The 922,746-nt window shown below is 49.6% G+C and carries 669 protein-coding genes, 8 tRNA genes, 4 pseudogenes, 3 CRISPR repeat arrays and 3 riboswitches (1 of these 687 running past the window's edge); of the genes and pseudogenes, 330 read left to right on the top strand and 351 right to left on the bottom strand.

The features are described from left to right. The 7 genes from LCH85_04000 to LCH85_03970 all read right to left on the bottom strand — a co-directional run. On the bottom strand, positions 1 to 1,155 hold the 5' portion of the coding sequence (locus tag LCH85_04000; GenBank protein MCA0351136.1) for a TROVE domain-containing protein. It extends 432 nt beyond the left edge of the window; only the first 1,155 of its 1,587 coding nucleotides appear in the window; it begins with the start codon at positions 1,153 to 1,155; its stop codon lies off the left edge, out of view. Between the two features lie 150 nt (positions 1,156 to 1,305). Beyond that, a tRNA-OTHER gene (locus LCH85_03995) sits at positions 1,306 to 1,413 on the bottom strand. A gap of 168 nt (positions 1,414 to 1,581) precedes the next feature. After that, positions 1,582 to 1,716: transfer RNA gene (locus tag LCH85_03990), tRNA-OTHER, on the bottom strand. A gap of 158 nt (positions 1,717 to 1,874) precedes the next feature. Next, a tRNA-OTHER gene (locus LCH85_03985) sits at positions 1,875 to 2,006 on the bottom strand. Between the two features lie 532 nt (positions 2,007 to 2,538). Continuing rightward, a complete protein-coding gene (locus tag LCH85_03980; GenBank protein MCA0351135.1) occupies positions 2,539 to 3,009 on the bottom strand; it encodes a hypothetical protein in 471 nt (156 codons plus the stop codon). Between the two features lie 590 nt (positions 3,010 to 3,599). Next, complete coding sequence (locus LCH85_03975) at positions 3,600 to 5,204, bottom strand: CTP synthase (GenBank protein MCA0351134.1); 1,605 nt, start codon at positions 5,202 to 5,204, stop codon at positions 3,600 to 3,602. Positions 5,205 to 5,485: 281 nt separating this feature from the next. After that, positions 5,486 to 5,935, bottom strand: coding sequence for a MarR family transcriptional regulator (locus LCH85_03970; GenBank protein ID MCA0351133.1), 450 nt, complete (start codon positions 5,933 to 5,935; stop codon positions 5,486 to 5,488). A gap of 121 nt (positions 5,936 to 6,056) precedes the next feature. Here LCH85_03970 and LCH85_03965 point away from each other — a divergent pair, with 121 nt between their 5' ends. Together LCH85_03965 and LCH85_03960 are read left to right on the top strand one after the other, a co-directional pair. Continuing rightward, positions 6,057 to 6,476 (top strand): organic hydroperoxide resistance protein, encoded by a 420-nt coding sequence (locus LCH85_03965; protein ID MCA0351132.1) that lies wholly within the window; start codon positions 6,057 to 6,059, stop codon positions 6,474 to 6,476. Between the two features lie 384 nt (positions 6,477 to 6,860). After that, positions 6,861 to 8,576 (top strand): peptidoglycan DD-metalloendopeptidase family protein, encoded by a 1,716-nt coding sequence (locus LCH85_03960; protein MCA0351131.1) that lies wholly within the window; start codon positions 6,861 to 6,863, stop codon positions 8,574 to 8,576. Here LCH85_03960 and LCH85_03955 read toward each other — a convergent pair. After that, positions 8,573 to 9,658 (bottom strand): E3 binding domain-containing protein, encoded by a 1,086-nt coding sequence (locus tag LCH85_03955; GenBank protein ID MCA0351130.1) that lies wholly within the window; start codon positions 9,656 to 9,658, stop codon positions 8,573 to 8,575. The genes LCH85_03960 and LCH85_03955 overlap by 4 nt on opposite strands. Positions 9,659 to 9,850: 192 nt before the next feature. Between LCH85_03955 and LCH85_03950 the strand changes: the two genes are divergently transcribed. The 5 genes from LCH85_03950 to LCH85_03930 all read left to right on the top strand — a co-directional run bounded on the left by LCH85_03950 (position 9,851) and on the right by LCH85_03930 (position 14,270). Continuing rightward, entirely contained in the window at positions 9,851 to 10,399 is a 549-nt protein-coding gene (locus LCH85_03950; GenBank protein ID MCA0351129.1) for a sigma-70 family RNA polymerase sigma factor, read from the top strand. Next, a complete protein-coding gene (locus tag LCH85_03945; protein MCA0351128.1) occupies positions 10,399 to 11,685 on the top strand; it encodes a DUF5667 domain-containing protein in 1,287 nt (428 codons plus the stop codon). Before LCH85_03950 ends, LCH85_03945 begins: the two co-directional genes overlap by 1 nt. A gap of 157 nt (positions 11,686 to 11,842) precedes the next feature. Next, positions 11,843 to 12,697: a 3-hydroxybutyryl-CoA dehydrogenase gene (locus LCH85_03940; GenBank protein ID MCA0351127.1), complete on the top strand. Its 855-nt coding sequence runs from the start codon at positions 11,843 to 11,845 to the stop codon at positions 12,695 to 12,697. A 201-nt stretch (positions 12,698 to 12,898) separates the two neighbouring features. Continuing rightward, the gene (locus tag LCH85_03935) at positions 12,899 to 13,684 is read left to right on the top strand and encodes an enoyl-CoA hydratase/isomerase family protein (protein ID MCA0351126.1); all 786 of its coding nucleotides are present in this window, start codon (positions 12,899 to 12,901) and stop codon (positions 13,682 to 13,684) included. Between the two features lie 79 nt (positions 13,685 to 13,763). Continuing rightward, the gene (locus tag LCH85_03930) at positions 13,764 to 14,270 is read left to right on the top strand and encodes a DinB family protein (protein MCA0351125.1); all 507 of its coding nucleotides are present in this window, start codon (positions 13,764 to 13,766) and stop codon (positions 14,268 to 14,270) included. A gap of 48 nt (positions 14,271 to 14,318) precedes the next feature. Here the strand turns inward: LCH85_03930 and guaB are convergent, their stop codons facing one another. The 4 genes from guaB to LCH85_03910 all read right to left on the bottom strand — a co-directional run bounded on the left by guaB (position 14,319) and on the right by LCH85_03910 (position 19,579). Beyond that, positions 14,319 to 15,797 (bottom strand): IMP dehydrogenase, encoded by a 1,479-nt coding sequence (gene guaB / locus LCH85_03925; protein ID MCA0351124.1) that lies wholly within the window; start codon positions 15,795 to 15,797, stop codon positions 14,319 to 14,321. Between the two features lie 381 nt (positions 15,798 to 16,178). After that, positions 16,179 to 16,958, bottom strand: coding sequence for a succinate dehydrogenase/fumarate reductase iron-sulfur subunit (locus tag LCH85_03920; protein MCA0351123.1), 780 nt, complete (start codon positions 16,956 to 16,958; stop codon positions 16,179 to 16,181). A 16-nt stretch (positions 16,959 to 16,974) separates the two neighbouring features. Further along, the gene (locus LCH85_03915) at positions 16,975 to 18,888 is read right to left on the bottom strand and encodes a fumarate reductase/succinate dehydrogenase flavoprotein subunit (protein MCA0351122.1); all 1,914 of its coding nucleotides are present in this window, start codon (positions 18,886 to 18,888) and stop codon (positions 16,975 to 16,977) included. 19 nt (positions 18,889 to 18,907) lie between these two features. Continuing rightward, complete coding sequence (locus LCH85_03910) at positions 18,908 to 19,579, bottom strand: succinate dehydrogenase cytochrome b subunit (protein ID MCA0351121.1); 672 nt, start codon at positions 19,577 to 19,579, stop codon at positions 18,908 to 18,910. Between the two features lie 588 nt (positions 19,580 to 20,167). Between LCH85_03910 and LCH85_03905 the strand changes: the two genes are divergently transcribed. From LCH85_03905 to LCH85_03875, 7 genes are all read left to right on the top strand, one after another. Then, positions 20,168 to 21,211, top strand: coding sequence for an iron ABC transporter permease (locus LCH85_03905; protein ID MCA0351120.1), 1,044 nt, complete (start codon positions 20,168 to 20,170; stop codon positions 21,209 to 21,211). Further along, complete coding sequence (locus tag LCH85_03900) at positions 21,208 to 22,263, top strand: iron ABC transporter permease (GenBank protein MCA0351119.1); 1,056 nt, start codon at positions 21,208 to 21,210, stop codon at positions 22,261 to 22,263. The genes LCH85_03905 and LCH85_03900 overlap by 4 nt, the downstream gene beginning before the upstream one ends. Positions 22,264 to 22,270: 7 nt before the next feature. Beyond that, positions 22,271 to 23,101, top strand: a complete 831-nt coding sequence (locus tag LCH85_03895; protein ID MCA0351118.1) for an ABC transporter ATP-binding protein — start codon at positions 22,271 to 22,273, stop codon at positions 23,099 to 23,101. Between the two features lie 18 nt (positions 23,102 to 23,119). Then, the gene (locus LCH85_03890) at positions 23,120 to 24,211 is read left to right on the top strand and encodes an iron-siderophore ABC transporter substrate-binding protein (GenBank protein ID MCA0351117.1); all 1,092 of its coding nucleotides are present in this window, start codon (positions 23,120 to 23,122) and stop codon (positions 24,209 to 24,211) included. Positions 24,212 to 24,267: 56 nt separating this feature from the next. Then, positions 24,268 to 25,326, top strand: a complete 1,059-nt coding sequence (locus tag LCH85_03885; protein MCA0351116.1) for an iron-siderophore ABC transporter substrate-binding protein — start codon at positions 24,268 to 24,270, stop codon at positions 25,324 to 25,326. A gap of 32 nt (positions 25,327 to 25,358) precedes the next feature. After that, a complete protein-coding gene (locus LCH85_03880; protein ID MCA0351115.1) occupies positions 25,359 to 26,171 on the top strand; it encodes a ferric iron reductase in 813 nt (270 codons plus the stop codon). 153 nt (positions 26,172 to 26,324) lie between these two features. Beyond that, positions 26,325 to 27,401, top strand: a complete 1,077-nt coding sequence (locus LCH85_03875) for a beta-galactosidase (protein ID MCA0351114.1) — start codon at positions 26,325 to 26,327, stop codon at positions 27,399 to 27,401. 107 nt (positions 27,402 to 27,508) lie between these two features. On the opposite strand, the gene LCH85_03870 is transcribed toward LCH85_03875, so the two are convergent. The 10 genes from LCH85_03870 to LCH85_03825 form a co-directional block, all read right to left on the bottom strand. Beyond that, complete coding sequence (locus tag LCH85_03870) at positions 27,509 to 28,627, bottom strand: CapA family protein (GenBank protein ID MCA0351113.1); 1,119 nt, start codon at positions 28,625 to 28,627, stop codon at positions 27,509 to 27,511. Between the two features lie 296 nt (positions 28,628 to 28,923). Further along, on the bottom strand, positions 28,924 to 29,529 hold the full coding sequence (locus tag LCH85_03865; GenBank protein ID MCA0351112.1) for a glycerol-3-phosphate acyltransferase: 606 nt from the start codon (positions 29,527 to 29,529) through the stop codon (positions 28,924 to 28,926). Between the two features lie 10 nt (positions 29,530 to 29,539). Next, positions 29,540 to 30,427, bottom strand: coding sequence for a diacylglycerol kinase family lipid kinase (locus LCH85_03860; GenBank protein ID MCA0351111.1), 888 nt, complete (start codon positions 30,425 to 30,427; stop codon positions 29,540 to 29,542). Between the two features lie 55 nt (positions 30,428 to 30,482). Then, positions 30,483 to 31,247, bottom strand: a complete 765-nt coding sequence (locus LCH85_03855) for an SDR family oxidoreductase (protein ID MCA0351110.1) — start codon at positions 31,245 to 31,247, stop codon at positions 30,483 to 30,485. Positions 31,248 to 31,447: 200 nt separating this feature from the next. Next, a complete protein-coding gene (gene cobA, locus LCH85_03850; protein ID MCA0351109.1) occupies positions 31,448 to 32,239 on the bottom strand; it encodes a uroporphyrinogen-III C-methyltransferase in 792 nt (263 codons plus the stop codon). Continuing rightward, complete coding sequence (locus LCH85_03845; GenBank protein MCA0351108.1) at positions 32,236 to 32,832, bottom strand: bifunctional precorrin-2 dehydrogenase/sirohydrochlorin ferrochelatase; 597 nt, start codon at positions 32,830 to 32,832, stop codon at positions 32,236 to 32,238. Before LCH85_03845 ends, cobA begins: the two co-directional genes overlap by 4 nt. Before the next feature lie 379 nt (positions 32,833 to 33,211). Then, a complete protein-coding gene (locus LCH85_03840) occupies positions 33,212 to 34,873 on the bottom strand; it encodes a nitrite/sulfite reductase (protein MCA0351107.1) in 1,662 nt (553 codons plus the stop codon). Beyond that, the gene (cysC, locus tag LCH85_03835) at positions 34,870 to 35,424 is read right to left on the bottom strand and encodes an adenylyl-sulfate kinase (GenBank protein MCA0351106.1); all 555 of its coding nucleotides are present in this window, start codon (positions 35,422 to 35,424) and stop codon (positions 34,870 to 34,872) included. Before cysC ends, LCH85_03840 begins: the two co-directional genes overlap by 4 nt. A gap of 70 nt (positions 35,425 to 35,494) precedes the next feature. After that, positions 35,495 to 36,646 (bottom strand): sulfate adenylyltransferase, encoded by a 1,152-nt coding sequence (sat, locus tag LCH85_03830; protein ID MCA0351105.1) that lies wholly within the window; start codon positions 36,644 to 36,646, stop codon positions 35,495 to 35,497. Between the two features lie 98 nt (positions 36,647 to 36,744). Beyond that, complete coding sequence (locus LCH85_03825; GenBank protein ID MCA0351104.1) at positions 36,745 to 37,449, bottom strand: phosphoadenylyl-sulfate reductase; 705 nt, start codon at positions 37,447 to 37,449, stop codon at positions 36,745 to 36,747. Positions 37,450 to 37,517: 68 nt separating this feature from the next. Next, positions 37,518 to 37,630: riboswitch (SAM riboswitch) on the bottom strand. Positions 37,631 to 37,834: 204 nt separating this feature from the next. On the opposite strand from LCH85_03825, the gene msrA reads away from it, so the two are divergent. Together msrA and LCH85_03815 are read left to right on the top strand one after the other, a co-directional pair. Continuing rightward, complete coding sequence (msrA, locus tag LCH85_03820) at positions 37,835 to 38,377, top strand: peptide-methionine (S)-S-oxide reductase MsrA (GenBank protein ID MCA0351103.1); 543 nt, start codon at positions 37,835 to 37,837, stop codon at positions 38,375 to 38,377. Between the two features lie 366 nt (positions 38,378 to 38,743). Beyond that, positions 38,744 to 39,601 carry a hypothetical protein gene (locus LCH85_03815; protein MCA0351102.1) on the top strand — a complete coding sequence of 286 codons (858 nt, stop codon included), beginning with the start codon at positions 38,744 to 38,746 and terminating at the stop codon, positions 39,599 to 39,601. Between the two features lie 56 nt (positions 39,602 to 39,657). Here the strand turns inward: LCH85_03815 and LCH85_03810 are convergent, their stop codons facing one another. Next, positions 39,658 to 41,292: a PHB depolymerase family esterase gene (locus LCH85_03810; GenBank protein MCA0351101.1), complete on the bottom strand. Its 1,635-nt coding sequence runs from the start codon at positions 41,290 to 41,292 to the stop codon at positions 39,658 to 39,660. A gap of 491 nt (positions 41,293 to 41,783) precedes the next feature. Here LCH85_03810 and aceB point away from each other — a divergent pair, with 491 nt between their 5' ends. The 3 genes from aceB (at position 41,784) to LCH85_03795 (ending at position 45,781) form a co-directional block, all read left to right on the top strand. After that, positions 41,784 to 43,376, top strand: coding sequence for a malate synthase A (gene aceB / locus LCH85_03805; GenBank protein ID MCA0351100.1), 1,593 nt, complete (start codon positions 41,784 to 41,786; stop codon positions 43,374 to 43,376). 169 nt (positions 43,377 to 43,545) lie between these two features. Continuing rightward, positions 43,546 to 44,838, top strand: a complete 1,293-nt coding sequence (gene aceA, locus LCH85_03800) for an isocitrate lyase (GenBank protein MCA0351099.1) — start codon at positions 43,546 to 43,548, stop codon at positions 44,836 to 44,838. 430 nt (positions 44,839 to 45,268) lie between these two features. Continuing rightward, positions 45,269 to 45,781 carry a shikimate kinase gene (locus LCH85_03795; GenBank protein ID MCA0351098.1) on the top strand — a complete coding sequence of 171 codons (513 nt, stop codon included), beginning with the start codon at positions 45,269 to 45,271 and terminating at the stop codon, positions 45,779 to 45,781. Here LCH85_03795 and LCH85_03790 read toward each other — a convergent pair. Next, positions 45,753 to 46,244, bottom strand: coding sequence for a hypothetical protein (locus tag LCH85_03790; protein ID MCA0351097.1), 492 nt, complete (start codon positions 46,242 to 46,244; stop codon positions 45,753 to 45,755). The two genes, LCH85_03795 and LCH85_03790, sit on opposite strands and share 29 nt — an antisense overlap. A gap of 81 nt (positions 46,245 to 46,325) precedes the next feature. On the opposite strand from LCH85_03790, the gene LCH85_03785 reads away from it, so the two are divergent. From LCH85_03785 to LCH85_03775, 3 genes are read left to right on the top strand one after another with little or no spacing between them, the layout of a single operon-like run. Continuing rightward, positions 46,326 to 46,637 (top strand): hypothetical protein, encoded by a 312-nt coding sequence (locus LCH85_03785; protein MCA0351096.1) that lies wholly within the window; start codon positions 46,326 to 46,328, stop codon positions 46,635 to 46,637. Positions 46,638 to 46,687: 50 nt separating this feature from the next. Then, positions 46,688 to 46,984, top strand: a complete 297-nt coding sequence (locus LCH85_03780; GenBank protein ID MCA0351095.1) for a hypothetical protein — start codon at positions 46,688 to 46,690, stop codon at positions 46,982 to 46,984. Further along, positions 46,984 to 47,289 (top strand): hypothetical protein, encoded by a 306-nt coding sequence (locus tag LCH85_03775; GenBank protein MCA0351094.1) that lies wholly within the window; start codon positions 46,984 to 46,986, stop codon positions 47,287 to 47,289. Before LCH85_03780 ends, LCH85_03775 begins: the two co-directional genes overlap by 1 nt. Positions 47,290 to 47,299: 10 nt before the next feature. On the opposite strand, the gene LCH85_03770 is transcribed toward LCH85_03775, so the two are convergent. From LCH85_03770 to LCH85_03750, 5 genes are read right to left on the bottom strand one after another with little or no spacing between them, the layout of a single operon-like run. Continuing rightward, positions 47,300 to 48,247: a hypothetical protein gene (locus tag LCH85_03770; protein ID MCA0351093.1), complete on the bottom strand. Its 948-nt coding sequence runs from the start codon at positions 48,245 to 48,247 to the stop codon at positions 47,300 to 47,302. A 3-nt stretch (positions 48,248 to 48,250) separates the two neighbouring features. Further along, positions 48,251 to 49,432 (bottom strand): DUF3696 domain-containing protein, encoded by a 1,182-nt coding sequence (locus LCH85_03765; protein MCA0351092.1) that lies wholly within the window; start codon positions 49,430 to 49,432, stop codon positions 48,251 to 48,253. Then, positions 49,429 to 50,682 (bottom strand): DUF262 domain-containing protein, encoded by a 1,254-nt coding sequence (locus LCH85_03760; protein MCA0351091.1) that lies wholly within the window; start codon positions 50,680 to 50,682, stop codon positions 49,429 to 49,431. Before LCH85_03760 ends, LCH85_03765 begins: the two co-directional genes overlap by 4 nt. 53 nt (positions 50,683 to 50,735) lie before the next feature. Then, positions 50,736 to 52,169: a hypothetical protein gene (locus tag LCH85_03755; protein MCA0351090.1), complete on the bottom strand. Its 1,434-nt coding sequence runs from the start codon at positions 52,167 to 52,169 to the stop codon at positions 50,736 to 50,738. Beyond that, a complete protein-coding gene (locus LCH85_03750) occupies positions 52,166 to 53,089 on the bottom strand; it encodes an aminoglycoside phosphotransferase family protein (GenBank protein MCA0351089.1) in 924 nt (307 codons plus the stop codon). The genes LCH85_03755 and LCH85_03750 overlap by 4 nt, the downstream gene beginning before the upstream one ends. A gap of 313 nt (positions 53,090 to 53,402) precedes the next feature. Here LCH85_03750 and LCH85_03745 point away from each other — a divergent pair, with 313 nt between their 5' ends. Beyond that, positions 53,403 to 54,554, top strand: a complete 1,152-nt coding sequence (locus tag LCH85_03745; GenBank protein MCA0351088.1) for a metallophosphoesterase — start codon at positions 53,403 to 53,405, stop codon at positions 54,552 to 54,554. 217 nt (positions 54,555 to 54,771) lie between these two features. Here the strand turns inward: LCH85_03745 and selD are convergent, their stop codons facing one another. Beyond that, complete coding sequence (selD, locus tag LCH85_03740; protein ID MCA0351087.1) at positions 54,772 to 55,818, bottom strand: selenide, water dikinase SelD; 1,047 nt, start codon at positions 55,816 to 55,818, stop codon at positions 54,772 to 54,774. Between the two features lie 147 nt (positions 55,819 to 55,965). Between selD and LCH85_03735 the strand changes: the two genes are divergently transcribed. Beyond that, positions 55,966 to 57,993 carry a choice-of-anchor B family protein gene (locus tag LCH85_03735; GenBank protein MCA0351086.1) on the top strand — a complete coding sequence of 676 codons (2,028 nt, stop codon included), beginning with the start codon at positions 55,966 to 55,968 and terminating at the stop codon, positions 57,991 to 57,993. Between the two features lie 58 nt (positions 57,994 to 58,051). Here LCH85_03735 and rocF read toward each other — a convergent pair whose 3' ends face one another. Further along, a complete protein-coding gene (gene rocF / locus LCH85_03730) occupies positions 58,052 to 58,978 on the bottom strand; it encodes an arginase (protein ID MCA0351085.1) in 927 nt (308 codons plus the stop codon). 585 nt (positions 58,979 to 59,563) lie between these two features. Here rocF and LCH85_03725 point away from each other — a divergent pair. Beyond that, positions 59,564 to 62,713 (top strand): PQQ-dependent sugar dehydrogenase, encoded by a 3,150-nt coding sequence (locus LCH85_03725; protein ID MCA0351084.1) that lies wholly within the window; start codon positions 59,564 to 59,566, stop codon positions 62,711 to 62,713. A gap of 371 nt (positions 62,714 to 63,084) precedes the next feature. Continuing rightward, on the top strand, positions 63,085 to 71,199 hold the full coding sequence (locus tag LCH85_03720) for a PKD domain-containing protein (GenBank protein MCA0351083.1): 8,115 nt from the start codon (positions 63,085 to 63,087) through the stop codon (positions 71,197 to 71,199). A 52-nt stretch (positions 71,200 to 71,251) separates the two neighbouring features. Here LCH85_03720 and LCH85_03715 read toward each other — a convergent pair whose 3' ends face one another. The 10 genes from LCH85_03715 to LCH85_03670 form a co-directional block, all read right to left on the bottom strand. Continuing rightward, positions 71,252 to 72,274: an ABC transporter ATP-binding protein gene (locus LCH85_03715; GenBank protein ID MCA0351082.1), complete on the bottom strand. Its 1,023-nt coding sequence runs from the start codon at positions 72,272 to 72,274 to the stop codon at positions 71,252 to 71,254. Continuing rightward, on the bottom strand, positions 72,271 to 73,056 hold the full coding sequence (locus LCH85_03710; GenBank protein MCA0351081.1) for an ABC transporter permease: 786 nt from the start codon (positions 73,054 to 73,056) through the stop codon (positions 72,271 to 72,273). The genes LCH85_03715 and LCH85_03710 overlap by 4 nt, the downstream gene beginning before the upstream one ends. Beyond that, the gene (locus LCH85_03705) at positions 73,056 to 73,913 is read right to left on the bottom strand and encodes an ABC transporter permease subunit (GenBank protein ID MCA0351080.1); all 858 of its coding nucleotides are present in this window, start codon (positions 73,911 to 73,913) and stop codon (positions 73,056 to 73,058) included. Before LCH85_03705 ends, LCH85_03710 begins: the two co-directional genes overlap by 1 nt. Positions 73,914 to 73,918: 5 nt before the next feature. After that, the gene (locus tag LCH85_03700; protein ID MCA0351079.1) at positions 73,919 to 75,208 is read right to left on the bottom strand and encodes an ABC transporter substrate-binding protein; all 1,290 of its coding nucleotides are present in this window, start codon (positions 75,206 to 75,208) and stop codon (positions 73,919 to 73,921) included. A gap of 20 nt (positions 75,209 to 75,228) precedes the next feature. Then, entirely contained in the window at positions 75,229 to 75,939 is a 711-nt protein-coding gene (locus LCH85_03695; GenBank protein MCA0351078.1) for a TVP38/TMEM64 family protein, read from the bottom strand. After that, a complete protein-coding gene (locus LCH85_03690; GenBank protein MCA0351077.1) occupies positions 75,929 to 76,558 on the bottom strand; it encodes a CDP-alcohol phosphatidyltransferase family protein in 630 nt (209 codons plus the stop codon). The genes LCH85_03695 and LCH85_03690 overlap by 11 nt, the downstream gene beginning before the upstream one ends. 186 nt (positions 76,559 to 76,744) lie before the next feature. Beyond that, the gene (gene rfbB / locus LCH85_03685) at positions 76,745 to 77,836 is read right to left on the bottom strand and encodes a dTDP-glucose 4,6-dehydratase (GenBank protein ID MCA0351076.1); all 1,092 of its coding nucleotides are present in this window, start codon (positions 77,834 to 77,836) and stop codon (positions 76,745 to 76,747) included. 223 nt (positions 77,837 to 78,059) lie between these two features. Next, entirely contained in the window at positions 78,060 to 78,476 is a 417-nt protein-coding gene (locus tag LCH85_03680) for a VOC family protein (GenBank protein MCA0351075.1), read from the bottom strand. Between the two features lie 90 nt (positions 78,477 to 78,566). Further along, positions 78,567 to 78,986, bottom strand: coding sequence for an AraC family transcriptional regulator (locus LCH85_03675; GenBank protein MCA0351074.1), 420 nt, complete (start codon positions 78,984 to 78,986; stop codon positions 78,567 to 78,569). A gap of 68 nt (positions 78,987 to 79,054) precedes the next feature. Continuing rightward, complete coding sequence (locus LCH85_03670) at positions 79,055 to 80,737, bottom strand: alpha amylase C-terminal domain-containing protein (GenBank protein MCA0351073.1); 1,683 nt, start codon at positions 80,735 to 80,737, stop codon at positions 79,055 to 79,057. A 221-nt stretch (positions 80,738 to 80,958) separates the two neighbouring features. Between LCH85_03670 and LCH85_03665 the strand changes: the two genes are divergently transcribed. The 4 genes and pseudogenes from LCH85_03665 (at position 80,959) to LCH85_03650 (ending at position 83,440) form a co-directional block, all read left to right on the top strand. Next, the gene (locus LCH85_03665; protein MCA0351072.1) at positions 80,959 to 81,870 is read left to right on the top strand and encodes a sigma-70 family RNA polymerase sigma factor; all 912 of its coding nucleotides are present in this window, start codon (positions 80,959 to 80,961) and stop codon (positions 81,868 to 81,870) included. A gap of 13 nt (positions 81,871 to 81,883) precedes the next feature. Then, positions 81,884 to 82,264 (top strand): hypothetical protein, encoded by a 381-nt coding sequence (locus tag LCH85_03660; GenBank protein ID MCA0351071.1) that lies wholly within the window; start codon positions 81,884 to 81,886, stop codon positions 82,262 to 82,264. Positions 82,265 to 82,313: 49 nt separating this feature from the next. After that, the gene (locus LCH85_03655) at positions 82,314 to 82,979 is read left to right on the top strand and encodes a DNA-3-methyladenine glycosylase (protein MCA0351070.1); all 666 of its coding nucleotides are present in this window, start codon (positions 82,314 to 82,316) and stop codon (positions 82,977 to 82,979) included. Between the two features lie 176 nt (positions 82,980 to 83,155). Beyond that, positions 83,156 to 83,440 (top strand): annotated as a pseudogene (locus tag LCH85_03650) (WXG100 family type VII secretion target). A gap of 1,109 nt (positions 83,441 to 84,549) precedes the next feature. Here the strand turns inward: LCH85_03650 and LCH85_03645 are convergent. Together LCH85_03645 and LCH85_03640 are read right to left on the bottom strand one after the other, a co-directional pair. Further along, a complete protein-coding gene (locus LCH85_03645) occupies positions 84,550 to 85,035 on the bottom strand; it encodes a hypothetical protein (protein ID MCA0351069.1) in 486 nt (161 codons plus the stop codon). 66 nt (positions 85,036 to 85,101) lie between these two features. After that, positions 85,102 to 85,860, bottom strand: a complete 759-nt coding sequence (locus LCH85_03640; protein ID MCA0351068.1) for a hypothetical protein — start codon at positions 85,858 to 85,860, stop codon at positions 85,102 to 85,104. A 240-nt stretch (positions 85,861 to 86,100) separates the two neighbouring features. Here LCH85_03640 and LCH85_03635 point away from each other — a divergent pair, with 240 nt between their 5' ends. Then, positions 86,101 to 86,517: a response regulator gene (locus LCH85_03635; protein MCA0351067.1), complete on the top strand. Its 417-nt coding sequence runs from the start codon at positions 86,101 to 86,103 to the stop codon at positions 86,515 to 86,517. Between the two features lie 64 nt (positions 86,518 to 86,581). Here the strand turns inward: LCH85_03635 and LCH85_03630 are convergent, their stop codons facing one another. The 9 genes from LCH85_03630 to LCH85_03590 all read right to left on the bottom strand — a co-directional run bounded on the left by LCH85_03630 (position 86,582) and on the right by LCH85_03590 (position 96,409). After that, the gene (locus tag LCH85_03630) at positions 86,582 to 87,559 is read right to left on the bottom strand and encodes an STAS domain-containing protein (GenBank protein ID MCA0351066.1); all 978 of its coding nucleotides are present in this window, start codon (positions 87,557 to 87,559) and stop codon (positions 86,582 to 86,584) included. A gap of 22 nt (positions 87,560 to 87,581) precedes the next feature. Further along, positions 87,582 to 88,745 (bottom strand): FIST C-terminal domain-containing protein, encoded by a 1,164-nt coding sequence (locus LCH85_03625; GenBank protein MCA0351065.1) that lies wholly within the window; start codon positions 88,743 to 88,745, stop codon positions 87,582 to 87,584. 199 nt (positions 88,746 to 88,944) lie between these two features. Further along, the gene (locus tag LCH85_03620) at positions 88,945 to 90,177 is read right to left on the bottom strand and encodes a response regulator (protein ID MCA0351064.1); all 1,233 of its coding nucleotides are present in this window, start codon (positions 90,175 to 90,177) and stop codon (positions 88,945 to 88,947) included. A 20-nt stretch (positions 90,178 to 90,197) separates the two neighbouring features. Next, entirely contained in the window at positions 90,198 to 91,826 is a 1,629-nt protein-coding gene (locus tag LCH85_03615; protein ID MCA0351063.1) for a response regulator, read from the bottom strand. Positions 91,827 to 91,864: 38 nt separating this feature from the next. Next, on the bottom strand, positions 91,865 to 93,016 hold the full coding sequence (locus LCH85_03610) for a hypothetical protein (GenBank protein MCA0351062.1): 1,152 nt from the start codon (positions 93,014 to 93,016) through the stop codon (positions 91,865 to 91,867). Between the two features lie 128 nt (positions 93,017 to 93,144). After that, positions 93,145 to 95,118, bottom strand: coding sequence for an amylo-alpha-1,6-glucosidase (locus LCH85_03605; protein ID MCA0351061.1), 1,974 nt, complete (start codon positions 95,116 to 95,118; stop codon positions 93,145 to 93,147). Between the two features lie 39 nt (positions 95,119 to 95,157). Further along, a complete protein-coding gene (locus tag LCH85_03600; GenBank protein ID MCA0351060.1) occupies positions 95,158 to 95,622 on the bottom strand; it encodes a hypothetical protein in 465 nt (154 codons plus the stop codon). Positions 95,623 to 95,730: 108 nt separating this feature from the next. Beyond that, the gene (locus LCH85_03595; GenBank protein ID MCA0351059.1) at positions 95,731 to 96,144 is read right to left on the bottom strand and encodes a glyoxalase; all 414 of its coding nucleotides are present in this window, start codon (positions 96,142 to 96,144) and stop codon (positions 95,731 to 95,733) included. Positions 96,145 to 96,181: 37 nt separating this feature from the next. Then, on the bottom strand, positions 96,182 to 96,409 hold the full coding sequence (locus LCH85_03590) for a DNA-binding protein (GenBank protein ID MCA0351058.1): 228 nt from the start codon (positions 96,407 to 96,409) through the stop codon (positions 96,182 to 96,184). Positions 96,410 to 96,785: 376 nt separating this feature from the next. Here LCH85_03590 and LCH85_03585 point away from each other — a divergent pair, with 376 nt between their 5' ends. The 3 genes from LCH85_03585 (at position 96,786) to LCH85_03575 (ending at position 100,336) form a co-directional block, all read left to right on the top strand. Continuing rightward, complete coding sequence (locus LCH85_03585) at positions 96,786 to 98,117, top strand: hypothetical protein (protein ID MCA0351057.1); 1,332 nt, start codon at positions 96,786 to 96,788, stop codon at positions 98,115 to 98,117. A gap of 91 nt (positions 98,118 to 98,208) precedes the next feature. Further along, complete coding sequence (locus LCH85_03580; GenBank protein ID MCA0351056.1) at positions 98,209 to 98,676, top strand: hypothetical protein; 468 nt, start codon at positions 98,209 to 98,211, stop codon at positions 98,674 to 98,676. 4 nt (positions 98,677 to 98,680) lie between these two features. Continuing rightward, positions 98,681 to 100,336 (top strand): hypothetical protein, encoded by a 1,656-nt coding sequence (locus LCH85_03575; protein ID MCA0351055.1) that lies wholly within the window; start codon positions 98,681 to 98,683, stop codon positions 100,334 to 100,336. 79 nt (positions 100,337 to 100,415) lie between these two features. On the opposite strand, the gene LCH85_03570 is transcribed toward LCH85_03575, so the two are convergent. The 9 genes from LCH85_03570 to LCH85_03530 form a co-directional block, all read right to left on the bottom strand. After that, the gene (locus LCH85_03570; protein ID MCA0351054.1) at positions 100,416 to 100,862 is read right to left on the bottom strand and encodes a hypothetical protein; all 447 of its coding nucleotides are present in this window, start codon (positions 100,860 to 100,862) and stop codon (positions 100,416 to 100,418) included. Between the two features lie 15 nt (positions 100,863 to 100,877). After that, positions 100,878 to 101,732 carry an alpha/beta hydrolase gene (locus LCH85_03565; protein MCA0351053.1) on the bottom strand — a complete coding sequence of 285 codons (855 nt, stop codon included), beginning with the start codon at positions 101,730 to 101,732 and terminating at the stop codon, positions 100,878 to 100,880. A gap of 21 nt (positions 101,733 to 101,753) precedes the next feature. Beyond that, positions 101,754 to 102,824 carry a cell wall metabolism sensor histidine kinase WalK gene (locus LCH85_03560; protein ID MCA0351052.1) on the bottom strand — a complete coding sequence of 357 codons (1,071 nt, stop codon included), beginning with the start codon at positions 102,822 to 102,824 and terminating at the stop codon, positions 101,754 to 101,756. 12 nt (positions 102,825 to 102,836) lie between these two features. Next, complete coding sequence (locus LCH85_03555; GenBank protein ID MCA0351051.1) at positions 102,837 to 103,649, bottom strand: GNAT family N-acetyltransferase; 813 nt, start codon at positions 103,647 to 103,649, stop codon at positions 102,837 to 102,839. After that, positions 103,633 to 104,985: an MFS transporter gene (locus LCH85_03550; protein ID MCA0351050.1), complete on the bottom strand. Its 1,353-nt coding sequence runs from the start codon at positions 104,983 to 104,985 to the stop codon at positions 103,633 to 103,635. Before LCH85_03550 ends, LCH85_03555 begins: the two co-directional genes overlap by 17 nt. Positions 104,986 to 105,029: 44 nt before the next feature. Next, positions 105,030 to 105,794 (bottom strand): MinD/ParA family protein, encoded by a 765-nt coding sequence (locus LCH85_03545; GenBank protein ID MCA0351049.1) that lies wholly within the window; start codon positions 105,792 to 105,794, stop codon positions 105,030 to 105,032. Positions 105,795 to 105,819: 25 nt separating this feature from the next. Further along, positions 105,820 to 106,572: a MinD/ParA family protein gene (locus LCH85_03540; GenBank protein ID MCA0351048.1), complete on the bottom strand. Its 753-nt coding sequence runs from the start codon at positions 106,570 to 106,572 to the stop codon at positions 105,820 to 105,822. 302 nt (positions 106,573 to 106,874) lie between these two features. Further along, positions 106,875 to 108,314 (bottom strand): PLP-dependent aminotransferase family protein, encoded by a 1,440-nt coding sequence (locus LCH85_03535; protein ID MCA0351047.1) that lies wholly within the window; start codon positions 108,312 to 108,314, stop codon positions 106,875 to 106,877. A 227-nt stretch (positions 108,315 to 108,541) separates the two neighbouring features. After that, on the bottom strand, positions 108,542 to 109,942 hold the full coding sequence (locus LCH85_03530) for an aspartate aminotransferase family protein (protein ID MCA0351046.1): 1,401 nt from the start codon (positions 109,940 to 109,942) through the stop codon (positions 108,542 to 108,544). A gap of 412 nt (positions 109,943 to 110,354) precedes the next feature. On the opposite strand from LCH85_03530, the gene LCH85_03525 reads away from it, so the two are divergent. From LCH85_03525 to LCH85_03485, 9 genes are all read left to right on the top strand, one after another. Then, positions 110,355 to 111,368, top strand: coding sequence for a LacI family transcriptional regulator (locus LCH85_03525; GenBank protein MCA0351045.1), 1,014 nt, complete (start codon positions 110,355 to 110,357; stop codon positions 111,366 to 111,368). Between the two features lie 67 nt (positions 111,369 to 111,435). Further along, positions 111,436 to 112,770 (top strand): extracellular solute-binding protein, encoded by a 1,335-nt coding sequence (locus tag LCH85_03520; protein ID MCA0351044.1) that lies wholly within the window; start codon positions 111,436 to 111,438, stop codon positions 112,768 to 112,770. Positions 112,771 to 112,962: 192 nt separating this feature from the next. Further along, complete coding sequence (locus LCH85_03515; protein MCA0351043.1) at positions 112,963 to 113,856, top strand: sugar ABC transporter permease; 894 nt, start codon at positions 112,963 to 112,965, stop codon at positions 113,854 to 113,856. A gap of 1 nt (position 113,857) precedes the next feature. Beyond that, entirely contained in the window at positions 113,858 to 114,721 is an 864-nt protein-coding gene (locus LCH85_03510) for a carbohydrate ABC transporter permease (GenBank protein ID MCA0351042.1), read from the top strand. A 193-nt stretch (positions 114,722 to 114,914) separates the two neighbouring features. Beyond that, positions 114,915 to 117,239 (top strand): alpha-xylosidase, encoded by a 2,325-nt coding sequence (gene yicI, locus LCH85_03505; GenBank protein ID MCA0351041.1) that lies wholly within the window; start codon positions 114,915 to 114,917, stop codon positions 117,237 to 117,239. 193 nt (positions 117,240 to 117,432) lie between these two features. Next, positions 117,433 to 118,581 carry a xylose isomerase gene (xylA, locus tag LCH85_03500; protein MCA0351040.1) on the top strand — a complete coding sequence of 383 codons (1,149 nt, stop codon included), beginning with the start codon at positions 117,433 to 117,435 and terminating at the stop codon, positions 118,579 to 118,581. Positions 118,582 to 118,937: 356 nt separating this feature from the next. After that, complete coding sequence (locus LCH85_03495; GenBank protein ID MCA0351039.1) at positions 118,938 to 120,185, top strand: acyl-CoA dehydrogenase family protein; 1,248 nt, start codon at positions 118,938 to 118,940, stop codon at positions 120,183 to 120,185. An 84-nt stretch (positions 120,186 to 120,269) separates the two neighbouring features. After that, positions 120,270 to 122,417 carry a PQQ-dependent sugar dehydrogenase gene (locus LCH85_03490; GenBank protein ID MCA0351038.1) on the top strand — a complete coding sequence of 716 codons (2,148 nt, stop codon included), beginning with the start codon at positions 120,270 to 120,272 and terminating at the stop codon, positions 122,415 to 122,417. A gap of 211 nt (positions 122,418 to 122,628) precedes the next feature. Further along, positions 122,629 to 123,897, top strand: a complete 1,269-nt coding sequence (locus LCH85_03485) for an MFS transporter (GenBank protein ID MCA0351037.1) — start codon at positions 122,629 to 122,631, stop codon at positions 123,895 to 123,897. Positions 123,898 to 123,983: 86 nt separating this feature from the next. Here LCH85_03485 and LCH85_03480 read toward each other — a convergent pair whose 3' ends face one another. The 5 genes from LCH85_03480 to LCH85_03460 form a co-directional block, all read right to left on the bottom strand. After that, a complete protein-coding gene (locus tag LCH85_03480; protein ID MCA0351036.1) occupies positions 123,984 to 124,466 on the bottom strand; it encodes a GDYXXLXY domain-containing protein in 483 nt (160 codons plus the stop codon). Further along, positions 124,463 to 125,524 carry a DUF4401 domain-containing protein gene (locus LCH85_03475; protein MCA0351035.1) on the bottom strand — a complete coding sequence of 354 codons (1,062 nt, stop codon included), beginning with the start codon at positions 125,522 to 125,524 and terminating at the stop codon, positions 124,463 to 124,465. Before LCH85_03475 ends, LCH85_03480 begins: the two co-directional genes overlap by 4 nt. After that, on the bottom strand, positions 125,521 to 126,531 hold the full coding sequence (locus tag LCH85_03470; protein MCA0351034.1) for a DUF2157 domain-containing protein: 1,011 nt from the start codon (positions 126,529 to 126,531) through the stop codon (positions 125,521 to 125,523). The genes LCH85_03475 and LCH85_03470 overlap by 4 nt, the downstream gene beginning before the upstream one ends. A 173-nt stretch (positions 126,532 to 126,704) precedes the next feature. Further along, positions 126,705 to 127,262: a dual specificity protein phosphatase family protein gene (locus LCH85_03465; protein MCA0351033.1), complete on the bottom strand. Its 558-nt coding sequence runs from the start codon at positions 127,260 to 127,262 to the stop codon at positions 126,705 to 126,707. An 11-nt stretch (positions 127,263 to 127,273) separates the two neighbouring features. Beyond that, positions 127,274 to 128,080 (bottom strand): helix-turn-helix transcriptional regulator, encoded by an 807-nt coding sequence (locus LCH85_03460; protein ID MCA0351032.1) that lies wholly within the window; start codon positions 128,078 to 128,080, stop codon positions 127,274 to 127,276. A gap of 145 nt (positions 128,081 to 128,225) precedes the next feature. Here LCH85_03460 and LCH85_03455 point away from each other — a divergent pair, with 145 nt between their 5' ends. Further along, positions 128,226 to 128,624, top strand: coding sequence for a hypothetical protein (locus LCH85_03455; protein MCA0351031.1), 399 nt, complete (start codon positions 128,226 to 128,228; stop codon positions 128,622 to 128,624). A gap of 53 nt (positions 128,625 to 128,677) precedes the next feature. On the opposite strand, the gene nadA is transcribed toward LCH85_03455, so the two are convergent. The 6 genes from nadA to LCH85_03425 all read right to left on the bottom strand — a co-directional run bounded on the left by nadA (position 128,678) and on the right by LCH85_03425 (position 132,646). After that, a complete protein-coding gene (gene nadA, locus LCH85_03450) occupies positions 128,678 to 129,805 on the bottom strand; it encodes a quinolinate synthase NadA (GenBank protein ID MCA0351030.1) in 1,128 nt (375 codons plus the stop codon). 281 nt (positions 129,806 to 130,086) lie between these two features. After that, positions 130,087 to 131,004 carry a Crp/Fnr family transcriptional regulator gene (locus LCH85_03445; protein MCA0351029.1) on the bottom strand — a complete coding sequence of 306 codons (918 nt, stop codon included), beginning with the start codon at positions 131,002 to 131,004 and terminating at the stop codon, positions 130,087 to 130,089. An 82-nt stretch (positions 131,005 to 131,086) separates the two neighbouring features. After that, the gene (locus LCH85_03440) at positions 131,087 to 131,494 is read right to left on the bottom strand and encodes a hypothetical protein (protein ID MCA0351028.1); all 408 of its coding nucleotides are present in this window, start codon (positions 131,492 to 131,494) and stop codon (positions 131,087 to 131,089) included. 37 nt (positions 131,495 to 131,531) lie between these two features. Continuing rightward, positions 131,532 to 131,963, bottom strand: a complete 432-nt coding sequence (locus tag LCH85_03435) for a hypothetical protein (GenBank protein MCA0351027.1) — start codon at positions 131,961 to 131,963, stop codon at positions 131,532 to 131,534. A gap of 11 nt (positions 131,964 to 131,974) precedes the next feature. Continuing rightward, the gene (locus LCH85_03430) at positions 131,975 to 132,412 is read right to left on the bottom strand and encodes a hypothetical protein (protein MCA0351026.1); all 438 of its coding nucleotides are present in this window, start codon (positions 132,410 to 132,412) and stop codon (positions 131,975 to 131,977) included. 18 nt (positions 132,413 to 132,430) lie between these two features. After that, positions 132,431 to 132,646 (bottom strand): DUF542 domain-containing protein, encoded by a 216-nt coding sequence (locus LCH85_03425; protein ID MCA0351025.1) that lies wholly within the window; start codon positions 132,644 to 132,646, stop codon positions 132,431 to 132,433. A gap of 245 nt (positions 132,647 to 132,891) precedes the next feature. Here LCH85_03425 and LCH85_03420 point away from each other — a divergent pair, with 245 nt between their 5' ends. Further along, positions 132,892 to 134,283, top strand: coding sequence for a multicopper oxidase domain-containing protein (locus tag LCH85_03420; protein ID MCA0351024.1), 1,392 nt, complete (start codon positions 132,892 to 132,894; stop codon positions 134,281 to 134,283). A 66-nt stretch (positions 134,284 to 134,349) separates the two neighbouring features. Beyond that, a complete protein-coding gene (locus tag LCH85_03415) occupies positions 134,350 to 134,604 on the top strand; it encodes a 4Fe-4S binding protein (protein MCA0351023.1) in 255 nt (84 codons plus the stop codon). On the opposite strand, the gene LCH85_03410 is transcribed toward LCH85_03415, so the two are convergent. Further along, positions 134,564 to 135,232 (bottom strand): Crp/Fnr family transcriptional regulator, encoded by a 669-nt coding sequence (locus LCH85_03410; GenBank protein ID MCA0351022.1) that lies wholly within the window; start codon positions 135,230 to 135,232, stop codon positions 134,564 to 134,566. The genes LCH85_03415 and LCH85_03410 overlap by 41 nt on opposite strands. A gap of 58 nt (positions 135,233 to 135,290) precedes the next feature. On the opposite strand from LCH85_03410, the gene LCH85_03405 reads away from it, so the two are divergent. The 9 genes from LCH85_03405 (at position 135,291) to LCH85_03365 (ending at position 146,027) form a co-directional block, all read left to right on the top strand. Further along, positions 135,291 to 135,674 carry a cupin domain-containing protein gene (locus LCH85_03405; GenBank protein ID MCA0351021.1) on the top strand — a complete coding sequence of 128 codons (384 nt, stop codon included), beginning with the start codon at positions 135,291 to 135,293 and terminating at the stop codon, positions 135,672 to 135,674. A 69-nt stretch (positions 135,675 to 135,743) separates the two neighbouring features. After that, positions 135,744 to 137,006, top strand: a complete 1,263-nt coding sequence (locus tag LCH85_03400) for a hypothetical protein (GenBank protein MCA0351020.1) — start codon at positions 135,744 to 135,746, stop codon at positions 137,004 to 137,006. A gap of 105 nt (positions 137,007 to 137,111) precedes the next feature. Continuing rightward, complete coding sequence (locus tag LCH85_03395; GenBank protein MCA0351019.1) at positions 137,112 to 138,266, top strand: WXG100 family type VII secretion target; 1,155 nt, start codon at positions 137,112 to 137,114, stop codon at positions 138,264 to 138,266. A 14-nt stretch (positions 138,267 to 138,280) separates the two neighbouring features. Further along, positions 138,281 to 138,934, top strand: a complete 654-nt coding sequence (locus LCH85_03390; protein MCA0351018.1) for a hypothetical protein — start codon at positions 138,281 to 138,283, stop codon at positions 138,932 to 138,934. Between the two features lie 88 nt (positions 138,935 to 139,022). Further along, positions 139,023 to 141,203 carry a hypothetical protein gene (locus LCH85_03385; GenBank protein MCA0351017.1) on the top strand — a complete coding sequence of 727 codons (2,181 nt, stop codon included), beginning with the start codon at positions 139,023 to 139,025 and terminating at the stop codon, positions 141,201 to 141,203. Positions 141,204 to 141,220: 17 nt separating this feature from the next. Then, entirely contained in the window at positions 141,221 to 143,230 is a 2,010-nt protein-coding gene (locus LCH85_03380) for a DEAD/DEAH box helicase (GenBank protein ID MCA0351016.1), read from the top strand. Positions 143,231 to 143,377: 147 nt separating this feature from the next. Further along, complete coding sequence (locus tag LCH85_03375; protein MCA0351015.1) at positions 143,378 to 143,989, top strand: riboflavin synthase; 612 nt, start codon at positions 143,378 to 143,380, stop codon at positions 143,987 to 143,989. A 30-nt stretch (positions 143,990 to 144,019) separates the two neighbouring features. Further along, positions 144,020 to 144,766 (top strand): class I SAM-dependent methyltransferase, encoded by a 747-nt coding sequence (locus LCH85_03370; GenBank protein MCA0351014.1) that lies wholly within the window; start codon positions 144,020 to 144,022, stop codon positions 144,764 to 144,766. Between the two features lie 31 nt (positions 144,767 to 144,797). Beyond that, positions 144,798 to 146,027, top strand: a complete 1,230-nt coding sequence (locus LCH85_03365) for a bifunctional 3,4-dihydroxy-2-butanone-4-phosphate synthase/GTP cyclohydrolase II (protein ID MCA0351013.1) — start codon at positions 144,798 to 144,800, stop codon at positions 146,025 to 146,027. A gap of 2 nt (positions 146,028 to 146,029) precedes the next feature. Here the strand turns inward: LCH85_03365 and radC are convergent, their stop codons facing one another. Further along, a complete protein-coding gene (gene radC / locus LCH85_03360) occupies positions 146,030 to 146,725 on the bottom strand; it encodes a DNA repair protein RadC (GenBank protein MCA0351012.1) in 696 nt (231 codons plus the stop codon). 105 nt (positions 146,726 to 146,830) lie between these two features. On the opposite strand from radC, the gene LCH85_03355 reads away from it, so the two are divergent. Genes LCH85_03355 through LCH85_03345 form a run of 3 tightly spaced genes read left to right on the top strand, consistent with a single transcriptional unit; the run spans position 146,831 to position 149,223 of the window. Further along, entirely contained in the window at positions 146,831 to 147,976 is a 1,146-nt protein-coding gene (locus tag LCH85_03355; GenBank protein MCA0351011.1) for a GAF domain-containing sensor histidine kinase, read from the top strand. Then, a complete protein-coding gene (locus tag LCH85_03350) occupies positions 147,973 to 148,593 on the top strand; it encodes a response regulator transcription factor (protein ID MCA0351010.1) in 621 nt (206 codons plus the stop codon). Before LCH85_03355 ends, LCH85_03350 begins: the two co-directional genes overlap by 4 nt. Positions 148,594 to 148,605: 12 nt before the next feature. Continuing rightward, positions 148,606 to 149,223, top strand: a complete 618-nt coding sequence (locus LCH85_03345; GenBank protein ID MCA0351009.1) for a YigZ family protein — start codon at positions 148,606 to 148,608, stop codon at positions 149,221 to 149,223. Here LCH85_03345 and LCH85_03340 read toward each other — a convergent pair. After that, positions 149,220 to 149,777: a GNAT family N-acetyltransferase gene (locus tag LCH85_03340; protein MCA0351008.1), complete on the bottom strand. Its 558-nt coding sequence runs from the start codon at positions 149,775 to 149,777 to the stop codon at positions 149,220 to 149,222. The genes LCH85_03345 and LCH85_03340 overlap by 4 nt on opposite strands. Positions 149,778 to 149,879: 102 nt before the next feature. On the opposite strand from LCH85_03340, the gene LCH85_03335 reads away from it, so the two are divergent. Together LCH85_03335 and LCH85_03330 are read left to right on the top strand one after the other, a co-directional pair. After that, positions 149,880 to 149,965, top strand: a tRNA-Leu gene (locus LCH85_03335). Positions 149,966 to 150,073: 108 nt separating this feature from the next. Beyond that, positions 150,074 to 151,117, top strand: a complete 1,044-nt coding sequence (locus tag LCH85_03330; GenBank protein MCA0351007.1) for a lamin tail domain-containing protein — start codon at positions 150,074 to 150,076, stop codon at positions 151,115 to 151,117. 81 nt (positions 151,118 to 151,198) lie between these two features. Here the strand turns inward: LCH85_03330 and LCH85_03325 are convergent, their stop codons facing one another. From LCH85_03325 to LCH85_03285, 9 genes are all read right to left on the bottom strand, one after another. Then, positions 151,199 to 151,477: a hypothetical protein gene (locus LCH85_03325; protein MCA0351006.1), complete on the bottom strand. Its 279-nt coding sequence runs from the start codon at positions 151,475 to 151,477 to the stop codon at positions 151,199 to 151,201. Between the two features lie 51 nt (positions 151,478 to 151,528). After that, positions 151,529 to 152,362, bottom strand: a complete 834-nt coding sequence (locus LCH85_03320) for a TylF/MycF family methyltransferase (GenBank protein MCA0351005.1) — start codon at positions 152,360 to 152,362, stop codon at positions 151,529 to 151,531. A 52-nt stretch (positions 152,363 to 152,414) separates the two neighbouring features. Next, positions 152,415 to 153,605, bottom strand: a complete 1,191-nt coding sequence (locus LCH85_03315; GenBank protein ID MCA0351004.1) for a glycosyltransferase — start codon at positions 153,603 to 153,605, stop codon at positions 152,415 to 152,417. 77 nt (positions 153,606 to 153,682) lie between these two features. Continuing rightward, positions 153,683 to 154,453 (bottom strand): alpha/beta fold hydrolase, encoded by a 771-nt coding sequence (locus tag LCH85_03310; GenBank protein ID MCA0351003.1) that lies wholly within the window; start codon positions 154,451 to 154,453, stop codon positions 153,683 to 153,685. Further along, positions 154,431 to 158,339 carry an acyltransferase domain-containing protein gene (locus tag LCH85_03305; GenBank protein MCA0351002.1) on the bottom strand — a complete coding sequence of 1,303 codons (3,909 nt, stop codon included), beginning with the start codon at positions 158,337 to 158,339 and terminating at the stop codon, positions 154,431 to 154,433. The genes LCH85_03310 and LCH85_03305 overlap by 23 nt, the downstream gene beginning before the upstream one ends. 17 nt (positions 158,340 to 158,356) lie before the next feature. After that, the gene (locus LCH85_03300; GenBank protein MCA0351001.1) at positions 158,357 to 161,740 is read right to left on the bottom strand and encodes an amino acid adenylation domain-containing protein; all 3,384 of its coding nucleotides are present in this window, start codon (positions 161,738 to 161,740) and stop codon (positions 158,357 to 158,359) included. A gap of 33 nt (positions 161,741 to 161,773) precedes the next feature. Next, positions 161,774 to 167,233, bottom strand: a complete 5,460-nt coding sequence (locus LCH85_03295; GenBank protein ID MCA0351000.1) for an SDR family NAD(P)-dependent oxidoreductase — start codon at positions 167,231 to 167,233, stop codon at positions 161,774 to 161,776. 65 nt (positions 167,234 to 167,298) lie between these two features. Then, positions 167,299 to 172,008 (bottom strand): amino acid adenylation domain-containing protein, encoded by a 4,710-nt coding sequence (locus LCH85_03290; GenBank protein ID MCA0350999.1) that lies wholly within the window; start codon positions 172,006 to 172,008, stop codon positions 167,299 to 167,301. A 16-nt stretch (positions 172,009 to 172,024) separates the two neighbouring features. Then, the gene (locus tag LCH85_03285) at positions 172,025 to 177,844 is read right to left on the bottom strand and encodes an SDR family NAD(P)-dependent oxidoreductase (GenBank protein ID MCA0350998.1); all 5,820 of its coding nucleotides are present in this window, start codon (positions 177,842 to 177,844) and stop codon (positions 172,025 to 172,027) included. A gap of 1,213 nt (positions 177,845 to 179,057) precedes the next feature. Between LCH85_03285 and LCH85_03280 the strand changes: the two genes are divergently transcribed. From LCH85_03280 to LCH85_03250, 7 genes are all read left to right on the top strand, one after another. Next, entirely contained in the window at positions 179,058 to 179,807 is a 750-nt protein-coding gene (locus tag LCH85_03280; GenBank protein MCA0350997.1) for a rhomboid family intramembrane serine protease, read from the top strand. Positions 179,808 to 180,074: 267 nt separating this feature from the next. Then, positions 180,075 to 181,037 (top strand): ATP-binding cassette domain-containing protein, encoded by a 963-nt coding sequence (locus LCH85_03275; GenBank protein ID MCA0350996.1) that lies wholly within the window; start codon positions 180,075 to 180,077, stop codon positions 181,035 to 181,037. A 14-nt stretch (positions 181,038 to 181,051) separates the two neighbouring features. Further along, positions 181,052 to 181,813 (top strand): ABC transporter permease, encoded by a 762-nt coding sequence (locus LCH85_03270; protein MCA0350995.1) that lies wholly within the window; start codon positions 181,052 to 181,054, stop codon positions 181,811 to 181,813. A gap of 72 nt (positions 181,814 to 181,885) precedes the next feature. Beyond that, positions 181,886 to 183,229, top strand: coding sequence for a hypothetical protein (locus LCH85_03265; GenBank protein MCA0350994.1), 1,344 nt, complete (start codon positions 181,886 to 181,888; stop codon positions 183,227 to 183,229). Between the two features lie 206 nt (positions 183,230 to 183,435). Continuing rightward, a complete protein-coding gene (locus tag LCH85_03260) occupies positions 183,436 to 184,932 on the top strand; it encodes a long-chain-fatty-acid--CoA ligase (GenBank protein ID MCA0350993.1) in 1,497 nt (498 codons plus the stop codon). Positions 184,933 to 184,992: 60 nt separating this feature from the next. Then, positions 184,993 to 186,651 (top strand): aromatic amino acid ammonia-lyase, encoded by a 1,659-nt coding sequence (locus LCH85_03255; protein MCA0350992.1) that lies wholly within the window; start codon positions 184,993 to 184,995, stop codon positions 186,649 to 186,651. A gap of 198 nt (positions 186,652 to 186,849) precedes the next feature. After that, entirely contained in the window at positions 186,850 to 188,640 is a 1,791-nt protein-coding gene (locus LCH85_03250) for a CSLREA domain-containing protein (GenBank protein MCA0350991.1), read from the top strand. Between the two features lie 71 nt (positions 188,641 to 188,711). On the opposite strand, the gene LCH85_03245 is transcribed toward LCH85_03250, so the two are convergent. Beyond that, entirely contained in the window at positions 188,712 to 189,314 is a 603-nt protein-coding gene (locus tag LCH85_03245) for a TIGR00730 family Rossman fold protein (GenBank protein ID MCA0350990.1), read from the bottom strand. A 200-nt stretch (positions 189,315 to 189,514) separates the two neighbouring features. Here LCH85_03245 and LCH85_03240 point away from each other — a divergent pair, with 200 nt between their 5' ends. The 7 genes from LCH85_03240 (at position 189,515) to LCH85_03210 (ending at position 204,114) form a co-directional block, all read left to right on the top strand. Then, on the top strand, positions 189,515 to 191,494 hold the full coding sequence (locus LCH85_03240) for an FG-GAP repeat protein (GenBank protein MCA0350989.1): 1,980 nt from the start codon (positions 189,515 to 189,517) through the stop codon (positions 191,492 to 191,494). Between the two features lie 145 nt (positions 191,495 to 191,639). Then, on the top strand, positions 191,640 to 195,002 hold the full coding sequence (locus LCH85_03235; protein MCA0350988.1) for a phospholipase D-like domain-containing protein: 3,363 nt from the start codon (positions 191,640 to 191,642) through the stop codon (positions 195,000 to 195,002). Positions 195,003 to 195,095: 93 nt separating this feature from the next. Continuing rightward, positions 195,096 to 198,320 carry an Eco57I restriction-modification methylase domain-containing protein gene (locus tag LCH85_03230; GenBank protein MCA0350987.1) on the top strand — a complete coding sequence of 1,075 codons (3,225 nt, stop codon included), beginning with the start codon at positions 195,096 to 195,098 and terminating at the stop codon, positions 198,318 to 198,320. 75 nt (positions 198,321 to 198,395) lie between these two features. Beyond that, entirely contained in the window at positions 198,396 to 200,489 is a 2,094-nt protein-coding gene (locus tag LCH85_03225; GenBank protein MCA0350986.1) for a DUF262 and DUF1524 domain-containing protein, read from the top strand. Positions 200,490 to 200,529: 40 nt separating this feature from the next. Beyond that, complete coding sequence (locus LCH85_03220; GenBank protein MCA0350985.1) at positions 200,530 to 201,525, top strand: hypothetical protein; 996 nt, start codon at positions 200,530 to 200,532, stop codon at positions 201,523 to 201,525. A gap of 177 nt (positions 201,526 to 201,702) precedes the next feature. Continuing rightward, positions 201,703 to 202,362 carry an endonuclease III gene (locus LCH85_03215; GenBank protein ID MCA0350984.1) on the top strand — a complete coding sequence of 220 codons (660 nt, stop codon included), beginning with the start codon at positions 201,703 to 201,705 and terminating at the stop codon, positions 202,360 to 202,362. Between the two features lie 393 nt (positions 202,363 to 202,755). Further along, on the top strand, positions 202,756 to 204,114 hold the full coding sequence (locus tag LCH85_03210) for a beta-glucosidase (protein ID MCA0350983.1): 1,359 nt from the start codon (positions 202,756 to 202,758) through the stop codon (positions 204,112 to 204,114). Here LCH85_03210 and LCH85_03205 read toward each other — a convergent pair. Both LCH85_03205 and LCH85_03200 read right to left on the bottom strand, forming a co-directional pair. Beyond that, complete coding sequence (locus LCH85_03205; GenBank protein ID MCA0350982.1) at positions 204,106 to 205,443, bottom strand: DJ-1/PfpI family protein; 1,338 nt, start codon at positions 205,441 to 205,443, stop codon at positions 204,106 to 204,108. The genes LCH85_03210 and LCH85_03205 overlap by 9 nt on opposite strands. Further along, the gene (locus LCH85_03200) at positions 205,437 to 206,411 is read right to left on the bottom strand and encodes a helix-turn-helix domain-containing protein (GenBank protein MCA0350981.1); all 975 of its coding nucleotides are present in this window, start codon (positions 206,409 to 206,411) and stop codon (positions 205,437 to 205,439) included. Before LCH85_03200 ends, LCH85_03205 begins: the two co-directional genes overlap by 7 nt. A gap of 438 nt (positions 206,412 to 206,849) precedes the next feature. On the opposite strand from LCH85_03200, the gene LCH85_03195 reads away from it, so the two are divergent. The 9 genes from LCH85_03195 (at position 206,850) to LCH85_03155 (ending at position 218,611) form a co-directional block, all read left to right on the top strand. Continuing rightward, complete coding sequence (locus LCH85_03195; protein ID MCA0350980.1) at positions 206,850 to 207,935, top strand: LacI family transcriptional regulator; 1,086 nt, start codon at positions 206,850 to 206,852, stop codon at positions 207,933 to 207,935. Between the two features lie 96 nt (positions 207,936 to 208,031). Next, a complete protein-coding gene (locus tag LCH85_03190; protein MCA0350979.1) occupies positions 208,032 to 209,825 on the top strand; it encodes an ABC transporter substrate-binding protein in 1,794 nt (597 codons plus the stop codon). Positions 209,826 to 209,910: 85 nt separating this feature from the next. Continuing rightward, positions 209,911 to 210,888, top strand: coding sequence for an ABC transporter permease (locus LCH85_03185; GenBank protein MCA0350978.1), 978 nt, complete (start codon positions 209,911 to 209,913; stop codon positions 210,886 to 210,888). Positions 210,889 to 210,898: 10 nt separating this feature from the next. Then, entirely contained in the window at positions 210,899 to 211,903 is a 1,005-nt protein-coding gene (locus LCH85_03180) for an ABC transporter permease (protein ID MCA0350977.1), read from the top strand. Then, positions 211,851 to 212,864, top strand: coding sequence for an ABC transporter ATP-binding protein (locus LCH85_03175; GenBank protein MCA0350976.1), 1,014 nt, complete (start codon positions 211,851 to 211,853; stop codon positions 212,862 to 212,864). The genes LCH85_03180 and LCH85_03175 overlap by 53 nt, the downstream gene beginning before the upstream one ends. Positions 212,865 to 212,872: 8 nt before the next feature. Then, complete coding sequence (locus tag LCH85_03170) at positions 212,873 to 213,916, top strand: ABC transporter ATP-binding protein (protein ID MCA0350975.1); 1,044 nt, start codon at positions 212,873 to 212,875, stop codon at positions 213,914 to 213,916. After that, a complete protein-coding gene (locus tag LCH85_03165; protein MCA0350974.1) occupies positions 213,913 to 215,931 on the top strand; it encodes a beta-galactosidase in 2,019 nt (672 codons plus the stop codon). Before LCH85_03170 ends, LCH85_03165 begins: the two co-directional genes overlap by 4 nt. Further along, on the top strand, positions 215,924 to 216,706 hold the full coding sequence (locus tag LCH85_03160) for a hypothetical protein (protein ID MCA0350973.1): 783 nt from the start codon (positions 215,924 to 215,926) through the stop codon (positions 216,704 to 216,706). Before LCH85_03165 ends, LCH85_03160 begins: the two co-directional genes overlap by 8 nt. A gap of 102 nt (positions 216,707 to 216,808) precedes the next feature. Next, complete coding sequence (locus LCH85_03155; protein MCA0350972.1) at positions 216,809 to 218,611, top strand: diguanylate cyclase; 1,803 nt, start codon at positions 216,809 to 216,811, stop codon at positions 218,609 to 218,611. Here LCH85_03155 and LCH85_03150 read toward each other — a convergent pair. Then, positions 218,592 to 219,926 (bottom strand): DUF2254 domain-containing protein, encoded by a 1,335-nt coding sequence (locus LCH85_03150; GenBank protein MCA0350971.1) that lies wholly within the window; start codon positions 219,924 to 219,926, stop codon positions 218,592 to 218,594. The genes LCH85_03155 and LCH85_03150 overlap by 20 nt on opposite strands. Before the next feature lie 108 nt (positions 219,927 to 220,034). Then, positions 220,035 to 223,991: a CRISPR direct-repeat array (repeat unit 24 nt; unit sequence CTTCCTCGGGGCGTTGATTGAAAT). Between the two features lie 521 nt (positions 223,992 to 224,512). Beyond that, entirely contained in the window at positions 224,513 to 224,917 is a 405-nt protein-coding gene (locus LCH85_03145; GenBank protein ID MCA0350970.1) for a hypothetical protein, read from the bottom strand. 119 nt (positions 224,918 to 225,036) lie between these two features. Here LCH85_03145 and LCH85_03140 point away from each other — a divergent pair, with 119 nt between their 5' ends. From LCH85_03140 to LCH85_03125, 4 genes are all read left to right on the top strand, one after another. Beyond that, positions 225,037 to 225,426 (top strand): hypothetical protein, encoded by a 390-nt coding sequence (locus LCH85_03140; GenBank protein ID MCA0350969.1) that lies wholly within the window; start codon positions 225,037 to 225,039, stop codon positions 225,424 to 225,426. Positions 225,427 to 225,598: 172 nt separating this feature from the next. Then, positions 225,599 to 227,683 (top strand): O-antigen ligase family protein, encoded by a 2,085-nt coding sequence (locus LCH85_03135; GenBank protein ID MCA0350968.1) that lies wholly within the window; start codon positions 225,599 to 225,601, stop codon positions 227,681 to 227,683. Beyond that, positions 227,680 to 228,024: a hypothetical protein gene (locus LCH85_03130; GenBank protein ID MCA0350967.1), complete on the top strand. Its 345-nt coding sequence runs from the start codon at positions 227,680 to 227,682 to the stop codon at positions 228,022 to 228,024. The genes LCH85_03135 and LCH85_03130 overlap by 4 nt, the downstream gene beginning before the upstream one ends. A 139-nt stretch (positions 228,025 to 228,163) precedes the next feature. Continuing rightward, positions 228,164 to 228,544 (top strand): hypothetical protein, encoded by a 381-nt coding sequence (locus LCH85_03125; protein ID MCA0350966.1) that lies wholly within the window; start codon positions 228,164 to 228,166, stop codon positions 228,542 to 228,544. Between the two features lie 495 nt (positions 228,545 to 229,039). Here LCH85_03125 and LCH85_03120 read toward each other — a convergent pair whose 3' ends face one another. The 3 genes from LCH85_03120 to LCH85_03110 all read right to left on the bottom strand — a co-directional run bounded on the left by LCH85_03120 (position 229,040) and on the right by LCH85_03110 (position 232,130). Continuing rightward, positions 229,040 to 230,248, bottom strand: a complete 1,209-nt coding sequence (locus tag LCH85_03120; GenBank protein MCA0350965.1) for a glycoside hydrolase family 5 protein — start codon at positions 230,246 to 230,248, stop codon at positions 229,040 to 229,042. 127 nt (positions 230,249 to 230,375) lie between these two features. Then, complete coding sequence (locus LCH85_03115) at positions 230,376 to 231,437, bottom strand: CIA30 family protein (GenBank protein MCA0350964.1); 1,062 nt, start codon at positions 231,435 to 231,437, stop codon at positions 230,376 to 230,378. A 171-nt stretch (positions 231,438 to 231,608) separates the two neighbouring features. After that, positions 231,609 to 232,130: a hypothetical protein gene (locus LCH85_03110; GenBank protein ID MCA0350963.1), complete on the bottom strand. Its 522-nt coding sequence runs from the start codon at positions 232,128 to 232,130 to the stop codon at positions 231,609 to 231,611. A 100-nt stretch (positions 232,131 to 232,230) separates the two neighbouring features. On the opposite strand from LCH85_03110, the gene LCH85_03105 reads away from it, so the two are divergent. Both LCH85_03105 and LCH85_03100 read left to right on the top strand, forming a co-directional pair. Beyond that, positions 232,231 to 232,659 carry a hypothetical protein gene (locus LCH85_03105; protein MCA0350962.1) on the top strand — a complete coding sequence of 143 codons (429 nt, stop codon included), beginning with the start codon at positions 232,231 to 232,233 and terminating at the stop codon, positions 232,657 to 232,659. Between the two features lie 5 nt (positions 232,660 to 232,664). Beyond that, positions 232,665 to 233,057, top strand: a complete 393-nt coding sequence (locus LCH85_03100; GenBank protein MCA0350961.1) for a hypothetical protein — start codon at positions 232,665 to 232,667, stop codon at positions 233,055 to 233,057. Positions 233,058 to 233,379: 322 nt separating this feature from the next. Here LCH85_03100 and LCH85_03095 read toward each other — a convergent pair whose 3' ends face one another. The 8 genes from LCH85_03095 to LCH85_03060 form a co-directional block, all read right to left on the bottom strand. Beyond that, positions 233,380 to 233,550: a herpeto-tandem family RiPP gene (locus tag LCH85_03095; protein ID MCA0350960.1), complete on the bottom strand. Its 171-nt coding sequence runs from the start codon at positions 233,548 to 233,550 to the stop codon at positions 233,380 to 233,382. A 46-nt stretch (positions 233,551 to 233,596) separates the two neighbouring features. Beyond that, positions 233,597 to 233,761 (bottom strand): herpeto-tandem family RiPP, encoded by a 165-nt coding sequence (locus LCH85_03090; protein ID MCA0350959.1) that lies wholly within the window; start codon positions 233,759 to 233,761, stop codon positions 233,597 to 233,599. A gap of 55 nt (positions 233,762 to 233,816) precedes the next feature. Further along, on the bottom strand, positions 233,817 to 233,984 hold the full coding sequence (locus LCH85_03085) for a herpeto-tandem family RiPP (protein ID MCA0350958.1): 168 nt from the start codon (positions 233,982 to 233,984) through the stop codon (positions 233,817 to 233,819). A gap of 51 nt (positions 233,985 to 234,035) precedes the next feature. Next, entirely contained in the window at positions 234,036 to 234,206 is a 171-nt protein-coding gene (locus LCH85_03080) for a herpeto-tandem family RiPP (GenBank protein ID MCA0350957.1), read from the bottom strand. A gap of 54 nt (positions 234,207 to 234,260) precedes the next feature. Continuing rightward, positions 234,261 to 234,419, bottom strand: a complete 159-nt coding sequence (locus LCH85_03075; GenBank protein ID MCA0350956.1) for a herpeto-tandem family RiPP — start codon at positions 234,417 to 234,419, stop codon at positions 234,261 to 234,263. Between the two features lie 50 nt (positions 234,420 to 234,469). Then, positions 234,470 to 234,658, bottom strand: coding sequence for a herpeto-tandem family RiPP (locus LCH85_03070; protein MCA0350955.1), 189 nt, complete (start codon positions 234,656 to 234,658; stop codon positions 234,470 to 234,472). Between the two features lie 407 nt (positions 234,659 to 235,065). Then, positions 235,066 to 237,282, bottom strand: a complete 2,217-nt coding sequence (locus LCH85_03065) for a peptidase domain-containing ABC transporter (GenBank protein MCA0350954.1) — start codon at positions 237,280 to 237,282, stop codon at positions 235,066 to 235,068. Beyond that, positions 237,272 to 238,330 (bottom strand): hypothetical protein, encoded by a 1,059-nt coding sequence (locus LCH85_03060; protein ID MCA0350953.1) that lies wholly within the window; start codon positions 238,328 to 238,330, stop codon positions 237,272 to 237,274. The genes LCH85_03065 and LCH85_03060 overlap by 11 nt, the downstream gene beginning before the upstream one ends. 913 nt (positions 238,331 to 239,243) lie before the next feature. Between LCH85_03060 and LCH85_03055 the strand changes: the two genes are divergently transcribed. Both LCH85_03055 and LCH85_03050 read left to right on the top strand, forming a co-directional pair. Next, on the top strand, positions 239,244 to 241,034 hold the full coding sequence (locus tag LCH85_03055; GenBank protein ID MCA0350952.1) for an ABC transporter ATP-binding protein/permease: 1,791 nt from the start codon (positions 239,244 to 239,246) through the stop codon (positions 241,032 to 241,034). A gap of 65 nt (positions 241,035 to 241,099) precedes the next feature. After that, positions 241,100 to 242,626 carry a hypothetical protein gene (locus LCH85_03050; GenBank protein ID MCA0350951.1) on the top strand — a complete coding sequence of 509 codons (1,527 nt, stop codon included), beginning with the start codon at positions 241,100 to 241,102 and terminating at the stop codon, positions 242,624 to 242,626. 162 nt (positions 242,627 to 242,788) lie between these two features. Here the strand turns inward: LCH85_03050 and LCH85_03045 are convergent, their stop codons facing one another. The 3 genes from LCH85_03045 to LCH85_03035 are packed head-to-tail and all read right to left on the bottom strand — an operon-like array spanning position 242,789 to position 245,324. Beyond that, positions 242,789 to 243,643 (bottom strand): response regulator, encoded by an 855-nt coding sequence (locus LCH85_03045; GenBank protein MCA0350950.1) that lies wholly within the window; start codon positions 243,641 to 243,643, stop codon positions 242,789 to 242,791. Positions 243,644 to 243,648: 5 nt separating this feature from the next. Further along, positions 243,649 to 244,059: a response regulator gene (locus tag LCH85_03040; protein MCA0350949.1), complete on the bottom strand. Its 411-nt coding sequence runs from the start codon at positions 244,057 to 244,059 to the stop codon at positions 243,649 to 243,651. Positions 244,060 to 244,091: 32 nt separating this feature from the next. Then, positions 244,092 to 245,324 carry a hybrid sensor histidine kinase/response regulator gene (locus LCH85_03035; GenBank protein MCA0350948.1) on the bottom strand — a complete coding sequence of 411 codons (1,233 nt, stop codon included), beginning with the start codon at positions 245,322 to 245,324 and terminating at the stop codon, positions 244,092 to 244,094. A gap of 723 nt (positions 245,325 to 246,047) precedes the next feature. Between LCH85_03035 and LCH85_03030 the strand changes: the two genes are divergently transcribed. From LCH85_03030 to LCH85_03010, 5 genes are all read left to right on the top strand, one after another. Further along, complete coding sequence (locus tag LCH85_03030) at positions 246,048 to 246,821, top strand: electron transfer flavoprotein subunit beta/FixA family protein (GenBank protein MCA0350947.1); 774 nt, start codon at positions 246,048 to 246,050, stop codon at positions 246,819 to 246,821. Between the two features lie 155 nt (positions 246,822 to 246,976). Beyond that, positions 246,977 to 247,954, top strand: coding sequence for an electron transfer flavoprotein subunit alpha/FixB family protein (locus tag LCH85_03025; GenBank protein ID MCA0350946.1), 978 nt, complete (start codon positions 246,977 to 246,979; stop codon positions 247,952 to 247,954). Positions 247,955 to 248,212: 258 nt separating this feature from the next. Beyond that, positions 248,213 to 249,199 (top strand): WXG100 family type VII secretion target, encoded by a 987-nt coding sequence (locus LCH85_03020; protein MCA0350945.1) that lies wholly within the window; start codon positions 248,213 to 248,215, stop codon positions 249,197 to 249,199. A 12-nt stretch (positions 249,200 to 249,211) separates the two neighbouring features. Further along, complete coding sequence (locus LCH85_03015; GenBank protein ID MCA0350944.1) at positions 249,212 to 250,168, top strand: hypothetical protein; 957 nt, start codon at positions 249,212 to 249,214, stop codon at positions 250,166 to 250,168. A 60-nt stretch (positions 250,169 to 250,228) separates the two neighbouring features. Continuing rightward, positions 250,229 to 250,804: a hypothetical protein gene (locus LCH85_03010; GenBank protein ID MCA0350943.1), complete on the top strand. Its 576-nt coding sequence runs from the start codon at positions 250,229 to 250,231 to the stop codon at positions 250,802 to 250,804. Between the two features lie 66 nt (positions 250,805 to 250,870). Here LCH85_03010 and LCH85_03005 read toward each other — a convergent pair whose 3' ends face one another. Together LCH85_03005 and LCH85_03000 are read right to left on the bottom strand one after the other, a co-directional pair. Next, positions 250,871 to 252,073 carry a DUF1501 domain-containing protein gene (locus tag LCH85_03005; GenBank protein ID MCA0350942.1) on the bottom strand — a complete coding sequence of 401 codons (1,203 nt, stop codon included), beginning with the start codon at positions 252,071 to 252,073 and terminating at the stop codon, positions 250,871 to 250,873. A 183-nt stretch (positions 252,074 to 252,256) separates the two neighbouring features. Continuing rightward, complete coding sequence (locus LCH85_03000; protein ID MCA0350941.1) at positions 252,257 to 253,834, bottom strand: DUF1800 family protein; 1,578 nt, start codon at positions 253,832 to 253,834, stop codon at positions 252,257 to 252,259. A 193-nt stretch (positions 253,835 to 254,027) separates the two neighbouring features. On the opposite strand from LCH85_03000, the gene LCH85_02995 reads away from it, so the two are divergent. After that, positions 254,028 to 255,128, top strand: coding sequence for a winged helix DNA-binding domain-containing protein (locus tag LCH85_02995; protein ID MCA0350940.1), 1,101 nt, complete (start codon positions 254,028 to 254,030; stop codon positions 255,126 to 255,128). A gap of 211 nt (positions 255,129 to 255,339) precedes the next feature. Here the strand turns inward: LCH85_02995 and tpiA are convergent, their stop codons facing one another. The 7 genes from tpiA to LCH85_02960 form a co-directional block, all read right to left on the bottom strand. Then, entirely contained in the window at positions 255,340 to 256,092 is a 753-nt protein-coding gene (tpiA, locus tag LCH85_02990; protein ID MCA0350939.1) for a triose-phosphate isomerase, read from the bottom strand. An 18-nt stretch (positions 256,093 to 256,110) separates the two neighbouring features. After that, positions 256,111 to 256,752 carry a peptidase M50 gene (locus LCH85_02985; GenBank protein ID MCA0350938.1) on the bottom strand — a complete coding sequence of 214 codons (642 nt, stop codon included), beginning with the start codon at positions 256,750 to 256,752 and terminating at the stop codon, positions 256,111 to 256,113. Positions 256,753 to 256,757: 5 nt separating this feature from the next. Continuing rightward, on the bottom strand, positions 256,758 to 257,432 hold the full coding sequence (locus tag LCH85_02980; GenBank protein MCA0350937.1) for a protein-L-isoaspartate(D-aspartate) O-methyltransferase: 675 nt from the start codon (positions 257,430 to 257,432) through the stop codon (positions 256,758 to 256,760). Next, positions 257,429 to 258,232 (bottom strand): TlyA family RNA methyltransferase, encoded by an 804-nt coding sequence (locus LCH85_02975; protein MCA0350936.1) that lies wholly within the window; start codon positions 258,230 to 258,232, stop codon positions 257,429 to 257,431. Before LCH85_02975 ends, LCH85_02980 begins: the two co-directional genes overlap by 4 nt. 199 nt (positions 258,233 to 258,431) lie before the next feature. After that, positions 258,432 to 259,787: an alpha-amylase gene (locus LCH85_02970; GenBank protein MCA0350935.1), complete on the bottom strand. Its 1,356-nt coding sequence runs from the start codon at positions 259,785 to 259,787 to the stop codon at positions 258,432 to 258,434. Positions 259,788 to 259,833: 46 nt separating this feature from the next. Beyond that, positions 259,834 to 260,400: a TetR/AcrR family transcriptional regulator gene (locus tag LCH85_02965; GenBank protein MCA0350934.1), complete on the bottom strand. Its 567-nt coding sequence runs from the start codon at positions 260,398 to 260,400 to the stop codon at positions 259,834 to 259,836. 55 nt (positions 260,401 to 260,455) lie between these two features. After that, a complete protein-coding gene (locus LCH85_02960; protein ID MCA0350933.1) occupies positions 260,456 to 261,025 on the bottom strand; it encodes a hypothetical protein in 570 nt (189 codons plus the stop codon). A 179-nt stretch (positions 261,026 to 261,204) separates the two neighbouring features. Between LCH85_02960 and mgrA the strand changes: the two genes are divergently transcribed. Then, positions 261,205 to 262,197, top strand: a complete 993-nt coding sequence (mgrA, locus tag LCH85_02955; GenBank protein MCA0350932.1) for an L-glyceraldehyde 3-phosphate reductase — start codon at positions 261,205 to 261,207, stop codon at positions 262,195 to 262,197. 123 nt (positions 262,198 to 262,320) lie between these two features. On the opposite strand, the gene LCH85_02950 is transcribed toward mgrA, so the two are convergent. Then, a complete protein-coding gene (locus tag LCH85_02950) occupies positions 262,321 to 263,973 on the bottom strand; it encodes a beta-glucanase (GenBank protein MCA0350931.1) in 1,653 nt (550 codons plus the stop codon). A gap of 218 nt (positions 263,974 to 264,191) precedes the next feature. Between LCH85_02950 and LCH85_02945 the strand changes: the two genes are divergently transcribed. After that, complete coding sequence (locus LCH85_02945; protein ID MCA0350930.1) at positions 264,192 to 264,734, top strand: GNAT family N-acetyltransferase; 543 nt, start codon at positions 264,192 to 264,194, stop codon at positions 264,732 to 264,734. A 315-nt stretch (positions 264,735 to 265,049) separates the two neighbouring features. Here the strand turns inward: LCH85_02945 and LCH85_02940 are convergent, their stop codons facing one another. Both LCH85_02940 and LCH85_02935 read right to left on the bottom strand, forming a co-directional pair. Then, entirely contained in the window at positions 265,050 to 266,621 is a 1,572-nt protein-coding gene (locus LCH85_02940) for an STAS domain-containing protein (protein MCA0350929.1), read from the bottom strand. 327 nt (positions 266,622 to 266,948) lie between these two features. Beyond that, positions 266,949 to 268,373, bottom strand: coding sequence for a beta-glucosidase (locus LCH85_02935; GenBank protein ID MCA0350928.1), 1,425 nt, complete (start codon positions 268,371 to 268,373; stop codon positions 266,949 to 266,951). 57 nt (positions 268,374 to 268,430) lie between these two features. Between LCH85_02935 and ribD the strand changes: the two genes are divergently transcribed. Both ribD and LCH85_02925 read left to right on the top strand, forming a co-directional pair. After that, the gene (ribD, locus tag LCH85_02930) at positions 268,431 to 269,597 is read left to right on the top strand and encodes a bifunctional diaminohydroxyphosphoribosylaminopyrimidine deaminase/5-amino-6-(5-phosphoribosylamino)uracil reductase RibD (GenBank protein MCA0350927.1); all 1,167 of its coding nucleotides are present in this window, start codon (positions 268,431 to 268,433) and stop codon (positions 269,595 to 269,597) included. A 102-nt stretch (positions 269,598 to 269,699) separates the two neighbouring features. Further along, positions 269,700 to 270,653: an STAS domain-containing protein gene (locus tag LCH85_02925; GenBank protein MCA0350926.1), complete on the top strand. Its 954-nt coding sequence runs from the start codon at positions 269,700 to 269,702 to the stop codon at positions 270,651 to 270,653. On the opposite strand, the gene LCH85_02920 is transcribed toward LCH85_02925, so the two are convergent. The 3 genes from LCH85_02920 to LCH85_02910 are packed head-to-tail and all read right to left on the bottom strand — an operon-like array spanning position 270,650 to position 274,140. Beyond that, positions 270,650 to 271,852: an ABC transporter permease gene (locus LCH85_02920; GenBank protein MCA0350925.1), complete on the bottom strand. Its 1,203-nt coding sequence runs from the start codon at positions 271,850 to 271,852 to the stop codon at positions 270,650 to 270,652. The genes LCH85_02925 and LCH85_02920 overlap by 4 nt on opposite strands. Before the next feature lie 9 nt (positions 271,853 to 271,861). Continuing rightward, on the bottom strand, positions 271,862 to 272,521 hold the full coding sequence (locus LCH85_02915; GenBank protein MCA0350924.1) for a hypothetical protein: 660 nt from the start codon (positions 272,519 to 272,521) through the stop codon (positions 271,862 to 271,864). Further along, positions 272,509 to 274,140: an amidohydrolase gene (locus LCH85_02910; GenBank protein MCA0350923.1), complete on the bottom strand. Its 1,632-nt coding sequence runs from the start codon at positions 274,138 to 274,140 to the stop codon at positions 272,509 to 272,511. The genes LCH85_02915 and LCH85_02910 overlap by 13 nt, the downstream gene beginning before the upstream one ends. A gap of 357 nt (positions 274,141 to 274,497) precedes the next feature. On the opposite strand from LCH85_02910, the gene LCH85_02905 reads away from it, so the two are divergent. After that, positions 274,498 to 274,941: an NUDIX hydrolase gene (locus LCH85_02905; GenBank protein MCA0350922.1), complete on the top strand. Its 444-nt coding sequence runs from the start codon at positions 274,498 to 274,500 to the stop codon at positions 274,939 to 274,941. Here the strand turns inward: LCH85_02905 and LCH85_02900 are convergent. The 3 genes from LCH85_02900 to LCH85_02890 form a co-directional block, all read right to left on the bottom strand. After that, positions 274,933 to 275,553, bottom strand: a complete 621-nt coding sequence (locus tag LCH85_02900) for a hypothetical protein (GenBank protein ID MCA0350921.1) — start codon at positions 275,551 to 275,553, stop codon at positions 274,933 to 274,935. The two genes, LCH85_02905 and LCH85_02900, sit on opposite strands and share 9 nt — an antisense overlap. Before the next feature lie 402 nt (positions 275,554 to 275,955). Further along, positions 275,956 to 276,771, bottom strand: a complete 816-nt coding sequence (locus LCH85_02895) for a DUF4367 domain-containing protein (protein ID MCA0350920.1) — start codon at positions 276,769 to 276,771, stop codon at positions 275,956 to 275,958. Further along, positions 276,768 to 277,316, bottom strand: coding sequence for a sigma-70 family RNA polymerase sigma factor (locus LCH85_02890; protein MCA0350919.1), 549 nt, complete (start codon positions 277,314 to 277,316; stop codon positions 276,768 to 276,770). Before LCH85_02890 ends, LCH85_02895 begins: the two co-directional genes overlap by 4 nt. Before the next feature lie 328 nt (positions 277,317 to 277,644). On the opposite strand from LCH85_02890, the gene LCH85_02885 reads away from it, so the two are divergent. The 5 genes and pseudogenes from LCH85_02885 to LCH85_02865 all read left to right on the top strand — a co-directional run bounded on the left by LCH85_02885 (position 277,645) and on the right by LCH85_02865 (position 285,271). Next, the gene (locus tag LCH85_02885) at positions 277,645 to 279,186 is read left to right on the top strand and encodes a hypothetical protein (protein MCA0350918.1); all 1,542 of its coding nucleotides are present in this window, start codon (positions 277,645 to 277,647) and stop codon (positions 279,184 to 279,186) included. 354 nt (positions 279,187 to 279,540) lie between these two features. Further along, positions 279,541 to 280,965, top strand: a pseudogene (locus LCH85_02880) (PTS mannitol transporter subunit IICB). A 1-nt stretch (position 280,966) separates the two neighbouring features. Beyond that, complete coding sequence (locus LCH85_02875) at positions 280,967 to 281,440, top strand: PTS sugar transporter subunit IIA (GenBank protein ID MCA0350917.1); 474 nt, start codon at positions 280,967 to 280,969, stop codon at positions 281,438 to 281,440. Next, complete coding sequence (gene ptsP, locus LCH85_02870) at positions 281,427 to 283,541, top strand: phosphoenolpyruvate--protein phosphotransferase (protein ID MCA0350916.1); 2,115 nt, start codon at positions 281,427 to 281,429, stop codon at positions 283,539 to 283,541. The genes LCH85_02875 and ptsP overlap by 14 nt, the downstream gene beginning before the upstream one ends. Continuing rightward, positions 283,538 to 285,271, top strand: a complete 1,734-nt coding sequence (locus LCH85_02865) for a zinc-binding dehydrogenase (GenBank protein ID MCA0350915.1) — start codon at positions 283,538 to 283,540, stop codon at positions 285,269 to 285,271. Before ptsP ends, LCH85_02865 begins: the two co-directional genes overlap by 4 nt. Before the next feature lie 95 nt (positions 285,272 to 285,366). Here the strand turns inward: LCH85_02865 and LCH85_02860 are convergent, their stop codons facing one another. From LCH85_02860 to LCH85_02845, 4 genes are all read right to left on the bottom strand, one after another. After that, the gene (locus LCH85_02860) at positions 285,367 to 286,608 is read right to left on the bottom strand and encodes an amino acid ABC transporter substrate-binding protein (protein MCA0350914.1); all 1,242 of its coding nucleotides are present in this window, start codon (positions 286,606 to 286,608) and stop codon (positions 285,367 to 285,369) included. A gap of 15 nt (positions 286,609 to 286,623) precedes the next feature. After that, positions 286,624 to 287,715 carry an ABC transporter ATP-binding protein gene (locus tag LCH85_02855; protein ID MCA0350913.1) on the bottom strand — a complete coding sequence of 364 codons (1,092 nt, stop codon included), beginning with the start codon at positions 287,713 to 287,715 and terminating at the stop codon, positions 286,624 to 286,626. 17 nt (positions 287,716 to 287,732) lie between these two features. Then, the gene (locus LCH85_02850; GenBank protein ID MCA0350912.1) at positions 287,733 to 289,460 is read right to left on the bottom strand and encodes an iron ABC transporter permease; all 1,728 of its coding nucleotides are present in this window, start codon (positions 289,458 to 289,460) and stop codon (positions 287,733 to 287,735) included. 93 nt (positions 289,461 to 289,553) lie between these two features. After that, positions 289,554 to 290,696: an ABC transporter substrate-binding protein gene (locus LCH85_02845; GenBank protein MCA0350911.1), complete on the bottom strand. Its 1,143-nt coding sequence runs from the start codon at positions 290,694 to 290,696 to the stop codon at positions 289,554 to 289,556. A gap of 196 nt (positions 290,697 to 290,892) precedes the next feature. Here LCH85_02845 and LCH85_02840 point away from each other — a divergent pair, with 196 nt between their 5' ends. After that, entirely contained in the window at positions 290,893 to 292,068 is a 1,176-nt protein-coding gene (locus LCH85_02840; GenBank protein ID MCA0350910.1) for a CoA transferase, read from the top strand. Here LCH85_02840 and LCH85_02835 read toward each other — a convergent pair. Both LCH85_02835 and LCH85_02830 read right to left on the bottom strand, forming a co-directional pair. Next, positions 292,065 to 292,760 (bottom strand): response regulator transcription factor, encoded by a 696-nt coding sequence (locus LCH85_02835; protein ID MCA0350909.1) that lies wholly within the window; start codon positions 292,758 to 292,760, stop codon positions 292,065 to 292,067. The genes LCH85_02840 and LCH85_02835 overlap by 4 nt on opposite strands. Before the next feature lie 38 nt (positions 292,761 to 292,798). After that, positions 292,799 to 295,465 carry a GAF domain-containing protein gene (locus tag LCH85_02830; protein ID MCA0350908.1) on the bottom strand — a complete coding sequence of 889 codons (2,667 nt, stop codon included), beginning with the start codon at positions 295,463 to 295,465 and terminating at the stop codon, positions 292,799 to 292,801. A 189-nt stretch (positions 295,466 to 295,654) separates the two neighbouring features. On the opposite strand from LCH85_02830, the gene LCH85_02825 reads away from it, so the two are divergent. The 6 genes from LCH85_02825 (at position 295,655) to LCH85_02800 (ending at position 308,958) form a co-directional block, all read left to right on the top strand. Further along, the gene (locus LCH85_02825) at positions 295,655 to 296,230 is read left to right on the top strand and encodes a hypothetical protein (GenBank protein MCA0350907.1); all 576 of its coding nucleotides are present in this window, start codon (positions 295,655 to 295,657) and stop codon (positions 296,228 to 296,230) included. A 251-nt stretch (positions 296,231 to 296,481) separates the two neighbouring features. Further along, entirely contained in the window at positions 296,482 to 304,284 is a 7,803-nt protein-coding gene (locus LCH85_02820; GenBank protein ID MCA0350906.1) for a DUF2298 domain-containing protein, read from the top strand. Positions 304,285 to 304,293: 9 nt separating this feature from the next. Beyond that, positions 304,294 to 306,708, top strand: coding sequence for a DUF2298 domain-containing protein (locus tag LCH85_02815; GenBank protein MCA0350905.1), 2,415 nt, complete (start codon positions 304,294 to 304,296; stop codon positions 306,706 to 306,708). An 8-nt stretch (positions 306,709 to 306,716) separates the two neighbouring features. Beyond that, positions 306,717 to 307,229, top strand: coding sequence for a hypothetical protein (locus LCH85_02810; GenBank protein MCA0350904.1), 513 nt, complete (start codon positions 306,717 to 306,719; stop codon positions 307,227 to 307,229). A gap of 44 nt (positions 307,230 to 307,273) precedes the next feature. After that, on the top strand, positions 307,274 to 308,329 hold the full coding sequence (locus LCH85_02805; protein ID MCA0350903.1) for a universal stress protein: 1,056 nt from the start codon (positions 307,274 to 307,276) through the stop codon (positions 308,327 to 308,329). Between the two features lie 194 nt (positions 308,330 to 308,523). Further along, on the top strand, positions 308,524 to 308,958 hold the full coding sequence (locus LCH85_02800; protein ID MCA0350902.1) for a hypothetical protein: 435 nt from the start codon (positions 308,524 to 308,526) through the stop codon (positions 308,956 to 308,958). Between the two features lie 140 nt (positions 308,959 to 309,098). On the opposite strand, the gene LCH85_02795 is transcribed toward LCH85_02800, so the two are convergent. From LCH85_02795 to LCH85_02780, 4 genes are all read right to left on the bottom strand, one after another. Next, positions 309,099 to 309,428, bottom strand: coding sequence for a metalloregulator ArsR/SmtB family transcription factor (locus LCH85_02795; GenBank protein ID MCA0350901.1), 330 nt, complete (start codon positions 309,426 to 309,428; stop codon positions 309,099 to 309,101). 62 nt (positions 309,429 to 309,490) lie between these two features. Then, positions 309,491 to 310,393 carry an SRPBCC domain-containing protein gene (locus tag LCH85_02790; GenBank protein ID MCA0350900.1) on the bottom strand — a complete coding sequence of 301 codons (903 nt, stop codon included), beginning with the start codon at positions 310,391 to 310,393 and terminating at the stop codon, positions 309,491 to 309,493. Between the two features lie 307 nt (positions 310,394 to 310,700). Further along, positions 310,701 to 312,628: a CRISPR direct-repeat array (repeat unit 37 nt; unit sequence GTTTTAATCCCCCAAAGAGGATTGAGGTCTTTCGAAT). Between the two features lie 442 nt (positions 312,629 to 313,070). Next, positions 313,071 to 313,145: transfer RNA gene (locus LCH85_02785), tRNA-His, on the bottom strand. A 163-nt stretch (positions 313,146 to 313,308) separates the two neighbouring features. After that, positions 313,309 to 315,954, bottom strand: a complete 2,646-nt coding sequence (locus LCH85_02780) for a hypothetical protein (GenBank protein MCA0350899.1) — start codon at positions 315,952 to 315,954, stop codon at positions 313,309 to 313,311. Between the two features lie 147 nt (positions 315,955 to 316,101). Between LCH85_02780 and LCH85_02775 the strand changes: the two genes are divergently transcribed. After that, the gene (locus LCH85_02775; protein ID MCA0350898.1) at positions 316,102 to 316,953 is read left to right on the top strand and encodes a hypothetical protein; all 852 of its coding nucleotides are present in this window, start codon (positions 316,102 to 316,104) and stop codon (positions 316,951 to 316,953) included. Positions 316,954 to 317,032: 79 nt separating this feature from the next. Here the strand turns inward: LCH85_02775 and LCH85_02770 are convergent, their stop codons facing one another. After that, positions 317,033 to 317,533: a glyoxalase gene (locus LCH85_02770; protein ID MCA0350897.1), complete on the bottom strand. Its 501-nt coding sequence runs from the start codon at positions 317,531 to 317,533 to the stop codon at positions 317,033 to 317,035. A gap of 83 nt (positions 317,534 to 317,616) precedes the next feature. Here LCH85_02770 and LCH85_02765 point away from each other — a divergent pair, with 83 nt between their 5' ends. Beyond that, positions 317,617 to 318,585: a YafY family transcriptional regulator gene (locus tag LCH85_02765; protein ID MCA0350896.1), complete on the top strand. Its 969-nt coding sequence runs from the start codon at positions 317,617 to 317,619 to the stop codon at positions 318,583 to 318,585. Here LCH85_02765 and LCH85_02760 read toward each other — a convergent pair. Next, the gene (locus LCH85_02760) at positions 318,582 to 318,812 is read right to left on the bottom strand and encodes a hypothetical protein (protein ID MCA0350895.1); all 231 of its coding nucleotides are present in this window, start codon (positions 318,810 to 318,812) and stop codon (positions 318,582 to 318,584) included. The two genes, LCH85_02765 and LCH85_02760, sit on opposite strands and share 4 nt — an antisense overlap. A 264-nt stretch (positions 318,813 to 319,076) precedes the next feature. On the opposite strand from LCH85_02760, the gene LCH85_02755 reads away from it, so the two are divergent. Together LCH85_02755 and LCH85_02750 are read left to right on the top strand one after the other, a co-directional pair. Further along, a complete protein-coding gene (locus tag LCH85_02755; GenBank protein MCA0350894.1) occupies positions 319,077 to 319,637 on the top strand; it encodes a hypothetical protein in 561 nt (186 codons plus the stop codon). 168 nt (positions 319,638 to 319,805) lie between these two features. Further along, complete coding sequence (locus LCH85_02750; GenBank protein ID MCA0350893.1) at positions 319,806 to 320,306, top strand: SRPBCC family protein; 501 nt, start codon at positions 319,806 to 319,808, stop codon at positions 320,304 to 320,306. Between the two features lie 53 nt (positions 320,307 to 320,359). Here LCH85_02750 and LCH85_02745 read toward each other — a convergent pair whose 3' ends face one another. The 4 genes from LCH85_02745 to LCH85_02730 form a co-directional block, all read right to left on the bottom strand. After that, positions 320,360 to 320,842, bottom strand: coding sequence for a GNAT family N-acetyltransferase (locus LCH85_02745; protein MCA0350892.1), 483 nt, complete (start codon positions 320,840 to 320,842; stop codon positions 320,360 to 320,362). 146 nt (positions 320,843 to 320,988) lie between these two features. Then, a complete protein-coding gene (ppsA, locus tag LCH85_02740; GenBank protein ID MCA0350891.1) occupies positions 320,989 to 323,604 on the bottom strand; it encodes a phosphoenolpyruvate synthase in 2,616 nt (871 codons plus the stop codon). Positions 323,605 to 323,820: 216 nt separating this feature from the next. Next, a complete protein-coding gene (locus LCH85_02735) occupies positions 323,821 to 324,087 on the bottom strand; it encodes a hypothetical protein (GenBank protein MCA0350890.1) in 267 nt (88 codons plus the stop codon). A 44-nt stretch (positions 324,088 to 324,131) separates the two neighbouring features. Further along, on the bottom strand, positions 324,132 to 325,151 hold the full coding sequence (locus LCH85_02730; protein MCA0350889.1) for a LacI family transcriptional regulator: 1,020 nt from the start codon (positions 325,149 to 325,151) through the stop codon (positions 324,132 to 324,134). Between the two features lie 379 nt (positions 325,152 to 325,530). Here LCH85_02730 and LCH85_02725 point away from each other — a divergent pair, with 379 nt between their 5' ends. Beyond that, positions 325,531 to 325,890 (top strand): hypothetical protein, encoded by a 360-nt coding sequence (locus tag LCH85_02725; protein MCA0350888.1) that lies wholly within the window; start codon positions 325,531 to 325,533, stop codon positions 325,888 to 325,890. Positions 325,891 to 326,033: 143 nt separating this feature from the next. Here LCH85_02725 and LCH85_02720 read toward each other — a convergent pair whose 3' ends face one another. The 5 genes from LCH85_02720 to LCH85_02700 form a co-directional block, all read right to left on the bottom strand. After that, on the bottom strand, positions 326,034 to 326,555 hold the full coding sequence (locus LCH85_02720; protein MCA0350887.1) for a GNAT family N-acetyltransferase: 522 nt from the start codon (positions 326,553 to 326,555) through the stop codon (positions 326,034 to 326,036). After that, complete coding sequence (locus LCH85_02715) at positions 326,512 to 327,384, bottom strand: alpha/beta hydrolase (GenBank protein ID MCA0350886.1); 873 nt, start codon at positions 327,382 to 327,384, stop codon at positions 326,512 to 326,514. The genes LCH85_02720 and LCH85_02715 overlap by 44 nt, the downstream gene beginning before the upstream one ends. A gap of 26 nt (positions 327,385 to 327,410) precedes the next feature. After that, on the bottom strand, positions 327,411 to 328,154 hold the full coding sequence (locus tag LCH85_02710; protein MCA0350885.1) for an SDR family oxidoreductase: 744 nt from the start codon (positions 328,152 to 328,154) through the stop codon (positions 327,411 to 327,413). Between the two features lie 540 nt (positions 328,155 to 328,694). Further along, positions 328,695 to 329,378 carry a ribulose-phosphate 3-epimerase gene (gene rpe / locus LCH85_02705; GenBank protein MCA0350884.1) on the bottom strand — a complete coding sequence of 228 codons (684 nt, stop codon included), beginning with the start codon at positions 329,376 to 329,378 and terminating at the stop codon, positions 328,695 to 328,697. An 87-nt stretch (positions 329,379 to 329,465) separates the two neighbouring features. After that, positions 329,466 to 330,467: a hypothetical protein gene (locus tag LCH85_02700; protein MCA0350883.1), complete on the bottom strand. Its 1,002-nt coding sequence runs from the start codon at positions 330,465 to 330,467 to the stop codon at positions 329,466 to 329,468. A 277-nt stretch (positions 330,468 to 330,744) separates the two neighbouring features. Here LCH85_02700 and LCH85_02695 point away from each other — a divergent pair, with 277 nt between their 5' ends. Continuing rightward, a complete protein-coding gene (locus LCH85_02695) occupies positions 330,745 to 332,325 on the top strand; it encodes a hypothetical protein (protein ID MCA0350882.1) in 1,581 nt (526 codons plus the stop codon). A gap of 69 nt (positions 332,326 to 332,394) precedes the next feature. Here LCH85_02695 and LCH85_02690 read toward each other — a convergent pair whose 3' ends face one another. From LCH85_02690 to LCH85_02675, 4 genes are all read right to left on the bottom strand, one after another. Then, positions 332,395 to 332,796 carry a VOC family protein gene (locus tag LCH85_02690; GenBank protein ID MCA0350881.1) on the bottom strand — a complete coding sequence of 134 codons (402 nt, stop codon included), beginning with the start codon at positions 332,794 to 332,796 and terminating at the stop codon, positions 332,395 to 332,397. Between the two features lie 162 nt (positions 332,797 to 332,958). Then, entirely contained in the window at positions 332,959 to 334,944 is a 1,986-nt protein-coding gene (locus LCH85_02685; protein ID MCA0350880.1) for a M12 family metallo-peptidase, read from the bottom strand. 91 nt (positions 334,945 to 335,035) lie between these two features. Beyond that, a complete protein-coding gene (locus tag LCH85_02680) occupies positions 335,036 to 335,458 on the bottom strand; it encodes a hypothetical protein (GenBank protein MCA0350879.1) in 423 nt (140 codons plus the stop codon). 2 nt (positions 335,459 to 335,460) lie between these two features. Next, positions 335,461 to 337,908, bottom strand: coding sequence for an ankyrin repeat domain-containing protein (locus tag LCH85_02675; GenBank protein ID MCA0350878.1), 2,448 nt, complete (start codon positions 337,906 to 337,908; stop codon positions 335,461 to 335,463). A gap of 212 nt (positions 337,909 to 338,120) precedes the next feature. Between LCH85_02675 and LCH85_02670 the strand changes: the two genes are divergently transcribed. The 5 genes from LCH85_02670 (at position 338,121) to LCH85_02650 (ending at position 341,913) form a co-directional block, all read left to right on the top strand. Further along, positions 338,121 to 338,615, top strand: a complete 495-nt coding sequence (locus LCH85_02670; GenBank protein MCA0350877.1) for a DinB family protein — start codon at positions 338,121 to 338,123, stop codon at positions 338,613 to 338,615. A gap of 146 nt (positions 338,616 to 338,761) precedes the next feature. After that, positions 338,762 to 339,406 (top strand): hypothetical protein, encoded by a 645-nt coding sequence (locus tag LCH85_02665; GenBank protein MCA0350876.1) that lies wholly within the window; start codon positions 338,762 to 338,764, stop codon positions 339,404 to 339,406. A gap of 252 nt (positions 339,407 to 339,658) precedes the next feature. Further along, complete coding sequence (locus tag LCH85_02660) at positions 339,659 to 340,099, top strand: VOC family protein (protein ID MCA0350875.1); 441 nt, start codon at positions 339,659 to 339,661, stop codon at positions 340,097 to 340,099. Between the two features lie 31 nt (positions 340,100 to 340,130). Beyond that, positions 340,131 to 340,853: a hypothetical protein gene (locus LCH85_02655; GenBank protein MCA0350874.1), complete on the top strand. Its 723-nt coding sequence runs from the start codon at positions 340,131 to 340,133 to the stop codon at positions 340,851 to 340,853. 55 nt (positions 340,854 to 340,908) lie between these two features. Continuing rightward, positions 340,909 to 341,913 (top strand): peptidase, encoded by a 1,005-nt coding sequence (locus tag LCH85_02650; GenBank protein ID MCA0350873.1) that lies wholly within the window; start codon positions 340,909 to 340,911, stop codon positions 341,911 to 341,913. Positions 341,914 to 342,079: 166 nt separating this feature from the next. Here LCH85_02650 and LCH85_02645 read toward each other — a convergent pair whose 3' ends face one another. Further along, entirely contained in the window at positions 342,080 to 345,313 is a 3,234-nt protein-coding gene (locus tag LCH85_02645; GenBank protein MCA0350872.1) for a hypothetical protein, read from the bottom strand. Positions 345,314 to 345,623: 310 nt separating this feature from the next. Continuing rightward, positions 345,624 to 346,178: a hypothetical protein gene (locus LCH85_02640; protein MCA0350871.1), complete on the bottom strand. Its 555-nt coding sequence runs from the start codon at positions 346,176 to 346,178 to the stop codon at positions 345,624 to 345,626. A gap of 515 nt (positions 346,179 to 346,693) precedes the next feature. Here LCH85_02640 and LCH85_02635 point away from each other — a divergent pair. Beyond that, positions 346,694 to 347,299 carry a TetR/AcrR family transcriptional regulator gene (locus tag LCH85_02635; protein MCA0350870.1) on the top strand — a complete coding sequence of 202 codons (606 nt, stop codon included), beginning with the start codon at positions 346,694 to 346,696 and terminating at the stop codon, positions 347,297 to 347,299. 59 nt (positions 347,300 to 347,358) lie between these two features. Here the strand turns inward: LCH85_02635 and LCH85_02630 are convergent, their stop codons facing one another. The 5 genes from LCH85_02630 to LCH85_02610 all read right to left on the bottom strand — a co-directional run bounded on the left by LCH85_02630 (position 347,359) and on the right by LCH85_02610 (position 352,051). Continuing rightward, positions 347,359 to 347,817 carry a YjfA family protein gene (locus LCH85_02630; protein MCA0350869.1) on the bottom strand — a complete coding sequence of 153 codons (459 nt, stop codon included), beginning with the start codon at positions 347,815 to 347,817 and terminating at the stop codon, positions 347,359 to 347,361. A gap of 282 nt (positions 347,818 to 348,099) precedes the next feature. Then, positions 348,100 to 348,315, bottom strand: coding sequence for a helix-turn-helix transcriptional regulator (locus tag LCH85_02625; protein MCA0350868.1), 216 nt, complete (start codon positions 348,313 to 348,315; stop codon positions 348,100 to 348,102). Continuing rightward, on the bottom strand, positions 348,312 to 348,692 hold the full coding sequence (locus LCH85_02620) for a hypothetical protein (GenBank protein MCA0350867.1): 381 nt from the start codon (positions 348,690 to 348,692) through the stop codon (positions 348,312 to 348,314). The genes LCH85_02625 and LCH85_02620 overlap by 4 nt, the downstream gene beginning before the upstream one ends. 123 nt (positions 348,693 to 348,815) lie before the next feature. After that, complete coding sequence (locus LCH85_02615) at positions 348,816 to 350,528, bottom strand: formate--tetrahydrofolate ligase (protein ID MCA0350866.1); 1,713 nt, start codon at positions 350,526 to 350,528, stop codon at positions 348,816 to 348,818. A gap of 197 nt (positions 350,529 to 350,725) precedes the next feature. Then, entirely contained in the window at positions 350,726 to 352,051 is a 1,326-nt protein-coding gene (locus tag LCH85_02610; GenBank protein MCA0350865.1) for an FAD-dependent monooxygenase, read from the bottom strand. 296 nt (positions 352,052 to 352,347) lie between these two features. On the opposite strand from LCH85_02610, the gene LCH85_02605 reads away from it, so the two are divergent. Together LCH85_02605 and LCH85_02600 are read left to right on the top strand one after the other, a co-directional pair. Continuing rightward, positions 352,348 to 353,634, top strand: coding sequence for a hypothetical protein (locus LCH85_02605; GenBank protein ID MCA0350864.1), 1,287 nt, complete (start codon positions 352,348 to 352,350; stop codon positions 353,632 to 353,634). 258 nt (positions 353,635 to 353,892) lie between these two features. Next, positions 353,893 to 354,891, top strand: coding sequence for a class I SAM-dependent methyltransferase (locus tag LCH85_02600; protein MCA0350863.1), 999 nt, complete (start codon positions 353,893 to 353,895; stop codon positions 354,889 to 354,891). Between the two features lie 56 nt (positions 354,892 to 354,947). Here the strand turns inward: LCH85_02600 and LCH85_02595 are convergent, their stop codons facing one another. Beyond that, a complete protein-coding gene (locus LCH85_02595) occupies positions 354,948 to 355,418 on the bottom strand; it encodes an NUDIX domain-containing protein (GenBank protein ID MCA0350862.1) in 471 nt (156 codons plus the stop codon). Between the two features lie 163 nt (positions 355,419 to 355,581). On the opposite strand from LCH85_02595, the gene LCH85_02590 reads away from it, so the two are divergent. Further along, the gene (locus LCH85_02590) at positions 355,582 to 357,267 is read left to right on the top strand and encodes an adenylate/guanylate cyclase domain-containing protein (protein MCA0350861.1); all 1,686 of its coding nucleotides are present in this window, start codon (positions 355,582 to 355,584) and stop codon (positions 357,265 to 357,267) included. On the opposite strand, the gene LCH85_02585 is transcribed toward LCH85_02590, so the two are convergent. From LCH85_02585 to LCH85_02560, 6 genes are all read right to left on the bottom strand, one after another. Beyond that, the gene (locus LCH85_02585; GenBank protein MCA0350860.1) at positions 357,264 to 358,241 is read right to left on the bottom strand and encodes an NAD(P)-dependent alcohol dehydrogenase; all 978 of its coding nucleotides are present in this window, start codon (positions 358,239 to 358,241) and stop codon (positions 357,264 to 357,266) included. The two genes, LCH85_02590 and LCH85_02585, sit on opposite strands and share 4 nt — an antisense overlap. Next, positions 358,238 to 359,200, bottom strand: coding sequence for an NAD(P)-dependent alcohol dehydrogenase (locus LCH85_02580; protein MCA0350859.1), 963 nt, complete (start codon positions 359,198 to 359,200; stop codon positions 358,238 to 358,240). The genes LCH85_02585 and LCH85_02580 overlap by 4 nt, the downstream gene beginning before the upstream one ends. Next, the gene (locus tag LCH85_02575; protein MCA0350858.1) at positions 359,197 to 360,198 is read right to left on the bottom strand and encodes an NAD(P)-dependent alcohol dehydrogenase; all 1,002 of its coding nucleotides are present in this window, start codon (positions 360,196 to 360,198) and stop codon (positions 359,197 to 359,199) included. Before LCH85_02575 ends, LCH85_02580 begins: the two co-directional genes overlap by 4 nt. A 26-nt stretch (positions 360,199 to 360,224) precedes the next feature. Next, positions 360,225 to 360,488, bottom strand: coding sequence for a hypothetical protein (locus tag LCH85_02570; GenBank protein ID MCA0350857.1), 264 nt, complete (start codon positions 360,486 to 360,488; stop codon positions 360,225 to 360,227). Positions 360,489 to 360,609: 121 nt separating this feature from the next. After that, positions 360,610 to 363,180 (bottom strand): LuxR C-terminal-related transcriptional regulator, encoded by a 2,571-nt coding sequence (locus LCH85_02565; protein MCA0350856.1) that lies wholly within the window; start codon positions 363,178 to 363,180, stop codon positions 360,610 to 360,612. 135 nt (positions 363,181 to 363,315) lie between these two features. Continuing rightward, positions 363,316 to 364,239 (bottom strand): GNAT family N-acetyltransferase, encoded by a 924-nt coding sequence (locus tag LCH85_02560; GenBank protein MCA0350855.1) that lies wholly within the window; start codon positions 364,237 to 364,239, stop codon positions 363,316 to 363,318. A gap of 125 nt (positions 364,240 to 364,364) precedes the next feature. Between LCH85_02560 and LCH85_02555 the strand changes: the two genes are divergently transcribed. Further along, positions 364,365 to 365,030, top strand: coding sequence for an HNH endonuclease (locus tag LCH85_02555; GenBank protein MCA0350854.1), 666 nt, complete (start codon positions 364,365 to 364,367; stop codon positions 365,028 to 365,030). Positions 365,031 to 365,075: 45 nt separating this feature from the next. Here the strand turns inward: LCH85_02555 and LCH85_02550 are convergent, their stop codons facing one another. Together LCH85_02550 and LCH85_02545 are read right to left on the bottom strand one after the other, a co-directional pair. Beyond that, positions 365,076 to 365,861 carry an alpha/beta hydrolase gene (locus tag LCH85_02550; protein MCA0350853.1) on the bottom strand — a complete coding sequence of 262 codons (786 nt, stop codon included), beginning with the start codon at positions 365,859 to 365,861 and terminating at the stop codon, positions 365,076 to 365,078. Positions 365,862 to 365,907: 46 nt separating this feature from the next. Beyond that, positions 365,908 to 366,711, bottom strand: a complete 804-nt coding sequence (locus LCH85_02545) for a DUF899 domain-containing protein (protein ID MCA0350852.1) — start codon at positions 366,709 to 366,711, stop codon at positions 365,908 to 365,910. A 258-nt stretch (positions 366,712 to 366,969) separates the two neighbouring features. On the opposite strand from LCH85_02545, the gene LCH85_02540 reads away from it, so the two are divergent. The 9 genes from LCH85_02540 (at position 366,970) to LCH85_02500 (ending at position 376,699) form a co-directional block, all read left to right on the top strand. Then, the gene (locus tag LCH85_02540) at positions 366,970 to 368,145 is read left to right on the top strand and encodes an alpha/beta hydrolase (protein MCA0350851.1); all 1,176 of its coding nucleotides are present in this window, start codon (positions 366,970 to 366,972) and stop codon (positions 368,143 to 368,145) included. A 14-nt stretch (positions 368,146 to 368,159) separates the two neighbouring features. After that, on the top strand, positions 368,160 to 368,789 hold the full coding sequence (locus LCH85_02535) for a pyridoxamine 5'-phosphate oxidase family protein (protein MCA0350850.1): 630 nt from the start codon (positions 368,160 to 368,162) through the stop codon (positions 368,787 to 368,789). A gap of 81 nt (positions 368,790 to 368,870) precedes the next feature. Further along, positions 368,871 to 370,016 (top strand): DNA polymerase III subunit beta, encoded by a 1,146-nt coding sequence (dnaN, locus tag LCH85_02530; protein ID MCA0350849.1) that lies wholly within the window; start codon positions 368,871 to 368,873, stop codon positions 370,014 to 370,016. A 414-nt stretch (positions 370,017 to 370,430) separates the two neighbouring features. Further along, positions 370,431 to 371,075: a M15 family metallopeptidase gene (locus LCH85_02525; protein MCA0350848.1), complete on the top strand. Its 645-nt coding sequence runs from the start codon at positions 370,431 to 370,433 to the stop codon at positions 371,073 to 371,075. A 298-nt stretch (positions 371,076 to 371,373) separates the two neighbouring features. Then, positions 371,374 to 372,645 carry a glycosyltransferase gene (locus tag LCH85_02520; GenBank protein MCA0350847.1) on the top strand — a complete coding sequence of 424 codons (1,272 nt, stop codon included), beginning with the start codon at positions 371,374 to 371,376 and terminating at the stop codon, positions 372,643 to 372,645. A gap of 26 nt (positions 372,646 to 372,671) precedes the next feature. Beyond that, a complete protein-coding gene (locus tag LCH85_02515; protein ID MCA0350846.1) occupies positions 372,672 to 372,962 on the top strand; it encodes a 4a-hydroxytetrahydrobiopterin dehydratase in 291 nt (96 codons plus the stop codon). A 108-nt stretch (positions 372,963 to 373,070) separates the two neighbouring features. Then, positions 373,071 to 374,678, top strand: coding sequence for a peptide ABC transporter substrate-binding protein (locus LCH85_02510; GenBank protein MCA0350845.1), 1,608 nt, complete (start codon positions 373,071 to 373,073; stop codon positions 374,676 to 374,678). A 39-nt stretch (positions 374,679 to 374,717) separates the two neighbouring features. Continuing rightward, a complete protein-coding gene (gene hisS / locus LCH85_02505; protein MCA0350844.1) occupies positions 374,718 to 376,022 on the top strand; it encodes a histidine--tRNA ligase in 1,305 nt (434 codons plus the stop codon). Positions 376,023 to 376,072: 50 nt separating this feature from the next. Next, positions 376,073 to 376,699 carry a lysophospholipid acyltransferase family protein gene (locus LCH85_02500; protein ID MCA0350843.1) on the top strand — a complete coding sequence of 209 codons (627 nt, stop codon included), beginning with the start codon at positions 376,073 to 376,075 and terminating at the stop codon, positions 376,697 to 376,699. 117 nt (positions 376,700 to 376,816) lie between these two features. On the opposite strand, the gene LCH85_02495 is transcribed toward LCH85_02500, so the two are convergent. Both LCH85_02495 and LCH85_02490 read right to left on the bottom strand, forming a co-directional pair. Then, a complete protein-coding gene (locus LCH85_02495) occupies positions 376,817 to 378,094 on the bottom strand; it encodes an MFS transporter (GenBank protein ID MCA0350842.1) in 1,278 nt (425 codons plus the stop codon). Continuing rightward, positions 378,084 to 378,635, bottom strand: coding sequence for a TetR/AcrR family transcriptional regulator (locus LCH85_02490; GenBank protein MCA0350841.1), 552 nt, complete (start codon positions 378,633 to 378,635; stop codon positions 378,084 to 378,086). Before LCH85_02490 ends, LCH85_02495 begins: the two co-directional genes overlap by 11 nt. A 172-nt stretch (positions 378,636 to 378,807) precedes the next feature. Here LCH85_02490 and mce point away from each other — a divergent pair, with 172 nt between their 5' ends. The 3 genes from mce (at position 378,808) to LCH85_02475 (ending at position 381,220) form a co-directional block, all read left to right on the top strand. Beyond that, on the top strand, positions 378,808 to 379,230 hold the full coding sequence (mce, locus tag LCH85_02485; GenBank protein MCA0350840.1) for a methylmalonyl-CoA epimerase: 423 nt from the start codon (positions 378,808 to 378,810) through the stop codon (positions 379,228 to 379,230). A gap of 140 nt (positions 379,231 to 379,370) precedes the next feature. Next, the gene (locus LCH85_02480) at positions 379,371 to 380,654 is read left to right on the top strand and encodes a citrate synthase (protein MCA0350839.1); all 1,284 of its coding nucleotides are present in this window, start codon (positions 379,371 to 379,373) and stop codon (positions 380,652 to 380,654) included. 167 nt (positions 380,655 to 380,821) lie between these two features. Then, positions 380,822 to 381,220: a hypothetical protein gene (locus tag LCH85_02475; GenBank protein ID MCA0350838.1), complete on the top strand. Its 399-nt coding sequence runs from the start codon at positions 380,822 to 380,824 to the stop codon at positions 381,218 to 381,220. 42 nt (positions 381,221 to 381,262) lie between these two features. Here LCH85_02475 and LCH85_02470 read toward each other — a convergent pair whose 3' ends face one another. Then, positions 381,263 to 381,658 (bottom strand): SET domain-containing protein, encoded by a 396-nt coding sequence (locus tag LCH85_02470; GenBank protein MCA0350837.1) that lies wholly within the window; start codon positions 381,656 to 381,658, stop codon positions 381,263 to 381,265. 292 nt (positions 381,659 to 381,950) lie between these two features. On the opposite strand from LCH85_02470, the gene LCH85_02465 reads away from it, so the two are divergent. Beyond that, positions 381,951 to 385,499, top strand: coding sequence for a S8 family serine peptidase (locus tag LCH85_02465; GenBank protein MCA0350836.1), 3,549 nt, complete (start codon positions 381,951 to 381,953; stop codon positions 385,497 to 385,499). Positions 385,500 to 385,572: 73 nt separating this feature from the next. Next, a complete protein-coding gene (locus LCH85_02460) occupies positions 385,573 to 389,094 on the top strand; it encodes a S8 family serine peptidase (GenBank protein MCA0350835.1) in 3,522 nt (1,173 codons plus the stop codon). Positions 389,095 to 389,117: 23 nt separating this feature from the next. On the opposite strand, the gene LCH85_02455 is transcribed toward LCH85_02460, so the two are convergent. The 5 genes from LCH85_02455 to LCH85_02435 form a co-directional block, all read right to left on the bottom strand. Then, positions 389,118 to 390,149 (bottom strand): STAS domain-containing protein, encoded by a 1,032-nt coding sequence (locus LCH85_02455; protein ID MCA0350834.1) that lies wholly within the window; start codon positions 390,147 to 390,149, stop codon positions 389,118 to 389,120. Positions 390,150 to 390,225: 76 nt separating this feature from the next. Next, a complete protein-coding gene (locus LCH85_02450) occupies positions 390,226 to 390,615 on the bottom strand; it encodes a DUF2493 domain-containing protein (GenBank protein ID MCA0350833.1) in 390 nt (129 codons plus the stop codon). A 42-nt stretch (positions 390,616 to 390,657) separates the two neighbouring features. Then, positions 390,658 to 391,548 (bottom strand): hypothetical protein, encoded by an 891-nt coding sequence (locus LCH85_02445; GenBank protein ID MCA0350832.1) that lies wholly within the window; start codon positions 391,546 to 391,548, stop codon positions 390,658 to 390,660. Between the two features lie 142 nt (positions 391,549 to 391,690). Continuing rightward, a complete protein-coding gene (locus tag LCH85_02440) occupies positions 391,691 to 392,656 on the bottom strand; it encodes a DUF4386 domain-containing protein (protein MCA0350831.1) in 966 nt (321 codons plus the stop codon). A 122-nt stretch (positions 392,657 to 392,778) separates the two neighbouring features. Then, a complete protein-coding gene (locus tag LCH85_02435; GenBank protein MCA0350830.1) occupies positions 392,779 to 395,382 on the bottom strand; it encodes a LuxR C-terminal-related transcriptional regulator in 2,604 nt (867 codons plus the stop codon). Positions 395,383 to 395,682: 300 nt separating this feature from the next. Here LCH85_02435 and hisD point away from each other — a divergent pair, with 300 nt between their 5' ends. From hisD to LCH85_02420, 3 genes are all read left to right on the top strand, one after another. After that, positions 395,683 to 397,020, top strand: a complete 1,338-nt coding sequence (gene hisD, locus LCH85_02430) for a histidinol dehydrogenase (protein ID MCA0350829.1) — start codon at positions 395,683 to 395,685, stop codon at positions 397,018 to 397,020. Between the two features lie 333 nt (positions 397,021 to 397,353). Beyond that, positions 397,354 to 398,364 carry a hypothetical protein gene (locus LCH85_02425; GenBank protein ID MCA0350828.1) on the top strand — a complete coding sequence of 337 codons (1,011 nt, stop codon included), beginning with the start codon at positions 397,354 to 397,356 and terminating at the stop codon, positions 398,362 to 398,364. 83 nt (positions 398,365 to 398,447) lie between these two features. After that, complete coding sequence (locus tag LCH85_02420) at positions 398,448 to 398,783, top strand: hypothetical protein (protein MCA0350827.1); 336 nt, start codon at positions 398,448 to 398,450, stop codon at positions 398,781 to 398,783. Positions 398,784 to 398,940: 157 nt separating this feature from the next. On the opposite strand, the gene LCH85_02415 is transcribed toward LCH85_02420, so the two are convergent. Both LCH85_02415 and LCH85_02410 read right to left on the bottom strand, forming a co-directional pair. Continuing rightward, positions 398,941 to 399,330 carry a hypothetical protein gene (locus LCH85_02415; protein ID MCA0350826.1) on the bottom strand — a complete coding sequence of 130 codons (390 nt, stop codon included), beginning with the start codon at positions 399,328 to 399,330 and terminating at the stop codon, positions 398,941 to 398,943. Between the two features lie 99 nt (positions 399,331 to 399,429). Then, complete coding sequence (locus LCH85_02410) at positions 399,430 to 400,011, bottom strand: DUF6438 domain-containing protein (protein ID MCA0350825.1); 582 nt, start codon at positions 400,009 to 400,011, stop codon at positions 399,430 to 399,432. 247 nt (positions 400,012 to 400,258) lie between these two features. Between LCH85_02410 and LCH85_02405 the strand changes: the two genes are divergently transcribed. After that, on the top strand, positions 400,259 to 400,729 hold the full coding sequence (locus LCH85_02405) for a hypothetical protein (protein MCA0350824.1): 471 nt from the start codon (positions 400,259 to 400,261) through the stop codon (positions 400,727 to 400,729). A 53-nt stretch (positions 400,730 to 400,782) separates the two neighbouring features. Here the strand turns inward: LCH85_02405 and LCH85_02400 are convergent, their stop codons facing one another. Next, positions 400,783 to 401,739 carry a chitinase gene (locus tag LCH85_02400; GenBank protein ID MCA0350823.1) on the bottom strand — a complete coding sequence of 319 codons (957 nt, stop codon included), beginning with the start codon at positions 401,737 to 401,739 and terminating at the stop codon, positions 400,783 to 400,785. An 836-nt stretch (positions 401,740 to 402,575) separates the two neighbouring features. Between LCH85_02400 and LCH85_02395 the strand changes: the two genes are divergently transcribed. The 3 genes from LCH85_02395 to LCH85_02385 all read left to right on the top strand — a co-directional run bounded on the left by LCH85_02395 (position 402,576) and on the right by LCH85_02385 (position 404,648). Next, a tRNA-Ser gene (locus LCH85_02395) sits at positions 402,576 to 402,665 on the top strand. Between the two features lie 10 nt (positions 402,666 to 402,675). Beyond that, a tRNA-Ser gene (locus LCH85_02390) sits at positions 402,676 to 402,765 on the top strand. Positions 402,766 to 402,872: 107 nt separating this feature from the next. Further along, on the top strand, positions 402,873 to 404,648 hold the full coding sequence (locus tag LCH85_02385) for a right-handed parallel beta-helix repeat-containing protein (protein MCA0350822.1): 1,776 nt from the start codon (positions 402,873 to 402,875) through the stop codon (positions 404,646 to 404,648). Positions 404,649 to 404,702: 54 nt separating this feature from the next. Here LCH85_02385 and LCH85_02380 read toward each other — a convergent pair whose 3' ends face one another. Then, positions 404,703 to 405,485, bottom strand: a complete 783-nt coding sequence (locus LCH85_02380; protein MCA0350821.1) for a tryptophan 2,3-dioxygenase — start codon at positions 405,483 to 405,485, stop codon at positions 404,703 to 404,705. Positions 405,486 to 405,752: 267 nt separating this feature from the next. On the opposite strand from LCH85_02380, the gene LCH85_02375 reads away from it, so the two are divergent. Further along, on the top strand, positions 405,753 to 406,904 hold the full coding sequence (locus LCH85_02375; protein MCA0350820.1) for an ABC transporter substrate-binding protein: 1,152 nt from the start codon (positions 405,753 to 405,755) through the stop codon (positions 406,902 to 406,904). Between the two features lie 66 nt (positions 406,905 to 406,970). Then, complete coding sequence (locus LCH85_02370) at positions 406,971 to 408,536, top strand: STAS domain-containing protein (protein MCA0350819.1); 1,566 nt, start codon at positions 406,971 to 406,973, stop codon at positions 408,534 to 408,536. An 8-nt stretch (positions 408,537 to 408,544) separates the two neighbouring features. On the opposite strand, the gene LCH85_02365 is transcribed toward LCH85_02370, so the two are convergent. Next, the gene (locus LCH85_02365) at positions 408,545 to 409,525 is read right to left on the bottom strand and encodes a DUF4268 domain-containing protein (protein ID MCA0350818.1); all 981 of its coding nucleotides are present in this window, start codon (positions 409,523 to 409,525) and stop codon (positions 408,545 to 408,547) included. 152 nt (positions 409,526 to 409,677) lie between these two features. Here LCH85_02365 and LCH85_02360 point away from each other — a divergent pair, with 152 nt between their 5' ends. After that, positions 409,678 to 410,199 (top strand): GNAT family N-acetyltransferase, encoded by a 522-nt coding sequence (locus tag LCH85_02360; protein MCA0350817.1) that lies wholly within the window; start codon positions 409,678 to 409,680, stop codon positions 410,197 to 410,199. 1 nt (position 410,200) lies between these two features. Here the strand turns inward: LCH85_02360 and LCH85_02355 are convergent, their stop codons facing one another. Both LCH85_02355 and LCH85_02350 read right to left on the bottom strand, forming a co-directional pair. Then, positions 410,201 to 410,602, bottom strand: a complete 402-nt coding sequence (locus LCH85_02355; protein MCA0350816.1) for a DUF1398 domain-containing protein — start codon at positions 410,600 to 410,602, stop codon at positions 410,201 to 410,203. Positions 410,603 to 410,637: 35 nt separating this feature from the next. Further along, positions 410,638 to 411,474, bottom strand: coding sequence for a helix-turn-helix domain-containing protein (locus tag LCH85_02350; GenBank protein MCA0350815.1), 837 nt, complete (start codon positions 411,472 to 411,474; stop codon positions 410,638 to 410,640). Between the two features lie 268 nt (positions 411,475 to 411,742). Here LCH85_02350 and LCH85_02345 point away from each other — a divergent pair, with 268 nt between their 5' ends. From LCH85_02345 to LCH85_02325, 5 genes are all read left to right on the top strand, one after another. Continuing rightward, positions 411,743 to 412,309 carry a sigma-70 family RNA polymerase sigma factor gene (locus tag LCH85_02345; GenBank protein ID MCA0350814.1) on the top strand — a complete coding sequence of 189 codons (567 nt, stop codon included), beginning with the start codon at positions 411,743 to 411,745 and terminating at the stop codon, positions 412,307 to 412,309. A 14-nt stretch (positions 412,310 to 412,323) separates the two neighbouring features. Beyond that, a complete protein-coding gene (locus LCH85_02340; protein MCA0350813.1) occupies positions 412,324 to 413,202 on the top strand; it encodes a hypothetical protein in 879 nt (292 codons plus the stop codon). Between the two features lie 156 nt (positions 413,203 to 413,358). Continuing rightward, positions 413,359 to 413,763, top strand: coding sequence for a nuclear transport factor 2 family protein (locus LCH85_02335; GenBank protein MCA0350812.1), 405 nt, complete (start codon positions 413,359 to 413,361; stop codon positions 413,761 to 413,763). Positions 413,764 to 413,842: 79 nt separating this feature from the next. After that, a complete protein-coding gene (locus LCH85_02330; protein MCA0350811.1) occupies positions 413,843 to 415,153 on the top strand; it encodes a cytochrome P450 in 1,311 nt (436 codons plus the stop codon). 73 nt (positions 415,154 to 415,226) lie between these two features. Next, complete coding sequence (locus LCH85_02325) at positions 415,227 to 416,711, top strand: hypothetical protein (protein MCA0350810.1); 1,485 nt, start codon at positions 415,227 to 415,229, stop codon at positions 416,709 to 416,711. 12 nt (positions 416,712 to 416,723) lie between these two features. On the opposite strand, the gene LCH85_02320 is transcribed toward LCH85_02325, so the two are convergent. Then, positions 416,724 to 417,320 (bottom strand): hypothetical protein, encoded by a 597-nt coding sequence (locus LCH85_02320; protein MCA0350809.1) that lies wholly within the window; start codon positions 417,318 to 417,320, stop codon positions 416,724 to 416,726. A 217-nt stretch (positions 417,321 to 417,537) separates the two neighbouring features. Here LCH85_02320 and LCH85_02315 point away from each other — a divergent pair, with 217 nt between their 5' ends. Continuing rightward, positions 417,538 to 418,044, top strand: coding sequence for a YbjN domain-containing protein (locus LCH85_02315; protein ID MCA0350808.1), 507 nt, complete (start codon positions 417,538 to 417,540; stop codon positions 418,042 to 418,044). Between the two features lie 50 nt (positions 418,045 to 418,094). On the opposite strand, the gene LCH85_02310 is transcribed toward LCH85_02315, so the two are convergent. From LCH85_02310 to LCH85_02300, 3 genes are read right to left on the bottom strand one after another with little or no spacing between them, the layout of a single operon-like run. Further along, positions 418,095 to 419,558 (bottom strand): potassium/proton antiporter, encoded by a 1,464-nt coding sequence (locus LCH85_02310; protein MCA0350807.1) that lies wholly within the window; start codon positions 419,556 to 419,558, stop codon positions 418,095 to 418,097. 33 nt (positions 419,559 to 419,591) lie between these two features. Next, the gene (locus LCH85_02305; GenBank protein ID MCA0350806.1) at positions 419,592 to 422,141 is read right to left on the bottom strand and encodes an FtsX-like permease family protein; all 2,550 of its coding nucleotides are present in this window, start codon (positions 422,139 to 422,141) and stop codon (positions 419,592 to 419,594) included. Next, positions 422,138 to 422,839, bottom strand: a complete 702-nt coding sequence (locus tag LCH85_02300; GenBank protein ID MCA0350805.1) for an ABC transporter ATP-binding protein — start codon at positions 422,837 to 422,839, stop codon at positions 422,138 to 422,140. Before LCH85_02300 ends, LCH85_02305 begins: the two co-directional genes overlap by 4 nt. Positions 422,840 to 423,006: 167 nt before the next feature. On the opposite strand from LCH85_02300, the gene LCH85_02295 reads away from it, so the two are divergent. The 3 genes from LCH85_02295 (at position 423,007) to LCH85_02285 (ending at position 425,569) form a co-directional block, all read left to right on the top strand. Next, a complete protein-coding gene (locus LCH85_02295) occupies positions 423,007 to 424,344 on the top strand; it encodes a DnaJ domain-containing protein (protein ID MCA0350804.1) in 1,338 nt (445 codons plus the stop codon). Between the two features lie 19 nt (positions 424,345 to 424,363). Then, positions 424,364 to 424,999 (top strand): 1-acyl-sn-glycerol-3-phosphate acyltransferase, encoded by a 636-nt coding sequence (locus LCH85_02290; GenBank protein ID MCA0350803.1) that lies wholly within the window; start codon positions 424,364 to 424,366, stop codon positions 424,997 to 424,999. 111 nt (positions 425,000 to 425,110) lie between these two features. Next, positions 425,111 to 425,569: a hypothetical protein gene (locus tag LCH85_02285; protein MCA0350802.1), complete on the top strand. Its 459-nt coding sequence runs from the start codon at positions 425,111 to 425,113 to the stop codon at positions 425,567 to 425,569. On the opposite strand, the gene LCH85_02280 is transcribed toward LCH85_02285, so the two are convergent. Then, positions 425,570 to 427,741, bottom strand: coding sequence for a hypothetical protein (locus LCH85_02280; protein MCA0350801.1), 2,172 nt, complete (start codon positions 427,739 to 427,741; stop codon positions 425,570 to 425,572). A gap of 167 nt (positions 427,742 to 427,908) precedes the next feature. Here LCH85_02280 and LCH85_02275 point away from each other — a divergent pair, with 167 nt between their 5' ends. Together LCH85_02275 and LCH85_02270 are read left to right on the top strand one after the other, a co-directional pair. Next, the gene (locus LCH85_02275; protein ID MCA0350800.1) at positions 427,909 to 432,051 is read left to right on the top strand and encodes a PAS domain S-box protein; all 4,143 of its coding nucleotides are present in this window, start codon (positions 427,909 to 427,911) and stop codon (positions 432,049 to 432,051) included. Next, positions 432,044 to 433,081, top strand: a complete 1,038-nt coding sequence (locus LCH85_02270) for a response regulator (GenBank protein ID MCA0350799.1) — start codon at positions 432,044 to 432,046, stop codon at positions 433,079 to 433,081. Before LCH85_02275 ends, LCH85_02270 begins: the two co-directional genes overlap by 8 nt. On the opposite strand, the gene LCH85_02265 is transcribed toward LCH85_02270, so the two are convergent. Both LCH85_02265 and LCH85_02260 read right to left on the bottom strand, forming a co-directional pair. Then, positions 433,068 to 433,301: a hypothetical protein gene (locus tag LCH85_02265; GenBank protein MCA0350798.1), complete on the bottom strand. Its 234-nt coding sequence runs from the start codon at positions 433,299 to 433,301 to the stop codon at positions 433,068 to 433,070. The genes LCH85_02270 and LCH85_02265 overlap by 14 nt on opposite strands. A 25-nt stretch (positions 433,302 to 433,326) precedes the next feature. Next, positions 433,327 to 434,817, bottom strand: coding sequence for a class A beta-lactamase-related serine hydrolase (locus tag LCH85_02260; protein MCA0350797.1), 1,491 nt, complete (start codon positions 434,815 to 434,817; stop codon positions 433,327 to 433,329). 263 nt (positions 434,818 to 435,080) lie between these two features. On the opposite strand from LCH85_02260, the gene LCH85_02255 reads away from it, so the two are divergent. Continuing rightward, complete coding sequence (locus tag LCH85_02255; protein MCA0350796.1) at positions 435,081 to 436,391, top strand: nodulation protein NfeD; 1,311 nt, start codon at positions 435,081 to 435,083, stop codon at positions 436,389 to 436,391. Positions 436,392 to 436,409: 18 nt separating this feature from the next. Next, on the top strand, positions 436,410 to 437,282 hold the full coding sequence (locus LCH85_02250) for a slipin family protein (protein ID MCA0350795.1): 873 nt from the start codon (positions 436,410 to 436,412) through the stop codon (positions 437,280 to 437,282). A gap of 59 nt (positions 437,283 to 437,341) precedes the next feature. On the opposite strand, the gene LCH85_02245 is transcribed toward LCH85_02250, so the two are convergent. Further along, positions 437,342 to 438,430: a LacI family DNA-binding transcriptional regulator gene (locus LCH85_02245; GenBank protein MCA0350794.1), complete on the bottom strand. Its 1,089-nt coding sequence runs from the start codon at positions 438,428 to 438,430 to the stop codon at positions 437,342 to 437,344. Positions 438,431 to 438,528: 98 nt separating this feature from the next. Between LCH85_02245 and LCH85_02240 the strand changes: the two genes are divergently transcribed. Both LCH85_02240 and LCH85_02235 read left to right on the top strand, forming a co-directional pair. After that, on the top strand, positions 438,529 to 439,716 hold the full coding sequence (locus LCH85_02240; GenBank protein MCA0350793.1) for an MFS transporter: 1,188 nt from the start codon (positions 438,529 to 438,531) through the stop codon (positions 439,714 to 439,716). Positions 439,717 to 439,875: 159 nt separating this feature from the next. Next, entirely contained in the window at positions 439,876 to 440,655 is a 780-nt protein-coding gene (locus LCH85_02235) for a hypothetical protein (protein MCA0350792.1), read from the top strand. Positions 440,656 to 440,701: 46 nt separating this feature from the next. Here the strand turns inward: LCH85_02235 and LCH85_02230 are convergent, their stop codons facing one another. The 4 genes from LCH85_02230 to LCH85_02215 all read right to left on the bottom strand — a co-directional run bounded on the left by LCH85_02230 (position 440,702) and on the right by LCH85_02215 (position 443,518). Beyond that, on the bottom strand, positions 440,702 to 441,451 hold the full coding sequence (locus tag LCH85_02230) for a DsbA family protein (GenBank protein MCA0350791.1): 750 nt from the start codon (positions 441,449 to 441,451) through the stop codon (positions 440,702 to 440,704). A 65-nt stretch (positions 441,452 to 441,516) separates the two neighbouring features. Further along, on the bottom strand, positions 441,517 to 441,906 hold the full coding sequence (locus LCH85_02225) for a hypothetical protein (protein MCA0350790.1): 390 nt from the start codon (positions 441,904 to 441,906) through the stop codon (positions 441,517 to 441,519). Positions 441,907 to 442,015: 109 nt separating this feature from the next. After that, on the bottom strand, positions 442,016 to 442,402 hold the full coding sequence (locus tag LCH85_02220) for a MerR family transcriptional regulator (GenBank protein ID MCA0350789.1): 387 nt from the start codon (positions 442,400 to 442,402) through the stop codon (positions 442,016 to 442,018). 87 nt (positions 442,403 to 442,489) lie between these two features. After that, the gene (locus LCH85_02215; protein ID MCA0350788.1) at positions 442,490 to 443,518 is read right to left on the bottom strand and encodes a helix-turn-helix domain-containing protein; all 1,029 of its coding nucleotides are present in this window, start codon (positions 443,516 to 443,518) and stop codon (positions 442,490 to 442,492) included. A 109-nt stretch (positions 443,519 to 443,627) separates the two neighbouring features. On the opposite strand from LCH85_02215, the gene LCH85_02210 reads away from it, so the two are divergent. Together LCH85_02210 and LCH85_02205 are read left to right on the top strand one after the other, a co-directional pair. Continuing rightward, positions 443,628 to 443,843, top strand: a complete 216-nt coding sequence (locus LCH85_02210) for a helix-turn-helix transcriptional regulator (protein MCA0350787.1) — start codon at positions 443,628 to 443,630, stop codon at positions 443,841 to 443,843. A gap of 240 nt (positions 443,844 to 444,083) precedes the next feature. Next, a complete protein-coding gene (locus LCH85_02205; GenBank protein ID MCA0350786.1) occupies positions 444,084 to 446,132 on the top strand; it encodes a hypothetical protein in 2,049 nt (682 codons plus the stop codon). A gap of 66 nt (positions 446,133 to 446,198) precedes the next feature. Here LCH85_02205 and LCH85_02200 read toward each other — a convergent pair whose 3' ends face one another. Beyond that, positions 446,199 to 446,939, bottom strand: coding sequence for an SDR family oxidoreductase (locus LCH85_02200; GenBank protein ID MCA0350785.1), 741 nt, complete (start codon positions 446,937 to 446,939; stop codon positions 446,199 to 446,201). Positions 446,940 to 447,274: 335 nt separating this feature from the next. Between LCH85_02200 and LCH85_02195 the strand changes: the two genes are divergently transcribed. The 11 genes from LCH85_02195 (at position 447,275) to LCH85_02145 (ending at position 461,816) form a co-directional block, all read left to right on the top strand. After that, complete coding sequence (locus LCH85_02195) at positions 447,275 to 448,522, top strand: response regulator (GenBank protein ID MCA0350784.1); 1,248 nt, start codon at positions 447,275 to 447,277, stop codon at positions 448,520 to 448,522. A 39-nt stretch (positions 448,523 to 448,561) separates the two neighbouring features. Continuing rightward, complete coding sequence (locus LCH85_02190) at positions 448,562 to 450,112, top strand: sensor histidine kinase (protein ID MCA0350783.1); 1,551 nt, start codon at positions 448,562 to 448,564, stop codon at positions 450,110 to 450,112. Between the two features lie 189 nt (positions 450,113 to 450,301). Further along, positions 450,302 to 450,736, top strand: coding sequence for a MarR family winged helix-turn-helix transcriptional regulator (locus tag LCH85_02185; protein ID MCA0350782.1), 435 nt, complete (start codon positions 450,302 to 450,304; stop codon positions 450,734 to 450,736). Positions 450,737 to 450,782: 46 nt separating this feature from the next. Then, a complete protein-coding gene (locus LCH85_02180) occupies positions 450,783 to 452,135 on the top strand; it encodes a 4Fe-4S binding protein (GenBank protein ID MCA0350781.1) in 1,353 nt (450 codons plus the stop codon). 205 nt (positions 452,136 to 452,340) lie between these two features. Further along, the gene (locus LCH85_02175; protein ID MCA0350780.1) at positions 452,341 to 453,138 is read left to right on the top strand and encodes an SDR family NAD(P)-dependent oxidoreductase; all 798 of its coding nucleotides are present in this window, start codon (positions 452,341 to 452,343) and stop codon (positions 453,136 to 453,138) included. A 375-nt stretch (positions 453,139 to 453,513) separates the two neighbouring features. Continuing rightward, positions 453,514 to 454,515: an ABC transporter substrate-binding protein gene (locus LCH85_02170; protein MCA0350779.1), complete on the top strand. Its 1,002-nt coding sequence runs from the start codon at positions 453,514 to 453,516 to the stop codon at positions 454,513 to 454,515. A gap of 182 nt (positions 454,516 to 454,697) precedes the next feature. Next, positions 454,698 to 455,699: an ABC transporter substrate-binding protein gene (locus LCH85_02165; GenBank protein ID MCA0350778.1), complete on the top strand. Its 1,002-nt coding sequence runs from the start codon at positions 454,698 to 454,700 to the stop codon at positions 455,697 to 455,699. A 78-nt stretch (positions 455,700 to 455,777) separates the two neighbouring features. Beyond that, entirely contained in the window at positions 455,778 to 457,292 is a 1,515-nt protein-coding gene (locus LCH85_02160) for a sugar ABC transporter ATP-binding protein (GenBank protein ID MCA0350777.1), read from the top strand. After that, entirely contained in the window at positions 457,289 to 458,395 is a 1,107-nt protein-coding gene (locus LCH85_02155; GenBank protein MCA0350776.1) for an ABC transporter permease, read from the top strand. Before LCH85_02160 ends, LCH85_02155 begins: the two co-directional genes overlap by 4 nt. Before the next feature lie 41 nt (positions 458,396 to 458,436). Then, positions 458,437 to 459,417, top strand: coding sequence for a sugar ABC transporter permease YjfF (locus LCH85_02150; protein MCA0350775.1), 981 nt, complete (start codon positions 458,437 to 458,439; stop codon positions 459,415 to 459,417). A gap of 308 nt (positions 459,418 to 459,725) precedes the next feature. After that, positions 459,726 to 461,816: a hypothetical protein gene (locus tag LCH85_02145; GenBank protein ID MCA0350774.1), complete on the top strand. Its 2,091-nt coding sequence runs from the start codon at positions 459,726 to 459,728 to the stop codon at positions 461,814 to 461,816. 93 nt (positions 461,817 to 461,909) lie between these two features. Here the strand turns inward: LCH85_02145 and LCH85_02140 are convergent, their stop codons facing one another. Beyond that, positions 461,910 to 464,153: an RCC1 repeat-containing protein gene (locus LCH85_02140; protein MCA0350773.1), complete on the bottom strand. Its 2,244-nt coding sequence runs from the start codon at positions 464,151 to 464,153 to the stop codon at positions 461,910 to 461,912. 279 nt (positions 464,154 to 464,432) lie between these two features. Between LCH85_02140 and LCH85_02135 the strand changes: the two genes are divergently transcribed. Further along, positions 464,433 to 465,155 carry an NAD(P)-binding domain-containing protein gene (locus LCH85_02135; GenBank protein ID MCA0350772.1) on the top strand — a complete coding sequence of 241 codons (723 nt, stop codon included), beginning with the start codon at positions 464,433 to 464,435 and terminating at the stop codon, positions 465,153 to 465,155. 85 nt (positions 465,156 to 465,240) lie between these two features. Here the strand turns inward: LCH85_02135 and LCH85_02130 are convergent, their stop codons facing one another. Further along, positions 465,241 to 465,999, bottom strand: a complete 759-nt coding sequence (locus tag LCH85_02130) for a hypothetical protein (GenBank protein ID MCA0350771.1) — start codon at positions 465,997 to 465,999, stop codon at positions 465,241 to 465,243. 580 nt (positions 466,000 to 466,579) lie between these two features. Between LCH85_02130 and LCH85_02125 the strand changes: the two genes are divergently transcribed. The 17 genes and pseudogenes from LCH85_02125 (at position 466,580) to cas4 (ending at position 484,271) form a co-directional block, all read left to right on the top strand. After that, the gene (locus LCH85_02125) at positions 466,580 to 468,652 is read left to right on the top strand and encodes a peptide ABC transporter substrate-binding protein (protein MCA0350770.1); all 2,073 of its coding nucleotides are present in this window, start codon (positions 466,580 to 466,582) and stop codon (positions 468,650 to 468,652) included. 148 nt (positions 468,653 to 468,800) lie between these two features. After that, entirely contained in the window at positions 468,801 to 469,787 is a 987-nt protein-coding gene (locus LCH85_02120; GenBank protein MCA0350769.1) for an ABC transporter permease, read from the top strand. Between the two features lie 42 nt (positions 469,788 to 469,829). After that, the gene (locus tag LCH85_02115) at positions 469,830 to 470,723 is read left to right on the top strand and encodes an ABC transporter permease (protein MCA0350768.1); all 894 of its coding nucleotides are present in this window, start codon (positions 469,830 to 469,832) and stop codon (positions 470,721 to 470,723) included. Continuing rightward, on the top strand, positions 470,723 to 471,766 hold the full coding sequence (locus LCH85_02110) for an ABC transporter ATP-binding protein (GenBank protein ID MCA0350767.1): 1,044 nt from the start codon (positions 470,723 to 470,725) through the stop codon (positions 471,764 to 471,766). Before LCH85_02115 ends, LCH85_02110 begins: the two co-directional genes overlap by 1 nt. Continuing rightward, positions 471,741 to 472,595 carry an ATP-binding cassette domain-containing protein gene (locus tag LCH85_02105; protein ID MCA0350766.1) on the top strand — a complete coding sequence of 285 codons (855 nt, stop codon included), beginning with the start codon at positions 471,741 to 471,743 and terminating at the stop codon, positions 472,593 to 472,595. The genes LCH85_02110 and LCH85_02105 overlap by 26 nt, the downstream gene beginning before the upstream one ends. A 60-nt stretch (positions 472,596 to 472,655) precedes the next feature. Next, positions 472,656 to 473,735 carry a glycoside hydrolase family 5 protein gene (locus LCH85_02100; GenBank protein ID MCA0350765.1) on the top strand — a complete coding sequence of 360 codons (1,080 nt, stop codon included), beginning with the start codon at positions 472,656 to 472,658 and terminating at the stop codon, positions 473,733 to 473,735. A 172-nt stretch (positions 473,736 to 473,907) separates the two neighbouring features. After that, the gene (locus LCH85_02095) at positions 473,908 to 474,126 is read left to right on the top strand and encodes a hypothetical protein (GenBank protein MCA0350764.1); all 219 of its coding nucleotides are present in this window, start codon (positions 473,908 to 473,910) and stop codon (positions 474,124 to 474,126) included. 61 nt (positions 474,127 to 474,187) lie between these two features. Then, positions 474,188 to 474,361, top strand: a pseudogene (locus tag LCH85_02090) (helix-turn-helix domain-containing protein). A gap of 87 nt (positions 474,362 to 474,448) precedes the next feature. Next, the gene (locus LCH85_02085) at positions 474,449 to 475,249 is read left to right on the top strand and encodes a WYL domain-containing protein (protein ID MCA0350763.1); all 801 of its coding nucleotides are present in this window, start codon (positions 474,449 to 474,451) and stop codon (positions 475,247 to 475,249) included. Further along, a complete protein-coding gene (gene cas3 / locus LCH85_02080; protein ID MCA0350762.1) occupies positions 475,250 to 477,850 on the top strand; it encodes a CRISPR-associated helicase Cas3' in 2,601 nt (866 codons plus the stop codon). Positions 477,851 to 477,860: 10 nt separating this feature from the next. Continuing rightward, positions 477,861 to 479,606, top strand: coding sequence for a hypothetical protein (locus LCH85_02075; protein MCA0350761.1), 1,746 nt, complete (start codon positions 477,861 to 477,863; stop codon positions 479,604 to 479,606). Between the two features lie 29 nt (positions 479,607 to 479,635). Continuing rightward, positions 479,636 to 480,628, top strand: coding sequence for a DevR family CRISPR-associated autoregulator (locus LCH85_02070; protein MCA0350760.1), 993 nt, complete (start codon positions 479,636 to 479,638; stop codon positions 480,626 to 480,628). Between the two features lie 16 nt (positions 480,629 to 480,644). Next, positions 480,645 to 481,385 (top strand): hypothetical protein, encoded by a 741-nt coding sequence (locus LCH85_02065; protein ID MCA0350759.1) that lies wholly within the window; start codon positions 480,645 to 480,647, stop codon positions 481,383 to 481,385. Then, positions 481,382 to 482,341 carry a CRISPR system precrRNA processing endoribonuclease RAMP protein Cas6 gene (cas6, locus tag LCH85_02060; protein ID MCA0350758.1) on the top strand — a complete coding sequence of 320 codons (960 nt, stop codon included), beginning with the start codon at positions 481,382 to 481,384 and terminating at the stop codon, positions 482,339 to 482,341. The genes LCH85_02065 and cas6 overlap by 4 nt, the downstream gene beginning before the upstream one ends. Before the next feature lie 18 nt (positions 482,342 to 482,359). Next, on the top strand, positions 482,360 to 483,373 hold the full coding sequence (gene cas1 / locus LCH85_02055; GenBank protein ID MCA0350757.1) for a CRISPR-associated endonuclease Cas1: 1,014 nt from the start codon (positions 482,360 to 482,362) through the stop codon (positions 483,371 to 483,373). Between the two features lie 3 nt (positions 483,374 to 483,376). Beyond that, entirely contained in the window at positions 483,377 to 483,691 is a 315-nt protein-coding gene (cas2, locus tag LCH85_02050; protein MCA0350756.1) for a CRISPR-associated endonuclease Cas2, read from the top strand. Then, positions 483,678 to 484,271, top strand: a complete 594-nt coding sequence (gene cas4, locus LCH85_02045; protein MCA0350755.1) for a CRISPR-associated protein Cas4 — start codon at positions 483,678 to 483,680, stop codon at positions 484,269 to 484,271. The genes cas2 and cas4 overlap by 14 nt, the downstream gene beginning before the upstream one ends. A gap of 294 nt (positions 484,272 to 484,565) precedes the next feature. Beyond that, a CRISPR array of direct repeats spans positions 484,566 to 490,916; the repeat unit is 37 nt; unit sequence ATTTCAATAATTCGATCCGCCCAGAGGATACTGAAAC. A gap of 256 nt (positions 490,917 to 491,172) precedes the next feature. Here the strand turns inward: cas4 and LCH85_02040 are convergent. The 7 genes from LCH85_02040 to LCH85_02010 form a co-directional block, all read right to left on the bottom strand. Next, positions 491,173 to 492,207: a phosphotransferase family protein gene (locus LCH85_02040; protein MCA0350754.1), complete on the bottom strand. Its 1,035-nt coding sequence runs from the start codon at positions 492,205 to 492,207 to the stop codon at positions 491,173 to 491,175. Between the two features lie 29 nt (positions 492,208 to 492,236). Next, a complete protein-coding gene (locus LCH85_02035) occupies positions 492,237 to 493,454 on the bottom strand; it encodes an acyl-CoA dehydrogenase family protein (protein MCA0350753.1) in 1,218 nt (405 codons plus the stop codon). 30 nt (positions 493,455 to 493,484) lie between these two features. Next, complete coding sequence (locus LCH85_02030; protein ID MCA0350752.1) at positions 493,485 to 494,612, bottom strand: DPP IV N-terminal domain-containing protein; 1,128 nt, start codon at positions 494,610 to 494,612, stop codon at positions 493,485 to 493,487. A 25-nt stretch (positions 494,613 to 494,637) separates the two neighbouring features. Further along, positions 494,638 to 495,531 (bottom strand): diacylglycerol kinase family lipid kinase, encoded by an 894-nt coding sequence (locus LCH85_02025; GenBank protein MCA0350751.1) that lies wholly within the window; start codon positions 495,529 to 495,531, stop codon positions 494,638 to 494,640. Continuing rightward, on the bottom strand, positions 495,528 to 496,301 hold the full coding sequence (locus LCH85_02020) for a response regulator transcription factor (protein MCA0350750.1): 774 nt from the start codon (positions 496,299 to 496,301) through the stop codon (positions 495,528 to 495,530). The genes LCH85_02025 and LCH85_02020 overlap by 4 nt, the downstream gene beginning before the upstream one ends. Then, on the bottom strand, positions 496,277 to 496,966 hold the full coding sequence (locus LCH85_02015) for a Maf family protein (protein MCA0350749.1): 690 nt from the start codon (positions 496,964 to 496,966) through the stop codon (positions 496,277 to 496,279). The genes LCH85_02020 and LCH85_02015 overlap by 25 nt, the downstream gene beginning before the upstream one ends. Before the next feature lie 74 nt (positions 496,967 to 497,040). Further along, positions 497,041 to 498,171: a tyrosine-type recombinase/integrase gene (locus tag LCH85_02010; GenBank protein MCA0350748.1), complete on the bottom strand. Its 1,131-nt coding sequence runs from the start codon at positions 498,169 to 498,171 to the stop codon at positions 497,041 to 497,043. A 283-nt stretch (positions 498,172 to 498,454) separates the two neighbouring features. On the opposite strand from LCH85_02010, the gene LCH85_02005 reads away from it, so the two are divergent. After that, entirely contained in the window at positions 498,455 to 500,071 is a 1,617-nt protein-coding gene (locus tag LCH85_02005; protein MCA0350747.1) for an RICIN domain-containing protein, read from the top strand. Between the two features lie 50 nt (positions 500,072 to 500,121). Here LCH85_02005 and LCH85_02000 read toward each other — a convergent pair whose 3' ends face one another. Beyond that, complete coding sequence (locus LCH85_02000; protein ID MCA0350746.1) at positions 500,122 to 500,811, bottom strand: hypothetical protein; 690 nt, start codon at positions 500,809 to 500,811, stop codon at positions 500,122 to 500,124. A gap of 71 nt (positions 500,812 to 500,882) precedes the next feature. Continuing rightward, a complete protein-coding gene (locus tag LCH85_01995; protein MCA0350745.1) occupies positions 500,883 to 501,827 on the bottom strand; it encodes a DUF4274 domain-containing protein in 945 nt (314 codons plus the stop codon). A 173-nt stretch (positions 501,828 to 502,000) separates the two neighbouring features. Between LCH85_01995 and LCH85_01990 the strand changes: the two genes are divergently transcribed. The 24 genes from LCH85_01990 (at position 502,001) to LCH85_01875 (ending at position 536,854) form a co-directional block, all read left to right on the top strand. Continuing rightward, positions 502,001 to 502,639, top strand: coding sequence for a hypothetical protein (locus LCH85_01990; GenBank protein MCA0350744.1), 639 nt, complete (start codon positions 502,001 to 502,003; stop codon positions 502,637 to 502,639). 124 nt (positions 502,640 to 502,763) lie between these two features. Continuing rightward, positions 502,764 to 503,129 carry a hypothetical protein gene (locus LCH85_01985; protein MCA0350743.1) on the top strand — a complete coding sequence of 122 codons (366 nt, stop codon included), beginning with the start codon at positions 502,764 to 502,766 and terminating at the stop codon, positions 503,127 to 503,129. 193 nt (positions 503,130 to 503,322) lie between these two features. Next, a riboswitch (FMN riboswitch) is annotated at positions 503,323 to 503,457 on the top strand. A 151-nt stretch (positions 503,458 to 503,608) separates the two neighbouring features. After that, on the top strand, positions 503,609 to 504,433 hold the full coding sequence (locus tag LCH85_01980) for an ABC transporter permease (GenBank protein ID MCA0350742.1): 825 nt from the start codon (positions 503,609 to 503,611) through the stop codon (positions 504,431 to 504,433). Positions 504,434 to 504,454: 21 nt separating this feature from the next. Beyond that, positions 504,455 to 505,483 carry an ABC transporter substrate-binding protein gene (locus tag LCH85_01975; protein MCA0350741.1) on the top strand — a complete coding sequence of 343 codons (1,029 nt, stop codon included), beginning with the start codon at positions 504,455 to 504,457 and terminating at the stop codon, positions 505,481 to 505,483. Between the two features lie 78 nt (positions 505,484 to 505,561). Next, complete coding sequence (locus LCH85_01970; protein ID MCA0350740.1) at positions 505,562 to 506,143, top strand: YdeI/OmpD-associated family protein; 582 nt, start codon at positions 505,562 to 505,564, stop codon at positions 506,141 to 506,143. A 65-nt stretch (positions 506,144 to 506,208) separates the two neighbouring features. After that, complete coding sequence (locus LCH85_01965; protein ID MCA0350739.1) at positions 506,209 to 506,616, top strand: hypothetical protein; 408 nt, start codon at positions 506,209 to 506,211, stop codon at positions 506,614 to 506,616. Further along, on the top strand, positions 506,613 to 507,797 hold the full coding sequence (locus tag LCH85_01960; protein ID MCA0350738.1) for a glycosyltransferase family 4 protein: 1,185 nt from the start codon (positions 506,613 to 506,615) through the stop codon (positions 507,795 to 507,797). The genes LCH85_01965 and LCH85_01960 overlap by 4 nt, the downstream gene beginning before the upstream one ends. Before the next feature lie 17 nt (positions 507,798 to 507,814). Next, complete coding sequence (locus LCH85_01955; protein ID MCA0350737.1) at positions 507,815 to 508,195, top strand: nuclear transport factor 2 family protein; 381 nt, start codon at positions 507,815 to 507,817, stop codon at positions 508,193 to 508,195. A gap of 66 nt (positions 508,196 to 508,261) precedes the next feature. Then, on the top strand, positions 508,262 to 508,714 hold the full coding sequence (nrdR, locus tag LCH85_01950) for a transcriptional regulator NrdR (GenBank protein MCA0350736.1): 453 nt from the start codon (positions 508,262 to 508,264) through the stop codon (positions 508,712 to 508,714). A gap of 9 nt (positions 508,715 to 508,723) precedes the next feature. Further along, a complete protein-coding gene (locus LCH85_01945) occupies positions 508,724 to 509,590 on the top strand; it encodes a restriction endonuclease (protein ID MCA0350735.1) in 867 nt (288 codons plus the stop codon). 21 nt (positions 509,591 to 509,611) lie between these two features. Beyond that, positions 509,612 to 510,073, top strand: coding sequence for a 6,7-dimethyl-8-ribityllumazine synthase (gene ribE, locus LCH85_01940; protein ID MCA0350734.1), 462 nt, complete (start codon positions 509,612 to 509,614; stop codon positions 510,071 to 510,073). 125 nt (positions 510,074 to 510,198) lie between these two features. Continuing rightward, the gene (fabF, locus tag LCH85_01935) at positions 510,199 to 511,440 is read left to right on the top strand and encodes a beta-ketoacyl-ACP synthase II (GenBank protein MCA0350733.1); all 1,242 of its coding nucleotides are present in this window, start codon (positions 510,199 to 510,201) and stop codon (positions 511,438 to 511,440) included. A 64-nt stretch (positions 511,441 to 511,504) separates the two neighbouring features. After that, positions 511,505 to 512,209 carry a ribonuclease III gene (rnc, locus tag LCH85_01930; GenBank protein MCA0350732.1) on the top strand — a complete coding sequence of 235 codons (705 nt, stop codon included), beginning with the start codon at positions 511,505 to 511,507 and terminating at the stop codon, positions 512,207 to 512,209. A 179-nt stretch (positions 512,210 to 512,388) separates the two neighbouring features. Next, a complete protein-coding gene (gene pyrF, locus LCH85_01925; protein ID MCA0350731.1) occupies positions 512,389 to 513,192 on the top strand; it encodes an orotidine-5'-phosphate decarboxylase in 804 nt (267 codons plus the stop codon). Positions 513,193 to 513,278: 86 nt separating this feature from the next. Beyond that, positions 513,279 to 513,437: a DUF5679 domain-containing protein gene (locus LCH85_01920; GenBank protein MCA0350730.1), complete on the top strand. Its 159-nt coding sequence runs from the start codon at positions 513,279 to 513,281 to the stop codon at positions 513,435 to 513,437. Between the two features lie 72 nt (positions 513,438 to 513,509). Continuing rightward, positions 513,510 to 513,986 carry an SsrA-binding protein SmpB gene (gene smpB / locus LCH85_01915; protein ID MCA0350729.1) on the top strand — a complete coding sequence of 159 codons (477 nt, stop codon included), beginning with the start codon at positions 513,510 to 513,512 and terminating at the stop codon, positions 513,984 to 513,986. A 521-nt stretch (positions 513,987 to 514,507) separates the two neighbouring features. Further along, entirely contained in the window at positions 514,508 to 519,493 is a 4,986-nt protein-coding gene (locus LCH85_01910; protein MCA0350728.1) for an amino acid adenylation domain-containing protein, read from the top strand. Positions 519,494 to 519,495: 2 nt separating this feature from the next. Then, on the top strand, positions 519,496 to 522,933 hold the full coding sequence (locus LCH85_01905; GenBank protein MCA0350727.1) for an amino acid adenylation domain-containing protein: 3,438 nt from the start codon (positions 519,496 to 519,498) through the stop codon (positions 522,931 to 522,933). Further along, positions 522,930 to 526,370: an amino acid adenylation domain-containing protein gene (locus LCH85_01900; GenBank protein MCA0350726.1), complete on the top strand. Its 3,441-nt coding sequence runs from the start codon at positions 522,930 to 522,932 to the stop codon at positions 526,368 to 526,370. The genes LCH85_01905 and LCH85_01900 overlap by 4 nt, the downstream gene beginning before the upstream one ends. Then, the gene (locus LCH85_01895; protein ID MCA0350725.1) at positions 526,367 to 530,443 is read left to right on the top strand and encodes an amino acid adenylation domain-containing protein; all 4,077 of its coding nucleotides are present in this window, start codon (positions 526,367 to 526,369) and stop codon (positions 530,441 to 530,443) included. Before LCH85_01900 ends, LCH85_01895 begins: the two co-directional genes overlap by 4 nt. 303 nt (positions 530,444 to 530,746) lie before the next feature. Continuing rightward, complete coding sequence (gene ectB, locus LCH85_01890; protein MCA0350724.1) at positions 530,747 to 532,036, top strand: diaminobutyrate--2-oxoglutarate transaminase; 1,290 nt, start codon at positions 530,747 to 530,749, stop codon at positions 532,034 to 532,036. A gap of 2 nt (positions 532,037 to 532,038) precedes the next feature. Next, positions 532,039 to 533,778 (top strand): ABC transporter ATP-binding protein/permease, encoded by a 1,740-nt coding sequence (locus LCH85_01885; GenBank protein ID MCA0350723.1) that lies wholly within the window; start codon positions 532,039 to 532,041, stop codon positions 533,776 to 533,778. Next, positions 533,775 to 535,571, top strand: coding sequence for an ABC transporter ATP-binding protein/permease (locus tag LCH85_01880; GenBank protein MCA0350722.1), 1,797 nt, complete (start codon positions 533,775 to 533,777; stop codon positions 535,569 to 535,571). Before LCH85_01885 ends, LCH85_01880 begins: the two co-directional genes overlap by 4 nt. Positions 535,572 to 535,801: 230 nt before the next feature. Continuing rightward, complete coding sequence (locus tag LCH85_01875) at positions 535,802 to 536,854, top strand: hypothetical protein (protein MCA0350721.1); 1,053 nt, start codon at positions 535,802 to 535,804, stop codon at positions 536,852 to 536,854. 277 nt (positions 536,855 to 537,131) lie between these two features. Here the strand turns inward: LCH85_01875 and LCH85_01870 are convergent, their stop codons facing one another. Next, positions 537,132 to 539,018, bottom strand: a complete 1,887-nt coding sequence (locus LCH85_01870) for a hypothetical protein (GenBank protein MCA0350720.1) — start codon at positions 539,016 to 539,018, stop codon at positions 537,132 to 537,134. A gap of 104 nt (positions 539,019 to 539,122) precedes the next feature. Between LCH85_01870 and LCH85_01865 the strand changes: the two genes are divergently transcribed. Continuing rightward, entirely contained in the window at positions 539,123 to 541,663 is a 2,541-nt protein-coding gene (locus LCH85_01865) for a CHAT domain-containing protein (GenBank protein ID MCA0350719.1), read from the top strand. On the opposite strand, the gene LCH85_01860 is transcribed toward LCH85_01865, so the two are convergent. Next, positions 541,603 to 542,301 carry a hypothetical protein gene (locus tag LCH85_01860; GenBank protein ID MCA0350718.1) on the bottom strand — a complete coding sequence of 233 codons (699 nt, stop codon included), beginning with the start codon at positions 542,299 to 542,301 and terminating at the stop codon, positions 541,603 to 541,605. The genes LCH85_01865 and LCH85_01860 overlap by 61 nt on opposite strands. 62 nt (positions 542,302 to 542,363) lie before the next feature. Then, on the bottom strand, positions 542,364 to 542,969 hold the full coding sequence (locus tag LCH85_01855) for a sigma-70 family RNA polymerase sigma factor (GenBank protein ID MCA0350717.1): 606 nt from the start codon (positions 542,967 to 542,969) through the stop codon (positions 542,364 to 542,366). Between the two features lie 325 nt (positions 542,970 to 543,294). Between LCH85_01855 and LCH85_01850 the strand changes: the two genes are divergently transcribed. After that, positions 543,295 to 543,762 (top strand): response regulator, encoded by a 468-nt coding sequence (locus tag LCH85_01850; GenBank protein MCA0350716.1) that lies wholly within the window; start codon positions 543,295 to 543,297, stop codon positions 543,760 to 543,762. Between the two features lie 58 nt (positions 543,763 to 543,820). Further along, positions 543,821 to 545,329, top strand: a complete 1,509-nt coding sequence (locus LCH85_01845; GenBank protein MCA0350715.1) for an NAD(P)/FAD-dependent oxidoreductase — start codon at positions 543,821 to 543,823, stop codon at positions 545,327 to 545,329. Positions 545,330 to 545,443: 114 nt separating this feature from the next. Here LCH85_01845 and LCH85_01840 read toward each other — a convergent pair whose 3' ends face one another. From LCH85_01840 to LCH85_01830, 3 genes are read right to left on the bottom strand one after another with little or no spacing between them, the layout of a single operon-like run. Further along, positions 545,444 to 546,358, bottom strand: coding sequence for an ABC transporter permease (locus tag LCH85_01840; protein ID MCA0350714.1), 915 nt, complete (start codon positions 546,356 to 546,358; stop codon positions 545,444 to 545,446). Beyond that, positions 546,282 to 547,232, bottom strand: coding sequence for an ABC transporter permease (locus tag LCH85_01835; GenBank protein ID MCA0350713.1), 951 nt, complete (start codon positions 547,230 to 547,232; stop codon positions 546,282 to 546,284). Before LCH85_01835 ends, LCH85_01840 begins: the two co-directional genes overlap by 77 nt. Then, positions 547,229 to 548,758, bottom strand: coding sequence for an ABC transporter substrate-binding protein (locus LCH85_01830; protein MCA0350712.1), 1,530 nt, complete (start codon positions 548,756 to 548,758; stop codon positions 547,229 to 547,231). The genes LCH85_01835 and LCH85_01830 overlap by 4 nt, the downstream gene beginning before the upstream one ends. A 234-nt stretch (positions 548,759 to 548,992) precedes the next feature. Here LCH85_01830 and LCH85_01825 point away from each other — a divergent pair, with 234 nt between their 5' ends. Next, complete coding sequence (locus LCH85_01825; GenBank protein ID MCA0350711.1) at positions 548,993 to 549,658, top strand: Type 1 glutamine amidotransferase-like domain-containing protein; 666 nt, start codon at positions 548,993 to 548,995, stop codon at positions 549,656 to 549,658. A gap of 249 nt (positions 549,659 to 549,907) precedes the next feature. On the opposite strand, the gene LCH85_01820 is transcribed toward LCH85_01825, so the two are convergent. Together LCH85_01820 and LCH85_01815 are read right to left on the bottom strand one after the other, a co-directional pair. Then, a complete protein-coding gene (locus tag LCH85_01820; protein ID MCA0350710.1) occupies positions 549,908 to 551,353 on the bottom strand; it encodes an RsmB/NOP family class I SAM-dependent RNA methyltransferase in 1,446 nt (481 codons plus the stop codon). Between the two features lie 96 nt (positions 551,354 to 551,449). Beyond that, the gene (locus LCH85_01815) at positions 551,450 to 554,380 is read right to left on the bottom strand and encodes a winged helix-turn-helix domain-containing protein (protein ID MCA0350709.1); all 2,931 of its coding nucleotides are present in this window, start codon (positions 554,378 to 554,380) and stop codon (positions 551,450 to 551,452) included. 184 nt (positions 554,381 to 554,564) lie between these two features. On the opposite strand from LCH85_01815, the gene LCH85_01810 reads away from it, so the two are divergent. From LCH85_01810 to LCH85_01795, 4 genes are all read left to right on the top strand, one after another. Then, positions 554,565 to 555,524, top strand: coding sequence for a peptidoglycan-binding protein (locus LCH85_01810; GenBank protein MCA0350708.1), 960 nt, complete (start codon positions 554,565 to 554,567; stop codon positions 555,522 to 555,524). A 68-nt stretch (positions 555,525 to 555,592) separates the two neighbouring features. After that, positions 555,593 to 556,663, top strand: a complete 1,071-nt coding sequence (locus tag LCH85_01805; protein ID MCA0350707.1) for an N-acetylmuramoyl-L-alanine amidase — start codon at positions 555,593 to 555,595, stop codon at positions 556,661 to 556,663. Positions 556,664 to 556,675: 12 nt separating this feature from the next. Further along, complete coding sequence (locus tag LCH85_01800; protein ID MCA0350706.1) at positions 556,676 to 557,596, top strand: penicillin-insensitive murein endopeptidase; 921 nt, start codon at positions 556,676 to 556,678, stop codon at positions 557,594 to 557,596. A 90-nt stretch (positions 557,597 to 557,686) separates the two neighbouring features. After that, entirely contained in the window at positions 557,687 to 558,721 is a 1,035-nt protein-coding gene (locus tag LCH85_01795; GenBank protein ID MCA0350705.1) for a hypothetical protein, read from the top strand. A 55-nt stretch (positions 558,722 to 558,776) separates the two neighbouring features. On the opposite strand, the gene LCH85_01790 is transcribed toward LCH85_01795, so the two are convergent. The 7 genes from LCH85_01790 to LCH85_01760 form a co-directional block, all read right to left on the bottom strand. Continuing rightward, positions 558,777 to 560,945, bottom strand: a complete 2,169-nt coding sequence (locus LCH85_01790; GenBank protein ID MCA0350704.1) for a bifunctional metallophosphatase/5'-nucleotidase — start codon at positions 560,943 to 560,945, stop codon at positions 558,777 to 558,779. A 199-nt stretch (positions 560,946 to 561,144) separates the two neighbouring features. Next, positions 561,145 to 561,570: a response regulator gene (locus tag LCH85_01785; protein MCA0350703.1), complete on the bottom strand. Its 426-nt coding sequence runs from the start codon at positions 561,568 to 561,570 to the stop codon at positions 561,145 to 561,147. A 118-nt stretch (positions 561,571 to 561,688) separates the two neighbouring features. After that, complete coding sequence (locus tag LCH85_01780; GenBank protein ID MCA0350702.1) at positions 561,689 to 562,540, bottom strand: class I SAM-dependent methyltransferase; 852 nt, start codon at positions 562,538 to 562,540, stop codon at positions 561,689 to 561,691. 22 nt (positions 562,541 to 562,562) lie between these two features. Then, positions 562,563 to 563,432, bottom strand: coding sequence for a (+)-kolavelool synthase (locus LCH85_01775; protein MCA0350701.1), 870 nt, complete (start codon positions 563,430 to 563,432; stop codon positions 562,563 to 562,565). After that, on the bottom strand, positions 563,429 to 564,994 hold the full coding sequence (locus LCH85_01770) for a hypothetical protein (protein ID MCA0350700.1): 1,566 nt from the start codon (positions 564,992 to 564,994) through the stop codon (positions 563,429 to 563,431). The genes LCH85_01775 and LCH85_01770 overlap by 4 nt, the downstream gene beginning before the upstream one ends. A 107-nt stretch (positions 564,995 to 565,101) precedes the next feature. Beyond that, positions 565,102 to 565,548, bottom strand: coding sequence for a response regulator (locus tag LCH85_01765; protein ID MCA0350699.1), 447 nt, complete (start codon positions 565,546 to 565,548; stop codon positions 565,102 to 565,104). Further along, a complete protein-coding gene (locus LCH85_01760; GenBank protein MCA0350698.1) occupies positions 565,532 to 567,799 on the bottom strand; it encodes a response regulator in 2,268 nt (755 codons plus the stop codon). The genes LCH85_01765 and LCH85_01760 overlap by 17 nt, the downstream gene beginning before the upstream one ends. A 1,150-nt stretch (positions 567,800 to 568,949) precedes the next feature. Between LCH85_01760 and LCH85_01755 the strand changes: the two genes are divergently transcribed. Continuing rightward, a complete protein-coding gene (locus LCH85_01755; GenBank protein MCA0350697.1) occupies positions 568,950 to 569,558 on the top strand; it encodes a pentapeptide repeat-containing protein in 609 nt (202 codons plus the stop codon). A gap of 76 nt (positions 569,559 to 569,634) precedes the next feature. Here the strand turns inward: LCH85_01755 and LCH85_01750 are convergent, their stop codons facing one another. Beyond that, positions 569,635 to 571,335, bottom strand: a complete 1,701-nt coding sequence (locus tag LCH85_01750) for a von Willebrand factor type A domain-containing protein (GenBank protein ID MCA0350696.1) — start codon at positions 571,333 to 571,335, stop codon at positions 569,635 to 569,637. A 303-nt stretch (positions 571,336 to 571,638) separates the two neighbouring features. On the opposite strand from LCH85_01750, the gene LCH85_01745 reads away from it, so the two are divergent. From LCH85_01745 to LCH85_01735, 3 genes are all read left to right on the top strand, one after another. Next, complete coding sequence (locus tag LCH85_01745) at positions 571,639 to 572,559, top strand: alpha/beta hydrolase (GenBank protein ID MCA0350695.1); 921 nt, start codon at positions 571,639 to 571,641, stop codon at positions 572,557 to 572,559. Positions 572,560 to 572,597: 38 nt separating this feature from the next. Continuing rightward, complete coding sequence (locus LCH85_01740) at positions 572,598 to 572,951, top strand: hypothetical protein (GenBank protein ID MCA0350694.1); 354 nt, start codon at positions 572,598 to 572,600, stop codon at positions 572,949 to 572,951. A gap of 336 nt (positions 572,952 to 573,287) precedes the next feature. After that, a complete protein-coding gene (locus LCH85_01735; GenBank protein ID MCA0350693.1) occupies positions 573,288 to 576,137 on the top strand; it encodes a cellulose binding domain-containing protein in 2,850 nt (949 codons plus the stop codon). An 89-nt stretch (positions 576,138 to 576,226) separates the two neighbouring features. On the opposite strand, the gene LCH85_01730 is transcribed toward LCH85_01735, so the two are convergent. After that, positions 576,227 to 579,058, bottom strand: coding sequence for a PAS domain S-box protein (locus LCH85_01730; protein ID MCA0350692.1), 2,832 nt, complete (start codon positions 579,056 to 579,058; stop codon positions 576,227 to 576,229). A gap of 365 nt (positions 579,059 to 579,423) precedes the next feature. On the opposite strand from LCH85_01730, the gene LCH85_01725 reads away from it, so the two are divergent. Next, entirely contained in the window at positions 579,424 to 582,813 is a 3,390-nt protein-coding gene (locus tag LCH85_01725) for a glycoside hydrolase family 6 protein (protein MCA0350691.1), read from the top strand. An 87-nt stretch (positions 582,814 to 582,900) separates the two neighbouring features. On the opposite strand, the gene LCH85_01720 is transcribed toward LCH85_01725, so the two are convergent. The 3 genes from LCH85_01720 to LCH85_01710 form a co-directional block, all read right to left on the bottom strand. Next, the gene (locus tag LCH85_01720; GenBank protein ID MCA0350690.1) at positions 582,901 to 583,545 is read right to left on the bottom strand and encodes a sulfoxide reductase heme-binding subunit YedZ; all 645 of its coding nucleotides are present in this window, start codon (positions 583,543 to 583,545) and stop codon (positions 582,901 to 582,903) included. Positions 583,546 to 583,656: 111 nt separating this feature from the next. After that, positions 583,657 to 584,565 carry a protein-methionine-sulfoxide reductase catalytic subunit MsrP gene (msrP, locus tag LCH85_01715; protein MCA0350689.1) on the bottom strand — a complete coding sequence of 303 codons (909 nt, stop codon included), beginning with the start codon at positions 584,563 to 584,565 and terminating at the stop codon, positions 583,657 to 583,659. 195 nt (positions 584,566 to 584,760) lie between these two features. Further along, positions 584,761 to 585,549: a class I SAM-dependent methyltransferase gene (locus LCH85_01710; protein MCA0350688.1), complete on the bottom strand. Its 789-nt coding sequence runs from the start codon at positions 585,547 to 585,549 to the stop codon at positions 584,761 to 584,763. Between the two features lie 254 nt (positions 585,550 to 585,803). Between LCH85_01710 and LCH85_01705 the strand changes: the two genes are divergently transcribed. Together LCH85_01705 and LCH85_01700 are read left to right on the top strand one after the other, a co-directional pair. Beyond that, positions 585,804 to 590,099: an AAA family ATPase gene (locus LCH85_01705; protein MCA0350687.1), complete on the top strand. Its 4,296-nt coding sequence runs from the start codon at positions 585,804 to 585,806 to the stop codon at positions 590,097 to 590,099. A 12-nt stretch (positions 590,100 to 590,111) separates the two neighbouring features. Next, entirely contained in the window at positions 590,112 to 590,789 is a 678-nt protein-coding gene (locus LCH85_01700; protein ID MCA0350686.1) for a hypothetical protein, read from the top strand. Between the two features lie 28 nt (positions 590,790 to 590,817). Here the strand turns inward: LCH85_01700 and LCH85_01695 are convergent, their stop codons facing one another. Continuing rightward, positions 590,818 to 592,047 carry a hypothetical protein gene (locus LCH85_01695; protein ID MCA0350685.1) on the bottom strand — a complete coding sequence of 410 codons (1,230 nt, stop codon included), beginning with the start codon at positions 592,045 to 592,047 and terminating at the stop codon, positions 590,818 to 590,820. Between the two features lie 145 nt (positions 592,048 to 592,192). Between LCH85_01695 and LCH85_01690 the strand changes: the two genes are divergently transcribed. Then, positions 592,193 to 593,878 carry a sulfatase-like hydrolase/transferase gene (locus LCH85_01690; GenBank protein MCA0350684.1) on the top strand — a complete coding sequence of 562 codons (1,686 nt, stop codon included), beginning with the start codon at positions 592,193 to 592,195 and terminating at the stop codon, positions 593,876 to 593,878. Between the two features lie 58 nt (positions 593,879 to 593,936). Here LCH85_01690 and LCH85_01685 read toward each other — a convergent pair whose 3' ends face one another. Then, positions 593,937 to 595,142 carry a S8 family serine peptidase gene (locus LCH85_01685; protein MCA0350683.1) on the bottom strand — a complete coding sequence of 402 codons (1,206 nt, stop codon included), beginning with the start codon at positions 595,140 to 595,142 and terminating at the stop codon, positions 593,937 to 593,939. Positions 595,143 to 595,482: 340 nt separating this feature from the next. Between LCH85_01685 and LCH85_01680 the strand changes: the two genes are divergently transcribed. Continuing rightward, positions 595,483 to 596,544 carry a hypothetical protein gene (locus LCH85_01680; protein ID MCA0350682.1) on the top strand — a complete coding sequence of 354 codons (1,062 nt, stop codon included), beginning with the start codon at positions 595,483 to 595,485 and terminating at the stop codon, positions 596,542 to 596,544. Positions 596,545 to 596,614: 70 nt separating this feature from the next. Here the strand turns inward: LCH85_01680 and LCH85_01675 are convergent, their stop codons facing one another. After that, positions 596,615 to 597,574 (bottom strand): alpha/beta hydrolase, encoded by a 960-nt coding sequence (locus LCH85_01675; protein ID MCA0350681.1) that lies wholly within the window; start codon positions 597,572 to 597,574, stop codon positions 596,615 to 596,617. Positions 597,575 to 597,751: 177 nt separating this feature from the next. Between LCH85_01675 and LCH85_01670 the strand changes: the two genes are divergently transcribed. After that, on the top strand, positions 597,752 to 598,666 hold the full coding sequence (locus tag LCH85_01670) for a YafY family transcriptional regulator (protein ID MCA0350680.1): 915 nt from the start codon (positions 597,752 to 597,754) through the stop codon (positions 598,664 to 598,666). A gap of 226 nt (positions 598,667 to 598,892) precedes the next feature. Here LCH85_01670 and LCH85_01665 read toward each other — a convergent pair whose 3' ends face one another. Then, positions 598,893 to 604,556 (bottom strand): fibronectin type III domain-containing protein, encoded by a 5,664-nt coding sequence (locus tag LCH85_01665; protein ID MCA0350679.1) that lies wholly within the window; start codon positions 604,554 to 604,556, stop codon positions 598,893 to 598,895. A 453-nt stretch (positions 604,557 to 605,009) separates the two neighbouring features. Here LCH85_01665 and LCH85_01660 point away from each other — a divergent pair, with 453 nt between their 5' ends. Further along, entirely contained in the window at positions 605,010 to 606,020 is a 1,011-nt protein-coding gene (locus tag LCH85_01660; protein ID MCA0350678.1) for a substrate-binding domain-containing protein, read from the top strand. Between the two features lie 101 nt (positions 606,021 to 606,121). After that, complete coding sequence (locus LCH85_01655) at positions 606,122 to 606,490, top strand: hypothetical protein (protein MCA0350677.1); 369 nt, start codon at positions 606,122 to 606,124, stop codon at positions 606,488 to 606,490. Between the two features lie 38 nt (positions 606,491 to 606,528). Here LCH85_01655 and LCH85_01650 read toward each other — a convergent pair whose 3' ends face one another. Together LCH85_01650 and LCH85_01645 are read right to left on the bottom strand one after the other, a co-directional pair. After that, complete coding sequence (locus tag LCH85_01650) at positions 606,529 to 606,924, bottom strand: hypothetical protein (GenBank protein MCA0350676.1); 396 nt, start codon at positions 606,922 to 606,924, stop codon at positions 606,529 to 606,531. Positions 606,925 to 606,960: 36 nt separating this feature from the next. Continuing rightward, positions 606,961 to 607,941 carry a pre-peptidase C-terminal domain-containing protein gene (locus LCH85_01645; protein ID MCA0350675.1) on the bottom strand — a complete coding sequence of 327 codons (981 nt, stop codon included), beginning with the start codon at positions 607,939 to 607,941 and terminating at the stop codon, positions 606,961 to 606,963. A 492-nt stretch (positions 607,942 to 608,433) separates the two neighbouring features. Between LCH85_01645 and xylA (LCH85_01640) the strand changes: the two genes are divergently transcribed. Both xylA (LCH85_01640) and xylB read left to right on the top strand, forming a co-directional pair. Further along, positions 608,434 to 609,594 (top strand): xylose isomerase, encoded by a 1,161-nt coding sequence (gene xylA, locus LCH85_01640; protein MCA0350674.1) that lies wholly within the window; start codon positions 608,434 to 608,436, stop codon positions 609,592 to 609,594. Between the two features lie 80 nt (positions 609,595 to 609,674). Next, positions 609,675 to 611,174: a xylulokinase gene (gene xylB / locus LCH85_01635; protein ID MCA0350673.1), complete on the top strand. Its 1,500-nt coding sequence runs from the start codon at positions 609,675 to 609,677 to the stop codon at positions 611,172 to 611,174. A 91-nt stretch (positions 611,175 to 611,265) separates the two neighbouring features. On the opposite strand, the gene LCH85_01630 is transcribed toward xylB, so the two are convergent. From LCH85_01630 to LCH85_01620, 3 genes are read right to left on the bottom strand one after another with little or no spacing between them, the layout of a single operon-like run. Further along, positions 611,266 to 611,754: a hypothetical protein gene (locus LCH85_01630; GenBank protein ID MCA0350672.1), complete on the bottom strand. Its 489-nt coding sequence runs from the start codon at positions 611,752 to 611,754 to the stop codon at positions 611,266 to 611,268. 2 nt (positions 611,755 to 611,756) lie between these two features. Beyond that, positions 611,757 to 612,440 (bottom strand): hypothetical protein, encoded by a 684-nt coding sequence (locus LCH85_01625; protein MCA0350671.1) that lies wholly within the window; start codon positions 612,438 to 612,440, stop codon positions 611,757 to 611,759. Continuing rightward, complete coding sequence (locus tag LCH85_01620) at positions 612,437 to 612,982, bottom strand: sigma-70 family RNA polymerase sigma factor (protein MCA0350670.1); 546 nt, start codon at positions 612,980 to 612,982, stop codon at positions 612,437 to 612,439. Before LCH85_01620 ends, LCH85_01625 begins: the two co-directional genes overlap by 4 nt. A 160-nt stretch (positions 612,983 to 613,142) precedes the next feature. On the opposite strand from LCH85_01620, the gene LCH85_01615 reads away from it, so the two are divergent. From LCH85_01615 to LCH85_01600, 4 genes are all read left to right on the top strand, one after another. Further along, positions 613,143 to 613,943 carry an HAD-IIA family hydrolase gene (locus LCH85_01615; GenBank protein ID MCA0350669.1) on the top strand — a complete coding sequence of 267 codons (801 nt, stop codon included), beginning with the start codon at positions 613,143 to 613,145 and terminating at the stop codon, positions 613,941 to 613,943. Positions 613,944 to 613,946: 3 nt separating this feature from the next. Then, positions 613,947 to 614,900 carry a glycosyltransferase family 2 protein gene (locus LCH85_01610; GenBank protein ID MCA0350668.1) on the top strand — a complete coding sequence of 318 codons (954 nt, stop codon included), beginning with the start codon at positions 613,947 to 613,949 and terminating at the stop codon, positions 614,898 to 614,900. A gap of 4 nt (positions 614,901 to 614,904) precedes the next feature. Further along, positions 614,905 to 616,134, top strand: a complete 1,230-nt coding sequence (locus tag LCH85_01605; protein MCA0350667.1) for a hypothetical protein — start codon at positions 614,905 to 614,907, stop codon at positions 616,132 to 616,134. Positions 616,135 to 616,270: 136 nt separating this feature from the next. Next, a complete protein-coding gene (locus LCH85_01600; GenBank protein ID MCA0350666.1) occupies positions 616,271 to 617,683 on the top strand; it encodes a polysaccharide deacetylase family protein in 1,413 nt (470 codons plus the stop codon). Here the strand turns inward: LCH85_01600 and LCH85_01595 are convergent. Next, the gene (locus LCH85_01595) at positions 617,680 to 618,096 is read right to left on the bottom strand and encodes a hypothetical protein (GenBank protein MCA0350665.1); all 417 of its coding nucleotides are present in this window, start codon (positions 618,094 to 618,096) and stop codon (positions 617,680 to 617,682) included. The two genes, LCH85_01600 and LCH85_01595, sit on opposite strands and share 4 nt — an antisense overlap. Before the next feature lie 197 nt (positions 618,097 to 618,293). Here LCH85_01595 and LCH85_01590 point away from each other — a divergent pair, with 197 nt between their 5' ends. Then, positions 618,294 to 620,687, top strand: a complete 2,394-nt coding sequence (locus tag LCH85_01590) for a tetratricopeptide repeat protein (GenBank protein MCA0350664.1) — start codon at positions 618,294 to 618,296, stop codon at positions 620,685 to 620,687. A gap of 324 nt (positions 620,688 to 621,011) precedes the next feature. Continuing rightward, complete coding sequence (locus tag LCH85_01585) at positions 621,012 to 622,991, top strand: choice-of-anchor A family protein (protein ID MCA0350663.1); 1,980 nt, start codon at positions 621,012 to 621,014, stop codon at positions 622,989 to 622,991. Positions 622,992 to 623,043: 52 nt separating this feature from the next. On the opposite strand, the gene LCH85_01580 is transcribed toward LCH85_01585, so the two are convergent. From LCH85_01580 to LCH85_01550, 7 genes are all read right to left on the bottom strand, one after another. After that, positions 623,044 to 623,355 carry a transcriptional regulator gene (locus LCH85_01580; GenBank protein ID MCA0350662.1) on the bottom strand — a complete coding sequence of 104 codons (312 nt, stop codon included), beginning with the start codon at positions 623,353 to 623,355 and terminating at the stop codon, positions 623,044 to 623,046. Between the two features lie 226 nt (positions 623,356 to 623,581). After that, the gene (locus LCH85_01575) at positions 623,582 to 624,508 is read right to left on the bottom strand and encodes a formylglycine-generating enzyme family protein (protein ID MCA0350661.1); all 927 of its coding nucleotides are present in this window, start codon (positions 624,506 to 624,508) and stop codon (positions 623,582 to 623,584) included. Positions 624,509 to 624,607: 99 nt separating this feature from the next. Beyond that, entirely contained in the window at positions 624,608 to 627,673 is a 3,066-nt protein-coding gene (locus tag LCH85_01570) for a LuxR C-terminal-related transcriptional regulator (protein MCA0350660.1), read from the bottom strand. Between the two features lie 115 nt (positions 627,674 to 627,788). Further along, positions 627,789 to 629,279: a type I restriction-modification system subunit M gene (locus LCH85_01565; protein MCA0350659.1), complete on the bottom strand. Its 1,491-nt coding sequence runs from the start codon at positions 629,277 to 629,279 to the stop codon at positions 627,789 to 627,791. A gap of 13 nt (positions 629,280 to 629,292) precedes the next feature. Next, on the bottom strand, positions 629,293 to 631,704 hold the full coding sequence (locus LCH85_01560; GenBank protein MCA0350658.1) for a hypothetical protein: 2,412 nt from the start codon (positions 631,702 to 631,704) through the stop codon (positions 629,293 to 629,295). A 23-nt stretch (positions 631,705 to 631,727) separates the two neighbouring features. Further along, the gene (locus LCH85_01555) at positions 631,728 to 633,209 is read right to left on the bottom strand and encodes a restriction endonuclease subunit S (protein ID MCA0350657.1); all 1,482 of its coding nucleotides are present in this window, start codon (positions 633,207 to 633,209) and stop codon (positions 631,728 to 631,730) included. Positions 633,210 to 633,411: 202 nt separating this feature from the next. After that, on the bottom strand, positions 633,412 to 636,165 hold the full coding sequence (locus LCH85_01550; protein ID MCA0350656.1) for a DEAD/DEAH box helicase family protein: 2,754 nt from the start codon (positions 636,163 to 636,165) through the stop codon (positions 633,412 to 633,414). Between the two features lie 284 nt (positions 636,166 to 636,449). Between LCH85_01550 and LCH85_01545 the strand changes: the two genes are divergently transcribed. Further along, a complete protein-coding gene (locus tag LCH85_01545) occupies positions 636,450 to 637,016 on the top strand; it encodes a hypothetical protein (GenBank protein MCA0350655.1) in 567 nt (188 codons plus the stop codon). A 107-nt stretch (positions 637,017 to 637,123) separates the two neighbouring features. Continuing rightward, positions 637,124 to 638,131 (top strand): hypothetical protein, encoded by a 1,008-nt coding sequence (locus LCH85_01540; GenBank protein ID MCA0350654.1) that lies wholly within the window; start codon positions 637,124 to 637,126, stop codon positions 638,129 to 638,131. Positions 638,132 to 638,181: 50 nt separating this feature from the next. Here LCH85_01540 and LCH85_01535 read toward each other — a convergent pair whose 3' ends face one another. After that, positions 638,182 to 639,342 carry a metallophosphoesterase gene (locus LCH85_01535; GenBank protein MCA0350653.1) on the bottom strand — a complete coding sequence of 387 codons (1,161 nt, stop codon included), beginning with the start codon at positions 639,340 to 639,342 and terminating at the stop codon, positions 638,182 to 638,184. Between the two features lie 393 nt (positions 639,343 to 639,735). Between LCH85_01535 and LCH85_01530 the strand changes: the two genes are divergently transcribed. The 6 genes from LCH85_01530 (at position 639,736) to LCH85_01505 (ending at position 648,891) form a co-directional block, all read left to right on the top strand. Next, positions 639,736 to 641,370 (top strand): hypothetical protein, encoded by a 1,635-nt coding sequence (locus LCH85_01530; GenBank protein ID MCA0350652.1) that lies wholly within the window; start codon positions 639,736 to 639,738, stop codon positions 641,368 to 641,370. Positions 641,371 to 641,394: 24 nt separating this feature from the next. After that, positions 641,395 to 644,925, top strand: a complete 3,531-nt coding sequence (locus LCH85_01525) for a hypothetical protein (protein ID MCA0350651.1) — start codon at positions 641,395 to 641,397, stop codon at positions 644,923 to 644,925. A 232-nt stretch (positions 644,926 to 645,157) separates the two neighbouring features. Beyond that, positions 645,158 to 645,508 carry a GntR family transcriptional regulator gene (locus tag LCH85_01520; GenBank protein MCA0350650.1) on the top strand — a complete coding sequence of 117 codons (351 nt, stop codon included), beginning with the start codon at positions 645,158 to 645,160 and terminating at the stop codon, positions 645,506 to 645,508. Next, positions 645,505 to 646,401, top strand: coding sequence for an ABC transporter ATP-binding protein (locus LCH85_01515; protein MCA0350649.1), 897 nt, complete (start codon positions 645,505 to 645,507; stop codon positions 646,399 to 646,401). Before LCH85_01520 ends, LCH85_01515 begins: the two co-directional genes overlap by 4 nt. Continuing rightward, on the top strand, positions 646,398 to 647,075 hold the full coding sequence (locus tag LCH85_01510) for an ABC-2 transporter permease (GenBank protein ID MCA0350648.1): 678 nt from the start codon (positions 646,398 to 646,400) through the stop codon (positions 647,073 to 647,075). Before LCH85_01515 ends, LCH85_01510 begins: the two co-directional genes overlap by 4 nt. Positions 647,076 to 647,220: 145 nt before the next feature. Further along, a complete protein-coding gene (locus LCH85_01505) occupies positions 647,221 to 648,891 on the top strand; it encodes a VCBS repeat-containing protein (GenBank protein ID MCA0350647.1) in 1,671 nt (556 codons plus the stop codon). 66 nt (positions 648,892 to 648,957) lie between these two features. Here the strand turns inward: LCH85_01505 and LCH85_01500 are convergent, their stop codons facing one another. From LCH85_01500 to LCH85_01485, 4 genes are all read right to left on the bottom strand, one after another. Beyond that, a complete protein-coding gene (locus LCH85_01500; protein ID MCA0350646.1) occupies positions 648,958 to 651,204 on the bottom strand; it encodes a clostripain-related cysteine peptidase in 2,247 nt (748 codons plus the stop codon). A 56-nt stretch (positions 651,205 to 651,260) separates the two neighbouring features. Beyond that, positions 651,261 to 651,452: a hypothetical protein gene (locus LCH85_01495; protein ID MCA0350645.1), complete on the bottom strand. Its 192-nt coding sequence runs from the start codon at positions 651,450 to 651,452 to the stop codon at positions 651,261 to 651,263. Between the two features lie 205 nt (positions 651,453 to 651,657). Further along, on the bottom strand, positions 651,658 to 653,118 hold the full coding sequence (locus tag LCH85_01490) for a beta-lactamase family protein (GenBank protein ID MCA0350644.1): 1,461 nt from the start codon (positions 653,116 to 653,118) through the stop codon (positions 651,658 to 651,660). Positions 653,119 to 653,174: 56 nt separating this feature from the next. Then, positions 653,175 to 653,396 carry a DUF4287 domain-containing protein gene (locus LCH85_01485; protein MCA0350643.1) on the bottom strand — a complete coding sequence of 74 codons (222 nt, stop codon included), beginning with the start codon at positions 653,394 to 653,396 and terminating at the stop codon, positions 653,175 to 653,177. Between the two features lie 104 nt (positions 653,397 to 653,500). Between LCH85_01485 and LCH85_01480 the strand changes: the two genes are divergently transcribed. Together LCH85_01480 and LCH85_01475 are read left to right on the top strand one after the other, a co-directional pair. Continuing rightward, the gene (locus LCH85_01480; protein MCA0350642.1) at positions 653,501 to 654,463 is read left to right on the top strand and encodes a YafY family transcriptional regulator; all 963 of its coding nucleotides are present in this window, start codon (positions 653,501 to 653,503) and stop codon (positions 654,461 to 654,463) included. Positions 654,464 to 654,521: 58 nt separating this feature from the next. Beyond that, entirely contained in the window at positions 654,522 to 654,902 is a 381-nt protein-coding gene (locus tag LCH85_01475; GenBank protein MCA0350641.1) for a VOC family protein, read from the top strand. Between the two features lie 176 nt (positions 654,903 to 655,078). On the opposite strand, the gene LCH85_01470 is transcribed toward LCH85_01475, so the two are convergent. The 7 genes from LCH85_01470 to LCH85_01440 form a co-directional block, all read right to left on the bottom strand. Next, on the bottom strand, positions 655,079 to 655,993 hold the full coding sequence (locus LCH85_01470) for an alpha/beta hydrolase (protein ID MCA0350640.1): 915 nt from the start codon (positions 655,991 to 655,993) through the stop codon (positions 655,079 to 655,081). Between the two features lie 45 nt (positions 655,994 to 656,038). Then, positions 656,039 to 656,875 (bottom strand): helix-turn-helix domain-containing protein, encoded by an 837-nt coding sequence (locus tag LCH85_01465; protein ID MCA0350639.1) that lies wholly within the window; start codon positions 656,873 to 656,875, stop codon positions 656,039 to 656,041. 178 nt (positions 656,876 to 657,053) lie between these two features. Beyond that, positions 657,054 to 657,995: a Crp/Fnr family transcriptional regulator gene (locus LCH85_01460; protein ID MCA0350638.1), complete on the bottom strand. Its 942-nt coding sequence runs from the start codon at positions 657,993 to 657,995 to the stop codon at positions 657,054 to 657,056. Between the two features lie 81 nt (positions 657,996 to 658,076). After that, positions 658,077 to 659,075 carry an ABC transporter ATP-binding protein gene (locus LCH85_01455; GenBank protein ID MCA0350637.1) on the bottom strand — a complete coding sequence of 333 codons (999 nt, stop codon included), beginning with the start codon at positions 659,073 to 659,075 and terminating at the stop codon, positions 658,077 to 658,079. Further along, a complete protein-coding gene (locus LCH85_01450; protein MCA0350636.1) occupies positions 659,066 to 660,238 on the bottom strand; it encodes an iron ABC transporter permease in 1,173 nt (390 codons plus the stop codon). Before LCH85_01450 ends, LCH85_01455 begins: the two co-directional genes overlap by 10 nt. 148 nt (positions 660,239 to 660,386) lie before the next feature. Next, the gene (locus LCH85_01445; protein MCA0350635.1) at positions 660,387 to 661,694 is read right to left on the bottom strand and encodes an ABC transporter substrate-binding protein; all 1,308 of its coding nucleotides are present in this window, start codon (positions 661,692 to 661,694) and stop codon (positions 660,387 to 660,389) included. Positions 661,695 to 661,790: 96 nt separating this feature from the next. Next, positions 661,791 to 662,006: an MbtH family NRPS accessory protein gene (locus tag LCH85_01440; protein MCA0350634.1), complete on the bottom strand. Its 216-nt coding sequence runs from the start codon at positions 662,004 to 662,006 to the stop codon at positions 661,791 to 661,793. 232 nt (positions 662,007 to 662,238) lie between these two features. Between LCH85_01440 and LCH85_01435 the strand changes: the two genes are divergently transcribed. The 7 genes from LCH85_01435 to LCH85_01405 all read left to right on the top strand — a co-directional run bounded on the left by LCH85_01435 (position 662,239) and on the right by LCH85_01405 (position 683,991). Further along, positions 662,239 to 670,650: an amino acid adenylation domain-containing protein gene (locus LCH85_01435; protein ID MCA0350633.1), complete on the top strand. Its 8,412-nt coding sequence runs from the start codon at positions 662,239 to 662,241 to the stop codon at positions 670,648 to 670,650. A gap of 12 nt (positions 670,651 to 670,662) precedes the next feature. Next, on the top strand, positions 670,663 to 672,177 hold the full coding sequence (locus tag LCH85_01430) for a condensation domain-containing protein (GenBank protein MCA0350632.1): 1,515 nt from the start codon (positions 670,663 to 670,665) through the stop codon (positions 672,175 to 672,177). 12 nt (positions 672,178 to 672,189) lie between these two features. Next, entirely contained in the window at positions 672,190 to 677,973 is a 5,784-nt protein-coding gene (locus LCH85_01425) for an amino acid adenylation domain-containing protein (protein MCA0350631.1), read from the top strand. 18 nt (positions 677,974 to 677,991) lie between these two features. Then, positions 677,992 to 679,050: a TauD/TfdA family dioxygenase gene (locus tag LCH85_01420; protein ID MCA0350630.1), complete on the top strand. Its 1,059-nt coding sequence runs from the start codon at positions 677,992 to 677,994 to the stop codon at positions 679,048 to 679,050. Positions 679,051 to 679,062: 12 nt separating this feature from the next. Continuing rightward, a complete protein-coding gene (locus LCH85_01415) occupies positions 679,063 to 680,634 on the top strand; it encodes a thioester reductase domain-containing protein (protein MCA0350629.1) in 1,572 nt (523 codons plus the stop codon). Between the two features lie 106 nt (positions 680,635 to 680,740). Then, positions 680,741 to 683,173 carry a penicillin acylase family protein gene (locus LCH85_01410; GenBank protein ID MCA0350628.1) on the top strand — a complete coding sequence of 811 codons (2,433 nt, stop codon included), beginning with the start codon at positions 680,741 to 680,743 and terminating at the stop codon, positions 683,171 to 683,173. 8 nt (positions 683,174 to 683,181) lie between these two features. Continuing rightward, the gene (locus LCH85_01405) at positions 683,182 to 683,991 is read left to right on the top strand and encodes a class I SAM-dependent methyltransferase (GenBank protein ID MCA0350627.1); all 810 of its coding nucleotides are present in this window, start codon (positions 683,182 to 683,184) and stop codon (positions 683,989 to 683,991) included. Between the two features lie 38 nt (positions 683,992 to 684,029). Here the strand turns inward: LCH85_01405 and LCH85_01400 are convergent, their stop codons facing one another. Next, positions 684,030 to 686,525: an AAA family ATPase gene (locus tag LCH85_01400; protein ID MCA0350626.1), complete on the bottom strand. Its 2,496-nt coding sequence runs from the start codon at positions 686,523 to 686,525 to the stop codon at positions 684,030 to 684,032. 331 nt (positions 686,526 to 686,856) lie between these two features. On the opposite strand from LCH85_01400, the gene LCH85_01395 reads away from it, so the two are divergent. From LCH85_01395 to sbnB, 9 genes are read left to right on the top strand one after another with little or no spacing between them, the layout of a single operon-like run. Next, on the top strand, positions 686,857 to 688,596 hold the full coding sequence (locus LCH85_01395) for a fatty acyl-AMP ligase (protein ID MCA0350625.1): 1,740 nt from the start codon (positions 686,857 to 686,859) through the stop codon (positions 688,594 to 688,596). Further along, the gene (locus LCH85_01390; GenBank protein MCA0350624.1) at positions 688,593 to 697,967 is read left to right on the top strand and encodes an amino acid adenylation domain-containing protein; all 9,375 of its coding nucleotides are present in this window, start codon (positions 688,593 to 688,595) and stop codon (positions 697,965 to 697,967) included. The genes LCH85_01395 and LCH85_01390 overlap by 4 nt, the downstream gene beginning before the upstream one ends. Beyond that, the gene (locus LCH85_01385) at positions 697,964 to 702,550 is read left to right on the top strand and encodes an amino acid adenylation domain-containing protein (GenBank protein MCA0350623.1); all 4,587 of its coding nucleotides are present in this window, start codon (positions 697,964 to 697,966) and stop codon (positions 702,548 to 702,550) included. The genes LCH85_01390 and LCH85_01385 overlap by 4 nt, the downstream gene beginning before the upstream one ends. A 2-nt stretch (positions 702,551 to 702,552) precedes the next feature. Then, positions 702,553 to 710,343, top strand: coding sequence for an amino acid adenylation domain-containing protein (locus tag LCH85_01380; protein MCA0350622.1), 7,791 nt, complete (start codon positions 702,553 to 702,555; stop codon positions 710,341 to 710,343). Between the two features lie 3 nt (positions 710,344 to 710,346). Further along, the gene (locus LCH85_01375; GenBank protein MCA0350621.1) at positions 710,347 to 714,606 is read left to right on the top strand and encodes an SDR family NAD(P)-dependent oxidoreductase; all 4,260 of its coding nucleotides are present in this window, start codon (positions 710,347 to 710,349) and stop codon (positions 714,604 to 714,606) included. Further along, positions 714,603 to 723,254, top strand: coding sequence for an amino acid adenylation domain-containing protein (locus tag LCH85_01370; GenBank protein MCA0350620.1), 8,652 nt, complete (start codon positions 714,603 to 714,605; stop codon positions 723,252 to 723,254). The genes LCH85_01375 and LCH85_01370 overlap by 4 nt, the downstream gene beginning before the upstream one ends. Further along, complete coding sequence (locus tag LCH85_01365) at positions 723,251 to 724,549, top strand: MFS transporter (protein MCA0350619.1); 1,299 nt, start codon at positions 723,251 to 723,253, stop codon at positions 724,547 to 724,549. The genes LCH85_01370 and LCH85_01365 overlap by 4 nt, the downstream gene beginning before the upstream one ends. An 11-nt stretch (positions 724,550 to 724,560) precedes the next feature. Beyond that, positions 724,561 to 725,583, top strand: a complete 1,023-nt coding sequence (sbnA, locus tag LCH85_01360; protein ID MCA0350618.1) for a 2,3-diaminopropionate biosynthesis protein SbnA — start codon at positions 724,561 to 724,563, stop codon at positions 725,581 to 725,583. Positions 725,584 to 725,613: 30 nt separating this feature from the next. Beyond that, positions 725,614 to 726,612 (top strand): 2,3-diaminopropionate biosynthesis protein SbnB, encoded by a 999-nt coding sequence (gene sbnB, locus LCH85_01355; GenBank protein MCA0350617.1) that lies wholly within the window; start codon positions 725,614 to 725,616, stop codon positions 726,610 to 726,612. 48 nt (positions 726,613 to 726,660) lie between these two features. Here the strand turns inward: sbnB and LCH85_01350 are convergent, their stop codons facing one another. The 4 genes from LCH85_01350 to LCH85_01335 all read right to left on the bottom strand — a co-directional run bounded on the left by LCH85_01350 (position 726,661) and on the right by LCH85_01335 (position 729,422). Beyond that, positions 726,661 to 726,861, bottom strand: coding sequence for a transposase (locus LCH85_01350; protein MCA0350616.1), 201 nt, complete (start codon positions 726,859 to 726,861; stop codon positions 726,661 to 726,663). Positions 726,862 to 727,003: 142 nt separating this feature from the next. Then, positions 727,004 to 727,831: a hypothetical protein gene (locus LCH85_01345; GenBank protein MCA0350615.1), complete on the bottom strand. Its 828-nt coding sequence runs from the start codon at positions 727,829 to 727,831 to the stop codon at positions 727,004 to 727,006. 26 nt (positions 727,832 to 727,857) lie between these two features. Further along, positions 727,858 to 728,913, bottom strand: a complete 1,056-nt coding sequence (locus LCH85_01340) for a hypothetical protein (protein ID MCA0350614.1) — start codon at positions 728,911 to 728,913, stop codon at positions 727,858 to 727,860. After that, positions 728,910 to 729,422, bottom strand: coding sequence for an RNA polymerase sigma factor (locus LCH85_01335; GenBank protein MCA0350613.1), 513 nt, complete (start codon positions 729,420 to 729,422; stop codon positions 728,910 to 728,912). Before LCH85_01335 ends, LCH85_01340 begins: the two co-directional genes overlap by 4 nt. A 1,696-nt stretch (positions 729,423 to 731,118) precedes the next feature. Here LCH85_01335 and LCH85_01330 point away from each other — a divergent pair. Further along, positions 731,119 to 731,664 carry a hypothetical protein gene (locus LCH85_01330; GenBank protein MCA0350612.1) on the top strand — a complete coding sequence of 182 codons (546 nt, stop codon included), beginning with the start codon at positions 731,119 to 731,121 and terminating at the stop codon, positions 731,662 to 731,664. 76 nt (positions 731,665 to 731,740) lie between these two features. Here LCH85_01330 and LCH85_01325 read toward each other — a convergent pair whose 3' ends face one another. The 9 genes from LCH85_01325 to LCH85_01285 all read right to left on the bottom strand — a co-directional run bounded on the left by LCH85_01325 (position 731,741) and on the right by LCH85_01285 (position 748,724). Beyond that, entirely contained in the window at positions 731,741 to 732,565 is an 825-nt protein-coding gene (locus LCH85_01325; protein MCA0350611.1) for an HINT domain-containing protein, read from the bottom strand. A 78-nt stretch (positions 732,566 to 732,643) separates the two neighbouring features. Beyond that, the gene (locus tag LCH85_01320) at positions 732,644 to 732,970 is read right to left on the bottom strand and encodes a hypothetical protein (protein MCA0350610.1); all 327 of its coding nucleotides are present in this window, start codon (positions 732,968 to 732,970) and stop codon (positions 732,644 to 732,646) included. Between the two features lie 2 nt (positions 732,971 to 732,972). Continuing rightward, positions 732,973 to 733,590, bottom strand: coding sequence for a hypothetical protein (locus LCH85_01315; protein MCA0350609.1), 618 nt, complete (start codon positions 733,588 to 733,590; stop codon positions 732,973 to 732,975). 38 nt (positions 733,591 to 733,628) lie between these two features. Then, on the bottom strand, positions 733,629 to 734,009 hold the full coding sequence (locus tag LCH85_01310; GenBank protein ID MCA0350608.1) for an RHS repeat-associated core domain-containing protein: 381 nt from the start codon (positions 734,007 to 734,009) through the stop codon (positions 733,629 to 733,631). A gap of 336 nt (positions 734,010 to 734,345) precedes the next feature. Further along, a complete protein-coding gene (locus LCH85_01305) occupies positions 734,346 to 735,524 on the bottom strand; it encodes a hypothetical protein (GenBank protein ID MCA0350607.1) in 1,179 nt (392 codons plus the stop codon). Positions 735,525 to 735,629: 105 nt separating this feature from the next. Further along, positions 735,630 to 746,678 (bottom strand): CAP domain-containing protein, encoded by an 11,049-nt coding sequence (locus LCH85_01300; GenBank protein MCA0350606.1) that lies wholly within the window; start codon positions 746,676 to 746,678, stop codon positions 735,630 to 735,632. 257 nt (positions 746,679 to 746,935) lie between these two features. Continuing rightward, entirely contained in the window at positions 746,936 to 747,427 is a 492-nt protein-coding gene (locus tag LCH85_01295) for a PIN domain-containing protein (GenBank protein MCA0350605.1), read from the bottom strand. A gap of 160 nt (positions 747,428 to 747,587) precedes the next feature. After that, positions 747,588 to 747,773, bottom strand: coding sequence for a Hin recombinase (locus LCH85_01290; protein MCA0350604.1), 186 nt, complete (start codon positions 747,771 to 747,773; stop codon positions 747,588 to 747,590). Between the two features lie 48 nt (positions 747,774 to 747,821). Beyond that, positions 747,822 to 748,724 carry a PhzF family isomerase gene (locus tag LCH85_01285; protein ID MCA0350603.1) on the bottom strand — a complete coding sequence of 301 codons (903 nt, stop codon included), beginning with the start codon at positions 748,722 to 748,724 and terminating at the stop codon, positions 747,822 to 747,824. A 374-nt stretch (positions 748,725 to 749,098) separates the two neighbouring features. Here LCH85_01285 and LCH85_01280 point away from each other — a divergent pair, with 374 nt between their 5' ends. The 12 genes from LCH85_01280 (at position 749,099) to LCH85_01225 (ending at position 766,974) form a co-directional block, all read left to right on the top strand. Then, positions 749,099 to 750,520: a phosphopantetheine-binding protein gene (locus tag LCH85_01280; protein MCA0350602.1), complete on the top strand. Its 1,422-nt coding sequence runs from the start codon at positions 749,099 to 749,101 to the stop codon at positions 750,518 to 750,520. Between the two features lie 38 nt (positions 750,521 to 750,558). Next, positions 750,559 to 752,205: an amino acid adenylation domain-containing protein gene (locus tag LCH85_01275; protein ID MCA0350601.1), complete on the top strand. Its 1,647-nt coding sequence runs from the start codon at positions 750,559 to 750,561 to the stop codon at positions 752,203 to 752,205. Further along, positions 752,205 to 754,892, top strand: a complete 2,688-nt coding sequence (acnA, locus tag LCH85_01270) for an aconitate hydratase AcnA (GenBank protein ID MCA0350600.1) — start codon at positions 752,205 to 752,207, stop codon at positions 754,890 to 754,892. Before LCH85_01275 ends, acnA begins: the two co-directional genes overlap by 1 nt. Beyond that, positions 754,889 to 756,352, top strand: a complete 1,464-nt coding sequence (locus LCH85_01265; GenBank protein MCA0350599.1) for a DUF6025 family protein — start codon at positions 754,889 to 754,891, stop codon at positions 756,350 to 756,352. Before acnA ends, LCH85_01265 begins: the two co-directional genes overlap by 4 nt. Before the next feature lie 39 nt (positions 756,353 to 756,391). Further along, positions 756,392 to 757,684, top strand: a complete 1,293-nt coding sequence (locus LCH85_01260; GenBank protein ID MCA0350598.1) for an MFS transporter — start codon at positions 756,392 to 756,394, stop codon at positions 757,682 to 757,684. Further along, the gene (locus tag LCH85_01255; GenBank protein MCA0350597.1) at positions 757,681 to 758,706 is read left to right on the top strand and encodes a dipeptide epimerase; all 1,026 of its coding nucleotides are present in this window, start codon (positions 757,681 to 757,683) and stop codon (positions 758,704 to 758,706) included. Before LCH85_01260 ends, LCH85_01255 begins: the two co-directional genes overlap by 4 nt. Continuing rightward, positions 758,703 to 759,665, top strand: a complete 963-nt coding sequence (locus LCH85_01250; protein ID MCA0350596.1) for a D-2-hydroxyacid dehydrogenase family protein — start codon at positions 758,703 to 758,705, stop codon at positions 759,663 to 759,665. The genes LCH85_01255 and LCH85_01250 overlap by 4 nt, the downstream gene beginning before the upstream one ends. A 48-nt stretch (positions 759,666 to 759,713) precedes the next feature. Then, positions 759,714 to 761,096 (top strand): LLM class flavin-dependent oxidoreductase, encoded by a 1,383-nt coding sequence (locus LCH85_01245; protein ID MCA0350595.1) that lies wholly within the window; start codon positions 759,714 to 759,716, stop codon positions 761,094 to 761,096. Then, entirely contained in the window at positions 761,093 to 762,319 is a 1,227-nt protein-coding gene (locus tag LCH85_01240; GenBank protein MCA0350594.1) for a carboxylate--amine ligase, read from the top strand. Before LCH85_01245 ends, LCH85_01240 begins: the two co-directional genes overlap by 4 nt. Continuing rightward, complete coding sequence (locus tag LCH85_01235; GenBank protein ID MCA0350593.1) at positions 762,316 to 765,006, top strand: hypothetical protein; 2,691 nt, start codon at positions 762,316 to 762,318, stop codon at positions 765,004 to 765,006. The genes LCH85_01240 and LCH85_01235 overlap by 4 nt, the downstream gene beginning before the upstream one ends. A gap of 82 nt (positions 765,007 to 765,088) precedes the next feature. Next, entirely contained in the window at positions 765,089 to 765,712 is a 624-nt protein-coding gene (locus tag LCH85_01230; protein ID MCA0350592.1) for an RraA family protein, read from the top strand. A gap of 38 nt (positions 765,713 to 765,750) precedes the next feature. Continuing rightward, a complete protein-coding gene (locus tag LCH85_01225) occupies positions 765,751 to 766,974 on the top strand; it encodes an ATP-grasp domain-containing protein (GenBank protein MCA0350591.1) in 1,224 nt (407 codons plus the stop codon). 265 nt (positions 766,975 to 767,239) lie between these two features. Here LCH85_01225 and LCH85_01220 read toward each other — a convergent pair whose 3' ends face one another. The 5 genes from LCH85_01220 to LCH85_01200 form a co-directional block, all read right to left on the bottom strand. Continuing rightward, entirely contained in the window at positions 767,240 to 768,079 is an 840-nt protein-coding gene (locus LCH85_01220) for a DUF2785 domain-containing protein (GenBank protein MCA0350590.1), read from the bottom strand. Between the two features lie 152 nt (positions 768,080 to 768,231). Further along, entirely contained in the window at positions 768,232 to 769,521 is a 1,290-nt protein-coding gene (locus tag LCH85_01215; protein MCA0350589.1) for a hypothetical protein, read from the bottom strand. A 17-nt stretch (positions 769,522 to 769,538) separates the two neighbouring features. Further along, positions 769,539 to 770,648 (bottom strand): ThiF family adenylyltransferase, encoded by a 1,110-nt coding sequence (locus LCH85_01210; protein MCA0350588.1) that lies wholly within the window; start codon positions 770,646 to 770,648, stop codon positions 769,539 to 769,541. A 1,219-nt stretch (positions 770,649 to 771,867) separates the two neighbouring features. Continuing rightward, positions 771,868 to 772,830 (bottom strand): TerC family protein, encoded by a 963-nt coding sequence (locus LCH85_01205; protein MCA0350587.1) that lies wholly within the window; start codon positions 772,828 to 772,830, stop codon positions 771,868 to 771,870. 251 nt (positions 772,831 to 773,081) lie between these two features. Next, on the bottom strand, positions 773,082 to 773,648 hold the full coding sequence (locus tag LCH85_01200; GenBank protein MCA0350586.1) for a hypothetical protein: 567 nt from the start codon (positions 773,646 to 773,648) through the stop codon (positions 773,082 to 773,084). A gap of 311 nt (positions 773,649 to 773,959) precedes the next feature. On the opposite strand from LCH85_01200, the gene LCH85_01195 reads away from it, so the two are divergent. Beyond that, positions 773,960 to 774,562, top strand: a complete 603-nt coding sequence (locus LCH85_01195; protein MCA0350585.1) for a hypothetical protein — start codon at positions 773,960 to 773,962, stop codon at positions 774,560 to 774,562. Between the two features lie 83 nt (positions 774,563 to 774,645). On the opposite strand, the gene LCH85_01190 is transcribed toward LCH85_01195, so the two are convergent. The 5 genes from LCH85_01190 to LCH85_01170 all read right to left on the bottom strand — a co-directional run bounded on the left by LCH85_01190 (position 774,646) and on the right by LCH85_01170 (position 779,298). Further along, entirely contained in the window at positions 774,646 to 774,912 is a 267-nt protein-coding gene (locus tag LCH85_01190; GenBank protein MCA0350584.1) for a hypothetical protein, read from the bottom strand. 65 nt (positions 774,913 to 774,977) lie between these two features. Further along, positions 774,978 to 776,003: a hypothetical protein gene (locus LCH85_01185; GenBank protein MCA0350583.1), complete on the bottom strand. Its 1,026-nt coding sequence runs from the start codon at positions 776,001 to 776,003 to the stop codon at positions 774,978 to 774,980. Positions 776,004 to 776,142: 139 nt separating this feature from the next. Next, positions 776,143 to 777,594 carry a discoidin domain-containing protein gene (locus LCH85_01180; protein ID MCA0350582.1) on the bottom strand — a complete coding sequence of 484 codons (1,452 nt, stop codon included), beginning with the start codon at positions 777,592 to 777,594 and terminating at the stop codon, positions 776,143 to 776,145. A 222-nt stretch (positions 777,595 to 777,816) separates the two neighbouring features. Next, a complete protein-coding gene (locus LCH85_01175) occupies positions 777,817 to 778,503 on the bottom strand; it encodes a hypothetical protein (GenBank protein ID MCA0350581.1) in 687 nt (228 codons plus the stop codon). Positions 778,504 to 778,539: 36 nt separating this feature from the next. Continuing rightward, positions 778,540 to 779,298 carry a sigma-70 family RNA polymerase sigma factor gene (locus LCH85_01170; GenBank protein MCA0350580.1) on the bottom strand — a complete coding sequence of 253 codons (759 nt, stop codon included), beginning with the start codon at positions 779,296 to 779,298 and terminating at the stop codon, positions 778,540 to 778,542. Positions 779,299 to 779,422: 124 nt separating this feature from the next. Between LCH85_01170 and LCH85_01165 the strand changes: the two genes are divergently transcribed. Beyond that, the gene (locus LCH85_01165) at positions 779,423 to 779,602 is read left to right on the top strand and encodes a hypothetical protein (GenBank protein MCA0350579.1); all 180 of its coding nucleotides are present in this window, start codon (positions 779,423 to 779,425) and stop codon (positions 779,600 to 779,602) included. A gap of 43 nt (positions 779,603 to 779,645) precedes the next feature. Here LCH85_01165 and LCH85_01160 read toward each other — a convergent pair whose 3' ends face one another. Continuing rightward, on the bottom strand, positions 779,646 to 782,483 hold the full coding sequence (locus LCH85_01160) for a CHAT domain-containing protein (protein MCA0350578.1): 2,838 nt from the start codon (positions 782,481 to 782,483) through the stop codon (positions 779,646 to 779,648). A gap of 216 nt (positions 782,484 to 782,699) precedes the next feature. Between LCH85_01160 and LCH85_01155 the strand changes: the two genes are divergently transcribed. From LCH85_01155 to LCH85_01145, 3 genes are all read left to right on the top strand, one after another. Further along, complete coding sequence (locus LCH85_01155) at positions 782,700 to 783,440, top strand: sigma-70 family RNA polymerase sigma factor (protein MCA0350577.1); 741 nt, start codon at positions 782,700 to 782,702, stop codon at positions 783,438 to 783,440. A gap of 288 nt (positions 783,441 to 783,728) precedes the next feature. Next, positions 783,729 to 784,304 (top strand): hypothetical protein, encoded by a 576-nt coding sequence (locus LCH85_01150; protein MCA0350576.1) that lies wholly within the window; start codon positions 783,729 to 783,731, stop codon positions 784,302 to 784,304. Between the two features lie 210 nt (positions 784,305 to 784,514). Continuing rightward, on the top strand, positions 784,515 to 796,901 hold the full coding sequence (locus LCH85_01145; GenBank protein ID MCA0350575.1) for an amino acid adenylation domain-containing protein: 12,387 nt from the start codon (positions 784,515 to 784,517) through the stop codon (positions 796,899 to 796,901). A gap of 131 nt (positions 796,902 to 797,032) precedes the next feature. On the opposite strand, the gene LCH85_01140 is transcribed toward LCH85_01145, so the two are convergent. Further along, positions 797,033 to 797,641 carry a hypothetical protein gene (locus LCH85_01140; GenBank protein MCA0350574.1) on the bottom strand — a complete coding sequence of 203 codons (609 nt, stop codon included), beginning with the start codon at positions 797,639 to 797,641 and terminating at the stop codon, positions 797,033 to 797,035. Between the two features lie 420 nt (positions 797,642 to 798,061). Here LCH85_01140 and LCH85_01135 point away from each other — a divergent pair, with 420 nt between their 5' ends. Continuing rightward, the gene (locus tag LCH85_01135; GenBank protein ID MCA0350573.1) at positions 798,062 to 799,438 is read left to right on the top strand and encodes a caspase family protein; all 1,377 of its coding nucleotides are present in this window, start codon (positions 798,062 to 798,064) and stop codon (positions 799,436 to 799,438) included. Between the two features lie 36 nt (positions 799,439 to 799,474). Here the strand turns inward: LCH85_01135 and LCH85_01130 are convergent, their stop codons facing one another. The 11 genes and pseudogenes from LCH85_01130 to LCH85_01080 all read right to left on the bottom strand — a co-directional run bounded on the left by LCH85_01130 (position 799,475) and on the right by LCH85_01080 (position 810,556). Continuing rightward, positions 799,475 to 801,091, bottom strand: a complete 1,617-nt coding sequence (locus tag LCH85_01130; protein ID MCA0350572.1) for a PAS domain S-box protein — start codon at positions 801,089 to 801,091, stop codon at positions 799,475 to 799,477. Between the two features lie 320 nt (positions 801,092 to 801,411). Further along, positions 801,412 to 801,488 (bottom strand) — tRNA-Arg (locus LCH85_01125). Positions 801,489 to 801,558: 70 nt separating this feature from the next. After that, positions 801,559 to 801,978: a DUF11 domain-containing protein gene (locus LCH85_01120; protein ID MCA0350571.1), complete on the bottom strand. Its 420-nt coding sequence runs from the start codon at positions 801,976 to 801,978 to the stop codon at positions 801,559 to 801,561. Next, positions 801,958 to 802,818 (bottom strand): annotated as a pseudogene (locus LCH85_01115) (hypothetical protein). Before LCH85_01115 ends, LCH85_01120 begins: the two are co-directional and overlap by 21 nt. A 235-nt stretch (positions 802,819 to 803,053) precedes the next feature. Next, positions 803,054 to 803,611 (bottom strand): TetR/AcrR family transcriptional regulator, encoded by a 558-nt coding sequence (locus LCH85_01110; GenBank protein ID MCA0350570.1) that lies wholly within the window; start codon positions 803,609 to 803,611, stop codon positions 803,054 to 803,056. 131 nt (positions 803,612 to 803,742) lie between these two features. Beyond that, entirely contained in the window at positions 803,743 to 804,939 is a 1,197-nt protein-coding gene (locus LCH85_01105; GenBank protein MCA0350569.1) for a hypothetical protein, read from the bottom strand. Continuing rightward, positions 804,936 to 806,159, bottom strand: a complete 1,224-nt coding sequence (locus tag LCH85_01100) for an insulinase family protein (protein ID MCA0350568.1) — start codon at positions 806,157 to 806,159, stop codon at positions 804,936 to 804,938. The genes LCH85_01105 and LCH85_01100 overlap by 4 nt, the downstream gene beginning before the upstream one ends. Further along, positions 806,156 to 807,421, bottom strand: coding sequence for an MFS transporter (locus tag LCH85_01095; GenBank protein ID MCA0350567.1), 1,266 nt, complete (start codon positions 807,419 to 807,421; stop codon positions 806,156 to 806,158). Before LCH85_01095 ends, LCH85_01100 begins: the two co-directional genes overlap by 4 nt. Beyond that, on the bottom strand, positions 807,418 to 810,117 hold the full coding sequence (lanL, locus tag LCH85_01090) for a class IV lanthionine synthetase LanL (protein MCA0350566.1): 2,700 nt from the start codon (positions 810,115 to 810,117) through the stop codon (positions 807,418 to 807,420). Before lanL ends, LCH85_01095 begins: the two co-directional genes overlap by 4 nt. Before the next feature lie 68 nt (positions 810,118 to 810,185). Continuing rightward, a complete protein-coding gene (locus tag LCH85_01085; GenBank protein MCA0350565.1) occupies positions 810,186 to 810,338 on the bottom strand; it encodes a hypothetical protein in 153 nt (50 codons plus the stop codon). Positions 810,339 to 810,403: 65 nt separating this feature from the next. Then, positions 810,404 to 810,556 carry a hypothetical protein gene (locus LCH85_01080; GenBank protein ID MCA0350564.1) on the bottom strand — a complete coding sequence of 51 codons (153 nt, stop codon included), beginning with the start codon at positions 810,554 to 810,556 and terminating at the stop codon, positions 810,404 to 810,406. A gap of 603 nt (positions 810,557 to 811,159) precedes the next feature. On the opposite strand from LCH85_01080, the gene LCH85_01075 reads away from it, so the two are divergent. The 6 genes from LCH85_01075 (at position 811,160) to LCH85_01050 (ending at position 815,377) form a co-directional block, all read left to right on the top strand. Then, positions 811,160 to 811,846, top strand: a complete 687-nt coding sequence (locus tag LCH85_01075; protein ID MCA0350563.1) for a DUF2589 domain-containing protein — start codon at positions 811,160 to 811,162, stop codon at positions 811,844 to 811,846. 94 nt (positions 811,847 to 811,940) lie between these two features. Then, on the top strand, positions 811,941 to 812,717 hold the full coding sequence (locus tag LCH85_01070) for a hypothetical protein (protein ID MCA0350562.1): 777 nt from the start codon (positions 811,941 to 811,943) through the stop codon (positions 812,715 to 812,717). Positions 812,718 to 812,768: 51 nt separating this feature from the next. Beyond that, complete coding sequence (locus tag LCH85_01065) at positions 812,769 to 813,551, top strand: sel1 repeat family protein (protein ID MCA0350561.1); 783 nt, start codon at positions 812,769 to 812,771, stop codon at positions 813,549 to 813,551. Next, positions 813,542 to 813,910, top strand: coding sequence for a sel1 repeat family protein (locus LCH85_01060; protein MCA0350560.1), 369 nt, complete (start codon positions 813,542 to 813,544; stop codon positions 813,908 to 813,910). Before LCH85_01065 ends, LCH85_01060 begins: the two co-directional genes overlap by 10 nt. 86 nt (positions 813,911 to 813,996) lie before the next feature. Next, positions 813,997 to 814,788, top strand: coding sequence for a hypothetical protein (locus LCH85_01055; protein ID MCA0350559.1), 792 nt, complete (start codon positions 813,997 to 813,999; stop codon positions 814,786 to 814,788). A gap of 280 nt (positions 814,789 to 815,068) precedes the next feature. Beyond that, complete coding sequence (locus LCH85_01050; GenBank protein ID MCA0350558.1) at positions 815,069 to 815,377, top strand: hypothetical protein; 309 nt, start codon at positions 815,069 to 815,071, stop codon at positions 815,375 to 815,377. 6 nt (positions 815,378 to 815,383) lie between these two features. Here LCH85_01050 and thiD read toward each other — a convergent pair whose 3' ends face one another. From thiD to LCH85_01005, 9 genes are all read right to left on the bottom strand, one after another. Next, entirely contained in the window at positions 815,384 to 816,178 is a 795-nt protein-coding gene (gene thiD, locus LCH85_01045; GenBank protein MCA0350557.1) for a bifunctional hydroxymethylpyrimidine kinase/phosphomethylpyrimidine kinase, read from the bottom strand. Beyond that, a complete protein-coding gene (locus LCH85_01040) occupies positions 816,179 to 816,799 on the bottom strand; it encodes a TenA family protein (protein ID MCA0350556.1) in 621 nt (206 codons plus the stop codon). Positions 816,800 to 816,811: 12 nt separating this feature from the next. Continuing rightward, positions 816,812 to 817,480 carry an energy-coupling factor transporter transmembrane protein EcfT gene (locus tag LCH85_01035; GenBank protein ID MCA0350555.1) on the bottom strand — a complete coding sequence of 223 codons (669 nt, stop codon included), beginning with the start codon at positions 817,478 to 817,480 and terminating at the stop codon, positions 816,812 to 816,814. Beyond that, complete coding sequence (locus LCH85_01030; GenBank protein ID MCA0350554.1) at positions 817,477 to 818,826, bottom strand: energy-coupling factor ABC transporter ATP-binding protein; 1,350 nt, start codon at positions 818,824 to 818,826, stop codon at positions 817,477 to 817,479. Before LCH85_01030 ends, LCH85_01035 begins: the two co-directional genes overlap by 4 nt. Beyond that, positions 818,819 to 819,334 (bottom strand): energy coupling factor transporter S component ThiW, encoded by a 516-nt coding sequence (gene thiW / locus LCH85_01025; protein ID MCA0350553.1) that lies wholly within the window; start codon positions 819,332 to 819,334, stop codon positions 818,819 to 818,821. The genes LCH85_01030 and thiW overlap by 8 nt, the downstream gene beginning before the upstream one ends. Before the next feature lie 11 nt (positions 819,335 to 819,345). After that, positions 819,346 to 819,954: a thiamine phosphate synthase gene (gene thiE / locus LCH85_01020; GenBank protein ID MCA0350552.1), complete on the bottom strand. Its 609-nt coding sequence runs from the start codon at positions 819,952 to 819,954 to the stop codon at positions 819,346 to 819,348. Then, complete coding sequence (gene thiM / locus LCH85_01015) at positions 819,944 to 820,756, bottom strand: hydroxyethylthiazole kinase (GenBank protein ID MCA0350551.1); 813 nt, start codon at positions 820,754 to 820,756, stop codon at positions 819,944 to 819,946. The genes thiE and thiM overlap by 11 nt, the downstream gene beginning before the upstream one ends. Before the next feature lies 1 nt (position 820,757). After that, the gene (cytX, locus tag LCH85_01010; protein ID MCA0350550.1) at positions 820,758 to 822,068 is read right to left on the bottom strand and encodes a putative hydroxymethylpyrimidine transporter CytX; all 1,311 of its coding nucleotides are present in this window, start codon (positions 822,066 to 822,068) and stop codon (positions 820,758 to 820,760) included. Between the two features lie 79 nt (positions 822,069 to 822,147). Continuing rightward, positions 822,148 to 822,262, bottom strand: a riboswitch (TPP riboswitch). A gap of 15 nt (positions 822,263 to 822,277) precedes the next feature. Beyond that, on the bottom strand, positions 822,278 to 823,567 hold the full coding sequence (locus LCH85_01005; GenBank protein ID MCA0350549.1) for an NAD(P)/FAD-dependent oxidoreductase: 1,290 nt from the start codon (positions 823,565 to 823,567) through the stop codon (positions 822,278 to 822,280). Positions 823,568 to 823,759: 192 nt separating this feature from the next. Between LCH85_01005 and LCH85_01000 the strand changes: the two genes are divergently transcribed. The 5 genes from LCH85_01000 (at position 823,760) to LCH85_00980 (ending at position 827,232) form a co-directional block, all read left to right on the top strand. Beyond that, the gene (locus LCH85_01000) at positions 823,760 to 824,335 is read left to right on the top strand and encodes a cysteine hydrolase (GenBank protein MCA0350548.1); all 576 of its coding nucleotides are present in this window, start codon (positions 823,760 to 823,762) and stop codon (positions 824,333 to 824,335) included. 339 nt (positions 824,336 to 824,674) lie between these two features. Continuing rightward, positions 824,675 to 825,316 (top strand): DUF1990 domain-containing protein, encoded by a 642-nt coding sequence (locus LCH85_00995; GenBank protein MCA0350547.1) that lies wholly within the window; start codon positions 824,675 to 824,677, stop codon positions 825,314 to 825,316. After that, a complete protein-coding gene (locus LCH85_00990; GenBank protein ID MCA0350546.1) occupies positions 825,309 to 826,031 on the top strand; it encodes a DUF1990 domain-containing protein in 723 nt (240 codons plus the stop codon). Before LCH85_00995 ends, LCH85_00990 begins: the two co-directional genes overlap by 8 nt. Further along, on the top strand, positions 826,028 to 826,657 hold the full coding sequence (locus tag LCH85_00985; protein MCA0350545.1) for a hypothetical protein: 630 nt from the start codon (positions 826,028 to 826,030) through the stop codon (positions 826,655 to 826,657). Before LCH85_00990 ends, LCH85_00985 begins: the two co-directional genes overlap by 4 nt. Positions 826,658 to 826,785: 128 nt before the next feature. Further along, positions 826,786 to 827,232 (top strand): Rrf2 family transcriptional regulator, encoded by a 447-nt coding sequence (locus LCH85_00980; GenBank protein MCA0350544.1) that lies wholly within the window; start codon positions 826,786 to 826,788, stop codon positions 827,230 to 827,232. Between the two features lie 85 nt (positions 827,233 to 827,317). Here LCH85_00980 and LCH85_00975 read toward each other — a convergent pair whose 3' ends face one another. The 3 genes from LCH85_00975 to LCH85_00965 form a co-directional block, all read right to left on the bottom strand. After that, complete coding sequence (locus tag LCH85_00975) at positions 827,318 to 831,436, bottom strand: Ig-like domain-containing protein (GenBank protein ID MCA0350543.1); 4,119 nt, start codon at positions 831,434 to 831,436, stop codon at positions 827,318 to 827,320. 209 nt (positions 831,437 to 831,645) lie between these two features. After that, positions 831,646 to 832,287, bottom strand: coding sequence for a response regulator transcription factor (locus tag LCH85_00970; protein MCA0350542.1), 642 nt, complete (start codon positions 832,285 to 832,287; stop codon positions 831,646 to 831,648). 2 nt (positions 832,288 to 832,289) lie between these two features. Beyond that, positions 832,290 to 834,050 carry a GAF domain-containing sensor histidine kinase gene (locus LCH85_00965; GenBank protein MCA0350541.1) on the bottom strand — a complete coding sequence of 587 codons (1,761 nt, stop codon included), beginning with the start codon at positions 834,048 to 834,050 and terminating at the stop codon, positions 832,290 to 832,292. A 475-nt stretch (positions 834,051 to 834,525) separates the two neighbouring features. On the opposite strand from LCH85_00965, the gene LCH85_00960 reads away from it, so the two are divergent. Further along, the gene (locus tag LCH85_00960) at positions 834,526 to 836,049 is read left to right on the top strand and encodes an MFS transporter (protein ID MCA0350540.1); all 1,524 of its coding nucleotides are present in this window, start codon (positions 834,526 to 834,528) and stop codon (positions 836,047 to 836,049) included. A gap of 42 nt (positions 836,050 to 836,091) precedes the next feature. On the opposite strand, the gene LCH85_00955 is transcribed toward LCH85_00960, so the two are convergent. Continuing rightward, positions 836,092 to 837,528 carry an undecaprenyl-phosphate glucose phosphotransferase gene (locus LCH85_00955; GenBank protein ID MCA0350539.1) on the bottom strand — a complete coding sequence of 479 codons (1,437 nt, stop codon included), beginning with the start codon at positions 837,526 to 837,528 and terminating at the stop codon, positions 836,092 to 836,094. After that, entirely contained in the window at positions 837,506 to 838,426 is a 921-nt protein-coding gene (locus LCH85_00950; GenBank protein ID MCA0350538.1) for a glycosyltransferase family 2 protein, read from the bottom strand. The genes LCH85_00955 and LCH85_00950 overlap by 23 nt, the downstream gene beginning before the upstream one ends. A gap of 141 nt (positions 838,427 to 838,567) precedes the next feature. On the opposite strand from LCH85_00950, the gene LCH85_00945 reads away from it, so the two are divergent. After that, the gene (locus LCH85_00945) at positions 838,568 to 839,557 is read left to right on the top strand and encodes a class I SAM-dependent methyltransferase (protein ID MCA0350537.1); all 990 of its coding nucleotides are present in this window, start codon (positions 838,568 to 838,570) and stop codon (positions 839,555 to 839,557) included. 71 nt (positions 839,558 to 839,628) lie between these two features. Beyond that, positions 839,629 to 839,796, top strand: coding sequence for a hypothetical protein (locus LCH85_00940; protein ID MCA0350536.1), 168 nt, complete (start codon positions 839,629 to 839,631; stop codon positions 839,794 to 839,796). 29 nt (positions 839,797 to 839,825) lie between these two features. Here the strand turns inward: LCH85_00940 and LCH85_00935 are convergent, their stop codons facing one another. From LCH85_00935 to galE, 25 genes are all read right to left on the bottom strand, one after another. After that, positions 839,826 to 840,755: a hypothetical protein gene (locus LCH85_00935; GenBank protein MCA0350535.1), complete on the bottom strand. Its 930-nt coding sequence runs from the start codon at positions 840,753 to 840,755 to the stop codon at positions 839,826 to 839,828. A gap of 45 nt (positions 840,756 to 840,800) precedes the next feature. Further along, positions 840,801 to 841,712: a hypothetical protein gene (locus tag LCH85_00930; protein ID MCA0350534.1), complete on the bottom strand. Its 912-nt coding sequence runs from the start codon at positions 841,710 to 841,712 to the stop codon at positions 840,801 to 840,803. Between the two features lie 218 nt (positions 841,713 to 841,930). Continuing rightward, positions 841,931 to 842,893 (bottom strand): hypothetical protein, encoded by a 963-nt coding sequence (locus tag LCH85_00925; protein MCA0350533.1) that lies wholly within the window; start codon positions 842,891 to 842,893, stop codon positions 841,931 to 841,933. A gap of 94 nt (positions 842,894 to 842,987) precedes the next feature. After that, positions 842,988 to 843,146 (bottom strand): hypothetical protein, encoded by a 159-nt coding sequence (locus tag LCH85_00920; protein MCA0350532.1) that lies wholly within the window; start codon positions 843,144 to 843,146, stop codon positions 842,988 to 842,990. Beyond that, complete coding sequence (locus LCH85_00915) at positions 843,136 to 844,026, bottom strand: hypothetical protein (GenBank protein MCA0350531.1); 891 nt, start codon at positions 844,024 to 844,026, stop codon at positions 843,136 to 843,138. Before LCH85_00915 ends, LCH85_00920 begins: the two co-directional genes overlap by 11 nt. 80 nt (positions 844,027 to 844,106) lie before the next feature. Beyond that, positions 844,107 to 845,048: a hypothetical protein gene (locus tag LCH85_00910; protein ID MCA0350530.1), complete on the bottom strand. Its 942-nt coding sequence runs from the start codon at positions 845,046 to 845,048 to the stop codon at positions 844,107 to 844,109. A gap of 109 nt (positions 845,049 to 845,157) precedes the next feature. Next, the gene (locus LCH85_00905; protein MCA0350529.1) at positions 845,158 to 845,703 is read right to left on the bottom strand and encodes a hypothetical protein; all 546 of its coding nucleotides are present in this window, start codon (positions 845,701 to 845,703) and stop codon (positions 845,158 to 845,160) included. After that, positions 845,700 to 845,891 (bottom strand): hypothetical protein, encoded by a 192-nt coding sequence (locus tag LCH85_00900; GenBank protein ID MCA0350528.1) that lies wholly within the window; start codon positions 845,889 to 845,891, stop codon positions 845,700 to 845,702. Before LCH85_00900 ends, LCH85_00905 begins: the two co-directional genes overlap by 4 nt. A gap of 9 nt (positions 845,892 to 845,900) precedes the next feature. After that, a complete protein-coding gene (locus LCH85_00895; protein MCA0350527.1) occupies positions 845,901 to 847,094 on the bottom strand; it encodes an H-type lectin domain-containing protein in 1,194 nt (397 codons plus the stop codon). Between the two features lie 15 nt (positions 847,095 to 847,109). Further along, positions 847,110 to 847,583, bottom strand: coding sequence for a hypothetical protein (locus LCH85_00890; GenBank protein ID MCA0350526.1), 474 nt, complete (start codon positions 847,581 to 847,583; stop codon positions 847,110 to 847,112). Between the two features lie 12 nt (positions 847,584 to 847,595). Beyond that, positions 847,596 to 849,677: a hypothetical protein gene (locus LCH85_00885; GenBank protein ID MCA0350525.1), complete on the bottom strand. Its 2,082-nt coding sequence runs from the start codon at positions 849,675 to 849,677 to the stop codon at positions 847,596 to 847,598. A gap of 2 nt (positions 849,678 to 849,679) precedes the next feature. Continuing rightward, positions 849,680 to 851,749 carry a baseplate J/gp47 family protein gene (locus LCH85_00880; GenBank protein MCA0350524.1) on the bottom strand — a complete coding sequence of 690 codons (2,070 nt, stop codon included), beginning with the start codon at positions 851,747 to 851,749 and terminating at the stop codon, positions 849,680 to 849,682. A gap of 1 nt (position 851,750) precedes the next feature. Further along, complete coding sequence (locus tag LCH85_00875) at positions 851,751 to 852,194, bottom strand: GPW/gp25 family protein (GenBank protein MCA0350523.1); 444 nt, start codon at positions 852,192 to 852,194, stop codon at positions 851,751 to 851,753. A gap of 12 nt (positions 852,195 to 852,206) precedes the next feature. After that, on the bottom strand, positions 852,207 to 852,602 hold the full coding sequence (locus LCH85_00870; GenBank protein ID MCA0350522.1) for a PAAR domain-containing protein: 396 nt from the start codon (positions 852,600 to 852,602) through the stop codon (positions 852,207 to 852,209). Between the two features lie 9 nt (positions 852,603 to 852,611). Beyond that, a complete protein-coding gene (locus LCH85_00865) occupies positions 852,612 to 853,280 on the bottom strand; it encodes a phage baseplate assembly protein V (protein MCA0350521.1) in 669 nt (222 codons plus the stop codon). After that, complete coding sequence (locus tag LCH85_00860; GenBank protein ID MCA0350520.1) at positions 853,280 to 854,248, bottom strand: hypothetical protein; 969 nt, start codon at positions 854,246 to 854,248, stop codon at positions 853,280 to 853,282. The genes LCH85_00865 and LCH85_00860 overlap by 1 nt, the downstream gene beginning before the upstream one ends. A gap of 4 nt (positions 854,249 to 854,252) precedes the next feature. After that, positions 854,253 to 857,903 (bottom strand): hypothetical protein, encoded by a 3,651-nt coding sequence (locus LCH85_00855; protein MCA0350519.1) that lies wholly within the window; start codon positions 857,901 to 857,903, stop codon positions 854,253 to 854,255. An 18-nt stretch (positions 857,904 to 857,921) separates the two neighbouring features. Next, entirely contained in the window at positions 857,922 to 858,497 is a 576-nt protein-coding gene (locus LCH85_00850) for a hypothetical protein (GenBank protein ID MCA0350518.1), read from the bottom strand. A 14-nt stretch (positions 858,498 to 858,511) separates the two neighbouring features. Continuing rightward, positions 858,512 to 859,807, bottom strand: a complete 1,296-nt coding sequence (locus LCH85_00845; protein ID MCA0350517.1) for a hypothetical protein — start codon at positions 859,805 to 859,807, stop codon at positions 858,512 to 858,514. Continuing rightward, on the bottom strand, positions 859,800 to 859,937 hold the full coding sequence (locus tag LCH85_00840) for a hypothetical protein (GenBank protein MCA0350516.1): 138 nt from the start codon (positions 859,935 to 859,937) through the stop codon (positions 859,800 to 859,802). Before LCH85_00840 ends, LCH85_00845 begins: the two co-directional genes overlap by 8 nt. A gap of 5 nt (positions 859,938 to 859,942) precedes the next feature. Then, on the bottom strand, positions 859,943 to 860,281 hold the full coding sequence (locus LCH85_00835) for a hypothetical protein (protein ID MCA0350515.1): 339 nt from the start codon (positions 860,279 to 860,281) through the stop codon (positions 859,943 to 859,945). 14 nt (positions 860,282 to 860,295) lie between these two features. Further along, complete coding sequence (locus LCH85_00830; protein ID MCA0350514.1) at positions 860,296 to 860,805, bottom strand: hypothetical protein; 510 nt, start codon at positions 860,803 to 860,805, stop codon at positions 860,296 to 860,298. 10 nt (positions 860,806 to 860,815) lie between these two features. Then, positions 860,816 to 861,898: a phage tail sheath subtilisin-like domain-containing protein gene (locus LCH85_00825; protein MCA0350513.1), complete on the bottom strand. Its 1,083-nt coding sequence runs from the start codon at positions 861,896 to 861,898 to the stop codon at positions 860,816 to 860,818. 539 nt (positions 861,899 to 862,437) lie between these two features. Continuing rightward, positions 862,438 to 862,914, bottom strand: a complete 477-nt coding sequence (locus LCH85_00820) for a PaaI family thioesterase (protein ID MCA0350512.1) — start codon at positions 862,912 to 862,914, stop codon at positions 862,438 to 862,440. A gap of 24 nt (positions 862,915 to 862,938) precedes the next feature. After that, positions 862,939 to 863,925 (bottom strand): UDP-glucose 4-epimerase GalE, encoded by a 987-nt coding sequence (gene galE, locus LCH85_00815; GenBank protein MCA0350511.1) that lies wholly within the window; start codon positions 863,923 to 863,925, stop codon positions 862,939 to 862,941. A 249-nt stretch (positions 863,926 to 864,174) separates the two neighbouring features. On the opposite strand from galE, the gene LCH85_00810 reads away from it, so the two are divergent. From LCH85_00810 to LCH85_00775, 8 genes are all read left to right on the top strand, one after another. Further along, positions 864,175 to 865,116 (top strand): STM4015 family protein, encoded by a 942-nt coding sequence (locus tag LCH85_00810; GenBank protein MCA0350510.1) that lies wholly within the window; start codon positions 864,175 to 864,177, stop codon positions 865,114 to 865,116. Between the two features lie 11 nt (positions 865,117 to 865,127). Then, entirely contained in the window at positions 865,128 to 866,060 is a 933-nt protein-coding gene (locus LCH85_00805) for an STM4015 family protein (GenBank protein MCA0350509.1), read from the top strand. Continuing rightward, positions 866,057 to 867,190, top strand: coding sequence for an STM4014 family protein (locus LCH85_00800; protein ID MCA0350508.1), 1,134 nt, complete (start codon positions 866,057 to 866,059; stop codon positions 867,188 to 867,190). The genes LCH85_00805 and LCH85_00800 overlap by 4 nt, the downstream gene beginning before the upstream one ends. Before the next feature lie 60 nt (positions 867,191 to 867,250). Continuing rightward, positions 867,251 to 868,054 (top strand): STM4013/SEN3800 family hydrolase, encoded by an 804-nt coding sequence (locus LCH85_00795; protein ID MCA0350507.1) that lies wholly within the window; start codon positions 867,251 to 867,253, stop codon positions 868,052 to 868,054. Further along, positions 868,041 to 869,360 carry an STM4012 family radical SAM protein gene (locus tag LCH85_00790; protein ID MCA0350506.1) on the top strand — a complete coding sequence of 440 codons (1,320 nt, stop codon included), beginning with the start codon at positions 868,041 to 868,043 and terminating at the stop codon, positions 869,358 to 869,360. Before LCH85_00795 ends, LCH85_00790 begins: the two co-directional genes overlap by 14 nt. After that, the gene (locus LCH85_00785; protein MCA0350505.1) at positions 869,357 to 870,223 is read left to right on the top strand and encodes an STM4011 family radical SAM protein; all 867 of its coding nucleotides are present in this window, start codon (positions 869,357 to 869,359) and stop codon (positions 870,221 to 870,223) included. The genes LCH85_00790 and LCH85_00785 overlap by 4 nt, the downstream gene beginning before the upstream one ends. A 255-nt stretch (positions 870,224 to 870,478) precedes the next feature. Next, positions 870,479 to 871,990 (top strand): glycogen synthase, encoded by a 1,512-nt coding sequence (locus tag LCH85_00780; GenBank protein ID MCA0350504.1) that lies wholly within the window; start codon positions 870,479 to 870,481, stop codon positions 871,988 to 871,990. Then, entirely contained in the window at positions 871,977 to 873,137 is a 1,161-nt protein-coding gene (locus tag LCH85_00775) for a hypothetical protein (GenBank protein MCA0350503.1), read from the top strand. Before LCH85_00780 ends, LCH85_00775 begins: the two co-directional genes overlap by 14 nt. Before the next feature lie 75 nt (positions 873,138 to 873,212). Here LCH85_00775 and LCH85_00770 read toward each other — a convergent pair whose 3' ends face one another. From LCH85_00770 to LCH85_00755, 4 genes are all read right to left on the bottom strand, one after another. Then, a complete protein-coding gene (locus LCH85_00770; GenBank protein MCA0350502.1) occupies positions 873,213 to 874,178 on the bottom strand; it encodes an asparaginase in 966 nt (321 codons plus the stop codon). 243 nt (positions 874,179 to 874,421) lie between these two features. Beyond that, positions 874,422 to 876,014, bottom strand: coding sequence for a hypothetical protein (locus tag LCH85_00765; protein MCA0350501.1), 1,593 nt, complete (start codon positions 876,012 to 876,014; stop codon positions 874,422 to 874,424). Between the two features lie 83 nt (positions 876,015 to 876,097). Beyond that, positions 876,098 to 876,871 carry an ethanolamine ammonia-lyase subunit EutC gene (gene eutC, locus LCH85_00760; GenBank protein MCA0350500.1) on the bottom strand — a complete coding sequence of 258 codons (774 nt, stop codon included), beginning with the start codon at positions 876,869 to 876,871 and terminating at the stop codon, positions 876,098 to 876,100. Then, positions 876,871 to 878,262, bottom strand: a complete 1,392-nt coding sequence (locus LCH85_00755; GenBank protein ID MCA0350499.1) for an ethanolamine ammonia-lyase subunit EutB — start codon at positions 878,260 to 878,262, stop codon at positions 876,871 to 876,873. The genes eutC and LCH85_00755 overlap by 1 nt, the downstream gene beginning before the upstream one ends. A 368-nt stretch (positions 878,263 to 878,630) precedes the next feature. Between LCH85_00755 and LCH85_00750 the strand changes: the two genes are divergently transcribed. After that, entirely contained in the window at positions 878,631 to 880,943 is a 2,313-nt protein-coding gene (locus tag LCH85_00750; GenBank protein MCA0350498.1) for a hypothetical protein, read from the top strand. Positions 880,944 to 881,079: 136 nt separating this feature from the next. Here LCH85_00750 and LCH85_00745 read toward each other — a convergent pair whose 3' ends face one another. The 3 genes from LCH85_00745 to LCH85_00735 form a co-directional block, all read right to left on the bottom strand. Next, complete coding sequence (locus tag LCH85_00745; protein MCA0350497.1) at positions 881,080 to 883,329, bottom strand: glycoside hydrolase family 3 C-terminal domain-containing protein; 2,250 nt, start codon at positions 883,327 to 883,329, stop codon at positions 881,080 to 881,082. 198 nt (positions 883,330 to 883,527) lie between these two features. Next, positions 883,528 to 887,010, bottom strand: a complete 3,483-nt coding sequence (locus LCH85_00740) for an AAA family ATPase (GenBank protein MCA0350496.1) — start codon at positions 887,008 to 887,010, stop codon at positions 883,528 to 883,530. A 162-nt stretch (positions 887,011 to 887,172) separates the two neighbouring features. Continuing rightward, the gene (locus tag LCH85_00735) at positions 887,173 to 890,592 is read right to left on the bottom strand and encodes an RICIN domain-containing protein (protein MCA0350495.1); all 3,420 of its coding nucleotides are present in this window, start codon (positions 890,590 to 890,592) and stop codon (positions 887,173 to 887,175) included. A 241-nt stretch (positions 890,593 to 890,833) separates the two neighbouring features. On the opposite strand from LCH85_00735, the gene LCH85_00730 reads away from it, so the two are divergent. After that, entirely contained in the window at positions 890,834 to 892,882 is a 2,049-nt protein-coding gene (locus LCH85_00730; GenBank protein MCA0350494.1) for a S9 family peptidase, read from the top strand. A 36-nt stretch (positions 892,883 to 892,918) separates the two neighbouring features. Here LCH85_00730 and LCH85_00725 read toward each other — a convergent pair whose 3' ends face one another. The 4 genes from LCH85_00725 to LCH85_00710 all read right to left on the bottom strand — a co-directional run bounded on the left by LCH85_00725 (position 892,919) and on the right by LCH85_00710 (position 897,382). Then, complete coding sequence (locus LCH85_00725; protein ID MCA0350493.1) at positions 892,919 to 893,869, bottom strand: NAD-dependent epimerase/dehydratase family protein; 951 nt, start codon at positions 893,867 to 893,869, stop codon at positions 892,919 to 892,921. Positions 893,870 to 893,979: 110 nt separating this feature from the next. After that, positions 893,980 to 894,588 carry a TetR/AcrR family transcriptional regulator gene (locus LCH85_00720; GenBank protein ID MCA0350492.1) on the bottom strand — a complete coding sequence of 203 codons (609 nt, stop codon included), beginning with the start codon at positions 894,586 to 894,588 and terminating at the stop codon, positions 893,980 to 893,982. Positions 894,589 to 894,860: 272 nt separating this feature from the next. Next, positions 894,861 to 895,676 carry a tryptophan synthase subunit alpha gene (gene trpA, locus LCH85_00715; GenBank protein MCA0350491.1) on the bottom strand — a complete coding sequence of 272 codons (816 nt, stop codon included), beginning with the start codon at positions 895,674 to 895,676 and terminating at the stop codon, positions 894,861 to 894,863. Between the two features lie 23 nt (positions 895,677 to 895,699). Continuing rightward, positions 895,700 to 897,382 (bottom strand): acyl--CoA ligase, encoded by a 1,683-nt coding sequence (locus LCH85_00710; protein ID MCA0350490.1) that lies wholly within the window; start codon positions 897,380 to 897,382, stop codon positions 895,700 to 895,702. 122 nt (positions 897,383 to 897,504) lie between these two features. Between LCH85_00710 and LCH85_00705 the strand changes: the two genes are divergently transcribed. After that, a complete protein-coding gene (locus LCH85_00705; protein ID MCA0350489.1) occupies positions 897,505 to 898,044 on the top strand; it encodes a hypothetical protein in 540 nt (179 codons plus the stop codon). 82 nt (positions 898,045 to 898,126) lie between these two features. Further along, on the top strand, positions 898,127 to 899,242 hold the full coding sequence (locus tag LCH85_00700; GenBank protein ID MCA0350488.1) for a hypothetical protein: 1,116 nt from the start codon (positions 898,127 to 898,129) through the stop codon (positions 899,240 to 899,242). A 22-nt stretch (positions 899,243 to 899,264) separates the two neighbouring features. Here the strand turns inward: LCH85_00700 and LCH85_00695 are convergent, their stop codons facing one another. Both LCH85_00695 and LCH85_00690 read right to left on the bottom strand, forming a co-directional pair. Further along, positions 899,265 to 899,813 (bottom strand): hypothetical protein, encoded by a 549-nt coding sequence (locus LCH85_00695; GenBank protein MCA0350487.1) that lies wholly within the window; start codon positions 899,811 to 899,813, stop codon positions 899,265 to 899,267. 147 nt (positions 899,814 to 899,960) lie between these two features. Continuing rightward, entirely contained in the window at positions 899,961 to 900,458 is a 498-nt protein-coding gene (locus tag LCH85_00690; protein ID MCA0350486.1) for a pyridoxamine 5'-phosphate oxidase family protein, read from the bottom strand. A gap of 122 nt (positions 900,459 to 900,580) precedes the next feature. Here LCH85_00690 and LCH85_00685 point away from each other — a divergent pair, with 122 nt between their 5' ends. After that, positions 900,581 to 901,513, top strand: coding sequence for an aldo/keto reductase family protein (locus tag LCH85_00685; protein MCA0350485.1), 933 nt, complete (start codon positions 900,581 to 900,583; stop codon positions 901,511 to 901,513). A 53-nt stretch (positions 901,514 to 901,566) separates the two neighbouring features. Here the strand turns inward: LCH85_00685 and LCH85_00680 are convergent, their stop codons facing one another. Both LCH85_00680 and LCH85_00675 read right to left on the bottom strand, forming a co-directional pair. Beyond that, the gene (locus LCH85_00680) at positions 901,567 to 902,034 is read right to left on the bottom strand and encodes a hypothetical protein (protein ID MCA0350484.1); all 468 of its coding nucleotides are present in this window, start codon (positions 902,032 to 902,034) and stop codon (positions 901,567 to 901,569) included. Positions 902,035 to 902,260: 226 nt separating this feature from the next. Then, the gene (locus tag LCH85_00675) at positions 902,261 to 902,662 is read right to left on the bottom strand and encodes a lectin OAA (protein ID MCA0350483.1); all 402 of its coding nucleotides are present in this window, start codon (positions 902,660 to 902,662) and stop codon (positions 902,261 to 902,263) included. Between the two features lie 399 nt (positions 902,663 to 903,061). Here LCH85_00675 and LCH85_00670 point away from each other — a divergent pair, with 399 nt between their 5' ends. Then, on the top strand, positions 903,062 to 906,646 hold the full coding sequence (locus tag LCH85_00670; GenBank protein MCA0350482.1) for a PAS domain S-box protein: 3,585 nt from the start codon (positions 903,062 to 903,064) through the stop codon (positions 906,644 to 906,646). Between the two features lie 270 nt (positions 906,647 to 906,916). On the opposite strand, the gene LCH85_00665 is transcribed toward LCH85_00670, so the two are convergent. After that, positions 906,917 to 908,335 carry an aldehyde dehydrogenase family protein gene (locus tag LCH85_00665; GenBank protein MCA0350481.1) on the bottom strand — a complete coding sequence of 473 codons (1,419 nt, stop codon included), beginning with the start codon at positions 908,333 to 908,335 and terminating at the stop codon, positions 906,917 to 906,919. 149 nt (positions 908,336 to 908,484) lie between these two features. On the opposite strand from LCH85_00665, the gene LCH85_00660 reads away from it, so the two are divergent. Both LCH85_00660 and LCH85_00655 read left to right on the top strand, forming a co-directional pair. Then, positions 908,485 to 908,940 (top strand): DIP1984 family protein, encoded by a 456-nt coding sequence (locus tag LCH85_00660; GenBank protein ID MCA0350480.1) that lies wholly within the window; start codon positions 908,485 to 908,487, stop codon positions 908,938 to 908,940. Positions 908,941 to 909,683: 743 nt separating this feature from the next. Continuing rightward, a complete protein-coding gene (locus LCH85_00655) occupies positions 909,684 to 911,930 on the top strand; it encodes an N-acetylmuramoyl-L-alanine amidase (GenBank protein ID MCA0350479.1) in 2,247 nt (748 codons plus the stop codon). Positions 911,931 to 911,974: 44 nt separating this feature from the next. Here LCH85_00655 and LCH85_00650 read toward each other — a convergent pair whose 3' ends face one another. Further along, complete coding sequence (locus LCH85_00650) at positions 911,975 to 913,192, bottom strand: cytochrome P450 (GenBank protein ID MCA0350478.1); 1,218 nt, start codon at positions 913,190 to 913,192, stop codon at positions 911,975 to 911,977. Between the two features lie 265 nt (positions 913,193 to 913,457). On the opposite strand from LCH85_00650, the gene LCH85_00645 reads away from it, so the two are divergent. Next, positions 913,458 to 915,527, top strand: coding sequence for a substrate-binding domain-containing protein (locus LCH85_00645; protein ID MCA0350477.1), 2,070 nt, complete (start codon positions 913,458 to 913,460; stop codon positions 915,525 to 915,527). A gap of 3 nt (positions 915,528 to 915,530) precedes the next feature. Here the strand turns inward: LCH85_00645 and LCH85_00640 are convergent, their stop codons facing one another. The 3 genes from LCH85_00640 to LCH85_00630 all read right to left on the bottom strand — a co-directional run bounded on the left by LCH85_00640 (position 915,531) and on the right by LCH85_00630 (position 918,502). After that, complete coding sequence (locus tag LCH85_00640; protein ID MCA0350476.1) at positions 915,531 to 916,352, bottom strand: nucleotidyltransferase domain-containing protein; 822 nt, start codon at positions 916,350 to 916,352, stop codon at positions 915,531 to 915,533. Positions 916,353 to 916,423: 71 nt separating this feature from the next. Next, positions 916,424 to 917,884 (bottom strand): discoidin domain-containing protein, encoded by a 1,461-nt coding sequence (locus LCH85_00635; GenBank protein MCA0350475.1) that lies wholly within the window; start codon positions 917,882 to 917,884, stop codon positions 916,424 to 916,426. 156 nt (positions 917,885 to 918,040) lie between these two features. Continuing rightward, entirely contained in the window at positions 918,041 to 918,502 is a 462-nt protein-coding gene (locus LCH85_00630; GenBank protein MCA0350474.1) for a macro domain-containing protein, read from the bottom strand. Between the two features lie 27 nt (positions 918,503 to 918,529). Here LCH85_00630 and LCH85_00625 point away from each other — a divergent pair, with 27 nt between their 5' ends. After that, on the top strand, positions 918,530 to 919,198 hold the full coding sequence (locus LCH85_00625) for a hypothetical protein (GenBank protein MCA0350473.1): 669 nt from the start codon (positions 918,530 to 918,532) through the stop codon (positions 919,196 to 919,198). A gap of 35 nt (positions 919,199 to 919,233) precedes the next feature. Here the strand turns inward: LCH85_00625 and LCH85_00620 are convergent, their stop codons facing one another. From LCH85_00620 to LCH85_00600, 5 genes are all read right to left on the bottom strand, one after another. Continuing rightward, the gene (locus tag LCH85_00620) at positions 919,234 to 919,617 is read right to left on the bottom strand and encodes a VOC family protein (GenBank protein MCA0350472.1); all 384 of its coding nucleotides are present in this window, start codon (positions 919,615 to 919,617) and stop codon (positions 919,234 to 919,236) included. Between the two features lie 49 nt (positions 919,618 to 919,666). Next, on the bottom strand, positions 919,667 to 921,043 hold the full coding sequence (locus tag LCH85_00615) for a HAMP domain-containing protein (GenBank protein ID MCA0350471.1): 1,377 nt from the start codon (positions 921,041 to 921,043) through the stop codon (positions 919,667 to 919,669). Then, positions 921,040 to 921,735 (bottom strand): response regulator transcription factor, encoded by a 696-nt coding sequence (locus LCH85_00610; GenBank protein MCA0350470.1) that lies wholly within the window; start codon positions 921,733 to 921,735, stop codon positions 921,040 to 921,042. The genes LCH85_00615 and LCH85_00610 overlap by 4 nt, the downstream gene beginning before the upstream one ends. A 74-nt stretch (positions 921,736 to 921,809) precedes the next feature. Then, on the bottom strand, positions 921,810 to 922,145 hold the full coding sequence (locus tag LCH85_00605) for a hypothetical protein (GenBank protein MCA0350469.1): 336 nt from the start codon (positions 922,143 to 922,145) through the stop codon (positions 921,810 to 921,812). A gap of 2 nt (positions 922,146 to 922,147) precedes the next feature. After that, positions 922,148 to 922,717 (bottom strand): DUF4405 domain-containing protein, encoded by a 570-nt coding sequence (locus tag LCH85_00600; GenBank protein MCA0350468.1) that lies wholly within the window; start codon positions 922,715 to 922,717, stop codon positions 922,148 to 922,150. Positions 922,718 to 922,746 lie beyond the last annotated feature (29 nt).

Raw genomic sequence — 922,746 nt, 5'->3', positions numbered from 1 at the left:
GGCGGTTGGGTTGCTGCGATAGAGTGATCCAGCGAAAATGCCTGCAACATCGACATAACGTACTTGCGACTTAGGATTGATGGAGCCGCGCATCGAACCAGAAACATCCGGGGCAACCACGACCCGCCCAGGAATTTCGGGCATGTTGACGAAGGCCATTTCAAGCATCTGCTCAAGCGTTTGCTGAATCAGCTTTTCCTGCTCGCTCAGTGGCGTGAAAGCTAACCAAGCTGCATGCAAACGAAATGGCAGAATCTTGGCACGGCGCAAGGCTTCAAGGTCGCTCAAACGCCCAACCACATATTCAACCATCGCCGCGTCGTGGAACACGCCCGACCGTTGCAAACTGGCCAAATTGCGTAGCAAGGCCAAATAGGGCATTTGCTCGATCAACGTTCGCCACATTGCCAAATCTGGCTTGCCCGTACCTGTGACAATTTCGTAGGGCAGACGACCAGTCTCAACCAACGCTCGCTGCTCAGTCGGATCGCTCGTGCGCTTAAGTTGCTCGACCGCTGCGATTTGCGGCAACAGCGTGGGCGCTTGCTCAGCCCAGGTTGTGCGCCAGCGCTCACGATCAATCAAATAGCTAAACAAGGCATTAGTGCGATCATCGACAGGTTGCGGGCGGGTTAGGCGCAGCACATCACGCAAGGTCATGCTGCCTGAATTCGTGCCACCATATTTAATTACGTGATATTCGCTCAAGTTAAGCAACCATTCGTTGATTGTTTGCTTGATTGCCCGACCCATGCCATGCCGAATCTGACGCGAACGCACAATTTGCACAAAATCTTGCAAATCGCCTGGTGTGAGAATAATGCGCTTGAAAATTTGACGAAACAAGCCCAAATCGACAGTTGATAGCACAACCAAGCCGATAATTGGCTGAAGGCGCATGGTTCCTTGTTCGCGAGCATACACCAAGGCTTTCGCAGCAAACACTGGATCATGGGCCAATATCGTTTGGTGCAACTCCAAGGCCAAGGCATAATTGCTACCTTGTGAGGCGTAAAAGGTTGAGCCAATGGTATTGGTCAACAAGCTTTGCACATAACGTTCAGCCAAACTGCGTTGATAGGTAGGAAAGCCCTCGTGGTTAAGCCCATGTGCTGCATCAGGCGTGCGAGCAAACAGGCGGCGAACAATGTTCATAGCCACCTCCAAGTCATAAGGTAGGAAACAACTCTTCTCAACAAAGCAACCATGGCCTAGCCCGAATCACGCTTGCGGATCAAACGCTGTGAATTGGTTTGGGCAACTACATCACAGCTGATTCGACTAGACCATGGTGTCACAATAGGTCGGGCCTAGCAGGACTCGAACCTGCGACCTAAGTAGCCCCTACTATCACCTCGCGAACGAGGAAGTTGACGCAGAAGCAGTTTGCTCTACCAACTGAGCTATAGGCCCGAAATTTATATAGAGGGGTCGGGGGTCAGGGGCTGGGGATCAGTTCGTTTTCCATCCCAACCACGCTTGCCAAACCTGCAAATTTTCCGATAGCCACTAGCCATCAGCCTAAAACCCTTCTTCGTGCCCTTCGCGTTCTTCGCGGTTACAGCCTTCGTCGATCACATTTGGAGAGCACAACAGGAATCGAACCTATACCACCAGGCTTACGAAGTAACTCCAACAAACACCTCAAATTGAGGAAAAGCTGTCGAAGCACCGTGCCGAAGCACTCCTGGTATTCTGCCGTTGAACTATATGCTCACGTTTAGAGATCGGCGGTCGAGGGCTGGGGATCGGTAACGTTTTCCATCCCAAGCACGCTTGCTAAACCTGCAAATCTCCCGATAACCACTGGCCATCAGCCTATATCCCTCGCCCTCGTGCCCTTCGCGGTTATAGCATTCGTGGATCAATGTAGGTGAGCACAATAGGAATCGAACCTATACGTCAGGCTAACGAAGTAACTCCCACGATCACCTCAGATTGAGGAAGAGTTGTCGAAGTACTGTGCCGAAGCACATCCTGTTGTTCTGCCGTTAAACTATGTGCTCATGTTTATAGTTCGGCGGTCAGGGACTGGGGATCGGTAACGTTTTCCATCCCAAGCACACGTACCAAACCTGCAAATTTTCCGATAGCCACTAGCCATCTGCCTAAAACCCTTCTTCGTGCCCTTCGCGTTCTTCGCGGTTACAGCCTTCGTCGATCGAGATCTATTACTAGACTACCATCGTGTTACAAGGGTTCCAAGAAGCGGCTGATTAAAGCCCGCATTCGCCACATTAACATTGTTTGGTTCCTTTGGTAGCGGCATACGACTCCTTCAATCGGTATGCTGAACGTTCAGGGCTGCTGAGGAAAAGGCGTGGAACTTCGGAATGAGCGAAGTATGTCCCACAAGCACCTCAGCAAACTCTCACTTGTCTCCCACAAGCTGGCGAGGAAGCTGGCTAAATCGTAAATACTTCACCTCGCCAACTTGTTGATTCTCTCCCACAAGCGCTAACCCCTTGATGTTGAAATCGATCATTGGCTAGCGATACCTCAACCTATACGTTGATCCTGCTCGGCTCGTTCTCTCCCTCAAGCGGTTTTTTTAGCTTTTCCGCGCCATGGTAAACGCCAGGAAGTTGGTTCGGGCGCTGTCTCAATTTGCGCCAATTCCAATACCTTACGCACATAGCGGCGCACTTCGCCTTGGCAAGCATCCAAGCGCTTGGCAACTTTGGCAGCATCTTCTACCACCACCGGCACACGCAAGGTTTGATCAAACCAAGAAACAATCCCTGTTACGTCGCGCATCGTTTTGGTTGGAGCAGTTAAGCAAACTACCCGAATCAAAACATCGGAACGTTTAATCTTAGGATGTTGAACAGTAAACATGGGGCTGGCAATATAATTGGCATAGATCAAGACTTTCGCAATCAGCAAACGATAGCGGAGGCTGTCATCAGCGACTGAGCCGTTGTCTACGACCCATAAATCCAACCCAGGGCGGGCGGGGTCGAGTGAACCCGCAACAATATCAATGCGGGTAGGATCTTCGAGCGTCATGAGCAAACCTCTAGCTAAAACAAAATAGTCGTCACTGCTGTGACGACCTTAGCATTAGCGTGTGTCAGTACGCGTCACACTATTGGTCGCCATCCATCCTTCGTCCAACTCATCTCGCCAGCAAAACCATAGCCTAAATCTACATTACGCAATGAGCCACAAATGTGGGCTATTGGCGAGTAATGTGTGCTTGACTGGCGTTTTGGTTGTGGATTGGTGAGTAGCCGTCGCATGGTGCTCGTTCCTTTCCTATGCTGCAATCGAATCTAATTTGGTGATGGGCTAACTATAAGCGCTGTTAATCAGGCTTGCATCAGTCGTCGGGCGGAAATTTCTAAGCCATTAGGCTGAGTAAAGAACATAGAGCATAGAGCATAGCGATCAGGCATCTGCCTTGATCTATAAATGATGCGAAGGGCTGAAACCGCAAAGGAAGCGAAGATCACAAAGGATTATTTTAGGCTCTATGTCCTATTTGATTTGGCCTTCATCCCTCATAATTCATCCTTTATCCTTAAATAATGAAGATCAGGCTATTGCTAGCCCGATCCCCCACAACCGTTCTCCAATTTCTATGTTCTTTTTGCCTTTTATTCGGCGGTTTGTTCCAAGGCTGCCTGCACAAAATCGCGGAACAATGGATGCGGATTGTTCGGGCGCGATTTGAACTCAGGGTGGAATTGCGAAGCCACAAACCAAGGATGGTCGCGCAACTCAACAATCTCGACTAAACGACCATCAGGTGAGTGACCGCTGATGACAAAGCCGGCTGCTTCCATGGCTTTGCGATATTTGTTGTTAAACTCAAAGCGATGGCGATGGCGTTCCAAGGCCAATTCACGGCCATATGCTTTAGCAGCTTTGGTGTCGGGCGCTAAAATACATGGATAAACGCCCAAGCGCATTGTCCCGCCCTTATCACTGATATCCAACTGATCAGGCATAAAGTCGATCACAGGCAGTTTGGTGTTGGGGTTAAATTCGGTTGAGTTGGCATCGGGCGCATTCAAGGCAAAGCGGGCAAATTCAATTGTGGCACATTGCATGCCCAAACAAAGCCCCAAGAAGGGGATTTTGTTTTCGCGAGCATAGCGCACAGCCCGAATTTTGCCCTCGACCCCGCGATAGCCAAAGCCGCCAGGCACAATGATTCCTTGGACATCGCCAAGCATGGTTACTGGATCAGCCACTTCAAGTTCTTCCGATGAGACCCATTTGATATCAACTTGAATATCCTGTGCCCAACCAGCGTGGCGCACCGATTCGGCGACGCTCATATAGGCATCGCGCAACTCCACATATTTGCCTACAATCGCCACGGTGGTATGGCGTTTGGGTTGTTTGATGCGCTCAACTAACGAGCGCCATTCATCGAGCTGAACGGGCTGAGCAGCCAAAGCCAAGCGTTCGATAATTAAATCGCCTAAGCCTGCTTCCTCAAGCACCAATGGCACTTCATAAATCGAATCGACGGTTGGGAGAGCTACCACAGCCTCGTTGGGTAAATCAGCAAACAGCGCGATTTTCTCACGAATATCATCATCAACAGGCAAATCGGAGCGACATAACACCACTGCTGGCGAGATGCCTACGCGGCGCAATTCGGCGATTGAGTGTTGGGTTGGCTTGGTTTTGAGTTCGCCGCTGGCTTGGAGATAGGGCAACAATGTGACATGAATATAGATCACATTATCGCGACCCACATCTTTTTTCATTTGGCGAATGGCTTCGAGGAAGGGCAGGCTTTCAATATCGCCGACTGTGCCACCAATTTCGACAATTACCACATCAGCACTGGTATTTTTGGCTACCAAAGCCACGCGGCTTTTAATTTCGTTGGTGATATGCGGAATAACTTGAATCGTGCCACCGAGGAAATCGCCACGGCGTTCTTTTTGAATCACTGAAGAATAAATTTGGCCGGTTGTAATGTTATTAACGCGGGACAAATTTTCATCAATAAAGCGTTCGTAGTGGCCCAAATCGAGGTCGGTTTCAGCGCCATCTTCGGTCACAAAGACCTCGCCATGTTGGTAGGGCGACATCGTACCAGGGTCAACATTGATATATGGATCAAGTTTTTGAATTGAAACGCTAATGCCACGACTTTTCAGCAAACGGCCCAGCGAGGCCACGGTGATTCCCTTGCCCACCGATGAAGCTACGCCACCCGTCACGAAAATATACTTCGTCATTTACTGTGCTCCGCGTTAAATAAAAAATCCGCACTGAATATCATCAGTACGGGCCTTGATTATACCATAGATGGTTTGATCGTAGGGGCAAGGTTATTTAGGTCAAAAGTGCTTCTTCAAACATGCCCTTGAAGATTTAAATATTGTGCGATAGCTATCCACTAATTGTGCTTTAGCGGGTGCAGGGGGGATGAAAACCACCTACGTTCCCCGCCTTGAGGCGGGGGGGAGGGGTGGTGACCATGATCGATTGAATGAAGTTTATCAGAAACTAACCAGCTCTAATCAGGGTGATTTGCTTCAACTGAAGCCATCACTTGACGTAACAAATGCTTAAGCTGGAGATATTCAGCAGCGCTTAAGCCAATTGCTTGAAAAATCGAGGCTGGTACATTGCTGGCCTGTTGACGCAAGGCGCGGCCTGCCTCAGTTAATTGAATTTCGACTTCACGCTCGTCGCTGGCACGGCGTTGGCGCTGCAAAAAGCCCGCACTTTCCAGCCGTTTGAGCAATGGTGAGAGCGTGCCCGAATCGAGTTGTAATTGTTCGCCAAGCTGCTTGACAGTCTGAGCTTCGTGCTCCCACAGCACCAACATCACCAAATATTGTGGGTAGGTTAAGCCCAAGGTTTCTAAAAGTGGTCGATAGGCCTTGTTGATCGCTCGTGAGGCCGCATAGACATCGAAGCACAATTGCTGCTCCAATAACAAGCCCTGTTGTTCCAAATTCATTGCTGGCCTCCTGTTTGTGTGACCTAAGCACCGTAGCATGAAAATTAGCTATTGACAAATTATATTGCACACAATACAATTGGTATCAATATAAATCTAGTGTGTTTTGGAGATTGATGATATGGCGCTTAAAACCTTATATACGACCACAATGACGGCAACTGGTGGACGCACGGGCCAAGTAACTGCACCCGATGGTAGCTTGACGCTCGATCTTGCCTCGCCCAAAGAGTTAGGTGGGCCTGGTGGCGCGACCAACCCTGAGCAATTGTTTGCCGCTGGCTATGCTGCTTGCTTTCATAGTGCCTTGAGTTTGGTCGCCAAACATGCCAAAGCCGATCCAACTGATTCAAGCGTGACAGGCACGGTCAGCCTTGGAGCTAATGCCCAAGGTGGCTATGGTTTGGCCGTCACTTTGACCGTCGATTTGCCTAAGGTCGAGCGCGAAACAGCCTTAGCCTTGGTTGAAAAAGCCCATACGGTTTGCCCTTATAGCAACGCGACCCGTGGCAATATCGAAGTTGAGTTGATTGTAAAGTAGTTAGGGATCAGGGATCGGGGTTTGGGGATCAGGAGTTAACGCTTGCCAATAATTAAATAACGTTAACGCAGAGGCGCAGAGAATTAAATATTTCTCTGTGCCTCTGCGTTAATCGACGAATTGCCCGAATATTGTTCTGATAGCCCATAGCCCCATAGCCATACGTCCTCTGCGCCTCTGCGTTAAACGTTAATCCACAAATTGCCCAAAGATTGTTCCATAGCCCCACATACTCTATTGTGCCTCGGCATTAAACCTTCATCCCTCATAATTCATAATTCATCCTTTCATAACGCCTGACATCAGTTGTTAATCTCGGTGGGTAGTATTTTGCAGCTTGGCAGGCTAGGCTAACAGCAGTTTTTGTATGCAGGAGTTTGGTCTATGGCCCGCCATTCACTCAGCCCTAATCGATCATTGCAACGTGCCTGGCGTTTTGATCGTGGCTTACCTAAGCCATTGTTATTGCTGTTGTTGCTTGATTTATGTCTGCTTTTGCCAGTGCCCTTGCTCTTGCCAAGCGTGTTTGATCCACAGCCAAATAGCCAACCTAGCACAAACCCAGCAATCGAAGAGCCAAGTTCAACTGCAATACCCCAAGGTGCAGGCATTGGCAGCGCCGCTGAACAACGCCAATTGCCCTTGCTGATCGATCCGGTACGGTTGCAAGATGCTCGCTATGGCGATGCCCAAACTATTGCTAGGTTGCTGGCTAAATATTGGCCCACCTTGGCTAAGCAAACTTTTGATGTGGGTAATGGCATCCAACAAGATGCTGCTAATATCATCACAGGCCAAGCCTTGCGCTGGAATATTAATCCACTGGTTTTAGTGAGTTTGTTGGCAATTAATCACGATGCTGCCAATTCGCCAGGGTTTGAACAGGCGTTTGGCGGCCCCGAAACAGGCTTTCCGCAACAAGTGCTTTGGGCAACGCTAGAATTACGCGAAGGTTTAAGCCAACCATTAACCAATACCTTTCAGCTTCAGCATGGTGGCTGGTGGTCAGCTGAACAACCACTCGATCTCGCGAATGCCAGTTTGTTACGGGTATTGGCGCAAACCCATAATCAAACTGAGCTTGAACAATTGTTGGGTGTTGGCAACCAGTCATGGGTTGCGCAAGTAACGCCGATTATGGGCGATCCGCGTCAGCCAATCTACAATCCAGTCATTGATCAGCCGTTTATGGTCACGCCATTTAATGCCGCCAATCATCCAATTGCCCAATTCGACCATCAATATCCTTTGATTAACGCCGATGGCACGATGCTTGGCAATGGTTTAAGTTTCGAGTTGGGCTACGACGGGCATAATGGCTGGGATTATGATCTGCCCGCCGATAGCCCGATTTTGGCTGTGGCAGCGGGCACAGTGCTGTTTGCGGGCTGGATTGATAGTGGCTGTGCTACACCAGCAGGCGTGGTAGTGGTTCAGCATCCTAATGGTTATCGCAGCGCATATTGGCATTTGGGGCGGGTTGATGTGCAAGCAGGCCAGCAGGTGGCTCAATCGGAATTACTGGGGCTGATTGGCCAAACTGGTTGTAGCGTTAATGATCATCTCCATTTGAGCATTCAGCGCTTGGGTCGCGATACTGACCCTGCTGGCTGGTGTAACACCTTGCCCGATCCATGGGCTGCGCATCCAGGTGGAACCAGCAGTCGTTGGTTATGGCTGGATCAGGTCGATAGTTGTAATCAACCAGCCATGAGCAGTTTGGCTGATGATAGTGATCCAGCCACAACCACACGGTATGGTAGTAGCTGGCAAGCGGATTCTGCAGGCAATTTCAATGGTTCACATTGGACACGCACTGGTGGTCAAACGCTTTGGCGGCCATGGATCGCCCAAGCGGGTCGTTATCGCGTATTGGTCTTTATTCCCAACGCTGCGACCAAGGCTGGCACGGCCCATTATCGGATTGCCCATAGCGATGGCATGAGCGAAATTGTGATCGAACAGGCCAAGCATGCTGGTAGTTGGCTCAGTTTGGGCGATTTTTGGTTTGAGCCAGGCCAAATTGGCCGGATTGGGCTTAGCGCCATGCCTGGCACGTTAACTTGGGCCGATGCGATTGCCGTTCAATCGTTAAATTAAGCCAGTGCTTTAGCGAGATCCGCTAAAAAGGCTTCGGCAGCAGTATCACTGATCAAACGAGTATCATAACTGAGCGTGGCGATTGCTTGTTGGCTAATTTGCAATGCCTCGCCAACCAACACCTTGCGAGTAGCCCCAATATGCAATGTCGCCGATTGACCGTAGGTGATCGGCGCAGCACTCCACAAATTCACCGCACTCTGGATAAAGCTAAACGCCCCAGCTTGCTCAGTAGTTGGGCTGGTTAATGCCCGTTGCAAACCACGCAAATTCAGATCAGCGGCGAATGGAATGCTACAGCGACCCAAAGGATGTTCAACATGAATATGCAAACTAGCGCGTTCCAAACGATCACCAGCGGCCCAAACGCTGCGTAATAATGGATGACGTTGCAAGACCTGAATTGTTGCTAACAATAAATGTGCAGTTAATTCAGTTGCAGCAAACCGATCGAGGCTGATGGCGTGTGAGCAATAGGCTTGGGGAATGCTGGCGGCGGCAAATTGGCGCAACTGAATTTGCTGGTGTTGGGCCTCAGTCCACGGCTGAAGCGTGCTTGCTTGCGGCGTTGTTTGGCTGGTTGGCGGGCTTTTGGGAGCAGCAACAACAATTACTTGCTCAGATTGGGCAAAAGCATTGCCCATCTGTTCGGCGACACAAAACCCATCGGCTGGTGCAGCGAGTTGCTCGGTTGGCTCAGCTAGGGTTGGGGCAGCATCGGGCAAATGGGCCAGAATATCGCGTTTGCCCACCCGCCCATCGGCGAGCGTCCCGCTAATTGTGCTTAAATCGAGTTGATGGCGCTCGGCAATGCAACGAGCCAGTGGGGTGACAGTAAGTTGGCGTTTTGACACCATTTCAACAAATTGTAATAATGGAGTAGTCGCATCGAGGGTGGCTCCCTCATTAACTAATAATGCCGCAACCGTTCCAGTTTGCTGTGCTGGAAGCGCCCATTCAGCGTGTGCATCAACAACCAACGCTACAATCTGGCCTGCTGCTACTTCAGCACCAGGTTGAATCAACCAACGGTATAATCGGGCGGTTGATTGAAACGTTGGCAGGGCCACTGACGATGCCATGAACACTCCTTTGTGATCTACATGAATGACAGCTGAGCAGCACATTAGCAGGAGCAAGCACCATCGACAAGGGGTGACTCCACGCTGAGACGCAAGCTATTGTACCATGGGGATGAATGGTCAAAAACGGTGCCAATTCAACCGTAACAAATTGACCCTTCAGACGGTATACATTGAAAGGGGACGCTCGTTTTGTTCGAGTCTCTCAGCGATCAAGAAATTATCGAACGCGCCAAAGCATATGATCATGCAGTGCTGCAATTTCTTTACGAATCATATTCGCCCGCGTTGTTTCGTTATATTTACTATCGCATCGGCGACCGCGAGACAGCCGAAGATATTCGCGCCGATGTGTTTATCAAGATGCTCGAAGGCTTAGCTTCATTCAATTATCAAGGGTGGAGCATCGCCTCATGGCTGTATCGGATTGCCCATGATCGGGTGGTTGATCATTTACGTCGTCAAGGGCGGCGCAAACAAGAAACCCTTGTGGAAAGTGTCGTTGATCCTGCCGACGGGCCAGATCAACAATCGTTAGAATCGTTGGATCATGCTGAACTCTATGCGGCATTGCAGCAACTCACCGATGAGCAAGCTGAAGTGATCATACTGCGATTTCTGCAAGATCGGAGTATACGTGATGTTGCGCAAATCACTGGTCGTAGCGAAGGTGCTATCAAAGCATTACAGCATCGGGCACTTAACGCGCTGGGTCGATTACTTCGACCAGTGGGGGACTAATGAACGATAATTTGAGCCACATGATTATTGATGCATGGCAAAACGGGGCCAGCCTCGAAACACTCTGCCAGCAGTATCCTCACCACGCTGAGGCTATCCAACAATTAATTAATCCATTAATTCAATTACAACGGGTCAATTCACCAACTATGCCGGCGCGAGCAAGCCATGCGCAAGCTGATTTTCTGCGTTTAGCGCAACACTATCGCGCTCAAACTGCCCCAAAGCCTAAACCACGGCGGCGCTTATTAACTCAACGCTGGGTTTGGGCGACCGCAACAATCCTATTCTTGATGAGTTTAAGTGGTAATTTGGTGTTATCGGCCTCGGCTAGCGCCTTGCCAGGCGATAGTTTGTATGGTATCAAACGCTGGAGTGAATCGATCAGCCTGGTGTTTACGCCCAGTGCTGAGCAATTAACTGCACGGATCGATCTGGTCAACGAACGCCAGCAAGAGATTGCCAGCTTGGTAGCATTAAATAAACCAGTGCCATCTGAATTGCTTGATGAAGTGGTCAACGAAACCCAATCTATTGAACTGGCACTTGCGCCGACTCATACGAATGACCCACGGCGTAGCAAATTGAGCCAAGTCAATCAGCAACTGCAAACAACCATTGCAATTATTCCCGCAGAAAATCCAATCGACGATATCAAACATCATGATCTGATTGAGACGCTTGATCAAAGTCGCCAACGGGTTGATGTAGCAAATACAACCGTTAGCCCAACCGCCCAAGCTAAAGCTACATTTGGCCCAACTACAGTTCATCAGCCAGCTTTGGCTCCTAATACAACCGATGTGCCACACGTTAACAACCCCAAAATACCACCCAAGCCGCATACTCCTACGCAGGAACCAACTGAGGTTGTTTTACCAACCTCAACCAGCACTCCATGGCCAACTGCCAAACCGACACGGGTTCCCCCACCGGTGATCAAACCAACTGCCACCGCCACGTCAGTCCCAACTGATGTGCCGACCGATGTGCCGCCGGTGCCTACATCAGCACCAACTGATGTACCGCCACCAACCATGCAGCCAACCGATCTGCCAGCGCCAACCGAAATCCCGGTTATTGGGCTACCAACCGCCACGCCAAGCGTCGTGCGCGAACCAACCGCACCTGTGCCAACGAAAGATCCAGGGGATGTCAAACCAACTGACGTGCCCCCAACCCAGCCACCGCCAACCTCGGCACCAACGAAGGAGCCACCAGCACCATCGCCAACCAAGGAACCAGAAGATACAAAAGGGCAACCAAACCCAATTCATCAACACTAGCCAAGCTGCCAGTTCTCAAGGATCAGATGTCACTGCTGACTCTGATCCCTCCTTTTGCCTTTTGCCCTTTGATTTTTGCCTTGCTCTGACGCACTGCATTCTAAGTCGGCTATAATAGCCTGCATACATTGCTTGTTGTAGCACAAGGAGATGATCGATGGCGATCACGAAAGTCGGGGTACTTGGCTGTGGCTTGATGGGCGCGGGCATTGCCCAAGTTGCCGCCCAAGCAGGGTTCATGACGGTTGTGCGAGAAGTTAATCAAGCCGTGCTGGATAAAGGCTTGGATCGCATCAACGCCATTTGGGAAAAGGATGTTAGTAAAGGCAAACTCAGTGCCGCCGACCGCGATGCAAGCTTGGCCCGCTTGTATGGCACCACCAGCTTCGAGGATTTGGCAGATTGCGATTTGATTATTGAGGCGATTGTTGAGCAATTGCCAGCCAAACGCGAAGTTTTTACCGCGCTCGATGAATTGTGTCCCCCCAGCACAATTTTTGTTTCCAACACCTCATCGCTAACGATTATGGAAATGGCCGCAGTGACCAAACGCCCCGATCGTTTTGCTGGATTGCACTTCTTCAATCCGGTTCCGGTCATGAAGTTGGTCGAAATTGTTCGTGCTCTGACAACTTCTGATGAAACGATTGCCAGCTTGCACGAATTTACCCGTGCTCTAGGCAAAACCCCAATTAACACCAGTGATACCACCGGATTTATTGTCAATCGCCTGCTTGTGCCATTTTTGCTTGATGCAGTGCGCTTGCTTGAAAGCGGCGTTGCCACGCGAGAAGACATCGACGAAGGCATGAAGCTTGGCTGTGGGCATCCGATGGGGCCATTAACCTTGCTCGATTTTGTGGGCATTGATACGGTCTACTCGATCGCCAATATTATGTTTGATGAATTCCGTGAGCCACGCTTCGCCCCGCCGCCATTGCTCCGCCGCATGGTGCTCGCCGGCCATTTCGGGCGCAAATCGGGCCAAGGCTTTTATAAGTATGAGGGATGAGGGATGAGGGATGAAGGATGAAATACTTGATAGCTCATTCATCTATTTGGAAGAATTCCAACCATCATTTCTCATCCTTCATCCTTGCATATAGTCAGCTTCGATCAAATAAATTATGCTGGTTATATAAAACTGGGGATAATGTTTGATCCAAACTTCATCCTTTATCCCTCAAACTTCATCCTTTATATAGGGGGTTCCATGTCATTTGAAAATATTCTGTTTGAAATTAACGAGCAAATTGCGGTTATTACGGTTAATCGACCTAAGGCCTTGAATGCCTTGAATAGCGCAACCATTCGCGAATTAGGCCAAGCTGTCGAGCAATTAGCCCACAATACCCAAGTGCGAGCATTGATCATCACTGGGGCTGGCGAAAAAGCTTTTGTTGCTGGCGCAGATATTAGCGAGGTCAATAGCATTGAAAGCTCGCTGCAAGGTAGCCAAATGTCGGAAGCCTTGCACGATGTGCTCTGGAAACTGGGCGAATTGCCACAAGTCACGATCGCAGCAATCAATGGTTTTGCGCTTGGTGGCGGCTTTGAGCTAGCCTTGGGCTGCGATATTCGCATCGCTAGCGAGCAAGCCCAGGTTGGCTTGCCTGAAGTTGGTTTAGGGCTTGTGCCTGGTTGGGGTGGAGCCTTGCGCGTCCAACGTTTAGCTGGCACTGGCGTGGCAAAATATTTAGTCCTCACTGGCGAGCGGATTCCAGCCAGCGAAGCTCAACGGCTTGGCTTAATTGAAAAAATCGTGCCTGCTGCCGAATTGCTTGATCAAGCGCATAAATTGGCGGCCAAAGTTGCCAAAAATGCCCCATTAGCGACGGCTCTCGCCAAACGTTTAATCAATCGTGGCGCTGAAATGAGCTTGCGCGATGCTATCGCCTACGAAAATGGCCTCTTTGGCCAACTTTGCGTTACCGAAGATGTCAAGGAAGGGACGAGCGCCTTTTTAGAAAAACGCGCTGCAAAGTGGCAAGGCAAATAACTCAACCTTTAGACTGAGTTGATCAAGCTGCTAGTTAGGTATAATCGTACATACGTTCTGTTATAGGAGTGTGTATCAGATGCAAAACGCTACTGTTGCCGAAATGATCGCCGCTTTGGATGCTGATCGGGTTGCCAACCAAACCAAATTTGGAGCACTCGACCCCAATGCCGTGGTTTATGCTGATGGCCCTTGGACGGTCACCAACATTATTTGCCATCTTACAATTTGGGAAGAAGAGTTTTTGAAGGGTTTGCAGGCACATCAAGCCGGCCAAGGCTACCTGACCGAAATGCCCGATTTGGAAGGCGAAGCGGCGCTCAATGCTTTCAATGGTCGCACCGTCGCAGAACGCAACCAGCTTAACTATGAACAAGCACTCGATCAATGGACGAACGTGCGCCAGCAAATCAAAGATACCCTTGCCAGTTTTACCCCTGAACAAGTAGCAGCCCCAATGGTTGCGCCTTGGGGTGGCGAGGCAGCTTCACCAGTTGCCCAAACTGGCGGCTGTATCTGGCACGAAGGCCATCATTTAAAAGAAACTTTAGCCGCTGTTGGCAACGATAGCGCTCAAGTTGGTTAAAATTTCAGCCCTGCTTCCTTGAAATTGGAAGCAGGGCTGTTTCGAATTCTAGCCGCGCCGCTCGTAGTTGGGCGCTTCGTTGGTGATTGTTACATCGTGGGGATGGCTTTCGGCCAAACCAGCTGGCGAAATCCGCGAGAAGCGGGCATTCTTGCGCAATTCATCGACATTATGCGCCCCAACATAGCCCATACCTGAGCGCAAACCACCGACCAATTGATAAATGGTATCGGCAAGTGCGCCCTTGTAGGGAACCATCCCTTCAATGCCTTCGGCCACCAACTTGCGAGCAGGCTGATTGCTTTGGAAATAGCGGTCGCTGCTGCCTTGCTGCATCGCACCAATCGAACCCATGCCACGATACGATTTGAACGAGCGGCCTTGGTAGAGAATCATCTCGCCTGGCGATTCATCAGTACCAGCCAATAAACCACCCAGCATAACCGTGTGTGCGCCGGCAGCAAGCGCTTTGGCCACATCACCACTATACTTGATCCCACCGTCAGCAATGATTGGCACGCCGGCTTCTTCAGCGGCTTTAACACACTCCATCACCGCCGTAACTTGAGCCATCCCCGCACCTGATACCACCCGAGTGGTACAAATCGATCCCGGTCCTTGTCCGACCTTAACTGCATCAGCGCCGTGTTCGATCAGGGCACGAGCACCTTCGCCAGTGCTTACATTCCCGCCAATGATTTGCAGCTCAGGGTATTGTTGTTTGATGCGAGCAATTGCGTCAAGCACGGCTTTGGAGTGACCATGAGCAGTATCGACCGCAATTACATCAACCCCAGCCTCAACCAACAAGCGCACCCGCTCTAGTTCGCTGGTCGAAGCGCCGACGGCAGCACCAACTCGCAAGCGGCCATAAGCATCTTTGGATGCGTTAGGATGTTCGATCTGCTTTTGAATATCCTTGACCGTGATCAGCCCATTGAGCTTGCCATGTTCATCAACCACCAAAACTTTTTCGATCCGGTGTTGATGCAAGGCTTGTTTGGCTTGTTCGAGGGTTGTGCCAACTGGCACGGTTACCAATTCTTCACTGGTCATCAATTCGCTGATTTTGCGGCTGGGGTCGGTCTCAAAGCGCAAATCGCGGTTGGTAAGTATCCCGACGAGTTCGCCAGCAGCGCTGGTAATCGGCACCCCTGAAATATGGTAATCGCTCATTAGTTCCCAAGCCTCGCCGATGGTTTGTTCGGGGCGCAAGGTAATGGGATCGGTGATCATGCCACTTTCTGAGCGTTTGACCCGCCGCACCAATTCTGCTTGTTGGGCAGGAGCCATATTTTTGTGAATAATGCCAAGGCCACCTTCGCGAGCCAGCGCAATTGCCATGCGATCTTCAGTCACCGTATCCATCGCAGATGAGACAACTGGAATGTTCAAACGAATCTCGCGGGTTAGCCACGTGCTAACGTCGATTTGCGAAGGCAAGACATCCGAGTAGGCTGGAATCAACAGCACATCATCATAGGTCAGCCCTTCAAACGCGAACTTAGCACTCCAATCGATTGGCATGGGGTTATCCTCCTTGGGATATATGAAAAGCTCACCGCAGGATGCAGTGAGCCATCCGACGCATAACCTTGCGTCATCCTTCAGTTGTCCGATTGCCGATACAATGACCCTATTATAGCACCATCAAAAAAAGTGCGGGCAAAGTGCTAAGGGTCTAGGTGTCAGTGGTTAGGGGTCAGATTTTTAACCCAGAGGCGCAGAGTATGCAAGGATGAGGGATGAGGGATGAAGGCCAATAACACCGAGAATTCATCATCTTTCAGGCACTTTGCTTCTTTAGCGGTTGCAATTCTTCGTGTCCTTCGTGCCCTTCGTGGATCAAAACGGGGATCGAGCTAATAACAGCCCGATCCCCGATTACCAGCAACCGATCCCTAGAGCTTACGCCCCGCCAGTTTTGCCAGAGCCAGCGTTGTTGCCTTCGCGCAGCTTGGCCCGAATGAGGTCGCGGTTCATCTTAGCGATAAACTGAATGCTAATTTCCTTGGGACAAGCGGCTTGGCACTCGGCATAATTGGTACAATTGCCAAATCCTTCAGCATCCATTTGGGCAACCATATTGATTACCCGTTGGTCTTTTTCTGGCTCGCCTTGGGGTAGCAAGTTCAGGTGCGAGACCTTGGCAGCGGTGAACAACATCGCCGAGCCGTTGGGACATGCAGCGACACACGCGCCACAGCCAATACAGGCCGCCGCATCCATCGCCAAATCAGAAATTTCTTTGGAAATTGGAATCGCGTTGCCATCTGGCGGCGAGCCAGTGCCAACCGAAATAAAGCCACCAGCGGCGATAATTCGGTCGAGGGCTGCGCGATCAACGGCCAAGTCTTTGATCACAGGGAATGGCTCGGCACGCCATGGCTCAATATACACTTCGTCGCCATCTTTGAATGAGCGCATGTGCAATTGGCAGGTGGTGGTTGCCCGCTGTGGCCCGTGGGGAATCCCGTTGATCACCATCGAACATGCACCGCAAATGCCTTCGCGGCAGTCGTGGTCGAAGGCTACAGGATCGTCGCCCTTGGTGATCAACTCTTGGTTGAGCACATCGAGCATTTCGAGAAATGACATATCAGGGCTAACGTGGTTGGCATCGTAGCTGACCATTTTGCCCGCTGTTTTGGCGTTATCTTGTCGCCAAATGTGCAATTTTAATTTCATTGAAGCACCTCAGCGATTACTTGTACGAACGAGTTGAAAGGTGAACGTTTTCAAATTCGAGAACTTCTTTGTGCATGGTTGGTTTGGTGCCAACGCCCTTGTATTCCCAAGCGGCCACAAAGGTAAAGTTCTCGTCGTCGCGTTTGGCCTCGCCATCCTCGGTTTGGCTTTCGGTGCGGAAGTGACCGCCACATGATTCGGTACGCATTAGCGCATCGTGGCACATCAATTCAGCAAATTCGAGGAAGTCGGCCACACGTCCGGCTTTTTCCAACTCTTGGTTGAAGTATTCGCCGCTGCCTGGTACGCGCAAATCGCGCCAGAATTCTTCGCGGATTTGGGGAATGCGTTCTAAAGCGGTGCGTAAACCAGCATCATTCCGCGCCATGCCACAGTAATCCCACATCACTTTGCCCAGCTCGCGATGGAAATCATCGACGCTGCGTTTGCCATTGATTTGGAGCAATTGCTTGAGCCGCGTGGTTACTTCGCGCTCAGTTTCGGCAAAAGCTGGGTGATCGGTGCTAACTGGAGCTAATTTGGCGCTAGCAATGTAATCGCCAATCGTGTAGGGCAAAATGAAGTAGCCATCGGCCAAACCTTGCATCAAGGCACTGGCCCCAAGTCGGTTGGCTCCGTGGTCGGAGAAGTTGGCTTCGCCCAAAACGTGCAAACCTTCGACATTGCTCATCAAGTTGTAATCAACCCACAAGCCGCCCATGGTGTAGTGCACGGCGGGATAAATTCGCATTGGCACTTCGTAAGGGTTTTCGCCAGTAATCCGTTCGTACATCTCGAACAAGTTGCCATAACGTTCGGCAATCATATTTTTGCCTAAGCGCTTGATCGAATCGCTGAAGTCGAGATAGACACCCAAGCCGCCTGGGCCTACGCCACGGCCTTCATCACACACTTCTTTGGCAGCGCGTGAAGAAATATCGCGCGGCGAGAGGTTGCCGAATGAAGGATATTTGCGTTCGAGATAATAATCACGTTCGCTTTCAGGAATATCCTTGGCAGCGCGATTATCGCCAGCCTTCTTGGGAACCCAAATCCGTCCGTCGTTACGCAACGATTCACTCATCAAGGTCAATTTTGATTGGTGATCGCCAGCAACCGGAATACAGGTTGGGTGAATTTGGGTAAAGCAGGGGTTGGCGAAGGCTGCACCACGTTTGTAGGCGCGATAGCTAGCGGTAACGTTACAACCTTTAGCATTAGTTGAAAGGTAGAAGACGTTGCCATAACCACCAGTTGCCAAAACCACTGCATCGCCTGCGTGACGTTCGATCTTGCCGTTGATCAAATCGCGGGTGATAATCCCACGGGCTTTGCCATCGACCAAGACAATATCCAACATTTCGCAACGTGAATACATGGCGACTTTTTTCAAGCCAATTTGGCGTTCGAGCGCTGAATATGCACCGATCAACAATTGTTGGCCAGTTTGACCGCGGGCATAGAAGGTGCGCGAAACTTGTGCGCCACCGAACGAACGGTTGGCCATCACGCCGCCATATTCGCGGGCGAATGGCACACCTTGGGCCACGCATTGGTCAATAATGTTAACGCTGACTTGCGCCAAGCGATAGACATTACCTTCACGCGCCCGATAATCGCCACCTTTAATAGTATCGTAGAACAAACGGCGAACGCTATCACCGTCGTTTTGATAATTCTTGGCAGCGTTGATGCCACCTTGCGCCGCGATACTGTGAGCGCGGCGCGGGCTATCTTGGAAGCAGAAACACTTAACGTTATAGCCAAGCTCGGCCAATGAAGCAGCAGCAGAAGCGCCTGCCAAGCCTGAGCCAACCACCAAAACGGTGTATTTGCGCTTATTGGCGGGGTTAACCAACTTCACATTGAAGCGGTGCTGATCCCATTTATCTTCCAGCGGCCCTGCTGGAATTTTAGCGTTCAATTGCATAATGCGTCACCTATTTGTACTAGATTGGCTTTAGGAAACCAACTAAGACCGCAATTGGAATCGAAATATTTCCCAAAAACAACAAGGTGCCAATGCCGAGCGCAGCATTACGCAGCAACCGATTGAACCGGCGGTTGTTTAAGCCCAAGGTTTGGAACAAGCTCCAAACCCCGTGAGCCATGTGCAAGCCAAGTGAGAGCATCGCCACAATATAAAACAGCGAAACCCAAATGTTTTGGAAGCCATAGACCACGTTATTGTAAACATTGTGGACATCAAACGGCTGTGGCCCACCAGGCGCTTTACCAATTGTAAAGTGCAAAATGTGGTAGACGATAAACAACAGCAGAATGATCCCGCCATAGCGCATGGTACGGCTGGCGAAGGTCGATTCGACATGCTGTTTTTTGACGTAGCGTTGAGGTCGTGATTTGCGGTTTTCAATCGTCAATTGCACGGCAGCGATGATGTGCAAAATGACTGCGGTAAGCAGTACAACCCGCACAACCACCAGCAACTCGCCAGTGCTCTTCAGAAATGCCGCATACTTGTTTAATGCTTCGGCTCCCAAATAAATTTGAAGATTGCCAAGCATATGCCCAATGACGAAGCCCACGCCAATCAGGCCCGTCACGGCCATCACGACCTTCTTTCCGATGGATGTTCGGTAGAAAGAAAGTACCCCAGTCATTACTGACTCCTTTATCTGTTCCGACGTGGCATGTTTACCTTCTATATTATCGCTTAAAACTCGCTTTAGGTGAAACACCTGCTGCGCTTGGGTGAAGCTTTATCCACATGGCTTCCACACAGGGTGTAAAGCCTTCTTAGCTGCTTTTAATCTTACGCTACTGTTGTGAGTAAGAATAACGATTTATCCCTTGGGAATGAGCTAAATCGTTGTTTTATGTTCTAGGGCTTGCTCCGAATCGTCATCGACCATCCGCACCGCGCAAGTAGTCGGATTGTAACCAAATGAGCAGGTTTTTGGCGCTAAATGCTGTAATAAAGACGGTTAATATAGAGTAAACTGTTTTTACTCGTAACTTATTCCAATCATTGATTTGACAAATGCCATGAAGCGACTATACTTACCCGCAATAAAGACAATAAACACTGATTAAATTGTCTTTATTGGTTCAGTTTTGTCATAACCAAACTGAACATTGCGGCGAAGTTTACTCAAACCGTTTAAGCAATAGGCAATTTTCCGAGCCAAGCAGCACGGCGTTGGTCGTTTTATTGCGCTTAAAAACGGTTGATCGACGGAGTTACTAACGTGGCGGTTACCATTGCCCAACCAGCATCACAGCCCAAACCAAAACGTCGCGCCGCTGCGGCTTTAGCAATTGGCCTGCTTGTAGCATTTGGCCTCTTGCTGGTGATTATGACCCTCAGTATTAATTTTGGAGCAGCCGATGTTGCTCCTAGCACCGTTTGGGCCTCGTTATTTGATTATGACCCCAGCTCAACCCAACACCTGATTATTCGCACCTTGCGTATGCCCCGCGTTTTGGTGGCGGCGATTGTCGGGGCAATTTTGGCCTTGGCCGGAGCGATTATGCAGGGCTTGACCCGCAACCCACTGGCCGATGCAGGCTTGTTGGGCATCGAAAGCGGCGCAGCCTTGGGTGTAGTTTTGGCGATCACCTTCTTCGATATCAAAACTCTCAATTTGTATTCGATTTTTGCCTTTGCTGGCGCAGCCGTGACGGCGGTGCTGGTCTATAGCCTTGGCTCTTTGGGGCGCGGCGGGCCAACTCCACTCAAATTGACTTTAGCTGGCGCGATGATCACGGCCTTCTGTTCCTCGTTTACCAGTGCCATCCTGATTCTCGACCAACAAACGCTTGATGAAGTGCGGCTTTGGTTGGCTGGCACGGTGGCGGGGCGCGATTTGGGCTTAATCGGCCAAAGCTTGCCTTATGTTGTAGTTGGCATGGTACTGGCGATCAGCCTTGGCCGTTCACTAACGGCGATGTCTTTGGGTGAGGATGTGGCACGCGGCTTAGGCCAACGCACTGGCTGGGTCAAAACTATCGCAGCAATTGCCGTGATTTTGTTGGCTGGCAGTGCGGTGGCGTTGGCTGGGCCGATTGGCTTTTTGGGCTTGTTGGTTCCACACATTATGCGCTTTATCGTCGGCCTCGATTATCGCTGGCTCTTGCCCTATTGTGCGATTGGCGGCGCCTTGCTGCTCGTGGTGGCCGACATCATTGGGCGGGTGATTGTGCGCCCGATGGAAGTTCCGGTTGGCGTGGTAACAGCGTTGCTCGGCGGCCCAATGTTTATTTACCTTGTACGCTGGCGGGTGCAACGATGAAAACTTTTCCATGGATTACGATTCGCCCTAAGTTTGGCACGTTTTCGCTGCGAATCGACCGCCGTTTGCCCAAGGTTGCGCTGATTATCGCGCTGCTGGTCATGGCAATTATGGTGGTCAACATGGGCGTTGGCCAATATGAAATTAGCCCGCTCGATGTAGTTAAAACCTTACTCGGCATGAAAACTGGCGATCCGCAACATGTGCTAATTGTGCGCACCCTGCGCTTGCCACGCATGCTGCTTTCGGCCTTGGTTGGTTTGGCGCTTGGCACATCCGGCGCGTTGTTACAGGGCTTGACCCGCAATCCCTTGGCCGATCCCAGCATTATGGGCATCAACACTGGCGCTGGCCTAGTGGCCGTTATCTTGACGATTCTGGTGCGCGATTTTCCAGCGCGTTGGATTCCAGTCGCAGCGTTTGCTGGGGCGCTAGTCGCGGCAGGCTTGATGTATGTCTTGGCATGGCGCAAGGGTGGCGATTCGCCGATGCGCTTGGTCTTGATTGGGGTTGGCTTGAGTGCGGTTGGTTCCGCTGTCACAACTCTCGTGATCACGATTGGCAATATTTACGATGTGCAACGCGCGATGATTTGGCTAACGGGCAGCGTGTATGGCCGCTCGTGGGTTGATTTTTGGGCCTTTGCGCCGTGGGTGGCGATTGCTGTGCCGTTAGCTTGGTTTCAGGCTCGTCAACTGAATAGCCTGCATCTTGGCGAAGATGTGGCCTTGGGCTTGGGCTTGAACGTTGGTCGCCAACGCGCTTGGATTTTGTTTGTCGCTGTGGCCTTGGCTGGCGCAAGCGTCGCCGTGGCTGGTGTGATCAGCTTTGTGGGCTTGATTGCGCCACACGTTGCTCGCCGCTTGGTTGGTACCGATCACACGGGGCTTGTGCCAACCGCAGGCATGCTTGGCGCGTTGCTGCTGGTCGCTTCCGACTGGATTGGCCGCACGATTGCCGCGCCCAACGAAATTCCTTGTGGCTTGGTCACCGCCGTGATTGGTGTACCGTTCTTTTTGTCAATGCTCTACCAACATGCCCGAACAAAGTGAGGATGTGATGTTAGCAACCGATACATTAACCCTGGGCTACGACGGCCCCAACATTCTCGATCAGTTGTCGATCACGCTGCCTGCTGGGCAGATCACCGCTTTGATTGGCCCCAATGGTTGTGGCAAATCGACCTTATTGCGTGGCTTGGCACGTTTGATCAAGCCCAAGCATGGCTCAGTTGTGCTTGATGGCCACGATATTCAGCGCATCCCGACCCGCCAATTAGCAACCCAACTCGGCATTTTGCCGCAAAATCCGGTTGCGCCTGAAGGCTTGACCGTGCGTGAGTTGGTGGCGCAAGGTCGTTATCCCCATCAACGTTGGTTTCAGCAATGGTCGGCGGCTGACGAAACAGCTGTTCGCTCGGCGCTCGAAATCACCAATATGGTTGAACTCGCCGATCGGGCGGTCGATGCCCTGTCGGGCGGACAACGCCAACGGGCTTGGATCGCCATGACCCTCGCCCAAGAAACCGATATTATCCTGCTTGACGAGCCAACCACCTTTTTGGATTTGGCGCATCAAGTTGAAGTCTTACAGCTTTTAGAACAGCTTAATCGTCAATCAGGCCGCACGATTGTGATGGTGGTGCATGATTTGAACCATGCCACGCGCCATGCTGATCATGTGATTGCGCTGCGAGCTGGCGTTGTGCAAGCCGCCGGAGCGCCGCGCGATGTAATTACACCGTCGTTATTACGCACCGTGTTTGGCATCGAAGCTGAAGTTATCCCCGATCCGCGCAGCGGAGTGCCATTGTGCATTCCCTATGGCTTATGTGCTGCGGAAGCATCAGATTCTCTCTTGCATGCGGATGCTGTTGGCAACCGCGCTTAACTCTAGGAGTAACCTTTCATGGTTCGTTTTACCCGTTTACTCTCGTGTGGCTTGCTACTGACGGTGTTAGCAGCCTGTGGCGGTGCCGCCAGCACCCCAACTAGCGCCCCAGCAGCGACCGCGACTACGGCTCCAACCGAGGTTGCCGCCGCTACTGCCACAACCGCGCCAACCGAAGCCGCCGTGGTCGAAGCAACTGCCACCGCCGCTAGCGATACAACCACTACTTCTGGCAAGCGCACTTTCACCCATGCCTTGGGAGAAATCAGCATTCCCAACGTGCCACAACGGGTGATCGCTCTTGATTGGATGTATTTGGAAGATGTGTTGGCTTTGGGCGTGCAACCAGTTGGCGCAATCGATTTGGAAAATTATCCCAAGTGGATCGATTTGCCTTTGACGATTGATCCCAGTGTGGTTTCAATCGGCGCAAATCCAGCGCCTGATTTTGAATCGATTGCTGCGTTGAAGCCTGACCTGATTTTGGTTGGCTCGTTGCGGGGCGAAACAATTTACGATCAATTAAATGCTATCGCCCCAACCATGATGTTCAATCCCTACTTGAAAGAGGGCGAAGGCCAGCCATACGACGAAATGACCACAACATTTAGCACAATCGCAGCGGTGTTGGGCAAAGAAACCGAAGGCGCAGCCGTGTTGAGCAAAATGGAACAAACTTTTGCTGATTCCAAAGCACAACTAGCAGCGGCTGGTTTGGCTGATGCTAACGTGTTGGTGGCGCAAACCTATGCCAGCAACAACGCCGCCGAAGTGCGTTTGTTCACCGATAACGCCGCCGTGATGGAAATTATCAAGCGTTTGGGCTTAAAAAACGCTTGGTCAGACCCAACTTATCAAGTTTGGGGCTTCTCGTCGGTTGGCACCGAAGCCTTGGCTCAGTTTGGTGATGTGCATATGCTTTACATAACCGAAGAAAATAACGATCCCTTCCAGAGCGCCGCGATCAAGCCCTACTGGGATAGTCTAGAGTTTGTCAAAAAAGGCCAAGCGCATACCTTGGATAGCCAAACTTGGACTTTTGGTGGCCCAATTGCCGCCGAAGTGTTTGCCCAACGGGTCACCGAAGCACTCTTATCGGAAAGCAACTAAGCATTTTTTAGCGTTGGCCGTTTGAGAGTTCCAAGCGGTCAGCAGGAATATAGATAATGCAACGATTTTTGGCATTAATTGGCTTGGTCAGTATTTTGACTGCCTGTGGTTCATCGGCAGCAACCCAAGCACCTACAGCCGCCCCAACCACCGCCGCTGCCGCAACCGCGACAACTGCTAGTGAACCAACCGCTGCTGCAACCGAAGCCGCCGCTGAAGCAACCACTGCCCCAGCTGATAGCGCTGCTGGCACGCGCACGATCAAGCACGTTTTAGGCGAAACCACAATCACTGGCACGCCGCAACGGGTGGTTGTGCTCGAATGGGTTTACGTCGAAAACTTGTTGGCCTTGGGCGTGCAACCAGTTGGCGTTGCTGATATCGAAGGCTACAACACATGGGTCGATGTTCCAGTTGAATTAGGCCCAGATGCAACCGATGTTGGAACCCGCGGCGAAGCCAATCTCGAAACGATTGCTTCACTCAAGCCTGATTTGATCATCACGCTCAAATATGATGCTGATAAAAACTATCCTCAATACAGTGCAATTGCTCCAACCTTGGTGTTCAATCCCTATCCTGAATCAGGCGATCAATATGCTGAAATGATCGACACCTTCAACACGATTGCTGATGTGTTGGGCAAAACTGAAGAAGCCAAAGCTGTGTTGAGCAAGATGGAGCAAACCTACGCTGATGCCAAGCAAACTTTGGCAACCGCTGGCTTTGAAAATGCGCCATATGTCTTGGCCCAAGCCTATACCTCAAACAACGCCGCTGAAATTCGCTTGTTCACCGACAACTCGATGATTGCCAAATTGATCGCTAAAACTGGCCTCAAAAATGGCTGGACTGATAGCGCATTCCAAGTTTATGGCTTCTCGACCGTGAGTAGCGAAGTGCTGGCCCAACTTGGCGATGTGCACTTTATGTATGTTGTAGCCGATGATGACAACCCATTTGCTAGCGGCACAATCAAGCCCTTCTGGGATAGCCTTGAGTTTGTCAAAAAAGGCCAAGCTTACCCCTTGGGTGGCGACGTTTGGTTCTTTGGCGGCCCTTTGTCAGCCGAAGTCTTGGCCCAACGAGTGGTCAAAAGCTTAACCAAACAATAATTAATCAAGGTTGATTGATAGAGGATGTGTGTATGAGCGTAGGAAGTAGCCCACTTGCCCAAAGCCTGGAACGCGCCGCGACCTTGGATCAATACTTGGTTGCGCGGATTGCCGAACCAAACGAGCCAGATTGGTTGCCTGCGACATCATTGACCGATCCAGCGACGCTAAGCACTATTTTGGAAGGCTTTGCGGCCTCGCGCAAGCTAGCCAAGCGCCGCTTGACAGGCTCGTTCTTTATTAGTTCATATGTTTGGTATTTGGCTGGAGCCGCGATTGCCAGCTTACTGATCGATCAACGGATTCCCGACCTTGATCGAGCCAATGTGCTGGCACGTTTTCCTAGCAACGGCAATGCTGATCAGGCTGCAATCGCCTTTGCTTCGCAACGTTTTTTCGGCTTAGCTGTTGATCAAAGCCAAACTGGCGCAACCGTTGTTGCAGATAAAGCCAGCTTGCGCGAACAATTACGCCAGCAATTCGAGCAGCATCTTGATCCAGTGGTGCAATTGGTCGCTGATCAATCAGGCTTAGGCCAACGTGCCCAGTGGAACATCATCGCCGATCGCTGTGCTGGCATTTTCTTGCGGGTTGGCCAGCGGCTTGATCAAGTTGCTGCTGCTTGTGAAGAGGGCATGGCCTTTGTTGGAGCTAAAGGTTCGGCCATGAAGGCCAGTAAAACTGGTTATATTCAACTGGATACTGCAAGTGATGCCTGTGCAACCTTCCTGCAGCGTGGTGGTTGCTGCTTGTACTACCAAGTTGAAGGTGGTCGCAACTGCAACGATTGCCCGCTATTACCCACCGCCGAGCGCTTGCAACGCATGGCGGGCATAACTAACTAAAACTTAAGGATCAACGATCAAGGGGATCGAGTTAATCAAAGCTCGATCCCTTTTGTTTAACCCCTTTCAACCTCGCAAGCTTCATCAGCTATTCACAAGTTCATGCGATAGTTGCCAAATCTCAACGATGCACCCAAAAAACAGGAGGTATCAATGACGAGCCGTTTGTGGATGGGCTGGTTGATTGGCAGTTTAATTGCTTGGCTACTAGGAATACCGACGTTGGCAGCCTCGACTCCTCAATTGCCGCAAGCAGATCTGATTATTGCCAAACCATTAGGCGTATTTGCTGCTTCAGGTTCACAGAATGCGGCTGTCATCGGGCATGAGCAAGTCCATGGTGGTTTGGTGCGCATCCCTTGGAATCTGTTGGAGACGAGTCCTGGCGTTTATAATTGGCAGCAGGTTGATCTGGTGGTGGCGAAAATTCGGGCTGCGGGGAAATATTGGTCGCTGGCAGTGCTGGCTGGCCCTGCTACACCGAATTGGTTATATGAAACACCCTACAATGCTCCGCGCATCCGCTATTTGTTCCAAGGCAACGAAACGACCGTGGCTCCCGCGTGGCATCCAGCAGTTCGTGAGCGATTGCGGCTTTTGGCACTTGCAATGGCTGAAAAGTATGCCAATGATCCATCGCTGATGCTTGTGTATGTTAGCCAGATGACCGCAAATGGGATCGAGGGCCAACTGCCGTTTGAGCGTGATCTTTTACCAAGTGGTACAACTTGGGCGGCGCTCGGGTGGAGTGCTGATGGTTGGGTAACAACTGTTACAGGTATTACTAGCGATTTTGCGGCGGCGTTTCCCCAAAAAGCCTTGGCGGTCGAACTGCATTATGTGCTCAATGACCCACAAATTCCTCGTCGAATCGGCGACTCAATTTGCGGTAATTCTGCTTTTGCTGGGCGGGTTGGCATTGCAATTTGGTGGCTTTCTGGGCGCGAGACCTATCAACCCGATTTATTAGACTATTTTCGTCAAGCCGATTGCGACAAATACGGTCAGGTCATTGGCTCCTCAGATCAGTCGGATCGCTTTCCTGCAGAGGGCTACGCCATGATGTTTGCCCAAGCGAGGGAGTTAGGTCTACGGTATATTGAGCCATGGGAGCAAGAATTTACAACCTTGTGCTGCACGTGGGAAGCGGAATTTGCTGCGTTCAATGCTTGGTCAGTGGCTAACTTTGGGGCAACAGTCTTTTTGCCATGGGTAACCGAAAACCCTTAATCGCTGGGGGTTTACTCGGCATCGCAGAAAAGTAGCGATGGCTCTCATATAAACCCAGCGGTACAGAGCAACATCAATTCTCTGCGCCGCTGCGTTTAAATATCTTGTTACTGACTCAATTGCTCGATTGTCTCGATGATATAGGCACCATCGCTGGCCGGATCAAGCGCTTGCGGATAGCCCTCAACTAAGCGCACGGGTGTCCAGCGTGAGGCAATCACCCCGGTTTTATCGAGGGTCAGGTGTAAAATGGCGCTATCAAGGCTCGGCGTACCATCAAAACCATCAAACACAAAATTGCCTAAGCTCCAGGCTATAAATTGGCCGTTTGAACGTAATTCGTAGCCTTGCAAAACGTGGGGATGCGCCCCCAAAACCAAAGTTGCCCCAGCATCTAAAGCCGCATAGGCATTGCTGCGCTGAATCTCATTTGGCTGATCGATTCCCTCATAGCCACTATGCAATAAGATAATCACATGATCGACACTTGGTCGAATCGCCGCAACATCGGCAGCAATCACGGCTGGCTCGGCCCACGCTAAGCCAGGCTGATCGGCAGTTGCCGTCCACGATTCAGTCACAAAGCCACCGCGTTCGACTGGCACGTTCACATAGGCTAAAAATGCTAGGCGTAAGCCATTTTTCTCAATAATAACCGGGCGATAGGCTTGCTCAGCGTTCATTCCTGCGCCAACATTGGCAATCTCAGCTTCATTCAACAAACCGATTGTTTCGCTCAATGCCGATTCGCCCCAATCTAGGCTATGGTTATTGGCCAACGAAACCAGATCAAAGCCAGCATCGCTGAGGCTATCTACGCTTTCGGGTGGAGCTAAAAAGCGATAGGCTTTGGGCGCTGGCTCACCAGCATCGGCAATAGCAGTTTCAAGGTTGCCAATCGTCAAATCGGCATTGACCAAGTGTTCACGTACTCCAGCAAATGGTTGCTCAGGGCCATCGCTCAGAATGCGCTCGCCAATTGAGCGGGCTAGCATAATATCACCAACGATCGCCAACTCGATTTTCGGCTCAGGGGTTGGGCTTGGCTCGATCGTTGCGGTCGGCAAAGTCGTGCTGGTTGGTTCGGGGGTCTTGGTTGGTTCGAGGGTTGCGGTTTTCGCAGTAGTTGCGGTTGGGGCAAGCGCCAATTGACTTGGCTCAGTGGTCGTCGTGCTGCTACAAGCTACGAAAATTCCTAGTAAAACTAACAAACTCAAACGCCGCATTCAAACATCCTTCCTGCTTAACGAGTTGCTGTGGCGATAGAGTAGCATACAAAAAAACAAGCATAGCGAACATAGAACACTGCAACCACGAAATGCACGAAGGCTGTTTTCGCCACAGATTGACACAGATGGATGTGATTATGGGGATCAGTTTGATCTATCAAGGACACGAAGCGCACGAATGTTGGTTAAATAATGTAAAGGTAGTAGTTAATCGGCCTAACCTTAGCGCTCTTTGTGTCCTTCGCGGTTTTGCCTTTGTGTCCTTCGTGTTCTTCGTGGATCGTTAACCTGGTTTACTCTTTAAATGGATAATCTTGCCAAAGCTTGCTCAAAATAATGATTGCACATGCTCCAATGCTGAGCCAAACAACGTTCATATAGCCGAAGAAATAGGCAGCGAGCGGCGCAGCCCCGATCATCACGAGCGCCGCCCAACTACTACGTTTTAATCCCAGTGCAAAAAAAGCGCCTAAAGCTAGCAGTGGCAAGGCCAAAATTGGCGCAAGCACACTAATTACGCCTAAGCCAGTTGCTAAACCCTGACCACCAACGATTAAAAGCCAGTGCCGCCAGTGTTGCCAAGGCGTTTTCAAACTGCGTACTAGCAAATAGGGCGAGTAGCAATGACCCAAAACCGCCGTAACCCCCACCAGCGCTACTGGCCATTGGTCAGCCAAAATCGCGTCGGTAACGAGCATGGGGATGATCGCTTTGAGAGCATCGAGTACCAACACTAGCACCCCAGCCCAAGCACCTGCCACCCGCAACGAATTCCGTGCCCCCACATTGCCTGAGCCAGTTGAACGCACATCTTGGCCACTTAACAGCAGCACAACTGGCACAGCGAAGGGAATTCCACCAACTAAATATCCCAATAACCCAAATAATCCGATCAGCATGACAAACCCTCTACACCCGAATGGTTAATGCGGCTGGCTGAATAGTGATATTAATCTCGTGTAAGCTCGCGCTAAATACCTCACCATCAACATGCACTGGCACGCCGCGCTCACTATACAGCTTAAAGGTACGGGTTTTGATCATTGTCACACTTGGTAGGTTGGTATGGGTTCCTTGGCGCACACGGCTCGAATCGCGCACCATCGACCAACGCGATTGCTCGCCAGTCAGGCAAACATCAAGCATTCCATCGTCAATTTGCGACTCAGGCGTGATCCAAAAGCCGCCGCCGTGGTAACCGCCATTGCCAACCGTCGCCATATTGATCCGTTTTTGCAAGGTCAGATCATCAGTTTCAATCAGCAAATCACGAGCTTCGTAGCTTAAAATCGATTTAAGCACTGCGATCATATAGACCAAGCCACCTTTGATCCGTTTAAGTTTTTGGGCCTCGATCGCTACATTGGCATCGAGGCCAATCCCCACGCCATTGATAAACCAATGCTGATTGATCATGCCAAGGTCGATGCGGCGCAAGCGATTGGCAGCAATTGATCGAACGGCTTCGACAATGCTATTAGCTGGCAATTTGAGCATTTTGATAAAATCGTTACCAGTGCCCAGCGGAATAAAACTCAATGGCAATTGCGATCCAGCCATGCCATTGACAATTTCATTAATCGTGCCATCGCCACCCGCCGCGATAATTCCATCCCAATTGTTTTCAGCGACACACTGCTGGGCCAAGTGTGTGGCATGGCCGATGTGGGTAGTTTGGAATAAGGTAGCTTCAAGCCCAAAATGGCTGAGCATGGCCATAATGTGAGGGGCTTGGTGGGCGGCTCGTTGGCGATTGGAATGGGGATTCAAAATGACTGCTAGCCGCAGTTTTGACATAATGATGCTCCTCGTCATGTGGGTGCTAGCAGCATTATAGCAGGGGCAAGCCGTGCTAGGCCATAATTGATCCGCAGGTGAGATTGGCAATCGTGCCAGTCATGGCGCTAGCATAATCTGAGGCTACTAAAATTGCGCTATTTGCCACTTCATTCAAGCTTGGTAAACGCCCAAGTGCTGTGCCAGCCTGCATATATTGCTGAATTTGCTCGGCAGGTGTGCCCCAGGTTTCGGGTAAGGCATCGGAGCGTAAGCACACAACGCGTACTCCATGCACCCCAACCTCACCAGCCAAACTATAGGTAAAACCTTCGATTGCACTGCAAGCTGTGCTAAATCCGCCAGTCAAGTGATAGCGTCGTTCACGGCCCGATAGAACGGAGGAAGAAGCTGAGAGCGTCAAAATTACTCCCGATTGCTGTTTGATCATTGCGCGTGCAGCCGCAGTCGCAGTCAAAAAGTGGGTGGTAACTCCAGTCATAATTGGCAAGCTAAAATGCTCAGCTGGCATTTGCACTAATGGCGTGCCTTGTAAATCGCCGCGAATCCAGATCGCGTTGAATGAAATATCGATGCGGCCTGTTTGGGCAATCACATCGGCTAAATGGGCTTCAATTGCTGGTTGATCAAGTGCATCAACCAACGCTACTTCTGCCAAGCCACCTGCTTCACGAATCTCATGGGCCAGCGTTTCAAGGCTGGTTTGCTTGCGACCAGTTAAAAAGACCCTTGCCCCTTCGCGAGCGAAGCCGCGTGCCACGGCGCTACCAATCGAGCCTGCTGCCCCATAAATCACTGCAATTTTACCGCTCAATAGCATTGATTGACCCTCACTAAGCTTAAAAAGAAACATATGTTCGTTATTGTAGGCAATCAAATAGAGCTATGTCAAGCAGCAAATCGAGCATAGAGGAGTTAGCTTTAACCACGAAGAACGCGAAGAACGCGAAACCCAAGCTTCGTGACCTTCGCGTTCTTCGCGGTTGAAAATATATTCTAGGTTCTTTGCTCTAGGCTCTGTTAGGCGAATGCTCGTACAACTTCGGGCATTTCGAGCACTGTTGATTCAAACCAATTGAGTTGTTCGCGCAACGCCACAACTTCACCCACAATTAAAATCGCTGGTGCGCCGCTGCCCGCCGCTTTAACCGCAGCCTCAATTTGATCAAGTGGTGCGACCACCGTTTTTTGTTCGGCAGTCGTGCCCCAGCGAATCACCGCAGTTGGAGTGTCGGCTGGGCGACCATTGGCAATCAAACTGGCAACCGTGTGGTTGATTCGCGTAATTCCCATCAAAAAGACCAAGGTATCAACGCCTTGCGCCAAAGCATGCCAATTGATTCGGCTGGTTGGCTTGGTTGGATCTTCATGGCCTGTCACAAAAACGACCGATGAAGCTACATCGCGATGAGTCACTGGAATGCCCGCATAGGCAGGGGCCGCAATTGCCGAAGAAATGCCTGGCACAACTTCCCATGCAACTCCAGCAGCGCTCAAAGCAGCAGCTTCCTCGCCACCGCGCCCAAACACAAATGGATCGCCGCCTTTGAGCCGAACTACCAATTTACCTTGCTGAGCGTGCTCAATCAAGGTTGCGTTGATCCAATCTTGGCTGGCGGAATGTTGGCCGCCGCGCTTGCCAGCTGGAATCAACTCGGCATCGCTCCGCGCTTCGGCCAACAATTCGGGCAACACCAAGGCATCAAATACCACGACATCGGCACTTTGCAAACGGCGCAACCCCTTGACGGTAATTAAATCGGCGGAGCCTGGACCAGCCCCGACTAATGCAACAAATCCTTCGCGTGTCATAGATCCTCCGTTGGCAAGTGATTGAGCGTCGTCGGCTGTTGGGCTAATTCAATCAGCAATTGATCAAAATATTGCTCACGTTCTGCCGTGGTTAGCGCTGCAAGTTCAGTGCGTTGAGTTGCGACAAGCTGAGCCAGCGTGGCATACCGTTGATCAAAATAAGTGCTGAGTTGTTGGCGTAGATAGCGACTTAAGGCTGGGCTAGCCCCGCTGCTACTAATCGTAAACAACAACGAGCCTTGACGATGGTTGGCGGTTGTGATGAAATTCCCCTCTTCAGCAGCATCGGCGATATTGAGGAGGATTGGGCGGTTGTGGCATTCGTGGGCAATTTGCTGATTGACCAAGCGTTGATTGGTTGCGGCAACAACCAAAAACGCGGCTTCACAATCACCAAATTGATATTCACGGGCAAGATGCTGAATTTGGTTGCTAGCTTGCCAGTGTTGCAGTTGTGGCGTTAGTTGAGGGCTGATCACAATTGGATTTGCGCCACCAGCGATTAATCCAGCAACTTTGCGCTCGGCAACCGCACCGCCACCAACGACCACACAACGCTGTTGGGCTAAATTGGTCAAGACTATTGGGTACATAACGATCAGCCTTTAGTCGCCAACTAAACGGTTAGCGCCAAACAGCAGTGGTTGGGCAAAAGCAACATTGCAAATCATGTGGGCAGGCCCAGTATAATCAACAATTCTGTTTTTGCGTAGCGATACATCAGCCGATTTCTATCGAATTTGCGCCATCATGCAAACCCTCACCCCTGGTATAGAGCTTTCAAAGGTAGATCTTTTAACCAAGAATTGGTTAATCACCACCCTTCCGTCCCGCCTCAAGGCGGGAGACGCAGGGGGCTTTAATCCCCCTGCACCCCCTAAAGTTCAATCAGGGGCAGGTAAGCATCCACCGATGAACCAGCGTATCCATGGTTCGCAGCGAAAACCTACCCTTGAAAGGTGAGGGAATCTGCTAGCGGCCTTTATTCCACGAGCCTTCTTCTGTCCACACGCCTTCTTCGGTTTCTGGCTCGCCAAAGCCAAGATAAACCCGCAGTTGGTCGTCGGTTTGGCGCTTGGCCCAATGGCGGAACTGATCCTCAGGGCTGGTGCGTTGGGCTTGGTAGGTGGTGACCAAGTTGCCTAAACGATCGGCTAATTCAGACCATGGCACTTTGGTTGCTACCCGTCGGCCAATTGCTGCATCGTCGCCCAAAGCTCCGCCCAACAAAATATCGGTGGCTGGCAATTTGTTTTTGCTGCCATCAGGGTTGCGAATCACGCCGCCCTGCAAGCCAATATCGGCGATGCTATGCTGGCTGCACGAGTGGGGGCAAGCTGAAAGATGGATGCGCAACGGCACATCAAGCTCAACTTTTTGATCCAATGCTCCAGCCAATTGCCAAGCAGCTTCTTTGGTTTCGATTGTGGCGAAGTTGCAGTAGGGCAACCCAGTGCAAGCAACGACCGTGCGTTGGATGCGTGGGCCATTTGGCTGCAATTCTTGCAACAACGGTTCGGCCAACAAGCCATCCAAACGCGCTTCAGGAATGTAGGGCAACAGCAAGTTTTGGCTGTGGGTTAGGCGAATTTCGCTTTGACCATATTCACGCGATAAGCGAGCTGCTTCGCGAATTTGGGCTGGCGTGATGCGCCCAGTTGGTACAAGCAAGCCAACCCAGTAGAGATTTGGCTGCTTTTGGCGAAAGACCCCAACGACATCGCCACTATAAACTGCTGGTGGCACATCGGTTGCCGCTCGTTCCAAGGGATGCCCAAGGTAGTTCACAACTTCTTCGCGGAAGCGCTCTGCACCCCAATCGGCGATCAGATATTTTAGTCGTGCATGGTTGCGCTTTTCGCGGTAGCCAAAATCGCGATAGACCAAGGTGATGGCGCGAGCAATTTCAACCACTGCATCGAGATCGGCTGGCACAAACACATCAATGTTTTGAGCTAGATGTGGCTCGTGCGAAAGCCCGCCCCCAACCCAAACGTTGTAGCCTAGCACAACCTCACCATCAATTTCCTTGCGCCCAGGCGTGAACGAAAGGTCGTTGATTGGTGCTTGAGTCGCATCAAGCCCGCCGCCAGCGACCGAAACTTTATACTTGCGTGGCAAGTTCGAGTAATCGGCGTTATAAGCAAAGTGCTCATCGAGCGCCTTGAAGAATGGCCGTGGATCGATCCATTCGTCGGCGGCAATCCCCGCAACTGGGCTACTTACGACGTTGCGCGGCACATCACCACAAGCCTCAATCGACGAAAGCCCAACGCGTTCCAAGGTTTCAAATACGGTTGGAATATCGCGCAAAGCAATTGTATGCAATTGGAAGGTTTGGCGAGTGGTAATTTCAACCCGACCAGGGGCGACGGTTTCAGCCAAGTGCACAATCGCATCAGCTTGATCAGCAGTCATGATCCCGCCAGGCAAGCGCACCCGCAACATGAAAAAGCCATCTTTGGGCTTATCGTGATATAAACCATACCATTTGAAACGGTTCATATCACTTTCGGTAACTTCGTTGATATCGCCACTTTGGGCGTAGCGATAAATATCTTCAAGCACTGCCAAGCCATCTTTTTCAAGCTTTTGCAGTTCAACGGGGTTTAGTTTTGGGGTTGTAGCAGTCATGCGCCCTCCTCGACGGCGGCAACCGTCGGTAGATAGCCGAGTTCTTCCAATGTGTTGACAATGCGGGCAACGCTAGCATCGAGCGATTCGGCGTGGCTTGGAATCACCACCTCAGGATTGGTCGGTGGTTCATATGGGTCAGAAACCCCAGTGAAATGAGGGATCTCGCCAGCTAAGGCCTTGGCGTATAAGCCCTTGACATCGCGGTCGATACAAACTTCCAACGGGCAATCGATATAGACTTCGACAAAACGAGCGGTGCTGGCGCGAATTTCCTCGCGGGTTTGGCGATAAGGCGAGATAGCGGCGGCAATTGCCACTCCGCCATGGCGCGAAACCAAATCACAAACCCAGCCGATGCGCCGCACGTTGGTATCGCGATCTTCCTTCGAGAAGCCCAAACCTTTGCTCAAATGGGTGCGTACCACATCGCCATCAAGCACCTCAACCCGTTGCTCGCGTTCGCGCAGCACTTCAGCCAAAGCCGCCGCTATTGTTGATTTGCCTGCGCCTGATAAACCAGTAAACCAGATAATATATCCCTGACTCATAGAAAATCCTTGTTGTAAGAGCACAGGACCAGATGTTCTATGTTCTATGCTCTCTGTTCTTTAACTCAATTCACGCAGCGATCAACTCTTCGATAACTTCACGGCGGCTGAATTCAGGTGGTGGTAATTCGCCGCGTGACAAGAGCGCCCGCACGGCAGTGCCACTCAAAATAACGTGGTGTTCGTGGGAGTGTGGGCAGGTTTTGGCCGAGGCCATCGCGCCACAACGTTGGCAGTAGAAGGTATGTTCAAAGAACAACGGCGTAATACCCAAAGCTGCTGGATCAAATTCGTTGAAAATATATTGGGCATCATAGGTGCCGTAGTAACTGCCAACCCCAGCGTGGTCGCGGCCAACAATGAAGTGGGTGCAGCCATAGTTTTTGCGATTCAAGGCGTGAAAGATCGCTTCGCGTGGGCCAGCATAGCGCATTGGCGCAGGGAAAACGCCCAGCAATACCCGATTGGCGGGGTAGTATTCACGCAGCAAGCGCTCGTAGGAACGCACGCGAGCTGGCGCTGGCACATCATCGCTTTTGGTTGTGCCAACTAAGGGGTGTAATAACAACCCATCGACCACTTCTAAGGCACATTTTTGAATATATTCGTGAGCGCGGTGGACTGGGTTGCGAGTTTGGAAGCCCACAACCGTGCGCCAGCCGGCATCGCTGATCGATTGACGTACTTCTTGAGGGGTGCGTGGCAAGTGTGGGAATGCCCCTTGCTCAACTTGCAATAACCAAATCGCCCCGCCAACTCGCCAGCGTGGCGCGGCATACAAACGGGCAACACCTGGGTGAGCGCCATCGGTTGTGCGATACACGTGTTGTGCTTCGTGTTCAACATCAACTGGGAAAATATCTTCGACTTCGAGCACCGCCAAAATCGTGCCTTGTTCATCAGTTAATGCAACAGGCTGATCAAGCACCAAATCGTAGGCTTGATCTTCGGTAATTGGCAAGGTAATCGGAATCGACCATGGCAAGCCATTTTTGAGGTGCATGGTTTCGACGACCGCCTTATAATCGTGGCGATTCAAGAAACCAGTTAAGGGGCTATACGAACCAATGCCAATCATCAAGAGATCGGCGCGATGCGGCTCATCGAGCACAATTCGTGGCAAATCTTGGGCCGATTGCAACAAATTTTCGCGTAAAAGACCGCTAGGAATCCGATTGACCAACGTACCGCCGTGAGGCAAGATTAATGATGAAACAGCCATTGAAGCACACCCTCGAACATAGAATAGCAGCTAGCATAAAGTGGCACCTTTATGCTAATCAACATTGATTACACATAACATAACGAACAAATGGAATTTTAGATATGGAGTCCACACTCGGTTTTGTTAAAGCCAGCCCAGCGTCCGCTGCGTGGGTCACCGTTCACAGGGTGGCTTGTACAAGTGTGACATCCGAGGCTGGTGTAGCCTTGATCGAGTAATGGGTTATAGGGCACACCATTGGCATGGATGTAGCGCCAAATATCGCGCTCCGTCCACAAGGCTAAGGGGCAAATTTTAACCAGTTGATGTTTTTCATTCCAAGAAACCACTGGAGTATTTGCCCGTGTGCTGCTTTGGTCGCGACGCAGCGCGGTTAACCAAGCATCGTAGGGAGCCAGCACATCTTTGAGCGGCTCGACCTTGCGTAGTTTGCAGCATAAATCGGGGTTCGTGCCCCAAAGTTCGGGGCCGTGGGTAGCGGCTTGTTCGGCCACGGTTTGGCGTGGGCGCGAATATTGCACCGTAATGCCATAATGCTTTTCGATTTGCTCAACCAAGGCGTAGGTTTCGCTGAACAGCAGGCCTGTGTCGAGCACCAGCACTGGCAAATTTGGCTCAATTTTGAGCGCAATATCGAGCAACACCATGCCAGATGAACCGCCAAACGAACACGTCAGGGCTAGATTGGGAAAATAGTGATCGATAGCCCAACGCACAATTGCTTGAGGAGTTTGGCTCGTTAATTGAGTATCGAGTGCTGTCAGAGCCTCGCGGCTTGGCAGGGTTGCGTGCATGACCATAAAAAAAACCTCATCTGTATATTGGGCAGACGAGGAGTAGAGATCGTGGCATGACTGTCACGGGCTACTGCTCATCTGTCAGACATCACTGTCGGAATTAGCACCTTAAACTTAACTGATCAGGTTAAGGATGGTTGCTGGGGCTTCGTCGGGCCGATCCCTCCGCCCCTCTGGATGAGTGCAACGGGTTTAGTTTTTTAAGCTGTGAGGAATATAACATACTTGATAAACAAAGTCAAGAATTATTCTATCGTAATTTAGTCAAGATTTGGAGTATACTTAATAACGGATGAGTTCAACGGGCGATTTAGCCCATTCTAATGGTCAATTTTAATTTGCTTAGCTCTCTAGCTAGCAACGATAGCAATCAAGGATAGTTAACTGAATGACTCAACAATATGCGTTGGCGACCCTCGGCGGTGGCTGTTTTTGGTGCTTAGAAGCGGTCTTTGATGATCTACAAGGAATCATCAGGGTTGAATCGGGCTATGCTGGTGGCCATGTTGCCAACCCAAGTTATGAAGAAATTTGCGGCAAAAAAACTGGTCATGCTGAAGTTGTGCGTTTAACCTATGATCCTAGCGTGATCAATTTCAGCCAAATTTTGGATGTCTTTTTCACCATCCATGATCCAACCACGCTGAATCGGCAAGGCTACGATGTTGGGCCACAATATCGCTCGGCGATCTTTTATCACGATGCTGAGCAAAAAGCTGTGGCTGAGCAAACGATTGCCGCATTAAATGCTAGCGGTCAATGGCCCGACCCGATTGTGACCGAAGTGACACCAATTAACAACTACTACGAAGCCGAAGATTATCATCAAGAATATTTTGCCCATAATCCCTTCCAACCCTATTGTATGGCGGTCGTCTCGCCCAAGGTGCAGAAATTTCGCAAAGAATTTAGCAAACAGCGGAAATCGTAGAATAAGGATGAAGGATGAGACCGTTCGTGGGATTTGTGGAATTCGTGGCTAAAAACGGCTCTTCGTGATCTTCGTGATCTTCGTGGTTTCGTTTCTCCTTCGTGTCCTTTGAGGATCATAAAAACCATTCTTAAATACAAACAGGGTTGGTATACCCCATATACCAGCCCTGTTTATATGTTCCCGACTCTCCCACAAACTAATGCATATGGCTACCTTCTGAGCAGTAGAATACAAGCATTGGCGCTATCCGGCTAGATACTTGTCTAGGGTTGTATTGCCTTGATTCATAGCAAGCTTGACATTGATTCAAGGTCTTGCTACCATCAAAAAAGTTATTTTATCCTTGAAAAAGGATCTTGTTCTATGGCAAATACCAAAGATCGGGCCAGCCAAATTAATGCAAGTTTTATTGAGGCTGCCGAAAGTATCCGCATTCAACGCAAACGCCGCTTCGAAGATCAACTTTGGCATACCAAGCAAAAAAAACAGGTCAATCCATTTAGTCAACAGGCGATTTGGGCCGAATACCCAACCTATAAACGTCTATTGGAGCAACGGGCCAAAAATCAAGTAGCCGAGCATGTCGTGCGGGGGATTGCAAGTATCTTGGAGTGTCCAATTCATGAGCGTAATCATCTGTTGCGTAGTGCAGGTTATGCTGAAGATCCTGATATTCTAAGTGGCGCTGCCCTAACTTCCCAACTAGCGCAATATCAAAGCTTGCTGGATATTTTGCTGTATCCAGCCTTTTTAGTTAATCAAGTTTGGGATGTTTTAGCAATTAACCAATTAATGGAGCCTGTATTTCAGCAATTTTTGGGCATTAGTTTTGATTCAATTCCGCATGCCCATCGCAATATCTTGCATTTAATGTTCGATCCAGTCAATTACTCAGCTCGCAGGCTTCTAAATAAAGGTGGTTTACAATGGGAACGGGTCGCTCGCAGCTATATCTATAGCTTTCAGCAAGCCAATCGCGCATGTCTGTTTGAACCATGGTATCAAGCCAAAGTTGCTAGTTTGAGGCAACTCCCCGATTTTGTCACAATTTGGCAGAGCATCGACCCAACTACCAAAGCCCACGATATGCTGAGCCAAAGCCAAACCGATAACTTGGTGTATGGCTTGCGCACGATTTATATTAGCGAATCAGATACCTACACCTATCCACGAATTCATGCCTATGTTGATGCGCTTGGCACAAAACCCAACTCAGACTAGATTTAGCAAGCCCCTCGTGTTTGCTGTTGCGAGGGGCTTTGTGTTTTCAATATTGATTACGGTTGATAGGTGATGGTTAGCACTGGACGATTACTGGTCTGTATTGCTTCGCCGCCAGCAATTCGTAAATAATCGGCTTGAGCATTGCCATTGGTCAGATTTTCAAAGCGTAGCCGAATCTGGGTCCGACCTTGTTTGTTGATTGCGCTTAATCCTGCTGTGCTAGCAGTACCATTGAGGCCGTTGGGGGTTTGCTGAAAGCTCATAGCGTTGCTGGCGGTGGTGATTGCAGCAAAGTCGCTCAATTCAAGATAACAGGTCAAACTCAAACAACCGCGATTTAGGTCACCAACCAAGGCTCCTAGCCCTGTCCAAGGCGTACCAATCGCGCTTTGGTCATAAGCTAAGGTCAAATTTACGCTGGTAATCGTCGCTCCATCAGGAATCGCCGAGGTATCAAATGAGAGCATCCCGCGTAGGCTGGTGCTGCCACTATCGCCAACATACATACTCGGAATTAATACATAACCACCTAAGCTGGTTTGAGCAACTAGTCCATCTTCCAAACCCCAGGATGGAAACTGCAAACTTTGGCCTGTGCCAGGTGTAGGGCTGGGTCCAACCGGCGTTGCTGTTGGATTAATTGGCGTTGCCGTTGGTGGAACGCTGGTCACGCTTGGCGCTGGCGTACCTGTTGGAGTTGGGCTGATTGTGGTTTGGCTAAAGAAACGCCAAAATTCATTGGTTGCTTTTGGCCCTTGTGGGTCGGTGTACGAGCCAGCACTGCTGCCACCCGACCAAGCATGGCCCATTCCGTTGACTGCCCAATGCTCAATAATTGGTTGATGGACGGCATTATTGTAGATTGTGCGCGTGTAGCTCCGACCACTAGGCACAGTGCCAGCAATGGTTTGATCAACTGTGGCATCGACCGAATTATTGCGTTGAGTATCATCAAGATAATCATTGGTTGTGAGCCATTGCTGCACAACTTGTTGACCGTTGATCGGCGTAACGACGCTATCTGCCGTGCCATGAACTACCATCACCCGTACCAAATTCGCGCGTGTGCCAATTGCTTGATAGGCTGCTAAACCTTGTGATTCGGGGTTGGGGCCGCCCGATTGCATGGCCGTCGAAACGTTTAGCACACTCGTGGCGGCTTTATATTCCAAGCCACCAACCACGCCAATTGCCGAAAAAATATCGGGATAGGTCGCGCCCATGATCACGCTCATCGCCGCGCCAGCCGAAATCCCTGCAACATAGCGCCGACTCGGATCAACATTGTAATTGGCTTGAACCGTAGTAACCATCGCAGCGATGATGCTTGGTTCGCCAGCCCCCCGCGCCTGATGTTGGGCATCCCACCATTGCCAGCAACGATTGGCATTGCTACTGGTTGGTTGTTCAGGGTAGAGCACAAGAAACGTCTGACTATCAGCCAAGGCATTCATTTCAGTGCCACGGGCAAAATCATCGGGCGTTTGAGTACAACCATGCAACATCACCACTAATGCCGTGGGAGTGGTAGCAGAATAATTGGTAGGAACCCATAACTTGTAGTTGCGCGAACCAGCACTTGTATTGACCGAACCTGTAACCCATTGGCCAGCACTAGCCGCCTGCGGACTCGCAAAACTTGCCAAAAGACCAAGTAAGAGCAGAACGATCAGCCATCCTCGTTTCATGAGCAATCTCCTTTGATTGAAACTAGTTGGGCATTGTGGGCAATGGGGCAGGAAGGAGCTTAATCATACCAGCAAGCAGTTACAACTGAGTTACATGGAAAAGAACATAGAGCAAAGAGCATAGAACATAAGAGTTGGGGATTGGTTGTTGGGGGTCGGGGATCGGGAGCAGGGATCAGCAGTTAGGGTCTTGCATTTAGTCCCATGGCCCAACAGAGTAATCATTCGTGCAATTCGGGCAATTCGTGGCTAAAAAACATCCTTCGCGTTCTTCGTGCTCTTCGCGGTTTCGGTCTTTAAACTCTTTGTGGATTATCTAAATACACTAAATTTTCTGCTAGCGAATATTCGCTTGACAGATAAAAAACATTGTGATATTCTTCGCTCAGTGAAAATTCGCTGGCGATAAAAATTATCTACCAAGCCTGTTTTTACCAGAATCCATGCACCAATCCTACGTCGATGGTGACGCACCGGAAAGGAACGCCCGCATGACCGATCGGCAACATGGCGTGAAAATCAACGCCCCTATCACCCCCGCTGCGGCGGAATTGTTGACGGAACCAGCCCTACACTTCTTAGCTGCCTTGCATCGCACTTTTGACCAAACTCGCCGCGACTTATTGCTCGGACGAGTGGAACGCCAAAGCCGCCTTGATGCAGGCGAAAACCCTGATTTTCTCGCTGAAACTGCCCATATTCGTGCTAGCGACTGGCAAATTGCGCCCATCCCCGACGAAATTCGTAATCGTCGCGTGGAAATTACTGGGCCAATCGATCGCAAAATGATCATCAATGCCCTCAACTCTGGAGCGAATGTCTTCATGGCCGACTGTGAAGATGCGACCACTCCAAGCTGGGATAACTTGGTCAGCGGCCAACTTAACTTGCGCGATGCGGTCAATCGGACGATTAGCTTTACCAATGAAGCTGGCAAAGCCTATCAATTAAACGATCAGGTTGCGGTGCTGTTTGTGCGGCCTCGTGGCTGGCACTTGCTCGAAAAGCATGTCACCGTCGATGGCGAACCCTTGGCTGGTGGGCTGTTCGACTTTGGTTTGTATTTGTTCCACAATGCCAAAACCTTGCTCGAACGTGGCTCGGCTCCGTACTTCTATCTGCCAAAACTCGAAAGCCATCGCGAAGCCCGTTTGTGGAATGATGTGTTCGTGTTTGCTCAAAAGCAACTCGGCTTGCCTCATGGCTCAATCAAGGCAACAGTTTTGATTGAAACAATTTTGGCCGCCTTCGAGATGGACGAAATTCTGTATGAATTGCGCGACCACTCGGCGGGCCTGAACTGTGGCCGCTGGGATTACATCTTCAGCTGCATCAAGAAATTTGCCAAATTACAACATTTTGTGCTGGCTGATCGTGCTTTAGTGACGATGACCTCACGCTTTATGCGCTCATATTCGTTGCTGGCGATCAAAACCTGCCATCGCCGTGGCGCTCATGCGATGGGTGGGATGGCTGCTCAGATTCCGATCAAGCACGATGCCCAAGCCAATGCCGAAGCCCTCGCCAAGGTGCAAGCTGATAAAGAGCGCGAAGCTCGCGACGGCCACGACGGCACATGGGTCGCTCATCCAGGTTTGGTTCCGTTGGCCAAGGCCGCTTTTGATGCCTTGATGCCTGAAGCGAACCAAATTGGCAAGCAACTTGAGGTTGAAATTACTGCCGATGATTTGCTGCGCTTCGAGCCATCAGCACCGATTACCGAGCAAGGCCTGCGCAAAAATATCAGCGTTGGTATCCAATATATCGAAGCATGGTTGGGTGGCTTAGGCTGCGTGCCGCTGTATAACTTGATGGAAGATGCCGCAACTGCCGAAATCTCCCGTGCTCAAGTTTGGCAATGGGTGCACCAGCCCAATGGCATCACCGAAGATTTTCGCAAAATCACCCTCGATTGGGTGCGCGAGTTGATCGGCGAAGAACTGGCCAACATCGAACAAGAAGTTGGCGCAGAACGCTATCGCAACGGTCATTATGATCGGGCTAGCCAATTGTTTGATCAGTTGGTTGCCAACCCAACCTTTACCGAATTTCTCACGCTTCCCGCTTACGAACAAATCGATTAATGTGAATTAATTGGCAGCTTGCAGGCGCTGGCATCAAACAACAATGACCAAAACCTGCAATCTTACGCTGGGATAGATTCTTGATTTTCATTACCTTGGCGACGTTGCCCAAGCGCTTTGAGCGATTGTAATGAATAGCCACCATTGTAATTTGACAAAGGAGTCAGCCATGAACACCACGAACGGTATCTCAACAACAGAACTGGAACGGGGTTGGGCAACGGACGCACGTTGGCAAGGGATTCAGCGCGATTACACAGCCGAAGATGTTGTGCGCTTGCGCGGTTCAGTGATTATTGAGCAAACTTTAGCTCGTATGGGTGCTGAACGCTTGTGGGATCTCCTTCACACCGAAGATTACGTGCATGCGTTGGGTGCGCTGACTGGTAATCAAGCTATGCAGATGGTCAAAGCAGGCTTGAAGGCGATTTACTTGAGTGGCTGGCAGGTTGCCGCCGATGCCAATATGGCTGGGCAAATGTATCCCGATCAAAGCTTGTATCCCGCGAACAGCGTGCCACAAGTCGTCAAACGGATCAACCAAACCTTGCAACGCTGCGACCAAATTTATCACTCAGAAGCTAAAGATGGGACCTACTGGTTTGCGCCAATCATCGCCGATGCTGAAGCTGGCTTTGGTGGCCCACTGAATGCCTTTGAAATGATGAAGGCTATGATCGAAGCTGGCGCAGCTGGGGTGCACTTCGAAGATCAATTATCATCAGAAAAGAAATGTGGCCACTTGGGCGGCAAGGTCTTGATCCCAACGAGCCACTTTATTCGCACGCTACAAGCTGCCCGTTTGGCTGCCGACGTGATGGACGTACCAACTTTGGTCGTCGCCCGTACCGATGCTAACGGTGCATACCTTTTGACCAGCGACGTTGATCCTCGTGACCGCGAGTTTTGTACAGGCGAACGCACCCCCGAAGGCTTCTTCTGTATTCGCGGTGGGATCGATTCAGCAATTGCCCGTGGCTTGGCCTATGCTCCATATGCCGACCTGATCTGGTGTGAAACCTCTACCCCAGATTTGGAAGAAGCACGGAAATTTGCTGAAGCGATCCATGCTCAATATCCAGGCAAATTGTTGGCCTACAACTGCTCGCCATCGTTCAACTGGAAGCGCAACTTGGATGATGCCACAATTGCCAAGTTCCAAAGCGAACTCGGCGCAATGGGCTACAAATTCCAATTTATCACCTTGGCTGGCTTCCATGCCTTGAACTACAGCATGTTCGATTTGGCAACTGGCTATCGCGACCAAGGCATGAGCGCCTATGTCCAATTGCAACAAGCTGAATTCAACCGCGAAAGCGAAGGTTATACCGCCGTCAAGCACCAACGCGAAGTTGGCACTGGCTACTTCGATTTGGTTGCGCAAGCAGTTTCAGGTGGTATGTCATCGACCACTGCGTTGAGCGGCTCGACCGAGCATGAACAATTTGTTGGAGCACATTAGTAAAGTCAAAAGGCTGAAATCAAAAGGCAAAAGTAGGATTTAGGGGTGGGAATAGACCAAGAGCATAGAACATAGAGCATAGAACATATGCGAGGGGGCAGATAACTTTTAACGCAGAGGCGCAGAGTACATCATGTTTTTGGCAGTGTACTCTGTGCTTGAAGCACATAATCAAATATCTGTGGCTAAAATTCTGAATCCTAGTCCTTACTATCTTCGTGCTCTTCGTGTTCTTTGTGGTTTCAACATCCTAGCACCTGAATCCTACAGATCTGCGACTATTGCAAGGCCAGTGAGCCGGCTTTGCGATGGTAAACACCCTGCATTGCTCGCACCGCGCCGATCCCTCCCTGATCGCGGTGCGAGCTTTTTTGTGTTTGTGCCGCTTGGCGTATAATACAGCCCTCGCTTGTGTTTTGGAGATTTGGCAATGGCGCAGCATCGCAATGTGATTTTAATTGGTATGCCTGGATCGGGCAAAAGTACGCTCGGTATTTTATTGGCCAAAGCCTTAGTCTTTGATTTTATCGATACCGATGTGGTGATTCAAACTCGCCAGCATGGCCGCTTGATTGAGATTCTCGAACGGCTGGGCGCTGAGCAATTTTGTGCCGTCGAAAATCAATATTGTGCCGAGCTAGAGCTTGATCAATATGTGGTGGCGACTGGTGGCAGCGTGATTTATAGCCCCGATGCTATGGCTAATTTCCAGCGGCTTGGCACAATCGTCTATCTTTCAATCGCATTTGATGAACTATTGCCACGCATTACCGATATGGATTCGCGGGGAATTGTGATGCAGCCAGGCCAAAGTTTTGCCGATTTATATGCCGAGCGCGTGCCACTCTATCGCCAATTTGCCAATATCACCGTCGATTGCACTGGCGAAGATCATGAACACACCGTTAGCCAAATTATGGCTGCATTAAACGCCGATAATTAATCTGGCTATGCTCAACCGTAATTGTGCCATCAGCGCCAAAGAAACGCTCGCCACTATCGGCAGGGATCGAAAGTAGATCAATCGGAGCTGAGCGTTTGATGCTGCTGGTCAATTCGCCAACCACCTGAGCTAAGGCTTCTAAATTACTATCCCATTTGGCAAACACAAAATGAGTGTGGCGATAGCGCTTGAGCAAGGTTTCCAGCTTATCCATGCCTACATGGCCAGCCTCGCCCCAAAAACTCGGTAACCCTTGGCAATCGAGTGCAATCACATCAGGCTTATAGCGCAAGCCGATTGGCGTTTCAACCCGTGCCTCAGGATAGTTGGGCAAATACAAAGCCCAAATTAATGCCTTCATGATCACATGTTCGCTCGATTCAACTGGGCGTTTAATCATCACCACCTGCGAACCATGGGCCTTGAATGTCCATTTGCGGCGTAGAAATAGCTCATTGCTCATGTTTGCAACTCCACATGCATCAGCACGTACAGCCTATAGTATAACGATTCTACGTTCTGAGAGTATGAAAGGATTGATGCAATGGATTCGTTTTTAGCATTTCTGATGTTTGTTGGCTTCTTGGGCTTGATTATCGCTTGGCATGTGTTTGAACATAAACGTTCGGTACAATTAATTCAGCAATGGACTGCTACCAATGGCTATCGAATTATCGCCTTGGAGCAACGTTGGTTGCGGCGTGGCCCGTTCTTTTGGCGTTCTGGTAAGTATCATACCGTATTCTATGTCGATGTGATTGATCCGCAAGGCATGGCTCAGGCGATCTGGGTGCGCTGTGGTGGTTGGATTAGCGGCTTATTCTCCGATCAACTTGATGTTCGCTTTGATTCGTAACGAACGGGTTGGATGAACGTACTGAGAGCAAGTGTCAAGGAAGGATTGTTATGACTGTATATGTTTTAGTAACGTTGGCTGTGGTGAGTGGGGCATTTTTGCTTGGGCGCTATCAAATTCTCAAGCGCAACGAACATATTGAAGCTTGGGCTATCGGCCAGCGCTATCGAATTGTCGAAATTAAGCGGCCTTGGCTCAGTTTAGGGCCATTTCTCTGGCGTACTGGCGAAAACGACCAAGTGTACAAAATAGAGTTACGTGATCAAACAGGCCAACAAATTGCAGGTTGGTTGCGCTACCGAGGCTATTTCTTTGGCAAGTATGAAATCGATTTGGAAGTTGAATAATGCTGTATGTTGTGCCATTTGCTCTTGGCTTGCTGAGCAGCTTCGGCTTATATTTGAGTATCAAGCAATCGCAGGCAATTAAGCAATCGATCAAGATTTGGGCCGCAGAACATCGGTATCAAATTATCCGCCAAAAGCGCTGTTATTTAGATTTTGGCCCGTTTGATGGTCGTGATCGCCGCCAAAATCAGGTTTTCTTGCTAGATATATTGAATGAACAAGGGGCAACGCGCCAAGCATGGGTTTGTTGCTTTGCCCCCTACTTTGAAATTGAACATATCGAATTTGAAGCAATTATTTATTAATTGTGCTATTTTAGGTAGCAGTTGGTAAATGTTTACCGATATAGCCAATAATAATTTTATGCCGTGACCCATCAGGAAAAAAGTGAATTCTAATAGCATCATAGAGCTTGCTATGCCATGTAAATAAGCGATATTGATCATCAGCGCACTTATAGGTGCGCTCTTTTGCATATAGATTAATAGTTGCTTCGCTTTCAGGGCTACAAACTAAATTTAATGCATTTTTGTTAAATGCCCCTGTTCGCCAACTTGCAGCATAGGCTTGAAATTGGAATAAATGACGTTTAATATGTGTCCAATGTTGGTCATTTGCTTCCAATTGCTTTAGTGCATCTAATGCCGTTTCTGTCCACTCTAAATCAGGGAATAATTCGCTTCGCCGTTCATACGCATCTCGACCATCACGGACTGAACGTTTGTGAATTGCCTCAATTAATGGCTTATTTTGCTGAATATGTTGCGGATTGCTGTGATGTACTACACTATGTTGTTTTTCCGCCAATTCGCCTGTTTCATCAAGAAACATTTCTTCAATCGTCAACTGCGATGCATCCCAATCGATGTGGCTCGCTAAACTAACCGAGATTCCATCGAGCAGTACGGCCATGCCTAAACCAAGCGCACTTTGCTGCTTGAACATAAATTCTGAGCTATGCTGTTTATCATTTAAGCTCGATTCCTGAGGATGATCTTGTAAATAAGGGGTTTTTGTCGCCATACTCATAATATAGGTGCGTTGATTTTTATAACGACCCTTCATATCTGGTTCGTTAATCCATTGATGAAAATAATAATTTGGTGCTAGCTCCATCGCATATAGTGGTTCATGTAAACGTAAGGTATTTTTCCCCCCGACTATTTGCATGGTTTGAATAAATTGTAATAATCGGGTATGAGCCTGATGCTGATCGGCGGCTATAGTAATTGAGCGATCATTTAATACGATATCAATTCCCATAGATTAACTCCTTGGCATCATTAATCGTTCTAAACTCTTATCGAATTCATCAAAAAATCCATCAGGCCATTGATCGATCAAGCCATCCTGATCGATGGTTGGAGTTGAAACAGTATGCCGAGTTTGGCCTTCAATTATCCGACGTTCAAAATAATTTAATTGCACATCGTCGGGGGCAATTTTACCATCGTGAACCGCCAAACGTATGCCATTTAACACATGATCACTGTGGCTCTCGACCACAATTTGCACTCCCGCTGCTGCGGCATAAGCTAAAAATTGCCCCATTAATGCTTGACCACGTGGATGCAGATGGGCTTCAGGGTTTTCGATTAACAGCAATGAACTAGGTTTGGCTGCCAACACTGCTACCAAAATTGGCAAGGTATAGGTTAATCCAAAACCAACGTTGGTTGCCCGAAATGCATTCCCTTCAAGTCCATCATTGACAAACGAGAAACGCAAACTTACGAGATCAATATCAGGATTACCGATTAAATTAATTCGTGTACCTGGAGAAATCTCGCTCAGCCATGCTTCAACCTCATTGCGTAAGGTTAGTGTACTTGACTGTTCATGATGTAATTTTTCGTTGGGAATTAATTCGTTAGCAAATAATGATAAATAGTGAATTGCATACTCACCACTTGGCCCAAGTTGGCGATGCTGACGAACGAGATAATCTGACATACCAAATGAAGTCCGCGGCCCAATTCGTTCAGCTTGGAGATATTGAAATTCATCACTGAATAAATTACTAAAGATAATTTCGTTATTAAAATACGTATCTGAAGCACCAATTAATATATTATTTAGACCCTCGGGTGTGTTATCAATGTCTAATACATCGGTTGAGGAATTGTATTTATAGCGCCATTCGTCAATATTTGTTTTACTATGGAGCTTCAAACCAATACTGATTGTATCAGTATCAGCAAATTCAAAAAATACATCGCGGGCAGTACCAAGTCGAATTAAATCACCATTTACTGCTAAGCCTTGGGTTATTAACCCTTGTTGAAACGATTGACGTAATAACAGTAATGATTGAATGACTGACGATTTGCCCATACCATTTAATCCTGATAGCAACGTTAGCTTACCAAGATTAATTTTTTGATGACCAAAGCACTTAAAATTATGTAGAACGATCGATTCAATTGTTTGTAATGGTTGTTCACTCATTTTAATACCTCTTGAATAAGGTGAGCAATTCGGCGGAAACGGATATTAACCTTGTTTGTATCGCCAGTGCCTTGTGAGATTGCTTTATCAAATTCACGATCATTATTCAACAATGAAATGAATTTTTGCATTAATAGATTTTTCCTTCGTACAAGGACTTTTATTTGATCATCGCTACAAGTGCTTAAATTCACCGACCATGATTCAAACAGCGATTTGTTGATCATACCGCGTGAAGCATTGGCTTTGTAGCGTTTTCGAAAGGCATCTTTATCGAAGATTGCTTTGGCGGCACGCATTGCCCGTCGAAACTGGGTTTCGAAATTAGCTAAGGCCTCAGAATCAAGTTTATTGAGTGTGGCCATCGCATTACTTAAAAAGCTATCAAAATCGGCAAATTCATTGCGATTATATTTTTCAGGTGGCACGAGATGAAAGGCAATAAAGCGTAAAACAAATTCACGGTCGCTCATGCGTGAGGTTGGCACGGAATTAGTGGTAGCTTGCTTAAACTCAGGAAATTCAGCCATACGTTTAAGCAACTCGGTTGCCCGACCTTGATGCAAGGCATGGCGAATTTCTTGCGGCGAAAGTGGCAAACCACCAGTATTAATCCGCTTGAAGATATTGAATTTAACTTCCTCTGGTGTGCCTGGAGCAATTTGATAAATTAGTACTTGGGTTTCCATAATCCGACGCTGGAAATTTCGAGGTAAATCATCAAATCCTTTATCATTAATTGTATTGAGAAATTCTAAACCTTTAAGTTTTAATTGGTGTTCTGGATGATGATTTTTGGCCAGAATAAAATTATAAAGCGTTGTTAATCGTTGTAGACCATCGACGATAATCCAACGGTCTTCATTGGTGGCATCCATATAAAATGCAGGCAACGGAATCCGAATTAAAATTGATTCGATCAATCGACTTTGGGCTTCGCGCGTCCATAAGCCCGCTTGGCGCTGAAAAGCTGGTTGCATATCGATCTCATTATTTTTCATACGTGAAATTAAGAGATCAACGGTCATTGGTTTAAAGTCAATTCGAATTTGGCTGGGATTGAAGGGAGTGATAATCAGATCATCATCGTCTTCTTCTTCTTCCTCAATATCGTTGCTTAAGCCATATATAGCTGCTTGCGACGATAAATTATAGCCTTGAAAGCCCCCTTGAGGCAAACCATTTTCCTCATCGGTATCGTCGGTTAAATCACTATGATCTAGATCTAGATCTTCAGTATTATCAAGCATTGGTTCTTCCTCATCCTAGAATGCAGACGTATTGTACTATAGCTGATTCGATTTTAGTGCCCCTGATTGGCTCCAACCATGCGGCGGAATAAACTGCCAACAAGGCTAAATGGCTGAGGTTCAGCTACGCCCAATTGGCTGGTGCTAGTCTGATCGATCAGTTCGATCACGCGGGCAAAGGTTTCGATTTGTTGCTGCATCAAATCAAAATCAAGTTTATCGATTGCAGCGTTGTTGGGTGTGGCACATAAATAATTAGGCGCGGGAATTAGCGAAATTGTGGGAATGTTGGCTTTGTAGAATGGCTCGCCCTCGCCAAAATAAATCTCGTTGATTGGCATAATCGTGAGTACCCGCTGTTTGGTGCGCTGCAACAACGCGGTGTAATACAGTTGCTCCAACATTGGGCTGGTGGTGTAGGTCAGCTCAAGTTCAGGTTGTTGGCTTGGTTGATAATCACTCAATGCTCGATTATCGAGCCATTCAGTACAGCCCAAATGCTCTAAGGTCACACCTGCAATTGCCCGCATTTGCTGGCCATTCCACAATTCGGGGTGCTCAGTCAGCCATGTACTGGTGGCTTGACCATGCTTGCCAAGTTGCGGCAATTGAAAATGGCCTGTGGCAAAAATAAAAATCAAATTCCGTTGATGCTGCTGCTGTTTGAACCAACGCACTAATGCCAGCAAGCCCAGTGCGCCATTTTCCTCAGGTGCGTTCGGCCCATCGGTATGAGTATTAATCAACATGCTTTCGTTGGATTGCTGACCTGGCAAAACCACATACAAGCTATCAGTTGGGCATTGCTCAGTGAGCGTTGCTTCGAGGGTAAAGCGAATTTGTTGGCCGACTGCCTGTTTGAGTTGTTGGCCAACCGCAGCGTTGACCCAAAGCGCTGGGCAAGCTTGATAGCTGGTGGTGAAGGGCAAATATTGGGCATCGGCATTGGCCGCTGAGATTTTCGACCAAATGCAAATTACCCCTTTTACTCCAGCTTGTTTGGCGGCGGCTAAATTTGGGCCAGTGAGAAACGAGCCAAGGGTTGGGTTGCGCAGCAGTTTTGGTAATTTTTGGGCTTGGGCAAATTTGGTTGGGTGCAGAAACAGCATGGTTGGTAGCGCCGGAACTGCCACTTCAACTATAGCAATTTTGCCAGCAGCTTGCTGAAAATTGCCAGGGCTTTTGCCACAATCAACCAACTCACCGACGATGCCCTCGGGCGGCGTACAACCAGAATACGGGTAATAAAAGCTACAGGGAATATTCGTTTCGTTGCCAGTGCTATCAAGGAGCGCTAAACTCCAGTTTTGGGCTTGCCAACGGGTAAAATAATAGCGATCACGCTGAACCTCACAGCCCAAATTGGTTAATTCTGTCGCCAAAAATTCGATAAAGGCCTGATGGGCCTCGCTGCCAGTCAGCCGTGGCCCCAATTGCTCAAGATAGCGATGCCAGCCGATCAGCTCTTGACTTGTGGTGATCTTCATTGATTCAACCTCACTACCACAGGATTTTCAATCAACCAGCGTAATTCTGCCACAATTTCGCGCTGCCAATGCCAATCGTTGCGCAACTGCGAGACAATCAAATCGGTCAAATTCATGCGCAGCCAATAGCAGTGCAAACGTTTTTCAAAATTATCAGGAATTAAATCGTGTTGTTGGGCGAATTTGAGCCATGGCTGTAAATAGATTTCAGCTTGACCATAACAACTTTGCTGGGCAAGATCATAGACCCAATCGCCATAGCCAAACTCGGCCCAATCAAGCACCGCCACAATCGTTGGTGGCTGACATAGCACATTATCAAAGCCAAAATCACGATGAATTAAATAACACTCAGTGCTGATTGTGCTCAACAATTGCTCCATTACCCGATAGCCTTGCCGTAGCAATGCCCCTGTTTGATCGTTACGCTTGATCCAAGCGTGCCAATCAAAATCAAATTTGTAGTTGCCAATATCTAAAATTTCTTCTGCCCAAGTAGTGTAGCGACCTTGACCGTGATGATTAGCCAAGCCCCAACCAGTGCTCGCCCTCAGATCCTGTTGATGCAGTTGATATAAGCTTTGAAATAATGCTGGCTGGATATGATTCAGTTCTGCGACGTTGAGTGAGGCGATCGTTTGGCCTACAATATGCGGGCTAATCGCGTAGGCCCAGCCATCGGCAAATTGACCATGCGCTAGAATTGCTGGAATTGGCAGCTGTTGGCCCCAATGGTGATAGGCATAAACATCCTTTAAAAAATCGTGGTAATGCTTGCTAATCCGCACCACATATTGCTTGGCTTGGCTGCAAAATCGATAGGCTTGGGCAAACCAACCTGCCCCGATAAACTCCACTTGGCCCAATTCAAAGCCTGAATCAGCCTCAATCGCCTGCGCTAATAGTGGATCAATCTGCATCAAACGTTCTCCAATAATTGAATAGTACTCCACTGTTGATTGTACCCCGAAGCGAAAACGAAACCGCGAAGGATTTTTAGCCACGAATTGCACGAATTACACGAATGATGGGTTTATTCCCAAAACATCGTTTGATCCCTGAATCGTGATCTCTCAATGCATATGTTCTATGTTCTATGTTCTTTGCTCTATGTTCTTCAGTGCGACTCCTACCAATGAGAGTGGACTAGCGATTGATTGTATTGATTGGGGTGAGCCAGCATACTTGAGTGCTAGAATGATGAAGCCGATTAGATACGTGGAGAGCAGGCTTGTGGTGCGTAAGCTTGGATTTTGGGGTCTGAGAATCAGCGTTTGGCTGGCTGGGATGGGCTTGCTAGGTGGCCTGTTTGGCTGGAATTTGGCGTGGGTCAAAGAGTGGCAGTGGCTGGCTGAGCAAACTGGCTGGCGTTTTTGGCTGGCCCAGTGGCTATTTCGGGCATTGCTCTGTCTGCCCTTAGTGTTTGGCTTGCTGTTGTTGCTGCATCCCTTGTGGCTTGGCCGCCGCGTACTTGCTGCAACTAAAGCTGATTTAGTTGTTGCAGCCTCTCCCAATGCAGAAACATTAAGTCGGCGGCGTTTTATGTTTGAAGCTGGCTTATTGGGCGGTTTGGTTGGGTATAGCAGTGTGATCGAGCCATTTAACCCAGAAATTGTTGAGCTTGAGTTGCCGATTGTCAATTTACCAAGCCGTTTCGAGGGCTTTAAAATTGTCCAATTAAGCGATTTGCATGTTTGTGCTTATACTCCCGCCGCTGAGGTAGCCCGCGCTGTAGCATTAATTAACCAGCTTGATGCCGATATTGTAGCAATCACTGGTGATTTTGTTGATCGGCATGTGAAATTTGCTGATGATGCAACTGTGCCCCTGCGCCAATTGCAAGCGCGTGAGGGCATTTTTTCGGTGCTCGGCAACCACGATTACTATACGGGCGATATTGATCGCATGATTTGGGCAATTAAACGGGCAGATCTTGGGCTGTTGATCAATCAGCAAACCGTTATTCGTCGTGGCGCTGATCGGTTGAATTTGGTGGGCTTAGATGACCCCAAACATGATGATGGTGATGGCTGGAGCTATAGCAGCATTAATCCGGCCCGCGCATTTGCCAATCTACGATCTGACGATCCCTGTATTACGCTATTGCATAACCCAATTTTTGCGCCAAGCGTGGTAAAGTCGTATGGGCCGCAGGTGATTTTGGCTGGGCATACCCATGGTGGCCAGATTTGGGTGCCAATCTTAACTGAAAGCGCTGTGCGTTCGCGTGATCATTTTGTGGCTGGACGCTATCAACTTGCCAACAGCCAAATCTATGTCAATCGTGGTTGGGGGTTTACTGGGCCGCCGTTGCGTTTTGGCAAACGCCCTGAAATTAGTGTGGTGCGTTTAACAAGCGGGCAGGGGCTAGGAACTAAAGTTTAAAGCAAGACATTTACAACAAGAGCATAGAGCATAGAACATAAAGCATTTAAACCAGATGATTTATGGCTTTTGGCTATAGACTTTTGGCTATAGAATGCATAATTACAAGTAGATGTAGAATTGTTCCGATAGCCTCTAGCCCATAGCCTCTTCTTCGCGCTCTTCGTGTTCTTCGCGGTTCCCTTCGTAGTAAAAAATCTAGCCTCTAATTTCCAATCTAAACAATTTCAATCACTTGCTGCGCGATTACCTCGCCAATTAACCAAAGTGGGTCGCCAGCTTGGGCAAAACGTTGTTCGAGGGCATTGGCATGCTCTGCCGTTACCGCAATCAACAAGCCGCCTGATGTTTGGGGATCGTACAACAACGCTTGATGGGCTGGATCAACTGCTTCAGCGTAATTAACTTGAATTTTTTGCTCGACATAAGCACGATTGGTATGCAAGCCACCAGGCATAATTCCGGCTTGGGCGTAACGATAGGCTCCTGGTAACAACGGTAAGGCTTGGCTATTAATCTGTAGCCCAACCCCACTATTGCGAGCTAGCTCCAAGCCATGGCCCAACAAACCAAACCCAGTGATATCGGTGGCACTACGAATTGTGCCCAGCGCCGCGATATGCTCAGCTGCGCGTTGATTGAGTTTGAGCATGCTCTCGATTGCGGCTGCTAAATCAGCAGGATCAGCAACTTGGCGCTTGCTGGCGGTGCTAATGATACCTGTGCCCAGCGCTTTAGTAAGGTATAGTTGATCGCCTGGTTGGGCTTGAGCTTTACGGGTGATTAGGGCTGGATCGATTAAACCAGTTACGCATAAACCATATTTTGGCTCATTATCGATGATCGTATGGCCGCCAGCTAGCACGGCTCCGGCTTCGGCCACTTTATCTGCACCGCCCTGCATAATCGCCTGAATGATCGCTGGGTCTAAATCGCGGGGGAATCCAGCAATTGCCAAAGCCAAAATCGGCTTACCGCCCATGGCATAAACATCACTCAGGGCATTGGCGGCGGCAATCGCCCCAAAACTATAGGGATCATCAACAATCGGCGGAAAGAAATCCACCGTTTGCACAAGCGCTTGCTGTTGGTTGAGTTGATAGACCGCCGCATCATCGCTGACATCGAGGCCAACTAAAAGCTGCGGACTACTGGGTAAACGCAAACTGCTAATTAAACTGCTGAGAGCACCTGCTCCCATTTTGGCGGCTCAGCCAGCACAAGAAGCTAGCTCAGTCAGGCGAATTTGTTCACGATCGGCCATAAATCTGCTCACTAAATCACATAGAAATTAAAGAATTTTAGCAATATCAGTCGTTTAACATTATACACATATTAAGAATCGCGTATAATAGGGCATCTCCAAAGGCGGCCCCTGTTTTTTCCGATGGTCCTACAGTGAGGTTCTGGCATGCACACACACAATGGACGTTGGTCGCGTTCGTTAGCGGTCGGTTTTGCAGTGTTGGCGGCGTTTGTGTTAGCGCCAATTGCTTCGATTTCGGCCCATAGCAATCATGATCATAAGATTTATGTTGCACCATTTGGCAAAGATGAGGGTGATTGTTCGAAGATTTGGCAGCCCTGTGCGACGATCGATTATGCGATTAGCCGCGGGACTGGCAAGGGTGATGAAATTCGGGTTGCTGCCGGCGATTATAGCTACGATGCCAAGGCGGTTGGCTTATTGCTGAGCCGCCAGATTCCGGTGCGCGGTGGTTTTAGTGCTCGTGATAATTTCATGCAGCAAAATACCAAAGCCAATCCAACCTATATCGCTGGCATTCCTAGCCGCTACCGTGAACGCTTGGCGGCAATTGGTTTTGCACGGGTTGAAGATCGCGATGGTCGTAATACTCCAGAACTTGAGCGAATGCAAATTCCAACCGAATTGGAAACGCCAAGTGCTGCTCAGCCTTGTACCAATGGCATGGCTGGCATTTTTGAGTGTAATGGCATCGACTTCTTGGGGAGCGTGCCGCTCTCAAGTTTTGTGGTTAATGGTAACGGCGCAACCGATGGCAGCAACTTGTGGGGCCACGTCGATCTCAATACCGATCGCGAATATGCGATTATTGGGGTTAACAATGGCACTGGCGTAGTTGATGTGACTGATCCTACCAATCCGGTGGTGATTGGTACTGTGCCAGGTAATAACTCACAATGGCGCGAAGTTAAGGTTTATCAATATTTCAACCAAGCCCAAAATCGTTGGAACGCCTATGCCTACCTTTCAACTGAAAGTCGCACCCAAGGCTTGCAGATTGTCGATCTGAACCACTTGAGTGATCCAACGCCTTCGGTCAGTTTAGCAGCAACCTATACTGCCGATTTTGGCTCATCGCACACTGTCTATATTAAGAATGTTGATTTCAGCACCAACGTGGCGTTGCCTGGCAAAACTGCGGCGTTGTATATGAACGGGGTCGGTAAAAACGGCAGTCGCTTGAATTCAGGGGTGTTTCGCGCCTTTAATATCAGCAATCCGTTGACTCCGCAGATTATTGATAGTGGCGTGCCGGATACCAATATTAGCTACACCCACGACGATACCAGTATGATCATTACTGATTCGCGGACTTCGGCATGTGCGCCTGGCCACCAAGCCTCGTGCGAAATAATGTTTGATTTCAGCGAATCGTCGGTAGAAATTTGGGATATTACCGATTCGGCTGCCCCATTCCACATTAGCTCACGGCCTTATTCGGGCAGTGGTTATACCCACTCTGGCTGGTATAGCGACGATAAAATGTATGTGTTCATCCAAGATGAATTGGATGAACAAAATTTTGGCCACAACACTCGTGTGCGCACGATGGATATTCATGATCTGGATAATCCAACCATCAGCGCGACGTGGGATGGCCCAACCCGTGCGATCGACCATAATGGCTACACGATTGGCAACAAATATTATATGTCGAACTATTTGCGTGGTTTGACGATTCTTGACATAACCAATCCAAATAGCATCCAAGAAGCCGCCTTCTTTGATACCTACCCAGGCAGCAATTCAGCTAGTTTCGATGGGGCTTGGGGGGTTTATCCCTACTTGCCAAGCGGCACCTTGATGATCAGCGATATTTCACGCGGCTTGATTTTGGTACGCGAACCAACCAGCACCCCTGATCAAGCGATTGCTGGCTTGGAAGCAACCAACGATGGCCCAACCGTTGTTGGTGCAGCTACCAATTTTGAGGCTACGATTCAGGCTGGTACGAATGTAACCTATGCGTGGGATTTTGGTGATGGTACTGCTGTGATGACCTCAACCAATACCACGATTAGTCATACCTATCCAAACGCTGGGAATTATACGGTTGAGTTAACCGCCAGCAATGGCACCAATTCGCAAACGGATACAACAACCGTGGTGGTGCAAGCGCCGCCACAAACCGAATGGAAAATTTGGCTGCCCTACGCGATTCGGGCGGAATAACGCTTAAATCCTTTGGAGATCAACAGGCGGGGCATTTGCCCCGCTTGTTGCGTTAATTTTAGAGGGCAGTGCGTGGATGCTGTTTGTGCCAAACCCGTTTGCCAAGCGCTGAGAGTGCAATTTCAACCGCAACCGTCGCAGTGCAATTGCGATCGTCAAGAATTGGGTTGACTTCGACAATATCCAAGCCAATCATGCGCCCCGATTCGGCGATCAATTCGGCGGCCAGATGGGCTTCGCGATAGGTTAATCCGCCAGGTACAGGTGTGCCAACTCCAGGCGCAACCGCAGGATCAAGCACATCGAGATCGAAGCTAACATAAAAACCATCGCGAGCTTGGTTGGCAACGCTGATCGCCCGTACCATGGTTTCATACATGCCATAACGATCGATATATTCAGTGGCAAAGACTTGCACGCCAGCTTCGGTGAGCAACTGGCGCTCCTCGGGGTCAAGGTCGCGCACCGCAACCAACGCCACGCGATGCGGGTTGATCATTGAGTTTGCTAAGCGCTGACCGCTCAAATGGATCAAGCGTTCGTCGCCATAGCCACACAGCGCTGCCAAGGGCATGCCATGAATATTGCCCGAAGGCGAGGTGCTGGGAATATTAAAATCGCCATGGGCATCGATCCAGAGCACGCCAATATCACGATTGTGGGCGGCTCCACTAACCGAACCTAAGCCTAAACTATGGTCGCCACCGAGTACCACTGGCACATGGCCTTGGCTACACGACTGATCAACCTCGTTGGCTAATTGAATCAAGGTATCGCGAATTGGCTCGAAATAGCGCAACGTTAAGTCGCCGACAGGCAGCGTTTCGGCGATGCTCGCCGTGAGATTGCCCCGATCAATCACGGTATGACCAAGCTCCTCTAATTGTGAACGTAAGCCTGCATAACGAATTGCACTTGGCCCCATGTCCACGCCACGCCGCCCTGCACCCAAATCGAGCGGGACACCGATAAGATCGATTAGCACAAGAACCTCCTAGTGAATGTCGCTTTCATGCACCATTGAATGAAAGCCTAGGCCTATTTTAACCGATAGCTGGCAGCTTGAGGGCAATTGCTGAGCATGTGGCTCCAGCACAGGCTTAATTCTTAAAAAACCGTGCGCACAAAAAACCAACCATATGTTGTAATAGACGCATTTGATGTTCGCTATTTTTATCACGATAGGCTTGAGCAGCCCTTGGAGTGTGTGGTTCTGCTGATATGTGCGCTAGGTTGAGTTAAAGGTTAAAGCCATTTAACTTTTATCACCCATAGGTCACCCATGCGGTGTAGGAGCGATCATCACAGAAATAGCGCCTGAGTTTAGGCCATAATTCCCACGACAAGCATGCTGCTATGCGCTATAGTTCACCATTAGAGGACGAGTTATGAGCATTATGCCATTTGCGGCATGGCCAACATTGTTAAGATGTCACCACATTCCCATTCGACTTAGCCTGTCGCTTGACATGCCGCACTAATCTAGGCACGATCATAGGCGTAGCACCAGCAAGAATTTGGCAATAGCAGGTTGATCTGCGCTTAGCTCATGTTCTCGAAAGGATTTGTGATGATCAAACGACAGTTTCATGCGCGTGTGGTTGTGATGTTAGTAATCTTCAGTCTGTTGGCTGGTGGATTGCTATTTCAACCAACAATCCATGATGCAGCCGCCCAAACGCGCTCAACAGTTCAATATAGTTATAATCCTGAGCGGCAACATGTGCATTCTGGGAGCATTAGTTTTTTTCGCCAAACGATTTTTAATTCAAGTTCGGCATTAACTGGTGCTTCGTTGTTCGATAGCCCAACTGGGATGATCTTCGGCCCTGATGGGCGTTTGTATGTCGGCCAGTTTAATGGGCGAATTTTTGCGATTACGCTCAACCCAACCAACCATCAAGCTACCGCCGTTCAGGTGATCGAAACAATCTACAATTATCCTAATACCAACGACGACGGTTCGCCTGCAACTGGGGTGAATGGTCGTCAGTTGGTGGGGATTTTGTTTGATCCGGCTTCAACGCCATCAAATATGATTTTGTATGTTTCGCATAGCGACCCACGCTATGGCTACAATAGCGACACAACCTCGCAAAAAATCAACACTCGCTCAGGCACAATTAGCAAATTAGTCAGCACCAATAATTTTGCAACCTCGACCGATATTATTAAGGGTTTGCCGCGCTCACGCGAAAACCACAGCACCAATAGCATTGTTTGGGGTCCAGATGGTTGGATGTATATCTCGTCGTCGAGCAATACCAACAATGGTGCGCCAAGTGCTCACTTTAGCAATTTGGCCGAATATTATCTCTCGGCAGCAATTTTGCGGGCCAATGTGCGCGATGCTGGCTTTCCATCAGCAGGCATCGATGTCAAAAATGTCAATAATGCGGCTGCTTTAGCTCCATTTGCTGGCCAATTTGAGATGTATGCGACTGGCTATCGCAATGTTTATGATTTTATTTGGCTGAATAATAAGTTCTATGCCAATGTTAATGGTGGCAATGATGGCTATGGCGATACGCCGAGCGCCGCTCAATGCCCTGGTGGGGTGGAAATTAACCCACGCTATTTGCCCGATACCCTGAAAATTGTGACCCAAGGTTCGTATGGTGGCCATCCAAACCCAGCCCGTGGCGAATGTGTGTTGAACAACGGTAATGCCCAAGGTTTGCCAACGCCACCAAACTACAATCCACCAGCCTTGACCTATGATTTCCGACCATCCACCAATGGGATTACGGCGTATATCAGTAATGCCTTTGGTGGTGCGTTGCAAGGCAATTTGATTGTCGCAACCTATGGTCAAAATCAAGATGTCAGTCGCGTTCAGCTTGATGCCAATGGCAACCCAACTGGCATCCAAACCTTGGCGAAGTTTAACCAACCGCTTGATGTGGTGACCGATGCCAAGGGTGTGATTTATGTGGCCGAATTTGGCAGCGATGCAATTACCATCCTTGAGCCAGAAGATTTGCCCAACTGTCCGCCGCCGCCGCCCTATTCGAGCATGGTTGATAGCGATAATGATGGCTACTCCGATTTTGATGAAGATCAGAACGCAACCAATTTGTGTAGCCGCGCCAGCGTACCCAACGATTTCGATGGCGACATGATTTCCGATTTGACTGATCCTGACGATGATAACGATGGCATTCTTGATGTCAACGATCAGCTGTATTTTGATGCAGCGAATGGCAACAACACCAAATTGCCCGTTGAATTCAATTGGAATCCTGGTGATGCACCCTTAGGCAAAGTTGCCAATACGGGCTTTACTGGGGTGCAAATTACCAACGGAGTTACGCGAACTGATGAGGCCAAGATTGCCGTTGGCGCTGCTGGTGGCTTTACCAATATCATCACCACCGAAGGCACGAATGCTGGCTCGATCAATACCCAAGCCAACGCTTTGCACATTGGCTTTGATCCCCATCGTAATTTTCGGGTTGAAACGCGAATTACCGAAATGTTTCTTGGGCGCACGCCTGAGGGCGATCAAGCGGCGGGCTTGTTCTTCGGCCCCAACCAAGATAACTACGTGAAATTGGTAGCGACGGCCAATTTGAATGGCGATGGCACAAGTGGCGACACAGGGTTGCAATTTGCCATGGAAGTGGCCGGAAATCTGCAAATCAATCCAACCAATAATAATCCAAGCATGGTATTGCCAGGTGTGAGCAATATCGACCTGCGCTTAGACGGTAATCCTGCTGCGCAGACCATGACCGCCTATTATAAAACTGATGGCGGCAACTGGACTGCAATTGGCACGATCAATGTGCCTTTGTGGTTCTTCAATACCGGAACACCAGCAGGAATTTTGGCAACCAATCATGGAACACCAAATACCATCTCATTTATTTTCGATTTCTTCCGTTTGAGCTATCGCGATATTGTGGCGCGAATCAACGGCGGTGATCGTGATTGGACGACCAACGATGGAGCTGCTTGGAGTCCTGATACAAGTGCCAACCGTCCATATTCAACTGGCGGCGGCACCTATGTCTTGATTCCAGGCGTTTCGTGTCCCCAAATCTACAACGTGACTCGTGACTTTGATCGATTGTACTGCTCTGAACGCAACACCAGCGGCTCAGCGGTGCAATACACGATTCCGGTCAGCAGCACTGGGACGTATGCTGTGCGTTTACACTTTGCCGAACTCTATTGGGGCACGAATGGCCGACCTGGGCCGAACCAGCGTAAATTCAATGTTCAGCTTGAAGGCACGACTGTGTTGACCAATTTCGATATTTTCAGCGAAACTGGCGCAACCTTCCGGCCAATCACCAAGACCTTTACTACCAATATTACTGATGGTGCGGTCAATATTAGTTTGCCCACGGGCCAGCCCGGCAATGTGGATCAAGGCAAGATTTCGGCGATTGAGGTTTGGGGGCCAATTCTCAATATTGCCAACGTCACGCCAACCGTTACGCCATCGCCGACGGCTACGAATACACCATCGCCGACGGCAACCAACACACCAACTAATACCAATACGCCAACAATCACGAATACACCAACTAATACCAATACGCCATCGCCAACATCGACTGGCACGGTGACGGCGACCTTTACACCGACCAACACGGCTACGCCAAGTAATACACCGACCAACACGCCAACCGAAACTGTAACGCCGAGCGCTACGGCAACCCAAGGCACAGCGACCTATCGCATTTGGCTACCGTACACCGTCAAAAACTAAGCTCGATTCCAACGGAGCCATCACTCGCGGATGGCTCCGTATTTGCTCAAAACTCAGCGCTTAGTCATGACGTGAATTCCTTAAAAATGTTTTTTAAAACATTAAAATATAACAAAAAAGTATTAAAATTCATGCAAATGCTGGCCAAGAAAACCAAAATTTGCGATGCAAGGATTGACAAAATTAGTACCATTGTATATAACAGTACCGTACTTTTAGTCAATCTCAACTGATATACTGATCGATAACGATGTCCCGTAGCAAATGCTCTTTTTTTGATCGATCGCGATTGATGCGGTTTTTTGCGCGTTAAGCGTTGAAAGACCACCACTCGCTACGGGTCACAAGCTGTTCCAGGAGGGGTCATGACCATGAAGCGGTCTATTGTTCGTTGGTTGCATGGGGTGCTCGCAGCATTCTTGTTTAGCAACCTTTGGCTTGTGGGCGCACCACCAACCACGGTGGCGGCGGCGGTTCCGGCGGTAGCCCAACCACTCACGCCAACTCAAGCTAAAGCCCTACTAGAGGCACCACGGGTAACCGATACCTTGCCGCTCAACGGCTCGACCTCGGTCAACCGTGATATTTTCATTGCAGCAAACGTGTATATTCCTAATGGCGGGCTTGACCCCCAGACCTTGACAGCAGCTTCTGTCAAATTGATTCGGGTGATTGATAGTTATGAAATCGCCGCCCGTTTAACCACCTCGGCAGCGGGCGATGTAATTATTCTCAATCCCAATGATTACCTCGACCCATTTACCCAATATCGGTTTCGGGTGAATGTGGGGGTAGCTCCAAACGATTTGCTGCTTGATATTGCAGGTGAGCCGTTTGAGGCCTATGAATCGACCTTTACGACTGGGAGTGCTGGTGGCCCTGCGGCAACTGGCAATATTCGCTTTAACAAAGTTGCAACGGGCATTACTATGCCCAATGATTCTGGCTATACTTCGTTGGCAATTGGCCCTGATGGCAAGCTCTACGCTGCCACGGTCAAAGGCCAAATTGTGCGCTATACGATTAATGGCGATGGCACGTTGGATAGCGCTGGTAGCTTAACCATCCAAACGGTGCGGACCTATACTGGTACAACCCAAGATCGCATGATCATTGGTTTGGTCTTTGATCCAGCCTCAACCCCATCCAGCCCAATTTTGTGGATTACCCACAGCCCCTATGCTCTGAGCAACGGCCCCGATTGGAGTGGTAAACTTACCCGCCTGACCGGAGCCAATCTAACCAGCGCCCAAGATTATTTGATTGGCATGCCACGTTCATCACGCGATCACCTCTCAAATAGTCTGGTGTTTGGGCCGGATGGTGCATTGTATATGACCGTTGGTAGCAATAGCGCCATGGGTCATATTGATAATGGCTGGAACTTGCGACCAGAGCATAAACTAGGCGCTGCGGTTCTACGGATCAATCAAACGGCCTTGGCCAGCGGCTCGTTACCATTGAATGTGCAAACTGAAGATGGTGGCACCTATGATCCATTTGCTGCAAATGTGCCTGTGACGATTTATGCTTCGGGTGTGCGTAATGCCTACGACTTGATTTGGCACACGAATGGCGAATTGTATACGGCAACCAATGGCTCGGCTGCTGGTGGCAATACCCCGCCAACGCCTAGCAATTTGTCAAACTATGCTCCATGTCAAAACCGGATTGACGTAGCGACCAATGGAGCCTATGTTGGCCCAGATGTGCCAAAATTATCGTCAAGCTCGAATACCCGCATTCCTGATCAATCCGATTTTCTCTATCGGGTTGCTCAAGGCGGCTATTATGGGCATCCCAACCCGCAACGTTGTGAGTGGGTGTTGAATGGCGGTAACCCAAGCTCAGCCGTCGATCCTGCTGAAGTTGCGCCAGGTGGTAGCAATGTGGGCTATCCAGTTGGCACCCAATCCGACCGCAACTATCGCGGCTTCTCATGGGATTTCGGCTTACACAAATCGCCCAACGGCACAATTGAATATAAATCAAATACCTTCAACGGCGCACTCAAAGGTAAGTTGATTGTTACGCGCTACAGCGGTAGCAAAGACTTGGTTGTGCTGACGATCGGTGCTAACAAAGAAATTATCAGCGAACAAGGTGGCCTGCCTGGAATGAAAGATTTCTCAGGGCCGCTTGATGTGATTGAAAATACCGCCAACGGTAACTTATATGTTTCCGACTATTTGGCCGAAAAAATTTATCTGCTCACACCTGATATTCAGCCTGAACCACGGATTGATATTCGCCCAGCTCGCCGCGTGTTCAATTTAGCACGGCCAACCGCTGGCTCACTCGATTCAACCACGCAAACCTTTGTTATCAGCAATACTGGTCAAGCCAATTTGAGCGTGACTGGGGTGCAATTAATTGGGCCTGAAGCTGGTTCGTTTGTGATTACCAACTTGCCAAGTTTCCCCCAAACGTTAATTCCAAGCGCAACCTTGAGCTTGAATGTGGTGATGCGAGCTAATGCAGCCACAAGTTTGGGCACAAAAGGCGCAATTATCCAAATTCAAAGCAACGACCCAATTAATCCCAAGATTGACGGAGCGCTGCGTGGTCTGGTCTATGCCAATGGCACAGAGCCATCATTGCAATGGATTCTCGATACCTATGAGTTTCCAATGAATGTTGGCGATGATGATCCATCTACTACTCCCATCCACAGCGCTAATGGTACATCGTTGGTGCTTGGCCAAGAAATTGTGGCCGATTTCTTCACCCGCGCCACAACCTCGCCAATTACCTTGGAACCATTGGCAGTCTTTGCGCCAAGTGGCCCAGCTAGTACAGCCCTAACTTTGGGTTGGTATCCAGTCAAGAGCGCTGGGGCAAATCGCACCAGTATCTTTACTGTGCCAAATGCCAGTGCTCAGCGCTTGAATCCAAGCATCAATGGCAGCTTGACCCTCGATCCAGGCTATGAATTCTTCGATTTCTATACTCAATGGCCAGCCCATGCTAATCGTTTGGTCTATGGTCAAGATAGCCTGAACAGCTTTGATGCGGCTAACCCTCACCATATGCGGGTTTATCCACTCAAAACCACTAACGATTCAACGGTTACTAATGCCTATGTGGTGGTCTTTGAAGAGGCAACCGCTGGCTTAGAATATCAAGATTTGGTTTTTATTGTGCGTAATGTGCGGCCAGTCCGCTTGCCCAGCATGAGCACGCCAATTCAAGTTAATTTCCAAAGTGCCTCGACCGCTGTGCCAGTTGGCTACATGCGCGATTGGGGTCAAGCCTTTGGCAATCGTAACGAAAAAGATCAAGGCGATGGCTCGCTGTATTATGGCTGGGTCAATCCCAACACGATCACTCCAATTCTGCTTGATACCAATGGCCGTTATCGCTTTGTTGCCAACATCGACAAGCGCTACGATTCGTTGATGCACATGCGAGCCAACGATCTTTCTGGTGGCTTTGGTGGGGTCAAAGAACCTGGCTCATGGGAAATTGCCGTTCCAAACGGGATCTACTCGGTCACAGTTGCGGTCGGTGATCCCCAAACCCAGCAAGTGCCAGAGTTTGATCGGCATACGATCAATGTTGAAGGCGTAAATGCGATTAATAACTTTGCCTCGTCGGGGGCAACTGGTGCACCAACCCGCCACTCAACCCAAACAGTTGTGGCTACGGTTACTGATAATCGCTTGACCATCGACGCTAACGGTGGGATCAACACCAAGATTAACTTTGTGACGATCACTGCCTATGTGGAGCCACCAACGCCAACCCCAACCCATACGCCAACCAACACACCAACGGCAACCAATACGCCGACGGTGACGAATACACCAACATCAACCAGCACGGCGACGGCAACCAACACCGCCACGCCATCGAACACGCCAACAATTACGACCACGCCGGTGCCAACCACGCCTGGTACGACCCAACCAACCAATACCTTTACGCCAAGCCCAACTGTTGGCCCAAGCGTAACACCTGGTACGCCAACGGCCACGGTTACCCCAACGATTACGGTCACGCCTGGTACGCCAACCGTGACAGTGACTCCAACGGTGACTGTCCCGCCAGCAACCAATCGGGTTTATATCCCAATGGTGATTTTGGGTGGGCCACAAGGCGGCTCTGGTGGCGTAACTTTTGGTCTCAAAGGCATGTATCGGCCAGCAATTGATGGTGCTATGAGCACGCGCCAATTCAATGACCAAAACTTTAGCTCAGCTATTGAAAGCGCTGTACGTCAGCTCCAAACCATGATGACCTTGCAGGTGCTGGCTGGAGCATGTTTCGGCGCTGGTCAGTTGGAAATCGAAAATGTTGAATCGCATAACGTGCCTTACAACGATTGGTTGATGTTCAGCAAGATTCAAAATCCAGCTGCTCGGAGTGGCACACGCAACTACTTCCGCAATACTGGGGTTGTGCGGGTGCGCAATACTGGTACTGGCCCGTTGATTTTGAGTAGCATGACGATCACTGGGGTTTGGACGTTGAGCGGCACCTTGAGCTTGCCAACGATTTTGCAACCAAATACCTTCCGTGATATTCGCTTGGATTTCACCCCGCCGATTGATCCAGCCAGCAACCCGCCTGGCGTTGCCCACTCGGGCCAGATGTTGTTGCGTACCAACGATGCGACTGAACCAAATAAAGTCATTCAGTTGCGCGGTTGGTGGCAAGCCCAAAACGAGGGTGACGACGAACCAAATATCCAACAAATTATGGATTTCTTTGGCTACAACGTGAAGATTGTCTATCCAGGCCAAACATGGAATGGCGACTCAGGCGCATTGACCCAAATTGGCGAAGAAGTGATTTCGCCTTACTGGACGCGCTTCGATTCGAGCAAACCTGTGCGGGTGGTGCAATTAGCTGGCCTACACCAGTGCTGTACCACCAGTACCGCCAGCGATATTGCTTGGGCGGCCCAAGGTAGCACAACCCTGCAAGAATCCAGTACCCACCATCCATCCGATGGCCAAACCTACTTGCCTCGCTTGTATGATGGCAGTGATTTGTTTGATATTAACTTGAACCCAACGGGGACGTTCCAATTTATTATCTCGCAAACCGCTTGGGGCGATCCCCAATACAACAATCCGGTTGGTAAGCACTATCTGCGGGCTTGGCCATTGCGTGATCGCAATGGAGCTTTGATTCCCAATAGTTATGTGCTCTCGATGGACTTCAACGGGATCAACTACGACTACAACGACAATGTTTATATTGTCAATAACATTCGGCCTGAGTTTGTCGCAGTTGATGATTCAACTGTGGCGGCAATGCCAGGTACACCAAGCCTGAACTTGGAGTTCAATCAAAATTATCCCAATACCTTGATTGATAACACCAGCGTTGGCACGGGCTTTCCAATCAACCAACGCAATAAAAACGATAACAAGCAGATTAGCGTTGGATCATCATATGACCCAACCCTCTTGACGATGAATACGACAGGAGCGGGCACGCTGACCTTGGTCTCGCCCGCAGGCACGCAGGATGGCACAACCAACACCCAAGTTAACGCCTTGCAACTGCCATTCAACGCGCAAGCCTCGCGCTTTGCAATTACCACGCGGATCGAAGGCAGCGTGGCGGGCTTTACCAGTGCCAATCGTCAAGCAGGCATCTTCTGGGGCATGGAACAAGATAATTATCTGAAATTGATGATTAGCTCGGCCAGCACCCAACCAGTGATTGTCTTTACCAATGAAACGAATGGCACGATCGCAACCGTGGCAACCAGCCCAGCGATTGCTAGCCCCGCCAATGTTGTGGCAACCGAATTGCGCTTGAGTGGCGATCCTAAAACTGGGATTGCAACCGCTGCCTATCGGATTATTACCGCAGCCAATCCAAACCCAAGCTTTACGACGCTTGGCCAAGTGACCCTGACCGGTGGCCGCTATCAACGCTTCTTTGATCGCAAGGTTAATGCGGGGATTGTGACCACTCACAAAACTAATACAACCTTCAATGCGGTCTTCGATAAATTTGTGATTGGCCTTGACGAAACCACCGCCACGCGGCCAGTTTTGGCACGGGTTGATGTTGGTAGCGCCAACAGCTTTACTGATAGCGCCAGCAACGTTTGGCAAGGCGATACTGGTTTATTCGAGCCAAGCAACGCAGTTGCTGAAGGCACGGGCACGCCAGCAATCGAAAATACTCTCGACGACACGTTGTATCAGACCTATCGTGGCAATGTCGGCAATGCAACTCGCACAATTACCTATAATCTGAGCGTTCCCGCCACGGTGCAAAAAGTCGATGTGCGCTTGCACTTCGCTGAACTCTTCTGGGGTGCGCCTGGTGGTGGGGCTGCTGGCCCAGGCAGACGGGTGTTTGATGTTCGTGCCGAAGGCCAAACCATCCTCGATAACTTCGATATTACTGGCTCGGTTGGGGCTGCTCGCGCTGCCGTGATTGTGCCAATCGATGGGATTATGGTGGTCGATGGTCAATTGCAACTGGCCTTTGATGCTGAAATGGACTTTGCTTCAATCTCAGCAATTGAGGTCTTTGCCAGCACAGTCAATGGCAATGTGCCACCAACCGCCAATGCTGGAGCTGATCAGCAAGTTGCGCTCAATGCTAGCGTGAATTTGACTGGCACAAGCAGCGATTATGAAAACACGACCGTAACGGGCGCTTGGACTCAGCTTGAAGGCACTGCCGTAAGCTTGTCGGGCAGCGGCAACAACCGTAGCTTTACTGCTCCGGCTAGCGCTAGTACCTTGGTTTTCCGTTTTACTGCAACCGATGCTGGAGGCGCAAGCACCAGTGACACCGTGACGATCTTAGTTGGCGATAAGCCAATCGAACAAGTTGTGGCAGTCTCGAATGGCCCATCATCGCCCAACGATGCAATTACCTTCCAAGCGGTGGTGGCTTGTGGCAGTAACGTCAACTTTGCTTGGAACTTTGGCGATGGCACGCCAGTGGTCAACGAAAGCACTGGCAAGGTGCGTCATGCCTTTGCAACCAAAGGAACCTACAACGTAACCGTGACCGCCAGCAATGGCTCAAGCAGTGTTGCAACCTCGTTGCAAGTGCAAGTCTTGCCATTGTTGACCCGCTTCAATGCTGGTGGGTTTAGCAGTGTAACCACGCCTGATGGCGTGCGCTGGGCTGCCGATAGCTACTCGCAAAACGGTAGCACCTCGAACCCAGGTAGTTTAGGGGATGTCGCCAACACTGATAACGATGTGTTGTATTACGATGATCGCTTTGCCACGGGCGCGACCACTGCAACCTTGGATTATGCGATTCCAGTGCCAACCAGCGGCCAATATACCGTGCGCTTGCACTTTGCCGAAATCTTCTTTGGCGTGACGAGCGGCGTTGCTGGCGGCACTGGCAAGCGGGTCTTCGATGTTAATCTCGAAGGAACCCGTGTACTCAACGACTACGACCCAACCCTCGCGGTTGGTGCTAAAGCCGCTGATACCCGTTTGTTCACCGTCAACGTGACTGATGGGGTGCTGAATATCAAGTTCGCACCTGAGGCTAGCCGCCCAACTGTGAGCGCAATCGAGGTTTTTGGGGCGCAAAACATGACCTTTGCTACCCCAACCGCCTTGCCATCGCCAACCAATACGCCAATTGGCACCTTCACGCCAACGCCCGAAGGCACGTTCTTCTTGAAGGTCAACTTCCAGCCCAACGATGCTGGCGCTGTGCCTAATGGCTATGTCAAGGATTATGGTCAAGGCTATGGCTTGCGCGTCGATCCAGGCCAAGGCTCTGGTTTAACCTATGGCTGGGTTGATAGTGCTGGCCAGCCCAAGAGCTTGATCGCTGATCCACGTCGCCGCAACTTCAATAGCGATATCCGCTTGGATACCTTGATGCACATGCAGTTGACGACTGGCGGCGGCAAATGGGAAGCCTCGATTCCAAACGGGGTTTACGATGTAACCGTGGCGGTCGGCGATGCTCAAGCTGGTGGTTCGGCAATGTCGCACAATGTCACAATTGAAGGCGTGGTGGCGATCAATCAATTCGTGCCGCCAGCTAACGCCTCGAATGGCGCAGCCAGCTTGCATCAAACCAACACCGTGCGGGTCACGGTCAGCGATGGTAAGTTGACGGTTGATCCGGTTGGTGGCACCAATACCAAGATTAACTACTTGCATATTAATTGGTTTGGTTCGTTGGCAACCGCTACGCCAACCAACACAGCTACGGCCACAGCCACCAACACACCAACCAACACGGCAACGGCCACGGCAACTGATACGCCAACCAATACGGCGACGGCGACAGCAACCGAAACGCCAACCAATACACCAACCAACACCAATACGCCAACTCCAAGCAACACGCCAACCAATACGGCGACCTTGGAGCCAGGTATTACGCCAACAATCACCAATACGCCAACGATTACGCCAACGCCAACTGAAACAGCCACGCCAACCACGACTGCTTCAGTTACGCCAACCGCAACGACTGGCACAGCAACCTATGTGGTCTTCTTGCCCTACACGGCAAAAGGCAACTAATCACTGAGGTTCTGCATCCGGTGGAGTGTTATGCTCCGCCGGATGTTTTTGTTTAATCGTTGAGCGCAAATATCGATTGCTGAGGGAAATGGAGATACACCGTTTGGCCAATTTCGCGGATTGTCTGAGCTGTTTCTCGTGCCACAACAGTTTGCTCGTTGGTTTGCAAGCGATATTCCCAGCGTTCGCCAAGGTAGCGCCGCTCGATAATCTGGGCTGCAATGGTTTGAGGTTGCGGCTGATGATTAATCTGAATATGCTCAGGCCGAATTGCGACATGCTGTGTATTCGGGGCGAAGTTACCGTTAAATTGACCAAGGCTACTGCAAAACGTTGGGCCTTGCATCTGCCCCGCAATAATCGCTCCAACTCCCACAAATTGGGCGGCGGCGCGGTTGGGTGGGCGCTCGAATAGTTCGATCGAGTTCAAATCGGCAATAATTTCACCGTTGATCAACAAGGCTGTGCGTTGCGCCAAGGCCAAGGCCTCGCTCAAATCGTGAGTCACAATGATGGTGGTCATGTGTAATTCGCGATGCAGCCGCGCAATCACGCCTTGCAAATTAACTCGAATTTCAGGATCAAGGCTGCTCAATGGTTCGTCGAGCAATAGCACCTTGGGCTGGACTGCCAAAGCTCGCGCAAGCGCCACGCGCTGTTGCTGCCCGCCTGAAAGTTGCTGCGGTTTGCGTTGCTGCATGCCGCCCAACTCAACTAATTCTAAAAGTTCAGCCACTTTTTGCTGAATTAACGACTTGGGTGCTTTGCGGGCCTTCAAGCCAAAGCCAATGTTTTCAGCCACCGAGAGAAACGGAAATAAATAGGGCTGTTGAAACAGCAAAACAATTTCACGTTGATGGGCTGGCACAGGATTCAGCAAATGCTCCGCCAGCCGAATCTCACCAGCATCGGCTGCTTCAATGCCTGCCAATAGTTTTAGAATCGTCGATTTGCCTGAGCCAGAAGGCCCAAGCAAGGCCAAAAATTCACCTTGGTTTAAATTTAAATTGATATTTTGAAGAATGGTCTGCTGAGCATACGATTTAGTTAATCGATCAAGTTGCAAATAACTCATGGCCGTGGCGTTGCTCCTGTTGCTGGCGAACCCAAGTAGCGAGCGACCAAGCCGAGCAACAGCAAGAGCGGCGCAATAAAAATCAGGCTTAAACTGGCAATTAGGCTATAGTTGCCGCCGCTGGCTGCTGAAAATAACAACATTGGCAGGGTAATAATTTTGCCACCGCCGATTAGCAAACTGAGCACATATTGGCTCCACGAAATTAAAAATGCCAATACACCAGCCACTACCAAACTTGGCAAGAGCAAAGGCATGCTGACACGCCAAAATACGTGCCACGGGCTAGCGCCCAAAACCGCTGCCTGATGTTCATAATTGCGATCATAGTGAGCCAAACTGCTGCCCAAGGTTAGCACCACATACGGCAAAACAGGAATCAAGTGCACCAATATCACCCCAAACAGCGTGCCAGCCAAGCCCAGCCGCAAAAATACAATGTTCAAGCCAATGCCTGTGGCAACGCTAGGCACGACCGTCGGCAGAAAAAACAAGCCGTAGATCAAGCTACGCCCGCGAAATTTCTGCAATTCCAACACGCGTGCCGCTGGATAACCGAGCAGCAGCGCTAAACCACTCACGCCTGTCGCGATGATCAAGCTTTGTTCAAACCCACGCCGCAGCTGTGGATCGCGCAATTGCCGCAGAAATAGCCCACTATCCCAGCGTTCAGGCCACAGCGCCGGAAAAAACCAGCCTTGAGCAAAGGCATACACCAAAAAAATTGCAATTGGCACAATTAAAAGGAACGCTAAAAGGAACACCAGTTTGCGATAACTCATCAGCGCTGCTCCCGCCAACGCCAAGCCAAGCCCACCACTGCCAGAATAATTAAACTCATCAGCATGCTTACGGCCATACCCTCAGCTCGCGCTTGCAAATCGGGATTCAGAAATAGCTCCAAAGCCATAGTTGCCAGCATTTCCGGGTAGCGCACCCCAACCAAGGCTGGCACTTCGTAAGCTCCAAAAATAAAACTAAACACCAACAAGCTCCCGCTGATCAGGCTCGGAGCCAAGAGCGGCCAAAGCACTAAGCGCAAACGCTGCCAACGATTGGCTCCCAAACTTTGGGCCACCAACAGATAGGCTCGCCCTTGTTGCCGTAAGGTTGCCAAGCCAATCAGCAGCAAAAATGGCACTTCTTTAGTGATATAGGCCAGAATAATTCCGATGCCCCAGCGATCGCGCACTAGCACCGGAAAATCCTTGGGCTGGTCGAGCCAACCGATGGCAAAGCCGATGCGGGCCAAGATGCCACTTTGGCTAAGTACCAACAGCAACGCCATAGCCCAAACGCTATGTGGAATCGCCAAGTGCAAATTGCTAACAATGCTTAGCCCGCGATAGTGCTGTTGGCGCTCGGCGATGCTGCTGAGCAAGCCCAAGCAAATGCAGGCTGAGCCAAGCGTGGCGGCAAGACTGACCCACAACGAAAAAAGCAGGGCTGACCACCATTGGCCGCCAAGCTGTTGGCTGAGTAAAACATTACGATAGGCCGCCAAACTCAGCTCGCGCTGATCTAAAAATGGTAGCCAGCCAAGGCTTTGGGCGATGCCATAGCCAAGGCTGCTACCAAATAAACCAAGCATAATGATGCTTGCTGGCGCTAATCCAAGCCAACTGCGCCATTTAGCCATTGCGATTACTTGCGCAACACATTGGCATCCCAGCCTTGCTCGATCAAGCTTTGATATTCGGCGGCGATATCGCTGCGCAACGATTTTGCCAAATCGCTAGCAGGCGTGGCTGGTTCGCCCAGTTGTTGGGCGGCACTCGCCAATTTGGCTGCCAAAGCCGGATCACTGACCTTGGTTGGGTCGATGCCATAGCCCAATCCAAAGCCATTTTCTGGCAAAATTTGAGCTGCTTGTAGTTCAGGGTCGAGAATCAAATTGGCTAATACCAAGGCCGCTGCTGGATTTGGCGCGGTGCTGGGAATGGCGACATAGTTGAAATCGCCGATCATATTATCATCAAAGACAAATGCTCGGGCACTTGCTGGCACTAAATTTTCCTTGATCAACGAGCCAGCTCCAGCAATCGCCTGGGTGATTGAAAAATCAACCTCGCCATTGGCAAACAAGCTATGTAATTCGTTCTCGGTTTTGGGGTAGGTGCTGCCTTCGCGCCACAAGCAGCCTTCTAAATCATTGAAATATTCCCACAACTTGGGCGACCATTGATCCCATAATTGCTGATTGAACGGGCCGAGCCATTGTTCAGCGCCGCCGCTGACCTCAAATAAGGCTTGTTTGACAAAGCGCGTGCCTTGAAATGCGCCTGGGCCAGGTGCGATATAGCTGACTTTGCCCGGATTGGCGCAGGCATACTCCTTGAGCGCAGCATACGAACGGGGCAAATCGCTGGCTTGAAGCTTCGCCGAATCGTAAATCAACTGAAATTGGGCCGATGACCATGGGCTTTCGAGGCTTTCAACTGGCTCGCCAAAATCGAGATTGACTGCGGGATTGTTCCAGTTGACATATTGACTGTTGGGTAAGCTTTGGCCCCAATCGCCGCGCAATAATTTGGCCTGTTTCAACGAAGCAAAATTCTCGCCGTTGATCCAAATTAAATCGACAGCGCCGGTGGTTTTGCCTGCCTCTTTTTCGCTGAGCAACTGATTGACCACATCGACGGTATCGGCGACTGGCACGCGATTGAGCGTAATGTTGTAGCGTTCTTTGAGCGCCTTGCCATAAAATTCATCAACAAAACGATTGATGCTATCCGAGCCACCCCACATATACCAATTGACCGTTTGGCCGTTGGCGGCTTGCTCAATGCTGGCCCAATTGCTTAGATCAAGGCTGGTGCTGCTGGGAGCGCTGGTTGGCGTAGCGGCGTTGCTGCCACAACTGGCGATAATCAGGCTCAAAAGGCCAATTAACCAACCCAAATTCCAAACCCGTTTGCGTGCTGTTACTTGCATAAGTGTGTGTTTAACCTCGGCTAGGCCGCTGGTTTAGCGGCTTCACGGCGCTTAAGCCAGCGCGAAATCGCGATACTGATAATAAAAATAACGATCGAGCCAGCAAAGGCCCATGGATTGAACGAAAATTCAGCTTTGGTAAAATCGCCTTCAAACGATGAGCCAAATAGCACAAAGGTTAGCGTGCCAGGAAACGAGCCGAGCATAGTTGCCAGCAAAAATTGCTTCCAGTTGATCCGCAAAATGCCCGCCAGATAATTAACTAAATCGTAGGGCAAAAAGATCAAGCGCATCAACATAATCGTTTCAAAGCTGTTGCGGCGTAAACGCTCGATATAGCCATTTACGATGCCGGTTTGATTTTGGTTTTGTTCTGGCTGGCCGAAAAACCGCCCAATCGTATAGGCCACTAGTGCCGAGCCATTGGCCCCAATCACGGTGTAAATCAAGCCCCAAACGCTGCCAAAGACACTGCCGCCAGCAAGGGTCAAAAATGTCGCTGGGAAGAAAATCAACGGGCGCAGCAGATATACGCCAATATAAATCAACACACCCACATCGCTTTTGAGCAGCTCGATTAATTGACCAACCGCTGCCGCAGGCGAAAGCTGATTGCGCCATGAATACCAGAGATAGCCGCCAACCAGCAACACCCAAAACCCCGCAGCGAGCAATTTTTGCCAATGGCGTTGCCAAAACGATTTGGTCGATGTCGATGTGCTAGTGGTCATGGCGTGGTTCCTCGCGAAGATAGCGTTTGGCCCAAAGCAAGCGCTGGCCAATTGTAACGACAACCAAGGCCGTCATTAGCTGAAATAAGCGGCTCAAGTGGTTGGGGAGCGCAATAAATAGACTGAAGAACAATACTGTTTCAGTGCCTTCGATCAAGCCACTGGGCATGGCAATGCTGGTCATGGCTGCTTGAGCTTTGGCTCCTTGTTGGCGTTTTTCTAAAATTGCCGCCAAATAGGCCCACGAAATCGCATTGACATAAAAGCTGCTGATCAGGCCAATAGCAGCTAAGGCATTGCCAAACGTCGGCTGCCCCGCCACCAAGCCAATTGGCAGCAAAGCATAAATAATCACATCAAGCAGAATATCGATGTAGCCACCTAAATCGCTTTGCTGGTTGCTCAGCCGCGCAACTGTGCCATCAAGCCCATCGAGCAGCCGATTGAGCAGCCAACAGCCAAAGCTGGCCCAATAAATCTGCTGCCAAGCGCAGATTGCTGCTGCCAAGCCGCAACCAAAGGCTGCTAAGGTGATGATAGTTGGGTGCACTCGCTGGAGCCGTTGGGCGATTGGGGCTAATAATTGCTCTTTGGGTTGGCGTAAAAACTGATCGACCATCGCCTATAGCTCCTTGTAACGATCGAAGCTATCGTAGCTTAAAGATTGAGGCTAAATTCTTAACAGTTGATGATCTATCGGTTGCATACCCTCGCCCCGACCCCTCGCCCACTGCGGTAGGTGAGGGGCTTTTGTCTTGGTTGTTGGGGCTAAAAGCAACCCATTAGCGAGGATTAAAGATTAGGCTTATTGATGTTCTGCTTGCCAGTTTTCGCGCACGGCAACGACTTGCTCTTGGTTGGCGCGGACATCGCCAGTACGATCGTTCAAGCTCGCCAGCCATGCTTGGCCTTCGGGCGACGTGTACCATTGCACGGTTTCTAAAAAGCCTTGTTGGAACGAATAACGTGGCTGCCAGCCCAACTCACGCTTGATTTTGCTCAAATCCATGGCATAACGGCGGTCGTGGCCTGGGCGATCGGCGACAAATTCCACGCTATTTTCAATGGTCAACGAGCGATCTAAATATTCGCTCATAATATCGAGCATGGTTTCGACCAGGTGATAGTTGGAAAGCTCAGCCTCGCCGCCAATCCCATAGGTTTCGCCAATCCGGCCTTTTTGAATCACCAACGCGATCGCTTCACAGTGATCTTGCACATGCAACCAATCGCGGATGTTACGGCCTGGAATGCCCTCGGCATCGGTATAAAGTTTAACCTTCTGGCCTGCCAACAACAGCGCAATCGAGCGTGGAATTAACTTTTCAGGAGTTTGGAATGGGCCATAATTGTTGGTGCAGTTGGTGATGGTGATTGGGTATTTGTGGGTGTGGGCAAAGGCTCGCACCACATGATCCGAGGCTGCTTTGCTGACCGCATAAGGGCTGCTGGGATTATACGGATAGGTTTCGTGGAATTTTTGGGGGTCATCAAAGGCTAAATCGCCAAACACTTCATCGGTCGAAACATGGTGAAAATGACCAACTCCAGCCTCGCGTGAAGCTCGTAGCAAGCTGGCAGTACCCTCGATATTCGAGCGATAAAATTGGCGCTCCATTTCAAACTCACCCAACGAGCGATCAACGTGAGTTTCGGCGGCAAAGTGTACCACCAAATTAACTCCCGCCAATACCTTGAGCATGGTTGGATAATCGCAAATATCAGCCTGCACAAATTGGCAATTGGCGCGTTCGTGGTAGCCTGCCAAATTGCTCAGATGGCCGGCATAGGTCAGGGCATCAATTACCACAACCTCATCAGCTGGGTTTGTATCCATCCAATACCGCACAAAGTTGGAGCCAATAAAGCCTGCCCCGCCGGTAACTGCAATGCGCATAAAAATCTTGGAACCTTTCTATCGTTGGAATGCCTGAATTGTCGTCAATAGTCGCTGCATTGTGGATGATAGCGGGGTAGTTGTCAACTTGGTGAGGTCTAGAAACTTGCTAAATTCACCATGCGGCGCTGGGGAGGCGGTTGACGCTTGCCTCGTAGGGTATGCCCTAAAATTGAGCCAGCACCCTCAGCGTAAAATGAGGGTGCTGGCCAGCCAAAGCTGCTTACATTTTGGGCTGGGTTAGACTGAATGTATTGCCAAAGGGATCTTTGAAGGTTGCTTCGATGCCGTAAAATTGCTCTTGTGGTGGAGCCACGAATTCAACTCCACGCTCCTTAAGCTCAGCGTAAGCGCCATGACAATCGGCGGTTTGGAAAACACCTGGACCAATCACGCCACTTTGTAAAACTGAACGCATTTGACCAACGACCTCAGCGCTCATCATCGTGCCACCTTCTGCAACCTCGAACAGCACCAAATCAAGTTCAGGCTGGGTTTTGGGGCCGACCGTCAACCAACGAAAACCATTATCTAGTTTCATGTCCATGCGTACTTCAAAACCTAGTTTGTTGACATAAAAATCATAAGCCAAATCGTGGTCAAGCACATAAATCGTGGCATGCGAAAGTTTGGTGATCATTGAGTTGCTCCTACTACATCATTACGAACATTTGTTCATATAGCAAGTATAGGCTGATCGGCGGTCAAAAACTTCTTGAAAATTGCGCATTTAGTGCTTGTAGCTCAAACCAATGCCAAAAATAGTGAGATAGCATGAGGGTACAAAGCGTCGAGATAGGCTGAAACCTTGGAAGTTGCGGCGACGATAGTGGCTGGGCGCATGGCCAGTGCTGCGTTGAAACAGACTACTAAACGAGCCGAGGCTCTGAAAACCAACCGCAAAACAGACCTCGGTTACTGATAAATCGCTGGCGACCAGCAACTCACGCGCTCGCTCGAGCCGCCGATGAATCAAATATTGGTGAGGGGTAATGGCAAAATTGCGTTGAAAAAGCCGCAAAAAGTGATATTGCGAAAAGCCAATTTGCTCGGCTAGCTGTGGTAACTCTACGTGCTCGGCATAGGTGCCATCGATATATTGGCGGGCTTGCCATAATAACTGCTTGGTTGCTGCTGATGCGAGTTTCATGCCACCCCCAAATACAGCTATTATAGCAAACCCATGACTAAAATCAATACATTTGTTCGTATTTTTGATTAGCGCAACACAAATACCTTGCCACCAGAGCCAGGCACTTCGATTGTGGCCATACCTTCGGGAGTTTCACGATCGTAGTTATAAACCCATTCGTGCCATAAGCCACCAACCGGGAAATGCACCTCAAGGTATTGCAGGGTGATGCCAAAATTGACCACGACAATCACATGTTCGCTGCCATCGTCGGACCAGCGATAGTAGGCCAACAACTTACGCTCAGCATCCATGGCGACTGGCCGAATATTATTGCCAACCAAGGCCTTCGATGAGGTGCGCAATTGGATCATGCCACGATAGAAGGCGTGTAAATCAGTGCCCTCAGCTGTTTGCAATAACTCCCATTTCAGCACATTCTTGTCGATTGTGCGTTCGGTATCCATACCAAATTCTTGGCCATGGTAGAGCATGGGCACACCAGCAGCAGTAAATAGTACAATTGCGCCCAACCTCGATTTCAAATAAGCAGTTTCGCGGCTGATATTTTCGTTGGTTTGTGCTTCGTAGATAATCCGCTGCTCATCATGTGATTCAAGATAATTGATCGCTTGGGCATTATCGTTATAGCCAGCATTGCGAAAATCGATAATCCCCAGCGTGGCCTCAACATTGCCATACTGATTGCCCTCGAAATCGCCTTCGCGCAAGTTGGCAAACATTTGCGAATGAAACGAACGATGCCACGATGAATCCATATCAGTTTGATCGACCATGGTGGTGTAATCTTGGAGATTTTCGGCAATCAAATAGACATGGGGCTTGATTTGGCGAGCTTGCCAGCCCAAGAATGAAACCCCATTCTCGCCATCAAAGCCAATTCCCTCGGCGTGATCGTAGCGAAAACCATCGATGTGCATATCACTGAGCCAATAGGTTTGCACATCGCTGAGCAATTGCTTGACTGCTTCGTTCCAATGGTTCAAATCGGGGAAGCCCCATGGATTGCCGTCGCTGCTAAAGAAAGGGCTTTGATCGTAGGGATACAAATAGTTAATCGGGCTAGAGTGATCGACATGATTAAACACCACATCCAAAATCACCCCAATGCCGTGTTGGTGGGCCGTATCGATTAACTCGCGCAAATCGGCAGGCGTGCCATAGGTCGATTCGGGGGCAAAGAAATAGGCCGGATTATAGCCCCACGAACGATCGCCAGGGAATTCAAACAAGGGCATTAATTCAAGCGCATTCACCCCTAAATCTTGAAGATAAGGAATTCGTTCAGTGACGGCTTTGAAGCTGCCAGCTTCGCTAAAATCGCCAACATGCAATTCATAAATCACCAATTCATTCAGCGGACGAATGCCAAAACCAGCGTCATGCCACTCGTAGGCTGGCTCGCCAACATGAATAATCGCCTGCGGCTGATCGCCACCAGCCCAGCGCAATTCACGAGCATAGGGGTCACCGATGATCGTTTCGCCGTCAATCACAAATTGATAAGCATATTCGCCTGCGGCTAAACCTTCTTTGATAATCCACCAAATCCCGCGATCTGAAATATTTAATGGATCAGCGGTTTGGTTCCAATCATTAAACGAGCCAATTAAATGGACACTCTGCTTCCACGGTGCATAAAGGCCAAAGGCCACCGAGCCATTGCCTAAATCGCGTGCACCCATCCAAACCCCATCGGGCAAACTAGCCACAGTTGGCGAAGCATCAGGATTGGCTTCGTTTTGCATATATGTGAACCTCATCAACTAGCTAAATCACTAGCTACCACTCTAGATTAATAATTTTCAAACTCCACATAGCAGAGTCTATGCCACAAATGCAGGCTTTGGCAAACCAATTAATCCCAATTTGGGCACCAAAGATCAGGTCGTGACCCGATGTCAAGCCCTTTTGCGGTGATTAAACTAGCTATACGCCCGCCACAGCATCGATTTATAGGAGTGAGCCAATGATGTTGCACGCCAGCAACGAACCAGCCCTTGATGATGGGCTGCAACGTTATCTTAATGAAATTGCTGAAACTCCACTCCTGGCGGCAGAAGAGGAGCAAAAGCTAACTCAAATTGTCCATGTAGCGCGTCAAGCTCAGCCAACCCCAGCCTGTCGAATTGAACGTTGCCCAAGTTGTGCCCTATTTGAGCAATGTGTTACCAAACTCAAAGAGCCAGCCCACGAGCAACTGGTACGGGCTAATTTACGCTTGGTCGTCAGCATCGCCAAGCGCTATCGTGGCTTTGGCCTGCCCTTCCAAGATTTAATTCAAGAGGGCAATATTGGCCTAATGAATGCGATCGAGCGCTTTGATGCTACCAAAGGCGTGCGCTTCTCGACCTATGCTACATGGTGGATTCGCCAAGCGATCACACGTTCGCTGGCCAACCAAGGGCGGCTGATTCGCCTGCCAGTGCATCGCTGGGAGCTGTTGATTAAAGTGCGGCGGATCGAAACCAAATTACTGCAAGCGCTAGGCCGCGAACCAAGTGCCCATGAAATTAGCACCGCCTTGGGTGTCCCCGAAGAAAAAATTTGCGATTTACTCAGCATCGCCCAAGTGCCAATCTCGCTGGCAACCCCTAAAAATGAAGAAACCGATATGTTGCTTGGCGATAGTTTGCCCGACGAAGATTGGGAAGACGAACTCGAATGTCTGCTGACCAGTATTGATGCCCAATATACTCGAGCTATGCTCAACCAACTTTCCGATCAAGAGCAAGAAGTGTTGACGCTGCGCTATGGCTTAAAAGATGGTAAAAGCCGTTCACTCTCGGAAGTCGGCGCAGTGGTGGGCCGCACTCGCCAGCGGATTCAACAAATTGAGGCTGGTGCATTGCAAGTTTTGCGCACGCAGTTATCACAATAGCTGAGTTTGAACGATGAATAGCTATTTAATGGTCGCAGGATTACTCACGGTGCTGATGGCGTTAGCCCATAGCATTTTTGGTGAACAATTGATCTTGCGGCCATTAGCACGTCAAATCCAAACTACGCCCAATCGCTTACTCCAATCGCGGCTGCCAACCTTACGGTTTACTTGGCATATCACCAGTGTACTCGGCTTGGGCATGGCCTGGCTTTTTTTCGATTGTGCTCAACAATCCCAACTCAATCCTAGCCAAATTTTACTGCTGCGCACCAGTTCAATTACCTTCATTGTTTGCTTTGGCATTGCCCTGATTGGCTCACGGGCTAAACATCCCTCATGGATCATCTTCTTAATTATTGCTGGGCTGACATGGTTCAGTAGCACCACCTAAAATCAGCTATACTACTCGCACAAATGAGCTGTTTATTAAGTGGGTGTTTATGTCAAAAATTCTGAGCGCTGAATTTCATCAACGGCATTCGTTGGTGGTTGCCCGCGAGCTTTTAGGGTGTAGTCTCGTGCGCCGCTTGGCAACTGGTGAAGAATTACGCGGGCGGATCGTTGAAACCGAAGCCTATACCCCTGATGATCCTTCGTGCCATGCCCATCGTCGCAATACCCCGCGTGCTCGTTCAATGTTTGAGCTTGGTGGCATCAGTTACGTCTACATTATCTATGGCATCTATCATTGTTTAAATGTAGTAACTCAAGGCCTTGGCGAAGGCGCAGCCGTGCTAATCCGAGCGATCGAGCCGTTGAGCGGTAGTACAACGATGGCCCAACTCGCCCAAAAAGATTCTGCTACGCCCATGCGAATTGCTAGCGGGCCAGGCATGATTTGTCGCGCCTTAGCAGTTGATAAAAGCCTTGATGGCGTTGATCTCAGTTCGCAACAAGCTGGCTTATGGTTCGAACAAGGCCCAAGTTTGCCAGATTCGGCAATTTTGCAAACTCCGCGGATTGGGATTAATAGCGATCCGCATACCGTGGCTGCACCATGGCGCTTAATCGTGGCTGATTCAAAAGCATTGAGTGGCACACGTCGCCAAAATCAAGGGCAAGCGTATCAAGCACAGCCCGATTGGTTCCAAAAAGAAGCTATCTAGCTATTTTAAAAGCCATTTGACACAAATCCACCTTTTATGTCATTATTAAGCTGTTCGTGGTATAACAACCAACACACTACCATGACTCCCCAGAGCAGGATACGGTTAAGATTTTGGCAATAGCCTACCGTCGAGGGCTATTACCACCCTTTTAGCACGCTAGTGTTGGAGGATTCATGGCCGCACAAATCGTCCAGGCTGATTTTGAAGTAATGGATCAAATTGCTCAACGCCTCAGCAAAAATGCTGAGAGTGTTACGGCAATGCAAAATACGCTCAAACAAACCATTGAAAGTTTACGGTCAACTTGGGTCGGTGATGCATCGGTTGCCTTTCAAAACGAAATGCAAGCTGATCTTTTGCCCGCCGTTCAACGCCTGATCAATGCCTTCCAAACTGCTCAAAGCACAACCTTAGAAATCAAGAAGGTTTTGCAAGAAGCCGAACAAGAGGCTGCCAATTTGTTTAAAGGCGACCCAACTGGTGGCTCAGCTAGCACCCAAAGTGCTGGTGCTTCTGGTGGTGGCGGTGGCGGTGGCGGCGATACAGCCGCAGCCAGCGCTAGCCCAAGTAATGTAGGCTTTATGGCTGCTGGCACCAGCAGTGCTTCCGCAAGTGGCAGTGGTGGCGGCGGTGGCGGTGGTGGCGGTGGCGGTGGCGGTGGCGGTGCAGCCTCGGCCCAAGCAAGTGGTGGCGGCGGCGGTGGTGGTGGCGGTGCAGCCTCAGCTCAACCAACCGGACAACAACCCAAGGCTACCAGTGGTGGTGGCGGCGGTGGCGGTGGTGGCGGCGGAACAGCCTCAGCTCAACCAACTGGTGGTAATGCAGCCGCTGCGGGCAATGCAAGCCTTGGTAAACTCTCTGAAAAATACGAAACTGGTGGCCGTGGCCCAGGTACCGTTTCATCGGGCAAAGGCGATCTTGGCGGCGCTTCGTATGGCTCGTACCAAATGACCAGCCAAACTGCCATCAAGAAAGATGGCAAAATTGTCTTTGTTAACGGCGGACGGGTCGCTGAATTTTTGCGCAACCCTGCTGGCGCACAATATGCTGAAGAATTTAAGGGCTTGAAGCCTGGTAGCGCTGAATTTACCGCTAAGTGGAAGCAAATTGCTGCTCGTGATCCACAAGGCTTTGCTGCTGCCCAACATCAGTATATTGAAAACACCCACTATCAGCCTCAAGTCAACAAGCTCAAGGCAGCTGGCTTTGATGTAAACAACTATTCGCCAGCAGTGCGCGACGTTGTTTGGTCAACGTCAGTCCAACATGGCCCAGGCGCAAGCGTGATCACCAATGCGCTCCGTGGCAAAGATCTGAGCCAAATGAGCGAATCGCAAATTATCAATGCGATTTACACCGAACGTAGCAAAACCCTCGATAATGGGCGCTTGGCCTATTTCAAAAATACCAGCGATGCTGGGGTTATTCAAGGCTTGAAAAACCGCTTCGTCAACGAACGTAAAGATGCCTTGAACATGTCGGCAAATCACTAAATCCCGGTCTTTTTTTACAAACGCCCCGCACGATCAAACGATCGGCGGGGCGTTTGCTTGGTTAAGCGCGTTGCTTATGGAATAATATACCAAACATTATCAACTTTTTTCATTTTTGAGGTGCTGCTACCCGATGAGCCGAAGCCATCGGTCGCCATATCGGTTTTTTGTTCTTGACCCATCACCGACATGCTCATCGTGCCGCTGGCGATTTTGATTTCAGCATCGTCGCCACTTTCTGAAACTTTCTCAACTTTGAGGTTTTCGACCTTGACGTTTAATTCAGCGCCAAGCGAACCCAATTGTTGCAATGAAGTTAAGATTTCGGCTTTTTGGGCGGCTTGTTGCTCAGGCACGAAATATTTTGAAAGGGTATCGGCCCATTTTTCTTGGGTTGCAGCTTCGCTCAGCTTGGTATCGTTGAATGCAGCCACAAAATCGTTAAAGAATTTTTCGGCCCGAACTTCGGGAGCTTCGGCGGCTGAACCACCACAAGCAGCCAAAACACCCATCACCATCAACAACATCAAGCCTGATGCCAAACGACGAACCAGTTTCATAATGCGTTTCCTCACAGACCCTATTGATAGGGTAAAATTTCCACAGTCGCAAGCATAGCAGCACTGTCAAGGGGTTAACAAGCTGATTGGATTTGGTGGTGCATCAATCGTTGCCACTACCAACCCCGCATATGCTGACAGCCCAAGGCTAGGGTAGCCAACCGTTGCAGCAATTTGATCGCCATAAAACACTGCAAATTGGGTTGGCTGATGCGTCGATTGATGATGTTCTGCGATAAGTTCGCGGATATAGTTGAGTTCTTCTGGTTCATACAGCGGCAAAACTTGGCCTGCAAAGCGCGTAACCGCCCCTTCTTGACGCAACATTTCGGCCAAGTTTCGGGCCTCGCCGTGGATCAAACAATAGGCAGCACGATAAAGCACAGCACGGATTGATTGTGCAATCAAGGCTGGAGTGGGGACGCTGCTTGTCCAGCTATAGACGGGCAACCATGTATTTTTTGGATTGGGCATAAGATTAAAGCGATAATCCCAATCGGTAAAATGCTGCTGCGTCCAACCGCCCATAAGATCATCAACGACCACCAAGGTCATGCGCAGAGCTACATCCAGCGGCGGAAAATCGGCCTGAATCTCGGCAAGGGTTTGCTGGGCAATTGCCTCAGCATCAAACGCCAACAGTGCCTCGTAATGGGCTGGTACATGCTGCTTGCCCATTGGGTTAAGCGCTGCAAATGGCCAGTCGATGCCATCACGTTGGGCATTGAGCATGCTCGCGGTGTAGGCCTCGAAACGGGCTAGCCCCCGTGGAATATCGTACAATGCCCGTTGGCGTAACAAACTTGGTACATATTCAACCTGCATTCAATCTCCTTAATTTGGTTATGCTTCAAGCCGCATGTTCAAGAAGTCGTTCAAGTTGGGTTGAAATTACTTAATAATTGCTTAATAATTTTCATGCTGTGTTTAATTCAACAAGAACGTTGGATGGATTTGTAAGGCTGTCGTAACCAAGCTAGTTGTACTTTTTTCAAGTGTGGCATACAATAGAGTGAGATCGCTACGCCATTATCGCGCTCCATGTACCACAGAAAGGATGCAGCGATGCCCCCAATTCAAAAAGCGTTTGTTATGGTTGTCGAAGATAACGCCGATAACATGTGGATTATTACCGAAATGCTGAATGATGACCCGCGCGTGCGTTATTGCAACGTTCGGCCATCAGGTAAGCAACTTTTCGCATTTATGGCCAAAAATGACGTTCCACCAATTAATTTAGTCTTGCTTGATTTAAATTTGCCTGGTGATGACGGATATAGCATTCTCGAAAAGATTCGGGTTCATCCAAAATTAAGCAATGCCATCGTGGTTGCAGTCAGTGCCGATAATACCGCTGAAGATGTTGCTAAAGTTCGCGCTTCGGGGTTCGATGGGTTTATTGGTAAACCCTTACGTCATGATCGGTTTCCAGAACAATTACAACGGGTAATGGATGGCGAGGCAGTCTGGGAGCCAGATTAGGCAACGGTAGGCCGAGGGACGCAAAATGGGTGCGCTCAGTGGGTTGAGTTCACCCATTAATTGTTTAAGCAACCATGTGATGATCACGCGATCCGGCTAGTTGGAAGGCTAAACGTAGGGCATGTTGTAAATCGTTGGTGGTGCGGGTGCAGGCCAAATTCATGCCCAACGAGACCAAAATTTGGGCGACATCAGGTGAAATGCCACACAAGATAATTTGGGTTCCCAGCAAACGCGCCGATTGTGCTAACTGCAACAAACTATTGGCGGCCACATAATCGAGCGCGGCGATCCCTGTAATGTCAATAATACAGACCGTCGCATGGTTTTGGCTGATCGTCATCAGCACATTGGCGGTAATTTGGCTGGCTCGTTCTTCGTCAACTGTACCAATCAAGGGCAGCAACATCACGGCATCGGCAATTTGCAATAACGGAGCCGAAAGCTCGCGAATGGTTTGCAGGAGTTGCTCTTGTTGTTGATAAACATCAGTCAAGCGGGTGAGGGTTTGCTCAAGTTGGGCATTGGCTTGAGCTAAATCGTGCTGCTGTTGCTGATCGCGCAAGCGCCCAAGCGTAATTGCCAAGGCGCTGCCAATTCGGTTGGCAAAAATGTTGAATAGCGAAACTTCGACGGTGCTGAATGTTTGGCCCTTCAAACGCCCAGCATAGATCCAGCCCAGCAACGCGCCTTCGTTCCAAATTGGCAAGCCGATCGCCGCTTGCATTGGGTACTGGCCTTGCAAGGGGTCGGTGGGCCATGGCAAGCTTTCGCCAGCCTGCCAGGCATGGCTATAATCGCCGAGTTGCTGTGGTTGTTCAAGCTCAATGCTTGGCAAAACGCGCTTGAGCCGCACGCCACGGCAGGCCTTCGCCACCAAGGTTAATGGTGATTCGAGCACATAGCAGACCGCAACTTCGCAGGCAAACAACCTGGTTACTTTATCCAGCGCAACATCCAAGGTTGCCTCAATCGTTGTGAGCGTTAAAGGCAGCGATGAAATTTCATAGAGGATGGCAAGTTCGATTTCACGATTGAGCATACAAGGTTCATCCGTTCAATGGTCAGGCCTGACCAATAGCGTACACAACAACGGTTTTGTTATGAAACAGCGCTCCGCCTGTTTCAGCAGCAGCAATTTCGCCAAAGCTAAACATACCGACAACTGGCACATCCAAGCCAGCAACCTCGCGAATGCGTTGCACTTCGGTGGCAGCTGCTTCGCCCAACATGGCCAAACGCGAAACACAATCGAAAATAATTAATGCTGCTGGTGGCCCATTCAGCGCAGCCAAAGCCCGTTTGGTGGCGAGTTGAGCAGCGTTGAACAAGGTTTCATGCGAGCCATGCATAATATGTGCGACCACATTTTTTGGCACGCTGGCAATGCATTCGATCGAGCCATCAGGATGGGTGCGCAGTGGGTCACGAATCAAAAATTCGCCATTAATTTGGGGCAAGCCAATCGGATGATCGATCACAAAGCGCCCAAAATTCTCTACCGTCAAATCGGGGAATAGCTCTTGATAGACCGCAAAGGCAGGTCGTCCATCAAGCTCGTAAATAATCGTGCCTTCGCTCCGTGTGACCACCAAGCCTCTTGCAGCAGGCTCCCAGCCATGTTGTACCCCAATTCCCATCGGGGTTGACGATTGCAGTAGACCGACCGCCGCACCATCGCTAATGACCTGATCGTTGACAAATTGATAGGTTTGTTTGAATTGGAAGCTATCGCCAGCGCCGCCGCCAACCAGCGGGCATAATGGGCCGAAAGCAGCGGTCGCATGTTGCACAAAGTCGGTCAAGGTTCCAGCCAAACCATCGACCAACATCAAGGCAGCTTGTTGATTAGTGGGGTTATCTAAAACAGCCTCTAATTGATCAGCCAACTGATCGGCAACCTTGCTTGGATCGGCTTTGACCCCTGCGACAAGGCTCAAATCGAACGTGAGATCATCGGAAGCTAGCGCGAGTAGCACCACCCCATGGGTAAAAGTGCCAGCATTGCTAATAATGCCACCAGCACAACAGCCAATTAATGGCGCTTGTTGGCTGGCTGCGCGAATCCCTTGAACAACGGCGGCCTGATCATAAGCATCGGTGGTAAAGGCGATCAGACAGGTGGGTGAATGGGGGGCAAGCTGCGTGCAGGCTTGCTGGGCGGCGGCGAAACCAGCATCATAGCTGTGCTCAATCTGCGATGCACCGGTAGCTGCGTGTGTCGTCATTGTGGAATACCTCACAACACAAAAGATGCAGTGACTGCTTTGTCGCAAGTGCGGATTAGCTAGGCCTAGGATACGATGGCGAATGGAATGTAGGCAATAAACCGAAGGATTAATATGGGCTGCCTTAGCGGGTGAAAGTGGTTGAAAACGAGGCTCGGTAGTTGCTGAGATTGACTACCGAGCCTCGTTAAAATGGCAATTAACCCTCAAGCTCGTCGGCTAATTCGCGCACGGCTCGTTTGGCATAGAGCCAGACCGTACCAAGTTTGGGGGCAGCGATGGTTTTATCGAAGACCATGACCAGCAAAAATTGCTTGCCAACGTCAAAAATATAGAAATCGTAAATATCGCCTTCGTGCATATACAGGCCGCTGCCTGGGTCGTTATGCAATTGACGGGTATAATCGACCATTGTTGAGAAACTGGTCGCCAACAAGGGCAAAAATGGCGGCAAGGGTAGCGAGGTATGACCTTCTTCGACCAAGGGCACGCCCCAACGGTCGGTCAAAATCGTTGATTGCGCCCCAAGCTGTACGCCGAGATCCTTGAGTTTTGCTACCAAGGGAGCCAAAGTTTCGGCTGTGAGCACCAACGAACCACCGCTACGCAACTTCGAGCCAAACGAATCATCAAAATTCGTGGTTGGCGCAGGTGGTGGCGTTTGTTGCGCAGGTGGCGGGGTTTGTTGGGCGGGCGCGGTTGGCCGCGCTGGCGCAGGTGCTTGGCGGTTTGGTTGTTGGGTCGCAGGCCGTGGACTGACCGGCGGTGGCGCGGAACGTGAAACCGGAGTTGGGCGGGCGCTAACTGGCGGTGGCGCGGTGCGCGTTCGCTGAGGTGGCGCAGTTGGCCGCGGGCTAACTGGCGGCGGCGCTTTGCTCACGCTGGCGGGCGCAGTTGAACGTGCTACAGGAGTCGGAGCTTTAGAAACTGGCGGTGGGCCACCCATCCGCGCTGGCGCAGGTGCTTTGGAAACGCTTGGCGGCGGGGCAAAGCGAGCAGGAGCTTCAGGCTGTGGTTCTGGCTCAGGTTCTGGTTCATAAACAGGCTCTGGTTCGACCGGACGCGGTGGCGGGGCGGCTTGCAAAGCTTCATCTAAAGCATCAAGCACTAACACCGCAGTTAAATTACGGTCGATGAAGCGAAATACTCCCCGTTGCGCCGCTTGTTCAGCAACCTCAGGATTGGCCGAACGTGCCACCAGAATCACCCGCGTGTCGGGCGCAAAATTTGGCACAAGATCAGCCAAATCCAAGCCGCTAAACCCGGGCAAATCATAATCGGCAATCAAGACATCGGGCGCAATTTGCTGCAACTCCCACAACGCCTCGTTGGAAGATTGCAACATAGAAAGTTCGATTTCGCCTGTGACAGCCGTACTCAGCGATTGAAGCACCGGATTATCACCAGCTACCACAAAGACCCTATAGCCCATACAAACTCCTACCTGTGAGGCTAAAGCCCCCGCTGTGGCAGTGCAACCGTAAACGTACTGCCGCGACCTTCTTCACTTTGAACCCAAACATGACCATTATGCAATGCAACGAGCCCTTGCACAAGGGCTAAACCTACCCCAGTACCCCCATACTCTCGGGTGAGTGATTGGGCTACTTGGTAAAAACGCTCGAATATCCGTTGCAGATGGGACTCAGGAATGCCAATGCCTGAATCGCTGACGCTGACAAAGACCCATGGGCCAGGTTGTAGCGTGCCTTTGAAATAAGCATGTTCATAGGGCACTGCTTGAACAGTCTCACACCATGCCCGTACCGTAATCATCCCCTCAGCAGGGGTGAATTTCATGGCATTTGAAAGCAAACTCATCAACACCAAGGCAATTTTGGCCCGATCAGCATACAAGGTGCACAAGGCATCGGGTGGGGTGGCTAATGAAAGTGTTTGCGATTTCTTTTGGGCCAGCCCATGCATTTGATCGATTACTTCATACAATAATTCATCGAGCACAATTGGTTCCACCTGTAGCTCGGTTTGGCGGGTATCCAAACGCCGCAGATGAGTCATATCGTCGATGATTTCTTTCATGCGCTGAGCGCTCTCAACCAAGCGATCAAGATAGGTACGAATTGGTGGCTCGCTGCGCTCTTGAATCACGATGCCATAGCCTAAAACCACCGCTAGCGGCGTGCGCAACTCATGCGACGTGATCGAAATAAATTCACTCTTTAGCCGATCAAGCTCTTGCAAGCGGCTATTGGCTTCTTGCACACGGGTGAAGAGTTGGGCATTATTCAGGGCTGCTGCCGCTTGATTGAGCAACAGCATCATGCCTTCGATCTGAGCACTAGGCAAGGCCTCAGTATAATCAAACAAGGCACTGCCGATCATCGCCCCGCCGACTCGCAGCGGAAAGGTGATCACGTTGTGGTCAGCCTCGGCTAGCTTGAGCGTGGTTTGAATTGGCTGTTGCTGTTGATAGGTTTCTTGCAAAAGCTGCCAACCAGCCTCATTTAATTGGGGATGGCTCGCCTGCCCCATCAACAAACGCGGCGATTCATCGGGTTGCTGCAACAGAAAATAGCCAAATTGACAGCCAATTTCGCTATTGGTGACCCGTACAATCTCGCCACACAATTCGCTGAGCGACAGTGTGCGATTAAAGGCGCTGCTTAATTCAAGTTGATGCACAATCGCTTCAAGCTTGACCTTTTGCAACACCATTGCCCGTTGATGCAGCACTTGAGCTACTGTCAAGCGCATTTCTTCAATTTCGAAAGGCTTGCTAAGATAACTGGTTACGCCCTGTTGAACGGCTTCGCGCAAGGTTTCCAAGGTGGTTTGGCCAGTCATGATGATGACCGCCAAGCCTGGATTCAACGCCCGCGCCTGCCGAGCCAACTCAAGCCCACTCATCTCAGGCATTTTAATATCAGTCAACAACAAATCAAACGCTTGATGGCGCAAATGATCAAGCGCGACTAAACCCGATGTGGTGTCAACAACCTGATAGCCAACATTGCGAAGTGCTTTCGAGCAATAGCGGCAAATCGACGTATCATCATCAACAACAAGGATAGCCGGAGCGCGGCTATACTCAGAGGCTTCGTTAGGTTGGCGTTCGGTCATGGCCAACTACACTCCTCGATCAACCTAGATTGGTAGGATCAGGGTGATAGGGGTTCAAGAGCTGCTGCCGGTAGCAGCGTTTGCTTCCCATCACTAAGGGTTATTTCAACGACATGCGAACGAACACCAGAGGGCAAGAGTTGTGGCAATGCCGGAAAACTGCGCACAGTGCCAACTGTGCCACGATGTGGACCAGCCACAATCCGCGCTGGGCTACCAACTGCCAAGCTGGCTTTCACCACGGCGGCTTGCTCGATGTTGCGTACCCGTGAGAGTGGAATCACCACCCGAGGGCGGCGTTGAGGGCTACGAAGTTGGGTAACGCCTTCGATCAAGGCTTCTTGTTGATCATACGAAGCTAAAACTTTGAACAGCGCTTCGTTCATGGGCTGCACCCCAAAGCCTTCGGTGATCATCAGGGTCAAGCCAGGATCACGGTTGTAGGGCGGGGCTGGTAAGCGCCATGTATTATAGCCTGTGCGCCAAGCATCAAAACCATCATCGCCAAGGAAATCGCGCAGTTCATGTTCTTCGATTCCGCCGACGATCACACCGCGTACCTGTTCATCAATTGCTCGGCGGAGCGCCGCTGCAGTGATGCTGGCTCCACCAATCAAAATCGCGTAGGCTGAACGAGCATCGATCGAGCTAATATCAACTTGTTCCTTGGGATCTGTCACCAGCAAGCGCAGCACGCCAAAACGCTCGCCACCAAGGCCAAAAATGCCCTGAACATATGATGCAGGCGTTTCGATAATGACTGTGCGCGAATCTGGCACTTCCATCACGATCCCACGAACTTGGGCTTTGAGCTCGATTGGCAAAGCATTGGGTGTTAATGTCACATAACCAGTGCTACGATCGATTGTTGTTATTGTACCAGCAACTGGAGCCACCACCGTAGAGCCAGCAATTAACCCCGCCCGCGCCAAAACTTCGCCCTTGGCAACTTTATTACCCTCTTCTTTTTTCATTTTCGAATAAACTTGGGTAGGCAAAACTCCCAGATCACGGGCAATATTAATAATTTGAGGATCAAGTGGATATTGCGCCCGCAACACGATATCATCTGGCTCCACCCGACTACCAACCCGCACCAGCACTTCTCCTTCAACTGGTAGTTGGCGTTCGATGCGTGCAACCGTATGCATGACGACCGGGGCAGCACCATCAGGGTAGTAGTGCGTCATTGGTTGGGTCTCCTACAGGCAGTGGCAACAGGCTGCATTATAGCATAGCCCGGCCCTCTCTACATAGTGGCTTTTTGGCGCTTGGCAAGCCCTTAGATCATTGATCGCAAAGGCTTGCCAAACGCATATTAGCGATTATTCAGTTCGACGCTGCAGCGTAGCAATTCAGCCACGCTCCAAGCTTGCCATGGGCAGCCGCGTGGAGTTATCGGCGCATCACCATCAAAAATTTCGCTCACCGAGCCAATTCCAGCATCGCGCAGGTGATCGGCGAATGGTTGCAGATAACTGCGCGCCTGCTCAACCCCATAGACTTTGCTGATCGCACTGATAAATGGCCCAATCAGCCAGCCCCACGTGATGCCTTGATGATACGAAGCATCGCGGGTTTTTAAATCGCCACCATAGCGGCCAAGGTATTGTGAGTCGTGGGGAGCCAACGAGCGCAAACCATATGAGGTTAAAAGATGGCGGGCGCAGCTATCAACCACTGCTTTGGCGGTGGCATCATCAAGCGGCGAGTGCGCCACCGAAACCGCAAAAAGTTGGTTGGGTCGCAACGCCGAATCATCGCCGTGCGGGCCGTCGATGACATCGTAGAGGTAGCCATGCTCAGCCGACCAAAAACGGCTATAAGCAGTCGCCACCCGTTCAGCAGCACAGCGAAAGCGCTCCACATCCTGATCATTGCCTAACAAGGTGGCAAATTCGCCCAAGGTTCGTAGGGCGCTATACCACAAGGCATTAATTTCAACCGCTTTGCCCTCGCGGGGCGTGACCACCCAATCCTCAAACTTGGCATCCATCCAGGTTAATTGAACATGGGGTTCGCCCGCAGTCAAGAGATAATCATCGGCCACTTTGATTGAGTAGCGGGTACCACGTTCATGCCAATCAATAATTTCGACCAATTTGGGGTATAAATCGGCGACCAATTGAATATCGCCAGTGGCTTGATAAACCGTGCGCAGCGCTTGAAAAAACCAAAGTGTCGCATCGACGGTGTTGTATTCTGGCTCAGCGCCAACATCAGGGAAGCGATTGGGCAACATGCCTTGGCTCAAAAAATGGCTCCACGTGCGCAACACATCAGCCGCCAACGTAGCCCGCCCAGTTGCCATCAACAAACCAGGCAAGGCAATCATGGTGTCGCGGCCCCAATCGCTAAACCATGGATAGCCAGCGATGACGCTCCAGCCTTGCCATGTGCTGCCATCGGGCAATTGTACCGCCCGCCGCACCATAAATTGATCAGCAGCATATACCAGTTGCTTGATAAAATCAGGAGCTTTGTGCAAAAGCCGAGCCTGCTCGAGCAATTGGGCTTGGCGTGCTTGCTCACGCGCCAGCGCCGCTACGCCATCAGTGCTTGGTTCAGCTTCAGTTGAAAATACCAAGGTCAGGCTTTGACCAGGCTGCAAGCTTGCACTAAATCGGCCTGCTTGCAACAATCGGGTGGTATCAGGGTAGCCACGCTCTAATTCTTCACGATAATAAATATCTTCAACCCATGTTGCTGGCTCGGTTTGCCATGTCGCGTGGTCGCTGAGCATACGCAACTGCGTACCAGCAGGCGTGGTCATCAGAACGCCATTGGCCAAAGCGGCAAAATTGGGCTGCCAAGCGGTTTCAACGGTTGTATCGTGATGATCGCGCTCGCTCAATAAGGGGCGTAATTCAAGTTTGATCGGGTCGTTGCCACGCTCATGAGTCAGCAGCAGATAGGTGGTATTAGCTCCATCTTCCATCCAAATGCGTTGGCTGAGCACTGCCTCGGCTAACGCAAACCGTGCAGTTGGAATCGCGCCATCCAACTGCCATGTTTCAAGGTTGCAATGGCCTGCGCTTAAACGGCCATCGCTATATTCAAAGCTGCTCAGCTCATAGGTTTCTGAGCCATATTCAGCGCTGGCTTGCAAGCCACCAACCAACAAGGTACGACCAAGCGGCGGCTCTAAGGCAGCAATCAACAAGCCATGATATTTGCGAATTGGGGCATTGGCCAAGAGCGAACCCATTGCATAAGCCCCTGCCCCATTGGTTACAATCCATTCGCGGCGTAGCGCAGCAGCGGGATGCCCAAGAATTTCACGTCCAAACATAGTGTTATGTCCTGCTAAAATGGTCGGCTATGCCTGCGATTATAGCAGAGCCGCCGCTTGAATTTGAATTTGCTCAGGTCGATAGCTCAAACGAGCTTGTGCGCCATAGCTGATCGTCGGAATCCATGGTAGCAATAATTCCAGCATGCTGGGCGATTGAAAATGCTGAATTTTGGTCGCAGGATGGGGATAGTAAATATAGCCAGTATAGGTTTGATGTTGCCAGAACAATTGACAACTGATAAACGAAAAATCCTCAGGCGGGTGCAATTCAGTCCAATGCACTGCCCGAAAGTGATAATCGGCTTGGAGCAAACGCCACTGCGCAGGCTGAATATCGAAATTAATCGTTGCCAAATGCAAGCCGGTTAAATCCAAGCCTAATGCTGCAAAATAGGGCTGCTGCATGGCGATTGTGCCAGCAGGATAGGGCGATGCGTTCGATTGCCCTGAAGCCACGCCATGCCCTCGCATAACGGTTCCATCGACCCAGATTTGACTCATAAACCCACCGATCGCTGAATGTTGGGCTAAGTTTAAACCAAAACCTAAAAAATCCAAACAGCACCATGAATTCATGGTGCTGTGAAAAATCGAACGGCTTAATTGCACTTATTGGGGTGGGGCAGCATTCATATCCATATAAAAGAATTCCCAAATATGGCCATCGAGGTCTTGAATGGCGCGACTATACATAGCACCCATTTCAATTGGCTCAGCAAAGCTGGTAGCACCAAGCGACAGTGCTTTATCAAACATTTGGTCAACAGCCTCGCGGCTTTCCATCGTTAATGACACTAGCACTTCAGTCGCGCTGCGGGCATCGCTAATCGCCGCAGCTTTAGGAATAAATTCTTTGAATTTGGGATGAGTCAGCAACATAACATAAATTGTATCGCTAATCACAATGCTGGCAGCAGTTTCATCGCTAAATTGCAGATTTTGTTGATAGCCTAAGGCTTTGAAAAATTCAATTGATTTGGGGAGATCTTGCACTGCCAGATTAATAAAAACTTGAGTATTCACGGCGTAACTCCTTACCTACAAACACAATTCACTATACTCAATCCGTTGATGCTGTTTCATCGGCAAAAGCTAAACCCTTGGCTGCTAACGCTTCGCGCAACTGACGAATGCCCTTTGGCCCCATGCCATGCAATTCGCCCAGCTCACGAGCGCTGACTTGGCTCAATTGCGCCAAACTACGATAGCCAGCGTTGTGTAAGGCTCGCAGGGCTGGTTGGCTTAGTTTGGAAGGAAAATCCTCGGTTGATTGTTCAGATGCATTCATCAGCCAAGTACCTTTGCTAATAAAACAAATGTTCTGATATTAGACAGTATAACGATTAAACTTCAAAAAGTCAAGTCATAATTTCATAAAAACAAGCTTTTTTGGGTTAGCAATTTTGGCTAGCGGAATCCATTTTTACTATTCAAACTTTGAGCCAGAGCAATTCATAACTCAATCTCAGATGATGTGCCAAATGAGAGTATACCGATATAGTGATAATTTCAAACGATTCCCTAAATTCGGTTATCATAGTCCATAGATAGAAGCCCTTGCAATGCTTAGCGTTGATATTATGTCTATCAAGATTTAATTCATAGCATTTAAGGTCTACAACGTTCATTTTTACCATTATTAGGATTAACCAAAGGTATTTGTGATGAAATCATATTCGCATACGATTAAACTTTCCCTCGTATTTTTTATAAGCATTATCATCGTATTTGTTCGTGGCAGAACTGCATTCTTATATCCAAATTTATTCGTAGAAGATGGATATTTCTTTAGCTATATGCTCAATAATCATACTATTGATCAAATTGGATTTATGTATGCAGGATATTGTTCAATAATTCCTAATATTATCATTTATCTGTCATTATTTTCACCATTCTTGCCATTATCACCATATCTAATGGCTTTATTTTGTTTATTTAATAGTGCTGCGGCATTTACAATATTTGGTTTTCGTCGATTTCGTTATTTTATTGAAAATGATGATGTTCGATTGATTATTTGTTTAATTATGGTATTACTACCCACTGGTGACTATGTACTTCAAAGTAACACTGTCTATTCTATTTGGAATAGTTTTTTTGTATTACTTCTATTAATTATGATTCCTGTAAGTTCATCAAAGCTAGCGACAATTTTTCAAACGATTATATCATTATTAATAATTTTCTCACATGCGATGGTATTGATTATTGTGCCGTTCTGCATTTATTTCTTATTCAAACGCCCAGCCCTGCGTGATAAAATCTATCATGCAACTCTGATCGCTGGGGTGGCGTTGTATATGCTGACCAGCGTTGAACCAATTAAATCCGAGACATCGTTCGCGCCAATGAATCTTGGGTTTGGGATTCAGCTGATATTTGAACGGGTCTTTTTTGAAGGTATCTTTGGCAATATTTTACGGATTGAATTAAATCAGCACACGCTTTATCTAGCTATGGCGATTGGAATTGTGATTGGGCTAAGTCTCGTAGGCTTAATCTATCGCTGGCGAAGTTATGTGCCAAAGAGTGTGCTGGAACAATTTATTATCATTGGAATTTTAATTGTTGGCATGACGATTATGCCAACGATTAGCCGTAATTTACTGTTACAACGTGAATCGCTTTTGTTTGAGCAATGGTCAGCAAATCGCTATTTCTATGTTCAACAACTCTTGTTCATCGTAGTTGTGCTACAACTTGGTTATTATCGATTTATAAAATCACAAATGTTGCTTGGATCAAGCACTATTAAGCGAATATCCGTCACAACTACCGCAGTGATTGGCTTACTTTGGATTGGTTACTTAAACTATAAACATCGACCAACATTTTTTAATCCACCCGAACAAAGTGGTCGTGAGGTGATCTATTTTCTTAGTTCACTTGATGAACATTTGCATGACCCTGCTAAATCTGCCCAACCAATTAAGCTTGATCGCGGTGTTTGGTCGATTACCTATACTGGTTATGATAGCAGTCAGAAGAAATAAACGAGGAGGTTTTATGCTATAAATGGGCTAATATCAAGCCTAATCACATTCTCGCATAACAATTTGACTATTAATATTTTGAGAGGATCTAATGACTACCAAACGTATAGGCTACTTAATACTTATTGTCTTTATTTTTGGGATCACAGCCAATATAGGTTTTGCTGCCGATAGTGCAATTCGCTACCCAATTGCCGATTTTGAAACCGGCGTTGATCCACGTTGGAGCCAAGCTTCTCCTGCCGCTTTATCAATTAGTACCCCTAGCTTTGCTTGGGCATCCAGCCAACCTGATAATATTAATTACTGGGATATTACTAGTGATCGTGATGATCAAAATGAATATGCCGATCAAATTCTTAATACTACCTCTTTAAATCTTAGCAGTTATGATCGTCTAACGCTCACATTTTACACAAATATTTATGATGGAGGTCAAATTACCTCTGGAAAAGGAAAAATTCAAGTTATTATCCATGATACAAGCTATGGAGATGTTGTTATAGGTACATTGATCAATGGGGCCGCACAACATGATATACATCGGAATGAGTCTTAGTGGGTTGCCAGCCGCTGCCAAAGATCAAATTGATCAGATTCGTTTTCGGATCTATGAAGACTATTTTGGTGCAGTGGCTGCAACTGGCCAAACCCAGCCGAGCGCCCGTATGCAACGAACGCATCTCTATACTATTGGTGCGGAAATAGGCTCAAATATTCCGCATATGACCCTTGCTGATTTTGAGAAGGGCGTAGATCCAAGGGGCGTTCTCTATGCTAATGGCTTAACGACCCAAGGTCCACATTATGCATGGGCACCAGCACAAACCGATAATATCAATTTTTGGGATGTCATCAGTGATAATGATGGACAAAATGACTTTGCTGATTATCATTTGGTACTTGTTCCTCAGAGTTGGCAACCCTATACCCAGTTACGAATTAAATTCTATACAACTTGTACAACTAGTTGTGATGGGAAAATAACACCAATTATTCATGATACTGATGGTGGATACACAAGCCTTGGAACATTTAGTGCTAGCCAACGTGATGCCCAGAATTGGATTACGATTCCGCTAACTGGTGTGCTGAACCGTGATCAAATCGATGATCTAACTCTTCGAGTGCATGAAAGTTATTTTGGTGGTACAACCATTAATGGAGCATCGCAGCGAACTCACGTATATGATATTGAATTACAGAATAATTCATTTTATCAACATCCGCTCGTTCAGAATGATGGAATAGAATATACAGCATTTAGTCGTCCTAATAATTATGATTATGCTCCTTCCATTATGAAAGATGGTAATATTTATAAAATGTGGTGGTGCACTAGCGAGGTTACAGTAATCCCTAATAATACTGATACAGTTTGGGATGTTATTCGTTATGCAGAATCAACCGATGGAATAAATTGGACAATTAATTCAAATATTGTTTTACAAGTTATGAATGATTCTCCAGAAACGAATGGTGCTAAGAGAGGGCATGCATGTGATCCTTCCGTTGTTAAGGTCAACGGGATTTATTATATGTACTATGATGCCGCCGGCCCAACCCAAGAACAATGTGATAAAACAGCGATTCAAAATCTTTGTCCTCTAGGATATATTCAATACAATCAGATTTATTTGGCAACATCAACTAATGGAGTCAATTGGACAAAACGCCTGAATCCTACCACCGGAAAACCACAACCAATTATTGCAAATACCTATCTGCCACCAACACTTTATGGTATTGGCCAGCCAACTGCACTGTATGTAAATGGCCGCTTTTACTTATATTATACCGACAGTGCCAATTGGCAATCGACTCGGCTCAAAATTTCACATAACGGAATATTTGATGATAGCGATGTAGGCTATCAAGTATATTCTGATATGGATCTTGTGCCAACCTATCATAAAGACTATGGTACGTTTATTGCAATGAGTGCTCATGATCTAAGTGTAGCTGCGGGATATCCATTGATAAATCCATTGTTCTTCCATTTTTCTTATAATGGAGTCCGTTGGACAAATGATTATCAAAGTTTTGCTACTGTTGTTGTTGTAAACCCCAGCCAAGGAGCGAATGTGATTCATAATCCAGGAATATTAACTGATCCACATGGACTAACGTCTGGAAATACATTAAAGGTATATTATGGAGGTGGTCCAGATTTACTTACAGATTGGGAAATTAAATATACGAACCTGACACTTCAATAATAAGTAGCACTTAGATGATTTTTAATCCTCACCGTTTATTCGGTGGGGATTATTTTTTTAGTCAATACTATTTAACAATTTATTGCTCATCATTGCCTTGATCGCTGAAGTTAGGCAGATCACGACGCGGTTTATGCTCATCAAGCGCTTCCCACACATTGGGAATGCGGCGGCGACGTTCGCTGCGGGCTTGTTGCTGCTCATCGCCGGGAGTGCTTTGCAAGGCATCCCAAATTGGGCGGCGCAGGCTGCTGGTATGTTTGGGGCGTAAATTGACTTTATAGCGGCGCGGCTCACCCTCAAGCATCAAAACATGCTGTTGTTCAAGCAAGTGCGTGATCGCATGTTCCATTTCGGCAACGCTCAATTGCTCAGCATCGGGCAAATCGGCTAGTGCCTCAACGAGTTTGGCTTCATCAACCTCGCGCTGGCGCAAAATCGCCCGAATCACGGTGCGCTCGGCCAACGATAAATGCTCAAAATCTAAGGAACTAAGGCCGCCACTTGGTTCGGCTGAACTATCCATAAACCAACTCCACAGCTAGAATTGTGCCTTGAGCAACTTAATCGGGGTGCTAAGAAATGCCCGAACATAGCGTTGAGTGGTGACGAGGGCTTCAAAATGGGGCCAATGGCCAGCGTTGGGAATAATTCGCAAATCGGCATCGGGTAATTCGGCGACCACGCTGCTGGCATCGCGCAAGGGCACTGTGTTATCTTCCATGCCCCATAAATAGAGCGAAGGATGGCTAATCTTGTGCAATTGGCCACGCAAATCGTTTTCGCGCATGGCACGGTAGCATTCAGCGCGAATTTGGCCTTGACCTGGCCGCCGCACATCGGCCTTGATGCGTTCATGGGCTTCGCTGCTAATGGCGCTGCGCTCGGCATACGAAGCTGGTTTCATCACGCGGTCGGTAATTCGCCAAATGCGCGTTTCAATCAGCGAAGTTACGCGATCGGCAAAAGGCACGCGCTCCAACACTACCAACGGCCCAAGAAACATATTGATAAACATTGATAAACGCCCGCTGATCGTTGGGCAAATTAGCACCATGCGCTCGATTAGCTCAGGGTGGCGCAAACTCATGGTCAAACTAATCATGCCGCCCATCGAATGGCCAATCAACACCGCTGGTTGATCGGTGACTTGGCGCAAGAGGTCGGCTAATAGATCCGTGTAGGCCACAATGCTGACCGGATCATCACCCTTGGGCGATTGGCCGTAGCCTGGCAAATCGACCGCCAAACAGCGATAGCGCGACAAAATTGGAAACAACGGCGACATGGCAAACCATGAGCTTGACCAGCCATGAATTAACAAGGCCACTGGTTTATCGCTTGCTCCCTCTTCCCACACATGAATCGGTTGATCGTTGACGGTATAGATTGGCATAGCTTGAGCCTCCGCTGGTGGTTAGCTGGTTGGGTCAGGCGGGCGGCGATCACGGCGTTGGCGGGCTTCACGGGCTTTTTCTTGCAAATTACGAAAGAATTCGCTATCAACAATTTCATCGACTTGTTGTTTGCGTTTGCCTTCGTCAACGATAATTTGCAATTCGGCCACTTGCTGGCGCAATTTATGTTCGCGTTCGCGCACTTTGTCGACCATCATAGCAAAAACGCTGGCGAGGGTGGCAACCTCATCACGCAAACGGCTGGTGCTTTCGGGCACTTCTGAGCTATAGTCGCCGTTACTAATTTGCTTGGCAACAGCGGTCAAGCCAATAATTGGCTTGGTTAGACGATGGGCAATTAGATAAATTGCAATTGCCAAGAGCACCGTCACAATCAAAAAGCCTGGAATCAAAGTTTGGCTAATCCGATTGCGTACAGCGGTAACCTCGGCCACACACATATCGACCCCAACTGCGCCAACCGTTTCGCCTTTGGCATTGAAAATTGGCGCGGCCCCAGCAATCCACTGGCCCCATTGATCTGTTGATGGATTGGGATCGATGCTTGGCTCACGTAAACCACGCGCCATATCCGGGGTAAAACCACCAGCCGCCGTAAAATTGGCGTTGATCATTGGGCGAGTATCAGGCCGAATCGTACAGCCATAAGCCGATTCAGTCAGTAATTCTTGTTCGCGTGGAGTAGCCGATTGGCCTGGCGGAATCGCTGCACTCACCACAAATCGCGCTTGATCAGGCTCATTGGGTAGTTGAACGAAGGTATAAATGCCCGAAGCCTTGGGATTGGTCGTTTTGACCTCGCGCAAGTAGGAATTGATTTTGAGATAGGTTGGATCATCAATTTGACCTTGGGTGTACAAGGCGCTATGTTCATCGCCATCGATCCCAGCGGCAGCTGTTTTGGCAATCGCCATTAGATCGGCTTCGAGGTCGGCTTGGGCATTATCAGTGGCATAATTCAAAAACCAGACAAACACCCCAGTTAAAACAATTAAAAACAGCAGGGTAAAAATGGCCAACAAACGCCAACGCAGGCTCAAAAAACGGCTTTTGGGTGCTACGGCTGTCATAGGTGCTGTTCCTTACCGCAACGACGCGAGGGCGTGCTGCACAAAAGGATTGTCGGATTCCAAATAGTAGACATCATGGTAAATCGCTTCAACAATGGTTTGAATGGTCGCCAGATTTAACGCGCTAGGCTGGCTTGGATAAAACACCAAATGCATTGGTTGCGGCGCAATCGTTAGTTGCCGCGCCGCCTGATCATCGCTATTTTTGATCACTGGCGGTTCAATATACTCAACTGGTAGCAGCACTGCTCCATTATTCAGATGAAAGCGCAGACGAGCCTCACGTTCTTGGCGTTCAAGTTCATGCTGAGCATCCTCAACCCGTGTCACTTCGGCGCTATAGCCCAAAACTGCCTCATTGCCACTATACAAGGCATCAAGCGCCAATTGTTGATGGGTGGCCTGCACTAGCCAACGCCCAATGCCCGTGCCGCGTGCCCGTTGATCGATGCCAATAAATGCACCATGGCCAAAATTACGCCGATACAGATAGCTGAACATGCGCACCCCAATTGGCTTACCGTGCTGCTCGATCAACCACAAATGGTCGAGAGTGGCAGGGTGGCTGCGCGAAAATGGCTCAGCATACATCGCTAAAAATGGCTCATAATGGGCCAAATGTGGAAAAATTGTGGCAAATAGCTCTTGCACCAGCCCAATTTCGCTAGCTTCGGCTCCCAAAATTGCCCGCAATTGCATGCCCTTGGGAGCATCGCGATTGGCAAGAGGCGGAATCATCGGCCAACGCACACTATCTTGCAACTTATTCCACAACGGTTCTAATTCACCAAACTGAGCTAATCGCGCCTCAGAACTCGATGCCATCGAGAACGCTCCTTCGTCGAGAGCGCGACAGTCGCCAGTTCAGCAGACTTTTATCGTAAACATGGCGGATACGCCAAGCGGCCCAAAGGCCGACAGCAGTTGCCACCGCTGCAAAGCCAAGATAAATCAGCGTACTAACTGAAGCCGCTAGCTCTCCCAGCCAGCTTGGCAACAATAGCACACTAATCACCCCACACCCAACGATTGTCGCGAATGAATAACAATAGCTATCAAGAAAAACGCTTACGCGCCCGCGCCGCTCGTCGGGAATAATACTCTGAACTGATTTGCGTAATGGTTCATCCCAGCCGCTTTGGGCTAAACGCGCCCCAAATCGACCAATTAACCCGCCGATCAGTGGCTGAACCAGTGCCCCCAGAATACAAAGTAGTAAGACGATAGGTAGGGCGATAAAACCTTGCTTGGGGCTGGTTTTGCTGAGCAAGCGCCCAGCTAACAGCCATTGAAATGCCAAAAGCATCACTACAAAGGCTAACTTATACGAACCATAGACTTGTTGAAAGCGCAACGGATCGGCTGCCGCAATTTGATCAATGCTGCGCAAAAAGTGAAATTCGACCACCGTCAAAGCCAAGCCGGTGGTAAACAACACCAGCGCCAACAAACTAAATAGCGGCACATGGCGAATTACATCGGCTCCCACTTTAAAGGTCTCGCGGATTGATTCCCGTTCAGTTTTGCTTTGACGGGCACGAACTGGGTGTTTATGAAACATCAACCAAACTTGGCCAATGCCTAAAAAGCATAAAACCGCACACAAACCCAGCACCAAACTAGTATTGTGTTGATCGTTGCCAACCAGCCAGGTTGCGATCAGCGCTGCCAATCCATTGCCGAGCAAGCTGCCGATGGTTGCGCCAGCTCCCAGCAAGGGAAACAAACGCTTAGCTTCGGAAGTAGCATAAATATCATTAGCTAAGGCCCAAAACGCCAAAGGGAAAATTGCATATTGCTGTTCGTTCAAAATCGACAAGGCTGGGTAGATCAGCCACGCGGGTGCTTTGAACCAAAATAAGCCTAAAATTGCCAGATAACATGCCCCAAAGCCAGCCAACAGCCGTTGAATTAATTTGACCCGCTCGGTGCGATCGACAATTAAGGCATAGCTCCCAGCAGCAACAATGGTTAGCAGCATACCAACTGGCCAGAGCCACAGCAATTGTTCGGTGCCAAGGCTGCTAATAAAGCCCGCCATGGCTACTACATCGGCAAGCTCAAGCACCAAAGTATTGAGCGCCAATAAGCCCATGAGTGTGAGCACCAAACGCCATTCATTTGGACGTAACTTTAAACCTTGTTCCAGCCGTTTCAACATGCAGCCAGCATCCTTTACGCAAATACAACAATGTCCGAGTTCGATTAAGCGGTCAAGGTTGCAGCCACATTGGTCAAAAGTAGGGAGATTGGATGGTCGGGATGTTCTACCACAAAAATATTCGATGAAGTTCGTTCAAGCAACAAGCTTGCTTGATTGTAATCGGCGAGCAATTCATCGTAGGGCAAGGCCGCCAACACTGGGCGTTGATAAATTTGCTCGATTTTTTGCTGGACTTCGCGCAAATTATAATGCTCAGGAATTTGATTGACAATCAGCACCATTTCGTTGATGCCAAGTTGTTCGGAAATATCGATCACCACGCCTGTACCTTGCAGATCTTGTTCGCGCAGCTGCAACACCAACACCTGAATATCCGAGAAGGCGATTGATGGTAGCGCCGCGAATTGCACTCCAGGCTGCGTGTCGATCAGCAACACATCAAGCCGCAAGGTATTGATCAACAACTCAAAACTATCGCTGAGCAAGCTAATATCATAATCAATTGTGCTGTTGCGGGTAGCAAATGGCACTAAATAGACTTGGCCCTTGAGTGGATGGCGAACCGTGGGATTGAGATTAACGGCGGTCGATTCGATGCCACATTTGCCCCACAGAAAATCATTCAAACTATGGGTAATTGCGCCCTCAGGCAAACCAAACAGCCACTGGATTGAGGGCGAGTGGACATCGCTATCAATAATTGCCACCCGTTGGCCGGCGGCTGCCAAAATTGTCGCAATATTGGCAGTTAATTGCGATTTACCGGTACCTGGGCGAAACGAATGGATGGAAACAATCTTCGGCATAGTTGCCTCGCCCTCATTCCACAAATTACACTAACCGATTGGCGACTCCACGCAGCGATTGGCTTAATGGATGGTCGGGATATTGCAAGACGAAAATGCCAGCACTGGCCAGCGTCATCATCTCGTCGGAATGAGGCAGAACCGCCGCAACTTCGCTATTGTAGGTTTTTTCGACGCGGGCCTTGACTTCGGCAAAGTTGAATGAGGTTGGCACTTTATTGACCAACAAAAACAGCTGCGGCACATCCAACTTATGCGCAACATCGACCGTGACCCCAGTTCCTTGGTAATCTTGCGAATCGGGGCGCAAAATGATAATCAACGAATCGGAGATCGCAATCGAGAGCAAGGTTTCTTCATTCAAGCCAGGGTGGGTATCGATCAACAACACATCAAGGTTAAGTTCTTCGACCAAACGATGAAACCCATCATTCAGCAAGCCCACATCGTAGCCTTCACGTAGCACGCGGGCAATTTCGCCAGCTTTGATGCTCGAAGGAATCAGGAAAATTCGACCTGAGGTCAAGCCTTTGACGGTTGAACTTACGTCATAAGCCGCCTGCTTGATTTCGCATTTGCCCCACAGATAGTCGTTGAGCGAATATTTCATGTCATCTTCATTCATGCCAAACAGCACGTGAATACCAGGCGACATAATATCGGTATCAATTACGCCAACGCGGCGACCAGTTGCGGCGATTAAGCTGGCAAGGTTAGCGGTGGTATTCGATTTACCCGTGCCACCCCGAAATGAGTGGATTGAAATTATCTTCGACATGCAGGTGCTCCTGTAAAAATGGCAAGTGCTGGTGTACACGGAGGGTAACGTGGTTCATCATAGCGCATCATAGCCCAATAATCAACGCGCTTAATACCTACCCATATAGTATGCAATCCCATTAAATAGTATCAAGATATTAAGTTTTGTAAGATTCTCAACAAGGGTGCTGATTCAGTTCAATTCTTTCAATCTCATATTAAAGACGTTGAGCATGGGGTTAGCATGATGAAGTGTTACGAGGCTAGGATATTAAATGAGGATCAGGATGTCTATGGTCTGATCAAACTGGAGTGTTTTGATTACTCGAAGCAACTGCCAAGTAAACGCACGGCATGGGTCAATACGTCCTCAGGGTAGCGGGCAAAACACAGCCGAATATACTTATGCGTTTGATTGGCCTGATTAAGATAAAAGGCTTGGCCAGGGAACATTACAACGCCACGTTGCAAGGCGCGTTGAAACAAGCGCATAACAGGCTGATCGGTTGGCAAACGCAGCCAGCTATAAAAACCACCATCGGCGATTGTCGCATGAACTTCGGCTGGTAAATAGCGTTGAATTGCCTCAAGCAGGGCATCGCGGCGTTGTTGGTAGATGCCCGTAACCCATGCCAATTGTTCGTGATATTCGCCAGCATGCAGATATTCGGCCAGAATTTGTTGGCTAAACGATTCGTTGCTGCCGCTGGTAATGGTTTTCAAGCTGACAAGTTGCTGCTGAAGCAGACCATTGGCGACGATAAAACCAATTCGTAGGCCAGGCATCAACGATTTGGAATATGAGCCAATGTAAATCACATTCGGATCAAAGGCCCGTAAAGCTGGCTGATTTGGGCCAGTTAAGCCTAAATCGCTATAGGTAGCATCTTCGATAATTGGGATGGCTTGCTGATTGGCCCAATTTAACAATTGATAGCGTTGGTCGCTCGCCCAACGCATCCCAGTTGGATTATGGTAATCGGGCACAACTAAAATGAAGCGTGGATGGCTTGAGCCTGTTCGCAAAGCTGCGTTTAAACTTGCCCAATCTGGCCCATTATGGGTAACTGCAAAGCCATTGAGCCGAATACCCGCTTGTTGCAAATTAAGCAATGTTGTATGAAACGATGGTTCTTCGATCAAGCCGTTATCGCCTGCCACTGCCAGCGCTTGCGTTACCAAATTAATCGCTTCATTTGCGCCGTTGGTAATAATTAATTGTTCAGCACTGGTTTGAATGCCATGGCGGGCGAGATCATTGGCAATCGCTTGACGTAATGGGTAAAAGCCTTGGGGATGGGTATAATTCCAAGCAGTTTGCGGGTTGCGGCGGGCGATGCGTTGTTGTAATTGACCAAAGCGTTGGCTTGGAAACATATCTGGAGCGGGCACACCCAAGGCCAGCGAAATCATCCCTTCGGCGTGATTTAAACGCCACAACTCAGCAATCAGCTGATCGTTGGCCAGCACAGGCGTGGTTAATGCTTGTGGTTGGGGTGCTTGTAATGCTTGATCAAACAGGCCTGAGCAAATATAACTGCCGCTACCGTGCAGCGTTTGAATAATGCCGCGTGCTCGGAGTTCATCGAATGCAGTCACCACCGTTGAGCGATGCAGATTTAGTTGCTCGGCCAATTGGCGCGATGATGGTAGGCGTTGCTCAGCTTGCAACTGACCAGCCCGCGCCAATGCCGTAATATGGTCGGCAATTTGCAAATACAACGGGCGGGTTAAGTTGGGGTTGAGCGGAATTGCCAGCATGGAATATTCCTTTTTGATCCACGAAGGAAACGAAGTTCACGAAGGAAGGAACCACGAAGAAGTCGCGGCTATCGACTATTGGCTATTGGCTATTGGACTGTATCTTTTTCTGGCGCTGTCTATTAATACCGATAGATTCTCCGATAGCCCATAGCCGATAGCCCTTATTGCTCTGCGCCTCTGTGTCAAAATCTGATCCCCAGTCCCCAACTCCTATGTTCTATGTTCTATGCTCTATGTTCTCTTGCTACCCGTTCCATTGCCTGCCAAGCCAGCTCAACATCGGCGGTGGTAGTGCGCCAATTTGAGAAGGCTGCGCGAATCGCTGGTTGTCCAGCATAGACGGTTGCGGTCATAAAAACTGCTCCGCTAGCCCGTACTGCATCAAGATAAGCCTGAATTGTAGCGCTATCAGGATTGCACGCCAAACTGAAACAAACGACGTTCATGCGCACAGGCGCGACCAAGCGAAACAACGGTGAATCGCTGATATGGCTAGCCAGCAATTGGGCTAAATCGCAATCGCGCTCAACCATTTCTTGATAGCCAGCCGAGCCATAGGCCATCAGCGTGAACCATGCTGGCAGCGCTCGCCAACGGCGTGAATTTTCGGGCGTGCGATGAAAAAAGCCTGGATTTTCACCAATTGGGCTAAGATAAGCGGCGCTATTATGAAACACCTCAACTTGCAAGGCACGATGGCGGGTGAATTGCATGGCTGAATCATACGGCACGTTGAGCCATTTGTGGGCATCAATCGTCAGTGAATCGGCCTGCTCAAGCCCACGCACTAAATGGGCAAAGCGCGGCGAACAGGCGGCAAAACCACCAAAAGCCGCATCAACATGCAACCAGAAATTGAATTCCTGCTTGAGTTCCGCGATTGCCATAAGATCGTCAAAATCGACACTATTGACCGTGCCTGCATTGGCAACAACGATCGCAGGTTGGTTCGCTGGCAAGGCTTGAAGTGCTTGACGTAATGCTGCGATATCAACCGCCTCGCGTTCGGGCTGCAAGGCGATTGTTTGTAGCTGTTGGCGACCCATGCCCAACATCGACATAGCCTTGTAAATGCTTGAGTGCGGTGCGCCGCTCAAAACTGGAATTGGCGCAAGCCCATACAAACCCATACGGGCAACATCGTGGTTGAGTTGTTGGGCCGCCCATTGCCGCCCAATTGCCAAGCCGACAAAATTGGCCATGGTTGCCCCAGAAACGAATGCGCCACTAAAGCTCGTGGGCAAGCCAAAGAGTTCGTGCAACATGCTGATGGCTTCGTTTTCAACGCGAATTGCGGCAGTTTCGGTTGTGCCACTTGGATTCTGATCGAAGGTGCTGACCAGCCAATCGCCTGCCAGTGCTGCCGGAGTTGCGCCGCCAGTGACGAAGCCCCAGTAACGTGGGCCAGTGCTACCAGTTAATGTATCGCTGTAGCGTGCCAAAAAATGCTCAAGCGTTTGTTCGGCTCCTAATCCAGCGCTTGGCAATTGGCTTGGTTGGTGGCTTTGCGGCGCAACTCCAACCGGACGCTGTGGTAAATCGTGGAGAAATTGTTTGGCAGTGGCAAGGGTCTGGGCTAAAATTTGGTCGATTTGAGCAGCATCGTGAGCTAAAACTGGATGCATTGGGCTACCTCAATTAATTCAGAACTAGCTTGAGCATAGCAAATGCAAGTGGCTTGGTTAAGCACCACTTTAGAGCATTTAAGCCGACCAATTATGATCCACGAAGGACACGAAGTGCACGAAGGAGAAGTGGCTATAGGCTATGAGGCTATGGGCTAGCAGAACATTTTCTTGGATTTCAAATGATCCAAAACAATAGCCTTTAGCCCTACTTCGCTCTGCGCCTCTGTGTTAAATCAGATCCCCAACCCCTAGCCCCTAGCCCCTGAAACCTGACCCCTACTTCTGCTTGACAATCGCGCTGAGGTTTTGTATAGTATTCATCGAAGCGTTTCGACTATGCGTTTCGACTACACGCTTCGATAAACTAAGCTAACCGCCACAAGCGAGAACGGGGGGCATTGTGCCAACGATGGTCGATGTCGCGAAACGGGCCGGGGTTGCGCTCAGCACCGTCTCATATGCACTCAATGGAACGAGGCCGATCTCTGAAGAAACCCGCCAGCGGATTTATGCCGCGATGGAGGAGCTGGGTTACAAGCCGCATGCCTTAGCTCGCGGTTTGGCCAGCAAGCGTAGCAAAATTATCGCCCTGCTTTTCCCCACGCCTGAACGTGGCTTAGGCTTAACTGAGCTTGAGTTTGTTACCAGTGCGGCGGAAGCGGCTCGCAATAAAGGCTACCACTTGGTTTTATGGTCGTTGCCCACCGATTCCAGCGAGCTACGCCAACTCTTGCAACAAGGCCTTGTCGATGGCGTGTTGGTGATGGAAGTCCACCTCAATGATCCACGGATTGAATTACTGCGCGAGCTTGAATTTCCCTTCAGCATGATTGGGCGCTGTGCCGAAAGCATAGGCATGAGCTATGTTGATATTGATTTTGATCGGACGACCCAACTCGCAGTCAATTGCCTCGCTGAGCTTGGCCACCGCCAAATTGGCTTTATCAATCATTCACAAGAGGCATTTGAAGCTGGCTACGGACCGACCGTGCGGGTGGCGCAACGCTTCAATGAGGCGATTGCTGCCGCTCAATTACACGGCGTGAGCAGCTTTTGCCACGATTCAGTTGCCGCAGGCTACGAAACCTTCAACCAACTTTTAACCGATCATCCAGCTTTGAGTGGCTTGATTGTGATGAATGAACGGGCAATTCCAGGCATCATTCAAGCTGTCAGCGAACGTGGCTGGAGCATTCCCGACGATATTTCGCTGATTTCGCTGGTTTCTTCGGCGCGGGTTGCCGAAATGACCTTGCCAACCCTGACGACTTTAGAACCACCAATCGCCGAGCTTGGGGCGTTGGGGGTCGATTTACTCATCCAACAACTCGAAGCCCAAGATCGCGAGTTGCCCCAAGCACTTTTGCCATGTCAATTAGTTGTGCGCGGCAGTACCGGTCAAGCACGGCGCACAGAACGATAGTTCACCACCGCTCACTCGTCGGCTGAAATTAACAATGACTATGGTAACGCTCCCAAGGAGGACACAGATGTCCACATCGAAGTCAACGTTCCGACTCTCTTTTATGCTACTCTTGGTTTTGATCACCAGCATCTTGGCGGCTTGCGGCTCTGAGACCGCTACCACTGCGCCAAGCGGCAGCACCACCACCAGCAACGAGCCACGCACCATCAAACTTTGGCACTACGAAGGTGCTAATAGTGCCATGGGTATCGCTTGGGCCGAGTCAATCAAACAATTTCAAGCATCACACCCTGGCGTAACGATTCAGTTTGAAGAAAAAGGCTTCGAGCAAATTCGCCAAACCGCTGGCATGGTGCTCAACTCCGATGAAACTCCCGATATTTTGGAATACAACAAAGGTAATGCAACCGCTGGCTTGCTTTCAACCCAAGGCTTGCTGACCGATCTTTCCGAGGTGGCGACCCAACGCGGTTGGGATAAATTGCTTAGCTCCAGCTTGCAAACCACCGCCCGCTACGATGAAAAAGGCGTGATGGGCGCTGGCAAATGGTTTGGCGTGCCCAACTATGCCGAATATGTCATGGTCTATTACAACAAAGACATGTTCGCCAAAGCCAATTTGCAAGTGCCAACCACCTTGGCCGAATTCGAAGCCGTGATGGATGCCTTTGTGCAACAAGGGGTCACGCCACTCTCAGTCGGTGCTGCTGAATATCCCGCCCAACAGATTTTCTATGAATTGGTGCTTAGCCAAGCTGATCGCGAATTCGTCAATGCCTTCCAACTCTATCAAGGCGATGTCGATTTCCGTGGCCCTGAGTTTACCTATGGCGCAGAAAAAATGGCTGAATGGGTCAGCAAAGGCTATATCAGCAAAGATGCCACTGGGATCAAAGCCGAAGATATGGGCGTGGCCTTCACCAATGGCACATTCCCAATCATGATTTCGGGTAGCTGGTGGTACGGTCGCTTCACCGACGAAATCAAGGGCTTTGAATGGGGCACATTCTTGTTTCCAGGCAACAAATTGCACCCAGGCTCAAGCGGTAACATCTGGGCGGTGCCAACCAATGCCAAAAACAAAGATCTGGTCTACGATTTCATCGATATCACGATGAGCCAAGACATTCAGACCTTGTTAGGTAATTCTGGTGGTGTGCCAGTCAACGCCGACGTGAGCAAAATTACCAACGAAAAGAACAAAGAATTGATCCAAAACTTCGATGCAATTTCCAAGGCCGATGGCTTAGCCTTCTACCCCGACTGGCCAGCCCCAGGTTTCTACGATGTCTTGGTTGCCAACGTTCAAGAATTGATCGATGGGACTAAAACACCCAGCGAAATGCTCGATGCAATCGCTATTCCATATCAAGAAAATCGGGCAACGTTAGGGAAGTAAGGAGTAGGGGTCAGAGGTCAGGGGCTAGGGATTAGGACATTAATCGTCAGTCTCATCCCTTAACCCTCGCCTCTGACAATAAATAGGGTCTTGTGGCTAGGATTTAGGGGAAAAGCATAGCGATTCTGACCCCCGACCCCTAGCCCCTGACCCCTGATCAACGTTCTAGCTTCCAATCGAAAGGTTACGGCAATGATGCTTAAACGTTCAACAAACAGCGGCTACTGGTGGTTTTTGCTACCTGGCTTGATTCTGTTTGTGATGGTTATCGCCATTCCCTTCTTGATGAATATTGGCACAAGTTTTACCAACTGGCAGGGTGTCGGCACGCCAAAATGGGCTGGGCTTGATAACTATGCCCGCTTGTTCCGTGATAGCACCTTTTGGGCATCATTCCGTAACAACTTGGCGATGCTGATTGCTATGACGATTGTGCCAACCTTGCTAGGTTTATTGCTGGCAGCGGTGCTCTACGATTACATTGGCAATAAATTTGGCTCTGGCACGGCGAGCTTTTTTCGGGCAGCCTTTTATCTGCCGCAAATTTTGCCCGTGGCGATTGCTGGCGTGGTGTGGGCTTGGATTCTGCACCCCAACTATGGAGCGCTGAATGGCTTGCTCGAAACGCTTGGCCTCGAAAATTTGACCCGCAACTGGCTGGGTAATCGCCAAACTGCCTTGCCTAGCGTCATGATGATTATGGTTTGGTTCCAACTAGGCTATCCGCTGGTAATTTTCATGGCTGGTTTGCAACGCATCGATCCTGAGATTTACGAGGCAGCGGTGCTCGATGGCGCAAGCTGGTTTGATCGCTTTCGCTTTATCACGATTCACCTGATTCGGCCTGAAATTTTTGTGGTGCTGCTAACGACCACAATTGCCTCACTCAAAGTTTTTGGCCAAATTTATGTGCTGACCCGTGGCGGCCCAGGTAATGCCACCTTGGTTCCTTCCTACTTTGCCTATCAAAACTTCTTCGAGAAGGCCAATGTTGGCTATGGCGCAGCGATTGCCACCGTCATGACCTTGATCATCATTGTGCTGACGATCATCTTTATTCGTCGCCAATCAGCCGAGGAGCTTTAAGATGACCAGCCTACCAATCAAATCGACCCTTAAAAAACCACATCAGGCTGGCTTTGGCCGCTACTTGGTCTTGGCTGCGCTGATTATTGCAGTGCTGGTGGTGCTGCTGCCTTTTGCAATTGTGGTGATCAATGCCTTCAAAACTCCGACTGATTATGCCAGTAACGGCCCGCTCAGTTGGCCAAGCGCATGGTCGATCGATGGGATCGTCGAGTTTTGGCAGCGGGTCGATTATAGCCAGAAGTTGCTCAATAGCTTGCTGATTAGTGCGAGCGTGGCGGTGATCGGTGTGCTGTTATCGTTGCTGAATGCCTTTGCGCTTGGGATTGGCCGCATCAAAGGCCGCGTTTGGCTGTTGATTCTATTTATGGTTGCCAACACCCTGCCCCAAGAATCACTGGTTTATCCGTTGTACTACCTCTCCAAAGAATTCGATCTCTACAACACACGCTTTGTCGTGATCTTGATTTTCTCGGTGATTCAGAGCGCCTTTGGCACCTATTTGCTCTCATCGGTGTTCAGCACGTTTCCCAAAGAGATGCTCGAAGCAGCAATGTTGGATGGCTGTAACAAACTGCAACTCTTGTTTAAGATTATTGTTCCGGTCAGCCGCCCAACCCTCTCGGTGCTCTTTACCTTCTTTTTCATCTGGACATGGAACGAATTTTTCTTGCCGTTGATTTTGTTGATTAGCAACGATCGCCAAACGGTGCCGATTGCGGTGGGCGTGCTGCAAGGCCAACGCAACATGGAAGCCACCTTATCTAGCGCTTCAGCCTTGTTGGGAATTCTGCCCTGCTTCATCTTCTTCTTGATCTTCCAACGCACTCTGACCAAAGGCATCGCCGCAGGTAGTGTGAAGTGATCAGAGCATAGAGCATAGAACATAGAGCATAGGAGTTGGGGATCGGTTGGCGGGGGTTGGGGATCAGGCTGTTGGCCATTGATCACAGGAATATAATCCTACAAATCTGTGCCAATCTGTGGCCAAAACAACCTTCGCGTTCTTCGCGGTTCCGTCCTTCGTGTCCTTTGTGGATCAACATAAGGATTAAACAATGAAATTTACTGATGGATATTGGATGATGCGTGAGGGCGTTAATGCGCTCTTTGCATCACAGGCCTATGATGGCCAGATTAACGATACAACCCTGACGGTCTATGCGCCAGGCAAGCGCATCAATCATCGGGGCGATACACTGAACCTAGGCACAATTACCGCCCGTTTTTCCTCGCCCATGCCCGATGTGGTGCGGGTCAAACTTACCCATTTTGAAGGCCAACGTTCACTCGGCCCCAATTTCGCAATTGCCGAATCGGCTAATGAGAGCGTGAGCACTAGCGAAGATGAGCAAGAATTTCGCTTGACCAGCGGCAAATTGAGCGTGCAAATCCCCAAAACTGGCGATTGGAGCATCAATTTTTGGGCTGAGAATCGCCGCATTACCAGCAGTGGCCGCAAAGGCGTTGGCTACATAAGCATGGCCGATGCTGGCGAATTTATGCATGAGCAATTATCGCTTGGAGTTGGTGAGCAAGTCTATGGCTTGGGTGAACGCTTCACCGCCTTCGTCAAAAACGGCCAATCAGTCGATGTTTGGAACCAAGATGGTGGCACGGGCAGCGAGCAAGCCTACAAAAATGTGCCATTCTACCTAACCAATCGTGGTTATGGTGTGTTCGTCAATCAGCCCGAAAACGTGGCCTTTGAAATTGCCTCGGAAAAAGTTTCGCGAGTGCAATTTAGCGTGCCAGGCCAAAGCCTCGAATATTTCGTGATCTATGGCCCAACGCCCAAGGAAATTCTGGAAAAACTGACTGCTTTGACAGGCCGCCCCGCTTTGCCACCAGCATGGTCGTTTGGTTTATGGCTCACCACTTCGTTTACCACCTCGTATGATGAGCAAACCGTCACCAGCTTTATCCAAGGTATGGCCGACCGCGATTTGCCCTTGCACGTTTTCCATTTCGATTGCTTTTGGATGCGCGAATTCCACTGGTGTGATCTTGAATGGGATTCACGCACCTTCCCTGATCCTGAGGGCATGCTCAAGCGGCTCAAAGATCGTGGCTTGAAGATTTGTGTTTGGATCAATCCGTATATTGCCCAGCGCTCGGCGATGTTCCGCGAAGGTATGGAGCATGGCTACTTGGTCAAGAAGCCCAACGGCGATGTCTGGCAATCGGATATGTGGCAATCAGGCATGGGCTTGGTCGATTTCACCAACCCCGCTGCTTGTGCTTGGTATGCAGCCAAACTCAAAAGCCTGCTCGATATGGGCGTAGATTGCTTCAAAACCGACTTTGGCGAACGAATTCCAATCGATGTAGCCTATTTCGACGGCTCCGATCCCCAGCGGATGCACAACTACTACACTCATCTTTACAACAAAACCGTGTTTGATTTGTTGAAAACTGAGCGCGGCGAAAACGATGCGGTGGTGTTTGCGCGATCGGCGACGGCTGGTGGCCAACAATTCCCGGTGCACTGGGGCGGTGATTGCGAATCGACCTTCGAATCGATGGCTGAAAGTTTGCGCGGCGGTTTATCGTTAGGGCTTTCAGGTTTTGGCTTCTGGAGCCACGATATTGGCGGCTTCGAGGGCATGCCACCAGTTGAAATTTACAAACGCTGGATTGCCTTTGGCATGCTTTCATCACACAGCCGTTTGCATGGTAACCACACCTATCGCGTGCCGTGGATTTACGATGAAGAAGCCGTCGATGTGCTGCGCTACTTCACCAAACTCAAATCACGTTTGATGCCCTATCTTTATGGTGCTGCTGTGACCGCTTCCACCAGTGGCATTCCAGTGATGCGAGCCATGTTGCTGGAATTTCCCAACGATCCGACCTGCGATTTCCTTGATCGCCAATATATGTTGGGAGATTCGTTGTTGGTTGCGCCAGTATTCGCCTATGACAACACGGTGACCTACTATGTGCCTGCTGGCCGCTGGACGCACATTACGACTGGTGCGGTGGTTGAAGGCCCGCGCTGGGTCACCGAAACTCACGACATGTTGAGCCTGCCATTATTGGCTCGCCCCAACAGCTTGATTGCGATTGGCAACAACAGCGAGCGCCCCGATTACGACTATAGCAGCGGCGTGACCCTGAATTTGTACCAATTGGGCGATGGTCAAGCCGCCTACACTATGGTTCCTGCAACCAATGGCGATATTGCGGCCTCGTGGAGTGCCCGCCGCGATGGTGACACGATCAGCATCGTGCAAGAAGGCCAAGCCAGCGATTGGCAAGTGGTGTTGGTTGGTGTGCAACAAGTCGCCAGCGCCGACGGCGCTTTAGTCGAGCAACATCCGCTCGGCGTGCAGCTCACCGCACTTGATCACGCCACCAAGTTGGTGGTCAAGTTGAAGTAGGGCGTAAGAACATAGAACACAGAACATAGAACAGAGAAGTTGAGGATTGGAAAAGGTTTAGGGGCCAGAACTGAAGGATGAAAAGACACTGTGGGTAATTGTAAAACGTTAGAAAAACACTTCTTAGCGTTCTTCGTGTCCTTCGTGGTTTCATCCTTCGCATGCTTCGTGGAGCAACATAAGGAATTAAATCATGACACAACATAAATTTAGCTTTGGATTATGGACAGTTGGCAATGTTGGGCGCGACCCATTTGGCGAGCCAGTGCGCAAAACCCTCTCGCCAGTTGAAATTGTCCATTTGTTGGCTGAAGTTGGGGCATGGGGCGTAAATTTTCACGATAATGATTTAGTGCCGATTGATGCCAGCGCCAGCCAAAAAGCCCAAATTGTGGCCGATTTCAAGCAAGCGCTCAAGGATACTGGCTTGGTTGTGCCGATGGCAACCACCAATTTATTTGGCCATCCGGCCTTCAAAGATGGCGCGTTTACCAGTAATGATCCGGCTGTGCGGGCCTATGCCTTGCAAAAAACCATGGCGGCCATGGATTTGGGCGCTGAATTTGGCGCGAAAACCTATGTGTTTTGGGGTGGCCGCGAAGGCAGCGAAACCGATGCCTCAAAAAATCTGCTGGAAGGCTTGAAGTGGTTCCGCGAAGCGCTCAACTTCTTGTGTGACTATAGCAATGCCCAAGGCTATGGCTATCGTTTCGCCTTGGAAGCCAAGCCCAATGAACCACGCGGCGATATCTTCTTGCCCACCACCGGAGCCATGTTGGGCTTTATTCAGACCCTCGATCAGCCAGAGATGGTGGGTGTCAATCCAGAAGTTGCCCACGAAACCATGGCTGGCTTGAATTTTACCCATGCGGTGGCCCAAGCGCTTGATGCTGGCAAACTATTCCATATCGACCTCAACGATCAAAATAGTGGCCGCTACGACCAAGATTATCGCTTTGGAGCGCAAAACTATAAACAAAGCTTTTTCTTGGTGAAATTACTGCAAGATGCTGGCTACGATGGCCCATTGCACTTCGATGCTCATGCTTACCGCAGCGAAGATCTTGAGGGAGTTAAAGATTTTGCCCGTGGTTGTATGCGCACCTACCAAATTTTGGTCGAAAAAGTTCAGCGCTTCAATGCTGATCCAGAGATTCAAGCGCTATTAGCCCAAATCAACGCCCCAAATGCTGATGTTGAGCGATTCCGTGGTGGCTATACGCCAGAACGTGCCGCTGCGCTCAAAGCCTATCAATTTGATCGCCAAGCGCTTGGCGAACGCGGCCTCGGCTACGAAAAGCTCGATCAACTGACCTTCGAGTTGTTGATGGGAGCGAGATAGAAAGGCAAAAGGCAGAAGTCAAAAGGCAAAAATATCTGTCAATAGTCAGCTTTGTGCTCTTCATGGGTTCAAATTATTGATCCACGAAGAGCACGACGGTTATTTTAGCCACAGATTTCACAGATTTTCCTAGGCTAATATCCCAATAGCCAATAGTCAATAGCTGTATCGCCCCTGCGTCCAGCCCGATCCCCAGCCCCCAACAACCGATCCCCAATCCCTATGTTCTATGCTCTATGCTCTCTGTTCTTTCGCCTTACCCGCAAATTGCCAAGATATGCTATGCTAGGAGCTACAATGTTGCTTGCAATGGGGCAAACAACGAGCTATACAGCACACACGAGGTAGAACAAGCCATGATTGATTGGACCGAAAATTACGGGTTTTTGCTGAATGAACAGCACGATATGCTGCGTAAAACTGTGCGCGATTTTGCTGAAAAAGAAGTCGCTCCCTACATCCAAGAATGGGATCGTAAGGGCGCTGGTGAGCATGCCGGAACTGCCGAGCATATGTTGCCAATTATCAAACGCATGGGTGAACTCGGTTTTCTCGGGGTGTGTCTACCACAAAAATATGGCGGTGCAGGCTTCGATTATTTGGGGCTAGCAGTCGTTTGTGAAGAATTAGAGCGGGTTGATACATCGCTGCGGGTGATTCTCAGCGTGCATACTGGCCTCAACTCGTTGGCCGTGTTTCAATGGGGCACTGAAGAACAAAAGCAAAAATATCTTGTACCCCAAGCGACTGGCGCAAAAATTGCCGCCTATTGTCTGACCGAGCCAAATGCTGGCACCGACGTTGCTGGTATGCAGTCAACCGCTGTGCTCGAAGGCGATCACTATATTCTCAACGGCGAAAAAACTTGGATTAGCCTCTCAGATTTGGCCGACCATTTCTTGGTGGTAGCCTACACCGACAAGGGCAAAAAGCAACGTGGCATGACGGCGTTTATCGTCGAACGCAGCTTTGAAGGTGTTTCAACGATGCCAATTCATGGTAAGTTGGGCGTGCGGGCTGGCAACACAGGTAGCGTCGTATTCGAAAATGTGCGCGTACCAGTTGCCAATCGCTTGGGCGAAGAAGGCGAAGGCTTCAAAATTGCCATGACGGCGCTCGATAATGGCCGCTATACTGTGGCAACTGGAGCAACTGGCTTGATCCAAGCTGCTTTAGAAGCTTCAGTCAAGTATTCCAAAGAGCGCGAAACCTTTGGTGTGCCGATTGGTCAACATCAATTGGTTAAGCGCATGATCAGCCATATGGTGCTGAAGTTGGAAACTGCCCGCTTGTTGTGCTATCGCGCTGGCTGGCTCAAAAACCAAGGTATTCGCAACACCCGCGAAACCACCTTGGCCAAATGGCATGCTACTGTCGAAAGTTTCAACTGCGCCAACGATGCAATTCAAATTCATGGAGCCTATGGTTTTAGTGACGAGTATCCAGTCGAACGTTATTTGCGCAATAGCCGTGGCGCGGTAATTTACGAAGGAACCCGCGAGTTGCAAGAACTGTTACAAGCGGATTTTGCGCTCTCAGAGCGTGAAAACAAGCCTTTGCGCTGTGAGCTACCAGCCTACGATGAAGAGGCTTGGAACGCCTAAACAGCCTTGGCTGTCGGAGCGAACACCACCGCGAGCAAGGGTTTTTGAGCTTGTTCGCGGTGGTCGTGTTTTTAAGGAGGAAGTATGTCGCGTTGGATTATTATCGTTGTTCTGATCTTTTCAGGTTTTTCTGCCCAATTTGTTCAGCAATCAAATCCTGAGCTTTCCCCCGCTGCCGTTCCAGCTGGCTTCACCCAAACCGTAGTTGTCCCTACCAGTAGCCTCGATGCCCCAACTGCCTTTACTTGGTTGCCCTCTGGTGAAATGTTAATTACCCAGCAAAATGGTGAATTGCTTAGCTGGAATGGCACTAACACTCGCACCGTAATGAGCCTTGGCAATCGAGTTTGTTACGACTTTGAGCGTGGTTTGCTTGGCATCGCGGTTGATCCGCAATTTACCAGTGGTCGTCCGTATGTCTATGTCTACTATACCTTCAATAAATTTAACCAAACTTCGAACAATTGTCCTCGTCAGAGCACAACCGTTAATCCAGTTAATCGAGTTTCACGCTTTACCTGGAGCAATAATGTACTCGATATCAACTCAGAATCGGTCTTGATTGATAATATTGGGTCGTACAACGGCAACCACAATGCTGGCGATCTTGGCTTTGGCAAAGATGGCAAGTTGTATATTAGCGTTGGCGATGGCGGTTGCGATTATCTCGATAGTGGCTGTGGTGGCGCAAATGATGCCTCACGCGAACAACATACCTTGCTTGGCAAAATTTTACGGATCAATGCTGATGGCACGATTCCTAGCGATAATCCGTTTACTGGCAGCGGCACGGCGCGTTGTAACACTGGCTCAGTTGCTAGCGGCACAATTTGCCAAGAAACCTGGGCTTGGGGGTTTCGTAATCCCTACCGTATGACCTTCGATCCTAATGCCAGCGGCGTGCGCTTGTTTGTCAACGATGTTGGCCAAAATGTGCGCGAAGAAATCGATGAAGTTGTGGCAGGCAAGGATTATGGCTGGAATTGTCGCGAAGGTACGCGGGTCAATAATTCAACGGGGCCATGTTCGCCAACGCCCGCCAATATGGTTGACCCAATTTATGAATATAGCCATGGCAATGCTGGTGCACCATTTATTAATTGTAATTCGATCACTGGTGGCGCGTTTGTGCCCGCCAATACTTTTCCCAGCAATTACAGCGGCTATATGTTTGGCGATTATGTTTGTGGCAAAATCTTTATGATTTCAGCCCAAGCACCCTACAATTCGGTTCTAACTTTCTCAGATGATCCTGGATCAGTCACGCATATGGCGTTTGGTCCCAACGGCGGTCGCCAAGCGTTATTCTACGCAACCTATGCCAATGGTGGCGAAATTCGCCGCATTAGCTATGATGGTAGCAGTAGCTTGAATTCAGCGTTTACGGCCAACCCCAGTTTTGGCGCGGCTCCCTTGGCCGTGACCTTTACTGCTAGCAATCCGAGCAGCGGCGCAAGCTATTTGTGGAATTTTGGCAATGGCACGAGCCGCGAAACTAACACGGCCAGCACATCCTACACTTACGCCAACAATGGCACCTACACTGCAACCCTGTATTTGCGTGGCAGCAACGGCGATTTATCGAACGTGAGCCAGGCAATTGTGCGGGTTGGGGCGACTGCACCGAATGCCAGCATCACCCAACCAAGCTCAAGTGCCCAATTTGCGGTTGGCCAAACAATCCAAGTGCGAGGACAGGCCAGCGATGCCGAACAAGGCCAATTGCCAGCCAGCGGTTTATCGTGGAAAGTGATTTTGCATCACGATACCCATACCCACCCCTATTTGACCCAACCAACCACCAATAGTTTTAGCTTTACTGCACCAGCCCCCGAAGATTTATTGGCGGCCAGCAACAGCTATTTGGAGCTTGAGCTGACTGCGACTGACGATAGCGGTTTGAGCCATGTCGTCACCCAAACTATCCAACCGCATAAAGTCAATGTGACCTTGGCCTCAACCCCGAACGCTAACGCCAATTTTGTGGTCAATAACGACCCGATCGAAGCCGATGATCCATTTATTTCGTGGGAAAACTACAGCCTACGTGTAACTGCGCCAGTCTATGTTGATAGCAATCGTTGGTGGCGTTTTGTGCGCTGGAGCGATAACAATACCAGCAATCCACGCACCTTTACGACACCTGCCAGCGCCACGACTTACACCGCAGTCTACGAAGAATTTACCCCCTATCAGCTCTATTTGCCAATTTTGCGCAAAAATCATCAATAATCAAGCATAATCCAAAACCATAGGCATCAACGCCCTTTGATCGATACCATCAAAGGGCGTTGGTGGATGCCGCGCCAAAAGGTGTAGAGCCGATTGGTTCAGCCTAAATTCAGCTCCCAACAGCTACACATCCAAGATACATCTTTTGCAGGCTGCCGATTGTAGGCTGAGCCAGCTATAGTTTGGCTAGTTTCAACCAGAGGAGCTAGCAATGCAAAATCCATCTTCAACGGCTTGGTTGGGTCGGTTTCTGAGTATTTGGCTGGGCCAAGTTTTTTCATTAGTTGGAAGCCAATTAGTTCAATTTGCGATTATTTGGAATTTAACTCTACGCACTGGTTCGGCCACAACCTTGGCTTTTGCCACATTAATGGCGATGTTGCCAGCGGTGCTGCTTTCGCCGTTTATTGGCACTTGGGTTGATCGCATGAATCGCCAAGTGATTATGTTGGTTGCTGATGCCTGTTCGATGTTGGTGACGATTGGCTTGGCTTTGCTCTTTTGGCGCGGAGCTGATGCAGTGTGGCATATTTACGCAGCATTATTATTACGTTCGATTTGTGAGCGATTCCATGCCACAGCTATGGGTGCTTCAACCGTATTACTTGTGCCCAAAACCCATTTGGCCCGGGTTCAAGGCCTCAATCAAGCCTTGAATGGCGGTATGAATATTGTTGCGGCACCATTGGGCGCATGGCTGATTGCCAAATTTCCCTTGCAAGTCGTTTTATCAATTGATGTAGTTACAGCCTTGTTGGCAATTTTACCTTTGCTCTTTGTGCGTATTCCCCAGCCGCAACGTGATGCCGACCGCAAAGTTACCTTTTGGCAAGATATGCGCGAAGGCTTTATCTATGTGATTGGCTGGCGTGGCTTATTGATTAGCTTAATTATGGTGAGCATGATCAATTTGGTGATGACTCCGATTGGCTCGTTGTTGCCTTTGCTCGTGACCAAAATTTTTGGTGGCGGAGCCAGCGAATTGGGCTGGATGGAAGCAGCGCTCTCAATTGGGATTATTCTCGGCGGGATTTTATTGAGCATTTGGGGTGGCTTCAAGCGGCGGATTGTTACAGCCTTGTTTGGCTTGGTGTTGCTTGGTAGTTTTACCTTGTTGATGGGAATCATGCCTAGTTCATTGATTTGGGCGGCGATTGCTATGAACGGTTTGGTTGGCTTGAGTTTGCCAATCGTCAATGGCTCGTTTGGCGCGATGATTCAAGGTGTAATTGCGCCCGAATTGCAAGGCCGCGTGTTCTCGTTGGTTGCCAGCTTTGCCACGGCCATGGCTCCACTGGGCCTGTTATTGGCTGGCCCAATTGCCGATAGTTTTGGCCTGCGAGTTTGGTACATTCTTGGTGGTGTGGTGACGATTGCAATGGGCGTGTTGGGTTTTGGTCTGCGCTCGGTTATGACAATGGAAAGCCAAAATCAAGCGACTGAGCCAACGATGGTTGAGGCCACACTAAGCCAAGCCTAAATATAACGTTGAAATAGGTTGGATGCTTTGTTGGCGCAACCCCCTCTCTTGCATTGTGTGGGAGAGGGGGTTGTTTAATTATTTGGCTACTTAATCAAATTCAAATCTTTATCGCGCAAGCCGACCAAGGCCATCTCGCCTGCCTCGTTGATATGCAGTTCAGCATAACGAGCCTCAGCAAAACGCTCGCCAGTGCCCTCTTGGAAGAAGAATGTATCTGCTGCCAGCTGCACGTCATAACCTCGCGAACGATATTTGAGCCGTTGTTGGTTGGCAGCCAAAGCTTGCTCACCATATTCAAAATGCGAAAATGTGCCAATATTCTGCTGATCAACCGTGAGCACCAACACACCTTTGCTTGAAAATGCTTGATCATAGGAAAATGGGAACGTATCGTAATTCAACTGCATATAATCGCCTTGCAGCAACGAGCGTGGATCAACTGGGGCTAATTCGAGGTAGACCACCCGCCCCGTATTGATTACTTCTTCGCGTTGCACCACACTGAAATTAACCAAGCCCAAACAAGCCACCAAACTGAGGATAATTAAGCCATAACGAATACTCATAAAGCTTCCTTTTGATTCAATTTCAGCACCAATGCCCGAATTGTCAGCAATGTCATTCCAGTGGCAAACAAGATGATTGATTTGTAGAGCAATGAAATATTAAGATTGTAGTAATACAAACTCAATGCGCCGATTAATGCCAAACAGCCAAACCCAAACATTACCGGATAGCCGCGCCAATAGCTGAGCAAAATAATCAACAGGGCAATAATGATCGCTGGCGTATTGATCCCAACGAAGGTGATAAATAATAAGCCAAGCCCGATACAGCCCAGTTGAATTAGCCCCAATTTATACTCAAATTCATTAATAATCATCCAAATAGTTGTGCCCAAGCAGATAATCGCGACCAGTGCTGGCAAAATAAAGAAACTGCCGTGTGAGAAAAATTCAGCCCAATTGAAGTTGATTAGCAGACTGGAGATGCCCATAAACAGCAGCATGCCATAGGCTATTGGCGAAGCACTTGACCAACGCTGATCTTCATGAATTTTTGCTTCAAACCACATCAGGAGTGAAAAGCTAATGATCATAATGCTCAACAGGAGATATATATAATTGAAACTTTCGACCCAATTGCTCAGATCCCCTGCAATGACATGGATGGATGTAATTACTGCCAAGGTTGAGATTAAGCGTTGAGTGAAATCACGATGGCCAACAAATAGGCCTATTTCTAAGACAATCACCCCAAGCGCTGCAACTATCAATGAGTCAACAATTTCTGCCCAGCCGCTGATTGCTAGCAGTTGACCAGTGATGCTGATTGCTAGGGCGAGTTGACGTAAAAAGGTTGATGTTTGACTGCGGCGATTAATCCCAAATGCAGCGGCACACAATCCCAATCCAACAACCAATGCCCCAAATTCATTGGTAATAATGCTGGTAATGCCCAAAAAAGTAAGAAACATGAATGCCGCGAACCATGCTCCAATCCCAGCAAAAATTCGCATATACCATGGGTCTTCGCTGGGTGGTTGGGCTGAAAGCACAAATGTTGGTGGCTCAAGCTCAAGATCAGCGAACAATTGGCGTAGGCTATAGCGTGTAGTGTTCATGCATGGCCTCCTAGCAGTTGTTGACGTTGGCGCACCCAGAGAATTGAGCCAACCGTTTGACCCAAAATGATCATGCCAGCGAGCAGGAATGTTGCGCCAGAATCATACGAAAGCCATTCGAAGAGCCAACGATCGACGAAAAACCAGATTGCGCCAAGGCTGGCTAAGGCTAGTAGCCCATCAAACCTGACAAAATGATGGTAGATTGTCATACCAGCTAACACCACAATTGCTAGGAGATAGAGGATAACCCGTGCAGGATTAAGCTCGTTCGACCCATAGCTGAAAAATCGATCACCAAAATTAAAGCTGATCAGCACCAGTACCCATAACAAAGCTAACCCAAGCACCCGATGTAGCCAATTAGTTTGGAGCCAAGCTAGTTTACGTTGGCGCAAACCCTCAACCAGCGCAAAACTGAGCCCATTGAAAATCAACAAGGCGAATAAATCGTTAGCTTGACGCGAATTGCCAATTTGATCGTAATAAAGCACAATCGTAAGGTTCCAAAGCCCCCACCACAGCAGCCACAACGGCGCAAAATTGCCAGCAATTGCCAAGCCGGTGATCACCAAGGCCCAATTCAAAAAGAGGGTATAGGCATCAGCACCAGTTTGGTAAATTTGGCCAAATAGCGCCATCAGTGCGCCAACTAAACAAGCGCCGACGGTTAATAAAATTTTGCCTTGAATTCGTTCCAAGCCATACCACAAGGCTGCCACGATTGAGCTGAGCAATGCGCCTTCAACTAAGCCCAGTTTGGCGAAGCGATGCATGCTGGCCCAATTGAAAGCAAAGAAGAAATAGACCCCACAAACCGCCAAGCCAGCACCCAGCACCAGCAAGATCAGGTTGAAAAAGCGTACCCAAGCTTGGGCCGTTGGCGTAAACCCGCTTAGTTGTAAGGCGCGTTTCATCATTGCCCGATTAAAAATTCCCTCATCGACGTAATGATGCAGCAGGTCGCGGGTTGGGGCTTGATCAAGTGGATCTGGAAGTTCGATCATACAAGCCTTTCTTTCTATCACTCAGTTGATCTACTGCTATTGTAAATCTAAGCTGCTCCCATGGAATGTAACCAAAGGTACACCTACTGGGTGATTCTGGCGCTAATTTAATTGGGTGTTTTGGAACAGAGAGAGGGACAAGCAATTAAAGAGGCTTCACAACGCAGCGGATGCTATTTCTGCCAATCTGCCACAAACTGGCGTTGTAGATCGTTGCTTGGTGAGGGGTAGCGGTAGTCGCGGGTGTTTTGGCGTAATCGCGTCATTTGTTCTATTGCTTGGGTATATTCCCAGCCTTGTTCGACGAGCAAGCAGCCGATGACTGTGCCTGTTCGGCCTAGCCCGCCCCAACAATGGACATACACATTTTGTTGCTGATCAAGCGCATTAATTATTTGCGCCAGAATCGCTTGCATCTGGGAAACTGATGGAATGTTCATATCGGGGATTGGAAAATGATAGCGAACGAGCGCTGGGCTTGCTTGAATTTGGTGCAGCGCCGCGCTGTAATCGCCCAATTCTTGGGTTTCGGCTTGCTCAGTCAGATCAATAAAAACAGTGATTTTGGCCTGGCTAAAGTGCTGTAAACGCTCATGTAACGGCTCTTTTTCCAACAGCATGGGATGTTCGCCCGCCAGCAAACGCCCTGGAAGCACCCAATACGAAGCCGAAATCGGTGTAGCAAGCATTGTTGGCTGATTCATTTGTTGCCATAAACTATTGTTGGTCATACGTAACTCGCTTATCGACTAGTTTTGGCTGCATGTAACTGGCGTAAATGTTCGGCGGTGGCGGCATTGGCTGGAAAAAATGCCTCAATCGCCAATTCTGAAACTGTCACGTCAATTGGTGTGCCAAACACCATGGTTGTGCTAAAAAAGCTGAGCATGCCATGGGCGGTGCGCAACGTGAAGGGCAAGGCAATATCCATGCTTTCATGATAGGGCGGAATCGGCGTAGTATGAGTTTGATTCGTGGGATAGGCCGCCAATTCATGATACAGCTCATCCAAATACGTATCGGCGGTTAGCTCGATTTGGTGGCGCAAACGGGCCAATAAATGCGCTTTCCAAGCCGCTAAATTGACAATCTGTGGTGCTAAGCCCTCAGGATGCAGGCTCAAGCGCAAGACATTAACTGGTGGAGTTAATAAATCTGTGGCTACGCCTGCCAGAAAATAATCAATACAATTATTGGCCATTATCATCTGCCAATGGCGATTAATCGCAATCGCTGGATATGGCTCGTGGCCGTGCAACACATGCTGAATTGCCTCGCGAGCAGGATCTAAATCGCCATCATCAAGCGAACGCTCGCTGAACAACGGTGCAAACCCGGCCGCCACCAACAACACATTTTGCTCACGCAGCGGTACTTCTAAATGCTCAGCCAAATGCAACAGCATATCGCGGCTAGGCAATGAACGTCCAGTCTCCAAGAAACTCAAGTGTTTGGTTGAAATATTGGCATCGCTGGCCAGATCAAGCTGGCTCAAGTGGCGACGCTGCCGCCAAGTACGAATCAGTGAACCAATTGCTGCTTGTTTCATAGCTGCATCTTAGCATAATTTGGGTAGTTGCCACGATTACCTCAGAGGTAATTGTGCTGCCAACCATCAGCGCCTATGCTGCATCTAGGTTCTTCAACCTGACGCTGTTGGGGTTTGACGATAATTACAACAAAGGAGCAATCGTATGCGTTGGTTACAACACCCTCAATTATTACGCTATGCAATTCGTTTTGATGGAATGAGCGCTGGAGTTTTGATGGCTGGCTTGCTGGGCTTGAATCAACCGCTGGCGGCATTTTTTGGTTTGCCAAGTAGCTTTTTGTGGTATGTCGGCTTGGGCTTGATTCCATGGGTGAGCTGGTTGGTGTGGCTCTCGTTTCGGCCAACGATCAAGCGCGGGGCGGCTTGGTTTGTGGTGGCAGTCAATGCCTTGTGGCTGGCCCAAAGTGTTTGGCTAATTGTTGGGCCTAGCTTTGATCCAACAGTTTGGGGCTATGGTTTTCTCATCTCGCAAGCGATTTTGGTGCTGCTGATTACCGAAACTGAAATTATTGCTTTGCGGCGCAAATTGGTAAATGCCTAAACCTAATCAAGAGGCAGGATGGCACTGCTGTCGAGGCCATCCTGCCTATGCGCTTAATTACCAGCAATCTCTAGCATGCGTTCGAGCGCCAAACGGGCTTTTTGCTTGATGGCAGTTGGCACAGCAATTTGATTGACGACATTGCCCTCAACCAAATTCTCCAAGACCCAACATAATTCCTCAGGATCGATCCGATACATCGTTGAACAAAGACAGGCAAATGGCGAGACAGAGACAATCGTTTTATCAGGATTATTGGTTTGTAAACGATTGACCAAGTTGATTTCGGTGCCAACTGCCCACATGCTGCCTGCTGGAGCCTCGTTGATCGTTTTGATGATGTAGGCAGTTGAGCCAACATAATCAGCCTCGTTGGTCACGCCCAAGGTGCATTCAGGGTGCACAATCACATTAATTTCGGGGTGTTTTTCGCGCCAAGCTTTGATGTAGGCTGGGCGGAATTGAGCGTGTACCGAGCAGTGACCAGCCCATAGCAACACTTCAGCTTCACGAATGGCCTCTGGTGTATGCCCGCCATAGCGCAAATTAGGATTCCAAACCAACATTTTATCGAGCGGAATGCCAAGTTTCGCAAACGCGGTATAGCGGCCAAGGTGCTGATCAGGCAGGAACAGCATTTTGGGGCGGAGATTTTTGGCCCAGCGCACAATTGGCTCAGCATTGGATGAGGTACAGCAAGCTCCTCCATGTTCGCCGACAAAAGCCTTGACGGCTGCCGATGAGTTGACGTAAGTAATTGGCATGACCTGGGCCTCGGCATCGCCCAAAATCTCGTTAAGCTCATCCCAAACTTCTTCAAGCTGTTCGATATCGGCCATATCGGCCATCGAGCAACCAGCGGTATGGTCGGGCAGAATCACGGTTTGGTCGTCGCGACCGAGAATATCGGCGCTTTCGGCCATGAAGTGAACGCCACAAAAGACGATATATTCGGCGGCAGTTTTGCGCGCATCAACCGAAAGCCCATAGGAATCGCCACTTAAATCGGCATGCTTGACCACATCATCACGTTGATAGTGGTGGCCCAGAATCACCAAACGCTCGCCCAATTTGGCCTTAGCCGTAGCAATCCGTTGATCCAATTCCTCGATTGAAAGCCCTGCATAGTCCTCGGCACGTTCATGTGCCACGCCAATTGCTTCGGCTGCGATGACGGTCATGATGACTCTCCATTGGGTAAACATTTAGTAAGTGTCATTTTGACACTATAAATCGTGAGAAAAAGAGCGGAACGTATCAAACGCCCCTAATAATGTCATTCTAACACAATGATCAGTAGTGTCAAGATGACAATTTTGATTAAGTGGGGATCGGGGATCGGTTGTTGGGGATCAGGATTTAGAATCAGGCTAGTTTAACTTTTATCCTTAGCCCTTCGTGCTCTTTGTGTCCTTCGTGGTTAAAAGCAAACTCCCCGACCCCCAACAACCGATCCCCCATTTTAACCTGGCAAACAAAAACGCTCTTGAGCACCATGGCCAGCGGTGTAGACCAAGCCGCGATTGCGCAGATCGCGCAGTAGGCGGGTGGTGGTGGTGCGATTGACTCCAATTGCCGAGGCAAGTTGTTCATGGGTTAAGCGAATATCAATTAATGTGCCTTGTTCGGTTGGCTTGCCAAATTGCTCGGCTAATAATCCCAACAACCCTAAAATGCGCTGATCGCTATAGCCATTGGCTTGCATCGAAGCCCAACGCTCCATTTGGCTTAATCGGCTGCGCAGGCGTTGTAATAATGATGGATGCTCGGCAACCTGCGCCCAAGCATAGACTTGACCAACGACATCGCTATGGGCATATAGCTGGACACTCGATTGTTGCTCGGTGCTATACACCAACTGTTGTGGGCCGCATAAGCTGACCAGCACCTGCGAACCATCGCTATGCAACGTGGCTAACCCCACCACGCCTTCATTAATTAATAAGATATGCTCGGCTGGCAGGCTGATTAATGTGCCCCGTTGATAATGGCGTTGGCGCTGTTTGACAATGGGGTCGCTCTGGCCTGCGATATAGTTGCTGCGCTGGCTCAGCACATTCAGCAACAATTGCTCGGTGCAACTATCAGTCAACACAATATCGGCGCTAGCTTTGTAGGCCGCAATCGAAAGCTCGATCTGGCCGCTCAAATTCCAGCCGATCCACGGCATATTCCAGGTTGGTAGGGTGGTGGTCAGTTGTTCAAGCTCAGCTTGGTTGTTGAAACAAGCGACAACGATGGTTTGGTGCGGTAGGGCTGGCAATTGAGCCAATTGATTCAACGGCAAGAGCATTGGGATATAGCCCTGTTCCATCAACAGGTTGGTTTGAATGCTGGCGGTGCTGGTGTGATTAATTAACAAAATAAATGAGGCTGACATACTGCTGCTTCCTTTCAAAATCATGCCACAACGACTCAACCACGGTTGAGCTTCTCGAAGTTTGACATCATGAATTGAATGATTAGGCAGAACGTGGCGGGGGTAGCTTGGGTAGCAAATCAAACGAGGCTAAATGCAGCCGTTGCTGATAGATGCGCTGGGTTTGTGGTTTGACTTGGAGCAATAAATTCAGGCTAATCAGCACCATTGCAAACAAGGCCACCAGTTGATGGCGATGCAGCGCAGTGCTCAGCATGTGATCTGAAGTGGGGCTGCTGTCCGAGGGCGTTTCGAGTCGACAGACAAACATGGCTGCGCTAGGGTTGGCTTGAACATGGGCGGCATTGCTGAAACTTAATTCATGGATGATACAGGCGATTGGACAAATCAGCGCTAGTTGCAGAATAAAGTAGCAACAGCAAAACCAGCCCCAACGGCTGAGTTTGCTGCGACGGATGGTTTGTCCCAATTGTTGGCCTGCATGTGCCATGAGCTTGTTCCACCAAAACTAGTGGCATCATAGCATATTATTTAAGCTTTTGGTGCAGAATTGGCTCAATTATTAATGGTTGTAAACGGGGCCAGCAATGCCAAGCCATGGCAATTGCCGCTGCACATTCAAGGCCGCTCGCAATAAAAATTGCTGCTGACCATGGCCAAATGCTGGCCCAAACCAGCACTGCTAGCGCGATATGCAGCAAACCGCTGGCCGACCAAACCAGCCACGGCGAACCACGCCAGCCATTGGCATCAAGCCGTGGCAAAATCCAAAAGGCTACGCCAAAAATTAAATTCAGTAGCCAGCCCACTAGCATGGCATGAATGTGGGCGGTGCGCCAATACCAAATCCATGGCCAAACCCCAAATGCCTTGCTTACCAATAAGATGCCACCAACGCTGCCGCCAATCACCAAATAGAGCAGGGCAGCTCGAATGCTGATTTGACTAAATTTCGGCATACTTCCCTCGCCTATTTGGCTTTGACCGCTTTGCCCTTGACCCGTGGCCAAAGCATCAGCAAAATTAGCCATAATGCGCCGACTTGCAAGATTGCCGCAACGACCACCGCCCAGCTGACGATTGGGCTTGGTTGCCATTGCAGCATTGGCTCAACCACGCTACGCAGCCCAAGCCCAAGATTAAAGGTGATATACGCAGCCCAAGCAATTCGTTCGTTGCCACGTGGCTGCTCACGGGTATGCACTGGAAACAGCCAAATCGCCACGCCCACAATCAACTGAGTAACCCAACCAACCATCAATGCGTGATAAAACACAATTTGCAAAGCTGCTAACGGATTGGTTTTGAAGCCCCACAGTTGGCTAGTGAGCATGGCGCTGCCTAAACCAAACGCCAGCACCAGCCAAACAAATGCCGTGCGAATATAGTAACGAGCAAGTGTTGGCATGATCCTGGCTCCTCGAAATTAGGCTGTTTTGCCCAAAATGGCGGTTAAATCGGCGACGATCGGCGCTAGCTCAACTTGATGGGCTTGGGCGGCTTGGCTCAGGCTTAATCCGCCACCGCAACACAAATCAAAGCCATGTTGACGTAAAACAGCCATAACGTCGGGGTGGGCTTCGGCTAATGCGGCGAGAGTGCTTTCGGCGATAACCTGTGGGGTTACAGTTGTAGTTGACATAAATTTAATGCTCCTTGCAACAATTAAGCTAGGTCTAGCATACCCGTGACAGAACTGTTGAGCAGCGACTTTTCTCACAAGCAGCTATCTAGGCAGCATGCGAGAAAAGTCGCAGCCAAACCAATTGTAAGGTTCTAAGCTAGCGCTATGTAATTACAACGGCTGGCCAACATCCAAATTGCATATCGATCACTGGCGATCCCCAGCATCGATTGATGGTTCGCTTTCAAGCAAGGAGCATCGCAATGAACCGCCGATCATTCACTATGGTAGTGATTTTTAGTCTATTGTTAGCAAGTATTGCCGCATGTAGCGATCAAGCTACACGAACGAGTAGCCTTGCCCCAACCGCTTCGGCTAAGCCCGAAAGCCAAGTTGTGAGTCAACAAGCTAGCCAACCAACCAGCCAAGAAGTGTTGGAAATTCATTCGTTTGATATGGGCTTCAAACCACAGAATCTCACAGTGCCAAGTGCTGGCGTATATACAATTAAATTAGTCAATGATGGGGTGATTCCTCACGATATTACCTTTCCTGATGGCACCGTTATTAGTGCTAAAGCCAACGAAACAGTGACTGGCGAGGTCACAATTCCGGCTGAGGGCATGAAATTTATTTGTGCTGTACCTGGCCACGAAGCTGCGGGCATGAAAGGCTCAATTCAAGTTGCCTCGGCTGATGCAGCCGCAGTTACCCCAACCATGATGGATGACCATAGCGGGCCTGCGCCAGAGAGCGATATTGCCGCCGATGAGTCGGCTCCTGAATATATGTTGCACGATGCTAAAGCGCCAACTGCCTTGGAAGGTACGGTGCATGATGTTGAATTAGTGGTTGAAGAAAAACCAATGACTGTGGCTCCAGGCTATGTCCAGCATGTTTGGACATTTGGCGGCACAGTGCCAGGTCCGGTCATTCGGGTGAAGGTCGGCGATACTGTGCGGATTCACCTTAGCAACCCTAGCTCCAACAAAGTGCCACACTCAATCGATTTTCACTCCAGCGAGGTTGCTTGGAACGACGAAATGACCTCGATCAATGTTGGTGAAGATAAGATGTACGAATGGAAAGCCAATTATGCTGGGGTTTGGATGTATCACTGTGGTACAACTCCCGCGCTGCATCACATTGCCAATGGGATGTATGGGATGGTGATTGTTGAACCTAAGGAAGGCTTGCCAGCAGTTGATCATGAATTTGCCTTGGTGCAAAGCGAATGGTATCTCGGCCCTCAAGGCGATTTAGTCAGCCTCGAAAAAGCTGCTTCAGCCGCTCCAGCCCCAGAATATGTGGTCTTCAACGGCGTTGCCAACCAATATAAAGATCATCCATTGGAAGTCAAAACTGGCGCAAGTGTGCGGGTATTTGTGCTGAATGCTGGGCCAAGCATCGATAGCTCGTTCCACGTGGTTGGTACCATTTTCAACACTGTGATCAAAGAAGGCGTACAATTACGGCCTGAAACTGCCAATGGCTATGGTTCACAAGCTGTCGATTTGGCTCCAGCCCAAGGCGCAATTGTCGAATTTGCGACTGCTGAAGATGGCTTATATCCCATTGTGACCCACGCTTTCAACTTTGTCGGGCGCGGAGCTTTGGGGTTATTCCAAGCAGGCGATGGCGACCCCAAAAACTAGTTGAGCTTGAATATGCAGGCAGCTAGAGTTTATGCTCTGACTGCCTGCTACCGATCGGAGTTGGTGATGGTATTACCTGTGATTAATTTGCAACGTTGTATTGCCTGTGGTGCCTGTGAACATGTTTGCCCAACAGCCGCAGTGGCAATTGAGCAACAGCATGCGGTCTTAGTCAAGCCCGAAGCCTGTACCTTTTGCGATCGCTGCGAAATAGCCTGCCCAACCGAAGCGATTAGCCGCTCGTTCGCGATTCGCTTTGCCCCAAGCAGCCAGCCATTAACTAAAGCTCAGCTTGGGCAGCTAAACCTTGGGGATCGATAATTTCGATCATGCCGCGCTCAAGCCGAATTAAGCCTTGCGCATCAAAGGCCTTCAAGGCACGCCCGACCATCTCACGCACTGAGCCAATATGCGCAGCCATTTCAGCTTGGGTCAAGGGCGCGAGATTAGGGTTTTGTTCGGCTAATGCAGCTTGTTGCAACAATAAACGCGCCAAACGCCCGTTGACCGTATGTAAGGCCAAATTTTCAACTAAGCCAACCAAATTATGCAAACGGTTGGCGAATTCGCCCAACATTGCCAAGGCTAATTCAGGGTGTTGCTGGGCGACTTGGCGGATATGTTCACGCGGAATTGCCAATAATTGGCTGGTAACTAAGGCTTCGCTGGTGGCTGGGCAGCGGGCTTCACGAAACATCGGGACTGTATTAAAATGATCGTAGGCCTCAACTACGTGTAAAATATGCTCGCGGCCCTCGATTGAATGACGTACAACCTTAATCCGCCCGCTATACACCAGATACATTGCTACGGCGGGGTCGCCCTCCAGCGTGATAATCTGGCCACGCTCGACGGTTTGTTCATTAGCATGGCTGCTCAGCGCAGCAATAATCGTTGGCGATAGATCGCGAGTGAAACTGACATGGGCAAATAAAACATTTCGATCCATCAGCGTATCCTCGTTGCACTAGAACTGGACTGCCACCATAGTACAAGGAATTTGCCCAATGCATGCATTACTTTCCCAATTGATTGTTGGTACCTTTCCGCCCTTGGATTTGGCTCAACTGCGCGACCAAAGCGAGCTTGATGGCCCGTTGTGGAGCTACACCACCGATCAACTTAACCTCAATTTGCTGCGTTTTCGTTTTGGCGATGGCATTCCCAATCACCAAAATCACGAAGTTGATGTGCTGTTGATTGTGCTCGAAGGCACGGCTATTTTGGAGATCGATTTGGTGCAACAGCCAATTGGCGTTGGCTCGATCGTCTGTGTGCCGCGTGGTGCAGCCCGTTCAATCCAAGCTACCAGCGACGAATTGATCTATTTTAGTTGCCATCAACGGCGGGCTGGCCTGTTTCCCACAATCACCAAGCATAATGCCATGTGAGAAATATCGCTGTGCAGATCGATCAATCTCCGTACACTAGCCTAAGAATTGCTAGTTGATGGAGTGATAATGATGGCGCGGCATAGTAAATTATTTTGGCTGAGTGGCTTGGTAGCCTTGTTGCTGGCGACGATTGTGCATATGGCTTTGACGGCGGCTGGCCCACAGCGCTGGGATGCTTGGGTGCATCTGCTGCTGTATGGCTGGATCAGTTGTAGTATTTTTGCGGTGAATTACCACACAACTCCGGTATTTAGTGGCCGCAATTTCCCCAAACCGACGTGGTTGGAGTTGCATTGGTTGGTTTGGAGTTTGGGTGTCGTGCTGGCCAGCAGTGGCTTGGTTTGGTATAGCCAACTCAGTTATCGCTTAGGCTTGGGTTTGGAGTGGCTAGGCAGTTGTTTATTTATGTGGAATATTATGCAACTGTTGCGCAGCCCAAAATTGCGCCCAAGCATGCCATCATCACCCTTGCAACAACAGGTTGATAAACTCTCGACCCTCGCCACGAAAACCTCTGGAGCTAGCTTGCCCCTAGCGCTGAGCTTAATTCTAGCCCGCGAATTTGGCTTGATCCATGCCCGTTGGCTGTTGAGCGCTGAGCATTTATTGACCCTTAGTTGGATGATGTTGATGATTATTGGTGTGGCCTGCCATGTCTTGCCGCGTTGGTCGGGCCAAGCAACCCGTGATCCGCGTTGGCTAAAAGTGGGCTTGAGCTTGCATCATCTTGGTTTGCTGAGCATTGTGTTTGGCTTGGGCTTTGATCTGCCTGGCCTCTTTGCGCTTGGGGCCAGTTTCATTTTAGCGGCCTTAGCGTGTTGTGTTTGGCTGTTAATTCCGGCCTTAGCTACTCCGCCTGCCAAGCAACCAAGCCAATTGAGTATTGTGCAACCACGCCGCATCGGCCCCTTGACCATGTGGTCGATTCGTGCAGCAGTATTTTATTTGGCAGTAGGGATTGGTTTGGGTATTAGTTTTGCCTTTGATCGGGCTTTGGGTGCACAGTTACGCCCAATCCATGTTGAATCGAATCTAGCGGGCTTTGCGACGATTCTCATTTATGGAATGGCCTATTTTATGATTCCACGCTTTATGGGGCGACCGTTGGGCTTGGCCAATATTGCTAATTGGCAGGTGTTTTTGGCGATTAGCGCGGTAGCAATGATTGATCTCGGTTGGGCCGGATTAGTCGCTGGTTTGGCTTGGGCACGCTGGTTGCTGGTGTTTGGGGCTAGTATCCATGGCTTGGCGGCATTGCTGTTTAGTTTGAGCATGCTAGCGACGATCTATCAGCCTGTGCCCTTGCGGCGTTTGGCGCATAAATCTTAACTCAGCTTTAATTCTTGGGCTGGCGTTGTAGCGTATAGTGGGGCTGTGTTGAATTGAGGGTCGTGCAAGAGTTCTGTGCATTGCCCCAACTAGAAGGATGTTGCGATGCCAGCCCCGATTGTCCAAATTGATTATGACCTGATCAAGCAGGTTGCCCAGCGATTTCAGCGCCAAACCGAGCAAGTCCAAACGATTCGCCTGCAAATTCAACAGGTTGCTGAGCCGTTAATTGCTGGGGCCTGGCAAGGCGCTGCGGCAACGGCTTTTGCTAACGAATATCAAACCGAACTACTGCCCGCGTTGCAACGCTTAACGCTTGTTTTGAGCACCGCCAAGCAAATCAGCCTTGAATTGAGCGGCGTGTTGCACGAAGCTGAACGCGAAGCCGCTAGCTTGTTTCGAGCCGAAGTGGTGCTCAATCAAACAACTGATCAGGTAGGCAAATATAAAGAAGCCTATCTCGAAATTAGCGAAATGCGCCCAGTTGAGGGTGAATTATATTTAGCTGGCGGGGCTGATATGCGCCAAGGTATCCACCCCAGCGATGCTGATCAAGGCCAGATTGGTAATTGTTTTGTGGTGGCTTCGCTGGCGGCGGTGGCCCAAAATAACCCCGATGTGATTCGCAATGCGATTGAAGATAATGGCGATGGCACCTATACCGTCACGTTTTATCAGCGTGAAGCTGATACGCGCTTTAATCGTTTAAATAATTGGTTTGATAATGGCTTTGATCCGGTGAAAATCACCGTGACTGCTGAATTTCCAGTGCTGGCTGATGGCACGCAGCCCTACATCCACGAAAATCAAGAAGTATTGGATGGCAAACGCGAATTATGGCCAGCGATTATGGAAAAAGCCTACGCCCAATTTTTGAGTCAAAGCAGCAATCCAATTGATATGTATAGCACGCTCAACAAAGGTGGCAACCCTGCCGATGTGCTAGAGGCGATTACTGGTCAACGTAGCGTGATTAACGAGCCTCAAACCTACAGCATTCATCAACTAGCCACGATGCATAATAATCAGCAGGCGATTATCTTTGGCACGCCTAATCCAAGCGATCCAAGTGTTAATCAACCAGCGTTTATCAATAAACAACTGCAACCGAAGCATGCCTACTATGTGAGCCATATCGATCAACAGCGCAATCGGGTGACCTTGCGCAATCCATGGTCGTGGGATGAACCACCAGTCACCGTCGATTATGCTGATCTTGAGCAGGTGTTTAATGTTGTTATAACCAATCCAATTGATTAATTGGCGGGGGTTGCATGCGTTTTTGCTGCTTATTGGGCTGGATTATCGTGTTATTGATGGGTTGTCAGGCCAAGCAAGATCCGTTGGCCGACCCAGAACAGGAAACTTCAATGTTAGCGATTGATCAAGCAACCGTGGTGACCTTGCGCGAAGGCACAGATTTGCATATCGAAGGCTTGAATCTTGGTGTTTTGCAAATTTTATATGCTGCTGATCAGCCGCAGCAACCAATTGGTGTGCGCATTCGCTTTTTAACCAAGCCAGCGATTTTTAATTATCACACCAAATTAATGCTTGATCAGACGATTACGGTCGCAAATTATCAAGTGCAATTGTTGTCAATCGAGCAAAATTCAATTCAAGTGGCCATTCGTTTAACCGCTGAACAAGCGCCTATTTTGCCAATTGAAGCCCTTGGTCAAGAACAATTATTGATTGCGCCTGCCAATAGTAGCGTTGGCGATGGTTATCTGACAATTACAATTGGTGATTATGACCCTGCCAATGCCCAAGTTGAATTGAGTTTTTGGGTTAGCAGCAGCGTGCCAGAATTAAAACAAACTGCAACACTTGGTCAAGTGATTGAATATCAAGGCTATCGCGTGCGGGTTTTGTGGCTACCCAACGCCGCCTATCCTATGGTTGCGCTTGGCTTGCAAGCCGAATAAGCTCAACCCAATCTGTTAAGCCTGACGAGTGGGCAGAAATATGCTACAATATGCGCTGATGTTTAACTTTGAGGTGACATAATCCACGATGGCACGCACTACTCGCGCGATTCCACAACGTACACTTTCTGCTGAAGATCGGGCTACATTTGAGCGGATGGCTGAGAGTATCCGTTCGTTGGTTGGAGTGCACATTAATCAACAGCCTGGGCGTTTTATGTTGGATACGCGGATTATGCTCGATTTGGTGCGTTTTCCGGTGATGCGTCCGACTGGTGGACGGGTGACGTGGGGCGGCTATTTTACCTATTCGCCAACCTATGCCTCATTAACCCCCGAACAACGTTGGAATTATATTGCTTGGTTGGCTGGCGATGAGAGCGGAGCGATTCAGCTCTTTCGAATTATGCGGCTCTATGCCTTGTGTGCTGAATTAACCACCACCCGCCGCGATGAAGCAATTAGCGCTATGCGTCAGTTGTACGATTCGAGCACCAATGATGCGGTGGCCCAAAGCTCAATTGGCAATGTGCTAACCTTGGCCTATGCCGCTTCGCAACCTGAATTATTGGGCGAATGGCTCACGCTCTACACTCCCTCAAATGCAATTCCTGCTGATGTGTTGATTCGTTGTTTTGCCTTAGCCTCGATTGAAGCTAGTGGCCCATTGTTGTTTGATATTGCCTCACGCTGTAATTTCAAGCTTGGCCGTGGCTTAGGTGGCAAACGCGCCGCGATCGAGCAAGCCATGCGCGATATTGCTGAACGCTGGGGCGAACGCCATCAAACTACCGTCATTCGCACCATGGTCGAGCAAACCCCAACCATGCCCGTAGCCTTGAACTACAGCGATACCTTGGTGATGTGGGTTGCTCGCGCGTTAGAGCTTTCCCAAGGCGTATTTTTATTCGATCGCTCTGATGCAGCGAGTTTTATTCGTGGTTTAGCCGCTGCCGCTCAGGAGCAAGTGCGCTCGAACAAAAAAGGTAGCACCCCGCTCGATGGCCTTGAATTGCTCGATGGCATTCTCAAGGGCGATGGCGGTGTGGTGCAATTCGACCTCTCTGGCTCGGCTGAATATGTGATGACCGAGGAAGAAGAGGCCATCCTAGAGCAAAAATTGACGCGAATTCAAAAAGTGCCTGGGGTCAAAATCGTCAAAAACGAGTGGGATGTTTTTTCCTACTGGAGTGGCCGCCAAAACACCTCGCCCGATGCTGTGCTGATTCGCACGCTGTCGATTAAGCAACCAAGCTCACCAGAACCCTGGAATGCTCCAACCCCACCAACCTATGCCGTTGCTTCCTACAAAACCCTTACGCCTGAACAACGCTGGTGGTATTTGGATTGGCTGGCAGGTGAGGATGTTAAGCCCTTGGATGTTTTTTGGGCGGTGCGTTTCAAAGGCCTAGAGGCATCATTTGCCCGCTTATCACCTCAAAAAGCCCAAGAACAAACCGATTCTTGGTTTGACGAACGCGATCCACGCTTGCTTAAACATAACATCGTGGGCATGCTCGAAACGATTTTCGACCAAACAACCGATGAATCGTTGATGCGGGCTGGGTTGGATTTGCTCATGCCACTGTATAGCGATTTTGGCGATGTCGAACGGGCAACCGCTGCCTTCAATCGCACGCCAATGAACCCTGACCAAGCGACGCGCCTGTTAGAATTGCTTTGGAATACGGGGGGGGTGGTTGATGGTCGTGGTTTGTTGTATGTAGCACGGGTTGGCGGTTTCAACCATACCCCATTAACCCGCGAATGCTTCGACCAAATTGCTGAACGCGCCGAGCAATTGATCAACGAATGGGAAATGGATAACGGCCCATTGAGTGATTTGCCAATTGTCAATTTTAGCTATACCCGCTCTAAGCGGCGAGTGGTCAGTGCGGTTAGTGTTGCCGCCGATGTGGCGCGTCAAGCCCAAGAAGAAATTAAGGCCCAACGCCGTTCGGCTCCACGAACTGCCCGGATGAGCGCCGAGGAAATCGAGGCCGAACAAGCTGAATTAGCTGAATTGCCAACCAATGCCGGCGATGGGCCAGCTGAGGCGATTTATGTCCAACTGGCCAGCGATCCGCAGTTGGTTGAACTTTATTTGAGTTATGGAGCCAACGCCTTGGATCAAGGTCGGCCAACTGAGGCAGTGGCCTTTTTGCGCCGCGCCGCCGAACTCGACCCACGCAGCCATGCCAGCTTATTGTTGCCATTGGCGCGTTTACGCCTAAGCGAAGCTGCTCACGACCCGAAGCCGAATCAGTAGAAAATAGGTTTTTACCAATGGATGAATTACGTCGCCAGCGTTATCTTGAGATTCTGGCCAGCCTGCCTGAGCCAACCTTTGAGCTTGAGCAGCTTGTCCAAGCATTGCCTGAGATTGACCAGCCTGAAGTTGAAGCTGATCTCTTGCATTTAGGCTTTGAGTTAGATGAGCATTTGATTCGAGCTGATTTTGAATCGGCATTAACGCCCAATACGCGAACTACCCGCCCGCAAATTCCGGTAGCTGCGCCGCCACGCTTGCAGGCCTTGCCGCCAATTTTGGGCGAATTGCGTTTTCGCCCACCAACCGATGGCGAACGTGCTCGCTTGCTCAGTGGCCACGTTACTCCAGCTGATCGTTGGTCGGTGCGCGAACAGGCCGAGCACTATACCCTCAAAGGTGGCTTTGACCATCTACTTTCGCTCGAATATGCAGCGATTGATGCAAAAGAATATCAATTGCGGGCTGTACGGCGGGTTTTGGGCGAAATGCATGGCAATGCGATTTTGGCCGATGAAGTTGGCTTGGGTAAGACGATCGAAGCAGGCTTGATCATCAAAGAATATCACTTGCGCGAAATGATTCGCACTTGTTTGATTTTAACCCCTGCCCCACTCTCTGAGCAATGGCTCGAAGAAATGCACGATAAATTTGGCATGAATTTTCATCGTTTAGGCGATGATAGTGATATTGCCCAATATCCTTTGGTGGTTGGATCGATCGATCGGGCGAAAGGAGCCTATCGTAAAGCCCTAACCGATCGTACTTGGGATATGTTGGTGATCGATGAATGTCATATGCTCAAAAATCACCGCACTGGGCGTTATAAATTTGTTTTCAATTTAAACCGTAAGCATTGTTTGTTGCTCTCAGCAACGCCTGTTCAAAACGAGCTGCGCGAATTATATAATTTGATTACGGTTGCGCGGCCTGGCCATCTCAAAGGGCCACGCCAATTTCAAAAATTGTTTATGGAAGATCGTCGCCATGCTCGTAATGTTGAACATTTACGCGCTTTGCTCAATGAAGTGATGATTCGCAACCGCCGTTCAAATACTTTGACTGAGTTGCCACCACGCTTAATCCACCATCATGAAATTGAATTGACCGATGATGAGCACGATTTTCACGATGCAATGGTGCGTTTCTGCAAACATATCTATCAACGTTATGTTGAAGGTGATATTGTTTTGCAAAGCATCGATGGCAAAGTTGTAGTCTCAAAATTGGTGTTGGTGCTGATGACCTTGCTCAAGGAAATGACTTCGAGTCCTCGTGCGGTTGGTCATACCTTGCGTGGCGCGATGTCGGCGCGTTTGGGCAAGATGGATGCTGCTGATAATGGCGAATTAGAACGTTTGCTCAACATCGTCGATGAGATGCAGATTCCATCCAAAGCTCGTTCATTACTCAAAATTATCAAAAACGATGATAGCAAAATCATCGTCTATACCGAGTTTGTGGCAACACTTGAATTCCTGCGCGATTTCTTGGTTGATCACGGAGTTGAATCGGTGCTGTTCCACGGCGGCCTGAGCGGGATGCAAAAACGTAATGCAGTTGAGCGTTTCCGTGATGGCAAGGCTCAAGTTTTTCTTTCAACCGAAAGCGGTGGTCAAGGGCTTAACTTACAATTTTGCCATCGCTTGGTAAATTACGACTTGCCATGGAATCCAATGCGGATCGAGCAACGGATCGGTCGGGTGCATCGTTATGGTCAGGAACGGCCCGTTGAAATTTATACCTTGATTTTACGCGGTACAATCGAAGAATATATTTTACATGTGCTGACTGGTAAAATCGATATGTTCCAAACCGTGATTGGCGAAATTGATGCAATGCTTTCGTTTATGCACGAACAACAAAGCCTTGAAGTACGCATAACTGATATTATTTTGCATTCCAAGAGTTTTGATGAAATTCGTGCTCAAATGGAGCAGCTTGGCGAAGAGTTACGCAAAGCCAACGATACGCTCAATGAAGCCGAAAAAACCAATGCCGCCTTATTGGATAGTGTGTTGGGTTAGGGATTGGGGATCGGTTGTTGGGGATCGGGAATCGGAACCTAAGGTTTAACGCAGAGGCGCAGAGCATCTACCTTATCGGAGATATAAGTAGCTCCATTATTCCTAGCCGCCGATCCCTAACAACCGATCCCCAGTAAAGGAATGATAATGTTTACTGGAATTGTTGAAGAAATTGGCACAATTTTGGTCGCGAATACGGGCCTAGAGCGCGATAATACGCTGCGGATTGGCTGTAAGTTGGCGACTAGTGATGCTCAATTGGGCGATAGCATTGCGGTCAATGGGGTTTGTTTGACCGTAACCGCCTTTGAAGCCGATTGGTTTGAGGTTGGTTTGGCTCCTGAAACTTTGCGCCGCACCAATTTGGGGCAACTCAAGCTTGGCAGTTCGGTCAATTTGGAGCGAGCGTTGGCGGCGGGGCGGCGTATGGGCGGCCATTATGTGCAAGGCCACGTCGATGGTACTGGCGAAATTATCGCGATCGAACCCGATGGCGAATCTAAGGCGATCACGATTCGGGTTGCTCCAAGTTTGATGCGCTATATCGTCGAAAAAGGCTTTATCGCAGTTGATGGCACGAGTTTGACGATCACGCGCACCACCGATGATAGCTTTGGCTTGGCAATTATTGCCCATACTCAGGCTTGGGCGATTATCGGCCAGCAGCAGGTTGGCGATACGGTCAATATCGAAGTTGATATTTTGGCCAAATATGTTGAAAATATTGTGCGCTTTGACCGAAAAATGCTCGCCGAGTAAACCGCGCTCGAAATTAGTTGGAATAACTCGATGATGTACAACGATTATGCCCGTTACTATGATGACGGGCAACTCCATTTTAGCGTCTTGATGTTTGATTATTTGCAGCGGGTGCTGGAGCGTCATCCCGTTCCTGGCCGTTCGATGATCGATTTAGCCTGCGGTACAGGAACGTTGGCGTTATTACACGCCGATTTGGGCTGGGATGTGTTGGGGATCGATGCCTCGCGTGAGATGCTGAAGGTAGCTCAACGCAAAGCCCGTGGTGATCTGACCCAACAACGCTCAATTCGTTTTCGGCGTGCCGATATGCGTGATTGGCAGGTGAGCCAGCCAGTTCAACTGGTTACTTGTTTTTACGATAGCCTCAATTATTTGCTTGAAGAAGCTGATTTGGCTGCGACTTTTGCATGTGTTGCGGCAGCGCTTGAAGCTGGCGGACGCTGGATTTTCGATATTAACACGCCCTATTTTTTAGAGCATGTTTGGCAGCCAGTCGAAGTTGATGAACGAGATGGCTATGTTCACATTATGCATTCAGAATTTGAGCCAGAACGTTGTATTTCGTGGTTGCAATTAACAGGTTTTGCCCAACGAACTGATAGCCTGTTTGAACGATTTAGCGAGCAACATGCTGAACGCGGTTATAGCCAAGCCACATTAGAGCAACTTTTACAGGCAAACGGGTTTACAATAGAGGCCGTGTACGATTGTTTCGTGCTGACTGAACCGACCCCGATCAGTCATCGGTGGTTGTGGGTGTGTACCAAACAATGAGCGTTCTCATTGTCACAAAGGAGTGGAAGCTATGCCGTTGGCAAGCATCGAAGAAGCACTGCAAGATTATGCAGCCGGAAAAATGGTGATCATCGTAGACGATGAAGATCGCGAAAACGAGGGTGATCTCGCGTGTGCTGCCCAGTTTGTTACGCCACAGGCAATTAATTTTATGGCTAAAGAAGGCCGTGGGCTGATCTGTTTGGCCATTACTGGTCAGCGTCTCGACGAGTTGGAAATTCCAATGATGGTGACCTCGAATAACTCCAAGTTTGGCACCAATTTCACGGTGTCGATCGAGGCCGCTCAAGGCGTAACCACCGGAATTTCAGCCTATGATCGAGCGCATACCATCCAAACCGTGATCAATCCAAACTCCAAACCCAGCGATATTTCGCGGCCTGGCCATGTGTTTCCTTTACGTGCTGCCGAGGGTGGCGTATTGCGGCGGGTTGGTCAAACCGAGGCCTCGGTCGATATGTCACGGTTGGCGGGTTTGTATCCAGCTGGCGTGATTTGCGAAATTATGAACGACGATGGCACGATGGCTCGCATGCCTGACCTTGAGATTTTCGCCGAAAAGCATGATCTCAAAATTATCAGCGTTGAGCAATTGATTCGCTTTCGTCGTGAGCGTGAATTTCTAGTTACGCGCACTGCCGAAGCGCGTTTGCCAACCGCCTATGGCGAATTTCAAATCGTCTCATATGAGAGCAAAATCAATACGCCTGATCTGCAAGCCAAGGAAGCAGTGGCCTTGATTATGGGCGATATTTCAACTGACGAGCCAGTGTTGGTGCGGGTGCACTCCGAATGTTTAACTGGCGATGCCTTTGGCTCATTGCGTTGCGATTGCGGCCCACAGCTTGAAAAAGCCATGCAACGAATTGCCCAGGAAGGCCGTGGCGTGTTGCTGTATTTGCGCCAAGAAGGCCGTGGAATTGGCTTGACCAACAAAATTCGCGCCTATATGCTGCAAGATCAAGGCTTGGATACGGTTGAAGCCAACGAGCGCTTAGGTTTTCCTGCTGATTTACGCGATTACGGCTTGGGAGCACAAATGCTGGCCGATTTGGGTCTGCGCGATTTACGCCTACTCACCAATAATCCCAAAAAGATCATTGGCTTTGAAGGCTATGGTTTGCATGTGGTTGAACAATTGCCCTTGGAAACTGACCCCAACACTGAAAACCAAGCCTATCTGCGCACCAAGCGCGAACGCATGGGCCATACGTTGTCGAATTTGAACCAGGCCGAATAGACTTATAACCATGCCAGCCGCCGTTCGCGCATGCTGACCCAACGTGCTTGACCGATCACCAGATGGTCAAGCACGTCGATATCGAGCAATTGCCCAGCCTGAATCAGTTGCTTGGTGACCAAAATATCATCGGGTGAGGGCGTTGGATCGCCGCTAGGGTGATTATGTACCACAATAATTGCCGCCGCATTCAGGCGAATTGGCTCACGAAAGACCTCGGCAATCCGCACGCTAGCGCTATTTAACGAGCCAATTGTCACGTTTTCAATTTTCAGCACATGGTTTTTGGTATTGAGAATCACCACCCGCAGATGCTCCTTGTCCAGATGGCTCATTTCAACTTGCAATAATCCCACCACATCGGCTGGCGAGGTGATTTGCAAGGGCTGATTGGGCGCTGCGAGCAACAAGCGCCGCCCAATTTCGAGGGCTGCTTTGATATGCGCAGCTTTAGCTTCGCCCATGCCACGTACTCGACATAAATCACTGAATTCGATTTTTTGTAGACCATGCCAGCCGCCATGCTCGCGCAGCAATAATTGGGCTAGCTGAATCACGTTCATTCCCTGCACGCCAACCCGCAGCAAAATCGCCAAAATCTCAGCATCAGACAGCGCTTGTGGCCCAAAGTCGCGCAGGCGTTCCCGTGGCTGTTCGCTGGAAGGTAATTCTTTAACTGAGATAAAATAGTTGCTCATATGCTTAAACTCGCACTAAAATGGTTGCTAGAGTAGAGCCACAACTGTGGCAAATTTGGCATGGATGTTCAAGCATTTGGCAAAATTGCCCAAAAGGTGTTGATAATGAGCAATGATCCAGCGGTTTTGGCTCGCCGAAACCATGAATTGATGATTTTGAACCAAATTGCCGAGGCGTTGAATCGGAGTACGCAGCTTGATCAGGCTTTGCAAACCGTTTTAGAATTAGTGGCTGAGTTGTTGGGCTTGCATACAGGTTGGGTTTGGCTGTTGCGCGAGGATCAAACGACCCATTATTTGGCCGCCGCCTATCATCTGCCGCCTGTGTTGTGCCACCCCCAAGCCTTAGAAGACGATTGTTATTGCTTGGAGCGTTTTCGCGATGATGATTTGGAACGGGCTGCCAACATTAGCGTGATTCGTTGCACGCGCTTGCGCCATGTTCCGCAAGGCACCGAGGTGCGTTTTCACTCGTCAATTCCGTTGATGGCCCATGGGCGCAAGCTTGGGGTGTTTAATGTGGCTAGCCCTGATTGGTGTGAATTGAGCGCTGATGATTTGCGTTTGTTGCACACCGTCGGTGATTTGCTGAGCATGGCGATTGAACGCACCCGCCTATTTGAACGCTCGCTCAGCTTGGGTGCGGTTGAAGAGCGTAACCGGATTGCCCGCGAAATTCACGATACTTTGGCCCAAGGCTTAACTGCGGTGTTATTGCAACTTGAAACTGCCGATGCCCTATTTGAAACTGGAGCAACCGAGCGTGGCCGGGCCAAAATTCAGCAAGCGCTACAATGGACGCGCTATAATCTTGATGAGGCGCGGCGTTCGGTGCTGGATCTGCGGGCGGCTCCGCTCGAAGGCCGTAGTTTGGTTGAAGCCTTGGCCACCTTGAAGCATGAGCATGACCCATTTAGCTTTGACGTGCAAACGATTGGCGCGTTGCAGCCGTTGCCCTTGCGGATCGAAGTCGGGTTGTTGCGAATTGTGCAAGAAGCCTTGAATAATGTGCGTCAGCATGCCCAAGCTAGCGCTGTGGTGATTGAATATCACGCTACGCCAACCCAGATTGAAATTTGCGTGCATGATGATGGCTGTGGCTTTGACCCAACTTTGCCCAAGCCCCAACATTTTGGCCTGATTGGCATGAATGAGCGTACTCGTTTGCTGAGCGGCAGCCTTGAAATCAAAAGTACCCTTGGCGCAGGGACTGAGGTTTGTATTGTTGTGCCACTGGGGAGTACCAAATGATCCGCATTTTGGTGGTTGATGATCATCCGGTGGTGCGTGAAGGCTTGGTGGCAATTCTCAGCACCCAAGCCGATTTTGCCGTGGTTGGCGAGGCTAGCGCTGGGCTGCAAGCTGTCGAATTGTGTCAGCAATTGCAACCTGATTTGGTATTACTCGACCTTGAGTTGCCTGATCTCGATGGAGTTGCGGTGCTTGAGCGGCTTGATTTGGCGGCAACCAACTTACGAGTGTTGGTATTTACCGCGTTTGATACCGATGAACGGATTATTGGCGCGGTGCGGGCTGGCGCTCAGGGCTATTTGCTCAAAGGCGCTCCGCGTGATGAATTATTTGCAGCAATTCGTTTGATTCATGCTGGTGGCTCGACGCTGCACCCATTAATTGCCTCGAAATTGTTGCGCCAAGTGCAGCGCGATACAACCTTGGTTGAATTAACGCCGCGTGAGCATGAAGTATTGCAGCATTTAGCCCAAGGCTTTGCTAATAAGCAAATTGCCTACCAACTGAATATTACCGAACGCACAGTTAAATTTCATCTGAATAGTATTTTTCAAAAGCTTGGGGCACATAATCGCACCGAGGCTGTGGCAATTGCCTATGAACGCCAATTAATTTAGTAGGTTAATTCGATGACTCCAACTCGTTATCAAATTCCGGCAGCTGAGCATGAATTTGAACAAGATATCAAACATTCACGCTTTATTGCGACGGTTGTGCATGCACCAAGTTTAGCTGAAGCCAAACAAGCGATTGCCACGATTGCCGCGCGTTATCCGGACGCAACCCATAATTGTTGGGCGTTTCAAATTGGGCTTGGCCCGCAAGCCGATATTGGCTCATCCGATGATGGTGAGCCTGCTGGCACGGCTGGTCGTCCGATGTTGCAAGTGTTGCAAGGCAGTGGTATTGGCGATATTGCAGCAGTCGTAACTCGCTATTTTGGCGGAATCAAATTAGGCAGTGGCGGCTTGGTTCGAGCATATAGCGGAACCTTACAAAAAGCCCTCAATGATTTACCAACCAAAGAGCAAGTCATTCGGCGCACTGGTATGGTGACGATTAATTACAATCAATACGAATTATTGCGGCGTTTGCTGAATACATTTGATCCTGTGATTGAAAGTGAAGATTTTGCCAGCGATATTACCTTGATGCTGGCATTGCCTCAAGATCGCTGGCAAGAATGTGCGGCGGCTATTCGTGAATTAACCTATGCTGAAAGCGAATTAATCGCGCTTGATGATTAAATGATTGGCGTTGTATGATCCATTTCAAAGTGGATATTTTGAAATTCGCCCTGATCAGGCCGATCATCGTAGATTTCGCTGGTTGGGAGCGAACGCCAAAATTGCTCGGCTCCAGCAATTGCGGGGTTGGTATGCAAATAAATCGTGCGATATGTGCCTTCGTGCAAAATCCAATCGCGGGTTAGGCTGACCAAACGGCGAGCCAAGCCAGCCCGCCGATGAGCTTGATCAACATAAACCCGCACAAGTTGGGCGGTTGCGGCATTGCTATAGCGTTCGACCAACCATTCTGGTTTGTAGGGTGGCTTAGGGCCGCCAGTTCGCACGGCGCATGTGCCGACAACCTCGTTGCTCGCGCCGACGACCGCCACAAACAACACTTGGCGGGGATTATCCAAATAGGCTTCGGCTAAATTATCAACATCAGCATGCCATTTGGTGATATAGCCATAGCCAAAATCGTGCTCAAATGTGCGCAACATCAACTGGCGTGCGCCAGCTAAATCGGCGGTGGTGGCTTCACGCAGCGTATAGATCCTATGCTCAAGGCTCATGCCAATACCTCATCCTAAATTAATTTTACTGATATATTATATCAATAAATGACCAACTAATTTGCCAAAAAATCTAATATGCGCTATAATACCGCTCGTTGCGCCGAGGTGGCGGAATGGCAGACGCTGAGGTCTTAAACATCTCTCCTCGCAAGGGGGTGCGGGTTCGACTCCCGCCCTCGGCACCAACCACAAGCCTGTTGATCACATCGATCAGCAGGCTTGTTGCATTTAATCGCTCAAAAAGCTTGAGGTTTGGTATACTAGCAACGGAGTTTTTTAGCCGAGGATCTGCTATGCGCCGTTGGATTTGGCTGTTGCTGCTTGTTGGTTTCTTGCCGCGAACTGCTGCTGCTCATAATTTGTGCTTTGTCGAAGTGAGCAACCCCTACTGTTTGGAAGAACCGTTCAGCGATTATTGGGAAGATAATGGCGGCCTGCCAGTATTTGGTTACCCAATTGCTGCTGCTAAAGCTGAAGCAAACCCTGATACTGGCATGAGCTACCATACCCAATGGCTCGAACGTAATCGTTTCGAGGTACACCCTGAGAATGCTGGCACGGCTTACGAGGTGCTGCTTGGTTTATTGGGCAAAGAACGCTTGCAACAACTTGCCCGCGAGGCTGACCCACGCGAGGCTGGGCCACAAGCAGGTTGTTTATGGTTTGAAGAAACTGGCCATAACGTTTGTGATCAGGCCAATGGGCTTGGTTTCAAAAGTTACTGGCAATCGCATGGTCTCAAAATTCCTGGCTTGGATACCTATGCCCGTTCGTTGCAATTGTTTGGTTTGCCTTTGACGGGCGTTAATATGGAAACCAACGCTAATGGCGATACGGTACAAACCCAATGGTTCGAGCGTGCGCGGCTCGAGTGGCATCCTAACAATCCTGATCAATTTAAGGTGTTGTTGGGATTGTTGGGCAAAGAAGTCTATGATAATCGCTGGAATATACCGCAACCAATGCCAACCCCAACGCCAATTGTCACGCCTACTCCCGCACCGCCACCACCATCATTTAATAATTGTCAGGCTGATCCAACCGTCGCTAGCAATTTCCCAGTGAGAATTGTCAGCGTGGATAAAGGTGCCGAAACTGTTGTGATTCAAAATGTGAGCAATGCGCCAGTGGCGATTGATGGCTGGAAAATCTGTAGCATTCGTGGCAATCAGTTGCATACAACCTTGGGTGGTAGCTTGGCTGCTGGCGAAACCCGCACGATTACTTCAACTGCAACAGGGCCAATTTGGAACAACAACGATGATGATGATGCTTCGTTGTATGATGCTGAAGGCCGTTTAATTTCATTTTTGGAAGATGAAAAAAGTTTGCCATAGTTGCTCTATCGCTTGATACTTGATCAAAACGACCCAACCAGCAACTTGGTTGGGTCGTTTTTTATGTGAGCGTGTGATCGATTAGTTCATCACGAGGGTTGCGATAAAGGCGAGATAGGTGATGCCGGCTAAGGCTGCGAGCAAACTGGCTAAGGTTGAGGCTCCGACGCTACGTAAAAAGATAAAGCCTGCAATCAAGATCCAAACCAGCGTATGGCCCCAGCGCAAAATCAAATAGCGAATGCTGGTGGTATCGCCTGGCACTTTATCGCTTGGCCAGACATACACAAAGATTGCCGCAATTACTAAAGCCAACATCGACCAAACCACCGAGGGAATGCCTAAAAATCGGGTGTTCACTTGGACTCCTTCACACTAAGGCTGCTCAGGTTGATTAACAAACGAGCCATACTACAGCTTTTGCCAAAAAACTGAGTCTTCATCAATTGGCTGCATGGTTACTTCTGCGCCAATTGATTCAAGATAATCATGCACGGCGTTGTAGCACTCTTCGAAGGTTGCATAATCATCAACAATCACATATCCACCTTGAGAAACTTTAGGATACAAGGCTTCTAAGGCATCATAGGTTGAATCATATAAGTCGCCATCAAGCCGTAAAAGCGCCAAATTGTCGATTGGGGCTTGATGTAGGGTATGGCAAAACCAGCCCTTGAGAAACTTAACCTGATCATCAAGTAGGCCGTATTGCTCGAAATGTTGGCGCACATCATCGTAAGCTGTGCCTTTCCAAAGCAGATCGAGAATGTCTTGGATGGGCTTGGGCGGTGGGCCATGCTGATCTTGGGGCAAGCCAGGCGATTCGGTTTCGCCGAGCAGGCCTTCCTCTTCGTTTTTGGGGAAGCCTTGAAACGAATCGGCGACCCAAACTGTGCGATCGTTGCAATTGTAGGCTTTGAGAATGCCACGCATAAAGATCGTCGCCCCGCCGCGCCAAACTCCCGTTTCGATCAAATCGCCTGGAATTTGTTTTTCGAGAATATCGGTGACCAAGCTTTGAATATTGTTAAGCCGATGCATGCTGAGCATGGTATGGGCTTGGCTGGGCCATTCATGGCCATTGAGCCGTTTTTCGCGGTCAAAGGTGCTATACGGGCCAGTGTAGGGCGCGTTAATACTGAATGGCTCATACACAATATTGCGTAAGGGCTGATCTTCATACACCAAGCCCATAATACAGCGCTTCAGTAGATCAAGATAAAGCTGGGCTGCTTCGTTCGCCATTGGTTGATAATCTCCCTTGCAAAAAATGCTGCTTATTTTGAACGACTTGGCGTTACGGTTTGTGCGCCAAATTGGTTAATAGCTCAATCACTCGTTCAGGGCCAGGTAGGGCTTGAATTTCGGCCTGAAAACGTTGGGCATTCTTGCGATAACGCGTGGTTTGTAGTAACTCACGCACGCTGGCCCGAATCGACTCAACCGAAAATTCAGGAACCCATTGGTCGAAAAATTCTTTGGGTTGCTTGGGCAAGCGTAAAACTTTGCCTAAACCAAGTTCGGCGGCTCGCATGGCTCCAGCAGGCTCCTCACCTGCAACAGGAATCATCAGCAATGGCATGCCATGGCTGATTGCCGCCATGATTGTGGCAAATGGACAGTGCGTTATAAATAAATCGCAATAGGGAAATAGCAATGCTTGAGGAATGTATTGCTCGATATAAACATTCGCAGGTTGGGGGCCAAACTGCGCCGGATCTTGCTTGGTTCCGACGGTCAAAATCAGGTTAATCGGCTCGTCGCGCAATGCCTCAAGAATCATTGGGAAGATCGTTGGTGTATCGAAAACTGAACTCATTGAGGCATAGACGGTTGGCCGATCAGGTAATTGGCTGACCCACGCTGGTAAATCGCCATCGCTAAACCGCGTAAAGCGCAATGGCCGCAACGATTCCATAGTTGGAATTTCCTTGGGCTGGAATGATGGCGGGGCAAAGGCTAAATATAACGACGGATAGAGCATATCCATGGTTGGGTAAGGGGCAAGGCCATAGGTACTGCGCAAATAGGCTAATTCTTCGCCAATCAACGATTCGAGCGCATGCGCCGAAAGAAAATAGCTAATGCTGATCGTCGCTTGGGGAATGCCCAAGATCTCAGCAGCCACACAACTGCCAAACTCAAAATCGTTGCGCACAATCAGATCTGGTTGCCATGTTTGGCAGATATTCAGCAAATCGGCAACCATGGGGTGGGCGGCGGCATCGGCAAAAATGCTGCCCAAAATTGCTTGGCCTTGCTCGGCAAACGGTAGCTCGAAAATTTCAGGAAACGTTTGATCCATTTCGGAGGAAAGCCAGTTTAAGCCAGCAGCGAAGGTGTTAAACCCTTTGGCATTGATGCTTGGTAACATCTTCGGTGATGTAGCAAAGGCAAGATCATGGCCAGCCTCTTGCAAAATTTGCGCGACTGGCAACATGGGGTTTAAATGACCTATTCCAGGATTGAGAACAAATAATGCACGCATGAGCGTTCCTTTCAGGCTTGGTGGCGGAATTTCCGCTGTGAACAATGCTGGTCGCTACCTTCCGCTGGGCTAAAAGCTTATCCTACCGAATTGGCTGAACTAAGCATAAGTTGGAGTTGTTGGTTGACATGCTGTTGTAGCTCGTGCTGCGATGGATTGTGTAAATAAAAATGATCGCCAGCCATAATCTGCACTAAACAATCATTGCTGGTATGGTTGCGCCATAATTCAAGTTGCTCGGCGGCAACACTTGGATCATCTTGCCCGCCATACACGACCATTGGGCAATCGAGTACAAGCGAGTCGTCGTACCCATAGGTTTCGCAGACGGCAAAATCGGCGCGTAAAATCGGAGTCAACAAGTCGAGCAATTCTGGGTGTTGCAACACCTCTTTGGGCGTGCCATTGAGCTGAATCAAGCGATCCCAAAATTGCTGATGCGGCAATTGATGAATCACGCTTTGGCGTGGAATATGCGGCGCAGCATGGCCCGAAACCAAGAGCACTTGCGGCTGGAGTTGATGATCCCGCTGCAAGCGCCGACTAAGTTCGTAGCTGACCAAAGCACCCATGCTATGGCCAAAAAAGGCGAATGGTTTTTCTTCCAGCAACGGTTTGATTGCTGGAATCAAATCATCAAGCACGTGCTCAATGCGTGTATAAGCTGGCTCCATGAAGCGTTTGCCACGGCCAGGCAGTTCGACAGCACAAATTTCTACATCCGCTGCGAGCTGTTGAGTCCACTGGTGGGCACGTTGTGCCGTGCCCCCAGCATAGTGAAAACAAAAGAGCCGCAGAGCGGCGTTAGGTTGCTTGCGCAACCACTCAATCCATAATGGCGATTTCATTTGATCCTTCATGGTGTGATGGTGTCAACGATGGATTTGCCGCAACGTTGTGTAACGCTACTGCGAGATGACTAGCCAAGATTGGCAACGATGGTTCGTTCAACAGGGTGTTGTGGGTGCCTGGAATGGTTTGGACTTGAATTTGGCCTGAGACAAACTGGCTCCAGCCTAAATCGGCCATGCGATAGGCCTCGTTCAGTTGGTCGTCGTGCTCGCCTGCCAAATCGGCGGCCCGTAAAACCAGCACATCATTGGGATAGTTAGCTGGCTGATAATTCCAAACTGCTTGCGAGTGGGTGCGGAAAGTGCTGACAAGGTGACGCAAACGCTGTAAGGTGTAGCTTTCGGGCAAGCCAAGATGTTGCTTGATAATGCTCAGCAATTCGTTCCAAACTGCTTCGCTGGCCTCAGCCTTGGGATCATCGATCCCTAAAATGTTGGCATCGACCCCAAGCATGGCGATCAACAGCTCCAAATCGGTTAATGTTGCTGGTGATGTGCCAGTTAGTTTGGCGGGCGTGTCGATCAAGGCTAGCAAGCTAACCGTTTCGCCTTGAGTCACTAATTGGCTGGCAATTTCAAAGGCAATCGAGCCACCCATCGACCAACCGCCAAGCAGATATGGCCCTTGCGGCTGAACCTGACGGATATCGCTGAGATAGCGTTGCGCCATAACCTTAATATTGTCAAGTGGCATTTCGGGATATTCCAAACCAAAGGCCTGCACCCCGTAGAATGGGCGTTGGGTGCCAAGCAATTGCGCCAAAGCGGCATAGACATTGGCCATTCCGCTCATTGGGTGAATACAAAAGAACGGCGCTGCTTGGCCTTGTGGTTGCAAACGTACCAACGACGATAATTCGCCTGCTTGTTCGGCGGTTTGGGCTTGCACCAGCTGGGCTAGCTCGGCAATCGTTGGGGCTTCGAATAAACTGCGCACGCCAATTGTGGTATGCACTTTTTCGGTGAGATGGGTGGCAACTTGTAATGCTAGTAGCGAATCGCCGCCCAACTCAAAGAAATTGTCGTGAATACCAATCAGCGGCACGCCTAATACTGCACCCCAAAGCGCGGTGATCATATGCTCAAGGTTGTTGCTGGGAGCCACATATTCGGTGGTCAGATTAGGGCGCTCGTAGCCTGGACTAGCCTCGGTTTGCTCGCTGCTTTCGGGCAAACTATAACCACCTTGGGCCGCTTCGAGCAAGGTCGGGCCTTGGGTTTCAGTGCTGGTAAATTGCTCAACCCAGTAGCGTTTGCGTTCGAAGGGATAGGTTGGCAGGGCCACGCGGCGACGCTTGATCTCGCTTAGTTTGGTCCAATCAATTGCTACGCCAGCCAGCCATAACCGCCCAACCGCAGTTAACAAACATTGGGTATCAGTTTGTTGATCTTGGGGATGGCGCATCGATTGCGCTACCACCCGTTCGGCTCCAAAGTTGGCTTGAGCGCGAGTTAAGGTTGTGAGGGTTTGGCCAGGCCCAACTTCGAGAAATAGATGAGCTGGATTTTGCAAAAGTTGGCTCATTCCAGCGCTAAATCGCACGGTCGATTGTAAATGCTCAGTCCAATAGTTTGGGTTTGACCATTGTTCATGGCTCATCCAAGCGCCAGTTACATTGGAAATATAGGGAATTATGGCTGGTTGCATGCTGATTGTCTGGGCAAAGGCGGCAAATTCGGCCACCATTGGCTTGAGCAAGCTAGAATGGGCTGCAACGCGAATCGGCAAGCGCCGATATTTGATTGCCCGCTGTTCTAGCTCAAGCTCAAGGGCTTGAATTGCTGCAATCGAGCCAGCCACAACCGAATGTTCAGGCCCATTGACTGCCGCTAGCGAAAGTTGTTCGCTGAGCAACGGCAAAACCTCAGCTTCAGCGAGGGCAATGTTGATCATCGCACCATCTTCAAGCTGATCCATCAAGCGGCCACGTAGCTCAACTAATTGCAAAGCCGCCTCAAGCGAGATCGAGCCAGCCAAATGGGCCGCCGTATATTCACCCAAGCTATGGCCAATCAAGGCGACAGGCTGGATGCCCCATGCCAGCCATAATTGAGCGAGGGCATACTCGCTGATAAAAATTGCCAACAAACTGTAGAGCATTGTCGCCAATTGTTGCTCATCAACTTTGGCGTTTTCGCTATAGACCAACTGGCGTAGATTGGCGCTGGTTTCAGGTTTAAGCATGGCCAAACAGCGTTCAACCGCTGCGCGGAAGATCGGCTGGGTTTGATAGAGTTCTTGGCCCATGCTGGGGTATTGCACGCCACCGCCAGGGAACATAAATACCACCGCAGGAGTCGCCGCGCTGACTTGGCTGCTGATCATGCGCTTATCACGTTGGCGCAAAATTTGGCTGGCCTCATCCAGCGAACGGCATAGCAGCACCCGCCGATGATTAAAGGCTTGGCGGCCAATTTGCAAGGTGTAGGCAACATCGGCTAAGGCTAGCTGTGGGTTAGCTTCAAGGTGCTCGGCCAGATTTTTGGTGGCCGCATTCAAGGTGGCCCGATTACGCCCCGAAATCACCAACATTTGCCAAGCGTCAGTTTCCTCGGTTGGTTCGAGCATGGGCGCTTCTTCAAGCACAACATGCGCATTCGTGCCGCCAATTCCAAATGAACTAACCCCCGCCCGCCGAATTGGCTGATCGCTTGGCCAATCACTTAATTGAGTGTTGACATAAAACGGCGAAGTTTCAAGCTCAAGTTGCGGATTGGGGGTTTGAAAATGTAAGCTGGCGGGAATTTTGTTGTGATGCAAGGCCAGCACGGTTTTTATCAAGCTGGTTACGCCCGCCGCAGTATCAAGATGCCCAAAATTGGATTTGACCGAGCCAAGCATACAAAACTGCGTTTTATCAGTTTGTTGACGGAAGGCCTTGGTTAAAGCGGCAACCTCGATTGGATCGCCGAGGGCGGTGGCCGTGCCGTGGGCTTCGATATAGGAAATTGTTGCTGGATCGACATCGGCCACCGCTTGGGCGGCCTGAATCACGGCGGCTTGCCCATCGATGCTCGGTGCGGTGTAGCCAATTTTGAGTGCACCATCGTTGTTGACGGCTGAGCCTTTGATTACCGCATAGATCGAATCGCCATCAGCCAAGGCATCGTCGAGCCGTTTTAAAACCACGATGCCTGCGCCGTTGCCGTTGAGTGTGCCTTGGGCTTGGGCATCGAACGTGCGGCAATGGCCGTCGGGGGTGAGAATGCCGCCTTCTTGGGCCAAATAGCCTTGATGTTGTGGCACGGTAATCGAAATTCCGCCAGCCAGCGCGATATCGCATTGGTAGCCCAATAGGCTTTGGCAGGCCAAATGGGTTGCAACCAATGAGGTTGAGCAGGCACTTTGCACGCTAAAACTTGGCCCACGCAAATTCAACTTATAGCTAACACGAGTGGGCAAAAAGTCTTTGTCATTGCCCATAATCAGCTGAAATAGATCGGGAATTGTGCCTCGGCCTTGTTGGCTGGCTAGGTTGCGCAGCAAGTAGGTATTGAGGCTTGAGCCAGCAAATACGCCGATCAAGCCGGGGTAGGTTGAGGCGTTGTAGCCTGCATGCTCCAAGGCTTGCCACGCACATTCCAGAAAAATTCGCTGCTGTGGATCGAGCAATTCGGCCTCGCGTGGCGAGTAGCCAAAAAAGGCTGCATCGAATAGCTCGACCCCTTCGAGCACCGAGCCAGCTTTGACATAGCGTGGATGAGCTAGTTGCTCAGGCGTAACGCCTGCGGCCAGCAATTGCTCGTCATCAAAAAAGCTAATGCCCTCGGCTCCAGCGCAAAGCTGCTGCCAAAAGCGATCTGTATCGGGAGCGCCAGCCCAGCGCCCCGCCAAACCTACCACAGCAATATCAAAATTGCCATCGGTTTCATCATAACTCATCGGTATATTCCTCTCTGCTAGCGGCGGCGACGTTGACGTTGCATAGCTTGGCGCTGTTGCTGCGCTCGATTGTCGCGATCAACAAAGGTTGAAGCTTGAGCCGATTGTTCGCTGCTCAAGTAAACCGCTAAACTTTGAATGGTTGGGTATTTGAATAAATCCAAGAGCACCAACTCGCGCCCCAAAAGCTCTTGCAAGCGGCTGTGTACTTGAACCATCGCCAGCGAATTGCCGCCAAGATCGAAGAAATTGGCTTGGGTGCTTAGGGCGGGCACATTTAATACTTCTTGCCAAAGTGTGGTCAAGGTTTGTTCAAGGTTGGTTTGCGGTGCAATATCGCCGCTATTGGTTGGATTTGGGCTGGGCGTATGCTCAGCTAGTTTGCGTTGATCGATCTTGCCGTTGGGCGTTAGCGGCATGCTTGGCAACACCACGAAGACACTAGGCACGGCAAATGCTGGCAGTTTTTGCTTGGCATAGGCTTGTAAATCTGCCGCTAAATCGTAGCTTGCTGGGGCTTGGCTGGTTCCTGCGGCGATTTGCAATTCGCTGAGGGCATTGCTGCTGGTGCTATTTGCCACAACATAGGCAATCAGCCGCGCCGTGCTGCTAGCGTGATCGTGCACCAACACCACGCTTTGCTCAACCGCTGAATGGGCATTCAGCAGGCTACTAATTTCGCCTAGCTCGATCCGATGGCCGCGTAATTTGATCTGCTGATCGATTCGTCCAACAAATTCAATTTGGCCATCAACCCGATAGCGGCCTAGATCGCCAGTGCGATACAGGCGTTGGCCTGGAGTTGCGCTAAATTGGTTGGGGATAAAGCGCTCGGCGGTCAGATCGGGCCGTTTCAGATAGCCGCGAGCCACGCCAACTCCGCCAACATAGATTTCGCCAATTACGCCAACTGGCACGATTTGCTGCTGTTGATCGAGCAAATAGACTTGTAAATTGGCTAGTGGTCGGCCAATCGGTGGCGTACCTACCAGATTTGGCTCAAGCTGAGTCAAGCTCGCGCAAACCGTAGTTTCGCTTGGCCCATAGGCATTGATCAAATTGCGCTCAACTGCCCAGCGTTGCACAACCTCGTTGCTCGAAGCCTCGCCAGCAGCAATTACTGTGGTCAAACTGGGAGCTTGATCAGCTGAAAGCACTGCCAATAACGATGGTGGCAAGGTTGCTACCGTAATGTTGTGTTGACGAATCAATGCCAGCACATCGGTTCCGGCGGCTAGACCACCTGCAGGCATGAGTACCAAACTTGCGCCTGAAGCCAACGCCATGCCAATCTCGGAGATCGCTGCATCGAAGCTGAACGAAGCAAATTGCAACACCCGACTTGCTGAGGTTACCCCAAAGCCGGCAATTTGGGCTGTTACCAAATTGGTTAAGCCTTGCTGGCTTGCCATCACGCCTTTGGGCTGGCCAGTTGAGCCAGAGGTATAGACGATATAGGCCAAATTGGCGGGCTGAACAACACTGACAAGATTTTGGCTTGGCTCACTGCCATCACAAATCGTCGCCAGATCAAGCACGGTTAAATCGGCCTGCTTGAGTTGTTGCACTTTTTCGAGCAAATGGCTTTGGGTCAAAACCAGTGCTGCTTGCGAATCGTTGAGCATCCAAGCCAAGCGCTCGTTGGGATAAGCTGGATCAAGTGGGATATATGCGCCGCCAGCTTTGAGCGTGGCCAACAACGCCACCACCATCGCAATTGAGCGATCGCAACAAATGCCAACCAAACGTTCGGGGCCAACACCTTGGGCTTGCAACCGATAAGCCAATTGATTGGCACGCTGATTAAGTTCGTGGTAGCTGAGCACCTGATCTTCGCCAATTAGGGCAATTGCCTCAGGTGTTTTGGCAACTTGGGCCTCAAAAAGTTGGGCAAACGTAAGCTGCTCAGGGTAGGCTTGGCTGGTGGTGTTCCAAGTAGTGATAATTTGGGTTTGCTCAGCCGCCGTGAGCATTGCCAATTGTGAAAGTTTGGTTTGCGGTTGTTGATTGATGCTGCTAAGCAATGTGACATAATGTTGACTCATACGCTCGATCGTGCTGGCATCGAATAGATCAATGTTGTATTCAATTGTTGCGCGTAAACCCTGCTCAAACTCAAACATCGACAGTGTGAGATCGAATTTTGAAGGGCTAGCCACATCTTCCAAAATATCGAAGGCTGAATGCTGGCCCCCCATCGAAACGTTTTGTAGCACAAACAACACCTGAAATAGCGCTGAACGGCTAAGATCGCGGGTTGGTTGCAGGGCATCGACCAGCATTTCAAACGGCAAATCTTGGTGGGCGTAGGCTCCCAGCGCGACTTCACGCACATGCTCCAGCAAATCGAGGAAGTTTGGATCATCGGCGCATTTAACGCGCAGCACCAAGGTATTGACGAAAAATCCAATTAGATCTTCCAACTCGCGCCGATTGCGGTTGGCGATCGGCGAACCAACAATGATGTCGTTTTGGCCGCTGTAGCGATGCAATAAGCTGACCCATGCACTGAGCAACAGCATAAATAAGGTTGCTTGATGTTGCTGGCTGAGGTGATTGAGTTGGTTGGTAAGCTCGGTGCTGATCCAAAAGGTGTGGCGACCGCCTTTGAAGGTTTGAATGGCTGGACGCGGGCGATCGGTTGGCAAGGCCAGCACAGGCAATTCACCAGCAAGCTGGTTTTTCCAATAGCTGAGTTGTTGATCGAGGGTTGCGCCTTGTAACCATTCGCGTTGCCAAGCAGCAAAATCGGCATATTGCAAGGCCAATGGTGCAAATTGCGGCAACGGCTGCTGGTTTTCCAAGGCCGTAAAAATCGCCTCAAATTCTTGGATAAAGATCTTGACTGACCATGCATCAAAAGCAATGTGATGAATGATTAGCAATAAAAGATGCTCGTTGGGACTGATGCGTAGCAAATTGGCCCGAAACAGTTGATCATGACGCAAATCAAACGGGCGCTCTGTTTCAGCTTGCATAAACTGATGCACGGCGGCTTCACGCTCGCTTGAGGTTAATTCGCTTAGATCAACAAGCGGCATTTCGACGCTTTCCAAGGCCATAATTGATTGCTGAGGAAGGCCATCGACCATGCTAAAACTGGCGCGTAATGGCTCATGGCGTTGGGAAATCGCGGTCAAACACTGGGTCAAAATGCTCGGCAATTCAGGGTAAACGCCGCGAATCAGAATTGGAATCGAAATATTGTATAAAGCCGCGTTGGGCTGAAGTTGCTCGATGAGCCAGAGCCGTTGTTGGGCAAACGACAACGGATAGCTGCTTTGATCAAGCCTTGGCTGAATCTGTTGGGCGGCTTTATTGGCTTTGTCTTGAATTTTTTGCAAAAGTAAGGCCCGTTTGGCTGGCGAAAGTGCCGCTAAACGCTCAGAATAATCGCTCACAATCAAACCTCAACTACACACAAATTCCCGAAATTAACCTAATCCTGCTTCAAGTTCGGCTTCTGATAATCCCTCAAGCTCGGCTAAGAGTGCATCCATCTCAGCTGAATCGATTTGTTCAAGTTGCAGTTCGGCAATACAGTTGGCGAGTTCAGCGATGGTTGGCGCGGCGAAGAGTTGATACAACCGCACTTCAAGGTTAAAGCCATCGCGCAACCGTGAAACGAGCTGGGTTGCCAGGAGCGAATGGCCGCCCAAGGCAAAAAAGTTGTCGTGAATGCCGATCTTGGGCTTGCCGAGAATCTCTTGCCAAATGCTGACCAACTGTTCTTCGATGATATTAGTTGGTTGATCGAGTGCGGTTTGTTGGTTGGTAGCATCGAGTTGGCCTAATGCAGCCTGATCAATCGCCCCGCTGTTGGTGCGCGGCAATTCAGTAACGCGATACCATTCCAGCGTGGCCGAGCCAAAATAACTATTGGCTAGTTGGCGGTAACGATCGTGGCTGAGCGGGCCATGCTGATGGGTTGTATAAAGATTGATGCGTTGTTGCAAGGGCTGGCTGACTGCCAGATGTTGGCGCAGCGCTGGGCTATCAGCATTTAAGCCAATCATCACCAGTGGATATTGGTTTTGGCTGATGCCCGCTAAGAGCGATTGCAAACCCTGTTGTAAACCAATTACGTTGTAGCCGCGCTCCGCAGAAAGGCTGCGAATTTGCTGCGGATTATTGAGACTCATCCCAATATTGTCCCATTGAGTCCAGTTCAAACAGAGCGCTTTGGGATGCGAGGTTTGGCGTTGATGCAGCATAAAGCTATCGAGAAAACTATTGGCTGCCGAGTAGGCACTAAATGTCGCTCCGCCGAAAAAGCTGTTAATCGATGACATCGCCACAATTGGTAGTTCTGGGCGCTGGCTCAAGGCTCGTTGCAAGGCCCAGGTGCCATAGACTTTGGGCGCGAACATCATTTCAAAGGTTGCTAGGCTTTCGTTGGTGATCCAGTGGCGATCCATTACTGTCCAGTGATAGGCCAAATTGCCAGCCCCAGCAAAGTGGAAAACCCCTGCCAATGGCTGATTCCAGCGCTGTTCTGCATCATTAATTAAGCGAACTAATTGGGCAGAATCGGTGATATCAACCGCTTGGTAATGCACGTCGTTGCTGATATCGATCAGATCTTTGTAGGCGCGTAAACGTTTGCTCAAGCTGCTATCAGTGCCCAGATGCTTGGCCCAATCGCTGCCCAATGGCAATTCGGTTGAGCCTGTGATCAGCAAACGGGCGTTGTAGTTTTGTAGCAACCAGCGGGCAAATTGGCTGCCAATCCCGCCTAAGCCGCCAGTCACCAAATAGAGGCCACCTTTGACCAGCGGCGATTCGACTGGGCTTGATTGCGCCAGTTCAGCCTCGACTAACTGTGGCACGAAGCGTTGACCTGCCCGATAGGCCACCTCAGCGCTAGGCTTTGCTTGCGCCAATTCTTGGTAAATTTGTTGACTGTTGGTGGTTGCACTTGCTGCATCAAGGTCAACATGCTGGCAGCTGAGCCAATCAATTTCTAAGGGCATGGTTTTGAGTAAGCCATGAATTGGAGCCGCCGCATAGACCACTTGATCGCTGGAATCAATCGCATGACTGCGTTGTGAAACCACGGTTAAGCTGGCCTGACTGAGCTTTTGCTGGGCCAAGGCTTGGGTTAGGAACAAAAGACTATAGGCTCCACGATATTGGGCCGCAGCCAAATCGCCAACATGCTCAATTTCGCTTGGTAAATCATAGCTATACAAGTGAACATAATCGTGAATATTGGCGGCGGCCAGGGCAGCGGCGAGCTGGTGATAATGCTCAGGCTCGTGCAAATTAATCGTGTAGTGATTTCCCTGCTGGCTGAATGTTTCGCCAGCGCTGATCAATACCCAAGCGCGATTGTGCTGTTCGAGCAAATCAATCAACTCACGGGCTAGCGTGGTATCGCCGCTGAAAATTGCATAGCTTGGCTTGAGCAAAGCCGGATTATGGCGCTTGCTGACAGGTTGCCATTGCTTGCTAAAGAACCAGCGTGGCAACGTTTGCTCGTTGGCTAGCGCTAAATCGATTGGCTTGGTGATGCTGCTAAATTCGCCATTGATAAAACGCTGGCTCAATTGCGAACGCTGAATCTTGCCAATCGCTGTTTTGGGAATATCGCTCTTGGCAACTGGCAGCACATAGCTGGGGTTGATGCCAATTTTTTGCACCACCACTTCGCGAATCAGCTGAATTTGGGCTAGTTGTTGGTCAAATTCTGTTGATTTTGAAACGTAAAAAATTACCAGCGACTCCGTGCCGCCCGTATGTTTGCTTGGCACGCTACAAGCCGCCGTGTAGGAAACTTCCACGCCTTCGATTGTTTCAACCAAGGCTTCGATTTCGTGGTTGTGATAATTGATGCCGTTAATGATGATTACATCTTTTTCCCGACCAGCAATTGTCAAACGACCTTGGTGCAAAAAGGCCAAATCGCCAGTCGTGAACCAACCATCGTCAGTAAAGACTTCGCGGTTAAGCTCAGGGTTGCGGTAGTAGCCAGCGGTGATCGTCGGGCCTTGGATTTGCAAACGGCCAATCAGATCTTCGCTGAGCAATTGATTGTTGCTGTTGACAATTCGTAGTGAAACCCCAGGCAATGGTGCGCCAACTTCGATAAATGAAACTCCAATGCTATCGGCGCTGGCTGGCTGAATCACCCCAGTTAATGAGGCCTGATCAAGTTCGTGAAAGCCTGTGGTTGCCCCAAGCACCAGTTGATCGGATGAGCTGATGCCCGATGAGGTTTCGGACATGCCATAGGCGGGGTGCATGGCCGTTGCGGGCAGGCCATGGGCTTGCAACAAACCAAGAAAATTCAAGGCAGTTTGTTTATTGATGCCCTCGCCACCATTCAAAATAAAGCGTAGCGAGCTGAGATTACGGCGGCGACTATTAACCCGTTCATGCTGATCGTTGATCAAGGCATAGGCAAAGTTGGGAGACCAAGTAATCGTGGCGCGATACTGCTCAAGCAAATCCAGCCAACGCACGGGATCTTCCAGAATATAGTCGGTTTTGGCCTGAATTTGGCGACAGCCCAAGCACACATCGTGAACGTGGAACATCACAATCCCACCAACATGATCAAGCGGCATCCAATTTAATGAAACATCATTATGATCAAAATGATTGTGTTGAGCGCTCGCCTTGGAGCGGCTAATAATATTGTGATGGCTTAATTCGACCCCTTTGGGAAGGCCAGTGCTGCCCGAGGTAAACAACAACAAGGCCGCATCCTGTGGCGCGAGTTGTTGATGCTGCTGATCAGGCTGATGTTGGCGCAACTGTTCGGTGATCTGAATCGTTGGTTTGGCCACCCCCAAGCCATTGAAAATTCGCTGAAGCTGGCTTAAACTGGCTTGTTCACTGACGATCAGTGGTTGTTCCAAGGTTTGCCAGGTGTTGTAGAGCTTGCTCACGGCAGGGTTATTGGGATCGCTGCTGTTGGGCAAGGCCAAGGGAACCGCCGTAAAACCACCAAGCATACAAGCCCAAAATGCCACCACAAATGGCTCGTTATGGGCAAATTGCAGCACAACATGTTGGCCATGCTTCAAACCTGCCGCCCGCAAACCAGCCAAAACCGCCTCAGCATCGGCCAATAGCGCGGCATACGATTGAAACAACGCTTTGCCATCTGCTTCGATATAACTAATGCCATGTTCAGGGTAGTGTTTGGCGGCGAGCACTAAGGCCTCAGCCAAGGTCAACGGCGCTTGTTCCGCCTTGATCAACGGTGGCCCAACTGCCAACGCTGGCTTGGCTTGGGTTGACACCGTTTCAACTGGTTGCTCGCTGATTGTGCGTTGCGATGTGCCAAAATTACCAGTTTCGACCATTGGCACAAGATCATCGATGTGCAGCGGGCTTGAAACTGGCAAGATCGGCTGAGCCACCACCGCTAGCTCTGCGCCACTGGCCGCTTGTTGAAGCTGGACTTGTAAATCGGCGATTTGCTGGCTATCAAGCAGGCTGGTTTGGGCTAATTGTTGGCGATCAAGCTGGCCATCGGCGGTACGCGGCAGACGATCAACCTGAATCAAGCCGAGATTTGCGAGTTGGCAATCAAGCTGATCTTCAAGATAATGCAGGATCTCGCTTGGCTCAACTTGCTGTTTGGCGACCACAAAGCCGGTTAATTGCTCGGTGTTGCTCAGGGTTATGCGCCGCACGATACAACATTCAACAATTGCCGGATGCTGTTCGAGCAGGCGTTCTACTTCTTGCAATAAGCTTGGCATGGCTGCCAGTTCGATCGTTGAATCAAGGCTACCGCTGATGCTCAGACGCCCATCATCTTGCCAACGGGCCAGATAGCGCGTTTGGTAGAGTTGGGTATCGGCAGCAAATGGGCTGGCGATAAAACGCTCGGCATTCAATTGAGCCTGCTCGAAGCCTGCAAAAACCCCTGCGCCAGCCACATATAACTCACCAATTAAGCCAATTGGCGCGAGTTGTTTGTGTTGGTCGAGAATCAAAGCTTGGGTATGCGGTACCGGCTTGCCGCTATGAATTTGGCTTGCCGTTTGAGTCTGAGTGTTTGCCCCAACCACCGTCAGCAATTGAAAGGCTGGGAAACCGTAGTAATTGTGCCAAGCGGTTTGTTGCTGTTTGAGTTGTTGTTTGAGCGCTTCGCCATCGAGCAAGCCTTCGCCGCTGCTCAGAATATGGCGCACCTTGGGCAATGCTGGTTGTTGCGTGAACAGTTGACCCAAGGTTGAAAGCGTCAAAATCAAGGTTTGCGGTTGTTCATCAATATCGTGATCGAGCGTTTCAAGGGTGCTAAATCGCAGCGTGCCGCCACTAGCGAGGGTTGCCAAACTCGCAAAGGCAGTAAAATCGTTGAATTCCGTGCCGAGCCACAAGCTTTGTTGAAAACTAACCTTGGCTTTGCTCAGATTAAAATCAATAAAACTCAGCAGGTTGGTTTGGCTGAGTTGGCCTGCTTCAAGCAAGCCACTTGGATTCGAGGCCAAACTCAGGCTGATTAGGCTTTCGGCGCTTGCCGCATGGGGCGTGATTACCGCTAGTTCGCTCGTGGCAAGTTGCTCAAATTCAAGCCATGGATATTGTTGATCAACCAAAGTACGACTAGCCGCTGAGCCAACCAGCGTAAATTGCTGACGGGACAAGACCTGTTGCAGCCGAACGTTGGCTAAATTCGGGCTGAGCAAGGCATAGCGTGCGCCCAACAGCAACGTCGCTAACAGCGTGCTACAAATATCAATCGGGTTGGTTAGTACAATGGCAACATTTGTGCCAACTCCAACTTGCTTGGCTGCTAGGCCGCTGGCAATGCGTTGGGCACGCTCAGCCAGTTCGTGATACGAAACTACTTGGTCGTGATAACGCAGCGCCGCCTGGCTCGATCGTTGTTCAACAGCAGTTGCAAAACGTCGCTGGATACTCTGAAAATCCATTTCCATTTCACCCTTTGCACACGTAACCAAGGGCCGGCCTGAACCAGCCCTTGATCGACGCAGATCTAGAACAAATCGTAGTCGTCGTCGCTTCCTTGCGACCAGCCGCCGAGCAGCCGTTCTTTTTCTGCCGAACTGACCAACGAAACATGGCTGATGCGTTGTTGGGAATCGTTGGTCATGCTGGTGAGCAATTGTTGCAGTTGCTCGACCATGCGGCCAATTGTGGTGGGTTTGAACAGGTCGGTGTTGTATTCAATCCAAGCGTCGATGCTTGAGCCATTGTCGTAGAGCACCAAACTTAGCTCGAACTTAGCCGAGTTGGTTTCAACGCTACGCGGCGCGATTTGCACCTCCGCCAGATCGAGGTTGCTGCTCTGCGAGGCGTTTTGTAGCACCAACATGGCTTGGAAAATTGGTGAGCGATTGGCTTGGCGTTCGGGCAAAATCTCGCTAACCAATAGATCGAATGGCAAATCTTGGTGGCTATAGCCATTCAGGGCGGTTTCGCGAATCCGCTGCACTACTTGCTGAATGGTTGGATCGCCAGTTAAATCGGCGCGAATTGCCAAGGTATTAGCAAAGAACCCGATGATGCCCTCTAGCTCTTGGCGGTTGCGGTTGGCGATCGGTGTGCCAATGACAATATCTGTTTGATTGCTATAACGATTGAGCAAAATCGCCCATGCTGCCATCAGCAACATAAACATGGTTGCTTCGTTATCTCGCGCCAATTGATTGAGCTTGCGATACAGTTCTGGCTCGATGCTGAGCATTTCGTGTGCGCCATTGAAGCTTTGCACGCTAGGCCGTGGGTAATCTAGCGGCATTTCGAGCAAGGGCAATTTGCCACTCAATTGCTGTTTCCAGTAATTCAATTGGTTTTGTAAAACCTCGCCTTGCAGCCATTGGCGTTGCCAAGCAGCAAAATCGGGGTATTGCAAGGCCAATTCAGGCAATGGCGAGGCTTGATTGTTGGCAAAGGCCTGGTAGAGCTTAGTCATTTCATCAAACAAAATGCCCTGCGACCAATCATCAAAGGCAATATGATGAATGCTTAAGCCGAGCACATGCTTGGTTGGGGCTAGTTTGAGCAAGCGCCCACGCAACAGTTGATCGCGATCAAGCTGGAAGGGTTGATTAATTTCCTGCTCCAATAACTGGTTGATTGCGGTTTCTTGGTCTGCGCCAGCCAAATGGCTGAGATTGTGAATTGGCAATTGAATTGGCTGAGCTGCTTGCACTTGCTGAAGGGTTTGGCCTTCGTGGCTCACAAATAGCGTGCGCAAGCCATGATGGCGCTGCACAATCTCGCTCAGGGTGCGCTCCAAAGCGTCAACTTGCAATCGGCCAGTAATTTCTAAGGCCACAGGTACGGTATAAAAACTGCTGGTTGGATCGATTTGAGCCAAAAACCAGATGCGCTGTTGGGCATAGGAAAGCGGCAAACGTGCCTGTGGATCGGCTTTGTGAATCGCGATGATCGGCGTTTGCTCAGGTTTTTGGTTGGCTTGCTCGATAACGCTGGCTAAGCCCTTGATAGTCGGGTTGAGGAAGAAATCGCGTAAGTTGAGGCTAACATTAAAGACCTCGCGAACCCGTGAAATAACCTGGGTTGCCAACAATGAGTGCCCACCCAAATCAAAGAAATTATCCTGAATGCCAACGTGGGCTACTCCTAGCAACGTGCTCCAAATGGCGATCAGCGATTGCTCGGTGACGCTGGTTGGAGCCGCGATTGGCTGGCTGCGCTCAAGTTGTTTGGTTTGTTGTTGGCTGGGCAAAGCGCGATAATCGATTTTGCCGTTGGCAGTCAGCGGAATGCTCTCAAGCATAATGAACGAGGTTGGCACCATATATTCTGGCAGGCGTTGCTTGAGAAAGGTGCGCAATTGGCTAAAGCGTGGCACTTGATTGGGCTGGGTTACTAAATAAGCCACCAAGCGCTGGTCATCGGCTGAGATTGTATTGACCGCTACAATCGCATCGGTGATCGCGGGGTGGCTCATCAGAGTGGCTTGAATTTCGCCTAGCTCAATCCGGAAGCCGCGAATTTTAACTTGGTTGTCACGCCGCCCCAGATATTCGATCTCATTATTGGCCAAGCGCCGCACTAAATCGCCAGTTTTATAGAGGCGGCCTGTTTCAGCAAATGGATGCTTGATAAAGCGCTCGTTGGTTAGTTCGGGTCGATTCCAATAGCCGCGAGCCAAGCCCGCGCCGCCCACATATAGTTCGCCAGTAATTCCCAATGGCACTGGCAAACAATGATCATCAAGCACATACAGATCCAAATCGGGAATTGCCGTGCCAATCGGGCTGCTTTGGGGATTTTCAACATCGTGCATGCTCAGCGGTCGGTAGGTCACATGGACGGTGGTTTCCGTAATGCCATACATATTGACCAATTGTGGGTGCAGATCGCCATGGCGCTCGAACCATGGTTGCAATGCCCCAACATTCAACGCCTCGCCACCGAAGATGACATAACGTAAGGTTAGACGTGAGGGCAAGTCCTGTTCGGCATCGCTGCTGATCAATTGGCGGAAGGCCGAGGGCGTTTGGTTGAGCACCGTTACGCCTTCATCGACCAGCAATTGATAGAAGCCTGCGGGGTTGCGAGTGGTCATAAATGGCACGACGACCACGCGACCACCATACAACAAGGCTCCCCAAATTTCCCAAACTGAGAAATCGAAGGCGAACGAATGGAACAAACTCCAGACATCGTGGTTGTTGAAGTTGAACCATGCCTCGGTTGAACTAAACAATCGCGCCACGTTGCGATGGGTGATCAATGCACCTTTGGGCGTGCCAGTCGAACCAGAGGTGTAGATCATATAGGCCAAGTTATCGAGCTGGGCGCTAGCTGGCAAATTGCTGGTTGGCTGATTGCTCAGTGCTGAATCGACGGCATCAAGCACAATCAATTGCAACCCAGCTTGAGGTAATTTGTTGACACAACGCGCTTGGGTAACCACCAATCCAACCTTGGCATCAGCCAACAACCAAACAATTCGCTCTTGAGGATGCGAAGGATCGATCGGCAGATATGCGCCACCAGCCTTGAGAATTGCCAAAATCCCAATGATTGTATCGAGCGATGGCTCAACACATAGCCCAACCAAGGTATCTGGGCCAACATCGAGCGTTTTGAGTTGATGGGCGAGTTGATTGGCGCGGCTGTTTAGCTCGGCATAGCTTAGTTGGTTTTGCTCAAAGCGTACCGCAATCGCCTGCGGATTGGCCTGCACCTGCTGCTCAAAGCGTTGGTGCAAGGGCAACAAATTTGCTTCGAGCGCTGTTGGCGTTGGCAGCAACTGGGCAAGTTCAGCCTTGCCCAACATGGGTAAGCGCGAAAGCTCCAAATCGGGCGAAGCAAGCGCTGCTTCGAGTAAATTTTGGTAATGTTGGGCTAAGCGTTCGATCGTCGCTGAGTCAAAGAGATCAGTTTTATACTCAAAATTGAGGTTGATTTGCTGATCAAGCGAGACAGCTTCAAGGCTGAGGGCAAACTTGGCCGTGCCAGTTTCAATTGGCAATGGCTCAACCGAAAGTTCAGGCATTTGAAAACTATTGACTGTATCGCGCTGAAACACAAACAAGCTTTGAAAAATTGGCGTGTGCGCTAGATTACGATCAGGCTGCAAGGCCTCGACCAATTGCTCAAATGGCAAATCTTGATGTTCTTGCGCTGCCAAATTCGCCGCTCGCACTTGATCCAAAAAGCTGCGGAAACTGAGATCGCCAGCGGCTTTGGTGCGAATCACCAAGGTATTAACGAAATAGCCGATCAAGGCCTGCAAATCGTTGTAATGGCGATTGGCGATTGGCATGCCAACCAATAAATCGTTTTGATTGGTATAACGGAAGAGCAAGGTTTTCCAGATGGTGAGCAAAATAATGTTGAGCGTATAGCCTTCGTTGCGGCTCCATGTCACCAAGCGTTGCACCAAATCGTCGTCTAATTGCAGCCGATAATGCGCACCGCGTGACGATTCAACTGGTGGATAAGGCCGATCGGTGGGTAATTGTAGAATTGGCAATTCGCCAGCGAGTTGTTCCTTCCAATATTGGAGTTGTTGCTCCAACACCTTGCCTTGCAGCCAATTGCGTTGCCAAATTGCATAATCGGCGTATTGAATTGGCAAGGCTGGCAAGCTGCTTGGCTCGCCAGCATAAGCCGCATTCAGCAAATGATTCAATTCGGAGATGATCACTCCAGCCGACCAACCATCAAAAACACTATGATGCACGCTGACTAATTTGATATATTCGTGATCGCGAATCTGCAGCAACAGCACGCGCAATAATGGCCCATTTTGCAAATCAAACGCTAACTGGGTTTCGGCTTGAATCTGCGCTTGGATGGCGACATCGCGCTCAGTTTCGGCCAGATCGCGTAAATCGACCACGCTAAACCCTGGCTTAAGCTCAGCATGGATCTGCTGATGGGGCACTGTATCAACCAACAAAAAGGTCGTGCGCAATACTTCATGGCGCTGGGCAATGGTGTTAAAGCCTGCTTGCAAGGCGGCAATATCGAGCTTGCCACGATAGCGCACCCCATAAACGATGTTATACAGCGGGCTAGTTGGGTCCCACTGATACAACACCCATTGGCGCTCTTGGGCAAACGATAATGGCAGCGTATTGGTTGTCCGTGGTTGGGCAACCAAGGCTGGTGGCTCGTTAGCTGCTTGTTGCAGTCGGCGAATCAACAGCGCTTGTTTTTCTGGTGGTAATGCAGCAATTTTTGCAGCAAAATCAGTCATGTGAAATCTCCATACCTCACCCAACCAGACGAGATTTAGCCTCATCAGTGGAGAGTTGTTCTAATTCAGCAAGTATTTGAGCGATCTGGTCGTGATCGCTTTGCTGTACTTGTTCAAGTAGCACCTGAAGCGCATCATCGCGGGTTTCAGGCGATGCAAACATCTCCGATGATAGTTCTAGGGATAGTTGTTGATTGACATTGGCAACAATTTCATCAATGCTGGGACCCTGAATCAGATAGGCAACCGACAAGGTTACGCCAAGATTTTGGCTAATGCTGGTTTTGAGTTCAATTGCCATAATCGAGTCGAGGCCGAGGGTATGGAGTGCTAGTTGGCTGTCCAGTTTTGATGGCTCAAGCTGCATAACCTTGGCAATCAATTGTTTGAGTTGTTGAGTTATCAACGCTTGACGTTCGCTGGGCTGGGTCTGTAAAACCCGTTGGCGAAATTCATGCTCTTGGGTTGCATTGCTGGCTGTTTGAGCAATGGTGGCTGACGGCGCAAGTGCCGCAAAGAAGGGTAGGGTTGCGACAACCTGATTACTTTTGAGCCACGTTGCCCAATCGATCTCAGCAATCGTCGTCTGAATTGCTTGATCGTTGATCAGTTGCTCCATTGCAACTAAAGCTTGTTGAGGTTGCAGTAATTGCACGCCATGGGCTTCAAATAATTGTGGATTGAGCTTGGCGGCCATTCCCACCTCGGCCCATGGCCCCCAATTAATGCTTAGCCCAGCCAAGCCTTGGCTGTGACGATAGGCTGCCAGGCTATCCATAAAGCTGTTGGCGGCGGCATAATGCGCTTGACCAACCGAGCCAATGCTGGCCGCCAGCGATGAACAGAAGATCATAAAATCAAGTGGTTCTTGGCTGAAAACTTCGTGCAAGGCCCATGCGCCAGCAACTTTGGGCGCAAAAACGCTGGTCAGGGCACTTGGCTCCATGCGATAGAGCATTTGATCATCAAGCACACCCGCAGCATGCACAATCCCGCGAATGGCAAGGCCAGTTTCGGCGCGATACTGCTGCAAAAATTCGGCCAAGGCCGCCTGATCGGCCACGTTGATTGCGGCGTAGCGCAGGTTTGCCCCAGCTTGTTCGAGTTGGCTAAGCGCATTTACAAGCTGTGATTGCTGCTCGGATACGGCGTTATGGCTTGGCTGTAAGGGTCGGCGACCAAGGATAATCAAATTGCTCGCGCCCTTGGCCAGCATCCAATGGGCAATCTCCAGGCCCAAACCACCGCTACCACCAGTAATCAAATAAGCCGCTTGATTGCTCAACTTGAGCGGGCTTGACTTGCTGACTGAGCGTTGTTGCAAGCGAGCTACCAACTGCTGTTGATTGCGCAAGGCCTGTTGATGTTCATTGGCACGTTGCAATAACGTCTTGGCGAGTTGGGTTGCTTCATTGCTTTCAGTCATTGGTGCAAGGTCGATCAAGCTTGGCGCTAGTTCGGGGTGTTCTAAGGCGGCGCTGCGCAGCATGCCCCACAGCGGTGCTTGTGCCAGATTAATAACTTCGTGATCGAGCACGGCCTGTGCGCCGCGTGTGACACACCACAAGCGCGGCGTAGCACTGCTTGAATCGCTGAGCGTTTGCAGCAGGGTTAACATTGCCAAGCTTTGCTGGGTTGCGCTAGCGACTGGCGCTTGATCATTACTGGCGGCCAGTGGCCATAAACAAACGATCTGCTGATAATTGGCTTGCAACTGGGTTTTGAGCCAATCGCCTAAGCTGGCGGCTTCAATTGATTGTTCGAGGCAATCGACCTGCTGACCATGGGCTGCCAAGCCGTTGCTCAACTGTTTGGCAAATTGATCGTGGGTATTGGCCAAAATCAGCCAACGTTCAGCGGGATGCTCAGTAGTTTGGCTTTCGAACGGTTGCCAACGATAGTCATACAACGCTTGTTGGGGCTGGTTGGCACTCCGCGCGGCAGCCACTTGGAATAACTTCAAGCCAGCAATTTCTACCACAACTCGCCCTTGGGCATCAGCAATCACCAAATCCGCTTCATACATCAGGGTTTCATCAGCAGGAGCCGAGCGCAACACCGCATGACACCAAGCTTCGGCAGGAATTCGATCAAGCACATTCAAGCGCTCAATCGCAATTGGCAAGTAGGTTTGATCGTTGGTATGTTGGGCGAGCATCACCGCGACGAGCTGGAAGGTAGCATCGAGTAACGCTGGATGCAGCTGATCGTGCTGGGCAAGTTGGCCGATTGCTGGCGCTAGTTGCAATTGGGCCAAAGCCTCAGCCTCGCCGCGCCAAATTTGGCTGAGCGATTGAAAGGCTGGGCCATACACCAATTGCACTGCTTGCATGCGAGCATAATGCTCACTCACTGCGACGCTTTCGGCACAACGGGCTTGCAATTCGTCGAGGGCAAGATAGGCTGAATGATTTACAGGTGTGGCATTATCAATCGCATTGGCGGTTGCATGCAATTCCCAAGGGCTATCTGGCTCGGCGGCTTGGCTCAAAATTTGGAGATTAACGCCATTATCATCAGCGTTGCACACCAGTTGGACGGTGCATTGGCCTTGGTTTGGCAAGATCAATGGCTGTTTGAACACCAAGTTATTGATTGTGACATGGTGTTGGCCACGACTCCGCAGGGCGGCAATGATCATCTCAACATAGGCCGCGCCAGGCAACAACACCTGTTCTTGCACCACATGGTCGGCCAAATAAGCCGGATAATTGGCGGCTAAATTGGTTTGCCAGAACTGGCTTTGATTGACCGCCGAGCTGATCGAAATACCGAGCAACGGGTGTTGAGCACTGGGTATGGCCTTAAGGTTGCCGGCTAAGAGCGCTGGCACAAACCCACCACGGGCCGACGTTTGATTGCTCGTTGCTGGCAAAAGCTGATCGAACCAGTAGCGTTCACGTTGCCAGGGATAGTTTGGCAAAGCGCTGCGCTGACGTGGCTCGGGATAAACCTGCTGCCAATCAGGGCTATAGCCAGCCACGAATAGCCGCCCAAGTGTCTCAAACAGCAAATCCAATTCAGCTTGATCGCGGCGTAACGAGCTAAACACTTGGGCTGACTGCTTGAAGTGTTGGATGCTGCGCAACATCGATTCACCCAAAACCGGGTGTGGGCTGACTTCCAAAAATGTATCGAAGCCCTTGTCGAGCAAACTTTTGATCGCAGTGGCAAACAAGAATGGTTCACGCAGATTGCGGCCCCAATAACCCTCGCTGTAGAGCGCTTGCTCGGCAAACGTGCCAGTCACGGTTGAAACCAAGGGAATCATGGGCGCTTGTGGTTTGAGCTGGGCCAAAGCGGCGTTTAATTCAGGAACTAGTGGCTCCATCTGTGGGCTATGAAAGGCAATATCAACCCCGCGCACCAAGCGAGCAAACACATCGTTATGCTGCAACGAGGCAACTAATTGCTCCAACGTGCTCGGATCGCCCGCCAGAATACACGAGGTTGGGCTATTGATGCCAGCAATTGCTACCTGTTGTTCGCGGCCAACCAACAGCAAGCGGGCTTGCTCGAAGGTCAATTCGACGGCGGCAGTTTTGCCTTTGCCAGCAACTTGCTTCATCAAACGGCTGCGATGGTAAACCACTTGTACCGCTTCATCGAGCGTTAGCACACCACTGACATAGGCCGCAGCGACCTCGCCTAAACTATGCCCAACAATCGCCGCCGGAGTAATGCCCCATGATCGCCAAAGCGCGGCGAGACTGACTTGCAAGGCAAAAATCAGCGGTTGAGCACGATCCGTTTGGTTGATCTGCTCAGCAGCTTGATCATCGAGCAAGGCTGCGATCAACGACCAACCAGCATAATTAGCGAAGGCTTGATCGCAAGCTTCGAGGGTTTGGCGGAAGATTGGTTGTTGGCCAAGCAGACCGCGCCCCATGCCAACCCAATGCGAGCCTTGGCCTGAAAAGACCCAAACCAATTTGTGGGCTTGCGAACGATCTTGGGTGATCAAACCAGTGACGGAGCGACCCTCAGCAAAATCGTTGAGCTGTTCGGCAAGCAAGGCTGGGCTGGCTGCATATGCGGCAAGGCGATGATCAAGCTGGCTGCGCCCAACGCTAGCGCTATAGCAAATATTGGCAACTTCGCTCGGGCTAGCGGCGGCAATTTGGCTGGCATAGCGGGCTGCAAGTTGCCATAAGGCTGGCTCGCTTTGGGCTGATAATGGCAATAACAATGGCCAAGCATCGTTGATATTTGGGCTTTGGGTTTCGCGAATTGGAGCCGATTCGAGCACCACGTGAGCGTTTGTACCGCCAAAACCAAAGCCACTAACCCCTGCTAAGAGCGGGCCGCTAGCATTGGGCCATGGCCCACGTTGGGCTTGAACCTGCAAGCGGAGTTCCTCAAACGGAATCATGGGGTTGGGAGTTTCAAAGTGTAAACTTGCCGGCAAGAGCTGATGTTTCATTGCCAGTGCCACCTTGATCACCCCTGCAATGCCTGCTGCTGATTCGCTGTGGCCAATATTGGTTTTGACCGAGCCAAGCGCACAGGGTTGTTGGGCTGAGCGTCCAACTGCCAAAACTGCGCCAAGTGCTTGGGCCTCGATCACATCGCCAAGGCTTGTGCCCGTGCCATGGGCTTCGATATACTGCACTGTCGCGGGATTAACTCCAGCGCGGCGATAGGCTTCTTGCAGTACAACCTCTTGCGATTGACGGTTGGGAGCCATAATCCCGTTGGTACGGCCATCGCTATTGACGGCGCTGCCACGAATGACTGCATAAATTGGGTTGCCATCGGCCAAGGCTTTTTGCAAAGGCTTGAGAATTACAATGCCTGCGCCGTCGCTACGCACAATTCCATTGGCGCGAGCATCGAAGGTTTTGCAGCGGCCATCGGGCGATAAGGCTCCAGCTTTAGAGAAAAATAGATTGCCATCAGGCAACAAGCTGGCATTGACCCCGCCAGCAACCACCAGATCGGCTTCGCCCGTTTGCAATGCTTGGCAGGCCATATGAATTGCGACGAGTGATCCCGAGCAAGCTGTGTTGATGTTGATGCTTGGGCCTTGCAAATTCAGCACATATGAGAGCCGATTGGCCAAAATGCTGTGGGCCGTGCCTGGGCCAGTGTAGGCATCGATAATTTCGGGGTGGCTGAATAAAATTCGGCCATAATCTTCGCTGACTGAAGCAATAAACACCCCAGTTTTGCTGCCAGCCAAGGCTTGTGGCGATTGACCAGCATCTTCGAAGGCTTCCCATGTGCACTCCAACAACATGCGCTGTTGTGGGTCAAGGTGAATGGCCTCTCGCGGCGAGATGCCAAAAAAGCCTGCATCGAAATAATCAGGCTGATCAACAAAGCCACCCCAACGGGTGTACATCGTGCCGGGCACACTGCGATCGGGGTTATACACGGCCTCTAAATTCCAACGCTCGGCAGGAATTTCGGTAATTGCATCGCGACCGTTAATCAATAAATCCCAGTATTCGGCCAAATTGCGAGCACCAGGAAAGCGACAACTCATGCCGATAATGGCAATTGCATCAGCATTTTGGTCGGAATCAGCCACGATTGCGACTTCAGGCTGTTCAGTGCCGATCAGCGCTGGAACCAACGTTGCAATGCTCGGATAATCCCAAAGCAATGTTGGTGAGAGCGAACGCCCTAGAAATTGCTCAAGCTTACTGATTAAACTAAGCGCTTGGATTGAATCGATTTGATAGTGCGCAAAAGGCAAGCGCACATCAATTTCATTCGAGGAAACGTTTAAATAGGTACAAAAGTGATTTACTAACCACTCAGTTAATATTTCTGCGGTTGTTTCGATTGTTTCAGGCTTGATGCTATCCGTTCCAGATGGTAGGTTGTTCATAGTCATCCTCTGTAATGTAGCATTGTGCGATAAGGTTTAATCGAAGTTGTGAGCATCTATATACTGGAAGTTACATCAGATTGAAATCGGTCTTTATATGTATTGAACTGTTAAGCTTCTGATACTTGCCAGAAGTATCAGAATTAATATACCTAAGACGATCTGAATCTTATCTAATAAATAAGTAATTTCTATTAGATTAAGATTCGGGTTTTATGGTAATAAATAACTTAATGATGTTATAATTAAGTAAAATTGAATAAATTTACTCAATGTAAATTCTGAATAATTAATTTATAACAATATAGGTTTATGAAACTGTATTGATCGGTATGATATTGAAGTTTCATTCTGATTAATAATCTAATGCTGTAAAGCTATTCGAGTAAACCCATATTGTACAAACTATCCAAAAAAGTTTCCACGAGTTATTGTGCAAACTATCTAAATTTAGCTGTAGCTATATACATTTACATCGTTAAATAAAAAGCCTGGGTATCTGTTATCTTGGTAAAGGAGTAGGATGAAATAAGAGGATTTACCTTGATTAAACAGGAGAGTTTGCTATTTATAATGAGCTGATTGTGAAGCCCTAAACTGTACTATTTTATTTGTTAAGTCGAGTTAACTTGAGGTTAAGAGATTAACACAAGCCTAGTTCGATCAACGATTTTTAGCACAGCTGACTTACAACGCGCCTATTATAGTTAGAGTTCATTAACATTGTCAAGGCAGATTAAAATATATCTAGGCATGCTTGTGATTTGATTGAGCATGTATATGCAGTAGATTTGGGGTTCTTGCATAATTTATTTTCTTAGGTTATTATCCACGCTGTGTGCGAAGATTCGTTAAATTTAAGCTTAATTTGTTGATGTATCGTCAGCAACATAAATCAGCCCTAAGACTCATTAATTTTGCGACTATTTGCCAGAAGTCATCCTAAAAATCGATCGTAAAACATCTTCCAAGTAGTTGCTGATCAATTAAGCTTTACATTGTACGATTTAATCAGTTATCGATCGATTTATCGGTCTATAGACTGATGTGCAATCGCCACGATTCGCCAAAGCTGCATCACAAAACAACATTTTTGCCCCAGCTTGGGTTGTGATCCCAAATCCTGTCCTTTGGTTTTGCCACTGGCAGATCAGCAATTTGATGACGTTAGTTGATTTAGCTAGCCAATCGATTGAGGAGTAGCAACAACAGCATGAACATATTTGATCGATTAAGCATGATCGGGTTGGGTTTGCAGGCCACCAAACAACTTTTTGCCCTGAGCGAACATACAACCGTTGACGATAGCGCCCTAGAATCAACCGACGCTGCCGATTTGCTGCCAGTTGGTGCATTGTTGGTGCCTGTCACCGACAGTTTAGCCAAGGTGGCAGTGCTGTATGGGTTGAGTGGTCTGAGTGCGTTGATGAATGCCAACTCAAGCGAGGCCGAAACCAAAGCCGGCTGGGGTGCGTTTCAAAAATCGCAGCTTAACACAGGCCAAGTTTGGCGAATTCTTAGCTATAGCTTGGTTCACCCTAGCCTCGCTGCGGCCCTCCGTGAAGGTGCTGCCGTCAGCATTTTAGGCACAGCAACTACCCGCTTCCAATCGTTTAGTCTCGCTTTTTCAGCGGTACGGCTGGGTATTTTTGTGCCATTGCTCGTGACTGCGCCCCAAGCTGACGATGATGCTGTGCTGACAAATATGTCTGGTTCTTCCTACTGTTTGTTGGGGGTCTTTTTGGCTTCGCTGGCAACCGATCGCCAGCGCTTGACCTTCCGCTCGCAACAAGATGTCTTGGCTGCAACTGCTTTGGGTGTGCTTTGCTCGCAGATGTTATCAGGGCTGGCGCAATCAAAAGGTCCTGCCCGCAAAGCTGGTTTGGCCTCGCTGGGTGCAGGAGTCATCAGCACCTTGATTATGCAGATCGTGCGACGAGTTAACGCCAATAAACCTGAATAGGCATAAATAATCCCAAGGCCTAATTTGGGAAACAACTAGGGTGCTAGCTAGGCAACGAAGCTGACGCTAGCGCCATGAATATGCTTGCGCCATCTGCTGCCTCATCTCACCCCTGGCGTACTATCAACCTGCAACACCAGGTTGCTCGGTGAACAATTGTTCTAATCTGAACATCACGTTTGCCGCCAATTCCTCGTTCCATCATGCGGTCGAGGCTTCCAATGCTGAAAACGGTCTATCACACATGAACCTCAACGGAGCAGCTTGATGATTATTCTTGAAACCAAGGAATTGGCCAAAAGTTTTCGGGTGCGTGGACGCTTAGTCGAGGCCGTCAAAGGCGTGACGATGAATGTTCAAGCAGGCGAAATTTTTGGATTTCTCGGGCCGAACGGGGCCGGTAAAACGACCACAATGCGCATGCTGACGACCTTGCTCAAGCCAAGTAGTGGTCAGGCAACGATTGCTGGTATCGATCTCTTACAACATTCGCGCCAGGTTCGCGAAAAAATTGGCTATGTGAGCCAAGCTGGCGGAGCCGAGGGCGCTTGTACTGCGCGTGAAAATTTGATTCTACAAGCCCGCTTTTATGGCATAACCCCTCACGATGCCGATGTGCGAGCCAAAGAATTATTGGCAGCGCTTGATCTTGAGCAGATTGCCGATCGCCCAAGTAGCAGCTACTCCGGTGGTCAACGCCGTCGCCTCGATTTGGCCTTGGGTATGGTGCATAAACCTAAATTGCTCTTGCTCGATGAGCCGACTGCCGCGCTTGATCCGCAAAGTCGGGCTTGGTTGTGGGCTGAGGTGCGCCGTCTGAATACCGAGGGCACAACGATTTTTATGACGACCCACTACCTTGATGAGGCTGATGCACTCTGTCAACGCTTGGCGATTATTGATGATGGTCGGATTGTGGTTGAAGGTACGCCCGATGCCCTCAAACGCCAGATCGTTGGCGATACGATCACCTTGGGCTTGCAATTTCAACCTGAAATCGATCACACCGTTCAAGCTTTGTTGCAACAGCAGAGCTATATCCATTCGCTGGAATATGCTGAGCAAACAATTCGCTTGGTGGTTGACCGTGGCTCCGAGGCTTTGCCATTAATTTTGCGGCTGATCGATGAAGCCAATGTGCAAGTTCAAACCGTTGAACTTTCGCGCCCTTCGCTGGATGATGTTTTTCTTAAGCAAACTGGTCGTTCATTACGCGAGTCTGCCAACTAGCTCGAGGATATTCAATGCAATCGCTACGTGATACATGGCTGCTGTTTAAACATTATCTCACCATGACCATGCGCAACCCAGTGATGGTGATTGTCGGCCTTTTTCAACCAGTGGTGCAATTGTTATTATTTGCGCCCTTGTTAGAGCCAATTGCTGGAACTGAGGGCTTTCCCGAAGGCGGCGCAATCGGGGTTTTTACGCCTGGCTTGCTGGTGATGTTGGGTATTACTGGCTCGTTGTTTGTGGTATTTGGCTTTATTGCCGAGTTGCGGGCGGGCGTGCTTGAGCGCATGCGGGTTACGCCACTGAGTCGGTTGGCGCTCGTGCTTGGGCGTTTGCTGCGCGATGTCACGATGTTGCTGCTGCAAGCCTTGGTGCTGGTTGGCGTGGCATGGCTTATGGGCTTGCGGGCTGATCCTGCTGGCGTAGCGCTTTCGTTGTTGATTGTGGTGCTGCTGGGCTTGTTGGTTTCTTCATGCTCGTATGCGGTTGCGCTGATTTTGCAGGATGAAAACACAGTTGCCTCGTTGCTCAACTTTTTGATCTTGCCAATTTTACTGCTTTCAGGCATTACGCTACCGCTCACTTTAGCTCCTGATTGGATTCGCAATGTCGCGGGAGTTAATCCATTTGCCTATGCTGTTGATGCCTCGCGGGCCTTGTTTATTGGTCAGCTTGAACATCCAGCGGTTTGGCAAGGGTTTGCAGTGATGGGCGTATTGTCGTTTTTGGGTGTTTTTTGGGCGGTGCGCTCGTTTCGTCAAGGCGTGGCCTAGTTGCGCTCCCTCACCCCTAGCCCCCTCTCCCGCCGAGCGAGCGAGGGGGAACCACGATAGGAGTATGATCAAATGGCGACGATTGTTATCAGTATGTTTCCCGAAGAAGGCCATCTTATTCCTAGTTTCAAGCTTGGCAAAAGCTTAAAAGCCCAAGGCCATCAGGTGTACTATTTAGCCTTGGCCGATTTTGAGGAGTATATTCGCAAGCAAGGCTTTGAATATTTGCCCTTGTTTGCTGAGGATTTTCCCAAGGGCTTTCGTGCTCAGCAAACCGAGCGAATTGCAAACACCCGTGGCCGAGCCTTTTTGAAAGAGGTTTCGCAAACGGCGTTTTATCTCAAGTTGTTTCAAACTGTGCGTGAAGATCAAAATCCAATCAAGCGTAGTTTGTTGGATATTGGGACAGATTTATGTCTTTTTGATGGATTTTTGGCCCCGCTGAGCCTTATGGCGCGGCATGCTGGCCTGGAAGTGATTAGTCTGAGTATTAATATTAATCTTCCGCAGGCCGCCAATTATCCGCCAGTTGTCACCAATATTGTGCCCGATAACACCCCTGCCTCGCTCTCTAAAGCTGGCATGGCTTGGAAATTCAGCGGGTTAGCGATCAAAATAACCAACCTTTTGATTGGCTACAATTTTCAGAAAAAACTAACCGAACTGGCAACCCACTTTGGCTTTCCTGCCGATTTAGTTGTGCCAGCGGCGCTATTTCCGCGCTTGCGACCGCAACTTGAGATACCCGAACTCGTGCTTTGCCCGCAAGCCTTTGATTTTCCACGGCCAAGCGTTGAGCAAGGGATTTTCTACTGTGAGCCATCGATCGATCTTGATCGTCAAGAAGCGGCCTTTGATTGGTCGCAGATTGACCCCGACAAACCGCTGATTTTTTGTACCTTGGGCAGCCAAAGCCATATCTACAAGCATAGTCGGCGCTTTTTTCAAACCGTGATCGACACAATGCGCAGTCGCCCCGATTGGCAATTGATTATGGCGCTCGGCAAAGAATTTAAAGCCCATGAATTTGCCAATGTGCCAGCCAATGTGCATTTGCTGCAATGGGCTTCGGTCGAGCAAATTTTGCCGCGCACCAGCGTGATGATTACCCATGGTGGGGTTGGCACGATTAAGGAATGTGTCTATTTCAACGTGCCAATGGTGGTATTCCCTGGGATGCGTGATCAACCTGGCTATGCGGCGCGGGTTGTTTACCATGAGCTAGGGTTGATGGGTGCGATGGGTAAAGTTTCGGCCCAAGCGCTGGAAACCATGCTCAACCAAGTGATTCAAAATCCTAACTTTAAACAACGAGTTACGGCAATGGGCGAGGAATTTCGCGCCTTGGAGGCTGCTAGCCCAGCGCTGGAATTAATTCAAAGCAAATTACCGCATACCCGAACCGTTGCCTCGTAAGCTTGCCCCTAGGCAGTGCCGCCTCTGGTGCTCAATTAAGGCTGATTCCTAGGTTATTTGTTTGCGATCAATCGAGGTGTTTGCTGATTGAGATTGGCTGCGATGCCACTTCCAGCGAGCACCCCGTAGGCCTTGCTTTGTGCCAATGTGCTGATATTGAAGGTTGGTCGGCCCAACCACGAATTGATAAGGGAAAGATGCAGCAGATGAATATTGCCCAGCATATTGAAAAAGCGCGACTTCACAGCCCCAACAAGCTAGCGCTGATTTTTGAAAATACCCACTATAGCTATCAAGAACTTGATCAACAAGCTAATCAAGTGGCTAATGGCCTAGCCCAACTTGGCATTCGGGTTGGCGATCGCGTCGCGCTTTTCTTGCCCAATATTCCTGAATTTATGTTTAGCTATCTTGGCATTATTAAACTCGGCGCGATTGCCGTTTCGTTGAATGTGCAACTCCAGTACAACGAGATTCAATTTATTGTCAACGATAGCCAAGCTACAGCAATGATCACCACGCCAGAATTAGCCCAACGTGTGCCAATCACTGAATGCCCAAGCCTCAAGCATGTGCTCGTCACTGGTTCGGCTGATGCATCGACAAGTTTAGCCAGCTTAATCGAATCAGCGCCCAAGGAATATCAAGCTCGTGCTATGCAACCCCATGATCCGGCTGCGATTGTGTATTCATCGGGTACGACTGGCTTTCCCAAAGGTGTAACTCTCTCGCACCATAATATTATCTCGAATATGCAGGCTAAAAATCGCTATTGTGATATGCGCTCAAGCGATCGCTTATTGCTGTGCGTGCCACTTTTTCATTGTTTTGGCCAAAATGCGATTTTTAATAGTGCCCTGAATGCTGGAGCCACAATTGTATTACACCGCAGCTTTAATCTTGATTTAGTGCTGCGTTCAATTCAATCCGATCAAGTAACGATGTTTTTTGGTGTACCAACAATTTATCTGTTGCTATTGAATAAAACTGAGCCTGAGCAATTTCATGCAGTACGTTATTTCTTCTCAGGAGCAGCAATTTTGCCGCTTGAAATTGCTCAGCGTTGGTATGCCAAATATAAATTACCAATTCATGAAGGCTATGGTTTAACTGAAACCTCACCGTTTGCTGCTTATAATCATATCTCCGACTATAAACTTGGCTCGGTTGGTGTGCCAATTGAGCAAGTTGAAATAAAAATCGTCGATATTGAAACCGATGTCGAAGTATTGCCTGATGAGGTGGGAGAAATTATTATTCGTGGCCCAAATGTCATGTTGGGCTATTGGAATAATCCAACCGCAACCGCGCAAGCAATTCGCGATGGCTGGTTTTATACAGGCGACCTTGGCAAAAAAGACCAAGCTGGTTATTTATTTATCGTTGATCGGTTGAAAGATATGATCAACGTTGCTGGGATTAAAGTGTACCCCGCTGAAGTCGAAAACGTCATCTATCAATTACCCGAGGTTGCTGAAGTGGCGGTCTATGGGGTTGCCGATGCGATTACTGGAGAACGCGTTGAAGCCCAAATCGTCTTCAAAGCCAATCAACAGCTGCCAATTCAAGCAATTATCGCGTTTTGTCGCCAACATATGGCGAGCTTTAAAGTGCCAACCGCAATCAAAGTCGTTGATTCAATTCCCAAAAACCCGACCGGCAAAGTGTTAAAGCGGCTCTTACGCAACGAGGCTGGAGCCTAAATTCGAAAGGTTTAGGACATGTTAGAGCGACTATCAACAAATTCAACGTTGGAAAACCACATGCGCCACCAAGTAACCCTAACAGGTACAGGCCTAACCATTGAGGACGTTGTTCGCGTGGCTCGCCATAATCAACCAGTTGGGCTAACTGATAATCCTGAGATCTTGCAACAGATCGAGGCCTCGTGTACCTACATTAACGATGCAGTTAAAGCTAGTAAGCCTGTGTATGGGGTAACAACTGGCTTTGGTGGCATGGCCGATGTGGTTATTTCGTCCGAGGAAGCTGCCGATTTGCAGAATAATGCCATTTGGTATCACAAAACTGGCGCTGGCAAATTGTTGCCCTTGGCCGATGTCCGGGCGGCGATGTTGCTACGCGCCAATTCGCATATGCGCGGGGTTTCGGGCATTCGCCTGGAAATTATTCAACGCATGATGACGTTTTTGAATGCCAATGTCACGCCGCATGTGCGCGAGTTTGGTTCAATTGGGGCTAGCGGCGATCTTGTGCCATTAATCAGCATTACTGGAGCCTTGCTTGGCACAGATCCCGCCTTCCGCGTCGATTTTGATGGCGAAAATATTGATTGTCTTGAGGCTTTGGAACGGCTCAACTTGCCACGCTTGCAGTTGTTGCCCAAAGAAGGCTTGGCCATGATGAATGGCACATCGGTGATGACGGGGATTGCTTCGAATGTGCTGCATGATGCAAGGATTTTGCTGGGCTTGGCGCTGAATATCCATGGGTTGATGATTCAAGGCTTGCAAGGCACCAATCAATCATTCCACCCGTTTATTCATCAGCATAAAGCGCATACTGGCCAAGTTTGGGCCGCCGACCATATGCTACAAATTTTAGAAGGCTCGGCGTTATCGCGCGATGAACTTGATGGACGACATGAATATCGCGAGGGTGATTTGATTCAAGATCGCTATTCGCTGCGCTGTTTGCCCCAGTTTCTTGGGCCAATCATTGATGGTATGGCCTATATCACCCATCATTTGCGAGTCGAAATCAACTCGGCCAACGATAATCCTTTAATTAATACCGAAGCTGGGGCCAGCTATCATGGCGGCAATTTCCTCGGCCAATACATTGGCGTAGGCATGGATCAATTGCGCTATTACATGGGCTTGATGGCCAAACACCTTGATGTCCAAATTGCTTTGTTGGTTTCGCCACAATTCAACAATGGCTTATCGGCCTCTTTGGTCGGCAACACCGACCGCAAGGTCAATATGGGCCTCAAAGGCTTGCAAATTTCGGGCAACTCGATTATGCCAATTTTGGGCTTTTTGGGTAACTCGTTGGCTGATCGTTTTCCAACGCATGCTGAACAATTTAACCAAAATATCAACAGCCAAGGCTTTGGTTCGGCTAATTTGGCCCGCCAAACGATCGAAACTTTGCAACAATATATTGCGATTGCCTTGATTTTTGGGGTGCAAGCGGTCGATTTACGCACCTTCAAGCGAACTGGGCACTATAACGCAGTTGAAACACTTTCGCCGATGACCGCCAAGCTCTACAGTGCGATGCGTGAAGTGGTAGGCAAGCCGATTTCGCACGAACGCCCCTACATTTGGAATGACAACGAACAAGCTTTAGAACAACATATCAGCGCAATCGTTAGCGACATCACCAACGATGGAATTATTCCCCAGGCAATTCAAGAAACCTTAGATAGTTTGCGCTCAATAATTTTATTTGCCTAATCTTCGCTTAAACAGCTGAATCAAGCAGTTGCGCCAATTTCCGGCCTGTTTATGGCAGAAATTGGCGCGATTCGTTAATCGAGTCATTCAGTCAAAAAAACTCCACAAATGTGCCCTAAAAAGCCGAGCTTTTTAGATTGTGTTTATATCCACCATCGCCGATACTAGCCTTGCTGTTACTTTGGCTGTGGAGGGTTTATGGGTTCTTTTGTCCGTGGATTGCTGGTTATAATTGGTTTTGTGAGCCTGCTGGGGTTCATGTTGCCTGCCCAAGCGGCGAGCCTGCAAACGACCTTTGTGGTAACAACGGCGGATGATGATTTTATTGCCGATAATGGCACATGTTCGTTGCGTGAGGCGCTTTATGCGGCCAATACCAACCAGGCCTATGATGCTTGTCCCGCTGGTGGAGCGAACGATACGATTCAGCTCGCTGCGGCAAGCTATCGTTTAACCCGCAATGGCATGAATGATGAGACGGGTGCGCTTGGCGATCTGGATATTTTGAGCGATTTAACGATTACTGGGGTGAGTTCGGCCACCACAATTATTGATGGCATGGAAAGCGATCGCGTACTCGATATCTACACGGCCACGGTGACCCTGAACAATCTGCAAATTCGCAATGGCTTTGTGGATAATGATGATGAAACGGGACGCTACTATGGCCATGGTATTTTGCATCGCTATGGCAATCTGCATATTCAATCGAGTTTGATTGAACGGAATGGCTTGCTGCGCTCCACGCTGCTGGGCAATAACTATGGTGGTGGCATTGCTAGCCTGAACGGAACCCTCAAGATCGACGACAGTACGATTCGCAGTAATACGTTACGTTCATATGTTGATGGTTTTGATGCAGGCAGTGGTTTTGGGGCTGGCTTATACATAAGTAGCCAAGCGGTGACTATTACCAATTCGCTTTTTGATAACAATCAACGTGGTTTTGGGCCAGCAATTTATATGATCAAGGGTAATTTAAGTCTGCTGAATAGCGTGATTCAGCGTTCATCCGATAGTCACCAAACCTCGGCTGCGATCAATGTCCTTGGTGGGCGAGTGATGATAACAGGTGGTGGGCTGTTAAATAATACGCCACAGGGCTTGTCACTGCGTGGAGCAAGCAGCGCCACAATTGCTGATACTACCTTTATTGCGAATGGTTTTAGTAATTCTAATGCCCGTCAATGTTCGCGTGGTGGGGCAATTTATAATGCGGCAACGCTCTCGGTTAGCCGAAGTCGCTTTATTGGCAACTATGCTGATCTCGGCGGAGCGCTCTATCAGCATGCTGGCAAGGCAACGCTGCTTGATAGTGAATGGGTTGAAAACCGTAGTAGTGGTGGGGTTCGGAATGATGAAGAGTGTTTTGGTTATGGTGGCGCAATTTACCAAAATCTCGGTGTGGTGACGCTTGACACCAGCACCATTGCCGATAATTACTCGTTTCATACGGGCAGCGGGATTGCTCAACTCCAAGCGACTGCAATAATGACAATTACCAATTCAACGATTGTTTCCAACACCAATGGCTATTATGAGAATGATGATGGTAATGAAAATATGTTGACTGCAGGCCTCTACGCGATTGGCCGTATGTCCATTGGCAATACAATTGTGGCCAAGAATTATAATACTAGCGTAGTTGATGTCTATGATTGTAGGGGCACGGTTCTAAGTCTTGACCATAATTTGCTAGAACATCCCAGCCACTGTACTTTTCAAGCACAAGCGAGTGATCAACTTAATCTTGACCCGATCCTCGATCAATTTGATTTTCATTCTGGCACAACTCGGAGTTATAGCCTTAATCCGCTGAGTCCAGCGATTGATGCTGGTGCTGATTGTGGCCCGTTTGATCAGCGGGGAATTGCCCGCCCACAAGATGGCGATGGCGATCTGCAAGCGGTTTGTGATATTGGCGCATTTGAATATAGCTTGCCTGCGCCAACCCGTTTTGTGCTGTTTGCGCCCTATATCAGCCAATAGTTAAACAATCAGGCGGGGATGGATCAAGCATCCCCGCCGAATGTATTACTTAAAATTGTTAGATTGAGCACTTAGAGTTCATCGCGTTCGAGCCATTTGGCAATGCTAGTGGGCGCTTTAAAATTTAACACATCGTGCAATACTTCATCAAGCGTGCTGCGAATTGAAATAAACCGCCGATGTTCAGGAGCCACAAAGCCTTCAGTGACCGCTCCTTCGATAAAGGCCAGCAGCGGGTCATAGTAGCCTTTGACATTCCAGACCACAATTGGTTTGGCGTGGATGCCAAGCTGGGCCCAGGTTAAAATCTCAAATAATTCCTCGAACGTACCTAAACCACCTGGTAGCGCGATAAATGCGTTTGAACGTTCGGCCATCATGGCTTTGCGTTCGTGCATGCTGCGCACGACAAAGCGCTGCGATAAGCGCGGATGGGCCACTTCCTTTAAAAAAAGGCCATCGGGAATAATGCCTTCGACATAGCCTCCGGCTGCCAGCGCACTGTTGGCCAAAATTCCCATCAAGCCGTTCGAAGAGCCACCATAGACTAAGCCTAAACCCCGTTGGGCTGCGGCGATACCGAGTTCCCTAGCTGCATCGCTATAGTCTGGTTGCGCTCCATTGCGCGAACCACAGAACACACACACACTCAATTCTGGGCGTTTAATCGTCATACCAATACAGCTCCTTGTGTTGTTCCCTGCGGCACACTCCATCATAGCATGGAACCGCCTGAGCGTATCGCAATAGGCTGAAATTCATTTTTTGCTACCCCACAACGTTAGATTAATAGCCCACAAATTAACCCTTGAGCAAGCTAGGGTGGTCTGCTATGCTGCCCAAGCCGTTGCGAAATTAAAAAAAGGAGCAGTGCATGGCTTTTCATTCTGATCAAATGCTGCCGACTATGCGAGTTGCTCGCCGAATTATTGCTGGATTATTGTTGTTGGCTGTGGTTATTGGGTTGGCGCGAGTTGGGCGGTTTGCCCATGCCCAATCAGCCCAATCAGCGAGCATCCGCGCCAGCGATTGGCAAGCCATTAGCCAGCTATTACCCCCAAGCCAACAAGCCTATCTCAAGGCTTCAAATACCAATCTTGGCGATCAGTTTAGCTCAAGCGTGGCGATCGATGGCAATACAATTGCGATTGGTGCGCCCAACGAATCAAGCGCGGCCACTGGAATTAATGGCAATCAACAGGATAATAGTGTCATTAGTTCAGGTGCAGTTTATATTTTTGTGCGTACTGGGACCACCTGGAGCCAGCAAGCCTATATTAAAGCCTCAAATCCCGATTTCAATGATCTATTCGGTCATAGCGTGGCATTGTCTGGTAATACCTTGGTGGTTGGGGCGGTCAATGAATCAAGTGAGGCCACCGGAATTAATGGCAACCAAACCGATAACAGCGCGATGAATGCTGGGGCCGTTTATGTTTTTGTGCGCAGTGGCACGACTTGGAGCCAGCAATCCTATCTCAAAGCTTCAAATGCTGAAGCCTTTGATCAATTTGGCTGGATTGTCGCGCTTGATGGCAATACCTTAGCGGTTGGGGCTAATCTTGAATCGAGCAATGCGACTGGAGTTAATGGCAACCAATCCGATAATAATGCTGTCCGTTCAGGAGCAGCCTATATATTTGTGCGCACTGGCACGACCTGGAGCCAACAAGCCTATCTCAAAGCCTCAAATACCGAGGCCAACGATAATTTTGCGATGGCACTTGACCTAAGCGGCGATCGCTTGGTGGTTGGGGCGGTCAATGAAGATAGTGCTGCCACTGGCATTAATGGTGATCAATCCAATAATGATGCAGCTAGTGCTGGCGCAGCCTATGTTTTTGTACGCAGTGGCACGACCTGGAGTCAGCAAGCTTACCTCAAAGCCTCAAATACCGAGGCCAACGATTTCTTCGGCGAGAGCGTGACGATCGATGACTCAACCGTAGCAGTTGGCGCATGGTGGGAAGATAGTTCGGCTACGGGCGTTAATGGTGACCAAAATAATAATAATACGACCTTTTCAGGAGCTGCCTATGTCTATAGCTTTGATGGTGTGAGTTGGAGCCAGCAAGCCTATATTAAAGCCTCAAATACTGATACTGAAAATTATTTTGGTCATGCATTGGTGTTGCGTGGCGATCGGCTGATTGTTAGCGCCTATGCTGACGATAGTGCGGCCATTGGCATCAATGGTGATCAACAGAATGCTGATGCTGGCGGTTCTGGAGCGGCTTTTGTCTTTGCACGAGTTGGTACGGTGTGGAGCCAGCAACACTATTTGAAAGCCTCGAATACTGGAGTTGAAGATACTTTTGGCTATACCATGGCAACCGATGGTTTAAGTTTGGTGGTTGGGGCATGGTGGGAAGATAGCAATGCAACCGGAATTGATGGCAACCAAACCGATAACAGCGCGATGAATGCTGGTGCGGCCTATGTGTTTAGCCTAGCACAATCGGTTGCCTATTTGCCATTGGTCTTTAAACGGATGACGACCCTGATTGCTACGATTAATCCTAATACGATTCCGATTCGCCCGATCACTGTTCAAGGCGAAACCTTTTTGAACTCAAGCTTTATATTGCCCAGTGATTTGCCTGCAACTGGTACGTATTATCTTTCGGCCAGCCCAACGAGCGTTATGCCGAGCCTAGTTGATGATGCAGTGGTGTTATATGCTAATAGCACCCAAATTTTTCGCCATGAATATTCAACCCCTAATTCGGCGATTGTAACTGTGCCCTATGCGACCCTCGCGCCGTATGCTGGCCAATCAATCACTGTTCAATTTAATGATGTTTATGGCAGCGTGGTGGAGGCCTCTCCAATGTATTTGATTTGGGTTCCATAAGATTGATTGCTATGGTAGGCTGGAAAGTATAATCCTATAAAAAATATAATTGATATCAGATCTATAGGTTAAAGGTCTTGTAAGTAAATTTGTTATAGAGTATGGTATGCTTGCGTAAGCCGTTCCTTCGTCGTGGGAATACCATATGCCTGATATCTTTGATAATATGCATCGACAGTTTCTTGACCAACTGCTGCTTACACTTGATTCAGCGCTTCGGGCTGATTTTTGTATTGGCTATTTTAATTTGCGAGGATGGCGAATGATTGCTGATCGCATAGATCAATGGTCTGGTGGTCAGCATTCATGTTGCCGAGTTCTCATTGGGATGCAGTCTGCACCCCGTGATGAACTTCGCGCTGCCCTAAGTCTTGTTCCCAATCTTGGGATGGATCAGTCGCGAATTGTGCGCTTGAAACAACAAATGGCTGAGGAGTTTCGTCAACAGTTAATGGTGGGTGCTCCCAATAATGCCGATGAAGCGGGCTTGCGTCAGCTGAGCCGCCAACTTAAAGAAGGCAAAGTTGTGATTAAATTGTTTTTGCGTCATAACCTACATGCGAAGCTTTATTTATTTCAAGTTTCTGATCCACTTAATCCATTTATTGGGTACGTTGGTAGCAGTAATTTGACGTTTGCTGGCTTGGTAACCCAAACAGAATTGAATCTTGATGTTCTTGAAACAAATACTTGCGAGAAATTACAAGGATGGTTTGATGAACTTTGGGATGATCGCTGGTGTCTTGATATTTCAGCAGAATTGGCGGCGATTATTGATGAAAGTTGGGCACGAGGATCAACAGTTGCTCCCTATCATGTCTATTTGAAGATGATTTATCATTTATCGCAGGAAGCTCGCGCAGGTTTAGCCGAATTTTCTATCCCATTTGATATGAACCAGGAACTTTTCGATTTTCAGGCAGCAGCCGTGAAAATTGCAGCTCGTCATCTCAAACAACGAGGTGGAGTGCTCATCGGCGATGTGGTGGGTTTGGGTAAGACGATGATGGCCACCGCCTTAGCTCGCATGATGGAGGATAGTTATGGCTATAGCACGTTAATTATCTGCCCTAAACATCTCGAAGATATGTGGGTCGCTTATAGTCAACGCTATGGCTTGCGAGCGCGGGTGCTGCCCTTAAGTCGGGTAACTGAAGCCGAAATGCAGACGATTCCAGCACGCTATCGCTTGGTGTTGATCGATGAAAGTCATAATTTGCGTAATCCTGAAGGGCAACGTTATAAGGCGCTCAAAACCTATATTCAACAGAGCGATAGCAAGTGTATTCTGTTATCAGCGACACCCTATAACAAACAATATCGGGATCTGTCAGCCCAATTGGGATTATTTCTTGATGAAGATGAAGATCTTGGAATTCGGCCTGAAATGTTGCTGCGTGAGATTGGTGAGCTAGATTTTGCGCGACTGCATCAACGATCGCCTTCAACCCTTGCAGCCTTTGAAAAAAGCACCTATGCTGATGACTGGCGTGAATTGATGCGCCGATACTTGGTTCGGCGAACACGATCCTTCATCAAACAAAACTATGCTGTTCTTGATGTCGAAACAGGCTTACGGTTTTTACAGTTTTCAAATGGTAACAAAACGATTTTCCCCCAACGCATCCCACGGACACTACGCTTCAATATTGATCCTGATGATCCTAATAATGGCTATTCACGCTTGCTTGATCCGTTGGTTGTCGATGCCATCGATGAATTAACGCTTCCTCGGTATGCGCTTGGAATGTATCTTCGCTCATCGTTTTCTGAGCATCCATCGGCGAGTGAGCTTGCAATTATCGAGGATTTGCGTCGTGCTCGCAATCGGCTACGCGGGTTTAGTCGCACGAATATTTTTAAGCGCTTGGAAAGTGGCGGGCCAGCATTTTTACAATCAATTGAGCGTCATATTCTGCGCAATTATATTGTGTTACATGCGCTCGATCAGAATCGTGCGATTCCGCTTGGCTCACAAAGCGCGGCCTTGCTCGATTCAAGCCAACATGATCAAGATCATGATATTACGACACCGAATGATGATCCAGTCTTACTCCTAGAAGAGCCTGATCACCTGTGGAGTCCTCTGCGATTTCGCCAGCGTGCTAGCGTATTGTATCAAGCGTATGCAACCCGCTATCATAATCAATTTAAGTGGGTTCGTCCGAGCTTTTTTAGCCGTGATTTGAAACGCCAGCTAATGGCTGATATCCAACGTCTCCATTATGTGGCGACTCATTGTGGGCAATGGATTCCAGCGCATGATCGAAAACTCCAGCAGTTGGTTGATTTAATCGAACGTCAACACCCCCACGAGAAAATTCTTGTTTTTACCCAGTTTGCCGATACACTTGACTATCTCAAAGCACAATTACACTTAGCGGGTATCCAACAAGTAGCGACGATCAAAGGTGGATCAGTTGATGCAACGATGTTGATCCGACGGTTTAGCCCTAAGAGCAACGGTATTAGTCTGTTGCAACCTAGCGATGAAATTCGGATTCTGATTGCTACTGATGTATTGAGTGAAGGCCAAAATCTTCAAGATGCCCATATTATTGTTAATTATGACTTACCTTGGGCAATTATTCGACTCATTCAACGAGCAGGACGGATTGATCGTATCGGTCAAACTGCTCAAGAAATTCTCTGCTATTCGTTCTTACCAGCGGATGGAATTGAGCGAATTCTCAAGTTACGGGCACGAGTGCGTGATCGCTTACGTCAAAATGCCGAAGTTATGGGCAGCGATGAGGCTTTTTTTGAAGATGAGCAAAATGATACATCTTTGCTCGATCTCTATAGCGAAAATGCTGCGGTGCTTGATGGCGATGATGATCCAGGTGAGATTGATTTAGTGTCGTATGCCTATCAAATTTGGAAAAATGCTATAGATAATGATCCTGGCCTCAACCACTTAATTCCGAATCTTCCAGACGTGATTTATAGTAGCCGTTCATTTAATTCACTTCCTGCTTATCCGTCGGGAGTCTTAGTTTATCTACGGACGGCTAATGGAAATGATGCCCTTGCGTGGGTTGATGAAGCGAAACGCTATATAACCCAGTCACAGTTGACGATTTTGCAAGCAGCTGCCTGCTCGCCTAATACCCCTGCTATTAGTCGTCATATCCAGCATCATAGCTTAGTCCAGGCTGGTGTAGAACATATTACCTATGAAGAACAAACCGTTGGTGGTGGCTTAGGCCGAACCACTGGTGCTCGTTTTCGCACGTATGAGCGCTTGAAACATTATACAGATAGTATTCGTGGGCAGATATTTGAATCGACAGAGTTATCCCGCGCTGTTGATGACATCTATCGTTATCCTCTGCGTCAAACAGCCTTGGATAGTATTAATCGTCAACTTCGAGCAGGAATTAGTGATCAAGCTCTCGCTGAATTGATCATGGCGCTGCGAAATGAGAACCGTCTCTGTATTATTCATGATGATGATGATGTGCGAGAACCACGATTAATTTGCTCACTAGGGATATGGGATCGTTAAGTAGGAATCTTCTGTTTGAGCTGTAGTGTCGATGTAATGCCAGTGGCTGATCCAATACTCATAATGTAATGATCTAGCTTGGAGAGACATCTTATGCCTGCTAATCAATCTAAGATACGCAATGCACTAAATACGTTTAACTTTGTAGCTCTTCGCGATGAGTTGGGTTGGAGTATTTTAAATGAGTCAGCTGTGTTGCTGGCAGTTGATGATCGAACGTTTATACTTAAACCAATCGCCCATAAACAAGGCTTACGCTTATTGTTGTGTGAGAATACTGATGCGAATCTATCAATCCCCGATCTTAAGATCCGATTGAAACTTGATAGCGAAGTAGCTAAATTCTCGCAAGAACGGATTTTGGTCTTTATCGATCCTGCTCAAACCTGCCAAACTTGGATGTGGGTAAAATCCGATAATGGTATTCGTCGTCCGCGAGCATTCACTTGGACTAGAGGCAGAACGAACGATGATCTCATTCAGCGATTAGCCGAACTATACGTTGATATCAGCGAAGAAGGCAGATTATCGATTACTGATATGGCACAGCGAACAAGATCTGCATTTGATGTCGAAAAAGTTACGAAACAATTTTATAAATTATTTGAAGAACGCCACGATAATTTTATGAAAGATATTGAGGGTATTCTTGATGAAGAAAGTCGAAAATGGTACACATCATTAATGCTCAATCGCCTTATGTTCCTGTATTTTATTCAACGAAAGGGGTTTTTAGCAGGTGATCCTAATTATTTGCGGACTAAATTGAACCAAATTAAAAAAAATTACACTCCAGGTGTACAGGGATTTTATGACTTTTATAATAAATTTTTATTAGTTTTATTCCATGATGGCTTAAGCAAACCAAGCTATCCATCTCCAATAAAGTCGTTAATCGGGGATGTACCCTACTTAAATGGCGGCTTATTTGATATTCATCAATTGGAGCTTGAAAATCGTATTATTCGGATTCCTGATGTGGCTTTTGAAAAAATATTTATTTTTTTTGATAGCTATCAATGGCATCTTGATGATCGGCTTACAAATGACGATAATGAGATTAATCCAGATGTTCTAGGCTATATTTTTGAAAAATATATCAACCGAAAACAGATGGGCGCCTATTATACCAAAGAGGATATTACTGAATATATCAGTAAAAATACAATTATCCCTGCAATCTTTGATCGGGCTGCCTTGGTTAATGCTGCTATGCCATCTTTTGCTGTGGATGGTTGGATATGGGATATTTTGAAACGTAATCCCGATGCATATATTTATGAGGCCGTCCGTTATGGTGTTAAGCATGATTTACCAACAGAGATTGCTTGTGGGCTTAAGAATGTTCAGCAACGAACCCTATGGAATAAACCTGCTACCAAAGAGTTTGCTCTCCCAACCGAGACGTGGCGCGAGCATATTGCTCGTCGTCAACAGTATCAACATATAGAATTACAAATTAAGTTGGGTAGAGTTACTTCGATTAACGATTTGATTACCCATAATCTCGATATCATTAGCTTTGCCCGTGATGTGATTGCTTTGTGCGACCATTCTCCAACCCTTCGTGCGATATATACGGCGCTTGAATCGTTATCGGTACTTGATCCAACATGTGGCTCTGGTGCATTTTTATTTGCAGCACTGAATATTTTACAACCACTCTATGAACAATGTTTAGATCGGATGCAAGAAATGCTGCAAAAATCACTTGATGCAGAGTCATCAATATTTTTTACTGCTGTCTTGGCTCGTATGAATAATCGCCAAAAACATCCTAATAAACAGTATTTTATTCTAAAAACGATTATTTTACAGAATTTATATGGTGTTGACATTATGGAAGAAGCGGTTGAAATTTGTAAATTACGTTTGTTCCTCAAATTAATGGCTCAAGCAGAATCGGTCAGACAGATAGAACCATTACCTGATATTGATTTTAATATTCGAGCTGGAAATACGCTAGTGGGCTTTGCTCGTTATGCTGAAGTTGAAGAATTGCTTGATAGCAAAATGGATGTGTCCAATACTAAAGAGCGTATTTTAGCCCAAGCAAAAATGACCAATACTGCTTATCATGCCTTTCGAACTGCGCAAGCGGGTGATGATTTAAGCATCCTGAATATTGCTCAATCCAAGGCAAGGCTGCGTATAGCATTAGATCAACTCAACGGCAGTTTAAATGACTACTTGGCCCAAGAGTATCGTGTAAACCCATTAAAAGCTGATGATTTTTCGACTTGGCTTTCAACCCATAAGCCATTCCATTGGTTTGTAGAATTCTACAGTATTATTGAAGATAAGGGCGGATTTGATGTTATTATTGGTAATCCTCCGTATGTTGCATATCCTAAAGTACGAAAAGGATATACGATTTTAAAATATCGTACAGAAAAAGCTAATAATCTATATGCTTTTGCTATTGAAAGATCGATTTGCTTAGTTAATAAAGATATTCGGCTTGGTATGATTGTTCCAATTGCCTCGATATCAACTGAATCAATGAAAAGCCTTCAAGATATTTATAAAAATTTTACATCTTGGAATAGTAACTATGCTGTTCGCCCTGGTAAGTTATTTAACGGCGTTGATATGAATCTTTCGATTACTATCTTAGCAAAAAAATATACTCAAAGCATATATAGTACTAATTATATAAGATGGAATGATGGCATTAATGGTAGTAGAGATTATATATTTGATAAATTGAATTATGTAAAAGTTGATAATATTGATGGATTGAGTAATAATTTTCCTAAAATAGGGAATAATTTGGAAGTTAGTATAATTAATAAAATGATTTCGTTTTCTAAGAAGCTTGGCTTTTTTGAGAATAAATCTGGCCAAAAAGTTTTTTATCATTCTGGAGGAAGATATTGGCGTAAGGCTATTTTGAACTCATTATCATCACACTATAAACCTATCTCAGTAGATAGAGAAAATATCGATGTCGTTTTATGTATCTTGAATAGTCAGTTGTTTTATTGGTTTTGGATACAAAATTCAAACTGTATGGATGTTGTTTCTAGAGAGGTTTTTGAGTTTCCGGTATTTGATATTTTTGGTAAAAATCAATTATTTTGTGATATTTCTAGAGATTTATTGAATATATACTATTCCAATAAAAAAATGCGAGAGAGAAGAGGTGATATTATTCGTGCTGACGAGATTAATTTTGATGTTTCCAAGGCGAAACACATCATCGATAGTATTGATTACTTATTGTCCCAATGCTATGGATTTACTGCTGAAGAACTTGATTATATTATTAACTATGATATTAAGTATCGAATGGGCGGTGATAGCGAAGAAGAATAATTGCTTGATTTTCAATCGGTGTACATAGATTGATGCTGCCAGGTATGAACATCCTCTTAGCTTAAGGAATTTTCCATGAAAGCCAAAGAAACCGCATTGTTTGAATTCCTCAATGGCACAAAACAATTTGTGATTCCGATCTATCAACGGACGTATAGCTGGACACGTGAACAATGTGAACAACTCTGGCGGGATATTGAGCGCTTAGCCCAAGATGTCAGCATCAAGGGTCACTTTATTGGCTCAGTGGTCTATGTTGAGGACGATCAATATAGCAAAAGTGTTGTTCCTCAATTGTTAGTTATTGATGGACAACAACGATTAACGACACTCTCGTTGTTATTAGCTGCGTTAGCTAATGTGATTGACGAGCGGGTTAATGAGCCAGTTGAAATAACTAGTAAGAAGCTCTATAACTATTATTTGCGGAATAATGATGAAGATGAAGATCGTCATTATAAATTACTCTTAACTCAAAGCGATAAATCAGCATTGATTAATGTGGTTAATCGCGAAGAGTTTCATTCTAATGCCTCGCTCCGAATTCAAGAAAACTACCGCTATTTTCTTGAACGTGTGCGCAATGCCCCCAATCTTCAACGAATTTTTGAGGCAATCAAACGGATTATTGTGGTTGAAATCTCGCTTGAACGGGATAAAGATAATCCTCAACTTATTTTTGAAAGTTTAAATTCGACTGGTTTGAAACTAACTCAAGCTGATTTGATTCGCAATTATATTTTGATGGGCCAAAACCATAACGATCAATCATCGATGTATAAGGCCTATTGGTATCCAATGGAACAACGCTTTGAGAGCGATTATTCGGCCCGCTTTAATCGGTTTATGCGCGACTACTTGACGATCAAACTTGGGCGCATTCCAAACATCGAAGATGTCTACGATGAATTTAAGCGCTATATGACCGAGAATAATCTCAATGTTAAAGAGGTTGTGGCCGACATTGGCGCATATTCTGGGTACTTTGCTGATCTTAATTTTGCTACAACCAATGATCGTGAACTTGATGCCGCGATTCGGGATATGCATATTTTACGAGTTGATGTTGCTTATCCATTTTTGATGCAATGTATGCGGGTGTATAAAACTCATCGTTTATCACAGCGTGAGATGGTGTATATCGTGCGGTTGAGTCAAAGCTATGTATTTCGACGCGCTATTTGTGGTATTCCAACCAATTCACTTAATAAAACCTTTGCCAACCTATTACGCGATATGGATAATCCTCATTTGCTCAGCCGCTTCTCGTTGAACCTCGATAGCTCATTTATTGCACGGCTTGAAGCAGCCTTACTGGATAAAGATAGTTATCGACGCTTCCCCAACGATGAAGAATTTCGGCGTGAATTGCTTGCCAAAGACATCAATAACTTTCGTAACCGTAATTACTTGCTCTATAGCATTCATATGGGATCGCCTGAATCCAGCCATGATCTTTCGAATTTGAGCGTAACCCAAATTGTTCCAACGGCTAACCCCTTAACTATGGAATGGCAAAGTGAATTGGGGATTGAGTGGCAAGCAATTCAAGGCAGTGTGGTTAATCGATTAATTAATCTTTCTTTGGTTCAGCAACCAATTGATGAGCAGGCCAGTTTTACTGATAAACAACGTGCACCAGGGGGGTTTCTGAATACAGGCGGTATGCTCAATCGTGATTTGATGAGCTTGACGCATTGGGATGAACGAGCGATTCAAGATCGTGCAATACGGCTGGCACAGGCTGCATGTAGTGTATGGTCATATCCAACAGCTGTCGAGCGTGTTCCGGTTGCGATACGTGAGCAAGCAGGAAGCACTATCGGGTCGGAATTTTTACAAGAGATCTGGCGCGAATGCTATAATGAGCTGCGCCAGCGAATTTTTAATTTGAGTGCGGCCATTCAAGAAGAGCAAACCCGTTTATATATTGCCTTCAAGCTCGATGTTAATTTCTGTGTTGTTGAGCCACAAAAAAGTCGCCTACGGATTGGATTACGGGTTCCGTTTGACCAATTGCATGATCCACAACAACGTGCCCGAAATACAACTGGAATTGGAAATTGGGGTAATGCGACCGTAGAATACAGTGTTACAGGTCTAATAGATCTTGATTATGCGATGGAATTAATTCAACAAGCTTTTAATTATCATAATAATGAACTTTGATACAGTGTTGAATAATATTTTTTTGGGATAAGGATATATTATGGATTTACTAGATTTAAAACCCGTCTTGATCGATCCAATTACCTTAAAACGAAAATCCTATACGTTTGCGATTGATCATATTGAGCCATACAGCATGTATACCACACTCAAGGCCCAATTTGGAATGCCAAATGCAGCGTTGAGCAAAAATAGTCAATGGAGCTACGAACTTGAGGCTCCAAATGCATTTCTGCGGATCAGCGATTGGAAACTCTATGGTTGCACATTGATTATTTATCCTGATGACCAACTTGTTGCAACAGCCCAAGCGATCTATGAAAGTTTGAAAACAATCTTTAATAAAGCACGGAATAATCAGGATTCTGCGATTAAAAGAGATTCAAAGTCAAGTAATCTTGTAATGCTGCAGAATCCATATCGTGTGTATATGGATACCGGGGCGGAACTTTTGGCATTGGCAAAGGATCTACGGTCGAGTCAGCAAGGTAATACACTTTGTCGCTCGGCCTTTTTTCAATTCCTCTCAGCGTTTGAGGGTTTACTCAATATTTTATATGATCTGTATCTCAAACCTGCGATTCGGGATAGTAAAGATACTCGTGAACCGGCGATTAAATCGCCGATTGATACAAAAATCGCGATGGCTCCAATCTATTGTATCTGTTTTAGCGGTGACCGTATCCCGATTGATACTGCAGTTTATGCTCAATATAAAGCAGTTCGTGCGCTGCGGAACAATTTTGTGCATGCAAATTTGGTTGAAGCGATGCGCACGAGCATTATCAAGCACGATGGAATGACCTTTTTATTAGAGCCAACCATGACAAACGATTATGATCTCCCGTTGGTCGTATCGAATCTTTCGGTTATGCATCTTGACTTTACCAAGCAAACAATTGAGGCAATGAAGGATGAAATTGTCAACGCTATGCATCCCACCTACCGCCAGGATTTTGCCAAAGCGCTAGAACGTGATGCTATTATTGTTGAGCGGATTGATAACGGGAGTTATGTAATTCGCCGCGAAATATAGCGTTCCATGTTGGTGATTTTGATGCATACTAGTTTTTCAGTCCTTAGTTATAATGGTTTATGAGGTTAGAAGCGCATCATGTTCCCTCACACCTAACTGGCTCGCCCACTGCGGCGGGCTACGGCATACAAAGGTTGGTTCTCTACTCACTCAAAACGATAGCTAGAAGGAATAGTGATGCTCAACCCTGAGAAAGTGCTTGAAACGTTGCACATATTGCGTGAACGTTTTGGTCCACGCGTCTTGCATACTCAACGTGATCCGCTTGATGAATTGGTTTTGACGATTCTTTCGCAAAATACTTCCGACCGCAACAGTGGGCGGGCTTTTCGCGAACTCAAAGGGCGCTACCCAACGTGGGCGGCAGTGCTCAACGCCGAATCAAGCGAGTTAGAGGAAACAATTCGAGTTGGTGGGTTGGCTAAAATCAAGGCGGCGCGGATTCAAAACACCTTGGCGGTAATTTTGGAGCAGCGCGGCGAATTTAGCCTCGATTTTCTGCGCGAGCTAGGTTTGCACGAGGCGCGAGCTTGGCTGACTGCACTGCCGGGCATTGGCCCCAAAACGGCGGGCTGTGTGCTCTGTTTTGCCTGCAATCAGCCTGCGATGATCGTCGATACCCACATTCATCGGGTGGCCAAACGGGTTGGCATGATCGGGCCTAAAGTTTCTGCCGATGCTGCCCACGATTTGCTTGAGTCGGCTGTGCCAGTTGATCAAATGTATCAATTTCATGTCAGCGTGTTGTTGCATGGCCGCCAAATTTGCCATGCCCAACGCCCAGCCTGCGAACGCTGCCCATTAACCGAGATTTGCGAGTTTTATCAAGGATCATAAGTGGGGATCGGTTGTCGGGGGTTGGGGATTGGTTGCTTGTGCTAATAGCCTGATCCGTGGCCCTGATTCCTCGAATAGTTGAAGAATTTACCCGAATGTGATCAACAAAAACGATTGCGTTCAGCAGAAATGCGTCGCTCCAAGCAGTTTGTTCGTCAATAAAACATATTCTTACCAGCGCTAGCATGTTTTAATCATTTTGCTAGCGCGATTGTTGTGAAAATACGCGAAACCTGCTAAAATCTGCTTTGAAACCGATTCCAAATATGGGTTTTAAGCGATATCAAACCAAAAGCTGCATTGCCAAGCGTCGCAACCTACCGTACAATGGTTGGCGTGGGGCAATGTAGCTAGAGTATGCAGACAAAGCATGTTTGCAAGGAGTACTCCGGCATGACTCAGCGTGCCTTTCCTTCCGATTTCCTCTGGGGTTCCGCCACATCGTCGTATCAAATTGAAGGCGCTGCGTTTGCCGATGGCCGTAGCGAATCGATTTGGGATCGTTTTTGTAAACAACCAGGTGCTATTTTAGATCAATCCAATGGTGATATTGCTTGCGATCATTACAATCGCTATCGTGATGATGTTGCTTTGATGGCGCGTTTGGGCCTGCAAGCCTATCGTTTTTCGGTGGCTTGGCCGCGCGTGTTGCCCAATGGGCGTGGTGCGGTCAATCAGGCTGGCCTCGATTTTTATCGACGCTTGGTCGATGAATTGCTACAACACAACATTCGGCCATTTGTAACGCTTTACCACTGGGATTTGCCGCAAATTCTCGAAGATGCTGGCGGTTGGCCTGAGCGGGCTACGGCTGAAGCCTTCGTTGAATATGCCGATGCGGTCAGTCGGGCCTTGGGCGATACCGTCAAAGATTGGATTACCCACAACGAGCCATGGTGTGCCGGTTTGCTCGGCTACCAAATTGGCGAACATGCTCCAGGCCGCAAAAATTGGAATGACGGCTTGAAGGCCAGTCATCATCTTTTGCTCTCGCACGGCTGGGCAGTTGATGTGATTCGACGCAACGTGCCACAGGCCAGCGTTGGGATCACGCTGAACTTTACGCCAGCCATGCCTGCTTCACGCAGCACCGAAGATTTGAATGCAACCCGCCACTTTGATGGCTTTTTCAATCGTTGGTTCCTCGACCCAGTATATGGCCGCGAATATCCTGCTGATATGGTGCGCGATTACACTGAACTTGGCTACTTGCCTAATGGCCTCGATTTTGTCCACGATGGCGACTTCAAGGCCATGGCCGCAACCACCGATTTCTTGGGCGTAAACTACTACAGTCGGGCGGTGATTCACGATCCTAAAACTGGCACCGCGCCCAAACTAGATTCCGAATATACCGATATTGGCTGGGAAGTCTATCCCCAAGGCTTAGGTGATTTGCTCAAGCGCTTAGCCTTTGCTTACAACCCAGGCAAAATTTATGTAACTGAAAATGGTGCCAGCTACAACGACGGCCCTGACGCGCATGGCGAAGTCAACGACACCCGTCGCACCCAATATTTGCACGATCACCTGAGCGTTTGCTCCGATGCAATTGCTGCTGGGGTGCCATTGGCGGGCTACTTCGTCTGGTCGTTGATGGATAACTTTGAGTGGGCCAAAGGCTATAGCCAACGCTTCGGCGTGATTTGGGTCGATTACGAAACCCAACAACGCATCCCCAAGGCTAGCGCCCATTGGTATAGCCGCGTAGTCAAAGCCAATGCCGTGCAGCCATTGGAAGTTTTAGCCTAAGTTTTGGCTCTTAGCGGCGGATTTGCGTTTGTTGCTGATCCGCCGCAACCCATAGCATGCCCCAATTCCGACCCCTACCCAAATTCCAATTCCTATCAATGTGCGCCATGGCCAGCTTGCCCCACGCAACGTTAATGGTTGGCGATATTCCATGCGTTTGGCTGCAAATTGAGCACTAGCTTGGTCTTGATCTATCGCAAATCGGACAAGCGCCTGCTCAAAAACATTGCTCTGTGGCGCTAAATCAAGCTGCTGATAGGCGACTTGCTGCTGGTTTGCCCAAGTTTGGGCTTGTTGATCTGGGCTAAATCCAATCAAACTATCGACACCCGTATCTGCTGCTTGATAACGTGGGATGAATTGCAAACCATGAGCTGAGCGAATATTTGGCTCTGCGCCAATTGTCCGAAAATCGTAAACCCACGAACCTGTATAAACATCGAAAAAAGCCGCTAACGTTAGTTCATCGACCCCTTGGCTGAGCCAAATGCCCAGCGTTTGCTTGGGCCAATAGAACGCCGCATTCAGCAGATAAACACTATCGCTTGGGGTTATGCTGAAAGGCTGCATCGTAGCACGTTCAAGGTAGCTTTGGTCTGAATAATTGATTGCTTGAGCCAGCCGTTGGCTTACATCTGCACCATGCATTTTTTGCAAGAAATACAGAGTTGCATCGATTCCTGAAGTTAATCCAGCTGTGGTGATAATTTGTTGATCTGTATCGACATAACGTTGATTATTTTGCCATTTAACTTGAGGATAACGCTTGGCCAAACTACTAAGATCGGCCCAGTGGGCGGTTGCTGGCAATCCATCGAGCAAGCCGCTTTCAGCTAAAACCTCAGCCCCAGTACACCATGACATTACCGTGCTGGCTGCTTGCGATTGTTGGCGCAGCCATGCCAAAACTGGTTGATTTTGGCTGGCCTGAATTTCAGTAATTGCAGGCACAATTACCAGCGCTGGTGGTTGCTTGAGCAACGTTGCAAGGTCTGCAAAAGAATAATCAGGCAGCAGATCAAGCCCACCGCTGAGGCTGCGCACGCTGCTTGTTTCAGCCACGGTATAGACATTATACAAGCCTGTTTTGGCTAATAATGCATAGGGTGCGAGCACATCGGTAATTTCGCTAACCGTATTGCCAAGCACAATCACGGCGGTTGGTTTTTGGGCATCGTAACTTGTTGGCTGTGATTGAATGCTGGGTTGATCGGCGCGAATACTCATCGCTACTTGCATTGAATAATAGCTACCGATGCTGGCGGCTAAAAGCAAGGGTAGACAAGCTAGCAGCAAATAACCGAGGCGCGTAAGCTGACGTTTTAGCATAGATTTGGCTCCTGAGTATGGCGAGATTGGGTGGGATTTGTGCCAAAGTAGCGCTGCCAAAGCCGCCGAAAATGGCGAGCATCGCTAAACCCAACTTGCTGCGCAATGTGTTCAATGCTCCATGCTGGGTTGTGCAGTAAATTGGCGGCTAGCTCTAAACGTAATTGTTGTTGATAACTAATGGGTGTTAGGCCGAGTGTGGTGCGAAATGCCCGATTGAGTGAGCGAACACTTAATTTAGCGATTGCGGCCAGTTGTTCAAGGCTGATCGTTTCGGCTAAATGCTCGGCAAGATAGTCTTGAACCCGATGCACGCCGATATGCAGATGGTTACGATATTGCAGATAGATGCTGTGCTGGGTTTGTTGGCCGCTGCGTCGCAGATATAGCACCAATTGGCGGGCGATTTTCGCTACCAACAACGGATCATAATCTTGTTCAACCAGCGCCAAGGCCAGATCAATGCCGGTGCTAATTCCAGCGCTGGTGATAATCCGCTCACTTTGAATATATAACACATTTTGGCGTACTTGGGCTTTAGGATAGCGTTGTTGTAATAATTCTAGCGCTGACCAGTGGGTTGTACATGGGCGGTTATCGAGCAGGCCTGCCTCACCAAGTACAAATGCGCCACTACAAATTGCGGCAATTCGACAGCCAGCAGCGGTGCTAGCCCGCAGCCAATTTGTAATCTTTGGATCGATTGGAGTACTGAGATCGGCATAATAATCGAGTTGCACCCCAGGAATCAAAATCGTGGCTTCTGGTTGGATTTCAGGCAAGCCTGATTGCGTTTGCAGCACCAAGCCTTGAGCACTGGTGACGACTGAATCTATACCACAAAATATTAATTGATAGTTTGCGCCTTGCAACGTTGCCTCAAAAAACACTTGGCTTGGGCCAGCGCAATCGAGCAATTGCACATGCGGCAAGAGCAATACATAGATTGGCCTGATCGATTCCTGCATGGCAACTCCTTCGAGCTAGTTGAGTAGAATCTGGCCATAAGCATAACCAGCGATAAACCTTACTACAAGGCTTAATCGTGCCAATCAGCGGACGGATTTGGCCATTTGATCCACGAAGGACACGAAGCGCACGAAGGTTAAGTTTTTAGCCACAGATTGCCACAGATTTGTATGATTATTTTGCTGTGCCACATGCTTGAACCTTGACTACTGGCCCCTGATCCCTAAATCCTAGCCCATTTTTGCCTTTTGCCTTTTGCCTTTTGACTTATCTCAGCCTACTTGACGAAAGTATATTGCATCGTTTACAATCATTTCTGTAAGCGTTTGCAAGAATAAAAAACCGAACAAGCCTCTCTAGGTGCAAAACCCCACAATCGTTCTGTAAATGCTTACAATTCACAATCCAGTTCGCAGATGCAAAGGCGCAACAACGCAATGAGCAAAAAACTCGAACAACCAACCCAAACCCTAAAAACGCCCCGAGGCCGCCGCCCGAATGGCAATGGCCTCAGCAGCACCACGATTATGGATGTGGCGCGTGAAGCTGGTGTCTCGTATGCAACTGTCTCGCGAGTGGTCAATAACAAAGAATATGTTAAATCGGATACGCGAGAACGGGTGCTGAAAGCGATTACAAGCTTGGGATATGTCGTCAACCAGCAGGCCAGAAGTTTGGCTGGTGGGCGTTCATATGCAGTTGGGTTGTTGGTGCGCGATCTTGGCTCAAGCTATATGGGTGAAATTGTGCGAGGGATTGACGAGTCGCTTAGTGCAGCTCAATACAATCTGATGCTCTATACCACCCATCGCCGCAAAATCAAAGAACGGATTTACGTCAACAATTTGATTCAGGGCATGACTGATGGGCTGCTCTTGGTTTTGCCAGAAAACCTTGAGGCCTATCTAGAAACCCTTGATCAGACCAACTTTCCCTATGTCCTGATCGATCATCAAGGGCTTGACGAGCGCACTCCAGTGGTGATTACTACCAACTGGCAGGGTGGCTACGATGCCACGCGCTATCTGATTGAGCTTGGTCATCGACGGATTGGGTTTCTAACCGGCATGATGGATATGCGTAGTTCGCAAGATCGCCTGAGTGGCTATCAAGCTGCGCTGCGTGACCATGGTTTGCCAGCCGATCCACAACTCGTGTATGAAGGAACCTATTATCAACCGGAAGGCTATGCGGGGGCACAAACCCTGTTGCGGCTGCCAGAGCCACCAACAGCAATATTTGCCTCGAACGATGTCATGGCCTTTGGGGTGATGGAAGCGGTTCGCGATGCCGGATTGCGGATTCCAAGTGACATCTCGGTGATTGGCTTTGACGATATTGCGCAAGCCTCGCAGGTAGCACCGCCATTGACGACGGTCGCCCAGCCATTAGAACAACTGGGACGCGAAGCTGTTCGAATGTTGCTCGCTCGGATCAATAATCCTGAGCAACCGATTGCGCGTACCATTTTGCCAACTACCTTGATTATTCGCCAATCGTGCGACGTTCCTCGGAACGTGTAACGCGACAAAGTTGTCGCCCGCCTGTGACGTAGGGCCCACTGAGCAGCGCGGGTGTGTGGATAGAACGATCTATCGCATACAGAAAGGGTATCCACCATGAAGCTACGGTTTCCTGCGTTGATGTTGCTGGTTATTATCTTTACCAGCATGTTGGCCGCATGTGGTGATGCGTCAACCCTCACACCACAAGCAACTCAAGCACCAAGTACAACCGCCCCAGCCGCTACTGCAACAGAAGCTCCTGCCACGGGCAGCACCGATCCAACCGCCGAACCAACTGCTGCGGCAACCACAGATACCGGTTCCACGAGCAGTGATGGCAAAGTATTTTTGACGGTTTCAGACCAACAACAATCAACTTGGGTGCGCAACTTCAACCCATTTGCAAGTGATAACCGCTGGCCAACCGCCGCCGGGATCTACGAGCCAATGTTTATTTACAACATTGCAACCGGTAAAATCGAGCCATGGCTCGCCACCGAATGGGCTTGGAATAGCGATAACACCGAGTTGACCTTCACCATCCGCGATGGCGTGAAGTGGTCAGACGGCGAAGCATTTAGCTCAAAAGACGTTGCCTATACCCTCAATTTGATGAAAGAAAACGAAAAGCTGCAAGGCAATGGCCGCGCTGCAATGCGTTTCATCGATAGCGTCGCCGCCGATGGCAACAAAGTTGTCGTGAAGTTCAGCGAAGTTTCAACGATTGCACTGTATGATATTGGCCATCAAATGATCGTGCCAGAACATATCTGGAGCAAGATCGCTGATCCAGTGACTTTCACCAACGAAACTCCAGTTGCAACCGGTCCATTCACCGAAATCATCCGCTTCCAAGACCAAATCTGGGAACTTGGCAAGAATCCAAACTACTGGCAAGCTGGCAAACCATACATCGATGGTATTCGCCAACCAGCCTACCCCAGCAACGATGCCGCCAACTTGGCAACGATCAACGGCGAAAACGACTTGGCTAGCAACTTCATTCCTGATGTTGAAAATACCTATGTCGCCAAAGATCCTGAAAACAACCACTACTGGTTCCCACCAGTCAATGCGCCAGTGATGTTGCTCTTGAACACCACCAAGGCTCCATTCAACGATCCTAACGTGCGCAAAGCGATCAGCATGGGCTTTGATCGCCAACAAATTACCGAAATCGCTACCTACAGCTACAACTCACCTTCAGATGCAACTGGTTTGCCTGAATCATTTGCTGATTGGAAGAACCCTGAAGCCGTTGCCGCTGGCGATTGGGTCAACTTTGATGTTGAAAAAGCCAATGCAATGTTGGATGCTGCTGGTCTGACCCGTGGCGCTGATGGGATTCGCGTATTGCCCGATGGCACGCCAATGGTTTACGATATCAACGTGGTTTCTGGCTGGACCGACTGGGTGACCACCGACCAAATCATTGCTGAAAGCTTGAAAGAAATCGGGATCAACGCCACCACCCGTACCTACGACTTTAGCGCTTGGTTCGATAAAGTTCAAAAGGGCGAGTTTGATATGTCGATTGGCTGGAGCAACAATGCCCCAACCCCACTCCAATTCTATCGTGGCTTGATGTCAGGTGAAACCGCCGATACCCCAATTGGCGAAGCCAACGGCGACAACTGGCACCGCTATGGCAATCCAAAGGTCGATGAATTGTACTCACAATTTGTCAAAACCTCAGACCCAGCCGAACAAAAGAAAATCATGAACGAAATTCAGATGATCTTTGTTCAAGAAGCCCCAGCTATCCCAATTATGCCAAACATCTATTGGGGTGAATACAACACCAAACGCTTTACCAACTTCCCGAACGAAGAAAACCCATATGTCTTGCTTTCATCGTTCGCTCAACCCGACCGCTTGATCCTCTTGACCAACATCAAACCAAAATAAGCAGTGTCTGGTTTGGTCGTGTGCTGGAGCCAATACGGCTCCAGCACCAACCCGACCCAGGCGCGAAACCCTGAAAGGAAGAACCATGCGTTTCTTGTTGCGACGGCTGGGCTTTTACGCGGTCGCGGCTTGGGTCTCGCTTACCGTCAATTTCTACCTACCCCGGCTTATGCCTGGTGACCCAGCCTCGGCTATCTTCGCCCGTTTTCAAGGCAAACTTCGCCCTGAAGAAATCGATTCGTTGCGCAAAGCTTATGGCCTAAGCGATGCTCCCTTGCTCGAACAGTATTTTACCTACCTGAGAAGCTTGAGTCGCGGAGAGTTTGGTATCTCAATCAACTTTTTCCCTGCCCAAGTTACCACGGTTATTTCAACTGGATTTATGTGGACTATCTTGCTGGCTGGTTTAGCCACCGTGATTAGTTTTTTCTTGGGCAATGTTTTGGGGATTATCGGCGCTTGGCGGCGTAATGGTATCCTCGATTCGGTTGCTCCACCCTTACTAACCTTTATCGGCGCATTTCCCTACTTCTTCTTAGCGATGATTGCGCTGTATTTCCTTGCATTTCAAGCAGGCTGGTTCCCGTTACGACATGCTTATAACGATGCACTATCGGTTGATTGGGGCAGCCTCACCTTTATAAAGAGTGTTATCTCGCACATGATTTTGCCAGCAAGCTGTATTGTGCTGGCTTCGATTGGCGGTTGGATGCTTGGCATGCGCAATACCATGGTTGGGATTCTCTCCGAGGATTACATCACCATGGCGCAGGCTAAGGGTTTATCGCAACAACGAATTATGTTTAGTTATGCTGCTCGCAACGCCTTATTGCCCAATGTTACCTCGTTTGGGATGGCACTTGGCTTTGTGCTCAGCGGCTCCTTGCTCACCGAAATTATCTTTGCGTATCCAGGCTTAGGCTATTTGCTGTTGCAAGCAGTTCGCAACTTGGATTACCCATTGATGCAGGGCTTGTTTTTGATGATTACGTTTGCGGTGCTTGGGGCCAATCTGTTGGTTGACATATTGTATGTGTGGCTTGATCCACGCACTCGACGCTAGGAGTTGTGCCATGCAAGCATCACCGGAGAAAACCTTGGCTTCAAAGGCAGCCGAAACTACCAAAACAGGCCGTCCATGGTTGGCGCATTGGCCGTTGCTACGAGCATTCTTGCGTAATCGCAAGGCGATGCTCGGCGTAAGCATTATGTTCTTCTTTGTGATGGTGGCCCTACTAGCCCCATGGATTGCCCCAGGCAACCCCAAAAAGATGGAAAGCCGTGCCCACTTGGCCCCAGCTTGGATCGCTGATAAGCCTGCTCCAGGCGGCAAAACCTTCTTACTTGGCACAACTGGTCAAGGCCAAGATGTGTTTCGCCAGCTGGTTTGGGGGTCGCGTTTATCGCTCACGGTTGGCCTGAGTGTCGGCATTGCCTCAACAATTTTGGGCACAATTATCGGTTTGACCGCTGGCTATCTGGGCGGTTGGGTTGATGATTTGCTCTCATTGTTGACCAATGTGATGCTGATTATTCCGGGCATGCCATTGTTGGTTATTCTTGCGGCCTTTCTCAAACCAGGGCCGGTGACCGTTGTGATGGTGCTGACCATTACCGGATGGGCTTGGCCAGCCCGCGTTATGCGTTCGCAGGTGCTTTCGCTCAGGGCCAAAGATTTTATCGCGGCCTCGGTGGTGAGCGGCGAACGAACTCCACGGATTTTGTTTAGCGAAGTCTTGCCAAATATGTCCTCGGTGTTTGTTGGGAGCATGGTTGGTTCGACGGTGTATGCAATTGGCGCTGATGTTGGTTTGGCCTTCCTTGGCTTGACCGATGTTGGCACAACCAGCTGGGGCACGATGCTCTACTGGGCGCAAAATAATGCTGGCATCTTGACCGGAGCTTGGTGGACATTCGTGCCAACTGGGATCTGTATTGCCTTGTGTGCCTTTGCCTTAACCATGCTGAACTATGCCCTTGACGAAATTACCAACCCTCGCTTACGTGCCGAAAAGGAGACCACTCATGGCAAGCGCTCCCGTGCCAACGTCCTTGTCACCCCAGTCATCCGCAAGTAGTGCGGCTGAGCCATTGCTCGATGTTCAGAACCTATCGGTCGAATACCAGACGTTGCGCGGCCCAGTCCAAGCTGTTTCCAACGTTTCGTTTAGCATCGGCCAAGGCGAGGTTTTTGGCCTCGCTGGCGAGTCGGGCAGCGGTAAATCGACCATTGCTCACGCCATTATGCGGATTTTGCATTCGCCCGCAGTGATTACTGGTGGCAATGTGCTATTCGATGGCGATGATGTGCTTGAAATGGATATGGAAGGCCTCGAAGCGTTCCGTTGGCGCGATATTTCGATGGTGTTTCAAAGCGCCATGAATGCGCTCAATCCAGTTTTGACCGTTGGCGAGCAGATTATCGATGTGATCCAACGCCATCAACCTAAAACGACCAAGCAACAGGCCAAAGATCGTGCCGCCGAATTGCTCGATATTGTGGGGATCGATGGGAAGCGAGTTGATGATTATCCGCATCAACTTTCCGGCGGCATGCGCCAACGGGTGGTGATTGCGGTTGCACTCGCACTCAAACCACAGTTGATGATTATGGACGAGCCAACCACCGCGCTTGATGTGGTGGTGCAAAAAGATATTATGCAGCAAATCGAGTATCTCAAAAAAGAGCTTGATTTCTCGATTTTGTTTATTACCCACGACTTATCGCTGATGGTCGAGTTTTCCGACCGCATCGGTGTGATGTATGCTGGCGAGATTGTCGAAATGACTGCTGCCCACGAGCTATTCAACAAGCCCATGCATCCCTACACCCAAGGCTTGATGGCTTCGTTCCCTGCCTTGGTTGGCCCCAAGGAAACCCTAACTGGGATTCCTGGTTCGCCGCCAAATATGCTCGAACCACCAAGCGGTTGTCGCTTTCACCCACGCTGCCCCAAGGCGATTGCTCAGTGTTCACTGCAACAACCAACCCTACGCGAAGTTGAACCAGGCCATTTTGTGGCTTGTCACTTGTACTGAGGTGCATCATGACCAAAACTGTGTTAACTGCTGAGCAGTGGAAATTAGCTGAATCTCCCGACCCGGTGGTCTTGGAAGTGCGCAATTTGACCAAGCGCTTTCCAGTGGGCGGCCTGTTTCGCAGCAAACATGTCCATGCCTTAACCGATGTGTCATTTGCAATTCGGCGTGGCGAGGTGTTGGCGGTCGTGGGCGAATCAGGTAGCGGCAAAAGCACCGCCGCCCGTTTGATCGCCCGCTTGATGGAGCCAACCAGTGGCGAGATTATCTTCCGTGGCCAAAATGTGCTGCAAACTGAGAAACGCGGTGCTTCGCTGAGCTATCGCAGCGGCGTACAGATGATTTTTCAAGATCCATTTGGCTCGATGAATCCAACCCACTCGGTGGCGCATCACATTATGCGACCGTTGCAAATTCATCATAAAGTTGAGCGGCGCAGCGATTTGTTGCCACGAGTGCATGAGTTGCTGGCGACGGTCGGCCTGAATCCGCCAGCCGATATTGCCAATAAATATCCCCACGAGTTATCTGGTGGGCAACGCCAACGGGTAGCAATTGCCCGCGCTTTGGCCGTCGATCCCGAAATTGTGCTGGCCGACGAACCAATTTCGATGCTCGATGTTTCGATTCGGATTGGCGTTTTGAATTTGATGGCCAAACTCAAAAAAGAGATCGGGATTGGCTATCTCTACATTACCCACGATATTGCTAGCGCCCGCTATTTTGCCGACCGGATTATGGTGTTGTATGCAGGCCAAATGATGGAAGGTGCTGATAGTGACGAGTTGATCGGCAACCCCGCCCATCCCTATACGAAATTGTTGCTTTCCGCCGTGCCAAACCCCGAAGTTGCGCTTGGCCAGCGTGAAGTTGTCGCCCGTGGTGAGCCGCCTTCCTTGATCGATCCGCCGCCTGGCTGCCCGTTTGCGGCACGTTGCCCTCAAGTCAAGGATGTTTGTCGCAAAGTAATGCCCGATGTACAAACGATTGCCCCAAATCACTGGGTTCGTTGCCATTTGTATGGTGAGGGCAGTGGAGGAACTGCGGCATGAGCGTGACGCTGACTGCCAACGGTCTTGCAGTCAATGGTCAGGAAGTGCCGGTTTATTCCGGCACTATCCACTATTGGCGTTTAGAGCGCGACCGCTGGGATTATATTCTCGACCAAGCCAAGGCGCTTGGCTTTTCGATGATCGAAACCTACATTCCTTGGGGTGTGCATGAAACCGCTCCCGGTCAATACGATTGGGGCCAAATCGATCCACGCAAGGATCTCACGGCCTTTATGCGCTTGTGCCATGAACGGGGAATCTGGCTGATTGCGCGGCCTGGGCCATTGATCAATGCTGAATTGACCGACTTTGGCTTTCCCCAATGGATTTTGGATGATCCTGCGATGCAAGCTCGCACGGCGCTGGATACCATGCATATGAGCTTGGCAGCGGGTTTGCATCCACCGCATCAATTTCCTGTGCCATCGTATACCAGCCCTGAATATTTGGCCGCCGTGGGCGTGTGGTTCGACCACATGTGCCAAGTGATTGTGCCGCAACTTGCGCCGCATGGGCCAATTGTCGCGGTGCAAAGCGATAATGAAACCTGCTATATGTTTCATGAGCAGGCCTATGCGACCGATTACAGCCCTTCGTCGTTGGCCTTGTATCAAGCAATGTTGGCTGAGCAATATGGCGCAATCGAGGAATTGAATCAAGCCTATGCGACCAACTATGCTACTTTTAGCGAAGTAGTTGCGCCGCGCGATGCCGATATCGCCAGTCGCCCCGATTTAGTGGCTCACCTCGATTGGGTGCGCTACAAAGAAGTGCATGTTAATTGGATTGTTGCGACCATGGCCGATATGCTGCGTGAGCGTGGCGTGGTTGATGTGCCATTATTCCACGATGTAGCTTTTCAATATCGCACGCCGCTCGATATCAATGCCATGGAAGCCAACGGCCATGTCGATTGGGTTGGGATCAACTATTATCGCCAACCACAAGGCTTTGATGGCGCGATTACCTTGGTGCGCTATATGGCTGGCACCACACGTCTGCCGTTTATCCCTGAATTTGGCAGCGGCCTGTGGATTCACCATGCGCTCACGCCACGGCCTGAAGAAGCAGAATTTGTCACTTTAGCGGCCTTGATGTATGGGATTAAAGCCTTCAATTTCTATATGTTGGTCGAGCGCGATCGTTGGTTGGCCTGCCCAATCACGCGTCATGGCGATTATCGGCCTGAATATGCGCAATTTTTTGAGCGTTTGATGGGCTTTTTGCAACAGCAACAATGGTGGAACTTCCAGCGTAAACCTGAGGTTTTAGTGCTGCTCAGCTATGATCTTGGGCGCTATTGGGCCGCCACTTCAACCTTGCACTATGGCCATGTCGATTTACTCGGCCTGCCGCCAGGATTAAATCGAGTCGAATTAGATTTGGGTTTTAGCAGCGATCTCGAAGTTGAAAGCGATGATTTTCATCCGCAAAGTTGGTATGGCTCGTTGCGGAGCACGCTCGATGCCAACCATATCGACTACGATTTGAGCGATAGCCATTTGCGCAGTTCACGAATTGCTGACTATAAATTGGTGTTTGCTCAAAGTGTCGATTGGATGAGCCGCGCCGATCAACAGCGTTTGTTGCAGGCTGCCGAAGCTGGTGCAACCGTTTGGCTTGGCCCGACCTTGCCAACCCTTGACGAATATTTCCAGCCCTGCACGATTTTAGCTGATCAATTGGCGGGCAAACGCCAAGTTGCCTTGGGCAGTGGCCATTTGGGCTTGCTGAGCCAAGCCGAACTAGGCGCTTTTTGTGCCGAAGTTGCAGCAGGCTTGCCAGTGCGGCCTCAAAACCCTCAATTGGCGGTTACCAGCCATCGCCACCAAGGCCGCGAAATTCTGTTTGTAGCCAACCCAACCGCTGAAACGATTAACTCAAGCTTGGATTTTGCCCATCCTGTGCGGTTAACCAGCTTGTGGGGAGCATTCGCTGGCGCTGATCTCCAACAACAGCAGCCGATTAGCCTAGCAGCCTACACGATTGCAATTGTCGAGGTGCAGCATGATTGATCGTTTTTGGCAGGTGTTGGATCTTGACCCAATTACTTGGCGCAATATTGGGCGCTTTATCGAGGTTGGCAAATACATCCAAGCTGCGCGACCTGGCGAACATGGCTTATATGTGCTCCACGATGGTCAGAACATTTTACGAGCGGTTGATAGTAACAATCATGTGCAACGTGAAATTACTGGCAATTTGACCACCACACCCCAAGTATTGGCCGAAGAGTTGGCGAGCGAAGGGCGTTGGGATCGGGTGCATGTGATTAGCAAGCAGCATTTGGCCGAGGTTGCCAAGCAAGCTCAACAACCAGAGCAACGCAGCCTAAGCATGCCAGCTTACTATCATTTGGTCTATTCGTTGCTCTGGGGCGATGGCCAAGGCTATGTCACGGTTCCGCCGCCAGCCGGCCATTGGAACCACTGGACCTATCGTGGCATCGAGCAATTTGTGGCCCAACTTGGCTCAGAGGCAGGCATTGCACTGTGCGTATTTGATGGCGAACAACTGGCGATTGGCCTGATTGCTGAATTGCGCAATGGACAAGTCGCCTATGTGACAACCTTCGATGCCTATGCGACTGAGACTGTACCACAATTGAGCGCAACTGGTTTGGAGCAGCTATGGCAATTGCTCGAACAACGCGGTGTACCAGCGGCAGCAGCATTAATCTGTAGCCGAGCCGCCTTTGAAGCTTGGTTGGTTGCGCCCGATAAAATTGCTAGCTTACGCCAAGCGGCTACAGCTGGTGAGGCTTGGTGGCGCTTGCGCGAGGCATTGTAGCAAAGTCCTAAGGTCAAAAACACCACTGAAGAGTTGCATCAATTGCCATGAAATACTATGATGCATGCAACGAATTTTTAATCATTACACTGCGTGGCAAGCATGAATCATGCAACAACTTTAGCGGCCTTACATGCTGCATTGGCCGAAATTCATAACCCAATGCAGCATGTCGATGTACTTAACCGATTAGTTGCCGAACTCCGTTTAGTTGACCATGAACAGGCTTGGGCACTCAACCATCAGGCCGAAGGTTTGGCGCGGATGGCGGGCGACGAAAGCAAGCCTTATACTCAAGGGTTGATCGATTGTTTCTATTGGCGTTCCAAACTGCTGTTTAGTGAACAATCGTATCATCAGGCGTTAACCTACCTCTTTCGCGCCAGCAAACTGTGCCAATTAACCCCACCCCGCCAGCCCAACCCGCATTGGCTTGATATCTTAGATACCAGTTTTCAATCAGCCTCACTTGGCTCGGAAGATAGTGATGCATTTTTGGCCAGCGGCATTCATAGCGCGGCGGTGCATAATGCCTTGGGCGTGTTATTAATTGTGCTGGGCAACTATACCGAAGCTTTGCAATATTTGCAGCGAGCCAAACGCGATGCGATCCAATTAAATGATCAATGGTTTGAGGCTTTGGTTTGCAATAATTTGGGCTTTTTGCATTGCGAATTGCAAAGCCCCGAAATTGCCCTGAATGATCTGGCGCATGGTTTGCGCTTACTTGAAGCCATGACCCAATTTCCGGCGCATCTGCGCATGCGAGCCGAAATTCTCGATAACAGCGGTCGGGCGGCCTGTGCCTTGAAGCAATTTGAGCAGGCTGTGAGCTATGGTGAGCAAGCACTGGCGCTCTATCACGAAATCGATTGGCAGCATGGCCAGGCTGAGTGTCATAATAATTTAGGTTTAGCCTATGCTGGGCTTGATCAACAAAACCGAGCAATTGAGCATTTTATGCAAGCCTATGAATTAGCTTGTGGCTCGAACAATATTCACGAAGCAATTGAAGCCTTGATTCGCCATGGTGTTTTGCTCAATCGGATTAAGCATTATCAAGCCGCCCGCGTGATTCTTGAGCAAGCCTTGATTTCAGTCAATCCTACAATCAATCAGCAAAAAGTCTATCGGGCACATCAAGCTTTGGCTGATACCTATGAGGCCTTAGGCGATTTTAAAGCCTCGTTGAAGCACTATAAAGCCTATTATGAATTAAAAGATACGGTTTTTAATGAGCAATCAGTGCGACGAATGCAAGTTCTACAAACAATGTATCGTTTAGATGAAGCTCGTAATCAAGCAGCGCTGTATCATTTGCAAAATGATGATTTGCATCAACAATTAGCTGATATTCAACAAATTAATTTGCAATTGGCTGAATGGGCTAAAACTGACTCACTGACCGAAATTCTCAATCGGCGCGGTTTATACGAACAAATCGACCTTGCTTTGCAACATCAACAAACTGATGCGCAAGGCTGGGCTTGGATTATGTTTGATATTGATTTTTTCAAGGCGATTAACGATAGCTATGGCCATGATAGCGGCGACGAGGTGCTACGTGGGATTGCCCAACGAGCGCGGTTGGTGCTGCGTCATAGCGATGTGTTTGGGCGCTACGGCGGCGAGGAATTTTTGGTCTTTCTGCCGCATACCTCGATGCAAGAGGCAATTGTGATTGCTGAACGCTTGCGCACGGCGATTGCCAACACGCCGTATGTGGTTAAGCAAACCGCCGTCAACGTAACAATTAGCCTTGGCATTGCCTGGACTGAGCAGGTTGATGACCCTGAACGCCTGACCCAATTAGCTGATCAAGCGTTGTATCGTTCCAAGGCGGCGGGGCGCAATTGTTATACGGTTGAGCGTTTGGATGCGTCAGTTAGCCAACTTTCAGCATAATGCGTTGCTCAGCTGCGATGGCTAATGTATTGGCAAGCGTCACCAAATGCTCGTTGATATAGGCGCGATCGAATGGCTCAGTGATACCTTGATCGGCTCCCCGTGTGATGATGCAGGCTTGTTCCCAGAGCATGGCCCGGCGTTCTTGGTTGTCGCAGGCTAGCGCAACTTCATTCAGCAACACCAATAATCGGGCAGTTACCGCGATTTCGCCTTTAGCATATTGGCGAATTTGGTTAAGTGCAGTGCCTAACATCTGGCGAAATGTAATTGTATTCGCAACCACCCGTAGCTGATCAAATTCATCGTAGCGACATGGCGATTGCTCAGGGCGACGAATGGCCTGCGCCAGTACATCACTCAGCAAATCGATCGCATTAATCGCGGTGCTCGGGTCATTGACCGCAGGCGAAATTGCCTTGAGCGCAATATCCACCAGTTGGCGAATGCCAAACAACACATCATCAAACAACGTTCGTTCTAAACCAATCTCGAATACATCTTGAAATTCAGCGATGCTATCGGGATCAAGTTCGCGTTGCGGAACCATATGTAAGAGTGGATTACCAGTTGGCACAAAATCGCCGACCGCGCGATCCATGTAAATCACTACATCGAAGCGCTGAGCCAACTCCAACAAAGGCACAGGATCGATTGCTTGAATATAGCCGCCCTTGGCATTGTAAATTGTGGTTGGGGTTTCGTTGGGGATGGGCGGCGGTGGAATTTGCTCCATCGCATGGCCCAGCGTTTCGGGGAAGCGCCGATCCAACACATCGATCGTGCGTTCGGCGGCGCGGGCAATCAAGACACTGGCTTGAATTGTCTCGGCGATGTGGTGCACAAAATAAATAAAGGCCACAATACTCAAGAGAGTTAACATAATGCTAGTGGCAAGTGAGAGAATCGGCACAAAGACAAACGATGCTTGATCGTTAATCTGCCCCAGCACCAGCAAACTATAAATAAATGTGCCAATAAATGTGCCTAGTACATATTGCGAAGGCGTATCGCGCATCACATTACGAATAATTCGTGGCGAAAATTGCTGCGACGCGAGCACCAAGGCCACCATAATGATCGAAAAGGTAACGGTGGTGACGGTGAGCATCGAGCTGGTGACAGAAGAGAGAATCGCCCGCGCATCGTCGATCCCAGCCCGCAAAAAAGCCACATGATCAAAATCGAAAACCCGATCCAGCTCAACCGTGATAAAGGCCAAAATAGCCGAGCCAATTGCCATGAGCGTGGGCCGAAACCATAACGATGAATCCAGCTTATGATACTGATTTTCGAGTTCGCGAGTGATACGCATAGAGCCTCTAATGGGTGGAATGAACGGTGTGGAGCATGGGCGCTGGGCCGTGTTGATCTTGCATCAAATTGTGGGTTTTGGCAAGTTTTGGTTGTGGCAATAACTCAGCTTCCTCGGGGCGTTGATTGAAATACGCAACTAGTCCCGAGAGAAGATCTTAAAGGACTAGGTGTTTTAATCCCCTCTTCCTCGGGGCGTTGATTGAAATGTTGCCCGAACACTTTGCCTACATTAATCGCGTTATCGCGTTTTAATCCCCTCTTCCTCGGGGCGTTGATTGAAATTTGCACTTGATCGCTCTGAGATACTGCCGCTATTGGTTTTAATCCCCTCTTCCTCGGGGCGTTGATTGAAATACACTATATAATGCTGATTTATATAAGCTGATGAATGGAGTTTTAATCCCCTCTTCCTCGGGGCGTTGATTGAAATCCGAAGGGCTGAGTCGCCACCCATTCTTGGTGACAGTGAACATGTTTTAATCCCCTCTTCCTCGGGGCGTTGATTGAAATTCGACCTTTCCACGAACACCGTGACGACCCTCAACATAGTTTTAATCCCCTCTTCCTCGGGGCGTTGATTGAAATGATTTTAGATGCGTTAGTTTTCTTTATTAGTAGTTTAGTTTTAATCCCCTCTTCCTCGGGGCGTTGATTGAAATGGAATGGCATTTCCCTCTCCCATTGCACAACAGTAGTGTTTTAATCCCCTCTTCCTCGGGGCGTTGATTGAAATGCATTACCTATCACTATTAGGAATCGGCCATTCTATTGGTTTTAATCCCCTCTTCCTCGGGGCGTTGATTGAAATCCGATTATGGCGCCAACATCAGCCAGCGATCTTATGGTTTTAATCCCCGCTTCCTCGGGGCGTTGATTGAAATATACGATTGCGTACATTGACTTTCCGGTTGAGCCAAAGTTTTAATCCCCTCTTCCTCGGGGCGTTGATTGAGATATGCCCCGCTACAGCGTTGATATGGCCCCGTTTGGCCAGTTTTAATCCCCTCTTCCTCGGGGCGTTGATTGAGATTATGGCTATTATAGCCGCTGGACCAATCTTCCGCGCGTTTTAATCCCCTCTTCCTCGGGGCGTTGATTGAGATCATCGTAGCTTCAAGCGGCACGATGATCCAGTGGGTTTTAATCCCCTCTTCCTCGGGGCGTTGATTGAGATTTCAATTAATGATCGCAATAAAATCAATGCTGAATGTTTTAATCCCCTCTTCCTCGGGGCGTTGATTGAGATGGACAGGTTCTTCCACCGGTCGATTTTAACGGTTTTGTTTTAATCCCCTCTTCCTCGGGGCGTTGATTGAGATGCCAAAAAATTGATTGCTGGGATATCGTTTATTTGTTTTAATCCCCTCTTCCTCGGGGCGTTGATTGAAATCCCATTGCGGTAGCGCCAGCTAAATAATGTTTCAACCGTTTTAATCCCCTCTTCCTCGGGGCGTTGATTGAAATGGATTTACTAATACTCCAACTAATGGGGTAATGATTTTCGTTTTAATCCCCTCTTCCTCGGGGCGTTGATTGAAATAAAAAACCTTTCAATTTTTTTGCCTTTATGGCCCTTATTGTTTTAATCCCCTCTTCCTCGGGGCGTTGATTGAAATCCACAGTTTACGGGCTACCGATGCCTTACGCATCTATAGTCTGTTTTAATCCCCTCTTCCTCGGGGCGTTGATTGAAATAACTAAACTAACAGGCAAAATCTTCTGGGTCCCAGTAAGTTTTAATCCCCTCTTCCTCGGGGCGTTGATTGAAATGGTTGATGGCGCTCGACCCATTGCGATACGAAACTTGTCTGTTTTAATCCCCTCTTCCTCGGGGCGTTGATTGAAATGACCCTACTATCATGGAGGAAACCTCGTGATCGGATTGGTTTTAATCCCCTCTTCCTCGGGGCGTTGATTGAAATAGCTTCCCCATCGGCAACGACAATGCGGTCACCCTGGTTTTAATCCCCGCTTCCTCGGGGCGTTGATTGAGATCCAATCAGTACAACTAATGTTTGATGGTCAATTCTGTTTTAATCCCCGCTTCCTCGGGGCGTTGATTGAGATGTGCCAGGCAGAGCTATACTCTTAGCAATCATATGGTTTTAATCCCCTCTTCCTCGGGGCGTTGATTGAGATGCCGATTCCAGACAGATTACCTCTTCTGAGTCAACTTCCGTTTTAATCCCCTCTTCCTCGGGGCGTTGATTGAAATAATTCTTTCGCCGCGTGATTGAGGAAGGCAATTGGTTTTAATCCCCGCTTCCTCGGGGCGTTGATTGAAATTCTACTTGGTGCATTACCTAAAAAATAAAAGATTAATGTTTTAATCCCCGCTTCCTCGGGGCGTTGATTGAAATTGAAGCCACCAATGGCGCCCAAATTGAGACTCCTGAGGGTTTTAATCCCCGCTTCCTCGGGGCGTTGATTGAAATGTCGTGTGATCAAAGCCAACGTCTCTGGTGACAGTTTTGTTTTAATCCCCGCTTCCTCGGGGCGTTGATTGAAATTCGAAAAATATGGTCCTGGGACTGTGGCTTCCTTAGCGTTTTAATCCCCTCTTCCTCGGGGCGTTGATTGAAATGAGCTTGGACAAATCGAGCGGGGAGATGTGTTCCATGGTTTTAATCCCCTCTTCCTCGGGGCATTGATTGAGATTGCGCAGCCAGCCAATCAAACTTTGCTGGCTGCGCGTTTTAATCCCCTCTTCCTCGGGGCATTGATTGAGATTTTATGGGAAATGCAATTCGTGGAGATCAATCATTTGCGTTTTAATCCCCTCTTCCTCGGGGCATTGATTGAGATTCATCATGAACAAATACGCACATCGGACAGGCCTATCGCGTTTTAATCCCCTCTTCCTCGGGGCGTTGATTGAAATAATCCAGAATCCCCCGGTTACCAACCAGTGATTCTGGAGTTTTAATCCCCGCTTCCTCGGGGCGTTGATTGAAATAAGCTCTTTCAGTAAAGGAGAAAAAGATGGCCTTTGTGTTTTAATCCCCGCTTCCTCGGGGCGTTGATTGAAATAGCACACGTCGTCGGATTCGGCTTCAGCGGGAACGAGGTTTTAATCCCCGCTTCCTCGGGGCGTTGATTGAAATAGCACACGTCGTCGGATTCGGCTTCAGCGGGAACGAGGTTTTAATCCCCTCTTCCTCGGGGCGTTGATTGAAATGAAAGATAACGACAGCAATGGCGTTCTCTGGAACGAGGTTTTAATCCCCTCTTCCTCGGGGCGTTGATTGAAATAACAGGCAAAACCTTTTGGGTTCCTGTAATCATTCTCGCGTTTTAATCCCCGCTTCCTCGGGGCGTTGATTGAAATCTCTACTTCCGCAAGACTATTGGCAACCTTCCATTGGTTTTAATCCCCGCTTCCTCGGGGCGTTGATTGAAATGGCAAATTAATAATCGAAATCGATACTGCCCTTGAGTTTTAATCCCCTCTTCCTCGGGGCGTTGATTGAAATTCAATTGATTTCCCATTTACTGTTAACCAACATCTTCGTTTTAATCCCCTCTTCCTCGGGGCATTGATTGAGATTCATTAGTAATGACGCAAATTCTTCGAGTAAACCACAAAGTTTTAATCCCCTCTTCCTCGGGGCATTGATTGAGATTGACTGGATGGCGCAGAATTGGCTGCGCTATTCTGGTTTTAATCCCCTCTTCCTCGGGGCATTGATTGAGATTAGCTTCAAGGCGATTTGCGAAAAAAAGCCCACTCTGGGTTTTAATCCCCTCTTCCTCGGGGCGTTGATTGAAATGGCCAGTTCGTGCCAGACATATTTTGTCTGCTATAGGTTTTAATCCCCTCTTCCTCGGGGTGTTGATTGAAATGTTCCTGGACACCCAGGGATCTTTCGAGGTCCTGATGGTTTTAAACCCCTCTTCCTCGGGGCGTTGATTGAAATGTGTCAATATCCATTAGGAGAAGAGCTTTTTCATTTTGTTTTAATCCCCTCTTCCTCGGGGCGTTGATTGAAATGCCTGCTGTTCGCCAAGATCGACGAGGTTGCGCGTGTTTTAATCCCCGCTTCCTCGGGGCGTTGATTGAAATACCTAGGTGTCCACTTTTCGAAAGCAGGCTACACCAGCAGCAGGATGCAAGCGATAACCCATGCCACGGAGTTGTTTCAATTTGTAAGCAAGAAAATTATGGTAAACTAGATATGCCAGATTGATTGACATGTGACCATCCTAAGGATTGACTATGGCCTATTCTAGCAGCGCTGTCAAGCTTCATGCCACGAATGCCCTGCACGTAGTGGCCGTTCGGACGTTGCGCACCCTCGCTCATTATACCGATCAACGCTTGGCGATCGAAACCAATATCAGTTAATCAGGCCACGAGAAGATCTGAGCTTGGGTTATCACCCCATGCCCAAGAACTAAAATCATTTGTCACCCTTAAATCCTCTATACTTCTGGATTGATGAATTAGTATTCTTTGTGTTTCTTTAGGTTCCTCGCGGATGATTACCCCTTGCCGAATCCTAGTTTGAGGCCAGAAATAGTGGCGCTTTAACCACTAAAGGGGATGCTAGGCTAGCTAGTATCCCCTCGCCTAACACTTTTTAATTAGTTAAGTTGATTAACCGCCCAAATTTCAGCATCGGCAGGAGTTTGAAACATACGGGTTGGGCGGCCACTCCCACGGCTAATCGTCATATAGAGATTGCCAGTGATGCGGCTGGTTGCCGATTCGACCACGATCGCTAAGGCTCGCGCGGGGAACTTACCATCGCCGCTAGTGTAAATATGGCGAGCTTCGCGATCGATCGCTTCTAAGGCTCGCATATCGAGAATAACCGCACTATTTGGCCGATTCGCCAAGAACCGTTGCATGACTGCTACATTTTCAGTCGCGTCAGCAGGCGATTCTTGGGCTGCAGGGAGCGAGATGATCCATAAGATCCCACGTGGATCATAGGAGAATTGCGCAGTACGGGTCTGCGCATCAATCTGGCGTGAGTACATTGTCATGCGAAAAGGCTCCGAACTAGGGTTTGTGATGCGAATATGACGGCGAAAACAGGGCCATCAGTTGCAGCATTCGCTGATCACGGGTAGGATAAGCGCGGTTCATTGGTTTGAGGTTGACGATGCCAGATCATAGCGCTGCGGTGCGAGCATTTCACGAGGCGATTGGAATGGAGTTGCCAGAGACCCCCCAACTTCCATCTCTCGCTGTGCAAGCTTTGCGCCAAACATTACTTCAGGAAGAATATACCGAACTCCAAGCGGCGGTTAACGCTGGAGATCTGGTTGCTATTGCTCAAGAAGCCGCTGATTTACTGTATGTTACCTATGGCCTATGCCTCACGTATGGCATTGATTTGAATCCGGTGTTTGCTGAAGTGCATCGGGCAAATTTAGCCAAAACCACTGGCCCGCGCCGAGCCGATGGTAAACAGCTTAAACCCGCCGATTGGCAACCGCCCGATGTTGCAAGCGTGTTGGCTCAACAAGCGCCACCGTCTCGTGATGCCTAAGCTTCAGCAACGATGAACCGTGGTTGATCCTAGCCTGCTTCGTAGCTGGTGATAACCCCTCTGGGCAGGATTCGGGCGCAGGATGTTTGCTCCCACCTTTATCAATCCTTAACTTGCTTGAAGTGGGATATCAACCCCATGATCTGGTATAGCAATGTGGAAAGATCGTTGTATGGCTCAATCACGCCAATTTGATCGGGTATTGGCTTTGCTGCTGCTTGGCCTCAGCTGCTGGACATTATTCTTACCAATGCCAGCCTTATCGAATGCCAACGCTCCGGCGGCGTTGGTTCAGGCGAGCCTTGCCACGCTTGATCAACAGGCTGAGCAACGCCAAATTGCTGTCATTGCTGCTAGTGTGCTTGATGGCGAACGTGGTGATTTCGAGCGCCGTGGCGTGCAATTGGCCCAACTCAGCCCCGAACAACAAGCCCAAGTGCGGCGCGAATTGGCGGCTGATGTTGAATTATTGGCCCAAGCCTCACTGGCGGCTGAGCATGAGCGCCAAGCCTTGCAAGCCTACGATACGGCCTTGATGGGCCAAACCCGCGATTTAGGTGCATTGGCCGAGCAACTGCGCTCAGCCACGTGGCCAATTGTCGAACACCTCAAACTGTATCCACCACCACTCGGAACCCGCAGCGATTGGTTGGCCCCAAGCAGCGACTATTTTCAAACCCGCGCAATTACGATTAGCAACGGCACACTTGAACAAGCAACCCAAGCAGCGATTGAGGTTGGGCGGGCCAGTTATAGCCAACGCCAACTGCGCGAACTTGATCAAACCTATCGCCAAGTGCTTGATCAATATGCCCAAACCTTGCAACAAACAATCACCAGCCAAACTAATGCGCGGCCATGGTGGCGTTGGGTTTTGGCAAGTGGTTTAGCCTTGGGTTTAGCAGGTTTGTTGTGGTGGGTTTTACGCGCTGTATTAGCCAAAGATTGGCTGTTGGTGGTGGCAGGTGTGGCCTTGGCGGCATGGTTTGGCCTGCCATGGTCTGTGGCGGCGGTTGGGTTGCTCGCACTAGTTGGCTTAATTGGCTTGCGCCCAAGTTTAGCTGCTTGTCTGCCGTTGCTCGCGATTCCGCTGTATTATCGCGCTCGCTTGGTTGGTAACTTGAGTTTTCCGCTCAACGAAACCTTGTTTGGCATCAGTGCTGCTGGTTTGCTATTGCATGTGATTTGGCGTTGGTGGCGCGGCCAACGCCCACACTTGGCCTGGCTCAAAACTAGTTGGTATTGGCCAATTGGGGCAATAGCGCTGGGTTTGGTGCTGGCGGCTGGGTTGAGCCTTGGCTCTAGTGGCTTGGTTGAGCCTGCGACAGCCCTACGCGAATTGCGGCGCACGATCATCGAGCCAGCAATTTGGGCTTGTGTGGCCTTGCTATTACTGGCAACTCAGCGAGTTAAAGCGCAAAGTATGCTCTGGAGCTATATTGTCATGGCGGCTTGGATCGCTGGTGATGGCTTGGTGCGTTTTGCCTTGGGCGAAGGCGTTTGGGCCACGACTGGGGTGCCACGCTTGATCGGCCTGTTGCCAAGCTCAACCGCCTTGGGTGTTTACTTGGGTGCTGGTTTGGCTGGTAGTTTAGCCTTGGCTTTGAGTGCCGAATCGGCCCAACAGCGCCAATTGGCGTGGTTACTCAGCCTCCCACTGAGTTTGGGTGTCTTGCTGACCTTTACGCGCGGCGCATGGTTGGGCGTGGCTGGCGCTGTTGCTCTGGTTTTGCTGCTGCAACGACGTTGGCGTTTGTTGCTTGGCGCTGTTGGCTTGGCTGGTGTTGGGCTAGCAGGCTTTGGCTTGATTCAGCCCAGTTTGCTGGCCCGCGTGCTGCGGCTTGGCGAGGGCACTGGCTCGGCTCGCCAAGAGATTTGGGCCTCGGCATGGCGAGCGGTGCAGGATCAACCAGTGCTTGGGTTTGGGCTTGATCAATTTGCCCAGCTTGAGCCAAGTCGTTATGGAATTCCGCAAATTCGTTTTTTGACCTTGGCGCATCCGCATAATTTGCTGCTTGATGTTTGGTTGCAATTGGGTTTGCTTGGTTTGCTGGTAGTTTTGGCTATGCTTGGCTGGCAGATTTGGCGTTGGTGGCGCAGCAAACAGGCTCTAGGCTTGGTTGTGCTGGCAATCTTGGCAGATTTAGTGATTCATGGCATGCTTGACCAAACCATGCTTGGCGGTGATATGATATATCTCTGGTGGAGCTTGCTCCTTATCAGTGTTTGGCGGCCATCCGCAACGGAGGAATCATGAGCGACGGTTTCTTTACTTTGCCTTGTCGAGTTGTCTTACCTGCTGAACAACGCGATCGTTTAGAGCGGCTTTGTCGTGCCCGTTCGATGGAAGTCAGCGATTTGGTCAGCGAGTTGGTGGTGCAATATTTGGATGAAGTTCCCGATTCAGCGCTGGCCGAGCCAATTCCTGAGCCATATGCTCCCTCGCTGAGCGAACAATTGCGCCAAAATGAGCGCGAATTACGTCGTTTGCGCATGCGCCAAAATCAATTGGGCGCTTCGGCTCCTGGTTGGCTCGATAATTATGTGGCCGATGTTGAACGTGAAATTGCGGCATTGCGGCGCAAGTTGGAAGGGTAGGGGTTGGGGATCGGTTGTTGGGGGTTGGGGATTGGTTTTCAATTATGAAGGACACGTAGGCTAATTTCCCAATCTATAAAGCTTGGTGTCCGATCCCCCTGCCCCCGATCCCCAACCCCCATCTAGCAAAGGACTTTCAATGAACATCTTATATCTGTTGCATGATCGGCTACAAATTGCCTTTATGCTCTTTATGATCATTATTGGCGTTTGGGGCTGTTTTCTATTTTTTACTGGGCGTTCGATCACTGGCGATTTTTGGGGCGCTTTGGTGATTGGCGAAGGCCTGGTGATTGTTGAGGCAATTGTCGGAATTTTGCTGTATATCGGCGGTGCTCGCCCACAACGTGATATCTTCCATATTTTGTATGCAGCGGTCGCGCTTATTTCGATTCCGGCAACATTTGCTTTCACGCGAGGCCGTGATAATCGCTTTGAAGCATTAATTTATGGCTTACTGGGTTTCTTCTTGATGGGGATTGCGATTCGTACCCGCACCACAGCCTTATTTGCAATGTGAAAATTGGCAACGAAGCCGTTGAATTGGCTTCGTTGCTGCTCCTCGTTTCGCCCCATTTACCTCATTATGCCGAAGCGCTGTGAATATCTGGGATAACCCAACCATAACTCCGATGCAAACTGGAATCTGGTTGCATCATTATCACCCTAGAGCTTAATCCAGCGGATGATTTGTATCGCCTTTGAGGTTTACACCAGCCCTGACACGCTACTAACACGCAGCTACACTAGTGACTAGGCAAGCGATTTGGTAGGCTAGAACTATCGAAAAAACGTTTACCGAAAGGATGTTCCGATGCGTTCAATCAAACGTCGCCTACTGACCGCCGCCCTATTGTTTGGCATGATTGCTGCTTTTGGCGTGCAGCCAGAGCCACAGCAAAACCCACAAACTATTGAACAACCAAATCCATGGTCGTATTTATAATTCTAGTTTGACATAAAAATCGCCTTGGTGAATCCAAGGCGGTTTTGGTTTAAGTTGGTTGTAAAAGCCTTAGCAATTATCGGGCAAGGTTGGCGGCACATTGAATGGTGGGACTGGCTGTTCAATGCCAATGGTTGTTGGGAAGAAGTCTGTACGTTTTTGATAGAGCCAAGTACGAATAAATTTACCTTGATGGGCATTGCCGCCAAGTACATTCCAATCATAATCAAAGGTAACTGGGCCTAGGCAATAATCAGCAACCCAGGCTGTCCAGCCAGCGACCGCCGATTGATCGACGAATGCTCGGAACGGTGTGCCAAAGGACGAGGTAGTGCCAACAATTGGCTCATTGCTACAACCACTTTGGGTATTCGGGTCAGGGTCGCAGACATCCCAGCCAAATTCGGTGATCATTACCGGGTAAACTTCGGCGGTATCGCCAAACCATGCTTGCCATTTTGCTTCTTGCTCGCCTACTGCAACAGGTGTGCTTGGTCGCAAACGTGTATGTTGCGGATAAATGTGCGCGGTATAAACAATATTCTCTCCCACAAACGGCAGATTTAAGGCTCCACTAGTATCGCGGCTCCAATGAGGAGCGCCAACTAAAATCAAGCTTTCAGGTGAGTATTGATCGATGATCTTAATCCACGGCTGGGCAGTTTTTTTCCAAGTCGCCCAATCGAACGGCTCAATTGGCTCATTGAACAACTCAAATAAAAGATTGGGATGGTTGGGGTAGGCTTGGGCAATGCGCTCCCAAAAAGCGATCGTGGCAGTATTAATATAGGCAGTTCGCGCTGAATCATCCGTCTCAACATAATTTGTAATCCAATGCCAATCGATAATACAGTAGACGTTACGGCTAATACAGTGCTGAATTGCAGGTTGCAAATAAGTACTGAAATAATGGTCGGGGTCGGCCAACCAACCATCGATTGGCAAGCCTTGAGGTTCTGGATAGACCGGCAAACGAACGACCCGTGAATGAAAGGCACTCGAACTGGCTGTGTTAGTGGTAATTCGATCAATCGCTGCGGGAATACCACCATCGCGATATTTGGCCAGATATTCCAAATCGGGGATGGCAAAACCCCGTAGTCTAACCTCACGATTATCGGGGTCGAGAATCTGATTGCCGCTGACATGCAATGATGGCAAGGTAGCGATTGGGCTACTTGCGTTATGTTGGTTGGCATTAGTTGCCAATGGCATGCCAACTAAGAGGAAGAGTAATGTTAAATTCCACCAGCGCCAGCGACGATTTGATTGTTGCATTGCTGCCTCCACATTATTGTATATGGAGGCAGCTTGCCAAAATCGTCATCCTTCGGCTAGTGTAAATAGCGGTCAAATAGAGGTTAGATCAAGGTCAAATCGCCAAAATAAGCCAATTAATCACAATTTAGCGTTCAAATCGAATCTGATCGACGATTATTTCAACATTATTTTGGTCGCCTTGGGTAATCGACCATGAGATAGCTCGAATAGTGGTCAGGTCAAGCTGACTACCAGGCACAAGTGGCAGCATGCTACTAAATGGAATTCGTACATATTGCCAATTGGGCGTTAATGTAAAACTCGCAACATGCTCTTGGATTGACTGATTCGGATCAGTTTGAACTTCTAAGCCAACATGCACATGCTGGCCTGAGCCACGAACCAGAAAACCAATTGCTTGATATTGACTCAAGTCAACCGTTTGATTTGGAGTGGCGCTGAGCGTGCGATAGATTCCGGCATAGCCATCGGGGCCACTAATTGTCCCATGCATTCCTAAACAGCCAACGACCAACTGCTCATTGGGTGATAAATCAGGTATTATGCAGTTTGATATGATTGGAGTTATTACTGAGTTTCCGCCAGCATCGTTATCAGTGTACGATCCCCATTCGCCCTCACTCCAAGGCTCTAAAACGCTTGGGCGTAAAATCCACCATACCCCAAATCCGATACCCAAAAGAAGCATTAAATTGAGGCCAATCAAGCCAAACCGCCATGATCTGGTGCTAACAGGCTTGGCTGGAAGTGGTTGAGCATGGTGATTGGTTTCAGTCGGCAATTCGGTAATTTGCTCGGCGGCTTCAATGCGGGCTGATTCATCAGTTGGTAACGTGCTGGTTAAAGGTTGAAGACTGGACGCACGGAGTTGTTGAATAATCTCGTGACGTGCTGCCCACGCTTCGACCAACGGTTGCAGTTCGCGATAGGCTGCTGATAATTCGACACTGGCTAGCCGTTCGAGTGTAGTTGACGAAACTTTCGCAGCATTAAAAAACTCTAACGTGCTAGAATAGCTTAAATCAAGCACAGCTACAACCACAATGGCCCGTTCCCACTCGCGAATTGAGCGACCTCGCCCAAGCAACCATCCTTTAATTGTATCTTCGGGAATGCTGGTTAATTCGGCTAAACGACGTGGTGAAAGTTGGCGTTGGCGTAAGAGGGTTGTGAGTAGTTCGGCCAATGCTCCTATGGATTTTTGATCAACAGCCATGGCGATAATTAACTCTGCTAAATTATTGGTCTTGGGCTATACGTAGCTTGCAGTGTAATGTTGCCCTATCAAATGCCATCATACCATAGCCCTCTCGCCAGCTAGCGTATCAATTGAGTTTAATCAATTGATACGCGTCGTCTATGGTTTTTCGGGGAAAACGATTGGAGCCGTCAATGGCTCGGCTTTAAGCCAAGCGTCAAGCGCTTTTGCGCTAAAGTCGATCTCACCAAGTTCTCGTTGCTGCTGCTGTACTTGGATGTTTCCGTTTTGAGCATGAATGATGACTAGATTACCTGTTTCGGGAAGAGGATAATTGGTCTCATTGATAATTAACTCGGTTGGCTGATTATCAAGAGCTGTAATTTGCCACGTAACTAGCGTTCCATCGTCGAAGACGATTCGACACTGATTTATGGCCTTGGTGCTCTTGAGCTCAGTGCTTGATGCGCAGTTTTCCTTCTCGTAAGCTCCGTTATAAACCATCAGCACCCGCGTCCCAGCCTCCCACGCCAGAAAATTATAGCCACTAGTGTTGGTGATTGCGGCGAGCGATTCGCCAGCTGCATAGCTTGTTTTTTGTGGGCTACCACAACCAATTAATAGCAAAACTCCAGCCAACCCTGCGCCAACCCACTTCCAAAGCACTTGTTTGTGTTGCATGCCAAACCTCCAAACATTACCATTCAGCATTGCTTTAGACGTTGTAGGTTGGAGATGGGTTACAATAGCTTGCAGGGTCGTTGATACGTGAGGAAGCAATATGGCACACCCGATTCTAGTGCTTGGTAATGTTCGATCAGGTCGCCATAGCCTGATTCAGGCCTTAATTCAAGCAAACCAACCTGCTGAGCAACCCGTTGTGCTTAGCTATGAGCCAAATAATCGAACCCGTGCCCAGTTTGGTTTTGAGGGGCATACGATCACGTTTGAATGGATAACCAACTATGCCCTTGAGCTTGAGGATGAACTTGAAGCCTTGGTGCAACGCCCGTGCGTTGGAGTTATTTATTGCATCGAGCCAGGCCATGATCGTGATCATTGGTTGATGGTTCCCCCAATGAGCCAAGCTCGCCAGTTAGTCGAATTTGTTAAATCTTTTTGGCGAGCTAATAAAGCTTGGGATACGTTGCCATGGTTGTGGGTACTCACAAAATCTGATCTTGCTAGCGCCATTGATGGCCAAAATTGATCCATATGGACGACCACAGCAGCCTATTTGCTGTTCGGCCTTCGATGCGCACAGTTAAAAATCGCCTAGAAAATAATAATCTGACAATCGATATTTTAGGGTTTTATGCCAAACGTGCTAAACTATTGGCAGCATTTTCAGTGTTTCGAGAACAAAAAGCTCGATTAAACTATTTGAAAGATGCTGAATTAATCAACCAAGCGCAAATGTTTGCCCGAATCAATATTCACTACGATTTCTGGCAGAGCTGCCGCCTATGGAAACCAATTATGCAGCTTTATCATAAACTCGTACATTTGGCAGAGTATGGCTTTGTCGATCCAAAAATGCATAAAAAGCTCAAAAACATCAACATTATAACGAACCGATTTGGGAATCAAAATGGGCCGAAAAACTAGTTAAACTAGTTGATTCAATAACCTATAGTGATATTATTTTTTGCTGACTGGATATGGAGAAACTAGCAGCAAGTTATGAAATGCATTGCCGTCATTGGTTCTTGCCAACATTTTCAGGATAGATAATATTTAAAAGCTACTTTAATTTGCATATGCTAATTTATTGATTTTTATTACTGATTGAATATATTCGACCGAACATTTAACGCTTGCTCTTTCTATGATTATAGCTAAGTTGCATCGATACTAAAACAAAACGAACCATGGTTTCCCATGGCTCGCTTGATTGCTGGAATTTACCAATTAATAGTCAAATGAGGAGTTAGGGAATCTGAGTGCCTGGAGGAACGTCGCTATCATCGCAGCTTGTGCCCGAATAGCCGTTGATCACAATACAACCAACAACATCTTCAATTTCAGCAGCTTCTTCTTCAAGGTAGGTCAGGCCGAAGATTACCGGCAGTTCTTCAGTTTTGATGTTCTTTAATTCCATGAACGTACTCCTTTACACACATTAGTTAACGCTTCAGCTCAATTAATTAGGGAATCAGATATCCATCGTCGCTATCGTCGCAGCTTGTGCCCGAGAAGCCATTAATGACGATACAACCAACAATATCTTCAATTTCGGCAGCTTCTTCTTCAAGGTAGGTCAGGCCGAAAATTGTTGGCAGTTCTTCGATTTTGGTGTTCTCGAATTCCATGAATTGGACTCCTTTACACAATAGCTAAAAATAAACCGACAGCAAACGCAACGTATTAAGGAATCTGATAGCCTTGATCGCTGTCATCACAGCTGGTGCCGGAATAGCCATCGATTGGCATAATACAGCCAACGACATCATCAATTTCGGCAGCTTCTTCTTCAAGGTAAGTCAGGCCGAAGATTACTGGCAGTTCTTCGATTTTGGTGTTCTCGAATTCCATTAAGCTCACTCCTTTACACACAACCAACTTGAATGCTGATAACCCACAAGATTAAGGAATTTGGGTGCCTGGAGGCATATCGCTGTCATCGCAGCCCGTGCCCGAGTAGCCATCAACGACAAAACAACCAACGACATCATCAATTTCGGCAGCTTCTTCTTCAAGATAGGTCAGGCCGAAAATCATTGGGGCTTCATTGATTTGGGTGGTTTCAAATTCCATGAAGGTCACTCCTTATGCACACAATTATTGCTAGCGGAAAGAATTGCGATTGAACTAGGGAATTGCGTCAACGTCGTCGCAGCTGGTGCCCGAATAGCCATCGATTGGCAGCAAACAGCCAACGATATCTTCGATTTCAGCAGCTTCTTCTTCAAGATAGGTCAGGCCGAAAATAACTGGCAGTTCTTCGATTTTGGTGTTCTCGAATTCCATGAATGGTGCTCCTTTAGAAAAATTAGCCACAAGCATCTATGCAAGCGTAACTAGGGAATCATTTCGCCTGGATTTCCGCCATCGGAATCATCGCAACCGGTAACGGTATAGCCTTCACTGCCGATTGGCATCAAACAGCCAACGACATCTTGAATTTCAGCAGCTTCTTCTTCGAGGTAGGTCAGACCAAAAATAATGACATCTTCGGTTTTTTCTACCAGCATTGTGTGATCACGCATTGTTGATCCTCCTCTAAGGTTATTCGATTAATCGTTGAACAATAGATTCTTGTTCAATTCCAGCAATGAGCATGATTATAGAAATATTTTTGCATATGTCAAGATTAATTTATATATTTTTGTGATTTTATAACGATATTTACTTTTATTAAATTACTTCTATTATTAAATGATTATATCCAAAAATAGCTTAATTGATTGATCATTGCTACTTATTGGTAGTGATAGAATTTAATTGTTCATTTAAGTAAAGTACTCTTAAGTTTACACACTATCAGGCTTTATTAGTGATAGCATGTTAAAATCTACACACTCCTTACTTGATGATATTCGACCGATAGCAATCCTAGCCATGTTCAACCTGCCTGCTACCTTCGACTCAAGGTAGCAGGCTTCGCAGTCTCTTTTTAGGCCGCGAGTTGGTTCAAATGGGTTTCGGGCATGGCAATTGGCTCAGGTGTTGGCTTAGTGATCTGGCCTTTGATCAAGTTGTAATAATGGCCAGCTTGGGCTACAAGTTGGTCATGGCTGCCCGATTCGATGATCTCGCCATTTTCCATCACCAAAATGCGGTCGGCCCGTAAAATGGTGCTCAGACGGTGGGCAATCACCACGGTGGTGCGACCGGCCCGATTATCTTCGAGGGCTTGTAAAAACCCTTGTTCGGTGGCGCTATCCAAGTTGCTGGTGGCTTCATCGAGAATTAAAATTGGTGCATTTTTGAGCAATGCGCGGGCAAGCGTTATGCGTTGGCCTTGACCAGATGAGAAATTATCGCCACCACGCGCTACTTGCGACTCATAGCCATACATTTGGCCTGAAATAAATTCGTCGGCTTGAGCAATTTTGGCCGCATTGCGAATTAATTCTAGATCGGTATCGCGCATCAGGGTGATGTTATCGCGAATTGATTGTTGCAGCAGCCGCGTATTTTGAAAGACGGCACTAATCGAGCGTCGTAATTCATCAGGGTCGATATTGCGCGTGCTAATACCATCAATTAATACATCGCCGTGGGTTGGGAGATAAAAACCTGCGATCAAGTTAGCTAATGAGGTCTTACCTGAGCCAGTTTCACCAACGATTGCTACAGTTTCGCCAGGCTTGATTTCAAAATTGAGCTTTTTCAGCACCATTTTGTTGCGCATATAGGCAAAATGCACATCATTGAACTTAATTTCGCCTTTGACTTCAGCCAATGCGATTGGTTCGCTGGTTCGTGAAGCTTCATCTGGTAAGGTTGTAATTTCATCCATCCGTTCAATGCCTAATAACGCTGTGCGTAGATTAAGAATTGTGGCGGGTAAACGCTGGATTGGTTGGAGATAAAATGCGACCATCCCAAACAAAACAACTAACTCGCCTGGAGTCATACGCCCAGCAAATACTTGGCTGCTGCCATACCATAAAATTGAGGCAGTAATTAATGAGGTTGCTAAGACGCTCCATGCACTGGGTAACGCGATATTAACGCGGCTATCCATACGAGATTTTGTGAAATTAGCTAATTTTTCGTTGAGTAAGGCTTTATATTCGGCCTCAGCTCCGAAAACCTTAATTGTTCGTACACAATCAAATACATCGACCATCTGCGAAGTGAATTCTTCCATTCGAATAATCGAGGCTAATTGAGCGTTATACACCCGATCATTCAACGCAAATAAAACAAACCAAACAAGTGGTAAAGCAGCAGCGGCAATTAATGCAGCAATTGGATTGTAGAATGCAATAATCCCTAATGCAGTCAGAAACATTGCTACATCGGCCAAAATTGTGATTAATCCTTCGGAAAGTGCTAATTGCACGCCATCGGCTTGGGTAACCCGCAACACCAGGCCAGGGATACAACGAACATCAAATACTTTCATTGGTAGGCGTAACAGACGATCAATATACTGAGCTGAATAGGCTTGATGGACATGCTGCCCAACCTTGGCACTAAGCCATAAGCGCCCAAATTGGAGCGCTGATTGAAAGACACTGACTAAAATTAACCCTAGGCCTAAAGCGAAAAGCAGCGCTTGATCCTGATTTGGGATAATCGAGTCGATCAAGATTTGCATAAAAAACGAGGTTACCCAGCCTAACGAGGTTGCTAGTAAGGCGAAGAAGAGCACAATTCCTAAAATGAGTTTGTGCTGGCGGGCGAGCTGCAACAGCGTTTTGAACGGTTTAACATCCATATCGCGAGGTTTGAGTGCTGCGGTGGGCTTAAATTCAACTAAATAGCCGCTCCACATGGCCTCAAATTCATCTTTGCTGAGGGTGCGCAAGCCACGACTGGGATCAAGCACAATCACTGAGGTTGGCGACCATTTGTGAATCACAACATAATGGCCTTCGCCACCCTTGAGGTGAGCAATCGCTGGCAATTGCACATGTTGCAAGGCGCTATAAATCGCTTGAGCAGGCCGTGATTCAAGCCCGATTGCTCGACCACCATCACGCAAGCCTGCCAAACTTGTACCATTGCGATCGGCTCCAACCAAAGCTCGTGCTTGCTCCAAGGTAATTCGATGCTTGTAGAAATGCGCTACTGAGGCAAAGACTGAAGGGCCGCAATCGCGTCCTTCTGAAGCACGAATCCATGGTAAGCGGCGGTAAATTAACGTCTTACTGAGCATTAACAGCCTCCTGAGCCAACGGAATTGGATAATCAATGCTGGCAGCTTGTAACATTGCTGCAAAATGTTCATAAATTGGCATGCCCGTCAGGCGATCAATCCAATCGAATTGGCCATTGGGATTGATTTCGAGGAAAATATGCTCGCCTTCGGGGGTGACAATCATATCGATGCTGCCAAACACCAGCTGGAGCCGATCCATATAGGTGCGAACTTTGGCGGCCAAATCGTCGGGTAATGCATAGATTTGATGTGGAGTGTTGGGAATATCGTAGCGTCGCCAGTCTTCGCGAGCACGTTCGCTGCTTTGTGAATGAATTGCACAACTAAAAATTTCGCGGCCAACGACGACAATTCGTAATTCAAAGGCTTTTTCAACGTAGGGTTGGAAAATACCAGGGGTCGGAATCGCATTTTGAGCATTAGTAAAGTGTTGCTTAGAAACCCGATTAGTCAATAATTTGGCAATTTTGCTTGGTTCTTCATCTTTTGGTGGAATCATCTTGAAGAATGGACGGAATGGCTTATAAATAATTGATTCAGCATGTTGCTCATAAAAATCTTGGGCATATGGCAGATGCGCTGTAAATAATGTATCTGGAATTTTAAAGCCAACATCAGCGGCTGTCCATAATTGGCCGCATTTTTCTTCGAATGCTTCATGAAACGGTGGTGGATTGACGCAGAAAATATTATGACATTTGAGGGCTAAAACAATACCTTTATATAATGCGCCCCATTCATTGGAAAAGAAATTCCATTCATCGGCTTGTTTAACTAGTTGCTGATAGCGCTCAAGCAGTGGCTCTGGCCGCCAGCTGCGCCAAATCCATGCGGCACTAACATCGGTAGCAAAGTTTATTTCGCGCTCAGCTAAGCGTAAAATTGCTTGAGCTTGACCATCGGCGCTCTGATTGATCCGTAATGAGGCATTTTGTTCCATAACCTCTTGGCTTAAGACCACAACCTCTTGACCTTGGGCTTCTAAAAGCTCACGGACACTAACCACAGTCGTATCGGTTAAAAGTTTGGTGATGATTAAGATCACTGATGACTCCTTCCTAAATTGTAGCGCCACATGAATTTTTTGAGAGAATGCAGTATTTTGGGTATAGCAAAGCTTCGTTAAGCTGGCTGCTGGAACTTAATTTAGCTTATGGCTAAATTTTGGCCAAACTTAACTACTCTGCATACCCATTGAGCATGCAGTTCAAGCTATTGCAATGAATAGCTACAAATAACGTTAATCAAGCTTTGATTAACGCCTTAAACGATCAGTAATGACTTGATTAAATGCATCTGAACGAATGCCAATTCAGATAATTTAACGAGACACCTAGCCGAACATCCATCCGATTTATTGATTAAGGGTTGTGTGATTTGGCAAGATTTGCCAAGGGTTTACTGCTCGATTTAGGAATGTGGATGAGGGAGCGCTGACTGATTCCTAAATATATCGATCAGGTGATTTTTCGCTTGTGACAACCAAATATCGCTTTTGGCAAAGCAAATGCAACTTATGGAAGTGCCCACAAGGTTACGATGGTTTATTTGCCACAATTGAGTTGGGATTACCGTGTAGGGGACTAGGAAGTAGGTAGGACTACGGTATGGGGGGCATCATAACAAGAACTTGTAATAATGTCAACTTTTTATCAAAAAAACGACATATCCTAATAGTAGAGCAGGTTTTTAATCTTTTTTTAGCTACTTTAAGGAACTTTGGTAAATAAAGCATTAAAAAATGGTTACTTAAACCGATCAATCATGAATATTAAGCTATTTATCATGAGGCTAGCTGGTTAAGCTACCAACGTTAATCTATTTTGGTCGCGCTGATGGTGGCTAAAAACCTGATCATGGCCGCCAAAGTTCGGTGCTATGCGAATTTTTACATATGCGGTAGACTAGGGTTACGCAATGTCGCGCCGATCATTGTTTTGCAAACGTAGGGTATCGCTATGCCGATGACCAATCAATCTCTTGCCGCCCGCCGTTCATCTGCCGCTGCCAAATCAACTGCTCAAAACCCCATGCGCCTTCTATTAACCTTATATCGTGAGGATTGGGGCAAATTAGCGCTGGCTAGCCTGATTTATATTGTCAAACATAGTCCAGTTTGGATTATGCCGCTGATTACTGCCGACATTATTAATATTATTGCCAGTCAAGGCCAGATCGGGCTTGGACGTTTATGGTTTGATGGATTTTTATTGTTAATTGTGTTATTGCAAAATGTTCCAACTCAGTATGTGTATATTCGCTTGCTGAGTCGCGCAATTCGGCGTATGGAAAGCAAATTGCGTTCGATGTTGGCTCAGCAGTTGCAATTAATTTCAATTGGTTTTTACAATCAACGTAGCAGCGGAGTGTTGCAGGCCAAGGTGCTGCGCGATGTGGAAATTATCGAGCAATTAACCCGCAATGTGTTTCAGAGTTTCCCTGCGGCAATTTTAAATTTGCTAGCAGCAATTATTGTGGTGGCTTTTCGTTCGCCATGGTTTTTAGTCTTTTTTGTAGCAACCGTGCCGCTCGCAGCAATTGTGTTGCGCACCACCCGTAATCCAATTCAATCGAGCAATAGCGCTTTTCGCCATCAAGTTGAGCGTTTGGCGGCACGCTTGAGCGAAATGATTCAGCTCATTCCAATCACTCGTGCTCATGCTGCCGAAGAAGAAGAAATGCGCAAACTTGATCGGCGCTTGGTGCAATTTCAACATGCTGGGTTACGTCTCGATGCGGTCAATTCGCTGTTTGGGGCGGCTTCATGGGTCAGCTTCAACTTGTTCAATGGCTTGTGTTTAGTTGTTGCTGCTTGGGCTTGCTACACCCAATTTTTGCCCTTGGCTGTGGGCGATGTGGTTTTGATGACCAGCTATTTCTCAATTTTGACTGGCGCAGTGATGGAATTAGCCAACCTTGCACCCCAAATTAGCAAAGGCTTGGAATCGGTCCAATCGGTCAGCGAAATTCTGGATAACGATGATATTGAGGATAACGAAGGCAAACAACGCCTCAATCAAGTCGCTGGGCATTTTCAATTTAACAATGTGCATTTCAGCTACCCTGATACCCAACGTTCATCGCTCTACGATCTGACGTTGGAAGTGCAGCCAGGCGAAACAATTGCCTTCGTTGGGCCGTCGGGTTCGGGTAAATCGACCTTGCTTAATTTGGTAATTGGCTTTTTGCAACCCAGCGCTGGCAGCATTTTGCTTGATGGCCATGATCTACAAACAATTGATTTGCGCAGCTATCGCCGCCATATCTCGGTCGTTTCGCAAGAAACCTTGCTCTTCGATGGTTCGGTGCGCGACAATATTTGTTATGGTTTGAATGATGTGAGTGAAGCGACGATTGAGCAAGCCTTGCGCGATGCCAATGCCTTGGAGTTTGTGCTCGACATGCCCGATGGCCTCGATACAATCATTGGCGAGCGTGGCACGCGGCTTTCGGGTGGGCAACGTCAGCGCTTGGCAATTGCACGGGCCTTGATTCGTAACCCACGGGTTTTGATTTTGGATGAAGCAACGTCGGCGCTCGATAGCATCTCGGAAGGCTTAATTCAAGAGGCCTTAGAACGCTTGATGCAAGGCCGCACTACCTTCGTGGTGGCTCACCGCCTTTCGACCGTGCGTAACGCTGATCGGATTGTCGTGATTGAGCATGGCCAAATTGTTGAGGTTGGCAGCCATCAAGCCTTAATTGCGCAACACGGAGCCTACGCCCAGTTGCAAGCCTTGCAAGCCTAAAAAATCGCCCTGCGCCCCGTAATTAAACCAATTGCGGGGCGCACATATTAAATGAGGGAAGGATTATGAGTGAACATTTTCCCCAGATTGAAGATTGGCCATTAGTTTTGGCAACGGCTCGCGATCAACAATGGACAGGTTTATCGCTAAATTTTTGTCCGTTAGGCTCAAGCCCTGAGCTTCAAGCAATGTTGGGCCAATGTCATAGCTTACGCATACTTAGCTTGATTGAGTGTGAGTTAACCGAAGTTCCTAGCGCATTGCGCCAGCTACCGCTCAATATTCTGACTCTCATGTACAATGATTTGCGCCAATTGCCCGATTGGTTGATTGAATTGCCGCTTGTTCAATTATCACTTGCTGGTTGCCCAAACGTCCAACTACCAGCCAATTTTGACCAAAGCTCAATTGAATTCCTTGATCTAAGTTCCAATGAACTGACTGAGTTGCCAGCGGTCGTTAGCCGCATGCCGAAACTCAAACAACTTTCGCTAGGCAGTAATCATTTTCAGAGTATTCCCCGCCTGATTGCCGATACTACCATCGAATACCTTGATCTGTCTGAAAGCCCAATTCGCGATTTTAGCCTGTTGCCTGCTACCCGCTTACGTGGTTTGAATCTTTGTGAGAGTGAACTTACAACATTCCCGATTGAGTTGTTGAATCATCCATTGGAATCGCTGGATTTCTCGCAACATAAGCAGTTGCATATCCCACCATGGTTCGCAGAACTAAGCAGTCTTCGTGATTTGAATTTGTTTTACAGCGATTGTGCTGGGCGTGAGTTATATTTGCCTCCCAATCTTGCGGCAGTTTCGCTGCGTCATTGCAACATAAGTTCTATTCCCCAGTCCATTCAAGCTAACCCACAAGTACGCTGGCTCGATCTTAGTGGAAACAACTTTGCCAATGCTGAATTGGTGGTCAATGGCCCATGCGAATTTATCAACTTATCAGAATCTCGCTTAGATGCGCTAACGTTAACTGATCAAGCGCTCTCAAGCCTCAAAAGCCTTGATCTGCAAATGGCAAACGTTAAGCAGGTTGGGAATTTAGAGAAGTGTCGAAATTTAGACTGGTTGCGTTGCAAGGATTTCCATTTACTGGCAATGCCCACTACGCCTGAATGGCTCAAGAGTTTACGCTATCTCTGGCTCGATGGTGACTTTTCTAACCAATATATTCCGACATGGTTTTGGCAGCTTGAGCAATTGCAAGGACTTGATTTGCAATCGCCGGATTGGACGTTGCTTGACGAGCGGATTGGTCAATTGCGCGAACTCCAAGATTTGTCAATTTACAATACACGGCTTGAGCATGTTCCGCGCAGTCTATTGCAATTAACCAAGTTGCATTCGCTGCATCTGCATCTTGAAGATCCAAGCCATCTTAGTTGGCTAGCAAGCTTACCAGCATTACGGGAGCTGAAATCGTATCCTTATGGTCAAAAACCACCATTGGCGATTCAAGCACGAGCTGCCGAAGCCAAATTTCGCTCTTGTCACCATATTATAGAGCGTGAAGATGATGAATTATATCCGCATGGCAATTTAGATTGGCTTGATCGCCATTTTCCACAAACTGATCGTTAAAAACCAACAGCGTAGCGACCCTAAACCCTTTAGGATGGCTACGCTATATGTTTCCACATCGGTGGAGTGTGTTCTTTCTGATTTCGTTGAAAGAACCCCTATTCATCGCTCAATTGTTAGTATAAAGCCCCCAAATGGATGTATATTGTACATTTGGGGGGATTAATTGCTGAGAAAAAGCCCGAACGCCACTAAAATATGCTCAATTGTTGCCTCAAGTTTGCGCCGACCAATCGCCTCTTGAGCCGCAATGCGCTCTTGCGAAACGCCTTGCAAAATCCGATTGAGAATTTTTAGCTCGAAAGTCGAGAGTTGTTGATTGGTGAGAAAATCACGGATTGAACGTTGAAGCTGCATCAAGCCACCCGCTCGCTCTAGAATCTGCTCACGTTGTTGTTGCAAATGGCGTGGGCAATAGATCGAATTGGTGAGGTGGCTCAACAGCACTCGTAGTTCATCCAATGACCAATCGGTGCTTGCGCTTGGTGCTGCTTGATTTTGATACGCCGCAATCACCGTGTGCATAATATCCAAATGTTGTTTTCGAATAATCTCACAGGCAATTTGATCAACGCCGTCGATTGCTGGCGGCGTTGGATTATTTAAACTTTGCTGTAAACGCTGAAAATGTTCAGGCCGCAAAGGCTTTTCAAACAATTGATAACAGCCAGCAATTTTTGCTTCCCACTCGCGATGCAAGGTTTTATCGGTCGTCATCCCAAAAATTGGCGCTTGCTGTAGGCGCTGTTCGTGCATGGCATGGCTTAGCCAGGTTGCTAAAACTGAGCCTTCTAAATTGCGATACGCTGGATCAGGCATTTTCATATCGAGCATAATTACGCAATTGAGCGGCGGTTGCTCACGATCGAGCATGCTGACACAATATTGCCACATTGCAAAGAGACTTTTGAGCCAAACAACCTGCCAGCCACAGCGTTGGGCAATTACCTGCACAATCGTGGCATCAGTCTGGGCATCCTCAGCCAGCAGCAGAATTGGCTCGGCATTATCCAACATAACGGTTAAATCTCCCAGACAGCTTCACCAGCCAAAATCCGCTGGATTTGTAATGGAAAACGTTTGGTATTAATTGGTTTACCGATCATACCATCAAAGCCAACTTGTTGGTATAAGACAACCCGCTGCGGCACAACATCGGCTGTCCAAGCAATAATTTTGGTTTTTGGCAATAATTCACGCAGCTCTTGATAGAGTTTGATGCCACTCTCCTTGGGCATGTGAATATCCAACAATAAAAGGTCGAAGCCAATTCTGGGTTGTTCGCTGTGCCATGTAAAGAAACTCTGGCCTGAACGCCAGCCACCTTGATAATGGGCATGCAGTTGATGAATTAGACAAACCCGTGCAATTTCTAGATTTTGCGGGTTATCTTCAATCACCCCTGCTGAGATTTGGGTTGTTGTGGTAAGCATGCTTTCTCCTAAAACGTGAGTTCTCCTATCGGCTAGGGCTGTGATGCGAGCTGTTGCTGCTGTTGGGCTTGCGTAAGGGTTTGGTCTAGCAACGAATCCAATGGTTGGGGCCATGGACGGCTGATATGCGGCCAACTTTCCAAGCCAAGGCTATAATCATTGGTGGGAGCCACGATCAAAATCGCCTGATCGGGATTGATCGCTAAGATTGCGTCGATCAAGCTATGAGCGCTGACAAAGGCCAACGTTGCATCCAACACCACGATCACTGGGTGTTCCTGTTGATAGATCGCTAGCGCCTCGCGACTATCCAAACAACTGACGATGCTCCACGTGGTCGCCTGGAGTTGCTGGCCAAATTCAGCAACCGTGTTGGGATTATCATCAACCACCAAGATGGCGTGATCGCTTGTTGATTTGACATACTTTTTATGACGTTGCTCCCACGCCGCTTTGGTGGGCAGACACACCTGAAATTGGGTTCCTTGGCCCAGCTCGCTTTCGACGGTAATGTCGCCGCCATGCAAATCGACGAGTTGTTTGGTGATACTCATGCCTAAGCCAGTTCCCTCGTATTCGCGGTCGTCGGCGCTTTGAATTTGGCGAAACGATTCCCAGATAAATTGCTGTTGTTCCAGCGCAATCCCAATCCCTGTATCGTGTACACTAATATTGACCGTTGTTGCTGAAAATTCCAGTGCCACGCGAATCTGACCAGTTTCGGTAAATTTGATTGCATTCGACAGCAAATTTAGGACGATTTGTTTAATCGCTTTACTATCAGCCCATGCCAAACCAGCGCCATCGGCATGATGATAGGCAACCTGTAAGCCCTTTGATTCGGCTAACGGTCGCACAGTTTCCAAAACTTCTTGGGCGATATCACCACAATCGACTTGGCCGAATTGCAATTCGACGCGGCCAGCCTCGATCTTCGAGAGATCTAAAATGTCGTTAATCAGGTGGAGGAGATGTTCGCCAGCACCACGCACTTGATCTTGGTAGCTTTTTTGTTGGCTGTTGAGTGGCCCGAACCAATCGATAAACTCGGTCATATTGATGATTGCATTGAGTGGCGTGCGCAATTCGTGGCTCATGGTGGCCAAAAATTGCGATTTACGTAGGTTGGCTTGCTCGGCGATGCGCTGAGCCGATTTGGCTTCTTGCACGCTGGTGGCTAATTGAGCGGTGCGCTCATCGACCAAATTTTGTAAATTGGCTTGGAGATGAAGCGATTGGCGCAGGGCATTTTCGAGCGCCCGCACGAGCAACCAGAGTAGGAAAATAGCAATTGCTAAAAATAAAATATTATAAACATTTTCATAAGATATTGAGGTTTGATAAATAAAGAATAATATAAATATAGATAGTATTTCGATAAATCCATTGATAATCATTGCAGATGATCCACTAATTAATCCAGTAGTAATTAATGGAAGTAAAAATATTATATTAAAATTTGAAATAACCTTATTTAATTCATATCCATTATCAGGAGCTATTATAATAAACAGGAATCCTGAGAATCCTAAAATAACTCCCTTGATAAAATATTTATCTGTATGCATATAAAACATATAGAAATAAATAAATGCGAGAACTATTGTTCTGTATTCCAAAACATAGTCAAAAATTAAAACATAAATTACAAGATGAAACATCAAAAGAAAAGCAATCCCGCAGCAATATTTAAACGCAGTTTTGCGCAGTTTACGTACTGATTCAAACTCATTTAAATCCATCAAAAAACTCCTTGTTCAGCAGCCACGATCAACCAAGTGCTGATTTGGAGCACTGGCAGCGGCAGGCAGATCATGGCTTAGTATGAGTATACGCCAGCCAAATGCACAGCAATTGTACAAAATAAGCCAGCTTTGGGGTTAAACGCAGTGCGTCATGGTCGGCGAGTCTATGGTATACTATGGCCAAAGCCACAGCGCCTGCTTGTGGCGAAAGAGCCACTCAGCAAACCAACGGAGGTTTCTTGAATGCACGCAGTAGTTTGTGTTAAGCAAGTTCCTGAACAAAATAGTGTGAAAATCACTGCCGATAAGCAGATTAACACCGACGGAATCAATCCAATTATCAATTTGTTTGATGAATATGCGATTGAAGAAGCCTTGCAGTGGGCCGAAAAGAACGATGGCCAAGTGACCGTGATCAGCCTTGGCAGCGATGATGCCACTGATTCACTCAAAAAAGCCTTGGCTATGGGTGCTAACGAAGCTGTGTTGATCAATGACCCAGCTTTGGAACATGTTGATTCACAAAGCGCTGCCAAAGTTGTTGCCGCCGCGATCAAGAAGCTCGATAACGTTAATATCGTGTTTTGTGGCAAGCAAAGCACCGATGACGAAACCGGCCAATTTGGCCCAGCCTTGGCTCGCTTTCTTGGTTGGTCACAACTTACCTATGTTTTCAAAGTGCACGAATTAACCGAAAGCAGCATTGTGGTTGATCGCGCTTTGGAAGATACCCTCGAAACGGTCGAAGCCTCGTTGCCGGTCGTCGTGACCGCCGTCAAGGATTTGAACGAGCCACGTTACCCATCATTGTTGAAGATTCGCAAAGTCAGCAAGCAACCAATTCCAACCTGGGGTTTAGGCGATCTTGGCCTTGGCAGCGGCGATGTTGCTGGCAATGTCCAAGTTGCTGATCGTGTGCCACCACCAGCCCGCCCATCTGGCGAGATGATGAGTGGCAACGTGCAAACCCAAGTTAGCAGCTTAGTGCAAAAATTGGTTGAAAATCAAATCCTGTAAGCTGACAAGGATGAATTATGAGGGATGAAGGATGAATAACCATCTTTCTCCTCAGGGTTCATCCAAAACATAGTCATTATCTATTGATGTCGAGATTGAAGGAGCCTATTCATCCCTTATCCTTCATCCTTCATCCTTCACAATGAGGTGTTTTCATGGCTAGTGGCGTTTGGGTCTTAATCGAACATAAAAATGGCGAAGTTGGGGCAATTTCCAAAGAATTATTGGGCAAAGGCAAAGAAATTGCCGATGCACTTGGTCAAGCAGTGGCTGCCTTGGTACTTGGCAGCAATACCGCGAGCTTGGTTGAGCAAGCATTTGCTGCTGGTGCAAGCAAAGCCTATGTGGTTGATGATGCCAATTTGGCACAATATACCACCGATGGCTACGTTGCTGCGGCCAAAGCTGCAATCGAAGCCCATCAACCAGAAGTCTTTTTGACTGGTTCATCGTTGCAAATGCGCGACTTTACGGGAGCCTTGGCTGCTGAATTGGGCGTTGGTCTTGCTCCTGATGTGACTAACGTTGGGGTTGAAGCTGGTCAATTGACCGCTGTGCGCCCATCACACGGCGCAAATGTGATCAACAGCCTGAGCTTTGGGGCTGCTCGCCCAGCGATTGCCTCGGTTCGTCGCCAAGTTGGCAAGCCAATTGCTGGCGCTGGCGCTGGTGAAGTGGTCAATGTGGCGATGCCTGCGGTTAACATTCGCACCAAAGTGCGCAACGTTGAGCAACGCACCGGCGCGGTTAACCTTGCCGATGCAACCGTGATCGTTTCGGGCGGTCGTGGGCTTGGCTCACCTGAAAACTACGAAAAACTCATCCCTGAGTTGGCTCGGGTGATGGGCGGAACCCACGGTGCTTCCCGTGCGGTGGTCGATGCTGGCTGGATCGCTTACGAGCGCCAGGTCGGCCAAACTGGCAAAACTGTTGCGCCAAAATTGTATGTTGCCTGTGGTATTTCCGGCGCAATTCAGCACCTCGCTGGCATGCGCTCTTCAAATACCATCGTGGCTATCAACAAAGATCCTGAGGCACCGATTTTCAAGGTAGCAACCTATGGGATTGTTGGCGATATCAATGAAGTGCTGCCCGCTTTGACGGCTGAAGTCAAAGCCAAAACAGGCCGCTAAATTAAGCTCAAAATTCAAAAACGCGGATCAAGCTTTGATCCGCGTTTTGTTGTGTTTAAATGGATCTACTATACAGGCCTGCAAAACCTAATTATTCGCATAGCTAGATTAAGCTCTGATTAATCTAGCTCACGCGCATGTATGCTATGCTAGCCAAGCATTTTTGAATGTGGCTGTTAACGATTACAATCACAATAATCCAACCCTCCCGGTAACTCGTTTAACAGGATGATCTTTTTACTGTTATTGGGAGGCAGAATGACTGCACCGATCGTTCAAGCTGAGTATGAGCAGCTTAAACAAATTGCTACAAAATTTGGCCAGTTAGCTGACCGAGTTGCCGCATTGCAACAACAATTAACCCAGCAGCATCAGCGCTTAGCCGATGGTGGTTGGGAAGGCGCTGCGTTTGCAGCCTTTGATCGTGAGTATACTGGCGAAGTTGTACCCACCCTGAAACGGCTTGAACATACTTTTAATGTGGCGCAAAGCCTGACAGGCGAAATTAGCAAGGTGTTTCGCCAGGCTGAGGAAGAAGCTGCCGCGTTATTCAAAGGCAATTTGCTGGCAGCAGCAGCTAAGAAAGATGAAGGCAGTTGGTGGAGTAAGGCGTGGAACAAAGCCAGCGAGTGGGTCCATGGTGGGCTAGATGTTCTAGGCTTTATCCCTGGGTTTGGCGAAATTGCCGATGGGGTTAATGCCTTGATTTATCTAGCAGAGGGCCGTTATATTGAGGCTGGCATCTCAGCGGCGGCGATGATTCCAATCGTTGGTGATTTAGGCAAACTTGGTAAGTGGGGTGTTAAGGCTGGCAAAGAAATTGTCGAAGAGGTTGTTGAAGAAGGGGCTGAACGGGTTGTCAAGGAAGTTGCTGAAGAAGTTGTCGAAGAGGGTGCTGAACGGGTCGTTAAAAATGTCGCCGAAGAAACCCTTGAGGAAACTGCTCAGCGAATTCCGAATATTGCTTCGAATTTGCCTAAAAACCCCGACGATTTACTTAATCAAGGATGGAAAGAAATTTCTAATCCAAATGCAGCGGCAAATGGCCATCGAACATTTCAGGACGAATCAGGGCTTATTTTAAGGTTTGATAAAGGTAAACCAGGTTCAAATGGCTTTAAAGCAGTTGATCATTATCATATTGAAAATCCTCATGCTTCAGGGAAGAAAGCCGGGATTTACTTTGATAAAAATGGTAATCTAGTCAATGATGGTTCGGCTGCATCACATATTGTTGTTAAATAATCAGGAGCACCTATGAATCTTGATCCAACTTTATATTCCTTGCATAATGGTTTGATTGAAGTCATCGATTTTAATCAAGAAAATCAGAAATTAATTCTTCATATTGAATTAAACCTGGCTTTAGAGGTTAATTTTGACGCTAATGCTATGGTTGATGATTTTCGGCAAACTCGGTTGATTTTTTATGGAGTTCAATCGATTACCCCATCATTGCCACAATTTGATAATCCTGTTAATAATCAGGATAGTCGCTATGGCGATATCCTTGAATTCAACTGGCGTAAACAACAAGGGATTTCTGAAGTCCAGTTGCTTATGAATCTATTTGACCCAATAACTGATACTGAAGATTTTATTGAAACGACGATTCAGTATCAAACAGTTGAATGGCAGATTGATGATCCGGCTCCGCTTGAGTTGGCTAAGCCTTTTCAGCCAACCGAGATCAATCAACAGGCTTGGCAGCAATTTGAGCAAACCCTCGATGCTAAGCGCCAAGCAGGCCATGAGGTCTCACTGAGCCTCCAGGTTATTAACTTGCCCAATGCTGATCAGCGACCGATCATTCTTGCTGCGCGTTATCAGGTTGATGGTTTGCCCTTCTATCATGCCTTTCATTATCACAATGGGGCTGTCTATGATCTCAGTGATGCCAGCACAGAGCAATTGTTGGCGGTTGTACGCAGCACGATTGAGCAACAATTAACCCAGCCTTGGGTTAGTGCGCGAGTAGTTGCCGAGATCGCCGAAGTTGATCATGGCTTGTTATATGGACGATTTAGCTCAGCTAACCAACTGCGCCATGAACAGGGCTTTGAGGTTGATTATCAACTCTTCTTTATCTTGCGTGAGCTACGCCAGCGCTATCCTTCAACTTGGAATATGCTTGAGGTGGTTGTAATGCCACAACAACCATTGCACTTAACCCTAACCTTCGCTGATGGTCGTGTTGAGCAAGCCACCTTCTAGGCTGGAATGCCAGGGTTAAGCAGCAATGCTTAACCCTAGCATTTTTTATGGATTGGCAATATGCTGCAGAAATTCATTCCATTACTGTATTATGATCGATTAAGTTCTGCTACAAACTACCTCTATCTACGCCATTATTGGTTTAATCAATTTCCTGATGAATTGCCACATGCTGAAGAGAAAACAGCTGTAGTATTTTTTGCCGAGTATCCGAATCAATGTTATCGACGTTTTGCTTGTGTGGATTATTGGCCATTGGCTAATTGGCAACAGTCAATCAACCATTCTGTTATTTTTGATGAAGCGCTAGATCAAGAAACATTTGCCCAAATTTGCCAAATACTGCGTCAACAGGCTATTTTTAAACTTGAAATGAGCACGCGAGCATTAACCACTGCCAGTGTTCATGATTTGGTTTTAGTGCGACTTGATGAGCAAGAACATCACTATAGTTGGTTTGCTGGCCGCCATCCTGATCCTCATAATCAAGCAATTGAGCAGATTTTTCATGGGCCATTAGGGTTAGAAGCCTATTATATACAGCAAGAACGGCGATTGCATGGTCGGCGTTTACCGCGAGCCATCCATCCGTTACGTCGAATTAGGCATATTGCACGAGCGATGCGCTTGCGCTAGGCTTACAGTCCTTAAATGGCCCAGGCTTAATCCATTGATAAAGTCGGGCGGTTAGAATTTGCGCTATTAGCGCACCAAATTATGGTTTTGGCTCGGCGTATACTCAGGAAATAGCTCATTGAGCTGTTGGCTGTGCAGGCGTTTTTGCAAAATTTCAGCCAATACATCGCGAAAATCGCTGGTAATTTGTAAATCGCCTGGCCCGTAGAGCTGTTCAGGTTGCAAGCCCGGCCACGCCCCATAGATGCCGCCAGTTATGTTGCCACCTATAACGAACATCACATTGCCATGGCCATGATCAGTGCCCCCGCCGCCATTTTCAGCCGCCCTGCGCCCAAATTCGCTCATGGTTACAATCGTCACTCGGCCTAAATTAGCGCTTAAATCGGTATACAATGCCCGTAGGCCAGCTGCAAATTCAGCCAAATTGGCTGCCATCTCGCCATCAGCACCACCTTGATTGACATGAGTATCCCAATCGCCGATGTCGGCACAGGCGACCTCTAGGCCCAAGTCAGCCTTGATCAATTGGGCAATTTGCTTCAAAGCCTTGCCATATGGACTATCAGGGTATACCGCGCCATCGCTCGGTTGATATTGGCTTGGATTGAGTTTTTGCATAATTTCAAGTGCAGCAAAGGTTTGCTGGGCGGCTCCAACCAACATGCCCGATCCACGATAGAGTTGGCCATGGGCGGCGCGAAGTTTGGGTAATTCTAAACGATTAGCTTGAAGATTAAAGGCCTCAAGGCTGGTGAGTGCTGTGGCCGAACCGCCGCGCAACGAGGCTTGGAGCAACGAGCCAAACCCCACCGCGCGAAAGGGTGAATCGTTGCTTTGTTGGGTTGCTGCCAAGTGTCGCCCAAGCCAGCCGCGCGGGTCACTTTTTTGGCCAGGTGTGCCACGCTCCATATAATCCATGGCATCAAAATGTGAATGGGTTGGGTCGGGTGAGCCGCACGCATGCACAATTGCCAGCTGTTTGGCATCCCAAATTTCTTTGAATGGCTCAAGGCTGGGGTGCAGTCCAAAAAATCCATCGAGATCGATTGCGCCAAATTGTTGGTTGGGCTGGGCGATCGCCAAATTTGGCCGAGCTTGGTAGTAGGCAGCTTCACCATGCGGCACAACCATGTTTAATCCATCGGCTCCGCCACGCTGAAATACACAAATCAAAACATCACGCTGGCTTGGGCTAACTGCGATAGGTTGGCGTTGAATAACCTGAATGTTTGGGGCTAGCCCTAGCAATTGGCGACGATTAAGCATGATAAAACTCCTTTGACTAGTCTTCAAAAGTACAAAAGGTCGAAACCGCGAAGGCTAGGCCGATTAACTGTCTGAATTGCTAGCCAATAATTTAGTACCTTTCAATCAGCATTCGTGTTCTTCGTGGCCTTCGTGTTTAAAAATCGTTCCCCTATGTTCTATGCTCTTTGTTCTATGTTCTTATTAGCACAATTGAAATTCAGGGCTGGCCAGCAATAGGCCAAGTAGGCCAGCGATTTTGGCTTGATCGACGGTTGGATTTGGTGCTTGGCTAGCATTTAAATAATCAATTAAACTGGCTCGTGACTCGGCGGCAAGACTTAAATTGAGATAATTGGCTAGTGTATCGACCAATTGGCTGGCTTGGTTTTGCTGTTTGGTAAACTTAGGGATATCGGTTTTTAGGCCGTCGATCCGACCTTCAGCTAGGGCAAATGCTAGATTCCAACGACTGAGCATCGCGCCAGTGTTGACCCAGGCGCTGCTGATTTGGGGATAGCCATCGGGTGGCGGCCAGTTGAAGAACATTTGGCCTAAGCTGGTCAATTGTTCAAGTAGGCTATTTTGGCCTTTGAAGGCTTGGTTGGTGATGCTGCTATTGGTAGCGCGAATGACTGAAATCAATAGATGCATGGGCTGCTTGATTTTTTGCTGAGCAGCAGCCAAAAATTCATCTGAGTTGAATAACACATTGAGCATGGCGCGAATATCAGTATCGTGCTGAAGATAGGTTTGGGCAACCCGTTCAACTAAATCAGCTGGTGGATCGTCGCTGACAAAGCGCAAACAGAGTTTATAGGCCAAGCGTTGAGCAGTTTTGGGATGTTCGGCTAGCAGCTTTAATAATAACTCGCCCTCTTCAATGCCACCATCAGCAGCCAAATCAAGTTGCAGAAAATCGATGCGCTTGGCCTCAAGATCGTGAAATTTGGCCAGAAATTGAAACAAGCCAGGCTGATCACTGTTAGGTCGGGTGATTGTCCAGCCCGTCAAGACACGGGCAACTGCTTGGACATCGGCTTGACTATAGCCTGCGTCGGCCCCAACCGTATGCAGTTCGAGCACTTCGCGGGCATAATTTTCGTTTAAGCCAAGCTTTTTCTTGCCAACTTTAACTCCAGGTCGCACATTTTCGGCGTTATCGAGATAGACCAACATAGCTGGGCTTTTGGCCGAAGCCAGCAATAAATCGCGGAATTTGCCGAGCGCATGCTGGCGAATAACTTCGCGGTCATCGGCGGTTTTGAGCCATTTAACCTGATTTTTGCCAATGTAGATATTGAAATGGTTGCTCCAAAAATCGACCATCAGCTCAAATAGTTGGCGTTTGCTGCTCGCTGCTCGCAACAAGCTAGCGGCTTGAAGCTCGCGGATAATCAGGCGTGAGCCGTTCGCACCTTTGGGATAGTGCTCGATCAAATGGGAGCTAGTGTGGTTGAGGGTTTCAAATTGAGCCAATTGTTGCTCAAGCGCTGAATCATCAAGCTGGCTTGGGTTGAGTTGCTGCTCAAGGTAGGCATCCCACCCCAAGGCTTGCACTTGCTCGATTTCACCAGGGAGCGGGCCGTAGCTGAGCCGATTGAGCAAATGGCGAATTGCTGCACGGCTACTGTGATCGCCGTTTGCCACAGGTTCGATCTCCCAAGTTGGCTGGGCGATTGTGCTAGGAGCCGCCCGAGCACAGGCGCTTAGCCAGAGTGGCAGCAAACTGTAGGCGGTCGCTAGCCCACTGATTTTCAAAAAATTACGTCGATTTAGCATCAGCAAACCTCCTGCTAGATAGGTCAGTTTAGCCAGTGCTGCTAGATTATGTGCAAACAATGAAGAAATAATGAAGAAATTTCGGCGATAATTGAACCCGATCAAGCTGAGCTTGCTGGCAACCTGCAATGATCTGGTTTTGTAGCGATGCTGGTAAACGGCTAAAATAGTGTGTTTTGATAAAGGAATGGCTATGGCTAAGCGTTTAAACCATCCAGTTTTGAGTCAACGCGCCTTGAATCGGGCTTTACTAGCCCGCCAATACTTGTTGCAGCGCGTCAATATTCCAGTTTTGGGCTTGATTGAGGCGCTAGTTGGTTTACAAGCCCAAGCGCCGAACCCACCTTATTTTGGGCTATGGTCGCGTTTAGAGCGTTTCGAACAGCAACAATTATCAGGTTTATTTGAAACTCGCCAAGTGGTACGGATCGCGCTGCTGCGCTCGACAATTCATCTGGTGAGTGCTGGCGATTGTTTAGGTTTACGACCATTGCTGCAACCTGTTTTGGAACGCGGCTTTCAATCAAATTTTGGCAAGCAACTACCCGAAATTGATCAAGCAGCCTTGATCGACTATGGACGTAGGCTGGTTGAAGCGCAACCACAAACCTTCCAAGCGCTTGGTTTGTTGCTGCAAGAACGCTGGCCAAGCTATCCAGCGGCAGCTTTAGCCCAAGCCTTACGCACGTGGTTAGCTTTAGTTCAAGTGCCGCCGCGTGGGTTATGGGCAACGAGTGGCGCGGCTGCTCACACCACCGCTGAACATTGGCTGGGCATGCCATTAGCAACCGAGCCAGATTTAGCCCAATTGGTGCGACGCTATTTGGCAGCCTTTGGCCCAGCAAGTGTCAATGATATGCAGGCGTGGTCGGGTTTAACGCGTTTATCAAGTGTTTTCAATCAATTACGCTCAGAATTAGTTTGCTTCTGCGATGAGCAAGGCCGTGAATTATTTGATTTGCCTGATGCCCCGCGACCGTCGGCTGAAACGCCTGCGCCACCACGGCTGCTGGCCGAATTTGATAATATTTTGCTTGGGCATGCTGATCGCAGTCGAATTTTGAGCGAAAGCTATCGCCAGCGGTTGTTTACGAGCAATGGCTTAATTCCTGGGTCAATCTTGGTTGATGGCTTTGTGGTTGGCATGTGGAAATTGCAGCAGCCCGAATCAAGCCTAAAATTACACTTGTTTGAGCCAGTTTCCGAGGCTGATCGCCAAGGTTTGGCGCAAGAAGCAGTGAACTTGCTCCACTTTGCGACCAATACCACTGATCCGATTATTCGGTTTGAATAACGTATGGGGGTTAGTTGTTGGGGGCTGGGGATCGGGGAATATTTAGCCCAGAGAAACTATGGCTCTAGGCTGAAGGCTATAGGCTATAGGAACATTGTTCGTGGAATTTGGGCAATTCGTGGCTAAAATCAAGCCTTCGTGCGCTTCGTGTTCTTCGTAGATCAAAAAAGGGATCAGGAACTGAACCCTGATCCCTAGCCCCTGACCACTCCTATTTAAACCGCACAATCCGAATAAAATCGGCGGCTTTGAGCGCGGCTCCGCCAACCAACGCGCCATCAATATCGGGTTGCGACATCAATTCATCGACGTTATCAGGCTTGACCGAGCCACCATACTGGATAATCACCGCGTCGGCGGTTGCTTGATCGCTGAGGGCGGCCAGTTCGGCGCGAATTCGCGCGTGCATGGCTTGAGCATCAGCTGGAGTAGCAGTATCGCCAGTGCCAATCGCCCAAACTGGTTCGTAGGCAATCACGACACCGCGTAATTGCTCGGCACTTAATCCAGCCAAACTGCCGCGTAATTGGCCAACAACGACGCTCTCTGCTTGGCCACTATCGCGTTCGGCTTTGACTTCGCCAACGCATACAATTGGCTTGAGGCCGTTGGCTAAGGCGGCATGGGCTTTGCGATTGATCAACTCGTCAGTTTCGCCAAAATACTGGCGGCGTTCGCTATGGCCTAAAATCACATAGCTACAACCCAATTCCTTGAGCATTTGGGGTGCAATTTCGCCAGTGTAGGCTCCCTTGGCTTCGTAGTGCATATTTTGTGCACCCAAGGCCACGGCAGTACCATCGAGTAGTGGCGCTAAACTGCCCAACAAGGTGAATGGTGGGCAAACCAACACATCACGATCGCTGAGATCGGTCAAATCGGCGCTGAGTGCTTCGACTAAGGCCACGCCCTCACTGACCCCGTAGTGCATCTTCCAATTACCAGCCAACAATGGTCGGCGCATACATCCTCCAAAAAAGCTTTAGAAGCCAAAGACAAATAAGTTTTTGGCAATCGGCAGGTATTGTACAACAAACAATAGCCCACCAACTGAGGCCATGGCAATAAATGCCCGCATGTCCCAGTCCATAATTTTAGCGCCATCCAACGGGCCATAAGGGATCATATTAAAAATCCCTAGTAGCGAATTGACCACATAGCTATAGACGGCAATCATAAACAGAAATTGAATATTGAGCGTATTGGCGATTGGAATGAGCAGCAACGAAATCAGCGCAATAACCATATTGCTGGCTGGCCCAGCCGCCGCCACCAACCCAAGCTGTTTCTTGGTCAGATAGCCACGATGATGGACTGCCCCAGGGGCTGCAAAGATAAATCCAGTTAATGCCAGCACCACCGAAAGCACCAACATTGCATCGTTGGCAAAAAAATGCGCCTCGCTGCCAAAGCGCCGAGCAACCACGCGATGGGCCAATTCGTGGATGACAATGCCAAGGCCAGCGGCAATTCCCATAATAATCACGGCCTCAAGTAGTCCCAAACCGCGATACACCAAGGCAAAAGCTAGGGTTGTGCCCAGCCAAGCCTTGGCAAATTCGAAGAGTTCATTGCGAGGTTTGTTATCTGAGTTAAATGGATAGCCTGCCTGTGGATTAAACATTGAGCCTACTCTCCTTCCGCCGTGGTTTCTGGTGTGTGCTCCCAGCCACCAGCGCCAATCAGCGGCACAAAGCGAACATTGCTAATCGTGGTTTTTTGCCAATTTTGGCCCTGCCGTTGCAGCCGAATCAATTGTTGATCCTGCGCGTCGCCAATCGGGGCAACCAAGCGTCCGCCATCGTGCAACTGGCTGAGCAGCGTTTGGTCCAGTTGAGGCGTGGCCGCCGGAATGCTGATGGCATCATAAGGCGCTGCTGCTGGATAGCCCAATGATCCATCGCCCCAGACTACTTCAATATTGACATAACCAAGGTTTTTGAGCCGAACTTGGGTTTGTTGGGCTAGTGCTTGATGACGCTCAATCGTCACGACCTTGCGCACCAATTCGGCGAATACTGCGGCAGCATAGCCTGAACCAGCACCAATTTCAAGTAGTTGTTCATGAGGATTTAGCAACAATTCCTGGGCCATCAAGGCCACAATATATGGCTGCGAGATAGTTTGACCCAAGATCAATGGCAGCGCTTGATCGTTATAAGCTTGATCTTGTAAGGCTTCTGGAACGAACAAATGGCGTGGCACGTTGGCCATTGCTGCCAAAACTCGCTGATCATGAATGCCTCGTGGGCGGAGTTGTTCGTCAACCATGCGCTGACGTTGCTGTTGCCAAACGTCGCTCATAAACCTAGCCCAATTAACGCTTGCGGTAGATCAATTGTTGCAAGCGCGTTACGTTGAAAATAGCCCAAAAATTCAATATTGCCCTCGGCTCCGGTAATTGGTGAGCGGGTCAATCCAGCCAAGCCTAAGCCCAAATCACTGGCCTGCTGCACGACCCGTTCGATCACCTGGCGATGCACCGCTGAGTCGCGCACGATTCCGCCTTTGCCAACATGCTCTGGGCCAGCCTCGAATTGCGGCTTGATCAAGCAGACAATCCAAACATCGGCGGCCAACAGTCGCAACATGGCTGGTAACACCAATCCCAGCGAGATAAACGAAACATCGACGACTCCACAAGTAGCGAGTGGCGCTGCTTGTTCCTCGGCATGCGGCAGGTGCTCTAAATAGCGAATATTGGTGCGTTCAAGCACGGTCACTCGTGGATCTTGGCGAATTTTCCAATCGAGCTGGCCGTAGCCAACATCAATTGCATAGACATGAGCGGCATCACGTTGCAACAGCACATCGCTAAACCCACCAGTACAAGCGCCAACATCAAGTGCCACGCAGCCTTGAGGAGCAATATTAAAACTATCGAGGGCATGGGCAAGTTTGAGACCACCCCGCCCAACATAGGGCAAGCTCGATTTCAGCGTGATTTGGGCAGCAGGATCAATCATTGTGCCAGCTTTGGTTTCGGCTTGACTATTGACGATCACCTCACCAGCCATAATTAATGCTTGGGCCTTAGCACGCGTTGGCGCAAGTTGTAATTCAACTAATAACACATCCAAACGTTGTTTTTTTACCTTGGTCATTCCTCAGTCCTTTGTGTAAACTGGCTTTCATTTTAACTGAAACACGCCAATTCAAAAAGGCCATCGAATAGAACATAGAGCAAAGAATATAGAACATAGAAACGACGATAAGGATGAGGGATGAATCTATAATTCGTGCAATTCGTGCAATTCGTGGCTAAAAATCTTCGTGATCCTTCGTGCCCTTCGTGGATCAAATTCAGTTGATTAGCAGCCAGATTTGGCCCCAGGTTGCGGGAATTGTCAGCTTCAATTGGCCATGCTGTACCTTAGTTTGCCCGCCATTCAAGCGATCTTCGAGCAACGAGCCTTCGCCAAATGGCACAACACATTGAATGGTTTGGGCGTTTGAAGCTGCATTCAACGCTACCACAATTGTTTGCTGCTTGGTCCAGCGCACAAACACAAGCTGTTCGGCCTGCACATACAATTGAGCATATTCGCCATAACGCAATGCTGCATATTCGTGGCGCAGCTGGCTCAATTGGCGAATCGCTGGCAATAAATCAGGTTGCTGAGCCTGAATTTGGTTGGGTTGGGGCAAGGCTGGTCGCAAGGCTTGGTCACTGGTGGCGGTTTTCTGACCGAGCAAGCCCCATTCACTGCCATAGTACAGCGCAGGCATTCCAGGCATAGTGTAAAGCAATAGATGTAAAGGGTAGAGATGGGCTGGATTGTGCAAGCTGCTAGCGATTCGATCGACATCATGATTATCAACAAAGTTATACAACGGTGTAGCCCGATAGATACCACCAGCACCGAATTGGCGATTCAGACTGTAAGCAATTTCAAAATAATTGCGATCATTCAGGCTAGAATACAGGCCTTTGTAGGCTTCATAGTTGGTTACGCTATCGAGCATTGTTGGGTTGGCCCATTGGCGATAATCGCCATGGACCACTTCGCCAATCAACAGAAAATCGTTGCGTAGGCTTTTGCAATGGCTCGCCAGCGCCGCCAAAAATCCATGATCGATCTGATCAGCGGCGTCAAGCCGTAAGCCATCGATGCCAAATTGCTCTATCCATTGGCTGACTGCTTGAAAAAGATGTTCGCGGACTGCCGAATTGTGTAAATTCAACTTGACTAAATCGTAGTGACCATGCCAACCTTGATAGCTAAACTGATCGCCGTATGGGCTGCGCTGATTGAAATTCAAGTCGGCAAACCAATCGATATAGGCCGATGCTTGTCCATGCATTTGTAGATCGCGGAAGGCCCAAAAATCGCGGCCAACATGATTAAACACGCCATCAAGCACCACACGAATGCCCGCCGCGTGCAAAGCTACGATCAATTGCTGTAAATCATTATTGTTGCCCAGCCGCCGATCAACCGTGAAATAATCGATCGTGTCGTAGCCATGAGCAGTCGATTCAAACACTGGCCCAAGGTAGAGCAAATTGATGCCTAAATCTTGTAAGTGCTCAATCCAAGCATACAATTGATTGAGCCGCGCAATCGATTCACTGGTTTGATCATTGCGGATTGGTGCGCCACAAAGCCCCAAGGGATAGATTTGGTAACATTGTGCGTCGTTAGCCCATGGATGCATAGTTTCTCCTTTATACCGATCGGTATAATGCGATGGCTAAAAAAATTTAGGAATAAATGCCATATGAAAATTGCTGAACTGCTTGGTGAATAATGTGCGGCGTGGCCTGAATTGCGCCACTTAGCCATAACCCAATGTAGGTGTTGATTGTGCCCAGTAAGGTAGCGGCATAGACCCGTTGACGACCGCGCATATTGCCATGAAAGCTGCTGGCTCGCACAAAAAAGCTTTCAAGCAAGGCTTGTTGTTGGGCGGCAGCGACCGCTACAATCTGAAAAGCCTCATTATCGGGCAGGCTAAACCACATTGCCAATTGCATCCGATAAAGTAACGGTTCTGCTTGCGCAAAATCAAAATACACTTGAAAAATCGCTGCTAGACTGGCTGGAACATCGTTGGCATGGATGGTGGCATTGGCAAGTTGATCGATTAATGGCTGAAGCCGCTCGTTGATTAATGCCTCTAATACACCACGTTTGCTGCCAAAGTAGTGGTAAAGCGTCGGCTTGGTAACGCCAACTTGCTCAACAATTTCTTGTACACCAATTGCGTCGTAGCCGCGTTGGGCAAATAATTGTAAGGCCTGTTCTAACAGCTTAGCCCGATTATCCATGACAACCTTTCTCTATACCGATTAGTATAGAGAAAGGTTGTGAATTTGTCAAACCTTACCATTCACTGGTGTAGTACACCTTGTTAATCAACCATTGCTGATTGGCATCCAAGGTTACTTCGCATGACCACAGCAATTCGAAGGTTCTGGATGTGGGGTTCGCAAAGCTAGCGGTAGCCGTTGACACGATCTCCCATGTATTTGAATTGATTGGCGTTACGCGCATCAAGTTGGGCGAAAATTCTACAATGTTGTATTGGGTTGCCTCAGCTCGTACTGCTTGCTGACACGCTTCGAGCGGTAGCTGATCTACCGATGGCACTGCTGCTGTGGCAGTTGCTAAATCAATGGTTGGTGGCACAACCGTTGGTGGTTCTAGGGTCGGCGGCTCAATTTGGGTTGCGGTGGCCAATGGGACTGCCGTTAGCACAATCGGCGAAGCAGTTTCCAAGGGTAACGGTTTGACCGATGGCTCAGGTGTAGCGGTTGGGAAGGGAATAACGCTTGGTTCGGACGTAGCAGTTGGCAACGGAATAACGCTTGGAGTAATGTTGCTAGCCTGAACATTACTACATCCTACAAGCACAATTGTAAACATACCGATTAACCATCGACACTGGCGCATAACATTCTCTCCAATTAAATAGTGGAACATTGATAGCCTAATCGTCGCAGAAATTAGGTTTTGAAGAATGATGCTTAGCTGATGTTTCAATCAAATTTTGATAAAACCAGCGTGCTATAATCGAAGCGATTATCCTGCCGGTTGATGCTTGCACCAGCTGGCTAATGGGGTTGATGTATATGAGTTATCAAGCCAAAGATAGCCGCTACACCAGCATGCGCTACAATCGCAGTGGCAAAAGTGGCCTGAAATTATCAGCGGTTTCATTGGGGCTATGGCACAATTTTGGTGGTGTTGATGTCTATGAAAATGGGCGGTCGATGGTGCTGCACGCCTTTGATCATGGCATTACCCACTTTGACCTCGCCAATAACTATGGCCCACCACCAGGTTCTGCCGAAGAAAATTTTGGCCGTATGCTCCAGCATGATCTTAAACCCTACCGTGATGAATTGGTGATTTCGACCAAGGCTGGCTACTATATGTGGGCTGGCCCGTATGGCGATTGGGGTTCGCGCAAGTATCTGGTTTCGAGCCTCGATCAAAGTCTGAAACGCATGGGCTTGGAGTATGTTGATATTTTTTATCATCATCGCCCCGACCTCGAAACGCCGCTCGAAGAAACCATGCAAGCGCTTGATCAGATTGTACGCAGTGGTAAGGCGCTCTATGTGGGGCTTTCCAATTATTCGGCTGAGCAAACCGCTGCTGCGAGTGCGATCTTGCGCCAACTTGGTACACCATGTTTAATCCATCAGCCATCCTACAATATGTTCAATCGCTGGGTTGAGGGTGGTTTGTTGGCAACCTTGGACGAGCAAGGCATTGGCTGTATTGCTTTTTCGCCACTGGCCCAAGGCCTATTGACCGATCGCTATTTGCAAGGCATCCCAGGCGATTCCCGCGCCGCCAAATCGCATGGTTTTCTCAAGCCCGCTCACATTACCGATAGCGCCTTGGCTAAAGTTGCTCAATTGAACGATTTGGCGCAAGCTCGCGACCAAACTTTAGCCCAAATGGCCTTGGCTTGGGTACTGCGCCACCCAACGATGACCTCAGTGCTAATCGGGGCTAGCCGTATTTCGCAGATCGACGATGCCATTACTGCCCTCAACAATTTGACATTTAGCGATGCTGAACTCAACTCAATTGAAACGATTCTAAGCGAGTAATTTACAGAAAGCCCCTGCTGACACAATCAGCAGGGGCTTTTTGAATTATTCAGCTTGCCACAAGGCTGGGACTTTGTGCCCTTCGTGTCCTTCGTGGATCAAAAACAACTATTCCTTTTTGAATTATTCAGCTTGCCATAAGGCAGGAACAGCCTCAGGAGTCCAAGTGGATAACGAGGTATGCGCTTGTAAACAGCGATAGACGCGCCCGTTGTAGCTGACCCGATCACCCACTTTATAAGCCCGCATATTGCCATCCCACGCTGCAACGCCGTTTGGAGTCGCAGTTGCTGGTTGTGGAGTCGCAGTTGCTGGTCGTGGCGTTGCCGTGGCCGGTTGCGGCGTTGTGGTCGCTGGACGTGGTGTTGCAGTCGCTGGACGCGGGGTAGCGGTGGCCGGTCGTGGAGTCGCAGTTGCTGGGCGTGGCGTTGTGGTCGCTGGACGCGGGGTTGCCGTGGCGGGACGCGGGGTTGCCGTTGGGCTGGTGTTGCTGCGGCTTGGTGACCAATAATTGCCTGACATCAATAGCAAACATTGCAAGGTTACGGTATCTTCGAAATAATCTTGGTGATTGCTCCGAACCGCATCATAGACCCGATTGAGCCATTGCTGGCTGGTTGGCACAGTCATGGCGGCAACCCCAAATGGTGCTGCAAAGAAGGTGCTGAAATAGCCACTATCGGGCAAAGCTGTGCCATTCAAAGTATAGCCAGCGCGAATATTGGTAGCCGTACCACCTGTGGCTTGCTCGATCCAGCGTGAAATTTTTTGAGCTTGACGTAATGAAGCAGCATCGCCAAAAATCACGGCATCGGCTCCCAAGCGCCATGGCACACGACCTGAATTGTAATAATAATTGCCATCGTTTTCGCTTTCCAAGAAGTTGGCAGGCGATGGTTTAGGCGTTGTGTTGGCTTGCACCACAAAATCGGGCATCAAGCCAGTATTGGGGCTATATTGCGCTTGAATGCTATCAACTACGCCTTGGGTTTTGCTCAGCACCGTATCCCAGGTTGTATTGCCAGTGAATGCTCGGTAATCGCGGAAGTGGCTGGACATAAAATCTGAGGGCCGTGGCGTATATTGGCTATGCGGGCTACCATTCGGCGAAACCCAATCGCCCAACATTGGCAGTCGGCTATTTGGGCCAATTGTTGATGCTAAAACCCCATCCAAAACCGTGTTTGCCGCGCTGGCATAATTGATTCGACCAGTGCTACCCCACTGGGCATCAGCCAAAATCAGGCCATAGGCGATATCAGCATCGCCATCAAAGGCACTATCATTGCCCGAGCCATCGCTGGGAATGCGCCATCCCATCAAGCGCGAATCGATATTGCTGGGATTGGTGCGCGAAAACTCCCATAAACCATCAAAAATTGCTTGGGCTTCGGGATCATAGCCCGCCATCAAGGCCATAATGACCATGCCATAGCCTTGGCCTTCGGAAACCGTTACGTTGGGCGCACTGCTGCCAAAACTAATCCGATAGTAAGGATTACCAGCGCTGCTCGTACCTGCTCGAACGACATAGCGGCTTTTCCAAACATCATAAAATGTCGTAACGTCGCTATCAAGTTGGGCTTGGGTACGATGATTGGGCTTGATCGTGCCGCTAGCATATTGGGTATGTTGGGGAAACGGGCGACGTGGCGTGGCGGCAGCATATGATGATTTGCTGGCGAATAGCGGAATAATCACTGCGCAGATCGCCAAAATCAAAATAACTCGTTGAATTAAACGCGAGCCAAAAAAAGAACGTGGTTGTTCAGTCATCTAAAAGTCCTCCAAGTTGCTGGAAAGTTATTCCAATGAACTTAGTAACGAATCTAGCATAGAGCAAGTGCTAAAGTCAAGAGATTTATTAAAATTTCTTTATGATTCTCATTTATGTATTAGTAAGGCTGATCGTTTAATCAACCTTCTGATGGATGAGTTGCTCAATAATCGGGCCTATACTAGCGCTAGATTCAGTTTGATAAGGAGCGATTAGCGTGTTAAAAGGCAAATTAGTTACTCTGCGATCGATCGAGCGTGAAGATAGCAAAACCTTGCATGAACTTGAAAAAAATGTTGAATTAGTGCTGCTTGGTGATGGTACTTGGTCGCCAACGTCGTTGGCCAGCATCGAAAAGCGCTTCGAGAAACACCTTGAGAATCCTGAAAAGTCGTGGTTTATCATCGAAGTTGAGGGCGTGGTGATTGGTACAATTGGTTTGCATCATCAAGATCGAGTGGCCCAATGTAGCGAATTTGGGATTGGCATTTATCATCCCGATTATGTGGGCAAGGGTTATGGCAGCGATGCAATTCAAGTGCTTTTAGGTTGGGCCTTCAGAATTCAAAATTATCGTCGAATTTGGCTCACTACAGGCAGCAATAATCCCCGCGCGGTTGCAGCCTATGAAAAATGTGGTTTTATCCATGAAGGGCGGTTGCGTCAACATTTTTATAATAATGGCGAATATGTCGATGTGATTCAGATGGGTATGCTGCGCTCAGAGTGGGAAGCAAAGCATGGAGGGGTCAGGGACTAGTTGGTCAGGGGCCAGAATTTAGCGCAGAGGCGCAGAGCCGAAATGAGGGATGAAGGATGCGGTGCGGTTTTGGGATTAATAAGGATAGTTGGTGTAATTTAGGGCAAAAAAGAATTTTCGTGTTCTTCGTGCTCTTCGTGGTTTCAATCGCTGCTTGCTCCTAGTGATTCTCGGCCTAACCAAACAATAGGACTAACTAGGCCCATGATCGTTAGGATGCTCGTAAGTTACTAATCGGATACTACAAACAAATCCTTCCTCCTCACACACACTCTTTCTCTTCTACAAGCGGCTCAATTGAGCCGCTTGTGGTTTTTAGGAGAGTCGATTTACGCGTAGGTATTCCATGCCTCGTTTGAAGGCTTGCTCTAAAGTAGCGGCACTTTCGATCATGCCTAAATTGATATGCAAGTTGACCAAGGTTTCGGCCATATCTGGGCGAATGCCTGCCAAAATGACTTGTGCCCCCAACAAACGTGCAGCCTGAGCCGCATCAAGAATCGCCCGCGCCACGATATTATCAACCACTGGAACCCCAGTAATATCCAAAATCACAATTTTGGCACGTTCTTGCTCAATTGTCAGTAGCAAGGTAGTGCTAATATCGTTGGCGCGATCAGCGCTAAATTCGCCGACCAACGGCATCACAACCATATGTTTGGTGATCGGAATGCTGGGCATGCTCAGGCGACGCACCGTATCAAGCAAGCGTTCTTGGGCTAAATTTTGAGCTTGAACTTCGGCCAAGGCGTTGTGTAATTCGCTGGTACGACCAACAACTTGGGCCTCAAGCTCTTCGTTGAGGTTGGCCAACCGCTTTTGTGAGGCATTCAGGCCGCTAGCCATGGTATTGAAAGCCCCGGCGAGGCTGGCCAGTTCATCGCGGGTATCAAGCAACACTGGCTCGAAATTGTTGGGGTTTTCGCTAAATCGGGTTACGCCTGCATACAAGGTTTGAATTGGGCCAGCGATCCGCCGCCCAACATACCAACCAACGCCAATCACAATTGGGGTTGCAATAAAAATAATCATCAGCAAACTGACGGCCAAGCGCCCAACATTGCCATAAATCACTTCTAGCGGTCGTTCAACCACTAAAATCCAATCGACAGGCTCGATTGAGGTACGCACGCCCAACACTTCTTCACCAAAGACGCTCTCGTAAGTTGCGACAGTTGCCTCAGAACCAAGCAACGGTATCCCGCGCATCTCAGGGTGTTCTAGCAACGATTCAATTTTGGCAGCGCTAATTAGATCGCCTTGCTCGGTCAGAATTAACACGCGCATTTCAGCGGCAGTTTCAATTCGGGTCGTGCTGGTCCAAATGCGTTGCATGCTGACATCAGCTACCAAAAAGAGTGCCTGGTTGTTTGAGCTAAGCAGTTGGGTGGCAACCCGAAAGCGCGGAATTTCCTGTGGTGCTAATTTGCGTGAAATGGTGCCAGTAAATGAGGGTGGGTCGGCGAATGAAACGCGGCGCGTGCTAAGATCTGCCAATAACTGGGCGCCAGTTAAGGACATTGGCAAGGTCGGATCACCAAAGCGCGAGCTAGCAACCTGACGCTGACCATCGGCGCTATAAATCGCTACCTCGGCGAAACTTGAACGAAATAGCCCTAAGGTTGATAGTTGTTGAGCCGTAATTGTTTGCGGATCGGTTTCGCGGGCAATATTCTCGGCAACATCTTGCAGTTCAATCGTGGTATTGAATAAAAATCGGCGAAAATCTTCGGCAGCCAAATCGGTTAAGGCTACCTGCTGGCGCTCAGCCGATTGCTCCTCGGCGCGATAACTGATATATAAAACTAATACCCAAACACTAAGCAATGGCAGCAATGCAGAGAGTGTGATGATCCACGTAACTCGACGACGAACACGTGCTCGCATAGTGTTTCCTATCCATCAGACCATGGACGACGTAGAATTCATGGCTGATTTACCAAACACCATGCGCTGCATTAGCCCAAGCAACCCAGTTTGCTCCGTGCAACGAGTGATGTTTTTTGAAGAATCCCCGAAGTGTAAACCTGCTAAAAGATTGTTCTAATATAGCAGCAAATAGGCTAGCTAGCAATATAGATATTTTAGCAATTTTAGGCTTGCTACCAACCAATATCGTTACAGTGTTTGCTCAAGTATGGCTGATTTTGGTTATTACTATGTGCATATATGTGCTGGTGGTCGCTAGCAAGCAACCAGCGACCACCAGTAAACTTAATCTTGTGGGCCAATTGGGCAATTACGGTAGCGTTCGGCTAGCGCTTGCACGTCAGCGGGCAAGCTTGGCAAGCCGTTATTTGCTACAATTTGCTGATACCAGCGGGCTGTCCGCTTGGGCGTGCGCTTTTGGGTGGCAAAATCGACTTCGATAATCCCAAAGCGTTCGTCGTAGCCTTCAGCCCATTCGTAGTTATCGAGCATCGACCAAGCATAGTAGCCTTTGACTGGCACACCAGCCGCAATCGCATCGGCCACTGCTTCCAAATGGGTGTGCAAATAGCTCATGCGATCGCCGTCGTTGACCGAGCCGTCTGCGGCGCGTTTGAGGTCAGCGAAAGCACTGCCATTTTCAGTAATGTAAATTGGCGTATTGCCATAATCGCGCTGAACCCGTTTCAATAAATCAGCAAACGCTGCTGGTACAACTTCCCAGCCACGAAAACTAGTTTCGCCAATTGCCGAACTATTAACCAGCGCCAAAAATTTGCTTTCATCAGCCGCCGAAATCCGATTCGGGAAATAATAATTAATACCCAAGAAATCAATTGGCTGTTGAATGACGGCCAAATCGCCAGTCTGCACATAATCCATTTCAATCTGATGGTGTTGATTGAACCACTCAACTGTATCAGCCGGATAGCTGCCACGAAAAATTGGGTCGAGAAACCAGCGATTGCCATAGCCGTCGTTACGCCAGGCCGCCGCATGATCGTCGGGCGTATCGTGGGTTGGGTAGGCTGGGGTTAAATTCAGCGTGATGCCAATTTGGCCCGCCAATTTGCTTTCGCGGAAGAGTTGGGTTGCCAATCCATGCGAATAGAGCAGATGGTGCGAGGCTTTGACTGCGCTTGGCAAATCTTTGATGCCTGGGGCATGGCGGCCTTGGAAATGACCAACAAAGGCTGCAACCCAAGGCTCGTTATGGGTGATCCAAAATGGCACGCTTGTACCTAATTGGCGATACATGGCCTCGGCATATTCAGCAAAACGCAAAGCCGTATCGCGATTCATCCAACCGCCCTTGTCTTGTAAGGCTTGGGGCAAATCCCAGTGATAAAGGGTGGCCATCGGCGTAAGATGACGCTGGTGCAAGCCTTCGATAATCCGTTTGTAAAAATCTAGCCCAGCTTGGTTGATTTTGCCCTTGCCTTCGGGGAAAAGCCGTGGCCATGCAATCGAAAAACGATAGCTGGCCAAGCCAAGCTCACGCATTAAATCTAAATCTTCAGGGTAACGATGATAGTGATCGCAGGCAATATCGCCAGTTTGGCCAAATTTGGTCTTGCCTGGCGTATGGCTAAATCTATCCCAAATTGATTCACCTCGGCCATCTTCATGCACCGCGCCTTCAATTTGGTACGATGAGGTGGCTGTGCCCCAAATAAAATCAGCAGGAAAATGCTGTTCTACAGTCGTCATGTGGTCTCCTTTGACATGAATTACTGCAATGTTTGAAATCGGTCTCATGGAAGCTGTTTGGCGCAATCACCAGACCGCCTGTATTATACGGCTGAATTGCTGATTGAAATGAGCAGGCTGATGAATCTGAATGTTATGCAGGTAGCGCTTGAGCAAGCTGCGCTCGCGCTTGGCCGTACTAGTCCGAATCCGGCGGTGGGCGCGGTGGTGGTTCAGGCTGGCCAAATTGTTGGGCGCGGCCATACTCAGCCAGCAGGCCAAGCTCATGCCGAGGTGATGGCTTTGCGTGAGGCTGGCGAACAAGCTCGTGGCGCAAGTTTATATGTCACGTTGGAGCCTTGTACAATTTGGGGACGCACCCCGCCTTGTACCGATGCGATTATCGCCGCTGAAATTGCCGAGGTGATCATTGCTTCGCGTGATCCCAACCCACGTTTCGAGCACGATGCGGCGACAGTTTTGCAAGCGGCAGGTATTCGGGTGGGCTTTGCGCCTGAATATGAAGCGGCAGCAATTGACCAAACTGAGGCTTTTCGCCATTGGATTACCACCAAACAGCCGTTTGTAACGGTCAAATATGCTATGAGCCTTGATGGCAAAATTGCTACGCGCACCGGCGATGCGCGTTGGATTAGCGGGCCAGCTTCGCGCCACAAAGTGCATGAATTGCGCGATCGAACTGATGCAATTTTGGTGGGCATCAACACCGTGCTGGCCGATGATCCACTATTGACTACACGGCTTGAGCAGCATTGGCGACCAGTGCAACACCCCGTGCGTGTGGTGCTTGATGCGCGTGGGCGCATGCCTTCCAGCGCGGCGATGTTGGCGCAAGCTGTGCCTAGCTCAACGATTATTGCGACAACTGCCGCTGCTAGTGCTGCATGGCGAGCAAGCCTCAACAATGCTGAAATTCTTGAGTTACCGAGCAATCTTGAGGGTCGGGTTTCAATTCCAGCGTTGTTGAGCGAGCTTGGTCAACGGGGAATAAGCTCGTTAATGGTTGAGGGTGGTGGCGAAACGATTGCAGCATTTTTGGCGGCGCAGGCAGTTCAAAAAGTCCAAGTAGTGATCGCACCCAAGATTATTGGTGGAGTTGCGCCAAGTCCGGTTGCTGGAGTTGGTATCGCCCGTATGAGCGAAGCCCAGCTTTGGCAAGTACGCAGTAGTGAGCAAATCGGGGCTGATATTTGGCTTACTGCCTATCCCAACCCACAGGTATAGTAATGTTCACCTTGCGGGGGCTGAAAAATCACCCTGAGAACGCTTACATTCCTGTTAGAATGGACAAGGCATCGCCCTGCACACGATAAAGGAACCGCCATCATGCGTCTGAGTCAACGTTTCGCCTTGTTAAGCCTGTTGCTATTTGAATCGGTTATGAGTATTTTGGGCTTACTCTTCTTAGCATTCAATGATGGTGCACCTGAAGTGTTAATCGGCCTTGGCATTTTGCCAATTTTAACGCTTGGTTTGGCCTTTGGGGCTTGGCGAAATTGGCCTTGGGTGCCTATTGCCAGCGTGGTGGTGGCCACTGCAATCACCGTGTTATTACTGATCGATCCCGCCAAAGATATTTACTTCTCGCCAGTCTTGTTGGCTCCGATGGCGGTGGCCTTTGTGGTCACCGATTCGCGCACGACGATCATCACCGCGCTGGTGGCAATTGTCGTGACATGGTTGCGAGCCGATAGCGATACGCCTTATCTTAAAGTGGATTATGCGATTTGCTATGCCTTTATTGCTGGTTGCTTGTGGTTAGGGCGTTTGATTTTGGAGCAAACCCAACAGGCCAATACCGAAGCGCTGGATTTGGCTCAAACTGAGCGTGGCATGGCTCAACGTTACGCCCAAGAGGCCGAAGATCGCGCCAGCAGCTTGCAGACGCAATCTGAGGAGCAACAACGCTTGTTGGCAACCGTTGCCGCCTTGGAAACGCCGATCGTTGAAGTTGCCGAGCAAGTTTTGCTAGCGCCAATCATTGGCTATGTCGATGATCAACGGGCGGCTCAATTGACTGATCGGATTTTAGCGGCAGTTAATCAGCGCCGCGCCAATGCGATTATTTTGGATATTACCAGCCTCAGTAATGTCAATGCCCAAACTGCCCAACAATTGCTGCGCCTCGCCAGCGCGATTCGTTTATTGGGCAGTTCGGTGATTTTGAGTGGCATCAGCCCTGATTTGGCCACAACCTTAGTGCGGCAACGGATCGATTTGGGCATGGTTCGCACCGCCCCAACGCCGTATGCGGCCTTACAACTTGCCGCTACCCTTTAAAGTTTGCCTAGCTGTAATAAATCGCGTAAACGTAAGCTTTGGCGATAGCGCAACAAGCCAATCCGCACAATTCGCCCGGCAAAACGGGTGATCAAGCCAGCGGCAAGCCACAACCAAACCACCGTGGCGATTTGCTGCCAGATTGGCACACTGCCGCTCATCACCCGTTGTAGCAACGTTACGGGAGCGGTATAAGGAAATAGATTAAAGCCAATCGCCAACGCGCCGTTGGGATTATTGCTCAACACGGCAATAAACCACAGTGGCATCGTACATAACAGGGTTACAATCCCCGTCAGTTGCTGGCCTTGTTGGGCGCTGGTTACGGCTGCACCGATGGCGCTGAGCGTAGCAGCAATAATAAAGTAACTGGGGAAAAACAACATAAACCCCAGCACAATCACCCCAATGCTGATGCCTTGCTCTCCGATTAAATCAAATTGAGCTGCGGCAAAGCCCAATAATACCAAGCCACCGCTGGCCCAGATGCTCAATTGGGTCAAGGCCAATGCGCCCAAGCCCAGAATTTTGCCAGTCATAATTTGGTAGGTCGAGAGCGAGCTAGCCAAAATCTCCATAATCCGCTGCTCTTTTTCTTCGATCAAGGCCATCATTAAGTACGAACCACTGCCGAAGGTCGAGCCAAGCAGCAAAATGCCAAAGAAAATTGGCACAGCGATCGATAAACCCGAACGGCGAGCCTCTTCGGGCGGCGCATCAAGCACAATGCTATCAAGCTTGCGAATTGGCTGAAACACCACATCTGGTTCATCGAGCAACTGCGCCGCCAAAACTGCCCGTAAAAAACCACCAAATTGGCTTTCGGCAAGCTGGGGCAAGGCTTCAAGGGCATAGCCTTCAATCGTCGCACTGCTAAGAAAATCGGCGGGCACAACAAACGCCGCATCAATTGTTTCAGCTTGTAAGGCAGCTTTCGCCGCATCTAAGCTGGCATATTGACGGATTTGAACCGTACCCAAATTACTATTCCAAGCAATGTCGGGCTGCAAGCCGCTGGTTAAGCCACTTTGGTCAACATAGCCAATCGCCTTGACTTGCGATGAAAGCAGCAACACGATTACCACAATCACAAAGAGTCCAACCAAGATCAGTGGCATGCCAAAGGTTGAAATCAAAAAGCCCCGACGGCGTAGATGGGTGAAATATTCATGGCGGGCAATAGTCCAGATTTTGCTCATGCCGATCCCTTACTCCTGAGCCAAGGCCGCTGCCGCTTCATCATCGATGCTGAGGCTGCGCTGCATTGGGGTGTAAAACGTCGTTTCGACATCGGGCCACAAATCCTGAGGCACAAGCCACGATTGCAGCATGATGCTGCCGCCTGTGGTTTGGCTCAGTTCAAAGCGCACATACATCGGCTGGGCATTCAAACTGGCCGTGCCTTCGAGGCGATAGGTTGCGCCTTCGCTAGCGCTATTCAATTGCACATCACGGGTCAGATAGGTAGCGAAGGTTTGCGATTTAACCATTTCGACGATTTCCGCCGCTTTGGTTGAATCAAGTTGTTCGGCCTGCCAACTAAACGAAATTGTCACTACGACGCTGGCATTATAGGCAAAACTGCTGATTCCAATGCCATTTTTGAGCGATTCGGTGCGCCAATTGCTCGGCACATCGATCGCAAATACTCCACGTGGATCGCGATAGGTGGTGAAGGTCAAGGAAACTGGCTCAGTTGCGCTGGGCGTACTGGTTGGCTCCAATGGTGCCACCGCAGCTTGAGGGCTTGGGCTAGCTTGGATCATAGTTGGTGCTGTCGTTACTTGGTTGCTCGCTGGCGCGACTGGTTGTTCCGTGCAGCCCACCAAGAGCACGATTAAACTGAAAATGCAGATTAACCTTCCCATACCGTTTGTCCCTCAATGATCGTTTGGGCAACTTGAACCTTGGCAACTTGATCGTTGGCTACTTGGGCTAAATCTTGATCAAGAATTACCAAATCGGCGAGCTTACCCACGCTCAAACTACCTTTAAACGCTTGCTCACCTGAGGTAATTGCTGGGCCGACCGTGTAGGCCCACAGTGCCTCGTTTAAACTCAAGCATTGTTCGGGATACCACCCGCCTGCTGGAGTGGCATCGGGGCGTTGACGGGTGACCGCTGCCTGCAAGCCAGCCCATGGATTCCACGATTCAACGGGCGCATCGGAGCCAAAGGCCAAAATTGCGCCGCTAGCCTGCAAACTACGCCAAGCATAGGCATATTGCGAACGCTGGCCCCACAAGCGATCAGCCAAGGTAATATCGCTGGTAGCATGAATCGGCTGCATTGAGGCAATCACTCCAAGTTGGCCGAAGCGCCGAATATCATCAGGGTGTAAAACTTGGGCATGCTCGATGCGATTGGGAATTCGCGCCGCTACGGGGCCAGTGCCAAGGCTTGGTTGCAAGGTTTCAGGATTGGCCTTGATTGCCGCCTCAATTGCATCGAGCACCGTGCGATTGGCAGCATCGCCGATAGCATGCACAATCACGCTAATATCATTGGCAAGCGCCCGATCAATCGTCGCAAACAGATCTTCGCGATCTAACATCGGAATGCCGTAGGGATGGGGGGCATTCGCTGGTAGATTATCAAATGGGGTGAGCATATGTGCAGTAGCCGAGCCAAGTGAGCCATCGCTAAATATTTTCAAATTGCCAAAACGTAGCCAAGCATCACCCAACCCCGATTTGAGGCCGATCGCCAGCGCATGATCAAGCAAATCCATGCGTAAATGGTGCAAAATGCGCATTTCGAGTGCGCCCCGCCCATAAAGTGCCTGCACCGCCGCAAAGCAATCTGGGCCTTCGGGCACATGCAAACTGGTGATGCCCCGTCGATGCATGCGTTTGATGAAGGTTTGAATGCTGGCCTCTTTTTGCGCATTGCTCGGCTCTGGAATGCAGGCTTTGACTGCTAATTGACCATTTTCAAACAGCATGCCGTTGGGTTCGCCTGCGCTATCACGGCCAATGCTGCCACCATCAGGATCGCTGCTAAATTTGCTGATATTGGCGCGTTGGAGGGCCGCATTATTGACCCAAGCTGAGTGCAAATCTTTGCGAGTGATGAAAGCTGGGCGGCCACCAGTTACTTGATCAAGCTCGCTGGCGGTGGGCCAATCGCGCTGCCACAAGCTATGATCCCAGCCTGAGCCAAGCACCCAAGCATCGGCGGGCAAGCGTTCAGCATGGCGGCGAATAATTTCTAATGCCTGCTCAAACGAAGCCACCTCTTGCAGATCAATCTGATCGGCCAGTAATGCGCTCCAAAGCAAGTGAATATGCGCATCGCAAATGCCAGGAATAACGCTACGCCCCGCTAAATCAATATAATCATAATCGGCGCTGATGGCTGCTCGAACCTCGGCATTGCTGCCAACTGCCAATACCTTGCCATCGCGCAAAGCGATTGCTTCAGCCACACCCACAGTTGGGTCGAGCGTCCAAATCGCGCCACCAGCTAACAAACGATCACGGGCCATGGTTGTTCTCCAGTAACAAAGACTGCTTACCATTGTAACAAAAACATGGCATATATCCTGCTTAGTTGCTGCTTAGGAATTACTAATTATAAGGAGAATTGCCATGGTTCGACATAAAAAGAGTGCATTGGCGGCGTTGGCATTGGCAGGCTTGGCCTATTTCTTCAAACGGCGTTCAGCCCGCTAAATCACGTAGGTATCAAACAGAATTTGAGCTTGCTTGCCGAAGATCGCTCAGTCTCATGATATGATGAAGCAAGCAAAATCGAATACTTGTTCAGTAGCGTTAAGCTTGCTGAACGCCAGATGCGGGCGGCCCTAGGTCAGCTCGCATCTTGATACCTGATGGAGGCATGAATGAGCCAGATTCGCAAAAGTCGTATTGCTTATTCAGCCGGTGGTGTTTGCTATCGCTGGATGGATGAAGTGCCTGAGGTAGTGCTGATTGCGACCCATAACAGTACACGCTGGGGTTTGCCAAAAGGCCATCGTGAAGGTCGCGAAACCTTTGCCCAAGCAGCCCGCCGTGAAATAAACGAAGAAACTGGCTTACGCGGCGAAATCGTTTGCTCGCTTTCGGCAATTCAATATTGGTTTCGGGTTGAGAGTCACTTTGTGCATAAATGGGTCGAGTTTTTTCTGTTTCGCTGTACTGGCGGATGTCTCAAGCCACAGCTTTCGGAAATCGACGATGCCCAATGGTTTTTGTTGCCCGATGCACTTGAGCAAATTAGCTTTCCGCGTGAGCGAAGCGTGCTAGAGGTGGTTAACACGATCTGGCGCTCGAATCGTTTAATCTAGTTTGGGCAGTGGCTTGAGCCACATCACGCTCGGCAACAAGCGGCCCATTTTTTGCGCTAAAGGCAAGCCAACAACGCTAACCGTGGCTAGCCAGATAACCTGCATCCAAAGCATGCTCAGATACCAGCCAACACAAATGCCATAGAGCAAACAGAGACCGCGTGGTAGCTCTTTGCGCAGGCTGGTCACGAGGCCATCGGTGTGGGGTAAGCTCAAAAATGTAATCGTTGGCAAATAATTGAGCATTGGTTGGGTGATATTCAAGCCGAGCAATGCGCAAACCCAGGTTGCAACCAACCACATTTGGCTGCTCCAAAAACCAATCACCAGAAAATAAATGACTTGCATCAAAAAGTTAGGATCTTTGATATTGGCGCGTAATTGCTCAATCACGGGCAATTGATAATTCATTTCGGGCTGACTGATGGGCTGCACCCGCGCTGCCGCGACGGTTAATGGCTGCGGTGCTGCTTGCATAAATAATGGCAAGGGTGGCAATTTATCGGCAGGCATGGTTGGTGGCGCTGCATACATAGCCTCAAGCGAGACCCCGCAATGTAAACAATAGCGTAAATTGGGATTAATTGTTTCACCACACTCAAAACATTCCATAGCCCGATCCTTTCGGCAATGCACATTCCGATTGATGTTGTAATAATGATAGCGGAGCCTTGATTGCTGACGTTGCTATGACGTATGGTACGGTAGCGATTGTTGCATTGCAAGATCATAATTAGCAGCGTTGTGTTAACTTTTGTGGCCCGAGCTAAACTTGGCTATAGGCGATTAGGAAGGGATTAGCTGTCAGGAGCTAGGAGCCAGTTTTATCACAAAGTGTCGATTTTAGCCACAGATTGGCACAGATTTGGATGATTATTCTTATATGCCTTGGGCAGCTAACAATACTTCACCCGCATTTTTTACAACCTCTGGGTTAACTACTGGCCCCTAGCCCCTGATTTCTGATCTGCGCCTCTGCGCTAAAAACTAGCCCCTGATGCCTGACCGCTAGGGTTATTCGTTGACTTCTAAGCCTTCGGCAATTTGGATGAGGGTTGTTTGATCGAGCACATAGCTTTCAACGATGATAATTTGGCCATTTTCTTCCCATAAGACCAAATTAACCGCGACTGTTTCAAGATCTTCTTGATACATCTTGCCTTCTTTCGCTTTGATGTATAACGGTGCTTGCTCGATATACAAGCCTTGGGTGTTGCGCACTGTGATCGGTGTGGTGCTGGCTGCCCCAACTCCGAGGGTACTGCCTTCTTCAATGCTCCGTACCGAGATATAGATCGAATCGGGTGTGCTATCGTTGGCATAGTAGCGACCGCTGTAGCTTGGGTTGGCAACGTAACCAGCTGGTAGATAGGTTGGATTGAACAGGCTAGCATCGCTGAGCACTGGTGGGGTTGCGGTTGGTTGGTCTGGGATTGGTGGTACCTCGGTTGCAGTGAGCAATTGTTCAGCTTTGGTTGGCTCGTTGGTCACACTCAACCAGCCAATTTGGCGCAAAATTTGGCTAGCATAGCTGCGCAATGGTGGTACAGCAACGGTTGCGACAACTAAGGCCATAACAACGGCTAAGGCCATGCGCATTTTTGATTTCAACATAAAACCTCCAGAATGATGTTTGCCAGTGCCAAATTGTTGAATCCGTTGGGCAGTAGCTGCCTGTTGGATGCTGCTCGGCTGCAAACGCAATTGTTCCAACTGTTGGGCCAGATGCAGTAAGGCTTGATGATTCGGATCGGCGGACGATGGTAGTTGACCAGTTTCAAGCAAGTGGTCAACATCAGCATTAAATTGCTGGATTTGTTGCTCGATCATTGTTCGTATCCTCTATTTGGTAGCCATTGACGAAGCCGTTGCAGGCTGCGGTAGAGCAGTACCCCAACATTGCTTTCGCTATGGCCAGTAATTTCGGCAATTTGGCGATTGTTCAAGCCTGCTCCAAATTTCAGGGCAATCACATCGCGCTCATGAGCTTTAAGTTTATGCAGTGCCTGATACAGCTGTTGATTGGTCTCGCTGCGTAGAGTGTCAGCAATTGGGTCGGCATTATCAGCAGCATGTTCACGCATAAAATCTAATGAGAGCCAGCGTTGCCGTCGTTGGCGTTGAAAATGGCTATCAACACAATGGCGGGCAATCCCAAAAATCCATGCTCCAAGGCTGCCACGGTCGGCGCGATAGGTTTCGCTGCGGCTCATGGCCCGCTCAAAGGTATGGGCCACCAAATCGTCGGCACAAGCAGGATCGCGCACGCGGTAGGCAATATAGCGATAGATTGATGCATACTGTTGGGCATAGAGTTCAGCAAAATCAATGTGCTGATTGCTTGTTTCACGGGTTGGTTGTTGAATTTGAATCATCGTTGGCCTCACTTATCTGACGCACTTAAACTACACCCAACCTGCTAAAGTATTACAAGCAATATTGAGCAACTAGGGTTCAGTGATCAGGGGCTAGGTTTAACCACGCAGAACGCGAAGGTTGTTTTGGGATTACAAATGGCACGAACGAGGATTTTAATCTCAAACTGGTTAAGTCAAATCATCCACTTTTGTATTAATTAAAGTAATAAAAAATGTATTAATAAAACATGATTTAGCCCTTGACAATGGGCTAAAACGCAGCTAGCATACATTAACTCTCTGATTGTAGGGAACCTATTTCGCTCCACAACTATGGGGTAAACGTATGCTGTCGCTGACGACTGCTCAACGTGATCTGTTGTATCTGTTGCTTACCACTGAGACTCCGATTGGGGCTGCGGCGCTCGGTCAGTCTCTCCATCTCACACCACGCCAAGTTTCCTATAGTTTACGGAGTATTAAGCTGTGGTTGGCTCGTCGCCATGCCAGTTTGCGCCAAGTGCCTGGGGTTGGCATTCAGCTAATCTGCTCGGCCCAGCAACGTGAACGCCTCTACGCTGAATTAGAATCCCATGCTAAATTTCAATTGATTCTCACGCCCGAACAACGTGGTCAGCTTTTGGCCTTCGTGTTGTTGATTACCCCCGAACCCTTGACCCTCAACCAACTCCAACAAGATTTAGCAGTTGCTCGCACGACCGTGCTTAAAGATCTCGATGTCATGGAGATTTGGTTGGCCAGTTTTGGTTTGCAAGTGGTGCGGCGGCAGCATCGCGGCTGCTGGATCGAAGGCGCTGAGTTGGCCAAACGCCAAGCTTTAGCCGCGTTGTTATGGGGCGATGTACCATTTAGTTTGCCAATTATCAGCGTGCAAGCGGGCCTTGGTTTTGATTTTGTGTTACAACAAGATGCAGCCCTCTTGCCGATTATTCAACGGGTCAATAGCTTTTTGCAGGAGCTTGATCTGCCTAAAGCCCAACAGCAGGTGATTTGGGCTGAAGCTGCGTTAAATGCGCGGTTTAGCGATCAGGCAATTAGTTTATTAGCTTTGGCCTTGGCTTTGCAACAGCAACGCATCAACACCCAACAGTATCTGCATTGGCATCCCGAAACGTTATACTGGCTTGAGCAACAGCAGGTTTGGCCAGTTGCTAAACAATTTGAGCAACATTATGGTTTGCAAGCCAGTGCCACGAGCAATCTTGCTGAAATTGCTGGTGTTGCTTTGCAATTGGTATGTGCTGCCCGCGAACGGCCTTGGCCTAATCAACATGAGACCGATCACGTAACCGTTCGTTTGATCAATGGGCTAATTGATTTGATTGCCACCAGCTACGATCTAGCCGAGCTAGCCAACGATCAGCTTTTGCATGATGGTTTGGCCGCCTTAATTCCGCCAGCCTGCAATCGCCAGCGCTTTGGTCTATGGATTCCGACTCATCAATCCAGCGAAACGCAGAGCGAACGTTATGCAACTGAGCGGCGTGTGGCCGATTTAATTGATCGTAAGTTGCTGGCAACGATTGGGGTGGCTTTGCCGATTGATGCCCGTGATGAATTGATTTTGTTGTTGCGGGCGGCGGTGGTGCGGGCGCGGCCTGTGCAAACCCGCAATATTTTGGTGGTTTGTCCGAGCGGCATGGCCACGACCCAACTTTTGGTGGCGCGGCTCAAAGCACGGTTTCCCAAACTAGGTATTTTTGAAGTGCTCTCGATGCGTGAGCTTTCGGCAGAACGTTTAGCCAATGCCGACTTGGTGATTACGACCGCGCCGTTAGCATTGGCTAGTGTGCCAATTGATGTCATCCAAGTGCATCCAATGTTGCACCCAGAAGATATTGCAGCGCTGACCCAGTGGATGGTTTAGTTTGCTAAATCATCGCATTTTGTCGTAATAGCGCAACCAAAAGACAGATTAATAAAATGGGTTTTATGGCTTGACAATGGCCTAAAACGCCTGTACCGTTAATAGTACACAAACACATCGAAACCTCTGTCCATCCGGAGCTATCTCCCTCGATTGACAACCTACGACAGGATCGTCGGGCTGGTGTAGGGCACTGCCAGAACACCACGGCGAACCTCTTCTTAGCGGTGTGTGCGATACCGTGGGTGACTGTTGCGCAGATAACAACCCGGGCGTTAGCTGACGAACCACCATTCTGAATCCACGGGGCAATCAACGACGATTAACAATGACTTCAAAGGAGAAACGCCCATCATGCGACAGCATATTCAGCGCTTCGGCAGCTTCTTGGCTGCAATGGTTGTTCCCAATATCGGTGCGTTCATCGCTTGGGGCTTAATCACCGCTCTGTTCATCCCAACTGGTTGGATTCCAAACGAAACCTTTGCCAAGCTCGTTGGCCCAATGATTACCTACCTGTTGCCAACCTTGATTGGTTATACTGGCGGTAAGATGATTCACGATACCCGTGGCGGGGTGGTTGGGGCCGCCGCAACCATGGGTGTAATCGTCGGGGCCGATATTCCAATGTTTATCGGGGCCATGGTCATGGGGCCACTTGGCGGCTACCTGATGAAGAAAATCGACGAGTTTCTCGAAGATCGCGTGCCAACTGGCTTTGAAATGTTGGTCAATAACTTCTCAGCGGGCTTCTTGGTAATGGGTTTGGTGTTGTTGGCGAATATGACAATCGGCCCAATTGTCGAAGGCTTGAGCAAAGGTCTAGGTTCTGGGGTTCAATTTCTGATTGACTGGCGTTTGTTGCCTTTGGCCGATATTATTATTGAACCAGCCAAAGTGCTCTTCCTCAATAACGCCATCAACCACGGGATTCTTGGCCCCTTAGGCGTGGCTGAAGTTGGCGAAAGTGGCAAAGCGATTCACTTTTTGCTCGAAAGTAACCCCGGCCCAGGCTTAGGCTTGCTCTTGGCCTTCTGGTTTGCTGGCAAAGGCAACCTCAAAGAATCAGCACCTGGTGCTGCTGTGATTCACTTCCTCGGTGGGATTCACGAAATCTATTTCCCCTACATTTTGGCTCGCCCCGTGATGATTGTGGCAATGTGGGCTGGCGGGATCTTAGCCGACCTGTGGTTTGTGATTTTTGATGCAGGTTTGGTTGCTACGCCATCACCTGGCTCGATCTTTGCCTACTTGGCAGTTATTCCACGTGGTGGCCACTTTGCGGTCTTGGGTGGGGTTTTCGTCGGGATTGTTGGCTCGTTTGTGGCTGGCTCGATGTTGCTCAAACTCTTCCCTGGCGAAGAAACCGTAGCAGATGCGCAAACCAGTTCAGAAATGACTGGCACCGCTGCAACCGCCCACTAATTGCGCTTGAATCTCAACTGAAGGAGGTATGTCATGGCTCAATCAATTGCCGCTGCCGATGTTACAACGATTGTTTTTGCCTGTGAAGCAGGGATTGGCTCAAGTTTTATGGGTGTTACCGCACTCAAAAAGAAACTCAAACAAGCCAATTTGAGCATCACGGTGGTCCATAAATCGGTGCGCTCGTTGCCAACCGATGCCAAGCTGGTGTTGGTGCACAAAGGTTTGGCCGATTTTGCGCGGAAGCAAGCGCCTAATGCCGTTGTGATTGCCTTTACCCAATTCCTCAATGACCCTGTGTTTGATCAAGTTGTTCAAAGCTTGCAGGATGGCACTGATCTTGTGGAGGCCTAAAATGGCAATCTTATCGAGCGAAACGATTCGGCTAGGAGCCAGCGCTGCTAGCAAACAAGAGGCGATTCAGCAGGCCGGAGCGTTGTTAGTTGCCAGTGGTTGTGTCGCTGCCAACTATGTCGATGGTATGTTGAAGCGCGAACAAGTTATCTCAACCTATCTGGGCAATGGGGTTGCGATTCCCCATGGTCAGCACGAAAATATGGCCGATGTGATTCGCACTGGCATTGCCGTGGTGCAGTTTCCCGCCGGCGTTGAGTGGGAGCCAGGCGAATTGGCCTATTTGGTGATTGGGATTGCTGCCAACGCCGATGAGCATGTGGGTGTGTTAGCAAACTTAGCCGAAGTGATCGAGGATGAAACGATTGTGCAGCAATTGGCTCAAACCAGCGATCCATCGCAGATTCTTGAGCAATTAGGGCGAGCGCGTGAGGAAGAAGCCTACGACGAGGAAAGGCATCATGCAGGAGCTTGATCTGGTGATTCATAACTCGGCAGGCCTGCATGCGCGGCCTGCTCGAGTCTTAGTTGACCTTGCAAAACAATTCAAATCGACGATTTCGATTCGTGCTGGCAGCAAGCGGGTCAACGCCAAAAGTATGATCGCGCTGTTGACCCTCGGCGTAGTCTGTGGTCAGGCGATCCAAATCGAGATTAACGGCGAAGATGAAGCTGCCGCTGCTGAAGCCATCGCAACTGCCGTGCACGAAGGTTTGGGCGAAGGGCATGGCACACCAGCCGCCAATAGCGTTAATGATGCTTTGGCTGCGGCTCGTAATGGCCATGCCAAGCTCAATGGCCATGCCAAACTTGAAACCACCGTTGCTGTGGCCGAACCGCCGCCTGCGCCAGCCCCAACCCGGGCTGAGCCACTCAAAGCTGGCGCGACCGTCCAAGGGATTGCTGGCGCACCTGGCATTGCAGTTGGCCCAATTTTGCGCTACGAACGTGCACAAATCGAAATTAACCACCGATTTAGCGGAGTGGATAACGAACTCCAGCGGTTGCAAGCGGCCTTAACCACCGCCCAACAGCAATTGGTGGCGCTGCGCGAACAAGTATTGCTACGGGCTGATGCCAGTGAAGCCGCCATTTTCGATGTTCACCGCGATATTTTGGCCGATCCAGCCTTGCTTGAGGCCGTGCATGGCTCAATTGGCGCTGGGCAAGGAGCCGAAGTCGCTTGGCAGAATGTAATCAATCAACAGGCCAACGCGATTGCCCAACTTGACGATGCCCTACTTGCCGAGCGTTCTAGCGATATTCGTGATGTGGGCGATCGGGTGCTGCGGCTTTTGGTAGGAGCTGAAGCCTCGACGCTTGACGCCCACTGGGCCAAGGCCAATCAGCCGATGATTGTGGTGGCCTATGATCTGACACCTTCAGAAACCGCTGCTTTTGATCCCGCCAAAGTGTTAGGTTTTTGCACAGCCGTGGGTGGCCCGAATGCCCACACCGCAATTTTGGCTCGTGCCTTGGGCTTGCCAGCGGTGATTAGTGCTGGCCCAAGCGTCCTCGAACTTGCCACCGGAACCGAAGTAATTCTCGATGGCACGGCTGGCACGTTGTTGATCAGTCCAGCGCCTGAAGCCATTGCCGCAGCCAAAACTGCCCAGCAGCGTGAGCGTGAGCATCAAGCATTGGCCATGCGCAGCGCTAACGAGCCAGCTACAACCGTTGATGGTCAGCATATCGAAGTGGTTGCTAACATTGGGGGCCTGAGCGAAGCCCAACAAGCAACAACCTTGGGCGCTGATGGCGTGGGTTTGTTGCGTACCGAATTTCTATTTTTGGAGCGCACCCAAGCCCCAACCGAAGATGAGCAGTTCGCAACCTACCGCGAGATTGCCCAGGCCATGGGCGATGCCCCAGTGATTGTGCGCACTTTGGATATTGGCGGCGACAAGCCACTGCCCTATCTGGCCTTGCCGGCGGAAGAAAACCCATTTTTGGGTGAGCGTGGCATTCGCTTGTGCCTAGCACACCCTGAATTGCTACAAACCCAATTACGAGCAATTTTACGCGCTGCCAGCTTTGGTTGCTTGCGCATTATGTTCCCGATGATTGCTGATGCTGGTGAGTTACGCGCAGCCAAAGCCGAAATTGAGCGGATTCGCAACGAATTGCAAGTAGCGCCAATCGAAATCGGGATTATGATCGAAGTACCTTCAGCGGCCTTGATGACCGATATTTTGGCGGCTGAAGTTGATTTCTTCTCAATTGGCACCAACGACCTGACCCAATATACCTTAGCCATGGATCGGACGCACCCAACGCTGGCGGCTCAAGCCGATGGTTTGCATCCAGCGGTATTGCGCCTGATTGCGCGAACGGTTGAGGCGGCCCATGCGGCTGGCAAATGGGTCGGAGTTTGCGGTGAGTTGGGCGCTGATCCGCAAGCTGTGCCAATTTTGGTGGGCCTTGGGGTTGATGAACTCAGCGTCAGCGTGCCCGCCATTCCAACTGTCAAAGCCCAAATCCGGGCATTGAACTTTGCTCAGTGCCAAACATCTGCTCGGCGGGCGTTGGCCTGTGCCACTGCCGCCGAAGTACGCCAAGGAGCGTTCGACCAATGACCACGTTTGATGACTATCAATCCCCCAATGCCCCAATTGCGGCAACTACGGTTGCTTGGAATATGTATGGGGCTGGGGTCGAACATATCGGGCGCAATGCCCAACCAGAAACCTTTGCCGTTACTGAACCTGCCGCCGATCAACTATTGGTGCGGGTCGATGCAGTCGGCATGTGTTTCTCCGATGTAAAGCTAATTCAGCAGGGTGGTCGCCATCCCAAGCTGTATAACCGTGATTTGGCGACTGAACCAACACGGTTGGGCCATGAGGCGGCTTTGACTGTGCTCAAAGTTGGCAAGGACTTACAAAACCAGTATCAACCGGGCCAGCGTTTGGCGATTCAGCCCGATATCTATCAAGATGGCATGAGCACCGCCTATGGCTATACTATTCCTGGTGGTTTGACTCAGTTTCACTTGATTGGCGCTGAAGTGCTGAATGCCGATGATGGAGCCTATGTTTTGCCAGTTGGCGAGGGCATGGGCTATGCTGAAACCGCTTTGACCGAGCCATGGGCCTGTGTCGAAGGTGCGTATACTCAGCGTCGGCGGCTTAACCCCAAAGAGGGTGGTACATTGTGGATTATCGGGCAAGCTGGCGATCAACGCAGCTACAGTTTCAGCAGCGGCTTCGATGCTCCAGCCCGCATTATTTTGACCGACGTACCGCAACAATTGCAGCAACAATTACAGCAAACCAGCAAAGCCCAAATTATTGTGCGCGATGGTTTGAACGTTGACGATTATCTTGAGTTACGCAATGATCTGACCAGCAACCAAGGTTTTGATGACGTGGTTATGCTTGATCCACGCTCGGCGAGCCAAGTTAGTGCTGCGGCGCGTTTGGTGGCTCGCCGTGGCACGTTTAATCTGGTTGGCCAAACTGCGCTCGATGGGTTGCCTGAGATTGATGTTGGCCGAATTCACTACGATTATATTGCCTATGTTGGCACAAACAGCACAGATATTAGTGCAGCCTATGGTGAAGCTCGCAATCGCTGCGATTTACTGCCAAATGGTGTCGCTGTGTTTGTGGGTGCTGGTGGCCCGATGGGTCAAATGCACGTTCAACGGGCAATTGAATTGCCGAATGGCCCACGCACGATTATCGCTACCGACGTGAACGATGATCGTTTACGCGCCTTAGATCGTTTATTCCGTGGTTTGGCCGAATCACGCGGCAAACGCTTGCTGTTGATCAACCCAACCGTTGAAAACTCATTGCATGCCACGGTCATGCTCGAAACCGACGATCTTGGTGCTGATGATGTAATTGTGAGCGTGCCTAGCGGCCCCTTGATGGGCGATGCCGCAACTTTGATGGCTCCCAACGGGATGTTGGTGTTGTTTGCAGGCGTGCCCAATGGCACTTTTGCGCCATTGAATTTGAGCAATGTCTACTTGGCCAATGCCCAATTTACGGGCACATCTGGCTCACGAATTATCGACCAAGCGACTGTGATTCAAAAAACTGTGGCAGGTGAACTCTCGCCTAATCGCTCGGTCGCGGCGGTTGGTGGTATCGAAGCCGCGCTTGATGGGGTCAAAGCTATGATGGCCGGAACCTATGCTGGCAAAGTCGTGATCTTCCCACAACTCAGCGGCTTGCCACTGACCGGGATTGATGAATTGCACAAAAACTTCCCCGAAGTTGCCGCCAAACTTGGCGAGGGCAATGTTTGGAATCCTGAGGCCGAACAAGCGTTGATCGAAACCTTCTGGCAACGCTAATTGCTACGTTTCCCAAAGATTGTGCCGCTCACTTCATGACAAGTGGGCGGTTTTTTTGATCTTTTAGTATTTAGTCTGATGGTCACGATCGCTTGCTAGCGTTGACTCCATGCGGGCATCGGGTACAACAGTGGTTTTTCGGCCACGGCTTGGGGAAACACCGTATATTTTTGACCATCAGGATACAACTGCTCAACCGCCATGGGTTTGTCGCTGTTCACGCCCTGCGCGTCAAACTGAATTGGACCAAAGAAAGTATTAAGTTTTAAGCCTTTAATCGTATCGCGCACCGCTAAACGATCAATCGTTCCTGCCCGCTCAAAGGCCCGTTGAAACACAATCAATGAGGCCGCCGACTCGGCCACTTGATAGGGTACCGATTTATATTGCGGATATTGTTGACGAAAGGCTTGGGCGAAGGCCGCTGGGGTTTGCCAGCTATCATCACCATGATAGTCGAGGGCCGGAGTCCATTGGGTTGGGCCAAGAATATAATCGGCATCATGTTGTAAATTGGCGCGAAATTGCGGCAATAATGGCCCAACGCTCAATCCAATTGCCTTGGGGCTAAGATCGAGGCTTTTGGCCTGCTTGACGATTAATAAAGCCTCTTGCAGATGACCTGCACCGAGCAACATATCGGGCTGAAGTTGCTTAATGATATTTAAGTGATGACTCACATCACGCGCATCGCTGGGATAATCGCCATGATAAACCACATTTAATCCGCGCTGTTGGGCATAATCGCGCACGCCTTGGGCAACATCCTGCGAAAACGAATCGGTTTCGCTCAACAGAGCTAGCGTTTTGAGGCTTGGATCAGCCGCCAATACTGCATCAATCACTCCGTTTAAGTAGTGACGGGCGGGCGTTTGCACACTGAAAATATAGTGATAGTTATTGGCATAAATGCTGCTGGCCGAGCCATGACCCGAAACCAATGGAATATGATATTTTTCGGCGATCGCTACCGCAACGCTGGTGGCATCCGAGCCATATGGCCCCAATAAAAAATCAACTTGATCGTGATTGATTAATTTTTCATACAGCTCAGCTGTGCGTTCGAGGTTCGATTCATCATCGTAATAGCGTAAACGCAATTGATAGCGTTGGCCGCCGACCAGAATTCCACCTTGAGCATTCAGGGTATCAACAAAAAATTGATACCCATCACGCACATATTCGCCTTCTTTAGCGGTTTTGCCGGTAATCGAGATCGATGCGCCAAAGGTGATCACCAGCGGTTGTTGGTTGGCACTGGTGCTGATACAACCGCCTAACAAACCGATGATCATCAAATAAGCTAAGCTTCGAAGCCAACAGCGTTGTTGCCACATAACCGACCTCGTATTTTAAGCCGCTTTCAAGACCATCAACGCTTCAGGCGGCAAATAAATTCGCACATTGCCACTGGTGTAATCCAAGGTCTCGACCATCAAGGCTCCAATTGTGGTTTCCACTTGATGATGCCATTTTGCGCCCAAATAATCGGAGCTGCGAATTGCCCCAGCAATCACGTTGGTCTGATGATCACTCGTCGCTACTTGAACCCGTTCGGAGCGGATGCCCAAGTCAATAGTTTGGTGTTGTTGGAGCTTGAGTGCGGTGCGCACTTCAAGGCATGTGCCATCGCTCAGGCTGACTTGGCTCATCGCTGGTGCATGCTGTACCACGGTTGCTGGTAAAAAGGTGGTTGCCCCAATAAACTCGGCCACAAAACGGGTTGCTGGTTGTTCATAAATTGTTTGCGGCGTATCAAATTGCTCGAGTTTACCTGCCGACATGACGGCAATTTTATCAGACATCGCTAAGGCTTCAGCTTGATCATGGGTTACATAGACGGTAGTAATGCCAAGGCGTTTTTGAATATCACGCAGCCATGTGCGAGCTTGCTCCCTCACTTTGGCATCAAGGTTGGATAATGGCTCGTCGAGTAAGAGCAAGCGTGGCTCAGTTACCACCGCACGCGCTAACGCTACCCGTTGCTGCTGCCCGCCTGATAGTTGGAAGGGATAGCGCTCAGCAACATGGCCTAATCCAACCAACTCTAAAATTGTTGCTACTCGCTGTTTGATCTCGCTGCTGGCGATTTTAGCGACCCGTAAACCAAACCCAACATTATCGGCAACCGTCATATGCGGCCAAAGTGCATACGATTGAAACACCATGCCTAGTTGGCGATCTTCAGGTTGCAAAAAGAGCTTTTTGGCGCTATCGGTCAGTACAAAATCGCCAACCCGAATCGTGCCAGTGTCAGGATGTTCTAGCCCTGCAATACAGTTGAGCGTGGTAGTTTTGCCACAGCCAGATGGCCCCAAAAAACTGACCAATTCGCCAGCTTGAATCGACAAACTAAGATCATCAAGCGCCTTGGCACTGCGATTATACATTTTACTGAGATGTTCGATGGTTAATCCGGCTGAATCGTGGTGAATGTTGCTCATCGGTTGCTCCTTACCAATTATTCGCGAACTTTGACCGTCGGAATAAAGCTACTTAGCCAGCGCACAACCCCAATAATTAATAATTGAATTACGGCCAAGGCGGCGGCTGGGCCAGGCCCACCTTGCGCCCAAACTTCGAGCATGGTTGTACCAATCACTTGCGAGCCACGGGTGAACAAAAACAGCGCTACCGAGTATTCTTTTAAAAAGGTGATAAATAAAAGGGTGAAGGTTGTGAGCAAGGCTGGCCGTAACAATGGCAGCATAATATGGCGCATTACACCTAACCACGTTGTGCCACTGACTCGCGCCGCTCGATCAAGCTCATCGGAGATTTGTAAAATCGAGGGACTCATCGCACTAAATCCTAATGGTAAATAGCGCATGGTGTAGGCAATGATCAAAATCCAAATTGTATTGCGCAGGCCACCCAAGGCCGGAAACGAGAGCAAGGCCCATAAAAACCCTAAGCCGATAATTGTGCCCGGAAAAGCCCGTGGATATTGGGCGATATATTTGACTGCGCCGCGCATGGGGAATTTCGAGCGATAGGTCAATAAGGCGACTGCTGCCATAAATAGGGTTGCTACGACTCCACCAACGCCTGCAATCAACAAACTATTGATAATCGCAACCCGATAGGTTTCAAATTCAAAGGCTTGTTTGAAATTATCCATAGTCAAAATTGAAAATGGATTGATCAGGGCGCTGAGAAATGGCGTGAAGGCTTGCAGAATAATCCCGCCAAGCGGCACCAAAATCGTCAAGCCGGCAAACAGATAGACGACGAAGCCCAAGGGCCAACGCAACCAGCCCAAATGCAAGACCCGCGCTCGCGAGATTTTGCCACTGACCGACACAAAGCGGCGTTCTTGCTTCATCAGGTGGTTTTGCAGCATAACCAAGACTGAAATAAACAGTACCACCATAATTGCCACCACTGCCAAGGTGCCATAATCGGTCGTCCCGCTCACCAGCGCTGTGCGATAGAGAAAGGTTGAAAGCACATCAATTTGGGCGCTTTCGCCGAGCACCAAGGGAATTGACAGCAATTCGATACTGGAAACCATGGTCAATACAAGCGCATACAGCATTGCAGGCCGAATCAAGGGGATGGTAATTCGTAGCAAAATGCGCAATGGTTTTGCGCCAGCAATCCGCGCGGCTGATTCTAGTTGGGGGTCGGCCATGCTCAGCGATGAACTACAATACATAAAGGTCAACGGCATAAAATAGAGCGCACTGACCACAATCAAGCCTGGCATCGTATACAAGTTCCAGGTTGGTAAGCCCCATTCGCGCACCATCACCGTCATAAAACCTTGGGGGCCATACATCACCGCCCAGCCAAAGGCCAAAATTAGCGCTGAAACATAGTAGGGAATTGTGATCAATTTTTGCAGCCATTGCGCCCCAGGCAGATCGGTGCGAATCAGGAGCACCGCAAAGCCAATTCCAATCAAGGTTCCAACGATCGTACTGCCAAGCATAAAAACTGCTGTATTGCCGATCACCTGCCAAATTTTGGGATTGCCCAAAACCCGTGGGAAATTTTGCAAACTCAGGGTGTTACTGGCTTCGTACAAGGGTTTTTCTAAGAGGCTTTGATAGAGAATTGGCCAAGTTGGAAATAAGACTAAACCAACGACTGCCAGCGCAATCAACCATTGAATAACCCGATCGAGCCGCCATTTGGGTGCTTTTGCAATCGCCTTAATTGGGCGAGTCTGAGCTGTTGCTGCCATCTGCAAACTCCTTGGATGGTGCTGGGTAGAGCGTTGTAAGCCGGCTCACTGGCCTACAGCGCTCTACCCAGCACCATTTAAGTTAAGTGGGGCTTATTGGTTGCGACCGAGGGCTTGTTTCCATTGATTGAGGAACTGGCTGCGTTGTTGAGGGTCAGCAAGGGCTTTATCGGGCCGCGAGAAGATGATATTTTGCTCGCCCCCAACGGCTTGGCTCACTTGCGAAAGATGCAGTGGCGCAGAGGCGGCAATGTCGGGGCGATAGGCGGTTAAGCCACCTTGTGAGAAGGCCATTTGCCCTTCGGCTGAGAGAATATAATCGAGTAGCAATTTGGCCGAATTAGGGCTAGCGGCATGTTTGGTGACTGCCATGCCCCGCACCGCAACAACTTGAGCATCGGGCACAAAACTATAGCCAAGCAATTGTTGAGCAGCTTCCAAACGTGGCTGAACCGTGATATTCGAGACAAAGTAGCCGATGCTGGATTCGCCCGAAAGCACTGAATCGATCATTTTGCCGCCAGAGGTCAAAATTTTGGGCTGGCTTGAACCAATTGCTTCTAAAGTTTTCCAGCCATCAGCACCTTTGGCTTTGGTATAAAACCAGTTGAGGCCATAGCCAAAGCCTTCGCCATCGGCATCGTAGCTCACCAATTTGCCTTGCATGGCGCTGGGGTCTTTTTCGATCATGCCAACGAGTTCAGCCATAGTTTGCGGCGGATCGGCGACCAATTGCTTGTTCCAAATAAAGACCATTGGATCGGTCGAGGCGGCATAGACCCCTTGAGCAATTTTGCCAAGCTCAGGAATTTGAGCATCTTCGCTGGAAACATATGGCTGAACTTCGCCTTTATCGATAAAGTTGATCCAGCCATCAGGGGCGGTGGTGGAGATAAAATCGGCAGTGCGAGCATTTCCAGCGGCCTCAGTGTAGTAGCGCTCGAATACCTCGTAAGCTCCTAAATCAGCAGTTGTTACTTTGATCCAAGGATATTTGGCGTTAAAGCCTTGAATCACTGGCTGCCAATTTTTTTCACTCATAATCGAATAAATCAAAATACCATCGGCTTCTTTTTTTGAGGCTTCAACTAAAGCGGGATCGGTATTTGAGGCTGGAACTGATTGGGCACTTTGGCTGGCGGTCGGCGTTACTTGCGTGCTCCCACAACTGATCAACGAGGCCATGAGTCCGACAGTGAACACGTGCGCCACAATGCGCGTGAAATGGCTTTTCATTGGGTTTACTCCGTCGCTTGTTTGAGAGGAGGGTTGTTCAGTGCGTCGCTGGATTGAGTAGTAGCTTAGTTGATCAATGTAAAAACGACGTAAAAATTAATTGGCTCGGCGTAAACAAAATATAAATATTTGCAAAATTGAGCCAAATTTCAGGTATATCTAGGATTGAAATTGGGTTAGCACCTATGAGGTATCTATGTTGCCATTAACTGGAATTACGGTTGTTGCCCTTGAACAAGCCGTTGCTGCGCCGTTCGCTACCCGTCAATTGGCCGATTTGGGGGCGCGGGTGATTAAAATCGAACGGCCTGAAGCTGGCGATTTTGCGCGTCACTACGATCAGGCTGTCAATGGTTTATCGTCGCATTTTGTCTGGCTTAATCGCGGTAAAGAAAGCCTTACGCTGGATTTGAAGCAGCCGCAAGCGCAAACCATCATGCACCAATTACTGGCAACGGCTGATGTTTTCATTCAAAATTTAGCGCCGCAAGCGAGCCAACGCTTAGGTTTTGGCGCAGAAACGCTGCGTCGCGCAAATCCCAAATTGATTGTCTGCGATATTTCGGGCTATGGGAGTAGCGGCCCGTATCAACATAAAAAAGCCTACGATCTGTTGATTCAATGCGAGGCTGGTGCGGTTGCGATTACTGGCAATGCCGATCAACCAGCCAAAGTTGGTATTCCAATTGCCGATATTGCTGGCGGAATGTATGCCTACACTGGCATTTTGACCGCTTTGTATCAGCGTCAAGCAACTGGCGAAGGCTGCCAGATCGAGGTTGCCCTATTTGAGGCCTTAGCCGAATGGATGGGCTTTCCTGCTTATTACAGTGGCTATAGCGGCCAGAATTTACCACGCACTGGCGTGCAACATGCGGCGATTGCCCCTTATGGTGCATTCGATTGTGCTGATGGGCAGGTCTTTTTGGCGGTGCAGAACCAGCGTGAGTGGCAGCAATTTTGTAGTGGTTTTTTGCGCCAACCAACGCTGATCGAGCAACCAGAATTTGCGACGGTCAGTCAGCGGGTGGCGAATCGTCAAGCCTTAGAGAACCTAATCAATCAACATACCCGCGAGTTGAAGCTTGATCAAACGCTGGCTCAGCTTGATGCTTTGGGGATTGCCAACGCCCGCTTGAATAGCGTTTTGGATTTTTGGCAGCATCCGCAATTGGCGGCGCGAGGGCGTTGGCGCAGCGTGATGAGCGAGGTTGGGCCAATTCAGGCGCTGTTGCCACCAGTCAATTGGTCAAACGTTACCCCAGCAATGCAGGGTATTCCAGCTTTGGGTGCTGCCACTCAGGCCATTTTGCATGAGCTTGGCTACACCCAAGCCGAGATTGATGGCTTCAAAGCCCAAGCCGTGATCTAACCAACGAAGCGATAGCCAATGCCCGCCTCGGTCAGCAAATGGCGTGGATTACTAGGATCAGCTTCAAGTTTGCGGCGTAAGCGCCCAATATAGACCCGTAAATATTCAGCTTCATCGCGATATTGATCGCCCCACACCTGCTGCAAGAGCATGCGATGGGTCAGCACTTTATTGGGATGGGTGATCAGATAGGCCAAAAGAGCAAATTCGGTTGGAGTTAATCGTACATCGAGGCCTGCCCGCCGAACGCTATGTGCTTCAAGATCAATCTCCAACTCGCCATAGCGTTTGGTGCCTGAAGCTTGGGGCTGAACACTCCATTGGCTACGGCGCAAGACTGCCCTAATTCGCGCCAGCAACTCATCGACTCCAAAAGGTTTACATAAATAATCGTCAGCACCTAAATCAAACGCCATAACTTTATCGCGCTCGGCATCTAAGGCGGTTAGCACAATAATTGGCACAATTGATTGTTCGCGAATGCGCTGACAGACCTCAAAGCCAGTTAAACGCGGCATCATTAGATCCAAAATAATTAATTGTGGTTGTTCTGTATGCCAAAGTGCCAAGGCCTCAAGCCCATTGGTTGCTTCCAACACCTCAAACCCACGCACCTGGAGATTCCGCCGAATAAAATCCCGCAAAACATCTTCGTCCTCGGCAAGTAATACCCGAACTGGCTGCGTTGCCATGCAGAGTGCTCCTTCATCAAGCGATCATCGAATTAGCATTATTTGGCGTTGCCCGCGATTGGAATTTGAAAGACTATCGTTGTTCCGGTCTGATCGTTTTCACCCCAGATTTTACCGCCATGAGCCTCAATAAATGCCTTGCAGATCGCGAGGCCTAGGCCAGTGCCACCAGAACGACGTTGAATGCCATGGTGTGCGCGATAAAAGCGCTGGAAAACATAGGGCAGATCATGGTTGGCGATGCCTGGGCCATCATCACGCACCTGAACAATTAAGTGTTGTTGCTCACAACGAGCTTGAATCTGAATAAAACCTTCGCCATAGGCTAAACCATTGGCGACCAAATTGCGAATCACGACCTCAAAGCGAGCGGCATCGACATAAATCGCTGAAGCTGGGGTAGGTAAATCAAGCTCCAGGCGTGGAATTGGGCGGGCCACGCGCTGAATTCCCGCAGCGATCAGCTGATCGAGTGCATACCATTCGCGTTGCAGCGGCAATAATCCAGCTTCAAAGCGTGAGATATCCAGCAAATTGGTCACCATGCTGGCCAAGCGATCGGCTTCGCTGCTAATGGTGCTTAAAAAGTGGCGCTGCTCAGCTAGCGGCCAAACAATATCATCTTGCAACAAGGTCGAGGCATTGCCTTTAATTGCGGCTAACGGGGTGCGTAACTCATGGCCAACGGCTGCTAGCAGGGTTGTTTTAAATTGCTCAACTTCATGTTCATGGGTAATATCGCGCAAGACCAAGCCATAGCCAATCAACTGTTGCTGATCGCCAACATGAAAATAGTGAATTTCAAAGACAGTGGTATTGGTATCGTTGACCGTTTCGAGCAGCCAAACCTGTGGCTGGCGGCTTTGGGCTTGGGCAAAACCGCGATCATACTGCGTTTGATCGACCGCCTGCTGCCGTAGGCGTTGATAGATTTCAGTTAAACTTAGTTGGTCAATTGCGCCATCGCCAAGTGCTAGCAGTGTTCGTGCGCGAGGATTGGCCACCAGCAAACGATCATCAACACCTGCCAAAATCAGCCCATCGCGCATACTATCAATAATTGCCGCCAAAGTTTGTTTTTCATGGGTGGCCGCTAAATAAAGTTGCTCATTTTCGTGGGCAACCGCCTGTAAGCGCACATCACTGCGTTCATACAATACTGCATGTTCCCAGGCAAGGGTCGCATAATTGGCAAACATCAAGAGCAATTTTAGATCATTGGCATCGAAGGCTTGGGCGTTGGTGCGATAGACCATCACCACTACATTGCCAACATGATGGCTAATAATCGGAATCGCTAGTAAGGCCCGAAAGCCTTGTTTGGCAATCGAAGCTGGGAAATACTCGCCGCTATCGGCCAACATTTGGACTGGTTGGCCTTGGCGCAAGGCGGTAGCCGAAGGCGATAAGGGGTCATTTGGTTGAACTGAAACAGTGTGATCATAGGCTTTACTGCGGCCTGTGCTGGCTAAAACGCGCAAGGCTCCATGATCATCGGGAACTAAAACGACAACCGCTTGACTATCGACTAAACGTTGCACTTCATGGGTAATCGTATCAATCACGGTTTGCGGATCAAGCGTGCCGACCACTGCATTCGAGGTTTCCAATAAAATTTGAAGTTCACTCAGGCGTTTGCTAATATCCTGATCAAGCCGTTGCAATGAGCGGGCAAGCGTCCCAACTTCATCGTGGCGAATGCTGAGCTGGCTAGTTTTCGGGCGATTGACCGTAGGCTCGACCAGCTGATAACTCGTAGCCAAATGATGCAAAGGATGAATCATATGGCGCACCAAAAAAAGCCAGAATAACCAACCACCACCAGCAAACAGCAAAGCCACCACCAACAGCCAAGTACTAAAGCGATTGACAACTTGAAAAACCGCACTTGCAGGGCGTTGCACAATCACTACCCAACCAACGCTGGGAACTGGAACCGAGCTATATAACCACTGCTGTTGTTGCAGATCAAGCCCAAGTTGACTGGTTGGCTGGCCTAGCAGTGCCGCCTCAACGCCTGGTATTTCGCTGCCAATTGGCTGGAGTAAGCGCTCACGCTCTTGGCTGGCGATTAACATCCCACGATCATCAAGCATACTCAGGCGTAGGCCTTGGGCTTGCTGGCTTGGTTGATTCACAATTAGATTCAAGGGTTGGCTAAAATCGGCCAAAAGCACATTGGTTGCCAAAATTCCGACAAACTGATTTTGCTGATCGCGAATGGGAATCGCAATAATCGCCACGGCATTAAAGGTGGTTAGATCAACCGAGCCACCATTGATAAAAGGTGTATCGGCTTGGCTCGCCCGCAGAAAAATTCGTTCCTCACTAAAATCAGTGCCAAGCGTGCGAATATCGTAGGGAACTGAAACTTGCATATGGCCACGTCGATCGATCCAATACACCCGATCGATATCGGGGCGGGCTGCCTTGAAGGCCTTAAATGCATTCTCCATAGCGGGAAAGGCGCTTGCAGTAAAGATTGCGGGATCTAAGGCGGCCAGCGCGACTAATGAATCGCGGGCATTTTGCAGCCGACTATCGGTTTGCACGGCAATGGCTTGGCCTAAGGCTTGATCGCTGGCCTGAAACTCGCGCATCAGTTGCTGGCGCACAATGCCATTCATCACTAAACCAACTCCAATAATCACACTCCCAAATAATAAATAGCCACTGAATACTTGACGGAGAAGTGATTGTCGCAACCATTGGATCATTGTAATCCCTCGATATGGTGCAGTCGATTATCGGCTAAATCCCTATTCGCTGCATCATACACCCATTCCTTGATCAAACATACGCAGACCATTTATTTAGCTAGCGTCGTTAAAGAGCAACCTTCTGGCTGGCCTAGCGTATTTGTGATGATTTTGCTCTAGAACGAGAGAACGATAATGCAAACTGCCCACTTCCGCGTTCGCGAATATTGGCTAAAATGGATTACCTTGATCGCGGCAATTGTTGCTGCGGCATGGTCAGTGTTGCGTATGAATGATCCAGAATTGGGTATGCTGCGTTGGTGGGGGATGCTGATGTGGTTGCTGCTCGCCAGCCGCATGGCGATTGATCTGATTTCGTCGCTTGATTTTACCCCAAGCGGCTTGGTGATGCGGCGTGGTTGGCAGTATTTTGAAATTCCATGGGATCAAATTGAATCGGTTGGCATCAGCAGGTATACGCGGCGCTATCTGCCGTATATTGTGTTGCGTGCGCCCATCCGTGGCCTGCCGCACGTGAATATTCCTGAATTGATCCCTGAAGAACAACAGCGCACGCTGACCTTGGAAGGTTGGGATGATCCTGAATCGGTGGCAGCTGCGTTATGTGCTGGACTAAAAACTACCGCTCAGGATTGGCAGGTGATCCCTGATTTTGCCCTGAGTCATCGCTATTTTGCCTATTATCAACGCCTTTACCTGTGGGTATTGACTGCTGGGGTTGCGCTGTTTGCTTATTTAATTATGAGCTAATAAAGTATCGAACAAAACCACGAAGGACACGAAGGATACGAAGGGAGTAGACTAAAGGCGCTAGGCTATTGGAACAATCATTGGTATTTCCAGCCAATCCCCGATAGCCCAAAGCCATCCTCTGCTCTGCGCCTCTGCGTTAAACGCTTACTCTTTTGATTTTTGCCTTTTGCCTTTTGCCTTTACCCGTTTCCCCATGCAAGCCGATTTTGCGCTATAATTCGCCCGTTGTTGAGTTCAGGGTGATAACTATGCCACGTTTCGCTGCGCTGCGTGCCTTGGGGCGACGCTTCCCCGATTTGATCAGTTTGCTCTGCTTGTTGGGTATTCTCTGGATGGCTTGGGGCGTTCGCTCGATTCATCGAGCCGATTGGGATGGCTATGCCCCGTTGATCCACCCCGATGAGTATTATTTAAAGGATGCGATCACGCCCAACTTGCGCGTGCCCGATTCGTTTTGGAGTTATCTCAATACTGAATGTGAAATTGTGCTCAACGATCAGGGTGTCGCTCAACTCAAAAATGCTCGCAACCCCGAAGAACCTGATGTTAGCAAACAACGCCCTAGCGCAACCAGCGGCTGTAACTCACTCAACCCGCGTACTGTTGATCGTGGCTATGTCTATGGCTCATTGCCTGTGGCAACGGTGCGCTACTTAACCGAAAAATTCTACCCTGAAATTGAACCCGACCAACTGACCAGTCGCACAATTGCGGTAGTTGGCCGTAGCGTTTCCTCAATTGCCGATTTGATTTCAATTGTCATCTTGTTTTTGCTGGGCCGCACGCTCAATAGCCGCCGCATTGGCTTGTTGGCAGGTTTTTGTTTTGCTTGGTCACCAGCGCTAATTCAACATGCTCACTTTTTTGTGGTCGATGGTCAAGCGGCCATGTATGGCCTGTTGACCTTATATGCTAGCACCCGCTTAGCTCAATCGCGGCGTGTATTAAGTGCGGTGCTCAACACGATTTTTGCTGGCGCAGCGTTGGCCTTGGCGGTCTCCTGCAAAATCACGCTCGCTCCACTTGGCGGGATTATTGCAATTGCTGCGATGGTAGCCTATTGGCACAATCCAGCCTATTTACGTGGTGACCATTCGCCATTTGCCCTATTCCAACGGTTGTTGTGGAGTGGGATTTATGCCTTGCCGTTTGCTGTCCTCGCCTTTTTAGTAATGTGGTTTACCCTGCGATTTAGCATGCCCGATGCCTTCAATGGTTTTTGGTTTGAAGAACGCTTTGTTGATGCAATTGCCAATGCCAGCGCAACTTCGTCGGGCGAGGTTGATGCCCCATCATCACATCAATGGGCGGGTCGCAGCAACTACACCTACGAATTAACCAACATGATTCGTTGGGGCATGGGTGTACCCTTGGGTATTGCGGCGTGGCTTGGCTGGCTAGCCTTTGGAATTGGCTTGGCGCGTTCAAGTTCGCGACAACGCTTGCTAGGGCTTTTGCCAATTTGGCTCTGGACAGGGATTTACTTCTTCTGGCAGGGCGGCTTGATGATCAAGCCAATGCGCTATTTGCTGCCGATTTATGGCCCATTAATTTTGTTTGCGGCATGGGGCTTGATTAGCTTGGTCGATTGGGCGCGGCGCGAAGGCACACCCTTGCTCTTCCGTAAAGTGCCGTTGCATGGCTTAGCAGTTGGCCTAACCAGCATGGTGGCGATTGTAACCCTGCTTTGGGGCTGGGGTTTTAGCCGCATTTATGATCGCCCACATACTCGCACCCAAGCTTCGGCTTGGGCCCACGCCAACATTCCCCCAGGCAGCACTCACACCTCAGATTCGTGGGATATTGGCATTCCAGGTATGGAAAATTGGATCTGGACTGATCTTCAGTTGCCAATTGTCAATGAAAATGATGCTGGCTCGATTGAGCAAATATTGCAAGTTGCCAACCAAGCCAACTATTTAGCTTTTACCTCAAATCGCGCCTACGATTCGCTTGATCAATTGCCAATGCGTTTTCCGGCCACGCTCAATTTCTTCAAAGGCATTTTTGATGGCACGCTGGGCTATGAAAAAGTTGCCGATTTTACTTCTTATCCCTCATTTTTGGGCATTCGGATCGCCGATGATCACGCCACCGAAGATTGGAGCGTCTACGATCATCCACGGGTGACAATTTGGAAGCGCACTGAACGCTGGAATATTGACGCAGCACGGCAGCAAATTTTGGCCGATGTGAATGTTGATGAAATTTATAAACTGCGGCCCAAAGTTGCCACGCCCATGCCAACCATGCTTCAGCAAACTGTGGCCGAATGGCGCGAACAGTTGACTTCTGGTTCGTGGGCTTGGGTTTTTGAAGGGGTTGCTAATAGTGCCCCGTTGATCTTTTGGGTGCTGGCGCTTGAACTATTGGGCTTGGCAGCGTTTGGTTTGCTGTGGCGTTTGAAATTGCCGTTGCCTGATCGCGGTTTGGGCATGGCACGACTGGTCGGCTTATTTGCCCTCGCTTTGATTGCATGGCTACCAGCGGCTTGGCATTGGTGGTCGTTCAATCGCTTCTGGATTGCCGGAGTATATCTGGTTTTGGTGGCGTTGGGCAGCCTCAGTTTGCTGCGTTCGCGCCATGAATTACGCTTGTGGTGGCAAACGCGCCGCGCGGCAATTCTCACCTCGCAAGCGATTTATGTGGCTGGTTTTGCAATTCTGCTAACAATTCGCTATCTCAACCCCGATTTGTGGCATCCAGGCATGGGTGGCGAAAAGCCCATGAATTTGGCCTATCTGACGGCCACGCTCAAATCGGTGCAATTCCCGCCGTATGACCCATGGTTTGCGGGCGGCTATATGAATTACTATTATTGGGGCTATGTGCTGATGGGCACGCCAATGAAATTGTTGGCGATTCGGCCTGAGATTGGCTTCAATCTGGCATTAATTAGCTTATTTGCGATCACCGCCCAATTAAGTGGTAGTTTTGGCTATAACCTGCTCTCAACTCTTGGGCGGGCGGCCAAGAAAATCGAACGTCGCGCTTGTTTCACGGCGGTTGGCGCTGCGGTAGCCTTGATGCTTTTGGGCAATTTGGTTCAGCCAGTTTTCTATTTCAACAGTGCGCGGGTTTTGGGCAACAGCGAATTGAGTTGGTCGAATCCTGAACAATCGAGCCAAGGCATTTGGCTTGAGGGTGGTTCGCCCGTGGCTGATGCCGCCGCAGGCTTTGCCAAACGGCTCGATGGCGAATCGTTCAATTTGCGCCCAGAATGGCCGTATTGGAACGCCACACGCGTGATTCCGCCCAGCACAATCAGCGAATTTCCCTTCTTCTCGTTTTTATATGGCGATCTGCATGCCCACATTATTGGGCTTTCGCTGCTCGTTTTGCTATTGCTCGGCTTAGTTGGCTTGTACAAAGCACCAACGATTTCAGGTCGAGCCTTGGCTGGTTGGAGCGTGGCGCTAGGCATTTTGGTTGGCGCACTCAAAGCGACCAATGTTTGGGATTACCCGCTGAGCCTCGCACTATCTGCCGTTGCCTTGCTGGTGGTCGGCTGGCAGCAAAGCCGCACTGTGGCTTGGCCCAAGCGTTGGCTGTGGATTGTGCTCCCGCCAATCGCCCTGTTTGTGGTGATGACCCTGGTTTGGTCGCCATTCAACCGCTATTTGGCAACCGGCGATTATGGCAAACCCCAATTGCTGACTAACGATCAACGCATGAGCATTCGCGAATTTACGGTGCTCTATGGTCTGTGGTTCTGGATTTTGATTCCATGGATGTTGCTGCTGTCGCGACGAGTTTGGTCGTATCGGCAAATTCTTGTGCGTTTAATCGTTGCTGCCACATGGCTTGTTGGCGCTACAGTTTGGTTTATTTCTCGGCGCGGATTTCGTCGCGTCATGGCTGATGGAATTGAACTTGGGAATCCGCCAACGTTATTTAATAATTTGATTATGGAGCCAATTAATCAACATGCGGCTTCGATTTTCATTTTGTTACCGTTAGCGATCTTTAGTATTGCGCTGTTGTGGAGCGCCTTGGCTGGCCGCACCCGACGGCGCGAAGTTGTACCATTGGCCTTGACCAGTGCTGGCATTTTGCTCTTGCTCTTGACCGAAACGATTGTGCTGCCTGGTGCTGGCCGCATGAATGTGGTCTTTAAATTTGGCTACGAGGCGTGGGCACTGTTGGCTTTGGCGGCTGCCAGCGTTGTGCCATTGACCTTGAGCGGCTTTCGTAGCGTTGTGCGTTCGACCTTGGCAGCTCCGTTGCGCATTTCGTGGGCAACTGTTACTAGTTTGTTGGTGCTGGGTGCTTTGGTCTATCCAATCACCGCCACCCAAGCCAAAGTGGCCGATCGCTATGTGGCCGACGCGCCGCGTGGGCTTGATGGCATGGCTTGGATGGAAGGCGCGACGTGGGTCGAAAATCGCGAAATTGCGATTAAAGATGATGCGGCGGCAATTCGTTGGATGCGAGCGAACATTGAGGGCACTCCAACCGTGCTCGAAGCTAGCACCTCAGCCTATCGCTGGAACAGCCGAATTGCGACCTGGACTGGCCTGCCAACCTTGATTGGTTGGGATGGGCATCAGAACCAGCAACGTGCGCCCGCCGAAGCAGCAGGCATTATCGCCAACCGCAAAAATATCATTCAGCAAATTTATACCGCGTTTGATGCTAATACTGCCCAAAATTACCTTGATCGCTATGGCGTGAGCGTGATTTACCTTGGCGGTTTGGAACGCGCAGTGTATGGCGATTTGTTGCCAGTTTTCGAGCAACTTAAAGCTTCGGGGCGCTGGCGCGTTGGTTATGATAGCGGCACAACCCAAATCTACCTGCGCACTGATGCGAAAGTTGCTGCGCCAACTGCCTTGCCACCAGTCGAATTGCCTGGTATTCCGCCCGATAATCCAGTTGCCGCGATTAGCATGGCCGAAAAGCCCTTGCCCCAAGCAACCGTTGACAATAAAGTCGAAACTCCACGAGTCGATGGCTTCGCCGATTGGGCTTGGATCAATCAAAATCAAGCGGCGGCAGTGATTTTGTGGTTGCTGTTTTTTGAAGTTGTTGGCTTGTTGGCCTTCCCGATTGTGGCGCAAGCCTTGCGTTCATCGTTAGCGGCGGCTTGGAGTGCCAGCAAAATTGCAGGTATTTTGCTACTTGGTTGGCTGATTTGGTTGCCAACCAGCTTGGGCTTTTGGCAATGGACGCGGCTCAGCGTGATTGTTGGTTTGGCAATGTTGGCGGCCTTGGCGCTGGCGGCTTGGTATTTTGGCGCAGCCCAACGGATTCGCACCACATGGCGACAACAACGGCGAGCAATTATCATCAGCGAAGTGCTATTTATCAGCTTGTTTGCGGTTTGGACCTTGGTTCGGGCTGCCAACCCTGATTTGTGGCATCCCTACTGGGGCGGCGAAAAGCCCTTTGAATTTGGCTTCTTGAATGCGGTGCTGCGTTCGCCCAACATGCCACCGCTTGATCCCTTCTATTCGCAAGGCACGATCAACTACTACTACTATGGCCTGTATCTGATGGCCTTGCCCATGAAACTCTTTGGCCTCAACTCGGCGATTGGCTTCAACTTGGCGGTTGCCACGGTTGGCGCATTGATCGGGCTTGGCGCTTGGGTAGTGGGCTTGGTGGTTACGCGGCGGCTCAAAGTCGCGGCGATGGCCTTGGTTGCGGTGGCCTTGCTCGGCAATTTAGCCGGCGTATTGCCAATTGGCACCTCAACCGGAATTGGCGGGGTAGTGCGAGCTTGGCAGGCCTGCGAGTTGGGCGGCGAAGGTCGCGAAATCGCCTGTGCTCCGCTCGATGGTGACAGCAACTTAGCTATGATGATCAGCGATGCGTTGTCCAATGGCACAAGCGAAAACTTCACGCGACGCTTAGCTGGCGGCGTGCCATGGTTCTGGGGGCCAAGTCGGGTCACGGTTAGCGATGGCCTGAATACGATTAATGAATTTCCGCTGTGGAGCGTCATTTTTGCCGATTTGCACCCGCACCTGATTGCTTTGCCAATTACCTTGCTGGTGGTGGCCTTGGCGTGGGAAGTGAGCCGACGACGACGTTTGCGCCGACAATTGCCAGCCTTTGGTTTGGCGGCCTTGGCAGTTGGTTCGCTGGCGGCAGCCAATGCCTGGGATGTGCCAACCTATGGCTTGGTGCTGATTGTTGGCTTGATGGCGCGTGGTTGGCAAGCACCGCAACGCCGTTGGTGGGCGACGCTGGGCTATAGTTTGCTGGGCGTGGCGACGGTTGCGCTTGGGTTGCTGCTGTATGCGCCATTCTTGGGCAGCTACAAAGCTCCGGTTGGTGGGGTTTGGCCAATTCGAGTGGGCACGGCGTTAGTGCCATGGTTGGCGATTTATGGGCTGTTTTTGCTGGTCATCACAACCTGGTTGTTGTTACCACTCAAACGGGCTGAGCCAACTCCATTCTGGAATTGGGTTAAGGCGACACGCGGGCGTTGGCTGATTGGCTATGGTTTGGCCGCCGCCGCCGTGATCGTCTATTTCTTGACCCGCAGCGATGCCGCCAAGAGCGCGATTACTGAACCTTCAGCATTGCCTGATCTGGCGACGATTTACAAGCCAATTTTCAGTGCTGGTATTCCGGTGCGTTTGGTGATTGGCCTAGTGTTGGCGGGCTTAATTCGGCGCTTTATCAATCGCGTGGCCTCGCCCTCAGCGCGTTGGGCGATTGTATTGGGCTTGGTTGGCGGCTTAGTAGCCTTGGGTGTTGAGCTGATTTTCATCCGCGATCACCTTGCGCCAGGCTCGTGGGAAGGTGGCCCGGGCGATTCCGAGCGCATGAACACAGTCTTCAAGTTTGGCTATCAAGTTTGGGTCTTGTGGGCGTTGAGTGCGGCCTTACTCTTGCCGCATATTGCCTCAGCTTTACGTACCTCGCGGGTTGCCAAATATAGCTGGCAAACGGCGGTTAGTGCAGGGGTAGTGCTGGCGCTGTTCTTCCCAATTTTTGGCACACTCAGCCGCGTTGGCATGCGCTTCGACAAGCCCTTGCAAGGCTTGACGCTCGATGGTTTGGCCTATATGCAAACTGCCGAATATAGCGTTAACAATGGTGTAGTCAATTTGGCCGATGATTTAACTGCGATTCGCTGGATCACCGAAAATATCACTGGCACCGAAATTTTGCTGCAATCGGAGCAAGAATTTTATCGCGCCTTTGGGGTACGAATCACCGCCAATACTGGCTTGCCAACCGTGATCAGCGCTCTGCACGCTGGTGAGCAACGGCCTGGCCCATTGGTTGATCAACGCATCCGCGATGTGATGGAGATTTACAGTAGCCTTGATGTGTTGCGCACTCAATGGTTGCTCAATAAATATGGCGTAGATTATGTGTATGTTGGCCAAATTGAGCGCCTGCGCGACCCGATGGGCGTTGATAAATTTGTAACGATGGCTGGGGTGCAGCAAGTTTATCAAAATAATAGTGTTACGATTTATAAAACTACACCGCAACTACGCGAATTGGCGATGCAATGGCGTGATGGAGTTGTGCCAGCGCCAGTTGTGCCAAATACGCCGATTGATCAGGCGGGCAACCAAGTTGAAGCAGCGGTAGCCTTGTATGAGAGCGACCCCAATAATGCTGGCTATGCTTTCGAGGCGGGCAAGCAATTGTGGCAAGCGGGGCAGGCTGATCGCGCGGCGGCGATTTTGGGTCGCGCTGCCGATGTGCACCCCAACGACATTGGCTTGCACCATCTTTTGGGCGATGTATTGCTCTCGTTGAAACGCTACGATCAAGTGGTATTGGCCTATGAACAAGCCTATAATGCTGGGCCAACCCCGCAAAACCAAACCAAACTTGGTCAAGGCTATTTTGCTTGGGCCGAGCTTGACCGTACCAAACTTGATGCAGCGGCGGCACAATTTAGTGCAGCGATTATTGCCGATAGCCAATTTGCCGACCCGCACTACCATCTGGCCGAAGTCTATCGTTTGCAAGGCAATAACGCCGAAGCTCGCCGCGAATACGAAACCTATTTGAGTATTGCCCCGCCCGAGGGCTTGTGGGTAGGTTCGGCGCAGGAGCGCTTGAAGAATCTGCCATAGTGAGTTGTTATGATTGCTTGGTGGATAAGCATCGTTTTAATTGGAACTCTGGCGCTACCGTTGAGTATGCGCCTATTTGGGCATTTGCCAGGGCGGGGCTTGGCATGGAGCAAAGCGCTGGGCTTGTTGGTTGTTGCATGGATCGCTTGGATGGGCGCTATGCTCAATCTTTCGGGCTTCGATGGGGTGACGGTTGGCTTGGGCTTAATTGGCCTGGGCACGCTCGGTTGGTTTGTGCAACAACCGTTCGATAAAGCCCGTTTGCTGGCAGCAATTCGCCAATATTGGCCGCAATGGCTGGCCTATGAGTTGCTGTTTGCTTTGGTTTTTTGGCTGGGCATTCAGTTGCGTTTGCATGGAATGTATGGCTCAGGGATTCATGGCACCGAAAAACCGATGGAAGCGATGCTGTTTAGCGCTGTGCTGAATAGCCCTAGCTATCCGCCAAGCGATTTATGGCTAGCCGGATTTAGCGTTAATTATTATTATTTTGGCTATGTGCTGATCAGTGTGTTGAGCGTGCTCAGCGGGGCAACCATTGGCGAAACGTTTAATCTTGGTTTGGCCACCATTATTGGCTTAGCCAGCCTTGGGATTGCTGGTTTGGTTGCGACCATGGCGGGTTTGTGGTGGCGTGAGTATCTACTATCACGGTTGCGCTTAGTGGCGATTGGTGCATTAGGCTTGTTTGCCTGTGTGTTGGTGCTGTTTGCGGGCAACCAAATTGGCGCTTTACAGAAGATCGTCAATTCTCCAGAAGTCAATAAGCTAACCGATAGCCAACGAGTTTCAGTCTTGTGGCAGGCACTACAAGGCATTCAGCCTGCAACCGTCGATTCGAATACGCTAAAATCTGAAAATACTGGCATCTCCAAAAGCTCGACCCTGCCATCAATGGGCGAGAAATTTGAGGCTTGGCCGCCATCACGCGCAATCTTCGATGATAATCAAGAAACCATGATCATTATCGATAATCAGCAACGGCTTGGCATGCATCAGCGCGAGATTATTACCGAATTTCCCTTCTTCAGCTTTTACCTTGCCGATATGCACCCGCACGTTTTGTCGATTCCGCTGACCCTGCTAGCGATTGCTTTGGCCTTGGCGATTTTTGTCCGGCCAGCGATGGTGCGTTTCCCCAAGCAGGATTGGCTGGAATTGGCCATGGCTGGCTTGGTGATTGGCGGTTTATATGCAGCTAATTCGTGGGATGCTCCGACCTTTGGTGTGTTGTATGCCTTGGGTTTGCTTGGCTTGTGGCGGAGTCATACGCCGCAACCAACCCGCCGCGATTGGCTACAGCTTGCAGGCCAAGTTGGTTTAGTGGTCTTGGCGGCAGCCTTGTTGTATATGCCATTCCTGTTGACATTTAGCTCGTTTGCGGGCCGTGATAACGTGCCCGAACCATTTGCCAGTATTCCAATTATTGGGAGCTTGGGCAAAATTATGGCTCCCGCCCGTGATCATTCTGGCTGGACTGATTTAGTGGCGATTTTTGGCTTGTTCTTAGTGCCAATTATTGCTTGGCTCAGCCGCACAATCAAAGTTTGGCAATTATGGGCCGTGACTGGTGCAGTGCTACTGCTGGGTTTGATTGTTGGAATTCCCGCAATTGTCTTTTTGCCGATTGCCGTGATCTGTTGGCAAACGGCGTGGCAACGCAATCAGCGCGATGCCGAAAGCTTTAGCTTGGTATTGGTTGGTTTGGCGGCATTAATTATTGTCGTCGTCGATTTTATCTATCTGCGCGACATTTTTGATAATCGCATGAACACGATTTTCAAGGTCTATTATCAAGCTTGGGTGCTGTTGGGAATCGCGGCTGCTAGCAGTATTTGGGGTTTGTTGAGCAATGCCCAATGGCGACGCTGGACGAATGCGCTGTGGTTGCCGCTGTTTGGTTTGCTGTTTGCTGGGGCGTTGGTCTACCCAATTTCAGTGCTTAACCCTACAACCTCGCCCTCGTGGGATGCGAGTGGTGCGAAACTTGATGCAGTGGAAAGTTCAGCGTATTTCTCCGAGGCGATTCGCAAGGCAGCGCTTTGGCTCCAAACCAATACTTCGATCGATAGCGTTTTGGCAACTGCTCCAGGCAACAGTTATCAAGATGGTGGTGAGTTAGCAACCTTGAGTGGTCGGCCAACCTTATTAGCTTGGCCAGGCTCGCATGAAGGTTTATGGCGCAGCAAACAGCCCGATGCAAACCAGCAAGTTAGTCAGCGTCAAGGCGATATTAGTGCCATTTACAATGCCACCGATATCAATCAACTGCGCGAAGTTTTGGCTCGCCAGCGGGTCGATTATGTGGTGTGGGGGCCAAACGAGCAAAAAGCCTATCCACAGGCCAATATTGGCTTGCTTGAACAGGTTGCCAGCAAAGTTTATGAAGCCGATGGCTGGATCATCTACCAAGTACAACCATAGGAGACACGATGCGCTTGACTGAACAATTACGCCAAGTTGGGCGTTGGCTGAGTATTGCTGGTGGTGTTTTGATCGCACTTGGCTTGCTGTTTCTTGGCTCAGAAATTAGCCAATTTGGCTTTAAGCTGAATGATTTGCTGGGTATGCTGGCAATTAGCGTGGTCATTCCCGTTGGGATTTATTTTTACCAAACCAAAATTAATTGGCGTAAACTGCGCGAACGTTTGCTGAAGGCTGAAACCGCCCGCGATTTTCAGCCCTTGCCTGATATGAAGCCCTTGCCAATTTGGGTCTGGGTGATTTGGGCAGTGCTGGCTTTTGCCAGTGGCTATAGCTTTGGTGGCGCATTTACGATCTTTTTTGGGGCATTTTTGCTGGGCTTTGGCTTAGCTAACCCGACCTTGGCCAAGCAGGTTGAACAGTTAGAGGCTGGTCGGGCCTTATTCTATGGCCAACGCGATTTGCGAGGCCGCCCGATAGTGGTACGAGTTTTGCCTGAAATGCTCTTGGCACGCGATTGACGCAGCGAGTATAATAAAGCTCAATTCATGCCAATGAGGTCTCCATGCGATCTGATTCCGCTTCATACCGTTATGGCGAACATCGCATTTATTTGAGCTTAGCGCCAGGCATTGGCTGCACCCGACGCTTGATGGCCGATGCCCAGTTGTTAGCGGCACAAGGCTATGATGTTGGGATTGCCTTTAATGCTTCGAGCGACTATTTATGCGATTTTGCCCGTGGTTTGCGGCCTTTACCGTTAATTTATGAGCGCCAGAACAATCAACGAATTGAGGCGCTTGATCTAGCAACAATCCTCAACGACCCGCCCCAAATTATTGTGCTAGGTAATTTAGCCCATCAACATGGCCTGCCCAATCAGCCGATTGAGCCATTGCAGTTGGTTGAGCAATTGCGTATGGCTGGAATTGCGGTGTGGTCAACGATTTATGCCTATAACCTGACCACAATTGCGCCAATTTTTACCCGCCTAACCAACGTCACGCCTAGTCCGGTTATCCCTGAAAGTGCCTTGGAGCAGGCCAGCGAGCTAGTGTTGATTGACCCTGAGCCAACCGACATTATTCGTCAGTTGGATGAGGGCATTTTGCTTGCGCCACCCGATGCTGAGCAGGCCCGTCAGACTGCGCTGCGGCTTGATGTGCTCAATCAACTCCGTGCTGCAACTCATGCCTTGCTGGAAATTCGCCGCCCTTTGAGCGATAGCGCCGAACGCCCGCGTTGGCTGGTGGGCATTGGCTTTAATCCCAGTGCGATGTATTTACTGCAACGCGCCGCCGACCTGGCCTATGGGATGGGTGCATTGCTGATTGGGGTACATATTCGCCCGCCTGGTGGTGGCTCAAGTGGCTATCGTTTGGCAGCGCGTGAACATCTCGATTATGCCGAAGAGTTGTGCCATGAAGTGGTGATTATCGAGGAAAAAGATGTAGCGGCAGCGATGTTGCAAGTGGCCCATGAGCAGCATGCAACTGGTATCTTTATTGGACGGCCTGTGCGCTCACGTTGGGACGAGCTGCGGGGCGGCTCGTTGCTAACCAAATTGATCAATAGCGATCGCGATTTAGATATTTTTGTGCTCGCCGATGCACCACAGTAATATTTGATCCACGAAGGGCACGAAGCGCACGAAGGGCGAAACCGCGAAGGCCACGAAGAACACGAAATAAGGCTATAGGCTATGGGCTATCGGAATTCTTGAGATCCTAAAAATGTTTCGAGAGCTAGCGCCATCAGCCTATAGCTATTCCACTGCTGCATTAATTGATATTTTATCGAGTTTGGGAGTTGTCGATGAGTTTGCACATTGGCTTGTATGGCGCTTATGACCCTCAATTAATCGAAGCTGTGCAAAGCGTGTGCCCGATCTTAGGTGGCGAGTTAGTGCTGCTCGATGCGATTCCTGCTGATTCTGAGCCTAAATCTGTGCAAGTGCTTATTTGGTATATGGGCGATACTCCACTAAAACTTCCAGCTGACCAACATCAAGGTTTGAATATCTATATGCTGCTAGAGCGGGGCTGGAAAAAAGAAGCAGTGTTTGATTCTTACATTGATCCTTCAGTATTTTATATCCACTATTTGGTTATCCCGTTCGATCCTGAAGAATTTGCAATGCGAATTATTAATGGCTCAATTCGGCGTGGTTATCGGCTTGACTATCGGCTTGATGCACGCTTGCAGGCGTTTGCTGATGCGTGTGAGGCGAGGGCGAGGCACTCAAACTAAGCACCCCATGCTTCATCTGGGTGAATGTTTGATTTGCGAAGAACGCGAAGGGATTTCATTTCACGTTATTTGGTGAGGCAGCACTTTCGATCAGCAGCGGGCGGGAGTGATAATCCTACCCGCTGTTGCTGGGTTTTAACCTACTCTTCGAGCATCTGTTTGAGGCGACTGAGCCGTTCATCCCACACGATGCTCAACGTCGCAACCCACTGTTCAATTGAGCCAAATGCTGCCGGAACGAGACGATAGCGCTTTTCCTTGCCAGCCTGTTCAACGACCACCAGCCCGGCGTTGCTCAAGATAATTAAGTGCTTGAGCACGCCTTGGCGGCTGATGGGAAACTGGGTTGCCAGCTGGGTGGCGGTTTGTGGCCCATGTGCTGCGATATATTCAATCACCATGCGCCGAATGGGATCACCTAATGCGGCAAAAATGGCGTGGACTTCACGGGTGGTTGAATTGCTCAGCATGCCTGCCTCCAGTTTCGGTTGTTATGGATGCAGGCTCGTTGCGGCGATTCCTGCGGTGCGGTCTAGAAACCCCATGGGTAGGGAAGTGGCTGTTCTTCGAGATAGGCTTGGATATTCTCAAGCATCATACCAAAGCCAATCGAATTTTGTTCCATGCTCGTAGCGCGTTCGGTCTCACCAAGTACGGTATAGCCGGTATTGATAATCGTCAAGCGCGTGCCATTTTCTTCGGTGTGTAAGCGATAATCGGTGCGTTCTGCTGCGCCCAGGGTGGCGGCATCGGTGCGTAAAACGAAGCGCTGGATGGGATCAAGCACCTCGATAATTTGTGTATAGAGTTCCCCGCCCGTTTCCGGATCACGGACAAAAAGCTTGCCCCCTTCTTCGAGGCTCGTCAACTCCCAAGTAGAATTTGGCGAAAACCAGATTGCATAGGCTTGTGGGTCGGTAACGGCATTCCAGACCTTCTGCTGTGTAGCGGCAATCCAAATGCTCCGCTCAAGGGTAAAGGTCACGGCTTCATGGCGAAAGCCCAGTAATTTGGCGATAAAGCCATCAGGGAAAGGGAGTGATTCGCCTGCAATTGCCGCTTGCAGATTGCTTAACCCCTGCTCCCACGCATCAGCCTGCGGATGATTGATTTGGGCGGTGGAAGGTTGCATGGTCACAACGACTTCGGTTCCATCGGCATGGTCAGCTAGGCTAAAATGGATTGGGTAGAGGCGATCAGGGAGACCCAGCCATATAAGCTGCCGATTGGGTTCAATCACGTCGAGCTGAAGAAACGGGATCGTCATTCCCCCAAGCGCACTGCCAATCCGCTGATCGTCAAGCAAGATCAGTTGTGCACCAAGAGCTGGTGGTAACAGCCATGAGCCGATCGTGGCAGGCTCGGTGAGGGCATTCCAAACGACCGCGCGAGGGGCGTTGAGCCAGCGGGTGCGGCTATTGATTGGATGATTCATTCACTACTCCTATCATGTGCAACCATTTAGTTGCACATGATAGCAACTGGCACGAGGATGTCAAGCTGAGATTGCAGGCCTGCAAACGCCCTAATCTGCGCGGGATTTGGATTATTTGGGCGAGGAGCGTTTTTGGACGAACATGGTTACTGCATCAGATCGAGTGAGGAGCAGGATACAATAAAAATCACCCCAACTGCGCTCTAAATGACGCTTGTCGGGGTGATCGATGTTAATTTTAGGATGGTTACACTACGGTTATATTCTATTTTGGGCTATGGCAAGCTAATTTTACCCATAGCACTTAGTGTTAATCCCCCAAAGAGGATTGAGGTCTTTCGAATCTTACGCGCCAATTACCATGGTGACGTTCCTGACAGCTATTGGGGTGTTAATCCCCCAAAGAGGATTGAGGTCTTTCGAATCGTCGCTAGTTCCAGCGTGGGTCGAATTTTGGTTTTTCAGTTTTAATCCCCCAAAGAGGATTGAGGTCTTTCGAATTCAGATGCAGGCCACGGTAGAATGGCGGCAATGAGCGTTTTAATCCCCCAAAGAGGATTGAGGTCTTTCGAATGCGCTGTTTCGGCAGTCGGTCGGTGCGCCGCACTGGATTGTTTTAATCCCCCAAAGAGGATTGAGGTCTTTCGAATGGCTTAATACATCATTGAAAACCGATCGCTATGTCGTAATGGTTTTAATCCCCCAAAGAGGATTGAGGTCTTTCGAATGGCCAAGACCATGAGATCGTGCGAGTGGAGCGCATCGACGTTTTAATCCCCCAAAGAGGATTGAGGTCTTTCGAATCCGAGTTGTGCTAATTGAGACCGTAGGTTTTACAAAGCCGTTTTAATCCCCCAAAGAGGATTGAGGTCTTTCGAATATAGAATCTAATTTATTTCGCAAATCTAACGATAATGATCGTTTTAATCCCCCAAAGAGGATTGAGGTCTTTCGAATAAACTATACCATCGGCGGGTGTTATGGTTTTGATGAGTTTTAATCCCCCAAAGAGGATTGAGGTCTTTCGAATGGTTTGGAAGCTCGCACAATGGGAACGGGTTAGTGAAGTGTTTTAATCCCCCAAAGAGGATTGAGGTCTTTCGAATCCTCAGAGGCAATGAAGATGTTTGGGCGGTCTTTGTGGCGTTTTAATCCCCCAAAGAGGATTGAGGTCTTTCGAATTATCCAACAGCCACAGTTTCAAGATGCTATCTTCTTGGCCGTTTTAATCCCCCAAAGAGGATTGAGGTCTTTCGAATCTATAAAGAAAGCTGAAGCATTCATGGGTAATACATTGTTTTAATCCCCCAAAGAGGATTGAGGTCTTTCGAATAGCCACTGGCCATTGCCGATGCGAAGCCTATCCAGGGTTTTAATCCCCCAAAGAGGATTGAGGTCTTTCGAATGCAACAACGTAGTCAATATTGATTGAGCTCCGGTAAGAGAGTTTTAATCCCCCAAAGAGGATTGAGGTCTTTCGAATTTGGAAAAACACTGCCTGCCTGCAAGGCGATTTCGTTTTGTTTTAATCCCCCAAAGAGGATTGAGGTCTTTCGAATGCAACAAAGTTAGCTTCGTGGCGATTTGATGGAGTTGCCGTTTTAATCCCCCAAAGAGGATTGAGGTCTTTCGAATTTGCCGCGCAGGGGACAGCCAATTCGGGTTGTCCGGCATAGTTTTAATCCCCCAAAGAGGATTGAGGTCTTTCGAATCGTTGTTGCAGATGGGTTTGACCCAAACCCGCTGAAACAGGTTTTAATCCCCCAAAGAGGATTGAGGTCTTTCGAATTCCGCCTATCCTGATGATTATGAGGTTTTCGGCGGTTTTAATCCCCCAAAGAGGATTGAGGTCTTTCGAATCTCAAGCGCTATGGTCAGTATTTTCTTAGATGGGAATGGGTTTTAATCCCCCAAAGAGGATTGAGGTCTTTCGAATGGGTCAGGTGGACTTGGCGGGATGGCGGGCATGCTTCCGGTTTTAATCCCCCAAAGAGGATTGAGGTCTTTCGAATGAAGTGCGAGTACTTGAATCCCTCAGAGGCATAGAACGCGTTTTAATCCCCCAAAGAGGATTGAGGTCTTTCGAATCCCGCGCCGAGTTTGAAGCCCTCGAAGGCAAACGAGTTTTAATCCCCCAAAGAGGATTGAGGTCTTTCGAATTTTGGGGTTTGCCTGTTGTGGCAACGACCGCGCAGGCTGTTTTAATCCCCCAAAGAGGATTGAGGTCTTTCGAATATACCTTATTTTTTAGGGCTTTGCAAGGCGCTAAAATGAACGGTTTGCGCGGTCCCCTTGAATCTGCCCCATTAACGGCCATTCTGCCTTACAAACATCGGTGAAAAAACGTAGTTTATCCCTTTGGAAAGGGATCGCGCGGCATGTGCCATTTTTTGACTAGCTATCACCGAAATATGGCTAGCGTTGCAAGTTTGATTCTGTGCTATTAGGCTGAGATTGAATTCTTCTGCTGATCGAAAGACTAAGCATGTCTGTTGTCCCATTTACCGCCTCTGGTTTCCCAAGTATTGATTGAAATGGATTGCGGTGACGGTTACTACAATCATAATACATATTGAGTAATGTTTCGCTACGATTATTTTCAATAAAATTCGCATATAACACAATACCCTGATTGTTTTGACCACTTAAGATCGTAACAATCAGGGTATTGTGTGAATGGGGTGGCTGAAGGGGCTCGAACCCTCAACATCCTCAGCCACAGTGAGGCGCTCTGCCATTGAGCTACAGCCACCACATTTATTTTTGCCTTGTTTACTAAGGCGCTAGGATTATAGCACGATCTAGTAGGCATGTCAAATTGGAACCGCCTGTGGTAGTAGTTAGATTGCTTTGAATTAATTTGACAGAAGCAGGTGGATAATACAAACCCACCTGCTTTCGATAGTTAATCAAGCCTAGCCTGCAATTAATTGCAAATTGTAGCCTTGGGCCAATTGTAGCGTTCGATCCAGCTCTTTGCTCAAGCCCAATTGTTGGTATACATCGCAGGCTTGTTTGATGGCCAGTTTCGCTTCGCCATGACGTTGAGTTTGATGCAAGAGCTTGGTAAGATCGCGCCAAACCCGCGCTTCGATAAACCGATCTTGGATGGCTTGGCTTAGTTGGATCGCTTGTTGTAGATAGCGTTCGGCTAGCTCAAATTCGTGTTTGAGGGTTGCAACTCGACCTAAGATATACACGCCAAAAGGAACATGGCCGGTTTCTTCGTAGTGAAGCACTTCTTGGGCATATTGCTCGGCAGTTGGGTATTGATCAAGGCTTAAGTGAGCATCGGCTAGAGTCATGGCGTTTAACGAAACCCAAAAACGTGAATTAATCTGTTTGAAAAAACTATAGGCTTGCTCGGCGAGCGTAATCGCCTCATTCGGTTGGTTGATTGCCACCAAAAAGTAGGCCAAGTTGCTTTGATTGCGGGCAACTCGCACATCGTTGCCAATCGAACGGTAGTAGCGAATCGCAACATTGAAATGTTCAATTGCCTCAGAATGTTCATGACGAGCATGGACAATTGCTAAACTCGCATGCGCCCGTGCTTGTAAGGCCTGATCGTTGAGGGTGCAAGCATGATCGAGCGCCGTTTGGTAGCCTTGCAATGCTAAGTCATAATTGCCCTCTTCATCGGCAATTTCAGCACTGAGTAACGCCGCAATAAAGTGGGTTTTGGTAGCGGCTAAGTGCGCAGCTGCAAAATCACGCTCATGGTTCAGGTGCATCAAGCCGCGTTTAACATGTAAAATTGCTTCTTGATGTTGCTGGTTAGTATCTAAAATCGTGATCGCCCGCTCGTAACTGCTCATTGCTTGCTCGATGTAGCCTTGAGCCTCCCATAAATCGCCTTCTAATTGGCGAATATAGGCACGAATTGAATCGCTGCCCGTGTAGGATACCGCCGTTAAACCAGCCCGCGCCTGATCGTAGTTTCCAGTAAATCGGGCTAACTCGGCTTGGCCAATCGCTAAAGTTTGGGCCTCGCGGGCTGGTACTTGATCAAGTGGAATTAATTGCAGCATATGCAGCATACGGCCAAAGTAGCCAGCGCGAATTTCATTATGCCGTTGGGGAAACCACCAAATAATGGCTTGGCTATATGCCCCAGCGGCAATCGCATGTTCGGCGGCCAGCGTCCATTGGCCGAGCATTGCATGCACTTGGGCGGCGTGTTCATGCAATGGCTGGCGTTGCTCATTGCTCAATTGTTGCCAAAAGTGTTTGCGCAGCAATGGCCAAAGCTCAAGTGTATCGTGATAGCCAGTTTGTAGCAATTCAAAATGCTCAAGCTGTTGTAGATCTTTGGTTGGCCATAAACTGCGTGGCACTGGTTGCTGAAAGCTGGCCAACACCGTTAATAGTTGCTGGGCGTTGGGGCTGAGCATGGTGATAATTCGCTCAATTAAATAGCCAACGCTTGGATGGGCCGCCAGCATCGCGCAAATCGCTGCCAAGCTCGGTTCTTGCTGAATTAAGACCATCACGATCCGCATGAGATGAGCATTGCCTGCAATTAGCGCAAGAAATTGCTCCCATGGGTAATCGGGCTGAATGGCGGTGCTCGCATTGAACCATGCCTGCAAGCCTGCGCTATCCAATGGCTCCAACGTAAGCGTTGGCAGATCATTGCTGAAAACCTGGTTACCAATAATTAGCAGATGCAAATTGGGAATTGCCGCTAAGGCCCGCCAAAATGAGTGTAAGGCGCTATGCTGAGGTTGACTTAACATAACCTCGCCTTGGTCAAGGCAAAATAAGGGGGCTGCTGGTAAACTGGCACAATCGCGCCGAATCAGGCCTAACGCCACGTTGCTATTTAACTTACCACCTTCGATTGCCAAATGTTGGGCCAAGTTGTAGGCTCCATGATGTTGGAGAAATGCCCCAATCAAGGGCAAACAACTTTCGATCTGATCATTCAAATCGGGGAGTAAGGTGAGCCAAAAGACTGGGCCTTGCCAAGCAGCAGCGAGGGTTGCGGCGCTAGCACTTTTGCCCGCGCCAGGTGCCCCAATAATACAAAGATGGCGTTGATGGTTGAGCAACGCTTGCGCTTCGGCCAACCATTGGCTGCGACCATACAAGTGGTTTGGTACTGGTGGGCGTTCTAGTTGCAGCGCAGGTTGTAAAATGCTTAATAAACAATCAGCAGCTTGATCCAAAATTAATGGCAAACGATCTTTCATATCGCGATGAAAGGTAGCCTTGGCTAAACCCAGTTGGTCAATTAGCACATGGACTGGGAGTTTATGTTCATGCAAAAAGCGCCAGTAAATCAAGCGTTGATCGCGATTGCCCGCGCGAAGTTGTTGTAATAGTTCAGCTAAATCGTGCGGGTCTTCGGGGCGAATGTGGGTATCACCCAACAAGGCATAAACCACCACCAGCTGAATAATCTGGCCGCGTTGACGTTCGCTTGGATGTGCCCCAAATAAATCGTACCATTGCCCAAGTAAGGCTGGTGTTGCCAAGGGTTGAATGCTGCCAAGTTGGGCTGGCTGATCAAATTGATTGAGTACTGTGCGTAAGATTGGGTTAAGTACATGCGCCATTCTACACTCCTCGATAACCTAAAGCAGCCGCTGGTTGGCTCGTTTTACCCTACGTGAGACTTTTTGGGTGCAATCTGAGACTTTTTTGAGCCACAAGCCCGCTATACTGAAACCCTAGTGATTCAAATGCGATTAGGGAGGCTATAGATGCGGCTTGTATTGATAGTAACAGTGCTGGTTTGTGGGTTAGGTTCATTCTGGTTCAATCAACCTAACCAAGCTAAGGCTGATACGCCAGCCCCACCGCCAGGTTGCGGTTTGGCCGGAGTTGACCTTTCAACCCCAAATACCTGGATGGCAGTCTGGGATTTTGAGACGGCTGATGGTTGTTTGGTTCGGCTTGGTACACCCGATATTCCGAGCCAAGATCCACCAATTTTGTTGATGAGCACGATTGAATGTAGCGTGATTGGCAATGTGGATTTCAGCCCAGCCGATTACGCCCGTTTTCAAGGCGCTGGCTACCTTTCGTGCGAACTTGATCTGCCAAACGATTTGTTGCAGAGCTACCCTGATTTTTGGAGTTACGCCCAGGTGCAATTTAGCACGAACGGGAATCATCCGCTCTTATACCATCCTGATGCGCGGATGAATGTTAGCGTCAATGGCTTATATGGCAATTTGCAATGGCAATATCGCCATACTACCGATTTGTTTGAAACCAACACAATTCGCCGCTTTCGCTTGACCAGCGATACTCGCTTGGCGGTTGGTCAATGTTCTGGCTCGGTTCAAAATTGTCCAGTTACTCAATCAGCACCTTATGCTGGCTATGCGACGATTCACGGCGATACAACCTATGCCAATTCAAGCCAAACGATGATCAAATTCCGAACTACTGCTACTACCTTGTTGATTGGCTACAACCCAGATACGAGTGAATATTTGAATGGCAAATTGGGCATGTTGATTATCGATCCCTATGGCAAAGATCCTGAGCCAACGATTATCAATCCTGATCCAACCCCAACCCCAACCCCTGAGCCAATTCCTCAATAGGCGATTAAATAGCCTAACTGGCAGCTAGTAATGCAACTAGCTGCCAGTCTTTTTTATTTAACCAAGTTTAGCGCAATACTTACTTTGGTTGGCCTAGCCCTGCCATGGTTTGCATAAGGGTACGATGGATATAATTCAACTCTAGCGATTGGGTATCCCATGTTTCACCCTCATCAGTAGTTGCTTCCCACGAATCCATTCCAATATATTGATACACCCACCAAAGATTGTGCCATGGATCGACGAAACGCGAGAAAAGTTCGCCATACATCGGGGTTGGCTCGGTCACAATCGTTGCACCATGAGCTATAGCAGTTTGCAAGGTTTGGGCCAGATCGACAACATAGACTTGTAAAAAACTGGGTGTCCAAGGCCAATCGGGCTTGCGATCAACCACCATCAACGTCGAATCGCCAAGTTTAAGCTCTGAATGCAACACCAAACCATCAGTATCGATGGTGTGCGCTGCCTCAACTGGCTGTGCTCCAAACACTGCTTGTAAAAATGCACTAAGCTGGGTGGCTTGGTTGCTGATAATAAATGGGTTAACCGTGCAATAACCGACTGGTACATATCCCATGAGCTTGCTCCTTGAATCAGTTGCTGATAGATTGAGCATAATTTAAAATTAGGACATTATTGGCCCTAATTTGGAGCAATCGTATGTATTCGCCAACCAGCCGACTGTTAGGTGTGCTTGAACTCTTGCAATCGCGCCAGCAAATGAGTGGAAGTGAGCTAGCTCAGCGGCTCGAAATTCACCCGCGCACGGTTCGCCGTTATATTCAACAACTGCAAGATATGGGGATTCCGGTCGAGGCTGAACGAGGTATCTACGGCGCTTATCGTTTAAAGCCAGGCCAGCGAGTTCCACCACTATTATTCACCGAACAAGAAACCCTTGCCTTGAGTTTAGGTTTATTAACAATTCGCGAATTGCAGTTTCCGGTTGAGCGAGCAATCGCTGAAACCACCTTGGCCAAGATCGAACGGGTATTGCCTGCTGGTTTGGTGCAGCATGCCCGTGCCCTGCAAGCAGCCATCAGTATTCAACTTGATATCCGTTCGCAGCGAATTGAGCCAGCTTGGTTGATGCAATTGAGTTTGGCGGTGCAACGCTGTCAATCAATCCAACTTGAATATTTGTCTGCCCAACAGAATATGACTGAACGCATGATCGCGCCATATGGAATTGTTTTTAACGAAGGCGCTTGGTATCTGGTGGGCTATTGCGATTTACGCAGGGCTATGCGGGTGTTTCGCTTGGATCGCATTCAGGCGATGCGATTGTTGGATTCAAGCTTCGAGCGGCCAGCCTCAATTGATATTGTCGCGATTGTAGAGTCAGCCCTGAACGCCGCCAATCAGCCTGACGAGGTTGAGGTGCTGCTCAAAACAACTATCGAACATGCCCGCCAAATTATTCCGCCAGCCATGGGTCGGCTTGAAGCAACGCCGCAGGGAGTTCTGTTGCGCCGCGCCGCTGTGCATTTGGAATGGGTCGCCTTTACATTGCTGGAGCTTGATATTCCAGTGGTGGTGCTACAACCTGCTGCATTACGTGAGCTGCTTCAAGCGATCGCAACCAAAGCTTTGGGCATGATTAATGATCCTGCTGCACTAACCGATTAATCAGCAATTTGCTTAGCCATCTGTACCAAAAGCCACTGATGGATTGCCTCGGCCAATACTATATTTTGCTCTAAATAGCGTTGCAGCAAATCGCCATAGGCTTGTTGCGCAGGCTCAATCTGCGGAGCAATGAGTTGCCAGAGCTTGAGTGCGGCGTGGGCACGATGGTGTAACTCGTGATCAATCTCAGCGATCAATTCACGTTCTGAACATGCTTGCCAATCCATTCGAAACTCCTGTTTGGGCTAAAATTGGCGATTTTATGGCCTGATTATAAGAGATCAAGCTAGCTATGTATGATTAAGCACCAATCGGTTAAAGGATTGTGACGTGTTCTCCTGTGGTAGTCGTCTCTTAACTTAATTGTGGTGCTGCTGGGCATATACTGCATACATCGATAACAAACAACGTTCGAACAGCGAATCGATACAGATACACACCATTCACGCAGCGGATCGATATTCAACAACATTCAAAAACAGGGGGATGTTATGAAAGCCTTACGTGTATTTCCTAAACTGGTCGTTGCCGTCGGTATCATCTTTGCGTTAGGCGGTGCTGGCACAATCGGCGCTGGGATCTATATTAATGATTTTGTTGGCGACAAACTTGCTGCTCAACAAATTACCACACCCGAAGATGCATCGATTCCGAATACGCCAGTGACCGATATTGCAACTGCTTTGAGTATGGCCGACATCATTCAACACCATGCTGCTGAAAGTGGCCAAGGCCTATCGTATGCTCAAATGGGTCGCTTTGCTCTTCCCGATGGCGCACCAGTCGGCACGAACAATGCTGATGAAGCCTTGAAAGATGCCAATGGCAAACCAGTTGCCAACTCGGCTCGCAACACCCAATTGACGGCTGCTGGGCTTGTCACTTCATTGAGCCTTTCAGCAATGGCCTTTGGTGCTTCATACGGCGCAATGGCCCTTGGACTTGGCTTCTTGGTTCTAGGGATCATCATTACTGGGCTTGGTTATGCCTTGCTAGGCTTGATCACTCCCGAAGTTGCCAAACGCTTTGGCCTCCAACCAGTAACCGAATAACCCTGCATTATCGGGTACTTGGAGCGGCAGTCTTTGTAAAGACTGCCGCTTTTGTGTATTTAACGCGAATAATTACGCTTAACGCTACTTTAGCTTCGTCGTATTTTACGAACAAATGATCTATAATTTAACTAAGATTGCGACTGTTGAATAGATTAGGAGTGTGTCATGCTTGAGTTGAATGTCCAACAAAACCCGCATTCTAAAACAGGGATGCTGATTCGCCGACCAATTGAGCAGGTATTTGAGGCACTGATTGATCCGAACATCACCAGCAAATTTTGGTTTACCACGGGTAGTGGTCGGCTGGAGCAAGGCAAGTCGGTGATATGGCACTGGGCAATGTATGATGTTGAGGCTGAGGTAACGCCAATTGTGGTGCAGCCACCAACCAAGTTAGTGATTAAATGGCCTAGTTACAATGGTCAAACCGAGGTTGCATGGTCGCTGCAAGTGCAGCCTGCTGAGGCAACTTATCTTGAGGTAAGCGAAAGCGGGTTTACTGGGACGCTGGAGTCGATCAGTAAACACATAGTTGATTCAACTGAAGGTTTTTGTTTGGTTCTGGCTGGGCTTAAAGCATGGCTTGAGCATGGGATTGCTCTCAATCTGGTGGCTGATCGCTTTCCTACAGGCTATCACGATCAGGTATCAGCCGAAGATGCTTAGCGCCAGCGTTGTAATGCGCCATGAAAACAAAAATGCATTAGGTACTCCTTTAATTACAAGGCTTGAAAGTAGCGGGCGATTGGCATCAAACGAAAGCCTTGTTTGGCATAGGTTTGACGAGCTGGCTCATGACCTGGATCGCCGCCAGTTTCGACCATGGCTACCTGCATACCAACATTGCGAAAATGCTCGATCGCAAACTGGGTTAGCGTCGCGCCAATCCCTTGTTGCTGAGTATCGGGATCAACTGCCAGCATGACGATTTCGCCCATGCTACTGGTTTGATGCAAGGTTGTCGCCACAAAGCCGACAATTTGTGCCTCAACCAAGGCAACCCACGTTTGGTTGGTTTCAGCGGCACAAACCGTTTCGACGGCTTGCTGCTGGTTGGTCGGCCAATCGGGGTAGAAATGCTTGAACACCGCAGCATCCATGGCAGCTTCCATCGAGGCAAATACTGGTGTCCAAGCGCGAATCGAAAGATCGACGACTGCGGCACGGTCTTGGTCGGCATATTGCCGAATAACGAGATTCATTGCACCTCCTAGAATTCTGTGGCACAGGCCAATCCTGCACTGAGTTGATGCTAGCATGGCTGTGTCATTTGCCATTCGGTCGCTGGGCTGAATTTGGTTGAAATATGACGATGTTGCGCGAGATTCGCAACATCGTCATGATCTTCCTAAAGCATTTCGATAGAGCCAGCCGTGCCATCGACCCGAATCCGTTGCCCATCTTGGATGAGCTTGGTTGCATGCTCTACCCCAACCACGGCTGCTAGCCCATATTCACGGGCAATGACCGACCCATGGGTCATTAATCCACCAACTTCCGTGACTAGGCCTTTGATCGCGACGAATAATGGTGTCCAACTTGGGTCGGTAAACGTAGTGACCAGAATATCTCCGGCTTCAAGCTCGGCTGCTTCAATGGTTAAGATAACGCGGGCACGACCTTCAATGACTCCTGCTGAGACTGGCAAGCCCACCAGTGCCCCCGTTGGAAGCTGATCACGTTGATAGCTGCCAGTTATAATCTCACCATCAGAGGTCATTACTCGTGGTGGTGTTAGTTGTTGATAGTGGCGATACTCAGACTTTCGTTGATTGATAAGGTCATAATCAAGGCGCTTGCTGTTGATGGCGGTGCAAAGTTCGTCAAAGGTTAGATAATCCAAATCTGTTGGCTCATGCAGCACGTTGGTCTGAACTAGCTGATCAGCTACTTTTTGTAAGGCTTGTTTGTAGACAAAATAGCGACTGATAATATGGTATTTGGGGTATTCACGATAGCCAATCAAATTGCGCAGCAGATCGATTACCCGTTTGGTTGCCGCAGCTTTTTGAGCGCCATCGGGTAATTGCTGCAAACGTTCTAATAACTCCTGCTCTTTATCCAAGGCTGTCTGTCGTCCGTGCTCAAATTTTTGTTGGCTCGCGCCATACTCAAAGCTTTTGAGGTTATTGAGCAACATCGGAATCAAGGTTGCTGGCTTCTCGCTCCAACGTGGTCGGGTAATATCAATTTCTCCGGTGCAGCGCATGCCATAGGTTTTGAGATAGTTCATAATTGCTTTGCGAACTGCTTCGCCGCCTTCAAATTGAGGCAACTCATCCAAAAAGGCCTGATTATTGGTAGCTGTTAGGTAGGTAATTATGGCTGGATAGGGTCGAATTACATCAGCAACGTCCAGTAGCGCCAGCCCCATTGCTGAAGTGATATTGTTGGGAACTGATTGCGAGAGTGTATCAGCAACATTAACTTCGTCCAGCCATTGCTGCATTCGCTGGTTAATCCATGTTGCCGCATTCATTGCGGTCATAATCACCCCAAAGCTTTGGGGATTGATAAGATACTGCTTAAGCTGTTGGATGTCTTGCAACATGAATTCACAGAGCGTTGCTGCCGATTGCGTTACGATGTTCTGTTTTAACATAGCGAGCGCTAGCTCACTCTGTTTGATCAAATTGGCAACAATTGTCGGATCGTTTTCAATTTGGGACTGAAACTCCAGCGAAGCCTCACCAGAGTTTGGGTTGCTGGGGGTTGGGCTATGCGAATCATCAGGCAAGACAGGGATAAAATCGCCGCGATCAATGAGCTTGATCAGCGCATCTTTAAGCAGCGGATCTGCCGTACCCAAGGCATTGATCATGTTGATTCTTCGGGCTGGCGAGGCTAAATCTGCAAAGATATCCACAAATAAGCGTCCGCCAGCATGAACCATCGGTCGAACCGCTGTTAACTGCCATAGCGATAATCCTAAAGGTTTCATCGTATCGGTCATCATCTGTTGATGCCCAACCGAGATATACACATGCTTGTTTTGATCGTGAGCCTCAGGAATCGGATAGAGGGTGGTGATTGGACGGCTCTGAACAATATAAAATGCATTATCAACGAGACACCATTCGATATCTTGCGGTTGGCCAAAATGTCGCTCGATGGTTCTGCCAATTTGCTCAAGCTGTGCGATTTGAGCATCGTTCAGCGCTGGTTGATGTTGTTGTTCGGTCTCAATAGGCTGTTCTCGTGTGCCGCCAGTCGCTACTGGATAGCTTGCCAGTTGCTTGGTGGCAATGGTTGTTGCAAGCTGTTTGCCATTTTGGATGCGATAGCTATCAGCATTTACCCGCCCGCTAACCAAAGCCTCGCCCAACCCAAAACTCGCTTCGATTGATACAATCGTCCGATTGGCTGTGATTGGATCAGCGGTAAACATAATTCCCGCAACCTGAGCCAAGATCATGGTTTGAATAATGACGGCCAAGGATGGGTTGCGCTGATCAAGCCCCTGCTGGATTCGGTAAATCATCGCGCGTTCAGTAAAGAGCGATGCCCAACAGAGCTTGATATGCTTGATGATCGCTGCCTCGCCAATAATATTGAGGTAGGTATCGTGCTGGCCCGCAAACGATGCGGTTGGGGAATCCTCGGCGGTTGCGCTTGAGCGGATTGCAAAAGCCGTGGTTGGGCCAAATTTACTTAGCATGTGGCTGATCGCTGTATGCAGCTCTGGTGGAATCGTGATTGATGCGATGAACTGGCGAATGGTTGTGCTTAGCTCTCGAATTTGATGGTGATCGTTGAGCGTGAGCAAGTTTGCTTGATCAAGCAATTCACTCAAGGTTGGGGTTGTTCGAATTAAGTTGTTGAAGGCTTCAGTCGAAATACAAAAACCATCAGGAACATCAATGCCTGCGATGCGAGTAAGCGCAGCTAAGTTTGCGGCCTTTGCGCCAACCAACATGGGTGTGCTTGAATCGATCGCCTGAAACGTAATTACGTGGGAATCCATCGCTTGCCCCCTTTGATGCCAATAAAATAGCTGTTTTGTGATGGCATGAATGGGGAGATTGTAGCGAATTGGCGGAGCAGAAAAAATCGCCGTTTGGCCGTTTTATCACCTAGACAGCCGTGGTATACTCAAGCTAGATAAGCAGATGGGCGACCAATACGGTCGCCCATCTGCTTTAAATGGTTGCCAAAGTTAACCCTGCCAACCATTGCACCGCTACGAGGGTGATTGATCAAGCTCAGAATTAGCAGAGGTTTGCGCTCTTCGCCACTGATCCACAAAAGCGGCATAGGCTGCTAATTTCCGGTCATACGAGTTGAGTAAGCTGAATAACATCTCTTGATCTGGTGATAATAGATCGTTGGGCAATGAACTATAGAGGGCATAATGAATGCCCTGTGATGCAGTGGCAACATCACGGAGCACATGAAAAAGTTCATCAATTAAATCAGCGGCACTTGATTGGACTGAAACTTCTTCCATGCGACACTCCAATATTGTTGAGCAAGCGAGGCCACAGCTTGTGATTATTGTTTGAGCATCCAGCAGGAATCGCGAATAACGAGGCGGGTTGGCACGGTGTGCAATAATTGAGTCGATTCACGATTTTGCAACATATCAATTAATAGTTGAACGCCCAACGACCCCATTTCACGAATCGATTGATCGATTGTAGTTAGGCGGGGCGTGGTTTGCATCGTTTCGGGAATATTATCGAAGCCAATCACCGAGAGATCTTGGGGCACATTGAGGCTGAGTTCTTTGGCTGCCTCAAGCACGCCAATGGCTGTGCGATCGTTGGCGGCAAAAATTGCGGTTGGTGGATTGGGCTGGTTCATCAGGCGATAGGTGGCGTTTTTGCCACAAGCTGAGGTGAAATCACCCTCACACACCAAGGCGGCTTCAAATTCAATCCCGGCTTTTGTCAATCCATCCTTATAGCCTTCGAAGCGTTGGAGTGCGCTCCATGCTGAAGGATGGCCTTGCACGAAGCCAATTCGGCGATGGCCAAGACTTACCAAATAATCGACAGCCTGAATTGCCCCTTCATGATTGGTTGCCACGACGGAAGGCACTTCGGCTCCTGCTCCATGCGGGTCGATCACCACGATTTTGGCGTTTTCTTGGAAGGTTGGGGCTGAGGGCGAGACGATAATACAGCCATCGGTTAAGCCGCTGCTCAATAACGCCACATGTTCGCGCTCCCACGAGGCTCGTTTGTTGCGGGTCGGGCTGCCACTGGTATAAATCAATAAATCGTAGCCCGAATTTTCAATTGCTGCGCCCACGCCTTTGATCACTTCATGATAATATACTTCGATCAACTCTGGAACCAACAAGCCAATCACGTTGGTGGTACGGCTGCGCATACTTTTGGCGGCCAGACTGGCAGTGTAATTCAAGTCGTCGATCACCTGGCGAACTTTTTTATAGGTTTCAGGTGATACATCATCTTTATTATTAAGCACTCGCGAGGCTGTGCTTACCGAAACGCCCGCTGCCTTGGCTACATCGTGGATGGTGACTGTCGATTGTTTTGAACGCACAGCAATACCTCAATATTTAGATGAAAATCTCTGGAAACGATACCGGAAACGATATCATGATAACAGGTTGGTCTTAAATGTCAATTAATTGGCCATGTATGCCCGACGGGTCTAGGGTTTTGTGCTCTGGTTGGGCTACCAACATGTGCTTAGATCGGGTAGTTTTGGATTGGCCAACACAGGCGTAGCCAATCGACTATGCGATAGTTGATCGCAAAACTCTCAATATTTTGGAGTTTTTGGTCAGATCCGAAGATGATTTAAGCGCAAGTATATCATTCATCATAGCTTACCTAGCTGTATCCAACAAGCTGGGTTATGCGTAGATTAAGCTTGTATACTAGATAATGATAGTTACTGATCTGATTGGAGCTAGACGATGAGCATGGTTAATCATAGTACACACAAGCGCTGGAGTTTGCTGATTGCACGGGTGTTGAATGCGCTAAGCTTTGGGTTGAGCCTGATGCTGTTTTACCCCAGCCTGCGCATTAATCAGCTATATGGGGTGTTGGGCTTGGTGGTGGCAATTGGCATGCTTTGGCTGACCAACCGCTTGACCAATAATCCAAGCGAGTATCAAACTCGTGGAATCTATCTGCATGGGGCGATTGTGCTGAGTTTGCTGGTCATTGGCTTTGGCTTAGGTTTTTCGAGTTTGCAATTGCTTGGTAGTGCGTTGATTTGGGCTGTAGTTGGTTTGGTTGATGGCGCGATTCGCTTGCGCAAACCAGCCTAAATCCAAATAGCTCAAGCGTATTTATTTGTAATCACCACCCTTATGACGGCTGGAATGCCCCTCGCCCGCCATCATGAGCGAGGGGTTGGGTCGAGGCAACGGATTGTACTCTGTGGTAAACAGCCCTCTGGCTAGACTTAACCTTAATGTTCCAACTCGCGATAGAAAAAGATTGTGGCATGCGTTGAGCCATCGGCGCTTTGGGAAAAATTGGGAATTGCCCCCGCTGCTTGATAGCCCAATTTGCGATAGAGCGGTTCTGCTTTATCGCCTTGACGTGTATCGAGTACTAACAGCCAACGGCCTTGGGCTTGGGCTTGCTGCTCAAGCTGGTGCATTAATTGTTGGGCAATGCCACGGCGTTGAAATTGTGAATGCACCAATAATTTTTGCACTTCGGCGCGATGGCTGGCGTTGGCTTTGCTGGGCAAATCAAGTTGGACACTACCGACGATCTGATCATCGTGCAAGGCTACCAATAATATTCGTTGTTCAGTTTTCAGATCGCCGATAATCGCTTGCCAATAGGCGCTGGCTTCGGCTTGGCTCAGCGGTGGCAGAAAGCCGATCGACGCGCCTTGGGCAACGCTATCAATTAATAATTGGCCTAATTGGTCGATTTTAGCTTGCGCTTGATTGAAATTGTAGAGTTGAATGCTGATCATGCTGGGTTCCTGTGACGACAGATTGTAACCAATTATGAATCAATTCGGCGGTTTCGCGATACGATGCCTCGAACATCAAATCATGGTTGGCCTTGGGAATGACCCAATATTCGGCATTGTAATGAGCAGCTGAAGGCCGCGAGTATTGTTCGGGAATGCAACGATCCTGCTCGGCGGCGAGCCATAACAACGGTGTTTTGATTTGTTTGGCTGGTCGCCACAAGGGCCAGCGATATTGCAACAACACCAATGCTGATTCGGGCGCAAGCTGGCTATGCAATTGCTTGGGCTTGATGATGGAATCGTCGCTGAGAAACCAAAAGGCTGCGCGTTTGGGTGTGCGAACCGTGGGCGTTGCTGAGAGCGAAAGCCAGCACAAAAGCGTGCCCCAAGGGTCGAGTTTCTGCGCGTGGGCAAAAACTGGGCGCATGCTATGGCTCAGCCAAGGGGCTACCAACACCATTGCGGGTAAATCATCGCCGCCTTTGGCAAGATGCCACTGGCCCAAAGCGCCACCCATACTATGGCCCATGTAGATTGGCTTGGTGGGCAAACGCTCGATTTCGGCTTTGAGCGTGCGATAATAATAACCCAATGTATTCCAGCGATTGGCGTGCTGAGCCGGTGACTGACCATGACCTGGTTGGCTGAAGGCGATGCTTTGCCAACCCCATTCGGCCAGCAATGCTTGCCATGGTTGCCAACACCATGCCCCATGCCACATACCATGGCCCATTAAAATTGGAGTTTGGAAACGCTGTTCTTGCGGAGTATAGATAATCCGTTCGATGCCATTATCCAGCTGATGTTCAATCGTATATTCAATCACACAAGCCTCTTTCTCCACAAATTGAGCTACATGCTGGTAATCCCACCATCAATAATATACTCAGCTCCAGTGATAAAGCTAGCCGCTGGTGAGGCCAGAAAGACGATTAATTCGGCGATTTCGTGGGGCGTGCCCATTCGCTTGAGTGGAATCGAGCGAATCAGCCGTTCTTGAATACTTGGCTCGAAGCCATCCAAAATGGCAGTTTCCGTCCAGCCTGGGCAAACTGCATTGATCCGAATACCAGCAGGAGCCAATTCAATGGCACCAGTTTTGCTCATTTGGATTACGCCTGCTTTGGCCACGCCATATGGCCCAAGGTTGGGCGAGCCAGCCACCCCAGCGATCGAGGCAACATTGACAATCGCGCCGCCTTTGCCACCTGCCAGCATGGCTTGGCTAGCATATTTTTGACCCCAAAATACACCCGTTAAGTCGATTTCTAACACACGTTGCCAATTGTGATTCTCGGTTAAGTGCAAAGGCGCAGGCTGTCCGCCAATGCCAGCATTGTTGATCATAATATCTAAGCCGCCATGGTCGAGGGCAAATTGCACCAAGGCTTGGATATCAGTTTCATGGCTAACATCACAATGGCGAAAATAAGCTTGGCCTGCATTGCTGTGAATCTGTTCAACCGTTGCTAATCCAGCTTGCTCATTAATATCGCCGATGATCACCGTTGCGCCTTGTTTGGCTAACAAATGAGCCGTCGCCGCCCCAATTCCAATCGCCCCGCCGGTAACAATCGCAACTTTCCCGTGCAGCATCCTGTCCTCCTTGACATGCTAGGTGTAGTGCTATTATCAAAAATCAGCAGGCAAAAGTCAAAGGGATGAAGTAAGAACATAGAACATAGAACATAAGAACAGGGGATCGGTTATTGGGGTTGGGGATCAGAACATAGAGCATAGAGCATAGAACATAAGATGACATTAAATCATTCGGGCAATTCGTGCAATTCGTGGCTAAAAACCTAATCTTCGTGCTCTTTGTTGATCAATAGTTAACTTGGAACCAGAATGCTACCTGCTTGGAACGACTCTTGGAACTGCTGCTTGCTATATTAAGCCTACACACTCTCATTGCGGCGCTCCTGTGGTTTGGAAGCATCAGGGCAGTTGGCAGGTTGGTAAACGTGGGACTTTACCAACCTGCCAGCACCGCATTTAAACAACCCAATTAACGCCAAAACCCCGCAGTTGCGGGGCTCTAGCGAGAGAAGAGAGGAGAAGGAGATGCCAACGAGTATAGGCCATTACTCCTAGATTGACATTCCCTATCATGGGTGATTTCGTGGGTGACTTAAGTCATGCCAAAGCGGCGACAAAGGCATCCCACGCTTGGTGGGGGGTGATAGTTGGTGAGTAAAAAGCCGAGCCTGCAATTAGGTTAGTCGCGCCTGCCTGTACGATGCTGGCGATATTGCTAGGTTTAACCCCCCCATCAACCTGAATTACCGCTTCATGGTGACGCTGATCAAGCAAACTTCGCACGGCGGCGATTTTGGCCAAGCTGCGTTCGATAAAGCTCTGACCGCCAAACCCAGGGTTGACCGACATAATCAGCACTAAATCCAGATCGTGAATGATATCTTCGAGACTGCTGACAGGTGTTGCTGGATTAAGCGCCACGCCAGCAGTACAACCAAGCTCATGGATACGCTGAATTGTGCGATGCAGATGTACACTCGCCTCTTGATGCACCGTGATATGGTTAGCTCCAGCTTTGGCATATGCTTCAAGCAGGGTATCGGGATTGCTGACCATCAAGTGAACATCCAATGTGCCTTTGAAATAAGGCCGAATTGCCTGAATCACGGGTGGACCAAACGTTAGGTTGGGCACAAAATGACCATCCATCACATCGACCTGAATCCAGCTACAACCTACTTGATCGGCAGCTTGAACATCGGCTCCAAGCTTGGCAAAATTAGCCGATAAAATTGATGGAGTCAGCTCGATAGCGCGTCCAGCATGGTATCCGATTGGCATAAAACTCCTCGTTGTGTTTAATTATGCACCTCCTATTAAAGCATAGATTGTCCTTTTAGATTTTAGCTACCGAAGCAAATTGAGCGGTTATTTCTTGTAAAATGTTAATTCCTCGAAGCCTGTTTGGCCTTCGATTGCGAGCCGCAGAGTTCCCTCTGGCCTGAGGCTAAAGACCCAAGTTTCATCAGCTTTGATCAGCCTTATTTCATTCTCAGCAGAAATAACTGCATCTTGCTCATCAGTAATTGCACTATCGGCGCAATTGGTTTTGAACCCAATTTTAATGCCACTACTACTCTCGCGAATATTGATATTTGTGATATCGCGTGGTTTTTTGTCGTTGTTCCAACAGCCGATTAATAATGATGCTGTAGCTCCTTCTACTGTTGGTGGTTCTGTGGGCGCTGCTGCCGCCGCTGTGGTCGCGGTAGCCTGAGGGAGATTTGATTGATTTGAGGTAAGCTTGATTTGCTTTGGCAAGCGATCCGCTTGAATATCGACATTAAACATTGCTGAATCATAGCCAGCCTTTTCAATACTCAGCCGCCCTGCTTGCTGGTTATACTCATCGCTGATTGAGATACGTGCAAAACCATTATTATCGCTAAAAGCTTCGAGTGGCGCGAGGTTTGGCAAGGTTATGCTAACTTTGGCTTGGCTCATTGGCTTATTGGTTGTATTGTCGAGCACTTCTACTTGATAATTAAATGTATCATTTGGCATAAACTTCAAGATGCCAATGATTGCAGCAATAATCACTGCCGCCGCTCCGATCCATGCTCCTTTGATAATTGCTTTTGGTTCGGATAACTCAGTTTTAGGCTGTATCATGGTTGCACGTTCACTCATATTTGACGAAGATCCTGTTTGTTGTTGGCTTGGCTGCTGAGTCGCTTGATTTTTGTGTTGATTAATTGCTACCTGAATTGCCGCTATTACATCATTGGTTGTATTGCGTTGGTTGACTAAATAGACTGGCTTGGATATACCATGTTCCGCCAACTGGACTTCTATAATTTGTAACATGTTCTGGTTTTGTACCAATAGCTGTTCAAGCGTGTTAATATCAAGATACTCGTAATTAGTCATAAACCAATCCCCTAACCGTAACTACTAGTTTGATTGACGTAATAAAAAGTGACCTAAAGCTTTCGCTGCTATGCTGTGCGATGAATTTGCCCTATCATACACTATTGGGTAGCTTGGCGAAAGGGGGATTTTGTACATATGTGGTCGTAATTGTAAGAAAATCTTGCTGCTTGTTCCTTTTCCTAACGTTTATTAGCAGTTCATGCTGGGCTTTTCCCTATGACGGTGCAGGTTACGTTGGTAGGTTAAGCCTGGATTGAGAAAGGAATCAGCAGCTATGCTCAAGCGCTATCTCAGATGGCTGGGAGTTGTCGTCGGCTTTTGTATGCTTATGATGCTCATGGCGGCTTGTGAGGGACAGAAACCTAATTATCAAGTTGAGGTGACTGATAGTCTAACGAACAAACCAATCATCCAAGCCAAAGTGACGATTATTCTACCTAATCATTCTCCTCTTGAAGAATATACGGGCAATAATGGGTTTGCCATAATTACCATTAAAGACGAATATATCAATCAGCTTGGGCGACTCAGTATCGAAAAAACAGGTTATGCTTCATATGCCAATCAAATTAACATTAATGTTGAAAGTTTGCCAAAACAAATCAAACTTGAGCCAATTCAAGCTCCGCAGCCAACCCCCACCCCTGAAAACACGCCAATCGCTGCTACTCCTACCATTGATGTATCGACTAGTTGCAACGGTAAGGCTATAAATGACGATTATGCTGGGGCTATCCAAGCCTGCACCGAGTATATCAAGATTAACCAAGCTAAATACGAGGGCTATTATAATCGGGGTATGCTTTATGCGAATCCAAAGGTGCTCAAATGTGCTGATTCAATTGCCGATTTTGATCGAGCTGCTGATCTAAAGCAAGAATTGGCAGATATTTATTATCAACGCGGCTTGGCCTATCGTGATTGCGTTAAGGATCTTGATGCGGCCTACGCTGATTTGACCAAGGCGATTGAGTTAAATCCTCCATATCAGCCAAATGTCTACTTTAATCGTGGGGTGGTTGAAGTTAGCCGCCTACAGCTTGAGGCTGCTAGGGTCGATTTTGCTGCATGCATTCGGCATCCTAAAGTCACGCCTGAGCAGAAACAGGAATGTAATAATTGGCTGATGCAAATTAATCTGGAGAGTTGTACAACTCCTTCGACAATGACGATTATTGGTGGTGCTCAAGCAGCTTCAGCAAATGCTCAGACATTGTTTAATCAAGGTGTTACAGCGATGGGTACAAAAGATTGGGAAGTTGCGATTAACCTTTTTACTCAAGCAATTGACGATACCAACGGTTTTGATGATGCTTTTGCGATGCGTGGGCGTTCGTATCTTAAACTCTATCACGGGACCAAAACTGAAGAATATTTAAATTTATCAATTGTTGATTTACAACATTCTGTAGCGCTTAATCCAAACAATTTTGCAGGCCACTATAACCTTTCAGCAGCCTATACCTACCTCTATGATCTTAAGGATCAACCTGATCATATTATTAACTGTGCAGTTGAACACTCAATTAAATCAAATGAGCTAAAACCTGAGGATGCGTCTGCTTGGAAGAATACCGGGATGCATTTGCTTGATCAAGCAATTGATCTATGCTCAGCGATTAATGCCTTGAACCAGTCGCTGAAGGTGAATCCTAAATACGAGGCAAATTACTTTTACTTAAGCCGTGCTTATGCAATGCTCAACGATAAACCTCAAGCGTTAAAATATTTTGAATTATTAGCCAACAGCAAAAATAGTGATCCAGAGGTTATCGAGCTGCAAAAGAAATTACCAGATGAATTAGCAATTGTAAATGCAATTGATCCAAATACAGTTGTAAAAATATGCCCATAACATAATTTAATTCAAATGCGGCTAATAATAAAGCAACCAGCTAATACTGTAACTGGTTGCTTTTGGCGTTTACAACGGTTGGGCAATTTCCCAGAGGTGGCCAGCCGGGTCGGCAAAGCTGGCAGTGCGCACTCCCCAAGATCGATCAATTGGCCCATTCAGAAATTCTACGCCACGGCTACGTAGCTCAGCATAAATTTGATCGGTATTGGCAACCGTGAGTGTATATAAGGCCCGTGAATCGACGTTGGGCACAGCCATAGGTGCTAGTAATTCAACGGCGGCGCTCTCGGTGAGCAGATTGATTAATGTTGTGCCAAATTGAAAGACCATCGATTGTTCATCGCTAAACACGCTTGGCAAGCCAAATACTTGTTGGTAAAACTGGCATGTTGATTGCATCAGGTTATCGGGCACAAATAGCGTGATCGCGCTGATTGCGCCGTCTGTCCAATCCGTAGGTTGTTGCATTCGCTCCTCCGTAAAACTAATGCTGAAATTATAGAACATATTTGCTGTTTTACAACATGTAGATTCAAAGATTTTAGATTAAAAAGTTCCCTCACGCCTTGGCCTACCGAAGCAGGAACCGGGTGAGGGAAGATGTTTAGCTCTTGAAACGAAACGATGGCGCTAATTCACCGTAAAGTTTACATTTGAAAGATCAAAAAATACATTGTTGGCACAACGCACTTTGATCCGTGCTTGGGTGGTTGCAGTGTTGGGCATGGTAACGGCTTGGCTGCCATCGTTGGGAGTTGAGCTAACCAAGCTGCTGAAGCTGCTGCCACCATTGCTTGAGAATAAAATTTCAACATTGGCGCAGCTAACTGGGGCAGCGGTGGTGCTGGCAACGTTCCAAGTGATGGTACGGCTGCTGTTGCGAGTCCAAGTGACGGCGGTATTCGGCGAGGTTACGGCGAATGGCCCAGCCGCGCTGCTAACTGTCACATTGGCGCTATCAATGGCATAGCTGCCGCCGCCTGCCCGATTATCGCGCACAATCAGCCGGAAAACCATGGTGCGGCTGGTGGTTGGCAACGATTCACCAATTGTCGCGGTATTATTCAAAATATCGCTCAATTTGGGGAACGAGCGCTTAGGATTGGTGCTTGGGTTGAAGCTACGGAAGATTGGGCGTGAGCCGTTGTCGGTGTTGGGTGGTGAGGCCGTGCCCAAGTTATATTGCTCCCAGTTGTAGGTCAGGCTATCACCGTTGGCATCGCTGCCAGTGCCGGTTAATTCGAATGGCGTGCTGCGTGGAATCGTGTAATCGGCTCCAGCATTAGCCACCGGAGCGGTGTTGCCAGTGTTGGTTGCTGTGCCACAGCTTGAGCCGCCGCCAGTCGTGATGAAGGTCGTAATTTCGTTCAAGCTCTTGGAATGGAAATACGGATCGCTATTGGATTGTAAGTTTTCAGCGCCACAAATCCCAGCGTAGGCCATAATTGTCGAGCCGCTGCCAGGCTCGTAGGCGGCGCTGCTAGCGCGATTGCCACCACCACAACTGCCAGTTGTACCATTGAAGGTATGGTTGCCGCCAAATTGATGACCAATTTCGTGGGCCACATAATCAATATCGAATGGATCGCCAACTGGTGCCGATGAACCTGTGACACCTTGGGCTTTGTAGTTGGTTGAACAGACTGAGCCTAACGAGGCTACGCCGCCGCCGCCAGTGCTGAACACGTGACCAATATCATAATTGGCATTGCCAATCACATTGCGAACATTGGTCTGATTTTGGCTGAGCATCGTAACCCCATTGTTGTTGGTGTAGGGGTCGGTGCTGGCGTTGGTATAAATGATATTGCTGTTGTTGGCAACCAATACCATGCGTACCGCAACTTCGCGTTCGTAAACTGCGTTAACCCGATTGACGCTGGTGGTGATCGCCGCCAAGCCTTTGGCAACGGTTCCACCATGATAAGCGGTGTATTCGCCAGTGGCGGCCATGGCCAAACGGTAGGTGCGCAATTTATCGCCAACCGCTTTTGGTGCTGCCAAACCATCGTCGGTCAATGGTAGGTCGATTACATAATCTTCGACTTGGCGATCGGCCAATTTTTGGCTGCTGGGCACAAAATTTTTGCTATCGTAAACGATGTAATGTTGAGTATCGCCAGCGCTGTAGGGATCGATGAAAATCCGGCCTTGATCGCCTAAAATTAAGCCATGAAAGCCTGCGGGTGTCAGATCCAAGCGCCCGCTCAGATTGGGAGTATCCACCCCAAGGATTAAGTAGGTGCGAATTTCGGGGAATTTTGCTGCTAGCTCTGGCTCCATAATCGGCGATTCGACAACCCGAAATTGCTCGAATTTGCCATTAGGCATGGGCAATTGCAGGGTATACAACGAGTTTGCCACCGACTGATCTTGCTCTAGCGGCGCTTTGGCCAAATATTGGCCCAATCCAGCGACATCAAGCGCAACAGTGCGATAGATCGTTGGCACAATTTGGCGAGCGCCTTTTTGGGCAATCCGACTTTCCTTCACATCTTGCCAAAAACCATCGGACGAAGCGGCGGTAGGAGTGACGAGCGTGGCTGCGGCAAAGCTACTCAACAATGCGACCACCAAGGCTGCAACGATCACCAGCGATGAACGTTTTCCGGGCATGCCAAACCTCCTAGGGGTAGAAGTGGATACCCAGCTATTATACATTAAATTATTTAATTAATTTTGAGGTTTGTTAATTTTTAGCAAGACTTTAAGCTCCACGTCGATAGTGGGCAAGCGATTGATCGAGCCATGTTTGAATCGTGGTCAGGCTAGTTGATCCAATAAGTTCTAAACAAACTCGCTGTGGTGGACGGAAGAGATAGAGTGGGTAGCGTAAATCAATATACTTTCTATGCCAAGCAATAAATGGCGCAGTCAGGCTACCTGCAACCTGAAGTTCAAGGCTATGACCTGCGTGCCATAAGCGACCGAGCATGCCGGCTGGCTCAAGCATCCATTCTAAGGCCCAATCAGGCTGAGGATTAAAGCTGATCGTTGGCCAAGCGTTGATCAGCGCCTTGCGATAATCAACCCAATTAATCTGGAGCTGATCAGCAAGGCTGCTTGAATCAATTGAGTCATCAATGCTGGCCTGTGGGTTGTAGGCGCTAATCACAAAATAGGTTGACATATTTAATCCTGCACAAAACTTGACCATGGCTGCAAATGTGAGCGCCACGCAGTCATACTATTCTCCCAAAATACGGCCTGACAATTTCCACAGCGATAGATCTCAATCCGATCGGCTAGTTGGCCGGAGCCATCGAAGCTGTGGGCCGTGTTGTAGAGCATGTGCTCGGCGCAAGCGGGGCAACGTTGGGTTTGTTGGCTAATTGGGCGTGGTTTGTGCCAGCCGTTATGCGCCATGGTTACATCGTAGGTTCCTTGAATATGCTGCGAACCTGGCTCTGGCGGCGTGATTGCGGGAGTTCGTGGGTGGAGCAATTCAATTAATGATTGATTATCGACTGCATAGGCGCAGTGTAATGCCGTCCAGCCTTGTAAGCGCCCCTCTGTGAGTTGGGCAGTCGGATCAGCCTTGGCTTGCAACAACAATTCAACCAGATCAAGCCGATTGGCTAAGGCGGCATAGTGTAATGCCGTGTAGCCATAGGGCGTTGCAATTTGCACATCCGCGCCCCAAGCTAGCAATTGTTGTATGCTTGCCAGCTGTTGCTGCTCAACTGCCCAGTGCAAGGCGGTGCGGCCAAAATGGTCAGTTTGATTGATGTTTGCGCCGTTGGCATAGAGTGTTTGAGCACCAGCTAAATCGCCGTGAGCCAAAAGCTGGCTGAACCCCAACAATCCAGCATGATTTAGTGCATGGATATTGGCTCCGCGTGCCAGCCAAATCTGCCATGTTGTTTCGTTTGCTGTACAAACACGCTCAGCAAACTCTTGATCGAGCAAGGCTTGGTAGGCTGGGGTTGTAGACTCAAGCTGGGCTAGCATCGTTTCAGCAACCAAATCGAGCAGCATTAAATTGCTGACTATTGGCCGATTTGAGCGTTGTTGACGGATCAGCATTGGGTAGTTGAGGCTTGGGTTATCACCAACTAAGCGGGTTAAATCGGCTCCAGCCTCAATTAATCGCAGCGCAAATTGGGGATAAGAACTCAGTGCTAGCTGTAACACGGTTGTGTAATTGCGATATGAGCTATCAACATTTACGCCTCGCACCAAAAAATCGTGAACATAGTGCTCATGTTGAGCGGCAATCGCTGCGCCTAAAACATCGGGAGCATGCAGATCGGCTCCAGCCTCGATTAATTGTTGGGCAAAGCCGAATTTTTGCGTTATAAGCATGCTTGGCAGCAGCTTTGGGGGAATTTGTGGTTTGAGGCTGAGGAGCCAGCTAAACAATTCGCCAGCCTCTTGATCAATAATCTCGGCGCTAGCCACAACTTCAAGTGGTGTTTGCTCCATCGACCATTTGCCATAGCCTGGCAGATTAAGCTCAGCGCCATAAGCCAATAAACACTCGGCCAAATCGCGGCGTTTGTGGGCTAGTACATAGGCTAATGGTCGCCAATGTTCGCGCACCTGTGTTTCGTTGCCAATCTGCTTGATTGTATAACTTGGCTGGTTGGGATCGGCTCCCATCCGCAGAAAAACCTCGATCAACGTGAGATCAGCACTTTTAGCCGCGCAAATAGTGCTGATCGCTGTGTGAAATGGCATTAAGCCTTGTGGATTGAGTGTATTAATCTTCGCTCCATTCGCCAAGAGTTGTTGGGCCATCGCAGGGTTGTTGAGCTGGGCCGCAGCATGTAAGGCGGTTGCATGCGGTTTCGCCATCGCACAATTAATGGGTGAGCCAAGCCGTAATAAACGATCAACTAAAACATCTGCATTGTGCCAAGCAGCCAAACACACGCAGCTATTGCCCTCGCTGGTTATGGCGCTGGCCAATGCCCCGTGATCAAGCAAAAGATTGGCGATCGCCATATGACCTTTAATTAATGCAGCATGTAACGGGGTGCGAATTCTGGTTGGCGGGCCTTCAATTGCTGCGCTATTGGCTAATAACCATTCGACAGCGGCTTGATGCCCGTTCCACGCTGCCAACGTGAGGGCCGAAATACCATTATCCGTCGTTTGATCAATATCAACCGCTTGGCCTAACAACCATGTAAGTAGTTGGAGATTGCCACTGCTGGCAGCATACAACCATGGCGTGAAATTTGAATCAGCTTGAGCATGTAGATCAGCGTCGTTATGCCAAAGCAATTGGGCCAACTCGAAATGGCCGTTGAGACAAGCCAAATGTAGTGGCGTTTGTTGTTTATAGCTTTGAGCATGGCAATTGGCTCCATGGCTCAGCAAAAGCTCAGCTATCGCATAACGATTGTAGATCGCTGCCCGATGTAAGCTGATATAGCGGTTGTCTTGCAGTGATTGGTTGGGGTTTGCACCAGCGCTGAGTAATGCGGCGATCAGGGTTTCAGCTGGTTGACTGGCAAGCTGATAAAGGGCATGATCAAGTGCTTTTTGCTTCCAAACTGGGCCAGTTTGCAAATGCTCAAGTATTTGTTCGTAGGCTTGGTGTTTGAGCAGTTTTTTTAATGAATTGAGGTTCATGCTGCACCCCTAGATACCAATTAACCCCAGTATAGGGCTAGCATGGAGCACTGACAAGCCATCATTATCATGTGATCAATGTTGAGCAGCGAGACCAAATCGAAATTAAGCTCATCGATTTACGTGCTATGCTGGCCCGCTAAGCAAGCTAGACAGCCACAATCCTGCTTGCTACACTGAGCTATAACTCTTTCTTTGCAGGAGGTGTATTGATGGAGAGTATCTGGAAAACCAGTGTTTGGCAGCAGTTCGGGGCGGCAATTGCCATGCTAGAAGATCCGATTGTCCGTTGCCCCGACCAGCTCTGGACGAGCGTTTTGTGGGAAGATCCTGACGATCCGCGCTATGGGCAATTCTGGTTTGTAGCCTATCACACCTTGTTCTGGCTAGATCTCTTTTTGACTGGTTCGAGTGAGGGGTTTAAGCCGCCAGCGCCATTTGTTCGTGGTAGTTTGCCAGCACAGCCGTATACCAAAGCGCAAGTGCTTAGCTATCTACAGGATTGTCGCCAGCGCTGCAAGGCAACGATTATGGGCTTGACCGCTGAAAAGGCCCAAGAGCGCTGTGTTTTTGAATGGATGCAGCCAAGTTTTCTAGAACTTCAGCTCTACAGTATGCGCCATGTGCAAGAGCATGCCGCCCAATTGAGTTTAGTGCTGGGCCAGCAGGGCATTGCAGGCGCTGATTGGATTGCTCAGGCCGAGTAAGCCTAAATTGTTGTACTTATCAGTTAAGAGAACAATCCAAACCTAATTGGTTGGGGTTGTTCTTTATTAATTAAATGATGGTAGATCTCGTAACTTCGAATGACGGGGCTGCGTATCGCCAGCAATAGTGATAGAAAGGTGGAGTTATGCAATTTCGAAAACTATTTGTTGGCTTGCTGGTCGGGAGCTTGCTGGCGGCCTGTGGCAACCAAGCCAGCCCGTTGTCAACCAATGCATCCGCGCCCACTGATCGACCAGCGCCGACCGAAACAATGGTTGAGGTAACGGTTATTTACCTTGATGCTGATGATGAGTATGAATCCTCGTTTGAATTTGCCTCAGCCAAAGAACCAATCGTCAAAGGCGAAAGGCTGATTATGGCTAGCACCGATGTTTCTTTCTCGTTCAAAGTCATTGATTTTGTGCGCGGTGAGCAGGCTTTGGCAACAATTGCCACGATTGATCCAGCGTATACTGGCCCACCAGATGGGTACGAGGTTGGTTTGGTTCGAGCAGAGATAAGCCATGGAAATGTTCGCCCAGAACCAGTTGTTTTTGATGGTTCGATGATTGCGTTATTGGTTTTGACTAACAATCAATATCAGCCAGTGAAAACTATGCAAGGCCTACCATGCTGCTTCGAACCTCGGTTTGATATCCCGGTTGCCAAAGACGATCAGATTGAAGTCTATTTTCCGATCTTGGTTGGGGTTGATGATCCTGCTCCCTTGCTAGTGATCAATCGTGACCAGTCGGATAATGAAGATGCCCGCCATTTTGCGTTGCAATAAGCTGGCGAGGGTTGGTTAAGCGATTTCTTCCAAGTTACCGACAAGATTAATAGCATTCTAATGTCGATACCCTGAATGCTCTGGTATGATTAAGTCAAACCTTCTCCTCTCTCTTCTCTCCCACAAGCGACCCCCAGCGGGTCGTTTGTGGTTTTAGGCATAACAACATTGACACCATAGCTATGATGAGCCTTAGGTTCGCATATTATTCGGGTAGGTCGTGAGCAGGCAATAGCCGAGGAAGGAACAACGATGGCGCTTCAACGGATGGACAATGTGTTGATCGTGGTTAACGATCTTGCGGCTGCAAAGGCGTTCTTTATTGAACTTGGCATGGAACTTGAGGGCGAGATGCCATTGGCTGGGCCGTGGGTTGATCAGGTCGTTGGGCTTGAGAATGTACAATGTGAAATTGCAACCTTGCGCACTCCAGATGGTCACGGGCGGGTCGAGCTAACCCAATTTCATACTCCAGCGGCAGTGAATGTTACCCCAAACAATGCCCCTTCGAATGCCTTGGGTATCCGACGGATTATGTTTGCCGTTGATGATCTTGATGCCGTTCTGGCTCGCTTGCGCCCACATGGTACTGAAATTGTTGGTGAAATTGCCCAGTATGAGAACTTCTATCGGCTCTGTTTTATTCGCGGCCCCGAAGGCATTATTCTTGGGCTTGCTCAGCAACTTACGTGAGATGTATGGTTAGTTGTGTGGAAATGAATGTATGCTGCACTCAGCGACAATGACGAGCATTATTGAGCAATTATATCAATGTTTTAGTGGCTACCCGATCCCTGATCATCCGACTGGCTGCCCATGTTGTGTGTCTGCCGATGACTACCAGCGTCTACGTTCGAAACCGCTTCGCCAATTAACCAAGCATGATCTTTGGCCTTATACGCTTAGGGCGCTGAATACTTGGGGCGATGAAGACCAATTTCGGGCGATCGTACCGCGATTTTTAGAACTGTGCGCTGATAGCTCAAGCTTCTTCGACCGCGATATGCTCTTTGGTAAACTGCGGTTCGCTGATTGGCACACTTGGCCAGTGCCAGAACAACAGCTTATTCAAGCCTATCTTTGGACACTTTGGCAAGAATCGTTTAATACCTTGGATTATTCAGTGGGTGAGCTGTTGTGTGCCATTGCCCAAACTGGGCTTGATCTCCAACCATTGCTCATGTACTGGGATGCGCAGTTGCAGACGCTGACTGGATTACAACACTATGCCGACTTTCTTGATTTGCATATGGCCATGATTATTGGCCAAAACCGCTTACATGGCCATGGATGGGCGAATCGTGAGCAGGCAACAGCTGGGGTGATTGACTGGGTGATTGACCCTACTCGCCGTGAGCGAATGACTACAGCGTTTGCGAACAGCCAGCGTGATGAGGAAAGTCGGTTGCTGGCTCGCATCTTGGAATGGTTTGATTTGTATCCGTGACCTGAGGTTGGCTCCTCGTATTCAATGCGCTAATGAAGAGCGCCTAGGAGGATAGATGTACAATGTTGGCTGGCGGGCATTGTCATATCGCGATGCTACCCGCGTGGATTGGCTTTTGGGTAGTGATCGTCCGCTGTTGACCCATGTCTGGTATCCGTGTGATCCTGCTGTACCGCAGATGCCCATGGTGATCGGCCCACCGGATAATCCGCTCTTTAATGCTGGTGATGCCGCACCCGATGCTCCTATGCTAGAAGGTCAATTTCCGCTTATCTTGCTCTCCCACGGAACGGGCGGGGTTGCCATGCAACTTGGTTGGCTTGCTCGCGTGCTAGCAGCTCATGGATACATCGTTGCTGGTGTCAATCACCACGGGAATACAGGCCTTGAACCGTATGTGGTTGAAGGCTTTACACGAGTTTGGGAACGTCCGCGTGACCTGAGTGCAGTCCTTGATCGGCTGCTCGATGACCCACACTTTGGTTCGGCTATTGACCAATCACGAATTGGCGCAGCAGGGTTTTCCCTTGGTGGCTACACCATATTAGCGCTTGGTGGTGCTCGGCTCGACTTAGCCACGCTTGTGGCTGCCTATGCCGATGCGGGTCGGCCTTTGACTTCAATTGCTCCCCCCGAATTTCCTGATGCAGATGCGGTGGCTCGGCAGCTTGAAGCGTTTGCGGCACACGCTGAACATCGTCAATCGTATCGCGATGAGCGTGTTCGCGCTGGTTTTGTTTTGGCACCAGCGCTTGGCGAAGCATTTACGCCCGATGGACTGGCGGCGGTGGATATTCCTGTAATGATTATCGCCGGAGCAGCGGATACGAATACCCCACCCACTGTTAATGCCCAGCGATATGCTATGCACATCAAGGATGCGGCATTAACGTTGCTCGAAGGGTCGGTTGGGCATTATGTATTCTTGGCTGAATGCACTGAGGCAGGGTGTCAACTCATGCCAGAACTGTGTCTTGATGCGTCAGGGGTTGATCGGAAAGCGATTCAGCAGCAGGCGAGTGCATTGGCGCTGAGCTTCTTTGATCGTCATCTCATCTAACCATGGTTGATTCAGATAGCCCCGATTTCCAAGTAGGGAAGGATGCGGAATGGAACCATGTAGGTATTTGAAGCACATCATATCAATCTGTGTCAATCTGTGGCTAAAATGGCAGCCTTCGTGCGCTTCGTGTTCTTCGTGGTTCCATTCCCCGATCCCTACGCGATTATTTGATTGGCTTTGCAGCGTCAGGTTGCGGTGCAAAGATGAATTGGGCCGCAGCTGCTACCAGTTCATCAGGGTCGGCCTGATATTCGGCTAGCCGTTGATAATCGTCAGGATGCCAACCACGCCGTTTGATTTTGAAGCAAAAAGCCGCTAAACCGATGCGCCGCAGATAGGGATCGCTGGCTTGGTAGAAGTAGCTTTCAAGTTGCTCAGGCCGACCAATCCAAATGGTATTTGTGACGTTTTCAATCACTTCCAACACCACCCGAAATGTATCAACATTCAACAAATCTTGTTGGCGCAGCTGTTGTACGAAGTTAAACCACGCTTGCTCATCGTAATAAAGCCCCGCTAACTGAATTTGCAGGTGGGTAGTTAATCGATCATGGGCCAGTTCGGCAATAACTGCGTTTGCTGCTGCATGGGACGTTTGCCCATAGCGTACTTGGCTATTTAGTCTGCTCATCAGTGCGTTGATAACAGCCCGATTTGCCAAATTGGCGTGCACAATTTTAGTAATAACCGCTATGTCCTTAATTGCATAGATATTAATAAGCGCTGTAACCGCAAAATCTCGGAGCTTCTCAACCCCTGAAGTCAGAGCCTTGGTCAATGGTTCAACCAAAACTCGCTGGGTATCGATACCATAAAAATAGTAACAGCGACCGATTGCTGCTTTGCGCACCTCAAGGTTGGGATGCTCAATTAATGCTTTGAATAGTCGCAGTAGTTGGGGAAGCCTGCTTGGTGGTTGGCCTGCCAGCGAAATCGTCGTGAGACTTTCGACGACGGTTGGTTCGTCATGCCTGAGTAAGCGATCGAAAATCACCCAAGTTTCGTTTTGGCTAAGATAATTATTGAGCGCATGGACTAAGGCAATCCAGACATCGTGATGTAACTCCAGGGTGCTCCAGCGTAATAACTCTTGATAGGCTGCTTGGTTTTTGAGATCGCCGATCAGCCGTAGAGTTTCTTTGGCAACCGTGATTTTGGTGTTTGGTACATTGCGCAAAATTGCGAGCGCTTGATCGGTTGGCATGCGCAGCAAAACCCGCCGCAAGGCATAAATTGCCACGCGTGCCCGCGCATCGTCCAAGGCTTCGATTAGGGTTGCCACGCCATCACTGGTTTCGCGGCGGCTCAAGGCCTCGATCGCTTTATCGCGCAAGACCACAATTGGCGCATCAAGTTGGGCCAATTCAATCAAGCGGGTTGGCGCGACTTCGCTGAGGTAGGCCAAGCGTTGGGCGTACTCGACCAAATGTTGGTGCTGATGATCGGTTTGCTCGGTTTGTTTGATCAGCGCTTGAGCATAGATCTGTTGTTGTTTGGTCGTCCATCGTTCAAAACCGCGTTGAATTGGCAAAAGATAGGAAGATTTGCCAGTGCTAAATTTGCCTTTGTAGCGTTGAACTGGCAAAAATGGCGTGAGTAAATCTTGGCGTTGAGTAAGGACAACGCTGTGTACTAGTGGTTGGGTGATCCAGCTGGGGTCGTTGGCCAGCAGCCGTGGCACAATTTGATTAAAGGTTTTACGGGCATGATGGTGAAGAGCATACAAAGCCCGACTAGCCGCCCAATCGAGTTGTTCATTGGCAATTTGTTCGAGCAACGTCAATAATTCGGGCACAGCTTTAATCGCTTTGCCGATAAAATTGACAATGCTCAGAATATCTTCGATTTGTTGGCGGCGCTCCCAGGTCTGCATAATTGGCAAGAGCACGGCGCACAAGGCTTGGGCTTCGTTGGCGTTGAGTTCGCGGCCATAGCTCTGCACGAAAATTCGGCCTCGTTCACGGCTAATTTGGCCGATTAATCTGATACTGGCCTGTGGATGTACCGCCAGCAATTTGCTCAGCCAGCGTTGCAATAAGTGAATGCTGGCATCCGAGCAATCGCGGGCATCAAGGCTTGCGCGAATAATCTGCTCGATGCTAGGTAGATGTTCGGTTTGCCAACGCCGTGCTGGCAGTTCACTCAAGGCGGTGAACATCTGCTTTCGTACTGGGTCTTGTTCGTTGCGCCGAGCTTGCACGAGATCTAAGACGGCTTGGGCTTGTTCGGGCTGATAGCGCACAATATTGATTAATGCGGCAAGTGCTTCGCCGCGATAGTCGGCATCGTTATGTTTGAGCGCTGGTTGCAAGGCTTCCCAGGCTTCGTCCCAAGGCAAATAGGCAGCATGGCGAATATTCAACCGCAGATCAAAATCTAAAGCTGGCATCTGCTGCACTCGTCGAGCCTCGTATTGGCGCTCTTGGCGTGGTAAGGCCTGCCAGAGTGCATCTTCGCGCAATCGCACTTGTTGTTCATCATCTTGATACCATTGGCGATGCTGAGCGGCATAGATAGCTGAGCGATATTCAAGCGGGGTTTTGCCAAGCCATAAGGCTGGCCGTGGCAAAAGATTCAGCTCAGCCAGCCGCAACACTTGCTCCAAGCTTAATTTTTTCAGTAAATTGCCCCATGTCATCGCGCCTGCTTGCTGGTGTTGGATGCTTAGATCGGCAATTGCTTGTGGTCGGCGATAGGCTAGCTCTTGCAACGGCATGAATTTTAAGGATATTTGTTGATTCAATGCTATTTGTACCAGTGCAAGTGCTTGATCGGGATAATCCTTGGCGATTTCGGGCAGCGCTTGATTGAAAATCGTCAGCTTATGCCAAATGCTGTGGTTCTCGTTTTGTAAGACGATTGCTAGGGCTTCGGTAGCGGCATGCGGTTTGAGGCGGGCAAAATGGCTCCATGCTTGCGGTTGTAAGTTCGTGATAATTGCAGTTTGGTGCTGGTTGTAATAGGCTTGTGAGCCAAAAATCTGGTAGCGTGGCAGTTGCTCTGGCTCAAGTGTCGCTAAAAATGCGTCGATCAATCCGAAGCGTTGCTGTTGGCTCAATAATTTGAGTATGCTGCGCCATAAGGCTGGGGCGAGCTGTTGCAAACTGGCTTCAACATCGGCATCGCTGCCATACACCACAATTAATTTGATCGCTAGCTGCACCAACGATTGCGCTGGATCGCCGATAAATTGGCGAATCAGGCTGCTATTATGGCTGCCATAACAACTAAATAAGGCTAATCGGCGTTGGTAAATGCTGGGGCTTTGGGCTAATTGGGTAATTAATTGGCTAATTTGCGGATTGTTGCTGGCTTGTTGGCCAAGTTGTACAATGCGTTTGATTCGTTGGGCATAGCTTAATTGCTCGAACTCAGCCAATAGGTGATCAAGATTCATTGATGTACTCCCTTCTACATGCTGTGGGTTTGAGGGTTATTAATATCGATCCAGAAAGGCCGAAACCACGAAGAACGCGAAGAACGCGAAGGAAGCTGCATTGCCAAGCAATCCCTGCGTACCATGCAACCAACATTCGTGCCCCTTCGTGTCCTTTGTGGATCATTCACTTGGGGATTATTATACCGATCCACGAAAGCCGAAACCGCGCAGAACGCGAAGATCACGAAAGTTGTGTTTTTTGGCTAGGCATTGGCCGAATGAGTATACTGGCACATCAAGGGTTAGGGAAACCAATGCAGGTAGGATTTTAGCGAACAACTTGGCGCAGTGACTGACGGTGTTGTACCAGACAAATAATTGCAAAGATTATTTCGGTTGCGGCTCCGGCACTCGCTGCGATAGCAGGAGCTGCTGATAGAAATGCCAACGTGATTGCTACTGCTGCAAGGGCAAGCCCTAAAACCCAGTAGAGCCGCATGCCATAAAGGGTCGCAAATACAAGATAGCGCCCCCCGATGACCAACAGCATTGCCATAAAGAACCAGCTTGGTTTTTGCAGGCCTAAACCATAGGCAAGCGGCATAGAAAAGACTAGCCAAAAGGTGCTAGCACCCGCAAGTTGTCCAAGTGGGTTGCCTTTAGTGTGAGTTCCTCGCGCACCAAGCACTTTGCTAATCAGAATCGATACTGGGAAGATCAACATACCACCTAGCAGCAGCGCCCAGATTGATCGTTCGGCTGAGCCAATGATTGTCACACCAGCCGCAATAGACCAGGCCAGTGCTGAAGCCAAAATTCCAGCAGCCCCACTATAATAGCCCTCACGCATGTCTGCTTGGGCTTCGGAAATTGATTGGTTCATGCTTCCAGATCCCCTTGTGCATCATGTGCACTATAACGACCAAGCTTCGGTCGCAGTCTTCATTAAATCCTGAGCAGCTTAGTCAGTCTGCATAGAATAGCAAACATTAGGCGCTCGCGTTACAACCCTAAAGATGGTATGAGTCGTTGATTGCGCTACACCTCTGCGTTTAAAAACCGATCCCCGTACCCCAACGACCAATCCCCATATGCAACCACGAAGAACGCGAAGGGCACGAAGGTTACGAAGAGCGGGCTAAAGGCTTTAGGCTAGCGGAACGTTGTGTGGAATTACCACGATACCAAAAGCCCATAGCCAATAGCCATACTTCCCCCTCTGCGGCTCTCCGTTAAAAACCGATCCCTGTACTCCAACGACCAAACCCCAAACCCATGCTTTGCTGCTCTATGTTCTATGTTCTATGTTCTATGCTCTGCATCGCTTGTGTTAAGCACCTGTTTGACGTATGATCATTATGGTCAATACAGATAGATTGGTTAGCGATGATGAAAGCAGTGAATGAACCAAAAGTTGGGCGGCCCCGCGCCTTTGATCGTGATGAGGCCTTATTTCAAGCATTGGTGGTATTTTGGCGTTTGGGCTATGAAGGCGCTTCGCTGAGCGATTTAACTGAGGCGATGGGGATTAATCGGCCTAGTTTATATGCTGCATTTGGCAATAAAGAGAGCCTATTTCGTGAGGTCTTAGAGCGCTATCATGAGTTGAGCATGCCATCGATTAAAGCTGCGCTCGATCATCCAGATATTTATACGGCATTTGAGCAACTGCTCCATATCAATGTTAAACAGATTACTAACCCAACCGTACCTGCTGGCTGTTTATTGATTCGTGGTGTGCCAGTTTGTAATGAGGCGACTGGATCGATTTATCAAGATGTGGTTAATCAACGCGTTGCTCAAGAAGTATTGATTCGTGAGCGATTGGAGCAGGCTCGTCAAGCAGGGCAGTTAGCCGATACAATTGATCCTTTCGATATGGCTCGCTGTGTTATGGCCTTTTCCAATGGTTTATCGATTCAAAGCGTAAATGGGGCAACCTATGCTGAGCTAGAACGAGCCGCTAAGCTGTTTTTGCGAGGGCTACGGGGATTGTTGGTATAGAGAAATGGTGGATATTCTGAATATCCACCATTTAATAAGCGAATAGTAGAGATCAGATCCTAATAATAGTTGCTACAAGCACCAGTACCAACTGTACTATTAAATTGTTTGGAGACAAATCCGCATGCTCGGAGCACCTGCATTATGCCCGGAGCAACTGGGTAGAAATACATGGTTGATCGGAGATTTCCGCGAAGTTCCATTGGGGCAGTCAGGCTAAATGTGCCAAACCCTGCATGTTCGATATAGGCTTTGAGAAAGAATTTTTCACCTTGGGGTTGGGCAACTACTTTTGCCCAATAGGTTTGGCATGTGGGTGAATAGTGCAACCTGACAATCCCATTTAAAAATAAAGTTTGAGGTAATGCGATTGATCCTTCATTACAACCTGTGGCATGAGCATCTAGCCCCGTGCATCCAGACCCAGAACATGTTACAGCATAGGTTGGAGTTGGAGCCTTAACCAATATCGTACCAATAAGCAACACGATCATGACCAAACGTGAAAACAGCTTCATTGATGATCCTCAAACTACACAAACATTGATTGTACTTAGGATTTTGAATAGATGGGTGAATTTAGGTTGTTAACGGTTGATGAGACCAAATGCACCAATAATTATCCTTGGGTAAGATGCTGATTAGTCTAAGGCTAGCTGGAGTTTGGGCCGGAGTCAATAGGGAAATAACAGGAAAACCGAAGGGGAAATTGTTTAAGAGAGGTATTAATCCAACTAAAACAAGCACCCAATCTAGCGAATGCCAATTCAATCGTCCAGCCATGGATGCTTGTTTATTATTTATTCCTCAGTTGCTTCATCAGCGCTTGGTCGCTCGAAAATTTGCTCAATTGCTAACTCAAAGAGATCGGCAATTTTGAAGGCTAGAGGCAAACTTGGATCGTATTTGCCAGTTTCTAGCGCATTAATCGTTTGGCGCGATACTCCCAACGCTTGAGCTAACTCGGCTTGTGACCATTCGCGCTCGGCTCGTAATACCCGCAAACGATTTTTCATTGGTAGCTCCGGTTGGCGAAGGCTAAGCCAAAACTCCAGCAGGTTGTCAATAATGGCAAAACCCACAGCCACGAAAGTTGTGGCAAATCGACCAACACTTGGAGCAAGCCATAGCCACAGGTTAGAAAGCTAGTCGCGCCTACGGCAAACGCTAGGGCTAACAACTGAATGTGGCGTTGAAATTCATCTAGGCCGCTGATTGCCCGATACATTGCTTGAATTCCTAAACCTACTGGAACCAAGGGCACGATCGCCAACAGCGCTCGCCATGGCGATTCGGGCAAGTTTGGCAACGCCAACATTACGCTCATTAGCAAGATTGGGAACAATACGAAGGCGATAATGAGTTGACGTAATGCAGATGATTTGGTGTTCATCGAAAGCTCCTTGACTTAATTATTTGACTGACCTGAGTATACGTCAGTTTCATGATTAAGTCAAGTATGCTTTACAAAAAGAAATGTCTGCTTTACAAAAAGACATTAAACATTGACATGCAGCTAGAATAAGCCCACTGTATTGCCATGTTCATCAATATCAATTTGTTGGGCAGCCGGGTTAGCGCTAAGCCCTGGCATGGTCATCATATCGCCAGCAATTGGGTAGATAAAGCCCGCGCCGATGCTAGCCCGCACCTCGCGAATTGGGAAGCTATAGCCCGTTGGCGCACCTTTGAGCGCCGGATCATGGCTGATGCTCAAGTGAGTTTTAGCCATACAGATCGGCAATTTACCAAAGCCATTGGCCTCAAGTTTGGCTAATTGTTCGCTAGCTGCGTCGCTATAACTAACTTCAGCCGCACCATAGATTTTGGTGGCGATTGTGGCAATTTTAGCGCTCAACGGCTGATCAAGTTCGTATAGAAATTGGGCTTGGCCTGCTTGGTCAATTGCGGCTAGCACTTTTTCTGCCAATTCTTCGCCGCCAGCCCCGCCCTGGCTAAATACCTTGCTCACCGCTACATCAAAGGCTCCGGCGCTCATCGCGATTTCGCGTACCGCCTCGATTTCTGAGGGATGATCATCAGGGAACGAATTAAGCGCAACGACAACTGGCAGGCCGAATAATTGGGCATTGCGAATATGCTTTTGCAAATTTGCCCCGCCTGCATAGACCGCATCGGGATTTTCTTGCAACAAATCGGCGGGCAAATCACGGCCTGGCTTGATGTTCCAGCGCCCGCTATGAGCTTTGAGCGCACGAATTGTAGCAACCAACACCACGACCGCTGGTTTGGCATCAAAGGCGCGACACTTAATATCGAAAAACTTCTCGCCGCCCATATCCATGGCAAAACCAGCCTCGGTCACCACATAATCGGCGATCCGCAGGCCAACTTGATCGGCGACGACGCTGGCATTGCCGTGAGCGATATTGGCAAATGGTCCGCCATGCATCAATACTGGGGTATTTTCAATTGTCTGCATCAAGGTTGGATGAATGGCATTGCGCATAATCACCGTGGCTGCGCCTGCTGCCTGAATATCATCAGCAGTGATTGGCTGGCCTTGACGATTGAAAGCCACGACCATACGCCCGATTCGTTGGCGCAGATCGCGCATTACATCGGCATGATTTTCACCGCTGACCAAGGCTAAAATAGCCATTAATTCGCTAGCAGCTGTAATATCGAAGCCTGTTTGGCGCGGAATGCCATGCTGCGAGCCGCCTTGACCGATGGTGATCGAGCGCAAAAAGCGATCATTGACATCAAGCACTCGCCGAATTTGAATCTGATCAGGGTCGATGCCCAGCCGATTTTTTTGATACCAACTATTGTCGGTCATGGCGGCGATTTGGTTGTGGGCTTGGGTCACGGCGTGAATATCGCCAGTTAAATGCATCAAGCTATCTTCCAATGGGATAACTTGCGAATAGCCGCCACCTGAGCCACCACCTTTAATCCCAAAAACTGGGCCAAGCGAGCTTTGGCGTAGGGTGCAGATGGCGCGTTTGCCCAAGCGACTTAAGGCCATCCCAAGACCGATCGTCGTGGCAGTTTTGCCCTCGCCAAGTGGTGTTGGGGTCATGGCAGTCACTAAAATCTGCTTGCCGCGAGGCCGATCATGGCTCGCATCAAGCAGATCAAGGTTAATTTTGGCGCGATAGCGGCCATACGGTTCGACAAATTGCTCAGCAATCGCTAATTCTTCGGCAATTTGGGCGATGGGTCGTGGCGTAGCCTCGGCAGCGATTTGTAAACTAGTCTTCATGAACGCTGTGTCCTTGTATCAATTGTCCGTACCGCCGTTGGTACGGTTGCTACTGCATGCAATAGCGGGCGATTAAAGCAAAGCCACCGCTTATCCCGCTGATTGGTAGCTTTGCCCTAATCATGGGTATTGTAGCGGTGTTTTGCTGGATAAATTATAGTTATTTTTATCAACAGAGGTTTACAAATCGCAACGATTTAGGCGCGACCAAACATCCGCCCGATCACGCCGCGCACAACTTTGGGTCGTAACAAGGCTTCTGGCCCTGCCAGCAGATGCATCACATCTAAAAAGGCTTGGTAAATTTCGGTCGATTGGGTACTTAGCCAAAAAACATGATCGGTATACCATTGCAAAAAGCGAATTTTAGGGCTGCGTGAACCTGGCATGCCTTTGAAGCGTAAGGCTTCTGATTGGGTAATCAGCCATGGTACATCAATAATTTTCTGGGCTTGTTTGAAAAAGGCTTGGGCTAGGGTTGCTGCTTGTTGACCTTGGGCCGAAGCCAGCACTTGATCAAGCGCATGAGCCTCTTTGCAGGCGATTGTCATCCCTTGACCAAAAACCGGATCAAGGCTGCATAAAGCGTCGCCAAGCACCAAAAAACCTTGAGGAAAACGCTTTAATTTGTCATAACGTTGAAATACTTGCTGTGGATAGCCGAAGCGCATGGCTTCGCCGGCAGGAATTGCCTCGGCTAAGGTGGTATAAATATCGGGCACTGGCAAGGTTTTAACAAACTCCAATACACCTTCACTGCTAGGGGTTGGGTGCTGCCCAAGATAGCCAAACAACGTTACGATCCAATGTTCATCGTCGATCGGGGCAATAATTGCGCCGCGTGGCGAATTGGCCGAAGGATGGCAAGCCAAACATTGCCAATCGCGCGGTGTATTAGTTTTTTTGAAGACTTGGCTGACATAGACCAAATCGATCGGCATAACTTCTTTGGGCGGGGCTGGGTAGCCAGCCGCCTCAAGCCATTGGTTATTGCGTGAGCCACGGCCAGTCGTATCGATTACCAAATCGGCAGCAAGTTCGCTGGTTTGATCAGCATGCTTCAACAGCACACCTGTTACACTGCTTTTGCTGGGATCAAACAGCAATTGCTCAACATTGGTTTGGCTGCGAAACTCAATTTTAGGATGTTGGTGGACATAACCACGAATGCGGCTTTCTAAGGTTACCCGTGCTTGAGGATAAAAACTAATCTTGCAGGGTTGGCGCGTTTTCCATGAACCACCCTGAAACCATTGCACATCGCGTGACCAATTTAATTCTGGCACACCTGCACCATGTAAATCGCTGGTAAAGTTCGGGAAATAATGTTGCAAGACATTAAACCCGCCAGTTAATAAAATATGCACATGATTGGCTTGGGGCACGCCCTTGCGTGGTTGGGTTTCATCGCTCATGGCATCGCGCTCAACGATGGTCACCGTTTGAAAATGATTGGCTAAGGCGCGTGCGGCGACCAAACCTGCCATACTTGCCCCGATCACGACGGCTCGTTGTCGTTGCATAACACCCTCCTAAATCGCTTGATGCTTGCTAATGCTGCTAGATGACGAAAAAACTCACAGTTTCTTTCCTGAAAAGAAAAAGGGCTTGACATCGATAGCACCTTGGATATAAGATGATATTTGTGAGTAGAAGTTAGATTTTTATGGCAAATCCTTTAAAATCGGAAGCGATTTTAGGAAAATTTGCCAAGATATCTATATTGAAGGGAGGTAGAAGTCCTCGAATAATTAACTATTCAATTAACCTCCACCATTACTATTGTTGTTACCGCTGAATAATCTACTGAGGGAATTGTATGTTAACACGCTTTCTCAAGCCACTGGCACTAGTGGGCTTAATTTTGATCATGCCTGCGCAAGTTAAAGGTCAGCCTCATATCAATAATGGTGAATCTACCCAATCTATGAATCAGGTTGTCAATAATCCTAATTGTACGACATATGAGCGTGCATGGGGTGATTGGTGTGTTTATACCTTCACTGATGCTGTGCCAGATAAGGTTGTTAATGGATTTTCGAATATCTACCATGCGTCGGCTTGGTATGAAGATAATAAATGGCAGATGGTTGTTGGCGGCTGGCGGACAGCAACCCAAGGCCATGATCAAATTTTTAAGCTCAGCTCAACCGATCAATATGGGGTTTCAAGCTTTAATCAAGTAGGGACAACTGCCTATATTAATAATGCATGGGAGACAACCACATCAGCAGACTGCCCACCTGCTAATCCTTATTTAAATGAAACTCCAAAACCTTGCCCCGTTTCTGGTACGAGTGTTCGATCATATCACTCTGTTCAACCTGATTTATTTTCGATGAAGTGGACGCGTCCTCGGCCAGCAGGCTGGACATGTTGCGATACGCTTTATTATGCATATGATATTCAGGAAGCGCATAATCCTGAACAAAATGTAGCTATACATTATGCATGGGTTGATGCTAATGGTATATTGCAACGTGGCGGGATGTATGGTGATAAGAATCCCATCCTTAATTGGCATATTGGCAGTACTAATAATCGCTATGTTACTGGAACAAGTGATGCCCGTGTCACCTATGACCCTGCCACCCAAAAATTCTATATGGTCTATACTGATCATGGCTTTAGCAATATATTGACAAATCCTGTATCTAAATCGTTTTTAAGCATTGCCCAAAGTAATTGGACAAATTTAGCGTATACGAACCCAGTTACCAATATTTTGCCTTGGGTTGGTAGTAGTAATGTGAACGGACAAATAGTCGTTACCGGGAATAATCCTTATGAATACTACTTGTTTTATACAGTTTATCCTAGCAGCAACTCTGATATATGGGTTGTAAAATCCAGTGGCGGCATTACTGGCCCCTATGAACAACAAAATGCCAAGAAAATTATTTCGCCAGTAGCTCCATATACAGTTGCTGGAACTCCATATGTATTTTGTAATACAGCAATAAATCCACCTCAATGGCAAATGTACTTTAATGGGGCAACGACCGGTACTGATAATCAGATTTTTACAGCGTTTTTGCATAAAACCTGTGAATATGATGCTAATAACCCAACTGTGCCATCATTGACTGCGCCTGTTTTGCCATAAACGATCTATTTTCTGACAATAACCCTAGTCTTTAGCTTTGAAGGCTAGGGTTATTGTTTAAGGTTGCCCTAAAATCCTTGAGTAAATTACCTATGCTATAATTTGTGGTTTGTATGTTGGGTTGTCCTTAGTATTGCTCTTTATGGTCTAGCTCTATCACAAACCTAGCGATGTGCTAAGGTCTTCGCACAATCCAAGAATTGTAGCCATCTAGATGAGGTACGTCAGACCTCATTCGTATTTTGATAGGATTTTCATATGGAGCTTCAAGCATTACCAACTGAACATTTAACTGCATGTCCTATTTGCCAGCATCCCCAAAGCACAATTGTTTGGACTCAACCAGAAGCTTATATTCGTGAAGGCCTGTGTTTACACTGTTGTGAGGGGTGTGAACAGGTATACCTCAACCCACGTTTAACCATGGAAAGTACGACGATTCTTGAGAATCAGAGCGAAGTCTACGATTACTCGCTCGAAGAAGAAAAGCCGTTAATTCGCTTCCGTGGTGATGCGTTGCAGCATATTGAGGCCTTTGCTAGCTTTGAACGACCTGGGCGAATTTTAGATATTGGTTGTAATCGTGGGTTATTGTTGGTGGCAGCCCGCGAGCGTGGTTGGCACCCAGTTGGGGTTGAACTATCGCCAGTTGCTGCCGACGTGGCGCGTAAACGCTATAACCTAGAAGTTTATAATGATGATGCAATTGTCAAAACACTTGAACCTTTTGATTTGATCACCTGCTGGCATGTGCTTGAACACCTGCATCAACCAGTTGACTTATTGCGTGATTTGGCGAGCTATCTCAAGCCCAATGGAGTTTTAGCGCTCCAAGTGCCAACCTATCAATTTCGCGATCAATTTATTGAACGCAATCAATCGGGTAGTTTGTTGTGTTCAGTGCATACCATGTATTACACCGCCGCCAGCCTGAGCCGCATTTTAGCTCAAGCTGGTTTGAGCGTCTTTTACTCCGATGAATCACCAGATTCGCTGATGTTAACGATTTATGCCAGTCTTCCGCAATATCAAGTAGCACGGCTTGAATACTATCAACGAATGATTCGTGATCACCAACCGCTGGCTTATACTCCACCCACAATGGTTAATGCTGTGCCTGAAGAACAACAGAGCTATATTGCGACCTTGGAATCGGTGCTTGATCAAAAGAATCGGCATATTAGCCATTTGGAGCAGCAGATTCAAGCTTTGGAATCGGGCAAAATTATGCGTTGGCTCAAGCGTTTTCAAGGCTAAGCATGTTGTTGAGCTGTTTGAACCGACGTTCAAACAGCTCAATTATTTATTCAAGATTAAAAGAATTGTTCGCTATGTAATTGATATTTTGCCTCAATTGCCCGCGAATGAACGCTGTAGGAGCGATATAAGATTTGATTTGTCGGATTGAGCATGGTCATCAACCGCGCATGGATTGATGGCCGTTGAACCAAAGCAAGCGCTTGCTCAGGCTCTACCCATTGAACTATTAAACTTTCGGCGCTGGTAGTTAATTGGCCAGTCTGATAGCTGCAACGAAAATCGAGATTAACGCTGCTCAAGGCTAGATTGGACGATACTCCAACGAGTTGCTCAATCTTGGCTTGTACTCCAGTTTCTTCAAAAATCTCGCGAGTCAGTGCTTGGCTCAGGCTCTCACCAACTTCAACCTGTCCACCAGGAAATTCCCAACCGCCGCGCGGGCTTTGCAAGAGCAAAATCTCACCACGATGGTTAACAACACCGCCAGCAACGGTTACGATATGGCGTGGTGGAATCTGGTTCATGGCAACTCCTCAATTAAAGCTTGTTGCATGGAGTTTGCCTGAAAACCCCGCTAGGCTCAATCGTAGCCAAGTGATAATTGGCTTATACTGGTTGGTTGATTCAGCTAGCAACCCAGATAGATGGTATACTCAACTTATTGCTGGCTTTACGGAGATTGGCTGCATGGCTCGCTCGTTTCAAGCTCTGATTCCACGCTTGCGGCTGCATGCTGGTTTGACGCTGTTGCTCTACGTTACAACTCACTTGCTGAACCATGCTTGGGGCATCTTTGGCCTAGCTGCCTTGGAATCGTCACGGCGGGTCTTTTTAAGTTTTTGGCGGCATCCAGCGGTTTTTTGGGTTGTGCCAGCTAGTTTATTGATCCATGTGCTGTTGGTCAGCTATAAATTATTAACGATCACCAGTTGGCGGCGCTTACGCTGGAACGAATGGCTGCAACTTGGCTTAGGCTTGATCATGCCTTTGCTAATTACTTCGCATATTTATGCCACCCGTTTTGCCACAATCTTGTATGGAATTCGCGATACCTATAGCTATGTGTTGCTCAGCCAAGCGACGATTGCCGTTGATCTCTATTTGATGTTGGTGGTGGTTTGGCTGCATGGCAACCTTGGCTTAATGGCGTACCTTTGGCATAAACCATGGTTTGCCCGCATCAAACAGCCCTTGCTGATTGCCCAAATTGTGATTCCGTTGCTGGCTCTGGTGGGCATTGTGGTGGCTCATCGCGAGGTGAATCAGCTTAAACAAGACCCACAATGGCTGGAGCAGGTGTGGCAATTTGCCAATCCACAGAATATTGATGTGGCAACGGCGACTGCGGAATTTATGGGTTGGTTTGGCTCAGGCTATTTGGCTTTGCTGCTTGGCTTGGGTGGTGGGCGGGCAATCATCTTGCGTTTGCGCCGTAAGCACTATTTAATTTCGGTGGAATATAAGGGCATTGCCACGGTGACAATTGCGCCTGGAACGAGTTTGCTTGAAGCCAGCCTTGCCAATGGGATTCCGCATGCCCATAGTTGTGGTGGGCGCGGGCGCTGCTCAACCTGCCGCATCGAAATTATCGAAGGTGTGAAATCGCTGAATCCACCGACTGAAACCGAGCTACGTTTGCTCAAGCGTTTTGGGGCAAGTGGCGATATTCGCTTGGCCTGCCAAACTATACCAACCGCTGCCTGCGTGGTACGGCCATTGCTCCACCACCATGATCGTTCGCTGCCAGGTGCACCAACCATGATTAGCCATGGTGCCGATAAGCAAATTGTGATTATGTTTGCCGATTTGCGCGGCTTTACGACGCTTTCCGAGGGCAAGTTACCCTATGATACGGTCTTTATTCTGAATCAATATTTTCAGTCGATGGGCCAAGTGATCGAGGCCAACGGCGGTTATCTCGATAAATTTATTGGCGATGGGATTATGGCGCTGTTTGGTTTGGATGACACACTTGAACAAGCTTGTCATAATGCGTTAGCTGCAGCTCAAGCCATGGCCTATCAACTTGATGTGCTCAATCAGCGCCTTGAACATGATGTTAACGAACCATTGCGGATGGGCATTGGCATTCATTGCGGCCATGTAATTGTCGGTGATTTGGGCTACAAACGGGCCAAACATCTGACAGCGATTGGCGATGCAGTCAATATTGCCGCCCGTTTGGAAGAAGCTACCAAAACTTTGCAAACCCAATTGGTCGTTTCGCGGGCGGTGATGCAACATAGCGCCTTAGATTTGCACAATTTAGTCTTGAGCGAAATTCCGATTCGTGGCCGCACCCAGCCCTTGGAAATTTACTCAATCGAGAGTGCCAAGAGCTTGGTGCTTGTGCCACTAACCCTGAATACTTAAACCTCAATCACCACGTTGCCAACTTTATGGCCAGTTTCAACATAGTGATGGGCTGCCACAATCTCGCTCAGCGAATACTGGCGATCAATCACTGCCTGCAATGATCCTGATGCAACTAATTGATTGAGAAAATCTAAATCGGTGCTACGCCAATGCATGTTTGAGGCAGCACCAATAACTTTTTTAGTGCCAAATAGGCTTGTCCAGAGCATTTGGCCAATGGCTGCTAAGCCAAATTCGGTTAAAAGATAGCGTCCATTGGGTTTGAGCAAGCGTTTGAATACACCAAGTTGGGTTTTACCAACGGTGTCGAAAATTACATCGTAACGTTGGCGATGCTGGCTAAAATCTTCTTGACGATAATCAAATACCTGATCAGCCCCTAGTTCGCGCACGAGTTCGCTATTTTTGGCGCTACATACTGCACTAACGGTTGCTCCCATAGCTTTGGCAATTTGCACGGCTGCCGTGCCAACCGAGCCTGATGCTCCATAGATCAGTACATGGTCGCCTTGGCGCAATTTAGCTTTGTTGTGCAAGAACACTACCGATGTCAATGCGCCATTTGGTAAGCTGGCAGCTTGGGCATAGCTCAGCTCGGCGGGTTTTTGGGCAAGCACCGCAGTTTCAGCCAAACAAATATATTCAGCGTAAGCCCCAAACCCTAAGCCAGTTAGCCCATACACCTGATCGCCAGCCTTGAAACGGCTAACCTCGGCTCCAACTGCGCTAACCTCGCCCGCTAATTCAAAGCCCAAAATTGATTTTTTAGGCTTGCGAAAGCCAAAAATAGCCCGTGCTGGTAGCCATAACAACCATTGGAACTTACCAGAACGTTGGCGCGGATCTTCGGCAGTAACCGTGGTTGCCTGAATCTTAATCAGAATTTCGTTGGCTTTCGGACTGGGCCTTGGCAGCTCACGAATGTGCAAAACCTCAGGTGGCCCAAATTGTTGGTAGATTGCAGCTTTCATAGTTCGATGACCACGTTGCCTTTTTTGCGGCCAGTTTCAACATAACGATGGGCTTCGACTAGATCAGCCAAGCGATAACGCCGATCGATCACGGCTTTGAGCTGGCCTGCACCAATCAATTCGGCCAAAAATTCGATGTTGCTTGGTTTCTGATTCAGCCCAGTTGCGGCAAACTTGGCTTTTTTACCTTTGCCAAAGCTCGTCCAAAGCATATTCAGCATAATGCCCAAGGTTGGCACAGTCATAAGATAGATGCCGTTGGGTGTGAGCAACTGTTTACACCGGCCATACGAACTTTTGCCAATTGCATCGAAAACCACATCGTAGCGTTGTTGGCTTTGGGTAAAATCGCTGCTGGTGTAATCGATCACGTAATCAGCACCGTAGTGCTTGACCAGCTCATGGTTGGCGGCGCTACACACGGCGGTAACTGTCGCGCCATAATATTTAGCCAATTGCACTGCGTAAATACCAACCGCTCCCGATGCACCATTAATCAAAATCTGTTGGCCAGCTTGCAGTTTGGCGGCATCACGCAGAAAAAGTAACGAGGTGCTTGCGCCATCGCAAATTGCCACAGCTTCGGCGGCGCTCACGTTGCTTGGCTGCTTGGCAATCGGCTTGTCTTCGGCTAAACATAGATATTCGCCGTAGCTACCAAAACTATTAGGACTCATCCCAAAGACTTGATCGCCAACCTTGAAGCGTTGGACTGCTGGGCCAATCGCCTCAACCGTGCCAGCAAATTCAACACCCAGAATTTGAAATTTTGGTCGGCGCAGGCCATACATCAACTTGATCATAAATGGATCGCCCTTGCGAAAGGCACAATCGGACGGTGTAACGCAAGCGGCTTGCACTCGAATCAATAACTCATTGGCTTTGGGAGTTGGCTTGCTGGTTTCACCAAATTGCAAGACCTCGGGCGAACCATAACCTGTGCAGAGCATTGCTTTCATACCGTTTGCTCCAAGCTTTGAACTGTAGTGGCTTGTAGTTCGATCATAATTTTGCCCTTGGCATGGCCAGCTTGGAGATAACGCATCGCAGCGGGAGCTTCTGCTAGCGGATAGCGCTGATCGATCATCGCTTTGATATCGCCGTTGGCTAGCAAAAAGCCAATTTTGGCCAAATCGGTTTGGTTGGGCTTGGCAAACAAGTTACTCAGCTGTTTTTGGCTACCAATTGAGAGCAATTTACCCAAGGCGATCGCCTGAAAAATCTGGCTCATTTCGCCGCCAACCATCACATAGCGGCCTTGAGGCGCTAAACTGCGTTTATAGTCGAAAATTGAGCGATGACCATTGACCCCCAAAATCAGATCATACAGCTGACCGTTGCGAGCAAAATCATCTTTAGCGTAATCTAGCACCTGATCAGCGCCGAGCGAACGTAGCAAATCGTGCTTGGCGGCACTGGAAACAGCGGTAACGATTGCGCCAAAATGTTTAGCAAGTTGTACCGCAAAGGTGCCAATTCCGCCTGAAGCTCCATAAATCAAGACCTTGTGACCTGCGGCAATGCCGCCTTGGCGCAGGCCTTGTAAGGCTGTGACCGCAGCCATGGGCGCGGCAGCAGCTTGTTCAAAACTTAGCTGCTCTGGCTTGAGCACCAGCACATGTTCGGGAGCACAAACATATTGGCCTAAGCCACCAGCACCGCAGCCCGAAAGATCGCCAAACACCGCATCGCCGACTTTAAATTGAGTGACGTTACGCCCGACGGCTTCGATAACTCCGGCCACATCGGTGCCAGGAATACCTTTTTTAGGCTTGAATAAGCCCGTCATAAAGCGTACTGGGAAGGGCTTGCCAGACATCAAGCGCCAATCGGCGGCGTTAAGGGCTGTCATATACACTTTAATTAAGACTTGATTTTCAGCAGGGGTTGGGCGGGCTACTTCGCTGAGCCGCAACACATCGGCTGAGCCATATTCACGATAGATAATTGCTTGCATGGTAGAACTCCACTTTGCTTGTTATTTTATTGCTCAGTTGAATCGGATTCGAGCGTGGTTTGCGGCACTGGCATAATTGAAATTAATTGCATGCCCAAATCGCGAATTTTCTTGATCAGGCCATAGAGTGCCGCTTGATCGACGATTGTGCCGATCAGTAAGGTATTGCCGTTGGCATCGAGCGCGATTTGCATGCCCTCAAACCACCCAGCCCAAGCTAGGTTAAGCTGGCCGCGCAGGCAAATTTGATATTGCATTGCCTCGTTTGCTGGTGGGTTTTGATTGGTCATAACTGTCTCAGTTTTTTGGGCACATACCGCGACAAATGTCAGCGGCTCAACTGCCAACTAGCATACTCAATTGCTGTGAGCTTGGTTAGACACCAAAGTGTTGTTGTGGTTGAAGTGAGGCTTATTGGCTGAGTAAGCCTAATTCGCGGGCACGCGCCACCGCTTCGGTACGACGCTGAACCTGAAGTTTCTCGAAAATCCGCCGATTGTGGCCTTTAACCGTATCCAAAGCAAGATGCAATTGTTGGCAGATTGCTTGATTGGAGTGGCCTTGTGCGATTAAGCTCAATATTTCTAGCTCACGTTGGCTAAGCATGTCAGGCAAGCTTGGAGTTGTGGGATAAAGCTGGGGCATTCGTTCGGTTGTAAAATGAGTTAAGATTTGATTGACATAATTTTTTAAGGAAGTCGTTAAATTGATATGGCTCAACAGATTTTGGATTGCTCGCCCTTGATCGAGGAACACCCGCACAAAACCTTCAGGTTCAGCACTGATTAAGCTTGGTTTGAGCACTTGTTGGGCTTGGGCGTAATCTTCAAGCGCAGCCAACGCTAAACTTTGCAATACTTTGATCCATAAACTTTGATCATGCCAGCCATTGGTTTGGGCGATTGTGAGGGCTGGTTGTAACAGTGCCAAGGCTGCGCTTGGTTGCTGTTGCGCCAAAAAAACTTGGGCTTGGCTGATTGGAATCTGATGCGTTTGCGCTATTTGGCTAGCTTGTTGCATTTGGCCACGCATTAATGCAATTCGTACTTGCTCGGCGGCGATTTTGGCTGGTTGGGTGGTATGGCGATGCTGTTGAGCGGCAATGCTTGCTTGCTCTAACAATAAACTTGCTTGGTCAAGCTGATTTTGGGCAATCAACAACCGCGCCTTAATCACATAACAAGCCACTTCGCGATCAGTGTGTTGCAATAATTGAGCTGCTTGCAAGGCTCGTTGATAATGCTGCTCTGCCTGATCAAGTTGATTCCATTGATAATAAATGCGGGCTAAACCTAGCTCGGCTCCGCAGTTAGCCGCAGGCAAGGCCAACTGACGACTAGCCTCAAGTACCTGTTGGTAGGTTATGGCCGCGAGTTTGAGTTGATTGTCACTTTCTTGGAGATTGCCCAAGCCGATTGATGCCAACACAACCGTGACCAAATTGCCCGAGCGTTGACCGATGCTAATCGCTTGCTCATAGGCTTGCTTGGCAGCACTGCGCTTGCCTTGCAACTGATAGGCATAGCCCAATTTCCAAACCGTCGAAGTGCGAAACGAGAGATTATCGATAGCGAGATATTCCAAGGCACGTTTGGATTGAGCGATAATTTGGCTTGCATCGTTTTGACTAAGTGCGAGCGTGCCTCGAATTGCGGCAATTCGCCCAATTAAATCGTTTAATTTAGGCGTTAATGGATGTTGATCGATGGCTTGTTCCGCCGCTTGCAGTCGTTGCTCGATGCCATTAACCTGGCCGGTTGCCAACCAAATTGAGGCTGCTGTAACCCAAAGTGATGGCCGTTGGTTGAGCACGTTGGTTGGTAATCCTTGCAACCAAGCCATAATTGGCAAGAGCGCCCCTTGAAATTGCAGCGGAACCCGTTTACCTTCGATCAAGCGTTCGGCTCGTTCGGTATCGTTGGCGGCGGCGGCATGCTCGAAGGCCTCAAGCTCTAGTTCATTTGCCTCGAACCAAATGCTGGCCTGAATATGCAATTGTTCAAGGCTGGTAGTCGCTTGTTGGGCTAAACTGCGTTGGAGCCGCTGGCGCAACAATTCGCTAAATAAATGGTGATAGCGATACCAACGCCGCTCATGATCGAGCGGCACAATAAACATATTGGCCTGCTCAAGCTGTTCGAGCATCTGCTGGCCTGAATTTGTGCTATTGCTGATCAGCGCATCACACAACGAGCCAGACATCCGATTGAGAATTGAGGTTTGCAAAAGAAATTGCTGGATTGCTGGAGTTTGCTGTTGCAAGACTTCTTCCAGCAAATAATCCATCACAAAATGATGGCTACCACTGAACGAAGCGATAAAACGACTGCGATCAGTTTGCTGTTGCATTGAAAGCGCCGCCAATTGTAAGCCAGCGATCCAGCCTTCGGTTCGGGCTTCTAAGGCCGCTACATCAGCAGGACTTAGCGCTAAACCCATCGCTTGGTTAAGGAAAACTTGGGCTTCGTCGAGGCTAAATCGCAGATCAGCGCTGCGCAGTTCGTGCAATTGGCCGCGTGCCCGTAGCCGCGCCAAGGGCAAGTTGGGATCTTCGCGAGTAGCAATGATCAAGCGTAACGAAGCTGGTAAGTGTTCCAGTAAAAAGCTGAGGGCTTGATCGATCGCATGGTTTTCGATCACATGATAATCGTCAAGTACCAAACTAACCGAGCTGCCAACATCGCTTAATTCGTTGATCAAGTTGGTCAGCGCTTGTTCGATAGCTGGCGGTTGGGTTTGAATTAATCCTAAACTTGCCGAACTTAATCTTGGAATCAGCGTTTGCAAGGCATGCACAACGTAACTAAAAAAGCGACTTGGGTCATTATCACGTTCGTCGAGCGCCAACCAAGCCATTGGGCGTTGGCTTGTGGCATGCCAAGCGCTGAGCAAGCTACTTTTGCCAAAACCAGCTGGAGCCGAAATCAAATTCAGGCTGGCATGGCTGGCGGCCTCTAACCGTTGAATTAAATGCGATCGCATCACCCCATTTGGGCGAAGCTGCGGAATGTGTAGCTTAGTTGCAAGAATTGGTATTGGCATGGCTCAATTATAGAATGGCATTTTGTCGCGTCAATCCTCTAACTAGCCACAGAGTATTAGCATTGATGAACTAGGCTAGGCTGCATAATCTTTACGATACACCAAGGCATGCGCATGAATTGCAAAACCAACAGTTTCGTATAAATTAAAGGCTGCTCCGCGATAATTATCGGTCTCAACGAAGATCTGTTCGGCTCCGAGGGCTAGCATACGCCGGAAGTTTTCAGCAAGTAAGGCTTGGGCAACGCCCTGCTGCCGCAGATCCGCTCGTACTCCAAGCGGCTCGATCTGACCACTTGGTTTGCCAGCAAAGCCGTGTTGATTGAACCAGCCAATACAAAAGCCAGCCAACGCGCCAGTTTGATCGACCGCCACTAAATCTAATTCAGCGCGATAGCTTGGTTGTTTGAGCGTGTTGGCTCGCCAGTCTTCGGTCATGCTGGTGCTTTCAAAAACCGCTCGATGCAAATTGGTATAAGCAGCGATTTCAGCCATTCCTGCAAGTGGCCGAATGCTAATACCTGCGGGCAACGAAACAGGGCTTGGAGCTTGGTTGCCACGCCGAAATAAATATTTTGACCACGGATCTTGTTCAACAGTACTTTGATCGGCAAAACCTTGGGTTGTTAGCAATTCGCGTAATGCGTGTTGCTGCTCAAAAACACTAACAAACCAGGCTGGTCGAGCATGATTTGTGCCGATTAATTGCTGTGCGCGTTGATCGGCCCACTCCAACATTGTGCGATATAAACTAAGCGGTGCATCTGGATGCCAAACCAAATCGATCATCCAAAATGGCACTTGTAAGGCAGCCCAACCGACGATTTGGCCTGTATCAGTCTGCCAAATAGCAATATTGGCGGGGTCATCGAGCGCCCACGAACTTAGGCGATAGGGCAGATCGATGCTTCGCATGTGTTGATCGGGGTTGGCACTGGCTAAGGCGAGCATTGCAGGTTGGTCGTGCTCAGGCTGAAAAACCCGCTGAATAAGATGCATAATAGCTTCCTTTAGAGTGTTTGATGCTGATTAGGCTTGGTATAGGCCTATTATGCTGCTATGATTGCATGTATCACATCATTCAAGCGGCTGATCGTAAGTTCAGTATTAGGGAGTGATCGACGATGAGTAAAACCCTAAATTGTGAAGTATTTGATAAAGGTGATGGCGAGTATTTTGATTGGATGGATGACTATCCACAAGGCTTTATTTTAAATGTAGGGAGATCGTTGGGTGTGTCATTGGTTGTTGTGCATCGTTCAAAGTGTACCCATATTGGGCGTGGCCCAGGCATGGATGAGGGTGCATTTACCAAACGTACCCAGATCAAAATTGCTGCGCTTGAGGTTGATGAATTAGTGAGATGGCGTAATCGTGAGCGCCCTGCCGCTGAGATTCAATATTGTCCTACCTGTAATGCTCCTAAATCAACCTTAAATGAATATCACCCTGATGAGCTTGATTCGCAAACTGGGCTTTGGGAAGGGATTAAGACGCAGGTTGTGGTCAATTGGTATGAACGGAGTATCCAGGCTCGCCAACGCTGTATTGCCCACTATGGCACACGTTGTTTGGTTTGTGAGCTTGATTTTGTTGAGCGTTATGGCCCAATTGGTGAAGGCTTTATTCATGTGCATCATATCAAGCCATTAGCCTCGATTAATGCAGGGTATCAGGTTGATCCGATTAACGATCTCCGTCCCGTTTGCCCAAATTGTCACGCCATGCTGCATCGTGGTAAAGAGCAACCACTAACTATCGAAGAATTACGGGCTTTGCTCAATCGTTAATCTTGGAAATGGGGAGTGTGTTGGGCAAACTACTCCCCAATGATACTAGCCAGCTAAAAAAGAATTGATAACTGGCATTAGCAGATCGATGCGGTCGATGATGTTGAAGTGGTTGATATTTGGCAAAATTGCCAACTGCGACTTGCTGCGTTGCTCTGGATTATGCGATTGTGGTCCGCCAAGTAGTTCAAAAAATTCAATCGCATGACGGAGCGGGATACTATCTGCGTCACCTTGGACTACTAAGCATGGGCTTTGAAGCTTAGCAACATCGCTGCCCCAATCAAAAGATTGCTTGCCCATTGCCCCTGTTTTGCAAACGAGTTGCGCCCAATTAGCCGGATTCGGCGCATATTCCTGATAAAATTTATAGGGTATTGATTCGACCATTGCTGCTGCCACAGCCTCATCGAGCTGTCCGATAGCTGTGCGTACTTCCGGATACCAGCCGGTATCACGGAATGTCGCAGAGATGACGATTAATTTGCCTACCAACTGCTGATGGCGAATTGCGGTTTGGAGTGCGACCCCACCACCTAGCGAGAAACCTGCTACATCAACCTGGCTAAACCCAAGATATTGGATTACTGCTGCTACATCATCGGCCATAGCAGCATAACTTAATGGTCGTGGTATATCGTTCGTTCGAGCATGGCCTTGGAGTTCAACGCCAATCACTTGATATTGTTCAGTCAGCGCTGGTAGTAAATCTGCAAACATGCCAATTCCGCCCAATCCGCCGTGCAACAAAACTAACGGCTGACCGCTGCCATGAATCTCATAGTAGAGCTGAAGATCGTGAATTGGGGCATAGCCACTTTTTACCAACATGTGCCTTGCGCTCCTTAAATACATCGCGAATGAAATAAGGTGGTTGCTAGATTGCGGCTTCGTTTGTTGAGGGCTGGAGTTGATCAGCATGACCTTCGGCAACCCGCGACCATTGCGCAATTGGCCGATGCGCCAAAGGATTATCGTTCTGGAGTGTGCTTGGCAGACACATGGTGTTGTCAAATGGTTGTGGCCAACCTGCTGGTACTTGTTGCCAAACTTCTTGGCGACCATACACCGTCATGTCGAGCATGGCAAATGAGCTGCCCATCAACTCACAGCCACGGTCGGTCGTCCAATACGTTTCAAATACGCGATTGCCTTTCCGCAAATAACAAGCCCACATGCCAAAATGGCGACCAGCGATCAAGGTTTCGACCGAGGCTTCGGGAACGGAATACCAGGGCATGGTCCAGCCCATAAATTCGCGGTAGCGGTTACTTGGCTCGAATGGCCCTTGGCACAACACGGCCAGCGTCACATCGCGGGTATGCAGGTAGCCTAATTGGTTGGCATGGCTAATAACCATTGTGCACCCCGGGCATTGTTCAGCGGCGGTTTTGCCCTCGTGCCACATCATATAGGCGACCATCAGTTGCTGGCGACCTTCAAAAGCTTCAATTAGCGGAACCGTTCCGTGCTTGCCAACCAACTGAGTTAATGGATCAAGCTCAACCATCGGCAGGCGGCGACGCTCGGCGGCAATTGCATCAGCCTCGCGAGTATGGGCCTTTTCGCGGCTTCGCAAGCGATCAACGGTCGCTTGGAAATTTGCCCGATCAACAATATTGGGCATGGCTGAAGTGCTGTCCGTTACGAAGGCGATGGGCTGTGGTTCACTCTTGGTCATTATGCTCTCCTTGGGCAATGCAACGATCCGGCGATCAAACTAGATTAACCGTGGCGATTGCTTGAAATAAAACATTTGTGCGATAATTCTAGCAAATACACTTTGAAAATGCAAGTACTAACTTCAAAAAAAGAAGTGAAAATTAATATAAACCGAGAATTTGTGACAGAATTTGGGCATGATCGTTGCTATAATTCTGGCTCAAAAGGCGGTACAATAACGCCGATCCGCTACAAACATGGCTGCAAAGGAGCCTGTGTGCGTCTAGCCTTAACCATCATTATTCTGCCGATTGTGCTGCTGGCTTTGGCAAGTGCCGCGATGTTGGTCTTGCCAGCTCCCAATTTTATTTTTTTCCAGCTAGGAATTGCCGCCCAAGAATGGGCACCATGGTTTTTACTGGTCTTATTGGTTAGTCTGGGGTTGTTGTTTGGCTTTGCGCCGCCCACAGGCTTGGCTCGTTTGCTCAATCGACTGGTTGGTTTTGGAGCGATGCTGAGCTTTTTTGTGATTGCTGGGATGTTAATTCGTGGTTTGCTGACCGATCTGCGGGTGCGTTCGAATCAGCCGAGGGTGGTTGCAGCTGGGCCTGGTACATTTCGGCTTAGCCAATTTGCCTTGGGTGATCCTGCGCCGCAAGGTCTGCTGCGTGAGCAAAATACCGTTTATGCTGAGGTTGCTGGTGAATCGTTGTTGGTTGATGTGTATGTGCCGCCGACAACCCCAATCAATGCTCCAGCTTTAATTGTGGTGCATGGTGGTTCGTGGCGGGGTGGCGCAAAAGGCGATATTCCCGCTTGGAATCGTTGGGCAGCAGGTCAAGGCTATGTGGTGTTTGATGTAAGCTATCGTTTAGCGCCCCAAGCTCAGTTTCCGGCAGCGGTTAGCGATGTTAAATGTGCAATTGGCTATGTGCGCCGCAACGCCGAGCGCTTCGGGATCGATCCCCAGCGCTTGGGGTTGGTTGGGCGTTCAGCCGGAGCACAATTGGTGCTGATTGCAGCCTATTCTGATGCCACAATTGCTCCAAGTTGTGATGCGCCTGACACCAGCGTGCGAGCGGTGGTCAGCTATTACGCGCCGACGCGGCTTGATTATTATAATGTGATCAAGCCTGAATTAGCGCCTGGCGCGTTGGATGATTACCTTGGTGGGCCGCCCGAAGCTCATGCTGAAGCCTATCGCCAAGCGCGTCCGGCTAACTGGGTCGGTCAAAATACCCCAGCCACCTTATTGTTGCACGGCGGGCGTGATCAATTTATTCGCCCGTTAGATGCTGATGTGATGGCTGATGCCTTGGAGCAAGCTAACCGTCCATTTACCATGATTGAATTACCCTTAGCCAATCATGGCTTTGATTTCAACTTAAATGGCGTGAGTAACCAACAAGTGCAGCCTTATGTGGCCCAATTTTTGGCCGAAGCGTTGCGATAATCAGGAGCTAGCCTATGAGTGAAACTGTCTATAAACTGCTCGATTTTAGCCAGCCCGTAACCTTTGAACTGCTTTTGCAGCATGCTTGGCAGTTGATTGCTGATGCGGTGCATGATCGCAATGATCCAATGCATACGCCAGTTTTGGGCACGAACGACGAGCATGGCAGCGATCAGCGGGTGGTGGTCTTACGTGGCTTTGATCCAGCGACGCGGCGTTTGTGGTTTCATAGCGATTTGCGTTCGCCCAAAATTGCCGTGTTACAACGTGATCCACGGGTCAGTTGGTTGCTCTACCATCCGGCGGCGCGGTTGCAATTGCGCCTGCGTGGCTTGGCTGAAGTGCATATCAACGATACATTGGTTGATACAGCTTGGCAGAATAGCGCGGTACTTGGGCGACGCTGCTACTGTGGCATTGCGCCAGGTCAAATTAGCACTGAGCCAAATCATGGCCTTAACCAAGAATTGCTTGATCGGCAGCCAACCCTTGCCGAAAGTGAAGTGGGTCGCGCCAATTTTTGTGTTATTTCAAGCACAATTAGCAATTTAGATTGGTTGCAACTCCAATTTACTGGTAACTATCGTGCCCAATTTGCTTGGGCTGACGATGGTTCGTACACTGCCCAATGGGTCACACCTTAGAACGAGTATGCTATAATAACGAGCTAGTTCATTTTAGCGATGTTATGGTTGCCGCATCGCGGCAAGGAGACCGAGTTTTCTATGCGCCTAGCGTGTTTACAAGAAAATCTAAAGCGTGGTTTAGCCTTGGCAGGCCATGCTGTTGCAGGCCGCTCTAGCTTGCCTGTACTTGCAAATATTTTGTTGGCAACCGAAAGTGGTCGGCTGAAATTGGCTGGAAATAATCTCGAAATCGGAATTACCGCACTCGTCGGCGCAAAAGTTGATGAAGATGGGGCGATTACGATTCCAGCCAAATTATTATCGGATTTAGTTGGCAATTTGCCTAACGATACTGTCGAATTAGAAGTTGATCCACGGACGAAAACCTTAACTGTGACCTGTCGCGGTACTAAAGCTAGTATCAAAGGCCTTGAAGCTGATGAATTTCCAGCGATGTTGACTTTTGGCAATGAGCCAGTGCTAGCCTATATTCCACCTGAGCTGTTGCGCAAAGTTGTTGGTCAAGTGGTGGTTGCGGCTGCGGCTGAAAATACCAATCCTAACCCAATTTTGCAAGGTGTGCTAATTCGTTTGAGCGGCACCCAAGCGACGTTTGCTGCGATTGACGGCTATCGTTTGGCAGTCCGCACGATCGAATTGCCTGAGCCAGTTGCCCACGATGCTGAATTGGTGATTCCTTCCAAGGCGATGGCTGAACTAGGCCGCACCCTTGGCGATAGCGAAACCCCAATTGCCATGAGTATTACGCCCAATGGTGGGCAAGTTATTTTTCATAGCGATACGGTTGATTTTGTTTCGCGAGTCATCGATGGCAAGTTCCCCGATTACGAGCGTTTTGTGCCACCTGCCAGCAATACCTCAACCCGTAGCGTGATTTCAACTGCTGAATTTAGCCGCGCCGTCAAACGGATTGCGCTGTTCTCGCAGGCGGCTGGCAACATCGTGACCTTGACGATGGAGCGTGGCGATGGCAGCGAACCTGGGCGTTTGCTCTTGAACGCCAATGCTGCTGAAATTGGTGAATCGGTCGAGGCAATTAGTGCTTTGATCGATGGCGATGATGGCAAATTGGCTTTGAACGTGCGCTATTTGCAAGAAGCACTCGGCGCAATCGACACCGATCAAGTAGCCTTGGAAACTCAAACTCCTAACTCACCAGGCGTATTTCGGCCAATTGGCGGCGACGAATATCTGCACTTGGTGATGCCGATGCGCATTCCCTAGGCTGGCACTTCACACGATTAAGCAAGCAGGATTGAGACTGCTTGCTTTTTTGTTTTAGGCTTGGTCAAATTTGCTACTACAGATAGTTGCATAATCGCACCATTTTGGTACAATCGCAGCCGTTGCCTGACAAATTGGGGTCTTTGCGTGAAGTTATTACTGGTCGCACTATGTGGTTTGGGCTTGTTGGTTGGCTGTGGAGCAATTTCACAGGCGGCGGTTACTGATCGCCAAGTTCATTTGCAGCCAGTGTTAATTGCGCCAAGCGCTACCTCTACACCCAAGCCAACCCGCACGCCTGCGCCAACCCCAACCTTAACGCCGCGCCCGACGAATACCCCAACCCCGACCGCTGTGCCACTGTTGCCAACACTTGATCCTGCGGCTGAATTGCTTGATTTGCGTTTGGCTGGCGTGCGTGGCTCGCGTTCGGGCCAACTTTTGCGCCGCGAAGCAGTAGCTGATCTCAAGGCATTAATTGATGCTGCGCGGCGTGATGGCTTTGTGTTGGAAATTCGCTCGGCCTATCGTTCGTATGCTGAGCAAGCGAGTACCTTCGAGGGTTGGGTGCAATACGAATTGAGCAGTGCCGCGCAGGCTGGCAAGCCAATTAGCCGCAAACAGGCAATTGCCTATGCCGCCACCTACAGCGCCAAACCTGGCACCAGCGAACATCAAACGGGCTTGACTGTCGATTTATTGCCCCAAGGTGCGCCCGAAATTGGCTTTCGAATTCCTGACCCGTTGAAAGATTGGCTCAATGCCAATGCCTACAAATATGGTTGGGTTCAATCGTACCCAATTAAATATCGCGATGGCGAGTTGATTACCTATGAATTAATGGGCTACACCAGCGAACCATGGCATTGGCGCTGGCAAGGCCGTGATTCAGCCAAAGCACTATACGATCAAGGCTATTTGGATACTGATTCGTTGCTGGTTCCCCCAGAGTTGCCACGCATTTGCGATGCTGAGCATGACCCCTGTACAATTCTCAGTGCTGCTCCAGCCAAGCTTGTTGCTATCCCAACCAGCACCCCCATTGCCCTAGCTGAATAGCCAAGTTGCTGAACCGCGAAGATCCACGAAGGACACGAAGGGCACGAAGCTTGTAACCACGAAGAACGCGAAGATCGCGAAGGTTACGAAGAACAGGCTGAAGGCTCTAGGCTAGCGGAACGTTGTGTGGAATTACCACGATGCCAAAAGCCCATAGCCAATAGCCATACTTCCCCTCTGCGGCTCTGCGTTAAAGCCTAATTCCTGACCCCTGATCCCTAACCTCTGACCCCTACTTAGCAAGCGTAGCGCGTTTCGTGGTATGCTGATGATCAGAAACCACACACGGGAGGTAGCTGTGCGCCGCGTTGCAATGTTGAGTGTCCATTCGAGCCCTCTGGCTGCTTTGGGTGGTAAAGAAGCTGGTGGCATGAATGTCTATGTTCGTGAATTAAGCCGTGAGTTGGGTCGTCAGGGAGTGGCGGTCGATATTTATACCCGTTCGCAAGATCCGCATACGCCCTTGATTACCAATCTTGCGCCAAATGTGCGGGTGTTTGCGGTGCGCGTCGGCCCGGCTGCACCCTATGACAAGAATTGGGTTTTAGATTATTTACCGGAGTTTGTGCATCGGATTCGCTGTGTTGCTGATGGCGAAGATATTCATTACGATGTGATTCATAGCCATTATTGGCTCTCTGGCGTTGCCGCGCTGGAGTTACGCCAAGCTTGGGGCACACCAGTTATTCATATGTTTCACACCTTGGGAGCGATGAAAAACACAATTGCCCGTGGCGATGAGGCTGAAACTGAACAACGAATCGTGATTGAACGCATGTTACTGCACGAAGTTGATCGGGTTGTTGCGGCTACTCCGCTTGATCGCGCTCAGATGCTCGAACATTATGATGCTGAGTGTGAGCGGATTGTGGTTGTGCCGTGTGGCGTTGATGTTGAGCATTTCCACCCGATTGCCCATCAAATTGCCCGTAACGAATTAGGCGTACCGCCGCATCCCCATCGCATGTTGCTGTTTGTCGGGCGGATTGAGCCACTCAAGGGAATTGATACGCTGCTGCGTTCGATGGCCTTGTTGGCTGAGCAACAGCCCTCGTTACGTGGTGATATTTGTTTGGCGATTATTGGCGGCGATCGGCGCGAAACCCCCGATCAATGGAGCAGCGAAATGCGGCGTTTGCGGCGTTTGCAGGGTGAATTGGGCATTGGGCATTTGGTTACCTTCCAAGGCTCGCAAGATCAGCGCAAATTGCCCTTGTTCTATAGTGCTGCCGATATGGTGGTTGTGCCATCGCACTACGAATCGTTTGGCATGGTGGCGCTCGAAGCCATGGCCTGTGGCACGCCTGTGATCGCTTCCAACGTTGGTGGTTTGCGCTACACCGTGCGCGACGGCGAAACGGGTTTGCTGGTGCCACGCGAAGATCCCGAAGCTTTAGCCGAAAAAATTAGTTTGCTCTTGAATGATGAGCCTTTGCGTTTACAATTAGGCCGCAACGGCGTGCAAGCAGCCCAACGCTATAGCTGGGCCGCAGTTGCCCACGATATTCGTGAGTTGTATGATCATGTTGTGTGTGGCGAACCATATGCCGATGTGGTTGGAGCCATGTAGCGCCAAGTGTCTACAAAGGAGTGACTATGCCAGTTTTGGCCAAGGCAGCATTGCAGCAAGCATTAGAGCAACGCTCAGGTTGGACGGTCGTTGATGGGCAAATTAGCAAAACCTATGTTTTAGCAACTTTTCCATTTGCGATTGAGTTTGTACGACGGATTGCCGATGCTGCTGAGGAAGTCAATCATCACCCCGATATTGATATTCGCTACAATAAAGTGACGATTGCGCTATCTACCCATGATGAAAAAGGCATTACCGAGAAAGATTTTGGTTTGGCTGATACGATTGATCGGATTTTTGCCGCCGCTCAATAAGCCATTTGCTAAAATTCCTGATGGCACGAAGGGCGTTCTTCGTGCCATTCGTGTGGATTATAATAGTTCAACCGTCGCTTGTGGACGGGATCTGAGCGAGGAAGTGCTATGGATAAACGTTTATCGATTTTAGGTCTCTTGCTATTGGTTTTAGTTGGCTGTGATCTTGGGAGCAACCAAGCTACCTCAGTGCCTGCGCCAACTCCAGTAGCCCAAAGCCAAGCTGGTGGCGGCGGTAATTTTATTTTGACGCTTGGCGATGACCCAGCGACGATCGACCCCGCGTTGGTTGGTGATACGACCAGCGGTTTTATTGCCCGCTTGATGTTTAGCGGTTTGGTGACGCTCAACAATGATCTAGAAGCAGTGCCTGATTTGGCTGAAACGATTGATGTTTCGGCTGATGGCACGGTGTACACCTTTAAATTGCGCTCGAATGCCCGCTTTGCCGATGGTACGCCGATTACTGCTGAAGATGTGCGTTGGAGCCTCGAACGAGCAACCGATCCTAGCCTTGGCTCAATTGTTTCGCCAACCTACCTCGATGATGTTGCTGGGGTGCTTGAAAAAGTGACTGGGCAAGCCAACTCGCTCAGCGGGGTCAACGTGGTTGATGATCAAACGATTGCAATTACCTTGCGCCAGCCAAGCTCGCTCTTTTTGCTCAAATTGACTCACCCGCCAGCCTTTGTGCTCGATCGGCGCACAGTCGAGGGTAATAGCGATTGGCTCGAAAAACCCAATGGCTCTGGCCCGTTTATGCTTGATCTGTGGAACCATCGCCGCCGCATGGAGCTTGTGCCCAACCCATATTACTATGGCACTGCCCCAAAATTGGATCGGATTACCTATCTGATTGGGGCTGAAGGGAGTAATCCACTGGGCTTGTATGAGCAGGGCGAAATCGACGTGACGGGAATTGGTAGCTATGATCTTGATCGGATTAATGATCAAGCTGATCCGTTGCACGCTGAGCTGCGCATCACGCCACAATTGCAATTAAGCTATATTGGTTTGAATGTGAATCAACCACCATTCGACGATCCTAAGGTGCGCGAAGCCTTTTATTTGTTGATTGATCGGGTTAAATTGGCCGATGTTTCGTACAATGGTTCGGTGGTAGCAGCCCGTGGAATTTTGCCACCTGGCATGCCTGGGGCCGAGCCAGAACGTTTGCCTGAGCCACGCGCCGATATTGCCCGCGCCAAACAACTAATCAGCGAATCGAGCTATGGCAGCGTTGAAAAGTTTCCGCCAATTATTGGCTATAGCAGCGGTAGCGGGGTAGGTTTGCTGGCCCAAATTGCTAAAGATGAGCTTGGGGTAACGATTGAAATTCGTGGTCAAGATCAATTTGGCGATTATCTGGCGGCCCTCGAACGCGATAATTACCATTTGTATGACCTTAGTTGGATCGCCGACTATCCTGATCCACAAAACTTTTTAGAGGTGTTGTTTGGCAGCAAGGGCCAATACAATCGCACCAATTACAGCAACGCGAAGTTTGATCAACTGATTGAGCAAGCCAAAGCTGAATCCGATGCTGAAAAACGTGGGGCACTCTATCGCCAAGCCGAGGAGCAATTGCTCAGTGATTTTGTGGTCATTCCCTTGGTGCATACTGTTGATTATTCCTTGGTAAAATCGTATGTTGATGGTTACGTTATTACGGCTTTGGGTGAGCTAGATTTAACTGGAGTTTCGCTCAAACGCTAGCGCTTGTGGGCTGATGCCCGTTTGGATAAGGATAAAATTATGCCAATTACTCCTCGTGCCTACAAAGGCATGCGCGATCACTTGCCCGAAGCTATGCGCTTGCGGCGTTTTATCACCGATACCTTGATTGGTATTTTAGAGCGTTATGGCTTTGAGCCGCTTTCAACGCCGATTGTTGAATATTCTGAAACGCTGGAAGGCAAAATCGGTGATGAAGAAAAATTGCTGTATCGTTTGAAATATGGCGATGATGCGTTGACCTTGCGTTACGACCAAACTGTGCCCTTGGCGCGGGTGGTGGCCCAAAACGAAGGCAAATTAACTATGCCCTTCAAACGCTATGCACTCGGCCAATCGTATCGCGGCGAACGCCAAGCCCGTGGTCGCTACCGCGAATTTTGGCAGCTTGATGCTGATATTGTTGGGGTAGATAGCCCAATTGCTGATGCTGAAATTGTGGCGGTGGTGGTTGAAGGCTTGCGAGCTTTAGGCTTTACTGGCGCAAAAGTCTTGCTCAATCACCGCGAAATTTTGAGTGGGTTGGCGCGGGTAGCGGGTGTGCCCGAAAACGAAGCGGGTGGAGTATATCGCGCGATCGATAAGCTCGATAAAATTGGCAACGATGGCGTGCGCAACGAATTGCTCAAAAGTGGCGTGAGTGCCGAGGCAGCCGAACGCGTGTTGCACTTCGTCGGGATTAGTGGCTCAATCGAGGCTGTGCTGTCCGAAATGGAAAGTGTGTTAGCCAACGATCCGCCAGCCTTAGCAGCAGTTGCCGCCTTGCGTACCATCTGCGATGTATTGACGAGCTTTGGTGTACCAGCCGATAGTTTTACGATTGCCCCCAGCTTGGCTCGCGGCTTATCCTACTATACGGGCTGTGTATTCGAGGCCGTGCTCGATTCGCCGCCGATGGGTTCGTTATTGGGCGGTGGGCGCTACGATAATTTGGTGGGTATGTTTAGCAAACGCTCATTGCCGACGGTTGGCTGTGCTTTTGGGCTTGAACGCTTGTTTGATTTGATGCTTGAACTTAATATGGGGCCACGCCCAGAACGCACAATCGATGCCTATGTCACCTTGTTTGCTGGCGATTTTCAAAGCGAAAGCTTGCGTTTGGCGGGCGAATTGCGGGCAGCTGGCTTGAGCGTGTTGACCGCCTATAGCCCAGTCAAAATTGCCAACCAATTCAAAGAGGCTGATCGCAAGGGTGCAAACTTTGCCTTGGTGCTTGGCCCCGATGATTTGGCGGCAGGTGTGGTGCAACTCAAAGATTTGCGCACTGGTGAGCAACAAGCTGTGGCGCGTGATGCTATCGTGGCGGCGATCAAAGCGGCCCAATAATCCAACTTTGGCGCTGAGTTGAACCCTCACCGCCCCAACAGGAACCATCAATGAAGCGATTTCGTGGCTTTCGTCCATCTCGACTTTCGTTACAACCTGGCCGTCCGTTGCGTTGGCTGGCCCAACTGGTGCTCAAATTGGTTGGTTGGAAGGTTGAAGGCACTGTGCCAACCGAACCAAAATGGATTGCGATTGGAGCCTATCACACCTCCAATTGGGATTTTGCGGTGATGTTGTTGGCAACATTATCCCAGCAACTGCGAATCTATTGGATTGGCAAGCATTCGCTATTTCGCTTTCCCTTCAAAACCTTGATGCGCTGGCTGGGTGGGATTCCGATTCGTCGCGATAAAACTTACAACGCAGTCCAACAGGTGGTTGATGAGATCGAGCGCCACGAAACATTGGTGTTGGTGGTTGCGCCTGAGGGCACGCGCAAAGCAACCGATCATTGGAAAACAGGCTTTTACTATATTGCGCTGAATGCCAAAATTCCAATTGGCATGAGCTATATCAACTACGAGCGTAAAGTGCTTGGCTTTGGCCCGATGCTTTATCCAACGGGTGATATCGATGCTGATTTTGCCGTATTACGTGAATTTTACGAGCGCATGTCGATTGGGCGCTTCCCTGAAAAACAGGGAACAGTGCAAATTAAAGCCCCCAAAGCTGAGTAAAATCCAAGTGCTCGAAGTTTTAGCAATGATGTAATGCGGCATAAGCTATGCAATTAAGTTAAGGCAGGGAACTACAAGCCCCTGCCTTCCCGCCTGAGTCGGACACAAGGATTATGATTAATGATCGGTGGTAATTGGCGTTTGCTCAATGCGCAAAATGCTGGACGATAGAAACGCCAAACAGCACACCAAGGCGGCAATAAATCCACCGCCAATAAAAATCATGCGAATGCCAATCAATTCGCTGAGTGGCCCAGTCAGGGGCAAGGTCAGCGGTCCAGCCAAGCCAATCATGGTTGAATAGAGTGAGAGGGCACGCCCTTGCATCTGGTTGGGCACAATCGTTTGCACAATCGCAATGATTGGCGCATTGCCGATGGTATAGGTTACACCGCTGATAAACCATAAAACCACGGCGACCCAAAACAGCGAGCTAGGCACAAGCCCGGCTAAGCCAACCATCGCTGACGAGAGCGCAAACATCACCAACACCAAGACAATTCGGCGCATGGAAAACTGCATGATGCTGATCATCAGCCCACCGATCAACATGCCCAAACCGCCCATACCTTCCATCAAAGCAACCCGCTCAACCCCGCCGCCAAATTCTTGCTGAATCAGCAATGGAGTCAAAACGAAGGTTGGAATCAACACCGCCACCATCAACAAGGTTAATCCATACATTAAAGTTAAGCCGCGATGGTGCAGAATCATGCTGAAGCCGCTGCGAAAATCGTGCCACATGCTGGCTTGATCCTCGGCAGCTTGGCGGGTTTGGGGAACTTTATAGAACAATAATGGCGTAATTGCTAGCAGCGCGGTGACCACATCGATCATCAATGCGCCTTCTAATGAGAATAAGCTCATCGCCAATGCGCCAAGTGGAGCCGCCGCCACACTCATCAAACCCAAAATAATCTGGTTCATGCCAGCTGCGCGAGTTAGCCAATCGGGCGGTACAAGTTGGCTGGTGCTGGCGGTTGCGGCGGGGCTTTGAAAGGCCTGCATCGTGCTGCGCACAAACATCAGCGTGTAAATATGCCAAAGCTGAATCTGCTCGGTCGCAAAAAGCCCAATCAAAATAATCATGCTGATGGCTGAAATTAGGTCACTGCTAATCATAATCAGGCGGCGATTCCAGCGATCGGCGATGATGCCGCCGATTGGCCCAAATACTGCTTGTGGCAGTAAGGCCATCATTCCAGCGAGCGATAAGGCTTGGGCCGTGCCGACGGTTTGGGTGATCCACCAAATTAATACAAATTGGGTCAAGGCACTGCCAACCAATGAGCTAGCTTGGCCCAGCCAAATGGCGAAAAAGCGTGGCTTCCAAACAATCTGGCTCCAGTTTTCGATTGGGTTGGTCGTTGTGGGTTTGAGCGTATCAAGGCTCATAGGTTAACCTCAATAATTCATCGTAAAGCGCCTGTTGGGCCGCCGCTGAAATAATTGGCAAACCAATTAGTTCGCTGAACCATAGGCTATCGCAGGCCAGTTGAATGGTGAGCGAACGCCCAAGGGTTAAGCCATCATCGGCTGGTGCTGGGGTGGTTTGCACATAGGTCTCGCGCCAATAATCAAATAACTCAGGATAGATTGCGACCACCCGCCGCACCGCGTGCAGCATTTGAATATCTTCCGGTGGTTGACTGAAGCTGGCATGCACGTAGGCTCGACACCAATAGCCAGCCATGTCAGGCGATTCTTTGGCCAATTCTCCGGCTAAACATGTTTCCCAAGCCTGTTTGGCGAGATCCAGCAAGCCTTGAAATAAGCTCTCCTTGGTTGGAAAATGATGCAACAAGCCGCCTTTGCTTACGCTGGCTGCTTTGGCAATCACTTCTAGGGTTACGTTGGCCGCGCCATCACGCATAATCACACCAATCAAGGCATGCAAAAGCTTGGCTTTGGTGGCTTGGGGATCTTTCTTCGTCATGTAAAACTCCAAACCGTCCAGATAGACGGTATCATACCGTCCAGACAGACGGTTGTCAAGGATTACATTAATCCAGCTATGATTTTAGCGCATAGCTAAGCCTTTACGTTTGATTGTGGAAGCGTTACACTTAATTCAAATGATGATTTTTGGACGTGTTTGTGAGGATGCAATGGAGCGATTGCTCACGCGAGTTGATCATTTGGGCTTGGCTGTGCATGATCTTGATCAAGCGATTGCCAGCTATCGCCAGCAACTCGCGCTTGACGCTTGGGAAATTATCGAGATGCCGGAACGGCATATGCGGGTTGCGGTGGGTCAGGTTGGTGGCACATTACTCGAATTGATTGCCCCAACCAGCCCTGATGCAGCCTTTGCTAAATTTTTGGCTGAGCGCGGCGAGGGTATTCATCATGTGGCCTACACTGTCGAAGATATTGATCATGCGTTAGAAACTTTGCAGGCCCAAGGTGTGCGCTTGATCGATCACCAGGCACGACCTGGAATTCATGGAACTCGGATTGCCTTTATTCACCCCAAAGCCTTGCATGGTGTGTTAACTGAATTGGTTGAACATCCCAAAGCGACAGTCTAACGCAGTGTGCCAACATAGTGCGTCATGATGGTCTATTTAAGCAACGAATAGGCTCAAGCTTATGTTACAATGACAAACCAATCAGGATTTTTGGGGCAATGTCGCCTCATTTTTTGTTCTAAGCTTTTAGGAGGTCGCTGGTGACTAACAGCTTGACGATCACCGATAATCGTACTGGGAAAACTTACGAATTGCCCATCGTCGATGGCACCATCCGCGCCCTCGACTTACGTCAGATCAAAGCAGATGCCGAAGATTTTGGGCTGATGACCCACGACCCAGGCTTCAATAACACCTCATCATGCCGCAGCTCAATTACCTATATCGACGGCGACGCAGGGATTCTGCGCTATCGCGGCTACCCAATTGAGCAATTGGCTGATAGCAGCAGCTACCTCGAAACCGCCTACTTGATTCTCAATGGTGAATTGCCAACCAAACCGCAACTTGATGCATGGGTCCATGAAATTACCCACCGCACAATGGTGCACGAAAACATCAAGAAGTTGATGGATGGTTTTCACTTTGATGCGCATCCCATGGGGATGTTGATTAGCACGTTGAGTGCGATGTCAACCTTTTATCCTCAAGCCAAAAACATCAAAGATCCAGCAATGCGCCGCTTGCAGATTGCTCGTTTGATTGCTAAAGTGCCAACGATCTCGGCCTATGCCTATCGCAAACGCATGGGCTTGCCCTACGTTTACCCCGATAACTCGTTGAGCTATACTGGCAACTTCTTGAAAATGATGTTCCAACGAGCTGATCCATACATTCCAGACCCAATTATGGAAAAAGCCTTGGATGTCTTGTTCGTTTTGCATGCCGACCACGAGCAAAACTGTGGTACGAATGCCATGCGCTCAGTTGGTAGCTCAAACGTCGATCCCTATTCAGCGATGGCTGGGGCTGCGGCAGCCTTGTATGGCCCGCTGCATGGTGGCGCAAACGAGCAAGTGCTGCGCATGTTGCAAGAAATCGGTTCCGCCAGCAATGTTGCCGATTACATCCGCCGCGTCAAAGATCGTGAAGTCTTGTTGATGGGCTTTGGCCATCGCGTCTACAAGAACTACGATCCTCGCGCTGCGATCGTCAAGAAGCTGGCCTACGATGTGTTTGAAGTCGTTGGGCGCAACCCAATGATCGACATTGCCTTGGAACTTGAAAAGATTGCGCTCGAAGACGATTATTTTGTCTCACGCAAGCTATACCCCAATGTCGATTTCTACACGGGCATTATTTACCAAGCAATGAAATTCCCTGTTGATATGTTCCCAGTGCTGTTTGCTATTCCCCGCACGGTCGGTTGGTTGGCCCAGTGGGATGAAATGCATAACGACAAGGAAACTTCAATCGCTCGCCCACGCCAGATTTACACTGGTTATGATGCTCGCGATTTCGTCCCAGTCGAAAAACGCGGCTAAATCTGCGCTTGAATACGGTGATCGTAACGCCCGCTTGGAGTTTGCTCCAGCGGGCGTTCGTTGATTAACCTGTCAATTTAGTCGAAAACAAGTAGTTAAGTTTGTTAAGCGCTGTGCTAAACCATGCTATCATAGCTGCCTAGTTGTTGCGTTGTGTGAGGTAATATATGCGCTGGATTATGCACACCATGAAGTGGATTATGCTGGTTTCGGGGTTGTTGACATGCTCGATGATCATGGCGGCAATTGATCCACAATCGGCCTTGCAATCGACCTTTGGCGAGACCATGAGTGGGCCATTGGTTGAAGTAGTGGTGCGTAATTGGGGTGCATTGATTACGCTGATTGGGATTTTATTGCTGTATGGGGCTTGGAATGTGGCTCAGCGCCCGTTGATTTTGCTGATTGCTGGCAGCAGCAAGTTGGTATTTATCGGCCTGGTTTTGGCTCAAGGTTCGCGCTATCTCAGCCAACAAGCAGGCATCGCCATCGCCATCGATAGTGTGATGGTACTGCTGTTTGCGATCTATTTGCTGGGTGTGCGGCGCGGTTTGGCGCTAAACTAACTGAAAGCTGCCTGCGACGTTCAGGCAGCTTGTTAACTTCAATTAATCAACACGTACAAAACTCGTGACCTCAAGCCCATGCTGGCGGGTAATTTCATCGAACACAAAATAATCGCAGGTCAATTCCTCGCCTGCCTGGATATCGCGCAAGGTGCGGGTATAGGCTCCCGCATCGTCGCAATTGGGCGTTGCTGAATGATTGAAATAGCGGGCATTATCACCACACAGCACATAATATCCTTCATCATCAACATAAATATAGGCGGTGAAGGCGCTGCGATAGGGTTCGGGAAACGCTGCAACGTCATCGGCGCTCATGCGCCAATCGACTGCTGAATTAAACTCCCAAATAATTGTATTGGCTGGAATAAAGTTGGCCGCGAAAACGCCGATGCCATGGATGGTGCTTGGGGCAAGGTAGCTAGCAACGAGCAGCATAGATCTTCCTTCGTGAGCTTGGTTGAATTAGCGCGATCATAGCAGAAATTTGGACAAGCGCCGGGCGTTGGGCAATTTGACCAAAAACCAATGCTTAATACTTAGGCACAATTTAGCATAGCATGCTAAAAGCTGCTTAATCGCTATGCTACAATACCCTCGGTCTGAGCAATATTCTAAAAATAAGAAGGCAACGCTGAAGCGTAAGCATGCTATGACAGCAACCGTAAGGGTTGCTTTTTTTGATTTAAAGGCTCTCTGGCATTCCAAGATTACGTTGTGTGGGGACATCATGAATCGTTTTCGCCTAAGTCGCTTGCTGCTGAGCGGCTTGCTTTTTGCCACGCTCATCAGTACAAACCGTTCGCCGCTTACTCCAGTGATCAATGCCGCAGCGCCCGATCAGTCGAATGCGGCAACCACGAAAATTCTGCTGGCCAATACTGCCTCGGCTACCCAAAGCCGTTTGTTGGCAAATCAAGCCCAATTGTTGCAAACCTATGAGCATTTCTCGTTGTGGCAAGTGCCGACAACGCAGCTTGAAAGACTTTCCATCGCCGATGCTCAAGCAATTCAAACTCGCCCCGACTTTGATTTAATCTATTTGCGCAATACGACGATTAATACCCAACAAGGCCAAGCCGCAGTACCAAGCGCCTTGCGCCAAACCCGTAGCAACGCAGGCCAATATTGGTTGGTGCAATTTGTTGGGCCGACCAAAACTGCATGGCTTGAGCAATTAACCGCGCTTGGGCTTGAGATCAGCGTGGCCATGCCTCAAAATGGTTTTTTGGTTTGGGGTGATGGCGCAAGTTTAGCCTTGCTTGATCGCTTGGTTGAAGCCGATTCGTTTGTGCAATGGGCTGGCCCATATCATCCAGCCTATCGGATTGCCCCTGCCTTGCAAGCCCAATTAACGGCTGTCAACTCTAATGGATTGGATGTGACGCTTCAGTTGCATTCTGGGAGCGGTTCCAATGAACTAATCAAGGCAATTTTAGCCCAGGCAACCAGCGTTTATCTTGAGCCAAGTAAGGTTTTGAACTTTATCAACCTTTCGGTGCAGTTGCCTACTTCGGTGGTTGCCGAATTAGTTCAGCATCCGGCGTTGTATAACCTTGAGCCATGGTCGGCTCCTGAGTTGCTGGATGAAGTTCAAAATCAATTGGTTGCTGGCAATATTACGGTCGATGTTAATAGTCAAGCTCATGAGCCAAGTGGCCCAGGTTATTTGGCTTGGCTGGCGAGCAAAGGCTTTTCGACCGATCCTGCCGATTATCCGATTGTGAATCTGGTTGATAGTGGGCTCGATCAAGGCTCACCGACCACTGGCTTGAGTCCAGATTTTTATCAATTGGGCAGCACTGCCAACCCAAGCCGAATTGTGGCGATGAATAATTGCACGCGCAACCCTGATACTAGCGATGTTGATGGTCATGGCACGCTCAATGCGGGGATTATTGCTGGCTATAATGCCCAAACTGGTGCACCCTATGTTGATGCTGCTGGTTATAGCTTGGGCTTGGGAGTTGCACCCTATGGTCGGCTGGCGATAACCCAAGTTATTCGTGATGGTGGCCCGTTTGAGCTAAATAATTGTGGCAAAAATTATCAAGGCTTGGTTGGGGCCGGTTTTGCCACAGGTGCGACGATTACCAACAATAGTTGGGGTATGGATAGTGACGAAGGCCTCTATGATTCGGCGGCTCAAGCCTACGATGCGCTAACCCGCGATGCTAGCAGCACGACCGCTGGCAACCAAGAGATGTTGCATGTCTTTGCAGTCGGCAATAGCCACAGCGAGCAATCGGTTGATTCGCCTGCAAGCGCCAAAAATGTGCTGGCTGTTGGCGCGACCGAGAGCGTGCGCGACCATGGAATTGCTGATATTTGTGGTTATGACGTTGCCGATAATGCTGCTGATATTGCGGCGTTTTCGGCGGCTGGCCCAACTGCTGATCAACGGATCAAACCTGATTTGCTAGCTCCTGGGATTCATATTCAAGCTCAAGCCTCGCAAAACCCAGGCTATGATGGTAGCTCGTTTTGCTCCTTTGACCCAGTTTTCTACCCCGCAGGCCAAACTACCTATACTTGGTCAAGTGGTACGAGCGTTGCGGCCCCGGCAGTAGCGGGTGCAGCAGCCTTGGCCAGCGAATATTATGGGCGGGTGCTCAACCCTGGGCGCAGTGCAAGCCCGGCCATGCTCAAAGCGTTGTTGCTCAATAGCCCACGCTATCTAGCAGCTCCTGCTGAACGAGCGGGCGGCAATTTACCAACTATCCACCAAGGTTGGGGTGCAGTTAATCTACAAGCTTTGGTCGATGGTACGCCGCAGATTGTCGAAGATCAACTGGTGCATTTGCAGGAATCTGGTGAAGGATATCAATTGAGCGCAACCATCAGCGATAGCAGCAAGCCTTTGCGGCTCTCGTTGGTTTGGAGCGATGCGCCTGGGAGCACGACTGGCGCGGCCTATGTCAACGATCTTGATCTCGAAGTGTTGATCAATGGCCAAACCTATCGCGGCAATGTGTTTGATGGCGCTTTCTCGGTTAGTGGCGGGACTGCTGATGCTCGCAATAATGTTGAAAACATCTTCTTGCCGGCTGGGATGAGCGGCCAAATTCAGGTCAAGGTGATTGCAACTGCGCTGAATGGCGACGGTATTCCGAATAATGCTGATGCGACCGACCAAGATTTTGCCTTGGTAGTCTACAATGCCACAACGACTCCCGCTGCCCATCTTCAAGCTGAGGCTCCGATACTTTCAGCGGTAATCGGCAATGCTAATGGCTTGATCGAGCCAGGTGAAACGCTCGATTTGGCGATTCCTTTGACCAATCATGGGAATGCCAACGCCACGGCAGTTCAGGCAAGTTTGCAAGTCTTATCGGGCACACTGACAATTAGCAACCCGACCGTGCAATATGGCTTAATTGAACCATCCACAACCGTCACGGCAACCCAAGCCTATCGCATCAGTATGCCCGTATCGGCTGGATGTGGCGCACAGATGCTCTTGCGCCAGACCGTGAGCTTCAACAATGGCCAAACTGTTGCGCAAGATTTTAGCTTTGTGGCTGGCTCAGCGATTCTTTCAAGCCCAACCCGTGTGAGCTATAGCGGCACAAGCATTGGTATTCCTGATGATCCATTTGAATATGTAACAGTTCCGTTGAGCGTCAGTCAGTCACTGACAATTGCCGATCTGAATGTATTGATCAATATTCGCCATGGCTATGTTGCCGATTTAGATGTTGCCTTGATTGCACCCGATGGCACGGCGATCAATTTGACTAACGATAATGGTTTTGGCGGCGATCACTTCATCAATACCGAATTTGATGATCAAGCAACCCAATTTATTACGGCAGTTCAAGCCAGCGATGCACCGTTTACTGGGCGCTATCGGCCTGAAGAACCACTCAGTCGTTTCAATGGCCACAATAGCCAAGGGATTTGGACGCTACAGATCAATGATGATACCGAAGATGATAGCGGAACGTTTGTTGGCTTTAGCCTTGATTTTGCTAGCGCCGCTTATCAGTGTCAGCCAAGTGGCCTAAGCATTAGTGGGCCAGCTCACGGCCTGATCAATCAGCCAGTTAATTTGGCGGCAAGCTTAGCCAGCGCTCCGATCGGAGTCGAATATCAATGGGACTTTGGCGATGGTCAGCAGGCCAACGGTGCAAGCGTAAGCCACGCCTATAGCTCCAATGGCACGTATACCGTGGCTGTCACTGCGACCAATGCGCTTGGTACTACCACGGCAACCCATCAGATTACGATCGATCAGCAGTTTCATTATTATCTGCCATTGGTCGTCAAGCAACCCTAATGCTGTCTGAAAATATTAATGCTGCTACGAAGGAGCCTTGCCAAGGCTCCTTCGTAGTGCTGGAGAATAGCATATGCCTAAGTTACGGCCTTTAATCCTGCTATTGCTGCTGGTTGGGCTGGGTTTGTATCCCAATCAAGCGCCGATTGCCACCGGGGCGATGGCGCATTCGGCCTTGGGACAGACCAAATTGTTGCTGCCCCAAAGCGCCAATAACCAACGCCAACAAGTGCAACAAGCAGGCGGTCGTTTATTAGTCGAATATCCGAGCATGAGTTTGTGGCAAGTGCCCGATCAACAGCTTGCCCGTTTAGATAGCGCTGTATTGAATTTTGCACGGCCTGATTTTGATCAACTTGCGTTGCGTGGGCTGACGCTGGACACTCGCCAAGCCCAAACTGAGCTAAATATTCCCCAGCATTTGCGTCAAACGCGCAGTGCTGGCGAGCAATATTGGTTGGTACAGTTTATTGGTCCAGTCAAAGATCAATGGTTAGAACAATTAACCGCAATCGGCCTTGAAATTAGCATTGCAATGCCCCAAAATGGCTTTTTGGTCTGGGGCGACGCTGCCGAGTTAGCAGCGCTTGATCAGCTTGCGACAACCAGCCCAATTATTCAATGGACTGGGGCTTATCATCCAATGTATCGACTTGCGCCAAGTTTGCGTGATTTGCGCGTGGCTGATCAACAGTTGCTTGACGTAACAATTCAATATCATAACGGAGCGCAGGCTGAACAAACCTTGGCCTTGATTCAACAGCAGGCTAGCCAAATTTACTGGCAACCCAGCACGATCTTGCGATTCAAAACGCTATCGGCGCAACTACCAGTCGCAGCATTGCATACACTGGCGCAACGACCAGATATTTACAACCTTGAGCCATGGGTTGCGCCTGAAATGCTTGATGAAGCTCAAAACCAAATTATGGCTGGCAACATTGTGCAACAGAATGGCAAGATCGAGCCAAGTGGGCCTGGGTATTTGGCGTGGTTGGCGAGTAAAGGCTTTCCAACTGATCCTGCTGCTTATCCAATTGTTGATATCGTTGATAGCGGGCTTGATGCAGGTTTGTTGACCCAAGGTTTGCATCCTGATGGATATTATTTGGGCAATCCACAGGCTGCCCCGCGCATTAGCTATATCAATAATTGTACAAGTGATGCCTTGGGCGACGATTATGGTGGTCATGGCTCGTTAAATGTAGGGATTGTCGGAGGCTATAATGCCGCAGCGGGCTTTCCCTATGAGGATGCCAATGGCTACCAGTTTGGTTTGGGGGTTTCGCCATATGGGCGTTTGGCAGCCACCAAAATTTTTACCCGTGGTGGGCGACACAGTTTGGCGCGTTGTTATGATCAGGTGCAAGGCATCGTGGCCGCGAGTTATGCTTCGGGCGCACACATCACCAGCAATAGTTGGGGCGCTGGTAGTAGCTCCGATTATAGCGCTACTTCCCAAGCCTACGATGCTATGACCCGCGATGCTTCTCCGCAGAACTTTGGCAATCAAGAGATGTTGCATATTGTGGCGGCGGGAAATTCTGGCCCAAGTTTAGCAACCTTGGGCGCTCCTGCTACTGCTAAAAATGTTTTGACGGTTGGAGCGACCGAGAATGTGCGCGATCAAGGCGTGGTTGATCGTTGTAATTGGGCAACTGCTGATAATGCCGATGATCTTGCCCAATTTTCTTCGCGTGGCCCCACCCTTGATCAGCGGGCCAAGCCTGATTTGGTCGCGCCGGGTATTCACGTTCAAGCCGGAGCATCGCAAGCATCGGGGTTTCATGGCTTGAGTGTTTGTGGTTTACCTATGTATTATCCTGCTAACCAAACGCTTTATACCTGGTCGAGCGGCACAAGCCATGCAACGCCAGCAGTGGCCGGAGCGGCCTCATTGGTCTATGAATACTATGGGCGAGTTTGGAAACCAAATCGAATTCCTAGCCCAGCCATGATCAAGGCTGTCTTGGTCAATACCCCACGCTATTTAGCAGCTCCAGCGGTTGATGCTGGGGGAACTTTACCAACAAATCACCAAGGTTGGGGCGGGCTTAATCTAGGCCAAACGTTTGATCAAACCAGCCGCATTTTGTACGATCAAATCACGCCATTAACTGAATCGGGCACAAGCTATCAATTTACTGCGACAGTGACCGATACCAGCAAGCCTGTGCAAATTTCCTTGGTCTGGACTGATGCACCTGGCAGCACCACGGGCGCGGCCTATATCAACAACCTTGATCTTGAGGTCACCATCAATGGCCAGAGCTATCGTGGCAATGTGTTCGATGGGGCGTTTTCAGTTAGCGGCGGCAGTGCTGATGTTCGCAATAATGTAGAAAACATATTTTTGCCAGCTGGGCTAAGTGGCCAACTTGAGATTCGGGTTTTAGCAACAGCAATTAATGGTGATGGCATACCAAACAATACTGATCCGACTGATCAGGATTTTGCCTTGGTGGTCTATAACGCGAGTGCAACATCAGGTGTATTGCTCAAGCCCGATCTCAGTGTAATCGATGATCAAACGGGCAATGCGAATGGCGTGATTGATCCTGGTGAAACAGTCGAAATTACAATTCCTATTCATAATGCTGGGGCTAGCACGGCTGAGGCTGTGGTTGGCGAATTAAGTGTGCTTAGCGGTAACGTGACGATTAGCAGCGCTAGCGTGAATTATGGCAATATTGCCAGCAACACCACCAGCCAAGGTCAACGCTATGTGATTACTGTGCCGTTGGCTCAAAGCTGTGGTAGCCCAATTGTGTTGCAACAGCGCATTACGGCAGCCAACGCCACGCCGCTCAATTCTGATAGCCGTTATTCTGTTGGGCGTTATTTGAGCAACCCCATTTCAACCACCTTGGCCTATCAAGGGCCAAGTATCAGCGTGCCCGATAATCAGCCAAGCGGCGTGAATTTGCCAATCAGCCTAAACCAAGCGCTGATTATTGCCGATCTTGATGTAGAAATAACCGTTGAACATCCCTTTGTTTCTGATTTGGCGATTCGCTTGTTGGCTCCCAATGGCAAGACCTTGATTTTGGCTGAAGAGGATGGCGGCAGTGGAGTCAATTTTACTCGAACCATCTTTGATAGTAGCGCCGAACAATCAATTACGCTGGTAAATGAAACATCGGCTCCATTTAGCGGACGCTATCGTCCGCAAGAATCGCTCAATTATTTGTATGGTGATCAAGCACAAGGGGTTTGGCAGTTGAATGTTGCTGATCAAACTGGTGGGCAGGATGTCAGTTTGGCCTTAGGCTATCGCTTAGTGTTTAAAACAGATGTTTGGCAATGCCAACCGACCAATCTGGCTGTGGCAGGACCGACCGAATTGCCAGCCCTGAGCACTGGTAGTTTTACCGCAACCCTTGCCAGCGATCCCACTGGAGTGCAATATGCTTGGGATTTTGGCGATGGAACGTTTGCTAGCGGCGCAGCAGTTGAACATCGCTATCAGCAGGCTGGCAATTATCAAATTCGGCTAACCGTCAGCAATGCGGTCGGCTCAATTAGCGCAATCCGGTTGATTAATGTTAGTGGAACCCGTTCGATCTACGTGCCATTGGTTTGGCAGCAGCGCTAAATTGGCAGTGTGGTGCAAAGCTGCTAATTATTGACCAGCGTATGCACCACGCTTTGTAAATCTTTTTCGCTGCCAATTGAGCGTAAATCAAGCCCAATGCTCACCAGCATTTCGGCCACATCAGGCCGCACGCCAATTAATGTAGTTTTGGCTCCCAACAAACGGGCGGCGTTGCTTACCTTGAGCAAACTATGGCCAGCATCACGATCCAAGGTTGGCACACCAGTTACATCGAGAATCAAGTGGCGGGTACGTTGGCTTTTGAGGTTGGTTAAAATTTGCTCAACCAGCGTGCCCAAGCGTTCTGCATCCAAATCGCCAATTAATGGTACAACCAAACTATGCTGGGTAATTGGCAAAATTGGCACACTCAGGCTGCGAATGGTGGTTTGCTGCTCAGCCAGTTGTTGGGCCAACACTGCTTGGCTATCGGCTTGAGCTTGCACCTCTTGCAGGGCTTTTTGCAGGGCAGCGGTGCGCTGCTCAACCTGCTGTTCAAGCGATTGTTGGCTAGTACGTAAAGCTTGGTTCGAGCGTTCGCTGGCTTGCAGGCTATTGGTTAGTTGGCGATGAATTTGCCAAAGCAAACCCATCACGACTAAAATTGAGAGCGAGTTGAGTGAAACTCGCACAGGCATTTCCGACCACGGAAATTGATCGATCCGCAACCGATTGGTGATGCTGATGATGCTAACAACCCATGCTAAGCCACAAATGCCTAGTAGCCGCCGACTATCGACGAACGGCAGTACAAGCACAATCGAAATAATCGTAACCGTGGCAATTGAGAGCAAGGTGAAAAAGCGAAATGAGCCAACAATCACCAAACACAACGCAGCCATGTTCATTAGCACGACCGCTGATTGATTATGCTGGCGAAGGATGAGCCAATAGGCTGCGCCTAACAACCCACTAGTAACCGCAAAGCTGCCGACGGCGATCCAATCGCCTAACACCATGTACAAAAACATCGAGATGAGTGAACCGCCGAGTAGCCAGTAAACCGTGGTTTTCAGGCGTTTGGTGACCAGCGCTTGCTCTGTGGGTTGCGACATTGCGCACCTACCTTTGCCGTTGGAAGGGGAGAATCGGCTTAAGCATACCGAGTTTTGTGCCTGAGTGCAAGCACGATTAACTCGCTGCTCCTGTGATAATCCGTAGCGGAATAGTCGCGGCAACGGCAAGCTCTGCTAAATGACGCGAACCACGGCTTTGGGTAATCTCTGGGTGAAATATGAGCACCAGTGTTGCACCACTGGCAAGCATTCGCTCATTTAATCCCTTCCACGCTTCGCCGGGGTAACGGAGCGTATCTCCACGGGTTTTGGTCATACGAACAACGGTTAGCCCCAACGTTGCAGCAATGTGACCAGCAAGCATATCGCAACCTGGTGAATCACCATGGATGACGATTGTATCGCTCGCTAAACTTTTTAGTTCAGCCTCGATCGCTATGGTATTATTCCATGCGACTGCTCCCGCAACCACCACCCGCATTTTTTCCTCGCTATGTTGCGCCAAATGAGCTTGCTCCTTGTAATTCTAGAACCAAGCCTAAGTTGACTATTCATCATTCAGGCTCAATGGAACTTGGCCATCCCAACGTTCGATTAATTGATATTTAATTAGGGCTTCGGTTAGGCTCGCCGAAAGAATTTGGTTGGCTTTGGCTTGTGATTGTGCTCGAATCATGAGGGAATCGCTATCGCCTTGAGCGGTTGCACGGTTGACGTTGGCTTGGCCTTCAGCTTCGATGCTCTGCTGTTCAGCAATAATTTGTGCTCGTTCGAAGGCGTATTGTTGCTGTTCGACCGCTTGTTGGCGCTCAATTTTGTTATCAAGCGCAGCCTTGAGATGCTCAGGCACATGTACTTCGCGAATCACAAAATCTTCGAGAATTAAATGGCGTTGGGCAAAAACCTTGGTTAGATGGGCTTGAACTTGGTCGGCCACATCGGCACGTTTCTCGCCACTCAATTCTTCCCAGCCATAGGTGCTGGCGATCATGGTCAAGGCTGAACGGCTTTGCTGGCGCACAACTTGTTCTTCGATTGTTCCAATTGGTTGACCGCCCCAATCGGTGTAGAGGTTGTTGATGCCATTGGTATCAACACGATATTGAATTGCTACATCAAGGTTGAGTTGTTGCGACTCGCGCGATTGAACTTTAATTGAATCGTCGCCATACACTGGGCCTTCATCGGCTTTTTGCACCATTACATAGGTTTGAAGCGTAGCGGGGTAATCGTAGACTGTGGTGGTAAATGGGTTAACCAAAACCCAACCAGGCTCACGGTAGGCGGTAATTGTATTATTAGCGCGATTAAAGGCAATGCCAACTGAACCAGGCGCAATCGTGCGCCACGAAGCATTCAGCAGCAGCACGCCCACAAGCGCAATGATCACAGCAATAATTTGCCGTGGGGATATGCGAATTCGGCGTTGGCTGGTCATAAAAGCTCCTTTCTGCAAGACACCAACTATTATAGTATAGCTTTTTGGCTCATTACGTAGGAAGCACTAATTAGTTTCGCCAAGCTTAATTGAAATTTCGGCAAGCTTGTTTTTTATTGCAAGCTTGCCGGATGTTTGTATTTTAGTGATTGCTGAGCACAAATTGGTTTGAACTGGGTTGCTTGATCGTTGGGTTGGCGTTGAATCCTTTGATAATCAACCAGATTGCCAAGCTCATTTCGGTCAAAGCAACTGGAATCGCCAAAATTGCACCCCAGGTCGAAAGTTGCTCGATCACCCCGAATAGCTCCAACAATGATGCAAGAAAAATTGAACTTGATCCAATCAGCCCAATAATTGCGATGGGACGCGGGATCAAGCGAGTGCGATAGAAAATGTAGCTATACATCAGCGTGTTGATGCCAAGCATGAAATTTGGCCCGATCATGAATGTCCAATCGTGGATGGCAATTAATGCAGTGCCGACCACGCGATAGCTTTGCTGATCAGGGGCAGTGGCGCTGCTAAATTCACGGCTGAGGGTCAGCAATGCCAACATACTGGTGATCCCGATCATAATCACAACTGCTTCGAAGAAGCGAAAACACAAATGAGCCAAAGCAATCCGTTCACTATATTGACGTAAGATCGGAAACATGGTTACGGCTGTACCAACCATTGAGACCACTAAGCTTAATTCCATGACCGCAGCAAAAACAATTTGGTTGCCATTGGCTGCACCAGCAACCAAATAATCGCTTTGGTTGAGCAATGGTCCGTACATAATCAAGCCAATAATCGAGGTTACAGCGGCCAAAATAAAGTAAATCCCAATCAGGATGGCGTTACGACGCTGGTTTTGCATAGCATGTGCTCCTTCTGCAGGCTGGATCGATTGGTTGCGTGGCACGACGGCAATCAATGGCAAGCCTAAATCGCGAATTTTGCGCAAGATCCGATATAACGCTGCTTGATCGACGATTACGCCGCTGAGCAGCGTGTCGCCTTGCGCCGTTTGGCTGATGGCTAAGCCCTCGAACCATTCAGCCCAGCGCTGGTCAAGTTGGCCTTTGATCTGAATTTGATAGCTGTTGCTTTGATTTGCCATTTATTCGCTCGCTTGATTGGGTCGTGCTACAACTGCCAGCAGCATACAATTTGGCGAGCAGCCTGTCATACCTCAAACGAGTTATTCAGCGAGGTAGCTCAATTTTCTGAGTAGTTTGAAATTTAGTTATGGGGTAGCAGGCCTAGCGTGCGGGCGCGAGCAACCGCTTGGGTGCGATTGCTGACTTCGAGTTTGGCATAAATGTTGCGGGCATGCACTTTGACGGTATAGATCGAGAGATACAAGCGTTCGCCAATTTCGCGGTCGGTCAATCCTGTTGCAATTTGCTGCAAAACTTCGAGTTCGCGCTCACTCAAACGCTCAAGGGTGTGGGTTTGCATCTGTACTGAGGGCTGGTGCTTGGCAAATTCAATTAATGCTTGCTTGATTAATGGCGAATCGAAACCATGATCAACTGCCAATTGCAACAGTTGCTGGATTGCCGACCCATGATCAAGCAAACTACGGAGTAATTGATGTGGTTCAGCCAGCGCTATAGCCTGTTTGAGTTCTGCCAGAGCAGATTCAGGCTGTTGCTGGGCGGCATAAGCTAAGGCCAACAGTAAAGCGATTTGTAAGAGTTGATCAGGCCAGTTTTGGGCTTGTTGCTGCAATGGCTCTAGCAAAGCAATTGCTGTGGCTGATTTGGCTTGGGCTAAGGCAATTTGGGCTTGGCAGATTAATAGTTGATGCTCGGTGGCCAGTTGGTTGGCGGCAGTGAATTTGGCTTGGCGCAACAGCAGTTGAATTCGCCAATAGCTAATATCGCCAAAACGAGCACTAAAATATTGCTGGCGTGCCAATTGTTCAGTTTGATCGATCAGTCGTTTTGCACCTGCGTAATCGTTGCGAGCTAATTTAAGTTGGGCCAACATCAATTCACCCATAATAAAACGATCGATGCCTTGCTCATATTGCCTGGCTAGTTGCAAGCTTTGCTGGGCATGTTGTTCAGCCGTGGCCAAATCATTCCATTGATAATGAATTCGTGCTAAGCCCAAATGTGCTTCGGAGATGATTTGCTGTGGTTGCTCACCCGCCAATTGTAAAACGTGGCGATAGGTTGCGGCGGCCCGATGCAACTCAAGATTGCTCTCCTGAAGCTGACCCATACCAATCGAAGCCAAAATCAGGGTAAAGGTATCGTTTGATTGTTGGCTAAAGTTGATCGCAGCGGTCAGCGCTGCATTGGTGTTTTGACGCTCGCCGCGCACTTGGTAGGCGTAGGCCAAAGCCCAATTGGCGGTCGCTCGAAACGGCAAATTCTGCGGATGTAGATATTCGAATGCTCGCTGAGCTTGCTGAATAATCGCCTCAATCTGATATTGAGTGAGCGCTAGGGTTGCACGGGCGGCGGCGATTTGGCCCAGTAAATCACGGTTGCGCAGATTTGCTGGTAGGAATTGTAATCCGCGTTCGGCAGCTTGCAATTTTGGCTCAACCCCGCTGGTCTGGCCAAGCACTAATAAAATTGCTGCAAACCGTACCCACAACGATGGTTGTTGATCAAGCACGCTGGTGGGTAATCCAGCTAGCCAATTCAGCATCGCCGAGACATTGCCGTTCGAATGTAGCGGCATTTGCTCCATTAATCGCTCGGCCTGTTGATAATCGTGGGCGACAGTGGCATGCTGAAAAGCTTCAAGCAATAAGCCTTGCTGTTGATACCAAGCACTCGCCCGTTGATGCAAGCCTGCCAGCTCGTGCGGATTGGCTTGTTGGGACAAGCGTTGGCGCAGTAAATCACCAAATAATTGATGATAACGATACCAATAGCGCTGTTGATCGAGCGCCACGATAAATAAATTGGCCTGATCGATCTGTTCGAGCAGGGCTTGGCTGGTGGTTTGGTTTAACACGGCATCGCACAACGGCCCACACATGCGCTCAAGCATTGATGTTTGCACCAAAAATGTTTGAATTTCGGCTGATTGGTGCTGCAAAACCTCTGCGAGCAAATAATCTAAGATAAATTGATGTTGGCCGCTGAAGGTTTCGATGAAGCTGCTGGGATCGTGCTGGCCTTGCAGTGAGAGCGCTGCTAGTTGCAAACCTGCAATCCAGCCTTCGGTGCGGGCTTCGAGGCTGGCAATCGCTTGCTCGGGCAATTGCAAACCCATAACATTGCGCAAAAATTCGCCACTTTCAGCCAAACTAAAGCGCAAATCGGCTACGCGAATTTCATTCAATTGGCCACGAGCACGCAGCCGCGCCAACGGTATTTGCGGATCTTCGCGAGTAGCTAGTACAAGGTGCAGCTTAGTTGGCAGGTGTTCGAGCAAAAAATTGAGCATATCGTCAACCGCCTGTTGCTCGATCACATGGTAATCATCGAATACCAAAATAATTGGTTGGCGAATCTGGTGTAGCTCGTTGATCAGGCTGATTAAGAGATTTTCGCTGGCGACTGGCTGCGTTGCTTGGAGCGCCTGCTGGACACTTTGACCAATTTCTGGCTCGACGGTTTGCAGCGCCGCCACCAGATAACTTAAAAAACGCAATGGATCATTATCTCGTGGATCGAGGGTTAGCCAAGCTTTGGCGTGGGTGGTTTGCTCAAGCCATGTGCTGAGCAAGGTGGTTTTGCCAAAACCAGCAGGTGCAGCTACCAAACTAAGGCGTTGGTTCAAACCACGCTCAAGTTTTACGCTGAGCCGTGAGCGCAGTACACCCTGCATGCGCAGGCTGGGAATCGCTAGTTTGGTTGCTAGAATTGCAATTAGCATAGCTGCATTATAAAAGCCGTGAGTTGCTAGCGTCAACAACAACCTTCGTAGATTGAATTTTTAACGCGGAGGCGCGGAGATGGTATGGCTATTGGCTGTAGGCAATAGTCTATCGGAAGTTAGTTGGGATTCTCATGCTTCTGTAAGCCAATAGCCAAACGTCAATAGCCATATCTTCGCGGTTACACATTAACTGACCCCTAGTCCCTATCTACTGCCCCCTTGACCTCACCATTTGCGCTCAACGCTGAATTTGGTAGCATGCTGCTAGTTCGTTGGTTTTGGATAGATGGAGCACGCATGCCAATTCAGCTTTATACCGATCTTGCGCAAGCCCAACAAGGACCATTAGCGCGAGTGGCCTTTGATACAGTCGAAATTCCTGAGCGTTTGCAACAAAGCCTTGACCACATGTTCGGGGCTGGTACAACGCCTGCCGCAGCGGTTGACCAGATTTTGGCCAGTGTGCGGCGCGATGGCGATGCGGCCTTGGAGCACTGGAGCCGCACAATCGAAGGTGTTGAATTAAGCCAATTTGAAGTTGATCGTTCGGCGATTGAAGCCGCCTATAGCCAACTTGATCCCTTGTTGATTGAGGCTTTGCGGGTTTCCGCCGCCGAGATTGAGCGTTTTCACCGGAAGCAAACCCGCCAAAGCTGGGTTGATTGGTCGGATGAGGGTGCCTTAGGTCAGATCGTTCTGCCACTGGAGCGGATTGGGGCGTATGCGCCAGGCGGCACGGCTCCCTTGCCATCATCGTTGTTGATGGGAGTGATTCCGGCCAAAGTTGCTGGGGTGCGCGAAATTATTGTGTGTTCGCCACCGCAACGCGATACTGGCGAGATCTCGCCGTTGGTTTTGGTGGCGGCTGATATTGCCGGAGTAAACCGGATTTTTCGTTTGGGTGGGGCGCAGGCAATTGCGGCCATGGCCTATGGTACGAAGAGCGTACCGCATGTGGATAAAATCATTGGCCCAGGCAATTTATTTGTGGTGTTGGCCAAAAAAGCGGTGTATGGCACGGTTGATATTGAAGCCTTGCCCGGCCCGACCGAAACTATGGTGATTGCCGATGCTGATGCTAACCCCGAGCTAGTTGCCGCCGACTTACTGGCTCAGGCCGAACATGATCTGCTGGCTTCGGCGATTTTGCTCACGCCCTCGCTGGAATTGGCCGAAAAAGTCCAAGCGGCTGTGGCTCACCAACTCGAAGAACTTGAACGAGCTGAAATTACTGCTCAGGCGCTAACCAACCGCTCAGGGATTGTGCTTGTGCCTTCATTAGAGGTTGCGCTCGATTTGAGTAATGCCTATGGACCTGAGCACCTCTGCTTATTAGTCAATGATCCTTGGCAATATGTGGGCAAGGTTCGCAATGCTGGGGGCATTTTCCTTGGTGAGCGGTCGTTTGAGGTGTTGGGTGATTATGTGGCTGGGCCATCGCACATTATGCCCACTGGCGGTACTGCTCGCTATGCCTCGCCCGTTAATGTTGATCACTTTCGCAAAGTTATTTCGTTGGTTGGCTTGAATGAAAAAGCCTTGCAACGTTTAGGCCCAGTTGCTCAACGTTTGGCTGAGGCCGAAGGCTTGACAGCTCATGCTGCTGCTGTGCGCCGCCGTTTAGAGCAAAAATAATGGCTAAAGGCTTTGGGCTATAGGGGTATATTCGGTGGTTGTATGTTTTTTTGAATTCCAACGATCATAGCCTATAGCCTTCAGCCTTTAGCCATATTTCAAACTCTTTTGTGGTTAAACAATGCTCTAAGGTTTTAATCAACTAACCTTGGATGCCTGAGCCTGGTGCTAGAATCTAGCCATTGAGCCAGTTTCGGCTTTTCAACCACGCAATTGATCACGCAAATTTAATAATTTATTGAGCTTTGGTCATGGTTAAGATTAGGCATAGGCAAGCGAGGGGAGATCTACTATAATCAATCGTATTATACTAATGCTCTGATGGAATTTTCAATGGATAATCAACATCTCTCCCTACCTGATCTTCAGGTCGTCCAACCAATTCAGATTAATCCCTTCCAAGCTCAATCCATGGAGTGTACAGCAGCGATTTGCGCAGTCTATGCTGTTGATCTGCCAGGCATGGATCAATATACCTCAATGTCGTCGTATCTTTTTCCCACGACAAGCTTTGCGCGGTTGCTGGCGATTGATTTGCTGAATGCCACGCTGTTTTATATTGATGATATGTATGATCGGAATCAGCGCCAAGTGCCGTTGTATGGCGATCATCCCACTCCAGCAGTGTATGCTGCTTGTGCCAAGATTTTTATTGATGGCCAAATGCCTGATCCAATTCATCGACTTTACCCGATTTGGCAAGAATTGCATCGCCATTTTCACGATTTAAGTAGTCGTGAGTATCGCCAGCGGCTGGTTGAGTCGTTGATGCAGCATTTTCAAGCGATTCGTGTGCCGAATATGGCCTTTAAGCAGCCCAAACCCACCGCGCTTGAAAGCTATCTCAGCACCCGTCTACACGATTCGGGCATGTATCCAACGATGTTGCTGATTGAATTTGCCCTTGATATTGCGATCAGCCCAGTAGTGTATGCCCATCCGCAAATCAAACGAGCAACCGATTTGGCGGGTTTGGCTGCGGCGATTATGAATGATCTATTTTCTTATGAGAAAGAAGTTGTGCTGCTTGACTCGCGCTTTAATCTCATCCGAATTCTGATCGATACCCAACAGTTGAGTTTTGAGCAAGCCGTCGATCAAACAATTCGCTTGATTAATCAGTGGATTAGCGAATTTCAGGCGATTGTGGATCAGGCGCAATGGTTTGCTGATGCTCAACATAATCACCAAGCGCGGGCATATCTGGCTGGATTACAACAGCAAATTGCCGCCGCTTGGCATTGGCAACTCTCGACTAATCGTTATCGTTCGCCGAATTCACCATTTGCCATGCTGCGCAAGATGTTGCCGACGAACCATAATCAGCGCATAGAACAGCACTAAAATCAAAAGGCAGAAGCCAAAAATAAAAAGAACTAATGTTTATGTTAGGGCTTGTTTATTTACAGAGGCCCATGATGGATTGTGTGACGTTTCGGCATTATTGGCTGACTCCTGAGCATAACCAAATTACTGGCGATCTGCGCACGCAGTTGATCAATCATTTTATTGAGTGCTCAGTTTGTAGCGATGCCGAATTAAGCTATCGTTTGCAACAACGTGATGTCGATCTGACCAAATATCCCTGTATTCATTTGGCTGAATATGCTGAATTTTATTGTGAGCAACATCGCAATCCTTTCGATTGCCCCGATGCAATTATTGCTTACGATTCAAAACAAAATGAATACGGCATTATTCATGGCGATCGATCAAGCACTATTAAGATCAATTGTTGCCCTTGGTGCGGAGTCAAATGCTAATTCAGAGCATAAAATCAAAAGGCAGAAGCCAAAAATCAAAAGAACCAATGTTTAAGAGGTGGAGATGGTCTAGGGTTCAGAAGCTAGGGGTCAGGACTTAGGTTAAATCCCTGAATCCTGACTCCTTGCTTTTATTTTCGTGCTCTTCGTAGATCAATCAAGCTTGATTGATCGCCTCTTCGACGAAGCTGATAATTTGCTCAATGGGAATATTAAAAACCCCGGCTTTGCCTTGGACGAAAGCCTCGCGCCACGATTCATAACCCTCAAGGTAGCTTGGGTTATCCACATTGGTATCGACCAGCTCGGTTAAACTTTGCTCAAGGCTAGCTGCGACCACTGGAAAGTGGCCAAGCTGGGTGAGTGGCTCCTCGCCATGCGGATTTTTGACCTGCACCCCAGCGATGCTAATGTGAAAAATTGCCCCCAAACCCGAGTGATACTCGATTTTGTTGATTAAAATCGCCGATTCTGGCTCGTTGGGGCGAGTATGGTAGCGCCAAACTTGGCCTTCACTGAAATAATATGCGTTTGCAGCTTCGCTCATGATTAAGTTCCTCTCAAAAAATAATTTCAGCTACTATACCAAATAATCTACTCGTTGACGATAGGCTTACTTCACCCCAACCCTCAACAGCAGCAGGATTTAGTCAATCCATTGTTGGCTATTTACAGTTTGGTCAATCAAGTTTTCAAGCGCGATTAACTCAGTTTCGCCAACAAAATCTCGACATCCATAATAATGTGAAACCGATTTGGTTTTGCCGTTCATCGTAATTGATGTAGCAGCTGATGGGTTATCGGTGGCACTATCCTCGCATTGAGGACCATCAGGATTATAGCTATCTTGATAATCCCAATACTTGCTATTCACGAAGGCGTTGATCAGGGAAAGCAATTGCTCGTTGCTGATGCTCGATTCGGCAAGGCCAACGGTTTTTACAAAATCTTTACCCTCATAGCGAACCTTGCCTGTATGATCAATTGCTACGGTATAGACTGGACATGTGCCAAAACACATTGTTCGCTCGATTGTTATTTCAAGATCGCTAGGCACTTGCTGAATCTGGGTTGGGGCAGCCGTTGGTTGAGGCAGTTCTGTGGCAATTTGCTGAGTTTGAGTCGGGGCAACGGTTGGTTGGGGTAAAACCGTGCTAACTGCTTGGCTGCCGCAGCCGATTAATCCCAACAATAGCGAACCTAATAAGAAACTTCGTCGCATGTTCATCAAACCAACCCCTTTACTCATTTAAGCTAAAATTGATCGTTGCTTGATCAGTGCCTCAAGCTGATTACACCAAACTTGATTGGTACCTAAGGCATTGTCTTTACCAATGGGTCATCAACACTTAAGTCAATTGATCCAGTTATGTTTGGGATAATCCTTGGCCTAGCAACTCTCTGGCTACAACCACGATCACACTAAAGTATAGCATAGAGTCGCTAAACGAGGCAATTTTAATGAGGAACACATAATGAAAAGCTATCCTTTACCCGTTGCGCTTAGTATTCCAACAGGCTGGATTGTGCATTGGAATACGCTGTTTGAGGTTGAGCCTTTGTTGCCCGATGGCTCGATCAATCGCGAGTTTAATACTTCTGAGGATCTGATTTGGATTGAGCAGTTGGATCTTGGGCGGTTTATCGATTACATAACTCGTTTGGCTATCACCAATCGTCCAACACAGGCAGCTGAATTAACTAAATTTGCCGAGGATTGGGCCAAGCATCAAACGATTGATGAAAGCCTGAGCATTGACGTTGGCTGGCATCGCAACGGTAGCGCCGAAAAAGATGCTCGTAGTGGTTATTATCGCTTGGTGATGTTACGCGGTGGCTGGGATAAGATTATCTATCGCTATGAAACAACTTCTACCAGCGATTTAGTCGAAAAAATCAATCATTGCCTGAATTATCCTGAGCACTACCTCAGTCGTGAGGATTAAAAAAATCCACCAGATCGATAGTGCTCGATCTGGTGGATTGGCATGAACTTAATCTAGCAGTAAAGGTTGTTGCCTGGGCTTACACCAAGAATATTGGTAATTGTTTGATACGAACTGACGCGGCTTTGAACTTGGCCAGGATTACCACCGTTGCACTCCAATGAGCCGTTGATGCTGCGGATGGTTTCGCCGAAGCCATTGCCATTGACCATGGCATCGTGCGGGGTCATCGAGCCTGGGCCGCGTTGGGTCATCCAATACCACAAGGCGGTTTTCCAAGCCACAGCGGGGTCACGCGAAACCATATCAGGATCATTCAGCAAATTCAGACCCAATGCTTGGCCGGCCAACCCATAATTGTAGTTCCAACTCAACTGAATTGGGCCACGGCCAAAGTAGCGTTTGCCAGGGGCACAAGGCCATTGAGCACTATTTTGGCAATATTCGCCTTGGGCAATTTCAGTCACATGGACAAAGTTGCCAGTTTCGTGGGCAAAGTTGGCCAGAGCAGCGGCGGCTTCGCGCTTGCGAGTTTCGGTCGAGCCAGTGCCCGCAAAAGCTGGGTAGAAAGCTGCGGCCTGTACTAGACCTTCATAGGTGTAGAAGGGATTGCGATTGGGGAACATTTGATCAAATTGGGCTTTGCTAACGATTGAACTAAAGCCCGTTGGTGGTGGTGGGTTGGTTCCGCCACAGGTGGTTGGCTCCCAAAACCAGGTGCTGATGGTTGGGTCATAGCCTGGATTATCGTGCTCGGCCACATAGAAACTGCCGTTGTAGCGCACAATATTGCCCGTGTAATATTGACGACCTGCCACCCAATCCGTGTAGTTACAGGTGCTTGGTGGTGGAGTTGGGGTTGGTGGTGGTGGGTTGGTTCCGCCACAGGTGGTTGGCTCCCAAAACCAGGTGCTGATGGTTGGGTCGTAGCCTGGGTTATCGTGCTCGGCCACATAGAAACTGCCGTTGTAGCGTACAATGTTGCCCGTGTAATATTGACGGCCAGCCACCCAATCGGTATAGCTACAACTGCCGCCGCCACCCCCGCCACCCCCGCAACTCGTCGGCTCCCAATACCATGTACTAACAGTTGGGTCATAGCCTGGATTATCGTGCTCAGCCACATAATAATTGCCGTTGTAGCGCACAATATTGCCCGTATAATACTGCTTACCTGCAACCCAATCGGTAAAATTGCAACTCTGAGCAAGGCTCGCCTGTGAATTAGCAAATGATTGACGCGCCATCCCAGCCTGTGGATTGACCATGCTGCCCCAAAATGCACTAATCAAGAGTGGTGCTAACAACAACTTGCTTAGCCTTGATGGGTTCAGTTGTGGAAATTTCATGAGGTCTCCTTAATCTACGCTTCAATTGCCTAGCAACGTTGCTAGAATTGAATTGATTCGTACACTCCACCTTTATTATTCCAGTGGAATTATGAAGAACGTAGCATGGCAACAGCTGCTTGTCAAGGGTTTTTATTAAGAAAAAGTTTAAATTAGTATAAATATGATTAAAAATAGCTAACTTGAAATGGAAGTTGAGAATTAAGCTGGTCGGCTTAATGGTGGACTATATTGATAGATTGGGCTTCGACTGAATCGTAATGCTGGCCGAGCGCAGCGTTGTTATCAATCGCCCGTTATTGAGCTTCAGCTACAAGCTTTGATGTTTAAATTGAGCAAGCTTATATGGATGTGCAGTTACCAAAATGGGCCAAATAATTATCTGGGATCGCGTGCATTACATAAATCGTGCTACGTAAGCCAGAACGAGCGAATTTGACAAACAAGCGCTTCGCTGCTATACTTACGCCTCGTAACAACTGAATGAGATTTCGTCCGGAGCAGTGGCCGAGCGGTTGAAGGCGACTGTCTTGAAAATAGTTAGGGTGTCAAAGCCCTCGTGGGTTCGAATCCCACCTGCTCCTCCACCATAGATACGGGAAGGTGGCTGAGTGGACGAAAGCAACGGTTTGCTAAACCGTCGAGGGGTCACACCCTCCGAGGGTTCGAATCCCTCCCTTCCCGCCAAACAACAACGTGAGCGATACTCACGTTGTTTTGTTTTAACTTCAACTTTTACATGCTATAATCCTGCCCTCATTGCCTAACCATTATTAATTTTTAAGGAGGCAGGCTTGAAAGCAATTGTTATAGCTCTTTTTCTCGGTTTGTTAGTAATGCACGTTGGGGTGGCCGCACCGCAAAGCGCGGTCGTGGCAGGCGAGTTACGTGCCGACGCAACCTTTGCCCACATTGGAGTTTCGTGGGCGATTAGTGGCGATACCAATCGCAATAGCACACTAACCTTGGAATATCGTTTGGTTGGTAGCTCAACTTGGCGCAATGCAGCTCCGGCCATGCGAGCCAATCCTAGCACGATTGTTGAAGGCGATGCGCTTAATCGTAATTATCATGCAGCCAGTGCCATGTGGCTTACTGCTGGTGAGGAGTATGAATTACGAGTTACCCTAACCGATCCCGATGGTGGAGGCACGAGCCGCACAATTACCAAGCGTACCCGTAGCCTGACAGATTTTGGGCCAACTGTGCGCACGCGTTTTGTAGTTCCAGGCAATGGTGGCGGCGATGGCTCGTTCGCCAATCCATATCAAGGTATTCAAACCGCAGTTAATAATGCTCAGCCAGGCGATACCTTCACCTTGGCAGCAGGCACTTATCAACCCTTCCAAATTTTGATTAACGGAACTCAAGCCCAACCGATTCGGATCAACGGGCCGCTCAATCGCAAGGCGATTATTGATGGAGCCAATACCACGCGTGGCGTTGTAACCCTTGGCGAAAGCAACCAGACCCTTGGTTTTGTAATTTTAGAGAACTTGACGATTCAAAATGGCGCTTGGGGCATCGATGCCCAACATACTCACGACATTCTGATTAGCCGTAACCTGATTCGTGATGTTGGCTTTGGCATCTACAATCGTCGCCAAACCCATCAAGAATACAACCAAACCGTGATTGATAATGTGATTACTGGCCGCACGACGTGGCCAGGCACGGGCATTCCCAGCGAGCGCGGCCTCGATTTGCGCGGCACTGGTAATGTTGTGGCCTATAACAGTGTGATGAATTTTGGTGATTGTATCTCGGTGCAGCCGTGGAATGCCCAAAGCAGCTATGGCCAAGATATTTATCATAATGAAGCAGCATTTTGCGTTGATGATGGCATTGAGATCGATTACAACCAAGCCAATACGCGGGTATGGAATAATCGCGTGATCAACGCTCGCACTGGAGTCAGTATTCAGCCAATTTATGGTGGGCCAGCCTATCTATTTCGCAATAACTTTTTTAACATTGCTGGCGCACCCTTCAAATTGCACAATCAACCAACTGGCTTGTTTATTGCCCACAATAGCTCAGCACGGATCGGCAACGCGCTGAGTGATGATGGTCAGCAGTGGCGCAATACAATTATTCGCAATAATCTTATGTTGGGTACACGCTATGCCTTTGAATTTATGACAGTTGCCGATGAAGGCTTTCGCGATGTCGATTACAACGGCTGGGGAACCAATCACGCCAGCGATTCGCCCTCGGCTCCCGATTTTAAGTGGAATAATGTGCGCTATTTGCGGCTGAGCAATTTACAGGCAATCGGCGTTGAAACCCATGGTGTAACCGTGAGTTTCGATGATGTCTATAATGCCAGCCTGCCAGCCTCGGTTGATGTGGCCTCGCCGATTGGCGAATCCGATTTACGTTTGCAAAGCAGCTCAGTGGCGATTAACAAAGGCGCAGTGATTGCCAACCTCAATGATCCATTTGTGACCGATGGTCAGCCCGATTTAGGGGCGTTTGAATTGGGTCAGGCGCTGCCGCACTATGGCCCACGCATCGATTATCAAATTCCGAGCAATATTCGGGTTTATGTACCATTAGCTCGACGTTAATATGACATAATGTGAAAATGCCCTGATTTACTGCGAATTAGGGCATTTTCATCCCTATAAATCGGCGCGAATCGCCCACAAATCGGGAAAGAATGGCTTGATTGTGCTGGCAAGATAGGCCGCGCCGCTTGAACCACCAGTGCCTTGCTTCATGCCAATTGTGCGTTCAACCATTTTAACATGACGATAACGCCACTCTTGAAAACCCTCGTCGAGATCGATCAGGCGCTCGCAGAGGTTGCTAACCAAGGGATTTTGGCGATACACCGTGATCAAAATTGCCTGAATTGCTGGTGATGCTACGAGCGGCTGGGTTACATCACGCTCAATTTGCTCGCTGGGAATCGCATAGCCATTCAGCTGTAGATAGTGTAAAAAGCTATCCCACAGACTTGGTTCTTGGTAGCGTTGTTCGAGTCGTTCATGGCTTGGCAATGCGGCGAAGTGTTGCAAAATTGCTGGGCGTTTGTAGCCGAGTACAAATTCAATTTCGCGAAATTGCAGCGATTGAAAGCCACTGGCCGATTCGAGCGAGCCGCGAAAGGCATTGAATTGCAGGGGAGTCATGGTTTCCATCACATCGACTTGGGCCACGATGGTTTTCAGAATCGTTAAAATGCGGCGGATGCTTTGGTTGGCGCGGCCTGTATCGTTGGCGCGTAAGAGATCGCCTAAATAATCGAGTTCGTGCAAAATTTGCTTAAACCACAACTCATACACTTGATGAATCACGATGAACAATAATTCGTCGTGTTCGGGGCCATGGCTGCGTGGCGTTTGCAAGGCTAAAAGTTCATCAATATTTAAATAACTAGCATAGGTTAAGGCCTGAGACATGGCACACTCCTTCGGATGCGGCGTTTCAATAGGGCTTGCGGCGCAAGTCTACCATAGCCAATCAGTAGCGTCTACCAATTAGCCTAATACTCCTAGTTGGCCAATAGCCAAACTGGTTTGTAAAAGACTTAAAATTCACGCCAAAACTCAACCGCCTATTTGGCATGTTCTGTGTTACACTGGCCATGCAGCAGGGTGAGTAAATTAACATTGTTCTTGGGTAGTGGCCTACTAAGCCATGTGGTAGCACATGGAGGAGTCTTGAACATGCTAAGACGAGCCGCATTGGGGATGTTTGTAGTCATCGGTTTGGCCTTGGTTAGTGCTTGTGGGGGTGCTTCTCAACCGCAAGTCGAGACGATCAAAATCGGCTTTTTTGGCCCAATGAGCGGCAACAGTGCCAGCGATGGCACGCACTCGATGTATGCTGCGAAATTGGCAATTGATCAAGCAAACGCCAACCAAACTGTGCCCGGCAAAACCTTCGAGTTGGTGACCTATGATGATCAACTTGATCCCAATCAAGCAATTACGGTTGCCCAAAAACTCGTCACTGAAGATAAAGTTCGGGCCGTGATTGGCGGCTCCTACAGCAGCACCACCCGCGCAGCCGCCCCAGTCTTCCAACAGGCTGGCATCCCCATGTTAGCGGCTTATGCCACTCACCCCGAAGTTACCAAAACTGGCTCGATGATCTTTCGGGTGATCTATGTTTCGACCGTGCAGGGCCAAGCTTTAGCGATTTATGCCACGACCAAACTCAATTATCGTAATTTCCATGTGCTGAATATCAATAATGATTATGGGCGAAGCATCACCGAAGCCTTTACCAAAACCGCCCAAGCCAATCAATCGACGATCGTCAGCACCAGCGAATACGCCAGCGATGTTACTGATTTTAGCAGCCAGATTGCCACTATTAAGGCTAAACCAGCCGATGCCTTGATTTTGATTGGGTATTATGCCCAAAGTGCTGATATCATTAAACAAGTTCGTCAGGCAGGCATTACCTTGCCAATCATTGGCTCCGATGGCTTAGATTCGCCGTCATTGGTCGAGCTTGGTGGCAGCGATGTTGAAGGCGTGATTTTGGCAACCGATTTTTCGCGCAATGACCCACGATCAATTGTGCAGAATTTTATTCGCGAATATCGTAATGCCCACGGGATTGATCCCGACGTGGTAGCTTCATCAACCTATGATGCCACCAATTTGTTGATCGATGCCTTCAAACGTAGCCCAGACACCAGCTCAAGTGCGATTCGCGATACCTTGGCTGCGACCCAAACCTATGAAGGAGTAACAGGCGCAATTGTCTTTACGCCTGAACGTGAAGTCAATAAAACCGTGCTGTTCGTCAAAATTGAACGAGGAACCTTTACCTTTTTGGATAAACTTGATCCCAGTCAATTGCCCTAAATTGATCTGAGCACGTCGTTCGATCCAACGTCGCAAAGCACCATTTCAGCAGAGGTAGGAATACATATGCGGGCACGGGTTCGCCAACGAGTTACCTGGATTATCTTGCTTGCGGCGTTGTTGCCGTTATTAGCGGTGTGGGCAATTGCCTTGACGATTAGTTATCGAGCGCAGCAGCGTTCGGCGCAAAATCAACAGGTGGCGCTCACTAACCTCGCAGCTGAAGATTATCGACGCTTTGTGCTCAATAGTATGGACGAGTTGCGCGGCGCTGCTGAAACAATTGGGAATAATGGTAATCCCAGTCAGTTGAGCGATTTGCAGTTGGGTTCGCAAGTGCTATTTGGCTCAAGTTTTTCTGAAGTTGGGGTGTATAGCCTGAATGGCGAACGAATCGCCGTGGCGGCACGCTTGCGCGGCGTGCGCATGCCCGAGTCGTTGGCAGGTTCACCATTATTGCAAATGGTGCAAAATCGCCAAGTTGCAATTGAAAACCCTGCGCCCTTGCAAGCCATCTCTTTGCCACTTGCCCCTAGCGAGGTGCCACGCTTTCGTATGGCATTGCCAATTTTAGGCAATGCCAACGCCCAATTAATTCTGGTCGCCGATATCAGCATGGATCGGATTTGGGAAACGACCTCGCGGATCGAATCAGCCGCCCAAATGCGGGTGTTGGTGGTTAATCAACAAGGCCAATTAATTAGCGCCGCCAATACCCAAGCGCTCATCGAGAATCAAGATTTATCCAGCTTACCCTTGCTGCAAACTGGCAATGCGATTGAAACCTATCGTAGCCCATTTGGCGAAGAAGTTTTGGGTGTGCGTACCTCACTTGATCCTACCGATTGGATTTTGATCGTCGAACGACCACTTGAGGTTATTTATAGTAATGTTCAAACCTTGGCAATTAGTTTGTTGATTGTGATTGGGATTGCCTTGCCGATTGTGGCGGCGATTGGTTGGTATGTTGGGCGACGATTGGCCTTGCCCGTACAAAAATTATATGCAAGCGTCACCCGTTTTACCGATGATCCCAATGCCTATACTCCGGTGCACCTCAACACCCGCGACGAATTGGCTAGCCTTGGCGAGGCCTTCAATACGATGGTAGTTGGCCTCAATGCCTCGCAAACACGGCTTTCTAAAATGAATGAAGAGCTTGAAACGCTGGTTGTGACCAGAACTGGCGAATTGAATCAGGCGTTGGCTGAGGTGCAAGCCCAAAATGTTGAGCAAGAACGTTTGCTCGAAACTGTGCGCCGCCTGAGCATGCCGACCATCCCAATTACTAAACATATCCTAGTGATGCCGTTGGTTGGTGAATTTAGCGCTAATCGGGCTGGCGATATTAATGCAACGCTGCTCAAATCGATCGAACAACAACAAGCTAAAGTTGTAATTATGGATATTACCGGCGTCCCGGTTGTCGATCAATCGGTGGCGCGAGCCTTGATCAGTGCTTCGCATGCGGCGCAATTGCTAGGAGCGCGGGTGATTTTGGCAGGGATTCGCCCCGATATGGCTGAAACTTTGGTTAATTTGCATTTGGATCTGTCGGTGATTGATACGGCGGCAACCTTGGCCCAAGCCTTTAACCGTGGTACTGAGTATTTGCAAAAGCGTCGGCGCTAAATTGAAAATCAATGATGCTCAGGCTCGTTGCGAATGTAAAGTTGCTTGAGTAGCGGCGTAAACACACGGTAAAAACGTTCAAGGGTGTCGATCATCCAAACGTGATGGTCGGCCCAGTGCTGATGATCGTGCAAATTGGCGTTGCGCCGAATCAGCCAAATTTGATATTCTTTGGTCAAAGGATTTTCGCGCCATTCAAGCCCAACCCCTAATTGTTGCTCAATTGCTACCCGTTGTTGACGTAACCAACGAAAACGTAATTTGGCTGAAATACCACTGAGCATTACCGCCACGCCAATCCAATTATCACGTTGATTCAAGACTGCTTGTAAGATGCAATCGGCGCGGCCAAGCGCAAAGCTGGTGCTTGGCTCGGAATGCGGTTTTTTGGCCCCAAGATGGCTATTACGCTCACGTAACATGGCATTAAAGCGCATCCAATAGCCTAAATAGATATTTTTGCTGGGGCTGGCTGGAGCAGACGGTGCTGCTGGAACTGGCTCATTGGTGATTGCCAGTTCCCAATCGGCTGGCTTGCAAATCAGCTTGAAGTGCGGGGCAAATGGCGAATCATCAATTTGCCATAATTCCAATTCGATTGCAAAAAACAATAAATGGGGCAGCGTTTGTTGGTTGAGCCATTCGATCGTAGCGCGATGCTCAGGCGTAAAATGCTCAGCAATCCAAATTAAAATCGTCGCCTTGACCGTGCTAGCGGTGGTGAGCAATTGCCCAAGATGGGCATGATCGCTGCCAGCTAGTTGATTTTCGATCAAGACTTTAGTTTCGGTGCGTTGATCGTAGCACACCAGGCTTTGGCGTAAATTGCCAGTGCCTTTGTTGAGTGCTTCGAAGCGTAATTCGAGGTTGGTGGCAGTGTTGAGCTGAGCGATATTTTCGGCTTGGGTGAGCCAGTGGGTAAAATGGCTGGCTGCCTGCCGCCAAGCATCATGAATGGGAACCCGTTTAAGCCGACCAAGCTGATTCATCGCCGTAATTCCTCACTACACCGTTGGGCTGCAAGCTGCTACAGATTATAGCATGAAGGGCGGGTTGCCCGGTTAAAGCTCCATCAAGCGATTGATTTGCCGCAGCACCGAGCCTGTTAGCATTCAGTTGATTCGTTAAAGGAGTTGCAACAATGGCCGATGACCTGCTGATTCTGGAAACTGAGCGCTTGATATTGCGCAAATTAACCCCTGATGATCTTGAGGCCTTATTCCGACTGTATCGTGATTCGATCATTCGTGAGCACTTCCCTGAGGGTGTGTTAAGCCGTGAAGAAACTCAAGCCGAGCTTGATTGGATTATCAAGGTTTATTACGCTAAATATGGCTATGGCTTGTGGGCAACGATTTATAAACCAACTGGGGCATTCATTGGGCGCTGTGGTTTACTTCCATGGGTGATCGACGAGCGCCAAGAAGTTGAAGTAGCCTATTTGCTCGATCAAGCCTATTGGGGTCAGGGTTTGGCAACCGAGGCGGCCCAAGCAATTGTTGGCTATGGGTTTGATCAGCTTCAATTTGAGCGTTTGATTTGCCTACCAATTCCCGAAAATGCTGCTTCGATTCGGGTAGCTGAAAAAATGGGCATGCACTTGGAGCGCGAGTTGGTGCTCGATGGCTCACCCGCGCTGTTATATTCAATTGCCAAACGCTAGCTTATGGTTGTGCTGGAAATGGCTCGACTGCATAGGCTCCGTTGCGGCCAACATAGATCGCCAAACGCCCACTAAGAAAGACGATATAGCTGCTGACTCCTGCGGCCATGCTTTGCTGCAAAAATGTGGGATAGCTGATTTCACCGCGTTGCGAGGCCTTGAGGGCTGTTTGAAAGGAGACTAAATCCAGTTGACTCGCAATTGCTGGCAGCTTGTTTAGGTTTAATCGGTAGACGAAGCTTTGGCCTTGATGACCATAGTAGGTCATTTCAAGCCGAATCAGATCAACATGATATTGCTCGACAGTTGGGCTTAGCCGCTGAATCACCTCGGGAAAGGGTAAGGTTCCGTTGAGGGTGCTCTCGGCACAAGCTTGCAGCAGTGTTTGATCGAACGTTGACATGGTGTTGCTCCATAACAGAATGCTATGGAGCAAGTTTAGTTCTCGGCCAGCAGCAATGATTGAAGAAATGCGACATCCTTAATCGTGGCCGCATAGGCTGTTGGCGATTGGCCGACGCGTGCAGAAAATTGGCGAATAAAATGGGCCTGATCTGCATAGCCCGAATCAAGGGCAAGGCTAGCCCAAGAATCACGTTGGGCCAATGATCGCAGCGCCTGATCAAATTGCACTAAGCTGGCATAGGCCTTCGGTTGCAAGCCAATTTGCTGATTGAATAGCCGTTCTAGTTGTCGCCGACTGAGGTTGACCTCACGCGCAAGTTGGCTAATCGGATATGTGCCCTTGGATGCAAGCAGAATATTTACTGCATTGATTAGGCTCGCGTGGGGCGAGCAGGCTTGTGGCAACAGTTGATCATGCACAAATTGACTGATTAGTTCGGCAACGCTGGTTAAATCAGCCGCTTGTAAGGCTAGCGTGTCGATTTGTTCAATCAGATATTCGAGCTGGCTCGCTGCTATAAATTCGTGCAATGGCACATGCTGATCGTGCAAATCAGCCATTGGATGCTTGAAACTGGCAAATACGCCATACGGTTGAAAAACCAGCAAGATTGTTTGGGTTAGTTGGTCGGGCTGAAATTGACGAATCGTCGATTGTAATCCCGTCAAGCCTAGGCGATTTAAATGTTTAAAGGTATTTGTTAGCTGCTGATGTACGCCCAAACGCCCTTGATACTGGATTCCTGCCACCGGAAATGGCGTTGGCAAGACTGGATAGGCTGGGGCTTCGGCTCCATGCGCTTGGTGCAATACGATCGAACGAATCAATGAGCGTAACGCACGATTGACTGGCAGGCTAACCAAACTCATGCAGGCTCCTCGAATGGAGTGATGATCTATTCAGGCTTTTATTTTAGCTGCTATGCATTGATTGTTCAATCATCCACAAATTCCTGATATTTATCCCCTTCGTGGCCTTCGTGCCCTTCGTGGATCGAATACTTTGCGACTCTGCTTTTGCCTTCTGACTTTTGCCTTTTGATTTGTTCTATGTTCTCTTTGCTATGGCCTAACTTTTTAGCCTGTGCTTGGATATATCTAGTGAGGGCGCACTCAACAATTGGCTGAAAGGAAGGATATGCAGGATCACGAAGCTATAGCTCGACTCAAACAAGGTGATATCGCTGGGCTAGCCCCCCTTGTTCACCACTATCAATATCAGGCTGTCCGCGCAGCAATCTTGGTTGTCCGCGATCGGGCTGCTGCCGAAGATATTGTTCAATCGGCTTTTCTGCGGGTGGTGCAGCGCATCCAACAATTTGATAGCCAACGCGCCTTCGGCCCGTGGTTTATGAAAATTGTGTTGAACGATGCACTCAAAGATGCCCAACGCCGTGAACGCCAACGCTCACTTGATCAATCAAACGCTGCTGGCTTGGCGTTGTTCGAAGAATTAATGAGCAACGAACCCCAACCAGAGGCCTTGCTGGAGCAAGATGCACTGCGTGAAAGCGTCATGCAAGCCTTGAACCAACTAACACCGTTGCAACGGGCAGCGATTGTGCAACGCTATTACCTTGGAATGAGCGAGGCCGAGATGGCCGATGATGCCGCCACCAGCGCAGGCGCAATCAAACAACGCTTGTTCGGCGCTCGCGAACGTTTACGTCGGCTCTTAGCCCCAATTATTAATGAATCTGTGTAGTCGAGGAGTCTGCAATGCATAACGATAAACATATTTCACAAGTACTCGCCAGCATCGCTGAGCATGAAGTGCCTGAAGGTTCGCTCAATTTGCTCAAGCCAATTCAAGCCCAGGTTGTGCTCAAGCCCCAAGCAACGCGGCGGGTTGGTTGGTTGCGCCCAGCCATGATCGCTGCGTGTGGGGTAGCCTTGGCAGCGGTTGGTTTTGGTTTACTGCCCAGCCAAGTCAACCAAGTCAGTGCCCAAGAGGCCTTGCGCCGTGCCGAACAGGTAACCGCTTTTGGTTTGACGGGGATTGATTCGCTGCATGGCGTGCTCGAAACCCATGTGCCCGAAACTGGTAGCGTAGTCAGCGAAAAAATTTGGGTACAACAGCCAAACAAATTGCGCAAAGAAATTATTTGGCCAAGCGGCAACACGATGCCTGAGCAATACGAAACCCAAATTATGAATGGCGACGATGCTTGGGCCTGGATCTCGCCAGCTGGCCAGCCCAACGTGGTTGATGGTACAGTCTCGCAATTTGCTGCCAGCGAGTTGGATGGAGCGCTGTATGTGATTCCCAACCCAACTGCTTCAGTCGATTCATATGGCCAAAACGAAGGTTTATGCGCCCAACCAGGCGATCAACTTTCAACGGTTGGTCAAGAAAGCTTGCTGGGCCGCGATGCTTTAGTGATCGAATGTGTGATTGGTGGCGATAGCGACCAAGCCAATACTCGGCTCAAATTCTGGATCGACGATGAGTTGTTTGTGGTGTTGAAATCGGAATACTTCATGCCCAACGGCGACTTGTTCGTTGAATCGGAATACAGCGTGTTCGAAGTCAATGGTTCGTATCCTGCCGACTTCTTCGCCCCACCAGCAGGCGCTCCAATCGACGTTACCGAATAAGTATTCAGCCTTAAGCCAGCGATCAATTGTTGATCGCTGGCTTTTGCTTTAAATGCAATCATGCCAACGACCGATTGACATGCACTTGGTTGGGCTACTACACTAACAACGCTTCATGGGTGAAGCATTAGTGTTTCTGAACAAGCGGAGTATGGAATGCACCACAGCTCAACCAATGACGATATCGCAGCGATTCAGCAAGCAGCCTTAGATTATCTGGAATCTCAGCACAACCTCGATCCTGCGCAAATGCAGCGCAGCATTCATCCACGCATGGTCAAACGCACATTCTGGACGCATCGGGGCACTGGCAAACAATATTTGCGTGAAGCGAGCGCCGAGGAAATGATTTTGCTGGCTGAAAGTTATAATCGAGACGGCGATAAATTTCCCGCAACGCCGCGCAAAACGGTTGAAATTTTAGATGTTCAATCGAGCGTTGCCAGCGTGAAACTTACCGCTGACGATTGGATCGATTATATGCATCTGGTTAAAATCAACGATCAATGGACAGTGGTTAATGTGCTGTGGGCCTATCATGATCAGGAACTGCATCGCTAAGTTGTTATAATCAAGTGCTTGCGTGGTAGTGCTTGGCTGCTACCACGCAATGGTTTATATTTGAGTGGGAGCTAGAGGAATGTCCCCAACCACCGTGCTCGCAACGTTACCTACCATGCCCCATCATCCAGTCTTTGGAAATGTAGGTGCGTTACGTCGTGATCGTCTAGCCTTCTTTCAAGCAGTTTTTGAAACATGCGGCGAAGTTGGGTTATTTTATTTTGGTTCCAAACCAGTGCTGATGGTCGCAGATCCGGAATTAATCCATGCGCTATTGGTCGATCATGGCGCAGCTTTACAAAAAACCAATCGCCTGCGTAAGCTCTTTCAAACGGTGGTTGGTAATAGTCTGCTAACGCTTGAGGGTGACGACCATCGTGCTCAAAGGCGCTTATTGGCTCCTGTGTTTCAGCCGCGCACAGTTGCCGCTCACACGGCTATGATTTATGCTGAAACGCAACAATGGCTTGAGCAATTGGCATCGCGCCCCCATGATCTCTATTCGCAGATGCAGGGCTTATCATTGCGGCTTAATCATCGTTTGCTGTTTGGCAGTGATCAAGTTGTGCAACCTGCGATCTTGGCGGCTTGGGCAACGGTGACGGCGATGATCAATCATGGAATGACCCAGATTGTTACGCCACCATTATGGGTTCCTACGCTGCGCAATCATCGATTTCAGGCAGCTTGCCGTACTCTTGAAGCGGCACTGCTGCCATTAATTCAGTTGCGTCGCCGCGAACCTACACCCCATGACATTATTTCCCATGTGCTTGCCGCTGCTGATAACGATGGCATTCAATTAACTGATGCCCAAATTCGTGATCATGTGCTTGGATTTTTTGTGGCTGGGCACGAATCACTCGCCGCCGCTTTGACATGGGTTTGGTATGCTCTGGCGACTCAGCCTAAACTAACGCAGCAGTTACAGACAAGCATGCGCCAATCACCTGATGGTACACCGCCAGCCTTGCTAACCCAAACCATTTCAGAAGTGTTACGATTGTATCCCCCGGCCTATGTTTTTACCCGCCGCGTTATTGCGCCGATTGATTTGCCGCAACTAGGCACACTGCCAGCTGGATTAAGCCTTGGCTTCAGTCCATTTGTAATTCAGCGTAACCCCCGCTGGTATCCTAATCCAACAAATTTCGACCCTGCGCGTTTCGATCCAGATGCCATTGCTACCCGCCCACGCTTGAGTTACTTGCCGTTTGGAATTGGCTCGCACCAATGTATTGGTATGCATCTCGCGCTTCAGCAGATCACGACGGTAATGCAAACCGTGTTGCAAATTGGAACCCCAAGTTTAGTTGATCAAACACCAGTTAGTTTCAAGCCGCGTATTGTTTTGGAGCCAGATCAGCCTTTATTCGCAGTATTTACATAATTATTTGATGTGAAACATCTGTGCCCACAATTATCAGTTATTGAGAGATGTTCTAATTTCTAGGAGAAGCAAAATGTTTGAGCTACCACCAGCCCTCGTCCCGTTCATTGATCAGATTCTTGATGATTGGAATCGGGTAGGATTGGCGATCAGTCCAACCGAACGACGACTGATCGTTACCACGATAGAAGCTAAATGGAGCCTCAATCCCCGATTGATGGCAAAAATTAATCGCCATATTTTGAAAAATTTGCCCCTATCGGATGTGCCTATTTGGCTGCCTGAGCTGGATACATATCTGTCTGATTTGCTTAAACAGGCTCCCTCACGGAATGAACAAGCCATGATCGCTGGATTATTTACAACGATAGCAACGCTCCTCATTCCGCTGGTCTATCTTGATACGCTGATTCAGCTTCGCACCTTTGATGATGGTTTATTGGAGCAGGTTGAGTGGGCTTTTTTGTTCCCCTTGGAAGTTCCGCGTAATGCGATTGAGGCAGAGCGGCTTTATGCGGCGATCTTGACTTTGCCCCATGTGTATCATCGTTTTAGAGTTGACGGAATTCAGATTATCCCGCAACCTTTTAAAGCACAAATGTGCTTTGTATTACTCTTTTTTCGTACAGCTGATCCCAAATCGGATCTTTGGTTAGTCCAACATCATGCCCTGACTACCTGCCCAGCGTATTTACTTGATTACCCGCATTTTACCCAGGTTGATTATTCTTCACGCCCGGCCTTTTGGATGAGTTCCACTGTAACAGACCTAACGCTTCAAGCATTGCTCTATGAGCGGGGCAGTGCTGAACTTCGCCGCAGTATCGAAAACTGGCGAATTTATTGGGGTCAGCGGAGTGCAGCAGTAACCGATCTTTCCGCAGATACTCCTATACGCCCAGCGCCAAATCGGCGTGTATCAACTGATCAACAACCGCTTATGCAACTGCTTGCTGAGCTTGATACATTTTTGGAACAGCATGCCCCTGATCTTTATGGCCAACTTCGGCCTGGCGTTACCGAAGACCAAATTGATCGATTAAATGTGCTACTTGCGCCGTTACAACTGCCCGATGATGTAGCGACGCTCTATCGCTGGCATAATGGAACTGCAAATGGGATGGAATTATTTGGTGACCCTGATTTCCTGCCACTGGAAGAAGCTCTTGCGGCCTATCGTGATGCGCTACTCCTTGGAGTCGAATTTACTTGGTGCGCGGTTTGGTTTCCAATTGGTCAAGGCAACGATACACGTTATATTCCGCTCGCCGATCAACCAACCGATCAAACCCTCGTGCTGCTGCATTTTGTGCAAGATCCATCGATGGAACGGGAGTATTCTTCGATCACTGCAATGGTTAGGATCTGGCTTGCCGCGTATCAAACAGGAGTTATTGCGATTGACTCAGTAACAGGCTGGTGGCGTTGCGATCAACAACAACTTGAATTGCTTCGCCAACGCTACGATCCGCAGGTCAATCTACCTCAGGGCTATGATCTCTATGAACGTGATACGTGGCCTGCGGCATGGCGACCATATGGCATTGGCTCTGAGTAGACAACGAGTGGTTCACTCAGGATTGACGATTAAAAATCGATCATCGAATTGCTGCTGCTCGATCATATCGGCAATCATCAGTTCGATGGTTGGCCGATCAAGACTGCTGATCAACATATCGGGAAACTCAAACAGGTCTCTTTCATCAGCATTATTCAATTGAAGATAGAAGAAATCAAACGTTTCAACCGTAAATGCAAACTCATCGCCATCGGCAAACGTTACACTCAGATTAATGGCATCAAGCGTGGTATTAAATTGATCGCGAAACTCTTCAGTACTAGCTTCAGATTCAAGCCAGATTGTATAATCGCTGTCTTGTTTATCGATGATCGTATTTGGCCGATTGATCGGTTGATCAAGCAGGCTTGATTCTGCTAGTGTGGCGAGATTTGAATTGTTAGTGAATAAATGAATTGGCTTGAATAAATATAATCCATTTAAGTTGATACTATAGTCTTGCATTATTTGGCGGATAATTGGCAGATGGATAGCATCAATTGCTGCTAATTCAATATTCTGAATTCGAATTAAATCGATAATATCAAAATTTGCTTGGTGTTTGATAATTGAACGAATTTGTTGGAGTGTAGATTGATAGACGATCATTAAAAATCTCTATATAATTTTAATGTTTTGTGATCTTGGCGATTTCAGTGCTTGTTCTAGGTTATTTGTGCTAATGTGCTGCGACAGCCCTTGACACAGCCAGGCATTAGAGTATCAGCAGAAAGACCAATGACATGCACGATCTGCTCAGGTATAATAAGCAAGAAACCGGTGTAGCACAGCGTTGCTGTGTGTTATGCTCAATGCGAGGTGGCTCATGGAAGAACCAGAATACACTCCTGAACTTGACCCAGAACATGAACAGGCCGCTGGCTGGCGTGGTTTCAGCACTTTAGGGCTGTTTCTTGAAGAAGATGGCTGGTTTCCGCAACGTGTCGAAGATCGTCCAGCCTATCGCATGCATTATCAAGGCGCAAATGTTGATATTCGTTGTTTGGCCCAAATTAAGCTTGAACAAGAACAATTATTAATTTATGCCTACGCTCCGATGAAAGTTCCTGAAGATAAGCGCCAGTTGGTAGCCGAATATTTGATTCGTGCTAACTATGGCTTACATATTGGGAATTTCGAGCTTGATTTTAGCGATGGTGAAGTTCGCTTCAAGAGCAGCCTTGATTTTGAAGATGAAACCCTGACCTTTATTTGGATTCGTAACGCGATTTATCCATCGGTTCACTTGATGAATCGCTATTTCCCGGGCTTGATGATGGTGATGTATGGCGAGAAAACGCCTGCCGAAGCGATTACCGTCATCGAACAATAGCCGATTTGACCCCTTGCCCACATGGTTGAGCAAGGGGTCTGTGTTTGGCATTAAGCAGTTTGGTTGGCAATATTTAGGCGTTGGTTAATCACCTCAAGCGCCTGTTGATCGGCCAACATCAGAATTTTGTCGTTGGCTTGGACGCGGGTATTACCGCTGGGCACAATCGTCTCGCGCCCACGCCGAATCAACACGACTAACGCGCCGCGTGGCAGTTGCAATTCCATAATGTTGCGTCCAGCTAAACGAGCATCATCAGGCACAACCACCTCGTAAACAGTACTCTCAGGGCTGATCTCAGGAATAAAATCCAAAGGCATGCTGTTGATTTGAATCTCATGCGAATTGAGTTTTAGCCGATCAGCTACCCAGCCAATGCTGATTCCCTGCACCGTGACTGAGGCCAGCACGACGAAGAAAATCAAATGAAACATATCATTGGCTTGGGGCACTCCCGCTATCAATGGAAATGTTGCCAATACAATTGGCACAGCCCCGCGTAAGCCCGCCCAACTAATCATCAAGCGTTCGCGCAACTTGAAGCGTGTCCAGCCGAGTGCCACAATCACGCTGATTGGTCGTGCAATAAACATCAAAAAGATTGCCAGCAACAGGCCTTTGCCAATTAATGGAACAAGTTGTGATGGGTAAACCAATAATCCCAACGTTAAGAACATGGCAATTTGCATGAGCCAAGCAATCCCCTCGTGAAAGCGAATTAAGCTACGGCGGTGGATAATTGGCCGATTGCCCACCACCAAACCTGCCACATACACCGCCAAGAAGCCATTGCCATGCACCAACATGGCCGCCCCATACACCATAATCGTCATCGATAAGGTCAAAACTGGATAAAGCCCATCTTGCAGGCGCAGCCGATTGATCAGCCATGTGATTAGGTAGCCACCTAAACCGCCAATCACCACCCCTAAAACCATTTCGAGCACAAATTCGATGGCCAACGCGCCCACCGAATGGCCGCTACTGGTCAGATAACTCGTCAGACCAATCGTTAAAAACACGGCGATTGGATCATTGCTGCCCGATTCTAGCTCGATCAGCGATTCAACTGGCTCAGGTAGGCGTACTCCCCGCGTGCGAAGTACATTGAACACGGCTGCGGCATCGGTTGAGGAAATAATTGCTCCCAACAATAAGCCAACAACTGGCGGCAAATCAAACAGCCAAACCGCGATTGCCGCCACCATACTGGCGCTAATCACTACTCCAATGTTGGCGAGCAATAAGCCTGGGCCAATAACCGCCCGAATCCGATGCCAATGGGTTTCAAGGCCACCCGAGAACAAAATATAAATCAGCGCCACAATCCCAACAACTTGAGCAACTGCCGCATTATCGAAATTGATATCGCCAGGGCCGTCAGAGCCAGCAAGCATTCCAATGCCCATAAACAGCACCAAGGCCGGAATCCCCCAGCGATCCGATAAGGTGCTGACCACAATGCTAATCAGCACCAAACTTCCGGCAATTACAAAGATGCTTTCTGTGCTCATTGGCCTCCTTTTGAGCACGGCTGTGCTCGAATGCTATTCTTCCCGCAACGCCAACGCTGGCGAGGTACGCCCCATTTTCCACGCTGGATACAAACCTGCCAACAGTGCTGCCACAACTGCTACAATCAAGGCTTGCAGCAATAAGTTGGGATCGAGAATCAGCTGCATCGTCCAGCCAAATGATCGTTTATTGATCACATACACCAGCACGACTGCTAAAATCAAGCCGACTGGCAAGGCCAATAATCCAGCGGTTAGCCCCATTAAACCAGTTTGGCTGAGCACACTCAACCACAATTGGCGTGGGGTCATGCCATTGGCGCGTAAAACTCCAAGTTCGCGGCTTCGTTCTAATTGTAAGGCCATTAAGGCGCTTAAAATGCCGATAAAGGCAACAATTGTGGCCAATAACTGCAAAACCGCTGTGATCGCAAAGGTGCGGTCGAAAATCTCCAAGGTGCTTTGGCGTAAAGCTTGGTTCGATTGCACCTTTAAATCTTGAATTGGCGCAGCTAAGGCCTGAATTTGACTGATCGTCGTGGCACTATCAGCGTTCTCAGCCAGCCAAATTGTGATAGAATGCACCGTATCAACATCCCAATATTTGGCAAAATCACGCCGATTCATGGAGATGTAGCCTTGATCCGAGGCATAATCGTAGTACACGCCGGCGATCGTAAATTGCTGTGGGCCGCGTTCGGTTTGTAAGGTGATGTTATCGCCCAGCCCTCGGCCATAGCGATAGCTAAATGGCTCGGAAACCCAAACTTGGCCTTGCTCGGCGAAGCCTTGCCAAGCCTGCTCAGCATCGGTGATAAAGCTCAAAGCCCGCCGACTCAAACTTGAATCTTGATAATTGGCGACGGCTAATTGAACTGGCCCAAGCTCACTTTCGACTCGTAAGTTCAGCAAGGTTGTCATCGAGGCAACGCTGGGTAGTTGATCGATTTGTTCTACTAAGCGCAGATCAATCGGGGTGTCAGCACGATTAGCGCTCAAACTCGGAGCCGACACAAACACATCGGCCTGCAACGATTGATCAAGCCAGCGCACGACCGTTGTCCGAAACGAGCCAATCATCGTGCCAGCGCCAACCGTGACTGAAACCGCAACCATCAAGGCGGCAATTGCCACGCCTGTGCGGCTCAAGGCGGCAACCACATCACGGGCAGCCATCTTACCAAGCAAGCCAAACATGCGATTGAGTGGAATTTGCAATAGCCGCATCATCTGCAAAGTGACAAATGGCGTGAACAAGGCACAGCCAATGATCACCCCAAACATGGCTGAAAAACTGAGGAACAAGCTGCGCGATGGAATTTGCAGCAAAGCCACGCCCAAACCTGCTAAACCTAAACCTGCCAAGGTCAAGCGGGGCACAATCCGTTGAATTCGTTCTTCGATTGAGGAACGTCGCAGCACCGTGCGCGGCGGCGAGAACATGGCTTCAAGCGCTGGAATGCTGGCGGCAATCAAGGTTGCACCTAAACCCAGCCCAAAGCCTTTGATTAATTGGATGTTGTCAATCGCTATATTTTGCACATTGACACTGAAATAGAGATCGTTGATCGTTTGAGTGACCAGCCGCACCAAACCACGACCAAGCACAATGCCCAATAGCACCCCGAGAATTGCCCCGATGGTGCCAATCACGGCGGCCTCGATCAGAATTTGGCTGAATAGTTCGCGCCGTGTCACGCCCAACGAGCGCAAAATGCCAAATAAACCACGCCGCTGCACCACCGAAAAAGTCATGGTGTTGTAAATCAGGAAAACCCCGACGATCAAGGCCAATAAACTGAGCGCTTGTAAATTGAGTTCAAAGGCGCGGGTCATCTGTTGCAGGGTTTCGCTGCGGGCGGCGGGAGTCGTCAGGGTCGCATCAACAGGCAACAACGGCTTGATTTGCTCAAGGATTGCGCTGCGTTGCTCTTCGGGCAAAATCAAATCGATGCGACTAATCCGATCCGGCTGTCCAACTAACTCCTGCGCGGTCGCAATATCAACTAAAATCAAATCGGCCAAGGCTTCTTGACTTAATTGATCGCCTCCAGCGATCAACCCAATAATCGTAATGTTGCGGCGCTGGCCGTCGATCCGCGTTTCAAGGGTTTGGCCGACGGTCAAAGCAAGAGTTTGGGCAGTTTGCGCCGAAATCAAGCCAGTATTTGGCTCAGTCAGCAGCGCTTGCAGATCGGTCTGGTTATTGAAGAGCGTTGCCAAATAGGGTCGAAACGGCTGTTCGGCAAATGGGTCGATGCCGAATAAACGAAATGAACGGCCTGGCTGATTGGGCAGACTGATTGTGCGATCAACCACTGGCGCGACCGCTGATAAGCCTAATTCAGTGCGCAACTGAGCGTATAAATCGCTGGGTAAGCCATTTTGCCCAGCCAGAATTTGATCGGTGGTTTTGCCAGTGACGCTCTCGGTGGAAAGCATAAAGGCGCGTTGGGCACTGCCATTGGCTAAATCAATCGCGATCACCACCGCCACGCCTAAGGCCACACCTAAAATTGCCAGCAAAACCTGGGCGGGGTGGCGTAGTAAATAACGCAAACTACTGCGATAGAGCAACTTCATAGTTCGACCTCAGCCAAGCTATGTTCGACCAACTGCCCATCGACCATGCTCAATACCCGATCGGCGCGACGAGCCACTTCGAGCGAGTGGGTGACCATCAACAGGGTTTTGCCAGCTTGGCGGCTCATCTCATCAAGCAAATTCAGCACTTCTTGGCCGGTTGTGGCATCCAAATTACCAGTTGGTTCGTCGGCGAGAATCAGCAGTGGGTCGTGAGCCAATGCACGGGCAATCGCAATTCGTTGTTGTTCGCCGCCCGAAAGCTTATCGGGGTAAACATGGCGACGATCAAAGAGATGCACGCGGCGCAGCAATTCATAGGCGCGTTCACGTTGAGCAGCAGTTAATCGACCTGCTAATTCCAGCGGTAGCAGCACATTTTCTTCGACGCTGAGGGTTGGAATCAAATTGAAAAATTGGAAGACGAAGCCAATGTTTTGCCGTCGAAATAGCGTGCGCTGATGCTCGTTGAGCTGGCCTAGCTCAATGTCGTTAATCGTAATTCGGCCTGAACTTGGCGCATCGATGCCACTTAAAATATTCAGCAAGGTCGATTTACCCGAACCAGAACGCCCAAGCAAGGCAATCACTTCGCCCTGCTGAATTTGAGCGTTGATATCGCGCAGCACCAGCCGCGCTTGGCCCGCTTCTTGAAACGATTTTGTAACATGGTCAAGATTAATTAATATTTTTGGCATATATTCCTACTTAATCAGCACCAGATGTGCTATGCTAGGGCTTAGGGAATTGAGGCATTGCGCTTAAACTGTAACACTGATTTAAGTTCATTGCCCAAATTTTCACAATGATCTTGATCGGCATGGTATAATCGCCGAGAACCACCAGCGAACAGAGGATAGTGCTCGTGTACGATTTTGAACAGCTTGACTCCTATGAACTGCTTGGCGTGACGCGAAGTGCTCCGCCAGAGGAAATCAAACGGGCGTATCGCCAAGAAATTGCTAAATATCACCCTGATCGTTGGAGCAGTGCCAGCCCCAACGAACAAGAATATGCCCGCAAACGAGCTTCAGCGATTACCGAAGCCTATAGTTTGACCCAAAAAGACAAGCCTGTTCGGCGGGCAACTCCGAGCGCAGCGGCAACTCCTGAGCCAGTTGGTAATCCTGAGCGGTTGGCTCAGCTTTACGAACATGGCCGTAGTTTGCTGAGCGCCAATGATTTTGCTGGTGCTGCTAATATTTTTCGTCAAATTCAAAATGCTGATCCTTTTTATCGTGATAGCGCCGATTTGCTCTATCGCGCTGAATTTGCATTAAAACGCAACCAACCTGCCAAAGCCAAACGCCCAGTCAACAAAAAGGCCGTGGCGATTATTGGCGGTAGTGTTGGCGTTGCGGCCTTGGTTGGGGCTGTTTGGTTTTTTGGTGGTTCAAATACCAACGCAACCAACCCCAATGCGACAGCAACTGCATTAATCGCTGCTGAGCTACCAACTATCACGGTTGAGGGCGAGGTTGCCAGCAACCCAACTGCAACAAGTGATGAAGGGGTTGTGGTTGAACCAACGTTTGAGCCAACGCTTGAGGCGACCAGCGAGCCGACTATTGAGCCAACCCTCGAACCCAGCCCGACCAGCGAGCCGACTATTGAGCCAACCCTCGAACCCAGCCCAACCAGCGAACCAACTGCTGCGCCAAGCAATACGCCTGCTCCCTTACCAGACGATCTGAGTGGGCCGATTCTTGTCACTGATAATTTGGATGGCGGGACATGGCCAATTGGCAATGGTGGCAACTGGAATTTTGAATTTATCAATGGCCGCTACCATATGACGATGGTTGCGGGGGTTGGCTCGGTTTGGTCGTTTGGCCCAGCTTTACCTGCCCAAAATGTCGTTTTGGCTGCTGATGTTGAGGCGGTCAGTGGCAGTGGCGGCTTGATGATGGGCTTTATCGATGGCAATAATTACTATCGCTTTATTATTGCCGCCGATGGAACATGGGCTTTTCAACAACGCTTTGCAGCTCAGACCACGCTCTTGGCTTCTGGTTCAGGCCTCGGCCCTGGTCGCTTGGTGATTGCCCAGCGTGGTGCGGTGACCCATCTCTATTGGAATGATACCTATCTTGGAGAAGTTGTTTTGCCAGCGTTCCCGGGTGGAGCGTATGGTTTTGTGTTAGCTGGCAACAGTAGTGCCGATGTCTACTTTGATAACTTACGACTTCGTGCTTTGCCCTAGCTGCTAGAAGGTTTGCGCTGTGGTGCCATTAATTTATCAAATTGTACGGTTTGTTTGCCGTGTGCTGTTGGGGATGCGTGCTCGTCTCGTTGTCGAAGGTCAAGAGCATCTTCCGGCGACTGGTGGCTATATTTTGGCCTCGAATCATGTGAGCAATTGGGACCCTGTGGCACTTTCCTTGGGTTCGCCTGGCCATCTGATTGGAGCACTCGGCAAGCAAGAATTGTTTGAATTGCCGATTCTTGGGCGAATTGCCACGGCGGTTGGCGGCATTCCCGTGCGGCGGGGCGAGGCTGATCGCGAGGCTTTAGCCCGTTGTAAAGCCGTCTTGCAATCTGGTCAACCATTAATTATTTTGCCTGAAGGTACGCGTTCGCGTTCTGGCGAGCTTTTAGAAGGCAAACATGGCATTATTGCTATGGCCCAACTGGCGAATGTGCCGATTGTGCCCGCCGCTGTGATTGGCACTAAAACGCTTGGTTGGCCATGGCGACGCTCGACGGTGATTGTGCGTTATGCTGCGCCAATTGTGGTTGATCGGAAAATCAAGGGCCACGAAGGCCGCCAACTCGCCTTGGATACGACCATGCATCAAATTGCCTCGATGCTGCCGCCAACCATGCAAGGTTTCTACAAACAAGCTTTGAGCGTCTAAATCAAAACCTCTCGCAGCATGTGCGAGAGGTTTTTTGTTGCCCTGCGTTAATTATGAACTCATGTGATTCTGGTAGGCTTAGCTGAATTAATCACGTTGTGAGGATTAACGATGCGCTGGCGTTTTGGATTATTGAGCTGTTTGAGCATTATCCTGCTAAGTTGTGCCGGCCAAATCCCTGATCAACCAACGCCAACTGCTTTTGGTGATTTATCGGCAATTACCGCTGGCACAGGCCATATTCAAATATTTTCAGGTATGCCTAATCCAAGTTGGCTCTTGAATGCGAATGCTGTTGATGCGATTCAACAGGTACTGCAAACCGCTACGCCAGCTACCACCCACCCTGAACCACCAGGTTTAGGCTATAGCGGTATGTATCTAGAGCTTATGAGCACTGGCATGCCGCTGCGATTGACGGTTTTTGGCGAAGTTATTGCCGTAGAACAAGGCGCTTCAACCCACTATTTGAACGATCCGAACCATGTTTTTGAGCGCTGGCTGCTCGAACAAGCTCGCCCACAGCTCCAACCTGCAATCTATGACATGATTAAAAAGAACTTACCATAATTATTGAGTACTGATCAGTTGCATATTACTAAATTGCAGGCTAATTGGCCGTTGATCGCCGTTGTTGGCAATTGCATCGCCGGTTGTCGCTGGTTCAAGTGCTTGTAATTGCACAATGGTTTGGCCCGCAGGCAGCTCAATCAACACTTCGTACTGGCGTGGCTCAAGGCTGATAGGGATGCTCAATTGATTATTGTGCCAAGAAAGTTGTAGGGTTCGGGCAGTTGCAGCCGGGGTTGCCTGCCAACGCAAGCGATAAAAACCAGCCTCAGGCACGATCAAGCCCAAACTGGCCACCTGGCCCATCCAGCGATAATTGCCAGTTGTACTTGGCTCTAAATTGCCCCAACCATCACGCAGATTGATAATCGGCACGCCTTGAGCCTGTGGTACTTGATAGATCACCATAAAATCATCTTCGGCCAGTGGTTGGGTCACCCCTAAATTGGCCTCGACAAATTGTTTAAACTCGGCAATTTGTGCGAGGCTATAGTTGCGTGGCCCGTTTGGCTGTTGCTTGTAGCCCACGATATAGCCAAAATTCAATGTCGCTAATTGTTGTTGCCAATCGCCTGCGGTTTGCACAATTTCTGGGTGCTGGCTCAGCGTGGCTAAATCGCGGAGCACTGGCATTTGGTATTGTGGCTGAGGATACAGCCGCGAGTGATAGCCACCGCTGATTGGGCGGCCATGCACGGTTTGAAACAACATGCGCTCAGCATCACGATAGGGTAAATCCTCATGAAACGGCAATTCAAGCAGGGCGGCATCGTCGGTTTTAGGCAATTGGGCCAAGCTTGGGGGCATTGGCGGCTGGCGCATGTCAAAGGGCGTTGGCAGATATTCAATCCCAATTATAACGACGATCACCAGCGCCAATGAACGTTGCCAGGCTAATTTGCTGCTGAGCCAAACCAAGCCATAGCTGCTGGCGATTGCTAAGGTTAGCATTCCTAGCACCATAAAGCGATCAGGTTGACGAGCCAAACTGATGAATGGTAGCTGCTGGATTAAACGATACGGTAGCGGAATCGTGGTGGTTGTACCTGCAAGTTTGAGCGTCGGCCCCAAGGCTAAAATTGCCAGAATTAACGTCATAATCAGCCAAGGTCGGGCTTTGGCTGTTTTCCAAGTTGCTACGATTGCCAAGCCAAGTGGCACAACCCCCAAATATAAGCGTCGATTGATTGCGCTCGGCAAGTCGCTGAAGAAGCGGCCCCAAAGGCTATGTAAGCGGGCTGGAACCACAAACGCCGCCAAATCTGCTGAAAGCCGCACCGGATCATTTTCGGGATAGAGCTGCATATAATCGGCACGACTGGCCTCGATCAACATTGGCACTAATAACGGCAGCGCCGTGAGCATCCCAATTATTCCCAGCAGTCCAAATTGTATGAATAAGCGTTTGCGTTGTGGCCATTCGCTACGCCAAAACTGCCAAAGCCCAAAGCCCAGCGTCCAAAGCAATAAAAACAAACTAAAATACCAATCAGTCCAAATGGTAAGGCCGAGAAAAAGCCCCGCCAAACCTAACGAACGCCGATCACCACGTTCAGCCAAGCGCCAAGCATACAAAAGATAAAACGGAATCCATTGCAAACAAAAAATTTGCAGCTGACCATCTTCAACCACCGAGGCTACATGAAAAGGATTCCAAGCAAAGATCACCCCCGCTGGGAGGGCGAGCCAAGCAGAACCAACCCGATCATAGGCCAACTTCCAAGCACCAAATGCCCCAACGATGAACGATAGTAGTACTAAACTGTTAAACCCGGCAATTGGCCCCCAGATCGCCGTAATCGGGGTAGCCAACAGGGTATTGATCGGTGAGAGGGTGTGATAGTACAAATTGGGAGTTTCAGGGTGAAAAAATCGATCGGTTATTAATGGATTCGTGGGCTGACTGATCGCCTGACGCATCCACCACAGGTTCCAAATATTCTGATAGGCATCTTCTAAGCCGTCTTTATGGGCTTGACCTGGAATCTGGCTATCCCAAACCGTGATCAACGGCCAGGTTAAACCGATCGCTAAAATGCTATACAGCCCTAAAACCCAGACCCAACTTGCAACACGCCGCCCCATGTAGTGTGCCTCGATTTCCAAAATAACTGCGCGATTATACCAGAGCCAAGCTGAATTGGCATTGAACGTCACCCATGGTTGTACCATGTTCTACCCATTTAGCACTAGCCATAATAGGACTGAAATCGTTTTCATCAATGTGTATTCGTAAGGTTCTCCGTTGGTTTACAAACGTACTCTAGCGATAGAAATGGAAGTTTGCTTGATTGTGGCCTGAGAAACTGACATCAAGAGCTTGTAGAGGAATTGCTGTCATGACCTGTTATGCCAATGAATCGCTGCTGGAACTCCAATTAAAGCAACAAGTCAGCCTGCTTGAAACCGAACTTCAGCATGTTCGCAGCCATACTGCCAAACTCCAAGCCTTGATTGACCATACTGAGAGCCTGATTTGGTCGATTGATAGTAGCCAACATTTAATTATGAGCAACCGCACCTTTCACGATTATTTGCATCAATGGTACGACCAACATATTGAGCTAGGCCAGCCAATGAGTATGTTGCAATTACCCAAACCAATTGCTAAGCCGTGGAATGAAGCCTATCGCCGCGCTTTGCAAGGTGAGGCGTTTGCCCAAGAATTTGTGCATCACTATGCTGGAGCCACTCGTTACTATGAATTTCACTTTGCGCCAATTCTCGATGAACAGCGAGTGGTGCAGGGAGTTAATATTTCGGGCCGCGATATTAGCAGCCGCCGTTTGGCCGAAGTGATGTTGCGCAGCAGCGAAGCACGCTATCGGGCAATTAACGAGGCTGCTCCGTATGGGGTCTTTTTCTGCGATACCCAAGGCCAATGTGTCTATGCCAATACTGCGCTTTTGCATATGCTCGAAGTTAAGCTCGAAGATGTGTTGGGCGATGCTTGGATGGAGTTTTTACATCCCAAAGATGCCTCTGGTAGCGATAGTTTCTGGCACGATTTGGCGCTTTCGGTCAATCAACAGCCGATTCCTAGCATTTTGTTTGATCAAACGGTGCGTTTGCATACCAAGCTAAACCAATTAATTTGGTTACGTTTGCGCATTTCGCCAGTGATTGAGGCTGGCGTTCTGTGTGGCTTTGTTGGCATCACCGATGATCTCAGTGCCTTGAAAAAAGCTGAAACTGCGGCCCAAGCCAAGCAGCATTTTATTCAAAAAATTGCCGACACCTTGCCATCGCAACTATTTATTTACGATCGTGCTTCGGCCTCGTTGATCTATACCAACGAAGTGAGTCGTCAATGGTTCAAAAGCTTAAACATTGATCCTAGTGATATGAACACCATTCGGCCCCTCTTCCACCCTGACGATCATGCTATCATCCGAAAGACCTTGCAAGGACGTACAGTTACTAGCAGTGATCCCCAATTAATTATTGATTTTGAATGTCGCTTACGCTCACCAGAAGGCATCTATCGCTATTTTGCTCTACGTATGACCCCTTTTGTAATCGATGCTGATGGTACAGTTTCACAATTATTGGGCGTGGCGAGCGATATTACTGAACGTAAATTACAAGAGCAGCAAATTCGGCAATTGAACGAGCAGCTTGAACAACGTGTTGTCGAACGAACCCAAGAGTTAGCTCAATCGTATCGGTTTCAGCGCACTATGATTCAACATGCACCTTCAATTATTATTTCGCTTGATGCTGGCGGCGTGGTGCGTGGCTTTAATCGTGCGGCTGAATTTGAGTTTGGCTATCAAGAAACTGAATTATTAGGCCGTCCCTTCCCGACTAAATTATTTGATCGCTCCGATTTGAGGTATCGCTGGGAGACCGAGCAACATCGCAATCGTGGCTTGTTCTATTCCGATTTGGATATTTTGCTGGCCGAGGCGCGGCGTGGCGTAGCTGAGCCTCACGAATGGCAAGCCATCCATCGTTCTGGCTCACGCTTTCCGCTTGAATTAACCATCACGCCGTTGTTGCATGCCGATGTGCTCGAAGGCTTTTTGCTGATTGGTAATAATATTGCTGCTCGCAAACGCACCGAAGAAGAATTTCATTTACTCTATCGCACAACCCGCTCGGTTAGTGAGGCTGCTGATTTTAATAGTGCGCTCGAAGTGGTGTTGCGCAACATCTGTGCAGCAATTGGCTGGGATTTGAGTGTAGCCTGGGTTCCGAGTGCCAACCAAGATTTTTTGGCGCTAGCCCCGATTCGCTGGAGCAGCAACGAACGTTTTCAGCATTTTTATCAGTACCTTCAAAGTTTGGAATTGCCGCAAGGCGCTGGTTTGGCTGGGCGGGTCTGGCAAACCAAACACTCGGCCAGCTACGCGCTTGAGCACGATCATTGGACTGAAGGCAATCTTAATCAACGTGGCTATGAATTAGCCCAGCAAGTTGGGCTTCAATCGGCGGTTGCTGTGCCAATTTTGGCCAATGATCAAGTTGTGGCAATTTTGGAGTTTTTCCGTAGTAGTCGCGGGGTTGATCACGAACGCACCACTAATTTGATTTCCGTGATTGCAACTCAGTTAGGTACGCTGTTTCAACGCAAGCATGCCGAAATGCAACTGCGCCAGAGCGAAGCCAAAAATCGAGCGCTACTGGCGGCGATGCCCGATTTGATGATTCGCTTTACGGCTCAAGGCGAAATTTTAGATTATCACACCAATGATCCCTCGGATCTCTTTTTGCCCCAAGAAGCAATGATTGGGGCAAAAGCCCAGAATCAACTGCCTCAACCGCAAGTTGTGAATATTCTGAGTGCTACCCAACGGGCGATTGCGACCAATAGCACCCAAAATGTTGAGTATGAATTGACCTTGCCCAAGGGTAATACCGTATTTGAGGCACGGATTGCGCCAAGTGCTAACGATGAGGTCGTGATGGTGATTCGCAATATTACTGAGCGCAAGCGGATTGAACAAACCTTACAGCAGCAAACTGATGAATTAAGTATTGCCAATGCCGAGCTAGCCAAAGCAGCACGGCTCAAAGATGAATTTTTGGCTAGTATGAGCCATGAACTACGCACACCCTTAACTGGAATCTTAGCCTTTACCGAAGCTTTGCGCTACGACCAATATGGAGCATTAAACCAAGCTCAAGCGCAAGCATTGCAACAAATTGATGAAAATAGCCGCCATTTGCTCGATTTGATCAACGATATTCTTGATCTTTCCAAAATTGAGGCTGGTAAACTAACGATTAATCATCAAACAATGCTGATTGATGAAATTTGCCAAGCCAGCATTCGTATGGTGCAAAAATTAGCCCAGAATAAACAACTTGAATTATTGTATGAACCATGTGCCGCCGATGCGATGCTTTGTGCCGATTCACGCCGCCTAAAACAAATGTTGGTCAATTTATTAAGCAATGCGGTGAAGTTTACGCCAGCAGGTGGTCGAATTGGTTTATCAGTCAAGTTGGATAGCCAATTACATCAGGTTGAATTAACCGTTTGGGATACTGGAATTGGCATCAATACTCAGGATATTCCAAAATTATTTCGGCCATTTTCGCAGCTTGACAGCAAACTTTCACGCCAATATGCAGGCACTGGCTTAGGTTTGGCCTTAGTGTATCATATGGCCAATTTGCATGGCGGACGAGTTGAATTGCAAAGTGAGGTTGGAATTGGTAGTCAGTTCCGCTTGGTGCTACCGTGGTATGGCAATGCTGAAATTGTTGAGTCAACCGAGCAATCGATGCTGTTGGCGGTGACCGAAGATCGCATACTGAATATGCAATTGGCGGCCTATGCTGAACAATTAGGCTTGGCAATACGTTTTTGCAAACCATATTTTGATTTAGAAGGCTATTTGCAACAGCCTAACCAAACGATGATCTACGACTTGCGCCAAACAAGCTTGTCACAACAGCTTTTTGAGCAACTGCGCCGCCAAACTGCCGAACATCCAGTCATTTTATTCTGTGATCAAGATTTTAAGCTTGATCTGACGATTCCTGCGCATTGGCATTGTATGTATCAGCCGTTGAATCAAGCACGTTTGTTAAATGCACTGCAATATATCGATTCGCGCTATCAGCTGCTGCAAAAATGGCCAATTAATCAAACCAAGCAGATTTTATTTGCTGCCGATAATTTGGCTAACAGCTTATTGATTCGCGATTTCTTAAGTGAATTTGGCTGGAATGTAAACTTAGTCTACAACCAACACGATATCTATGAAGCGATTGCCAATCAACCAATTGATTTATTGATGCTCGATTTACAATTAGCTGGCGGTGATGCACTCCAGATGGTTAATACAATTCGGCGACATAAACGTTATTATGATCTGCCGATTATAGCTTTAAGCGCTTTAGCAATTCTTGATCAACCACAGCTTGCCGAGCAAGCTGATACAGTTTTATATAAGCCACTTAATTTAGTTGAACTTGAACGATTAATTAATACCCTGTGCAACCAACAAAGGAGTCTTGATCGTGAATAATCCTGCAACAATCCTCATCATTGACGATCTCGCAGTTGCACGCGCTAGTATGAATGCTGTGCTTCAAGGTGAGGGTTATCACTTAGTTTTTGCTGAAAATGGCCTATCGGGGATTGCCCAAGCCCTCGAATTATTGCCAGATACTATTTTACTTGACGTAATGATGCCGGATATGGATGGTTTTGAAGTTTGTCGCCAAATTCGCGCTAACCCGTTGCTCGCCGAAATTCCGGTGGTTATGGTGACCGCCTTGGATGATCGTGAATCGCGCTTGCAAGGCTTACGCGCTGGAGCCGACGACTTTCTGAGCAAACCAATTGATAGCCTTGAACTAAAAACCCGCTTGCAAACGATCACTCGCCTGAATCGTTATCGGCGTTTGCAAGATGAGCGTCGCCAAGTCGAGCGCCTGAATCAAGAAATTATCGATGCCTATAATGCGGGCATTGAGGCTTGGTCGCGAGCCTTGGATCTGCGCGATAAAGAAACTGAGGGCCATAGCAAGCGCGTGACTGAAATGACGGTGCGCATCGCCGAGGCCTTGGGGATTACTGGCGACGATCTAACCCAAATTTGGCGTGGTGCGTTGCTGCACGACATCGGTAAAATGGGTATTCCCGATGCAATTTTACATAAACCTGGCCCATTGACTGCCGAAGAATGGGTTGTGATGCAAAAACACCCAACCTACGCCTACGAGTTGCTGCGGCCAATCCATTATTTAGAGCCAGCTTTAGATATTCCCTATTGTCACCACGAAAAATGGGATGGCAGCGGCTACCCGCGTGGCTTGCAAGCTGAAGAAATTCCTTTGGCGGCGCGAATTTTTGCTTTGGCTGATGTGTGGGATGCCTTGCGGTCCGACCGACCATACCGTGCAGGCTGGCCGGTCGAACAAATTCGTGAACATATTGCTGGGTTGGCGGGCAGCCATTTTGATCCAGCCTTAGTGCCACTGTTTTTACAATTAGTTGAAGAAGCGCCGCAGCCCGTATTGTTGCAACAGTATGCCCCAGCTACGCTTCGCTAGGTTGGGGCTTGTGGGCTTCGTACTCGCGATGGGCCAGCTCGGAAATCAGCATATAGCGCTGAATAATGCTGGCAATCGGGGCAAGCACAGCAATTCGGCGGCTAGCTTCTTGGCTAACGCGAATAAATTCATCAACATCGGTTGCTTGCTCAAAACGGCGTTGCAAGCGTTCGGCTTCAACCTTCAACTGTTCAATGTAAAGCGGTTCTGTTCCAATCATCCCAGTAGCCCTTTCCAAACGACGACTAGCGAATTTGTGGATGGCGTGCAGTATAGATGATCCGCGAAAGATCGGCGAGTAGTGGATCAGAAACTGGTGTATCAATATAGTCGGTGTCTTGCCAAATCCACATGGCCACAATATATTCATCACCGTTGGGATCGCGCACATAGCCTGCATCGGCCCGCGCATCATCGATCCAGCCGCTTTTATGGGCCACAAAACTGCCTTCAGCGACACCCGCCACAATTTTGTTGGTATCTTTATTCCGACTTAAGATTTCCAACATTTCAGCGCAGCGTTCAGGGCTGAGCAAACTATCTTTGATTGCTAGCAAAACCCCTTGGCCTTGGCTACACTCGACAATCGCCAAAACGACTTGGGCCATTTCGCGCGGCGACGAACGCACGTAGGGATCAGCGTCGGTGTAGGGCCGAGCGCCTTCTTGACCTCGTTGGGGAATTTCTACGCCCTGGACATTTGAAAGATAATCGATCGACTCAAATGGGGCAGCTAAAGTTGTATATTCTAGACCTAGAATATCAGTTAAAGTTTGATCAAGGATATATGCGCCTTCTAAGCTATCGCCATCGCCGATCATGGCTAGCAGATCGTTGGAAGCTTCGTTATCGCTATCACCAATCATCAGATCGATCATGGCATATTGATTTTTGGTGAAGCTTTCGCGACTAAGAAATGATTGCAGCAAAATTGGAATTTTCAGCACGCTCATGCCCGAAAAAACCGTATTGGCTTGATAATCGAACCATTGCTCGGTCTTCATATCGTAAACTGAGATGCCAACCACGCCATCCCACTCAGCCTCGCGATCGGCCAAGGCTGTTGTTAGTTGTTCAGTGCTCGCTTGCAAATTCGCCGTGACTGGACTCGTTGGAATCAACAGCGGATCAGTTTGACTCAGTTGCAAGGTTTGGGTAATTTCGGCTACCAACGCTGGACGATCAAGTGTCAAGCCAGGAGTCAGCACAAAGGCATAGACCGCCCGATCGTAGCCAATTGTGGGCGAGATAGCTATCGCCTGCTCAATTTCGCCAAGCGTTTGATTGAGCAATTGCTGATCGAACGAGGCATTGACTGCTAAGCGAATTGGAATTTGCTTTTCGGCCAGATCGCGGGCATCGCGCAAGGCTTGGTCAAAATCAAGTTGATAGCCAAGTTGTTGACCATCGAGTTTGATTGGTTCAAGCAAAACGGGACTGGTCAAGGTTAAGGTGGGGTTGGGATAGGCTGCTTGCAAAGCGGCTAAGGCTTCATCCTCGCTCATACCGCCAATTTCAACACTACCAATTTTGGCGCGTTCAGGAAAAAACCATACGCCTGGTGGCATCGAGGAAACCAACGGTGGAGCATCAGCCTCGGAAGTAACAGCAGCAGTGCGTTCAAGATGTGAATTGGAGGGAGTGACTGCCGCGCTTGCTGGGAGATAGTAAATCGCTATTCCACAGCCAAGAACTGCCAGCATCATCACCCAAAAGAGCAAAAAAGCTTTTTTCATTGATGCATGTAGCTTGATAATATAATTTGAACGATTCGGCTAACCAGCACACAGAGAACCCACTAAGTATACCGCAGGTTCAGGTTTCGCGGATAGCGAGAGTTCGCTGTTTAAAATGAACATTTTGTGAGAATTCTTAAATCGAGTTAATCTCGCTTGAGGTGGTCTAGCCCTTGCGAAGCCTGCTACAATAGGATTAAGCAATCTGCATCATTTTGAATGTTGCCCCGTATAGGCTGTGTGGCATCGCCAAGGGAGGTACGATGAGACAGCTGCGAATTCTAGCTTTAGTGTTTTGGCTAAGTTTGGTAACCCTACCAAGCTTGAGTTATGCTGCGACTGACGATGCAATCTGTGTCGCCTCGGTCAGTGGCATTATCAATCCAGCGGTTGCCGATTATCTGCAACGGAGCGTGATCCAAGCTGAACGGCAAGCATGTCAAGGTTTAGTGATTAAATTGAATACGCCTGGTGGCCTAACAACCTCAACTTGGCAAATTGGCGAGACTGTGCTCAATGCCAAAGTGCCGGTGATTGTCTATGTTACGCCCCAAGGCGCGAACGCTGGTTCGGCTGGAGTTTTTATTACCTATGCTGCCCATATTGCGGCAATGTCGCCCAATACCAACATTGGCGCGGCCCATCCGGTTGGTGGTAGTGGCTCAGATATGGATAATGATCTGCGCGATAAAATTACCAACGATGCCGTTGCGCGGATCACCACTTGGGCCGCGTCGAATGATCGTGACCCTGAATGGGCTGAACAGGCGGTGCGCCAAAGTGTTTCGATTGGCAGCAACGAGGCGCTTGAGTTGGGCGTGATTAATCTGATTGCCCAAGATGATGCTGATTTATTGCGGCAACTCAATGGCCGCGAAGTAACCTTGGCCAATGGCAATCAGGTGACGCTGCAAACCCAAGCGAGTGCTTTTCAACCAATTGAAATGACTTGGCTCGAGCGGCTTTTGCACTTCTTGGGCGACCCAACGATCGCCACGATGTTGATTAGCCTCGGTAGCTTAGGCATTTACTTCGAGGCGGCCAACCCAGGTTTAGGCGTTGGTGGTTTCTTGGGCGTAATCGCAATTTGCTTGGGTTTGTATGGCCTCAGCGTACTGCCGCTCAACACGGTTGGGGTGGTGCTGCTGATTTTGGCTTTTGTGCTATTTGGGGTTGATATTTTTGCGACGGCGCACGGAGCTTTGACGGTTGGCGGCCTAGCCTCGTTCGTGATTGGTGCCTTGCTGCTGGTTGATCCAGCCGAAGCCCCTGGAATTATCGTCTCACGCGCTTTGATTACGGGCCTTGGCCTTGGCCTGGCAAGTGTGATTGGGCTAAGCATTTGGATTATCCGCCGCAGCAAGCGGGTTGGTCGTGGAGCCAGCGGCGATCGTTTGGTTGGCACAATTGCTAAAGTTCGTTCGTCAGTTGCGCCTGAAGGCACGGTATTTGTTGAAGGAGCGTTGTGGCAAGCCCGCTCCGATGATGTATTGACCGTGGGCGATCAGGCTGAAATTGTTGGTTTAGATGGGTTAACCTTGATTGTGCGTCGAGTGGCGCATAGTGGGCGCTAATGCGCGGAGGTAATGACAATGGGTGAGTTTGGTGGAATTGCCTTAATTTTCATTGCGGTGATCTTATTTTTCTTTTTGATCTCAGCAATCAAAATTATCCCAGAATATGAAAAAGGCGTGATTTTTCGCTTGGGTCGGTTGGTTGGGGTGCGTGGGCCTGGCTTATTCTTTGTGATTCCCATGCTTGAGCGTATGTTTCGGATCGACACCCGCGTGATTACGATGGACGTACCAGCCCAAGAAGTTATTACCCGTGATAACGTGACCATTCGGGTGAACGCGGTGTTGTACTTCTTGGTGCTTGATCCAGGCAAGGCCGTGGTGAATGTGATGGATTACATTCGTGCAACCATGCAAATTGCCCAAACAACCTTGCGTTCGGTTGTCGGTCAGTTTGAACTTGATGAAATGCTTTCGCAACGTGAGCAAATTAATCATCGCTTGCAACAAATTATCGACGAACAAACTGAACCTTGGGGCATCAAGGTCAATATCGTTGAAGTCAAAGATGTCGAATTGCCTCAATCGATGCAACGGGCGATGGCCAAACAAGCCGAAGCCGAGCGCGAAAAACGCGCCAAGATCATTCACGCCGACGGTGAATTCCAAGCTTCCAAGCGTTTGGCTGAAGCTGCCGATGTGATTTCACGCGAGCCAGTAACGTTGCAATTGCGTTATTTGCAAACCTTGACCGAAATCGCGGTTGAAAAGAACTCGACCTTGGTCTTCCCATTGCCAATTGACTTAATTCGGCCATTTATTGATCGAGCCTATAGTGGATTGCAGAATGATAGCTATTCGGAAGGTGGTAAAAAGCCGACCGAAGCTCGACCTGCTGACGGCCAACGCCGTGGCTTGTTCGACCCAATGACTGGCTTACCACTCGAATAAATTTGACATAATATTGAAAATCCCTGATCCTAATTTACTTTAGGATCAGGGATTTTTGTTTAAATCGCTGCGGTTGAATCGCGCACCACCAACTCGACCGCCAGCCGTTGATAGCTGGTTGGGCTTTGGCCCGCCAGCAGTTCAATCAAGGCTTGGCCAGCTGATAAGCCTTTTTGGCGATGATCTTGGCGAATGGTGGTTAAGCTCGGCACACTTTGGCTGGCTTGAGGAATATCATCAAAGCCCACAATTGAAAGCTGTTGCGGAACTTGATAGCCCGCTTGTTGTGCTCCGGAGATTGCCCCCAAAGCCAAACGATCGGTTAAACAGAGAATGGCGGTTGGCCGTGGGTTGTGGGCGAGTAAAATTTGGATGGCTGCTGCGCCATCAATCTCGTTGTTATCGTTGCAATCGTAAATTGGCACGCTGCGCCAATCGATGCCTGCTGCTTCCAGCGGTTGGCGATAGCCCTGCAAGCGTAATTGGGTGACAAAAAAGGTTGGTTCGCTTTGATCATGAACGTTAATTGGTGCACTCGATGGTCGTAGATTAGTTTCGACCAAGCGATCAGTGATAATCGCAAATTGGCGGTGGCCGAGGCTTAATAGATGCTCAGTGGCCATGCGTGCGCCAGCCTCATCATCAACAATAATTGATGGTACATCAGGGCGTGGCGGTTGGTCAAGCAGCACCGTTGGCAGCCGACGTTTCAGAGCAGCTTGTACCAGGGGATCAGTTTCCATCATCGAATAGACAATAAAGCCATCGACCAAGGCTTGTTGAACGGTGGTGGTGTCGTCGTCGCGGCCCGGCACGAGCAATAAGCCGAGGCCAGCCTGCTCGAGGGTGGTCGCAATGCCCTCAAGCACCATCAACACCGCCGGATCACGAAAGGCATAGGGCAGTCGTTCGGCAAATAGCACCCCGACCGCGCCAGCCCGTTGTTGGCGTAAACTGCGAGCAACTGGGTTTGGCCCAGGGTAGCCAAGCTCGGCAGCGACTGCCAGCACGCGTTCACGCAACTCTGCTGAAAGTTGGTCGGGTCGATTGTAGGCGTTGGAAACGGTCGAGACAGCGACCCCTAAAGCAGCGGCAACGGTGCTAATGGTAATCCGATGGGGCTTGGCGGGTTCGTGATCATGTGCCACAGATCTGCTCCTTTGGACTGATTGTCAGCTCTTATTATACATGCTATACTTCTGAATCGTTACAGAAAAAACGTTTCAGAAAGGTAATGGGTTGAATCGTGGCGCATTCTACACCTTCACTTCGGCGGCATTCGACGCTTTTAGTTGGCTTGGCCTATGCAGCATTTATCAGTTTAGGTCTGCCCGATGGCCTAACTGGGGTTGCATGGCCATCAGTTCGCGCAGAGTTTGGTTTATCGCTTGATGCCTTGGGTGCGTTAGTTACGAGCGGCACGATTGGCTATTTGATTTCGAGTTTTAGCAGTGGGCGCGTGTTGGCCAAAATTGGCGTTGGTTGGCTGTTGGTATTAAGTTGTCTAGCGACCGCCGCAAGTTTGTTGGGCTATGGCTATGCGCCAACTTGGATTTTTATGGCGAGCCTGGGTATTTTAGCAGGCTTGGGTGCCGGCGCGATTGATGCAGGCTTAAATACCTACGCTGCTGATAATTTTAACCCACGCACACTCAATTGGTTACATGCTTCGTTTGGCTTGGGTGCTGCTAGCGGCCCAGTCATTATGAGTAGCATTATTAGCGCCAACCAATCATGGCGGGTTGGCTATGTGGTGGTCGGGATTGCGCAACTATTGCTAGCCAGTGCCTTTGCAATTACCCGCAAACAATGGCAAACCCAACATTCTGAGGCTGCTGTGGAACCGGTTGCAAGCGCCACAATGCTGCAAACCTTGCGTTTACCAGCGACATGGCTAAGTATTCTGCTGTTTTTCCTCTACACGGGCTTGGAATTTTGTGCGGGCCAATGGTTGTATACCCTGCTCACGACCTCGCGTGGCATGCCGCCAGGCATTGCTGGGGTTTGGGTTAGTGTTTATTGGGGCAGCTTGACGGTTGGGCGGTTGCTTTCGGGCGTGATCGTAGGTCGGATTAGTGTTTTGAGTTTGCTGCGTTTGAGCATGCTGGCGGCGATTATTGGTGTGGTTTTGTTCTGGCTGAATGTTGCTCCGTGGCTGACTTTGATTGGTATTGCCTTGCTAGGCTTAGCACTGGCCCCGATGTTCCCCTCGTTTATTGCCTTGACACCAGCTCGCATGGGGCCAAGCCATTCGGCTAATACGATTGGTTTTCAAATTGCTGCGGCAACCTTGGGCGGCGCTTCGATTACCAGCAGCTTTGGTTTATTGGCCGATGGCTTTGGCCTCGAAATGCTAGGAACTTATCTGTTTGTGGTGGCTTTGGCGATGGCCTTGATTTTTGAGGGCTTGAATCGACTTAAACCGGCAGCATAAGCCTTTGCTGTTTTTCCAATCACCAAGTATCAGCTGCTGCTTGGTGATTTTTGTTGGCCGCCAAATGCACCTTAATTTGTATCGAATGATGCATTGCGGCAAGCTTTCAGCCTGCTAGAATGAGCGTATCTCGCTTGATTGCTGCGCTGGAGGTTTGCCATGATTACTGCTCAACGCCCAAGTTTTAGCCGCTTTTTGTTGATGAGCAGCCTGCTAACAGGTTTGTTGATTGTGCTATTTGCTATGACTCGCTGGTTTGATATTCCGGCTGGCGATGTGACCGATTGGCTGGTGGGAATTGTCAGCGTTTGGTGGCTCTTGGCAATTACGGTCATCCCTTGGAATATCTATTTTGATGCTCGCACGGTGATGGCCGATGCTGAAATTTCGCAGCAACGCGGGATTGTCGTCCAAGCGAGCCAACAGCACTATGCCAAGTCGATTGCCAAAAAATCATTAGTTGGGGCAGTGTTGTTGCATCTGGTTTCGGCGGTGGCCTTATATGGTGTTGCCGCCAGCGATATTAGCAGCGTCGGCTATATTGCAGCCGGGGCAGCGATTTTGCTAACTGGGTTGCGACCAGCCTTACGAGGCTATGAATATGTGGCCCAACGGCTAGCCACGATTCATGAGGAAGTGCGTTTCCCCCGTGATGATATTATGTTGCTCAAAGACAAAGTAGCAACGCTTGAATACAAAATTGAGCAATTGAACCTTGAAGAAGCCGATTCATGGGCCAGCGAGCAGGTCAAACAGGCTGAACGTTTAGAGCGCCGTATCGAGCAATTAAAAGTCGAATTGCAAAGCTTGAGCACCAATAACGAAGCAGCACATCGCCAAATTAGCCGTGAAATTGAACATGCTGTGGCTCAAATTTCGACCGATGGCCAATTTCTGGATCATGCCCGCGAGCTAATTCGTTTCTTCAAACAAGCCTAAAATGCTGGCGAGCGATCCAACCGACTTGGATCGCTCGCCTTTTTGATTAATTGCTGCTATTGGCTGGCAATTTAGCATCGACCGCTGCCATCAAGGTTTTGGCAAAGTCAGTTTCAAAGTTAACTTGTTGACCATCGACAAATACTGTGGGCGTTTGTTGTAGTTGGCGTTCTAGTGCTGCATCGTAAGCAGTGTTGATCACATCAGTATAGGTGCCTGCATCGACACAACTTTCAATTTTTTGGCGATCAGCGCCTGCTTGCTCGACAGCGGCCATAATTTGGGTTTTTGGCCCAAGGCTTTTGGCCCATTGGGTTTGGCTATTGAACAAGGCATTATGAATTGGCCAAAATAGATTTTGATCGCCAGCACAACGGGCGATTTCAGCAGTTAATTGGGCCGATTGATGGATTGTTTTCAGCGGAAACTCACGGAAGATTACTTGAGCTTTGCCAGTTTCGACATACAACCCATCGAAATCGGCTTGCGCTAATTCGAGTTCTAGCGTGCGGCAAGCTGGGCATTCATAATCGGCGTAAATTTCGACTTTAACTGGTGCATCGGGCTGGCCTTTGTACCAATAGTTATCAGCAGTTTTGCCAACGGGCGCGTTCAAACCAGCTTGGTTAGGCATTGGCCCAGTATTGCTGACGCTGGCGGGCTTGCTCAGTGATTGAACGAGCACAAAGCCAATTCCAAGAATGCCAATTAACCCAAGGGCGAGATAAAACATTTTGAACGAACGGGCGGGCTGGTTGCGGCGATGGCCTTTGCCTGAACGGGTTGAGCTACTCATTATGCACATCCTCAAAAAAGCTGTAGATCTACAGCATCAACAAGATCTGAATCGAACGGATGGACTCAGCTTGTTGGGCGAGGAGGCGGTGTGGTTGGCTGCCCAATATACGGGTAAGCTTGTTGTGATGGAATCAGCCATTGTTGGCGTTGGCTGGCTAGGTTGCGACTGAAGCAGGGCAGAATTAACACCATTGGAAACCAAGCGACCAACTGCACGACCGTGTTGGCGGGGCTACTTGGCTCAACCGCATAACTTGGCATAGCCGAGTGTTCGGTAGTGCATTCTAAGGTGATTGGTTGTTCGATGACTGGGGTTTTAAGTTGGGCTTGGGCTTCACAATTAACCACGCAGCCGACTGGGCAACCCACACCAAGATGCAGCACCATTGCCCAACAGAGCAATTGCTGCCATAAAATGCCCAGTACGCTAGTTATTTGGCGCAGTTTAACCACAAGCAAACCCTAAAATCGATCAACCTACGCCGATCATACCATAGCTTTGGATTGAAAGATCAGGTTAAGCGCTGATTTTTTAGGCGATTAATTGAATGTTTAATCCCCATTAATCAAGCGTTTCATAATAGCTAATTTTGCGTTTAACCGCCTCAAGATGTTGTTGCACCTCAGTTAGTTGCTGCTCAACCCGCAGTCGATGCGCTTTTAACAAGTTCAAACGATCGCGCACGGTATGGTCGCCTTGATGCAGCAATTCGGTGTAGCGTCGAATATCACGAATCGGCATGCCTGTAGCCCGTAGGCATTTGATGAAATGAATCCAATTGATATGGCGTTGGGTATAGGAGCGATAGCCATTTTGCTGATTACGATCAACCAAATCGTGCAATAATCCTGCACGTTCGTAATAGCGCAAGGTGTGGGCGCTGAGGCCAGTAATTTCGGCCATCTGTTGGATGGTTAAGCTTTGTTCAACGACCTGTTGCATTACCATACATTCAACTCCTGCACAAACGTCAACATTTGCTGCTTGCATGATATAGCTTAGAGTGTGCTCTAAAGCAAGTGGCAATTGCGGGGTTTACTGATTGCGCCAGGTTGAATTTGCTAAAGTTCCGCCGATTAATGCTTCGAGCGTGGCAAAGGGGCGCTGATCGGCGGGCACACGCACCCCAAAATCTTTAAAATGCACCTCGGCTTGTTGCTGACCACCTGCGATAATCCCAAGATCGATTCGGCTAGCAGGCAGACGCGGCATCTCCCAACTTGCTTGGTGGTAATCGTTGATAAATAGTGAATGCTGTTGATGCTCTACCAACAGGGAGATTTTATTAAATTGGCCAGTACGATAGCCGTGGATTGGGCGGCGTTGCAAGTAAATTTTCCAAAAATCGCCCCCATGAAACCCTTGAATAACTGAAAACTCGCCACTTCGATCGCGAATGCGAATTAAGCCATGACAGGCATCGCTGATCTCCTCAAATATAAGCGCCAACCCATCATCAGTCCCAGCCTCGCTAACAAAGCGCCCATAAACCGAACAATAATAGCGATCAGGTGTGAAGCATTGCGAATCGGCTCCGATAAACATTTCGCTGACAAAGCGATTGCTCAACCGCAGTTCGAGGCATTGATTGCTGATCGAACGTTCGACGCGGCCTGAATCATCATCTTTACTGCCAAGCCCCCAGTGATGGGCATTCGATTCAAAGCTATCGCGAAACAAGATCGGCCATGTGCTTTCGATTTGGCTTGGGCTTGGCAGATCGTTGGTGCTGATGCTTGGATCTGGCAAGCGTTGTTCGACCCGCCGAATGACCTCAGCCGTTTGCAGTTGATCAGCTGGAGTGTTGTAGCGTGACCAACGTGGATTGATCGCATACAACATCAGATCGATTTGAAAGCCGGTTAGCCCCAACATATCGCCGAGCCGTTCAACTGGCTCTGGAGTACGGGGAGCGTAATCGCCAGCAAACCAATGGGCTAATGAACGGCGCGAAATTCCAGTTGCTTGAGCCAAATCATCGTAGGTGCGAATGCGATCGGGGTTGGGGCGTAAGGCAAAAAAGATGTGTAACAAGTCGGCAAAGGTGTAGTTTGGGCTATGCATTGGTTGAATTTCCTCAAACGTTAGGCTGAGTTGCACAAACATGCAACTCGGCCCGATCGGCTTTGCTAGTCTGCTTGGTATGGAATAGCGACTGCAAGGAGGAACACCAATGTCAGACTTAACTCCGCTGGAATTACGGATCGTATGCTTGATTGCTGATGGCCACACTGACCGCGAGATTGCTGGATTGTTACATTTGCAAGAAAACACCATCGGCTGTTATTTGCGCGAAATTTACAGCAAGCTCGATGTGCGCAGTCGTACCCAATTGATCAAACGGGTGTTTGACCTCAAGCTTAAGCCCGAATTTGGCGGCGCTTGCTAACATTTTAACACGTTCGTGTATTCCTGAATCCTCACAGATCGATGTATCGTTGTGCGTAGATGTATATGGCTAGCTTACTTTGAAATTAAATCAATTTGTTGTAATCAGAAAGGATATCTCAACCTACAGTCATAACTTCAACAAACCCCATTGCGTTGAAGGTAGCTAGACCAAACGCCGAAAATTCTCCTGTTGGCTTCTGTCTGCTAAAACCAATGAGTAATAACAAGGATTGATCGAATGAAACATTTGTTATATCGCTGGGGTTTACTGATCGTGCTGGCTGGTATGCTGATCCCTCAATCAAGTTTTGCATCTGGAATTGGAACTATTGCCGATCAACCTGTGGATATTCCTGTAAGCCCTGATTCGACGATGCATGGAATGACGATAATTTTTGCCCGCGAAGGCACATCAACGGCAATTTATTTGCGTTTATGTTCCGATGCTCCCTATTTTCAAATGCGTTCGGAAAGCGTTGGCATTTGGCGGAGTGAAGTTTATAATCGCTCAGGCTCTAGTGGTGGTTGTTCGCCGAGTAATACTGAATGGTGGCGGATGGTGATCAATATTGCATCCAATAGCCCTGAGGTATTTCGCATCTATGCAACAGCGAATGATGTGTTGTTGAGCGAAGGCGATTTTATGGAGCGAGCCGCCCGCACCGATTGTCGGGTGACCGGCCATGGTACAGGAACATGTTCGCCTGTCAGCCCTGGTCAAGTATCGGTTCCACGGATGAATATCGACGAGCCACATACTGGTCAAGTTGTTAGTGGGATGGTATCGATTCGTGGCTGGGCGGTTGATCTTGGTTCACTCAACGGATCGGGAGTAACCGATGTGCATGTGCGCATTAATGGCAATTTTCTTGGTGCTGCCCAATATCCTCAGGCTCGCCCCGACCTTGCAGGCCATTTTGGTGATGCGCGTTTTATTAATGCAGGCTATCTTTTTACCTTTGATGCGCAGCAAATTCCTGCAGGCCATGCCACAATTAGCCTTTCTTATCGCAGTGGGATTACGGGGCAGTGGCATACGGTTGATCGGGTGATTGCAATTAATCATATCAATGTGCCGCCCCATATTCCGCAACCAAGCAGCCCAAGCAATGGAAGTACTCTGCACACAGCCCAAATTACTTTGCAAGCTCAAGATATGGGCGATCCTGACAATGGGCCAAATCCGGCGCGAAACTTCCAATTTGTCATCGAACGGGTTGATGGCACATGGAGCCAAGCTTCAAATTGGGTTGGATCGTCATGGCCAGTAACAGTACCGCGTGGTGGTGATTATCGTTGGCGGGTGCAGGCAGGCGACGGTCAAGCAGGTAGCGAATTTAGCGGATGGGTCAACCTAAAAAGTACACTAATTATCCCTGCCGATCCTTCTGGGCCGTATCCACAACTTCCACATGAATGGAATGTGCCCTACTTTTGGCAGGGGGATAGCCGTTGGAGTGGCGTTACGATGCAATCCTGTGGAGGCAACATTGGGCCTGTCGGTTGTGCCTTAACCTCATTGGCGATGCTGTTTCAATATTATGGGGTTGATAAAAATCCTAGTACATTAAATAGTTGTATGGGCAATCAAGCATGTCCGATGGTTTGGGCTGGCTCACGGCTGCTGCCTTGTGGTAATAATCGCATTCAATATGTCGCATGGCCGGCTTTCTCCTATCAACGCTTGGAGCAAGAACTCCGCAAGGCTCCAGTAATTTTAGAAATCAGTCATCCTAGCCGTGGATTGCATTTTTTGGTTGTGCTTGGTGGTTCAGGTACTGACCCTGGAAACTATATTGTAAATGATCCTGGGATCAAAAATGGTGCACGCACAACCTTAAAAAATAGTTTGCGCTTGTTTCAGGGATTTACGCCCTCAAGTATGCGGATTTACGATGGCACTCCCGCGACTACGCTTAGCCCGAGCATTGATCAGCCTGCTGCACCAACATTTAGCAAGCTAGCATTAGCCCAGCAAAATGTGGTTGGGGCAGTCAATCTTTATCGCAATACTGACACCGACATGATTCTTGAATTAACTGCCCAAAGCAATGCTGGTGATATCCAATCAATCCAAGTTTGGACAGATCAGTATGCTAATGATGCATGGCAACCGTATAGCCAGTATGTGAGTGTCCCGTTTGATCAAGAATTCTTTGTGCGTTTTCGTGATAGCCAAGGAAATGTATCCGAGGTGTTTAGTGCCAAAGCGCCGAGTGCGCCTGACTCGATTCAACAAGCGTTCTATCCATTGTATCTACCAGTTAATCTAAGTAACTTTAAATAAAATCATTGATATAACTTTATCCAATAGCCCAATGGGTACACCATTGGGCTATTTCTAATTAGCTTATTAAATAATCGGCCCTACGAATACAGTGTGACCATTGGCTTGGCTGCGATCGGCGGCGGTTGCTACAATCGCGCTGGCAAATTCTTCAATTGTGGGAATTGGCTCAGGGCTGTGTTCTTTACGGGCGGCCAAAAAGCCAGGTTGGGCACGATCAAGCAATTTGGGCGTGATCGTGCCTTCGATCATATCGCCGCTAACCACATAAAAATGAATTCCACGCTGGATAAATTGATCAATCCGTTCACGCAGTGCCATTTCGCCAGCTTTTTTGCTGCTAGCAACTGGCTCATAGCCAGCGATAATTGGCCGTTCGCCATAGAAATGCGCCCAATGACTGGTGACGAAAACAATGCAACTGCCAGCCTGCATCAATGGCAACATTGTTTCGACGGTTTGAACTTGGGCGGTTAAATTGAGATCCATGGCGTAGCTAGCTGGTTTATCTTTTTCAAGGCCACCACTAGCATTGAGTACCAATAGATCGAGTTTGCCAAAGGCTTGTTGAATTTGGGTTTGGGTCGTAATCAAATCATTAATTTGGGTTAAATCGGCCTGAGCCAGGAGCGCAGTCCGGCCAAGCGCAGTTATTTCGCTGGCAACCGCTTCGGCTCGCGAGGCTTTGCTGCGATAATTAATCACGATATCGGCTCCGCGTTGCGCCAGCTGGCGACTAATTTCGGCTCCAATGCCGCGCGAAGCTCCAGTTACTAAGGCAACTTGCCCACTAAAATCCTGTGGCACACACGATCCTTTCACGTAGCTCGGTTGGTTTCCCCAAACTGGAGAAAGCTAGCACGATTATACATTCCATTGCAAGCACGGAGGCGTTGGCCCCATTTATTAGGATGGGATGCCCAATCGACACCCTTGGTATACTAGTGATGAGCGCGTGATAAAGAAAGGAAGAGCCTTGGATTAATCTCCTACCGAATCGTGAGGGTTCCATTGACTTGGCACATGCGCTGGCCGAGATACAATGTTAGTTCCAAAATATTATTTTTCGTGTATGCTTTGCTTTTAAATATCTGAGGCGCTAGACGACGATGATCGTGCGACGATGCATGAGAGGCGCAACGATGAACTACAAAGTTTTTTTAGTCGAGGACGAGATCATAGCCCGTGAAGGGATTCGCGACGCGATTGACTGGGCAGCGGCGGGCTATCAGTTTTGCGGCGAGGCTTCGGATGGTGAAATTGCCCTCCCAATTATCCGTGAGCGACGGCCCGATATCGTGATTACTGATATTAAAATGCCGTTTATGGATGGCCTACAGCTCTGCCGAATTTTGAAGGAGACGCTGCCGACGACGAAAATCATGATCCTCAGCGGCCATGATGAGTTTCGCTACGCTCAGGAAGCAATCCAAATCGGGGTTACTGAATACCTACTTAAACCGATTGTTGCCCAAGATCTGCTAGCGGCGTTGCGCAAGATCGCTGGTCAGATCGATCAGGAACGCCAAGCTCGGGAACAGCTAGATGCCCTTCAAACGCAGATGTCTAATCATCAACCAGTGTTGCGCGAACGCTGTCTGCTTGACCTTGTAGCTGGTAGTAGCTCGACAACCGACTTTATGGAGCAAGCACGTAGCCTTGAAATTGATCTTTTGGCACCATGGTATCAGGTGCTGGTGATGCACGCCATGCCGCCTAGCGCCACAACAGCGCCGCTATATGCCGTCTATCAACAGATCGATGTGATCGTCGCCGCAATTCTGGGCGAATCGCGGTCGGTTGTGGCCTTTAAGCATGGCATGGAAGATACGATCTTGATTATCAAGGGTTCAACCCGAGTTGATGTGCTCCAGCGAGCGGATGGACTGGCTGCTGCCCTGCGCCAGCGCGTGGCCGAGCAAATTGGCTGTCGGGCTATGATTGGCAGCGGCGACCCAACCGAGCGACTCAGCTTGATCTCCCAATCGTTTTCGCAGGCGCTGGCGCAGATCGAGCACCCAATCGAACTCCCAGTGGAAGTCGAGCCATACGACCACGATCAACTCCACGGCGGTGCAATCATTATGAAAGCCCGCGCTTATATTGATGCCAACTATGCAGATCCTGCGATGTCGCTGGGCCAGGCAGCTGCTCATGTGTTACTCAGCCCAACCTATTTCAGCGCCGTCTTTCGGCGCGAGGTTGGCGAGACCTTTATTGACTACCTGACCCATGTCCGTATGCGCAAGGCTATCGAACTTCTGCGCTCAACCTCGCTGACTGCCAGCGAGATCGCCTATCGCATTGGCTATCAGAACCCGCGCTATTTCTACTCGGTGTTTCGTAAGGTTGTTGGGCAACCACCTAATGAATTCCGCCGACACTCCTAGCGAAAACTAGCGCATCTAGATTGCGAGAGGATATGTGTGATGGATGAGCATTTGTCAAATCGTGAGCCTATCGCAGTCGCATTGGCTAAACGAGCTGTGGCTCCTCGGTTACGTCTGCGACTTTCCATCCGCGATAAAATTCTGCTGGCATTGCTGATGGTGGTCATCCTGATGAGCGTGCCATATATCTTCCTAATCGTCCCTGGCCTAGAATACAAAACCCAATATGATGTGCTTATTCAGAACATTACCACTGCTAATAGCATTAACGGTTATATCAAGCCATCGATTGATGCCGAGATCTGGGAAATTATCGCTGGCAAGAAACCATTTGCCCAAGGTACTCAATATGCAACCCTGAGTGATGTTGATCATCGTATTGAGCAGATGATCGATAACTCCAGCTCGGAAAAGGGTCGAGTCAAACTGCGAATTATTCAGCACACGCTGCAAACGCTGCGCAGTTCGATCGATCAGGTCGGCATTCAGATCGCCCAGAACAAAACTTTTGCTGAGAATTTGGTGCTGATGGAAGAGATTCGCAGCATCACCCAGCTCATTGAGGGTAATGTGCAGGCGTATGCGCTCTTCGAGGTTAATCGTACTCAACAACAATATCAGGCTATGCAAAGCGACCTGACCCGCTGGGCGATCGGTGGCCTAGCGGTGATTATGACCTCGATCCTCTTCTCAATCGTTGCTGCCTGGCGAATCTCAAAAAGTATCTATGTTCCAATCAAGAAGCTGCACGACGTTACTACAACGATTGCTCGTCAGGATCTTGAGGCGCTGGTAATTGCTGATAACGCCGATGAGATCACCGAGCTAGGGTTAAGCTTCAACATCATGGTCGGCAAGATCAAGGAATTGCTCGATGCCAAGCTTGAGGAACACGAGAACCTCAAAAAGGCCGAGCTACGAGTGCTGCAGGCTCAGATCAATCCGCATTTTCTTTACAACACCCTTGATGCGATTATCTGGATGGCCGAAGCCAAGCGCACAGCGCAGATCGTCGATCTGGTTGCGGCGTTGTCGCGTTTCTTCCGAATCACGCTGAGTAAAGGTAAAGATTGGATCACGGTTCATGATGAGATTGCCCATATCGAAAGTTATCTGACGATCCAAAAGATTCGCTACCGCGATATCCTCGACTACCAGATCGACATTCCCGATGACACCCGTAGTAGCGAGATGCTCAAGTTGACCCTCCAACCGTTGGTGGAAAATGCGCTCTATCACGGAATCAAGAATAAGCGCAATGGCGGCACTATTGTGGTGCGTGGCCGCTGGCTCGATGCTGATCGGCTGCAAATCGAGGTCGAGGACAACGGTATTGGCATGACGCAAGAACGGCTGGCCCATGTGCGGGAGCTGCTGGCAGCGGGCAACCTCTGGATGACAGGTGCTATGCAGGTCGTTGAGGATGGCTACGGCATCAGCAATGTCAATCAGCGGATCAAGCTCTACTATGGCTCCGACTATGGGCTGTCGATCGAAAGCGAACATGGGCGTGGCACATGTGTGGTCCTGATCATCCCACGGCAGCGTGGCAGCACCGCACAACCATCGTTGTCGCTTGCTACTTCTTAGCACGAGCAATGAGGTATGGGGTTATGGATATCAAGCAGCACAATTTGCCGCAAGTCCGACGGGCGATCGAAGCCAACCTGCCCCGTCTGGCTTGTCGGCCTTGGCTCTGATTTTGTACCGCACGCTTGACAGGTGGGCTATCAATAACGTATAGTTATGTGCATATGCACTTATCTTGAAGGAATGCCGATGGAATCCAACGTGTTAGCCGAATTGCGTTTTTGCGCCTGCGCCAACCTACGGCGGACGGCCAGGATTGTGACGCAAGTATATGACGATGCACTCAAGGAGACCGGCCTCCATTGTAGCCAGTTTACCCTGCTGGGTACGCTGGCGCTGATCGGACCTCGTGGCATGGGACAGCTCGCCGAGGCGCTTGGGATGGATCGGACTACCCTGACCCGCAATCTTCGGGCGCTCCAGCGCGATGGCTTGGTCGAAGACCAGCCCGATGGCGATGGCCGCCGCCGCCGGGTGGCGATCACTGCTCGAGGTGTTGTGGCGCTTGAGGAGGCGCTGCCGCTTTGGGAGCAGGCACAAAAACAGGTTGTCGCGGTGCTTGGTAGCGATCAGTTCGGCGATTTACTCGACAGGCTAAAAATGCTGCGCCATGGGGTTCGCTAATTTTTTTGATCATTTACGTGTATATGCACTTATATTTGGAGTATCTATGGCTCATTTGCAGAATCATCCGACGGTGCTGCGTTTCAAACGAGAGCGGGCTGCGCAGTCAAACGAGGAATCGCCGAGGCTGGCCGATGCGACACTCCGCGAGCTTTGCCTCGACTCTGGTGCAGACGATGTGGGCTTCGTATCCATCGATCGGGCCGAGCTTGACAATCAGCGAGCCGAGATCTTGGAAAATTTTCCTTGGGCACGCAGCCTGATTAGTATCGTCTGCCGCATGAATCGCGAGCCGATCCGCAGCCCGGCGCGATCGGTTGCCAATCTGGAGTTCCACCACACGGTTGATCACGCCGAAGCGGCAGCGCATACGATTGTCGCGGCGCTAGAGGCACAGGGCGTGCGTGCGGCCAATCCGGCTAGCGGCTTTCCGATGGAAGTCGAGCGGTTTCCTGGCAAAAGCTGGATCATCTCGCACAAACCGGTGGCGGTAGCGGCGGGACTTGGGCAGATGGGAATTCACCGCAACGTGATTCACCCGCGCTTCGGCAACTTTATCTTGCTGGGTACGATTGTCACCGATGCCGTCATTGGGGAAGAGAGCAAACCGATCGATTACAATCCCTGTCTGGAATGCAAGCTCTGCGTGGCGGCCTGCCCAGTTGGTGCAATCAGTCCATCTGGCGACTTCGACTTCGGAGCCTGTTTTACCCACAATTATCGCGAGTTTATGGGCGGCTTCAACGATTGGGTGGAAACGCTCGTGTCAAGCAAAGATGCCCCGACCTATTACGAGCGCACCTCGGCGAGTGAGACAGCCTCGATGTGGCAAAGCCTCAGCTTTGGAGCCTCTTATAAGGCGGCCTACTGCATCGCCGTCTGTCCAGCTGGTGATGACGTTATCGCGCCTTTTCTGACTAATCGGGCTGGCTTTCTGAAGGAGGTGGTCAAGCCGTTGCAAGATAAGGTCGAAACCATCTACGTATCAGCCGAAACGACGGCGGCCTATGTGCGGCGGCGCTTTCCTCACAAGCGGGTTAAGCGGGTCGGCAGTGGCATCCGCTTTTCCTCAGTCGAATCCTTCGTCAAAAGCCTGCCGCGGGTTTTCCGTCCGGCGGCTGCCGAAGGGGTAAACGCGATCTACCATCTGGTTTTCAGCGGTGCCGAGGACTATGCGGCAACCATCAGCATTGGCGACGGGCCTGATTCGAGGAAGCGAGTGATGATCACGGAGGGCTGCGTCGGCCATGCCGACCTGCGGATTGCTGCCGACAGTCAGACGTGGCTGGCGATCGTGGCTGGCGATCGCACCCCAGCATGGGCGCTTATCCGGCGCAAGCTACGATTACGCGGCTCGCTGCGGCTGATGAAGGTGTTTCGTGCCTGCTTCGCGGCCTGAGTGAGAAGGCGCTGTTACGCGTAGGCTAATCTAGTCGATCACGGTAAGGATGGTGCGTATCTGCATGCCGATCCAATCACGCCAATACATCCTCAGATAATAGCCTATGCGTTCTCGACTGATTTTTTGAATGCGCGGTTGCATCTTTAACTATGCATTGCAGCGATTGCGCCTGATCGCTGCTGATAGAAAGGCAAAAGGTCTCATGAAACTTTCAGCAAACACAATCCTTATCACGGGCGGAACGAGCGGTATTGGCTTGGAACTCGCCAAGCAACTCCACCAACGACAGAATACCATTCTCGTGACCGGACGAGACCCCAATAAACTCCGAGCCATCCACGAACATATTCCAGGGGTACAGACCTATCAAAGCGATGTTAGTGATCCGGCGGCAATTGCCGCACTCTATGAACGCGTGACGAACGAGTTTCCTGATCTGAATATGCTGATCAATAACGCTGGTGTGATGCGAACGCTGCGGCTGAACGGGCGGATTGGATTACAGGACATTGGCCGTGAGATTGAGGTCGATCTGCTTGGACCAGTGCGCATGATCGAGCAATTCTTGCCGTTTCTCAAAACAAAGCCCCATGCCACCATCATTAATACCTCGTCATTGCTGGCCTTTGTACCTTTGGCCAGTTCTCCTATTTACAGCGCTGCAAAGGCTGGCTTGCATTCCTATACCCAATCCCTCCGCATCCAGCTGCACGATACGAGTGTTACGGTAGTTGAACTGGCTCCGCCTGCCACCATCACCCCATTACTGGAGAACTTGGGTTCCGACACCCTCAATAGTAAGAGTCCAATCGTGATGAATGTTGATAAGATGGTGCGCGTAGCTCTGGAGCAACTCGAACACGACACCACCGAAATTCGGCCAGGCATGAGCAACATCATGAAGCTGATGAGCCGTTTTGCACCGACTTTTATCCTGAAGCAGGTGAATAAGTCCATCGCCAACGATTTGGCAAAATCCAGCCTAATCGAGGATCGGTGAGACGTATGCTTGGCTTGAAAACGGGACACAGCGGAAATGGTCTGTGACATGCTCCGAAAAGTAGAGTTTAGGATGGAGCACCAGTACCTCATCGAGGGTCGTCCCGTGTGGGTTGGCGTGATCGTGACAAGAATTATGATCAAGGGTATGCGACCCATTGGTTGTGGGTCATACCTTATAATCGTAAAAAATCGAACACCAGGCTAAAAAATCATACACTGCGATCGGTAAAAAATCGTTAAAATAGCGGATATTCTGCGTAGGAATAACGCTTGTTCGCTCCCGGCCAACTGCTATACTAACCACAGTAGCCCATCGATCAGTTGATCTACCGACCACGTCTGGTCTGGAAATCGCCAAAGGAGGCGCTCCCCAATGAAAGCCCTTGCACTCTACCGCCGCGTCATCGCACTGTCTATGGTGTTGACTCTGGCGGCGTGCGGCGGCTCCTCGCCTAGTACCAGCGGAGCAACAGCATCCCCACTCGATGTTCAGACCAAAACCTATCCTGAGTTGGTTGTCGGGTTTGCCCAAATCGGAGCCGAAAGCGAGTGGCGCACCGCCAACACGCGCTCGATCCAAGATACGGCGAACCTGCTCGGGGTCGAATTGGATCTTTCCGATGCCCAGCAACAGCAGGAAAACCAGATCAAGGCCATCCGTTCATTTATTGCCCAAGGTGTCGATGTTATCGGAGTTTCGCCAGTGGTTGAGACGGGCTGGGACGAGGTTTTTGCCGAGGTGAAACAGGCCGGCATCCCGCTAATCCTGCTCGATCGCAACGCCGCTGTGCCCGACGATCTCTATAGCGTGCGAATCGGCTCGGACTTTGTTGAAGAGGGTCGGCGGGCCTGTGGCGAGATGGCCCGCCTGCTCGATGGTCAAGGATCGATCATCATCTTGGAAGGAACCCAAGGATCAGCACCGATGATCGGACGAGGCACTGGCTTTCAGGAATGCCTGCGCGAACATCCTGGTCTGCAGGTGATCGACATCCAGTCCGGCGATTTCATTCGCGCCCGTGGCAAAGAAGAAATGGCAGCCTTACTGCAAACGCATGGCAGCAGCATCGACGGCGTGTTTGCTCAGAACGATGACATGGCGCTTGGTGCGATCGAGGCGATCGAGGAGTATGGGCTACGGCCTGGCATTGATATCAAGATTGTTTCGATTGATGCGGTACGAGCCGCCTTCGAAGCGATGATCGCTGGCAAGCTGAACGCTACCATCGAGTGTAACCCGCTGCTTGGTCCACTGTTCTTCGAGACGGCGCTGAACTTGGCCAATGACACACCAGTCGAAAAATGGATCAAGCCGATCGAGGGCGTATACCGACAGGATACCGCCGCACAGGAATTGCCTAGGCGCAAATATTAGGTAATTTCCTCCCACTGTTGAAACCCTTTTGAGCTATGAAGTCCGCGTGACTAATCATTCTTAGGTTCGCACAGGTTGCGTGCCGCGTATCACGCCGTGCCTGGCGAAGAGCTACGCAAAAATTTCTCATCGCGAACAATGGTTTGCTGGCCAGATTTTCTATTCTCTAAGGAGGACGTTCCATGAGTATTTCACGATCATTCGCGACGCGTCTGTTGGCGCTACTGGTTATCATCGGCTTGGCCGGTTGCGGTGCCTCGGAAGCTACCACTGCACCATCGGCGAACGCGCCAGCGGCGGGAGCGAAAACCTACAGCGACATGGTGCTGTGCTATCCGCAGCTTGGAGCTGAAAGCGACTGGCGTACCGCCAATACCGCCTCGATCAAAGAAACAGCGGCAACTCTTGGAATTAAACAACTCGTCTTCTCTGATGCCCAACAGAAACAAGAAAATCAAATTTCCGCCGTGCGTGCCTGTATCCAGCAGGGCGTGGATGTGATTGCCCTGCCACCAGTGGTTGAGGATGGCTGGGATGCTGTTCTGACCGAGGCTAAGAATGCTGGAATTCCAGTGATTATTGTTGACCGCAGCGTGAGCGCCGATAAATCCCTGTATAGCACCCACATCGGTTCCAATATGGTGTTGGAAGGCGAGCGAGCTGCCGCAGAGTTCAACAAGATGATGCCAAACGGCGGCGTGATTCTCGAACTCTCAGGAACCACTGGCTCCGGTGCAGCAGTCGGGCGAGCCAAGGGTTTGCGCAACAAACTCAACTCCAATATCACTATCCTCGACTCGCAAACTGGTAATTTCACTCGGGCTGAGGCCGTCCCTGTGATGCAGGCGCTGCTGAAAAAATACACGCCTGGCAAAGATTTCCAAGGTTTATTTATCCACAACGACGATATGGGCATCGGCGCAATCGAAGTCCTCAAGGCAGCTGGTGTCCAACCAGGCGATCTCAAGATTGTGTCGGTAGACGGCACACGCGGTGGCTTCCAAGCTATGGTTGATGGCTGGTTTCAAGCCGATGTTGAATGTAACCCACTGCTTGGCCCACAGGTGTTCGAACTGGCGCTGAAGCTTATGAACGGTCAGCCAGTTGAGCCAGAAGTGATCACCAATGAAACGGTCTACTATCCAGAGAACGCCGCAGAGCTGTTGCCGACGCGCAAATACTAGCCGCCAATGCTGCTGGGGGAGATATCGCATCTCTCCCAGCGGGGTCAATCGGCGATATGGGAAAGGCGAGTGATCATTATGGCTGATCCGCAGAATCTTATCACCGTCAAAGGTATTTCCAAAGCATTTCCCGGGGTTGTCGCCCTCGAAGGTGTCGATTTTACGCTGCGAAAAGGCGAGATCCATGCCCTGATGGGCGAGAACGGTGCTGGTAAATCTACCCTGATCAAAATTCTTACTGGGGTGGAGCAGCCCGACACAGGCAGCATTGAGCTAGAAAACAAGGCTATCCGCATCAAATCTCCGCAGCATGCGCAGGAGCTTGGCATCAGCACGGTGTATCAAGAGATTAATCTTTGCACGAATATTTCTGTCGCCGAAAATATTATGCTCGGCCATGAGCCACGGCGCTTTGGCGGTATCTACTGGAAAAAGCTGAACGAATTGGCCCGCCAAGCCCTAGCACGACTTGGTATCGAGTTGGATGTAACGCAGCCGCTCGGCATCTACTCGATCGCGATCCAACAGATGGTTGCGATCACCCGCGCTCTTGAGATAGCCTCGGCCAAAGTGCTAATCTTGGATGAACCAACCTCAAGCTTGGATGCTAACGAAACTGCGCGGCTTTTTGCGGTCATGCGGGCGCTCAAGCAGGCGGGCATCGGGGTTGTGTTTGTCACGCATTTCTTAGATCAAGTGTACGAAATCGTTGATCGGGTGACTATTCTGCGCAATGGGAGCTTCGTTGGCAGCTTCGATATTGCAGCTCTCCCACGGGTTGAACTAGTGGCTAAAATGCTTGGGCGAGTGGTCGGCGAATTGCAGGCACTGGCTCATGACAAAACGCAGGTCGAGCGCCAGCCCGATCAGGGACGATTGATCGATGCAAGCGGTCTTGGCTTGAGCGGCATGCTGGAACCACTCGATCTGACCATGAATGCTGGTGAAGTGCTTGGAATTGCAGGGCTGCTCGGCTCTGGTCGTACCGAGTTGGCAAGCCTGCTTTTTGGCATTGCGACTCCTGATAGTGGCACATTGCTGGTCGATGGGCAGTCGGTTGCGCGGTTTTCTCCGCGAGAATCGATCAAGCGTGGAGTTGCGCTATGTCCTGAGGATCGCAAGGCCGAGGGAATTGTGGGCGATCTCAGCATTCGTGAAAATATTATCCTTGGCTTGCAAGGACGTTATGGCTGGTTCAGGTTCATTGGCAAACAGCAGCAATATGAGATTGCCGAGAAATACATCAAACTGCTTGGTATTCGCACGCCATCGCCCGACCAGTTGGTTAAAAACTTAAGCGGCGGCAACCAACAGAAGGTTATTCTTGCTCGCTGGCTTGTTACCCAGCCACGCCTGCTGATTCTCGATGAACCGACGCGGGGCATTGATGTAGGTGCCAAGGCCGAGATTCAAAAGTTGGTGCTGGAATTAGTTAAGGATGGCATGTCAATCGTGTTTATTTCCTCCGAGTTGGAAGAGGTGGTGCGGATCAGCGATCGTATCCTAGTCTTGCGCGACCGCGCCAAAGTGGCCGAGTACGACCATTCAGTCAGTGATCGAACTCTTATGCAAACGATGGCAGGTGAGGCATGAACTACAAGGCTTCTTTCAAGCGGATTCGCGAAAGCCGCCTGTTCTGGGTGCTTACCGCGTGGGCGGTTATCCTTGGATTTAATGCGCTATTTATCCCCGAATTTTTTCGCATCAATATCCAAGATGGTCATCTCTATGGCAATCTGATTGATGTGCTGAATAATGGTGCACCGCTCATGCTGGTGGCGATCGGGATGACGCTGGTGATTGCTACTGGCGGTATCGATCTTTCGGTTGGAGCTGTTATGGCGATCTCAGCAGCTATGGGTGCTGTTCTGATCAACCCCGCACCGACCGATAAGTTGGTCTCAAATGAGATCCTGACCAGAAACGCTACCAATACGCCGCTGGCAATCATCGTGCTAGCAACGTTGGCGGCGGGGATGTTGTGCGGCCTTTGGAATGGTCTGCTGGTTTCGCGAGCTAAGATCCAGCCACTGGTGGCAACCTTGATATTAATGGTTGCTGGTCGGGGTATTGCCCAGCTGATTACCAACGGTCAGATTATCACAATCTACTACACGCCCTACTTTTGGTTTGGCAACGGCTACATCTTGGGTCTGCCTGTATCGATCTATATTGTTGCAGCGGTGGCAATCATCACCTGGATTGGTGTGCGCAAAACCCCGATCGGATTGTTCATCGAGGCCGTGGGGATTAATCCAAAAGCCACCTATTATAGTGGGATCAGTGCCAAGAATATTCAGTTGCTGGCCTACACGTTTAGCGGTTTTTGCAGCGCTCTCGCTGGATTGATCCTTAGCTCCTACGTGCATAGTGCCGATGGTAACAACAATGGCCTTAACTATGAGCTGGACGCAATTCTGGCCGTTGTGATGGGTGGGACGATGTTGTCTGGTGGGCGTTTTTCGCTCCTAGCGAGCGTGATCGGCGCGATGGTCATCTGGACATTCACGCTTTCGATGTATGCGCTGGGAGTGCCAGCAAACGCCTTGCTCGCTGGACGGGCAGTGCTAGTTCTGCTGGTAATCCTGCTCTATTCCGATCGTCGGCTGATCAAACGCCGTAGCAAGAGCGCGGATCATCAGAACAAGCCGGATGTGATGACATCAGACGAGAAACTGGATCTCCCGCGCCCATAGCGGCGGATCGCTACGAGTCACCGCTTTGAAAGGGATTCACCATGACACAACGCCTGAAGCTTTCCGTCCTGCGGCATGGCCCGCTACTGACAACAATTACGATTTTTCTGATGGCCTATATCATTGGTTCCCAACTGTATCCTGCTATGCAACGGCCTCAGGCATTTTTCAACCTGTTTATAAATAATGGCTTCCTGCTGATCGTTGGGATCGGTATGACCTTTGTGATTATCACTGGAGGGATTGACCTTTCGGTGGGTGGGGTCTTGGCACTGACGACGGCGGCATCGGCTGCGCTGCTCAAATTGGGGGTCAGTGCAGCTGTCGTTATACCGCTGATGCTGGTCATGGGCACAGCGATTGGGCTTGGACTGGGCAGCATTATCCATTTTTTCAAAGTGCAGCCGTTCATCGTTACCCTGATGGGTCTGTTTTTTGCCCGTGGCCTTGCCTACATCATCAGCCTCACATCGGTCACTATCACCGACCCATTTTACAAATATCTTGCCCTTACCCCAATCCATATTCCGTTTTTTGCTAAAGCCTATGTCTACATTCCCACCCTTGTCGGTCCGCTGCTGCTGCTTGTGGCGATCCATCTTGCCTACTTTACCCGTTTTGGCCGCATTATGTATGCCATCGGCAACAACGAGCAGTCGGCTGGCCTGATGGGTTTTCCGGTTGGCCGTACCAAAATCATGGTTTATGCCTTCAGCGGCTTTTGCTCAGCTCTCGCCGGAATCGTATTTAGTATCTCGCTGCTCGCTGGCTACGGGCAGTTCGCGACTGGGGTTGAATTGGATGTCATCGCGGCGGTGGTGATGGGTGGTACGCTGCTCACTGGCGGGGTTGGCAATGTAATCGGCACATTGTTTGGCATTCTGATCGAAGGAACGATTATCTCCATCCTTCAGTACAATGGCACGCTGAGTTCGTGGTGGACACGGATTTGCGTCGGCGTGCTAACGCTGATCTTTATTGGTATCCAAAGCATCTTCGCTCGACGCAAAAAAGATCTGTAAGCGCCTCTTCGCTATAAATATCCAATCAGCCACAATCAATCCGCCCTTATCAACGAACTAATGGGGCGGATTGATCGATCCTGTGTACAGAAAATGGATATTTCACCTCAATACCTAAATGATTGTACCAACCCCAACAACTGCTTCGGCTGGTGTTTGCTTTTGATAAAAGCAGCGGCCTACGATTGCCAATAATTCCCAACGGCGCTTGAATGTGCTATGATACCGTCTCTAGTTATGTAGAGATTTGTAATTCTCTATGAAGTTATCGGTTGTCTAGCGGTATTTTAGGCTAGGAGTAATTCTGTATGATTCACTTAATCACTCAATGGCGAGCCTGGTTATTAATCGTGGTGGTCGTTTGGCTTGGCGTTCCAGCGAATAATTCGTCAGCGCAACCCCAAAATATTAATCAACAATGGGATCGGTCTCAAAAGCCAACGACGACTCTTTCTCCAACCCAATTCGTCAACACCCAAGGATTAACCGGAACATGGCAAACTGAGGTTGCCGATCTCCAACCGGATTATGGTCGGATCGATAGTGCGACGATTGGCCCTGATGGCGATTTGTACCTTGGTGGTTATTTCAACCAAGTTGCAGGGGTTAACGTGTACGGCCTTGTGCGCTGGGATGGAACCAGCTGGTCGGGAGTGGCTGCGGATCAATTTGATTGGAGGCTTTCAGCTCCGGGCTATCAATCAATGACCTTTTTTCAGAATAATCTGTTTGTTGGGGGAAGTAAGCCTATTCTTGGTAATCTACCGAAACACAGCCTTATTCGTTGGGATGGTGCAACCTGGCAATCAACTGGGAGCGGGGCTAGTCAATGGGGTTGGGTGGAGCATATTACTCAGTATGATAATGAATTGTATATCTTAGGGGACTTTAGTAGCTTTAATGGTGTACCAGCCGATGGTCTTGTGCGCTGGGATGGATCTGTTACCACTCCCATGACCATAACACTTGATGACAAGCTCACGATGAATACAACATCAAGTGGTATCTATATTAGTGGTTTGGTGCATGAGGAGTATGAAACGCTTAGCATGCTTTATCATTGGGATGGCACGAGTTTTCATACTCTGCCGCTCGATGTTGAGGTTGCTTCGATCAAAGCCTTTAATGATCAGATCTATGGAATCAAACATTATACTAATCAAACCTCGGCCTTAATGCGCTGGAATGGCACGACATGGATCCCAATCGTTGATGCTGTGCCTGGTATGCTGGCAGCGTATGCACTTGATGCAGATCAGACCTATCTCTCAACCCTCAATGGTTTGGAGATTCAAGTGTATAGTTATGCTGCGAACAGCTTAAACCCCTTGCCTGCTTGTGAATGTACCGATAAACATAGCTTGTATTTAGCGCATAATCAGCTCTTTATCAATTCATCGGCACCAGCCTTTACACCTACAGATGAACCGGCGTTGTCGGTTTATGCCAATAATCAATGGCAAGAAGTTCCGGTGTATCATTCGCCAAGTTTGCGCTTGCAGGCTGGAGCGCAGGTGGCCTATCTGCTTCATGATCAATTATTGAGTTGGGAAGAGCAGCGCTGGAAAACGGTTGCGCTGCCAACGAGTCATCCGATTGTGCAGGATTGGCAGGCTGCTGATGATCAATCGCTGTATATCATCGCCAGACATCACCCAACCATGAGCTACCAAGTTTATCGCTATGTGCATGGAGCGAGTGCGGTAAGCATTCTGCCAGCATTTCAAGCCGACCACCTGTATACGCTGTCGATTATTGATGGCCAAACGCCAGTTGTTGTTGCTAATACTGGCCTCCATCGCTGGAATGGCAGTGGTTGGGATAATCTTGGTTTTCCGCCGAATACCGCAAATCTCAACATTCAGCTCTTTAGCTACCGTCAGTCGCTCTATGCCATGGTTGAAACATCGAGCGGCGGCGACACGACCAACATTATCCATCGCTGGAATGGCAGTGCTTGGGTCGAACCAACGACACCGCTTACCGGCACTGTCTCCGAGTTTGCTGTGAATGCTGATGGGTTGTATGTCATCGGGCAGTTTGAGCACGCTGGAGAGGATTACGAATTGATCAATTGGGATGGCGATCAGTTTAATGGAATTGCCTCGTCCAACGTGAGGATTGAGGCGATTGAGGCGACCGCAACTGGGGTGTATGTTGGTGGTTGGTTTAGCCAACTTGGCGATTGCGTCTGCTACAACCTTGGCTATTGGAATGGGAAAGCGTGGTCTGCGGTTGGTGATGGTACGAATGGGCGAGTTTTGGATCTTGCATTAGCCGATGATCGTTTATTCGTTTATGGCTTGTTCAATCAAGTTGGTCGCAACACCGCGCTTGGTTTGGCGATCTGGCAGCCCACAACTACCCATACCATCTATCTTCCATTTGCCCGCAAATAAGTTTATTGGCGTGGCTCAGGTTTGGATTCAAACCTGAGCCACGTGACTTACACGGCGATTGGTGTAGGCTGGCTGAATCAGCGATTGCCCAGATTATTGAACAATAGTTGTAGTCAGCACTGGAACAAGCGAGTCGGTGGTGCTGCCATTACCAAGCTGGCCATAGCTATTATCACCCCAGCAGTAGATTGTCGGGGTCGATTGAGCGGCACATGTATGAAACATCCCGCCACTGACCCGATAGAGGTTGGTGATACCAGTGATGGTCATTGGGGAAAGACTGCCAGTCGTCGTTCCATTCCCCAACTGTCCATCACTATTGCTCCCCCAACACTTAAGCGTGCCATCAAGCATAACCGCACAGGTGTGATTGAGGCCAAGCCCCATTGATTTGACCCCAGTAATAACACTGAAGGGAACCAAGGCATTCGTGGTATTCCCGATCCCAATTTGCCCAGAGGCGTTATATCCCCAGCAACGAATTTCCGTGGTTGCCATCACCACGCAGGTATGATGACCATTGGTCTTCAATTCGATCGCATTTCCGTTGCTGGCATTATGAACGAACTGTGGAGTTGGGTAATTGGTGGTCGAACCGAGGCCAAGCTGGCCATAGCTATTACTGCCCCAACATTTGATGTATCCTGTCGTCATCAACGCACAGGTATGCCTTGTACCAAGGCTGATGCTGGTTGCCTGACCATCAATGTTAATCAATTGTGGCGTAAGTTGATTGGTAGTTGTCCCATTGCCAACTTGACCATCCTCGTTATAGCCCCAACAATAGACCTGATTGGTCATATTGAGCGCACAGGTCGTTGCCCCAGTCGAGTCCACCTGTTTTACCCCGCCAGGAATAGAGATATGGGTGGGGGTTGCAACGATATTGGTCGTGCCGTTCCCGACTTCTCCCAAAATATTCCTTCCCCAACAGAACAGTCGAGCATCGGTTGAAACCACACATCCTGCTCCACCTGCGGCGATATCGAGGCCAGCTGCGGGAAGCCCTTGAGGATAGGTTGGATTGGGATAGATCGTACTTGTTCCAGTGCCGATCTGATAGCTTTGGTTATCACCCCAACAGCGATTGAGACTGTTGGCAAGCGTGACACAACTATGGACCGCCCCTAAATCCATCGCTACTACTTGAGCCATTGGCCGAATAACATCAGTAGGAGTGGCGACTTCTGGTTCTTGGGTGCCAATTCCAAGCTGGGCATCACCATTCAAACCCCAACAACGGATCACTGAAGCCATGATGATGGTACATGAATGGTTACGCCCACTGCCAAGTTTGGTTGAGCCATTGGTGCTTGCCACGGTAAAAGGAAGCATTTCATAGTTATTGGTTGAGCCTACTTGATGAAAATCATTATTACCCCAACATAGTACTTCATTGCCACGTGTACCAATGCTGGTATTAACAATTGCGCAAGCATGGTTATAACCGCTCATGATATTTTTAACGTTGGCAGTCAAGCCATATACTTGAACTGGCAAGGGTGAAGTATTAAGCGTTCCATTGCCAAGCCGGCCAGAGTCACCACTGCCCCAACATTTGGCCGCCCCCGCCACAATCGCGCAAGTTGAGGTGCTACCAAGCGCCATATCAGTTACGCCACTGGTTAGGCCACTCACTTGAACCGGAATACTTGAACTATTAAAACCACCATTGCCAAGCTGGCCAGAGCCACCATTGCCCCAACATTTAGCCGCCCCCGCCACAATCGCGCAGCTGGTATTGCTACCGACAAACACGGTTTCAACATTAGCGTTTAATCCAGTGACATTAACTGGAGTGCTCGAATGATTTGTTGTGCCATTGCCTAATTGGCCCCGATCATTGAACCCCCAGCAAACGACCTGCCCTGACTGTTTCACAGCACACATATGATCATAGGCCGTGCCAACTGCTAGGCTTTTAACGTTGCTCAAGCCAACCACAGCCACGGGCACAAGTGAGTCGTTAGTGGTTCCATTGCCAAGTTGCCCGTAGCTATTATCACCCCAACATTTGACTGTTCCATTGCTTAAGAGGCCACATGCTGCCCGACTTCCGGTGGCAACTTGCAGCATATTACTGCCAAGCCCAACGACTGGTGCAGCGGTTTTAACATACCATGTGCGGTTAAAGTCAACCCCAATTCCAAGCCTTCCATCAGCGTTATTACCCCAACAATAGGCCGCACCATCAAAAATACCACACGAGAAATTCTCGCCGCCGCTAATTTGACGGGTAGTAACCGCTTGGCTCAATTCGTCTGCGGTTGCTATCGAAGCTTGGGGCAGAAGTGTTAGTCCGATTAATAAAAGTGCACAAAACAGGCTATGACGCATGAGTTCTCCTTCGTAATAGTCAGTTACAATGCTCGTTAGTCTATGCGTCAAGTCTTCCGAGAAGTTGGTAATCTACTTCAAATTGAGTCCAAAAATGCTCCAAAAACACTCCGAATCCTTGACCCCTCAGGCTTGGCAGAAGATCGAGGATAGCTGAGCTAAGACCAGTAGTAGCGGGCGAGATTGGGCACTTCCAAGAGTGTATTGGATCCAAAGCCAATCATTGTATCCCCATAGGTTGTGCATTGGAGCATGCTTAGAGCTGTGCCACCTGTGCCAATGGACAGGATCGCACTCCATCCAAATAGTGAACGATTGCAGTGCTTATCACGCTATAGTTGTTGCAGCAATTGTGTTTGGTTGGAGGCAACGATGTTAATTGGTGTTTTAGGGGCTGGTCGGGTTGGTCAAATGTTTTGCGAATTGTTGGTTGAGCGTGGGCATCAAGTATTGTTGGCAAATTCGCGTGGCCCAGCCTCGTTGCAAACGCTGGTTGCTCAACTTGGCCCGCAGGTCACGGCAGTTGAATCAGCCGAGTTGCAACAGGCTGAAATGATCATCTTGGTGGTTCGTTGGCAGCATATTCCCGCTGCCTTAGAGCGATTGGCCAATTACAATGGGATTGTCATTGACGTAATCAATAATCGCTTTGGCCCAAAACCTAGTGATTTTTACGATTTAAGCGGGCGTGGGTCAAGCGAAATCGTGGCTGAACTATTGCCACAAGCCCGGTTAGTTAAGGCCTTTAATCATCAGCCGTTTGCTGATTTGGCCCATTTGAATGAGCCGCCAACACCCAAAGCCTTATTTGTGGCGGGCGACGATCAAGCAGCAAAACAGGTTGTGATTGGATTAATTGAAGCCTTGGGGGCGACCGCCATGGATTTGGGCGGTTTGATTGAGGGCGGGCGTTTATTTTCGACTGGAACCGGACTGTTAGCAGGCCATGGACGAGTTTTGACCGTGGCTGAAGCCCAGGCAATTTTGGCGCAAGCTGCTTAAACTGTATGGGTCTATTTTCAAGCTTTTGGCTCTCAACAAGCCCAAGCTTGAAGATAGATCCATTATTTTTGTAATACTAAGATTTTTACTGTCTGCTATTACACGCCGATTGATTGTGATCCGATAAGGCTTGGTGTTTAGAAACCTGAAATAGATTCGTTTTGATTTTGGCAATGATTGTAATATTAATTCCATTACAAAGATGATAGGTAATTTGCGTGTGGGCTAGGTTTTTTGTATTCGTGTCAATTTGAAATGCTTGGCTTTTAAGCGTTTGATCATACCATTCAAGTGTTTCGGTAATGGATCTGCTACTAGTAAACATGATTGTATCAACCCCTTGAGCGACGATTGGCGATTCGTGATGGAGATAGACTGGAATTGATTGATTTTTAAATATGAGTTCGCTACACGATGGTGGAGAGCGCATAGGAAACCCTTTGCGCATCGTGATTGTAAATGTATTCGTCGCTGCTTCACCGCGCACAGTTATCTTCATTCCGGTACACATATAATAGGTTTTCTCTTGTATGGCGGGTGTGTCGATGTTTATATTTTTATGAAATAATTGTTCTGCCAAGGTTCGATCGTACCATGCGAATGTTTCGTAAATATCGCTTGCGCTGGTGAAAATTGCCTGATGCTGTTTTGATGTATCAATCAGCGTTACTTGCCCAATCCGATGAGGATAGAGTGGGCGTGGCTGCCACTGAATTCTCCATGTATTAATATCAACCCCAAAAACGATGCATAAAAGCACAACCCCTATACCTAAGATTACCCCACCACCACCAATTATTTCTGGAATTGTATGCTCACGCAGCGGCTTGATGAATGGCTTCATTGGAAATACCTTCTAATTAAACAACTATTGATTATCGCTATAGCTGTTAAATGGTACGAACCAAAGGTTGATCAGGTGGCATGCCGTCATTAAGGGATTAATTGAATCTAAAGAATTTGTTTCAAATATTTTTCTAAAGATTTTAGTAAAAAACATACTTGACATTTAGTAGGATTCTTCTATAATAAGCACAAATTTCAATAATTCTTCAGTGAATTTCAAGTTTGCGGGACATTTAGCGACTATGGCAGTGCTAAATCGGCGTTTATCGGGGTGAGAGACCGGTCTATCGCTAGCAATAGAACTGCAATAGCCTCCAGGGAACTTATTTTCTTTACTAAAAAAAGTAATTAATCTCCCAAATGTTCGGCATGTAACACCCAACATGCACCGGCTTGCTTCGACAACGGCATCAGAAGCAACTATCTAGCTAGCTTCTCGGTTGGGCAGGCTTGTGAGGATGATCAAGCTTGATTGTCTCTAGCTAAGGAGGCTCATCGACGATCAAATCGTAACCCAAACGCTTGACATTGTAGTACGTCGTTTTGGATTCAATTTGCTCAAAGAAGAGGAAATTCCCATGGTAAAGAAGCCAAAAACCCTGTGGAGCTTGATTGCGCTCCTGATTCTCGTTTTGCCACTCTTAGCAGCCTGTGGCGATGCCGCCTCAACTGCAACCACCGCGACCGACTCAACCCAACCAACCACTGCTAGCGATGCTACCGCTCCAACCACGGCACCAACCGCCGGCACTGATTCCCAGCCGACAACTGGCAGTACAGATGTTAAAGATGTGACGGTAACCTTGCCATTCCAACAAGGTGGCATTACCAGTCTTGACCATGCCTACTGGTCAGCTCAATTGTTTGTCTCACAAGGCGTTGTGTTCGAAGGCTTGTATGGCTACGATCAACAATTGAACATCGTGCCAAAAATCGCCGAAAGCGCTACTCCTTCAGCCGACAACCTCGTTTGGACGATCAAACTGCGCAAAGATAAAAAATGGTCGAATGGCGACCCAGTTACCGCTAAAGATTTCTATGCTGCTTGGGTTCGAGCAGCTGGCCCAGAATTAAAAGATGCTCCAATGTGGGCAGGGATGATGGGCTATGTCAAAAATGGCTATGCCTTCAAGGCTGGTGCAGTTGGTGTCGATGAAGTCGGCTTCAAATTGATCGACGATTACACGATCGAAGTGACCTTGAGCCAACCAAACGCTGCTTTTATCAACTTCTTGCCAGTTATGAACGCCATGCCAATCAATGCTAAGAGCTTGGAAGCCAATCCTAGCGATTGGTTCGACCCCAAGAATGCTGTCTACAACGGCCCATACATTGTTGAATCATGGGTCAGCGGCGGCGACATCGTGCTCAAGCGCAACCCCAATTATGTTGGCGAAGGCACTGGCAACGTTGGCACGATCGTTTTGCGGCCTTACGCCGATGCTAATGCTCGCTTGCAAGCCTTTGAAAACCAAGAAATTCAATTCACCTTCCTTGAAGATGCTAGCCAATTGGCCTACGCTCAAGGCAACCCCGACATCAAAGACAACATCAAGAGCGAAGAAAACCCAATCGTTTGGAAGGGTATTCAATACAATCGTTCATTGAATGCTGGCCCATTGCAAGATGTGCGGGTGCGCCAAGCCTTCGCCTTGTCAATCGACAAAAAAGCGATCACCGACCAAATTTTGAAGGGCTTGGCAGTCCCAACCGATACCTTCAACAGCGATGTGCGGGTCAAGGATAAAGTTAAGAGCTTGACCTTCGATGTTGCCAAAGCCAAGCAATTGCTGGCCGAAGCTGGCTATCCCGATGGCGCTGGCTTCCCTGAATTGACCTTCTACGCGCCACCATCAAACGACCCACAAATGCCTTGGATCGAAGCCGTCGTCAAGATGTGGCAAGATAACTTGGGCGTGAAGGTTGTGATCCAAAACAACGAGGGTCCAGTTTACTCAAATATCCAATGGTCGAACTACAACAAAGATATTCAACCAGGCTTTGCCACTCTCGGCGGCCCAATGAACTGGTTCCAACCACTCGACTTGACCTTGGCTACCAACCATATTTGGTACTTCATGGATTTCAAAGAAGGCGGGATGGCTAAGTTCGCTGAATATCAAACCCAAATCGATGCTGTCAGCAGCACCGAAGCCGTTGGCGATTGGGCTGATTTGACCGCTCGTGCTGAAGCTGCTTGGACTAAGCGCCAAGCTATCAGTAAAATTGAAGAGCCAGAAATGGCCAAAATCTCGGCTAAAGCTCCTGAAGCTCCCAGCTTCAAAGATCAATGGGATGCCATCAACGAACGCTTTACCGCAGCTAAAGATGACGCTGAAAAGCTGACTGCCTACAAAGATGGCTTGTTGTTGGTCTTGAAAGAAGAACAAGACGCAACGTGGTATGATTATCGTACCGAAGAAAACAAACAAGCCCAACGCTTGATGATCAAACTGGCTGGCCAAACGCTCGACGACGCTTGGCAAACCTTGCCCGAAATTCAACAATTGGCAATCGACTCAGCTTGGATGATCCCCATCTACTACGACAAGTTGTACTACGCTACCGATCCACGACTCTCAGGCATTGTGATCAACAAACTCTCGTGGGGCGGGATCTTCCAATATCAATACTTACAGTGGACTGAATAAGTTTGGCCAGTGGCGGGCGTTGATCAACGCCCGCCAGTTGCCCCACTGCCCGCATTCTGACTGACATACGGCTGCACGCTTTGATCGCCGGCTCTGCCATGATGGAATGCACTGTTGATACTTGTCATTTAGTAATGGTAGGGTCGTTATGCGCGTCAATTTTATCTTCTTCTTAATCAAACGCTTGGCGATGATGGCAGTTTCGCTGGTGGTGATTATTGCCATCTCCTATACGCTGCTTGCCAAAGCTCCAGGCAATTTTATGGATGTCCAGCGAGCGGTGGCCGCAATGACCACGCTGGCAAATAGCAACAGCGAGACCTTCAAAATTCAAAAGGCGCTCTTCGATGAACGCTATGGCCTCGATAAACCACTGTATATGCAAATTTGGACCTACACCAAAAATGCGGTTACCTTCGATTTTGGCCCCTCGTTTCAAAGCCCAAGCATCTTAATTCAAGATATGGTACGCGAACGTTTGCCGCGAACCTTGTTAATCGTCTTCCTCGGGATTGGCCTCGCCTTGATTGTAGGTATTCCGCTCGGGGTAATTGCTGGTTTTCGCCGCAATACTTGGATTGACTATATCGTGACCGGCTTTTCGATGATCGGCCAAGTTGTGCCCGTATATGTTTTGGCAATTGTGCTGATTCTGATTTTTGCTGGGCAAGTTTGGAATGTACTGCCAAATGGTGGTTGGGCCACACCCGTGCCAACCTTCAAGCAATTAATTTTGCCAGTGCTAACCTTGGCACTAGGGCCAATTGCTGGGATTGCCCGCTTTACTCGCAACCAAGTTGCCGAAACCATGAGCCAAGAATTTATTCGTACTGCTCGCTCAAAAGGCATCTCCGAACGCTTGGTGATTATGCGCCATGCCCTTCGTAACTCCTTGATTCCTGTGGTAACAACCACTGCGCCGCAAATTGCCTATGCCTTGGTCGGCTCAGTCTGGATTGAAAATATTTTTCGGATTCCAGGGATTGGCCAATTGTTTGCCACCGCGCTGGGCGCACGCGATTACCCCTTGGTAATCACCAGCACGGTTATTTTGGCCCTTGGGGTTATGTTGGCCAACTTATTAGCCGACATCCTCTATAGCATCCTTGATCCGCGGATTAAGCTCGAAGCCTAATTTGGTTGTTCCACGCTCTAGTCTCAAAGGAGAGCTTGTATCATGGCAGTTAATCAGCTTTCACAACCTACAGCCCAAGAGGAGCTTCCGGTGGCGGAATCGCTGCTCAAGGTGTTTTGGCGGCGCTATCGCCGTAATGCAATGGCCTTGGTTGGCTTAGTTTTGGTCATCATCTTTGTCATCCTAGCCATCTTTGCCCCTGTGATTGCACCGTATCACTATAACGATCAGAATTTGGCCGAAACATGGCAAAAGCCTTCCAGCGCCCATTGGTTTGGAACTGATGATGTTGGCCGTGATCAGTTGAGTCGAATTATTTATGCGGTGCGAACTGCGGCAATCGTTGGTTTGGGTACATCGATTCTATCCTTAATTATCGGAGCAGCAATTGGCTCGGTCTCAGGGATGCGCGGTGGCTTAACCGACACCTTTTTGATGCGCTTAGTTGAGATTTTCAATTCGTTTCCTTCGACCTTGTTAGCGATTATTTTGGCAACGACGCTCGGCCAAAAAGTAACCACGATTGTGATTGCTTTGGCGATTACCAACTGGGCGGGCTATGCGCGGTTGATTCGCGGCCAAGTGCTTTCGTTGAAAAATCAGGAATATGTGCAAGCTGCCCGCACGCTGGGGGCAAGCGAATGGCACATTATTACCAAATATGTGTTGCCCAACATTCTTGGCCCAATCGCGGTGGCGCTGAGCTTTGGGATTCCCTATGCCATGGTTGCCGAGGCTGGGCTTTCGGTAATTGGGGTTGGGATTCGACCACCAGAGCCATCGTGGGGCAACTTGATTAACTTGGGGATTAGCAAAATGCGCGGCTTCCCGCACTTAGCCGTTTGGCCAACCCTTTTGTTTAGCATCACGCTATTAGCCTTTACTTGGTTTGGCGATGGCTTGCAAGAAATCTTCAACACGAAAGGGGAACGCTAATGGGTGCGCCATTATTGGAAGTCAAGGATCTCAAAGTCGAGTTCAAGCGGCCTGGTGGCGTGGTGCATGCAGTCAACGGGGTTAATTTTACGCTTGAAGCAGGCCAAAGCCTCGGGATCGTCGGTGAATCTGGCTCGGGCAAATCGGTGACGATGCTTTCGTTGCTTGGTTTGATTGGCCGGACTGGCCGCGTAGTCGGTGGCTCGGCAGTCTTCAACGGGGTTGATTTGGTCAAAATGGCTCCGCGTGAGCTGCAAGATGTGCGCGGTCGTGATATTGCGGTGATCTTTCAAGACCCCATGACCAGCCTCAACCCAATTATGAAAATTGGGGCGCAGATTACCGAAAGTATGCGCATGCGCAAAATTTACTCGGCAGCCGAAGCCAAAGAACGGGCGATTGAGTTGCTTGATCGGGTTGGGATTCCCCAGCCTGCCAAGCGGCTCAACGATTATCCCTATCAATTTTCTGGTGGCATGCGCCAACGGGTGATGATTGCACTGGCGCTGGCGCTCAAACCCAAATTGCTGATTGCCGATGAGCCAACCACCGCACTTGACGTAACGGTGCAAGCTCAAGTGCTTGATCTACTCGAATCGTTGCAGGACGAAACGGGCATGGCCATGATTATTATTACCCACGATTTGGGCGTGGCCACCAACTATTGCGATAATTTGGCGGTGATGTATGCTGGCGAAATTGTCGAAATGACCAGTGTTGATCGTTTGGTTGAGCACACAGCGCATCCCTATGCTTTGGGTTTGCTCAACAGCACCATGGAAATTGGCCACGGCAAAACTGCCATCCAGCCGATTCCTGGTAACCCGCCAAGTGCCTTAAAAGTGCATAAAGCTTGCCCATTTGCGCCACGCTGCCGTTTCAAAAGCAGCGTTTGCCAAGAACGCAAGCCCGAATTAACTACGGTCGAACCCAATCACCTGGTGGCTTGTTTCCACGCTGATACCGTGGTCAAGGCTGCCCAACAAGGTGATGATGCAGCAGCGGAGGTGATGCTCAATGTCGCTCAATCAATCCACGCCTAATTCAGGCCAGCCCTTGCTCAAAGTCGAGGGCGTTTCCAAATATTTTATGCGCGATAAAAGCCGCTTTGCCGCTGTCGAAGATGTTTCGGTTACGCTCAATGCTGGCGAAACCTTGGGGATTGTCGGTGAATCGGGGTCGGGCAAATCGACACTTTCGCGCTGTATCATTCGCTTGTACGACCCCGAAAAAGGCCGAATTTTCTTCGATGGCATTGATTTTACCGGGTTGTCCAACAAAGCTTTACGACTCAAACGCCGCGATATTCAGATGATTTTCCAAGATCCGCTGGCGAGCCTCAACCCGATGATGACCGTGCATAGTGCCATTGAAGATCCAATGTTGATTCACAATGTTGGCACGGCCCGCGAACGCACCAAGCGCGTCCATGAATTATTGGAGTTGGTCGGGCTTGATGTTGGTGCTGCCAATGCTTTTCCATTTGAATTTTCGGGCGGTCAGCAACAGCGGATTGGCATTGCCCGCGCCTTGGCCTTGAACCCTAAATTGTTGATTTGTGATGAAGCCGTGAGTGCGCTTGATGTGTCGATTCAGGCGCAGATTTTGCGCTTGCTGCAAGATTTGCAAAAACAACTGGGTCTAGCCTATTTGTTTATTTCGCATAATTTGGCGGTTGTCGAGCATATGAGCGACCAAATTGCTGTGATGTACCATGGCAAAGTCGTCGAATATGATACGGTTGAGGAAATTTTCCGTGCGCCCAAGCAGGAATATACCCGTAATTTGATCGATAGTGTGCCGAAAATTCCCCGTTCCGATAGCTTGCGTTTCAAACGCCCGCGCCTGAACGAAGATGCAGCAGGAGCCTAATTGATTAATTGAGCAAACACGAAGCCTTAGTTGCTTCGTGTTTTTGTGTGAGGAATAATCATGACAACGTTGTCGAACCCAAAAACGGCGATTAGTGATGCACGGTTTGCCAAGTTAGCCCGTGGCATCAATTTAAGCCATTGGTTTGCCCAAGATTATACCAACCAATATAGTTTGGAGCATTTGCGCACGTACAATACCGAGGTCGATATTGCGCTGCTGGCCAAACTTGGTTGTAGTCATCTGCGCTTCACGCTTAACCCCGTTGTACTCTTGAATGAGAGCAATCCAACCGAATTGAATCCCAGCTATTTGGCCGAAGTTGATCGGGTGATCGATTTGATGTTGGCTCATGATTTGGCGGTAATTGTCGATTTACACCCTGAGGATGATTTTAAGCAACGTTTATTTAGCTCGCCAAGCTTAGTCAAAACCTTTGCTAGCTTTTGGCAAAGTTTAGCTACTCACTTGGCCCAGCGTGATCCAGAAATGCTCTTTTTAGAAGTGTTAAACGAGCCAGTTGTAACCGATGCTCAGCAATGGGCCTTTGTGCAAGCCGAATTGTTGGCGGCGATGCGGGCTGGCGCACCCAACCACACCCTGATTGCAACTGGTCATAAATGGTCGAGCATTGCCGAGTTGTTAGAGCTTGAGCCATTGGCTGATCCGAATATTATCTACAATTTCCACTGTTATGATCCGCATACCTTTACCCATCAGGCGGCAACTTGGGGCGCACCCTACTGGCCGTATCTCGAATATTTGCCCTATCCATCGAGTCCCGAAGTTTTAGCCCCGATTGTGGCGACGATTGATGACGACGTTGCGCGTGATGCTGCAATTAACTATGGTAACGAGCGCTGGAACATTGATACGCTGCGCGAGTGGGTTGGCCAAGCGGCGACTTGGGCCGAACAGCATCAGGTACGTTTGACCTGCAACGAATTTGGGGTTTATCGCTTCAAAAGCAAGCCCGAAGATCGAGCGGCGTGGTTGCATGATCTACGCAGCGTGCTTGAAGAATTTAACATTGGCTGGACGATGTGGGATTATGCAGGTGGATTTAGCGTGGTCAACCAACTGACTGGTCAGCGTGAAATTGATGCGCTGACGGTCGAAGCCCTCGGTTTGAATCAATAACTGTATCAACGCCGCAGCTAACCCCCAAAGCTGCGGCGTTATTATTTAATTCCCCTTTGGATATATTAAATAGATAAAACTTTTTGGGTAATGTAATGTTGCAGGTTTTGCAACATTACATCGATATCCTGAAGTCATCGATAAATAATCATGATTTCAGGAGTAACAACCAATGTTTCGACGCTACCCCGATTCTAAAACCCGCGAAACGGCGATTATCACGCTACTCAAGCAATCACCCAATGGCCTAACACAAGCCGATATTGCCCGCATACTCAACTATCCAGCAAAAATGGTTATGGAAGATTTACAACGCCTTGAAGATCATGGGATCTATCTTTGGCAGGATGAACGCAATCGTTTAGCAATTTTTAAAATTGCTCCTCATTAAATTACTGTTTTTTCTCCATGCCCATGCTAAGCTATAGCCGTCGTATCAGGAGATCAAACAAATGCCCAAGAAAATCCATGATTATACCAAGATCGAGGGAGTTCGTAAGCTAGAGCGATTCCTGCTTGAGCGTCGGACTCCCATACGCCAATCAGAATTAGCGGCAATATTTAATTGTGATCGGGCTACCATTCGACGATGGTTAAGGGAATTAGACCTTGATGGGGTTCCAATTTGCCAAACTGATGATCGCCAAATCTATATTGATCATAATAGTTATTTGACCTATCTGCGGCTATCGCGTGATGAAAGCCTAATTACCATGATTGCCCTACGTTTGATGCAACAACACCTTCAACAATCGAACTTGCATGGACTTGAGGTGATGCATAAGCTGGGACTTACGCTGAGTCGAGGAGTTGCTAAACTTGCAGGTGAGCATATTCTGCAACAAACCGCACACCAACGAGCCGAATTAACAATAGCCAAAAGCAGTCCCCAACGGGCATTAGAAAAAATTGGTGAGGCTTGGCTATCAGGGCACAAAATAAGTTGGCGTTATCAACCACTACGCGGATCGCAAGCTTTTAATGAAGTATTTCATCCTTATATGATTGAGCCGATTGCCCTTGGTGGCTCAACCTATGTGGTGGGATTTTCCGAGCAAGCCCAAGCGTTGCGGGCTCGAAAAATTGAACGTATTATTTCGATTCCAGTCGTTGAAGATGAGCTTTTTGAAATTCATCCAACCTTTGATCCAATTCAATTATTTGAGGGGGCTTGGGGTATTTGGTTTTCCCAAGATGATCAGCCAATTAAGATTGTTATAAAATTCCAGCAGTCGGTTCGTCAACGTGTTTATGAAACTCGTTGGCACCCTTCACAAACAATTCAAGAAGATGATTATGGCAATCTTATTTGGCAAGCTATGATTGATGATTGGACTCCGATTGTCCCTTGGATTCGAGGTTGGGGGGCGGATTGTGAAGTCCTTGAACCAAGTGAATTACGCCAAGCAATTATTACCAATCTAGAACGAGCACGAACACTCTATAAATTATCGGGCAATCGTCCAAGTGCCATGCCGAATGATGATGTTCTCCGCACATTATTTGGAGAATAAATGATGCAAAGCTATTTACGCCAATTTCAACAGCGTGTCTTCAATCGCTTAACTCAACAACAAAATGTCATTTTACAAGCTCCAACTGGTGCTGGGAAAACTCGGGCAGCTTTGGCGGCTTATGTGCAAAAACTGGCAGGCCAATTAGCGGTAGATTTTCCGCTGCGTTGTATTTACACTGTCCCAACCCGCGTGTTAACCGAACAATTTTTTGTTGAGTATGCCGATTTGGCCCAACGAATTGATCGCAATTATGCTCAAAAACTGCGTCAGCAATTTGCCGAATTTCAACGTGAGCCAATTGCCAAACAAACCGGTGATCAGCCTAATGACCCTCATTTTGAATCGGCACTTACATTTTGTACTATCGACCAATTGCTTGCCAGCTTTTTAGGTATTCCCTATGGTATTGGCAGCAAAAACGCGAATATCAATCCGGCGGCTGTAATTAGCAGTTACTTAGTGCTAGATGAGTTTCATCTCTATCCAATTGATCAGGAAAATCGCAATAGTTTTGGGGCACGCACAACTACACTACGCATGTTACAGCTGCTCCACCAGCGCCAAATACAGCTTAGCCCATTCACATTAATGACCGCAACATTTTCCAGTAAGTTGATACAAGAGTTGGCACAAATATTGAACGCTTCAGTGGTGAGTGTGCTTCCAGAAGTCGATCCAGAAGCTGAATCTAATGAGTTGGATCAACTAAATGCTCAGCGTCAGCGCATCTACGATCTGCAAGAACAACCATTGACGGCTAAAAGCGTCTTAGCCTGTCATGAGACTATCTCAATCGTAATTTGTAATACGGTCAAACGTTCGCAACAAATCTATTTAGAGTTGCAGGAACATACCCAAGGCACAATCGAAATAGTATTGCTTCATAGCCGATTCACTGATCCAGATCGAGCTTTTAAGCAGCAATATATTGCTGCAAAGGCTGGCAAAGATGCTTGGTCGAGCGGCTTGGCATCCCAGCAAAATTTGATTATTGTTACAACCCAAGTTATTGAAGTTGGGGTTGATATTTCGATACCTCACCTTCATAGCGAGATTGCACCAGCTAATAGTTTGATTCAGCGAGCAGGGCGTTGTGCTCGATTTGCGGGGCAAACTGGATTTGTTCATATTTATCCGGTTGCCGATAGTGAGCAAGCAGGTGCTTATCTACCGTATGAACGCGAGGAATGTCTCAATACCTTACAGGCATGTCAACCGTATCATCAACAGCATGTCGGGTTTTTACAAGAACAAGCATTGATTGATGCCGTTCATACCGAAAATGATCTTAAATTATTGGAATCATATGCTCAAAATTGTGACACTATCGATAAATCGATTGCTTCAGGTTGGGCTAGTGCAGAACGAGGAATTGCATCAACGTTAATTCGTAACGTAGCCCAAGTTAATTTTGTTATTCACGATGACCCAAATAGTGCAATTACGACGAAGCCTTGGGAATATCAAACCTTTGGATTACGACCAAGCAGTCTCTTAGGAATATGGAAAAGGTTACAGCTTACCGCCCAAAGCTTACCGCAAACAACAGATTGGCTTGAAAATGATGATCAACATGTGATTGCCTATAGTGCTAAATTACTGAATGTTGAGCAATCCAGCGAAGATGAGCGAATTGAGCCAACCTATACTTGGCAACCTATTAATAACTCAGCCGAAATTGTTGCTAGCTTAGTTCTTGCTTTCCCACGCCGCTATGTCCAATATAATTCCGAACTTGGAATTATCTTTCGCGATGGCTCTTTTCCACAGCTAGAAATAGACTGGAATAGTACTTTCCAGAGTGATATACGGGTTTCTCGGCGGAAACAATTTAATACCATTGAATACCAACAAGAAAGTTATTTTGAGCATATCAGTGGTCTCTATCGCGCATATCAATCTCGTTTAATCGAGGAGATTGATTATTCGGCTAAAAGACTAGAGCAAATAATGCGTTTACCAAAAGGTTTGATTGACCGAGCTATTCGTTTAGCGATTGCTTGCCATGATCTTGGTAAATTAGGCGAGGGTTGGCAGGATTTTGCTAAGAACTGGCAAAATCTATTGATTAAAACATATCCTAAAAAGCATGAAACATATGCTCCACAGAAATATCCTTTTGCTCATACAAATAGTGAAAAAGAGCATCGACCATTACGCAAGCTTATTGCTAAACCTCCACATCATGCCTGTGAAAGTGCTTTCTTAGCCCATGAATTAATTGAATCCAGCCTAGGATTTTATGAAGATGAAGATCCTCAAATTGCTAAACTTGCGCGGGCAACGATTGCCGCAATAGCGCGGCATCATTCCTCGTTTTCGCGAGAATATCAAGCTATTCGTTTGATCGAAGAGGCACAAACGACACTCAACGATGTATTAGCGTTGGTCTCGCAAGGGCAAGATTGGCAATTTGAGCTTGATTTATTGGTCGAACAAATTCCATTTGCTGGTAGCTTAACGAGCCAAAAGATGACTTCAATTGCTGATGATACGAAGTTGCAAGCAAATTTACATGAAGCCTTTTGTTATTTTCTCATCGTGCGAGTATTACGACTTTGCGATTGGCGTTCATTCTTTTATGCACATACGTATTAAGGAGTAGTGTATGCCGTTATATGACTTCTATATTGATAAACGCTCGGGAACGTCTGCTGATACCTTATTAGCAGTCGGCTTTGCTGAAATTCTTGATGCCCTTAGTAATGAGGATGTCGAAATTCATGATCGAGGTTCGTATTATCAACTCAGATCACGATTTGATCCAGTGATGCTGGCTGATAATACCGAGAATCTTAACTTAATCCAACCGATTAGTACTGATAAGCAACCAATTATTGATGGTTTTCCTTATGAGCAACAAAAATCACAACGAGATGTCTATCGTAAATTATTAAATGAATTGCCGCCAAAATTGCGAAATTCTGATGCAATTCTTAATCAAGAACCTGGCTTAATTGCTATTGCAGATCAAAAACCTGCCTCTGCATTACCGCTTTATTTGATTATTAATCAGATGAAGGTAGCAGTTTCTTTTAATCCCCCTGTTATTAACTGGAAAAATCTAGCAATTCAACAAAAAAATTATATTTTAGAATTGCTCATGAAACTATTTAGTGTTACACCTAACCCATATATGGATGTATTTAAACAATGGCAGGTTTTTGCCAAACAATATAAGCTTGATCAAACAATGACTATGCTTCAAGTAACGAATCCAACAGCTGGGAAAGGTGCTAATCGACCTAAATCCAATATGCTTGATATTGGAAATATGGAAGAATGGTGGATTTTAGAATGGATTAAATTTATTGGATTCTTTCGTCTGGCACATCCTCAAGTAATTCGCGATAGTAAAGATCGCAAAACCTATATTATTAAACCACAAGCAATCTATTTTCGTGAATTAAGCAGAATTGTCCATCTATTTCGTGAAGTTGCTTGGAGTAATAGCCCTGTTAAAATGGATGTTCAAAATCTTTTGCGATTGCTTCAAGTTCTAGTAAATAATCAGCGGAATGCTTTGAGTAATACTCAAATGCAATCGAAACGCAAATATAAACGACCAAGCGACCTAATTCATGGTTGTGAGGTAACATTCTATAAAGATATGGGCAGCGCTTTTGCCGTAATGAACATTGCAGCTCTTAATATTCCTGAATGGGTTCCAGCAATTGAATCCTTGGAGCAGGCTCATGAAATTGAGCTAGTGATCAAGGAACATCTTGCAGTTGTTCAGAGTATTCGTGCCTATGATGGAGGTGAACGTAGTGAAGAATATACCCTATTAGCTCGCTATCGTGATTTTCTTTCAAGCCGTACAGTTGAGCCACTTTTAGATTTTTGCGCTTTATATGCACCATATGTTGGCCAAAAAATCGAACGTGGTGAATATCCACAACGTTTCTCTGTTCACACCCTTACGGAGGTCTTTTCAATGCAAAAACCACTTACTTCAATTATTGAGTCAGAAGGGTTTCAGCGGATTGCGAATGCAATTCGAAATTGCACGGTAAATCTTCAATATAAAAAAGCGAAAGGAGAAAGAGTTCCATTCGAAATTCGCTATGGACTAACGCAAGAAATTATTCGCCGATCTAATCATATCGATGATTTTATTGCAGCATTGACTGATTTTATTGCTAAATATAATACTGAAAGCGCTCAAAAATTTGAAACATCGAAAGGAGTTGATAAGCGTTCACGCGTTGCCCAAGACGACCTTGATGATATTATTACCTTGCTTGACAATGGCTATAAGCCCTCAGTTATTGCTCGGATGCTTGTAGCTTATGGTAGTGCCCGCAAGGAACGTAAATCGAATGAAATAGATTCAAAAACGGAAGAAGTATAAAATTATTATCAATATAGGAGCTAATTACCATGAAAACACTTGGATCATTATCAATTTCCGCTGAAGCAATTATTGATATGCACTCACTTAATAATGAAGGTGGTGAGGGTAATCAAATTCAAACTCGTATGGTTGATGTTGTTGTGCGCGATCAAGATAATAACCCACGGATTGAGAGCGTTAATGCAATTTCTGGTGATATGTTTAAGCATATTCAGGCCGAACATTTATTTCGTATTGCCCAGTCAAATGAATCACTCCAATTATGTAATGCCTGTAAACGGTTTAATGCTAATCGAATCTCGGGAGATCCTGCATTTATCGAATTTATCAATAAGAAAAAACCTAGCCCTGCCCAAGTCTTAGATTATCTCATCCAGGCATGTATGATTGATGATCTTGAAGGTATTTTGATTACCGAAGGTAAACAATCTGTTCCACGCAAGAGCGTCGTGGAATTTGGTTGGGTTGTTGGGAGGCCTGAAAGTACGCGTACTGGACAATATTTCCATGTCAAATATAATCCCGAAAAACCAGGCCAAGAAGGTGATGATCGGTCTGGCAACCAAGGTCAGGCTATTTTCCATCGGCCTGCGAGTAGCGGTGTATATGCGCTTGTTTGTAATTTAGAATTGGGACGGATTGGTTATAACGATCTAAGTCAACGCTATGTTTTAAATGAATCAGAACGACTTGCACGCTATCAGGCTTTACTTAAAAGTGTGCTATATACCTTAATTCGCCCAGCAGGAGCAATGCGTAGTGCTCAATTGCCGCACCTTGTTGATATTCGTGGGGTAGTTAGTTATAGCACAAGTACCATTCCTGCCCCAACATTCAGTGCCATTAATCCTCAATTTATCAACCAAAGTACCCAAGTAAAGGCTGCGTTGAATGCTGGTGAAGCAGTTGAGTCTGTCGTGGTGGAAGAATTTCACGACTTTGCCAGTTTAAGCACAATCCTTGCCAACTTAATTACTAATAGTGGACCACTTCAATTTGGATTGCAAACTGGACGTTAAACGAGGAGTATAACGTATGTGGATGACCGCTTCATTTTTGCCGACAAGTTTATTTAGTTTGCGTCCGGCGCTGGCTACAGCGTCGGGCGCTCAGAGTCTGCTTGTGCCAACGCCATTTGCGATCAAAATGGCCTTGGTCAGTAATGCGATCCAGCTTTTTGGGCTTGAACTTGGTAGTCAAGTATGGCCAACGATCCGTGATGCAGAGATTGCCTTAGATTTGCCTGAGGTTGTGATTGTTAATAAAACCTTTATTAAAATCCAACGGCCAACACGGTTTAATCAAAAAAATATTGATGAATTCAATCAGGTTTTAAATGACGGTTTGTACCCATTTAATCCTACAATAGCGTTTCGTGAGTTTGTGCAATTTGAAAATAAGCTTGGTGTTGCTATCAAAATACTTGATAATCAATATGATGAGATAATTTCAGCAGCTTTTAAACATATTTCATATTTTGGTAAGCGTGGTGGATTTTGGCAACGTCAAAGCCAAATTGTATGGATTGAGGAATTAAACCATGCTTGGACAAATTTAACAAGTACCCAAACTAGTATCTTAACTCAAGGTACGCTTCAATTACTCGATGATTGTGGAGTGAAACTCTCTTGGGAGCACATTAATATTTATTCTGATAAATCCATCAAAATTAGTAGCGATGAGCGTATTTTACGCCCGGTTGTTCTACCATATGCATTAACCCGTTCTAGTTATCGCTATACGTTATACACACGGATTGTTGAGGAGCTGACATGACTCTTGCTGTTCACCATATTCGCGTTCAAGCCAAGGCCACTGCGCCGCTCCAGTTGCATGTGCACACTGGGGCGGCCCTGCGCGGGGCGTTTTTCACTGCGCTCTGGGAGCGTTTTTGCACCAACCATGCCGCCAAAACCTGTGTGGAATGCCCATTATTGCAGGCTTGCCCCGTCAGCAGTTTAATGGCTCCACATCGCGATGCTTCGCCGCGCGGCAATGATATACCCCGACCATTCGCTATCCGTCCGCCAATTCATCATGCTGGTTCGTTTCAGCCAAATGAGCAGTTTTCGTGGGGCTTGACCTTGATTGGCCAATCAACCAATTTATTTCCGTATGTGGCGATGGCTTTACATATGATGGGCCAAAATGGGGTGGGCAAACGGGTTGCTGAAAATGATTGGGAGCGCGGGCGGTTTGTGGTCGAGCAAGTTGATGCGGTGCAATTACTCCATGATCACATTCAGCCGATTCAAACTGCTGGTAGCCAACGGATTCAAGTGCCGAACTTGCCGATGACTTGGGCTGATGCTGAACACATTGCTCAATCATTACCACACGATCTGCTGACGTTGCATTTTATGACTCCGCTGCGGATTATTGAGCAGAAAATTTTGCTCAAAGTGCCACAGCTTCGCCCAATTGTGCAACGTTTAACCGAGCGCCATGATGGATTAGCTCGCGAACATGGTGGCGAACCATTTGCCTATGAGCAACGCTTGGCCTTACTTAACGCCGCTGCCACTATCAAACTTGTGCAAAACGATACGCATTGGGTTGATCTTGATAGTTATTCATCGCGGCAACGGCGTAAAACTCCAATTGGGGGCTTGGTTGGTACTGCCCATTATGCGGGCGATTTAGGGCCACTGTTGCCACTATTGGTCTGGGGCAGCGTGATTCAAGTTGGCAAAGATACCACCAAAGGCAATGGGGTTTATCGAATTTCATAACCAAACTTGGAGCATATGATGGAATTAATTGTCCATGAACGGGGCACATTTATTCAAAAACATCAAGGTCGTTTGCGGGTCATGCGTGAAAAAGAGCGTTTGGCTGAAGTTCCATTATTAATTCTTGATCACGTTATTATCGAATCGTATGGCGTTGGAATTTCATCCGATGCAGTGCGAGCTTGCGCCGAGCATGGCATTCCCATTCATTTTTTGAGTAGCACAGGTACTGCCTATGCTTCGCTCTATAGCGCCGGATTAACGGGTACGGTGCAAACACGACGTGCCCAATTGCAGGCTTTTGAAAATGAGCGCGGTGCATGGCTAGCTCGCGCATTTGTCTGTGGCAAATTAGAAAATCAGCATAATTTACTTCGAATGATGGCCAAATATCGCAAAACGGCTGATCCTGCTTGTTTTCAACGGGTTCAGCCAATTATCGCCGAAATGCGTGATCATATTATTGAAGCTGAGCGGGTTATGCCGCAGCAGCTTGAGCAAATTCGGCCTTCACTGTTGAGTATCGAAGGTCGCGGCGCAGCTCGTTATTGGTTTGGCGTGCGTGAATTATTGCTCTGTGATTTAGATTGGCCTGGGCGTGAAACCCAAGGAGCACGTGATCCGCTCAATAGTGCCTTGAATTATGGCTATGGCATTTTGTATAGCCAAATCGAGCGTTGTCTCGTTCTGGCTGGGCTTGATCCATATGGTGGTTTTATGCACACTGATCGGCCTGGTAAACCATCATTAGTCCTTGATTTAATTGAAGAATTTCGTCAAACCGTGGTTGATCGCACGATTTTGGGTTTGGTGAATCGCAAAATGACGATCGAGCAAGATGAAACTGGCCGATTAAGCGACCATACGCGCGAGATGATTCGCGAACGCTTATTTAAAAGGTTGGAAGCAAGCGAGCCATACGAGGCCAAACGGGTGAGTTTGCGGGTAATTATGCAATCCCAAGCTCGCCATCTCGCAACATTTGTGCGCGGCGATCGCGAAACCTACACACCATTTATTGCCTCGTGGTAGTCTATGCGCACACTCCTGATTTACGATATTGTGGATGATCGCATTCGTAGTAAAGTTGCCGATTTATGCCTTGATTATGCGCTAAAACGGATTCAATATAGTGCGTTTATGGGCGATATTCCACGCACGCTGAGCGAAGAATTGTGGCTCAAAATCAGCAAATTGGTGCTCAATCAAGAACATTCAATTGAAATGATTCCGATTTGTGCCAAAGATTGGGCTGAGCATCGCAGTTCATCAGGCAAGCCCAAATCAGCCCCAATCTTAGCCGATGATGACGATGGCTGGGGCGAAAGGAGTGATGATGGCGACCAATGAACCCAACTATTTTCTCGAAGTTACCGACATCAAACAGGCACGAATTTGCCCGAGAGTCGTTTTTTATCGTTACTGTTTACCGCGGGTTCGACCAATAACTGGCAAAATGGAACTTGGAATCGAGCGCCATCGCGAAGAAATTGGTCGCGAAGAACGGCGATCGTTGCGCTCTTATGGGCTGACAACTGGCGAGCGTCATTTTGATATTTTGCTTCGCTCAGAGCGCTATCGATTAGTTGGGATGCTCGATTTAATTATTATGACTGAAACCGAGTGTATTCCGATTGAATATAAACTTTCGGAGCGCATGCCAGGCAGCCATGTCAAAGCCCAATTAGCGGCGTATGCGTTATTAGTGATGGAGCAATGGCAAAAACCGGTTCGCCGTGCATTTAGCTATTTGCTCCCGTTGCGTAAAGCGATTGAAATTCCGTTGGGTCAACGCCAGCTTAACGATGTTCAACGCAGCATCGAGCAAATTCACCAGATGATTGCCCATGAAACTATGCCGGAGCCACCTAAACAACAAGCAATTTGTGTCAATTGCGAATTTCGGCGCTTTTGTAATGATGTGCTTTAGTTTTTTTTAGCCATAGCCAGCCTGAATTCGCAACTCGATTGATCGTGGGCTAATGTTGATTCGATTTTAGATTACTAATCATGCTGAATAACCGATTTAGCCCATTCCAAAGCCCTAGCTTCGTTTCGCAACTCTCCCCCATTTTAGGACAAAAATAGAGTTGCGAAATTGTGCGGGGATCGAGTATGATATGACTTATGATGATGCTAAAACTGATTCGCTACAAACGCTGCTGCTTCGCGAAAGGCCGCATGCGCAACATCCAAATAGCATCAAATCCATCCCAAATCGGCGATTTCAATAATTCGATCCGCCCAGAGGATACTGAAACATCCGCTGATTGTGGGTGGTGATTGGATCATCTTTCATTTCAATAATTCGATCCGCCCAGAGGATACTGAAACTGGCTGAAACATCGGTCAATTTGATCAGCGGCGAATTTCAATAATTCGATCCGCCCAGAGGATACTGAAACACTGCGAGGTCGCCATGGAATACGGCAAAGAGCTATTTCAATAATTCGATCCGCCCAGAGGATACTGAAACCAACGTGAACGCACACGGCGGCATTTGTTGGGGATATTTCAATAATTCGATCCGCCCAGAGGATACTGAAACTAGGGGATTTACACCACTTAAGATACTGAACTCACATTTCAATAATTCGATCCGCCCAGAGGATACTGAAACACTCCTTAAACTGCTCTGCTACTAGGCCTGCTTTCTATTTCAATAATTCGATCCGCCCAGAGGATACTGAAACAAACGGACGTAAAGCCAAATACTTAGAAGATCCGATTTCAATAATTCGATCCGCCCAGAGGATACTGAAACTCTTTTAAACTAAGGAGTATAAACATATGGCTAATCGAATTTCAATAATTCGATCCGCCCAGAGGATACTGAAACAAAATAAACGAGCCGATAACCTTATCTAATAAGATTTCAATAATTCGATCCGCCCAGAGGATACTGAAACCCAACAATCCTTACATATATGTCTATTGCCTCTGATTTCAATAATTCGATCCGCCCAGAGGATACTGAAACATGTCAGCATCTAGAGCGATAGTTGCTTGAGACATTTCAATAATTCGATCCGCCCAGAGGATACTGAAACTTCTTAGTTCTTTTTGCTTTTGGTTTAGGTTGTTCATTTCAATAATTCGATCCGCCCAGAGGATACTGAAACTTGAAATTGTTTTTATCAAGGTATGAGTAGGTAGGATTTCAATAATTCGATCCGCCCAGAGGATACTGAAACTCCGGTTTCGAGGGTTGTTCCTTCGCTGCAATTATAATTTCAATAATTCGATCCGCCCAGAGGATACTGAAACTAATAAAGATGGCAGTGCTACGGAAGTATCCGAGCGATTTCAATAATTCGATCCGCCCAGAGGATACTGAAACATTAACTTTAGCCTCCCGATCAAAAACAAACCTATATTTCAATAATTCGATCCGCCCAGAGGATACTGAAACGTATGATGTACACGGGCATAATGGTCGTAACTGGTAATTTCAATAATTCGATCCGCCCAGAGGATACTGAAACTCAAAGCTTTCCACATAGCAATAAGGTATTTATTGCATTTCAATAATTCGATCCGCCCAGAGGATACTGAAACAAGGACACGAGCCGCTTTTTGATCGTCTCGCAGCGCATTTCAATAATTCGATCCGCCCAGAGGATACTGAAACGTACCTTTTTGACTCTTGACTAATAAAACTGTATATATTTCAATAATTCGATCCGCCCAGAGGATACTGAAACTTGAAGCCTCCAGCTTTTACCAAAAGATCATTAAATTTCAATAATTCGATCCGCCCAGAGGATACTGAAACTCAAAGCTTTCCACATAGCAATAAGGTATTTATTGATTTCAATAATTCGATCCGCCCAGAGGATACTGAAACCTTGTCTGGTTTCACCTCAGTGTTAAAGCCTTTAGATTTCAATAATTCGATCCGCCCAGAGGATACTGAAACCCCCTACAAACGGCTCGATATAATACTGTTTAGGAGCCATTTCAATAATTCGATCCGCCCAGAGGATACTGAAACTACGGATCGGCGGGGGCTGGGCCTGCGGTGGCAATCGATTTCAATAATTCGATCCGCCCAGAGGATACTGAAACCAATTGCACGCATCGAACCGTACCATATATTAGAGGAATTTCAATAATTCGATCCGCCCAGAGGATACTGAAACAGCAGTGTAAATACTTTACTAGTATCTACGAGGTAAATTTCAATAATTCGATCCGCCCAGAGGATACTGAAACCAAAACTTTTAAGCACGGCATAAGTATCTAATACAGATTTCAATAATTCGATCCGCCCAGAGGATACTGAAACCAACTTTGGGAAGGGTTTAAACGTACTGCAATGGTTATTTCAATAATTCGATCCGCCCAGAGGATACTGAAACCAACGGAAACGCAAAGTTGCTATGGTGATGCACGCGAATTTCAATAATTCGATCCGCCCAGAGGATACTGAAACTAGTACATGCTTAGACGCTTAGCGAGAGAGTACCTATTTCAATAATTCGATCCGCCCAGAGGATACTGAAACATGTCGCCTCATGCACCACATACTCATACTTGCGAGATTTCAATAATTCGATCCGCCCAGAGGATACTGAAACGTGGTGCATCGCCTCTCTTAAGCGTGCTTCGGCGCGATTTCAATAATTCGATCCGCCCAGAGGATACTGAAACGTGCGCAGCTTAGGAATCCGATCAATCGGGTCAAAGCATTTCAATAATTCGATCCGCCCAGAGGATACTGAAACCGCCTACTATCCATCTCATATCAAACTCCTAAGAAAATTTCAATAATTCGATCCGCCCAGAGGATACTGAAACACGTTGCATCGCTAGTGGTGACGGCTGCCAAGCGTATTTCAATAATTCGATCCGCCCAGAGGATACTGAAACAACTTCCAAGAGATGTTGAAAGAAACTCACGGCATATTTCAATAATTCGATCCGCCCAGAGGATACTGAAACGTACCATTCAGCGCCGACAAGCGACTGATAATATCAATTTCAATAATTCGATCCGCCCAGAGGATACTGAAACAGCAATGGACAGCGCCGGATTCGTGAGCAAGCCGCCGATTTCAATAATTCGATCCGCCCAGAGGATACTGAAACAAACGGCTACGCCAGCAGCGGCGTGTGATTCGGTGGATTTCAATAATTCGATCCGCCCAGAGGATACTGAAACAATATAGGTGGTATCCTCCGCCTGAATTGATAGCAATTTCAATAATTCGATCCGCCCAGAGGATACTGAAACATATTAAGGCCTAGTAAGCATGCTGTGACATCTTCATTTCAATAATTCGATCCGCCCAGAGGATACTGAAACTCTGCTTGGAGCGCGAGCTGGCAATTGACCTCAAGTATTTCAATAATTCGATCCGCCCAGAGGATACTGAAACAAGGTGAGTATTGGGCATTGCCGTGGCCGATTCTATTTCAATAATTCGATCCGCCCAGAGGATACTGAAACGATTTATCCGAGGAGCAAATAGCAGCTAAAACACAAATTTCAATAATTCGATCCGCCCAGAGGATACTGAAACCAACCAGTTTTAAAATAGGTTGCACTATAGACAGTATTTCAATAATTCGATCCGCCCAGAGGATACTGAAACTTACCTCCTACATACATATGAGTTAAGTTGGCAGCATTTCAATAATTCGATCCGCCCAGAGGATACTGAAACATAAATATGCCGATAATGACTAGATAGTTTACAAACTATTTCAATAATTCGATCCGCCCAGAGGATACTGAAACGATATTTGACAATTGTATGGAGGTGTTACCGTTGCCATTTCAATAATTCGATCCGCCCAGAGGATACTGAAACGCTTGCGGGGTTTCACGTAATGCCTTCTTTTGATATTTCAATAATTCGATCCGCCCAGAGGATACTGAAACGCACCATCGAGGCCACAAAGCGCCAGCTTGGCGGCAATTTCAATAATTCGATCCGCCCAGAGGATACTGAAACGACCTTCAACGGTGATACTAAAGGCCAGCGCCACGGGATTTCAATAATTCGATCCGCCCAGAGGATACTGAAACATAACTTGCCGTTAGTATCCTCTGCCTGCCATAAAGATTTCAATAATTCGATCCGCCCAGAGGATACTGAAACATTGGCGATCCACAACACCAGCCAGATCAAGAGCATATTTCAATAATTCGATCCGCCCAGAGGATACTGAAACAAGGGTATGGTCATAGAGCATTGGGATCGTGGGCCATTTCAATAATTCGATCCGCCCAGAGGATACTGAAACTTGCCATAGAAAGATCGAATCGTGCTTGATTGATTATTTCAATAATTCGATCCGCCCAGAGGATACTGAAACTCTTGGATAACAGCCTACTAAGTCGTTTACTGGTAAATTTCAATAATTCGATCCGCCCAGAGGATACTGAAACTCGTTGTGGTCTACGCGCTGCGCTGGCGGTCAAATATTTCAATAATTCGATCCGCCCAGAGGATACTGAAACATGTCATGGTATTTTCGGCAATGCGCGATCTGGTCATTTCAATAATTCGATCCGCCCAGAGGATACTGAAACATTTCATTGGATTACGCAACCATGATAATGATGAAATTTCAATAATTCGATCCGCCCAGAGGATACTGAAACATTGATGAGGTCAAAACCAAGCTTGATTCATTCCGATTTCAATAATTCGATCCGCCCAGAGGATACTGAAACATCATCAGCGTTGGCGCTGTGTGGCGCTCAAAATCATTTCAATAATTCGATCCGCCCAGAGGATACTGAAACAAATCTCAACCGTCGGGTGGGGTGGTCGGTACAAGGCAATTTCAATAATTCGATCCGCCCAGAGGATACTGAAACATGAGGGTCGCATGCTAGAGGGCGGTATCAACCAAAATTTCAATAATTCGATCCGCCCAGAGGATACTGAAACAATCGACTTCGGTGTTACCTGCCATAACTACTCCATATTTCAATAATTCGATCCGCCCAGAGGATACTGAAACACCTGGTCGAGCATCGCCCCACCCGCTGATAATTTATTTCAATAATTCGATCCGCCCAGAGGATACTGAAACTGTCGGCCATAGCTAAGGATTTGTTGGCGTGTTGCAATTTCAATAATTCGATCCGCCCAGAGGATACTGAAACATTGGCCCGCAGCGGGCAACAACGACCCGCCCGCACATTTCAATAATTCGATCCGCCCAGAGGATACTGAAACGTTTGCATCAGTTGCCGCCATGCTTTTAGCGAAATTTCAATAATTCGATCCGCCCAGAGGATACTGAAACGTTCAACGCCAATACAGCGAATGGGTTTACGGGTTGATTTCAATAATTCGATCCGCCCAGAGGATACTGAAACTTAACCATGCGTGTTATTGGTATAATCTGTATTGCAATTTCAATAATTCGATCCGCCCAGAGGATACTGAAACTAGCATCAAATCCAGCTAGCAAATTACCTAACTGATTTCAATAATTCGATCCGCCCAGAGGATACTGAAACGTGCATAGGCCTCTGAACGCTGCTTAGCAAGCCCATATTTCAATAATTCGATCCGCCCAGAGGATACTGAAACTATGTTTACTTTAAATTTAACTTCACAAGGTTTAATATTTCAATAATTCGATCCGCCCAGAGGATACTGAAACTTACCTCCTACATACATATGAGTTAAGTTGGCAGCATTTCAATAATTCGATCCGCCCAGAGGATACTGAAACAATCCAGCCAAGACCACCGATAGCCGAGCAGGCTCCTATTTCAATAATTCGATCCGCCCAGAGGATACTGAAACATCGGAATCAGCAAGCTATGATGATCGCTGGTGGTGATTTCAATAATTCGATCCGCCCAGAGGATACTGAAACTATGCGGGCTTGGCGCTCGGCCTTGCGGGTGGGCGTATTTCAATAATTCGATCCGCCCAGAGGATACTGAAACAAGTCGATAGACCTAGAATATTTCGCACAATCCAGAATTTCAATAATTCGATCCGCCCAGAGGATACTGAAACCGTCTTATCCGACACAATATAGAGTAATTTGCTAGCCATTTCAATAATTCGATCCGCCCAGAGGATACTGAAACTGTGAGCATCGGCGATTGACCACCGGCAAGGGCACAGATTTCAAAAATTCGATCCGCCCAGAGGATACTGAAACGTATCCACCTCGCGCTATTATCAATGGCGTGTTTATTTCAAAAATTCGATCCGCCCAGAGGATACTGAAACTAGCGATACATGACGAACGCATGGCCCAACACGCTGATTTCAATAATTCGATCCGCCCAGAGGATACTGAAACACGTAGGTCAATTCGTAGGCCGCAGCCATGGCGAATTTCAATAATTCGATCCGCCCAGAGGATACTGAAACGCTTCTTGACTTGATGCGACAAGAAACGCTTGCAAATTTCAATAATTCGATCCGCCCAGAGGATACTGAAACAGATCACGAGCGCCGAACGGCAGTATCAGCGCGAGCATTTCAATAATTCGATCCGCCCAGAGGATACTGAAACAATCTTGTTCCTGCGTTTACGTCCAGGCAATAAGATATTTCAATAATTCGATCCGCCCAGAGGTCATTCCACGGGCGGCCACGGCGGTTCCGGCTGGCAAGAGCGGTGTAATACCGCAAACTGGGCATCGGTCAATTTATGGCGAGCCATACCCACCTCCTGCCGCAGAGTCTACCATGGAATTATTAGACAGAGCCTACAACTATCAAACTATGGTGTTAATAATCAAGCAACTTTAGCTCGATAGATTTAGAAGATTGAAATATAGGTGAGAGGTATCAATAAATGCCCTTCTCCCAGCAGTTGGGAGAAGGGTTGGGGTACGGGAGTTATTTAGTGAGATCAGCGGCAGCCTGGGCCATAATCGGAATAACTGCCCCAAATTGGGCAAAACGGGCATCTTTGGTTTGGCCGCGTTGATAGCGGGCATAAATCTGGGCCAAAATCACGACTAAACGATAGAGGCCAAGCACATGATAATAGCGGATATGGCTCACATCGCGGCCTGAACGCTCAGCATACCGCGCAACCAATTCGTCACGGGTTGCAAAACGCCCATCTGTTGGCATCATCGCTACTGCTTGCAAGGCTGGCGGATCATCAGGCTGGCTCCAATAACACAGTAACGTACCCAAATCGGCCAATGGCTCGCCCAAGGTACACATATCCCAATCGAATACTGCGATCAATTGGCTGGGATCGTTTTGGCGAAACATCACATTATCAAGTTTGTAGTCGTTGTGGACGAGGGTTGGGGCTGAGGCTGGCGGTTGTTGCTCGCAAAGCCAAGCGTAAACATTCTCCATCGCTGGCAGATCATCAGGTTTGGCTTTGTTCCAACGCTCATACCAACCGACAACTTGACGTAATATAAAACCGTCGGGTTTGCCGATATGGCTCAAGCCAATCATTGAATAATCGACAGCATGGAGATCAGCGAGGGTATCGACGAGTGCCAAACTGAGGGCACGCGGTGCTTCGGGAGTATTAAATTGATGTGGCAATTCACGCCGAACAACCGTACCATGGCGGCGCTCCATAATAAAAAATGGTGCACCAATGATTTCAGGTTCGTTGCAGAATAAAAAGGTTTGGGGAGCCTGAGCAAAGGCCGGATGTAATTGCGATAAGACCCGATATTCACGGCCCATATCGTGGGCTGAAGGAGCAACTGGGCCTAGGGGCGGGCGACGCAGTACATATTCATAATGACCATAATCCAGCAGATAGGTCAAATTGGCAGCGCCACCACCAAACTGGCGCACGGTTAATGATTGGCTAGCACCAGGCAACTTATCGTATAAATAATCGGCTAAAGCTGATTCATTCAACTGTTCATCAGGCCGAACTTGAATCGTATCCATGGGTTGTACCTCGGGACACTACACGCAAACTAGACTTTGCGCTCAGGATAACCGTAACGCTTCAAGATTTCACGGGCTACGACCATTTTATGCACTTCATCTGGCCCATCATAAATGCGTGATGCCCGCCCTTGCCGCCACATAAATGCTAGCGGCGTATCATCAGAAACACCCAAACCACCATGAACTTGAATTGCCCGATCAAGCACGTTCATCAACATGGCGGCGACGCTAAATTTAATTAATGAGATATCGATGCGGGCTGATTTAGCGCCAGCTTGATCAATTTGCCATGCAGCATGCAACACACTCAAGCGAGCAGCTTGAATTTCAGCAGCACTTTCGGCGATCCAATGTTGCACCATTTGTTTGTCGGCCAACGGCCCGCCGAATGCCACGCGCTTGGTGCTATACTCGCACATCAAATCGAAAGCACGTTGAGCCTGCCCAAGCCAGCGCATACAATGGTGAATGCGGCCTGGGCCAAGTCGAGTTTGGGCGATAGCAAAGCCATGGCCACGCTTGCCAAGCAGATTTTCGGCGGGTACACGCACATCGGTATATTCGATTTCCCAGTGGCCGCCACCAGTTGTATGGCCCATCACCGAAATTGGCCGCACCAAGGTTAAGCCAGGGGTTTCGGCTGGCACAATAATTTGGCTATAGCGCAAATGGGTCGGAGCATCGGGGTCGGTCATGGCCATAACGATGCCAAAGCCTGCGCCATTGGCATTGGTGCTATACCACTTGCGCCCGTTAATCACCCACTGATCGTCAATTAATTCGGCGGTTGTCTGGAGTAAGGTTGGGTCGGCTCCGCTGACATCTGGCTCGGTCATGCTGAAAAATGAGCGCACAGCACCCTGTTGCAAGGGCCAAAAATAGTGCTCATGCTGAGCCGCTGTACCATAGTGCCAGAGAATTTCGGCATTGCCACTATCAGGCGCGTTCGAGCCAAAAATACGCGGCGCAAAATACGAGCGCCCAATAATTTCGTTGAGCAGCCCATATTCCATAATTGAGAGGCCCATGCCGCCTGCCTCGCGTGGCAAATGGCCAGCCCACAAGCCCAATTCTTTAACTTCAGCTTGTAACTGCTTGATCTCAGGGTGATCCTCGGAACAAGCAGGATAGGCTTTTTCGTCGTAATCGAACCATGCTTGCTCGTTGGGATAGACCTTTTCGCGCAAAAATTGGCTAATTTGTTCGCGCATTGCCGCAATCTGACTGGGAATTGCAAAATCCATGGGCTTCGTTGCTCCTTGGTGGAGTGAGCCTTATTTGGCCCACGACATCCCTGAATCGACATCAAACAAGTCGCGCCGAATATCGACTGGTTGGCTGAGGCTTGGCGTGCTGCCCTCAATCGTGAGATCGGCAATCGAGAGCGTGACTTGATCGCTGATCGTGAAAAAGGCTATTTTGGTGCCATCAGGCGCCCATGTGGCTTGGCGCGAACGTCCGGTGCTGGTGAGCTTAATGGGAGCGCTGCGTACTTTGCCGTTGGCATCGGGGGCAGGCACGATAAACACATCACTATAGCCATTTTCGCTTTTGGTGAAGGTCAGCCATTTGCCATCAGGCGAGAAGGCCGGATCAATCGCACCTTTAAAGGTATCTTCGCTTGGCCCTTGCAGCACTCCATACTCATCGTTGCCACCAGGCAGATCAAGCACAGTGTAGCCCAGCTGGATCTCAGCAGCCTCGCAGCCAAAGCAGCGTTCGGCTTGGCTATAGACAATCATCGAGCCATCATCAGACCATGTTGGGTGGCTCAAATCGGTATCTGCTTGAACAAAGCGTTGGAAACTAGCCTCAGGAAATTGACCAGTACCGATCCGACGAGTGCCATAGATATACAGCGAAAGCGGATATTCTTGGTAGCCGCCGCCAACATCGCGTGGCGTTTGGGCTTGCGAAACATAACTGAGAAACTGCCCATCAGGCGACCAACGTGGATAAAATGCCCAACGCAGCGTTTGAATATGATCTTCCGAGCGGGCAGCGATATTGGTTGGTTCGTTATTGGTGACCTGCTGTTTGTTGGAGCCATTGGCATTCATCACCCAAATATCGGCGAAACTCTCTTCGCGCTGAATATAGGCGATTTTACTCCCATCGGGCGACCAACTGGGCTGGTATTTTTTGTGCGATGTGGTGATGCGTCGAGCCTCAGTGCCTTCGTGCACCCAAATATCACCTGAGCCATTTTCGACCCGCACGAACAGCAATTTGCCGGGAATATCGCGCTGATCTTCGACCACAATCTGGGTGGCTTGGGTTTCATCGACCGCTGGTTGGGCTTGATTCGTGGGGAGTGGCTGCATCGTTGGCAGGGCTGAGCCTGCTTCGCTACAGGCGGCTAACAAACATAGTAGGATCAACAAATAGAACGAACGTCTCACACAGAACCTCAATCTGGCTATAGGGTTAGTTGATTTCAGTGGTACGCGGTAAGAGTACGCGCAGCGCTTGCGGAACCACCCGAAAGGTCATGGGTGTTGTGCCAATCGCATCGCCATCGACTTGAATTGGCAACGGCTTGGAGCAGGCAATCTCAATCTCACGAGCTTGCACATACTCTAAGCCTTGGATCACGCCATAGCCACGGAACAAAATTCCAGCTAGCAATTTAGGGGCATCAAGGGCACTATCGCCCATCATAGTACAAACATCGAGCATGCCATCGCGCATGGCCGCGCGATAAGCAATATTCAACACACCACCATACAGCCGTGAGTTGCTAATTAATACAAACAGGGCATTGCCCTTGAGCGGCTGGCCGTCAAGGCTGATGCGGGTGCGCGTGCCCCTCAAGCGCCAGAGCACTGGCAAGCTTTTGATCACATAGGCTAAGCGGCCTAAGCGTTTTTTATCAGCCGAATGGACTTCGCGGGTAATTGCTGCATCTAAGCCAACGCCTGCCATTAGCAAAAAATAGCGCTCGTTAGCTTGACCAACATCAACCAGCTCGACATGACCATCAGCCAATTGGCGAGCTGCATGCAATGGATTGAGCGATTGTTGTAGTTCGCGAACCCATACATTGCCTGTGCCAACTGGTAACGCTCCTAGCGCGGTATCGGTGCCAACGAGGCCATTCATGACCTCGTTGATCGTGCCATCGCCGCCAGCCGCCACAATTAAATCGTTGCGCTTGGCTTCTTCGCGGGCAAAACTGGTAGCATCGCCAGCCTTGCGGGTTTCGCGCAGCCGCACTTGCCAGCCTTGGTTACTGCGCCATTCGGTGATGCCTTGGGCGATGGCACGGCGTTGGTGGGCATTGCCAGCATTTGGATTAAGAATGACTGTTACACGTTTCATTCGTCGTCGTTATCATCATCATTATTAAAATTCAGTGCTGCCTGTGCTCCGCGGCGTTCGATGCTTTCAAGCAAAGTTGCTGGAGTTTCGATCCAGCCACGGCGCAGGGCGTAGAGTACCGCCTGAGTCCGATCATTCAGCGAAAGCTTGCGCAAAATCGATGAAATATGGTTTTTGACGGTTTGGGTGCTAATTTTGAGGGCATCGGCGATATCTTTGTTGGTTGCACCGCTGGCAATATGCTCTAGCACCTCAATTTCACGGTCGCTCAACGGCGAGAACAAACTAATATCAAGATCTGGCTCGGCCACGATGCCAGTTTGCAAACCACGGAACTGGGTCAGAATCCGATCAGCGACCCGTGGATCTTCGAACATCACATCGTTAATCACATATTCGCCACGAGCGACGCGCCGCAGGACGGTTGCCAAGGTTTTGGGGCTAATTTCCTTGGAGTAATAGGCGGCGGCTCCGGCTCGCAAGGCATTGAAAGCATGTTCATCGCTTTCGTACACGCTCAACATCACCACGCCGATGTTGGGATATTGGCGGCGAATCGTGCGGGTAAACTCCAAGCCATCCATGTTGGGTAAATTCAAATCGGTGAGGACTACATCTGGCTCATGCTCGGAAATTAAGACTAAGCCTTCTTCGGCACTAGAACCTTCTCCAATGATCTTGATATCGCGTTCGCTCGAAAGCGCCCAACGAACCCCTTGCCGAAACAACGGGTGATCATCGACCATCAGCACTTTGACTGTTGCATACATAGTGGTTCCTTTGCTAATGTAGCACGCCAACGCTGCCAAGCTTGCTCGACCGAGTAGGGAACATAGATTCCTGCTTGGGTCAATAAACTAGCAGTCGTTGGAAGCGGTAGCCCAACAACGGTTGTAAAACTGCCTTGAACCTCTTCGACCAAGCGTCCGCCGATGCCCTGTACGCCATAGGCTCCGGCTTTATCCATTGGCTCGCCAGTTGCAATGTAGTCCCAAATTTCAGCATCGCTGAGCGGGCTTAAACGCACTTGGGCAGCAGCCAACTCGCATAACGGTTGGTCTGAGGCGGCGGGCAGCACCACAACTCCGGTATAAACAGTATGCCAACGTCCGGCGAGGCGGCGCAGCAATTCATAGGCATGAGCCGGATCACGTGGCTTGCCCAAGATCAACGAATCAATCACCACAATCGTATCAGCGGCCAAAATCGCTGCTGAACTACCTGTTTCGCGGGCAGCTTGCGCTTTACGCCACGCTAATAAGGTTGGGTGATTGGCAAGGCCTAAATCGAAAGCTGGGAGCAACTCCACAATCGCTGAGGGTACTTGATCTTGGCGCTCTTCCCCATCATTAGCCTCAATTATAAACGACAGCCCCAAACTACTTAACAAATCATGCCGTCGGGGCGAGGCCGAGGCCAGAATTAAGCTATCCACGCTGCATGGTACTCCACAAGCCAAATTCAATTGTTGTTCATCATAACGCAAACAGGCAAAGCTGCAAGTAGCAATTAGGCTTCGTCATCATCCTCAATCAGCCGATCATCGCTGTGCAAGGTCACGCCATCATTGGCAACCGCTTGTTGGGCAATGTAGCGGTTGGGGGTGTTGAGGTTCGTCCAGCCGCCTGCATCGCGCAAGGCTTGCACCGGAATGTTGGTTTGGGCAACGCGGGTAGCCCATGAATGGCGCAAATCATGCGGTGCAAGATTGTTGATGCCAATTAATTTGCCAAGCTGCACGATCCGTTTATGAATTGCCCGCTCGGAAATGCCAAAGCCAACATGATTGCCCTTGTGATCAAAGGCTGCCAACAACGGCGTTTTGAGCTCAAGCGGTTGGGTGATAACTTTTTGGTATTCACGCAAGGCCTTGGCAGTATCGCCAATCAAGCGATGTTTTTGTACTTTATCAACTTTTGGGCGATCTACCAGCAAGATTTTGCCTTGGACATGTTCCCACTTGAGCACCACCACCTCGCCACAACGCATGCCCAAATCGACCAACAAACAAACGATCAGGTAATCGCGCCAACCAACCTCAGGTGTGCGGTTGATCGGATTATTGCGGGCCGCCCGTTTGAGTTCGCGAATTTGGCTTTGATCCAAAATATGCGGTGCAGCTTTTTTAGTCGAGAGCCGGGTGGGTGTTTCGGTGGCTTCACGTTGAGCATCAATCCCATCGCCTTCGCGGCGGCGATAACCTTCAACCGTGTGAATTCGGCTCCAGGCCTCAAGGCTCAGCACGCCAGCTTGATGTGCCAAGCGACAATACAAACGCACCGTGCCAAGCCGAATGTTAATTGAACCAAGCGCATAACCTTCATTTAGCATCCAAGTACGAAAAGTTGTGACGATGCCCACGCTCATCTCGGCCCAAGCATCGGGTTCGGTCGCCAGAATTGGCACTTCTTGTTCATCGACCGGAATCACAATGCCAATTGAGGCCAAAAAATCGGCAAAAATTTTCAGATCGGTGTTATGGCGGCGAATCGTTTGGGGGCGTTGACGCAAGCGATATTCGATAAAGCTATGTTGGGCCGAAATCTGATCAGCCACGGCGCTGCGCTGCTTCATCACCGTCGTAAAATCGGGCGCAAGTGGATTGTTGCGCTGCGGTGGAATTAACTCTAATTCATCCATATGATCTGCCTCGTTGTATTTGGTTCAGTTTAGCCGATGGTTTAGGCTCTTGTCAAAGCACGCTTGTTCGAGTTTATTTGGGATTTTGGTTAAGTAAATGATGTTAATCAGCTATTTTTGTGGCCTTGGCTTGACTTTGTACAATCAATTGAATAAGTTAAGGATATTAATAAATAGTGGCCGTTTTTACCAAATGGCTGGCCGTTTCTCACAAGCTATAACTATTAAGAATAGTTAACATCACTCTAGCAATTGCTCACAATGCTTGGATAGGAGACTTTCGATGGATTTCGGCAAATATTTCAGATTGTTGATTATGCTGCTTTTGGGCTTTGGAGTGACTGCACCGCAGCGGGTTGAGGCGGCTACTGGCCGTTTATTGCGCAATGATACAGGTTTGTATCCACGGGCAATTCGTTTAAGCCATAATGGCAATGCAAATGGTCGGATTTTGGCTAGCGTCGTGACTTTTACCAACCAAGGTGGGGTTGGAGCAATTTATGAAAGCCTTGATAATGGCCAGAATTTTGCCCAAGTTGGCACGGTCGCTGATCCCGAAACTGCGCCTGGCCGGGGTATGTGTTGCAGTACGCTGTATGAATTGCCACAGCAAATTGGCGCAATGCCCGCCGGAACCTTGCTCTGGGCCAATTCGGCTGGTCAAGATCTTGCCAATCGGCGTATGGCCTTGCGAATTTGGAAAAGCAACGATCTTGGGCGTTCGTGGAGCTACCTTTCAAGCTGTGCAGTAGCTGGCAATACTGGCGGTCTGTGGGAGCCAGAGTTTAGCATAGCCCGTGATGGCCAATTGGTTTGCTATTATTCTGATGAAACAGATGGCCGCTATAGCCAAAAATTAGTGCAAGTGCGCTCACGCGATGGCATTACTTGGACCGATCGACGTGATACAATCGCCAGCGGTTTGCAATCGGATCGGCCTGGTATGGCGGTTGTGCGCAAATTGCCCAATGGCAGCTACATCATGGTTTTTGAAATTTGTACGCCTGGTGGGCAATTTCAATGTGTCGTGCATTATCGCAGCTCAGTTGATGGCTGGGATTGGGGCGTAGCCAGCGGCTTAGGTATTCGTCCAGAAACCGCCGATGGGCGCTATTTCAAACATGCCCCAACCATTGCGTGGGGGCCAGATGCCAATAGCAGCAATGGACGCTTATATTTGATTGGTCAGCTGCTGTATAACGCCAATGGCACGCTCGCGGCTGGCAATGGTCAAACGATTATGACCAATACCCAAAATGGAGCTGGGGTATGGCAAACCATCCAAGCTCCAGTTGCGATTCCAAGTGCCTTCAACAATTATTGCCCCAACTATAGCTCAAGCTTGCTGCCCTCGGCTGATGGTGCGAGCATGCTCGAAATTGCCACCGATTATGATGCTGGTGTTTGCAAGCCCTACTATGCCAGTGGCCCTAGCGGCGCGAGTGCAACAAACCTCAGTAATGGGGTCTATACCATTACATCCAAGGCTGGCAATGGCACGTTTCGGCTTGATGTTGATGGCTGTAATGCTGTTAATCTGGGCAAAGTGCAGCTCTATCAACCATTCAACAATAACTGCCAAAAATGGCGGGTCGAGGTAACTGGTGGCTACTATACGCTCACATCATTGGCCGGCAATGGCACATTTCGCTTAGATGTTGATGGCTGTAATGCGGTTAATCTAGCCAAAGTGCAGCTCTATCAACCATTCGATAACGATTGTCAGAAATGGCAGATTCAAGCGGTGGGAGCGGGCTTTTATACGATTACTTCCAAGGCCGGTAATGGCACATTTCGTTTAGATGTCGATGGTTGCAATGCCGTCAATCTGGGCAAAGTGCAGCTCTATCAGCCGTTCGATAACGATTGCCAGAAATGGCGCTTGGATCGCGTTCAATAGGTTTACTACCCATCCAGATCGTAGCTGTGTGATCTGGATGGGCTTTTGCTTTAGAAAAAACCAAAATCTTCAAGTGAATTGACTTCACCATCAACAATCTGCTGAATTTTGTCGATGCGCCACAACAAATCGCTAGCCGCGACCACGAATAAGTAAAGATCAAGCGGGTTGGTTGGATAGCGGGTTTGATAATCTGGGTCGTCTCGCAAGAACGGCAGGGCATAGCTCAGAGTTGCAGCTAATAAGGCACGGGTAATTGGGCATTCAAGCGAATCGATGTAGTCCCAAGCATCCTGTTGGCCAATAAACAGCTTGCTGGAACTTAACTCGACAAGTTGGGTACGCTCAGCTGGGCTGATAGTGGCTCCATACAGATAGTTGCGCAAACGATCAGGCTGCTGAAAAAAAGCATATAACCCCCGTCCATAAATCAGCCAATCCATCGGAGATTCATACCAACGAGTGGTATAGGCAAAATGTCGCAACATAAAGCTTGGGAAAATCAGGCCTACACCTAAATGCATGAGCATATGTTGGCGAGGTTTGGGCAAGCTATTAATCCAGTGCCACGTTGCATCCCAACGAAAGCGAGCATCAGTTGGCAAGATACCATTAGAATTTGCTGGCCATTTGCCGAGGACTGCTGGAGTTGGCGGCATCGGGATTGGAATTGGTTTGGGCAGAACAGGATTGCTAGGGTTATTGTTCTTTCCAAACAGCTTCAATATAAAACTTCTCATTGACTCAACTCCCAATTTTAAACTACTCAGGTTTGAGGATAGCATCGGTTAATCAATTCAAGCTAGCCAACCTACTCGGCCCGATGAATCCAGCCCGAACTATAGGCATCACGTAAATCGGTTGTGGCTTGAAGATCTGCCAAACGCTCAAAGAATGCGTAGATTTGGTTTTTTTCTCTACGCACGTTTAAGCTATAGTTAATTAATCGCGGTGGAAAATGGATATGAGTTGTATTTGGGCAGATTACGCCAAGTACTCGGGCTGCCCGTGAGGAATGGCAAGCCCATTGCCAACCATAGCGACGGCAGAGCTGCTCAGCCCAAAGCCAACCGAGCGCTTGCATTGGATGTTGATCAGCAATCTGTTGAGTGATTGCTAGCGTTTGGCGAACTTGCTCAATTAATTCGGCAATGGCTTGAACGATGATAGGGCTGGTTGATTCAGGCGTAAGTTTGGGATTGTTGGTTGTAAGAACTTGCCAAGCTTGGTTGAGCTGCTTGGCAACCTTGCTGGCTTCGTGGTTGGATAGTGGGCGAATTACTGGCTGGATTAACGATTGGCGCTCGATTATTGCCCCAGGGCTAGGCCGTAACATTGGCTCAGGAATGGCTTGCCTTCGTTTTTCAAGATAATCTTGCGTAAAATCATCGCCATCTTCATTGGTGGGATCATAGCCAAATATCTGTTGTTGATAGAATCCATTACGATAATTGATTTCAATCTGCTTAATTAAATCGTAGATAGCTGGATTGACCTTATCTGCCACAAGGGCTTCACGATTAGGATATTGATAGTAATAACCGGCGCAAGCTCGCCAAAAAATCAATAATGCTGTGCCAAAGTCGCAATGTGGTTGTTGGATAATCCACCAAAGTGGTTCTAAATTACCATCCCAATTCCAGTGCAACATCAATTGATGCCATTGCAAGGGCTTGGTCAAGTGCCGATAATCTGCGCCGAGTTCTAGTACTTGTAATACAGCATAAGTCTCAGATTTGGTTAATTGATTTGACATAACTTCTCTCTAGCACGATGATTCAGTTTATTCTATGCCAAATCTAGCTAATTTCAAGCCAGCCGATCCTATGTTTTAAGCGCGTTTACTGGCCTCGATATCCAGCTTGTAAATAAATAGGCTTTTGCGCTACGCTATGGGCTATAGAACTATGTGAACGAGGAGATTTTTGAGTGGATTTAGCAACCTTACTTATCGAAGCCCACGAGTTGGTTCGTCCATGGGCAATGCTCACCGCAGAACCAACCAACCCTGAGCAGCCGATTGTAGGCTATTGGGGCGGTCTAGATCCGCAGCAAACTCCGATATTAATGCTTGATTGTTATTACCTACCAATGATCAATCGGCAAGGCTGTTTGCACATAGATCTGATTGATCCTGAGCAGGGGTATTACTCTGCCACGATTAAAACCCAGCCATCTGATTGCGCTGGCGATGCAACCATGATTGCGCTGTATGCGCAAACAACAACCAGCTTACCGCCATTAGATGCAGTATTACGTTTTGGGTCAGCGGCAATTCAGGCATGGATTGCGCCATTTCGCGAAGATCGTGCCTGGATTTGTGCCGACGATATTCCAGATCGATCATTGGTTGATGCCTATGAAGCTGTATATCAAGCGCACCACCCGCTCTATCGTGAAGATGCGATCGCTGCAATTGGCGGTTGGCATATGGTTTGGCCTGATGGCGATTGGGCTGAGTTGTTGACGCACCACCTGCTCGTCTGTACCTATGCTGAAGCTGAGCCATGGCTAGAAGTCTGGATTGATCAATCAGGAAGTTTGAAGGTCATCGAGCGCTTTACCTAAGGCGATCAACCTGAATAGCGGGCTAAATTAATAGTTAGCCAATTTGCTGCTAACTCTTGACGGGCTAGTTTAATCCTTCTATGATAGCGGTGTGTGTCTGGAGTGTAGAACAAAAGGACGTTGTATGAATAACATTAAACAGTCACTCGAAGCGGCGATGAACATCGATGGTGCGTTAGGCGTTGCGTTGGTCGATTATACCAGTGGCATGACCCTTGGCACTGCTGGCGGAAATAGCGCCTTGAACCTAGAGTTGGCTGCGGCGGGCAACACTGAAGTAGTACGTGCTAAAATGAAAGTTATGAGTCGGCTTGGTTTGAAGGATCAGATTGAAGATATTTTGATTACCTTGGGTTCTCAGTATCACCTGATTCGGATTTTGCAAAAGAAACCCAGTATTTTCTTGTACCTAGCGTTGAACAAACCTACCGCCAATTTGGCGCTTGCCCGAATTATGCTGAGCGAGATCGAAGAAAAAATCGAGTTCTAAACTTGCCTGATTTCAGCTAGATACACAGCAACTGTCAATTGTGGCAGTTGCTTTTTTGTTGGCGAAGAACGTGGAATTTGTAGCCACGAATTGTACGAATGACACGAACCCCCTGATCCCGCATTCGGCTAATCGGGCTGATAGTGTATTGACAGCTACAAAACACAGTGCTATCGTAGAGATAACTAAATACTTTGGTCTTCAGGGTTAGGTGAAATTCCTTATCGGCGGTGATGGTGGTTCAGCCACATAAGCCCGCGAGCCGCAAGGTAGGATGCTGGTGCGAATCCAGAGCCGACGGTTAAAGTCCGGATGGAAGAAGATCGATCAACGTATGTGTACCTACAATGGTGTGGGTTATTTGCGTAATTCAGGCGTGCTGTTTGGTTGCAGCGGCGCTTGGGTTGCTTGCAGTTACGTTTTGATTGACCCTGAGATGATTGATTCTTTTGGGGTTTTTTGTTTTTAGGTACACACTTATGCTTCAAGATTATGGCCACATGGCCTATGTTGCTGAATATCCTCAAACCACGGTGCGCCGCAAGCAACGCCGTGCTTGGTTGGGTTCGAGTCGGTTGTGGGTTGGGCTTTCGTTGCTGGGCTTGCTGTTGGCATGGCGCGGGTTAGTTGCTTGGCAGCAATACCCAGCCTTTGTTTTGCCAACGCCTGAAGCCGTTGCTAGCCGCTGGTGGCAGGAATTAACCCAAGGTGCGTTGCTGCAACACACCTCTCGCACCTTAATCGAGGCACTGGGCGGTTTTGGCTTGGCCTTTGGTGCAAGCTTGGTTTTGGGCTATATCTTGGCCCATTGGCATTGGCTCGATCGGATTGTCTCGCCGCAACTGGCGATTGTTCAAGCGATTCCAATCGTCGCGGTTGCGCCGTTGATTTTGATTTGGGTTGGTGCTGATTTGCGGGCTAAATTGTTGGTTGCCGCCTTGGTTACCTTCTTTCCGATGCTCAGCAGCGTGATTGTGGCTTTGCGCAGCGTGCCTCGCGATATTCGTGAAATGGCGGCGATCAGCGGAGCCAATCGCTGGCAAAGTTTGTGGCAGATTGAATTGCCCTTGGCCTTGCCGGGGATTTTCGGTGGGATCAAAACAGGCCTGGCCTTGGCCACGACTGGCGCGGTTGTCGCTGAGTTTATTGGTGGCCGCGAAGGGCTGGGAGCGCTGATTAATATCGCTCGTGGTTTATTCGATACGCCGCTGATTTTTGCGGCTTTGTTGACCCTCGGTTTGCTGACATTTGGGTTTTATCAGCTAGCAATGTGGCTAGAACGACGTTTGGTCACCTGGGAATAATTTTTTTGGATGGAGTTTTCAATGCGTTATCGTCGTATCTTAGCCGTGGCTGGGCTTTTCTTTTTGGCGGCGTGTGGTGGGCAAACTGCCACGCCAACCGCCGTTACGGGCAATGATCAAGCAAAACCGCTAACCAAAGTAACGATTGCCATGCCCTATGTGCCAAATATTCAATTTGCCCCGTTTTATTTAGCCAAAACCCAAGGCTACTACGAAGCTGAAGGCTTAGATGTAACCTTCGATTATCAATATGAAACTGATTCAGTCCAGCGGGTGGCCAATGGCTCAGTTCAATTTGGCATGGCTGGCGGCGATTCGGTGCTGCTAGCACGAGCGCAAGGCTTGCCGATTATGACCGTTGCAACGATAAGCCAACGCTCGCCGATTGTTTTTTATAGCAAAGCTGAGCTGAATATCAAAACTCCAGCCGATCTCAAAGGCAAAAGTGTTGGGATTCCAGGCCGCTTTGGGGCTTCGTATATTGGTTTGTTGGCGTTGATGTATTCAAATTCCTTGCAAGAGAGCGATTTGAATATTCAAGAAATTGGCTTTGCCCAAGTTCAAGCGCTGAGCGAAGATAAAGTCCAGGTTGCCAGTGGCTATGGCAATAATGAGCCAATTCAGTTGGCCGAGGCTGGGGTTAAATTAAATATTATTCGGGTGTCAGATTCGTTTGCCTTGACCTCTGATGGCCTTATTGTTAATGAAAGCTTAATTAAAGAGCAACCCACGGTGGTTATGGGCTTTGTCAAAGCCACATTAAAAGGCATGAGCGAGACGATTGCTGATCCAACGCAGGCCTTTAATAATAGTTTGCGTGAAATTCCCGAGCTGCAAGCGGCTGATGATGTAACAAAAGCCTTGCAGCAAAAAGTTTTAGCTGAAACAATTGGCTATTGGCAAAGCGATTCGACCGCTAAATACGGCCTTGGGTTTACTGATCAGGCCACTTGGCAAGCGACTCACGATTTCTTGCGCCAACAAAATATTCTCAAACAAGATGTTGCAGTGGGCGAGTCGTTTGTGAATGGATTTATTGCTACACCCTAAATTTAATAGTATCTTGGGTGGCGTGTTCATGGTTTTGGGGATTCCATGAACACGTCAGTTTTTTTAACGGAGTGTGTGATGAGTGAAAAACCAAAAGCTGAATTACCAACGCTTAGTTTTGTTGATCAAGCGGCATGGCGTGAATGGCTCGACTCTGAACATGCCACCAGCAAGGGCATCTGGCTTAAAATGGCCAAAAAAGCTACGGGCATTGCTTCAATTAATTATGCCGAGGCGCTCGATGTGGCATTGTGCTATGGCTGGATTGACGGCCAAAAAAAGAGTTTTGATGCGCAAGCTTGGTTGCAAAAGTTTACGCCGCGCGGCAAAAAAAGCATCTGGTCAAACGTTAATCGCGGCCATATTGAACGCTTAACCGCTGCTGGCTTGATGCAACCCGCTGGCGAGGCCGAAGTTGCACGCGCTAAAGCTGATGGCCGTTGGGATGCTGCCTACGATTCACAGAAGAATGCCACGATTCCTGAGGATTTTCAGGCCGCACTCGATGCTAGCCCAACTGCCGCTAGTTTTTTTGCTACACTCAAATCATCACAGCGCTATTCGTTTTTGTTTCGCATCCAAACTGCTAAAAAGCCCGAAACCCGCACGAAGCGCATTCAAGAATTTGTAGCTTTGCTCGAACGCGGTGAAACCTTGTAATGCCAGCTTCGGTTAAATTTGCTGCTATACTGCCCGCAGAAATGATTAGCGCATGAGGCAGACCAATGGCAGAGCACCCAGCCCCAATCGATGTTGGCGCGATTTTGGCCGAAATCCGTGATGGAATTCGCCAACGTCGCGCAAATGGTTTAATCGACCAATCCAATGAACCCCAACTAAGCGATGTTGATCTCAAGCGCTTATTAGCCGAGGTCGAGGCTACGCGCGTGGTCAGCGTGCATTGGCCGTTGCATGGCGAAACCTTGCCCCAAAAAGTCATTGCGACATTGAATAAAGTTGTGCGGCGCTATCTGCGTTGGTATATCAACCCGATTGCTGAGCAACAAAATGCCGCCAACGATGCAATTGTGCGTACCTTGCATGGCTTAGTTACCACAATCGATGAGCAACGGGCTGAGATTGCGTTGCTCCGAGCGCGGGTGGTTGAACTTGAACGTGAGCGCCAAGCATGAGATCGCAACGTCCTGTAGCGCTGGTAACGCCATGGTTTGGCCCCGATACTCGTGGTGGAGCCGAAGATCAAGCCCGCGATCTGGCCCAGGCCATCCATGCTCAAGGCGCGGATATTGAAGTTTGGACGACGACAGGCCGTGATTCATTTACTGAACGGACGGCTGAGCACTATCCCGCTGGCTTGAGCGATTGGAATGGTCTGCCAATTCGGCGTTGGCCGATGGCCGCGCCAGCGATGGGTATTCCGCCAGTGGTGCGGCGTTTAGCAGCTCGTTCTGGGCGGCGCTTGCCCGACCATCCAGCCCATGAAATTAATTTATTGGGTAGCTTGCCAAATAGCGATGGTTTATATGAACATTTGTTAGCACATCCTGAGCGGCGCTGCATTTTTATGCCCTACCCGATGGGCTTGTCGTATTGGGGTAGTTTTTTGGCGCAAGGTCGGGCTTATCATATTCCTTGCTTGCATGATGAGCCATATGCCTACTATTCGACCTATCGTGAAATGTTGCGGCGTGCGCAAGGCACGATTTTCAATAGTCGGCCTGAGCGCGATTTAGCCTTGCGGTTGTATGAGCTTGATCCGGCTAAAACGAGTGTCGCGGGTGAGGGTATCGATCTGAATCGGGTTGGTGATGCGGCGCGGTTTCGCCAACACTATGGGCTAGGTGCTGAGCCAATTCTGCTCTATGTTGGGCGAGCCGATTGGGGTAAGCATGTGCCACAGTTGCTAGCCTATTTTCGTGAATGGAAGGCTGAAACTGGTCGCCCGTTGCGCTTTGTGCGAATCGGCGCTGGCGAATTGAATGCCCCAAGTATTTTAGCGCCGTGGGTACTCGATTTGGGCTTCGTCGAGCCGCAAACCAAGTATGATGCCTACGCAGCGGCCAGCGTTTTTTGCCAACTTTCGACGATTGAAAGCTTTTCGATTGTGTTGATGGAAAGCTGGTTGCAAGGCCGCCCAGCCTTGGTCAATGCCGATTGTCCGGTGACGACTGATTTTGTATTGCGCAGCGGCGGTGGGATTCCATGCCAAGGCTATCGCGAGTGGGCCAGTAGTTTGAGCTATTTGCTGGATCGGCCTGAGCTGAGCGCCGCCATGGGTGCTGCTGGCCGCGAGTTTGTGCTCCGCGAGTGCCGTTGGAATGAAGTTGCTCAGCGTACCTTGGCAGCCCTTTAATTGTGGAGATTATAAAGATGAGCAATGCCCATGCACTGGTGACCCAATTTTGGCAATTGATGCAAACCAATGATTTTGTGGCGGTTGGCAGCGTATTACACGATGAATATATTTTAGATTGGCCACAATCAAATGAACGGATTCGCGGTAGAACGGCCTTTGCCCAAATGAATCAAGAATATCCTGCTACTGGCGCTTGGCAATTTACGATCAATCGTTTGATTGCCAGCGAGACTGAGGCATGTAGCGATGTTTCGGTTACTGATGGCCACGTCGAGGCGCGGGTGATTAGCTTTTTTACAATTTGTGATGGGTTGATTATCAAGCAGGTTGAATATTGGCCAGAACCCTACCCAGCCCCAGCCAATCGGCAGCATTTGGTCGAGCCGATTAACTAAGCGCCAATACTGCGCGTCATGGGGCCATGGTATAATGAATCTACTAAGCTAGGCCGAAGAGGAACTATGCGCTGCCCGTATTGCACTGGCGAAAGTGCAGTGATCGATACTCGCGAACTTGATAATGGTGAAACCATCCGTCGTCGCCGTCGCTGCAAACACTGTGATCGCCGCTTCACAACCTATGAACGGGTTGAATCTGTTAATGTCATGGTCGTTAAGAAAAATGGCGACCGTGAGCCATATGACCGCGAGAAATTATTGCGCGGTTTACGGGTTGCGGCCTATAAACGGCCTATCTCAGCCGATGTAATTGAAACGTTGGTCACTGAAGTCGAGGCTGCCCTGATCGCCTACGATGCCTTGGAAGTTCCTAGCTCGGTGATTGGCGAACAGGTGATGGAACGCCTACGCTCACTCGATGAGGTAGCCTACATCCGCTTTGCCTCGGTTTATCGTTCATTTAGCGATCTTGGCAAGCTGCGTGAAGCTGTCGAAGAACTTATGGAAAAGGAATAAGTAGCTGCAATGGCAACTCCCGTATCTCAAGAAACCAAAACTGATCTGAAAGACGTGAAGCCTCAAGCTCCGGCAGTTCCGTTGCTCTGGCGGCAGTTGTGGATCGCTGGCTTGCTAACTGGCTTGGTCTGGTGTTTGGTAATTTTTGCCCCATTCTCCTACATGATCTATTTGGCTGGGGTGATTCCAATTGGCGGTGGGATTTATCTGGGTCGTAAGATTCAGGGCCGCGCGTTGGTTCATGGGGTGATTTTTTCGCTGATTGCTAGCGCCACAGCCTTGCTGCTTGGCTCAATTTTAATTTTTAGCGTTAGCGCCAAACCAGCCTTGAATGACCCTAACCAGCCTGTACCGACCGCTCAAGGCAACTTTTTGACCTTGGCCATGATGGTTGGTATGACCTTGCTGCCCTTCCCTGCCTATGGCACGGTGATGGCGCGACGGGGCCAAGAACGTACCCAAGCCATGCGCGATGAAATGAGTGCTCGTGGTGGCCAACTCGAACGTCCAGGCCGCGTCGTTAGCATCGAAGACCTTGAATCGTTGCCGTTGCCAAAATTTGGCTCATGGGTCGCCCAATTGTTTCGCAACAATAACTTCAAACTCAAAAACTATAAATTCAATAAAGATGTGATTGATCTTTATCTTGAACGCAACGAAACCGCTGAGCTTTGGCTGGTCCGCTGTACCATCAGCGAATCGCTCAAACCTGGCCAAGTTCAAGAGTTGTATCAAGACTTGCGCGATAACCCCGAGTGGCACAAAGGCGTAATCGTCACCTCATTGAAGGTGCAAGATGGCGCACGCAAATCGGCTAAATCGCGACCAAACGTCGAGGTGCTTGATGGCGAAACCCTGCTGGAGATCAACGGCTAATTTGGTTTTTGAGGAATGGGCATGAATGTGATTGAAGGAAATTTGATCGGCACAGGCCTACGAGTGGCGATTGTGATTGCCCGCTGGAATGATTTTATCGGCGGAAATTTGCTCGAAGGCGCGGTCAATACACTCAAACGCCATGGGGTTAGCGACGATGATATTAGCGTCGCATGGTGTCCTGGCTCGTATGAGATTCCGCTCGTGGTGAAGAAAATTGCTGAGCGTGGCCAACACGATGCAATTATCACGCTTGGCGCAGTTATTCGTGGCGCAACCTCGCATTACGAAGTTGTGGTCAATGCTGTTTCCAGTGGCGTGACCAAAGTGATGCACGACACTGGAATTCCAGTATTGTTGGGCGTGCTGACCACCGACACGATTGAGCAAGCGATTGAACGAGCTGGCACGAAGGCTGGCAACAAAGGCTCAGAGTGTGCAGTTGCCGCGATCGAAATGGCCAATTTGCTCAAACAACTCTAGCTTGAACATGGGGTTTTGAAACTGACGCGAGAGGTCAACCAAATTTGCTGGTTGGCCTCTCGGTATGTTTAGGTAGTTGCTGCTATAATGGTGCGGCACTTTGCTATGCACTAGGAGGTTTTGCTATGAATCGACGTGTCGTCGTCACAGGATTGGGCGCGATTAGCCCATTGGGCCTCGACGTGCCATCTTTGTGGGAGGGCATTGTCCAAGCACGTTCGGCGGTTGGGCGAATTACCCAATTCGATCCAACGAAGTTTAGTGCTCAGATTGCCGCAGAAGTCCATGGCTTTGATGCTGCCAACTATATGGATAAAAAAGAGGCACGGCGCAACTCGCGCTTTGTGCATTTTGCGGTAGCAGCAGCCAAGGAAGCCTTACGCAGCGCCGATTTCACGATTACCGACGAAAATGCTGATGATGTAGGGGTCATCATTGGCTGTGGCGTTGGTGGTCTCGATAATTTTACAACCTATCTGCGGGTGATGGATGCCAAGGGTCCCGATCGAATCACACCATTTTTGATTCCAATGATGATTGTGGATATGGCAGGTGGGGTTGTGGCAATTGAAATTGGCGCACGCGGCCCGAATTTTTGTCCAGTTTCGGCCTGTGCAACTTCGGGCAATGCTATCGGCGAAGCTTGGCATGTGATTCGACGGGGCGAGGCCAAAGTTATTTTAGCCGGTGGTACAGAAGCATCAATTACCGAAATTGGAATCGGTGCTTTTGCGAGTGCCCGAGCACTCTCAACCCGCAACGATGATCCAGCCACCGCCTCGCGTCCCTTCGATAAAGATCGCGATGGCTTTGTCATGGGCGAAGGTTCAGGGGTTTTGGTGCTTGAAGACTATGAGCATGCGGTCGGCCGTGGCGCAACCATTTTGGCCGAATTGGTTGGCTATGGAGTCAGCACCGATGCCTATCACATTACCATGCCTGCCGAAGATGGCTCAGGCGCGGTCAAAGCTATGCGGATGGCGTTGCGCCAAGCAGGCTTAGAGCCACACCAATTGGGCTATTTGAATGCCCATGGCACTTCAACTCCGGTCAATGATCGCACTGAAACCTTGGCGGTTAAAAAAGTGTTTGGCGATTATACTGCCAAACTGCCAATTAGCTCGAACAAATCGCAAATTGGCCATACCCTCGGGGCTGGCGGTGCAATTGAAGCCGTGATCGGCATTTGTGCAATGCGCGAAGGCCTGCTCCCCGCCACGATCAACTATCATACTCCCGACCCTGAGTGTGAGATCGATTGTGTGCCGAATACACCACGGCCAGCCCAATTCTCCAGCTTTATGAGCAATTCATTTGGCTTTGGTGGCCATAACGTTAGTCTGTTGTTCAAGGCTTTTGAAGCCTAAAAAACCGCGCAAGCTAGGTAGATTCTTGGGATCTACCTAGCTTGCTTAGCTTAACATTGCTGCTATGGATTTAAACAAACTACAAGCTGAACTTGGTTACACATTCAACGACTTGAATTTTTTGCGAGCGGCAATGCTGCATCGCTCGTATGTACACGAACACCCGGAAGCTGGCTCGGAATCGAACGAACGCCTAGAATTTTTGGGCGATGCACTTTTAAATTTTATTTGTGGCTCTTTTTTATTTCACGAGTTTCCTGAGCTTGGCGAAGGCGATTTAACTAAAACTCGCGCGATGTTGGTGCAAACCCGAACCTTGGCAGGTTTGGCACGCCGTTTCAATTTGGGCAGTTATGTGCAAATTAGCCGCGGCGAGGAACGTGCCAAAGCTCGTGAACGCGATAATTTGCTGGCCGATGCCTTTGAGGCCTTGTTGGCGGCAATCGCGCTTGATGGTGGTTGGGAAGCTGCCCGTAATTTTGTCTTGCCGTTGCTGAAGTCGGTCAAGGCCAGCGGTGTGCAAAACCAAGATTACAAGACCGATTTGCAACAATATGTCCAAGGCCGAATTAACCTAACGCCTAGTTACCGCGAAGTTAATGTGACTGGCCCCGACCATGAACGGACGTGGACGATTGAGGTTTGGGCGGGTGATGCGCTGTTGGGAGTTGGGGTCGGAACTTCAAAAACTATGGCTTCACAGGCGGCAGCACGGGCAGCGCTGGAAGCGCTCCAAAGCGAACAAACTACCTTACCTGAACAACGCTAATCTGAGGCTGGTGCTGGCCAGCCTCAAACTGTTGATCCTCATATAGACATTGTATCGGCGCATGCTTGATGCATGGTGTACGATGCAACTTCAGCCTCAATTTAATCCCAAGCGTTGCGAAGTTTTGGCAAAATCCGAGTATCATAAGGCACGGGCAGCAATTTAGTGGGAGCAAACCCATGTTTATGCAAAAATTCCGTGCGGCAGCGACCAGCAATCGTTCAACCTTGTGTATTGGGCTTGACCCCGATTTGGCGCGTTTGCCGGAACATTTACCCCGTGATGCCACTGGAATTGTCCAGTTCAACCAAGCCATTATTGAGGCAACCAGCGATCTGGTTTGTGCTTATAAACCAAATATTGCCTTTTACGAAGCCTTGGGCAGTGCTGGCTGGCAAGCCTTAAAACAAACCATCGCCAGCATTCCTAGCCATATTCCAATCTTGCTTGATGCTAAGCGTGGTGATATTGGCTCGACTGCCCAAGCTTATGCGAGCGCAGCCTTTGATGAGCTAGGCGTTGATGCGATTACGCTTAGCCCGTATATGGGCTACGATTCGCTCCAGCCATTTTTGGAGCGAGCCGATAAAACCTGCTTCATTTTATGCCGCACATCTAACCCAGGTGGCGATGATGTACAAAATTTGATGTTAGCTGACGGCGAGCCGCTCTTTTTGAAAATTGCCGAACTGGTGGCCAAACGCTGGAATAGTAACCACAATTGTGGGCTAGTGGTTGGCGCAACCTATCCCGCTGAAATTGCCACGATTCATCAGCGCTACCCGGAATTGCCGCTATTGGTGCCTGGAGTTGGCAGCCAAGGTGGTGATATTGAAGCAGTGCTGGCAGCCGCAGGCGAACAGGCGATTATCAACGTTTCGCGCTCGGTATTGTATGCTAGTGGTGGTAGTAGCTTCGCTGAAGCTGCCCGCAAGGTAGCCCAAGGCTTTTTAGTGCCTAAACAAGCCTTAAATCACCCGTAGTAGGGATGCCTTTTGGCTAGTGTACTGGCATTGTTCGTGATATAGTAACGCTCAATTCGTTCCTTAGTTGCTAGGAGGTACAACCGATGACGGTTGAAGCGTACTGTGTCAAATGCAAACAAAAACGCACCGTGGACAATGCTGAAGTAATTCAGATGGAAAATGGGCGGCGAGCAGCCAAGGGCAAATGCCCCGAATGCGGCACCAACTTGACCCGCTTTTTGCCCAGCGAAAAAAAGAAATAACCCACACCCACAGATCGCTCTAGGGTAGGGCAGGCTGTCCTACCCGATTTGGTATTTTTGGAGGAACGAAGCGTGGCTAAAGAGAGTAAAGATTCAATCGAGGTCATGGGCGATAATCGCAAAGCTCGCCATGATTATTTTATTCAAGAAACCTATGAGGCGGGCATCGTTTTGCGCGGCACCGAAATTAAGTCGATTCGGCGCGGCCATGTGCAATTGCGTGGCTCGTATGCGCGGGTGCAAAATGGCGAAATTTGGCTCTACGATGCCCATATTGCCCCCTATGCTGAAACTGGTGAATTGTTTAACCATGAGCCAATGCGTCCACGTAAGCTGTTATTGCACCGCCGCGAAATTTTGAAGCTACACCAAAAATTGGCGACCAAGGGCTTAACTTTAGTGCCCTTAAGAATTTATCTGCGTGGCCGCTTAGCCAAAGTTGAGCTAGGGCTAGCCCAAGGTAAAAAGCTCTACGATAAACGTGATTCGATCGCCGATCGCGATGCTAAACGCCAAATTGAACGCGCAATGAAGAATCGTTATGAATAGCGGGAATTAAAGACAAGTAATGGTTGTGCTCTGTATTCCTATGCAACTAGAATTATGCTATGCAGAGCACAATCGATTTTTCAACTGCCCTTTACCCAAACCGCCTGTGACCGCTATGCCGTGCAGTTGTTAATTTATGACCTTGGTCAATATCTAAGGTCATACTTGGCATACACTCCATCTTTTTGCGCGACCATCGATCTAATCGAGGTAGTATTCGTCACGAGGGTTGGCGGCGATGGCTTCGGGCAAGCCTAAGAGCTGCTTGAGTGCGGGATTATTATTCATCCATATTGCTCCTCTATTGAACTCCTACAGCGCCAAATGATGTGAGTAGGCCACTATACCACGAGCTTATTGCTGCATTCAAGCCTTGATTTTGGTGTTGAATTTGACATGAATGCTGCGTGATTCGATACCGATTTTTGGGCAAGGCCGCACTAGAATAATCGCTTGGACGAGGTGTGTTTTTGTGGAAGCTGCCCCTCTAGGCTTCCCGCATAGATAGATTTCAGAAAGCGATGCTAACTGTGTTAGAGCCAATAACGCCTGATGCGCTCAGCGAAACGTTGCGCCAGTATTTGCAAGCGTATCTGCCGGATTATATGCTGCCAGCGGCGTTTGTGACGCTTGGGCAGCTTCCGCGCTTGCCGAATGGCAAAATTGACCGTGCGGCCTTGCCGGTCGTCGATTTTACCGCCCAGCATGAACAGCAAGCCCAAACGGCCCCACGTAACCCGCTTGAGCAGCAGCTCGCGGCAATTTGGCAGCAAACCTTGCAAGTATCAAGTGTGGGCATTCACGATAATTTTTTTCAATTGGGCGGCGATTCAATTTTGAGCATTCAGGTGATTGCTCGTGCTAATCGAGCGGGCATACGATTGACTACACGCCAATTGTTTGAGCAGCCAACGATTACCCAACTAGCAAGTTTGGCGCAAACCGCAACAATTGAAGTTGCTCAAAGCGAATTGGCTGCTGGACAGAGCATACCACTGACCCCAATTCAGCGCTGGCTCCTCGCTAATCCAACTGATCCCAGCCAGTTTAATCAAGCGCTCTTTTTGCAACTTACTCAGGCTATTGATCCAACGCTGGTAGCAGCGGCGGTCGCGCAAGTTGTACAGGTGCATACTAGTTTGCGTTTGCGCTATCGCCGTACTGCTGATGGTTGGCAACAATTTGTGGCTGCTGCTGATGCACCACTGGTTGAATTTGAGCAAATTAATGCTCAAAACCTCGATCCAACTGAGCTTGCTGCGCTTTTTGAGGCCACAACTGAACGACTGCAACGGCCCTTTGATTTGGCGCAGGCTGCGCTGTGGCGAATTGCCTACATCACCATGCCTGATGCTCAGCCCGCTCGCTTGCTGTTGGTCATGCATCACTTGGTGGTCGATGGGGTTTCGTGGCGAATTATCATTCAAGATCTCGCCCATGCCTTGCAAAACCAGCCATTAACCAAACCAGCTGTCGATTTTGCCCAATGGGCTATTGCTTTAGAACGCTATGCCCAACGCACCGAATTGCAGCAGCAACGTGCATATTGGCTCGCCCAAACCAACACTGCTCCCTTGCCAGTCGATGACAAAACTGGACATAATGATTATGCGAGTGTTGCCACAATCACTAAGCAATTGAGCCAGGTCCACACTACAGCCTTAATTCAACAAGCATCCCAGGCCTATCAAACCCAGATCAACGAACTATTGCTAGCAGCCTTGATCCAAACCATCACCGCTTGGAGCGGCCACGCCGATTTGGTGCTGCAACTCGAAGGCCATGGTCGCGAGGAACTGGATCTGCCGCTCGATCTTTCGCAAACCGTTGGGTGGTTTACTACGCTGTTTCCAATAAAGTTAAGTCTGCCGCAACAACAAAGCCCCAAAAACCTGATCAAACAAATTAAAGAACAGATTCGCGCAATTCCACAGCGTGGCATCGGCTATGGCTTGTTGCGCTCGATTGATGTGGCGTTGCAAGCTATGCCGACCCCAGCAATCAGTTTTAACTATTTTGGTCAACTTGATCAAACGCTTCAAGCAAGCGAATTATTCAGCGTTGCGCCCGAATCGACCGGAAGCGCCGTGTTGCCGCAGCGGCATCGTGAACAACTGCTAGCGATCAACTGCCAAGTTTTGGCGGGCCAATTACAGATCGAATGGTCGCATAGTCGCCATGTGCATGCGGTAGCAACGATCGAGCGTTTGGCTGAGGCGTATTGTGCTGATTTAGTTGAGTTGATTGAGCATTGTTGCCAACAAACCCAACCAAGCTTTACTCCCGCCGATTTTCCTTTGACGCACATTACCCAAGCCCAACTTGACCAGATTGAGCAAACATATCCGCCGTTTGAGCAATTGTACCCTCTTTCATCGCTGCAACAGGGCATTTTGTTCCATCGCTTGTATGCGCCGGACGCTGGCGATTACATTACCCAAATGCAGTTTGAAATCACGGGCCAGCTCAATCATGCGGCATTTAGTGCTGCGTGGAATCGAACAATTGGCCATTATAGAATGCTGCGAACCGCGTTTGTTTGGCAAGATTTAGCTGAGCCGCTGCAATTGGTGCTACGCCAAGCTGCAATTACGATCGATTATCAACAGTTACCCACGCATAGCTTTGAACAAGAACAGGTGCTTGAAGCCTATTTGCAGGCTGATCGTATCTGCGGTTTTGAGCCAACCCAAGCGCCGTTGATGCGCGTGGCCTTGTTCGAGCGTGCGCCGCAACGCTATTGCTGTATCTGGACGAATCATCATTTGATCATCGACGGTTGGAGCTTGCCACTGATTCTTGATACATTGTTTCGCTATTATCAGGCTGAAATCAACCAGCAACCACTGGAGCTTGCCCCAGAAATTCCTTATCAACGCTACATTCAGTGGCTGGCTCAACATAATGATCAACAAGCTCCGACATTTTGGCGCGAATTATTGCGCGGTTTTACTGCGCCAACGAGCTTGGCGCTTGAACGGGTTGGCGCTAAGCATCATGAACGGCACTATGGCACGAGTTGGCTCCAGCTTGATCCTGCGATAACTCGGCAGCTTCAACAGTTTGCCCGCGATCATGGCCTAACCGTGAATAGCCTCTTACAAGCAGCGTGGGCCTTGGTTTTGGCACGCTACAGTCATCAAACTGATATCGTGTTTGGTACAACGACGGCTGGCCGCCCAACCGATTTGGCGGGAGTTGAGCAGATTGTCGGGATGTTCGTGAATACGCTGCCCACCAGAATCAAGCTTGATTTGCAGCAGCCAGTGGTGGATTGGTTGCAAGCCTTGCAGGCTCAAGAGAGCGCTGTGCGCAGTTACGAGGCCAGTTCGCTCATTGAAATTCAGGCATGCAGCGAACTGCCACGCAATAGCCCGTTGTTTGAAAGTATCTTGGTCTTTGAAAACTATCCAGTGAGCAGTAGTGATTTAACTGGTTTGAGCGATTTAGAGTTACGTTTGGTGCCTTCGCGCGAGCAAACCAACTATCCTTTGACGCTGGTTGCTGTGCCTGGTGATGGGTTGGCCTTTAAGTTGATGTATGAACACGGCTATATCAACCAGCTTACCAGCCAGCGCATGCTCGATTATCTCCAATTGAGTCTTGCTGCAATCATGGTTCAGCCTAAGGCAAGGCTTGGTCAACTCAAGATTGTACATCCAAGCGAAATCCAAGCCTTGGCTGATTGGAATACAACCGCAGCACCGCGCCAAACGAGTTCGTTGTTTGAACGTTTTTACCACCATGTGACGACGCAGCCTACCAGCATCGCCGTTGCATGGCGTGAGCAACGCTGGAGTTACTTCGATTTGGCGCAGGCCAGCCAAACAATTGCCGGCTATTTGCGCGATCACGGAGTACAACGCCAGCAAATTATCGGCCTACGAGCTGAGCGCAACCCGCAGTTTGTCGCAGCGTTGTTGGCGATCTTGCAATTGGGCGCGGTGTATTTGCCGATTGATCCTCAGCATCCAGTGCAGCGCCAACAGCAACTTGCTCAGCATGTCGATTGGTTATTGACTGATGCCTTAGCTGAAGCGCATCCACAACAGCTTGATTTGGCTCAGGCGTTGGGCTATGAGCAACCTGCATCCGACTTTGCCCAACTGCATGATCGTGATTTAGCCTATGTGCTGTTTACCTCTGGCTCGACTGGCACACCCAAGGGCGTGATGATCGACCATGCAGGCATGCTGAATCATATTGACGTAATGATCGAGCGTTTGGCGCTAACCCAAACCGATTGTATTGCCCAAAGTGCCGCCCAATCGTTTGATATTTCGGTCTGGCAGTTGCTGACGGCGCTGGTGGTTGGCGCTCGTATGCAGATCATCGATGATCAAACGATGCGCGACCCGCGAGCCTTGTTGGCTGAATTGGCAGCGGCCAACGTCTCTATCTTCGAGCCAGTGCCAAGCCTGATTCAAGCCCTGCTCGAAACGATCGCTAGCCTTGAGCAAACCCCTAGTTTGGCTGATTTGCGTTGGGTGCTACCAACAGGCGAACATTTGCCGCGTGAGCTGGCCCAACAATGGTTTGCCCACTATCCTTATATTCCCTTGCTGAATGCCTATGGTCCGGCTGAATGCGCCGACGATGTGACGCTTTGGCCGATTATGAGTGCGGCTGAGCTACCTCAAAACGCCATTCCAATTGGCCGACCAGTAGCCAATGTGCGAGCGTATGTGCTTGATGCCAGCTTGCGGCCAGTGCCGATTGGTGTGGCGGGCGGGTTATATATCGCTGGAATTGCGGTTGGTCGGGGTTATTTGGCCGATCCCCAACGCACCGCTAGCCTGTTTTTGCCCGATCCTTGGGGCGAGCCAGGGGCGCGAATGTATCGCACTGGCGATTTAGCGCGTTACAACCAAGCAGGTGTGTTGAGCTTCCTTGGGCGTAGCGATCAGCAAGTCAAAATTCGTGGCTTCCGAATTGAGCTAGGCGAGATTGAAGCCTGTTTATTGCAGCATCCGGCGCTGCATTCGGTCGCGGTTGCTGTGGTTGGCGCAGCTGAGCAAGCACGTTTGATTGCCTATCTGGTGGCGAAAGCTGAACCAGTATCCGATCAAACGCTGCGTGATTTTGTTCAAGCGCGGTTGCCGCATTATCTGCAACCAAGCGGCTATTGTTGGTTGAGCCAATTGCCGCTCAATGCCAATGGCAAATTAGACCGTCAGCGCCTGCCAATTCCCGAGCTACAAGCCGCTGAGCAGCTGATTATTGCTCCCCAAAACGCTGATCAAGCCAAATTAGCCGAGCTTTGGGCGGCAATCTTGCAACGCGAGCAGATTGGCATCAACCAAAATTTCTTTGAACTTGGTGGTCATTCATTGTTGGCAACCCGCCTGGTCAGCCAAATTCGTCAGCATTGGCAGCTTGATTTGCCGATTCGCAGCGTATTTGAGGCTCCGACGATTGAACAACTGGCTCATGTGCTTGATCTCCTACGCTGGGCGCAACAGGCTAATCAAGCTCCAGCTCAAGCCCGCGAACAAGGAGCAATTTAATCATGTGGCAATTGTTGGCCCAATTACGGGCAGCCGATATTCGGATTTGGCTTGAAGGCGAGCGTTTATGCTACGATGCCCCGCCAGGCGCACTGAGTGAGCAACTATTAAGCCAATTACGCCAGCATAAGGCTGAGCTATGCCAATTTTTGGCGCGAACTCAGCCCAATCTATTTGCACCGATTCCAAGGCTCGAAGATGATCAGCCTGTGGCGCTAAGCTTTGCCCAGCAACGGTTGTGGTTTTTGTATGAATTTGCCCCAACTAGCACGGCTTATCATCTTCCGGCAGCGATTGAACTCAACGGCGAGTTAGATCGTGAAGTCTTGCGCCTGAGTTTCGAGCAACTGATCGAACGCCATACCATTTTACGCAGCCATGTGCTGTGGCAGGATGGCCAGCCATTGCAACAGGTCGCCGCCAATTGGCAGTTGCCTTGGGCTTTTTATGATTTGCATTCGGCCAACGATCCTGCGGCCGAATGCCAGCACGTGTTATTGGCCGCCTTTGAAGCACCGTTTGATCTCACAATTGCGCCATCGCTGCGTTGCGTTTTAGTCTGCTTAGCAGAAAGACAACATATTCTCTTAGTTGTACAACACCATTGGATTAGCGATGGCTGGTCGATTGGGATCATGATCGACGAGCTAGCCCACATCTATCGAGCAACATTAAACCAACAACCGCATCAGCTGCCAGCCTTACCAGTGCAATATCGTGATTTAGCGGTCTGGCAGCGCCAACAATTACAGGGCACTATGTTAGAGCAATTGCTGACGTACTGGCGACAACAGTTGGCCGATTTGCCTAATTTGGCGTTGCCTTACGAAGCCCAAAAGCCCGCCCAAACGGTGTTAACGAGCATTCCTGTCCAACTTGATCGCGCCTTGGTCGAACGCTTAACCAGCTTGAACCAAACTCATGGCACGACCATGTTTATGAGCTTGTTGGCGGGCTGTTTTGCACTGTTAAGCCGTTATACGCAGCAACACGATTTTGCGGTTGGTTCGCCGATTGCTGGGCGTTTGCGGCCTGAAGCTGAGCCTTTAATCGGTTGTTTTATCAATAGTTTAGTGCTACGAGCCGATTTAAGTGGCCAACCCAGCTTTCGCCAATTGTTGGAGCGGGTACGCCAAACTAGCTTGGCAGCCTATGCCCACCAAGAATTGCCGTTTGAATTGCTGGTTGAAGCCTTGCAGCCTGAGCGCAAACTTGATCAACAACCCCTATTTCAAGCGCTATTTGCCTTGCAAAATATGCCAACCGGCCAGCTCGAAGCCCCAAATCTGGTGATCAAACCCTATGCCTTTGCCCAACAAGCACCGCAATTTCCGCTTAGCCTAATCTTGTTTGAGCAAGCGGGGCAGATTACGGGCGAGCTGAATTATGATCCACAACAGCTATCGCAGCAGTTTGCCAGCCAATTTGCCGCGCACTATGGCCAATTCTTGGCGCAGTTGTTGGCAGAACCAGATACCCCAATCGCTCAGCTGAAATTATTGCAGCAACCTGAACAGGCCACTATGCTCAATCTGCTGAATTCAAATCGGCAAGTTTACCCGATCAACAGCAGTTTAGTTGCGCATTTTACTCAACAAGCACTGGCAACACCCCAGGCAATTGCCCTGAGTTATGCCGAGCAAGCGATCAGCTATCAACAATTGGCCGAAGCTGCCAATCAATTGGCCTATGCGCTATTGGCCCAAGGTGTACAACCTGAACAACCAATCGGCTTGTTGTGTGAGCGTTCGCTGCAATTAATCATCGGCATTTTGGGGATTCTCAAGGCTGGAGCAGCCTATCTGCCGCTCGATCCTCAGTTGCCCACCAGCCGAATCGAATGGATGCTGGCCGATGCCCACGTTAATTTAATTGTTACTCAAAATAGTCTGTTGCACAATATTGATTCACAATCAACCACCATTCTCAACCTTGATCAACTTCCAATTCACAATCAATCACTCTTGCCAACTATCCATCCCGATCAACTTGCCTATATCATTTATACCTCTGGCTCAACTGGTCAACCCAAAGGCACGTTGTTGAGCCATGCCAATGTGTTGCGCTTATTCGCGGCAACAGTTACTACGATTAAACCCAGTGCCAATGATGTTTGGAGCTTATTCCATTCATATGCCTTTGATTTCTCAGTTTGGGAAATTTGGGGGGCATTGCTGTATGGCGGACGTTTAGTGGTTGTGCCAAGTACCACAACTCGCTCACCCGAAGCGTTCAGCCAATTGTTGGCAGACGAATCGGTAACTGTGCTTAATCAAACGCCCTCGGCTTTTCGTCAACTATTGCCCCAACTCACGCCAGCGGTGGCAGCGAATTTGGCGCTGCGCTTGATCATCTTTGGTGGCGAGGCGCTTGATCTGGCCAGCCTCGCCGCTTGGTATCAAGCCTATCCTGCGCCCGCGCCGCAACTGCTCAATATGTATGGCATCACCGAAACTACGGTGCATGTAACTGAGCGTTGGCTGGAGCTTGATGACTTGATCGAGGCAAAAGCCAGTCTAATCGGCCAGCCAATCGCCGATTTAACCATATATCTGCTCGATCAACATGGCCAACTTGTGCCTCAAGGTGCAGTCGGCGAGATCTATGTGGGCGGGACAGGTTTGGCGCGGGGCTACCTCAAGCAAGCGGCGTTGACGGCCCAACGCTTTGTACCTGATCCATGGTCAAGCACTGGGGCACGGCTCTACCGCAGCGGCGATTTGGCTCGGATTAATCAATTTGGCGAGCTAGAATACCTTGGGCGTAGCGATCAGCAAGTCAAAGTGCGCGGCTTTCGGATTGAGCTGGGCGAACTTGAACAAGCGATTTGTCGCCAAGTAGGAGTTGCCGATTGCTGGGCGTTTGTGCAAAAACTTGATCAACACGAGCGCTTAGTAGTTTGGGTTGTGCCAAATCAGCCAGCGCTTAGCATTGAACAACTGCGCCAAGCGCTGGCTCTTGAGCTGCCCCATTATCTACAACCCAATCTCTGGCTGCTGTGTGAACGCTTGCCGCTTACCAACAATGGCAAGCGCGATTATGCCCGTTTGCTAGCAGAATTTGACGTAACGTTTGAGCAAGCACCAAGTATTGCTCCGAGTAATCCAATTCAAGCGCTGATTGCAGCAATTTGGCATGAGATTTTGCAGCAACCAATTGCCAGCATTGATCAAAACTTTTTCGAGGTTGGCGGTAATTCGTTGAATGCGGTTTTGGTGCTAACCCGCATTCGCGAATTATTACGGGTCAATCTGAGTTTGCGCAGCCTATTTGCCCAACCAACCATTCGCGGCGTTGAACAAGCCCTATTACAACAAGAAACCAAGCCTGGCCAAACTGCCAAAATTGCCGAGTTGGTGCAAAAAATTAAGCAAGCTACACCTGAGCAGCGCCAACAAGCCTTAGCATCCAAGCGCCAAGAACGGACGGTCGGCGAATGAGCTATGCGAATATTACCCAACTGGTGACGGTTCAAGCCAACCAAACGCCTGCCGCTTGGGCGGTGCAAACGCCCGCAGGTCATGGCTTAACGTTTGCTGAGCTTGAGCAGCAATCCAACCAAGCAGCGGCCTATTTGCAACACATGGGCGTGCAACCAAGCAGCGTTGTGGGCATTTGTTTGCGCCGCACGCCACAGCTCATCGTGTGGATGCTGGCGATTCTCAAGGCTGGCGCGACCTATCTGCCGCTTGATCCGGCCTATCCAACCGCGCGGTTGCAATTTATGCTGGCCGATGCTAAGGCCATGCTGGTGGTCAGCGAAACGGCATGCCAAGCAGGTTTGCCCCTGAACACTATTGAGGGTATGTTGATTGATCAGCCTTGGTCGAGGAATTTGGCGTGGCGCGAACTCAGCTATCATAGCCAAATTCCTGCCTATATCATCTATACCTCTGGATCAACCGGACAACCCAAGGGTGTGCTGATTAGCCATGCCAATGCACTCACCTTTTTAGCATGGGCTGAAACCACGTTTAGCGCAGCCGAACGCGCTGGAATTTTAGCAGCAACCTCGATCAACTTTGATCTTTCAATTTTTGAGATCTTTCTGCCATTAATTAGTGGCGGTACGTTGGTGCTGGTGGAAAATCTGCTTGATCCAGCGCTGTTTCACTCGCAGCACCCGATTCGTTTGATCAATAGCGTGCCGTCAGCGCTGCAAACGTTGTTGCAACATAAGGCACTTCCATCTAGCGTGCTCACGGTGAATCTTGCTGGTGAGCCGCTGAGCTTGCGATTAGCGCAGCAACTCTATCAGCAGCCAAACATCCAGCGCGTATTCAATTTATATGGGCCAACCGAGGCCACGACCTATGCCACCTACCAACTCGTTGAGCGCACTGCCAGCCAGCCACCAGCGATTGGCCAGCCGCTTACTGGCACGACCAGCGTTATCCTCGATGCCCAGTATCAACCTATTGCAGCTGAGGATGTTGGCGAATTATTTATTGCTGGGCTGGGAGTGGCGCAAGGCTATTTGCAACGCCCCGATTTAACTGCCGAACGTTTTTTGCCTAATCCGTGGGCTACCACGCCTGGCGAACGAATGTATAAAACTGGTGATTTGGCTCATTGGAATGCGGCAAATGAGCTTTGTTACCTAGGGCGTAACGATCAGCAGGTCAAAATTCGTGGCTTTCGAATCGAGCTTGGTGAGATTGAGGCCCAGATTCTGCGCTTAGCACCATTGCAAGCGGTTGTGGTTCAGCCAATTACGCTGGTTGCTGATGATCCGCAGTTGACCGCCTATTTGGTTGCTAATCAGCCAATCGATTGCGAAGCCTTACGCGCAAGCTTAGCCCACCATGTGCCAAGCTATATGCTGCCAAGTTTTTGGGTACAGCTGGCCGAATTACCATTAACACCCAATGGCAAGCTTGATCGGGCAGCCTTGCCACGCCCTGATGCCCCGATTAAACAACCATTGCAAAGCCTGACTGAACAGCGTTTGGCGACAATCTGGCGCGAAATCTTGGGTGTGGAACAGCTTGGGCGTGAGAGCAATTTTTTGCAGCTTGGTGGTCATTCGCTCAATGCGATGCAAGTGCTCAAACGAATTGAGCACACGTGGCAGCTTCAGCTTTCGATTACGAGCTTGTTTGAGCAACCAAGCTTGGCCGCCTGGGCGCGGTTAATCGATCCGCAGCAGCAAACCTTTGCTCAGGCTGAACCTCAATTCTATCAGCGTACCAAGCAATTGCATCAGCTTTCGTTTAGCCAACAACGCCTGTGGTTTGCCGAGCAATTACGCCCAAACACCGCCTACAATGTCATCCATGCATGGCGCATCGATGCTCAGCTTGATGCGGTTGCGCTTGAACAAAGCTGGTTGCAGGTTATCGACCGTCATGAAATATTACGCAGCAGCATTCAGCTCATCGAGGGAATGCCGCAGCAAGTGATTATGCTCAAGCCAGTTTGGCAGCTTGAGCTTCTGCCAAATGCAAGCTTGGACAGGATGTTAAGTTCGCTTGATCGGCCATTCGATTTGACGCAAGCTCCATTGTTACGAGTCGGCTTGGCGCAACACCCCGATCACGCCATCGTGCTGGTGGTTATCCATCATAGCATTATTGATGCTTGGTCGTTGGGCGTGCTGTGGGCTGAATTAAGCCAGCTGTATGCCAGCTTAGAGCAAAACCAACCAATTCAGCTGCCAAGCCAAGCCTACGATTACCTTGATTTTGTGGCTTGGCAACGCCAGCAGCTTGATTCGGCATGCCTCGCCCAATTGCAAACCTACTGGCAAACCCAGTTTGCCCTGTTTGATCCGCTCCCAGCCTTGGCAACCGATTATCCGCGTTCGGCACACATGCAGGGCTTGGGCAGCAGCCAAACCTATCAACTTGATCAGCAGGTTATCCAAGCATTACAAGGCTTGGCCAACGCCAATAATGCTAGTTTGTTTATGCTGTTACTGGCGGGATGGGCAACTGTGCTCTATCAACGCACTCAGCGCAGCGATCTGCTGATTGGCACGCTCAGCGCTGGCCGTGAGCATGCAGCATTTGAGCGTTGCGTTGGCTTTTTTATTAATATCTTGCCCTTGCGCCTGCATTGCACTGCCGTGCAAACGTGGCTTGATCTATTGCAGCAAACCCGCATGGTTGCCTTACAAGCATACCAACACCAAGCCTTACCATTCGAGCAGATTGTGGCCAACGTGGCGCATGAGCGCAACAACCAACCGCAGATTCCGCTGATTCAAAGTTTGTTGGTGTTGCAAAACGCGCCCAGCCAGCCTTTAGTTTTGGGTGCGCCAGCCCAAGCCCTAGCTACACCAATTCAGGCCAGCAAAACCGATTTGGTGCTGTTGGTGCAGCCCGCTGCAACTGGCTATCAATTGACGCTGGAATATGCTAGCGAATTGTTCGCCGCTGAATCAATTGAAGCGTTGGCCGCCGATTTCCAAGCGGTTTTACGCCAAATGGCGCAGCATCCTACCAGCACACTTAGCGCTGTTCAGTTGGTTGGGCATTGGACGGCGGAGCACTATTCCAACCCGTTGCCTACGCTTCAGCCAATGGCCGCCCCACCGCAAACAGCGCTCGAGCGAACCCTCGCCGATATGTGGCAAGAGGCCTTGGGCTTGTCAATTGATAATATTCACGCCGATTTCTTCCGCATGGGTGGCCATTCACTCAACGCCACCCAAGTTGTCTCGCGCATGCAACAGCTTTTGCAAGTAAGCACAAGTATTCGAATGTTGTTCGATTATCCAACAATTGCCCAATTAAGCCAGCATTTGCTGGCGAATCAAGCTCAGGCAGAGCGAATCAATAAAATTGCCACCGCACTGCAACAGATTAAAAGCATGAGTGCCAGCACCAAACAGGCCTTGCAACAAAAGGCCGCAGGAAGGACAAGCCAATCATGACCCAAACCTTGCCCCAAGGCTTTTCGACCGATGACCTTGAGTTGCTGGCCTATTTGCTTGAAGAAGCAGGCATCGATCATGCCGTGCCAAACCAAATTCGGCCTCGGCCTGCCAACCAGCCAGTTCCGCTATCGTTTGCCCAAGAACGCTTGTGGTTTATCGACCAGCTCGAGCCTGGCAATCCAGCCTATAATATTTTGTTTGCGGTGCAGATTGATGGCCCGCTGCATGTCGGATACTTGCAACAGAGCTTTGATGCGGTGATCGCCCGCCACGAGAGCCTGCGTACCAGCTTTCCAGTGCTCAACGATCAGCCGATTCAGGCGATTGCAGATAAACATGATTTTGATTTAACGATCGTCGATCTACGCTATTTGGTAGCAATTGAACAAGCATCAACAATCGAACAACGCTCAATTATCGAACAGCAATTACTGATCGATAGTGCCCATCGTTTTAATTTGGCGCAAGGCCCATTGTTGTATGGGCGTTTGCTCTGGCTGGCCGAGCAGCAGTATGTGCTGATTCTCAATCTGCATCATGCGATTTTTGATGGCTGGTCGCTGGCAATTTTTATTGAGGAATTACGCCATTGCTATAGTGCCTTGCTCGCGGGTCAAGCGCTCGATTTAGCCCCAGCAACATTGCAATATGCCGATTTTAGTTATTGGCAGCGCGAATATTTGCAGGGCGAGATTTTGGCCGAACAATTAGCCTTTTGGCAAAACCAATTTGCTGGGCGCTTGCCCACCTTGGCCTTACCAACCGATCGACCACGCCCAAAACACGAGACTGGTCGTGGCGCAGCCTTGCCATTTCGTGTTGATCAGGTATTAATTGAGCAGTTGCAACACCTCGCCCAACGCGAACATGCCACGATGTTTATGCTGTTATTAGCGGCGTTTCAGCTGGTGCTGGCTCGCTATAGCCAACAGCAAGAGTTTGTGGTTGGCTCGCCAATTGCCAATCGTGATCGGGTTGAAATTGAGCATTTGATCGGCTTTTTCGTCAATATGCTGCTGCTGCGTTGCGATGTTCAGCCGCAGCTGAGCTTTCGCGAATTTTTGGCGCAAGTGCGCGAAACCACGCTTGAAGCCTATGCCCACCAAGATTTGCCGTTTGAGCAGTTGGTCGAGGTGCTTCAGCCCGACCGTGGCGCAGGCTATGGTTCGTTGTTTCAGGTGATGTTTGTTCTGCAAAATACGCCCAAGGTTAACTATGAGATCGCCGATTTGCAACTGCGATTTCTCGATACCGAGGCGCATGGCACCAAATATGACCTGACCATGACCTTGACTGAAACCGCAACTGGGCTGGAAGGTTGGTTTGAATACAACACCGATTTGTACGATCAGGCCACGATTCAGCGCATGCTTGGGCATTATCAACAGGTGTTGCGGGTGGTTGCTGCCACGCCTGATCAAGTACTTAACACAATTAGCGTATTTGATGACCAAACCCAAACCGCTTTATTCAAGCTAAGCAATCAAACTCAGCACGATTTTGGCCCTGCTGGTTTTTTAGAACGCTTTGCCAAGCAAGTTGCAGCGACACCCAACGCAACTGCGGTGCGCGATGTTGATCAGCGTTATTCCTATCAGGCTTTGCAGCAACGGGCTATGGCTTTAGCGGCCCAACTACAACAGCATGGCGTTAGGCAAGAAACCCTCGTGCCAATTTTGCTGCCACGTACCAGCGATGTTGTGGTTGCGGTTTTAGGGGTTTTTTACGCTGGGGCAGCCTATTTGCCGCTTGATCCTGCTTGGCCAGCCCAGCGCATCGCCCAGATTTTGCAGGGCTTTGCGATTCCAGCCTTAGTCTGCGAACCCAATTTAGCCCGTTGGTTTGCTGAGCATGTTCAGCCGTTGCTTGAGCCACACAATCAGCCGCAGTTAATCGAACGATGGAATGATGCAGCAACCAAACCTGTTGCGATCCAAACCCACCCTCAGCAATTGGCCTATACCCTGTTTACCTCTGGCTCAACCGGCACACCCAAAGGCGTGATGATCGATCAGGCTGGGATGCTCAACCATCTGTTGGTGATGAATCAGGTGTTGGAACTCCAAGCCCATGATGTGGTGGCCCAAACCGCTTCGCAATGCTTCGATATCTCAGTGTGGCAGATGCTGTCGGGCTTGTTGGTTGGTGCAACGGTAGCAATCATTGATGATCAAACGATGCGTGACCCGTTGGCCTTAGCCCAAACTCAGGCTGAGCAACAAGTCACAATTTTCGAGCCGGTGCCAAGCCTGTTGCAAGCCTTGCTTGAAACGTTGCAAACCCCTGCTGAACAAGCCTTGCTGCACCGCTTGCGCTGGGTTTTGCCAACGGGCGAAGCCTTGCAACCAGTTCAGGCTCGCCAATGGTTTGCCACCTATCCGCAGATTCCGTTGTTGAATGCCTATGGGCCTGCCGAATGCGCCGACGATGTGACCTTGCAACGGCTTGATACTGCTCCGTCCGAAGGCCATAGCTCCATGCCAATCGGCAAGCCCGTCGCCAATATGCAGGTGTTCGTGCTCGATCCAAACTGGCAATTGTTGCCATTGGGCGCAGTCGGCGAATTATATATCGGTGGTATCGGAGTTGGTCGCGGCTATTTGAATGATCCAGCCCGCACTGCCAGCGCCTTCGTACCCAACCCATTTGCTGGTGCTGGAAGTCGGCTCTATCGTACTGGCGATTTGGTGCGCCAAACTGCTGATGGAGCTTTGCACTTCATTGGTCGCGCTGATCAGCAAGTCAAAGTGCGTGGCTATCGGATTGAACTAGGCGAGATCGAGTCAGTCTTGGCCGAATTGAGCTGGTTGCGCGAGGCGGCGGTGCACCCTTGGCAGCAACAATTAGTTGCCTATCTGGTTCCGGCTGTCGATACTCCTGCGTTGCTCAGCCTTGTGCAGCCTGCGCTCCAACAGCGATTGCCCAGCTATATGCTGCCCAACCAATATCTGGTTTTAGATCAATTGCCGCGTAACCGTAATGGCAAGCTTGATCGCCAACAACTGCCAGCGCCAAATCCTGCCAACCGTGGCTTTCAAACAACACTGGTTGCACCACGCAATCAGACTGAGGCCGATTTAGCCGAAATTTGGGCTGACATGCTTCAACTTGACGTAATGAGTATTGATGCCAATTTCTTCAGCAGCGGCGGTCATTCGCTCTTGGCAACGCGGGTGATGCTGCGCACGCGCCAGCACTATGGCCATGATTTACCGTTACGCATGATTTTTGAAGCGCCAACCATTCGTGAATTTGCGACCTTATTGGAACAGCAACAAGCAGGATCAGCGCTCCCTAATCTACTCGTGCCCATTAAACCCCACGGCTCACGCACGCCATTGATGTGTGTCCATGCGATTGCCGGCACGGTTGGCTGTTATAGCGAGCTAGCCACAGCGCTTGATCCTAGCCAACCGCTGTATGCCTTGCAAGCGCCCGGGATTGACGGCGGCACAACCCATACCAAGGTTGAAGCAATTGCCCAAGACTATTGCCAAGCATTGCGACAACTGCAACCTCAGGGGCCATATCGTTTGGCTGGTTGGTCATTTGGTGGTTTGGTGGCGCTTGAAATGGCGCGACAACTGCAACTTGCTGGCGAGCAGGTATCCATGCTCAGTTTGATCGATAGCTTTCTGGCCGAACCAACGCCTGATCCATTGCCATTGATTCAGAGCTTCGCCGCCGATCTGTTTGCCGATGTTGATCGCTTGGCTGCTCAACAGATCGGTTGGCCCGCGATTGTAGTGCTACCTGCTGAGCAACAATTGGTGGCGCTCTATCAACAAGCCCAAAGGGCTGGCCTAATTGATTCTGATCTGCCGTTCGATCTGGCGCAACGGTTATATGCGGTTTTTACTAGCCATGCCCATGCCATGCAAGCCTATCAGCCTGCTGCATATCTTGGGGAAGCTCAATTGCTCCAAGCTCAAGCCAACCCAGCAGCAGCTCGACGCTGGCAAGCAATCATTCCAAATCTGCATGTTCAGGTGATCGGCGGCGATCATATCAGCATTCTGCGGCAGCCGCATGTACACATTTTAGCAAACGCCATAGAGCAGAGAACATAGGGTCGGAAATGCGCAATCGAGGTTTTAACGCAGAGGCGCAGAGCAATAATGGTAATGGGCTGTAGGCTATCGGAGCAATTATTGCTATTTTCAAGCAATCTTCCATGAACTATAGCCCAAGCCCATAGCTCTATATAATGAGAAATTTTAACGCAGAGGCACAGAGCAATAATGGCAATGGGCTGTAGGCTATCGGAGCAATTATTGGTATTTTCAATCGTTCATAGCTCATCGTTAGTTATTAACCCAATGAACCATAGCCCATTGCCCATTACCCATTGCCTTATATAAGGAACATCATCAATGCAACGTGAAATAACGACCATCAATACCACCGCGTTCGACCAATACGAATCCAATGTGCGCTCCTATTGCCGTTCGTTTCCAACGGTGTTTTGCCAAGCCCAAGGCTCGCTGCTGTATAACGAGCAACAACGCGCCTATATCGATTTCTTTGCTGGGGCGGGAGCGCTGAACTATGGTCATAACAACCCGCAGATTAAACAAGCCCTGCTCAACTACCTCGAATCCGATCAAATTATCCATGGCTTGGATATGTATACCAGTGCCAAACGCAGCTTTTTAGAGCGTTTTAATCAGGTTATTTTAGCGCCGCGCAACTTGCCCTATAAAGTTCAATTTTGCGGGCCAACTGGCGCAAATGCGGTCGAGGCGGCGCTAAAACTAGCACGAAAAGTCACGGGTCGCACGAGCGTAATCAGTTTTATGGGTGGCTATCATGGTTTGTCGCTGGGTGGGTTAGCAGTTACGGGCAATGCCGAACATCGTGCCGCCGCTGGCGTGCCATTAGCCCACACCAACTTTTTGCCCTATCCTCGCGGCCCGCTCGCTGTAATCGATTCATTGCACTATCTCGAAACCGTCTTGACCGACACCCATTCGGGCTTCGATAAACCAGCGGCGATCATTTTGGAGACAATTCAGGCCGAAGGCGGGATTTACGTTGCCCCAACCGAATGGCTCCAAGGCCTGCGCCACCTCTGCGATCGCCATGGCATTGTGTTGATCTGCGATGATATTCAGGTTGGTTGTGGTCGGACTGGGAGCTTTTTCTCGTTTGAGGCGGCTGGAATTGTGCCCGATTTAGTGACGCTTTCCAAGTCGATTAGCGGTTATGGCTTGCCCATGGCACTCGTCTTGATCAAGTCTGAATACGATCAATGGCAGCCAGCCGAGCATACTGGCACATTTCGTGGTAATCAATTGGCGTTTGTGGGGGCAACCGCTGCGCTCGATTATTGGCAAACTGATGCCTTCAGCAGCTCAATTCAGGCTCTTGCCCAGCAACTCGAAAGCTTTTTGCAAACCCAGATAGTGCCGCTCGATCCACGCTTAGCAATTCGTGGTAAGGGCTTGGTTTGGGGGATTGATTTTGCCGAACTTGGCCCAACTGCTTCGAAAACGATTATGCAAGAATGTTTTGCCCAAGGGTTAATTATCGAGCGGGTTGGCCGTGGCGATAGTGTGCTGAAAATCATGCCGCCATTGACCATCGATTCAGCCTTGCTTGCTCAAGGCTGTGCCATTCTGCAACAGGCGATTCAAACCTATTTGGCAAGTATAAAGGAATAAGCATGCAGTTTCCGCTAGCGCGTTATCGTCGTTTACTGGCAACCTATCTCAAGCCACAGCGTGGGCGGGTGCTCGGCTTAGGATGCTTGGTTTTTCTGGGCATTGGCTTGCAATTGCTTAATCCGCAAATTATGCGCCAATTTTTAGATTCGGCGCTCGCTGCTCAACCTTTGGAGCAACTGACCAAACTGGCATTGCTCTTTATGGGCATCGCCTTTGGACAACAACTTTTAGCGCTCGGTGCGGTTTATTTGAGCGAGCAAATTGGCTGGACCGCAACGAATGCCTTACGCGCCGATTTGACCGCCCATTGTCTGCGCTTAGATAGTAGTTTTCACAATCAAAAAACACCAGGCGAGCTAATCGAGCGCATCGACGGCGATATTACGACCTTAGCCAACTTTTTTACTCAGTTTATTATTCAATTGCTGGGCAATGGCTTGTTGCTGTTGGGGATTATTGTGGCCTTGGCTTTGGAAGATTGGCGAGTTGCGGTTGGCTTGATCGTCTGTGTTGCGGCGGCGATCAGCCTGTTGCAAAAAATGCAACGGGTTGGTGTGCCACTCTGGGGCGAATCACGCCAGGCTAGTGCTGAGCTGTTTGGCTTTTTAGAAGAACGCTTGGCGGCAACCGAAGATATTCGCTCAAGCGGCGCACGCAATTATGTGATGCAACAGCTCTATCGCCAAATGCTCGTGCTCTATCGCAAAACTCGTAAAGCTGAGCTAGCCACCGCTTGGCTCTATAACGCTGGTCAATCGATGTTTATTATTGCTAGTGGCTTGGGCTTGGGCATTGGTATCTACCTGTATCAACAGCAACAAACCACCATCGGCGGCGTGTATATCATCACTGCCTATATTGGCTTGCTCACCACGCCGCTCGAGCAAATTTTACGCCAAATTCAGGAGTTTCAAAAAGCCAGCGCCAGCATTTTGCGCATCGATGAATTGCGTCAACAGCAACCTGCAATCGTTGATGGCACTGGCCCAACGATCCCGCAACAAGCACTTGATCTGCGGTTTGAGCAAGTTTCATTTGGCTATAACGCCGATACGCCAGTCTTGCGAGCGCTTTCGTTTGAATTACCTGCCCACCAGATTTTAGGCGTGTTAGGGCGAACTGGTAGTGGTAAAACAAGCCTGATTCGGCTTTTGTTACGCTTGTATGAACCACATCAAGGCACAATTCGCTTAGGTGGCATCGATATTCGCAACACCAGTTTAGTCGATTTGCGCCGCTCGATTGGCTTTGTGACCCAAGATGTGCAACTGTTTCATGCTAGCGTTCGCGACAACCTGAGCTTTTTCGATCAGACCATTGCTGATCAGCAATTGCTGGCTGCCTTAGAAACCCTCGGCCTAACCAACTGGCTTAACAGCCTTGAACATGGCCTCGACACACTGATCAAGCCAAATGGGCTTTCGGCGGGTCAGGCTCAGCTCTTGGCATTTGCACGAATTTTGCTCAAAGACCCCCAATTAATTATCCTCGATGAGGCTTCATCACGGCTTGACCCAGCGAGTGAGGCGATTGTCGAACGCGCCTTAGATCGGCTGTTGGCAGGCCGCACCGCGATTATTATCGCCCATCGCTTGGCAACCTTACAACGCGCCGATGCGATTTTAGTGCTCGATGCTGGCACAATTCGCGAGTTTGGCTCACGTCAAGCCCTGTTACAAAACCCTCAATCGCAGTATAGCCAACTGCTACAACGTGACTTAACCGAGGTGTTCGCATGAAAGCTTGGCAATTAATGCTGCGTTTGATCCGCTATCGGCCAGCAATCTATGGCTTTGGGGTCTTGATTTGGAGCATATTTTTTATCTCGCCCTTGCTGCCTGGCCTGATCAATCGGGCAATTTTCGACCAACTCAGTGGCGCGGCTCCAGCGGTATTTGGCATCTGGACGCTCTTAGCCCTCCTGATCACCACTGAGATTAGCCGCCGTTTATTGACCCAACTTGGAACCGCGATGGATATTACGGTGCAATACAACATTGCAGGGTTGTTGCGCAAAAATATGCTCAAGCGGATTTTGGCTCAGCCAGGTGCCCAAGCCTTGTATACCTCATCGAGTGCAGCGATCAACAATTTTCGCGATGATGTTGAGGAAATTTTGACCTTTAGCATTTGGCTGCTTGATGTATTTGGTAATGTGCTGTTCAGCCTGATTGCGCTGGGAATCCTGTTACAAATCAATCAACAGGTAACCTTGATTATTTTGGTTCCATTGCTGATCGTGGTTTCGGCCTTTACCGTTGCCAATCAGCGGATTCAGCGCTATCGTCAGGCCAGCCGCGCCGCAACGAGTAAAGTTTCCGATTTTCTGGGCGAAATGTTTGGGGCAACCCAAGCGATCAAAGTGGCGAATGCTGAAACTGCGGTAATCGGCCATTTTCAACAACTCAACGACCAACGTCGCCAGTTTATGGTCAAAGATCGGGCGTTCACCGCCTTGCTCAGCTCCGTTTACGCCAACACAATTAGTCTTGGCACGGGAATGATTTTGTTGCTCGCAGGCGAGGCAATGCGTACTGGCAATTTTAGTGTTGGTGATTTCTCGCTGTTTGTCTATTATTTTTCAATGGTTACCCGTTTGCCCTCACTGATTGGCTTATTGTTGACCCACTACAAACAGGCTGGAGTTTCGTTCCAGCGAATGCAACAGCTATTAAAGGATGCAGCGCCAAGCGCTTTGGTTGAACATGGCTCGATTAGGCCCGATCAACAGCTGGATTTTAGCCCAGCCAGCGCCTTACCAGCACTGCAACGGCTTGATATAAGCAACTTAAGCTATTGCTACCCCAACAGCCAAGCTGGTATCAAAGCGATTGATTTCAGGCTTGAGCGTGGCCAATTTGTGGTAGTTACCGGCAAAGTTGGCTCAGGCAAAACCACCGTATTGCGGGCCTTGCTTGGTTTAGTGCCAGCCCATGGCACAATTCTCTGGAATGATCAGCCGATCGAACAACCTGCCGAGCAACTCATTCCCCCAAATTGTGCTTATACCGCGCAAGTGCCGCGCTTATTGAGCAGCTCGCTGCACGATAATTTGAGCCTAGGGCTAAATTTGAGTGCTAATGAATTACAACAGGCGCTTGAAACGAGTGTATTAGCGCCAGATTTACAGCATATGCCCGCAGGCCTAGCGACCGAACTTGGTTCGCGGGGCGTGCGCTTATCGGGCGGTCAACTACAACGAGCAGCTTTAGCGCGAATGTTAGTGCGTTCGAGCGAGTTGATGATCGTTGATGATTGTTCGAGTGCCTTAGATGTGACCACCGAGCAACAACTTTGGCAAGGCCTCCGCCAGCGCCCAACCACATGGCTGGTTGTTTCGCATCGCCGCGCCGTCCTTCAGCTTGCCGATTGGGTGATTGTTATGGACGCTGGTCAGATTGCAGCCCAAGGACCACTAAACGATCTACTTGAAACATCGTCAGCTATGCGCGAGCTTTGGCAAGCTGAGCCAATTAATCACTATACGCTGTCATTGGCAGCCAATGCATTGCCCATTGGTGGCAACAAATAAACCGATCGGTGTCCGGTGGTACGGTCGGGTTGGCGTACCAGCAATACCCAGTAATCGGGTTATAGATCATGGAAGACCATCAGAGAAGTGGATAAATTGCACGAGCTTTTTTGATGGTCATCCGTACAGTCATCAGCGATACTTGGGGTAGTAGAGCGCGAATGTGCCTCTATTCCGACCAAGAAGTACTTGATGCGCTATGTGGTAGACGATTCATTGGATCTCTAGGGTTGCTGCTCTTGTTGGGCATTGTGCTGGCATCCCAACCGAGTGCTGCGGCAGAACCACCGCAGGGTTCTCCTGACGATGCGCTGCATCCATTGCCATTGATTGCGGGAACATGGGGAGAAGAACTGGCAACGGGGAGTTATACCGAGCGTATTGCGGTCGCCCATGGGAAACGCTATGCGCTGGATAAACTGAATGAGGTGAGCCGATTAATGGTATGGGATCGGCAGCAATGGACGATTTTGGTTCAAGACACGGCGGCCAATCAGTGGAGTAGTTTGCAGACAGGCGACGATGGAGAACTCTATGCTATTCGTACCAAAATTGGCACGCCAACCCGCTGGCGGATTGCCGCATTTAATGGGACAACATGGGTTGATCGTACCATCGATGTGCCGTTTAGTAACCCGATTAGATCCTTTGTGGCGATTAATCCAAACACCATCTATGCGATTGATCACAGTCAATTGCTGGCTCGTTGGGATGGTCGGCGTTGGACAACAACGCGGATTTCGTCCGATCCAGCAACCAGTCTCGACCGCATCGACCCCTGTGGCAATGCCCTCTATGTGACAACCACAACGGGCACGACGAATGCGACCTATGCCTATAGCTTGGATACGGCAACGTTGAGCACCTTGCCCAACCCCATCATCATGGATGCCTGTAATGAAACGATTCAAGCCGGATTTTGGGACGATACGGTTACGATTGTGCGCAATGGAACCACCTATCGCTACCAGGTGTATTTTACGATTGATAGTCGCAATAGAGGCCTCCCCATCATTCTCGAGGTCGCTTTAATTGGTGGACAGGTGTATATGTCTGGGGGATTTACAAGCGTTGGCGACCGCCAAATCATCGGATCATTCGTTCGTTGGTCGCCTCAATCAGGGCGGTGGTGGGGCATGGAGCCGGTGCGCTCATGGACTGATCCAGTCAGGAACATCCATGGATTTGGACACCAACTCTATATGACGACATCGGGCGGCAGCATCAGGACATGGACGGAAACTCTGCCCTATAAGACCTACGCTGCGTGGTTGAGCCAATAGGGTGGTAACCGACCACCAATGCTGATAGATTACCGAAAGAAGCAGAAGAATCTATCAGCATTGGTGCAGAGTTCCGCAGTCTCGCCTCAATAGTGGTGTAAATACCGAACAATGGGTCTGAGAATGAAGCCAGTGCAATTGTACCGACCCTACGAATTGTATGGATTACTCCGCGTGTGTGTCCCCGCTGGGCACACCTTGATGGACTCTCGCCCACCGTCTATACGCAGCGGCTGCTCAGTTCCCTGGGCGGTGCAGAGGGTACACCTTTTGGTATTTATTGGGCTAATGCGTACACTAAGCCTTGGCTGGTGTAGGTTCGTAGATCGACGGTCAAATAGCCTAATTCAGGGCTGCGAGCCACAATTGGTACAACATTCCAGCCAGCGGTTGGGTTCGCCGGATTATAGACCAACACGGTTGGAATGCCGTTGCGATACAAGCTTGGATCATAGCTGAGTTGGGCATACAGTGGTGGATGATTGCTATACCAAGCCAACAGCCGCTTATCACGAATCATATAGGGCTGAATCAAGGTTGGCCATTGTTTGATCGTATAGTTGGGCAAATTGTTGTAGTTGGTACATAAGGGCGCTGGTTGATATACTTCGAGTGTAAAACCATTGACATCAGCCGCCGCGCCAGCTTGCAGATCTAGGCCAACATTGCCATCGGCCAATGGTGCATGGATTTCGGCAGTTGCCGGCCCAAAGCCACCAGCAATTTGATACCATGTGGCAACTGGTGTTTGATACTCGCTGCTATAGGCATACAAATAGTTGTGATGACTGGCTAAACCAGCGATTTCAGCAGCGGTTAATTCAAAGGTTGCAGCAAAGGTGCGGCTGCTACTAATATCAATATTTTCAACTGTGCGACAGTTGCCCCCAGCCGGACAAAACGATAGATTAACCTTTTTGCCTCGAACTGCCCCACATTCTTTGCCCTGAATTTCAATCGCATTAATTTCGGGTAGCGTGCTTGTGCTATTAAGTTTCGGTTTGACTTGTAGATCGGCGACCCAGCGTTGATTGCTTAAGGTAAAACTGCTGGTTGGGCTTAGAATGCTCTTCGCTTGGCTAATTGATGTGACCGAATTGGTGTTCCAATCGCGGGCCAGCACAATTGCCCGATCGCTATCGCTAAAGTTGATTCCATACCATGCTTCTTGCTCGCCCTCACTCAACAAGCCTTGGTTGATAATTCGTGTTGGTCGATTGGGTGAACCTTTGACGCTAAAACCGAGGGCTTGGGTATCATCTAATCCGCTAAATTGCACCAAACTGGTGTTGCCCTTGGCATTGGCTGCGATAAATTTAACGCTGGCCGCGCCATTGTGGGCGATCACGCTTGGCTGATTGCTGGGCACTAAACCATAGAGGGTTTGAATCGTTTCCCAATCATCCATGGCATACATCAAGGTTTGAGGTGTTGTATCGCAATGATAATGCTGGGCTGCATTGCCACGCAATTTGCTGGCGCTATAGTGATACGACATCAGCGAGTTATGGCTCAAACGATCATGCGATAATTCAGCACTAAGGTCGTTACTGGTTGAACTACAATAGGTATAATTGGCACTAGCAGCATCGGGCGCGTAGCCATCGTGCAAGCCCAAAATATGGTGGCCTAATTCATGGCTCATGGTTTGGCTACCAGTTAATTCCGACCAATAGCCACAACGGGCGTTGATGCCATTCCATAAGCGCCCGAGCATAATCGCTGCTGGCACAAAATGAACTTTGCCATCGTGGGTTTCAATCGTGCGAATGCTTTTTTCAAAGCCACCCAGAAAGGCAGTTGGGCGATAATCGTTGTTGGCCAAAATCCGAATATCGGCATCGTTCCAATGTTCGCCGTTGCTGTAAACCGAGTATTGCTCCACCCAGACTTGGCCATCAGTGGCTTGATACAGGGTTTGGCTGGTTTCTTGCAAGGCCGTGGTTAAAATATCTTGCAGCGATGCTTGGGTAAAGGCGGTGCAGGTGTTGCCATTTGCTTGACGTAATGCATCTTGCTGGCCTGGCTGCCATTCGATTGAAACAATTAAATGCAGATTTTGAAAATCGCTGCTGGCGTTAGCTTGCTTTGGTTTAGTTGGCAAGATTAAGGTAATCAAACATAAACTGCTGATAAGAATAAAGCTTATTTTGCGCCAAAACATACACTCGACTCCTTAAGATAATTCTGAAAAGAGCGTTACAAACAAATCAATCGTTGCATATTAATGACGTGCCGATGGCCTAATTCTTTCCGTAGGAGGTTGCCATGACTGCTTTCGATGCCGATTCGACCTATCTCGCAGTACTGTTGGTGTTTGAGCCATTTGATCCTGAATTATGGCCGCTACTGGCTCCGGCTGCGCCAAGCGTCGAGCAACTTCAAGCGGCTGGTTGGTTGCGAGCGAGCGCCGCTGGATTAAGTTTGCCTGCCGAGCGGCGTGAACAGCTACAATCCCAGTTCGATTCGGCCAGCATTCGCGCGGCCTACCAGCAATTAATCGCTGCTGAGCTGAGATTAAGTAACAATCAACCAGCGCTTGCTATTCGTTTATTTGCCGATCTGCGAACCTTTGCCGAGTTGCTGATTCGTCAAGCGCCGCATGAACTAGCCGATGTGGTTAATCAAATTCCAGCTGATTTAGCGCCAACTACTGCTGATCGTCAACTGCTTGAGTATTACCGTGGCCTCGCTGCTGGCCTGCGTGATCAATATGCAGAGGCATGTACGTTGCTCAGTCAATTATTGGCGCAACCAGATTTGGAGCCGATGATTCGCGGGCGGGCGCTCAACTCCGATGCCACGTTTGCCCGCTACAGTGGCAATTATGATCGGGCGTTGGCCAATTATCAAGCAAGTTTTGCGCTGTGGGAAGCCCAAGCTGATCCGGTGCGCCAAGCCTATGTGCTGCTCAATGAAGGTAGTTTGCGCTACCATTTGCAAGAATATCGTGCTGCTGAACGCTGCTTGAATAGCAGTTTAGCAACCTTGCAAGCCCAAAATTTATTGTATCCCCAGGCTTTGGTGTTGATTAACCTTGGGTTGTTGGCACGTGATCGTGGCAATTGGGCGCAGGCCTTAAGCCATTTTGAGCAGGCCGAAGCGATTTTGCAAGCCGAAAATGCCACCGACTTTTTGGGGCGCATCGCCAATAATTTAGGTGAATTAGCCTTATTGCAGGGTCAATATCAAGCTGCCCGCGAGCATTTTGAGCAAGCCCTAGCCCAGATGAGCAGTCGGGTTTATCACATCGATGCCTATTTGAATTATGGTTTGGCCTGGCATGTTGAGGGCATGTTTGAGCAAGCTGAAACCGCCTATCGCCAAGCGCTCGATCTGGTGGAAAGCGTTGAGCGCCAAGAAATTGCCGCTTTGGTCTGGTTTCGGTTGGGCCAAGTTGCGGCGGCTCGCAATGATCATCAGCAAGCCGAGCAGCATTATTTGCAAGCAATTGAGCTGATCGAGGCGATGCGTGCACCCATTTTGGCCGAAAGCTTGCAAATTAGTTTGATGGGGCGTTGGCAACAAGTCTACGAAGGGGCGGTGGCGGCCTATCTCGCTCAATCCAAGGTTGAAGCTGCCTTTGTCATGGCTGAAAAAGCCCGTGCCCGCGCACTCAACGATTTGCTGGCCCGCAACGGCCAAACCAACCAAGCAATTGGGACAATTCCTAGCCTGAGTGAGTTGCAACAAAGTTTGGCGCAGGGCAGCCTGATGCTCGATTATATGACGATTGGCGCGGTTGGGCCTGAGGCCAGTTTATTGGCGGCCTTGCCTGCGAGTGCCAAAGCCTTGCGCAGCTTGCTAATTCAGCCTGCGGCAACCTGGCTATTTGCGATTACTGCTGAGCAAGCTCAAGCCTTCAATTGCCAAATCGACCCAAATATTCTGCTAGCGACCTCACCATTTCAGTGTGATGGACGACGCTTTTTGCGCCCGGCAATTTTGCAGCGCTTGCAGCAACGTTTGCTTTTGCCAGCCCAAGCCTACTTACAACAGGCGCAACAGGTGGTTATCGTGCCGCATGGAGCTTTGCATCATGTGCCGTGGAATGCCCTGTTGTTGGGCGAACTTCAACTTGATCTGCCAGTAACTACCATTCCAAGCGCTGCTAGCTATTTGCAATTGAGCCAACGCCCATCGAGCCAGGCGACCGAGGCTTGTGGGGCATTAAGTTACGCTGGTGGGGTTGAACCAGCCTTGGTGCATACGCATGCCGAGGCTGAAGCAGCAGTCCAGGCACTTGGCGGCCAGCATTATCCACTGCCAGTTCCCAATATTCAACACGAACTTGGCAATTATCGCATTGTGCATATTGCCTGCCATGGCGTGTTTGTGCTCGACCAACCTTTGGCTTCATGGCTGCAATTTGGCCCTGAGCAAACCGTCTCGGCCTTGGAGATATTAACCACTTGGCAATTGGCCGCTGATTTGGTGGTGTTGAGTGCTTGCCAAAGCGGTGTGAGCGAAATTGTGCGGGGCGACGAGCCATTTGGTTTGGTGCGGGCATTTTTGGCAGTTGGCGCACGTGCGGTGTTGGTCACACTGTGGCCAGTTGATGATGTGGCCAGTGCGGTCTTGATGAAGCTATTTTATCAAGCCTTGCAAAGCGGTGCTGCTCCCGCCGAGGCCTTACGCCAAGCAGTGCAACAGATTCGCAGCATGCCTCAAACACAGGTAACTATGCCGCTTGCTCCAAGCCAGCAGACAGAGTACCCGTTCGCTGATCCGCATTATTGGGCGGGCTATCAGTTAATTGGCGTTGGCAACTCGATTTCTACCGTCAAGCCAGCCACATCAGCCGTTTGAACCTCGCCGAAGACGGCTTCGCCCCAAACATCGGTTTCGGTGCTACGCCGGCCTGAGGGAGCGATCAAATGGACGTTGATATTGGCTAAATCGGGCCATTCACGATCGTGGAGCTGCACTTGCACGCGCACCCGACAAAGGTTGGCCTCAGCTGGATAAATTGCCAAATTGATTTCACGTAAGGGCTGAATGCTGGGCGTAAAGGTCAATTGCAACGGTTGGGTGTTTTCGCCCCGTAAGGCTGGTTGTACTGGTTGTAAGGCGGCGAAGCCATCCAACAAGCTTTGGTTGAGGCTGATCTGAATATGTTTGCCGACCATAGCGAGCGCCGCAGCCACTTTTTCATACCAACTTGGCGCTTGATTCAGAAAGCTCAAATCGGGCTGAGGCACAGGCAGATCGCTAGCAACTGCGGTAAATGAGCGATCAAGGGCTGCGAAATATTCCGAGCAACCAACGCATGCATCCAAATGGTTTTGGATGGCGGGTGGCAAGTGTTGTTGGGCAATGCGTTGGTTGCGCTCAGCATAGATGGCCAGTTGATCGCAGCATGTCTCGCATGCTTGCTGATCAACTGGTACGACCAAGGTTTTTACCAAATGCTGCATGGCATTCTGGCTCCAGTTTGCTTGATTCATAGAACATTCCTACTACAACTAATCAGCGGCTTCAGCATGGAGACGCATGCAAGCGCCCCAACCTATCCTTCTTCAACAAATTCGCGTAAACGGGCGATTAATGCTGGGTCGCGGCGTAAGGCTGCCAAATTTTTGGCGCGAGTTACTTGAATATGCGAAGCCAAGACGGGCTTTTGCGCCAATTCGCTTTCAGTTTGAGCCAAAATATCATCATTTTGTTCGCTAAAATAGCGCCCAACCACCACTCGCCGCGAACGGGCGCTGAGCGGTCCTTCCTCGATCACCTCGTTTAAGATAGCGCGGAGATCATCAAGTTGCAAGGTTTCGATTGGGGCAACCCATGGGCCATGTTCAGCATCGGGCATGCTGGCGCGGCGGCGATGTTCTGGTCGGCGTAATTCATCGAGCACGGTGCGTCGCACAATTTGCATGCACCATTCGCGAAATGTGGCTGGATTTTGGCATTGCTCGATGTTGCGATGAATTTTGATCAAGGCTTTTTGGGTGCAATCAGTAGTAATTGCGTCGCCATCGGGGTACTCGTGGAGCATGGCATAAGCCACACGATAGAGCATATTCCAAAGTGTGGTATAGGCCTCGTGCTGGGCCAATGAATCTTGTTCAAAGCAGGCAGCATAGAGTGTTGTGCTCGTCATAGTATCGTGCATCCAATCCTCCTAGTAACCGTTGGGTGTGGCTTGCAAGGGCGGTTTTGCTACGCACCAACCATTAGTTGCGTTGCGATCTAGGCATTGCTTCGGCCACACCTTGTTGTAATCCATACCCATTCTCTATCGATCGACCTAGCCTAAAAGTCCCCATTTTACCCTAGGCTCTTGATTTATTGCTGATTTTGAGGCAAATTTAACCCCAAGGGAGTAGATAGTAGTGTGAAAGATTCCACTTTGGGGGGATATGGCATCACCTGTGATTTATGCTAGCTGCGTTGATGATGCCATGCGACAAATAACCAATCCATTCGGAGGTTCTCACATGGTAGGCGCTGCTTTTCGGCCCAAACCAACCATCGTCGCTCCAGCTCAGGCCAAAGTTATGGTCATTGAAGATAATGCAGATAGCATGGATTTGGCACTGTTGCTGCTGCGTGAACGGGTTCATGTGGCCTATTGTAACGCTCGTGCCTCGGGCGAGGCCTTTTTCAATTGGTTGAGTTCGCCGCAAGTTCAACAAAATCCCTCCCTTGGCATGCTCGACTTAATTTTACTGGATATTCGCATCCCGCGAGAGAATGGTTATATGGTGCTGCAAAAGTTACACGTGTTGCCCGATTTTAAGCGCACCAAAATTGTAGCCATGTCGGCGTATAGCAGCCGTGAAGATGTTGAACGGATGCGGGCAGCTGGCTTTGATGGCTTTGTAGCAAAACCGGTTTCAATTAAAACTTTCCCTGATTATATTGTACGAATTTTGCGCGGCGAAGCGATTTGGGACATTTATTAAACCAAGCGCTGGTTCCCCACGTAGCATAGCCTGTTTGATCCTAAGTGGGGAATTGGCGATGGAATATGATCTGATTGTGATTGGCGCAGGCATCGCGGGCTTGTCTGCTGCCGCCCTCTTAGCCAACGATGGCTACCGAGTTTTAGTGCTAGAGGCGCATATCGAGCCTGGTGGCTGTGCTTCTTCCTATCAACGTAAACGCCCCAATGGCGAACACTATATTTTTGATGTTGGTGCAACCGTTTTTGCAGGCTTTCGGCCTGGCGGTGCGCATTATTGGCTTGGGCAAAAATTAGGCTTAACCTGGCCAATTCGCCCGCTCAATCCAGCGATGCAAGTTTGGTTGCCCGATCTGCGGGTGACCCGTTGGGGTGATGCGCGCTGGATCGCCGAGCGCCAGCGGTTGTGCCCCAGCCAAGCATGGGAAGCTGAGCAATTTTGGCTTGAACAAGAGCATTTGGCCGAGGTAGCTTGGCGCTTTGCTGGTCGCATGCCGGCGATGCCGCCCGAATCATTGGCTGATCTTGGTCAGTTGCTAACCACAATTCGGCCTGAGATGCTTGGTTTATTGCCAGCCCTGCCGCGCACGGTTAAGCATGCACTCAATCGACATAAGGTGGATGATCGACGAATTCGCACATTTATTGATGGTCAATTGTTGATTAGTGCCCAAAGTAGCCATGCCGAATGTGCTTGGCTCTACGGAGCAGTGGCGCTCGATTTGGCGCGAATTGGTACCTATTATGTTGAGGGTGGCGCATGGAATTTAGCCAAAACCCTCGAACAAGCCTTGCTCAAGGCTGGCGGCGAGATTCGCTATCGCCAAAAAGTAAGTCAAATTCAGACCGATCGAGGGCAAGTGGTTGGGCTAACCACTGTGCAGGGCGAGCGTTTTCGCGCAAAGCAGGTTATTGCTAACACGACGGTTTGGGATTTGGCTGAGCTAATCGATCAGCCACCAAGTTGGATGCTCCGTCGAACGATCAAGGCTGTGCCGCAAGGTTGGGGCGCGGCAACGCTCTATTTGGGCATCGACGAAGCCGCAATTCCCCAAGGTTTGGCTGAGCATCATCAAATTATTGCCAACTACGATCAAGCTCTTGGCGAGGCCAATAGTGTGTTTATTTCGTTGCATCCTGCTGATGATGGTTCGCGTGCGCCCGCTGGCCAACGAGCAATGACCGTTTCAACCCATACTGATGTTGGGCGCTGGTGGCATTGGCGGCAAACTGATCCAGCTCGCTATCGTGCTGAAAAAATAGCGATGGCGGAGCGCATGCTTGATACCGTGGCGTTGGCGCTGCCCGCAATTCGCCAACATATTCGCTATCAACAAATCGGTACGCCGGTTTCGTTTGCCCGCTATACTCAGCGCAAACGCGGTATGGTTGGTGGCTTGCCGCAATGGCGTTCGATTTCGGGCTTGCTTAGTTTGGGGCCACAAGCGGCACGCATTAATGGCTTGTGGTTGGTAGGGGATAGTACCTTTCCTGGTCAAAGCACCGCTGCCGTGACCCAAAGTGCAATTCAGGTCTATCAAAAAATTCGCGCGAGGGATGAACGTTAGGTTTGATCTAGCAAGGATACAAGGCACACGAAGAGGTGAGGGGTCAGGATTCAGGGGCCAGGTGTCAGTTTTAAGTTACCGAATCCAATGATCATGACTCCTAAGCGCTGGCCCCTAATCCCTGACCCCTTGATAGCGATCCAAATGATCGCGCAGGGCATTGCCAAGCAAGTTGAGCCATAGCACGGTTGTGGCAATGCACAGGCCTGGAATGATCATCAGCCGTGGTTCGCGTTGAAAAAATGCCCGTGATTCATTGATTAAATTGCCCCATTCAGGGGTTGGTGGGTTGAGGCCAAAGCCAATAAACGATAAGGCCGAAAGATTCAAAATCACACTGCCAAAATTGGTTGTGGCAATCACGACCATCGACCCAAACAGGTTGGGCAGCACATGACGCAGCAAAATCGCTGGTGGTTTTACGCCAATTGCTTGCGCACCTTCGATGTAGGGCATTGCTAATTCTTTGAGAATCAAGGCGCGATACATTCGGGCATACCACGTCCAGTTGGTCAGAATCAGCGCCAACAATAAATTGCTAAACGACCGCGAGAGAATTGCGCTCAAAGCGAGGGCCAGTAACACTGGTGGAATGGCTTGGAAGGTTTCGGTAATTCGGCTCAGTAGATAATCGAGCCAGCGCGGCCCCAAAGCGCAACATGACCCCAATACCAAGCCTAAACAGCTTGTGCCAAGGCAAACGAAGCCTGCCCCAAACAACGACCAACGCCCGCCAACCAAGATTCGGGCGAGCATATCACGCCCAAATTGATCGCTGCCAAAGGGATGGCTCAATGATGGTGGGGCTAAGCGTTGCCCAATATTCTGCGCGATCGGATCAACCTGCCAGAGCCATGGGCCAACGATCACCGCCATCAACATAAACAACAACCCGCTAGCGGCTAATTTGCCGATACGGCTCAGTTGTGGTTTGCTGCGTTGCTCCGCCTGCTTAATTGGCGGTGTTTTGACGGAGCCGTGGGTCAAGCGCTGCCATGCCGAGGTCAGCGCACCAGTTAGCGATAACATAAATTCCCCCTGCGATCAAGACTGCCAAGCCCAAAACTGGCATATCGCCGACCAAGGCTGCCTCGACCGCCATCCGCCCAACCCCAGGATAGGCAAATACTGTTTCAATAATTACCGTGCCAGTTAGCAAAAAGGCCAATTCTAGGCTGATTGGGGTGATTAAGCTAGCTGCAACGTTAGGAAGGGCATGCCCAAAGAGCAAACCATATTCAGAGCGCCCTTTAGCCCTAGCCGTGACGATATACTGTTGATTCAGCACGTCTAGGGTGGTTGCGCGTACCAAACGTGAGGTTAGCGCTATATTCGGCAAGGCTAAAACGATTGCTGGCAGCACCATGCCTTTAAATGTGGCGCTGCCTAGGGCTGGCAACCAACGCAATTTGGCCGCAAACACCAAAATCAATACCAGCGCAATCCAAAAGCCAGGAATTGCCGCACCAATCACGGCCAAAAATTGCGCCGCATGATCCAACAAACTATGGCGCTTGATGGCACTGATTAATCCCAAGGGAATGGCAATGCTCAGCGAAACCGTGAGCGCCAAGCCCGCCATCAGTAAGGTGGCGGGCAAACGTTCGCGATACATCAGCCAAACTGGCTTGCCCGAACGATAGCTAACTCCAAAATCGCCTTGTACCACCGCGCCGAGCCAACTGGCATATTGGCTGAGCAGCGGACGATCAAGCCCTAGCTCACGCCGTTTTTCTGCCACAGCTTCGGCTGGTGGTGCATCAAGGCCGCTGGCGCTCAACAACATCCGCGCTGGATCACCTGGGGCCATATGGATGATCAAAAATGCCAACATGCTGACCATCCACAAGACCACTAGCCCGCTGAACAAGCGCCCCACAAATTGCTGCAATAGCATGCTCATTGATTGAGTTTCAATTCCTTGGTGATCAAATAAACATCGTTGGGATTGGGCACATAGCCGCTGATGCTGCCCTTGCGATAGGCGCTGATCAGCGGTGGACTGGCCAAATAAAGATTGGTTGGATCGTTTTTGACTTCGGTTTGGATGCGTTTGGCAATCGCAATACGTTTGCTTGGGTCTTGCTCGGCACGAAGTTCGGCAAAGGCACTTTCAATTGCTGGATTGTTGTAGCCAGCATAATTGTAGGCCGCACCTTCAACCAAGGTGATGCCAACCGTATATTGGGGGTCGCCTGAGGCGCCAATCGAATACATGCTGGCTTGGAAATTGCCTTTTTCCAGCACTTCGCCAATATCAGCAACTTCGTTTACTTCGACTTTGATGCCCAGAGTTTGGAGTTGGGCCTGAATTGCAATTGCCATCAAGGTTAATTCGGCGCGGCCAGGGTAGCTATGCAATGTAAAGGCCAGCGGCTGACCATTTTTGCTACGCATACCATCGCTACCCACGACCCAACCCGCTTGATCAAGCAAACTCGCCGCTTGGGCTGGGTCAAAAATTTGAGCCTCAACTAGTTCAATTCCGACCGTTGCTGGATAAAGATTGGTGGCAACTGCGCCTTGCCCATCAAGCGTCGCTTGCAACAAGGCTTGACGATCAATCGCGAGGGCCATGGCTTGGCGCACCAGTCGATCATCAAATGGTGGATGGGCACTATCTAACATAACATAATGCATACGAGTGCCAGCCACACTTTGAAGCTCGATATCGGCGGGTAAACCACGGGCAACATCAGGCGAGACGTTGGTCAGGAGATCTAAATCGCCGCTTTGTAACGCCAATGCACGGGCATTAGCATCAGGAATTTTCTTGACGCTGATTTTTTGCAGCCCTGCCTGACCATCCCAATAATTGGCAAAGCGTTCGAGCACCAACTCTTGATCTTTTTCAAGACTGATTGGATGATACATACCCGTCAAAATCGAGATGCCATTAACCGCAGGCTTATGGATCACGAAATTCCAGTTGGCCAGGCTATAGGGAATGCTGCCCTCAGCTTGGCTGGTGGTTAACGTCAGAGTGTAATCATCAACTACGCTGGCTTTGGTATCCGCAGGAATGAAATTTTTAGCGCCACTGAGGTTTTGCCAACTGCTATTGAATGAATTAAGCACATCGCTGGCCTTGAGTTCGCTGCCATCGTGAAAGCGAATGCCTTGGCGCAATTTGATTTGCCATGTGCTTGAATCAAGCGCGGTAACGCTTTCAGCTAACCATGGTTCAAGTTGATTGCTGGGTGTAAAACGCATTAAGGTTTCGCCAGCGCCGTAGGTTAGCATATTGTAGCCATTTGATCCTTGGGCTACATCAAGGCTGGTTGGCAAATTGATGCCTGTTCCGATCCGTAATTCACCATTTGAATTGCTCGTTGAAGTCGTTGCATCAGGTGTTTCGCTGGATGTACCACACGCTACCAGTATTTGTATCATCAGAATCAGCCCGAAAAGCTGAGTTAAACGCCGCATTGCCAAACCTTTCTATCTGATTATTGATATCAAGTATCAACAAGGCGCTAATTGTAGACGGCTGATCGTTGTTTGTCAAATAAATGTCGAGGCATTTCAGCCTTCGTGGGCTTTGTGTTCTTTGTGGATCAATAGCTAGCCATGTTCACTTGAGCTTGACAGGGTTTATATAATCGAACATGTGAGCTATTTTGATGTAAAACTCATCGATGAAATTTGCTAGGAGTACGCTTGATGAAGTATCTGCTGACCTCGGCTGGAATTACCAATCCAAATATTCATACAGCGCTGGTGAAACTGCTCGCTAAACCGATTGATCAATGTCATGCCCTTTGCATTCCCACTGCTAGTTATGCCAATTCAAATGGCAGCGACAGTGCTTGGCGCTTTATCAGCGGCAATGAACCACGAACACCAATGTGTGAGTTAGGCTGGAAATCTTTGGGGGTCTTGGAATTGACGGCGCTGCCCAGTATTGATCGATCACGCTGGGTTCCAGTCGTCCAGCAATGTGATGTGCTGTTGGTTGGCGGTGGTGACCCGCTCTATCTCGGTTATTGGATGCAGCAATCGGGGTTGGCGGAGCTTTTGCCTAGCCTGAGCAATCTGGTCTATGTAGGCTTGAGTGCTGGAAGCATGGTGCTAACGCCACGCATTGGCGAGTACTTTGTCGGTTGGCAACCACCAACAGGCGGCGATCGCACGTTGGGCATGGTCGATTTTTCGATATTTCCGCATCTTGATCACCCAGATCTGCCGTATAACACGCTGGCTCACGCTGAACCATGGGCTGCTAGTATTGCCGAGCCAGCCTATGCGATCGATGATCAAACGGCGATTCAGGTTGTCGATGGTCGGGTTGAGGTGATTTCCGAGGGCCATTGGAAACGATTTAACTAGAAGGGTTGGGGGCTAGTTGTCAGGGGTCAGGGACTGGAACGTTAGTTGCCAGAAGTTAGATTTTACCGCAGAGGCGAAGGATAGAGGAGATTTAACCACGAAGGACACGAAGGGCACGAATGGTGAGTTGTTTGGCTGCTTGGCATATGCTTAATTCCAAAAAACCATATTAACCAAACTTAGCGCTCTTCGTGTTCTTCGTGGTTTCAGCCCTTCTGAACCCTAGCCACTAACCCCTGAACCCTCTGGTTATTGCCAATGCGGCAGTAGATTTTCCAAGCTGTTGCCGTCGATTTGGCCTAAACCAAGGTAACGTTGTTGTTGATCGCGCACTACCACGATGCTGCCATTCGGATATTGACTGGTTTTAATGGCTAAATCGCGGCGTGCTAGCCAATCGTCAAGCTGCTGATCGTTAATCGTGAGCTGTTGTTGGCTGAATTGCTCGGCGTAACGCGAGGCCAAATCATGGGCTGGCTGAAAACCATGGCGCGATAGTTTGCCAACCTGAATGCCAGCACTCACAAATGGAAATTGCGCGAAATTGCTTAGCCAGCGCTCAGGAATCGCCTGAATTGTTTTGCCGTTGCGCCATAAACTTAGGCCTTTGGTTGCTAAGATTTTGCTCAAATCAAAGCCATAAACATCGTGCAATGTATCCAGAATTTGGCGCTGTTCTTCATTTGTGATCGCTTTGTAGCCAGCTTTGGCTAGAGTTTGTTGCGGGCGCTCTAGGCTGGGCGTAGCAATTTGGTCGTGCTTGACGATCAGTGCAGCGAAAAAGCCAGCAGTGTTATAAAGATGTGGCCATAAACGCAAGGCATTGGCAATGCTTGGGTCATAATTCTGTGAGCCTGCCGCCAATAAACCAGGTGCTTCAATTGGCACGTTGGCTGGAATTGACATAATTTGAATTTGCTCTGGGTAGCGCTTGAGTAGCGCATCAAGCACAGCTTCATCTTCTTCTGGCGCAAGGCTACAAGTCGAGTAAACCACATGGCCACTCGGTCGCGCTGCTTGCAAGGCACTTTCAAGCAACTTAATTTGGCGTTGTTGTAAGGTATTGCGTTCGTGGCTCGAAACGAGCCGGCTGGTGTGGCGTTCGCTGGTGCGCAGTGCTTCACCACTACACGGCGCATCCAACAAGACATAATCGAATTGTTCGGGCAACCAACGGCCCATGCGCTCACCTGGTTGGTTGGTGATGACCGTCGAGGTGCTGCCCCAGCGTTGAATATTGCCTTTGAGTCCAGCGATCCGTTGTAAATTGCTGTCGTTGGCAACTACCAGCCCACGATCTTCAAGCTGCGAGATGATGTGGGTGGTTTTGCCTCCAGGCGCGGCGGTCAAATCCAGCACGCTGGGTTCGGCCTCAGGTTGCAATTCAAAAAGCTCAACGGGCAGCATTGATGCGGCATCTTGGATGTAGTAATGGCCCATTTGATGCTCGACGGTGCGACTTAAATTGCCAACCTCGTTGCGCAATTGCCAACCTGTTTGGCAAAATGGCACTTGCTCAAGTTGCCAGCTATAGTGTTGTTGCCACGCTTGGGGGGCATTCGCATTTGCCTTGAGCGGATTGGTGCGCAAACCGCTAGGCAAAGGCTGATTGATACTTTCAAGCAGTTGGTTTAGGTCAATTTCATTCAATAAATCGCGATAGGCTTCAAGCTGTCGCGGTAGTTGACGGGTCATGGGTATTCCTTATCGTTTGGAGATTCGGCGGATTCGTGTCTGCTAGGTTGTTGTGCACAATGGTGTATTGTACCAGTATCGTTAGAGTGCGTTATGTTATTGCTCATGCTCATCGCAGCCCAACGAGCTACAATCACTAGCTAAGGCACAGCCAACCAAGTGCCGCAGCGATTTGGGCGTTTGGGCTTGTTGCATAAAACTGAAAGCTTGGGGCAACATGCGGCGTAGCGCCTGATAGTCGGCAGGTGGAATTGGTGCGCCAATTAATTCACGTAGCCAATCTGCGCCACTCCAAAGCGCTTGTGCTCGCTCAGCTTGCTGGTTGAGTGCGCTCCAAACGGCTAAACCCTCGATTGAAGCGGCTACGCCTTCGCGATCGCCAACTCGATAGAGCGTGGCTAAACTTTGGCTGAGCAACTGTTGGGCATCAGCATAACGCCGTTGGGCTAAGGCTACTCGCCCTAAAAAGGTTTGGCTGCGAGCCATGGCAGGCCAATTGCCCAATGGCTCAAGCATGGCGATGCTTTGTTCGAGCCATTGCTGAGCTTCGTGATCATCGCCATAAATTAATAAAGCCCGGCCATAAAACCCCATCGCCGTGCCAATGCCACTTTTGCTGCCAAGCTCTTGATAGAAGCTTAAACTTTCGGCCAATAACGCCAAGGCGCTGCGTGAGCCATGTTGCACCAACTGACTCATGCCCAAATGGCGCAAACTGCTGGCCATTCCATAGCGATCATCAAGCATTTTTAATAAAGGCAAGCTTTCTTCCAAGGCCTGAATTGCCTCGCCATAACGCCCTTGCCAATAGGCGACCATGCCAATATTGGTTAGTGCATGGGCAATTGCTTTGGGTTGATGTTCGGCGCGTGGCTCGACCAACACTTCGCCAAACGCTTGATTGGCCGCCGCATAATCATCTTGGATAAAGGCCAAAACGCCAGCCCCAAGCCGCACTTTATCGCGAATTGCCAAGGGGATTGTGTTTGGTTGTAAGTGTTGAATTTTAGCTAGCCATTCGCGACCTTCGCTGATTTGGCCTTGCTCGTGCCAAAAGCGCCAAAAACTCGCACATAATTGCCAGACTGCCAAGCTATATTCTTGCTGAATGCCCCATGCGAGAATGCTACGAATCGTTGGTAATTCACGTTCGAGCCGTTTGATCCAGCCAGTATGGTTGCTGACCAAAAAGGCTTGTTCGGCTTGTTGCATTAACTCAACATAATAATCAAGTAATTGTTGTTGGAGCCAATGGGCCTCACCTTTTGGCAATTTACTCAAGCTATATTCGCGAATGGTATCGAGCATGGCGAACCAACTCAGGCCGTCGCTGCTGGTTTCGCGTTGTAACAAACTAGCATTGACCAAATGCTGTAAAACTCGTTCGATCCGGCTTGGTTCGTCGTTGGGCCACAAAGCTTGGGCCGCCTCACGGGTGAAACTGCCGGCAAATAAGCCAAGCCCTTGAAAAATCGTTTGTTCATAGCTGCCAAGCAGTTCGTAGCTCCAATCGATTGCTCCGCGCAGCGAATGTTGGCGCTGTGTTCGATCCGGGCTGTTATGATAGAGAAAATCGAGCCGCTGGTTGAGTCGTTGCAACATCACCTTGGGCGGATAAAATTTGCTATGAACTGCTGCCAGCTCAATTGCCAAGGCCAGTCCATCAAGCCGCACACAAATTTCGGCCACGTTAGCAGCATTTTCAGCAGTCAAGCGAAATTGGCTATCCACCGCTTGCGCCCGCTGCACAAAGAGTTGAATCGCCGGACTGGCGGCAATTTGCTCAAGCGGTGGACTTTGTTGCAGGTCGGGCAAGCCGAGCGGGGGCAGGACAAACTCGTATTCACCATACACCCCCAAAACAATCCGACTGGTAACCACAATTTTCAAATTTGGGCAATGCTGGAGCAACTGGCTGACTTGCGGCGCTGCACCCAACACCTGCTCAAAATTATCCAGAATTAAGAGCATAGTTTGATTGCTAATCCAATCTTGCAAGCGTTCGAGCGACTGATCATCGCCATGGTCGCGTAAGCCAGCAGCGCGAGCCAAGGTTGCCGCTACCATATTGGGATCGTTGATGGTGTCGAGCGCCACAAATACCACTGGCATATGTTGCGTTTGATGCAATTGCTGGGCAATATAGCTGGCCATGCTGGTTTTGCCTGAGCCACCCATCCCTGTGATCGTGATTAATCGGGCTTCGGATTTGCTCAGTAGTTCTTGTAAGGCGGTTAATTCATGCTGGCGGCCAATCAGCGCGGCGATCGGGTAGGGCAGGCGCAAATGGGCAAGGCTCGTTGGGTTGGCTTGTGGCGCTTGAGTAGGCGCTTCAATTCGCATAAAACGATAGCCAATTCCCGATTCTGAGTGAATTAACTGTGGATTGGTTGGGTCGTCTTCGAGTTTGGCGCGTAAACGCCGAATATAGGCATGCAGATAGGCCCGATCTTCGCTATAGCTTTTGCCCCAAACCTGTTGTAATAGCATGCGATGAGTCAAAACTTGGCCATGATATTGAATAAATAATTTGAGCAAGGCCCATTCAGTTTTGGTAAGATGGACTAATTCGCCATATTTGCGTACTTGCTGGTCTTGCCAGTTGATCAGCAACGCGCCACATTCGGTATACTGCGGCTGTTGTTGCTGAGTCGCTTGTTGGCTGCGTCGCAACAAGGCTCGAACGCGGGCCAAAAATTCGCTTTCGTGAAACGGCGTAATCACATAATCATCAATCCCTTGATCGAGCGCGATGCCTCGCATATAAGCATCGCTGCTGGCTCCTACCATCAGCAACGGCAAATTTGAATGCTCGCGTAAATTACGACAAAACTCCAGCGCATCTTGGTCGGGAATCCACTGATCGATGACCACCAAATCAAGCGCCTCTTGCTCAACGAGGAGCAAGGCTTCCTGAATACTATCGCTGCGTAATACCTGAAAACTAGCGGTTTTCAAGACCCGCACAATTAAGGCTTGCAAGGCTCGATCTGGTTGAATCACTAAGATTGTAGGCTGTTGCGTCATGGAACCTCCTAGTGGATCACTGGTAGAGCTTTAAGATATTTTTTAGAAACATAACAATATTTTTAGAATTTTTTAAGAAGGGTTGCATATAGTATACCTACGAATCGCGCTTTTCGACAATCAAGCTTGAAACAATCCCATTCCCGATCTTTTTTAGTGGCATTCACAAGGAAGGATAGCAATTATGCACAAGCGGTGGGCATTTTGGTTCAGCGGCCTAACCATGGCTTTGGTCATGTTGGCAAGTTTTGGCCCTGCGGCGCAGGGTGTTGCAGCCCGCACTTGGGCAACCGTCAGCAACGGTGATTCTGGCGATAACGTCTATACCGTGCAAGCCATGTTGAAGCAACGCGGCTATAGCTTGACGGTCGATGGCGATTTTGGTTCAGGCACGTTGTCAGCAGTCAAAAGTTTCCAATCGAGCAAAGGCTTGAGCGCTGATGGCGTGGTTGGCCCCAACACGTGGGAGCAATTGGTTATCACCGTGCGCCAAGGCGATAACAACATTGTCGTCAATGCCTTGCAACGCCAATTGAAAAAGCATGGCCATTCGTTGACGGTTGATGGCGATTTTGGCGCAGGCACGTTGTCAGCAGTCAAGAGCTTTCAATCGAGCAAAGGTTTGGGAGCCGATGGCATCGTTGGTGCCGATACTTGGGCTGCTTTGACTGGCAATCCAAGTGGTGGTGGCTCCAGCCGCGCCGATTTGGCTCGCACCATCCGCGATAGCAGCCGCATCGCCCTCGCCACCATCCACACCTCAGGCGTTTCCGATAGCGCAACCGCTCGCCAAAACATTGTTGACACCGCTAATGGTGGCGCTGCTCGCCGGAGCAGCTACGGCAATGCCCCAGGTGGTTCGGTTTACCTCAGCACCTCATTATTGAATGGGATGATCACCCTCTCACAATCGTGGAGCTATTCGGTCAGCGAAATCGCTGGTGGCTCCCACAGCGCCAACTCACGTCACTATGCTGGCGTTGCCGTCGATGTCAATGTGATCAACGGCTCACACGTTAGCTCCTCACACCCCAACCAACAATCATTCCGCAACAAATGCGCCAACCTCGGCGCGACCGAAGTGCTTGGGCCTGGCGATTCTGGCCATAGCACTCACATCCACTGCGCTTGGCCCCGCCCATAATCGCTTTTGCCTACAAGCCTCACGTTTCCAACGTGGGGCTTGTTTTTTGAACAAAGGAAATATCCGCAATGAAGAAACTTTCGCGCCGTACATTTGGCAAACTATCGTTGGGCGTGGCAATGAGCGTGGTGGTTGGTGGCACTGAATTACGCCTCTTGCGGCCTGCCCATGCCGCTGTTGCAACACCCGCGATTGATTCAACTACTGCTTGGGGTGCTGCCGCTGCCAAAGAGCCAATCAATGTGCTCAATCAAAAGCCAATCGGCATTGTCGTGCATCACACGACGAATCCTAACACCAACGATTTTACCCGCAATAAGGCTTGGCAAGTAGCCCGTCAAATCCAACAAAGCCACTTCAATCGCGGCTGGATCGATACAGGCCAGCAATTTACGATCAGCCGTGGTGGCTGGATTATGGAAGGTCGCCATCAAAGCTTGAGCATTTTGCAGGGTGGCACGAAGCATGTTCAAGGCGCACACGTCGATGGCCATAATGACACCCATATTGGCATCGAATGCGAAGGCTTGTATATGAATGTTACGCCTAGCCTGCCCTTGTGGAATAAACTGGTGGCATTGATTGCCTATATTTGCCAGCAATATGGCCTAACCGCCAACGCTATTGTCGGCCATCGCGATTTGGATAACACCAGTTGCCCTGGCGATACGCTCTATAGTTTGCTGCCACAGTTACGCACTGCTGTTGATACCACGCTTAGTGGTGGCGCAGTTGGTCGTATGTGGCCAATTTTGCGGCGTAACACCCCCGCAACTGGCCTCGCCAAAACCATGCAATATCTTTTGCGGGCACGCGGCGCGACGATTACCGCCGATGGAGCCTTTGGCCCAGGCACCGAAACTGCCGTCAAGAGTTTCCAAACTGCCAATGGCCTAACCTCAGATGGCGTGGTTGGGGCCGCAACGTGGGAAAAATTAATTATGACCTTGCGCTCAGGCGATACAGGCGAGGCAGTCAAGGCCTTACAAAATCAACTGACGGTGCAAAATTACCCAACGACAATTGATGGCAGCTTTGGCACAGGCGTAAACACGCTGGTTCGTGCCTTCCAAACCAATCGCCAACTAACAGTTGATGGTGTGGTTGGCTTGAACAGCTGGAACAACTTAGCGATGTAGTGAGGTTGCTTGATGAAAGCTTTAGTTTGGCGAATTGCTAGTTTTACCTTGATTTTTGGAATTACACTTGGTTCAATTGGCTCGGCGCAGGCATTTTCAGCGGCATTTTTCCATACCATTAGCAAAGGCAATCGTGGCACTGATGTCAAAGCTATGCAATATTTGCTCAATATTAGTGCCGATGGTGTGTTTGGCTCAGGCACAGAAAGCTCAGTCAAGAGTTTTCAATCAAGTCGCGGCCTTGGGGCTGATGGGATTGTTGGGCCAAATACATGGGGCGAGTTGATTGTAACTGTGCGCCGCGGCGATAATGGTAACGCGGTCAAGGCTATTCAAACCTTGTTGAATGCCAAACGCAACGCTGGCCTAACCGTCGATGGTGCATTTGGGGCTGGTACTGAGATCGCTGTCAAGAGTTTTCAGAGCCATGCTGGCCTCAGTGCCGATGGTGTAGTTGGCCCAACCACTTGGAAGAACTTAATTTGGCATTATGAATATACCGATTTCAGTGCCAATATCTGCGATCAAGACCCCGATAGCAACGGCAACGCCAACTGGGGTGTTGCCTCAACTGTGGCCCAAATTGAAGCAGCCGCTAGTGATTTTGTTGGTTATGGCAAGGGTAAAGTGCCGCTTGGCGATATTAGTTTTGAGCATGGCGGCGATATTCCTGGCCATGCCTCGCACGAAACTGGCCTTGATGTTGATCTTTGGCCAATTCGCACCGATGGCAAGCAATGCACTGGTAGTCGAATTACTTGGCAATCGAGCACCTACGATCGCGCTGCTACCCGTAATTTGGTCAAAGCCATTCGTGCTGCTGCACCTAACCAAATTACTGTGATCTACTTCAATGATCCGGTGTTGATTAGCGAAGGTTTGACCACTTCCTATCCCAATCACGATAATCATTTACACATTCGCTTTAAATAAAGATTGATTGTTGTGCGATAATCCGTCAGGCCTGCTGCTGCGAAGTGGCTAGCCTGACGGATTCTGGCTATTTAAGAGGAATGTTGCCCCATGCGTTGGATCGTATTTCTTGGAATGATCGCGAGTTTAATCGGTTGTGGCTCAGTGCAACCCACCGCTGTGCCAACTGCTGTGCCAACTTTTGGCTCACAAGGTTGGCGTTTGAGTTATGTGCAACAACCATTAACATCTGCCCATTTGATCATCAGTGGTGTTGCCGGATTTCGCACAATTGGCGCGGCAGTCAATGGCCCTGCTTGCTTCAACCAAGGTCGTTTGGTCTATACAACGGCGACCAGCACAACCAAGCGTTTGGTCGCAAGTAATTTAGCCGATTTACAAACCCAAATTTTGGTTGATGATCCTGAGGCGGTGTTGAGCCAAGCCACCTGTCATCCTACCAATGATCAACTGCTTTATTTGCGTTCGCCATTGGCCTTGATTGATGACGAGCCTGCGCCGCCCAGCATCTGGCAAATCAGCGCCAACTTGCGCCAGCCCCAAAGCTTGGATGCCGATCAAACGCCCGCTTTGAATCAACAATGGTCGCCTGATGGGAATTGGTTGATCTATGAATTGGCTGATCGGCCTCAATTAGTGTTACAAGATGTTACTGGGGTAACCCGTGAATTAACCCTGACCGGCACATTTACATGGCAGCCTGATAGCCAGGCCTTAATTATTGCCCAACTCACTGAGCCAGAAACAGGACGTTTTGGTCGTTTGGTGCGTTATGATCTGGCGACCAAGCAATTAAATGTTGTGCTCGAAAGCCCTGATGCCGATGTGTACTATCCACGGCTGGCTCCTGATGGTCAGCAATTAGCCTATATTCGCCGCCCGTTGGGCGCTGAATTAGGCGAAGTTTGGCTATTAAAGCTCAATAATTCCATTCAACCGATTCAACTTACCAACGATCCGCAATACGATAATTTTGATCCCCAGTGGTCGCCAGATAGTCAGCAATTGGTTTGGAGTAGACTTGACCCACAGCAATCGCGCTATTCAATTTGGCAACAAAACCCTGCTGCCCCCAATGCCAGCCAATTTGCTGATGATGCGATTTGGCCACGCTGGTTGCCCTAAAACACAATGCAGCAGGCCAAACCTGCTGCATTGGTGATCGTGTGTTATCGTGTAATTATTGTTTGACGATGCGGTTTTCGATGTTGGCGCTGATTGGCTGAGCCAATTTTTCGATGTAGCGCACTAAGCCATCGAGGTCGGTTGGGCCAACTTCGCGATTCTTGCCTTGCTTGAGCACAACAAAGCCATCGCCACCATCCGCCAAGAAGCTATTGACGGTGATGGTGTAGCTGGCAGCTTTATCCAAAAGTTGGCCACTGCCATCACGGACTTCAAGCACTTTTTGACCAACCGCGTTGGCATCAGTCCAGGTGTAGCTCAAGCCTGAAATTTGCAGGATGCGAGCGCGAACTGTCCCATCGCTTTGGGTTTGCCATTGTTGGTTGAGCAAGGTGTAGATATCAGCCCCAGTTACCGTCATCTTGACCAAATCGTTGCTGAATGGCTGGATTGAATACAACTCGCCCCAGGTAATTTCGCCAGCATCGAGTGGTGCGCGAATGCCACCTGGGTTCATAAAGGCAAATTGGGTGCTCATGGTGTTGCGTTGAGCATCGGCAATTAAGTTACCTAAGGCCGATTCGCCTGCATCGTTAGCAGTGTTGGTGATTGCGATGGCTGAAGTACCAACCTTGCGATTGACTTGCGGTGCTACTTGGTCTTCGTATTTCTTGACCATTGCCGCAACATCAGCATCAGGGGTCATACCTTCGTGGAAGGTCGTAACGATTGTTGCTTTTTTGGCGACAATATCGCGTTTAGCGCGGTCGATCGTCAAATCGATATCGGCAAATGCGGTGCTATACGAAAGCGCTTGGGTGATCAACTTGCCATCGACTTCGCCACTAATCGCCGTGTGCGAGTGAGCACTAACGATCACATCGACATCATCGTTGATTCCATTAGCAATGGTGCTAATCGGCCCTGAAATTGCGCCAGTTGTAGCGTTTTGCGTGCCACCTTCGTGGGCCAAAACGACGATTGCATGTACGCCTTGACCGTTCAATTCGGTTACTGCTTGGTTAATTGCGGTAACTTCATCGATAAATTCAAGATTGGTCACGCCTGATGGAATCACGATTTCAGGGGTATTTTTTAGGACTACGCCGATAAAGCCGATGCGTGCACCATCGATGTTCATCACATGATAGGCTGGTAAAATCGTTTTGTTGGTGCGTTTGTCGATCACGTTGGCCACAACATAGGGATAGTTTGCACCCTCCCAGCAGCCAGCGGTTGGGTGACAACCACCATCGATCAAGCGCATCATTTCATCGAAGCCTTCATCGAATTCGTGGTTGCCGATTGTGCCAACATTAACTCCCAACATATTGAGGAATTCCATGGTTGGCTGATCTTGCAACAAGGCTGAGCTTGGTGGGCTTGCGCCGACCATATCGCCAGCTTGTACGGTCAACGAGTAGCGAGCTTTGGCACGAGCTTGTTTGATGTAGCTGCTCAAGTAGGCAGCGCCACCAACATCCTTGTTGCTCACCTTGCGGCCCGTTGAAATTTGACCGTGGAAGTCGTTGATTGCCAACATTTTGAGCTGCATTGGCACCAAGGTCACGCCAAGGCGAGTTAGCAAGATTTGGTTCTTGCCAGCTTTGGTGTGCCATTCCATGCGAGCACGCTCAAAGTGTTGGGTCAACACTTTATCGCCATCGATGTTAATTTCTTCTTGCGGATCAGAGAGTGGCAAGCCCCACAAGGCCAATGATTCGCCGTAGGTAATGCCATTTTCGCCCAAATCCAAACCTTGCGAGTTCCAATATTTCAAGAACTCACCACAAACGCTGTGGCCAGTTTCGCTGAACAATTGGCAGCCCGTCGCTTGGGGAGCGGTGGGGAAATCGCGCCATACGCGGTTTTCGCGCAACAGCACTTCATCATTAATCCGGCCAAGCAAAATCGTAAATGGAGCTGGTTTCTCGGGGTGATATTCAAGCCGTTGGCGCTCGAAATATTGCACCAAGAATTTACCTTCAGGAGTGGCTTCTTCATAGGCTGCGGTTTGGGGATAGCCAAAAACGGGCAGCCCACCGTTCTTTTCCCAGTAATCGCGGAACTCGGGAGCAATACATTCAACAACGCCGGGCTGGTTGAAACACAGCTTTTCGGCGGCCTTCGTTGGTGCAGCTTGGCCAAGCGAGCCGACCAACAGCGTGAAGCCAAGTAGAATGCCCACTTTGCTTTTCACGTTATGCCACATTGCAAAATCCATGAATTGTTTCTCCTGGACACACAGATCAACTAGTATTATACGGCATAAAATAATATTTTTGGTTAAATTTAGTTCAAATTTTGGTTGTATTTTATTCACAACCCTAAAATTATCTAAATAGATCACAAAAATAGTATGGATTTGATTTCTATAATTTATTGGCTAGAATACTTAAGAATAAACTAACTAAATATCCAGATTACGCACCTTCCCAAATTTGTTCACCATTCATAATTCGGCGTAGTTGTTCAGGGAAGCGTTGGAAGTGCAATGGTTTGGCCAGAAAGCCATCGAAGCCAGCCGCGCGAATTTTAGCAACTTCTTGCGGCCCCGTCTGAGCACTGACCGCGATCACCAAGGCGTTACAGAGCTTGGGATGCACACGAATTTTGGGCAATAGCACATAGCCATTTTCGCGTGGCAAGTTAATATCCAACAAAATTAAATTAATTGCGGGTACAGCATCGTTTTCGAGGAAGGCAAACAGTTGGCGACCTGAAGGCCGTACATTACAATAACGCACTTCTGGCATAACATTCAGCAATTCAGTTAATACCAGCATGTTATCAATATTATCTTCGACGATTAATACAAACGCTTTGGTCATTTTTTGAATCAGCGACATACCATTAACTCCTTCGTGAGTAATTAATTCGTTTGATCGTTTGAAGTATGTAAATCGTTGTCGCTGATCTGGGGCATGGAACGGTTGAAATGAGCACAACAATTAGAATTTGTTGGGTTTAGCCACGTTTACGCGCGACAATCAGGACATAGCGCACAAACTCGGCGTAAATTTTCTCGACCATCGGCCATGTTTGTTCGATCATTCCGAGCATTTCTGGTGGATAAATTGCCGCTAGTTCAGCCCGTTTTTGCTCAATGCCAAGTTTGGTATGAGCCAGGGTTTTCTCGATGCCAGCGGTCAAATCGATCAACTCAAGCTGCTCGAAGCCGGTTTGCTCAAAGAGATCGAGATAGCCTTGTTTGGTGGTGAGGGTATTAATTTGGAATGCTGGGAAAAAGACCTGCTGCTGCTCAGGGCTGAGCGACTTGACTTCAACAATATCGGTTAGCACAAAATAACTACCAGCCTGCAAAACGCGATTGGCTTCTTGCATCACGGTAAGGCGGCTTGGCATATGAAAAATTGATTCAAAAGCCCATGCAGCATTGAAAAAATCGGCTTCAAACGGCAATTCCATGGCATTGCCCCAATTGATGTGCACAAGCTCCTGCATTTGCATGGCTTGGATAGTGGCTTGCGCTTCGGCAACTTGGCCGTGCGCCACAGTTAATCCATGGACATGACATTGTTTGGCGCTGGCCATGCGAATCGCCGGCAAACCTGTGCCACAGCCAAGATCAAGCATGTGTTGGCCTGGTTTGATTGGCGTTTTCGCAATCATCAAATTGGTCAAATGTTCTTGGGCTTCGGGGAGCGACATATCTTCCAAGCCTGCTGGCCAATAGCCGCCATGAACACTATCGCCCCAAATTAATTTATAGAACGGCCCCATCGCGTCGTAGTAGGCTTCAACATCGCTGATGCTTGGTGAGTTGGGTGCTGGAATATCGGTTGATAGGACTGTCATACACAATTCTCCTAAAACGCTGCTACAACTCTGATTCAATGCTGGTTGATTGTGGATACCAAAACGGCCCAAGTTGTTGACCAAGCCCTAAGATTGGGCCACGCTCCCAGTGCTGGCGAAATGCGAGGGCGGCTTGCGTGCGTTCGGTTTTATCGGCCTGCCAAGTTTTGCGCAAGAAGGCAAAATCGTACAAAATCTGGCGAAACTCCTCCTCGCTGAGCGTATAGCCAGGCTTTTGCGTCCAATAACATTGCAACTCGCCAACCAACAACGGCGGCAAGAGATCATGATTAACTTGGGGTTTGCCAAACGAAACGAATAGCTCTGCTGGTGGAATCGGCTCGCCATAGATTGCCTCAATCGCTTGGCTCCGAGTTTTGAAGGCAGTTTGTTGGGCTGCTTGGAAGATGATTTGCCATGGATCTTCCGAATCACGCACGACAAACCACCAAAGCGTTGGTTGATCGGGATGATCATAGGGTTGCTGCAAGCGTTGAGCAGCATCGGCCAAAATAGGCGAATATTGGGTATCTAAGAGGCGTACTCGCCAATTATGTTCCTGATAGTATTCCAACATTGCCTGACTTGCTGCGCCCCAAGCAACCCATTGTTCGATATGCTCACGATAATTTGGCGTAGTTTCTTGAAATTGGTTGGGCAAAAGCATGGGTAAGAAAAGATGCTTAATGCCATGATTAAAAAAAAGCTCAAGGCATTTGAGTAATTGTTGATGCGACCAACGTGCATATTCTTCACCAGCAGCCGACATATTGGCTAAAGCTGCTTTGCGTCGGCTACCACCACTCGAAAAAACCATGGTTGCTGGCGCAACTTGGCGAATTGTCGTAAGTGGGGCATGAAGAAATTCTGCTAACGTGGGCGTGGGCCTCATAATTTTAATTCTCCTAGGGTGACTGCTAACATGGCGCTTAATTCATAGGCGCGATCAATCCGTTGGGGGCAATAAATTTCTTTATTGAGCCAACATTGATACTCTTTCATCCGAAACGGACGATAATGAATACAGAGCCAATTATAACCACGTTGGAGCATGTGAATGTCGTCGTCAGCTAAGAGTCCAGCTTCACGTAAGTTTTGCAGTGCCAATACCGCATAAGCCGTTTCGACCGTGGTTGATCGATTGATGATGCCCCAGCCTCCATCAGGATGTTGATGGACTTGTAAAGCAGCGACAGCTTCTTTCATTGCAGTTTTGTAGGGCGAGTTTTTGAGCGCAATCAGTACATGGCAGGTAGTGTAGAGCCAGGAAGTATTCCATTTATCGCCGCTCCAACTTCCATCAAGTTTCTGAGCATCGATAAAAATCTTCCACCAGCGTGAAATATCGACTCCTGCTAAATCAAGCGCATGCACCGCGCGGGCTGTCAACGAAATTGAGGGCTGTAACTCGCCATGATATGCCACGAAATAGGGTTCTCGCTCAAATTGGGTTAATATTGCCAGATCAACCGGATAGCCAGCGGCGATCAATACTGCCACGGCGGCGGCGGTATCATCGCCATCGGGCATAAAATCGTCACTGAAGCCGATGCCTTGTGGCTTGAGGGCTTGATGTAGATCAGCAATTTGCGGTTTGAGCACATCCTGAATACTGGGAAAATCGAGAATGCCGCCAGTGACCAAGGCATATAAACTGAACGATTGTTCGAAGCGTGGGATTGGCCACGCGGTTGGCATAATGCACGGAGCACTTTCTGAGGTGGCCAGCGATGCTTGGCGCAGGTAGTTTTCAGCCCCAGCGATTTCGTTGCGTAGATTGGGATTGTGATTGGCAGCAAATAACCAAGCAGCGGTGGCGGCGGGACTATGGCCAATGCCACCTGAGCCATCGATCAATGCTGGATCGGCATGACTAGCCCAAGCTTCCCATGAATAGACTGGGGCTGTGCCTGCGCGGGGCTTTTTTTGTTGAATCAATGAGCGTTTATGTTCGCCGAGTGCGATCAACTCGCGATAGGGCGCCAGGGGAATATTGAGGCGGAGCTTAATTGGCACATCGTCGATATCATCTTGATGCTCTTCGCGATAGGCTTCTTCAAGCATGTACGGTAGCAGGAGTTCCATGCCAACTGGTAGGTTATCGGGCAGCGGTTTTTCCCAATATTCAAGTTGGCGGCGCAGAAAACGTTTGGCCTCAAGCAATCCATCGAAGGTTGACCGCCGCTGACAGTGGCGACGCAGGGCTAAAATGGCCGCGAGGGTTGGCACTGCTCGACTGAGCGGCATCGATGGATTACCCCAGCCGCCATCTGACTGTTGTTGGCTAATCAGCCAATTGACCGCTGGCCAAACATGATCTTCGCTGGGAGTTGGATAAAGCCGCAACGCTTGGGATGTGTCATAGACTGATGGACTCATCAGTCCACCATTTTGGCCAAGGTCGCGAATCAAGGCCCGCAGATCATCAATTAAGATATCAACAATTAAGCTCATAGACAACGGGTCGAGATCCTACACAAGGTCGTAATCTAAACCCTGCTCCTTTCTGGATAGCGATCACACCAGCGCCTAGGACAAGACGCTGGTGTGATCACAGGGGCTTAGTAGGGTTCCCAGACTGATTCACCATTTAAGATCCGCGTAATTTGAGCGGGGAAGCGATTGCGATTAATCGGCTTGCCAATCAGGCCATTGAAGCCAAGTTCACGGGCTTTGGCCACATCTTGTGGCATCACATTCGCGGTTACCGCAATCACTTGGGTATTTTTAAGTTGTGGGACATTGAGCATATTTTTAAAGACAGTAAAACCATCTTCATAAGGCAACTGAATATCGAGCAGCACTAAATCGGGGTATAACCGTGGATTTGCCTCAAGCAGCTTGAAAAATTGGCGGCCAGAGGCGCGTCCGTTATAGTATTTGACGCGCAAATCTTCGCGGAGCAGAATCTCCAAAACGAACAAATTGTCGGGGTTATCCTCAACAATAATCACAGATGCGTCGCTCGGTACAACGGGAACAAAATATTCATTACTTGCCACGGGCATACTCTACTCCTTGGTTAAAGATCTCATTAATGCGTCTAAGAAATTCTTCCTCACTAAGTTGGCGTTTAGCAATGACCCCTTGGGCGCGAGTGCGCAGCCAATCATGTTCCTGTTGATCAAGATCCTTGGCGCTGACAATAATCACGGGAATATCGGCATAATTAGGGCTATGCCGCAGATTTTCGAGCACTTCAAAGCCATCCATTTGTGGCATCATGAGATCAAGAATGACCAGATCGGGTTTTGATTGTTCGATCATGGCAAGCGCTTCAATCCCATCGGCTGCTTCGCTGATGGCATAATCACGTGCTGCGAGAATATGCTGAATGACTTGACGAGCATCAGGGTTATCATCAACGACCAAGATCTCGGCAGTTGGTTCGACACATTCTTGAACAACAGCCAGCAATACCTCCTCACGTACAGGTTTAACAATATGTTTCCGTGCCCCCAGTACCAACCCAATTGTCCCCTGATCGACAACTGAGCAAACCACGATTGGAATATGGGCAATCGTTGGATCATTCTTGATCTGGGCCAGCAACTCCCAGCCATCAAGATTGGGCATTTGCACATCGGTAATAATCAAGCGTGGTTCAACTTGTTTGATCGTGCTGATTGCCAAGCGACTATCAAGCACGCTATGCACGCGATACCCTCCTGATTCTAGCATGACGCGGAAGGTCTCATGGGCATCAGGATTATCATCAATCACCACAATCTCAATGGTTGTTGGGTTGCTTGGTTCTGCCTCAAGTTCGGCCAAACTTGGTGGTGCAGTTAGATCGATCGTGGTAGTTTCGGGTAATTTATTAGTAATTGGCAAACTAAAGAAGAAGGTTGAACCTTTGCCAGGCGTGCTTTCGAGCCACATATTGCCGCCGTGCATCTCCACCAATAATTTACTAATCGGCAAGCCTAAGCCAGTGCCTTGATATTGGTGGGTAACTTCATTTTGCACTTGTTGAAATTCTTCGAAAATTTGTTGCTGATGCTCAGGAGCGATCCCAATTCCACTATCTTGGACTGAAATTTGCACAGTTTCAGCATCGGGTTGACTGATCGCCACATTAATTTGGCCTTGCTCAGTGAATTTGACGGCGTTTGAGAGCAAATTGAGCAATACTTGGCGAATTCGCACTTTATCAATTACCATCGTTGGTAGTTCTTCGGGCATATCGAGTTCAAGTTCAAGCCCTTTATCGCGGGTTAGCCCGCTGGCAGTAGCCATGACCCCAGTGATAATTGGCTCAAGTTGCGTTTTCTCATACATCAACTCCATGCGCCCAGCCTCAATTTTCGAGAGGTCGAGAATGTCGTTGATCAACCCAAGCAAATGATCAGCGTTATAAAGCACCCGTTCTTGCAGCTCACGTTGGCGCTCAGAGAATTCACCATACCGATCAAGAAAGGCGGTGAAGTTGATAATTGCATTGAGTGGCGTGCGCAGCTCATGGCTCATATTGGCCAAGAAGCGCGACTTGAGCTGATTGGCTTCCTCGGCAGCAGTTTTGGCGGCAGCTAGTTCGATATTGGTTTTTTCGAGCCGACCTTCACGCTCTTCGACCGCGTGCAAGGCATCTTGCAAAGCGGCGGTTCGCTGATCGACTAAAATTTCAAGTTTATCGCGAATCTGTTGGAGTTCGGATTCACGTTGCAAAGCGCGGCTGAGGGCATCATTTAACGAGGCGCTAAAACGATGAAAGAAGAAACCTACAATCAACACACTAAATATAAACGTGCTAATGGTTGGTGGCAAAAGATCGCCGAGGCGCGGATAAGCCCCAACAAATTGCAGATTAAATAACTGTAATCCGCCAAGAATGGCAATTACGATAATACTTGCACCAGCAATTGTTTTAATACCCTTGCGGCCAGTTAACAAACCCGATAGCGTGATTGGCATCATGAAAGCCGAAAGAATCCAAGCACTATTGCGTAAACCTTCAAGTAAAAGAATAATCGACAAACCAACGACTAGACCACTTGATGCCAGTGTAACTGAGCGCCGAAAATGGCCTTGACGCAAGTTGATGACAGCGATTACAAAGAAAATTAAAATCAACATACTTGTTAGACTGGCACGAAATGCACTGCCAACAGTACTTGACACAATAAATGCAGTGGGAACTGTGAAGAAACAAATGATGCTTAATCCAATCAGCATGATTTGAAGGAGGACAGCTTGTTCACGTTGCACGGGATCGGAGATTTTAATTGTATTAAGCCAGCGCTGGATTGAGGCTTGCATGCTTGCTCCTTCAGCATAGCGCCTGCTATGCCCTACCAAAGATTAACGACTCTTCCATCAGCAACCACAATAATCTGCTTGAATTGATGCGCGGAGCAAAGAGCGGAATTGATGGCATTCAAGCAGTGGTAGGCCCGATCTGGTGTGGAATTAGTTTACACTTCACATATGTCAATATACCGATAGGCCTATAGGTTTATGTGTGGAAAGTGTACCATAGACGGCCTATAGTTGTATAGTATTTAAGTTGGATATTTGGCCCGCATTTCACCCTGACCATTACCACCATTTCCATGTGACAAATTTCGCAATTCTTGGTATGATACGGGCTACACTGATCCTAACTACTTGATAGTCAGGACTAGAACGGTTGTTGCACAATTATCCTTGTGAATGTTATACCATAGCATGGGTAAGTCATTCTAGAAGTGCTAGTACTGAGTTCCTATACACTCTAGGTCAGAAACCAAGTGGTACTATTGGTACTATCGAAATGGTTTCTAATTACCTAGTGGTATGGCGGTTAATCTGTGTATAATCTTCCCCACAACCCACAGATAAACCAATCTTATCTGAACAACCATCACCAAATTCACGTGGCACAACCTGCCACAACAATTGACAGCGTATCCCCCCAAAGGGTAAGCGCGTCGGGCTAAAAGTTCTAACAGACAACCCTGTACAAGGCTAATAGCCTCGTTGTTTGCAGCGAACCTTGGCTGGTGATTGTGGGTGATATACCGCTGATTACTGCCAGCAGCAACGCTATGGTATGGCTAAGCGTGGTAGGTGCTATCGGAGGCGGGATTTCTATCGGCCCGTGTTTATATGACATAAACACACCCAAATTCTTACCTCAGACCCTGACCGTCTGATGTTTGGAGTTACCATGTTGTATTGTTTCTTTCCAGATCGGAATCGTTCATCAGTCCGCGTTGGTATGATTGCCCAAACAATTGCTCTTTTGGTTTCATTCTTGCCTGCAATGCCTCGAATTCAACAGCGTAGCTGGAGTTCTAGATACCTTTTGGCTTGGTCACCGAACGATGAGCATACTTCTTGCTTAGGCTTGCGCTAATAGCAAACCCCAACGCTCATCATTATTCGCCCTTGCTCTTTTAACCACGACGTTAAATGAAGGTAGACTGCTATGACAACCCAGCGCGATGTTTTGGTTTTGGACGTACAAAACCACCCTGTTCAAACGCCCGTTTCGTCGGCCTATCGCAGCAACATGCAATTTGCCCGCTTGCGTCACCACGATTTTTGTGATGCACAATTGGCAGATACCCAATTCAACTTGGCTGATTTAGTGCGTGCCCAATTAAGTGGCGCTAATCTTCAACGCGCTAATTTTCATCGCGCTCGACTCAATCGAGTTGCTGCTGTCGCTGCAGATTTCCGTGATGCAAATCTGAATCAAGCTCAATGCGATGGTGCTGATTTTACCAATGCTGATCTCTCAGGGGCCAACCTGAGCCAAGCTCAATTTTGTGGCGCAATCTTGGTCGATGCTAGTTTGTTTGGCGTTCGCTCCAATCAATCGACTCACCCAGCCCGCCAACAATTGAATTTCACTGGCGCTGATTTGCGCGGTGCTGATCTGCGCGATGCTGATCTGCGCAACGCTACCCTGACTGACGCTCAACTCCAAGGTGCTCGCTACAACGCTGGAACCTTGTGGCCATTGGGTTGGAATAGTGCTGACCATGGTTTGATTTTCGATGACCATCTGCTCGCTCGTGAGGTTGCTTGCTAGGTACTATTGTTCTTGTACTGGCATTCTGGTAATCAACGCCCATTTCAGTCGCTGAAACGGGCGTTGATTATTTTAGTTATTGGTGCATCTGCTCAGCCTGCCGCAGCAGGGTAACAAATTCAACGGCACTTTGATTATTGGGCAAATCTAGCGCCGCTTCTTCCGCCAGATCAAGCACATCAAGGATATCAGTGCCGTTATTCCAACGTGAATGGCGTAAGAGTTCAGCGTATTCGGCGACGCTCGTTGCCAAGTGCATTCGCGCACTAGCGCGATCAAAGCTGCGATGAATTTGCGCTGTTGAAATATTCAGGCTTTCCTCAACTGGCGCGTTGGTATCCATGCTGATATACCGAATATTAACTTGGGCGATTGGGCCTTGGGCCTCAGGATGGCGCTTAATTTCATACAGCGCTGTCACACTATGGCCCGCACCAACTTCGCCACCATCAACACTGTCGTTGCGGAAGTCGCTATCGGCTACTGCACGATTTTCATAGCCAATCAAGCGATATCGTTTCACCACATTGGGATCAAAATTAACTTGGATTTTGGCTTCGCGCCCGATGGTTTGTAGTGAGCCAGTCAATTGCTCACCAAACAGGCGTTGGGCTTCATCGGCTGAATCGAAATAGGCATAATTGCCATCGCCTTTATCGGCCAGTTGCTCCAACAAAATGTCGTTGTAGTTGCCCATGCCCACGCCATAGGTCGAAAGCTGAACGCCTGCATCAAGATATTGTTGGAAGGTCGCGAGCAGTTGGCTTGGTTCGGTCATGCCGCTATTGGCTACACCATCTGAGCAGAGCAAAATCCGATTGATGCCTTCAGGTTTGTAGGCTTGCCAGGCTAATTCAAAGCCTTTATAGAGTCCTGCTTCGGCGTTGGTGCTGCCAGCTGGCTCAAGTGAGTTGATTGCGGTGATGATATCCATCTGATTTGCACCCGAAGTTGGGTTTAATACCACCCGCATTCCATCGTTGAAGGCCACAATTGCCAAACTATCGTCAGGCTCAAGTTGCCCCGCCAAATAAATCAGGGCATTTTTGACCATTTCCAAGCGATTATCTTGCGCCATCGATCCCGATGTATCGATCACAAAGGTAAGGGCGGCAGGTTTGCGATCAGCGACTTCGATACTTCGAGCTTGGATTCCAATTTGCACTAGCTCGTAGTTGGGGCCGCCAAATGGCGATGGTGCTACTTCGCTGTAGATTGCAAAATCGCCATCCTCGGGCTGGGGATACTCATAATCAAAGGCGTTCAAATATTCTTCGACTCGCACTGAATCGGCTGGCGGCAAGAGGCCTTGGTTGATGCTACTGCGCATCAGGCTGTACGAGGCACTATCAATATCCATCGCAAAGGTCGATAAGGGGTCGGTTTCTGTTCGCACGAATGGATTTGTGCCATAATTTTTAAAATACATCGAATCAAAGATTTCTTGATCTTGTTCGTAGGCGTAATTTGGATTTGGATCGATCGGTTGGGTTGGCAGCTCCCACGTATCAACCAAAGGCTGACCAACCGCAGGATTTGGCACTGGCTGACCGGCATTTGCTGCTTGAGTTGGCGCTGGCTGTGGCGCTGGCGCTGCGCTCGTTGCTTCGGCAGTCGGCCATTGTGGTGCTGGCTCTGGCTCATCAGCATTGATCGGTGGCCGTGGCTGCGGCGCTGGCCGTTGTGGCTGCGGATTGATGGTCGGTAAGCTCGCTTCTCCCCCACAAGCGCTGATGATCAATGCGATCAGCACAATGCTGCTTCGTTTTAGTCGCATAACATCCTCTTTTTGGTTAAATTGATAAGGCATTGTGGACCACACCGATCAAACGTTGTTGGCTCCTCTTTGGTTCCCTTGTGTATCTGTAGGTTTCTACTCTGCTCTTCGAACTTCGATTTGCGAATTGACCGCATTGGCAATTGGTGCTCCTTTGGGTGATCCAGCTTTAGCATACCTGCCTGAAATGGCGAAAAAAGGGATTTTTGCTGGTAAATCACTGCCATTTACTGTACAAATTGGGCTTAATCTGCTATTTAGCAGGCTAATTGAACATGATGTTTGGTTTGAAAGGGGTTGTCGATGCAGCTTTCAATGGTCGCGCCTGAATTACAACGCTATGTCCGCCGGATTCCACCTTTGCCGTTGGGCAGCGCTTGGGGGCGGCGTTTTGTACGTTGGTTAGGCAGTCGCATTCCGGCCAATCAGTTTGATGGAGTGACGATTGAACAACGCAACGATTTAAATCCCCCAGTACGCATTTATCGCCCCGCTGTTTGTCGCTCAACGGCTGCATTGTTTTGGATTCACGGCGGCGGGATGATTATTGGCCAGGCTGCGCAAGATGATCAATGGTGTGCCACGACGGCGCAACGCTTAGGGATTGTGGTGGTTTCGGTGGAATATCGATTGGCTCCCGAACACCCATTTCCTGCCCCGCTTGATGATTGTTTGGCTGGTTGGCAGTGGCTTCAGCAGCAGGCCGCGACGCTAGCGATTGACCCAGTGCGGGTGGTGCTTGGTGGCGAAAGTGCTGGCGGTGGTTTGTCAGCAAGTTTGGCGCAACGCTTGGTTGATCTGGGCACGACTCAGCCGCTGGCTCAATTGCTGTTTTGTCCAATGCTTGATGACCGCACGACGACCAAGGTTGAATTGAGCAAAATTGACCATTTTGTTTGGAATAATCGCAAAAATTTAATCGGTTGGCAGGCCTATTTGGCGACCAAACCCGGCATTGATGCAATTCCAGCCTATGCAGTGCCTGCGCGACGCGAAAACCTGCAAGGCTTGCCACCAACGTGGATCGGTGTTGGCGATATTGATTTGTTTTACCAAGAAGATCGTTTGTATGCTGAGCGTTTACAAACGGCTGGAGTTGACGTAACGTTTGAGATTACAACTGGTGGGCCGCATGGTTTTCAGAATTGGGCCTTTGCTAGTGCAATTTCCCAAGCGTTTATTGACAAAGCCCATGTATGGATGCAAACACAGATTGCACACTGAGCCAATTTGCTCATTAACGATAACGATGTGAGGGATTAATGACGACCTGCTATCTTATTTTTAATACCACCAAAGCAGAATATATTGCCTTTACGCGACTCCCGGTCTGTACAAAACAGGAAATTATTAACTATCCAATTGCTACAGCGATGATTGCCTTTTATCTCCTGCACAATAGTGGAGACACAATTATTGCCTTATCGGAATACGATGAAGCAACATTTCCTGACCGATTCAATACCTATCGAGAAGTAACTGATGTAACCCTTGATCGCATGATTGAACATGGTATTGCATTCGACGTTAATCGTGAGTATTTATTTGAGAATGATCCGACAATCTATACGCGACACATGGAACTCCAAGAAATTACATGGACTTATCGAGAGTAGTGGTTACATAAACTCAGGGTTCATGGTTAAATTGCTAACTTTTTAATGAATTCTAAAGTTTTAGTATTGACTTGCGGCTTTTTTTAGCTAAGATGCTTGATTAATTGCAATTTAATTTTTGAGACCGATCCCAAATACCTATTTATCAAAGGGGGTTTTATTCGTTCATTGAGCTTACCAAGGGTTAATTTATTGATATTTCTGGAACCGATTCCATAACTAATTAATTATTACTTAAAGGTCAAGCCCATGTTGCTTGTCGTTGTTGCCAGTGCTTGCCTGCTGCTTTAAACCAAACATCGTAACCAAAAATAGGGTGCAAAGGAGACCCCATCTATGCGAATGCTAAAGATGGCCGCAGCAGTAGTGGTGCTGTTTGCAGGCGTAATTCAAGCGATGGTGGCCGTGCCGCAATCGCGGGCGGCAAGTAGTCAGCCATATAATTGGTCGAATGTCGAGATTGTTGGCGGTGGTTTTGTCCCAGGGATTATTTACAATCCAACTGAACGCGATTTGGTGTATGCCCGCACCGATATTGGTGGTGCATACCGCTGGAACCCCACAACCAAGCGTTGGATTCCCCTAACCGACTGGATTGGTGCAACCGATTGGAACTGGACTGGGATCGATAGCCTCGCGACCGACCCAGTTGATCCCAACCGCCTCTATTTGGCCGCTGGCACTTACACTAACGATTGGACTTCGGCCAACGGCGCGATTTTGCGCTCGACCAACAAAGGCAATTCGTGGGCCCGCACCGACCTGCCATTTAAACTTGGCGGTAATATGCCAGGCCGCTCGATGGGCGAACGTTTGGCGATTGACCCCAACAAAAATAGCGTGCTTTACCTCGGTACACGCGGCCAAGGCCTCTGGCGCAGCACCGATTATGGTGCAACCTGGGCGCAAGTTACTAGTTTTCCGGCGATTGGCAACTATACCGATCCCTATTTCAATGACCGTATTGGGGTAGTGTGGGTAACGTTTGATCCACGAACTGGCAGTAGTGGCAGCGCTTCGCAAACGATTTATGTTGGGGTTGCCGATACGACCACCAGTATTTATCGCAGCACCGACGGCGGGGCAACTTGGGCGGCATTACCCGGCCAACCAACCGCAGGCTATTTGCCACATCATGCTACTTTGGCCTCAAACGGCATGCTCTACATCACCTACAGCGATACACCTGGCCCCTATGATGGTGGCAAGGGTGATGTTTGGAAATATAACACCGCCACCCAAGCTTGGACGAACATTAGCCCAATTCCTTCGAGCAGCGCCGACGATTATTTTGGCTATGGCGGCTTGGCGGTTGATGCGCAAAATCCCAATACCTTGTTGGTAACCAGCCTCAATTCATGGTGGCCTGATGCCTTGATTTATCGCAGCACCGATGGCGGCGCGACATGGAGCGGTATTTGGGAATGGGCCAACTATCCCGAACGCACCTTCCGCTATACTCAAGATATTAGCAGTTCGCCATGGCTTGACTTTGGTGGTAATGCAACCGCACCTGAAGTTGCACCTAAATTGGGCTGGATGATCGGCGATATCGAGATTGATCCATTCAACTCAGATCGCATGCTCTATGGCACTGGCGCAACGATTTATGGCACCGATAATTTGACTGCTTGGGATACTGGCGGCAAAGTTGCCCTCGATGTGCGGGCCCATGGCCTTGAAGAAACCGCAGTTCTCGAATTGGTTAGCCCACCAGAAGGTGTGCACTTGGTAAGTGCCTTGGGTGATATTGCTGGCTTCTACCATACCGATCTGACTAAGGCTCCACCGTGGTCGGCTAGCCTCAAATTTGGCTCATCGACCAGCATCGATTTTGCTGGAACCCGCCCGAATGTGATGGCTCGCACAGGCTATGTTGGCGAAGGCAGCACGGTCAAACGGGTGGCGTGTTCATGGGATGGTGGCCAAAATTGGTCGCACGCCAGCAGTGAACCTACTGGCTCAGTTGGCGGCGGCAAAATCGCCATGGCTGCTGATGCTTCGATGATTGTTTGGAGCGGTACGACTGCCCCAGTCAGTTACTCGATGGGCTGTGGCAATAGTTGGTCGGCGAGTGCTGGTATTCCGGCTGGAGCAGTCGTAATTGCTGATCGAGTAAAATCGACGACGTTCTACGGCATCGCCAATGGTACGCTCTATCGTAGCACCGATGCTGCTCGCAACTTTACCGCTGTTGCAACGGGCTTGCCCACCAAGAGCGCCAAAATCGAGGCCGTTTTGGGCATCGAAGGCGATTTGTGGTTGGCTGGCGGCCAAGATGGCTTGTTCCATTCAACCGATGGTGGCACAACATTCAGCAAAATTGCTGGAGTGCAGGTTGCCAATGTGGTTGGTTTTGGTAAGGCAGCACCTGGCCAAAGCTATCAAGCAATCTACATTACCGGAGCCATTGATGGCGTAGAAGGCTTCTTCCGCTCAGATGATGGCGGCATAACCTGGGTGCGCATCAACGACGATCAACATCAATATGGCTCGACCAACGAAACTATTACTGGCGACCCACGGATTTATGGGCGGGTTTATATTGGAACGAATGGTCGTGGGATTATTTATGGTGATATTGCTGGCTCAACTCCCACCAATACACCAGTTCCAGCTACGGCTACGCCAACCCGTTCAACCGCAATTCCCTATACGCCAACTGCGACCTCAACTCGTGTACCAACCGCTACGCCAACGAGTTTGCCGCCGACTGCGACCTCGACTCGCGTGCCAACGGCGACTCCGCTGACTTCAACTGCGATTCCCTACACGCCAACGCCAACCTCAACCCGTGTACCAACGGCAACCCCAATTACGCCAACCAGTTTGCCCTACACCCCAACGTCAACTCCAGCGCCTGGTGGCTGCCGGATTAACTATGTGGTTAATCAGTGGAATACCGCGTTTACGGGCGGTGTGACGATTACCAATTTGGGAGCGCCGATTAGTGGTGGTTGGACGTTGACCTGGAATTTTGCCAATGGTCAAACGGTGACGAGCAGTTGGAATACTGTGCTGACCCAAACTGGTTCAGCTGTGACTGCCAAGCATAGCGCCGATTGGAATGCCAATATTCCGACTAATGGCACGCAGAGCTTTGGCTTTATTGCTAGTCATAATGGCACAAATGCTGTGCCAACCAACTTTGTTTTGAATGGCGTTGCTTGTAGCGTTGCGCCATAACCAAATCGCCAAGCGAGCCTGTTTCTAGGCGGCAGGCTCGCTTATGTTGGATTCAAGGCCACAAGTGAGGTTGCTTCTAGGCGGCAAGCTTACTTGTGGCTTTGTTGGAGCAAATCGTGAATTTTATTGGCCAAGTCGGTAATTTCAAATGGTTTGCTGAGCAATTCCATATAGGCTTCTAGCTCGCCGCTACGCACTGCCGCCCGATCGGTGTAGCCACTGACCAGCAAAATTGGCAAGGTTGGATAGCGCTGGCGGATATGCAGCGCTAGATCGTAGCCATCAGTCTTAGGCAAACCAATATCGCTAATTACCAAATCAATCGGCGCAGCCTGCTCGAAGAAGGCTAAGGCACTGCTGGCATCCTCGGCCTCAAGCGTGTGGTAACCCAACTCGCCAAGCACATCGATCAACACCATACGCACCGCCTCATCATCTTCAACCACTAAAATGGTAGCTCCCTCGATGCTGCGAGCTTGGGCCGATTCGGCGGCAAAGCCATGCTCAAGCCCACTTTGGTCACGCGGCAAATAGAGCTTGACGCTGGTGCCTTGTTCGAGTTGGCTCTCAATTTGAATATGCCCGCCAATTTGTTTGATAAAGCCATAAATCATCGATAAACCCAACCCTGTGCCTTGCCCCAAGGGTTTGGTGGTAAAAAATGGATCGAAAGCGCGTTCGATTACCTCACTACTCATACCAGTGCCGCTATCGATGACTTCGATTAATACATATTCATGCGGATCAAGTTGCAGTTGCTGGGCTTGTTGCGCGTTGATATTGCTGGTGCTAATGGTCAGAATTCCGCCGTAGGGCATGGCATCACGGGCGTTGATCGCCAAGTTGAGCAAGGCGTTTTCAAGCTGATTGGCATCGGTGCGCACCCGCCAAACGTCATCACTGAGGTTGGTTGCCACCTGAATTTGCTCGCCAAGGCTGCGTTGGAGCAAATCGTCGAGCGATTGGATCAGGCTATTGATGTTGATTGGTTGCACATCCAGCGCTTGCTGGCGCGAGAATGCTAATAGACGTTGGGTTAATGCAGCGGCACGTTTGGCCGATTTAATTGCACTGTTGATGTAGCGCTCAATTGTATCGAAACGGCCTACGTTGATGCGGCGTTGCAGCAAATCCAGTCCACCCAAAATGCTAGTTAAAATGTTGTTAAAATCGTGGGCGATGCCGCCTGTGAGTTGACCGATTGCCTCCATTTTTTGCGATTGCCGCAATTGGGTTTGCATACGTTCGATTTCAGCTTGGCGCTGTTTTTCGTTGCTAATATCACGGGCAACGCAATAGAGATAGCCATTATCTAGCACTGCCGTCCACGAAAGCCAATGATATTCGCCGTCACGACTGCGAAAACGATTTTCAAAATAGCTAGTGGGAATGCCATTGGCTAGCTTGGCAACCTCTTGGCGTGTGCGTTCATGGTCGTCGGGGTGTTCAAGCCATTCGCTGGTGCGCCCAAGAATATCGCTATCATTCCAGCCGAGTGTGCGTTGCCAAGCAGGATTGATCGCGAGCCAATTGCCCGTTGGGTCAGCAATGCCTAACAGATCTTGACTGACCAGCCAAATTCGGTCGCGCTCACGAGTGCGTTGGGCGACCAAGCCTTCTAAATCGTTGTTGAGCGCTTGGAGTTGTTTTTCGGTGCGTTTTTCGCGGTCGATATCGATGATTGTGATCAAACCACCAGTAATCGTGTTATCAAGATCGCGGACTGGGCCGCCGATAACCTTGATCCAAGCCCGTGTGCCATCGCCCCGCTGGTAGTGGAAATCGCGCTCGGAAACTTGCCCAGTTTTGACAGCAATCGCCAGTGGATATTCTTCGATTGGCACAAGTTGATTGTGTTCATCGTAAGCGATCCATTCGCCGTAGGCCTCGGTCGCAGGCGATGGCAGCACCGGATGGCGCAAAATCTGCTCGACATGGGCATTGCCATCGGTGATCCGTCCAGTCGGAGTTTCGGCAAAAACCAAGCCGACGGGCAAGGTATCAAAAATTGCGCGTAAACGAGCCTCACTATGCTCTAAGGCATCTTCGCGGCGTTTACGCTCGGTAATATCGATTAATACGCCAGGAAAACGTTGCGGCTGATTGTGCTCAAAAATGCAAAAGCCATTGGCCTCGACCCAGCGATAATCGCCGTCGCGGTGGAGCACGCGATATTCAGCGCGATATGACTGACCGCTGTGAATTGCCGATTGAATTAATTGGGCAATGGTCGCTTGATCATCGGGATGAATCGCCTCAAGCATGGTTTCGACGCTCACGCCTTGGCTGGCGAGGGTTGGGTCAAGCGCAAAATATTCGGCAAAGCGCGGATCGACGATACAGCGATCAGCCACAATATCCCAATCCCATGTGCCGATCAGTAAGCCAGCATCCAAGGCTAATTGGAAGCGTTCTTCGGCGCGATGGCGTTGTTGTTCAGCTAAAACTTGGGCAGTTATTTCGACCACCAGCGCCATGACCCCGAGAATTTCACCGTTTTGGTCAAAAATCGGGCTATAACTAAGATCAAACCAGACTTGTTCGTTACGGCCATTGCGTTGCAACATAAAGTTGCGTTTTTGGTAAGTAAGGCTTTTGCCCGCAAAGACCTGATCGAGGATCGATTGATTGAAATCGGCGGCTTCGGGCCAAGCGGCGGTAACGGGCTGACCAAATACTGTAGGGTGACGTGAGCCAGCAATGACCGCATAACCAGCGTTGTAGATCATAATGCCTTGCCGACCCCATAGCGTTGCGATCGCTACCGGAACTGCCAGCATCATATCAACGATACTGCGCATGGCAATTGGCCAAGTATCCATCACCCCAAGCGGCGTTGAGCTCCAATCGAACTCATTCAGCAGCTTGGTTATCGTAGCTTGATCGATGCGTGGCTCGGCGGGTCGTAGCGAATTCGGCATGGCGTTCTGATCCTTGTCTGGCCTTAAAAAGTGTGCTGCTATTGTATCAAAAACGTTGCCACCGATTCTGATTTTACGAATCTGAATTTACTTAAGAAACTCTAAAGATTTGCTATTGACAAAATTGGTTAAAAGCTTTAACATTCGTCCAACAGTCTTGGGATCGCTCTCAAACAACGCCATCGCCTCCCCTCTCAAGACCTGTTTTACCCACATTAAGCTATCTAAATGAGACCGGTTCCAAAGGAGGGCAGCCACTTCATAGGCAGTTTCCACGTTGAACGACAATGAATTGTTTGTGTACATAAAACCATGCGCGTTTTAATCGATGAAGAGTACACATACTACGCAAGGAGGCGAATTCGATGGCTCGGATCTTTAATTCCCGTGGATTAATTCTTGTTCTTTTGACCGCCGTGGTTGGCAGTGGCCTAGGCCAATTGAATGCTAAACCAACCGCCGCAGCTACTAGCTGCGAAGTCGTCTATAACATTGCTAACGATTGGGGTAGCGGTTTTATTGGCGATGTGACGCTTAAAAACACTGGTTCAGCCGTTTCAAGCTGGACGCTCGGCTGGTCGTTTGCTGGCAACCAAAACATCTCAAATCTTTGGGGTGGGGTTGTCTCGCAAAGCGGCGCGAATGTGAGCGTTAGCAATGCAGGCTGGAATGGCAACATCGGCACTGGCGGCACGGTAAACTTCGGTTTCCAAGCTGGCTATAGTGGCGCAAATGCTAAGCCAACCGTCTTTACCCTCAATGGTGTAACTTGTGGCGGCACGGTTGTTCCAACTACAGTTCCAACCAACACCACAGTTCCAACCACACCACCAACCAATACACCGGTTCCAAGCGCAACCACGCGCCCAACGAACACAACGATTCCAACTACTCCACCAACGAGCACAACTGGCCCAACGAATGTTCCAACGAACACGCCAGTTCCAAGTGCAACCACGCGCCCAACCAACACGACAGTTCCGACTACTCCACCAACCAGCACGACTGGCCCAACCAATACGCCAGCACCAACAACTGTCCCAGGTGTCCATGTTGCTAACCCATTTGTGGGGGCACAAGGCTACATCAACAGTGAATATGCTGCGCGGGTGAACGCCGAAGCCAATGCCACTGGTGGCACGCTTGGTTCACAAATGCGTCAAGTGGCCTCGTATCCAACTGCTGTGTGGCTCGACCGGATTGCCGCAATCGCTGGCAGCAGCGACGCGATGGGCTTACGCGCTCACCTTGATGCCGCACTGGTGCAACAACAAACCAGTGGTCAACAAGTGGCAATCTCAATTGTCGTGTATGACTTGCCCAACCGCGACTGTGCCGCGTTGGCTTCGAACGGCGAGTTGAAAATCTCGGAAAATGGCTTAGCCCGCTACCGCACGGAGTATATCGACCCAATCGCAACGATTTTGGGCGATAGCAAGTATGCCTCATTGCGGATTGTGGTGGTCTTGGAACCGGATTCACTTTCGAATTTGGTGACCAATGCCAGCATTCCCGCTTGTGCTGAAGCGATTTCGAGCGGAGCCTACGTCCAAGGTGTCCAATATGCCATCAACAAACTGAATGTGACCAGCAACGTCTACATCTACATGGACATTGCCCACTCAGGCTGGTTGGGCTGGGACAGCAACTTCACACCAGCGATTCAGCTGTACACCCAAACGGTGCGTGGCACGACCAAAGGCTTGAACGGGATCGATGGCTTTATCTCGAATACCGCCAACTACACACCATTGAACGAAGTGTTCTTGCCAAACTCCGGCTTGACCTTAGGTGGTGGCAACCCAATTCGCTCGTCGTTGTTCTACGAATGGAACCCGTACTTCGACGAAACCGATTATGTGTTGGCGATGCGCAATGCCTTCATCACCGCCGGATTCCCAAGCGGTATCGGGATGTTGATTGATACCAGCCGCAACGGTTGGGGTGGCACGGCTCGGCCAACGATGGTGAGCAGCTCGAATTCATTGGAAATCTATGTCAACGATTCGAAGCTGGATCGTCGCCCGCATCGTGGTGGCTGGTGTAACCAGTCGGGTGCAGGGATTGGCGAACGGCCAACAGCAGCACCAGTGAGCGGGATTGATGCCTATGTGTGGGTCAAACCTCCAGGCGAATCAGACGGTGTGGCGACGGCAGGGGTGATTGACCCAACCGACCCCGCCAAGCAGTTTGACGCAATGTGTGACCCGAACGCGCAAAACCGCTACAACACGGCGTATCCAACCAATGCCTTGGCGGGAGCACCGCACGCAGGTCGCTGGTTCCCATCGCAATTTGCAATGTTGGTTCGCAACGCCTATCCACCAATTTCACAATCGACCAACCCAACAACTACTCCGGTGGCAACGACGGTTCCACCAACCAGCACGCCAGTTGGCACATCAGCGCCAACCAGCACACCAGCACCAACCAGCACTCCAGCACCAACGAGTGTTCCAGGTGTCCATGTTGCCAACCCATTTGTGGGCGCACAAGGCTACATCAACAGTGAATATGCTGCCCGCGTGAACGCCGAAGCCAATGCCACTGGTGGCACGCTTGGTTCACAAATGCGCAAGGTTGCTTCATACCCAACCGCTGTGTGGCTCGACCGGATTGCCGCAATCGCTGGCAGCAGCGACGCGATGGGCTTACGCGCTCACCTTGATGCTGCGTTAGTGCAACAACAAACCAGCGGTCAACAAGTGGCAATCTCAATTGTGGTCTACGACTTGCCCAACCGTGACTGTGCCGCCTTGGCCTCGAACGGCGAGTTGAAAATCTCCGAAAATGGCTTGAATCGCTATAAAACCGAGTATATCGACCCGATTGCCGCCATCGTGGGCGAGAGCCAATATGCTTCGTTGCGGATTGTGGTGATTTTGGAACCGGATTCACTCTCGAACTTGGTAACCAATGCCAGCATTCCGGCTTGTGCTGAAGCGATTTCGAGCGGAGCCTATGTCCAAGGTGTTCAATATGCCATCAACAAACTGAATGTGACCAGCAACGTCTACATCTACATGGACATTGCCCACTCAGGGTGGTTGGGCTGGGACAGCAACTTCACGCCAGCGATTCAGCTGTACACCCAAACGGTGCGCGGCACGACCAAAGGCTTGAACGGGATCGATGGCTTTATCTCGAACACGGCCAACTACACACCATTGAACGAAGTGTTCTTGCCAAACTCCGGCTTGACCTTGGGTGGTGGCAACCCGATTCGCTCGTCGTTGTTCTACGAATGGAACCCCTACTTCGACGAAACCGATTATGTGTTGGCGATGCGCAATGCCTTTATCACCGCCGGATTCCCAAGCGGTATCGGGATGTTGATTGATACCAGCCGCAACGGTTGGGGTGGCACGGCTCGGCCAACGATGGTGAGCAGTTCGAATTCATTGGAAATCTATGTCAACGATTCGAAGCTGGATCGTCGCCCGCATCGTGGTGGCTGGTGTAACCAGTCGGGTGCAGGGATTGGCGAACGGCCAACGGCAGCCCCCGTGAGCGGGATTGATGCCTATGTGTGGGTCAAACCTCCAGGCGAATCAGACGGTGTGGCGACGGCAGGGGTGATTGACCCAACCGACCCCGCCAAGCAGTTTGACGCAATGTGTGACCCGAACGCGCAAAACCGCTACAACACGGCCTACCCAACCAATGCCTTGGCGGGAGCACCGCACGCAGGCCGCTGGTTCCCATCACAATTTGCCATGTTGGTTCGCAACGCCTATCCTGCAATTGCACCGTAGGTTAGTTCCAACGCTGGACTAGCCACGATAGGCAAGCGAATACTCGTTCAAGGCTCAACGATTGTTAAGATCGTTGAGCCTTGAGTTTTAAGCGGTTTCGGTTGGGCGCTCAGGTTGTTTGGCTGGCTGGATTTGGCGTTTTGGCAGCCAACGCCGTAGCACAGGTAGCCGCAGCAGGAGTAACAAGCCAATCGCAGCACCATAGGCCAACGGTTCGCGAACATCAGCTTTAACTAACCAGACATAATGTAAGATGGCTAGGCCAGCAATTACATATACCAAGCGATGCAACAGTCGCCAGCGCTTTCCGAGCCGTCGCATCCAGCCCTTGGTTGAAGTAATTGCTAGAGGAATTAGCAACAGCCAGGCAACCAGGCCGACGATCATATAGCGTTTTTCGCCAATGGCCTCACTGATAAACTCCCAATCGAAGCCATAATCCCAGCCCACGAAAATCAAGAGGTGCAGGCAAACATAGAAAAAGGCATATAAACCCAAAGGGCGGCGCAGCACCGTTACTTGTTTAAATGGTGTAAAGATTTTGATTGGTGTACACGCTAGCGATAAGACCAAGATGACCAAGGCCGTTTTGCCAGTGCGCAGGGTCGCCGCCTGAATTGGATTAACTGTCAGTTGATCGGTTAAATAATCGAAGAGCAATAACCCAAACGGCACAAGACATGCCACATGGACTAAATAGCGCAGCCAATGACGTTTGAGTTGACTCACCATGTAGCCTACCTTTAATTAATGATATTGCTATGATTTACCAGTTGTTGCTCAAAGCTGCTTCGCTTCAACCATCGAGCATGCACCCCTCGCCCGTTTTGGGCTAGTGCGAGATTAATAGTTAGCTTTCAAATCAAGATCTTTGTAGAGCGCAGCAACTTCATCGGCATAACCATTGAAGGCCAAGGTTCGCCGCCGACCAGCCTCACCGATCCGTCGTTCGGTGGCTTGCGACCAGCGTGGATGCGGCACATCGGGATTAACATTGGCATAAAATCCATATTCATCAGGTGCTGCGTTCATCCATAAACTGGTTGGTTGCTCAGCCACAAGCTCAATTTTAACGATCGATTTGATGCTTTTGAAGCCATATTTCCATGGTACTGCCAGCCGCAAGGGTGCACCATTTTGGGGCAAAATTGGCTTGCCATACACGCCAGTTGCCATCAAGGTTAAATCGTGCATGGCTTCATCGAGCCGCAAGCCCTCGACATAGGGCCATGTGTAATAGCTGCTGCTTTGGCCTGGCATTTCTTCGGGGCGCATTACCGTTTCAAAGCGCACATATTTGGCGGCGCTAGTTGGTTCAACCTGTTTCAACAAGCCAGCGAGGCTAAAACCCGTCCATGGAATGACCATCGACCAGCCTTCGACACAGCGCAATCGATATACCCGTTCTTCTTGGGTAAATTGCTTGAGCAAATCTTCGATTGCAAAGGTTTGGGGTTTGTTGACCAAGCCGCCAACTTCGACCGTCCACGGGTTGGTCGTAAAATTCTTCGAAGCATCGGCGACGGCTTCTTTGTTGGTGGTAAATTCATAAAAATTGTTGTAATTGATGATCGATTCATAGGGTGTTTGTACATCAACGCCCGCTGGCAGGTCGCTGGTTTCACTGGTTTCGCTACCACAGGCGGCTAGAACAGCGGCACTACCAACCAAGGCCGCCGCCCCCTTGATAAATTGGCGGCGTGAGTAGAACAACGCTTCGGGTGTTATCTCCGAGGAAGGAATCTTTTTCATGCTCAGCATCCTTATTAATTAACAACTACTAACCCAACCTACGTCTGGCTAGCCCAAATAGATCCAAGTTGCTGTTGTTAGTATAGCGCTGAGATATTAATAGAGTATTACAACGGGCTTACAGCTTGCGATCAATAACAATCTGTAAAACAGAATTTGGTGGCGATACAAATCCAATCGCCACCTTTAATCACGTTATTCTGCTACGACACCTTTGATTGCATTAGCATGGGCTTCGATGCTAATGTGACCATCGGCGGCAATTGGTAAACTCGCTTGCAGTTGTGCTTGAACTGTTTGTTGTTGGGTGGTCGTCATCGCCCGAATTTGCGGGCCTACACTGGGTGCGCCAGTGACAGTTTCCCAGTAATCGGCAAAATCTACAAAATTGCGCCGTACTTTAATTACCGCAGTTTCAACCTTGGTCAGGCCTGCTTGTAGCCAAAGTTCGTGCATAACGGACAGTTGCGAGGCCTCAACGCTCGGCGGACGTGGGACGCTAATGCCTGCATCGATCAAGGCTTGTTGTAACAAGAAGTAGGGAAATCCACCGCCGAACATATCCCAAGCATAGGCTGAAACGCTGCCGCCTGGAGCAACTACCCGCACCATTTCGGCCACGCCCTGAGCTGGCTCAGGCACAAAGAAAATAACCAACGGCATGACTGCCGCATGCACACTATTATCCGCCAGCGGCAAGGCCATAGCATCAGCTTCATGCAGTTCAGCAGGGTAATTGGCTAAACGTTGCCGAGCAAAAGTAATTTGAGCCGCCGATGGATCGACCCCGGTGATCATGCTTGGCTGATGGCGTTCAACCACCATTTCGGTGAACGCTCCGTTGCCACAACCAACATCAAGCCAATTTAAACCAGTTTTGGGGGCAAGCCAATCAAGGAATTTAGCACCAACCAGCTGACTCCAGATGCCCATATAGCGCTCATAGGTTGCGCCATCTTCAAAGCGAATTTGGGTATTTGCCATTATATTGAGATCCTTCCACACAATAAATCTGTGCTGGCACTATAGTAGAAGCCCTAGGTTTTTTCAACTTTCAGTAGAGGGGGCAGGGTTCAGGGGTTCGGGTTCGGGGCATTGGAATAAGCAGCCTTTGCGCTCTTCGCGTTCTTCGTGGTTTCAGCTTTCGTGTCCTGCGTGTCCTGCGATCGAACATATAATCAAATAAATCTGTGCTATGATCTGGCGCGATTGATTGAATAGAAGAGAGGATACTACCAATGCACAATCAGGTTTTGCAGGAAGCTGCTAACCAGCGTGAAAGTGCTCGTTTGTTGCAACTGCGGCTCACAGGCTTCGTTGGCCGTGAAGCCGAACAAGCGGCGATTCGCGAATTAATTGATCAAACCCATGCAACGGGTGGTTATGTGTTGGTAACGGGCGAGGCTGGTGCGGGCAAAAGCAGCCTGATCGCTCAATTAATCGTGAGCGCTGGGCTGGCCCAAACGCCCCAGCATTTTATTGCGCTGACCCCAGGTCGTGCCTATCAACTCGACGTGCTGCGCAGTATCGTTGCCCAACTCATGCTCAAACACGATCTGACGGATCGCTATTTTCCTGCCGATAGCTACCCCGCTTTACGCCTTGAATTTGGCCAGTTGTTACAAACGCTCTCAGCGCGTGGCATCAGCGAAACGATCTATCTCGATGGCTTAGATCAATTACAGCCTGAGGTGGATGGAACCCGCGATCTCAGCTTTTTGCCCTTGCAATTGCCGCCTGGCATCGTGATGGTGCTTGGCTCGCGACCTAAAGAGACGATCGCTAGTTTAGCGCTTGAACACGGGGTCGTTTATCAGGTGCCACCATTGCGCGAACAGGATGCGATTGGGCGTTGGCAGCAGGTGCAGCCGATGCTGGAGCCAGCGCGATTGCACGGTTTAGCACAATCAGTCAAAGGCAATGCCTTGTTGGTCGAGCTGGCGGCTACTGTGCTGCGCCACACTTCGACTAATGAATTGCCTGCATTACTCAACCACGCCAGCGCTGACGCGACCAATCTCTTTCGACTAAGCCTTGGGCGGATCGAACAAGCAGCGCCGCACCACTGGCAACCGCTGATTCGCTCGTTGTTGGCGGTGTTGGTGGTGACCCAAGAACCGCTTGAGCCAACGGTGTTGGCGGCGATTCTTGAACAACCGGTTGAGGCGATTGCCGAAGTGCTGCCCCTGATGGGCGATTGGGTGAGTGTTGCCGCTGATCAGCGTGTGGCCTTGCGCCATTTGTTGTTTCACGATTTTTTGCAGCACTACGAGTTTGCGGCGGCAGAACGTCGTGTGTGGCATGGACGGATGGCGCAGTGGTGCGGAGCCGCGCTTGACCAGATTTGGCAGGATAGTGCAGAACCGGTCGAACAGGCACGGCGCTGGTATGCGCGGCAGCATTACATTACCCATTTGGCTTATGCGGAACAGTGGGGAGCCTTGTGGCAGGTGATCGATGTCGGCGAGTATGGTGAGCACAAAGTGCGGTTTGAGCCAAGCACCCGCTTGTATGGTTTGGATTTGGATCGTGCCCGCGAGAGCGTGATTGCTGCTGGCCAGAGCATCGAACAACAGCTTGAACTCTTGCCGCGCTTGTGGCGCTATAGCCTGTTGCGCACCAGCCTCACGGCCCATGCTGATCGTTGGCGTGACTACCATTTTGTCATGTTGGCGATGCTTGGGCGGGTATCTGAGGCGCTAGCCCAGCTTGATATTTGTTCGAATCAAGTATCCCAAGTGCGAGTTTGGTCGCAACTATTGCCCTATCTAGAATCTGATGTACGCTGGCGAATCTTCCAGCGCATGGAGCAAACAGCCCGTAGCATCTCCGATTCGCGTCATCGCGATTATGCGTTGTATCTCGTTGCGGTCGCCTATGCCGACTATGACTTGCTGAAAATGGCCTATCCAATTGCGATTAGCCTTGGTGATAGTCGTGATGAAACGCTGGCACATTTGATTGACGTGGCGATCAAACAGCATGATTTAGCCTATGCTCAAGCCATAATCGGGTATGTTCAAGCACCAGCAGCACGGATTAAGCATGCCTTGAATGTAACCAATGCCTTGATTGAAGACGCAGAATTTGATGCAGCCAGACACGTATTGGCCGGCATTATGCCCTTGGCCCAAGCGGAGCATATTGTTGAAATTAATAGTTTGATTGCCCTGCTCGAATGGCGACTGGGTAATCAGCAACAAGCCCTAGCATTGCTGGATGAAGCCCAAACCATGAGCGCACACTTAAACCCCGATCTGCGATCCAGTGCGTGGTTGGCGGTGATTAAGAGCTATGTGCAACAGGGCGATTTGACCAAGGCCACAAGTTTGCATCGAAAAATTCAATCAGTACAAGTCTGGTGTGATCTGATCATGTTTTATCGTGATCGCGCTGAAGTAGCAATAGCGACTGAGTTGGCTATTGCTATGACCACTCCATATTTTCGTGATTCGGCTTGTTTTGCACTGGTTGAGTGGTATTGTACTCATGCTGAATTTGCAGATGCCCAACGCCTGATTGAATTAATCGGTTCCGATTGGGACAAAGTTAAAGCGTATTGTTTGCTAGCAAGCAGTTATGCTCAAAATTTGCAATTTGAACAAATGCTGGCAGTAATGCAGCTGGCACACAATACCGTCCCGCGTGAGCGGGAACATTCGATTCCAAGTTTGTTAGTCATTGCCGATACCTATGCTCGCCACAATTTGCATGAGCAAGCCCGTAGTGTGTTTGAACAAGTATTAGCACTCTTTTTGAGCGGCCAAAGGTATAATCGGGATGAACATAACCTACACTTTGTGCAAAGTACCCAGCGCTATGGCTATCTCGATCTTTGCGAGCCATTGATTCAACGCTTATTTACGCTAGGAGAGTATGGGTTTGATAATGATCTCGTTGAGCAGATTGCGAAAGTTTATGCTGAACAAGGCGAACTTGCCCAAGCAGCCCAGATTATTCAATCAATTGATCAAGATTATCAGTTTATCCAAGCAGCTCAAGGGCTGGTGTTGAGCACAACCAACCAGCAGCAATCTGCTGCTAGCGAATCGTTATTGCTTGCGGCGCGGCAACGGGTTGCCCAAATTAACCCCGATGGCCTGTCTGCACTAAAAACCCTTTGCGAGCTAGCTGATACAGCGTTGCAGCTTGGATTAACCGCCATCGCCCAAACTTTGCTGAGCGACGTTGATCAAGCTCTACTACACAAGCCACATCTCCTAAACCATCCCTTGCTCCAATATGAAGCGTGGCTGCTCAAAAGCTATCAAGCCCAACATAAACTTGCCAGTCTAGTAGAGCTTGCGCGGTTAATCGACGATCCGCAAGCCCATGATCAGCTGATTGCGGCAATTCTTGAAGCCTATCTTCAGGCTGATGATGTTAGGCAAGCCTATCAGCTGCTTCGATTATTTAATGATTTTGCGGATGTCTATGCTAAAAGTGCTTGTAAACTGGCGATCAAAGCCAGCCAACTCGGGCTAACTGAGCTGGCAACCCAAGTGCATCCTGAAGCAATCTCAGCCTGTGAGACCGTTCGAGAGTCGCATCGTCGCTTTGAGTATCTCAGAGATCTTGCGGTTGCCCAAATTAACTATGGTGATGCAGGATGTTTAGCCCGCTTGTTACAGATTTTTCGCGAGCAGGAAGCAGTATTCGGCCAGATCGATTGGTATATTGAAGCGCTTTGCGCAATTGCGGTGGCCTTTGCCGAACAATGCGATGCTGTAGCGTTTGCTGATTGGCTAAACTATGCACATAAGCGGGCTACGGCGTTTCCCACTGGCTACCAAGCGCTTGCTGAAACGTATTTTGGCTATGCTCCAGATTCGGCTATCGAGGCATTTTTGGATTCTGTTGAGCAGCTGGTTCAAATAAGCCTAGATCAGGGCTATGCAGATACTGCTCTTGAGGCGTTGGCTAAAATATATACAAGCTATGCAGCCCATGGTCATGCCGAGTTTTTGGTCAAAGCCCATCAAGCCGCAATTAGTATTCCTGATCGTGACTATCAATATGCTGCACTTGTAACCGTTGCCCAAGCGTATCTGAAGATCAAAGCCATGCCAGAGCTACAAGTGATTATTAGTGAGCTGAGCCAACTTGGCTTTGATTTTTGGATATTTCAGGATCTTACTGCAAGTTGTATTGAAGAAGGCGAGCTTTATTTGGCATACCAGTTGATTCTGTTCGATGAGCGTCATCCAGTCAAAGATGAGGTCATTTGTAACTTGATTGCCCGCTTAATCCAAGCCGATCAGCCGATAATTGCCTATCAGTTAACAAGCGAGATCTACGAGGCTGATAATCGAGCTGGCAGTTTGCAACAAATCATTCATTATTACCTTGAGCGTCAGCAAATCACTGCTGTTATCAAGATTATTCAAACCACATGGCGTGATTGCCAAAGGAGTTACGAATTGTGGCAGTTGGGGCCAATCATTGTGCCGTTGATTCCCCACTACCCGTGGCTTGGCACTGCCTTGCTCGATAGCGTGCCCTGGCTTGAACAGCAATTAGCTCGCTTGAATTAAATGAGGACTTCTATGCAACCCGATTATTATCTGCGTCGCCCACCATTGCCAAGTGAACCAGCCTTAATCGCTCAATTTGAGGCGTTGTGGGCTGAAATTGAGCGTTCGAAGACACTTCTTGATCTGACTGGGATGCTGGCTGGGCCGCGTTGGCCATTTTTGGTGTATTTGGCTGAATATAAACCAGTGCTCTTTCATGGCTCGGGCAATCCAAGTTTGAGCAAGCTTGTGCCACGGCAGGCCAACGATATTGTTGAATTTGGCAATCAGCGGGCGGTTTACGCTGCCTCTGATGGGATTTGGCCAATTTTTTATGCGATTCTGGAGCGTGAGCCGCAGGAAGTTTCGTTGTTGAATGCCTGTTTTCGTCAGGTTAAGCCTGATGGTAGTTTCGCTGATCCCCATTACTTTTTCTCGATTGACGATCAGGCTTATCTAAGCCAGCCATGGCGTACTGGCACGATTTACCTTCTGCCCCGCGAAGGCTTTGTTGCCAAGCCAACCAGCTACAAACGTGGCATGACCCTGCAAATTATGGAGTGGGCCAGTCTGCATGAGGTTGCCCCAATCGCTCGCCTCACGGTTTGCCCACAAGATTTTCCTTTTTTGAACCAGGTGCGTAGCCATAATCTAGCCCGGTTGATCGAACAAGCCAATGCCGATCCTGAAGGCTTTCCATGGCTTGAGTAAAGGTGCTGGTTTATTTGACATAATTTCACTAAACTCGACTGAGCAGCCGAATTTCACGCTCGCGCCGCAACGACCAGGCGCGGTTGCTCGCACAATCAACAATAATTAAATCGTTGGGCCTGCCGATGGCATAGTTGCTGCCATCAGGGCTAAACGCCACATTTTCGCGCGGTGTTGGCTGATAGTTCAAGGTTTCATGCACCTCCCACGTAGCAGCATCAAGCAGGCTGATGCTATTTGCGTGCCAGAGGATCGTGCCATTGGCTAAGGTTGCTGCCTGTCGAAAATAAAGTTGCGAGCTAACCCGTTGTGGTCCAACCCAACGTTGTTCGCGCAGCACTTCAAGCGTCGTGCCATCCAATTGTACTAACCCATAGGCATGGCTTTGGCCTGGGGCTAACTCAACGTCGCGATACCATGCAACTGCTAACAGGCTACCATCAGCTTGCCACCACGCCTGTTGAATTAGTCCGCGCTCAAGGGTTTTGGCGACGCTCGGTTGGAAACTGGCACTCACCAAATCGTAATGCCACAGCTCGATTGCGCTTGAATCGTGCTTGGCGGCAGCCCGCGAAACCTGTGGTCGGGCACAAAAGCTGGCCCCTCGCTCAACATTCCAGCAAACCACATGATCATTAACGTTGCGCAGCTCGCCGATTTCAAGCCGAATTTCTTCATTGGTGCTGAGTTGGTAGGCTTCAAGCATTTGCTTATAGTGTGGTCGGCGTTCAACTGCCACACCCCGTAGCACCAGCAGTTGCCGAGGATCAAAGGCTGTATCCTTCACGAAGATCATCCGTTGGGTATCTTGCCAAAACATAATATCATTGGTTAAATCCCAAATCGCATCATCGGCTATGAGCATTTCCTCGCCCAACCAGCCGATCAGGGTATAGCTCTCGCGTTTTGGCGATGTAAGGGTCAAGCGCCATTGCTGGCCTTGGCGTTGAAAAATATGAATTTGCCGACCAAATTGAGCCGCAAGCTGTTCACCACTTGGTGAAAAGCGACAGCCGCGACAATCCCAAGCCTCAAGCGTGGCAATCGCGGCTCTGGGTGCAATCTGGCTCGCTAAACCACTGGCAATTTCACGCCGAACCTGAGCCTCAAGCCATTCGCCACATTCAGAGCAGGCGAATTTCTCAGCAACTTCAACAAAGGTATGATCAGGATTGGCCGAACCAACTGGCTGCGCTTCGATCAGTTTGGGCATAAACGTTGCACCACATTCTGGGCAGGTACTACTCAACGTGCTCATCGTTGGCTCCTTGCAGCTATAAACCTAGCTACACTGCTAGATTAATTTGGTTATAACACTAAATCGATTTCAAAACTAGTAGGCCTGATTCGTTAAGCACATGCAGGATGGATTATTCCGTTTGGTAATTAACAAGGAGGCTAGGATGGCGTTTGGCGATCTGCGGCGGCAACCGAATTTGGTGCTGATTATCTCCGACCAGCAAAGTGGTAATCCGCATTGGCCTGATGGTTGGGCCGATGCCCAGCTGCCAGCAATGCGGCAATTAAAGCAAACGGGTGTAACGTTTACCAATGGTCATACCAATGCATGCACTTGCTCGCCAAGTCGAGCCACCTTGTTTACAGGGCTTTACCCCGCCCATCATGGTGTAACCGAAGTGCTCGAATTCGATAATATGAACGATTTACGCGAGAAAACCGCAACCGGAGTTAAGGAGCGGCGACAGCAAGGGTTGCGCAGTAATCTGCAAAATCTGGCTAAAATGTTGCGCACGGCAGGCTATCAGGTTGCCTACAAAGGCAAATGGCATCTGACCAAACCAGCTCAATTTAGCACCTCACTGAATCAGAAATATTGGACAGAGGCTGATCGCGAACATCTGGCCAAGTATTGGGGCTTCGATGCTTGGGGCATGCCCGATGCTGGCGATAATTTGGCGATTGCGAATATGGGCGGTGGCGATACTAATAACGATGGGCGTTTTGTGAGTGGTCATGGCAAAGCTGCCAAATATGGCGAGTTGCCCAGCGCTTTTTTAGAATCTGAAAGCATTTTGAACTGGATTGAACACTACGATTCCGAACAACCATTTTGTTTGATTGTGTCGCTGGTTAATCCCCACGATGTCTTGGCTTTTCCTGGCACTGGCACGGCAGCGGTGACGATTGATGGGCAACAAGTGCCATTATTTGAGGCAGCGGGCTACAATCGTGCCGCCTTTGCTGATTTGCCGATTGGTTTACCAGCAACTGTGAATGAATCGTTGAGTACCAAGCCCAAAGCTCAGACCGCTTTTCGTCGTTTGAGCAACGCGGGTAATGGGGTGATTGGCCCCAATGATCACGAGGCTCAACTTGGCTATTGCCGCTTTTATGCTTATCTTTGTCGCCATGTCGATCATCAAATTTTACGCGTGCTGGATGCGCTCAAACACAAAGGTTTGTACGACGATACCGTGATTGTCCGCGTCAGTGATCATGGTGATATGGCGATGGCCCATGGACGGCAACGCCAAAAAATGTACAATGTCTATCAAGAAACCTTAAATATCCCCTTTGTTATCAGCAATCCCAAGCTTTTCCCTCAGCCCGTGCAAACCAATGCCTTAGCTAGTTTGATCGATTTAATGCCAACGATCGCGACGATTGCCAATGTACCCGAACGCGAACGCTGGCAGTTTCAAGGCAATGATCTTACACCGATTTTGCATAATCAGCAGCGCGAAGTACAAGATCATCTGCATTTCACCTACGATGATTTGTATATGTATGTGCCTGGGGCTAACCATATTCGTTGTGTGGTTGAGCAATCGTGGAAATATGCGGTGTACTATGATCCATTTTCGGGGGCGCAACCAGAGTATGAGCTTTACGATTTAGCCGCTGATCGCGAGGAACGGCATAATTTGGCCTACCCCAGTGTGTTTGCCAAATTGCCACCAACCCGCCAAGCCGAGGTACAAGCGCAACGCGATCGGTTGCATGAAAAACTAACCCACGTGATGACGCAGCATGGCACAACCCCCGATATGATTATTTGGCCCAAACATTCTGGGCTTTCGCCCTTTGCCTCAACCGATCTCCCCAAACACCCCGACGACCCAAGTTGAAAAGAAACAGCCTCGCGTCAAAGCAGACGCGAGGCTGTCATCACGCTTTCAATGAAGCTTATTGTACCGCAGCATAAACGTTAATTCGGCCACACGACCAATAGGTGCCAGTGCCCGCGATTGGATCAGCGGTGGCGCAAATACGATCGCGAATTTGGGCGTTGGTGCGGTTTTGTGAGGCCAATAAGCCTGCCAAGCCTGAAACATGGGCGGTTGCAGTCGATGTACCGCTGATGGTGCTATAACCGCCATTCAGCCATGTTGAATAGATGCTTGCACCTGGTGCGGCCACTTTGACCCATGTGCCATAGCCCGATGAAGGCGTTTTAATATCGGTTTTGCCGCTAGCCGCCACGGGGAAACAGTTGGGATAGGCCGCTGGATAGGTTGGCGTACCTGAGTTGCTGCCACCAACTGCGCAGGTCAGGAATGCACCTTTATTCCAAGCATAATTAACTGCGTTTTGCAAAGTGGTTGAGGCGCTGCCACCCAAGCCTAAGTTGATGACTTTGGCTCCGTTGTTGGCGGCAAAGGTAATTCCCTGCGCCACGGCAGCCAACGTGCCACTGCCATTATTATTAAATACCCGAATTGGCATCAAGCGGCAATTGGGGCATAAGCCCGCGCCACCAGTGCTATTGTTGGTTTCGGCAGCGGCAGTGCCAGCCAAGTGCGTGCCATGACCGTTGCCATCCATGGCGTTGGTGTCGTTATCAACAAAATCGTAGCCAGCCACAATTTTAGCATCAAGATCAGGGTGGTTGGTTTGGATGCCCGTGTCTACAATCGCGATGATCACGCTGGGGCTGCCTTGGGTAATGTTCCAGCCATCATAGGCTTTGATTACTCCCCAAGCCCATTGCTGACCCAAACCTGGGTCATTCGGCGTATACAGCGGAGCGTAAATGTAGTTTGGCTCGATATATTCGATCGCTGGATTATTTTTTAGCTCGGCCAGCACGCGTTCAGTTTGCGCTGGAGTAGCGTTTTGTTTGAGCGCAGCAACTTCAATTAACTCGAGATCAAGGCTATCGAGGTGTTGGAGTTGATCGACTCCGAGGTTTTTGAGGGTATTGTTGCGAGCAGATTTACTCAGCCCAGACTTGAATTTGATCAAATATTGGCCTGCAACCGCAGGTGCTTCGGCCTCAGCCAACTGTTCAGGTGTTTTTTCTTTCAAACGAGTCTGCCCAGCAGTGTCCGTAGGGCTAGCCAAACTAAGCAAACAGCCGACAACCAACGTACTTAGCCATAGACGCTTCAAGCGAGCCTCCTCAACAAATGGTTGCAACAAACAGTTATCCAGTACGCTTCCAACATGGCGGTCGTACCTCCACCTGAGCAACAATGTTGACCACAACGCGGTAAGGCCGTGAGAATTGCAGCTTGCCTCCTTAATTAAATAATCAATCGATGGCTCTATACTAGCCGATTTTACTTAATTTGTAAAAAAATTTAATAATTAGCCACATTTTAGCCCAATAATTGATACTTTGCTCTGGATAATGCTGGCAACAACTGACAAGTTTTGTCATAGCTTGCGGCTGGTTTATGGCTATAGTAGCGCTGTAGCTGAAACACATTGCAATCAAGGAGCGAAATCAATGCCAAGCCGTTATAATCGTTTAGCATGTGGATTATTGTTGGGTTTTGTGCTCAGTGCCTGTGGTGGGAGCGAGCCGCAGCAATCAAATCCAACGCCTGTCGCGCAAATTGAGCCAACCGCTGTGCCTGAAACAGCCAATTCAGCGCCAGCCACTGGCAACCAAGCCAACGACTTAATCGATCAACTGACTGATCCGCAAAAAACGGCTGAAAAACTCAAAACCTTGCAAAGCTATCGTTTGCGCAGCATCACTAAAATTAGCACCAAAAACGCCGAATCATCAAATGAATCGATCAGCGAAACCTTGGAAGAACGCATAAATCAGCCTTTGGCGGTGCATCTCGAAGTAAAAACCAATACGCCTGATCCAACTAATAGCACTTGGCTGATCGATGGTTCGGTTTATCAAGTGCAGGATACTGGCACCGAGCAAATTTGTAATGCCACAGTGCTCGATGCTCAAATGATGGAGCAGACCTTCGATATGGCGCGTTCATTCAATGGTGGGATGTTGAACGCCTTGGCGGCTTCGTTCGAGCCAACGTTAGTTGCCGAGGCTGAGAGCATCAACGGCATGACGGCAGCCCACTACCAGGTTGAGAGCGATGCAGCTGGCATGATCATCAAAGGCGATTTTTGGATTACGCCTGAAGGTATTTTGATCAAATCAAGTTCGAGTATGGATCTCTCGTCTGAAGGCAACAGCATGATCACTGAAACCACGATCGAACTTGATCAAATTAATCAAATTGGCCCTTTTGCTGTGCCTGCAAGCTGCACCCAAGTGGCCGATACGTTGATGGGTAGCTTGCCAAAACTGGAGGATGCCCAAAATTTGCTGATGGACGAGAGCCTGATGAGCTATAGCACAAGTATGCCCATCGCCGATGTCGTCGCTTTCTATAAAACTGAGCTTGCTAGCCAAGGCTACACGGTGAGCAGCATCTACGAAAATGCCGAAGGGACAATGCTGCAAGCAGTGAACGATAGTCATACCTTTAATCTGACGATTGGGGCGGCCATGAATGGTTTAACAGGAGTGCTGATTCAAACGCAATAATCTGGCTTGATTTACCTGTCTTTGCCCCCTTGCTTGGCTAGAGCAAGGGGGTTTTTAAATGCGGCGTTCGCTAACGTTCCCGCTCTAGCCTGCGCTCCTGTTTTTCCAGCCAGCTTAACATTGCTTGGTTTGTTTCTGCTGGCTTTTCTTGCTGAATCCAATGACCACAATCCAGATTGACTACTTCTACATTGGGCACGAACGTTGCCAACGTGGCAGATTTTTGAACTGAATCACGGTCGCCGTAAATCATGAGGGTCGGCTGATGGATAATTGGGTTGACTGCTGCCAACAAGTGCCAGTTGCGGTCAAGATTTCGATACCAATTGAGGCCACCCGTAAAGCCAGACGATTCGAATGCTGAGACAAAAACGGCTAGCTCGCTCTCGCTCATAATTGGTTCGCCGAGTGGTTTTTCGGCTCTGGCAAGATTGATCAATGGCATACCTGGTTGTGGCTCAGTCGGTGGAATGTTCTTTCGATACAGGTTGCGCAGAAATTGAAACCGATTGGCTTCGAAGATCGCATCGGCAACACCTGGTTGGCGATTGAAGTGAACAAAATAGGAATCGCTACCAATCATCGCTTCCATGAACTCGATCCACGGTTTTTCTCCACGTTCAATGTAGGGCACGCTCAGGTTAATCAGCTGATTGACTCGTGTGGGATGCAACAAGGTCAAGCCCCAAACCACCATTGCTCCCCAATCATGGCCAACAAAGGTAGCATCGGCATATCCATAATGATCGAGCAGGGCGATCAGATCGCCTGACAAATGTTCAATATCGTAGGCGGTTACAGCGGTCGGGCGTGATGAGTTGCCATAACCGCGTTGGTTTGGCACGATAACATGGTAGCCTGCTGTGGCAAGCGCGGTCATTTGATAGCGCCAGGAAAAGGCATGTTCGGGCCAACCATGACACAGAACAATCGGTTTTCCGCCTTGGCGTTGGCCTGCTTCAAACACTTCGAGTTCAACACCGTTGACGGAAATGAGGGTTGGCTTGGGAAAATCGGTTGGATTAACCATTACATTTGCTCCTTAGCTTTTGTTCCTAAGAAAAATCGGCACAGCTGATGTCTTGTCATTCGTTTGGTATGGTTGGCAGAAATCAAACCCTGCTATGCCTGATATCGGGAGTATAATCAGTAAAAGGTGACAGGTTGATGTCATCGTTATGAAATCGTGGAGCAAAAGAGGGTAATGATGGACAAAGTGGAGCGCCTGATTTCAATTATCATGATCTTGCTAAAAAAAGAGCTTGTTTCAGCAAAGGAATTTTCACGGCTCTTCGATGTTTCCAAAAGAACTATTCTGCGCGATATGGAAACCTTGAGTTTAGCAAATATCCCAATCTACGCGGTTCAGGGGGTCAAAGGCGGCTATGGCATCATGGAAGAATACAAAGTTGATAAACGGCTCTTAACTAGCGCTGATTTGCATAATATATTGACTGCACTTGGCGGCTTGGAACAAATCTTCCTGACTGAAGAAGTTGCAAGAACGATTAAAAAAATCGAGGCAATGGTTGGGCAATTAGCGCTCAATCGAACGATTCACCTGTCGTTTTATACTTGGGAAGGTCGGTCTGAGCTGCTTGAAACCTTAAAGATATGTCAAGAATCGATTTTAAAGCAAAGACTGGTCTCGTTTGATTATATTGATAAAGACGGGGCTATAACCCAGCGCATGGTCGAGGCCTACGCGCTCCATTTTAGCGAATCGAGTTGGTATTTGCGGGGCTTTTGTTTAGATCGCCAGGCATACCGCAGTTTCAAATTAGCGCGGATCGATCAGATTGTGCTGGGAGCACGGGTGTTTCAGCCTCGCGATGATTGGCCAGAGCAGGGCTATGAAGCGAGTTATCTCCCACAATTTATCACAATTAAGGCATGGATAGCGCCGAGCATCAAAGATCAAATTATCGAACGCTATGGGCGAAGCAAACTTGAAGACCATGGTTCGGCATTTTTATTAGCAACCATGGATGTTCCTTACGATCGGCGGGGATTTCAATTTTTAGCAAGTTTCGGCACTCAGCTCAAAGTTATCGAACCGCAAGCCTATGTTGAAGAGTTTCGACAATATCTATCACAAATGCTCGATCATTATTCCGCATAGGGTCTTAGCCCAGTTGCATTACTGATTGGCTAACTGCTATCCATGCTTAGTTCAAATCTAAAAGCCATTTGCATCGCCACAAATACTCGATCAGCCATCTGGTGCTCCACCAAAAAGAGGGTTAACGCAGTCCTAAAGTAACGGAGTAGGTGAGAATTTTCCACCTACCCCGTAAAAAACAATCCGCCAGATTTAAAGGCTTCTAGAGCATACTCAGCTATGAGCGTTATTCACTAAATGGCAGTGTTAGCATCGATTGCTGACCATCAGCCGTAGTAGCACTCGTCCGCACAAGTGATGCACCATTGCCAATTGCGTTCCACAGCTCGACTTTCAGCTTACCATTGGTCAGATTGGCAAAACTCCCAGTTGCTGAGCGCAACCCACGCGTATGATTGTATAGTTCCCAGCCAGTCACCGGATCAGTTGCGAAGTAGTTGTAGGTTTCGATCCGATCCCATGTGCCATCGCCGGTAAAATCGTAGGAAATTCGCACTTGGCTGGCGTTGCCTACGCCGATGCCTGCATCAAGGTAGAGATTAAATTGAGTGGTTTTGGCAGGATCATAGGTTGCCGTCAGATCATTAATTTGATAGGTGATAGCATTGGTTGGCAGCCCATCCCAGTTTCCATTTTGGGCACTCGCGAGCGAATCACTATCTGCCGCATTGCCTGGAGTCACACTCAACATTCCGTCAGCGGTTTGGCTAGCACCATCAAGCAGATACAACTGCGCACGAAATGAATTAGCCTGAGTAGTGAATGTAACAGTTGCGCTAGGCTCTGATTGATTGCCAGCAGCATCAAAGGCTGTGACGACCAATGTATAGCTAGTATCGGCATTCAAGCCAGTGAGGTTACAACTCAGCGCATCAACAAGGTTACACCCGCTGGCCGCTTGATCTGCCCCATTCAGATAGACTGAATAACCAACAACCCCCAGATTATCAGTCGCTGCATTCCAGCTAACCGTAGCCGTGGTAGCGCCTATGTTGGCAATTGCAACATTTGTTGGCGCTGTTGGCTGAATCGAATCCAATTCGGCAGTAGTAAACGTGATGCTTGTGCTAGCCTCTGATTGATTGCCAGCAGCATCAAAGGCCGTGACCACCAAGCTATAACTAGTATTGGCACTCAAGCCAGTGATAGTACAGCCGAGGCCTGTGACCATCTGACAATTGGCCACGGCAACCTGACTACCATTGAGGTAGGCGGAATAACCGACGACCCCAACATTATCGCTTGCGGCTTGCCAAGTAAAGGCTGCTGAGTTAGCAGTCGTCACGCCGCGCAGAAGATTGGTTGGCGCAGTGGGAGCCTCGCTATCAACACTTGTTGTCAAGAATGGCAAAACCAAAGTTGATTGCTGACCATCGGCGCTACTGGCACTCGTGCGAATCAACGATGGGTTATTGCCGATTGTATTCCAAAGTTCAAGTTTGACCTTGCCATTGGTCAAATTAGCAAAGCTGCCTGTTACCGAGCGTAATCCACGCGTATGGTTATAGCGTTCCCAACTATTCACCGGATCAGTTGCAAAATAGTTGTAGGTTTCGATCCGATCCCACGTGCCATCGCTAGTAAAATCGTAGGCAATGCGTGCTTGCGTACCATTGCCAACCGCCGTGCCTGCATCAATAAACAGCTCAAACTCGGTGGTTTTGCTGCTATCGTAGCTAGCCGTGAGATTTTCGACCTCATAGCTGATGGTTTGCGTCGCCTGGCCATCGATGTTAGTTACACTCGCCGCCGGAATCGAATCGCTGGCGGCTGCATTGCCACTGGTTGTGCTGAGTTGGCTCGGCATGGTTTGTGTAGCGCCATCAAGCAGATACCAAGGATTGCCAAATGTTGGTAATGGGTTGGTACGAACAACCAAGGCATTGCTGGCAGCAGAAACATTGCCTGCCGCATCAAATGCTTTCAGGGTGATGCTGTATTGGGTATTAGGCGTAAGTCCAGTCAGGCTACACATGGTTGTTGTTATAGCATTGCAACTGGCTACCGCAATTGGGTTCGTGCCAAGATAGGCATTGTAGCCAACCACACCAACATTATCGCTTGAAGCCGCCCAACTTATATCAACCGTCGTGGTGGTTTTAGCGAGAACCTGAAGATTTAACGGTGGCGTTGGCGCTTGCGTATCAGCTAAGGTTGTCACAAGGATGCTAGCACTAGCAAGCGAAGCATTGCCCACAGCATCAAAGGCTTTGACCGTAATGCTATATTCAGTATTGGGTGTAAGTCCGGTCAGGTTACATACAGTTGTGATTACGCCATTGCAGCTGGCAACTGCAATTGGGTTCGTGCCAAGATAGGCATTGTAGCCAACTACGCCGATATTATCACTCGAAGCCGTCCAACTAAGCAGGATACTCGCAGCAGTTACATTGGTAGCATTAAGATTGGTCGGGGCCGTCGGGGCAATCCGATCAATATCAGGTGTAGTTATATTAATCGCATTACTTGCAAGCGAAACATTGCCTGCCGCATCAAAGGCTTTGACCCTAATGCTGTGGGTAGTTAGGGGATTCAGGCTGGTCAACGTGCATTGAGTTGTACGAACGGCTCGACATTCGGTTGCGGGAGTAGCAGTATTATTGAGATACACTGCATAGCCTTCAACCCCAATATTGTCATTCGCTGCGTTCCATGCAAGCTGTGCCGTTGTCGCTGTGATTAACGAAGCTGTTAGATTAGTAGGCGCAGTGGGTGCTTGATCATCACCAACCAAGCCAAGTGGATTGAAGGCGGCATCGGCAAAAATCAACCAGGCGGCACTCGATACCGCATTCGCCGTGCTCATCGTCCAATAGCCGTTGTTTGTTCCTTGCAACGAATAGGGTATGCCCCCATTGGCCTTTTGCCCCTTCACCAGCTGTTGCAGAAAATACTGCGCGTCGCTGGTGCGGCCCACCGCCTGCAAGGCTACAATCAATTGGCCCGTGCCCTCAAACCAGATATCATTGCGGTCGCTGTTGAAATCCACCGCATCGATCCCGCCCAAGGTCACCCGATGCGTGCCCAATGCATACTCCAAGGCCATGATATACTCGTCGCCCAGCGCGGCCACGCCCCAGGTGTTCACATCCAACGGGTCGCGCTGATCATCGCGGCCACCCAGCCAGCGACCTTTGGCAGCCTCCCACACCACCGTTTCAAGAAACTGCTTTACCTGTCCGGTGCGCGGTTGATCGCCATAAAAATAGCGGGCTGCCGCATACAGGTCGATTGCATGCTCAGTCGATCCCCAGCTGTGGAACCGATAGCCTTGTTGGGTCGCCTCAAACCCACCATTCACCCCACCATCATCCTGCTGAAAGCCAAAGCCAAAGTTCACTGCTCGCAACGCCATCTCGCGATAGGTCACCAGATCGCCGGTTGCGGCTTCATAACTCGCCACCGCCAAGGCAACCCACACCGCTGGCCCGACATCGCGATGCCATTCCATGACTTGGTTGGGATTGCTACAAGCATAGATATTGTGCCAACTGCCATCGCCCCATTGCGAACCACGTAAGGCGGTCAATACGGCCCGAGCGCGATCATAATCGGCTTTCACCACAAAGGCGATCGCTGCGACCGCTTGGTCGTACACCACACACAAATCGTCGGCAGCTCCACCTTGCTCGAAGCTATCAACTAAGCCATTCGCCAACTGCTGTGAGCGCAACCAACTATAAGCCTTATCTGAGGCACTTACGGGCGGCTCCACCACCACCGGATCAGGCGTTGGCGCAACACTCGTGATCGTGGCTGTGCCTAAGCCAAGCGGGTTGAAGGCAGCATCGGCAAAAATCAACCAAGCGGCACTCGACACCGCATTCGCCGTGCTCATCGTCCAATAGCCGTTGTTCGTGCCTTGCAACGAATAGGGGATGCCACCATTGGCCTTTTGACCTTTTGCCATTTGGTGCAGAAAATACTGCGCATCGCTGGTGCGGCCCACCGCCTGCAAGGCTACAATCAATTGGCCCGTGCCCTCAAACCAAATATCATTGCGATCACTGTTGAAATCCACCGCATCGATACCATCCAAGGTCACCCGATGCGTGCCCAAGGCATACTCCAAGGCCATGATATACTCGTCGCCCAGTGCGGCCACGCCCCAGGTGTTGACATCCAATGGGTCACGCTGATCCGCGCGGCCACCCAGCCAGCGGCCTTTGGCGGCTTCCCACACGACTGTTTCGAGAAATTGCTTTACCTGTCCAGTGCGCGGTTGATCGCCATAAAAATAGCGGGCTGCCGCATACAGGTCAATTGCATGCTCAGTCGATCCCCAACTGTGGGACCGATAGCCTTGTTGGGTCGCCTCAAACCCCCCATTCACCCCACCATCATCCTGCTGAAAACCAAAGCCAAAGTTCACTGCTCGCAACGCCATCTCGCGATAGGTCACCAGATCGCCAGTTGCAGCTTCATAACTTGCCACCGCCAAGGCAACCCATACCGCTGGCCCGACATCGCGATGCCATTCCATGACTTGGTTGGGATTACTACAAGCATAGATATTGTGCCAACTGCCATCGCCCCATTGCGAACCACGCAAGGCCGTCAATACGGCCCGAGCACGATCGTAATCGGCTTTGACCACAAAGGCGATCGCCGCCACCGCTTGGTCGTACACCACACACAAATCATCGGCAGCCCCACCTTGCTCGAAGCTATCAACTAAGCCATTTGGCAATTGCTGTGAGCGCAACCAGCCATAGGCCTTATCTGAGGCACTGACGGGCGGCTCCACCACCACTGGATCAGGCGTTGGCGCAACACTCGTGATCGTGGCTGTGCCTAAACCGAGCGGGTTGAACGCGGCATCAGCAAAAATCAACCAGGCGGCACTCGACACCGCATTCGCCGTACTCATCGTCCAATAGCCGTTGTTCGTGCCTTGCAACGAATAGGGAATACCACCATTCGCCGTTTGGCCTTTCGTCATCTGTTGCAGAAAATACTGCGCGTCGCTGGTGCGGCCCACGGACTGCAAGGCTACAATCAATTGGCCCGTGCCCTCAAACCAAATATCGTTGCGGTCGCTGTTGAAATCTACCGCATCGATCCCGCCCAAGGTCACCCGATGCGTGCCCAATGCATAGTCCAAGGCTACCGCATAGTCATCGCCCAGTGCGGCCACGCCCCAGGTGTTGACATCCAATGGATCACGCTGATCGGCGCGGCCACCCAGCCAGCGACCATCGACTGCATCCCACACGACTGTTTCGAGAAATTGCTTCACCTGTCCGGTGCGCGGTTGATCGCCATAAAAATAGCGGGCTGCCGCATACAGGTCGATTGCATGCTCGGTCGATCCCCAACTGTGGAACCGATAGCCTTGTTGCGTCGCCTCAAAGCCACCATTCACCCCACCATCATCCTGTTGAAAGCCAAAGCCAAAGTTCACTGCTTGCAACGCCATCTCGCGATAGGTTACCAGATCGCCGGTTGCGGTTTCATAACTCGCCACCGCCAAGGCCACCCACACCGCTGGCCCGACATCGCGATGCCATTCCATGACTTGGTTGGGATTGCTACAGGCATAAATGTTGTGCCAACTGCCATCATCCGATTGCAAGCCACGCAAAGCGGTCAAAACGGCCCGAGCGCGATCGTAATCGGCTTTCACTACAAAGGCGATCGCTGCGACCGCTTGGTCGTACACCACACACAAATCGTCGGCAGCTCCACCTTGCTCGAAGCTATCGACCAAACCATTTGGCAATTGCTGCGCTTGCAACCAACCATAGGCCTTATCCGAAGCCGTTGGAGTAGTTTGAGCAGCCGTTGGTTGAATTGTAAATGCAAAAAGACCGAGGATAAAACTTGTGAGGATGAGCAGCGTGATCGTTCGAAATATACGATGCCGAGAGAGCGTTGCTGAGTCCATCATTGGTCTCCTTTTTATTCAGAACATCCTGAATCTGGTTTTGTCGTTGGTAAAAGGGCCAGCTAAATACGGATCATGATGGTTGGTGATAAAGAGGTGAGGTTTTTGAAATCGCTTTCAGAAAATTAGCATAATTTTAATAAAAAGTCAAGGATTTGATCGATAAATTTGGCTATTCCATTCATTTTATAAAGTATTATGAAAATTTATTTCAAAATATATACATTTTATGAAAATAATTTTCAAATCATAGTCATAATAGGGCAAATTTTGGGGCACGAGCAGCAGCGTGCCGACCGCAATATAAGCGTCAATTAGCGATTAAACCAAAGCCAACCATCCGTTTGTGCCACAAGCGGAATAAGCCCATGCTTTGCATTCAAACGGGAATATGGTATTGTTGATGCTCATTATGAAACGATTGATAGCTTGGAAGCGCTAGTTTGGTTAAGCATTATGACTGGAAGTAAACGGATCACCATCCATGATATTGCACGTAAAGCTGGGGTATCACCCAGTACTGTCTCGCGGGTCTTGAACAGCACCACGCCTGTAGCCGAGGCCAAACGCCAAGCTGTAACGATTGCGATTCAACAATTGGATTATCGTCCAAATCTGATTGCCCAAGGCTTGGCCCGTGGCACATCCACAATTATTGGTGTGCTGACCCAAGATATTGGTAGCCCGTTTTATGGCGAGTTACTGCGCGGCATCGAATATGGATTTCGTGGCAGTCGCTATCACCCGATTTTTGCCGATGGCAACTGGCAACAAGCTGAGGAATATAACGCATTAAACATTCTGCGCTCACGCCAACCTGAGGCATTAATTATTTTAGGTGGTTTAATGCCCGATGCTGAAATGTTGGCCGCAGCCCAAGAATTTCCCTTGATCATTATTGGGCGAAGTGTGCCAAGTTTGGAAGAATATTGTGTTTTGGTTGATAATTTCCAAGGAGCCTATCGCGCAACCCAATATTTAATTGAAATGGGCCATCAACGCATTGCCCATATTACTGGGATTCGCAGCCATCAAGATACGCTTGATCGCCAGGCAGGCTATGAACAAGCCCTGCGCGATGCCAACTTGCCAATTAATTCCGACCTGATTGTTGAGGGAACGTTTCAAGAACAATCGGGCTTGCTGGCCGTCGAAACCTTATTAATGCGGGCGAACCCATTTACTGCCCTCTTTGCAGCCAATGACCAAATGGCCTATGGTGCTCGCTTAGCGCTCTATCGGCGCGGAATTCGTGTACCTGAGGATGTTTCGCTGATTGGCTTTGATGATTTGCCAAGCTCAGCCTATACCACTCCTCCATTAACTACTGTTCGCCAACCAACCTTCGAAATGGGCATGAGTGCCGCCAAAGCAACGCTTAATTTAATCGATCAACGGCCATGGCCATTGCCTCAGCTAACTCCCGATTTGGTGATTCGTGAGTCAACTGGCTTTGCACGGCGTTAGCAGTGATCAGCTCTGCAAAAATGCTCAGCCAAAAACGCTCTTCTAAACAAATGATGTGATCACGATTTAATCAACAATCGTCCTTGATGGAGACCAATTCTATGCAACCAACTGAGCCTGCCAGCGTCGAACCCATTCGCCTCTATGGTCATGCGAGTTGCCCTGCGGTTCCGCCAGTGCGCGGGCTGCTCAATCGAGCGAACATACCCTATGTCTATCTCAATATTCACGATGATCCCGCAGCCGCAGCGGTTGTGCAGCAGATCAACCATGGCAACGCGAGCGTGCCAACGCTAGTATTTCCGGATGCCAGCACCCTGACCGAACCGACCACGAAGCAACTAGTCGAACGGCTGGCACAGGTTGGGTATCATGTGCCATGGTATGCACAGCTGATTGGCCATAGCTGGAAACTGTTGATTGGGGCAGGGATTATTCTAGCGATCGTGCGCAGCTTGGGCTGGATTTAAGCCAGGCTTACCCTATGGAATCAAGATCACCCAAGCTGCTACTCAACATACCAACTCATGGTGAGTGCATCCATCGCCCACGGCTCGTCAGGAAATAACAGCTGCCATGCATGGAGCAGAAAGCCATAGCGATCGGTGGGATAGCGGCTAAATTCAATCAGTTGTTCCCAGACCTGAAGAAAGTCATAATCCATACGGGCATCATAGGTATTGAGACAGTAGCGCAGTGATTCTTTCATCCAATATTGGGCGCGGACATCCGCCGGATTCGTGGCAGGATCAAATTCTGGTTGAAGATAATGGCGAATAAACAGCGCTTGATTCACGCGATCATCAAGATACAGTGAGCGATTGAGTTGCGGGAATGAATGTGTCCATGTCCGAATCATCAAGCAATAAAAGACCCAATCCCGATCAACCTTAATCGGTCGCATAGACATCATCCTTCGTGCTGCTTGTTCCGAGGTAAACTAGCGCAGTATTGCAGTTAATTCATAACTAGGGGAGCTTGTACTTGTTGAAATAGCCCAATAAACGCCAACAAGGTATAGCCCATCATTCGTTATCGTGTTGGCAGTAATCGAAAATGTGATGCTATCATCAGCTTGATTAGGATTGACTGAGCGACCAACCTCATCATACAAACCAGTCCGCGGATTAAATTTATAGAGATACAGATCAAGATCATGGTGCCCGATACCACCCCACTGGCTTGTGGTATTTTTGAGTCGTAGCTGAAGACTCCCCCCTTGTGATTGGCTGATCTGATAGTAATCTAAAGATCGCTCTCTTTCGCCAATAAAATCATTGGCGCAAACTCCGCCCGATGGTGCGAGATGTCCGCTTCTTGCAGGGTTATTGTTGGCTGGTTCTCCAACATCTTGGCAGCTTTGTAAATGAGCAAAAGCGGAGTAGAACTGCTTTTTGGTTACAATAGTTACTGTTGCGCGATTACCGCGTGGTTCTATTGTTCCATTGGAAACGATAACATCAACATAAAACACTTCATTTCTTTCCGCTAGTAGGTCGGGAATCGTGTGTAATTTGATATAGAGAACATCCGTTCCTGTGATATACCCCGTGATTGCATATGCATGCGATTGATTCGTCTGCGGTAGTATAATTTCACTATCAAAATCAACATTAATTTGTGCAGGATTAACTGGATTTTGTGCGGTATATAACTGAATATCGACTTTAATTCCGCTCGTTGTTTGGATAGGTCTATCAGTACGTAAGGCCAACCATACATCGTCTCCCTCTACAACGGCCACATCGATTGCATCCCACGTAACAAGTGGTAATACATTGGCATCAGCCGGTTTTTTTCGGTCGGAGTTTGGTTGCGCCGTTGTTGTAATATCTGATTGAGGCGTTTCAAGAGAACGATAGGGGAGAGAGCCACCAAAGACTAACAGAACGACCATCATAACCTTGTACATTCGATCCATTCCGTAACTTCCTATCTGGCTCATACTAGCCCATTGCGTGGCAACCCACACAGCGAAAATTATTCAGGTTTGTAGCTCAGCAAATGGTTGATTATACGATTGCTGCGTGGTTGGGCTATAAGGAGGATTGAGGTTAATCTCCATAAATACCCTATTGATGTCTGCCTACACACCCTCGAATTAGTATAATAAACCTGTCAATCCCCACATTTGGTAGCATAGTCTTTCGGCGAAAAGGGCATGCTCAGTGATCACCATGAGCATGCTGGATGGAGCTAGAGCGGGTTATCTTCGCTTGACAAACCACGATGCTTGATCTAGATTATGCTTTGTAAGCGTTTACACAATTTTTGCCCTTAATTATAACCTCAATCAGTCGTTTTGTGCCAAATTTGCTCTAAAAACGTGAAAATTTAGGTAAATTTTCTGCAAGCGCTTACAGAAAATATGATCAGTGAACGATCAACTCCGTAGTACAAGGAGGTACCATCGATGTACGACGCACAGCCTGCCCACAAATTTACTTTTGGCCTTTGGACGGTCGGCAATGTTGGCCGTGATCCTTTTGGTGAGCCAGTTCGTAAGCCGCTGACTCCCCCTGAGATTGTGCATTTGCTGGCAGAGGTTGGTGCTTGGGGCGTAAACTTTCACGATAACGATTTGATTCCAATTGATGCAACCCCCAGCGAACGCGACTCAATTATCAAAGCCTTTCGAGCGGCTTTAGCTGAAACCGGTCTCGTTGTGCCAATGGCAACCACCAATTTATTCAGTCATCCAGCTTTTAAAGATGGTGCGTTTACCAGCAATGATCCGGCGGTACGCGCCTATGCGCTGCAAAAAACCATGGCCTCGATGGATTTGGGCGCTGAATTTGGGGCCACGACCTATGTATTTTGGGGTGGTCGCGAAGGCAGCGAGAGCGATGCCGCCAAAAATCCGCTGGAAGGCTTGAAGTGGTTCCGCGAGGCACTCAACTTTTTGTGTGAATATAGCTTGGCGCAGGGCTATAATTATCGTTTTGCCTTGGAAGCGAAGCCCAACGAACCACGCGGCGACATCTTTTTGCCCACCACCGGAGCCATGCTCGGCTTTATCGAAACCCTCGATCACTCAGCCATGGTTGGGGTTAACCCCGAAGTAGCCCACGAAACCATGGCGGGCTTGAATTTTGCCCATGCGGTGGCCCAGGCGCTTGATGCTGGCAAACTCTTCCACATCGACCTCAACGACCAAGCCAGTGGTCGCTATGATCAAGATTTTCGCTTTGCAGCGCATAACTACAAGCAAAATTTCTTCTTGGTCAAACTGCTCGAAGATGTTGGCTATGATGGCCCGCGCCACTTCGATGCTCATGCCTACCGCTCAGAAGATTTGCAAGGGGTCAAAGATTTTGCCCGTGGCTGTATTCGTAGCTATTTGATCTTGGCTGAAAAAGCCCGTCGTTTCAACGCTGATACTGAAATTCAAGGCTTGTTGGCCGAATTGAAAACAGTTGAGCCAGCGGTGGCCGCCTTGGCTGGCAGCTATTCAGCAGAACGAGTTGCCGCACTCAAGGCCTATGAATTTGATCGGGCGGCGCTGGGTGCGCGCGGTTTGGGCTACGAAAAGCTCGATCAATTGACATTTGAATTATTGATGGGTGTTCGTTAAGCTTTTAACCACGAAGAACACGAAGGCCACAAAGTTGCCTCGGTTGGTTTCTTTGTGGTTTATTTTATTGGAGCACCATCATGGCATATGTACTTGGTTATGATATTTCGACGACGGCGACCAAGGCACTGTTGATCGATCAGCAAGGAACGGTGGTGGCGATTGGTCAGGCGAGCTACGATTATGCTACGCCATACCCATTGTGGAGCGAGCAATCGCCGCATTTATGGTGGCAGGCTTGCCGCGAAAGCACTCAGGAAGTGTTGGCAAACGCTGGCGTGGCCGCCACCGAGATTGTGGCAATTGGCTTGGCTGGTCAGATGCATGGCTTAGTTTTGCTTGATCAAGCGGGTGACGTGTTGCGCCCAGCCTTGCTTTGGAACGATCAGCGGACTGCTGAGCAATGCCAGCAAATTACCGCCCGCCTTGGTGAACAACGCCTGATCGAATTAACGGGTAATCGGGCATTAACCGGCTTTACTGCGCCGAAAATTTTGTGGGTTCAACAGCACGAGCCAGAAATTTATGCCCAAATTGCCCATATTCTGCTGCCCAAAGATTATGTGCGCTATTGTCTGACTGGCGAATTTGCCAGCGATGTTTCCGATAGCGCTGGCACGCTGTTGTTGGATGTACGCAGCCGTCAATGGTCGGCGGAAGTGGCTCAAGCACTTGAGATCGATCTGGCATGGCTACCACAATTATTTGAAGGTCCAGCGATCACAGGCCAATTGCATGCTGAAGCCGCAGCGGCTTTGGGCTTGGTAGCGGGCATTTCGGTGGTTGGCGGTGGCGGTGATCAAGCGGCCAATGCGGTTGGCACAGGTGTGGTTGAGGCTGGTAGCATTGCCCTGAGCCTTGGCACATCGGGCGTGGTTTTTGGGGCGACGGCTAGCCCAATCATCGAGCCACAAGGCCGCTTGCATGCTTTTTGTCATGCTGTGCCTGGGCGTTGGCATTTGATGGGCGTGATGTTGAGTGCGGCGGGTAGTTTGCGCTGGTATCACGATACCTTTGCCCCACAACTGAGCTACGACCAATTGCTGGAGCCTGCCGAGAATGTGGCGGTTGGCAGTGCTGGCTTATTTTTTGCACCTTATCTGACTGGCGAACGCACGCCGCACCCTGATCCCTTGGCTCGTGGCGGTTTTATTGGCCTGACTGTGCGGCATACGCAGGCCCATCTTACCCGCTCGGTGCTCGAAGGCGTGGCCTTTGGTTTACGTGATAGCCTTGAATTGATGACCCAAGCTGGAATCGGTACCATTGGCGCAATTCGAGCTTCAGGTGGTGGCACACGCAATCATTTATGGCGGCAAATTTTGGCCGATGTCTTGGGAGCACCATTGGTTGGTGTGAGCACAACCGAGGGTGCGGCCTACGGCGCGGCATTGCTGGCAGCGGTTGGGGCTGGTTGGTATCGTGATGTTGATCAAGCGGTTGCGGCGACTGTGCGCTTGAGTGATCCCACTGAGCCAAGTGCTGATCAAGCACGCTATGCCGAATTATATGCAACTTATCGCGCAATTTACCCAGCGTTGCAACCATTGTATCCAGCGTTGGCAGCAGCTGAGGCCTAACTTTAACTAAAACCGGATGCGCTGCCTGAAACTCAGGCAGCGCGGGGAGCGAATGTGAGGTTGGCCAAGCACCAGCCTCAAACTTTTCTACTTAGCGATTAATCCGTTTGATCAATAAACCCATGCCAAACGCAACGCTCAGGCCACCTGCGGCAACCCCCATATACCACCAATTATTTGTAGATGGCGGAATAGGTTGAACGGTGATGCGATAAACTTCGCCCTCAATTGTGCCAAACGGCATTGGTTTGATTGAAATCTCCCATTCTCCTGCGCTTGGTAATTGCAATGTAGCTTGGAAATGACCAACATCGCCAACTTGTTGACCCCAAACTTGCTGAAACTCTTTGCTCGTTGCATGCTCTGCGGTCAGCAAGGGCTGAATCGGCTGGTCGCCGATGCCATTGGTTGGTTTATTGCCATGTTGTAACACGCTAAATTCGAGTTGAAAAGGCTGGCCTGCCACAATCGTATCTGGCAATTTGGTGATTGGGGTGGTGGCCCAACCGCCAGCCTTGCTGATGCTGATTAATCCAAATTGCAACCCGACGAGACATACGAACATCAATAAACGACGCATAATTATTCTCCTTGGCTAAACGATTCGGCTAAATCGCGCATTGTGGCTAAGTCGCTAGTGCTTTCGAGGCGATAAGTACGATTGTGATCGGCCCAAATCAGGCTAGCAGTGTTGCTCAAGTTACTGGTTTTGTAGATCTGAGCTGTGCTCGGATCGAAAAAGATCAATTCGCGTTGGCCTTGCAGCCAAATCGCTGCCTGCTCATGGACTTGGGTATGGCTAACGTTAGCGAGCGAGGCAATCGTTTTGCTGGCCCATGCCTGTGAATCCAGCAGATCAAGCGTGATCGTTTGGCCTTGGCTGAACCAAATTAAGCGCTGAACATGCGGATATGGCTCCAATTGCAACATCTGATCGGGCGGGCCGAGCAATGGGCTGCTTGGTAATGTGCTTGGCTTGATTGGCGGGCTGGCGGTTCGGGCTGGGGTTGGCAAGGGCACGTTGGTGGTTGGCGAATCTACGCCAATCAAAATTGTGCCAACTTGCAGCCAACGCCCAACTTGTGCCCGCACCGCCGGAATACTGAGACTTAACATAATGCCTAGGGCTGCTGCCCAACCTAACCGTTTGGGCCAAACCGCTCGCCGTATCTGCTTAATTTGTAAATTGGGTGTTGGCGGATAGGGAAAGGCCTGAGCTTGTTCGCGCAAGGTTTCTGCTGGATATGGCTCTGGTGGTTGGTTCATGCGCAACGCTCCGTCCGCAACTCAGGAAATTCACCATCAACAACGCCGCGTAGCCGCACTAAAGCTCGGTGTAAGCGCGATTTGACTGTGCCTTGGGCAATCCCAAGCGCTTGGGCGGTTTCTTGCTCGCTTAATTCCAAAAAATAGCGTAAGTAAATCACCTCTTGTTCACGTTGGGCTAGCCGACTGATCGCCTGCCAAAGTTGGGTTGCTTCCCAGGCTGGGCCGCTGGTTTCGCTGAATTCGCTGAATTCTGGCTGCTGGGTGGCGAACCGTTGCAACGCTCGCAGATAGCGGCGCAGCGAACGCCGATAATTGCGGGCCAAATTGGCGGTAATTTGCAACAGCCATGGCTTTAAAGGTCGCGCTTGATCAAATTGATGCTGCATGCGGAGTGCTCGCATAAGCGTTTCCTGCGCTAAATCTTCAGCAATCATCGCATCGCCCACCATAAGATAGGCCAAGCGAAAGATCGCCGTTTGATGGGCGAGAATTTGGGTTGCCCATGCTTGGGCGAGATTAGCTTGCGGCGCTTGCTCCACGGCAGCTCCTGATTGAGTGGCTTCACTAGGTTCTACACCGTTCCGATCACATTGGTTCCATGTCATATTTCATAATCTTTAGATCGCAGTATGAACGTGTTGGCAATCCGTGGCAGTGGTACAATCGGGAGAAGTTGTTTTTTTATGGGGATTTTTCGGCATGCTCAATCTCAAGCAGCTCAAGCTGGTTTTGCTCGATATGGATGGGGTGCTGCATCGCGGCGGGGAGATTTTACCAGGTGCGGCGGAGTTAACCACTGTGCTTGATCGCTTAGGCTTAGGCTATGCCTGTTTGACCAATAATTCATCGCAATTGCCTGCCACCTTCGCCCGTCATCTGCAAGATTTAGGGGTTGCGATTGCGACTGAGCATGTGATTACCTCATCAACTGCCACGGCCACGCTGTTGCGCACGCGCTACCCGCAAGGCACACGCGTGCTGGCGATTGGCATGGATGGGATTCAGTCGTCGTTATTTGCTGATGGCTATTTTGTATCAGCCGAAACCGATGTAGCGGCGGTGGTGGTTGGGGTTGATTTTAACCTGACTTATGCCCGCTTGAAAACTGCAACCTTGGCGTTACGCGCTGGCGCAGCTTTTATTGCCACCAACAGCGACCGCACGTTTCCCGCACCTGAAGGCTTAATTCCTGGGGCTGGCTCGATTGTAGCAGCCTTGGCAGCCGCTAGCGATTGCCCCCCCGAAGTGATTGGCAAGCCTGAACCAGCCATGTTCGAAGCGGCTTTGCAGTTGTTTGGAGTAACTGCCGAACAAACCTTGATGGTCGGCGATCGGTTGGATACCGATATTGCAGGAGCGCAGCGAGTTGGAATTGCCACGGCCTTTGTGGGCAGCGGCGTACATAGCATGCAACAAGCTCAAGCGTGGCAACCAGCAATCGATTTGGTGGCTGATGATTTGGCAGGCATTTTGGCCTTGCTCAGGGCTGGGCGGGAGTAGGCCATGCATTCAATTCCAGTCATTATTGTTTCCTACAATACCCGCGATTTGTTGCGTGAATGTTTGGCCAGCTTGGCCTTGAGTAGCCTGCCAACCCAAGCGATTGTCGTTGATAATGCTTCGCATGATGGCAGCGTTGCCATGGTTCAAACCGAGTTTCCTCAAGCCCATGTGATCGAGGCTGGGGCTAATCTGGGCTTTGCTAAGGCCAATAATCTTGGTATTCGCCAGGCCTTGCTTGGGCAACCACGCTATTTGCTGTTGCTCAACCCCGATGCCCAACTCACCAGCCGAGCCTTGGAAACACTCGTCGCCTTCTTGGAACACCATTCGCGGGTGGGCATGGTTGCACCACGCTTGCTCTATCCTGATGGCTCATTTCAAGCGGCAGCCTTTCGCTTCCCAACCTTGCTGATGAATCTGTTTGATCTGTATCCGCCGCGTGGACGTGGTTTTGGGCGGCTCTATAATCACCCACTCAACGGGCGCTATCCGCAAGATGGCGGCAACGAAGCCTTTGCAATTGACCATCCCTTGGGGGCGGCAATGTTGGTGCGGGCTGAAACCTTGGCCGAAGTTGGGCTTTTGAATGAGGATTTTTGGCTATATGCCGAAGAAGTTGAGCTATGCTGGCGCATTCGCCAAGCAGGCTGGGCGATTTGGCAAGAACCACAGGCAACCGTCATTCATCATGGTGGGGCTAGCTCCAGCCAATTTCGGGTACGCTCGTTTTTAGCTTTGCAACAAGCCCGATCCCAATTTTTTGGCTTGGCCTACAGTCAGCGCTTCAACCGTTGGCATCGACGATTAATGGTTTTTGCGGGCCTGCAACGTAGCTTGGCGGCAGTTTGGCAATGGCAAAAACAGACGATCGATCAGGCTGAATTACGTCGGCGCACTTGGGCTTGGGCTAAAGTTCGCCAACTCATCCAATCTTCCAATCAACCAAAGGATTAAATGTATGCAGCGATTTATGAGTTTATTGTTGATTTGTGTGCTTTTGGCAAGTTGCGGTGGGGCGGTGGTCAGCTATGATCCAAGCCAGCCGATCACTAGTTTTAATCTGTTGCGTGAGCAATTGGCGAAAACTAATGATCAAGCCGAGCAACTCAAATTAATCAACGATTTTAATGCGGTGTTTCCAACCAGCCCCTTGACCCAAGGTGATCAAGCCTTGTTTATGGTCGAAAAAGATGCTCCACGCATGGAATTATCCAGCGATCTGACCAATTGGTTTCAGACAACTTCGATGCAACGGCTTGGCTCAACCAACTGGTGGGGCTTAGTGCAAACGATCAGCTCAACTGCGCGAATTGATTATCGCTTTGGGGTTGGCGGTGGTGGCGGCTTGATGAATGACCCGCGTAATCCAACCTTGGTGCCAAGCAGTATGGGCATGAATTCAGAGTTGCGCATGCCCGAATATCTCACGCCAACCGAAATTATTTCGCGCAGCGACGTACCAAAAGGCACGCTTGAAGATTTGGGCGATTATTACACTGACATCAGCAAAACGACCCATCGTTTGCATGTCTATCTGCCAGCCAATTACGATCCAGCAAAGCAATATCCAAGCGTTTATTTTCAAGATGGCGATGATTACCAAAACTATGCCTTTACGCCGACAATTTTAGATAATGCGATTGCTGATCAGATTTTGCCGCCGTTGATTGCGATTTTCGTCAAGCCCAGCCGTGAGCAAGGCCGCCAACGCGATTATGATCTCAACGATGCCTATAGCGAATTTTTCGCCACCGAATTGGTGAGCATGATCGACAGCAAATACAGCACGATTAACGATCCCAAGCAACGGGTGGTGGTTGGCGATTCATATGGTGGCTTGATTTCGCTCTATTTGGCCTTACAATATCCTGAGGTATTTGGCGGTGTGGTCAATCAATCGGGCTTTGTTTCACGCCAAAATGGCCGTCTGCTGACGCTCATGTCAATTCAGCCGCCAGTCAATGCGCGGATTGTGACCGTAGTCGGCACATATGAGACATGCATTGGCGGGCCAGTGACTGGCGATGAGTGCAATTTCCTTGAGGGCAATCGAACCTTGCGCGATATTTTAGTTGGGGCTGGAGTGCAACTCAACTATGCTGAATATCCGCAAGGCCATGCTTGGGCCTTTTGGCGCGACCACATCGATCGAGAGGTTGCATGGGCTTTAGATTGGCAAAAACCCTAAGAGTTTGGTTAGGTTTGTTGGTGCTTGTGCCGTTGTTGCTGCCTCAAAGCACAGCGGCACGGATTATTTTAGCCGAAGATCGGGCCTTTGATCAGCTTTGGCAAAGTACCGATGGTCAGCGTAGCGATGAGCAATCATGGCTGTGGGGCCGCAACGCTTATGGCAAACCCAAGAGCGCTATGCGGAAAGCCCGCGTGAATTACGTTGGGTGCGCTACTATGCCAAAGCTCGCATGGAAATTAGTGATCCCAAGCTTCCAGCCAAATCGCCGTGGTACATTACCAATGGTTTGCTGGTGGTTGAGTTGGTGACTGGGCGCTTGCAAATTGGCAATGCGGCTTGGCGTGAGCAATGCACAGATGGCATTTGCGGCTCGGAGCAAGCAGTGGCGGGCGATGCAGTGGCGGCCAATCGTGCGCCGCGCTACCGTGATTGGGCTGAATTTTTGACCTTGAATGGCCAAACTGGAGCCGATTTGCGTGGCCAGCCCGTAACCAATTGGCTAACTCACGAAGCCGAAGGCTTGCAAGTTTGGTCTGACCCAAGTTTGGCCGAGCGCTACCCCGAAACTAGCGGCAGCCATCGCGATCAAGTGACTGGCCAAACTGTGCCAGCCGTGCTGTGGGAGTATGTACAAACCCAAGCCCGCGAAGCGTTGTATGTCTTTGGTCGACCCATTAGCCCAGCCTTTTGGACCCAAACGTTAGTTGATGGGGTTGAGCGCGAAGTGCTGGTGCAATTGTTTGAGCGCCGCACTTTGACCTACACGCCGAGTAATCCGCTTGGCTGGCAAGTTGAGATGGGTAATGTTGGACAACATGCCTTGGAATGGCGCTATGACTTGCGACCATGGGATTATCAACCGTTGCATGTGACCATGTTGACCTACCACTACATTTCGGTAAATCCCAATCCGGCTGATCGCTTGCGCGAAAGTTTATCGGTCGCACCAGCCGAATTTAAACGCCAACTCGAATATCTGCAAAGCCATAATTTTCATGTGGTAAGTTTGGATCAGGTGTTAGCGGCGCAACGCGGTGAGCTGAGTTTGCCCGAACATCCAGTTGTCATAACGCTTGATGATGGCTATCGCGATTTGTACGAGCAGGCTTTTCCGATTGCCCAAAGCCTGAATTTGCCGATCACTGCTTATATTCCTTCGGCCTTGGTGGGCGAGCCAGCCTATGTTAGTTGGCAGCAATTGCAAGAGCTAAGCCAATCGCCGTTAGTCACAATTGGCTCGCATACCCGCGTGCATGCCGATTTAGGCACGCTTGATCGTGAGTCGCAGTGGATTGAAATTGCTGATAGTAAACGTGAGTTAGAAGCACATTTGGGGATTGCGATTGAGCATTTTTGCTACCCCTATGGCCGCTACAATGCCCTGACCATAGAGCTAGTGCGCGAGGCGGGCTATCGCAGCGCTACGACCACCCGCCAAACTACTGATACGGCTAACGACGATCCCTTGATTTGGAATCGGCTCACCATTTCTGGCCGCGATTCGTTTGAGGATTTTGTGGCCAAACTCGAACGCAGCCAAGATTAATTAGTATTGGCTTGGCGCAGCCATTGACGAGCTACTTGCTCATCGCTGAAGACTTGGACTGCTTGGCTATTCCCAGTTAAGCCAATAATCAAATTGGCAATCACCTGACTTAAGGTTGAATCGACCAACAGCGCTACAATTGTGGCGCTGTTGCGGGTGGCTGGTTGCATATAAAAACGCCGCACCTCACGCGAAATTGGCAAGGCTTCGCGTAAATCGAGCAAGCGTGGCCGCCGAATGCCGTTCGCCAACATATCGACTGCTGCTAGGTTCTCCTCGGCATCCTCAACTGTTTCTTGAATGCCAGGCCGAATTTTGATCACAATGATCCCATCACCCTCAAGAGTGATAATCGAACTGCGAGTTGTGTATGAATGTGGTATAAGCACCATGGTCTTTGTTATCACTGACATAGGCTAACCTATTTTACCCTATCCCACCCTAGCATAGCATATTTGCTGCTCCATTTGGGGGAATTTTATGGGTGATTTGGCAAAGCACACCATTTAAAAAATAGCCCGATTGAGGGACATGAATCAACCTTGCTAACACGCGAATGAATCATTACAGTAAAGCTTTACTGCACTTTTCGCGGTGATGAGGTTTTGTTATGCCATTATTACCATCACAACTCCCCCAATATGCCACGCGCCTGATTGGTCGCACCCGTGCCCGCACGTTGGTAATCGACCTGTTGCTTGATGCTCAAGCGCGGTTGGTAACATTATATGGCCAAAGTGGTGCTGGCAAAACGCGCCTAAGTTTGGAAGTTGCCGAGCAGGTGGGCGAAATTTTTCGTGATGGCCGCTATTTTGTGGCGCTCGCTCCTGTTTCGCAAGCCCAGTTTGTGCTGCCAACAATTGCCGCAACGTTAGGTGTTGAAGAATCTCAGCACGAAGCAATTTTAGATTCGTTAGTGTTGGCCTTGGCCGATAAGCAAATTTTATTAATTCTTGATAATTTTGAGCAAGTTGCTGGAGCCGCCAGCGAACTATTGGAGTTAATCCGACGTGCACCGAACCTGACATGTTTAATCACGAGTCGTCAAGCGCTCGAAGTTGCTGGCGAAACCGCGATTATGGTTCCAGCCTTGCAATATCCTGAGCTTGGCGAGGACTATCAACTTGAAGATTTAGAGCAACATAGCGCAATTGGCTTGTTTGTTGATCGCATGCGCACACGTCAGCCACGGTTTCGCTTGAGCGCTGATAATGCTGGAGCCTTGGTCGATATTTGTCGTTTGGTGCAGGGCTTGCCCTTGGCGATTGAGTTAATCGCGGCCCATAGTGCTTCACTGACCCCCCAAGATTTGCTATTTTTCGTGCGCAATCATCTTTCCATGGCGGCTTTGAATCCGAAACAATCGGCACGGCAAGCGATTATCAAGCCAGTACTGGCCTGGAGCGTGAGCATGCTGCCAGCTGATGCCAAAGATATTTTTGCTCAATTAGGTGTTTTTGCTGGTGGTGCAACCGTCGAAACAATTAAACAGGTTGGTTTGGTTGAAACCATGCCCTTTGAATCTAGCCTGAATGCTTTGATTGATCGCCATTTATTGCAAACTGAACAATTGCCAGGCCAAAAAGCCCGTTTTATTATGATTGATGCGGTGCGTGAATATGCTCTAGAGCAATTGCAAAAAACTGGCCGCCTCTATTATTTGCAAGAACGTCATGCCATCTATTATCAAACCTTGAGCGAAACAGTGCATCAGAATATTCGGGGGGCTGATGGTGCTAAATGGATCGAACAATTGCGTGGTGAGATTCATAATATTCGCCAAGCGATGGTTTGGTCGCTTGAGAGCAGCGATGGCTTAGTTGCCCAGCGAATTGCTGGCAATCTCTATTTTTATTGGTATCGCACGAGTGCCTATCGCGAGGCCGTGGCATGGCTCGAACAAACCTATCACCATTCCAATCGCAGCGATTTAAGTGCAATTGCCCGAATTGCAACAGGTTTAGGTGGTTTATTAATTAGTTTGCTCCGTTTTGCTGAAGCTGAGCGCTATTTAATTGAAGCCCGTAGTTTGTGGCAAGAGCTTGACTTACCCCACGATGAAATTAGCGCGATTGGTAATTTAGCAGTGTTGTATGGCACACTTGGCCGTTTGAGCGATTCACAATTGGCGTTTGAAGCAGCTTTGGCCTTAGCCCGCAAAGTTGGTAATCAACAGCGCGAAATTTTGATGCTGCATAATCTTGGCACAGTAGCCCAAGAACGGAATCAATTAGCGACCGCCCAAGTCTATTTTGAGCAAGCGTTAGCGCTCAAACAACAGATTAATCAAACCTGGGATATGTTTCTAACCCAAATTAATCTAGGCTTAGTAGCAGTTGATCAAGGGCGTTATGTTGAGGCTGAGCAATGGTTTGAGCAAGCGTTTATCAATGCCTATGCAATCAATGATCACGATAGTTTGGCTTATATTCGCTATGCACGCGGGATATCCGCAGCTGAGCAAGCTGATTATGTCCAAGCTGAGTTGCATTTTCGCGAATCAGAGCGAGGGTGGCATGCCGTTGGCAATCTGGAAGGAGTTCAGCGTAGTTGGCTTGAGCAAGCGGCACTTTTAATTGCAACTGCCGATTATGCTCAAGCTGCTGAATATTTGCATAAGGTTGAGCCGATTGAGGCACTAAGCCAAGAATTACAATTGCGCCATATTATTTTGGCAACTCGTTTAGCAATTGCAACCGATGATCAGGCTGCAATGCAAAGCCATGCTCAACGCATGCTGACAACCGCGTTAGCCAGCGAATTACGGCGTTTTGACCTGACGATGTTGCAGCATAGTGCGGCGGTACTAGTCCCAACCCAACCAACGCTAGCGGCGCAGCTTTTAGCCACCGCCGAACAGCTTCGGGTTGAACGTGGCTTGCACCAAAGTGTTGCTGAGCAACAATGGCTGGCCCAAACTAATTTGCTCCAGCTTGTACCAACCACGGCCTTGGATTTAACCGCTGCGTTGCAAGCGGCTCAGGCTAGCTTAGCTGCGCAATAACTCCCACAGCCAATCATTCCAAACCCGCCAATGGCGGGTTTTTGTTTTGTCAATGGAAAAAGAAACTGCTAGTTGACGTAAAATAATGTCTATTTTAATAAATATTTAGATTACTGTGATCTGTAGGATCTAAAATTTTAATGAATTGCTGCATGACAGCATGAAAATAGCCTGAACTGAAAGTCCTAGTACCGCGCTAAAAAAGATGTTGCGATATTCACACATAATAAAAACAAATCTCCACCTTGATTAATGATACGGCTATATTATGATACATAGGTCATTGTTTTTGTAGTACTTGTATCTATTATTGAGGATGCTTTTATGAAGCAACGTGTTGTTTGGTTCGCTGTGTTGCTGGTGGCCGTGCTTGGCGTGCCTTTTAGTGTTTGGGCTGCAACCCCGCGTCAAACTCCGACCAAAGCACCGTTGGCCGTTCAAGCTACTGTGCGCGTCGTGGAATCGGTTCCTGCAGCGGCTCCGGCGGTGGCGGTAACGGCAACTGCGGTTACCTGCGATCCGCTGACCACCCGCTCGTTATATGGCTGGTTCACCTCGAACACGACTGGCTCGGTTTACAATAGCTCATACACATGTGCATTTGAGGTAGGAATTGCCGCATACAGCATGTTTGATGATCGAATTGGCAACCAACAGTTGTTTGACTACACCATGTATACCGTGGCCCCGCGTCAAACGATCAACTTGAATGTAAAAATTCCTGATTGCAAAGCCCAACTGGATATCTTCCGTGGGCCAGTTTTGCACTCGCTGGTTGGTCAGCGCTACGGCGAACGCTTGCTTTCAACGCGCTTCCCCAACACAACCCTTTGTGCTCCACCAGTTGAAGAAGTGTGTAGCCAAGGCCAAATCAGCCGCTTGAGTGGCGTGAGCAACAATCAATTGGTAACTGGAGTTTTGAATATTCAAGCTGAAGTTACTGGCGCTTTGCCCCAAAAAGTTGAATTTGCCTTGACTGGTGCCCAAACCACCAACTATACCGATGTCAACTCGCCCTACTATTTCATGGGCAATAACGGTAGTCAGCCCAATGGTTGGGATTCAAGCACCAAGCCCGAAGGCGATTATCGCTTGAGCGCAACCTATGTTGGTTTGTTTGGTGAATCATTAGCGATTCGCTGTGAGCCTGTGGCTGTCAATTTCAGCATTCGCCGCAGCACGCCAACCACCGAGCCAACCGCAACCAGCACCCCGTTGCCAACCGCGACCAACACGCCAGTGCCAACCGCGACCAACACGCCAACGGCCACTGCAACCAACACGCCAGTGCCAACGGCAACCAACACACCGTTGCCAACCGCGACCAACACGCCAACGGCTACTGCAACCAACACACCGTTGCCAACGGCAACCAATACGCCAGTACCAACCGCGACGAGTACGCCAACGGCTACTGCAACCAACACACCGTTGCCAACCGCAACCAACACGCCAGTGCCAACGGCAACTAGTACTCCAGTACCAACCAGTACTCCCGTTCCTGGTAACCAATGTGTACCACAAGGGTTAGGCACTGCTGGCGATTTCAATGTCTTTACCTTTGGCAACATCACCCAAAGCAACACCGATATTGAAGGTCGGGTCGCTGCTGGTGGCAATATCAACTTCCAAAACTTTGGGGTTGGCGTGCGCTTGACCAACTCGAATGGTACACGCGACGACTTAGTTGCTGGCGGTTCGTTGACCTACACCAACGGTTCGGTTTACAACGGCAATGTGGTTTATGGCACGACTAAATCATTGAATGGCGTTAGCGTCTTGAATGGTACCGTTCGCCAAGGTCAACCAATCAACTTTGCCAACGAGCAAACTTCATTGCGCAACCGCTCGCAAGCTTGGGCGGCATTGAGTGCTAATGGCACGACGGTCTATGAATATGGCGCAGTCAAGTTGACCGGAACCAATACAACCCTGAATATCTTCACGGTTGATGGTGCTCAATTGAATAATGCTAATGGTTTGAACATCAATGTTCCAGCAAGTTCATCAGTCTTGATTAATATCACTGGCACGAACACTCGAATGCAAAATTTCGAAACCTTCTTGATCAACGTTGATCAAACGAAGATTGTCTACAACTTCTATCAAGCCACTAGCTTTAGCCTCTCAGGGATTGGCATCAAGGGTACAATCTTGGCTCCATTTGCTGATGTAAGTTTCAGCAATGGCCAAATCAACGGAACCTTAATTGGTAACTCGTTGATCGGTGGTGGCGAATCACACCACTATCCATTCAATGGTTGTTTGCCCGCAATTCCAGCCAGCAAGTCGGTTGAACGCTAGTTTCTAAAACCAAAAGCAAAGGCCTTGGGAATTTCCCAAGGCCTTTTGTTATTTAGTCGTTCACATCACTGGCGATCGAGCGCATCAGCCGCCAATATTGTTTGATCGCCACCTTGCCATCCGAGGTCAGGCGATAGCTGGTGCGCGGGCGACGTGCCACAAATTCTTTGGTAACTGAGATATAGCCTTCGGCCTCAAGTTTGCTCATGTGCGAGCCAAGATTGCCTTGGGTTAGCTCAAGTTCGTTCATTAGGTACAGAAAATCTGCTTCATCAACGGTAGCAAGATAGCTCATCACTTGTAAGCGAACTGGTTCATGTACAAGCCGATTAAGTTGGGCGATGGTTTTGATGTGCTTATCCATCGGTTCCTCACTGTTTGCTGTAATTATTAGTTTTACAAGGATATAATTCTGCTACACAGAATTTTGGGCTAGGATAGCACTGGCTTTAAGCTATGTCAAGTCGTAGGTGTTGGGGATTGGGTGTTGGGGATTGGGTGTTGAGGGCTGAAACGATGAGCATCATCGCCCACTCGCTTGGCTGGCAAGAAGGCGATGATGCTCACTAGCGGATCAAACGCTGCTTAGGTTAGGGTGTGACCACGCGTACACCGATATGATGATCTTCATAGGTTGGTAAATCTTCGAAGTGGCGATAGGCTGAACGGGCGACAAAGGTGTTACTGCCCCACCAACCACCTTTTTCAACTTTACGCGTACCTTCCGCCGGACCCTGGGGATCATTGCGTACCCGATCTTCATAGTAGCCAATATCTAGCCAATCTTGCACCCACTCCATTGCATTGCCGGCCATATCATGCGCACCAACCCAACTCACGCCAGCAGGATAGCTGCCAACCGCAACTAAGCCGGTACTATCCAGCACATTGGCTTTGGCTGGATCAAAACTATCGCCCCAAGGATAGATGCGCGATTCAGGCCCACGAGCAGCGTACTCCCACTCAGCTTCGGTTGGTAAACGTCCACCGCGCCAATGGCTATAGGCTTCGGCCTCGTACCACGTGATGCAAACCCGTGGAAAGTTTGGCTGTTGGTCTGGACATTCAACCGGAATGTTACGCATTGATTTGCGCCAGCGCCAGCCGTTTGCCGACCAATATTGTTCCTGATCGTAGCCACCTGCAGCAATAAATTTTTGGTAGTCGGCGTTCGAAACCTCGTACTGGTCGATCCAGTAGCCTTGGCTTAGACAGACTTCATGTTGAGGTTGTTCGCTAGCGAGTGCGCCACGTGCCCAAGCAGGCGGCGTTTCGGTCACTGTCGCTGGGTCGGTACCCATCAGAAAGCAGCCAGCCGGAACCCAGACTTGGGCTATACCCGCTGCATCGATGCGAGTTGTGCCAGCCGCCATGGTTGGGGTCGCCGCTGGGGTTGCGGTTTGTTCTATAGTTGGAGCGACAGTTGCTGCAGTTTCATCCGACGACACCGCAGCCGAATTCTCACAAGCAGCTAAAATCAGCAATACCACCAGCGCACATAAGCCACGAATAAGCATCAAGACCTCCCACAATATTCAAGTGATGGGCCTGAGTCTAGTTGGCAGCCGCCACAGCGTAACCACCCAAAAGAGGGATTTAGCTTGCCAGTGGCTATTTTAGTTATCGTGGCTGATCAGATTGAGGCTGCGAGCACGGGCAATTGCTTGGGTACGACTGCTCACCGCTAGCTTGCCATAAATATTTTTCAGATGAGTTTTGATCGTATTGAGTGTGACGACCAATTGATAGGCAATCGCTTGATTAGAAAATCCAGCCGCTAATAAGCGAATGACCTCTAGTTCGCGTTCGCTAAGCGGCTCAATAAAGCTACCAAGGTTTGCACCGAAGATATATGGCTCGCTGGTTATGCTGAGGCCACAGGCTACCAACAAGCGTTGGATATATTGGCGCAGCGTTCCTTGCACCTGAGGCTCGATTCGCACCAATAGATCGGCCAGCAGCGTTCCTTCATCAACAAACAGTCGAATATAGCCTTCTGGTTCAGCCAGCCTTAGGGCTTGCAAAAGTTGGTTACTTGCAGCCGCCCAATCGTTGTTTGCAGCAAGAGCCAGCGCTTGGAGCAAATACACTTCGATCACGCTGGGGAGCCGTCCGGCAGTTTGGCATGCAGGGAGCAGCAGATCGAGCAAGGCACAAGCTTGGCTTACTTGTCCTTGAGCAATCAGCACCCGAGCTAAGGTCAAATCTTCGACATCGTATAAATTAAATTGTGGAAAGGCGTTTGCTTGGCGCTGATATGCTTGCGCCCAACGAATCGCCGCTGCCAAATCGCCTTGGGCAAGCTGAAGCCGAGCCTGCCAGGTTGTTGCCCAGAGCAGGCCGCGTGTCGATTGAGCCAGTTCAACCGCTTGGGCCATGGTTGTGCGGGCCTGCTCACGCTCACCACAGGCTTGCTGAATACGCGCCAGTTCAATTAATCCATTGCGATGAGTTACATCCGCTCCAATCTGTTGGCTATAGCTGTTGCCCTGCTGAATAAACTCGCGGGCTTCGGCGAGGTTGTTCCATTGGCGTAAAATCTGACCTAAATTGACACAAGCGATCGCGCTGACTGAATGCTGATGCTGCTCACGGGATAAATGGAATGTTTGCCGATATAAATCAGCGGCAGCATGCAACTGGCCTTGTAGCCAGCGCAGTGAGGTTGTTTCGATCCACAAGAGCAGCCGTACTGTGCGGGCGTATTGGCGCTCACTCGGATGCACGTCACCTGCGGAAACCCGAAGCTCAAGCAGCTCCTGTTCGCGCAACGCCTGCTGCAAGGCTTGTTCAGCCGCCACGGTATCGCCACTAACCAGATAGCCTGCGCAGAGATTGCGGGTAATCACGCTGCGTAACAGGGCATTATCATTTGCCAAGCTGCTTAGCGCTTGATTGGTCAATGCCAACGCCTGGGCCATATCGCCTTGCCGACGGGCAATGTTTGCTTGGAGTGCCCTGAGGTGGCCGTTTACGCTGGCGGTTTGTTCATCCTCGGCGTTCATATCGGCAAGTAACTTGGTGATTAAACTCAGATAGTGGTTGGTGGCGGCTAGTTGATTTTGAGATACCAAGATCCACGCCGACCAGAGACAGAGTTGAACGTTCTGCTCGATGACCGCCGTAGGTAGTGCTTGCAGCCAAGCTTGGACTAGCGCTGATTGATCGCTCAATAACAAGCGAAAGCCTATTGAAGCGATCAGTGCTCCGGCCCGAACAAAATCGCTAGCAGCTAGCGCATGATTGATTGCCTCGGTGAATAGTTCGGCCTGTTCAAACCAAACACTGGCCCGCCCATGTAGCTGCGCCATCCCATGTTTACCCAGATGTTGCTCGGCACTCTGCAGCAAACTTTCACGAAATAGCTGATGATAGCGATACCAGTGTTGCTTGGGATCAAGCGCTTGCACAAACAAATTCGACCGCTCAAGATTATCCAGTAGCCCGGCTGTGGATGCTGGAAGCGCCGCCAGAACCAGCGGGTCGATGACTGCCTGACACAGTGCTTCGCTCAGCCGATCCAGAATTGCAGTCTGGAGCAGGAATTGTTGGACTGCTAGCGGCTGGTGTTGCAAAATCTCTTGGGTAAAATAGTCGAAAATTGCTCGCTGATTAACAGAAATTGTCGCTAGCAAATCGATTGTGGCCAAAGGATTTTGGCCATGGATCGAAAGTGTCAGCAGTTGCAGGCCTGCGATCCAGCCTTCGGTGCGGGTTTCGAGGTTGGCAAGCGTTTCGTCGGGCAGCTCTAGCTGCATGGTTAGGCCAAGAAATGTACTGATCTCAGCTTTGCTAAAACGTAATGTATCTACCAACAGCTCATGCAAGTGCCCAGCCACCCGCCAGCGGGCAAGTGGTAGCGGTGGCTCGCTACGACTGAGCAGCACAAGCTGAAATTCGGCTGGCGCGTGATCGATCAACCATGCGAGATCACGGTGAATTGTAGGATCGCTGATTGTCTGATAATCGTCCAGCACTAAGGTTAATCGCTGGTTCAGGCTGGTTAAACCATTGATCACGCTGGTCAAAACATGCGATAAAGCAATCGATTGAGTGTGCAGGGCCAGTGCTTCGGCAACGACTTTCGGGGCGACATTGTGGAGTGCGGTTAGCAGATAGCTCCAAAAATGGTTTGGCTGATTATCGTTTGCGTCTAGGCTTAGCCAGGCTAGCGGATGAGGTTGCGTTCTCGCCCAATCAGCAATTAGTGTGGTTTTGCCAAAGCCAGCTGGTGCGCATACCAAGATCAACGGTAGCCGCTGATTGTTGAGGTGCTCAATTAGTTGTGGGCGCAGAACCAAGCCGAGCCGCGAAGCGGGAAGCATAAACTTAGTGCGTAATAATAATCTGATCGAGGTTGATTGATCAGCTAAGTTAGCCGCCGCCTGCAGCAGCCGTTCAAGGCTCAGTTGTTCAACCAGCCCAAGATACACTTTGCGGGTTTTGCCAGCCTTTTTGCTATAAGCGTACCAATATGATCGGGCGCGGCGCTCCTCACGGCGGGCGGTAAATGTTCCTGAAGTTGACATAAAATAGAATGTTGTATGCGTAGGAGCCTTGAGCCAGGCATACCATGCGCTTGATTCAACGGCGACCCGCTGCTGTCGCCCATTGTTCGTATATTCAAGCCATTCAGCATCACAAACAGGGGTGGTTCGATGCGCAGCAGCACGTAATGGCATAGCCTTCCTTCCAAGATGTTGGTTACAAGTTACCCAACATTATACCCACAGCTTGAGTTAAGGATGAGGGATGAGGGATGAAAAAACACTCCCCCAACCCCTGATTCCTGATCCCTCATCGAGCATCACCATCGCCTAAAGCGTCGGCAATCGCGCTAAATTGCTCAAGCGCCGCTTGGAGATCATCCATGATTTCAGCGGCCAACACGTCGGGGCTGGGGAGATTGGCGCTTTGTTCAAGCGATTCGTCGCGTAGCCAGAAAATATCGAGGCTAACTTTATCGCGGGCTAGCAGATCGTGGTAGCTATATTTGCGCCAACGCCCGTTGGGGTTGTGCTCTGACCAGGTTGCTTGGCGCTCACGGCGATTGCTTGGGTTGTAGCATGCGACAAATTCATCAAGATCGGAGCGCATCAATGGTCGTTCTTTGAGCGTAAAGTTTTGGTTGGTTCGCAGGTCGTAAATCCATAGATCGCTGGTCCATGGGCTTTCACGTTGGGGCTTTTTGTCGAAAAATAGGACATTCGCCTTGACTCCTTGGGCATAAAAAATGCCAGTTGGCAGCCGCACCAAGGTATGCACGTCGCATTCTTGCAATAAACGCCGCCGAATCGTTTCGCCCGCCCCACCTTCAAACAAGACGTTATCGGGCAAAACCACAGCCGCTCGGCCATGAATTTCAAGCAAGGTCTTGATGTGCTGGATAAAATTAAGTTGTTTGTTGCTGGTGGTCGCCAGAAAATCGTTGCGGGTAACAATTTGGGTTTCTTTTTTCGATTCGCCCTTGTCGTTCATAATCGTGACGCTGCTCTTTTTGCCAAATGGGGGATTCGACAAAATCATGGAGAAGCGGGCTTGCGGCTCGCTGGCTAAACTATCGCCAACCATAATTGGGCTGCTCTCGCGGCCACTGCCAATGCCATGCAAATAGAGATTCATCAAACACAGCCGCGCCGTGTTATCGACAATCTCCCAGCCTGCAATCACCTCGTTATCAAGTTTTTGTTGATCGAGGCTGTTGAGTTGGTTGTGCTGGCGAATATAGTCGTGGGCTGCTAGCAAAAAGCCGCCAGTGCCACAAGCCGGATCACAAATCGTGTCGTTGATGCTTGGTTGCATCACATCGACAATCGCTTGAATTAACGGGCGTGGGGTGAAATATTGGCCTGCACCCGATTTGGTATCTTGGGCGTTTTTTTCCAACAGGCCTTCGTAAATGTCGCCCTTCACGTCGATATCAAGCCCAATCCAGGTTTCGCTGTCGATCAGGTCGATCAAACGGCGTAATTTGGCTGGGTCTTGAATGCGATTTTGGGCTTTGCGGAAAATTGTCGCCCGTAGCCCAATCCCTTTGCCTAGCTCGCTCAAGAGGTGTCGATATTGAATTTCAAGTTCGTCGCCCGCCAATGGCAACAGGCTAGCCCAGCTATATGCTTCGGGAATCAAGCCAGCAATATCGTAGTAGTGGCGTTGCTCTTGGGCCATTTTCAAGAACAGCAGATAGGTCAATTGCTCGACATAATCACCATATGAAACGCCATCATCACGCAGAACATTACAATAATTCCATAACCGTTGGACAATTGTCGCTGATTGAGTGCTCAAACTGGGATTCCTTCTATTTCAAGCGGGCAACTAAGGCATCGAATGGATCGAGTGCCGCTGCATCGCGCACAACAAATTCGCCATTGATCGTTTCGTATTCGAGATAGCCTTCGTCTTTTTTGCGCTGTTTGTAAAAGCAGACATAGCTATCGATTCGTTGGCCTGCATCGTAGGTCACATGCACATCGAGCACCTGATAAAACGGATAAACGCACAGGTATTGGCCATCGGGGTTGACTAAAACTAGGTGTTTATCATCGATCATGGTCATATCGCTGAGTTCATCGATGCGGCTAACTGGGCCAATGTAGTGCTCGATTTTGCCATAGAGTGTGCCATGGCGCTGGGTGTACGATTCGGCTCGAATCAGCTTGTAGTTTTCGAGAAAGCTCATTTTTTCGAGAATGTCGATTGCCAGCGGCTCGTACTCGGCAATGACTTTTTGGGCTTGCTTGGGGCTGGGCGTAATCTGATGCGAAAACGCGTTGCGAAAATCAGATTGCAGCCGTTTGATATTTTCATGAATTTGCGGCTCAAGCAACTCGGGCATGAACAAATCGCGCCCAGCATTCTGAGCGGCAATTTTCAGCACCGCTTGGACATATTTCATGCGGTTGGCGGTTGAGAAGCCTTTGTAGGCCTCGTTCAGGTCTTTGGAAATTTTATAGTGGTTCTTGGGCAAACGATGAATGGCATCGGCCAAGACAACATGATAGATAAAAAATGCCACCGATTCGAATAAATCGCGCAAACAGAGCATGCGTTTGTAGGGTTCAAAGCGCGATTCAACAAAGCGTTGGTAGGCCACGGCGATCGGGGTTGGGTATTGAGCAACCCGCTCGTCAAGCGACCGCGGCAAGATGCTTTTGCTCATGTGATTTAGCTCAAGCCCAATTGTTTGGCGCTGTTGCTCATCGAGATCAACCAAGCCTTGATTGGCCCATTGTTTGAGCGAGGCTAGCACTTCCTCGATGTTGCGGCTCAAACGGGCGATATCACCCAAGCCGCTGGGTAGAGTTTCGGCAACAACTGGCGGGCTATCTGGCTCGACCGAGGTTTGGGGCAGAAAGATCGTTTGCCGCTGAATCCGCTCGATGCGCTGGGCGGCGCTCGTGGTGTGGGCAACTTCATCGCGTAGGTAATCTTGGCCAACGCTCGATTGTAAAAACTGCTGGAGCACTTGCTGTTGCTGCGGATCATGCGGGCGAACAACCACAATCCGGCCTGTCGCCATGCTGGGCTGTGGTAGATCGCTTGGCACTGTGCCAATTGCAATCCGATCGTCGCTTTGGGGCACGGTATTAATCAATAGATCGTTTGGTTGTAACAGGGCACTTTTGGGCAGCGTTTCAAGTTGGTTATCGCGCAACACTGCCGCCAGCGAGAGTGTGCGAAAACGCTCGTGATCAAGGCTGCCATCTGGGCGCACAGCACTCGGATTAATCACCGTGACACTATCGGCGGCATGGCTGGGCGCGATGTTGGGCAATACCCGCACAAGGCCGGCTTTGACGCTGGCAAGATCGGCCATAGGCATTGATTGAAAGCCTGTGGGCGGGGTTTGGCGAGCTGCCGCAAAACTATCGGCCAGCGAAAGGCTATAGATCACTGGGCCAAATACCGCGCTATTGTGGGTACGCGGCGGAATTTGAATGATGCTGAGCATGCGCTGGGCGCTGAGTTTCGCCAAGGTCGCGGTTTGGGCCTCGCTTGGGCTAACTAGATCGGCGATAACTACGGTTTGGGCGCTGATGCGCTGGATATTGGCGGCCAGTTCACTCATTGGGCTGATAATCAGTTTTTGTTTGCCCTTCCATGTGCCCGCTGCAATGCCCTGCTGCTTGAGTTGATCATGCCAGGTTGCCGCTAGTTTGCTGGTTGCCACAATATAGACAATCGCCGCCACGCTGCTATGCACTAGTTTGGCCAGCAAATGGCTGATAATGCTGGTTTTGCCGGTTTCGCTGGGCATAATCACGCTGCTGCGATTGCTGGGCTGCACCAGTTGATCAAGCATGGCTTGCAATGCCAGCCGTTGGGCGTTGGTCAAGGGCACGGCTTTGGCGCTGACTGGCGCACAGCGCAGGTCGTCATTGATGCCCAAGGCTTGCTGCACTTGGCTGGGGCTGGGTAGTTTTTCGATGGTGGTCAAGTTGCCCGCTTGCCAGCTCATCAGGGTTTGGCCGCGCACAATGCCATAGTTGAGGCTAGGATAGGCGGCAACCAGCGTGTCGATCAGTTGGCTTTGGGTCGCAGGCGTAGGAGGTTGGGCGGGCAAATCAAGCGCCCAAGCCACCGGGTAGCGCTGGCAACCCACGACCAGCCCAGTATCGGGCAGCACGCTGCTTGGCAAGAGATCATCGGGCTGCCAACCTTGTTGGATCAACATTGCTGCCAGCGAGGCAGTGGCGATAGGATCAGTCATAAAACGCTCCAATGCTGCATCAGCTATTCCAGATCCATGCGGGTTTGGTTGCGCTGCTTGAGGCTTTTTGGCGCTGGCGCTCGTTCGGCCTGAATCTGTTCGAGCAGCAGGCTGGCTGGCTCGTCGCGAGGATCTTGGGGCACAAGCTGGCCGCTAAACGCCTGCTTGAGTATGCTTTGGCGTAGGCGCTCGGCCCGTGCAAGGTTGGCCTCAAGCGTGGCTTCAAGCGCTTGAACGACCGATAAACGCCGTTCAACTTCTGCGACAATTCGCGCTTGCTCAGCGAGTGGTGGAAGTGGGATAATAACGTTATTTAATATTTTCAATGTAATACGTGTAATAGCTACGCCCGCCATATCATTTCGTATTCTTTGATAGATAAATGGGGAGCGCAAAATATAAACTATAAATGCATTATTGATATTTTTTGATGTTTTAATTAGTGCTACACTTGATAATAGAGAAAAAGGTTCATCTAAATTATTTATTGTTGCAATACCAGTAGTCGCACCATCTTTTATATATAAAATATCACCATTTTCTGGATTACATCGACTATATATGGAGTTGTGAATAGATTCTGTTACGAATGTGACATCAGATAAGTCTATTCCATACTCCTTTATGTTTTTTGCGGTTATATATTTATAATCTCCTTCAATTGTGTTTATTGGTGAATGATGCGTTCCATCAACAACTTTTGATGAAATCTGTTCTAAACTTGCCCAAACCCAACCCTCAGGTAAATCCGGTAGATTGCTGGTATCAGGCGATTGTGGTGCTTTGTAGTTGCTGGGCATGGGCATTTTGCCCTTGGCATGTTCAGTTGCTTCCCAGCGGGCGTAGCGTTCGGCCAAAATCCGCGTTAGCAATTGGCTGGCTGGCTCGTCGTTGGGGTCTTGAGCGACCAACGTGCCCTCACAAGCGGCCTTTAACACCGCTGCGCGATAGCGTTGTAGGTTGGCTTGGCTGCGTTTCAAGGCTTGCACACCAGCATCAAGCTGGGTAAATAGGGTTTCGAGCGCCTCAACAATTCGCGTTTGCTCAGCGAGTGGGGCAAGTGGAAAGGGCATGGTATTAAGCACTTGCCCACTAATAGAGCTAAATGTGGTTCCTGTGGCTTTTGACTGTAAAAAATCCTCGTTTGCTCGAATAAAATAAAGTCCATAAAGATAAGGGATTGAATTATACATTCTGATTGCAGCCAAACCTCGGCCTATACAGATTTTGGTAGGAGATAAGTTAGTTGGACCAACAGGCGCACGAACAGACACGAGAATATCATGTCTCTCAGCGATTTTGAGTGGCTCAGAGCACCACTTAACAATACTTGGATATAAAGCACCAAAATCAGCTTTGCCTTGAAAAAAGGGTAATCCTATATGTTCAGTATTATATGTTTCTGATGGGGGAGATTGTCCCATATTTATATTTGATACTTCACCCAAAGTAGTCCAAACCCAGCCCTCAGGCAGTGGCGGCAATGTTGCTGTGTGTTGTGACACGAACGAATACTCCTATAATCTCTGGCTTCGCCACCCTAACTCTTGATTAAGGAAGGATATGGGAAGGATGAGGGAGGAGGGATGAAGGATGAACCAACCGATCCCCAACCCCCAACAACCAATCCCCGACCCCAACAACCAATCCCCAACCCCCAACAACCAATCCCCAACCCCCAACAACCAATCCCCAACCCCCAACCCACTACCCAACCAAGGCCCGTTGCACCTCAATCAAGAGCGTTTTCCAACTGCTGCCAAATGCTCGCTCCAAAGCCACGACACCGCCAGCATCGGCAAACGCGCCGTGGCCCAAATCTTTGGCTTGAATTTGCAAACTTAGGCCAATATGATTGGCGATTTGGTCGAGCCACCAGCGTTGTTGCTGGCTGAAGTTGATGCCAGCGGCGGCTTGTTCGGCTAGCCATGTTTGCATGCGTTGAGCAATCAGGCTGGGAAAGGGCACTAAAGCTTGTTCAGGATTGACCACGCTGCCAACCAACGAAATCAAATCGGTCAACGTTGTTTGGGGATTCACCACCGTCGCTTTACCAGTTCGGCGATACGATTCCCATATTTCAAGCGGCAATAGCTGGGCTGTCGCCAAAGCCTCGCTTAATTCTTGTAAATGCTGCAAGCTCAACGAACGCAAGGCATACGGTTGATTGTACAACATTTGCAGGGCGGTGATCGAATTGCGGTTTTGCGCCACAAAATCTTGAAATTGCTGAACTTTTTGCAGCGCATGGTCCTTGGAAATACTGCTAAAACCAGCCTCGCGAACTTGATCACGGCTGAGGTGATCGATCAATTGCTCACGTTGGGCGCGGGCAGCCAGCAAGGCGTTGCGAATGATTGGATCGTACAGGGGTTCGAGTGCTAGGCTGGCTAACTCCTCGGCGACGGCATCCAACTGACCTGGAGTTGGCTCGGCGATTTGAAAACGCTCCTGCGCATTGGCCAGAATCGCATCAGCGGAACAGGCATCCAGCAACGCCGCACTCAATTGCGCCAAGCGCTGGCCAAGCGTGCGCTCAAGTTGATAGCGTTGATTGTCGGTCAGTTGGCGATCAAGGCGGGCGATTCGTCCGGCGACCGTTAACATCACCTCAGGATCACGACTACCGCTAGCGAGCAACTCAAGCAAATCAGCTAGACTTGTGCTCGGCTTCTGCTCTAGCGATTGGGTATCAAATTTATTGCGTTCAATCACGCCAACTGCATCAATAATCACAAAGCGGGTTTTGGCCAGCGCATCGCTGGTCACCTCTTGCAAATCGCTGGCGCTGATCACGCGGGTTCCGCGCCCGATCATTTGCTCAAACAGCACGCGTGATTCGACCGAACGCATAAACAACACCACCTCAAGCGGCTTGATATCGGTGCCAGTAGCGATCATATCGACGGTAACGGCGATCCGTGGGTAATAACTATTGCGAAATTGGCTAATCAACTCCTCGGGCTTGCCCGCCGAGCGATAGGTAATTTTTTGGCAAAAATCATTGCCCTTGGCAAAAACCTCACGGGCGATCCGCACAATATCCTCAGCGTGATTATCACTTTTGGCAAAAATCAAGGTTTTAGGCACGATATTGCCACTGCGCTCTGGAAACATCGTGGTAAACAAGGCATCGCGAAACACCTCAAGCACCGTGCGAATCTGATCGATCGCCACGACATCGCGATCAAGGTCGGCGGCGCTATACTGCACATCCTCATCGAGCTTTTCCCAACGAACTTGGCGCGTTTCGCGGCTGCGATAATCGACATAATGCTCGGCCTCAACCGTGCTGCCTTGGGTCCCGATCAGCGTGCGAATCCGAAAGACATCGCCATCGACATTGACCCCATCGGCGACCGCTTGCTGGCGGGTATATTCCATAACCAAATTCTGATTGAAAAAACCAAAGGTTTGGGCTGAAGGCGTTGCGGTTAAGCCAATCAAGAAGGCATCGAAATACTCCAGCACCTGCCGCCAAACGTTATAAATTGAGCGATGGCATTCATCGGTCACAATCACATCGAACATTTCAATCGGAATCTGCTGGTTGTAGCTCACAAATTGCTCAGTTGTTGGGCCATCCTGCTCAAACAGCGAAGCTTCCTCGGTCTCGGCGTCGGGGTAGGCTTGGTTCATCAACATTGCATACAAGCGCTGAATCGTTGTAATACAGACCTTGGCACTTTTATCGATCTGCGGGCCTTGGAGCAGCTGAACTGGATACAACTCGGTAAATTTGCGGCCATCGTCGGGCGTAGCGTATTGCTGAAACGCATTGAGCGCTTGGCGGCCAAGGTTATTGCGATCGACCAAAAACAACACCCGATCGACCTTGGCAAACTTTACCAGCCGATAAATCTCCGAAACCATCACAAAGGTTTTGCCGCTGCCAGTTGCCATCTGAATCAGCGAACGTGGGCGATTATCGGCCAGCGAAAGTTCTAGCTGGCTAATTGCATCAGCTTGCGGCTTCCACAACTGCCCATTCATGGCGCTGAGCGGATGTTGCGTGACCAGATTGCGCAAGCGTTGGCGTAACGAGGTTGTTGCTTCGGCCCATGTGCGCAAGGTTTGAGGCTGATGAAATCCAAAGACTGGCCGAGCACGCGGCGCAGGATCACGCAGATCGGTGCATTGGGTTTGTTTGCCGTTGCTATCGTAGAGAAAGATCAACCCCCAACTGTCAGCCTGGAGCGTTGCTGGTAAGCGTTGGCTATAGGTCCGCGACTGAATCTCCACCCCGCTTAATGGTGTACCTTCAGGCTTGGCTTCTAAGACCCCAATTGAGCGTTTATCCACAAATAATAAATAATCGGCAAAGCCCTGTACCAAGGGAAATTCACGAACCGCAATGCCTTGACCAGCAGTCAGATTCCGCGTTTGATAATCTTGGACGATCCAACCAGCGGCTTCGAGTTGAGCATCAATATTCTGACGGGCGCGTTGTTCTGGGGTCATGCAACTCCTCCGACAAGACTATTTTGGTCGATTAGGGTGACTCTATCCGCCAATGGGGCATCCACACACTACAATCGTTTGTATTCTACCGCATACGATCATGGGCAAGCAAGTGTGGGGTTACAACAGCATAATTGAGTTAATCGGCCAAACTCCATGCCTGAAATAGCACCGACTATGCTGGAATGCAACAAAAATGCTCTTAAATTGCGCTAGATCTGCAACTTGCGCCCGATTAATCTTGGTATGCTCAACCCATCGTTGTTATTGTAGGAGGTATGTGTATGTACAAGGTCGATTCATTGTCCAAGCCTAGCAAATGGTGGCATACCGTCATCTATGGGTGGTATTTTCCGGCGATTTGTGCCATGGTGTGGTTCACGCAAGCCCTCTGGATGCCATCGAACCTGCCATTTTATGACGATAGGATTGAGCTACATAGGATTGGGCTGTTGCTGCCAGGCTATATCTTGATGGCGACCAGCCTGCTCAATGCACTCCTGTTGATCGTGCTGAATCTCAAAAAACATTGGTGGCTGGCGATCGTCATGCTTGGCGAGTTGCTCGCGATGCTGCCGTTGTATATGCTGATCAAGGCGCTGCTTGGCCTTCAGGATACGCCGCAATGGTCGATCCCAACCATGTCGTCGATCCGCATGTATGACTACGATTTGGCAACAATGCTCACGGGGGTGCTGCTTAGTGCAGGGTTGATCGTGAGTCAGTCGATCATTAACCCAAAAGCCTACCATACTCGGCTCAGGATGCTTGGTGCTTGGCTCGCCCTTGGCTTGGTGATAACAGGCTTGATCGTTTTCCGACAGGGAATCAGGATTATCTATGTGGGGTGAACCCAAAGGCTAATTCCACTTTGCCAAGGTTCAGCAGTTAGGCCGATGGGCAGCGCGGGTTTCCGTTCTACACTACCCAGAACTATCAATATTGTAGGAGGAGATCGATGACCGACAGCATCAAGCAATTACCGTGGGAGCAGCCCGCATGGCTTGAACACTTGAGCGAGTGGATTGAGCAGCAACTCAGTATTCATCAGCTGACGGCGCTTGCCCCGCTGGAACTCGTGCATCAGCGCCCATGGTCGGCCTTTGCCCAAGTTTGTACCAACCATGGCATGGTCTATTGCAAAGCGCCTGCGCCAGCCTTTGCTTATGAAGTTGGCTTGACGCAGGCCTTAGCGCAATGGCATCCGGCTTGTAGCGTGCCGATTTTAGCGATCGAGCCAACCCATGGCTGGATTCTCTCTGCCGATGCAGGCACGACCTTACGGGCACTCGGCCAAAATCTGAGCCAACTTGATCATTGGTATGCTCTGTTGCCAGAGTATAGCGAATTGCAAATTGCCTTGGCCCAGCGGGTTCCAGCCTTATTGGAACTTGGCGTGCCTGATCGACGATTAACGCTATTTCCAAGCCGCTTTAGCGAAATATTGAATGATCATGATCAATTATTGCTTGATCAGGCGGGCGGTCTGAGCAGCGCCGAGCATCAGCAATTGCACAGTTTACAAGCAACGGTTCAAGCGCAGGCGGCACAATTAGCCTCGTATGGCATAGCGGAAACGCTGACCCACGAAGAAATTCATGAGAATAATGTGCTGTATGGGCCGCGCGGCTATACAATTACCGATTGGAGCGATTGCAGCGTAAGTCATCCCTTTTTCTCGCTGCTTGTCACAATGCGAGCCGCTGCCCATTGGCTCAAACTCGACGAGCATGGCGAGGCTATCCAGCGCTTGCGTGATGCCTATTTGGAACCATGGACGCGCTTCGCATCGCGCCAAAACCTTGATCAAGCCGCCAACATCGCCTACCGCCTTGGCATGATCAATCGGGCGCTCTCGTGGCGGCAAGCGCTGAAGGGGCTTGATCGGCAACACACCAAGGATTATCTCGATAGCATTGCAGGTTGGCTGCAAGATTATTTAGCCACCCATACGAATGCTGATTAACCAGCCAATCCATGTCACGATCTATTTTAGGGGTGGAGTTGCATCTGCCCCTAGGGAGTCAATGTTAGCTCAATTCGCACAACTTCTGGAATCGTACCAACCCGAATCGGCGGCCCCCATGTGCCAAAGCCCGATGATACGACCAACTGGCTAGCCCCAGTTTTTAGGGTTCCCCAATGCTGATCGTAGATCTGGTTGGTTAGCAGCGTAAAGGGGAAAATCTGCCCAGCATGGGTATGGCCGGAAACTTGGAGATCAGCCCCAACGGCGACCGAATCCTCAAATCGATTAGGGTTGTGATCCATAACCAACAGCGGTAGGCTCGGATCAGCAGTTTGGATGATCTCGGCAAGCGGTTTGCCCACGACTGCACCTGAGGTTCGTGGCCCGCCAATATCATCGCGCCCTACGAGCACGATCTGTTGATCGACCGTGACCCACTCATCAATCAGGAGCTGAATCCCTGCATTTGCCAGCTCTGAACGAAACACAGCCAACTCCTCGGCGCGTACATCGTGATTGCCCATAATCGCGTAAATTCCAAGCCGCGCCTGAAGTTTGCTCAGCTCTGTTGCCATGGCTTGGTCGCGAAACGGCTGAAGATCATCATCAATAATATCGCCAGCAATCAGCACAAGGTCAGGTTGCAGTCCATTCGCCATTGTTACTAGCTCGCGAATCCGATTTGCCCCATTGGTATAGCCAAGGTGGGTGTCGGATATGAGCACAATTGTGATTGTTTGGGGCGTGCTAACGGGCGCAGCAACTGTTAGCGCGTACTCGGCCACGACTGGCGTGCGTGCTCGCCAGGTGCCATAGCCTAGAATACCAACTAAGAAAGCCATTACGATGGCTCCCGTGACCACTACTAGGCGACGTGGGCGCTGCATGGATGCGGCGGCGATTCCGGTTAAGCGCTGGATCAGGCGCAGCAGATCCACCAATGCCAGCAGCATACCTGCATAGACAAAAATGGCGATCCAATAGCTGCCAAGCGCGGCGACGATCGCCATCATGCTCGCGGGTATACGACCAGCCACGAGGCGAGTCAGTAGCGGCGTACTTGCCAGCAGCCACACCACGACCCAGTAGCCCCAGCGCGGGATACGCTGTGGGATAAGCGCCTGAAGCCATTGCCATGTGCGGCGACCAAGATACCAATTAATGCTGGCATAGAGCAGGAGTATGCTAACGACGATAACGATGCTCATAGAATGTATTCCCCTAATTGCCACATGGTTTGTTTGCAACCTAATGCATGGTCATCCATGCATATGCTAGAACGCGATCGCTGCGGTTCTGGATGGATGGAGCGACGATTCAACCACTTGTCCAAGCGCATGCAGCAGCGTTATACCACGGAATGTCGTTTTTTCAAATTCCCTTTTCATTGGCAAGGCAATTCATGATTGGCAAATCCCCAGCGTTAATTAGCTAGAAGCCGCTTCTAACGATATATCAATTATCTAAACATCTGAATAAACCTCAGCGACGAGCCACGATATATCAAACCAATCAAGCAATCTTGATCATAGCTTTAACTAATTCGATAGCCTGAGAGCATCGAAGCAAACCCGCATGGCCATTTTTATAAGGAGTGTGTGATGAAAAATACTGATGTTTTTAATAACTTCGATTTAATCGTTCCAATTACCCAAAAAACGATTAATGATCAACTTAGCCATTTAGTTCGCCTAGGTGTGATTAATCCTGAACTCGTTATCACGCAAGTTTGGGATGCTGCAAACAAACAAGATATTTATACAATTTTGGCTTCAGCAGCAGATTTACCCAAAAAACCAGATGGTAGCGTTGATTCAAGTAAGCTTGACGGCTATCTTGATGGAATGATGCTGCCACAAATTTCAATTCACGAAAGCGGTACGATTGTCTTATTAGTGCTCAATTTTCTTTCGGGTACGTTTGGCTACTGGGGCGGTTCGCCGCATAATCCAACCTGGCTGACTGTCGATATGAGCAATTGGAAATTTGGCATTAGTGTCAATATGGATCTGGAAAAATTAGCCAAAGATGATCTCAATCAAAAAATTAAAGTTCCCGATAATGTTCAACAACAGCTTAGTGGGTTTATCGATAATATGTTTACGGTAAATCATCTCTTTATGGATTTCGAGTCAACCGATTTAATTAATTTTGATCCAACGGTAACGAGTGTTGGCAACGCTGGCGATGATGTCAAGAAACAATTTGTATTTTTTATGCAAGAATACCTTAAATCCCAAAAAGATGCTGGGAATCCCTATGTGCTTGGCTATACGATGAGTGCCAGCGATCAATCAAACTATGCTAGCTATGGCGGCGTGCCCGACTCGCTACGCCCAGTTGGCGCAACCTATAATTTCTACAATGATGCGACGAATCCTGATCGTAGCACGTTGAATTTTGCCCTAGTAACCAAAGGTGGCCATCAATCAATCTCCACCACGCCAGGCAATTTCGATAGCAACTGGATCAGTCCAAACGAGCAATGTGATGCAAAAATGATCTATTCACATCAAGTATTGCTCGAAGAATATTTCCTCAAGCCAATTTTTCAACAGATCCATGACGGCATTTATAGCCAAATTAAAGATCATCTTTCGGTTGATAGCGGTGCTGATTATGATCATGCCAAATCAACTACTGCCAATGGCTTCAGCTATGCGATTATTAACGATAAAGATGGTGATGATCAGTATGTCAATAATTATTCAGTTCAAATTGTAAATCAAGCTCAAAGTGCTCAGGTTGATCTTAATTTCTCGGGCCAGCTCTATTTTTACAAAGAAAAAAGCAAAGATATGCTTGTATGTACCGCGAAAGGTTGGGCTTGGACTGGCCTTGATTGGAGTGGAACGGTTTCATTAATCACCACCAAAGATTCGAGTGGCAGGCCAAATCTATCAATTACCAAGCAATTTAACATCAGTAATGTTAATAAAGGCCAAGATAAAAATGGTTGTGCTGAAGCTTGGAGTGTGATTGGCGATATTTTGGGATCAATCCTCGATGCATTTTCATTTGGCTTAGATGGAAATTTCTTTGCCAACCTCTTTGCCAATGCCTTTGGCATCCATATCGATAGTATTGGTGATATTGGGGTTGTGCTTGGCGATATTGGCACAACGATCAATACGGCGCTTGTGCTCCCTGCGGGGAATGTATTCTTCATCAGCAACCCAACTGCCGATTCATTAGCCAACTTCTATCTCGAATTACATTACAAAGCTGAACACTAAGCTTTAAATAAAGGAGTTTACTGTATGTCAACCTCTTCTGTTGATTTAATAACCTTACCAACCACAAATTTCGTGACTGATCAGATTAGCTTTCAAGTTTCGGCTGAGTTGATGCAAAATAGCCAACAATCATCGCCAATTTCGCCAACCAATAATTTGGCGGTCGTTCAAGATAGTGCTGGCAAGCCAATGCTATTTTCAATTGGCACTGATCAAATGCTGCATTTGATTAAATACGATGAAACTACACCGACAGGCTGGCAGGTGATTAATCTCAGCACCCAATGGAGTGATTATAACCATGCGGTGGCCTTTGATCTTAGCCAAGATACCCATGGCTTGATTTCGATTACGCTTGCCTTAGCAACAGCTGATCAAAAGAAAACAGCTGTATTCAGCGCAAGCATGCTTTCGAATGATTATACAAAAACTGATTGGACGACCCTAAATCAGCAATGCCAACAAATTACCGGGCTTGATCCAAGCTTTCAGGCTGAATCAATTCGTATGGGCAGTTCAGATGATGGTCATCCACCAATTATTATCATTGTTGGCTCAATTAATAATGCAAAATTCTACTACCAAGTGATTGATGCTAAAACATCGCAAACCTTAGAATTCCCTGAAAATGTCTTGAATAATCCTGGCAGTTTATTAGAAGTTACGACTGGGTATGCAATTGGTCAGCGAGCTTTTTTCTTTTTATACCAAATTGGTGCAACCCAGACCTTAGAAGCAACAACCTTGGCTGATCAATTCCAAGGTTCGCTCCAGTATGATTTTAGCCCAGGCAATGCAGGGATTCCAGCAGAATATACTAATCTGACGTATACCTGTATGACGACGGCCTTAGGTACAAAGACCAGCCCACTCGATATTTCGTCAGATGTTTATATTGGAACAACCGATGGGGTCTATGTTTTTGCCAATTCGCGTTTGGCTGGAATGCAAAAAGTGACTGATGCAATTAAAGATGTGCATCAAATTATTGTAACAACGACTGGCGACACAATCGGCCTATGGGTCATGGCAAGCCCAAGCAAGCTCTATTATATCGCTGGTAACCATGGATCACCGTATACGTTTAATGAACCAATTCTCTTTAGCGATAGCATTGTGCATATTGCGCCAACTCGCAGCGGATTAAGTCATGCCAACGAGCTATTTGTGGTTGATCAAACCCAGCAGGTTATCCACTACTGGCAAGATCCAAATACGACACTTTGGAATCAGCGAACCATCACAATTGCTGATCAAAGTTATCTGCTCAATTTCAATTCCTATACCACCCATATCCATCTACAAGATCAAAATGGCATGGCTTTGGCAAATATTCCATTAGCAATTAGTTGCTCAACGTGGAGTTATGCAACGATCAATGGACGGATTTATAGCCTTGATCAGGATGTGATGGCCCAAGTGCCTACTGATGCGTTAGGCAACTTAACCATTATTCTGCCAGCCAGCGATTTAACCGCCCCAATTATTCATGTTCAAGCAGATTTTATTGATCAAACTCTGAATATTTATCCTCATGGCAAAATTACGAAAGGAATTCAGGCAATTAAATCAGGCGATGATTTGAAAAACGCCAAAACTACCGACGGTTCACCAGTTATTGGTGGTAATTTAGATGATATAACGTTAAATGGTGTTGCGCAAAATATTAGCCAACTACATCAACTTAGCAGCCAAATTACTGGACCAATGGGTAATAATACCTATGTTGTGCTTAGCGCTAAAAATACGAAACAAACCGGAAAACTCGATGTATCGCAATCTGCCGCGAAACAAGTAACTATGCAGGTTAGTCGCAATCGTAGCTTGGCAACCCTAAGCTTGAATTCAGCTGATGATATATTTGATGATATTGGCGATGCTTTTGGTGACATTTGGCACGAAATTGAACATTTTTTCGTGGCTGGCATTGATAAAATTGAGCAAGGCATTACCTATCTGAGCAATGGCGTATCATTCCTGATTAAAGAAGCTGAGCAAGGTTTAAATTTTATTCTTAAAGTTGCCGATAAAGTCTATAACATTGTGCTCGATTCAATCGCCAGTATCTACAAAGTATTGAGTTGGATCTTCCAATTAATTAAGGTTGGGATTGAAACTCTGATTAAATGGCTAGGATTTTTATTTGGCTGGGATGATATTTGGCATACTCACAAAGTTTTAGCCCGAATTATCAGCCAAGGGGTTGATTATGGCATCAATCGGATGGAAAGCGAGATCGACGATTGGACCAATAGTATCAATACAACCTTTGATCAACTTAATCAGCAAATTCATGCAACCTTAGTGCCAAGTTCACTCCAATTAACAACACCAAATGCAATAACCAATAATAAAAACAATGATCAACAAACACAGCTGTTTCAATCGCCAGGTGGCAATTGGTCGGCCTATCAGCTTCAACATAGCGGTATGTTAAATGGATTGGGATCAAATCTCCAACACGACCCATTTCTTCAATTTCTCAATGATGTAGTTATTCCAACTAGTCAACAATTGTATGCTGCGCTTGAAAATGATTTTGATGATCTGAAACAGATTATTACTGGCGGAGTAACAATTGCTGATACGCTTAAATTATTTGCTGATCTTGCAACCACGATTATCGAGCCAATTAAAACCATGGTGATCGGCTTGCTCAAGTTTGTGGTCGATTTAGCCAAAGATATTCAGCATGCACTGGTTGATGATCTGGATATCCCATTGCTGTCGGATCTTTATAAGTGGGTGACTGGGCTATTTGGCGAAGCTGAAGATTTTAGCGTAGTCAATGGAATTTGTTTATTGCTAGCAATCCCGGTAACGATTATTTACAAAGCCAGCGTTGGTTCGGCTCCTTTTACCGATCAATCACGGGTGCTTGATGATCCAAACTTATTTAATACGATTATGGGTCAGCCTAAACAACAACTGATGCTCGGCACGGCCAAAGCGCTCAATGCGTCAACCTCAAAATCGGTTGGGGTGGTCTATTCGCAGGTTGGGGGCTTGTTGGCAGCGATTGTTGGCCCAATGATCACGATTGCAACCCTGTTTAAACTTGCCGCCGATGAACAGCAAGTAACGATTAAATCGCGGGCGGCGCAAGTCAGCATTGTACTAGCCTTAACCAAGGCTTTATTAACCTTTCCAATTCGCAAATCTGAGCAATCGATTGCTGGGTATACGCTAAAAATAAGCTCATGGCTGCTCAGTGTCTGCAATACGGCCCAAAGTGCGATTATTCGTAGCCCACGTATTGGCGGTGGGATCACGATTGGGATTGATAGTGTCATCATCGTTATGGCGCTGATCGCCGACGGGCTGGATCAGGCTGATGGCTGGACATGGACAACCGATATTTTGTCGAATGTTAGCGGCATTGGCGCAGGCGTCGGCCAAGTTGCTAAAGGCACAGAAGTTGGCGACGCAATTGGCATTGTTGGCTGGGCTGGCTCCTATGTGAGTAGTATTGTTGGCTTTTCGGCAGCCGTGATCAAATTGGCCAATGGCAGTGATAACGAAGCCCTCAGTTTGATTAACCTCGGCGGGTTATAGCGCTAACGTCGCTGACGACCTAGATTCCTCCTAAGAGCAACAGGCTATCTTTGCTAGATAGCCTGTTGCTCTGTTTTAAATCGGCGTTGCAAGACCATCCTCCGTAGCGACGTTGCAAACAAGACTTTACTCGATTCAGCGAATTACGATTGACAAACATTGATGAACTGTATATACTCAGTATATGGATATACACAATGAATTTATCATCTCTCGCTCTGATGGGAGACCGATGTATCTCCAAATCATCGAGCAGATTAAGCTGCACATCAGCGTGGGCGATTGGCCACCAGGCATGGAACTTCCCTCCATGCGTGAACTGGCCGTTGGCTTATGTGTCAGTGTGATCACGGTTAAGCGTGCCTATTTTGAGCTTGAACGAGCGGGGATCATTGTGACCCAGCAGGGAAAGGGATCATTCGTTGCTGACATGTCAGCGGCAAGTCCACAGCTCTGGGCACAAGACTTAGCAACCCATCTTGCTCATGTCGTCCGACTCGGGGCACTGCTTGGGCTGACGCGTGAAGACCTCGTTGACCAATTGCGTGCTGCCGCGACCTACTTAGCAAAGGATCAGCTATGACCGATGTGGCCGTTCGATTCTCCAATGTGAGCAAACACTATCCCCACTTTTCGCTTGACCGCGTGAGTTTTACCCTCGCAACCGGCACCATCATGGGTTTTATTGGGGCAAACGGGGTCGGTAAATCAACAACGCTGCGGATTCTTATGGGCTTGATTCATCAGGATGCTGGTGAAGTTCAGGTACTGGGGCAGTCGATGCCCACCCATCAAGTTGCAACCAAATACGATATTGGCTTTGTATCAGACGATATGCGGCTCTATGGCGCAGCGACGATCGGCTGGCATATGGATTTTATTCGCTCAATCTATCCTGCTTGGGACCAAGTGTATGCCGAAAGCTTGCTCAAACGCTTTGATCTTACGGCGCAACACAAAATTAAAGGCCTCTCGCATGGCCAGCGGGTTAAGGCGACACTCCTGCTGGTACTGGCTCGTCATCCCCGACTCTTGGTGCTTGATGAGCCAACCACTGGACTCGACCCGATTGCCCGCCACGAGGTCTTAGGCGCACTGATGGAGGTGCTTGCCGATGCACAACGAACCGTGTTGTTTTCATCGCATAACACCCGCGATATTGAACAAGTCGCCGATCATATAACCTTCATCGACCAAGGACACATTATCGACTCTGATGATAAGGAAATGTACCTTGATCGTTGGCGGCGGCTTCGCGTGGAGGTGCCGTTAGATGTCCAACTACCGACACTGCCTGGAGTCGTTAAGACGGGCGGTAGTGGACGGCTGATGGTTTTGACCGCCAATCAGTATGCTCCGGGCATGGAAACCGCCTACATTCATGCTGGGGCAACAGTCCATGCCATTGATTCGATGACCCTCGAAGAAATTTTTCTGGCCAGTGTGCAAAGCCGACGGGAGGGCAAACACGTATGAACTACGCAGTTATTAAACGCCTGATTTACAAAGATTGGTATCTTAATCGCTTGACGATTTTGGGCTATCTTAGCGCAGGGGTGATCGCCATTGGCCTGATCGCTATGGGGAACGAGCGGGTGCTCTCAGCAGGGAACATCCTCCTGATCACGGTTGTCATTGCGCTCGGCATGCATGTGGTTATGAGTACCGTGATCGGCGAACGCACGACGCAGACATTACCGTTTCTGATCAGCCTGCCGATCTCGATCAAGGATTATACAACCGCGAAAATATTCGCGAATATCCTGATTTTCCTCGGCCCGTGGCTGACCCTGCTAATTGCTACTCTGGCGGTGATTCTCGGACGAGAGGCGCTGCCTGATGGCCTCGTCATCTATACCATCATCATCTTGACCGAGCTATTCGCCAGTTATTGCTTTGTTCTAGCAACTGCCTTGGTCAGCGAATCGCAGGGTTGGACGATTGGCGCGACACTGGTTGGCAATCTGTTCTTTCAAGCCTTTCTCTCCTACGTATCCCAGATTCCTGCCATTCAAGCGACCATGAATGTTGACGCTATTGCTTGGAACCAAACATCCATCCTGTTCCTGCTGGGCGAAGCGCTTGCCATTGTGCTGCTTTTAGGCGGAACCTACGTATTCCAAGCCAGAAAAAGCGATTTTATCTGGTGAGGGAGAAAGCGCACTATTGTCGAAATTCGGGTCAAACCTGCTGATTCGATTACGGTCTTAACCACAGAACAAGTTATGCTATACTGCAATTGTAGCCTCAGTGTAGAGAGGAACAAACCCCTGCATTTCGATTGATGGGAGATTTATGCAGACCACAACATTTTTTCGGCGTGCCGTGCTGGCTAGCATCGGTACAATTGTCGTGAGCAGTTGGTTGGTGGTTAACGCCAATAGTCAAGGCTTGCTTGTTCAAACATTGCCTAATCCAATTGATTTTCATCCAGTGGTGACCTATAGTTCACCAAGCCGCCCATGCGAATTGGGTCGTGGTGATTTCAATGGCGATGGTTTTGTTGATCTGGCGACAGCCAATCAGGCAAGTAGCGAAATTCAAATATTTTTAAATAATGGAGCTGGCGTTTTTCCAACGCGCACCCCTTATAGCGTTGCTACTCCTTGTGGCATCGATGTTGGCGATGTTGATGGTGACAAGGATTTAGATATTGTCGTGACCAAGCAAACTTCTAACCAGCTGGGGGTATTGCTGGGCAACGGCGATGGCACGTTCCAAATTGCCCAATCTTTTAGCACTGGTTCACGCCCGACCGATGTAATCTTGCGTGATCTGAATCAAGATACTGAACTTGATGCGGTTGTAACCAACCAAGATAGTCAAGGGGTTAGTATTTTGTTGGGCAATGGCAATGGAACCTTTGCTAATCAAACGATCTACACGGTTCAGGCTTCGCCAACGCTTGAGGCAGTTGGTGATTTAACTGGCGATGGGTATCCTGATGTGGTTGTGGCCAATGCTGGTAGCGATAGTGTCAGCGTGTTGATTAATAACGCGAACGGCACATTTAGCCCAACAGTTAATTATGGGGTTGGCAATGTTCCCCATAGCGCTGGCATTGGCGATATCGATGGTGATAGCGATAACGATATTATCGCGGTTAACCGTTTAGAACAAAGCATGACCCGCTTGATCAATAATGGGACTGGCAGCTTTACGCCACTTGCTCCAACGATTTTCTTGCAAGGCCCAGGCGATATCGAAATAACCGATCTTGATGCTGATGGCACGCTGGATATTTTGGCAACCAATACGATTAATGATGTTGATCCTGGTACGGTCAGTATTTATTTTGGTTTAGGCAATGCCAATTTTACTAGCCCGCAACTGGTTACCTCAGGTGTGCACCCAACGTCGTTAATCTATGCCGATTTGAATAACGATGGCTTAGTAGATATTGCTACCTCAAACTTTTATGGCAATAGTATCAGCGTTTTGTTACGGCGGGTTCCCGCTGCAACAAGCACACCAACCGTAACCTCGACGGCCACGAGCACACCAACCGCAACACCAACCAATACCCCGACGGCCACGCCAACGATCCAACCAAGCGTGACCCCCGTTGCTGGTAGTTCAACGACCTTTTTGCCGCTGGTAACCGATAGTCGCCCAATCTTCCCAATTGTGATTAATGCGGTGGCTCAACCGTTGATTCCAATCACGCAGCAGGGTCAAATTTATTACACAACGACATTAACAATCAATAGTCCATTGCCGACAACTGGGCGTTTCTATCTTTCATCGCGTACTGATGCCGTGGCAGAAGTTCGGGTTGATGATCAAATGACGGTTTGGGCGGATAATGCAGTATTGTATGAAACGACCTTGACCATCCCCCAAGTTGTTGAAATTCCGCGCAGCGAGTTAGAATCATGGCTTGATCAAGAGCTAACCATCACCTTCCGCGATGTAGCTGGCTCGGTTTATGGCAATAGTGCAGTTTGGTTGATTTGGGTTCCTTAGATTAACCACCTCGCTAAAACAAAGAAGGGCGCTGGTGCGAAACCAGCGCCCTTGTGATTTAAGGGTTTACTCGACAATCAAGGTTTCATAGGCTGAGTAGACGTTACCATCAAAATCTTCAGCGAAGAAGCCAACGAGGTAATTCCCAGCAGGAGCTGGTTCAAGCTCCCAAGTAAAGTTATCATCGCCAAATACAAAGGTTTCGCCTTCGTAATTGACAAATTCACTCTCGCCAGTTTGTTGTGATTCTTCAAGCCAGGTATCGAGCACGACAAATTTATCGCCACGCTTGGGGTTGATTTCGCGCAACGAACCAGTATCTTCCTTGCCAGTATACCCGAGCACCTGCACCAACTCGCCATTGCTAAACAACAACAATGCTCGGCGAGTCTTTTTGCCTTTGGCCGTGGTGTACAAGCCTTCGACCGTGTAGGTGGCATCTTCCGGCGATGCACCATAATCTTCGGGGCTGAACAAGGCTAGGCTTGCAGTGGTTTCGTTGTGCATGGCAAAAACTTGGGTATCCCACTCGAACTCAATATCAATCGTCGAGGCCTCGCCCCAATCGGGATAAAAGACCCCGCCAATTTCGCGGGTTTGTTCAGCATCAAGGTAGTCCATATCCAAAACTTGAATTGAATCGGATTCTTGATCGTAGTAGCCGATGAAAATATAAACAAAGGCAATATTATCGCCAGTGATGCTGCTGGTGAGCACAACAGGCTGATCGAGGCTGGCGGTTGTGCTTGAAAGTTCAATCGCGGCAACCGTAATTGGCTCGGAGCCAGGTGCCTCAACCTCGGTCACATCAATTGGCTCTGGCGTTGGGGTTGGTTGACGTTCGACAGTTGCGGTTGGTTGCTCGATGGTGGTTGGCAATGGCTTTTTGGCGTATTGGAAGGCCAAAAATTCATCCCATAGCGAATCGTTGACGAAATTTACGGCAACCGTGTTATAGGATTTGTAGCCAGCATCGGCACTGGTATACAGTTTGGAATTGGGAAAGTGGATCGAGATGCCCGTTGCCCCAGCCTTTTCATCGCCATGTTTCTCTTCGATCAAACTACGATCGATCGCTGCAATCAGGTCATCAGCGGCTTTGTTGACGCTTGGCACATTGACTTTTTGCTTGAGCAATTGGGCAAAATGCCCAAGATCAATGTAGGGTTTGGGTTGATCGCTATCAAACACGCTCTCAAAGGCTTGGGTATAGCGTCGTGCTGCGGCAATATCTTTGCGCTCAGCCTCGGCCAAAGTAATTACCAAGCGATCAAGTGCATCGATCACCGCAGGCAATTTGCCCAAATCGATTGCTGTCAGGGTGATCGCCTTGCGCTCCTGCTCTAAAACTTCTTCGGCAGAAACATCGCCCTCAAAATCGTAGGTGCGCGAAACGTATTTGGCGCGGGCATCATCATCGAGAATTTGCTGATCTTGCTCGATATAACTATCGACAATTGCCCGCGAAAGCTCAGCGCCATCGATTTCAGGGCTATCGGTTAATCGCCCTAAAATTGCAGCATAAGCCCAGCCCAGCGATGGCTCGACTTCTTGTGAGGCCACAGCATAGCGAGCATATGGGGCGATCGCACTATAGACCTCAACATGGCTCATCAAGCAGGCATCAAAGCCGATTAACTCGAATTCGCCAATATTGGTTTCAGCGATGATATGTTCGAGCGCTTCGCTCATCTCCATCAGAAAGAGCATATCGCCAAAGCTCTCGGCTAGCGGAATATCGTGACGGCCTAGGGTCGAAGGGTCAGGGTCGCTCCAGCCGCCGGGCCAGCCAGCCCCATGATCAGACATAATTAACACATATTTGTCCGAGGGATAGGTTTTGGCGGCCCAGGTAACGAAATCGGTCAAGGTATCGGCATCGGCCATATTAACTTCGCCAAGATCGGCGAGTTCCTTAGAGTTCATTTGCTCAAGGTTGTCGTCTTGTTCGATGTAAAAGCGTTTGGTGCTCGTCCAATCGCCATCGCCATCGAAGCCGCCATCGTAGCGATCGACTTGAGCTACTACCCGCACCCGATCGGTTGAGCCAACCAATTCAGCCTCGTTGATGTCGTTGAGCATATCTTCTTCAAGTATCTCATCGTCGGCATCGGAGTACAGCATAATCAGCCAAGTCTGATCGTCGCGGCCAGCGGGGGTGCGAGTTGGGGCGGCGGGCGTAGCTTGGCCAGCAATCGGAGTGCGTTTTGCCACCGGAGTTGGTTCGGAGAGATCGGCACAAGCGGCTAAGAGCAAGAGTAAAATGAGGCTAAAACGAGTTAAACGCCAACGTCGCGGCGCAATCTGCTGCATACAACACTCCTACAAAGTGCAAAAATCGACTACATTACATAACATGAGGTCAACGATTACTCATCGTCGTTGCCACTAGGACGGCGGCGTTTGCGCAAGGTAATATGTTCATCGGCCTCTTTGGCTGGGCGACGATCACGCGGCTCGTTCGCTTGGTCAAGTTGATCATCTGAGGCATTGGTATGGGCGTTTTTCAACGTTTCTTCGGCAACTTCACGAACTTTTTTGGCAATGTCTTCAGGCTTCATCAAAGCACTCCTTCTAATAAGTGATTGCCTACTACATAGAGCATCGTGGAGCAGATTTATTGCAGTTGGGGTTATGATGAATTATACATCGCTTGTTGCAAAAACGCTGATAACGATTAAAAACTCATACCATCAATAGATCATACGTAGTTAGAGATATTATCTAGATACTTGAATCAATTATTCGGAGCAAATTTGCAAATTCTTAGCCATATTGCCGCGCAGTCATGACGAGTGGGGTCGTGGAATCCAATGATACATTGCCATAGAGGGTGATCAGCAGTTCAGTTTCGACGACTACGAGCACGAACGTGTAGACGAAGGGGGTTGCTGGCAAGCGAATGACGATGGTCAATGTATCAGCATCCGTCCATGCGCCGCTGGCCGCCGTTGGGGTGTGGTCAAACCATTGCTGTTGAAATAGAGCGGTTGCCCCAGCTTGCCATGTGCCAGCGCCCCATGGAATCTGTTCTTGATTAGTTGATGTTTGGGCAATGAGGGTTCCACCAACAGCCGTCGTATGTACCTGAAGGGTCGTGATCCCCAAAGGATTCGGCTCAACCACATAGCGCTGACCTTCAATTGCTGCCATGGCTGACATTTGGGCTGATCCGACTATTGGTGAATACTGGCGATCTGCAAGGTACTGGGTGAGCGCATAATTTGCCGCTGGATCAGCCGCCAGCGGTTGATCGTCTATCGCAGGAAGCAGCAGATCCCAAAGGAGATCGAGTGGGCGTTGCATCTCGAAGACATCAATGCCCCCCGTGATTGCGATCACCATTGCCTGATCGGGCATGACAATGCAATATTGACCAAAAACGCCATCGCCACGGTAGGCTCCATGGCGACAGCGCCAGAATTGATAGCCATAACCTTGATTCCAGTCGGAATCTGGATCGCTGCCATTCGCGATCTGAGTCTGGGTTGCTGCTGTGACCCATGCGGCGGGAAGAAGAGTCGCACCCTGCCATTGCCCATGTTGGAGATAGAGTTGACCGAATCGTGCAATTGCCTCGGTGGTCAGACTCAGGCCAACACCACCCAGCGCAATTCCTTGGGGTGATTGTTGCCAATGGACTGGCTCGATGCCGAGTGGCGCAAATAGGCGTGGCGTAAGATAGGCGGTGAGGGTCAGCCCCGTTATTCGTTGGAGAATAGCCGCCAGCATGTAGGAGGCTCCCGTATTATAGACAAAGTGGGTTCCTGGCATTGTTACAATCGACTCAGCAAGGAAGGCCTGAATCCAATTGCCATCTGCTCGACTAACCATCGCTGGCCATGGATCGGCGGCATGCCCCGTGGCCATGGTCAACAGGTGTTTAACCTGCATTGCAGCCAATCGATCACTGATGATGGCTGGTAGGTCAGCAGGAAAGAAGGAGCTAACAAAGTCGTCAAGCGTCAGCAGCCTGTCGGCGATGGCTAGCCCAATCGCGGTTGCGGTGACACTTTTACTCACTGAGAAGACGAGGTGCGGTTGCTCTGGAGCATAGGGTTGCCACCATGCCTCGGCGATGACATGCCCGTGACGCAGGATCATAACGCTATGGATTTCATGGATTTGAGTATCCAAGGCCGTGATCCAGCGCTGAATGGCGGTTGATGCAATGCCATGAGCTTCTGGCGTTGCCCGTGGCAAGAGCTTGGTAGCGGCTAGCTCCATGGTGGCGATCTCCTGGGTGAGTGGGTATCAGCTGAGTCGATCTGGCCTCATTAGGATTACGCGCTCGGTTCCTTTTGAGCGCGATACCAGGCAACGAGCGCGTTGGCATGACCATGGCCGAGGTTATGATCGGTTTTCAGTGCGGCGACCATTTGCATATGGGTCTTGGCTTGCATTCCATCGAGGATGGTCATCCAATGATCAATCGGATAGCCATAGGTTTTTTCGATCGATGGGAAATACGATGCTGGGCCTTTGGATGATGATTCCTTTGCCATAGCTGTCCTTTCAATTAGTATCTCGTTTGGTTATTGCAGTATAGCACTTGGCGGAATATCCTATCGATACCCATCGTTTGAAGATTGTCCTAGAAAGGTATGTTATGAATCGTGTGGATCGGCTGCTTGCAATCGTGCTTGAGTTACAGGCCCATCAACGGCGACGGGCTGCTGATCTCGCTGCGACCTTTGAAATCAGCGTGCGCACAGTGTATCGCGATATTTTGGCGCTATGTGAGGCGGGCGTGCCGATTATCAGTATGCCAGGCCATGGCTATTCTCTCGTCGAAGGTTATTTTTTACCCCCGCTCCAACTTACGCCTGCCGAAGCCTTGCTGATTGTGCAAGGGCTGAATGCGCTTGGTCACTTGTATGATCCTGCCTATGCCACTGCTGCCCGAACGGCAGCCGCCAAGATGCTGACGATTCTGCCACCACCGTTACGCCTCCATGTAACCACGATGCAGCGGGGTATGGCGATTGTCGCGGCCCGTGATACCGCTATTCAGCAAGGGTATCTGACGGCGCTACGGGAAGCGATTGCCGCCCAACAATCACTACGGATTACCTATCACGGGCGCACCACCCCTTTTGCGGCGGCAGATCGCACGACTCGTATGATTGATCCCTACCAACTAACCTGTGTTCGCACTGTCTGGTATCTTCAAGCCTTTTGTCATCTCCGACGAGCGATCCGCAATTTTCGGGTCGAACGCATAATCGACATCATGGTGCTAGAGCGCACCTTTGAACCGACCAACAAACCATCCATCCCGCAGGATGCTACACAACTCGAGCAGCCAATCAGCGTCCAGATTCTGTTTGCAGCGCATGTTGCTGCATGGGTCATGGAAGATTTACCCTTCTTTGTGGTCAGCACAACCGACCAGTCAGATGGGCTGCTAGCAACGCTGCATGTCCGTGCGATCGATGATGTGGTTCAGTGGGTGTTGAGTTGGGGGCGATTTGCTCGCGTGTTACAACCCATTTCCCTACAAGTGCTGCTGCGTGATCAGGGTGACGCGATCCGCGCTATCTATGATTCGCCCGAAACGCTGCTGCCATAGGGGTGTCACTGTGAGGTGTTAGGCTGATGCTATCTCATTTATTAGAGGAGCATCTTCAATGGTAGAGCTAAACTGGTTTGAAATTCCTGCCACCAACTTCGCCCGTGCAGTCGCCTTTTACAACAGCGTGCTCAATACAACGCTGCGCGAAGAAGTCTTCATGGATATTCCTAATGCGATCTTTATGACCGCCGATGGCCGGGGAATTGGCTCGGTTGTCCAAGCGGCAACGGCGATACCATCGCGTGATGGGGTTTTGATCTATTTGGATGCGACAGGTCGGCTCGATGCTGCGCTGGCACTAGTTACAGATAATGGGGGGCAGGTGGTGATGCCGCGCATGGCAATTGGCCCACAAGGCTGGATGGCGATCATCGCTGATAGTGAGGGAAATCATATCGGGTTGCATGAACGAATGCCAGTTGCTAATCCTGTGTAGGAAACGGCGTATCCGCTGCATACTGCCCATACTGAGGCCATACGAGTAGCTGGCCTTAATCGACGTAAATAGCCCGATGGTTGAGGTCGGAAGGGAATTGCAAGGAGGAATGGACTTAGCAGTCATCCTCCTTGCATTGATTAGACTGCCTCGTTGTGCTCTGGGCCTGCGATCGCCTATGGGTTAAAGAATGACACCAGTTTTTGATTTACGATCGCCTGTTGGGCCAAAAGCAGATCATGCCCTGCTTGAGAGATGATCTCGGTTTGGATGTTGGGGGCGACATGCGTTAGCCGTTGGATGGCCGCCTGAGCTGAATATAAGACCTCGTTTTCACCAACCACAACATAAGTCGGGATGGTGAGCTGTTGTAATTCGTGATCCTCCATGGCCGTGAGGGTTGGTAATTGTTTGTACTGCGGTGGCACAAAACAGCGCTTGCAGACCATCGTCTCATCCACCATGGCTTCGAGCATCGCCGGCGCTTGGCGGGCAAGATCTGCGCAACACCAGCGAAAAAAGCGGCGTTGCATCCAGCGAAACGGGATGATACTCGTGAGGATTACCCGCCGTAGGTAGGCCTGCCGAAATGGCAAGATGGTGCCTGCTGGAGCAATCAGCGCCATTTTGGCGAGTCGCTGTTGGGCATGGAGGGCGTACTGGCTCGCCAGCCACCCACCAAATGATGCACCCATGAGATGGATTCCCGTTGTAAGTTGAAGGCCATCAAATAGTTGATCGAGCCAAGTTGTTGCATCGGCGGCATTGGCAATCGGGCGCGTGTCAATGCTGCGTCCAAGACAACGACAACCGGTATTGATCACGCTGTCAATTGCATAGGTTCGGTGGTGTTGGACTAATGGTACGATCGTGAATGTCCACATGAGCGAGCACGTTCCAGCACCAGGCAGGAGCACCAAGGGTGGTGCATCGGCGGGGCCACTGATCCGAACGAAGGTCTTGCCATAGGTAGTTTCCACCATCGTGGTTTCCGCCGGGACAGGCCAGCGTTGGGCAGCCTGATCATACAGCGCATGATATTCGGTTTGTGCTGCTGCCGACCGAAATGGATGATATAGCGAAGAAGCCATATGACCTCCAAAGAATCGAAGATGCGGGTTTGTCGTGCTCACCAATTACTGAGCTACAACCGGAAATTGGATTTCGACAGTCACAGCGCCTGTGTCAGGTGAACCATAATACATTTCCCGTGGAGGGCCATGCATTGTATAGTTCTGCGTACTGATCCACTGCCCAAGGGTCATATAGGCATCTTTTAATCCTCCTGCATGCGCCACCGGATTAGCGACCGCCACCGTGGCAATATGCGAATGGGCTTCAAGTTGGCGCAGCTCAATCGGCGCGGGCGGGCGCACCTGGGTTGGGTGAGGGATTGCTGGAAGGATGAATCCGCATTCAGTATCAATCTGCTCAAGCTGATACCCCTCATCGTGATGGATTGCGATCGGAACTCCGATTGGGATTCGCTGTGTGTGAAGCCATGCGGCAACTGTCTGAAACCACCCTTGCCAATACTCGGCAATCTGGGCAATGCTTGGAACAATTGCCCGAATGCTTGCCACCATGGCCATGTCAACCGATTTCAGCTTAATCGCATAGGTAGGCAGGCGTTGCTTCGCTTCAACCGCATGAATATGGGCAAGAATACGCAGACGACGCTGTTCAGCTGCTGCAATCGTCTGCTCTGTGGCTATGAGTTGCTGCTGCAACAGGGCTTGAAGTTGCTCATGACTTGGATTTCCTTCGCGAATCTGGGCGATCTCTTCTAACGAAAAGCCTAAATCCTTTAACATCAAAATCTGATTGACCGACGGCAATTGTTCTGCTGTGTAAAACCGATAGCCCGTCGTTGGGTCGATGAATGCAGGTTTGAGCAAACCAACCGCATCATAATGACGTAGGGTTTCGATTGTGATATGCGCGATGCGCGAGAATTCACCAATTCGTAACATAGGGTTGTTATACTCCCTCGGGTAACCCGAGAGTCAAGCAGAATTTGAGGATACGAGCGATCATCAATCCCGAGATTTGTTCAGAGTCGCTACGCTGCAAAGGGACAAGCCTCTTTGCAGCGTAGTGCTTGCAAGGAGGCTTGTCGGGTTTTCAGATACAAATTAAGCATATCGCCGATTAAGTAAAGGGATGGGTGTGATGATATTGGGGCACTATTGGGAGCCAAAAACGTTCATTACTGCCGCTGAAGTGGCTATCAAGCATACTTCGTGTGCGCAAATCGCGGATAATCCGTGAGATCGTTGCGCGGGTTGAGCCAACCGCCGAGGCTAGTTGTTCATGGGTAATTCGCACGTCAATCAATAAGCCATGGTTGTGCTGTTTACCAAATTGCTCGGCCAACAAATTCAAAATGCCTAAAACTCGTTGATCAAGGTAAGGATGGGCTTGGCACGAAGCCCATGCTTCCATCAGTTGTAGCCGCATGCGTAATCGTTCGATCAACAAAGGTTCATTCACTACCCGTTGCCACGGCAAGAGTTGGGCGCTGATCGGGGTATGCGCTTGCAGATAGATCGCACAGCCATCGTGTGGATGGCCACAGACTAATTGGTTTGGCCCGAACAAACCTAGGAGCACGTTCGAGCCATCAGGATGATTGACTTGCAGACTCAAAATTCCAGTTTCAATCAATAAGGCTTGATTGGCTTGTAAATGCACCATTGCCCCACGGGGATACTGCTGCTCTCGACCGCGGGTAGTTTGCTGATGAAGTTGGCTGACGTGCAGCGCATTTAAGTTTTGGATGATTTGGCTAGTGCTTGCGTCGTTAGTAATCACATGACGAGCGCCAGCTTCATAGGCCTTCAAGGTTAAATGCGGATAGTTACTCTGATTCCAGCCCCACCATAGTGGCTCTTGACCGCTCAAGGTTTCGATGAGCTGCGCTAATTCATACTCATTGGTAAAACAGCCGATCAAGAGGCTTTGATCAGTGATATGTGCTTGTTTGATTAGTTGCTCAAGCCGCAACAAACTTAACCGATATCCAGCATCCAGCAATTGGCCAAGTAGGGTTTGATCGGGTAGATCGCTGCTGATGAGAAGCACTTTCAGCATAGGTTTGGTTACTCTTCACTAATTATTGATACAATATATCAAATAATGACTACTTGTCAAAATAGTTTTCGTGATGAGTAGTTAAATGTGGCCTAAATAAGCCAACACTTGGCCAATGTTGGCACATGGCTGGTGTTCAACTTGCCAGCAATCGTTTTCAAGCTGCTGAATATGTGGGCAATCAGCCTGTTTTGCATTCAGCACGTGATAGCCTGCTCGTTCTAAGGCATGCTGCATCCATTGGCCATGCAAGCCGTTGGCACTCAGCTGAACCTGGCCAATTGGCTGGGTTTGGGCGCGAAAGCCGCCGCGTTGTTGATCAAATTGCAATTGGCTTTTGCGGAAGGTTTGGGCCAACCGACCATCTAAAATCAAATCCTCAGGTGTCCCACATTCTATGCTGCCATCATCGAAAACCAGCCACAACCGATCAGCGCTGCCAATCGCCAAATCAAGATCGTGAGTAGACATAACCACGGATAAGCCGGTTTCGTGGGCTAGTTTGCGCAACAAACTGGTAATTTCGACCCGCCGAGGCAAATCGAGAAAAGCGGTTGGCTCATCGAGAATCATCACGGCTGGCTCTTGGGCCAAGGCGCGGGCAATCATAATCCGTTGGCGCTCACCATCGCTCATTTCGTTGAGCAAACGTTGGGCCAAATCATCAGAGTTGGTTGCATGTAAAGCCCAGCGAACTACCTGATGATCGTGTTGGTTGAGGCTGCCAAACAAGTTGGTATAGGGCATGCGCCCAAGGCTTACTAGTTCGTAGCCAGTCAAATTGCTGACTTGCAACCGATCAGTCAGTACGACGCTCAGTTGTTTGGCTAATTGGGCCTTGCTCAGGTGCTGTAGCGGTTGTTGATTGATTGTAATGCTGCCGCTGATTGGCGCTTGCATGTGGGTTAGGGTACGAATTAATGTCGATTTGCCTGCACCATTCGCTCCGAGCAAACACACGAATTCGCCCTTGGCAAGGCTTAAATTGAGGTTTTGCAAAACGCTACGGCTTTGACCACGGCGTTGGTGGTAGCCAACACTCAAGTTGTCGGTTGCTAAAACTGGCTGGTTCACATCCATGCTCCCCGTTTCATGCGCAATAATACCCACGCGGCAACTGGTGCGCCAAACAGCGAGGTTGCTGCGTCAATTGGTAGTTGCAGTGAGCTGCTCGGCACTTCGGCCAAAATTCCGCAAGCAAGGGCAAATGGAATTCCGGTGAGGATGGTTGCAGGCACGAGCACCCGATGATCTGAGGTTTTGAATAAACCACGAGCAAGGTGTGGGATTGCGATACCCACAAAGCCGATTGGCCCAGCGTAGGCGACGACTGTGCCAGCCATAATTGAAGCACTGCCCATAATAATCCAGCGGGCACGCTGTACATTGATGCCTGAGCTTTGGGCATAATGCTCGCCAAGCAACAGCGCATTGAGGTGTTTGGTGGTCAGGCCGGCAATTAAGGCTCCGATCAGGGTTACCGGCACAAAATAGCGTAATTCGCCCCAACGTACCCGCGTAAAACTGCCAAGTTGCCATTCGACAAAGGCGCGGGTTTGGCTTTCGTTGGCAAAGAAAATTAACACGGTCACCAATGCATAGGTCATCGCACTCAGAATCACGCCTAGCAATAAGATGATCGTCATATCGCGTACTCGACTTGCAACCACCAGCATAATGCCTAGTACACTCAAGCCACCCACAATCGCGCTACCAACTGTGCCTAAATTGCCGAAAACATTGCTGCCCAGCGCGGCAAAACTAATGCCAGTCGAAGGAGCCAGCAGAATAACCAAAGCCACACCAAGGCTTGCACCTGATGAAACGCCTAAGGTAAACGGCTCGGCCAAGGGATTTCGAAAGACGGTTTGCAGTTGCAAGCCTGCCAAGCCAAGCGCCATGCCAACCAAGATCGCGGTAATAATGCGTGGCAAACGAATATCAACAATGATTGTGTGCCACGCTGGCTGAGCAGTTGGCCGCCCAAGCAGAATATCGGCCACGCTGCTCAGCGGAATATCGACCGACGACCAGGTGAGCGAAAGCAGCACCCCGACTATGCTGAGCGCAATTAACAGCCCGAATAGCCAGATATTGCGTCGCTTTGAGCTTGGCTGCCAGCGGCTAGCTGCTTGTGACTGAGTTTGCAAAGCTGCAATATGGTTGGCAAAACGACTTTTTGGCGGTGACGCTTCTGCTGGTTTTGGCTCAGGCTGGGCTAATCTGAGTTGTTGCTTTTGCATTGCTTGGAACTTTCGCTTGAATCTAGCTCTATTTCGAAATTCATGCTCTCACCCTAACCTCTCGCCCACTGCGGCGAGCGAGAGGGAGTCCCTTCGGTTCATCATGGCGAGTTTTCTCCTCGCTCGGCGGGAAGAATGAACACATACGTTACTCGCCAAGAATCCGTTTGAGAAAGACTAATTCGTGATCGAGTAAAAGCTCAGGGTGCAATATACTGACTGCATCAGCAAGCAGTTGATCAACATAGACCGCACCATTGCTAAAGTAATCCTCGGCACGACCAAAACGATGGAAACTATTACCCTTTTGTAAGGCGCTAAAGCTGGCGTTTAATGGATTCGTGGCAATAAATTCGCTGGCAGTATTGTCGCTGGGAACATAAACCAAGTTGAACCAGAAATCAGCATTTGCTCCAATTTCAATTGCTTTTTCGAGATCGATACTGCTGCTAAAGCCAGTGCTACCGCCGCCAAGATTCAATTCGGTATCAGTCAACACTAATTCGCCGCCTGCGTCACGCATCAACACTGATTCTAACCGATCAAGGTTGCGTGTGCCAAAGCGACCATCTTGGGTCACGTTACCAATGAGCACTCTTGGTTTGTTGGTTGCTGCTTGAGCTTTTTCGCGTAATGCTAAATATTCACGCTCGATCGGCGTAAAAATCGCATCAGCTTTGGCTTCGAGGTTGTAGAACAACGCTAAGAATTTGATTTGCTCAGCCGAGCCAAGCGGCGATTCGGAGAATGGTGAGTAGTGTAGTGCTGGAATACCTACTTGGCGAGCGTTGGTCATCCATTCGCGGCCATTGGTGTTGAGGTAGATATCGGGCTTGCCAGCAGCGATTAATTCAAGATCTTCACCATAGCTGGCTTCTTTGATCACACTAGCTTTGGCAACTTGGGCTGCAATCGAAGGCAGATACTCGTTGGCACTCCCAGTCATTGAGCCAACCACACCGCTCAAGCTATCGACCACACCCAAGGCATCCATAGCGGCAAAGGTGCTGCTACCACCTTCCCACACTCGGGTAATTGGGATGGTTACGACCATGGCGTTGGCTAAATCGCCTTCAAGTACGGGCGCTGGTGTACCACACTGCACCAAGATATAGCGATCAAAATCGGTTTTAACTGGGTCAGTATCGAGATCAACCGTGACAACTTTGTAATGCTTGGCATACTCAACCGTCCACTCTTTGGCATAGCTTGGGCTAGTTTTGGCGCTAAAGTAATCGGTTGCGCTATCGTAATTGCTAACACACATACTTGTATCAGGTGCGTTGGTCGCTGGGGTTGTCGCTGCTGGCAATGCACTCGCTTCGGCCACAACGGTTGGTGTGCTACTAACAGGCGCAGCAGGGCTAGTTGGATTTGTGGTTGGTGTAGTTTGAGTGCCACAGGCGCTAATCAAGCCTGCTACCACAAATAAGGCGATCATTCGCTGCTTAAACATTGGTTTCCTCGCAAAATTTATACTACAACGGCAATACGTGTAGCATGCTGGGGGATGATGCTACACGTATTGCCAAAACATTAAGTTAAATCAGGGCTAGGCCGATTGATTGGCTAGCGCTTGGCGTAAACTTAATGGCCGCATATCAGTCCAAACTGTTTTAATGTGATCTAAACAGGTTTGTTTATTGCCGCTCACTCCAACATTACTCCAGCCCAGCGGATTTTCGCGTTCGGCAGGCCAGATAGAGTATTGTTCTTCGTGATTGATCACAACGTTATAGGTTGTTGTATCGTCATCTGTTGTTTGCACGTGGCATACCCCCTTGGAAATGGATCACAATCACTAAGTATAGAAAACCCTAAGAAATAATGTTGTCTGATTAAGCACCAAATATTGGTGTGATATATGACAAGAATATTGTTTTATTTGCGACTGCATTAGGCCTCAAACCTGTTTAGAATGCTCGCTTGGACGAGGTGTGTATTTTAGGAAGCCTCCCCTATGCTTCCAGAATGATAGATTTCAGAAAGCGAAAGTGTCTGTGTTAGAGCATGCGAATCTCCCTCCGGCTACAACGCTGGTGGATGTGCTGCGTTTGAACGCATTGGAAGCGCCTGAACAGCAGGCGTATCGGTTTTTAAATGGCCAATTTGCACCCGAAGATTTAAGCTATGCCGAGATCGATCGGCGGGCGCGGCAGGTGGCGGTTCGTTTGCAAGCACTGAATGCGCAGGGCGAACGGGTTTTATTACTCAATGAACCTGGCCTTGACTATATTGTGAGTTTTTTAGGCTGTTTGTATGCGGGGGCGATTGCTGTACCGTTGTATCCGCCAAAATTGCAACAGCTTGAGCGCCATTTGCCGCGTTTGTTAGCAGTTGTCGCCAACGCTACACCGCGCTTTGCGCTGGTGGATCGGCAGTTTGTGAGCCAAATTGAGCGGTTGCTGGCTGTCGCGCCGCAATTGCAAGCACTCCAATGGCTAACCTGCGATGAAGAAGTTGATGCTGAGGCTTGGGAAGTGCCACAACTTGATCCGCATAGCCTGGCTTTTTTGCAATATACCTCTGGCTCAACTGGCCAACCCAAAGGCGTGATGGTCAGCCATGGTAATTTGCTGGCCAATTTGGCGCAGATTCAGCAACGGTTTGGCCACGATGCGACCAGTCAAGGGGTGATTTGGCTGCCACCTTACCATGACATGGGGCTGATTGGCGGAATTTTGCAGCCGTTGTATAGCCGGTTTCCAGTGGTTTTGATGTCACCTGTAGCCTTTTTGCAGCAACCATGGCGTTGGTTGCAGGCGATCAGTGATTATCGTGCCACAACCAGCGGCGGCCCCAACTTCGCCTATGAGTTGTGTGTGCGCAAAATCACCCCAACCCAACGGGCTACGCTCGATTTGCGTTCGTGGCGGGTGGCTTTCAATGGTGCTGAGCCAATTCGGCCAAACGTTTTGCGTCAATTTGCTGAAACCTTTGCTGAGGTTGGTTTTGATCCAGCGGCATTTTACCCAACCTATGGCATGGCCGAAGCAACCTTGATGGTCAGCGGCGCACATTTGCCCCGTTTGGCTCAGCCTGAGCCAGATTTAATCAGTTGTGGCACGGTAATCGACGAGCATGAGTTGTTAATTGTTGATCCTACGAGTCTAGAGGTTTTGCCTGAAGCTGCGGTTGGCGAAATTTGGCTGCGTGGGACAAGCGTCGCCCACGGCTATTGGGCGAATGCTGAATTGAGCAAGGCAACCTTTGCCGCCCAACCACGTGAGCGCCACGAGCACTTTTTGCGTACTGGCGATTTGGGCTTTTTGCGCAATGGCGAGCTGTATATCAACGGTCGCTTGAACGATCTGATCATCATTCGCGGGCAAAATCATTATGCCCATGATTTAGAATTGAGTGTTGAGCAGGCGCACCCTGCCTTACAACCCCAAGCCTGTGCCGCGTTCAGCCTCGATGTCGCTGGCGTTGAGCAATTGGTGCTAATGCAGGAGTTGCGGCGTGAACAGCGTCAGCATGATCCTGCTCCAATTATCGCCGCCATTCGCCAAAGCTTAGCCCAAACTCATGGCTTGCAAGCCTATGCGATTGTGTTGTTGCGGCCTGGCCAATTGCCACGAACGTCGAGCGGCAAACTTCAGCGCTATCGTTGCCGCGAATTATTCCTCGGCGGCGAATTAACCCCGATTGCCCAAACGATTGTTGCCAGCGTCGATCACGATTCGCTCGATCCACAGCAGATCAAGGGATTGCCAACCGCTGAGCAACCAGCAGCCATCGCCAGCTATTTGCAGCACCAATTCAGCCGCCAGCTTGGTTTTGAAGTTGACGTAACGTTGCCGATCCAGCAGCTTGGGCTTGATTCGCTAGCAGCAATCGACCTGCAATATCAGCTAGAGCAGGATCTTGGGCTAGTCGTCGGTTTTGGGCAACTGTTGGGCCAACAATCGCTGTTGGAGCTTGCCGATGCGCTAGCCCAGCAATTGCACGAACAAACCTTGGTTGTTCCAACAATCGCGCCAAGCGCGGTTTCGTTTGGTGAGCAAGCCTTGTGGGCGCTCGATCGGCTGCATCCCAATAGCACGGCCTATACAATTGCGCGGGCTTGGCGTTTTGAGCAGCCGCTTGATCCAGCGCACTTCGCCGCAACATGGGCAAGCTTGGCCGAGCGTCACGCGGCGCTGCGCACCAATTTTGTCGAGGTTGACGGAGCCGTACAACGAGTGGTGCATTCCACGGTTGAGTCGCTGGTACGGCTGGTTGACGCTAGCGCATGGGATGCCACCCAACTCCACGATTATCTCCAAGCCCAAGCCAAGCAACCCTTTGATTTAGCCAACGATCATTTGGTACAAGTTCAATTGATTGCGCACCCCGCAGGTCAGGTGTTGCTGTTGCTGGCGCAACATACGGTTGTCGATTTGCAATCGTTGGCGGTGTTGCTCCACGAAGCGCAACAGCTGTATCAGGCCTTGGTTGCCCAACGGGCTTGGCAATTGCCGCCTGCTGCTGATTATCGTGAGCATGTCGCTTGGCAACAGGCTTGTCTAGCCAGCCCCGCCGGCCAAGCCGCCCAGCGGTTTTGGCAACAGCAAACTGCTGAGGGCTTGCCAACGCTTGACTTGCCCAGCGATTACCCACGCCATGCTCAGCCCAGCCAGGCTGCAAGCTATCATTATTTGATTGAAAATAATCTGCTGAACAGAATAAATGAACAACCTCAAACCTTGCTTAGCACACTTTTGGCTGGGGTAGCGCTGCTGCTAAACCGTTATAGCCAGCAACGGCAGCTTGTTTTGGCCACCCCAACCTTGGGGCGCAATGCTGCTTCGCGCTCTGGCGTTGGCTACTACGTTAATCCGGTGCTGATTAATTGGCAGTATCAGCCGAATCTCGCGAATACTGAACTGTTGGCCTATACCCAAAACCAAGTCTTGGCGGCCTTTGAGCATCAAGCGTATCCGTTTGATTTGGTTTTGCGTTCGTTGCAGTACGACCGCCACAATCCGCCGATTCGGGTGATGGTGGTGTTACAACAAAGCCCGCTGGGGCAGGCCTTGGAGCTTGGGGGCTTGGCGCTGGGCCGCGAGCAAACCAGCATGCATTTTGCTGATTACCAAGCTCAGATCATTGAGTTAGCGCCCAACGACTTGCAATTTGACATAACCATTACCTTTGCGCCACTAGAACATGGCTTAGGCCTGCGAATCGATTACGATCAAGGCTTATTTGCTGCGGCCACGATTACGCAATGGAACCAGCATCTCAGGCAAACGCTGGAATTTTTGGTGAGCAAGCCGCAACTTGTGGGTGAATTGAGCCTGAGCACGCCAGCCTTAGCGCCTTTGCAAGCCTTTGAAACCGGATGCTTAAGCCAATGGTTTGAAGCGCAAGTTGCCAAAACACCTGACACAATTGCCCTGACCGACGGCCAGCAGCATTGGACCTATCAGCAGCTTAATCAACAAGCCAACCAATTGGCGCACTATTTGCACGATCACGGCATTGGCGCAGGCAGCCTAGTTGGCTTGTATCTCGAACGCTCGGCGTTGGTCGTGGTGAGTATTCTAGCGGTGCTCAAAACCGGGGCGGCCTACCTACCGATCGACCCGATGTATCCGGCTGAGCGGGTGCAATTTATGTTGGCCGATGCTGAGGTGACATTATTATTGGCCGATGCTGGGCTGGCCGAATTTAGCGGCACGCTGATCGATCTCAAGCAGCAAACTTGGCACGATCAACCAACAACCAACCTTGAAATAGCACTTGATCCGGCGCAATTGGCCTATGTAATCTATACCTCTGGCTCGACTGGCCAGCCCAAGGGTAGCCTGTTGAGCCATGCCAATGTGACGCGCTTGTTTCGCAGCAGTCAGCAGCATTTCAATTTCAATGCCAATGATGTGTGGACGCTCTTCCACTCGTATGCTTTTGATTTTTCGGTCTGGGAAATTTGGGGAGCATTGTTGTATGGCGGGCGTTTGGTGGTTGTACCGCAAGTGCTCAGTCGCAATCCCGAAGATTTTTATGCGCTGTTGCAACGCGAACGGGTAACGGTGCTCAACCAAACGCCCTCAGCGTTTCGTCAGTTGATTCAGGTTGATCTGCAACGTCAGGCCAATTTAGCCTTGCGCTGGGTGATTTTTGGTGGCGAGGCTTTGGATGTTGCCACACTCCGGCCTTGGTTTGAGCGCCATGGTGATAGTACACCGTGCTTGGTCAATATGTATGGCATCACCGAAACCACGGTGCATGTGACCTATCGCCCGCTAAGTTTGGCCGATCTTGCGAACTATTCGAGCGTTATTGGTCAGCCCTTGGCCGATTTACAGGCCGTGGTGCTTGATGCCAATTTACAGCCTGTGCCAACTGGGGTTTATGGCGAGTTGTATATCGCTGGGGCTGGTTTGGCAATGGGCTATTTGCGGCGACCTGATCTCACTGCTGAGCGCTTTATGCCGCATCCATGGAGCAACCATGCTGGCCAGCGCTTGTATAAAACTGGCGATCTCGCACGTTGGAATCAGCAAGGCGAGCTGGAATATCGAGGTCGCAGCGATCAGCAAGTCAAAATACGTGGCTTTCGGATCGAATTGGGCGAAATTCAGGCAGCGCTCTTGGCCCATCCAGCGATTTGCGAGGCCGTGGTTGATGTAGCAGAGCTAGAAGTTGCTGCGCCAATTGCCGATGCTCAGCCCAGCCAACCAACGCTCAACGAATTACGCCCATTTATTAAAACTGCCCAGCGCCAAGCCCCAACGCTTGAGCAACGCTTGGTGGCGTATGTTGTGGCGAGCGAGCCAGCGCCGACGATTAGCGCATTGCGCCGATTTTTGCGTCAACGCCTGCCCGATTATATGCTGCCCGCCCATCTGCTTTTGCTTGAACGCTTGCCTCTGACCAGCCATGGCAAACTTGATCGGGCAGCCTTGCCAGCGATTAATCAGCAACGCCCTGAGCTTGAAACGATTTATCGTGCGCCGACCACTATTTTGGAGCAGCAGCTTGCCAGCATTTGGAGCGCCGTTTTGGGTCTGTCAACGATTGGGCTTGATGATAATTTCTTCGATCTTGGTGGTGATTCGATTTTGAGTATCAAACTGCGAGCGCAGGCAGCTGAACAGGGCTTGCACTTCAGTTTACAACAATTGTTTGCCAACCCAACGCTTGCTGAGTTAGCTCCCTTGGTTGAGCAAAGCAGTGATCAAGCTGAACTGACTGCGCCGTTTAGCCTGATCAGTGCCGCTGATCGCCAGTTGCTGCCTGCCGATGTTGAAGATGCCTATCCTTTGGCGCGAATGCAGGCCGGTGTGATTTTTCACTGCCAGCTTGAGCCAAATACGCCGCTGTATCACGATATTTTTATCTATCGCATCCGCGTTGCGTTTGATGCCGCTTTGTTGCGTCAAGCAGTTCAGCAACTGATCGATCGTCATCCTGTGCTGCGAACCTCGTTCCATATGCATGGATTTAGCCAGCCCTTGCAATTGGTACAGCGCCACGTCGCCGCACCGCTCACAATTGAGGATTGGCGCGATTTGGATGAAGCTGCCTATCAAACTCGGCAAGCAGCCTGGATCGAACAGGAGAAACAACGCCATTTCAATTGGCAAACTGCACCATTGATTCGCTTTATTGTGCAACGAGCCAGCGACGATAGCTGTGATTTGGTGTTGAGCTTCCACGACACGATTTTTGATGGCTGGAGCACCGCCTCGCTGCTGACCGAATTGATGTTGCGCTACGATGGACTGCTCAACCAACAACCGCTTGATCCGACTCCGCCGCTCGTGCAGTATCGCGATTTTGTAGCTCAAGAACAGCGGGTGCTCGCCGATCCGCAGGCGCAAGCGTTTTGGCGCGGAGCTTTGGCTGATGCTAGCGATACGCCATTGCCACGCTGGCCGCGTCCTGCCGCAACCAGTGCCGTGCCCGATGTGGCTGTGCTTGATGTGGCTGTGCTTGATGTACCAGTCTCGGCCCAGCTTTCACAGCAATTGCATGAATTGGCTCGCCAAGCGCATGTGCCAGTCAAACATGTCTTGTTAGCGGCGCATATGAAGGTGATCAGCCTTGTAACTGGTCAACGCGAGGTGATCAGCGGCCTCGAGACCAATGGGCGGCTCGAACGCCACGATGGCGAAAAGACCATTGGCGTGCATCTGAATATGCTGCCGTTCCGCCAGCACTTGGCCCCGATGAGCTGGCTGAGCCTGATTCAACAAGTATTTGCGGCTGAATTGGCGCTGATGCCCTATCGCCAAATGCCCTTAGCCGAATTGCAACGCGAACGGCGTGGCCTGCCATGGTTTGAAACGGTCTTCAACTACACCCATTTTCATGTGTTCGAGCAGCTGCAACAGCTCAAACAACTTGAGGTGATCGGCGGACGAGGCTTTGGCCAAACCCACTTTAGCTTGCTCGCTGAGTTGAATCTCAACACCTTCACTGGGCAATTGCAAATCGATTTGGTTGGTAATTTACATGAGCTAACTCCTGAGCAATTAACCTTGATTGGCAATTGCTATGCGCAGGTTTTGGCGGCAATGGTGGCTGAGCCAAACGCAGGCCATCATCTGCATCATCATTTAACTGTGGCTGATTTGGCGCAATTGCAAGCGTGGAATGCAACCGATCAGCCATTGGCCTATGCGTCATTGGTAACAGCTTTTGAACAGCAAGTACGGCAAAACCCACATGCTTTAGCCGTGGTTGCGGCTGATCAAGCGTTGAGCTATGCCGAACTCAATCAACAAGCCAACCAACTAGCGCATAACCTGCGCCAACGTGGCATCGGAGCCGAAATGCTGGTAGCGGTTTGTGTTGAGCGAACCAGCGATTTGTTGGTTAGTTTGTTGGCGGTGCTCAAAACTGGCGCAGGCTATCTGTCGCTGGACCCGAGTTACCCCGAAGCTCGTTTGAATTGGATGCTGGCAGATAGCCAAGCAGCACTTTTGCTGACCCAGCCCCAATTCACAGCGTTATTTGCTGATATTCAAATACCTGTCTGCTATACAGATGAACAATATACTTCAACCGCCAACCTTGCAAGCGCGATTGAGCCAAGCCAACGAGCCTATGTGCTCTATACCTCTGGCTCGACTGGCCAGCCCAAAGGTGTAGCCATTAGCCATGCTGCGCTAAGCAACTTTTTGCAATCGATGCAAACCCAGCCAAGCCTCCAGCCAACTGATCGCTTGTTGGCAGTAACGACAGTGGCCTTTGATATTGCGGGCTTGGAATTGTACTTGCCTTTGTGGGTTGGGGCGACAGTGGTGCTAGCGCCCGCCAATTCTGCTGCCGATGGGCTTGCTTTGGCCGAATTGCTGCAAAGCCATCAAATCACGGTGTTGCAAGCGACTCCTAGCACATGGCGGATTTTATTGGCAACAGGCTGGCATGCCCCAACGGAATTTAAAGCCTTGGTTGGCGGCGAAGCCTTGCCCAGCGATTTGGCCGAGCAATTGCTGAGCGCAGGCGTGACGCTGTGGAATTTGTATGGGCCAACCGAGACCACGATTTGGTCAACCGCCGCAGCGCTCAGCCAAACGTCTGTCCATGCTGGGCGGCCAATTGCCAATACCGAGATTTATATTCTCGATCAGGCTTTGCAGCCTGTGCCACTTGGCACGCCTGGCGATGTCTATATTGGTGGTTTGGGCTTAGCGCGTGGCTATCATCAACGGCCTGATCTTACGGCTGAACGCTTTATTCCGCATCCGTGGAGCCAACAAACTGGTGCTCGCTTGTATCAGGTTGGTGATCGGGGGCGCTATTTGCCTGATGGTTCGCTAGAGCTTTTGGGTCGTAGCGATCAGCAAATCAAGCTGCGCGGCCATCGAATTGAGCTGGGCGAAATTGAAAGCGCCTTGCGAGCGTTGCCGTCTATTCAGCAAGCAGCGGTTGCGGTGTGGAATGAGCAACTAGTGGCCTATCTGGTCGCTGATCGGCATTTTGAGCCTGACGAAGTGCAACAACAACTGAGCCAACAGCTGCCAGTTTATATGTTGCCGCGCAGCTATCAGCGTTTGGATGCGCTGCCGCTGACCGCCAATGGCAAACTTGATCGCCGCAGCTTGCCTGCGCCTGATCAGGCACTCGTACCTGCAACTCACGGCTATATTGCGCCAACGACCGTCTTACAAACGGAATTGTGCGCGATTTGGGCACAGGTGTTTGGGCTTGCACAGGTTGGCATCCACGATGATTTCTTTGCGCTAGGCGGCCACTCGCTGTTAGCAACCCAACTGATTATTCAAATTCGCCAGCGTTTTTTTGTTGATCTGCCGTTGGTGCAGTTGTTTAACGCCGCCACAGTGGCAAGCTTGGCAACCTTGATCGAGCAGTTGCAAGCTGATCAGGGCCAAACTGCTGAACTAGCGGCGTTGCTTGATGAGCTTGATCAATTGAGTGATGACGAGGCGCGTGCCCGTTTGTTGGCTGATTTTTAGCGAGGCTCACCTATGGATGCTCTCCAGCAACGCTTGGCGCAGCTTTCGCCCGAAAAACGCGCCTTACTCGAACAATTACGCTTGCAACGCCAAGCAGCGACGGCGATTAGTCCGCGTGATCCTGCGCAGATTGTGCCGTTATCGTTGGCGCAGCAACGGCTTTGGCTAGTTGAGCAAATGCGGCCAGGCCTGGCCACCTACATCATGCCCTGTGTGCTGATGATCAACGGTGTGTTGGATCGTGCTGCTTTGGCGGCCAGCCTGAGTTGGTTGCTGCAACGTCATGAAGTGCTGCGCACCAGCATTCAGCTTGGCAACCAAGGTGCATATCAACAGATTCACGAGCCTTGGCAGGTAGAACTGGAGCTGGTTGAGGTTGATCAAACCCAGCTTGAAACTCAGTTACGCCAGTATGCCCGACAACCATTCGATTTGCAGCACGCTCCGTTATGGCGTGCCACGTTGTGGCGCTGTGCTCCAGAGCAGCACGTTTTGGGGTTGATGCTGCATCACATTATTGCTGATGGCTGGTCGTTGGGCGTGTTGATGCACGATTTGGCACTGGCCTATGCGCATTTTGCCACAGGCGCAGCATTAAACCTTGCTCCGCTGGCAATTCACTATGGCGATTATGCCTGTTGGCAAGCCCAACAACCAGCAACGCTGACCCAAAGCAGCCGTGATTTTTGGCTAAATCTCTTGCAGAATACTCCAATCATTAGTGTGCCAACCGACTATCCCCGACCTGCTGTTCAATCGTTTCAGGGGGTACAAATCGCTTGGCGCTTACCGAGGGAGTTGGTCGAACAACTCAAGCAACTTAGTCAAAGCCAGAGCGCAACCTTATTTATGAGCTTGCTGACGGCGTTTTATTGGCTTTTGCACTGGTTGAGCGAGCAAACTGATTTAGTGGTTGGCACTGATGTTGCCGGGCGACAACAGCCTGAAACCCATCAATTGATCGGCTTTTTCATTAATCAATTGGTGCTGCGTCAACAAGTTCAGCCGCATCAGTCGTTCCAAGCCAGCCTACAACAAACCCGCCAGCTCACATTAGCGGCTTTTGAACACCAACATGTGCCATTTGATCAAGTTGTCGAATGGTTGAACGTTGCCCACGATTCCAGCCGCACGCCGTTGTTTCAGGTGAAATTTGTGTTGCAAAACACGCCCTTGCCCAACTTGCAACTAGCAGGGGTGCAGCTTGAACGCATGGATCTTGATCCGCACACTGCCAAATTTGATTTGCTGATCAATCTTTGGGAAGAGCATGCAGGCTTAGCCGGAACCCTTGATTACAACACCGATATTTTCGCAGCACAGCGCATGCAGCAATTACTTGAGCGCTATCAGCTGCTACTTGCGTTGATAGTGCTTGAACCGACGATCACGCTTGCGGCTGCGGTGCAGCGTTGCCAAAGCCACGAGCGCGAGCTTCAACAGCAACGGCTTGAGCAACGCAAGGCGGCAAATCGTTCCAAATTAATCCTGAATCGGCGACGGTCGAGTACCGAGCCAACCCAATAGAAGGATGATTGTATGCAGCAACATGAAGTTGAGCATTTTCGGCTATCGCCGCAACAAACCCATACATGGTTGGTTCAACCACAAAGCCAGCAACCCTTGGGCACATGGCTGGTGGTTGAGTTAACCACTCCGCTTCGTTATGAACGTTGGCAAGCTGGCTTGAATGTTGTGATCGAGCGCCATGAGGCGCTGCGTACCCGTTTCGAGCAGATCGCTGGGCTAAAACTGCCAGCCCAAGTGCTGCACAATCAAGCAGTAGTTTTGCATCAGCAGCAAATAGCCGAATCGCATCAGATTGCTGAGCTTGCTGCGCCAGCTGATGCTGGTTTGATGCAGATTACGTTATTTGAGCATGGCCAACAGCAATGGCTTGGGTTGTGGCTAGCAGCCTTGGTCGGCGATGCAACCAGTGCTCGATTGCTGCTTGAAGAATTGACCCAAGCCGCGTTGGCTCCGCACGAATTGAGTGCAAGCGATGAGCTGACGCAGTATATTGACGCTGCTGAATGGCAAAATGGCTTGCTCCAAGCCCCTGAAAACGCTGCTGAACGGGCATTTTGGCAAGCGCAAGCGATCAAGCAAGCGCCGCATGATCTGCGTGGCTTTGCACGATTAGCCCGAACCCAGCCCACTCGGATCAAGATTAACCTTCCTGCAAGCAGGAGTATCGCGATTAATGCTTGGTGTACTCAACATAATATTGAATTGGCAAGTACAGTGCTCAGCCTCTGGCGTTGGTTGCTTAGCCGCAGTAACTATAATCAAACGCCAGCATTGGCACTGGCCTGCGATGGCCGTTCGTATGCAGAGTTGGCCAATGCCCAAGGCTTGTTTGAGCGCTATCTGCCACTTGTTCCAACCGAAATTGCTGCCGAACAGCCAATTGTCGAGGCTATAGCCACTCTAGCCCAGCAACTGGCTGAGTTAGCGCAATTCCAAGAATATTTTAGTTGGCAGCAGCTTGCGTTGGATCAGCCTTTGGCGCTGGCATTTGCTCATTATCGTTGGGAACCAGCGGCGCACTATCAGCTTGAACACCTGACCAGCCATACCGATCTGTTTCGCTGTAAATTAAGCCTGATCGAGCAAGCTGCAAGCTGGCAATTGACCTTAGATTACGATACAACCAGCCTGCGCTCCGAGGTTGCCGAGGCCTTGGCTGAGAGCTTAATCACAATGCTGGCTTGGCTTGGGCAACAATATAACCCAAGCTTTGAGCAGCTGCCAATCATTGGGATCAAGACCCAAACCTTGTTGACTAAGCAGGTCAATGCAACCGATCGGCCATTTGCTGCTACACCAATTCACGATCTGATTGATCAGCAAACGTTGCATAACCCGCAAGCAATTGCTGTGCAATTTGGTGCAGCGCAACTGAATTATGCCGAGCTAACTCAACAAGCCAATCAGTTGGCCCAACAATTAATTCAGCACGGTATTCAGCCCGAGCAGCGAGTTGGCTTGTATCTTGAGCGTTCGCCGCTGATGGTCGTGGCCTTGTTGGCTTGTCTCAAGGCTGGCGCGGCCTATGTGCCTTTGGAGCCAGAGTATCCCGCCGAGCGGATTCAGTATATTCTTGCTGATGCGGCGATTCAGTTGGTGTTGAGCCAAACCAGCCTCATGCCTAGTTTGCCGTGTAGCGTTGCCCAATTGGCGGTCGATCAGCTGCAATTTGATCAAGCGAGTGCCGCGCCACGTTTGAACTATCAGCCTGCGCAATTGGCCTATCTGTTGTATACCTCTGGCTCGACAGGTCAGCCCAAGGGTGTGATGGTCAGTCACGCTGGATTGAGTAACTATGTGCAATGGGCGATCGCAGCCTACGATTTGGCGGCTGGCACGGGTTCGTTGGTGCATTCGCCATTAGCCTTCGATTTGACTGTGACCAGTTTGCTTGTGCCCTTGTGTGCTGGCCAAACCGTGGGTTTATTGCCCAGCAATGCTGGGGTTGAAACGCTAGCCCAAGCGTTGCGAGCCAGCACTGATCTGAGTTTGCTCAAACTGACACCAGCACATTTGGCGGTGCTGAATCAATTGATCCCTAGTGCTGAATTGGCTCAACGCAGTAGGGCTTTGGTGATCGGTGGCGAGGCGCTTGATGCAACGACATTGGCTCCATGGCGTACCCACGCTCTTGAAACCCGCTTGTTCAACGAATATGGCCCAACTGAAACAGTGGTTGGCTGTGCGATCTACCAAACCCAAACCACTGATCCGGCTGCTGGCGCGGTTTCGATTGGCTTGCCAATTGCCAATATGCGCGTCTATGTGCTTGATGATCGCTGGCAACCTGTGCCATTTGGGGTTGTCGGTGAGCTGTATATTGGCGGGGTTGGAGTTGCCCGCGGGTATAATCAGCGCCCTGATCTGACCGCTGCCCAGTTTGTACCTGATAATCTGAGCGGAATCGCTGGCGCACGACTGTATCGGACTGGCGATTTGGCATGCTGGGCTTGGGATGGAACGCTTGAATATTTGGGGCGGCGTGATACTCAAATCAAATTACGCGGCTATCGAATTGAGCTAGGCGAGATTGAGGCGGTGTTGCAACGCTTGCCAGCGGTTGCTTCAGCGTTAGTGTTGGTGCGTGGCACAGGCGACGATCAACGCTTGGTCGCCTATCTTCAAGCCACACCAGATGCTGACCCCACGCAATTGAGTGAACAAGCGGTGTTGAAATATGCCCAACAATTCCTGCCACAGTACATGCTGCCAAGCAACGTCGTGTTGGTTGAGCAATGGCCGTTGACCGCGAATGGCAAAGTAGATCGGGCGGCCTTGCCCGAACCAACCGCTGTGAGCAATTATGTTGCCCCAACGACTCCTGAAGAAGAAATTTTGGCGGCAATTTGGGAACAGGTGCTTGAGCACCCAATGATTGGGATTGATGATAATTTCTTCGCATTAGGCGGCAATTCAATTCGTAGTATTCAAGTGGTGGCCCAAGCCAAACAGCGCGGCTTAAACCTGAGCGTTGAAATGTTATTCAATCAGCCGACGATTCGTAGTTTGGTTCAAACTATGGTCTGCTCTACAGAAACTCAAATAATCGAATACACACCCTTCAGTTTGATTAACCCTGCTGATCGCGCTTTACTCCCAAATACGATTGTTGATGCCTTCCCGATTGCCAAGTTGCAGGGTGGCATGATTTTCCACAACCAATTCAACCCTGAACAAGCGCTGTACCACGATATTTTTAGCTATCGGATGCGGGTCGTGCTCGATTTGGCGTTGTTGCAATTGGTTGTCGATGATTTGGTGGCGCGGCATCCAGCGCTACGCACGAGTTTTGATCTGACCAGTGCCAGCGAGCCATTGCAAGTGGTGCATGCCCAAGGTGCAAACCTGCTGAATATTATTGATCTCCGCAACCAGCCTGTTGATCAGCACGATCAATTGATTGAAGCCTGGATCGCCGCCGAAAAGCAGCGCGGTTTTGAGCCAAGCAGCCTACCGTTGTTGCGGTTCCAAGTGCATGTGCGGGCTGATGATGAGTTGCAATTTTCGTTGAGTTTCCACCATGCGGTGATCGATGGCTGGAGCGATGCGATAATGCTGACTGAGCTGTTTAGCGATTATGCACGGCGCTTGCAAGGGCAACCTAGTAGCCTCGTTGCGCCTCAAATTGGCTATCACGAATTTGTACGACTGGAACAAGCAGCAATTCAGAATCCTACGACCAAGCAATTTTGGGCTGACCATTTGGCCCAAGCCAGCCCGATGCGCTTGCCGCGTTGGCCCAATGCGCCGCGTTCAAACACCAGCCAATCACAACCAGTTGCAATTAGTGCTGAGCTTTCGCAAGCGCTTAAAACCTTATCGCGTAGCCTTGCTGTCCCGATTAAAGATGTACTGTTGGCTGCGCATTTACGGGTAATTAGTATCCTGACTGGGCAGTTCGATGTAGTAACGAGTATGGTTTCGAGTGGCCGACCTGAAACGCTCGATGGTGAACGGGTTTTGGGTTTGTTCATCAATAGTATTCCGCTGCGCATGCAGCTGAATCAGCTAAGTTGGCGTGAGCTTATTTTACAAACCTTTGCCGCCGAACGGGCTAGTTTGGAGCATCGGCGCTATCCAACTGCCGAGTTGCAACGCCACAATGGCGGTTTGGCTTGGTCGGAAAGTTTATTCTACTTCACCCACTACCATATCTTCCAAGCGTTGCAAAACATCAGCGAGCTGGAGTTGCTTGATGTACTGCCCTACGAAGTTTCGAGTTTTCCATTGGTAGCCAATTTTCGCATCGATCCCTTTACCAACGACATTAACTTGAGTTTGACCTGTGATGGGCGAATTTTGGCCAATGCCCAAATTGAAGCGATTGCAGGTTATTACCAAGCCTGTCTGACCGCGATGGTTGCCGACCCTACGGCGGATTATCGCGCTATGCCATTGTTGAGTGATGCTGAGCAACGCCAATTGCTTGGATTTAATCGCACTGAAGTTGCGCAATCGCCGCGTGATCTTGTGAGTTGGCTGGCCGAAGTGGCTCAACAGCAGCCGACTGCCCAAGCCATCCGAGCCAGCGATGGGGCGTTGAGCTATGCTGAGCTTGAGCAACGCGCAACGGCTTTGGCGGGCTATTTACAAACGCAGGGGATTGGCTCAGAAACCCGGGTTGGTATCAGTCTTGAGCATTCAACCAGCTTGATTGTGGCGATGTTGGCGGTGCTCAAAACTGGGGCTGCCTATGTGCCACTTGACCCCAACTACCCGCGTGAGCGGCTTGAATTGATGGCGAGCGATGCTGAACTGAAGCTCTTAATGTGTCAACAGCCGGAAATTTGGCAAAACCTGCCTACAAGCACTGCCTGTTTAGGCCTTGCTGATTTAGATTCTGCGCAAGCACCATTTGTGCCAGTCACGATTCATCCGGCGCAGGCCGCCTATCTGATCTATACCTCTGGCTCGACAGGCCGCCCGAAGGGTGTGGTGGTCAGCCATGCCAATCTGCTTAGCTCGACGTTTGCCCGAACGCTTGCCTATCGCGAGCCGCTGACGAGCTTTTTATTGCTCTCATCGTATGCCTTCGATAGCTCAATCGCTGGAATTTTCTGGACACTGAGCCAAGCTGGCCGTTTGGTACTGCCCGATCAAGCGCAGCGCCACGATGTTCTAGCGCTAGCCAGCATGATCGAACACCATCAGATTAGCCATACCTTGGCGATTCCGTCGTTGTACGCAGTATTGTTGCAACAAGCCGAATTAAGCCAATTAACTAGCTTGCTCGTGGTCGTGGTCGCGGGCGAGGCCTGTACCACCAGCTTGGTCAATCGCCATTATCAGCAATTGCCAACGTGTGCCCTATACAACGAATATGGCCCAACCGAGGCGACGGTTTGGGCAAGCGTTGCCAAGCTAGTACCGCAACAACCAATCTCAATTGGTGGCCCGATTGCTACGATCCAAGCCTATGTAGTTGATCCAAGCTTGCAGTCTGTGCCAATTGGAGTTGCTGGCGAATTGTTGATTGCTGGTGCGGGTATCAGTCGCGGCTATTGGCAACAGCCAGCGCTGACCGCCGAGCGGTTTATGCCCGACCCGTGGGCCGAACAGCCAGGCCAGCGCTTGTATCGAACTGGCGATTTAGCCCGTTGGTTGCCCGATGGTCAGCTTGAATTCTTAGGTCGCATCGATCAACAGGTCAAAATTCGCGGTTTTCGGATTGAGCTTGAAGAAATTGCCCAACTGCTGCGCCAACACCCCGCCTTACGCGAGGCTGTGGTTACCGCCCAGCCCGATCAGCATGGTCAATTACGCTTGGTGGCCTATATCGAGCCACGCAATTAAACAATAGGAGTTTTAGCTGTGGAAGCGAAATCTGGTTTAAAAAAACAACTTGGCAGCATTAAACGCCAAGCCTTAGCGACCGATCAACAAGCGTTGGTGACGACCAGCTTTTTAAGTGAGGGCCAAAACTTGCCTTTGGTGGTGCGGCCAAGCGTTGCTGGGGTTGATTTAGCGCAATGGGCAACCAATAACTTAGCGTGGCTGACGACGCAATTGCATCATTACGGCGGGGTTTTGTTCCGTGGTTTTGGCGTAGATACTGCCCAAGCCTTCGAGACGGTGATAAGCGCTGCTTCAGGTGAGTTGCTGGAATATCGTGAGCGCTCGTCGCCGCGCAGCCAAGTGCAAGGCAATATCTACACTTCGACCGAGCATCCAGCTGATCAAACGATTTTTCTGCATAACGAAAATTCGTATCAACAAGCCTGGCCGCGCCAAATTTTCTTCTGCTGTACGATCGAGCCGGCCACGGGCGGCGAAACCCCGATTGCCGATGTGCGCAAGGTTTATCAACGGCTTGACCCAGCCTTACGCCAACGTTTTATTGATCGCGGCATTTTGTATGTGCGTAACTTTGGCGGCGGCGTTGGCCTTGATTGGCGCAATGTCTTCCAAACCGCCGATCGGGCTGAGGTCGATGCCTATTGTGAACGAGTTGGGATGCAGGCAATCTGGGGCGAAAACGACCATTTGCAAACCCGCCGCATGGGTCGAGCCGTGGCGACCCATCCCATTACTGGCGATCTCGTTTGGTTTAATCATGCAACCTTTTTCCATGTGAGTACGCTTGAAGCACCGATTCGCGATGGCTTATTGTCCCAATTTAAGCCCGAACAATTGCCAAACAACAGCTATTACGGCGATGGCAGCCCAATTGAGCCAGCGGTAATGGAATCGCTGCGGGCAGCCTACCACGCCGAAACGATTACGTTTCCGTGGGAGCGTGGCGATGTGCTGATGCTTGACAATATGTTGGTGGCTCATGCGCGTTCACCATTTACGGGCAGCCGTCAGGTGCTGGTGGGTATGGCTCATCCAACCACCCATGGCGATGTTGCCAATGCAATCAATGGTTAACGGAGCTGAATTATGAATTTAATCAATAAGGTTAATAGTGCTGCGGCACTGCCGTTGCGCGAGTATCTTCAACACTATATGCCTGAGTCAATGCTGCCAACGGCATTTGTCGAACTTACGCAGATTCCCCGTTTGCCGAATGGCAAGGTTGATCGGGCAGCCTTACCAACAATCGATTTTCAACAATATAGTGATCCTGAGCACTATGTTGCACCGCGCACTACTACTGAACAGCAGCTTGCTTACATTTGGCAGCAAACCTTGCGTATGCCACAGGTGGGGATTCACGATAATTTCTTTGCCTTGGGTGGCGATTCGATTACTAGTATTCAGGTGGTCGCGCGAGCCAATCAGGCTGGCATTCGGCTGACAGCACGTCAATTATTTGAGCAGCCAACGATTGCCCAACTTGCTCATGGTGTCGCTATCGCCGATCGGCTTAATCTGCTCGATGAAATCGTGCTTGATCCAGCAATCAATCCGCTTGGTCTAGCTCCCTATTATGAGCACATGCCCCGAGCAATCCTGTTAACTGGGGCAACTGGCTTTTTGGGGCCATATTTGTTGGCTGAATTGCTCACACAAACATCTGCCCACATCTATTGTGTGGTACGAGCCGCTGATGAGATCCAGGCTTTTGCCAAAATTCGCCAACAGCTTGAAGATGCCAAACGCTGGGAGCCGGCCTTTGCTTCACGGATTATGGTGATGCTTGGGGATCTGAGCCTTCCGCAGTTAGGCATAACTGCGGAAGACTGGCAGATGTTGGCTCAAACTATTGATCGTATCTATCACAATGGCGCAGTCGTACATCTGGCGCATTCATATGCCCAACTTAAGGCCAGCAATGTGCAAGCAACCCTCGATTTGCTGCGTTTGGCGAGTCAAGTCAAGCTTAAGTCAATACACTTTAGCTCTACGACCAGTGTTTTTCCAGCAAGCACTGCGGCTACAGTACGCTATGAGCAAGAACTGCCAGCGACCCCAAATGGCCTCATCACTGGCTATGCCCAAACCAAGTGGGTTGCCGAACACCTACTGCTGCAAGCCCGCGCACGTGGTATTCCGATTAATTGTTATCGGCCAGGCCGCATTGGCTGGGATACCCAAACGGGTCAGTGGAATCGCAGCGATGGTTTGTATCGGTTGCTCCAAGGCTGTTTGCAGTTAGGTCGTGCGCCGTTGGTTGATCGGTTGGCTGAAATCACGCCGGTTGATTATGTGGCCCAAGCGATGGTGGCGCTTTCATTGCGACCAAGCGGCCAAGGGCAAACGTATCATTTGGTCAACCAACAGCCTATTGCTTGGAATCAACTGATTGATTGGATGCAAGAACTTGGATATTCGATTGAACAGGTTGGTCTTGATCAGTGGATGCAGCAATTACAGCGGCAAACTGAGGATGCACCAAATAATTCCCTGCAATCACTGTTAACTTTAGCGCAAGCGGCAGTGAATGGCCCACATGCTGAGCAAGCCTATGATCAAACTGCGACGCTAGCTGCGCTTGCGGCGACGAACGTTATGCTACCAACGCTTGATCGAACAAGCCTTCAGCAATGGTTGGCACACCTACGTTTTTAACTTTCATATCCATTGTTTCGATAACGCAGGGCTGAGCAAGAAACTGGTTCGCTCTGCGTGACGTTTTGCTAGCAATTTACCCATCCTATTAAAACAGGGATCGATCATGCGGCGAATTTGGAAATTTACGCGCTGGATTTTGTTGGGTTTGCTCGTGCTCGGCTTGATCACAGGCGCTGGCGGCTATGTGTATTTACGCCAGTCGTTGCCCCAAACCGACGGCACAATTGAGCTGACTGGGATTCAACAACCTGTCACAATTGTGCGCGATCAGGCTGGTGTGCCGCATATTCAGGCTGCCAATTATCATGATGGCTTGTTTGGATTAGGCTTTGTGCATGCCCAAGATCGGCTGTGGCAGCTTGAATTTCAGCGGCGTTTGGCACGGGGCGAGCTTTCGGAGGTGCTTGGAGCGCCGACGATCGAAACAGATCGATTCTTGCGAGCTTTAGGCTTGGTTGATGCTGCTGTAAACGCTTGGAACGCGCTTGATCCGGCTAGTCAACAGGCAATTCAAGCCTATATTGCGGGAATCAATCAATTTATTATTCATCACGATGGCATGGATTTGCCACCAGAATTTACTATTTTGGGGTTTAGCCCACGTTTGTGGCAGCCAATCGATGTGCTGTTGACGGGGAAGTTACAGGCGTGGAGCCTTGGGGCCAATTGGAGTGCTGAGGTTTTGTATAGCCAGCTCATTGCCCAGGTTGGGCCAGAACGCGCAGCTTTTTTGCTGCCAGCGGCTAGCCCCGACGACCCATTGATTTTGCCCGATGCAACCTATAGTGCTGGTTTGGCTCCTGCTCCGACGATGGCCAGCTCTAACTTCTGTGAAGCTAACGCCGACAGTTGTACAAGCCTGTTGACCCGAGTTGAGCAGTTGCATCAGCAATTTAAGCTTGCTGGGAGTTATGTGGGCAGCAATAGTTGGGTTTTGGCAGGCCAACATACTAGCAGTGGTAAGCCATTGCTGGCCAATGACCCGCATCTTGCGGCCCAAGCACCCTCAATTTGGTATCTAGCCCAGATTCAAGCCGGTGAACTTGACGTAATTGGTGCAACCTTACCTGGTGTTCCGGCAGTGATGATTGGGCATAATCATTCGATTGCCTGGGGGCTAACCAATACCGGGGTTGACGTGCAAGATTTGGTGATCGAACGGCTTGATCAAGCAGGCAACGCTGAATATATGGGCAAAACGTATCCGTTGGCTCGACGCGATGAAATAATTAAAGTTAAAGATCAACCCGATCACATGCTGCAAGTACGCAGTAGTCGGAATGGGCCAATTATCTCCGATGTTGATGCTGAACTACAAGCCACCAATCAAGTGCTTGCATTACGTTGGACAGCCCTTGAACCGACTGATACGACGATCACTGCTTTGTTGCAATTGAATCTTGCCAGCGATTGGCAGACATTTCGCGCAGCTTTGGCCTGGTATCAAGCCCCTATGCAAAACTTTAGCTATGCCGATGTCAATAATAATATTGGCTTGCAAATCGCTGGTCGCTTGCCAATTCGCGCTAGCGGTGATGGCCGCTTGCCTGTTGAAGGTTGGAATCAGCAGGCAGCGTGGTTACGCTTGAGTGAGTTTGATGAATTGCCATTTAGCTATAATCCGCCAAGTGGTATGCTGGTTTCGGCCAACAACCAAGCAGTTGCCGATGATTATCCCTTGTTGATCAGCCGTAGTTGGGCTCCAGCCTATCGTGCTCGGCGAATTTGGCAATTGCTCAGTGAGCAGCCAACCTTTGATCAAGCTGATATGCAACGAATACAGGCTGATCAGCGTTCGTTACAGGCTGATCAGCTTTTGCCATTATTGCTCACGGCCCAAACCACTAATCCCCAAGCCTTGCAAGCCTTGGAATTGCTCAAAAACTGGGATGCAAGCTTGACAAGTGATAGTGCGGCGGCGGCAATTTACGAAACATGGTATTTACGTTTGGCACGGGCAATTGTGGTTGATGATGTAGGTGAGCAACTTTGGCGCTCGTATAGCTATCATGAACAATTTTTTGCGCTGGCGATTCCCACCATCTTGCAAACCAACGATCAGGCGTGGTGTGATGATCAAACGACTGTCGAGCCTGAATCGTGCGCATTGTTGATGGGTCGGGTGTTGGAGCAAACGCTGGCCGAATTAAGCGCTGAGCATGGCAGTGAGTTTGAGCAATGGCGTTGGGATTCAATCCATCAAGCAGTCTTCCCGCATGCCGTATTCGCTGGCATCGAACCGCTTGATAGCTGGTTTGGTCATACAATTGGCAATGGTGGTGATAGCGCGACGATCAACGCTGGTCCAACCGATCGGATTGATTTTGTGCAATATGGCGGGCCAATCTATCGCCAAATTGTCGATCTTGCGGCGCTTGATCGCGCTATCTATATCCAAACCCCTGGGCAATCGGCGCATATCTTGAGCACCCATTTTGACGATTTACTTGAACCCTGGCAACGTGGCGAATATCTGCCAATGCGCTTGCCGTTGCCCACTGAAACGCAAACGACGCTGAAGCTTCAGCCAGAATAGGAACCAGCATGACAACTACCGATTGGGGCGCAATCGACCAAACCAGCACTGCGCCTAATCATTGTATTGGCTATCTCAACACGGTCAGCGAGCTTGACCAAGTGGCCCAATATAAGGCCATGACCTTTGAATTATTGCATATCCAGCTAGGCCAGCGGGTGCTTGATGTAGGCTGTGGGGCGGGCAACGATGCTCGCTCGATCGCCCAGCGAGTTGGCGCTGAAGGGCTGGTGATTGGGCTTGATAATAGCGAAGCTATGCTGACAAGCGCCCAAAATCACCCCGCCAACCACGGGCTAAATGTACGCTTTGAACATGGCTCGATTGATGCATTGCCCTTTCCTGATGGCTATTTCGATAGCTGTCGAGCTGATCGGGTTTTTCAACATTTGGAAGATCGCAAGCAGGCCTTAGCCGAAATGCTGCGGGTAACCAAAGTTGGCGGCAGCATTGTGGTCAGTGACACTGATTGGGAAAGCCTCTTAATTGATGGCCCTGATAAAACGCTGCTACGCCAGGTTGTGCAACAGATTACGGATCGAGTGCGCAATGGCTGGTCGGGCCGTCAATTGCCGCGTTTATTCCAGCTTTCGGGGTTGCAACAGGTGCAAACAACCGCGATGACAATTATTGAAACCAATCCAACCCTCGCTGATCAACTGTTCGGCATCCAATCGGCGATTAATGATCTATTGCAACAGGCCCAAATAACCCGCGAGGCAGCGCTCGACTGGCAGCGCTATTGCCAAACTGCCAGTCGCTTGGGCGTTTTCTTCAGTGCAATTACTGGATTTGGCGTGGTTGGAATCAAAGGTTAAGCTGAATGTTGGGAATTGGCTGAGTTACATCGAACCACCTATGGGCCAATTACTAACCGAATAACTTGGTCGAGTTTGAGTGCTTGGCCGTAACTCCAAGCTTCGCGCCAGACATGGTTTGGTTGTTGATTTTGTAGCCACATACCAAATTGCTGCGATCGCGCTTGATCGATTGGCGGATGCGGTAATTGGCGCTGTTCGCGTTGAAACCAAGCATAGCTGAGCAAATAGGTTGCGGTCTGATGCTGTTGATCATAGGCCAGCAGCGCAGCAAATTCTTCTAAACAATGCAAGACATTCTCTTGATTATCATGCATTTGCCAAAGTTTGAGGCTTTGTTCAAGCGCATTACGGGTTGCTTGATGGTGCCCTAAAGCTCGCTCGGTTTGGGCAATCCGTAGCCAAGAAACGGCAATATCACCTTTGATACCGAGCTGTTGGCGTTCGACCAAGCTTTGTTGATGCCACGTCAGTGCCTCAGTGTAGCTGCGCTTGTAGAAGGCGACATGACCTTGTAATGATTGATACCACGATAATCGGAAGGGATCGAAACGAAGTTGTGGCGAATTTCCAACGAGATCAAGGTAGCAGCTAGCTTGATCGAGATCGTTGAGATAGATATTTAATTGAGCCAGCAGCAAATGGTTAATGCTCAAAAGCCAATACTCAACGCTCGAATCGAAATAACTTAGGCTTTGGTTGAGCCAGCGGGTGGCCTGTACATATTGATGTTTGCGCATCATAATTAATCCAAGTAACAGCCGACATGTGGCAATGCCCTGTTGATCATTCAATTGTTGACATAAATCAAGAGCACGTTCAAGGTAGCCCAATGGTAGATCGAGGCAATGATGAATATTGGTAACAATACCTGCCCCCAGTGCTGCCCGTGCTTGAATAATTGGCGAATCGACATGATCCAAGGCTGTATCGACCGCACCCAGCCATTGCCAAGCTTCCATAAAGTGACCATGGCCATACCAAAATTGACTGAGCGCTGCAAACAGCCGTAAAAAACCACTATGCTGTTGTTGATTGAGGCATAAATGTAAAACCGCTTGCCAATGATGAAATTCCGACTCAAGCTGATCGAGCAGCTGAATTTGCTCTTTGCCGCGTAGTTCACGATCGATTTTTTCGGCGAGTTCAATGTAATAATTCATGTAACGTTGGGTATAATGATGGGTTTGTTGTTGTTCGGCCAATAGACTCGCCGCAAACTCACGAATTGTCGCCAACATGCCAAAGCGTGAATGGCCTTGGGTATCGGGTCGATGAATAACTAGGCTTTTCGCAACTAGACTGGCCATACAGTCGAAAATATCATCGCTCGATGGTGCCAAATCGGTGCAAACGGCCACAATCGCCTCAAAATCGCTATCGCTTGCAAAAACACTGAGCCGCGCAAAAATCTGTTGTTCGTTGCTATCAAGTAGTTGATAGCTCCATTCAAGCGTGCGTCGCAGAGTGCTTTGATGGGCCGGAGCATCGCGCATGGTGTTGGTTAAGATGCCAAGGCGGTTGCTTAAGCGTGCCAGTAGCGTTGTCGGCGTAACAAATTGGGTTCGCACTGCCGCCAATTCGATCACCAAAGGCAAGCCATCAAGATGTTGACAAATTTGGGCGATGGTTACAGCTTGGCTATCGCTGGTTTGCCACTCATGGTTGCTGTCTTGGGCACGCTGACAGAAGAGTTGCACGGCTGGGTTTTGCCAAATCGCATTCAGATTGCTGCTTTGCGGGTCGGGCGTGGGAAAAGGATGCAGCCAAAAAAGATGCTCGATCCGTAGTTTTAGGCTTGTCCGTGAGGTTACCAAGATTTTTAAGTTACTGCATTGCGCTAATAACTGGGCTAAACCAAGATTAATTTCGATCAAATGCTCGCAATTATCTAAAATAAGTAAGTTACTTTTTGAGCCGATTAATGCACCAATTTGCTCGATCAACGTCATGGAACTATTGGCCGAGCGTCCAAGCATATTGGCAATATCGACCCAGAAATCGGCAATCGTGGTGTATTGAATGCCTTCAACATACCAAACTCCAGCTGAAAAATGGCTGAGGCTTTTCCAGCCTACGGCCTGAGCGACTCGCGTTTTGCCAACTCCAGGCGGGCCAATCACGGTGATCAAGCGATGTTGTGGGTGCTGTAACAACTTGGTAAGCGTTTCAACTTCGCGTTCACGGCCAATTAAAGGGTAGGGCAACATTGGCAAGGTATGTGGCGTAGCGGCGACTATTGGTTTAGTCTGGATTACCTGCGGCTGAAGATGATCTAGATGATCTGGCAACGAGAGTGCTTGCAGAGCGGTGTCGGAGTTGGCAAAGTCGTGCAAGATCCGCATATCGCTGGCTGGTAACTCAAGCACCATGGCCAGCCGCTCTAAAAATGCTGTCGATGGTGATAACCCACGCTCGACCTTGCGATAGGTCACCGTGGCGTAATTCAGTTGTTCGGCGAATTGGTCTTGACTATATTGTAATTCATGGCGTACATGACGGAGCCATGCAGCAAACGCTTGGCGTTGCTTCATCGCATTTCTGCCTCCTGAGTGAATTCTGCATTCTACCCATCAACGCTGTGCATTGGAAGAAATCCAGTGATCGGTCATTGTTGGAACTACCAATTACAAATGACCTACTGGGGCTGCACAGTTAATCAACACACTCACCCATTGTTTCATGATCATTTACGACCGTCTGTAATCATCGTTCAGATCAGTGATCCAAAACAAGATCACCAGCGATACGTTAAGTGATACCCTAAAATGATCACTTTAAGCGCCTATCAATATCAGGTTAATAGCTGTTGTTGCCATGCTGGGTGTGGTGTAATGCCTTGCAGTTGAACAGTGTGAGGTTGTTATGCTTGATCATGATCTGATGTTGGAGGCGGGTGGCAGTTCTGCGACGATTCAATCCAACCCTGCAAGTTTTGTTGAAATTATTCTTCAGCGGGCCAAAACGACTCCTGAAGCGATTGCGCTTAATTTTTATACAGCTGATGGCTATCGTACCAGCCTATCGTATGGTTTATTGGCGCAGCGTTGTCAAGCAATTGCTGCCGTTTTGCAACGAGTGACCAAACCAGGCGATCGGGCCTTGCTATTATACCCGCCCGGCTTAGGTTATGTGGAAGCATTTTTTGGCTGTTTATTCGCTGGCGTGATTGCCGTTCCTGCTTATCCGCCGCGTCCCAATCGCCGCGATCAACGTTTGGAAGCAATTATTAGCAATGCTCAAGCCCGGGTGATGCTGGCGGCGAGCGAGGTTGTGGCTCAGCAACGCGCTTTATCGCAACAATATCCTGGCCTTGCTCAATTGCAATGGATCGCCAGCGATTTGGTGAATAGTCAATTGGCCAGTATGTGGCAAGCCCCCAGCATTAATACCCATGATTTGGCCTTTTTGCAATATACCTCTGGCTCAACTTCGCAACCACGCGGTGTAATGGTCAGCCACGAAAATCTGGTCTATAACTCGGGCTTGATTGCCCAAAGTTTTGGCATCACGGCTGATGATCATGTGTTTATTTGGTTGCCACCCTACCACGATATGGGCTTGATCGGTGGAATTATGCAGCCGTTGTTTACTGGCTGTGAATTAAGTTTGATCGATCCCCTGACCTTTTTGCAACAACCGCTGATTTGGCTCCGCATGATCAGCGATTTAGGGGTAACAGTCACTGGTGGGCCGAATTTTGCCTACGATTTATGCGTTGCTAAAGCCAAACCTGAAGTTTTGGCAGGCGTTGATCTAAGCCGTTTGCGGGTGGCATTTAATGGCGCTGAGCCAATTCGCGCAGCAACCCTTGAGCGATTTAGCCGCACCTTTGCCCCCTTGGGCTTCAAACCCCAGGCCTTTTTGCCGTGTTATGGCTTGGCCGAAGCCACCCTCTTTGTCAGTGGTGCGCCGCATGCTGCTGAGCCAACCACGCTCACCGTCGATGCTCAAGCCTTGAGCCAACATCAAGCGCTTCCAAGCGAGTATGGCACATTGTTGGTAAGTTCGGGCGTGGTAGCCGCGCCGCAAATTGTAACAATTGTCGATCCTGAGCAGGGCCAGGTTTGTGCCGATGGTTGGGTTGGCGAGGTCTGTATTCACGGGCGTAGCATTGCCCATGGCTATTGGGATAACTCCGCCGCTAGCGAGGCTACTTTTCAATTGATCTTGCCTGATGGCAGCGGCCCCTTCCTGCGCACGGGCGACCTTGGTTTTATCCACGAAGGTCAATTGTATATTACCGGGCGGCTCAAAGATCTGATTATTATTGATGGGCGCAATCATTACCCCCAAGACTTGGAATTGAGCGTTGAATTGGCGCATTCGGCGATTCGCCAAGGTGGTTGTGCTGCTTTTGCCGTTGATGGCGCTGATGGCGAGCAAATTGTGATTGTGGCCGAAATTCGCCGCCCCAATCAAGCCGAAGAAGCGGCTCAGGCTGTGCGCTTAGCCCTCCAGCAACAATACGATTTAGCAATTGCCGACTTGATGTGGGTACGGCCTGGCCAAGTGCCTAAAACCTCTAGCGGCAAGGTGCGCCGCCGCGAATGCCGCCAACGCTATTTGAGCCAAACCCTCAATAGCTTGGAGGGCGAGGAATGAGTTCCAACTATAGCGCTGCGCAAATTGCAGGTTGGCTGCAAACGCAGATTGCTGAACGTTTGAAACGCTCGCCCGAACTGGTGGCACTAACGGCTCCATTTGCTGATCTTGGGCTTTCGTCGCGTGAAGCGGTTGGTTTGAGTGGCGATTTACAGGCATGGCTGGGGCGCAAAGTCGCTCCAACCGTGCTCTGGGAGTATTCAACCATTCAGGCATTGAGCGATTTTTTGGCCCACGATCAAGCGCAACAATTGCCTTTGCCAAAGCCCAAACCCAGTCAATCAAGCGCCAATGCTAGCTCGGCAATTGCGATTGTGGCGATGAGTTGTCGCTTGCCTGGAGCCGATTCGCCCGAAGCTTTGTGGCAATTGTTGCTCGAAGGCCGGAGCGCAATTGGACTTGTGCCTGCTGATCGCTGGGATGCTCAGGCCTTGTATAGCCCTGAAGCTCGCACGCCTGGCAAAATCAACACGCGCTGGGGTGGTTTTCTCGATCAGGTTGATCAATTCGATCCGCAGGTGTTTGGTATTTCAGGCCGCGAGGCTAGCCGTATCGATCCACAACAACGCCTAGCTTTGGAAGTAGCGTGGGAAACCTTTGAGCGAGCGGGGATTGCGCCTGATCAATTGGTGGGTAGCGCAACCGGGGTTTTCCTAGGCATTAGTAGCAATGATTATGCGCGGTTGCAATTTGCCCAACTTGATCAGCTTGATGCCTATGCTGGCACTGGTAACGCCCATAGCATTGCCGCCAATCGGTTGTCGTATGTGTTTGGCTTGCAAGGCCCAAGCATGGCGCTTGATACTGCTTGTTCATCGTCGTTGGTTGCTGTGCATTTGGCTAGTCAAAGTTTGCTGGCAGGCGAATGTGAGCAAGCACTGGCTGGCGGGGTCAATCTGATCCTCAATCCTGAGTTAAGCGTCACTTTTGCTCAAGCCCAAATGCTTTCTGGCACGGGCGAATGCCACACCTTCGATGCTGCTGCCGATGGCTATGTGCGTAGCGAGGGCTGTGGCATGGTGCTGCTGAAGCGGCTTGAGGTGGCCGAGGCGGCGGGCGACCCAATTTTGGCCGTCATTCATGGCTCAGCGGTGAATCAGGATGGTCGCAGCAATGGGTTGACTGCGCCGAATGGGCAAGCCCAGCAGGCGGTTATTCGCCAAGCGCTGGCCAAAGCCCAAATTCAGCCTGATCAATTAAGCTATATCGAAGCCCATGGCACAGGCACACCCTTGGGCGACCCGATTGAAGTTACGGCCTTGCAGGCGGTGCTGGGCGAACGCCAACAACCCTGTTTGCTGGGCTCGATCAAATCCAACCTTGGGCATCTTGAGGCTGCCGCTGGGATTGCAGGCTTGATCAAGCTGGTTTTGGCGTTTCAGCAGCAAATAATTCCCGCCCAAGCCAATTTTAAGCAACTCAACCCTCAAATTGAGCTTGGCTCGGCCTTAGCAATTGCTACAACCCCCCAGCCTTGGTATAGCTTTGGCAGTTATGCGGGCATTAGTAGTTTTGGTTTTGGCGGAACCAATGCCCATCTAATTCTCGGTGCTGCGCCGTTGCAGCCCAAGCGATTGCCGCAACCAAGCCCAGCTCCAATCCAGTTGTTGGCTTTGCAAGCCAATAGCGAGGCTGCCTTGCGCCAACTCACTGAGCGCTATCAGGGCTATTTGGTGCAAACTGAGGCAAGCTTGGCCGATATTTGCTGGAGCGCTTACCACCAACGGGCCACGATGCGCCACCGCCTAATAGTCTCTGCTACAGACAAAGTGCAAATGATCGAACGCTTGCAGCAAGCTTGGCAAGCTCAAGCTACAGGCAGCCTCTATGCAGAACAACAGCATCCCGCTCCTAGGATTGCCTTTGTTTGCTCTGGCCAAGGTAGCCAATATGTGGGCATGGCGCAAACGCTCTATCAAACTCAGCCGCTGGTGCGCCAAATTTTTGATCAAGCGAACAGCATTCTCAATGAGTATTTGGCGATTCCGTTGCTTGATGTCTTGTATCAGCCAGACCATGGCGCGTTGCTGCGCGATACCCGTTACACCCAACCCGCTATTTTTGTGGTGAGCTACGCTCTTGGCCAACTTTGGCGATCGTGGGGAATTGAGCCTGTCGCTTTGCTTGGCCATAGCATTGGCGAATATAGCGCGGCAGTGTTGGCTGGAGTTTGGAGCTTTGAGCAGGGCTTGCGCTTGGTTGCCCAACGTGCTCAATTGATGCATAGCTTGCCTGAGCATGGCGCAATGCTGGCGATTCGCGCTCCGCTCGAAACAATCGAGCCACTGCTCACGCAGCATCAGCTTGATGTGGCGGCGAGCAACGGGCCAACTGCGGTGGTAGTGGCAGGCAGTGCGATTGCCATCAGTCAATGTGCTGCAGAATTAAATCAACTCAACATAACGAATAAATTGCTTGATGTCTCGCATGGCTTCCATTCGCGCTTGATGCAGCCGATGTTGGCCGATTTTCGACAGGTGCTCAGCGCCTATCCCTCCAAAACTCCTCAGCTTCGTCTAATTGCCAACCTCGATGGCTCGTGGCACGAACAAGCTCCTAGTGCTGAATATTGGGTCGAACACACCCGCCAGCCAGTCCAGTTTTATCGCGGTTTGCAAAGTTTGGTTGCTAGCGGCGTGAGCCATATTGTCGAACTTGGTGGCCATAGCACCTTAATCGATCTAGGTCGCCAAGCTGGGCTGCCCAATTTGACTTGGCTGGCGAGTTTGCGCCGCCAACAAGCCGATTGGGAATCGCTCTACCACGCGGCGGCAATGTTGTTGGCTCATGGCTGTCAGCTTGATTGGGCCGCCATGAATCCCGATTATCAGCCGCAATCTGTGTTGTTGCCAACCTATGCTTTTGATCGCCAACGTTATTGGTTTACGGAAGGAACTGGTATGAATCAAGCTAGCGCTCAACCAACGCCTGCTAGCGCCTCAAGCCGCCATAGCACGATTTTGGCTGAACTTCGCAGCCTGACTGCCAATTTACTCCACATCAAGCCCGAGCAGATCAATATCCACAGTTCATTTGTTGAAATGGGCGCAGATTCGTTGGTGATGATCGACGCTGGTCGGGCAATTGAATCACGCTATAACGTGCATATTACAATGCGCCAATTGTTTGAAGATTTGGCTAGCCTTGATGCTTTGGCGCGTTTTCTTGATGCGCATGGCACGTTTGAAGCTGAGCCAGCCCCAAGTGAGCCAAATGTGGTTCCGATTGTGGCCCAAGCACAACCCGTTGTTCCAGCGGCGGTTACTCCGGTTGCGGCGGCTGGCTTAGAGGCGGTGGTACAGCAACAATTAGCCTTGATGCAACAGCAATTGGCCTTGTTGGCAGGCCAACCAGCGGCAGTAACCCCGATTCAGCCAGTAATTCCAGCAGCTAGCCCTATCAGCGCTGCTGTTGTAAAACCTGCGAGCCAGCCTGCTTCAAATCCTGCTGCGGCTACTCCCAAAGCCTATGTACCCTACCAACCAGTTCGACCAGGCTCGATCACGGCCAACGATCTGAGCAGCCAACAACAAGCCCATTTGCAACAATTAATCAACGATTACACCACACGGACTGCGACTTCCAAGCAGCTGACCCAAGCCTATCGTGCGCAATTAGCCGATAATCGCGAATCGGCAGGTTTTCGCTTTTCGATCAAAGAGATGTTGTATACCCTGATTTGCGAGCGCTCGGAAGGCAGCAAGATTTGGGATATTGACAATAATCAATATCTCGATTTGACCATGGGTTTTGGGGTTAATTTATTCGGCCATCGTCCTGAAATAACCACCCAAGCTTTGGCGAACCAACTTGCTCAAGGTTATCAGCTTGGCCCACAAACCCGCTTGGCTGGTGAAGTTGCCCAATTAATTTGCCGAATTACTGGCATGGAGCGGGTGGCGTTTTGCAATTCGGGCACTGAGGCTGTGCTCACGGCAATTCGCGCTGCTCGCACGCTGACTGGCCGCAAAAAGATAGCGCTGTTTGCTGGCTCGTATCATGGGTTTTATGATGCAACCTTGGCGACCGCCCAAGCCGGAGCCGCCACTCGTTCGGTTCCGCTAGCGCCTGGCATTCCTCAAGGGATGGTCGATGATATTGTGGTGTTGGATTATGCCACGCCTGAGAGTTTGGCCACGCTTGAGCAATTGCTGCCCGAATTAGCGGCGGTGCTGGTCGAGCCAGTTCAAAGCCGCCGCCCTGATTTGCAGCCGCAGGCATTTTTGCAAGTGGTGCGCGAATTAACCAAGTCTCACGGTAGCTTGTTAATTTTCGATGAGATGATTACGGGCTTTCGGATTGCAGCGGGTGGGGCACAGGCTTGGTTTGGCATCGAAGCTGATCTCGCAACCTATGGCAAGATTGTTGGTGGCGGGATGCCAATTGGCGTGGTGGCTGGACGTGGCGCGACCCTCGATGCGCTTGATGGCGGCTTTTGGCAATATGGCGACGATTCCTTTCCTCAAGCTGAAACTACCTTTGTCGCTGGCACCTTCTGCAAACATCCCTTGGCTCTGGCAAGTGCTAAGGCCGTGCTGACAGCGATTGAACACGCTGGCCAAGGGCTATATGACCAGCTGAATCAACAAACTGCCAGTTTTGCAGCTGAAATGAACGCCTATTTTGCCCAAGCCGAAGCGCCAATTAGCGTGGTGCATTTTGGCTCGCTCTTTCGCTTTAGCTTCAAGCAAAATCTTGATTTGTTCTTTTACCATTTGTTGTTGCAAGGGGTTTATATTTGGGAAGGCCGTAATTGTTTCTTCTCAACCGCCCACAGCGCCGCCGACGTGGAATGGCTCAAACGGGCGATTCGCAACGCAGTCGAGGCCTTGCAAGACGGCGGATTTTTGCCCAAGCCTCAACATCGACTGAGCCAACCCCACAGCTTTGCCCTGAGCGAAGATCAATATCATCTGTGGGTGCTGGGCCAGCTTGGGCAGCACGAGGCGATTGCCTACAACCTGCCAACTGGCTTGGAAATTCGCGGCCAGCTGGATTTGGCACGCTTGGAGCAGGCCTTCAATCTGGTGGTGCAACGTCATGAGAGCTTGCGCACAATCGTTGCCAGCGATGGCACGCAGCAAATTGTTCAGCCCCAGCAGCCAATCACGCTTAATTTCAGTGATTTTTCAAGTGCAGCCAATCAGCAACAAGCACTTGATCAATGGTTTACTCAGCATAATCAACAGGCGTTTGATTTGAGTCAAACCAACCCATTGCGCTGTAACGTGGCGCAACTTGGGCCAGATCGCTATGTCCTGAGCATTGTGGCGCATCACTTGTTGGTTGATGGTTGGTCGGTTGGCGTGATTTTGCAAGAAGTTGCCCAAATCTACCAAGCCTTGAGCGACGGCCAAACCCCACAATTGGCTCAGCCTTTGCAGTTTCGCGATTATCTGGCCTGGAAAGCTGGGGGTGATCTGACCACCCAAGCCAATTTCTGGCAAGCGCTGTTTGCCGAGTTGCCAGCACCTTTAGCGTTGCCAACCGATTACCCGCGCCCAGCGCTCAAAAGCTATGTTGGCCAACGGGTGATGCAGGTTTTGGAGCCAGCCAGCTATCAAGCCTTGAAGCAACTGAGCCGCCAATCGGGCGCGACCTTGTTTATGGTGTTGTTGGCGGGCTACCAACTGTTATTGCATCGCCTGACGGGGCAAAACGATCTGGTGGTGGGCATTCCGGCGGCGGCGCGTTCGTTTGAGGGCAGCGAAACGATTGTTGGCTATTGTGGCAATTTGCTGCCCTTGCGCAGCCGCTTGCAAGCTGAACAAAGCTTTAGCGATTATCTGCATCAGACTCGCCAGCAACTATTTGATGCCTACGAAAACGAAGATTACTCCTTAGCTCAACTGTTGGCGGTGTTGAACCCCGTGCGTGATGCCAGCCGTTCAGCGATTGTTGAAACCTTGTTCAACTTCGAACCACCAACCCCCGCTCCTAACTTTGGTGGGCTGGAAACCAGCTTCGTGGCTCAATCAATTAGTGCAACCGCGCTTGATCTCAGTGTCAATGTGATTGAGTTGAATCAACAATTGGTGGTGTATTGCGATTACAACAGCGATTTGTTTGAGCAGGCCACGATTGAGCGTTGGCTGGGTCATTATCAAACATTGTTGTTGAGTGCTACCCAGCAACCAACTAGCCCTGCTGAACGCTTAGCCTTGTTGAATCCCAGCGAAACGAACGTACTGCTGGAAGCTTGGAATGCGACAACCAAGCAGGTGCCATTCGAGCAGACCTATAGCCAATTATTTGCCGAGCAAGTTCAGCGCACACCCGCTGCCATTGCGATCAGCGACCAACATACCAGCTACAGCTACCAAGCGCTCGATCAACGGGCTAATCGCTTGGCCAACTATTTGCAAAGTTTAGCAATTGGTACAAACCAAGTTGTGGCAATTTTGGCGGATCGTTCGTGTGATTTTGTGAGTGCAGTTTTGGGCGTGTTCAAGGCTGGCGCGGCCTACCTGCCACTCGATTTGGAGCACCCACCACGGCGTTTGGCCCAGGTGTTGCAACAAAGCCAAAGTCGTTTGGTGTTGGTTGGCGAGGCTTGGCAAGCAACCTTGGCCGCAGCCCTCAGCATTTTGCCCAGCGACCAACGGCCAATCATCGTCTTGTTGGAGCAAGCCTTCAACCCTGAATTATCGAGCGAAGCACCGACGATTCAAGCTAATGCCAGCGATTTGGCCTATGTGATTTATACCTCTGGCTCAACTGGCTTGCCCAAAGGAGCCATGATCGAACAACGGGGCATGGTCAATCACCTATATGCCAAGATTGTCGATTTACAGCTGACTGTGGCTGATCGAGTGGCACAAAATGCTCGCCAAAGCTTTGATATTTCAGTTTGGCAGATGTTGGTGGCGCTGTTGGTTGGCGCAGAAACCCAAATCTACCCTGATAGTATTGCCCGTGATCCTGAGGTGCTGTTGAGCTATGCCGAGCAGCAAGTAACCACAATTTTGGAAATTGTGCCCTCGTTGTTGGGCGCGTGGCTCACGATTTTCCCCAATCGGGCCAACGATTTACCCCGTTTTGCGCAATTGCGTTGGCTCTTGCTGACGGGCGAGGCCTTGCCACCTGCTGCCTGCCGTGATTGGTTCACGTGGTATCCCACGATTCCCTTGATGAATGCCTATGGCCCAACCGAATGTTCCGATGATGTGACTCATTATGTGGTGCGAGAAGCTCCTGCAGCGCATGTGGTGCATATGCCAATTGGCCGTCCGGTGATCAACACACGCTTGTATATTCTCGATGGGTTACTGCAACCAGTGCCAATTGGGGTGATTGGCGAACTCTATGTTGGTGGCGTGGGCGTTGGTCGCGGCTACCTGAATGATCCTGAACGCACCCAAGCGGTGTTTGCGGCTGACCCATTTGTGGCTGGTGGGCGTTGGTATCGCACTGGCGATTTGGCTCGCTACCGCAGCGATGGCACGATTGAATATTTGGGGCGAATCGATCATCAAGTCAAAGTGCGTGGCTTCCGCATCGAGCTGGGCGAAATTGAAGCAGCTTTGGCACAGCATCAAGCGGTGCATCAAAGCATTGTGACGGCAACCCCGAATGCTCAAGGTCAATTGCGCCTAATTGCCTACGTCGTCTCGAAGGCCGCTGATCAGCCTGCGGAACAAGCAACCAGCGCTCGCTTGGAGCAATGGAATAGCGTTTGGGCGGATACCTATGATCAACTGAGTGCTGGTGATCATGGCACGATCAACACGATTGGTTGGAACGATAGCTACACCCGCCAGCCCTTCTCCGCAGAGGCCATGCACGAATGGAGTTGGGTCACGGTGCGCAATATTTTGGCCCAACAGCCGAGCCGCATTTTGGAGCTTGGTTGTGGCACTGGTATGTTGCTGTTGCCGCTGGCTCCCTATTGCTTGAGTTATCGCGGCCACGATATTGCCACCGAGGTCTTGGCTTACGTTCAACAGCGGCTTGATCAACAAATTCATAATTGGCCGCATGTGAGCTTGGCTCAGTTTCCGGCCCACGACTTTAGCAGCATTGCTCCCCACAGCGTTGATACGATTGTGATCAACTCGGTGGCTCAATATTTTCCTAGCATCGACTATTTGGTGCAAGTTTTGGCGGCTGGGCTTGAGGCCTTGGTGGCAGGCGGGCGAATCTATCTTGGCGATATTCGCAATTTGAGCCTCAACCCATTGCTGCATGCCTCAATTCAGTTGTTTCAAGCGCCCGACGAATTGGCGGTTGAGCAAATTGCCCAATTGGCCCAGCAGCAACATTTGCGCGATCAAGAGTTGGTAATCGACCCAAGCTTTTTCTATGCATTGCAGCAGCAATACCCACAAATCAGCCATGTCGAACTGGTGCTGAAACGTGGGCGCATTCACAACGAATTGACCCGTTTTCGCTACGATGTGGTGCTGCATGTGCAACGCCCAAGCCTTGATCTGCAACCACATTGGTTTGATTGGCAGACCGATGGCTTGAGTTTGAGTCTCGTGCGCCAGGTGCTTGAGCAAAGCCAGCCCGATGCGCTAGGCATCGCCAACGTGCCGAATAGTCGGCTAAGCGAGGCCTGTGGTTTGTGGCAAGCACTGCATGCACCCGAGCAACCAACAGCTGCTGGCGAGCTGAAACAAGCGCTGCAACCATTGGCCTTGCAAGGCATCGACCCCGAAGATTGGTATAGCCTGCATCTGAATGGGCGCTATCGAATCAGCGTTAGCTTGGCTCAAAGCGGTGAGCTTGGTTGCTACGATGTGTTGTTTTATGCCACTGCCAAGCTGACGGATGCTGGGTTGCCGCAGCAAATTCAACGACTCACCAGCCCGCGCAAAGCTTGGTCGGCCTATGCCAATAACCCACTCCAAGAGAGCCAATCGCTGACCCAGCAATTCCGCCAGCATTTGCGCCAAGCCTTGCCCGACTATATGCAGCCCGAAGCCTTTGTGTTGTTGGAGCAATTGCCCTTGACTCCCAATGGCAAAGTTGATCGTCGGGCTTTGGCAGCACTCGAAGCGCCGATCCAAACGACAAGCTATCTGGCTCCGCGCAACCCGCTAGAGCAACAACTTGCCAGCCTGTTTGAGCAAGTGCTCAATCTCAGCCAAGTTGGCGTTGATCAAAGCTTCTTTGAATTGGGCGGCCATTCGCTGACTGGAACCCAACTGATTGGCCTGATTCGCAGCGAATGCCATGCCGATTTGCCCTTGCGCACATTGTTTGAAGCCCCAACGGTTGGCGAATTGGCCTTGCGAGTTGCCGCTGCCCAAACCGAGCCGAGCGAGATTGCGAAACCAACCGCGCTTAAACGTCAGCGCCAACGGGTCAACCTCAATGCGGCTGGCTTTGGCCAAATTGCCGAAACCAACGATGGAGGTGCAGCATGACTATGAATGAACGTGAGGTGTTTGCCTTCCCGATGTCGTTTGCCCAGCAGCGGCTTTGGTTTTTGGAGCAACTTCAGCCGAATAGCGCCTTGTATCACATCGCCAGTTTGCTGGAAATTCAAGGGCCGCTTGATCTGGTGGCGTTGCAGCAGAGCATTAACCAGATTATTGTGCGCCATGAGACGTTGCGTACAACTTTTGGCATGGTCGATCAAACGCCGATGCAATTGATCAGCAGTGAGTTGACGCTCACCCCGGTTGTGCACGATTTGCAGACGCTTGAGCCTGAGCAACGCTGGTTTGTGGCGCTTGAACAGGCCAAAGCCAGTTGTTTGCTGCCGTTTGATTTGAGCCAAGGCCCGTTGGTGCGGCTTGAATTGTTTCAACTTGCCCCTGAGCATTGTTTGATGACGGTCGTGTTGCACCACATTATTGCTGATGGCTGGTCGATGGAACTCTTTATTCAGGAGTTGGTGAGCAGCTATGAGGCCTATTGCGCGGGCTTTCATCCGCAGCTTGCGCCCTTGGCTTTGCAATACGCCGATTATAGCGAGTGGCAGCGTGAATGGTTGGCTAGCCCACGCCAGCAGCAACAATTGGATTTTTGGCAACAGCAATTGGCCGATGCTCCCAAGCGTTTGGAGTTAGCAACTGATCACCCTCGGCCTGCGCAGCAGAGTTTTGCGGGGAGCACGCTGAGTTTTGCGATTCCCAATCAATTAACTAACCAATTGCGCAACCTCGCCCAGCAAACCCAAACTACGCCGTTTATGCTGGCCTTGGCGGTGTTTGCCAGTTTGTTGAGCCGTTATAGCCGCCAAGATCAGGTGCTAATTGGCTCGCCGATTGCCAACCGTACCACCGCCGAAGCCCAACCGTTGATTGGCTTTTTCGTCAATACAGTGGTTTTCAAGGTGCAACTGAGCCCCAGCCTCGATTTGCTGAGCTTGGTTGAGCAGGTGCGCGAGCAAAGTTTGGCGGTCTATGCCAACCAAGATGTGCCGTTTGAGCAGGTGGTGCAGCAGTTACAGCTTGAGCGTAATTTGAGCCATACGCCAATTTTTCAGGTGATGTTGGCCTACCAAAATGTGCCGAGCCAGCAACTGAGCATCGCCAACCTGACAATCAAACAGCTGCCGCTGGATTTGGGTTATGCCAAATTTGACCTAACGTTATTTATTGAGGAAACTCCAGCAGGGCTAGTTGGGCGCTTGGAATATAACCGCGATTTGTTCGAGCCAGCCACGATTGAGCGCTTGCGCGACCATTTCTTGCGTTTGCTAGGCCACGCCTTGGCTCAGCCAACCCAACCACTGGCCCAAATCAGCATCTTGAGCACTGCCGAATGCCAACAGCTTTTGGTCGATTGGAACCAAACTCAGCAGCAGTTCCCCGACCAACGTGGCTTGCAGCATTTGGTTGAGCAGCAAGTTCTGCGTACACCCAATGCTCCAGCGATTCGTTGGAATAACCAAATAATCTGCTATACAGAGCTTGATCAACGCGCCAATCAATTAGCCCATTTACTGCTGCAACGTGGGGTTAACCAAGCCTCAATCGTTGGGGTTTATGCGACGCGCTGCCCAGAAATGATCATCAGTTTGCTGGCAATTTTGAAGGCTGGCGCTGCCTACTTGCCGCTTGATCCGGCCTATCCTGCTGAACGCTTGCACTATTTGGTGGCCGATTCGGCGGCGAGTTTGATTGTACAAGCCAGCCATCAGACACTGCCAACCCTCATTAGCTCGGCTGAAACACTCGATGTTTTAGCCGAAGCTGAAACGCTAGCTAGCTTACCAACCACTGCTCCGCTGGTTGATTTCGACCCGCAGCAATTGGCGTATGTGATTTATACCTCTGGCTCGACTGGCAAGCCCAAAGGTGTGCTGATTCAGCATCAAGGGGTTGTGAATTATCTGCACTGGGCGATTCATTATTATCCGTTTGAGCAGGGTATTGGTGCGCCGCTGGCCTCGTCGTTGGCCTTCGATGCCACAATTACGGCATTGTGGGGGCCGCTCTGTACGGGCAAAACCATCGATTTGCTGCCTGAGCAGGATGAGCTAGAAGTCTTGGCGCAACGCCTGAGCTGCGAAGATTATAGTGTGCTCAAAATCACCCCAGCGCATATGGAAGCGCTTAGTCAGCTGGTTGCACCCGACCAAATTGGCTCAAGCAAGGCCTTTGTGATTGGCGGCGAGGCCTTGTTGCAGCAACATGTGGCCTTTTGGCAAACCAACGCTCCCAACCTGCGCTTGATCAATGAGTATGGCCCAACCGAGACGGTGGTTGGCTGTGTGATTTATCAAGCCCAAGCTGTGCCAAGCGAATGGGCTGCCGTGCCGATTGGCCGCCCGATCGCCAATACTCAGTTGTATGTGCTTGATCCGGCTGGTTTGCCAGTGCCAATTGGCGTGCCTGGCGAGTTGTATATTGCGGGCTTGGGTGTTGGTCGCGGCTACCATGGGCGGCCTGAATTGACCGCCGAGCGCTTTGTGCGGCTGGAACAATTGGCTGGGGTGCAGGCAGAACTTGCCCGTTGCCAACAGCCTCAGCCAGCGTTTGAACGCTTGTATCGTTCAGGCGATTTGGTGCGCTATCTGCCCGATGGCAATCTCGAATACCTTGGGCGGATCGATCAGCAAGTCAAATTACATGGCTTTCGGATTGAGCTTGGCGAGATCGAAGCTACGCTGGCGAGCTACCCAACGGTGAATGCGGCGGTGGCCATGATTCGCGAGGATCGGCCTGGGCATAAGCGACTGGTAGCCTATGTGGTCGCCGCACCAACCGCCAATCAGGATACGTCGGTTGTTTTGAATCATGTTGCCCAACAATTGCCCCATTATATGCTGCCAAGCGTGGTGATCTGGCTCGATAGCCTGCCATTAACCCCCAATAGCAAAGTTGATCGCCAAGCGTTGCCCGCGCCTGAGATCAACCAAACTGTGCTTGATTCGGCTCAAACTACCCCACTCGATCAGCATGAAGCTCAATTGATGGCAATTTGGCAGCGAGTCTTAGGGCTGAAGGCCGTTGATCGCAATGCCAACTTCTTTAGCCTTGGCGGCGATTCGATTTTGGTGATGCAGGTAGTCGGGATTGCACGGCAGCATGACCTGATTCTAACCCCACGCTTGTTGTTCCAAAACCAAACGATTGCCAGCTTGGCCCAAGCGATTCGCCAGCAAACCCAAGCTAAGCCCGCGCTTGATCCCTTGAGTTTGCAGGGTGTTGTGCCGCTTAGCCCAATGCAACATTGGCTATTTGAGCGCCAACTAGCCAATCCCGCCCATGTCAACCAAAGTATTGTGGTCAAGTTGCAAACGGGATTAGCAACCGAACAAATTCAGGCAGCACTTGATCAATTAGTGTGTTTGCATCCAAGTTTGCGCTTGGTCTTTGCCTACAATGCAACTTGGCAACAACGCTATGCGCCAGCCGCCAACGTGCCATTGCGCGAATTACAGCAACCAACATTGAGACAGCAACAAGTCTGTGATGCCGAACTACAAACTTCGTTCAATTTGGCTCAAGCGCCGTTGTTACGGGCAGCGTTGTGGCGTGGCATCGACCACGATCAATTGCTGTTGGTGGCGCACCATAGCATTATCGACGGGGTTTCGTGGCGAATTGTGCTCGAAGATTTGGCCTTGTTGCTCAACCAACAGGCTGTGCCAGCAGCAACCACGCCATTTAGTGAGTGGGCCGAATACCTGGTGCAGCAAGCGCAAACCCCGCAATTGTTGAGTCAACTCGCCTATTGGCGCTCGACGATTGAAGCCATCACCCCAATTTCTCAGCTTGCTCAGGCGGGTTTGGTTGGCGAAGCACAGCGCTTTCAAACCAAGCTGAAGCCTGAATTGACCGAGCAACTGTTGCATCAGGCACCTGAGCGTAGCCGTGCCAGCGTGGCTGAGTTGTTGATCACTGGTTTGGCCTTGGCCTTCCAGCGTTGGTCAAATCTACAACAGTTGGTCATTGATGTTGAAAGCCATGGCCGCGAATCGCTTGACCCTGAGCATGATTTCAGCCGGAGCTTGGGCTGGTTCACCAGTTTATACCCTGTGCGCTTGGATTTTCCGACTACTACTGAGCCAAACCAATGGATTAAGCAGATCAAAGAAAGCTTGCGAGCAGTACCACAAGCCGGAGCGGGCTATGGCATGTTGCGCTATCTGCACGCTGATCCAGCGATTCGCGCTAGCCTTGTGCCAACTCACGCCCCAGCAATTGCCTTCAACTACCTTGGTCAGCTTGATAACCAGCAAACTTTAGCGCCATTGCAAGGGCTGAATTTGGAGTTTGCCAGCCAAACCTTGGCTGCTAACAACCAACGCAGCCATGCCTTAGAGCTTAATTGTTATAGCGCTAATGGCTGTTTGGTCCTCGATTGGGAATGTCATCAGGCAGCACGGGCAGCCGTTGAACACTTGGCCGAGCAGTATCAACAAGCCTTAGCCGAGGTGTTGCAAGTACCAATGACGACTGCTAGCTTGGCTCCCTCGGATTTTCCAGCGGCTCGCGTCAAGGCCAACGATCTCGATCGATTGTTGGCACGTTTGAAAGCAAAGGGGCAATAGCGGTGGATAATATTCAGGATATTTACGAATTATCGCCAATGCAGCAGGGCATGCTGTTTCACACCATCGCTAGCCCAACTGCTGGAATGTACCTCGAACAGGTGCAATCGCGTTTGCGTGGCCAGCTTGAGCTAGATTGTTTTCGCCAAGCATGGCACATGGTTGTGGCTCGACATACGATTTTGCGCAGTGGGTTTTTCTGGGAAGAACTCGAAAAACCGTTGCAAGTGGTCTATGAAGCGGTCGAATTACCGTTTCAAGTACTCGATTGGCGGAATTATGGCCCTGCCCAACAGGTCTATGAACTTGACATATTACTAGAGAATGATCGCCAACAGCCGTTTGCGCTCGATCAAGCACCCTTGCAGCGTTGGGTTGTGGTGCAACTAGCCGATGATCAATGGCATTGGGTTTGGACGTTTCATCATCTTTTGCTTGATGGTTGGTCGGTGGCCTTGTTATTTGAAGAAGTGTTGCACCACTATGCAGCTTTGCGGCGAGGCACAACCCTCAATCAAGCGCCTGCCCCAGCCTATCGTGCCTATATCGATTGGCTGCAACAGTACGATCAAGCGCAAGCTGAGCAGTTTTGGCGTGGCTATTTGGCAGATTTCAGCTATCCAACGCCGTTGCCATTACAGCGTTCAAGCCAACGCAGCACGAGCCAGCATTTCGCTGAATATCACCACGAGCTAAGCATTGCTGAAACCAGCCAATTGCAAAGCTGGGCACGCCAAAGCCAAGTGACCTTGAATACATGTGTGCAGGCAGCTTGGGCCTATCTTTTGGCTCAACATAGCCAAACCAATGATGTGGTGTTTGGCGCGACCTTTGCTGAACGCCCTGCCGAAATCTACCAAAGTGAACAATTGATTGGCTTGTGCATCAATACCCTGCCAATTCGGGCTAAATTTGAGCCGAGCCAATCACCGCAAACATGGCTGCAAACCCTGCAAGCTGCCTATGGCGAATTGCAGCAACATAGCGCTAGTGCTTTGGTTGATATTCAGCGCTGGAGCGAGCTAGCCCATGGCGCAAGCTTATTTGAGAGCATCGTCGTTTTCGAAAATTATCCATTGCAAGCCACCGATGCCAGCCAAGCAGGCTTGCAGATTGAGCAACTGAGCCTCGCCGAACATACCAATTATCCAATTACCTTGATTGTTGTGCCTGGCGAGCAATTGCGTTTGAGCTTGAGCATCGATCACGATCGCTACGATCAAGCTAGTGCTGAATTGTTGCTGGCTCAATTACAGCAACTTTTGCTGAGTTTGACCACCGCGCAGCGTATTGATGAATTAAGCTTGGTTACGCCAAACCAGCGGGCAAATTTGCAGGCATGGGGCAATTGGCAAGCGCCAGATTATGCGCCACCGCTCTGTTTGCATGAATGGTTTGCCCAACAAGTGCAGGCCCATCCCAATTCCAAGGCGCTGAGTTTTGAAGATACTTGGCTGAGCTACGCCGAGCTTGATCAACGGAGCAACCAAGTTGCCCATGGCTTGATCGCCCAAGGTGTGACAGTTGGCAGTTTGGTTGGCTTGTGCGTTGAACGTTCGCTCGAATTGGTCGTGGGTATTTTGGCGATTCTCAAGGCTGGCGCGGCTTATGTGCCACTCGACCCGACCTACCCTCGCGAACGTTTGGCCTTTGTGCAGGCCGATGCAGCGATTCGCCATATCGTAACACAGAGCCATTTGCGTGATCTGGTGCAAGCTGAACAGTGCTATCTGCTTGATCAGCCTGTGGCTGATTATCCCACAACGCTACCCAGTGTTGTCTGCTCAACAGAAAACCCAGCCTATGTGATTTATACCTCTGGCTCAACGGGCAAGCCCAAGGGTGTGGTAGTCAGTCATGCCAACGTTGCACGATTGATGTTGGCAACCAATGCTTGGTATCAATTCAATCAGCACGATGTTTGGACGCTGTTTCATTCGTATGCCTTTGATTTCTCAGTTTGGGAATTGTGGGGCGCGTTGTTGTATGGCGGCCATTTGGTGGTTGTGCCCTACTGGGTCAGCCGCAATCCTGAGGCTTTCCATCAATTATTGCAGCAACAACACGTAACGGTGCTCAATCAAACGCCCTCGGCCTTTTACCAATTGATTCAGGCTGATAGTTTGGCTGAACAACGTTTGGCCTTGCGCACGGTGATTTTTGGTGGCGAGGCGCTTGATCTAGCCCAACTTGCGCCGTGGTTTGCACGCTATGGCGATCAACAGCCGCAACTGGTGAATATGTATGGCATCACCGAAACCACGGTGCATGTGACCTATCGCCCGATTCGTTTGGCTGATCTGCAAGCAGACCTTGGTAGCGTGATTGGTTGCCCGATTCCCGATTTGGCGCTAGCGGTGCTTGATTCGCAGGGTCGTCAGGTTGGAGTTGGGGTGGCGGGCGAGTTGTATGTTGGTGGGGCTGGTGTGGCTCGGGGCTATCTCGAACGGCCTGAATTGAACGCTCAGCGCTTTATCCAAGCCGATGCGTCAACTCCCGATTTGCCCAGCAACAGCCGTTGGTATCGTTCAGGCGATTTGGTGCGCTACTGGCCAAATGGTGAGCTAGAGTACCTTGGCCGAATCGATCTGCAAGTCAAGATTCGTGGCTTTCGGATTGAGTTGGGCGAAATTGAAGCTGCCCTGAGCCAACATGCGGCGGTACAATCGGCGGCGGTGATTGTGCGTGAAGATCGGCCAGGCCATAAACGTTTGGTTGGCTATCTGATTGCCAAAACGCAGATGCGCAGCGTCGGCGCACAAACTGACCCAAGCCTCGATCTGGCGGCGATTAACCAGCAACTTCACGAACGCTTGCCTGAATATATGTGGCCAAGTGCCTTGATCGAACTAGCTAGTTTTCCTTTGACCAGCAATGGCAAGCTCGATCGCCAAGCGTTGCCCGCACCTGAAGCAGAACAAGCCACGCCAACCAGCAGCACCCCGCTACAATCGCCGCTTGAGCAACAACTAGCTGACCTCTGGAGCGTAGCGCTTGGTCAAACTATCGCCAGTCGCGAGGCCAATTTCTTCAGCCTTGGCGGCGACTCGATTATTGCCATGCAAGTGGTCAGTCGTGCTCGCGCCGCGGGGCTTAATCTTAGCCCGCGCCAACTTTTTCAGCACCAAACGATCGCTGAATTGGCGCTGATGCTTGAACAGCAGGCCAGTATCCTTGCGCTTGAACAGCCAAGCTACCAACTCGAAGGCGAGATCGCTTGGACACCGATTGGCCATTGGTTGCGTGAATTGCGGCCAAGCAATCCTCAGCATTTCAACCAAAGCTTGATGCTAGTGGTTGCGCCCGATTTAGCGCCAGCGGCAATCCAATCAGCGCTTGATCGTTTGGTCAGCTTGCACCCAATTTTGCGAGTACGCTGGCAATTTGAGCCACAGCAACGCCAGTGGTATGGCGATTCGCGCTCGATCAACGTGGCAGTTCAGCATTGTGCCGACGATTCAAATAATTGGCCGACGATGCTTGGGCATATTTGCCAGCGCATGCAGCAACATTTGCACTTGGAGCATGGCCCAAGTTTTGCCGCAACCTTGGTGCGAACCCCAACCCAAGCCCGCCTGATTTTGGTAGCACATCACTTGGTTATCGATGGAGTTTCGTGGCGGATTGTGCTCGAAGATTTGGCCATGGCCTTGAATGGGGCAGCCGCGATTCCCAGTACTACGCCTTGGAGTGTTTGGGCCAATCGGCTCCAAGCTGAAGCGAGCAACCCCCAATATTTGGCTGATTTGAGCTTTTGGCAGCAGCAAATTGCCAATATCATCCCTGTGCCACTTGATCATGTGCCTAACAGTGGGCAAAACCTCACGCGCGATGCAGTTTTTGTGCATACCACGCTTGATCAAGCCACAACTCAAGCCTTGTTGCTCGATTGTCAACAAGCAGTGCAGGTGAATATCAATGATCTGTTGCTGACTGCCTTAACCCAAACTTTAGCAGGCTGGGCCGAACAACGCCATTGGGTGATCGATCTCGAAAGCCACGGGCGATTTAGCCCAGAGCCAAGCGACGATCTCAGCCGCAGCGTTGGTTGGTTTACCAGTTTGTATCCGGTTGCCCTCGATCTACCCGCCGATCCAGCGCCCTTAGCGGCCTTGAAGGCGATCAAAGAGCAATTACGGGCAGTGCCAGCGGGCGGCCAGAGCTTTGGGATTTTACGCTACCTCAATTCGGCAACTGCACCACACTTACAGCCGACCCAAGCCATTCCCTTGGTTTTTAACTATCTTGGCCAGCTCGATCAGAGCGTCAGCATGCCACCATTACTTGGGATTGCCCCCGAATCGACCGGCGCAGATGTGGCGGCGAGTACACCACGCGGCCATTTGTTGAACGTGGCGAGCTATATTCGCGATGGTCAGTTGCAGTTCGACTGGGAATACAACCAAACCTGGCATCAGCAACAGACGATTGAACGTTTGGCTAGCGCCTGTGTTGCTGCGCTCAAAGCCTTGATTGGCGCTTGTCGCCAGCAACTCCGCCTGAGTTTAACCCCTAGCGATGTTGCTTTAGCCAAGCTTGATCAGCCGACGCTTGATCAATTATTAGCGCGGTATCATGGCCAAAACCTCACGCCAGTTGATGTGTACCCCTTGGCTCCCTTGCAAGTTGGTATGCTCTACCATAGCTTGCTCAATCCTCAATCGAGCGTTTACCTCGAACAAGTTGAGTGGACGGTCAATGGCCCGCTCGATTTGGTGAGTTTGCAAATTGCTTGGCAGCAGGTTCAGCAGCGTCATGCGGTTTTGCGCACAGCCTTTTGTACCGAAGGCTTGCCGCAGCCACTGCAAATTGTGCTTGAGCATGTCGATACCCCGTGGCGGGTACTCGATTGGCAAGCCATTGCCCCTGATGAACAAGCCGAATTGCTCGCTGCCTTGCGCCAAGCTGATCGCACCCAGCCATTCAAGCTTAACCAAGCGCCATTGCTGCGCTGGACGTGGATCAAACTAGCCGAACAGCGCTATCACTGTCTTTGGACGCATCATCACTTGCTGCTCGATGGTTGGTCGATCGCCAATGTGTTGGCTGAATTATTTGGCCTCTATGGTCATGTTGATCAAGCTCAGCCGTTGCAATTAGCTCCAGCGGTCGCCTATCGCGACTACATTGCTTGGGCCACGAGCTATGATCAAGCGCAGGCTCAGCAGTTTTGGCGCAACTACTTGGCCGATTTGACTGAGCCAACGCCATTGCCCGCGCCGCATGCAGCGCCTCAGGCAACCAGCGGCTATCACGAATATAGCTTGCAACTTACGCCAAGCCAGACCCAAGCGCTTCAACAGTGGGCACGCCAACAGCATGTCACCTTGAATACTTTGGTACAAGCTGCTTGGGCAGTGTTGCTTGGTCGCTACAATGCGCTCGATGATGTGCTGTTTGGCGCGACGGTGGCGGGCCGACCAACCGATATTGCAGGCATGGAGCATTTAGTTGGTTTGTGTATCAATAGCTTGCCAGTGCGGGTCAAGCTAGATTCGCAGCAGCCAATTGTTGCATGGTTACAAGCCCTGCAAGCCCAACAAAGCCAATGCAACGATTTTGCGGCCACGCCATTGACCGCAATTCAACAGGCCAGCCAGATTCCGGCTAGCCAACAGTTATTTGAAACCTTGCTGGTTTTTGAAAATTACCCAATTGCCGCCAGCGTTGAGCAAGCAGTCAGCGATTTGGCGATTGTTGATGCGAGAACTACTGAGCAAACCAACTTACCGCTGACCTTGTTGGTGCTGCCTGATGCGGCCTTGACTTTGAAGTTGAGCTATGACCAAGCGGTGTATTCGGCAACCCGCATCGCTCAAGTTGCCCGCCATTTAGCCCATGTGCTCCAACAACTGCCGTTGGCCACGACGGTTGGCGAATTAAGCGTGCTCGATACCGCCGAACAAGCTCAATTGCTCAATGAGTGGAATAACACCGCCCAAATTTGGGATTCAAGCGAGCTTTTGGTTGATGTATTGGCTCAGCAAGTGCAGCGCACACCCAACGCGCCCGCACTCAGCGATGAGCACTATCACTATAGCTATGCCGAGCTGGATCAGCGGGTAACCCAGCTTGCCGCCAGCTTGCAAGCCCATGGCATGCAGGTTGATGATCGGGTTGGGGTGTTGATGGAGCGCTCGGCGCAGTTGGTGATTGCGCTCTTGGCGATTGTCAAGGCGGGCGCTGCCTACGTGCCGTTTGATCCAGCCTACCCTACTGAGCGGGTCTTGGCGATGTTGGCTGATGCTGCGCCACGGGTGTTGATCACTGATACGCCCAACCTCGACCAAGCCACAATTCCGGTCTTGCTGTTTGATCAAGCGTGGCAGCCAAACCACAGCCTGAGCTTCAACCCACCAATAATCCACCCACTCAACGCGGCCTATATGATTTACACCTCTGGCTCAACTGGCAAGCCCAAAGGCGTGATCAATAGTCATCAGGCGATTGTCAACCGTTTGCTGTGGATGCAGCAGCGCTATCAATTGACGGCGGCTGATGTGGTATTACAAAAAACGCCCTACAGCTTTGATGTTTCGGTTTGGGAGTTTTTCTGGCCGCTGATGACTGGTGCTAAGTTGGTGGTTGCTCGTCCGGCGGGCCACCTCGATCGGCGCTATTTAGCCGAGACCATTCAGGCCCAAAAGGTCACCACAATTCACTTTGTGCCGTCGATGCTCAGCTTATTTTTGGAAGAATCACAAGCAGCCAATTGTACGAGCTTGCGTCAAGTTTTTTGCAGTGGCGAGGCCTTGAGTGCCGAAACCAGCGCTCGTTTTTGCCAAACACTCAATGCAGATTTACATAATTTATATGGGCCAACTGAAGCGGCGGTTGATGTGAGTGCTTGGCATTATCAACCGAATGCTGAGCCAAGCGTGCCAATTGGTCGCCCGATTGCCAATACCCAGCTGTATATTCTCGATGCCCGAATGCAGCTGGTGCCGGTTGGGGTTGCTGGCGAGTTGCTGATTGGCGGGCTGAATTTGGCGCGAGGCTATGCTGAACGCCCCGATTTGACCGCCGAGCGCTTTATTCCCCATCCTTATGCTAGCCAAGCAGGCGCACGTTTGTATCGTACTGGCGATTTGGCTCGTTGGCGCGATGATGGGGCGATTGAATACCTTGGCCGTAACGATTTCCAAATCAAAGTGCGTGGTATTCGGGTTGAGTTGGGCGAGATCGAACATCAGCTCAGCCAACATCCAGCGATTGCGCAAATCGTGGTGCATCATCATGCTGGGCAATTGGTGGCCTATTGGGTTGCGCGGCCAGATCAGGCTGTGCCCGAAGAAACTGCCTTGCGCTCGTGGCTACGGGCGCGACTGCCTGAGGCCATGATTCCGGCGCATTGGCTGCAATTGGCTGAATTGCCCTTGAGCAGCAATGGCAAGTTGAATCGCAAAGCCTTGCCAATCCCACAATTTGGTGCAGAAACCCCACAACGCCCGCCGCAAAATGCGCTAGAGCAAACCATCGCGGCAATTTGGTCAGCGGTGCTCGAACGCCCAATTAACCAAGTTGAACGGCCATTTTTCGACCTTGGCGGCCATTCTTTGGCCTTGATTCAAGTTCATAGCCGCTTGGAAACAGCCTTAAATCGTTCAATCGAATTGATGTTGTTGTTTGAGCATCCAACGATTGCGGCCTTGGCCGTAGCCTTGAGCCAACAACCAAGCGATTTAGCATCAACGGCTGAAGATCAAGCCCAACAACGCAGCCAACGCCAACAAAGCCAAGCCCAACGCCGTCAACGCCGCCAACAAGTCCAGCTTAATCTTGATGAGGAATAATTGATGCATGCCTATACCGATACCGATATTGCAATCATTGGGATGGCTGGACGCTTCCCAGGAGCCAACAATCTAACAACGTTTTGGGATAATATCCAACAAGGAATTGTCTGCATTACAGATTTAGAGCTGCAACAACTTCAGGCCAGAGGAATTGACCCAGCCTTGCTTGACGATCCTGCCTACGTCAAACGTGCGCCCTTGCTGCTTGACGATATTGCTGGCTTCGATCATAGCTTTTGGGGGATTACGCCCAACGAGGCCGCCTTGCTTGATCCCCAGCAGCGAATGTTGCTGGAATGTGCCTGGGAAGCCCTTGAACAGGCGGGCTATGCGCTTAAACAGCCGCAAAAAGTTGGGGTTTTTGTGGGAGTCGGCGCAAATAACTATTTGTTGCAACAAGTGCTAGCCAATCCAAGCGCAATCGAGCGCAATGGCGATTATGCGGTGATGCTAGCCAATGACAAAGATTATGCGCCAACCCGAATTTCATTCAAGCTCAATTTGCTAGGGCCGAGTGTCAGCGTGCAAACCGCCTGCTCGACCTCGTTGGTGGCAACCCATATGGCGATTCAGAGCATTCTGAATGGCGAAAGTGCGCTGGCCCTGGCTGGTGGCGCAGCGCTGCGGATTCCCCAAATTCAAGGTCATCTCTATCAAGCTGGCATGATTCACTCGCCTGATGGTAATTGCAAGCCCTTTACCAGTGAGGCGGCTGGCACAATTGGCAGTAGTGGCGCTGGCATGGTGTTGCTCAAACGGGCGCTTGATGCGGCGGCTGATGGCGATCCAATTTGGGCAGTGATCAAGGGGAGCGCAATTAATAATGATGGCGCTCAGAAAGTTGGCTTTACCGCGCCAAGCATCAAGGGTCAGGCCCACGTTGTAGCCGAAGCCTTAGCCTTGGCCGAAGTTGAGCCGAGCATGGTTGGCTACCTTGAAACCCATGGCACAGCGACTAACCTTGGCGATCCCATCGAATTAGCGGCGCTGAAAAAGGTTTTTGGGGCGACTGCCGCGCAAGCATGGTGTGGCTTAGGCACACTCAAAGCCAATATTGGCCATCTCGATAATGCAGCTGGGGTGGCAGGCTTGATCAAAACTGCCTTGGCCCTGCATCATCGCCAACGACCACCAACTGCCTATGCCACCATTCCGCATAGCGATTTGCAACAATCACCATTTTATCTCAACCCGACTGCTAGCGCTTGGGATGCAAATCTTTATGCGGGAGTCAGTTCATTTGGGATTGGCGGTACGAATGCCCATGTGGTGCTGGCGGTAGCCGAACCAATCGCCAAGCAAGCTCAGGCTGAATCATGGCAATTGCTGCCAATTTCGGCGGCCAGCGTTTGGTCGCTGGAGCAGCAAACCGAGCGGTTGGCGACGCATCTGCAAACCAATCCAGCGCAATCGTTGGCTGATGTAGCCTATACCCTGCAAACTGCGCGGCAAGCCTTTGCTCAGCGGAGTTTTGTGGTTGCCAAAAGCCCTGAACAAGCCAGCCAAGCCTTGTTGGCCAGCCCAATCCGTGAGTTTGCCAGCCAACCGCCCAAGGTTGCTTGGCTCTTTTCGGGGCAGGGCAGCCAATATGCCGGGATGGCCGCTGAACTCTATCAGCAAGCGCCCGCTTTTCGCCAAGCAATTGATCTGGTCAATCGTTATGCTCAACCCTTGCTTGGCTACGATCTGCGGCAACTGATGTTCGATCATGCGAGCGATCTGACGGCGACGAACATCGCGCAGCCATGTTTGTTTATGCTGGAATATGCCTTGGCTCAGCAATGGTTGGCGTGGGGCATTCAACCACAGGCCTTGTTTGGCCATAGCATTGGCGAATATGTGGCCGCTTGTATTGCTAATGTGCTGGATTTACCGACTGCTGTGCGCTTGGTGGTGGCGCGTGGCCAGCTAATGAACCAATTACCTAGCGGAGCGATGCTCAGCATTAACGCGAGCCTCGATCAGATTCAGCCAATCTTGCCTGTTGAACTTGATTTGGCTGCGATCAACACCGCTAATCTGTTGGTAGTTGCTGGTGAACATGCAGCGATCCACGCGTTTCAGCAGCAATTGACTGAGTGTGGCATCGAATCACGCATACTGCACACTTCGCATGCTTTTCATTCACGAGCAATGCAGCCGATGTTAGCAGCGTTTCGCCAACACTTCGCCGATGTGCAACTCCAAGCACCGACAATTCCAATCCTCTCGAATGTAAGTGGCACTTGGCTGACTGCGGTCCAAGCAACCAGCGTTGATTATTGGCTTGAACAGATTGTCAACCCAGTGCAGTGTGCTGCTTGTTTGGCCCAGTTGTTGGCCGATGATGCTTGGATTGTGCAGGAGCTTGGGCCTGGGCATACGCTGGCAACTTTTGCCCGTGCCAGTCAAGCTGCTCAAACGCCGTTGATTCTTACTAGTTTGCCGCATCCACAGGCTAAGCAAGCCGATATAGCCGTGATGTTGCAAAGTTTAGGTCAATTGTGGCAAGCAGGGATTGTGGTGCAGTGGCAGGCTCTCCATCAAACATCGGGTCATAAAGTTTGGTTGCCAACCTATGCGTTCGAGCGCCAACGCCATTGGATTGAGGCTGAACAAGCCCAAGCGCCCCGCCCAAGCAATCAAGTAACCATCAATACCCCAACATGGCAGGCTCAAAGCTTAGCAACCACCGCAATCCAAGCTAGCACATGGCTGGTGTGGGGCAGCCAATCAAGCACAATCGAACGACTGATCGAACAATTTGCCACCGATCAACAGCTCTATAGTTGCGATCAAGATACGTTTGCCCAACAGAGCAAACAGCTTAATCCTACAACCAGCCAAATCGTCTATTTCAGCAACTTCAGCAGCCTCTCAGCATGGTCAGCCGCCGCTGATCTGTTGACCATCGCCAAGCGGGTGCGCGAGTTGGGGCTAGCCCAAGTGCATTTGCATATTGTGAGTAGCCAGAGTTTGGCGATTGCTCCGCACGAAGATCTCAACCCGCATGATGCTGCATTACGCGGGGTGGCGATGGTTTTGGCTCAGGAATATCCCGAAATCAGCAGCCATTGGCTTGACCTTGATTTTACCCATCAAGCGTGGCCGAGTATGTTGGCTCAAGAGCTACAAAGTGCCAGCGAGCCAGCGGTGGCGTTGCGTGGTTTCAATCGGTTTGTGCCGCAGGCTAGGGTTGCAAGCTTGCCCGCCAATCAGCAGGGCTTCCGCGTTGGTGGTTGCTATCTGATTACGGGTGGCAACGGCGGGCTGGGTCGCCAAATCGCGCTCCAACTAGCCGAGCAGTATCAGGCCAAGATTGCAATTTTGAGCCGTTCGCTCGCGCCTGAGTCGCCCACTGCCAATGATTTGCAACAGCAGATTGCCGAACGTGGTGGTGAGGCCTTGATTATTCAGGCCGATGTGGCGCAGCCCAAGCAATTGGCCGAAGCTTTAGCGCTGGTCGAAACCCACTGGGGCCAATGTCATGGTTTGATTCACGCGGCAGGAATTGCGGGGAGTGCCGCCCAAATTAGCTGTGCTGAAACCACCCAAGCAACGTGGGATGCGCTGATGGCGGCCAAGCTCCATGGAACCCAAAATCTTGCCATGATGGTGCGGCCTTGGAAACTCGATTGGGCGGTGGTGATGTCGTCGTTAGCCAGCGATTTGGGTGGGCTGGGCTTTGCTTGCTATGCCAGCGCCAACATCGCCCAACATGCGATTGTGCATCAACTCAATCAATCGAGCGCTGTGCCGTGGTATTGCATCAACTGGGATGGTTGGCAGAGCGCCGACGAAGCCGATCCGCAGCGCTTGAGCTTTGAACAAGGCTGGGCTGCGCTAAGTGCGATTGTCCAACAACGCGGCGTACTCAACCCCCAAGTGGTTGTGGGCGATGTTGCTGCTCGTCGTCAGCGCTGGCTCTATCCACAACCGACAGTTGCCGCACCAACGACAACGCATCGTCCACGTTCAGCCAATTATGAGGCACCACGCAGCCAACTCGAACAGCAACTTGCAGCAATTTGGCACGATTTACTTGGTGTGAACGAACTGAGCATTCACGATAATTTCTTCGATTTGGGTGGCCATTCGTTGTTAGCAACCCAAGTGCTTGGCCGAATTCGCCAGCAAATTCAGCTCGATCTACCGCTACAAGTGCTTTTTGAAGCGCCAACCTTACAAGGCCTGGCCGAGCATATTCGGCAGCAACAGCTTAGCCAAACCTTGCAAGCACAGGCAGTTGGCGGTAGCGAGCGTGAGGAGATTGAGTTATGAGCGCGGTTCAAGCATTGCTCGAACAATTAAATGCACTCGACATAAAATTATGGCTCGATGGAGCAAATCTGCGGGTGAACGCGCCCAAAGGGGCATTAACGCCTGAATTACGGGCTGCGCTAAGTGAGCAAAAACCGCAATTAATTGCTTGGTTCGAGCACTATCAGGCGGCGGCCAATTCGAATGTAGCGATTCAGCCAAGCCCAAGAACTACGCCTTTGCCGCTTTCCTTTGGTCAAGAACGGCTGTGGTTTCTTGATCAACTGGAAGGCCAAAGCACTGCCTACAATTTATCGGGCTGTTTTGAAATTCAGGGTGCATTCAAGCCCGAATTATTAGCACGAGCGCTCCAGCTAAGCCTCGAACGCCATGAAATTTTGCGTACCAGCTTTCCAACTGTCGCGGGCCAGCCGATTCAACAGGTTCATCCAACGCCGAACTTGAGCGAATTGCCATTAGAAATTGCCGATTATTCAAGTGCTGCCGCACCTCGCCAGCAGGCCTTGCAGTATCTGCGCGAGCAAGCTTTGGCAGGCTTCGATTTGAGCAACGGGCCATTATTGCGCGTGGTGGTGGTGCAACTTGATGCTGAGCAAGCCATGCTGTTGGTGGTGATGCACCACACGATTGCTGATGGTTGGTCGATGGGCTGCTTGATTCATGAATTAACCACCAGTTACCAAGCCTTTGCCCAAGCCACCCGACCGCAATTTCCCGCCCTGCCAATTCAATATGGCGATTTTGCTGCTTGGCAACGTGACTCAGCGCAAGCTCCACATTGGCAAAAACAGGTGCAATTTTGGCACGACAATTTGCTTGGCGCACCAGCCTTGTTGGAGCTACCCAGCGATTATCCGCGCCCAGCTAGCCAATCGTGGCGAGGCAAAACCTGCCATTTTGTGCTTTCGGCTTGCCTCAGCCAGCAAATTCGCCACGTTGGCCAGCGCTATGGTTGCACTCCGTATATGACCTTGCTGGCGGGTTTTGCTTTTTGGCTCGCCCGCATGACTGGTAGCCACGATTTGCCAATTGGCACGCCGATTGCCAACCGCAACCGCCTAGAAACTGAAAACTTGATTGGCTTTTTTGTCAATAGTTTGGTGATACGGATCAAGCCTGATCGCAATCTGCCCTTTTCAGCGCTGTTACGCCAAACCCAAGCGGTCAGTTTGGCCGCCTTTGCCAATCAGGATGCGCCATTTGCTCAGGTGGTCGAGGCCTTGCAACCTGAGCGTAACTTAGGCTATAACCCAATTTTTCAAGTGATGTTTGACCTGCAAACTGCGCCAACCAGCAGCGTACAGCTTCCCAATCTTAGCTTCGAGCCATGCTTGCTTGATGAACTTGGCGAAGGCACGGCGATGTTTGATCTGTCGTGGACAATGCAAGATTTGGCGAGTGGCTTTACTGGGCAGGTCGAGTTTGCGACCGATCTGTTTGCGCCAAGCACAATCGAGCGCTGGATCGAGGATTTTGAACAGACCTTGAGCTATGTTTGTGCTGCGCCTGAACATCCCTTGCATAGCCTGCCGATTTCGCGCTTGGCCGATTGGGGCTTTCAAGCGCCGATTAGCGCCGCTCAACCAATTCACCATTTGGTTCAGCAGCATGCCCTGGTTCAACCAAATGCTTTGGCCGTAACCTGGCAAGGCCAGCATTTGAGCTATGCCCAACTCGATCAGGCGGCCAATCGCTTGGCGCACTATTTGATTGAGCAAGGCATTGGCTGTGGCGATTTTGTTGGCCTCTGTTTTGAGCGCTCGCTAGCCATGCCAGTTGCTTGGTTGGGTGTGCTCAAGGCGGGCGCGGCTTATTTACCGCTTGATCCAAGTTACCCGCTTGAGCGCTTGGCTTTTATGTGCAGCGATGCCAAACTGCGTTTGGTGTTAACCCAGGCTGGGTTGGCCGATTGTTTGCCGCTTGAGCAACCGCTCGTCATTTGGGAACAACTAAGCGATGCGCTGGGTGATTATCCTGCGACCGCGCTTGGCGTAGCAATTCACCCGCAACAACCAGCCTATGTGATTTATACCTCTGGCTCGACTGGCTTGCCCAAAGGAACCGTGATTGCCCACGGCCCGCTGGCTCAAACCTACCGTGCTTGGGAACAGGCCTATCAGTTGAGCGACACGATTCGGGTGCATTTGCAAATGGCGGCGTTTTCGTTTGATGTCTGCACTGGCGATTTTGTACGGGCACTCGGTTCGGGTGGACGCTTAGTGCTTTGCCCTCGCGATTATTTGCTCTCGCCCGCCGATTTATATCAACTGATTGTCAGTGAACAGGTTGATTGTGGCGAATTTGTGCCAGCAGTGCTACGCGAACTTTGTCATTATTTGGCATTAACCAAGCAAAAACTGGCAATGCCCTTGGTCATCGCTGGCTCGGATATGTGGTATGGCGAAGAGTATCAGCGTTTTCAAACTGTGTTTGAGCCTAGCACCCGCTTGATCAATTCATATGGTGTGACCGAGGCAGTAATTGATAGCTGCTATTTCAGTGCTGATCAGCCGTTGATTGCTGAGCGCAGCGTGCCAATTGGCCGCCCATTTGCCGCCACCGCGATGTATGTGCTTGATCAATGGTGGCAGCCCGTTCCAAACGGGGCAATTGGCGAGCTGTATTTGGCGGGCGAACGTTTGGCCAGCGCCTATCTTGGCCGCCCCGACCTCACCAGCGAGCGCTTTGTGCCCGATCCTTGGGGGCGTTTGGCTGGAGCACGCATGTATCGTACTGGCGATCGCGCCCGCTGGACGAGCACTGGTCAGTTGGAATTTCTGGGGCGTGGCGATCAGCAAATCAAGCTGCGCGGCTTTCGGATTGAGCTAGGCGAGATTGAAACCGCCCTGACTCACTATCCTAGCATCCAGCATGCAGTGGCTTTGGTGCATACCACGCCCCATCCGCAGTTGGTGGCGTATGTTGTTGCCACCCAAGCGCTTGACCAACCAGCCTTGTTGCAATGGCTCCAAACCCGTGTGCCCGAATATATGCTGCCCAGCGGCATTGTTGAGCTTGAGCAATTGCCATTAACTCCCAATGGCAAGGTTGATCGCAAGGCCTTACTCGACTTAAAACCAACCCAACTCAGTGCAACTGAACAGGTTGTGCCAGAAGGGGCAACCGAGCAAGCGCTGGCCGCAATTTGGCAGCAGGTGCTTGGGCAGCCAGTTGGTCGTCATGCCAATTTCTTTGGCTTGGGCGGCGATTCGATTTTGGCGATGCAAGTGGTCAGTCGCTGCCGCGCTGCGGGCTTAGGGTTAACGCCACGTTTGTTATTTCAACATCAAACGATCGCTGCTTTGGCGCAGGTGTTGCCCACGCTTGAGGCGACGAGCACCATTCAACAGCCCGCCCGCGCACCACGGCAGCTTCTGCCAGTTCAACACTGGTTTCGCGAGCTAGCAGCGCCGAATCCGCACCACTACAACCAGAGTGTGTTGATTGAATTAATCACACCGCTTGAGCCTACTCGACTACAAGCCAGCCTGAATCAATTAACCGCACTGCATCCAAGTTTACGGCTAGCGTGTGATGCTCAGTTTGAGCAAAAACTGCATGCAGGTGAACCAACCTTGCAGGTGCTCAAGCTTGATCCTACTCAGCCTGCTGCTGCCCAAATAACCGCCTACGCCGCCCAGCGCCAACAACAACTGCACTTGCAACAAGCGCCACTGTGGCATACCAGCTATTTGCAGCAGCAGGAGCAAGCTTGGCTCTTGTTGATTGCTCATCACTGGATTATCGATGGGGTTTCTTGGCGAATTGTGCTCGGCGATCTGGCGACGTTGTTGAACGGGCAACAACCCTTGCTTGCCAGTACCAGCGTCGCCGAATGGGCTGAGTATTTGCAACAGCAAACCAGTCAGCAGTTTTTCAGCCAACTTGGCTATTGGCAGCAAACAATCCAGCAATTAAAGCCTTTAGTTGCCAGCCAAAACCAACAACTCAATAACGTGGTTGCTCAAACCCAGCGTTATCAACAGACGCTTAGCCCACAATTAACATCAAGCCTGCTCGGCGAGCTGCATCAAGCCTATCGCACAACGATTGATGACCTATTGCTGGCGGCCTTGGTGTTGAGCTATTGCGAATGGAGCGGTGAGCAAGGGCTGAGCCTTGAGCGCGAAAGCCATGGCCGCTTTGGCGATCAAGCTGATTTGGATTTGACGCGCACTGTCGGCTGGCTGACCAGCATCTATCCCCAACATGTGAGCTTGCCCGCCAACCCGACCTTTGCCGAAAGCATCATTGCGGTTAAAGAGCAATTACGCGCAGTGCCAGATCAGGGCTTGAGCTATGGCTGGCTGCGCTATCAACATCCCGATCCGACGGTTCGCCAAGCGTTAGCACTGAATCAACCGTTGGCTGTTACCTTCAACTACCTTGGGCAACTCGATCAAGGCACACTGGTAGCCCCATTCAAGCGGCTTGCCGAAATTGACCTTGGCAACGAGCAAGACCCTGCCACTCCACGCAGCAGCATTGTTGAAATCAATGGCTATATCAACAATGGCGTGCTGACCTTTAATTGGGAATATTGCTACGATTGGGCGGCGGCGGCAGCCCTTGAACAATGGGCCAGCAGCTTTGCCCGCACGCTTGAAGCCTTAATTGAGCATTGTCGCACTATGCAGCAACCACGATTAACGCCGAGCGATGTGCCTTATGCCCAACTCAATCAGCGCGAACTAGATGATTTGGCTCTGCGGGTTAAGCAACCAATTGCGGATATCTACCGGCTTACGCCATTACAAGAGGGCATGCTGTTTCATAGCTTACTTGCCCCCGAACAGCAATTTTATATCGAGCAAGTCGCATGCCGGCTCGAGGGCGCGATTGATCCAGGTTTGTTTGAACGGGCTTGGCAGCAGGTCGTCGAGCGCCATGCTGTGTTTCGGACAGCCTTTTATAGCGATGGCTTGAAGCATCCCTGTCAGGTGGTTATGGCACAGGCTGATTTTCAACTTTGCTATCACGATTGGTCTGTTGAACAAATTGAATCCAACCAACTTAACGACATTGCCCAAGCTGACCGTCAACGCGGCTTCGATCTTCAGCAAGCGCCATTAATGCGGATCAGCCTAATCAAACTGGCTGAACAACACTATCACTGTATTTGGACGCATCATCACCTGTTGCTTGATGGTTGGTCGGTGCCGCTGGTATTGGGCGAAGTAGTGGAATACTATCAAAACCTGATCGCTGGCAGCCAACCCAATTTAGCCCCAGCCCCAGCCTATCGCGAATACCTTGGCTGGTTGCAAGCCCAAGATCAACGCCAAGCCCAGCAATTTTGGTGCGATTATTTGGCGACTCAAGAACAACCAACTGCCTTGCCCTGCGATTACACTGGCTCACACCAAGCAAGCCAAGCTTGGGCCAAAGTTCAGCTGCAACTCACTTCGGCTGAAACCCAAGCCTTGAGCCAATTCGCCCGCGACCAGCATGTGACGCTGAGCACCCTAGCTCAGGCCGCTTGGGGCTATGTCTTGGGTCGCTATAGTAGCCAACAGCAAGTGGTGTTTGGGTTAACAGTTGCTGGCCGACCCGCCAATTTGCCAGCGGCTGAACACATGGTCGGAATGTTTATCAATACCTTGCCCTGCGTTGTGCCGCTGAATCCTGAGCAATCAGCCGGCGCATGGCTGCAAACGCTTCAGCAACAACAGCTTGAAGCCCAACAATATGCCGCCAGCAGCCTTGTTGATATTCAAAGCTGGAGCACTATCGCTCAGCCAACACCACTATTCGAAAGTATTTTGGTGTTTGAGAATTACCCGAGCAAGCAGGCTGACGATCAGCAAACGAGTTTACAGATTAGCGAGATTCAAGCGACTGAACAGACCAATTACCCTCTGACGCTGGTGGTTGCTCCGGCTGAGCAACTGGTTTGTAGCCTTAGTTATGCGACCGAGCGCTTTGATTCAGCCCTGATTGAAGCGGTATTAACGGGCTTTTGCCAGACCCTGATCGCCTTCACGCGGCAAACAACCTTGGCCCAATTACCAACCCTCGGCGTGCAACCCCAACAACTAGCAGCTTGGAATGCGACTGAACAACCGCTTAGCCCATATTGCTTGCACGAGCTGTTTCAGCAACAAGCCCAGCGCACACCGCAAAACATCGCGATTATCACTGCTGACCAACGCTTGAGTTATGCCGAGCTTGAGCAGCAATCGAATCAAGTTGCTCACTATTTATGTGGCTTGGGAGTTGGCCCAAATAGCTTGGTGGGAATTCATCTCGAACGTTCGGCTTTGATGTTGGTGGCCATATTGGGGGTGCTCAAGGCCGGCGGAGCTTATGTTCCACTTGATCCTAGTTTTCCCTTGGAGCGGCTAAGCTATATGGCCGAGGATGCCAATATTCGGGTATTGCTGACTGCGACCTCAACCCAAGCGCTAGCCTCAAGCCTTCAGCATGGCCCATGGGCGGTGGTGGAATTTGATGCGATTGCCGATACCTTGGCACGTATGCCTACCACTGCTCCGTTGCCAAGTGCTCAACCCCACGATTTGGCCTATGCAATCTACACCTCCGGCTCAACTGGCAAACCCAAGGGAGTGTTGCTTGAGCATCAAGCAGTGGTTAATTTTGTTCAATCAATTCAGCAGCAACCAGGCATGGCCTCCAGCGATCGGTTGTTGGCAGTTACTACCTTGTCGTTTGATATTGCGGTGCTTGAGTTGTATGGCCCTTTGCTCTGTGGGGCAACGGTTGTGCTGGCTAGCCGCGAGGCTGCTAGCGATGCTGAACAATTGATCAACTTAATTAATCAACATGACATAACCACGATGCAGGCAACCCCCGCGACGTGGCGAATGTTGCTGGCGGCTGGTTGGCAGGGTAGCAATCTACGGGCACTTTGCGGCGGCGAGCCATTACCACGCGATTTGGCTGGAGCGCTGCTTGAGCGGGTTGCCCAAGTTTGGAATATGTATGGCCCAACCGAGACCTGTGTTTGGTCAACCTGTGCCCAAATTACCACCGAACTGCTGCTGAATTCAACCCAGCTTCCAATTGGCCGACCATTGGCGAATACCCAATGCTATGTATTGGATGCTCAGCGACAGCCATTACCAATCGGCGCATTAGGCGAATTGTATATCGCTGGGGCTGGCGTGGCCCGTGGCTATCACGAACGGCCTGAATTAACCGAACAGCGGTTTGTCCCCGATCCGTTCAGCCACAACCCAACCGCGCGAATGTACCGCACTGGCGATTTGGCTCGCTATCGCAACGATGGCACGCTGGAATGCTTGGGCCGTATCGATCAACAAGTTAAAATTCGCGGCTATCGAATTGAGCTTGGCGAGATCGAAACCATTCTACTGACTCACCCCAGCGTGGCCCAAGCCTTGGTGGTGGTGCAAACAACCACAACCGATGCCCAATTGATTGCCTATGTGATTGGCACGACCTCAGAGGTGGCAATCGAGCCGTTGCGCCAGTACTTGGCCTTGCAACTCCCACGCTATATGCTGCCAGGCGCAATTGTGGTGCTGACTGAATGGCCATTAACCCCCAATGGCAAGATTGATCGTCAGGCCTTGCCCAAGCCGTGGAGCGAGCAGCCCAGCCAGCGAATTGCCCGTGATCCGCTGGAATTACAACTACAACAACTCTGGACAAGCGTGCTTGGTCATCAATTGGGTATTCACGATCACTTTTTGGAGCATGGCGGCCACTCGCTGATTGCCATTCGATTTATGGCCTTGCTCAACCCAACGCTTGAGCAGCCGCTGCCATTAACCAGCTTATATCAAGCCCCAACGATCGCCGAAATGGCTCAATTGCTGCGGCATCAAAGCCGCCAATGGTCGCCATTAGTGCCATTACGCCATGGTACAGCCGAACAAACGCCGCTCTTTTTGCTCCCAGGTGCGGGCGGTAATGTGCTGTATTTACAACAACTGGCCCAGGCAATTCCAACTGAGCGGGCGATTTATGCAGTACAAGCCTATGGCCTAGAGCCAAACCAAACCCCACTGGCGACGGTCGAAGCCATGGCCCAGCAGGCTTGGCAAGCAATTCGCCAAGCCTACCCTCAAGGCCCATATACCCTGATTGGGCACTCGTTTGGCAGCGATGTGGCTTGGGCTGTCGCTAGCTTAGCACTTGCCGAGGGCCAGCAAATTTGCCAATTCTTCAGCCTTGATAGTGCTGCACCCCAAATTCGCCAGCAACCACGCCAGCTTGAGCCATGGTCGGAATGGATGCACCGTGGCAAGCAGGTATTGGAGCAGGCATTTGCAGTTGATTTGGTGCTGACTGAGGCTGATTTAGCCGAATTAAGCCCACTTGAGCAATGCGGCCTGCTAACTGACCAACTGATTGCACTCGGTATTTTGCCAGCCCAAACCGAACCCAGCCTGATCGAACGCTTTTTGAATGTCTTTCGGGCCAATCATCAAGCGAGTTTTCAGCCAGCTCAAGGCTTGGCAGTGCCTGTCGTGCTGATCAAGGCTCGCGACGAGGCTCCTGATCCAAGCCTTGATCAACAGCCGGATTGGGGTTGGAGCAACCTAACTAGCCTAGCGCTGGAGATTGTGAGTTTGCCAGGCGATCACCACACGATTTTGCATGAGCCCTATGTTCAAGCCTTGGGGCGCTTGATTGGGTTTGGTTTGGAGGTCGCCGTATGATTTCGCTGCGGCGCTGGCAACAACACCCAATGCTGCGCTTTGTGTTGCTTTGGTTTGGCCAAACTGGCTCGATGATTGGCTCAAGCCTGACTGGCTTTGCCTTAGGCATTTGGGTCTATCAACAGCATGGCGTGGTAAGTGATTACGCTTGGGTGCTGCTGACCAATACCTTGCCTGCCACCTTAATCGCGCCATGGGCTGGAGCCTTGAGTGATCGTTTTAATCGGCGCACGGTGATGCTGATAAGCGATAGCATCGCCGGCCTTAGCACGATTGGATTGATCATCTTATTTAGCACTGGGCAATTGGTGATTTGGCAAATTTATCTCGCCAATAGTATTAATGCGCTTGCCCGTGCCTGTCAATGGCCAGCCTATGTCGCCAGCGTCCCACAATTAGTCGATTCGACGCACCATAATCGGGCGAATGGCTTGATGCAACTGAGCCATGCCTTGGCCCAATTGCTGGCTCCGCTGATTGGTAGTAGTTTGCTGGCCTGGGTTGGCATGCCCTTTATCTTTACCCTCGATCTTCTGACCTTTGGGCTGGCGTTGGTAATTACGGCGAGCACCCGTTTTGCGCCCCAACCACAGGCGACCGAGCATGCCGACGTGGCGTTATTGCAAACGGCCTTGCTGGCATGGCGCGAGTTTTTGCGCTACCCCAGCCTCGTCGCCCTAACCAGCTTAATTATTTTGAGTAATTTTAGCGCTGGCAGTATCGAGGTCTTGATCACGCCATTGGTGCTGGAACTGCATTCAGTGCCGACGCTGGGCATGCTGCTGACGTTTGGTGGTTTGGGTATGGTGGCGGGGAGTTTGTTAGCAAGTATGCTGCGCCCGCCGCGTGGTTTGGCTCGCGCAGTTTTACTAGCTGAACTGATTGGCGCATTAGCCATGCTGTTGGCTGGTTGGCAACCAAGCGTTGTCGGATTGGCAATCGCGGCAATCATCTACTTTGGCATGTTGCCATGGGGCAGTGCCAACCACACCAGTTTAATTCAACAACAGCTGCCAAATGCGCTACATGGGCGGATTTTTGCCTTGATTAGCGCTCTCGCGTCGTTAGCACTCACGCTTGGCTTCGTCAGTGCGGGCTTGCTGGCCGACCGCTTTTTCACTCCAGCCATGCAACCCCATGGCTGGCTCAACCCATTATTTGCTTGGCTCGTAGGTACGCAGCCAAGCAATGGCATTCAACTGCAATTTATAAGTTTGGGATTACTAACCTTGCTGTGGACTATCGGGGTTGCTGGATGGCATGCTCGTCAAACGCCGCCATCCGAGCAACTATAGGAGATGTTGGGATGTTAACCCACGGATTCACCAAATTAGCCCGTTCACACGACGGGATTGTTCAACTGATTGGTAATACGCCCTTAATTCCGTTACGTCGGATTTTTGCTGAGCATCCGATTCAGCTTTTTGCCAAGCTGGAGATGTTCAATCCAGGTGGCAGCGTTAAGGATCGGGTGGCACGCTCGATTATTACCAAAGCGCTAGCTGATGGTCGAATCGATCAAGCCACCACAATCATCGAATCAAGTTCGGGTAATTTAGGCATTGGCCTCGCCCAAGTCTGTCGTTATTTTGGCTTACGCTTTATTTGTATTGTTGATTCACGCACCACTAACCAAAATATTCAAATTCTACGGGCTTATGGGGCTGAGGTTGAAATTATTACCCAGCCTGACCCCGATTTGTTGACGGCGCGGATCAAGCGCGTGCATGCGCTCCAAGCCAGTATTCCTAATAGCTTTTGGTGTAATCAATACGCAAATTTACATAATCCAATGGCCCATTACGCCACCATGAGCGAAATTCTGACAAGTTTGCCGAATGCTCCCGACTATCTGTTTTGTGCGACCAGTAGCTGTGGCACGCTGCGCGGTTGTGCTGAATATATTCGCGAACAAGGTTTAGCAACGAAAGTCATCGCGGTTGATGCCTTGGGCAGTGTGATTTTTGGCGGCCAGCCCGGCCAGCGCTTGATTCCAGGCCATGGCGCATCGCGAATTCCCGAATTGTTCCAGCCCGATTTAGCGGCTGGGGTTGTCTATGTTTCCGATGCTGATTGTGTGGCTGGCTGCCATAGCCTGCTCGACCAAGAGGCGATTTTTGCTGGCGGCTCGTCGGGTGGCGTGATTCGCGCCATTGCTCAGATGCTGCCTAACATGCCAGCCAACGCCACCTGCGTGGCAATCTTGTGTGATCGTGGCGAACGCTATCTTGATACCGTTTTCAACCATGCTTGGATCGATCAACATCTCCCAAGTGTCCTGATTAATCAATCGCAACTGATGATTGAACGCGAAAATGTTGTCGGCTAAACTGCCGCTGTGAGGAATACGAGGAATACAATGCAACAATCATTAACCCTACTCAAAGGCCATGAAGTTGGGCGCATTCTCGATGGAGCCGAATTAACCTTGATCGATTTGGTGCAAGCGGCTTACGAAGCGCATCAGGCTGGATTAAGCTCCTTGCCGCATTCCAGCTTTTTGCGCTTCCCAAATGATCCATTAAATCGGATTATTGCCTTGCCAGCCTACTTAGGTGGTGCGCAACCGAGTGCGGGAATTAAGTGGATCGCCTCGTTTCCAGGCAACCTGAGCCATGGTATCCAACGGGCCAATGCCACAATTACCCTGAACGATCCGCAAACTGGCTTGCCGATTGCCTTTATGGAAGGTGCGCAAATTAGTGCCAAGCGCACGGCGGCCAGTGCGGCTTTGGCCGCCAAATATTTGCATTCCAACCCACAGGAGACGCGGGTTGGCTTGGTTGGTTGTGGCGTGATCAACCATGAAACCCTGCGCTTTTTGCTGGCAGTCTTTCCGAGCATTCGTGAGGTGCTGGTGTTTGATACCCAACCAGCCCATGCCGAGCATTTTCGGGCGGCATGTAGCGATCAGTTTGGGTTGAATGTGCAGGTTGTGGATTCAATCGAGGCCTTGCTTCAGCGCACCAGCTTAATCGCTTTGGCAACGACGGCAATTACGCCCCATATCGACGATTTGAGCATGTGCGCTGCTGGCACAACTATCTTGCATACATCGCTGCGCGATCTCAACCCACGCTTAATCGAGTTTTGCGATAACGTAGTTGACGATCGTGAGCATGTCTTGCGAGCCAATACCTCGCTCGATTTGGCTCAACAAGCTTTGGGGCATCACCATTTTGTGCGTTGTAATCTCGCCGAAATTACCAGCGGCCAAGTTGCTGCCCGCCCAAACCCAAAACAAACCACAATTTTTAGCCCATTTGGCTTAGGCGTGCTCGATTTAGCCTTGGCCCAGTGGGTTTTGGACCAAGCCCGCGAACATACGATTGGCCTGACCCTCAACGATTTTTGCTAAGCAGCGCACCCCTCTGATTTATCGAATGAAGCTGATCGGGCCGCAGCTTCATTCGATAAATGCTGGGTACTGGCGCTCGTATTTGGCCCTAAACGTCGCTGCCGCTTGGTCGGCCTGCGCCCGGTCGGGTTGATAGAAGATCGCCCGCAGCTCCGCGTGCAGCGCATTGCGGTACTTTTCGGGAACGTGACTTTCGATATTACTCATTTTATGAACGACACAGTGCTGGTGTTTTTCAGGGCATAGAATTCTGATTTACTGATTTCTATCAGAATCCAAAAACACCAGTGATGCAGCTCAGCGAGCTGCATCATGGTATGGGCATCCGTCATAGCCCGCCACTATGTGTGATTGATGTGGTCTTGCATTTACCCCAATCGAGGCTGCGTTCTTATTGCACGATCAATGTCAATTGCGAGCCACCATCGGTTGAAACGTGGTAGCTGCCGGGACTGGTGGTAGTTGGTACGACGAATGTCGTTTGGCAGCGATTGGCATAGCAGCCAAGTTGAGCCACAACCGCGCCATCGAGGGTTAAGGCGAATGCGCGTGCCGATTCGTTATACAGCCCACCACTGCAATGCATATAGCCACCAGAGCCAACGACTTGCACCGAGCCACCAGGCGCAATGCTGGTTGGATTCAAGCTGGCTAAGCTGGGCGGAATTAGGGTTGCGGTTTCGTTGGCAGGGCAACCACCAAGGCCGACGACTGGTGGCATGAAGTCCTCACTGGTTGCGAAACCATTAATTACTGCTGGCAAGAAGGTTAGCCGTTCATCTTGCACATCGATCCGTAGCTGCGAGCCACCATCGGTTGAAACGTGGTAGCTGCCAGGATTGGTGGTAGTTGGTACGACGAATGTCGTTTGGCAGCGATTGGCATAGCAACCAAGTTGGGCTACAACCGCGCCATCGAGGGTTAAGGCGAATGCGCGTGCCGATTCGTTATACAACCCTCCACTGCAACGAATGTAGCCGCCATAACCGGTGACGTGCACCGATTCGCCTGGCAGTGGATTGGTTGGGGAGAGCGTCAGCAAAGTTGGCTCAATCAGCTCTTCGGTTTCACCTGGTGGGCAATTAAGCGGCGTGAATGGGTTAGATTCACTGGTGGCGCGAACTCCTGGAGTAAGCATAAATGCCCCACTAAAACCGACAATCGCCATGATTAGCCATACACGAAGCCATGGACGATTGATGAAACGTGTGCTGTGCATTGTTCTTCCTCCTAATACCAATAAAGTTATGGTGTTGCTGTTGGTAACGACGGCGTACTCGTTGGCGGCGGCATTGGTGGCAAGCTGTCGGTTGGTGTTGGCGCAACACTGGTCGGTGTTGGGGTTGAAGTCGCGGTCGGTCCTACGGTGCCAATCGCTGTCAGCGGCGGTAGCGAAGGTTCCGTTGGCGTTGACGAGCCTAGAATCACGGTTTCGGTCGGGCCTTGGCTTGGAACCGTGGTTGCAATAGGCGGCATGGTTGGGAATCCTTGGGTCGCGCTTGCTGTCGGCTGCGAGCCAGTTGTTGGCACAGGGCTGCTTGGTGGCACGCGTGTTGGGTCAGTTTCCTTAGTCGGAGCCGGTGCTTCGGTTGGTACGGCGCTCAATGCGGGCATAGCCGTGGCCGATGGAAGCTGATTAGTCGCTTCCGGCGAAGACACTGGACTATCGGTTGGGACTGGAATGGCGGTGGCCACTGGAACCGTCGGCGGATTAGTTGGCACGGTTGTTGGTTGAACCTGAATACTGGTTGGCACGACTGGGATTGGGCTGGGCAATGGCTCGGCGACCATTGTTGATTGGCTCGATTGGGTTGGAGTAACCGCTGGTTGGCTGGTTGTTGATGCAATGGGCAAGCTTGTCGCGCTCGGCTCAGCGACGCTCAAGGTTGATGTGGCTTGTCCTTCAGCAACAGCAGGCGATACGCTCGTTGGTGTTGTTGGAAGCTGAGCAATCGTTGAATGGTGCTTGATTTGAATCCGATTGGGTGCGTCAATACCGACCCATGCCAAAAGCACGGCAATTGCTGCGAGTTGGAGCAACCAAACTGCGCGAGTTTGCCAGAACCGGGGTTGCTGGGTTTGGCCCATGATTTGGCCGTAAATTGCGGTGACAGTTGTGATTGGTGGGCGAGCGTCGCTCTGAGCAAGCAGGGCAAACGATTGCTCGGTTTGGGCCTCCAGTTGGTTCAGGAACGCATTACACTGCTGGCACGTTGCGAGATGCTGCTCAAAAGCAGCGGCATCCGCTTGTGCCACATCCATATCCTGCTCTAAAATAATGTTAATCTCAGCACAATTCACAATTCACTCTCCCCTGCATACAGGTCGCGGAAGCGATGGCGAGCACGATGCAGGCGTACCCGCACGGTTGAGACATTTTCACTGAGCAACTCGGCGATTTCGCTGGGACTAAGGCCAATACAATGCACCATCACTAAGAGTTCTGCTTCACGCTGGTTGAGTCGAACCAAGCAATCGCGCACATCTTGGGCGGTTGCAATCGCGTGTTCATGCGAAGGTGTACTGGTCTGAAATGGCAGCCAGCGCCAGCGGCGTTTGCGTCGCAGCATATCAATCACCAGATTTCCCGCAATGCGGCAGAGCCAAGCATAGGGGTTATTTGGCAAGGCTTGGGTGCGAAGGGCAACAAGCGCCTTGGTAAAGGTTTCTTGCAGCAAATCAGCCGCATGGTCTTCATCGCCGATCAGGCGCACGAGGTAGCGAAAGATCGCGAGGTTATATTGGTCAAACCACGCGGCCAAGCATTCTCGCACGGCAGCCTCGGCCAGAGGCACTGAGTCAACCACCATACACAATCCTTACATCCAGCTCAGAAGAATTACATTTAAAGACGAATACGCATGCCCTAACATTTCAACAATGCAAACGAATTTCAAAAATTGCGCAAAATCGGTGGGTTTTCAACCATCCTTCGTGCGCGAATGCAGATTTGAGGCGTAATTTGAGGCGTAAAAGGTATGCTCCACTCATTTTAGGCAATCGTTGGAGTAACGAGGAAGAGGAAAAATTCGATCTGCGTGGCCGCGAGTTGGTGTAACGAGCCACTTGACACGCTTGATAGACTGGACATGAGTATCGATCCTTCTCATGTCAATAGCACGCTGGGCCACCAGTGAGCAGGCTCAGTATAAAAAGTGGACACACTGGAGTGTCAGAACCAGCGCCCCGAACGGCAGGGGTTTGAAATGCACTTACACAATTTGCCGGCATATTTGGAACCTAGTGTTAGAACCAGCGCCCCGAACGGCAGGGGTTTGAAATGCACTTACACAATTTGCCGGCATATTTGGAACCTAGTGTTAGAACCAGCGCCCCGAACGACAGGGGTTTGAATGCTCACAACAAAAACCAACGGCCAAGATTGATTACGTAACAAATCAATCTTGGCCGTTGCGGTATTCCACCATCGAGCAAGATACTGGAATGAATGGATCAGGTGGCGATTTTCAGGGCATAAAGGGCTGATTTGCTATACAAATCGGAACTTATAATTAATAAAATTTAATCACAGTCCATCATCGTACAAGATACTGGAATTGCTCTCTATCCCGTTTTCATGTACACTCGTGCCAGGCTATTCAGGGATATCTTTTTTGAGGAGATTTTAAGAATGCAGACGCAGAGCTTAACAACCGTGTCTGGGACGACCGGAAACTCGTGTGCTGATCAGGTACATCATCGGTCGGATCACCCTCATCATCGGCGGCGCTGCTGGCGTTGGTTGAGCCGTTTGATTTCCTGCGCAGCCAGGCCACACAATGCCTCAACCATCTGCTCAAACGGCATCATCCCACCCAAGAGCCGATGCGTAGTTTTTATGAAACCGCTCCACGAACGGCTTTAAGTCGGGGCGATGGGGTGGACACACATCAACCTGAATGCCGAGATTGAGCAACAAGCATTGGAAGGGCGATGGAAAATCGGCGACGCGCTTATTACTGACCAATCGCACATCACAATCCATCCGATTGATTACCCAATCGGTGGAGGCGTTGAGCGCGGTGGCAAACTGGCGATTCGACCAGTCGGGGGGCCATGGAGCAATTCGTACAAGGTGCGGCGGGCGGCAAACCAGTGATCCGTAACCATCGATGACCTCCCAGCATCAGAACGCGCGTGAATTTGGAGGTCATGATAGAGGATAGGGGGCTGCCGACGATGTGGGGAAATAGCACAGCATTCGTCATCATTCATCGCGTGTACCATAGGATTCAGCCGCAGCCTTGGCTGCACCAAAAACGCGGAAGAGCGTGGGCATTCACTCAGTTTCGTAGAACGATGCGTAGCCAGAATTGACTAGTACAATGGGCAAAAATGCGTATCCGTCGTGGTCATAAAGGGTTCATTTGACGCGCTATGTGTGCAAGCGCTGCTGCATGCCCAGGTCAATGTGGCACAGTTTCCGACGAGACTCTATTAGCTACAATAGCTGGTGCTTGATTATCGGTTGAATCGCGATTTTAACCCTAATGACAAGGATCTCTCATGGACACAATAACAAATCTTATAAACAATTTAGATGTGGGAACAGCGGTTATCACGGCCTTTGTGTATCATCAGCAGGTGACATGGTTTGTTTGTGATAAAGACCTTTGGTTTTACCCATCGCATATCCTCGCGAGTTTATTACAACAACCTCTGGAGACGAGTTTACCGTACCACGAATCTGATCAGGAACGAGGAATGCTCCTTAATACAGATGATATAGACCGTTTGTATCGTTGGATGCAACCGTATCATGTCTCCATCACTCAGCTTCAGATCGCCATGCAACGCTTTATTCCACCAACCACATCGTGGGATTTATTCATGTTTGAACCATGTTTTTATATTAATGCCGATACACATCATTTCGTTTCTCACTATTCCGAACCGATCGAGTATGAAACCTTTATTCCGGCCACATGGACAGGGGTATATGGTGATTTTATGCCCTTAATTCCCATAGCAGATTGTTACTGGATTATTGATGGCTGTGATTGGATTAGTTATGGTTGGTCGCTTGAAAATAAAAAACACACAGTTAATTAATTTAAGTGTATGAAACAAGATCTCCATTTAGTGTATCTAAATTAATGGAGATCTTGTTTCATACCTCATTTGAAACCTATTCGATTATTTTGAGTGATCCAGGAACAATATTTTCTTCAAACCATTCAGCCCAGATCGGAGGAATCTCAAATGATTGCCCAGGTTTGGTTGGATCAACTATTTTTGGTGCTAAACCTCCTTGATTTTTAACATTTTGATTATAGAAGCTTTGTGGAATACTTGACTCTAAAAGTAATTCGTCTAACCACTTAGGTATTTTGAATTCATATATTTGGCCTCCCGCACGTCTATTGAAAAGAAAATATTTTGCATGATCGAGGTTACCTCTACTAATATTGATATTCTTTCTTGCAAATCGTACTATCCCGTCTTCATCGACCGTAATACGATAAAAACTTCGTTGTCTTAAATCATCACCACCTTGGATCCGATAGTATGAGACAGCTTCATCACAGTCCGTATTATGAACGAGAATCCCCGCACTGCCAATGGTATAGGTATGGAGGGTAGCTACGGTGAAGTTGTAGACCATGACCGGCTGCACGTCCACGTCTACATTGACGACGGTGATGGTATAGCCCGCATCGCCCAACAACCGATCACCAACCCGCAATTTGCCCGCATCGATCCAGCCGCGTCCATAGACCCAGAACGGGTGATGGTCGGTCGCCTGAATTTGTTCCTGCGCAAGCCCCAGCGTATCGGTGAGCGGCTGGACAGTTAGGTCAATGATCAACGTGGCGGTATGGGCGGTTGTCCATGTAATCGGGTAATAGCCAGCCTGATGAGTTTGGGGATCGATCGCCCAGACGGTACCGCCCACCACCAGGGTTTCAATCGGCACCAGCCCATGACTACTCTCAACGAGCGTATTGGCCACACAGGGAACGTCATTAATGCACGAACGGGCGATCAGTATTGATCACCCGTTCGTTAGGCTTTCTATTCCTTGGATTGGCTATGGGACAAGCACAAGAAAATATCCATCATGCGTCCATTGATATTGACCCCTATCAGGCTCAACGGATGAGAGGATATCATGATAAAGATGAATAACATAATCCATGTCATCGGTATGACATATAGGGCATTCATTCGATATTGCCATGGCTACCACATGGGCTTTGCCAGGCTTACCCTCATCATTACCTCCCCAGCGCAATGGCTCTTGGAGATGATAGCGATACAGCCATACATCGCCATAGGTAAATTGAAGCACAAAGGTGCTTATCGATCCACAAACCTGACAGGGTATGGTACAAATAAGTTCATTGAAAGCACCCATGATTAAAATCCTTCTACTGGTAATCCAACCGCTTTAAGGTATTTTCGTAGTCTCTTATCCTGAGTGATAAGTGGAAGATTTTCTTGGAAAGCAGACCCAACAACCCAACCATCCTTGTCATGAAGTACTCTACCAAGAACCTTAGCTTGATGTTGAAGATTCTGTACATCTGCTGCCGTAGCAGCCTTACCAATTCTTCCACCATGTTTTGTTAAAAACTCACGTAATACATTAACATCCCCTTTTTTAAGAAATTCTTTTGCAGCTCTAATCGAAATTACTGGCGAACGTCCATCTAACGCTGCTTCCAAAGCCTCTAATTCGCCAGCCTCTAGCCCCCGCATCAAAGAATTAGCATCTAAATGTACTTCATTACGTGAAACTTGCAATAGGGCATCGGCATCATCGACCTGCTCAACGCTATGGGCCACATCGGCAGCGTCATCTACCGTATCTGCGGTGTTATCCAGTGCCTTGCCCGCAGCAGCCAATTCATCGCTAGCATCAATGAATTCATCCACATGATAGAGGGCATCGGCCACCTCATCAACATGATCGAGTTGGTTAACAACCGCCTTGCCACCGCTGGCATACCCGCCACCCGGCAGAAAGATGCCCACAATCCAGAGCGCTCCCGTTGCAACTTTCTCCCACCCACTCACGCAGGGATCAAGCAGGGTATCAACGGTCGTGTAGTTATCATAATTGCAAACCCGGTTTCAACCACTCCCCAGGCAGCACCCACAAGCCACGCAGCACCCACGAGCAACGGGACAAGATTACCACTGGGGTCGGTATGCCACGCCGGACTATTGTGGGCATAGGTATATTTATGCAGCGATTGCGGGCTGGTCGGAATACCCGCAAAACCATCTTGTTGGAGAAAGCGCCCCATCGTTGGCAGGTACTGGCGTGCACGGAGGTAGACCGTGCCATCATGGCCCATTAACTCGCCGGTATAGCCCAAGCGATTGCTGCTCATGCCGGTTTGGCGGCGGATCGTGCCCCAAATACTGAAATAGGTGCGTTGCTGCTCCACGCCCGCTGGGGTGATTAAGGCGCGAATCGTGCCTTGGGCATCCAGTTGGGTATAGGCCAGAATGACACCTCTGCCCTCTGGTCGCGGAATCAGTGCCGCTTCAAACGAGAGGCATTGAATCGAGATTTATTATGTCAATATATCCAAGCGATGTGCGCGAGGAATTGAAGCAATGCCTGTTGTTTTTGGAGGATGAGGACGGTCAACCATGCGCTCCACCCGGATCGTCGCAGGCGCATAAAACTGACACTGTGGGCAAGTCGGCCCTTGAAATGAATGCATTTTTACCTTCTTTTCTCTCTACAATGCAGCCCAAACCAGCACGGATCGGCTCGCTTACTCCGCGCCGAACCCTGGATGCTCGGCGTTCGGCAGTCGTAAAAAGCCATTTATGGCGGCAGGTGTCCACGGAAGGCCAAAATTGCGCAAGATCCGCAGGGGGCGATAATCCTCCCCTTTCTCCGTTGCAAAGGCTTTGTGGGCTATCCATCGCATGACATCATCATGGAGATCCATGCGGTCAAGCGGTGGCGCATAGTGGACAACGCCAAAGGCCAAGAGTAACAAGGCGAGGTAATCATCATCACACAGCGGTCTCGTTTCGCCACGCAGGGATGCTAGCCATGCGGACGCAACGGGCGCACGCTCAGCAAACGATCGCGCATACAACACGCTGCCACAATCAAGCCAATAATGATTGGTCATCGGTACCCGCTCATAATCAGCAATAAAGGCTGCGTCATGCCCCAGGATTGTCTCAATGAACCATTGATAGTGATCGTCCGGCATTGACGTTGCCCAACGGGCCAGCACGGAGGTTGCCGTGAAGCGAACCAGCGGGTCTCCAGCTTGGGTCGCTGTCTTGTCCAGCCATGCGAGCGCAGCAGGATGGCCACTGCACCATGCCAAATAGGGGTAGGCAGCGCGGAAGGTGGGCCGTGATTCGGCATCCGCATAGATTTGAATGGATGGCCAGTGTGTGCCATCCTTGGCTAAGCAACACGCCACAATCAGCAGGGTGCTATGCACCAGATCCGGATCGGGATCATGGAGCCATGGCATGATGCTTGGCAACGCCGCTAGGGCTAATGGATAGACCTGTGCTTCCGCGTGATCCGCATCCCACCCGTCATCACGCATGGCTTCATCCGATTCATCGTCATGCTCCCATTCATCATCATTATCAGCATCAAGCTGATCCCATGCATGATAGCGATTGAGTGCGGGAATGGGTGGAACAATCCCTTCAAGAATCTCCTGAACTAAGGCCGAAACATACGAGCGGGTTGGCCCCGGATAGGTCAAGAGGAGGTGCAGAAGATAGGGAAACGCGGCAATCGCTGCATCACTCACCCATTCTTGATGCACAATCGAGATTGCGAGCGCTGCATGTGCTTGTTGAATCACCATCGGATCGGGATGCGTCAGGTTGCGCAGATGCACTGGCGTATCGGTAGCATACCCATAGGCATGGCCAATCAGATGCCATGGAATGTGGTCAAGATCATCAACCATAGAAAGCCTTTCATTGTGAAAGGATTCGTGATATCCACCACTACGTTGATGATGGGTATCACGAATCCTCAAACCGGTGTCAGTCAAGCGAATCGATCATGTTCATTATGGGAGATTCTTTTCCCATGGTCCATCCCATGTTCTTTCACCACCACGAATACCGAGGGTCTTGAGCACATGATCACATCCTATAGTGCCTTTTGGATCATTTGCATTGATCACACAAGGATGGATAAGATCCCCTATATAACCACTTGATGTCTTCCTGATATTCATTGTCGTAAATTCAGCATTGACTAACAACGACTGAAGTTGCTCGAAGTCTGCGGTGCCGATATCTATTATGTTGGGATTTAATTCTGCCCTTGCGCCTAAGGCATCACTAATACAGTGTATTTCTGCACAATTCCACTCTCGACGATGGCCACCTCCATTTTTTTTGTACGTGTCACGCAGCTTATTTCGTATACTCTTAGGCAAGACGTTGCTACCTTTGCCACGTGCACCACTGATTGCTTTATAAATCTTCTTATCACCAGGAAAGCGAAAAATGGCTATTGTTTTGCTCTGATTTGGTGCTAAACCTTGTAAATCCCCACTTTGAACAACCTCTTCAGCATATGCAAAAAGCTCGTTTTGAAAAGCTTGATCACAGTCAATATTATGAACGAGAATCCCAGCATGGCCAATGGTGTAGGTATGGAGCGTAGCCACGGTGAAGTTGTAGACCATGACGGGCTGCAACTCCACACCCACATCCACCACGGTGATGGTATAGCCCGCATCGCCCAACAACCGATCACCAACTCGCAGTTTGCCCGCATCGATCCAGCCGCGCCCATAGACCCAGAACGGGTGATGGTCGGTGGCCTGAATCTGTTCCTGCGCCAGCCCCAGTGTATCGGTGAGCGGCTGGACGGTTAGTTCAATCACCAAGGTAGCAGTATGCGCCGTCGTCCAGGTAATCGGGTAGTACCCAGCCTGGTTAGTTTGGGGATCGATCGCCCAGACCGTATCACCCACCACCAAGGTTTCAATCGGCACGAGGCCATGACTGCTCTCGACCAACGTGCCCGCGACAAAGCTATTGCCCGGCACACACGGAAGATTATCGGTGACTTTGATTAACTCATCACTTTGGCTCGCGACCGTATCCGCCTGATGGGCTACCTGCGTGGCATCATCGACATGGGTCACCGCTTTCCCACTGTCGATCACATCGTCGGTATAGCCATTGAACCGATACAGGGCAGTATCAACCTGATCAAGGTTGCTAACAATGGCGCGTTTGGCCGCCTTCCCACCACTGGCGTAGCCACCACCCGGTAGAAACATACCGGCGACCCAAAGGCCTACTGTTGAAGCCTTTTCCCAGCCACTGACACACGGATCGAGTAGCGTATTCATCGTCGTAAACGCATCATACACCGAGAGGGTGATTTCAACAGCCGTCCACGCCGCCAAAAGCAATGGAATGACGTTGCCGCTGGGGTCGGTATGCCACGCCGGACTATTGTGCGCATAGGTATATTTATGCAGCGATTGCGGGCTGGTCGGAATACCCGCAAAACCATCTTGTTGGAGAAAGCGCCCCATCGTTGGCAGGTACTGGCGTGCACGGAGGTAGACCGTGCCATCGTGTCCCATCAACTCGCCAGTATAGCCCAAGCGATTGCTGCTCATGCCGGTTTGGCTGCGGATCGTGCCCCAGATGCTGAAATGGGTGCGTTGCTGCTCCACGCCCGCTGGGGTGATTAAGGCGCGAATCGTGCCTTGGGCATCGAGTTGGGTATAGGCCACCAGCCACGGGGCCGTGTGCTGCCGCTCGCGCACCGCATGCACGCCCTCAGGGCCATAGGCATACTGGGTTTCAACTCCATTGGAGGCTTGCGTGCCGATCAAGCGGGGTAAATCGCTTGTTTCATCCCAGAGGAACAGCGTGTGAGTGACCGCAAGGCCATGGGTGATCGTTTCGGTGACCAGCGTGCCCCAGCCGTTATAGCCATAGGCCACGGTCATCGTAGCGCTCTGGGTTTGGCGCAGCCGATTGGCTCCATCATAGGTATAGCTGGTCTGGCCATCATCAAGCAGATTGCCTGCCTGATCATAGGTGAAGGCCTGCACCTGATCTGCCGCATCGTAGGTATGGGTGGTGGCCGATGCTCCATCGTGCAGGCGGTTGCCAACAGCATCGAGGGTATAGTGCTGGCTGATCGCTGGCACACTCGCCAGATCGCTGGTTTGGGTGACCGCGACCACGCGCTGGCGTGCATCATAGGCCAGCTGGGTGGTCAGCGCCTGCCCATTCAGCGTTTCGGCCAGCATCGTGGGCAAGCCCACCGAATCACGGGTATAGGTCAGGTCGGTATTGGGGCCATAGCGAATCTGGAGCAGCGCCCCATCAGCTCGATAGCTGTGGGTGATCTGCTGCCCGAGCGCTGGTCGATCCATCGCGGTGACCGCCGTCGTCGCCCCCCGATAGGTATAGTGGGTTGTGGGCGCATTCCATACACTTATCGTCGTCGTCCGGCCCATGGGGTCACGCGTGGCCGCGACGCTGCCCGTCCCCCAATAGTCAGTGGTGACGCTGCGCTCATCGGGCGCAATCGTGGTCGTAATCGTCACGCCATTCTGACTGCGCGTCGTCATCCGTTCGAGGGCATCATAGGTATAGGTGGTCAGGCCACTGCCATCCACCATCGCGATCACCGAGTTGGTCGGATTGTAGCCATAGTTGACTGCTGGCGTGCCATCGGAATAGGTGATCGTCACGACGCGTCCAGCAGGATCATAGGTATAGGTGGTGACGACTCCTCGTGGATCCGTCACGGTTGCCCGCTCACCCCGCGCGGTATAGGTGATCGTGGTACAGCGCTGGAGGCCGTCGCAGATCTGTGCTGGCTGGTTCAGCAGGGTGTACTGGGTCGTGCGGACATGACCGTTGGCATCGGTAATCGCGATCGTATTGCCCACCGCATCGTAGCCAATCAGGGTGGTCACATTGGTGGTCGTGGTGGATGGCTGCCCCGGCTGTTCATGCTCAATCACCGCCGTCACACGGCCAGCGGCATCATGGCGATAGCCCGTGACCACCCCATTGGCATCGATGGACTGGTTCACGTTCCCGACCGCATCATAGCGTGTCTGGGTGGCGAATTGGCCAGCGGTGGTCACCGCCGTCGTGCGGCCCAGCTGATCGACTGCCGTCGTCGTCGTAATGCCCAGCGTATCGGTGATCAGGCTGGGGGTTCCGCGCACATCATAGGCGGTCGCCGTGCTGAAGCCCATCGATGTGCTGGTTCCCACAGTTCGGCCCACGGCATCATACTGGGTCTGCGTGACTAGCCCAAGGGTATCGGTGACCGTCGCCAGTCGTCCCATCGCATCATACTGATAGCTGGTCACCTGTCCGAGGGGATTGATCTCGGCAATTCGCTGCCCCAGCACATTGTAGTTCGTGCGACTGACCAAGCCACGCGGATTGGTAATCACCACGGTATTGCCCATGGCATCATGCTGATAGGTCGTGGTATGACTCAGGGGATTGGTGGTCGCGACCACCCGCCCCATGCGATCATAGCGGGTGACGGTCGCAAAGCCCAACGGATCGGTCACCCGAATCGCGCGGCCCACGGCATCACGGGTCGTGTATGTGGTGTGCGACAAGGCATCGGTGCTGGCAATCACCCGACCTGCTGCATCATACTGCGTGCGGGTGGTTGCGCCTCGCGCATCGGTGACCGCAATCGTGCGGCCAGCATCATCATAGGTATAGGTGGTGACCGCGCTCAGGGTATCGGTCATCACCCGTAGGCGCTGGAGACTATCAAACTGCTGATAGGTCGTCGCGCTTAGTGCGCTGGTTGTGGCAATTCGATTGCCAAACAGATCATAGCGATAGCGGGTCGTGGCTCCGGTCGCATCGGTTTCCGCCACCACCCGATCATAGCCATCATAATCAGTGGTATTGGTCGCCCCGGTCGCATCCGTGCTGGTAATCGGTTTGCCTGCGCCATCGGTAGCCGTCGTCGCCGCCACCACGCCCAGGGGATCGATGTGCTGGCTCGGTTGTCCCGTCGCTCCATCGTAGACGGTGGTGCTGGTTCCGGCGGGCGTGGTCGTACTGACCAAGCGCCCAACCCCATCATAGGCATAGCTTGTCACCATCCCCAGAGCATTGGTGATCGCCGCCGTTTGACCGAGCGCGGTATAGCCATAGGTGGTGACCCCACCCAGCGGATTCTGCTCCTGCTGTTTGAGTCCCGTGGCGGTATAGGTATAGATCGTAGTGGCTCCGAGGGCATCGATCGTCATGCGCAGCTGGCCCGTGATCGGATCGTAGACCGAGTGGGTCGTTGCGCCCAGCCCATCGGTTTGGGCAATCAGTTGACCAAGCGGGTTGTAGGTCATGGTCGCAACCACGCCGAGGGGATTCGTGATCGCGGTGGTCAGCCCTAAGGCATTATAACCATAGGTGGTGGTTTCGCCGAGCGGGTTGGTCGTACTGCGCACGCGGCCTTGCGGATCATACGTCAAGGTTGTGGTCAGAATCCGCTGTTCTTCGAGCAGCCAGCGTCCGGTTGCCGCCACCAGTCGTGTCCCAGGAACGTAGGCATAGGTCGTTTTGGCACGCAGGGTATTGGTATGGTCATAGGTCGCTTCCGCCGTCACCAGATCAGGAAACTGCGGATCGTCATACGAGCGCTGGATATACAAATCATCGGTGGGATCGTCCATCACCCCAAAGGCATCGGTATAGATCGGCTGACCATTGGCATTGTAGATATAGCCGGTTTGGCGGAATTCATAGGCTCCGGCCCGCAACTCGGCCCGTACATCGTCAAACGCCGCCGGGACTTCCAAGCGCTCAACGCCTGAGGGCAGCATGCGGGCTTGGAAATTGCGCACGGTTTTGTGACAATAGTCGGTCGTGGCGGCCATGGCGCGTTGGCGTTGTTGCGATCCCCCCCCCGGCGTACAGCCACTCTTATATTCGGTTCCTTGATAGGGCGATTCGGGATGATATTTCTCAAAATCAACGTTGCCAAGACAATCGCGGCGCATCCGCTCAATGGTTTGTGAGGTCTCACCCAGCGATTGGGGTAAAATACCGCTAAATAGTGATAAGGCTCCATTGAGCGTATATCCAAGCTCGACCAAGGTCGGATTTAAGCCGAGTTCTTCCCCGGTGAAACACGACGGTTCTGCCGCCGCAGCGCTCGCACCGCGTGCTGCGACTGATGGGAAGAACCACGCCAATTCCTCGGCAGTGGGGGTATGTAATTCTTGCTGCACCAGATAGGCCGGATTGCGACTCTCCATGCGCTGATAGCGATAGGCGGTTTGAGTTGCGCCATTCAGGCTGATCGTGCGCAGGTGATACCCTTCCCCAGCGACCTCAGGTGGGGTGTAGGTAAAGGCCAGCGTCGTGCGGGCCGCCGTCGCACCGAGCGGATGCTCCGTGATCGTTGCGAGCAACAAGCGGCTACGATTCCCATCGACCACACTGGTATAGCCAAAGCGATACTGCCGCGCGACCGTCCCCGCAACGCGTGCTTCGAGCATGGCCAACCGTTGACTGGTATAAAACAGGTCAGCAGGCCGCTGATCGCTGCCCATGCCCCCAGCTGTTCGTGGCTCGTAGTGGAACACCACGTCGGCAGTTGGCGCAATCCCATGCTGTGGGTTACCGCCCCATGCCACGCTTAATGGATAGCCCGCTCGGTCGTACACCGCCCCCGCATGGGTCGCGGTCTCGGTGGCATAGGTCCATTGTTGGCGATTGCCGAGCAAATCCGTCACATGGTCAAGATTCCAGCGCCAGTGGTGGGCATTCCCAGCGGCATCCCGCATGCGCCACGCACTCGTGGCACTTGCGCCAAACTGCCAACTCCGGCCTTGCTGATCCGTCATCACCCAATACCAGCCGCCATCCACGCCGTGGCTTGCGCCGCTCTGGCGGGTGATCCGCAGATCCCAGCCATCAAGATCGCTGCTTTGGGCGCTTTGGCGATCAAGCTGATAGGTGGTCTCGCCCAGCGTCCAGTCATGCACCAACCGCCAGAGGCGACCATGCCAGAGCAGCGCATAACTATCATCAGCGGGGTCGCTGGGAGTCAGGTCAGGAAGCCGCAGCACGGCATATTCGGGCACGGCAACCCCAGCGCCTGCCAACGACCCTTGCTGCTCGCGACCGAGATCGGCCAAGGCGCTTTGCACCCGCAGTGACCAATCCATAGGCTGCATTGGTCCGGTCGGGAGTAGCAAGGGAATATTTTGTGCACTGGAGCCATTCTGCTCGATGCGGTCATACGAGAGCAAGGCCGGCGGCAGCGCCGGTTGGGTTGGGTCAGCAACGGTCGGTGGGACGACGATAATACTATCGCTACTGACCGAGATCACCCCTTCTGGCGACCGATACATCGCAAACACCCGCTGTTCGCCTGGGCCTGCGGGGAGTGTCCATGGGATGGAGATGGGACGGGTAAACGTCCATTCGGTACTCATATCTTGATCATGTTGATCAGGATACATGGTTCCGAGCGTCACGGTATAGGGAATCCATGTGGGGGTAAAGATCGGACTATGCCCAAGCGCTACACTCCAGCCAGGCTCCAGAATGGGTGACCCAAGAATAGGGGGGCTGAATAACACATGGACATCACGACTGGTCGTCGTGAGTGCCTCGGTATTAATAAAAATAGGATAGTTATGCTCTTGATACCCGATGACTAATGCACCCCGATAACTACCAAGGGATGGGCCTACATCACGAGCAAACCGATGCAAGATGCCATGACGATGGAGCTTACTGGACATCCATGCAGTAACCGCTTGCTGTGGTCCATAATAAAAGCTTCCCCCACCATACCCTAACTCGCCCGCATATCCATTTAAGCCATTTTCATAGTTAAAGCGTAAGGCGCGATCATGAGGCCAACTGCCATCACTGCCCTGATGCCCAAGGAATTGATTCTCTGTCATATCTTGGACTTGTGTATAGGCTGCTTTCCGTAACCGATCATCATACTTGAACGGAGCAAGCCCATACTTCAGTCGTTCTTGATTGACGAGCCTTAATACTTCTCGATCATCGTCGGTCGCAAATCCATAGGCTTCGTCCACGTCATCTGGTTGGAGCGAGAAAAGTTCTTGGGTGGCGATTAATGCCACTTCATAGGTATCAATGCCAGAGAAATCATTGGTGAGGTGGACTACATAGCCATCACGATACCGCCCATCACGTAAGGCAATCGAACGGAGATCAAAGGTTTGGCTAATGGTGTTGGTTTCATAGCGTACCGTGGGTGAAATAAAACGTGTCGTACTGGGGTATTGTGCATCGAAAAATTCTACCGTATCGTAGATTTTCGCATGCCGAATCACCAGTTGATAACTCTGATGCGGCAGCGTTTGAATGCGGAACCAATCCTGACCATTCACCGTGGTGCGGGTATACCATTGATTCGCCGTCAACAACGGAGCGGTGGCTTGGGTACGAATCGGCTCCGCCAATGGGGCTTGAATGCGCTCCACCAGCACACTATACCGCCAGTCGGAACTGAAGGTTTGGATATTGCCGAGCATGGAGACATGCAGGGTGTACCACCCCGTCGTCTTGGCATGAAAGATGTATTCTTGAATGCCCCCATGCGCGGCACCAAGGCTCATCGCACGGTCATTGCCAAGAATATCAATGAACGGATAGGTTCCGGTTGCTTGCCCAAAAATCGTGACCCGATACAAGGCCGTCGCTTCGCCCTGAAACCGGAGATAATCGTGATCAAGCTCGCTACTGAAATTGCCATGATAGGGCTGATCAACCTGCATCACGGTTGCATGGGCCAGATCATTATTTGGCTCACTGGGGGTATTGCACACATAGGGACACGCTGCAATGCCCAGCTGATAGCGGACAACCGGATCATTCAGCCCGGTCTTAACCCGAATATGGTAGGTTTGATTGGCGCTTAATGGATGCACTACCTGCTCACCGCTGGCCAGCAAGGTTGCTCCCGCATACAACTCGATCTCAGTGATCGCAAAATCCGTCGCCTGATGCAGTTGCAGGTGATAGGTTATCGCCGTGGTTGGCGTGAACTGATACCAATCCTCGTCGAAATCAGGGGTAGCGGTACAGAGCGTCGCCATCGCGCTTAATCCAACGGTTGCGGTTGTCGCGGTTACAGCCGAGTTATTGGCCTCATCAGCACACGGATCAACGCGCACCATGCGTAAGCGATACTGCATCTCTGCGCCCGCTTTCGGACTCGTTGCCCGCACATAGACCTCGCCGCTGCTGCTCGGTGTCCACACCGCCCACGTGAGACCACCAAGCCGATCACTTAAATACTGGGGTGGTGAGGCAGGATCGGGGATAGGCTGATTATACTGATCGCGAAAACTGATGCCCATGCCGCTGGCATCGGGATGATCGGATGTCAACAGTAAGCGATATTCCGTTCCCGCCTGAACCGCCAACCGATACCAATCGTAACGGTCATTGGCATGGGCACAGAAGGCTCCCGCAAGCTCGGCCTGGTGCAGCAGTTGGGCCTCGCCAACGCTGTCATCAAGCGGCATCCCCGCATCACGGCAGGCATTACCGGCGATGGTGAGGGTATAGTAGGGCATGGCTGCGCGCGTTGGATCGGTTCGGCGCAGCTGAATATAGAGTGGTTCATCCGCAACCGCCAGAAAGGTCAGGCGTGGGGTGCGAGATAGCGCCGTCATCGTGGTGGTAGGATGGAGCAGCGTTTGGGCATCACCGCGATACACCCGAACATCGGTGGTATAGTCAACACTCAGGTCGCTGAGGGCAAGGCTATACCATGTTCCCGCTGTCCCATTGACCGTGTACCAATCTTCATCACCCCGACAAAACGACCGTCGCGCAGGCATGCCCAGCGTCAGCACTTCGGCTTGGGGAGCACTATTATTGGCGGTTTCGGTGGTCGCACAGACCGTATTTCCATGAGAAAGATTAACTTGGTAGTAAAATCCGGCTGGTTGCTGGCGGGTTGGAAACGAGCTAATCCGGAGAAAATAGGTTCCATCGTTGGGGACAACCACACTCACCTGTGATCCCCACGAGAAGGAAATACTATGCAGATACTCCGGTGATTCTGCATCATCGTTTTCGGCTAACAGGGTTCCTTGGGCATCGTAGACCGCAAGCACCGTATCCACGCCTGGATAGAGGTTGGTGGTATTGATCGTATAGGCCCCACCAGCGACCCCCTGAAACGCAAGCCAATCCACATCATCGCGTTCGCAAAAGGCCTGCGTGATGGTGGTACCCAAACGCAATTCAGTTGCGTGGGCTTGGCTGTTATTGGGTTCATCGGCATCAACACACTGATTCATCGATACCCGTGGCACGACTGGGGTGGGTGATGCACTCGCGATGGGGAATGGATCCCACGCAATCGGGGTGATCGCGGCTGGTAATGGGGTGCTGGTTGCACTCGGCGTGGCCGTGGCAGCGGGCGTGGCCGTCACCACCGGCGTTGCGCTGCTGATCGGCGTGGCCGTGGCGGGAACGCTGGTGCTCACCGCCCATAACACGGCGGCATCAAATAAGGCCCAGCCGTCGGCGGTTGCGACCAGCGGGGTATCATCATTGAAAAAGAAGCCAACCCGCCGCGCAGGAGCCGTCGCACTCACCATGACGGCGCCTTGGTCATAGCCAAAAATCACGGCTTTGGTCGTGGTGCTGGAGGTTCCGGCAATCCGCACCGCATTCGCATTAGGGCTGCCATAGGGCATAGCGCGGCCAGCACTCATCACACTGACGCTGCCACTCAACCCTGCCGCCATGGGATGGCTCGGGCTTTGAATGGTCAAGGTGGCTTGGCTGGCGGTTGTGCCATAATCCGTGCCCAAGGTTGTGCTGGTCATGCCCATCTCACTATCGTACAGGCCATTTTCCCAGAGCATAACCGGAACCGCGACATCGCGGAAGGCGTTGCCAATCGTGCTCGAACTGACCGTTGAGGAAATTAGCACTAAGCGTTGGCCATTGGCGCTACTGCTGCTGGCAGCACTTTGGACGACCGTGGTCACGCTGTAGCCCAGACTCGTGAGTTGCTGCACAATCCGCGCATCGGCGGAACCGACGGCGGGAGTACTGCCCACAATCAGCACCACCGGGCCACCATGGCCTTGTGATGGGATCGTGGTTGGCGCTGCATTGGTAGCGGTTGCACTCGGAAGTGTGGCGGTAGGCGTAGCCGAGGGGACGGTAGTTGGAACAATTGAGGTGGCTGAGGGGGATGTCGTGGGCGTGGCTGATGGCACTGCCGTCGCCGTTCTGGTTGGAGGACCAGTCGTGGCGGTAGGGCTGGCGGTAGCCGTGGCGGGAATGCTGGTTGGGGTAGGCGTTGGCGCAGGCGTGCCCGAACCAGCCGCCCAGGCGACCGCCGTATCAAACAAGGTCCAGCCATCCATGGTTAAATCGACGGCCGCCGTTGGATCAAGGAAAAAGCCAACTCGGCGGGCTGGAGCGATTCCGGTCACCATCGCTGCGCCGGTATCATAGGCAAAATACATATGGCGGGTCGTCCACCCAGCAACTGTGGCAATTGGTGCGGAAGCAGTGCTCCCACGGCCAAACGGCAGTTTATGCGCCGTCGCAAACACCGTCACGGGCGAACTTAAGCCAGCCGCCAAGGGATGCAGCGGATCAGTCAAGACCAGTTGGGTCGTGCTAGGGCTACTGTCATAGCCATAATCGGGGCCATTTGCCGTCCCCGTCATGCCTAAATCATCATACACCGCATGCTCATTGACCACCATGGGCACGGGCGTGTTCGCAAAGGTCGCGCCAATTTTTCCTGAATCGACGGTGGCCGAGATATAAATCAAGGCTTTGCCATCGGCATCGGCGAGTGTTTCTTGATCGTGGTTTTTGCGCACGACCGTGTAGGTTGTCGCCAAACGCGCGGCAATCGCATCATCGGCTGCCGAGGCGGCAGAACCTGTTAAAAACAACACCGTCCCCGCTGATTGGGCAACCGGTCGGGCTGCGATAGGGGGTGATTCAATCGGGTCAATGATTCGGGCCACGGCGACATCAGCACGCGGCAGGAGATTGGCGAACAGTGAACACAAGGTTAAGACAGCAGTAAACCGCCGCCAGACACGGGTTGTCATGGATACTTCCTCTTCTACTCTGAGAACGATCACTCTACAAATCTCTCAGAGGCTGGGCCTGATTATCGCTGAGGCCAAGGCCGATTGTCAAGTCGTCTTGCTCGATTACCGCTGATACAAAACAACCGCATACACCAGATTGTATGCGCAACCCCATGGCGGTCGTGCTGCATCGTTCGCCGATGCGACCCGTGGTCGTCATCCTTACCATGCCTTTAAGGGGCAAACCAGACCGCATGCGGTGAACCGAACGGCGGTTAAGGAGCCGATTTTGCCAAGGCATCGACCACCAGTACTGGTATCTCAGTAACCCGCTGCAAGGCAAAATCATTGGTTAAAAAGGCATCACAGACCGCATCAATCGCCGTCGCGAGTTGTAACGCATCCGGAGTCCACAGCCCATACTGCGCCCGGAGCGTGGCCGCCAACTCAGCAATCGGAGCCGTAATCGGCACCATCGTCAGCGCCGCAGTTTGATAAAAGAGGAGGCGATACTGGTGCACGAGGGCCATCTGCTGCTGCAGCAGCGGTTTCATCAGCGTTTCGGTGAGCGTTAACACCGAGGTGATCGCATGGATCTGATCGGGAGCAATCTGCCCCATAATAACCCGCAGCGTTGGTAAATACTGCGCATGCCCCTCCGTATAGTAAATCAAGGGAGCCGTATCGGGGCCAGGGTGGCTAACACACGCATTGTGGTCGCTCCCAGGCATCCCGTAACCCATCGACATAGGTTTGGGCATCGTCATTGGTGGCCAGCACCGCAGCAAATCCTGCCATATCCGCCAACCGCAGGAGGGGTACATCCAAGGAATCGACCAAGAATTTCACCAGATCTTTCCGTTCTTGGATGCCCAAGGTTTGGACTTATTCAAGAATCGCAACAAGGCTCATTCCATCCTCCGTTCCTTAACGAATTCGGTCAGTCGTCGCATGCTGACGCAGATACTGATAGAGCGTTTCACGGCTAATGTCCAGCTCGCGGGCTAAGGCCGTTTTGGATTCACCTGCGGCGGCTCGTGCAACGACGTGGGCAATCGTGGCCGCATTCAGTGCCTTCTTCCGCCCGGTATACACGCCACGCTGCTTAGCCATGGCGATGCCTTCGCGTTGACGTTCGCGGAATGAACCATTATACCCTTTTTACAACTGAATGGTTGTCTGGAAAACAATCACTGCATGACCACCAACTTTCACCAAAACAGGCGTATCCTGTTCAATTAACACCTGAACATCAATATACCCAGTTCGTCCTAGCGCAACGCCTTGACATGCAGTAAATCGCAAATATGATCCATTATGCGCAACCAAGCGATGCTGGACCAAGTAAGCACCGAGCGGCCCATTGGCATTCCCCGTAACTGGATCTTCATTGACCCCAATTGCTGGCGAGAACATCCGCCCATAGGAAAGAATCGCTGGATCATCAGAGTCTAAAGTAAAGACAAAATAGCCATTGCAGCCAATTTGTTTGCTCAACAGGGTAAGCGCTGCAAAATTCGGACGCAGCACATCAAGGGTCGTGCGCTTGTTAATCCCGATTAGTACTTTGGCATGGCCGGTTGAGACGATTTGAATCGGACATGCGTAGTGCAGGTCGTCAATACTCAGACCAAGGGCATCGAGTAGGGCTTGTTTGAATTGTCCATCAATTAGCGGGCCAAACCCAATCGCAGCTTGGGTCATAACAATTTGATAATCGTTGTCGGTTTGGATAATTTCAATTGGCAGTATACCAACCCCAGTTTTATGCTGGATTTGGCATGAGCCTAATTGAAGCTCGTGGGCACGGACATAATGGGCTGCAATCGTCGCATGACCACACAATGGAACTTCGACGGTGGGGGTGAAAAATCGTAACCAGACTGCATGACTTGAATCTGTCGGCGCAAGCAAAAAGACTGTTTCAGAGTTATTCAGTTCGCGGGCCAGTTGTTGCATCTCTTGGTCGCTCAGCTCATCAGCGTGCGTCACGACTCCAGCCGGATTTCCACGAAATTTATGCTGGGTGAAGGCATCAACTTGATACACATTAACCTGTTTCATAGCGGGTTTAAGCCTTTAATCAAACAACTACTATCGGTCTAGTGTAGCCTAGTTTTGCAGTTGAAAAAGGTTAAATTTGAATGATAAAACTCTCATTTTCATCAGCCTTTTTTCGTATTGACACGCGATACCCATGCGCGTATACTACACAACCGTGCTTGAGAGAATTAAAACTCCGGCTTAAAATAATTTGTTGCCTATCTACCTCCATTTCTACTGCAACAATTTCAATTATCAATAATATAATAATTTAATCGTTTATATACATACTTAATCATGTTAATACGAATTAAGTTTGTACTATATTGCTGTGCATTCTGATTTGTAATTGCGACGCAGAAATCTATTCTCTACCGAAGGAGTTTAAACGTTCTATGGTCAATCAACAAAAAATTACCAATAACCAGATTTCAGATATAGTCACGCTGATTGCTCAGGTGCTGCAAATTCCAGAATATATGGTAAATGATCAACTGAGTTATCGCTCAATTATGCAATGGGATTCATTGGCGCATATTAACTTGATGTTGGCCTTAGAAACCACTTATGGAATTACAATCGAGCCTGATACTATTGTTACCCTTAGTTCTGTTGCCCAGATTAAGGCTTATGTGCAGGGTAATCTTCAGCCGACATCAACCCAAGCAGCAGGGATTGAAACGCAAACCGGCGATGTTGTGGTCTATCGTGGCCTGGCAGGAGTAACCTTCGATCAGAGTCAGATCACGTTGATCGATGGCAAACAAGGCTGCTTGCAATATCGCGGCTATAGCATTCATGATTTAGTTGAGCAAACGACGTTTGAGGAAACAGCCTTTTTATTATTGAACGGACAATTGCCTACCACCGCTGAGTTACAACAATTCAAGCAACAGTTGGTGGCAGCACGAGAGATTCCAGCAACGATTTTGGATCTGATTCAGCTCCTGAAAGATGGTCATCCAACTGAAGTTTTGCGTACATGCCTTTCGGCACTTGCCACGTTTGATGCCGAGCGCTTTGATGGCTCAGCTCCTGCAAGTGAAGCTCGCACCATTCGACTGATTGCCCAAATACCCTGCTTGATTGCGGCCCATCACGCGATTCGCCAAGGAAAAACACCAATTCAGCCCAACCCGGCGCTTGATCATGCCGCCAATTTTCTCTACATGCTCCAAGAAAGTATTCCAAGCCAACAAGCCCAGCAAATTGTGAATCAGATTCTGATTCTCCATGCTGATCATAGTGCCAATGCTTCAACCTTTACCGCGCGAGTTGTCGCAGGAACACGTTCTGACTGGTATGCGGCGCTCACTGCGGCAATTGCAGCCTTTGCAGGCCCACTCCACGGCGGGGCGATCGAACAGGTCATTACAATGATTCAAGCGATCGGCACGCCTGATCGAGCGGCTGATTACGTAGCCAACTTACAAGCCAACAATCAACCTGTGATGGGTTTTGGACATCGGGTCTACCAAACCGAAGATCCTCGAGCGCGACATTTACGCAAAGCAGCGCAAGCCTTGAGCGAACAAAGCGATAACAACTATTACGCGATTCTTGAAGCGGTTGTTCAGGCAATGCGTCCCTATATGGCCAAAGGGATCGATGTCAATGTTGATTTTTATGCCAGCGTTATTTATCACCTCTTGGGCATTCCCCACGATCTGTTTGTTCCAGCATTTATTGTTGGCCGAACTGTGGGCTGGTTGGCTCAAATCCAAGAACAGTATGCCAACAATATCTTGATTCGCCCGTTGCTGGCCTATGTTGGGCCAATTGATCAGCCCTATCGAGCATTGAACCAACGTCAATAACGAATCGATATCACGCCTAACGCCTTATTGGAGAATAGATGATGATTGAGTTTAACCAAATGCTTGAAGTTGTGCATCCATTCCCAAGCGAGCCAAACCAAGCACGTGCAACTAGTCAATTACACAGCGGTTTTCTACGGAGTGTCCAGCACTATCCAGATAACATTGCTTTGACGATTGGCAATAAACAATATAGTTATGTCAATTTGTATACGATTGCCCAACGCTGGGCCTTTGCGCTCCGCCAATCAACCAAACCGCTGCGCCGCGTCGGCATTTTTGCCTATCGCAGCGAGGCTGCCTACGTTGGGGTTTTGGCAAGCTTATTGGCTGGTGCAACCTTTGTGCCACTGAACTATACCTTTCCGATTCAGCGCACCCAAGCGATGATCGAGCAATCCGAGCTTGATGCGATTATTGTTGATCACCACTCGTATGGCCAATTTTTGCAGTTGGCCGATTCGCTGCCAGCGCTACCACCGTGTGTCCTCTTGCCCGATTGTTTGCATGCCCCTACACTCGATACGACGATCTATAGCCAAGCCGAGCTTGCCGAGCTACCGACCGATCATGTGCCAGTTGCCGTGCCGCCCGAAGCAATTGCCTATCTCTTATTTACGTCAGGCAGCACAGGCAACCCCAAAGGCGTACCAATTAGTCATTCCAATGTCACGCACTTTCTCAAGGTAAATCAAGCGCGATATCAAATTACACCTGCTGATCGACTGAGCCAGACTTTTGATCAAACCTTTGATCTGGCAATCTTTGACCTTTTTATGGCCTGGAATCATGGTGCAGCGGTCTGTGTTCTCCAGCCGCTCCAATTGCTCTCACCTTTTCGTTTAATTGAAGAGCAGGAGATTACGGTTTGGTTTTCGGTGCCATCGGTCGCCGCCTTGCTGCGCAAACAAAAACTGCTCAAGCCCAACAGCTTGCCCAATTTACGCTTAAGCCTTTTTTGTGGCGAAGCCTTGCCGAAAGCTACAGCCGAGGCTTGGCAACTTGCTGCGCCCAACTCAATGATCGAAAATCTCTATGGCCCAACCGAATTAACGATTGCCTGTGCGGTTTATCGTTGGAATTCGCAGACCTCGCCTACTGAATGTTTGAATGAAGTTGTTCCGATTGGCAAGCTGTACCCCGGTTTAACTGCCTTGGTCGTTGATGCAAACGACAATCCTGTGCAACCTGGCACAGAAGGCGAATTATGCGTTGCTGGGCCACAAACCTTTCAAGGCTATTGGCACAACCCCAACCTCACGGAGCAACGGTTTCTGCGCAGCAAACAGCTTAATGGCGAAGAAATCAGCTATTACCGTACTGGTGATCGGGTTGTTCGTCGCGCCAATGGTAGCATGATCTATCTTGGGCGCAGCGATCAGCAAATTAAAGTTCATGGTTACCGGGTGGAATTAAGCGAGATCGAAGGGGCTTTATTACTTCAACCAGGCGTAGTCGCTGCGGTTGCGTTGGGCTGGCCGCTTGAAAACGGCTCGGCGAGCGGAATTGTCGCATTTGTAATTGCACCGAGCATTGCAACCAGCGATCTGCGGCAGGCAGTTCAGCCATTGCTCCCAAACTATATGCTGCCGCGCACTATCTATCAACTTGAAACCATGCCGCTGAATGCCAATGGCAAAATTGATCGCTTAGCCTTGGCTCGCCGCTTAGAAGGAACGGCCTAATGCAAGCATTGAATTCATCATTCCAACGCTCATTGGAGTGTGCAGGCCAAACCTACAGCGTTTGGTCGATTCAGGCCCTGGCAAGGAGTTATCAGCTTGAGCTTGAAACCCTGCCATTTTCGCTCCGGCTTTTGCTTGAAGCACAATTACGCGCCTTCGGACGCGGGTTGGGCGACCTCGCAGCGATCGAAGCATTGATTAACCAACTCCAGCGGCCCGACATTGCACAGCCAAAAGTCGTTATTCCCTACCTGCCAGCGCGGGTGCTATTACAAGATTTTACTGGGGTTCCGGTATTTGTCGATTTAGCGGCAATTCGCGAGGCAGTAGCTGAAGCTGGCGGAGACCCAAGCACAGTCAATCCAATTGTACCAACTGATGTCGTTGTAGACCACTCGATTATTGTTGATGTGGCTGGTGTGCCAAATGCATTCGCCATCAACACTCGCTACGAGTTTGAACGCAACCAAGAGCGCTATCAGCTATTACGGTGGGCCGAAGCGTCGTTTGAGCAGGTGCGGGTCTTTCCACCGGGTAGCGGCATTGTTCACCAAATTAATCTTGAACACCTTGCAACCGTTGTGCAAACCCAAGTAACCGCAGCTGGTGAACTCATGCTGCCGGATAGTGTTTGTGGAACTGATAGCCATACCACGATGATTAATGGTTTAGGGGTGCTTGGTTGGGGCGTAGGTGGCATCGAGGCCGAAGCAGTTATGCTTGGTTATCCACTCATGCTCACGCTGCCCAGCGTCGTTGGGGTTGAATTAACTGGCACATTACGTCCAGGTGTGACGACAACCGACTTGGTGTTAAGTCTTACCCAACGCTTACGTCAAGCGGGCGTCGTTGAACAGTTCGTCGAGTTTTGTGGCACTGGAGTTAATCAGCTTAGTATTGCCGAACGTGCCACGATTGCCAATATGGCTCCTGAATATGGGGCTACCTGCGGCTACTTCCCAGTTGATTCAGAAACGATTCGTTATCTTCAAACGACAGGCCGTTCAGCCGAACTAGTGCAACAGGTCGAAGCATATTATCAATTTCAAGGGCTGTTTCGCCAACCGAATGCTCCGTTGCCCAAGTTTGCCAAACTGATTCAGTTTGATCTTGCAACAGTTGAAGCGTGTGTCGCAGGGCCAGCTCGCCCTCAAGATCGCCGAAACCTGCGCGATGTGCCAGCTTCGGTGGTCGCCGCCGTGCAGCAAAAGCAGCAACCGATTACGGTAGTGCTTGATGATCACACGTATCGCTTAAACCATGGGGCATTGCTGCTGGCGGCAATCACTTCATGCACCAATACCTCAAATCCAGCGGTGATGTTGGCAGCGGGCGTTTTGGCGCAGCAAGCGGTTGAACGCGGGCTTCGCGTTCCTGCCTATGTCAAAACCAGCCTTTCGCCAGGTTCACGGGTTGTTGCCGCCTATCTGCAAGCGGCTGGGCTGCTACCAGCCTTGGAAACCCTCGGCTTTCAAATTGTAGGGTATGGCTGTATGACTTGTTCTGGCAGCAGTGGGCCAATTCATCCACAACTAAGCCAAGCAGTCGCTGAACAAGGGTTGATTGCCAGCGGTGTATTGAGTGGCAATCGCAATTTTGAGGGCCGAATTCATCCAGCGGTTCGCTTGAATTATCTGGCCTCACCACCCTTAGTAGTTGCCTACGCCCTAGCTGGAACCATGAATATCGATCTCGAAACTGAGCCGCTTGGCTATGATCATGATGGTCAAGCCGTCTATTTAGCGGATATTTGGCCAAGCGATCAAACGATTCAGGCGCTTTTGGCCAACCTGATTAAACCAAGCATGTTTCACAAACACTATCAACAACCTGTGATTCCAGCTGAGTGGCAAGCCATTACCATCAAAAAGACGCTTTTCTATCCATGGGCGGAGCAATCAACCTATCTTAAACGCCCACACTATATTCATGGCAACCTTGGACAAGCTCCAAACATGATTAAGCAGGCGCGGGTGTTGGCTTTGTTAGGCGATAGCATTACCACCGACCATATTTCACCTGGTGGCGCAATTGATCCTAAGGGTGAAGCTGGGTGCTATTTGCTTGAGCAGGGCGTTGCACCAGCAGATTTTAATGCCTACGGAGCACGCCGCGGCAATCATGAAGTGATGGTACGCGGCGGCTTTGCCAATGCTCGACTCAGAAACCAATTACTGGCTGGAATTGAAGGTGGGTTTAGTTTGCATCAGCCGAGTGGTCAGCAAGATACGATCTATGCTACGGCCATGCACTATGCCGCGACCCAAACTCCGTTGATTATTCTGGCAGGCAACGAATATGGCTCAGGCTCATCGCGTGATTGGGCCGCCAAAGCACCCAAATTGCTTGGTGTTCAGGCGGTATTGGCAGCAAGTTTCGAGCGGATTCATCGGGCCAATTTGGTCTGTATGGGTATTTTGCCGCTGGAATTTATGGCGGAGCAAACATGGCAAAGCCTTGGATTAACCGGAGCTGAATTCTATACGATTTATGGTCTAGATACGCTTGTAGCCGGGGGCGAATGTGTGGTTGAGACCAGTGACGCTGACGGCAATGTCAATCGATGGACAATGCGTGTTCGGATTGATAACCCAAGTGAATTGCAAACCTACTACGCTGGCGGTATTCTCCAACAGGTTGTTCAACGTTTGGCGCTGCCTCAAGCAAAGCAGGTGAATCAGCAATGACAGCACAGCAGTTTGAACCAGCAACACCACGCGCTATTTTAGCTCATTTAGGGCTATTTGATCGGCTTGAACCCACCCTTGATCGCTTTGCCAACCGCCAACAAGCGTTCGATTGGCTGCACCTTGGATTAACCGATATTCCGGTTGGACAGGTGCTGGATTTGATTCGCCATTCGCCAACCTTGCTGCCACCCCGCACGGGACATATGGGCAACTGGGAAGAAATTGGCCATGGCCGAGCCGGTATGATGGATTTTAATCAAGCGATTTGTAGCCAAGGCTATGGCTATCCATTAATTTACTGCTTTAATCAGACCGAAGATATGGCCTTAGAACGGGGGGATTGGGTTTACTTGCCTGGTTCGTTGATCGATCATGGTAAGCGGACTCTGCTACCTTTGTATACTTGGGATGGACAAGGCTTGGTTGAACGCCAGCGTGAACAACCACTCTTTACCCCATTTGTTCAAACGAGTCTTGATGGAGCGCAAATTTCGCTCAATAGCCTGCATTGGCAACGGATGCAGCAATTTCAGCAATTTGAATTTCGGCTTGAAGCCCAAAGCGTCTGGCAGCATGCCGAGCTAGCCAAAGCGATCGTTCAGCATTTACTGGAACAAGCAGCCATCCAACCCAATGCACGCCGTGCCTTTCAAGATATTTTAAGCCATCAGGTCAGTCTTGATGGCACAATGCAACGGGTTGCGATCCAACACGAAGCTCAAGGGTATCGCATGGGGGCAATGTTCTATAGCTCAGCAGCAGAACTAGCCGAGGCGAGTATGCTGCCATGGCTGGCGGTAGCCGAGCCAGCGAGCTTTTTTGCCAATATTAAGCGACTGCCAAACCAGCTGCCGCTCTGTTCGCATTTGCTCGCAGGCATTTTTTCGGCAATCTTCCATACCCACTACCCCAGCGCCACGGTTGATCGCCAAACCATGTGTCGGCCATTCAATCCACATTTTCACTGGGGTGCGCGGGATATGGCTGGCTATCCACCCTATCGCAATGGCTATATCGCCGAAAAATCAACCACGAAAAGCTATCGCACAATGTGCCAAAGCATCATTGATAGATTTGACGAGGTTGATCCGATGCTGTTGATTTTATTGCCTGCGGTGATCTTCGCACTATGCCCAACCAATCAGCATCCTCATGATGCTGAAGCGCTAGCGGCGTTGTTCGAGCAGGTGCAACAGCTTGAGCCAAATAGCGATCAGGCCAGCTATCAGCAAGCGATTAGTCAGCGGGTAGCAGTATGGCTCGATCACCAACGGAGCGCACTATCAGCCTACTGGATAAATCGATTTGCGCCGCGTCAGGGTATTTTGCACAGCCAAACACTGGTTAGCAGTCGCCCAGTTGAACCAGTTGGCTTTCGCCAATTAAGCTTTCGCCAGGCCTGTATGATCGTTGGCGCATTGATCCATTGGCTTGTGCCAAGGCCAGCATCAGCCTAGCAAATACGGGAAAGAGTCTGGAACACTATTGAGGAACGCATGCAACAGCTAAGCAAACGTTTGAGTATTCCAATTGCAGGATTATGGTTATTAGCAGCAACCTTTATCACAACCATTGGCAATGGAATGCAAACTTTTACGATTGGGCTTTTACTCTACGATCGAACTGGCTCTGCCGCAGCCTTTGGCGGGGTGATTATTCTCGAACAAGGCTTAACCTTCTTGATGCAGTTTATTGCCGGGCCATGGGTTGATCGCGGTAGCCCCAAACGCACATGTATTCAGGTTGAAATTATTCGTGGGCTATTTGTCTGTTTTGCCAGCCTGATGCTTGGTGGCGATCAAGTGGTACTTTGGATTATGTTGATGACGCTGGTGATTCGGGTGGCCCATCCGTTTTATCGGGCAGCCACCTTTGCCCTTGCCCCAGCTGCCATCCCCCGCGATTCGCTTGGGCGCTACAACGGCTATACCAATATTAGCTTGCAAGCTGGCCAATTATTGGGCGTAATTGTTGCCAGCCCGGTATTCTATTACCTTGGGCCTGCCGTTGCCTTCTTTATCAATGGGTTGACCTTTCTGTTTTCAGCACTTGCGGTTAGTTTTATCCAATTAACCAATCAAGAAATAATTACCGAAGCCAAAGCCCATGTTCAGAATGCTTGGCAACAGATCGTTGGCGGCTGGGGCGAAGTGATCGTCTTGCTGCGCCGCGAAGTCGGCTTTATTTGGCATTTGGTGCTCAATACGATTGATGCAGTCGCCGTGCACCTGTTTAATTTGATCGCCGTGCCACTGATTGCCGCCCGCTACAATGGCAGTGTCTATTGGCTCTCAGTGATCGAATGTGCTTATGCGATTGGAGCGATGATCTCTGGTGGCGTGGTAGAACCACTCTCCAAGCGCTGGGGATCGCGCACCTCAACTATAGTCGGGATTGGCGGTCAAGCACTGTGTTTTATGCTGCTTGGGTTCTTCAGCAACCAATGGCTCACCATTCTGCTGTGCTTCGGCTTAGGCGCATTCAACACGATTTCGTGGACGGTTTTGATGACCACGCTGCAATTACGGATTCGTGGAGCGATCAAAGGGCGGATTGGGATTACGCGCAATTTGCTCACGTCACTGATCACGGCGATTAGCATTCCATTGATTGCCAGTGCTACCAATAGTTCGCTCAATTGGGCTTTGCTGCTCAGTGGGGCAATTTGTCTCGGCTTTGCTGTGCTGGCGTTGGTGCTTGGCAGCCCACGATTTTTGGGCTGGCGCTTACTTGGCGAAGAACCTATCGTCGCAACCAACCCCGCTCCTTTAGCGGAAACAAGCTCATGAACTTAACAACGACAGTGATCAGCCTACGGCTTGATCAGCCGTTTGTCAGCAATAAGGGTTCGACAACTGCGGTGCAACAAGTTGTAATCGAATTAACCTGGCAGGAGTATGGTGGTTTTGGCACCGTGCTTTGCCCCAAAGAAAACAACCTCAGTGTTGAGCAAATTCTACAGCTGCTTCGGGCTTGCGAACCATTGCTGAACACTGCCACGCCATGGCAATTTGAGCTGTATCGAGGTCAATTAGCTTCGGTCGTTCGCAATCAGGCTGCGATCATGGCGGGCATCGATATGGCATGGCATGATCTTTTAGGCAAGGTGGTTGCGCAACCCATCCACGCGCTTTGGGGCTTGGCGGGATTGAGCATCCCACCAACTGCACTCTCGCTTGGCGTACAATCGGAGCATGCCTTGGTCGAACAGGCTGCAACATTGGCGGCATGGCCAATTCTTAAACTCAAACTCACAAACGCTAGCAATCTCGATAGCCTGCGCCAAATACGCGAGGTCTATGCTGGCCGGATTTGGGTTGATGGCAATGGAGCATGGGATGTTGATCAAGCGATTGCCGCAGTTCAGCAATGTCATGCCTACGGCGTTGAACTGATCGAACAGCCAATACCGGCGGGTAACCTCGACCAACTATGCACAATTCGCCAACACTCACCAATTCCCTTAGTTGCCGATGAAGATTGTCGTGGGCTTGATGATGTGTGGCGCTTACAGAGCTGTGTTGATGTGATTAATCTCAAACTCTTCAAATGTGGCGGCTTACGCCAAGCTCGCACAATGATCGACGTTGCCAAGCAACTTGGCCTAAAAGTTATGTTAGGTTGTAAAACTGAAAGCAGCCTTGGAATTAGCGCTATCGCCCAACTTGCCGGGCTAGCAGATTATCTTGATCTTGATGGGCATCTTGATTTGGTCAATGACCCCTTTCAAGGCCTTGTGATCGAGCAAGGCAGGCTGCGTTTACCGCAAACCCCAGGCTTAGGATTAACCATTCAAGGAGCGATCGCATGACAAAACTACGCTGTGCAATTCTTGATGATTATCAACACGCCGCCTTGGCGATGGCTGATTGGTCAGTGGTAGCCGAACAGGTTGATGTACAGGTTTTTTCTAACTATTTCAGCGAACAAACCGCGTTAGTCCAAGCAATCCACGATTGTGAGATTGTGGTGATTATGCGCGAACGAACACCATTTAAAGCCAATTTACTGGCCCAATTGCCAAACCTTAAGCTGTTAATCACCTCTGGCATGCGCAATGCCTCGATCGATGTGGCAGCAGCCCATGCCCAAGGAATGGTTGTTTGTGGCACGGCGAGCCGTTCCGAGCCTCCTGCCGAATTAACTTGGGCCTTGATTTTGGGATTGGCTCGCCAAATTGTGCCCGAAAATGTGGCATTACGCACGAATGGCCCATGGCAACAAAGCGTTGGAATGGATTTAGCAGGCCAGCGTTTGGGCTTATTGGGCTTAGGCAAAATTGGCAGTAACGTCGCCAAAGTTGCCCAAGCGTTTGGCATGGATGTGTTGGCATGGAGCCAAAACCTCACTGCGGAGCGCACTCAAGCATTGGGAGTTCAGCTTGCTGAATCCAAAGAGCAGCTGCTTGAAGAGAGTGATATTGTTTCGATTCACTTGGTATTGGGTGAACGGACACGCGGTTTAGTCGGTGCAGCCGAACTCCAGCGTATGCGCCGTCATGCCTACCTGATCAATACCTCTCGTGCAGCGATTGTCGATCAAGCCGCCTTGATTCAAGCTTTGGAACAGGGTTGGATTGGCGGCGCAGGCTTGGATGTATTTGAGATTGAGCCGTTGCCAGCTGAACACCCATTTCGTAGCTTGCCAAATGTCTTAGCCACACCGCACTTGGGTTATGTATCCCAACGCAACTACAAAGCCTATTTTGGCGAAGCGATTGAAGATATTCAGGCTTTTTTAGCAGGCGCACCAATTCGTCAATTAAGTTAAAGCGGCTAAAGAGTTTTAGATTGTGTGAATAATGGAGTTGATTAACCAATGAAACAGCAACGTCAAATGAAACTTGGGGCTTTTCTCCCCGCACCTGGTCACCATGTTGCCGCATGGCGACACCCCAACACCCCAGCCAATGCTGGGCTTGAAATTCAACATTATACCCAGGTGGCTCAAACCGCTGAGCGGGGCAAGTTTGATATGATTTTCCTCTCGGATGGGGTGGGCATTCGCACTCATTATAAAGATGAAGATGAATTAAGCCGTTGGGGTCGAATTGTTCAGTTTGAGCCACTGACCTTGCTTTCAGCCTTAGCCATGGTTACCCAAAACATTGGCTTGGCGGCAACCGCATCGACCACCTATAACGAGCCATTTCATATTGCGCGTAAATTTGCTTCGCTCGATTTTCTGAGCAATGGGCGGGCGGGATGGAATGTTGTAACCTCAGTGACCGATGTTGAGGCCCAAAATTTCAACCTTCAACACCAACCTGATCATGCCACTCGCTATCGGCGGGCACGCGAATTTATGGATGTGGTAACAGGGTTGTGGGATAGTTGGGAAGATGATGCTTTTATCTTCGACAAAGCCACAGGCCGCTATTTCGAACCACAAAAACTGCATATGCTGCATCATCATGGCGAATTTTTCCAGGTACGCGGGCCGCTTAATCTTGCCCGTTCACCGCAAGGCTACCCGGTTATTGTGCAAGCTGGCTCATCAGAAGATGGTCAAGATTTTGCGGCTCAATGGGCCGAAGTGATTTTTACCGCCCATCAAACCCTTGAGCAAGCCCAAACGTTTTATCGCGGCATCAAAGGCCAAATGATCAAGCATGGACGTTCGCCTGAACAAGCCAAGGTCATGCCTGGCGTGTTTGCGGTGGTTGGAAAAACGAGGGCTGAGGCCGAAGAAAAATATGCAATCTTACAAGAACTGGTTGATCCGGTGGTTGGTTTAGGGCTATTGACCGGATTGTTGGGTGATGTTGATATTTCAGGCTACCCCTTGGATGGGCCATTACCAGAATTACCTGAAACCCAAGGCAGCACTAGCCGCCAAAAACTCGTCTATGAGCAAGCCCAACGCCAAGGCCTAACGATTCGTCAATTGTATCTCTCGGTTGCAGGTGGGCGCGGCCATCGCTTTATTCTCGGAACCCCCAGCGAGATTGCCGATCAACTTGAGGATTGGTTTGTGAATGAGGCTGCTGATGGGTTTAATATCATGCCGCCAAGCCTACCTGATGGCTTAAACGACTTTGTTGATTTGGTTATTCCTGAATTACAGCGCCGTGGATTGTTTCGAACTGAATACGAAGGCACAACCTTACGTGACCATCTAGGGCTTGATCGCCCGCTCAATCGCCATCACAAGGGTACTGCTGACCATGCCACGCTGGCGATTGCCCGAGGTGCTGAATGAAGATCTTAGTGCTCAATCGTCAAAAGCCCCACTTAGCTCCTTTTGGCGATTGGCTTGGCGATTTAGTGCCGCAGGCACGCTTATTTACTGCTGCCAACCGCGTCCAAGGCTTTCAAGGGTTTGCGGCGATTCAGCCATTTGAGAACTATGAAGAAAGTGGCCTGATTGAATTTGAGGCTTTACGCTTGCATCGGCAATGCCCAATCGAGCGGATTGTCGCAACTTCAGAGGTTGATATTCTGCGTGCAGGCCGCTTACGCAGCTACCTTGGGTTGCCTGGCCAGCAAGCCGATAGCGCATTGGCTTTTCGCAATAAAATCGTGATGAAGCAACACCTGGTTAATCGCGCACAGCTGGTCAATATCCCAATTTTTCAGGCGATCAACGAGCCGTTCGATCTAATTCAATTTATCGAACAGCATGGCTACCCAGTGATCGTCAAACCAGATGATGGCAGCGGTTCGCTGGGGGCAAAAATGCTCGCAAACGAAGATGATCTAGCTCAGTTGTTGCAACAGCCGCTACCCCGTGGTTTAGAAATCGAGTGCTTTATCCAAGGTGATCAATATCATATCGATGGATTATTGGTCGATAACGAGGTCTGTTTTTGCTGGCCGTCGCAATATCTTGGCAATGGTTTATCCTTCACCAAAGGCTGGTTTACCGCTAGCCAGATGCTTCGGCCCGAACATCACTTGACCCAGCGCTTGATCGCAGCGGCCAAAGAAGTGTTGGCCTTGCTGCCAACTCCGCCCGTCACCAGCTTTCACTTGGAGTTGTTTCATACTCCTGCCGATGAGCTGTTCTTTTGCGAAATTGCCAGCCGCACCGGTGGCGGTATGATCAACGGAACGATCGAGCAGGCCTTTGGCATTAACCTAAATCAACTCTTTATCCAAGGCCAAGCTGGCATGCCGATTGATCTGAGCAAATTAAGGGCGATCACCCAACCCAAGAAGATCGTCGGTTGGGGTTTGGTTCCACCGCAAGCTGGCATTTTTCGCGGCTATCGCGCTGCAAAACCACCCCAATCATGGGTGCTCCACTTCGATTGGAGCATTCAGGCTGGCACACACTCGCAACCAGCCCAAATGAGTGTTGATCAAGTCGGCGGGTTTATTGTTGATCTGACTGATGCTCCTGACCCCGAAGAACGCTTGATTGAGGTTTGGCGCTGGGCCGAACAACAAGCACTCTGGGAGCCAGCAGGAGTAACGGTATGACCGATCAACAATACGAACACGCTGCGACAGGCTGGCAACTAACACCACGCAGTATGAATCTTCAAGGTGTTAGTTTGATCGACCCACAGGTTGGTTGGGCGGTCGGCGATGGTGGGTTAATTGTTTCGACCAACAATGGTGGCGTGTCTTGGCAACAACATCAGGTGACCGAAAAAGATTTACGGGCGGTGACCTTTATTAATCGGCTGCATGGTTGGGCAGTTGGGCGCGATGGCATTATCATTGCGACCAACGATGGTGGTGATTCATGGCTGCTGCAAGCTAGTGGTTCAGAGCATAATCTCTATGGCGTTGCCTTTGCACCTAACGCAATCCACGGCTGGGCCGTTGGCGATGATGGGATTATTCTCACAACCCAGGATGGCGGTGAGACATGGCAAACGCAATCAAGTGGCCTGCATCAGCAATTAGCCCGCTGTAGCACTGCTGATGGTATTCATGGCTGGGCCGTTGGGCATGGTGGGGTTATTCTCGTAACCAACGATGCTGGGCAGACATGGCAGCAGCAAGCGAGCCCAACCAGCAACGATCTACGCAGCGTGTTTGCGGTCAATCAGCAGGTGGCTTGGATCGTCGGGCGAGCCGGAACAGTGTTGCTGACCAACGATGCTGGCCAAACATGGAATCCCATCCATACTCCAATCACCAAAGATTTCTATGGCATCGTGGCTGATCCAAGCGGCAGCACCGCATGGATTAGCGGCGATGATGGTAGTTTCTATCAAACGCTCGATGCTGGACAGACATGGCAAGCTCAACAGAGCAAAACCAGCAAAGATCTTGTAGCCCTTGCCAGCAGTCGCGATCTCCAGTATGGTTGGGCGGTTGGCGATGATGGAATTATTATTGCCACCCAAGACCATGGCAATCACTGGCAAATTCAATTAAATGGTGCTGATCAGCAGCTCATGGCAGTGGCCTTTGATCAGCATGGTCAAACCGGCTGGGCGGTCGGCCACGCTGGTACGATTATCTATACAACTGATCGTGGCCGCAGTTGGCGAACCCAAGCCAGTGATGTAGCCCAGCCACTTTGGGCCGTCTGGAGTGATCCGACAGGGATGCTCGGTTGGGTAATTGGCTCGCATGGCACAATTCTCGCAACCACCGATGCGGGAAAAAGTTGGCAGCAACAACGTTCGCTATCCACAGCTAATTACTATGGAATGTGGTTTATTAATCAAGACGTTGGTTGGATTGTCGGCGCTGCAGGCACGATACTATCGACGCGTAATGCTGGACGTGATTGGCAGCAACAATTGATATTCGGTATTACAGACTATTATGCAATATCGTTTTCTGCCGATGGACAGTTTGGCTGGATTGTAGGAGCGCGTGGCATAATTCTCGCAACCACCGATGCAGGCGAAACATGGCAGCAGCAACCGAGCGCTAGCGCTGCTGCCTTGCTCGCGATTCAGATTGTTAATCAGCAAGAGGTTTGGATTTGCGGTAGTAATGGAACGCTACTCCAAACAATCGATGCCGGAAAAAGCTGGCAGCAGCGTGCTTGCGATCCGCAACAGACCTTTACTGATCTTGTATTGATTGATCAACGAATCTACCTTATTACCCAATCTGGCCAATGTTGGTCAAAATTGATGAATGAGCAGCATTGGCAAATCCAAACTCAGCTTAGTCGCCAATCGTTGCGCTGGATCACGCACAATTCGCACGCTGCAACCACTTGGATTGTCGGTGATGGCGGCACAGTTCTAACCAGTCCTGATCGTGGCACTACGTGGACTGCGCAAGTCAGTGCTACCGGAAAAAACCTGTATGGGATTGATTTTGTGCCCGATGGTCAGCTTGGTTGGATCGTTGGTGATGGTGGGTCGTTGTTCAGCAAACTGGCAGGCGCAACGACCCTACGTGTCCATAATAGCCCCCTAAATAAAAACCTCTATGCAATTCATAGCCTGCGCGATGGAACAAAGGCATGGGCAGTTGGGCGCGAGGGCAGCATTATCCATACGCCGGATGCTGGACAAAGCTGGATTGTTCAACCAAATCCGTGGAACTCTGATCTTTTGGCTGTCTATTTTGCTGATGCGCAGCGTGGTTGGGCCGTTGGCGATCATGGCATCATCGTGCATACCAACGATGGCGGCGCTTCGTGGCAACAGGCAGCATTCGCTACTAACCAGATTTTATGGGGGCTAGATTTTGCTGATGCGCAGCGTGGTTGGGCCGTTGGCGATCATGGCATCATCGTGCATACCAACGATGGCGGCGCTTCGTGGCAAATCCAAGCCAGTGGCAGCGACAAAAACTTCGCGGCCATTCATTGTCTGCCAGCATCGACCCACAGCTGGATTGTGGGTGATCGCGGAACGATTTTGTACAGCCGCGATGCTGGAGCCTCATGGCAACGCCAGCCGACACCAACCCAAAAACACCTAGCGGCTGTCCATTTTTTGCCTGATGGTCAAACGGGTTGGGCCGTCGGTCGGAGCGACACAATTCTTGTTACTCGTGATGCGGGCAATACGTGGCACCAGCAAAGCACTGATACCGGCATGAGCCTCTGGGGAGTGCATGGATTATCGCCCAGCCATTATTGGGTAATAGGCGATGAAGGAACGATTTGCGCGACCAATGATGCTGGATTAAGCTGGCAGTTTCAATCGCGTGGATTCGGAAAACACTATCCCCAACCAAGCTAGCTTGACGCAGCTTCATGCCACATACTATACTCAAGGGTTGAGGATCGAATAGACCAACAATGGATGTGTTTGTGGAGGAATTATGATCGATTATCAAGCATTTGAAGCCCTTTCGCCAACCACTTTAGCCGACGCACTCAGCCGTAGCCAAGTGATGGATCTGGGGATTCATCCGTTATGGCAGGGTATGCCACGCGTCGCAGGCCCAGCCTTTACTGTTCAATGCACGCCAGGCGATAACCTTATGTTGCATGCAGCAATCTATCGGGCTGAGCCAGGTTCAATCATTGTGGTTGATGGTGCTGATACTAATTTTGCCGTTGCTGGTGGCAATGTTTGTGCGGTTGCCCAACGACGTGGCATCAAAGCCTTCATTATTGATGGGGTAATTCGCGATCTGGCTGAAGCCCGAGCCAACCAATTTCCGGTGTTTGCCCGTGGTGTAATTCCAATTCCTGGTGGCAAAGAGGTTATCAACCCACTTAATCAGCCACTAGTTTGTGGCGGAGTTCAGGTTGGCCCAGGCGATATTATCGTCGCTGACGAAGAGGGAATTGTGGTTGTACCTCGTGATCGCGCTGAGAGTGTATTAGCAAAAGCTCAAGCTCGCGCCGCCAAAGATGCAACCGAAACCCTTGATGCATGGGAACAAGCCCATCGCGCCAAAATCGAGGATATTCTGCGCACCAAGGGTTTCGTTGATTAAGCGGGTATGCCGCCTAGTAGTAGGAAGGAGGGTAGCGCATGAGCCGCCATTTTCTCTTAATCGGCACAGCTCGCGAGGTTCATCCCAAAATCAAGCAACTTGGTCATCGCCTGAGCCTCTTGTGCCCGGTCAAAAATATTAAAACACTCAAGAACCATGGCGATTATGATCGCATTATTGGCATGGCAGCGAACGCAACCATCGATCAATGGATCGAGCAGGCCCGCTTAATCCATAGCCATGCTCCAATTGATGTGCTTGGTGGCTTCAATGAAGTGACCCAGCATATTGCTGCCGATGTTGCCGCAGCGTTGAAACTGCCCTATCATAGCTCCGCGACAATTCACTATACGCGCCAGAAAGATGCGATGCGTCAGGTATTACGCGAGGCTAACCTTGATCCAACCATAGCGCAATCGGTCGAAACTGCCGACGACATTAAGGCATTTGGCGAACGCTATGGCTATCCATTGGTATTAAAGCCGCGTGATGGTCGAGCAAGCATGGGCGTTTCGATTATTCGTTCTGCTGCTGAGATTGCCACTGCCCAAGCATGGTTTGATGCCGGTGCAGCAGGCCATGCAATGTTGGTCGAAGAATATTTAAGTGGCGAAGAATATAGTGTTGAAGCCTTTTCGGAATATGGCCAACATCATATAATCTGCGTCACCCAAAAATTCAAAGACCCCCAAACCAGTGTTGAGACTGGCCATTGCTTGCCAGCACTGCTGCCTCAAGCAACAGTTGCAGAAATTACAAGCTTCGTCGAACAGGTTTTAACGGCGCTTGATCTACAGAATGGCCCATCACATACCGAAATTATTCTGACTGCTCGCGGCCCACGGATTGTCGAAACTCACGCACGGCTTGCCGGCGATAGCATTGTTGAATTAATGGAACTAGCCAGCGGAATTGATGTTGATCAACTCTGGATTAAACAGGTCGCTGGTGAAACAGTCTTTGAGCAACTTCCACGCAGTTTTCAACGCTGGGCAGCAATTGCCTATGCCAGCCCCCAGGCGATTGGCAGACTGGAACGGATAGATGGCCAAGAACAAGCAACGCATTGTCCCGGCGTGGTTAAAGCCGAAGCACTCCAAGAGATTGGAAGTTTCTTTCAAGGTGCAAGTGACTCATTTGCGCGGGGCGCGTTTGTGATTGCCACCGGTGATACTGCAATGTTAGCTACTACGCAAGCTCGCCAAGCAGCCCAGTGTTTCCGATTTCTGGTTAACTGTGCCGATCCGAGCACACACAGCTGAAACAGAGTCGCCCAACGCCCTGATCAATTTGATTGATCAGGGCGTAAAACTAAATCATAAGCGTGATTAATAGGAGAGGGCCTGTTCCCATCAGCGTGCGCGGCGTATTCGTGATCACCACATTCCAGTCTGCGAGCGCTAATGTCACTACCGATCGTGGGCCACGTGCTTGGCCCAGATGTGCAACGGCAAAGTCTCTTGGGATTTTCAAACCGTCGGTTGCTGCGCCCATGCTCCCGCTCATCCGAACAGGCTCTTAAGCTCGTTAATCCTTAAAGTGGCTTATTTTATTTAATAGCTGGTTGATAACCTGAACAGTTTTTTCTTGCCCATTTTTAGGTTGCAATCTAAAATATAAGCTTCGCAGGAACTGTTTCGTATTAAAATAGGTGTAATTTAACGGATTCTGATCGCTTTGTTGGAGCTGGATATCAAACCCAGTGATCCATTCGGCGAGATCGTGTTCCGTTAGGATATTGCGATTGATAATACTCATAACCGCTGTTACCATGCGTTCATCTTCTTCATGGATGTAATATGTTGTACCGACACATATTTTTGTGGAAATTGCTTGAAGGATTGCTTGTAAATCGTGGGCATCTAATGCTGAACATTGTGCTAGATCATCAAAGGCATCAGCCATGTGGGCAACGGCATGTGCCCAACCATACGCTTCCGTATAGCCACGCAAATCCTGTTCATCGTGGATATATTGTAATAATTTTGATTTAATGGATTGAATAGCAGCTTCCGATAAAAACGCACTCGTGCGGTTTTCAATTAATAGCAGTGGTAGCAGTAAGACCGAGAATGATCGTGTAAATACAGAATGAGTATTCGTTTCACCAATCCGATAAAACAGATGCTTTTCATCGAGAACAATTGATAATAGCTGGTTTAATTCGTCATGACTAAAGAGATGGTGATCGAGAATCCACGTTGCAAAGCTGGTATAAATGAGATTATCACGAAGATAACTGTCTGTTGATCCAATATGATCTAGCATCATCAATGCTAAATCAAACGGTTTTACTTCGTTAGAGATCGAAAAATTATTGTCGGCAATTGTTTGAAGTTGATCCTTCAAATCTTGTTCGATTATCATTGTTTGTAATTCCTTTCAAAATAAATTGAGAGTAAAAAGATACATAATAGTGAATAACATATATAATATTAAAATGATAGAAATATTATCTCATTTATAGCGATGTATGATATAAAATAAGATAATCTTTTTCTAAATCTAAATATTATCGATTATTGTAATGATGATTTATTGAATAAAAATTTCAATTTCATCCATTGCTTATTGAACCATTGCTTGCGATTTTTTATAAATGTCATTATAAATAATACTTGAAAAAGACCTTCTATTAATATTACAATAATACCATCTACAATCATTGATAAATTACGTACTTCAATACCCTGCTTTATAGAAAATAAGGCATTAAATAGCAAACCTAGTAATATAGGAATACCATATATTGTAAATAGTAATAGAGAAATGACAGATCCAAAAAAAATCAAAATAGAATATATAATGATTTTCCTTTTTTCATAAATGGAGATATTCTCGAGTGGTGATACTGGTTTATCGTTATTTGGGTGGAATATATTGTATTTCAGGTTATTATATAGATACTGAATATATGATACTGAATCATCAAATAAATTATAACAGCGTAATAAATCTAATATAACAAAATATATATCAGTTCGCATATAAAACTGAAACTGCCAAAAAATGCCAAAAAATATCAATAGTATCAATGAATAAAGGATGTTCTGAAGTGTTGCTGGTATCTCTGTATAGGCTATTAATAATATTGAAATTGATATAGGGATGATATCCCAGACTATTCCTGCTAAATAGACACGATATCGTTTTTTTCGTGGCACCGACCATAGGCCGGTTACATTTGTCTGAACAACTAATTCATGGAGACGAGTACCAAGATTAATATATGCTGGTACGCCTAAGGAGCGTGCCGCTATCAGATGCGCTAATTCATGAAGCATCAGATTTGTTATAAATAAAATTGTATTGACGAAGATTACCAAACTTCCACTTGTTGACCAAAAGAACGCATCCTGCTTTGGTATTACCCATGGGTGATGTATTATGGTAAATAGAACGATACCTAATAAACCCAGATACATTATTTTTATGGGTTTACTAAATATCCATTCTACATGACGGGATTGTAACCATGGGAACGCTACAGCTTCTTCTGCGTGTGGATGGATATGATGTCCATCAATCAACCTGACAAATCCTAAATCAATTAAACCCTCAACAAAGGATTCGAGATCAAAATCTAGATCGTAGCGTTGGGCAAGGTAACTATGCGCGTCTTGAATAGAGTAATTTTTTCGAAAAAGATCGATTGCAGCCTTCCCAACCTCAGGCAAGGCAATAAAATCACCTGTTTCTATACGCCCGATGATATATTCACCATCTTCCATTCGTTCAGATAAATTATGTAAAATTAAGCGCGTATCTGGCTGTATCGCATATTGATTTGCAGTTTCTTGGATTGTCATTTAAAACCTTAATAAAACTATGATAATACTTCCTTACTGCTGCATACGGGACATTCTGGCCAAAATGAAGGCGTGATATAATAGATATGATCATAAATCATGAGATTTTGATGAAATATTTTCCCTACTGTTTGTGGTTGTAATCCAGTAAGAAAATAGATTGCCTCAAGCGCCCCAAAATGTCCTGTTAAACTTGCAGTTGGTGCAATAACAGCATTGATATCAAGCCTATTGTAGAGATGCTCTGGATTCGTCCCATCACGGAGTACGTTTTTATCATTCTCATCATGTTTCATACATTCATAACAAGGCGTTTGGTGTGGTACAAAAATGCCAATCACCACCATAGGGCCAGCGTAAAGACACATCATCCAGGGGGTATTCGTCTCAAATGCCGCACTATTTGTCCATTGCAGAATAATTTCTTGAGGTTTATCTGCGCAAAGAATAAATAAGTCGCAATTTCGCATCAAAGGGATAATATCATTTGCAGATTCTACTTTTAACTCCTGACCTGTGATATTAACATACGAATTAATATCTTTTAAATGATTAACCCCGCTTTCTACTTTGGAATTCCCAAGATCTTTTTCGTTGAATAATAACTGTCGATTCAAATTAGATAGTTCAACTTTATCAAAATCAACACAGTGTAATGAATGTATCCCTGCTGCCACGAGGCTCATTGCTACCGATGATCCTGATCCGCCTAGTCCTAGAAGTGTAACATGTGATTGTTTTAGTCGAGATTGAATTTCATAGCTGCTACTCCGAGGTGTTGTATCAATCCAACTAAAATAATTAACACTACGACTGTATCGTTCCAATTCAGCAGATGTTAATACTAGAGGAGGCGGAGCATCAACATCTTCAACAAAACCTGATTCTATGAGATCAGTAATTGCCTCACGTATACTTTCCGTATCAATGGAGGTACCGAGCTGCATTTCAGTAATGATGGTTTCAATCGTTCGTGTTCCATCCATTAATTGCAGCAAACGCCAGATAGTCCCTTGTTCATCATCAATTATTTCAGATCCAACCCCATATTGTATTGTGCCAATCCGAATACGATTGTGCGATAACCGAACAGGGTTATGAGCGTATTTTATTTGTGGTAGTTTCATGTAAATAATGCTCCATCTCTTATCTTATGGAACCAATTGGGGGGAGAGTTGAGTCTCCCCACCAATTAGGATGTTCTTGGGTTACATTGGCCTAAAAATAAAATTAACCTGCACCTTGTGCATGGCGTGCACCAGTCGTCTCGATTTTTTCTAATTTGCGAATTTGAATCGTAACTTTTTGCATCGATATCCACCTCCCTTCTTGTGGAATTGTTATATGAACATCCCATCGGTATTCTAATATGCTTGTAGTATTTTTTCAAACCTATTTTTTAGGTTGTGCAAGGCAATTGCATCAATGATAGGCGTGACCTGTGCCCCGACCCGGATGATCAGATCCAAATGGCGGGTAATCAAGGCTTGATCATTCAACGTCTCAAACGGCTTGGGAATCCAGCGCGATCCCTCACGTTTCCCGCAGTCCACATTCCTTGCCAACCATCGGACAAGAGATACGGTGATTAGGTTGTGTTGCTCGTATCATGAACCGTCTCTCCGTGTGGCATGCATATGAGTGGAGCGTTCTGATACAAAGGATAAATCAGTCCTATACGCATCCTTACCCCAGTCGCTTGAATTGCTCATTGACCCATCCCTCTTCTTCCAAAATCTGCTCTACTAACCACACATGAGTTTCTAGTAAGGGTGTAATGAGGGGCAAAACATCCCTCTGTGCTAAGATGGGTAAGACAGATCTGAGATGATGATCTTAAGTCGAGGGCTGCAAGGAGTTTCCATGGCCAGCAAAAAACCAACGCCCATAACATGCGGGCTGCATGAGCAAAGCTTGCTTGATTCGTCGTAGCATCGAGGTAATACCGTCATCCTCCAGCTTCGTGCGCAGCTCATGGAGAGTGCTAAAAACGCGGGGGCAGCGGTCTCAGGGGCTAACGGCTCCCGCCACGGGTGCGTGGGCTTCGAAATCTCAACCAGTCGGCTGATCGGCACCACCGTGTGCTGCTATTCGCCAGTGCAGTCCATTTCATGGCCCCGACTTCTTCATGCTCTCATCGCGAATCGCCTGCCAAAGCTGCTGCTGCACCAACTGAAGGTGTCCAGGGCCTCACAGATTGACCGATTAAAGTTGCTCAAGCGACAAATGTACGGGCGAGCTGGATTTGCCTTATTTAGATATACGGAGGTATAGCGGCGATTCGCGATAATAAATACCAGCAAGGCCGTGGGTTGATTGCAAACCCACGGCCTTGCTGGTTATTGTTTAGCTCTTGACGGTTTCCAAGCGCTTAGCGCGAATCAACGAAGCACCAATTGCGGTTGCGATAATCGCAGCCACAACACCCAACGAGATGCCCGAAGGAATTTTGAAGGCCGTTTCGACCAAGAGCATCTTGACACCTACAAAGCTGAGCACGAAGGCCAAACCAAGCTTGAGATAATGGAACTTATGCACCATCCCAGCCAGCACAAAGTACAACGAACGCAAGCCCAGAATCGCAAATACATTGGCGGTATAGACCAAAAACGGCTCTTGAGTGACCGCAAAGATCGCTGGAATCGAATCGACAGCGAAGATCAAGTCGGTCGTTTCAACCATCAACAGCACCAAGAACAATGGGGTTGCCATCAACACGCCAGCTTTGCGCACAAAGAATTTATCATGCTCATACTCATCGGTTACTGGCATAATCCGTCGAAAGGTGCGTACCACAATGTTGTTTTTCGGATCAAGCGTTTGTTCTTGATGAAAGGCCATCTTAATCCCAGTTACAATCAAAAACGCGCCGAAGATATAGATAATCCAGTGGAATTCGCGAATTAAGGCTGCGCCAGCCCCGATCATGGCTCCGCGCATCACCAACGCCCCCAGCACGCCCCAGAACAACACGCGATGTTGATATTGGGCGGGCACCGCAAAGCTACCGAAAATCAGCACAAACACAAAAATATTGTCGATACTGAGCGATTTTTCAATCAGGTAGCCAGTCATAAAGGCGAGGGCTGCTTCGCTATTGGTATAGCTGCTTTGAGGTACGAGCTGCTGCCAAAAGAGGTAAATTCCCAAGTTGAAGATCGCGGCTAGGCCGATCCAGGCGACACTCCACAATGTTGCTTCTTTGATTGAAACCACATGCGCTGAGCGATGAAACACGCCGAGGTCGAGCGCCAACATGGCCAAAACAAAGACATTAAAGCCGATCCACATCCAAACGAGGGTATCCATTGTTGCATTGCCTCCTGCAAAGGCCGTGGTTGGTCACACAAAAAACCAACACGGCTGCTATCAAAGCCAATGTTGGTCTGACCAAAATACGCTGTGCGTATTGTTTGCAACCGAGAATTGCTTCTGGATTGACGATTGCAAACCCTGTCGATGCAGGTGGCTACTCCCCAACGGAACGTATGGATATATAGTATCAATAGTTTTTAGTTTGTCAAGGGGGATTTGTGATGTTAGTTAAGCAGATTGGTGTTCTATTCAAATTCAGCACATTGTGATAGTTGAGCTAGACCTACACCGCAGAGGGTGAGCAGCCTTTGAAGCTTTATGCGCCGATGGCTTGCTGCAAAATCATCGTAGAGAAAATCGTTATATTCGCCATGGACCGACTGAACTTTATTGTTAAATTGATAGATTGCTGAAACGTAGGCCTGTGGTTTGCGAAGCTCAAGATCAGGTATTTTTTGAGGATGTCCAGCTTTTCTGGCAAGCATACTAATTGGTGTATCAAACGCCGCAATCACAATACTCTTTTGATACATCATACGTAATGATTCATTGGTCATTTGATCAATGCTCGTTTGGTCAAGATAGATAATCTGAATATCGAGTTGATTCAGGCTACGATAAAATGCTTCTGCCGATGAAACAATCGCAATCCCCTCAATTGACCGTGCAGTTTCAATTGGTGTTTCAGAAAAATACAAGGTATCGATTGGAATGCTAGGGGTTGGCTGAAGTGTTGGGATGGCATCAATTGCTGATTGACAACCGAAAAGTAATAAGCTGTAGAGTAGGTATAAAAATCCTAAGTGTTTCATTTGAAATTTACTCCTTCATTATTAAATCCATGAGCCTATCTCTAATTAATAGTTTTTGATTTAGATTAACTTATTGCCTGAATCTAGAAGTAGTCTCATACTGGAAGGTTAAGCACCTATTTGCCTGGTTTTGGTGGTTCGGTACGAATGCTATCTCGAAAATTTCCATGGATTTCTGCTGCTTGGATGTATGTGTATTCTTCTCCGGCATTTATGAGACTACTTTAATAATAATCAGTCTTTAGGCTTAATGTAATGGGGAAAACGAATGCTATAGTAACGCCTGTTTGATTGATAAGGGAGAAGCAATAGTGGGTATTCGACTCTATTTTTATCTTGCGCCACCTGAAGGACTAAGCGTACTTATTCTCGAACATATCGAATTGTTTGTAGTCTGGTTTGAAGATCTTCGACTCGAATATCCTGATGAGTTTCCAGCAGATATTTTGTTGCTTGCCAAGCAGATAGAGCATCATGGCGTACTAGCACTGCAGGCGCAAACAATCCAACAAGCAGCCCTCGTTGATAACTTTGTGATGTACTTTTGTATTGACTTTGATAATAGTTATCGAATTCTAAAATCGGCCAGCGAAAGTTGGGTTAAAAGCTACCATTATATAGAATGTCGTCCTTGGCTTGAGGTTCATTGCTCACCCGCATTTGAAACACTGTGGATATTTATGCTTGAAGGACGGGGGATTGAGCGCGATTCACAGTTACTACCATTTGCACACGAACCACATGAGCGTGGCAGCATCGCCTATTGGACATCCCAAGAATGTGTAGAAATGCTCAACGAACTACGACCATTGACGATACCTGAAGTAGAGCCAACTTTTTGCGTGCAAATCGTCCGTGAAGCACTGCAAAATGCAGTCGATCAACAAGCATCGATAGTTATTCTTGTAAATTAGCCAATTATAGTCGAAGCGTTTCGCAAGCACATGCTGCTGCTTGGCGAAACGCTTCTTGGCGCATCTACCCCAGCTATCATCTCTTAAGCGAGATTTAGACCACGGCGATTCAGCTGTTCAACGACTGCGGCTACCAATTTCATTGGTTGCAGTCCACCAACAAACAACACCTCGCCAGCAAATAAGGCTATTGGGTAGGGCCAGCCTTCTTCTGCAAAATACGCGAGTTGATCGGCATGCTGCTGCTGAATCGCAGGATCGTCAAGATCATAATAGATCACGTTCACGCGCTCGCCAACCAAACGCGCTAATGAAAGTGCAACAGTATTAGCAACCTTCAACGAAGGCATGCGCGGGCCTCAGCCATAACCACAGGTTGCATCACCTGCATGTCCAAAAATTTCCAATCGATCGATCATTGCACAATTGCGCTACGCGTCATTTGTTGCAAAATAGCCTGATTAGCCGCAAAACCCGATTCAGGCACAAAGCCAATAATCACCCCTAAGCTACCACCTGGGCCGGGCTTAACTGTAACAAACGCTTGAATTTTGGCTTCCTGACCGCGCACAACCCGCACAAACTTCACCGTGCCTTCCGAGGCGGTAATCGCATATTCGCGTTGGGTATTTGGGGCGGCCAAAAGATTAAAGGTTTCTTCAATCGCTGCTTGAATGCCAGCAGCATCATTGGTTTTGCCAATAACCTTGCTCGCCAAAATCCCTTGCTCTCCATCAACCGCAGTCGAGAAAAAGACCGCGAGATCAGAGCCAATCACATATTCTGTCCAAGCTTGAGGGTGCGAAACGCTAATATTGGTGTTGCTATTACGGGTTAATATGACACTACTCGGATCAATTGGCGCAGTTGGTAAATCGACTGGGCCTGCTGGCGGTACGGCAGTCGCATCGGCAACAACTGGCGGTGGCGCTGTTGGTTCAGTCACGGTCGTGGCTAAAACCCAGCCATTCGTGCCAAGTTCGGCAGCAGGTAAATCCATATTAGCCCGCTCAAACAGCCGTACATTCCACCAAACTACACCATCAACCTCGCGTGATTCGATATATTGCAGGCTATCGTTAGGGTTAATATTCCCCTTCGATTGCGAGCGTTCATTCGGCTCAAAGCGCAATTCTGTAGTAGCCAGCGAGCGACCAAGCGGCAGATTTGGGGTAGCCGTTGGAATTGCCGCTTGCGTTGCTTGGATGGCCCGTTGGGTTGCCCGCGCAAACGTGGTTGGGGCAATCGCCGTGGCGGTTGCAGCATCGGCAGCATTTTGCTCAGTTAGGGTCTGATTCAACAGCCAAACCCCATAACCTAATCCACCAGCAATGCCAAGCACTAATAAGGTTTGAAGTAAAACAGCGAGTGGGCCTTGTTGACGTGGCCCCTTGGCCGAGAAGTTCGCATCCCAATCATTGGGGTCAATTTTAGCTGGCACAGGTCGCCTCCCATGTGAACAATTGCACGCGCAACAGTATACGTTAAAAGTGCAAACTTGGGATAGCCAAGCACCAGCAGTTCAGGCCCAATCAACAAACCGCGATCATGGGTAAACCCACAATCACGGTTGCATGCAACTAGATTGGCTGCCAGAGCGCTGGCACAATATTTGGTTCCCAGCCAGGCAACGCAGTATGGGCTTGAATACAACGATAGCCAATCCCATTATGCTGGACAAGGCTGCCAACGCTATAGCTGGTATACGCTTGCCAAGTACTAATAGCTGGGGTAGCGGTAAATGGTGGTGGAGCCATCGTTGGAACTAAGGTTGGGGTTGCCGTCGAGGGAACAATCGTGTTGGTTGGTGGTGAGATCGTAGGAGTTAGGGTCGCTGGCTGTGCCCCAAAAATAACCGTTGCTTCATGAATTGACCACCAGTTAGCTGAATTGGCGTTTAGTTCAACCCGAATATAACGAGCCTTACGGGCAGGAAAGTTAATGATGGTGAGTTGGCTTGAGCCAGTTCCGCTGGCAACCGTCACCCAATTGCTGGTATCATCGCGCGTTTGCACAATAAAGCCCGTCGGATAATCGCCTGTTGAACTGCCTGCATCAAGTTTAATTCCCGAAACAGTTGTAACATGGGGCAGGCCAACATACATCCATTGGCCAGCTGCCTGTGGTAAGCCACTGCTCCAACGGGTGTTGAGGTTGCCATCAAGGGCATTTTGGGTGCTACTACCAGCCTCGGTCGATGAAGCATTCATAATTGTTTGATCAGGGCGGGTGGTTGGACTAACCACAGTTGGGGTTGCAGTACGAGTCGGGCTGGCTGCTGGAGTAGGGCTCGGTGTAGTTGTGCTGCCAGGATTTGGCACATACGGAAACTGTTGATTGCCAGCGACATCGCCCTCTGAACGCAATGGAATATTGTTATCAGTAAAGACATTGCCATAAACATCAGTCACGCGGAAAGTAAAGGGGCCAGTCCCCATTCCACCAGGCACGAGAAAATAATTATAATTAACTCGATCAACATTCTGAAAAATTCCTTGAGGATTGCGATATTCAAATTTGGCTATCGCATTCCGATGATTGCGGACTTGCACCCCAGCCCACCATTGGCTACTGCCCTCTTTGTAATTGTAAATTACGTTGCCACTGACATTTGGTGCACTGATCAATTGCCAGGTAATTGGTACATTCCCCGCTTCAAGTGCGGCGATGCGCTCGAAGGCTTGCGGGCTAAGGTCAATTCCACCCACAACACAGCCAGGGCAACGATCAATAATTTTAACCGTGACACTGCCCCGCGGCCCATTGACGGTCACATAAGCACCACAATAATCAGCCAAGCCATAATCGCTGGTATTCATCGCAGCCAAAAGCATATCGCTAGGCATTGGTAGGCTACAATTACCCATCCCAACCGTCGGATCATAATGGGTTGCCCGCCCGCTACGCAGCGCCCATGGATTCGTGATCGTCTGCATGCTTTGAGCATTGCCTTTGCCAATCAACAAGCCCGAGCCTACGAATAAGCTCAAAATAATTCCTAAGCTCAGCAATATCCGTCGATTCCAAACCATACATAGCCTCCAAACCTATGCCAAATCATTCGCGTGATTTCATTCTAGGGCTGGATTGATAGTTTATAAGTTCAATGAAATTACAAACACACTTTAAGCAATTTTTTACTAAAGTCAAGCCTTTAATACCTCAAAGATGCGTGAGACCCAAAAAACCACTCCTGAGCCAATGCCCAAAGGCAGCCCAAGAGTGGCTTGATTAAATGTCAATCATAGACAAGTTTAGGGAGCTTGGTCTGGTGCAATCGCCAAGAAGATCGAATCACTGGGGACGGATGGCAGCGGGCCAAACGTAGTTATAGGCGGCTGATGCTCAAGTATTGGTAAGGCTTGCTCATTTAACGTGGCTCCCACCTTCCAAGTAGTTGGAGGAACCGATGCGACCGAAACGGCGAGCTGCCATCCGTCGGGGGGAATCCGCTGCAAGGTCGCTTGAATATTCACCTGATAAGCCTCATGAGTTGCCACATACTCGAGATATTCAATTGAATCCACCGCAGGATCATCAGCAGGTGTTTGGCCAAGGTCAGCATCAAGCGATTTGGCTAAGAGCGGTGGACTGAGCTGAATCAAGAAATTTTGTAGCAATTGGCCCCACGGGAGTGCAGTATTCCGTTTGATCTGTACAACTGGCTTGGGGAAAAATGTTGGGATATTGCTTGGCTTTGGTAAAGGATCGGTCTCGGCTAAAAACGCCAATTGCTCTTCCATTTGCAACGCATATTCTTCAGCAAGCTCAGGGTATTGATCGAGTGCTTGCAAAACTTGAGCATATTCCTGCTCGATATCAACACCAGATAGCTCAGCGATTACCAACTGAGAAATTTGAGCTTGTGCTGCTTGAAACGATAATGGAGATACTGAGTTAAGTGCTTGCTTTAGCTTGTGGTTTTTTTGGTCAGCATTCATGATATACACTCATTATAAAATAACGCCAATTGTCGATTAATCCGCATCAATCCATGCTTGAAGCGCTGGATGTGAGCGAATTTTCGCAAGTGCTCGTGATTTCTCAACCCGAACATGATGTGCACTCGTATTAAGTCTTTCAGCTGCATCGCGTGGAGTTAACTCTTGAAAGCAAACTAAATCAATAATTTGATGTTGCAATGGAGAGAGGATTGTTGGTAGTAAATCAAGAATTGCCTGAGCAAATAATCTATCCTCGATTTGTTCGCTTACATTAGTGTTAGATACCAAGATCGCAGAATTATTCGTTCGCTCTTCTACTTGCTCAAGCGAATCGACTGGTTTAGCCCGTCGATCACGGCTGGTAAAATCACGAACTTGATACCAAACCCAGCTAAAAAGCGCTTTAGGCTCACGCACCTTTTCAGGATTCGTGATCAACACTTTGACGACTTCTTGAGCAATATCACGCGCCAATTGCTCCTCGGCTCCAAGTTTGAGCGCCCGCCGAAACGCCATGGTGTAAATATCGTCACAGGCTAAGTTGGCGTTTGGTTGGACATGCCGCCGTGGATTATTCATCCGCATTGCCATAATAGCACCGTAGAGACACTGCGCATAGGCTTGCTGAATCGCCAATTTTATCTGTTGTTCATTAATTGGCCCAGCGTGTTGGGCTAAATCTTGGGTTACCGAGCGAATGATCGCCGCTTGTTCCTGGACAAGCGACCATTGAAATTGGCGCTGAAGCTTGTGCCATACCGCCTCAACTTGGGCAGCAAGTGTATCGTGCATCGGTTAATCCTTTTGAATCAACAAACTCATTCAAAAATCCTCACGATCAAATGAGATGAAATGCTCGTTCACAACTCTTCTGTGATGCCAGGATTTTCTGGTCAACACAAAGGAGTAGAACATTATGAAACGCACAGTTTGTGGATTGATGATCGTTGGCTTGCTTTTTGTTTTTGGTCGCATTGAATCAGCCAATCAATTACAGCTGCCTGAACCTTCGAACCAACTCCTTGCTTGTGGCAACCCTTTAATTTGCGGTGGTGGCGGTGGCGGTGGTGGCTTGAAAGGCCCAGTCCGCTGGTAAATCGCATACCATAATTCAATCGAACGCGGCTAAACTCTCTTGCTTAGTCGCGTTCTGCAGCATAATATTGACTGGTAAACACTAATCCGCCCCAATCCAAAACGAGGTCTTCCCGTTGGATGGCTTGGCGGTGAGCTAAAGCTAGGGCAAGCGCTGGGTCGTCTCCTTTTCTAAGCGTCGTATGGATGGTATTTAAAAGGGTGCTGAGGCTGCCATCACGGCTCGGCCATAGATTGGCAAGCACGCCGCGAGCACCTGCTACAATCCAAGCCCATGCCAAACTTAAGTTTTCTTCACCTGGAAGTAGCTCGGCCACAGCTCCATCGCAGGTCGATAGCAAAACTAAGGCATGGGCTACGTTTAAATGGATAATCTCGCTGAGCCATAACTCGCCATCAGCAAAGGCAATATGACCAATCAGCCCATGAATCGGTCGCATACTCGCATGGGTTGCAAGATGGATAATCGCATAGTCAGATTCTTTCGTCATCGCTTTGATGCTAGCAAGCTGGCATTGCGGCTGGAGATCAAGCGTGTAGTCGGCAGGATAATCAGTCGCAATCGTATGCAGCTCGGCAGCTACATGCGGAAGGTTTGGATAGGGATGATTAAAGGTGCTACAACCACCTAGAAAAATACGCTTGGAGCTAGCCACGGTTGGGCTTGAGGTAAATAACGTCAGGCTTGGAACAACTTGCAAAATTGCCACCTCACACAACCACTTATCAGCAATCCGCAAGGCAGGCCACGGCAATTGATGTAAAACACCACTTGGCACAAGATACAAACGATAATCAGCGTGGAGTTGCTGCTGCACCCGCTTGGGAATGAGTAATGATCCCAACATTGTTTGCAGCGACCATAATAGTTCATCGCGATCAGGCGCTAAACGCCCATCACGATAGGCAAAATTACGGGATTGTGGATCACACGCCAACCGCAGCAATTGCTCAACTTCCTTGGTAATGGCGATATATTCATAAAAAATCGATTGTTGATCAATTCCGATAATTAAAAGATTATGCTCAATCCAGCAATAGGATAAAATTGTCCAATGTGAGCCGTAGCTACGTTGAAGATTGGCTTGGATGGTTCTGATCTCAAGCTGTTGGTCAGGCAATTGGGGTGGCAACTGTTGATGGCGAAGTTGCCCAAGCATCCGAACATAGTCGGCTAGTTGCGCTTGTAATTGGGCTTTGAGCGCCGCATTATGGCGTTGCGTTTGCACTAAACGGCTGATTTCACGGATTGATTGCAGGAGTTGGGTTTGTTCAAAGCCTTGGGCGATCGTTGGCAATTGATGCAGTAAAAGGCGTTGAATCGTTAATGCTCGTTGCTGCTCAGCCAACAGCAGCATACTTGTGACATTGTTCAGGCCCAAAGCACATGCAAATGCATCAAGATACAATTGTTTGGCTCGCGTAAACAGCGAACTGCTAAGATGCTCACTCGCAAGTTGGCGACGCAGCGTAAAGATACATTGACTAGCCGCCTCATAATAGCTCAGCGCTTGGGTTGGTTGGTGCTGTAATTCAGCCAAGCGGGCTAAGCCATACAAAGCTCGCCATTGATGGATTGGTTGCGATGCAAATTGATCAACTAATTCTTCGAGTAATCGTTGATCAAGTGCTTGGCCATTGTGATGCTGTAATCCAATCCAGGTATGTTCTAAGCGGCATTCCGCAGCGCGAGTATATTCACCATTTTGTAAAAACTGATCATGGGCCAAATAAAGCGTTTCCATGGCCAAATCAATCGCCGCTTCCTGATAGAAAATATCAGCTTTAATCCGCGAGGCACTACCCTTAAACAATTGGTGCTCAGCAGCTAGGGGAGCTTTTTCATAGAATTGTATATAATAATGTGCTAGGGATGGATCGCGCTTGAGAATCGCAATGCTAGCTAGGTTTAAATATAACATTAACATCCGGCCTTGAGCCGATTTCTCAGTAAAAATCGCCAACGCCAGCATATAATGAGCCTGAGCAGCATCCCAATGGCCAATTTGTTGATAAATTGCGCCCAACGTTCCTTCGCAACTCCCAACATCAATCGTTCGACCAACGTGGTTAAACAATTCACGGGCTTGTTGGCAGCGAGCCAATGCCCCAGCGTAATCGCCGCGCAATTGCAAAAGGGCACTTTGATTGAGCTTCACGAAGGCTTGCTGTAATGGCAAATCATGGGCTTGAAATTCAACCGCCGCTTGATCCAGCAACGTTTGAGCCTCGTCCAATTGCTCAGATGCGATCAAGGCCCAAGCCTGTTCAACTTGACATTTAGCAATTTCAAGCGGATTAGCATCATGCGCAAACCAAGCAATTGCTGCTTGCAAAAGCGAAATTGTCCGAAGATATTCGCCTTTCGCCACCAGCGCCGCCCCAAGCACGCGCTGGAGTTTCGCCGCATCACTCCGATCGTGAGGATTATCCAAGTATGGCAGCCATCGATCGACAATTTGCTGAACTGCCTGAGGGTCGCGTTTACTATGCCAAGCTCTAGCCAAATAGATTGCAGTCCGCGCAGCTTCAGTCATCTCGTTAAGCTTTTGATATTGCTCGATCAAGCGTGTCCAAGCTTCGATCTCCGTCGAACTATCAGCTAATGATCGTTGGAGCAGCAGTGCGCGAAGCGTATGGAGTTGCCATAGTTGCGGCAACTCCGCTTGTTGCGCTAGCTCATGGGCAGCTTCCAACCACTCGACCGACTCGCTGATTCGCTCCCAAGCCAACAAGGTTGAACCCAAGAGGAAGGCCTTCCAGAATGGTTCAGCACCATCCTGATCAAATAGCTGAGCCTGAATTACTGCTGCCCGAGGATTGCGTTCCATGGTTTTTAGAATGGCATAAGCTTGCTCAGGAATCGTAAAAACAGAGGGCATCGCCAATCCTTTCCTTGGAATTGTTAGGCATTTCAGGATTATTAGCTTGCTAATAATCGTCATTTATGTTATTGATTAGCGTATCAGATGCAGATGGAGTGGATTCTAGCATATTTTACTGAATGTTTAAAGCGCTTGATTGGTATGCTATGCCAATATTAGCTCTATTACTAAGCGACTAATTCGCTGATAAATTTGGTATTTTAAGGAATAACCATGGCAGCTCACCAAGCGACGATTGATGTTGTAGCAGCGTTTGGAGCGGCGCAAGGCTGGCAATTAAGCCCACAACAATGCTTCGAGTATGCTGTGACACTTGAACAGAGTGAAGCCACAACGCCTGAGGAACAGGCGCTCGTTTTGAGCTATATTCATACCGAAAAGCATCTGGTGCAGGCACTCCAAGATAGCAACCACCCTGATCATGCAGCTGCGCTGGGCGAAGTGCAGGCCCAATGTCTGCACACAATTCGGCTTTATAGCTACCACTGGAAAAAAGATAGTGCCTTAGATGAAGAAGATATTTGTCAATTAGCCTTGCTAAGAACCCTCGAGAAAATTAAACTTTTCAAGTATCGTTCAGCCTTCCGCACATGGATTACGCGAATTGTCATTAATGAGTCGTTACAGTTACATCGCCGCCAAAATACTCAATCCCGGGCCGCTGAGCAAGAGTCAATTGAATTGCATGGTGGATTACAGAGCCAGCAAGAATCAGTGATTGATGTTGCGATCAATAATGTTGAACGTATTGAATTTGAAGCGATCCTACGCCAACAAACTGATCAACGCTTACTGACGGTTTTTGCAATGTATGTTGATCAAGATGCAACCTTGAAGCAAATTGGCGACTATCTACATCTCAAGCCGAGCCGAGTGCATAGCTTACTGAAGCTTGTCCGAGATTTATTTCGGGGTTTTCGCGCTAATCCTGATCACAATCCACCACAGACCTGAAAAAAATTTTAGTTAACGTATCTAGATCATCAGACGCGCTATGCTTCTGAATGATGAAAAATCTAGTTGATTGAGTATGCTATGAACCAACCATTATGTGCTTGTAGCGATGTACAACATTGGCTGCAAACCAATCTCACAACAATCACCTTGGCAGAAGCCTATCAAGCCTTTAATCGGCATCTTTGTGAGTGCCCAATTTGCCGAGCAGTACTCTATGAGTCCATCCGCCTAGAGTGGTTAGCTGATCACATCCCATCGTCGGATTGCGAACAATGTCAGGATCTTATGGCAGATTTTGTTACTTTAGAGCGGCATAATCCGCTTAAAGCATTGCAACGCTATCCCAGTGTTTGGCTGCATTTGTGGTTCTGTCCTGAATGTTTAGAAACCTATACTGAATTTGTTGACTTGCTCGATCACGAACCTTCACTACTTATGTCAACCCGTTGGATTGGCCCAAGTGTCGCCGTCTCGCTCAAACCGCCAATTATCGAGCGCTTTAAACCATTGCTGACCATCCTGCGTCCAGCGCTAAGCGGCTTGCCAACCCCGCTTGAACTGAGCGGAGCATTTCGTAACAGCGGGGCTATGGGCTATTTAATTCGTCCATTTGGCGCTTATACTATCCCATCATTCTCAGGCGAGATCCATGCCTTTGCTGAAACTGATGGCACTTGGACGCTTGAGGTAAGCATTGAGCCAGTGCAGCCTGGCTCGTTGAAAGCCCAAATTGGAAGCTATAGTCAGGTTTGCCCAATTCCGGCGGAAGGGCCAGCCGTATTTGTTGCCATTCCGCAAGATCAGTTAATGTCGCCAGACACTGATCTCAGGCTCTCGATCGAACTTGCCGATTTGCCCTAAAGCTCATCCAGCTGGCCTAACCCAATAAACTTCAAACATAGGGTTAGGCCTATTTAACATGCTTACGGCGAGTCAGCTCACAACCCCAATCCAAGCTTATGGTATTCTCTGTGCTAAGAGTCCTTCTTGCTGCCTGCGCTGACGCTGATCCTCTTGATTCTCGGCGGTTAGCCGCAGCGTTGCTTGCTAGCTAGGCTTGGAGAATGCCACATGACAGCTGACTTATTGTCTCGCCCCGAGGTTAATACCCTGCCCGATCTGCTCCGAGCCGCAGCAGAAGCCAATCCCAATCAAGTAATTATCCATATCGCCGCCGCAGGACACGAACGGGTTGTCTGTTATCGCGACCTGTATACCAACGCTCAGCAGATGGCTACCATGCTCAGCAGCAGTGGCCTGGCTCCAGGTCAAGTAATACTTATTGCGGTTGAGGCCAGCGATGATTTCCTAACCAGCTTTTGGGGGGCAATCATGGCGGGGCTTATTCCAGCACCTTTAGCCGCCGAACCAGAACGTATTTTGGCGATCTGGACAACCCTAGACCATCCAGCCTTACTGATTAATCCAAGCCTTGGTGAGCGACTTGTAGCGCTAGCTGCCCATCCGCTCACAGTAGCGCCACTACAGCGCATAGCTGGATTATCGACACTACCAGATATTCAGCTTTTCAATTCTGTTTCACAGACTACTATATATCACAATAACCAAGTGTCCATTGAGACTTGGCATCCTCAAGCAAATGCGATTGCCTATCTTCAGTTTTCATCGGGAAGTACGGGTAATCCACGAGGTATCGAATTAACCCATGCAGCATTGCTTGCCAACCTGCGCCAGATGCGGGCCGCCTGTGCGATGAATGACCAAGATAGTACGGTAACTTGGATGCCCTACTATCACGATATGGGCTTGATTACAACCCATCTCTTGCCACTTGCCGTCGGCATCAAGCAGGTAAAAATCGCTGAATTTTATTTTGCCCGCCGACCGTTGATCTGGCTAGAACTCGCTGATCGCCATCGGGCAACGTTGCTCACAGCAGCACCCTTCGCGCTGGAGTTAGTCGCTCGACGCGTACCAGCAGAGCGGATTGCAGCACTTGATCTCAGCTGTGTGCGGGCACTGGTGGTTGGCGCCGAACCGATTATTCCAGCAACCTGTCGGGCTTTTCTTGAACACCTTGCCCCAGCCGGCCTAGCCCCTCAAGCGCTACTACCAGTCTATGGGCTGGCCGAGGCATGCGTTGGCGTTACGCTCTCGCCGCTTGGCACTGGCATGCATACCTATCTGCTTGATCGCCAGCTGTTGGTACACGAGGGCAGAGCTGTTATGGTCGATCACGCTCAACAGGATCTATCGCAACCTGCAAGCCCCAAGGCTGAGCCGCCCCTCGAAATCGTAGATGTAGGCCGAGTGTTGCCAAATTGCTCGCTACGGATTGTTGATGATCGTGATGATGTATTGGCTGATGGCTATATTGGACAGATTCAGGTGGCTGGGCCGCAATTGATGCGTGGCTATCATCGAGCAACTGACCCAACCGCTGCATTTGCCGATGGCTGGCTACGCACTGGTGATCTAGGCTTTTTGCTGCATGGTCGGTTGGTCATTACTGGCCGAGCCAAAGAAATCATCATCGTCAATGGTCAAAAATATCATGCTCCCGACCTTGAAGATCGCATTCGCAGCATTGATGGCTTGCAACATAGTCGGTTGGCGGTTTGCGGTGCAACTCGGATTGGCGGTGCTGCGGAGCGGGTTGTGGTCTTCCTTGCACTGCCGCGAGCAATCCAACGCCACAATCAAAATATTTGGCAAGCAGCGCTTCCGCTACTCAACGAAATCAGTCGCTGCCTACGCCGTGCAACCAATACCAGTGCAATCGAAATTGTGCCGTTGGCGACCAAGCAATTTCCTCGCACGACCAGCGGAAAAATACGGCGCAGCCAGCTACGAGCACGCTATGAGGCGGGCGAATTTGATAGCCTGATTAACGCAGTTCATGCTGATTTAGCAAAACTGCATCTAATCCCTGCTACGCTCGTTCCCGCCAACCTCGAACAAACGATTATTCAGCTTTGCGCTCAAACCCTTGGAATTGATCCAAACATCATTGGTTGGCAAACATCAATTTTTGAGCTTGGCGCGACCTCGTTACAATTGATGGATCTTTTGGCGCTGATTGGTGATCAATTTCAGGTTGAGCCTGATCCTGCGGTATTGCGAGCCTATGAAACCCCAGCAAAACTGGCCAACTGGCTACGACTTCAAGCCCAAAAAGTGCCTGAAATACAGCCTCGATCAATCAGCAAAAACCCTTTGCCAGCAGCAACAGAGCCAATTGCAGTTATTGGCATGGCCTGTCGTTTGCCCGATGCTGAAACCCCTGAAGAGTTTTGGGCCAACCTCATTGCTGGGGTCGATAGCATTCGCCCGCTACCAGCCGCGCGGCACAACGCGCTGCAATCAGAACTCGTTTGGGGCAGCAGTATCGCCGATATAGATTGCTTCGATTCGGCGTTCTTCAAGATTAGCCCAGCTGAAGCGGCAGTCATCGACCCACAACAGCGGATTTTGTTGGAATTAGCGTATCAAGCCTTAGAGCACGCAGGCTATGCAGGTAGCCGAAGGCTCGGCAGGCGGGTTGGCGTGTTTATTGGAGTCGGAGAATCGATATATCAGCAGTTGCTAATCCCCCTGATTGATAGTGGCTCACCATTACATCCCGCAACCGTTACCGGAACAATGCGCAATCTGATTGCTGGACGCATCGCCCATTGCCTTGATCTCAACGGGCCAGCAATTGCGATTGATACAGCCTGTTCATCAAGTTTAGTGGCGTTACATCTGGCCCGAACAAGTTTATTAGCTGGTGATTGCGATATGGCGATCGTCGGCGGGATTAATCTCAATCTAAATAATACGGCGCACCAGCTGCTGGGGCTGGCTGGGGCATTATCGCCAAGCGGGCGTTGTCGGGCTTTTGATGCTGAGGCTGATGGCATTGTGCTAGGCGAGGGTGCAGGAATCATCATCTTGGAACGCCAAGCAATTGCCCAACAGCATAGCGACCCAATCTTGGCCTTGATCCGTGGTTCAGCGATTAATAATGATGGCCATGGCCTCAGTCCTATGGCTCCCAACCCAGTGCGCCAAGCCGAGGTACTTGAGCAGGCCTATCATAACGCGGGGATCGAGCCAGCAAGTGTCTCGTATATTGAAGCTCATGGTACTGGAACGGCAATTGGTGATCCGATCGAGGCTCGCTCATTAGCCCAAATCTTCCCTCTCCCACCTGCAGGCGAAGCGCGTCTGATTGGTTCGGTCAAAACCAATATTGGTCATTTGCTGAATGCAGCGGGCATTCCGTCGTTAATCAAAGTGATTTTAATGCTACAACATGGCCAAATTCCACCATCACTCCATTACACAACGCCCAATCAGCGCATTGCGCTAGCAGCAAGTGGTTTGGCAATTAATAGCACATTAACGAAATGGCACGGGCCGCAACCGCTACGAGCGGGCATTAATAGTTTTGGATTTGGCGGAACGAATGCCCATGTTATTCTTGAAGCTGCGCCAAATGCTAACCAGTCACAAGCAATCAGCACGAAGCATTCATTCCAGCTATTAGCGCTTTCAGCCCGAACCCAAACTGCCTTAGGCCAGCTTGCTCAAGCATTAGCCAAACGTCTGCACAGCGATCAGAGCCTCAGTCTGGCAGATGTTTGTTTCAGCATGGCCGAACGCGAGATGTTTGAACAACGCGCAACAATCCTGATTGATCCAACCAAGGAGCCGCGCACCGAGCTGATCTCAGCCTTAGAGCAGCTCGCCACAAATCAGCCTAACCCCGCAGTCACCCAAACATCGACGAGCGGTCACCACGGTAAAATAGCCTTGCTTTTTGCTGGGCAAGGCGCTCAGTATCCCCAACAAGGCGCAGCGCTTTATCAAGAGCAAACAATTTTTAAAACAACTCTCGACGCAGCATCAGTCCAGTTAGGGCTGATTAATGGTCGAACGCTCCTTGAGTGGTGTTTTGATTCTGATGTCGATAGCGCCATGTTAGCCGATACTGCGATTACGCAACCGCTGTTGGTTGCATTTGAAGTAGCCCTAGCGCGACTGGTGATCAGTTGGGGGCTTGCTCCGGATGCTGTGGTTGGGCATAGTGTTGGTGAGCTAGCAGCGGCATGTATTGCCGGAAGCCTCAGCTTTGAAGCGGTTTTAGAGCTTGCGCGGGCGCGTGGCCAGCTCATGGCAACCCATGCTGAGCCAGGCATGATGGCAGCGGTTTTTGCCCCAGCAGCGGTGGTACAGGCGGTTGTTGCCCCGATGGCAGCCGATTTGAGCATCGCTGCTTTCAATACCCCCAACCAAGTGGTGATTGCCGGAAAAACTCATACGGTTACGCAGGCCTTGCAACGCTTGGAATACGATGGCTATACAGCGATCAGCATCAACCAACAGATGGCCTATCACTCGCCATTAATCCAAGCCGCTGCCCAACCAATCGCCGCAGCAGCGGCAGCGTTCGCCCCAAATCCGCCAAGCATCCCGATGCTGAGCAGCGTCAACGTCGATTGGCTCGGTGGTGCTACAACGCTCGACGGAACATATTGGGCAAACCAAGCAATTCAGCCAGTCCAGTTTGCGCCTGCAATCGAACGATTAATTAATGAAGGTTTTACCACGTTTATTGAAATTGGCCCGGGCAGCACGCTAGCGGCCTTTGCACGCCAAACTTTGGGCCAACGCACAGGGCATGTCGAGGCACTACTACGCAGAGGCGAAAATGATCATGCTAGCATTCGAACGGCCCTCAGTCGCTTGTGGGTCAAAGGAATTGATCTCGATATGGCGGCAATCGTCGCCAGTTTGGCTGGTGGCCGACGGGTCGCGCTCCCAGCCTATCCATTCGCCCGTGAACGACACTGGCTGCCAACGCTAGCAACAAACCCACAACCTAGCGCCATGAGCTTGCATCCAAAGCCGGCCCAAATTGCCTTATACAATAATCAGCAAATCGCCGCCGTAACCCTCAATCCGACACCAAGCGGCTATAGTTTGCAGCTCAAAGCCACCGATGGCCAGATTTTGCTCAAATTGGATGATCTCCAATCCGAGCAGACTACACCGCCGCCAGTACCCTCAACCCAGAGCTTGCTCCATGCGATCGTCTGGAATGAGGTAGCACTACCAAGCCAAACAACTACGATCAATACCTGGCTGATTATTAGTCCGATGGCACAGGAACTTGCCACAAAGCTTGCCAGCGCAATCAATGCGCTTGGGCAGCAATGCATGATTATAAACAATGATTCGTTAGCAAGCGAACAACCAACATTTGCAGACCAGCCGTATGGCGTGATTTTCTTAGCAGATTGTGGCCCCTTGCCAACAATTACTCATGCCGATCAACTTGATCAGGGAGTTTTACAACTCTTACAAGCAACCCAAGCAATGCTGACATGGCCCGAGCAACCAGCAGGCTTATGGGTGGTTACAGCTGGTGCATACACTCCAAGTACTGATGAAGATGTTGCGGCTGAACGAGCACTGGTTGCTGGGCTGGGCGCGGCAATCCCTGATCAGAATCCTGGATTTCCGTGTGTGGTGATTGATCTGCCTTGGGCTGATACTGCTGTGGAGCAAACCAAAACGCTAGTTCAAGAACTTGGCGTGCAGCCAATCAGCGGAGTATTTGCTTGGCGCGACGGCAAGCGATTAAGCCGTAGCATCGCGCCACTTCCGGCAGGGCTACCATCGCACAACCTGTTAACACCAGCTGAGCCAGTAGGCCGCGTCATCGTGATTGTTGGCGGGGCGGGTGGGGTTGGAGCACTGCTGGCGCGGCATCTCGCCACTCACAACCGCCCAAAGCTGATCCTGCTTGGTCGTTCAGCGATTAATCCGCAACGAGCTGGATTACTGGCCGAACTTGAAGCACTTGGAGCAGAGGCAGACTATCATCAGGTTGATATTTGTGATGCGCAGCAAGTTGAAGCCTTGATTGCTAAGCTAACCACCAATGCCAGAATTTTCGGGATTATCCATGCTGCCGCAACCATTGACGTTGGCTCGCTCTCGGCCAAGCAGCCTGAGCAATTTACCGCCGTCCTTGCCCCAAAAGTTAAAGGAACCTGGCTACTAGCCCGAACCCTTGAACGATATGGTCAGCAACCAGCATTTTTTATCACCTGCTCATCGATTGCAGCGGTGATCGCGGGGATTGGCGGAGGGATCGCCGATTATGTGGCAGCGAATGCCTTCCTTGATGCGTTTGCTACGAGCGAACGATGGGCCGGACGCACAATGCTCGCCTTAAATTGGGCGGCATGGGATGGGATCGGCTTGGCCGCAATGCCCTTGGTAACAAATCGACTTCAGCAGCGTGGCTTGCCTCCGTTGCAACCAAACCATGCATTGCAAGCATTTGAGCAAGCGCTAAACAGCCAGCATAGCCAATTGGTGGTCTTGGCTCCGCATAGCAACGCGCCAGCGACCGAACTTCGCACAAGCCTCCCAGCAGCCTCGATTGAGCAACCCAGTTTAACCAAGTTGCCAAACATTTCCAGCCCAATTGCCCAACAGCTTCAATCCTTAATTGGCAAAGCTCTGCGGATCGATCCGGCTAGTATTTCGCCCGATGCTTCATTTCTATCACTTGGGCTTGATTCGCTGCAAGCAGTTGATCTGGTAAAACAGCTTGAACAATCTAGCGGTAGAGTCTTACCACTGACCTTATTTTTCGAATTCCAAACTATTCGAGCCTTGGCCGAGCATCTCGACACAACCGACTGGCCGCAAACAGCAAGCGCCCCAACCGCAGCAACAACAGGCGCAAGTACTGAGAATTCGTTTGCGCTTGCACCATCACAACTAGCCTTCTACCTTGGCAACCAACTCTACCCTGAAATGCCAACCTTCAGCTTTGTGCGCCAAGATATTGCAGGGCCGCTTGATCAAACAGCCTTGCAAGCAGCTCTGGGCTATTTGGTAGAACGTCATTCGCTGCTGCGCTGCCAATTCGAGCCAATCGATCAACAGCAAACAACGCCACGCCAGCAGATCATCCCAGCTGATCAACTACCAATAGCTCTGTGGTTTGAGCAACACGAAGCATCAACTGATTTGGAGTCGTTGGAAGCTGGATTGATCAATTATGCCTTTGATCTGCATCAAGCGCCACTCTTTCGGGTTGTGCTCTATCGTCAAACTGAAAACTGTTGGGTACTTTTTTGGCTGCTCCACCATAGCATCGCCGATGGCTGGAGTATGCAGATTTTGCTGACTGAGCTGTGGCAGGTGTATACCCAACAAACCCAAGGGCAACCAGCCAAACTACAAGCCATTGCATGTCAATTTAATCAGTATGTAAGCCAAACATTGCACAACAACACCAGTGCACAGGCTGATCATGATCGGGCTTGGTGGAAAACCCAGATTCAACACCATCGCGCCGCCCTTGCCTGGACGCTCCCTGATGATCGTATCGAGGCAAAACCCAGCCAACCAGTGATCAGCAGTATTCGCCAACAGGTTGATCGTGAAACCAGTATTGGGCTGCGCCACTATGCAGCGGCACTTGGGGTATCACTGTTTCATCTTTTATTAGCAACCTATGCCCGTCAACTGGCAAACTGGAGCCAAGCAAACGCCATGAGCATCAATGTTGCTGAACATGGCCGCGATATCAAACTCGCGGGAATTGAAGCTATGGTTGGTTGCTGCGCCGATCAAATTCCATTGCTTTTGCAGATGGGCAGCGCGGAAACTAGCACCACCCTCGCCTCGGTTGTCCGTGATCAATGGGCAGCGATCCAACAGCATCGCACAATCTCGGCGCGTGATGTGGCAGGCTTGTTCAAGCTGCATTCGAACGAGTTGCATGCGTCAGGAGCGGCCTCGTTCAGTCTTGCTCGCTTTTCGGGAGAGCTGCCCAACGATTGCCCAATAACCATTCACGACCTAGTTGCTCGCACGGCAACCCCATCTACACGGCTCTCGTTGCTGATTTGGGAATTTAATCAGACGCTCCAATGCATGTGGACATATCAAACCAACGCATTTCAAGCCCAAACCATTGCCAACCTGGCCGATGGATATCAGCAAGAACTTACGGCGATGGTGCAGTCAATCCATGTCGATATAACGACGCTTGATGCACCAAACCCTCAGCTCAGCCCGATTGAACTCGTGCTTACTCCGCAACGTATCCTTAACCAATGTTTAGGCCAACCAGCGCAGATTGCCGTTCGAGCGGGTGGCGCATCCTTAACCTATGGAGCGCTAGCCGATGCTGCGCATCAAGTAGCCAACTGGCTTAAGCTGCATAGCACCCAGCCAAATCAATCAGTTGGGCTGTTAACCCAGCCAAGTATTGCCAGCATTGTGGGCATGGTTGGCGCTTTGTGGGCAGGAGTTGCCTGGATTGGGCTAAATCCTGATTATCCTAGCCAAAAACTTCAACATCAACTCCAACAAGCCGAAGCCCAGTTGCTCTTGTATCACGAAGATACGCGGCTGCTTGCCGAGCAACTCCAGCACAATGCAACAGCAACGTTAACGAGTAGCTGTTTAGATCGGCTCATCCAGAGTTCGCCTTTAATCCAACCAGCACAATCTAGGGTGCTACGCACAGAGGCCGATGCAACCGCCTATATTATGTTCACTTCTGGCTCGACTGGAACACCCAAGGGCGTACCGATCAGTCAACGATCGCTGGCAAGCTATCTTCAATGGCTGACTGAGACCTTCGATTATAGCCCCAATGATCGGCTCTTGCTGACGGCGGCACTCAGTTTCGATGCTGCCATTAGTCAAATTCTTGGCCCGCTGACCTCCGGCGGCACAGTGATTGTGCTTGAACCGCTGGTTATTCGTGATCCAAACGCACTGTTAGCTGCGATTGAGCAGGAGCGACCAACAATCTGGCGCTCAGTGCCCGCCTTATGGGAGCGCTTGATAAGCAGCATTGAACAGCAAATCGCCGAAGGCCAGCCAGCCCCAGCGCTAACAGAGTTGCGGTTAATTGGCGTAGGTGGCGAGGCATTGCCAGCCAGTTATGTTCGCCGATGGATGGATATCTATGGCGAACGACAGCAGATTGTCAATCATTATGGGCCAACCGAAGCAACCATCAACGCAGTTTGCTATCGGATTCCCTCGCGACCTAGCGACACGGAACTCCAGATCCCAATTGGCCAGCCGATCAGTGGGGTTATTACGCGCGTGCTCGATGCGCAGGGCCAAACTTGCCGACCACTGGAGATCGGCGAACTGTACCTTGGTGGTCTAGGCCTATCGCCAGGCTATCTAGGGCAACCCGATCTTACAGCCATTCAATTCGTTCCTGATCCGCTCGGAACTGGCGAACGGTTATATCGAACAGGCGATCTTGTGCGCGAATTGTCCGATGGAAATCTCGTCTTTATGGGCAGAGCCGATCATCAAATTAGTTTAAATGGCTATCGGATTGAACCCCTCGAAATTGAAGCAGCGCTACTAGAACATCCATCGATTACTCGCTGTGTTGTTTGGCTGGAAGCGGAAGATCAGCCCGCGCCAATGCTTGTCGTATATCTTGAGTCAAGTGCTGAACTCCCAGCAACCACAATCCTGCGCCGCTGGTTACGAAGCTTATTACCAGAGTTTATGATTCCTCAACGTTTTTATCGAGTACCACGCTTGCCAACAACCAGCTCTGGCAAAATCGACCGATCGCGTTTACAACTGCTGCCGAGGATTGAACCAACCCTGATTAACCATGGCAACCTGCCAACCACCCCAACGGAACAGCTGCTAGCCGAAATCTGGCAGAACGTGTTGCAACTGCCAGTGGTGCAGCGCGAGGATGATTTTTTTGATCTTGGTGGCGACTCATTACGTTTACTTCAGGTCTTGAGCCAGCTGAAAGGGCGGGTTTCCAACCTACCACGGGCTGCGATGCTCTATCAACAACGAACCTTAGCCGCCTGCGCTCGCATCATCGATGCCGAAGCGGCTAGCCAAAACAGCCAAATACCAAAGCCAAAGCTTGCTGCTCATAATGGAGATCAACCTAAACCAGTCAACTTTGGCCTAACGTCGATCCAAAAAGGATTTCTGTTGGCAGAAGCACTTGATCCGAGTGCGGCAACAACGTGGTGTGCCAGCCTCGTGGTAAACGGCCCATTGGAACTCAATTGTCTGAGGCAAGCATTTGAGGCACTTGTAAATCGCCATTTGATGTTGCGCGTGCGGATCGATAGTCAAGCACGGCCACCATCCCAGCGCGAAGAGCCAAACCATCGCCCACAGTTAAGTTTTGATGATTTAAGCGATGAATTGGCAGCTGGAATCGACGAGCAGCATGTGCTCACAACCTACTGGCAAGCAGCCCAAGCTCGACGCTTTAACCTTGAGCATGATCCGCTTTTGCAGATGCAAGTACTTCGGCTAAGCCCAACCCGCCATATCTGGTTGATCAGCGGCCATCATATTATTGGCGATGGCTGGAGCACATGGATTTTTGGTCAAGAACTGCTCTGGCTTTACGATAGTTTTGGGCGCGGCGAAATTGCGGCCTTACCAGTACTTCGTTCAACATTTAATGATTATGTCAATCTTTTGCAACAGCAGCCAAATCTGCTCTCAGCAAATGCGGAGTATTGGCGCAACACCTTTGCACCGCCCTATCATCGGCCCATACTTTCAGCGAGCAGGCAAGCCGCAGCCAAGTCAGCTGGTTTTTTAAAGGAGATTCGAACCTTACCTGCAAGCAGGGTTGAACAACTACGCCAAATCGCCACATCGGTAGGTTTGACCCCCTATCTTGTACTTTTGACCATCTTTGTCCAGCAACTCCGCAGGCTGAGTGGAGTTGATGATCTGGTCGTCGGCACCGCCCATGCCGGACGCGATCTTGATCTGCCTGATATCGAGCGAATCTTTGGATGCTTTGCAACGGCGCTACCGATTCGCATTTCGCATCCAAGCTACGATCGCTCATTAGTGCACGACCTATTGCAACCAGTTGCCCAGGCATTTAGGGCAGCCTATCTCCATGCATTACCGCCATCAGAAATTACACGCATTCTTGCTAGCACAACCAATCCTCAAGCAAGCGAGCTGTCGGCGATTACTGCGACTGGTGCTCAGTTTTTCTTTACCTTCTTAGATTTCGATGCACTAGGAAAATTAACTAGTCAAACTCTCACACTTGATTGGCAGGCTTCTGAAACGGAAATAAACCCGCCACTTGGCGCAACAGAAATCTTATTGGCGGTGCGGGTGGTCAATAACACCCTTCAATTCACGCTCCAAGCTGCTGCGGATACGCTAGAACAGCACAAGCTGCACGCAATGATCGAGCAGATGCTTGCCGATCTCGCGAGTCTAGCGCTAGCAACATCCCCTAGTCCAATTCGCTTTAGTTCGGCCAATCAAGCATCCGGTACCCTGCTACCGTCAACGCTTGATGCCGCATTAATCGGCTATCTGCCCTCAAGCTCAAGCCTTGCGAAAATGGTAGGGCTGCAAGGAGCTAGCACCATGGTGCGCGAACAGCTGCGCCGCTTGTTATTCCCTCAAGGTCAGCCACGTTGGGTTGAAGTGCTACAAACCCCGATTGGCGCTTCGGCCATGCTCTGTCTGCCTTGGTTTGCCGAAGAACTACACAGCGAGAATGCTCCCCAACTTGAGGCCGAAATTGCCAAAGGCATGCTGCTAGCCCAAACGCAGGGAGTGCGATGTGTCTCATTGGCAGGCATGCTCCCAGCGCTTAGCGGCTATGGATTTGGGGTTCTACGGCTGCTAGCAGGCAATAATCAAGCAACTCCGGCCTTGACTACTGGTCATGCCACAACCGTTGTCGCAGTTATCCAAACCATTGAGGCCGCGCTCAAGGCAACGGGTCGCCTGCTGGAAGGCTGCACTATGGCATTTGTTGGCCTTGGTTCAATTGGCCAAGCGGTATTGCAAGTGCTGCTCAAGACTTTGCCCCATCCTCGTTCGTTGATTTTGTGTGATACGACAGGCCATGTGCCACGCCTGAAGGCACTGGCTCAATCACTAGCTCAGGATCTAGGCTATCAAGGAACCATCAGGGTTATGGCGAGTGAGGGCAAGGTTCCTGCCGCAATCTATCAAGCCCAAGTTATTGTTGCCGCCACCAGCAGCCCAGAAATTATCGATGTTGAACGGCTCCAAGCCCGAACGATTGTCATTGATGATTCTTTTCCAGCTTGTCTTGACACAGGCGCGGCGATCCAGCGCATGCAACGCGCTGGCGATGTGCTGATCGTGGGCGGTGGTCAATTAGCATGCGGCCCCAGCCTACGCACAATTGATCTACCAATCGATAATCCAGGATTGCGCCAACGGATCATGGCCGAAGTTATTCCAGATAGCGCTGCTAGTTGTCAACTTGAGGCGCTGTTGTGGGCAGCCGATCCTAACCTGCCACTGACCCATGGCCTAGTTAGCGCCGATGCAGCATTACGCTATCGCCAAGCAGCAATCCAAGCTGGTTTTCGCTCTGCGCCATTGCATGTACAGGGCTTTCAGCCTGATCTAAAAATGCTAGCCGCATGGCACGACGAACCAGCAAAATAGGCGCGATTTAGACCATAGATGAGGATTATTCGATAAGCGGCGCTACCCAGCGCCGCTTATCCTGCAAACTGATGGTAGTAGAGTTAAAAAGGAGCGCTTATTTCAATCTAGTTTGTAGCTAGCGTATTTAATTACCCAATCAATTGTTTAATTTGCGCATCTAAAGTGATATTGTTCTGTTGCAAAATAGTTTGGGCTTCGCGTAATTTCTTACGAGCTTCAGTAATTAAGCTTAGCGCATAATGAATTTGGTCAGTGGTAGCATCATCGGCATCATGGGTGATAGTTTGTAGGGCGAGCATGAGTTGGCGCAAGGTGAAGGAAGCGGTTGTTGCGGCACTATGAGGATCATTATGCTCAGGAAGCAATCCATCTGGCTGCATCATGCACTGATTATCATCACCAGTTGTAATCAGTGATTGATCAGCATTGCCGCCGATCGCCACCCCATGATCGCGCTGATTCTGCTGAACAACTGATCCATAATAATGCTGGATGATCGTGCTAACCTTACTGCCAGGCAAGGGATCATCACTTTTAATGTTGCGCAGGGCTAATTCTTGGTTAAGGTGTTGAATCGAGGCTAGCTCGCTATTAATCTGATTGGTAAGATTAATAGGGAGCAATGCGTCACCAAATTGACTGGCTTGGGGCATCAGGATTGTTAAGTTTTTGCGATGAATCTCGCGTAAACCCAAAAGCGTGGCATCGGGCAAATAGGGGTAGGTATCAGCACTCATCATGATCTCCTCTCGATAGGCGAATATACCATTTTAAAGTCAAAACCCTCGAATTAGGCCAACGATAATTTCCTAACAAGCAAAGCATACGAACATCATTGAGTATACCATATTTTTCCTATGAAAATCACGATAGACAATTTTTATTCCTAACATTTTTCGCACGAATCCCGTTAGATTCACACGCTATTTACACTTAATTTGAGGTACAATAGGCTGGCGTACACAGCAATCAACAGTCAATTATCAACGTGTCATTCAGGGTATGAGTTTGGCGGCAAACCGGATGTATCGACATTCGAGGACTTATGCTTAGCAACAAACTCTGCCAACCCGATCCCTGCAATTTCACAAGCTGCTACAAGTTTAGAGGTTAACAATCCACTTCAACAGACGCTAACGTATTAATTTGGAGGAATTATGCAATTTGATCATGGATATGCCTTATTGATTGGGGTAGGCGCGATTAGCAAATATGCTGAATGGTCATTACCAGTGACGGTTAACGATGCCACAATCCTTAAAAGCTTGCTGATTGATCCAAATTTTTGTGGTTATCCTGATAATCAACAGCATATTCGGTTGCTCACTGATAATGCTGCAACCAAAGCTTCGATTCTCGATGGGCTTGACTGGCTGGCAACCTGTGCCTACAACGATCCAGAAGCCACGATTCTCTTTTTTTACTCTGGCCATGGCTGGGTCGATAAACAAACCGGAGCCTACTATCTTGTTCAGCATGATGTTAGCCCAATCAACCTCGCCGAGACGGCGTTATCGGCCCACGATATTACCGAAAAGTTGCGGGCAATTGATGCCCAGCGTTTATTAGCGATTTTTGATTGCTGCCATGCCCAAGGAATGGCAACCGCCAAGGGTGAGCTCGCCAAGCCTGTCGAATTACCAGCCAACCTTGAGATTGCAGCATTACCCAAAAACTTGGTCAATGATCTAAAACAGGGCCAAGGCCGCGCAGTATTTACTTCATCATTAGGCAATCAGCGATCGTGGCTGCGCGATGGCACCATGAGCCTCTATACCTACCATTTAATTGAGGCCTTGGAAGGTGCAGGCAATAAAGCGGGCGATACCACGGTGCGCATCTCAAACCTCATGAACTATCTTGGGGCTGAGGTTCCCGCCAGTGCTCATCATATGCTAGGCAAAGAACAAACACCCTTTTTTGATACTGCTAGCGAAGATTTCCCGATTGCCTTGCTGCTCGGCGGTAAAGGTCTTGGCGCAAAAGGCTGGGTCAAAGCGGAGTCACCAATGCCGTCGATTCCTAGTAGCCAAGTTAATCAATCGGCAGGCGATCATGCAATTTTAGTTGGCGGTAATGCCAATGATAATATTATCAACACAGGTAATAACAATCAATTCAAACAATCACACTATACGATGAAAGACAATCAGATTGAACACTCGGCAATTGGTGATGGCGCAAGTGTCACCAATAAAGGCAATCTAAACATCAGCGGAAGCACGGTCGGTTCGGCTGTGGGCATTAATTATGGCACGATCAGCCAAGAATCGCCAGGCAAACCTGCACCAATCACGCTCGAGGCAATCATTAAATTAGCCGAAACGATTGCCGCCCAGATGCACGATGAAGCATGTTGGGAACAACTTCAACTTATTCTTATGCAACTCAATGCCGCTCTACGGGCTGAAAATCGGGCTGACATCCATGCACGTTCGACTAAACTTCAGCTAGCATCGAGCAGCATCACAGCGCTAGCGGCCAGCCACAGCGAATGTATTACCTTAGAACAGCAGATCAAACAACTGATTTAGTCAATCGTATGCGAACCAATAGAGTAGCCCGCTCGCCTATTGCAGCGATTGGATTGCATAGCTTATGCCTTGTTGCAGGCTACTCTGGGTGCTGATTGAACGGAAATCAACCCCTAATGTAACGAGAGTTTGGGCCAACTCAGGGCGAATACCGGTGATGATCACGCGAGCACCAAGCAATTGCACACTGGTGGCAGCCCGAATCAGTAATCCAGCCACCTGAGTGTCCATCACCGGAACGCCTGTCACATCGACAATCGCAATATGAGCCTTGTGCGTATGCACGCCATCTAATAATGTTTCCATCAAGTGCTGAGCCCGCGCCGTATCAACGCTGCCAATCAATGGCATCAGCACAACAGTATCAGCAATTGGAATCAATGGGGTTGAAAGATCGCGTAAGGCTTGTTGTTGCGTTCGAATAATTTCCTCATGCAAGCGCTGTCGCTCGGCCTCAGCCTGCTTTTGATCACGAATATCGTGGGCGATCAATGAAAAAAAGCTGGGCTGTTGATCACGATCATAATGACACAAAACTTGATAATGCATTGGAAGTTGATTGCCCTGAGCTGTTTGCAAATGATAATCACCCATCCAAGAACCATGGGTTTGCGCATGGCGCAAGGTTTGGTCAATCCATGTTTGGTCGCTAGCATCGCGGTAGAGCTGCTGCAACGTTAGCGGTTCAGAGGATTGAGTTAATTCATGCTGCACAACCTGGCGAGCAGCAGGATTTAAATATTGGATCTGGCCTGCGACATCGGCAATCATTACCAGATCAGGGGTCGCGCTTAAAATAGTATCAAAGCGGGTTAAAAGGGCTTCGGCCTGTTTTTGTTGGGTAATATTCAGCAAAACACCATCCCACAGGGTTGCCCCGTTGTCCAATTTGGTGGGGCGTGAGGCACTTTGTAGCCAACGTTCTTGACCATTGATCACGACCAACCCTTCCCAATGCCAAGCAGCAAGGCTTTCGGCAGAAGCCTGCATGCCTTCATGAAAACGGCTACGGTCAGCAGGATGCATAGCTTCGGTCACAATATTCGCTTGGTGCATAATTGCTTCTGGCTCTTGACCATAGAGATCACGGCTACCCGTACTGACAAAGGGAAAGCTCACGGTCATATCAGGGTTCAGCAACAGTTGATAAACCATACCTGGGACGTTATCAATAATACGTTGTAAACGAGTTTCGTTATTTGTGCGGCCTGTTGAGGATTCGCTGGTCTTACTAAGATCACGTGAGATGCCAACCGTGCCGATAATTGCCCCATCATGGCTGCGAATGGCATGCTTGTTGGTCGCAAACAGATGAACTTCACCACTATGATGGGTGACTGGCTCGCAGGCTATCTCCAATGACTGACCAGTTTCAAACACTTGGGCATCATCACGAATATATTGTTGGGTGTAATCGGGCTGATTAAAATCGGCATCGATCACATCTTGGAGCTGCTGCTTATCCATCCCATAGTATTCGCGAAAAGCGCGATTGGCATAGCGAATGTGCGAGCCTGGGCCTTTGTATAAAATCAAATCGGGGAGGGTATCTAAAATTTGTTCGTAGATTAAGAGCTGTTCCCGCAGGCTAGCAATCGTTTGCTGAACGTCGTGAGGGGTTTGATTTCCAGCTTGATCGTGCTTTTTTGCCATTATAGGACTCCCCAAGCTATGCCTTGATCCCAACTGTGCGGATAGTATGAAAGAGCGAAAACCGAAATTCCAAGCAGCTATGGACTGAATAAACGTGATGAGGAGAAGTGCAGGCGAACACCGAGCTATGATTAAGCTGCGGCATAAATGTGCAGGTCACCAGCATAGCAGGGCAGCAGTCCATTGTCACTAGGAAGATAGGCTAGAACGGTTACTAAAACTAGGGTGATTCCTAAGTATTAGGCTGGTATGTTCCGAAGATTATACGCTACACTGGGTGATGAGTCAGCTAAAGTTTTAGATTTACTGAGAGGAAGAATTGGCACGGACGGCGGGACTCGAACCCACGACCGTCGGTTTAGAAGACCGATGCTCTATCCAACTGAGCTACGCCCGCCAATAATGTAGGGTCACAGTTACCCATGACCCCTAGAGTATAGCATATTCTCTCAACTTGGTTGCCAGCGCTACTTTAGTTTGCGCACAACTGGCGACCAAACTCGATAGCCGTTGGCAATAATGCTCGCTTGAACGGTTGCTGCGTTAATTTGGGCAGTATTGATAATAACACGCCGCTCATTGGTGCTCACCGTTGCTCGAAAGCTAATCACGGCACTCTGCGAATTGGGAATTGTGCCGCTCCATTGCACACTATTGTTGCTAATGCTTGGTGCAGCCAAATTGCTAGGGTTGATCGTGGCACTCGCTGGAACAATCGTCAAGCCATCAGGCAATTGATCATTCATAGTTTGAGCACTACCAGTCCCAACAATTGTAATTGCATAGCGTAATTGTTGACCTTGATCAACCCCGCCAAATTCGGCAAGTTTGCTTGGTTGGGGTGCGGCACTAGCGACAACTCCAGCTGAATCAGCATCGAGTTGCAGGCTTGAGCTATCGACAGCTTCGAAATGATCGCCGCGAATTTGATCAAACGAACTGACTAAATCATCATCATCCCAATTAGGGTTAGGTGCGCCTGAAATATACCAATCTGAGCCATTATCAGCCACAATGATGCCATAACGTTGCATCGCACGTAAAATAACTTGCATGTCGCTTGAAAAACCCGAAATATCAAAGCTTGATTTCAGTCGAAAGCGCATGCCCATGGGTGGCACATTCAGATCGGTAATCGATGAAGCAAAATGGCGAGCTGGCCAAACATAGGCTTTTTGTGAACGTTGGATGGTAAAGCGAATCGCATGCTTAATTTCGCCCGCCTGAACTTCTTCATAGCGCACTAAGCCAGGTAAAATCGGCAAGCCCGCTGCATCGGCAGAAGTCCACGTATCAGGGCGCAGCGTATTCGAACGTAAATCAAAAATCGCCCCATTACTGGCATTCCAGGTCGTATCATTGATCTTCGTGGCATTATAAAGCTCATAAAGCTTACATTCGCCCTCGCGAACGACTAACACATGATGGTCGCTGCCATGTTCACGCGGCGCATTCGGCGGCACTGGATATTGGCCTGAGCCAGTCGTTGGGTCGCTCTCATCAGGATAATCAACAAAATTCACGGTTACAGTTGGTTGATTAGCGGGCACAACCACATAGGGAATCCCAATATCGCCACCATTCCACCGGGCCGCACCAAAATCGGGGTGCAAGGTTTCGCTGCCACCGATACTCGTAATATATTGGCTTGAACGGGGATGCACTGGCAAGTTATCAATCGGCGTATTCCAAATATTATCAAGCGGAAAAACTGGGCACTGGCCAATGGTTGGTGAACTTTGAGGGCTAGGTGGAAAATCAGTCGGGTTGCTGGGGGTGCTGTTGGCAACTGGAGCACTCGGCCACTCGGCACTACAAGCAGCAATCAGATTAATAACAAGCACAAGAACGATCATCCGACGCATCAAGACCTCCTTTGGTTTGCTGCGAATCATCAAGCATCGCCATAGGCAGTCTACCACAGCATTTTTCGACTGTCGCTAGTTAGCTCGAATTAGGATGTTACTCGCTAGCACTTGGCTCGCTCATTGGCCGAATTAGCAATTTATTGACAAATTCGGCCATTTGGTCGGGCGTGTATTGCGTGCCACGCTCAAACCACCAGCGCATCAACGACATCATGCTGGACACAAAATGATAGGAAACTAAATCAGTTGGTAGGCCACGCCCGGCAAACGAGCGCTCGCCCTCAGAAATGCCAAACTCAATCATTGGCCCGAGTAATTGTTCAGCAATTGGGCTGCGTAGTAACACCCGCAAGACATCGCGATATTGATTGGCAAAACGAAAGGCATTCAGGGTATTTTGTTCGGCAGCAATCGTCGAATCAGGCGGAATCAAAAATTGCTGGCCCTCGATCAACATTTCACCAACCACTGCATACAAAAGCGCCTCTTTATCGGGATAATGGCGATAAAAGGTTTTATTGCCAACATTAGCCCGTTGAATAATCGCCCGTACAGTCACGGCCTCGTAGCCTTGCTCAATAATTAAGTCAATAAACGCTTGGCGCAAAGCCTTGAGCGTGCGCTGAATTCGAATATCCTCTTGTTGCTGCATAGAATGTTCCCTCGAATCGATCAATTAACCATACTAGCTAGCTATATAACACACATTGTGTCATATATAGTATAGCATAAGCAATTCAATCGAATGAACAATGCAACGATATTGAGTCTACGACACAGCTACTAGCCTGAATGGTGGGCAACAATCAGCGTGCGATATTCTGGAATAAAGTGCTGCTGGATGCGCTGCGCTACAGTCGCAACATCAAGCGTTGTTAAGGTTTCGTACAAATGCTCAAGACTGGTTTGTTGGCGTTCGATCGTCTGTAATTCGCTGAGCAACTGTTCAGGCTGCTCATAACGAATCGCATACCGCAACAACAAATGGCGCTTAAGTTGGTCAAGTCGAGGCTGATCAAGCGTCATGGCAAAGTGCTCAAGCTGGGTCTGCATTAGATCGGCAAGTGCCTGTGGTTGGCTATGACTAATACTAATCGCACTATAGCCAAAATAATTATCGCCACTATATTCACCCTGCGCTCGTAACTTGCCCAAAGGGCTGCCCACGCCCAATAATCCTTCTAAAACAAGCTCGCTGGTTAATCGACGCTCAAGCCAAGGAATGGTTAATTGATCTTTATAGGCGATTCGAATTGCTGGCTGGGGATTATTGCTGGCGATTCGTTGGATTGGCATGCGCGGGTAGGGCGGCTCCTTAGGCAATTGATCATTGATCCAAGAATTGGGATGCGCTTCACGCCAGCCAGATCGATCAAGTTGATTCAAACGCTCTGATGGCCCCGCCAACCACAGCGTCATATGCTGGGGCTGATAAAACGCTTGATGCAGGGCTTGCAGCTCAGTCAAACTAATTTTTGCCACATCAGTAACCGTTCCAGTCACTCCATGGCGAATCGGATGCTGTTGATAGAGCGTTTCCAACATTGTTCGATACAATTGATACTTGATTTGAGCCTCACGCTGGCGAATTTCATGGGTAACAATCTGTTGCTCCTGCTGTAACCACGCGTGATCAAAGTTGGGGGTACACAGCACTTCTAGCGCATGTTCAAGCTCTGACCAAACCAGGTTGGTTGTCCATGTATTAAATTGAGTTGTCCACCAGCTGGTTAATGCATGATATTGAGTCAGCGAGTGTTCACCGAAAGCAGCGGCAAGTTGCTTGCTAAGCAAATGTTCGAGCAAATGAGCAGCACCAACTGGAATAATCATGGGTGGTTGAGCAGCAATCCAAGCGCCACAACTGCCTAAAGGTATAACAATCCTAATCAGGATGCGTTGCCATGTTGGCTGTTCAACCAGCGCAATATTAAAGCCCTCGACATGACGATAACGGCGAACTGGCAAGATCTGCTTCATTGAGCACCTCGAATGTTGACCAAAGCAGCTGGTTGCAGCTGTTGCAACGCTTGGCCCAAGGCTTGTGGGTCAGGCGAAAACGTCAGGTCTTGGCGTGGAATAATTGGTTGGCCTAAGAGATCCAACATCACACAATGATCGAGCAAGCGGCGCGGATTCTCCCACAGTAAACACTGCTCACGATCAAGCATTGCTTGGGCATAGGCTTGTTCATCCAAGCCAAAGCGGCCTGTTTGTAACTCGGCTAGGGTTTGCTCAATTAATTGTTGCGCCAAGGGCTGGGCTTGATCAACTAACAGACTTTGCATTGCAACCATGCCATTTAGCCGATTGGCATGAACTTTAATCGCATAGGTCAATTGATGTTGTTGGCGTAATACCTGCAACCAACGTGATCGCGGAAACGCCCCCAATAAGCCAAGGCTTGCTTGAAACATCGCATAATTTGGCGCAGCCAAGGTCGCACCACCCGACCAAGCCATGCTCATTTGTGAGGGGATATGGGGTTGATATTCATGAATTAATAAGCGTTCGCGTGCGGTTGCTGGAGTCGGATCATAATAGCGCAATGGCTGACGTTGGCCGATCCATGGTTGCAACCATCCAGCAACCATCTCGCCAATTGTTTGGGCAGCATCGGCTACTACCAGATAGACAATTAATGGCGCTTGCTGGCTGATCGTGCACCAGGCGGATTCGGCCTCGGCGGCATGCTCCAGCCCTTGGCTAGCCCCTCTTGCCTCATCGGGCTGAAGAGCTTCGAGACAACGGGTTAGGCTAGCAAGTTGCGGATTAGTTCGTTGTTGCAGATACTGTTGTTCGACCATGCGCCGCGCTTGTTGCATACGCAGCTCAGCTGAATCAGCTTGATCAAACAATCGTTGCTCGAAAAGCTCAGTTAACATTGGTTGGATTCGCTGCAAGGCTGCGGCTAGCTCACTTGGCGTAGTAGCTTGGCTGACCCAATACCAAGTCAAAGTTGTAATGGTTTCGCGCTGACTAGCCAGCCATTCGGGAGAAAAGCCAGTTTGATTAAGCCATGATTGGATCTGCTGTGGTTGTTGGGCACGCTGTTGCAGTAATTGGCCAAGCATATAGTTGGCAAATGGCGCTAACGGCGATTGCCAGACCAACCACATGGTCGTTGTCCAAACTGTTGGGGCTTGAATGACGCGCAGATACACGCCAGGAGCCACTTGCAATTGCACAACCTCGCTCATAATAAAGCTCCCTCAGAGCGTGGGTCTGGTTGCGGCTTGTGATAATACAATGCCCGCCAAGCACCAAAAGCCACCAAAGCGGCCCCAATGCTATAGACCCATTGCACCCCAATTTGGTCGGCAAGCGCACTGCCAAGCGCAATTCCTAGGGGATTAGCAATATTAGCGATCATGCCAAAAAGATTGAAAACTCGCCCGCGCAGATGGCTCGGCGTTTCTCGTTGGAGCGCAGTATAAACTGGCATTTGATTAAAAACCAAGGCCATGCTCATCGTCGTTGTCAAAAAGAGGCTCAACGGAACCCAAGTTGACCAGCCTAAACTCAAAGCACTGAGGCTAGCGCCAATTAATCCAAGGCTGATTGATTGATTGAGGCTGAGTTTTTGGCCCACCATCTGAAGCAGCAACCCGCCAATAATTCCACCAATGAGGCTTGCTGTGCTTAATAAGCCATAAACACTGGGGTCTGCGTTCAGCACGGTTGTTACCAGCGCTGGTGTTAGGGTTGAATAGAGCGCACTCCCAAAATTAACCACAATCACAATACTGCTCAAAAAGCCCAATAAATGGCTCAAACGCAGATAATCGATCCCCTCGCGCATATCTTGCCAGATGGCTTTAGGGGTAACAGCTCGCCGTGCTTTAGGGGTTGTTGCCGCCAAAGATGGCAACCATAATAACCAAACTGCTGAGAAAACAAATGAGAGTGCATTCAAGCCCATGGCCCATTCAGGCCCAATCCAAGCGATCAGCAGGCCAGCAATCGCCGTGAACCCAACACCCATCATGCGGCTAGCCATATTGGCGGCAATATTGGCGGCAAGCAAGGTTTCCGAGGCCAGTAGATCGGGCATGGCGGCACTACGCGCTGAGCCAAAAAACATACCAACAATGCTCAGGGCAAAGCTTACCCCATAAAACAGCCACAATGGTGGCTGATCAGCGAAAAGCATCGCGACCACAAGACTGGCTACCAAGATCGCCCGCACAAGATCGGCAACCACCAAAATAGTTTTGCGATTCCAACGATCAACTAATGTGCCAATCAAAAAGCCAACCAGTAATGTGCCAAGCAGCCCAGCGATTGCCACCCCACCGGTTTGCATCGCCGAGCCAGTGCGCTGATAGATAAACCACATAATTGCCAATTTATAGAGAATATCGCCAAAGGTTGATACAAGCTCTGCCGTAAAGAGAATGCGGAAGTTGCGGCTTGCGATAACCAAACGCCATGCATGGCTGGTTGAAAGTGGTTGTTTCATCCGATACGCTCCTCGGCTACAGCACTGGTTAATGGTAATGCGACAGGATGCGCTAGATCTATGGCGGGGTTAAGCCGTAGGAGAAATGCGCCAACTCCAGCATTGCCAACCATCAAATCGGCATTAAATGCGCCAGAGCCATCCGATTCCCAGAGATATACGCCATCAGCATTATGGCCGCGCAACAGTAATAGTTGGGCTAAATCGGCGGCTCGTTCGCGCCAAATTGGCTTTCCGGTCGCCTTGGCAACTTCGATTAAGGCGAGGCCAGCCCCAGCAATGCCATGGCAAATGCCTGCTGGAGCGCCTCGGCAGCCTAACCAAACACTCATCGCCGCTTGTTCAGCTAAATCAGCATAGCGTTGTTCGCCCGACCACGCATAGAGACGCGACCAAAAAAGACTTACGCCCCCAGCACCATTACAAAAATGCGGCCAGACCAGTTGATTCTGAACTGAGTGAGGCCAACTAATTCCAGCACCATGGGCCACGGTAAGCTGGGCATCAATCAAGGCTTGAGCAGCCTGTTGAATCGGCAGATCAAAAAGCGGATCATTGGTTAATTCAGCAGCGGCAATTAAGAAACTGCCAATGCCTGCATTCCCATGGGAGTAGCCATAGTGGATATCCGGCGCTTGACCCATCACTAATTCCCAGCCGATCCCACCATGCAATGGCACAGCCTGCTCGACCAACTGCTTAGCAATCGTGCGGACACGCTCAACCCACTCGGCTTGCGGGAACGCTTGGGCCGCCGCCAGATAGATCCAGCCTAAGCCAGCCAAGCCATGAGCCAAATCAGCATGCAGACATTCCATCTGATCAAGCCGTTCAAGCAGGGCCAGTAATTCTACTGGGGCGTTAGTTAAACCGCGCTGTTTGGCAACCGCAATCGCCAACCATGCCACGCCGCCACAGCCAAAATAGAGCCCAGGAATCGTCGCCAAATGCGGATTACGCTCGATCCAAGTTAATGACCAGGCCAGCGCTGCCTCAGCCTCAAGCAAAAAGTGCTCTTGGCCAGTCGCTTGATAGAGATCAAGCAGAAAAAGGCCTGTGCCAGAAGCACCATATTGAATTGAGATTGGCAACATCGTGTAGCCACCACCACCGTGCGGCCAATAACTTTGCGGATTATCAGGCTGGGCAGTTTCGAGTATCCAAGCTCCAAGTGCATGGGCAGTTGCTTGAGCATCAGGAAGGGGAAATACTGAGCCAGTCTCAGCAGCAGTGTGAGCACCGTTAAAGTAGCTCGTAATTTGCGCAGAAGCCACTGGCTTTGCTTGAAGATCGTTGGTAGCCAGCAAGGCTAAGGTTAATTCGCGTAAATGGGGCGGTGCATCGGGGCGCAAATGATACAACAATTGACGAAAGCGATCCATTGTGGGCTGCTGATCAGCGGCAATCAACGGATTCGTCAAGGTTAATAAGAAGAAGAGCGTTGCGCCAAAAGAAAAATAATCATCAGCAAAACTTAACTGATGTTTGGAATTACGGCTAGCATCACGCGCAAACCCACGCGTCCATCCATAAAAAGCTGGAGCTTCATCTTGAAGGCAATGGCTAATTTCAAGATCGATTAATCGAAGTTTTCCATCAGGACACACCATAATATTATTTGGATTGAAATCGTGTAAAATGATATGCTGTTCATGCGCTATGCTCAACATCGACCAGAGAGTTTGGGCAATTTGCTCAATCTCACTTAAGCTTAAAGCCTCGCCAATTAAACTCCGCTGGGTTAACCACGCACGCAGTGAAGTGCCTTCAATATATTCTAAAACAAGGAAATGATTATCTTCTTGGATGAAGTGTTGATAGACTTGGGTAACAAAACCACTTGCGCTTAGTTTGGTCAACATGGCATATTCATGCTGAATCCGCGCCCGCGCATCGCGATCGTAACTATCGGTACAGGCAAAACGCCGCCCTTCTTTGATCACGACTAAGCGTGGCGGATTAAGCGAGCGATCATCGGCCAAATAGACTCCACCTTTCGCAGTTTGGCGGAGCGCCTTGCGAATCCGATAGCGTGTTCCCAGCATGCCGGACTGAGGCTTAGAGCGTTGAGTTAGCCCTGCAGCTTCAAAAGGGTCAGTTACCCAAGCCGGCTTGGAAAACCAAGGGTCGCGTTTATCGGGCACCGTTGTGCCATCGGGAGTCTGCAGCAGTGGAATCACCACGCCAACTGGTGAAACGCTCATATGCGGAGCAAAACCACCATACCGATAGTGAACCAAACTATGAGGAACCAGCACCTGATCACTTGGAATCGCTGGCCCAGCCAAACCAATGGTTGCTTGATGTAATTGTTGGGCTAAATCAACCGCCTGTTGATCATTCGCTGGATAAACAGTAATAAACTTACCTACTTGACTCCGCTGACCAGGCAATCCTTCATTTAATACTGCAAGCGAAGCAATGCTTTTGCTAAGTTTGAACTCAACTCCAGCGGCAAGCAGAATTGGTAAAACGCGTTGGAGCACATGCAGGGCGCTGGTAGGGGTCGCAGAAACATGCAATTTCCAGCCTTGGCGCGGCGGGCGACATGCTGGCAAACCAGCAAGTTGTAACCATTGGCCATCAATCGCCACCTGACGCTCAGGCAGAGCTGTGATATGTTCCGCCACTAAAGCCTGGAGCGGCTCTTGCAGATTAAGCTTAATACCGTTTGAACTCCTTGATTGATCAGACATAGCAACTTCCTTTAGCCTTAACAAGTGAAGCTGGGAGCCATGCGGCCCCCAGCTTCGCAAGAGAATCTTTATTGTTGTTCAACCACACCCGTCCATGCGCAAGTCCATGCGCAGGTCCAGGTACAATCGGCAGCATCAGCAGCAGTATCGCCTTCGCCTTCAAATTTGTGCAATTCAGCGACGCTTACTACTTCTTCGTCGATCAACAAAGTGGTTTCCATGTAGAGATTCCTCACAAACTAAAAGCTGATAATCAAGAAAGAACAACAAGAGAACTAATGCGAAATTAGAGTTGTTCGACGACACCCGTCCAACCACAAGTCCATGCACAGGTCCAGGTGCAATCAGCAGCATCAGCGGCAGTATCGCCTTCGCCTTCAAATTTATGCAATTCAGCGACACTTACTACTTCTTCGTCGATCAACATGATGTTTTCCATGAATGGATGTCCTTTCTGAATAGGTTCGGAAGGATGAGAGAGGTTTACTTGCAAGTAAAGATCAAACACTGTGTCTGCCGTTAGTATGCCAAATTGCCCAAGCCTGATAAACCGCCAAAGCGATAGTAAAAGCGATAGCTAGCTGATATATCACTTTTTTCAAAAACCGATACATTTTTGCAAATTCAGATTAGCTAATTTGATTAATAACTTTATTTAAATGTTGGGATAAATTGAAGTAGATTTCTACAAAACCTCAAGTAGCCAGAAATAGTGCTGGCTACTTTGTCACGATATTGATCAATAGCTTAATTGCGGTTAAACAGTTCGTTTAAAGCGATTTAAATATTGCTGTTGACTTCTATTACAATTGATAGTAATATAGTGCTAGGCCATAAATATATTTAAATATTTCTGAGAATTATTTAATCAGTAATTTACTTAAAAGTTATATGTTTGTAACTATTTAATCGTATGCGTTATAACTTTCAATCTCCTCGATTCACATTAACGCATCAATAATTTTATCAATCTATTCAGCATTCCTTCATCGCGTTACAATAATGGTAGTGATATGTTTTTGCACATGAAAGGGAGCAATTCATGCTCAGTCAAGGCAAAGAACTAACAGCCATCGATTTTTCGCACATTATTGGAGGTCCACTCGTTGCCGTTATCAACGCCCAAGCTCAAGCCGCTAGGGTAACCGCAAACTTCCTACAATCGGTTGCATTTGAACCCTATCAAGACAACCAGCCTGCCAAGCTTAAAACCGTCGAGTTTGATTTTCAACAAGTTGTGGCAGGGCTGCCTGATAGCCTTGGCGATCAAAGCAAAATTAAAGTTCCCCTCATTACCATGATCCCGATCCCATTCATCAGGGTCGATAACATGACAATTGACCTGAATGTGAATCTTCATGACACTAATGTTACTAAGATTAGCAACGATTTTATGTTCAAATCCGAGGAAAATTCAAGCGAGGGCGGCGGTTTCTTGGGTTGGGGTGAAAAATGTAGTATGCAGGCTACAGTCTCTGATCAAAATACTTTTCAAAATGATCAAACTACAGACGACACGTATAGCCTTAAAGTAACCGTCCATGCTGTCCAAGATCAGATGCCTGCTGGGATGAGCCAAATCATTGGAATTTTTTCAACAGTGGTACAACAGCAAGCAGCACTGATCCAAACAATCATGACAGCATCAGTCCAAGCCCAAACCCAACAAATTAAACAAGGTATGCAATCGACAACCAACCCTACAACCAACCCTACAACAAAACCGTAGCAATAGGCATTTAATCTTCAATTTCGCCGATTAAATTCGTAAGAGCATAGTTTAATCAAGCTATGCTCTTTTTGGCTAGGAGATCGTTCGTTTCATGGCTCAGACAACATTAAAACAATTGCTTAGCGCTATTCTACACGACATCATGAAATCACGGGCGATTGCCGATCAAACTAGTGCACATTTGGCCAAACATTACTTACAACATGAATATCTAAAAGGCTTTCCGATTCCTAGAATGCATATTAAGGATATCGAGTTGGATCTATGCTTTGCAATTGCCTCAAGTAGCAACGAGCAAAGTTCAGAGGATCATTCACAGGCGAAACAGGCAATGTTAGACCAAACTCAAATATTATTGAATGAGCTTACGGCAGATAACGAAATAGCCAAACTTTTTAGCCAACATGCCCAAGTTGCAGATACTTGGCAAAACAGCCTTCCCAACCTGTTAAGTGCGATCCAAAATGTTGCTTGGACCGATCAGGCAACTTCAGCTGCAACCATTGCTTTTGCGCTTGAGAATTTTTTTTACGCGATTGCAGCCAAAACCGCAGTACCTGAATTTATGATTGCAATCGACACTGCCATTTATCAACGCGTAGGGCAACAACCAACTCAAACCCTGCGCGATGCCCTGCAAATGATTTTACAACAATCAAATTCAACCACAGCACCGCACTTAGAACAGCTATCAAGCGAAGAGGTCGATTTACCCGAATGTATGATCTTGATTGCCAAATCCGAGCTCGAAACCCTGTCAGATTCACAACTACAACGGATCAAGCTAACCTTGGGATCAGCGGATCGAAAATGGATCAAGACTAATAATCAAACTGGCGAAGAACGTTACATCTTAGATCATCACTAATCCTAGCAGGCTTTACAGGTGAACAGATCGCTTTAGTCAAAGAGCAGGATGATGCAACTAGATATTGATCAACTTACAGAACAAGCCCAAGAAGGGCATGGCTCAGCTCAATTTCTGTTAGGCATGGCTTATAGTATGGGCTGGGGGGTGGCGATCAACCAGCATCAAGCGCTCCATTATTGGAAACTTGCTGCCGAAAATAATATTGTGGATGCGCAATTTTTGCTAGGCCAATCGTACCATTTTGGCAATAATATTGCTCAAAATCTGCCACAAGCCGCATATTGGTACGAGCAAGCAGCCAATCATGGCCATGTCCAAGCCCAATGGAATATCGCCAGTATGTACCTTTCGGGCACAGGGGTTGTCCAATCTGAAGCCCAAGCAATCGTTTATTTAGAAATGGCAGCCCAAAGCGGAGCCACACCAGCAATGACTGCCGTAGGCCGCCTTTATCAAGAAGGGAAAGGCGGCGAAATTCGGCTCGATAAAGCGTTTGATTGGTTCTCGCAAGCTGCAGCCCAAGGCAATAGTGAGGGCCAATATTCGCTTGGGTTGATGTATAGCGACGGCGAATACGTTGCCAAAGATTTACAACAAGCAGTGGGGCTATTTCAACAGGCAGCTGCCCAGAATTTCGCCTTGGCCCAATTCGAGCTAGGTAAATGCTATAGCTATGGCCAAGGCCTCGAACAAGACTCACACCAAGGCCTCTATTGGTTACAACAAGCCGCTGCCCAAAAACACCCGTTGGCAGATTACGAGCTTGGGCGGATGTACCTCATTTGCGGATCGCCGCCGAAGCTGGCTACATTGAGGCTCAAATGCTCCTAGGGATGCTCTATTATAAGGGTGAAGACGTTGAGCAAAATTACGCTGAGGCAAGCCAATGGTTTAAGCAAGCCGCCGAAGTAGGCCATCCCGAAGCCATGTTTATGTTAGGCTTGCTGTATCTCAATGAACTTCACTTATATCCTCAAGCCTTCCATTGGAACTACCAAGCAGCCCACAAGGGCTTACCAGCAGCCCAATATAATTTGGCCTATCAATACCAGCACGGTATAGGCACTACTCAGAATCCAACGGAAAGTCTCGTTTGGTATCAGCGTTGCCGCGATCTTACCCATGGCACATTACAACAAGAAGCTGAATCAGCGCTACGAACGCTTGAAATTAACGCATCTACCAGCTAAATGTAGGATTCGATTGCAACAATCGAGCATAATTTCAGTAAATTGTGCTCGATTGTTGTGAACTAGCTCAATTAAGCGAGGTTACGATGCCCTACGAACTAAATCAACCTGTCACCCAACATGGCGGGACAAATCAATGTTGGTGGCTTTCCATGTTAGATATCCTACGCCAAAAAGGAGTCATTAATCAGCAGGTGATCACTCGTCTACTCAATAATCAACCTATTCCAGCTATTCAAGGGGATGATGTTTATGGGCCTGAATGGCAACGCGTTATTATGGATGTGTTGCAGAACAATCAAGGGTGGCAAATTGGGCCTAAAACGACCGTAATGGTATCCAATCGGCCAAGCCAACTCCAAACAATGTGTAATATTCTTGGCTTGAGGAATATCCAATTTAGAAAAATCATGTTAGTTCCTTCAACCTGTCAAGATCGTTTTGGGGAACTCAATATTGGTGATTATGTACAAGTTGATAAAATCGTTGGAGTCGGAACAGGTCATGCAATGGTAGGGCAGGTTTCTCGGGATAGTAATGGGAAGAAATGCATCGAGTTTTATAATCAGCAAACTGGAAGTCGAGGGATAGCACGATTGCAACCAATTAATGATCAGTTAAGCGCACAACCTGTACCTCGTGGCCGTTCTCAAGCACCAGTCGCTACGCGAATACAACCTACAACTCGTGGTCGGTCTCAAGCACCAGTCGCTACGCGAATACAACCTGCACCTCGTGGTCGGTCTCAAGCACCAGCTAGAACGCAACTACCTCCCAGACAGGTTCCAGCTAGACAAGGCCGATCACAAACACCGACATTATTCAACCTCCGAACAGATAGAGGCACCGAACTTAATATGTTGATCGTCGTTAGTTGAAATTACTTCGCTTTCAGGCAAAAAAGGGGCGTTTATGCCTTACTACAACGGTTCACAAGGCGCAACTCGCTCTAGCTTAAGGCAAGGCTCAAGCCGAGATTGCTTTGTGGTTGCGCCTGTCGCTGCCTATAACCTGACGAATCTGGTAACAGCTGAGCTTAATACAATCAGGATTCGAGTTGGGCCACGGTTAGGTGGAACTTCGGATACGACGTTTCGTAAGTTGGGACTATACCCTCGCAGTTGGGCATTAGCCTATCGGGGCGAATGGACAAACATTATGCGAACTGCGATTAACAACACCATCCCCTTATGCATTGGTATCCATTGGTATAATCTCTTAGACGACGATACGCCTGATCCTGATCATCAAGGCAACCATGTGATCTATGCAATTGGCTACGAAGGTAACCATCTGTATGGCCGCGATCAACAGCATAACCAATTGTTGATTAAAATTAACATGGGCAGCCCAAATAAACAGAGTGATATTTTTGTTGTTGGCAGTCGTACCCGTCGCCGTTGCGAGGTAAAGTGGCTTGGCGTAGGCTGCCAAGATCAAAACCAAGCTAGGCAGCTTTTTAGCTAATTGCGTTTAAACAGTTCGCTCTTTCAGCCAAGCCCAATGATTAACCGGACTATGACCAGCCCCAATCGATTCAGCACTCGCAATCGCCTCGTATAAAAATGCATGCGCTTGGCAAACCGCACTCACCAAATCTTCGCCTCGCGCCAACAATGCCGTGATCGCCGCCGCATAGGTGCAGCCAGTGCCGTGGGTGTTGAGGGTATCGATTCGCTCTGAGCGCAGTTCGAGCACCTGTTGACCATCGGCAAATAAATCCAGTGGCTGGCCTTTAAGATGCCCACCTTTGAGCAAAACTGCCTTGGATCCAAGCTTCAGCAAATCATCCAAGGCTGCATACATGGCACGTTCATCATCAATTTCGCGGCCCAGCAAAACGCTGGCTTCGGGCAAATTGGGTGTAATTAGGCTGGAGATTGGCACTAAATGCTCACGTAAAGCCTGCACCGCATCCTCAACCAATAAGCGATCGCCACTCTTGGCAACCATCACCGGATCAACCACCAACGCCACAGGATATTGGCGCAGGCTATTCGCGACCGTTTCAATGATTGCAGCATTGCCAAGCATGCCTGTTTTAATCGCATCGGCCCCAATATCCGCCAACACCGCCACGATTTGGCGTTCGATCAAGCTTGGGCTAACTAATTCAAAGGCTTGAACCCCAAGTGTATTTTGAGCAGTGATCGCCGTAATAACGCTGCTACCATAGACTTGATAGGTATGAAAGGTTTTGAGATCGGCCTGAATGCCCGCGCCACCACCCGAATCGGAGCCAGCGATGGTTAATGCTTTTGCTCGCATTTAGTTGCTCCACACTGCTTCAAAAAAATCGTATTCACATTGCATAGCATAGCGATAGGCTTGAGCGGCACTGGCTAGATTGTAGCTATGTTGATTGACCAGTTGCTCCAATTGCGTTGCCAAGGCTTCAAATTCGTTGCTGCTATAGGTTTCAATCCAAGCGCTATAGCGGTGGCTAGCGGCTTGGGTATTCACTAGATTCTGTCCAAGGTAGGCATACAAGCGCATGCAGGGAGCCATCGCTGCCGCCAATGTGCCCAAATCGCTCGACCACGCCGTCAGTTGCAAAAAATCGGTGTAGCGCTGGGTCGCTGGGTTGGGCTGCACCACGCTTAAATCAACCTGCCAATCGGCGGCAAAGGCTTGATGCAGTTGTAACTCTTGGATCACGCTGCCAGCCAGCTGATGAAAGATGCACACGCTCGTCCAATTTGGCGCTTTGGCCGCTGCCAAACTATACGCCCGCGCAAAACTTTGTAGAAAAAAGCTATCTTGCCCAATATAATCAGCAAAGCGTTCGACACTCAGCTGACCAGTTGCCAGCCCCTGCACAAACGGGTGCTGCAAACAAGCTTGGGCTAATAAACGATTTGCTTGCCAAAAATTCGCCGCATAATCCATGATTGTTCCTTATCAATAGAACCAAATCAGCAAACTGAGACCACTAATCACAAGTAAACTCCAATCCCGCCAACGCCACGGGTATGCTTGCAACATCGTTGGGCGTTGGTCGCTCAGGCCACGGGTATGCAAGGCTTCGGCCAAATCATCGGCATGCTGCAAGGCTTGGGCTAGAATCGGCAAAACCAGCCAACGCCCATTCCACAACAGATACCAGCGATCAGTGCGTATACCTCGGCTGGCCAAGCTGGCTCGCGTTTGTTGAACAATTCGCTGCATCGCGGGCAGTGTACTCAAGCTACCTTCGAGCAAACGCACCAGATTTAATGGCAAGCCAAGTTGGTATAGGCTGTCGATCAAGGCGCTTGGCTCGACCAATACAAATAGGCATAAACCAACAATCCCCAAGCATGCCAGCCGCAGGCTTGCTTGGAGCGCAATCAACCATGTGCTGCTCAGGCCTAAACTCAGCCCAAGCAAGCCACAACTAATCAGCATCAGCCCGACATGCGGCCAAATTGCCGCGCGAATGCGCCACCCAAGCCAGCCATAGATCAAGCTCAGCGCCAATAATTGCTGCCACCAAGCATCAAGCCAAAGCAAACTATGACCAAGCGCGGCAACCAAGGCCAAGCATGCCAGTGGATGCCAAAACTGAGCTGTTGGAAATGGCTCATTCATGGGCTAGCCGTTGCCTGAGGCAAATGCAACCAACGCGATGTTAAGCTGGCTAGCCAAGCTATATCATGGCTGCTAATCAAAGCTGACACCTGTTGAGCCAAGCTTTGTAAAAGCTCACACAATTGCCAGCGGCCTGCGTAATCCAAGCCTGCGGTTGGCTCATCGAGCAGCAGCACGCGCGGTTTGTTCAACAGTGCACAGGCTAAAGCAACCCGCCGTTGCTCGCCGCCACTCAACTGAAACGGCGAACGCGCCAATAATTCAGCCAAGCCAAAACGCTCGATCAACTGATCCCGCCACGTTGGATCAGCACAGGTGAGTTCTTCTGCCACCGTTGGCCGATAGAAAAAGCTACGCAGATCTTGTGGCAGGCTCGCAAGATAGCTAGCCCGTTGATCAGCCCGTTGTTGCGTAATTGAGTTCTGTTGATAGCAGATCCAGCCAGTTTGGGGGCGCAGCACACCGCTGGTTAATTGCAAGAGGCTGGTTTTGCCGCTACCGTTCGGCCCAACCAAACCAACCCGGGTACAATCAAGCTGCTCGCTAAAGTTGGCTAAAATTGGGCTTTGGTTGCGCTTGTAGCTAAGTTGATGCCAGGTCAGCATCGGCTCAACGCTTGATTTACTTTGTATAACAGACCATTCTTCGTCTTGTACAATCTCAGCGACAGGCCCATCGTAGACTAATTGGCCCTTTTCAAAGCTCAAAGCGCGGGTTGCCAAATCGCTCAGCAATTGCGGGCGTTGCTCGGCAATCACGACGCTTGTGCCTTGCTGCTGCAATTGCTGAATCAGCTGGCGCACCAACTGCACGCCCGTCGCATCCAACGCAGCACATGGCTCATCAAGCACCACCAAAATTGGGTTACGAGCCAACAAATTGGCAAGTGCTAAACGCTGAATTTCGCCGCCAGAAAGGCTTTGCGGTTGGCGTTGCAGCAGCTCAAGCAACCCAAAACGTTCCGCCAACTCGCTGACCTTGGCAGCGATCGTTGGGCGCGGCAAGCCTTGTTGCGCCCAACTCCAAGCCAGATCACGCGCAACCGTGTGGCCCAAAATTTGGTTGGCAGGTCGCTGACTCAAGCTGCCAACCAATTGGCTCCACATTGGCGAATTAAGTTGCTCAGTCGCATGACCCGCAATTCTGACCGAGCCAGTTTGTTGGCCAGCATAGCGATAGGGAATTAGGCCATTGAGCATGCGGCAAACCGTCGATTTACCAGCGCCATTGGCTCCCAGCAACAACACACATTCACCCCGCCCCAAGCCAAACGACCACGGCCCAAGCTCAGCTTGCGCTTGGGCATAGCGAAAACGATAATTCTCAACGACAACAAGCTCACTCATCGGCGGGCAACAAACGGGCTTTGCGTAATAATCCAAGACTGGCCAAGGCCAACAACGCCCCAACCAAGGCTGAAATTGCAAATGGTGTGAGCATGGCAATCAAGGCTGGGCTTTTGCCCATTGCCAACGGGGCAACCAACAACGCCGCCACTGTCGCGCCAATTAAGCCAGTGCCAACCACCTCACCGAGCACTGCCAACCAATCGTTGCGCCAACGTTGATACAGCAGGCCCGCCAAAAGCACGCCGATCATGCTGCCAGGGAAGGCTAAGGGCGTGCCAGTACCCAACAAATTGCGCACCAACGCCATCACAAAAGCTATCGCCAAGCCCCACCATGGCCCGACCAACACCGCCGCCAACACGTTAATTAAATGTTGGGTTGGCGAGATTTTGGCAATTCCGGTCGGGATGCTAATGGGCGAGAGTGCTAAGCCCAAAGCTGCCAAGACAATGCTATAGGCCAAGCGCCGCGTTGATTGGCGCTGTTTTTGAATTAAACTGGTCATCTATCATTCCTTTAATGTGCGAGAAATTCACGACATACTTGGGTTGAATTGGTCGCATTCAACAAGGCCGAAACCACCACAATACCAGCCACTCCGCAAGCTCGCACTTCTGCAACGTTATGTTGAGCAATTCCGCCAATCGCCAGCACTGGGCAATCCACGGCCTCAACAATTGCCCGCAAGCCTGCCTGACCTAAGGGCGCACCAGCATCAAGTTTGGTAGTGGTGGCAGCAAATGGCCCAACCCCAAGATAATCAACGCCCAATATTGCAGCCCGTTGGGCATCGGACACCCCCTCAGGCGAGTAGCCAATCAAGCCATTAAAACTGGCACGAGCCAAATCCAAGGGCAAATCATCAACGCCCAAATGCACGCCATCAGCCCCAACCGCCAAGGCCAAGCCCAAATCGTCGTTGATAATTAAGGGAATTTGGGCAATCTTGGTGAGTGGCAGGATGGCTTGAGCCAGTTGGGCAGTTTGCCGCACGGACAAATTTTTGGCACGAAGTTGTAATATCCCAATCCCGCCAGCCAGCAGCGCCGCAGTCATGGCCAAAGGATCGCGCGAGCCAAGCGTGACGGTATCCAAGACTGCATACAAACGCCAATCAATCTGCATCGTGCTGCTCCATGCGATAGTTAAGCCGACGGTTATCAATTAATTCAGCAATTGCCCCAAGCTGATCAAACAGAGCCACCCGAAAACTGGCTGGGCCAAGCGCATGCATAGCCGCAACTTCAGCCGCCATTCCGAAGCCAGCGAGTGCGCTAACAGTCGCCAACATGACATCATTGGTAACCGCAGCGAGTGCGCCAATCAGGCTGGTTACAATGCAACCAGCGCCAGTAATTTGGCTCAGCCATTGATGCCCATGCTCAAGCTGAATCCAATTCATGCCATCACTAACCACATCGATTACGCCCGTTAGGCCAACCACACAGCCATAGCGCCGTGCCAATTGGCCTGCCACCAGCACAGGATCATGCCAAGCGTGACCGACATCAACGCCATGGGCCACACCTGTTTGATCGAGCAAGGCCAAAGCTTCGCCCACATTCAAGCGCAAAATGGTTGGATGAACGGTAGCAATTAATTCTAAGGCTGCTTGCTTGCGCCAAGCGGTCGCGCCAACCCCAACCGGATCAAGCACAATTGGCAGATTTTTGGCTTGGGCAGCCCGTCCAGCTTGGGCAAGTAGTTGCATTCGGTCGATCGTTGGCGTGCCCATGCTCAAAACAAGGGCACGATTGTGCAACTGGCTAAATTCGGCTGGCTCGATCGCCATAATTGGCGCAGCACCAACCGCCAGCAAGGCATTGGCCAAATCATTGGCCGTCACCAAATTTGGCACAGCATGCACCAATGGGCGTTGCTGACGTAATGAATGCCAACAATCAGCAATGCTGCTTGGTGTCAACAATTTAGGCCGCACGTTGCAAGGCCGATTGCTTGGTAAACAAACCAATTTTGCCTAACCCCCAATAGATCAATCCAGCGCTCACAAGGCTTGGAATCGTTGCGCCAAAGGTCGGATACCAAGCATTCAAGCCATGAAACAGGCCAATTCCCAGAATCCAAGCCACTAAACCGCGCCAATTCAGGCCAGCCTGATACCAATATCGCCCATTGACACGATCTAGTTCGATTACGTCAAGTTGGCGCTGGCGCAACCCAAAATGATCGACCAGCACAATCCCAAACAGCGGTGCGAAAATTGAGCCAAGCAACAATAAAAAGCCTTCATACCGCGCCATTGGCACAACCAAGGCCACACCAGTACAAATTAAGCCAAAGGCTAAAGCCAGCATTTTGAGGCTAATGCGGCTACTCAAATGACCCGCCGAAACTGCCGCCGAATAAATATCAGCAAAGGCATTATCCGATTCATCGACCAAAATTAGGCTTAGAGCCAAGGCTCCCCCAGCCGCGCCCAAAATTGTGGGCAGCACTTGTTGGCCCACCAAACTTAGGGTGAAAACCACGCCCAAGCCATAAAACCAAACATTTGCCGCGAAATTGCCCAAACCACTGCCCCAAAAGGTTGACCGCGCACCCTTGGAGTAGCGAGTGTAGTCGGCAATCAATGGCAACCACGAAAGTTGCATCGCAATCACCAGATCGAGTGCTGTGCCAAAACCCAACTCGCCAGTTGCTTGATGGGCAAATAACTCAGCCAAACTGGTTAATTGAAAGGCTTGGTAGCTCAGCCAAAGCGCCGAACCAGTAACCAACCAAATGCCCCAGGTGCGCAAAAACCGCCGCACAATTGTCAGTGGCCCACCCCAGGCCATAGCCGTCACCAGCACGCCCCAAAGCACCGTCCAAATGCTGGCGGGTAGATCAAGCCCAGCGCTACGGGCAATCGCATCAGTCGCTTCGCTCATCACAATAATTTCAAAGGCACCCCAGCCGATTAATTGGATGAGATTGGCGATCGTAGGCGCAATCGCACCGCGAATGCCCAAGGCTGGGCGCAACAAGGCCATGGTTGGCAAGCCCGTATCGCTGCCAATCACGCCGACCAAGGCCAATAGCGCAGCACCAACCGCCGAGCCAAGCACGATCGCCAAACAGGCCATGCCAAAACTCAGGCTTGGCACCAACAAGGCTCCGGCGCTCAGCACTAGCAAGCCCACCCCAAGGCTCGACCATAAGGCAAAACAATCGTGGAACCCAAACGAACGTTGATCCTTGGCAACCGGATCAAGCACAGAATCAGGCGATTCCTGCATAAAAAGCACCTCCACACGGGCGTGCGGTAGGCGTTGAGCAACAAAAAACCATCGCCAACGGGTAAGGTTAGCGATGGTTTCTAATCGTCAAACGCTTCCCTACGCTGGTATAAACCAGATCAGGTTCTGAGGGTTAGCGGCATCGATCGGTCCGCCCTCTCAGCCAAGCTCACTTGGCTCCCCTAGCTTTGGTGTGATAGCCACACCATTTAGTTGTTGGTTTGCATTATATCCAAAGCTGGCGCTACGTCAAAATCGGCTTGCTTGCGATTGGCGGTAATCAAACGAATCGCTTGATCATAGAAGAAGTAGTTATAGGCCCAATTAATCAGCACCACCAGCCGATTGCGAAAGCCAACCAAGCTCATTAGGTGAATGAACAACCACACGACCCAAGCCGGAAAGCCCCAAAATTGCAGGCCAAAAATATGCGCCACCGCTGCGTTACGGCCAATCGTCGCCATCGAGCCACGATCGCGATAGACAAAGGCTTGGGTAGGCTGGTTTTGGTGCTGCTGCAAAATATTTTTGGCTGCCGTAACCGCCTGTTGAATTGCCACCGGCGCAACTTGCGGCAAGGGCTTGCCCGCCTGCTCAAGATAGGCCAGATCGCCAACAACAAACACATTTGGATCGTCGGCTAAGCGCAAATCGGGCTGAACTTGGACCCGATTGCCGCGTGCTAAGGCCAATTCGAGGCTTTGGGCCAACTCAACTCCGCGCACACCTGCCGCCCAAATCAGGGTATGGCTAGCAATCACCTCGCCACCCTTGAGATACACCTGATCGACGCTAGCTCCTTCGACGGCGGTATTCAAACGGACTTGCACACCCATTTTTTCCAAGCGCTGAAGCGTTTTATGTTGCAAGCGCATTGGCAACATGCCTAGCACTTTATCGGTAGCTTCAAGCAAAATCACCTGCACTTGGCTATTTTCAAGTTGGGGAAAATCGCGCACCAAGACGTGTTTGACCAACTCGCGAATTGCTCCGGCCAGTTCAACGCCAGTTGGGCCGCCGCCAACCACCACAAACGTATGCAAAGCTTGGCGCACCTGTGGATCACGCTCGTAAGCCGCACGTTCAAACATACTTAGCAAGTGATTGCGCAACTGCTCAGCATCATTCAAATTTTTCAAGCCAAAGCTATGTTGCTCGATTTCACGATTACCAAAATAGTTGGTTTGGCCGCCCGCCGCGACAATTAAATAATCATAGTCGAAGCTGCCCATCGTGGTAACCACATGTTTGCTAGCACGATCAATCTGCTCCACACGAGCCATCAAAAAGCGCACACCCGGCCAATTGTGCATAATTCCGCGCACCGGATAGGCAATTTGCTCTGGCTCCAAGCCAGCCGTCGCCACTTGATACAGCAGCGGTTGAAAACAATGATAATTTTGTTGATCGATCAATAACACATCGACTTTTTTGCCCGCCAGGGTTTTGGCAGCTCGCAGACCCGCAAAGCCTGCCCCAATAATAATTACTTTTTGCATACTCGGCCTCCTGTTGTTACCGCACATCGATTCTACACCTTTGTGAAGTAAATAACAATAGGTAATTTGTACGATTTTTCACATAACGAGTTACAAAAATGCAATGATCATCATTTTAGGATGTTGGAAATTCACTAAAATAGCACATATGTGTTATAATACCAGTATTGAATTGTGTCACAGGAGCAGCATATGGCAACTATCCGCGCAGGAAACAAGGCCGCACTCGTGGTCGTTGACGTCCAAGTCGGTGTTATGAATGGCACGTGGGAGGCCGCTCGGGTCATCGGGAATATCGCCCACGCCGTGGAGCGTGCTCGCGCTGAAAACATTCCCGTGCTGTGGGTTCAACACACTGATGAGGAAATGCCCACCGATAGTCCGCAGTGGCAATGGGTTCCGGAGTTGGTACCAGCCGCAGGCGAGCCACGCATCCACAAGCAGTTTAATTCATCGTTTGAACAAACCACCTTATCGGAAGAACTAGCAGCGTTAGAGGTCTCGCATATTGTGCTGGCAGGGGCAGCAACCAATTGGTGCATTCGCGCCACCGCCTATGCTGCGCTTGAACGCGGGTACGATCTCACGTTGGTCAGCGATGCACACACAACCGGATCGATCGAATTGGAGAACGGTAGCACGATCGAGGCCGCAACTGTTGTTCAAGACCTCAATATTGCCATGCAGTGGCTGTCCTATCCGGATCGCAAGAACGGCACGGCAAAGGCCGAAAAGATCGACTTCACGCATCCAGGTGGCGAACAGTAGGTCGCAGATAATGAACATAGGGTAGGGGAATGATTCAAGCAATCAGTTTTAGTCATTCCCCTAATCCCCACGCTGGTGATCTCAATTACGACGATACTATGATTCAATCAGCGTATAACCCACAATTTCTATTCCCGAACGTCACGCCATTAATATTTTCACTCCTAATGCAGTTTCCAGAGCTTAACCAATAATTCAATCTGCCAATCCACGCATCTCAGGAAGATCAACCAATCATTCTGATAATCCGCGTTATTGTGGTTTAACCCAAATCGCGAAAATCGTGGTGCTGTTTTTGCATACAGTGCCAGCAGCAACTGAGTTACAATGAGGTTAACAATGCAACGACGGCAATTCGGCTGGATGTTCGGGCTGGGCTTAGGAGCAATCGGCTTGGTGCAATGTTGGCAGCGCCGTTTCAAGCGTGGCAAAACCACTCAAACCCCACAAGCAGGCAGTGGTTCGCTCTATCGCCGCCGCTACTGGGTCGATTTTCAGGCGCTCACTCAATCGCCCGAAAGTTTAGTTAAGCATATCAAGGCCAATTTGCCCGATTTCAGCCCTGGTTTATTTGCCGATTTTCGCAAAGCCACGGGCAACGAGCGAGTGATGCAGGTTGGCGATGAATATGATATTGCGATTTTGGGGCCGTGGAATGGCTCGGTGCGGGTGTGTACCAGCCAGCCGTTGCGCTTTGGATTTTGCACGCTTGAGGGCCATCCCGAGGCCGGACAAATTCATTTTGAGCTTAAACCACACCCAAAGCACGCCGCTGCATGGCGCTTTGAAATCGCGTCGGAAGCCCGTTCACGCGATGGCTTGGTCGAAATGGCTTATCGCATCGGCAAAGTCGTGCAAACCCAAGTTTGGAGCACCTTTTGCCAACGAGTGGTTGAATTTGCCCAAGCCCAACAGCTCGGCGAAATTCAAACCAGCACAATTGAACAAACGCCAGAGGGCGAGGTAGTGATTCATGACTGAACAACCATTGTGGCAACAATATCGCCAGCAAATTGAGGCCTATCGCGATGCCCAGCTCAATTTCGATTTACAGCGCGTCCACGAATATACCAAGGAAAATGGCTGGAATGTTGATGATTATGAGGCTGAATTACCACCCGAATCGCCAGGCCAGCCCCAAGCTCATGGCTCATGGCAAGCAGCCTGCGCGGTGCTACGCGAATATCGCTTTCCACCACCCGATCTGATCACCGGAATTTTTATTCCCGACCAGCCGCTCGAACAGCGAATTATGTTGCTCCGTGGCACATTTTTGGGCTTTAGCTTCTATTTTGGAGTAAAAATCGGCGGGGTGATCGACGAAACTCGCGAGACTGAGCACGGCCCTGAGCAGGTTTGGGGCTACAACTATCAAACCTTACAAGGCCATTTCGAGCGCGGCCAAATTGAATTTACGATCGTTAAATTGCTCGAAACAGGTCAAGTGCTGTTTCGCATTCATGCTTTTTCGCAAACCGGGCGCATTCGCAACCCATTTTATTGGCTAGGCTTTAAGTTGTTTGGGCGACATTTACAATTGCGTTTTGCCCGTGATGCGATGCAGCGAATGCAAACCTTGGTGCAAGAAGCCTTGGCTGGTGTGCCAAGCCAAACCAGTCAACCAACGCCAATTCAAAGCACCGCCAACAATCCCGAAGCCGCTGAACAACTAGCCGAGGTTGTCGAAAATCAATGATCAACAAACTAGGTTTTATTCATACCGCCGCCGTGCATATTGCCACCTTTGAACAATTGGTTGGCGAAATTCAGCCAGCCTGTGCGGTTGAGCATGTGGTTGTGCCAGCCTTGCTCGAACAAGCTCGTCAAGCAGGAGTAACAGCCACAATTGCCAAAAAACTTACGCAAATCATCAAGCAACTCCAAGCCCAAGGCGTAGAGCGAATCGTTTGCACCTGCTCAACCCTCGGCGGCTTGGCCGAAACGCTCAATCCGCTGGTGATTCGGGTTGATCGGGCGATGGCGGAACAGGCAATTGCACTTGGCTCACGAATTGCGGTCGTTGCAGCTTTGGCCAGCACCCTTGAACCAACCCACAACTTGCTTAATGATGTAGCGCAACACCATGCCAAAGCAATTCAAATTAGCAACTATACCTGTCTGAATGCATGGGAAGCCTTTCTTGCCAACGATCAAGCCAGCTATTTGCAACAAATTGCCAGTGTACTTGCAACGATTGAGCAGGTTGATGTGATCGTTTTAGCGCAAGCCTCAATGGCGGAAGCAGCAAAATTATGTCAACAAAATATTCCAATTTTGAGTAGCCCACGTATCGCGATTGAGCGCCTATTTGAAAAAAACTAATCATCCTGATTAAAATATGGTATTGAGCCAATTGTTATCAAATCATCACCAAAGCGCCATTTGAGCATAATTGACAGCTGGTTAAAATGTAACTATACTTGTTTCATATTCACAATGAGGCAAAAAACATGAGTGCAAGCAGTCGATTCGCTGTGGCGGTGCATATTTTGGCACTGCTTGAAACCAATGCAAATCAAGCTCTTTCCTCAAGCTGTATTGCAGCCAGCGTCAATACCAATCCGGTCGTTATTCGGCGGATTCTAGGCATGCTCAACCGAGCAGGCTTAGTCCACACCGAATATGGCGCAGATGGCGGAACCCGTTTAGCGCGTTCGGCTCATGAAATTACCCTCAACGATATTTATCATGCCACCGAAAATTGCCGCATTCTGCCTTTACACGCCAGTTCACCCAACCAAGATTGTCGCTGTGGACGCACCATCCAGCCAGTGCTTAGCACCATTTTTAGCCACGCCGAAGCTGCCATGCAACAAGTATTGGCCAATAAAAGCCTCGCCGAAGTTGTGAATGAGATGCAGTGCAAACCCAATCCTCAAGCTATACCCCATTCTTAATTCGATCAATCATTCTAGGGATTAAAAAATCAGCCTCTGCATATAATTGGCAGAGGCTGATTTGGTTAAGTCAGATCGTGATCGCTTAGCGCTTCACGGCTGGCAGATAGATTTGATACGACTCGACCTCGAATTTCCAACTGAAATCAGCAGGCATCTGGCGGCCATCTTTGGCACTGATCCCGTTGGCTCCGCCGCGAATGGTCACGGTGTAAGTTTCACCATCGACCAGCGTAGCGCTCGGCTTGAAGCTAAATCCGATAATCTCAGTTTTATCAAGATTATAAAGATAGGTTGGTGTTCCAGCTACCAACTGATTGCTGGCATTGCGAACTTGGAAGGCATTTGTCAGCGATGCCTCGCTTAGCGGAGTTTCAAAGGCGGCCTCAATCTGGGTGGTTGTCACACCGCGTCCTCCTGGCACTGGATTCCAAGCATGTGGGCTTAGTGGCCACGGCGTGCCCACAACCAACGGCGACCAAGCGCTGTAGTTGCCGCTAAGATCATAGGCCCGAATCCCATAGAAGATCGATTGATTGTCTTTCAAGCCCCACAGTTTGGCATCAAGCTGGTTCGTCGCAGTAAAGATCATCTCTTTGCCACCCATATTGCGGGAGTAGAGGAACTCGTTTGGATCATTGACTTCACCAAAGCCAATCTCATAGCCACCAAGATCCATTTCGCTGTTTGGTGTCCACTTGACCAACAATTGACCGGGCAATGGTGTCGCCTGAAGGTTGGTTGGAATTTTGGGTGCACGCTGGTCATTGACCACAATCAAGGTATCCAGATGTTGAACGGTTGGTTGATTATGGCCATCGTCGGCAAATAATGCCAGTTTGTATTGGCCACTTGGAATTTCGCTGAGATCCCAAATATATTGGCCTGTGCCAAGTTTGATGTTATCGCTAATGACGGTGCTCAAGCCCACATCAATGGGATCGGTTGGGGTGATGACGCTAGCATAAACCAGCGAAACTTTGGCATTAGGGTCATCAGTATCATGGGTTGCCCAATTGACCGTAACTTGGCTGCCAGTTGGAGCCGAATTACAAGTTACCGTCACGCCTGGGGTTGCCGCACCACCACAAGCCAAGGTCGCACTATCAAAAACTGGTGGGTTATTTAATTGGTAGGCAACCACTTCATATTGGCTTGGTGGCCCTTCAATAATCAGGCTATATGTGCCAGGAGTGGCTGCTTCGAGCATAAAGGCCAAGTCATTGCCTTCCGTAATAACAGTTGTGTAATCACGGATCAAGGTCTGGGTTGTGTCATTGACATTACCTTCATTTAATTCCGTTCCATCAGGCAAAATCAAGCGTATCACTGGTTCAACTGCGGGAGTTCCACTAAAGTGAATCCCAAAGTAGCCGCTAGCGGTTGAGGTAATCACAACTGGTACAGTAACTTCAGGGATTGCCGCAAACAAGGCACCACCCGATTTCCCGGGGTTGATAGGCCGTGAGATGATTCGTTGGCTATAGCCTGGTTCGCCTTGCTCGATACTCTGAGCAATTTGGAGCGAGTTAATCAGGCGATAATTTTTCGGATTGACGAGCTTGACAAAACCAGTGTTCAAGCCAACTGGCTTGCTCAAATCAACAAATACACTCACTTTGAAGATGCCGAAACAGCAGCTCACGCGACCCAACATCCCTACGGTCGTACCACCACCCGATTTTTCAAACTCGCCCATTTGGAATGAAACTGAGCCAAAGGTAATATTCTTTGGTGGCAAGGCGCGGCCAAACTGGCCTTTGCGCAAGCCAACCGACATTCGTGCTGAGCCAGCAAAGCGCAGTTTTTGCTTATCAACACAGTTGGTTGAGCCAGCAGGCGTACAGCTACGAACCGTGACCGTGCCAACCCGCAGTTCCAAGCCGCCACGAACAATCACCGCCTCAAATTGGAATTTTGCATGCAGACCCTTGCCGCCGCTAAACCCAGCTTCGTGGCCAATGCTCACGCTAGCGCTAGCAACTTCAAAGATCAACACCTTCATGCTGGCGGTCAGCGAGAACTTGAAGGGATCAACCACCAAGGTTGCAGTTCCCTCAGCCGAAACCAGCGGGATTCCCGCGAGTTGAGCAACTGAACTTACCTCAATGCCAACTCCAATCGTGACCGAGCCTGATTTGAGCGAGAACGAACCACTCATCTTGGTTAGGGCAGCGCCACTATTGGCCAACGGAATGCCTGGCGATGACTCGAAGGCCACCACGACATCCAACTCATTAAACACCCCAGTTGGCAAGGTTTTGACCGTCACATCGACCGAGATTGTCGAGCCGCCACTGGGATCAAAACCAGGCATGCTCAGAGTTGCACCACCAGCAAACATGTAGCCAGCGCCATCTTTGCTGAAAAAGCCCCGGAAACCGACAAAATTGGTGCCAGCAATCTTGAGCGGTGGCAACTCAATCCCGCCGCCAGTTACCGAAACTTCGCCGCGCCCACTGATGCTGAGGCCAGACACATCGGCGGTAAGGTTGCCCATCAGGTCTGACATCGAAAGTCGGGCACTATCGGCGGCAAAACCACCATCATCAAGGAAGCGGGGGTTTTCCAAGGCCATGCTGAAACCAGCAATCTTGACACTAAAGTTGGTCAGCGAAGCCTCGAAGCGCTTGAGACATGGCGGCTCAGCACAGTTTTGGCTGCCAATCGGCGCAACATTCGGGCCGCCGCGCACCACCATCACCAAGCCTGCACCAACCCCACTGTTGCCTGGGATTTTTACGGTCAGGTTACCAGTCACGGTGAGGCTGAGGGTTTCTTGAGCTACCCCAAATTGGCCAACGATGCTGCTGCCTTGCAAAACTCCGCTCGAAATATTGGGAGTGCTGATCGTCGCGCCGCCCAGGGCGAATTGCAGTTTGCCATCTTTGTCGATACCAAATTTGAAGCCAGTGATACCTGCTGCTGATTGACCGCCCATATCGCTTGACCACAGCAGATCAACCGCGCTTGCTTCTAAGCCATAGAAATTTTCCACGGTATCGCCAACCAAGGTCAGCCCGCGCAGGCGAAAATTCAGCGGCCCCATTGCAACCGTGGTTTCAGCAACGGTAGCGCTAAACACTGGTTTGAAAACTCCGTTGACTTTGACTGCACTAAATGTCAAGGTTACTTCGCGCGGCGTGGCTGATTCTGGTTGGTTCAGCACATCGCCAAAAATCAAGGTTGAGTTGACGCTGACGGTTGACGTGCCAGTCGCATTATCATGGCCAATGCTCAGGGTTTGGTCGGTCATGCTGAAATTGCCGCCAAACTTCCAATCGGGAATTGGCACCGAGCCGCCGCCAATGCTAAAACTGCGGTTAGCATACTTGAGATTTTGCAGCGAAAAGACCAAATTTGGCTTAGCTGGATCAAGGTTTGGCAAATCGGGGTTAGCAGCCCGTGAAACTTCGACCAAACCGGCTTCAAAAGCCCCAGTTGATAGCGCAATCTCTTTGACTGCGACACTCATGCCAGCCAATGACATGGTGAAATTCTCGACACTACCTGAGAGCACGCCTTGTTGCGAATATTTAAGATTCACCAAAATATTCAGATTGGGATTCTCAGACGTGCTTGGGTTTAATGCCGCGATGTTGAGGTTAATCGGCAGCTCAGCCCGAAATTCTGCTGCTGCCAGATCGAACACAAAGCTCAGATCTTCGGTCTCGCTGGGGTCAGTTGTCTTATAAAAACTGCGCACACCAGAACGATCAAGGAAGTGCAGGCTGATCGTGCTATTGGCAATTACGCCGATTGGATCAGCACTGCTTTGATCATTGGTAATCGTTAGGCCAGTCGTATCAACCTCAAACACCTCTTTGGGCGTGTTGTTGGCATTATAGGTTGAGGCAACCAGCGGCAAGCTAGCATTATCGCCAATAAATTTAACTGCGCCTGACAGCACCGACTGATCGGCAGCAAACACAAACTCGCCAAGATTCGTACCAACCGCACTAACGCTGATCAATGGCGGGGCATCACCAATCGCCAGCGTCACATCGTCGCGGGCGATAAAATGCGTGGGATCGGTCGCAACAAACGTATTAGCACAAATCTTCAAGGCATCAGCCATACGACACTCGCGGGTTTGGGCTGATGAGGCTGTGGTCAAAAGCGTTGTGAGTAGCACCATAAACCCAATAAGGCCTGTACTCACCAACAACTGACTGCGAAATTGCCATGAACTACGATTAATCATCGCTCCTCCTAATAACCGAAAAACCAAGACCGCTAGGGTTGGATAACAATAGAGAAACACACGCTCTATTTATGGTTTGGAATGATCGGGCCGTTGGAATCATGGAAATTAGGATACGAGAATACTTGGCAAGCCACACCTAGCCAAGGCTAGGAATTCGGGCTATCAAAAGGTGGTCGGAATCCCTAACGAAAGATAGGGTTGACACCTTACTGGGTCAGATCAAAGCCATGTTTGATGGCATACAGCGCCGCTTGAGTTCGATCGGCCACCGCCAACTTGGTGAGAATGGTGCTAACATAGCCTTTAACTGTGCCCTCGGTCAGATGCAGCGAACGAGCAATTTCTTTATTGCTCAAGCCGCCGACAATCCCATCAAGCACACTGCGCTCACGCTCGGTTAGGCTTGGCAACAGTGAAGGCGGAGCGGTTGATTGACGCATCAAGGTGCGCTGGGCTTCGGCATGTAAAAATGGCTGGCCGCTGGCAACTGTGCGAATTGCCAGAAACAACTCGGCCTTGAGCACATTTTTCAGCAGATAACCACTCGCACCCGCTTGAATTGCCTTGCTGACCCATTGATCATCACTAAAACTGGTCAGAACGATGATTCGGCTGCTTGGCATGAGGCTTTGAAGCGCTTGGGTCGCCTGAATTCCATCGACATTCGGCATTACAAGATCCATCAAAATAACATGTGGCCGCACGATTGCCGCCAATTCGATCGCTTCGGCTCCATTTTGGGCCTCACCCACAACCAAAAATTCGCTATCCTCGGCTAAGAGGGTGCGTAGTCCTTCACGCACAATGGCATGGTCGTCAACCAGCATAATTCGGATAGTATTTGTCATAGCTAGCTCCTGACATGGGGCGCTTCACGCGGGATGATTGCTTGCACCATCGTCCCTGCGGTTGCCCCAAGAGTAATCGTCAGCGTTCCGCCACAGGTTTCAACCCGTTTACGCATACTGTAGAGACCTAAGCCTTGGCTCGCTGGTTGACTCGATTGATCAAAGCCAATTCCATCGTCTTGAATACTCAAGATCAGTCGATTGCCATGAACGCGCAGAGTTACCGCCACATGGCTGGCATGGGCATGTTTGCTGACATTGTTTAATGCTTCTTGGATAATTCGATAGAGTGCATCTTCACAGATAGCTGTATGTTGCTCGTAACTGGTCGTATCAAAGTTGATCTGAAGTTGATCGCCAATCACCTCGGTTGCATATTTATGCAATCGTTGCATCAATTTACTTGGCTCAGTTGGGGCAGCGTGGGGCGTTGGCTGGGCATAGTGCACAGCTTGCGGATGCTCACGCTCAATCGGATGCAGATCGGTCAACAGCGAACGCATTTCGGCCAGGGCTAGTTGACTCAATTCGATCAAACGATTAACGCGGCGCTCGCCTTCAGCTGGATCACGCTGCCAAGCCGAGGTAACGGTTTGCGAGATCAGCGTGATGCTGAAGATCATTTGGGTTACCGAATCATGCAGATCGCGGGCGAGCCGCTGGCGCTCATCCAACACGGCAATCCGTTCGCCATGAGCATACAGCAAGCGTTGTTGACGACGATTATCAATCACAATCGCCAGATGCTCAGCCGTAACTTGGTAGGGGTGTAAATCGGCATGTGACCACTCATGCGGATTAGCGTCAGTCAACACAACCAAACCAATCCGCTGGCTACGCACAATCAATGGAATGAAGGCCATTGCTAAGCGCTGTTCAGCTTCTTGCATGCGCCGCAAACCAGGCGCAACCCGTGGGTCGGTGCGCACATCAGCAATCGTCACCGTCTCGCCTGCATCAAGCAAATCATCTAAGGCATCACGTTCATGGGGCTGGCGATCATGGTTCGACGATAACCCATGTTCTGGCGACCAACGCCCTTTGACTGTACGAGCTACAAACTGGCCTTGGGCATCAAACTCGTATAAAACAACGGTACAGGCATAGCGACGGCGGGCGGCAATATGGTTGAGGTAGGCCGCCACAACCTCGGCAACCGTGCGAGCACTACTAATGTTATGGCTGGTTTCGAACATCAACTGGGTTTCAGCCAAATGCTGCTGAAGCTGATCAAAAAGACAGGCATTTTCAATCGCTACGCCCAGCTGATCAGCCACAATCGCCAAATTGGTGAGATCATCGGCCAATACCAAGCGTTGTGATTCGATGTAGAGAATTCCTTCAAGCTGGGCACTAATAATGATCGGAATCGCCAAATATGATAAGTTCGGTGCATTATCGATCCAGACTACCTGACGAAGTTGGATGGCCGCCCCAATAATGCCTTGGTCGGTTGGAAAAAGCGCATCAATCGCCAACGGAAGTGTAGCTGGGCCAATGCCCGCCCGACAGATCAAACGATCAGCAGCAGGTCGATTGAGCAGTAACAGGCGCAGGGTGGCAAACTTAAAATCCTCGCTAATAATCACCAGCGCCCGCTGAAGTAACGCCATGAGATCAAGATGTTGGGCCATGAGGTGGGCAATTTGGTTGACTGTGCGCAAACATGCTCGCCAATCAGTGGCGGTTAAAGCTTCAGGCATTGGTTGGGCTTCAGCAGCAGAAGCCATAAACGCAGCCTGCGCAGAATCTGATGATTCCATGAGCTATCCTTAATGCCGATATAGCGCAAGCCCTCGAAGTTGACGTTTGCTAACGCTAGCTCAATCGAGCAAACAAGCATCCATCAGATCAGTCACAGATCGGCTTCAGTGGCGCTGTGGAATAGATCAGATTGAGGGGATTACGCAGGAATAAAATCAAAATATGCCCTTTTAAGCATCAGGGCAGTTTATTAAAATCTTGGAACAGCCTTATTTTACAAGATTAATCGTGGCTGATTGGCAAGCAGAGATGCCAATATCTAGATGTGATCATTGATCTCGCCAACCAAAGGTATTGCTTCTTGCATTCGCTCACACTTCAGGGAGCACAATAATTAATTGATATTAAGCAAGGAGCGACATTTAGCCTTCAAAATCGCTGCAATCTGTTAACGCCCGTGACAATCCTTGTCGTGGGCTAAAGCTGCATGCTATGATGCAGCACGGAGAGGAATTAGCGGTAGGAATCGCATCTATGATAGAAACACGTCGCTGGCCATGGGGCTTGATTTGGACAGCCCTGATCATTTTTTTGGCCGCTCTCGACCAAACGGTGGTAATCACCGTCTTACCAAATGTGGTCAGCACGCTAGGCCTTGATGTTGAACAAGCGCTTGAACAAGGTATTTGGGTCATCACTGGCTATTTATTGGGCTATACCGTCGCCATGCCCTTGCTGGGGCGAATTGCCGATGCCTATGGTCATCGGCGTTTATTTTTGGCCGCTCTTGGGGTTTTCGTTGGTGGCTCAATCGGTTGTGCCTTGGCTGATAGCGTTTGGTCGTTGGTGGCATGGCGGATCGTTCAGGCCATTGGCGGCGGTGCTGTGCTGCCAATCGGCCTAGCAATCTCGATGGACGAAGTTAAGCCAATTCATCATGCAACCGCCTTGGGAATTATGGGAGCGGCTGGCGAGGCTGGCGGGGTGCTTGGCCCAGCCTATGGTGGCTTGATTTCACAAATTCAACTACTCGATATTGATGGTTGGCGTTGGGTTTTCTGGCTGAATATTCCGTTGGGCGCAGCCTTGGCTTGGGCCATTATTCGCACCTTGCCCGATCGGCCTGGCAATCGTGGGGCAATTGATTACGTTGGCGGTGGCTTAATCGCCGTCAGTTTAACCGCCCTAACCGTAGCCCTTTCGCGCTCACTCGGTAGTTTGGCCATTGAGCCAAGTGCCGAAAGCGGCAACCTCGATCAATATGCGGTGCAATGGACATCGCCGCTAACAATTGGCCTCTTGGTATTAGCAGTGCTCAGTTTTATTGGCTTTATCTGGTGGGAACGGCGCACTACCACTCCATTAATTGAACTAAGCGCCTTTCGCACCCCAGCGTTTAGCGCCGCCAATATCACTAATGTGCTGGTTGGCATGGCTTTGATTGTGGGTATGGTCAATGTGCCGTTTTTTGTCGGCACGGTGCTGGCAGGCGATGCACTTTCAGGCGGCCTAACATTAATGCGCTTGACCATGATGATTCCAATTGGGGCAGTTTTGGGTGGCATGTTGATGCGGCGGATGAGTGCCCGACTGGTTGCAGGCCTTGGCATGCTCACCACCGCAATTGGTTTTGCGCTGCTAGGCTTTTGGGTAGCAGAAACCAATCAATTGCAATTAACCATCTATTTATTATTGACAGGCACCGGCTTTGGCTTGGTACTCCCAGCCTTGAGCGCCGCCGCGATCGGCACAGTTGCCCGCGAATCGATGGGCACAGCCGCAGGCTTGTTGAATGCCTTGCGCATGGTTGGAATCACCTTGGGCGTTTCGGCTTTGGCTTCGTGGAGTTTGGCCTATCGCGCCAGCCTCAACAGCAAGTTGGTGTTTACCATGGAAGATTTCAACACTGGCGCGGCGCAATTAGCCCTAACTCAAAACGAAATGACCGTTTATCACAGCACCTTTTTTGCTGCCGCCGTGGTTTGTTTGCTAGCCTTGATTCCAATTTGGTGGTTACCACGCGAACGGAGCGAGGGCGATACACCGCTGTTTGCTTAAAAGGATAATCCCCGCTCCATTAACCAAGGGGCGGGGATTGTTTTAGTAAGCATTTTCATCACCACGAATTGCATTATAGGCAGTGCGGATAATAATTTTAATATCAAACAGCGGTGACCAATTTTCGATATAGTAGAGATCGTAGCGGGTACGCTCCTCGATTGACGTATCGCCACGAAGACCGTTGACCTGTGCCCAACCAGTAATTCCAGCTTTTTCGCGGTGGCGATGCATATAGCGTGGAATTTGTTCGCTAAATTGGGCAACATAGCGCGGTTGTTCAGGCCGAGGCCCAACCACACTCATATCGCCCAACAATACATTGATAAATTGTGGTAGTTCGTCAATTGAGAAGCGCCGTAAAAATGTACCTAAGCGCGTGCGCCGATCATCGTTGGGAGTTGTCCAAGTGCCAAGTTTCTCAGCATCAAGCCGCATCGAACGATATTTAATCATCTTGAATGGCCTGCCGTCGCGGCCAACCCGCTCTTGAATAAAAAAAGCTGGGCCTGGCGAATCAATTTTGATCAAAATCCCAATCAGCAGCAACAACGGCGAAAGCATAATCAAAGCCGCCGCCGAAACCGCAATATCCAACAAACGCTTGACTGTACGATTTAATTGGCGGTCAAGCGGCACAGCCCGCACGGTGATCAACGGCAAACCACTTAATTCGCCGACTGAAACCTCGTTATTGGTGATCAGCTGAAAGGCATCAGGATAGATTTTGATCGAAACGCTTTCATCTTCAACTTGCGAAACCAACTCAAACACATCGTTATACGAAGCTCCGCTGAGCGCAACAATCACTTCATCGATCGCGCAAGTGCGCACGGCTAAACCAAGTTTGGCCCGTTTGCCCAAGACTGGCACATCATCAACAACTTGCTGGCCCGTTGGCACATCATCGGAGAGAAAGCCAATAATTTGGTAGCCAAGACTCGGTGCTTTGCTCATTTGGCGATAGACTAGCTGGCCAATTTCCCCAGCCCCAATAATCAAAACCCGCCGCGTATCATAGCCGCGCAAGCGTAATTGACCAATTGCCCGATGATAGATCAAGCGCAAGATTGTCGTGCCAATTGTTGCCAAAACCCAGCCATAAACAAGGGTCTGAGTGGTAATATTAATTAACGGAAACAAGTTATTCAGGGCGATAAACATGATTGTACCAATCGAAATCGCCCGAAAAATATGGTAGCCTTCGTCGATGCGCGAGCCACCGCGCTGCATGCGATATAGCCCATTGGCCGTGAATAGCGTGCCAAATAAAGCATTCAGCACCGCCAAGGTCAGCAACACCTGACCAAAGCTCGGTGGCTGAAATTCGCGCACTATCGCTGCGAGATTAAGGTAGTAGGCCAGAAAAAAACCGCCGTTCACGCCAATAATATCGCAGCCCATCAGCAGCAATAGAACAACATAGCGATAACGACGCGTAACAACGGTTGTTTGATTAAGCATTGTGGTTGTTGCCATGGGTTGCTCGACGTGAGGCTAAAGGTCGTAATCGATTACGCACCAGTGCTTGCCATTCTTTCAGGGTAATTCCAAGGTAAATCAGCCAATTTAATGGGGCCAAGGTCGTTGCTTCATAATGTTTGCGGTGAAAAATCCGCATCGCATCATAAAAAGCCCGAATTGATGGCACGGCCCGACGGGTGCTCGAAACCCGCTTATAGTGCAAAATCGTCACCCGTGGATCATACCAAACTTGCCAGCCATAACTCTTAGTCCGATAACACCAATCGATATCTTCGCCATACATAAAAAAGGCTTCATCGAGCAAGCCCACATCGCGCAAAACCTCAGTCCGCAACAACATCGCCGCCCCGACAATCGAATCAACTTCGGTGGTTTGATCAGGGTCGAGGTAGGTCATGTTATAGCGCCCAAAGCGTGGCGAACGGGGAAATAGCTTCGATAAACCAATCATACGGTAGAGCGCTACCTCGGCTGAAGGAAACGCCCGTCGGCAGGCTAAATCGAGCGAGCCATCGGCTAATACCAATTTTGGCCCAATGATGCCGGCTTTGGGGCGTTCGACTAAGGCCTCAACCATGCCCGCAATCCCGTTGCTTGGAACAACCGTATCGGGGTTGAGCACCAAAACAGCTTCAGGCGTTGGAGTTTCGGCCAAAATCTGGCGCAAGGCGAGGTTATTGCCCGCCGAAAAGCCAATATTTTGCGGCGAAGCGATTAAGCGTACCCAAGGAAACTCAGCACGTACCATAGCCACGCTATTGTCGGATGAAGCATTATCGACCACCCACACCTCAAGCTGGCCGAGCCAGTTTTGGTCGGCAAGTGAGGCTAAACATGGCTTCAGCACATCGCCCGAATTAAAATTAAGAATTACAACAGCAATATGTTTCATAGCCTGCCAATTATACTGCAAAATATCACGGCCAATTGTATCACTCGTGTAACAAACTGAAGCACAAATGCTGCCCATTGGCTTTGGTATAATAGCGCACTGCTAGCAGTTTCGAGTGTTTAAGTGGAAAGGATTTTCTTTGTGACGATTCAAGCCTTACCAACCGAGCGATTAACTGGTTGCCCGGTTTGCAATCATACAGAGGCAAGTTTTGTTGGACATTATCCTGAAGCGTATCTAGAAGAGGGTTTATCGCTCTATCAATGTGCTGCATGTTCGCTTGTCTATCTCAATCCACGACTCTCCTTGCTTGGCACGCATATGTTAGAAGATCAAAGCCTTGTCTATCAATACGACGAGGTAACTCAAGCCCAGGCTGTTCAGGATCGCGAAGGCATTATCGATTGGATTGAAGCCATGACTGAGCTAACGCCTGGTCGAATGCTCGATGTGGGCTGCAATCGTGGCTATCTGCTAGCTGCTGCCGCTCGCCGTGGCTGGCAAACAACTGGAGTCGAATTATCGCAAGTGGCCGCCGCTGAAGCTCGCAAACGCTTTGGGTTAACCATCTACTCAAGCCTCAGCGATCTTCCCAAAAATCAACCATTCGACTTAATCACCTGTTGGCATGTGGTCGAACATTTACATGAGCCAGTGCAAATGCTCAGCCAACTTGCCGAATTGCTTAGCCCAACTGGGGTGTTAGCAATTCAAGTGCCTGCCTATCGTTTTGCTGCTGAATATGTGCGGCAAGGCAATAGCTCGCATATTTTTTGTGCCTCGCATCCAGTGCACTATACTGCCGAAACGTTAAGCATGGTTTTAGTTAAAGCAGGCTTCGAAACATTTTATTGCGATGAATCAGCTGAGCACTTATTATTAACAATCTATGCTGCCAAACCTTCACGCCAACTCTATCGTGAACACTTAAGCGAGATCAACCAAAAATTAATCTGGTTTGAACGCGATCATGCCAAACTGGCCCAACAACTTCAAGCGATGAATGAGTATGTGCAGCGGCTCGAAGCAACGCTTGAGGCTAAAAATCAACATATTGCCCAGCTTGAACAGAATTTAAAAACGATTAAAAATGGTCGCATGATGCGCTTACTCAACAAACTTAAAGGCTAAGCGCTTTGAGGCTTAAGCTATTTGCGCTACAATACAGCCAACTCAGCTAGAGCCAATATAGGAGTTCCGCGATGATTGATAAAAAGACCCAAGCCACCGAAGCCAAACGGATCTTGGCGCTGAATCCGCGTGATCTTGCTCAAGAGTTAGCTCGCTTGGCCGCGCAAACCGGCTTACCACAAACCAAAATCCTCGAATTATTGCGTCGTCAGGCATCTGAAGGCGAACAAAAACGCTAAACGATTGAGTTCAAGCGATCTGATTGCGATTAACCACGCAAGCTCAGATCGCTTGAGCTTACCAAGCGATTATGTTTTTGAGCCAACGCATATTGGCTGTTAATATAGTTCTGTTCAGCACGCTGCAAGTTTGGGCTAGTTCGATAAAGCTCCCTAGCTGCAAAAATCCAAACCAACCCAAATGACCAAACCACAAGCACATTTAACAGCGAAGTCGAGCCATTCCAGGCCAGCATGCAGCCCAACCCCACCAAGGCAATGCCAATCACTAACACCATCCACGTTTTCATTGGTAGCGGGTAGCTCGCCTCATCATCATTAGCAAGTTGTCTATAATGATAATACTGATGATAGGGTTGAATATTGCGATAGCGCAGCCGCTCTACAACCCAACGTTGTTCTAATTGAACTAATTCGGTAAGATAGGCTTGTTCAGCTTTTGGAGCATCAACGATAATCTTTTGGATTGCCGCAGCATAGGCTTTATCACGCTTTAGTTCAGCATAATGCAATTCTTGCAGGCTGTAAATTTGAGTTTCAGCCGCAGTCCAATGTGCCGATTGAGGATTTAATGGCGAAGAGATGCGGTATGAATATTGTAATGGTTTTGTTTGTGCTAATGCTGGAAGCGTATGGAGTAATTGAGCTCGCTTTTTTAAATAGCGTTTTTCAGCTAGCTTTAAGCGAACACTAGCATATACTCCAAGGCCTAAAACCGTACTAACGCCTAAGATAATAATCGTTGCTAAGAAAAATCGAACATCCCCTTGATTAATGCCCTCTTTTAAAAACGCTGCTCCTGCGACAACAAACAAAAAGAAAAGCGACCCAAGCAACGATAGGCTTACAAACTCGATCCGTCGATCGGCATTATGCACACCAACATAGCCAATTCGTTCTTGCTCCCATTGCTGATCAAGTTCGGCCAAAGGATCATGATCATTGGTTGTTTTTAGCATCAGATACTCCCATGGCAAGGGTTAGCCATGCTGATATAGTCGGTTCTAGCGCCCATAATCGTGGCTAATTTGTTGGCGCTGGGCAAAATAACGTTGATCAACAAGCTCAAGCCGCTTGAGCTGTTGACGAATTGTAAAAGAGCTTGCAATCAAGAGTTGACCAAATAGCCAACACATTATTGTATAGGTCAATGGTTCGCCTAAACCAATCAAGCAAAAACCAAACCCGATAATTGCCAAGCCAGCCCCCAACAAAACCCAAGCGGTAACTAGTGAAGGTGCTTCAAAGGTTGCGTTCTTTTTATTAAGCTTGAAATGCGCCAAACGTTCTCTAGCCCAAGTTTCTTCGAGTTCAGCCAATGCTTTCAGATAAGCTTGATCTGGTTCGGGTGCAAGCCGAATCAAGTCATAGAGTTTGGCATAATAGGTATGATCGCGCAAAAGTTGCTGATAGTTTTCGTGTTGTAAGGCGTAAAAAGCTGTTTCAGCTTCTGAGTAGCTCGCAATATTTTGTGGATAGGGCATTGTAGGAGTAAGCGTTTGATCAGCATAGCCAAGAGTTGCCAGCAAAATCCGTCGTTTTTGCTCATAACGGCGTTCAGCCAAGGCAAACTGGAGGGTTTTACGAAAGGCTAGCATTACGAGTAGGCTCGTAAGCATAAAAAGCATTGCCCCACCCACAAACTGACCTGAGCGCGAAACAAGTCCCTCAATCAATAAGCTAACCCCAAAACCAACCCATGTTAGCAGCATTGAGCCAATTAATAATGGGTTAGGCCGCATACTAGGATTATCAACATTATAGATTCCAACATATTTAGCACGTTCTTGTCGCCATTGTTGGTCAAGATAGGTTAATGGGTCTGCCTTAGGATTAGGCTCAAGATCGCTAGCGCTTAGTTCAGAGTTCGTTTTCGCACGTTCAAGCGCACGCCGCATGATTGATATTTGATTCATCTTTAAACCCTCACAATAGTATCAACGAAGCGTTTCAAAGACCTACGATTGAGCATTAAAATGGAGTTCGATCGCGAAAACGGCCACTCAATTGGTTGCGTTTTTCGGCCTAATATTGCTCTAATTCACGATACTTTTTGGCATGTACTGAGCACCTATCTTGTTCTTGATCTTGAATGCCTTGATATTGACGGTGCAGTTGGCGAATCTACCAAGTTTTAGCGCCCATAATCGTGGCTAATGCGTTGGCGCTGGGCAAAATATTGTTGCTCAGCCTGATCAAGCTCTGTCGCTTGCTTACGGATCGTTGAAAAACTTGCCACCATAAGCAGGCCAAAAGCACAACATAGCATCGGATAGAGCAATTTATGCCCTTCAACAACCAACATCACACTAAAACCAACTAGCCCCAAGCCTAATCCCAATACAATCCAAGCCCCAAACAAGCTAGGTGATTGATAATATTCGGTTTCGCTCATAAACCTACGGTTACCAAACCGTTGCTTAACCCAGTCGCGCTCCAATTGAGCCAACTCGCTCAGATAACGCTGGTCTGATTCAGGCGCATGGGCAATCAAACGCCGAATTTGGTCATAATAGGCTTGATCGCGTCGCGAAATATTGTAATACTCGGCTTGTAGCTCATGAAAACGAGTCTCAGCTTCTGATCGGCTCTTTTTTGGCCATGAATAGCGTAAACGTCGCGTTGCAACTGGCAGCTCAACAATTAAAGTAGGATCACCATACTGTTTGATCAAGATAGCTCGTTTTTTAAAATAACGTCGTTCAGCCAGCATCAGCCTGATTGCATTACGCAGAGCCCAAAGGATTAACAAGCTGGTCAAGATAAAAAAGATTGATCCACAATAGAGCATGCTGATTGGAAGCCTACTTGCTTCAATCCATAACATAATGCCTGCGCCAAAAAACATGAGGAAAAATATGACCAGAGCAAGTGGGTTTGCCATAGGGCGCGAATTATCAAGATGATTCATACCAACATAGGATACCCGCTCTTGTCGCCATCGTTGGTCTAAATAGGTCACAGGATCAGTGTTTGGGTCTGGTTCGAGGGCTTTTTCGGCTTCACTATAGTCTTGCAGTGCTTGGTCAATCAGTTCGCGTAATTCAGATTTTTTCAACATAATTCGAGCCTCATAATCAAAGACTTTTTCGGTCATTTAAACAACAAAAACCTTCCTGCAATTGCATACGTTGCCCTAGTAGGAAGGTTACGACGACCATTTAGCGAATATATTTAAGTCGTGCGTCGCCTTATTCAGCTTTGATTGCCGCCAAAACCCTAAGATAATCACGTTCATGCTTAGGTGGATTGACAATAATGCTTTTAACTGAATGGCGATATTGTTCTTGATCGTGAATGCCTTGATACTGACGTTGCAGCTGGCGAATCTGCCAAGTTTTAGCGCCCATACTCTTGGCTAATGCGTTGGCGATCAGCAAAATAACGTTGCTCTGCTTGTGCCAATGAATGGCCTTGCTTATAGACTGAAGAAAATCCCCCAACCAAGATTAATCCAAAAAAGCCAATAAAACTACTATTCATCAATGATTGGCCTTGGAACAGCATAACGATAGCAGATCCAAGCAGAGCTATCCCACCGATTAAAATCATCCAAGCAGCGCCTCTCGTTGGAGTCGTATAACTGTTTGATTCTGGATCAAAGGTTAAGTACTCATAACGCTCTTTAACCCAGTTACGTTCTAAGCGATCCAATTCAGAGAGATAGCGCTGATCGGCTTCAGGTACATGATCAATCAAGCGCTGAATTTCAGCGTGATAGGCTTGATCCCGTTTTGGTTTATGGTAATGGGCTTTTTGCAGATCGTGAAAACGAGTCTCAGCTTCTGAGCGACTACTTTTTGGGTATACATAGAACAAACCTTGTAATGTTGGTGGTTGAATCGCAGAACCATAAGTTTTGATCAAAGCTGCACGCTGTTTCAAATAGCGCCGTTCGGCCAATGTTTCTTGGAAGGCATTCCTCAGGCCTAAAACTACCATCAAGCCAAGACTGATAAATATAATTGAGCCACAATAGAGCGGAAGTAAGAAAATACTATTAACCTTAGGCCATAGCATAATTCCTATAATCAACAATAAACCAGCTAATTCGATCAAGCTAAGCGGGTTTCCTGAGGATTCACCCCGCTTAGCGCCACTGAGGCCAAGATATTTCGATTTTCCTTTCAGCATCTGTTGGTCTAATTCGGTTAATGGATTAGCACGAGAATCAAATCCTTTTTCAGTATCTTGAGCATTTTGCTGATCGCTATCAAATTGCTTAGACATCTTTAACATCCTTAAATAACACTAATTTTAATTTCTACTTTATCGTACAACAAGCTACCCTCATTAGCTATTCATAAAAATTAGAAAGGTATTCGATCGCGAAAACGATAATTCACTTGATTACGTTGCTCGGTGTAATATTGCTCTAATTCACGATATTTTTTGGCATTTTTGGTCGATTGAATTGCCACAATTGCAATCACACTAGGAATTGCAATGCCCCCAACCAAGTTAACCACGTTCCCGCCTGAGAGATATTGAATAATGAAAGCTCCAGCAAAGAACACACAGATTGGTAGAATCACCATCAAATTGGCCCCCCGTGGAATTCTTTGTTCGCGGCGACCATTTTCAAAGCGAATATATTTAAGTCGTGCTTCGACCCATTCGGATTCAATCGCAGCCAAAGCTCTGAGGTAATCGCGCTCGTGCTCAGGCGCATTAGCAATAATACTTTTAACTGAACGGCGATATTGTTCTTGATCGTGAATTCCATGGTAATGATTTTGCAGCTGGCGAATTTGTGAGGCCGCCGAATCCAATGGGGTACGATGAACCAGTGGTTTTTCGACGACTGGAGCCAGGGGAACTTGCTCAGGTTTCAAACCCAGTTGGGCAATTAATTGGGCACGCTTAGCTAAATAATCTTTTTGAGCCTTGGCAAAACGCAATTGATGACGTATACCAAACAGCATCAAAATGATGAACGGCAAGAAAAAAAGGCTGACACAATATGCTTTGAATACAAAAAATATGCTCGCAATTGCAATAAAAACCAGCGTGAATCCCATCAACATAAATGGACGAGGTTCTTGTTTGACGGGAATCCCAAATTGAGATCGTTGTGATCCGGTATATTTCAGGCTTTCTTTGGCCCATTGCAGATCAAGCTGGGTTAATGGGTCAGCGTTGGGGTCTGGGTCTAAGGCTTGCATTGCGGCATCATGTTCGCGTTTGGCAAGATCAATAAATTGGCGAATTGATGGCCGTTGGCTGCTGTGAATATCCCATTCTTCATTCATAATCAACCTCTGCATTTTGTACTAGTTAAATAATCAATAGCCTAACGTTCTTGCCGTGTGATACGTGTACCCAACAAGAAAGTTACGCTATTGATTAAAAAATGCAGGCTTATTCGGGCAAGCTGGGATCGCTTGAATTAAGTTGTAGCAACACTTCGCGAATATAGTCGGCCTCAACTGGCTGGCGCAACTTGGCCTGAAATTGGCCATGAACCAGCAATTGAATCTGCCATTGATAAAAATCGATGGCCGCTTGGGGCTCAGCCCCAAGCAATTGAATTGAATAAATTTGATGCAGCGATTCAACCACACTACTTCGATAGCGCACGGGGTTTTGTTGATTATAATGGTGCAAAAGCTCAGTTTGGCTTAGTAATACCGCGCCGATGCTCAACGAAAGCCAACGTTCAGCCTGCGCTGGCTCTTTGGTATAAATTGCGATGGTGCAGCTCTGGCTAAATTCACGCCAAGCCTGATCATCCTGCTGTTTCATGCCAAAACTCGTTGGTGTGCTATAAATCGCCACACTTGGTAATTTGGCTGGCGGATTAGCGGCTGGTATGCCAATCAGCACCTGAGCTTTGGCGTTGGGGTCGTTATTGAACAAATGATAGTGCAACAACGCCCCAATCGATTCGATCAGTTGTTGAATCATGCAGCCTCGATTGCCAATTGGTCAGCCTCACGCGCCAATTCTTCCTCTAATACCTGAATCGCCCCGCTGATTCGGAGTAACGTAGCATTCAGATTTTCGCGCTTGGTTTCAAGCTCAGCCAGCATGGTTTGACCAGCCTGAAATTCTTCCTTCAATGTCGCTAAACGTTGTTCAAGTTGTTGCCGCATGATTCACTCCTAAACTCCAATGGCAATCCAGAAAATCCAGGCATCGTAAACCTCGCTATTGGCCCACGTCATGGCTACCGCCGTGCACGAGGTTTGGGTCACGCCCTCAACCGAAACTACCAACCGCACATTACGATCTTTGTTGGTATCCGAGCCAGCTAGGCCAACAATGACCGTCGGTACTTGGCTAAATCCACTATAGTTAATCGCCTTTCTAACGGTTCTTGTCGCATTGCCCCCTTCAAAATGGCCAGTTTGCACCACACCAGAGCGAATTTGGGTCTGTTTGATGGCTGTGCTTTGGGTCGTACCATCACCAAAACGCAAACTGTTCGCCACAATTGTAGTTAAATTATCGCTATTAATACTGCCATCTTTGAAGTAGAATCCATCAGCCCGGCTTTCAATTCGCCACCAATAGCGATTGCCATGATGAAAGCGAATGCTTGGATTAACCTCACCCAAGGTTGCTGAGGCTTCTTGAAATAATTCGAGAAAGGTAAATTTGCCATCTTCACGGGCAGCAGCCGAACGCCGAATTTGCAGCAGTGGGACATGGCGGGTGGCAGCATCAAGTTGAACGGTCAAACTCCCATTTACTTCCACTTGTTGCTCTGAACGCACCGTGAGCACCGGTTTAACCACATTGCTGGCATCTTTGGTATGGCCAAGCGTTACTCCATTGAAGCCGCCAATTTCGACCCGATCTGTCGTTTCTTGCCAACGTACCAAATCATACTGATCGGTTGGGTTTTTGCGCAAATACAGGGTATTGCCATTCAGGTGCAGATTGCCTTCGACTTGAAGCTTATTTTGGGGATTGGTCGTGCCAATCCCCACGTTGCCGCCACTTTCTGCATTCAACGTCAGGGGGTCGGTGCCACGAGCGGCAATCGCCAGCGGTTGGTTGGGGTTCGAGCCAGTCGCCAAAATGCTCGCATAGCCAATGCTCACCCCTTGGGTTTGGTTGCTATGGCGAAATTCAGCCAACGGCGCTTTTGCGCCAGTGGTCGTTGCCGCAACTTTGAGCGATGCTTGAGTTGCATCGGCTCCAGCAGTTACTTTGAGCGGCCCTTGGATACCATCGCCGCCGGTTCGATTAACTTTCGCCTCATCCAAACGCGCAACTTCGCGGCTCATTTCGTTCCAGTCAGCGGCACGAATAAGCTGCCCACTTTGTTTATCTTGATGATTATAGGCCATTGCTGCTGACTCCCGCTAAAAGGTAATTTCCCAAATTAATGTCAATTTGAATTGCTCAGATTTGGTGATCGTGTCGAAAATCACGCGGTTGTACATCACGCCATCTTCCGTAAATAGGCCAGCTTCACGCAACTCGCCATTACAATCGCGTTCGCCTAGCTCACCAGTGAGCCGCAGCATAATCCGTGGCTTATTGCTACTATCAGTTACGTCAAGTTGCTCGATTCGGGCAATTTTGGTTGTGCCAATTGGCTGAACCAGTGCAGTATGGGCGGGATTGAAGGCGGCTTTTGATCCACCAAGCTGAATCGTCGAAACCCGCTGAATCACGTCACCTTGCTTTTCGCGATTGAACAACCGCGCTACCAGCGTGCGTCCAGCCACGGTAATATCGTTGTGGGCGCTAATTTGCTCGACCAACTCACCAGCGCTGGTGAATTGCTGAATCGTCAAGCGTCCGGCAATATCCAAATGCTCACTCCTGAACATACACTCATCCTTCTATGCAAATCTATTGAGGCTATCAAATCGGGTGTAATCAAACTGGCCTGACAGCACTAAGCTATCGCTGATATCATGCTGCTCGTTGCTGCGTTGCTGACTCTCAAGATCAAAGCTATCGCTCACGTCGTGTTGTTGATTGAGCAAACGGCCTTGCATTCGTAAATCAAGCCGATCAAGTTGGTCATGATCTTCTTGGAAGACTTGTTTATAGGCGACCAAGGCTTGCACACCCGCCGCCTTCACGCGATTAACCAAATTCAGAATTTGCTGACGTGGGTGATCGCCGCCTTCATCAAATTTATCGGTAAAGCCCGCAATATGCCAAGGAATTGTGACCGTGAACACGCCATAGGTCAGGGCATACGACGAAACTTCGACCCGCACAATTGGCTCGTCGGGCACAAAGAGGGTTTGATCAAAGGCTTGTTTATCGAAGGCTCCAGCTGGATAGACCTTGCCATCAGCCCCAATAATGTCGGCATTTAAGCGCCAACGGGCTACGCCAGGTTTTAATTGGGGAATTGTACCAATCAAGCCTTCGGGCGGCACGATCCCATTGCGCAGCACTTGCGTACCTTCCAAGGTCAAGCGATCGCCAATTTGCAAACGGCCAGGAAAGCGCACCCGTTGGCCACTTTTGATATCGATTAGCTCAATATTGGTCAGCTCACGAAACGGCCCATTCAGCATCGTAATCCAAATATGCGGCGTTTCAGGGCTGCGATTGATGTTATCGACTTCAAATTCTTGGTAGAACTTGAGATTATCGGCAAAAAAGAGCGCTCGTTTGGGCAGAAATTCTTCAATATCAATTAAGGCTTTGGCTGCCGCCACCGCCGGATCATTGCCAACAATGCCTAAATTGGCCGCCACAATATCCAAAATGCCTTGGCGAGTCGAGGCTCCGCGCTTGAGCACGGCAATCAGGCCTTGCAAGCGCTCACGATAGGGCGCATGGCTTGGCTCAAGCGCATAATCCCAAGTCGTTTCCAAGGCATAACGATTCAAACGAATCAGATCATCGGCATAGCTGGCTTGCAATGTGGGTAAATCTTCAGCCAAATCGGGAAAGCGCTCAGCCTTGACTAATTGTGTGTCATCAAGCAATTGATTGAGCAAGGTCAATAAGGCTTGGCGCACCTCTTGCAGGCTTGAAATTCGACGCACGCTCAAGCCCCAAGGTCGCAAGCGTGCATCATAGCCCAACGCTGAATCGACAATAATTCGATTCAAACGCGCTACATCATCGCTCAACGGATTGGGGCTAGATTCGCTTTGATCAAGCACATTCAGCAGTTGGCTGCGCCGATCGGGGTTTGGCTCCTGGGCATAGATTGGCCGCAAAAACTCACGATACAAGCTATAAATCAGGCTCCAAGCATGGCTGGGCAAGCTCAAATTGCTCAGCACAGCATAGTGGCGCGTAAAAAATTGGGTATCAGCCAAAATCGCTTGATTCAAGGCTTGGGCAACTGCTAAAGCCAAGCCACGGCTAATGCTACTGCCCCCGTTATAGCGTTGAATCTGCTGATATTCCTGTGGGCAGCGTTCGGCAATTTGTTGGGCAATAATCGTGCTGATCGGCGTGCGCTGTACCAACAATTCTAAAACTAAGCCCGCCTGAACCTCAGATCCTAAAACATAGGCATAATCCACGGTATAACGCCGCAGCAATTTCCATGTCGTTGGATCAATCAGTTGATCAAGATAGGCTTGGAGTGGGCTTTGCTCAGTCAGAATGATTTGGCTCAAACGGTAGGCATCAAATGAACGCTGGGTAAAACGGGGGTTCATTTTGATCAGCTGCGATGTGCCACCCAAAGCCTCAAGGTAGAGCGCAAAAATCTTATCGAGATCGCCGCGCTGCTCAATTGGGGCAATATAACCTTGTGAACCTTGGTTGGTTGCAGTCTCGACATGATGCGAACGCAGCACATGGTATAGATCAAGCTCAGTTCGTTCGAGCCTGCGCCCAAACATCTCGGCGAACAGCAACAACAACTCACCCGCCTCGGCTGGAGCGTAAAAATGAGCCAAGCGTTGCAAGAGGGCTATCGTTTTGCCAGTTAATCGTTGCATAATTAAGCCTGTATTACAAAGCGCAGCGCCGGATCGCTGGCACTATCGCTGGCGAGAAAAACTTTCTCGAAGCTGGCGATTTTAACGACTTTACCGTTATTACGCTCGGCCAGCACACTAACTGGATTGGTCGAGAGATTGTAGAGCTGGCAGTGTTTAGGGTTGAAAGCAACTTGCAATACCTGAAGTTGGGCTTTGGCAAGCGCTTCGATCTGGGCTAGCTCTAAATCCTGCTCTGGAGCTAGATCATCGAGATAGGCCATAATTGCCCGTCGCACTTCATAGCAAATTTGGCGGCGTTGGCTATCGCTGGTGGTTGGCGCAACCGTCAACTCAAGTTTGCCAGTTAATTCGACTCGCTCGCTATAGATCAGCAGGTTAGCTAAAACGGGCTTTTCAATAATACTGACCTGAATCGCGCTATCCTCAGGGCGTTCGTTGCTTTGGAAGGGCTTTGCCAGCATGCGCAAGCTAAAATCTTTGCGATGATAGAGCCGAATTTTCTTCTCGATTTCGCTAGCTTGGATGGCTGAGCCAAGCGTCAAACTAGCAATATATTCTTGAATTGCGCCTTCGATTTTGCGACGTTTCTCGTCGCGCTCCAAGCCTGGTTCAACCAATTTAATAAAGATCAGGATTGGCAAATCCTTTGGCTCAGCCGCTACCCGAATACTGCCAGGATTAAAAATCTCGGAAATAGCGCTTTCCAAACGCTTATCTTGTGGTGTATGTTTGGTGCGTTGCAATAAAATTGGCTGAAGGTTAGCAATGGTTACTTTGGTCTGATTGATCACCAATTCTTCCCACAAGGCGGCACTAGTTGCTAGCTCGCCGCTGCGTCCAGCCAACATCGCCTGCACCTGAAGCTCAATCGTCGCTTGGTTGGGGGCAAAACTTGCAGGATTGATTGCCAAAAAGCGTTGATTATCCAGCGTGCGCAATTCACAGGGCAACTCGATCAACAAAGTTTGGGTCAAATTGCTGCTACGAGTCAACTGCACAATGCCTTGGGCTTTGCTATCGGCCTCACGATAAAGCTGCAACTCCAAATTAATCAAATCATTTACGCCTTTGACCTGCAAAATTTCGCTGGTCAGTTGCGAGAAAAGCAAGGGCTGGCCCATACCCAAACGGCCAAAGTAAGCTTCAACTGCTTCGCGCACTTGGGTTTCAAGCAGGCCTTTTTCAGCATTCGCAATCTGATCGTTGGCCGCAATATGAATCACTGCATCAACATTAATCGGTGCTGCTGGCTTAAGCACCACATAAATCCCAGCGGCCCGCACCTCATCTAAACGTTGGCGCAATTGGCGCTCGTTATGCTCGTTCATGCCATCAACAAAGACTTCGATCGATCCTGGACGGCCTTCAGGATTATTATGAAAATCTTCGTGAATCCGCACTTCGCGTACTTCGGGCAAACTCAACAAGGCATTTTCAATCGATAAACTTGAGGCGCGGCCTGAAGCCAGCAAGGTTTGTTTGGCACGCTCACGCAATTCTTGGTCGGTTTCGCGCTCGCGCCCGCGAAAGCCGATCGCTTTAGGATTAGTCACTGCTTTGATGCCAGGCAATGGTCGCGGCATCACAATCACCGTTTGCTCGGCGGTTGTCATGTGTTTGCCACGCTCTTCGGCTCGTACATGGACCTCAACTGTGGCCATGCCTGGGGCAATTCGGCCTTCTTCAGTTGTGATATAAGCTTTTTTAGAAGGCGTTTGCTTGGGATCTTCCTTGGTGGTGATCAACGTGCCAATCGGAATCAACGTTTCTTCACTCGTACTATCACGTTGAAAAGTCACGCTGCCTGTTGCAAAATCTGGCTCGTTGCGCTTGATGCCTAAAATCGCCACCACCCGATCAAGCTGCGCCCCCTCAGCAGTATCGATAAATCCAGCTTGATAGACCAGATCCAGCTGCTCATACAATACGGCTAGCTCATAGGCAAACGATTCAAATAGCGAACGCACCACGCTGCCTTCTTCAAAATCGGAGAGCCGTGGCAAGCGCTGGCGCGAATCGGCAACCATGCTGGCATAAATATCATTAAATTGTTTTTTATGAATCGTCACGCTAGCCCTCCAAGGCTACTGCTATATTCACCACCAACGGCTCCGATTGATCGATTGGCCGCACCACGACCTGCAATTCGAGGGTTGAACGTTGATCCGAGCGCGGCATAATTGGCACAATCGTGACCGAAACAACTTCGCTGATTCGGCGTTCAAAGCCCAAACTTTCGCGCACATAAAACTCGGCTCGCAGATGCGTGCGGCGGCTTTGTGGCTCGCCAACCAGCAAATACAAGCGTGAGCCATAATCGGGATGCCCAAGCAAGCTCAATTCGCCTTGACGGGTCAAGAGCCGATTAACAATTGCCTGCGCCAAATTAGCCCGACCGCTAACCAAGGCCAAATCGCTGCGTTCAGACACCAAATCAACTGCAATTCGATCAGACGATTGCATACCAAGGCTGCGCCAAGTTAGTTGCAAATCAGTTTCAAGGGATTCGGCCATTGCAAACCTCGCTTAATCGCCAATCATGACGGTTCCAACCGCCACCACCACACCTTTAACCTTGGCTTCGTCGCAAGTTGTCGCTTGATCGCCTGCACGAATCGCTGGCTTGCCATTGATTTTGACGGTTTGGCTGCCACCTTCCAAGGTTGCTTGATTGTTAGGCGGATTGATAAAACTCAGGTTTGGCGGCGTTGGGATGTGGGCTGGCGTGTTGATTGCCTTCGAGCCAGCCACCGCCGCAGGCTGCCCGCCAATCTTGACATTGCTGCTCAATTGATCATTGATCATGCCGACAAATGGATGCGGCACTTGAACTGGTGGCGGCGGCGGCCCACCTGGCGGTTGCACCGTGTGCATACAACTTCCAGTCACTTGATCGCCTTTTTTGGCAGCTGGCTTGCCCATAACATCCCCTTAGTTCAAATCGATCGTGCTACCTTTGATCTTGATTGCGCCGCTAGCCTGTAGATCCAAGGTTGAATCGGATTTAAGCTCAATTGCATTGGCTTGGACGGTTAGTTTGCCAGTTTCAGCAATCAAACTGAGATCTTTATTAGAGCTAAGGCTAATTTTTTCACCCGCAAGATCAATCACCAAGCTAAATTTCTCGTTGCTAATGGCGATTTTCTCATCCTCAAGCGTAATTGTGTTCTCGCCATTTTTGCTGGTCAGGATAATTTTGCCTTCGCTATCCAGCAGCAAACTGCCACCTTCGGCGATGCTATGTTGCAGCAAAAACTCCTTGGGATTATTGGCCGGCGGACGATCTTCATCGTTGTAGACCCGTCCCATAATGATTGGCGCATTAATATCACCGCCAATAAACGAGAGCACCACCAAATCGCCAACATTGGGAATGCAGGCTAAACCAAGGTAGGGCGTGGCAACTGGCACTTTGCGCAATTCAAACGGGCCGCCATCGGGCAACTGATAATTGCGTAATTGCACCGAACATTGGTAATTATCGTTATCACCCTCGTCAGCATGCGAAAAAACTGCCGTCACAACCCCCAATTCGCTGGTATGGATACGCTGAGTGCTGCGTTCGGCAACCCGCTGAATAATCTGCAATAGTTCTTCCATTAACGCTGCTCCCAGCTAATTTCGCTGACAAAGCCTTGATAGCGATTGAGTTTGTGGCTGACGCTCAGAATTTTGGCGCTCAGGTTGTGGCTGGCATCAGGCATTTGCTGAAACTGAATCGCATCGCCCAAAGCTAGTTCGGCCATCCCCAGCACTTGGGCTTTGCCAGCGAGGGTAGCAGCGTAGGCCTGAAACCGATGCTCGGCAATTTGCCGCGCTTGATCTTGGCTCCGCGCGGTAGCATCGCTGATCCGCCAAACATTGCCTGAGCTTTTGCCAGCGCTGCCTTTGACCACTTTCTTGGTTAGCCATGAACTGGCCTCATCGCTTTGGCCTTGGCCAGCTGGACTCGTACCATGAATTTCGAGGCCATCGATGCTTGCTTGAACTGGGCTGGCTGAAAATTGCAAAAGCTGCTGCGCATACTGTGCTTGATGGGTGGTTTTAGCGGCGTAGGCTTTGAAATGCACAGCATCCTGAACATCGCTATAACAATCGACTCCACAGCGTTGCGCCAAAGCGTGGAGATGTTGCCATACGCTTTGATTGGCTGAACACAAATAGCTGCTGAAGGTCAATCCATCGTCAACTGTGCCAAGCTTGAGTTTAGCTCGACCAAGCAAATCTTTAGCGATTGCTCCGCCTGAACGCTGCTCGTAGAGCGCGTTTAGATGCATGCTGGTCAGCAATTGAGCGCTACTATAGGCCTCGACCGTGATCGTGTGCAGATTAGCTTGGCAGCTTGCAACGCAGCCAGTAAAGACCCGTTGCAAGCTGTCAGCATCGCCTAAATCAACGCTCACAGGATCGCCAAGTTTGGCATTCAGGCCGCTTTTACTAGCAAAAACCAGGCTACAGCGGTTGATTGGCGAGCGCAACGAGCCATAACTCGCGCAACTCACCAACCAATCGGCTTGATCGGCGCTAAAACTGCTAGAACCAATTGTGATCCGATACTTCACCAACACAGCGCTACCCTGCTAAACGCTCATCAAGCGTGTTCAACAATTGACCATAGGCATCGCTCAAACGATCAAGGCCCTTTTCCAAATCGCCATCAAGCCCAGCCAATTTGATGTCGATGACGTTGAACAAGCCTTCGATATCAAAGGTTTTATGTAAAATTTGCTTGATTTTGTTGAATTCATCGTCCAAGGGGCGACGAATCAACTGATCAGGCAGGCCTTTGATTTTATCGATGATGATTTTGTAGATCACATCAAGCCGCTTGACGGTCTCTTCGGGATAGAGATGGGCAATTTCTTCGACAATAAATGGATGCAGCGATTGCAAACTCATGCCCAGATCGCTGGGATACGAGGCTTCAAACAACACCCGATTGAGCCGAATCAGGCGATTTTGGTTGGTTGGGGTGCGCGAAAGCTCATACCATGCCCGCCCCAGTTGGCCCTTCAAAGCCAAGTAGCGATAGAGTTGTTGCATTTCGCTGGCGCTGCGGGTTTCGGCTGGCTTGGCTTCGATCAAGCCAATCGCGCTGCTCAATTGCTGCGTCACCAGATCAACCGTGGCTTGAGTGCTGATCGTCGCATCGCGCAGGGTATCGTTGATCGCCTGCAACACGTTGGTGGCATTAACCTCGCTCAAACTGCCAGCCGCTTGGTTTTGCAATAATTCCAAGGCTGCGGCGGTAAGTTTGGTTTGCACCAAAGCCGCCAAGCGATCGCCGCTGGGATTCCGAATGCGCAACGCCAGCGTCATTAAACCTTGGCCTGCAAAATCGCTGGCACTAACCGAGTTGAGCAGCCACATCGGGCTGAATGCTTCAACACTGCGCTTAACCGTTTCATAAGTGGTTTTGATCACGCTAATCAGCGATGTGCGAATCGTCTCAATCAAGGCCAGAATATCGGTAATCACCTGTTTGATACTGCGACCCAACGTATCCAACACATTCGCTACCGCTGCATCGATCTGGGCTGGCAGCTTGGTAACGGTGGTTAAAATCTTTTGGATGGCAGTAATCGCATCTTTGAAAGGTTGCAACTGAACTTTGACATCAGTGACGAATTTGCGCACTGGGTCGCCAAATTGGCGCTTGAACATGGCCGCAACCACATTTTGCAACACACTTTCATTGAGCGCGATAATCCGGCTTTCTTCGGCTTTGATCACGGGCTTGTAAACCCCGATGCAGCTATTCAAGGTTGTTTTAGTCGAGCCAGTCACCAGGCCAAGCGTACTGCTCAAGGCAGTCAACGGCGCTAAATCCAAATCGCGCAGCATCAAGCCTGTGCCGGTTGAAAGATCGTAGGTTTGCATCAAGGTGCGGCGGCGAACTTGCAAGCCTTCAATTTCAGCGGCAGCAGCGGCAATCGTTTGCGTTAAGGTGGCTGCAGCAGCATCCAAATTGGTCGAGGTTACACCAAGCTCAAGTTGAAAAGCCTCACGGGTTTTGGCAATTTCATCGGCCACACTTGGGAAAGTCAAGGTTGCAGCATTCGCTTGCAACGAAGCTTCGATTGAATCCATGGCCGCTGAAACTTCATCGAGATAATCGCCGCCAAGCACTTTTTTGAGCATCGTCCAAAATTCAGCATCAGCCAAATCTTGCAAGCCGGTTTTGGCGAGCAGTTTCTCTAGCGATACCGCCGATTTGATCGTGCTCAGCAGTGAATCAATTTCGTAATCGCGAATATTGGTTAGTTCTTTAGAGGCTGCGTTGATCGCTTTGTTGATCAGTTGGTTGAGCGATTCAGGCGAAAGCGTCTCGACCAAGCTATACAATTGATCATACAAGCGTTGCAGCTCGTTCAAAATAATCTCAGGATCAAGCTTGGCAACCAGTTTGGCCAGCTCGGCATTGGCATCCTTGAGCGGAGCCAACAATTCCGAAGGTTTGAACTCTTCCAAGGTTTTGATCACCAGTTGATAGGGCGCTGAGTTGAGAATCGCATCGGTGGCGATTGTGCCAGGATTGAATTCATCGATCATGCGCTCAATCACCAATACCTGATTTTTGAGCAAATTGACCAACTCTTGCAAAGGCTCGCGAATTTGGCGGAAGGCATCGAGCAATTCAGGCTTGACGATCTCATCAACTTTAACGGCTTCGATGACTTTTGCGCCAACTTTAAGCGCAGTTTTTTGGGGCGTGCCCATGCTAGCAACATCAATCGCCCGTACATTGCCCTCTAATTTGGTAGTTTGCTCGATCACCAAATCAAACACAGGCTTGAGCGAGGCATCGCCAATTTTGGTTTTGAAATCTTCGATCCCTTGACGCGCTTTGTTCAGGGCATCTTGCACATCAGGTCGATTGAGCACTTCGCTAATTTTGCCCAGCAATTGACGAATTTGCTGCTCCAAGGTGTTGAAGGTTTGGGTCAATTTGGCATCAACGTTATCTTGCACATTTTTGACCGCAGCATCGAGTTTGAGTTTCAATTCCTCGATCCGCACAAAAAATTGCTCGATCACGCTGCTGATGCGGTTACAGCCATCTTTGATTTGGCGTACGACTGGCCCAACATCAACCTGACTGAGAAAGGCTTCGATCTCAGCGGTAACGTTGGTAATTTGGGTTTGCAGGCCATTCAACACACCGCTGACGCTTTGAATGTTGGTTTCAATCGCGGTTGAAACATTGCGGGCAGCCTCTTCGGCCTTTTTCGCGGCGGCCTCAAGATATTTGACAATATCGTTGGCCATCTCGGTTAATTCTTTGATTGGGCTGGTGATTGCGCCCAAAACTTGACCAGTTCGCGCCGTCAGTTGGTCGAAATAGGCCTGCAAGAACACATCGTCGGCAGCGCCAAAATCGAGCACTTGGGTCAAGGCTTGTTGCAATTGCGCCACATCTTTGGCCAACATGCGTTGCAAGGTTTTGTCGGATTGCTGAATCTGGCTCAAGCCCGAAAGCAAGGTGCTGCGACCCAACTTCTGAAAAGCATCAATATCTTGGTTTTTTTCGAGCGCATCGAGGGCTTGTTGATACGATTTAAGGTAGCCGCTACTGAGCAAGCTGTTGGTTGCCGTCAGGCTATGCAAGGGCAAATTATGCCGTAGCGTGCGCAGTTGCACCACGTAAATTTCAGCCAAGGCCTCGGTGGTCAGCTCAGTCATTTTGGCCGGATCAGTCAAGGTATTCTTGAATGATTCGACAATTTTCAAGAGCATGCCCAAAATTCGCATGGGCGTTGAAGCACCAGCATCGGCTAATTTACGCAGCGGCGCAGTAAAGCTATCAACATCTAGCCATGGCAGGTCGGGCGTGGTAGTTGGTGTATCAACCTGCACCGGAATCACTGCATTGGTGATTTTGCCCATTGTGCCGTTGACATCGAAGGTTGGCGCAGGCAAGTTAATCGGCAGCGGCTTGCTGGTCACATCGCCAATCAAGGCATTGCGATTAACTCCGCCAAGTTGATCAAGCGGGGCGTTGATGCGGCCAGTAAAGCCTTCTTTGGTCAAGCCTTGCGGCATTACCGGCAAACTAACCGCAGGGCTAGTGCCATCAGGCGTGGCCGCCGCTAGATCATCTTTAATTGCTCCAGCGTTGATCTCGCGCATGCCATCGGCACCAACGGCGCTGGGGGTAAATTTCCCATCGAGCAGGCTGGTTAATTGGCCTTTGCCCGGTAATTCATTCAACAACGATTGCATACATCTCCCCGTAACACACTAGCCCAACAAGCTGCGCAGCGCTCCCAGCGAATCGCTCAGACTGCTGGCGGCTTCACGCACCGGATCTAGCGCGGTTTTCAATGGTTCAACTGGATTGGTTATTTCGGGCAGCGAGCCAAACGCTAAGGCATCGGGCAGGCTGGCAAGTGTGGTCAATTGGACAGCTTGGGTTTTGATGCTGGCGTTCACTTGAGCCGCTGCGACCTTGCTTTTACTTGGCGCTGCATATTCGACAATCTGCAACCGATAACTATATTGATCAGGCTCGTAGGCTTGTTGGGTTACTTGAAATTGATCAAGCGTGACTTTGGCAACATAGCCTTGGCCGACAATATCGGCGATAAACTCGACTGGCTCTTGTTTCAGATAAATGCCGCGCAATTGATCCAACATGGTTTGGGCTTCGGCTCCATAACAGATGCCTTCAATTTGCAAACAAACCGAGTGTCGTCCAAACTGTTGGCTCACATCGCCAGCCATACCTAGCACATGGTGATACACCGCCGCCCGTTGTTCGAGCGTTTGAATCCGATGCACCCGTTGTAAGGCAATGCCTGCTAGCTCAAGCGCCATGGCTCCGCTCCTGATTAATCGCTATAAAAACGCAAATATTCGCGTTGCAAGGCTTGGGTCAAGGCTGCCAAAACGTCGTCCACCAGTTGCTCACGCTGAATTTCAGCAGATTGATTGGGACTTTGCGAAGCAACCGACTGCTGGATCGCTTCAATCGGCGGCGGCGGTTGGTCGCTTGACGTTTGGGTCGCATTGGCAATTGTCAGCTGGTTTGGTGGGAAGTCTGGGCTATTTGGCAATTCCAAGGCTGGCTTGGTTGGATGAATGTTCGGCGCTGGAATGTTGTAGTTGGTTGCGCTGACCGCTGCTTGGTTGCCAACCGCTGGCGTAATCCATGTCCTCTGAGCGTTGGCGATTTCAGCCAGATTAAAGTTTCTAAGCGTCGCCTCAGGTTGTTCAGCAGCCTGATTTGGGCTATTTGGTTGATTGAAGCTTTGAGTTGTTGCCGCCTGCTGCCAAACTGAGGCCGTGCTGTTGCCTGTAGCTTGCCCACCTGATTGGCTTGGCAATGACGGCTGAACTGGCTCAAGGCTCTGGCTAGCTACAGCTTGGGGCAGCGCTTGACTAGGCAAGGCTGATTCAAACGCCTGATCTTGAACAACCTCAGCCAACAAGACCGTTTCAGCTTGGTTCGTGCCCTGCCACAACTGGGCAAAATCGGCTAGCCCTTTGATTGGACTGGTTTGGATTGGCAATGCTTGGTTGGCAGTTTGCGCAAGCGCTGGGCTTGGCGGTTGGCTTGCGGCCTGCTGTACTACTAAGTTTGGCGCAACATCCAAGTTGGTACTGCTGGGTACAACCTCAGGCAAACCAAGATCGAGTTGGTTGGTTGCAGCGTGATCGGCTAGCCCTGCTTGAAACGGCGCAGCTTTGGGCAACGGCGCGGCAGCCAACACCTGCCGAGTGCCACGTAGATCAGGCCGAACCACAACTTTTGTGGCTTGGGTTTGGCTGGACATGGCTGAAACTGGCGGCTGAAACAGATCGGATGACGGCCTAGCAGGCATATTATTTTCAGCCAACGCAGGTTGCCAAGCATCTGAATAGGTTGGTTCAGGCTCAGCAACTTGGGTTTGGTTACGCGGTTGACCGCCGACCAATTGCGGAATCAGACCGCTGCTCAAACCATCAGCCCAAGCGCTGAGTTGTTGCAATTGGTCAGCCAAAGCCAGCTCAGTTCGCCAATCGTCAGCCAAAATGCTGGCAGGTTGATCGTTTGGCAACCAGCTCGTTAAGCCATCCAGCCAAGCGGTAAAATCGGCCTGAATCGCCGTGCCAAGAGTTATTAAGCTTGATTCGGGCTTATTCACTGGCATCCTCGGCTAATAATTGCAAATACAGCGTAATTTGAGCCATGGTCAAGGCCTGCACTTCTTGCGGTGTCCAGCCAAAGGCCTTAGCAAGCCGATAGCTAGCCTGCAATAATGGTGCTTGCTGCAACTCAATTAATGGCTTTTTTTTTCAGTCATACCGCTAATTTCGCGAATATGCGCGATCAAAAAATCGACCATGCCCAAGTGCATGCGCTTGACTTGCTCCAAACTTAGGCTTGGCTCAACTAAAGCCTCTTTGATCAGCAGCAGCGGAATCAGGCTAGAATCCTGTTTAGCGGCCCGCATAATCAATTGAAACGTGCCAATCGTGATCGGCTGGAGTTGCACCACCAATTCACGAGCGGTTGCAGTGGCCTGACCAGGCTGAACAATTTCGGCTGGAATCGTCACGGCATAGCGTGCTTGAGCGCCAGCAAGCAATTCATCGGCGGTTAGGTGGTTGTCGCTCATGCAAGCTCATTCCTCTAGGCGCTGGTTTCGGCGCTGCTCATACGCAAGGCTTTGAAGGTCACCGTTTCCATCACGAAATCGTCTTCGGGCAAGCGAAAACTCCAGGTATCAAACTTGACCCCAAAGATCGTGAGCGTGCTGCTATTGTCAGGCGAAGCCGGATTGACCAAATTGATCACGATATTAAAGGATGGCTGGGCAATTGCTCCGGTTGGGGGTGGGCTTTTTGAGCCATCGCCAAGCAACAAGCGAATCAGTGCGCCGTTGATATGAGCCCGTTCAGCAGTGCCCGAAATATTGATATTGCCCGGGCGCAGCTCGGTAGCAAAACGCCGACCAATCTCGTGGTAAGGGCGAATATCGTTTTGCACCACAATTTGTACATTTTGCAAACGCCCAACCACGCTTGAGAGCGCATATTCGCCGATCAAGGCATCGGCCAAGCCACCTTCGGCAGTGCTACTATCATCGACCGCCAGCACCAACGACGCATCTGAGCCACGAAAAACATTGACATTTGGCATGAGTTTGCTCCTAACCCAAATACATCGTTACTAAGATGAAGTCGATACTGAAGGTTGGTTGCAATGTGAGCGACACTTGCACCTCACCAGCAATTTGCTGAGCGCGAGTCGCCGAAACATCCAACGAATAGCCAACCAAGGCCTCATCTTCGACCATACGGGTCAAAAAGGCATCAAGCGTTGCTTTCATTGCGCCGCGTACTCGGTCATTATTCAGTTTGCCGATGTAGGGATTACAAGCCGAGCGCACGCCATAAATCGCATAATCGACGATGCGGCGGGTGGTAATTTGATGCCAAGCCGAGTTGGTGGCGGTGGTAATGCCTTTGACGACGCGCCAGCCTTCGCGTTTTTCGACCGCTAACACCCGTTTTTGCACCAATTGCTCAAGTTGCGAGGCGCTAAAGTTGGTGGTCAAGCCCTCGATTGCCACAGTTTTGTTGGTTGGGCTGGACTGGACTGGTAAGGCAGCGATCAGGCCAGCCACAGCGGCGGCCAAATAACTACCTGGTAAGGAAACTTGACTGACAGTTTGGGTCGCTGGATCGCTGACTGAGCTTTTGATCCCAGGTGCAACGAAAATTAAGCGATCGCTGGCATAGCTATGGCCGGAGATTTTAGCGATATCATCGCCAAGCGCACTGCCGATCAAGCCGATGCGTTCGCGTTTGATGCCTGCGGTGGTGGTGAGGTGAGCGATTAAAGCATTGGCCATGCCCACGTTTGAGCTATCTTGACCAGCCAATAATACCAAATTAACGATTTCATTTTCCAATTCAGCGAGGGCAGTTTTATAATTATCAACTGTTACGCCTTCGCTACGCACGGCATAGACCGTTTTGCCGCCATTGTTATAAATTTGCTCCAAAGCTCGAATGAGGGTTAACTCGTTTTTTGTGCCGCCCTGCCAAGCATCGCTGGCTCCGAAGATCGCCTTCGCTTCGCTGAAACTGCCCAAAATTTGCACTTGATTGATTGGACCACTTGCTGCCGTGCCAACAATGCCAATATAGCCCGAGGCGATGCGCCCTGCGCTAATCAGCCCCTCATCACGCACCGTGATGTAGGTGCCTGGCAAAATCACTTCAGCCATAATACCTCCCTAAACAATACGCACACCAAAGAAGCATTTACAGCATTACGTTGCCATAAACGAATTTGAACTCTTTTGAGCGATCGGGTGGAAAGTAGGAGTAGGTTGTGGAATTGCTGCTACTATAGCATAGGCCAAAAGTCAGCGTCAACGGATTTTTCGGGCGATTTTGGCTTTAACAATCCCAATTGCTCACACACATTGCACAAAGAGCATGCAAATCATGGCTTCTGACAGATATACGGGTTGGTCAAAACACGAATCAAGGTAGTAGAACGAAGGTTCAGGGATCAGGGGCTAGGGGTCAGCAGGTTGAAACCGCGAAGGGCACGAAGAATGCGAAGGTAGTTTTTTTGGCCACAGATGAACACAGATTGTATCCTAAATATGCATCCCTCATCCTTCATCCTTTTTACCTTCTGCGCCTCTGCGTTAAACAATAATCCATCAAGAGCATACAGGGATGAGGGATCAGAGGTCAGGGATCAGGTCGAAATCTTCTTAATTCTGGCTCCTGATCCCTAGACCCTGATCCCTCGCTAGACTTGCATCCATTCATTGGGAACGCGCACAGCCAAGACAGTGCCAGTTGCACACAGCTGATCGGCGGCGCTGAGGGTACAAGTTACCAAGGTTTTGCGCTCGTTTTGCACCTCGAAGCGGGCACGCAACTCCAAGCTTGGGCCAAGTGGTGTTGGTTTGTGGTAGGCAATTTCGAGCTTACCAGTTACATACCAAATTGGCGTGGGGCTGCTTAACGCAACCCCAGCCTGTTGAGCAGCCAAGGCCATGGCGCTAATAATCGCGTGGCAATCGATTAATGCGCCGATGATGCCGCCATTAACCACATGGGTTGGCGAGGCACAATGCCATGGCTGTGGTTGCCAATGACAAATCGCCTCAGCTCCATCCCAATAGCTTTTGATTTGCAAGCCATGAGGATTATCCTTGCCACAGCCCCAACAATGATTGCCCTGCAATTGATCTTGAAAGGCTGGTTGCGTCGTTGAAACCATCAATGCTGCTCCTTGAAGCAAAATTTATTCGCTGTAGCCGTGAGGATGTTGTTGATGCCAAGCCCAAGCACTTTCGATGATACTCTCAATTGTGGCATAGCGTGGCTCCCAGCCCAACTCGCGGCGAATTGTTTCCGATGAAGCGACCAAGGTAGCCGGATCGCCAGCACGGCGCGGCGCAACCACTGCTGGAATCGCATGGCCAGTTACATTGCGCACAGCTTGGATAACTTCTTTGACGCTAAAACCACCACCATTGCCCAAATTGTAGCGGCGGCTGGCTCCGCCATTGAGCAAGGCTTGCAAGGTCAGAATATGCGCCGAAGCCAAATCGCTCACATGCACATAGTCGCGCACACACGAGCCATCGGGCGTTGGATAATCGTCGCCGAAGATCGCAATTGATTCGCGCTGACCCAAAGCAACTTGCAAAACCAAGGGAATCAAGTGAGTTTCAGGGTCGTGATGTTCGCCAATTGTCGGCGTACAACCACAAGCGTTGAAATAGCGCAGTGCGCCATAGCGAATACCATGCACGCGTTCATACCAATAGAGCGCCCGTTCCATCCACGATTTCATCTCACCATAGGGCGAGCCTGGCACAATGCGCTCATTTTCATCGATTGGCATTTTAGCCGGGTCGTCGAAGAGATTGGCGGTTGATGAGAGAATAAAGGCCTTCACGCCATGTTCAGCGGCAACCGTCAGCAAATTAATCCCCGCTACCACACTATCACGCAGATAATATTCAGGGTGCTGCATCGACTCGCCCACTAAGGTATGCGAAGCAAAGTTTAAAATCCCATCGAAAGGGCCATGAACTTCAAAAGCACTGCGAATTTCAGCAATATTATTCAGATCGCCCAAGACAAAGGTCGCGGCAGCGGGAACCGCTTGGCGATGGCCTTGGCGCAAATTATCAAAGATTACAACGTCATAGCCAGCATCAAGCAATGCGGCACTGGTTACGCTGCCAATATAGCCAGCGCCACCGGAGACCAAAATACGCATACAAACTCCTTTTTACACGGCAAGATCGTCGTGTAGCATCGAATTCGCTGGCTATTGTAGCCGAATCAGCTTAATTGTGGGTGAGAAGCAACAAAAGGATGAATTATGAAGGATGAGGGATGAACATGGAGGCTTCAGTTATTAGAGGTTACAACTTTTTTGATCGCCGATGTGACGTTGTTTGTCACAAAATAGGCTATGCTATAGCTAGGCCGCAATCGGCCTACAATTGCTATTTGTGAGGTATCCATGATTTTTGCGTGGATGGGACATTTTGGTGAATCAAGCTTGACCAACTGGGATGGCCGCTTAAAACTCGATCCAATTGGCCACCCTGTGCACCTGCATTTGGAATACAATTATCGCTCGAAAGCACCCGCTCAAACCTGGCAGGATTATTTTAACGCTTGGCTTGCCACCGATGAGCCAGCCAAAACCACGGGTTTGGTGATTGGCCGCTGGTGGCAGGACTCAGCCCACGATGGCGATATCGATCTTGTTTTAGAAAGTATCGTTAATGCCCGTGAACGCTTGCCCTTGCTCAAAGCCTTGTTCGTCGGCGATTTCACCTCTGATGAATGGGAAATTTCGTGGATTTTGCAAGGTGATTATGCCGCTGTTTTAGCTGCCTACCCGCAACTTGAATATTTGGCGATTCGCGGTGGCTCAAACCTCAGTTTTGGCGCAATTCAGCATCAACAGCTCAAGGCCTTGATCATTCAGACCGGTGGTTTAGCAGCGCAAGTTGTGCGTGATGTTGCCGCCGCCAATTTGCCAGCACTTAAGCATTTGGAGCTGTGGTTGGGTAGCGATGAGTATGGCGGCAATTCAACGATCGACGATTTAAAACCAATTTTGCAGGGTGAATGTTTTCCCAATTTAGTAACCTTGGCCTTGCGTGATTGTGAATATGCTGATGTGTTGGCTCAAGCAGTTGCTAATGCCCCGATGCTTGAGCGAATCAAAATCCTCGATCTTTCGTTGGGCAATCTGAGCGATGCGGGAGCTGAGGCCTTGTTCACCAGCCCAGCGATTCGTAAGCTTGAATTTCTTGATTTGCATCACCACTACATGAGCGATGGCATGCGCGATTGCTGGCCAACAATTGAGGTTAATTGCGATGTCAGCGATCAACAAATTGCCGATGAAGATGGCGACGAAGAATATCGCTATATCGCTGTCAGCGAATAAGGAGCACAACAATGGCTCAATTGCCATGGATGTCGGAACTGGCTCCATCGAACATTGCCGATTGGGATCACCCCAGTGTTTTGCAATCGACTGGCGTGGTACATCGCGTCGGGCTGAGCTATGAAGATGATTATGATACCAACACGGCTTGGATCGATCGCTTTGCTGATTTTTTGGCCTTGCCCAAGGTTGAAAAAACCACAGGTTTAGTGATTGGCCCATGGTGGGAGCTTGATGATGGCAATGGCCCAGTTGATCAGGTGATTGAAACCTTGGTCAGTGCCGCTGCTCAATTGCCCAATTTACGGGCCTTATTTATCGGCGATATCACCAGCGAAGAATCGGAAATTTCGTGGATCGAGCAGGATGATCTTTCGCCCTTGCTTTCGGCATTCCCCAATTTGCAGCATTTTGCAATTCGCGGAGCCAATGGTTTGAGCCTTGGTTCATGCCAGCATGCCCAACTCAAAACCTTGGTGATTCAAAGTGGTGGTTTGCCCAATCGAGTGGTGCAGGAGATTTTGCAAGGCAAATTGCCAGCACTAGAACACCTTGAATTATGGATTGGCTCCGAGTGGTATGGTGGCGATGTCACCCTGACCGATCTCGAACCCTTGCTGAATGGCGAGTTATTCCCCAATCTCAAGGTATTGGCCTTGCGCGATTGCTTGTTCGCTGATGATTTAGCGGTTGCAATTAGCCAATCCAAGATTATCAACCGCATCGAAGTGCTCGATCTTTCGTTAGGCAGCCTTGGCGACGATGGCGCGAAGGTACTTTTGGCCTGCCCAGCGATTAAACAACTCAAATTGCTCGATTTGCACCATCACTTTATCGAGCATGAAATTGCGCAGCAATTCAAACAATTGGGGATTGAAGTCGATATTTCCGAGCCACAAGACCCACATCGCTACGATCGACGCTATATCGCGGTGACTGAATGATCGTTATTGGCAATCCACATGATCGGCGAGTTGAGCTGTGGCAGGCGGCCTTGGCGCGTCAAGGCCAGCCGCCAGCCCGCGTCATCAGCTATTACGATCTGTTGGAGGGCCAGCACGATTTGGCTGAATTGATCAAATCTGGTGAGCTAGTGCGGATTGAATCGCCTGGCAAAGATGAACAACTCTATCGTGAATTGGTACGGTTTGCTGCTGAACTAACGCCTGAGCCTGAGTTTGAGCATTGGCCGATCGATGCAAATTTGCCGCAAGAACGTGGGCGCTTGTGGGGTAGTCGCCAATGGTATCGCGGCTATACTCGCTTGCTCAGCCAGCTTGAGCAACAATTAGCTAGCTTAAATGTACGCTTGTTGCAACATCCTGCCGATATTAGCGTGATGTTCGATAAAGTGACGTGCCATAGGCGATTGGCGCAAGCGGATGTACTCGTGCCACGTAGTTTGCCAGCAATTGGCTCGTTTGAACAATTGCAAACAGCATTGCAAACTCATGGATGGCAGCGAGTTTTTATCAAACTAGCCCATGGTTCAAGCGCGGCGGGCGTGGTGGCGTATCGTACCAACGGCCGCCAAATGCAGGCAATTACCACGGTCGAGTTGGTCGAAACCAGCGCTGGCTTGCAATTATACAACTCACGCAATTTGCGCACCTACACCCATTTGCGCGAAATTCAACCATTAATTGATGCCTTGGCCAAGCAACGAGTGCATGTTGAAGAGTGGGTTCCCAAGGCGCGACTGGCGGGCAAGGTCTACGATTTGCGCATGTTGGTGATTGCGGGCAAAGCCCAACATACGGTTGTGCGCACCAGCACTTCGCCAATTACCAATCTGCATCTATTGAATCCACGCGGCGATTTGGCGGCAGTTCAAGCCCAGTTAGGGGCCGAATTTTGGCAGACTGTGCGGCAACAGGCTGAAGCGGCTAGCGCATGCTTTGAGCGTTCGCTTTACGCTGGGGTTGATTTGCTGATCGCCAATAGCCTACAACATTGCTTGGTTGGCGAAGTCAATGCCTTTGGCGATTTGCTGCCCAATGTCTTGGTCGATGGACGCGATAGTTATGAGGCTGAAATAGTTGGGGCTGGTAGTTGGGGGTCGGGGATCAGGTAAGTCTCTTTCCTAGCATATTCCCGACCCCCAACCACCGATCCCCAACTACCAGAGATTCCAATGAAACAATACATTCCAACTCACGATATTGTACTGATAACTTTAGATACTCTGCGCTACGACGTGGCGGTAGCTGAGTGGACGAACGGTGGCACGCCCAATTTGCGGGCACTGTTGCCGCATGGTTGGCAAGAACGCCATAGCCCAGGCTCGTTCACCTATGCTGCCCATCAAGCGATGTTTGCTGGTTTTATGCCTACGCCTGCCACACCTGGCCCGCATGGCCGCTTGTTTGCAGCCCGTTTTGCTGGCAGCGAAACCACGACCGAGCAAACGTTTACCTTTGATGCCCCAGAAATTGTTACGGGCTTGGCGCAAGTTGGCTATCGCACAATGTGTATCGGCGGCGTGGGCTTTTTCAATCGCCAAACTGCATTAAGCTGTGTACTGCCCGATTTATTTCATGAAGCCTATTGGGAGCCACGGTTGGGCGTGACCGAGCCACGTTCGACCGAATTTCAAGTGGCATTGGCGGTCGAACGTTTGCAGGCAATTCCAGCCGAGCAACGAATCTTTCTGTTTATCAATATTTCAGCCTTGCATCAACCCAATTGCCACTATTTGGCTGGCGCGACAGGCGATACGTTGGCGAGCCATGCGGCGGCTTTACGCTATGTTGATCGTCAGTTGCCGACCTTATTTGCTGCGTTACGGCGGCGCAACCCAAGCTTTTTAATGATCTGTTCCGATCATGGTACAGCCTATGGCGAAGATGGTTTTTCGGGGCATCGCCTAGCCCATCCCACGGTTTGGACAGTACCCTATGCTGATTGCTGTTTGGAGGAAGCCCATGCATCTGCGTGAATATGCCAATGCTACGCCTTACATGGGCTATAGCTACAGTTACCCACATAAATCGGCCTATCGCCAACTTGAGCCGCGTTCGTTACGAGAGGTTTGGGCCAACGAAGCCCATGATCAATTATTTTTATATTTGCACATCCCCTTTTGCGAGATGCGCTGTGGCTTTTGCAATTTGTTCACAACTACCAACCCCAACGAATCGGTGGTACAGCGCTATTTGGCCACTTTAGAGCTTCAAATGCAAGCAGTGCACAACGAACTTGGTGCTGTGCAGTTTAGTCGCATGGCGATTGGCGGCGGCACACCAACCTATTTAAGTGCCAGCGAATTGGAGCAGCTTTTTAGCATGAGCCAGCGCTGGCTAGGCGTTAATTCACAGGCAATTCCCTTATCGGTTGAAACGTCGCCGCACACTGCAACCGCCGACCGCATGGCGATATTAGCTCAAGCAGGAGTTGATCGGGTGAGCATTGGGGTACAGAGTTTCCTTGATCATGAAGCCCATGCTGCTGGCCGTGCCCAACGCCGACCTGAGGTGGAGCAGGCATTAGCCACAATTCGCGCAGCTCAAATTCCCACATTAAATATTGATTTGATTTATGGCTTGCCCAACCAAACCGTGGCAACATGGCTTGAATCGTTGGAAATTGGCTTGCAGTGGCGGCCTGAAGAATTATATTTATACCCGTTGTATGTACGACCGTTGACTGGCTTGGATCGGCGGGGCACAGGCTGGGAGCATGATCTACGCTTGGAATGCTATCGGGCTGGCCGCGAACGCTTGTTGGCGGCAGGCTATCAACAAATTTCAATGCGCATGTTTCGCGCTGCCCATGCGCCTGACGACAGCCAAGCGCCAAGTTATTGCTGCCAAACTGATGGAATGTTGGGTTTGGGCGCTGGTGCACGTTCGTATACCCGCAAGCTGCATTACTCCAGCGATTATGCCGTTGGGGCTAGCTCTGTTCGTCAAATTATTCAAAATTACAATCAGCGGAGTTTGCTTGATTTGAGTCAGGTGGATTATGGTTGTGTTGTTTCGAGCACTGAGCAACGCCGCCGCTTTGTCATCCAATCGCTGTTACAGGTCAGTGGGCTGGATACCCAAGCCTATCAAGCCCAATTCGGCAGCGATGTTTCGACTGATTTGAGCCAAATCAATGAATTGATTGAAATTGGTTGGGCAGAATATCAGCATGGCATCTATCAATTAACTCCAGCAGGTTTAGAACGCTCAGATCTAATTGGCCCTTGGTTGTATTCGCCGCAGATTCGCCAGCTTAGCGCGGAGTTTATCCTACGATGAAACTAGCAATTTTGTATCGTGGCCCGTTGTCAAGCTGCAATTATGGCTGTAGCTATTGCCCATTTGCCAAGCATCAAGAAACTGCTGCCGAACATGCCCACGATGAAGCAGCCTTGCAACGCTTTGTGGCTTGGGCTGGCCAGCAAACCCACATTCAATTAAGCATTTTTTTCACGCCGTGGGGCGAAGCCTTGATTCGGCGGCGCTACCAACGGGCAATTGTCGAGTTGGCTAATTTGCCACATGTCCAAAAAGTCGCCATCCAGACCAATCTTTCGGCACGGCTGGATTGGGCCGAGGATTGCCCTAAGCAACGGCTTGGTTTGTGGGCTACCTATCATCCAACTCAAACGCCGCGCGAACGTTTTTTGGCCCGTTGCCACGAAGCGATCGAACGTGGCATCCCAATCAGCGTGGGTGTGGTTGGCATGCACGAACATCAACCTGAGATTGCGGCATTGCGTGAAGCTTTACCCAAGCAAATTTACTTGTGGGTTAATGCCTACAAACGCGAAGTCGGCTATTACAGCCCTGAGGAAATTGCTCAACTGACCGCGATTGATCCGCTCTTTCCAATTAATAACACTCGGCATCCTTCTGAGGGGCGAGCTTGCGCAACTGGCGAAAGCGTGATTTCGGTCGATGGCGATGGCACAATGCGGCGTTGCCATTTTGTACGCGAGCCGATTGGCAATATTTATAATGTTGATTGGCAAGCCGCCTTACAACCAAGGGTTTGTGCTAATGCCACCTGTGGCTGCCATATTGGCTATATTCATATGCCCCATCTGGGCTTGCAGCAGGTATTTGGTCAAGGCATGCTCGAACGAATTCCGCACATTCCGCTTGAGGCGTTGGGGTAAGTTTAACCACGAAGGACACGAAGGACACGAATGTTGGTTTGGTTGTTCGACGGCATGTATTGGCATAAGAATCGAACCTTGGCATTCTTCGTGGTTTACCTAATCCCCGACCCCTAACAACCGATCCCCGACCCCCAACTAACGGGTTTGCATTCAGCCATCGCTATGTGGTAGCATAGCAAACACAGTCGAGGCCGACCATGCAAGCAAAGGCACGGGCGGCTTTCTTATCGCACTTCAGCGAAAAGCAGCATAATGAATGAACAACCGTTAAGGATTTTATATTTCGCCTCCGAGGTCGAGCCATTTGCCCGAACTGGTGGTTTAGCTGAGGTTGCCGCCTCGCTACCCCGCGCCCTACAGGCCTTGGGCCATGAGGTGATTGTGGCCATGCCGCGTTATGGCCATATCGAGCCAAGCCGCTGGCAACTAGAACCAAGCCAAATCAATCTAACAATTCCTTTGGCCGATACCGCCGAACCTGCTACTTGGTACACCACAACCTTGCCCGATAGCGATGTGAAGGTCTGGATGGTTGAAAACCAGCGTTTGTTTGGTCAGCCCGAGGTTTACCTTGGCGATGGCGATGCTGAACGCTTTGTGTTTTGGGCCAAAGCTACGCTTGAGATTGCGCGTGCCCAAGGCTGGCAGCCCGATGTGGTGCATTTGAACGATTGGCATGCAGCGATTGTAGCCAACTGGCTGCGCACCTCATATCGCGACGATCAGTTTTTTGCCAACACCGCCTCGGTCTATACCATTCATACCTTGGCCTATCGCGGCGTGTTTGGTCAGCGGGTGCTGGAAATGGCGGGCATCGCTGAATATGGCTATATTGCCCATTCGGATATGCCAAGTTTGCATCGGGTCGTCGATTTGATGAGTCGTGGCATCTATTATGCCGATATGATCAATACGGTCAGCCCAACCCATGCCCGCGAGATCTTAACGCCTGCATTCGGCGAAGGCCTCGACCCATTATTGCGCGATCGGCGTGATCGGCTGTTTGGGGTCTTGAATGGCATTGACAATCGGCGCTATAATCCTGCTACTGATTCGTACCTAGCCCAGCCATTTAGTCACGACGATTTAACTGGCAAACAGGCTTGCAAAATCGCCTTACAACAGCAATTGGGCTGGGAAGCCGACCCAAGCAAGCCGTTGTTTTGTTTCATCGGACGGCTGAATGATCAAAAGGGCTTGGGACTTCTGGCTGAGACGATCGAAAATCTATTAAGCCATCATCAATTCCAATGTGTGGTAATGGGGACTGGTGAAGCCCGCTATCATGAATGGCTCAGTGATTTGCAGCAACGACATCCACAGCAAGTTGCGGTAGCCTTGACCTTCAATGAAGCCTTAGCGCATCAGTGTTATGCGGGAAGTGATGTCTTATTAATGCCATCGTTGGTCGAGCCAGGCGGCACGAATCAGTTAATTGCTCAGCGCTATGGCTGTTTACCGTTAGTTTGCGCGGTTGGTGGGCTAGCCGATACCGTTGAGAATATTAATACCTATGCCGGGACGGGCAACGGGTTTGGATTTACCCAGCCAGAGAGTCAATCGCTGTATGGCACCATGATGCGTGCTCTAGAGTTGTATCGACACCCAGAACTCTGGCAGGCCGCAGTTAAGCGGGCGATGCACTGTGATTGGTCGTGGGCACGTTCGGCCCAACGCTACGATGAACTCTATCGACGTGCCCTCGTCAGTCGTGCAGCGCGTCGGCCACGCGCTAGCTATGGAGACGCGAATGAGCGTTCGTGAGTCGCTGTGGACGATGGATTCGTTTGAAGAAGCCTTATTTAGCATTAACCACGGAGGAGCCGTGATCACTCATCTGCCGCGTTTGGTGGCGGGCTTGCCGCCCTCGGTTGCCGCTTTGTGGCGACAACTGTTCCGCGTTGATGTGAGCCATGGCACAATTCATCCACCAGACCGCATGCATGGCTGGATTGAACGCGCTTTTGGCAGTGTCGAAGCTGTGTTGCACCAAGAAATTATTCGGGTTACTAATCAATGGACGCTCGAAGGTGCAATTTTCAACCGCATTCGCGGGCTACGACCACAGCAAGGCCGTTATCAATCGGATATTGATCAAATTATCGCTGCCAGTGCTGGCCCACAGGATGAAGCGGGCTTTTGTACTCCCGAAAGTGGCACACCCGAAGATCGTTTTGGCCGAGTGCGCGGACGTTATTGTCTGAGCGCTTCCAATGTTGCCAAATTCGATGGCTGGCATGGCGTGCTGATCTTCGATCAACATAATCCTTTAAATTTCAACCTCGAACGGGTCGAGGATTATATTCAGACTGCTGGGCGTTGGTTCGATGCGGTACATACCGCCGATCCGCAGGCGATCTATCCATTTTTTATTTGGAATTGCCTCTGGCGTTCGGGGGCATCGGTCATTCATGGCCATGCTCAAATGTCGGTTTCCCATGGCATGGCCTACCCCAAGGTTGAGTTGTTGCGACGCACTGCTGAGCAATATCACAACCAACATAACGCTAATTATTTCCAAGATCTTTGGCGCGTGCATCGAGCCTTGGGTTTGGGCTTGAATATTCATAGCGACAATACCCATGGCTATGTTTCGCTCACGCCCATCAAGGAAAAAGAGGTCGTGCTGTTTGGCAACGATGTGCAAGAGTTAGCCCAATATCTCTACCATGTGCTCGATTGTTTTGTCACTGAGTTGGGTGTGCAAAGCTTCAATGTGAGCATCACCATGCCGCCGCTCAGCGCTACGCCAGAATCATGGGCCAATGTGCCAACGATTGTACGGATCGTCGATCGCGGCGATCCCAACAGCCGTGGCTCGGATATTGGGGCGATGGAATTGTACGCCGCTACGGTTGTTGCCAGTGATCCATTTAATATCGCCAATGCGTTGGCTGGCCGATTTCCCTAGTTCTTACAATTAAACGTAAACGTGATTACGCCCTGCTCAGTTATTAAACGATGCAGGGCGTACTTATTTTAGGAATTATTCAGCGAACCACTCGCGCAATTCTTGGGGATGGGCGGCTGCACCCAAGGCAACCATCAATTTGATGCGAGCTTTGACTGGCGAAAGCTGTTGAGCAAACATCACGCCAAGCCGTTTGAGATCGTGATATTCGCCAACATAGCCATATTCATCGTAGCAAATACCCTTCAAACAGCGCGTCGTCACCACCACCGGAATCCGTTTGTTCAGCGCTTCTTGGATGGTTGGCAACCACCATGGTGGCACGCGCCCACCACCAAAGGCTGCAATTACGATGCCTTGCGAGTTGGTATCAATTGCCGCCCGCAGTTGACGATCATCGGCTCCTTGAGTGGCGTAAATTAAATCAACCCGCTCAGCAAGCCGCGAACATGGGATATATTGGCGACCGCTGGGCTGATGATGAATCCGCACGGTTGCGCCTGTCAAACTACCAACTGGGCCAAAACCAGGCGCATCGAAGGCATCAGCGGTTTGTGAATCAATTTTTTGCACCGTCGAAGCTGAAAACAAACGATCATTGAAAGCGACCATCACGCCAAGCCCACGGCTTTGTGGAGCAGCAGCGGCACGAATCGCCCCAGTTAAATTGGTAACACCATCATAGCCCACATCGGTGGCGATGCGCATTGAGCCAGTAAACACCACAGGTTTATTCGAATCGATCAACAAATCGCATAAAAAGGCGCTCTCTTCCAAGGTATCGGTGCCATGGGTCACCACCACCCCATCGGCCTCGCCCAGCAACAAACTATTGACCCGTTGCGCTAAATCGAGGGCCATGGTTGGGGTTATATGGCTACTTGGCAAGTTGGTAAAATCTTGAAAGCTAACATTAAACTCGCCGCGTGGGAGCATCGCCGAAAAATCATCGCCTTTGAGCATTGGAACTGCGCCGCTCCATTGCGGTGTGCGTTTGGTCGAAATCGTGCCGCCCGTTGTAATAACCACAACGTTGTGCATATAGTCTCCCTGCCCGAAGGCTGTGAATCGTAAGTGGCTTCAGCAATTGAGTGTAATGAAGCTTGCAGCTCACGTCAAGCGAGGATTGAAGGGCGAGGGGTCAGCGGATAATCTGTATTATTGTTTAGCCACGAATTACACGAATTACACGAAAAAGCTTATCCTTCGTGCGCTTCGTGTAATTCGTGGTTTTGGTAGCTCATTCTTTGTGCTCTATGTTCTATGTGCTATGCTCTATGGCTCTTACTTAATCGTCATTGGCAATGCCACTTGATACCATAACGAACCACTTTCGACCGCACCCATATCGCAGGCTGCCCCCACAAAGCCTGCCAAACCACGTTGATCGGTCACAGTGGAGCTTGAGCATGAGCCAGCATCGGTCGATGCGCTATGGCTGAGTGGCAAGTAGGTTGGAGTTGGGCCACCATACCAGCCCAATGGCCGCAAGCTTGGCCCAGTAAATGGTTTATTACCATCGCTGGTTTGCGTGCCACAACTTCCATCACTCCACATACTAAAGTTGATGCTCGGCACTTGGCTGGCATAGCCACATTGCGCTCCTGCCGGGGCATTATTATAGGTAAGAATGCTGTTATCGACCGTAAATAGAGTGCCAGCATGATAGATTCCACCGCCAGCGATCTCTGCGTTGTTGGCGGTCATGGTCACACGATCAATAACCAATGTGCTATTCGGGCGATTATTCAGCCCAGCCCCACGCTGAGCCTTGTTTTTGGCGAGAGTGCTATACCTCAAGACGGCCACGCCTGCATTATCAAGTGCTCCGCCATCGCTCTGTAAAGCTTCATTATTGGTTAGGGTCGAGCGTTCGATCAGCAGGCCACCCTGGTTGGCGATGCCACCACCAGCTACTGCCGACAAATTCTGATCAATAATGCCATTTTTGAAGGTCAAGCTTGAATTAGCGGTAATATAGCCCCCAGCGCCTTCGTTAAAAGCCACATTATCGGCAATTTTGCTGGCGTTCAATTCAATTGTGCTGCCTCCGCGCAGATAAATGCCACCGCCTTGACCAGCAATATTACTCCAGATACGCCCGCCTTGAAACACCCCGTAGCTTTGCTGAATCAGGAGGCCACCGCCCAAATCGGTATGTTCACGGCCTTGTAGTTCGTTTAGCTCAAAATTCGTTTGGCTAATATCTAAATTTGCCGTCCATGCCTCAAGCCCAGCGCCTTCGGTCTCGGCTTTGTTAGTGCTAAATTTGCTATTATGTATTGTTAGATTGCCAGTATTAAAACTTACGCCACCGCCGCTGCCACTTGATCGATTGGATTCAATCAGGCTATCGATTAGGCTCAGGTGGGTATGCTGCGCCCCAATCCCACCACCAAAAGTTGTCGCTTGGCTATGCTTAATTGTTACTTGGTTGAGGGCTAAATTGGTAAACTCGCCGCTCCAATTTGGCTCGGCAAAAATCGCCCCGCTATGCACAGCATTGCCATTCGTCAGGATGATGCGCTGAATTTCGACCCGCGCTTGTTGGCTGATCCAAAAAATTCGCGTGGTATTGCCGCCAGAGAGCGTAATTTTGCCGCCACCATCAATCACCGAGCCATCGTGCAAAAATTTTTGGCTGGTTAAAACAATCGTATGCGGATTCGGCCCACAATTAAAGGTTAGCGTGCCGCCAGGGGCTTGTTCGCCTGGAAAAAGCTGGGCCAAACCAGCATCAAAGGCCGCCTCATTACAACTAGCAGGTGTGCCAGTGCCCACCACCACGCTATCGGCAGCAACTGGACGGCTATCCCAAACTAGCCCCAAACCAAGCATGATCAATCCACTTAACAGAAATTTTTTACGCCGTAGCATTGTGTTTGCTCCTACTAGCCATCAATCTGCTAGTAGCTTAGCAAAGCATAGCCGATAAAACTTGACATTTTCTACCAAGTTTGTTATTCAAGCGCGGGATTGGTGGTTGCGCCAAGTTGCTGGCGCTCGTCCTTGAGGGCGACTCCAGTCAAGCGCCGTTGGCGAGCCTGCCCCAGCAAATAGATTAATAAATCGCTAGCTGCTGCATAACTCAAGCCTTGCGGGTGAATGTTGGAGATGCAGTTGCGCTCAGCATCGTTGCGGCCTCGCTGCGGCGCATAGGTTAAATAGATGCCCAAACTATCGGCAACGCTCAAGCCAGGTCGCTCACCAATCAATACCACCACCAACTCGGCCTTGAGCAATTCGCCAATTTCATCGCCAATCGCCACCCGCCCTTGTTCAACCAGCACCAACGGCGCAAGCGACCAACCAAGCGCCACAAGTTGCGGCTTGATTATGTTCAGCAGCGGTGCAGCATGACGTTCAATCGCCACCGCCGACAAGCCATCGGCCACCACCAAGGCTACAGTGCATGGCTCAGCGTGCAAGGCCTCAAGTTGCTGACGCGATTCAGCATGCAAGCTGCGGCCTAAATCTGGTCGCTTGAGATAGGTTGCACGATCCAAGGCAGCGCTTTTGAGCCTGAGTATTTGGGGAAATTCAGGTTGTAATGCGCTAGCAATCGCCGCAAAATCAACTTGGGCATGGACTGCATCACGGGCTAAGGCATGGTCTTGTTGAAACGCCAAATTGGCCTTGGTTGGCAGTGCATCGCCGACTCGACCAAGGCCAATCCGCGCATTGGTAAATTGGCGCAAGCGTTGCCAAAGCTCAGTTTCAGATTGTTCGGCCATTACAATGCTCCCAACTGGGCGGCTGATTGCAACAAACGATGACGCTCGTTGGCAATCAAACGGCCTGCTTGATCGCTAATACCAAGCTGTTGCAGCCATGCTTCAAACTCGGGGGCTGAACGCAAACCCAAGGTTGTTTGCACAAAACGAATATCGTGATACGAAGTGCTTTGATAATTGAGCATAATATCATCAGCACCAGGCACACCCATCACATAGGTGCAACCAGCGCTGGCCAGCAGCACCAGCAGGTTATCAATATCGTTTTGGTCGGCTTCGGCATGGTTGGTATAGCAGGCATCACAGCCCATCGGCAGGCCCAACAATTTGCCACAAAAATGGTCTTCTAAGGCTGCCCGCGTAATTTGCTTGCCATCGTAGAGATATTCAGGGCCGATAAAACCCACAACCGTGTTGACCAGCAATGGCTCGAAGGCTCGCGCCACCGCATAAGCTCGCGCCTCGCAGGTCTGTTGATCAACGCCATAATGGGCATTGGCTGAAAGTGCGCTGCCTTGGCCAGTTTCAAAATACATCACATTATTGCCAATTGTGCCACGCTGCAAGCCGCGTGCTGCTTGATTGGCTTCGTGCAACAGCGCTAAATCGATGCCAAAACTACGATTGGCCGCCTCGGTTCCGGCAATCGATTGAAACACCAAATCGACTGGAGCACCACGCTCGATCACTTGCAAGGCGGTGGTGACATGAGCCAACACACACGATTGCACCGGCATGGCGTAGCGCTGACGTAATTCATCAATTAAATGCAGCAAACTGGTCATGGCTTGCGGGCTATCGGTCGCCGGATTAATCCCAATCACTGCATCGCCACAGCCATATAACAGGCCATCGAAAATTGCTGCTGCAATGCCTTGGGGATCATCGGTTGGATGATTGGGTTGCAAGCGTGAGGAGAAACGCCCCGCCAAGCCCAAGGTATTGCGAAAGCGCGTAATCACTTGGCACTTTTTGGCAACCGCAATTAAATCTTGGTTGCGCATAATTTTGGAAACTGCCGCCGCCATTTCGGGCGTGATACCTGCCGCCACCGCCGCCAACTGCTGGCTATCAGTGCGATAATCGAGCAACCACTCGCGCAAACCACCAACCGTCAAATGGCGAATTGGGGCAAACGCTGCCTGATCATGGCTATCGATAATCAAGCGTGTCACTTCATCAGTTTCATAGGGAATCACGACTTCGTTGAGAAAGATGGTTAATGGTAGATCGGCCAAACACCACTGCGCTGCCACCCGTTCCTCAGCACTGGCAGCGATCAAGCCCGCCAAAGCATCGCCCGAACGTTCAGGGGTAGCCTTAGCCAAGAGAGTTTTGAGCGAATCGAATTGGTAGAGGCGTTGGCGAATTGAATGCTGATAGCTGGTCATAAGCAGTCTCCCACAGCACTGGTATGGCCAATTATGGCATTCTTTTTGGCTCAAGGCAATATAGGAGCCAGCAGTCAGGGGCTAGGGTTCAGAAATGCAACCGCAATAAAGGGATTTTGACTTTAACCCAAAGGCGCAGAGGGTAAATAGAATTTAGCAGCCACATGATTTCAAACTGACCCCTGACACCTGATCCCTAAACCCCCGTTTGGCGGTCTTCGCGGTTTCGTTCTGCGTGCTCTTCGTGAATTATTCATTGATCCGCAAACATGTTAGGGGAAATGTTCGTTAATTTGTTAGTCTAGCAGCCACCGATCAATGCTATTCTACAGCTCTACAACACGATCTAGCAGATTTGAGGAGCAGCTATGCACAAATTCGGGACAACCCGTCGCCAAGTGGGATTTATTCTCATAATGCTCATGATGCTACCAAGCCTTGCGATCACTCGCGCCCAACAACCAAGCAATTCGAGCATTAACGGAGTTTGGGATAGCACGATTGGTAATAGCCTGCAAAAAACCGGCAGCATCAATAAACTGTATCTTGGCCTCGATAATCGCTTATATGTAGCTGGTAATTTTGCCTATCTCAATAATCAATTGGGCAATGGGTTAGCCTCATGGGATGGAACAACTTGGCATACCCATGGCTTACAGCCAAACGACATCAATAGCATCAAAACTTTTGAAACCTACCAAAATCAACTCATTATTGGCGGAAGTTTTAAAAATCTGGCAGGCAGAGGCATTAACGGTTTAGGCCGTTGGGATGGGACGCAGTTCCAAGGCTTCGGGGCTGGCACACAAGGCATAAACGATTATTGGGATCGTACACCATCACAAGTCAATGATTTTGCTGTTATTAGTGACACCTTATATATTGTTGGCAACTTCTCACAATTTGATTCGGTTGCAGCTAATTCGGTGGCCTATTGGAAGCCAACCGGCATTGGTGCGCTTGGCAATTTTGAAGATAAAGCACTACGAGCAGCCTCCACTGGACAACAATTGGTCGTGACTGGGGCATTTCAGTATATAAACAATGTTCCAATCAGTGGCTTTGCCCTATTTGCTAACGGCCAATGGTCACAAATGTTAAGGCCAGCAAATGTGAGATTACAGCTTGATGATATGACCAATATTCAGGACATAATCTATGCCTGGGGCTATCCGACCGCGAACCCACAACAAACCAATCTTTATGCCTATTTCAATAATCAATGGACACAGATTGGTGATGATCTGCCCGAAAATCTTCGTGGTGTATTTGATGCTGATGGTTTGTATGTTTATAGCACGAATGCGCTCTGGAAACTGGTGAATGAACAATGGCAACCAGTTCAGCTTCCTGCCAGCATTACGAGCATCAGTTCAGTTGTGGGCAATAGCGATCAGCTGTATATTGCAGGCACGTTCGTTGTCAACAACCAACCAAGCCAATTGATCGCGTGGGATGGAACGAACCTAAGCAGCCTAGCAAACACAGGCTTAGCTGTCCCAGTCTATGATATTGGCGGCGTAAATCGCCAAGTTGTGGTTAATGTCAATGGCCAGACCAACCTGCAACAATGGAATGGCACAAACTGGCAGCAAATCTATGGGATGAGTCAGAGCAGCAGGCTTGTTACCATCGATGATGAGCGGACTTATTTGATCAGCGGCAGTCCATTTAGTGTCAATAATAGCAACCCCAGCGCTCTTTGGGAGATCAATTCAACCGGTACGCTCACCAATCCAGTAGCAATCACCGGAACTTTTATCAATTGGACGCGCTCTGGAACAAGCATGCTGGTCAAAAGCTATTTTCCAGGCACGATCAATGGTCAAACCTATACCAAAACCCTCCAAATTAATCAAGATCACTCATGGCAAGCATTCAATGTTCGCAATTATAGCCATGAATCCATGGTTTACCAGATCGATAATCAGTTTTATGTGGTAGAAATTAGGAATGATCGCTATTCGTATATCATCTCTATTCATATTTGGCGCGATAATCGCTGGGAAGAATTTACTGGCACACAAGTCGGCGATGACAGTTATCCGCAAGTTATTGAATGGCGCGATAATTTATATATCAGTGGCCAGGATTCGCTCTATCACCTAAATGTAACCGATGGCATGCTTGACGATGCTGCCCAGTTTGATAATGATATTAACCGCTTGGCCATTGATGGTGAAGATTACCTCTATGTGGGCGGTAGGTTCAACGCTGTCAATCAGCAGCAAACAGGCTCACTCGCCCGTTGGGATGGCACAAAATGGCAAGGCTTGGCAACACCAATCAATGGCCCAATTGAACAGATTGCCGTAACGAAAAATGATCTGTATCTTGCAGGCAATTTTACCCATGCTGGCTCAATCCCATCATTGGGTGTGGCCCATCTCCAGTTGGAATACCAAGTGCCAAGCAACACAGCAACCCCAACGATCACCCCAACACCAACCAATACACCAACCAGTACCAGTACGCCAACTAATACCGTTACAAATACACCAGTGCCAAGCAGCACCCCAACCAATACTAGTACCGTTACAAATACACCAGTGCCAAGCAGCACCCCAACCAGTACCAGTACGCCAACCAATACCGTTACAAATACACCAGTGCCAAGCAACACGCCAACTACTATTCCAAATCAAATCTATAGGGTTATGATTCCCTACGTCGTAAACTAAATCATATTAAGGCGATGATGTGAAGGCGGTTTCGTCCTTCGCGATCTTCGTGCCCTTCGCGGTTTCGTCCTTCGTGCGCTTCGTGGATCAAAAAAGGGATCGGTAGTAATACCACCGATCCCCAAGCAGCAACAAACTAGCCCTGATTGACCTTGGCCACAATTTCATCAACTTGGCTGGCCTCGAAGAAGCCAAAGTTAACAAATTTGGCCAATGGAATTGGCTCGAAAATCGCGCGGGTGCTAGCGCTTTGGCCTTCGATAAAAGCTCCAGCAGTCGCATGCAAAATCTCAGCGCCAATCGGATCATCCAAGAATTCCTTGATGGAACTCATGCGCGTGAGCACTTTGCGAGCTGAACGAGGGTCTTCATTCACCGTCAGATCGGCCACTAATGGCAGATCAGCGCTGCAACCACCAGCCAAAATCTGATAGCTGCCGCCTTCCATACGCCAAGTCGCTCGTTGTTGATCATACAAACTGAAATCGCGGGCGGTAAGGGTCAATTCAACGGTTTTCGTTTCGCCAGCGGCCAATTCAAGCTTGGCAAACGCCCGTAATTCCTTAACTGGGCGCAGATAGGCCGAATTGCTTGGTTTGACATACACTTGCACAACTTCTTTGCCAGCCCGCTCGCCAGTATTGGTCAGGGTAACACTGACCGTCAAGGGCGTAGCTTCATCGATACTGGCAGCACTCAGCGCAATCTGATCATAGCGGAAACTGGTGTAGGATAAGCCATAGCCAAACGGGAATAATGGCTTGACCTTGCGCACATCGTAGTAGCGATAGCCAATAAACAGGCCTTCACCATAACGCACCACTCCCGCTTCACCTGGATAATTCAAAAAGGCTGGGGTATCGGCGAGATCGTGGGGGAAGGTTTCGGCCAATTTGCCACTGGGGTTGACAGAACCCGAAAGTACATCGACTAAGGCGCTACCCACGGCCTGACCTGCCAAGCCTGCTTCAAGCACCGCCCGCACTTGATCAAGCCATGGAATCGTCACGGCTGAGCCATTGATCAAAATTGCTACGGTGTTGGCTTGAACTGCCGCCACTGCTTCAAGCAATTGATTATGTCCAGTTGGCATGTTCATGTGTGCCCGATCAGCGCCTTCAGTTTCGTAGGCATCGGGCAGACCAACCAAAACTAAGCTCAGGCTAGCGTTTTTGGCCACCGCCACCGCCTCAGCAATTAATTGATCATTGGTATTGCCATCGTGATCATAGCCAGCAGCAAACTTAACTTCAACTGATTGCCCAGCCAGCCATGTTTGCAAGGCTTCGAGTGGCGTATCGACCTGAGTTGCATTAATTTCCGAGCTACCAGCACCCTGATAGCGTGGCTTTTGGGCAAAATTGCCAATCACCGCCACTGTGCTTCCAGCAGTTGGCTGCAACGGCAAAATGCCATCGTTCTTGAGCAGCACCATCGATTCGCTGGCAGCACGGCGAGCCAAAGCATGATGGATAGCTTTGTCGTAGCTAGCTTCGGGCTGGCGTTGGGCAATGCCACGCAGAATAATCTTGAGCATGCGGCTGGCGGCAGTATCGATAACGGTTTCTGAGAGCGCTCCCTTGCGTACCAAACCAGCCAAAAATTCAACATGATTAAGCGCTGGGCCAGGCATTTCCAAATCGAGGCCAGCAGTTAATGCGGCAGCCTTATCGTTAACTGCGCCCCAGTCGGAAACGACAATGCCTTCAAAGCCCCATTCTTCGCGCAGAATTTCAGTTAGCAGTTGACGATGCTCGGTTGCATAGATTCCATTGATTTTGTTATAAGCCGCCATGATCGTCCAAGGTTGCGCTCGTTTGACCACGCGCTCGAAGGCTGCCAAATACAACTCGCGCAAAGTCCGTTGATCGACTTCCGAGCTAATCGTCATGCGCTCGAATTCTTGGTTGTTGCAGGCATAATGTTTGAGCGATGTGCCAACGCCATGGCTTTGCACACCTTCGACAAACGCCGTGCCCAACTCACCAGCCAAAACCGGATCTTCGGAATAATATTCGAAATTACGGCCACCCAGGGGCGTGCGTTTGAGGTTGATGCCAGGCCCAAGCACAATTTGCACGTTGTTGGCTAAGCATTCTTGGGCAATCGCCTCGCCAATCGCTTTGGCCAAATCAACATCCCACGTTGAGGCCACGGCAGCAGCAGTGGGAAAACAGGTTGCTGGAATCGCATCGATAATGCCAATTGAGGAATTTTCGGGGGGTTTGCGCAAGCCATGCGGGCCATCGTTCATATTGATCGAGCCAAGCCCCAAGCGTTCGACGGGGTGGGTGCTCCACATATCTTGGCCGATCGTCAGCGAAATTTTCTCTTCCAACGTCATTTGAGTCAACAAGTCGTTGATTTGTTGATCGCTCGCGGTCATGATCCGACCTTTCCTTGCCGCAAAACGCAGCATCTACGAGAACCAGTGCAACAGCGCAGCATGGGCAGTTGGCTAGCAGCATTCCAGCCCATGAGCCAACGCCTCGTTGCGTCGCATTCCTAATTCACAAGGTTGATTTGGATCAGCGAAAGGCTATCACACCCGTTCTCAAAATATCGATCTTATGCCAAATAATTGCTAAATAATGAAGCTTGAGCTTGGTTCTTGCAACGTCGCTTGAACCAAGGGCATGCCGAGAAAATGATCGCGCAGTTCATCGCGCAAAATATTACTTGAAATATGGCGAATCAAGCGCTGAGCCTGTTGGCGTTCGGTCAATGCCTGATCAGGCTGGCCCTGCGTTTCAAGCCATTCAGCTCGCCACGCATGAAAACGCCATAGATCATGCACATCACCAGCAGGCTGTTCGTTGATCAAGCCCTCGCTTAGTTGCAAGGCTTCGCTGATTTTGCCTTGCGCTGCTGCCAAACGAGCACGATAGTTGACGACTAACGACGTGCCAAACCACAACGATGAAAGTTGCTCGACAACTTGCTCCAACAAACGTTCGCCATGAGCATATTCACCGAGTTTAAGGCTCAATTCGATATGCGCCACCCGCAGCATAACCCCAGCAATCACCTGTTGATCGCCTAAATCAAAGGCCAATACTTGGTGAATCGCCTCGGCCATTGCGGCTGGCTCAGGTTGGGTTTGTTCGATCGAGATCAGCAAACGCAACGCAGCAGTCAGTTGGCGCAAGGTTGCTAAGGCTTCATCATTAATTTGTTCCAAATAGGCCTCAGCTGCATCGATGACCGCCAGCGCCGAAGCATAATCGCCGAGTATGCGATACAAACGCAGCAATTCGGTGCGCGAATACATGTTCAGCATAATTGGGCCAGAAATACTCGATTGCTCGATCGATGACTGGAACATATGCAACGCCTGTTGAATATCGCCAGTTTCGAGGGCAATACCACCAAGCACCGAGCGCGAAAAGCCCAAATTCCAAGCATTGCCGATCATCACGGACAAGCGTTCAGCCTCACGCGCATAACGCACCGCTTGCTCTAAATCGCGGCGTGAATAGTAGAAATCGGCCATGCCCGAAAGGCTATCGGCTAGCATTGGCAGGTTATTCAACGAGCGCCATAATTCAATTGCTTCACGCAACATTTGCTCAGCCAATTCATGCTGACCACGGTTAATCGCCACCCGATGGAAGTCATTCAAACAATAGGCTTGCAACTCGCGCATACCCAACTCACGGGCTAGGCTCAGGGCTTTTTCGCCCCAAGGTTCAGCATCGGTAAAGCGGCTAAGATGGCCTTCGATTAAGGCGAGAAGCCAATAGCAGCGGGCTTCCGATTGACGATCGCCCTGTTGGGTGGCTAATTCTAAGGCTCGCATGGTGTCGCTACGGCTGCGCTCAAGGTCGCGATGGAGGCTTGGCAACATCAGCAAACGTGCCCGTTCAATCAACACAATCGTCAACGATTCGGTATCTTGTTCGCTGTCGCAGCGTTCAAGCACATGATTATATAAATCGAGCGCTTGCTTGGTTTCGCCAACCAATTCGGTAGCTCGCGCATAATTCAGATACAAACCGCGCACCACAGCCAAGGGCAATTCATACTGATGGCTCAAATCGTGAGCACGTTCATAATGGCGAATTGCTTCGCGCAAGGCATATTGACGATAGGCTACATCGCCAGCTAACAAGGCATATTCAAAGGCCTTGGGATGTTCGGCATGCATAAAGTGGTTGGCCAAAGCTGCTGCCAATTCCTCGCGACGCGAAGGATAGAGCGTTTCTAAGGTTTCGCCAACTACACCATGCAAGCGACGGCGCTCAGTTTGCAAGGTTGTGCTATAGACCACTTCATGGACCAAGGCATGGCGGAAACGTAAATAGCCATTGGGATTGGTGCGATCGCGCCGTAGCAACTCGCGATCAACTAATAAATCGATTGAGTTGGTAAGTTTTTCGGCGGTTGAACCAAGCACCTCAGCCACCACTCGAATCGCAAAACGCCGACCAATCACTGCCGCAATGTGTAAAAGTTGGCGTAACTCAGTCGGCAAGCGATCGATCCGTGCGGCCAACAAGCCATGCACACTATCGGGCAATTCGATTTGATTGATTGCCTCAAGCGCCACCCAACTATTGCCATCGTGCATAATCGCTTCACGATCGATCAAGGTGCGAATAACTTCTTCAACAAAGAAGGGATTACCATCGGCTTTGTTGAGAATCGCCGTGCGCAAATGTTCAGGCAGGCCATCGAAATGCAGCAAATTGGCAATCAATTCGCGGCCATTGGCGAGCGATAATGGCGCTAGATTCAATTCGAGGCCTTTTAAATCGCGGGCAGCCTCGACCAAACGCCAGCCAACCACTTCGCGATCAGGCCGTGAGGTCGCTAAAATCACCAACGGAATGTCGTTGTGCAATTGCAACAAACTTTGCAGCACATCGACCGAAGCCTCATCGGCCCAGTGAATATCTTCAATCGACCAAATCACGGGGGTATGTTGGCCTTGAGCCAGCACCAAACGCCGCACGGCGGTGATATAGAGTGCTTGCAACGATTGGGGGCTAAGCTCATCGAAGCGACGTGAAGCTGGCAGCAATAACAAATGGCTCAGCGCCGGAATCACCTGATCGGCTTGATCGGCCAAGAGCGCCGTGGCGATTTGATGCAAGGCTGCGGCCATTTCATCTTCGCCATCATTGAGCGACACGCCAATTAATGAGCGCACCAAATCGCGCAACAAGGCATAGGCACTTTCTTGGGTATAGGAGAGACAGCGGGCTTCATACCAAACAACTTGGGGCAATTGCTCCAAACTTTGGTTACGCCACTCGGTCAACAGCCGACTTTTGCCAATGCCAGCCTCGCCAACCGCCATCACTACCCGCCCGCGCTGCTGAGCCAAATTATCGGTTACTGCCAACAGGCTATCGAGCTCGTTGCTACGGCCAACCATGGGGCTTTGTAAACCTTTAATGCCACGGCCAGATGAGGGGCGCGGATTGAGACCGCGTAGCTTGAAGACCGCCACTTGTTCAGAACGACCTTTGATTGCTTTTTCGCCCAGCGCCGCAAAATCAAAGACATGGGCTGCCATGCGTTGAGTTTCGGGGCCAACCAAAATTTCGCCGTTGCTGGCTAAATCTTGCAAGCGGGCCGCCAAATTAACCGCATCGCCAATCACCGAATAGTGCTGGCGACCGAGCGAACCGATGCCGCCTGCAATCACCACGCCTGTATTGATGCCGATGTGCAAACCTAAGGCAAGGCCTTCTTGTTGGCTGAGCTCAGCAATCGCATCGAGCATGGCACTGGCGGCGTGTACCGCGCGAATTGGATCATCTTCGTGAGCGAGAGGAGCGCCAAAAATCGCCATAATCGCATCGCCAATAAATTTATCGACGACCCCGCCGTAATGCTCGATGATTGGCACTAAACGATCAAAACAAGCATTAATTAAGCGATGTACCGCCTCAGCATCCAACTGCTCAGCGATTGAGCTAAAGCCCACCAAATCGGCAAACATCACCGTAACCCGCCGCCGTTCGCTGCGTGGCAAGGGAGCATCGGCCAACATACGGCCACACTGAGAGCAAAAACGAGCGCTGGCAGGGTTGAGGTTGAGACATTCTGTACATTGCATAGGCGGTGTACTCGGCGCAAAAATATTGCTCCATTATAGCGCGATTTTAACTCTTTTTGAAACAAATGTTTACTAGCAATCTGTATGAATACTAGTTAAAACCACGGCACTCGTTCTGGCTGAAGAACGAGTGCCTTGTACGAGGAGAAGGGTTATAGGACGTTAATTGAATGGCAAGGTGATGGTTGATTGTTGGCCTTGGGCGCTGGTGGCGCTGGTGCGAACGCTCGCTGAACCATTGCCAATTGCGTTCCAAATTTCAATCCGAACCCGACCATTGCTCAGGTTGGCCCAAGCACCACTGCTGCTCTTGAGGCCAGCGGTTTGGCTATATTGCTCGAAGCCTGCCACCGGATCGGTTGGGAAGTAGTTGTAGGTTTCAGTGCGATCATAGCTGCCGTCGCCTGTCCAGTCGTAGGAGATTCGGGCTTGAACCCCGTTGCCCACGGCGGTATTTGAATCGACAAACAGCTTGAATTGGGTGGCTTGGCTGTTGTAGGTGCGGGTCAAGCCGGAGATGGTATAAACCAAAGCGTTGGTCGGCGTACCATCGCGGTTAGCTCCGCCAGCCGATGGAATGCTGTCGGTGTTGGCTCCTGCGCCTGCGCTCAAGCTCAACGTACCAGCTACATTTTGGGCAGCGCCATCGATGACGTGCAAGGTGTTGCCACCAGCATCGATCTTGGTGAGTTGCCATTGTTGGTTGGTTGCGCCGACATATTCCCATTGATGAACGTTGCCACCATCGGCGGTTGAGGCTTCAGCAACATCAAGCGCCTTGCCACTGTGGCGGGCAATAATCGCATAGTAGCCGCTGCCAACATCGCGCAAACACCATTGTTGGTTAGTAGTGTTGCCATATGGCCATTGGTGGATGTTGACCCCGTTGCCAGTTGCGGTTGTACCACCAGCAACATCAAGTGCTTTACCACTATGACGAGCGGTTACTTTGAAGTAGTTGCTGCCAACGCCTTCGAAGCGCCATTGTTGGTTCAAGCCACCAACATAGCCCCATTGATGCACATTCGCCCCATCAGCGCTTGAAACACCATCAACATCCAAGGCTTTGCCACTGTGGCGAGCCGTTACCCGATAATAGCTGTTGGCATCCAAGCTGACTGCTGAACAGCCGGCAACTGGCGTAGCAGTTGGTGGGACTGGCGTAGCGGTTGGATTGACCGGAGTTGCGGTTGGGTTGACTGGTGTTGCCGTCGGATTGACTGGTGTTGCAGTTGGGTTGACCGGAGTCGCGGTTGGTGGTGGGGTTGTGCCCGTGCTACGAGCCATGCTGCGTGCAGGAATGCTATTCAACACCACACCATTCGAGAAGGTTACGGTCAATGGATTTGCGGTTGGATTCCAAGCAACATAGGTGCGCACACCATTTTTGTTGAAAACCGCATAGGTTGGGGTGTTGGCGGTGATCGACGTATCGATCGAACCCAACTGCTTCAGGTTGCGAATCCAGTGATAGGTATGAGCCTTGGTTTCGCCTTCTTCTGGCGTGTAGGCGACCGTATCAAACTTGGTTGCGGCAGTTGCGGCATCACCAAACGCTTGGAATTGCCAAATAATATCGAGCCAGTAGCGTTCTGCGCCGCCGATGTTGCTGCGCATTTGGCTGTAGTTTTTGTTGACATAGGTTGGGTTGCGACCCAAGTACAACGAACCACCGTGGAATGGCAAGAAGTTGATCCCGTGGATCATTTCGGGGTTGGCACTGAACCAGGTTGCATAGCTGCCACCATCGCCCCAAACCATGCCGACGGCGGGGTGATTGTTGTTGGCGGTGAAGCCAGCTGGGAAGACAGCGTTATCAACATTGAACCAATATTGCTCGATCGCATGGGTTTCGTGGGTATACATGAAGATCCCAAGGTCGCGCATTTGGGTGTTGCCAGTGTTTGCGCCCCACAAGAGCACAGCACTGTTGAACATCATTGCTTCTGATGATGATTCGTGGTTGTTGCCTGCGCCAAAGCCTGCATGGCCCGAAGCCCATGAGTGGCCTTCATAGATGTCGAAGGTGCGCAAGCGTGGGAATCGTGGATCAGTGGCGGTGCTGATGTTGGCAGCATCGTTGATCAACAGCTTGACCATCGAACCCCAGTTGCTATCGAGCGCCCAGTTTGGATCGTATTGGGCCAAGATTGCCGCAGCGTAGATGTAATAGCCATAGTGGAAGTGGTGGTCGTTCAATTCGGTATCCGAGCCGAATGAAGCTGGGTAGCCGATGACCGTACCCCAATTGCTGTTGTAATAAAACTGGCCGTTGGTATCGTTGGCGCTCGCGGTGAACCATTCTTGCAAACGGTTGCGCACAGCAGTAATCAACGCATTACGGGCGTTGGTGTTGCCCAATTGTTCAGCAATTGGAATCAAGTTGGCCAACCGTAAGAGCGCCTTACCAGTGTAGTAGGTATCAGCACCGCCAAAGTGGCTAGCTTCGAAAGCAACATCATTCAAGTGATTGTTGAGCGTGGTGCGGTTGTAATCGCCTGCATCTGGCAAGGTTGGCAGTACGCCGTTGAATCGCATGGCCGTGGTAAACGAATTACCATCGCGCAAGCGAATTTGACCACGGGCGGTGGTGTAGCTGTAGTTCGTCAACGCCGTCGATGAGTTGATCGCGTGGTGGCGATACAAGCCCAAAACAGTGTTGGTATTGCTGCCTTCTTTGGCAACTGTGGTTGCGCTGAAGGTTGTGTTCAAGGTAGCCGAAGCTTGGTCGTAGCTCCAGCTAGCAGTGGTGTTGGTAACAAAGGCATAGGCGCGGGCTTTGAAGAAATTAAAGGTTGCCACGCTATTATCAGGCAGCACTGCTACCGAATAATAATCTTTGCCTGCCAAATTTGATTGGAAATTATTCCCCGATTGGCTCCAGGTTGCGCCAGTTGGGGCAAAAATACCGTAATGATGGCCGTTGACCGTGATGCCGAGGGCATTCGTGCCAGCGCCAGTCCAAACACTTGGCGGAGCAGCTGCGCCAATCAAGGCATCGCCGCCACTCTTGGTCAAATAGACGAAGGGCATGCCATGGCCGAAGGTTGCGCGGAGCGTGCCGCCACCATTCCAATAGGCCGTGACTGTCCAATCCGAGTAGCCGTCAACTTTGGCATCGGGCGAATTCAAGCCCACCAAACCAAGGTTCAGGTCTTCGGAAGCATTGTAGTGAAACTCACCAATGTAGTTGGGTGAGCCAGTTGAAATTGCGGGAATTGTCGGGAAGGTCACGCCCAAGCCAGTTGCTTTGGCTTTGACAATCAACGGCAAGGCCGTCATATTTTCCGAATAGGGATTACCAGGGAAGCGCTGCCAGCCGAGCGAACTCCACCAATCGTTGGTGGGCATAGCGCCAGTGACATTGGCAGTGCGTTTGGGAGAAACAGGATTTCCATTAAAATCATCGGGAACTTTTGCGCCTGCTGGCAAGGTGGTGGTATAACTGCCCAGCCCAGCTTGATCAGCGTTGGCAACAGGTTGGGTTGGAGAAAAGAACAAACTGGAAGTTAATAATGTTAGGAGGGTTCCTGCAAGCCATGGTAATCGTCTTGAGCGATTAGGTAAATGTTGTGTATTCATGCACATCCTCGTGTAATTAATCAACATCGATAGCCGAAATGTTATGAACCCCTAGTCGCATGAATCAAGCAACCTCCTTCGATCAAAGAATCCATATACTGCTATCTTAATTTTTCCCTAACTATTATTCAATGACTAAAATAAGTCATTTAGCATGCACTACGCTTCTGAGTTGTTGTTTAATGGATGATCGTTCTATGCTATTATGCGCGGAATTGCATATAGAGAATAGGAATCAAGCATGGCCGAGTTGCGCAACTGGCAAGCCACGAGTCTGTTAGAGCTACGTTTTATCTCCGATGCCCAAATTTCGCCCAACGGCGAGCAAATTGCCTTTGTGGAAACCTGGATCGAGGAAACCACCAGCAAGAGTGGCACTCGCAAGCCCGATTATCGTTCAGCAATTATGTTAATTCAGGCCGATGGTGGCACGCCGCAACGCATGACGTTCAGCGTTTCAGGTCGCGATAGCTCGCCACGCTGGTCGCCTGATGGTAGCAAATTGGCCTTTATCTCAACTCGCGATGCAGGCGTGGCCCAACTGTTCGTACTCGATTTGGCTCGTGGTGGCGAGGCTCAGCAACTAACCAGCCTTGGTTATGGTGTGGCCGAAATCAACTGGCGACCCGATAGCCAAGCCTTGGCATTTATCTCGCGCGGAGCCAAAGCCAAAGCGCAAACCCATGTCGAAAGCTTGCGCGACGAAAAAATTATCGAGCGCTTGCCATTTAAATTCGATGGTGTAGGCTATTTGCAGCCAGAATACGCGCAAATTTGGCTGGTTGAATTGGGGCAAGAACCAAGCCAAATTACCGATCAAGCCTTTGATCACGCTGATCCGGCCTGGTCGCCTGATGGCAGCGAGTTGGCTTTTATCACGGTTTCGCGGGCCGAACTAGAGCACACCCGCCAAGCCGATATGTATCTATTAAATGTTGCAGCTGGCACATCGCGCTGTTTAACCAATGCCCTAGGTCCGGTCTATCACCCAACTTGGTCGCCCGATGGCAGCCAAATCGCCTATATCGGTCATGATCAACACACTGGCAATGCCTCAAACGAGGCTTTGTGGTGTGTTAGTCGGGCGGGCGGCGATGCCCGCTTGCTCAGCGTTGGCTTTGAATATGGGCTTGAAAATAGCGTGATCAGCGATGCTCGCATTGGGCGCTTTCCTTATCGGCCTTATTGGCGCGATAATGGCATCTACTGTTTGGCAACTCGTGCCGCCCGCACCCGCGCCTATCGCTACAGCGACGGCGCGATGCATGAACTTACGCCTGAAGATAATCCTAGCATTTCGGGCTACAGCCAATCGTTGAACAAGCGCACTGCCTTCACCGCTGGCACTGCCACCCAACTCGAAGCGCTGTATATGGGCGATGCTGATGGCAGTATTCATCTGCTCTACGACCCCAATGCTGCATTACTCGCCAGCATCCAAACCATCGAGCCAGAGCGTTTTAGCTATGCCAGCTTCGATGGCTTGGCGATCGAAGGCTGGGTGATCAAACCTGTGGGATTCAGCCAAGGCCAGCAATATCCTTCGTTGTTATATATTCATGGTGGCCCGCATAGCGCCTATGGTCACAATTTTATGCATGAATTTCAGGTGCTGGCGGCGGCGGGCTATGGCGTGATTTACACCAATCCACGCGGTGGTACAGGCTATGGTCAGCGCTTCCGCGCGTTGGTACGCCAAGATTTTGGCGGCGATGATTATCGCGATCTCATGGCTGCTGCCGATCTGGCCGAAACCTGGGATTGGATCGACACCAAACGAATGGGTGTGCTTGGTGGCTCATATGGCGGCTATATGACCAACTGGATCATCAGCCATACCGAGCGCTTTGCCGCCGCCAACACCCAACGCTGTATCTCCAATTTAATGAGCTTTTTCGGCACATCGGATATTGGGCCATACTTCGGCGAAGATGAATTCGGCGGCAAGCCTTGGGCTGATATCGATAAATTTATGGAGCGCTCACCAATTCGTTATGTAAATTCAATTAATACTCCATTGCTGATTTTGCATTCTGATGAAGACCATCGCTGCCCAGTCGAGCAAGCTGAGCAACTGTATACCGCGCTCAAAGTGCTGGATAAACCTGTGCGTTTTGTCCGCTTCCCGCGCGAAGGCCACGAACTTTCACGCAGCGGCGAGCCATTGCATCGGATCGCACGAATCGAATATATTTTGGATTGGTTCGGCCATTATTTGCAAGGACAGGAACTCCAGCCTGCTGATCATTTCCGGCGCAGCGTTGCTGGCGAATGGCAAAGCAGCCAATAATTTCACGATCAGATTGTTTTCAAGGCCGTTGCCACATTAGGCAGCGGCTTTTTGTTGGGTTTGACCACGATACCAATTAATCGTTGCCTGCAACGCTTGCTCCAGAGGCGTGGCAGCCAGGCCAAGTTGGCGTTCGATCGCTTGGGCATCGACAATTTGTGGCTCAGTATATTGATAAAACATCTCAACAAACTCGCGCATAAACGAATCCATCAGGCCAAACGCCTGAATCGCAATTTTGGGCAGGGCAATGCTGCGTACCTGGTAGCCCAACAAGGTGCCAATTGTTTGCAGCATGGCGCGTTGGGTTAATGCTGGCATAACGGGCAAATGCCAAGCTTGACCCAGCGCCGCTGGATGTTGCCCCAACAATGCCAAGCCACGGGCGACATCGCCAATATAGCTAAAACTGTGCGGCAAATCGATATTGCCCAACAATTGAGCTGGCTTATGTTGCAACAGCATTGGAAACACCCGATCGCCCAAACTTGAGTTAAGCACACGCGGCCCAAAGAAATCGGCGGCTCGACCCAAGGTAACTTCGAGCGCACCTGCCCGATGCGCCGCCAAATAGGTTTCGACCAATTCAGCTCGCATACGACCTTTGCGGGTATGCGGTGCAAACGGCGTGGCCTCAGTCATTGGTCGGCCTTGACTCGAACCATAGACGTAGAGCGTATCGAGCACCACCAAGCGAGCGCCAGCAGCGGCGCTGGCCTGCATAATCGTTTGCTGAAATTGCGGCATAATCTTGGTCTGTTCAGCATAATGGACGTTCGCGCAGTGATAAACCACCTTCGCGCCTTGGCACAACTCATTAACTTGCGCTTGATTAAGCAAGTCACCAGCGACAACCTCAACCGCCGCTGGCAGATCGGCCTTACCGCTACGATTGATACAGCGAACCCGCTGGCCTTGACTAATAAGCTCTTCAGCAAGCGTGCTACCAGCTGGGCCTGTGCCAAAAATAACTTGTAATGAACTCATGGTTATACTCCTTGTATAATATTCAATAATCGAACATTGTTCGATTTAGGTTAAATTCCATTTAGATCAATAGTCAATAATCGAACATAGTTCGATAAGACTCAAAAAAATTACGAATTGGTCATTAATAAGCCCTGTAACAAGGCTTGGGTTGTGCGTTGGATGCGGGCTTCGATCTGTTCGGCTTGGCTGAGGCGTTGGCTGAGCGCAAGGCTGACAATTCCATGTAAGGTAGCCCAAAGAATTTCGCTATCTTCACGCAAATTTGGGCTAGTCACTTGTTCGTCGATCAACAATGATTGCAAATCTTGCTCAACCAATAAACATGTTGGCCAAGCCGCTTGGTTACGCAACTCTGGGTTAACCGTCACCCCATCCATGCCATGCATCACTTGATAGAGGTCGGGATTGGCTTGGGCAAAGTGCCAATAGGCGAGCGCGATGGCCTGCAAGCGCTGATATGGATCAACATGGGCAGCACTGGCTTGTTGCATGGCATTGGTCAATTGTTGAAAGCCAATTTCCAACAAGGCTTCTAAAATTGCTTCCTTGCTAGCGAAATATTCATAAACCATCGATGGGCTATATTCGATCAACTCGGCAACTTTGCGGATGGTCAAGCCCGACCAACCCTCGGCTTGGGCAATTTGGCGTGCACCACTGAGAATCCCCTCGCGGGTGGCTTGTTTGATCCGTTCGCGGCGTTCTTTACTGCCCATTGGTTGTTTCCATTCCAGTAACACAATTTCATCGAACAACGTTCGATAATAATATAGTTGTTCAGAAATGAATTGTCAAGAGGTAAAATTGATTGTTGGGGATCGGGGGTTGGGGATTGGAGGTCGGGGGTTTGCTAAGAAATCAGGAATGAGTGAGCATGAAACCGTGAATTACGCTGGGAGCGGACATGGCCGAACGTATAGTGATAGCTACACGTCAGCCTGTCCGCTCCCAGCGTATGCTAAAGAAGTTGGGGGACAAGGAAATTAACTTATTGCTGATAGCCCTTGGCCTGATCAGCAGCATCGCGCAAGCTTTGCACAAACTGTTGTGCTCCAGCAGCACGCTCTTCGGCAGGCAAGTGGCCAATGTAATCGAGCAAGGCACTGGCGCAAATTGCCCCTTCAGCCATTTTGGCAACCGAGGCTACATGTTCAGGCTTGGAGATACCAAAGCCAACCGCCCGCGGCAATTGGCTATATTGGCGTACTCGCGCCAAGAAATCACCCAAATCGTCGGCCAACGCGGCACGAGCACCGGTTACACCACGCAATGCCACACAGTAGATAAAGCCCGACGACAGGCTGGCAATCTTGGCAATGCGGGCATCAGTCGAGGTTGGAGCCAACAAGAACACCAAATCCAGCTCATGAGCTTTGGCCGCAGCATGAAATTGGTCGGCTTCCTCAGGTGGTAAATCGGGTACGATAAAACCATCAGCGCCCGCCGCTTTGGCTTCAGCCACAAACCGTTCAACGCCATATTGAAACATGGGGTTGAAATAACCCATCAGCAATAACGGAATGCTCATGCCAACCGCTCGTAATTGGCGCACGGTCTCCAAACAAAATCCAATATCAACCCCATTAGCAAGGGCAATATCAGTGGTACGTTGGATCGTCGCGCCATCGGCCAACGGATCAGAAAAGGGCATGCCAAGCTCAAGCATGTCCGCGCCGCCAGCAACCAAGGCTTGGGCTAAACTCAGGGCTGAATCACGCTCAGGGTAGCCAATTGTCAAAAATGGCATCAGGGCCGTCCGACCTTGGCTGGCTAAGCGTTCAAAAGTTTGGGCAATTCGGCTCATAGCGTCCTCAACTACAGCAGCCACTACTCACGAAACTGGCTGTCATTCCATTCGGCAAAGAGTTCTTGCAGGCGCAAGCGTTGATACTTGCCCGTTGCGGTAACCGGAATTTCCGTGCCAAATACCACGACTTTTGGGCATTTAGCAAAGGGCATCTGGGCACGGCAATGGGCCAAAATTGCTTGTGCATCAAGTTGTGCGCCATCTTCGGGCACAATATACGCACCCACTTCCTCGCCATACCAATTATTAGGAAAGGCGATCGCTAAGGCGGTGCGCACTCCAGGCACGGCCAATAGCACTTCCTCAATCTCAAATGGGCTATATTTTACCCCACCACGATTGATCAGTTCTTTGAGGCGACCGGTGATAAACAAAAACTGGCGACCTTGGGCATCCCATTGATAAAAGCCTTCATCGCCTGAGCGAAACCAGCCATACTTAAAGGCTTCGGCGTTAGCATCAGGTCGATTGAAATAGCCCATCATCACATTATGGCCGCGAATCACAATCTCGCCGCGCTCGCCTTCGGATAAAGCATGGCCTTGGGGATCATGCACTGCCATTTCATTTGGCCAAATTGCCACGCCAATGCTCGGATAGCCAAAATCTTCCATCCAATGACGATATTCGGCATCGCTCAGATTAGTTGGCAAGAAGCATGAATAGCATGTGGTTTCGGAGAGTCCATAGCCGTGGAGCACCCGCACCCCAAATTGATCGTAGAAACGTTTGGCTAAGGCCACGGGCAGCGTACCAGCCCCACAAATTAAATAGCGCAAGTGGCTGCGTTCAAATTGGCAGTGTTCTGGTTTGCCTTCGCATAAATATTGCAAAATTGTTGGCACAACCGAAACAATCTGCACGCCTTCGTTGGCGATGCGTTGCCAAAATGTGCTTGCACTAAACGCCCGATTTAGCACAACTGAAGCCTTGGCCAACAATGGCGTAACCAAGGTCACCACAATGCCATTCACGTGGTGAATTGGCAAAATCGCCATCAAACGGCTGGTTGACTCAATCCCATGCCAGCGCATAATCCCGGTGCAATCGGCCAGCAAATTATAATGGCTTAGTTGCACGCCTTTGGGAGCGCCAGTTGTGCCCGAGGTATAGACCAACAACGCTTCATCATCAAGGCTTGGCGCTTGAGCCGACTGAAAAGTTATAGCTTGAGCCGCCAACGCCTGCTCAAAATCAGCATCCAAGGCCACAATATGAGCAACTCCAGCGGCATGGCTACAAATAAGCTTGGCCCGTTCGAGGTATTCGGTTCGCGCCAAAACCACCCGAACCGCAGCATTATCCAAAATAAAGCCAATCCGCTGATCATCTTCGCCAACATTTTGCGGCGCAATTGTGGCCCCAATTAACCAACAGGCTGCATAAATTGCCACCGTGTCGGGGTGATTATAGGCCAACGTGGCAACCCGCTCGCCATGCTGCACTCCATAAACTGTTGTAAGCAAATTGGCAATTCGAGCCGCTCGCTCAAACAAATCGGCATAGCTCCAACGGATTTCCTCGCCAGCATGATCATTAAAATAGGCCAAATATTCGCGTTGAGCTTCGCTGGCCGCTCGAGTTTGCAATAGCTCAGCCAATGAAGACCATGGCGTTTGAACCGTCGTGGCGGGAATTCCAGTGTAGGTATGGGCAGCATTCAACAACTGCATTGTCGTTGGATCAAGCTCAGGGTGCGTCATTGCACAAATACTCCTTAACGGATAGCACACAGCGAACAGCCGCACCATTATAAACGATGCTGTGGCGAAGAATTAAGTTAAAATAGCGAGTCACAGATTCATACAAGCAAGGAATGTGAGTGATGACAGAGCAACAACCAATGGCTGCCGCGCCAATCAAATATCGTGAAGATGGCGAGGTCGATTGGGCCAATATGTGGGAAACATTCTGCGATTTAGCGCTTGAGGGTGGGCCAGCCCATCGCGGGGCCGATGCAAGCATCCCAATCCAAATCAATGCCAATCCTCAGCATCCCAACTATCTGCAGGTCTATGCTGAGTTATGTCGCGGCATTTACGAAGTCAGCGGCCTGAGCGCCCATATCGGCGAAAATCCCGAATGGCTGGCAATCGAATGTCCGATTGTTGGCCAAGCTCAGTGGCTAGCTGGCGCGATCAATCAAGAGCATGTCGCGGCTCAGGCTACTGGCCAACAGCTGCTTGTGCCAATTCACCAAGATTTCAGCCTCAAAAGCGAAATCAAAAGCGTCATTACCGTCGTTGCCAAAACTACTCACTACTGGACTGAGCATCTGCCACAGTCGGTTAAACAAAGTTTTGCCATTCAAGCCCAATTGAGTAAGGCCGGCCAAAAAATCAAACGACTCTTCAATCGCAGCTAAACCTAGTTTATTCAAGGAAAGCCAATCAATCCCCATTGCGTCTTAATGGCATCGAAGAGTTATTTTCGTGCGGAGGATTTCAATGGGGATTCACGATTCGTTTGACGATATTGGCAACCAAGCAAGCTCACGCCGCTCATTTTTGCGCAATAGCGGATTAGCTGCCTTAGCAACCGCTGGGGCATTGAGTGCCCTCGATCAGGCAGCAGCCAATACCAAGCCTGTCCAGAGCGAAAGCATTACAGCGGCCACAGGCGAGATTCCCGCTAGCGCCAAATTTGCGCGACGAGCATTTCGCTCATTGACCTTGTTGGCGATGAGTGCCGTCACCAGCGATCTGCGGTTTGCCCAAAAAGTCTATGGTTTGGCCCTAGCCGATTTAGAAATTAACCTTGCTGGTTTGCAAACTGCCAGCGATAACGTTACCAGCCTGAGCTACACCCCCAATCCCGAAGACGACTACGAACCACGTCCTTGGTGGTGGCCACGTCCTTGGTGGCGGCTCAAAGAACAATTATTCACACCAATTGAGCGGATTCCGGCTGGTGGCTTGGTAGTGCTCGATCTGCATCGCAGCCTTGATGCCTTCAACATGGCCTTTCAATATGGCGACCAAACTTTGCAAGCTGAAAATTTGCGCTTGGCTCGCGGCGAATTGCGCAGCCATTTGGCAACCTTGAAAGGCTCAAGTAGCTTTGCTGCGTGGGAGCCAGGCGATGATATTTGCCCACCTTGGTGGCCATTCCCATGGCCACCCAAACGCCAGCCGACTATTGCAACATCGCAGCCATTGCTTGAGCTTGGCACATTAACCAAAGGCTTAATCAACTATGGTTTAGGCCAATCCATGCACAATGCGGCACTTGGTCGCGCCCGCAGCAAAGCAATTATTGTGCAAATTCAAGGCAGCACTCGCAAAATGGCTGGTTATAGTGGCAGTTTGGTTGGGTGGGAAGATGGCGATGATATTTGCCCACGCTGGCCGTTCCCATGGCCAGGCCCATGGTCGCTTGGCCAAGTGCTTGATCAATACAACGCCGAACCAGAGCCACTACCATGGCGGCCTATTGCGAGCGAAGTCTTGAGGGCCAGTACCATTTTCGCCGTCGCCAGCAATCTCGGCGATCGTGGAATCGCCCAAGGCTTACGCGATGCAGCAATCGTACAAATTCAAGATCAAGTTGCCAAATTAGGCTAATTTCTGGGCAATTGCAGCCGAGCTAGGCAACCCGTTTGCTCGGCTGCAAACGATTAAGTGGCCAAATCTCAAGTTCATCCAGTTCGCGTAAGAGCCGTTGGGTTGGCACAAACCGCCCAATCGCTTGGATCGAGGCTGGTTGTTCGGGCAGTTGTTGAATAACTTCATGAGCTGCTAAATAGTGGCTCTGTTGAGCAAACCATGGCCGCAATTGGGCCACAGGCAAAACATAGACTTTACTAGTAGCGGCCACATAGCTATACCAATATTCAGCCGCCGTAACGCTCAAACGACTAGCGGGGTCGGGGTCGGCTTGCCAGGTTGGGATAAAAAGCTGTTGATCGTTGCCAATCTCATCGTAATAAAAGGCAATTCGGATGCTGCGCTTGGAACAGGGGGGCATGCGCACTTTCCAGACAATATTGACTGCTAATTGTTGATACAACGGCACATGGGCAACATCATTAACTTCAAGCGTATCGCTAAAGCTGCGTAAATGCTTCATCAGTAAACGCTTAACTTCACGGCTTTGTTGATCGCGCAGCGAGGGAATTTGTAGAATTGTTGCCATTAGAATGCCTCATTTCGTAGTTGCTTCAGTAACCCATTTTGACTATACCAGAACAAAATTTCTATGTCAAGCACATATGTTCAGTTAATATTAAAAAGGCCAGTTGCAATAAGCAACTGACCTTAATTTAGAGCCAAAAATTAATATTTAGAGCTTAACCTTGCCATGCTCCCCAATTTCGGGGCGTTCGCCCGTAACCAGCGCCGACAAAAAACCAGCCACTTGGACAAACGTGCTATTGGGCGTATCCCAATATTCGACAATTTGCGGCTCAACCTTAATCAAAACAATATTGGGGTCGTTTTCATCTTTAAACCAGGCTTTAGCCAACGGAGTCCAAAGTTCTTTGATTTTAGCCCGATCGTCAACAATTTGGCCTGTACCACTCAGCGAAACATAGCGCGAATCATCAACATCAACAAAGGCTACATTGACTTGCTTGGATTGGCTTAACTCAGCAATTTTGCCACTATCACGCCCAGTCATAAACCACAAATCGCCATCAAATTCCTTTTGTTGCACCACCATCGGGCGGCTATGCAACGAATTATCACTAGCAACCGTGGTTAACATCGCCAATTTAAAGCCTTTCAATTGCTCGGCGACTTTGCTAATATTTTGTTGGGTAGTTGTTTGATCTTGCATTGCAGTATCCTCCAAAACAGATTTTCCACTGCATAATCAAGGCAAGAGCTATGCCAAGAGCCATGCCAAATTCGTGGTATGATCAAATTGTAATTTCAGCATATCTTCCTGAGGAGGCTTCTGTGGAATATCGACGGCTAGGCAAAGCAGGCATGCGGGTAAGTGCGGTATCACTCGGCGCATGGTTGACCTACGGCGGCAGTGTCGAAGGCGATCAAGCCGCCCAATGTTTGCGGTCAGCAATCGACAATGGCATCAATTTTATCGATGTTGCCGATGCATATGCCTACGGCGAAGCCGAAAAAGTCGTTGGCGGCGTGATCCGCGATTACAAACGCTCGGATTTGGTGCTTTCTTCCAAGCTCTATTGGCCCATGAGCAACAATGTGAATGATCAAGGGCTAAGTCGCAAGCATATTATGGAATCAATTGATAAAAGTTTGCGCCATTTTGGCACCGATTATTTGGATATTTATTTCTGCCACCGTTTCGATGCCAACACGCCACTCGAAGAAACTGTCCGCGCAATGAGCGATTTGGTGCAGGCTGGCAAAATTCTCTATTGGGGAACCAGCGTCTGGGAAGCTGAACAAATTGAGCAAGCGGTCAGCATCGCCAAACAATATAATGGCTATTTGCCGCAAGTTGAACAACCACGCTACAACATGCTTGACCGCCATATTGAGCCAGCAATTATCCCAACCTGTGAGCAGCATGGCCTTGGCTTGACGGTTTGGAGTCCTTTGGCCCAAGGCTTATTAACTGGCAAATACAATGCGGGCTTGCCAGAGGGCAGTCGCGGAGCCACCACCAAATGGCTTGATCGCGAGCTCAATGAAACTAATTTGAATAAGGTGCGCCAATTAACCACGATTGCTGGTGATCTTGGCCTAACCACCAGTCAATTGGCCTTGGCTTGGGTTTTGCGTTTGCCGCAAATTAGCTCGGTCATTACTGGCGCAACCAAGCCTGAGCATGTGCTCGATAATATCAAAGCCGGCGAAGTTCAATTGAGTGCTGATGTTCAGGCTCAAATTGAGGCAATTCTGGCCTAAAATAGCAATGCCCCACCAACCAGCTAGTTGGTGGGGCAGATTCAAAAGCTTAATTATTTCATAGTCCATTCGCCGCTACCACCAGTAACCGATGCGGCCACGGCCAAGGCTGCCCCAGTAAAATTACCAAGGTAATCGTTGCCACGCCAGAACTGAATCGTCACAGCGCCAGCAACCCCCGAAACCACCGTCACTTGGAAGCTACAATCGCCAACCAGTTGATTGGCGGGTACGCCGATATAGGCTCCAGCGCTGGTTCCACCGCCAAGCCCAATCCCCCACATCGTGCCATAAAAATGGGTCTTTTGGCCATTATCAAAGGTCAAATCGCAGGTACACGTACCATAAATAAAGGCGGTTGCAAAGGTTGCCGAGCCTGTTGCGGTTGTGGTTGAGCTTGCAGCCGATTTTTCTGGGGCATTTTTGCTCACATCAGGAAATGATTGTTTGATTGATTCAATAGTTGCATCATATTGAGCTTTAGCAATCGAAGCGTAATCAATTTGTTGTTGAGTTGTCATGATAATTCCTTTACTACACAAATTCTGATGTCGTTTGAATCGATTCATGATTAAAACGTTGAATCAAGCGCAATCCTGAATTTTATCAGCAATATTTTACAAATTAAGCTACTATAATCAATCATAAAACTATCAGATTAATAAGTTATTAATTCATTATTTAAAAATTTAAACCACAAAAAAACCAGTCATGGCCGTTTCGCCATGACTGGTTGAAGATTAATCGTTACTGAAGCTTACCGCGAAAACCGATTGGCCCTTCGCCAGCATAGACCATCGTGCCATTGAGAGTTTGGCCACCGTCACGTGAATCAACATCAAGATTAACTGGATTTTGATTATCACGTGTTCCAATAATCCAATGGCCGCCAGGATGCCATGGAGCACTATCGCCACCCCATTGGTTTTCGACAGCATAGTTGTTGGCACTGGTACGGGTTGCGCGGAATCCGATTGGGCCTTCATTGATGTAGGTCATCGTGCCAGTAAATGTTTGGCCATTATCAGCGGAGGAAATATTGATCGCCACAACATTTTGGTTATCACGCGCACCTAACACCCATGTACCGCCGGGATGCCATGGAGCACTATCGCCGCCCCATTGATTTTCAACCCAATACACGCTCATCGGTTGTCCTCCTAACTAAACCGTTGTACCAAAGAACTCAGCCACAGGCCAAAGCGAAGCAGCTCAGGCGTTGATGGGAGCTTTGATTGAACGTGATATGACATTGGCTCGTTGCTGGTTCTGCATGTTAAACGTTGGACGAGCGACAATCCTGAACATAGTTGATATATGATTAATCTGCTCAATCATGGTTTCGATTGATCAATACCCATAAAAGATCATGGTTGCCGAGCGTTTTACTCGATAGCATAACTATCCCAACAACCAAAATTTGTTTATTGCATGAGCCACTAGGCACTGCTATACTGCTAGAGTGTCCTCTTAACTCGCAACTCACAATACACTCAAACCAGCCTAAAATTTTGTCAGCAATTGTGCTAAAACCGCGAGGATCGCGCAATGCCCGATATTGATGATTCATCACAGCTAACCAATCTCCCCGCATGGTTGCGCAATGGCGGTATTGCTGGGGCTATGCTGCAAAGCATCGATTGGGCAAATCACCCGCTCGGTTCAATTGATCAATGGCCAAGCGCTTTGCAGACTGCACTCAGTATGGTGTTGTATGCACCGGTTCCAATGGCATTAATTTGGTCGGCATCACAGACAACTTTTTACAATGACCACTATATCGAATTGCTCGGCAACAATCACCCCCAACAACAAGCCCAAACCACTGATCCAACCGGCTATTTTGGGCAGCAAGCGATCTTTAGCGCCATTCAACAAGCCCAACTTGGTCAAACCAAGCTGCTGACAGCTCACTCAATCGATCAACCACAACAACACTGGCTGATCGATTTGTCGTTTAGCCCAATTTATGCTGAGCAGGGCACAATTGTCGGGGTGCTCAATACGGTCAATCAGATCAATCGTGTGCTGCGGCTAGCCCAGCCAAAACCCAGCAGCCAAACCCCCTTTTTGGATTTGTTACAGCAGATTGAACTCCCTTTAGAGCAAATACCCAGCTTTCAGCCCGATCAAGAGCGGATCGCCCCACTGATCGGCTACGTCGATCGCCATGGCGCTTATCGCTTTAATAATCCCGCCTATCAAGCCTGGTTTCAGCGACCACTCAGCCAAATAACTGGCGCTAGCGTGGCTGAAGTCTGGGGAGAAACCGCCTATCAGCAATTTTATGACCATATTCATCAAGCTTTGCTTGGCCAAGCGGTAGCCTTTGAGACCGTTATCAGCCTTGAAGATCAGCCTGTGCGAAGCGTAGCAGTTGAATATCAGCCCGATTTAAACACCGATGGCGAAGTCCAAGGATTTTTCAGTTTCATTAGCGATATCAGCACCAACAAAAAATTAACTGTCGCGGTACAAGAATCCAAACAACGCTTTAATGCAATTTTTCAAACCAGTTCTAGCCCAATGGTCATTACCCGTTTAAACGATGGCCTAATTTTAGAGATCAACGAAAGCTTAATCAGTTTGTTGGGCTATCAGCGCGATGAACTTGTTGGGCAGGCCATTCAAGACCTCAATATTTTTGTTGATCAGAATGATCGTACTGCGATGGTTCGAGCACTTAAAAAACAAAGCTATGTCAGCGATTATGAATTAGAATTAAGAACTAAATCGACTGATACGATCTTTGTGATTTGTTCAATGACATTAATTGTATTGAGTAACAGTTTATGTGGCTTTACCGTTATTCACAATATTAACAATCGCAAAATTTATGAACGTAAGCTCAAAGAAAGCGAAGAACGACTGCAAATCGTGATCGAAAATCTTAATGAAGGCATCGTCTTATCAGATCTTGATGGCAATCTATTTCATTGGAATCGGGTTGCTTTGGCGATGCATGGTTTTGCAAACATGGAGGAATGTCGTAGTCGCATTCCTGATTTTAAAGATTTCTATGAAATTAGCACGCTCGATAACCAAGTACTAGCTATTGAACAATGGCCCATGTCGCGGTTGATTCGTGGCGAAATCTTAGAATCAATCGAGCTAAAAATCCGACGAATTAATACACCAGTTGTCTGGGAGCGGATTTTTCGCTATGGCGGAGCAACCGTAATCGATTCATCAGGTCATTCAGTGGCATTTTTAACAATTAACGATATTACTGAGCGTAAATATGCTGAGGAAAAATTACGCTATCAAGCTAATTTATTAGCTCATGTTTCCGATGCAATTATTTCAACTGATAGTAATTATTTAATCAAAAGCTGGAACCGTGCTGCCGAAGAAATTTATGTATGGCAAGCAAACGAAGCAATTGGCCAACGTTTTGGCTCGTTAATCCCGACCGAATATATTCATAACGATTCAAATGAGCAAGCAGGCACTCAATTATTTGAACAAGCGTTCTGGCAAGGTGAGGTCTATCAATTCGATCGGTATGGCCAACGTCACCATATCCTTAGTAGCGTTTCGCTGATCAAAAATAACCAAGGCCACATTCAAGGCACTGTGGCGATTAACCGTGATATTACTGCTTATAAACAAGCAACTCAAGCCTTGCAAGAGAGCGAACGCCGTTTCAAAATTCTAACTGAATCATTGCCGCAATTAATTTGGACATGTACCCCTGATGGAAAATGCGATTATCTAAGCCAGCAATGGGTGCACTATACCGGTATTCCTGAAGCTGAACAACTAGGTACGGCCTGGATTAAACAAATTCATCCTGATGATCAGGCTTCAATTATGCAAGAATGGCAAAAAGCGCTTATTGCTCAACAAAAGTTGCACAGTGAATATCGAATTCGCCGTTTTGATAATACCTATCGTTGGTTTGATACTCAGGCGGTGCCTTTATTGGGTCAAAATGGTGAAATTATTAAATGGTTTGGTGCTAGCAACGATATTGATGATCGTAAACGAGCTGAAGATGCTCAATTACGTAGCCAAAAGATGGAGGCCTTAGGCACGCTTGCTGGCGGAATTGCCCATGATTTTAATAATATTTTGCTGGCAATTACTGGTAATACCCAATTAGCCATGTTCGATCTTGATCCACAGCATCCAGTACAAAATAATTTACGCGAAATTGAGCAAGCTGGCGAACGAGCGACCGATTTAGTCCGTCGGATTTTAACGTTTAGCCGCCAGCAAGAGGTTAAACGTGAAATTGTGCTGCTACCAACCATTATCGACGAAGCAATAAAATTATTACGCGCCACCTTGCCTGCCATGGTTGAAATTCAGGTCAATGTTATTGGGCCAATTCCAGCAACTGCGGCTGATCCAACTCAAATTTTCCAGATTATTATGAATTTAGCGACCAACGCGGCTCATGCAATTGGCAATAATCGGGGATTAATTGAAATTCGCTTAGATTTAGTGCATTTGACAGCTGAATTATCGCGCACAATTCCGAATTTGCACGAGGGCCATTATGTGCGGCTATCGGTGAGCGATAACGGTTGTGGCATGGATAAAGAAACCATCAAGCGAATTTTTGACCCATTTTTTACTACCAAGCCGCTGGGCGAGGGCACTGGGCTGGGGTTATCAGTCGTCGATGGAATTATGAAGGGCCACGATGGGGCGATTACGGTTTATAGCCAAATTAACAAAGGCTCAACCTTTCGACTCTACTTTCCGGCGAGCAACCAGCTACCAACCCCAACCCCACCCAAACGTCAGATCGTCTCGGAAAATGGCTATGCGCATATTTTGTATATTGACGATGAACAAGCCTTAGTAACCTTGGCAGTTAAAATGCTCAACACCTTAGGCTATGGCGTAAATGGCTTCACCAATCCCCAAGCAGCCTTGGACTATTTTCTGCGCGACCCCAGCGCAATCGATGTGGTGATTAGCGATGTTTCGATGCCGCATATGTCGGGCTTTGATTTGGCGAAACAATTATTGGCGATCAAGCCCAATTTGCCAATCATTTTGACCTCAGGCTATGTGCGGCCTGAAGATTACGAACTAGCTCAAGTTTTGGGCATTCGTTCGTTGATTTTAAAGCCACATACCTATGAAGATTTAGGCTATACCCTCGCCCAAATTCTTTAGGCTCAAGCCATTGAAATTTTTTAACGGTTCTTTACCCTTAACTCATCTGCTACTCATCCAAGTAGCATATTATCATCCTCGGAAACCACGCTCGGTACAAGGAAACAGCATCAACAATCGTGACGATGAAAAGACCTTGGAAGGAGATAACTTCATCACCTTCAACCATAGACCGACAAAACCCCTCCTGTGATGGGGTCACACATCGCAGAACGATTCAAAAATCCCCATTCGCCGCTATCCCCCCCTATGGATAGCGGCGAATATCGTTTAGCGTTTGCTCATAACCCGCCGCGACCAGGCTGCCAAGCGCTTAGCCACCGAGCGATAGGGCGGTTGAAATAAATTGACTAAATTTAAGCCGCCAAGTTGAAATACTGCCCGCTCATGCGAAAATGTTTTGAAACTGTAAAAGCCATGATAATTGCCAATGCCGCTCTGACCAACCCCACCAAATGGCAAATTCGGATTAACCACATTCAGCAAAACCCCGTTGATCATACTGCTACCCGCTGGAATTTCGCGTAAGAGCCAGTTGATAATCGCTTGATTCTCGGCAAAAATCGCCATAGTCAAGGGCTTGCCGCTAGCTCGCGTCGCCATAATCACTTCATCAATTTGGTCATACACCAAAATTGGCAGAATCGGCCCGAAAATTTCATCCTGCATAATCGCCATGCCAGGTTTAACATTGGTCAACACAGTTGGCGCAAAGCGTGCAGGATGATCGGTCGATTGGCCACCCAAAGCGACCAACGCCCCTTGGGCAACTGAGTTATTGACCAAACCACGCAGGCGAGCAGTGGCATTAGCATCGATCACATTCGCCAAATCGGGCGATTGTAGGCGGGTATAATCACCTTTGCCATAATTACGCTCAATTTGTTTAATAATCAATTGGGTCAAGGCTTGGGCTTGCTCACGCTGAACCCAGACATGATCAGGCGCAACACACGTTTGGCCAGCATTGACAAATTTGCCCCACACAATCGCCTGGGCAGCGCGTTTCAAATCAGCTGAACGATCAATAATCGCGGGTGATTTGCCGCCCAGTTCTAGGGTAACCGAGCTAAAATGCTCAGCGGCGCGTTGCATTACATATTGGCCGATGCGTGGGCTGCCCGTAAAGAAAATATGGTCGAATGGCAAGTCAAGCAATGCTTCAGCCGTATCAACATCGCCCACAACGCTGGTAACATGCTCAGGTTTGAAGGCGGCAGCGATAATGTTTGCTACAACTTGAGCGGTATGTGGCGTGCGCTCCGATGGCCGCACAATCGCACAATTCCCAGCCGCCACCGCCCCAATCAAAGGCATAAGTGCCAGCGATAGCGGGTAATTCCACGGCGCAAGAATCAGCACAACTCCGCGTGGCTCATATTGAATCCAACTTTTGCTGCCCGTCAGCATGGTTGGGGTTTTAACTCGTTTGGGCTGCATCCATGTTTCAAGCCGTTTGATGGCAAAATTAATTTGCTCAAGCACCTGCTGAATTTCGGTAGCCTCAATTTCAGCTGCTGGTTTGGCAAAATCGGCCTGCAACGCCGCATGAATATCTGGTCGGGCTTGTTCGATCGCCCGTTTAAATTGCTGTAAATAGCCAATACGCTCAGGCGCACGGCTGGCGGCGATTCGCCCGCGCTGGGCCTGCAACGCCGCAAATTGCCCATGAATTTGCATGAGGTTCATTGATTCCTCCAACACAACATTTCCACATGCTATTATAAGCGAGCTTTGGGGGCAAAATCATGCTGCTTGACAACTCCTAAGCAGTATCGCTATAATCTTGGCATCTTCTTTCAGGCAGTAACAAGGATGGCCTGCCACATCCACACCTAATGAAATTAGCAGAAGCATTGATTTTACGAGCGGACATCCAGCGTCGGCTTGAACAGTTGCGTACCCGCGTTAAGCTCTCCGTACTGATCCAAGAGGGTGATGACCCACCAGAAGACCCTCATGAATTGTTAAGCGAAATTGAACGCTTGTTGCTTCAATTTGAAGATTTGATTGTCAAAATCAATCATACTAACAGCATTACACCATTTAACCATCAATACAATTTAACGACCGTTTTAGGCCAACGTGATGTGCTAAAACTCCGTTTAAGTATGCTCAAAAGCATTGCTGAGGAAGCATCACGCCGCCATAACCGGTATGGTCAGGCGGAAATTCGCAACATTGTAACCGTCGATGTACGCCAAATTCGCCAGCAAACTGATCATTTGGCTCGCCAATTTCGCGAACTTGACACAAAAATTCAGACCATCAATTGGCTAACTGAATTGGTTTAGAAACGTTGCTGTCGGTAGTTTGACTACGAATAGGTGCGTTCAGGCGACAACTGCCTAATTTAAAGTTGTCCTCCGCATGGGCAGCACAAAGAGTTATTCTCATTCAGCCCTGCACTGTCACAATAGCACTGAGCAACTCGATCAGTCTCGCAATACTGTTTTGGTCATTGATCGATCTTATTGTTACTACCATTGAACGAATATTCGCAATCAAACGAGGGTGGGCTTGGGGCACAGCAACATTAACAATGAACAACCCTTATTGCTTGTGGGAGAGCAGCTGAGAGCCAGTTTAGACCACCAAGCATAACTATCTAAAACCACAAACGGCCCAGTCGGGCCGCTTGCAGGAGAGAAGAGTGTAGAGGAGGAAGAATTTGATCGTAGTATCAGGCCTGAAGCTTACGATCAACCTAACGAGCAAAATTGCCACCACTCCTATTCAGGCCTAGCCCTTAGAGGGGAAAACGGAAATAAAAGGCAGAAATCAAAAAGCAAAAAGCGCCAAGGTTGGAAGCACGATGCGCACGAAGACCGCAAAGGTTCAATTAATAAATGACTGAAGTTCAACAAATGCCCTAGAATGATAAAGCCAACCTTCGCGCTCTTCGCGTCCTTCGCGGTTACGAAACTTCGTGTCCTCCGTGGATCAGAACTCCTCAGCTAACTCTCAGTTCTTAATCAATTTTAAGCAGGTATACTAAACCCATGAGTAGGGTCTTTTAGTTGTTGAGGAAGCAATAATGAACCAACGTTGGTTACGATCACGCTTGTTGATCGTTTTTGTTATTTTAGGGCTGGGCCTTGGCTACCAACCATTGCCAACCATTGCCAACAACCCAACCCCAGCCGCCAGCAATTTGCTCATAGCTTTCACCGCAGCTGCCGCTGAATTCCATGTACCAAGCGAATTATTGCTAGCGCTGAGCTACAATCTTTCGCGCTGGGAGCACCATGCAGGCCAGCCCAGCACCAGCGGCGGCTATGGAATGATGCACTTAACCCAAATCGATTTGAGCCATTGGCACGCTAGCAAAGGCCTTGATTGGGTCGCACCGCTCAAACAACCTGACGAATTGCAAACTTTAGCTCAAGCTGCCAAACTCCTTGGTCAACCAACTAGCACATTAATCAATGATCCAGTACAGAATATTCGCGGTGGCGCGGCTTTGTTGGCCGAATATAGCCGCAGCATCAACCCGGAATTGCCCAACAATCTTGCCGATTGGTATGGTGCGGTGGCATTGTATAGCGGCAGCAAAGAGCGTTCGACCGCGTTTGGCTTCGCCGATCGGGTCTATGCAACCTTGCAACAAGGTGCAACCCGCACAATCGACAACGGCGAAGTGCTAACACTTGCCCCAAGTATAGTCACAATCAATCGCCAAAGTGCCGCTAGCTTGCAGCTGTATTTGGGTAATGATTTCCCCTTGGATTGCCCAACGGCGCTCAATTGCGAAGTGATTCCAGCAGCCTATGCCTTGAATAATCCCAATGATCGCGGTGATTATGGTAACTACGATTTGGCCAATCGCCCAGTTGATGGCTTAGATTTTCGCTATATTTTGATTCACGACACCGAAATCACCTACACCCAAACCGTCAATGTGTTTCAAAATCCGGCCACTGGGGCATCAACCCATTATGTCATCCGCGCCAGCGATGGGCATATTGCCCAGATGGTCGAGAATAAAAATGTACCTTGGCATGCTGGCAATTGGGATGTTAACGGCCATTCAATTGGTATCGAACATGAAGGCTACGCGATCGAAGGGGCAACCTGGTATAGCGAAGCGATGTATCAATCCTCGGCGCAACTGACCCGCTATCTTGCCGATAAATACCGAATTCCGCTTGATCGCAGCCATATTATCGGCCATGACGAGTTGCCTGGGCCACTGCCGCAACATCAACCAGGCATGCACTGGGACCCAGGCCCATTTTGGGATTGGGCACATTATATGGATTTGGTGCGTGGCGGCCCCGCGCCTATCAGCAATCCCGATCCGCAGTTGGTTACCATTAATCCCAATTTCGATAGCAACATGCCCGCTTTGACCTATTGCTACAGCAGCAATGATTGCCGCGATGTACCAACCCAAAGCGCTAATTTTCTCTATTTGCACACCCAACCCAACGCCAACTCGCCATTGATTAGCAATCAATATATTGGCTCAACTCCGACTCACGCCAACAACTGGGCCAATAAAGCCGTAACTGGCCAAACCTATGTGGTCGCTGATCAACAAGGCGATTGGCAGGCGATTTATTTTGGCGGTCAGAAAGCATGGTTCCACAACCCCGATGGCTCAAATACCACGGCGGGCCAAGGGCTAAAGGTACGCCCAAAAGTTGGTCAAGCCACCATTCCAGTCTATGGGCGGGCGTATCCCGAGGCTGCGGCCTATCCACAGGGCATTTCGCCACAGGCAATCACTTCAATTTACAGCTTGCCCGCCGATAATATTGTGGTAGCAACCCAGCTGTACACTAGCACCTACTACTATTCGCCAGTCTATACCCCAACCCTTGACCCAAGCTCACACATCGTTGTCAGTGGCCAAACCAAGTATTATCAAATTAATTTCAACCATCGTTTTGGCTTTGTCAAAGCGACTGATGTGGAAGTGCAATCGAGCCTTATTAGTTTGACTACACCCAAACTTGCACAAAGCAACCTGCATGGCACGAGCATCACCTACACCTTGACCTTGCGCAACCTCAGCCAACAAACCGTGCCAATTAGCCTCAACCTCACCGGCAATACTTGGCCAACTACAATAACGAGTGCTTTGCCCAACAATCTTGCACCAAATGCCAGCCAAACGATCACGCTACGCGTCGATCTGCCAGCGGGGCCAAGCCCAGCGACTGATCAAGTGTGGGTTAAAGCTCAAACCAGCGCCGACCCTGAACGCAGCGCTGTGCTCTTACTGAATTCAAGCGCCGAAACGAATATCAACTTTTTACCGCTAATTACCAAGCAATAAATTAAAAAACGCCGTCTAGCCTTAAACTAGACGGCGTTTTTTAATTAAAATTCGACAGGCATTTCGATCATGCCACGAATCAGCATGCCAGGCCGCCAAATCAACTCATGGGCAGGCACTGCTAAACGTAAATGGGGCAATCGCTGCACCAACGAATTAATCGCAATTGCGCCTTCAAGTCGTGCCAATGGCGCACCCAAACAATAGTGAATGCCATGACCAAAAGCAATGTGGTTATGCTCAGTGCGCGTAATATCCAGCTGATCAGGTGCAACAAAATGCTGAGGATCACGATTTGCTGAGGTGATCACCGCTAGAATTTGCTCGCCACGCGGAATCTTCGCTCCAGCAAACTCTAGATCTTCGCAAGCCCAGCGAATTGTTGAGGTCTCGACCGGGCTATCGTAACGCAGCAATTCTTCGACGGCATTACGAATCAGGTCGGGATTTTCGCGCAGCAAATTCAATTGCTCAGGGTGTTGTAATAAGGCCAATATACCATTGCCAATCAAATTGACCGTGGTTTCATGGCCAGCAATCAACAAGAAAAACACCAGCGAAAACAACTCTTGCTCGGTCAGTTTATCGCCTGCTTCTTCAACCTGCACCAAAGCACTCGTTAAATCGTTGGCGGGGTTGGCACGTTTTTCAGCGAATAATTCACGCAGATAATTGCCAAACTCCTCCATCTCACCCGCCATGCGCGTAAAACGATCCGGAGAGGGATCGACGGTCACAACCAAGCCCGACCAATACCGGAATTTTTCGCGATGATCAAGCGGAATTCCTAGCAATTCGGCAATGACGGTCAAGGGCAGTGGAAAAGCATAGGCTGTCAGCAAATCGGTGCTGCGTGGGCCAGCCAACATTGCATCGAGCAAATCATCGGCAATTTGCTGAATGCGTGGGCGTAGTTGCTCAACCAATTGAGGGGTAAAGGCTTTATGCACCATCCCACGAATCCGCGTATGATCGGGTGGATCAATCGCTAACAAATGTTTAAACAACAATTGCACCACAGGCGGCATCACTGGCATCAGCTTTTGCTCTTCGGGATTGAGCACTTTCCGCCAATTTTTGATAAAACGCGGATCTTTCAGTGCGGCTTTAACATCCTCAAAACGGGTAATCATCCACAAGCCACGACCATCGGGCAGGCTAATTCGGTGAATAGGGGCTTCGGCACGCAAAGCCGCATAGGTGGGGAAGGGGTCTTGAACGAACTGCGGATTAAATACTTCAGCGTAGGTTGAATGGATCATCGATACTCCTCCACATATGATCAATCCATGGCTCCATCTTAAGCCGTTTTTGATAAATAGCAAGTCGTCAATTGCCTAAGGGGTAGCCCCGACCTAAGCAATTGGCGACTGAATACCCATTGCCGCAGCAAGATTGAGCTGGCATAGTAGAAAAGCAGCCAGATTAACCACTGTTTCAGTACTTGTCAGAGCCGATAATTAGTGCCATACTCAGCTAGATAGCTAGTTTCGACGAGGTTGTTGTTGTTTTTCGAGGAGTTTGCATATGGCTAGCAGGCAGGCAATTGGTTTCATTGCACCATCTCTCGCTGGCGAATTTATGACAGGCGTAATGGAAGGTATTTTGCAAAGTTTACGCAAGCATCACTATGACTTGATTGCGGTACAAGGCGCTCCCCAACACCTGATCAACAACCAACTGGCCAAACAGCATATCAAAGCCTGGATCGTGATTATCGATCCGACTGGGTTAAATGAACTAGCGACCAATGTGCCAGCCGTCGTCATTAGTGCCCCCCATGCTGGTGAGCGCTTTCCGCTGGTCATGCCCGATAACAACCAAAGCGCCCGTGCGATGGTCGAACACCTAATTGAGCATGGTCATAGTAAAATCGCCTTCGTTGGCAATTTTAATAATAGCGATATGCGCGATCGCTACACGGTATATTGCGATGTACTCAAAGAACATCGCATCACACCTAACCCGGCTTGGGTGGTCGATGTTGGCGATTATACCGAGGGCCGCACCGAACATGCCTTCTATCCGTTGATTGCCAATGGTTTAAATTTTAGTGCCGTGGTCGCCGCCAACGATCAACAAGCAGTTGGCGTAATGATGGCCTTGGAAACTAAGGGTTATCGAGTGCCACACGATATGGCGGTGGTGGGATTTGATGATGCCAATATTGCCCAACATGCCAACCCACCATTAACCACCGTGCGCCAGCAACCTCAATTGCTTGGCAGCATCGCCGCCGATACTGTTATTGAGTTGATCGCGGGCAAATCAGTTTCAAACGACCCAATCTACGTGCCAACCATCCCAATTTGGCGGCAATCGTGTGGCTGTAAAGATGTTTATACCGGGATTAATACCAGTACAGTTGCGCCCAAACAGCAGCATTGGGCCGATCAATTAGCCCAACGGATGCAACAAGTGCTCTATTATCCTGTGCCAATCGATCCCAATCTCAGTCTCAATGAAAGCAATCAAGGCATTCGCAGCCTGATCCAGGCACTTCAGGCGAAGATCGAGGTCCAAACCGTTGAGGTCGATTATCTCGCTGCATGGCATGCAATTATCACGGTTAGCTCCAAATCGGATACGCTTTCGGTGCTGTATCAGGTGTTTGCTGCTGCCGCTCATCAAGAATTAGCCCAAGCCGATTTACCTGCCGATCAGATTAGCGGGTTGCTTGCCACTGCCCATACGAGCTTGCTGCATACCGTGCTTGAACTGCAACGCAACGAAATTACCGGGCTTGATCGGCTACTTGCTGCCAACCATGAACTAAGCATGCTCTTGGTTTCAAATCAAAAACAACAAACTGGCAAATTGGCGTGGATGCAGCGCTTGCCAGTTTCGATCGCTTGTCTAGCGCTATGGGATGAGCAGAAACCAGGCTTTTTACGACTTGCCAGCATTTACAGTAAAGATGGCTCGTCAACAATCAAAGCAGGCAGCCATTGTCGCGGTAGCGAATTTCCGCCAGCCGAATTTCTAGAGCAAGCTCGCCAATTGAATAGCAGCGGCTACGTTGCGTGTGTGCCGATCGTCACTGCCAGTCACGATTGGGGCATTTTGGCTTTTGGCCATGCTGATGTCCAAAAAACGATCGCTGATATCAATAGTTTGTATATCTGGGCCTCGATTTTGGGCAGTTCACTGGAACATGAGGCGCTTGAGTCAACCCTTGATGCTGAACGCGAGGTTTTGCGCGGAGCAGTCGATCGGGAAAATGCGTTATCCAAAACAATTTTAGAGCTTGGTTGCCCATTAATTCCTTTATTACCAGGGGTCTTGCTCATTCCCTTAATTGGCAGCATCAACACTGAGCGTGCCCAACAAATCACTGAAACGGTGCTGAATGGCATTAACGAACAACAGGCTAGTCGGGTGCTGCTCGATATTACTGGGGTTTCGATGGTCGATACTCATGTTGCTAGCTCGCTCATGCAAATTGCCCGGGCGGCGATGTTACTCGGAGCAAAAGTAGCCTTGGTTGGGGTGCGGCCTGATATTGCCCAAAGCATCGTCAGCTTGGGGATTAACCTCAATACGCTGATTACCTACCCCAATTTGCGCACCGCAATTCAGCAGATGGCGATGGTGTAGCGCCTATTTCAACAAAGTCGCCGTAGCCTGAATCAGTTCTGCAAGTTCTTGCAAGGCTTGGTCAATTAATTCAGGTTGCGGCTGAATCAGGCTGAATAGTTGGGTCACTCGTTGTGCAAAGTTAGTTGGCACTTGGCGAAATCCATTAGCCAACATCACTGCACCTTTTTCGTTCATCCAATATTGCTGATTGAGCGCAAATAACGTCTGGGTTAGTACCATCACCGAGCGAAAGCAACAACCCGCTATATAGGCTAAATCGCCACGCTGGGCCGCTTTTCGCGCATTTGCCAAAGCGAAATCGGCTTCCCAAAAACGTCTCAAAAATGCTTGTTGCAAGGCTGGCGGATAGATCTCAAGCGGTTGTTTCAAGCCAGCCAAGGTTGCCTGCGGATCGTACAATGGCTGGCAAAGCGCGACTTCTGCCAGATAAATCGCCGAGACAAAGCCATGAGGATGGCCTGGCTGATAATCAATGCTGACTTCGCCAGCTTGGCAAGCAGCCAACACCTGCTCAACTTTGTGCAAATCGCGATACAGCCAATCGACTGGCAATGCTTGAATCGTTAGCCAACCGCCGCCGTTGATCCATGGTCCCCAACCGCCAATTTCGGTCACAAGCTGCTCACGCTGCAAATCATCAAGGGCTTGGGCATGGCGTTGCAAAGCAGCAATGTCTAAATCTTGTCGATAATAAATCCCAATATCAACATCTGAGCCAGAATGATGATTACCTCGCGCCCGCGAGCCACCCAGCACCAAAGCCTCAACTCCAACAACACTGCTCAAACGTTCTACGACTAAATTAATAATGTGTGAAGGCATACTACTCGCTCAATCATTAAATGCTACGATGGCTCCTGCTTGCGAGGAGCCATCGATCAAACCAAACCAGCTTATTGAGCACTACTCCAAACCTGAACTTCAGCTAAGGAAAGATACTCAGTTCGGCCAAGTTGAATCCGCACATAGCGGCCTTTGGGTGTGCCAACTAATGGAAGCGCAATTTGCTCAACTCCTAATGGATCATGTACAAATGAATAGGTGGTATTTGGGCGGGCAATCAAATCGCTCAAACTGACATTGGTAGAAGGAAAGGGATCGCTTGAGACAAAGACATAAACCTTGCGCAAGCGCTCAGCACAACAATCAGTTCGATTCCAAAGATCAATCGCATCGATTGTTTTGTTAGCGCCAAGATCAACCTGCCACCAAGCGCCAACATCATAATTGGTGTGGGTATATGAACCATAGCCACTTGTATTGCCATCAACTGCTATACCTGCGCCATGGAGCACATGATAGGTGCTCGATTGAACCGCGTTTTTGCCCTGAGCAAGGTTATTGCGGGCGTTTGGCTGCGACCAAACCTGAACTTCAGCTAAGGAAAGATACTCAGTCCGACCAAGCTGAACCCGCACATAGCGCATATTCGTATTATTGGTATTAAAACTGATCTTTTGAGCGCTCAGCGGATCAGCGCGATACCACGAAACAGTATTTGGGCGATTAAGTAAATCGGTCAGGCTCAGATTCGTCACTGGAAACGGATCTGACGAAGCAAAAACATAGATTTTGCGCAGCCGTTCAGCACAACAATCAGTCCGATTCCAAAGATCAATGCTCGTAATATTGAAATTCCGACCAAGATCAACCTGCCACCAAGCGCTCACATCATAGTTGGTGTGGGTGATCGTACCATAGCCATCAGGATTGCCGTCAACCGCTACGCTTGCGCCATGTTGCGGAGCGAGGGTGCTCGATTGAACCGCGTTTTTACCTTGAGCCACATTAGAACGGGTTGAGCCAGTATAATTAACCCAGCCATCGGGTTCGGCAGCGGTGCAGGGTGCTTCGGCGCTTACTTCCCAAGTAATTCCGGGCAAATAGCGCACACTCAGCCAACCACCTTGGCTATTGTGTACCTCAAAGTGCAAATGCACCCCGGTCGAATTACCAGTTGTGCCAGCTAAACCGATTTCTTGGCCTTGGGCAACAACTTCGCCAAGCGCGACTGAATATGCATTTAAGTGAGCATACCAACTAACATTACCATCAGGATGTTGTAGCTTAATCATTTTGCCATAGGTGGAATCCTCATTCCGATAGACCACTGTACCAAAAAAGGTAGCGATAATTGGTCGATTCAGCGCTATACCACCGATATCAATTGCCTCTGGGCTATTACCATGCGAAAACCCACAGCCTGGGCCTTGGGTCAGGGTAGCACTGCCATTAATTGGCAAACGATAGCTGCTTGGAACCGTCGCCGCTGCATACACTTGAGCAACATCCCAAGGAACCAGTCCGGCCAAGAGCAAACTCATTAAGAGTACCATCCGACGTAGTTTGACCATTGTTGAATTCCTCCAATACATTTACAGCTAGCTTCTGGTTGGCAAAAGCTATAGGCCAAAGCCTACTGGTAAATTGCATAGAGGCCTAGTGATCAAGCGTGTTACACGAGTTGTAGATCAGGCGTAGTTTAGGTGTAACGCTCGTTCATATCAGGGTTAGATCGTTGACTGGGGTGGGTATACTTTCACTAGTATAGTGGGCAAACGCTCAAATGCTTGCATGATCAATGGCTCAACCTCAGCCCAAGCTAGCCCACCATAGCCACAACCCAAAGCAGGCACAGCGATTGAATCAATTGAACGGCGCGTTAGTTGGGTAATTAAATTATTCAAGCCTGTAGCAATATCAACGATCTTGGATTGCTGCTTCCAATGCTGCTTAGTCGGAAAGTTGATGACCGTGGTTGGCCGCTGATTACGCATTTCAACAAACACAAACATCGTGCCAAGCTGTACTTCGCCAGCCCGACATGCTTTAACATAGGCTTGGTAATTGGCAGGAAAGGCTTGGCGAAATTGCAGCGCCAAGCCTTTGCCCATCACTCCCACACAATTAACTGGGTTAACCAAAGCTGCTGTATTTGCAGCTAATAAATCACCTTGGCAATATTCAAGCATGCTCATTCTCGTTTCTAAGGAGTCGTTTTGAAACTTCAGCAAACCATCGAGGAGTTGATTAATAACCAGCAACACTGTTATAGCATCGCTGATCGTGAGTGTGTATATGCTACATTCAAGCCCTATCAAAAGCTCTTACAAGCACTCGCCGCCAAGCCCAATAGCCCGATCGAGCCAAGCTCTATCATTGAAACATGGCATCACACTGCCGCTGGAATTGTGATTGCTGTCGAATGTGTTGTTGCCCAACAAGCAATTAGGCTGTGGATTCCGCGTCAAAGCGATTTTTTAGATTTACGTTTTTTGGCGCAGCTTAACCAGCACTCCAATCAGATGCAGTATGTATTGCTTGAATTCGATGATCAAGCCCTGATTGTGTTGGCGACACTTGATCAACAAATTCAACTCAAGCAAGGCTTGGCTGACTCGATCGTTAAATTAGGCTTGGAAGCCCAAACTAGTAGTTTATTGGCAATAGCCGAGCAACGTTTAGGATTAAAGGATTATCAGGGCTTAATCGATCAAAGTACAGGTTTGCTAGCAATTGAACCAACCGCGCCACTGTATAGGCTGCGCGGTCAGGCCTATTATGAATCAGGCCAAATCGACGCTGCTTGGCAAGATTGGGCCGCCGCAGCACAACTCGGCGCTAACAACATTTATCGTGAGATGCAGCTGCGCTATCAAATCTATTAATTAAGCTATCGGACTATTACCCTACATCTCGGCGTTTAACTTTGATACATTTGAACCCAATTGCCACAGGTATCGTCGAAGGTCGTGGCAAGCGTTGGCCCCATTTCGGCGGGCGGGCCACGAAATTCAACCCCCAAGCCCTGCATACGCTTATATTCGGCCTGAATATCTTTGACCGCCAAGCTCAAACAGGGAATACCATCGTTTTTCAAGGCAGCTTGGTAGGCTTGGGCCGCCGGATGATTATTCGGTTCTAACACCAGTTCAACTTCATCGGGAGTTTCAGGCGAAACCACGGTCAACCATAAAAATTCGCCAACTGGTACTTCAACTTTTTTGATAAAGCCCAAGACTTCAGTATAAAACTTCAAGGCCTTGGCTTGATCATCGACAAAAACGCTGGTCATTTTAATTTGCATCGTACCCACCTATACTAAACGAACATATGTTTCATTATATCGTAGATTGTCAAGCAATCGGCAAGCTAATAATAAAGCTCGTACCTTCGCCCAAGCTTGATTCAACCTCGATTTGGCCTTCATGCGCTTCAACAATCGCCTTGACGATCGCCAACCCCAAGCCTGTAGAGGCTTGATCTTCGCGTTGGCGCGAGCTATCGCCCCGATAGAAACGAGCGAAAATATAGGGCACATCAGCAGGATCAATGCCGCTGCCAGTATCGCGAATAATCAATTGAACCTGTTGGGCTTGGCGTTTGGCAATCAGGCTAATACTGCCTTGTTTTGTATGACGCAGTGCATTACTAACTAAATTATTCAAGACTTGGGCCATGCGATCAGTATCGACCGAAACCGATGGCAAGCCAGCTTCAGTTTCTAATTTAAGTTCGATATTTTGGCGTTCAGCCTGCACAAAAGCACTCAAAATCGTGCGCTCGATCAAAGCCGCCGGATCAACCAAACGCCGATTGAGTGAAAGCTCGCCAGCATCGGCCAACGAAAGCACGCGCAAATCGTCAACCAAGCGTTGCAGATGGGTCACTTCATCAAAAATCACAGTGTAAATGGTCTCTGATGGTTGTAAAACGCCATCGCGCAAGCCCTCAGCATAGCCCCGCAAAATGCTCAAGGGTGTACGCAAATCGTGAGCTAAATCAGCGGTCATCTGTTTGCGCAAATGGGTGGCTTTGCTCAAATCGGCACTCATATGATTAAACGAGCGGGCCAAATCGCCAATTTCATCATTGGAACGCACCGCAACTTGCTGCTCCAACTGGCCAGCCGCCATAGCTTGGGTTGCGACCGTCAGCTCACGCAACGAGCGAGTTAGGCGACGAGCCAAGAATGTGCCCACCAACAAGGCTACGCTAGTGGCAAAAATCGCACTGACCCCAATTGCCCAGGTAATCCGTTGATCAAACGAATCTTGCGGGCGTGGCCCATCTTTGGCGATTTGATCAGCACTTGGCGCTGGCGGTTGAGCTGTTTGGATCATGCCAAAAGCGATGTAGCCAACCGTTTGATTGGCAACAGTTAAAGGTTTGGTTGCATTTAATGTAGCTTGATCGGCGATCATGCCCGGTACATACGGGCCGTTGGCCAAAATCACCTTGCCATCGCGATCAAACAGCGTGGCGCTGCGGCGATAATAGGCCAAATTAGCCTCTTGATTTAATGCCGCTTCCAAGCCATCCCACGTCGAATAGCTCATATAAAAGGTGGTGACGGCGTTGATTAATTCGGTTTGATCGCGCTCGGATAAAAAGCGATCAAACTCGGTGCGGGCACTTTGACGCGCCAATAAGGCCACGACCACAGCCCCAATCAAGCCAACCCCCAAAAAAGCCAGGGTTAATTTCCATGTCAGTGAGCGTAACATCATCATTCAGGCCGTTTCGGGCGGGCAAAACGATAGCCAACCCCATACACAGTTTCGATATAGCGCGGATTTTTCGGATCTGGCTCAATTTTGCTGCGCAAATTGCGAATATGCACATCGATCGTCCGTTCATAGCCTTCGTAAGCCTGCCCCGAGGTGCGATCAAGCAAATCCAAGCGCGAAAAAACATGGCCAGGCGAGGCCATCAAGGTTGCTAAAATTTCAAATTCCGAGGGCGTAAGATCGACAGTTTGTTGGCCAACCATCAAGGTACAAGCCGAACGCTCCAACACAATCTCGCCAATTCGCAGCACATCGGCTTGGGGCTGGGCTTTGTAGCTGCGGCGCAGCACCGCGCGAACCCGTGCCATCACTTCGCGTGCATTAAATGGCTTGGTAATATAATCATCAGCGCCTAGTTCTAAACCAATAATTTTATCGTGATCTTCAATTTTGGCAGTTAATAAAATAATTGGCGTTTCAGCTTCTTTATTCCAAGCTCGCATAAAATCGAGGCCACCAAGTTCGGGCATCATAATATCGAGCAAAATTAAATCGGGCTTGACATCACGCGCAACATACAAGCCTTCACGACCATTCTTGGCCTCAAAAACATTAAAGCCTTCATTTTGTAGATAGCTACGTAATAATTCACGTAACTTTGCTTCATCATCGATAACCAAAATTGTCTGAGCCATTATGCGTTTCCAATCTCCCGCAACGGGTTCAAAAGGCGCAACGCTGGGCATCGTCGCGCCTTACAACCAAGCAGCTAGAGCCATACAATATCGCGGCGACGACGCAGCCTGCGCATCCCAAAAGCCACAAGTGCAATAATCAGCGCCATAATACCAGCATTGCGAATGATATGGCCAAAACCGCCTTCGTGATGATCGCCACCACGCTCACGCCCGCCAAACTCTGGCCGTGCGCTGCTAGTCGATTGATCGGTTGAGCCAGCGGCTTGTTCGCTATCGATCGTCAATTGGCGTTCAGGCCGGCCACCCGCAAACCCAGCCGCCGAACTACTTGGCACAATTGCGACCAAGCCGCCAATTACCAAGGCCACCGCCAGCGCAATGATTAATATTCGTCCGAGTAATTGCATGATTATTGCTCCTTCGTAGCTAATTGAACAGCTGGTTTGTGGAAACGTTTGGTGATTGGCTGAATCAAATAGCGCTTGCTGGTGCGCACAATCCAATCCCAGTGCAAGGCCAAGTGCAAGCCAATCAAGAACACGCCAGCATCCGAAGCCAATCCGTGCAAGCTGCGCCAGGTCATATTGTTGGGCAATTCTAGCCCAAGCAGCGGCACAACCGTCTTAGAAATCATAATTCCGGTAAACATGATGATCGTCATATCAATAAACAAGCCAATATTTAAGATGTAATTGATCCGTTGTTGCCAAGCGACTTTACGAATATTTAAGATGTAATTGATCCGTTGTTGCCAAGCGACTTTACGAAAAATTTTCTTGGTAATTGCCACGATCCATTGCCAATGTAATAACAAGTGGGTAACCACCATCACCGCCAAGCCCATGCTCAACCACTCGTGAATCGGCTCGCCCGTGGCATTGGGAGCAGTTGCAATCAAAAAACTGAGTCCAATCACCAGATCGACAACATAATTGGTTTTGGTTCGATTGCCTTTTTTGACGTTGGTTGCCGTTTGCATATACTCATTCCTTTGTGCATCAGGTATTT

The sequence above is a fragment of the Chloroflexota bacterium genome (genome assembly GCA_020161265.1).
GTDB lineage: Bacteria > Chloroflexota > Chloroflexia > Chloroflexales > Herpetosiphonaceae > Herpetosiphon.
The sequence above is the reverse complement of the archived record's forward strand: the minus strand, read 5'-3'. Positions and strand labels throughout refer to the sequence as shown.

Bases quoted from the DNA above. Each gene is read 5' to 3' on its own strand.
- LCH85_03980 (MCA0351135.1), bottom strand. From the start codon at position 3,009: ATGACGCTCGAAGATCCTACCCGCATTGATATTGTTGCGGGTTCACTC.
- LCH85_03975 (MCA0351134.1), bottom strand. From the start codon at position 5,204: ATGACGAAGTATATTTTCGTGACGGGTGGCGTAGCTTCATCGGTGGGC.
- LCH85_03970 (MCA0351133.1), bottom strand. From the start codon at position 5,935: ATGAATTTGGAACAACAGGGCTTGTTATTGGAGCAGCAATTGTGCTTC.
- LCH85_03965 (MCA0351132.1), top strand. From the start codon at position 6,057: ATGGCGCTTAAAACCTTATATACGACCACAATGACGGCAACTGGTGGA.
- LCH85_03960 (MCA0351131.1), top strand. From the start codon at position 6,861: ATGGCCCGCCATTCACTCAGCCCTAATCGATCATTGCAACGTGCCTGG.
- LCH85_03955 (MCA0351130.1), bottom strand. From the start codon at position 9,658: ATGGCATCGTCAGTGGCCCTGCCAACGTTTCAATCAACCGCCCGATTA.
- LCH85_03945 (MCA0351128.1), top strand. From the start codon at position 10,399: ATGAACGATAATTTGAGCCACATGATTATTGATGCATGGCAAAACGGG.
- LCH85_03940 (MCA0351127.1), top strand. From the start codon at position 11,843: ATGGCGATCACGAAAGTCGGGGTACTTGGCTGTGGCTTGATGGGCGCG.
- LCH85_03935 (MCA0351126.1), top strand. From the start codon at position 12,899: ATGTCATTTGAAAATATTCTGTTTGAAATTAACGAGCAAATTGCGGTT.
- LCH85_03930 (MCA0351125.1), top strand. From the start codon at position 13,764: ATGCAAAACGCTACTGTTGCCGAAATGATCGCCGCTTTGGATGCTGAT.
- guaB (MCA0351124.1), bottom strand. From the start codon at position 15,797: ATGCCAATCGATTGGAGTGCTAAGTTCGCGTTTGAAGGGCTGACCTAT.
- LCH85_03920 (MCA0351123.1), bottom strand. From the start codon at position 16,958: ATGAAATTAAAATTGCACATTTGGCGACAAGATAACGCCAAAACAGCG.
- LCH85_03915 (MCA0351122.1), bottom strand. From the start codon at position 18,888: ATGCAATTGAACGCTAAAATTCCAGCAGGGCCGCTGGAAGATAAATGG.
- LCH85_03910 (MCA0351121.1), bottom strand. From the start codon at position 19,579: ATGACTGGGGTACTTTCTTTCTACCGAACATCCATCGGAAAGAAGGTC.
- LCH85_03900 (MCA0351119.1), top strand. From the start codon at position 21,208: ATGAAAACTTTTCCATGGATTACGATTCGCCCTAAGTTTGGCACGTTT.
- LCH85_03895 (MCA0351118.1), top strand. From the start codon at position 22,271: ATGTTAGCAACCGATACATTAACCCTGGGCTACGACGGCCCCAACATT.
- LCH85_03890 (MCA0351117.1), top strand. From the start codon at position 23,120: ATGGTTCGTTTTACCCGTTTACTCTCGTGTGGCTTGCTACTGACGGTG.
- LCH85_03885 (MCA0351116.1), top strand. From the start codon at position 24,268: ATGCAACGATTTTTGGCATTAATTGGCTTGGTCAGTATTTTGACTGCC.
- LCH85_03880 (MCA0351115.1), top strand. From the start codon at position 25,359: ATGAGCGTAGGAAGTAGCCCACTTGCCCAAAGCCTGGAACGCGCCGCG.
- LCH85_03875 (MCA0351114.1), top strand. From the start codon at position 26,325: ATGACGAGCCGTTTGTGGATGGGCTGGTTGATTGGCAGTTTAATTGCT.
- LCH85_03870 (MCA0351113.1), bottom strand. From the start codon at position 28,627: ATGCGGCGTTTGAGTTTGTTAGTTTTACTAGGAATTTTCGTAGCTTGT.
- LCH85_03865 (MCA0351112.1), bottom strand. From the start codon at position 29,529: ATGCTGATCGGATTATTTGGGTTATTGGGATATTTAGTTGGTGGAATT.
- LCH85_03860 (MCA0351111.1), bottom strand. From the start codon at position 30,427: ATGTCAAAACTGCGGCTAGCAGTCATTTTGAATCCCCATTCCAATCGC.
- LCH85_03855 (MCA0351110.1), bottom strand. From the start codon at position 31,247: ATGCTATTGAGCGGTAAAATTGCAGTGATTTATGGGGCAGCAGGCTCG.
- cobA (MCA0351109.1), bottom strand. From the start codon at position 32,239: ATGACACGCGAAGGATTTGTTGCATTAGTCGGGGCTGGTCCAGGCTCC.
- LCH85_03845 (MCA0351108.1), bottom strand. From the start codon at position 32,832: ATGTACCCAATAGTCTTGACCAATTTAGCCCAACAGCGTTGTGTGGTC.
- LCH85_03840 (MCA0351107.1), bottom strand. From the start codon at position 34,873: ATGACTGCTACAACCCCAAAACTAAACCCCGTTGAACTGCAAAAGCTT.
- cysC (MCA0351106.1), bottom strand. From the start codon at position 35,424: ATGAGTCAGGGATATATTATCTGGTTTACTGGTTTATCAGGCGCAGGC.
- sat (MCA0351105.1), bottom strand. From the start codon at position 36,646: ATGGCTGTTTCATCATTAATCTTGCCTCACGGCGGTACGTTGGTCAAT.
- LCH85_03825 (MCA0351104.1), bottom strand. From the start codon at position 37,449: ATGGTCATGCACGCAACCCTGCCAAGCCGCGAGGCTCTGACAGCACTC.
- msrA (MCA0351103.1), top strand. From the start codon at position 37,835: ATGACTCAACAATATGCGTTGGCGACCCTCGGCGGTGGCTGTTTTTGG.
- LCH85_03815 (MCA0351102.1), top strand. From the start codon at position 38,744: ATGGCAAATACCAAAGATCGGGCCAGCCAAATTAATGCAAGTTTTATT.
- LCH85_03810 (MCA0351101.1), bottom strand. From the start codon at position 41,292: ATGAAACGAGGATGGCTGATCGTTCTGCTCTTACTTGGTCTTTTGGCA.
- aceB (MCA0351100.1), top strand. From the start codon at position 41,784: ATGACCGATCGGCAACATGGCGTGAAAATCAACGCCCCTATCACCCCC.
- aceA (MCA0351099.1), top strand. From the start codon at position 43,546: ATGAACACCACGAACGGTATCTCAACAACAGAACTGGAACGGGGTTGG.
- LCH85_03795 (MCA0351098.1), top strand. From the start codon at position 45,269: ATGGCGCAGCATCGCAATGTGATTTTAATTGGTATGCCTGGATCGGGC.
- LCH85_03790 (MCA0351097.1), bottom strand. From the start codon at position 46,244: ATGAGCAATGAGCTATTTCTACGCCGCAAATGGACATTCAAGGCCCAT.
- LCH85_03785 (MCA0351096.1), top strand. From the start codon at position 46,326: ATGGATTCGTTTTTAGCATTTCTGATGTTTGTTGGCTTCTTGGGCTTG.
- LCH85_03780 (MCA0351095.1), top strand. From the start codon at position 46,688: ATGACTGTATATGTTTTAGTAACGTTGGCTGTGGTGAGTGGGGCATTT.
- LCH85_03775 (MCA0351094.1), top strand. From the start codon at position 46,984: ATGCTGTATGTTGTGCCATTTGCTCTTGGCTTGCTGAGCAGCTTCGGC.
- LCH85_03770 (MCA0351093.1), bottom strand. From the start codon at position 48,247: ATGGGAATTGATATCGTATTAAATGATCGCTCAATTACTATAGCCGCC.
- LCH85_03765 (MCA0351092.1), bottom strand. From the start codon at position 49,432: ATGAGTGAACAACCATTACAAACAATTGAATCGATCGTTCTACATAAT.
- LCH85_03760 (MCA0351091.1), bottom strand. From the start codon at position 50,682: ATGCTTGATAATACTGAAGATCTAGATCTAGATCATAGTGATTTAACC.
- LCH85_03755 (MCA0351090.1), bottom strand. From the start codon at position 52,169: ATGAAGATCACCACAAGTCAAGAGCTGATCGGCTGGCATCGCTATCTT.
- LCH85_03750 (MCA0351089.1), bottom strand. From the start codon at position 53,089: ATGCAGATTGATCCACTATTAGCGCAGGCGATTGAGGCTGATTCAGGC.
- LCH85_03735 (MCA0351086.1), top strand. From the start codon at position 55,966: ATGCACACACACAATGGACGTTGGTCGCGTTCGTTAGCGGTCGGTTTT.
- LCH85_03725 (MCA0351084.1), top strand. From the start codon at position 59,564: ATGATCAAACGACAGTTTCATGCGCGTGTGGTTGTGATGTTAGTAATC.
- LCH85_03720 (MCA0351083.1), top strand. From the start codon at position 63,085: ATGAAGCGGTCTATTGTTCGTTGGTTGCATGGGGTGCTCGCAGCATTC.
- LCH85_03715 (MCA0351082.1), bottom strand. From the start codon at position 72,274: ATGAGTTATTTGCAACTTGATCGATTAACTAAATCGTATGCTCAGCAG.
- LCH85_03710 (MCA0351081.1), bottom strand. From the start codon at position 73,056: ATGAGTTATCGCAAACTGGTGTTCCTTTTAGCGTTCCTTTTAATTGTG.
- LCH85_03705 (MCA0351080.1), bottom strand. From the start codon at position 73,913: ATGGCTAAATGGCGCAGTTGGCTTGGATTAGCGCCAGCAAGCATCATT.
- LCH85_03700 (MCA0351079.1), bottom strand. From the start codon at position 75,208: ATGCAAGTAACAGCACGCAAACGGGTTTGGAATTTGGGTTGGTTAATT.
- LCH85_03695 (MCA0351078.1), bottom strand. From the start codon at position 75,939: ATGACCACTAGCACATCGACATCGACCAAATCGTTTTGGCAACGCCAT.
- LCH85_03690 (MCA0351077.1), bottom strand. From the start codon at position 76,558: ATGGTCGATCAGTTTTTACGCCAACCCAAAGAGCAATTATTAGCCCCA.
- rfbB (MCA0351076.1), bottom strand. From the start codon at position 77,836: ATGCGCATTGCAGTTACCGGCGGGGCAGGCTTTATTGGCTCCAACTTT.
- LCH85_03680 (MCA0351075.1), bottom strand. From the start codon at position 78,476: ATGATCACCAAACTTTCGCATGCCACGATTTATGTGCTTGACCACGAT.
- LCH85_03675 (MCA0351074.1), bottom strand. From the start codon at position 78,986: ATGAAACTCGCATCAGCAGCAACCAAGCAGTTATTATGGCAAGCCCGC.
- LCH85_03670 (MCA0351073.1), bottom strand. From the start codon at position 80,737: ATGCAAAACGAAGCCAATCCTGATGCTTCGCCAACTGTGGCTAGTTTG.
- LCH85_03665 (MCA0351072.1), top strand. From the start codon at position 80,959: ATGATGTTGCACGCCAGCAACGAACCAGCCCTTGATGATGGGCTGCAA.
- LCH85_03660 (MCA0351071.1), top strand. From the start codon at position 81,884: ATGAATAGCTATTTAATGGTCGCAGGATTACTCACGGTGCTGATGGCG.
- LCH85_03655 (MCA0351070.1), top strand. From the start codon at position 82,314: ATGTCAAAAATTCTGAGCGCTGAATTTCATCAACGGCATTCGTTGGTG.
- LCH85_03645 (MCA0351069.1), bottom strand. From the start codon at position 85,035: ATGAAACTGGTTCGTCGTTTGGCATCAGGCTTGATGTTGTTGATGGTG.
- LCH85_03640 (MCA0351068.1), bottom strand. From the start codon at position 85,860: ATGCAGGTTGAATATGTACCAAGTTTGTTACGCCAACGGGCATTGTAC.
- LCH85_03635 (MCA0351067.1), top strand. From the start codon at position 86,101: ATGCCCCCAATTCAAAAAGCGTTTGTTATGGTTGTCGAAGATAACGCC.
- LCH85_03630 (MCA0351066.1), bottom strand. From the start codon at position 87,559: ATGCTCAATCGTGAAATCGAACTTGCCATCCTCTATGAAATTTCATCG.
- LCH85_03625 (MCA0351065.1), bottom strand. From the start codon at position 88,745: ATGACGACACACGCAGCTACCGGTGCATCGCAGATTGAGCACAGCTAT.
- LCH85_03620 (MCA0351064.1), bottom strand. From the start codon at position 90,177: ATGGGCTATAGGGTCTTTGTGGTAGCTGGTGATAATCCGGTGCTTCAA.
- LCH85_03615 (MCA0351063.1), bottom strand. From the start codon at position 91,826: ATGACCGAACGCCAACCTAACGAAGCCTCTGAGTATAGCCGCGCTCCG.
- LCH85_03610 (MCA0351062.1), bottom strand. From the start codon at position 93,016: ATGACGCACTACTACCCTGATGGTGCTGCCCCGGTCGTCATGCATACG.
- LCH85_03605 (MCA0351061.1), bottom strand. From the start codon at position 95,118: ATGTTTGGACGTGAAATTCTTGGGCATCCCGCTGCTGCGCTACGCCGC.
- LCH85_03600 (MCA0351060.1), bottom strand. From the start codon at position 95,622: ATGAGTCAAATCTGGGTCGATGGAACCGTTATGCGAGGGCATGGCGTG.
- LCH85_03590 (MCA0351058.1), bottom strand. From the start codon at position 96,409: ATGAATGCATCTGAACAATCAACCGAGGATTTTCCTTCCAAACTAAGC.
- LCH85_03585 (MCA0351057.1), top strand. From the start codon at position 96,786: ATGAAATCATATTCGCATACGATTAAACTTTCCCTCGTATTTTTTATA.
- LCH85_03580 (MCA0351056.1), top strand. From the start codon at position 98,209: ATGACTACCAAACGTATAGGCTACTTAATACTTATTGTCTTTATTTTT.
- LCH85_03570 (MCA0351054.1), bottom strand. From the start codon at position 100,862: ATGGATAGTTCAGCCGAACCAAGTGGCGGCCTTAGTTCCTTAGATTTT.
- LCH85_03565 (MCA0351053.1), bottom strand. From the start codon at position 101,732: ATGCCAATCTATACCGTCAACGATCAACCGATTCATGTGTGGGAAGAG.
- LCH85_03560 (MCA0351052.1), bottom strand. From the start codon at position 102,824: ATGACAGCCGTAGCACCCAAAAGCCGTTTTTTGAGCCTGCGTTGGCGT.
- LCH85_03555 (MCA0351051.1), bottom strand. From the start codon at position 103,649: ATGGCATCGAGTTCTGAGGCGCGATTAGCTCAGTTTGGTGAATTAGAA.
- LCH85_03550 (MCA0351050.1), bottom strand. From the start codon at position 104,985: ATGTTGAAACGGCTGGAACAAGGTTTAAAGTTACGTCCAAATGAATGG.
- LCH85_03545 (MCA0351049.1), bottom strand. From the start codon at position 105,794: ATGCCGAAGATTGTTTCCATCCATTCGTTTCGCCCAGGTACCGGTAAA.
- LCH85_03540 (MCA0351048.1), bottom strand. From the start codon at position 106,572: ATGTCGAAGATAATTTCAATCCACTCATTTCGGGGTGGCACGGGTAAA.
- LCH85_03535 (MCA0351047.1), bottom strand. From the start codon at position 108,314: ATGCTGGCAATTCCGCTCAACCCCAACTTAACCCGCCCGTTGTATTTG.
- LCH85_03530 (MCA0351046.1), bottom strand. From the start codon at position 109,942: ATGCATCCAGTTTTAGCTCACGATGCTGCTCAAATCGACCAAATTTTA.
- LCH85_03525 (MCA0351045.1), top strand. From the start codon at position 110,355: ATGGTCGATGTCGCGAAACGGGCCGGGGTTGCGCTCAGCACCGTCTCA.
- LCH85_03520 (MCA0351044.1), top strand. From the start codon at position 111,436: ATGTCCACATCGAAGTCAACGTTCCGACTCTCTTTTATGCTACTCTTG.
- LCH85_03515 (MCA0351043.1), top strand. From the start codon at position 112,963: ATGATGCTTAAACGTTCAACAAACAGCGGCTACTGGTGGTTTTTGCTA.
- LCH85_03510 (MCA0351042.1), top strand. From the start codon at position 113,858: ATGACCAGCCTACCAATCAAATCGACCCTTAAAAAACCACATCAGGCT.
- yicI (MCA0351041.1), top strand. From the start codon at position 114,915: ATGAAATTTACTGATGGATATTGGATGATGCGTGAGGGCGTTAATGCG.
- xylA (MCA0351040.1), top strand. From the start codon at position 117,433: ATGACACAACATAAATTTAGCTTTGGATTATGGACAGTTGGCAATGTT.
- LCH85_03495 (MCA0351039.1), top strand. From the start codon at position 118,938: ATGATTGATTGGACCGAAAATTACGGGTTTTTGCTGAATGAACAGCAC.
- LCH85_03490 (MCA0351038.1), top strand. From the start codon at position 120,270: ATGTCGCGTTGGATTATTATCGTTGTTCTGATCTTTTCAGGTTTTTCT.
- LCH85_03485 (MCA0351037.1), top strand. From the start codon at position 122,629: ATGCAAAATCCATCTTCAACGGCTTGGTTGGGTCGGTTTCTGAGTATT.
- LCH85_03480 (MCA0351036.1), bottom strand. From the start codon at position 124,466: ATGAGTATTCGTTATGGCTTAATTATCCTCAGTTTGGTGGCTTGTTTG.
- LCH85_03475 (MCA0351035.1), bottom strand. From the start codon at position 125,524: ATGAACACTACACGCTATAGCCTACGCCAATTGTTCGCTGATCTTGAG.
- LCH85_03470 (MCA0351034.1), bottom strand. From the start codon at position 126,531: ATGATCGAACTTCCAGATCCACTTGATCAAGCCCCAACCCGCGACCTG.
- LCH85_03465 (MCA0351033.1), bottom strand. From the start codon at position 127,262: ATGACCAACAATAGTTTATGGCAACAAATGAATCAGCCAACAATGCTT.
- LCH85_03460 (MCA0351032.1), bottom strand. From the start codon at position 128,080: ATGAAACAAGCAGCAATTGGTTCACTGATTCGTACTTGGCGGCAGCGT.
- LCH85_03455 (MCA0351031.1), top strand. From the start codon at position 128,226: ATGCGTTGGTTACAACACCCTCAATTATTACGCTATGCAATTCGTTTT.
- nadA (MCA0351030.1), bottom strand. From the start codon at position 129,805: ATGACCGTCATCGCAGCCGAAGCAATTGGCGTGGCACATGAACGTGCC.
- LCH85_03445 (MCA0351029.1), bottom strand. From the start codon at position 131,004: ATGTCAGCCTCATTTATTTTGTTAATTAATCACACCAGCACCGCCAGC.
- LCH85_03440 (MCA0351028.1), bottom strand. From the start codon at position 131,494: ATGGCACATGCAGGCCAACAATTGGGACAAACCATCCGTCGCAGCAAA.
- LCH85_03435 (MCA0351027.1), bottom strand. From the start codon at position 131,963: ATGCCGAAATTTAGTCAAATCAGCATTCGAGCTGCCCTGCTCTATTTG.
- LCH85_03430 (MCA0351026.1), bottom strand. From the start codon at position 132,412: ATGCCAACACTTGCTCGTTACTATATTCGCACGGCATTTGTTTGGCTG.
- LCH85_03425 (MCA0351025.1), bottom strand. From the start codon at position 132,646: ATGTCAACTACAACTGTAACCCCACAGGTTATCGCCGAAAGCACTCTC.
- LCH85_03420 (MCA0351024.1), top strand. From the start codon at position 132,892: ATGAACCGCCGATCATTCACTATGGTAGTGATTTTTAGTCTATTGTTA.
- LCH85_03415 (MCA0351023.1), top strand. From the start codon at position 134,350: ATGGTATTACCTGTGATTAATTTGCAACGTTGTATTGCCTGTGGTGCC.
- LCH85_03410 (MCA0351022.1), bottom strand. From the start codon at position 135,232: ATGGATCGAAATGTTTTATTTGCCCATGTCAGTTTCACTCGCGATCTA.
- LCH85_03405 (MCA0351021.1), top strand. From the start codon at position 135,291: ATGCATGCATTACTTTCCCAATTGATTGTTGGTACCTTTCCGCCCTTG.
- LCH85_03400 (MCA0351020.1), top strand. From the start codon at position 135,744: ATGATGGCGCGGCATAGTAAATTATTTTGGCTGAGTGGCTTGGTAGCC.
- LCH85_03395 (MCA0351019.1), top strand. From the start codon at position 137,112: ATGCCAGCCCCGATTGTCCAAATTGATTATGACCTGATCAAGCAGGTT.
- LCH85_03390 (MCA0351018.1), top strand. From the start codon at position 138,281: ATGCGTTTTTGCTGCTTATTGGGCTGGATTATCGTGTTATTGATGGGT.
- LCH85_03385 (MCA0351017.1), top strand. From the start codon at position 139,023: ATGGCACGCACTACTCGCGCGATTCCACAACGTACACTTTCTGCTGAA.
- LCH85_03380 (MCA0351016.1), top strand. From the start codon at position 141,221: ATGGATGAATTACGTCGCCAGCGTTATCTTGAGATTCTGGCCAGCCTG.
- LCH85_03375 (MCA0351015.1), top strand. From the start codon at position 143,378: ATGTTTACTGGAATTGTTGAAGAAATTGGCACAATTTTGGTCGCGAAT.
- LCH85_03370 (MCA0351014.1), top strand. From the start codon at position 144,020: ATGATGTACAACGATTATGCCCGTTACTATGATGACGGGCAACTCCAT.
- LCH85_03365 (MCA0351013.1), top strand. From the start codon at position 144,798: ATGCCGTTGGCAAGCATCGAAGAAGCACTGCAAGATTATGCAGCCGGA.
- radC (MCA0351012.1), bottom strand. From the start codon at position 146,725: ATGAGCAACTATTTTATCTCAGTTAAAGAATTACCTTCCAGCGAACAG.
- LCH85_03355 (MCA0351011.1), top strand. From the start codon at position 146,831: ATGAGCAATGATCCAGCGGTTTTGGCTCGCCGAAACCATGAATTGATG.
- LCH85_03350 (MCA0351010.1), top strand. From the start codon at position 147,973: ATGATCCGCATTTTGGTGGTTGATGATCATCCGGTGGTGCGTGAAGGC.
- LCH85_03345 (MCA0351009.1), top strand. From the start codon at position 148,606: ATGACTCCAACTCGTTATCAAATTCCGGCAGCTGAGCATGAATTTGAA.
- LCH85_03340 (MCA0351008.1), bottom strand. From the start codon at position 149,777: ATGAGCCTTGAGCATAGGATCTATACGCTGCGTGAAGCCACCACCGCC.
- LCH85_03330 (MCA0351007.1), top strand. From the start codon at position 150,074: ATGCGCCGTTGGATTTGGCTGTTGCTGCTTGTTGGTTTCTTGCCGCGA.
- LCH85_03320 (MCA0351005.1), bottom strand. From the start codon at position 152,362: ATGGCGAACGAAGCAGCCCAGCTTTATCTTGATCTACTGAAGCGCTGT.
- LCH85_03315 (MCA0351004.1), bottom strand. From the start codon at position 153,605: ATGCGTGCATTATTTGTTCTCAATCCTGGAATAGGTCATTTAAACCCC.
- LCH85_03310 (MCA0351003.1), bottom strand. From the start codon at position 154,453: ATGAAATCGCCATTATGGATTGAGTGGTTGCGCAAGCAACCTAACGCC.
- LCH85_03305 (MCA0351002.1), bottom strand. From the start codon at position 158,339: ATGAGTTATGATGAAACCGATGGCAATTTTGATATTGCTGTGGTAGGT.
- LCH85_03295 (MCA0351000.1), bottom strand. From the start codon at position 167,233: ATGGATTTTCAGAGTATCCAGCGACGTTTTGCAACTGCTGTTGAACAA.
- LCH85_03290 (MCA0350999.1), bottom strand. From the start codon at position 172,008: ATGACTGATTTTGCTGCAAAAATTGCTGCATTACCACCAGAAAAACAA.
- LCH85_03285 (MCA0350998.1), bottom strand. From the start codon at position 177,844: ATGAACAACCTACCATCTGGAACGGATAGCATCAAGCCTGAAACAATC.
- LCH85_03280 (MCA0350997.1), top strand. From the start codon at position 179,058: ATGAACATATTTGATCGATTAAGCATGATCGGGTTGGGTTTGCAGGCC.
- LCH85_03275 (MCA0350996.1), top strand. From the start codon at position 180,075: ATGATTATTCTTGAAACCAAGGAATTGGCCAAAAGTTTTCGGGTGCGT.
- LCH85_03270 (MCA0350995.1), top strand. From the start codon at position 181,052: ATGCAATCGCTACGTGATACATGGCTGCTGTTTAAACATTATCTCACC.
- LCH85_03265 (MCA0350994.1), top strand. From the start codon at position 181,886: ATGGCGACGATTGTTATCAGTATGTTTCCCGAAGAAGGCCATCTTATT.
- LCH85_03260 (MCA0350993.1), top strand. From the start codon at position 183,436: ATGAATATTGCCCAGCATATTGAAAAAGCGCGACTTCACAGCCCCAAC.
- LCH85_03255 (MCA0350992.1), top strand. From the start codon at position 184,993: ATGCGCCACCAAGTAACCCTAACAGGTACAGGCCTAACCATTGAGGAC.
- LCH85_03250 (MCA0350991.1), top strand. From the start codon at position 186,850: ATGGGTTCTTTTGTCCGTGGATTGCTGGTTATAATTGGTTTTGTGAGC.
- LCH85_03245 (MCA0350990.1), bottom strand. From the start codon at position 189,314: ATGACGATTAAACGCCCAGAATTGAGTGTGTGTGTGTTCTGTGGTTCG.
- LCH85_03240 (MCA0350989.1), top strand. From the start codon at position 189,515: ATGGCTTTTCATTCTGATCAAATGCTGCCGACTATGCGAGTTGCTCGC.
- LCH85_03235 (MCA0350988.1), top strand. From the start codon at position 191,640: ATGCCTGATATCTTTGATAATATGCATCGACAGTTTCTTGACCAACTG.
- LCH85_03230 (MCA0350987.1), top strand. From the start codon at position 195,096: ATGCCTGCTAATCAATCTAAGATACGCAATGCACTAAATACGTTTAAC.
- LCH85_03225 (MCA0350986.1), top strand. From the start codon at position 198,396: ATGAAAGCCAAAGAAACCGCATTGTTTGAATTCCTCAATGGCACAAAA.
- LCH85_03220 (MCA0350985.1), top strand. From the start codon at position 200,530: ATGGATTTACTAGATTTAAAACCCGTCTTGATCGATCCAATTACCTTA.
- LCH85_03215 (MCA0350984.1), top strand. From the start codon at position 201,703: ATGCTCAACCCTGAGAAAGTGCTTGAAACGTTGCACATATTGCGTGAA.
- LCH85_03210 (MCA0350983.1), top strand. From the start codon at position 202,756: ATGACTCAGCGTGCCTTTCCTTCCGATTTCCTCTGGGGTTCCGCCACA.
- LCH85_03205 (MCA0350982.1), bottom strand. From the start codon at position 205,443: ATGCTAAAACGTCAGCTTACGCGCCTCGGTTATTTGCTGCTAGCTTGT.
- LCH85_03200 (MCA0350981.1), bottom strand. From the start codon at position 206,411: ATGCAGGAATCGATCAGGCCAATCTATGTATTGCTCTTGCCGCATGTG.
- LCH85_03195 (MCA0350980.1), top strand. From the start codon at position 206,850: ATGAGCAAAAAACTCGAACAACCAACCCAAACCCTAAAAACGCCCCGA.
- LCH85_03190 (MCA0350979.1), top strand. From the start codon at position 208,032: ATGAAGCTACGGTTTCCTGCGTTGATGTTGCTGGTTATTATCTTTACC.
- LCH85_03185 (MCA0350978.1), top strand. From the start codon at position 209,911: ATGCGTTTCTTGTTGCGACGGCTGGGCTTTTACGCGGTCGCGGCTTGG.
- LCH85_03180 (MCA0350977.1), top strand. From the start codon at position 210,899: ATGCAAGCATCACCGGAGAAAACCTTGGCTTCAAAGGCAGCCGAAACT.
- LCH85_03175 (MCA0350976.1), top strand. From the start codon at position 211,851: ATGGCAAGCGCTCCCGTGCCAACGTCCTTGTCACCCCAGTCATCCGCA.
- LCH85_03170 (MCA0350975.1), top strand. From the start codon at position 212,873: ATGACCAAAACTGTGTTAACTGCTGAGCAGTGGAAATTAGCTGAATCT.
- LCH85_03165 (MCA0350974.1), top strand. From the start codon at position 213,913: ATGAGCGTGACGCTGACTGCCAACGGTCTTGCAGTCAATGGTCAGGAA.
- LCH85_03160 (MCA0350973.1), top strand. From the start codon at position 215,924: ATGATTGATCGTTTTTGGCAGGTGTTGGATCTTGACCCAATTACTTGG.
- LCH85_03155 (MCA0350972.1), top strand. From the start codon at position 216,809: ATGAATCATGCAACAACTTTAGCGGCCTTACATGCTGCATTGGCCGAA.
- LCH85_03150 (MCA0350971.1), bottom strand. From the start codon at position 219,926: ATGCGTATCACTCGCGAACTCGAAAATCAGTATCATAAGCTGGATTCA.
- LCH85_03145 (MCA0350970.1), bottom strand. From the start codon at position 224,917: ATGACAATGTACTCACGCCAGATTGATGCGCAGACCCGTACTGCGCAA.
- LCH85_03140 (MCA0350969.1), top strand. From the start codon at position 225,037: ATGCCAGATCATAGCGCTGCGGTGCGAGCATTTCACGAGGCGATTGGA.
- LCH85_03135 (MCA0350968.1), top strand. From the start codon at position 225,599: ATGGCTCAATCACGCCAATTTGATCGGGTATTGGCTTTGCTGCTGCTT.
- LCH85_03130 (MCA0350967.1), top strand. From the start codon at position 227,680: ATGAGCGACGGTTTCTTTACTTTGCCTTGTCGAGTTGTCTTACCTGCT.
- LCH85_03125 (MCA0350966.1), top strand. From the start codon at position 228,164: ATGAACATCTTATATCTGTTGCATGATCGGCTACAAATTGCCTTTATG.
- LCH85_03120 (MCA0350965.1), bottom strand. From the start codon at position 230,248: ATGCAACAATCAAATCGTCGCTGGCGCTGGTGGAATTTAACATTACTC.
- LCH85_03110 (MCA0350963.1), bottom strand. From the start codon at position 232,130: ATGCAACACAAACAAGTGCTTTGGAAGTGGGTTGGCGCAGGGTTGGCT.
- LCH85_03105 (MCA0350962.1), top strand. From the start codon at position 232,231: ATGGCACACCCGATTCTAGTGCTTGGTAATGTTCGATCAGGTCGCCAT.
- LCH85_03100 (MCA0350961.1), top strand. From the start codon at position 232,665: ATGGACGACCACAGCAGCCTATTTGCTGTTCGGCCTTCGATGCGCACA.
- LCH85_03095 (MCA0350960.1), bottom strand. From the start codon at position 233,550: ATGGAATTAAAGAACATCAAAACTGAAGAACTGCCGGTAATCTTCGGC.
- LCH85_03090 (MCA0350959.1), bottom strand. From the start codon at position 233,761: ATGGAATTCGAGAACACCAAAATCGAAGAACTGCCAACAATTTTCGGC.
- LCH85_03085 (MCA0350958.1), bottom strand. From the start codon at position 233,984: ATGGAATTCGAGAACACCAAAATCGAAGAACTGCCAGTAATCTTCGGC.
- LCH85_03080 (MCA0350957.1), bottom strand. From the start codon at position 234,206: ATGGAATTTGAAACCACCCAAATCAATGAAGCCCCAATGATTTTCGGC.
- LCH85_03075 (MCA0350956.1), bottom strand. From the start codon at position 234,419: ATGGAATTCGAGAACACCAAAATCGAAGAACTGCCAGTTATTTTCGGC.
- LCH85_03070 (MCA0350955.1), bottom strand. From the start codon at position 234,658: ATGCGTGATCACACAATGCTGGTAGAAAAAACCGAAGATGTCATTATT.
- LCH85_03065 (MCA0350954.1), bottom strand. From the start codon at position 237,282: ATGCTCAGTAAGACGTTAATTTACCGCCGCTTACCATGGATTCGTGCT.
- LCH85_03055 (MCA0350952.1), top strand. From the start codon at position 239,244: ATGCCGATGACCAATCAATCTCTTGCCGCCCGCCGTTCATCTGCCGCT.
- LCH85_03050 (MCA0350951.1), top strand. From the start codon at position 241,100: ATGAGTGAACATTTTCCCCAGATTGAAGATTGGCCATTAGTTTTGGCA.
- LCH85_03045 (MCA0350950.1), bottom strand. From the start codon at position 243,643: ATGTTGGATAATGCCGAGCCAATTCTGCTGCTGGCTGAGGATGCCCAG.
- LCH85_03040 (MCA0350949.1), bottom strand. From the start codon at position 244,059: ATGCTTACCACAACAACCCAAATCTCAGCAGGGGTGATTGAAGATAAC.
- LCH85_03030 (MCA0350947.1), top strand. From the start codon at position 246,048: ATGCACGCAGTAGTTTGTGTTAAGCAAGTTCCTGAACAAAATAGTGTG.
- LCH85_03025 (MCA0350946.1), top strand. From the start codon at position 246,977: ATGGCTAGTGGCGTTTGGGTCTTAATCGAACATAAAAATGGCGAAGTT.
- LCH85_03020 (MCA0350945.1), top strand. From the start codon at position 248,213: ATGACTGCACCGATCGTTCAAGCTGAGTATGAGCAGCTTAAACAAATT.
- LCH85_03015 (MCA0350944.1), top strand. From the start codon at position 249,212: ATGAATCTTGATCCAACTTTATATTCCTTGCATAATGGTTTGATTGAA.
- LCH85_03010 (MCA0350943.1), top strand. From the start codon at position 250,229: ATGCTGCAGAAATTCATTCCATTACTGTATTATGATCGATTAAGTTCT.
- LCH85_03005 (MCA0350942.1), bottom strand. From the start codon at position 252,073: ATGCTTAATCGTCGCCAATTGCTAGGGCTAGCCCCAAACATTCAGGTT.
- LCH85_03000 (MCA0350941.1), bottom strand. From the start codon at position 253,834: ATGCTAAATCGACGTAATTTTTTGAAAATCAGTGGGCTAGCGACCGCC.
- LCH85_02995 (MCA0350940.1), top strand. From the start codon at position 254,028: ATGGCTAAGCGTTTAAACCATCCAGTTTTGAGTCAACGCGCCTTGAAT.
- tpiA (MCA0350939.1), bottom strand. From the start codon at position 256,092: ATGCGCCGACCATTGTTGGCTGGTAATTGGAAGATGCACTACGGGGTC.
- LCH85_02985 (MCA0350938.1), bottom strand. From the start codon at position 256,752: ATGTTTAATCCACAGGCAGGCTATCCATTTAACTCAGATAACAAACCT.
- LCH85_02980 (MCA0350937.1), bottom strand. From the start codon at position 257,432: ATGAGCGACGTTTGGCAACAGCAACGTCAGCGCATGGTTGACGAACAA.
- LCH85_02975 (MCA0350936.1), bottom strand. From the start codon at position 258,232: ATGACCAAGGTAAAAAAACAACGTTTGGATGTGTTATTAGTTGAATTA.
- LCH85_02970 (MCA0350935.1), bottom strand. From the start codon at position 259,787: ATGCATCCATGGGCTAACGACGCACAATGTTACCAAATCTATCCCTTG.
- LCH85_02965 (MCA0350934.1), bottom strand. From the start codon at position 260,400: ATGGATAATCGGGCTAAGCTGTTAGAACAGGCCTTACAATTATTTGCC.
- LCH85_02960 (MCA0350933.1), bottom strand. From the start codon at position 261,025: ATGCGCCAGTGTCGATGGTTAATCGGTATGTTTACAATTGTGCTTGTA.
- mgrA (MCA0350932.1), top strand. From the start codon at position 261,205: ATGAGTTATCAAGCCAAAGATAGCCGCTACACCAGCATGCGCTACAAT.
- LCH85_02950 (MCA0350931.1), bottom strand. From the start codon at position 263,973: ATGACTGAACAACCACGTTCTTTTTTTGGCTCGCGTTTAATTCAACGA.
- LCH85_02940 (MCA0350929.1), bottom strand. From the start codon at position 266,621: ATGCGAGCACGTGTTCGTCGTCGAGTTACGTGGATCATCACACTCTCT.
- LCH85_02935 (MCA0350928.1), bottom strand. From the start codon at position 268,373: ATGACGACTGTAGAACAGCATTTTCCTGCTGATTTTATTTGGGGCACA.
- LCH85_02925 (MCA0350926.1), top strand. From the start codon at position 269,700: ATGCGTCTGAGTCAACGTTTCGCCTTGTTAAGCCTGTTGCTATTTGAA.
- LCH85_02920 (MCA0350925.1), bottom strand. From the start codon at position 271,852: ATGAGCAAAATCTGGACTATTGCCCGCCATGAATATTTCACCCATCTA.
- LCH85_02915 (MCA0350924.1), bottom strand. From the start codon at position 272,521: ATGGGAAGGTTAATCTGCATTTTCAGTTTAATCGTGCTCTTGGTGGGC.
- LCH85_02910 (MCA0350923.1), bottom strand. From the start codon at position 274,140: ATGGCCCGTGATCGTTTGTTAGCTGGTGGCGCGATTTGGACGCTCGAC.
- LCH85_02905 (MCA0350922.1), top strand. From the start codon at position 274,498: ATGAGCCAGATTCGCAAAAGTCGTATTGCTTATTCAGCCGGTGGTGTT.
- LCH85_02900 (MCA0350921.1), bottom strand. From the start codon at position 275,553: ATGGAATGTTTTGAGTGTGGTGAAACAATTAATCCCAATTTACGCTAT.
- LCH85_02895 (MCA0350920.1), bottom strand. From the start codon at position 276,771: ATGATCGAGCAACAAATCCAGCAATTTAATGCTGATGTTGACCACTTG.
- LCH85_02890 (MCA0350919.1), bottom strand. From the start codon at position 277,316: ATGATTCAAATTCAACAACCAACCCGTGAAACAAGCAATCAGCACATT.
- LCH85_02885 (MCA0350918.1), top strand. From the start codon at position 277,645: ATGCTGTCGCTGACGACTGCTCAACGTGATCTGTTGTATCTGTTGCTT.
- LCH85_02875 (MCA0350917.1), top strand. From the start codon at position 280,967: ATGGCAATCTTATCGAGCGAAACGATTCGGCTAGGAGCCAGCGCTGCT.
- ptsP (MCA0350916.1), top strand. From the start codon at position 281,427: ATGCAGGAGCTTGATCTGGTGATTCATAACTCGGCAGGCCTGCATGCG.
- LCH85_02865 (MCA0350915.1), top strand. From the start codon at position 283,538: ATGACCACGTTTGATGACTATCAATCCCCCAATGCCCCAATTGCGGCA.
- LCH85_02860 (MCA0350914.1), bottom strand. From the start codon at position 286,608: ATGTGGCAACAACGCTGTTGGCTTCGAAGCTTAGCTTATTTGATGATC.
- LCH85_02855 (MCA0350913.1), bottom strand. From the start codon at position 287,715: ATGAGCAACATTCACCACGATTCAGCCGGATTAACCATCGAACATCTC.
- LCH85_02850 (MCA0350912.1), bottom strand. From the start codon at position 289,460: ATGGCAGCAACAGCTCAGACTCGCCCAATTAAGGCGATTGCAAAAGCA.
- LCH85_02845 (MCA0350911.1), bottom strand. From the start codon at position 290,696: ATGAAAAGCCATTTCACGCGCATTGTGGCGCACGTGTTCACTGTCGGA.
- LCH85_02840 (MCA0350910.1), top strand. From the start codon at position 290,893: ATGTTGCCATTAACTGGAATTACGGTTGTTGCCCTTGAACAAGCCGTT.
- LCH85_02835 (MCA0350909.1), bottom strand. From the start codon at position 292,760: ATGGCAACGCAGCCAGTTCGGGTATTACTTGCCGAGGACGAAGATGTT.
- LCH85_02825 (MCA0350907.1), top strand. From the start codon at position 295,655: ATGCAAACTGCCCACTTCCGCGTTCGCGAATATTGGCTAAAATGGATT.
- LCH85_02820 (MCA0350906.1), top strand. From the start codon at position 296,482: ATGCCACGTTTCGCTGCGCTGCGTGCCTTGGGGCGACGCTTCCCCGAT.
- LCH85_02815 (MCA0350905.1), top strand. From the start codon at position 304,294: ATGATTGCTTGGTGGATAAGCATCGTTTTAATTGGAACTCTGGCGCTA.
- LCH85_02810 (MCA0350904.1), top strand. From the start codon at position 306,717: ATGCGCTTGACTGAACAATTACGCCAAGTTGGGCGTTGGCTGAGTATT.
- LCH85_02805 (MCA0350903.1), top strand. From the start codon at position 307,274: ATGCGATCTGATTCCGCTTCATACCGTTATGGCGAACATCGCATTTAT.
- LCH85_02800 (MCA0350902.1), top strand. From the start codon at position 308,524: ATGAGTTTGCACATTGGCTTGTATGGCGCTTATGACCCTCAATTAATC.
- LCH85_02795 (MCA0350901.1), bottom strand. From the start codon at position 309,428: ATGCTGAGCAATTCAACCACCCGTGAAGTCCACGCCATTTTTGCCGCA.
- LCH85_02790 (MCA0350900.1), bottom strand. From the start codon at position 310,393: ATGAATCATCCAATCAATAGCCGCACCCGCTGGCTCAACGCCCCTCGC.
- LCH85_02780 (MCA0350899.1), bottom strand. From the start codon at position 315,954: ATGGCGCATGTACTTAACCCAATCTTACGCACAGTACTCAATCAATTT.
- LCH85_02775 (MCA0350898.1), top strand. From the start codon at position 316,102: ATGCGGCTTGTATTGATAGTAACAGTGCTGGTTTGTGGGTTAGGTTCA.
- LCH85_02770 (MCA0350897.1), bottom strand. From the start codon at position 317,533: ATGGGATATGTACCAGTCGGTTATTGCACGGTTAACCCATTTATTATC.
- LCH85_02765 (MCA0350896.1), top strand. From the start codon at position 317,617: ATGTATTCGCCAACCAGCCGACTGTTAGGTGTGCTTGAACTCTTGCAA.
- LCH85_02760 (MCA0350895.1), bottom strand. From the start codon at position 318,812: ATGGATTGGCAAGCATGTTCAGAACGTGAATTGATCGCTGAGATTGAT.
- LCH85_02755 (MCA0350894.1), top strand. From the start codon at position 319,077: ATGAAAGCCTTACGTGTATTTCCTAAACTGGTCGTTGCCGTCGGTATC.
- LCH85_02750 (MCA0350893.1), top strand. From the start codon at position 319,806: ATGCTTGAGTTGAATGTCCAACAAAACCCGCATTCTAAAACAGGGATG.
- LCH85_02745 (MCA0350892.1), bottom strand. From the start codon at position 320,842: ATGAATCTCGTTATTCGGCAATATGCCGACCAAGACCGTGCCGCAGTC.
- ppsA (MCA0350891.1), bottom strand. From the start codon at position 323,604: ATGGATTCCCACGTAATTACGTTTCAGGCGATCGATTCAAGCACACCC.
- LCH85_02735 (MCA0350890.1), bottom strand. From the start codon at position 324,087: ATGGAAGAAGTTTCAGTCCAATCAAGTGCCGCTGATTTAATTGATGAA.
- LCH85_02725 (MCA0350888.1), top strand. From the start codon at position 325,531: ATGAGCATGGTTAATCATAGTACACACAAGCGCTGGAGTTTGCTGATT.
- LCH85_02720 (MCA0350887.1), bottom strand. From the start codon at position 326,555: ATGATCAGCATTCAACTCTACAATTTCAATCAAGCGCAAGCTAAAATC.
- LCH85_02710 (MCA0350885.1), bottom strand. From the start codon at position 328,154: ATGCTGCACGGGAAAGTTGCGATTGTTACCGGCGGGGCGATTGGAATT.
- rpe (MCA0350884.1), bottom strand. From the start codon at position 329,378: ATGCCAATCGGATACCATGCTGGACGCGCTATCGAGCTGACTCCATCA.
- LCH85_02700 (MCA0350883.1), bottom strand. From the start codon at position 330,467: ATGACTAATTACGAGTATCTTGATATTAACACGCTTGAACAGCTATTG.
- LCH85_02695 (MCA0350882.1), top strand. From the start codon at position 330,745: ATGCTCAAGCGCTATCTCAGATGGCTGGGAGTTGTCGTCGGCTTTTGT.
- LCH85_02690 (MCA0350881.1), bottom strand. From the start codon at position 332,796: ATGCAACAACCTACGGATTGGACAGACGGCGCAATCAGCGCGATCACG.
- LCH85_02685 (MCA0350880.1), bottom strand. From the start codon at position 334,944: ATGCCCGGAAAACGTTCATCGCTGGTGATCGTTGCAGCCTTGGTGGTC.
- LCH85_02680 (MCA0350879.1), bottom strand. From the start codon at position 335,458: ATGTCAACCTATTTTGTGATTAGCGCCTACAACCCACAGGCCAGCATT.
- LCH85_02675 (MCA0350878.1), bottom strand. From the start codon at position 337,908: ATGAACCTCAATTCATTAAAAAAACTGCTCAAACACCAAGCCTACGAA.
- LCH85_02670 (MCA0350877.1), top strand. From the start codon at position 338,121: ATGGAGAGTATCTGGAAAACCAGTGTTTGGCAGCAGTTCGGGGCGGCA.
- LCH85_02665 (MCA0350876.1), top strand. From the start codon at position 338,762: ATGCAATTTCGAAAACTATTTGTTGGCTTGCTGGTCGGGAGCTTGCTG.
- LCH85_02660 (MCA0350875.1), top strand. From the start codon at position 339,659: ATGGCGCTTCAACGGATGGACAATGTGTTGATCGTGGTTAACGATCTT.
- LCH85_02655 (MCA0350874.1), top strand. From the start codon at position 340,131: ATGCTGCACTCAGCGACAATGACGAGCATTATTGAGCAATTATATCAA.
- LCH85_02650 (MCA0350873.1), top strand. From the start codon at position 340,909: ATGTACAATGTTGGCTGGCGGGCATTGTCATATCGCGATGCTACCCGC.
- LCH85_02645 (MCA0350872.1), bottom strand. From the start codon at position 345,313: ATGAATCTTGATCACCTATTGGCTGAGTTCGAGCAATTAAGCTATGCC.
- LCH85_02640 (MCA0350871.1), bottom strand. From the start codon at position 346,178: ATGAACCAATCAATTTCCGAAGCCCAAGCAGACATGCGTGAGGGCTAT.
- LCH85_02630 (MCA0350869.1), bottom strand. From the start codon at position 347,817: ATGAAGCTGTTTTCACGTTTGGTCATGATCGTGTTGCTTATTGGTACG.
- LCH85_02625 (MCA0350868.1), bottom strand. From the start codon at position 348,315: ATGAAAAATCGTTTGCGGGTATTACGAGCCGAGCGCGAATGGTCACAA.
- LCH85_02620 (MCA0350867.1), bottom strand. From the start codon at position 348,692: ATGAACACCAAATCATCTGCATTACGTCAACTCATTATCGCCTTCGTA.
- LCH85_02615 (MCA0350866.1), bottom strand. From the start codon at position 350,528: ATGAAGACTAGTTTACAAATCGCTGCCGAGGCTACGCCACGACCCATC.
- LCH85_02610 (MCA0350865.1), bottom strand. From the start codon at position 352,051: ATGCAACGACAACGAGCCGTCGTGATCGGGGCAAGTATGGCAGGTTTG.
- LCH85_02605 (MCA0350864.1), top strand. From the start codon at position 352,348: ATGTTAACACGCTTTCTCAAGCCACTGGCACTAGTGGGCTTAATTTTG.
- LCH85_02600 (MCA0350863.1), top strand. From the start codon at position 353,893: ATGGAGCTTCAAGCATTACCAACTGAACATTTAACTGCATGTCCTATT.
- LCH85_02595 (MCA0350862.1), bottom strand. From the start codon at position 355,418: ATGAACCAGATTCCACCACGCCATATCGTAACCGTTGCTGGCGGTGTT.
- LCH85_02590 (MCA0350861.1), top strand. From the start codon at position 355,582: ATGGCTCGCTCGTTTCAAGCTCTGATTCCACGCTTGCGGCTGCATGCT.
- LCH85_02585 (MCA0350860.1), bottom strand. From the start codon at position 358,241: ATGAAAGCTGCAATCTACCAACAATTTGGGCCACCTGAGGTTTTGCAC.
- LCH85_02580 (MCA0350859.1), bottom strand. From the start codon at position 359,200: ATGAAAGCAATGCTCTGCACAGGTTATGGTTCGCCCGAGGTCTTGCAA.
- LCH85_02575 (MCA0350858.1), bottom strand. From the start codon at position 360,198: ATGCAAGCAATTATCTATCGTGAATATGGCTCAGCCGATGTGTTGCGG.
- LCH85_02570 (MCA0350857.1), bottom strand. From the start codon at position 360,488: ATGACCAATCAAAACCCACCAGCAAACGAGGCAATGCAATATCAAATT.
- LCH85_02565 (MCA0350856.1), bottom strand. From the start codon at position 363,180: ATGCGATCGCATTTAATTCAACGGTTAGAGGCCGCCAGCCATGCCAGC.
- LCH85_02560 (MCA0350855.1), bottom strand. From the start codon at position 364,239: ATGCATCTTATTCAGCGGGTTTTTCAGCCTGAGCACGACCAACCTGCA.
- LCH85_02555 (MCA0350854.1), top strand. From the start codon at position 364,365: ATGAGTAAAACCCTAAATTGTGAAGTATTTGATAAAGGTGATGGCGAG.
- LCH85_02550 (MCA0350853.1), bottom strand. From the start codon at position 365,861: ATGTTGGTAAAAAGTGGCTATGCCCCAATTCACGATCTTCAGCTCTAC.
- LCH85_02545 (MCA0350852.1), bottom strand. From the start codon at position 366,711: ATGACCAAGAGTGAACCACAGCCCATCGCCTTCGTAACGGACAGCACT.
- LCH85_02535 (MCA0350850.1), top strand. From the start codon at position 368,160: ATGAGTGAAACTGTCTATAAACTGCTCGATTTTAGCCAGCCCGTAACC.
- dnaN (MCA0350849.1), top strand. From the start codon at position 368,871: ATGCGCCTAGCGTGTTTACAAGAAAATCTAAAGCGTGGTTTAGCCTTG.
- LCH85_02515 (MCA0350846.1), top strand. From the start codon at position 372,672: ATGCCAGTTTTGGCCAAGGCAGCATTGCAGCAAGCATTAGAGCAACGC.
- LCH85_02510 (MCA0350845.1), top strand. From the start codon at position 373,071: ATGGATAAACGTTTATCGATTTTAGGTCTCTTGCTATTGGTTTTAGTT.
- hisS (MCA0350844.1), top strand. From the start codon at position 374,718: ATGCCAATTACTCCTCGTGCCTACAAAGGCATGCGCGATCACTTGCCC.
- LCH85_02500 (MCA0350843.1), top strand. From the start codon at position 376,073: ATGAAGCGATTTCGTGGCTTTCGTCCATCTCGACTTTCGTTACAACCT.
- LCH85_02495 (MCA0350842.1), bottom strand. From the start codon at position 378,094: ATGAGCCTTGATACGCTCAAACCCACAACGACCAACCCAATCGAAAAC.
- LCH85_02490 (MCA0350841.1), bottom strand. From the start codon at position 378,635: ATGACGAAGAAAGATCCCCAAGCCACCAAAGCCAAGCTTTTGCATGCC.
- mce (MCA0350840.1), top strand. From the start codon at position 378,808: ATGGAGCGATTGCTCACGCGAGTTGATCATTTGGGCTTGGCTGTGCAT.
- LCH85_02475 (MCA0350838.1), top strand. From the start codon at position 380,822: ATGCGCTGGATTATGCACACCATGAAGTGGATTATGCTGGTTTCGGGG.
- LCH85_02470 (MCA0350837.1), bottom strand. From the start codon at position 381,658: ATGCTGCTCGTTGCTAGCTACCTTGCCCCAAGCACCATCCATGGCATC.
- LCH85_02465 (MCA0350836.1), top strand. From the start codon at position 381,951: ATGAATCGTTTTCGCCTAAGTCGCTTGCTGCTGAGCGGCTTGCTTTTT.
- LCH85_02460 (MCA0350835.1), top strand. From the start codon at position 385,573: ATGCCTAAGTTACGGCCTTTAATCCTGCTATTGCTGCTGGTTGGGCTG.
- LCH85_02455 (MCA0350834.1), bottom strand. From the start codon at position 390,149: ATGTCGCAACCCACAGAGCAAGCGCTGGTCACCAAACGCCTGAAAACC.
- LCH85_02445 (MCA0350832.1), bottom strand. From the start codon at position 391,548: ATGACCAGCCAACGCCGAATTCGCATATCCCCACGGCAAATTATTGCT.
- LCH85_02440 (MCA0350831.1), bottom strand. From the start codon at position 392,656: ATGGCAAATCAAAGCAACAGCTATCAAATTCAGATCAAAGGCCAACTT.
- LCH85_02435 (MCA0350830.1), bottom strand. From the start codon at position 395,382: ATGCTAATTGCAATTCTAGCAACCAAACTAGCGATTCCCAGCCTGCGC.
- hisD (MCA0350829.1), top strand. From the start codon at position 395,683: ATGCCAATTCAGCTTTATACCGATCTTGCGCAAGCCCAACAAGGACCA.
- LCH85_02425 (MCA0350828.1), top strand. From the start codon at position 397,354: ATGGATAATCAACATCTCTCCCTACCTGATCTTCAGGTCGTCCAACCA.
- LCH85_02415 (MCA0350826.1), bottom strand. From the start codon at position 399,330: ATGAGCGAAGCTGCAAACGCATATTATTTCAGTGAAGGCCAAGTTTGG.
- LCH85_02410 (MCA0350825.1), bottom strand. From the start codon at position 400,011: ATGAACATGCGACGAAGTTTCTTATTAGGTTCGCTATTGTTGGGATTA.
- LCH85_02405 (MCA0350824.1), top strand. From the start codon at position 400,259: ATGAAAAGCTATCCTTTACCCGTTGCGCTTAGTATTCCAACAGGCTGG.
- LCH85_02380 (MCA0350821.1), bottom strand. From the start codon at position 405,485: ATGTCTCAGGCCTTAACCTATGCTAGTTATTTAAATATTGATGAACTT.
- LCH85_02375 (MCA0350820.1), top strand. From the start codon at position 405,753: ATGCTAAGACGAGCCGCATTGGGGATGTTTGTAGTCATCGGTTTGGCC.
- LCH85_02370 (MCA0350819.1), top strand. From the start codon at position 406,971: ATGCGGGCACGGGTTCGCCAACGAGTTACCTGGATTATCTTGCTTGCG.
- LCH85_02365 (MCA0350818.1), bottom strand. From the start codon at position 409,525: ATGAATCAGCTTGGTCGGCTTAAACGGGTTCCCATTCATGATGCTTGG.
- LCH85_02360 (MCA0350817.1), top strand. From the start codon at position 409,678: ATGGCCGATGACCTGCTGATTCTGGAAACTGAGCGCTTGATATTGCGC.
- LCH85_02355 (MCA0350816.1), bottom strand. From the start codon at position 410,602: ATGTCAACGTTCGATCAAACACTGCTGCAAGCTTGTGCCGAGAGCACC.
- LCH85_02350 (MCA0350815.1), bottom strand. From the start codon at position 411,474: ATGAGTTTGGTTAGCCTGCCAGTCAATCGTGCGTTACGCTCATTGATT.
- LCH85_02345 (MCA0350814.1), top strand. From the start codon at position 411,743: ATGCAGGATCACGAAGCTATAGCTCGACTCAAACAAGGTGATATCGCT.
- LCH85_02340 (MCA0350813.1), top strand. From the start codon at position 412,324: ATGCATAACGATAAACATATTTCACAAGTACTCGCCAGCATCGCTGAG.
- LCH85_02335 (MCA0350812.1), top strand. From the start codon at position 413,359: ATGCACCACAGCTCAACCAATGACGATATCGCAGCGATTCAGCAAGCA.
- LCH85_02330 (MCA0350811.1), top strand. From the start codon at position 413,843: ATGTCCCCAACCACCGTGCTCGCAACGTTACCTACCATGCCCCATCAT.
- LCH85_02325 (MCA0350810.1), top strand. From the start codon at position 415,227: ATGTTTGAGCTACCACCAGCCCTCGTCCCGTTCATTGATCAGATTCTT.
- LCH85_02320 (MCA0350809.1), bottom strand. From the start codon at position 417,320: ATGATCGTCTATCAATCTACACTCCAACAAATTCGTTCAATTATCAAA.
- LCH85_02315 (MCA0350808.1), top strand. From the start codon at position 417,538: ATGGAAGAACCAGAATACACTCCTGAACTTGACCCAGAACATGAACAG.
- LCH85_02310 (MCA0350807.1), bottom strand. From the start codon at position 419,558: ATGAGCACAGAAAGCATCTTTGTAATTGCCGGAAGTTTGGTGCTGATT.
- LCH85_02305 (MCA0350806.1), bottom strand. From the start codon at position 422,141: ATGAAGTTGCTCTATCGCAGTAGTTTGCGTTATTTACTACGCCACCCC.
- LCH85_02300 (MCA0350805.1), bottom strand. From the start codon at position 422,839: ATGCCAAAAATATTAATTAATCTTGACCATGTTACAAAATCGTTTCAA.
- LCH85_02285 (MCA0350802.1), top strand. From the start codon at position 425,111: ATGCGCTGGCGTTTTGGATTATTGAGCTGTTTGAGCATTATCCTGCTA.
- LCH85_02280 (MCA0350801.1), bottom strand. From the start codon at position 427,741: ATGGTACAACCATGGGTGACGTTCAATGCCAATTCAGCTTGGCTCTGG.
- LCH85_02275 (MCA0350800.1), top strand. From the start codon at position 427,909: ATGACCTGTTATGCCAATGAATCGCTGCTGGAACTCCAATTAAAGCAA.
- LCH85_02265 (MCA0350798.1), bottom strand. From the start codon at position 433,301: ATGATTGGAACAGAACCGCTTTACATTGAACAGTTGAAGGTTGAAGCC.
- LCH85_02260 (MCA0350797.1), bottom strand. From the start codon at position 434,817: ATGAAAAAAGCTTTTTTGCTCTTTTGGGTGATGATGCTGGCAGTTCTT.
- LCH85_02255 (MCA0350796.1), top strand. From the start codon at position 435,081: ATGAGACAGCTGCGAATTCTAGCTTTAGTGTTTTGGCTAAGTTTGGTA.
- LCH85_02250 (MCA0350795.1), top strand. From the start codon at position 436,410: ATGGGTGAGTTTGGTGGAATTGCCTTAATTTTCATTGCGGTGATCTTA.
- LCH85_02235 (MCA0350792.1), top strand. From the start codon at position 439,876: ATGATTACTGCTCAACGCCCAAGTTTTAGCCGCTTTTTGTTGATGAGC.
- LCH85_02230 (MCA0350791.1), bottom strand. From the start codon at position 441,451: ATGAGTAGCTCAACCCGTTCAGGCAAAGGCCATCGCCGCAACCAGCCC.
- LCH85_02220 (MCA0350789.1), bottom strand. From the start codon at position 442,402: ATGGTAATGCAACAGGTCGTTGAACAAAGCTTAACCATCCAACAGATG.
- LCH85_02215 (MCA0350788.1), bottom strand. From the start codon at position 443,518: ATGCATAGCCCAAACTACACCTTTGCCGACTTGTTACACATCTTTTTT.
- LCH85_02210 (MCA0350787.1), top strand. From the start codon at position 443,628: ATGTCAGACTTAACTCCGCTGGAATTACGGATCGTATGCTTGATTGCT.
- LCH85_02205 (MCA0350786.1), top strand. From the start codon at position 444,084: ATGAAACATTTGTTATATCGCTGGGGTTTACTGATCGTGCTGGCTGGT.
- LCH85_02195 (MCA0350784.1), top strand. From the start codon at position 447,275: ATGAACTACAAAGTTTTTTTAGTCGAGGACGAGATCATAGCCCGTGAA.
- LCH85_02190 (MCA0350783.1), top strand. From the start codon at position 448,562: ATGGATGAGCATTTGTCAAATCGTGAGCCTATCGCAGTCGCATTGGCT.
- LCH85_02185 (MCA0350782.1), top strand. From the start codon at position 450,302: ATGGAATCCAACGTGTTAGCCGAATTGCGTTTTTGCGCCTGCGCCAAC.
- LCH85_02180 (MCA0350781.1), top strand. From the start codon at position 450,783: ATGGCTCATTTGCAGAATCATCCGACGGTGCTGCGTTTCAAACGAGAG.
- LCH85_02175 (MCA0350780.1), top strand. From the start codon at position 452,341: ATGAAACTTTCAGCAAACACAATCCTTATCACGGGCGGAACGAGCGGT.
- LCH85_02170 (MCA0350779.1), top strand. From the start codon at position 453,514: ATGAAAGCCCTTGCACTCTACCGCCGCGTCATCGCACTGTCTATGGTG.
- LCH85_02165 (MCA0350778.1), top strand. From the start codon at position 454,698: ATGAGTATTTCACGATCATTCGCGACGCGTCTGTTGGCGCTACTGGTT.
- LCH85_02160 (MCA0350777.1), top strand. From the start codon at position 455,778: ATGGCTGATCCGCAGAATCTTATCACCGTCAAAGGTATTTCCAAAGCA.
- LCH85_02155 (MCA0350776.1), top strand. From the start codon at position 457,289: ATGAACTACAAGGCTTCTTTCAAGCGGATTCGCGAAAGCCGCCTGTTC.
- LCH85_02150 (MCA0350775.1), top strand. From the start codon at position 458,437: ATGACACAACGCCTGAAGCTTTCCGTCCTGCGGCATGGCCCGCTACTG.
- LCH85_02145 (MCA0350774.1), top strand. From the start codon at position 459,726: ATGATTCACTTAATCACTCAATGGCGAGCCTGGTTATTAATCGTGGTG.
- LCH85_02140 (MCA0350773.1), bottom strand. From the start codon at position 464,153: ATGCGTCATAGCCTGTTTTGTGCACTTTTATTAATCGGACTAACACTT.
- LCH85_02135 (MCA0350772.1), top strand. From the start codon at position 464,433: ATGGACAGGATCGCACTCCATCCAAATAGTGAACGATTGCAGTGCTTA.
- LCH85_02130 (MCA0350771.1), bottom strand. From the start codon at position 465,999: ATGAAGCCATTCATCAAGCCGCTGCGTGAGCATACAATTCCAGAAATA.
- LCH85_02125 (MCA0350770.1), top strand. From the start codon at position 466,580: ATGGTAAAGAAGCCAAAAACCCTGTGGAGCTTGATTGCGCTCCTGATT.
- LCH85_02120 (MCA0350769.1), top strand. From the start codon at position 468,801: ATGCGCGTCAATTTTATCTTCTTCTTAATCAAACGCTTGGCGATGATG.
- LCH85_02115 (MCA0350768.1), top strand. From the start codon at position 469,830: ATGGCAGTTAATCAGCTTTCACAACCTACAGCCCAAGAGGAGCTTCCG.
- LCH85_02110 (MCA0350767.1), top strand. From the start codon at position 470,723: ATGGGTGCGCCATTATTGGAAGTCAAGGATCTCAAAGTCGAGTTCAAG.
- LCH85_02105 (MCA0350766.1), top strand. From the start codon at position 471,741: ATGTCGCTCAATCAATCCACGCCTAATTCAGGCCAGCCCTTGCTCAAA.
- LCH85_02100 (MCA0350765.1), top strand. From the start codon at position 472,656: ATGACAACGTTGTCGAACCCAAAAACGGCGATTAGTGATGCACGGTTT.
- LCH85_02095 (MCA0350764.1), top strand. From the start codon at position 473,908: ATGTTTCGACGCTACCCCGATTCTAAAACCCGCGAAACGGCGATTATC.
- LCH85_02085 (MCA0350763.1), top strand. From the start codon at position 474,449: ATGATTGCCCTACGTTTGATGCAACAACACCTTCAACAATCGAACTTG.
- cas3 (MCA0350762.1), top strand. From the start codon at position 475,250: ATGATGCAAAGCTATTTACGCCAATTTCAACAGCGTGTCTTCAATCGC.
- LCH85_02075 (MCA0350761.1), top strand. From the start codon at position 477,861: ATGCCGTTATATGACTTCTATATTGATAAACGCTCGGGAACGTCTGCT.
- LCH85_02070 (MCA0350760.1), top strand. From the start codon at position 479,636: ATGAAAACACTTGGATCATTATCAATTTCCGCTGAAGCAATTATTGAT.
- LCH85_02065 (MCA0350759.1), top strand. From the start codon at position 480,645: ATGTGGATGACCGCTTCATTTTTGCCGACAAGTTTATTTAGTTTGCGT.
- cas6 (MCA0350758.1), top strand. From the start codon at position 481,382: ATGACTCTTGCTGTTCACCATATTCGCGTTCAAGCCAAGGCCACTGCG.
- cas1 (MCA0350757.1), top strand. From the start codon at position 482,360: ATGGAATTAATTGTCCATGAACGGGGCACATTTATTCAAAAACATCAA.
- cas2 (MCA0350756.1), top strand. From the start codon at position 483,377: ATGCGCACACTCCTGATTTACGATATTGTGGATGATCGCATTCGTAGT.
- cas4 (MCA0350755.1), top strand. From the start codon at position 483,678: ATGGCGACCAATGAACCCAACTATTTTCTCGAAGTTACCGACATCAAA.
- LCH85_02040 (MCA0350754.1), bottom strand. From the start codon at position 492,207: ATGGATACGATTCAAGTTCGGCCTGATGAACAGTTGAATGAATCAGCT.
- LCH85_02035 (MCA0350753.1), bottom strand. From the start codon at position 493,454: ATGGATTTTGCAATTCCCAGTCAGATTGCGGCAATGCGCGAACAAATT.
- LCH85_02025 (MCA0350751.1), bottom strand. From the start codon at position 495,531: ATGAAACGTGTAACAGTCATTCTTAATCCAAATGCTGGCAATGCCCAC.
- LCH85_02020 (MCA0350750.1), bottom strand. From the start codon at position 496,301: ATGTATGCAACAGTCAAAGTGCTGATGGTCGATGATCACCCGTTGTTT.
- LCH85_02010 (MCA0350748.1), bottom strand. From the start codon at position 498,171: ATGGATGAATTAGAGTTAATTCCACCGCAGCGCAACAATCCACTTGCG.
- LCH85_02005 (MCA0350747.1), top strand. From the start codon at position 498,455: ATGGATTTCGGCAAATATTTCAGATTGTTGATTATGCTGCTTTTGGGC.
- LCH85_02000 (MCA0350746.1), bottom strand. From the start codon at position 500,811: ATGAGAAGTTTTATATTGAAGCTGTTTGGAAAGAACAATAACCCTAGC.
- LCH85_01995 (MCA0350745.1), bottom strand. From the start codon at position 501,827: ATGTCAAATCAATTAACCAAATCTGAGACTTATGCTGTATTACAAGTA.
- LCH85_01985 (MCA0350743.1), top strand. From the start codon at position 502,764: ATGAATAACATTAAACAGTCACTCGAAGCGGCGATGAACATCGATGGT.
- LCH85_01980 (MCA0350742.1), top strand. From the start codon at position 503,609: ATGCTTCAAGATTATGGCCACATGGCCTATGTTGCTGAATATCCTCAA.
- LCH85_01975 (MCA0350741.1), top strand. From the start codon at position 504,455: ATGCGTTATCGTCGTATCTTAGCCGTGGCTGGGCTTTTCTTTTTGGCG.
- LCH85_01970 (MCA0350740.1), top strand. From the start codon at position 505,562: ATGAGTGAAAAACCAAAAGCTGAATTACCAACGCTTAGTTTTGTTGAT.
- LCH85_01965 (MCA0350739.1), top strand. From the start codon at position 506,209: ATGGCAGAGCACCCAGCCCCAATCGATGTTGGCGCGATTTTGGCCGAA.
- LCH85_01960 (MCA0350738.1), top strand. From the start codon at position 506,613: ATGAGATCGCAACGTCCTGTAGCGCTGGTAACGCCATGGTTTGGCCCC.
- LCH85_01955 (MCA0350737.1), top strand. From the start codon at position 507,815: ATGAGCAATGCCCATGCACTGGTGACCCAATTTTGGCAATTGATGCAA.
- nrdR (MCA0350736.1), top strand. From the start codon at position 508,262: ATGCGCTGCCCGTATTGCACTGGCGAAAGTGCAGTGATCGATACTCGC.
- LCH85_01945 (MCA0350735.1), top strand. From the start codon at position 508,724: ATGGCAACTCCCGTATCTCAAGAAACCAAAACTGATCTGAAAGACGTG.
- ribE (MCA0350734.1), top strand. From the start codon at position 509,612: ATGAATGTGATTGAAGGAAATTTGATCGGCACAGGCCTACGAGTGGCG.
- fabF (MCA0350733.1), top strand. From the start codon at position 510,199: ATGAATCGACGTGTCGTCGTCACAGGATTGGGCGCGATTAGCCCATTG.
- rnc (MCA0350732.1), top strand. From the start codon at position 511,505: ATGGATTTAAACAAACTACAAGCTGAACTTGGTTACACATTCAACGAC.
- pyrF (MCA0350731.1), top strand. From the start codon at position 512,389: ATGTTTATGCAAAAATTCCGTGCGGCAGCGACCAGCAATCGTTCAACC.
- LCH85_01920 (MCA0350730.1), top strand. From the start codon at position 513,279: ATGACGGTTGAAGCGTACTGTGTCAAATGCAAACAAAAACGCACCGTG.
- LCH85_01910 (MCA0350728.1), top strand. From the start codon at position 514,508: ATGCTAACTGTGTTAGAGCCAATAACGCCTGATGCGCTCAGCGAAACG.
- LCH85_01905 (MCA0350727.1), top strand. From the start codon at position 519,496: ATGTGGCAATTGTTGGCCCAATTACGGGCAGCCGATATTCGGATTTGG.
- LCH85_01900 (MCA0350726.1), top strand. From the start codon at position 522,930: ATGAGCTATGCGAATATTACCCAACTGGTGACGGTTCAAGCCAACCAA.
- LCH85_01895 (MCA0350725.1), top strand. From the start codon at position 526,367: ATGACCCAAACCTTGCCCCAAGGCTTTTCGACCGATGACCTTGAGTTG.
- ectB (MCA0350724.1), top strand. From the start codon at position 530,747: ATGCAACGTGAAATAACGACCATCAATACCACCGCGTTCGACCAATAC.
- LCH85_01885 (MCA0350723.1), top strand. From the start codon at position 532,039: ATGCAGTTTCCGCTAGCGCGTTATCGTCGTTTACTGGCAACCTATCTC.
- LCH85_01880 (MCA0350722.1), top strand. From the start codon at position 533,775: ATGAAAGCTTGGCAATTAATGCTGCGTTTGATCCGCTATCGGCCAGCA.
- LCH85_01870 (MCA0350720.1), bottom strand. From the start codon at position 539,018: ATGTTTTGGCGCAAAATAAGCTTTATTCTTATCAGCAGTTTATGTTTG.
- LCH85_01865 (MCA0350719.1), top strand. From the start codon at position 539,123: ATGACTGCTTTCGATGCCGATTCGACCTATCTCGCAGTACTGTTGGTG.
- LCH85_01860 (MCA0350718.1), bottom strand. From the start codon at position 542,301: ATGAATCAAGCAAACTGGAGCCAGAATGCCATGCAGCATTTGGTAAAA.
- LCH85_01855 (MCA0350717.1), bottom strand. From the start codon at position 542,969: ATGCACGATACTATGACGAGCACAACACTCTATGCTGCCTGCTTTGAA.
- LCH85_01850 (MCA0350716.1), top strand. From the start codon at position 543,295: ATGGTAGGCGCTGCTTTTCGGCCCAAACCAACCATCGTCGCTCCAGCT.
- LCH85_01845 (MCA0350715.1), top strand. From the start codon at position 543,821: ATGGAATATGATCTGATTGTGATTGGCGCAGGCATCGCGGGCTTGTCT.
- LCH85_01840 (MCA0350714.1), bottom strand. From the start codon at position 546,358: ATGTTATCGCTAACTGGTGCGCTGACCTCGGCATGGCAGCGCTTGACC.
- LCH85_01835 (MCA0350713.1), bottom strand. From the start codon at position 547,232: ATGAGCATGCTATTGCAGCAATTTGTGGGGCGCTTGTTCAGCGGGCTA.
- LCH85_01830 (MCA0350712.1), bottom strand. From the start codon at position 548,758: ATGCGGCGTTTAACTCAGCTTTTCGGGCTGATTCTGATGATACAAATA.
- LCH85_01825 (MCA0350711.1), top strand. From the start codon at position 548,993: ATGAAGTATCTGCTGACCTCGGCTGGAATTACCAATCCAAATATTCAT.
- LCH85_01820 (MCA0350710.1), bottom strand. From the start codon at position 551,353: ATGACCCGTCAACTACCGCGACAGCTTGAAGCCTATCGCGATTTATTG.
- LCH85_01815 (MCA0350709.1), bottom strand. From the start codon at position 554,380: ATGACGCAACAGCCTACAATCTTAGTGATTCAACCAGATCGAGCCTTG.
- LCH85_01810 (MCA0350708.1), top strand. From the start codon at position 554,565: ATGCACAAGCGGTGGGCATTTTGGTTCAGCGGCCTAACCATGGCTTTG.
- LCH85_01805 (MCA0350707.1), top strand. From the start codon at position 555,593: ATGAAGAAACTTTCGCGCCGTACATTTGGCAAACTATCGTTGGGCGTG.
- LCH85_01800 (MCA0350706.1), top strand. From the start codon at position 556,676: ATGAAAGCTTTAGTTTGGCGAATTGCTAGTTTTACCTTGATTTTTGGA.
- LCH85_01795 (MCA0350705.1), top strand. From the start codon at position 557,687: ATGCGTTGGATCGTATTTCTTGGAATGATCGCGAGTTTAATCGGTTGT.
- LCH85_01790 (MCA0350704.1), bottom strand. From the start codon at position 560,945: ATGGATTTTGCAATGTGGCATAACGTGAAAAGCAAAGTGGGCATTCTA.
- LCH85_01785 (MCA0350703.1), bottom strand. From the start codon at position 561,570: ATGTCGCTGATTCAAAAAATGACCAAAGCGTTTGTATTAATCGTCGAA.
- LCH85_01780 (MCA0350702.1), bottom strand. From the start codon at position 562,540: ATGACAGTCCTATCAACCGATATTCCAGCACCCAACTCACCAAGCATC.
- LCH85_01775 (MCA0350701.1), bottom strand. From the start codon at position 563,432: ATGAGGCCCACGCCCACGTTAGCAGAATTTCTTCATGCCCCACTTACG.
- LCH85_01770 (MCA0350700.1), bottom strand. From the start codon at position 564,994: ATGAGCTTAATTGTTGATATCTTAATTGATGATCTGCGGGCCTTGATT.
- LCH85_01765 (MCA0350699.1), bottom strand. From the start codon at position 565,548: ATGCCCGTGGCAAGTAATGAATATTTTGTTCCCGTTGTACCGAGCGAC.
- LCH85_01760 (MCA0350698.1), bottom strand. From the start codon at position 567,799: ATGCAAGCCTCAATCCAGCGCTGGCTTAATACAATTAAAATCTCCGAT.
- LCH85_01755 (MCA0350697.1), top strand. From the start codon at position 568,950: ATGACAACCCAGCGCGATGTTTTGGTTTTGGACGTACAAAACCACCCT.
- LCH85_01750 (MCA0350696.1), bottom strand. From the start codon at position 571,335: ATGCGACTAAAACGAAGCAGCATTGTGCTGATCGCATTGATCATCAGC.
- LCH85_01745 (MCA0350695.1), top strand. From the start codon at position 571,639: ATGCAGCTTTCAATGGTCGCGCCTGAATTACAACGCTATGTCCGCCGG.
- LCH85_01740 (MCA0350694.1), top strand. From the start codon at position 572,598: ATGACGACCTGCTATCTTATTTTTAATACCACCAAAGCAGAATATATT.
- LCH85_01735 (MCA0350693.1), top strand. From the start codon at position 573,288: ATGCGAATGCTAAAGATGGCCGCAGCAGTAGTGGTGCTGTTTGCAGGC.
- LCH85_01730 (MCA0350692.1), bottom strand. From the start codon at position 579,058: ATGCCGAATTCGCTACGACCCGCCGAGCCACGCATCGATCAAGCTACG.
- LCH85_01725 (MCA0350691.1), top strand. From the start codon at position 579,424: ATGGCTCGGATCTTTAATTCCCGTGGATTAATTCTTGTTCTTTTGACC.
- LCH85_01720 (MCA0350690.1), bottom strand. From the start codon at position 583,545: ATGGTGAGTCAACTCAAACGTCATTGGCTGCGCTATTTAGTCCATGTG.
- msrP (MCA0350689.1), bottom strand. From the start codon at position 584,565: ATGAAAAAGATTCCTTCCTCGGAGATAACACCCGAAGCGTTGTTCTAC.
- LCH85_01710 (MCA0350688.1), bottom strand. From the start codon at position 585,549: ATGGCAAATACCCAAATTCGCTTTGAAGATGGCGCAACCTATGAGCGC.
- LCH85_01705 (MCA0350687.1), top strand. From the start codon at position 585,804: ATGCACAATCAGGTTTTGCAGGAAGCTGCTAACCAGCGTGAAAGTGCT.
- LCH85_01700 (MCA0350686.1), top strand. From the start codon at position 590,112: ATGCAACCCGATTATTATCTGCGTCGCCCACCATTGCCAAGTGAACCA.
- LCH85_01695 (MCA0350685.1), bottom strand. From the start codon at position 592,047: ATGAGCACGTTGAGTAGTACCTGCCCAGAATGTGGTGCAACGTTTATG.
- LCH85_01690 (MCA0350684.1), top strand. From the start codon at position 592,193: ATGGCGTTTGGCGATCTGCGGCGGCAACCGAATTTGGTGCTGATTATC.
- LCH85_01680 (MCA0350682.1), top strand. From the start codon at position 595,483: ATGCCAAGCCGTTATAATCGTTTAGCATGTGGATTATTGTTGGGTTTT.
- LCH85_01675 (MCA0350681.1), bottom strand. From the start codon at position 597,574: ATGGTTAATCCAACCGATTTTCCCAAGCCAACCCTCATTTCCGTCAAC.
- LCH85_01670 (MCA0350680.1), top strand. From the start codon at position 597,752: ATGGACAAAGTGGAGCGCCTGATTTCAATTATCATGATCTTGCTAAAA.
- LCH85_01665 (MCA0350679.1), bottom strand. From the start codon at position 604,556: ATGATGGACTCAGCAACGCTCTCTCGGCATCGTATATTTCGAACGATC.
- LCH85_01660 (MCA0350678.1), top strand. From the start codon at position 605,010: ATGACTGGAAGTAAACGGATCACCATCCATGATATTGCACGTAAAGCT.
- LCH85_01655 (MCA0350677.1), top strand. From the start codon at position 606,122: ATGCAACCAACTGAGCCTGCCAGCGTCGAACCCATTCGCCTCTATGGT.
- LCH85_01650 (MCA0350676.1), bottom strand. From the start codon at position 606,924: ATGCGACCGATTAAGGTTGATCGGGATTGGGTCTTTTATTGCTTGATG.
- LCH85_01645 (MCA0350675.1), bottom strand. From the start codon at position 607,941: ATGGATCGAATGTACAAGGTTATGATGGTCGTTCTGTTAGTCTTTGGT.
- xylA (MCA0350674.1), top strand. From the start codon at position 608,434: ATGTACGACGCACAGCCTGCCCACAAATTTACTTTTGGCCTTTGGACG.
- xylB (MCA0350673.1), top strand. From the start codon at position 609,675: ATGGCATATGTACTTGGTTATGATATTTCGACGACGGCGACCAAGGCA.
- LCH85_01630 (MCA0350672.1), bottom strand. From the start codon at position 611,754: ATGCGTCGTTTATTGATGTTCGTATGTCTCGTCGGGTTGCAATTTGGA.
- LCH85_01625 (MCA0350671.1), bottom strand. From the start codon at position 612,440: ATGAACCAACCACCAGAGCCATATCCAGCAGAAACCTTGCGCGAACAA.
- LCH85_01615 (MCA0350669.1), top strand. From the start codon at position 613,143: ATGCTCAATCTCAAGCAGCTCAAGCTGGTTTTGCTCGATATGGATGGG.
- LCH85_01610 (MCA0350668.1), top strand. From the start codon at position 613,947: ATGCATTCAATTCCAGTCATTATTGTTTCCTACAATACCCGCGATTTG.
- LCH85_01605 (MCA0350667.1), top strand. From the start codon at position 614,905: ATGCAGCGATTTATGAGTTTATTGTTGATTTGTGTGCTTTTGGCAAGT.
- LCH85_01600 (MCA0350666.1), top strand. From the start codon at position 616,271: ATGGCTGTGGGGCCGCAACGCTTATGGCAAACCCAAGAGCGCTATGCG.
- LCH85_01595 (MCA0350665.1), bottom strand. From the start codon at position 618,096: ATGTCAGTGATAACAAAGACCATGGTGCTTATACCACATTCATACACA.
- LCH85_01590 (MCA0350664.1), top strand. From the start codon at position 618,294: ATGCCATTATTACCATCACAACTCCCCCAATATGCCACGCGCCTGATT.
- LCH85_01585 (MCA0350663.1), top strand. From the start codon at position 621,012: ATGAAGCAACGTGTTGTTTGGTTCGCTGTGTTGCTGGTGGCCGTGCTT.
- LCH85_01580 (MCA0350662.1), bottom strand. From the start codon at position 623,355: ATGGATAAGCACATCAAAACCATCGCCCAACTTAATCGGCTTGTACAT.
- LCH85_01575 (MCA0350661.1), bottom strand. From the start codon at position 624,508: ATGCTTATTCGTGGCTTATGTGCGCTGGTGGTATTGCTGATTTTAGCT.
- LCH85_01570 (MCA0350660.1), bottom strand. From the start codon at position 627,673: ATGCCATTACGTGCTGCTGCGCATCGAACCACCCCTGTTTGTGATGCT.
- LCH85_01560 (MCA0350658.1), bottom strand. From the start codon at position 631,704: ATGACTGATCCTATCGCCACTGCCTCGCTGGCAGCAATGTTGATCCAA.
- LCH85_01550 (MCA0350656.1), bottom strand. From the start codon at position 636,165: ATGACCCCAGAACAACGCGCCCGTCAGAATATTGATGCTCAACTCGAA.
- LCH85_01545 (MCA0350655.1), top strand. From the start codon at position 636,450: ATGTACAAGGTCGATTCATTGTCCAAGCCTAGCAAATGGTGGCATACC.
- LCH85_01540 (MCA0350654.1), top strand. From the start codon at position 637,124: ATGACCGACAGCATCAAGCAATTACCGTGGGAGCAGCCCGCATGGCTT.
- LCH85_01535 (MCA0350653.1), bottom strand. From the start codon at position 639,342: ATGAGCATCGTTATCGTCGTTAGCATACTCCTGCTCTATGCCAGCATT.
- LCH85_01530 (MCA0350652.1), top strand. From the start codon at position 639,736: ATGAAAAATACTGATGTTTTTAATAACTTCGATTTAATCGTTCCAATT.
- LCH85_01525 (MCA0350651.1), top strand. From the start codon at position 641,395: ATGTCAACCTCTTCTGTTGATTTAATAACCTTACCAACCACAAATTTC.
- LCH85_01520 (MCA0350650.1), top strand. From the start codon at position 645,158: ATGTATCTCCAAATCATCGAGCAGATTAAGCTGCACATCAGCGTGGGC.
- LCH85_01515 (MCA0350649.1), top strand. From the start codon at position 645,505: ATGACCGATGTGGCCGTTCGATTCTCCAATGTGAGCAAACACTATCCC.
- LCH85_01510 (MCA0350648.1), top strand. From the start codon at position 646,398: ATGAACTACGCAGTTATTAAACGCCTGATTTACAAAGATTGGTATCTT.
- LCH85_01505 (MCA0350647.1), top strand. From the start codon at position 647,221: ATGCAGACCACAACATTTTTTCGGCGTGCCGTGCTGGCTAGCATCGGT.
- LCH85_01500 (MCA0350646.1), bottom strand. From the start codon at position 651,204: ATGCAGCAGATTGCGCCGCGACGTTGGCGTTTAACTCGTTTTAGCCTC.
- LCH85_01495 (MCA0350645.1), bottom strand. From the start codon at position 651,452: ATGAAGCCTGAAGACATTGCCAAAAAAGTTCGTGAAGTTGCCGAAGAA.
- LCH85_01490 (MCA0350644.1), bottom strand. From the start codon at position 653,118: ATGGAGCTAGCCGCTACCAAGCTCTTGCCACGGGCAACGCCAGAAGCT.
- LCH85_01485 (MCA0350643.1), bottom strand. From the start codon at position 653,396: ATGGCAAAGGAATCATCATCCAAAGGCCCAGCATCGTATTTCCCATCG.
- LCH85_01480 (MCA0350642.1), top strand. From the start codon at position 653,501: ATGAATCGTGTGGATCGGCTGCTTGCAATCGTGCTTGAGTTACAGGCC.
- LCH85_01475 (MCA0350641.1), top strand. From the start codon at position 654,522: ATGGTAGAGCTAAACTGGTTTGAAATTCCTGCCACCAACTTCGCCCGT.
- LCH85_01470 (MCA0350640.1), bottom strand. From the start codon at position 655,993: ATGGCTTCTTCGCTATATCATCCATTTCGGTCGGCAGCAGCACAAACC.
- LCH85_01465 (MCA0350639.1), bottom strand. From the start codon at position 656,875: ATGTTACGAATTGGTGAATTCTCGCGCATCGCGCATATCACAATCGAA.
- LCH85_01460 (MCA0350638.1), bottom strand. From the start codon at position 657,995: ATGCTGAAAGTGCTTCTCATCAGCAGCGATCTACCCGATCAAACCCTA.
- LCH85_01455 (MCA0350637.1), bottom strand. From the start codon at position 659,075: ATGGATGTGAACCAGCCAGTTTTAGCAACCGACAACTTGAGTGTTGGC.
- LCH85_01450 (MCA0350636.1), bottom strand. From the start codon at position 660,238: ATGCAAAAGCAACAACTCAGATTAGCCCAGCCTGAGCCAAAACCAGCA.
- LCH85_01445 (MCA0350635.1), bottom strand. From the start codon at position 661,694: ATGTTTAAGCAGCGAATGATCGCCTTATTTGTGGTAGCAGGCTTGATT.
- LCH85_01430 (MCA0350632.1), top strand. From the start codon at position 670,663: ATGGATGCTCTCCAGCAACGCTTGGCGCAGCTTTCGCCCGAAAAACGC.
- LCH85_01425 (MCA0350631.1), top strand. From the start codon at position 672,190: ATGCAGCAACATGAAGTTGAGCATTTTCGGCTATCGCCGCAACAAACC.
- LCH85_01415 (MCA0350629.1), top strand. From the start codon at position 679,063: ATGAATTTAATCAATAAGGTTAATAGTGCTGCGGCACTGCCGTTGCGC.
- LCH85_01410 (MCA0350628.1), top strand. From the start codon at position 680,741: ATGCGGCGAATTTGGAAATTTACGCGCTGGATTTTGTTGGGTTTGCTC.
- LCH85_01405 (MCA0350627.1), top strand. From the start codon at position 683,182: ATGACAACTACCGATTGGGGCGCAATCGACCAAACCAGCACTGCGCCT.
- LCH85_01400 (MCA0350626.1), bottom strand. From the start codon at position 686,525: ATGAAGCAACGCCAAGCGTTTGCTGCATGGCTCCGTCATGTACGCCAT.
- LCH85_01395 (MCA0350625.1), top strand. From the start codon at position 686,857: ATGCTTGATCATGATCTGATGTTGGAGGCGGGTGGCAGTTCTGCGACG.
- LCH85_01390 (MCA0350624.1), top strand. From the start codon at position 688,593: ATGAGTTCCAACTATAGCGCTGCGCAAATTGCAGGTTGGCTGCAAACG.
- LCH85_01385 (MCA0350623.1), top strand. From the start codon at position 697,964: ATGACTATGAATGAACGTGAGGTGTTTGCCTTCCCGATGTCGTTTGCC.
- LCH85_01375 (MCA0350621.1), top strand. From the start codon at position 710,347: ATGCATGCCTATACCGATACCGATATTGCAATCATTGGGATGGCTGGA.
- LCH85_01370 (MCA0350620.1), top strand. From the start codon at position 714,603: ATGAGCGCGGTTCAAGCATTGCTCGAACAATTAAATGCACTCGACATA.
- LCH85_01365 (MCA0350619.1), top strand. From the start codon at position 723,251: ATGATTTCGCTGCGGCGCTGGCAACAACACCCAATGCTGCGCTTTGTG.
- sbnA (MCA0350618.1), top strand. From the start codon at position 724,561: ATGTTAACCCACGGATTCACCAAATTAGCCCGTTCACACGACGGGATT.
- sbnB (MCA0350617.1), top strand. From the start codon at position 725,614: ATGCAACAATCATTAACCCTACTCAAAGGCCATGAAGTTGGGCGCATT.
- LCH85_01345 (MCA0350615.1), bottom strand. From the start codon at position 727,831: ATGCACAGCACACGTTTCATCAATCGTCCATGGCTTCGTGTATGGCTA.
- LCH85_01335 (MCA0350613.1), bottom strand. From the start codon at position 729,422: ATGGTGGTTGACTCAGTGCCTCTGGCCGAGGCTGCCGTGCGAGAATGC.
- LCH85_01330 (MCA0350612.1), top strand. From the start codon at position 731,119: ATGGACACAATAACAAATCTTATAAACAATTTAGATGTGGGAACAGCG.
- LCH85_01320 (MCA0350610.1), bottom strand. From the start codon at position 732,970: ATGGGTGCTTTCAATGAACTTATTTGTACCATACCCTGTCAGGTTTGT.
- LCH85_01305 (MCA0350607.1), bottom strand. From the start codon at position 735,524: ATGGTTGATGATCTTGACCACATTCCATGGCATCTGATTGGCCATGCC.
- LCH85_01300 (MCA0350606.1), bottom strand. From the start codon at position 746,678: ATGACAACCCGTGTCTGGCGGCGGTTTACTGCTGTCTTAACCTTGTGT.
- LCH85_01295 (MCA0350605.1), bottom strand. From the start codon at position 747,427: ATGACGATGCCCAAACCTATGTCGATGGGTTACGGGATGCCTGGGAGC.
- LCH85_01290 (MCA0350604.1), bottom strand. From the start codon at position 747,773: ATGGCTAAGCAGCGTGGCGTGTATACCGGGCGGAAGAAGGCACTGAAT.
- LCH85_01285 (MCA0350603.1), bottom strand. From the start codon at position 748,724: ATGAAACAGGTTAATGTGTATCAAGTTGATGCCTTCACCCAGCATAAA.
- LCH85_01280 (MCA0350602.1), top strand. From the start codon at position 749,099: ATGGTCAATCAACAAAAAATTACCAATAACCAGATTTCAGATATAGTC.
- LCH85_01275 (MCA0350601.1), top strand. From the start codon at position 750,559: ATGATGATTGAGTTTAACCAAATGCTTGAAGTTGTGCATCCATTCCCA.
- acnA (MCA0350600.1), top strand. From the start codon at position 752,205: ATGCAAGCATTGAATTCATCATTCCAACGCTCATTGGAGTGTGCAGGC.
- LCH85_01265 (MCA0350599.1), top strand. From the start codon at position 754,889: ATGACAGCACAGCAGTTTGAACCAGCAACACCACGCGCTATTTTAGCT.
- LCH85_01260 (MCA0350598.1), top strand. From the start codon at position 756,392: ATGCAACAGCTAAGCAAACGTTTGAGTATTCCAATTGCAGGATTATGG.
- LCH85_01255 (MCA0350597.1), top strand. From the start codon at position 757,681: ATGAACTTAACAACGACAGTGATCAGCCTACGGCTTGATCAGCCGTTT.
- LCH85_01250 (MCA0350596.1), top strand. From the start codon at position 758,703: ATGACAAAACTACGCTGTGCAATTCTTGATGATTATCAACACGCCGCC.
- LCH85_01245 (MCA0350595.1), top strand. From the start codon at position 759,714: ATGAAACAGCAACGTCAAATGAAACTTGGGGCTTTTCTCCCCGCACCT.
- LCH85_01240 (MCA0350594.1), top strand. From the start codon at position 761,093: ATGAAGATCTTAGTGCTCAATCGTCAAAAGCCCCACTTAGCTCCTTTT.
- LCH85_01235 (MCA0350593.1), top strand. From the start codon at position 762,316: ATGACCGATCAACAATACGAACACGCTGCGACAGGCTGGCAACTAACA.
- LCH85_01230 (MCA0350592.1), top strand. From the start codon at position 765,089: ATGATCGATTATCAAGCATTTGAAGCCCTTTCGCCAACCACTTTAGCC.
- LCH85_01225 (MCA0350591.1), top strand. From the start codon at position 765,751: ATGAGCCGCCATTTTCTCTTAATCGGCACAGCTCGCGAGGTTCATCCC.
- LCH85_01220 (MCA0350590.1), bottom strand. From the start codon at position 768,079: ATGATAATCGAACAAGATTTGAAGGATCAACTTCAAACAATTGCCGAC.
- LCH85_01215 (MCA0350589.1), bottom strand. From the start codon at position 769,521: ATGACAATCCAAGAAACTGCAAATCAATATGCGATACAGCCAGATACG.
- LCH85_01210 (MCA0350588.1), bottom strand. From the start codon at position 770,648: ATGAAACTACCACAAATAAAATACGCTCATAACCCTGTTCGGTTATCG.
- LCH85_01205 (MCA0350587.1), bottom strand. From the start codon at position 772,830: ATGGATACCCTCGTTTGGATGTGGATCGGCTTTAATGTCTTTGTTTTG.
- LCH85_01200 (MCA0350586.1), bottom strand. From the start codon at position 773,648: ATGAAACACTTAGGATTTTTATACCTACTCTACAGCTTATTACTTTTC.
- LCH85_01190 (MCA0350584.1), bottom strand. From the start codon at position 774,912: ATGCCTTCGTTGAAGGTTGCTAATACTGTTGCACTTTCATTAGCGCGT.
- LCH85_01180 (MCA0350582.1), bottom strand. From the start codon at position 777,594: ATGGTTTGGAATCGACGGATATTGCTGAGCTTAGGAATTATTTTGAGC.
- LCH85_01175 (MCA0350581.1), bottom strand. From the start codon at position 778,503: ATGAATGCTGACCAAAAAAACCACAAGCTAAAGCAAGCACTTAACTCA.
- LCH85_01170 (MCA0350580.1), bottom strand. From the start codon at position 779,298: ATGCACGATACACTTGCTGCCCAAGTTGAGGCGGTATGGCACAAGCTT.
- LCH85_01165 (MCA0350579.1), top strand. From the start codon at position 779,423: ATGAAACGCACAGTTTGTGGATTGATGATCGTTGGCTTGCTTTTTGTT.
- LCH85_01160 (MCA0350578.1), bottom strand. From the start codon at position 782,483: ATGCCCTCTGTTTTTACGATTCCTGAGCAAGCTTATGCCATTCTAAAA.
- LCH85_01155 (MCA0350577.1), top strand. From the start codon at position 782,700: ATGGCAGCTCACCAAGCGACGATTGATGTTGTAGCAGCGTTTGGAGCG.
- LCH85_01150 (MCA0350576.1), top strand. From the start codon at position 783,729: ATGGCAGATTTTGTTACTTTAGAGCGGCATAATCCGCTTAAAGCATTG.
- LCH85_01145 (MCA0350575.1), top strand. From the start codon at position 784,515: ATGACAGCTGACTTATTGTCTCGCCCCGAGGTTAATACCCTGCCCGAT.
- LCH85_01140 (MCA0350574.1), bottom strand. From the start codon at position 797,641: ATGAGTGCTGATACCTACCCCTATTTGCCCGATGCCACGCTTTTGGGT.
- LCH85_01135 (MCA0350573.1), top strand. From the start codon at position 798,062: ATGCAATTTGATCATGGATATGCCTTATTGATTGGGGTAGGCGCGATT.
- LCH85_01130 (MCA0350572.1), bottom strand. From the start codon at position 801,091: ATGGCAAAAAAGCACGATCAAGCTGGAAATCAAACCCCTCACGACGTT.
- LCH85_01110 (MCA0350570.1), bottom strand. From the start codon at position 803,611: ATGCAGCAACAAGAGGATATTCGAATTCAGCGCACGCTCAAGGCTTTG.
- LCH85_01105 (MCA0350569.1), bottom strand. From the start codon at position 804,939: ATGAAGCAGATCTTGCCAGTTCGCCGTTATCGTCATGTCGAGGGCTTT.
- LCH85_01100 (MCA0350568.1), bottom strand. From the start codon at position 806,159: ATGAGCGAGGTTGTGCAATTGCAAGTGGCTCCTGGCGTGTATCTGCGC.
- LCH85_01095 (MCA0350567.1), bottom strand. From the start codon at position 807,421: ATGAAACAACCACTTTCAACCAGCCATGCATGGCGTTTGGTTATCGCA.
- lanL (MCA0350566.1), bottom strand. From the start codon at position 810,117: ATGTCTGATCAATCAAGGAGTTCAAACGGTATTAAGCTTAATCTGCAA.
- LCH85_01085 (MCA0350565.1), bottom strand. From the start codon at position 810,338: ATGGAAACCACTTTGTTGATCGACGAAGAAGTAGTAAGCGTCGCTGAA.
- LCH85_01080 (MCA0350564.1), bottom strand. From the start codon at position 810,556: ATGGAAAACATCATGTTGATCGACGAAGAAGTAGTAAGTGTCGCTGAA.
- LCH85_01075 (MCA0350563.1), top strand. From the start codon at position 811,160: ATGCTCAGTCAAGGCAAAGAACTAACAGCCATCGATTTTTCGCACATT.
- LCH85_01070 (MCA0350562.1), top strand. From the start codon at position 811,941: ATGGCTCAGACAACATTAAAACAATTGCTTAGCGCTATTCTACACGAC.
- LCH85_01065 (MCA0350561.1), top strand. From the start codon at position 812,769: ATGCAACTAGATATTGATCAACTTACAGAACAAGCCCAAGAAGGGCAT.
- LCH85_01060 (MCA0350560.1), top strand. From the start codon at position 813,542: ATGCTCCTAGGGATGCTCTATTATAAGGGTGAAGACGTTGAGCAAAAT.
- LCH85_01055 (MCA0350559.1), top strand. From the start codon at position 813,997: ATGCCCTACGAACTAAATCAACCTGTCACCCAACATGGCGGGACAAAT.
- LCH85_01050 (MCA0350558.1), top strand. From the start codon at position 815,069: ATGCGAACTGCGATTAACAACACCATCCCCTTATGCATTGGTATCCAT.
- thiD (MCA0350557.1), bottom strand. From the start codon at position 816,178: ATGCGAGCAAAAGCATTAACCATCGCTGGCTCCGATTCGGGTGGTGGC.
- LCH85_01040 (MCA0350556.1), bottom strand. From the start codon at position 816,799: ATGGATTATGCGGCGAATTTTTGGCAAGCAAATCGTTTATTAGCCCAA.
- LCH85_01035 (MCA0350555.1), bottom strand. From the start codon at position 817,480: ATGAATGAGCCATTTCCAACAGCTCAGTTTTGGCATCCACTGGCATGC.
- LCH85_01030 (MCA0350554.1), bottom strand. From the start codon at position 818,826: ATGAGTGAGCTTGTTGTCGTTGAGAATTATCGTTTTCGCTATGCCCAA.
- thiW (MCA0350553.1), bottom strand. From the start codon at position 819,334: ATGACCAGTTTAATTCAAAAACAGCGCCAATCAACGCGGCGCTTGGCC.
- thiE (MCA0350552.1), bottom strand. From the start codon at position 819,954: ATGCAGATTGATTGGCGTTTGTATGCAGTCTTGGATACCGTCACGCTT.
- cytX (MCA0350550.1), bottom strand. From the start codon at position 822,068: ATGCAGGAATCGCCTGATTCTGTGCTTGATCCGGTTGCCAAGGATCAA.
- LCH85_01005 (MCA0350549.1), bottom strand. From the start codon at position 823,567: ATGCAAAAAGTAATTATTATTGGGGCAGGCTTTGCGGGTCTGCGAGCT.
- LCH85_01000 (MCA0350548.1), top strand. From the start codon at position 823,760: ATGGCAACTATCCGCGCAGGAAACAAGGCCGCACTCGTGGTCGTTGAC.
- LCH85_00995 (MCA0350547.1), top strand. From the start codon at position 824,675: ATGCAACGACGGCAATTCGGCTGGATGTTCGGGCTGGGCTTAGGAGCA.
- LCH85_00990 (MCA0350546.1), top strand. From the start codon at position 825,309: ATGACTGAACAACCATTGTGGCAACAATATCGCCAGCAAATTGAGGCC.
- LCH85_00985 (MCA0350545.1), top strand. From the start codon at position 826,028: ATGATCAACAAACTAGGTTTTATTCATACCGCCGCCGTGCATATTGCC.
- LCH85_00980 (MCA0350544.1), top strand. From the start codon at position 826,786: ATGAGTGCAAGCAGTCGATTCGCTGTGGCGGTGCATATTTTGGCACTG.
- LCH85_00975 (MCA0350543.1), bottom strand. From the start codon at position 831,436: ATGATTAATCGTAGTTCATGGCAATTTCGCAGTCAGTTGTTGGTGAGT.
- LCH85_00970 (MCA0350542.1), bottom strand. From the start codon at position 832,287: ATGACAAATACTATCCGAATTATGCTGGTTGACGACCATGCCATTGTG.
- LCH85_00965 (MCA0350541.1), bottom strand. From the start codon at position 834,050: ATGGAATCATCAGATTCTGCGCAGGCTGCGTTTATGGCTTCTGCTGCT.
- LCH85_00960 (MCA0350540.1), top strand. From the start codon at position 834,526: ATGATAGAAACACGTCGCTGGCCATGGGGCTTGATTTGGACAGCCCTG.
- LCH85_00955 (MCA0350539.1), bottom strand. From the start codon at position 837,528: ATGGCAACAACCACAATGCTTAATCAAACAACCGTTGTTACGCGTCGT.
- LCH85_00950 (MCA0350538.1), bottom strand. From the start codon at position 838,426: ATGAAACATATTGCTGTTGTAATTCTTAATTTTAATTCGGGCGATGTG.
- LCH85_00940 (MCA0350536.1), top strand. From the start codon at position 839,629: ATGATTGATAAAAAGACCCAAGCCACCGAAGCCAAACGGATCTTGGCG.
- LCH85_00935 (MCA0350535.1), bottom strand. From the start codon at position 840,755: ATGCTAAAAACAACCAATGATCATGATCCTTTGGCCGAACTTGATCAG.
- LCH85_00930 (MCA0350534.1), bottom strand. From the start codon at position 841,712: ATGAATCAAATATCAATCATGCGGCGTGCGCTTGAACGTGCGAAAACG.
- LCH85_00925 (MCA0350533.1), bottom strand. From the start codon at position 842,893: ATGACCGAAAAAGTCTTTGATTATGAGGCTCGAATTATGTTGAAAAAA.
- LCH85_00920 (MCA0350532.1), bottom strand. From the start codon at position 843,146: ATGGGCGCTAAAACTTGGCAGATTCGCCAGCTGCAACGTCAGTATCAA.
- LCH85_00915 (MCA0350531.1), bottom strand. From the start codon at position 844,026: ATGTCTAAGCAATTTGATAGCGATCAGCAAAATGCTCAAGATACTGAA.
- LCH85_00910 (MCA0350530.1), bottom strand. From the start codon at position 845,048: ATGAATGAAGAATGGGATATTCACAGCAGCCAACGGCCATCAATTCGC.
- LCH85_00905 (MCA0350529.1), bottom strand. From the start codon at position 845,703: ATGATTCAACAACTGATCGAATCGATTGGGGCGTTGTTGCACTATCAT.
- LCH85_00900 (MCA0350528.1), bottom strand. From the start codon at position 845,891: ATGCGGCAACAACTTGAACAACGTTTAGCGACATTGAAGGAAGAATTT.
- LCH85_00895 (MCA0350527.1), bottom strand. From the start codon at position 847,094: ATGGCCTATAATCATCAAGATAAACAAAGTGGGCAGCTTATTCGTGCC.
- LCH85_00890 (MCA0350526.1), bottom strand. From the start codon at position 847,583: ATGTTCAGGAGTGAGCATTTGGATATTGCCGGACGCTTGACGATTCAG.
- LCH85_00885 (MCA0350525.1), bottom strand. From the start codon at position 849,677: ATGCAACGATTAACTGGCAAAACGATAGCCCTCTTGCAACGCTTGGCT.
- LCH85_00875 (MCA0350523.1), bottom strand. From the start codon at position 852,194: ATGGCCGAATCCCTTGAAACTGATTTGCAACTAACTTGGCGCAGCCTT.
- LCH85_00870 (MCA0350522.1), bottom strand. From the start codon at position 852,602: ATGGGCAAGCCAGCTGCCAAAAAAGGCGATCAAGTGACTGGAAGTTGT.
- LCH85_00865 (MCA0350521.1), bottom strand. From the start codon at position 853,280: ATGGAAGAACTATTGCAGATTATTCAGCGGGTTGCCGAACGCAGCACT.
- LCH85_00855 (MCA0350519.1), bottom strand. From the start codon at position 857,903: ATGCAATCGTTGTTGAATGAATTACCGGGCAAAGGCCAATTAACCAGC.
- LCH85_00850 (MCA0350518.1), bottom strand. From the start codon at position 858,497: ATGGCGCTTGAGCTAGCAGGCATTGCCTTACAACGGGTGCATCGGATT.
- LCH85_00835 (MCA0350515.1), bottom strand. From the start codon at position 860,281: ATGAGCGACAACCACCTAACCGCCGATGAATTGCTTGCTGGCGCTCAA.
- LCH85_00830 (MCA0350514.1), bottom strand. From the start codon at position 860,805: ATGCCAAATGTCAATGTTTTTCGTGGCTCAGATGCGTCGTTGGTGCTG.
- LCH85_00825 (MCA0350513.1), bottom strand. From the start codon at position 861,898: ATGGCTGAAGTGATTTTGCCAGGCACCTACATCACGGTGCGTGATGAG.
- LCH85_00820 (MCA0350512.1), bottom strand. From the start codon at position 862,914: ATGGTTTCAACGACGCAACCAGCCTTTCAAGATCAATTGCAGGGCAAT.
- galE (MCA0350511.1), bottom strand. From the start codon at position 863,925: ATGCGTATTTTGGTCTCCGGTGGCGCTGGCTATATTGGCAGCGTAACC.
- LCH85_00810 (MCA0350510.1), top strand. From the start codon at position 864,175: ATGATTTTTGCGTGGATGGGACATTTTGGTGAATCAAGCTTGACCAAC.
- LCH85_00805 (MCA0350509.1), top strand. From the start codon at position 865,128: ATGGCTCAATTGCCATGGATGTCGGAACTGGCTCCATCGAACATTGCC.
- LCH85_00800 (MCA0350508.1), top strand. From the start codon at position 866,057: ATGATCGTTATTGGCAATCCACATGATCGGCGAGTTGAGCTGTGGCAG.
- LCH85_00795 (MCA0350507.1), top strand. From the start codon at position 867,251: ATGAAACAATACATTCCAACTCACGATATTGTACTGATAACTTTAGAT.
- LCH85_00790 (MCA0350506.1), top strand. From the start codon at position 868,041: ATGCATCTGCGTGAATATGCCAATGCTACGCCTTACATGGGCTATAGC.
- LCH85_00785 (MCA0350505.1), top strand. From the start codon at position 869,357: ATGAAACTAGCAATTTTGTATCGTGGCCCGTTGTCAAGCTGCAATTAT.
- LCH85_00780 (MCA0350504.1), top strand. From the start codon at position 870,479: ATGAATGAACAACCGTTAAGGATTTTATATTTCGCCTCCGAGGTCGAG.
- LCH85_00775 (MCA0350503.1), top strand. From the start codon at position 871,977: ATGAGCGTTCGTGAGTCGCTGTGGACGATGGATTCGTTTGAAGAAGCC.
- LCH85_00770 (MCA0350502.1), bottom strand. From the start codon at position 874,178: ATGCACAACGTTGTGGTTATTACAACGGGCGGCACGATTTCGACCAAA.
- LCH85_00765 (MCA0350501.1), bottom strand. From the start codon at position 876,014: ATGCTACGGCGTAAAAAATTTCTGTTAAGTGGATTGATCATGCTTGGT.
- eutC (MCA0350500.1), bottom strand. From the start codon at position 876,871: ATGGCCGAACAATCTGAAACTGAGCTTTGGCAACGCTTGCGCCAATTT.
- LCH85_00755 (MCA0350499.1), bottom strand. From the start codon at position 878,262: ATGACCAGCTATCAGCATTCAATTCGCCAACGCCTCTACCAATTCGAT.
- LCH85_00750 (MCA0350498.1), top strand. From the start codon at position 878,631: ATGCACAAATTCGGGACAACCCGTCGCCAAGTGGGATTTATTCTCATA.
- LCH85_00745 (MCA0350497.1), bottom strand. From the start codon at position 883,329: ATGACCGCGAGCGATCAACAAATCAACGACTTGTTGACTCAAATGACG.
- LCH85_00740 (MCA0350496.1), bottom strand. From the start codon at position 887,010: ATGCAATGTACAGAATGTCTCAACCTCAACCCTGCCAGCGCTCGTTTT.
- LCH85_00735 (MCA0350495.1), bottom strand. From the start codon at position 890,592: ATGAATACACAACATTTACCTAATCGCTCAAGACGATTACCATGGCTT.
- LCH85_00730 (MCA0350494.1), top strand. From the start codon at position 890,834: ATGGCCGAGTTGCGCAACTGGCAAGCCACGAGTCTGTTAGAGCTACGT.
- LCH85_00725 (MCA0350493.1), bottom strand. From the start codon at position 893,869: ATGAGTTCATTACAAGTTATTTTTGGCACAGGCCCAGCTGGTAGCACG.
- LCH85_00720 (MCA0350492.1), bottom strand. From the start codon at position 894,588: ATGGGCAGTAAAGAACGCCGCGAACGGATCAAACAAGCCACCCGCGAG.
- trpA (MCA0350491.1), bottom strand. From the start codon at position 895,676: ATGAGCCGAATTGCCCAAACTTTTGAACGCTTAGCCAGCCAAGGTCGG.
- LCH85_00710 (MCA0350490.1), bottom strand. From the start codon at position 897,382: ATGACGCACCCTGAGCTTGATCCAACGACAATGCAGTTGTTGAATGCT.
- LCH85_00705 (MCA0350489.1), top strand. From the start codon at position 897,505: ATGACAGAGCAACAACCAATGGCTGCCGCGCCAATCAAATATCGTGAA.
- LCH85_00700 (MCA0350488.1), top strand. From the start codon at position 898,127: ATGGGGATTCACGATTCGTTTGACGATATTGGCAACCAAGCAAGCTCA.
- LCH85_00695 (MCA0350487.1), bottom strand. From the start codon at position 899,813: ATGGCAACAATTCTACAAATTCCCTCGCTGCGCGATCAACAAAGCCGT.
- LCH85_00690 (MCA0350486.1), bottom strand. From the start codon at position 900,458: ATGCAAGATCAAACAACTACCCAACAAAATATTAGCAAAGTCGCCGAG.
- LCH85_00680 (MCA0350484.1), bottom strand. From the start codon at position 902,034: ATGACAACTCAACAACAAATTGATTACGCTTCGATTGCTAAAGCTCAA.
- LCH85_00675 (MCA0350483.1), bottom strand. From the start codon at position 902,662: ATGAGCGTGTATTGGGTTGAAAATCAATGGGGCGGCGATAGTGCTCCA.
- LCH85_00670 (MCA0350482.1), top strand. From the start codon at position 903,062: ATGCCCGATATTGATGATTCATCACAGCTAACCAATCTCCCCGCATGG.
- LCH85_00665 (MCA0350481.1), bottom strand. From the start codon at position 908,335: ATGAACCTCATGCAAATTCATGGGCAATTTGCGGCGTTGCAGGCCCAG.
- LCH85_00660 (MCA0350480.1), top strand. From the start codon at position 908,485: ATGAAATTAGCAGAAGCATTGATTTTACGAGCGGACATCCAGCGTCGG.
- LCH85_00655 (MCA0350479.1), top strand. From the start codon at position 909,684: ATGAACCAACGTTGGTTACGATCACGCTTGTTGATCGTTTTTGTTATT.
- LCH85_00650 (MCA0350478.1), bottom strand. From the start codon at position 913,192: ATGATCCATTCAACCTACGCTGAAGTATTTAATCCGCAGTTCGTTCAA.
- LCH85_00645 (MCA0350477.1), top strand. From the start codon at position 913,458: ATGGCTAGCAGGCAGGCAATTGGTTTCATTGCACCATCTCTCGCTGGC.
- LCH85_00640 (MCA0350476.1), bottom strand. From the start codon at position 916,352: ATGCCTTCACACATTATTAATTTAGTCGTAGAACGTTTGAGCAGTGTT.
- LCH85_00635 (MCA0350475.1), bottom strand. From the start codon at position 917,884: ATGGTCAAACTACGTCGGATGGTACTCTTAATGAGTTTGCTCTTGGCC.
- LCH85_00630 (MCA0350474.1), bottom strand. From the start codon at position 918,502: ATGCTTGAATATTGCCAAGGTGATTTATTAGCTGCAAATACAGCAGCT.
- LCH85_00620 (MCA0350472.1), bottom strand. From the start codon at position 919,617: ATGCAAATTAAAATGACCAGCGTTTTTGTCGATGATCAAGCCAAGGCC.
- LCH85_00615 (MCA0350471.1), bottom strand. From the start codon at position 921,043: ATGATGATGTTACGCTCACTGACATGGAAATTAACCCTGGCTTTTTTG.
- LCH85_00610 (MCA0350470.1), bottom strand. From the start codon at position 921,735: ATGGCTCAGACAATTTTGGTTATCGATGATGAAGCAAAGTTACGTGAA.
- LCH85_00605 (MCA0350469.1), bottom strand. From the start codon at position 922,145: ATGCAATTACTCGGACGAATATTAATCATTGCGCTGGCGGTGGCCTTG.
- LCH85_00600 (MCA0350468.1), bottom strand. From the start codon at position 922,717: ATGCAAACGGCAACCAACGTCAAAAAAGGCAATCGAACCAAAACCAAT.